This is a genomic window from Sediminibacterium roseum, assembly GCF_009939005.1.
Taxonomy (GTDB): domain Bacteria; phylum Bacteroidota; class Bacteroidia; order Chitinophagales; family Chitinophagaceae; genus Sediminibacterium; species Sediminibacterium roseum.
Map to the genome: position 1 here is coordinate 1 of NZ_JAACJS010000012.1, position 666112 is coordinate 666112.

585 protein-coding genes, 6 tRNA genes, 1 other RNA gene and 1 riboswitch are annotated in these 666112 nt (G+C 48.8%); of the genes, 298 read left to right on the plus strand and 294 right to left on the minus strand.

All coding sequences use genetic code 11. The features are described from left to right. Positions 1 to 339 precede the first annotated feature (339 nt). The 4 genes from GWC95_RS08225 to pafA form a co-directional block, all read right to left on the minus strand. Positions 340 to 423 (minus strand) — tRNA-Leu (locus GWC95_RS08225). A gap of 34 nt (positions 424 to 457) precedes the next feature. After that, positions 458 to 1003 (minus strand): Fe-S protein assembly co-chaperone HscB, encoded by a 546-nt coding sequence (gene hscB, locus GWC95_RS08230; protein WP_161818230.1) that lies wholly within the window; start codon positions 1001 to 1003, stop codon positions 458 to 460. 83 nt (positions 1004 to 1086) lie between these two features. Then, entirely contained in the window at positions 1087 to 3939 is a 2853-nt protein-coding gene (locus tag GWC95_RS08235) for a DEAD/DEAH box helicase (protein WP_161818231.1), read from the minus strand. Positions 3940 to 4077: 138 nt separating this feature from the next. Continuing rightward, positions 4078 to 5742, minus strand: a complete 1665-nt coding sequence (gene pafA, locus GWC95_RS08240; RefSeq protein WP_161818232.1) for an alkaline phosphatase PafA — start codon at positions 5740 to 5742, stop codon at positions 4078 to 4080. 151 nt (positions 5743 to 5893) lie between these two features. Between pafA and GWC95_RS08245 the strand changes: the two genes are divergently transcribed. Beyond that, positions 5894 to 7147, plus strand: coding sequence for an aminotransferase class I/II-fold pyridoxal phosphate-dependent enzyme (locus GWC95_RS08245; protein WP_161818233.1), 1254 nt, complete (start codon positions 5894 to 5896; stop codon positions 7145 to 7147). Between the two features lie 143 nt (positions 7148 to 7290). On the opposite strand, the gene GWC95_RS08250 is transcribed toward GWC95_RS08245, so the two are convergent. Genes GWC95_RS08250 through GWC95_RS08260 form a run of 3 tightly spaced genes read right to left on the minus strand, consistent with a single transcriptional unit; the run spans position 7291 to position 10099 of the window. Next, positions 7291 to 8133 carry a DUF2911 domain-containing protein gene (locus GWC95_RS08250; RefSeq protein ID WP_161818234.1) on the minus strand — a complete coding sequence of 281 codons (843 nt, stop codon included), beginning with the start codon at positions 8131 to 8133 and terminating at the stop codon, positions 7291 to 7293. A gap of 57 nt (positions 8134 to 8190) precedes the next feature. Then, positions 8191 to 9537 (minus strand): anti-sigma factor, encoded by a 1347-nt coding sequence (locus GWC95_RS08255; protein WP_161818235.1) that lies wholly within the window; start codon positions 9535 to 9537, stop codon positions 8191 to 8193. Next, positions 9530 to 10099: an RNA polymerase sigma factor gene (locus tag GWC95_RS08260; protein WP_161818236.1), complete on the minus strand. Its 570-nt coding sequence runs from the start codon at positions 10097 to 10099 to the stop codon at positions 9530 to 9532. The genes GWC95_RS08255 and GWC95_RS08260 overlap by 8 nt, the downstream gene beginning before the upstream one ends. Before the next feature lie 78 nt (positions 10100 to 10177). Here GWC95_RS08260 and GWC95_RS08265 point away from each other — a divergent pair, with 78 nt between their 5' ends. Further along, positions 10178 to 12133: a vWA domain-containing protein gene (locus GWC95_RS08265; protein ID WP_161818237.1), complete on the plus strand. Its 1956-nt coding sequence runs from the start codon at positions 10178 to 10180 to the stop codon at positions 12131 to 12133. Between the two features lie 68 nt (positions 12134 to 12201). Here the strand turns inward: GWC95_RS08265 and GWC95_RS08270 are convergent, their stop codons facing one another. Then, a complete protein-coding gene (locus tag GWC95_RS08270) occupies positions 12202 to 13116 on the minus strand; it encodes a site-specific tyrosine recombinase (RefSeq protein ID WP_237722109.1) in 915 nt (304 codons plus the stop codon). Between the two features lie 117 nt (positions 13117 to 13233). Here GWC95_RS08270 and GWC95_RS08275 point away from each other — a divergent pair, with 117 nt between their 5' ends. Beyond that, a complete protein-coding gene (locus GWC95_RS08275) occupies positions 13234 to 13737 on the plus strand; it encodes a YkgJ family cysteine cluster protein (RefSeq protein ID WP_161818238.1) in 504 nt (167 codons plus the stop codon). Between the two features lie 15 nt (positions 13738 to 13752). Here the strand turns inward: GWC95_RS08275 and GWC95_RS08280 are convergent, their stop codons facing one another. Further along, entirely contained in the window at positions 13753 to 14109 is a 357-nt protein-coding gene (locus GWC95_RS08280; RefSeq protein WP_161818239.1) for a YraN family protein, read from the minus strand. A 57-nt stretch (positions 14110 to 14166) separates the two neighbouring features. On the opposite strand from GWC95_RS08280, the gene manA reads away from it, so the two are divergent. Beyond that, positions 14167 to 15411 (plus strand): mannose-6-phosphate isomerase, class I, encoded by a 1245-nt coding sequence (gene manA, locus GWC95_RS08285; RefSeq protein ID WP_317164109.1) that lies wholly within the window; start codon positions 14167 to 14169, stop codon positions 15409 to 15411. A 77-nt stretch (positions 15412 to 15488) separates the two neighbouring features. After that, complete coding sequence (locus GWC95_RS08290; RefSeq protein ID WP_161818240.1) at positions 15489 to 16061, plus strand: DUF6580 family putative transport protein; 573 nt, start codon at positions 15489 to 15491, stop codon at positions 16059 to 16061. 52 nt (positions 16062 to 16113) lie between these two features. Here GWC95_RS08290 and GWC95_RS08295 read toward each other — a convergent pair whose 3' ends face one another. The 3 genes from GWC95_RS08295 to GWC95_RS08305 all read right to left on the minus strand — a co-directional run bounded on the left by GWC95_RS08295 (position 16114) and on the right by GWC95_RS08305 (position 18211). After that, positions 16114 to 16773, minus strand: coding sequence for a Dph6-related ATP pyrophosphatase (locus tag GWC95_RS08295; protein ID WP_161818241.1), 660 nt, complete (start codon positions 16771 to 16773; stop codon positions 16114 to 16116). A 119-nt stretch (positions 16774 to 16892) separates the two neighbouring features. After that, positions 16893 to 17369: a ribonuclease HI gene (rnhA, locus tag GWC95_RS08300; protein WP_161818242.1), complete on the minus strand. Its 477-nt coding sequence runs from the start codon at positions 17367 to 17369 to the stop codon at positions 16893 to 16895. A gap of 50 nt (positions 17370 to 17419) precedes the next feature. Further along, positions 17420 to 18211, minus strand: a complete 792-nt coding sequence (locus GWC95_RS08305; RefSeq protein ID WP_237722110.1) for a PhzF family phenazine biosynthesis protein — start codon at positions 18209 to 18211, stop codon at positions 17420 to 17422. Positions 18212 to 18296: 85 nt separating this feature from the next. Between GWC95_RS08305 and GWC95_RS08310 the strand changes: the two genes are divergently transcribed. Next, complete coding sequence (locus GWC95_RS08310; RefSeq protein ID WP_161818243.1) at positions 18297 to 20744, plus strand: alpha-2-macroglobulin family protein; 2448 nt, start codon at positions 18297 to 18299, stop codon at positions 20742 to 20744. A gap of 138 nt (positions 20745 to 20882) precedes the next feature. After that, complete coding sequence (locus tag GWC95_RS08315; protein ID WP_161818244.1) at positions 20883 to 23333, plus strand: hypothetical protein; 2451 nt, start codon at positions 20883 to 20885, stop codon at positions 23331 to 23333. A 67-nt stretch (positions 23334 to 23400) separates the two neighbouring features. Here GWC95_RS08315 and GWC95_RS08320 read toward each other — a convergent pair whose 3' ends face one another. After that, entirely contained in the window at positions 23401 to 25029 is a 1629-nt protein-coding gene (locus GWC95_RS08320) for an acyl-CoA carboxylase subunit beta (RefSeq protein ID WP_161818245.1), read from the minus strand. A 117-nt stretch (positions 25030 to 25146) separates the two neighbouring features. On the opposite strand from GWC95_RS08320, the gene GWC95_RS08325 reads away from it, so the two are divergent. The 5 genes from GWC95_RS08325 (at position 25147) to GWC95_RS08345 (ending at position 31347) form a co-directional block, all read left to right on the plus strand. Next, positions 25147 to 28125, plus strand: coding sequence for a 4-alpha-glucanotransferase (locus GWC95_RS08325; protein ID WP_237722111.1), 2979 nt, complete (start codon positions 25147 to 25149; stop codon positions 28123 to 28125). 59 nt (positions 28126 to 28184) lie between these two features. Further along, positions 28185 to 29201, plus strand: coding sequence for a dipeptide epimerase (locus GWC95_RS08330; RefSeq protein ID WP_161818246.1), 1017 nt, complete (start codon positions 28185 to 28187; stop codon positions 29199 to 29201). Positions 29202 to 29485: 284 nt separating this feature from the next. Beyond that, positions 29486 to 30004, plus strand: a complete 519-nt coding sequence (locus tag GWC95_RS08335) for a hypothetical protein (protein WP_161818247.1) — start codon at positions 29486 to 29488, stop codon at positions 30002 to 30004. A gap of 141 nt (positions 30005 to 30145) precedes the next feature. After that, positions 30146 to 30787: a TrmH family RNA methyltransferase gene (locus GWC95_RS08340; protein ID WP_237722112.1), complete on the plus strand. Its 642-nt coding sequence runs from the start codon at positions 30146 to 30148 to the stop codon at positions 30785 to 30787. 83 nt (positions 30788 to 30870) lie between these two features. Beyond that, positions 30871 to 31347 (plus strand): redoxin domain-containing protein, encoded by a 477-nt coding sequence (locus tag GWC95_RS08345; protein ID WP_161818248.1) that lies wholly within the window; start codon positions 30871 to 30873, stop codon positions 31345 to 31347. Between the two features lie 16 nt (positions 31348 to 31363). Here the strand turns inward: GWC95_RS08345 and GWC95_RS08350 are convergent, their stop codons facing one another. The 8 genes from GWC95_RS08350 to miaB form a co-directional block, all read right to left on the minus strand. Next, positions 31364 to 31558, minus strand: a complete 195-nt coding sequence (locus GWC95_RS08350; RefSeq protein ID WP_161818249.1) for a hypothetical protein — start codon at positions 31556 to 31558, stop codon at positions 31364 to 31366. 78 nt (positions 31559 to 31636) lie between these two features. Beyond that, positions 31637 to 32599, minus strand: coding sequence for a YihY/virulence factor BrkB family protein (locus GWC95_RS08355; RefSeq protein ID WP_161818250.1), 963 nt, complete (start codon positions 32597 to 32599; stop codon positions 31637 to 31639). Then, positions 32599 to 33636, minus strand: coding sequence for an endolytic transglycosylase MltG (gene mltG, locus GWC95_RS08360; protein ID WP_161818251.1), 1038 nt, complete (start codon positions 33634 to 33636; stop codon positions 32599 to 32601). Before mltG ends, GWC95_RS08355 begins: the two co-directional genes overlap by 1 nt. Before the next feature lie 65 nt (positions 33637 to 33701). Then, positions 33702 to 34058 carry a preprotein translocase subunit SecG gene (gene secG / locus GWC95_RS08365; RefSeq protein ID WP_161818252.1) on the minus strand — a complete coding sequence of 119 codons (357 nt, stop codon included), beginning with the start codon at positions 34056 to 34058 and terminating at the stop codon, positions 33702 to 33704. A 1-nt stretch (position 34059) separates the two neighbouring features. Next, complete coding sequence (locus GWC95_RS08370) at positions 34060 to 34956, minus strand: hypothetical protein (protein ID WP_161818253.1); 897 nt, start codon at positions 34954 to 34956, stop codon at positions 34060 to 34062. 21 nt (positions 34957 to 34977) lie between these two features. Next, complete coding sequence (locus GWC95_RS08375) at positions 34978 to 35517, minus strand: LptE family protein (RefSeq protein WP_161818254.1); 540 nt, start codon at positions 35515 to 35517, stop codon at positions 34978 to 34980. Between the two features lie 50 nt (positions 35518 to 35567). Then, positions 35568 to 36842 (minus strand): sigma-54 interaction domain-containing protein, encoded by a 1275-nt coding sequence (locus tag GWC95_RS08380; RefSeq protein ID WP_161818255.1) that lies wholly within the window; start codon positions 36840 to 36842, stop codon positions 35568 to 35570. A gap of 104 nt (positions 36843 to 36946) precedes the next feature. Beyond that, positions 36947 to 38374, minus strand: a complete 1428-nt coding sequence (miaB, locus tag GWC95_RS08385; RefSeq protein ID WP_161818256.1) for a tRNA (N6-isopentenyl adenosine(37)-C2)-methylthiotransferase MiaB — start codon at positions 38372 to 38374, stop codon at positions 36947 to 36949. A gap of 228 nt (positions 38375 to 38602) precedes the next feature. Between miaB and GWC95_RS08390 the strand changes: the two genes are divergently transcribed. Further along, a complete protein-coding gene (locus tag GWC95_RS08390; RefSeq protein WP_161818257.1) occupies positions 38603 to 39559 on the plus strand; it encodes a DUF3078 domain-containing protein in 957 nt (318 codons plus the stop codon). 71 nt (positions 39560 to 39630) lie between these two features. On the opposite strand, the gene GWC95_RS08395 is transcribed toward GWC95_RS08390, so the two are convergent. Next, a complete protein-coding gene (locus GWC95_RS08395; RefSeq protein WP_161818258.1) occupies positions 39631 to 40755 on the minus strand; it encodes a 5-(carboxyamino)imidazole ribonucleotide synthase in 1125 nt (374 codons plus the stop codon). A gap of 244 nt (positions 40756 to 40999) precedes the next feature. Between GWC95_RS08395 and hppD the strand changes: the two genes are divergently transcribed. Then, positions 41000 to 42130, plus strand: coding sequence for a 4-hydroxyphenylpyruvate dioxygenase (hppD, locus tag GWC95_RS08400; RefSeq protein WP_161818259.1), 1131 nt, complete (start codon positions 41000 to 41002; stop codon positions 42128 to 42130). A gap of 162 nt (positions 42131 to 42292) precedes the next feature. Next, positions 42293 to 43042, plus strand: a complete 750-nt coding sequence (locus GWC95_RS08405; RefSeq protein ID WP_161818260.1) for a L,D-transpeptidase family protein — start codon at positions 42293 to 42295, stop codon at positions 43040 to 43042. Between the two features lie 20 nt (positions 43043 to 43062). Here GWC95_RS08405 and GWC95_RS08410 read toward each other — a convergent pair whose 3' ends face one another. Continuing rightward, entirely contained in the window at positions 43063 to 44319 is a 1257-nt protein-coding gene (locus tag GWC95_RS08410) for an aspartate kinase (protein WP_161818261.1), read from the minus strand. A 61-nt stretch (positions 44320 to 44380) separates the two neighbouring features. Between GWC95_RS08410 and GWC95_RS08415 the strand changes: the two genes are divergently transcribed. From GWC95_RS08415 to GWC95_RS08440, 6 genes are all read left to right on the plus strand, one after another. Beyond that, a complete protein-coding gene (locus tag GWC95_RS08415) occupies positions 44381 to 44881 on the plus strand; it encodes a CAP domain-containing protein (protein WP_161818262.1) in 501 nt (166 codons plus the stop codon). Positions 44882 to 45042: 161 nt separating this feature from the next. Next, positions 45043 to 46059, plus strand: a complete 1017-nt coding sequence (gene fbp, locus GWC95_RS08420; protein WP_161818263.1) for a class 1 fructose-bisphosphatase — start codon at positions 45043 to 45045, stop codon at positions 46057 to 46059. Positions 46060 to 46062: 3 nt separating this feature from the next. Next, positions 46063 to 46548 carry a hypothetical protein gene (locus GWC95_RS08425; RefSeq protein WP_161818264.1) on the plus strand — a complete coding sequence of 162 codons (486 nt, stop codon included), beginning with the start codon at positions 46063 to 46065 and terminating at the stop codon, positions 46546 to 46548. A 3-nt stretch (positions 46549 to 46551) separates the two neighbouring features. After that, positions 46552 to 47313, plus strand: a complete 762-nt coding sequence (locus GWC95_RS08430; protein WP_161818265.1) for an ABC transporter ATP-binding protein — start codon at positions 46552 to 46554, stop codon at positions 47311 to 47313. A 21-nt stretch (positions 47314 to 47334) separates the two neighbouring features. Continuing rightward, positions 47335 to 47853: a YfiT family bacillithiol transferase gene (locus GWC95_RS08435; protein ID WP_161818266.1), complete on the plus strand. Its 519-nt coding sequence runs from the start codon at positions 47335 to 47337 to the stop codon at positions 47851 to 47853. Positions 47854 to 47863: 10 nt separating this feature from the next. Continuing rightward, positions 47864 to 48436: an NUDIX hydrolase gene (locus GWC95_RS08440; protein ID WP_161818267.1), complete on the plus strand. Its 573-nt coding sequence runs from the start codon at positions 47864 to 47866 to the stop codon at positions 48434 to 48436. A gap of 21 nt (positions 48437 to 48457) precedes the next feature. Here GWC95_RS08440 and GWC95_RS08445 read toward each other — a convergent pair whose 3' ends face one another. The 8 genes from GWC95_RS08445 to GWC95_RS08480 form a co-directional block, all read right to left on the minus strand. Continuing rightward, positions 48458 to 49744 carry a bifunctional folylpolyglutamate synthase/dihydrofolate synthase gene (locus tag GWC95_RS08445; RefSeq protein ID WP_161818268.1) on the minus strand — a complete coding sequence of 429 codons (1287 nt, stop codon included), beginning with the start codon at positions 49742 to 49744 and terminating at the stop codon, positions 48458 to 48460. Positions 49745 to 49784: 40 nt separating this feature from the next. After that, entirely contained in the window at positions 49785 to 50213 is a 429-nt protein-coding gene (locus GWC95_RS08450; protein ID WP_161818269.1) for a GldM family protein, read from the minus strand. Further along, the gene (locus GWC95_RS08455) at positions 50210 to 51112 is read right to left on the minus strand and encodes a hypothetical protein (protein ID WP_161818270.1); all 903 of its coding nucleotides are present in this window, start codon (positions 51110 to 51112) and stop codon (positions 50210 to 50212) included. The genes GWC95_RS08450 and GWC95_RS08455 overlap by 4 nt, the downstream gene beginning before the upstream one ends. Positions 51113 to 51340: 228 nt before the next feature. Next, positions 51341 to 53494, minus strand: coding sequence for a S9 family peptidase (locus GWC95_RS08460; RefSeq protein ID WP_161818271.1), 2154 nt, complete (start codon positions 53492 to 53494; stop codon positions 51341 to 51343). Positions 53495 to 53535: 41 nt separating this feature from the next. Further along, positions 53536 to 54018, minus strand: coding sequence for a VOC family protein (locus tag GWC95_RS08465; RefSeq protein ID WP_161818272.1), 483 nt, complete (start codon positions 54016 to 54018; stop codon positions 53536 to 53538). A 122-nt stretch (positions 54019 to 54140) separates the two neighbouring features. Next, positions 54141 to 54893, minus strand: a complete 753-nt coding sequence (locus tag GWC95_RS08470) for a succinate dehydrogenase/fumarate reductase iron-sulfur subunit (protein WP_202630251.1) — start codon at positions 54891 to 54893, stop codon at positions 54141 to 54143. 82 nt (positions 54894 to 54975) lie between these two features. Next, positions 54976 to 56949 (minus strand): fumarate reductase/succinate dehydrogenase flavoprotein subunit, encoded by a 1974-nt coding sequence (locus tag GWC95_RS08475; RefSeq protein ID WP_161818274.1) that lies wholly within the window; start codon positions 56947 to 56949, stop codon positions 54976 to 54978. Between the two features lie 80 nt (positions 56950 to 57029). After that, the gene (locus GWC95_RS08480) at positions 57030 to 57701 is read right to left on the minus strand and encodes a succinate dehydrogenase cytochrome b subunit (RefSeq protein WP_161818275.1); all 672 of its coding nucleotides are present in this window, start codon (positions 57699 to 57701) and stop codon (positions 57030 to 57032) included. Positions 57702 to 57836: 135 nt separating this feature from the next. Here GWC95_RS08480 and GWC95_RS08485 point away from each other — a divergent pair, with 135 nt between their 5' ends. The 6 genes from GWC95_RS08485 to GWC95_RS08505 all read left to right on the plus strand — a co-directional run bounded on the left by GWC95_RS08485 (position 57837) and on the right by GWC95_RS08505 (position 62589). Further along, on the plus strand, positions 57837 to 59087 hold the full coding sequence (locus tag GWC95_RS08485) for an ABC transporter permease (protein ID WP_161818276.1): 1251 nt from the start codon (positions 57837 to 57839) through the stop codon (positions 59085 to 59087). 111 nt (positions 59088 to 59198) lie between these two features. Further along, the gene (gene tsaD / locus GWC95_RS08490) at positions 59199 to 60209 is read left to right on the plus strand and encodes a tRNA (adenosine(37)-N6)-threonylcarbamoyltransferase complex transferase subunit TsaD (RefSeq protein ID WP_161818277.1); all 1011 of its coding nucleotides are present in this window, start codon (positions 59199 to 59201) and stop codon (positions 60207 to 60209) included. A 136-nt stretch (positions 60210 to 60345) separates the two neighbouring features. Then, a complete protein-coding gene (locus GWC95_RS19595) occupies positions 60346 to 60810 on the plus strand; it encodes a hypothetical protein (protein WP_202630252.1) in 465 nt (154 codons plus the stop codon). Between the two features lie 47 nt (positions 60811 to 60857). Beyond that, a complete protein-coding gene (locus GWC95_RS08495; protein WP_161818278.1) occupies positions 60858 to 61310 on the plus strand; it encodes a hypothetical protein in 453 nt (150 codons plus the stop codon). 87 nt (positions 61311 to 61397) lie between these two features. Further along, positions 61398 to 61748: a cupin domain-containing protein gene (locus tag GWC95_RS08500; RefSeq protein WP_161818279.1), complete on the plus strand. Its 351-nt coding sequence runs from the start codon at positions 61398 to 61400 to the stop codon at positions 61746 to 61748. Positions 61749 to 61836: 88 nt separating this feature from the next. Further along, complete coding sequence (locus tag GWC95_RS08505; protein ID WP_161818280.1) at positions 61837 to 62589, plus strand: hypothetical protein; 753 nt, start codon at positions 61837 to 61839, stop codon at positions 62587 to 62589. 10 nt (positions 62590 to 62599) lie between these two features. Here GWC95_RS08505 and GWC95_RS08510 read toward each other — a convergent pair whose 3' ends face one another. Further along, positions 62600 to 63769 carry a serine hydrolase domain-containing protein gene (locus tag GWC95_RS08510; RefSeq protein WP_161818281.1) on the minus strand — a complete coding sequence of 390 codons (1170 nt, stop codon included), beginning with the start codon at positions 63767 to 63769 and terminating at the stop codon, positions 62600 to 62602. A gap of 88 nt (positions 63770 to 63857) precedes the next feature. On the opposite strand from GWC95_RS08510, the gene GWC95_RS08515 reads away from it, so the two are divergent. Beyond that, on the plus strand, positions 63858 to 64100 hold the full coding sequence (locus GWC95_RS08515) for a hypothetical protein (protein WP_161818282.1): 243 nt from the start codon (positions 63858 to 63860) through the stop codon (positions 64098 to 64100). A gap of 74 nt (positions 64101 to 64174) precedes the next feature. Here GWC95_RS08515 and GWC95_RS08520 read toward each other — a convergent pair whose 3' ends face one another. Then, positions 64175 to 64426, minus strand: coding sequence for a helix-turn-helix domain-containing protein (locus GWC95_RS08520; protein ID WP_161818283.1), 252 nt, complete (start codon positions 64424 to 64426; stop codon positions 64175 to 64177). A 250-nt stretch (positions 64427 to 64676) separates the two neighbouring features. Between GWC95_RS08520 and GWC95_RS08525 the strand changes: the two genes are divergently transcribed. The 9 genes from GWC95_RS08525 to GWC95_RS08565 all read left to right on the plus strand — a co-directional run bounded on the left by GWC95_RS08525 (position 64677) and on the right by GWC95_RS08565 (position 71023). After that, complete coding sequence (locus GWC95_RS08525) at positions 64677 to 65234, plus strand: DUF4142 domain-containing protein (RefSeq protein ID WP_161818284.1); 558 nt, start codon at positions 64677 to 64679, stop codon at positions 65232 to 65234. 45 nt (positions 65235 to 65279) lie between these two features. After that, positions 65280 to 66101 carry a YciE/YciF ferroxidase family protein gene (locus tag GWC95_RS08530; RefSeq protein ID WP_161818285.1) on the plus strand — a complete coding sequence of 274 codons (822 nt, stop codon included), beginning with the start codon at positions 65280 to 65282 and terminating at the stop codon, positions 66099 to 66101. Beyond that, positions 66102 to 66308 (plus strand): hypothetical protein, encoded by a 207-nt coding sequence (locus GWC95_RS08535; RefSeq protein WP_161818286.1) that lies wholly within the window; start codon positions 66102 to 66104, stop codon positions 66306 to 66308. A gap of 3 nt (positions 66309 to 66311) precedes the next feature. Beyond that, positions 66312 to 66929, plus strand: a complete 618-nt coding sequence (locus GWC95_RS08540) for a hypothetical protein (RefSeq protein ID WP_161818287.1) — start codon at positions 66312 to 66314, stop codon at positions 66927 to 66929. Between the two features lie 257 nt (positions 66930 to 67186). Continuing rightward, on the plus strand, positions 67187 to 67531 hold the full coding sequence (locus GWC95_RS08545) for a response regulator (RefSeq protein ID WP_161818288.1): 345 nt from the start codon (positions 67187 to 67189) through the stop codon (positions 67529 to 67531). Between the two features lie 19 nt (positions 67532 to 67550). Further along, entirely contained in the window at positions 67551 to 67739 is a 189-nt protein-coding gene (locus GWC95_RS08550) for a hypothetical protein (protein WP_161818289.1), read from the plus strand. 73 nt (positions 67740 to 67812) lie between these two features. Continuing rightward, the gene (locus tag GWC95_RS08555) at positions 67813 to 68082 is read left to right on the plus strand and encodes a hypothetical protein (protein WP_161818290.1); all 270 of its coding nucleotides are present in this window, start codon (positions 67813 to 67815) and stop codon (positions 68080 to 68082) included. Between the two features lie 226 nt (positions 68083 to 68308). Next, positions 68309 to 70621: a PAS domain S-box protein gene (locus tag GWC95_RS08560; RefSeq protein ID WP_161818291.1), complete on the plus strand. Its 2313-nt coding sequence runs from the start codon at positions 68309 to 68311 to the stop codon at positions 70619 to 70621. An 18-nt stretch (positions 70622 to 70639) separates the two neighbouring features. Further along, positions 70640 to 71023 carry a response regulator transcription factor gene (locus tag GWC95_RS08565; protein ID WP_161818292.1) on the plus strand — a complete coding sequence of 128 codons (384 nt, stop codon included), beginning with the start codon at positions 70640 to 70642 and terminating at the stop codon, positions 71021 to 71023. 263 nt (positions 71024 to 71286) lie between these two features. Here GWC95_RS08565 and GWC95_RS08570 read toward each other — a convergent pair whose 3' ends face one another. From GWC95_RS08570 to GWC95_RS08590, 5 genes are all read right to left on the minus strand, one after another. Beyond that, complete coding sequence (locus GWC95_RS08570) at positions 71287 to 71748, minus strand: Hsp20/alpha crystallin family protein (RefSeq protein ID WP_161818293.1); 462 nt, start codon at positions 71746 to 71748, stop codon at positions 71287 to 71289. A gap of 140 nt (positions 71749 to 71888) precedes the next feature. After that, a complete protein-coding gene (locus tag GWC95_RS08575; protein WP_161818294.1) occupies positions 71889 to 72380 on the minus strand; it encodes a hypothetical protein in 492 nt (163 codons plus the stop codon). 149 nt (positions 72381 to 72529) lie between these two features. Continuing rightward, positions 72530 to 72603 (minus strand) — tRNA-Arg (locus GWC95_RS08580). A 72-nt stretch (positions 72604 to 72675) separates the two neighbouring features. After that, entirely contained in the window at positions 72676 to 73455 is a 780-nt protein-coding gene (locus GWC95_RS08585; RefSeq protein ID WP_161818295.1) for an SDR family NAD(P)-dependent oxidoreductase, read from the minus strand. Between the two features lie 70 nt (positions 73456 to 73525). Next, entirely contained in the window at positions 73526 to 74338 is an 813-nt protein-coding gene (locus tag GWC95_RS08590; protein WP_161818296.1) for a phytanoyl-CoA dioxygenase family protein, read from the minus strand. Positions 74339 to 74501: 163 nt separating this feature from the next. Here GWC95_RS08590 and GWC95_RS08595 point away from each other — a divergent pair, with 163 nt between their 5' ends. After that, positions 74502 to 75602 carry a BamA/TamA family outer membrane protein gene (locus GWC95_RS08595; protein ID WP_161818297.1) on the plus strand — a complete coding sequence of 367 codons (1101 nt, stop codon included), beginning with the start codon at positions 74502 to 74504 and terminating at the stop codon, positions 75600 to 75602. A 76-nt stretch (positions 75603 to 75678) separates the two neighbouring features. Here GWC95_RS08595 and GWC95_RS08600 read toward each other — a convergent pair whose 3' ends face one another. From GWC95_RS08600 to GWC95_RS08635, 8 genes are all read right to left on the minus strand, one after another. After that, positions 75679 to 76329, minus strand: coding sequence for a phosphatase PAP2-related protein (locus GWC95_RS08600; protein WP_161818298.1), 651 nt, complete (start codon positions 76327 to 76329; stop codon positions 75679 to 75681). A gap of 211 nt (positions 76330 to 76540) precedes the next feature. Then, positions 76541 to 78442, minus strand: a complete 1902-nt coding sequence (gene nagB / locus GWC95_RS08605) for a glucosamine-6-phosphate deaminase (RefSeq protein ID WP_161818299.1) — start codon at positions 78440 to 78442, stop codon at positions 76541 to 76543. Between the two features lie 113 nt (positions 78443 to 78555). Continuing rightward, positions 78556 to 80217, minus strand: a complete 1662-nt coding sequence (locus GWC95_RS08610) for a beta-N-acetylhexosaminidase (RefSeq protein WP_161818300.1) — start codon at positions 80215 to 80217, stop codon at positions 78556 to 78558. A gap of 120 nt (positions 80218 to 80337) precedes the next feature. Further along, positions 80338 to 81828 carry a pyruvate kinase gene (gene pyk, locus GWC95_RS08615; protein ID WP_161818301.1) on the minus strand — a complete coding sequence of 497 codons (1491 nt, stop codon included), beginning with the start codon at positions 81826 to 81828 and terminating at the stop codon, positions 80338 to 80340. Positions 81829 to 81866: 38 nt separating this feature from the next. After that, positions 81867 to 82853, minus strand: a complete 987-nt coding sequence (pfkA, locus tag GWC95_RS08620; RefSeq protein WP_161818302.1) for a 6-phosphofructokinase — start codon at positions 82851 to 82853, stop codon at positions 81867 to 81869. 174 nt (positions 82854 to 83027) lie between these two features. After that, complete coding sequence (gene ctlX / locus GWC95_RS08625) at positions 83028 to 83942, minus strand: citrulline utilization hydrolase CtlX (protein ID WP_161818303.1); 915 nt, start codon at positions 83940 to 83942, stop codon at positions 83028 to 83030. A gap of 14 nt (positions 83943 to 83956) precedes the next feature. After that, on the minus strand, positions 83957 to 85393 hold the full coding sequence (locus GWC95_RS08630) for an arginine deiminase family protein (RefSeq protein ID WP_161818304.1): 1437 nt from the start codon (positions 85391 to 85393) through the stop codon (positions 83957 to 83959). A gap of 294 nt (positions 85394 to 85687) precedes the next feature. Continuing rightward, positions 85688 to 86383 (minus strand): DUF3291 domain-containing protein, encoded by a 696-nt coding sequence (locus GWC95_RS08635; protein ID WP_161818305.1) that lies wholly within the window; start codon positions 86381 to 86383, stop codon positions 85688 to 85690. A 136-nt stretch (positions 86384 to 86519) separates the two neighbouring features. Between GWC95_RS08635 and hutI the strand changes: the two genes are divergently transcribed. Both hutI and GWC95_RS08645 read left to right on the plus strand, forming a co-directional pair. Continuing rightward, the gene (gene hutI / locus GWC95_RS08640) at positions 86520 to 87761 is read left to right on the plus strand and encodes an imidazolonepropionase (RefSeq protein WP_161818306.1); all 1242 of its coding nucleotides are present in this window, start codon (positions 86520 to 86522) and stop codon (positions 87759 to 87761) included. 131 nt (positions 87762 to 87892) lie between these two features. Continuing rightward, on the plus strand, positions 87893 to 88942 hold the full coding sequence (locus GWC95_RS08645; protein ID WP_161818307.1) for a formimidoylglutamase: 1050 nt from the start codon (positions 87893 to 87895) through the stop codon (positions 88940 to 88942). 397 nt (positions 88943 to 89339) lie between these two features. Here the strand turns inward: GWC95_RS08645 and GWC95_RS08650 are convergent, their stop codons facing one another. Next, a complete protein-coding gene (locus tag GWC95_RS08650) occupies positions 89340 to 91304 on the minus strand; it encodes an ABC-F family ATP-binding cassette domain-containing protein (RefSeq protein ID WP_202630253.1) in 1965 nt (654 codons plus the stop codon). 85 nt (positions 91305 to 91389) lie between these two features. Here GWC95_RS08650 and GWC95_RS08655 point away from each other — a divergent pair, with 85 nt between their 5' ends. Both GWC95_RS08655 and GWC95_RS08660 read left to right on the plus strand, forming a co-directional pair. Continuing rightward, the gene (locus GWC95_RS08655; protein WP_161818308.1) at positions 91390 to 91962 is read left to right on the plus strand and encodes a DUF3347 domain-containing protein; all 573 of its coding nucleotides are present in this window, start codon (positions 91390 to 91392) and stop codon (positions 91960 to 91962) included. A 112-nt stretch (positions 91963 to 92074) separates the two neighbouring features. Continuing rightward, on the plus strand, positions 92075 to 94429 hold the full coding sequence (locus tag GWC95_RS08660) for a TonB-dependent receptor (RefSeq protein ID WP_161818309.1): 2355 nt from the start codon (positions 92075 to 92077) through the stop codon (positions 94427 to 94429). 115 nt (positions 94430 to 94544) lie between these two features. Here the strand turns inward: GWC95_RS08660 and GWC95_RS08665 are convergent, their stop codons facing one another. Further along, positions 94545 to 95810, minus strand: a complete 1266-nt coding sequence (locus GWC95_RS08665; RefSeq protein WP_161818310.1) for a hypothetical protein — start codon at positions 95808 to 95810, stop codon at positions 94545 to 94547. Positions 95811 to 95969: 159 nt separating this feature from the next. Here GWC95_RS08665 and thrS point away from each other — a divergent pair, with 159 nt between their 5' ends. The 6 genes from thrS (at position 95970) to GWC95_RS08695 (ending at position 101783) form a co-directional block, all read left to right on the plus strand. After that, a complete protein-coding gene (thrS, locus tag GWC95_RS08670) occupies positions 95970 to 97901 on the plus strand; it encodes a threonine--tRNA ligase (RefSeq protein ID WP_161818311.1) in 1932 nt (643 codons plus the stop codon). A gap of 113 nt (positions 97902 to 98014) precedes the next feature. Next, positions 98015 to 98602 carry a translation initiation factor IF-3 gene (infC, locus tag GWC95_RS08675; RefSeq protein WP_161818312.1) on the plus strand — a complete coding sequence of 196 codons (588 nt, stop codon included), beginning with the start codon at positions 98015 to 98017 and terminating at the stop codon, positions 98600 to 98602. A gap of 279 nt (positions 98603 to 98881) precedes the next feature. After that, entirely contained in the window at positions 98882 to 99082 is a 201-nt protein-coding gene (gene rpmI / locus GWC95_RS08680; RefSeq protein WP_161818313.1) for a 50S ribosomal protein L35, read from the plus strand. A 72-nt stretch (positions 99083 to 99154) separates the two neighbouring features. Beyond that, complete coding sequence (rplT, locus tag GWC95_RS08685) at positions 99155 to 99499, plus strand: 50S ribosomal protein L20 (RefSeq protein ID WP_161818314.1); 345 nt, start codon at positions 99155 to 99157, stop codon at positions 99497 to 99499. 194 nt (positions 99500 to 99693) lie between these two features. Then, entirely contained in the window at positions 99694 to 101124 is a 1431-nt protein-coding gene (locus GWC95_RS08690) for a type III PLP-dependent enzyme domain-containing protein (protein ID WP_161818315.1), read from the plus strand. A 173-nt stretch (positions 101125 to 101297) separates the two neighbouring features. Next, the gene (locus tag GWC95_RS08695; RefSeq protein WP_161818316.1) at positions 101298 to 101783 is read left to right on the plus strand and encodes a hypothetical protein; all 486 of its coding nucleotides are present in this window, start codon (positions 101298 to 101300) and stop codon (positions 101781 to 101783) included. A 21-nt stretch (positions 101784 to 101804) separates the two neighbouring features. Here the strand turns inward: GWC95_RS08695 and GWC95_RS08700 are convergent, their stop codons facing one another. From GWC95_RS08700 to GWC95_RS08715, 4 genes are all read right to left on the minus strand, one after another. Further along, the gene (locus tag GWC95_RS08700; RefSeq protein ID WP_161818317.1) at positions 101805 to 102437 is read right to left on the minus strand and encodes a hypothetical protein; all 633 of its coding nucleotides are present in this window, start codon (positions 102435 to 102437) and stop codon (positions 101805 to 101807) included. Positions 102438 to 102447: 10 nt separating this feature from the next. Next, positions 102448 to 102945, minus strand: a complete 498-nt coding sequence (locus GWC95_RS08705; protein ID WP_161818318.1) for an RNA polymerase sigma factor — start codon at positions 102943 to 102945, stop codon at positions 102448 to 102450. 8 nt (positions 102946 to 102953) lie between these two features. Beyond that, positions 102954 to 103817 carry a TraB/GumN family protein gene (locus tag GWC95_RS08710; RefSeq protein ID WP_161818319.1) on the minus strand — a complete coding sequence of 288 codons (864 nt, stop codon included), beginning with the start codon at positions 103815 to 103817 and terminating at the stop codon, positions 102954 to 102956. A 293-nt stretch (positions 103818 to 104110) separates the two neighbouring features. Then, positions 104111 to 104539, minus strand: a complete 429-nt coding sequence (locus GWC95_RS08715) for an Hsp20/alpha crystallin family protein (protein WP_161818320.1) — start codon at positions 104537 to 104539, stop codon at positions 104111 to 104113. Between GWC95_RS08715 and GWC95_RS19975 the strand changes: the two genes are divergently transcribed. The 9 genes from GWC95_RS19975 (at position 104533) to GWC95_RS08760 (ending at position 114558) form a co-directional block, all read left to right on the plus strand. After that, positions 104533 to 105228: a BrxA/BrxB family bacilliredoxin gene (locus GWC95_RS19975; protein WP_317164111.1), complete on the plus strand. Its 696-nt coding sequence runs from the start codon at positions 104533 to 104535 to the stop codon at positions 105226 to 105228. The two genes, GWC95_RS08715 and GWC95_RS19975, sit on opposite strands and share 7 nt — an antisense overlap. A gap of 198 nt (positions 105229 to 105426) precedes the next feature. Beyond that, positions 105427 to 106599 carry a prolipoprotein diacylglyceryl transferase gene (locus GWC95_RS08725; protein ID WP_161818321.1) on the plus strand — a complete coding sequence of 391 codons (1173 nt, stop codon included), beginning with the start codon at positions 105427 to 105429 and terminating at the stop codon, positions 106597 to 106599. A 253-nt stretch (positions 106600 to 106852) separates the two neighbouring features. Next, on the plus strand, positions 106853 to 109306 hold the full coding sequence (locus tag GWC95_RS08730; protein ID WP_161818322.1) for a TonB-dependent receptor domain-containing protein: 2454 nt from the start codon (positions 106853 to 106855) through the stop codon (positions 109304 to 109306). Between the two features lie 309 nt (positions 109307 to 109615). Next, positions 109616 to 110107 (plus strand): YajQ family cyclic di-GMP-binding protein, encoded by a 492-nt coding sequence (locus GWC95_RS08735; protein WP_161818323.1) that lies wholly within the window; start codon positions 109616 to 109618, stop codon positions 110105 to 110107. Positions 110108 to 110236: 129 nt separating this feature from the next. Next, a complete protein-coding gene (locus tag GWC95_RS08740; protein WP_161818324.1) occupies positions 110237 to 110488 on the plus strand; it encodes a type B 50S ribosomal protein L31 in 252 nt (83 codons plus the stop codon). Positions 110489 to 110631: 143 nt separating this feature from the next. Beyond that, positions 110632 to 111426, plus strand: a complete 795-nt coding sequence (locus tag GWC95_RS08745) for a hypothetical protein (RefSeq protein WP_161818325.1) — start codon at positions 110632 to 110634, stop codon at positions 111424 to 111426. Positions 111427 to 111680: 254 nt separating this feature from the next. Next, a complete protein-coding gene (gene bshB1 / locus GWC95_RS08750) occupies positions 111681 to 112415 on the plus strand; it encodes a bacillithiol biosynthesis deacetylase BshB1 (protein ID WP_161818326.1) in 735 nt (244 codons plus the stop codon). A gap of 154 nt (positions 112416 to 112569) precedes the next feature. Further along, positions 112570 to 113445 carry a carbon-nitrogen hydrolase gene (locus GWC95_RS08755; RefSeq protein ID WP_161818327.1) on the plus strand — a complete coding sequence of 292 codons (876 nt, stop codon included), beginning with the start codon at positions 112570 to 112572 and terminating at the stop codon, positions 113443 to 113445. Positions 113446 to 113514: 69 nt separating this feature from the next. Further along, on the plus strand, positions 113515 to 114558 hold the full coding sequence (locus GWC95_RS08760; protein ID WP_237722114.1) for an agmatine deiminase family protein: 1044 nt from the start codon (positions 113515 to 113517) through the stop codon (positions 114556 to 114558). 105 nt (positions 114559 to 114663) lie between these two features. Here GWC95_RS08760 and GWC95_RS08765 read toward each other — a convergent pair whose 3' ends face one another. From GWC95_RS08765 to GWC95_RS08775, 3 genes are read right to left on the minus strand one after another with little or no spacing between them, the layout of a single operon-like run. Then, on the minus strand, positions 114664 to 115077 hold the full coding sequence (locus GWC95_RS08765; protein WP_161818328.1) for a Rieske 2Fe-2S domain-containing protein: 414 nt from the start codon (positions 115075 to 115077) through the stop codon (positions 114664 to 114666). Between the two features lie 37 nt (positions 115078 to 115114). Beyond that, complete coding sequence (locus tag GWC95_RS08770; RefSeq protein WP_161818329.1) at positions 115115 to 115720, minus strand: methyltransferase domain-containing protein; 606 nt, start codon at positions 115718 to 115720, stop codon at positions 115115 to 115117. Continuing rightward, positions 115717 to 116328, minus strand: coding sequence for a hydrolase (locus GWC95_RS08775; RefSeq protein WP_161818330.1), 612 nt, complete (start codon positions 116326 to 116328; stop codon positions 115717 to 115719). Before GWC95_RS08775 ends, GWC95_RS08770 begins: the two co-directional genes overlap by 4 nt. Before the next feature lie 117 nt (positions 116329 to 116445). Between GWC95_RS08775 and GWC95_RS08780 the strand changes: the two genes are divergently transcribed. From GWC95_RS08780 to GWC95_RS08795, 4 genes are all read left to right on the plus strand, one after another. Continuing rightward, positions 116446 to 117690 (plus strand): MFS transporter, encoded by a 1245-nt coding sequence (locus GWC95_RS08780; RefSeq protein ID WP_161818331.1) that lies wholly within the window; start codon positions 116446 to 116448, stop codon positions 117688 to 117690. A 30-nt stretch (positions 117691 to 117720) separates the two neighbouring features. Further along, on the plus strand, positions 117721 to 118530 hold the full coding sequence (locus GWC95_RS08785) for an N-acetylmuramoyl-L-alanine amidase (protein WP_161818332.1): 810 nt from the start codon (positions 117721 to 117723) through the stop codon (positions 118528 to 118530). A gap of 79 nt (positions 118531 to 118609) precedes the next feature. Continuing rightward, positions 118610 to 120958, plus strand: a complete 2349-nt coding sequence (locus tag GWC95_RS08790) for a M1 family metallopeptidase (protein ID WP_161818333.1) — start codon at positions 118610 to 118612, stop codon at positions 120956 to 120958. A 109-nt stretch (positions 120959 to 121067) separates the two neighbouring features. Continuing rightward, positions 121068 to 122627 (plus strand): serine hydrolase, encoded by a 1560-nt coding sequence (locus GWC95_RS08795; protein ID WP_161818334.1) that lies wholly within the window; start codon positions 121068 to 121070, stop codon positions 122625 to 122627. Positions 122628 to 122685: 58 nt separating this feature from the next. On the opposite strand, the gene GWC95_RS08800 is transcribed toward GWC95_RS08795, so the two are convergent. After that, a complete protein-coding gene (locus tag GWC95_RS08800) occupies positions 122686 to 123144 on the minus strand; it encodes a VOC family protein (protein WP_161818335.1) in 459 nt (152 codons plus the stop codon). 37 nt (positions 123145 to 123181) lie between these two features. Continuing rightward, complete coding sequence (locus GWC95_RS08805) at positions 123182 to 123571, minus strand: iron chaperone (protein ID WP_161818336.1); 390 nt, start codon at positions 123569 to 123571, stop codon at positions 123182 to 123184. A 157-nt stretch (positions 123572 to 123728) separates the two neighbouring features. On the opposite strand from GWC95_RS08805, the gene GWC95_RS08810 reads away from it, so the two are divergent. Beyond that, positions 123729 to 124691 carry a GlxA family transcriptional regulator gene (locus GWC95_RS08810; RefSeq protein WP_161818337.1) on the plus strand — a complete coding sequence of 321 codons (963 nt, stop codon included), beginning with the start codon at positions 123729 to 123731 and terminating at the stop codon, positions 124689 to 124691. 12 nt (positions 124692 to 124703) lie between these two features. Here the strand turns inward: GWC95_RS08810 and GWC95_RS08815 are convergent, their stop codons facing one another. Together GWC95_RS08815 and GWC95_RS08820 are read right to left on the minus strand one after the other, a co-directional pair. Next, positions 124704 to 125786, minus strand: coding sequence for an acyltransferase family protein (locus GWC95_RS08815; protein ID WP_237722115.1), 1083 nt, complete (start codon positions 125784 to 125786; stop codon positions 124704 to 124706). Between the two features lie 76 nt (positions 125787 to 125862). Then, positions 125863 to 126879: a sugar phosphate isomerase/epimerase family protein gene (locus GWC95_RS08820; protein WP_161818338.1), complete on the minus strand. Its 1017-nt coding sequence runs from the start codon at positions 126877 to 126879 to the stop codon at positions 125863 to 125865. A gap of 129 nt (positions 126880 to 127008) precedes the next feature. Here GWC95_RS08820 and GWC95_RS08825 point away from each other — a divergent pair, with 129 nt between their 5' ends. From GWC95_RS08825 to GWC95_RS08835, 3 genes are all read left to right on the plus strand, one after another. Next, entirely contained in the window at positions 127009 to 127404 is a 396-nt protein-coding gene (locus GWC95_RS08825; RefSeq protein ID WP_161818339.1) for a hypothetical protein, read from the plus strand. 59 nt (positions 127405 to 127463) lie between these two features. Then, entirely contained in the window at positions 127464 to 127835 is a 372-nt protein-coding gene (locus GWC95_RS08830) for a hypothetical protein (protein WP_161818340.1), read from the plus strand. A gap of 129 nt (positions 127836 to 127964) precedes the next feature. After that, positions 127965 to 128975, plus strand: coding sequence for an LLM class flavin-dependent oxidoreductase (locus GWC95_RS08835; RefSeq protein WP_161818341.1), 1011 nt, complete (start codon positions 127965 to 127967; stop codon positions 128973 to 128975). A 77-nt stretch (positions 128976 to 129052) separates the two neighbouring features. Here the strand turns inward: GWC95_RS08835 and GWC95_RS08840 are convergent, their stop codons facing one another. Continuing rightward, positions 129053 to 129778 (minus strand): DUF4397 domain-containing protein, encoded by a 726-nt coding sequence (locus GWC95_RS08840; protein ID WP_161818342.1) that lies wholly within the window; start codon positions 129776 to 129778, stop codon positions 129053 to 129055. A gap of 201 nt (positions 129779 to 129979) precedes the next feature. Here GWC95_RS08840 and GWC95_RS08845 point away from each other — a divergent pair, with 201 nt between their 5' ends. The 3 genes from GWC95_RS08845 to GWC95_RS08855 are packed head-to-tail and all read left to right on the plus strand — an operon-like array spanning position 129980 to position 133257. Further along, on the plus strand, positions 129980 to 130819 hold the full coding sequence (locus GWC95_RS08845) for a UDP-2,3-diacylglucosamine diphosphatase (RefSeq protein ID WP_161818343.1): 840 nt from the start codon (positions 129980 to 129982) through the stop codon (positions 130817 to 130819). Between the two features lie 12 nt (positions 130820 to 130831). Next, positions 130832 to 131872: a glycosyltransferase family protein gene (locus GWC95_RS08850; protein ID WP_161818344.1), complete on the plus strand. Its 1041-nt coding sequence runs from the start codon at positions 130832 to 130834 to the stop codon at positions 131870 to 131872. Continuing rightward, positions 131872 to 133257 carry a GH1 family beta-glucosidase gene (locus GWC95_RS08855; protein WP_161818345.1) on the plus strand — a complete coding sequence of 462 codons (1386 nt, stop codon included), beginning with the start codon at positions 131872 to 131874 and terminating at the stop codon, positions 133255 to 133257. The genes GWC95_RS08850 and GWC95_RS08855 overlap by 1 nt, the downstream gene beginning before the upstream one ends. A gap of 37 nt (positions 133258 to 133294) precedes the next feature. On the opposite strand, the gene GWC95_RS08860 is transcribed toward GWC95_RS08855, so the two are convergent. After that, complete coding sequence (locus GWC95_RS08860; protein ID WP_161818346.1) at positions 133295 to 134650, minus strand: Gfo/Idh/MocA family protein; 1356 nt, start codon at positions 134648 to 134650, stop codon at positions 133295 to 133297. Positions 134651 to 134745: 95 nt separating this feature from the next. Next, positions 134746 to 135855: a formylglycine-generating enzyme family protein gene (locus GWC95_RS08865; protein ID WP_317164112.1), complete on the minus strand. Its 1110-nt coding sequence runs from the start codon at positions 135853 to 135855 to the stop codon at positions 134746 to 134748. A gap of 256 nt (positions 135856 to 136111) precedes the next feature. On the opposite strand from GWC95_RS08865, the gene GWC95_RS08870 reads away from it, so the two are divergent. After that, positions 136112 to 136723: a C40 family peptidase gene (locus GWC95_RS08870; protein ID WP_161818347.1), complete on the plus strand. Its 612-nt coding sequence runs from the start codon at positions 136112 to 136114 to the stop codon at positions 136721 to 136723. Positions 136724 to 136814: 91 nt separating this feature from the next. Here the strand turns inward: GWC95_RS08870 and GWC95_RS08875 are convergent, their stop codons facing one another. After that, entirely contained in the window at positions 136815 to 138080 is a 1266-nt protein-coding gene (locus tag GWC95_RS08875) for a T9SS type A sorting domain-containing protein (RefSeq protein WP_161818348.1), read from the minus strand. Positions 138081 to 138295: 215 nt separating this feature from the next. On the opposite strand from GWC95_RS08875, the gene GWC95_RS08880 reads away from it, so the two are divergent. Next, a complete protein-coding gene (locus GWC95_RS08880; RefSeq protein ID WP_161818349.1) occupies positions 138296 to 138724 on the plus strand; it encodes a DUF1573 domain-containing protein in 429 nt (142 codons plus the stop codon). Between the two features lie 90 nt (positions 138725 to 138814). On the opposite strand, the gene GWC95_RS08885 is transcribed toward GWC95_RS08880, so the two are convergent. Further along, positions 138815 to 139231: a nucleoside-diphosphate kinase gene (locus GWC95_RS08885; RefSeq protein WP_161818350.1), complete on the minus strand. Its 417-nt coding sequence runs from the start codon at positions 139229 to 139231 to the stop codon at positions 138815 to 138817. Between the two features lie 134 nt (positions 139232 to 139365). On the opposite strand from GWC95_RS08885, the gene GWC95_RS08890 reads away from it, so the two are divergent. Both GWC95_RS08890 and GWC95_RS08895 read left to right on the plus strand, forming a co-directional pair. After that, the gene (locus GWC95_RS08890) at positions 139366 to 140373 is read left to right on the plus strand and encodes a DHH family phosphoesterase (RefSeq protein WP_161818351.1); all 1008 of its coding nucleotides are present in this window, start codon (positions 139366 to 139368) and stop codon (positions 140371 to 140373) included. Positions 140374 to 140382: 9 nt separating this feature from the next. Then, positions 140383 to 141312 carry an FKBP-type peptidyl-prolyl cis-trans isomerase gene (locus tag GWC95_RS08895; RefSeq protein WP_161818352.1) on the plus strand — a complete coding sequence of 310 codons (930 nt, stop codon included), beginning with the start codon at positions 140383 to 140385 and terminating at the stop codon, positions 141310 to 141312. Between the two features lie 111 nt (positions 141313 to 141423). Here GWC95_RS08895 and folP read toward each other — a convergent pair whose 3' ends face one another. Next, entirely contained in the window at positions 141424 to 142248 is an 825-nt protein-coding gene (gene folP, locus GWC95_RS08900) for a dihydropteroate synthase (RefSeq protein ID WP_161818353.1), read from the minus strand. A 69-nt stretch (positions 142249 to 142317) separates the two neighbouring features. On the opposite strand from folP, the gene GWC95_RS08905 reads away from it, so the two are divergent. Genes GWC95_RS08905 through GWC95_RS19980 form a run of 3 tightly spaced genes read left to right on the plus strand, consistent with a single transcriptional unit; the run spans position 142318 to position 145076 of the window. Then, on the plus strand, positions 142318 to 142863 hold the full coding sequence (locus tag GWC95_RS08905; protein ID WP_161818354.1) for a DUF1599 domain-containing protein: 546 nt from the start codon (positions 142318 to 142320) through the stop codon (positions 142861 to 142863). 7 nt (positions 142864 to 142870) lie between these two features. After that, complete coding sequence (locus GWC95_RS08910; RefSeq protein ID WP_161818355.1) at positions 142871 to 143977, plus strand: BT_3928 family protein; 1107 nt, start codon at positions 142871 to 142873, stop codon at positions 143975 to 143977. Positions 143978 to 144029: 52 nt separating this feature from the next. Beyond that, positions 144030 to 145076: an ABC transporter permease gene (locus GWC95_RS19980; protein ID WP_161818356.1), complete on the plus strand. Its 1047-nt coding sequence runs from the start codon at positions 144030 to 144032 to the stop codon at positions 145074 to 145076. Between the two features lie 33 nt (positions 145077 to 145109). Here the strand turns inward: GWC95_RS19980 and GWC95_RS08920 are convergent, their stop codons facing one another. Further along, complete coding sequence (locus tag GWC95_RS08920; RefSeq protein WP_161818357.1) at positions 145110 to 145391, minus strand: DUF721 domain-containing protein; 282 nt, start codon at positions 145389 to 145391, stop codon at positions 145110 to 145112. 256 nt (positions 145392 to 145647) lie between these two features. Here GWC95_RS08920 and GWC95_RS08925 point away from each other — a divergent pair, with 256 nt between their 5' ends. After that, on the plus strand, positions 145648 to 146226 hold the full coding sequence (locus tag GWC95_RS08925; protein WP_161818358.1) for a hypothetical protein: 579 nt from the start codon (positions 145648 to 145650) through the stop codon (positions 146224 to 146226). Positions 146227 to 146422: 196 nt separating this feature from the next. Here GWC95_RS08925 and recF read toward each other — a convergent pair whose 3' ends face one another. After that, positions 146423 to 147523 carry a DNA replication/repair protein RecF gene (gene recF / locus GWC95_RS08930; protein ID WP_161818359.1) on the minus strand — a complete coding sequence of 367 codons (1101 nt, stop codon included), beginning with the start codon at positions 147521 to 147523 and terminating at the stop codon, positions 146423 to 146425. A gap of 81 nt (positions 147524 to 147604) precedes the next feature. On the opposite strand from recF, the gene pyrR reads away from it, so the two are divergent. From pyrR to coaD, 3 genes are all read left to right on the plus strand, one after another. Beyond that, the gene (gene pyrR / locus GWC95_RS08935; protein WP_161818360.1) at positions 147605 to 148126 is read left to right on the plus strand and encodes a bifunctional pyr operon transcriptional regulator/uracil phosphoribosyltransferase PyrR; all 522 of its coding nucleotides are present in this window, start codon (positions 147605 to 147607) and stop codon (positions 148124 to 148126) included. Between the two features lie 104 nt (positions 148127 to 148230). Next, positions 148231 to 149157 carry an aspartate carbamoyltransferase catalytic subunit gene (locus GWC95_RS08940; protein ID WP_161818361.1) on the plus strand — a complete coding sequence of 309 codons (927 nt, stop codon included), beginning with the start codon at positions 148231 to 148233 and terminating at the stop codon, positions 149155 to 149157. Positions 149158 to 149212: 55 nt separating this feature from the next. Then, the gene (gene coaD, locus GWC95_RS08945) at positions 149213 to 149692 is read left to right on the plus strand and encodes a pantetheine-phosphate adenylyltransferase (RefSeq protein ID WP_161818362.1); all 480 of its coding nucleotides are present in this window, start codon (positions 149213 to 149215) and stop codon (positions 149690 to 149692) included. 50 nt (positions 149693 to 149742) lie between these two features. Here coaD and GWC95_RS08950 read toward each other — a convergent pair whose 3' ends face one another. Then, a complete protein-coding gene (locus tag GWC95_RS08950) occupies positions 149743 to 150336 on the minus strand; it encodes a 3-keto-disaccharide hydrolase (protein ID WP_161818363.1) in 594 nt (197 codons plus the stop codon). A 64-nt stretch (positions 150337 to 150400) separates the two neighbouring features. Next, on the minus strand, positions 150401 to 150814 hold the full coding sequence (locus GWC95_RS08955) for an NUDIX hydrolase (RefSeq protein ID WP_161818364.1): 414 nt from the start codon (positions 150812 to 150814) through the stop codon (positions 150401 to 150403). 79 nt (positions 150815 to 150893) lie between these two features. On the opposite strand from GWC95_RS08955, the gene pyrE reads away from it, so the two are divergent. Together pyrE and GWC95_RS08965 are read left to right on the plus strand one after the other, a co-directional pair. Then, positions 150894 to 151526, plus strand: a complete 633-nt coding sequence (gene pyrE, locus GWC95_RS08960) for an orotate phosphoribosyltransferase (protein ID WP_161818365.1) — start codon at positions 150894 to 150896, stop codon at positions 151524 to 151526. Positions 151527 to 151548: 22 nt separating this feature from the next. Further along, positions 151549 to 151950, plus strand: a complete 402-nt coding sequence (locus tag GWC95_RS08965; protein WP_161818366.1) for a hypothetical protein — start codon at positions 151549 to 151551, stop codon at positions 151948 to 151950. 104 nt (positions 151951 to 152054) lie between these two features. Here the strand turns inward: GWC95_RS08965 and GWC95_RS08970 are convergent, their stop codons facing one another. Beyond that, entirely contained in the window at positions 152055 to 152501 is a 447-nt protein-coding gene (locus GWC95_RS08970) for an LEA type 2 family protein (RefSeq protein WP_161818367.1), read from the minus strand. Positions 152502 to 152749: 248 nt separating this feature from the next. Here GWC95_RS08970 and GWC95_RS08975 point away from each other — a divergent pair, with 248 nt between their 5' ends. The 3 genes from GWC95_RS08975 (at position 152750) to GWC95_RS08985 (ending at position 158240) form a co-directional block, all read left to right on the plus strand. After that, a complete protein-coding gene (locus GWC95_RS08975; RefSeq protein ID WP_317164113.1) occupies positions 152750 to 153379 on the plus strand; it encodes a WbqC family protein in 630 nt (209 codons plus the stop codon). Between the two features lie 168 nt (positions 153380 to 153547). Continuing rightward, positions 153548 to 157210 (plus strand): gliding motility-associated C-terminal domain-containing protein, encoded by a 3663-nt coding sequence (locus GWC95_RS08980; RefSeq protein ID WP_161818369.1) that lies wholly within the window; start codon positions 153548 to 153550, stop codon positions 157208 to 157210. A 4-nt stretch (positions 157211 to 157214) separates the two neighbouring features. Next, positions 157215 to 158240: a PorP/SprF family type IX secretion system membrane protein gene (locus GWC95_RS08985; protein ID WP_161818370.1), complete on the plus strand. Its 1026-nt coding sequence runs from the start codon at positions 157215 to 157217 to the stop codon at positions 158238 to 158240. 34 nt (positions 158241 to 158274) lie between these two features. On the opposite strand, the gene GWC95_RS08990 is transcribed toward GWC95_RS08985, so the two are convergent. The 4 genes from GWC95_RS08990 to GWC95_RS09005 all read right to left on the minus strand — a co-directional run bounded on the left by GWC95_RS08990 (position 158275) and on the right by GWC95_RS09005 (position 162724). Continuing rightward, a complete protein-coding gene (locus GWC95_RS08990; protein ID WP_161818371.1) occupies positions 158275 to 160206 on the minus strand; it encodes a M56 family metallopeptidase in 1932 nt (643 codons plus the stop codon). A 3-nt stretch (positions 160207 to 160209) separates the two neighbouring features. Next, entirely contained in the window at positions 160210 to 160593 is a 384-nt protein-coding gene (locus GWC95_RS08995) for a BlaI/MecI/CopY family transcriptional regulator (RefSeq protein WP_161818372.1), read from the minus strand. Positions 160594 to 160758: 165 nt separating this feature from the next. Further along, positions 160759 to 162393, minus strand: coding sequence for a chaperonin GroEL (groL, locus tag GWC95_RS09000; RefSeq protein ID WP_161818373.1), 1635 nt, complete (start codon positions 162391 to 162393; stop codon positions 160759 to 160761). 49 nt (positions 162394 to 162442) lie between these two features. Then, positions 162443 to 162724 (minus strand): co-chaperone GroES, encoded by a 282-nt coding sequence (locus GWC95_RS09005; RefSeq protein ID WP_161818374.1) that lies wholly within the window; start codon positions 162722 to 162724, stop codon positions 162443 to 162445. Positions 162725 to 163230: 506 nt separating this feature from the next. Between GWC95_RS09005 and nusB the strand changes: the two genes are divergently transcribed. From nusB to GWC95_RS09040, 7 genes are all read left to right on the plus strand, one after another. Further along, positions 163231 to 164160: a transcription antitermination factor NusB gene (gene nusB, locus GWC95_RS09010; RefSeq protein ID WP_161818375.1), complete on the plus strand. Its 930-nt coding sequence runs from the start codon at positions 163231 to 163233 to the stop codon at positions 164158 to 164160. A 3-nt stretch (positions 164161 to 164163) separates the two neighbouring features. Further along, positions 164164 to 164607: a DUF1573 domain-containing protein gene (locus GWC95_RS09015; protein ID WP_161818376.1), complete on the plus strand. Its 444-nt coding sequence runs from the start codon at positions 164164 to 164166 to the stop codon at positions 164605 to 164607. 88 nt (positions 164608 to 164695) lie between these two features. After that, positions 164696 to 165031, plus strand: a complete 336-nt coding sequence (gene yajC, locus GWC95_RS09020; RefSeq protein WP_161818377.1) for a preprotein translocase subunit YajC — start codon at positions 164696 to 164698, stop codon at positions 165029 to 165031. 125 nt (positions 165032 to 165156) lie between these two features. Beyond that, complete coding sequence (coaE, locus tag GWC95_RS09025) at positions 165157 to 165750, plus strand: dephospho-CoA kinase (RefSeq protein WP_161818378.1); 594 nt, start codon at positions 165157 to 165159, stop codon at positions 165748 to 165750. Position 165751: 1 nt separating this feature from the next. Then, positions 165752 to 166111, plus strand: a complete 360-nt coding sequence (locus GWC95_RS09030; protein ID WP_161818379.1) for a cupin domain-containing protein — start codon at positions 165752 to 165754, stop codon at positions 166109 to 166111. Next, positions 166108 to 166425 (plus strand): antibiotic biosynthesis monooxygenase family protein, encoded by a 318-nt coding sequence (locus GWC95_RS09035; RefSeq protein ID WP_161818380.1) that lies wholly within the window; start codon positions 166108 to 166110, stop codon positions 166423 to 166425. Before GWC95_RS09030 ends, GWC95_RS09035 begins: the two co-directional genes overlap by 4 nt. Positions 166426 to 166508: 83 nt before the next feature. Beyond that, positions 166509 to 166910 (plus strand): hypothetical protein, encoded by a 402-nt coding sequence (locus GWC95_RS09040; RefSeq protein ID WP_161818381.1) that lies wholly within the window; start codon positions 166509 to 166511, stop codon positions 166908 to 166910. A 36-nt stretch (positions 166911 to 166946) separates the two neighbouring features. Here the strand turns inward: GWC95_RS09040 and GWC95_RS09045 are convergent, their stop codons facing one another. Further along, positions 166947 to 167897, minus strand: a complete 951-nt coding sequence (locus tag GWC95_RS09045) for a class I SAM-dependent methyltransferase (protein ID WP_161818382.1) — start codon at positions 167895 to 167897, stop codon at positions 166947 to 166949. Between the two features lie 184 nt (positions 167898 to 168081). Between GWC95_RS09045 and GWC95_RS09050 the strand changes: the two genes are divergently transcribed. Together GWC95_RS09050 and GWC95_RS09055 are read left to right on the plus strand one after the other, a co-directional pair. Next, the gene (locus GWC95_RS09050; RefSeq protein WP_161818383.1) at positions 168082 to 169710 is read left to right on the plus strand and encodes a M14 family metallopeptidase; all 1629 of its coding nucleotides are present in this window, start codon (positions 168082 to 168084) and stop codon (positions 169708 to 169710) included. 20 nt (positions 169711 to 169730) lie between these two features. Next, positions 169731 to 171470 carry a M14 family metallopeptidase gene (locus tag GWC95_RS09055; protein ID WP_161818384.1) on the plus strand — a complete coding sequence of 580 codons (1740 nt, stop codon included), beginning with the start codon at positions 169731 to 169733 and terminating at the stop codon, positions 171468 to 171470. A gap of 91 nt (positions 171471 to 171561) precedes the next feature. Here the strand turns inward: GWC95_RS09055 and GWC95_RS09060 are convergent, their stop codons facing one another. Further along, on the minus strand, positions 171562 to 172752 hold the full coding sequence (locus tag GWC95_RS09060; RefSeq protein WP_161818385.1) for a pyridoxal phosphate-dependent aminotransferase: 1191 nt from the start codon (positions 172750 to 172752) through the stop codon (positions 171562 to 171564). Between the two features lie 226 nt (positions 172753 to 172978). Between GWC95_RS09060 and GWC95_RS09065 the strand changes: the two genes are divergently transcribed. Both GWC95_RS09065 and GWC95_RS09070 read left to right on the plus strand, forming a co-directional pair. Beyond that, positions 172979 to 174403 (plus strand): L-serine ammonia-lyase, encoded by a 1425-nt coding sequence (locus GWC95_RS09065; RefSeq protein WP_161818386.1) that lies wholly within the window; start codon positions 172979 to 172981, stop codon positions 174401 to 174403. Between the two features lie 111 nt (positions 174404 to 174514). Then, a complete protein-coding gene (locus GWC95_RS09070; RefSeq protein ID WP_161818387.1) occupies positions 174515 to 175813 on the plus strand; it encodes an NAD(P)/FAD-dependent oxidoreductase in 1299 nt (432 codons plus the stop codon). 157 nt (positions 175814 to 175970) lie between these two features. Here GWC95_RS09070 and GWC95_RS09075 read toward each other — a convergent pair whose 3' ends face one another. The 4 genes from GWC95_RS09075 to trxA all read right to left on the minus strand — a co-directional run bounded on the left by GWC95_RS09075 (position 175971) and on the right by trxA (position 179595). After that, a complete protein-coding gene (locus GWC95_RS09075) occupies positions 175971 to 176489 on the minus strand; it encodes a hypothetical protein (RefSeq protein WP_161818388.1) in 519 nt (172 codons plus the stop codon). 48 nt (positions 176490 to 176537) lie between these two features. Continuing rightward, positions 176538 to 177707: an aminofutalosine synthase MqnE gene (gene mqnE / locus GWC95_RS09080; protein WP_161818389.1), complete on the minus strand. Its 1170-nt coding sequence runs from the start codon at positions 177705 to 177707 to the stop codon at positions 176538 to 176540. Positions 177708 to 177876: 169 nt separating this feature from the next. Then, on the minus strand, positions 177877 to 179118 hold the full coding sequence (locus tag GWC95_RS09085; protein ID WP_161818390.1) for a nucleoside permease: 1242 nt from the start codon (positions 179116 to 179118) through the stop codon (positions 177877 to 177879). Positions 179119 to 179277: 159 nt separating this feature from the next. Continuing rightward, positions 179278 to 179595: a thioredoxin gene (trxA, locus tag GWC95_RS09090; RefSeq protein ID WP_161818391.1), complete on the minus strand. Its 318-nt coding sequence runs from the start codon at positions 179593 to 179595 to the stop codon at positions 179278 to 179280. Between the two features lie 307 nt (positions 179596 to 179902). Here trxA and GWC95_RS09095 point away from each other — a divergent pair, with 307 nt between their 5' ends. After that, positions 179903 to 180439, plus strand: coding sequence for a hypothetical protein (locus tag GWC95_RS09095; RefSeq protein WP_161818392.1), 537 nt, complete (start codon positions 179903 to 179905; stop codon positions 180437 to 180439). Positions 180440 to 180447: 8 nt separating this feature from the next. Here GWC95_RS09095 and dnaE read toward each other — a convergent pair whose 3' ends face one another. After that, entirely contained in the window at positions 180448 to 184116 is a 3669-nt protein-coding gene (gene dnaE, locus GWC95_RS09100; protein ID WP_202630254.1) for a DNA polymerase III subunit alpha, read from the minus strand. Between the two features lie 260 nt (positions 184117 to 184376). Between dnaE and GWC95_RS09105 the strand changes: the two genes are divergently transcribed. After that, positions 184377 to 185126, plus strand: a complete 750-nt coding sequence (locus tag GWC95_RS09105; protein WP_161818393.1) for a C40 family peptidase — start codon at positions 184377 to 184379, stop codon at positions 185124 to 185126. Between the two features lie 63 nt (positions 185127 to 185189). On the opposite strand, the gene GWC95_RS09110 is transcribed toward GWC95_RS09105, so the two are convergent. Together GWC95_RS09110 and GWC95_RS09115 are read right to left on the minus strand one after the other, a co-directional pair. Next, positions 185190 to 186725 (minus strand): lipopolysaccharide biosynthesis protein, encoded by a 1536-nt coding sequence (locus GWC95_RS09110; RefSeq protein WP_161818394.1) that lies wholly within the window; start codon positions 186723 to 186725, stop codon positions 185190 to 185192. Positions 186726 to 186746: 21 nt separating this feature from the next. Continuing rightward, positions 186747 to 188423, minus strand: coding sequence for a M1 family metallopeptidase (locus GWC95_RS09115; RefSeq protein ID WP_161818395.1), 1677 nt, complete (start codon positions 188421 to 188423; stop codon positions 186747 to 186749). 28 nt (positions 188424 to 188451) lie between these two features. Between GWC95_RS09115 and GWC95_RS09120 the strand changes: the two genes are divergently transcribed. Further along, positions 188452 to 190125 (plus strand): ABC transporter substrate-binding protein, encoded by a 1674-nt coding sequence (locus tag GWC95_RS09120; protein ID WP_237722116.1) that lies wholly within the window; start codon positions 188452 to 188454, stop codon positions 190123 to 190125. A gap of 66 nt (positions 190126 to 190191) precedes the next feature. Here the strand turns inward: GWC95_RS09120 and msrA are convergent, their stop codons facing one another. Next, the gene (gene msrA / locus GWC95_RS09125) at positions 190192 to 190842 is read right to left on the minus strand and encodes a peptide-methionine (S)-S-oxide reductase MsrA (protein ID WP_161818396.1); all 651 of its coding nucleotides are present in this window, start codon (positions 190840 to 190842) and stop codon (positions 190192 to 190194) included. A 184-nt stretch (positions 190843 to 191026) separates the two neighbouring features. On the opposite strand from msrA, the gene GWC95_RS09130 reads away from it, so the two are divergent. Both GWC95_RS09130 and GWC95_RS09135 read left to right on the plus strand, forming a co-directional pair. Then, the gene (locus tag GWC95_RS09130; protein WP_161818397.1) at positions 191027 to 193141 is read left to right on the plus strand and encodes an endonuclease MutS2; all 2115 of its coding nucleotides are present in this window, start codon (positions 191027 to 191029) and stop codon (positions 193139 to 193141) included. Between the two features lie 34 nt (positions 193142 to 193175). Further along, positions 193176 to 195077, plus strand: a complete 1902-nt coding sequence (locus GWC95_RS09135; protein WP_161818398.1) for a gliding motility-associated C-terminal domain-containing protein — start codon at positions 193176 to 193178, stop codon at positions 195075 to 195077. Positions 195078 to 195089: 12 nt separating this feature from the next. Here GWC95_RS09135 and GWC95_RS09140 read toward each other — a convergent pair whose 3' ends face one another. Beyond that, positions 195090 to 195548 (minus strand): SRPBCC family protein, encoded by a 459-nt coding sequence (locus GWC95_RS09140; protein ID WP_161818399.1) that lies wholly within the window; start codon positions 195546 to 195548, stop codon positions 195090 to 195092. Between the two features lie 187 nt (positions 195549 to 195735). Here GWC95_RS09140 and GWC95_RS09145 point away from each other — a divergent pair, with 187 nt between their 5' ends. Continuing rightward, on the plus strand, positions 195736 to 196608 hold the full coding sequence (locus GWC95_RS09145) for an alpha/beta fold hydrolase (protein WP_161818400.1): 873 nt from the start codon (positions 195736 to 195738) through the stop codon (positions 196606 to 196608). A 16-nt stretch (positions 196609 to 196624) separates the two neighbouring features. Here the strand turns inward: GWC95_RS09145 and GWC95_RS09150 are convergent, their stop codons facing one another. The 7 genes from GWC95_RS09150 to GWC95_RS09175 all read right to left on the minus strand — a co-directional run bounded on the left by GWC95_RS09150 (position 196625) and on the right by GWC95_RS09175 (position 201904). After that, on the minus strand, positions 196625 to 196963 hold the full coding sequence (locus GWC95_RS09150) for a zinc ribbon domain-containing protein YjdM (protein WP_161818401.1): 339 nt from the start codon (positions 196961 to 196963) through the stop codon (positions 196625 to 196627). Between the two features lie 218 nt (positions 196964 to 197181). Continuing rightward, positions 197182 to 197418, minus strand: coding sequence for a GIY-YIG nuclease family protein (locus GWC95_RS20065; RefSeq protein ID WP_161818793.1), 237 nt, complete (start codon positions 197416 to 197418; stop codon positions 197182 to 197184). An 830-nt stretch (positions 197419 to 198248) separates the two neighbouring features. After that, positions 198249 to 198333 (minus strand) — tRNA-Ser (locus GWC95_RS09160). 329 nt (positions 198334 to 198662) lie between these two features. After that, entirely contained in the window at positions 198663 to 199403 is a 741-nt protein-coding gene (locus tag GWC95_RS09165) for a hypothetical protein (protein WP_161818402.1), read from the minus strand. A 333-nt stretch (positions 199404 to 199736) separates the two neighbouring features. Then, on the minus strand, positions 199737 to 199925 hold the full coding sequence (locus tag GWC95_RS19600; protein WP_202630256.1) for a hypothetical protein: 189 nt from the start codon (positions 199923 to 199925) through the stop codon (positions 199737 to 199739). Positions 199926 to 200265: 340 nt separating this feature from the next. Continuing rightward, complete coding sequence (locus GWC95_RS09170; RefSeq protein WP_237722117.1) at positions 200266 to 200940, minus strand: YciE/YciF ferroxidase family protein; 675 nt, start codon at positions 200938 to 200940, stop codon at positions 200266 to 200268. A gap of 103 nt (positions 200941 to 201043) precedes the next feature. Next, complete coding sequence (locus GWC95_RS09175; protein WP_161818403.1) at positions 201044 to 201904, minus strand: hypothetical protein; 861 nt, start codon at positions 201902 to 201904, stop codon at positions 201044 to 201046. Between the two features lie 303 nt (positions 201905 to 202207). Here GWC95_RS09175 and GWC95_RS09180 point away from each other — a divergent pair, with 303 nt between their 5' ends. Further along, complete coding sequence (locus tag GWC95_RS09180; protein WP_161818404.1) at positions 202208 to 202741, plus strand: hypothetical protein; 534 nt, start codon at positions 202208 to 202210, stop codon at positions 202739 to 202741. A 24-nt stretch (positions 202742 to 202765) separates the two neighbouring features. Then, on the plus strand, positions 202766 to 203605 hold the full coding sequence (locus GWC95_RS09185; RefSeq protein WP_161818405.1) for a universal stress protein: 840 nt from the start codon (positions 202766 to 202768) through the stop codon (positions 203603 to 203605). Between the two features lie 19 nt (positions 203606 to 203624). On the opposite strand, the gene GWC95_RS09190 is transcribed toward GWC95_RS09185, so the two are convergent. Further along, the gene (locus tag GWC95_RS09190) at positions 203625 to 204737 is read right to left on the minus strand and encodes a class I SAM-dependent methyltransferase (protein ID WP_161818406.1); all 1113 of its coding nucleotides are present in this window, start codon (positions 204735 to 204737) and stop codon (positions 203625 to 203627) included. A gap of 168 nt (positions 204738 to 204905) precedes the next feature. Here GWC95_RS09190 and GWC95_RS09195 point away from each other — a divergent pair, with 168 nt between their 5' ends. The 3 genes from GWC95_RS09195 (at position 204906) to GWC95_RS09205 (ending at position 207621) form a co-directional block, all read left to right on the plus strand. After that, entirely contained in the window at positions 204906 to 206315 is a 1410-nt protein-coding gene (locus GWC95_RS09195; RefSeq protein ID WP_161818407.1) for a DUF3943 domain-containing protein, read from the plus strand. Positions 206316 to 206363: 48 nt separating this feature from the next. Continuing rightward, positions 206364 to 206858 (plus strand): YbhB/YbcL family Raf kinase inhibitor-like protein, encoded by a 495-nt coding sequence (locus tag GWC95_RS09200; protein WP_161818408.1) that lies wholly within the window; start codon positions 206364 to 206366, stop codon positions 206856 to 206858. Positions 206859 to 206967: 109 nt separating this feature from the next. Continuing rightward, a complete protein-coding gene (locus GWC95_RS09205) occupies positions 206968 to 207621 on the plus strand; it encodes an energy transducer TonB (RefSeq protein ID WP_161818409.1) in 654 nt (217 codons plus the stop codon). Between the two features lie 62 nt (positions 207622 to 207683). Here the strand turns inward: GWC95_RS09205 and GWC95_RS09210 are convergent, their stop codons facing one another. After that, positions 207684 to 208508 (minus strand): DUF3667 domain-containing protein, encoded by an 825-nt coding sequence (locus GWC95_RS09210; RefSeq protein ID WP_161818410.1) that lies wholly within the window; start codon positions 208506 to 208508, stop codon positions 207684 to 207686. A 125-nt stretch (positions 208509 to 208633) separates the two neighbouring features. Here GWC95_RS09210 and GWC95_RS09215 point away from each other — a divergent pair, with 125 nt between their 5' ends. The 5 genes from GWC95_RS09215 (at position 208634) to GWC95_RS09235 (ending at position 216019) form a co-directional block, all read left to right on the plus strand. Further along, on the plus strand, positions 208634 to 208798 hold the full coding sequence (locus GWC95_RS09215) for a hypothetical protein (protein WP_161818411.1): 165 nt from the start codon (positions 208634 to 208636) through the stop codon (positions 208796 to 208798). Between the two features lie 153 nt (positions 208799 to 208951). Further along, the gene (locus GWC95_RS09220) at positions 208952 to 210778 is read left to right on the plus strand and encodes an ABC transporter ATP-binding protein (protein WP_161818412.1); all 1827 of its coding nucleotides are present in this window, start codon (positions 208952 to 208954) and stop codon (positions 210776 to 210778) included. Positions 210779 to 210921: 143 nt separating this feature from the next. Beyond that, positions 210922 to 212763, plus strand: coding sequence for a tetratricopeptide repeat-containing sensor histidine kinase (locus GWC95_RS09225; RefSeq protein WP_161818413.1), 1842 nt, complete (start codon positions 210922 to 210924; stop codon positions 212761 to 212763). Next, on the plus strand, positions 212756 to 213505 hold the full coding sequence (locus GWC95_RS09230) for a LytR/AlgR family response regulator transcription factor (RefSeq protein WP_161818414.1): 750 nt from the start codon (positions 212756 to 212758) through the stop codon (positions 213503 to 213505). Before GWC95_RS09225 ends, GWC95_RS09230 begins: the two co-directional genes overlap by 8 nt. Before the next feature lie 153 nt (positions 213506 to 213658). After that, positions 213659 to 216019, plus strand: a complete 2361-nt coding sequence (locus tag GWC95_RS09235; protein ID WP_161818415.1) for a TonB-dependent receptor — start codon at positions 213659 to 213661, stop codon at positions 216017 to 216019. 192 nt (positions 216020 to 216211) lie between these two features. Here the strand turns inward: GWC95_RS09235 and GWC95_RS09240 are convergent, their stop codons facing one another. Further along, positions 216212 to 216637 carry an EamA family transporter gene (locus GWC95_RS09240; protein ID WP_161818416.1) on the minus strand — a complete coding sequence of 142 codons (426 nt, stop codon included), beginning with the start codon at positions 216635 to 216637 and terminating at the stop codon, positions 216212 to 216214. 127 nt (positions 216638 to 216764) lie between these two features. Between GWC95_RS09240 and GWC95_RS09245 the strand changes: the two genes are divergently transcribed. Then, positions 216765 to 217415 carry a DUF1579 domain-containing protein gene (locus GWC95_RS09245; RefSeq protein WP_161818417.1) on the plus strand — a complete coding sequence of 217 codons (651 nt, stop codon included), beginning with the start codon at positions 216765 to 216767 and terminating at the stop codon, positions 217413 to 217415. A 72-nt stretch (positions 217416 to 217487) separates the two neighbouring features. On the opposite strand, the gene GWC95_RS09250 is transcribed toward GWC95_RS09245, so the two are convergent. From GWC95_RS09250 to GWC95_RS09260, 3 genes are all read right to left on the minus strand, one after another. Next, positions 217488 to 218432: a hypothetical protein gene (locus tag GWC95_RS09250; protein ID WP_161818418.1), complete on the minus strand. Its 945-nt coding sequence runs from the start codon at positions 218430 to 218432 to the stop codon at positions 217488 to 217490. A 108-nt stretch (positions 218433 to 218540) separates the two neighbouring features. Further along, a complete protein-coding gene (locus GWC95_RS09255) occupies positions 218541 to 219416 on the minus strand; it encodes an alpha/beta fold hydrolase (protein WP_161818419.1) in 876 nt (291 codons plus the stop codon). Between the two features lie 153 nt (positions 219417 to 219569). Next, complete coding sequence (locus GWC95_RS09260; protein ID WP_161818420.1) at positions 219570 to 220952, minus strand: aminopeptidase P family protein; 1383 nt, start codon at positions 220950 to 220952, stop codon at positions 219570 to 219572. Between the two features lie 344 nt (positions 220953 to 221296). On the opposite strand from GWC95_RS09260, the gene GWC95_RS09265 reads away from it, so the two are divergent. Beyond that, positions 221297 to 223567 carry a S9 family peptidase gene (locus GWC95_RS09265; RefSeq protein ID WP_161818421.1) on the plus strand — a complete coding sequence of 757 codons (2271 nt, stop codon included), beginning with the start codon at positions 221297 to 221299 and terminating at the stop codon, positions 223565 to 223567. A gap of 260 nt (positions 223568 to 223827) precedes the next feature. Here the strand turns inward: GWC95_RS09265 and GWC95_RS09270 are convergent, their stop codons facing one another. Continuing rightward, the gene (locus tag GWC95_RS09270; RefSeq protein ID WP_161818422.1) at positions 223828 to 224727 is read right to left on the minus strand and encodes a helix-turn-helix domain-containing protein; all 900 of its coding nucleotides are present in this window, start codon (positions 224725 to 224727) and stop codon (positions 223828 to 223830) included. A 219-nt stretch (positions 224728 to 224946) separates the two neighbouring features. Here GWC95_RS09270 and GWC95_RS09275 point away from each other — a divergent pair, with 219 nt between their 5' ends. The 3 genes from GWC95_RS09275 (at position 224947) to GWC95_RS09285 (ending at position 230018) form a co-directional block, all read left to right on the plus strand. After that, entirely contained in the window at positions 224947 to 225879 is a 933-nt protein-coding gene (locus tag GWC95_RS09275; protein ID WP_161818423.1) for a dihydrodipicolinate synthase family protein, read from the plus strand. A gap of 12 nt (positions 225880 to 225891) precedes the next feature. Then, complete coding sequence (locus tag GWC95_RS09280; RefSeq protein WP_161818424.1) at positions 225892 to 227136, plus strand: NAD(P)/FAD-dependent oxidoreductase; 1245 nt, start codon at positions 225892 to 225894, stop codon at positions 227134 to 227136. Between the two features lie 140 nt (positions 227137 to 227276). Further along, the gene (locus GWC95_RS09285; protein ID WP_237722118.1) at positions 227277 to 230018 is read left to right on the plus strand and encodes a glycoside hydrolase family 127 protein; all 2742 of its coding nucleotides are present in this window, start codon (positions 227277 to 227279) and stop codon (positions 230016 to 230018) included. 30 nt (positions 230019 to 230048) lie between these two features. Here GWC95_RS09285 and GWC95_RS09290 read toward each other — a convergent pair whose 3' ends face one another. Further along, the gene (locus GWC95_RS09290; protein WP_161818425.1) at positions 230049 to 230558 is read right to left on the minus strand and encodes a GNAT family N-acetyltransferase; all 510 of its coding nucleotides are present in this window, start codon (positions 230556 to 230558) and stop codon (positions 230049 to 230051) included. An 80-nt stretch (positions 230559 to 230638) separates the two neighbouring features. After that, positions 230639 to 232207, minus strand: coding sequence for a glucuronyl esterase domain-containing protein (locus GWC95_RS09295; RefSeq protein ID WP_161818426.1), 1569 nt, complete (start codon positions 232205 to 232207; stop codon positions 230639 to 230641). A gap of 165 nt (positions 232208 to 232372) precedes the next feature. Here GWC95_RS09295 and GWC95_RS09300 point away from each other — a divergent pair, with 165 nt between their 5' ends. From GWC95_RS09300 to GWC95_RS09315, 4 genes are all read left to right on the plus strand, one after another. Continuing rightward, positions 232373 to 234319 (plus strand): sialate O-acetylesterase, encoded by a 1947-nt coding sequence (locus GWC95_RS09300; RefSeq protein WP_161818427.1) that lies wholly within the window; start codon positions 232373 to 232375, stop codon positions 234317 to 234319. Positions 234320 to 234475: 156 nt separating this feature from the next. After that, the gene (locus GWC95_RS09305; protein WP_161818428.1) at positions 234476 to 234652 is read left to right on the plus strand and encodes a YtxH domain-containing protein; all 177 of its coding nucleotides are present in this window, start codon (positions 234476 to 234478) and stop codon (positions 234650 to 234652) included. Positions 234653 to 234742: 90 nt separating this feature from the next. Further along, the gene (locus tag GWC95_RS09310) at positions 234743 to 235087 is read left to right on the plus strand and encodes a response regulator (RefSeq protein ID WP_161818429.1); all 345 of its coding nucleotides are present in this window, start codon (positions 234743 to 234745) and stop codon (positions 235085 to 235087) included. 109 nt (positions 235088 to 235196) lie between these two features. Next, the gene (locus GWC95_RS09315) at positions 235197 to 235538 is read left to right on the plus strand and encodes a response regulator (RefSeq protein ID WP_161818430.1); all 342 of its coding nucleotides are present in this window, start codon (positions 235197 to 235199) and stop codon (positions 235536 to 235538) included. 38 nt (positions 235539 to 235576) lie between these two features. Here the strand turns inward: GWC95_RS09315 and GWC95_RS09320 are convergent, their stop codons facing one another. From GWC95_RS09320 to GWC95_RS09330, 3 genes are all read right to left on the minus strand, one after another. Next, positions 235577 to 236878, minus strand: a complete 1302-nt coding sequence (locus tag GWC95_RS09320; RefSeq protein ID WP_161818431.1) for an alkaline phosphatase family protein — start codon at positions 236876 to 236878, stop codon at positions 235577 to 235579. Positions 236879 to 236989: 111 nt separating this feature from the next. Beyond that, a complete protein-coding gene (locus tag GWC95_RS09325) occupies positions 236990 to 238765 on the minus strand; it encodes a RagB/SusD family nutrient uptake outer membrane protein (protein WP_161818432.1) in 1776 nt (591 codons plus the stop codon). A 25-nt stretch (positions 238766 to 238790) separates the two neighbouring features. Next, positions 238791 to 242066: a SusC/RagA family TonB-linked outer membrane protein gene (locus GWC95_RS09330; protein ID WP_161818433.1), complete on the minus strand. Its 3276-nt coding sequence runs from the start codon at positions 242064 to 242066 to the stop codon at positions 238791 to 238793. 634 nt (positions 242067 to 242700) lie between these two features. Here GWC95_RS09330 and GWC95_RS09335 point away from each other — a divergent pair. From GWC95_RS09335 to GWC95_RS09400, 14 genes are all read left to right on the plus strand, one after another. After that, the gene (locus GWC95_RS09335; RefSeq protein ID WP_161818434.1) at positions 242701 to 243141 is read left to right on the plus strand and encodes a helix-turn-helix domain-containing protein; all 441 of its coding nucleotides are present in this window, start codon (positions 242701 to 242703) and stop codon (positions 243139 to 243141) included. Next, positions 243050 to 243886 carry a GLPGLI family protein gene (locus GWC95_RS09340; protein ID WP_161818435.1) on the plus strand — a complete coding sequence of 279 codons (837 nt, stop codon included), beginning with the start codon at positions 243050 to 243052 and terminating at the stop codon, positions 243884 to 243886. Before GWC95_RS09335 ends, GWC95_RS09340 begins: the two co-directional genes overlap by 92 nt. Positions 243887 to 244215: 329 nt before the next feature. After that, on the plus strand, positions 244216 to 244518 hold the full coding sequence (locus GWC95_RS09345; protein WP_161818436.1) for a hypothetical protein: 303 nt from the start codon (positions 244216 to 244218) through the stop codon (positions 244516 to 244518). Positions 244519 to 244718: 200 nt separating this feature from the next. Continuing rightward, complete coding sequence (locus GWC95_RS09350) at positions 244719 to 245240, plus strand: RNA polymerase sigma factor (protein WP_237722132.1); 522 nt, start codon at positions 244719 to 244721, stop codon at positions 245238 to 245240. Further along, complete coding sequence (locus GWC95_RS09355; RefSeq protein WP_161818438.1) at positions 245237 to 246034, plus strand: HEAT repeat domain-containing protein; 798 nt, start codon at positions 245237 to 245239, stop codon at positions 246032 to 246034. Before GWC95_RS09350 ends, GWC95_RS09355 begins: the two co-directional genes overlap by 4 nt. A gap of 105 nt (positions 246035 to 246139) precedes the next feature. After that, positions 246140 to 246907, plus strand: coding sequence for a DUF4097 family beta strand repeat-containing protein (locus GWC95_RS09360; protein WP_161818439.1), 768 nt, complete (start codon positions 246140 to 246142; stop codon positions 246905 to 246907). Between the two features lie 26 nt (positions 246908 to 246933). After that, entirely contained in the window at positions 246934 to 247659 is a 726-nt protein-coding gene (locus GWC95_RS09365) for a hypothetical protein (RefSeq protein WP_161818440.1), read from the plus strand. A gap of 169 nt (positions 247660 to 247828) precedes the next feature. Next, a complete protein-coding gene (locus tag GWC95_RS09370; RefSeq protein ID WP_161818441.1) occupies positions 247829 to 249226 on the plus strand; it encodes a TlpA family protein disulfide reductase in 1398 nt (465 codons plus the stop codon). A gap of 248 nt (positions 249227 to 249474) precedes the next feature. Next, a complete protein-coding gene (locus GWC95_RS09375) occupies positions 249475 to 249813 on the plus strand; it encodes a response regulator (protein ID WP_161818442.1) in 339 nt (112 codons plus the stop codon). A gap of 108 nt (positions 249814 to 249921) precedes the next feature. Further along, complete coding sequence (locus GWC95_RS09380; protein WP_161818443.1) at positions 249922 to 251370, plus strand: MFS transporter; 1449 nt, start codon at positions 249922 to 249924, stop codon at positions 251368 to 251370. Between the two features lie 107 nt (positions 251371 to 251477). Then, complete coding sequence (locus GWC95_RS09385; protein ID WP_161818444.1) at positions 251478 to 251900, plus strand: hypothetical protein; 423 nt, start codon at positions 251478 to 251480, stop codon at positions 251898 to 251900. 96 nt (positions 251901 to 251996) lie between these two features. Continuing rightward, positions 251997 to 252152 (plus strand): hypothetical protein, encoded by a 156-nt coding sequence (locus GWC95_RS09390; RefSeq protein ID WP_161818445.1) that lies wholly within the window; start codon positions 251997 to 251999, stop codon positions 252150 to 252152. A gap of 224 nt (positions 252153 to 252376) precedes the next feature. Beyond that, a complete protein-coding gene (locus GWC95_RS09395; RefSeq protein WP_161818446.1) occupies positions 252377 to 253531 on the plus strand; it encodes an acyl-CoA dehydrogenase in 1155 nt (384 codons plus the stop codon). 107 nt (positions 253532 to 253638) lie between these two features. Then, a complete protein-coding gene (locus tag GWC95_RS09400) occupies positions 253639 to 254292 on the plus strand; it encodes a YggS family pyridoxal phosphate-dependent enzyme (protein WP_161818447.1) in 654 nt (217 codons plus the stop codon). Positions 254293 to 254295: 3 nt separating this feature from the next. Here the strand turns inward: GWC95_RS09400 and GWC95_RS09405 are convergent, their stop codons facing one another. From GWC95_RS09405 to GWC95_RS09430, 6 genes are all read right to left on the minus strand, one after another. Then, positions 254296 to 255237: an NHL repeat-containing protein gene (locus GWC95_RS09405; protein ID WP_161818448.1), complete on the minus strand. Its 942-nt coding sequence runs from the start codon at positions 255235 to 255237 to the stop codon at positions 254296 to 254298. Positions 255238 to 255288: 51 nt separating this feature from the next. Beyond that, a complete protein-coding gene (locus GWC95_RS09410) occupies positions 255289 to 256047 on the minus strand; it encodes a class I SAM-dependent methyltransferase (RefSeq protein WP_161818449.1) in 759 nt (252 codons plus the stop codon). After that, on the minus strand, positions 256044 to 257960 hold the full coding sequence (locus tag GWC95_RS09415; protein WP_161818450.1) for a S9 family peptidase: 1917 nt from the start codon (positions 257958 to 257960) through the stop codon (positions 256044 to 256046). The genes GWC95_RS09410 and GWC95_RS09415 overlap by 4 nt, the downstream gene beginning before the upstream one ends. Before the next feature lie 370 nt (positions 257961 to 258330). Next, on the minus strand, positions 258331 to 259611 hold the full coding sequence (locus GWC95_RS09420) for an amidohydrolase (RefSeq protein ID WP_161818451.1): 1281 nt from the start codon (positions 259609 to 259611) through the stop codon (positions 258331 to 258333). Positions 259612 to 259670: 59 nt separating this feature from the next. After that, on the minus strand, positions 259671 to 261233 hold the full coding sequence (locus GWC95_RS09425) for an acyl-CoA mutase large subunit family protein (protein ID WP_161818452.1): 1563 nt from the start codon (positions 261231 to 261233) through the stop codon (positions 259671 to 259673). 72 nt (positions 261234 to 261305) lie between these two features. Next, a complete protein-coding gene (locus GWC95_RS09430) occupies positions 261306 to 261812 on the minus strand; it encodes a DUF7935 family protein (RefSeq protein ID WP_161818453.1) in 507 nt (168 codons plus the stop codon). Positions 261813 to 262042: 230 nt separating this feature from the next. Between GWC95_RS09430 and GWC95_RS09435 the strand changes: the two genes are divergently transcribed. Further along, positions 262043 to 262390 (plus strand): HesB/IscA family protein, encoded by a 348-nt coding sequence (locus GWC95_RS09435; protein ID WP_161818454.1) that lies wholly within the window; start codon positions 262043 to 262045, stop codon positions 262388 to 262390. Between the two features lie 138 nt (positions 262391 to 262528). Here GWC95_RS09435 and secDF read toward each other — a convergent pair whose 3' ends face one another. The 3 genes from secDF to GWC95_RS09450 form a co-directional block, all read right to left on the minus strand. Continuing rightward, the gene (gene secDF, locus GWC95_RS09440; RefSeq protein ID WP_161818455.1) at positions 262529 to 265633 is read right to left on the minus strand and encodes a protein translocase subunit SecDF; all 3105 of its coding nucleotides are present in this window, start codon (positions 265631 to 265633) and stop codon (positions 262529 to 262531) included. A 163-nt stretch (positions 265634 to 265796) separates the two neighbouring features. Then, positions 265797 to 266264: an FKBP-type peptidyl-prolyl cis-trans isomerase gene (locus GWC95_RS09445; protein WP_161818456.1), complete on the minus strand. Its 468-nt coding sequence runs from the start codon at positions 266262 to 266264 to the stop codon at positions 265797 to 265799. Between the two features lie 33 nt (positions 266265 to 266297). Continuing rightward, positions 266298 to 266672, minus strand: coding sequence for a hypothetical protein (locus tag GWC95_RS09450; protein ID WP_161818457.1), 375 nt, complete (start codon positions 266670 to 266672; stop codon positions 266298 to 266300). 98 nt (positions 266673 to 266770) lie between these two features. On the opposite strand from GWC95_RS09450, the gene GWC95_RS09455 reads away from it, so the two are divergent. Then, positions 266771 to 267490, plus strand: coding sequence for a lysoplasmalogenase (locus tag GWC95_RS09455; RefSeq protein ID WP_161818458.1), 720 nt, complete (start codon positions 266771 to 266773; stop codon positions 267488 to 267490). Between the two features lie 47 nt (positions 267491 to 267537). Further along, positions 267538 to 268254 (plus strand): lysoplasmalogenase, encoded by a 717-nt coding sequence (locus GWC95_RS09460; RefSeq protein ID WP_161818459.1) that lies wholly within the window; start codon positions 267538 to 267540, stop codon positions 268252 to 268254. Between the two features lie 7 nt (positions 268255 to 268261). Here GWC95_RS09460 and GWC95_RS09465 read toward each other — a convergent pair whose 3' ends face one another. From GWC95_RS09465 to GWC95_RS09475, 3 genes are all read right to left on the minus strand, one after another. Further along, positions 268262 to 268747 (minus strand): hypothetical protein, encoded by a 486-nt coding sequence (locus GWC95_RS09465; RefSeq protein ID WP_161818460.1) that lies wholly within the window; start codon positions 268745 to 268747, stop codon positions 268262 to 268264. Between the two features lie 109 nt (positions 268748 to 268856). Continuing rightward, positions 268857 to 271283, minus strand: coding sequence for a sodium-translocating pyrophosphatase (locus GWC95_RS09470; RefSeq protein WP_161818461.1), 2427 nt, complete (start codon positions 271281 to 271283; stop codon positions 268857 to 268859). A gap of 118 nt (positions 271284 to 271401) precedes the next feature. Continuing rightward, positions 271402 to 272634 (minus strand): serine hydrolase domain-containing protein, encoded by a 1233-nt coding sequence (locus tag GWC95_RS09475; protein WP_161818462.1) that lies wholly within the window; start codon positions 272632 to 272634, stop codon positions 271402 to 271404. A gap of 115 nt (positions 272635 to 272749) precedes the next feature. On the opposite strand from GWC95_RS09475, the gene serA reads away from it, so the two are divergent. After that, positions 272750 to 273988: a phosphoglycerate dehydrogenase gene (gene serA / locus GWC95_RS09480; protein ID WP_161818463.1), complete on the plus strand. Its 1239-nt coding sequence runs from the start codon at positions 272750 to 272752 to the stop codon at positions 273986 to 273988. Between the two features lie 288 nt (positions 273989 to 274276). Here the strand turns inward: serA and GWC95_RS09485 are convergent, their stop codons facing one another. The 6 genes from GWC95_RS09485 to GWC95_RS09510 form a co-directional block, all read right to left on the minus strand. Beyond that, positions 274277 to 274972 (minus strand): CPBP family intramembrane glutamic endopeptidase, encoded by a 696-nt coding sequence (locus tag GWC95_RS09485; protein WP_161818464.1) that lies wholly within the window; start codon positions 274970 to 274972, stop codon positions 274277 to 274279. A 228-nt stretch (positions 274973 to 275200) separates the two neighbouring features. Next, positions 275201 to 275713, minus strand: coding sequence for a hypothetical protein (locus GWC95_RS09490; RefSeq protein ID WP_161818465.1), 513 nt, complete (start codon positions 275711 to 275713; stop codon positions 275201 to 275203). Continuing rightward, on the minus strand, positions 275710 to 276432 hold the full coding sequence (locus GWC95_RS09495; RefSeq protein ID WP_161818466.1) for a copper homeostasis protein CutC: 723 nt from the start codon (positions 276430 to 276432) through the stop codon (positions 275710 to 275712). Before GWC95_RS09495 ends, GWC95_RS09490 begins: the two co-directional genes overlap by 4 nt. Positions 276433 to 276472: 40 nt before the next feature. Further along, on the minus strand, positions 276473 to 277486 hold the full coding sequence (locus GWC95_RS09500) for an isoaspartyl peptidase/L-asparaginase family protein (RefSeq protein ID WP_161818467.1): 1014 nt from the start codon (positions 277484 to 277486) through the stop codon (positions 276473 to 276475). A gap of 49 nt (positions 277487 to 277535) precedes the next feature. After that, positions 277536 to 277844, minus strand: a complete 309-nt coding sequence (locus GWC95_RS09505; RefSeq protein ID WP_161818468.1) for a phosphoribosylpyrophosphate synthetase — start codon at positions 277842 to 277844, stop codon at positions 277536 to 277538. Positions 277845 to 278002: 158 nt separating this feature from the next. Further along, positions 278003 to 280807 carry a M14 family metallopeptidase gene (locus GWC95_RS09510; protein WP_161818469.1) on the minus strand — a complete coding sequence of 935 codons (2805 nt, stop codon included), beginning with the start codon at positions 280805 to 280807 and terminating at the stop codon, positions 278003 to 278005. 247 nt (positions 280808 to 281054) lie between these two features. On the opposite strand from GWC95_RS09510, the gene GWC95_RS09515 reads away from it, so the two are divergent. From GWC95_RS09515 to GWC95_RS09525, 3 genes are read left to right on the plus strand one after another with little or no spacing between them, the layout of a single operon-like run. Next, the gene (locus GWC95_RS09515; protein WP_161818470.1) at positions 281055 to 281282 is read left to right on the plus strand and encodes a hypothetical protein; all 228 of its coding nucleotides are present in this window, start codon (positions 281055 to 281057) and stop codon (positions 281280 to 281282) included. 45 nt (positions 281283 to 281327) lie between these two features. Further along, entirely contained in the window at positions 281328 to 281936 is a 609-nt protein-coding gene (locus GWC95_RS09520) for a Crp/Fnr family transcriptional regulator (RefSeq protein ID WP_161818471.1), read from the plus strand. A 58-nt stretch (positions 281937 to 281994) separates the two neighbouring features. Further along, complete coding sequence (locus GWC95_RS09525; RefSeq protein WP_161818472.1) at positions 281995 to 282471, plus strand: hypothetical protein; 477 nt, start codon at positions 281995 to 281997, stop codon at positions 282469 to 282471. 303 nt (positions 282472 to 282774) lie between these two features. Here the strand turns inward: GWC95_RS09525 and GWC95_RS09530 are convergent, their stop codons facing one another. From GWC95_RS09530 to GWC95_RS09550, 5 genes are all read right to left on the minus strand, one after another. After that, a complete protein-coding gene (locus GWC95_RS09530; RefSeq protein ID WP_161818473.1) occupies positions 282775 to 283272 on the minus strand; it encodes a hypothetical protein in 498 nt (165 codons plus the stop codon). Between the two features lie 119 nt (positions 283273 to 283391). After that, positions 283392 to 284561 (minus strand): PQQ-dependent sugar dehydrogenase, encoded by a 1170-nt coding sequence (locus GWC95_RS09535; RefSeq protein WP_161818474.1) that lies wholly within the window; start codon positions 284559 to 284561, stop codon positions 283392 to 283394. Between the two features lie 95 nt (positions 284562 to 284656). Continuing rightward, entirely contained in the window at positions 284657 to 286039 is a 1383-nt protein-coding gene (locus GWC95_RS09540; RefSeq protein ID WP_161818475.1) for a hypothetical protein, read from the minus strand. 13 nt (positions 286040 to 286052) lie between these two features. Next, positions 286053 to 288749 (minus strand): DNA gyrase subunit A, encoded by a 2697-nt coding sequence (gene gyrA, locus GWC95_RS09545; RefSeq protein WP_161818796.1) that lies wholly within the window; start codon positions 288747 to 288749, stop codon positions 286053 to 286055. A gap of 249 nt (positions 288750 to 288998) precedes the next feature. Next, positions 288999 to 289712: a head GIN domain-containing protein gene (locus tag GWC95_RS09550; protein ID WP_161818476.1), complete on the minus strand. Its 714-nt coding sequence runs from the start codon at positions 289710 to 289712 to the stop codon at positions 288999 to 289001. A gap of 219 nt (positions 289713 to 289931) precedes the next feature. Here GWC95_RS09550 and GWC95_RS09555 point away from each other — a divergent pair, with 219 nt between their 5' ends. Then, positions 289932 to 291221 (plus strand): saccharopine dehydrogenase family protein, encoded by a 1290-nt coding sequence (locus GWC95_RS09555; protein ID WP_161818477.1) that lies wholly within the window; start codon positions 289932 to 289934, stop codon positions 291219 to 291221. Between the two features lie 65 nt (positions 291222 to 291286). On the opposite strand, the gene rnr is transcribed toward GWC95_RS09555, so the two are convergent. The 6 genes from rnr to GWC95_RS09585 are packed head-to-tail and all read right to left on the minus strand — an operon-like array spanning position 291287 to position 297045. Continuing rightward, positions 291287 to 293317 (minus strand): ribonuclease R, encoded by a 2031-nt coding sequence (gene rnr / locus GWC95_RS09560; RefSeq protein ID WP_161818478.1) that lies wholly within the window; start codon positions 293315 to 293317, stop codon positions 291287 to 291289. Continuing rightward, positions 293314 to 294357 carry a tetraacyldisaccharide 4'-kinase gene (gene lpxK / locus GWC95_RS09565; protein ID WP_237722119.1) on the minus strand — a complete coding sequence of 348 codons (1044 nt, stop codon included), beginning with the start codon at positions 294355 to 294357 and terminating at the stop codon, positions 293314 to 293316. The genes rnr and lpxK overlap by 4 nt, the downstream gene beginning before the upstream one ends. A gap of 31 nt (positions 294358 to 294388) precedes the next feature. After that, positions 294389 to 294958 carry a 5-formyltetrahydrofolate cyclo-ligase gene (locus tag GWC95_RS09570; protein ID WP_161818480.1) on the minus strand — a complete coding sequence of 190 codons (570 nt, stop codon included), beginning with the start codon at positions 294956 to 294958 and terminating at the stop codon, positions 294389 to 294391. A gap of 31 nt (positions 294959 to 294989) precedes the next feature. Beyond that, positions 294990 to 295640: a dethiobiotin synthase gene (bioD, locus tag GWC95_RS09575; protein ID WP_161818481.1), complete on the minus strand. Its 651-nt coding sequence runs from the start codon at positions 295638 to 295640 to the stop codon at positions 294990 to 294992. A 14-nt stretch (positions 295641 to 295654) separates the two neighbouring features. Beyond that, on the minus strand, positions 295655 to 296209 hold the full coding sequence (locus GWC95_RS09580) for an RsmD family RNA methyltransferase (RefSeq protein WP_161818482.1): 555 nt from the start codon (positions 296207 to 296209) through the stop codon (positions 295655 to 295657). Beyond that, positions 296206 to 297045 carry a DUF3822 family protein gene (locus GWC95_RS09585; protein ID WP_161818483.1) on the minus strand — a complete coding sequence of 280 codons (840 nt, stop codon included), beginning with the start codon at positions 297043 to 297045 and terminating at the stop codon, positions 296206 to 296208. Before GWC95_RS09585 ends, GWC95_RS09580 begins: the two co-directional genes overlap by 4 nt. 155 nt (positions 297046 to 297200) lie before the next feature. Between GWC95_RS09585 and GWC95_RS09590 the strand changes: the two genes are divergently transcribed. Beyond that, the gene (locus GWC95_RS09590) at positions 297201 to 298541 is read left to right on the plus strand and encodes an MATE family efflux transporter (protein ID WP_161818484.1); all 1341 of its coding nucleotides are present in this window, start codon (positions 297201 to 297203) and stop codon (positions 298539 to 298541) included. Positions 298542 to 298705: 164 nt separating this feature from the next. Here the strand turns inward: GWC95_RS09590 and GWC95_RS09595 are convergent, their stop codons facing one another. The 6 genes from GWC95_RS09595 to GWC95_RS09620 form a co-directional block, all read right to left on the minus strand. Beyond that, positions 298706 to 298960 carry an acyl-CoA-binding protein gene (locus GWC95_RS09595; protein ID WP_161818485.1) on the minus strand — a complete coding sequence of 85 codons (255 nt, stop codon included), beginning with the start codon at positions 298958 to 298960 and terminating at the stop codon, positions 298706 to 298708. Positions 298961 to 298992: 32 nt separating this feature from the next. Continuing rightward, a complete protein-coding gene (locus tag GWC95_RS09600; protein ID WP_161818486.1) occupies positions 298993 to 299754 on the minus strand; it encodes a hypothetical protein in 762 nt (253 codons plus the stop codon). A 2-nt stretch (positions 299755 to 299756) separates the two neighbouring features. Continuing rightward, complete coding sequence (locus tag GWC95_RS09605; protein WP_161818487.1) at positions 299757 to 300128, minus strand: dihydroneopterin aldolase; 372 nt, start codon at positions 300126 to 300128, stop codon at positions 299757 to 299759. 100 nt (positions 300129 to 300228) lie between these two features. Beyond that, positions 300229 to 301170 (minus strand): thioredoxin-disulfide reductase, encoded by a 942-nt coding sequence (gene trxB, locus GWC95_RS09610; protein WP_161818488.1) that lies wholly within the window; start codon positions 301168 to 301170, stop codon positions 300229 to 300231. 79 nt (positions 301171 to 301249) lie between these two features. Then, a complete protein-coding gene (locus tag GWC95_RS09615; RefSeq protein WP_161818489.1) occupies positions 301250 to 302131 on the minus strand; it encodes a DUF4249 family protein in 882 nt (293 codons plus the stop codon). 75 nt (positions 302132 to 302206) lie between these two features. Beyond that, positions 302207 to 303064 carry a sigma-70 family RNA polymerase sigma factor gene (locus GWC95_RS09620; RefSeq protein WP_161818490.1) on the minus strand — a complete coding sequence of 286 codons (858 nt, stop codon included), beginning with the start codon at positions 303062 to 303064 and terminating at the stop codon, positions 302207 to 302209. A 254-nt stretch (positions 303065 to 303318) separates the two neighbouring features. On the opposite strand from GWC95_RS09620, the gene GWC95_RS09625 reads away from it, so the two are divergent. Genes GWC95_RS09625 through GWC95_RS09635 form a run of 3 tightly spaced genes read left to right on the plus strand, consistent with a single transcriptional unit; the run spans position 303319 to position 306565 of the window. After that, on the plus strand, positions 303319 to 304332 hold the full coding sequence (locus GWC95_RS09625) for a threonine aldolase family protein (RefSeq protein ID WP_161818491.1): 1014 nt from the start codon (positions 303319 to 303321) through the stop codon (positions 304330 to 304332). A 33-nt stretch (positions 304333 to 304365) separates the two neighbouring features. After that, positions 304366 to 306027 carry a glucose-6-phosphate isomerase gene (gene pgi / locus GWC95_RS09630; protein WP_161818492.1) on the plus strand — a complete coding sequence of 554 codons (1662 nt, stop codon included), beginning with the start codon at positions 304366 to 304368 and terminating at the stop codon, positions 306025 to 306027. Between the two features lie 46 nt (positions 306028 to 306073). Beyond that, the gene (locus tag GWC95_RS09635) at positions 306074 to 306565 is read left to right on the plus strand and encodes a GNAT family N-acetyltransferase (RefSeq protein WP_161818493.1); all 492 of its coding nucleotides are present in this window, start codon (positions 306074 to 306076) and stop codon (positions 306563 to 306565) included. Positions 306566 to 306634: 69 nt separating this feature from the next. On the opposite strand, the gene GWC95_RS09640 is transcribed toward GWC95_RS09635, so the two are convergent. Next, positions 306635 to 307120: a DUF3276 family protein gene (locus tag GWC95_RS09640; protein ID WP_161818494.1), complete on the minus strand. Its 486-nt coding sequence runs from the start codon at positions 307118 to 307120 to the stop codon at positions 306635 to 306637. Positions 307121 to 307339: 219 nt separating this feature from the next. On the opposite strand from GWC95_RS09640, the gene GWC95_RS09645 reads away from it, so the two are divergent. Then, complete coding sequence (locus tag GWC95_RS09645) at positions 307340 to 307816, plus strand: DinB family protein (RefSeq protein WP_161818495.1); 477 nt, start codon at positions 307340 to 307342, stop codon at positions 307814 to 307816. A gap of 115 nt (positions 307817 to 307931) precedes the next feature. After that, complete coding sequence (locus tag GWC95_RS09650) at positions 307932 to 308117, plus strand: hypothetical protein (RefSeq protein WP_161818496.1); 186 nt, start codon at positions 307932 to 307934, stop codon at positions 308115 to 308117. Here GWC95_RS09650 and GWC95_RS09655 read toward each other — a convergent pair whose 3' ends face one another. From GWC95_RS09655 to glf (GWC95_RS09675), 5 genes are all read right to left on the minus strand, one after another. After that, positions 308118 to 309326, minus strand: a complete 1209-nt coding sequence (locus GWC95_RS09655) for a family 1 glycosylhydrolase (RefSeq protein ID WP_161818497.1) — start codon at positions 309324 to 309326, stop codon at positions 308118 to 308120. A gap of 15 nt (positions 309327 to 309341) precedes the next feature. After that, positions 309342 to 311477 carry a family 1 glycosylhydrolase gene (locus GWC95_RS09660; RefSeq protein ID WP_161818498.1) on the minus strand — a complete coding sequence of 712 codons (2136 nt, stop codon included), beginning with the start codon at positions 311475 to 311477 and terminating at the stop codon, positions 309342 to 309344. Next, positions 311452 to 312588 (minus strand): UDP-galactopyranose mutase, encoded by a 1137-nt coding sequence (glf, locus tag GWC95_RS09665; protein WP_161818499.1) that lies wholly within the window; start codon positions 312586 to 312588, stop codon positions 311452 to 311454. The genes GWC95_RS09660 and glf (GWC95_RS09665) overlap by 26 nt, the downstream gene beginning before the upstream one ends. A 14-nt stretch (positions 312589 to 312602) precedes the next feature. After that, a complete protein-coding gene (locus tag GWC95_RS09670; RefSeq protein WP_161818500.1) occupies positions 312603 to 313706 on the minus strand; it encodes a glycosyltransferase family 1 protein in 1104 nt (367 codons plus the stop codon). Positions 313707 to 313973: 267 nt separating this feature from the next. Beyond that, complete coding sequence (glf, locus tag GWC95_RS09675; RefSeq protein WP_161818501.1) at positions 313974 to 315062, minus strand: UDP-galactopyranose mutase; 1089 nt, start codon at positions 315060 to 315062, stop codon at positions 313974 to 313976. A 261-nt stretch (positions 315063 to 315323) separates the two neighbouring features. On the opposite strand from glf (GWC95_RS09675), the gene GWC95_RS09680 reads away from it, so the two are divergent. From GWC95_RS09680 to GWC95_RS09745, 14 genes are all read left to right on the plus strand, one after another. Beyond that, on the plus strand, positions 315324 to 316577 hold the full coding sequence (locus GWC95_RS09680; RefSeq protein ID WP_161818502.1) for a PAS domain-containing sensor histidine kinase: 1254 nt from the start codon (positions 315324 to 315326) through the stop codon (positions 316575 to 316577). Then, entirely contained in the window at positions 316555 to 317604 is a 1050-nt protein-coding gene (locus GWC95_RS09685; RefSeq protein ID WP_161818503.1) for a response regulator, read from the plus strand. Before GWC95_RS09680 ends, GWC95_RS09685 begins: the two co-directional genes overlap by 23 nt. Before the next feature lie 141 nt (positions 317605 to 317745). Beyond that, positions 317746 to 318144 carry a hypothetical protein gene (locus tag GWC95_RS09690; protein ID WP_161818504.1) on the plus strand — a complete coding sequence of 133 codons (399 nt, stop codon included), beginning with the start codon at positions 317746 to 317748 and terminating at the stop codon, positions 318142 to 318144. Then, a complete protein-coding gene (locus GWC95_RS09695) occupies positions 318141 to 320564 on the plus strand; it encodes a heavy metal translocating P-type ATPase (RefSeq protein WP_161818505.1) in 2424 nt (807 codons plus the stop codon). Before GWC95_RS09690 ends, GWC95_RS09695 begins: the two co-directional genes overlap by 4 nt. A gap of 57 nt (positions 320565 to 320621) precedes the next feature. Further along, entirely contained in the window at positions 320622 to 320798 is a 177-nt protein-coding gene (gene ccoS / locus GWC95_RS09700) for a cbb3-type cytochrome oxidase assembly protein CcoS (protein WP_161818506.1), read from the plus strand. Positions 320799 to 320803: 5 nt separating this feature from the next. Next, a complete protein-coding gene (gene ccoN, locus GWC95_RS09705) occupies positions 320804 to 322942 on the plus strand; it encodes a cytochrome-c oxidase, cbb3-type subunit I (protein ID WP_161818507.1) in 2139 nt (712 codons plus the stop codon). A gap of 13 nt (positions 322943 to 322955) precedes the next feature. Continuing rightward, positions 322956 to 323117, plus strand: a complete 162-nt coding sequence (locus tag GWC95_RS09710; RefSeq protein ID WP_161818508.1) for a CcoQ/FixQ family Cbb3-type cytochrome c oxidase assembly chaperone — start codon at positions 322956 to 322958, stop codon at positions 323115 to 323117. An 18-nt stretch (positions 323118 to 323135) separates the two neighbouring features. Beyond that, positions 323136 to 324293, plus strand: coding sequence for a cbb3-type cytochrome c oxidase N-terminal domain-containing protein (locus GWC95_RS09715; RefSeq protein ID WP_161818509.1), 1158 nt, complete (start codon positions 323136 to 323138; stop codon positions 324291 to 324293). A 1-nt stretch (position 324294) separates the two neighbouring features. Further along, a complete protein-coding gene (gene ccoG, locus GWC95_RS09720; protein ID WP_161818510.1) occupies positions 324295 to 325695 on the plus strand; it encodes a cytochrome c oxidase accessory protein CcoG in 1401 nt (466 codons plus the stop codon). Between the two features lie 15 nt (positions 325696 to 325710). Then, entirely contained in the window at positions 325711 to 326142 is a 432-nt protein-coding gene (locus tag GWC95_RS09725) for a FixH family protein (protein ID WP_161818511.1), read from the plus strand. Further along, positions 326139 to 326843 carry a sulfite exporter TauE/SafE family protein gene (locus GWC95_RS09730; RefSeq protein WP_161818512.1) on the plus strand — a complete coding sequence of 235 codons (705 nt, stop codon included), beginning with the start codon at positions 326139 to 326141 and terminating at the stop codon, positions 326841 to 326843. Before GWC95_RS09725 ends, GWC95_RS09730 begins: the two co-directional genes overlap by 4 nt. 574 nt (positions 326844 to 327417) lie before the next feature. Continuing rightward, a complete protein-coding gene (locus tag GWC95_RS09735; protein WP_161818513.1) occupies positions 327418 to 327822 on the plus strand; it encodes a hypothetical protein in 405 nt (134 codons plus the stop codon). A 117-nt stretch (positions 327823 to 327939) separates the two neighbouring features. After that, positions 327940 to 328350 carry a response regulator gene (locus GWC95_RS09740; protein WP_161818514.1) on the plus strand — a complete coding sequence of 137 codons (411 nt, stop codon included), beginning with the start codon at positions 327940 to 327942 and terminating at the stop codon, positions 328348 to 328350. Between the two features lie 2 nt (positions 328351 to 328352). Continuing rightward, positions 328353 to 329882, plus strand: coding sequence for a sensor histidine kinase (locus tag GWC95_RS09745; RefSeq protein ID WP_161818515.1), 1530 nt, complete (start codon positions 328353 to 328355; stop codon positions 329880 to 329882). Positions 329883 to 329915: 33 nt separating this feature from the next. Here GWC95_RS09745 and GWC95_RS09750 read toward each other — a convergent pair whose 3' ends face one another. Beyond that, positions 329916 to 330716 carry an inorganic diphosphatase gene (locus tag GWC95_RS09750; protein WP_161818516.1) on the minus strand — a complete coding sequence of 267 codons (801 nt, stop codon included), beginning with the start codon at positions 330714 to 330716 and terminating at the stop codon, positions 329916 to 329918. Between the two features lie 62 nt (positions 330717 to 330778). Then, on the minus strand, positions 330779 to 332155 hold the full coding sequence (locus GWC95_RS09755) for a S41 family peptidase (protein WP_161818517.1): 1377 nt from the start codon (positions 332153 to 332155) through the stop codon (positions 330779 to 330781). 306 nt (positions 332156 to 332461) lie between these two features. Here GWC95_RS09755 and GWC95_RS09760 point away from each other — a divergent pair, with 306 nt between their 5' ends. From GWC95_RS09760 to GWC95_RS09770, 3 genes are all read left to right on the plus strand, one after another. Further along, the gene (locus GWC95_RS09760) at positions 332462 to 335221 is read left to right on the plus strand and encodes a PAS domain-containing sensor histidine kinase (RefSeq protein ID WP_161818518.1); all 2760 of its coding nucleotides are present in this window, start codon (positions 332462 to 332464) and stop codon (positions 335219 to 335221) included. A gap of 106 nt (positions 335222 to 335327) precedes the next feature. Then, a complete protein-coding gene (locus tag GWC95_RS09765) occupies positions 335328 to 335756 on the plus strand; it encodes a hypothetical protein (protein ID WP_161818519.1) in 429 nt (142 codons plus the stop codon). Positions 335757 to 335929: 173 nt separating this feature from the next. Then, positions 335930 to 336274, plus strand: coding sequence for a ribose-5-phosphate isomerase (locus GWC95_RS09770; RefSeq protein WP_161818520.1), 345 nt, complete (start codon positions 335930 to 335932; stop codon positions 336272 to 336274). A 714-nt stretch (positions 336275 to 336988) separates the two neighbouring features. Here the strand turns inward: GWC95_RS09770 and GWC95_RS09775 are convergent. From GWC95_RS09775 to GWC95_RS09795, 5 genes are read right to left on the minus strand one after another with little or no spacing between them, the layout of a single operon-like run. After that, entirely contained in the window at positions 336989 to 337732 is a 744-nt protein-coding gene (locus GWC95_RS09775; protein WP_161818521.1) for a GLPGLI family protein, read from the minus strand. After that, positions 337725 to 340481, minus strand: a complete 2757-nt coding sequence (locus GWC95_RS09780) for an outer membrane beta-barrel protein (RefSeq protein ID WP_161818522.1) — start codon at positions 340479 to 340481, stop codon at positions 337725 to 337727. Before GWC95_RS09780 ends, GWC95_RS09775 begins: the two co-directional genes overlap by 8 nt. 49 nt (positions 340482 to 340530) lie before the next feature. Continuing rightward, a complete protein-coding gene (locus tag GWC95_RS09785; protein WP_161818523.1) occupies positions 340531 to 341109 on the minus strand; it encodes a hypothetical protein in 579 nt (192 codons plus the stop codon). Between the two features lie 11 nt (positions 341110 to 341120). Beyond that, positions 341121 to 342233 carry a TolB-like 6-bladed beta-propeller domain-containing protein gene (locus GWC95_RS09790; RefSeq protein WP_161818524.1) on the minus strand — a complete coding sequence of 371 codons (1113 nt, stop codon included), beginning with the start codon at positions 342231 to 342233 and terminating at the stop codon, positions 341121 to 341123. Further along, positions 342217 to 342750, minus strand: coding sequence for a hypothetical protein (locus GWC95_RS09795; protein WP_161818525.1), 534 nt, complete (start codon positions 342748 to 342750; stop codon positions 342217 to 342219). The genes GWC95_RS09790 and GWC95_RS09795 overlap by 17 nt, the downstream gene beginning before the upstream one ends. Before the next feature lie 583 nt (positions 342751 to 343333). On the opposite strand from GWC95_RS09795, the gene GWC95_RS09800 reads away from it, so the two are divergent. After that, positions 343334 to 344020: a response regulator transcription factor gene (locus GWC95_RS09800; protein WP_161818526.1), complete on the plus strand. Its 687-nt coding sequence runs from the start codon at positions 343334 to 343336 to the stop codon at positions 344018 to 344020. 643 nt (positions 344021 to 344663) lie between these two features. On the opposite strand, the gene GWC95_RS09805 is transcribed toward GWC95_RS09800, so the two are convergent. Beyond that, positions 344664 to 344737 (minus strand) — tRNA-Pro (locus tag GWC95_RS09805). 79 nt (positions 344738 to 344816) lie between these two features. Here GWC95_RS09805 and GWC95_RS09810 point away from each other — a divergent pair. The 9 genes from GWC95_RS09810 to GWC95_RS09850 all read left to right on the plus strand — a co-directional run bounded on the left by GWC95_RS09810 (position 344817) and on the right by GWC95_RS09850 (position 352820). Continuing rightward, positions 344817 to 346085, plus strand: a complete 1269-nt coding sequence (locus GWC95_RS09810) for a dihydroorotase (RefSeq protein WP_161818527.1) — start codon at positions 344817 to 344819, stop codon at positions 346083 to 346085. 4 nt (positions 346086 to 346089) lie between these two features. Next, positions 346090 to 346626 carry a DUF4199 domain-containing protein gene (locus GWC95_RS09815; protein ID WP_161818528.1) on the plus strand — a complete coding sequence of 179 codons (537 nt, stop codon included), beginning with the start codon at positions 346090 to 346092 and terminating at the stop codon, positions 346624 to 346626. An 8-nt stretch (positions 346627 to 346634) separates the two neighbouring features. After that, the gene (locus GWC95_RS09820; protein ID WP_161818529.1) at positions 346635 to 347582 is read left to right on the plus strand and encodes a glycosyltransferase family 2 protein; all 948 of its coding nucleotides are present in this window, start codon (positions 346635 to 346637) and stop codon (positions 347580 to 347582) included. A gap of 127 nt (positions 347583 to 347709) precedes the next feature. Further along, entirely contained in the window at positions 347710 to 348828 is a 1119-nt protein-coding gene (locus GWC95_RS09825) for a glycosyltransferase (protein WP_317164119.1), read from the plus strand. A 96-nt stretch (positions 348829 to 348924) separates the two neighbouring features. Next, positions 348925 to 349953, plus strand: coding sequence for a GHMP family kinase ATP-binding protein (locus GWC95_RS09830; RefSeq protein ID WP_161818530.1), 1029 nt, complete (start codon positions 348925 to 348927; stop codon positions 349951 to 349953). Positions 349954 to 349987: 34 nt separating this feature from the next. Then, the gene (locus GWC95_RS09835; protein ID WP_161818531.1) at positions 349988 to 350563 is read left to right on the plus strand and encodes a D-sedoheptulose-7-phosphate isomerase; all 576 of its coding nucleotides are present in this window, start codon (positions 349988 to 349990) and stop codon (positions 350561 to 350563) included. Beyond that, on the plus strand, positions 350563 to 351261 hold the full coding sequence (locus GWC95_RS09840) for a sugar phosphate nucleotidyltransferase (protein WP_161818532.1): 699 nt from the start codon (positions 350563 to 350565) through the stop codon (positions 351259 to 351261). The genes GWC95_RS09835 and GWC95_RS09840 overlap by 1 nt, the downstream gene beginning before the upstream one ends. 1 nt (position 351262) lies before the next feature. Then, the gene (locus tag GWC95_RS09845) at positions 351263 to 351829 is read left to right on the plus strand and encodes a D-glycero-alpha-D-manno-heptose-1,7-bisphosphate 7-phosphatase (protein ID WP_161818533.1); all 567 of its coding nucleotides are present in this window, start codon (positions 351263 to 351265) and stop codon (positions 351827 to 351829) included. A 67-nt stretch (positions 351830 to 351896) separates the two neighbouring features. Further along, a complete protein-coding gene (locus GWC95_RS09850; protein ID WP_161818534.1) occupies positions 351897 to 352820 on the plus strand; it encodes a hypothetical protein in 924 nt (307 codons plus the stop codon). A 317-nt stretch (positions 352821 to 353137) separates the two neighbouring features. On the opposite strand, the gene lepA is transcribed toward GWC95_RS09850, so the two are convergent. Beyond that, entirely contained in the window at positions 353138 to 354922 is a 1785-nt protein-coding gene (gene lepA / locus GWC95_RS09855) for a translation elongation factor 4 (protein ID WP_161818535.1), read from the minus strand. A 210-nt stretch (positions 354923 to 355132) separates the two neighbouring features. On the opposite strand from lepA, the gene GWC95_RS09860 reads away from it, so the two are divergent. Continuing rightward, positions 355133 to 356101, plus strand: a complete 969-nt coding sequence (locus tag GWC95_RS09860) for an ion channel (RefSeq protein WP_161818536.1) — start codon at positions 355133 to 355135, stop codon at positions 356099 to 356101. 76 nt (positions 356102 to 356177) lie between these two features. Here the strand turns inward: GWC95_RS09860 and tpiA are convergent, their stop codons facing one another. From tpiA to GWC95_RS09875, 3 genes are read right to left on the minus strand one after another with little or no spacing between them, the layout of a single operon-like run. After that, complete coding sequence (gene tpiA / locus GWC95_RS09865; protein WP_161818537.1) at positions 356178 to 356939, minus strand: triose-phosphate isomerase; 762 nt, start codon at positions 356937 to 356939, stop codon at positions 356178 to 356180. 1 nt (position 356940) lies between these two features. Beyond that, the gene (locus GWC95_RS09870; RefSeq protein WP_161818538.1) at positions 356941 to 357135 is read right to left on the minus strand and encodes a DUF4177 domain-containing protein; all 195 of its coding nucleotides are present in this window, start codon (positions 357133 to 357135) and stop codon (positions 356941 to 356943) included. A gap of 2 nt (positions 357136 to 357137) precedes the next feature. Further along, complete coding sequence (locus GWC95_RS09875) at positions 357138 to 358295, minus strand: putative sugar nucleotidyl transferase (RefSeq protein ID WP_161818539.1); 1158 nt, start codon at positions 358293 to 358295, stop codon at positions 357138 to 357140. A gap of 233 nt (positions 358296 to 358528) precedes the next feature. Here GWC95_RS09875 and pruA point away from each other — a divergent pair, with 233 nt between their 5' ends. Beyond that, a complete protein-coding gene (gene pruA / locus GWC95_RS09880; protein WP_161818540.1) occupies positions 358529 to 360160 on the plus strand; it encodes an L-glutamate gamma-semialdehyde dehydrogenase in 1632 nt (543 codons plus the stop codon). 115 nt (positions 360161 to 360275) lie between these two features. On the opposite strand, the gene GWC95_RS09885 is transcribed toward pruA, so the two are convergent. Beyond that, entirely contained in the window at positions 360276 to 361706 is a 1431-nt protein-coding gene (locus GWC95_RS09885) for a thioredoxin family protein (protein ID WP_161818541.1), read from the minus strand. A 270-nt stretch (positions 361707 to 361976) separates the two neighbouring features. On the opposite strand from GWC95_RS09885, the gene pdhA reads away from it, so the two are divergent. From pdhA to GWC95_RS09930, 9 genes are all read left to right on the plus strand, one after another. Then, positions 361977 to 362972 (plus strand): pyruvate dehydrogenase (acetyl-transferring) E1 component subunit alpha, encoded by a 996-nt coding sequence (pdhA, locus tag GWC95_RS09890; protein WP_161818542.1) that lies wholly within the window; start codon positions 361977 to 361979, stop codon positions 362970 to 362972. A 62-nt stretch (positions 362973 to 363034) separates the two neighbouring features. Next, on the plus strand, positions 363035 to 363697 hold the full coding sequence (locus GWC95_RS09895) for a tetratricopeptide repeat protein (RefSeq protein ID WP_161818543.1): 663 nt from the start codon (positions 363035 to 363037) through the stop codon (positions 363695 to 363697). A 6-nt stretch (positions 363698 to 363703) separates the two neighbouring features. Further along, positions 363704 to 364183, plus strand: coding sequence for a 6,7-dimethyl-8-ribityllumazine synthase (gene ribH / locus GWC95_RS09900; protein WP_161818544.1), 480 nt, complete (start codon positions 363704 to 363706; stop codon positions 364181 to 364183). Between the two features lie 138 nt (positions 364184 to 364321). Continuing rightward, a complete protein-coding gene (locus GWC95_RS09905; protein ID WP_161818545.1) occupies positions 364322 to 365041 on the plus strand; it encodes a (Fe-S)-binding protein in 720 nt (239 codons plus the stop codon). A gap of 172 nt (positions 365042 to 365213) precedes the next feature. Continuing rightward, positions 365214 to 365630, plus strand: a complete 417-nt coding sequence (locus GWC95_RS09910) for a four helix bundle protein (RefSeq protein WP_202630275.1) — start codon at positions 365214 to 365216, stop codon at positions 365628 to 365630. A 98-nt stretch (positions 365631 to 365728) separates the two neighbouring features. Further along, positions 365729 to 366139, plus strand: coding sequence for an EVE domain-containing protein (locus tag GWC95_RS09915; RefSeq protein ID WP_161818547.1), 411 nt, complete (start codon positions 365729 to 365731; stop codon positions 366137 to 366139). 279 nt (positions 366140 to 366418) lie between these two features. Then, positions 366419 to 366829, plus strand: a complete 411-nt coding sequence (locus GWC95_RS09920) for a hypothetical protein (RefSeq protein ID WP_161818548.1) — start codon at positions 366419 to 366421, stop codon at positions 366827 to 366829. 169 nt (positions 366830 to 366998) lie between these two features. Continuing rightward, entirely contained in the window at positions 366999 to 367721 is a 723-nt protein-coding gene (locus GWC95_RS09925; protein WP_161818549.1) for an SIR2 family NAD-dependent protein deacylase, read from the plus strand. 44 nt (positions 367722 to 367765) lie between these two features. Beyond that, positions 367766 to 369070, plus strand: coding sequence for a hypothetical protein (locus tag GWC95_RS09930; protein WP_161818550.1), 1305 nt, complete (start codon positions 367766 to 367768; stop codon positions 369068 to 369070). 55 nt (positions 369071 to 369125) lie between these two features. Here GWC95_RS09930 and GWC95_RS09935 read toward each other — a convergent pair whose 3' ends face one another. Beyond that, the gene (locus tag GWC95_RS09935) at positions 369126 to 370385 is read right to left on the minus strand and encodes a nucleoside recognition domain-containing protein (RefSeq protein ID WP_161818551.1); all 1260 of its coding nucleotides are present in this window, start codon (positions 370383 to 370385) and stop codon (positions 369126 to 369128) included. 189 nt (positions 370386 to 370574) lie between these two features. On the opposite strand from GWC95_RS09935, the gene ychF reads away from it, so the two are divergent. From ychF to GWC95_RS09950, 3 genes are all read left to right on the plus strand, one after another. Then, positions 370575 to 371678 carry a redox-regulated ATPase YchF gene (gene ychF, locus GWC95_RS09940; protein ID WP_161818552.1) on the plus strand — a complete coding sequence of 368 codons (1104 nt, stop codon included), beginning with the start codon at positions 370575 to 370577 and terminating at the stop codon, positions 371676 to 371678. A 79-nt stretch (positions 371679 to 371757) separates the two neighbouring features. After that, complete coding sequence (locus GWC95_RS09945) at positions 371758 to 372891, plus strand: NAD(P)/FAD-dependent oxidoreductase (protein ID WP_161818553.1); 1134 nt, start codon at positions 371758 to 371760, stop codon at positions 372889 to 372891. Positions 372892 to 373012: 121 nt separating this feature from the next. Continuing rightward, positions 373013 to 373813 carry a glutaminyl-peptide cyclotransferase gene (locus GWC95_RS09950; protein ID WP_161818554.1) on the plus strand — a complete coding sequence of 267 codons (801 nt, stop codon included), beginning with the start codon at positions 373013 to 373015 and terminating at the stop codon, positions 373811 to 373813. 29 nt (positions 373814 to 373842) lie between these two features. Here the strand turns inward: GWC95_RS09950 and GWC95_RS09955 are convergent, their stop codons facing one another. The 4 genes from GWC95_RS09955 to GWC95_RS09970 all read right to left on the minus strand — a co-directional run bounded on the left by GWC95_RS09955 (position 373843) and on the right by GWC95_RS09970 (position 380085). Then, positions 373843 to 374676, minus strand: a complete 834-nt coding sequence (locus tag GWC95_RS09955; RefSeq protein ID WP_237722121.1) for a class I SAM-dependent methyltransferase — start codon at positions 374674 to 374676, stop codon at positions 373843 to 373845. Positions 374677 to 374769: 93 nt separating this feature from the next. Continuing rightward, the gene (locus GWC95_RS09960; RefSeq protein ID WP_161818556.1) at positions 374770 to 375297 is read right to left on the minus strand and encodes an HU domain-containing protein; all 528 of its coding nucleotides are present in this window, start codon (positions 375295 to 375297) and stop codon (positions 374770 to 374772) included. An 11-nt stretch (positions 375298 to 375308) separates the two neighbouring features. Then, positions 375309 to 377030: a TonB-dependent receptor gene (locus GWC95_RS09965; protein ID WP_161818557.1), complete on the minus strand. Its 1722-nt coding sequence runs from the start codon at positions 377028 to 377030 to the stop codon at positions 375309 to 375311. 13 nt (positions 377031 to 377043) lie between these two features. Then, on the minus strand, positions 377044 to 380085 hold the full coding sequence (locus GWC95_RS09970) for a tetratricopeptide repeat protein (RefSeq protein ID WP_161818558.1): 3042 nt from the start codon (positions 380083 to 380085) through the stop codon (positions 377044 to 377046). A 185-nt stretch (positions 380086 to 380270) separates the two neighbouring features. On the opposite strand from GWC95_RS09970, the gene GWC95_RS09975 reads away from it, so the two are divergent. Continuing rightward, positions 380271 to 380681: an acyl-CoA thioesterase gene (locus tag GWC95_RS09975; RefSeq protein ID WP_161818559.1), complete on the plus strand. Its 411-nt coding sequence runs from the start codon at positions 380271 to 380273 to the stop codon at positions 380679 to 380681. Positions 380682 to 380743: 62 nt separating this feature from the next. Here the strand turns inward: GWC95_RS09975 and dacB are convergent, their stop codons facing one another. Both dacB and GWC95_RS09985 read right to left on the minus strand, forming a co-directional pair. Continuing rightward, a complete protein-coding gene (dacB, locus tag GWC95_RS09980) occupies positions 380744 to 382126 on the minus strand; it encodes a D-alanyl-D-alanine carboxypeptidase/D-alanyl-D-alanine endopeptidase (protein ID WP_161818560.1) in 1383 nt (460 codons plus the stop codon). A gap of 118 nt (positions 382127 to 382244) precedes the next feature. After that, positions 382245 to 383432, minus strand: coding sequence for a PQQ-dependent sugar dehydrogenase (locus tag GWC95_RS09985; protein ID WP_161818561.1), 1188 nt, complete (start codon positions 383430 to 383432; stop codon positions 382245 to 382247). Between the two features lie 106 nt (positions 383433 to 383538). Here GWC95_RS09985 and GWC95_RS09990 point away from each other — a divergent pair, with 106 nt between their 5' ends. From GWC95_RS09990 to GWC95_RS10005, 4 genes are all read left to right on the plus strand, one after another. Then, on the plus strand, positions 383539 to 384792 hold the full coding sequence (locus GWC95_RS09990; protein ID WP_161818562.1) for a competence/damage-inducible protein A: 1254 nt from the start codon (positions 383539 to 383541) through the stop codon (positions 384790 to 384792). A gap of 94 nt (positions 384793 to 384886) precedes the next feature. Further along, positions 384887 to 386371: a dihydrolipoamide acetyltransferase family protein gene (locus GWC95_RS09995; protein WP_161818563.1), complete on the plus strand. Its 1485-nt coding sequence runs from the start codon at positions 384887 to 384889 to the stop codon at positions 386369 to 386371. Positions 386372 to 386461: 90 nt separating this feature from the next. After that, positions 386462 to 387157 (plus strand): DUF2490 domain-containing protein, encoded by a 696-nt coding sequence (locus GWC95_RS10000; RefSeq protein ID WP_161818564.1) that lies wholly within the window; start codon positions 386462 to 386464, stop codon positions 387155 to 387157. 113 nt (positions 387158 to 387270) lie between these two features. Beyond that, positions 387271 to 387987, plus strand: a complete 717-nt coding sequence (locus tag GWC95_RS10005) for a hypothetical protein (RefSeq protein WP_161818565.1) — start codon at positions 387271 to 387273, stop codon at positions 387985 to 387987. Between the two features lie 89 nt (positions 387988 to 388076). On the opposite strand, the gene prfB is transcribed toward GWC95_RS10005, so the two are convergent. The 6 genes from prfB to GWC95_RS10035 form a co-directional block, all read right to left on the minus strand. Then, positions 388077 to 389169 (minus strand): peptide chain release factor 2 gene (gene prfB, locus GWC95_RS10010; protein ID WP_202630257.1). Its coding sequence is split into 2 segments (ribosomal slippage): positions 388077 to 389108 and positions 389110 to 389169, totalling 1092 coding nucleotides; the frame shifts between segments, so codons are not numbered across the junction. A gap of 55 nt (positions 389170 to 389224) precedes the next feature. After that, positions 389225 to 389602, minus strand: an RNA gene (gene rnpB, locus GWC95_RS10015) — RNase P RNA component class A. 63 nt (positions 389603 to 389665) lie between these two features. Next, entirely contained in the window at positions 389666 to 390109 is a 444-nt protein-coding gene (locus GWC95_RS10020; protein ID WP_161818567.1) for a PepSY-like domain-containing protein, read from the minus strand. A gap of 69 nt (positions 390110 to 390178) precedes the next feature. Continuing rightward, positions 390179 to 391207 carry a Smr/MutS family protein gene (locus tag GWC95_RS10025; protein ID WP_161818568.1) on the minus strand — a complete coding sequence of 343 codons (1029 nt, stop codon included), beginning with the start codon at positions 391205 to 391207 and terminating at the stop codon, positions 390179 to 390181. Positions 391208 to 391245: 38 nt separating this feature from the next. After that, on the minus strand, positions 391246 to 393051 hold the full coding sequence (locus GWC95_RS10030) for an amino acid permease (protein ID WP_161818569.1): 1806 nt from the start codon (positions 393049 to 393051) through the stop codon (positions 391246 to 391248). A gap of 100 nt (positions 393052 to 393151) precedes the next feature. After that, positions 393152 to 394117 (minus strand): polyprenyl synthetase family protein, encoded by a 966-nt coding sequence (locus GWC95_RS10035; RefSeq protein WP_161818570.1) that lies wholly within the window; start codon positions 394115 to 394117, stop codon positions 393152 to 393154. Between the two features lie 113 nt (positions 394118 to 394230). Here GWC95_RS10035 and GWC95_RS10040 point away from each other — a divergent pair, with 113 nt between their 5' ends. Next, the gene (locus tag GWC95_RS10040) at positions 394231 to 394716 is read left to right on the plus strand and encodes a hypothetical protein (RefSeq protein ID WP_161818571.1); all 486 of its coding nucleotides are present in this window, start codon (positions 394231 to 394233) and stop codon (positions 394714 to 394716) included. Positions 394717 to 394783: 67 nt separating this feature from the next. Here GWC95_RS10040 and ftsY read toward each other — a convergent pair whose 3' ends face one another. The 7 genes from ftsY to GWC95_RS10070 all read right to left on the minus strand — a co-directional run bounded on the left by ftsY (position 394784) and on the right by GWC95_RS10070 (position 398814). Further along, positions 394784 to 395743 (minus strand): signal recognition particle-docking protein FtsY, encoded by a 960-nt coding sequence (ftsY, locus tag GWC95_RS10045; protein WP_161818572.1) that lies wholly within the window; start codon positions 395741 to 395743, stop codon positions 394784 to 394786. A 194-nt stretch (positions 395744 to 395937) separates the two neighbouring features. Beyond that, positions 395938 to 396111: a DUF4295 domain-containing protein gene (locus GWC95_RS10050; protein WP_161818573.1), complete on the minus strand. Its 174-nt coding sequence runs from the start codon at positions 396109 to 396111 to the stop codon at positions 395938 to 395940. 2 nt (positions 396112 to 396113) lie between these two features. Next, complete coding sequence (gene rpmG / locus GWC95_RS10055; protein ID WP_161818574.1) at positions 396114 to 396296, minus strand: 50S ribosomal protein L33; 183 nt, start codon at positions 396294 to 396296, stop codon at positions 396114 to 396116. Between the two features lie 26 nt (positions 396297 to 396322). Further along, positions 396323 to 396688 carry a 50S ribosomal protein L28 gene (rpmB, locus tag GWC95_RS20100; RefSeq protein ID WP_449421092.1) on the minus strand — a complete coding sequence of 122 codons (366 nt, stop codon included), beginning with the start codon at positions 396686 to 396688 and terminating at the stop codon, positions 396323 to 396325. 49 nt (positions 396689 to 396737) lie between these two features. Beyond that, positions 396738 to 397112, minus strand: a complete 375-nt coding sequence (locus GWC95_RS10065) for a retropepsin-like aspartic protease (protein WP_161818575.1) — start codon at positions 397110 to 397112, stop codon at positions 396738 to 396740. 77 nt (positions 397113 to 397189) lie between these two features. Continuing rightward, the gene (locus tag GWC95_RS20105; protein ID WP_237722122.1) at positions 397190 to 397711 is read right to left on the minus strand and encodes an ATP-binding cassette domain-containing protein; all 522 of its coding nucleotides are present in this window, start codon (positions 397709 to 397711) and stop codon (positions 397190 to 397192) included. Next, positions 397612 to 398814, minus strand: a complete 1203-nt coding sequence (locus GWC95_RS10070) for an ABC-F family ATP-binding cassette domain-containing protein (protein WP_237722123.1) — start codon at positions 398812 to 398814, stop codon at positions 397612 to 397614. Before GWC95_RS10070 ends, GWC95_RS20105 begins: the two co-directional genes overlap by 100 nt. A gap of 196 nt (positions 398815 to 399010) precedes the next feature. Between GWC95_RS10070 and GWC95_RS10075 the strand changes: the two genes are divergently transcribed. Next, positions 399011 to 400141, plus strand: a complete 1131-nt coding sequence (locus GWC95_RS10075; RefSeq protein ID WP_161818576.1) for an AI-2E family transporter — start codon at positions 399011 to 399013, stop codon at positions 400139 to 400141. Positions 400142 to 400256: 115 nt separating this feature from the next. On the opposite strand, the gene GWC95_RS10080 is transcribed toward GWC95_RS10075, so the two are convergent. The 3 genes from GWC95_RS10080 to GWC95_RS10090 all read right to left on the minus strand — a co-directional run bounded on the left by GWC95_RS10080 (position 400257) and on the right by GWC95_RS10090 (position 402337). Next, entirely contained in the window at positions 400257 to 400451 is a 195-nt protein-coding gene (locus tag GWC95_RS10080) for a KTSC domain-containing protein (protein WP_161818577.1), read from the minus strand. Between the two features lie 99 nt (positions 400452 to 400550). Further along, complete coding sequence (locus GWC95_RS10085; RefSeq protein WP_161818578.1) at positions 400551 to 401561, minus strand: lipid A deacylase LpxR family protein; 1011 nt, start codon at positions 401559 to 401561, stop codon at positions 400551 to 400553. 44 nt (positions 401562 to 401605) lie between these two features. After that, positions 401606 to 402337, minus strand: a complete 732-nt coding sequence (locus GWC95_RS10090; protein ID WP_161818579.1) for an endonuclease — start codon at positions 402335 to 402337, stop codon at positions 401606 to 401608. 81 nt (positions 402338 to 402418) lie between these two features. Here GWC95_RS10090 and GWC95_RS19605 point away from each other — a divergent pair, with 81 nt between their 5' ends. Next, a complete protein-coding gene (locus GWC95_RS19605) occupies positions 402419 to 402568 on the plus strand; it encodes a hypothetical protein (protein WP_202630258.1) in 150 nt (49 codons plus the stop codon). An 86-nt stretch (positions 402569 to 402654) separates the two neighbouring features. Here GWC95_RS19605 and GWC95_RS10095 read toward each other — a convergent pair whose 3' ends face one another. After that, the gene (locus GWC95_RS10095) at positions 402655 to 403479 is read right to left on the minus strand and encodes an SGNH/GDSL hydrolase family protein (RefSeq protein ID WP_161818580.1); all 825 of its coding nucleotides are present in this window, start codon (positions 403477 to 403479) and stop codon (positions 402655 to 402657) included. 89 nt (positions 403480 to 403568) lie between these two features. Then, entirely contained in the window at positions 403569 to 403781 is a 213-nt protein-coding gene (locus GWC95_RS10100; protein ID WP_161818581.1) for a hypothetical protein, read from the minus strand. Positions 403782 to 403791: 10 nt separating this feature from the next. Here GWC95_RS10100 and GWC95_RS10105 point away from each other — a divergent pair, with 10 nt between their 5' ends. Beyond that, complete coding sequence (locus tag GWC95_RS10105; protein ID WP_161818582.1) at positions 403792 to 406476, plus strand: outer membrane beta-barrel protein; 2685 nt, start codon at positions 403792 to 403794, stop codon at positions 406474 to 406476. Between the two features lie 78 nt (positions 406477 to 406554). Continuing rightward, positions 406555 to 408306, plus strand: coding sequence for an SMP-30/gluconolactonase/LRE family protein (locus GWC95_RS10110; protein WP_161818583.1), 1752 nt, complete (start codon positions 406555 to 406557; stop codon positions 408304 to 408306). 132 nt (positions 408307 to 408438) lie between these two features. Here GWC95_RS10110 and GWC95_RS10115 read toward each other — a convergent pair whose 3' ends face one another. From GWC95_RS10115 to GWC95_RS10145, 7 genes are all read right to left on the minus strand, one after another. Next, entirely contained in the window at positions 408439 to 408873 is a 435-nt protein-coding gene (locus tag GWC95_RS10115) for a carboxymuconolactone decarboxylase family protein (protein ID WP_161818584.1), read from the minus strand. 107 nt (positions 408874 to 408980) lie between these two features. After that, a complete protein-coding gene (locus GWC95_RS10120) occupies positions 408981 to 409556 on the minus strand; it encodes a Crp/Fnr family transcriptional regulator (RefSeq protein ID WP_161818585.1) in 576 nt (191 codons plus the stop codon). Continuing rightward, on the minus strand, positions 409553 to 411607 hold the full coding sequence (locus GWC95_RS10125; RefSeq protein ID WP_161818586.1) for a sensor histidine kinase: 2055 nt from the start codon (positions 411605 to 411607) through the stop codon (positions 409553 to 409555). Before GWC95_RS10125 ends, GWC95_RS10120 begins: the two co-directional genes overlap by 4 nt. A 113-nt stretch (positions 411608 to 411720) precedes the next feature. Beyond that, complete coding sequence (locus GWC95_RS10130) at positions 411721 to 412962, minus strand: sensor histidine kinase (protein ID WP_161818587.1); 1242 nt, start codon at positions 412960 to 412962, stop codon at positions 411721 to 411723. A gap of 63 nt (positions 412963 to 413025) precedes the next feature. Then, complete coding sequence (locus GWC95_RS10135) at positions 413026 to 419430, minus strand: HAMP domain-containing protein (protein ID WP_202630259.1); 6405 nt, start codon at positions 419428 to 419430, stop codon at positions 413026 to 413028. A gap of 250 nt (positions 419431 to 419680) precedes the next feature. Beyond that, a complete protein-coding gene (locus tag GWC95_RS10140) occupies positions 419681 to 420115 on the minus strand; it encodes an META domain-containing protein (RefSeq protein WP_161818588.1) in 435 nt (144 codons plus the stop codon). Positions 420116 to 420196: 81 nt separating this feature from the next. Continuing rightward, entirely contained in the window at positions 420197 to 420520 is a 324-nt protein-coding gene (locus GWC95_RS10145; RefSeq protein WP_161818589.1) for a carboxypeptidase regulatory-like domain-containing protein, read from the minus strand. Positions 420521 to 420769: 249 nt separating this feature from the next. Between GWC95_RS10145 and GWC95_RS10150 the strand changes: the two genes are divergently transcribed. Continuing rightward, positions 420770 to 421117 (plus strand): YraN family protein, encoded by a 348-nt coding sequence (locus tag GWC95_RS10150; RefSeq protein WP_161818590.1) that lies wholly within the window; start codon positions 420770 to 420772, stop codon positions 421115 to 421117. Between the two features lie 52 nt (positions 421118 to 421169). Here the strand turns inward: GWC95_RS10150 and GWC95_RS10155 are convergent, their stop codons facing one another. Then, positions 421170 to 421589, minus strand: coding sequence for an SRPBCC family protein (locus GWC95_RS10155; protein WP_161818591.1), 420 nt, complete (start codon positions 421587 to 421589; stop codon positions 421170 to 421172). Positions 421590 to 421705: 116 nt separating this feature from the next. Here GWC95_RS10155 and pelA point away from each other — a divergent pair, with 116 nt between their 5' ends. Further along, positions 421706 to 422839, plus strand: coding sequence for a pectate lyase (pelA, locus tag GWC95_RS10160; RefSeq protein ID WP_161818592.1), 1134 nt, complete (start codon positions 421706 to 421708; stop codon positions 422837 to 422839). A 54-nt stretch (positions 422840 to 422893) separates the two neighbouring features. Here the strand turns inward: pelA and GWC95_RS10165 are convergent, their stop codons facing one another. From GWC95_RS10165 to GWC95_RS10195, 7 genes are all read right to left on the minus strand, one after another. Further along, positions 422894 to 423061 carry a hypothetical protein gene (locus GWC95_RS10165; RefSeq protein WP_161818593.1) on the minus strand — a complete coding sequence of 56 codons (168 nt, stop codon included), beginning with the start codon at positions 423059 to 423061 and terminating at the stop codon, positions 422894 to 422896. A 111-nt stretch (positions 423062 to 423172) separates the two neighbouring features. Continuing rightward, positions 423173 to 423619 (minus strand): hypothetical protein, encoded by a 447-nt coding sequence (locus tag GWC95_RS10170; protein ID WP_161818594.1) that lies wholly within the window; start codon positions 423617 to 423619, stop codon positions 423173 to 423175. 168 nt (positions 423620 to 423787) lie between these two features. Continuing rightward, positions 423788 to 425995: a xanthine dehydrogenase family protein molybdopterin-binding subunit gene (locus GWC95_RS10175; RefSeq protein ID WP_161818595.1), complete on the minus strand. Its 2208-nt coding sequence runs from the start codon at positions 425993 to 425995 to the stop codon at positions 423788 to 423790. A gap of 54 nt (positions 425996 to 426049) precedes the next feature. Next, positions 426050 to 427027 carry an FAD binding domain-containing protein gene (locus GWC95_RS10180; RefSeq protein WP_161818596.1) on the minus strand — a complete coding sequence of 326 codons (978 nt, stop codon included), beginning with the start codon at positions 427025 to 427027 and terminating at the stop codon, positions 426050 to 426052. Beyond that, positions 427024 to 427638 carry a (2Fe-2S)-binding protein gene (locus tag GWC95_RS10185; protein ID WP_161818597.1) on the minus strand — a complete coding sequence of 205 codons (615 nt, stop codon included), beginning with the start codon at positions 427636 to 427638 and terminating at the stop codon, positions 427024 to 427026. Before GWC95_RS10185 ends, GWC95_RS10180 begins: the two co-directional genes overlap by 4 nt. Positions 427639 to 427735: 97 nt before the next feature. After that, positions 427736 to 428788 (minus strand): phosphotransferase enzyme family protein, encoded by a 1053-nt coding sequence (locus GWC95_RS10190; protein WP_161818598.1) that lies wholly within the window; start codon positions 428786 to 428788, stop codon positions 427736 to 427738. A gap of 23 nt (positions 428789 to 428811) precedes the next feature. Then, a complete protein-coding gene (locus tag GWC95_RS10195; RefSeq protein ID WP_161818599.1) occupies positions 428812 to 429645 on the minus strand; it encodes an endonuclease/exonuclease/phosphatase family protein in 834 nt (277 codons plus the stop codon). Between the two features lie 84 nt (positions 429646 to 429729). Between GWC95_RS10195 and GWC95_RS10200 the strand changes: the two genes are divergently transcribed. Beyond that, on the plus strand, positions 429730 to 430203 hold the full coding sequence (locus GWC95_RS10200) for a 23S rRNA (pseudouridine(1915)-N(3))-methyltransferase RlmH (protein WP_161818600.1): 474 nt from the start codon (positions 429730 to 429732) through the stop codon (positions 430201 to 430203). 43 nt (positions 430204 to 430246) lie between these two features. Next, positions 430247 to 430900 carry a rhomboid family intramembrane serine protease gene (locus GWC95_RS10205; RefSeq protein ID WP_161818601.1) on the plus strand — a complete coding sequence of 218 codons (654 nt, stop codon included), beginning with the start codon at positions 430247 to 430249 and terminating at the stop codon, positions 430898 to 430900. A gap of 21 nt (positions 430901 to 430921) precedes the next feature. Here GWC95_RS10205 and tilS read toward each other — a convergent pair whose 3' ends face one another. The 3 genes from tilS to hutH form a co-directional block, all read right to left on the minus strand. Then, entirely contained in the window at positions 430922 to 432262 is a 1341-nt protein-coding gene (tilS, locus tag GWC95_RS10210; protein ID WP_237722124.1) for a tRNA lysidine(34) synthetase TilS, read from the minus strand. Between the two features lie 136 nt (positions 432263 to 432398). After that, positions 432399 to 434048 (minus strand): glutamine--tRNA ligase/YqeY domain fusion protein, encoded by a 1650-nt coding sequence (locus GWC95_RS10215; protein WP_161818602.1) that lies wholly within the window; start codon positions 434046 to 434048, stop codon positions 432399 to 432401. Positions 434049 to 434111: 63 nt separating this feature from the next. Further along, the gene (gene hutH, locus GWC95_RS10220) at positions 434112 to 435620 is read right to left on the minus strand and encodes a histidine ammonia-lyase (protein ID WP_161818603.1); all 1509 of its coding nucleotides are present in this window, start codon (positions 435618 to 435620) and stop codon (positions 434112 to 434114) included. Positions 435621 to 435782: 162 nt separating this feature from the next. Between hutH and GWC95_RS10225 the strand changes: the two genes are divergently transcribed. After that, a tRNA-Arg gene (locus GWC95_RS10225) sits at positions 435783 to 435856 on the plus strand. 150 nt (positions 435857 to 436006) lie between these two features. Next, entirely contained in the window at positions 436007 to 438649 is a 2643-nt protein-coding gene (locus GWC95_RS10230; protein ID WP_161818604.1) for a DUF3857 domain-containing protein, read from the plus strand. 429 nt (positions 438650 to 439078) lie between these two features. On the opposite strand, the gene GWC95_RS10235 is transcribed toward GWC95_RS10230, so the two are convergent. Genes GWC95_RS10235 through GWC95_RS10245 form a run of 3 tightly spaced genes read right to left on the minus strand, consistent with a single transcriptional unit; the run spans position 439079 to position 441617 of the window. Beyond that, a complete protein-coding gene (locus GWC95_RS10235) occupies positions 439079 to 439795 on the minus strand; it encodes an FISUMP domain-containing protein (RefSeq protein WP_161818605.1) in 717 nt (238 codons plus the stop codon). 39 nt (positions 439796 to 439834) lie between these two features. Next, positions 439835 to 440527, minus strand: coding sequence for a LytR/AlgR family response regulator transcription factor (locus tag GWC95_RS10240; RefSeq protein ID WP_161818606.1), 693 nt, complete (start codon positions 440525 to 440527; stop codon positions 439835 to 439837). A gap of 1 nt (position 440528) precedes the next feature. Continuing rightward, positions 440529 to 441617, minus strand: a complete 1089-nt coding sequence (locus tag GWC95_RS10245; protein WP_161818607.1) for a sensor histidine kinase — start codon at positions 441615 to 441617, stop codon at positions 440529 to 440531. Between the two features lie 184 nt (positions 441618 to 441801). Here GWC95_RS10245 and GWC95_RS10250 point away from each other — a divergent pair, with 184 nt between their 5' ends. Continuing rightward, on the plus strand, positions 441802 to 442989 hold the full coding sequence (locus GWC95_RS10250; protein WP_161818608.1) for a TlpA family protein disulfide reductase: 1188 nt from the start codon (positions 441802 to 441804) through the stop codon (positions 442987 to 442989). Positions 442990 to 443238: 249 nt separating this feature from the next. Here the strand turns inward: GWC95_RS10250 and GWC95_RS10255 are convergent, their stop codons facing one another. Further along, complete coding sequence (locus tag GWC95_RS10255; protein WP_161818609.1) at positions 443239 to 444837, minus strand: ABC-F family ATP-binding cassette domain-containing protein; 1599 nt, start codon at positions 444835 to 444837, stop codon at positions 443239 to 443241. A 351-nt stretch (positions 444838 to 445188) separates the two neighbouring features. On the opposite strand from GWC95_RS10255, the gene GWC95_RS10260 reads away from it, so the two are divergent. Beyond that, complete coding sequence (locus tag GWC95_RS10260) at positions 445189 to 445608, plus strand: VOC family protein (protein ID WP_161818610.1); 420 nt, start codon at positions 445189 to 445191, stop codon at positions 445606 to 445608. 161 nt (positions 445609 to 445769) lie between these two features. On the opposite strand, the gene GWC95_RS10265 is transcribed toward GWC95_RS10260, so the two are convergent. Both GWC95_RS10265 and GWC95_RS10270 read right to left on the minus strand, forming a co-directional pair. Then, a complete protein-coding gene (locus tag GWC95_RS10265) occupies positions 445770 to 446093 on the minus strand; it encodes a nuclear transport factor 2 family protein (RefSeq protein ID WP_161818611.1) in 324 nt (107 codons plus the stop codon). A 19-nt stretch (positions 446094 to 446112) separates the two neighbouring features. Then, positions 446113 to 446901: an SDR family oxidoreductase gene (locus tag GWC95_RS10270; RefSeq protein WP_161818612.1), complete on the minus strand. Its 789-nt coding sequence runs from the start codon at positions 446899 to 446901 to the stop codon at positions 446113 to 446115. Between the two features lie 139 nt (positions 446902 to 447040). Between GWC95_RS10270 and GWC95_RS10275 the strand changes: the two genes are divergently transcribed. Continuing rightward, positions 447041 to 447406 (plus strand): winged helix-turn-helix transcriptional regulator, encoded by a 366-nt coding sequence (locus tag GWC95_RS10275; RefSeq protein WP_161818613.1) that lies wholly within the window; start codon positions 447041 to 447043, stop codon positions 447404 to 447406. Between the two features lie 139 nt (positions 447407 to 447545). Here the strand turns inward: GWC95_RS10275 and GWC95_RS10280 are convergent, their stop codons facing one another. The 8 genes from GWC95_RS10280 to GWC95_RS10315 all read right to left on the minus strand — a co-directional run bounded on the left by GWC95_RS10280 (position 447546) and on the right by GWC95_RS10315 (position 458614). Then, positions 447546 to 449723, minus strand: coding sequence for a beta strand repeat-containing protein (locus tag GWC95_RS10280; protein WP_161818614.1), 2178 nt, complete (start codon positions 449721 to 449723; stop codon positions 447546 to 447548). 108 nt (positions 449724 to 449831) lie between these two features. Further along, positions 449832 to 450638 (minus strand): universal stress protein, encoded by an 807-nt coding sequence (locus GWC95_RS10285; protein WP_161818615.1) that lies wholly within the window; start codon positions 450636 to 450638, stop codon positions 449832 to 449834. Positions 450639 to 450706: 68 nt separating this feature from the next. After that, on the minus strand, positions 450707 to 452092 hold the full coding sequence (locus tag GWC95_RS10290) for a HAMP domain-containing sensor histidine kinase (RefSeq protein ID WP_161818616.1): 1386 nt from the start codon (positions 452090 to 452092) through the stop codon (positions 450707 to 450709). A gap of 2 nt (positions 452093 to 452094) precedes the next feature. Further along, a complete protein-coding gene (locus GWC95_RS10295; protein ID WP_161818617.1) occupies positions 452095 to 452778 on the minus strand; it encodes a response regulator transcription factor in 684 nt (227 codons plus the stop codon). Between the two features lie 5 nt (positions 452779 to 452783). After that, the gene (locus tag GWC95_RS10300) at positions 452784 to 454160 is read right to left on the minus strand and encodes an HAD-IB family phosphatase (RefSeq protein WP_202630260.1); all 1377 of its coding nucleotides are present in this window, start codon (positions 454158 to 454160) and stop codon (positions 452784 to 452786) included. 83 nt (positions 454161 to 454243) lie between these two features. Then, positions 454244 to 455875, minus strand: a complete 1632-nt coding sequence (locus GWC95_RS10305; protein WP_161818618.1) for a tetratricopeptide repeat protein — start codon at positions 455873 to 455875, stop codon at positions 454244 to 454246. Positions 455876 to 455964: 89 nt separating this feature from the next. Next, positions 455965 to 457239: a sodium:proton antiporter NhaD gene (nhaD, locus tag GWC95_RS10310; RefSeq protein WP_161818619.1), complete on the minus strand. Its 1275-nt coding sequence runs from the start codon at positions 457237 to 457239 to the stop codon at positions 455965 to 455967. Positions 457240 to 457288: 49 nt separating this feature from the next. Then, the gene (locus GWC95_RS10315; RefSeq protein WP_161818620.1) at positions 457289 to 458614 is read right to left on the minus strand and encodes a TIGR00341 family protein; all 1326 of its coding nucleotides are present in this window, start codon (positions 458612 to 458614) and stop codon (positions 457289 to 457291) included. Between the two features lie 241 nt (positions 458615 to 458855). On the opposite strand from GWC95_RS10315, the gene GWC95_RS10320 reads away from it, so the two are divergent. From GWC95_RS10320 to GWC95_RS10360, 9 genes are all read left to right on the plus strand, one after another. Further along, positions 458856 to 460229: a chloride channel protein gene (locus tag GWC95_RS10320; protein WP_161818621.1), complete on the plus strand. Its 1374-nt coding sequence runs from the start codon at positions 458856 to 458858 to the stop codon at positions 460227 to 460229. A gap of 60 nt (positions 460230 to 460289) precedes the next feature. After that, a complete protein-coding gene (locus tag GWC95_RS10325) occupies positions 460290 to 460739 on the plus strand; it encodes a DUF305 domain-containing protein (RefSeq protein WP_161818622.1) in 450 nt (149 codons plus the stop codon). A gap of 76 nt (positions 460740 to 460815) precedes the next feature. Then, a complete protein-coding gene (locus GWC95_RS10330) occupies positions 460816 to 461517 on the plus strand; it encodes a hypothetical protein (RefSeq protein ID WP_161818623.1) in 702 nt (233 codons plus the stop codon). A 129-nt stretch (positions 461518 to 461646) separates the two neighbouring features. After that, a complete protein-coding gene (locus tag GWC95_RS10335) occupies positions 461647 to 462015 on the plus strand; it encodes a VOC family protein (RefSeq protein WP_161818624.1) in 369 nt (122 codons plus the stop codon). A gap of 353 nt (positions 462016 to 462368) precedes the next feature. Beyond that, complete coding sequence (locus GWC95_RS10340) at positions 462369 to 464585, plus strand: LamG-like jellyroll fold domain-containing protein (protein WP_161818625.1); 2217 nt, start codon at positions 462369 to 462371, stop codon at positions 464583 to 464585. Between the two features lie 472 nt (positions 464586 to 465057). Next, entirely contained in the window at positions 465058 to 465465 is a 408-nt protein-coding gene (locus GWC95_RS10345; protein WP_161818626.1) for a hypothetical protein, read from the plus strand. A gap of 202 nt (positions 465466 to 465667) precedes the next feature. Further along, a complete protein-coding gene (locus GWC95_RS10350) occupies positions 465668 to 465955 on the plus strand; it encodes a hypothetical protein (RefSeq protein ID WP_161818627.1) in 288 nt (95 codons plus the stop codon). Positions 465956 to 465980: 25 nt separating this feature from the next. Then, complete coding sequence (locus GWC95_RS10355) at positions 465981 to 466289, plus strand: hypothetical protein (RefSeq protein WP_161818628.1); 309 nt, start codon at positions 465981 to 465983, stop codon at positions 466287 to 466289. 1 nt (position 466290) lies between these two features. Continuing rightward, complete coding sequence (locus GWC95_RS10360; protein ID WP_161818629.1) at positions 466291 to 466530, plus strand: hypothetical protein; 240 nt, start codon at positions 466291 to 466293, stop codon at positions 466528 to 466530. Positions 466531 to 466949: 419 nt separating this feature from the next. Here the strand turns inward: GWC95_RS10360 and GWC95_RS10365 are convergent, their stop codons facing one another. The 5 genes from GWC95_RS10365 to GWC95_RS10385 all read right to left on the minus strand — a co-directional run bounded on the left by GWC95_RS10365 (position 466950) and on the right by GWC95_RS10385 (position 470726). Beyond that, positions 466950 to 467423, minus strand: coding sequence for a hypothetical protein (locus GWC95_RS10365; protein WP_161818630.1), 474 nt, complete (start codon positions 467421 to 467423; stop codon positions 466950 to 466952). A gap of 314 nt (positions 467424 to 467737) precedes the next feature. Beyond that, a complete protein-coding gene (locus tag GWC95_RS10370) occupies positions 467738 to 468265 on the minus strand; it encodes a hypothetical protein (protein WP_161818631.1) in 528 nt (175 codons plus the stop codon). Between the two features lie 306 nt (positions 468266 to 468571). Next, positions 468572 to 469075 carry a hypothetical protein gene (locus GWC95_RS10375; protein WP_161818632.1) on the minus strand — a complete coding sequence of 168 codons (504 nt, stop codon included), beginning with the start codon at positions 469073 to 469075 and terminating at the stop codon, positions 468572 to 468574. Between the two features lie 369 nt (positions 469076 to 469444). After that, positions 469445 to 469630 (minus strand): hypothetical protein, encoded by a 186-nt coding sequence (locus GWC95_RS10380; RefSeq protein WP_161818633.1) that lies wholly within the window; start codon positions 469628 to 469630, stop codon positions 469445 to 469447. Between the two features lie 379 nt (positions 469631 to 470009). After that, entirely contained in the window at positions 470010 to 470726 is a 717-nt protein-coding gene (locus GWC95_RS10385) for a YoaK family protein (protein ID WP_161818634.1), read from the minus strand. 360 nt (positions 470727 to 471086) lie between these two features. Here GWC95_RS10385 and GWC95_RS10390 point away from each other — a divergent pair, with 360 nt between their 5' ends. Next, positions 471087 to 472112, plus strand: a complete 1026-nt coding sequence (locus GWC95_RS10390) for a lytic transglycosylase domain-containing protein (protein ID WP_161818635.1) — start codon at positions 471087 to 471089, stop codon at positions 472110 to 472112. A gap of 115 nt (positions 472113 to 472227) precedes the next feature. Here GWC95_RS10390 and GWC95_RS10395 read toward each other — a convergent pair whose 3' ends face one another. After that, positions 472228 to 473232, minus strand: a complete 1005-nt coding sequence (locus GWC95_RS10395) for a PorP/SprF family type IX secretion system membrane protein (RefSeq protein WP_161818636.1) — start codon at positions 473230 to 473232, stop codon at positions 472228 to 472230. A 15-nt stretch (positions 473233 to 473247) separates the two neighbouring features. Continuing rightward, a complete protein-coding gene (locus tag GWC95_RS10400; protein WP_161818637.1) occupies positions 473248 to 479922 on the minus strand; it encodes an FG-GAP-like repeat-containing protein in 6675 nt (2224 codons plus the stop codon). Positions 479923 to 480144: 222 nt separating this feature from the next. Between GWC95_RS10400 and GWC95_RS10405 the strand changes: the two genes are divergently transcribed. Beyond that, entirely contained in the window at positions 480145 to 483174 is a 3030-nt protein-coding gene (locus tag GWC95_RS10405) for a sensor histidine kinase (protein WP_161818638.1), read from the plus strand. Positions 483175 to 483221: 47 nt separating this feature from the next. Then, the gene (locus GWC95_RS10410) at positions 483222 to 483887 is read left to right on the plus strand and encodes a response regulator transcription factor (RefSeq protein ID WP_161818639.1); all 666 of its coding nucleotides are present in this window, start codon (positions 483222 to 483224) and stop codon (positions 483885 to 483887) included. 36 nt (positions 483888 to 483923) lie between these two features. Here the strand turns inward: GWC95_RS10410 and GWC95_RS10415 are convergent, their stop codons facing one another. The 5 genes from GWC95_RS10415 to GWC95_RS10435 form a co-directional block, all read right to left on the minus strand. Continuing rightward, positions 483924 to 485378 (minus strand): family 43 glycosylhydrolase, encoded by a 1455-nt coding sequence (locus GWC95_RS10415; protein WP_161818640.1) that lies wholly within the window; start codon positions 485376 to 485378, stop codon positions 483924 to 483926. Positions 485379 to 485389: 11 nt separating this feature from the next. After that, positions 485390 to 486199, minus strand: coding sequence for an acetylxylan esterase (locus GWC95_RS10420; protein ID WP_161818641.1), 810 nt, complete (start codon positions 486197 to 486199; stop codon positions 485390 to 485392). A 30-nt stretch (positions 486200 to 486229) separates the two neighbouring features. Then, positions 486230 to 487576 carry a family 43 glycosylhydrolase gene (locus GWC95_RS10425; protein ID WP_161818642.1) on the minus strand — a complete coding sequence of 449 codons (1347 nt, stop codon included), beginning with the start codon at positions 487574 to 487576 and terminating at the stop codon, positions 486230 to 486232. Positions 487577 to 487645: 69 nt separating this feature from the next. After that, positions 487646 to 488515, minus strand: a complete 870-nt coding sequence (locus GWC95_RS10430; protein WP_161818643.1) for a sialate O-acetylesterase — start codon at positions 488513 to 488515, stop codon at positions 487646 to 487648. A gap of 20 nt (positions 488516 to 488535) precedes the next feature. Continuing rightward, positions 488536 to 490461 carry an alpha/beta hydrolase-fold protein gene (locus GWC95_RS10435; RefSeq protein WP_161818644.1) on the minus strand — a complete coding sequence of 642 codons (1926 nt, stop codon included), beginning with the start codon at positions 490459 to 490461 and terminating at the stop codon, positions 488536 to 488538. Positions 490462 to 490829: 368 nt separating this feature from the next. Here GWC95_RS10435 and GWC95_RS10440 point away from each other — a divergent pair, with 368 nt between their 5' ends. Then, a complete protein-coding gene (locus tag GWC95_RS10440; RefSeq protein WP_161818645.1) occupies positions 490830 to 491285 on the plus strand; it encodes a VOC family protein in 456 nt (151 codons plus the stop codon). Positions 491286 to 491397: 112 nt separating this feature from the next. On the opposite strand, the gene GWC95_RS10445 is transcribed toward GWC95_RS10440, so the two are convergent. The 5 genes from GWC95_RS10445 to GWC95_RS10465 form a co-directional block, all read right to left on the minus strand. Further along, on the minus strand, positions 491398 to 492381 hold the full coding sequence (locus GWC95_RS10445; protein ID WP_161818646.1) for an aldo/keto reductase: 984 nt from the start codon (positions 492379 to 492381) through the stop codon (positions 491398 to 491400). 146 nt (positions 492382 to 492527) lie between these two features. Then, positions 492528 to 493652, minus strand: a complete 1125-nt coding sequence (locus GWC95_RS10450; RefSeq protein WP_161818647.1) for an alpha/beta hydrolase — start codon at positions 493650 to 493652, stop codon at positions 492528 to 492530. A gap of 50 nt (positions 493653 to 493702) precedes the next feature. Beyond that, positions 493703 to 495421, minus strand: a complete 1719-nt coding sequence (locus GWC95_RS10455) for an IlvD/Edd family dehydratase (RefSeq protein ID WP_161818648.1) — start codon at positions 495419 to 495421, stop codon at positions 493703 to 493705. 222 nt (positions 495422 to 495643) lie between these two features. Then, positions 495644 to 497182, minus strand: a complete 1539-nt coding sequence (locus tag GWC95_RS10460) for a SusD/RagB family nutrient-binding outer membrane lipoprotein (protein ID WP_161818649.1) — start codon at positions 497180 to 497182, stop codon at positions 495644 to 495646. Between the two features lie 11 nt (positions 497183 to 497193). Continuing rightward, positions 497194 to 500361 carry a SusC/RagA family TonB-linked outer membrane protein gene (locus GWC95_RS10465; protein WP_161818650.1) on the minus strand — a complete coding sequence of 1056 codons (3168 nt, stop codon included), beginning with the start codon at positions 500359 to 500361 and terminating at the stop codon, positions 497194 to 497196. A gap of 216 nt (positions 500362 to 500577) precedes the next feature. Between GWC95_RS10465 and GWC95_RS10470 the strand changes: the two genes are divergently transcribed. Then, entirely contained in the window at positions 500578 to 501462 is an 885-nt protein-coding gene (locus tag GWC95_RS10470) for a helix-turn-helix domain-containing protein (RefSeq protein WP_161818651.1), read from the plus strand. After that, complete coding sequence (locus tag GWC95_RS10475; protein WP_161818652.1) at positions 501455 to 502999, plus strand: gluconokinase; 1545 nt, start codon at positions 501455 to 501457, stop codon at positions 502997 to 502999. The genes GWC95_RS10470 and GWC95_RS10475 overlap by 8 nt, the downstream gene beginning before the upstream one ends. Before the next feature lie 128 nt (positions 503000 to 503127). On the opposite strand, the gene GWC95_RS10480 is transcribed toward GWC95_RS10475, so the two are convergent. From GWC95_RS10480 to GWC95_RS10490, 3 genes are all read right to left on the minus strand, one after another. Next, positions 503128 to 503517 (minus strand): HPF/RaiA family ribosome-associated protein, encoded by a 390-nt coding sequence (locus GWC95_RS10480; protein WP_161818653.1) that lies wholly within the window; start codon positions 503515 to 503517, stop codon positions 503128 to 503130. 126 nt (positions 503518 to 503643) lie between these two features. Further along, a complete protein-coding gene (locus GWC95_RS10485; protein ID WP_161818654.1) occupies positions 503644 to 505086 on the minus strand; it encodes an alpha/beta hydrolase-fold protein in 1443 nt (480 codons plus the stop codon). Positions 505087 to 505148: 62 nt separating this feature from the next. Further along, positions 505149 to 505313 (minus strand): hypothetical protein, encoded by a 165-nt coding sequence (locus GWC95_RS10490; protein WP_161818655.1) that lies wholly within the window; start codon positions 505311 to 505313, stop codon positions 505149 to 505151. A 152-nt stretch (positions 505314 to 505465) separates the two neighbouring features. Between GWC95_RS10490 and GWC95_RS10495 the strand changes: the two genes are divergently transcribed. Together GWC95_RS10495 and GWC95_RS10500 are read left to right on the plus strand one after the other, a co-directional pair. Then, the gene (locus GWC95_RS10495) at positions 505466 to 506803 is read left to right on the plus strand and encodes a serine hydrolase domain-containing protein (RefSeq protein ID WP_161818656.1); all 1338 of its coding nucleotides are present in this window, start codon (positions 505466 to 505468) and stop codon (positions 506801 to 506803) included. A 341-nt stretch (positions 506804 to 507144) separates the two neighbouring features. Next, positions 507145 to 507561, plus strand: a complete 417-nt coding sequence (locus GWC95_RS10500) for a hypothetical protein (RefSeq protein WP_161818657.1) — start codon at positions 507145 to 507147, stop codon at positions 507559 to 507561. A gap of 60 nt (positions 507562 to 507621) precedes the next feature. On the opposite strand, the gene GWC95_RS10505 is transcribed toward GWC95_RS10500, so the two are convergent. Beyond that, entirely contained in the window at positions 507622 to 508218 is a 597-nt protein-coding gene (locus tag GWC95_RS10505) for a dihydrofolate reductase family protein (protein ID WP_161818658.1), read from the minus strand. Between the two features lie 189 nt (positions 508219 to 508407). On the opposite strand from GWC95_RS10505, the gene GWC95_RS19750 reads away from it, so the two are divergent. The 6 genes from GWC95_RS19750 (at position 508408) to GWC95_RS10535 (ending at position 513982) form a co-directional block, all read left to right on the plus strand. Then, positions 508408 to 508782: a VOC family protein gene (locus tag GWC95_RS19750; RefSeq protein WP_161818659.1), complete on the plus strand. Its 375-nt coding sequence runs from the start codon at positions 508408 to 508410 to the stop codon at positions 508780 to 508782. 118 nt (positions 508783 to 508900) lie between these two features. Next, complete coding sequence (locus GWC95_RS10515) at positions 508901 to 509881, plus strand: ABC transporter ATP-binding protein (RefSeq protein WP_161818660.1); 981 nt, start codon at positions 508901 to 508903, stop codon at positions 509879 to 509881. A 174-nt stretch (positions 509882 to 510055) separates the two neighbouring features. Further along, complete coding sequence (locus tag GWC95_RS10520; protein WP_161818661.1) at positions 510056 to 510484, plus strand: hypothetical protein; 429 nt, start codon at positions 510056 to 510058, stop codon at positions 510482 to 510484. A 149-nt stretch (positions 510485 to 510633) separates the two neighbouring features. After that, on the plus strand, positions 510634 to 512343 hold the full coding sequence (locus GWC95_RS10525; protein WP_161818662.1) for a gliding motility-associated C-terminal domain-containing protein: 1710 nt from the start codon (positions 510634 to 510636) through the stop codon (positions 512341 to 512343). Between the two features lie 113 nt (positions 512344 to 512456). Next, positions 512457 to 513134: a uracil-DNA glycosylase gene (gene ung, locus GWC95_RS10530; protein ID WP_161818663.1), complete on the plus strand. Its 678-nt coding sequence runs from the start codon at positions 512457 to 512459 to the stop codon at positions 513132 to 513134. 92 nt (positions 513135 to 513226) lie between these two features. Then, positions 513227 to 513982 carry a lysophospholipid acyltransferase family protein gene (locus GWC95_RS10535; protein ID WP_161818664.1) on the plus strand — a complete coding sequence of 252 codons (756 nt, stop codon included), beginning with the start codon at positions 513227 to 513229 and terminating at the stop codon, positions 513980 to 513982. Between the two features lie 65 nt (positions 513983 to 514047). Here GWC95_RS10535 and GWC95_RS10540 read toward each other — a convergent pair whose 3' ends face one another. Beyond that, positions 514048 to 516786: a putative LPS assembly protein LptD gene (locus tag GWC95_RS10540; RefSeq protein WP_161818665.1), complete on the minus strand. Its 2739-nt coding sequence runs from the start codon at positions 516784 to 516786 to the stop codon at positions 514048 to 514050. Positions 516787 to 516857: 71 nt separating this feature from the next. Here GWC95_RS10540 and GWC95_RS10545 point away from each other — a divergent pair, with 71 nt between their 5' ends. The 3 genes from GWC95_RS10545 to GWC95_RS10555 all read left to right on the plus strand — a co-directional run bounded on the left by GWC95_RS10545 (position 516858) and on the right by GWC95_RS10555 (position 520599). Beyond that, positions 516858 to 517814, plus strand: a complete 957-nt coding sequence (locus tag GWC95_RS10545) for an N-acetylmuramoyl-L-alanine amidase family protein (protein WP_161818666.1) — start codon at positions 516858 to 516860, stop codon at positions 517812 to 517814. Positions 517815 to 517928: 114 nt separating this feature from the next. Next, positions 517929 to 518933, plus strand: a complete 1005-nt coding sequence (locus GWC95_RS10550) for an MlaD family protein (protein WP_161818667.1) — start codon at positions 517929 to 517931, stop codon at positions 518931 to 518933. A 4-nt stretch (positions 518934 to 518937) separates the two neighbouring features. After that, complete coding sequence (locus GWC95_RS10555) at positions 518938 to 520599, plus strand: OstA-like protein (RefSeq protein ID WP_161818668.1); 1662 nt, start codon at positions 518938 to 518940, stop codon at positions 520597 to 520599. 229 nt (positions 520600 to 520828) lie between these two features. Here the strand turns inward: GWC95_RS10555 and GWC95_RS10560 are convergent, their stop codons facing one another. Together GWC95_RS10560 and GWC95_RS19615 are read right to left on the minus strand one after the other, a co-directional pair. Beyond that, a complete protein-coding gene (locus GWC95_RS10560) occupies positions 520829 to 528931 on the minus strand; it encodes an HYR domain-containing protein (protein ID WP_161818669.1) in 8103 nt (2700 codons plus the stop codon). A gap of 446 nt (positions 528932 to 529377) precedes the next feature. Then, a complete protein-coding gene (locus GWC95_RS19615; RefSeq protein ID WP_202630261.1) occupies positions 529378 to 532443 on the minus strand; it encodes a S9 family peptidase in 3066 nt (1021 codons plus the stop codon). A gap of 186 nt (positions 532444 to 532629) precedes the next feature. On the opposite strand from GWC95_RS19615, the gene GWC95_RS10565 reads away from it, so the two are divergent. Then, complete coding sequence (locus GWC95_RS10565; protein WP_161818670.1) at positions 532630 to 533460, plus strand: strictosidine synthase family protein; 831 nt, start codon at positions 532630 to 532632, stop codon at positions 533458 to 533460. Between the two features lie 159 nt (positions 533461 to 533619). Here the strand turns inward: GWC95_RS10565 and GWC95_RS10570 are convergent, their stop codons facing one another. From GWC95_RS10570 to GWC95_RS10585, 4 genes are all read right to left on the minus strand, one after another. Then, positions 533620 to 534492 carry a DMT family transporter gene (locus GWC95_RS10570; protein WP_161818671.1) on the minus strand — a complete coding sequence of 291 codons (873 nt, stop codon included), beginning with the start codon at positions 534490 to 534492 and terminating at the stop codon, positions 533620 to 533622. A gap of 143 nt (positions 534493 to 534635) precedes the next feature. Next, on the minus strand, positions 534636 to 535409 hold the full coding sequence (locus GWC95_RS10575; RefSeq protein ID WP_161818672.1) for a polyprenol monophosphomannose synthase: 774 nt from the start codon (positions 535407 to 535409) through the stop codon (positions 534636 to 534638). Positions 535410 to 535497: 88 nt separating this feature from the next. Continuing rightward, positions 535498 to 536268, minus strand: a complete 771-nt coding sequence (locus GWC95_RS10580; RefSeq protein ID WP_202630262.1) for a 3'-5' exonuclease — start codon at positions 536266 to 536268, stop codon at positions 535498 to 535500. A gap of 96 nt (positions 536269 to 536364) precedes the next feature. Next, positions 536365 to 537723, minus strand: a complete 1359-nt coding sequence (locus tag GWC95_RS10585) for a UDP-N-acetylmuramate--L-alanine ligase (RefSeq protein WP_161818673.1) — start codon at positions 537721 to 537723, stop codon at positions 536365 to 536367. Positions 537724 to 538023: 300 nt separating this feature from the next. Here GWC95_RS10585 and ytxJ point away from each other — a divergent pair, with 300 nt between their 5' ends. From ytxJ to GWC95_RS10600, 3 genes are all read left to right on the plus strand, one after another. Continuing rightward, positions 538024 to 538356 (plus strand): bacillithiol system redox-active protein YtxJ, encoded by a 333-nt coding sequence (ytxJ, locus tag GWC95_RS10590; protein ID WP_161818674.1) that lies wholly within the window; start codon positions 538024 to 538026, stop codon positions 538354 to 538356. Between the two features lie 186 nt (positions 538357 to 538542). Beyond that, positions 538543 to 539343 (plus strand): sulfite exporter TauE/SafE family protein, encoded by an 801-nt coding sequence (locus tag GWC95_RS10595; RefSeq protein WP_161818675.1) that lies wholly within the window; start codon positions 538543 to 538545, stop codon positions 539341 to 539343. 86 nt (positions 539344 to 539429) lie between these two features. After that, on the plus strand, positions 539430 to 540374 hold the full coding sequence (locus GWC95_RS10600) for a c-type cytochrome (RefSeq protein ID WP_237722125.1): 945 nt from the start codon (positions 539430 to 539432) through the stop codon (positions 540372 to 540374). 25 nt (positions 540375 to 540399) lie between these two features. On the opposite strand, the gene GWC95_RS10605 is transcribed toward GWC95_RS10600, so the two are convergent. From GWC95_RS10605 to GWC95_RS10615, 3 genes are all read right to left on the minus strand, one after another. Then, positions 540400 to 540915 (minus strand): GNAT family N-acetyltransferase, encoded by a 516-nt coding sequence (locus GWC95_RS10605; protein WP_161818676.1) that lies wholly within the window; start codon positions 540913 to 540915, stop codon positions 540400 to 540402. 105 nt (positions 540916 to 541020) lie between these two features. Next, a complete protein-coding gene (locus GWC95_RS10610; RefSeq protein WP_161818677.1) occupies positions 541021 to 542208 on the minus strand; it encodes an acetyl-CoA C-acyltransferase in 1188 nt (395 codons plus the stop codon). A gap of 488 nt (positions 542209 to 542696) precedes the next feature. After that, a complete protein-coding gene (locus GWC95_RS10615; RefSeq protein ID WP_161818678.1) occupies positions 542697 to 543533 on the minus strand; it encodes a CvfB family protein in 837 nt (278 codons plus the stop codon). Between the two features lie 131 nt (positions 543534 to 543664). Between GWC95_RS10615 and GWC95_RS10620 the strand changes: the two genes are divergently transcribed. Continuing rightward, positions 543665 to 544558, plus strand: a complete 894-nt coding sequence (locus GWC95_RS10620; RefSeq protein ID WP_161818679.1) for a hypothetical protein — start codon at positions 543665 to 543667, stop codon at positions 544556 to 544558. 48 nt (positions 544559 to 544606) lie between these two features. Here the strand turns inward: GWC95_RS10620 and GWC95_RS10625 are convergent, their stop codons facing one another. From GWC95_RS10625 to GWC95_RS10650, 6 genes are all read right to left on the minus strand, one after another. Beyond that, positions 544607 to 545080 carry an SRPBCC family protein gene (locus tag GWC95_RS10625; RefSeq protein WP_161818680.1) on the minus strand — a complete coding sequence of 158 codons (474 nt, stop codon included), beginning with the start codon at positions 545078 to 545080 and terminating at the stop codon, positions 544607 to 544609. Between the two features lie 75 nt (positions 545081 to 545155). Next, on the minus strand, positions 545156 to 547672 hold the full coding sequence (locus GWC95_RS10630) for a DNA gyrase/topoisomerase IV subunit A (protein ID WP_161818681.1): 2517 nt from the start codon (positions 547670 to 547672) through the stop codon (positions 545156 to 545158). A gap of 105 nt (positions 547673 to 547777) precedes the next feature. Next, positions 547778 to 548143, minus strand: a complete 366-nt coding sequence (locus tag GWC95_RS10635) for a polysaccharide biosynthesis C-terminal domain-containing protein (RefSeq protein ID WP_161818682.1) — start codon at positions 548141 to 548143, stop codon at positions 547778 to 547780. 5 nt (positions 548144 to 548148) lie between these two features. Continuing rightward, complete coding sequence (gene gloA2, locus GWC95_RS10640; protein ID WP_161818683.1) at positions 548149 to 548544, minus strand: SMU1112c/YaeR family gloxylase I-like metalloprotein; 396 nt, start codon at positions 548542 to 548544, stop codon at positions 548149 to 548151. Continuing rightward, positions 548544 to 549392 carry a DUF1835 domain-containing protein gene (locus tag GWC95_RS10645; RefSeq protein ID WP_161818684.1) on the minus strand — a complete coding sequence of 283 codons (849 nt, stop codon included), beginning with the start codon at positions 549390 to 549392 and terminating at the stop codon, positions 548544 to 548546. The genes gloA2 and GWC95_RS10645 overlap by 1 nt, the downstream gene beginning before the upstream one ends. Before the next feature lie 34 nt (positions 549393 to 549426). Next, on the minus strand, positions 549427 to 551313 hold the full coding sequence (locus tag GWC95_RS10650; protein WP_161818685.1) for a DNA topoisomerase IV subunit B: 1887 nt from the start codon (positions 551311 to 551313) through the stop codon (positions 549427 to 549429). Between the two features lie 288 nt (positions 551314 to 551601). Between GWC95_RS10650 and GWC95_RS10655 the strand changes: the two genes are divergently transcribed. From GWC95_RS10655 to GWC95_RS10680, 6 genes are all read left to right on the plus strand, one after another. Continuing rightward, on the plus strand, positions 551602 to 552027 hold the full coding sequence (locus GWC95_RS10655) for a YkgJ family cysteine cluster protein (RefSeq protein ID WP_161818686.1): 426 nt from the start codon (positions 551602 to 551604) through the stop codon (positions 552025 to 552027). A gap of 21 nt (positions 552028 to 552048) precedes the next feature. After that, complete coding sequence (locus GWC95_RS10660; RefSeq protein WP_161818687.1) at positions 552049 to 553224, plus strand: exo-beta-N-acetylmuramidase NamZ family protein; 1176 nt, start codon at positions 552049 to 552051, stop codon at positions 553222 to 553224. 73 nt (positions 553225 to 553297) lie between these two features. Beyond that, positions 553298 to 554308 carry a YCF48-related protein gene (locus GWC95_RS10665; protein WP_161818688.1) on the plus strand — a complete coding sequence of 337 codons (1011 nt, stop codon included), beginning with the start codon at positions 553298 to 553300 and terminating at the stop codon, positions 554306 to 554308. A 370-nt stretch (positions 554309 to 554678) separates the two neighbouring features. Continuing rightward, positions 554679 to 555008: an ArsR/SmtB family transcription factor gene (locus GWC95_RS10670; protein ID WP_161818689.1), complete on the plus strand. Its 330-nt coding sequence runs from the start codon at positions 554679 to 554681 to the stop codon at positions 555006 to 555008. Between the two features lie 51 nt (positions 555009 to 555059). Next, positions 555060 to 555899, plus strand: a complete 840-nt coding sequence (locus tag GWC95_RS10675) for an arsenite methyltransferase (protein ID WP_161818690.1) — start codon at positions 555060 to 555062, stop codon at positions 555897 to 555899. 15 nt (positions 555900 to 555914) lie between these two features. Next, entirely contained in the window at positions 555915 to 556331 is a 417-nt protein-coding gene (locus GWC95_RS10680; RefSeq protein ID WP_161818691.1) for an arsenate reductase ArsC, read from the plus strand. 6 nt (positions 556332 to 556337) lie between these two features. On the opposite strand, the gene GWC95_RS10685 is transcribed toward GWC95_RS10680, so the two are convergent. Next, positions 556338 to 556670: a DMT family protein gene (locus GWC95_RS10685; RefSeq protein ID WP_161818692.1), complete on the minus strand. Its 333-nt coding sequence runs from the start codon at positions 556668 to 556670 to the stop codon at positions 556338 to 556340. Between the two features lie 130 nt (positions 556671 to 556800). On the opposite strand from GWC95_RS10685, the gene GWC95_RS10690 reads away from it, so the two are divergent. Further along, the gene (locus GWC95_RS10690; RefSeq protein ID WP_161818693.1) at positions 556801 to 557091 is read left to right on the plus strand and encodes a hypothetical protein; all 291 of its coding nucleotides are present in this window, start codon (positions 556801 to 556803) and stop codon (positions 557089 to 557091) included. A gap of 70 nt (positions 557092 to 557161) precedes the next feature. Beyond that, positions 557162 to 557236: transfer RNA gene (locus GWC95_RS10695), tRNA-Val, on the plus strand. A 73-nt stretch (positions 557237 to 557309) separates the two neighbouring features. Here GWC95_RS10695 and GWC95_RS10700 read toward each other — a convergent pair. Continuing rightward, entirely contained in the window at positions 557310 to 557747 is a 438-nt protein-coding gene (locus GWC95_RS10700) for a hypothetical protein (RefSeq protein WP_161818694.1), read from the minus strand. A gap of 243 nt (positions 557748 to 557990) precedes the next feature. Here GWC95_RS10700 and GWC95_RS10705 point away from each other — a divergent pair, with 243 nt between their 5' ends. Next, entirely contained in the window at positions 557991 to 559049 is a 1059-nt protein-coding gene (locus GWC95_RS10705; protein WP_161818695.1) for a ligand-binding sensor domain-containing protein, read from the plus strand. 112 nt (positions 559050 to 559161) lie between these two features. Here the strand turns inward: GWC95_RS10705 and GWC95_RS10710 are convergent, their stop codons facing one another. After that, positions 559162 to 559830, minus strand: a complete 669-nt coding sequence (locus GWC95_RS10710) for a Type 1 glutamine amidotransferase-like domain-containing protein (RefSeq protein ID WP_161818696.1) — start codon at positions 559828 to 559830, stop codon at positions 559162 to 559164. A gap of 130 nt (positions 559831 to 559960) precedes the next feature. Here GWC95_RS10710 and GWC95_RS10715 point away from each other — a divergent pair, with 130 nt between their 5' ends. After that, on the plus strand, positions 559961 to 560251 hold the full coding sequence (locus GWC95_RS10715) for an ATP-dependent Clp protease adaptor ClpS (RefSeq protein ID WP_237722126.1): 291 nt from the start codon (positions 559961 to 559963) through the stop codon (positions 560249 to 560251). A 191-nt stretch (positions 560252 to 560442) separates the two neighbouring features. Then, positions 560443 to 561093, plus strand: a complete 651-nt coding sequence (gene aat / locus GWC95_RS10720) for a leucyl/phenylalanyl-tRNA--protein transferase (protein WP_161818697.1) — start codon at positions 560443 to 560445, stop codon at positions 561091 to 561093. A 15-nt stretch (positions 561094 to 561108) separates the two neighbouring features. Here the strand turns inward: aat and GWC95_RS10725 are convergent, their stop codons facing one another. The 3 genes from GWC95_RS10725 to GWC95_RS10735 are packed head-to-tail and all read right to left on the minus strand — an operon-like array spanning position 561109 to position 564728. Beyond that, entirely contained in the window at positions 561109 to 561750 is a 642-nt protein-coding gene (locus GWC95_RS10725) for a DUF4294 domain-containing protein (RefSeq protein ID WP_317164123.1), read from the minus strand. A gap of 50 nt (positions 561751 to 561800) precedes the next feature. Then, positions 561801 to 564290: a cytochrome c biogenesis protein CcsA gene (gene ccsA / locus GWC95_RS10730; RefSeq protein ID WP_161818699.1), complete on the minus strand. Its 2490-nt coding sequence runs from the start codon at positions 564288 to 564290 to the stop codon at positions 561801 to 561803. A gap of 36 nt (positions 564291 to 564326) precedes the next feature. Continuing rightward, positions 564327 to 564728: a cytochrome c maturation protein CcmE domain-containing protein gene (locus GWC95_RS10735; protein ID WP_161818700.1), complete on the minus strand. Its 402-nt coding sequence runs from the start codon at positions 564726 to 564728 to the stop codon at positions 564327 to 564329. A 224-nt stretch (positions 564729 to 564952) separates the two neighbouring features. Here GWC95_RS10735 and GWC95_RS10740 point away from each other — a divergent pair, with 224 nt between their 5' ends. The 5 genes from GWC95_RS10740 to GWC95_RS10760 all read left to right on the plus strand — a co-directional run bounded on the left by GWC95_RS10740 (position 564953) and on the right by GWC95_RS10760 (position 569869). After that, positions 564953 to 565999 (plus strand): arginase family protein, encoded by a 1047-nt coding sequence (locus GWC95_RS10740; protein ID WP_161818701.1) that lies wholly within the window; start codon positions 564953 to 564955, stop codon positions 565997 to 565999. Between the two features lie 3 nt (positions 566000 to 566002). After that, positions 566003 to 566593, plus strand: a complete 591-nt coding sequence (locus GWC95_RS10745; protein WP_161818702.1) for a hypothetical protein — start codon at positions 566003 to 566005, stop codon at positions 566591 to 566593. Positions 566594 to 566650: 57 nt separating this feature from the next. Next, the gene (locus GWC95_RS10750) at positions 566651 to 567961 is read left to right on the plus strand and encodes a radical SAM protein (protein ID WP_161818703.1); all 1311 of its coding nucleotides are present in this window, start codon (positions 566651 to 566653) and stop codon (positions 567959 to 567961) included. Positions 567962 to 568078: 117 nt separating this feature from the next. Beyond that, positions 568079 to 569020: a DMT family transporter gene (locus GWC95_RS10755; protein WP_161818704.1), complete on the plus strand. Its 942-nt coding sequence runs from the start codon at positions 568079 to 568081 to the stop codon at positions 569018 to 569020. A gap of 66 nt (positions 569021 to 569086) precedes the next feature. Then, positions 569087 to 569869 carry a sulfite exporter TauE/SafE family protein gene (locus tag GWC95_RS10760; RefSeq protein WP_161818705.1) on the plus strand — a complete coding sequence of 261 codons (783 nt, stop codon included), beginning with the start codon at positions 569087 to 569089 and terminating at the stop codon, positions 569867 to 569869. An 87-nt stretch (positions 569870 to 569956) separates the two neighbouring features. On the opposite strand, the gene GWC95_RS10765 is transcribed toward GWC95_RS10760, so the two are convergent. Both GWC95_RS10765 and GWC95_RS10770 read right to left on the minus strand, forming a co-directional pair. Next, positions 569957 to 570481, minus strand: coding sequence for a DUF4199 domain-containing protein (locus tag GWC95_RS10765; protein WP_161818706.1), 525 nt, complete (start codon positions 570479 to 570481; stop codon positions 569957 to 569959). Between the two features lie 157 nt (positions 570482 to 570638). Further along, on the minus strand, positions 570639 to 571097 hold the full coding sequence (locus GWC95_RS10770; RefSeq protein WP_161818707.1) for a response regulator transcription factor: 459 nt from the start codon (positions 571095 to 571097) through the stop codon (positions 570639 to 570641). A gap of 26 nt (positions 571098 to 571123) precedes the next feature. Here GWC95_RS10770 and GWC95_RS10775 point away from each other — a divergent pair, with 26 nt between their 5' ends. From GWC95_RS10775 to GWC95_RS10800, 6 genes are all read left to right on the plus strand, one after another. Then, the gene (locus GWC95_RS10775; protein ID WP_161818708.1) at positions 571124 to 571876 is read left to right on the plus strand and encodes a tRNA1(Val) (adenine(37)-N6)-methyltransferase; all 753 of its coding nucleotides are present in this window, start codon (positions 571124 to 571126) and stop codon (positions 571874 to 571876) included. Between the two features lie 66 nt (positions 571877 to 571942). After that, positions 571943 to 572434 (plus strand): DinB family protein, encoded by a 492-nt coding sequence (locus GWC95_RS10780; protein WP_161818709.1) that lies wholly within the window; start codon positions 571943 to 571945, stop codon positions 572432 to 572434. A 641-nt stretch (positions 572435 to 573075) separates the two neighbouring features. Continuing rightward, entirely contained in the window at positions 573076 to 573612 is a 537-nt protein-coding gene (locus GWC95_RS10785) for a hypothetical protein (RefSeq protein WP_161818710.1), read from the plus strand. 69 nt (positions 573613 to 573681) lie between these two features. Next, on the plus strand, positions 573682 to 574494 hold the full coding sequence (locus GWC95_RS10790; protein WP_161818711.1) for a fimbrial biogenesis chaperone: 813 nt from the start codon (positions 573682 to 573684) through the stop codon (positions 574492 to 574494). A gap of 4 nt (positions 574495 to 574498) precedes the next feature. Then, the gene (locus GWC95_RS10795) at positions 574499 to 576037 is read left to right on the plus strand and encodes a hypothetical protein (RefSeq protein ID WP_161818712.1); all 1539 of its coding nucleotides are present in this window, start codon (positions 574499 to 574501) and stop codon (positions 576035 to 576037) included. A gap of 48 nt (positions 576038 to 576085) precedes the next feature. Beyond that, complete coding sequence (locus GWC95_RS10800) at positions 576086 to 578881, plus strand: carboxypeptidase-like regulatory domain-containing protein (protein ID WP_161818713.1); 2796 nt, start codon at positions 576086 to 576088, stop codon at positions 578879 to 578881. Positions 578882 to 578909: 28 nt separating this feature from the next. Here the strand turns inward: GWC95_RS10800 and GWC95_RS10805 are convergent, their stop codons facing one another. Next, positions 578910 to 581792, minus strand: a complete 2883-nt coding sequence (locus GWC95_RS10805; protein WP_161818714.1) for a triple tyrosine motif-containing protein — start codon at positions 581790 to 581792, stop codon at positions 578910 to 578912. 181 nt (positions 581793 to 581973) lie between these two features. Here GWC95_RS10805 and GWC95_RS10810 point away from each other — a divergent pair, with 181 nt between their 5' ends. From GWC95_RS10810 to GWC95_RS10840, 7 genes are all read left to right on the plus strand, one after another. Then, positions 581974 to 585096 (plus strand): SusC/RagA family TonB-linked outer membrane protein, encoded by a 3123-nt coding sequence (locus tag GWC95_RS10810; protein ID WP_161818715.1) that lies wholly within the window; start codon positions 581974 to 581976, stop codon positions 585094 to 585096. Between the two features lie 19 nt (positions 585097 to 585115). Next, positions 585116 to 586636: a RagB/SusD family nutrient uptake outer membrane protein gene (locus GWC95_RS10815; RefSeq protein WP_161818716.1), complete on the plus strand. Its 1521-nt coding sequence runs from the start codon at positions 585116 to 585118 to the stop codon at positions 586634 to 586636. 12 nt (positions 586637 to 586648) lie between these two features. Continuing rightward, complete coding sequence (locus GWC95_RS10820; protein ID WP_161818717.1) at positions 586649 to 587746, plus strand: PKD domain-containing protein; 1098 nt, start codon at positions 586649 to 586651, stop codon at positions 587744 to 587746. An 11-nt stretch (positions 587747 to 587757) separates the two neighbouring features. Then, positions 587758 to 588696 carry a hypothetical protein gene (locus GWC95_RS10825; protein ID WP_161818718.1) on the plus strand — a complete coding sequence of 313 codons (939 nt, stop codon included), beginning with the start codon at positions 587758 to 587760 and terminating at the stop codon, positions 588694 to 588696. 206 nt (positions 588697 to 588902) lie between these two features. Continuing rightward, a complete protein-coding gene (locus tag GWC95_RS10830) occupies positions 588903 to 590111 on the plus strand; it encodes a family 16 glycosylhydrolase (protein ID WP_161818719.1) in 1209 nt (402 codons plus the stop codon). A 130-nt stretch (positions 590112 to 590241) separates the two neighbouring features. Beyond that, the gene (locus GWC95_RS10835) at positions 590242 to 591063 is read left to right on the plus strand and encodes a glycoside hydrolase family 16 protein (protein ID WP_202630264.1); all 822 of its coding nucleotides are present in this window, start codon (positions 590242 to 590244) and stop codon (positions 591061 to 591063) included. Positions 591064 to 591092: 29 nt separating this feature from the next. Continuing rightward, entirely contained in the window at positions 591093 to 592565 is a 1473-nt protein-coding gene (locus GWC95_RS10840; RefSeq protein ID WP_237722127.1) for a glycoside hydrolase family 30 protein, read from the plus strand. Between the two features lie 178 nt (positions 592566 to 592743). Here GWC95_RS10840 and GWC95_RS10845 read toward each other — a convergent pair whose 3' ends face one another. From GWC95_RS10845 to GWC95_RS10855, 3 genes are all read right to left on the minus strand, one after another. After that, complete coding sequence (locus GWC95_RS10845; protein WP_161818720.1) at positions 592744 to 592920, minus strand: hypothetical protein; 177 nt, start codon at positions 592918 to 592920, stop codon at positions 592744 to 592746. 353 nt (positions 592921 to 593273) lie between these two features. Next, positions 593274 to 593759, minus strand: a complete 486-nt coding sequence (locus GWC95_RS10850) for a DedA family protein (RefSeq protein ID WP_161818721.1) — start codon at positions 593757 to 593759, stop codon at positions 593274 to 593276. A 5-nt stretch (positions 593760 to 593764) separates the two neighbouring features. Then, entirely contained in the window at positions 593765 to 594841 is a 1077-nt protein-coding gene (locus GWC95_RS10855; protein ID WP_161818722.1) for an alkaline phosphatase family protein, read from the minus strand. A 172-nt stretch (positions 594842 to 595013) separates the two neighbouring features. Here GWC95_RS10855 and GWC95_RS10860 point away from each other — a divergent pair, with 172 nt between their 5' ends. Together GWC95_RS10860 and GWC95_RS10865 are read left to right on the plus strand one after the other, a co-directional pair. After that, positions 595014 to 595784 carry a glycosyltransferase gene (locus GWC95_RS10860; protein ID WP_161818723.1) on the plus strand — a complete coding sequence of 257 codons (771 nt, stop codon included), beginning with the start codon at positions 595014 to 595016 and terminating at the stop codon, positions 595782 to 595784. 153 nt (positions 595785 to 595937) lie between these two features. Beyond that, complete coding sequence (locus GWC95_RS10865; RefSeq protein ID WP_202630265.1) at positions 595938 to 597743, plus strand: DUF885 family protein; 1806 nt, start codon at positions 595938 to 595940, stop codon at positions 597741 to 597743. Positions 597744 to 597800: 57 nt separating this feature from the next. On the opposite strand, the gene GWC95_RS10870 is transcribed toward GWC95_RS10865, so the two are convergent. Then, entirely contained in the window at positions 597801 to 598697 is an 897-nt protein-coding gene (locus GWC95_RS10870) for a DUF1684 domain-containing protein (RefSeq protein WP_161818724.1), read from the minus strand. 189 nt (positions 598698 to 598886) lie between these two features. Further along, a riboswitch (SAM riboswitch) is annotated at positions 598887 to 598990 on the plus strand. Between the two features lie 341 nt (positions 598991 to 599331). On the opposite strand from GWC95_RS10870, the gene GWC95_RS10875 reads away from it, so the two are divergent. Together GWC95_RS10875 and GWC95_RS10880 are read left to right on the plus strand one after the other, a co-directional pair. Continuing rightward, a complete protein-coding gene (locus tag GWC95_RS10875) occupies positions 599332 to 602508 on the plus strand; it encodes a SusC/RagA family TonB-linked outer membrane protein (RefSeq protein WP_161818725.1) in 3177 nt (1058 codons plus the stop codon). Positions 602509 to 602518: 10 nt separating this feature from the next. Continuing rightward, on the plus strand, positions 602519 to 603952 hold the full coding sequence (locus GWC95_RS10880) for a SusD/RagB family nutrient-binding outer membrane lipoprotein (RefSeq protein WP_161818726.1): 1434 nt from the start codon (positions 602519 to 602521) through the stop codon (positions 603950 to 603952). 142 nt (positions 603953 to 604094) lie between these two features. Here GWC95_RS10880 and GWC95_RS10885 read toward each other — a convergent pair whose 3' ends face one another. The 3 genes from GWC95_RS10885 to GWC95_RS10895 form a co-directional block, all read right to left on the minus strand. After that, complete coding sequence (locus tag GWC95_RS10885) at positions 604095 to 605327, minus strand: NADP-dependent isocitrate dehydrogenase (RefSeq protein WP_161818727.1); 1233 nt, start codon at positions 605325 to 605327, stop codon at positions 604095 to 604097. A gap of 146 nt (positions 605328 to 605473) precedes the next feature. Continuing rightward, positions 605474 to 607354, minus strand: coding sequence for an Nramp family divalent metal transporter (locus GWC95_RS10890; protein ID WP_161818728.1), 1881 nt, complete (start codon positions 607352 to 607354; stop codon positions 605474 to 605476). Between the two features lie 3 nt (positions 607355 to 607357). Further along, entirely contained in the window at positions 607358 to 608017 is a 660-nt protein-coding gene (locus tag GWC95_RS10895) for a metal-dependent transcriptional regulator (RefSeq protein ID WP_161818729.1), read from the minus strand. Positions 608018 to 608168: 151 nt separating this feature from the next. On the opposite strand from GWC95_RS10895, the gene GWC95_RS10900 reads away from it, so the two are divergent. From GWC95_RS10900 to GWC95_RS10910, 3 genes are all read left to right on the plus strand, one after another. Beyond that, complete coding sequence (locus GWC95_RS10900; RefSeq protein ID WP_161818730.1) at positions 608169 to 609119, plus strand: hypothetical protein; 951 nt, start codon at positions 608169 to 608171, stop codon at positions 609117 to 609119. A 123-nt stretch (positions 609120 to 609242) separates the two neighbouring features. Next, on the plus strand, positions 609243 to 610898 hold the full coding sequence (glgP, locus tag GWC95_RS10905; protein WP_161818731.1) for an alpha-glucan family phosphorylase: 1656 nt from the start codon (positions 609243 to 609245) through the stop codon (positions 610896 to 610898). Between the two features lie 219 nt (positions 610899 to 611117). Further along, positions 611118 to 611675 (plus strand): UbiX family flavin prenyltransferase, encoded by a 558-nt coding sequence (locus GWC95_RS10910; RefSeq protein WP_161818732.1) that lies wholly within the window; start codon positions 611118 to 611120, stop codon positions 611673 to 611675. Positions 611676 to 611832: 157 nt separating this feature from the next. On the opposite strand, the gene GWC95_RS10915 is transcribed toward GWC95_RS10910, so the two are convergent. Next, positions 611833 to 614388, minus strand: a complete 2556-nt coding sequence (locus GWC95_RS10915) for an ATP-dependent Clp protease ATP-binding subunit (protein ID WP_161818733.1) — start codon at positions 614386 to 614388, stop codon at positions 611833 to 611835. A 180-nt stretch (positions 614389 to 614568) separates the two neighbouring features. On the opposite strand from GWC95_RS10915, the gene GWC95_RS10920 reads away from it, so the two are divergent. Both GWC95_RS10920 and GWC95_RS10925 read left to right on the plus strand, forming a co-directional pair. Beyond that, a complete protein-coding gene (locus GWC95_RS10920; protein ID WP_161818734.1) occupies positions 614569 to 614967 on the plus strand; it encodes an STAS domain-containing protein in 399 nt (132 codons plus the stop codon). Beyond that, positions 614967 to 615629 (plus strand): J domain-containing protein, encoded by a 663-nt coding sequence (locus GWC95_RS10925; protein ID WP_161818735.1) that lies wholly within the window; start codon positions 614967 to 614969, stop codon positions 615627 to 615629. Before GWC95_RS10920 ends, GWC95_RS10925 begins: the two co-directional genes overlap by 1 nt. Positions 615630 to 615778: 149 nt before the next feature. Here GWC95_RS10925 and GWC95_RS10930 read toward each other — a convergent pair whose 3' ends face one another. From GWC95_RS10930 to GWC95_RS10955, 6 genes are all read right to left on the minus strand, one after another. Then, entirely contained in the window at positions 615779 to 616555 is a 777-nt protein-coding gene (locus GWC95_RS10930; protein WP_161818736.1) for a DUF4397 domain-containing protein, read from the minus strand. Positions 616556 to 616567: 12 nt separating this feature from the next. Beyond that, positions 616568 to 618178 carry a SusD/RagB family nutrient-binding outer membrane lipoprotein gene (locus GWC95_RS10935; protein ID WP_161818737.1) on the minus strand — a complete coding sequence of 537 codons (1611 nt, stop codon included), beginning with the start codon at positions 618176 to 618178 and terminating at the stop codon, positions 616568 to 616570. 27 nt (positions 618179 to 618205) lie between these two features. After that, entirely contained in the window at positions 618206 to 621322 is a 3117-nt protein-coding gene (locus tag GWC95_RS10940) for a SusC/RagA family TonB-linked outer membrane protein (protein ID WP_161818738.1), read from the minus strand. A gap of 229 nt (positions 621323 to 621551) precedes the next feature. Further along, positions 621552 to 623384: a RagB/SusD family nutrient uptake outer membrane protein gene (locus GWC95_RS10945; RefSeq protein WP_161818739.1), complete on the minus strand. Its 1833-nt coding sequence runs from the start codon at positions 623382 to 623384 to the stop codon at positions 621552 to 621554. A gap of 11 nt (positions 623385 to 623395) precedes the next feature. After that, the gene (locus tag GWC95_RS10950) at positions 623396 to 626866 is read right to left on the minus strand and encodes a SusC/RagA family TonB-linked outer membrane protein (protein WP_237722128.1); all 3471 of its coding nucleotides are present in this window, start codon (positions 626864 to 626866) and stop codon (positions 623396 to 623398) included. Positions 626867 to 627272: 406 nt separating this feature from the next. After that, on the minus strand, positions 627273 to 628019 hold the full coding sequence (locus tag GWC95_RS10955) for a DeoR/GlpR family DNA-binding transcription regulator (RefSeq protein ID WP_161818740.1): 747 nt from the start codon (positions 628017 to 628019) through the stop codon (positions 627273 to 627275). Positions 628020 to 628143: 124 nt separating this feature from the next. Between GWC95_RS10955 and dnaG the strand changes: the two genes are divergently transcribed. After that, the gene (gene dnaG, locus GWC95_RS10960; protein WP_161818741.1) at positions 628144 to 630078 is read left to right on the plus strand and encodes a DNA primase; all 1935 of its coding nucleotides are present in this window, start codon (positions 628144 to 628146) and stop codon (positions 630076 to 630078) included. A gap of 32 nt (positions 630079 to 630110) precedes the next feature. Here the strand turns inward: dnaG and GWC95_RS10965 are convergent, their stop codons facing one another. From GWC95_RS10965 to rpsO, 7 genes are all read right to left on the minus strand, one after another. Beyond that, positions 630111 to 630644 carry a class IV adenylate cyclase gene (locus GWC95_RS10965; RefSeq protein ID WP_161818742.1) on the minus strand — a complete coding sequence of 178 codons (534 nt, stop codon included), beginning with the start codon at positions 630642 to 630644 and terminating at the stop codon, positions 630111 to 630113. Beyond that, positions 630644 to 631297, minus strand: coding sequence for a YdeI/OmpD-associated family protein (locus tag GWC95_RS10970; protein ID WP_161818743.1), 654 nt, complete (start codon positions 631295 to 631297; stop codon positions 630644 to 630646). Before GWC95_RS10970 ends, GWC95_RS10965 begins: the two co-directional genes overlap by 1 nt. Before the next feature lie 238 nt (positions 631298 to 631535). Continuing rightward, positions 631536 to 632333 carry a M48 family metallopeptidase gene (locus tag GWC95_RS10975; protein WP_161818744.1) on the minus strand — a complete coding sequence of 266 codons (798 nt, stop codon included), beginning with the start codon at positions 632331 to 632333 and terminating at the stop codon, positions 631536 to 631538. 126 nt (positions 632334 to 632459) lie between these two features. Then, entirely contained in the window at positions 632460 to 633113 is a 654-nt protein-coding gene (plsY, locus tag GWC95_RS10980; protein ID WP_161818745.1) for a glycerol-3-phosphate 1-O-acyltransferase PlsY, read from the minus strand. 82 nt (positions 633114 to 633195) lie between these two features. Further along, positions 633196 to 634005 carry a 50S ribosomal protein L11 methyltransferase gene (prmA, locus tag GWC95_RS10985; RefSeq protein WP_161818746.1) on the minus strand — a complete coding sequence of 270 codons (810 nt, stop codon included), beginning with the start codon at positions 634003 to 634005 and terminating at the stop codon, positions 633196 to 633198. Positions 634006 to 634090: 85 nt separating this feature from the next. Further along, positions 634091 to 636250, minus strand: coding sequence for a polyribonucleotide nucleotidyltransferase (gene pnp / locus GWC95_RS10990; protein WP_161818747.1), 2160 nt, complete (start codon positions 636248 to 636250; stop codon positions 634091 to 634093). Between the two features lie 162 nt (positions 636251 to 636412). Further along, positions 636413 to 636685 (minus strand): 30S ribosomal protein S15, encoded by a 273-nt coding sequence (gene rpsO / locus GWC95_RS10995; protein ID WP_161818748.1) that lies wholly within the window; start codon positions 636683 to 636685, stop codon positions 636413 to 636415. 294 nt (positions 636686 to 636979) lie between these two features. On the opposite strand from rpsO, the gene GWC95_RS11000 reads away from it, so the two are divergent. Beyond that, on the plus strand, positions 636980 to 637882 hold the full coding sequence (locus tag GWC95_RS11000; protein WP_161818749.1) for a ribonuclease Z: 903 nt from the start codon (positions 636980 to 636982) through the stop codon (positions 637880 to 637882). On the opposite strand, the gene GWC95_RS11005 is transcribed toward GWC95_RS11000, so the two are convergent. From GWC95_RS11005 to GWC95_RS11035, 7 genes are all read right to left on the minus strand, one after another. Then, positions 637879 to 638382, minus strand: a complete 504-nt coding sequence (locus GWC95_RS11005; protein ID WP_161818750.1) for a DUF6265 family protein — start codon at positions 638380 to 638382, stop codon at positions 637879 to 637881. The two genes, GWC95_RS11000 and GWC95_RS11005, sit on opposite strands and share 4 nt — an antisense overlap. 3 nt (positions 638383 to 638385) lie before the next feature. Next, the gene (locus GWC95_RS11010; RefSeq protein ID WP_161818751.1) at positions 638386 to 639522 is read right to left on the minus strand and encodes an alpha/beta hydrolase; all 1137 of its coding nucleotides are present in this window, start codon (positions 639520 to 639522) and stop codon (positions 638386 to 638388) included. 111 nt (positions 639523 to 639633) lie between these two features. After that, positions 639634 to 640263, minus strand: a complete 630-nt coding sequence (locus tag GWC95_RS11015; RefSeq protein WP_161818752.1) for a LolA family protein — start codon at positions 640261 to 640263, stop codon at positions 639634 to 639636. Positions 640264 to 640423: 160 nt separating this feature from the next. Continuing rightward, positions 640424 to 643012 carry an FtsK/SpoIIIE family DNA translocase gene (locus tag GWC95_RS11020; protein ID WP_161818753.1) on the minus strand — a complete coding sequence of 863 codons (2589 nt, stop codon included), beginning with the start codon at positions 643010 to 643012 and terminating at the stop codon, positions 640424 to 640426. An 89-nt stretch (positions 643013 to 643101) separates the two neighbouring features. Further along, entirely contained in the window at positions 643102 to 643494 is a 393-nt protein-coding gene (locus tag GWC95_RS11025) for a DUF423 domain-containing protein (protein WP_161818754.1), read from the minus strand. After that, on the minus strand, positions 643487 to 643993 hold the full coding sequence (locus GWC95_RS11030; RefSeq protein ID WP_161818755.1) for a shikimate kinase: 507 nt from the start codon (positions 643991 to 643993) through the stop codon (positions 643487 to 643489). Before GWC95_RS11030 ends, GWC95_RS11025 begins: the two co-directional genes overlap by 8 nt. Positions 643994 to 644045: 52 nt before the next feature. Then, positions 644046 to 645230 carry an acyl-CoA dehydrogenase family protein gene (locus tag GWC95_RS11035; RefSeq protein ID WP_161818756.1) on the minus strand — a complete coding sequence of 395 codons (1185 nt, stop codon included), beginning with the start codon at positions 645228 to 645230 and terminating at the stop codon, positions 644046 to 644048. 161 nt (positions 645231 to 645391) lie between these two features. Here GWC95_RS11035 and GWC95_RS11040 point away from each other — a divergent pair, with 161 nt between their 5' ends. The 4 genes from GWC95_RS11040 (at position 645392) to GWC95_RS11055 (ending at position 648632) form a co-directional block, all read left to right on the plus strand. Beyond that, complete coding sequence (locus GWC95_RS11040; RefSeq protein WP_161818757.1) at positions 645392 to 646336, plus strand: hypothetical protein; 945 nt, start codon at positions 645392 to 645394, stop codon at positions 646334 to 646336. A 148-nt stretch (positions 646337 to 646484) separates the two neighbouring features. Beyond that, positions 646485 to 647090 carry an RNA polymerase sigma factor gene (locus tag GWC95_RS11045; RefSeq protein WP_161818758.1) on the plus strand — a complete coding sequence of 202 codons (606 nt, stop codon included), beginning with the start codon at positions 646485 to 646487 and terminating at the stop codon, positions 647088 to 647090. Further along, the gene (locus GWC95_RS11050) at positions 647087 to 647653 is read left to right on the plus strand and encodes a hypothetical protein (RefSeq protein ID WP_161818759.1); all 567 of its coding nucleotides are present in this window, start codon (positions 647087 to 647089) and stop codon (positions 647651 to 647653) included. Before GWC95_RS11045 ends, GWC95_RS11050 begins: the two co-directional genes overlap by 4 nt. Next, positions 647628 to 648632 carry a DUF4097 family beta strand repeat-containing protein gene (locus tag GWC95_RS11055; RefSeq protein WP_161818760.1) on the plus strand — a complete coding sequence of 335 codons (1005 nt, stop codon included), beginning with the start codon at positions 647628 to 647630 and terminating at the stop codon, positions 648630 to 648632. Before GWC95_RS11050 ends, GWC95_RS11055 begins: the two co-directional genes overlap by 26 nt. Before the next feature lie 77 nt (positions 648633 to 648709). On the opposite strand, the gene GWC95_RS11060 is transcribed toward GWC95_RS11055, so the two are convergent. Beyond that, positions 648710 to 651235 carry a S9 family peptidase gene (locus GWC95_RS11060; protein ID WP_161818761.1) on the minus strand — a complete coding sequence of 842 codons (2526 nt, stop codon included), beginning with the start codon at positions 651233 to 651235 and terminating at the stop codon, positions 648710 to 648712. Between the two features lie 184 nt (positions 651236 to 651419). On the opposite strand from GWC95_RS11060, the gene kynU reads away from it, so the two are divergent. Further along, positions 651420 to 652679 (plus strand): kynureninase, encoded by a 1260-nt coding sequence (kynU, locus tag GWC95_RS11065; RefSeq protein ID WP_161818762.1) that lies wholly within the window; start codon positions 651420 to 651422, stop codon positions 652677 to 652679. A 96-nt stretch (positions 652680 to 652775) separates the two neighbouring features. Beyond that, positions 652776 to 653390 carry an SGNH/GDSL hydrolase family protein gene (locus GWC95_RS11070; protein ID WP_161818763.1) on the plus strand — a complete coding sequence of 205 codons (615 nt, stop codon included), beginning with the start codon at positions 652776 to 652778 and terminating at the stop codon, positions 653388 to 653390. Here GWC95_RS11070 and GWC95_RS11075 read toward each other — a convergent pair. Beyond that, entirely contained in the window at positions 653368 to 654303 is a 936-nt protein-coding gene (locus GWC95_RS11075; RefSeq protein ID WP_161818764.1) for a metallophosphoesterase family protein, read from the minus strand. The two genes, GWC95_RS11070 and GWC95_RS11075, sit on opposite strands and share 23 nt — an antisense overlap. An 80-nt stretch (positions 654304 to 654383) precedes the next feature. Beyond that, complete coding sequence (gene pyrF / locus GWC95_RS11080; RefSeq protein ID WP_161818765.1) at positions 654384 to 655202, minus strand: orotidine-5'-phosphate decarboxylase; 819 nt, start codon at positions 655200 to 655202, stop codon at positions 654384 to 654386. 155 nt (positions 655203 to 655357) lie between these two features. Here pyrF and GWC95_RS11085 point away from each other — a divergent pair, with 155 nt between their 5' ends. The 11 genes from GWC95_RS11085 to GWC95_RS11135 all read left to right on the plus strand — a co-directional run bounded on the left by GWC95_RS11085 (position 655358) and on the right by GWC95_RS11135 (position 663506). Then, complete coding sequence (locus tag GWC95_RS11085; protein WP_161818766.1) at positions 655358 to 656443, plus strand: tryptophan 2,3-dioxygenase family protein; 1086 nt, start codon at positions 655358 to 655360, stop codon at positions 656441 to 656443. Between the two features lie 64 nt (positions 656444 to 656507). After that, the gene (locus tag GWC95_RS11090) at positions 656508 to 659312 is read left to right on the plus strand and encodes a M16 family metallopeptidase (protein WP_161818767.1); all 2805 of its coding nucleotides are present in this window, start codon (positions 656508 to 656510) and stop codon (positions 659310 to 659312) included. 4 nt (positions 659313 to 659316) lie between these two features. Then, positions 659317 to 659934 (plus strand): Pr6Pr family membrane protein, encoded by a 618-nt coding sequence (locus GWC95_RS11095; RefSeq protein WP_161818768.1) that lies wholly within the window; start codon positions 659317 to 659319, stop codon positions 659932 to 659934. A 39-nt stretch (positions 659935 to 659973) separates the two neighbouring features. Then, positions 659974 to 660552: a VanZ family protein gene (locus tag GWC95_RS11100; protein ID WP_161818769.1), complete on the plus strand. Its 579-nt coding sequence runs from the start codon at positions 659974 to 659976 to the stop codon at positions 660550 to 660552. Between the two features lie 6 nt (positions 660553 to 660558). Continuing rightward, the gene (locus GWC95_RS11105; RefSeq protein WP_161818770.1) at positions 660559 to 661092 is read left to right on the plus strand and encodes an NADPH-dependent FMN reductase; all 534 of its coding nucleotides are present in this window, start codon (positions 660559 to 660561) and stop codon (positions 661090 to 661092) included. Between the two features lie 4 nt (positions 661093 to 661096). Beyond that, positions 661097 to 661426, plus strand: a complete 330-nt coding sequence (locus GWC95_RS11110; protein ID WP_161818771.1) for a DMT family transporter — start codon at positions 661097 to 661099, stop codon at positions 661424 to 661426. 56 nt (positions 661427 to 661482) lie between these two features. Further along, positions 661483 to 661869 carry a DUF4878 domain-containing protein gene (locus GWC95_RS11115; RefSeq protein ID WP_161818772.1) on the plus strand — a complete coding sequence of 129 codons (387 nt, stop codon included), beginning with the start codon at positions 661483 to 661485 and terminating at the stop codon, positions 661867 to 661869. Next, positions 661870 to 662232, plus strand: coding sequence for a fluoride efflux transporter CrcB (crcB, locus tag GWC95_RS11120; protein WP_161818773.1), 363 nt, complete (start codon positions 661870 to 661872; stop codon positions 662230 to 662232). Between the two features lie 61 nt (positions 662233 to 662293). Continuing rightward, on the plus strand, positions 662294 to 662842 hold the full coding sequence (locus tag GWC95_RS11125) for an inorganic diphosphatase (protein ID WP_161818774.1): 549 nt from the start codon (positions 662294 to 662296) through the stop codon (positions 662840 to 662842). A 30-nt stretch (positions 662843 to 662872) separates the two neighbouring features. Then, positions 662873 to 663307 (plus strand): sulfite exporter TauE/SafE family protein, encoded by a 435-nt coding sequence (locus GWC95_RS11130; protein ID WP_161818775.1) that lies wholly within the window; start codon positions 662873 to 662875, stop codon positions 663305 to 663307. A 49-nt stretch (positions 663308 to 663356) separates the two neighbouring features. Next, entirely contained in the window at positions 663357 to 663506 is a 150-nt protein-coding gene (locus GWC95_RS11135; RefSeq protein WP_161818776.1) for a hypothetical protein, read from the plus strand. A 79-nt stretch (positions 663507 to 663585) separates the two neighbouring features. Here GWC95_RS11135 and GWC95_RS11140 read toward each other — a convergent pair whose 3' ends face one another. Further along, a complete protein-coding gene (locus tag GWC95_RS11140) occupies positions 663586 to 664353 on the minus strand; it encodes a C40 family peptidase (protein WP_161818777.1) in 768 nt (255 codons plus the stop codon). 73 nt (positions 664354 to 664426) lie between these two features. Here GWC95_RS11140 and GWC95_RS11145 point away from each other — a divergent pair, with 73 nt between their 5' ends. Both GWC95_RS11145 and GWC95_RS11150 read left to right on the plus strand, forming a co-directional pair. Beyond that, complete coding sequence (locus GWC95_RS11145; protein WP_161818778.1) at positions 664427 to 664993, plus strand: RNA polymerase sigma factor; 567 nt, start codon at positions 664427 to 664429, stop codon at positions 664991 to 664993. Continuing rightward, complete coding sequence (locus GWC95_RS11150; protein ID WP_161818779.1) at positions 664990 to 665358, plus strand: hypothetical protein; 369 nt, start codon at positions 664990 to 664992, stop codon at positions 665356 to 665358. The genes GWC95_RS11145 and GWC95_RS11150 overlap by 4 nt, the downstream gene beginning before the upstream one ends. A gap of 197 nt (positions 665359 to 665555) precedes the next feature. On the opposite strand, the gene GWC95_RS11155 is transcribed toward GWC95_RS11150, so the two are convergent. Next, positions 665556 to 666112: T9SS type A sorting domain-containing protein (locus tag GWC95_RS11155; protein WP_161818780.1), on the minus strand; the 557-nt coding region annotated here is incomplete at its 5' end.

Below are 666112 nucleotides of genomic sequence, written 5' to 3' on the forward strand. Positions count from 1 at the left end.
TTAACTCCATTTCATCTTTACTGCGCCGCTTCCATGGCACTTTGCTGAGCGGGCTTGGTTGGCTTTTCTGCTTTTTCTTTTCAGTCATCCTAGAGGCATTGCTGTAAAGCTATTTTAGGACTAGACAAATAATTCTTTGTAATTCTTACCGACATAACGATGATTCACGGGTGAAAAATCCGTGGTAAAATTACCTGTCTTACCACGCGTCAGCTGCGTGCCGTTTGCGTGCCAAAACCATCGTGAAAAAGCGGGAAAAAGGACATAAAAAAAGGGTGTTAAAAATGTGAAACCCGTTGATTATCAATGAAAGTCATCAATATTCAACGGGTTAGTCGGTGCCCAGAACAGGAATCGAACCTGCACTACCTTGCGATAACCAGATTTTGAGTCTAGCGCGTCTACCAGTTCCGCCATCTGGGCCTTTTGATTTGGAGCGGGTTGCAATATTACTGCATCACTTTAATCCCGCCAAAATCCTGTCAAGGTATTTTTTGCGGTAGTAGTATTCTTTTACCTGCAACAGTTCTTTTTCGGTAGTAGTACCTTCCTGATAATTTTCCACAATCTTTGCCACGGGCTCATAGATCTCTTTTTGGGTTTGTTGTATGGTTTGCTGCAGCCGGTCTGCATCCGCCTGCTCCGACACATCCAGCGCCTGCTCGTTCAGGTCCATCATTTCCATCAGGAAATCGGGCGTTAACTGGTATTTTTCCTCTTCCTCCAGCAATCCCTTCAGCTTCAGTACGTATTTGATCGTTTCGTCGGCGTGCGTGAACACCTTGTACGCCGTATTTACCTGCGATGCCTTTTCCAGGGCCTCGGCCTGCTCTTCGTCAGAGGCCTGCCCGTGAAAATCGGGGTGGTATTTGCGGCTCAACTCGTAAAACCGCTGTTTTACCAGTGCCTGGTCCGGTTTCAGGGTAACGGGTATGTCGAAAAGCTCAAAAAAGTTCATGTGCGTTGTGTCGTTTGCAACCGCAAAGTTAGCTGTAAATGCCATGAGCGGCTAAACTTTAACAGCTGCGGATGATGGCGCGGATTTTCACCCGGTGAGACGGGGATAGGGATTTATGGGGATGCTGCTTACCCAAACAAAAACGCCACATCCTCTTCGGTCAGCGATTTCACGAAACCCTCGTCTTCGCTGATCAGTTCGTCCGCCAGTTTTTTCTTGCGCTGCTGCAACTGGATGATCTTTTCTTCAATGGTGTCTTTGCAGATCATTTTGTACGCAAATACATTCTTTGTCTGGCCAATGCGGTGTGTCCTGTCTATCGCCTGCTGCTGCACTGCTGTGTTCCACCAGGGGTCGAAAAGGAAAACATAATCGGCGGCGGTGAGGTTGAGTCCGGCATTGCCCGCCTTCAGGCTGATCAGAAAGACCCTTTCATGCGAATCGCTTTGCTGGAAACGGTTTACGAGCAATTGCCTGTCGGCTATTTTTGTATTGCCATCGAGCCGGCAGAACGGGATGTTGTTTTTAACCAGCGCCTTTTCCAGGAGATCGAGCATTTGTGTAAACTGAGAGAACACAAGCGCCTTGTGGTTGGCGGTAATGTTCTCCAATTCCTGCACCAGCACCTCTGTTTTAATAGAATCGTAAGAAAAAAGATCCTCGTCTTTTACCAGTTCGCAGGAGTTGCATACCTGGCGCAGTTTCATCATGCCATGTAACACGGACAACTTTCCTGCCTGCAAACCTTTGTTCTGGATCTCCAGCGTGATGCTGCTGCGGATGTTCTCGCGTATGGATTCGTATGCCATCCGCTGGTCGTTTCCCATATGGCACCAGAGGATCGTTTCTGTTTTTTCGGGGAGGTCCGGTGCCACCTGTTCTTTCGTGCGGCGAAGCACAAACGGAGCGGTGAGTTTTTGCAGCGCCCTTGTTTTGTCTGCGTCCGCATCCCTGTCTATCGGGTCGGCGTATTCTGTTTTGAAAAATTCCCTGCTGCCAAACATGCCCGGTAAGAGAAAATCGAGTTGCGCATACAGGTCAAATGTATTGTTCATGATCGGTGTGCCGCTCAACGCGATGCGCATCATCGCATTCAGCTGGTTCACCGTTCGCGTGATCTGCGATGCGGGGTTTTTGATGTTCTGGCTCTCATCGATCACTACCGTACTGAAAGAAAGGGATGCCATCAGCTCCACATCGCTACGCAAGGTTCCGTAACTGGTAATGATCACATCGATGCCTTTTTCTTTCAGTTGTTCAAAGTTCCGCGATGGGCCATGGTACACCATTTTGCTGAGGGAGGGTGTAAATTTTTCAAGCTCCTGCACCCAGTTGTAGATGAGTGTTGCCGGGCAAACGACCAGGTGCGGCAGCCCGGGAAACTGCTGGCTCCTGCCTGCCAGCACGCAAATGGTTTGCAGCGATTTGCCAAGACCCATATCGTCTGCCAAACAAGCGCCCGCGCCTGCCTCACTCAACAGCAACATCCACTCATAGCCTTTCTTTTGATAGGGGCGGAGCGTGGCATGAACGGTGGAAGGAACAGGATAAATGTTTTCTCCGGGCTGCTGCCAGCGGTGCCATTTCTGCCACCAGTCTTTGGGCAGCACAGGTTTAAGCACTTCCGTGCCCTCAACTGCTTTTTCTTCGTTGAGCGCCATCCACCTGGCTACTTCAACCTGTTTTGTTTTTTTGCCGGATTGGATCTTTCCATGTTTGAGAATGGCGGAATAGCGCGAGAGCCATTCTTCGCCCAGTACGCCCAAGCTGCCGTCTTTCAGCAACACGGCGCGCTGGCCCGCGAGCAATATTTTTCTAAGTTCTGCAAGCGATACTTCTTCCTCGCCAAAGAACAACTGGAAATCAACCAGCAAAGCGCCTGTGTCTTCTTTTTCTTTGATGCTGATCTTTGTTTCCGGTTTATGGGGAGAATAACGGAAATGCTGCAGCATATCCATCCCCACCACCGGTACATCCATTTCGAGAAGCTTGTGGTATACCTTCAGGAACCATTGTTTTTTCTGTGCCTCCGCAAAAGAAATATGAAAGTAGCCGTTGCGTTGTTTTGCAAAACCGGGGTGAAGCGCCTGCAGCATTTCGCTGAACGCTTTCTCTGTGTCTTTGTGGCGGAGCAGCATGTAGAGGTCGCCGTTGCGTACCACTTCTGTTTTTTCCTGCCAGGGGCCTTCGGCTAAAAATCCATCGTACAGCCACTGCGGTGTGATCACGAGGAAGGAATTACTGATCTCGCTCAGCATGATGCGGCTAACGGGCGGTTGGTCTATAACGGTTGCCGTGAAACAGTTGTTGCGGTTAACCGGGTAGTCCATTTCGAGCCGCGACAGTACCTCACGCGTAAGCGCCTGCGGATCTGACTGGAACTGTGCCGGGTTTATCTTCTCCAGCCAATCAAGGGTCTGGTTGTCTTTGTACGATAATAAAAAATATTCGTTGTTGCTTTCGAGCAAAAATGCATAGCGCGAGAAAAGGGCAAGCGGGTACACGCTCCCGTTTAGTGTAACGGTTGCCTGTAGTAAAAAACGGTCGCCGTCTTTCACCACTTCAAAAGCAAGTTGCGGTTTGTAATTGCTGAATGTGCAGGGAGCGGTCTTTACGTTTCCTTTTTCGGTGGGCACGCTGTGGTACCATTTTACTTCCGCGGCAAAGGGTTTGAATTTGAGCAGCCGTTCATACAGTTTCCTGGTAAGGGCGGTTTTGCTGTAGGCTTCGTAAGGGAGATCGCTTTGCTGAAGTTCAAACGTGCGCCTGATCTCCGCGCGCAGATCGCCGATGGCTTCTTTGCTGAGTTGAAACAAAACATCTTTCGCCTCTTTCGAAACAGCGGAAAAGGAGCGGCGGATCTCGACGTTGTCGAGCGCTTTTGTAGCAAAGTCAACCCCTTTGGGCGAACGCGTTACCTGTATAAAAGACAGGACGGCGCCATCGGAAAAAATGCGGTGCGGTGATAATAGTAGAGCCATAGCAAACGGGGGCGAATATAGGGGATTCCCGAGTTGCCGCTACACGATGTTGAAAAATGAAAAAGCCTTTTGTTGTGTGAAAACAAAAAGCGCAACCCATTGTGTGGGTTGCGCTTTTACAATCGATCGCCGGTCTTTTTATTTCATCACTTCTTCAATCACTTTACCTACCGCACCACTTGGCATCTGTATATGCAGCAATGCCGCTACGGTTGAGGCAATATCCGTCATATAGGTCTCGCGGTTGGTCTTTCCTTTTTTGATGCCCCATCCATAGAACAGCAGCGGGATGTGTGCATCGTACGGGTACCACAACCCGTGCGATGTACCGGTTGCTGTATAGCTTCCCTCGAGGTAGCCCGATTTCAATACGATCTGCACATCGCCACTGCGCGCGGGGTTGTAGCCGTTGGCCATCATGTTGCGCATGGTGCTGTTTACGGGTACGGTCATGATGTCTGCTGTGGCAAATGCATTGGCAACAGCAGGGCTTTTCTTAAGGTATTGAACGATCCATTTCTTTACCGCGTTTTCATCCGCATTTGCGGAATCCAATCCCGGGTGGTTGAGCGATACCTGGTAATTGTACATACTTACCACTGCTTTGCGGATCCCGAATTTTTCTTTCAGCGCTGCGTTCATCTCTTTCATCGCGCCACTCTCGTCGAAGCGGCCACCGGGCAATTTGTTTTCTGTCATGAACGCGGGCACATGCGCAACGGCATGATCGGCGGTAAGGAATACTGTGTATTGGTCCTTGCCAACGTTTGCATCAAGGTAATCGAACAAACGACCTAGGTCGGCATCCAGTCGAACATAATCGTCTACCTGCTCCCATGAATTTGGCCCAAATGCGTGTCCCACGTAATCAGGCGATGAAAAACTCACCGCGAGGAAATCCGTTACCGCATCTTTACCGAGTTCCTCTGCTTTAACCGCCGCTTTCGCCATTTCTACCGTAAGCGTATTGCCCCATGGGGTTGATGAGATCTTGCTGTAATCCTTTCCTATGTAAGAAGAGAGATCGTACGGAAAGGCCAGCTGGTCTTTCCCGAAGGGTTTCGATTCATACGCTTTCGCGTCGAGCGGTGTGGCGTACTCAGGGTAGGTTTCTTTCGGTAAAGCAAGGTTCCAGTTGAGTTTATACAGTGAGTCTACCAGTTTGCGGCTGTTAAAGTTGTTTACCCATGCCGGCAGCTCATTCATGTAATACGTGCTGGTGATGAAATTGCCTGTTTTTCCTTCGTACCAATAAGCGGCATTGGCAGCGTGCCCGGCCGGTAAAATAGAGCCGCGGTCTTTTAAGGCCACACCGATCACTTTGCTTTTGAAATTGGTGGCGAGGCGCAGCTCATCACAAATAGAGGTTACGAGCATGTTGCGCGGGCTCATCTGCCCGTCTTCTTCGCTTTTACTGCCCACACCTTTTACCGTTTTGTCTTCGCTGCAATAAATGCTCTTCATCTGGGCATTGTCCCACCACGCGTTCCCCGTAATACCATGCACTGCCGGAACGCTTCCCGTGTAGGCGCAGGTATGGCCGCAGGCGGTGATGGTTGGGGTATAGGGGATCAAAGTGTTCTCACAGGAAAACCCCTGGCCCAATAATCTTTTAAAACCGCCATTGGCCTTGAAAATGGGGTTGAAGCGGTAGAGATAATCCCATCGCATCTGGTCTATCACGATGCCAACCACGAGTTTTGGCCTTTTTACGCCTTCATTGGGGGCTGTGGCGGTAGATTTTTGTGCGCTGGCGGAGATGGCCATCAAACCGGCGAAAACCGGCAAAATCAGTCTTTTCATTTGGGTATATTTAGAGTTTCACGCGGTTTTTTATCAACAAAACCGTTAAACAAGCTGTGAAGGTAAGGGTTAGGCGATAATTACGCTTGCCTCTTAGGGTGTAAAACTTTACTTTTGCAGCGATTTGATAATTAAGTAATAATCTAATAATATGGCAGACATCTTTGAAAGATTACTCAAGAGTTATGGACCAATCGGTCAGCACCGCGAAAGGGCGCACGGCTATTTTGCCTTCCCTAAACTGGAAGGTGAGATCGACAGCCGGATGACGTTCCGCGGCAAACAGATGGTGGTTTGGAGCCTCAACAATTACCTGGGCCTTGCTAATCACCCCGAGATCCGCAAAACAGACGCCGATGCGGCCGCCAAATATGGCCTCGCTTTGCCGATGGGCGCACGTATGATGAGTGGCAACAGCAATTTCCACGAACAGCTCGAAGCCGAACTCGCAGCGTTTGAAAGCAAAGAAGATGCGATACTGATGAACTTCGGTTACCAGGGCATCATGAGCGCCATCGATGCGGTCTGTGGCCGTCATGATGTGATCGTATACGACGCAGAGAGCCACGCCTGCATTATCGACGGGCTGCGTCTTCACCCCGGGCACAGGTATGTGTTCAAGCACAACGACATCGAAGACTTTGATAAACAGATGGAACGTGCCACCGCACTCATCGAAAAACAAAAGGCGGGCGGTATTCTCGTGATCACGGAAGGTGTTTTCGGGATGGCGGGCGACCAGGGTAAACTGAAAGAGATCATCGACCTGAAAAGCAAATACGAGTTCCGTTTGCTGGTAGACGATGCGCATGGATTTGGCACACTCGGAAAAACGGGTGCAGGTGCAGGAGAGGAGCAGGGTTGCCAGGACGGGATAGACCTTTATTTTTCCACTTTTGCAAAATCGATGGCATCGATCGGCGCATTTCTTGCCGGCGACAAAGCGATCATTGATTATATCCGCTACAACATCCGCTCGCAGATCTTCGCCAAGAGCCTGCCGATGCCGATCGTGATCGGGAACCTGAAAAGGCTGGAACTTCTCCAGACACAACCCGAACTCAAAGAAAGGCTATGGAGCAATGCAATGAAACTGCAGAAAGGACTGAAAGAAAGAGGGTTTGATATAGGCAACACCAACACCATGGTAACGCCTGTATACATGAAAGGTGGTGTGGAAGAAGCCACAGCCATGGTAATGGACCTGAGAGAGAACTACCATATTTTCTGTTCGATCGTGGTGTACCCGGTGATCCCGAAAGGGCATATCATCTACCGCCTCATTCCAACAGCGGCACATACCGACCAGGACATTGAAGAAACACTGACGGCGTTCAGCGAAACAAAAGCGAAACTGGATGCGGGTGCATACAAAGTAGAGATGATCCCCGACATGGCGGGATAAGCATATTCAAACCTGTTGACAAGCCTTCCGGATGATCCGGGAGGCTTTTTTCTTTTCTGTGCAGGAGGGTTATAGAAATACTCCACCCAACCAAACAAAAATGCCTCCCATCAGGAGGCATTTTTGTTTGCTGACCAAAGGGCCTATAATTTTTTCATCAACTCATTTGCCGCTCTCACGTAATCATCATTTTTTGCTTCTGTGGCAAGGGCCACGGTTTTTTCTGCGCTGGCTTTTGCGGCAACTTTGTCGCCAAGGTCTTTCTGAATTTTCGCCTGTAGCAGGAACATATAATACGCTTTCGGGTTGGCAGCCGTTGCTTTGGTGATCAGCGGCAATGCCTTGCCCGGGTTCTTATCCCAATCGTAATAATACTGTGCGGTTGCGAAATACACATTCGGGTCAACGGTTTCTGCCGCAAGGGCTTTTTCTACCTGGATGCGGATGCGGTCCTTCACCGTTACGCTCATCGGGATGCGTACCAGTGTTGTTCCCCACATGAGTTGAAGCTCGCAGCTTTCGGGCTGGAGGTTGGCAAACTGCATGGTAAAGTTCTCAACTTCCATCGGGAACTTCTCCGCTTTTACGCGGAAACGGTTTACGTCTTCGCTTTCTTTATAGCCGTCTGTACCGCCATTGTTGAGTCCTTTGTTGATCACCACATCCCAATATTCTTTTCCCGGGATGGTGTAAAGAACATAAGACCCGGTGTCGAGCATTTTTCCGCCCATCATTACTTTTTCAGAGAAGAAAAGCCGGGTGGCTGCATTGGCGCCTGTGCGCCATAATTTCCCGATAGGGGCGAGTTCACTGTTTTCTTTGAACACGGTTCTGCCTTTTAAGGCAGGGCGTGAATAAGTAACTTCAGCAACGCCAAGACCGATGGGCTGCACAATTTTCTGCGTAGGGCTCGGCGCCGGCATCCTGATCTGCGAGTAAGCGGATATACCACACAACATGGCAACCAGTAAAAGTGATCTTTTCATATTTGTACTTGTTTTGAAGTACAAACATAGGGGTATTGGTGCAATTAAAGGACGCGGTCAAAGCCTGATGGTAAACTCGATCTGCTGCCCGTCTTTACCATCAGCCAGTGTTCTCCAACGCGGGTAATCCTTCACTGCTTTGATAACAAGATCGTTTACAGAAGCATCGTAAGATTTCAGGATGTACACTTCCACCGCTTTGCCGTTTTTGTCGAGTACCAGTTTCAGTTCAATATCACCAAGTACGCCGGAGGGGTCTTTCTTAAAAATGCGGATCTTATTGCGGAGCTCTATTTTGAATTTTTCCCATTCGCCCAGGGGGAAAAACAAAAGGTTCGCGCCTTTCGGGTCCAGTTCTTTTTTCTGTTTGAGATCGATCGTTGCATCGTTGTTTTGTGTTTTTGTCATCGCGGCGCCCAGCAGGTCTTTTTTCTTTTCGGAGCGCGGCGCCACTATCACTACTTCATTAAGCGGGCTCGATTCGGGGGACATTACAACGGTTGGTACAACATTGCCAGCCGAAGTTATGTTTGAGCTTATCCCAACACCCGTTACAACGGCCGCATTGGCAACGCTGAATGCCGACACCTGCGCTTTGGACAGGGGTGCAACGCTTTTCTGGAAGCCGGCAAGCGTTGCAAGAGAGTCCGGTTTTTCATTGCCGTTCACATAAGACAAACGTGCATTTTCTGTTCGAACAGGATTTGTAATGCGTTCGTTTTTACGGTTAAGCACAGACAATTCCGCTAATTTTCCCCGGAGCACATTGTTGGCCATTTCAGATCCCGCAATGTTGATGCTGGTTGTTGTAGCGGTATCGGTTGAACGTTTAATCACCCTGCTCTGCAATGCGTCCGCCGCAACCATATCCCTGGAAAGGGTTTGCTCATTTTGCAGCACCATAGGACCGGGTGCCTTCTTGACCGCGTGCGCTGCGCCTGCCGGTTTTTTTGTGATCGACGCTATGTCTGGTGATGCATCGGAACGCTTTGCAACAGGGGCGCCCGCTTCCTGTTGCTTTTGGGGTGGCGATAACGTCATTCCTGTTGATTCCTTTGCGGCCTCCCGCCGGGTTGAATGGTCGGGCATGAGTTGCCAGCCAACCGCGGCTGCACCGGCAACAAGGATGATCATTGCCGCAACCTTCCACCACTGTTTGCGTGCCCGCATGGGGATGACCCTGGTGTCTTCGTTCCCGCTGGCAAGGCTTTGGCGTATTTCAGAAAGATCGCTTTCAACGGTTGACAGTTCCACGCGCTCATACCCTTCAATGACATCTGCGAGGAAGGGATCCTGCAATGCGGCTTTCTCCAATGCGTGCATTTCTGCCGGTGGCATTTTGCCCTGCAGGTATCTTTCGATATCCTCGAATGAATAATTGATATGGTGAAGAGGTTTACTCATTTTTATCCATGCATATTTTTAAATTTCTTCTCCCGTTCTGAACCAGGCTTCGAACACGATTCCATTCGAGGCCGGTGGTCTCTACAATTTCGTTGTAACATTTGCCATCGAGGTAAAACAACTGTATGATCTTTTTCTGCTCTTCCTGCAACGACCCGATGCACCTGCCCAGTTTTTGAAATTCTTTTTCTTTTTCCAGTATATCATCCAGATGAGAGAAATCTTCCGATTGCATAAAATCGGGCTGAAATTCAACCACCATTGTTTTCTGCGTTTTGCGCAGCTGCATCAGGCAATGATTTTTCGATACTACATACAGCCAGCTTTTGAAATGATCTACCGCATGGGTTTTTAACTTGGCGATCAGCTCCTGGTAAATATTCATCACCGCATCTTTCGCATCTTCGCGGTCCTTCAGGTATTTCAGGCAAACACCAAATACAAGATCTGTGTACCGCATATAGAGTGTGGCCAGCTCAGACTGGTCGCCCGAAGCCTGGTAGGCTTTGAGCAATTGTTCATCCGTGTGCCCGTTGTTCTCTATGTGCTTTACAGGTACCATTCTTTTCGTAAGATAATTTTTTTCAGGTCGTTGTTATGTAATTCTCCGCTCGTCACCATCCTGTATGAAACCAATCACATGAAACGATTTTTTTTATTCTGCCTGCTGCTGTTGGTAATGGCCACAGGTTTTACCCGTTTTGCGCGCACCATCAGCGGCACCATAACAGATGATGCAGGAAACCCGGTAATTGCACAAATTCTTATCAAAGGAACACAAAAAACAGTGGTCTGTTCGCCGGCAGGCAGTTTTAACATCGAAATAACCGGTGATCAAACGGTATTGGTGATCAGCGCCGCCGGTTACCAAACCAGGGAGCTGAAGGTTGGCAAACAAAAGAAACTTACCATCAAACTCCAACCTGTTGATGTTTCATTGAACGAAGTTGTGATAACCGCTTCGGCCGCGCCGCTTCGTAAGTCGATTGCAGGGAATGCCGCTGCGGTTAACAACAACCGGTCGTATTTTGCGAAAGGTAATGTAGTGCCCGGAGCTGTAAGTGATTTGTACACCGCCCGTGGTGTTGCGCCGTTCAAACAAAAAGAATACCGTTTTGCGGAGCGGGATCGGTTTGATAGGGAAGGTTACGACCACATCATCGAAAATCCTTTTATGGCGGTAACGGATAATCCTTTGTCAACTTTTTCAATCGATGTTGATGCCGCCTCTTACAGCAATGTGCGCCGCATCTTAAAAAGCGGCCGCCTGCCAGAAGAAGGCGCGGTGCGTATTGAAGAGATGATCAATTATTTCAGTTACGACTATGCACAGCCAACGGGCAAAGATCCTTTTGCGGTGCATACGGAAATCGCCGTTTGCCCATGGAACAAGGAGCACCAACTTGCGCTCGTGGGCCTGCAGGGCAAAAAGATCGATGCGTCTGCCCTTCCGCCCTCCAATCTTACTTTCCTGATCGATGTGAGTGGAAGCATGGCGGTAGACAACAAACTTCCCCTTGTAAAATCATCCTTGAAACTGCTGGTGGATCAATTACGGCCCCAGGATAATGTCTCGATCGTTGTATACGCCGGCAATGCGGGCCTTGTACTTCCGCCAACGGAGGGCGACCGTAAGATGGCCATCAAAGAAGCGATCGACCGCCTTGAATCAGGCGGCTCCACTGCCGGCGGTGCGGGTATTAAACTGGCTTACGAGGTGGCCAAGAAAAATTACAACAAAGCGGGCAACAACCGGGTGATCCTTTGTACGGACGGTGATTTCAATGTGGGTTTATCGAGTGATGATGCGCTGGAAACACTCATTGAAGAGGAAAGAAAAAGCGGTGTCTACTTAACGGTGCTCGGCTATGGAATGGGCAACTACCAGGATGCGAAAATGCAGAAGCTTGCCGATAAAGGCAATGGCAACCACGCCTACATCGACGACATCAGCGAAGCGAAAAAAGTTTTGATCAATGAGTTCGGTGGTACGCTGTTCACGATCGCAAAAGACGTAAAACTGCAGATCGAATTTAACCCGGCCAAGGTAAAGGGCTACCGCCTCATCGGTTATGAGAACCGGATGCTTGCCAAAGAAGATTTCAACAACGATAAAAAAGACGCGGGCGAAATGGGCAGCGGCCATACGGTTACCGCTATTTACGAACTGATTCCTCCCGGGGCGGCCATTCCCAACGCGGTTGGCGTGGATTCACTCCGTTACCAGGTACCGCTCATGGCAGTGAGCACCACGCAACGCGATCTTTTTTCGGGTGAGCTGATGCACATCAAACTCCGCTACAAGCAACCGGACAGCGAGGTGAGCACATTGTTGTCGCATCCGGTAAGCGGCAAGCCCCTTGCCATCGAAAAGGCATCTGCCAATTTCCGTTTTGCAACAGCCGTTGCTTCGTTCGGTATGCTGCTCCGCAACTCGCAATACAAAGGCACTGCAACCTATCGCCTTATCCGCTCACTCGCCGCTGACGCAAAAGGGAACGATGCGGAAGGATACAGGAAGGAATTCATCGACCTGGTGGAAACGGCATCGAGGCTGCAGAAAGGCAGGGAAACGGCCTCGGTTGAGGATTATTAAGCGGGAATGATTCGTAGCATAAAAAAAAACGGTAACAAATGAGAGGATGACCTTTGTTCATCCCTCTCTTATTTGAACGCCGGATGAAACCGCTGCAATGTATCCCGCAGGAAATCCCTGTCGAGATGCGTGTATATCTCGGTGGTGGTGATGCTCTCGTGTCCCAGCATCTCCTGCACCGCGCGGAGATCCGCCCCGCCCTCTACCAGGTGGGTGGCGAACGAATGACGAAAGGTGTGGGGCGACATGTGCTTGGTGATACCCGCTTTTGAGGCCAGGTCGCGGATGATGTAAAAGATCATTACCCTGCTCAGGCTTTTGCCGCGGTTGTTGAGGAACAGGAAATCTTCAAAACCGGTTTGCATCGGTTGGTGTACGCGGATGTTTTCCTTGTAGAGTTTGATGTATTTGGTGGCATCGCTTCCTATCGGAACAAGCCGTTCTTTGTCGCCTTTGCCGATCACGCGGATGAAGCCCACGTCGAGATAGAGGCAGGAGATCTTCAGGTTCACTACTTCGCTTACACGCAGCCCGCAACTGTACATGGTTTCAAGGATCGCTTTGTTGCGGCCGCCCTCGGGTGTGCTTTGGTCTATCTGCGCGATCACGCTTTCGATCTCTCCAAAAGTCAGCACATCGGGTAACTTCCTGCGTGTCTTGGGTGTTTCGAGCAAGGTAGAGGGATCGAGCTGGCTGATCTGTTCCACTAGGCAATACTTGTAAAAAGCACGGATACCCGAAACGATCCTGGCCTGCGATGTGGCCGTCATGCCAAGCTCGCCGATCCATTTTACAAAATGCTGAAGATCCTTTAACCCGAGCTCCGCAGGTGTTACCAGGTGATTGACGCTCTGTAAATAATCGGTGAGTTTCTCCACGTCGTGCAGGTATGCTTCAACCGAGTTATCGCTCAGCGATTTTTCGAGACGGAGCCATGCCTTGTATCCTTTTTTATACGCGTCCCACATAGGAGAATTTGACATGAAGGTAGGAGGGATTTGGGGATTTGCGCAGCGGCCTGCCGTTAATTGGATTTTGTGGATATGGAAACACACTGTAATTTCAAAACCTCCCGATAACCAAAATTACCGACTGCTGCAATGCTTGTAAATTTCCGCTCGTTCAAACAAAAAGTACGCTACCATGGGAAGAAGATGAAACGTTTTCTTGCCAGGCTCGAAAAGAACCCACCCCGCAACCTCGATGCCATCGCGCAGACGATCGACACGGAGGTATGGGCCGAAGTGGGTTGCCTTACCTGCGCAAACTGCTGCAAAAGCATGACGCCAACGTTTACCAATACCGATATCAAACGCATCTCGGCACACCTCGGTATGCGCCCGAATGCCTTCAAATCAAAATGGCTCAAATACGATGAAGACAACGATTGGGTAAATGTTTCGCGGCCCTGCCAGTTTCTCAACCTGCAAGACAACAAATGCAGCATTTACGAGGTTCGCCCGGCAGACTGCTCCGGGTTTCCGCACCTGAAAAAGCGCCGGATGACGGAGTACCTGCATGTGCACCAGCAGAATGTTTCGTACTGCCCGGCAACCTATAAAATGGTGGAGAAGTTGATGGAGCGGGCAGGGGGAAAGGCATAACTCCCGGGGCAACGCTTAAAAATAGACGTCCTCGATCATGAAAACTTCCTTCACCTCGTCGTTAACAACGGTTATTGCCAGCACATCGAACTGAACATATTCCCAATGCTGGTTTTGGTATTGGTATTCTTCCGCGATGTTTTTGAGATTGCTCATTTTGGCGCTGGTGATGCTTTCTTCGGGGCGGCCATACCGCCGCGAGTGGCGGGTTTTCACTTCTATAAAATGAAGGAACTTCCCTTTAGAACAAATGATGTCAACCTCCCAATGCCTGAAGCGCCAGTTTCTTTCCAGGATGGTATAGCCCAGTTTTTCGAGGTGCGCGGCAGCCAGGTCCTCGCCCGCATTGCCTTTGGTTTGATTCGATTCCATAGTGCCGTGTAAAGTTTGGTGTTAAAACTAAGGCTCCGGATACGATAAACTACATTTGTGCGTTATAGGAAAATACGCGTAAATATTACCAGGATGCAGATCAAAAACGGAGTTTATAAACTGAAGGGGAAAGTGATGAATTATGCATGGGGCGGTACTTCGTTCCTGCCTGGGTTGTTGCATATTTCCAATCCGGAGCAAAAACCTTTTGCCGAATACTGGATGGGCGCCTATCGGCTCGCGGCGGCTGAACTGGTTACGCCTGAAGGCGATCTTTCCCTGGATTCGCTGATCAGGGAGCATCCTGAACAGTTCCTGTCTGCCCAGGCCTTATCGCGCTTTGGGGAGCTTCCCTATCTTTTTAAGGTACAGGATGTGAAAGATATCCTGTCTATCCAGGTTCATCCCAACAAAAAAGAAGCGGAAGAAGGGTTCGACAGGGAAGAGGCCGCGGGCGTTCCCATCAATGCCCCCCACCGTAATTACAAAGACAGGAACCACAAACCGGAAGTAATGGCGGCATTGAGCGAGTTCTGGCTGCTGCATGGTTTCAAAGCGCAGGCGGCGATAGAACAAACGCTGGAAGATGTGCCCGAATTCAATATTCTCCTTTCGTTGTTCAGGAAAGAGGGTCTCAAGGCGCTCTACCGTTTTGTTATGGAAATGGACCAGGTGGATGTGAACGCCATGCTGAACAGCCTCATCAAGCGCGAACTGCGTAAGAAAAACGATGGCGAGCTTACCAGGGAAATGCCCGGTTGGTGGGTTGCAAAACTGTTCCATGGCAAAAACGAGATCGGCAACATCGACCGCGCTATTTTTTCGATCTACTTTTTCAACATCGTAAAAATAAATCCAGGCCAGGGTATCTTCCAGGGCCCGGGCATCCCGCACGCCTATATGGAGGGCCAATGTATTGAACTGATGGCCAACAGCGACAATGTGCTCCGTGCCGGCCTTACACCCAAGCACATCGATGTTCCCGAATTGATGAAACATACGGTCTTTGAAAGTACCATACCCAATGTAATGAATGGAGAACCCGTGTTGCCCGGCGAAACGATCTATCCTTGTCCCGTAGCCGATTTCGGTCTCGCCCGCATAGAGCTTGCGGCAGGCGGCGGTTACGAAAACAGGGCAACCTCATTGGAAATACTGGTGGTGACCGAGGGCGGCATCCTCATCAACAATTCGCTCGTATTGAAAACAGGAGAAGCGGCGGCAGTATTGGCAGGAGAAGATTATCACATAAGGGCATCGGGCCATTGTGTTTTGTTCAAAGCCTTTGTTCCGGCCGGATAAGGTTTTACACAGCCTGAGGAAAAATGCGATGGCTCCAATAGAATTAACGCCTATTTTTGCAACGAAACACGATTCAAATGAAAATCACCAGATCTCTTGTTATTTCCCTTTGCCTGATGGTATTGATCAGTGCACTGTACCGCATCATGCCTAACCGCCCATGGGGTTTTGCTCCACAGATCGCGATGGCCCTGTTTAGCGGTGCGCTCTTTGTGAACGATAAAAAATGGGCCTTCGCTTTGCCGCTCATTTCGCTGTTTATATCAGATTGCCTTTACCAGGTGTTGTATACCTATGGCCTCACGCCGATCCAGGGTTTTTACGATGGCCAATGGATCATGTACGTTCTTTTCGGCAGCATGACCGTATTTGGATTTCTCATCAATAAAAACAAGGTTGGTAATGTGCTGCTGGCTTCGCTTGCCGCACCCACCACTTATTTCCTGCTTTCCAATTTTGTTGTGTGGGCTTCTCCAAAACAAGGTTTCGGCCTCAACCGCCCGCAAACCTTTGAAGGTTTGGTATTGACCTACGGCGATGCTTTGCCATTTTTCAAATTCAGCGTGATCGCAACTGTTGTTTTTTCTGCGGTTCTGTTTGGAACCTATTACCTGGTTCAGCAAGTGAATGCAAGAAAAGAACTGGCTTAATAGATCTCCCTCATATTTTTAAAGGGCTTCCATAACGGGAGCCCTTTTTTTGCTACGGTCTTAATGCAAGGGCGGTGAACCAGTAATTTTCATGCTGCAGTTTTTGCTGCACATCCACTTCTATTCGTTTTGAAAACAAAGGGCAGTTCAGTACCAGCGTATGAAACTCTCCATTCTCGCCGCACACATCCACGCCAACAGATTCAAGCTCCTGTATGGTGGACGGTGTGATCATCTTCCCAAGAAAACGTTCACCCATCACCATATTACAGCTTACGATCATGGTTTCGATGCCACTGTTGAGCATCTGCATCACCAGCTCTTTGCGGTCCTGCTGCCAGAGCGGAAGCACGGCGGTAATACCGGCATTGGCGCATACTTTTTCTTCCCAGTCGCGGTGCGGCTGAAGATCGATGTCGCCGAACACGGCATGCGACACATTGAATTCCTGTTTGAGCGATGCGAGCGCACCGGTAAAGTTTTTTTCATAATCCTGCCAGCTGCTGCTCACCATGTGGATCGGCAACCCAGCTGCCCCTGCCTGGGCCTTTAATATGCCGGAGGGAATGCCGTGGCTCCGGGAGATCTTTCCTTCTTCATTGAGCACGTTGAGCAATACTGCTGGCGCATATTCCATTTCAATGGCGCGCATGAGTGCAAAGCAACTGTCTTTGCCGCCGCTCCAGGAGCACAGGGTGTTTGGGTTGTTCATGTGTGTAAAGATAAACCGTTTGAGGAGGAGCGCTCAAAATGAATGGATGAGTAAAAGAACAAACATACATCGATCAAGAAACGCGGTGGTGGAAGGAATGAAAAAAATGCCCGCAATCTTCAATTGCCCTCTTCATATCCCTCATCTACCAGCAGGTTTCCGCCATCGGCAGCCTGTGTGGCCAGTTCGTCGCAGCGGTTGTTGTGAACGTTGGATGCATGCCCTTTCACCCAATAAAAACGGATCTTGAAATGTTTGGCAAGCGCGTGGTATTGCATCCACAGGTCCCTGTTCTTTTTGCCTCCCTTAAAATCGGTACGGATCCAATTGTCGAGCCATTTTTTCTCCACGGTATTTACCACGTACTGGCTATCTGTATAGATTGTAACGGGAATGTTTTTTTTGGTGAGCGACGATAATGCTGCGATCACCGCCATCAGCTCCATCCGGTTGTTGGTGGTATGCCTGTAACCTGCAGAAAGTTCTTTCCGTTTATCGCCCCACATCAACACCACGCCATACCCACCCGGCCCGGGATTGCCCCGCGCCGCGCCGTCTGTATAAATGATAAGCTGGTGCGCATTTTTTTGTTCCATGTAACTTAATAATTAGGAATAAGTAAGTTGTAATTATTAATTCCTAATTCCTAATTATTAATTAAAAAGTAGTTGCCTTTCATATACAATACCGCTTTCCCCGCAATGGTAACCCGTTCGTTTTTCGATGCGCACCAAAGGTGCCCTTTCCTGGCGGAGAGTTGTACGGCGGTGAGGGTTGTTTTATCCAGTTCTTTTGCCCAGTAGGGGATCAGGGTGGCATGCGCCGAGCCTGTTACGGGATCTTCGCCGATAACAGAATTGGGCACGAAGAAACGCGATACAAAATCTGCTTCGTCTCCTTTTGCCGTAACGATGATGCCCATTGTTTCCACTTTGTTGAGCTGCATGAAATCTGCCTCCAGTTTTTCTATCTGCTCCTGCGTTTCATACACCAGGAAATAATCGCGCGAGCGTAACACCGTTTTGGGTGCGATGCTGAAGCCGTTGAGCAACTCCTGTGGTGGTGTGCAGGGCAAAGGCATGCGTGCGGGGAAATTCATTTCCAGGAGATCGTCTTTTTTTACAACGGTCAACACGCCGCTTTTGCTATGGAACGTAACGGTATCAGATGGATGGCCCAGTTCATTGAATACAACAAAGGCCGTGGCCAGGGTGGGATGCCCGGCGAGATCGATCTCCAGTTCGGGTGTGAACCAGCGGATATCGTAACTGCCGTCTTCTCTCTTCACAAAAAATGCGGTTTCTGACAGGTTGTTCTCATTGGCGAGCTGCTGCATGGTTTTGGTGGGCAGCCATTTATCGAGCGGGCAAACCGCTGCGGGGTTTCCGCCAAAAACATGATCGGTAAAGGCGTCAACCGTATAGATCGGGTATTGCATATTCAGTATTTGAGCAAAGCAAAGTAAAACTAATTACACATCGCGCACACGGAAAAATAAATTATATAATTATTTAGTATTTTGTATGATGATCCGTACGCTGCTTTGTTTTTACCTGTTGCTTTTTGGTTGCGGCATACTGCATGCCCAGCAAAAGGCCGACCAGGTAATTGAACCCATCGTTGCGAAAATGGAATGGTACCAGGCAAAGAAGAAACCCGCCACCCTTTTTGTTCATTTTGATAAAAACATTTACGCGCCGGGCGAATATGTCTGGTTCACCGCTTACCTGCTTGCCTCGCAGGCCCGTGCAGGCACGCACCATACCCTCGCGGTGGCATTACTGAGAAACGACGACAGCGCCGCACTTACCGATCACAAATTTGTGATGTCAGACGGACTCGGGTTTGGCCATCTTCAATTACCCGATACGTTACGGGCGGGCAATTATAGCCTCGTTGCCTTTACCAATGCACTTTGGAACGGTAAGCCGGAAACCTATTTTATCCAGCCCGTTACCATAAAAACACAGTCACAATCCATCTTTACCGCAACCTTGAAACTGGCGGAAAAAACAGCCGCCGGCGATTCTGCCACCCTCGCGTTCAAAGCGTCGGCAAAGGATATACGAACACTTGCTTCCTTTACCGAAGTGTCCTATTCGCTGGGCGGCGTGCAGAAAAAAGTAAAGACCGATATGTATGGTACGGCGCTGTTCAAAGTGCCGTTGGCCCAAACCGATACCAGTATCAACCGGCTCCGCCTGAAAGCTGTTTTCAGGAACGAAACAAAACAAATGCAGATCAGGTTACCCGTTGCGAACGAGGAGCCGCGGTTGAATTTTTTTCCGGAGGGGGGATCGGTCGTTGCCAACACCGCCGGCACCATCGGCTGGGAAGCGCGGGATGCATACGGGCAGCCGATTGCCATCAGCGGCGTACTGTTCAGGAACAACAACGTGGTTGATACCATCCAAACAAATGGCTACGGCATGGGGCGCTTTTCCATACGCCCGAAAGAAGGGGAACAATACCATGTGAAACTGTTCAGGTCGGGCGTGTTGTCTGGCCATTATGCATTGCCCGCCGTTGCGCCACAACCCTTATCGTTGAGCGTTCCGAAAGCGGTTTGTAACGATACGCTTCTCTTTTACACAGAGGCGCCGCTGCGTGGTGTTTATTATGCGTTGGTGCATGATTACACGGGTTTGTTTTTTTCTTTCGTGGTAGATATGAGCGCATCATCCACCCGCAGGTTCCGCGTGCCGCTGGATAAAATGCCGAGAGGTGTACAAGCGCTTACCATCGTGGATGAGAAAGGAAGGCCACTGGCAGAGCGTTTGTTTTTTGCGCATTACAACCGGAGGGCGCAGGTAGAAATCGCAACGGATAAAACGCAATACAAAACAAGGGAAGAAGTAAAACTCGATATTTCATTGAACGATCCGTCGGCCGATTCTGTGAACGGTTTTGTTTCGGTGGCCTGCGTACAGGAAAGCCGCATCGATCTTGAAAAAATGACCGACATAGAAAGTTATGTTTACCTGGATGGCGAACTTAACCATACTGCTTTCAAACGCAGCCTGATGCATGCAACCGACGAAAGCCTGCAACATTGGGAAGACCTGCTGCTGATCAAAGGGTGGAGGCGTTACACCTGGCAGGACCTCGCGGAAACCACTGCTTCAGATACGGTGCAAACCTTTTCTGAGCTTACATTTGCGGGGAACATCACGTCGAAAAAGAAGATCACCAAACCGATCGACATATCCCTGGTATCCAACGAGAGCGCCGATGTGTTTACCACGGATGGATCAGGCAGGTTTGTACTGGCGCCCGAACGCCTGGTAAGTGAACCAGGGCGGAAATTGTTTCTCACCGTGGGCGGTAAAAACCAGTTGGACTATACAGTTAAATTAGAAGACCCTTATCAAACGGTGGTGAGAAAGCTTTGCAAAATCGTGGAGTATAACGACGCAGAAGCTTTTGTTACCGAAAAAAACTCCGAAACACTTGTCTTGAAAAGAAGCGAAGGCGCAGAAGTGCTTGCCGAGGTAACGGTTCAAACTTCAAAAAGAAAGGATGCGTTTCTCGACATGATAAGGCCGGGAAGAAACCTGTGCGGCGATTATGTTTGTCTTACCGGTGTACTCAACTGCGTAAACCACCATACCGGCACGATGCCCGTCAAAGGGCGTGTATACAGGATGCCGCCAGATGGAAGCACGCATAAAAAGTATTTAGGTTGTTTATTGGACATGCCTGCTGAAAAGGATAAAAATCCCCTTACGGCCATTCCCGGTATTTACACAGCCAAAGAATTTTACAAGATCGACTATTCACAACTCGCGCCCACAGAAACGGCCCTTCAAACCACCATTTTCTGGGACTATGCCGTTCCGGTACAAAAAGGAAAACCTGCATCGCTGAAGTTTCTTACAAGTGATATTGAAGGGAGGTTCCGCATCGTTATCCAGGGCGTTACCTCCAAAGGAGTGATACACGAGGAGCAGGTTTTTTCAGTTGTGAAGTAAAGAATGAAAATGGTCATGGTGAATGTTCGTTGCTGATTTTGCGTTGGTAGTTTGAATCGTCGTCCATTTTCAACACCATTCATCAATTACCATTCATGGCTTCTCCCAGGGATATACCGTTTTTTACTACATTGTACCATGATCCGTTATGCGCTTTGTTTCTGCTTTGTGTTTTTTTGCACCGTGGTATTGAGGGCCCAATCGAAACTGGAGCAGGTGGTAGATCCCATCGCTGCAAAAATGGAATGGTATGGGGTGAAGAAAAAATCTGCGGGCCTTTTTGTTCACTTCGATAAAAACATTTACACACCCAGTGAAAACGTATGGTTCACTGCCTACCTGCTTTCTTCCAAAACCGGCGCCGATGCAAATCACACATTCGCGGTTGCCCTCGTGAGGAACGAAGACAGCGCCGTAATGAAAGACGAAAAATTTGTAATGGCCAACGGGCTCGGTTTTGGCCATTTCAGAATGCCGGATACCTTGTCGCCGGGCAATTACAGCCTGCTCGCATTTACAAACGCGTTGTGGAACGGAAGACCCGAAGCGTGTTTTATCCAGCCCATCACCATCAAAACATCCGTTCAATCGGGATTTACCGCAACACTGAAACTGGCGGATAAGATCAGGGCAGGCAGCGATTCTGCAGCGGTCTTTTTCAAAGCATCTGCGAAAGACATACGCACCCTGGCTTCCGGTACACAGGTTACCTATACATTGGGTGACCGGGAAACGAGCTTCAAAACAGATCTGTTCGGCGCAGCCCATTTCCGGGTTCCGCTGAAAGGCATTGACCGCAGCAACAACCGCCTGCGGCTGAAAGCAGTGTTCAACAAAGAAACGAAGAACATGCAGTTGCTGTTGCCGGTAAGCAATGATGAACCCGTGGTCCGTTTTTTCCCCGAAGGGGGATCGATTGGTTCCGGTGCAACCAACAACATCGGTTGGGAAGCGCATGATGCCTACGGACAACCCATGGCCATCAGCGGCGTGTTGTTCAGGAACGGTGAAACAGTTGATACCATACAGACCAATGGGTATGGCATGGGGCGTTTTACAATTGCTGCAGGTGAGGGCGAGCAATACCATGTTAAACTGTTCCGCTCAGGTGTGCTGTCGGGCAATTATGTACTGCCGGCGGTTGCGCACCGGCAGATCCTGGTAACAGCGCCCAATGCGATCTGTAACGATACGCTTCTGTTTTATGCAAACGCTCCATCGCGCGGAACCTATTATGCGCTTTTGCACGACTACACGCGAATGTATTTTTCTTTTGCCATAGATATGAATGCTTCGCCCGCACGAAGACTGCGTGTGCCGCTGGATAAGATCCCCCGCGGTATCCACGCACTTACCATTGTTGATGAGAACGGGAGGCCGCTTGCAGAACGCATCTTTTTTGCCCATTACAACAGGCGCGCAAAGGTGGAGATCGCCACAGACAAGGTTGAATATGCAAAACGGGAAAATGTAAAACTCCATATTTCACTAAAAGATGCACTTGCAGATTCGGTGAATGGGTTTGTATCGGTGGCGTGTGTGCAGGACAGCCGCATTGACCGGCGGAAAATGACCGGCATAGAAAATTTCAATTACCTCAACCGTGAACTGGACGAAGCCCTGTTTAAACAGAACCTGATGGAGCCGACAGCAGAGAACCGGCAACACCTCGAAGACATATTGCTCATCAAAGGCTGGCGGCGTTATACCTGGCAGGAACTGGAAACAACAAAAGCTTCTGATACGTTGCAGTCTTTTGGAGAGATCGAATTTTCGGGCAATGTTACTTCGAAGAAAAAGATCGATAAACCGCTGGCGCTTTCGGTGGCGTCGGATGGGAACGCGGATATCATCAACACCAACAACAAAGGAGAGTTTACCGTGGCCCGCGAAAATCTTGTAACCGGCCCCGGGAAAAAAGTATATTTCTCGGTGGGTGGAGAATTCCAGGCAAACTATACCGTGAACCTCGACGACCCATATCATGCTATGGCAGTGAAACTGGGTAAGACGCTGGCATACGACGATCCGGATGCTTTTCTCACAGAGAAAAATTCAGAAGCATTGGTACTCAAAACCGGCGAGAACGCAGAAACACTGCAGGGCGTTACCGTAACGGCTTCTAAAAAGGAAGAACCTTTTACCATCGAATTTAAAAGCGCAACATTGGTGGGGAGGAACGACTGCGGCGATTATGTTTGCGGGTTTGGGATCCTTAACTGCAACAACCACCAGGAAGGGTTCATGCCCGTAAAAGGAAATAGCTACCGACTGCCGTTTGGCGGTTTCACGATATACGCAGGCTGCACAACAATGCCGATGGATGCCGATAAAACCTACGTAAAAGCACTTTCGGGAATATACACCGCAAAAGAATTTTATAAACCGGACTACGCACAGCTTGCTCCGTCCGAAGCCGTGCTGCAATCCACGATCTACTGGAACTACGCCGTTCCGGTGCTCAACGGCAAACTGCCGGAACTGTCGTTCGCAACCACAGATGTTACCGGTAATTTCCGCGTAATTGTACAGGGCATAACAACAAAAGGAGCGATCCACGCAGAGCATTTGTTCGCTGTTTCCAAATAACAGTTAAAAGAAAGGGGAGAACAGCGCATGCGAAAAAAGAAGATGGCATGTATCCCTGCGTCATTCCTTACACCTGGAACACGCCCGTACTGAAATGCTGGATATCCGGGTTGAGGTTGGCCGCGGAGATGCCTTCGGAGATCATGAGCCGGGTGTCTATGGGATCAATGATATTGTCTACCCACAAACGCGCAGCCGCGTAGAAAGGCGAGGTTTGTTTTTCGTAACTGGCCTTGATCCTGTCGAGCAACTCTTTCTCTTCCTCCGCGCTTACTTCTTTTCCTTTTGCCTTCATCGTTGCAACCTGTATCTGTGCCAGGGTTTTTGCTGCCTGGTCGCCGCCCATCACCGCGATCTTTGCTGATGGCCATGCATAGATAAAACGCGGATCGTAGGCCTTGCCGCACATGGCATAATTACCCGCTCCATAACTGTTGCCGATGATGATGGTTATTTTCGGAACAACTGAATTCGCCACTGCGTTCACCAGCTTGGCGCCGTCTTTGATGATGCCGCTGTGCTCGCTGCGGCTACCCACCATAAACCCGGTAACATCCTGTAGAAACACCAGGGGGATCTTTTTCTGGTTGCAGTTCATGATAAAACGCGCGGCCTTGTCGGCGCTGTCGTTGTAGATCACGCCGCCTATCTGCAGTTCGCCTTTTTTGTTCTTGCTTACGAGGCGTTGATTGGCCACGATGCCCACTGCCCATCCATCTATCCGCGCATACCCGCAGAGAATGGTCTTGCCATAATCCTGTTTGAACTGGTCGAACTCGCTTTTGTCTACAATGCGTTCGATGATCTCCAGCATGTCATACGGTTTCAGGTTGCCTTCGTGAAGAACGCCGTATAATTCCCTGGGATCTTTTTTGGGCGCTTTGGGTTCGGCCCGGTCGAATCCTGCACGGGCGGGTTCTCCTAATTTGTCCACTATTTTTTTGATGTGATCGAGACAGTCCTCTTCGGTCTTGAATTTATAATCCGCGATGCCGCTGATCTCCGTATGCGTAACGGCGCCGCCCAATGTTTCGTTGTCTATGTCTTCGCCGATGGCCGCTTTTACAAGATAGGCGCCTGCGAGAAATATGCTTCCGTTCCCTTCTACCATCAGCGTTTCATCGCTCATGATGGGGAGATAGGCGCCTCCTGCAACACAGGCGCCCATCACTGCAGCGATCTGTGTAATGCTCATCGCACTCATCCGCGCATTGTTGCGGAAGATGCGCCCGAAATGCTCTTTATCCGGGAAGATCTCATCCTGCATCGGCAAAAAAACACCGGCGCTGTCTACCAGGTAGATCACAGGCAACCTGTTCTCCATGGCGATCTCCTGCATGCGGAGGTTTTTCTTGCCCGTTATCGGGAACCATGCGCCCGCTTTTACGGTTTGGTCGTTGGCCACGATCATACATTGCCGCCCGCTCACATAACCCAGTCCGGCAACCGTTCCGCCCGAAGGGCAGCCACCTTGTTCTTCATACATCTCAAAACCTGCAAACCCGCCGATCTCTACAAAGGGCCGGTCTTTGTCGCACAGGTAGGCAATGCGTTCGCGTGCCGTAAGCTTATTGCGATCGCGTTGTTTGTCTATCGCCTTCTTGCCGCCACCCAGTTTGATCTTCTCAAAATGCTGCCGTGTTTGGCTCACGGCCAGCTTCATCCAGTCTTCGTTACGGTTTTGCTCCAGATTCATGCGAACGGTTGTTAGTATGCAAAGATAGGGGGATTGAACATTGCGGATACCCGTTTTCAATTTGATATTGGGCATTCGGTGTTCGATATTCGTTTACTTTGCTCCAAAATCAGACCATTGGCTACAGATAAACAGAAAGAAGATGCAGCGAAAGGAACTCCTGTAAAAAAAACAGCGAAAAAGGCTGTGAAGAAATTGGATGCGCCCGTAGAAAATACTGCCGCTAAGAAAACCGCGGCGAAAAGGCCTGCATTGGAAAAAGAAGCAATAAAGACCCAGCCGGCTAAAAAAACAGCTGCAAAAAAGACCTCCGGTAAAACAGGGGTGAAAACGGCAAAAAAAACGGCTGCAAACAAAACAGAAAAAAAGCCGGTCGTTGCAAAAACAGCGGAAAACAATTTGCAGAAAATAATTTTCCAGCTCCGTTTCCATACACATTTCGGGCAGGAAATTTTTATTACGGGCGATCACCCTTTGCTGGGCAACAACGATCCCTCGCAGGCCGTTCCCTTGCAATATTTCAGCGATGAGCTTTGGTACCTGTCGCTTGATGTTGCAGGGGCGATCGAAAAAAAGATCACCTATCATTACATTCTCCGCAATGCCGATGGCATTGATGACCATGATTTCGGCAACGACAAAACAATTGAAGTTGACGGATCAACCGCCAGGGAATTACTCGTGATAGACACGTGGAACTACACGGGCTATATCGAAAACACTTTTTATACAAAACCATTTGCGGAAGTGTTGCTGGCCGCGAACCACACAAAAGTTGAAACAAGCCGTCCTGCAAATACCACGCATGTGTTAAAAGTAAAGGCGCCGTTGCTCTCACCCGGCCAAACGCTTTGCCTGCTGGGCAGCTGCGGTGCATTGGCAAACTGGAACACCGGTTCTCCTTTGCTGATGAGCCGTGCGGAGAACGAAACATTTTTCCACGTAGGGGTTGATCTTTCAGCCGAATCATTTCCCATCGCATACAAATACGGTGTGTATGATGTAACGCGCAACCGTTTTGTTTGCTACGAAAGCGGAGACAACCGCGTGCTGTTTGATACAGTGAGCAGCACACGCAAAACAATACTGCACGATGGGTTTGCCGCCTTGCCCAACACCATGTGGAAAGGCGCCGGTATTGCAGTGCCGGTTTTTAGTTTGCGTAGCAAAAAAAGTTTTGGAACAGGGGAGTTCAGTGACCTGAAAATATTGGTCGACTGGATCAGGACAACGGGAATAAAACTGGTACAGGTGCTCCCGGTAAACGATACAACGGCCACGCATACCTGGACGGACTCATACCCGTATTCTGCCATCTCGGCGTTTGCACTGCATCCCTTGTACATGAACCTTGAAATGCTTGCAGGTAGCGGATTTGCAAAAGAACTCGCATCGCTCGAAAAAGAAAGGATCCGCCTGAACGCTTTGCCTGCGCTGGATTACGAGGTGGTTTCCAAAATCAAAAACGATTTCATCGCAAAGGTGTATAAACAGGATGGCGCAGACGCGTTCGCATCGGGCGGGTTTAAAAATTTTTTTGAAAACAACAAACACTGGCTGGTTCCTTACGCTGCATTCTGTTACCTGCGCGATAAGAACGGCACCGTTGATTTTGAAAGCTGGCCATCCTGTAATTCCTATAATGAAAACAGCATACAGCAACTTGTTGCCGGGCACAAAGAGGAGATCGGGCTGTATTACTTCACGCAGTTTCAGCTTCATGTACAGCTGAAAGAAGCAACGGCCTATGCGCGCAGCAATGGCATTGTGGTAAAGGGCGATATACCGATCGGCGTATCGCGCAACAGCGCCGATGCATGGCAGGAACCCGGTTTGTACAACATGCACTACCAGGCCGGCGCACCACCAGACGATTTTGCGGTGAAAGGGCAGAACTGGGGTTTCCCAACCTACAACTGGCAGCGCATGCGCGAAGACGGTTTTGCCTGGTGGAAAAAACGTTTTGCGCAGATGAACGATTATTTCGATGCATTCAGGATCGATCACATACTCGGGTTCTTCAGGATCTGGAGCATACCCATGCACGCAGTTGAAGGAATCATGGGGCATTTCGTTCCTGCCATCCCTGTACACATCAGCGAGTTTAACAGCCAGGCCATTTGGTTCGATCATGCACGGTATGTACGGCCGTTCATCAATGAAACCGTTTTACGCGACACCTTCGGCGATGATGATATTGAACTGGTGAAGTCCATGTTTCTTCAGCAGGAAAAAGATGGTTCATACGCGTTACAGCCCGCTTTCAACACGCAGCGCAAGGTGGAACAACATTTTGCAGCGCTTGAAAAAGACACACAGCACAACCGCATCAAGCAGGGGTTGTTCGACCTCATCAGTAATGTTATTTTGCTGGAGGCGGAAAATGCAGACGGGCAGTTGTACCATTTCCGGTTTCACATGGAGCACACTTCTTCGTACAAACACCTTGATGTGCAAACGCAGCAGCAACTTAAAGCGCTGTATGTAAATTACTTTTTCAGGAGACAGGATGATCTCTGGCGCAAAGAAGCCTTGCAGAAATTGCCGGAGCTCAAACGCGTTACCAATATGCTTGCCTGCGGAGAGGACCTGGGCCTGATCCCCGCATGCGTTCCGGATGTAATGAAACAGGCTGGCCTGTTGAGCCTCGAGATACAACGCATGCCGAAAGACGATGCGCACGAGTTCTTTCATCCCAACAATGCGCCTTACCTCAGCGTGGTAACGCCATCCACGCACGATATGAGCACCATCCGCGGGTGGTGGGAGGAAGACCGGGCGCGTACCCAGCGTTTTTTCAACAACCAGCTTGGCCAACAGGGAGAAGCACCGGAGCATTGCGATACGGCAACGGTTAAAGCCATCATCCTGCAACACCTTTATTCACCCGCCATGTGGTGTATATTCCAGCTGCAGGACCTGTTGGGCATGGACGAAAATCTACGCAGGAACGATGTTGGCGCCGAACGCATCAACGTGCCTGCCGACCCGAAGCATTACTGGCAATACCGGATGCATGTTACGCTCGAAGAACTGGCAGCGGCCGTAAGCTTCAACACAGAACTCAATAAATTTGTGTTTGCAAGCGGGAGATAAAAAGCGAACGCCGGATTTCAATATTTTTGGCAATTCATTTAACGGATAAAACTATTTACTTGAAACTATCCTTTCACCAATCAAACCTGCCGTTCGAATATCCTTTCACGATTTCAAATGGCAGAACAAAAACACACCAGCCCGCATTGATCGTATCGCTGGAGCTGGGGCCGTTCAGGGGCTTTGGAGAAGCGCCCGCTATCGTTTACTATGGCGTAACGGTGGAGAAAATGATGGAAACCCTTGAGTCGAAAAAAGCGATGGTTGAAAAATTCGCATTGACTGAACCTGAGCGTTACTGGCACTACCTGCACCACCTTTTTCCAAACGATCCGTTCCTTGTTTGCGCACTCGATATGGCAGCATGGGACCTCTTCGGGCAGATGAAGAACAAACCACTGTACGAGTTGTGGAACACGAAATGGGAGAACACGCCAGTAACGGATTATACGATCGGTATAGACACGATAGAAAAGATGGTGGAAAAGATGAAAGCGAAACCATGGCCGGTATACAAGATCAAACTCGGTACCGACGAAGACATTGCCATCGTTGAAGCATTGCGCAAACACACAGGTGCCACGCTGCGTATAGATGCAAACGCAGGCTGGACAACCGAAGAGGCCCTGCAAAAAATACCGCAGCTTGCAGCGCTTGGTGTAGAGTTCATTGAACAGCCATTGGCGAAAGACAATTGGGATGGAATGAAGGTATTGTTTGAAAGATCGCCGTTGCCCTTGTTTGCAGATGAAAGCTGCGTATTTGAACAGGATGTGAAAAAATGTTTTCAGCATTTTCATGGCATCAACATCAAGCTCACCAAATGCAGCGGCATCACGCCGGCGGCGCGCATGATCAGGGAAGCGCGTGCACTCGGTATGCAGGTGATGATGGGCAGCATGAACGAATCAACCATCGGCTCCGCAGCCATCGCCCATTTTTTACCGCAACTGGATCACATAGATGTAGACGGCCCGCTCCTGCTCAAAGAAGATCTCGCAACCGGTCTCCGCTTCGCAGACGATGGAAATGTTTTTGTATCCGGAAAGCCCGGGCTGGGCATCACCCTCCTATAGTTGTTGCCACAGATTTCACGGATTGGCACAGAGAAAAACGTTTTACATAAGAAGAACACTCTTCTGTGCCAATCCGTGAAATCTGTGGCAACAACCCACCCACATAAACATGTGATTCCTGAAATCAACCCCTAAATGTTTGTGAACAACCATCGGTGAAAAGAAGCGCTTTGCCGGTAAAAATGCGCTTTTCTCCTTCGTACACCGGGATTCACTTTTCGATAACAGTTGCATTTGTTTCTGGCATTGCATTCGCTTAGATGAGGGTATAAAACTTTATAATTATGAAAAAGTTATTACTCACAGCAATGGTTCTGGGCGCTTTCCTTTTCACAGTTGAAACAAAAGCGCAGGTCAGGGTAGGTGTAAACATTAATATCGGAAGGCCAAGCTGGGGTGTACCTGGTAATTACGCAGGTGATTACTATTACATACCTGAGATAGATACTTACTACGATATTCCGCACCGCCAGTTCGTTTACCTGCAGGGCAACAATTGGGTGTTCGCTTCATCGCTTCCTTATGCTTATCGCAACTACGATCTGAACAGGGGATACAAAGTAGTGATCAACGAACCAAGGCCATACCTGCGCGGAAACATGTACAGGTCCAGATACAGCAACTATTACGATAATTACCACAGGCAGAATGTGGTGGTGCGTAGCGACAGGTTCGACAACAGGCGTTTCGACAACGACCGGAACAACAACGGCCGCGACGACCGCTTCGAGCGCAGGAGAGACGACCGCCACGACAGGAACGATCACGATCGTGGACGTGGAAACGGCCGTGGAAGAGGATAGTGTTCAGTTTAGTTTTTTTAAGTGTGTTTGATGTTCGGCATGGAGCGGGAGCTCCATGCTTTTTTGTTTGGAGGATCTGAAGGCCCGGTAGCGGCAGCCAAAACCGCGCCGCCACTTCACAAATTGCCTTAATTTAGCCCGATGGAATTGACACCCGAAAGGAAGGCAAAGCTCCTTAACGTACTTTCAAAACGGCAGGCTGGCTTAACGGTAGTAATGGAGAACGTAGATGATCCGCACAATATCTCTGCAGTAATGCGTACCTGCGAGGCGGTGGGGATCCAGGATATTTTTGTGCTCACCACAAAGATCCACCCGCACCGCCAGTTTGGGCCGCGAAGCAGCAGCAGTGCGGCCAAATGGCTAACGGTTCATTCGTTCACAGATACAAAGGAATGTGTGGCGGAACTCAGAAAACGCTACAGCAAAATATTGACCACGCATCTCGGTGAAGATTCCATCACCCTGCACAACATAGATTTCACAGAAAGCATCGCACTTGTATTTGGGAACGAACACGATGGTGTGAGCGAAGAGATAAGGGCGATGGCAGACGGCAATTTTATCATTCCCCAAATGGGCATCATTCAAAGCCTTAATATTTCCGTGGCATGCGCGGTTACCATTTATGAAGCAATGCGGCAGAAACAGATCGCGGGTCATTACGACCAGCCATCGTTATCGGAAGAAAGGAGAGAGGCGTTGATGAAAGACTGGTCCATTCCCCGCAAACAAAAACACGACCGGCAGGCGATGAGCAAGCGGAAGAAGGCGCGGGAATAAACAGGCGCAGGTTACGATCGCTGAATAAATAACAATAAAACCCGCAGCCAGTAAATACAGCCGCGGCCAGGAAACAAAAAGACATGAAAAAATCAATACTACTCGCGTTGTTCGTCGGTTGCGTAATAGGCGCACAGGCGCAGCCCATCAAAAAAATGAAGATGGACCAGTTGCTGAAGATGATCGATACATCGAAAACGCCGCTGGTGGTAAATTTCTGGGCAACCTGGTGCGGCCCATGCATCAGGGAAATTCCCTGGTTTGAAAAAGCGGTAAAGGAGTATGCGGGCCAGAAGGTAAAACTGATCCTCGTAAGCATAGATTACCCTGACGATTATGCAGGCATCGCAGCATTTGCAAAAAAACAGGGCTACACTTCGCAGATCATCTGGTTGAACGAAACCGATCCGGATGTGTTCTGCCCCAAGGTAGACAAATCATGGAAAAACACCATCCCCGTTACGCTGATGGTAAACAACAAACGCAAGTACCGCCAGTTCTACAACCAGCAATTACCCGAACCAAAGCTCGCGGAGGAACTCAGGAAACTGGTTGAATAACCTGTTTCCTAATCCCTTAATTGGATTCTTCGGTCTCGTCACTCAAACTTGCGAGTTTGCGGGAAAGGCGGATGGAAATGTAAAGGGCCACCATACTGCAGAGCGCCATGGCAACGCCCCAGCCGCTTTCGCTTCGGATGCCATCAACCAGTGCGTAACAAAGCAGTCCGAACGCAAGGGCAATGAGCAGGGATTTTGGGTTTGTTCTCATATAGCATTATTTAGGATTACCGTTGGATGCAGGAATTTTATTATTCCATAAAATTATACGGGCAATTTGCAATTAAATTTATCCGTTGCCCGTTGCCGCTTTCTCTCTCGCCCTTGTAAGATACGTAATGCTTACGTTCAATTCAAACCCGATGATCAGGATCAGGGAATTGATGTAAATAAGGATCATCAGGATCAATACCGTTCCGATGGAGCCATAGATCTTGTTGTAGCTGGCAAAATTATTGACCCAATACGAAAAGATGATCGTTGTAATAAGCGTGAGCCCGGTTGCCAGCACCGCGCCCGCTGAAAGCAGTTTCCATTTTTTGTTGATGGATGGCGCGAACTTGTATACCAGCGCGATGCCGTAATACAGCACTGCCACCACAATGGCCCAGCGCACATATCCCCACCAGCCATAAAAGCCCTCGCGGCTTTTGTTTTTCATGTGCAGCAGGTTCTTCAGGAGAAAGTCCATCTGGTTCTTGCTTCCGAAAAACAGCGCAAGCGATGCAACCAATACCAGTATCATCAGTATAAACGTGAGCCGCAACGCACGCATCCTTCGGTGAAAGAAGATTGCTTTTTTTTCCTGGATGGATTTGTCGAATGTGCGTATCACACCCATCATCGCATTGGATGAATAAAAGATCAGCAAAATAAAACCGAACGAAACGAGGCTCACATTCTGCTGGTCGAGGATCTGGAGAATGTCTGAGATAAAGCCATAGGTTGTTTTATTCGGCGTTACGTTCCTGAACAGCCCGAGTAAGATATCGTCGCGTATCTTGTCCGATTTTACAAAAAAAGACACCAGCGAAACAAGGAACATCAACGCCGCCGGCAGCGCCATAATGAGGTTGAAAGAAATAGCCGAAGCCCTTTCGTAAAGGCCGATCTTTTTGAGCTGCTTCAAAAAATGGTCGCCCACATCGTACAACGGCAGTCCGCGGAAGCCGGGAAGCACGATGTGCTGGCTTTTCTTCAGCAGAAAATGAACGGGCGCCGAGCGTAATATCAAACGTTCAAGTCTTGTCACTATTTCGCGTTCTCCTTTTCTTTTTTGCGGGCCATGTATTCATCCAGTTTTTTCTGGTATTGTTTTGCATACAACATGTGTTCTTCGTACGTGCTGCTGAAATGGTGGTACCCGCTGAAGTCTGCCTTGGCCACAAAATAGAGATAGTCTGTTTTTGGCGCATCCAGGATCAGGTCGATCGTTTTGGGCGATGGTGTGCAGATGGGGCCCGGCGGCAATCCCGGTTTGCGGTAGGTATTGTAGGGAGACGGATTGAAAAGGTATTTCTCATAGATCCGCGTAAGCGTAAAATCTTTCATCGCGTATTTGATGGTGGGGCAGGCCTGTAGCGGCATGTTCTTCCGGAGGCGGTTCAGGTACACGCTGCCTATTTTTGAGCGGTCGCCCTCATCGTTTGTCTCTTCTTCCACGATGGAGGCCAATGTGTACACCTCTTCTTTTCGCATGCTCAGCGCCTTTGCTTTGGCCGCGCGGTCTTTGGCCGACCAGAATCGGTTTTTCTCATCGAGCAGAGTACGAAAGATCCTGGGAAGGGTGGCGGTCCAGTAGAATTTATAAGTGTTGGGGATGATCATCGTAAAGAGCGAACTTGTATCAACGCCGTATTGCTTCAACGAATCGTTGGATGAGATATACTTCATCACTTCCGCTGAGTCGCTCTCAAAGTTCTTGCCGATGAGCCGGGCCAGGTCCTCCTTCAGGCGAAGCTTGTTGATCACGAGCTTGATCTCTGCCTGTTTGCCATTTTTCAGCATACGGGCGATGTCGAGGTTGTTCGATCCTTTTTTCACTTCATACTTACCCGTCCTGATCTTGTCCCATGTTCCCGTTACCGAGGCCACGAGATTGAATGCCATTTTGTTTTTGATGATGCTTTCGTTCTTCATCTGTTCCAGGATCGCATTTTTGTTGTTGCTGCGGATCATGATGTATTTCGACTTTGCATCGAACGAAGTGGCCTGCGAAAACAGGAGCCAGCAACAGATCAAGCCAATGAGCACAACGAATACGACCAACAGACGGAGAAACCTTTTCATGTGTTCAAATTAAATAAAAAACCCTGTCCGCGTGGCGGACAGGGCAGTAAAATATGGTTAAGAGACTATTTCTTAGATGTATCTCCCGCCGCAGGAAGGGTTGTTGTATTTGCGGGTGCCGCAGCAGGTGCGGGCGCCGGCGCTGTCTGGCTGGTGTTTACTTTTTTGAGGAGGTTGTCTTCTGCAGTAGAATTGCCACCTTTCAGGAACATGGTAGAGAACAAGGCGAGAACACCGATCGCTGCTGCAAAGATCCAGGTGCCTTTCTCGAGTACGTCTGTTGTTTGTTTAACACCCATCAGCTGGTTGCTGAAACCGCCAACATTGCCTGATAAACCGCCACCCTTCGGGTTTTGTACCAGTACGATGAAACCTAATGCTACTGAAACGATCACAAGCAAGATCAAAAACACGATGACCATATTATATTCCTTTTAGTTGTTCAATTTTGGCTGCAAAGTAACTGGATTTTTCAGGATTTAAGAAACTTAATTTGATGTATAGCTGGATGGCCTTTTCTGCCTGTCCTTGTTTTACCAACACATCTGCCATGCTCTCCGTTACAATTTCCCGGGTTTCGTTGGAGTTTTTGGCGGTTTCTGCCACGGCTTTCTCCATTTCCAGGTTGGTTCCGAGGTCCTGCGGGTTGGCATTGGCGGTTTTAATCTGTTTGAGCCAGTCGGTGAATTTGCGCAGGTGCGTGGTCAGTTTGTCCTGCGGCATGGCCGAGAGGTCTACCTTGATGCCCTGCGAAACAAAATAATCCACCGTATGCAGTGGCTTTTTCTCTGCTTCGATATCCAGCACGTCGCCGGCCGCTACCGGTTTTTTAAAATCGGCGAGCTGGCTCGATAGCAATCCTGAGATCTTGCTGTCGGCCTCTTCCGTTAAAAGGTCTGTTTCTGCGTATGCGTCGGGCATAAGTTCTTCTGTTTCGTCGGGATCTTCCTGCGTGGGGTCTATCCTGCGCATGGCTTCTTTTACCGATTCAACGGTTGGAATGGCCATGGCCGAGGCCTTATCGGTGATGGCGGCAGGTGTGGGGCCATCGGTTACCTTCTCCTTAAGGGGTTCGGTGGTGATGTCTTCCAGCAGGTATTGCAGCCAGTTGGGATTGGTAAAATACAGGTTCGTTTTCTGTGCGTGCGCCATCCATTCGTGGTAGGGCTGGGCGAGTTTAAGGTCTGCAGTGAGCAGGAAGCGCGCGGGCGCGAAATACGGCGATTCATCGGCCACCGCCTGTAACGTTTCCTTCGCTGCCTGCGAAAGCGCGAGTTTGCCGGTGAGGTGGAACAATGATTTTTCCTGCGTTACATTCATGGAATTAAATGTAGGGATAGATTACCAGTTTGAGAACATCTTGTTGAAAATATCGTCTGTTAATGAACGGACGGCCTCATCTATCAGTTGCCCCTCTGCCTGTTGCAGAGAAAGTTTTGCCGAGTAATCGAAGCTGCGTGTTACATCAAACTCTTCCACCTCGCGGTTTTGCGAAGCATCTTTTTTCCATACTACGTGAACGGTGATGGTGAGGCGGTTTGTGCTGGCCTGCTGCGCGCTCACGCCAACGGTTTGCGAAGGGTCGTACGTGGTAATAACGCCATTGATCACGTAATCGGCATCGTCGCTGTTGGTGCGGGTGAGCTTGGTATTGCTGATGATCTTCTGCTGCACTTTATCCGTAAACTTCTGCGCAAGCTGCGGGTTGATGTACCTGGCCTTGTTCTCAAACGGCGCGATCTTGATGGTTTTTACCGATGGCGGCAAACTTCCTGCATCGTTGAATCCATAACTCACCTTGCACGCCTGCAGCACAACGAATGCACACAATGCCACCCACAGGCAACTTAAAAATGATCTATGTGTTCGCAATGAGGTCATAAAAAATGAATTCGTGGTTCAATCCCCGGTTCGCTGTTCAATACGGGCTGCTATTCTTCAATATCATATTCTTTCAATTTCCTGTACAGCGTTCTTTCGCTGATACCCAGGTCGAGTGAAGCATCCCTGCGTTTGCCCTTGTGTTTCTTCAATGCTTTTTCGATCAGCTCTTTTTCTTTGTCCATGATGTTGAGCGATTCTTCCACTTCTTCGTGGTGGTGGATATCGTCGTCGTGCAGCAGCACCGGCTGCGAGCCTGTGGGCAGGAACGCGTGCTGGTTGTTTCCGGCGGGCTGCGCCAGTCCCGGTTGCGTTAATATCGGCTGGTTGTCTGCGGCGGGATGAAAATCGCTCATCAGCGAGTCTCTCGTAAAATTAGCTGCAGAGCCCGCCAGTGAAGGGTTCTGCAGGATTTCGAGGAACATCTTTTTCAGTTCCGTCACATCCTTCTTCATATCAAAAAAGAGCTTGTACAGGATCTCGCGCTCGTTGGCAAATTCACCTGCAGGACCAAGGTTGGATACGGCCGGTAAACGGCTGCCCGGGTTTTGCGGCAGAAAGCGCCGCATGTCGTTTCCTGTAATATGGGTGCTGGTGCTGAGTACGGATATCTGTTCTGCAATATTCTTCAACTCCCTTACATTACCCTGCCAGTTGTGGTTTATTAACAGCGTTTTGGCTTCCTCATCCAGTTGAACGGGTGTTGTTTTGTAGCGTTCGGAAAAGTCTACTACGAATTTCCTGAAGAGCAGCAGCACATCCTCTTTCCTGTCGCGCAGCGCCGGAACCCTGATGGGTACGGTGCTCAGCCTGTAATAGAGGTCTTCCCTGAACCGTCCCTTTTGCGTGAATTCGAGCAGTTCCCTGTTGGTGGCGGCGATCACGCGCACATCTGTTTTCTGTACCTTGGATGATCCTACGCGGATGAATTCGCCGGTTTCCAGCACGCGCAGCAAACGCGCCTGCGTGCCCAGCGGCATCTCGCCGATCTCGTCCATGAAAATGGTTCCGCCACTTACGGTTTCGAAATAACCTTTGCGGCTGTCTACCGCTCCTGTGAATGCCCCTTTCTCATGGCCGAACAATTCAGAGTCGATCGTTCCTTCCGGTATTGCGCCACAGTTAACGGCAATAAACGGGTTGTGCTTGCGCGAGGAGAGTGCATGTATGATCTGCGAAAAAACTTCTTTACCCACACCGCTTTCCCCCACGATCAATACGGTAAGATCTGTTCCCGCCACCTGCACCGCTGTGTTCAACGCATGGTTCAACGCCGGCGAGTTGCCGATGATGCCGAAACGGTTTTTTATCGTTTGTAAATCCATTGACCCTGATTGATAATTAATAATTAGAAATTAGTAATTAATAATTGTTTTGTTTTGGCGGTAGGCGTTACAATTACTAATTCTTAATTTCTAATTATTAATTTTTAATTATTAATTGTAACAATTCTTCCCAATAATGTGCCCGCTGTGCACGAATCGATAAATACATCTACATAATCGCCTTTGTTCAGTTGGTAATGTTCCTTTGGAAAGATCACCACTTTGTTGTGATCGGTACGGCCATGCCAGTCGTTATCGCTTTTCTTTGAGTTGGCTTCGATCAACACCCTGAATGTCTTCTTCACATCGCGCTGCATGCTTTCCAGCGAGTGTATGCGGTGGAGGGCGATGATCTCCTGCAGCCTTCTTTTCTTGGTTTCTTCCGGAACATCATCTTCATACCTTCTCTCTGCCAGCGTACCCGGGCGCTCGCTGTAGTAGTACATGTAGGCGAGGTCGTATTTGCAGTATTCCATCAAAGCATACGATTCGCGATGGTCTTCTTCCGTTTCTGTGCAGAACCCGGTGATCATATCCGTACTAAGGCCGCAGCCGGGCAACAGTTCCCTGATGCGGTTCACCTTGGCGATGTACCATTCCCTTGTATAGGTCCTGTTCATCAACTGCAGCACGCGGTTGCTTCCGCTCTGTACCGGGAGGTGGATGTATTTGCAGATGTTATCGTACCTGGCCATCGTACACAGTACCTCATCCGTAATGTCTTTCGGATGCGAGGTGCTGAAACGCACCCGGAGCAGTGGCGATACAAGCGCCACTTTCTCGAGCAGGCGGGCAAACGTAACGGTCTCGTCGTTTTGCTCGTCTATCCAATAGTAACTGTCTACATTCTGGCCGAGCAGTGTTACTTCGCGGTAACCGCTGTTGAACAGCTGCTGCACTTCCTGGATGATCGACAGTGCATCGCGGCTGCGCTCGCGCCCGCGTGTGAAAGGCACTACGCAGAAGCTGCACATGTTATTGCATCCGCGCATGATGGAAACAAATGCACAGACGCCATTGCTGTCGAGACGGATCGGCGCGATATCGCCATACGTTTCATCGCGGCTCAGCAAAACATTCACGGCCTTCTGGCCCGTTTCCGCTTCGCCGATCAACGAGGGAAGGCTCCGGTAGGCATCCGGGCCCACAACAATATCAACGAGTTTTTCTTCTTCCAGTAATTTGGATTTGAGGCGTTCGGCCATACAGCCCAGCATACCGATGAGCATGCCCGGTTTTTTTCTTTTGAGCGACCTGAATTCGGTAAGCCGTTTGCGCACCGTTTGCTCCGCTTTTTCGCGGATGGAACAGGTGTTGAGAAAGATCAGGTCGGCCTCTTCCGCATTGCGTGTAGAGCCAAAACCCTCTGCATTAAGAATGGAAGCCACCACCTCGCTGTCTGCAAAATTCATCGCACAGCCATAGCTTTCGATGTAAAAATGCTTTTTAAACTGCCCGGGTAACTGCACAAGCGGATCGTAGGCCTCGCCCTGGCGACTCTCGTCATGCGTTTTGCCTGCTAACTCCAACATTTCCATTCTTAACAAAATTTAGGAGGCGAAAATACGGAAAAATGCTTGTTTTGTGCCAGATTGGCATGATTCAATGCGATCACGGTTCGCCCGCTCCCTTGCTGTTTCTTACAGGCGATGGAAGAAATGAGCCCGGCCTGGCAGTAGAGCATTCCTCTTTGCGGGGCGGAGAGAGGGCTGGGGGTGAGTAAAAGCATTAGTTTTGCGGCAAAAAAACAAAAGCACCACATGAGGATCATCGTTGCAACAGTTCTGTTTCTTTTCGGTTTGAATTCGTTGACGGCACAGGAATACCAGCTTACCCGCCTTCGCGGGGAGGTGTCGCGCAACATTAAAAAAGATGCGGACACAAGCAAATGGAACTGGAAGACGGGTGGCCTGCTCAGCGCCAGCATTGCCCAGGGGTCGTTGAGCAACTGGGCCGCGGGGGGCGATAATTTCTCGCTTACGGTGAACGGTTATTTCAACCGGTTCTTTTTTTACAGGAAAGACAGGCATACCTGGGACAATAACCTCGATGTGAACCTCGGTTACATACAGTCTACCAGCCTCGGCGGAAGAAAAAACGACGACCGTTTCGATTTCCTGAGCAAGTACGGTTACAAGGTAGATACTACGGGCCGCTGGTATTTGTCTACGCTGTTCAATTTCCGTTCTCAGTTTTTTGACGGGTATACGTTCAACGGAACAACACCCGATTTTGCATCCTCGTTTTTATCGCCCGCCTACCTGATCGTTTCTGTGGGGTTTGATTACAAACCGGCGCTCAATCTTTCGGTCTTTCTTTCGCCGCTTACCTCGCGTTCAACGTTTGTTATGAACAAGCGGCTTGCAGACAAGGGCATTTACGGGTTGCAGCCCGGTAAACATTCACTGAGTGAAGTGGGTGCGTTTGCGACGTTCAATTACAACAACGCCATCGCAAAAAATGTGAATTTCAAAGGCAGGCTCGACCTGTTCTCCAATTACCAGAGCCACCCGGAGAACATCGATGTCTTTATGACCAATCTTTTTTCTTTCAAGATCAACAAATATTTCTCCGCTACCTACAGCCTGGACATGATCTACGACGATGACATCCGGCTGTTTGGCGACAACAAAACATCGCCGGGTTTACAGGTTAAGAGCCTGATCGGGGTTGGTTTTTTAAAGCCTTTGAATACGAGGAAGATCAAGTACAGTTAGGAGCCTCGGCGGTATTGAGAGTGATGGGCTTTTTTTAGTCGCGTAACTCCTGCCTCGGTCCGCTTGTTGCGTTAGCTACTTACAACCTTCAAAAGATGCTTGATCTTATTCGCCTTATACGTCAAATCCTGGTAATCTTTGCTGATAATGGTTACGTGTCCCATCTTACGGCCCGGCTTGGTTTGCGTTTTTCCGTAGAGATGAACGAATACGTTGTCTATTGAGAGCACTTCTTTCAATCCATCGTAAACAGCATTGCCTGAATATCCCTCTGCTCCGAGGATATTGACGATGGCCGAGGGAAGAATGGGATCGGTATTGCCCAGCGGGTAATCGAGCATTATGCGCCAGAGCATATCGTACTGGCTCGAGTAATTGGCTTCTATGGTGTGGTGCCCGCTGTTGTGAACGCGGGGAGCCGTTTCGTTTACGAGCACTTCGTCGTTTGCATCTACAAACAGTTCTACGGCAAACAGTCCCGGGCTCTTCAGTTCCTTTACCACGCGTGCGGCAATGGCTTCTGCGCGCCACAGTGTTTTTTCGGGGAGGTTGGCGGGGCTCAGCTGGTAATCGAGCAGGTTCCATACGGGGTCGAACACCATTTCGGCGGGAGGGTAGATGGCCGTTTCGCCGGTATTGCTCATCGCCACGATCATGGCGATCTCTTTTTTGATCTTTACTTTCTTCTCCAGTACCGCAGGTGCATCAAAACCCTTTGCAACATCATGGTGCGAATCGAGTACGGTTACGCCTTTTCCATCGTAGCCGCCTTCGCCGATCTTGTGAACGGCCGGGAGGAAACCGGTGTGTTTGTCAAGGTCGGCAAGGGTATGCGTGATCACAAAATCAGACGTAGGGATCTGGTGCGCAGCGTAGAATTCTTTTTGTACCACCTTGTTTTTGATGGTCCGGATGGCCGATGGCCTGGGATATACCTTCACACCCTCCGATTCCAGTTTCTCAAGCGCATCCACGTTCACTGCTTCGATTTCGATGGTGATGGCGTCGAGCTGCCTGCCAAACCGGTACACGGTTTCAAAATCAGTGATATCGCCCTTGGTAAAATGGTGGCAGAGGTGTGCGGCCGGGCAACCCGGGTCGTTTTCCAGCACATAGGTTTCTACTACGTAATTGCCCGCAGCCTGCAGCAACATCCTGCCCAATTGGCCGCCGCCGAGTATCCCGATCTTTTTCATGGTGTGAAGATAGGGGCAGTTTAGAGTTCGGCGTTTGGTGTTGGCGGTTATTTTTTAAGAAAACACATTAACTTCTTTGTGTAGCTTTGTACCAATGATCCCCGATTATCCGCATAAAATATTTGGCGACAAACGTTTCTGCTACTGTCTGCTGATGGAAGCCCTCGCGATGGATCCGCACGCCTGAAAAGTGCATACATCCGCCACTTGCGGCTTCATTCTTTCATTTTTCAAAAACTATTTTATGGATACTGCCACCATACAGCGTGCTGCTATTAATGCAACACAGGATTTTCTTCCGCTACAGGGAACAGACTATGTAGAATTTTACGTTGGCAACGCCAAACAGGCCGCGCATTTTTACAAAACCGCTTTTGGCTTCCAGAGCCTGGCCTATGCCGGCCCGGAAACGGGCGTGAAAGACAGGGCCAGCTATGCGGTTCGTCAGAACAAGCTCACTTTCGTGTTCACCACGCCGCTGCGCAGCCAGAATACGATCGCCGATCACATTTACAAACACGGAGATGGCGTAAAGGTGCTCGCCCTAAAAGTGGACGACGCATCCGACGCCTGGCACCAGACCACCACGCGCGGTGCAAAAAGCTACCTGGAGCCTGTTACGCTTACAGACAGCGAGGGGGAACTGGTGATGAGCGGCATCCATACCTATGGCGACACCGTTCACCTGTTCATCGAGCGAAAAAATTACAATGGCGCGTTTATGCCTGGCTACCGTAAATGGGAATCTCTTTACAACCCGCCCGAAACAGGTTTGCTGTACGTGGATCATTGCGTGGGCAACGTGGGTTGGAACCAGATGAACCCCTGGGTTTCGTTCTACGAAAACGTGATGGGCTTCCGCAATATCCTTTCGTTCGACGACAACGATATTTCAACCGAATATTCTGCATTGATGAGTAAGGTGATGAGCAACGGGAACGGCTTTGTCAAGTTCCCCATCAACGAGCCGGCAGAGGGTAAAAAGAAATCGCAGGTGGAAGAATACCTCGACTACTACGATGGAGAAGGCTGCCAGCACGTGGCGCTTGCCACAAACGATATCGTTAAAACGGTAACAGACCTGCAGCGCAGGGGCGTGGAGTTTCTCAAGGTTCCCACCTCGTATTACGACGAGCTTACAGACCGGGTAGGGCATATTGACGAGGACCTGAACCCGCTCAAAGAACTCGGCATATTGGTAGACCGTGATGAAGAGGGTTACCTGCTGCAGATCTTCACCAAACCGGTGGAGGACCGCCCAACGCTTTTCTTCGAGATCATCCAGCGCAAGGGGGCGAAGAGCTTTGGCAAGGGAAATTTCAAAGCGCTTTTTGAGGCGATAGAGCGGGAGCAGGACCTGAGGGGCAACTTATAAGGGGGCGAAAATCCCCCGTTTTTTTAAAATAATGTGAATATCGACGGAATAAGATCGTAATTGACGCTTCGGGGCGCCCGGGCAGGCAATTTAATCCCTGAAAGAACGTTAATTTATGCACCAACTGTTTGTGGTGTTTTTTCAAGTCTTATTTTTGATGATATGAAGCGTTTTACCGGTGTGGTCCTATTGATTTTTGTGGTGATGAACGTATCGGCGCAATCGTCTTTTATGGCGAACCAGCGCCAGTTCCCTAAAGTGGCAAATGCGGTTCGCCTGCGCGAGGATTCGTTGAAAAGGCAACTCGCCGCAATCAACATTTCCTGGCCCGTGAAACAGATCTACGTTCGCAGTTTTAAATACGACAGCCAGCTCGAGGTCTGGGTACGTAACGCAAAATCAGAACCGTTCAAACTCTTCAAAACCTATAAGGTCTGCGCCTTGTCAGGCGCACTGGGCCCCAAAAGGATCGAAGGCGATTACCAGGTTCCGGAAGGGTTTTACAACATCACCGAATTCAATCCCAGGAGCACTTACAACATGTCGCTCGGACTCAATTATCCCAACGCGTCAGACATGCTGCTGAGCGATTCGGTAAAACCCGGTAACGATATTTATATCCATGGAAGCTGTGTTACGGTGGGTTGTATCCCGATCAACAACCAGATAGACGAACTGTACCTGCTTGCGTCTTATGCGCACGACCAGGGACAGGATTTTATTCCTGTTCATATTTTTCCCGTTCGCTACAATGTGGAAAAGAGCCGCGAGATCCTCTCCAGGTCTGCGAAAGACGATCCCGCATACCAGAAATTTTCGGCGCGTTTGAAAGAAGTGTTTGATTATTTCGAGCAGAACAAAAAGCTGCCGCTTATCTCGATCAATAAAAAAGGCGAGTACGTGCCGTTGTAATTTGTTGCCGGTAACGAACGCTATTTAAAAAGCACCTGTACCGTTTCCTTGGTGCGCTGTGTCAGCACGATGTTTTTTCCTGACGTTAATTTTTCAAGGATTTCTGTATTGTAATGCCTGATGGTGAGCAGGCTCAATTCTTTTTCTACCTGCACATCAAACATGCCCGCTGCTTCGGAAGCGAGCTGGTCTATTTTTTCCGCGCGGAAATCGAGGCATACCTGCACGCTGATGGCGCCGGTCTGGATGAGGTTCGGGCGCAGTTTTATTTTACCGAACAATTGATACAAACGGCTCATCGGCTCTTCGCCCACAAAAGAAAAATCCTGGCTGTTGAGGTGCAGGAGCGATTGGTTTTCCTTGATCACAACAATGGGAGGAAGGTGTTTGATGTTCTTCCTGTGAATGACCGTTCCCGGCAGCGATGGATCGAGAAAACATTTCACGTGCAGTGGAATGCCCTTGTTCTGCAGGGGCTTGATCGTTTTCGGATGAATCACCTGCGCGCCGTAATAGGCCATCTCTATCACTTCTGTAAAATTCAGTTCCGGTATCAACTGCGCTTCGGGAAAAAGTTTGGGATCGGCATTCATCACACCCTCCACATCCTTCCAGATGCTCAGGCTCTCTGCGTTGAGAATGTTGGCAAAAATGGCCGCAGTATAATCGCTTCCTTCGCGGCCCAGCGTGGTGCTTTCATTGTCGTCTGTTGAACCGATGAACCCCTGTGTAACATGGATGGCAGGCGACCCGGCGCCGACCGCGTTTTTAACTCTTTCTTCTGTAACGGCCCAGTCGATACCCGCATCCCGGAAATTGTTATCGGTTCTCACCAGGTCGCGTACATCGAGCCATTCATTTTCGATCTTTGTTTCATTCAGGTAATGGCTTACGATGCTGGTGCTCAGCAGTTCGCCCACACAAACCACTTGGTCGTAATAGTAATCAAACTCGCGCACCGGTTTATCGTGCAGCAACCATTCCACTTCGGTAAAGAAATCGGTAAGCTGCGAAAGGCATTTGTTGAAATGCGTTACCAGCAGGTATTTTGCAATGTTGAGGTGGTGTTGTTTTACGGCCTCGAACAACTGCAATGCTTCATCGCGGTTGCCCGCGTAAAAAGACTCCACTACTTTTTCAAGCCCGTTGGTGGTTTTGCCCATTGCGGAAATGATGACAACGAGTGGCTCATTGTTGTAAAGTTTTACGATACCCGCCAGGTTCCTGATGCGCTCTACACTGTTTACGGAAGCGCCGCCGAATTTGAATACTTTCATTGCCTGCGAAAATACAGATTTTGAACTGGTATGGTTGTTGCATTATTGCTGAAAAACGACCATGAAATATTTTTTAGGATCAATATGCTTTGTAATGCTGCTTTCGTGCAGCCCGGCCGCAACACCTTCTTCCTCGCGCTCAACCCCCGCCCCCGCGTCGGCCACCGAGCCCGCGGGCAACATGGAAGAGGATATTTTGAAATACATTAACGATTACAGGCGCTCCAAAGGATTGGGCGGCCTGCAAATGATCGACGCAGCCTCGCAACAGGCCGCACAACACAGCCGCAACATGGCTTCGGGCAGAACGGCCTTCAGCCACGATGGGTTTGAACAGCGCATCGCCAACATCAAGAAAGCGATGGGGGCAGACTATATGGCCGCAGCGGCGGAGAACGTGGCGCTGGGGCAGTTGTCTGCCCGAGAAGTAGTGAATGGATGGCTCAAGAGTGCGGGGCATAAAAAGAACATCGAAGGAAACTACAACCTCACCGGTGTGGGTGTTGCACGGAACAGCAAAGGCGTGATGTATTATACGCAGATCTTTTTGAGAAGGAATTAGCGGTGATCCGTTGATATATGTGAATCATACACAAATCATTTTATACAGGAGCGTGGTGTTATTTTCACCACGCTCTTTTTTGTAAGCGGATGTAAGTAAACTCCCCGGGTGAAACGCAAACTCTAGCCCCAAACTCCTACCTTTATCCAAACGATTCACCTATGATTGTTAACAGGAATATTCTTACGCTCGACGAATTTACTTTAACACAGCTCCGGCAGTTTCCTTCTGCCACGGGCGAACTGAGCAGGTTGCTGCGCGATCTTGCGCTTGCGGCCAAGCGGGTGAACGTAGAAGTGAACAAGGCAGGGCTCGTGGATATCCTTGGCGATTACGGCACCATCAATGTTCAGGGCGAAGACGTAAAGAAGCTCGACATATTTGCCAACAACCAGTTCATGGGTGTTCTCAAACACGGCATCAGCTGCGCCGGCATCGGAAGTGAAGAGATGGACGATTTTGTGGTGTTCAACGATGAGGTGAGCAACAACAGCAAATACGTAGTACTTTTCGATCCTTTGGATGGCAGCGGCAACATAGACGTGAACGTTTCCATCGGAACCATTTTCAGTGTGTACAGGCGCGTGAGTGAGCTGGGAAAACCCTGCCGCAAAGAAGATTTTTTACAACCGGGCAACAAACAGGTTGCCGCAGGGTACGTGGTATATGGCTCAAGCACGATGCTCGTATATGCAACGCGCCGCGGGGTGAACGGGTTTACCCTCGACCCGTCTATCGGCGAGTTCTCGTTGAGTCACCCGGATATCAGGTGCCCCGAAACGGGCAAATTCTATTCGGTTAACCATGGAAATTTTTTCCAGTACGATGAGCCCGTGCGCAAATACATAGATGGCTGCCAGCGCAAGACAAAAGAAACAGGCGGCCCGTATACCCAGCGCTACATCGGAAGTATGGTAGCCGATGTTCACCGCAACCTGATCAAAGGCGGTATCTTTATGTACCCGGGAACGATAGAGAAACCGAAGGGCAAACTGCGTTTGCTTTACGAGGCCAATCCCTTCGCATTCATCGTAGAAGTGGCCGGTGGTATGGCAACAGATGGAAAGCAAAGGATACTCGACATACAACCCACGGAACTGCACCAGCGCACGCCGCTGTTCATCGGCAGTAAAAAAATGATGGAGGAACTGGAAACATTTACAGGCGTTGAAAAATAAAATATGCAGAAAAGAATTTTTATCTCCGGCTTCCTGTTTGTATTCCTGGCGATGTCTGCCGGCGCGCAGCGCAAGCTCGAGCCTGGCGGGATGACGTACCTTGTTGCGGCAAAACCCAATGTGATCATTTACCACGATTCCGTTTTCAACGGCGTGAAAGAGTTCCGTTCGCTGTTTTACCGGCACAGGGATGTTGAGTTGATCACTTATCTTGAACGGCATCAATCCAACAAAATAACAGGACAGGTACTGGGTTTCATCGGCACGCTTTCAACCATCATAGGTGTGGGTACGTTATCGAACAACAAAACGGCGGGATGGATCATGATCGGCGGCGGTTTTGCGTCAACCATCACATCCGGGTATCTTTTGATGATGGGGCAAAGGAACCTGGCAACAGCCGTAACTTTATTTAACCGGCGGTACCGCACGGCTTCACTCGGCATAGGGGTGGGCGGGAATACAGCGGGGCTCGTGTATAAATTTTAGAACATGAACAAAGTAATCATCAGCGTAAAGGACCTGCACAAACAATACGGCGATTTCAAAGCAGTAAAGGGGATCAGTTTTGATGTAATGGAAGGAGAGATCTTCGGGCTGCTTGGCCCCAATGGCGCGGGTAAATCAACCACGCTCGAGATCATTGAAACGCTCCGGTCAAAAACAAGCGGCGAAGTGATCGTAAACGGGCTGAACCTCGATGATGCGCCGAATGAGATCAAAAAGATCATTGGCGTACAGCTCCAGACCTCGGGCTATTACCCGGGTTTGAACCTCACAGAACTCATCACACTGTTCGCAGGGCTGTATAACCAGGATACCGACCCGCTGGCACTGCTTGATACGGTAAACCTGCGCGACAAGGCAAAAGCGAAGTACAAAGAACTCAGTGGCGGACAGAAACAACGTTTCTCCATTGCCACTACACTGATCAACAAACCAAAGATCATTTTTCTCGACGAACCAACAACGGGTCTTGACCCGCAGGCAAGAAGAAATCTCTGGGACCTGATACAGGAGATCCGCTCAAGGGGCACAACTGTGATCATCACAACGCATTACATGGATGAGGCCGAAGTGCTTTGCGACCGCGTGGCCATCATCGACAGCGGGAAGATCATATCCCTCAATACGCCGGATAAATTGATCGACGAACTCGTAGCCAGTGGTTTTGAAAAACCAAAGGAAGTAAAACAGGCGACGCTCGAAGACGTATTCATCCACCTCACGGGAAAAGCTTTGCGCGAAGACTAAGTCAACAAATCAATAAACCAAATGGATCCACGTTACCCCATCGGCAAATACGAAGCGCAACCTTTTTCACAGGAGCAAAAGGAAAAATGGCTGCTTGATATAAAATTCCTTCCAGAAGAGATAGAGCGCTCGGTAGCAGACCTCGACACGGCGCAACTGCACACGCCTTACCGAGATGGCGGATGGACGGTGCAGCAATTGGTGCATCATGTGGCCGACAGCCATCTGAATGCCTATACGAGGTTCAAACTGGGGCTGACGGAAGAAAACCCCACCATCAAACCCTACGAAGAACAGGAGTGGGCAAAGCTGGCAGACAATGATCTCCCGATCAACCTGTCGTTTACTTTGCTGCATGCGCTGCACCAACGCTGGTATTACGCCGTGAAAGACCTTACAGATGCGCAGTGGCAGAGAACCGTTGTTCACCCAGAGGCGGGAAAGCAGATGACGCTATGGTATTTGCTGGGTATGTATGCATGGCACGGGAAACACCATACGGCGCACATTACAACACTCAGGGAAAACAAAGGCTGGTAAAAAAAACGCGATGGAGCAACAAAGAGATTTACGCTGGAAAAAACTTTCTTCGAAATATATTTACGATGACCGTTGGTTCAGGGCGCGCGCCGACAGCTGTGCGTTCCCGGATGGGCGCATCATCGAGCCCTATTATGTTGTTGAGCTTCCCGACTGGTGCAATACTGTTGTGGTAACAGCAGATGAGCGTATCATCCTGGTAAGACAATACCGTTATCCGGTTGACCAGACTACTTACGAACTACCCGGTGGCATCATCGAAAAAGGAGAGGACCCGCTCAATGCCGCCATCCGTGAAATGGAAGAGGAAACAGGGTATACATCAGAAGATGTTTCGTTCCTGATGAAACTCGCACCCAATCCCGCGATCAACAACAACACGGCCTATTTCTACCTGGCAAAAAATGCGGTGCCTTCCGGCCGGCAGCATTTTGATGCATTGGAAGACATGGACACCGTTTCTTTTTCCAAAGAAGAAATCTGGCAATTGCTGCGCGAAAACCAATTGCAGCACGGCGTGCAGATAGGCCCTTTGTATGCAGCGCTTGTAAAATTGGGATGGCTGGAAGTAAAAATTCAGTAAGGAAGATCACAAAATTTGCTTTTATAAGATCGTTACTTCCCCTACCAAAAAAACACTTCCGCAAACCAATATCATGTCTTCTTTATGCGCATGGCTCAAGGCATCCTGCAGCGCCGCGTTCACGTTCTTAAATGTATTTCCTTTCAGCCCGTGTTTGTTTGCGGCGGCAAGCAGATCTTCCGCACCGAGGGCCCTTGGTATTTGTGCCTGTGTAAAATAATAGGTTGCGTGTTTGGGAAGCAGGCCAAGCACAGGATCGATCTCCTTGTCTTTTACCATGCCAATTACAATATGCAGGCGGTGGTAGGTAGACAATTCGATCTGTTTGTTGATCTGCGTCATGCCATCGATGTTGTGTCCCACATCAAGCACCACCACCGGGTGCTCGTGTATCACCTCCCATCTTCCATGTAAACCCGTTAAACGTTTCACATGCGGCAATGCTTTCCTGACCGTTTCTGTCCCGGTGCGCCATCCCATCATGTGAAGCTGGTGTGCGGCCTGCAAAACGGTAAGCAGGTTTTTTGTTTGATAGATGCCGGGGAGATCGAGTTGGTAACTGTGGTGCGTACCGGTTTTTTTTTCGGCAACTTCTACGGTCAGCAAATGGTTTTGAAGGGTCCAGTCGGTAACATACAGATGATCTTCCGCGTAAACGATCGGTGAATCTATAGCGGCCGAATCAAACACCGGCCTTGTTTCGGCAATTGCTTCGCCGATCACTACGGGGATGTTCTTTTTAATGATGCCCGCTTTTTCAAAAGCTATTTTCGCAAGCGTATCGCCGAGGAGGTTCATGTGGTCCCAGCCGATGTTGGTGATCACGCTCAGCTCGGGGGTGATGATGTTGGTACTGTCGAAACGCCCGCCCAATCCAACTTCTATCACGGCCACATCAACCTCATGCTTCGCAAAATAATCAAACGCCATTGCCACGGTGATCTCAAAGAACGAGGGTTCAATTTCATTGATGAGTGGCTGGATGCGTTCCGTAAAATCAACTACAAAATCTTCATCGCACATCACGCCGTTTATTTTGATGCGTTCACGGAAATCTTTCAGGTGTGGTGATGTGTACAATCCTGTTTTATAACCTGCTTCCTGCAGCACCGCTGCGAGCATGTGGCTGGTAGAGCCCTTGCCGTTTGTACCTGCAATATGGATCGATTTGAATTTGTTTTGTGGGTCGCCGAGCGCGTTACAGAGACGGATCGTGTTGGTAAGGTCTTTCTTGAAAGCGGCGGCGCCGATGCGGCTGAACATCGGGAGTTTGGTGAAAAGGTAGTGGAGTGTTTCCTGGTAATTCATAATTCGGTTGCAAATTATGAATTAACTGCGTGGGATGATTTTATTGAATGATAAATTCCATCGGCTCGATCCAGCGTGAGGTTGGACCGGGACAATTCATCCTGGCAAAAATGGCATCGAACACAACTTTATCTCCTTGCACGAGCGTTGAAAAAAACGTTTTCAGCTGTTCTGTAAAATAACAGCTTTCGGATTTCATTTTCAACACGGTTACATCGTTGCGTGTTATGGTAACGTGGAAACTATCAACAACAATGTGTTCCGTGCGCTTGTTTACCTGCTGGTAGCCCGTGATCCCCTTCTGCGCGCTTAAAATATAGGCGGAGATGGGCCCGCCGCTCTTGCCGGAGAGCGCCGCATAGCCGCCGTCGCAACCTGCTCGTTGCGCCAGGCCTTGTTTACATAAAAAAGAAGTTGTGAAGGATAAAAGGAATGCAAGCAGCGTATGGGATCTGCAAACACGCATCATCCACGCAATTTGAAGTTAAACACCAGTGTTCCTGTTTGCTCGTCTGATGAACCGCTGCTCAATTTGATGCTTCTTGCCTTGCGTAAGGCGATGGCCCTTATCGATTGATTGGTTGTGGTGGTGCCGCGCGGATTGATGGTGGCCACCGTAACATTACCTGCCCTGTCTACAGTGATGTCTACCGCAACTTTTGCGTTCTCATTAAAATCGTCTTCAAACGAAGGAAGTCTCGCGATCCTTCTTCCATCCAGCCCGCTGCGTATGCTCACGCCGCCCGTTCCCCCGTTGCCACCGTTGCCGCTTGCTGCATTGCCCTTGTAGCTGTCTGAATTGGGGTTCCCGTTCGGGTTGCCCTGGTCGCCTTTGCCACCGGCGATGCCCTGGTTCCTTACACCATTGTAGCTGTCTGCCCGGTTACCGCTGGTGGTGGTGCTTGTGCCGCCTTTGAATACGGCTTTTGGTTTAGGCGGCGCGGGTGTGGGTTTCTCGGCCACCACGGGGTTGTCTTTTTTTACTTTCGCGGGTGTTGTGGTGATGGGTTTTACCGCAGGTTTGGTGGCTTTTGAAACAGAGGGCGCGTCGCCATCGTCGTATTCGTCGGGGGTTACTTTGGGTTGATCGCCTTGCTGCTGCGCGGTTTTGGGCGGCGCTGATTTCACGTCTTCTGTGGCAGAGGGTTCACCCGGTATCTGCGGGGCCACATCGCCGAGGCCGGTCTCGCTGTTGCCCAGGTTCACTTCGATGCCTTCGCCGAAATCGGGTGGGGGTATCTGCGGCAGTTGCCATTGCATGAAAAAGAAAAGCACGAACAACAACAGGCAGATGCCTGCCGTGTAGGCCGATGCCTTCATGTTCTTTTCCCTTTCAAAACTCGCCGCCATGGACTGGGTGTTGGTCATATCAAATATACCCCCGTAATACTGTTTACTGATTGATGTTGAAAATTACACCCGCCGGGCGGAGGTAATCCACTTTCGGGGTATAAATAAAGGTTAAATGAACCGCAAGGCGTAAGCCGGGGTGTGATTTAATGAAATTGCCCCGCAGCGTTCAACCGGCAACGGATCAAACGCGTTACCGGTTGAACACTGCAGGGCAATACACAGCCCGTGCTGCGAACTTTTTCTCTATTTGGTTATTCCTTCGAGGGCGAACAGAAAGGCGTAGTTCAGCGCCACATCCTTCAGGTAATCAAACCTGCCTGATGCGCCGCCGTGGCCAAATTCCATGTTCGTATGAAGGAGAAGCACATTTTTATCTGTTTTGTACTCGCGCAACTTGGCCACCCATTTCGCCGGTTCAAAATACTGAACCTGGCTATCGTGCAGCCCGGTGGTTACAAGGATGTTCGGATAGGCTTTCTTTTCTACATTTTCATAGGGAGAATAGCTTTTCATGTATTCGTAGGCATCCTTGTTCTTCGGGTTGCCCCATTCGTCGAATTCGTTGGTGGTAAGCGGGATGCTTTCGTCGAGCATCGTGTTCACCACATCAACAAAAGGAACCTGGGCTATTACGCCGTGCCACAGGTCGGGTGCCATGTTGAGCACAGCGCCCATCAGCAATCCGCCCGCGCTGCCGCCCTGTGCATAGAGATGTTCTTTGCTGGTGTATTTCTGGTTCACCAAAAACTCCCCGCAATCGATGAAATCGGTGAAGGTGTTTTTCTTTTTCATCAGCTTGCCATCAAGATACCATTGCCTGCCGAGGTCCTCGCCACCGCGTATGTGCGCGATCGCGAAAACGAACCCGCGGTTGAGCAGGGTGAGCCGCGCACTGCTGAAGGTTGCGTCGGTGCTGGATCCGTACGATCCATAGGCATATAAAAGCAATGGGGCGGTGCCGTTCTTTTCAAAACCTTTTTTGTAAACCAGTGAAATGGGAACCTTTGTTCCGTCTTTCGCAGTTGCCGTTAATCTCTCCGTTACATATTCTTTCGCATCGTATCCACCCAATACTTCCGCCTGCTTCATCAGTTTTTTGTCTTTCGAAACCATGTTGTAATCATAGATCGACGACGGCGTGGTAAGCGATGTATAGCTGTAACGCAGCGTGGTTGTGTTGTATTCAACATTGTTGCTGAAGTTGGCAGCATAGGCGGCTTCGCCGAAATCGATGTAGTATTCGGCATTGTCTTTCAGGTTGCGTACCCGCATTTTTACCAGGCCGTCTTTCCGCTCGTTCATCACCACAAAATCCCTGAACTCGGTAATGCTTTGCAACAATACATCTTCGCGGTGCGGGATCACCTCTTTCCAGTTCTCGCTGCCGGTTTTGTCGAGCGGGCATTCCATCAACCTGAAGTTCTTGGCGTTCCAGTTGGTGAGGATGAGGTACCTGTCGGCCAGCGGCGTTACATCGTACAACACATCTTTCATCCTTGGTGTAAACACTTTGAATTCCGCCATCGGTGTATTGGCATCGATGATCCTGGTTTCTGCCGATAGGGTCGCCTCCGAATAAATGAGAATGTGTTTGCCATCTTTCGATTTTTCTACACCTATGTAATTGCTTTTGTCTTTCTCTTCGTAAACCGTTACATCCTGCGATTCCGGTGTGCCGAGCGTGTGCCTTTTGATCTTTTCCGATAAGAGTGTAACGATGTTTTTTGATGTATAGAAGATCGTCTTGTTGTCGTTGGCAAAAGTGGGATCGCCGCTGGTATTGGTTACCACGTCTTTCAGCGTTTCACCTGTTTCCAGGTTCTTCACATGAATATTGTATTGCCTGCGGGATACCTCGTCTACCCCATACGCCATCAGCTTGTTGTCGTCCGAAATCTCGAACCCGGAAACAGCGTAATACGCTTTGCCTTTTGCCAGTTCATCCACATCCAGCAGGATCTCTTCGGGTGCGGAGAGGCTTCCTTTTTTGCGGCAGTACTTGTAATACTGTTTACCGTCTTCCGTTCTCGAATAATAGTAATACCCGTTTTTGAACGATGGAACGCTCTCGTCTTTTTCCTTGATGCGTCCCTTCATTTCCTTGAACAGGTCGGCCTGCAGTTGCCTGGTTCCCGACATCATCGTGTCGAGGTAAGCATTCTCGGCTTTGAGGTATTCAACCACTTTGGCGCTGTCTGGGCCCTTCTTGAAGTAGTCGATCATCCAGTAATAATTATCTGTAACGCTGTCGCCATGAATGGTGCGTACAAATGGCTTTTTATCGGCCACGGGCGCTGCAACGCCGGGCCATTGGTAAGGCTCTTTCTTCATTTCTTTTTTTGAGTTACAGGCGATCAAGGCGATGGCCAGTGCGGAAAACAGCAGTTTGTTTTGCATTGTATTGGTTTGAAGCCTTAAGATACAATGCAAAAACGGAATCATTTCAATTCTGACAGCAAGTTATCCAGATCGAGGGGCTCGGTTACCATCTGCAGGTTGCCCGATGCATCCATGGGCCATTGGTCGCGCGGTTTGTCCCAATACAGCTCCACGCCATTGCCGTCCGGATCATCGAGGTACAAGGCCTCCGATACGCCATGGTCTGATGCCCCTGTAAGCGGGTATTTTGCATCCGCCAGTCGCTGGAGGATGGCCGCAAGGTCTTTGCGTGTGGGGTAGAGGATCGCGGTATGAAACAACCCCGGCGCGTGCACAGGCGCAGGGGGCGTGCCCTTGCTGTACCAGGTATTCAGCCCGATGTGGTGGTGGTAGCCGCCGGCTGAAATAAAAGCGGCCTGCGTGCCGTATTGCTGCATCAGTTCAAAACCAAGCAGGTCGTGGTAGAACTTGAGTGCGCGACCGAGATCCGAAACTTTCAGGTGAACATGGCCGATACGGGTTTGGGCTGGAACTTTATACATTTTTTGCAGGGTTGATGAATGGATAACAAAATTACGGAACGGTTGTTCGGTTTGCGTTTCGGGAGGGATGAACAAAAAAAAGACCGCAACGGGTGCGGTCTTTGGTAATATGAATCGATCGTTTACAATTTATCATCCGTGATGCTTGCCATCATGTACTCTTTATTCAACCGCGCAATGTTGGTGATGGAGATCTCTTTCGGGCAGGTAGCTTCGCATGCGCCGGTATTGGTGCACGATCCGAAACCTTCTTTTTCCATCTGCGCCACCATGTTCATCACGCGCGATTTTCGTTCCGGCTCTCCCTGTGGCAACAAGGCCAGGTGCGCCACTTTTGCGCTCACGAACAACAGGGCGCTGCTGTTCTTACAAGCTGCAACACAGGCCCCGCAACCAATACACATGGCTGCTGCAAATGCTGCATCTGCATTGTCTTTCGGAATGGGAAGCGCATTGCCATCCACCGCATTACCGGTGTTGACGCTGATGTATCCACCAGCCTGTATGATGCGGTCGAACGCACTGCGGTCTACCATCAGGTCCTTGATCACCGGGAACGCATTTGCCCTCCATGGCTCCACCACGATCGTGTCGCCATCCTGGAACGCGCGCATGTGAAGCTGGCAGGTGGTATTGGCCTCCCACGGGCCATGCGGTTTACCGTTGATGTACATGGAGCAGGCGCCACAGATGCCCTCGCGGCAATCGTGGTCGAAGGTGATGGGATCCTCACCGTCTTTGATCAGTTGCTCGTTGAGCACATCAAACATCTCCAGGAAACTCATCTCAGAAGAAATGTTCTCAACCCTGTACAATTTGAAACCACCTTTGGCAGCAGCGTTTTTCTGCCTCCAGACTTTCAGGTTTAAATTCATGTGGTAATGTTCCATAGTTAACCTTTGTGTTCTCCCGTAGGAGAGATGATCTAATCAGCAATCACCAATTGCTAATGATTAATTACTTATAGTTTCGTTGTGTTGGTTTGATCACTTCGTATTTCAGTTCTTCTTTGTGCAGCACCCAGTTGCTTTCGCCCGCATATTCCCAGGCGGCAACGTACATATACCCGTTGTCGTCGCGCAGCGCCTCGCCATCCGGTGTCTGGAACTCTTCCCGGAAATGGCCGCCGCAGCTTTCGTTCCGGTCGAGTGCATCTTTACACATCAATTCGCCAAGCTCGATGAAATCGGCTACACGGTTGGCCTTGTCGAGCTCGGGATTCATTTCATTGATTTCTCCCGGGATCCTTACATCGCTCCAGAACTCTTTTTTCAGCTGCTGTATTTCCACGATCGCTTCCTGCAGGCCCTGTGCATTGCGGGCCATACCGCATTTGTCCCACATGATCTTTCCCAGGCGTTTGTGAAAGCTTTCAACACTTTGTTTGCCTTTGATGTTCATCAATCGTTCGATCCTGTCTGATACTGCTTTCTCTGCCGCCGCAAAAGCTTCGTGCGAGGTTTCCACTGCTTTTTCGTAGATCTCGTCGGCGAGGAAATTACCCACCGTATAAGGTGCAACAAAGTAACCATCGGCCAGTCCCTGCATCAATGCCGAAGCCCCCAGACGGTTTGCGCCGTGATCGGAAAAATTGGCTTCGCCGAGCGCATACAGGCCGGGAACGTTTGTCTGCAATTCGTAATCAACCCACAACCCGCCCATGGTATAGTGAACGGCGGGGTAGATGCGCATCGGCACTTCGTATGGGTTTTCGCCTGTGATCTTTTCGTACATATCAAACAGGTTACCATATTTTTCTTTCACTACTTCTTTACCCATGCGTATGATCTCTTCCTGGCCCGCGTTGTCTTTGCCCTCCTTGCCCGCTTCAATCTTGCCATAGCGGATGATGGCCGCGCTGAAATCGAGGTATACCGCCTGTTTGCTGCTTCCTACACCATATCCTTCGTCACATCTTTCTTTTGCCGCCCTTGATGCCACGTCGCGTGGTACAAGGTTACCAAAGGCCGGGTATCTTCTTTCGAGGTAATAATCCCTTTCGTCTTCCGGTATCTCGCTCGCTTTGCGGGTGTCGCCTTTCTGTTTGGGCACCCAGATGCGCCCGTCGTTGCGCAGTGATTCTGACATCAGGGTCAATTTCGACTGGTGATCGCCGCTTACCGGTATACAGGTAGGGTGGATCTGCGTGAAGCAGGGGTTTGCGAATGCCGCGCCTTGTTTGTGTGCTTTCCATGCCGCGGTAACATTGCTGCCCATGGCGTTGGTAGAGAGGTAGAATACGTTTCCGTAGCCGCCGCTGCACAACAGCGTGGCGTGGCCGAAATGTCTTTCGAGTTTCCCGGTAACCAGGTCGCGTGCAATGATGCCGCGTGCCTTGCCGTTGATCTTTACGATCTCGAGCATCTCGTGCCGGCTGTACATCTTTACGTTACCGAGTGCCACCTGGCGCTCGAGCGCCTGGTAAGCGCCTATCAGCAATTGCTGGCCGGTTTGCCCGGCCGCATAAAATGTTCTTTGTACCTGCGTTCCGCCAAACGAACGGTTGCTCAGCAATCCGCCATACTCACGTGCAAAAGGAACGCCCTGTGCAACGCACTGGTCTATGATGTTGGCGCTCACTTCCGCCAAACGGTGAACGTTTGCTTCGCGCGCGCGGTAGTCGCCGCCCTTGATGGTATCGTAAAACAAACGGAACACGCTGTCGCCATCGTTCTGGTAGTTCTTCGCTGCGTTGATGCCACCCTGTGCGGCGATGGAATGCGCGCGGCGGGGTGAGTCCTGGAAGCAGAAGGCTTTTACTTTATACCCCATTTCACCCAGCGATGCGGCGGCGGATGCGCCTGCAAGACCTGTTCCTACAATAATGATCTCCAACTTGCGCTTGTTGGCGGGGTTCACCAGTTTGCAGTGCCCTTTGTAATCGGTCCACTTTTCGTCTAAAACACCGGCTGGAATTTTTGCATCTAACATATGAGGCGGTTTGTCGTTTGTAGTTTTTGGTTTGTTGCGGTGAACGGCCGGTCATCTATTCGCAACCGGCTTGTGACCCACTAATCTATCCAATGAAAATAAAAGCTCAACGGCATCATCGCAAAGATCAGCGTGATGAGCACGGAAAAACCGTAGCCCAATCCCTTGAGCATGGCAACATAACGTTTGTTGTGAACACCCATGGTCCTGAATGCGCTCTGGAACCCGTGTGCGAGGTGATAACCCAGCGATATACAGCCCACCACGTACAGGATCACGATCCACAATACGCTGAATTCTTCTTTCATTTTTTCATAAAGGTTGATCTCTTCGCCCAGTAAAAAACCCTGGTGCGACCTGTTGGGCAACCAGAAATTGGAGATATGGACAACGAGGAACAAAAGGATGATGGTACCCAGCAGGCCCATGCTGCGGCTGTACCATTTGCTGCCGCGATTGCCGTAATTAACCGCATAGCCCACGGAGCGTTTGGCCTGGTTCTGCGCGGTAAGCATATAGCCCTGGATGATGTGAAGCAGTAAGCCCGCAAACAACCCGATCTCCAGGATACGCGGTACCCAGTTGCCCCCCATGAAATGGGCGCCTTCGAGGAACATCTCGCCATTGTCGTTCGCCCAGATACAAGCATTCAATCCCGCATGGATGATCAGGAATAGGATGAGGAAAATACCGGTAAGTCCCATAACCAATTTCTTTCCTACCGGTGAAGTGAAGACTTGTTTCCAGGTCATATAGTCAGTTTAAGTGTATAAATCGACGCAAAAGTAATTAGTAATTGGTAATTAATAATGAATAATTAAAGGAAGCGGCGGGGTGGGGGATCAATTACTAATTATTAATTATTAATTACTAATTACATTTGGTTTATGATAAAACTCCTCTCCATTTTATGGAACAGTTTCCGGATGGCGTTGCAGGAATTGCGGGTGAACAAGCTGCGGACTTTCCTCTCGTTGTTCGGGATCACCATCGGGATCTTTTGTATCATCGGCGTGCTGGCCACGGTGGACAGCCTGGAGCGTAAAGTACAGAACGATATCAAAGCTTTTGGAAACAACACTATATATATAGACAAATGGAACTACGGCGGGGGCGATGGCGGTTATCCCTGGTGGAAATACATCAAGCGCCCGCAGATGCGTTATGAAGAAATGAAATTCATCAAAAGCAAAACCCAACTGGGCGCAAATGCGGCGATGTTCGTTTCTTCGAATGTGACGCTCAGTTACCTTGATAATACATTAAGCGGGATCAATCTGTATGGTGTTTCTGAAGAATTCAACAACATCCAGACCATCGAAATAGAAGCCGGCCGTTACATCAATGAAACCGAATTCAGCCGGGGCACCACAACAGGCGTGATCGGCTACCGGGTGGCGGAAGAATTGTACATAGACCCGCAGCGCGCCGTGGGAAAGGAAGTTACCTACAACGGGCGGCACGTGATGATCATCGGCGTGATCAAAAAACAGGGACAAAGTTTTGTAGGCGGCTTTGATTACGACCAGAGCGTGATCGTTCCTTACAAATATTTTGCGGGTATTTACGATCCCGATAACAGCAACCCCTTCATCATGGTGCAGGGAAAACCCAATATCCCTTCTTCGGCTTTACAGGATGAACTGGTGGGCATCATGCGGCAGGCGCGGCGTTTGAGTCCTACGGAAGAAGATAATTTTTCCTGTAACGACGTAGCGATGTTCAGCGCACAGGTAACCGGTTTTTTCGGACAGGTAACTTTCGGTGGATGGTTCATCGCGGCGTTCAGCCTCATCGTGGGAATGTTTGGGGTGGCAAACATCATGTTTGTAACCGTGCGTGAACGGACGAGCCAGATTGGCCTGAAAAAAGCGATCGGCGCGAAGAAAAGGACGATCCTCACCGAATTTCTCATCGAAAGTGCGTTCCTCTGCGTGGTCGGGGGCATCATAGGCCTGTTCCTGGTATGGGTACTCACCACCATCCTGAGTTCAGTACTTCCGTTCCAGATTTTTATTGAACCCAAAATGGTGGTGCTTGCCATGAGCGTTTGTATCATCATCGGCGTTCTGGCAGGTATCATACCGGCAGCCATAGCCGCAAGAATGGATCCGGTGGTGGCCATCAGGACAAAATAGCCAGGCGGTTATCGCATGTCTTGTTTTATGCGCCTGATCTCTGTTCAACTCTGCTATCTTTGTGGTTTGAATGGTTCCGTACAAATACATGATCATTAAACGAGAAATAAGTTGGCCACAATACTTGCCATAGAATCATCCTGCGACGAAACTTCCGCATCTGTATGTGTGGATGGAAAGATATTATCCAATTTCATAGCCAACCAGACCGTGCACCAGAAATACGGGGGCGTTGTTCCTGAACTGGCCAGCCGCGCCCATATGCAGAACATTGTGCCGGTGATTGACGCCGCCCTGAAGGAAGCATTCCCGGAAGCGTTGCCGCAAAACAGCCTGCAAAACGTAGACGCCATCGCATTCACGCAGGCGCCGGGTTTGATCGGAAGTTTATTGGTGGGGGCACAGTTTGCCAAATCCCTCGCACTTTCGCTCAACAAACCACTGGTTTCCGTGCACCACATGCAGGCGCATGTATTGGCAAACCTGATAGAAGAGAACCGCCCCGCATTTCCATTCCTTTGTTTAACGGTGAGTGGCGGCCATACACAGATCGTACTGGCCAGTGGCCCGCTTGATCTGAAAGTGATCGGGGAAACGATAGACGATGCCGCCGGCGAGGCCTTTGATAAAAGCGCAAAACTGCTGGGGCTCCCTTATCCCGGGGGGCCGCTGATAGACAAGCACGCCAAAAACGGCAACCCGCTCCGCTTCAAATTCGCCGAACCGCAGATACCGGAACTGAATTTTTCTTTCAGCGGGTTGAAAACATCTGTGTTGTATTTTCTACAAAAACAGGAACCCGGTTTCATCGAAGCAAACCTGGATGATCTGTGTGCATCCATCCAGCATACCATTATCAACATCCTTCTCAAAAAAATAAAAAAGGCGGCGCAGCAAACGGGCGTAAAAAACGTGTGCATAGCCGGTGGGGTGAGCGCCAACAGCGGGCTGCGCAACTCGCTCAAAGAAATGGGAGAGAAACAGGGTTGGAAAACATACATTCCCAAATTCGAATACTGCACAGACAATGCAGCCATGATCGCAATAACGGCGTATTATAAATTCATGGAAAAAGAATTCAGTTCGCTTGAGGTTGGCCCTACCGCGAGGTCTGAATGGTAAAGCAGGATCGGCAACGAAGGGTGCTGATCGTTAAAAACGACAACGGTTAAAACGGTTTACTGCTTTGGCTTTTCAAATCCTCCGCCTCCCCGGCGCGTCTGGCATCGTTTTTTCATTCCTTTTTTAAACATTTCCCATGGAAAAGCAAAAAGACATACACGATCAACCGCGCGACGAAAAATACCTGCAAAACGAGGAAACAACGATCGACATGCCGGATGTATCTGATATACCCGGCCAGGAACACATCAAGGTTCCTAAAATGAAGGAGTTCCACGACACGACGATTTCTTCCGACGATGAAGAAGGAAAAGGAATTTTCGAAGACGATTCGATCGATCCCGATACGGATGTAACCGATGAGGAACGTGAACTGCTCAGTCGCACAGACGAAAGCATGAGTTCCATCGACGACGAGGATCGCCGCAAGCTGCTGCTCGACAACAAGGATCTCGACGGTGATTCGCTGAATGAGAAAACAAATTATTCGGGCAGCGACCTCGATGTTCCGGGTGCAGACGATGATGATGACAACGAAGCGATCGGTGAAGAAGACGAAGAGAACAACAGTTACAGCCTGGGTGGCGACAGGAAGGATTGAGTTTGAAAGACGCCAAACAACTTCCTGCACAGCAGAAAAAACATCAAATGAAATTAATCCTCATTTTAGGCATTGCCATGGTACTCGGTTCCTGCGGGCAGAAGATCTACTCGGAGAAAACAGAGCCATGCACCACTTCGGTAACGGGTGATACGGTAACGCTTGCTTACCAGAAACCGGTGGCCATTTTTGAAAAATGCGCAGACAATATGACCGCCTCGATCATCAGCGTCGAAGACTCGCGCTGCCCGAAAGGCGTGCAATGTGTATGGGCCGGGAAGGCGGCCGTGGTGCTGCAACTGGCCGGCACTTTCAACGTGAGCCTGGAACTGGGAAAGCAGATCGATACCAGTTTCCGGGAAAAGAAATTCTCCTTCCTGTTGGTAGATGTGTTCCCGTATCCTGCCGCGGGTACAGCACATCAGCCACAGCAATCCACTGCCCTGCTTCGGATCATCAAAAGCGAGCGCCTCACGGAAGCCGACCTGATGAAAAAGTAACCGGCGGCTCCTCTTTAAAATCAAACCCCTCAGAATCTACAATTCGTTATTTTTGAAACGCAACAACAGCGTTTTAATACCAACAGTATGATTCAAAGCGATATTTTCCAGTTTGAAGCCGAAATCCCATGGGAGGATCTTGGCAATGGCATTCACCGCCAGGTTTTTGGATACGATGAAACACTCATGCTTGTTAAAGCCAGGTTTGTAAAAGGAGCTGTGGGCGCCATGCACCAGCACCCGCACAGCCAGGTAACATTTGTTGAAAGCGGCGCTTTTGAAATGACCATCGGCGAAGAAACAAAGACGATCCGCAAAGGCGATGGGTACTATGTACCGCCCCATGTTGTGCATGGCGTGGTGTGCCTCGAAGCGGGAACGTTGATCGATGCTTTCAGTCCGCACCGGGAAGATTTTCTGCCTGCTAAAACGATTTGATGATTACCATCAGCGATGGGTGGTGAATGATGTAGCGAAAAAGTACGTTCAGTGGCTTCCTGTTGACATAAAAATCAAAACATACCATATGAAAACCAAACATCGTTCAATTGCCATCGTTGCTTCCTTTGTGCTGTTCGTGTTGCTCACCGCATTCACAAGCCTGCGCGAACGCAAAGCGGCCGATGCGCTCACCGGGGCTTGGGGCTTTGGAAACGAGGATCATAAAAGTGTGATGATCTTTTCAAACAATGTTTTTTCAGTTGCTGAATACAGCGTAAAGGAAAAGAAGTTCATCAATTCGTATGGCGGTACCTGGCACACCGAGGGCAATAAACTCATCCGCACGATAGAATGGCACTCAAAAGATTCTACCCATGTGGGTGCAAACTTTTACAACGATTTCAGGATCAAAAACAACCAGCTCGATCTTTCCATTCCAAACGAAAAATGGGAACGGCTAGATAATGGCGGGCCGGGCGCTTTGTCTGGCGTTTGGGTGATCACCGGCAATTATACAAACGACAAAGTTTCCAAACGCGGCAACCCTTTTTACCCGCGCAGAACAATGAAAGTGCTTTCAGGAAAATATTTCCATTGGATCGCTTACAATGTTGCAACCAGGCAGTTCCTCAACGCAGGCGGGGGAACCTATACCACTGCAGATAACAAATACACCGAGAACATCGAATTCTTTACCAAAACACCTGAAAGCATTGGCAAGAGCCTCGTGTTTGATTATTCTTTTGTTGATGGCGACTGGCGCCACAAAGGACAAAAATCTACCGGCGGCGCAATGGATGAGTGCTGGACAAAGCGCGAAGTGCTGGAGAAAAAATAAATCGGACACGTCATTCCACACCCAGGAAAAGATCCAGGATCGCAGCTGCCGTTCCCGGTAAACTGCGGAATATTTTTTCGCCGGTTTTGTTGGAGAGCAGGATGACGCCCAGGTCTGCCTCGGGATACATTACAATATAGCTTGCAAAGCCGGAGGTGCCGCCGTCTGTCCAGATGCGCGTTTTGTTTTTGGCCGGAGTATAATGATACCAGTTGATGGAAGCACTGTACTTCGTTGGATCGATCCTGTTTTCGGGATAAACGCCCACTACTTTATTGCTAACGGCATCCATCAGGATCGTCTTGCGCATTACCAGCCTGGTATTGGCGTCGTCCTGCTTCATCAGGAAAGAAAGGTATTTGAGCAGGTCTTCTGTGCAGGAGATCATCCCGCCCGCGCCCCGGTAATACAGGTTTGCGATGGTACGCACGGGTTTTCCTTTGCCGTCGTGGCCCTGCACCGTAACGGGCTTGTTCCCGGGCACAGGGAACCGCGTATTGTTCATGGCAAGTGGCTGTGTGATCATGTCGCGGATCAGCTCATCTATCGGCCTGCCATAGATCTTCTCAACGATATGGGCCAGCAACTGCGCACCAACATTGGAGTGGCGCGGAACCGCCCCGGGGATTGTGTCGGGTTTTACGGTGGCCAACGCTTTGAACAGCGTGTCGATCGTATACTTCGCTATTGTTCTTCCCCTGACCACATCAACTGAATCCTCCGGCGCGTTGCGCATCTCCTGCGTGGGTGCGGGGAGATTGTCGGGTAGTCCCGATGTCATGTTGGCAAGATGCAGCAATTGCACGGGATGATGGTTGTATTCCAGCCCGGGGAAGGGCTGGTCAAAATATTTACGGATGTCGTCGTCCATGCGTGCCCTGCCTTCATTGACCGCCCTTGCGAGCAACAATCCCACAAACGTTTTTGTGATCGAACCGATCTCGTACAGCGAACGCTGCGAAAGCGGCTCGCCGCCATCTTTTTCTGCCTGCCCAAAATTGTAATAATAAGTCTCGCCCCTGTACAAAATACCAAGGGATAAACCGACACCTTCTTTTTCGCGCAGCAGCTTTTCGCCGAGGCGCCTGATAACGGTATCCCTGGATTGGGGCAGGGTTTGCGAGCACAATTGCGTTGCCGCCAGCAGAACGCAAATGAGGGTTGCTGAGAGTCTGGTCATGAAGTGGTAACTCAGTATAGGCAAAAAGGTTACGCCGGGGAATAGTTTTTGTATCAGTATCACTGATCTATCATTTAAAACAAATTATATGAGTCTTAAATTCATCGCAGGACTGGCGCTGGGCGCAATCGTTGTTCATTTTCTTAATACAGAAGAAGGAAAGGCATTCATCTGCCGTTTAAAAACAGACATTAACAAAGCTGAGGACGGGCTTACCGATCTGGCGGAAGGGCTTGTTCAGAAAGGCAAAGAGTTCATCAATGGCAAACCCGAAACGGAAGAACTGGAAGCGCCTTTGATCGTGGTGGTGGAGTCGAACCCGGTGGTGTGATGGTAGAACTGCGTGCTTTGGTGTTGCTACGGCGATAATTGTTCTTCGCTTCCCGGTATCTGGCGCGCAGTTGCTTACTTAACCTGGTTTGCCGCTTTCCTATGCGCGAAACTGATCGATTGCTGGAAAGTGAGCTGCATATCGAGCTCGTTGGCCACTGTGATCAGTTGGTCAACCGTGGGGGAATGATCTCCATTGAGCATCGATTGTAGTTCCGCCACGGAAATTCCCGTGCGCTCAGCGAGCTCCGACACGGAAATCTGTTTCTCTTCAGCAAGTGTACGCAGAAACCGGCACAAGCTTACGCGTTGTCTCTCAATGGGCATATCTGGATGTTTTCCTTTCTAAATTAAACCATTCTTCAGAATTGTGCGCTGATCTGTCCATCGTTTTTTAACGGAATTAAGGGCGGTGTTTTCAACGTATGCGTCTTAAGAATACAACATCCGGGTGCCGCGTTTTTTCTACATATTCCCGGTTCTACCCCGGGAAAGCAAGTGGCAGATTTTTTTTGCGTTTGGTAATTGTGTGCGTGTTAATCGGCCACAAAAATTTTCTTACCTAAAAGTAAAAACGATGAAAAATATTTTTTTAGCGCTGTTTATCACAGTTGCCGCGACATCGTGTGGAAACAACAACCCTGACCCCAAGAAAGAAGCGGCAGAAGAAAACAAGGCAAAGTTCGACAGTACAAACCTTGAAGACGATACAAAATTCGCCGTAGCTGCCGCCGATGGCGGGAGGATGGAGGTGGAGCTGGGCAAAGTGGCCCTTGTGAACGGCTCCTCTAAAACCATCAAACAGTTTGCGCAGATGATGATTGATGATCACAGCAAGGCAGGAGAAGAACTGAAGGCACTGGCAACCTCGAAAAACATTACGCTGCCCGCAGCCCTCAGCAATAAGAACCAGGATGCGTTGAACGACCTTTCCAAAAAGAAGGGCAATGATTTTGACAAAGCCTATGCTTCGTTCATGGTAGACGATCACAAGGAAGACATCGATGAATTCAGAAAGCAGGCGGAGAACGGCAAAGATGCTGACCTGAAGAACTGGGCCGCAGGCAAAGTGCCTGTGCTTGAGCACCACCTCATGATGGCACGCGCAGCCGATTCAACCTTACGGAAGAAATAACAGCACAACAGCAGGATAAATTATTATTCAAAACAAAATCAAAATATGGAAAAGATCAACGATCTGCACGAACTTCTGAAACACGAGTTGAAAGATTTGTATTCTGCGGAAACACAACTGGTAGACGCCCTGCCTAAAATGGTGGAAGCTGCGAACGATGCGAAACTCAAAAAAGCTTTCCGCGACCATCTTGCCGTTACGAAGGAGCATAAAAAACGTCTCGATAAAATACAGGAATTGCTGGGTGAAGAACGCATCAACCCTGAAAACAAAGGGTTCTTCGCAAAACTATTCAGCAGCGAAGAAGGCGATACACATTGCAAGGCAATGGAAGGGCTTATCAAAGAAGCAGACAGCTTGATGAAGGAAGACATGTCGCCACAGGTAATGGACGCTGCACTGATCGCTGCCGCACAAAAAGTGGAACATTACGAGATCAGCAGTTACGGAACCGCGCGTGCGTATGCATTGCAGCTGAATATGCCCGATGTGGCGCAGCTGCTGAAAAGCACACTCGATGAAGAATATTTTGCCGACGACTCGCTCACCAAACTTGCGTTGAACGGTATCAACGAAGAAGCAGAAGACGATGTGGCGCGAATGATCTCAAAGAAGGCCCAGGATGATGTTCCGGGTGGAGGATCAAAAACACCGGCGACGAAAAGCACGGCCGCAAAACAATCACCGCAGAAAAGCAACGCCGTAAAATCCGCACCGAAAAAAACAGCTCCCGCTTCGGCCGGGAAAAAAACGGGCGGAGGGCAGCCTGCAAAAAAAGCGTCCAACAATCAACCGGCAAAAAAAGCAACCGGCAGCCAGCCCGCGAAAAAAACAGCGAAGAAAAAATCAGCCGGTAAAAGAAAATAGATGCACGCAGGTTCCAAACAGGAAGAATTGCTGCTGGATGAATTGGCGGCGCTTGACAATCAATTGATCGATATCAACGGCACAAGGTTCAAACCAAGCGACTGTTACGTAGTAAGTACGGACCCGGTTCGTGTTTCTTTTCACGATCATTGCCCGCAATTGTTGCGCGAAAGGATTGAATCTGTGATCAACCGTTTCAAAAAATAAAGAATGGATGCCCGAATCGTACCCGTAAATACAGCAGGTAAAGAGAACGACCTGTATTTTTCAAGAGACTGCAACAGCCGCGAAGAAGCGACCGCTTGTTTCAAACGCGCGTGTAAACGTTTGGTAAACCCGCCGCTGTGGCATGAGCTCGCGGGAAAGTTTGCGGCGGAGTTTAAACTGTTCAATGCAGCCGGTAATACGGCGGAGCGACTTGCCGCCGTTGGCGATTTCTTCCAGGTAGATCTACCTGGCCCGGGCCCAAAGGCAGGTGGTGGGTACGATTGGGTGACTGTTGTTTCCATCGTGGATGAAACAAATGAAAATGCGGAGGAAGAAATGTTCGCTATGAAACTGCAGCCCGCAGCGGATCCTACGGGTTCCGGGAACGGGGTCGCCCATTTTTTCAGAGAGGGGGCTTCCTCAACTTTTGTGATACAGCGAACAGGGAATCGTGTGTCTGCGTCTTACCATGGGAGAAACGAGTTGCCCAATGTAAACACCGACAACGGTTTTGATAAGATCCGCAACACGGTTGTTGCCACTGGTGCCGCACTGGGTTTATCAGAGGCACAATGGTCTGCTTTATGCAAAGCGCTTTTAGAAGATGAGATAGGAGGGTAAGTGATGCTCCACTATCTGTAGATGCTGAATACGCCTTCTTCCGGACCAAAAACGGTGATCAGGACGTAAACGATGGATTCACTTCTCAACGATGCTTGATCCCACGTAGTGAACGACGAATTTTCTCTACACGGAACCGACGCAATAAAACTGCGATGTCGGTTTCTTTCTACGAATTGACCGCTTTAATGATGTGAATAGAAAGGTATATGTTTTGTGCTCCAGGTAATAGATACTAACCCATACAAATATAAGTTATGAAAAAGACGGTCCTGATGATAGACGATGAACTCGATTTCTGCGAAATGGTAAAACTGAGCCTGGCAAGAAACAATGTAACGGTAGACTGTGCAAACTCCCTTAACGAAGGAATGCAGCGTTTAAAGATATGGGAGCCTGAGGCGCTGCTGCTCGACAACAACCTGCCCGATGGTCTCGGCTGGACACAGGCCGCATCGTTACAGAAGTTATATCCCAATATGAAGATCATACTGCTCAGTGCTTTTGAAGTGCCGCCTTATGAAACAACCGGGATAGGAATGGAATTTGCGCGCGTATCCAAACCCATTAAGATGGAAGAGCTGGTGGGATACCTCGCGTAAAACTTTAAAACGAAGTATTATGTTACGGAAAACAATAGCCTGCGCAATGCTGGCCGCATTGATGGCCTGCAATGGCGGAAAACATGAACCGGTAGTAAACGAGAAAGACACGCTATCCAATCCTGTTAACTATGGCAAGGATGGCGCGCCCGATTCTGTGGCCAATACGGATACGATGCGGGTTCGGCCGGATTCAGGGCAAAGGTAACAGTGGACCGATCGTCGATTGTACCGGGCCGGTAAGTGCTGAGCCCCGTTATGCATTTTTTAGTTTAACTGGTGTGAATATAATCTTTTACATAGACGACAGGTTTTACCAAGGCAAAGCCACGCCCAGGGAAAACGGTGCCGAGGCCCAGTTCCGTGTCGAACTTTTGGGGGAGGAACCCTTTGTGGTGTGCCTCTCGGGCAACGGCCACTGGGCCAGCGATGATGACGTAGATGATATCCTGGTACACGCCATAGGCCGCGAAATTCAGCTTTACAATGCGGGCGATGCAGGCCAACCCGTGCCGAATGGCTATGCTTCCCAGTCGGTTATGAATGATTAGCCTGGTTTCTATCTTCTATTTACCACGCAGCTTCAACACTTACAATTTCCATCCCCTACAAACCTCGTAATACGATCTGCTACACTGCAGTTCCCATTCCCTTATTTCCCGGTTGTTGATCATACGATCGCAAATTGATCATTGTGGTGAGTTGATTTTACCCCGCACCACTATTGCCTGGGCACCCGTGTATCGTTCTTTTTGTATCAAGGAAAACCGAACCATTATGAGAACGATCACCCACCTGTTTTCAAGACGTAAAAAACGATACAGCGACGATCACTATATGAAGATGGTAGAGAATGCAGGTGTGGTAATGTATACTGCAGATACCACCGGAACCATCAATTTTGTGAACAGCCTTGTGTGTGAACTCACCGGGTTTTCTGCGGAAGAACTGGTTGGCAACCATTTTTCCATGCTGCTCGACAGCGAATGCGAAAAGGAAGTGTCCCAGTTCTATTCCGGGCAGTTTCTTCGAGAGATCGTTTCTACCAACCAGGTTTTCATGATCCGTACAAAGACCGGCGAGCGGAAATGGGTTGAGCAATTTGCAAAACTCATCATCACCGATGGAACCATCAAGGGGTTCCAGTGTATGGTAAAGGATGTAACGGCCGAAAAGGAAATACAGGAAGCGCTGGCCGCTTCGGAGCAGCGCCGCAAGGAAAACGAATACAGGCTCACTGCGATTCTTGAAAATACCAGGACACTTATTTTTATCAAAGACCTCCAGGGCCGTTACATTACGGTAAACAGGCGATTCAGGGAGGTGTTCAACCTCACGGATGAAATGGTGATCGGGAAAACGGACCGCGATTTTAATTCAGAAGAACGGGCAGCTCATTACGCACGCATGGACAGCCAGGTCATAGCCGGCGCCGGTCACATCGAGAGCGAGGAACTGGTTGAAACACCCGGCGGAACCATGCACCTGTTGCTGGCAAAATTTCCTTTACTCGATGAAGATGGCAAACTGTTTGGCATCAGCGGGATCGCAACAGACATCACCGAAAGCGTGAACAACCGCAGGCAACTGGAGAATGCGCTCAGGGAAACAAAGGAAGCAAAAGAGATCCGCGAACAGTTCCTTGCGGGTATCAGCCACGAGACCCGTACACCCCTCAATGGCATCGAGGGCGCGACGCGGCTGCTCGCTGAAACACAGCTCGACCAACAGCAAAAAGAATTGGTATCGATGATCGGTCGCTCTGCAGAAAGACTCAACACCATGATGCGCGACGTACTCGATTTTGCCGACATTCACAAGGGCACCTGCCCGGTAAGCGATGGAGAAATTGATGTTCAGAAAATTGTGAGCGAAGTAACGGGCCGTTTTGCAACAACCATCGCGAAGAAGAAGCTCAGCACAAAAATCTACATAGACAAACATGTTCCGCGGCAGCTGAGGGGCGACAGGCAGCGGCTCCTGCAGATCCTGGGCAACCTGGTCAGCAACGCGGTGAAATTTACGGAGCGCGGCACCATCACGATCGAGGTGCAGGTGGCAAAAGCGGGCGGGTTGGAATTCGTCGTTACAGATACAGGCATCGGGATAGAACCCGGGAAGGGCGCCGCAATTTTTGAAAGTTTTTCACATGCATGCAAAAACGTAGTCGTTTCGTATGGAGGTGTAGGATTGGGATTGAGCATTGCCCGCGCATTGGCGCGTTTACAGGGTGGCGACATAACTTTTGAAAGCAAGGTAGGCATCGGTTCTGCGTTCCGGCTGTACATGCCGTACAAGCTGCCGGCTACCGCGCGCACCGTTGCGGATGGCGATGAGCTTGCCCAAAGGTATTTCCTCGTGGCAGAAGACGATGCCATCAACCGCAGGATCATCAGCCTGGTATTACAGCGCGCAGGAGTGAGGGCCGACCTGGTATCGAATGGCAGGGAAGCGCTGGAGATGCTTTGTAAAAATAAATACGACCTGCTGATCACCGACCTGCATATGCCCGTAATGGACGGCTACGAATTGACCCGCGAAGTACGGTCGCGTTTGCAAAGCACGATCCCCATTGTTGCTATGACGGCATCGGCACTGGGCGACGACCATGAAAAATGCATACAGGCAGGGATGAACGATTTTCTCCTGAAGCCTTTTGATTTTGATCAACTCTATAAAAAACTTTCTTTTTTGTTACCGGCCAGGGAAACTACTGAAAAACTTTTCAGCCTGGATCTGTTGTCGGAGCTGGGCGATGAAGAAAGTGTGATGGATGTGATCGCCCTGGTTCTGAACGATGTTCCTGCTGAGCTGGACCGGCTACGGGAACGATCATCGCAAAACGATCTCCAGGGAGTGTGCGCCCAGGCACATAAACTCAAAGGATCACTGTCGTTGCTCAATACCAGCGCGATCACGTCCTTGCTTATGCAGATAGAAACGGATGCAAGAACCGGGGGGAATGATGTACAGGTACAGGCAAACATCCGCGAAGTGAATCGACTTGGCAGGTTGCTGCTGGAACAGCTGTCCGCCGAATACGGCCAATTGAAAAAAAAACGCGTAACCGACACAGAAATAGCAGCGTAAACCACTAAACCCATTGATATGAAAGTACTGATTGCAGAGGATGATTCCATACTGCTTAAAACCATCGAATTGAAATTAAAGAAAGAAGGGTACGAGGTGATTACAACACGCGATGGGAGGGAAGCCATCGAAAAAATAGACATTTCCGGCGCCGACCTGGTGATAACCGACATTATGATGCCGTTCGCATCCGGTCTCGAGATCGTTGCCCGCCTGCGCACTTCCAACCAATCAAAGCGGATCCCCATCATCATGCTCACTTCGCTCGAACAGGAAAAAACAGTGATGGAAGCTTTTGCACTCGGTGCAGACGATTACATGACCAAACCTTTTAGCCTGAATGAGCTTGCGGCGCGGGTAAAAAAACTGTTTAGGCCGCCATCACCTGCTGCTGCATTTTAAATGGATTTACCAAAAACAGGATGACAGGAAATGGAAGCGCCAGGCGACTAAAAATTATGTGAAAAATAGTGGGCGCGAACCGGCCAGGACCGTTCGTCCCGGCCGGCCAACACCACTTTTTGTCTTGTCAGAAAATGATCTCTGGCGGTAACTGATCCAGGTATGCGGCAGGATCGGTTGCATTTTTGCTGAACCTGCCTGACAATAATCGGATGACTGTTTTCATATCCGGTAATTTTAGGGGTTAAGCAATGCAACAGGTCTTACTGCACCTCGATCTGCCTGTTGGTTAATTTTGCGCGGTCATTTTTAGGGATGGTAAGTCTTAAAATGCCGTCTGCATATGCCGCGCTGATGCGTTCATAATCCACGGTGTCGTCCATGGTAAAACGGCGCTCGAAAGACTGAAGCATGTATTCATTGCGCTCCCAGCCTTTTTGTTCTGAATGGACCTCCTCTTTGCGCTCGAAGGCGATGGTAAGTTCATTGTGTTTGATCTTAACCGAAAGATCCTCTTTGCGCAAACCGGGTGCGATCACGTCCAGCTCATAATGGTCGGCCGTTTCCCGCATGTTCACCGGAACGGTGCCGCGGTTCAGCTGGCTGTCGACATCCCATAAATTGCCATCGAGAAAACGGCGGAGGGAATCGGGCCAGAACGAGTGGAACATGCTTTCAAATCCTGCGGCAGTATTGCCGTTTCTTTTTGCAAGTGTGTTGTTCATAATGACCTCCTTTTTTTTTAAGCCATTATCCAACCTTATGCCAATGCCCGTACGCTGAAAATTTTTCAGCGCCTGTGAGAAAAAATTTCAGGAACGGGTGGAAAAGTTGACAGTGAAAGGCCAGGGGAACATAACAACTTTTATCTCCCAAACAGGTATTCGTTTCGCAGCGTCCATTTTTCTTCGCCATCAAACTTCACGTCTTTACGGGTCGAGAATTTATTTTTCCCGAAAAGATAGGTGTGCCTGAGTATGGCCTTGCGGTGATCGTTCCCGTCAACACCGTTTTTTTCAGTTACAATCTCAACGGTACCGTCGTCCATTGTTCTTTTCGATACCACATCTGCACCGTCGAACACAGAACCGTTGGCCGTGATGTGCAAGGTGTCGTTGCCGTTTGCTTTTGGCTCCTTGGGGTATGTCATCACGAATACCACTGCGTTGCCGGTATTCACCAGGGTAACATTCGCCGGCATGGAAAATGGTTTCCCGGTTGAATAATCTACATAAGTGAGGGTACCCGTCCAGGCGCCGAGCGATTGTTTGAAATCGTTTCCGTTAACCGTTTTGAAGGGTTGGGAATACAAATGCTCAACAAAAAAGAATGCAAGCAACAATAAAAAGGCTCTCATGGTAAAATGGTTTGAAAGGTAACGAAAACATCGCGCGATAGTTACAGAAGATGTAAAGTTCGCGACTTGGATTGGCTGCGGCCGGTTTTTTCGGGGGAATAAAAGGTTCCGGCAAATAAAAAAGTCCCACATTTCTGTGAGACTTTTTGTGACCGCGTCAGGATTCAAACCTGAAACCTTCTGATCCGTAGTCAGATGCTCTATTCAGTTGAGCTACGCAGCCATTCCCCGTTTGGGGTTGCAAATATAATGGCTTCCTGTTAATACACAAAACCTTCGCGCCTGAATCTGCGAATTAATCCTTTTTATATAAGCCCGCCGCCGTGGATTCCGTTAATTTTTTTGGCAGGAGCCAGGCAAACGCGGCGCCCAGTTTGTTCACAAAACCCGTAATGATCTCGGTTTTCCCGTTGTACATCGCATTTACGGCAATGCGGGCCACCGCTTCCGGTGTCATGTTCAGTTTCTGCCCGGCTTTTACCGCTTTTGCGCTTACCTGCGCGCGGTTGGCAAAATCGGTATCGGTTCCGCCCGGACTAACCGCCGTTACCGAAATAGTTGTCTTACGCAGCTCGAAATGCAAAGCACGACTGAAACTGAGCAGGAACGATTTACTGGCCGCATATACAGCGAGCCCAGGTACCGACTGGTAAGCCGCTGAACTTGCGATATTCAGGATATAGCTCCTGGGATGTTTTTTCAGCTCCGGTATCAGTGCGGAGGTGAGTTCTACCGGAACCGTCATATTTACCTGCATCATCGCCTTGTGTTCTTCCGCGGTGTAAGTATCAAAATCTCCGCTCAAACCATAGCCGGCGTTGTTAACAAGCATATTTACTTCGTAATTTTTCTCTTTCAGCCAGTTCATGGTTTTGGAAACGGCATCGGGCGCTGAGAGGTCCACGGCAAGATAGTCTGCCTTTATACCAAACCTGGTGGAAAGGGAGGCCGCGGTTTCTTTTAACAACGACTCACTCCTTGCAACCAGCAGCAGGTCGTTTTTGCGTGCTGCCAGTTCTGCGGCGATGGCTTTGCCGATCCCTTTGCTGGCGCCTGTGATCAATGCGTAGGGCATGTGATGGGTTTTATTGAAAAAGGTCAACAGAAGTTGACCTTTTATAATGACTTGATCGAGGGTAATAATTCTAATGGTGCACTTTGCCTGTAAACCTGTGGTAGAACGGCGTTCTGCTGTTTTCGTCTTTCGGTTTGTATTTACCGGTAACCAGCGGAACATACATTACACGCCTGCGGCTTTCTTCTCCGAATTTCGGGGATTGTTTAACACGGTGCCACAAACGGCCATCGTGTACGGAAAGGTCTCCTGCATGCATATCGAAACCAACTTCACGGTCGTCGTCGTTGTTATCGATGAAATACTTTTTGCCAAACAGGAGCTTCAGGATGTTCTGTTTGTGGGTGCCTGGCAATACGCGGAGGCCGCCGTTTTCAAACGGGCATTCATCCAGGTGTATACCCACATTGAGCATCGGCATGATCTTTTGCCCGAGAAACAGGTCGCGCGGTGAATCTGTATGCCAGCCCATCTGTGTGAAGGTGCTGTTTGGGGTATTGATGTAATTGTTGATCACAAGGCCATCTTTCTCATTCTCCGCAATACGGCCTTCGTACGGATTCAGGAAAGCCATAAGGGCTTTGAGTCTTGGCTCCTCCAGCAGCTGGTGCAACGGGTCGCTGTAGAGAGAGGTAAAACATAAACGTTGGATCGTTTTATTGCCGTGTTCGTCCTTGCCATATTTCAATGGAATCCCGTTAACCTTGTCGCGTTGTTCTGATAACCAAAGCGATTCAAGACGCTTGAGCTCACTGATATAGGTGGCCACTTTTTCCTTACTGATGAAATTTCTGAATACGATTACGCCGTGCTTGTCGAAAAACTCCAATTGCTCCGCGGTTACAGTATCTCCCAGTTGAAAATGACTATCCCATTTTTTCATTCGTACTATATTGCGTTATTTATTAATCGTTAGTATTAACCAAAGGTTATTTTTCAGTTACATTATGGTAAATAAGTATGCCTGAAAAACGGAGCAAATCTAAGCAATTTCTTCAGAGTTTTTGCCCCGTTAAAGTATAAGAGGTTAAATTACACCTTTTATTATGAAAAAAATCAGTCTGCCCCTTCCTTGTTTTTGCCTCATCCTGGCTGTTTTTGCGTTGAAAACCCCTAGTTATGCACAAAAAGACAGTACGAGCCGCAAAAGGCTATTAGTTTTCCCCGTTGTGGCAAAATCCATCGAAACGGGCTGGTCGTTCGGTACCGTGGGCACTCTTACCTTCCGGTTGTCTAAAGAAGACACCATTTCGCGTACTTCCAACCTCGAACTGCTGGCATTATATTCCACAAAAAAGCAGTTGGTAACGGCGCTGGCGGGAACGCAGTATTTCCATAAAGAAAAATTCATCCTCACCGAGCAGGTATCGTTCAGTTCATTTCCCGATAAATTCTGGGGGCTGGGCAAGAACACGCCTGATGCTGCCGAAGAATCCTACAAATTCAAACAGTATTATGTTTACCTGCACCTGCTCCGCAAACTTTCCCCCGGCTTTTTCGCCGGCCTGCTGTTTGAAACGCAAAAGGTATGGGACGTGGAATACACCAAGGGCGGGCTTTTTGATGCACAGAACGTAACAGGCCGAAACGGCTACAAGGTAGCGGGTCTTGGGGGAAGCCTCACCTACGACAAACGCAACAGCGCATTCTCGCCGGACAATGGCGCATTCTGCCAGTTCTCCTTCAATCATTTTGATAAATTCTGGGGCAACGATTACAACTACACCAATTATGTGCTCGACCTGCGCAAATACATCCCGGTCGGTCATACCAGCCAGGTGCTGGCCTTCCAGTTTTTCAGTTTTAACAATGTGGGAGAAGTGCCCATAAGAAGCCTTGCCTCTTTCGGCGGCGCCAACCGGATGCGTGGGTATTACGATGGCCGTTACAAAGACCTGAACCAGCTCATCGTGCAGGGCGAATACCGTTTCCCGGTTTACAAACGCTTTGGCGCCGTGGTGTTTGGCGGCGGTGGCAATGTGAGCCATTCGATCACGGAGTACGCCATCAACGATCTTAAATTTTCTTACGGAGCGGGGATCCGGTTTGCGCTCGATAAAAAAGAGAAACTCAATTTACGCGTGGATTATGGGGTGGGGGAAGGAAAGAACAGCGGGTTTTACCTGCAATTGGGGGAGGCGTTTTAATGGGATGTTGGTCAGGCGAACGATGTTGGCCAGGCGACCAACAGCGGCAAACTGCCTCCGTTGCTGTGTCCTTTCCCTAATACCTGGCGATCCTGCGCCCGAGGCGAACGATAAACCCGGTTAACACAAGCGCCGCAACAACATCGATCGTGTAATGTACGTGCTGTATCAATACCAATGCGGCAACCGTGAGGGTGGCGAGCAGCGCAACGATCTTGTCTTTTTTATTTTCCAGGCAAAAAAAGATCATCAGTTGTGTAGACGTATGGCCCGAAAAGAAAAGGTCCTTGGTAATAAATACCTGCGGCCCGCCGTAAAACAAACTGCTGATCGGATCGCGCAGGGGAATAAGTCCCGCCGGCGGGTTGAGCGGAACCAGTACGATGGTGATCATCCGCACCACAAACAAAAGGATCAATGAATAAAGGGCAACGAGAAAGATCGCGGGTTTTTGCATACAACGGATCCAGAGGAAAACCGTCATAGACCAGATGATGATAAAAGTAAGAATGGAAACATCGTACGGTGTGATGCGGTGCAGCAAAATATCGTGAAACTGGATGCCCTCCCGTTTTTCTATCGTGGCAAAAAACAATGGGAGGAAAGCGAGCATGATCACCAGGCAAATACTTCCAACGATCGTTTTCTTCCTGAATAGCGGATTCGCCCACGCGTTGCGCCATGCCAATGCGATCATCTTGTTTCTCCGCACCTGTTCATTTTCCATCGCGCAAAAATAATCGCTGATCTGATATGTCGACCATTGTTTAAGCAAATGATGGCGATTAAAAGTATGAATGGTCGTGTTTGCGTGTACTTCGATCTGTTATTCACCGTGTTCGGAGATCCATTGCCAAAAAATAAGGTATGCACGATCGCGTTAACAAAAGGATCGTCTCATACCTTATTTAATCATTGCTTGCCGTTTAAAACGCGCATCAATAATGCCATCTTACAAAAGCCTCCATCGCGGCGTATTTCGTCATGCCGAGCGCTGCGTAGAGGTCAGCGGTATGCGCGTTCCTGTCTTCTGCGCGCTGCCAGAACTCGCGGCTGTCTGCGCCCTGGAACGGCACCATGTCTTTCTGCGACTGGTGAATAAAGATGCCGAAGCGTTTTTTCATCACCTGGTCGGGGCTCATGGGAATGGCCATTTCAATATCGGAGATATCCCATTCCTGCCATGCGCCTTTGTACAACCACACCCAGCAATCGTTGATCCAGGGTTCGCCGGCGGCTTTGAGCCTGCGCAAACTTTCGAATACGATCTCCAGGCATACCTTGTGCGTTCCATGCGGATCTGCAAGATCGCCCGCGCAATAGACCTGGTGCGGTTTTAATTTTTTCAGGAGCTCCATCGTGACCAGTACATCTTCTTCACCCATCGGTTTTTTATCTACCGTTCCCGTTTCGTAAAACGGAAGGTTCATAAAATGCGCGCGGTCCTCGGTAAGGCCCACGTAACGGCAGGTTGCTTTTGCTTCGCAACGCCTGATCAATCCTTTGATCGAACGTATATCCGCAGTATCTACCTGGTTCTTCTGTTTGTTGGCGATGTATGTTCTCGCGGCCGATAGGATATCCTTGCTTTTATGATTGTCTATTCCGAACATGTCTTCAAACCCTACCGCGAAATCGATGAAACGTGTCACGAACTCGTCGGTAACCGCAATGTTTCCACTGGTTTGGTATGCTACATGCACCTCATGGCCCTGGTCGTGCAAACGCATGAATGTTCCACCCATGCTGATGATGTCGTCGTCGGGATGCGGAGAGAAGATGACGCATCTTTTCGGGTGCGGTTCGCTTCTTTCGGGGTGCATCGGTATCACGGCATTCGGTTTGCCGCCCGGCCAGCCGGTAATGCTGTCGCGGAGCAGGTAATATACCTGGAGGTTGATCTCGTAAGCGTCTCTTTCTACGAGCAGGTCTCCGAGACTGTTTTCTATGTAATCGTTTGCTGTAAGGCTCAATACCGATTTGTTCGTTTTCAGCGCCATGTAGATCACCGCGCGTTTGATCATCTGCGGTGTCCAGTCGCATTCGCCGGTGAGCCAGGGCGATTTTATGCGTGTAAGCTCGGCCGCAGCCGGTTCATCGATCACGAACGTACAATCGCTGTGCTGCTGAAGAATGCTGGCGGGGATCTGCTCCGTCATGTTGCCCTCAACAGATTTTGCAATGATGTGCGCTTTTTGTCCCCATCCCATCAATACGATGCGTTTTGCTTTCAGGATATTGCTGATGCCCATCGTGATGGCAAGACGCGGCACTTTCGAGATGTTTTCGAATTCGTAGGTATTGGCGATGCGCGTGGTGTTCTCAAGCGTAACCAGTCTTGTTTTTGAGAATATACTAGATCCCGGTTCATTGAAACCGATGTGGCCGTTCAAGCCGATGCCGAGGATCTGCAGGTCTACGCCGCCCAATTTATCCAGCTCAGCCTCGTAAGCCGCGCAATATTTTTTGATGTCTTCCTTGGGCCAACTCCCATTGGGTATGTGGATATTGGCAGGATCGATGTCGATGTGATTGAACAGGTGACGGTGCATAAAGCTCCAGTAACTCTGGAATGCATCTTTTTCGATCGGGTAATATTCATCGAGGTTGAAGGTGATGACGTTTTTAAAACTCAACCCTTCCTCGCGGTGCATACGAACCAGTTCGGCATAGAGATAAATAGGAGTACCGCCTGTGGCCATCCCCAAAACACAAGGCTGGTTCTGCGCTTGTTTTGCACGGATCAGGGCCGCGATTTCCTTTGCTACCGCTTTTGAACCGGCCAACGCTGAAGGAAAAATCTCCACTGGGATCTTCTCAAATGAATCTACCATGGTCATAGCACTTAAGTTTTTACAAAAATACATTCAATTTGCAGGATTGTGCAAGAAAAGAATGAATAAACGCATAAATCCGCAGCTTTAATTGGTGGCGCTAGGGCTACCGGAACGGATTATTTTTTTTCAGGCGCAACGCTGTTGTTGTTGGCGGCGTCGAAGAAAGCTTTGCTGTAGCTAACGCCCCACCAGTCGTACCGTTTGAACTCGTTCCGTAGCCTCGGCTCGAAATGGTTCCAGTCGCGTTGTTCTTTTCCACTCCACAACACCTCGCTCAAAGCGCTCATACGCGGGAAGATCATGTACTCGGCCTTGGATGCGTTGGGAATGTATTCGGTCCACAGGTTGGCCTGCGCGCCGATGATGTGTTTTGCCTCTTCGGCGCTCAATTCTGCCGGCTGTGGTTCGTAGCTGTAAACCCTTTGCACCGTTGTGTAGCAACAGATTACAAGGGAATCTTCATTTTTTGTTTGAGAATGGTCGAAATACATCCATCCGCCCGGCGTCATGATCACATCGTGTTTTTGTTTGGCCGCTTCTATACCGCCTTTTTCGCCGCGCCAGCTCATTACGGTTGCATTGGGCGCGAGGCCGCCTTCCAGTATTTCATCCCACCCGATGATCTGTTTGCCCTTGCCGTTCAGGTATTTTTCTATCCGCTGGATGAAATAACTCTGCAAACCATGCTCGTCTTTCAGTCCTTTTTCCCTGATGAGCTGCTGGCAGAAGGCAGAGCGTTTCCAATTGTCTTTCGGGCACTCATCCCCACCAATGTGAATGTATTTGCCGGGGAACAACGGGATCACTTCGTCAAGCACATCCTGCAGAAAACCGAATGTATATTCCGTGGGCGCAAATACATCGGGGTACACGCCCCAGGCTTGCTGCACCTGTTTGCCGGTGGTGTCGCCCGACCAGGTTACGTTCTTTGCGGGCCGGGTGGGTTCGTCTGGGAAACAACTCAGTTGCGGGTAGGCGGCAATGGCCGCGGATGCGTGGCCGGGCATTTCTATTTCTGGAATAACGGTGATGTAACGGTCGGCCGCATATTTCACGATCTCCTTTACCTGTTCCTGCGTATAAAAACCGCCGTATCTTTTGTTGTCGTTGCCCTTACCCGGGTGATGCCCGATGATGGTGCCGTTGCGGTATGCGCCAACCTGCGTGAGTTTCGGGTATTTTTTGATCTCTATTCTCCAGCCCTGGTCCTCGGTAAGGTGCCAGTGAAAGGTGTTCATCTTGTACATCGCAATAAAATCGATGTACTTCTTTACAAAATCAACCGGCATAAAATACCGGCCCGCATCGAGGTGCATGCCGCGGTAGGCAAAACGGGGCTTATCGTCTATCTGTACAAACGGAACGGAAAGCGTTTTCGTCTTTTCCATCGGCAACAACTGGATGAGCGTTTGCACCGCATAAAAAGTTCCGAGCGAACCCGCGCCGCCGATCTCTACACCATTGGCCGAAACAACCATTGCGTATGCGCCGGGAACGGGGTGGTCGATCTGTTCAATGTCCAGCACGATGTTGTTCTTATGGGCGCTTGAATTTTTAACGACAGGCAACCTGAAGCCATAAAATTGCTGCAGGTAATCATTCAAAAACTGCGCTGATCTCTCAAGTCCTGATTCTGCCAGCACGATCGCCGTGTTGGGTGTGATGGTAAAGCTGCCTTGCTGTGTCTCTACTTTTGTTGGCCGTGGAATAAGGTTCACTTCCTGCGCAAAACTGCTGAGCGAGAAAAACAGAGCGAGAACAAAAAAATTTTTTTTCATAAACGGAATTTGTTTTTTGATCCATAACCGGCAGCGGATGAGAGGTTGTGGATGTGTGTGTAAAATAAAAAAGATTCCTGTGCATACAGGAATCTTTTTCTATCCGTTGAAATTAATTTGTTAATCCACTTTTGTAAGCTTGATGATATTGGTAGGAAGGTGAAGGTCTACCGGCGTACTTCCCGTGTTAACCACCACATCGCCTGTGTTTACGAACCCTCTTTCTTTGAGGATCTGGATCTGGTCGTAAATAATATCATCCAGGCTGTCTTCTTCTGCGTAATAAAACGCGCGTACGCCCCAGCTCAGGCTCAGTTGGTTCACAAGTGTACGTTCTTTTGTAAAAACATACAATGGTGAAGACGGGCGGTAACTGCTCAGCATAAAACCGGTATACCCGCTCTGCGTCATACCGATGAGTGCCTTTGCGCCCACATCGTCCGAAATTTTACAGGCGTTGTAGCAGATCGCATCGCTGTGGAAAGAGGGCGAGTGCGGCTGGGGTTTCAGGTCCTCTTCGCGGTTGTATCTGTATTCTTTTTTCTCTACTTCCGCAATGATCTTGCGCATGGTTGATACCACCAAAGCAGGGTGTTGCCCTGTTGCGGTCTCTCCGCTCAGCATCACGGCATCGGCTCCTTCCAGAACGGCATTGGCCACATCCGTGATCTCGCTGCGGTTTGGTTTTACCCGGTCGATCATGCTTTCCATCATCTGCGTTGCCACGATCACCGGTTTTGCACGGTGTATGCATTTGCGGATGAGTTCTTTCTGGATCAGCGGGATCTGTTCAACCGGCAACTCAACACCCAGGTCGCCACGCGCCACCATAATACCATCGCTCTCCACGATGATGTCGCGGATGTTGAGCAAGGCTTCCGGTTTTTCTATTTTTGCAATGATCTTTGTTTTGCTGCCATTGTCCTGCAGGATCTTTTTCAATCCAACAATATCCTGTACACTCCTCACAAAACTCAATGCCACCCAATCGCACTGCTGCGCGATGATGAAATCGAGATCGGCCAGGTCCTTTTCCGTTAAGGCTGGCAACGAGATCTTTGTATCGGGAAGGTTGATCCCTTTTTTGGAGGAGAGTATCCCGCCCAGTGTTACCATCACTTTCACATCGCCGTTCGCTTCAATGCTGGAAACTTTTACCTCTATCTTTCCATCATCGATCATGATGGTGTTGCCTAGAATCACGTCGCCCGCCAGGTTGGGGTAGGAGACATAGATCTTTTCCAGGTTGCCGATGCATTTTTCATTTGTGAAAGTGAGAATGTCGCCCGGTTTTACTTCCAGCGCGTTGTTCTCGATTTCACCCACACGCAGTTTCGGCCCCTGGAGGTCGCCCAATATCGCAATGTTGTATGGTTCTGTTTTGTTGATGTTGCGGATGTGCTCGATGATGCTGAGCTTATCCTCATGACTTCCATGTGAAAAGTTCAAACGGAAAACGTTCACTCCTGCTTTTACCAGTTCAAGAAGCTTATCGTAGCTGTCGCAGGCCGGCCCCACTGTTGCCACTATCTTGGTTCGGTGGTTCACGTGGGCAAGACCTGCTTCTTTATCCATGTTCTTGTACAGGTACTTATCAAGGTTTTTTGACATCGTATTTTTTTTAGTATTCGTTGCTTGTTCTGAAATGTTTAACTGGCAAGGATCTTCACGATCTTGAACCAGTCTTCGGAGATCTTTTGTTTGGCCTTAACGGCTTTGTCGAGTGGTGTGTAATGCATTTTGTTGTTTACTACACCCACCATCACATTCGTCTTGCCTGTCATCAAACATTCCACTGCGTGGTAGCCCATGCGGCTTGCAATGAGCCTGTCTAAACAGGTGGGCGATCCGCCCCTTTGAATGTGTCCCAGGATACAAACCCTTGTGTCTGCCTGTGGCAATCTTTCTTTGATGATGCGTGCGATCTCGTTGGCCCCGCCAAATTCGTCGCCTTCTGCCACCACCACGAGGTTCACGAGTTTTTTTCTTCTTTCTTTTTCGGTGAGGTTGGCAACGAGTTCTTCGATATCGGTCTTTGTTTCCGGTATCAGGATGTTCTCTGCGCCTGTGGCGATCCCGCTGTGCAGGGCAATGTATCCCGCATCGCGGCCCATCACTTCAACGATAAAGAGGCGGTCGTGCGCATCTGCGGTGTCGCGGATCTTGTCGATCGCTTCTACGGCGGTATTCACCGCCGTGTCGAAACCAATGGTGAAATCGCTTCCGGCGATGTCTTTGTCTATGGTGCCCGGTAAACCGATACACGGGATATCGAATTCGTTGCTGAATTTCTGCGCGCCTTTGAAGCTGCCATCGCCGCCGATGATCACGAGCGAATCGATGCCTCTTTTTTTGAGGTTAGCGTATGCTTTTTTGCGGCCCTCCGGTTCAAAGAATTCTTTGCTGCGCGCGGTTTTCAGGATCGTTCCGCCGCGCTGTATGATGTTGGCAACCGTACGGGAATCCATTTTAAAAATATCATCGTCTATCATACCGCTGTAACCGCGCATAACACCCCATACTTCCATTCCATGATAGATCCCCGTTCTTGCAACAGCCCTGATCGCAGCGTTCATTCCCGGGGAATCGCCGCCGGAAGTGAGCACGGCTATTTTCTTGATTTTACTTGCAGACATTGTGATTTAGCAGTCTTCTACAGAAGAATTTTAACGACAGTCAATTGGGTTTCAAATGTGTATCATCTACACAAGCATCAAAAGTACGCAATTGAAGGCAATATGGCAAGGGAAAGCGGGCTAACGGGTGTTAGTTGATTTGCAGCTGCTGCGTTTGTGTTTTCGATCCGAAGTTCAAAGCCGCTCCGGCAAAAACACTTCCGCCATCATGCACCTTGCGCTGCCGCCGCCATTGGTTTCAATGGTGGTGATGTCGGAATGAATGACCGGGTTGTAATGTTCGATCGCCAGCAGCTGTTGTGCATCCAGGCTGTTGAATGCCTGCGTAGACATCACCAGGAATTTTTTTCCTTCCGCGTTGTTTACCTGGAGCATATTGCCCGCGAAATGGTTCATTTGTGCGAAACTGATCTCTATGATCTCTTTTCCGTTGCGGGTAAGCGATTCCATTACTTTTTTTCTTTCGGCTGCGTCTTTGATGCTGCCGGAGCAGATCACCGCGTATTCATCTGCAATACACATCATCACGTTGGTATGGTAAATGGGTTGGTTATCCTGGTCTACGGCGGTGAATGTGATGGGCACATATCCCATCTTACCACAGAAAACATCCAGCACCGAGGCGTTGGTGCGCGGCGATAAGCAGGCATAGGCGATCTTGTTTTCCCTGTCGAGTACCATACTGCCTGTGCCTTCCAGGAAAACATTTTTTTGTTCGTATGCACTGAGGTCGATGGTCTGCTTTATGTTGAATTTCCGGTGAACCGCATCGATCACATGTTGTTTTCTTTCCAGCCGCCTGTTCATCGCAAACATGGGGTAGAGCAGGAGCGTGCCGTCTTCGTGAAAAGAGATCCAGTTGTTGGGAAAAACAGAATCGGGGGTATGCGGCTCGGGTGTGTCGTCGATCACGGTAACATCAATTCCGTTTGCACGAAGAACGGCAATGAATTTTTCGAATTCGTGCAGCGCCTTTTCCTGTACGGTATGATCAGATGCGTTCACCTGGAACGAATTGTTTACCGCTGTTTCTTCGTTAAAATCAAACCGTACGGGTTTGATCATCAGTAAATGGGATGTGTGTTGCATACAGCGTTTGTTTGTCAATGGTCTGCGCGCCACAACGGCATGCTCATGCAATGAAAACCTCCGCGCGCGCGCGATAGTTCGGCGGATGGCATCAGTATCATGGTGTCTTTCAGTTCGTTCACGTTCACGTTACCGGCTTCCAGGTCCTGCAACAGTTCTTTCACATGCACGATGCTGAACCCCGCGTTCCTGAATGCTTCTGTTGTTTTATCGTTCCTGTCGTAGCCCAATACCACGCCTTCTTTCAGCGCCAGCAGGTTGCAGGAGTCTGTCCATTGTTCCCTCGCATTGTACGGGAACTCATTGTTGCCCGAATAAATAAAACGTACATCGGTTCCGCAATGCAGGTCCGTTACGCTGATGTCTACCAGGAGGTCTTCCAGGCTGTCGAAATGCACGGGGTTCTCCGGGCTTTTTTTGTGGAACTGGAGTATTTTGATCTTCTCTTCCTTCTTTATTTCCAATATGCGTTCGATGGCATCTTCGTCTTCGTGTTTTACCGCTTTGCGCGAGAAGTTGCCGAGCATCACCCACACATCTTTTTTTACCTGTGTAAATACGGTATCGATGTGCATATAGTCCCTTTTTTTAGGGATGCGGATGATGGTCACTTTTTCAACCAACCCTTTTTCAAACATCATATTGGTGATGCTTACCGCTGCTTCGGGTGTTGTTCTTTCGCTTACGCCAACAAGCAGGTGGTTCTCACTCACCACCATGATGTCGCCGCCTTCCAGTGTAACTTTTCTTTCGTCGTCGTCTTCCGGCATCAGGAAACTGTGGTTCGAATCCGGCAGTTCGATGATGTTGTTTCGGTAACCCGCAAACAAAGGATGATGGAAGAAAATGTATTTGGCCAGCAATGCCTCCCGCGTACGCGCTTTTTTGGCGGGCTTGTTCAGCAGCACATGGTCCTTGATGGTGATGCCGATGTCTCTCGTAAAAATAAAATTAGGGATGGGCGCAAACAACAATTCATTCCCGCTTGCCGTACCTGAAATAAATGTCTTGGCCAGTTCGGCCGCATTGTATTGAAGCAGGGCATTCTGCACCTCGTAGGTACAGCCCTCGATCGCACTTACCGAAGCAACGAGTTTTGTGTGTATGTCCTTGTCTTCAAGCACCTGCGCCAGCAACCATTGCAGTTCCACCACTTTGTCAGAGGCAAAGAAAACGTCAGACTCGGGTTTGTAAAAACGACGGTCCGCCGCAGGCGAATCTATCTCCGCAAGCCTTCCTTTGATCTTTGACGGGTCAAGAAAATACAGGAGGATCTTTGTATAATAATCGTACTCATCCTTCCTGATCGTATCCAGGTGCACGATGTCTTCGAAGAGCCAGTCCTGCGCTTTAGAAGGCACCACTTTTCCCAAACCACTGTCCGGGCTATGCACAAGCACCCGGCGAAGCGTAGCAATTTCAGAGGTAACGTTGAGTTTATCTGCAAGCATAAAATAATATTTTGCATTCCTGTTTCACTGCTGGAGTCTCCCCAGGAACAATGAATAACAGCAGGAATTGTTTTTTTTTGAATGTTGATCAATTTCGAACCAAACTCGTAGAACGGCACAAGGGAAATACCGGTTGCATAGGAGCACATAAAATGCAACGTGACAAGTGTGAACCAACCGGCATGTTTACGCTCTTTAATGATCCGGCATTGAATTCAAACCGCGGTACATCCACGAGAAGTGGGGCGGGTGGATGGGTGGTATGTATGCGCGGCGATTCATTCGGGTACTAAATTACGACTTTCCCTGCAAAGGGTCTTTGTGGTGCAATGTGCCGGCAGACCCGATGATCCGGAACCGGACGAACATTTCTTCGCTGTACCATTTCTCGTCGCGGGTTTTGCGTACCACATCTGCGTGTTCGCGGCCCTGGTAGGCAAACTGCTTCATGTGTGCCTTGCTCTCCCATACACTGAAGGTGGCCTGTTTGATCCACGGTACCTCGCCGATGCCGAGAGAAGTGATAAAGCCGCCGGCATCGTGCATACGTTCCGCAACACCGTTCACATGGGCCCAGAAACGGTTGAGCTTACCCGGTCGGATGGTGGCGCGTGTAAGCACGGCGATGCGGCCCTCATACCCGGTTTGTTTTGGCAGGGGGCCGAAACAGTTTTTACCATCCCATGTTCCATGGCCCTCTATCGGCACAAGCCTGATCTCCCAGGTTTCGCAGGAAAAGAATTTCCACCAGTTGTATAGCGTTTGCGGCAAACGGGTAAGCGCTTCCGGCTCCCCGTTCCAGACGGCCAAAACGGCCCATTGGCGCCAGTCGGGTGTTTTGTCGAATGTTCCGTTCTTTCCGCTGCCCATCAGTTTCCAGAAGCCGATCTTTTTGCTGAACAGCAGGGGCAGCCTGAACACGGCCATCGATAAAAAACCGGCCCAGCCAAGCCAACGCGGGTATCGTACTACGGTGAGCGTGCAGATCATAACCGAAAATAAGAAAACAGGGTTACAAGAAATGCGTTATAAAAACAGGTGTACACAAGGCAGGATGTAAAACAGGAAGCGCCCGGTTTTTTTTAACTATCTTGATTCCGTTTTTGAGGGCACTTATCCGTTTACTATGAACCTTGTTGTTACCAACATCAAACACCTGATCAATGTTCGTGAAAAGACAGAATTGCTGCGCGGCGCGGCGCTTGCAGCGTTGCCGGTGATTGATGATGCCTACCTCGAGATAAAAAACGGCCTCATCAGCGGATACGGCGCCATGAAGGACATTGGGAAAAGGGAAGCGACAGAAGGCGAAGAGATCCTCAATGCAAACCAGGCTTCGGTATTGCCATGCTGGTGCGACAGCCATACGCATATTGTTTTTGCCGCCAGCAGGGAAGAAGAGTTCGTAGACAAGATCAAAGGCGCCACCTACGCCGAAATTGCCGCAAAAGGTGGCGGTATCCTGAACTCTGCGCGCAGGCTGAACGAGATCGATGAGCAGGAACTGTTTGAACAATCCTGGCAACGCCTCTCCGGATTGATGCAACTCGGCACGGGCGCCATTGAGATAAAAAGCGGCTACGGGCTAACGGTTGAGGGAGAACTGAAGATGCTGCGTGTGATCAAGCGGTTAAAAGAAATAGCGCCGATCCCCGTCAGGGCCACTTTTTTGGGTGCGCATACCTACCCGATTGCTTTCAAGGAAGATCACAAAGGGTACATCGACCAGATCATCAACCAGATGCTGCCGCGCATAGCAGAAGAGAAACTGGCAGACTATATCGATGTGTTTTGCGAAGAAGGATTTTTTGATCCTGTTGAAACAGAAACCATTTGCCGCGCGGGAATGAAGATCGGCCTCAGGCCCAAGATCCATGCCAACCAGCTCAACTTATCTGGCGGAACGCAGCTAGGCGTTAAACTCGGGGCGCTCTCGGTTGATCACCTCGAAACGATGGATGACGATGCCATCCAGGCGCTTGCATCCTCGCAAACCATCGGCACCTTGTTGCCCAATGCCGCGTTCTTTCTCCGCATGCCGTTTCAGCCGGCACGCGCCTTGATCGATGCAGGATGTGCCGTAGCGCTTGCTTCCGACTACAACCCGGGCTCCAGTCCGAGCGGCAACATGAATTTCGTTGTTTCCCTGGCCTGTATCCAGATGAAAATGCTGCCGTCTGAAGCCATCAATGCTGCCACGCTCAATGGTGCCTTTGCCATGGAGCTGCAGGATGAGCTCGGCAGCATCACCACAGGCAAACGCGCCAACCTGGTATTCACCAAAGAGATCCCCTCCATCGCATACCTGCCTTATTCATTCGGCACCAACCTTGTTGAGAGGGCAATGATTAACGGGAAGTTTATTTAAGTAACTTGTACAATTAGTAATTAGGAATTAGGAATTAATAATTAATAGTTCCTAAAACGTTGTTCTGGTAACGACCAATCATCCAATTCCTAATTCCTAATTCCTAATTCTTAATTATTAACTGTTCTGCCATGAACCATTTCAAATTCTACAACAAGAAAGATGTTTTGGCGGTTACACGGATCCGCCGTTTTGAGACCAAGTTGGGCGAGCGTATACAGGTTATCCATGATCCCGGAAAACTCGAGGCCTCCCTGCAGGCTTCAAATGCTTCTTTTGTTTTGATAGGCGTTCCCGAAGACATTGGCGTGAAGGCGAACATGGGTATCGGTGGTACAGACTCGGCATGGCTTTCTTTCCTGCATGCGTTTCTCAATATCCAAAGCAACGATTTCTGTGAAGGGAGCAACATCATCCTGCTCGGCCATTTTGATTTTTCCGGGATCGAGTCGCTGATCGAAAAAAATGCGCAGGGTTTCGATGAGAAACTCGCGGCGTACCGTCATGCGGTAAATACGATCGATGATGAAGTGGAGCAACTCATTCACCTCATCACACAGAATAAAAAAATACCGATCGTGATCGGTGGCGGCCACAACAATTCTTATCCCTGCATCAAAGGCGCGGCAAAAGGTTTTTATAAGGCGGGCGTAATTCCCATTGCGCAGATCAACGCCATCAACCTCGATGCCCATGCCGATTTCAGGCCGATGGAAGGCAGGCACAGCGGAAACGGCTTTTCTTATGCCGAGAACGATGGTTACCTCGAGAAATACTGCGTGGTAGGGCTGCACGAAAACTACCTGCCGCAAAATGTATGGATGGATATGGTGAACAACCCGTTTGTGGACTGTATTACCTACGAAGACATTTTTGTTCACGAAAAACGGAACTTCCGGCAGGCGGTAGATCATGCGATCGAATTTACAAGCGATACCTTATGCGGCATCGAGATAGACATCGACTCGATCGAAGGCGCATTGAGCAGCGCATCAAGCCCGGTGGGCGTCCAGGTGAACCATGCGCGACAATTCATCAGTTATACGGCCATGGACAGCAAAGTGGCTTACCTGCACATTTGCGAAGGCGCCGCGAAATTATCTGACGGGCGGGAAGACAGGGGTACAGGCAAAATGATCAGTTACCTGGTCAGCGATTTTGTGAAGGGGATGATGGCTTGATGTCTTTCACACAATAGTCGCTCGGCTCCGCCGAGTGGCAACACACCGCAAGTCAGTCAAGTCAGTCGCTCGGCTCCGGCGGGTAACAACACACCGCAAGTCGGTCGCTCGGCTCCGCCGAGTGGCAACACACCACAAGTCAGTCGCTCGGCTCCGCCGGGTGTCAACACACCGCAAGTCAGTCAAGTCAGTCGCTCGGCTCCGGCGGGTAACAACACACCGCAAGTCGGTCGCTCGGCTCCGCCGAGTGGCAACACACCGCAAGTCGGTCGCTCGGCTCCGCCGAGTGGCAACACACCACAAGTCAGTCGCTCGGCACCCTCGAGTGGCAATACACCGCAAGTCAGTCGCTCGGCTCCGCCGAGTGACTACTATCACCGGCGTCCACGCCCCATGATCACGATTGTGATTCCAGTTCCATCACTTTTTCAAACACGGCCTCATACTCTTTCTCCAGCGCCTCCCGATTGCTCCTTGCTTTCTTATAATCCGTTTCAATACCCTGGAATTTCACCTTGTCAGAATAATTTGCAGGATCTCCAAGCGCCGTTTCAAGCCGGGCCTCTTCCTCTTTGGCCTTTCCGAGTTGAGTTTCCAGGTTGGTAAGGCGGCGTTGTTCTTTCTGCAGTTCTTTCTGTAGTTCGCGGTTAACGGGCGTGTTTTCTTTTACAACGGGTTTGGCGGGTTCCGGCTTTGGCGCGGGTTTGTTTTCGGGTTTGATATCAGGTACGCCGAGTTTCTGTTTTTCAGCCGCAATGCGCGACATCCGTTCGTTCCAATCAACCCATTCCTGGTAGGTTCCTTTGAATTCTTTGATCTGGTGGTCTACGATCTCCCAGATCTTGTTTGCGGTTCTTGAGATAAAATAACGGTCGTGGCTAACCGCAATATAACTGCCTTCGTATTTGTTCAATGCTTCGGCAAGCAGTTCTACCGAGTGCATGTCGAGGTGGTTGGTAGGCTCATCAAGTATGAGGAAGTTGGCTTTGCTCACGATGGTCTTTGCAAGGGCAACCCGTGCTTTTTCACCACCGCTCAGTACTTTGATCTTTTTGTCAACATCATCTCCGCTGAACAGGAAAGCGCCAAGCAATGCGCGCAGTTCTACGTCCGATTTTTTGCTGCCGGCGCTTTGCATTTCTTCGAGTATGTTGTTGCCCAGGGTAAGCGCCTCGAGCTGGTGCTGGGCATAAAAACTTTGCTCAACGTTATGTCCCCATACACGTTCGCCCGTGAACGACTCCGTGCCGGCCACCATGCGGAGAACGGTCGATTTACCCTTGCCGTTCGCGCCGATGAGGGCGATCTTGTCGCCGCGTTCGATCTCCGCAACAGCATGTTCGAGGATCTTGATCTTTCCGAAGCTTTTGCTCACATCTTTCAGTTCAACCAAAACTTTTCCCGGCACCTTATCAAGCTGGAAATTGATGCGCAGGTCGGGCCTTTCCAGTTTAACGTCTTCTATTTTTTCAATCTTGTCCAGTCTTTTCTGAACGCTCTGTGCCTGCGCGGCCTTACTGGCCTTCGCTTTAAAGCGCTCGATGAATCTTTCCTGCTGCCTGATGTAATCCTGCTGGTTCTCGAATGCTTTCTGCTGCATATCGATGCGGATCATTTTCTCCTGCTCGTAAAATTCGTAATCGCCCGTATAGATGTGGAGTTGTTGCTGGTAAAGCTCAACGATCTTGTTCACCATCCGGTTCAAAAAGAATTTATCGTGGCTCACGATCACTACGCTGCCCTTGTAATGCAGCAGGTATTTCTCCAGCCATTCGATGGAAGGAAGATCCAGGTGGTTGGTCGGTTCATCCATGAGCAATACATCGGGCTGCTGCAGGATCATTTTGGCGAGCAGCACACGCATTCTCCATCCACCGCTGAACTCTGCATACGGGCGAACAAGATCTTCGTTGCTGAAACCGAGACCGTGTAAAACCTCTTCTGCTTTGTGGTGAATATTGTATCCATCCAGCACATCCAGCTCGTGCAGTGCATCGGTGTATTTGATGAGGAGTTCTTCGTTCTCCGAATCTTTTTCAAGCGCGTGCCCGAGGTGCTCTATCTCTTTTTCCAGTTCACGCACCCGCTCAAAGGCGCTCAGGGCCACTTCTGTGATGTTGTCGTTGGTATCAAAGCTCAAGAGGTCCTGGTGGAGGTAGCCAATGGTGGTTTCCTTGCTTTTCTCTACCGTGCCTTTGGATGGCGTGTACTCGCCAACCAATACCTTGAGCAAGGTAGACTTCCCGGTACCGTTATAGCCGATCAGCCCTATGCGGTCGCCGGGTTGAATATGCCAGGTGGCATCTGCAACAATAACTCGTGCACCAAACTCGAACGTAACATTTTGAAATCCTATCAACATCTCTTAACAAGTATTTAAGGGCGCAAAGGTAAACCCAAACTGCTCCCAATTCAATTTGCTTTACTTTTGTGGATTAAATTTTTCTATGAAAAAATATCTCCTCTATAGCCTGGTATGTGTTTTGGCCGCCTGTAAAAGCGGCGATGAGAAGGCAAAAGAAGCAGAACTGCCGCAGGGGCCGCTTACAAAAAGCGCCAATTCGGAGGTTTTTAACCGGTCGTTCGGGTTGTTGTTGACCCATTATTACGATCTCAAAGACAATTTCATCACCGAGCAGGATTCGGCCATCGCCAAAGCCGCGCGCGGGCTGGTGGCGGCGGCAGACAGCCTGAAGATAGGTGAGCTGAAGGGAGATACGATGATCATCGCCACCGCGAAAACGTATGCCCTGGGCATTTCGGCAGAAGCGAAAGGGCTGCTGGGCGAAAAAACACTCGACGGCAAACGAAAATCTTTCCAGATGATCAGTGAGCAGTTGTACGACCTGGTGCGCACCGTTCGTTACGATCGCGCCGTGATCTACCACGATTATTGCCCGATGGCCTTTAACGACCAGGGCGCCCACTGGCTCAGCAACACACGCGATATCCGGAACCCGTACATCCCCAAACAAATGATCAACTGCGGGGAGGTGAAGGATTCAATCGATTTCAAATAAGAAAACAAGGGTTTGGAGCGGGTTGGGCAAAAAGGTTGGAACCGAAAGTATGGTATCGAAGCAAAGACTGGAACCCGTTGCTATTTTTCCATTTTTATATGCAGACTAACTGATGAGACTGTTGATCTTAGTGGGTTGTGTTTTGATCGCCGGGGCGCTTTCTGCCCAGGAGAAAGTTACTTTCAATGGATACATTAAAGATTCCCTTACCGGGGAAACACTGATCGGCGCCAACCTCAACGTGCGGGCAGAATCCAAGGGGATCGTGAGCAACCAGTACGGCTTTTTTTCGATCACCTTACAGAAGGGCCGTTATACTTTTCTTTGCTCCTTTGTGGGTTATCAGCCCAAAGAGATTACCGTTGGCCTCGAAGCAGGTGATGTAACGCAGAACATTTTATTGCTTCCCAACAGCGCCTACATCGAAAATGTTACCGTTACCACACGCAAACGGGAAAACAACGTAAAGGCCGCACAGATGGGCAAGATCGAGCTCAGCATTGCCACGGCCAAAGCACTGCCGGCGTTTTTGGGGGAAGTGGATATACTGAAGACCCTCCAGCTCATGCCCGGTGTAAGAAACGCCGGCGAGGGAAATGCGGGGTTTTACGTACGCGGCGGAGGACCCGACCAGAATCTTATTTTACTCGACGATGCAGTGGTGTACAATACCGGGCATCTCTTCGGTTTCTTCTCCATTTTCAATTCAGATGCCATCAAGAACGTATCGCTCATCAAAGGAGGAATGCCCGCACAATACGGCGGGCGCATCTCATCAGTAGTGGATGTGGCGATGAAGGAGGGCAACCAGAACAAAACACAGGTAGATGCCGGTATCGGGCTCATCGCTTCAAGGTTCTCGATCCAGGGGCCATTGAAGAAAAACAAAGCATCGTACATGATCTCTGCCAGAAGAACCTATATCGATGCCCTGATGAAACCTGCCATCAAAAAAACAAGCGAATACTATGGTTCCGGGTATTATTTCTACGACCTGAATGCAAAAATGAATTACCAGTTCTCCGAAAAAGACAAATTGTTCCTCAGCGGGTACTTCGGGCGCGACAAATTCAATTTCAACAACGCCAAACGTTCCTTCAAAACAGAGATCCCATGGGGCAACTCAACCGCTACATTGCGCTGGAACCATGTATTCAACAAAAAACTGTTTGCCAATACATCGCTTGTTTACAACGATTATAATTTTTCGCTGGATGGACTGCAGAATAATTTCCACCTGAATCTTTCTTCGGGCATCAAAGACCTGACCGGCAAAACCGATTTCGATTTCTATCCTTCCCCCGAACACAAACTGAAATTCGGATTTCAATACACGTTCCATACCTTTTTACCAAACGTGCTGAACGGTAACCAGGACTCGGTTGTGTTCGCACCCAACAATGCCACAAAGAAATTTGCAAACGAGTATGCATTGTACCTGCAGGACGACTGGGAATTATCTTCCAAGCTGAAACTCAACCTGGGCCTGCGTTACAGCCTGTTTCAGCAGGTAGGGAAATATACTTTGTACACACGCGATGCAAGCGGCAACAAACTCGACAGCGTGCAATATGCAAAAGGCCAGACCGTACAATCGTATGGCGGCATCGAGCCGCGTGCAACCTTGCGTTATACGTTGAATGAAACGGAGTCGATAAAAGCAGCGGTTACAAGAAACCTGCAATACATCCATCTTGTAACAAATGCGGGCTCCACATTGCCAACCGATCTTTGGGTGCCCAGTACCATCCGCGTAAAACCGCAGCTCAGCTGGCAGTATGCCCTTGGTTATTTCAAGAATTTCGAGGATGGCATGTACGAAACATCTGTTGAGTTGTACTACAAAACAATGGAGAACCAGATCGAATACAGGGAAGGATACACCCCCTCGTTAAAGGACCCCGAAGAAGAATTTGTTTTTGGAAAAGGATGGAGCTATGGCGCAGAGTTTTTTGTGAACAAGGTAAAAGGAAGACTGACAGGATGGGTAGGGTATACCCTCAGCTGGACCTGGCGCAAATTTCCGCAGCTCAACGATGGCTTGCGCTACCCGAGCCGCTACGACCGCCGCCACGACCTCTCTGTGGTTGGCGCCTATGAGCTGAATAAAAAATGGAAGCTCTCATCTGTCTTTACCTATGGAACGGGAAATGCGACATCGTTGCCGGAACGTTTTTATTTTGTGGGAGGCGTGCTTACGCAGGAGTACAGCCGCATCAACGCCTACCGGATGAAATCGTACCACCGCATGGATGTGTCGGCAACCTATACACCCACGCCCAAAAAACAGCGTAAGTATACCGCCAATTGGGTGTTCAGCATCTATAACGTGTACAGCCGCGCCAATCCGTACTTCATCTACTACGACCAGGAGGGAAGCGCCTCCGCGGGCACACTAAAGGTGAGCGCGAAACAGGTTTCACTCTTCCCGATCATCCCGGCGGTCACGTGGAATGTACATTTTTAAGCGGGCGGCCGGTATGTTGAGCAGTGGCCGTTAGCGCTAATGAAACAGGCTGATGAAGTTCATCAGCCTGTTTCATTAGCGCTAACTTATAAAGGTCGTGGCCCAGGAGTATACACTATTCCTTCGGCACATAATCGATCACCACCTTCGCATTGCGCTGTTCATTGGATGCAAGGAATATCTCGGTGCGGTCCCTTTTATTGGGGTTGATCACAAGCATCGCGGTGTTGGGCGGGATCTCGCCCAGGTTCTCAGCTACGATCACCAGTTCATGGTGGCTGTTGGTTTTGCTGGATTTTACTTTAAAACTGATCGCCGATTTGGTCAGCCTTCCGCGGCTGATCACGAGCTGGTTATCGAGATAAACGGAGATGGTATCGTTGTCTATTTCGCCATTGTCGAAGATCGAAATATCAATCTCTTCATCGTGGGTGATAAAGGTGCGGGCAAGCTTGTTTTCCCTTTCCACCAGTACTTTGGGAATGTTCATCTTCTGCATTTCATGCTGCGGAACAGAAATCGACTGCTCCGATTTTTTCAACTCTATCGGGCTCTCCTGTGTTTTTTCAGGAACGCGGTTCACCGTAACAGGCGTTGTTGTATTGTCTTTTTTAACCGGCGCTTTTGTTTTTCCCGCAGCCGTATTCGATTTTGCTGCCGCAGGTGGTGTTTTCTTCGCATCAGCCGTTTTGGGCCGCTGGGCCTGCGCAGTGTTTGGTTTTACCGGTGTTGTTTTAACAACCGCATTGTCTTTGTTGTTCCTGTTGGGAACGTTGGCCGGCGGCGCAGGCGCCGGCTTTGGTTTGCCGGCAGGGGTCTTGTTAACCGCTGTATTGTTTTTAGGAAGGATGGCAGTCTTTGTCGTTTTATCCGAATCGCCTGTTTTCTTCTTCACCAGGAAATCTTCCAGCTCAAACTCTGAAGTAGGCACTTTCTCGAGGTAAACCTTTCCACTGCCGCAATCGCTTTTGTCTTTCACGTTGATGGAAATAAAAGTTCCCTGCAATACCTCCAGTTTGCCGATCCTTGAATAATCGAGGTAGCAGGTCATCAGGCAGGGCTCGCTTTTATCGCCCACTTTCAACTCCACAAGGTGCGTTTCTTTGAACACAACACTTTTGGTGGAACCCGTAAAAATACCCTGGAGGTCTGCCTTGCCGTAGAACACGGTGCTTTTGTAAGAATAGGTAACGCCCTTCACACCATCGTTCGATTGCTGGTCTATCTGTATCTCGTATTTGTAGGTCTCTTCCCTCGTACTTCCCTTATAGATCCCGCTGTTTGTTGAACTGAAATACCCGCGCCAGATGCCGGTAAGCTTCTGGGCGTTTGCGGTACAACTGAACAATAAAAGAACGAAAAGGGTCGAAATCAATCTCATGGTACAAATCTACACTTGCAATATAGTAAGGGCTGATAAAGAAGCGTTAAGGTTTTTTTGTATCCCGCTTCGGGCCTGGTCAAAAAAAGCCCGCGGTGCACGGCTCATGGCTCACAGCTTTTTTCACTACCTTCGCCTCCCTAAAAGAACAAAGCAAGAATGATAAAAATCAGTTTCCCGGATGGAGCGGTACGCGAGTATGAAAGTGGCGTTTCCGCATTGGATGTAGCAAAATCGATCAGCGAAGGGCTCGCACGCAAAGTGCTGGCCGCAAATGTGAACGGACAGGTTTGGGACGCCACGCGCCCCATCACGGCAGATGCCGAGTTGAAATTGCTGACATGGAACGACGCAGAAGGGCAAAACACGTTCTGGCACTCCTCGGCCCACCTGATGGCCGAAGCGGTGGAATCTTTGTTCCCGGGGGTTAAATTCTGGGTAGGGCCGGCGCTCGACAAGGGGTTTTATTATGATATGGATCTTGGCGACCGGAAGATGACCGAAGAGGACCTGCTCCTGCTCGAAAAGAAAATGAATGAACTGGCCAGGCAGTCGAATGCCTATACCCGCCGCGAGATCTCAAAAGCAGATGCGATAAAATATTTCTCGGAAAAAGGAGATGAATACAAGCTCGACCTGCTTCAGAACCTTGAAGACGGCGGCATCACTTTCTATACACAGGGCGGGTTTACCGATCTGTGCCGTGGGCCGCATATACCCAATACCAGCTTTATCAAAGCGATCAAACTCACCAATATTTCAGGAGCATACTGGAAGGGCGATGAGAAGAACAAAATGCTTACACGCGTGTACGGTGTAACCTTTCCGAGCCAGAAAGAACTGGACGAATATGTGCAGATGCTCGAAGAAGCCAAGAAGCGCGACCACAGGAAGCTGGGCAAAGAGCTGGGTATCTACACCATGAACGACGACATCGGCCAGGGCCTTATTCTCTGGATGCCGAACGGTACCGTGATCATAGAAGAGCTCGAAAAACTGGCGAAGGAAACAGAAACAGCGGGCGGCTACAAACGCGTGGTTACACCACACATCGCGAAAGAAAACCTGTACCTCACCAGCGGGCACCTTCCGTATTATGCAGACAGCATGTTCCCGCCAATGGAGATGGATGGAGAGAAATATTATCTCAAGGCGATGAACTGCCCGCACCACCACAAAATATTCGACGCAGAGCCCAAGAGCTACCGCGATCTCCCATACCGCCTCGCAGAATACGGAACCTGTTACCGCTACGAACAAAGCGGTGAATTGTTCGGACTGATGCGTGTAAGGTGTTTGCACATGAACGATGCGCATATCTATTGCTCAAAGGAACAATTCAAGAAAGAGTTCCAGGCAGTGAACGATATGTACCTGAAATATTTCAAAATATTCGGAATCGATAAATACGTGATGCGCCTGTCGCTCCACGATCCAGAGAAACTTGGCCAGAAATACATCAACGAACCGGAGCTCTGGCAGGAAACGGAAGAGCTGGTGAGAAATGTATTGATCGAAACCGGCGTTCCTTTTGTAGAAGTGAAGGGAGAGGGCGCATTCTATGGCCCTAAGATCGATGTACAGATCTGGAGCGCGATCGGCCGCGAATTTACGCTGGCCACCAACCAGGTGGATTTTGCGCAGCCGCGCAGCTTCAATCTCTCGTTCACCAACAAAGACAATGAACCCGAGATCCCGCTGATTATTCACCGCGCACCATTGGGAACACACGAACGTTTCATCGGCTTTTTGCTGGAGCATTATGCCGGAAAGTTCCCGGTATGGCTGGCGCCGCTGCAGGTAAAGATCCTGCCGATCAGCGATAAGTTCATGGAATATGCTGAATCTATTCAACAACAGCTGCTCGCCGTTGGGGTAAGGGTGGAGATAGACGACAGGCAGGAAAAGATCGGCAGAAAGATCCGCGATACCGAAATGATGAAGGTGCCGTACATGCTGGTAGTAGGGGAGAAAGAGGCCACCGAGAACAAGCTCTCTATCCGCCGCCAGGGCAAAGGAGATATGGGCTCTGAAGATCCCGGCACTTTTATTGCAATGATCCTTGATGAGATTAACAACAGGAAAGCTTAACAGCCAACGCTCCGGGACACGGGTCTTTAAAAAAAGCCCGCGGCCCGGAGCGCAAAGCTCGAAGCTTTAGTCTTATATTTACAACCAAACAATTATTAACCAAACAAGTTTTAATGGCATTACCACCAAGAGGGGGCGGAAGATTTAATCCCCGGTTTAACAGGCAGCCGGAGCCTGAACATCGTATCAACGAAAGAATCCGGGTTCCACAGGTGAGACTGGTAGGCGACAATGTTACGGTTGGCGTATATTCAACCATGGAAGCGCTGAAAATTGCGCAGGAGCAGGAACTCGACCTGGTAGAAATATCTCCCACAGCAGATCCACCGGTTTGTAAGGTGATCGACTACAAGAAATTCCTCTACGAAAAGAAGAAGAAAGAGAAAGAAATGAAGGCCAATTCCAAGCAGAGCGAGGTCAAGGAGATCCGCTTTACGCCTGGAACAGACGACCATGACTTCGATTTCAAGGCAAAACATGCAGAAAAGTTCCTCAAAGACGGCAACAAAGTAAAGGCCTACGTGCAGTTCAAGGGGCGTGCCATCATGTTCCAGGACCGCGGCCAGCTCCTGCTCCTCAAGTTCGCCGAAAGGCTCGCAGAAGCCGGCGTGCTCGAAAGCATGCCGAAACTGGAAGGAAAAAGAATGTTCGCCATCTTTACACCGAAAACGGGGAGCAATAAAAAGAAAGCAGCAGTATAATTAATTAGCAATTAGGAATTAGTAATTAAGAATTTTTATCTGGGAAAAGCGAACTGCCGGCTTGGGGGTTCGCTTTTTTTATTTGATATGTTTTTGGGTTTAATGTGTTTTGGGGTGGGTTTGGGGGTTTTTGGGCTAAAAAAATGGGGATTTGAGCTGTGGCATTTTGAAAATTCAACGCTCTCCCGTACCTTCGCGCTCCATTTCCCACATGGCTCAACAAGTGTCCTGTCTGTTCAGGGCCGCCAGCAGGGTGTAATCTTTTAGTAGATTATTTATATGCCAAAGGTAAAAACAAACTCAAGCGCAAAGAAGCGCTTCAAAGTTACCGGAACAGGTGAGATCACGTTCCAGAAAGCTTTCAAACGTCACATCCTGACGAAAAAATCCAAAAAACGCAAAAGGGCAATGAGGCAGAAAGGACTTGTTGGTTCAACCAACAAAGACTTTGTTCTGCGTTTGTTGCGTTTAAAAGGATAATCCTTCCCGTTAAAAAAAAATTACAAAATCAGCAGGAAGCAGTGATGTGACCAGCTTCAAAAAAATTATAGTATGCCACGTTCAAAAAATGCAGTAGCATCAAGAGCAAGGAGAAAAAGAATTCTCAAACAAGCCAAAGGCTTTTACGGTAAACGTAAAAACGTATATACCGTTGCGAAAAACATTGTAGAAAAAGGGATGACTTACAGCTATGTTGGCCGTAAGTTGAAAAAACGCGAATACCGCCAGCTCTGGATCGCACGTATCAACGCTGCGGTTCGTGCCGAAGGAATGACCTACAGCCAGTTCATCAACAAACTCGCTGTTAAAGGAATCGACCTCAACCGCAAAGTATTGGCCGACCTCGCTATGAACGAACCAGCCAGCTTTACAGCTTTGGTAAATTCAGTTAAGTAAGCGCAAGGTTTTACCTGATATATCTGGATAACGGGATGAATTTTTTCATCCCGTTTTCTTTTTACAACAAAGCATCTTGCGCCGCACCCGGGTGCAGGGCCTGGCGCCGCTCCAAAAAAAAGCTCGCGGGTCCTAGCGCACAGCTCAAGGCTTTACTCTATTTTTGTTTCCGGAAAAAAAAGACCGTCCCGTAAATGAACAACTCCTATACCTCGCTGGTAAACCAGACTTTCCATTTTCCGCAAGAAGGGTTCGACCAGAATGATGATGGTTATCTAGAATTCAATGGTCTCGACCTCAAAGCGCTGATCGATAAATACGGGACGCCGATGAAGCTTACCTATCTTCCCAAGATCGGTATGCAGATCAACAAGGCGAAGAAAATGTTTGAGAACGCTTTCAAGAAACACAAATACGAAGGCGAATACTTTTATTGCTACTGCACCAAGAGCTCGCACTTCTCTTTTATTGTTGAAGAAGCGCTGAAACACAATATTCACCTCGAAACTTCTTTTGCATACGATATCGAGATCATCAACCGCCTTTACCAGCGCAGGAAGATCAACAAAGAAACCTACATCATCTGCAACGGGTACAAGCAGAAAAATTATACATCACGCATTTCCAAACTCATCAACACCGGGTTTAAAAATGTGATCCCCATACTCGATAACAAGGAGGAACTGCAGGCCTACAAACGCAGCGCCAAAAACCCTTTCCGCCTCGGTATCCGTGTTGCAGCAGAAGAAGAACCCAATTTTCCTTTTTATACATCAAGGCTCGGCATCCGCGCAAAAGACATTCTTGAGTTTTATGTGGATGAGATCGAAGGATACGAAGACAAGTTCCAGCTCAAAATGCTTCACATCTTCCTGAACAAAGGCATCAAGGACGATATCTATTACTGGTCGGAACTCAACAAAATCATCAACCTCTATTGCCAGCTGAAAAAGATCTGTCCCGAACTGGATTCGATCAATATAGGCGGCGGTTTCCCGATCAAACATTCGCTGGGCTTTGAATACGATTACCAGTTCATGATCAACGAGATCGTGCGCAACATCAAAAAAGCCTGCAACAAGGCAAAAGTGCCGATGCCGAATATCTACACCGAATTCGGAAGCTTCACGGTAGGAGAAAGCATGGCACATATCTACAGCGTGATCGGTCAGAAAATACAGAACGACCGCGAGTGCTGGTACATGATCGATTCATCTTTCATTACCACCCTTCCAGACACATGGGGCATTGGTGAGAAATTCCTGATGCTGCCGGTGAACAAGTGGAACAATGAATACCACCGCGTGGTACTCGGCGGTATTACCTGCGACAGCCACGATTATTACGATTCAGAAGAGCACATCAACGAAGTGTTCCTCCCGAAACTCAATACCGGGAAAGAAAAAGACGCAGCTGAAAACAAGGAGCCATTGTATGTGGGCTTTTTTCACACGGGCGCTTACCAGGACCAGATCAGCGGTTACGGCGGTATCAAACACTGCCTCATTCCATCACCCAAACACGTAATCGTTGAAGAAGACAAGAATGGTAAACTGGTAGACTGGGTCTATGCAAAAGAACAATCCGCACAGAGTATGCTGAAGATACTCGGTTACCTGAGATAAAGTTAAAAGTCCTGCAAAAGCGGGACTTTTTTTATAAAAGGCGCCTTGCACAAAACGAAATCTGTTATTTTGTATCCATAGAAATGGAACGTGGCAAAGAAGTGTGCGTACTGGCCTCATCATTCGATCATCACACACCGGCCCGGAAGCCTGGTGTACAAAAGAGTACCTGCATGAAAAAAATAATTGCGCTGGCTGTTGTTCTGTCGCTGGTGGCAACTGTTGTTCATGCGCAAAACCCCAATGCGCCACGCGTGGCCTCTGAAGATTCCATCCGGTTTGTGGTGGCGCGGTTTGCCAACAGCCTCCGTACGAGCGATGCACGCAGCTACCTGCGGTGTTTCGCCGACAGCACCGTTGCCGTTGAAACGCTTGTATACGATAAAAGAGGAATTGCCCAGCTCCGCCGTGAATCGCTTAAAGCAAATGCAGATGTGATTGCACAGCAACCCCCGGGTGCATTGCTTGAACAGGTTGAATTCGGCTCGGTAAAGGTAGATGGCCCGCTCGCATTTGCATGGGTGCCGTACAAATTGTTTTACGAAGGGAAACTGCAGTATTGCGGCGTGCAATCGTTCCAGTTCATCAGGATTATGGGTGTGTGGAAGATCTTTTATATGGTGGAGACCCGTTATACAAATAAATGCGGGCCCGTTTAGGCCGTCATGATAACTTGTTGATCAACTCTCGTCAAGCTCCGAAATACATTGTTTCAGCTCCGCCACGTACTTTCCATACAGTTTCTGCAAATACCATTTCGCAAAGAAATACATGAACACGGTAAACACGGCCCCATAAACAATCAGGAAAGAAAAGATCTGCCAGGTAACAAATTTTCCACTGCCGAAACTGGAGTTTAGTCCAGGCGATTCCCTGAAGCTCCACTCAAGCAAACCCATGAAGAAGACACAAAGGGGAACCATTACGATGGCAAGTTGAAAACAACGCTTCACGAATTCATCGATGATGTTTACGATCGTTTGCAGGTTCTCTTTTACGGGAAGCGCACCTGTGCTCAGCAACCTGGTCCGTTTCAGCAGGTAGCGCAGGAGGAACAGCACGCCGAGCGAAAAGATCCCGAATACGGAAAAATAAATGCTGAATGCGCGGTCCTTACTGAAGATGCCCACAACCACGCACAATACGATGAACACGAGGCAAAACCTGATCTCGAACAAAAGGCTGCGCTGGATCTTCTCCACAGCAGAATGGGTGCGTTTCTGGAGGAGCAACGCAATATCTGTGTCGGACCTGCCGGCATGGTCGGTGGCCAGTTTTAAATTGAGTTGCGATTTCAATTCGTCTAATTCCATGATCAATCTTTTAAAGAGCAGCTGCCTGCTTCTGTGTTTCTTCTTTCAATTTGATTTTGATGCGGTTCATTTTAACCGCAACATTGTTTGCCGTGATGCCCATCATGTCACCGATCTCTATGTAACTGTAATCTTCGAGATACAGCATCACGATCGCCTTATCGATCTTTGACAGGTTACCGATCGCCGCATACATCGCTTTTACTTTTTCTTCAATGGGATCGTAGGCCTCTTCATTTTGCTCGGGCACTACATCGGTAGAATAGATCGACGGCGCTCTTTTCTCTTTCCTGAAAAATGTGATCGCGGTATTGAGCGCAATGCGGTACAACCACGTTGAGAATTTTGCATCGCCCCTGAAGTTTGCATACGCTTTCCATGCCTGCAGTGTGATCTCCTGGAACAGGTCCTCACGATCGGCGTGTTTGTCCATATAAAGGTTACATACCTTGTATATGATCTTCTGGTGTGCATTAAGTAGCGATATGAATTCTTTTTCCGATGCCATTGTTTGCTTTAGAACGTAACCGGCGTAAGTTTATAACCCTGCTTTCGCAACAAGTTCAGTACGCCGTTCTCTCCACCCAGGTGACCCGCACCAACGGCGAAAAAACTTGGTTTGGCCTGCATTGCCTTTACGATAACGGGCAGCCAGTTGCGGTTGCGCGTTATGATCAGGTTTTTCTCAATGCTGCCGCCGTTCATGCTGCTGCTGATGTAAGCGTATATGTGATCGATGTTTCGTTTTTTATAGAGGTCGATGAGCTTTTTCATTTCCAGTTTTGAACTGTCGAAGTTGAGCAATATATTCTTCAGGTCGTTCACCTGCGAATCAAGCGGTGTTTTGTCTATGGCGTTCATCTCGTCTTCAACCGTTTCAAGCCCCAGTACCGGGATCTTATGATCTCCCGCGATCTTTGCAAATTCTGTTTCCGGCTGGATGTTGTCGTTGCAGGTGATCATCTTCAAACTCACCATACTCATACTCATGAAGGGTTTGAAATTGTTGAACAAGCCGAACGGCATGCCCACGATGTTCTGGAAGGCCTCGCTCATTTTTTTATAATCCTCGGCGCCCACCATCGATTCGATCGTCCGGTCTTTCATAATCATTTTCTTTGCCATCTCCATTTGCATAGAGGCGAGATCATCCATTTTTAATTCACCGTAAAACTGCTTGGTATTTTTGATCCTGTTTTTGAGCGACTCTGAGATCGTAAAATCGGCTTTACAGGCCATGTGGATCGTACCAAAAACATAGGAGGGGGCTTTGAGCCCTTTGCCGCTTACTTCCCACAAAACGGATGACCTGGGCGCCTGGGCGAACAGGGTGGAAATGCCCGCAGCCAGGACAAAAAGAAAAGCGACGTTTTTTTTCATGAAGGGAGCTTTACGCATGAGTAGTTATTTGTTCGAATATATTACAATCCGGCTGCCCTGATTTATATGATTTCGGGCTTGTATACCGGTAAAGTAAAGAACCAGGCGAAGCATACCCGGCAAAAAAGAGGCCCCGTGTGAAAACACGGGGCCGTAAACCAAAACCAACTGCTATGAAACAGTATTTTTTTTGAGTGGTAAGCATAAGTGGTAAGCTCCGGGTTTCAGCACTGCGTCAAAGGCAGAATCGGCAGTGCTCATCCACCCAAAACTTACGACTTACCACTTATAATTTAATTGATCGCGATCTGCTGTGGCGCAACGGCTGCCTCTTCTTTTTTAGGCAGGTACAATTTCAACACACCGTTCTCGTATTTAGCCTGGATACCGGCAGTGTTGATCTTGTCATCGAGATTGAAACTGCGTTTGAAGCTTTTAAAACTGAATTCCTTGCGGATCGTTTTGTATTCTTCGGTTGTTGTTTCTTCTTTTTTCTCGAAGCTTACGGTCAGCAAACCGTTCTCAACATTGATCTTAAAATCTTCTTTGTTACGTCCCGGAGCGTTCAGCTCAAGATGGTAACCGTCTTTTGTCTCATGGATGTTTGCAGGAATGCTGCTGAATCCACCTTTTGCATCTTTACCCCAGTTGGCAGGATACTGGTTGAACAATTCTTCGAACAGGTTGCCGAAATAAACGGGGTTGTTTTTTACAAGTGTCATGGTTATTCGTTTTTTTCTTTTTAGTAAATGAATATGCAGTAGAATGTTCAAACGATATACCATTCCTGATTTACGCCTTTTTGGACGGCAAAAACGGAAAAATTGCCCTAAGAAACGGACAATATGTCAATTTTGATCAAACAGGCCAGACAAAAAGTCTGGATTTTCGATTTAAGGTAAAAGCTGGAGAGGAGTTAGCGGTGGCGAGCGGCTCAAGAACTTTTACCTTACTTTTGTGTTATATAACAAACAAAAAAAGAGGAAACCAATATATGTATCCAGCAGAGATCGTATTACCGATGAAAGGGGAGCTTACTGAAAATGGCTTTGACGACATGGTAACCGCCAAACAGGTTGATGAAACCCTGGCGCAAAAAGGAACCACTTTGGTGGTAATCAATTCCGTATGTGGTTGTGCAGCAGGTGCTTGCAGACCGGGAGTATTGATGGCAGTGAACAACGCCGGCAAGCGTCCGGACAGGCTCACCACTGCGTTTGCGGGGTTTGATGTAGAGGCCGTGAACCAGGTAAGGGCGCATTTGCTGCCTTATCCTCCATCGTCGCCGGCGATTGCCCTGTTCAAAGACGGGCAGTTGGTGAGTATGGTGGAGCGCCACCAAATCGAAGGGCGCCCGGCGCAGGTGATCGCGCAGCATTTAATTTCTGTTTTTGATGAATTCTGTAACTAAATTTCACTTAGTTTTGTTCATAGATGGGTTAGTAAGTACAGGCTCCACATTTTGTGGGGCCTTACTTTTTTAACAATGTGCGGAATTTGCGAAGGCGCGTGAAACTGCTGATCAAATCATACATTTATTCCCGGTTCAACCAAAAAACGGCAAACGCCAAACTGAAAACTCCTGACTCCAAACTCCTAACTTCGTACCATGTACCCTAATTTATACTACCTCTTCAAGGATCTTTTTGGTGTTGAATGGACCGGATTAAAACTTGTTAATTCATTTGGTTTTTTTGTCGCGATCGCGTTCATCATATGTGCATGGGTACTTACACTCGAGTTGCGGCGAAAACAACAACAGGGTTTGTTTGTTCCCACGGAAGAAACGATCACCATCGGCGCGCCGGCAAGTGTGGGTGAGCTGTTGCTGAATTTCATCATTGGCTTTGTGTTTGGCTACAAGATCATCGGCGCGTTCACGATCAACGATGCGTTGAACGATCCGCAATCATTCATCCTGTCGTCGAAAGGGAACCTGCCGGTAGGACTGTTGGTAGGCCTGCTTTTCGCAGGATTGAAGTGGTGGGAGAAGAACAAGCAGAAACTCGACAAACCCGAAAAAAGAACGATCAGGATCTGGCCGCAGGACAGGGTGGGGGACATTGTGATTTATGCGGCGCTTTTTGGTTTTATCGGTGCAAAGATCTTTCACAACCTCGAGAACTGGAACGATTTTGCTGCGGATCCGATCGGATCGCTGGTATCGTTCAGCGGCCTCACTTATTACGGTGGATTGATCTGCGCCGGTGTTGCGATCCTCCTGTATGCAAAACGGAAAAAGATCAGGATCGTGCACCTGCTGGATGCGATGGCAACGACGATGATGCTTGCCTATGCATTGGGCCGTGTGGGTTGCCAGGTGGCCGGCGATGGCGACTGGGGAATACCTAACCTGAAACCCAAACCCTTTGGCTGGCTGCCCGATTGGATGTGGGCGTATAAATACCCGCACAATGTGGTAAACGAAGACCGTGATAACCTCATCGCAAACTGTACCGGGCAATATTGCAACGAGCTCAAACTCCCTGTTTATCCAACCCCGTTCTATGAGATCGTGATCTGCCTTGCCCTTTTCTTTATTCTCTGGTCGATCAGGAAACGCATCAAGGTGCCGGGACAATTGTTCGGGCTGTACCTTGTTTTCAACGGCGTGGAGCGGTTTTTCATCGAAAAGATCCGGGTGAATACCAAGTACGATTTCCTGCCTTTTCACCCAACCCAGGCCGAGTTGATCTCGTTTTTACTGGTTTTGGCCGGGGTGCTTTTCCTTGTAAAGTCTGAAAAATGGTTTGGAAAAGGAGAAAAGACAGAATTTTCCTGATAAGCTTACGATCGCATTACTGCGCGATTTGAAAGGGATTTGAACCAAAAACGGGTTCAAATCCCTTTTTTTATGCCCTTTTTTACCCAAATGGCGTGCGATCGGTCGTTTCACAACAGTCATTCTCCGCCACTCATCCCGCCTATTTACCGTTCAGTATAAAATCATGTACTATGCAATACATAGTTCATAGTTTTATCCTGTAATTAGCAACAACGGGAACTAAATTATCTACAACATAAATTGTTAAAACATGAAAAAGATCGTAGCAATGCTGGCCGTTTTGGGAGCCTTTTCCTCCGCCACATATGCACAAAATGCCGGCGGTAAAGTGAGCGGAACCGTGTCTGGCACGCAGAAACCAGTTGAGTCGGCCTCTGTAGGATTGCTGAGGGCAAAAGATTCTTCCGTAGTAAAAATGGCCGTTTCGGATAAATCGGGCCGTTTTGAAGTAGAGAAACTGGCGGAAGGCAAATACCTGGTGCTTATACAGAGTGTTGGCTACGCAAAATATTACAGCGAAGTTTTTTCGATCTCCGGCGCCCAGCCGCAGTATACCTTGAAACCGGTATCGCTGGTTGCGGCTTCAAAAAAACTCGAAGAAGTTACCGTCGTTTCCAAAAGGCCTTTTGTAGAACAGAAAGTGGACAGGACCATCATCAATGTTGACGCCACGCCTTCCAACACAGGTACCTCTGTAATGGAAGTGCTTGAGAAATCGCCCGGTATTTCCGTAGACAAAGACGGCAACATCAGTCTCAAAGGAAAACAAGGCGTAATGATCATGCTGGATGGTAAACCCACGTACCTCGGTGGCGAGGACCTGGCCAACTTCCTTAAGAACATGCCGAGTGCCAACCTCGACCAGATCGAGATCATGACCAATCCGCCGGCAAAATTTGATGCCTCGGGCAATTCTGGTGTGATCAACATCAAAACAAAGAAAACGCGCACGGTTGGCTACAACGGAAGTGTGACCACCAGTTACGGGCAGGGTGTTCTTCCCAAATCGAACCTGAGCACCAACCTCAATTTCAGGGAAAACAAACTCAACTTTTTTGGCAACGGAAGCGTGTATTACAACGAGAACTTCAACAACATCATACTCAACCGCAAATTCCGCGATCAATCCAACAACGCATTGTTGTCTGTATTCGACCAGACTGCCCGCAACAACCGGGATGGCCGCGGCGGCAACTACAAGATTGGTGTGGATTATTTCATGAACAAGAAAACAACACTGGGTATCGTGGTTAACGGTTACGAAAACCGCAACAACGAAATTACCAACAACACAACACTGATCAGCGATAAGAACGGTGCGCTGACCACACGTACACAGGCGATCAACGATGTGAGTTCAAACTACGGCAACACTGGCATCAACTTTAACCTGCGCCATGTATTCGACAGCACCAACAAGGAACTTACCGCTGATGTTGATTACGTGAACTACAATTCAGGATCAAACCAGTTGCTGTCGAACCATTTTTTCGATAACCTCGGCAACAAGCAGTCGAACGATGAAGCGATCAAAGGGAGCATCCCGGCTACCATCAATATTTACAGCGCCAAGGCAGACTATACGCACCCGTTAAAAGAAGGCAGTCGTTTTGAAGCGGGACTGAAGACCAGCTTCGTAGAAACCGATAACAATGCGCAGTACGCGAACCTCAATGCGGCCACAGGCGTGTTTGTTCCGGATGCGGGCCGCAGCAATCATTTTCTTTACAAGGAAAACATCAATGCAGCTTACCTGAACCTGAGCAAACAACTTTCAAAAATATGGAGCGCGCAACTGGGGCTTCGCCTGGAGAATACCAACCTGAGCGGCAACCAGCTTACAACGGGCCAGACTTTCAAAAGGGATTACACGCAGGTATTTCCAACGGCTTTTATCGGGTATACGCCGAACGATAAGAACCAGTTCTCTTTGAGCTACGGCCGCCGCATCGACCGCCCGAATTACCAGGACCTGAACCCTTTTTACAATTTCCTTGATAAATACACCTACCAGATCGGTAACCCTTACCTGAACCCGCAATTCAGCCATAATCTTCAATTGAACCACACTTATAAAAATGCGCTGACCACAACATTGGGTTATGGTGTTACAAAAGACATCATACAGGAAATACTGGAACAGGTAGACAGCACGCATACGAGCTATATCAAACGCGGCAACATTGCGAGAAGGGAGAACATCGATCTCTCTGTGAGCTACAATGCAGCGCTGACCAAATGGTGGAGAACAAGTTTTTATGCGATCGTGTTCTACAATAAATTCAGCGGCGTGATCAACAAAGCATATGAAGAGATCAGCGGCGTATCGTTTTCAGGTAACATCAACAACCAGTTCACCTTTAAAAACGGATGGAGCGCTGAATTGAGCGGCTTTTACAGGTCGGCACAGGCGCAGGGTGTGCTCGCATCGAACCCGATGTATGCAATCAACGTCGGCGTGAGCAAAAACATCCTGAAGAACAAAGGCTCATTAAGACTCGCGGTTCGCGATGTGCTTTACAGCCAGGTGTTCAGTGGATACAGCAAATACCAGAACGTGGATGTAACACTCCGCCAGGAAAGAGACAGTCGCCAGGTAAACCTCAGTTTCACTTACCGTTTCGCAAAAGGAAAAGCGGTGGCGCAACGCAAAAGAGGTGGGGCGGGAGAAGAGCAGAATCGTGTGAACACGGGCGGGAACTAAAATGTAAAAAATGCGAAGCATACAGTGTGCGGTTAACCTGATTAATTTCCAATTAAAATGAAATTATTCCGCTCATCCAACTTTGGCATTTTTTTCCACGAAACTGTACGGAACATTGACCCATGAACAACGGATAGCAACGCGAACGGAAGCACAAAGTTGCTCAACTTACACAACACCACGTTTTTTTCTCATGTGCATTATATAGACCGGCCCCGATTTCTATCGGGGCCTCTTTTTTGGCGGATGTGTTACGCCCAAAATCGGCAGCTGGTAACGAAAATCCTATCTTTGACCAAACTCCACACCATGCCATCATTTGACATAGCCAGCGAAGTAGACATCCAGGTTTTGGATAACGCTGTTAATACGGTTAAGAAAGAGATCAGTACAAGGTTCGATTTTCGCGGTTCGCCGGTTACGGTTGAGCTCAATAAAAAAGATTATACGATCCTGTTAGAGGTAGAAAGCGATATGAAAATGAAGCAGCTGATCGATGTACTCATCAGCCGCTCCATGAAACAGGGCATCGATGCCGGCGCCTTCGATTTCAGCAAGGATGCTTACCCGAGCGGTAAGGTGGTAAAGAAAGACATCGCCGTGCGCAACGGGCTGAAGCAGGAAGATGCCAAAAAGATCGTAAAGCTCATCAAAGACGAGGGCTTTAAGGTACAGGCCGCGATCATGGACGATATCGTCCGCGTTACCGGCAAAAAGATCGACGACCTGCAGGAGGTAATTGCCAAACTTAGGGGCGCCGACCTGGGTATTCCGCTGCAGTTTGTGAACATGAAGAGCTGAAAAAGGGCCATTTTACCCCTTTTTGGTGCAAAAACAGTCCAATTCATTTGGTTTATCGAGAGATCGGGTGTAATTTTGCAGTCCTAAAATAATCGCACGGCCAAATCCGTGCAACCTAAAAAACTAAATATGAAACAAGGTATCCATCCGGAAAGTTATCGTTTTGTAGTGTTCAAGGACATGAGTAATGGTGAAACCTTCCTGAGCAAATCTACAACAAACAGCAAAGAAACCATTCAGTGGGAAGATGGTAACGAGTACCCGTTGGTTAAACTCGAGATCTCCAATACCTCTCACCCTTTCTACACTGGTAAGAACATGTTGGTTGATACAGCGGGCCGTATCGACAAGTTCAAAAAACGTTACGCGAAAAAAGATTAATTTCTTTTCAGACGATAGTTATGATCCTCCCCACGGCAACGCGGGGAGGATTTTTTTTCGCCCATCACAATCACCCAAACATGTGATACAGGGGTTGCAACGGTTGAAGAAGGTTTTGCGTCATAGAAGAAAAATGAAACACTATGAAAACAAGACCCTTAATGATCTTTACAGTATCTCTCCTGGCCATATTGGTAACCGCCTGCAGTAAATCCCCTGTTATAAAACCCGCGCCGGTTCCCGTTCCGGTGATCAACGCGCTTGCGAAAGTGGAATACAGCGGCGGCGATTACGACTCGCTCTATTACAACAGCGACCTGCAGGTGATCAAGATTGTGGTCCACACCAATGCCGTAATGCCTTTCGACCAGGTATATACCATCGAATACGACGCAAATAAAAAAGTAACGCGTGTTGTTGACAATACCGGTGAACGGTACGATTATATTTACGTCAACGGCGTATTGGGTGGAGTGACCCATTACATTGGCAACGACAAATTTGACTTTAAGCTCTACGACTACACCAATGGCAAACTGACCCATGTTGAAGAATACTACCGGCCCAGCTTCAACACACCGGGTTATGAAATGACCGCCGAGATCGATTTTGAATATTTCCCCGACGGCAACCTGAAAAAACAAACGATGTATGGGTTTACGCAGCAGAACAGGACAAAATACAAGCTGTTCTCAACCACCTATTCGGATTACGATAGAAAACCAAACCCTACCGCGTTTCTCGACCGGTTCACGTATTACGCACAACTGGATATACAGAAAAACAACCCCGGCAAGATGGTGGGCAGGGACGAAATGAACGGCACCGACAACAATTTCGAATACGCGTACACATACAATGATTTTTTAAATCCGCTGACGCGAAAAACAACGGCCAGCGGCGGCTCGGTTACCACGGCCAAACTATATTACTATTGATTTTTTTACAGGAAACTGTAACCAAACAAGATCCGGGTTGTTTATAAGGAAGGAAAGGCCCCGGCAGCGCTGCATTATTCACCGGGCGACGCATGCAGCAGCACCAGCCCAAACCGGTTTTATGACAAACTCCTCCCTGGCTTTTCGGCCGGGGATTTTTTTTAAAACGGGAGCCGTGAGCCATGCACCGGCGGCTGGTAACCTTGTTGGTTCGGCGCTTGTATCTTCTGCCTTCTTCCCTGTATCTTTGCCGGATGAAATTACACATCCTTGCATTTGGTGTTCACCCGGATGATGTTGAACTGGGTTGCTCCGGCACATTACTGGCAGCGATAGAGGAAGGAAAGAAGGTGGGTATTGTTGACCTTACCCGCGGCGAGCTTGGTACCAGGGGCACCGCGGAAACGCGGAAACAGGAAGCCGCAAGAGCGGCCGAGATCCTTGGCGTACAAGTGCGCGAGAACCTCGGCATGGCAGACGGTTTTTTTCAGAACGATGAAACCAATCTCCGTAAAGTGATCACCGCGATCCGGAAATACAAACCCGATATCATACTCGCCAATGCCGTTGAAGACCGCCACCCCGACCATGGAAGAAGCGCGAAACTCGTTGCAGACGCCGCTTTCCTATGCGGGCTGCGCAAAATTGAGACCTCGGTAGACGGCGTAGCGCAGGAGCCATGGAAGCCTTCGTATGTATTTCATTATATACAGGACAGGTTCATTGCCCCTTCGTTTGTGGTGGATATCACCAAACATTTCGATAAAAAAATGGAATCGGTTCTCGCCTACACCACGCAGTTCTACAACCCGGATGCAACAAACGACGAACCGCAGACCTATATTTCATCCAATCAATTCCTCGAAACCGTAAAGGCAAGGGCATTGATGCTCGGCAAAAGAATTGGTGTATCCTACGCCGAAGGATATTTATCGGAAAAAACGATTGGCGTGAATAGTTTTGATGCATTTATTCAGCAAATAACATAACCTTATAATTAGGAATTAGAAATTAGGAATTAATAATTGTATGGGCATTCAAAAAGCATCGTTAGTCGATAATCAATAGTTCTCAATTCCTAATCTTAATTCTTAATCTTAATCTTAATTCTTAATTCCTAATTCCTAATTCTTAATTAAAATAATGGGTAACGTAAAAGTAGGTTTGGTCCAAATGAGTTGTTCGGCCGATAAACAGGCGAACTTGTCTAAAGCGATTGGCAAGGTGCGTGAGGCTGCGGCGAAAGGCGCGCAGATCGTGTGTTTGCAGGAACTCTTCACATCGCTGTATTTCTGTGATGTGGAAGACTATGATAATTTCAAGCTTGCCGAAGCGATCCCCGGCCCTTCAACCGATGCATTGAGCGCGGTGGCAGCAGAATTGAATGTGGTGATCATCGCTTCGCTGTTTGAAAAAAGAACGCAGGGCATTTACCATAACACAACAGCCGTACTGGATGCCGACGGAAGTTACCTGGGCAAATACCGCAAAATGCACATACCGGATGATCCTGCATTTTACGAGAAATTTTATTTTACCCCGGGTGACCTCGGCTACAAAGTATTCAAAACAAAATTTGCAACATTTGGTGTGTTGATCTGCTGGGACCAGTGGTACCCCGAAGCAGCACGCATCACCTCGTTGATGGGAGCAGAGATCCTATTTTATCCAACGGCAATCGGTTGGGCAACATCGCAGGACGAAGAAACCAACAACGAGCAATACAACGCATGGCAAACGATACAGCGGAGTCATGCCGTAGCCAACGGCGTTCACGTTGTAAGCGTTAACCGGGTAGGGTATGAGCAGGATGGCGCAATGAAGTTCTGGGGCGGATCGTTTGTAAGCAATCCTTTTGGTAGCCTGATCTACAAGGCATCGCACGAAGAAGAAGAAGTGACGGTTGTGGAGATCGATACCGCCAAAACCGATCGCTACCGCACGCACTGGCCCTTTCTCCGCGACAGGCGCATCGACTCTTACCAGCAGATCACGAAGCGTTATATTGATGAAGATTGATTGAAGAAACACGAATACCGGAAACGGGAAAGCTGTCTCCTGGATGCCTGTACCTTGAACCTTACTGATATGATGAAGACACCCAAAGAATCGGGCTATTTTTTTCCCGCAGAATTCGCACCGCACCTGGCAACCTGGTTAAGCTGGCCGCACAAGGAAGCAAGCTGGCCGGGTAAGATCGATTCGATCTACCCCAATTACAGCCTGTTTGTAAAATACCTTACAGAAAGCGAACTGGTGCGCATCAATGTTGCCGACGAGCAGCTTAAGCAGGCCGCGGTTCGGCATTTACAGAACGCAGGTGTGAACATGGATAAGGTTGAGTTCTTTTTTCACCCGACAAACGATGCCTGGTGCCGCGACCATGGCCCGGCATTCCTGGTGAATCCTGCTGCAGGGGAGAAGAAAGTGATCGTTGACTGGGGCTACAATGCCTGGGGCAACAAATATCCGCCGTATGATCTTGATGATGTGATACCAACATTGATCGGTAAACATTTCGGCCTGCCTGTGTATCATCCGGGCATTGTAATGGAGGGCGGATCCGTGGAATTCAATGGCGCAGGTACCTTGCTTACTTCCACCGCGTGCCTGCTCAATGAAAACCGCAACCCGCAACTCAACCGCCAACAGATCGAAGAATACCTCTGTAATTATTACGGCGTTGAACAGGTGTTGTGGGTGGATGAAGGAATAATCGGGGATGATACAGACGGCCATATCGATGATACGGTCCGTTTTGTAAACGAAGACACCGTTGTTACAGTGATCGAAGAAAACAGGAACGATGAAAATTACGGCCTGTTGCAAACCAATCTCAGGCAGCTGAAAGAAATGCGTTTGTTGAACGGCAAGCAAATGAACATTGTTGAGTTGCCCATGCCCGATGCGGTGGTGTATGAGGACCAGCGTTTGCCGGCCTCGTACGCAAATTTCTACATCAGCAACAAACACGTTATCGTGCCTACGTTCCGCTGCGCGAAAGATGAGAAGGCGCTGGGCATCATTGCCGGATGTTTCCCTTCGCGCGAAGTGGTAGGGATCGATTCTACAGATATCATCTGGGGGCTTGGAAGCTTTCACTGCCTGAGCCAACAGGAGCCCGCAGTGTAGCGCCAGTTGTTTTTAAATTCCGTTGAGGGGTTAAAGTATCAAAGACGTGGATAACATCGTTGATTCTTTAACCCTTTGGCTTTTGTAACCGGTAATTCAAAACAGTTACCCGGTTACCGTCATCGTGCTCCCGCTGATCGCAACATTGTATTGTTTCAGCGAAGAAGCGGCGGGGCCGAGGGTAACGCTGCCTGTTGTGGTGAACGTGGAGCCGTGGTTGGGACAAACAAAATTATTTGCCGAAGCATTGTAATTGATGAAGGAGCCTTCGTGCGTACAGGCCACCTGCACGGCAGTGAAAGAGGCCGGAACATTGGTAGCGGCGAGCCGGACGATGATCACGCCGTTTTGCACCAGCGATGAACCGACTGCTAATAAGTTGCTGGTAAGGTCTACCGTGAAATTCGCGTTCACGGCGCCATTGGAGCCGCCAGCGCTTTTACTGCATGCGCCCATGCAAACTGCGCATGCGGCAACTACCGGTCCCGTTAAGGTTCCCAGGAATTCTCTTCTTTGCATAAAATGGATTTAATGAGCAATGGATGCTGTTACCGCTCTAGCGCCCGTCGTTCACCGCGATCAAAAAAACTTCCGACCCTTTGCGTTGCGGGATAGAGTTGTAACAATCTTCTAAAACTTTGATACGAAACAACGGAGAAAAAAGTTGCCTGTATTCTTCCGTATGGCCGCCGAAGGGCGGGCCCTCCTTATCAAATTCCCTGTTGAAGAGCACGCCTGCAAGCTTTCCGTTGCCTGTGAGGATTTCTTTTACCTTGCTCACATATCTGCCGCGCAGGGCGGGTGGTAACGTGCAGAAAAAAGTTTGCTCCAACACAAGTTCAAACGACCCCTCGAGCTTGAAAAAATCGCCCGTAACAATCCTGATGGCAGGGTACCTGTTGCCCAGTATTTCCCGTAATGCAGTTGTTGCCACCGCTGAAATATCTGCCACGGTAATATCTGTAAATCCTTTTTCTGCGAGATAGACCGCTTCATAGCCTTTTCCCGCACCGGGAATGAGTATGCTGGTGTTTTTGTTGGTAAGCTGGTCGATGTATTCTTTGAGGGGCGTTGAAACATACCCGATATCCCATGCCGTTTCGTGGTTGGTATACAATGCATCCCAAAACGATGCGGGTAAAAGATCAGTGTTGCCGCTCATGCGATCGTTGCTGTTATTTGTGCCTGCCTGGGAATGATGAATGCGACCAGGTCATCCAGCGCGATGCCCGCGCGTTCGCATGCATCGGCAATGTCTTCCCTGGATACATTGGCGGCAAATGATTTTTCCTTCAGCCGTTTTTTTACACCCTTCACATCCATGCCTTCATAGCCGCCTGGGCGCATGAGTGAGTAAGCGTGGATCAACCCGGATAATTCATCAAACGCATACAGCATCTGGTCCATCTTCGTTACCGGTACCACGCCAAAATGCAGGTGCCCATGCGAAGCGATCGCGCGGATGATCGCGGGATCTATGTTGCGGCGCTCGAGTTCTTCGATGATCTTTTTACAATGCTGGTCGGGCCATTGGTCCCAATCAGCATCGTGCAGCAACCCTGCCATTTCCCATTGCCATTGGCCCGCCTCATCAAGGTTCTCTTTTTCTGCGGCCCAGGCTTTCATAAGGTGTCCGACCTGCTGCATATGCACTTTCAGTTTAGGGTTCAGCACCCAATCGTTGAAAAGCTGGTTGGCTTCTTCTCTTGACAATACGTTTCCCAGGTTTGCCTGGTCGCCGAATTCGGTTCTGCCGAGGTTGAGTGACATGTGTTCGTGTTTGTTTCAAAGATAGGGTGGGAATTCTATCGGCGGAAAAAATGCCTAAATAGCGTTAGGTTGAACGGTTTCTTTAAACGAAATTGCCAGACATTTCAATCCACACGAATGAACAAGTCTCCGAAAGAGAAACTATTTACATCCTACCAGGTGTTTGTGATCGCTATTTTATCGTTGCTTCAATTCACGATCATATTGGATTTCATGGTGCTCTCGCCCTTGAGTGCGATCCTGCTTCCAGCCCTGCACATCAAGACCTCGCAATTCGGCCTTGTTGTTTCGGCGTATGCCTTCAGTGCGGGCGCATCGGGTTTGCTTACGGCGGGGTTTGCAGACAAATACGACCGCAAAAAATTATTGATGTTTTTCTATACCGGGTTTATTGCAGGAACGGCGCTCTGCGCGATGGCGACCACCTACGAGTTCCTGCTGGTAGCGAGGATCATCACCGGGATCTTCGGTGGTGTGATCGGCTCGGTAAGCTTCGCGATCATCACCGATCTCTTTCCCATGAAAACACGCGGCCGCGTGATGGGTTTTGTACAGATGTCGTTTGCCGCAAGCCAGGTACTGGGATTGCCGATAGGCCTTATGCTTGCCAATAAATTCGACTGGCATGCGCCGTTCTGGATGATCGTTGGCGCGGGGATCGTATTGGGCATCGTGATGGCGGTGCGTTTGAAACCGGTTGATGAGCACCTCAAGCTCCATGTAGACCGCAACGCGTTTCACCATCTCTGGGCCACCACCACGCGCTCGGATTATGCAAAGGCATACCTGGCAACCACCTTGCTCGCCACCGGAGGGTTTATGATGATGCCTTTTGGCGCAGCGTTCAGTACCAACAACCTTGGTATCGGGCTCGACAAATTACCTTATATCTACCTCATTACCGGTATCTGTTCCATCCTGTTCGGGCCGTTCATCGGTAAGCTCAGCGATAAGATCGGGAAATTCAAAGTGTTTGCGATCGGCTCTTTGCTGAGTATGGCGGTGATCATTTTTTACAGCCACCTCGGCATCACGCCATTGTGGGAAGTGATTGTGCTTACCGTGTTGATGTTTGTAGGAATCTCATCCCGCATGATCTCTTCATCGGCACTATTAACCGCTGTTCCTGATGCAAAGGACCGTGGCGCATTCATGAGCGTGAATGCCTCTACCCAACAGATCTCCGGCGGAGTTGCTTCCATCATTGCCGGCCTGATTGTTGTTCAGTCAACTTCAGGACGCCTTGAGCATTACGACACGCTTGCGTTTGTTGTAACCGGTACGATGGTCGTAGCCATGTTGATGATGTATTACCTCAACAGGCGGGTGCAGCAGAAACTGCATACGCAAGAGCCGGTTTAATCCCATTCAAACACCAATCAACCTGAACAAATGAAACACCTGCTATCCATTTCCGCCATCGTTCTCCTTGCTGCCTGCGCTGCGCCCAAGCCGTACAGCGATACGAACAAGGTGTACCGCCAGCAATCAAAAGAGTATGTAAAACAGCTCCTCGCAGAGCCGTCCAACCCCGTGAATGATACGATCAAAATGCCGCCTTATTTTGTGGGTACCACCAACTACGGCATACGCAAGCCCAACTTTGTGATCATACACCATACCGCGCAGAATTCCTGCCCGGAAACGCTGAAAACATTTACACTCACCAGGACAGCGGTAAGCGCGCATTACGTGATCTGCAAGAACGGAACCGTTTACCACATGCTCAACGATTATTTCCGCGCGCAGCACGCGGGGGTGAGCAGGTGGGGCAACCTCATCGATGTCAATTCTTCGTCCATCGGGATAGAGCTGGACAATACAGGGTTTGAACCCTTCGACAGCCTGCAGCTGAACAGCCTGCTGAGTGTGCTGGCAAAACTTAAAAAAGATTACAACATCCCTACCGCCAATTTCATCGGGCATGGAGACATTGCGCCAACACGCAAGAACGATCCCAATTACCGCTTCCCCTGGAAAAAATTGGCGGAGCAGGGATTCGGCCTCTGGTACGATGAACAAAGAGACAGTGTTCCCGCAGGCTTTAACCACATCCAGGCCCTGCGCATCGTTGGATACGATGTGAAGGACACAACAGCGGCCATCAGGGCCTTCAAACGTCATTTCCTGCAGGATACAACAAGGAGGATCAATGATGTGGACAGGAGCGTGCTGTACAACCTTCAGAAAAAATATATGTAATTGCCGGGGGTGAGCCAAAAGGATCAGCGGTGCCGTATCAAATAGAAAGAATCGTATTTTTAAAATACAAACCTTTTCTATGAGATTAATAACGCTTGTACTCCTGTCTCTTTCCATTTCCGTTCTCCATGCGCAATCGCACAACCCGGGCTCCAATCATGCCAATCGTTTTGAGGAACTGGATTACCTGTTGCAGTCGCCCAGCGAATACAGAACAGCCAGCGGCGCACCCGGGCCGAAATACTGGCAGCAGCGGGCCGACTACAACATTGCCGTAGAACTGGATGAGCCGAATAACAGGATCACGGGTACGGAAACGATCACCTATTTCAACAATTCTCCCGATGTATTGAGTTATGTATGGCTGCAGCTCGATGAGAACTTTCACAATCCCCAGGCAGATGTGAACAGGGATAACACGGGTAAAATGCAGGACCGCATGACCAACCAGCAGCTCGATGCGCTGGAGCCCTGGAGAAGGCTGGATGGGTATGGCATCAACCTCACACGTGTTGTAAATGCTGCGGGCAAAGCCCTGAAGTATACGATCGTAAAAACCATGATGCGCATTGATCTGCCGGAGGCATTGAAACCGGGGCAGCAGTTCGTGTTTACGATCGACTGGAACTACAAAGTGCCGGACAAATTAACGCGTTACGGCCGCGGCGGCTATGAATATTTTGCGGAGGATGACAACAACCTGTATTCCATCGCGCAGTTTTACCCGAGAATGGCGGTGTACAGCGATTTCAAGGGATGGCAACACCTCCAGTTCCGCAGCGGCGCAGAGTTTGCATTGAACTTCGGCAACTTCAACCTGAAGATAACAGTACCGGCAGACCACGTGGTGGCGGCAACCGGCGAGTGCCTGAATTACAAAGAGATGATGACGGCCAAAGAATACGAACGATGGCAGTCTGCACAAACGGCGAAAGATATCGTTGAGATTGTAACGCTGGACGAAGCGCTTAAAAAATCAAAGACAAAGAGCAGCGAAAAGAAGACATGGATCTTTAAAGCCGACAATGTACGCGACGTCGCTTTCAACACGAGCCGGCGCCTGGTTTGGGATGCGATGCCCGTATTTGTTGAGGGAAAGAAGGTAATGTGTATGAGTTATTATGGAAAAGAAGCCTACCCGATCTACCGCAAATACTCCACCAAAGCAACCGCGCACACGATCAAAACCTATTCCAAATACACCATCCCGTATCCATACCCGGTTGCGCAGTCTGTAGAGGCGGCCATCGGCATGGAATACCCGATGCTGGCGATGAACCCAGGGAGAGCAGCGCCAGACGGCAGCTACACGGAAGCTGCAAAATATTCCTGCATCGGCGTAACCATCCACGAAGTGGGACATAATTTCTTCCCCATGATCGTGAACAGCGATGAGCGCCAATGGTGGTGGATGGATGAAGGGCTGAACACATTCTGCCAGTTCTTAACCGAGCGCGAGTTTGATGCCGATTACCCATCCACACGCGGGCCGGCACACCTGATCACGGATTACATGCGGTTGCCAAAGAATGAACTGGAACCGATCATGACAAAAGGAGATGCCGTTAGCAAAGTGGGATCAAATGCCTACGCAAAAGCGGCAACGGGTTTGAACATCCTGCGCGAAACCATTTTAGGCAGAGAGCTTTTCGATTTCGGTTTCCAGGAATATGCAAAGCGGTGGGCCTTCAAACACCCTACACCCGCCGATCTCTTCCGCACGCTGGAAGATGCAACGGGTGTGGATCTCGACTGGTTCTGGCGCGGATGGTACTTTGGAACGGACCCGGTGGATATTGCAATAGACAGTGTAAAAGTGTTTAAGGTAGACGATGCGTTGACGCCAACACCGGGTGGTGTTGCCGTATACAACGACATCAACCGCCTGCGCAACAAAGACGATAAGTCCATCCAATTTTATGTGGATGCAGATACCACGCTCCGCGATTTTTATTATTACAACCGCGGCGCAGATGCGGCCTATACAATAGAACAGGCAAACAAACAGAAAGACGATGCATACAAAGCCGATATAGACAAAGACAACCTGGCGAAGTGGAAAGACAAATATTTTTATGAGCTGCAGTTCTCAAACAAAGGCGGGTTGGTAATGCCGATCATACTTGAATGGACATTCAAAGATGGAACAAAACAGGTAGACAAGATCCCCGTTACGGTTTGGTTGCTGAATGAAGAAAAGGTTTCAAAAGTATTTATCAAAGACAAGGAAGTTGCTTCGGTAAAGCTGGATCCCAACAGGGAAACAGCGGATGTTAACGAAGCCAATGGCCAATGGCCGGTAAAAGAAATGCCAACAAAATTCTCGTTGTTCAGGCAAACAACCACCGGCTTTACGGGGCCGGGCGCGGGACAAACCGTTGCCCCGCCAACCAATGCCATGCAACGAGCCAAACAAAAAAATCCATAAGTGGAAGAAGGCAAAACGCATGGCGATAAGTCAGCGCACAGCATTGAGGATGAAGGATCCTTTGAAGCTGGGTTGCACGGTTATTTTATTTTCAAAACAATACTGCTTTATGAGAAAGTACATCATTCCTTTTTTGTCAGCCTTTCTTTTATTGGCAAACGGAATTGCGCACGCGCAACTTTCCGCAACACAGATCGATTCGCTGGTAGAGCGTACATTAAAGGCTTTCAATGTGCCGGGCATTGCGGTTGCGGTGGTGAAGGATGGAAAGATCGTTCATGCAAAGGGTTACGGCGTGCGCTCGTTGCGTACGATGCAGAAAGTGGATGAACACACGCTGTTTGGTGTTGCCTCTAACAGCAAGGCATTTACCACGGCAGCATTGGGTATGCTGATCGATGAGGGCAAACTGAAATGGGATGATAAAGTGACGGATTACATTCCCGCGTTTAAATTGTACAATCCGTATGTAACGGACGAGTTCACCATCCGCGACCTGCTCACGCACAGAAGCGGTCTTGGCCTCGGGGCCGGCGACCTGATGATGTTCCCGGCCGGTAGTGATTTTACACGCGAAGACATCATACACAACCTGCGTTACTTGAAGCCTGTTTCGTCGTTCCGCACAAAATACGATTACGACAACAATCTTTACATCGTGGCAGGAGAGATCATCGCAAAAGTTTCGGGAATGAGTTGGGAAGATTTTATTGAGAAGCGCATGATGCAGCCTTTGGAAATGAAAGAAAGCGCGGCATCGTTCTCCCGAATCAAAAACAAAACCAATGCCATTGATGCACATGCGCCCGCTGATGGAAAGCTGGAAGTGATCGATGGCGTATTCAGCGAAACCGCGAATGCCGCAGGCGGAATCTGGAGCAGTGTAACTGATATGAGCAAATGGATCATCATGCAGATGAACGATGGCAGGTACGGCGATGCCCCGTACAAACAGTTGTTCAGCAAAAAGGTACACGATGAAATGTGGTCGCCGCAAACCATCCAGCCCGTTCGCACTTCACCGCCTTACAATACGCATTTTGCAACCTATGGGCTGGGCTGGGGCCTGGCGGATGTGAAAGGATACAAACAGGTGAGCCATACCGGCGGACTGGCGGGTATTGTTACACAGGTTTTACTTCTTCCCGAATTACAGCTCGGCATCATTGTATTTACCAACCAGCAGCAGGGGGCTGCTTTTACAGCGGTTTCAAACACGATCAAAGACAGTTACATCGGCGTTACCGGAATGGATTGGGTGAAGGTGTTATCGGAGCGGGTTGCGGCCAATGAGGCCAATGCAAAAAAGATCACCGACGATGTGTGGAAGAACATCGCGGAGCAGCAAAAAAAGAACGACGGCAAGGCAGACATTCAGGCTTTCCTCGGCACTTATAACGACCAGTGGTTTGGCGATGTTTCCATTACGATGAAAGATGGAAAGCCATGGTTCCAATCCAAACGCTCGCCCAAACTGTCAGGAGAATTGCTCCCTTACAAAGGCAACACGTTCATTGCAAAATGGACAGACAGGAGTATGGACGCCGACGCTTTTGTGATGTTCAGCGTAGACAACGATGGCAAACCATCCGGTATGAAAATGAAAGCGATCTCGCCGCTCACGGATTTTAGTTTTGATTTCCAGGACCTGGATTTCAGGAAAAAATAGTTATGGAAAACAACGGCCATCATCAAAGGGTTGACGGCCGTTGTTCTCGCAAAAAATATTATTTGCCGTCGTAAGCATCCTGCAACTGCTGTACATTGATCTTGTTCATCGTAAGCATGGCATCCATTACCCGTTTTGCTTTCTGCCGGTCCGGATCGCCCATCAGCCGCCCAAGCGCCGAGGGAATGATCTGCCAGGAGAGGCCGAACCTGTCTTTGAGCCACCCGCATCTTTCCTCGGTGCCGCCGCCTTCGAGCAATTTGCTCCAGAGATCGTCTACTTCTTCCTGTGTTTCGCAGTTTACAAAAAAGGAGATCGCAGGAGTGAATTTGAACATCGGCCCGCCGTTCAGCACCATGAATTCCTGTCCGTACAGTTGAAACGTGCCGGTAAGCACCTGGCCATCCGGCAGTCGATGCATGTTGCCGGCGCTGGCATCTTTAAAAACAGAGGTATAAAAACCGATCGCCTCTTCTGCGTTGCCATCGAACCAAAGGAAAGGGGTTATTTTTTGCATGGTGTAAGGTTTATAAGTTGAGTTTTGTGGTTAGTGATCACTTTTTCTTTTTTTCCTTCTTCAACTTCTCTTTCGCGATGTTATCCGCGATCCTGGCCCTGACAATCTTACGGATGAGTGATACAGGAAGCTTTTTGTTTTTCGGAAACTGTATCGCGCCCTTCGATGTCTGGTAATCTTGCAGTTGTTCGGCAAACGCTTTTACGGTTGAGCTGTTCCATGGATAAAAACCGATGTGGTTCTTCCAGTTTGCAAATCCTACCAGCATGCCATGCAGTTGAAATGCGGGCATTCCGTAACTGATCATTTCCTTTGCAGCGGGCGCAGTACTTTGTATGATGCTGCGGAGCTGCTGTAACCCTTCCGCTGCATCACCGGGTTGGGAAGCGATGTAGTCATCAATGGTAGCCGGTTTGTTTTTCTGCATAACATCGGGTTTTGATGAATGATTTTTCTTCAAGACAGCCGTCCGTTTTCAACAATTTAAAATTACAACGCGTGCGTTGAAAAAAAGGTGCCGATCATGTCAACATTAGGGGGTATTTGCGACAAAATGAGTAGACTTGCAGGGTAAATGTCCCGTTATGCTGCATTTAGGAATCATTCTCCCCAAGGATTACCGCCTGCTCAGTGTTGCTGCGATACTCGATGTGTTCGAAGCCGTAAACCGCATCCATATCGAAAAAAATGCAGGCGCCTTTTACCGCATCACGATTTTTGGAACGGAAGTGGGCGCGGAGACCTCTTTTCATGGCTACCCGATGGAATCGATCTACGCAGATGTTAAACCCGACCTGATCCTCATTCCATCTTTTGCAACGCCGGATATGCAGCTTACCCTGCAGCGCAACGGGCCTTTTATTCCATGGCTCATCAGGCAATACCAGGGCGGGGCAGAAGTGGCCAGTTTCTGCACCGGGGCCTTCCTGCTTGGCGCTTCGAAATTGCTGGATGGAAAAGTGGCCACCACACACGTTGACGCGGTGCGTGCATTTGCCAATGCTTTTCCAAACATTACTTTACGCGTTGATAAGACGGTTACCGAGGACCAGAAAATATATACCAGCGGCGGCTCAACATCATCGTTTCATTTACTCCTGCACCTGGTGCAGAAACACTGCGGGAAAGAGGTGGCCGTGCGTATTTCAAAAATATTTGCGATCGATATGGACAGGCACAGCCAGTCGTATTTCAGCACATTCACCCCATCGCGCAGCCACAACGATGAGCTTGTTGCGCTGGTGCAGGAAAAGATCGAGACCAATTTTCATTTGATCGAGAACCTCGAAGAGATCATCAAAGACATCCCTTCCAGCCGCCGAAACCTGCTGCGCCGTTTCAAATCGGTAACAGGTATTGCACCGATCGAATACCTGCAGCAGGTAAGGATCGAGGCCTCTAAAAAAATGCTGGAACAAAGCAACCGGCAAATGTCTGATGTGATCAATCACACCGGCTACAACGATCCCAAAGCATTCCGCAAAGTGTTCAGGAAGATCGTGGGCATGACGCCGAGCGATTACAGGGAGAAATTCCAGATAAGGTGATTGTCAACTGCATTACACCGTAAAAAAGATCTTTTTCCGGTACAGGAAATAACAGATGCCCCATTCCAGTCCGAAGATACATAGCGATGAAATGATGTTGCTGATCATTACCGGGGTGCCCGCAAAACCGAGCAACCCATTGCATATCGCGCTGATGTAGCCGTTGAACCAGCGGTGCCCCACTATCTCGAAGAACAGGTAGATGAACAGCGAGTTCATGCCTATCACCGTAAAAAACATGAGGTGCTTTTTGTGCGACCTGGTATCGATCCACCAATAACAAAGACAAAGCGCAAGCAGGCACCATCCCAGTGAAACGATCGTAAAGGAGCTGGTGGCGATCCGTTTGATGACAGGGGTGATGCCGGCGAGATCGAGTCCATACCCGAGCACGATGCAGAGGGCTCCCCATACAAGCAGTATTTTCAGTTTACCCGGTTTGCGCTGCATCAATATTTTTCCCGTAAGTGCGCCTGCAATGGTATGTACGGCGGTTGGTATGCAATTGATGGCAACCCATCCACCTTTGTTGATCTTGTTCATCAAAAGAAGATCAACATAGTTCCCGAAATTATGCTGGTCTGTAAAAGGCTGGTCAAACCCCGGCACATTTGTACAGCGGTACAACAGCTCGGTGAGCAAAAGAATACCCGCGCATGCTAAAACCTGCGCAGTGACGCTCCACCGGAATATCAGGAAAGCAACCAGTGTAGTGAACGAAAGCTGCGTCAACACATCCCACAGCTCGAACGATAACCCCGTTCGTCTTACTGCATAATCGAGAACGCCCCAGAAAAAAAGCCAGGCGCAGCGCTTGAGCGTTTTTTTGAACGACGCGTTCCACGATAGTCCTTGTGCCTGCTGCTTGTGCTGCGAATAGGCCATGGCAACGCCGGCCATGAACATGAATGCGGGTTGCACCATGTCCCAGAAACGCAGGCCGTTCCATGGATGGTGTTCGAACTGGATGAAAAATGCATATAGCGCAGTGCCCTCCGACGCCTTCACCAGGTGATCGAACAAGCCTGCGCCCGCCAGGGCCAGTAACACCATTACGAGGCCGCGCATGAAATCGAGAGACAGCAGTCGTTGCAAGGTAAAAAACGGATTTGTTTTTAATGGTTGATCATTGCATTGCACCTGCGCAATGCAACGCTGACGGAACGAAAACTCAGGATTCCAACGCCTGTTTTGCAAACGCAACACATTTCTTTGTTTCTTCCACCGCATTTGAGCCGGCGGGAATCTCATATTCCAGCTCGATGGTTGCGGGTATCCGGTATTTTTTTTCCCTGAGCAACGTGAGTATTTCTTTGAGGGGTGTATCGCCTTGTCCCCATACAACATTATTCCCCCCGTTGTCTTTTGTTTTCCTGTCTTTGATGTGCATGCTTGTAATGCGATCGTGTTTGGCCTGTATAAGTGCCAGCAGGCTCTCTTTGGTATTGTTGCCACCTGCAGCGATGTAATGACCGCAATCGAGGTTCATTGAATTGTATGGCGATTGTGCAAGGGCCGTATCCCAAGCCGTATCGGTGGCCTGTGTATGGGCATGGTAGCCGATGTAAACTTTGTGTTTTTCTCCCAGTGTGCCGAGACGTTTTGAGTGCGCAGGATCGGTTGGAAGCTCCAGGGTAACAGAAGCGGCGCCGAGCGCTTTGGCAGCTTTGAGTGCGTATTCGATTTCGCCATCGGTGTTGCCGGGATTGAGTGCATTGGGTTTGAAAGCATAGATGGTAATGCCCGCCTTGTTAAACATCTTTCGCACTTCTTCAAATTTTTCCATACCCGTATTTGTGCGCCAATCGGCAACGGATCTCTGGTAGGCGGCTATTTGGGCTTTCTGTTCGTCGGTGAGTTTCGGGGCCTGCCCGTTTACCCTTGGCGGCATTTTGAAAGTGTTTACGGGTTTGCCCGCGTAGTCTTCGATTGAATCGCCCATCAGTTCTACTGCGCTGATGTTTGAATCGATGCAGTATTGAAGCAACTGCTCCGGCTTGCCCGGCATGCTGCGGAACGAATAAGTGATCACGCCCACCTGTACCCCTTTGAATTTTGAATCGGGGCCGGCAACAGGAAAAGGATCTTTGGCCCAGCCGGTCTTACCGGCACAAAACAGGGCAAGCGATGCCAGTGAACCCTGTTGTAAAAATTTTCTTCGCGAATGTGAGTGGATGGTGTTGGACATACTCTGTTTTTTTTGTGCGTATCGGAGCTTCTAAACTAAACATTTCTGCGGCTTTTCGGGTGGCGCTTTTTATTTTTCAGGAAAAGAAATGTGTTGGTTCCCTAAGTTTTAGATAAATTTAGCCAGCCAATGCAACGATTACGGACAATCTCGATCTGCTTATTATCCATAACCAGCCTGCTGGGATTGTTGCGTGGATACAGGATGAGCAATTACGGAGGCGACGATTCGTTGTTGTACCCTTATCCCCGTGATACCATCAAAGCCACCGTTTTTTCCAATTATGCCATACTGGGATGGATCGTTTTTTCCCTCATCGGCCTGTTCAGCGTGCTGGTTATTGTGTCCATCGTCAAGAACTTCCGCAATTACGGGTACCTGGTTATCGTAGAAGGGATCTTCCTTACCTTTCTTACGGCCATACATATTTTGTTAACGGGGTTTGTGTTCGCTCATTTCTTTATCATTCCCGTGTGTTTCGCGGTGCTCATCCTGGGCGTTTTGCAGGTTCCGCGAGAGTTCTGATTCCCCGGTCGCCTGTACGGTTACGGTATGATTTTTTAGGGTATTTTGTAAAAACAATTATGAAAACCGCGATCATACTGGTACTGGCCGCATGCATGGCCTGTTCGCCCAAACTCCAGCAAACCTCGGCAACCTGTTTCAAGGGAAAACTCGTAAAACGCGGCATTTGCGGGCAGCGGGTGGTTCAGCTGCTCAGCGGGCCGGTGGATGCGGTGGTAATGGCCCGGCAATGGACAGACTCCTTATCCGGTAAACAATATGAAAACGTATTTACAGTTGGCAACCTGTGCGATTTTCCTGCAACGATACAGGAAGGACAGGAATTCAGCTTTTCCATCACTACAACACCCGGCAGCAACTGCGCAACCTGCTTCGCCTACACGCCAACACCCGTTGAGAAAAACAACATCGTAACGGGATGCAGTGAGTAGTGGAATAAGGGTAAACGTTTCTATCCGTTTCTCAAACGTTCCGGCACGGTTGTCATAATACAAGGGCGCAAATCCCCCGGTGACTGCCTGATCTTTAAACATTTTACCTGCCGTGGCGTTATACAATGCATGGGTAAGAAATTAAACGCCATCCCCGTTTCGGTACTGGACCTGGCTACGATCATACAGGGCGATGACTCTGCCGCGCCTGCTTTTCAGCGCAGCCTTTTGTTTGCGCAACATGCCGAACAGTTGGGATACAAGCGCTATTGGTTTGCAGAGCACCACAACATGGAAAGCGTTGCGTCTGCCGCCACGTCGGTATTGATCGGCTATGTTGCGGGAGGCACCCAAACGATCAGGGTAGGGTCGGGGGGCGTGATGCTGCCCAATCATTCGCCGCTGGTGATTGCTGAACAGTTTGGAACGCTGGCTTCTTTATACCCCAACCGCATCGACCTCGGTCTTGGCCGTGCGCCCGGAACGGATCCCGTTACATCGTATGCCCTGCGCAGGAACATGACCGGCGACGTTGACCAGTTTCCCAACGATGTAGTTGAACTGCTCGGTTACCTCGGCCCGCGGAAAGCCGACGCTAAAGTAAAAGCGGTTCCCGGACAAGACACCAATGTGCCCGTATGGCTGTTGGGCTCAAGCACGTTCAGCGCGCAACTGGCGGGCATGCTTGGGTTGCCCTTTGCATTTGCCTCGCACTTTGCGCCGGCACAGTTACACGATGCATTAAAGACCTATCGATCCCATTTCAAACCGTCTGAATTTTTACCGGCACCGTATGCAATGGCATGCGTAAACGTGATCGCCGCCGATACCGACGATGAAGCCAGGCACCTTGCCACATCATTCTACCAGCTTGCGCTCGGCCTGTTCCGCAACGACCGGAAACCGCTGCCGCCACCGGTACACAATATGGACGAGATCTGGACCGAACGCGAAAAATTTGGTGTGGAACAAATGACCGCCTACTCATTTTTAGGAAGCAGGGAAACCATCAGCGCATCGCTGCAAAAGTTTGTGGATGATACGCAGGTAGACGAGATCATGGTTGCATCGCACTTGTATGATGCCGGGTTAAAGAAAAAATCGCTGGGTGTGATCGCTTCGTTGTTTGATACGAAATAAGAACGCTTCCCAACAAAAAAAAGAAGAAACCAAAAAGGCTTCTTCTCTTCTGATCCTGACTTTTTATTTCTGGTTTTTCACGGGGTTAATTTTCCATTCTCTACATATTTTATCTGCACCGCCTTAGCCGCATCGGTGCTTCCCGGTATGCCGATCAGCAATACGGTATAAGCTTTTTGTGCCTCGAGCGTGATCGTCCTGTTTGACTGGATATTGCTGTCGTTGTTAACCGCAATGGTTACCTGACCGGGCGCCACCTGTGTAAATTGAGAAACCGCCTGGTAGCTGGCCGTGCTGTTCGCAACGATTGTGCCATTGGCGGCGGTGATGGTTACGCGGGGATCTGATGAATCGGGGATGGCATTGATGTACCGGATATAGGCCTGTCCGTTTGTGGAAGAGAGGCTGTCGTAATTATCCTCACTGAACACATTGCCGTAAACGCCGTTCGCGCCCGTTACATACAGCGAATAATATTTGTTGGGCATAAACCCGTTGCTGGTGCTGGTGATGGGCGACGGGTTACCGTTTGCATCATAAGCCTGCACCGTATACGATCCCGGGTACACACTAAGGTATGCGCCCGAATACCCCGCATAGGAATAAGGAACATTGCTGATGCTGTTGCTGTTCAGCGTAACACCGATACCGGCGGCCTTATCGGCCACAAGGTTAAAGACCATCAAGCCGGATACCTGCTGCGTGGCATTATCATTATCGTTCTTACGGCACGAAGAAAACAACAAGAGCGCCAGTCCTGCTGCAGCAAGACCCATGCGCATGGAAGAAAACATGTTTTTCATACTCATCCTCACTTTCTTTTTTGCTTGATCAATGGTTAAGCAGGACAAAAAATGATGCCAGAAAGAAGAGGTAGTGTCAACTTAGGAACATATTAACAGATACGTCAACAAACTGTTAAGACCACGCCTTCTTAACACTAGCATAATCTTCTCCTAACATTGAAGTAACATACCCGTGGCAACTTTGGAAAACCTTTCAACATGGAAAGAAGACCCATTGAAGTTGTTGTGATCAGCGATCTTCATCTTGGAACTTACGGTTGCCACGCAAAAGAGATCGTTCAATACCTGAAAAGCATCCAGCCCCGCCTGCTTGTACTGAATGGCGATGTGATCGATGGCTGGCAGTTCTCCAAACGATACTTTCCCACTTCTCACATGCAGGTGATCAAGGAGATCATGAGCCTGATGGGCAAAGGAACGCGTGTGATCTACATCACCGGCAACCACGATGAAATGCTGCGCCGGTACAGCGATATACAGCTTGGCAATTTTCAACTGGCAGATAAAGTGGTACTCGAGATCAATGGTAAAAAAACATGGATCTTTCACGGGGATGTTTTCGATGCTACAACAAAAGGCAGCGCAAAAATTCTTGCGAAGCTGGGCGGGCATGGGTACGATCTGCTCATCGTACTCAACAGGATGATCAACCACCTCCTGAAATTCTTTGGCCGCGAAAAAATGAGCCTCAGTAAAAAGATCAAGAACGGTGTGAAGCAGGCCGTTTCGTGGATCGGCAATTTTGAACAGACCGCCGCCGAACTCGCCATCGCGAAAGGTTATGATTACGTGATCTGCGGACATATTCACCAGCCACAAAAAAGAACAGTTGAAACAAAAGAGGGTTCGGTTACTTACCTGAACAGCGGCGACTGGATAGAAAACCTCACATCACTCGAATACAACGAAGGTGAATGGAACATTTATCAATACGAAGCGCGCAATTTTGAAACCCAGGAAAAGTTTGATAAAAAACTGCCGCCGCTCGAAGTAGTAACGGATGAGATCGATATGTACATCAATTCATTAATCGCCTGATCATTCCTCGTTATGAAAATACTATATTCAATACAGGCAACAGGAAACGGCCACATTGCAAGAGCTGCGGAGTTGATGCCCTTTCTTTCACGGTACGGCAAAGTAGATGTTTTCCTGAGCGGCAGCAACAGCAGCCTTGATACTTCACTCCCCGTACGATACAAAAGTAAGGGGCTCAGTCTTTTTTACGGGAACAGTGGCGGGCTCGATTACTGGAAAATGATCAAGGCATTTTCACCTGTCCGCATCCTGCGGGAAGCAAGGGATCTGCCTGTTGAGAGATACGATGTTGTATTGAATGATTTTGAATCGATCACTTCACTCGCCTGTAAGTTGAAGAATGTGCCGTTCATCCATTTCGGCCACCAGGCAAGCTTTCAATCACAGCACACCCCACGGCCAAAGAAAAAGGACCCGGCGGGTGAGTTTATTTTGAAACACTACGCTTCATCGAGGCACAATATCGGGCTGCATTTTAAAAAGTACGACGATTTTATTTTTTCGCCTGTGATCAAGGAAAAGATATTGCAGGCGGATGTTACGGATGAAGGGCACATCACCGTTTATCTCTCTCACTATGCTGATGCGGTGGTTGAAAAATATTTATCACAGGTGAAAGACGTGTTGTTTCATGTTTTCAGCAAAACGAAAAAAGAAGTGGAAAGAAAAAACAATATTCTTTTCATGCCTGTTAACAATGAGCGTTTTACACAAAGCATGATCAGCAGTTACGGTGTGATCACCGGCGCCGGTTTTGAAACCCCTGCTGAAACACTGTACCTCGGCAAGAAGCTGATCTGTGTTCCGATACAGGGCCAGTACGAACAGCTTTGCAATGCAGCCGCGATCAGCGATTTTAATGTGCCCGTTGTTGGCCATATTGATGAAGGGTTTCCAGCGAAGATCTCTCAATGGTTAAGCGGCGCATGGCCGGAAACCCTGCAGTTACAGCATTCCACTGCCTGCATCGTGGAAGCGGTAATGGAAAAGGCCGCGATGATGCGTGCCCAAAAACAACTCATTCACTCACCCGGGTATAATTTTTCCATGTAATGGATTTTGCGAGAAGTGATTTTGGGGATGATTTTTACTGGGGCGTATCCATTGCTTCCGCTCAAAACGAAGGTGCAGTGGATGTTGACGGGAAGGGCCCGTCGATATGGGATGTGTTTGCAAACAAAAAAGGCGCCATCAGGTCGGGCCACACGCTTGCCGCTGCCTGCGATTTTTACAACCGTTACCGCGAAGACATCAATACCGCAAAAGCGCTGGGCTTTACCGCTTTCCGTTTTTCCCTTTCCTGGCCGCGCATCATGCCCGATGGAAAAGATACCGTCAACCCGCGCGGTATCCAGTTTTACCACGATGTGATCGATACCTGTCTTGCAGCAGGATTAACCCCTTTTGTTACACTCTACCACTGGGACCTTCCGCATGTGCTTGAAGAAAAAGGCGGCTGGACAACCTCGCTGGTGATCGAGTGGTTCTCGGCATTTGTAAAAGTATGCGCAAAGGCGTATGGCGACAAGGTGAAGAACTGGATCATCCTGAACGAGCCCATGAGCTTTACCGCATTGGGTTATATGCTGGGAAAACATGCGCCGGGAAAAACGGGTCTGTACCATTTTCTGCCCGCGGTGCACCATGCGGCACTGGCGCAGGCCGAGGGTGGGAGGATCATACGTGCCTATGTGACCGATGCAAACATTGGCACCAGTTTTTCCTGTTCGGAAGTATTGCCCTACACTGCAAGCGAAGAAGACATGCTCGCCGCATCAAAGATCGATCTGTTGATGAACAGGCTTTTTATAGAACCGCTGTTCACCGGCACTTATCCATCACACGATAAGTTCCCGATGATGGAAAAATTGTACTTCAGCAACAAAACATGGCGTGTTCAGGACAGGCTACAGTTTGATTTTGATTTCATCGGCCTGCAAAGTTATTTCCCCGTGGTGGTTCGCCACAGCTCCATCATACCGCATATCCAGGCTGCGCAGGTAAAAGCAAAAACGAGAAAGGTGCCGGCAACAGCGATGGGGTGGGAGATTAACCCGGATAGTTTTTACCGCGTGCTGAAACGTTTTGCAAAATACAAGAACATCAAACAGATCATTGTAACAGAGAACGGCGCGGCTTTTAACGATGTGGTTGAGGGCGACACAATCGACGATGTTCACCGGCAGGCTTACTTCGAAAAACATGTTGCCGCCATGCTCAGGGCAAAGAACGAAGGCGTTCCCGTGCAAGGCTATTTTGCATGGACGCTCACCGATAATTTTGAGTGGTCAGAAGGTTATCACCCGCGTTTCGGGCTGGTGCATGTAGACCATGCCACGCAGGAGAGAAGGTTGAAAAGATCAGGGTATTGGTGGCAGCAGTTCCTGGCCGCAGGCTGTGAGCTGCGGCGCCCGGGCTTTTCAGAATACATCTCTTAAAACACCGCGCAGCACACAGCTCATTGCCGCAACTGAATCAATACGCATCCGTTAACGCGAACTTCGGTTTCTTGTACATCCACTGCCCGCTGGTAAAATCAGGGACTTCAACCGTTTTGTTTCCCAGTTCAATGGAACGCTCGCTCAGCGGTGTGATGGAGCTCCATGCAGCTGCGTCGTACACATCCATGGGTGTGGTTGTTTTGTGTTTGATGGATTCGATGAAACCATGGATCACAAAGAAATCCATCCCGCCATGTCCGGCGCCTTCGGTTTCTTTGCTCCAGCGAACCCATAAGGGATGATCGTATTTGTCGAGCCATTGTTTCGCATCTTCCCACTGGTGCGCTTTGGCGGATTTATCCTGTATATAGATGCTTTTGTTTACATCCATCCACAAACCTTCTGTTCCCTGTACACGGAAGCCGAGTGAATAGGGGCGAGGCAGATTGGTGTCGTGCTGCAATAAGATCGTTTCACCATTTGCGCAGTTGATCGATGTGGTAACCACATCTCCCAATTTGAAATTCACTTTTGCATTGGGATGACTCTCGCCGCCTTGTTTTACAACGTGGTTGTGCAGTCCCCTTGCTTTTGATGAGAAGGAGCACAACGAAAGAAAACGGTTCCCGTGGTTGATGTTGATGTACTGTGCTACGGGGCCGATGCCATGTGTAGGATAGAGATCCCCGTTGCGGTGCACAGAATGTTCGGTTCTCCAGTGCGCCTCAGAAAAACCTTTCTCGCCAAACTCTACACCATGCCCATAAGCATTTACGCCATCGTTGAATTTAACCTCGCGAAGGTCGTGCTGGTACCCGCCCTGCAGGTGTATCATTTCGCCAAACAATCCCTGCCGAACCATATTCAATACAGCCATTACGTCGCGGCGGTAGCAAACGTTTTCGAGCATCATTACATGCGCCTTGTGTTTTTCTGCAGCTTTCACCACATCCCAATGGTCTTCGAGGGTGATGCCGATCATTACTTCGCTGCCAACATATTTTACACCGGCATCGAGCGAGCCGATGATCATTTCCTTGTGCCATTCCCATGGTGTTGCGATCACGATGCCGTCGAGCTGGTGTTTATCGAGCATTTTTTTCCATGCATAATCATCGCCGGTAAAAATTTCCGGCATTTTTTTACCGCTTTTTGTGATGATGTTTTTTGCTGATGTAAGCATGCGTTCACTGGTATCGCATACGGCAACCAGGTCAACATCGCTTCTGCGCAACAGCAGATCGAGGTGGTTCTGCCCGCGCAGGCCAACGCCAATGATGCCTATTTTTACTTTGGCATCTGCTTTTTTTGCAAACAGGTTGGTGATGGGTAAAGCAGCAATACCTGCTGCAGTAAGGCTGGTATTCTTAACAAAGTTTCTTCTGTTCATATGCAGTTTTTGGTCTTGAAAGATAATATTAATCGAACGTTGTTGTAGCGGATGGCGCAGGTTTTACGAACCGGAGTTTGTACCGCGCCCGGCTGTTACACTTTTTTCACACACCTGAACCCGGTATGCTCCAGCCCTGTATCGGGCGAGCTTCTCATCCTGCGCGATACGCGGTAGCCGCTGCAATAGCTGTCGTTACACAGGAAACTACCTCCACGCAGGATCCGCTTCGGCATCATCGGCTCTGAGGGGTCATTGCTTTTGTCTGCCCCTTTGGGATCGATGCTGTGTCGGTTTGCCCGCTTGTAATAAGCTGCATCGTACCAATCGCTGCACCATTCCCATACATTGCCCGCCATATCATACAACCCATAGCCGTTTGCGGCGAATTTTTTTACCGGTGCGAGCGCCAGGTAACCGTCTTTCTTATCGTTGCTGTACGGAAACTTCCCTTCCCATGTATTGGCTTTTGGTTTACCGGCGTTTACATGTTCGTTTCCCCATGGATAAATGGTATTGATGAGCCCGCCGCGCGCAGCAAATTCCCACTGCGCTTCGGTGGGCAATTGTTTGCCTGCCCACTTGCAGTAAGCCATGGCATCAAACCAGCTTACCTGTACAACGGGATAGTCTTCCTTTCCTTTGATCGTGCTGCCCGGTCCTTCGGGATGGCGCCAGTCGGCTCCGGGCACCCATGCCCACCACTGCCCGTAATCATCCAGGTCTACTGCACCCTGGGTTTGTTTAAAAACCAGCGAGGCTGCCACGAGCTGGTTGTCCGGCGGCCTTGGCGTTCCTGGTGGGAGCGTTTTTTTCATCTCTTCCCAGTCGGGCTTTCTTTCCGCGGTGGTGATGTATCCTGTGGCCCTTACAAATTTCTCAAACTCGGCATTCGTTACTTCTGTCCGGTCGATGTAAAATGCGCTTACCGTTACTTCGTGTTTCGGGTATTCGTCTGCATTGGCCTGGTTGGTGTCTGCGCCCATGGCAAATGTACCGCCAGGTATCAATACCATGTTTGCGGTTGAAGTATCGCCCGAGGAAAGTACGGGTGTACTGCTGTCTTTCTGCGGAAAACGCGCAGGCACCTGCATACAGGCATGAACAGAGTCCGGATGCCTCGCAGCTTCTGCTCCTGCGTTTTCTTTGCAGGAAAACAGCAGGCTGCAAACCGGTAGCAACGAAAGATAAATAGACAGCCTCACTTCTCAAAGGTATTGGGAATGGTACAAAAAATCCGTGCATGCCAATGTCCTTTTCACAAACGTTTGTAAACGGTTAATAAACTTTTCACAAACAGGTATCCGGCACAAACGAGGGCGGGGCCAACCTCCCCACCATCCGGATCCCAGCCGGTATCCGGCGAACGGGAATTGCTGGTAGCAGGTTTTTTCGACTGATACAGTTGTTTCATCATCCAAATACGCAAGGTGGCATAACTTTTTATCCTTCTTTGAAAGAATGAAAAAAAACACGCGATATCTCCTTTTGTTTTGTGCATACGGGTGTTGCTTCTCCTGCGAGATATCGCCGGCAACACAGGCGCCGGTAACCGATACACTTTTCAAAAATGCGGTTGCGATAGAAAACGATCCTGCTGCCGATACTGCATTGCATACAAACGTGGCGCAATTTAAAAAGCTGTCGTCCGATTCTGTCATACCCATCCATACCGGCAGCACAAGACCGGATGAGCTGGTGCGCTTTGCAGAAACGCTTATCGGGATACCGTATGTATGGGCGTCGAGCGACCCGGCGGTTGGTTTTGATTGCTCGGGATTTATTACGTATGTATTCACCCATTTCAACATCAGCGTGCCGCGCTCTTCGATCGATTTTTTTAATGTAGGAAGAACGGTGCCGCTGGCAGATGCAAAACGTGGTGATCTTATCCTGTTCACCGGTACCAATCCCATGGAAACGGATATCGGCCACATGGGATTGGTGGTTTCCAACAATACATCCGGGTTATCGTTCATTCATTCTACCTCCGGGAAGGCAATGGGGGTAACCATCACCCCGTTGAACGAGCAGTACCGGAAAAGGTTTGTGAGGATCAGCAGGATCTTTTGATCAACTGTTGCCTGACGTTCACCCAAGAAAAAAGCGATCGTAAAAATTACGACCGCTTTTAATATCATATCTGAACAACTTGCAATGAACGTTATTCAACGATCAACTGCTGCGAATAAACGGTTCTGTTAAATACATCCGCCACCTGCACAAAATAAACGCCTTTCGCATGCTGCGCGGGGAATGTGAATGAGGTGGTGTTTGTTTTCAATCCAACACTTAGTTTTCCTTCAAGAATGGTTTTGCCGTTTGCATCGAGCAACAGCATTTTGTATTCTCCTTTTTCTTTCATGTTGGTTGTTTTTACCTGGAACCTTCCCCGGCGGTCGATCGGGTTAGGGAAGATGCTGATCTCCGGCACATTGTTCCCCTCTGCTTCCACGGTTTGTGTAAACGCTACCTGGTTTTTCGTCACCGTTGGTGTTTTCTGGAACAGCAGGTTGCTGCTGGCCATGTCTGATACATTGCCGAGGTTCTGTATATTGAAGTTCACCGGCACGGCTTCGAGCGTTGCCATTTTTACTTTATAGATCGGCGAAAACTTCTTTCCGTAAGATTGCCCGCAGCTCACCAGCAGGTCTCCATTCTCATCAACCGATGCGCCGTTTGAAGTGAATTCTTCGGGCAGGTTTTTGATCGCCCCGATGTAATCCACTTTCTTGCTGGGCAGGCTGATCCTGAATACATGGTTGTGCAAGGCAATAAGGTACAGGCTGCCATCTGCCGCCGCTACCATATCGCCTCCCCATGAGGTACAGCTGGAGCGTACCAATACCTGGTTTTTCGGGTTGTCTACCAATACGCCCAGGTCCTGTATCACCGGCGTACCCTGCGTTGTGAACTTGATGAGGTGTTCGCCATCGTTCGTCAATGCATATCCAAATCCGTCCGCGCCGATCGCCATACGCGTTACCTGGTTGGCAACATCGTCTTTGCCGTGCAACAGGTTGATGGATTGGTTCTGCAGGCAGGTGAAGGATGGGCCCTGTTCATTCAGATCCATGTACCTCAGTTCCGATTGTTGCAGCGGGATGTAAAAAAGACGGTTGCTTCTGGCATCGTATGCTGCCGCGGCAACGGATCCGCCGAGGGGCGACTGGCTCTGGTTGTCGCCGTCTTTCAGCTCGCTTTTGTCGTACGATTTGAAACCGTTGTTGCGGATGGAATATTTTTTAGGAGATGCGGCGTCGAACAGGTCATCAATGGTTTTACCGGTGCCCAGGTCTACCGAGGTAACGCGGTTGTACATCAATGGCGCGGCCGTGTTGGCGGTGATGATAAATGTCTTTTTGGAAACAGGCTGTGCAAAAGCGGCACAGGCGGCAAAACACAAGGCAGCAGTAGTAAAAACTTTCATAATTCGTATGGGTTTGAATACAGTTTTGGTTTTTTTGGAATTCCGGAATAGGGGTTTCGGAATAAAGCGGAGATTGGTGGTATAAAATTATGGTTTCTGTGGTATTTTCAACAGAAAATAAATCCACAGATCTTTTACTAGTTTTACATTGGCTGCCGGTAGATAACACTGCTGTTTTGGTAGATGAAAGCCGGATCCGTTTCAAAATAAAATCTATGCGTAAGCTTTTTGTTGTGCTCACCGCCTGTTTTTTTGCACTCTCTGCCCGGTCGCAGACCACGGTTGCACCGGTGAATGATATTGATAAGATCGCCGGTTTTACCAACATCAATTACGATTTCGGCCGCATCCCGTCGCACAAACCGGTAGAGTACAACGTGACCATCAAAAACACCGGTAAAGACACCCTTGTTCTCAAAGAAGTAAAAGCAGGCTGCGGTTGCACCACTCCCAAATACCGCGCAAACGAAAAGATATTGCCTGGCAGGTCCACTTTTATCACCCTCGGATTTAACGGCGATGCGGTGGGCCAGTTTGAACGAACGGTAGATATCCTGTTTAACGACGGCAGCCTGGTGAAACAGGCGAAATTTCATGGCGTTGCGGTGGCAGATTCCACAACAACGAATATACAGCGGAGATAAGGAGCCCATCGTTTGCAGTCGCCTGACAAAAGAAAAGCGATCACAACACCGGTTGTGATCGCTTTTTATGTTGTGGGGCTGTGGCCCGGATTAAAACCTTTCCAGTTTAGAGAAGAAGAAATCTCCTTCAATTGCTGCGTTCTCGTCGCTGTCGCTTCCGTGAACCGCGTTTTCGCCTACTGATGCTGCATATAATTTGCGGATGGTGCCTTCTTCTGCCTGGGCAGGATTGGTGGCGCCGATCAGTTTGCGGAAATCAGCTACTGCGTTTTCTTTTTCGAGGATCGCTGCCACGATAGGGCCGCTGCTCATGAATTCAACCAGTTCGCCGTAAAAAGGCCTTTCCTTGTGGATTTCGTAAAACAAACCAGCCTGCTCGGCGGTCAGTTTTGTCCATTTCATCGCTTTCACGGTAAATCCTGCCTTCACGATATGGTTCAGGATAGCGCCGGTATCGCCTTTCCTGGTAGCGTCCGGTTTGATCATGGTAAATGTTCTGTTGCTCATAAAGTTTTATAAAATTTCGCGGCAAAAGTAAGCATTCGGGGGCCGTTTCGGAGATTATCAACAGCGTTTTTTGTTAAACGGTTACAAATTGATTTGATAGAATAGCGTGGAAACCGCAATTTTGCCGCCACCGTATGCAGCCAGTAGAACTTTTTTACCCCCAGCTCAACACCCCCGCCAAAGCGGTCGTTACCATGCACCAGAAACCCGATGGCGATGCAATGGGGTCGGCGCTGGGCCTCTATCATTTCCTGGTGGCGCTGGGGCATGAGGCAACCGTTATCTCACCCACCAACTGGGCCAATTTTCTCGACTGGATGCCCGGTGTGGACAAAGTGATCGATTTTGAACAGCAGAAAGAAAAATCGATCGGCATCATCAATGCGGCGGATATGATCTTCTGCCTCGATTTCAATGTGCTCCACCGCACCAAACACATGGAGCAGCCCCTGCTGCAGGCGCAGTGTACCAAGATCCTCATCGATCACCACGAACAGCCGCAGGAAGAAGCGTTTACCTATGGCGTAAGCAATACCGCCAAAAGTTCCACCTGCGAAATGGTGTACGATTTTATTGTTGGATCGGGGCATGCCGACAAACTCAATCCAGACATTGCGGAGTGTTTGTATACCGGCGTTATGACGGATACCGGCTCTTTCCGTTTTCCTGCAACCACCGCATCGGTACACAGGATGATCGCCCACCTGAAAGACATTGGCCTTACACATACGCGGGTGCACGACCAGGTTTACGATAATTTTCTTGAGAACCGCCTGCGTTTCATAGGCCATGCTTTGGTGAACAGGATGGAGGTGCTGTACGAATACAATACCGCATTGATGTATATTACACGGGCCGATCTCCAGCGCTTCAACATCAAAACGGGCGATACGGAGGGTTTGGTGAATTACCTGCTCACGATACAGGGCATCAAATTCGGGGCACTGGTGATCGACAGGGATGGCGAACGCAAATGGAGCTTCCGCAGCAAGGGCTCGTTTGATGTGAATACGTTTGCACGCAAACATTTCAATGGCGGCGGGCATGTGAACGCAGCCGGCGGCGGCAGTTACGACAGCCTGGAAGAAAATGTGAAACAATTCAAAGAAATAATCAAAGGGTACCAGAGTCAATTACAATAAAATCAAACGATGAGAACAATTGTCACGCTTTTTTTAGCGATCGTACTGTTTACAAGCTGTAACCAGTATAAAAAAACACCGTCCGGTCTTGCGTATAAGATCACGAAGGGCGATGGTAAAGTGAAGATGAAGAATGGTATGTTTATCAAATACCATATCGAGTACAAGGTGCCGCCAAAAGATTCTGTGTTCAGTTCTTCTTTCGCGCACGTGCCTGCGTTCATGCTGATCGATACCTCGCGCCCGTCGAAACACAACTTTACGGAACTGATCCTGCAATGCGCCATCGGCGACAAGATCGATTTTACCATGAGCGTGGATACACTGCAGAAACTGGGCATGCTCCAGTACAATGAAATATTCCACCCGAGAGATATGATCAAGGGCCGTGTTGAGTTCCTCAAAGCTTACAATACACAGGAAGAAGCCATTGCCGACCGCAACAAGGAGATCGAAACCGAACTCGCAAGGGAAAAGAAAGATGTGGCCGCTTACACAGCTTCCAAAAACATCAAAACACAGTCTACCGAATCAGGCGCCCTGGTAGAAGTACAAAATGCGGGTGATGTTACCAGCAAGGCCGATACCGGCAAATGGGTAAGCGTCCGTTACAAGGGAACTTTGATGAAAGGAAACGGTTTGCCATTCGACACGAACATGGATCCTGCCACCCCGGGCAAGCCATTGCTGGTGGTGCATGTTGGTTCTGTGAACACGCCCAACAGCGTAATTCCTGGCCTCGACCAGGCGCTCCGCTTTTTTGGCAAAGGCGGTAAGGGTCGCGTATTCATTCCTGCGATGGCAGGTTATGGCGATATGGGCAGCCCGCCTGTGATCCCGCAATACGCAAACCTCATCTTCGATTTTGAAGTGGTAGACGTAGCCAGCGCAAACCCACAGGCCGCCCCGGTAATGCCGCAGGGTGCTCCCAATAGATAATCAGACAGGCAAATAAAAAGAGCAAGGACTAATTTCAAAAAAGGCACCGGTTTTCCCGGTGCCTTTTTGTATGTCAATCATTTCCTGCAAAGGAATTGAGCGCTTTCTGCTTTACTTTAAAAAGTTCGTAAGCCGCACCGCTTCCATTGCTTCCTTTACATCATGCACGCGAAGGATGTTTGCGCCTTTGAGCAGGCCGGCGGTATTGAGAACGGTGGTTCCGTTGAGCGCCTCCTCCGGGGTGATGCCCAGTGTTCTGTAAATGGTCGATTTTCTTGAAATGCCCAGCAGCAAAGGCTTCCGGAGAATGGCGAATGCATCGAGCTCTTTGAGGAGCTGAAAATTATGTGTGCTGTTCTTGCTGAAACCGAAGCCCGGGTCGATGATCACGTCGTGTATACCGGCTTTGGTACAGGCATCGATCCTTTCGATGAAATAATCAAGGACCTCGGCGGTCACATCCCGGTACGATGGATCGCTGTGCATCGTTTGCGGCGTTCCCTTCAGGTGCATGCAAACATAAGGCACGCGCAACTGCGCCACCGTGGCGAGCATCTGGTCATCGAAACGGCCTCCGCTGACGTCGTTCACAAGATCGGCGCCTGCTTCTACTGCCTGCATCGCTACAGCTGCATGGTAGGTATCTATCGAAACAAAACTTTCCGGGAACTCTTTTTTGATGGCGCTGATGGCGCCCGTTACGCGCGTGGCTTCCTCCTGGGGCGGTAACTGCACGGCGCCGGGGCGGGTACTCTGTCCGCCGATATCAAGAATAGCAGCGCCCTGGCGCAGCATCCGTTCTGCCGTTTGCAGCACATTGCCCGTCGTTTCTGCACGGCTGTTGCCGTAGAACGAATCCGGTGTCGTATTGATGATGCCCATCACCACGGGCGCATCTATTGTCAATAATCTTCCTTTACAATTAAGTGTGAACATACACGGATTCAGTTATCTTGCATTCGCTTCAAAGATATTACCAAACGGATTAAAGCACGGTGTTTTAAAATGGCTGAAACAAACGTACAATACGACCAGGCAGTGGCACAGGGCCGCGATATCTTCCTCAAAAAAACAAAAGATTACGGAACGGCCTGGCGCGTATTGCGCACCATATCGGTGGTAGACCAGATCTTCATCAAAGCGTTGCGCATCCGTACCATCCAGGACCTGCAGGCGCAGAAAGTGGGCGACGATATTCCTTCCGAATTCAAAGGCATCCTGAACTACGCTGTGATCGGGCTGATGCAACTGGAACTCGGGCAGGCCATGGTGGAAGAGATCCCCGTAGAAAAAGTAAATGAGCTCTACGGCAGGGCGGTTAACCTGGCGAAAAACACCATGCTCGACAAAAACCACGACTACGGCGAGGCCTGGCGCGAGATGAGCCAGGAAAGCTTTGCAGACCTGATACTGATGAAGCTGATGCGCATCAAACAGATCCTCAGCAACGACGGGAAAACACTCATCAGCGAAGGCATCGATGCGAATTATGTAGACATCATCAACTACGCGGTTTTTGCACTCATATTAATTGAAGAAGGAAAACACTGACACGCTTATGAAAACAGTATTGCTTATTATCAGATGGGTGGTAGGACTGCTTTTTATTTTCTCGGGGCTGATCAAAGCCAACGATCCGCTCGGGTTGAGTTACAAGATGCAGGAATTCTTTGAAGTGTGGGGCCTGCATGGTTTCGACGATTACACATTGGCATTGTCTATGATCATGAATGTGTTTGAAGTAGTGGCGGGTGTGGCAGTGATCATCGGCTGGAGAATGCGTTTGTTCAGCTGGCTGCTGTTGCTGCTCATCATTTTCTTTACTTTCTTAACCGGCTATGCGCTGTTCTCAGGTAAAATAAAAACATGTGGCTGCTTTGGCGATTGCCTCCCGCTGACACCCGCACAATCCTTTGCAAAAGATATTTTCCTGCTGGTTTTGATATTGGTGCTTTTCGCGTACAGCAAAAAAATAAAATCTGCATTACGGCCCGCTGTAGCATCGGTTATCCTGGTGGTTGTTACGGCCGCAACCGTATTCGGGCAGGCGCATGTATTGAAGCACCTGCCATTTGTGGATTGCCTCCCTTATAAAAAAGGCAACAACCTCATCGAACAGATGAAAACGCCTGCGGATGCGGTTCCCGATAGCCTATCCATCGTTTTCATTTACAAAAAGAACGGGAGACAAATGGAGTTTGACCAGGCCAATTTCCCCGCAGATTTTGATTCCACTTACGAATACGTAGACCGCAAAGACAAAGTGGTTAAGAAAGGGAACGGACGCGTGGCAAAGATCCTTGATTTCTCTTTACAGACTTTTTCCGGGAACGATACTACGCAGGCCGTGTTTGCGCAACCTGGCAAATACATTATGGTGCTTGCAAAAGACATGAACAATACGGGCGATTGGTCTGCCGGTTTTGCAAGGATAAGCAAGGCCGCGCAACAGAAGAACATCCCGGTGATGCTGGTAACCGCCGCGGGAGAAAAGGCGCAGGCCATTTTTCCAACGGCAACGATCGTGAAATGTGATGCAACAGTTATCAAAACAGCGGCGCGTGTAGTGCCCACCTATTTTATCATGCAGGGCGCAACGGTGCTGGAGAAAACCAGTTATGTGGATGAAGAGAAGATCACCAGCCAGATCAATGCGTTGAAATAATAAGTCCAGATTCAAAACCAGTATCGTTCACCATCACCAATAACCAGGCCCCGTGCTAAAATTCATCACCCGAAAGATCTTCTACGGCATCCTTGTTCTGGCCGGGGTAGTGGTGGTGGTGTTTTTTCTTTTCCAGGGCTTTGGCGATCCGGCGCGGTTGGTGCTGGGGCAGGCGGGCGACAGCACCACCATCAAAAACATACGGAAAGAACTGGCGCTGGACCAGCCGAAATGGAAACAGTTTGCCTTGTACCTGAATGATGTTTCTCCCGTTGCCATACATTCAAAAGAAGACATTCAGAAAAAACAACTGAAAGGCATCTTTATCGGTGGCGACCAGAAGTTTGCCATCAAGGTGCCGTACCTGCGCCGTTCCTATCAAACCAAAAAAGATGTGGGTGATGTGTTGATGGAGGCCTTGCCCGGCACCATCATACTTGCATTGGCGGCCATGTTGATCGCAACGGTACTGGGTGTGCTGCTTGGTATTCTTGCCGCGGTGAAACAAAATACCTGGATGGACACTTCATCCATATTCGCCAGTGTGCTTGGGATCTCTGCGCCCTCTTTTTTTATGGGCATCGTGCTCGCGTATCTTTTCGGTTTTGTGTTAACGGATTATACGGGGCTTCACATGACCGGCAGTTTATTCGACATCGATCCATTCAACGGCAAAGACCTTCAACTGAAAAACCTGGTGCTGCCGGCGATCACACTCGGCATCCGCCCGCTGGCCATCATTACGCAACTGACGCGTAGTTCTATGCTGGATGTGCTCGACCAGGATTACATAAGAACGGCCTACGCAAAGGGGCTGCGCAAAAGAACGGTGGTGTTCAGGCATGCGTTGCGCAACGCGCTTAACCCGGTAATCACTGCGATCACGGGCTGGTTTGCAGAACTGCTTGCCGGCGCTTTTTTTGTTGAATATATTTTTGGATGGAAAGGCATCGGGAAAGTTACCGTAGACGCCCTGGAAAAACTGGATTTCCCCGTAGTAATGGGCAGCGTACTGGTAACCGCCACATTTTTTATCGTAGTAAACATCCTGGCCGATGTGCTGTATGGTGTAGTTGACCCACGCGTGAGTTTGAAATGATCGTCTTCCTATCACTGAATGACTATTGAATGATCACTGGATGATCACTTCACTGATCACCTTCTCCCCAAATGCCTCGTTCACCCTGTCGATGATCTGTTGTTTTTGAAACATCAACTCGTTCTTCAACGGCCCAACGGCAGTGGTGATGAATAATTTCTGGTTGATGATCTGTATTTTATCCGTGTACTTCGCAATTGTTTTGCCCATCAGTTCTTCCCAGATCTGTTCTATCTGCACGGCACGTATCCCGTTGCGCAGGTGGCTTTTGTTGAGAAAGCCTTTGATCGCATCGCCAAGGTGTTTTTCTGACATAGAACGAAATTAATTAGTAATTAGGAATTAGTAATTAGGAATTTGTATGGAATAGAAATACTAGGTTTTTTCAGAAGGTAAGCCTTTTTTTTAATTAGGAATGTTAATACAGTTTAGAGTTACTAATTTCTTATTACTGATTATTAATTAATTGGGTGTTGGTAATTTAAGAATGTAAGCCATTTAGCAATTCCTAATTCCTAATTCCTAATTCCTAATTTTTCCTGCTTGGCACGTTTTTTTAAAAGTTCTTACCATGAGGATATTCATTCTAATAATGGCCATTTGCTGTGTTGGCTGCGGGCAACAATATGCCGGAACCGCTTCAACGGGGAATGTTGAGGATTCTGCACGGTATGTTGCCAATGCAGTGGACTTTATCAAAACCATAAAAGCAAAACAACTCTCAGATACTTCGTTCATTTTGTCGGACCAGGTTTTTGCTTTCGACCGGTTCGATTGCCTAGCCAGTGTTGCGCGTGATACAGTTAATTTTTCAAAAGAGGAAATCGCATGGATTACGCAGCAAAAATATCCACACCTTTCGAGATGGAACAATGAACATTTTCCGGGCACACGTTTCGTAAACGGAGACACGATCACCGCCATCTTCAAACGCGGCGGCCCCCTTCGCGGATGGAACGAATTTTACCAACGCTTCGGAAGAGGCTTCCAGCGGTTTTCCCTGCCGATCTTTTTAAAAAGCAATACCGAAGTATTGTTCTACGAAGAATCAAGCTGCGGCGGCCTCTGCGGCATGGGCCGGCTGTCTCTCTACAGGAAGGAAAACGATAAATGGGTGGAGGTGAGGAAGTATTGTAACTGGATAAGCTGAGGAAATAATTAGGAATTAGTAATTAGGAATTAAGAATTATTAACTGCTTTCTGCTTTGTATTTTGTTATGATGATTTGACGAGAAAAATAATACTAATTACTAATTCCTAATTATTAACCGCTTTCTGCTTTGTATTGTGTTATGATGATTTGAAGAGAAATATAATACCAATTCCTAATTCCTAATTACTAATTCCTAATTATTAACTGCTCTTCCCAGCCGTATCAACTGAAACGCTCCCGTAATATTTTCCAGCTGTGTCTTCAGTCGCTCTTCGTGTGTATCGGTAATAAACACCTGGCCGTCGCTTTCCGTGCAAACCCATTGCAATAGCTGGAACATGCGCTGTTCATCCAGTTTTTCGAAAACATCGTCGAGGAGTAGAATAGGGGTGAAGCCTTTTTTTTCTTTGAGTACCTGCCATTCGGCAAGTTTGAGGGCAAAGAGCAGGCTTTTTCTCTGTCCCTGCGAGGCCTCGGTTTTAAAAGCAGCGTCGCCCATGTAAAGACCAAGATCATCGCGGTGGATACCGGTGGTGGTTCGTTGAAGTACCAGGTCCTTTTGCCGGGAGGAACGCAGCAACTCCTCGAAACCGGCCGTAAGCAACTGGCTTTCGTAGTGCAATGCGAGGTTGTCGTTTTTCCCTGCAATGCGCTGGTAGATGGATGAGGCCAGCGGTAAAAAATCAACCAGGAATTGCTTACGGCATTCAAAAAGAAAGGTTCCTTTTTTGCTGAGCTGCATGTTCAGAACTTCAAACAAACCTTCATCTACCGTGCCCGTTTCGGAGGATTGTTTCAGCAGGCTGTTGCGTTGCTGCAGCAATTTTGTATAATCGATCAGCTGAACCAGGTATTCTTTGTTGATCTGTGACAACAATGTATCTAGGAAGGTCCTGCGTTCTGCGCTGCTGCCCGTGATCAGTACCACATCATCCGGTGCGATCATCACGCAGGGGATCTTCCCGATGTGATCCGAAAATTTCTTGTAAGGCTCATCGTTCATCACGAGTTCCTTGCGGTTGGTTTCGCGGAGGATACAGATGAGTTTCTGCGGTTCATCGTTCAACTCATAGTTCCCTTCAATGCGCATACCGGCGAGGCCATGGTGCACATTCTGCGCATCCGGGCGCGCAAAATAACTTTTGGAAAAACTAAGGTAGTACACCGCATCCAGGAGGTTGGTCTTGCCGGTGCCGTTGATGCCATGAATGCCAACGATCCGCTCCGTAAAAGCGAATTGCTGCTGAACATAGTTGCGGAACTGGGTGAGCGATATGGAGCCGAGCCTGAGCATAGAGCGGGCAAATTACTCAGAACCGCTTTAATTTCATGTGGCGTATCGCCGAAAGCGTTTATTTTTATTAAAAATTAGGTTTTGAAGACGATCTTATCCGAACAGCAGCTCGCGCTCACCGTAAAAAGACTGGCCCACCAGATACTCGAAAACAACCTCGACCTCACCAATACGGTGATCATCGGTCTGCAGCCGCGCGGCGTTTTTCTCAGCGACCGTATCGTGAACGAGTTGAAAAAGATCACGGCGGCGGGAGAGATCCAGTACGGCAGGCTCGACATCACCTTTTACAGGGATGATGTGCGCAAAAGCCTTCACATCGCAAACCAGACAGACATCCCGTTCAGTATCACCGATAAAAAAGTGGTGCTGATAGACGATGTTCTCTACACCGGCCGAACCATCCGCGCCGCCCTGGATGCGCTGCTGGATTTTGGGCGGCCTTCAAAAGTATCTCTTTGTGTGTTGATCGACCGCAGGTTCAGTCGCGAGTTGCCCATACAACCCGACTATGCCGGGAAAGTGATCGATACCATCATTTCACAAAAGGTGAAGGTTCAGTGGACAGAGAACGACGGGCTTGACCAGGTTGTGCTGATCTGACGGGTTAGAATGGATGCTGTGTAATCTTCAAAACATCCTCAAATACGCACTTGTTGCCTGAAATCTTGTGGCTTGAATTCTTTTTTCCCTAATTTTGTTTTTTAATGAAACTATCTACCAAACACCTCCTTGGTATCAAAGATCTCAACAGGGAAGATATTCAGTTAATTCTCTCTACTGCGGAACAATTCAAAGAAGTTTTACAAAGGCCGGTCAAGAAAGTTCCATCGTTGCGCGACGTAACGATCGTAAATCTTTTCTATGAGAACTCGACCCGTACGCGGATGTCGTTTGAGCTGGCGGAAAGAAGGCTCTCTGCGGATGTGTTGAATTTTGCGGCAAGCAGTTCTTCTTCGGCAAAAGGCGAGACCCTGCTGGATACCGTAAACAATATCCTCAGCATGAAAGTGGATATGGTGGTGATGCGGCACAGCGCGTCCGGCGCACCGCATTTCCTGGCCAAACACATTCCTGCCGCGATCGTAAATGCGGGTGATGGTATCAACGAGCACCCTACACAGGCTTTGCTCGATGCGTATTCGATGCAGGAGAAAATGGGGAAGCTGGAGGGGTTGAAAGTTGCCATCATCGGCGATATCATGCACAGCAGGGTAGCGCTGAGCAATATGTATCTTTTGAAAAAGATGGGAGCGGAGATCATGGTGGCCGGGCCGCCAACGCTTATTCCCAAATATATCAGCGAAGCGCTGGGCGTTCGCGTAGAATACAACCTCAAGAAAGCGCTGCAATGGTGTGATGTGGCCAATGTGCTCCGCATACAGCTGGAGCGCCAGAACCAGCCGCTGTTCTCATCGCTGCGCGAATACAACCTCGCATACGGCATCAAGAGAAAAATGCTCGAGGACCTGGGCAAAGAGATCGTGATCATGCACCCGGGGCCGATCAACCGCGGCGTGGAGCTCGACAGCGATGTGGCCGATGGGCCTTATTCCATTATCCTGAACCAGGTAGAGAACGGCGTGGCGGTGCGGATGGCCGTATTGTATTTATTGGTTGACCGGGAGAATTGATTTGAAATCCAAGAAAATAACTCGTACTTCGTAATCCTAACCCGTATCTAACGCGATGCCACGAATCTGCCTTTTCCCCGGAACATTTGATCCTGTTACATTGGGACACATCGACATCATCAACCGCGCACTTCCCTTGTTCGACAAGATCTATGTAGGCATCGGCATCAATGCCGCCAAGAGCCCGATGTTCAGCCCGGAGCAGAGAATGGAGTGGTTCAGGGAGATTTACAAGGAAGAACCGAAAGTAGAGAGTGTGGTATACGAGGGGCTAACCGTCAATTATTGCAAAACGATCGAAGCCAACTTTATCCTGCGCGGGATCCGCTATGTGAGCGATTTCGAATACGAGAAAACGATCGCAGATGCCAACAGGACGCTTGACCCGAATATTGAAACGATATTTTTAACGGGTGAGCCGAAATATACTTCCGTAGCCTCTACCATTGTACGCGATATCATCCGCAACGGCGGAAACGCTTCGCAGTTTTTGCCGGATGCGGTAAATCTTTCGTTGCTGAATCACAAAGAATAAACAGCAACCCAATCAGCTGGTGTAACTGCAGCGCCCGATTCCTAAAACCATTAGAGTTCCTGGATCGATATATTCTTCCACTTCACCCTGATCCCTCCGCCATCGTGGATCTGTAAAGCGATGAACCCGTTTCCCTGCCCGATCTTTTCATCTTTGAATTGAACCATTTCATGACCATTGAGCCATGTTTTTACTTCATCACCGTTCACGTATAATCTGAGCGTGTTCCATTCGTTCATTCTGAGCCATTGCTCGTCTTCGGGTTTGGGTTTGATGAGCCAGCCGCGGCCATAAGACTCGTATAAACCACCCGTAAATTTACCCGGGGGCGCCACCTCGCATTGCCAGCCGCTGATCTTTACGCCCTCGATGGAAGACCGAAAAAATACGCCGGAATTGCCGTCTGCCTGCTGTTTGAATTCGAGGGTCAGGATGAAATTTTTATAGGATCTGTTGGTAGACAGGTAACCATATTTTTTATCCGGGCCGCTTTCGCAAACCAACTCGCCGTTTTCAACAAACCATTTTTCGGTGCCGTGGATGGTCCAGCCGCTGAGGTCCTTGCCATTGAAAATGGAAGCTGCCTGTTGTGCTTTCGCAGAAAGGAGTGAGCAGGCGAGCAGGAACGTAAAAATGTATTTCATAAGTTTTGATTGATCGTCCGGCGGATGTTCTACTGTTTCATAGAAGAACAGCAAATTGAATATTTTACAGGTCAGCTTTTTTTATGATCTCGACAACGTTGGGATAACTGTTTTCTAAACAAGCCTCCAGCTCCTCGCCGCTTACCCATTTGATCTCAGTGATATCTTCTTCGGTCTGGGGCAGCAATTGTTGTTCACCACGCGCCCGCATGGCGTACCAATGCGATTCTTTGATCACCTCTTCCTTGAGGTAAGGATCGAAGTATTCATGGTAAGTGATGCCGATCAGTTCGCCGTGTTCAACATCTTTCAGCCCCGTTTCTTCTTTCACCTCCCTAACCGCGCATGCCAGTATGGTTTCACCGGCATCGAGCTTTCCTTTGGGAAGATCCCATTTGCCGCGGCGGAAGATCATCAGCAGCGCGCCGGCATCGTTCAGAACCAACCCACCGCCGGCTATTATTTTTGTTTTCTCCATGGTTCATCAAATGTGAATACTATTTTCCGCCCCTGCAAAAAATGTAGGCAAAAATTCAAAATCGGTTTACATTCGCCCCATGACAAACGAGAAAGCCGTTGCTGAAAAACTGCTGCAGGTTGGTGCAGTAAAATTGAGTCCAAAACAACCTTTTACCTGGGCCAGTGGCTGGAAAAGCCCGATCTATTGCGATAACCGGAAAGTGTTGTCGTTCCCCTTTGTTCGTGATTTTATAAAAAGCGAAATGTGCAACGTGGCCTTCGAACAATTTCCACAGGCAGAAATACTGGCGGGCGTGGCCACGGCAGGTATTCCGTGGGGGGCGATGGCGGCGGACCAGCTGAAATTGCCTTACATCTATGTCAGGCCCAAACCGAAGGAACATGGCCTTGGCAACCAGATTGAGGGCGCATACCAGCCCGGACAACGCGTACTGGTAATAGAGGATCTTATATCAACCGGCAAAAGCAGTCTCCAGGTAGTTGACGTGCTGCGCAATGCAGGCGTAGAAGTGATCGGGATGGTTTCGATTTTTACGTATGGCTTTTCAGTGGCTGAAAAGGCGTTTGAGGCCGCGGGCGTACCTTACCGTTCGCTCACCAATTATGCGCAGTTGATCAGCCTTGCGGTAGAAAAAGGCCAGGTGTCAGCAGATACAGAGCAGTTGCTGCTACAATGGAGGAACGACCCGGCCAATTGGCAGGGAATTTGAGTATAACGATCAAACAAAACATATGAAACGAATCATTTCAGCGTTACTGCTCACTGCCGCGATGTATTGTACCGCGGGTGCGCAGCAGCAAAAACCGGAGTGGGTTACCATCAAATCAGCGAACCTGAAATGCTGGGAGTGTAAAGACCGTTTGGAAAAATTTCTCCTGAAGGAGAAGGGCCTGACCAACAGTGGTATCGCGGGCTGGAAGATCAACTTATTGCAGGGAGAGATCAGGGTGCAGTACCTGCCCAACCTCATTACACCGGAAGCGGTGCGCATTACCCTGAACAATGCCGGCTTTGATGCAGACGAAGAGAAAGCCGAGCCGGATGCCTATAAAAAGCTCCCGCCGGCCTGCAAACGTGCGGAGGACGGGGGTGGTCCGCAAAAAGGAAAATCCTGTCACGTGCCGCCGCTTTAATGGCCGTATTATTGATAACTGAAAGGGCGCATAATTACTATGCGCCCTTTTTTATTGCCGGATTATATCAATAAACACGATTACAGCCAACCGTTCGTTTCTGATCAAAACAAACTCAGTTTGTGCCTTGCTTCATAATTGAACGGAACCGTTGCGAAGATCCCCGCTTTGCCAACCCTCGTGGTGCCTTTTACATTGATCAGTACTTCTTTGCTGAAAAGGAGGTTGAGCCCGTTTTTCAGCACAGACTGCATATCCACCATGATCCTCGACGGCAGGCTGAATTCCGCCCGGCGGGGGATGTGCATGAGGGTGTCGAGCTGGAATTTGCCGAGGTAGCTGTTGTCTACATACACATCACAATCCACTTTCTTCAGATCCACCCCGAAACTGTTTGGGTTGTAGTACACCAGGTCCATTGCCAGGACGGTCTGGTTAAAACCCATGGTCTCAACCCTTACGTTTTTCACATCGCGGTAATCGAATCCCTGGGGTTTGGAACAGGCGAAAAGGAATAGGGTCAGGGAGCCAAATAAGAGGACTTTTTTCAAAATGGACTATTTGCCTGCAAAATAGGAGAGACTGGCGGAATTCCAATTTCTTATATTTGTAACAGCCGGTTTTGACTTGCTAAAAATGTTGGAAAAAAGATTATGCAACGAGATATTTCTGAAGTCTAAGTTAATTAGTTGAATAAAATAATAATAAATAGTTTATAAACAATTAGTTGTAATTATTATTTAAACTTAAAAAAGATAAATAAAGACCTATTCAAAGTCAAATAATAAACAATTTATCAGTGCCGGAAATAAATTTAAATATAATCGATCTATTAATTGATATTCAATATTTTGGAACAATCAATTACAATAAAATTTTGTTTCAAAATTCAAATATAAAAATTGAACAATACGAAAGCTATCAGAAAATGAGTTTTCGCAACAGATGCATGCTTGCGGGGAGCAACGGGGTGGTTAATTTGTCGGTTCCGCTGGAGAAAGGGCGCGGGCAAAAAGAGCTGATGAAGGATGTCAGGATCAGCGATTCGGAGAACTGGCGGGTGCAGCATTGGCGCACCATCGAATCCTGTTACAGCCGCGCGCCTTTTTTCGAATTTTACCGGGATGGGGTTTTCAGCCTGCTCCAAAACAAACAGACCTTCGTGCTCGACCTGAACCTGTCCATCCTCGAATGGCTGGCAAAAGTTTTCAAATACAGAGGATCGGTTTCGCTGACCGAAGCATATCACAAAGAATACCCAACCGACGTTAACGACCTCCGCGGAGCTTTCCTTCCCAAAAATTACGCGGCGGAGGATTTTGATCTGAAGTATGTGCAGGTGTTCGAGGACAGGATCGGGTTCAAACCCAACCTGTGCATCCTCGACCTGTTGTTCTGCAACGGTCCGTCGCTTTCCATTGGTCGGTAAAAATTACGTCTCTGCCGGGTTGATCGCAAGCGAGGCAACATTTTAACTTTTCTATTGCTCTATCCCCATCTATTTAATAACCATTTAAAGCGCTCAATGGAGGAAGAAACCGTATTTTGCGGCAATCCTGTGGCGAAGCCAATTAACCCCGAATGGTATTGAGATGCTATGAATAGAGCCGTGCTTTCGCTTTTGATTGTTTTGGGACATCTGGTTGTGTCCGCGCAGGATTTTTCCAACAAGGGAAAGGAATTCTGGATCGCGTACCCCGCCCACGTAGATGGTGCTTCTTCGGTGATGGGTCTGTACATCACTTCTTCTGTCAATACATCCGGCACGGTCACTTTAGGAAACGGCGCCCCGATCAATTTTACCGTAAACGCGAATGTGGTAACCCGCGTGTTTCTTACCAACGGCACAAACAACAATGCCACTGCAGGATCGAGCCCTCTTTTTTACGGTTCCAATTCTGCGGTTTATCTCGATATGAGCGATGGTATTAAAACAGGGGCGGCGATCAAGATCACTTCGCAGGACCCTGTGGTGGTATATGCTCACATTATCAAGTCCGCAAGAAGCGCGGCCACCCTTGTACTGCCAACGGCGGTATTAGGCAGCGAATACATCGCGCCGAGCATCGGGTCGGTCAGCCTGCAGCAGGCGGGTGGCGGTATCGGTGAGATCGCTGTAGTGGCAACACAGGCCAATACGGTTCTTGAGATCACCCCTTCGGTTGCCGGCCGGGCCGGAAAACCTGCGGGTGTAAAGTTCCAGGTAACACTGGCGAATGCGGGCGACTGTTACCAGTTCCAGACGCAGGATCTTGGCGATATTTCAGGTACGAAGATCAGCGCACAGGGATGTAAACCGATCGCTGTGTTTTCGGCAACCACCTGGAGTGCGTTCGACTGCCCGGGTTCAAGCGGGGGAGATAATCTTTACCAGCAAATGTTCCCCACACGCGCCTGGGGCAAAACGTTTGTAACAGCGCCTTTTTACAACCGCACCGACGATATTTTCCGAATTTATGTTCAGAACGCTTCTACCACGGTCAGTATCATGGAAGGTGGTGTTACCACAACCCTCGGAACGGCCAATTACAACAGCAACGGTAAATTCTATTTTTACAGGTCGAACAAACCATTGATGATCACCGGGAGCCAGGCGATTTCTGTTGCGCAGTTCATCACATCGGCTACCTGCAAAACAGGATGTTCAACCAACAGTGGTTCCGTTGGCTGTTATGGAGATCCGGAAATGGTTTTGCTAAACCCGGTGGAGCAGACCTTGCAAAACGTCACTTTCTTTTCGGCATTGCAGTCTTACCTGCCATCCGGGCAATCGAACGTGGTGCAGCACTACGTAAACCTGATCATCAGTAAGAAGTTCATCAGCACGGTTAAGATAGACAATGCCCCGCCGAAAGGAATGTTCATAGATATCCCGGGAAGCATTTATTCTTATCTCCAGGAAGATCTTACCGCATCTACACAATCCAACCCGATACACAACATTTCTGCTGATTCCAATTTTGTTGCCATCGTATACGGTTATGGTAATGTTGAGTCGTATGGATACAACGGAGGAACCAATGTGAAAGATTTTTCAGCGGGCACCACGTTTCAGAATCCCTACAACCGCATCGATTCTGCGGTTACGTGTGTAAATACGCCACTGCAGTTTTCCGTTCCATTGGGCTTTATGCCCGCCACACTTCGCTGGGATTTTTCCGCTGCGCCCAATATTGCCCCAAGTGCCGGCATTGGCCCTATATCCAATCCCACAGCCGATAGCTCAAAAACGGTGAACGGGCAAACGGTCAATTATTTCAGTACCGGCAAAACATTCAGTTTTGCGAACGCAAATACGGCTTCGCTCCGCGATACGATCAAACTTTTCACCACCACGGCTGCGGCAGACGGTTGCGGAACAACCAACCAGACCTTTTCCATTCCCGTAACCGTGAAGGGGGATCTTCCGGTGGCGAAATTTGCGGTAACACCGGGCCTTTGCCTTCCGGATGGCGTAAAGTTCACCGATCAAAGTAGCTATGGTTCCGGCAACATCATCCGGTGGTTCTGGGATTTTGGCGACGGAACCACGGCCGACCTTCGTACCGCCACCGTTCCCGATAAAGTATATGCTGCCTCGGCGAATTACACCATCAAATTGAAGGTCGTTTCCGATATCGGTTGTTTGTCGGGCGAAGCCACACAATCTGTTTTGCAGAATGAAAAACCAACAGCCAACTTCTCTGCCGGCACGATCAGGTGTGCGGAACAGGATATCGTACTTACGGATGCATCGGTTTCTACATCGGGGCCCATCACGCAGTGGAAATGGGATCTTGGTACCGGTACGGTTGTAAACACATCCAATGCCCCGGTAACTGCAAAATATGCAACTGATGGCCCACAAACACTCACGTTGCAGGTAACGACCGCAAGTGGCTGCAAAAGCGATGTGTTTACACAGACAATAGACGTAAAACCATTGCCGGCTCCTGGTTTTGTTTTGCCCGAAGTTTGCCTGAGCGATGCGTATGCGCAGTTCAGGGATACGACCAAGATCAAGGACGGCTCCGAGGCGCAATTCAAATGGTCGTGGAACTTCAACGTAACCGGGGTAACACCCGGCCCATCGGTGCTCACCAGCACGGCGCAAAACCCGCAGGTGAAATACAATCGATCGGACAATTACAAAGTATCGCTGACGGTTACTTCGAAAGACGGTTGTGTGGCCACTGGCACAAAAGATTTTACCGTAAACGGATCTATACCCAAAGCCGCATTCGATTTTGCCAATACTGCGCCTTACTGCGGAACAAAACCGGTCAGGATACAGAACAACTCAACCGTGGATTTTGGAAACGTAACCAGGCTGGAGATCCACTGGGACTACGCGAACAATCCCACGGTAAAAGAGACCGACGAGGATCCGGCGCCGGGCAAATTGTATACACATTCCTATACAGACCCCGCTTCGCCAAAAACATATATTGTACGTATGGTTGCTTATTCGGGTGGTACGGCCTGTGCGGATTTTACTTCGAAAACATTCACGCTTTATCCGCAGCCCAAAGCGGCGTTTACAAGCTCCGCCAGCCAGTTGTGTACAGGGGAAGCGGTAACTTTTACCGATAAGAGCAGCACCGGTTCAAGCGCGGCGAAAACATGGTACTGGAACCTTGGAAAGAACAGTTTGTCTAACCTGCAGAATCCTTCGAAACAATACAATGATTCCGGGCGGGCAGATGTGAGCATGTATTTTTACAATGCAGATGGCTGTATAAGCGATACGGCTTCAACCAGCTTAACCATTTATCCGAACCCGGTGGTATCGTTGAAGCATACAGACCGGGTACTGGCGGGCGGAACGATCACCATTACGCCGTTGTTTATATATGGCAACCAGCTCAGTTACAAATGGACGCCTCCAACGTACCTGAGCAGCGATACGGCCATCGCGCCAAAATCGATCCCTTCAGATGACATCACTTACAAACTTACCCTTACCGCGGAGGGCGGTTGTACGGCAAGTGATACTATCTTTATAAGTGTATTGAAGGGTCCGGAAGTACCCAATGCCTTCTCGCCCAACGGCGACGGCATCAACGATACCTGGAAGATCAGATACCTGGAAAGCTACCCGGATGCATCGATAGATGTTTACAACCGCGCCGGGCAGATCGTGTTCAGGTCGATAGGGTATGGAACGGAGTGGGATGGAAGTTACAAAGGACAGCCATTGCCGGTTGGAACTTATTATTATGTGATCAATCCAAGAAATTCCCGTCCTTTGATAACAGGTTCGGTAACGATCATAAAGTAGACGTATGCGTGTAAAAACATTGTTGCTGGTGATGGGTGTGTTTGCGGTTGGTGCGTTGTGGGCGCAACAACGTCCGTACTATACGCAGTACATCATGAACAACTACATCATCAACCCCGCCGTTGCCGGCATTGAAAATTACTGGGATGTAAAGGCCAGCCACCGCATGCAGTGGGTAGGACTCCAGGATGCACCCGTAACCACTTACATCACCGTTCATGGCCCGCTCAAACGCGATGATTATGGCCGCGAGACCGCAACCAGCTTTCATGCGGGCGGCTCCAACCCGCGGGGGGAGGCCTATTGGCAAGACTACAGTTCTGCCGAGCCGCACCACGGTGTTGGTTTTACCATGCTGAACGATAAGACGGGCCCGCTCAGCCGTTTCGCGGCGTATGGAACCTATGCGTACCATGTTGGGTTAACCAGCCGCACGAGCCTTTCGCTCGGGGTATCAGCAGGCATTACCAATATGAGCCTCGACGCGAGTAAACTCAATTTCGGTTCCATCACGGTAGACCCGGCGGTGGCGAACAGCAATATCATCAGCAGGATCAAGCCTGATATCAGTGCGGGTCTCTGGTTGTATTCGAAAGATTATTTTCTTGGCGTAGCCGCGCAACAGATCATTCCGCAGAACATCACATTTTCCGACAATACCGTTTCTGTGCAGAACGGTAAACTGCTGCCACACCTGTTCGTGAGCGCCGGTTACCGCATGCAGTTAACGGATGACATCAGTTTCCTTCCATCCACCTTGCTGCGCTACATCAGTCCGCTGCCACTCGGTATCGACCTGAATGCAAAGTTCCAGTACCAGGACCTGCTTTGGGCGGGCGCCTCTTACCGTTACCAGGATGGCTTTGCCGCAATGGTAGGCGTAAACCTCAACCGAAGCATCAACATCGGTTATTCTTACGATGTACAAACCTCAACGCTCAATACCGTGAGCAAAGGAACGCACGAGATCCTGATCGGCTTCTTATTGGGTAATCGTTTTGGGGATTGGTGCCCGAGGAACCTTTGGTAAGGGCGCGGTTTTTAAAAAGATAACGGCAGTTCGCCTACTGTTCCCATACCACGATCTTCTTTCCGGCTTCCACCTTCTCCCTGTTCAACAAGGGAACGATCTTTGCCTCGTTTTGATGGGCAAGCTTGAGGAGAACGGTCCTGATCTTAGCGATGGTGGCCTCATCCATTTTCACCTGCGCCATCTGTTCGAGAACGGCAAGGTCCGGGAACGCGGGGAACATAAGGGAGGTATGGTCGTTTAACTCTATCCCGGTTTTGTGGTCTTCTTCTTTTTCAGGTTGCGCCTCTTCCTCTTCAGCCTGGTCTTCTGCCGCCTGCTGTTGTTTGCGGAGCCTGGCTTTGGTGTTCTCTTTTTGTTGCGGTTTAACACGTGTATTTCCCTTCGGGGCTGCAAGGGCTTTGAGCACTTCACTTGATAAGTTCAATGAATTGATCACCATTTTATCTACACCTGTTTTACCAAGCACAGACAATTCGTTCACCACATTCATCAGGTCGGTTCCGAGCCTGGTGCTTTCGAGGTTGAGGTCGGCGCTCATTTTAAAATTGCGTGCGATCTCTGCTTTGGCCTGTTTCAGTCCATCTTCCATTTCCTTCACCGATCTGCCCATATCTGCATGCCATTGTTTTTTGAAACCCGGTACAAAGAAAACAGAATCGCTGGCCTCTTTGTCCATCGTTGCATGATCGATCGCAAAAGATGCTTCCTGCATCGCATTGGCCACAAGCGGTGAAACGGACGCGATGGTGCTCATCGGCTCGCGCAGGTCGTACAATGATTCGCCCAGTTCTTTCTGCGCTGAAGCGATGTTCTTTTCCATCTCTTCTTTCAATGGTTTTGATAAAAAGAACACCGGGTTGAAAAGGGGATTGTCTACCGTTACCGCCATCGGCTCAACGGCATAAGCGGCGTTCTTTGTTTTTGCATTGCCCGCAACGGGTTTGTTGTTCTGCTGAGAATGTGGGTTGAGCCATGCGATCGAACTCAATATTCCCGTAACGATGAGGAAAGCAAGCAATTGTTTTTTGTAGTTGAAACGGTTTTCTTTTTCACCGATCATCCTTTTTACGCGGGTGAGCAGTTCTCCTTTTTTCCCGGTGGCCGCCATCGCAAATGCGGGCGCCGACTGTAAACAGGCGATGCGCAGCAATGCTTGCGCATATACAGAGGCATCGTATTGAAACTGCAGCACCCAGTCGTCGCAACTGTTCTCTCTTTCTTTCCGTATGCTTTTGCTGAGCAGTTGGGTGAAAGGGTTGAAGAAGAGACTGATCTCCACTACCGATAAAACGATGTTCACGAGGTAATCGTACCGTTTGATGTGTGCCAGCTCATGGAGCAATACGGCCTCGAGCTGGTCGGTGGTAAGATGGTTGATACTGGCAACCGGGATCAGGATCACCGGTTTGAGAAAACCGATGGTGAGGGGCGACTGAACCGTTGCTGATAAAAATATTTCGACTTTCTTTTTGATGTTCAGCTGCTGCGCGATCCTGGTAACAAACAACCGCCATTCTGCCGGCATTTTCTGTAAACCGTTGCTGCGCAGAAGTTGCGTTTGTCGGTAACCCAGCATCCATCGTACGCAAAGAAAGGCCATCAGGAGCAGGTATGCCATCGATACATAAGGCAAAAGCTGTTCGCCTTTTACCATCCAGTTGATCACGCGCGAGGAAATGTCTGTGTTGCTCGATAAGATCGCCTGTACGTTTTGCTGCGGCACGGTAGGCACCACTTTCAGCGCATGGCTGTATTGTGTATAATAAAACTGGAATGTTACCAGGAACCACCCGAAACCAATTACCTGCGCGGCAACGGCCAGCCGGTATTTCAAAGCGGCGCTGAGCAAACGGATGTTCGAAATACTCATATATACCAACCACAAAAGGGCGGCCTGCCACAAACTGTTGGCAATGGCGTAGCCCAGCGACTGTAGAAAAGCGGATTGGAAGAACGATTGCATGGCTTACTGTTTTTTCAGGTTGTCCAATAAACGCTGGATCTCTTCGAGCTCGTCTTTGTTTGGCGTCTGGTTGCCAAGCGCCTGCATCACCAATTGGGTGGATGACCCGCCGAACAACGAATTGATCATCTTTCCAACGATCTGCTGCTGCGTATTTTCACGCGTAATATTCGCACGGTAAATATGGGTTTTGCTGCTGTCGTCTCGCTTTACGATCCCTTTCTCAAACATGATCTGCATGAGCTTGAGGGTGGTGGTATAACCTGCTTCTTTGTGCTCGGCCAATATTTCATGCACCTCCCTTACGGTTGCCGTTTGTTTGTCCCACAACACCCGTAAGATCTCCAGTTCACTCTCGGTGGGTTTTACATTTTTCGCTGATGCCATTCTGCTACGATTTTGTTCGTAAGCAATTTACGATCCTGTTCGTATAGATCAAAATAAAATTTTGTTAAGCTGGAGAGAAGAGGGATGGGAGGCCAGCGCAATAAAAAAGCGATCACCGAGGTGACCGCTTTTCCTATTTTGATTCCTTGATGAAGGGGGAGTCGATTAATAACCACCCATTCCACCCATATCAGGCGCACCGTGTGTGTGTGGCGCTTCCGGTTTGGGTTTGTCGGCGATCACGCATTCTGTTGTTAACAACATAGCTGCGATAGAAGCTGCGTTTTCCAATGCTACGCGGCTTACTTTGGTTGGATCGATCACACCTGCTTTGAAGAGGTTCTCATAAATTTCAGTGCGGGCATTGAAACCGAAATCGGCCTTGCCTTCCTTGATCTTCTGAACCACGATAGAACCTTCGATACCGCTGTTGGAAACGATCTGGCGAAGCGGTTCTTCGATCGCTCTTTTTACGATCTGGATACCGGTGAGTTCGTCTTCGTTGGCTCCTTTCAGTTTTTCGAGGCTCTCTACCGCGCGGATGTAAGCTACACCACCGCCTGGTACGATTCCTTCTTCAACTGCTGCCCTTGTTGCGTGCAATGCATCGTCAACACGGTCTTTTTTCTCTTTCATTTCTACTTCTGTAGCCGCACCCACGTACAATACCGCAACACCGCCGCTCAGTTTAGCGAGGCGCTCCTGCAGTTTTTCGCGGTCGTAATCAGAAGTTGTATTTTCTACCTGCGCTTTGATCTGGTTCACACGCGCAACGATGTCGTTTTTCTTTCCTTTTCCGCCAACAACAATGGTATTGTCTTTGTCGATGGTGATGGAAGCCGCCTGCCCGAGGTAGGTCAGGTCTGCATTCTCCAGTTTGAACCCTTGCTCTTCGCTGATAACCGTTCCTGCAGTGAGGATGGCGATGTCTGTGAGCATTTCCTTCCTGCGGTCGCCAAAGCCCGGTGCCTTTACAGCAGCCACTTTCAGCGTGCCACGCAGTTTGTTTACCACCAATGTTGCGAGTGCTTCTCCTTCGAGGTCTTCGGCGATGATCACCAGCGGACGGCCGGTTTGCGCCACTTTCTCAAGAATATGGAGGATGTCTTTCATCGCGCTGATCTTCTTATCGTAGATCAGGATGTATGGATTCTGGAGCTCAGCTTCCATTTTCTCGCTGTTGGTAACGAAGTAAGGAGAAATGTAACCGCGGTCGAACTGCATACCTTCTACTACATCAACTGTGGTATCGGTTCCTTTTGCTTCTTCTACAGTGATCACACCTTCTTTGCCTACTTTAGACATAGCAGTAGCGATGAGTTTACCGATCTCGCTGTCGCTGTTTGCAGAGATCGTTGCTACCTGCTCAATTTTTTTAGAATCGTTGCCAACGGCCTGTGATTGTGCCTTCAGGCTCTCAACCACTTTGTCAACCGCTTTATCGATACCACGTTTCAGGTCCATCGGGTTGGCGCCTGCCGCTACGTTTTTCAAACCTTCGCTGATGATCGCCTGTGCGAGAACGGTTGCGGTTGTGGTACCATCACCTGCAAGGTCTGCGGTTTTGGAAGCTACTTCTTTCACCATCTGTGCGCCCATGTTCTCGATCGGGTCTTCGAGTTCGATCTCTTTTGCAACGGTTACACCATCTTTTGTTACCTGTGGTGCACCAAATTTCTTTTCAATAACCACGTTGCGGCCTTTTGGTCCGAGGGTCACTTTCACTGCGTTGGCCAGGGTGTCAACGCCTTTTTTCATTTTATTTCTTGCTTCGATATCGAAGTAAATCTGTTTTGCCATTTTATTTCAATTTTGAAATTTTGGAATAGGGAGATTGGGTTGTGATGGATCAGATGATCGCGAGGATATCGCTTTCGCGCATGATCAGCAATTCCTGCCCGTCGATCGTGATCTCTGTACCGGAATATTTTCCATACAATACGGTATCGCCTGCTTTCACAGTTACGGGCTCGTCTTTCTTACCGGCGCCCACGGCTACAACAGTGCCACGTTGCGGTTTCTCTTTTGCGGTGTCGGGGATAATGATTCCGCCTGCGGTTTTTTCCTCAGCAGCGTCAGCCTTAACAATTACTCTGTCGTGCAGAGGAGTAACGTTGAGTTTTTTTGCCATCGTTATAGGTTTTTAAATTGGTTGTTGAAATATTGTTAGACAGTTCTCGATTATTGTGCCATTCCGGGTTTCAGGTCAAATTTTCAGAAAATCTGCCCTTTCTATCCCGTAAGCCAGGCCCCCGACTGTCGAACGGTCGCAAAGATGCAGGAAGTTTTCCATACCGGAACGTCAAAATTTCATTCAATGGCGGGGGAGTGGCCGGGCGTTTCGGAACGGGTGCCCGGCTGTTTTAACCGCGCATGGGGTGCCGTGGCAAAAAATCGCCTGCCGGCCAAACCTTTTCCCAAATCAACTCGTAGTTGGTTATAAATAAAGTATATACGCTTCGGTTCAGCAGCGTATTTCCTATAAAAACGCTTTTTAAGCAAGGTTGTATCAAGGTTGAGACCCGCCTGTTCACAGGCGGGTATTTTTTGGGTGCACGGGGGCGGCGGGCGCCAGCTTTATTTTGAATCCCGCCCCCAAACCAATACCTTTGCCGCTCCCAAATAAGTTCTTACCAGATGATCAGTAGAAGAAATATCCGTGTGAAAGTGATGCAGTTGCTTTACATGATTGAAGCGGCCGACAGCCCGGTGGCATTTAAAAAACCGGTGGAGGAATTACAGAAACAACTCGACAAAAGCCGCGAACTGTTTGTTTACCTGCTTTATTTTATCACGGAAGTGGCGCGTTATGCAGAAACCAGCGCGCAGAAAAGGGCCTCGCGCAACCTGCCTACAGAAGATGACCTCAATGTAAACATCAAGATCGCCGGTAACGAGTTTCTCTGGCAGATCCTTGAAAACCCTTCTTTCAAAAAAGCACTGGAGACCGACCTGCCAGGCAAGCTTCTCGATAAAGACCTGGTCAAGAAATTATACGTAGAACTTACCGAAACCGATAAATACAAAGAATACATCGCCCACCAGGGCCGCGAAAAAGCCAAGGAAAAAGAGATCATCAAGCTGATCTTTACGCAGTTGATGCTTCCGAACGAATCTTTTATCACACATATAGAAGAGCATTTCAGCAATTGGGACGATGATGCGGATATGATGGACCAGTTGATGATGAACTACATCCAGAAACCGGGCAGCTACAACCTGCAGGAGATGGTAGGTCCGGAAAAATGGCAGTTTGCCAGGTCGCTGCTGAGTACCACCATCGAGAAAAAGGAATATTGCATGGAGCTCATCAAGCCGAAATTAAAGAACTGGGACTCCGATCGTATCGCCGTGCTGGATATGGTGCTGATGCGTATGGGCGTATGTGAGCTGCTGTATTTCGAAACCATTCCCACGAAAGTTACCATCAACGAATACATTGATCTTGCCAAAGACTACAGTACACCGCAGAGCGGCCAGTTTGTGAACGGGATCCTCGATAATATCCACAAGGAGATGATGGATGCTGGCAAGATCCAGAAGGTCAATTTCAAGAACAAAGCATAAAATATGAAGCGAACAATCATTGCAGCCGCACTGGGCAGCATCTTTTGGATGAGCTGCGACATGGGCGGTACCTATGAAAAAGAAGAGAAAGCCGCACAGGTTGTGCTGGCAGACACCTCGCATTACACAACAATGGAATGGAAAGACACCGTGGTAAACTTCAAACCGATCCAGATGGGTGAGAAGGCGACCGTGGTATTCAAGTTCAAGAACACCGGTAAATACCCGTTGTTCTTAACCAATGTAAAGGCCGGTTGTGGCTGTACCGTTCCGGGTTACACCAAGGGAGCGATACCACCGGGTGGCGAAGGAGAAGTAACGGGTGAGTTCGACAGTAACAAATCACATCCCGGCGAAGTCCGTAAAAATATATACGTAACCACAAATACGCTCGGCAAGAGCAGCCATACGCTTATCTTCGCGGGATATGTGGGAAACGGGAAATAGATAGAAATTAGTGATTAGCAATTAGTAATTAGTAATTTTTCCGTTGGGTTAACAAAAACATTTATACAATCAAATAAAATCAATCGCAATGACTAATCTGAATTTCGTTTTATTACAGGCATCCGGAAGCGGTGGTGGAATGGTACAGTTGGTGCTGATGGGTGGTATCATCCTCGTGTTCTGGCTGTTTATGATCCGCCCGCAGGCGAAAAAAGCAAAAGAGCAGAAAAAATTTGTTGAGAATATGCAGAAAGGCGACAAAGTAGTAACCATCGCCGGTATTCACGGAACCGTGAACAAGATCAACGAAGACAATACCCTCCAGCTCGAAGTGAGCCCGGGTTCTTATATCAAGATCGAAAGATCTTCCATCAGCATGGAATGGACGGCCCAACTGAACAAGGCTGCTGCCCCTGCCAAATAATTCCCTTTACCATTTTTGAACGCCGGGTGATCTTTCATCCGGCGTTTTTTTTGCCATTACCATTCAACGCGCTTTCCCCCGCAAATTCCTCCATAATCAATACCTTTCCCTTTTAATCCAGACAAATGTCACTCAGAATCGGCATCACAGGCGGTATTGGCAGCGGCAAGAGCATGGTAGCGGGTATTTTCAAAACACTCGGTATTCCTGTGTTTGATGCGGATACTGCAGCCAAGGAAGTGATGGAATCAAACAACGGCCTGCGCGCTGCGATCACGGAAAAATTCGGCGAAGCCGCTTATATAAACGGGAAGCTTGACCGAAAATTCCTGGCTTCGATCGTGTTTACCGATCCTTTTCAACTTGAAACATTGAATGCACTTGTTCATCCCTATGCAATTGCTGCGGCAGAGGAGTGGGCCGACAGGCAGGATGCGCCGTATACGATCAAGGAAGCGGCGATCTTTTTTGAAGTAGGGTCGGCCGTTGGTTTCGATTACATGATCGGCGTATACGCACCACAGCACCTCCGCATCCAACGCGCCATGCAGCGCGACAATCTTTCACGCGAAGAAGTGCTGAACCGGATGAACAAACAGATCAACGAAGAAATAAAAATGCGCCTCTGCGATTTTGTGGTGGTGAACGATGAACAGCAGCTGGTTATTCCACAGGTTTTAAAACTGCACGAACGATTTATAGAAGAATCAAAACAGTAACATGGAAAAAATAAATGTGCTCGATAAATTCAATGCGGTCGACGGCTACTGGAACCCGGCCATTGCGGGGGAACTGAACAACCAGCACGTAAAGCTTGTCAAGTTCAGGGGCCCGTTTACCTGGCACCACCACGATCACGAAGATGAATTGTTCTACGTGGTAAAAGGGTCTTTTGTGATGGAGCTGCGCGATAAGAACATCGAGCTGAACGAAGGTGATTTCCTGATCGTTCCCAAAGGCGTGGAGCACAGGCCCAATGCGGAGAACGAGGTATGGGTAATGTTGTTTGAACCCGCCACAACCCTGAATACCGGCAATACCGAAAACGAATTCACGAAAAAAGAACTGAAAACAATATGATCGCGCCAACACCGCAGCCGCCTTATTATGCCGTGATTTTTACCTCCGAACGTACGGAAATGGAAGACGGCTACGGCGATATGGCCCACCGGATGGTTGAACTCGCGTCGCAGCAGGCGGGTTATCTTGGGCACGAGTCTGCCAGGGACGGCATCGGCATCACCGTTTCGTACTGGGAAAGCCTGGAAGCGATCCGCAGCTGGAAACAAAATTCCGAGCACCTGTTTGCACAGAAAAAGGGCAGGGAAGAATGGTACAGCCGTTACAAAACAAGGATCTGCAAAGTGGAAAGAGATTACGGTTTTGAAAAATGATCTTCGTTGAAATGGGAAAACGACAGCAACATTTCATCAATAGAAAAGTTCAACGCTGTTGGCAATAAGATAAATTCTATTTAATGGCCGTTCCTTTTAACATACTGAAGACCCACCTCGCAAATGCAGGCAAGCGAAAGATCACCTGGATCCTGCTTATTGTTTTCGCCACAATGGTGGGCCTTCATTTTTTCATCTTCGATTTTATGGTTCCGAAAACGGCGCCGTTGGCCATGCCCTTCAAATGGCGCCGTGTGCCGCTGCGCGAAAACAGGGAAACCGTTCGCGGTTATTACGGCGTACCCGAACCTTCGCACGCTTCTGTAGCAGCCGACGAATGGCTGCGCGGCGAAAAGGGTAAATTGTACATCCTGAAAGTCTATTATATAAATGATACCGTGGCCGCTTCGTACAGCGTACGCTATCGCTACGACCGGTGGTTCGGCGCCCGGGAATACGTGATCGACTCAGGAGCGATCAGGTAATTAATAATTAATAATTAGTAATTAGTAATTGCCTTTTCACCTTGTGATCTTATAACACCATCTTTTTAGTTTTCCTTCAAAATCAAAGGGCGTTGTTGCTTTGGTGATGTCTTTGATCTGTGATGCGTGGATCAATTTGCCTTCCATTATAAATTTTGAAAAATTGGTGCTGAAATAGATCACGCCTTCATCGCTCAATGCCGCGAGCGCATCGTTGATCAGCTCAACATGATCGCGCTGGATGTCGAGGAAATCTTTCATGCGTTTGCTGTTGCTGAACGTGGGCGGGTCTAGCACGATGAGGTCGAAACTTTTTGGCGGAATGGTTTTCATGTATTGCAGCACATCTGCATGCACAAACTGGTATTTCTGTTTGTCTTTGAGATGGTTGATCACAAAATTATCCTCCGCCCAGTTGAGATAGGTTTTCGAAAGGTCGACCGATGTGACCGATGCCGCGCCACCCATTGCCGCGTAAACCGAGAAGGAGCCTGTGTAACAGAAAAGATTCAGCACGCGTTTGCCCGCCGCCGCTTCTTTCACCATTCCACGCGTGATGCGGTGGTCGAGAAAAAGGCCGGTATCGAGGTAATCGGAGAGGTTGACCTGGAATTTTATCCCGCTTTCAAGCACGGTGAAGAACTCCTGCCGGGTATCCATCTTTTCGTACTGGTCCTCCCGGTGCGACATCCGCTTGCGTTGCCTAACATACATCAGTTCCGGTGCAACGCCGGTTACGTCGCCAATCACCTCGAGGCATTGGTTGAGCCAGTCGTTGTGTTCCTCATCTTCCATCCCGTGCCTGCGCAGGTATTCGGCGATGTAGATCTTGTCTTCGTATAATTCGATGCACAAAGGAAATTCCGTCAGGTCATGATCGTACACCCTGTAACACGAAACCTGCTGGCGCTTTGCCAGTTTGCTCCGGTGTTTGTACACTTTTACAAGCCGGTTGCGGAACATTTCGAGCTTCTGGGGATCGTTCATTACGCAAAGATGTTGTTTTTGTTCGTGGTTTTGTCGTTTATGGGTTGATTCGTAAGACAAAATACAACAAGCAAATGCAAACCGATGCCCGGCCGGTGATTAACAGGTACCGGTCGTCAAAAAACAACAACGCATTCAACAACTGATCCAATAAACCAATATATTTAAGACCTAAAAACTGCTCATGAGAAGAACTCTATTCACCACTGTGTTGCTATGTCTTGCTGCCGCGGTTTCGGCGCAGGAGTATAGCAATTTTGCCGGGCAAACAAGCCGGCTCGAAGCGCTCAGCAAATCTTATCCCGACCTGGCCAGGCTCAGTTCGCTTGGTAAAACCAATGGCGGCAAAGAGATCTGGCTCCTCACCATCGGTACTGGTAAAACGGAAACCAAACCCGCGATCGCCGTGGTTGGCGGTACCGAAGGAAGCCATCTGCTTGGTACAGAAATGGCGATCGGTTTTGCGGAAAACCTATTGAAAGGAAGCGCAACCGACAGCATCAAGAACCGCCTTTCCAAAACAACCTACTATGTTTTCCCGAACATGAGCCCTGATGCGATGGAACAGTATTTCGCAAAGCTGAAATACGAACGCAATGGCAATGCAACGGAAACCGACGACGACCGCGATGGCAAACTGAACGAGGATGGCTTCGATGATCTTGATGGAAACGGGAAGATCACCATGATGCGCATCGAATCGCCCATCGGCGAGTATAAGATCAATCCCGATGACGCGAGAACGCTGGTAAAAGCCGATGCATCAAAAGGAGAGAAAGGCAAATACATGTTGCTTACCGAAGGGTTCGACAACGATAAAGACGGCAACCTCAACGAAGATGGCGAGGGTGGCATAGCGTTGAACAGGAACTTTACCTACCGCCACAACACCTTCGGCGCGGGGGCGGGCGATTTTCCGGCCAGCGAAAAAGAAACAAGGGCGTTGCTCGATTTCTTATACGATGCATTCAATGTATACGCCGTTGTAAGTTTCGGCAGCAACAACAATTTGTCTGTACCCGTGAGCTACAACCCCGTTGCCGCAAGGGAAAGGATCCTCGCAGGATACCTGGAGCCGGATGCAAAAGTAAATGGCATGGTGAGCGAGCTGTACAACAAAGTAACAGGCGCCAAAGACGCGCCACGCAGCAGTTCTCCAGGTGGCGATATCCTTTCATGGGGTTATTTCCACTATGCGCGTTACAGCTTCAGCACACCGGGATGGTGGGTGCCAAAGGCCAAACCGGATACAGCAAAAAAAGAAAAAGCATTTACCTCCGAAGATGCGGCCGCCAATTACCTGCGCTGGGCACAGCAGCAGGGTATTTCTAATACGTTTACAGAATGGAAAGAAGTAAAACATCCCGATTATCCAAATACAAAAGTGGAAGTAGGTGGACTGGATCCATTCGTGCTCATCAATCCCCCTTATAAAATGGTGGGTGATATCGTGAAGAAACATACCGACTTCCTGCTCAAACTTGCGAACCAACAGGCTGATCTCGAGATCGTAAATCTCAAAACAGAAAAACTGGGCAATGGCTTAACAAGGGTGAGCCTGGATGTGATCAACAAAGGCGGATTGTCTACCCACAGCAAACTCGGCGAACGCAGTTATTTCCTGAAGAAACTGAAAGTAGCGGTGAATACCGATAAGCAGCAGATCGTTGGCGGTAAGAAGATCAACCTGCTGAATTCGCTGGAGGCATCGTCAACACAGTCTTTCAGCTGGCTGATCAAAGGCACCGGAAAAGTATCGATAGAGGTGGGTTGCCCAACAGCAGGGGTAAAAAACATCGACGTAACGCTCTAACCATTCTAAAAAAAGAAATTATGAAACGAAATATATTGATCGCCTTCGCTGCCTTAGCGTTTACTACAGCAGCCGTTGCGCAATCGCCCAGTCAATTGTTCAAGGCCGCGGGTTCGCCGGTAAACCCGAAAGTAGCTGTGGTATGGAACCGGTATTACGACCATGCCGGGCTGGGAGAGATCTGCAAAAAAATTGCAGCGGCCTATCCTGATCTTGCCAAATTTGAAACGATCGGGAAATCGTACGAAGGGCGTGACCTCTGGTTGCTGACCATCACCGATTTCAAGAAAGGCGGCGATCCGAACCGGAAGCCGGGCATGTACATCGATGGCAACATCCACTCAAATGAAATACAGGGGGCGGAGTTTGCGCTGTATACGGCCTGGTATTTAACGGAATCGTTTGCCGACACGAAGTTCATACAGGAGCTGCTGGAGGACAAGGTTTTTTACGTGGTGCCAACGATCAACCCCGATGGCCGCGACAGTTACATCCACAAACCAAACAACGCAAGTTCGCCGCGCTCGGGGTTAAAGCCGGTAGACAATGATGGAGATGGGTTGGTGAACGAGGATACGTATGATGATCTTGATGGCGATGGCAACATTACGCTGATGCGCAGAAAGAATCCGAATGGCCGGTACAAGATCGATCCGAAGGATCCGCGCAATATGATACAGGTGGGACCCGATGAAAAAGGCGATTACGAACTGCTTGGCATTGAAGGAATAGACAACGACGGCGACGGCCGTGTAAACGAGGACGGGTACACATTTGAATACGATCCCAACCGCGACTGGGGATGGGGATGGCAGCCGAATTACATCCAGAACGGCGCGTACAAATACCCGTTCTCTTTCCCGGAAAACAGGGCGGTGATGGAATTCGTTTTCAAACACCCGAACATCGCGGCCGCACAATCATTTCACAATGCAGGGGGAATGATCCTTCGCGGGCCGGGCGGAATTGAAGACGTGGGAACCTACAATGCACAGGACGTAGCCGTGTACGACGCGATCGGTAAAAAAGGAGAAGAGTTCTTACCGGGTTACAAATACCTGGTGGTTTACAAGGACCTGTATTCCGCGTATGGCGGAGAGCTCGACTGGTTCTATGCAGGAAGGGGGATCTATACTTATTCGAATGAATTGTGGACGCCCTACCTGATGTTTATGAAAGACGGCTCGCGCGACCAGTTTGACAACCCCACTTACAGCTTCGACCGTTACCTGTTGTTCCAGGATGCGTTTGTGCCCTGGAAAGAATACAACCACCCGCAATATGGTAAAATAGAGATCGGCGGTTTCAAGAAAAACTTCACGCGTGCGCACCCAGGGTTTTTACTTGAGTCGGATGCACACCGCAACATGGCTTTCAGCGTGTACCACTGTTATTCAACACCAAAACTGGAAGTGCAGGAGATCAGCGAAAAAGACCTCGGCGATGGCCTGAAGGAAGTAACGGCCGTGATCGCCAACCAGCGCCTGATGCCCACACACAGCAGCCAGGACACAAAGAACAAAATAGAGCGCCCCGATTACATTACCCTTTCAACGGGCGGAAAAGTATTGGCGGGAATGCGTGTAGAGAACCGCGACCTGAACCTTACTACCGAACAGCAAACCAATCCGCAAACCATCGAAGTTCCGAACATACCGGGTCTTGGAGCGGTTACAGTGAAATGGATCGTGCAGGGTGGAGGAAAGTATACGGTGAGTGTGGATAGTAAGAAAGGTGGAGTGGCAACGCTTACAAAATAGTTGCTCAATAGTAACAAGGCACAAGCATACAGGGAAACAGGATCTTTTGAACTACGATTCCGGAACACCTGCAGGCTTGTGCCTTTTTTTATCATTTCAGTTTGGCCAACGCTTCTTTGATCCTTTTCCACGCAAGTTCAATATTATCCATGCTTGCGGCAAAAGAAAAACGAACACAGTTTGGTTCGCCGAATGCATCGCCCATTACGCAGGAAACGTGTGCATTGTTGAGGATGTACATACTGAGGTCGCCTGAATTTTGAATGGTTTCTTTTCCGTCGGATTTACCATAGTACGCACTCACGTCGGGGAACGCATAGAATGCGCCTTCGGGTGCGAAACATTTGAATCCGGGTATGTCGTTGATCAGTTCGAGCGTCCTGATCTTTCTTCTTGTAAACTCATCGGCCATCTCTTTTGAAGGGCGCAGGTCGCCGGTTAACGCAACCACTGCCGCTTTCTGTGTGATGGAGCAGGTGCCGCTGGTGAATTGTCCCTGCAGTTTTTCCATCGCTTTTGCGAGTGTTGTGTTTGATGCGGTATAACCCAGGCGCCAGCCTGTCATCGCAAAGCCTTTACTCAACCCGTTGATCACAACCACGCGGTCTTTCAGGTCTGCGAACTGCGCAATGCTTTCGTGTTTGCCTACGAAGTTGATGTATTCGTAAATTTCATCAGCGAGTATGGTGATGTTGGGATGTTTCCTGAATACTTCCGCCAGACCTTCCAGCTCCGCTTTGCTGTATACCGCGCCGGATGGATTACAGGGTGAAGAGAACATGAACACTTTTGTTTTACCGGTGATCGCCGCTTCAACCTGTGCGGGTGTGGCTTTGAAACCGCTTTCGGCACTGGTCCTGATCTCAACCACTTTTCCACGCGCGATCTTTACCAGTTCGGAGTAGGTTACCCAGTACGGGGTGGGGATCACCACTTCATCGCCTTCATCCACCAATGCAAGTATAGCGTTTGCAAGGCTTTGTTTGGCGCCGGTTGACGTAACAATATGTTCAGGTTTGTATTCGAGGTTGTTATCGCGCAGCAACTTTGTGCAAACGGCCTCGCGCAGGTCCATATAACCCGCAACCGGCGAATAATGGCTCCAGTTGTCGTTGATGGCTTTAATGGCCGCATCCTTGATGTGTTGCGGGGTATCAAAGTCTGGCTCGCCCAAACTTAAATTGATCACATTGTGGCCCTGTGCCGCCAATTCACGGCCAAGTTTGGCCATTTTGAGGGTTTCGGGTTCATTAAACCTGTCGAGAAGCGAAGAAAGTTGCATGTTCAATTACATTAAAAAAATGGGTTATTTAACTGTTTTACGGGTGAAAGTTCGTTAAAACTATCCAAACGGTTGTAAGTTTTGATTGGGCTCCATTGCAAATTGGATGAATCGGTAATAGTTCGAGATAAAGAAAGGAGCTGGTAACACTTCATTGGAAGTATGCACCTGCACAATAACTACAGCCAATCATCCAAACAACTTCAAACCATCGTAAATTTGTTGCATGCCACATGAAGCGATCTCGGTTTTCGATATGTTCAAAATAGGAGTCGGCCCATCCAGTTCCCATACACTGGGCCCCTGGCGCGCGGCTTTGCGTTGTGTGGATACGATCCGGAGAAAAACCGCGCTCCACCAGGTGGATTCCATTACTGTTCTGTTGTATGGATCGCTGGCGAAAACAGGCCGGGGGCACGGCACCGACATCGCCGTGTTATTGGGTTTGTGCGGTGAGGATCCCGTTACCATCGACGTCGGCTCCATCACACCAAAAATAAACGCGATCGCAGGCGATCAAAAGTTTCGTTTGGGCGGTGAAGAATGGATACCATTCGACATCAACAAACAACTCCTGTTTTTATACAATGAAACGCTGCCCTTTCATCCCAACGGGCTTTCCTTCCTCGTGGCACTGAAAAACGGGGAAAGCTGGAGCGAAACTTTCTTTTCCATTGGCGGTGGTTTTGTGGTGAAGGAAGGTGAAAATGACGGCGGCAAATCGCCGGTAGATCTTCCTTTCCCCATCAATACGGCAAATGACCTGCTGCATTGGTGCATGAATGGCATGTCCATCCACGAAGTGGTAATGGAAAACGAGAACGCGTGGCGGCCCGAAGCGGAGACCAGGCAGGGTGTGCTGAAGATCTGGAACGCGATGAAAGAATGCACTTATCGTGGCTGTCATGCGCAGGGCGAATTACCCGGCGGCTTACAGGTTCGCCGCCGTGCTTTCGATCTCAACAGGCGGCTGGTCAAAGACAATGTGTACCACGATTATGAGAGCTGGATAGAAGCGATCAGGGCAGGCGGACAGGATTTCAAATACATCCTCGATTGGGTAAGTTGTTTTGCCCTTGCAGTGAACGAAGAGAATGCGTCGTTTGGCCGCGTGGTTACCGCACCTACCAACGGGGCGGCAGGTGTGATACCGGCGGTGCTTCAATATTTTATTGCGTTTTGTGATGGCAACGATGAGGATAGGATCATCAACTTTTTACTAACGGCCTCAGAGATCGGCAGCATCTTTAAAAAAGGTGCCACTATTTCTGCGGCGATGGGTGGGTGCCAGGCAGAGATCGGCGTATCGTCTGCGATGGCGGCCGCTGCGCTCACAGAATCGTTGGGAGGTACGCAGAGACAGGCATTGATGGCGGCCGAGATCGCCATGGAGCATCACCTGGGCCTGACCTGCGATCCCATTGGTGGCCTGGTGCAGATCCCCTGCATCGAAAGAAATACGATGGGAGCGATCAAGGCCATTACCGCATCGCAGCTGGCGCTGCAGAGTTCGCCCGATTATGCGATCGTGAGCCTCGATAAAGTGATCAGGACAATGTGGGATACGGCGCTCGATATGAACAGCAAATACAAGGAAACGGCAGATGGCGGCCTTGCCATCCATATCCCCATCAGCCTGCCCGAATGTTGATAAGCCCGGAGGTGGAACAGTTTTTTAAAGTTATACAGGGATCAAAGATCCACACGAATGCTCCGCCAATTCAGCTACAGCAGATTCATTTCTATTTTTAAAAGAAGAGCCATGAACAGACAACAGGTTGTGATCATAGGCGCAGGCTTCGCAGGACTGCAGCTCGCGCGGCGACTGAAGAACAGCGAGCTCGATATTACGGTTATCGATCAATACAATTTCCACCAGTTTCAACCCCTGATGTACCAGGTGGCCACGGGCAGGCTCGAGCCGAGTTCCATTTCATTTCCGCTGCGCAAGGTGTTCCAGAAAAAAACGAATGTGCATGTGCGCCTCGCCAAAGTAACGGGCATCGATCCTGTTTTGCGAAAGGTAGAGACCGACCAGGCAGGCACTTTTTCTTACGATTACCTGGTGATCGCAACGGGGTGCACCACCAATTATTTCGGTAACAAAAACATAGAGCGTTATTCGTTCCCCATGAAATCTACCGGGGAGGCGGTTACGCTGCGCAACCGTATTCTCTTGAATTTTGAGGATGCGCTCTCTGCAACAGAGGATCAACTGCCCGGCATCATGAACATTGTTGTGGTAGGCGGCGGGCCAACGGGCGTAGAGCTTTCGGGCTCGCTGGCGGAGCTGAAGAAAAACATTCTGCCGAAAGATTATCCCGATATGGATTTTTCGAGACTGAATGTTTACCTCATCGAAGCAGGCTCCGCCACACTCGGCCCGATGAGCAAGGCATCGCAGCAGAAATCTCAACAATATTTAGAATCGATGGGTGTGCATGTGATGTTGAACGCACATGTTGAAGATTACGACGGAAAAACGGTGGTGTTGAAAGACGGTACCACTATCCCCACGCACACTTTGATATGGGCCGCGGGTGTTACCGGTAATGTTCCGCCGGGAATTCCGCAGAATAAGCTCGTGCGAGGCAACCGCATCAGGGTAGACGAGTTCAACAGGGTAGAGGGCCTTACGAATGTTTTCGCCATGGGCGATATCGCATACATGGAAACCAAAGAATTTCCAAAGGGCCATCCGCAACTGGCCAATGTTGCCATTGCGCAGGCCAAGAACCTGGTAAAGAATATTGAAAACCTGGTGGAGCGCCAACCGCTTCTTCCATTCAGATACAAAAACCCCGGCACCATGGCCACTGTGGGAAAACGCAAGGCGGTTGTTGACCTTCCCTTTGTGAGTTTCCAGGGAAGATTTGCCTGGTTTGTATGGATGTTCCTTCACCTGATGCTCATCGTTAGCGTGAAGAACCGGTTGATCATTTTTATTAACTGGGCCATCAGTTATTTTACAAACGATACAACCTTGCGGTTGATCCTCTTGCCCAATAAAAAAGCAAAACTGGAAAAAGTAAGAGAACCAGGCTTTGAAATGACGCACTAGGAAACCAGCTTTTTAAAGTCGATGTCGTTCCAGTAATGCTTGAAATCGTAGTATTAAAATGTCTCTACCTTAATAGCGATGCAGTATTGTATTCTATAAATGGCAATCGCCTATTGAAACAGCATAAAAAAAGGGGGGAGAACCTTTTTTGTCGTAATTATTTCTTTGAATCTCCAGGGATGGTACTCAATGTTGCTATTTCTTTGGCTAAATACATTAGGTCTCTTTTTTTCACAACACTGTCAGCGATATAGATTCTGGGCACTGTGCCTTTTCTTCTGTTTGGGTCGGGTATTTTGGTCACTTCAAAATAACAGCTGTCGGGAAGCCCGTTTTTATCTGTCACAACGGTTACCGTCAATCGCTTTGCAACAGTAGCGATGGAGGTCATTACTTTTTCGACATACGCATTCATATCCGTGTTCTTGGTGATCTGGCTGCCATACCGCAGTGCAGCCCGCTGTGATTCGTTCGAAAAGAGTTGCTGCATCTGGCCCACCGTTATCACGTTAATACCCTTCGGCGCCAGGTTTTCCCGTAACATTAATTCAAATTCTGTTGCCTCGGGAAAATCATTGAGCCTGATAACAACAGGTAATTGCCTGGACAACAAGTCAGGAGTTTGCGTGAAACAAGCAATAAATATCGTCGCGAAAAGCGTAAATACCTTCAACATAATTATCAATTATTCCCACTGCAAGCGTACATGAATACTGCTGCGCCGTCAGTTCATCCGGGGATCAACTTCAAGCTCTTCCAGCGGGATCTCCGAATAATCACGGATCTCATTGTACAATGTGCCGCGTTCTACCGGTTGTCTTTTTACCTGCCTGATCAGCATAACCAGGTCGGCCGTACTCATGGTCGGAACCTGTTCCTCGCTGCCGGCCATTGCATAGATCTTAGTCGAGTCATCGATCGTACCGTCGATATCGTTCACGCCAAACGACAAGGTAAGCTGCGCGTTCTGCCTGCCCAGCATTGGCCAATAGGCTTTGATGTGGGGAAAGTTGTCCATATACAATCTTGAAACGGCATACATGCGCATGTCTTCGATCACCGAAGATTCTTTGATATGACTCATGTCGTTGTCCTTGTTACGGAACTTGAGCGGTATGAACGTATTGAATCCCCCGGTCTCATCCTGCAGCGTACGTAGCCTGTCCATGTGGTCGATGCGGTGTTTGTACGCTTCTATGTGTCCGTACAGCAAGGTTGCGTTGCTGTGCATGCCCAGCTGGTGGGCAGCTTTGTGAATGTGCAGCCAGCCTTCCGCATCTACTTTGTCTTCGCAGATCTGTTTCCTGATATCCGGGTGGAAGATCTCGGCGCCGCCACCGGGGAGGGAGTCAAGCCCCGCCTCGTGTGCCATCCGCATGCCTTCTTCAACACTCACTTTTGCTTTTTTGAACATGTAGTCGAGTTCAACGGGTGTAAAGGCTTTGATGTGCAGATCGGGCCTGTGGGCCTTGATCGTTTGCAACAATTCGATGAAAAACGCGAGGTTCATTTTGGGGTGAACGCCACCTACAATATGCACTTCCGTAACGGGTTTGCCATCGTAGCTTTTAACGATGTGCATCATTTGTTCAATGCTCAGTTCCCAGCCCTCTTCGCGGTTGGCATAGAGGCGCGAGTAGGAGCAGAACTTGCAGGAGAATACACAAACATTGGTGGGCTCTATGTGAAAATTGCGGTTGAAATAGGTTTTGTCGCCATGCTTTTCCTCCCTTACCCAGTTGGCCAGAGCGCCAAGAAAGGAAAGTGATCCTTTTTCGAAAAGAGCAACGCCATCGTCGAAACTGATGCGTTCTTTACGGAGTATTTTTTCGCCTATCTGTTTGAGTTGGGTATCTGCGGTATTGGCTACGATTGCGGAAACTGATTCGGTCATCTTCACGTGTTTGAAAAGCGAAATTAATTAGTAATTAGGAATTAGGAATTAATAATTAAATAGAACACGGATTTGACCTTATGGCAAGGAATAAACGGATTTATCCGTCCATACCTGTATCATAAGTCAAATCCGTATTCTCTATTTCAAGCCAGGAAATAAATGCAGATCAATGTTTTACCGCCATCGCTTCTTCGGGGTTGTGTTTGTACCTGAAAAACAGCGGGAACAAAATGCCCAGTATCAATGCGTAGCCTGCAAAAGCGATCCAGATGCTTTGCCAGTTTTTGATGCCGTCTACCGTATAATGATCGATCACCATCCCGCTGATGTAATTGCCGAGGAAGGCGCCGATGCCATTGGTCATTAACATGAACAAGCCCTGCGCACTGGCCCTGATCTTGATATCGGCCTCTTTTTCCACGAACAACGACCCGGAGATATTAAAGAAATCGAATGCCATTCCATAAATGATCATCGAGAGGATCAGCATCCACAAACCCGGCCCGGGATCGCCGAAGGCAAACAACCCGAAGCGGAACACCCATGCGAAAATGCTCATGATCATCACCTGTTTGATGCCGAATTTTCTAAGGAAAAACGGAATGGTGAGGATGAACAGGGTTTCCGAGATCTGCGAAATAGAGATCAGTACATTGGAATGTTTTACACCAAATGCATCGGGGAATGTTTTACCGAAATCATCAAGGAAGGTAGAACCGTAGGTATTGGTGATCTGCAAAGCTGCGCCGAGCAATAAGGCAAACAAAAAGAAAATGATCATTTTTTTCCTGCGGAACAACACAAACGCATCAAGTCCCAGCGAAGACGCAAAACTCCTTTTCTCCTTTGTTGGAACGGGCGAACAGGCGGGCATGGTAAAAGAATAAATACCCAGTATTATTCCCGCCGTGGCGCTGACATACAGTTGAAAAGGGCTTTTGTTCCAGCCTAGGAGGTCTACCATCCACATGGCACAGATAAAGCCGATGGTTCCCCAGACACGGATGGGCGGGAAGTCCTTTACGATGTTGAACCCTTTTTTCTCGAGCACGATATATGACACCGTATTGTTCAACCCGATGGTTGGCATAAAGAAAAAAGAGTTGAAGAGCATGATCAGGTAGAGCCCCTGGTAATCGGTGATCCTGGACGCGACCAGCAACAGCACTGCACCTACGATGTGGCAGATGCCCAATACGCGTTCTGCGTTGATCCACCTGTCTGCAACAATGCCGAACAATGCCGGCGTAACGATCGCGGCGATACCCATCGTGCCATAAATACTGCCCACCTGCGCGCCATCAAAACCCAGTACATTGAACATATAGGCGCCCATGGAAATGAGCCAGGCACCCCATACAAAAAACTCCAGAAAATTCATCACGATAAGGCGCGACTTGATATTCATATGCAGAACGTTTAGCTTAACAATGATTCGACCTTGGAAGATAATGAGAAGCGTTGAGCTACGCGCTATAGTGGGTTGGTTTTTTTTGCGCCCGGCAGGTTGGGCCAAATAAAACGGCCATTCCAGGGAATGGCCGTTTTATTTAAACAAGGTGTAAAATCAGATATGAGACTGGATCTTTTTATCCAGAACAGACTTAGGCACGGCGCCGATCTGTTTGTCTACGATCTGCCCGCCTTTGATGAACAGGATCGCAGGAATGGAAGTGATGCCGTAGTTCACACTCAGGTTCGGGTTGTGGTCAACGTTTACTTTGCCCACGTTCACTTTGCCATCGTATTCTTTTGCAAGTTCTTCGATAACCGGCCCGATCGCGCGGCAAGGTCCGCACCATTCTGCCCAGAAATCAACTAATGTTAATTTATCGCTGTCCAGTACGGTAGCCTGGAAGTTTGCGTCTGTAAGTTCTAAAGCCATTTTTTTAGTATTTAATTGTTAAGTTTTAATCGTTACTAAGGAAGGATGTCAAATATAAACCCAAACCCATATTCCTGCTCTTTTGACTTTTCCACCGATGTGATTAATGACGGTGGGGCAGCAAGCCTGACATCCTAGCATAACGCCTGCGTTTAAAAATTGTTCGGCTGGCCTGGCTGTGTGCGGCAGGTTATTCTGGACGTCGATGGGCTTAAGCAAAGGCCCTGGTCCGGGCCAGTACTGAAAAACCGAGGCGAAACGCTGGCACGCTTATTTAATTTTTCACCCTGAAGCAAAGCACCTGACGATGAAAACGATTCTACTTTTCAGCCTGTTATCGATAGCAGCCATTTCCTGCACCAAGAGCGTACAATTGAGAGAAAATGTTACCGGAGATATGGCCATATCGCCTGGTAAGGAAACCACAACACGATGGGCGTCGCTGCCGGAACTATCGGCCTTTTTTAGCCCGGCCAATGTACAGGTAACTGTGAAACCGGAGCCGTATGTGATCTGCGAAAGCTACCAGGACGGAGCGTCAGCTAAACCTTGTAATATATTCATCAACTTCAACCTGGTTCTGTCACAACCGGTAAATGATTATTTACGGGTGGAAATAGAACGGAGCAATGTTGTAACAGCAGACAAACCCGATCCTGCTGAAGGCGACACCTCAGTGGTAAATCCGCCGGTGGCGTACCCGGGGGCAAAGATCTGGATCGTGGTTCCTCCTAATAAAACCACTTTAACGTTCAGGACTGCTTTGTCAAACCAAAGCAATACCAGCATCAGGGAAAATGAATTCAGGATCGCCCGGGTTGGGTTTTATACACCGGTGAACTGATCATCCTGCTATTCCCTGTAGCCCACCTGCACTTCCACATCCGGGTTGTTCATTAGAAAATCCGCCATTTCTTCGTTCATCTGGAACCCTTTTTCGAAAGAGTAGAGACTCACTTTCAGGTTGTCTTTCGGCTCGTAAATGTTGAACCTGATGGACGATTTGCCCGGGAAGCTGCGTACATTTTTGTCTACAAAATTGACGAAGTCCGGCGTTACCGATGCCGGGTGCAAATTGATCTCGATGCTTCTCGTGAGGTTCTGTTTTACCGTTTCCAGCAGCGATATGGTGTTGATCTTGAAGTCGTATTCGTTGGGCCTGTTGTAACGGGGCCGGAAAAAACCGTTGAGCAACACATTCTGCCCTTTTTCGAGGTAGTTCTGGAACTTGATGTAGTCTTCGCTCCACAAGAGGAATTCCGTTTTTCCCGTAAAATCCTCGATCACAAAAGATCCGAAGTTCTTCCCGGTTTTTGTTACGCGGTGCTGCACATCAATGATCAAACCCGCCACACGCAGGCTCTTACCCGGGTTTGCAACCAGGTGCAACGATTCTTTGATCTCGTTGAAATCATTGATCTTGGTGATGCCATAATACTTCAATTCGAACTTAAAGTGATCCAGCGGGTGGCCGCTCATGAACATGCCCGTAACATCTTTTTCATGATCGAGCAGTTCGGTCAGTGTCCATGGCTCACAGTTTGGAATTTTCGGGATCTGCACCTGCATGGCATCGGAGAGGTCGCCAAACAATGTATTCGTGTTCCCGGTTGCCGTTTGGTTTGCCTGCCCGTAACCGATGATTTTCTCGAGCCCCGTTGTCCTGTCGCCATCCGCAATGTGAAAGTATTGTGCACGGTGGTAGGTGGTAAAACAATCGAATGCGCCGGAATAGGCAAGGCTCTCCAGCGATTTTTTATTTACGTTTTTCTGCAGCACGCGTTTGATAAAATCGAACATGTCTGCATACGGCCCGTTCTTTTCCCTTTCAGCAATGATGTTGTCTACGGCCGCGTCGCCCACACCCTTCAACCCGCCCAGCCCAAAACGGATCTCGCCTTTCTGGTTCACCGCAAATCCTTTCAACGATTCATTGATGTCTGGCCCGAGTACCTTGATGCCCATCCGTTTGCATTCTTCCATAAAGAAGGTGATCTTTTCTATGGCTCCGGCGTGGTTGAGTACGGCCGACATATATTCTCCCGGGTAATGCGCCTTGAGGTAGGCCGTTTGGTAGGCCACAAATGCATAACAGGTAGAGTGTGATTTGTTGAACGCATATTGTGCGAAGGCCTCCCAGTCTGTCCAGATCTTTTCGAGTGTTTCTTTCGCATGCCCTTTGGCCATTGCGCCGTCGATGAACTGCGATTTCATTTTATCCAGAACGGCTTTCTGTTTCTTACCCATCGCCTTGCGCAACACATCCGCATCTCCCTTGGAGAAACCGCCGATGCTCTGGCTCAGCAACATCACCTGTTCCTGGTAAACGGTAATGCCGTAAGTGTCTTCGAGATATTCTTTCATATCATCGAGATCGTAAGTGATCGGCTCACGCCCATGCTTACGGTCGATGAATTTAGGGATGTAGGCAATCGGGCCCGGGCGGTACAGGGCGTTCATGGCAATGAGGTCGTCAAACTTGTCGGGCTTCAGTTCACGCAGGTATTTCTGCATGCCCACGCTCTCGAACTGGAACGTTGCGTTTGTTTCTCCTTTCTGGTACAACTGGAACGTGAGCTCATCGTCGAGCGGAATATTGTCGAGGTCGATCGTTACATTGTGGTTTTGTTTGATCAGCATCAACGCCGTTTTCAGGATGGAAAGGGTTTTCAATCCCAGGAAGTCCATCTTGATAACGCCCGCATCCTCGATCACACTTCCTTCGATCTGCGTAACCCAGAGATCCGAGTCTTTTGCTGTGGCAACCGGCAGCAGCTCTGTAAGATCGCGCGGCGCGATGATGATGCCCGCGGCGTGGATGCCGGTATTGCGCACCGATCCCTCCAGTCTTTCCGCTTCTTTCAATACCTGCGCGCGGATGTCGTTGCCGTTGTAGATCTCGCGGATCTTTTTTACGTTCTCGATGTCGTCCTGCTGGTAAGCTTCTTTCTCTTCGAGCGATTTCTCGCCGTCTTTGGCGGTAAGCGGTGCATGCAGCACACGGCGCAGTTCGGTACCCGGTTTATCCGGTACCAGCTTCGCCAGCATGTTGCTTTCGGCCAGCGGCAGATCCAGCACGCGCGCCACATCTTTGATGCTCATCTTAGCGGCCATCGTGCCGTATGTGATGATCTGCGCCACCTGCGCCTTGCCGTATTTATCAACCACGTAATCGATCACGCGCTGTCTTCCCTCATCATCAAAATCCGTATCGATATCGGGCATGCTCTTACGGTCCGGGTTGAGAAAACGCTCGAACAGCAAATTGTATTTGATCGGGTCTATGTTGGTGATGCCGATGCAATATGCCACCACGCTTCCCGCCGCTGAACCACGGCCCGGCCCTACGAATACGCCCATGTCGCGGCCGGCCTTGATGAAATCACTAACGATCAGGAAGTAGCCTGCAAAACCCATCGTTCGGATGGTGAACAGCTCAAAGTCGATGCGCTCCTGTGTTTCAGGTGTAATATCAACATACCGTTCCTTCGCACCCAGGTAGGTTATGTGTTTCAGGTATTCCCACTGGTTCAGGTTAGCGTCGTTGTGCACCTGGAACTCTTTCGCGATGGGGAAGGCGGGGAGGAGAATGTCTTTTTTAAGGTTGAGGATCTCTATCTTGTCAACCACCGCCTGCGTATTGTCCAGCGATTCAGGGATATCGCTGAACAGCCTGGCCATCTCGTCTTTTGTTTTGAAATAGAACTGGTCGTTCGGAAATTTGAACCGCCTGTTCTTGATCTGCGTATCATCGTTCACAAAATCATCGAAGCCCGGCGTACTTTGCTTTTCGCCCGTGTTGATGCAAAGGAGGATGTCGTGTGCATTGGAATCTTCCTGGTCTACGTAATGGCTGTCGTTCGTAGCGATCACCGGCACATTGTATTTCTTCGAAAACTTCAGCAATGCCTGGTTGATGATTTCCTGTTCCTTTATGTTGTGCCGCTGTATCTCGATGTAATAATCCTCTCCAAAAAGATCCAGCCACCATTTGAATTCTGCCTCGGCCTTTTCTTCTCCATCGTGTAATATGGTTTGCGGAACATAAGCGCCGATGCAGCAGGTTGTGGCGATGAGCCCCTCATGGTATTTTTCGATCAGTTCTTTGTCGATGCGCGGGTATTTGCTATACATACCCTCGATAAAGCCCAGCGAGGTCAGTTTAACAAGGTTCTGGTAACCCGTTGCGTTTTTGGCAAGCAGTACCTGGTGGTAGCGTTCGTCTTTCGCTTCCTTGGTAAAGGATTTCAGGTGCCTGTCTTTCACCACGTAGAATTCGCAGCCCACAATGGGCTTTACCACCGGTTCCAGGATGTCTTTTCCTTTCTCGTCTTTGCCTACCACCTTGGTATTCTTCCATGCCTGGCTCACAAAATTGAAGGCCCCGAACATGTTTCCGTGGTCGGTGATGGCAAGCGCGGGCATGCCGTCTTTCGCCGCTTTCTTGTACAGGCTGTCGATCGGCGCGGCGCCGTCGAGCAGGGAATACTGGGTATGAACGTGTAGATGAGAAAATTGCATGATACTATTGGATATTAAGGTTTGGCGCAAGGCGGTTGGGTCAATCCCATACGACTTAACAAACCACCTGCAAATATCGTTTAATGCGCCATTCTTTTCCTTGGGCAATTTTCCACATCCCGGTTGGCACGATCCGAAATGCGGAAGGCGGGTGCAGTTCCGCCTCATGGTTATCCACATTTTGGATTTTAACATTCCCGATCTGTAAAAGTTATTCAACCTGCTTCGGTATATTATTACAGGAACTTATCTTGCGAAAGATGAAACTTCAGAACCTGGCCATAGCGATCTGTGCAGTTTGGGTATTTTCCAGCTGTAGTTCACTCCGTAATATTTCATCGAAAGACAATTCCGGCACCACGGCCGCGAAAAAACCGAAGCCTGCGGTAAAACGCGAGTTTTTGAACGGGATAGAGGTAACACCCGGCGGTGTAACGGCCGCCACGAAATACGTGACGCCGGTTAAGAAAAACGATGTCGGTTCCAAAAGATCCGCCGCGGAAAAGACCGATCCGGCCGCGCTGGCAACGATCGGGCTGGGATTGGGTATCGAGAACGCCAATATGCTCCAGATCAAATACGCGATCGCAACAGATGCTTCGGTAGAAAAAATGACGAACATCCCGTTGTTACAAACCATCGATAAATGGTGGGGCACCAAATATTGCATGGGCGGGGCAACGGGCGACTGTATCGACTGTTCCGCATTTACCCAGGTGGTGTTGCGGGATGTGTACCAGCTTTCGCTGCCGAGAACCTCCCAGGAACAATATGCGGTTGCAGAAAAAGTGGAGCTCGAAGACCTCCGCGAGGGTGATCTTGTTTTTTTCAATACTTCGGGAAGGGATATTTCGCATGTGGGCATTTATTTACTGAACAATAAGTTCGTGCATGCGGCCACAAGCGGCGGGGTAATGATCAGCGACCTGAATGAGAAATACTGGCAACCCAAATTCAGGGGTGCGGGAAGGGTAAGAAGAGAGGATGAAGTGAAAGGTGGCGTTAAATAGTGCCCCACCCATGAAGCACAAAAACGCTTAAGTTTTCTTTTATACACGCATAGTTACCTCTAATTATATTTTTTTCTTACGCAGCTGACTGATCCTTCCCATCAAAACCCCATACAACTGTGCCGCATCGGGTGTTAATTTGAAATAGAAAATGCCGGCGATCATCAAAGAAGAAAAACCGATGCTCCTGACCAGGATCCCAAAGAACCCGGGTACATCTCTCAATAAAAAATAACAAACGCAATACGCCGCCCCTGCAAACAGCAACGAATACAAGGTTTTCATGGAGAACGGCTGCATATTGAATTTCCTGCGCAAAAACTCGCAGCGTACGATGTTGTAAACGGTGTATGCGCAGAGTTCTGCCAGCGCTGAACCGGTAATGCCGTATTTTTTGATCAGGAAATAAGTGAGCGGCAAACGGAACGCAAGCAATACCACGCCACTGTACAACTCGAAGCGCCAGAAATTGGATGTGTTGATGATCATCTGGTTCAATCCCGTGCCAGCATCGATGATGCGGACAAGCCCCAGGATCAACACTACGTTCAGTCCCGAAGCAAATACCTCCTGTGTTTTAAACACTTTCATAGCGGGAACCAGGTTCAGCCACAGGTTGCCGAAGATGATCAGCGCCATCAGCAAAAGATTGATACACGAACGCGAGTAAATCCGTTCTATTTCCTTGTAGTTTTTGTCTTTCCACGCGCGCGACAACACACCCGCCGAAACAGACTGGATGCTTCTTTGCGGTACCTGTAAAAGATTGGCAGCATATTGTGCAAAAGAGAATACGCCGGCCATCGCCAGACCTTTTACGCTTGCAATGATCAGGGTATCGATTGATGCGGCAACGGATGCGATCACGTTCACTCCAAAGATGAGCATTTGCATCGTAACCATTTTCTTCCAGAACTTACGGGTAACGCGGCTGATCTTTAACGTGAGGTGAAGGTGCCCCTCGCGTTTGAGGTAAAAAAGCAGGATGCCGAATACAGCGAGGTACTGCATGGCAAACAACTGAACAAATACATGAAAGGAGATCAGTTTGAAGATGTACAGCAAGATCAACACGGTTGTGATGATGCGGAGCCCGGTCTCTTTCCAGAAATTGGAATGCACCGATTTGTGCAGCGCCCAGCAAAACCCTTCTATCACCGAGAAAAAAAGCATTCCCATGGTAAAAGGGAAAAGCCAGAAATAGTAGTGGGTGATGAGTTTTGAATTCTGTGAAAATTTGCGGATGAACACCGGTTCAAAATACCATCCGCAAACACACAACAGCAAAAAACCTGCGAAGGAGATCACAAGCGCCCAGGAAACAAGGTCGATCCTGTTTTCGGGCAGGTTATCCTTATAATAGGGATAAAATTTATAGATCACCGGTATCACACCAATAGACGCAAAAGTGAACATGATCGCGCCGGAATCAAAAAAAACACGCGTCAGCGCAAACTGCTCCGGTGTAAAAATATTGCCGGCCTTGTAAAAAAAGAACGGCGTGGATGTTGAATAAAAATAAACATTCAACGCCCCCACGAGAAACCCGATGTAGACCAGTAAACTTGAAATGATGGTTTGTTTGCGGAGGCTACCCATATTATAATTAGCAATTAGAAATTAGTTATTAGTAATTGGTTTTAGGGTGAGGTAAAAGTTCTTTTCGATGGATGCGATATCGTAGCCGGAGGGGTCGCCTTTGAGTTCTTTTTCGTTCCATTTGTTTGATTCCGGTGCGAGCAATACGGTGCCGGTTGCGCTTGGGAGCCATACGGGGAGATTAAACCCTTCTACGCAATTGGTGTAACGGTAGAACAATTTCTTTTTGTCGGCCGAAAAATAATATTCCAGCACCGGTACTTTGGTAGTCCGGAGGTATTGGTCGAATATTTTTTCAACACTGCTTCCGAAATAATCGCTGACCACTTTTTGTATGTCTTCCGTTGTTACGGTTGCGTGGTAGAATTTTTTATTGAGATAACGAAGCATCTCCCTGAACTTCTGGTCGTTGTTCATTGCATGGCGGATGCTGTGGATCATGTTGCCCGATTTCGGGTACATATCCCCGCTGCCTTCCTTGTTTACACCATAGGGGCCAATGATGGGCCTGTCGTTGGAGATGCCCTTGCGTGAGCTGTAATTGTACTCGTTCCCCGCCTGAATGCCATATACGTATTCGGTGAAAAGTGTTTCCGAATAATTGGTGAATCCCTCGTGGATCCACATATCGCCGAGGTCCTTGCTGGTGATGTTGTTGGCAAACCACTCGTGGCCGCTTTCGTGCACGATGATAAAATCCCATTTCAATCCCCAGTCTGAGTTGCTTCTGCCCAGGTATCCGTTGAGGTATTTGTTACCATAGGCAACCGCGCTCTGGTGCTCCATGCCGAGGTGTGGGGCGTCTACGAGTTTGTAACTGTCTTCGTAAAAAGGATAGGGGCCCATCCAGTATTCAAACGCATGGATCATCGTTTTTGCCTGTTTGAATTGTTCCTTTGCTTTTTCAAGGTTGTAATCGAGCACCCAGAAACTCATATCCAGTTTCCCTTTCTCGCCCATCGCCGTGTCTGCGAAGTTTACGTATTTGCCTATGTACGGAACGATGTTGTAATTGTTGATCGGGTTCTTCACTTCCCAACGGTAGGTCATGGTGCCCGGCGAGAAACTTTGCTTTTGTATCAGCCGGCCATTGCCCACGCCTATCAATGTATCCGGAACCGTGATCAGCAGGGCCGCGCCATTGTCGGGCTCATCGCTCTGGTGGTCTTTGCAGGGGTACCATACACTCGCTCCCAATCCCTGGCAGGCAACCGTCATCCAGGGCCTTCCTTTTTCGTCTTTCTTAAAGATCCAGCCGCCGTCCCACGGCGCATTTTTTGCCACGCGCACATTTCCTTTGAAACGGAGGGCGAGCTTCTTCACCTGGCCCTTTTTTAAATTGAGACTGGCCGGCATTGTTATATAATATACGTTACCGTCACGGGTATATTCCAGTTTTGTATCGCCGATAAAGGCTTTGTCGAGCTCCATCGGCTGCTGGAGGTCTACCTGCATGCGTTTGTAGGGCTGCAATACTTTAAAATCGATGTCTACCTTTCCGGCGATGCTTTTCTTATCGAAATCGGGCTCTACAAGAATCGTATAATGCAATACATCCCACCAGTTCCTGTCTGCGTTCAATGATCCGCGCAGCGTATCTTGCCGGGTAAATACGGTTTTGTTCTGACCCAATTGCCCAAAAGCAACCACGGAACTCAGGAAACCAAATAATGTAAGTAATTTGAATTTTGTATTCATGATTTTAAATTGGAGCACTAAAGATAGTATGATTGGAGATACAGCGTTACAAGGCAGACCGGCAGCGGGAAAAGGCATTGGCAGGTCGTTTTTTTTTATGGGAGCGCTTGCGTTGATCCTGTTTGGATGCGCCCAAAAAAAAGCTTCTACCAAACAGGTATTTTATTACAATGAGTTTTCAGGAACGGCCACGCTCGACCCGGCTTTTGCAAAGAACCAATCCATCATGTGGCCCGTGCACCAGATCTACAATACGCTGGTGGAGATCGACAGCGGGTTGAACATTGTTCCCTCGCTGGCAAAAAGCTGGGAGGTGAGCGAAGACAGGCTCTCTTACACATTTCACCTGCGCACCGGTATCCGTTTTCACGACAACGATGCCTTCCCCGGCGGCAAGGGACGCGTATTAACCGCAGCGGATGTTGCCTATAGCCTGCAACGCATCGTTGACAAAAGCACCGCGAGCAGCGGCGCATGGATCTTTAACAACCGGGTAGATGAAAACGAAGGGTTTACGGCGCTGAACGATTCCACTTTTCGTTTGAAACTGATCCGCCCGTTCCACCCGATCATGGGTATATTGAGCATGCAGTACTGCAGCATCGTTCCGAAAGAGGTGGTGGAGAAATACGGAAAGGATTTTCGCCGCCATCCCTGCGGTACAGGGCCGTTCCAGTTTGAATCGTGGGACGAAGGCGAGGCGCTTATCCTGCATAAGAATCCAAACTACTGGGAGCGCGACAGCAGCGGCAATGCCTTACCTTATCTGGATGCGGTCAAGATCACTTTCTTCGATAACAAGGCAACGGAGTTTTTACAATTCCGGCAGGGAGGATTGAGTTTTGTGAATGATGTGGATCCTTCTTTCAAAGACGAGATCCTGTCGAAAACAGGGGAGCTGCGCGAACAGTGGAAAGGAAAGATCGTTCTGAAAAAACATGCTTACCTGAACACGGAATATTTCGGGATACTGGTAGACGAAAACAACCCGCTCACCAAAAATTCGCCCAATGGCATCAAGGCCGTTCGCCAGGCAATGAATTACGCGATCAACCGGCCGCTGCTGATGATGTACATGCGCAATTCGATCGGCATTCCCGCGGAAGCGGGTTTTGTTCCGGGCGGGTTGCCTTCCCGCAATACGGAGCTGGTAAAAGGTTATCGCTTCGATCCCGCGAAAGCAAAACAGTTGTTGAAACAAGCCGGTTACCCTGATGGCAAAGGATTGCCTACGGTGAAACTGCTTACCATCAATATCTACTCCGATATTGCCAGCTTTGTGGCGCGCCAGCTTGAAGAAATAGGGATACCGGTGCAGGTGGAAGTGATACAGAAAAGCCTGTTGCTCGAGCAAACCGCCAAATCGCAGGCCGCTTTTTTCCGCGGCTCATGGATTGCAGATTATCCCGACGCGGAGAACTACATGGCAATGTTCTACAGCAAGAACCCTGCGCCACCAAATTATACGCGTTATAAAAACCCTGCGTTCGATGTATTGTATGAAAAGGCGCTGCAGGAAAACAATGATTCGGTACGTTATCAACTGTACAGGGAAATGGATCAGCTGGTGATCAACGATGCGCCGGTGATACCGATCTGGTACGATATGGCCTTTCACCTGGTACAGCCGAATATCGAGGGATTCTACCCGAATGCATTGAATTTACTGGAACTCAGGCAAACAAAGATCAGGAACCCGTAGTAAATAAAAACGATGTCTCCCAGGAGAGAGACATCGTTTTTGCAAATTACTTTACCGCGAAAAAGGTTATTGTTTTTTGAGTTTGCTCATGAACACTTTTTCAAATTTCTCCAGTTTCGGGGCGATCACAAACCGGCAGTAGCTTTGTCCCTGGTTATCGTTGTAATAATTCTGGTGATATTGTTCTGCCGGGTAGAAATTTTTGAAGGGTTGTATCTCTGTAACGATGGGTTTGCTCCACGCACCGCTCTTGCCGAGTTCGGCTTTGTAATGTTCGGCCTTTTGTTTCTGTTCGTCGTTCATGTAAAACACCACGCTCTTGTATTGCGGGCCTATGTCGGCGCCCTGTTGCTCGTACGTCGTGGGATCGTGTGTTTTCCAGAAAACCTCGAGCAGTTCATCGTAGGTGATCTTTGCAGGATCGTAAACGATGCGCGCCAGTTCTACATGACCGGTGTTTTTGTCGCAAACCTGTTCGTAGGTCGGGTTCTCCACATGCCCGCCGCCGTAGCCGCTTTCTACTTTGTAAACACCTTCGAGCCGCTGAAAGAAAGCTTCGGTACACCAAAAACAGCCTTCGCCAAAAACAGCGGTCTCGGTTTTAACGCCTGCCGGGATTTTTTCGTTGTTCATAGTTGCTAATTTCTTATCCGTTTTCGACTGCGCGCAGGCCGTGAGGCCCAGAGCGATCAGCAATACAGAAATGTAAGTACGCATTGAAATGGTTTGATTAAAAATACGATTTACAATAATAAACAGATTTGGCGTGTAAACGGTTTTCGCGGAGTTGTTAAAGTTTCCCGGTGGGGCAGGGTTGGGTTGAAAAGCCGGGGCGATCGATAAAGCTGAACGATAAACCAGCAAACCAAACCTTACCTTTGCCAAAAAAGCAAGGAAACGCATGCGTTTGTACCCGGAATCGGCATTGTCGCAATTGGAGTTTGATAAGGTTAAGGCCCTGCTGAGAGAGCATGCCAAAACTGAATATGCCAAATCGAAGGCGGAGCAGCTCCGCATCCATACAAAGAAAGAATACATTGAGCTGGAACTGCAGCAGAGCAACGAATATAAACTGATCCTGCAACTGGGGCAATATTTCCCGAACGATTTCAACCTGAACATCAGCCGCGACATAAAATTATTATCCATCCCGGGCGCTATGCTCACCGGAGAGCAGTGGATGCCCGTTCGCAAACTCACCGAGAACATGGGCAGTATTTTCCGTTGGTTTGATGCAGAACGGAGAACCTCTTTCCCTGCCTTAACGCAGGTGATCGCCGGCACGTATTACGAGAAAGCGATCATAGAAATGATCGATGAGATACTGGATGAAAATGGTAACGTGAAAGACAATGCCTCCGAGGACCTTCAGCGGATACGCATGAATCTTTTCCGGAAAAGAAATGAGTTGCGCAGGATGTTTGAAAAAGTGATCGCCAAACTGGCCAAGGCCGGTTACAGCGCCGACATCGACGAGAGCTTCAGCAACGGAAGAAGGGTAGTGGCTGTGTTTTCGGAACACAAGCGCCAGGTGAAGGGTATCCTGCACGGCGAGAGCGACAGCCGTAAAACCGCCTTCATCGAACCAGAAGAAACCATTGAACTCAACAACGCAGTGTTCGCGCTTGAACACGATGAAATACGCGAGGTACAGAAGATCTTACGGGGACTGACCGCAAAACTTTCCGTATACGGCCCATTGTTGCAGCAGTACCTTGAGACCACCGGCGAATACGATTTCATCAACGCAAAGGCAAAACTGGCGCTGGATATGAACGGCCAGTTGCCCGAACTCGCGGATAAGGCGCACGTGCACCTGATCGATGCATACCACCCGCTGTTGTTTCTTTACAACAAGGCCTCCGGGAAAAAAACGATCCCCGTAACGCTTACGCTCGACGATAAGAACAGGATACTCGTGATCAGCGGTCCCAATGCCGGTGGTAAAACGGTTACCATGAAAACCATCGGCCTCAACCAGATGATGCTGCAGGCAGGCTTGCTCGTGCCCGTTCATCCCGATTCGCAGATGGGTATTTTCAAGCAGTTGTTCATTCACATCGGGGATACACAAAACCTGGAGTTTGAGCTGAGTACCTACTCGAGCCACCTGCTGCACATGAAATATTTCATCGAATCGGCCAACGGGAAAACATTGTTCTTTATCGATGAGCTCGGCAGCGGGAGCGATCCAAACCTGGGTGGCGCCTTTGCAGAAGTGATCATGGAGGAACTATCGCGCAGGCATTCTTTCGGCATCGTTACCACGCACTACCTGAACCTGAAAGTAATGGCCAACCATACGCAGGGCATCATCAACGGCGCGATGCAGTTTGACGAGGTGAACCTGCTGCCGATGTACAAACTCGTGGTGGGAAAACCCGGAAGCTCTTACACATTCGCGATCGCAGAACGCATAGGGTTGCCGCAGCACCTGATCAAAAAAGCACGGAAGCTGGTGGATGATGATCATTTCAAACTCGATCGCCTCCTCAACAGTACGGAGCAGGACCTGCAGCAGCTTGATAAAGAGAAAAAAGAACTGGCAAGACTGGTAAAAGAAAATGAAAAATTAAAAAAAGAAATGCAGACAGTACTCGACCGCGAACGCCACAGGCAGCAGGTTGAACTGTTAAAGCATCAGAATAAAGTGGCGGAGGATCGATTGGTGTACCTGAAAGACATGGAGCGCAAACTAAAACAGATCGTTCTCGACTGGAAGAAGGCGGAGAACAAAAATGAAGTGGTGAAGAACCTCCAGAACCTTTTGTTCAAACAGAAAGAAACGATCGTGGTGAACAAGCTCGCCAAAAAAGTGGACCAGAAATACAAGGAGCTGAACAAACACATCGAAGTTGGATCGCTTGTTAAACTCAAGAAGAATTACCAGGTGGGCGAAGTAAAAGAGATCCGCGGCAAACGCGCCATTGTGCAGGTAGGTGTGCTGCCGATGAATGTGGATCTCGCAGATCTGATCCCGGTGGAGAAAGTAGAAGAGAAAGTAACTGAAAAATAACGGCACGCAGCGCAAAGCCCGTAGCAAAAAAGAAATGAGAAAATCCGGCCTAGTCATCGTTTTCTTGCTGTGCAGTCACCTGTTGTCTGCGCAGCTTTGTTCCGGCAGTCTCGGAGACCCGATCGTCAACATCACTTTCGGCAGCGCGTCAGGGCCATTGAAGCCGGGTGTTACCAATCTCGCTTACACTTCAACGGCGTGTCCGAACGATGGGGAATATACCATCACCAAATTCACATCTCAATGTTTCAGTAGCAGCTGGTTCACCCTGCAAAACGATCACACGGGTAACCAGAACGGGCAGTTCATGCTCATCAACGCCTCGGTAACGCCAAACGATTTTTACGTGGATACCATACAAGGTTTGTGCAGCAATACCACGTTCGAATTTGCGGCATGGATAGTGAATATGCTTTCATCAAGCTCCTGCAGCAACAATGGAATCAAACCCAATCTCACCTTCAGCATTGAAACCACAACAGGAACGGTGCTTGCAAAATACCAGACCGGCGATATTCCCAGCCAGGTAGGGCAGTGGAAACAATACGGAACCTATTTCAAAACACCGGCAGGCGTAACCGCGGTGGTGTTGCGCCTCACCAACAATGCGCCCGGCGGCTGTGGGAATGATCTCGCGATCGATGACATCACGTTCCGCCCCTGCGGCCCAACCGTTCAGTTAACGGTTCGTAACGATCCGAAGACAACCATCGCATTCTGCGACGACAACAATTCTTTTTCGATGGATGCTTCAACCGGCAATGGTTTCAGCGGATCTACGATTCAATGGCAATTGAGCACCGACAGCGGCAGAACATGGAAAGACATTGCAGGTGCGCAAACTACTTCCTACACGCGCCTGGCAACGCCACCGGGTTATTACCAGTACAGGCTCGTTACGGCGGAAACGGCCAACTTCCCCAATATACCCTGCAGGGTGGCATCAAATGTGATCTCGGTATTGGTTCGCGAAAAACCGGTGTATGCATTGCGGAAAGCAATCGGGTGCACAACCAAGAACCTAACGATTGAAACGGCGAATGGTGTAGGGTACACTTTCCGCTGGCGGGGCCCGAATGGTTTTACGTCCACCGTTTACAATCCTGTTGTACCCAATGTGCGTTACATCGATTCAGGGTTGTATCTTGTTGATGTACGTTTCGCGGAATGCACGGGTACAGATTCTGTATACGTCAATGTTTTTCCCGGCGTAACGGCATCGGTCAACAGGGATACGATGATCTGCGAAGGACAACCCCTCGCGCTTTCAGCCACCGGCGGAAGCATTTACAGCTGGACGCCTGCAACGGGTCTCACCAATCCCGGCATCAATAATCCATTTGCCTCACCGGCTACGGAAACGGTTTATAAAGTATATGTTTCCGAACCCACCGGTTGCCGCGATTCTGCCAGCGTAACCGTATCGGTCTGGAACAACCCTGTTATTACCGCGGGCCCCGATAAAACGCTGTACAGCGGTGGAAGGGTGGTGCTCGACGGAAGACTTTCGGGCAACTGGAACAGTTTTACCTGGTCTCCCGCCACGGCAATGACAGGCGCAAATACTTTGTCGCCAACCGTTTCTCCCACCGACACGGTAACCTACAGGCTGTCTGCATTACCGGGTATGGGCTGCCCACCTGTATGGGATGATGTATTCGTTTTTGTTTATAAAAACCTGGAGGTACCCAATGCATTTTCTCCGAATGGAGATGGAATCAACGATGTATGGTTTGTAAAAGGACTGGACACCTATCCCGAATCGACCGTCAGGATCTTCAACCGTTCCGGCGCCACCGTGTACGAGGCCAAAGGTGGCGCGGCATGGGATGGTACTTACAAAGGGCAACCTGTTCCCATCGCCACTTATTACTATGTTATTGATCTGCATGTCGGGCAACCGCCTGTATCGGGTTCGATCGTGGTCATCAGGTAAAAACAATAGCCTTTACATTTTCTTCAACTCTTCCTCCAGCTTATCCATGTTCTCTTCGTTCTTTTCGGGAGCAAAGGGCCTGATCTTGCTGCATTCTTTTTCTGAATTGAATTTCATTTTAAAGACCACCTTTGTTTGGTTCGCTGCCGTTTCCTCAAACCGGACCTCTACCTGGAAAATGGGTTGCGACTGCCGATCCCACACCAGCAATTCCGGTTCTTTGACAGCGATGAAGGTGCATGCATTTTCATAATTGCCTTTTTCGGGGCCATGCATCGTAAAGATCCATCGACCGCCCACACGGAGGTCGAACGTATGAAAAGTATTGGTGAATCCCCTGGGCCCCCACCAGTTGCTGAGGTGCACGGGATCGGTCCACGCCTTGAAAACAAGCCCACGCGGCGCATCAAATGTTCGCGTGGTAACGATTTCGCATTCGGGTGTGGTTTGAAGAATGTTTGGTGTTTCCATAGGCTGGATTGTTGGTCAAATTTATGGGCAATAGCAAGGATTTGACAATTGTAATTATTAATTATGTAAAGTTAGCCGGTGTTTGTCGGAATTCACCCCTCAACTTGTCGCCTTTACACAGTGTGAAATCCTGGACTCTATCCGAGCTTTGTATTGTAAACAACAACTCAAACCAACCGGTCATCTTATGAAAAACATTTTCAAACTTCGCAATCGGATCAATTTACTACTGGTAGCCGCGGCCATGGTAACACTGTTCCCATCGCACGCGCAGCAGCTCAAACCCAATACCAGTGGTTATGCCCCCGTAAACGGCATCAAAGTCTATTATGAAATATATGGAGAGGGAAAGCCCATTGTTTTGCTGCATGGTGCTTATTATACCATCGGGCTGAATTGGTCGCAGTTGATCCCTGAATTGGCGAAAACAAGGAAGGTGATCGCAATAGAAATGCAGGGACACGGGCACACACCTTTTTCAGAAAGGAAATTATCACGCGAAACCCTGGCCAACGATGTGGTGAAGCTGATGGATCATTTGAAAATAGACAGCGCCGATGTAGCCGGATTCAGTTTCGGCGGGCAGGTAGCTTACCAGTTTGCCATACAAAGTCCGAAACGGTTGAAAAAACTGGTCATCATTTCTTCCGCCTATAAAACAGAAGGATGGGTAAGCGAAGTAACCAATGTGTTCAAGCAATTGAAACCGGAGTTCTTTGCAAATTCACCGTTGCAGGCGGCTTACGATGCGGTGGCGCCGGATAAAACCAAATGGACAAAATTTCTTGAACAGATGATGGCCCTGGGAAGAGAGTCATTTAACCTCGGTGATGAGAACATCGCAAAGATCACTGCCCCGGTATTGATCATATCGGGAGACAATGATGGCATGGATAAAGTTGAACTGGCAAAAACGTATAAGCTGTTGAGAGGAGGCGTTTCCGCAGACATGCAGCCGATGCCGGGATCGCGCCTGGCGATTGTGCCCGGTCAAAGCCACGTAAGCCTGATGATGCAGACGAAGATCCTCTCGGCTTACCTGGAAGAGTTTTTACAATGAACGGCGGGCCGGTTGATCAGGCCTTTTTTACAAACTCAGATTTAAGCGCCATTGCGCCAAAGCCATCGATCTTGCAGTCGATGTTGTGATCGCCGTCTGTCAAACGAATGTTTTTAACCTTGGTGCCGGCCTTGATACTTTGGGAAGAGCCTTTTACCGGGAGATTTTTTATGGTGATCACCGTATCGCCGTTTTGAAGAATATTCCCATTGCTGTCTTTTACAACAAGGGCCTGCTCGGTTTCTGCAGTTTTGTTAGGATCCCATTCATGCCCACATTCAGGACAAGCCAACAGGTTGTCTAATTCGTAAGTGTATGTTGATTTACAAACGGGGCATGGGGTAGGTGCTTGCATAACTTTACCTGTTTTTTTGAGTGGATCGATGCGCGCATAAAAAAACGGAAGGTAAGAGGTGCCAATAGCCTATGCGCAGCATGTCTGTGTGTTAAAGGCCTGCACTGAATGCTTCACCGTTTTCTTTATAAGCTTTTACGGCCGCAAAGATAAATAAACAGCAACGGTTCTTTTTATTTTTATGCCAATCTGGTAATTAACATCAGAATACAGAAACTTCAAAGCAATCGTTTATTCATAAACGCCCTCCCTGACCCCGATTTGAGATATTTTTCAAATGCAAATGCAGCCGGTTTATCTGTGAATGCGCAATAGAATAACAATGTAACCGGCAGCAACCTTTTTGTAGCAGGAACATGGCCATTGGAATGTCTATCAAAACGCTCCCTTAGATCTTGGGTACATCCCACATATGTATGCCCATTGCTGCAGCGCAGTATATATACATATTGCATCTGCCAAAGTTCAGCAGCTAAAGAAAGCAAATTGTAAGTATTAATACCTAGGAAATTGCGGTGACCATTAGCAGGAACCTACCCACGCTGAAGCTTCGGTGAGTGAAAATGCTGCCTTGTTCGCCGAAACCACCGGGAAATTGGGGAGACCAATAGCAAGGAACCCACCTACGCTGAGGCTTTGGTGGGTGAAAACGCGGACTTGTCGCCGAGACCACCGGGAAAATGGGGGTGTCTATAAACAAAGAACCCACCTTCGCTGAAGCTTCGGTGGGTAAATGAAAATGCGGACTTGTCCGCCGAAACCACCGGGAAATTGGGGAGTGTCTATTAGCAAGAAACCCACCTGCGCTGAAGCTTCGGTGGGTAAATGAAAATGCTGCCTTGTTCGCCGAACCCATCGGGAAATTGGGGAGTGTCTATTAGCAAGAAACCCACCTGCGCTGAAGCTTCGGTGGGTAAATGAAAATGCGGACTTGTCCGCCGAAACCCACCGGGAAATTGGGGGTGTCTATAAACAAAGAACCCACCTACGCTGAAGCTTTGGTGGGTGAAAACGCGGACTTGTCGCCGAAACCACCGGGAAAATGGGGGTGTCTATAAACAAAGAACCCACCTTCGCTGAAGCTTCGGTGGGTAAATGAAAATGCGGACTTGTCCGCCGAAACCCACCGGGAAATTGGGGGTGTCTACAAACAAAGAACCCACCTTCGCTGAAGCTTCGGTGGGTAAATGAAAATGCGGACTTGTCCGCCGAAACCCACCGGGAAATTGGGAGTGTCTACAAACAAAGAACCCACCTTCGCCTTTCAGGCTTCGGTGGGTGAAGGCGGAGAGAGAGGGATTCGAACCCCCGGACCTGTTACAGTCAACAGTTTTCAAGACTGCCGCAATCGACCGCTCTGCCATCTCTCCGGGTGCAAAATAATAGTGTGGCAGGCGTTTTACCAAAAAAAGAATAGGATTATACAGAAAATGAGCGCTTAAATCGGCTGAAATCCTTTGTCTGCAAGCATTCCGGCGTTGTAATTTTTTGATTTCATGGGAGGGTTCTTTGGTATTCAGAGTCGATTTATCGAATCAATGGGCGATCTCAGGTACGCTCACGCCGGGGCGCGATCCCATAAAGCATTTAGATCAGGGGGATTTTGAGCCTACTGATTGTAAACGCCACGCCGTCGGAACAAGCAACAAAAAGCCCCGTTCTTTGCAGAACAGGGCCGTTTCTAAACTATGATGCGTGCTTATAATGTGGTAGGAGAAAGGGTTACACCCGATGTATAACTCCAGGTGATCGCGTAGCTGTTACCCGTTTTCACAATAGAGCCCGTATAAGTGGTGCCATTGAAAACAACGGTAAGCGTTGTTGTGCCTGCAGGCAGCGGAATACGCGTGGTTGCGGTGCCGACAGCCTTCGACGATCCTGCCGTACAGCCTGCCATTGGAACACTTACGCCGGTTACATTGATTGTATAGGTGGCCGCTCCGCCGGCGCCGTTGGCCGCAGTAAATGCCAATACGCTGTTGAGACAACTATAGCTGTTGGCCGTTTTCATGGTAAATATGAGCCCGGATGCCGAAGCAGATGAATCTGCCCTTGAAACCGAAATGTTCAACTGCTCGCCAGTGGAGAAAGAGGCGGTTGTGGAGCCGTTCATCGGTAAGTAATTCACTGAGTCCACCGTTACATTTGAACTGGCGCTCGTCGATCCGGAACTGCCCATCACCTTATAACTGCCTGCCGCTGCAAAGGAAACGGAAGCAGTGTTCCCATTGGGCGTAACAGTGGCTGTATTAGGTGTAACAGACCAGTTAACGGTTGAATTGGCGGCAACAGAAGGTATGGTATAAGTAACCGGCTGACTGATGTGCACAACACCCGAAACGGAAGCAATAAGGGGCTCAGGCGAGGAAGAATCTTTTGCTTTATCGCAAGAAACGAATAACAAGGTTGAAAGGGAGAGAAGTACCAGGAAATTTTTCATGGTCGTTGTTTTGGTGGTTAAAGGCAGGTTATCGCCTGTTGATCCAATTTACAACGAAAACCCAGCTTTTATATTAAATAAAATTCTATAATAAATTCGGTTTAAGCTATTTTTAATGTCGTTAAAAGCCGTATAACAAAAAACATTGTTAATTTCGATCTCGTAACGAACAAGTTACAACCTATATAGAGGAAACCAATTGCTTATAGGCCCGCCCACCAAAGGCGGGTTTTTTATTTGTCCACAACCCATTTATCTCCTTTCGATCGGATAAAGCAACAGCGACCCTGTCGTGTTCAGAGACAAGGCTCGCTGTTGGTGGTGGTCTTGTTTTTATGCTTTTTTGCCCTTGCTGTGTACCTCACGTTTGTTGTGGGTGGTATCCGTTCCCTTCCAATCCTGTTCCTCGTTCGCACGGCTATCGATGTTATCCCTTATTTCGGGTCGGCTCTTTTGTGTGGAAGTCTGGATAGGTTTTGATCTCTTGCTTTGTTGGCTGTTTGAATTCATTGCGTTTTTCATAACCTGTAATTTTAAAGTGATCAATGTTGTTTCCTATGCAATATCACTGCTGCCATGCCACGATCACCGGCCGTATCTTTTGTCGTTTTTTCGAAACGTTTTGTAAACGTTTGTGGAGTCATTTACATGAAAACAACTTCCATCCTCCAAAAAATACATCTTGCTCAGGTGGTTGCAAACTGGCACGATATTGGAACTATAATCATTACAACGAACGGTGATTTCCTTCAGTAACATAAAGGAATAAGCGTTCAAAAAAAGGTGTGTTTCGAAAGAGGCACACCTTTCATTTTATACCAGGCCGGCTGCTACTGCCGCTTCCCCGTCAATGGGCCCGGTATTAAGACATGGCCGCAGCCGAGCTGCTCATAGTCGTTTCCTGGCCGTTCTCTTCTTCTTCGGTTCCTTCCAGGTCTGCTTTTGGGTTGACAGACGATTCGGCTATCTGTGTGAGGTGTTGGTCGGTGTCTTCTTCTTCCCAAAGCGTTTGCTCAAGTATCGTAGCAATGTCCTCTTTGTCCATCGTCCTGGCCAGTTGCACCATACTGCCGTATGTCGCTATCTCGTAGTGTTCTATTTTTTGTGCGGCGATGATCAGTGCCACGTCGCGCGTCATCGTACCGTCCTTGGTTTCTTTGATGATCGATTTTGCCTCCTCAACAAGTCCCGCCATGGCCTCGCATTTTTTTGCCTGCGCCTCTTTGCCCAGTTTCCTGAATATTTTTTCAAGTCTCGATACATGCTTTTGCGTTGCCAGCAAATGATCTTCAAACGCTTCCTGCAGCTCGTCCGTTGTTGCCGCCCGCTGCATGCCTGGAAGTGTTTCTACCAGGTGTTTTTCAGCCCAGTAAATGTCTTTCAGCATATCCATAAAGAATTTATCGAGCATCGGGAGTTCGTTGTTTTTTGTTCCGTCTTTTTTATCCGCAGTTCCATTTTTTAAGGCGCCATTTGTTCCGTTGTGGCCATTGGTGCCATTGGTGCCGTTTCTTTTTGAGATTGATTCGTTTTTCATTTTGGTGTTTTTTATTGTGATGGATGCGTTTTTGCCAGAAATCTTAATTGGGAAATTCTGAACCGTACGTTTCAAAATTTCCCAATTAAAAACCTTGATCTCTTTACCTTCTTTCTTTACTCAACGAACCGAAACCCTGCCGCGACCTGCGGTTGGATGTATCGTTCTGCCCGCGGTTGCCGCTGCTTCCAAAGCTTCCGCTGTTGCGGTTCCAGCTGTTACCGCCCTGGTTGTTTCCATAGTTGAACTGCCCGCCAGTGTAGTTGCCCGATGATCCCGAATGCCTGTTATCGTTGTTCGGGTTGTCGTTGTAACCGTTGCGGTTGTGCATCCTGCTTCGTCCGTAATCGTCTGTTTCATCTTCGAGAAAATCGTTCTGCGAATTGTAATACCCGCTGTTGCGGCTCTCGCTGTTCCAGTTGCCGTTGTAGCTGTCGCCCTGGTATGAGCGGCCATTGCCGTTTGAGCCATTGGAGCCATACCCATTGCTTTCGTTGTAACGGTTTCCGCTGTTGCCATATTGGCCATTGCCGTACTGGTTGCGGTTTTGATCGCGTTCACTGTTCCAGTTGTCGTGGCTGTTGCGTGTTACGTGGCTTCCTTCGTTGCCGCGGTTGTTGTCCCAACGGTCGTTGTTCTGCTGACCCCTGTTGCCCCAATTGCTGCCGTTGTCGTTCCAGCCGGATTGGTGATTGCTCCACTCGCGGCTGCGGTTTTGATCACCGCTACCGCTGTTGCCGCTGCGGCGGTAATCGCTGCTGCCGTAATAGTCGTTGCGACCGGCATTGCGCATATCGTCTGCGTAAGAGCCATTGTCGCCCTGCCCGCGGTAGTCTGTTTCATCGCGTTCGAAACGGTACTGATCTGTAAAACTTTGCCGTGGTTCGTAACCACGTCCTTCGTTAGCATAATCCTCAGCGCTGCGGTAGCCGTTATCGCCACCCATTCTTCTTGTCGTACGCATAAAATTGATTTTAAATTGAGTTATTAAATATGGTAAGCGATATAAAAAGGCGAAAAAAACATGCCTGAAATTTCCTGCTGCTTACCCCGCAACGCAGCGCACAGGTGAAGAGGTTCTTCTTCCTCAAAAACCAACACCCGCGCAGTATTTGTAGAAAAAATTCTTTGATCTTTTGGCTATAATTGAACGTGCCAATCGTTGCATTACGACCATCATTTAACGAATGCTTAGAACACCAGGCAAAACACGGGTAGACAGGAAAAAAGCGGCACAGTTTTTTCAGCCTTATATCAAACACTACCTATGAAAAACCCAGTATTCAACCGCCAGCACATACGGGAATATTTTTCTTACGGCTTTCTTGCCGCACTGTTGTACAGCATTCCCGTGATCTTTTTCTTGTCGCAGAAGAAATACGAAGATTTTTACTACATCTATATCGGCATCGGGTTGTTTATGTTCACCATTTTCTTTTACGCGTTGCGATTGGTAAACCGGCCCTACGACCGTAAGAGCGCTGTGTCGATGCTTATTGCCGGCAACCTGGCAACACTAGCCGGCGTTGCCATTGCATCCCTGATGGTGATCGGGTCGTTCTTTTTCTTTTTCCCGGATATTTTTACCGTTACGCCAACAGACAGCCTGATACACGATGCGCCATCCACGATACAGCCCGAGCGCCCGTCGGGGTTGTTGTTCATGATGATGGTGCTTACCATTTTTGCCAATACATCAGTAGGCTCGTTCGTATCAGTGGTAACAGCTTATGTTGGAAAACGGAACCAGACAAGAGACAAGGCGGTGTCGCTGGACAAGCACCTGCCTGCTAATGTCTAATGATCATTTTTTAAATCGTTCGTTATGCACACCATCCTTGTATTAACCGATTTTTCTGAAGCCGCGGCCTATGCCGCCTCTTATGCGTGTTTATTGGCGCGGCAGCTCAAGGCTCCTAATATTGTGTTGTATCACAGTTACAAAGCTGTGGTTACACCCGGTGATTCGGTGATGTATACGGGAGATGAAGATGCGCTTTGCCAGGTGGCGAAAGATGTATTGATCGAATTGTCTGCATCACTGGCCGACCAGGTTCCGGAAGGTTGCGACCTTCGCTACCAGGCATCCACAAAAACACTGGAGGAGATCAATGCGATCACCGAAGAAGAGGGCGCAGACCTGGTGGTGATGGGTACAACAGGCAAGGGAAGGGTAGAGGCCCTGGTTGCGGGTAGCAACGCGATCTCTGTTTGCGAAGCGAGCGAAGTGCCGGTGGTACTGGTTCCTGCACACGTTTCAATGAACCCGGTAAGTTCGATCGTGTTTGCGTGTGATATGAAGGAGACAGACACGCTTCCCAAATCATGCATCGACAAAATGATACGGGCGTTTCATGTGCCACTCGAAGTATTGCACGTGAACAACGGGAAGATCGCGGAAGACAATGCCATGGAAGAGTGGCTGCACCTGCACAACCCGCAGTTCCATGAACTGGAAAGCAACGATACTGCGCAGGGCATTCTTGATTTTGCTGCTGAAAGGCCAAACGCCCTTATCATGGTAGTAGCAAAAAGGCACGGTTTCCCTTCGGCGCTGTTTCACAGGAGCGTTACAAAGCAGCTCGCGTTTCAGTCCACCACACCGCTGCTGGTACTGAGAGAAAACGAAGAGCCGGTGCCGGTGATGCCGTTGCTTGAGATATAGGGGAACTTTTACGCAGCTATCAAACATAATTCTTTGCACAACTCAATCCCGACAATTTCGGCTCCATCAGCCCTTTTTGCTGTACAAGAATATTAAAGCGGCTGCTGATGCGCATGATCTTACGGTAGAGCTGGATGATCTTTTCTTTGCAGGACGATCCATCGCCGGTATCCAGTTCATCGAGTGCAGGCACCAAGCCCAATCCGTGCAGGAAATGCGCCTGGCTCGTAAAACCGCAACACTCGAGCCCATGTTTGCGGCCCCAGTGATGCAGGGCGGTGAAGTTTACATGCGCCTTGATGTCTTTCTCACCAACGGCCCTGTAAATAACACCCGTTTGATCATCATCACAGATCAGGTTACCGCGGTGTCGCGAAAGGCTGAAGAATTCGTTGGCGGGGAAACCATGATCGATCGTAAGCATAAACCCTTTCTGCAGCGCGGACGCGTTTTTGCGCAGCCATTGCAGCGCATCCATGTTTATTTCTGTTCGGTAACCTGGGGGCAGTACAACGTGCATCTCCTTCAGGTATTCTTTCAGCGCGTCGGAAGCGGGGCGCAGTATTTCAATAAATCCGTCTTTGTAATCAACAAAAACTTCCATCAGTTCTTTCTGCATCACCACTTCATGAACCGCAAAATTGTTTACCACCTCATTCGACAAAATGCAATCGGGCACATAAGGCACCTGTTCTATTGATGAGAACCATTCTGCTTCTTCGCACAAATGTTTACGCTCTCGTTCCATCACTGCATCGCATTTTTCAATGATGCAGTAATGGAGGTTTTTATACAGCTCCGGTTTATTTTTAAAATACCCAAAGATGGCCCTGCAGAAATTGCCTGTGCCCGCGCCATATTCTACAATAGTGAAAGAATTTTTGTCCAGTAGTTTCCACATTTCTTCCAGCTGCCGGGCAAGAAGGGCACCTATCACAGATGCCAGTTCCGGGCTTTCCTCGCGCTCGTTTAGCCGCCTGGTGCGTTGATCGATGGATGAGTAGTACCCCTGTTCAGGATAATACAGGGCCATTTCCATAAAATCGTGGAAAGAAAGCGGTCCTTCATGCTGTATCGTCTGGATGATGATCTCGCTCAGGGGCATATGGATGGTGAGAGAAAATGATGCCAAAGAGAACGCGGCCTTGTGAGCCGAAACAACGGCGTATCCGAACGTTTTATACTATTTTCAAGAGCCGGTTCCTTACGAAGCTCCCATGGCATCGTTTTTAAATAGGTTCTGTTGATGTTAATACACAATCCCGCCCCCCGACGATTCATAGTACGAATTGCTTTGCTGATGCTTGTTTTGTCAGCCGATGTACAGGACGCTTTAACGCAACAGGTATTTTATCCAACGCCGCCCAGCGACAGCATTGCGAAGATCCCGCTGGTAGAGCGGCCGCGCCGCAAACGTTTCGGCCGTGGTGCGCTTGAGCTGGCATTGGCCGAGGCGGTACCTTTTTCGTTTAACAGGTATGTGCAGCATACAGACTTTGCGCAGGTAGACTGGCAATCGACGGGGCACAATCTCAACCCTGCCAACTGGCGTTACGACAGCGATGATTTTGGTACGAATAATTTTTCACATCCTTACCACGGCAGCCTTTATTACAATTCTTTCCGTTCCAATGGGTATAGTTTCTGGCAGTCGGTGCCCGCAACTGCCATTGGCAGTTATATATGGGAAACTTTTGGGGAGAACGAAGCACCTTCTCCCAATGATTTCATCAACACAACATTTGGGGGTATTGTATTGGGAGAAATGACACACCGCCTCGCCAACAAAATTGTAAACAACAGGCGCAGGGGGTTCAGGAGACAGGTGAATGAAGTGGTTGCTTTCCTGATCAACCCGATGAATGGCCTCAACCGCATCATCGACGGGCGTTGGGGCAGGCGCATGAACAATTCAGTGGAAACAGATTCTTCGAAAATCTATGCGGAGTTTGATATCGGCCAGCGCAAATTCAATACGGGCAACCAGGTGCCACCGCGTTTCGGCTGGTATGGGCATATCAAGTTCTTATATGGAACGCCGTTTCAGAATTACCGCAAACCATTCAGCAATATCTCGATCAATGTAGAAGCGGGGCACGACGACAGTTCGCTCATCAACGTAGTAAGTGTGTATGGATCGCTGGCAGGGTGGGAGATCATCGATAATGAAAGAATGCAATCGTATGCCATCTTATCCGCCAACTACGATTACATACACAACGAGGCATTTTTTTACGGCGCGCAAAGTGTGAAGATCAACATCATCTCAAATTATGGGCTGATGCGTAAGGCCAAGATCAGCACGGCCGGCAGTGCGGGTATTACTTTGCTTGCCGCCATACCGGATGCCTATAAGTACGGCATACGGCCCTACGATTACGGTTCCGGCATCAACATCAGCGGCAGTGCCGGTTTGAGCCTGCTTGATAAATTTTATTTCGGGATCAATTACGGCGGCGGATGGGTGGTAACACTGAACGGCAACCCTTCTCACTATTACCTCCATACCGTAACCAGCGAGGCGCGTTACACTTTTATGAAAAATCTTTCTGCCTGCGTTGAGCCCGGTTATTTCACGCTCCGCGGCCATTACAAGGATCTTCCTGATGTGAACAAAAGCTATCCGTATCTGCGCGTATCCTTACGGTATCACCTCAATGCCAGGCAACTCAAGTTCGACGAGGAAAAGACCACCAAAATGAAGCAGTGACCCGTGCGCATGGCACAGTTTTTTTCCCGGTCAGAACAAACTGAATGTATGGATAGCAAAGAAAGAGGGCATCTCGTGGTCACGAGCCCTGTGTTTGACCATGAGGGTGAAATTCCTTCACGGTACACATGCGATGGAGACAACATCAACCCGCCACTGGTAATTGACCAGATCCCGAAAGACGCAGTATCCCTCGCCATCATCATGGAAGATCCCGATGCGCCGGACGGAACATTTGTGCACTGGCTCTGCTGGAACATTCCACCAAAACCAGGCATATCGGAAAACGCAAATCCAGGCATCAACGGCGTAAACGGCAAAGGGAAAACAGGATACCATGGGCCCTGTCCGCCATCCGGCACACACCGTTACTTTTTTTACGTGTATGCACTGGATACGGCCTTCGATCTTTCACCGCAAACAGACAAGGAAGTATTTTTCAGCCTGATCGAACCGCATATCCTCGCTGAAGGAACGCTGTTGGGTTTATACGGGCAGTTCAGCAATGCCGAAAAACGCGAGCATCAACTGGAAGCGCATTGAGATTGGTGGCGCAGGAATTGTATAAGTAAAAGTAGAGCATAGTTCCCTGTTTGGGGAATTGTACAACAGCCAGACAGGCGATCCATATTTAGAACCTAACTCACACAACATGAAAAAGATCAAGATGAGCGCTTTATCCATTTGGATGATGGGCGCGTTAACAAGCGTTGTTTTTATGACATCCTGCAAAAGCAAGGACTACAAAGACGCCGATGCAACAACAGATTCACTCCAGGCACAAATGAGGGCCGATTCAATTACGCGCCAGGAAGCGGTGAAAGTTGATTCACTCTCAAACGCGAACACACCGGTGGTGAGCAACCTCCCGGGAACAGCAAAACCGAACCCGGCCAAAAGGCGTGGTAAGGGGTCGATCATTTACCAGGTAGACAAAGACTATGAAACACGTTACAACCGCATCCCTATCCAGGTGAACAACGAAGGGATCTACAGTCGCGCAGAAGTAAGGCCAAGTTTTCCCGGCGGAGAAAAAGCGCTTGCTAAATTTATCCAGGACAACATAGTTTACCCTGAAAACGCAATTGAAGAAGGCGTTGAAGGACGCGTAGAGGTAATGTTTGCCGTAGACGAAAACGGCCGTGTTTATACACCGGTGGTTACCGGCGACAGGGCAGGCTACGGTCTTGACGAAGAAGCCACCCGCGTGGTAAGCAAAATGCCAACCTGGAACCCGGGACAGATCAAGGGCAGGAATGTAAAATCATATTATACGCTTCCGATCACTTTCCAGATCAATCCATAAAAAAGAGTTGACGGGCTTCAGATGCAAAGGCCAAAAACGTAAATCGTTTTTGGCCTTTTTTATTATTGTTGTTTGATGAATCCCATGGCTATAAATACAGCCATGAAAACGAAGATCAACGCGAACCATGCCAAAACCGCGATCGCAGATTTGACAATCGTCTTTGTAAGGCCCTGCTTTATTGGATCATTGATGAAACGGTAATAAAATACGGTTCGGTAAAAGATCTCAAAAAGCGCAAACAGCACGGTGAAGATCATCATGTTAACATACGGCCGGGTGAAGTACATCAACGGAGTAACCACAAGGCAATGAACAAGGTTTGTAAAGCCCACCAGGTAAAGATTAGCGGTGAGGTGCTCCGTATAATTGTATCCCGATCTCCTGTACATCACCCAAACGATCAGGCTTATATAAGGCACCGCCAGCATTGCAACATAATTGGTGTACCTGGCGAGGTAGCGGTACGCTTCATTGCTTCGCTGCCTCACAATCTGTTGAGCCTGGAGTTTCTTTTCCGACAGCGTCATGTTACCCGTTACCCCGGCAGTAACTGAATCGCGCGTTTCGATCATTTGTCTGTCGCGATGCGTTACGGTAGCCGCAAAAAGAAACAAAGCGGCCACGAGCAGGAAGAAATTGAGCGGGGGGAAATATTTCTTTCGTTTACCGGCAATGTATTCGCGTGCAACCACTCCCGGTTTTGTTGCAAGCGCTTTTACCAGCTGTACAATTCCTTTGTCTGCATGTGTAAAGTAATGGAACCCGTCGTGCAGCACATCTTTTAAAGTGAGCCTGTGAAGGTTCGTCTTTTGCCCGCAGGCCGGGCAGAATCTGGGGGTGGCGGCAATGGGTTCGTCGCAGTTTGCACAATGGTTTGGTTGCATATTGCTAATGTAGGAAAAAAGAGGGAGGCGCGGAAAGCATTGGTAAATGTGGCCCGGGGTGGCAATAAACACGGCAACCGCTTGCCATGGTATCATATTTTAATACAGCCTTGTAAACGCGCATCATGAAAAAATCAATATTCATTTTAGCCATCCTGGCCACGTTGATCACGGCTTGCGGAAACAATTCATCATCCAACAGCGATTCAAACGGTAAAAGCATGACGCCTTTGAGCGACAGTGCCAAAATAGATACGGTGCGGCCCACAGATTCCATTATCAAAGGGTAGGCGTTCCTATTTCATGCTGGGGCCGTAAAAACTGCCCTGCAACGCGGCACAAGTGCTATTGTGCAGGGTGGTATATGCACAGGCATGTCCATTCATCACAATGATCCCCCCGTAAAATCCCCCGCACCCGTTACCTTTGCCAAAACCATTTTTTTGAAGCACCTCGCAGCCCTCAACAAATATTTCTGGAAATACCGCAAACGTTTTTTCATCGGGATCTTTTTCGTAACGGCATCCAATTACCTCGCCGTGCTTGCGCCGCAGATCACGGGGTTTGTGGTGAACGAGGTCGGGCGGCGTTTACCCGGCGCCAGGCCCATGGGCACCAGGCCGGTGCACGATATATTGGTGGATCAGTTCATCAGCAAAATACAATCCTTCCAGTTCAGCTTCGGATGGCTGGTGGCTTTGTGCAGCATCACCATTTTGCTGCTGGCGGCGTTGAGAGGGCTGTTCATCTTTTTTATGCGGCAGACCCTGATCGTGATGAGCCGCCACATCGAATACGACCAGAAAAACGAGATCTATAACCACTACCAGCGACTCGACACCAATTTCTATAAGACCCACAGTACCGGCGACCTGATGAACCGCATGGCCGAAGACGTGAGCCGTGTACGGATGTACATCGGCCCCGCCGTGATGTACCTGATCAACCTCGTAACGCTGATCGGTTTCTGCGTGTTCAACATGCTTCGCAAAGACGTGCACCTCACGCTGCTCGTGCTCGCGCCGCTGCCTTTACTGGCCGTTACGATCTATTTTGTGAACAGCATCATCAACAAAAAAAGCGAAAAGATACAGGCGCTGCTATCGGATCTGACCACCAATGCACAGGAATCTTTTTCCGGGATACGCGTGATCAAATCGTTCGTGCAGGAAAAAGCAATGCTTGGGTTCTTCAAGAAAAACAGCGAGGCCTACAAAAAGAACGCAGTGAGCCTTGCCAAAATAGAGGCCGTTTATTTTCCAAGCATGGCTTTGATGATCGGCCTCAGTACGCTTCTGACCATCCTGATCGGAGGGATACAGGCTTTGAACGACAGCAGCAAGGTAGGACTGATCGTAGAGTTCGTGATCTACATCAACATGCTCACCTTCCCCGTGAGCGCCATCGGCTGGACGGCCAGCATGATCCAGCGCGCGGCCGCATCGCAGAAAAGGATCAACGAGTTCCTGGAAACAAAACCGATCATCACCAATGCCCCAAATGCAACAACAGAGCCGGTTTCGGGCGATATTGTTTTTAACGATGTAAGTTTTGTTTACCCGCACACGGGCATCAAAGCCATACAGCATTTCAATCTCCATATCAAAAAAGGAAACAAGGTACTGTTGCTCGGCAGAACGGGTAGCGGTAAATCAACGCTTGCACAATTGCTGCTGCGATTTTACGACCCCACAAGCGGCAACATCACCATCGGCGGCGCCGCATTAAACAATATAGACCTCAGGACACTCCGCGAACAGATCAGCTATGTGCAGCAGGATGTGTTCCTGTTCAGCGATACGGTTACGGACAACATCAGCTTCGGCCTTGCCCAGGCGGCCACACGGGAAAAAGTGGAACAGGCCGCAGGTTTCTCAAGCGTGCACAAAGAAATACTCGGTTTCAGCGAGGGATATGATACGATGATCGGGGAGCGGGGTGTGACCTTGAGCGGCGGGCAAAAGCAGCGCATTTCCATTGCCCGCGCACTCATCAAAGACCCGGAGATCGTGGTGTTTGACGATTGTCTCAGCGCCGTTGACGCAAAAACAGAGCACGAGATCATCAGCAACCTCTACCGCTATCTACACGATAAGACCGCGATCATCATAACCCACCGGATTTTCTCATCGTTCCGTTTCGATAACATCATTGTGCTCGAAGATGGCGGCCTGGCCGAACAGGGTACGCACGACGAACTGATGAAGCGGAACGGCTATTACGCAGAATTGTACCGGTTGCAATTAACGGAAGAGACCGCAGAAAAATAAAGGAGGCTTGTTGTTGTTGAAACGAGGCGGGAAAAACGGAAAGTGGCTCAACTTCCGCCATCCACTCATTCAAACCCACCAATCACTAACCGCCGCTACCCGTGACCAGATATGTATTAGTTTTATCACAAACTACCCTGATCATGCTGCGCAGACGGCTCGCTGTTCTTTTATGGATCTTACCTTCATTCGCCTTCGCGCAGTTCAATGATGCGGAACAGTTTTCGCGCACATTTGAACTGGGCCAGACCCTGATTTACAGCTTCAGGCCGGAGGAGGCGTTAAAAGAATTCAACGATGCCTTTACCATAGCGGCACGGATGAAGAAGCGCATCAGGATGGGCCGGAGCCTTCTCGGCGCCGCGCAGGCACAATGGTACCTCGGCCGCAACACCAACGCGATCGATACAATTAAACAGGGTTTGCAATACCTCGGCGATCCCGGCAACGACAAGAACCTGCTCAACGAAAAGCTCTTCGGTCTCCGCGTGCTCAGTAATATTTACGATGCGAACGGCGACTACGAAAACGCATTCATCACCACCACCGAGGCGCTTTCGTATTATAAAAAGGGCGGCGACCAGCAGAATCACCTGCTCACCCTTGTGCAAATGGGCAATCTTTACCGTAATGTGGGCGAGTACCCAGCCGCGGGCCGGTATTACGAGGAGGCAGAGAAGCTTAGCCCGCAACCGCGCGAATACAGTTACCGTGAATTGTATCACCAGAAAGGGAGGTTGTATACGGAACGTGGTTTGTTTGATTCAGCATTGATCTGTTACACCAGGGCCTTGCCGGGCCACCCCAATCCCAAAGCCATTTACGTTCGCATCGCAGAAAATTACTGGCGCCAGAACAAACCGGAAAAGGCACGGAAATACTTCATGCTCATCTTCCGGAAAACAAAGTTTCTCGAAGACTCGCAGATCTTCACCCCGGCGTTGATCGGGTTGGGAAAGATCTACCTCAAATGGGGGCAGACAGATTCTGCCCTTAAGGTTTCATTGCGAGCATTTGAACTCGCTTCGCTGAAAAGAGCGAGGCAGAACAAACGCGATGCAAGTTTATTGCTTTCAGAGATCTATTCAAACCTGGGCGACAGCGGCCGGGCGTTTTACTATTACAGAGAATATGTTGTGTTGAAAGATTCTGTTTTGTCTTCCCAGTTCAAAGGCCATGTATATGCATTCATACGCAAGGCAGAAGAAGCGGAACATGCATCGCAGGTGAAATTATTACGGTGGACGGTGATCGGGTTGATCGTACTTGGCGGGCTGAGCCTGTTCATACTCCTGCTTCGCACCAACAATGAAAAATTAAAAATGCGTCAGCGCGCAGGGGAGCTTGAAATGCAGGCGCTGCGGGCCCAGATGAACCCTCATTTTATTTTCAATTGCCTGAGCGCGATCAATCATTTTATCCTGAAGAACGAAACGGAAAAAGCCTCCAGTTACCTTACGCGTTTTTCAAGGTTGATCAGGCTCGTACTTGTCAATTCAGGCAAAAGCACGATCAGCCTTGAAGAGGAACTCGATATGCTGAAACTGTACCTCGACATGGAGCAGCTTCGCTTCACCAATGCGTTCGATTACTACATCGCTTATGATGACAATGTAAAACCGGCGATGATCGAAGTGCCGTCGTTCATACTGCAGCCTTTTTGCGAAAATGCCATCTGGCACGGATTGCTGCACAAAGACGGTAAAGGGAAACTGGACATCCGTTTTCAGCTTGATAAAAATTCGTTGGTTTGTACCATCACCGACAATGGCATCGGCCGGGAAAAGGCCGCAGTGCTGAAATCGGGCTCAAAGGAGAAAACAGATTCGTTCGGGCATAAATTAACAACGGAAAGGATCGTTCTCTTTAACAAGGGGGTGCGTAACATTGAATCTTTCTCTATCGATGACCTGGTTGATAAAAACGGGGAGGCGGCGGGCACGCGGGTTACCATTCGTATCCACAATAAAATAAAAAATGATTAAAGCGCTGATCATAGACGATGAAACGTATTCCTGCCAGGCATTGCAAACGCTGCTGCAACGCAATTGCCCGGATGTTGAAATAACTGCCTTGTGCACAGACCCACGGCACGCGGCTGCGCTTATTGCCGAACACAAACCACAACTCGTTTTCCTGGATATAGAAATGCCGCACATGAACGGTTTCGAATTGCTCGCAAGCCTTACCCCCGTTGGGTTTGAGGTGATCTTCACCACCAGTTACGATCAATACGCCATCAAGGCCATCCGCTTCAGTGCGCTGGATTACCTGATGAAACCGGTAGATGCAGCCGAACTGAAAACAGCGGTGGAAACCTTCAAACAAAAAACGGCACCCTCGTTGCCATCGCAGCTCGATATACTTCTTTCAAAGATCACGCAGCCCGCAAAGGTGCAGGCGCGCATTGCCTTGCCAACCTCCGAGGGCCTGCAGATCATACCGGTGATGGACATCCTTTATTGCAGCTCCAGCAGTAACTATACCATACTCACTTTAAAGGAAAAACAAAAACTCACCATCTCCAGAACACTTAAAGAAATTGAAGAGATGCTCGATGAGCACCCGTTCCTGCGTATCCACAATTCTTACATGGTTAACCTCAATGAAATCAAAAGATACATCCGCGGCGAAGGCGGGAGCGTAGTCATGAGCGATGGGGCCTCGGTGGATGTGTCAAGATCGCGGAAAGAACTGCTGCTGCAAAAACTCAATCCCGGCCGCTGACGCAAACCACGCACCAGATCCACCCAACCACTCATTTCCACTTGCCGCTGCTGCACGCTACCGTTAGTTTTACAGCATCAGTTTTCTCATAACTGATATTTTTTGTTTTCGGGGATGGGTTTCCACTCGTTCCCCTTTTTTTAAATCCTGTATATGCGTGTCGCTGTTTTATCCGTCCTTTTGTTTGTTGCCAATGCCCTGCATGCACAGGACAGCTTGTCGGCAAAAGTGATCGACGCAAAATCAGAACCACTTTCTTTTGTCTCTGTCGTATTGCTGCAACAGGGAAAGACCATCGCATCAACCGCAACCAACGACCGCGGCTATTTTGTTTTGCCCGGTCTTCTTGAACGCGGAATTTCATACGCGATCCGGTTTTCGCTGGTGGGTTACGTACCTGTTACAAAAACATTTACATGGCCCGACTCAAGCGCGCTTTCTCCCGTAACCATGCCTGCCGGGCAAACAACACTCGGTAACGTAACCGTTACTACAAAAAAACCATTGGTAACGCACCGCACGGACCGTTTCATCATCAACGTAGAGAACAGTTTCCTGGCCAATGGCAATTCGGGTTTGGATGTGTTGCAGCGTTCACCGGGGTTGTGGGTGGATAACACAGGCAACATCCGCATCCGCGGCAACCAGTCGGTGATGGTAATGATCAACGATGTGGTGCAGCGCATGTCGCAGGACGAGCTGGCAGAATACCTGCGCACGCTGCGCTCAGAAGACATCAGCCGTATCGAGGTCATACCCAATCCGCCCGCAGAATACGAAGCAGCTGGCTCAGGCGGCATCGTTCACATCATCCTGAAAAAAGCAAGAAAAGATGGGCTGAATGGCTATGCATTCGGGCAATACCGGCAACAGGGGAGAGAACCCTCGGGAAACATCGCCTCATCGCTTGATTATAAATCGGGAAAATTATACCTGCTGGGTGGGTTTTCCATTTCAAAGGATGTAAGCAATTCATTCGGGCATACGGAAAACAGTTTTACAGATCAAAGCAGTTTCAATACCATCGGAACAAGGCACATTGATAACGCGCGGCAGCAGTACAGGCTCGGGTTTTCATACGAACTTTCAAAGAACAGCTCGCTCACCGTTCAATCGATGTCAAATGCCACGCAGATGCATCATTTCTTTTACAACGATGTAACCAGGCAGAATGCAGGCAAAACAGAAACGGGAACCAATACCACGGACTGGACCAGGAAACCACAACAGAACAGCACCAGCGCCGTTTATACCGCTAAAACCGATACGCTGGGTTCGTCGTTCAAGATCGTAGCAGATTATACCTCCGGTAAAAGGGATGAAGTGAATGCGTTGGAAGAAAAATACACGGATCCCGCGCAGAACAGCAGGCAGGTGAATACAACACCGAGTAAAACAAGTTTGTTTTCCATCCAGTCTGATCTCACGCAGGTGTTCGGGAAAGACTGGATCTTTCGCACCGGTGCAAAATACGCGCTTGTACACCGCGACAACAATGTGATCATCGAAGATGTGATCAATGGCGCCCCTGTATTGAATGCAGGCAAAAGCAATCATTTCAAATACAGCGAAGACATCGCTATGTTCTATACTGCTGTGGAAAAATCCGCGGGCAGGATGGGTTATAAACTGGGATTGCGGGGCGAACAGACCTATTCAAATGGGAATTCAATCACAAGCGGGCAGCGGTTCAGCAGGAAATATTTCGGTTTGTTCCCTTCACTGTTCATCACGCGTGCGATGAACGATGACCGCACAAGCGATGTTTATTTCAGCTATGCAAGACGTTTGCAAAGACCTGGTTTCGATGAGTTGAATCCGTACCGCCTCCAACTGAACAACGTGATCACCATGCTCGGCAATCCCGACCTGCAGCCGCAATACACCAATAACTTTGAGCTCGGCTATCATTTTGCAAAAGGGTGGACGGGCAGCCTGTATTATTCACGCACCACCGGCGTGATCTCCCAGGTATCGGTTCCCGTGGGAAATTTGTTCGAGATCAAATATTACAACCTCGACCAAACCATTTCATACGGTTTGAATTTTGACGCACCCGTGAAAATAAAAGAGGGTTGGATGCTCAACAACAGTTTTTCTCTTTTTCGCGCCTATTACACACTTCAAAGTGTTGATTACACGAACACCACGTTTGCCATACGGCATGGAGAAACGATACAGCTGAAAAAACTATTTGAGATAGACTGGAGTTCCGAATACAACTCGCCTTACGTAAGGGCAAACTCGCATGTAAAAGATTTTTTTTACCTCGATATTGGTTTCAGCAGAAAGATCATGAAAGGAAAAGGGAGGGTGCGGCTCTATTTCTCCGACATCCTCAACAAAACGCGTGAGGCTGCCAGCACCGCTTACCTGGGAACCTACACCGCGTTTTACCAGAAAAGACAAACGCAGAATATTTCCCTTTCGTTCTCCTATAACTTCAGCCTGGGCAGGAAATTCAATAACAAAAAAATAGAAGCGGGAAGCACGGAAGAAAAAAGCCGGATCTGATGTTAAGGCTTAGAAAAATTGAGGGCTACTGTTCGTGCCTTGTGTTATTTGTATTATATTCGGATCAATACGACCCGTTATGGATAATACAAATCAACCCAATAGAAAAGCCCGCGTTTCTAAAAGAGGGCTTTGGTTCGGCTTTATCGAATTTGTTGTACTCAGTATTGCCGATTTTCTTGGCTCGATGGGCTAGGCGCGTTTTGCAAAAGCGATCACCAGTGCGCCTGCTGTCATCAGCGCGCCACCTGTTACTACCTGCCATGTGATTTTTTCCTTGAGGAATATCGCCGCAAGCACGATGGCAAATACCAATGAAACACGTTCCAGCGGGTTTACCTGGGAGGCATCACCATCTTTCAATGCACGAAAAGTGAGCATAGATGAAACCGCGGTAACAACTCCGGCTATGAGCAGGTAGATCCATGTTTTTTTGTCGATCGATGCGATCTCAGGAAGACTGCCATTCACCGCCACCGCGATCCAGGTAACCACCAGGATCATCACCGCCTGTATGGCAAATGCAAGGTTAGAATCAACTTTCCTGATCCCCGCTTTCGACAACACAGTAACCACCGCAGCCGAAAACGCCGCGAGCAACGCATAAAGTACCCACATAGAAGTCGATTTTGATTTTCGCATAGTAATGCGGACAAAAAAAGCTTGCCAGTGCAGGCCACAGCTTGGAGTCTGCACTTGCAGCTTGCATCCGAAAAGCGTATCTTACCTGTCTAAACCTTATAACATGAAAAACATTGCCATTGCCATCTGCGCCGTTGCATTGTTGTTTGCTGCCTGTAAGAGCGGAACAACGGAGCCGGCAAAAACAGATTCAACCGCTGCTGCAACCGCTTCAGCCGATAACAAATCGGAATGGGTGCCGGTAGACTCGGCCACCGCCATGAAAGCCATGATGGATGCCGCCACACCGGGCAAAGAGCACGAAATGCTCGCCAAAATGAACGGAAACTGGAAAGCCGAAACCACCATGTGGATGGCGCCCGACGGGCCGCCCATGGTTTCAACCGGGAACGTGGTATACAAAATGATTCTCGGCGGTCGCTACCAGCAAATGCTCTTCTCCGGTAACATGATGGGTGCGCCGTTTGAGGGCATCGGAACAACGGGTTACGACAATGCAAGAAAAGTATTCATCAGCAGCTGGATGGATAACCAAAGCACATCTGTAATGAACCTCGACGGTACATGGGACGAAGCAAGCAAAACCATCACCTTCACGGGCAAGATGTTCTGCGCTCCCAACGGAAAATGGTGCGATATGAAAGAGACCTTCAGGATCATCGACGATAAGAACCAGTTGATGGAAATGTGGGGCCCCGATATGAAAACAGGAAAGCCATACAAGAATATGGAGATCAAACTGACAAAAAAATAATCACCGCCAATAACAGCAAACAAAAAGGTTGCCGCGTGTAAACGGCAACCTTTTTGTTTTCGGATCTTCTGTCTATTTCTTTGGAACAGGCGCTGGTATCGCTTTACTGTCGATCACCGTCAACCTGTTGCTCACATACCAGTTCTCAGCATTCAGCACAACCGAACTGTATTCAAGTGTAGCCGATTTGCCATCTTTTTCCCACCTGTAATGGCGTATTGAACCGGCCGCAGTAACGGTTGGTTCAAAACCAAACAGGTTTGTATAATAAGCCGGCCAGGTGGCAAGCGCCTGTTTTTCGGCATCGCTGCGGCTCAGGCCACCCACGGATACCGAGTAATAATCAAGCGTTCCCGTATAACCGTAAATGATGTTGTCCTGTAAATAAACGCCACGCAAACCTTTTCCCCTGCAGCCGGCGGTGTTTTCGGCAAAATAGCAGTAGTTGTCGTAGACCAGTTTGGATCCTTCCTTTTGCGTTTTGATCTTGTTTGTTTTTCGCTCAAAAAAAGGTTTGTTTTCCTTTTCCAATTTCTCTTTCAGTTCATCAAACGATACGCCGAATGGAAAACCTTCCCAGGAGATCGTTTTCATGGCTATCGAACCTTTCTCTGCATTTTCTATTTTCAACCGCGCATCTGAAACGATCTTATCGCGCGCCTCCCGTATCGTGTATTTCGCCTTCATCACTTCCAAAACTTTCTCTTCGGTAAAGTCTTTCAGATCAGGCGCTTTTTCAAAATCGCTGATCGACCTGAGCGCGCTATCGTAGTAACTGGGAACCGTTTTCGCGATCTCTGCCTCCGCCATCACCTGCAGGTAAAGGATCTTGCAGTTGGTAGACTCGAGTTTCTTTTTACACTCATCCAGGTAAGACAATGCTTTTTTCCAGTCGCCTTTTCCATACGCATCTTCTGCCAGCAGGTAAGCCGCTTTTGCTTCAACATTGCTCAGCTGCGCATGTGAACTTAAAAAGGAAAATAAAACAACAGGTAATACAAGAAGGAACTTTCTCATTGTTCAGTGCTCTTTTTGAGCAGCCAATTTATTTGTTTTTTGAGAATTCCGGGTGAAAAGTCTTTTTCGGCCGCACGCATATTATTTTGTTCAATAATACGAGTGCTGTTATTGAAGCCATTCCTTTAAATGATTTCTTATCACTTCAGGCTTTTCCAACACGAAGAGATGTGCGGCGCTGTCAACAACTCGAACCTGCGTATTTTTTATTTTGTTCCGCAAAAATTCCGAAACCTGCCTGGTAAAAGGTATATCAAGCCTCCCGTACAATACCAGCAAGGGTTTACGTACCTGTGAAATACGTTTGGCGGCCACCCGTTTGTCGAACAAGGGCCCCGTTACATTCTTTCTTTTTACTTTGCCGGAAGCGGTGTTGGTCACATACGCACGCACAGCCGCATCCACGGGCGCCGTTTCGCGGTAGGGGCCATCGAGCCAATAATGAATGAAGTTCTCAACCACCAGATCTGGTTCATTGGTGTTGAAATAACTGTCGGGCCTTACGTATACGCGTTTTCCCATCGTATCGCTTTTCATTACGTCTTCCCATCCATTGACGGCCGGTGAGCACAGCACCAGCTTCGAAACTTTTTCAGGATGCGCCAATGCAAAATCGATCACGCACGAGGCGCCAAGCGAGATCCCCGCAAACGAAGCTTTCGGAACATTGAGCACACGCATTACGCGGTAGATCACTTCTGCAATGCGGATACTGGTATCAACACCGGCCGATTGCCCATGACCCGGAAGATCAAGCTGTATTACGCGATGGTCTTTCGCAAGTGAATCGGCCTGCCTGTCCCATATATGCATGTCCAGGAAACCCGGGTGCAGAAGAACAACCGCCGGCCCCTTGCCCTGGTCGCAGTAATATATTTTTAATTTACCCGCAGAAAGATAGCCAAAGGTTTTTGGCGCGGCCGCCTGCGCAAAACTTTGCAGGACAGCGATCGTGCACAAACCAATCAACAATATGCGGTTCATAGGCAGGCGGTTATTGCTGTTAAACATAAGCATATTAACGATACGGGCATGAACATCACCGCGGGGAGAAGTGAAACCTATGCATCCGTTTGTAAACGTTTGTAAAACAGATGTCAACCGTTTACAAGCAATGGTTGACAAGTTGTCTGTCTGTCATCTCATCGCCTCAATTCCCAAACGATCCCTTACCAGTTCTTTACCCAGCAAACGGCTGCCTTTCCCGGTGATCACGTAATCATCTTCGATCCGGATGCCGCCCAGGGTTCTGAAGGGTTCCAGCTTATCGTAATTGATAAAACCCGCATGCTTCTTTGTCGCGGCCCATTCATCCATAAGATATGGGTTGAAATACAAACCCGGCTCGATCGTAAGCACAAATCCTTCTTCCAGTTCTTTGCCAAGACGCAGGGATTTCAAACCGAACTGCGTGCTTTTTTTAACCGTGTCTGAATAACCAACGTATGCTTCGCCGAGGTTTTCCATATCATGCACATCAAGCCCCATCATATGTCCCAACCCGCATTGAAAAAACAACGCATGGGCCCCTTGCTGCACCGCTTCTTTGCTGTCGCCTTTCATCAACCCTAGCTCTTTCAGTCCTTCGGCAAGCACCTCACAGGCTTTGAAATGAACATCGCGGAAAAGGATGCCGGGTCTGAGCATCTCAACAGCTGCTGTATGTGCATTCAAAACGATATCGTATGCTTCCGACTGCATGGCGGTAAATTTTTTACCTGCAGGAAAGGTGCGTGTCATATCACCCGCGTAATGCATAGCCGTTTCTGCGCCGCCATCGCACAAAACCATCTGGCCGTTCTGCAATACATTTCCCGCGGCATGGTTGTGCAGGTATTGGCCATTCACGGTAAGAATCGTGGGAAATGCGAGCTGCCCGCCGCTGCTTACCGCAATGCCCTGCAGACGGCCGGCGATCTCCGATTCGTTCATGCCTTCCCTCGAAATACTTATGGCCGCCGCATGCATATCAACCGTAATGTCCACGGCTTTTTCTATCGCCGCTATTTCTTCCACTGATTTGAGGGAACGCTGCGCGATGATCGCTTTGACCAGCGGCAATGAAACATTTTCCATCAATTCCTTAACGGTAACGTTCATCCACGACGCCAGTTTTAAGATCAGTTCCGGCCGGTAAGGTTTTACGTAATGGATCTTTCTCCCTTTGGCAGCGGCCTTCTGCAGTAAAGCCGGCAGCGATCCCATCGGCCGCACATTGGCAATACCGGCACGCGCCGATTGCTCGGTGAGTTTGGTGAGCGGGCCCGTCCATACAATGTCTTCAATGCCCTGGTCATCGCCAAACAACATCTCTTCCCCGCTCTCCGCATCGATCGCCAGCACGAGGTAGGGGCGGTCTATCCCCGTAAAATACAGGAAGCTGCTGTCTTGCCTGAAATGATAAAGGTTGTCGGCATAATTCATACTGCTTTCCTCATTGCCCGGTAAAAGCACAATGCCGTCCGTCAGATCTTCCGCCAGCCGTTTGCGGCGCACGCTGTAAGTATGGGTTGTAAACATATCGTTGAAATTAAATTAATTTGGTATATAGCATGCAACGGTTAACATCTGCAAAGCCTGGGTTAATTATGGCAAACAAATTTAAAAATAAGAAAAGCATATTTGGAATGCACATACTTCAGGATTATCTGCACGACAAATATATTTGAACGCTGTTTTTAATTCACATGGGACAGGAAGTCCAGGAAATTTATTTCCTGGCTTCTTTATTTCAGGGCAGGCCTATATTCGGTTCCGCTGCTAAAATCAAACCACAACTAGTTAATATCTGCCAACACGCCGCTTTTGGCTTGGTTTACTTTCATGCTTTAGCCACGATCTGGTACCCAAAAACTTTCTGCCTGATGAAACGTTTATTTTTCCTGTGTCTTCTTTTGCTTGTGTCCATTTCCTCTTTAACCGCGCAAAAGCCCGTTGTTACCGCATATGCGCCTACGCGCGAAGAAATCGCGAAACGTTACAAACGCGCAAACGAACTGGATACGCTTGCAAGACGTTCGGTGTTCAAAAGCAATGTAGTGCCCAACTGGTCGGGCGCCTCTTCGTTCTGGTACCGGAACACTTTGGCTGACAGTGTTGCGGAGTATGTGTTTGTTGATCCATCACAGAACACCAAAAAGGTGTTGTTCGACCCCGTTAAACTTGCTGCTTCTTTAACACAGGCAACCGGCAAAACGGTTGATTCGCGGAGGCTGGCGCTGAAAGATATTTATGTGTACCCGGGTACAAACAGGATAGCGATCGCCACAGGCACGCTGTTTTTTGATGTTGACCTCGCTTCGTACCAGCTTTCAAAAATACATTCATTGCCCGTTGATACAACTTCCTATCCAAACCTTACCCGCGCCACAAGCCGCTGGCAGCGCGGGAGACAGAACCTGGTTTCGCCGGATAAAAAATATACGGTCGCCATCAAAGACTACAACATCACCATCACACCAACAGAAGGCGGCGCCCCGGTGATGGCCACAACAGATGGAACGCAGGACATCCCTTATTCCGACGTTACATGGTCGCCCGACAGCAGATACCTTGTTACCTACCGGGTAAAACGCGTGGTAGACAAGCCCGTTTATTATATTTTAACCTCACAACCCGGCACAACGCGGGGCGAGCTGAAACAACAACCCTACAAACAGCCGGGCGATGACTTTACTACCTACGAGATGCACGTGGTAAACATCGCCAACAAATCGAACAATAAAGTGGCAACCGATATCATCGATTTTTTTGACGCGCCAAGGCTGCGCTGGAACGATGGCGATCCCGGTCATTTTATGTACGAGCGCGTTGACCGGGGGCACCAGCGTTTCCGGATCATCGAAGTAAATGCGGATGATCTCTCCACAAGGAACATCGTTGACGAAAAAACGCAAACGTTCATTTACGAGCAACGCATCTTTACCTATTACCTTCCTGCAACCTCCGAGATCCTCTGGGTAACGGAGAAAGATGGATGGCGCCATATTTACCTGGTAGATGCAAAAAATGCAACCGTAAAAAACCCGGTTACAACAGGGGAGTGGGTGGTGCGCAACATCGACAGCGTTGATGTAAAAAAACGCGAGATCTGGTTCCAGGCAAGTGGCATGAACGCGGGCGAGGATCCATACAACGTACATTACTACCGCATCGGGTTTGATGGAAAAAATAGGATCACCCTTACGAAACCCGGCTTCAACCACAGGCTTTCGTATTCGCCGGATAAAAAATATTTCGTTGATGTTTATTCAACGCCGAACCAACCCACCGTTGCCGTGCTTTGCAACACAAGCGATGGTGAAAAAATAATGGACATTGAGAAAGCCGATGTATCCAGGTACACAAAGGCGGGATTCAGGTTGCCCGAAGTATTTCATGCAAAAGGCCGCGATGGCAAAACCGATATATGGGGTGTGATCTGCAGGCCCACAGATTTTGACCCGAAGAAAAAATACCCCATCATCGAAAACATTTACGCCGGCCCGCAGGATGCGTTTGTTCCCAAAACATTTTCGCCATTCGGTGAAATGCAAAGCATGGCGGAACTTGGTTTTATCGTGGTGCAGATCGATGGCATGGGCACAGCCAACCGCTCCAAAGCGTTTCACGATGTATGCTGGAAGAACCTTGCCGATGCAGGCTTCCCCGACCGCATCGCCTGGATGCGTGCCATGGCAACCAAATACCCGCAGGCAGATACGGGTAAAGTTGGATTGTATGGAACATCCGCAGGCGGACAAAACTCCCTCGGTGGCCTGCTGTTCCATCCCGAGTGGTACAAGGCCGCTGTATCTGCGGCGGGCTGCCACGACAACCGCGTAGACAAGCAATGGTGGAACGAACAGTGGATGGGTTATCCCGTAGGCAAACACTACGATGAACAATCGAACATCACCAACGCAGCCAAACTCAAAGGAAATCTATTGCTGATCGTTGGAGAGGCCGACACAAACGTTCCGCCCGAATCCACTTACCGCGTTGTAGATGCACTCATCAAAGCCAACAAATCCTTCGACTTCCTCGCCGTTCCCGGCATGGGCCACAGTGATGGAGGACCTTATGGGCGTGCGAAAAAAAGAGATTTTTTTGTGAAAAACCTGCTGGGCGTTGAACCACCGAATAGAAACAATTAAAAATTAGGAATTAGGAATTAGGAATTAGGGTATGAATAAAAATTCCTAATTCCTAATTACTAATTATTCATACGAGACCGCTGTTGTAGGCAATGGCTGAAATGCTTACGATCTCAGCATCTCCGGCCGTTAATGTTTTGCAGGCTTCGTGGATGCGTACTTCGTTTAGAAAAGAAACAAAGGTATGCAGCGTCCATTAAGAATTAGGAATTAGTACATGAATAAAAATTCCTAATTCCTAATTCCTAATTCCTAATTATTCATACTGTTGTTTCTTCATACGCACTCCTAAAATAATCCTCCTGGTATTCGCTTGGCGATTTGCCGACGATGGTTTTGAATACGCGGTTGAAGTTGGTTACGGTATTGAAACCGCTGTTGTAGGCGATGGCTGAAATGCTTACGCTCTCTGCATCGCCGGCCGTTAATTTTTTGCAGGCTTCGTTGATGCGTACTTCGTTGAGAAAAGATACAAAGGTATGCAGCGTCCTTTTTTTAAAGTAACGGCAGAAGGCCTGTGGTGTCATGAAAGCCTGTTGTGCCACATCCTCCAGCGTGATGGAACGCGCATAGTTGGCCATGATGTAGTGGTAAATATTGCTGAGCCGGATGCCATCGTGTTCACTTACTTCCGAATGATTGTAGATGCTCGACAGTTCTTTGAGCTTGGGTATCGAAGCGAATTTTTTGAACAGGTCTATCAATGAAACGAGCTGGTCCATGTTCTTGTGTTTAAGCACAAGTTCCATTTTGTGCGCCACATCGGGCACATGTTCTTCCGGGATGCTGAAACCGTTGTTGTGTTTTTTGAGGAACGCAAGCATGGGTTTCATTTCCGCAAGTTCGAGGAAGGGGCGCAGTTTTCCCTGGGGATTGAAGTGGATAGACAATGCCTTCACATTGCGTTTGCTTTTGGCATCGAAATAAACGGGGTCGCTTTTAAATACATGCGGTTGGTTGGCGCCGATAAAATAAATTTCATTGGGGCCGAAAACATGCATGTTGTTGTTCACCACCAGAGTGCCTTCGCCTTTCTGTATCCACGTAATCTGTATCTCATCGTGCCTGTGCAGGTGCTGGTAAAAATAAGGCAGCACATCTCGTTTGATGATGATGTTGTTGTCGCCGGGCACAGGCAATGTAAATTGCAATACTTTCATCTCGGGGTTAATTTTCGGTAAGCAGGAACGGAATTCAACAGATTTTATCCCTAAATTTCCAATTGATGCTAAAATTAGTTAAAATATTACCGAACTTGTGTTTTTTTAAACGGGTATTTGCCCGATCTCAACCGGTTAAAATACTATTACAAACAGGTAATTCAAAAGAAACCGCGCGCATGCGCCGTTTTTACATTTGCGTAAATTAAAATTTGTACTATGCCAAAAGTAACCTGGAAGGGTGTGTACCCTGCATTATTGACGCCTTTCACGAATGACGATGCAGTGGATTTTGATATGTTCAAAAAGAACCTCGATGCCCAGGTTGAGGCCGGTGTTGATGGTATCATTCTTGGTGGTTCATTGGGTGAAGCAAGCGCTTTGCTGAACTCGGAGAAGAAAGAACTGCTGTTGTTTGCAAAAAAGGTTTTGAACGATGCTATTCCTGTGATCATCAATATAGCGGAACAAACCACGAAGGCCGCCATTGCGCTTGCGCAGGAAGCAGAAGCCGACGGCGCAGATGGGTTGATGTTGCTGCCGCCGATGCGTTACAAAGCAGACGACCGCGAAACGCTTGAATATTTTAAAGCGGTTGCAGCGTCTACATCGCTGCCGATCATGATCTACAACAACCCGGTTGATTATAAGATCCTCGTAACACTCGATATGTTTGAAGAACTGGCTGCTGTTAAAAACATCGAAGCCGTTAAAGAATCAACACGCGATGTATCGAATGTGAACCGCATGAAAAACCGTTTTGGCGACCGTTACAAGATCCTCGGAGGTGTTGATACCCTCTCGCTCGAGAGTCTTTGCATGGGCGCAGACGGTCTCGTGGCAGGACTGGTAGATGCATTCCCGCGCGAAACCGTAGCCATGTACAGGTTGATCAAGGCAAACCGTTTGCCGGAAGCGCTCGCGATCTACAGGTGGTTCATGCCGGTGCTCGAACTCGATATTCATCCCAAACTCGTTCAATACATCAAACTCGCTGCTGCCGCAACGGGCATCGGTTCTACCAATGTGCGTGCGCCGCGTTTGCAGGTAACGGGTGATGAACTGAGAGAAGTACAGGCTACGATCGACAAAGCGATTGCCACACGCCCTGAATTACCTGAATATTTGAAACTCGAAGAGGCAGTAGCCTAACAAGACCAGATTATGAAAGCTGTTGTTATCGGCGGCGGGATCATTGGATTGAGCTCCGCCTATTATCTCCTGCGCGAAGGTTTCGAAGTTACGGTTGTTGACCGGACCGATCTTTCTGATAATTGCTCGCTCGGCAATCTGGGAATGATCGTGCCCAGCCATTTTGTTCCGCTCGCGGCGCCAGGTATCGTTTCGCAGGGGATCAGGTGGATGTTCGATGCGAAGAGCCCTTTTTATGTAAAGCCTTCGCTCAACCTTTCCTTGATCAAATGGGGATTGAAATTCATCCGCAGCGCGAATGAAAAAAATGTGAACCATGCGGCGCCGTACCTGCGCGATCTGAACCTGCTCAGCAAGAAATTATATGAGGACCTTGCCACGCAACCCGGTTTTGATTTTGCGCTGGAAAAGAAAGGCATCATCATGTATTACAAAACCGAAAAGGTGGCAGAAGAAGAGATCCATCTCGCCGAAACCGCGCGCAGCATGGGTCTTGATGTGGTTGTGCGTTCAAAAGAAGAACTGCAGCAGATCGAACCCGGCGCTGCCATCAATGCGATCGGTGGGGTGCATTACCAGTGCGATGCGCATTTATCGCCCGACAAATTAAACGCCCAGCTGATCAGTTACCTCAAAAACAACGGCGTTATTTTTCATACAGGAGCAAAGGTTAACAGGATCGTTGTTGAAAACAATACCATTAAAAATGTGATCGCAGGCAGTTCCGAGATCAGGGGCGATGTTTTTGTAATGGCCGCCGGATCGTGGATGCCCGAACTCATGAAACTGGCAGGCATCGATCTTTCACTTGTTCCCGGGAAAGGATATTCTTTCACGATCGATAACCCGGTAAAAAAACTGAATGTTCCCGCGATCCTCTGCGAGGCGCGTGTTGCCATCACACCAATGGGCGGACGCATGCGTTACGGCGGAACGATGGAGATCAACGCCATCAACCAACAGGTGAACATGAAACGCGTGCAGGGTATTGTTGAATCCGTGGCGGATTATTTACCCGGCCTTGACCTTGAAATGCCCGCGAAAGAAGACGTATGGTACGGTTTCCGCCCATGCTCCCCGGATGGCCTGCCCTATATCGGCTACGGTAATAAAATAAAAAACATGTTATATGCCGGTGGGCATGCGATGATGGGATTGAGCCTTGGGCCGGCAACGGGCAAACTCATCGCCGAGCTTGCAACGAACCGCGCGCCCTCTGTTAAAACCGATGCTTTTTACCCGGAGCGGTTTATGTAACACGATGCGTTGCTTCTTACTTCTTATGCTCTCGCAAACTGGTTAAAATACGTCCATGCTCAGTTAAAAAGAGAACGTGATCAGCGAAGGATAACGAATAGTTTTAGAACTGAATTTTTCCATCACCACAATTCATCCAGATGAAACTGTTCCGTTCTATAATGCTGTTGCTTGTATTGGCCTCCGTATCTGTTGCCGCACAGGAAAACAAACCCATTACTACCAGGCCCAATCTCGCAATGGTTGCAACCGTTACCACATCCGCAAGGAGCGGGCAGCCTGTGAGCACACTGAACGATGGCGCCGCACCGGTGGTTGTAAACAATACAAGGCCACGCACACCACCGAGAAACCCGCGCAGCAATGTTTGGGTGCAATACGAATGGCCAAGGGCCGTAAGCACAAAAGAAGTTGGCGTTTTTTTCTGGGACTACAACGGTAATATCCGTTTACCCGAAGGCTACCGTTTACAGTACTGGAACGGGACTAGTTTTGTTGCCCTGCCCAATACGCAAGGGCTCGCAATGGTGAACAACCGGCTCAACAGCACATCTTTCGACGAGATAAAAACAACCCGCATGCGGCTGGAACTGGATTCAGCGGAATGGGGCATTACCAGTGTACTGGAATGGGTTGTTTACAAAACAGACAATTCTCCCAATCCCCCGCCATTGGTAAATGCAGGAGCAGACAGGGATGTGATGATCGGCGGTAAAACATACCTGGCAGCAGCGGTGCAGTCGGTAGGCAAACTTTCAAAAGTTGAATGGAAGAAGATCTCCGGCCCCGGAACAGTTGCATTCACCAATCCTTCAGAACTCAATGGCAGCGCCACTTTCAGCGCCCTGGGCGATTATGTGCTGGAACTTAAGGCGGCGGAAACAGAAAACAACGCATCATCCGGCCGGATCAAAGTGAAGGTGCATCAACCACCAACGGGCAAACGGCTGGATGTTGTGTACACAAAAAGATATTCCATCGACAACAAATTATGGAACGACCGCGCGAAAGCGATGATCGTGAACTGGATCCCGTACTGCATCGACCAGAACGAAAGAACCGACCTTACCATTGGCCAGGGCGGTATCGACAATTTCATCGAGGCCGCAAAGGCCATACGTGGTGAACTGCATGCCAGGCACAAGGGATATGTTTTCTCCAATGCGTGGGTGCACCAGACGGTTGAATCGATCTGTATCGCTTTGATGGTGGATCCGAAAGGCGATAAGGACATGATCGCTGCGCAGGATAAAATGCGGGCAACACTCAACAGGTGGATCCCGATCATACTTGCGGCGCAGGAACCCGATGGTTACCTTCATACTGCATTCACGTTGCGCGATACTGCGCGGTGGAAGGAAAGATGGTCGCCCAGGAACAGGGGAGACCACGAAGGTTATGTAGCAGGTTATTTTATTGAATCTGCCATCAACCATTACACATTGACAGAAGGCAAAGACAGGCGCCTGTACGATGCGGCAAAAAAACTCGCCGATTGCTGGGTGCGCAACATCGGCCCGGGAAAAAAAGAATGGTACGACGGCCACCAGGAAATGGAGCAGGCGCTTGTACGTTTCGGAAGATTTGTAAATGATATGGAAGGAAACGGGAAAGGAGACAGCTATGTTAAACTTGCAAAATTCTTACTCGACAGCCGCAAGGATGGCAGTGAATACGACCAGAGCCATGTTCCGGTGCAACAACAATACGAAGCGGTAGGGCATGCGGTTCGCGCCACGTACAACTATTCTGCAATGGCCGATGTTGCTGCAGAAACCGGCGATGTGGATTACCAGAGCGCGGTGATGTCGTTGTGGAACAATCTTACCAACAAGAAATATTATGTCACAGGCGGCATCGGAAGCGGCGAAACATCCGAAGGTTTTGGCGGTAATTATTCATTGCGCAACAATGCCTATTGCGAATCGTGTTCGAGTGCGGGATTGATCTTTTTTCAGTATAAAATGAACCTTGCCTACCACGATGCAAAGTATGTTGACAATTACGAAGAGACTATGTACAACGCTTTGCTTGGTTCGCTCGACCTGGAAGGAAAGAATTTTTATTATACCAACCCTTTGTCGTCATCGCAGCCGCGGGATCCCTGGCATGTTTGCCCATGCTGCGTTGGAAACATCCCGCGCACATTGCTGATGATCCCTACATGGACATACGTTACGGGCGACAAAGCGCTGTATGTAAACCTCTTCATTGGAAGTACGATCAATGTAGAGCGGGTGGCGGGAACCGATGTGCAGATGATCCAGAAAACAAATTATCCATGGAACGGTAATGTTGCGATCACTGTGAACCCAAAAGCATCAAAGGAGTTTACTTTGTATGTTCGCGTGCCAAACCGCACCACCAGTGCGTTGTACAGGCCCGATAAAGAAGTGAAAGGTTTGAAGTGGATCAAGGTGAACGGGAAAACGGTTACGCCAACGATCGACAAAGGATACGCAATGATCAAACGTACCTGGAAGGCAGGCGATAAAGTTGAATTTGAAATGCCGATGGAAGTGCAGAAGTTCACCGCAGACGAGCGGATTGAAGCCAACAAAGACAGGGTGGCGCTGCGTTACGGCCCGCTGGTGTATAACGTTGAGAAAGCAGACAAACAGGACATTGAAAAAGAAATAGGGAAGGCGCCGCTGACAACCGAATGGAAAGACGACCTGCTGCGGGGTATAATGGTGATCAAAGGGCAATGGGCCGATGGCACGCCGTTGGTGGCCATTCCTAATTACGCCCGCAACAACCGCATTGAACAGGCGCCCGTAACAGAACCTGCAAAAACAACAACGCCAACACAGGCCGCCGAGCCGCCCCAACGCATCACGCGAACAGTAAGTTCGGTAGTATGGATCAAGGAAGGGAATTGACCGGGCCGTAATTGTGTGGGGCAGAAGGCTTCACACAATTACCGTCCAGGGTATCAGTATTGACATCAGGTAATCATCGTAATAAACCGCATGCGGCGCTATGCGGTAGCTTTGCCTGATCGTACCTTCGATCACAAACCCGTGTTTTTCGTAAAAGCGAACGGCATTCGTATTGCTTACAGAAACTTCAAGTTCGATCCTGTTCTTTTTGCGTGCGCCAGCAGTGTTGATGATGTGACGCAGCACCATCGATCCATAACCTCTGCCGCAATGCGACGGATCGATCACAAACGTGGCGAGATAAAGCGTATCTGCCTGCCGGTATTCTTTGTTGAAAAGATGGTAACTGCCAATGATGCTCCCGTTCCCGGTTGCCACAATAAGTTCTCCTTCCGTTAACAGTTTCCGGTAAGTAATAAGAAATTCTTCCTTCGGTACAACGTCAAATGCAAGATGCGGGTTGGTGGATGGATGCATGTAGAGTGCATAGATCGCATCAAAATCATTTTCGTTGGAAGGGCGGTATTGGAGGGCGTTCATTGAACTCATTTTTTTGTTGGCCGGAAGATTTTGAAATTAAGAATTTCGTTTCAGAATCTTCCGTTCAGCAAATAAATCGATCAGCGTGTTGCATTCGTTTGTGTTCTTCCCATGTTCCTGTTGGCCCATCGGATAAACCATTTCATGTTTGCCTGGTCCTGGTGCCCCTGGTCGTGCTGGCGCCACGCGAGTTGCCCGTCGAGCAAGGGTGTATTTACCGGCGGCATTTTTTCCGTGTTGTAATCGTTCGATACCCCGAGGTCTTTTGCGCCGAGCAGTTTGAACACTACGCCCGCCGCAACGGCCGCCATGTAACTGCCTTGCTGGTCGAGCCATTTTGCATCGCCTTTTTCAGGAATGCCGTAACTGATGAAAATTGGTTTGGGCGCGCACATCGCGATCAGTTCATGCGAATCAACCGGGAGATCGTTTGCGGTTTTCTCTCCGAACTTTGATTCGGCCGCACCGTACTTCATGTAGTTGCCGGCCATCCAGTGGTATTCGCCGCTTCCTGTTAAACTCTCTACGGCCTCTCCAAAATTTCTGCGGTTCAGTTTTGCACCGCCTTGTCCTGACGAGCCCACCAGCGCCATTGAAAACTTAGGTTCATAGGCAAGCGTTACCAAAGCTGCTTTCCCGTAGCGCGATACGCCTTCGATACCAACGTTTTTGATGTCTACCATTGGTTCCGACGTTTCAAGATAATCCAATGCCCGCGCCGCGCCCCATGCCCATGCGCGGAGTGCGCCCCAGTCGTCTGGCTTGCGGGGTTGCCCTTTGTTAACCAGGCCAATGATGCCGCGGGTTAAACCAGCTCCATTGTCGGCCTGTATGCTCGAAGGGTTTACGATTGCATAACCCCATCCATCGGCAATCAGTTGCTCCACCGAAGGAAGATCGTTGTTCACGCCCGCAACGCCCGGCACATCCGGTGTTGGGGGCGGAGGTGGTGGTGGCGGTGCAAACGGGTTGGGTGGTGCGGGAACGCTTACCAGGTTGTAGGCGGGGTGTTCATCAAAGATCGCTTTCAGCGCAGTGTCTTGCGACAACAATGTTTTCAAAGCGTTGTTGAGTTTGGTCATTTGTGCAGGGGAGGGTTGGCTTGGTGCGGGCAATCTTCCAAAGCCAAACATCATCAACAGCGGCACGGGGCCCTTCGCATTTGCGGGAAGCACCAAAGTCATTTCAATGTTTACATCGATCAAAGGGTATGCTGAATTGTCGACATGCCCGATGAGTTGCTTCGCGATCACCGGCACACGGTTCACCACTTCCCTGTCGAGCAACTTCACTTCCCATGTAACCGAAGGTGTATTTTTGGGAACGCGGCCATACACTTCCCTGTCCATGTCTTCTGCAATCTCAGGGCGGCGCTGTTTCCACCACGTGTCTGCGCTGGTTACTTTTTTGCCGTTTTTCAGCGTGAGCACATCGGGCAGAACAGGATAGGGGTTGGCTTTCGATTCATCGTAATTGGCGTGGTTCGGATCCTTCTCATTTCCGCTGGGCCCCGGCCGAAGCCTGGTTATACCCAGTTGATCCATCATGTTTTTGTGATCCTGTGCCGTGGTAAAATTGGTAAGCGGCGGTAGATCCTGCGCATGGAGCCTGGCGCAGATCAATAACAAGGCAATGATTTTCTTTGTCATGCTGCAATCGTTTGGTGGCTTGATCCTGTAAAATACAAAATACAATCGGTTGTAATTCATTTTTTCCTAACTTCAGAATCATAGTTTTATCATTTCCGGGCATGTGTCTTTTTTTTGACCGTTATTTATGCAATCCGTTGCATAGCCTGGTTTAAATATGATTTTATGCGATTGTTATTGCCGTTACTCTTTGTTGCTGCGTTTGCAGGCAACACGAATGCACAGGTACGTCTTCCGAAACTGATCGGCGACAGCATGGTTCTGCAGCGCGATGTACCGTTGAAGATCTGGGGTTGGGCGGAACCGGGAGAAAATGTTACGGTTTCCATCAACAACAAAAAAAACACTGCAACCACGGCGCCCGACGGCAAATGGATGCTGACGCTTCCGCAGATGCAGGCCGGCGGACCTCATACGATGAAGGTGTCGGGGAAGAACGAGATCGTTTTGAAAGATGTATGGATAGGCGATGTATGGTTGTGCTCCGGCCAATCGAATATGGTGTTACCGATGGAGCGGGTCAAGGAAAAATATCCGGAAGAGATCAGCGGTGCAACCAATAACAGGATCCGCAATTTTTTCATCCCTACGGTTTCGGATGCATCTAAGCTCCACGACGACATCCCACAAGGAAAATGGAAAGCCTCATCACCGCGCAATGTGCTTGAAATGGGTGCGGCCGCTTATTTTTTTGCAAAGCAGATTTACGCGCAGCACCAGGTTCCCATCGGTATCATCAACTCGAGTGTGGGAGGAACGCCGGTAGAGGCATGGATCAGTGAAGAAGGTTTCGCCAATTTCCCGCAGGAGCTGCAAACGATCGCGAAGCTGAAAGACACATCGTATGTGAACGGCGTTGCAAGAGCCGTGGCAGAGGCGCGCCGCAATGCACCGCCGGTGAAACAACAGCCCGACAAAGGCACGAGCGGGCCAACGCCTTGGTACGCCACGTCCTTTGTTCCCGAAGGGTGGAAAACGATGTTCCTGCCGGGTTACTGGGCAGACCAGGGGATACGTGGATTGAACGGTGTTGTCTGGTTCAGGAAAGAAATAGAGGTGCCGGAAGAAATGGCCAAAGGGCCCGCCAAACTTTTTCTCGGCCGTATTGTAGACGCCGACCAGGCATATGTAAATGGCGTGTTGGTGGGAAACATCACTTATCAATATCCACCGAGAAGATACGAGGTGCCGCAGGGCGTTCTGAAGCCGGGAAAGAACATCATCGTTGTACGTGTAACCAATACCGCAGGCAAAGGGGGATTTGTTCCCGATAAAAATTATTCGCTTACAGCCGGTGCGTTGCGAATCGATCTTCGCGGCGACTGGCAATACAAAGTGGGGCAGGTGTTTGCGCCGGTTCGCCCGGACAACAACGGCGTGGCGCCGATCGTGATGCAGAACCAGCCAACGGGGTTGTACAATACGATGATCGCTCCGCTGGTCAATTACTGTTTGAAGGGCATGGTGTGGTACCAGGGGGAAGCAAATACGAACAGGGCGGCCCAATATCAATATCTCTTGCCTGCATTGATCAGGGACTGGCGCGCCAAATGGGGCCAGGGAGATCTTCCGTTCCTTTTTGTGCAATTGCCGGGTTTTATGGAAGAGCAATACCTACCTTCGGAAAGCGAATGGGCCGTGCTGCGGAACGGGCAGTTGAAAACGCTGTCGGTTCCCAATACGGCGATGGCGGTAGCGATCGACCTGGGTGAATGGAACGACATCCATCCCCTGAATAAAAAACTGGTAGGTGAGCGGCTTGCATTGGCGGCGGAGAAACTGGCTTATGGCAACAATACCGTTGTTTACTCGGGGCCAACCGTTAAAAGCGTGGAGCGCAACGGCAACAGGATCGTGATCACATTTGAACATACAGGCACAGGGCTGATCGCAAAAGGAGACAAGCAGCTCAATTATTTTTCCATTGCGGGCAAAGACAAAAGATACAGCTGGGCAAACGCAACCATCGAGGGAGATAAAGTGATTGTATGGAGCGACGATCTTGCCGTTCCGGTGAGCGTGCGTTACGCCTGGGCAGATAATCCCGACGGGGCCAATCTTTACAACAGGGAAGGATTGCCGGCTTCGCCGTTTGAAGTAACCGTGGATTGACGTCACCGCCGGCCAATGTTTCCAAACGTTTCCAAACGTTTTGGAAACATTTCTTCAACAACGCGGGCGCGCCCAAACAAAATGGGTAAAAACTTACCAGCCCGCCCGGGAACAGTATTTGTATACCGATTTATTATTCAATTAAAACATCAGTATATGAAACTCTTATTGACCATTGCAGCCGGGGTAGGCATTTATTATTTTCTCGGCACAGACAAAGGGAAAGACATGTTGAAGCAGGCAAAAAAAGCGGCGTGCGACCTTAAAGACGACCTGTTAAAAAAAGGAAAGGATGTAGTAACCTCCGTGAAAGAACACGCGGAAATGGCTTGATCCAACAAAAGCATTGCCCATAAGGCATAAACAACCGGTGACTATGATTGCCGGTTTTTTAATGATATTGCATAAAATATAAAACTGACTATGAAAAAGAACCTGCTGGTGATCGACGACGATATAGACGGAAGCATGCTCATCAAGGCGCATTACACAAAAAAGAACTGCGATGTAACCACCGCAGGAACATTGAAGGAAGGAATTGATAAAATGAACGAAAACCCACCGGATGTTCTTTTTCTCGACCACAATTTACCCGATGGCCTGGGATGGGCGCTTGCCGCGAAAATGCAGAAAACCTTTCCTGGCATGAAGATCATACTGCTCACCGCATTCGACGCTCCTCCGTACCCCGTAAGCGGTACAGACATGCAGTTCATCCGGCTCGAAAAACCGTTTACGCTCGACCGGTTGGATGAAGTGATCGCATAAGTACGAACTACGAAATAAGGACCGATTGTGCGGTCCTTATTTCGTAGTTGAAACATTGTCTACGATTTTCAACAAATTCTACTGGCACGGATTTTCGTCTTGGTTCGCCATGCAGCGCTATATCCTGATCATCGACGACGAAGTGGATCTGTGCATCCTGGTCCGGTCCCATTTGCGGAAGCTGGGGTATTCGGTATCTGTTGCCCACACTTTGCAGGACGGTATTCTCCAGATGCGTCTTGCAAAGCCCGATATATTGTTGCTCGATAACAACCTTCCAGATGGAACAGGCTGGGCAAAAGCAGAAGAGATCAATGAGCAGTTCCCGGGCATGAACATCATCCTGATCAGCGCACTCAGTTCGGGGCATACTTTTTACCAGACCATGCGGTTTCCTTTCCGCATCCTGGAGAAGCCCATCCAGCTCGCCGACCTGGAGAGTTACCTGTAACCCGTTCCTGTGAACCGGGTTATTTCTACTTGTATCAATTATTTCGCCAGCAGGTCCTTTGGTATTTTCCCTTCCATAGGTGGCATGGACAGGCCCAGCAATCTTGCGATGATGGGAGACATGTCTTTCAGATCCATTTCTTCAACCACTGATCCTTTCTTTACGCCGGGGCCATGCACTACAAGACCGGTGCGTATGTTGCGGGTGTCTGGAAAATGACCGTGTGCGCCGCCCTTGCCGGGTTTCACGGCTTCGCCGGTTGCTGCGTTTCCGAACGATGCCTCGTTCTCTGCAGTGAGTGCAAGTGCTGCAAGCGGGTTTGCGCCGATCCTGTTGAGCTGCGCGCGGTTGATGATGCGGTATAATCTTTTTACGCTGTCGGGTTGACTGGCCAGCAGGTCTTCCACCTGTTTCAGTGTTGTTTGGTCTGAGGGGTCTTTCAGGTACAGATAAGAAGAACCACCCACAGAATTGAACATCGCTTTCCAGTCGTTGTTCTTTGCATTGTTGATGAGACCTGCATTTTTCAACCACACATTCGGATTCACGTTGCGCGATACATTGTAGAAGCCATGGTCGCCACCGATCATCAGTACGGTGTTTTCCCAGATGCCTGCGTTTTTAAGGGCGTCAACGATGATGCCGACGGCCTCGTCTGCGTCAGAGATGGCCTCTTCAACCATCGGGCCGGTTCTGCCCTGCAGATGTTCGGCGTGGTCAACAGAGAAAACATGGATCACCATCAGGTTCGGTTTGCTTTTCCCGATCACATAAGCCGCGATCTTTGCAACGTTCTGGTTCTTGCCGTAATCGATCTTTTCTGTTGTGTTGAAGACTTCCTGTTTCAATGTTGGAATGAACCCTTCCGGTTTTGAATATTTTTCACGCACCGTTTCGCCCATACTTCCTACATCGGGGATATTGTAATCAACATTCATGTCTGCAGAAACGGGCCAGAACAGCGCCGCTGTTGTCATTCCTTTTTCTTTCGCTGCCGCGAATATTGTTTTTGCGTGGATCGATGAATCGTTCCAGTAAATTTTCCCGGTAGAACCCATGGGCTCGAACATGCTGTTGAAGTACACGCCATGCCTGGCCGGTTGCACACCGGTGATGATGGTTGTGTGCGAAGGGTAGGTCATCGAAGGAAAAACACTGTTCACGCCTTTCGCATACGCACCTTCCTTCATCAGTGCGCGCAGGTTGGGTGTGTTCCATGCCGGCTCTAGGTAGAAATCAGGGCGGAAACCGTCGATGGTTACAAAGATCACGTGCCTGGCCTGTTGAGAAAAAGCCTGACAGGTTAAAAGAAGCGCTAATAGGATCAGTCGGATTTTCATGATCGATAAGTTTGTTGTGGGTAGTGAGTTTGAATGTTGGCAGCAACGGGAAAGAAGTTGGGAGCAGCGATTGAATTTCGTGCTCCCAACTTCTTTCAGCGCCCGCAGCAATTATTGCCAACCCGGGTTCTGAACCAGTTTTTTATTGATCTGTATATCCGCAAAAGGAATCGGGTAGAGGTATTTGTAATCCTTCCATTCCCGCGCAATGTTGTCCAGCCAGTGGATCTCTCCATAGGTTCCATTGGTAAGTTTTTGCGGGTCGGCATTTACATTCACATAAGTTACCCCTGCAACCTGTGGCGAGGGAAGCGTTTTGTAGAACGCCACGTCGAGTATACCATCGTTGTTGAGATCGAGTGGTGTATTGAGGCTTGGTACGTAGAAACCGTTCCAGGCATTGTTCTGCAACAATTCGCCGTGTTTCCATCTTACCAGGTCATTGAAACGAAAACCTTCCAGTGTTAATTCAATTCCCCTTTCCCTCCTGATCTCGAGCAATACAGGGTTGGTGATGTCCGGGAAATAATTTGCCATAAGATAGGGATCGGCAACCGTTGGCAATGTATTGATCCCTGCTGTGATTCCTGCGCGCGAACGCAATGCACCAATGGTTGATGTCCAGTCTGCGGTTGTTAAAGCGCCAAGCTCAGCCTGCGCCTCTGCATAATTCAGCAATATTTCTGCGTAACGCATCTGCGAAACGGAATTGGTGTTGAGTGTTCCCGCATCATAGTACATATCATCCAGGCACCATTTGATGGGTTGGTAACCGGTGTAGGTGTTTGAGAAAACCGGCGGGCCAGGCAACAGCGTTCCGCTGTTGATGCGTTTGTAACTGCCCATGCGTATGGTCTGCTGCAAACGGAGGTCGCGGTTCTGTGTTTCTGTGGCAAACACCATGGTGTCGTAACCGGGTTTGTTTGTAAACGGTGTTCCGTCTATGTTAAGGTATGTGTTGATGAACGTGCGTGTAAAACTGAAACGCGGTCCGTAGGTGGCGCTGGTAAAATACCAGTTGGCATCATTCAGTTTTGAAAGGGAAGTGCTGGTAACATTGGCCAGCATGATCTCGTTGGTTACGGGCGATGCGCTGATGAATAGGTTCCGGTACGCCATGTTTCCGCCTGCCGTGTTCAATGAGAACTTACCGCTTGTCATCACTGCTTTTGCTGCATCTGCAGCGGCCTGCAGGAATTTGTTGGCCGATGCGGTAAGCCCGAACGAAGGCTGGTATTTCCGGAAAGTGCCTTCAAACAAGCACACACGTGATTTGAATCCGTATACGATCCATTTGGTGATGAGGCTGCGTGTGGCATCATCTGTTACCGTGATCTTTGATGCCGCGTAGTCGAGATCGGCGAGTACCGAGTCCATGATCAATGTTCTCGGATCACGCGCTTTGTACAATGCCGAATCGGCAACATCCAGCGGCGCACTGTACCAGGGCACATCGCCAAAACGTTTTACTTTCTCGAAATAAAAATACGCACGGAAGAATTTCGCGATGCCAATGTAGTTCTCACGAACCGCCAATGGCACAGCAGGGTTGTTACAGTTCACAATGAAATAATTCACGTTGCGCAGGTCGCTCCACGACCAACCCGACCCCTGTCTTGAGGTGTAAGCACCTACACGCAGGTAATCGGGCACCGATGTGGTTGCACCAAAATCCGACATGTTCGCATCTGTGCGGAAAGGCGTATTCAGATCGGGGAGCATGTTGTAAAAAGAGCTCACGTACAGTTTCAGCCCGTCTTCGCTTCCAAAAACCGCGTCTTTGCTGGCGGTACTTTGGGGCACCTGGTCAAGGTTTTTCCCGCAGGATGCAAGCAATGTTACGATCGCGGCAACCAGGAAAAAGGATGTATTTATTTTATGTCGCATACAATTTTCTTTAAGTGTTGATCATTTAAAAGGTTACAGACAAACCAACCGTAATGCTTTTCAGGATAGGGTAGTTGTTACCGTTTCCATTGTTGGATGATCCGGTAAGGATTGCATCCGATTTGCCGATGTTCTCCACATCGATGTTCCTGGTGAGTTTGTACAACGGCGAGGCCGACCACAGGTTTTCACCCGAGATATAGACCCTTGCTGCATTGATGTGTGCTTTCGCCAACAACCCGGCCGGCAAATTGTATCCAACCTGGATGTTTTTTAAACGGATGTACCGTACGTTCTGCAGGTACTTGGTTTGTGCATTGAACAATTCTCCCGAACCATTCTGTGCAACATAACCGCGCAGACGCGGGAAGTATGCATCCGGGTTTGATTCAGACCACATATTGCCCTGCATGTAAGTCATGGCATAGTTGTATGGCCTGTTGTAAATGCCCCAGAATGCATCTGCTTCCGAACCGGGCCACCAATCCTGTTTGCCTACACCTTGTAAAAATGCGCTGAAGAAGAATCCGCTGTAATCTGCAGATAAATTGATGCCATATGTGTAGCGTGGAAGCGAGTTGCCGATCACGGTAAGATCGCCGGGATTCGCCAGCGTGTTGTCGCCGTTGTTGATCACGCCATCTCCGTTGAGGTCTTTGAACTTGATGTCGCCCGGAAGCCATATTCCGGTATTCGATGCTTTGAACAGCGCCTGCATGGCTTTTGCCTGCGAAACGTTTGCGGCTGTCCAGTAGCCATCATTGGTATAGCCCCAGATCTCACCCACTCTTTTGCCGGTGTAATAATCGTTAAATCCGCTACCCAGGTTGCTGGTTGCGTTGTTGTATTTATCGATCACCGCAGTATAATCCGCCATGTTAAAACCGATGCTGTAATGCAGTTCTTTCGAACCGATCACGATCCTGTCTTTCCAGCTCACCGCAAGTTCCCAACCTTTGGTGGTGAGATCGGCATAGTTACCTTTTGGTACGCTTGCGCCAAACACAGCGGGCAGCGTTTGGCCCACGGTGAACATGTCTTTGGTTCTGCGTTTGTAAATGTCTCCTGTAAAATTCAACCGGTTGTTCAGGAATGATGCATCGATACCGAGATCGCTTGTGATAGCGGTTTCCCATGTGAGCCCGTTGGGAACCACACCCGGCGCCGAGGTATACTGCGGCAATATGCCACCGAGTACACGTCCTGATTGTGTAATGCCAAACTGCTCCTGGTACGCATACGATGCAATGTTACCATTACCCAGTGAGCCGTACGATGCACGGATCTTGAGGTCTGTAACCGCTGACGGCGACACTTTCCAGAAGCCTTCTTTTGAGATCCTCCATCCCGCGGAAGCGGAAGGAAAAAATGCATAGCGCTGGTTGGATGGGAACTTTGATGACCCGTCGTAACGTCCGTTGATCTCGATCAGGTAACGGTCCTTGAACGAATAGTTGATCCTTGAGAAACCACCCAGTATTGCCCATTTCTCATAACCGCCCGTGGTAACGATGCTTTGTCCGAGTGCAAGACTGATATCCGTTGCATTGGAATAGATCAAACCATTGCGTGTTGCGGTTAAAGAATTGTTGGTTGACTGCTCATAGTTGTACCCTGCAAGGAATTTGATGTAATGGGATTTGCCGAGTGTCTTTTCATACTCTGCGTAAATGTTTCCAGCGAGGTAATTGTATTGCCTGGTTACCTGCGATATATCGTTGGTTGTTGTACCCACATAAGCGATCACGCCGGGCGCATTGCTGTAAGGCACCTGAACACGAATGGTTTTCTGCAGTTCGGTCGTATTCTGGAAGGTGAAATCGCCTTTGAGTTTTAATTCTTTTCCGATGATGTTTGCAACAAAGCCTGTTGTGTTCCTCAGTACCTGGTTGGTAAAGTCGATGCCGTTCCTGCCATACACAAAATCGCCGACCGTGTAGGCCGCAGAGAACGTGAGCGTTCCGTCTGGATTGAACAACATGGAAGAGGGGTGCCCTTCGTCTGCGAGGTTGCGCCAGATACCGCCGCCTTCACCAACGTTCAGCGGGTTGTGGTAAAACCTGCTTGAGTATTGGGTCGTATTGGTAACCTGCAACCAGGGCAACACCTGCGAGGTTCCTTTTGCTGTTACGTTGTATATCTTGTAATCATCGGAGTTGTAACGGAACAATCCGTCCTGTCCGAAATACCTTCCCGTGATGTAAAAACTTGTTTTGCTGCTGCTTCCTGAAATGGAAATGTTCTGGTCGATAGAGCCGATGTTCTTTTTGTACAAGGCGCCGTACCAGTCCATATTGCCATAATACACATAGCTCCCGTTTACAACATCCACTTTGGGAAGCGAAGGATCTGCATCTCTTTTTTTGTATTCTGCGAGATAGGCCTTTGAGAATGGCTGTGTTTTGTTGATGTTCTGAGCGGTCTGTGCATAATCGTTCCATGCAGACCATGCTGAATCAAACATCACCGCATACTGGTACCCGTTGGTGATCACATCGGGAACAGAGGTGGGTGATTTCAAAGAGTAGTTGGAAGAGTAGGTGATCGAAAATTTATCGCGTGCCGGGTTTTTCGTGGTGATCAGCACCACGCCATACGCCGCCCTTGCACCATAGATGGATGCGGATGCCGCATCTTTCAAAACAGAAACGCTTGCCACATCGTTCGGGTTGAGCAGGGCAGGATCTCCCTGTATACCATCGATCAGCACCAAGGCGCTTCCGCCCTGGCCGATAGAAGTGGTACCGCGGATGTTAAAGCTGGGCGACTGCACCGGCTTACCATCGCCCATAACGATGTTAAGGTTGGGGATCATACCCTGTAATCCCTGGCTGATGTTTGGCAGGGGCCGGTTCTCCAATACTTCACCACCCACCTGCGCCACAGCACCGGTGAGGTTGAGTTTCTTCTGTGTGCCATAACCTACCACCACCACATCGCTCAGGGTTTCGGTAAGGCTTTTGAGTTTGATGGATAACGAAACGGTTTTGCTGCCCGTAACCTGGTAACCGCTTACGACCTGTTGCTCATATCCAACAAAAGAGATGGTGAACGTGTAAGGGCCGCCTTCGGGAAGACGTTGAAAAGTGAATACACCGGAACTGTCTGTCTGCGCGCCCGCAGAAAAATCCGTTTTGGTGTTTTTGGCGATCACGGTAACGCCGCCAAGCGCCGTGCCTTTTTCATCGCGCACGGTGCCGGTTACACTGCTCCTGCTGTTCTGCGCATGAAGGAATGTAAAAGCAGCAATCGAGAACAGCAGTGCAAGGAGCTGTTTCCCGGGCTTTGGTTTGTTTTCCATATCTGTGGTTTTTTGGTCTCATAAGGGCAATAGACTGCACCTGCCGAAATCGGCATTTTTCTTTTTTTCACTAAATCGGTCGTTGTCTTGGCAAGCTCCGTAGCCAGGTGTAATTCAGTTGCGCAAAACTATAGGGGAACGAAAGATGCACTGTATTAACAAATTGTAAAACGATGCCGTTTACAATTTGATAACAACGATGCACCGGGGTTTTGCACCATAGATATTGGATTACATTCAGACCCAGTAGCCGGCAGAAAGATAATGACTTTTATTTAATTGCGTATGGTTTCGTTCTGTTTCAAAAAATATTTCTTTCGGTTTCGGGCGCACCATCCAGGTGAATGGTAATCCGTTGATGTGCAGCGTTACGCATTGGTTATAAATCCACGGACAACAACCCGCATCGTTGCTTGTTGCGAAGCATTGAAACAAAAGGTTTGAACGCATATAACCATGGTGTAAAAGCATCCGTTGTTCAAAAAGTACTGCTGCAAAAAAGGGGTAAACACCCTTTTTTTATATTAAATCATAGTAATATATTTACAACATCCCCCTTGTACCGGATCCTTCAGTAGCTGTGATTCTTTTTGTGTTTTGATTTGTGATTAACTGGTTTTTTAAACTGGATTGTATGGTAAAAAGAGTGGCGCTTGTTGGCCCTGACAAAGGTTTCTTTGCGGCCGTAAAGAAAAACTTACTTGCATTCTATCCCGACGTCTGCTGGTTGGAATTTGACAATGGATTCGACATCATCCTCCATTGCCTTACCCAAAAAGAATTACCTGAGATCGTTTTCACAGAAATGATGTTTATTTCCAAAAAAACGGTCGACAATCTTTTCAATAGTGTGGCGAGAAAAGTGGGTGTTCAAAACAGGCACAACCTCACTTTGTTTTGTATAAGGACGCGGCTCGCCAAATTTTCGACGGTAAAAACATCTTCCGTTCAAACCATTCACATATCATTAAAATCCAATCACCATGTGCAAGAAAATCCTGTGCGTCCTGATCTTATTGTCTGCCATACAACCGGTGTTCTGTCAGGACAACATCAAGATCATGCTCGAATTTAAAATGGTTCATGTAGTTGATACCACGCAACCGGCCAATCCCCGTATTACACCTTGTATGCTCCTTGCAGGGTCCAGGCGATCGTTGTACGACGATTACTACCGGACGCTGCGTTACCTCGGTTATACGGGCATCGCGGTTGACAGGATCTACAACGACGCCTACGAGATACAGGATGCGAAGGCAGGAATAACCTGCGACCAGGTCTATACCGATTTTGAAAAACAGAAACAGGTAACAGGCAGCTATTTTTCGAATGCATTGTATGGAAAAGAAGAACCCCTGCCAAAATTGGACTGGTCCATCTTACCGCAAAAAAAACAAATACTGGAGCAGGAATGCCAGATGGCAACCACCACTTTCAAGGGTCGGCGTTATACAGCATGGTTTGCTCCCGCTATTCCGATCAACGCGGGCCCCTGGAAGTTACAAGGGTTGCCGGGGATCATCCTTGCAGCGAACGACGACAGGAATGAAATTTCATTTACCTGCACAAAAATATCCATGCCTGAAAAGAAAGCGCCGCCCATTGTGCCCGCAAAAAAAATGGTGCTTGTGAGTGTAGAAAAATTCAACAAAACAAAAAAGGCGTTCGACAGGGATCCCAAGGCAGCGATGGGTATGTCGGCCGACCAGTCGGCGGCTCCTAAGTTCATGTCAATTTCCCCGGCAGGCATGGCGTCGGAACGTACCAAAACAAAACCGCGGGCAATGAACAACACGATTGAAAAAGAACAATTGAATTGAATACCTGCACTGACATAACAGTTTCTGAACAACAGGATCAATTTCAATACAATGGTGGATCATGTGTACATTGCAAACCATCACAGGAAAGAAAATAGGGTGATACCCGCTATTTTTCAATGTTCCTTTTGCCGGCATTGTACAATATGCTGCTGTTCCTACTTTTTATACAGACAACTTTGCAAGCTTTGGAAAGGCAGGTACAAAGTTTCAGCAACGCTGCCGGGTTGGGATGAATTACCAGGGGCAGGAGGTTGGTTCCGTGCTGGAATCGCAACAATCAGACGGCAGCAAAGCCCCTGTGGCAGACAGTTTTACCAACGCCCAGAGTGGAAAAATGGCAGCATGAAGCGGTGGTTAATTTTACGGTCAGCCCCGTATTTTATATAAGGGTAAGCGGCGACAATTACCATTACCGCTTGCCGGGCGAGCAGAACAACGACTATACCTTCGTAGATGCCGCGGTCACTTATAAACTTGACAAATTAAAAACCGACCTGGAATTCTCGGTAACCAATCTTGCCAATATCGGGAATTATGGATTTGCAGCCCTGTCTGCCAACAGCATCACCGAAAGCAGCAGCCGCATACGGCCCAGGATGGCAACGGTGAAGTTCTATTTCAGGTTCTAGGCGGGTTTGGTTGCCTGCCCGCCATCGATCCGGCCATGGGCCGCCATTACCGCTCCAACGGCCCGTAAAGCCTCCGTCAGGAAATTTTAAATTATTTTAGACGTTCCTGTAACATTCACTCATTTTCCGCGATTAGATAACAAATACAACACAGAGAGCTGCTTTTGGAACTGGACACGACCATAACGATACATGAGGAATTGATCGAAAGGTGTAAAAGGGGGGATTCCTCCGGCTATACCGGGCTGTATAACCTGCACGCCAAAGAGGTGTATAATACCATCTTCAGGCTGGTGCAGCATACGGCGGAGGCGGAAGACATTCTGCAGGACAGCTTCCTTGCCGCTTACCAGGCCATAGACGGGTTCCAGAATACGGGTGGTTTCAGGGCATGGATCAAGCGCATCGCGATCAACAAATCGATCAACTGGATCAGGCGGAACAAAATGAAGATCGTGGAGATGGATACGGGCAATATGAAGATCGAAGACGAAGAGGCGATAGACGAACGCGCCTTCACCTTCAAAATGGAAGAGGTACAAAAAGCGATCGCCGCTTTACCGGAGCCGTACCGCACCATTTTCCAGTTGTACGCCATTGAAAACATCCCGCAGGTAGAAATAGCGCAGATGTTGGGTATTGCAAACAATACGGTACGCATCCAATACCACCGCGCAAAATTAAAAATACTGAGAACCCTTAAAGAAGGAGGTATATCATGAAAAGTGAACTGGAAGATTTCATCAGCAGCAACCGGGAAGCATTCGATACAAGGGTGCCCGATCCCGCTGTGCTGGAGCGGTTACAGCAGAAATTACAACAGCAACAAACGCAGATTTCAGCAACAAAAAAGGAGAAAGCCATCGTGATCCCTTTGAAGATGGCAAGATGGGCGGCAGCGGCCTGCGTGGTTTTGATTGGCGGGGCCATTTTCTGGATAACCCAAAAAGAAACACCGGCGGTTCAAACGGAACTGGCAACAACCAATAATCCGCAAGCCATCGCTCCGGCAAAAATAAGTGCGCCGGAAACAACGGCAACCGTTCCTGCAGAGAAACCGGCGCCTGTACGGATGGCGGCTAAAAAAGACAACAGCCAGGCGATAGACGAAGAGAACAGCATCCGCAAGAACATGCTCTTTGCCAAACTGAACAATATGGAGTCGCCGAGCCAGCGTTTAACGGCGGCCTCACAACTATACCATTTGAAAGACGGCGATACAGACATCGTGGATGCATTGGTTAAAACCATGAACAACGATCCGAGCACCAACGTACGCCTCGCCGCACTCGATGCACTCAGCAGGTTTTACCGCGAAGGATATGTGAAGAAAAAACTGGTGGCATCGCTTGGTAAACAAACGGACCCGATGGTTCAGATCGGCCTGATAGAACTGCTTACCAAAATGAAAGAAAGATCAATATTGAAACAACTCGATAAAATGGTGAACGATGGAAACACAATGCAGGCCGTAAAAGACCAGGCCTACACAAGCATCTTCACCCTGCGCTCTTAACAAAACAGAATACTGCAGCAGGATGGCGAACCGGTCATGCATGACGGCAAGAGATCATGTTGCGCTTACTTAACCCAATTGACAAACATCAAATACCAAACAAAAATGAAAAAGTACTTAATAGCACTCGCAGGCCTGCTGATGATCACCTCGGCGCAGGCACAGGAATTCAAACTCGCAAAAAGCACAGGAAAGCTCGTTATCAGTCTGCCGTCTGTAAGGGTAGAAGGATACGCCGGCAATGAGATCGTATTCTCCTCCTCGAAATCAGACTGGGAAAACGACGAACGCGCAAAAGGCTTACGGCCGATCAATGGCTCGGGGCTTGAAGACAATACGGGTCTTGGCATCAACGTAAGCGACAAAGGCACAACCTACGAGGTGAGCCCGGTAACGGCAAAAGGAGGAGAGATCACCATCAAGGTTCCGAAAGGCGTATCGATCTCATATACGTACAACAAAGTGATGAATGCGGGCAAGGCTTATTTTAAAAACGTGGAAGGCGAACTGGAGATCTCGGTTCAGCACAACAAAGTTGACCTGGAGAACATTTCAGGGCCGCTCACGGCCAAAGCGGTGTACGGTGGCATCGACGCGAAATTCGCTGACAACATCAAAGGGCCGATCTCTATCGTATCGATCTATGGTTATGTTGATGTATCGATTCCCGTTGCTACCAAAGCAAACCTGAAAATGAACACCTCGCACGGGGAAATATTTGCAGCGGCCGACCTGAAGATCGACCTGGAAAAAAATGCGAGCAGCGATATGGTGAGTTACAACAACAACAACGTAAGGGGAAAGATCAACGGCGGTGGAGCAGAATTCACGCTGCGTTCAGACTACGGGAAGATCTACCTGCGTAAAAATTAATTCATCACCCATACCAATCTCATTTTATGAAAACAATATTGATGTGCCTCTGCAGCCTTGTTGCGGTTGCAGCTACAGCACAAACAGTGGTTTCGCGCAGCTACGCAGTAAAATCGGGTGATAAGGTGGAACTGAATTTTGACTACCCGCAGGTGGTTAAAGTAAGCACCTGGGATAAGAACGAAGTTTCTGTGATCGCACGGGTAAGCATCAACGATGGTGAGAACGATACGGCTTTTGTTCTCGAAGACAAAACAGCCGATGGTGTAGTAACCATCAGCAACAAGATCAGGAACCTGAAAAACCTGCCGCACCGCTACACCGTTGTACACGACGGCAAAAAAACAACGTTCCGTTCCAAAGAAGAGTTCCGGGAGTTCAACAGGAACGTTACAGGAGCCCATTATATGTCGTCTGACGGCGTTGATATGGAAATCACCGTTGAAGTAAAAGTTCCTGCCAATACCAGCACCAACATCAAAGCCACTTATGGAATTGTTGAACTGGTGAACTTCAATGCACCGGCTACCGTTAATGCGACCTACGGCGGAATTGATGCAACGGTGGTACAGGCCAACACCGGTAAACTGCAGGCAACCACGAGTTACGGACAGATCTATACAAACCTTGACCTTAAGCTGACGGATAAAACAGAAAAAGACTTTTTCACGTCATTCACCGCCGAGCCGGGTAAAGGGCCAGCGTATATTCTTAAATCAACCTACGGGAAGATCTATCTCCGCAAGCCATAAGAAGATTTTATCTCCCAATTGTTTTTCTCATGTTCGCGGGGCATTTTTTATGCCCCGCTTTTTGTTGCCCGCGCCCGTTTGAAAACGCTTGTAAACATTTAGCGCACGTTTCCTACCCGGATAATTGGCTGTTTTTTATGTAAATTGTAAGATGCTGCATCTGATTTATATGAGAAAACCCCGCTGCAGGCAATTCATCCACGTATTGCTTTTCCTGCTGATCAGCTACCAGGGCCGTACCCAAACGGCGCCACACAATTATTTCAACGATTTCCAGGATTTCATTTACAAAAAACCAAATGCGGATTCTGCCCTGTCGTGTTTACAGGAAATGGCCCGCAGCAAACTTTATGCTGCGAACCTGGGCATGTATGTACACGATGTTTTCGCCCAGAATTTTAACATCGATACATCCAACCACGATGCCGGTTATGTAAAGGCGGCCACCAGCCAGAAGAACATCTCGCTCGAAATACTGCGCCGCGCAATGCTCGATACAAACGCATTCCTGCGCAAAACACTCAGGCCCTTGCACCTGCTGGTGCAGGTTCAGGAAGGAAAGGACCGAATGCGCATGGAGCAGTCGGCCACCGTGTTCCTCAACGAACTGATGAACCCCGATGATTTTTACCGCAATAAATCGGCCCGCTATGCGCTGATGCTGTATGGCCTGATGAAAGAACAACAAGCCTCGCAACCATTGTCTCAAAAACTTTTCGATGCCGTGTACACCCGTTTGCGCAGCGGGCAAATTGTTCCCAATGAAAATTCGACAAGAAGCGAGCTCGACAAACGGGCGTGGTATAGGTATATGTTTGCCGCTGCCAATTTCATCAAGGCAAATGAAACGGCAGGCGGGAAGGAAAAAGAAGAATACCTGAAAACGGCATTCGCATTCAGCCCGGATATTGCTGATCAGAACCGCAGATCCGCTTTTTTCTACGACCAGTTCTTCCTGTTCCGCGAAGGCAAAGAGTCTTTTAAAGAAGACTACGTGGCCTTTATCGAACATTCGAAAGTAAACAGGTCTGCGCTTCTCTCCGCCCTCCTTGAGATGGCGCTCACCGAACCCGGGTATAAACCAAAGCTTCAGCAGGTATACAATGCGGGCAACCCGGGCGGCGACTTCAAAAAATACTGGTACAATGCGGTACATGCAAGTGGCACAGATGCACCATCTGTATTGCTTACACAGATGGATAAAAAGCCGTTCTCCAGCAAAGCGCAGGGTAAATGGGTCTTTATGGATTTCTGGGGAACCTGGTGCGGCCCCTGCAGGCAGGAGCACCCGCAACTGCAGAAGTTTTACGACTCTGTGATCAGCGCATATACAGACCAGATCTCCCTGCTCACCATTGCATGCAGGGATACGGAAACTTTGGTGAAGGACTATATGAAGGAAAAGAAATTCTCGTTCCCCGTTGCCATGTCGGATAACAGGATCGAAGAAACGTATCGCATCCAGGGTTATCCAACCAAAATACTCATCACGCCCGGCAACCATTACATTGTTGTGCCTTTCGGAGTGGATTGGGTTTCGTTTGTAAAGGCCTATGCAGGGCTTTGACGAGGACCCGGATCTGCTCACACCTCCACGAGCGGCCTTAAACGCATCACGGCCGGAACGCTTTTTGAAAGTAAAAAAAAGCGGAATTGTGCAGCTGCAGGGGATGGATTTCCAACATAATAGTTCCCGTTGCGATGATCGGTAGCGGCAGCCTATGCCTTTTCAGTGCCCCAATTGTTTTCTTGGCTCGATTTTTTTAGTAGCACCACGGAATTATCTTTGTATGGACAGTAAATCCCCATCCCGATATGCGCACCGTTTTAGTAGTTGATGACGAGATCGATTTTTTTCTGCTGATCAAAGATTACCTGGGGCAGCGCGACTACCAGGTATTTTCCGCAAATACACTGGCGGAAGGGTGGAAGATGCTGGAGGAGAAAAAATTCGATGTACTGCTGCTCGACAACAACCTGCCCGACGGCTTTGGCTGGAAACAGGCGCCCGAGATCCAGAAACGTTTCCCCGATCTCCGTATCACGCTCATCAGCGCCTATGAATCGATATTCCTGGTAACCACACTGGAAGGCGTCCCTTTCCGCATCATGGAAAAACCCGTCAGCCTCGAAACACTGATCAGCTATTTCTAACCATCCCAGGCTTTTCTGTGCTAATCTGTGAAATCAGTGGCAACTCATTCCAACCACCAACACCCAAAAAATCCTTACATTCATACCTTCTAACCCAATAACGATTGTATGAATCAAAAAACCAACTGGTCACAATTCGGCACACTCATCAGCGTGTTCTTTTTCTGGGGGTTTGTCGCAGCCTCTAACGACATCCTCATCCCCGTTTTCAAAAAAGCATTCAACCTTACCCAGGCACAGAGCCAGTACGTTTCGTTTGCGTTCTACGTGGCGTACACGGTAGGCTCGATCATTTATTTTGTGGTTTCTAAACTGATGGGTGGCGACCTGTTGAACAGGATCGGTTACAAGAACGGTATTGCCATCGGGCTGATCATTTCCGCCATCGGAACGCTCCTGTTTTACCCTGCTGCAAACGACGGTTCATTCACCCTGATGATCACCGGCCTGTTCATTGTAGGATTGGGTTTCTCCCTGCAGCAGATCGCTGCCAACCCATTGGCGATCGTGATCGGCGATCCTAAAACCGGGTCGCAGCGCCTGAACATGGCAGGAGGCGTAAACAATTTCGGAACCACCATCGGTCCATTGCTGGTGAGCCTTGCGATATTTGGAAGTGTAAGCGCGGGCTCAACGGAAGCGAGCATCGAAAACGTAAAGACGCCCTACCTTGTATTGGGCGCGGCGTTCCTGTTAGTGGCGGCGTTTTTTAAATTCTCAAGCATCCCCAATAAAATTGACCTCGAAGGCGTAGCCGCTTCCGAAGCATCGAGCGAATCGAAAGTGCTGCACAGGAAGTCGGTGCTCAGCTACCCGCAGCTCGTGATGGGTATGATCGGGATCTTTGTGTATGTGGGCGTGGAAGTGGCCACCGCAAGTAATTTGCCGGAGTACATGAGCCAGCACCTCAATATGCCCACCAACCAGGTGGCGCCTTATATCTCGTTGTATTGGGCGAGTTTGATGATGGGCCGCTGGACAGGCGCCGTAGGTGCTTTTGATGTAAGCGCCGGGGCGAAAAAGATCCTCAATTTCCTGATGCCTTATCTCGCATTCGCCACGTTCCTGGCCGTGAACGCCATCGCGCAGCACGATATCAGTTCATTTTATATTTATGGATTGGTGATCGTGGTAATGATCATCGGCGACATCCTGAGCAAAGGCAACCCTGCCCGTATGCTGCTGATCTTCTCGGCCATGGGAATTGCCGCACTGCTCATCGGCATGTTCACCAGCGGAATGACGAGCGTATTTGCGTTCACCAGTGTGGGCCTGTTCTGCAGCACATTGTGGCCATGTATCTTCACACTTGCCATCGCCGGGCTCGGTAAATACACCAACCAGGGCTCGAGCCTGCTGATCATGATGATCATGGGTGGCGGGTTCATCAGCGTTGCACAGGGCTTACTGGCATCAAACGACCTGTTGGGCATTCAATACAGCTACGTTGTTGGCGTTTTGTGTTTTGCCTACCTCGCCTTTTACGCCATCAAAGCAAAATCGATCCTGCAGAAACAGGGGATTGATTATGATGTGAAGACAGCAACAACACACTAAATAATTACTAATTACTAATTAAGAATTGGAAGTCAGGGATGGGCGGCATTTTTCGCTTGTTTTTGACTTCCTGTTTTTACGCGGTGCCATAGCGCTATCTTTGCACCATGACCTTCAGGATCCTCACCGTTGCAGCCCTCGCTACTTTTGAAATTTATGCCGCCATCCCCGCAGGTTTTGCGTTTGGGCTTTCGCCGTGGATCATATTTGCAGCAAGCCTGGTAGGCGGACTGGTGGGGGTTTATGTTGCAGTGTTTCTCGGCGAGTATATCAAACTGGTGATCGCCCGGTTCCGTAAACCCAAACCACCGAAACCGAAAACAGGATTGGTGTACAAGATCTGGGACAAATACGGCATCATCGGCCTCGGCTTCCTCGGCACCATGACGGTTGGAGCACCCGTAAGCATCGGCGTAGGAGTGGGCTTCAACGTGCCATTGAAGAAGATGGTGATGTGGTGCTGCTTAGGGGTGTTGGTTCGTTGTGCGCTCTTTACAACCTTAGGGCATTTTGGGATGAAACTCCTCTGATATCCCGCGTTCTTTATACGGTGATGCCCAGACCGGTGGCATATTTTATGTATTACCCTGTTACAAGCCAGGCTGACCGCTTCTAAACACACAGTTATGAAAAAGACAGCACTCGCAATGATCGTAGCGATGGTAACAGCGTTTTCATGCGCCACACCGGACGGTACACCCAAGAAACCAGATGCAGACACCGTACACATCGCGCCGGCGGATACGCTGAAGTATAGGGCGGATAGTACGACGAAATATTAGGCGCGGGCCGGTTGTAAGTACGATTTATACGGAGCGATACAGCCACTCAACTCATGTATTAAGCTTCCGCTATTCAGACGGTTTCTCGTGTGCACGAACTGGAACGACAGGGCAGGTGATGGCCGGGAAAGTTATGGCTGCGCGTGAACGGATTTTTCAAAAAATCAAATTAAATAATTCTTCCTAACGCCCGTTAGCTTAAATTCGCACTTCAAATCAGCTATATGGACTTTCAACTCACCGAAGAACAACTTATGATCCAGCAAGCCGCCCGTGATTTCGCCAAAAACGAATGCCTGCCGGGGGTGATCGAACGTGATGAACAGCAGAAATTCCCCAAAGAACAGGTAATGAAACTGGCCGAACTCGGTTTCATGGGTATGATGGTTTCGCCCGATTACGGCGGTGCCGGGATGGATTCGATGAGCTATGTACTGGCCATGGAAGAGATCAGTAAGATCGACGCCAGCGTCAGTGTTTGTATGAGCGTGAACAACAGCCTTGTTTGCTGGGGGCTCGAGGCCTTCGGTACCGAGGCACAAAAACAAAAATACCTGACACCACTCGCGCAGGGGCGCAAAGATGGCGAACTATACATCGGCGCCTTCCTGTTAAGCGAACCAGAGGCGGGCAGCGATGCCACCAGCCAGCAGACCAAGGCCGAAGACATGGGCGATCATTACGTGATCAACGGCACCAAGAACTGGATCACCAATGGTTCATCGGCTTCCGTTTACCTTGTTATCGCCCAAACGGATGTGAGCAAGGGCAGCCGTGGCATCAATGCCTTCATCGTTGAAAAAAGCTGGCCGGGCGTGGTGGTTGCCGCCAAAGAAAACAAACTCGGCATCCGCGGAAGCGATACGCATTCCATCATGTTCAACGATGTAAAGGTTCCCAAAGAAAACCGCATCGGCGAAGATGGTTTTGGTTTCAAATTCGCAATGAAAACCCTGGCGGGCGGGCGCATCGGCATCGCATCGCAGGCATTGGGTATTGCCAGCGGCGCTTATGAGCTGGCGCTCGCGTACAGCAAACAGCGCAAGGCCTTTGGTAAAGAGATCATGCACCACCAGGCCATCCAGTTCAAACTCGCCGACATGGCCACCAAAATTGAAGCGGCCCGTTTGCTTTGCCTCAAAGCGGCCTGGGAAAAAGACAACAACCTCGATTATACACTCAGCTCCTCCATGGCAAAAGTATTCGCATCGGAGGCCGCCATGTGGGTGGCCACTGAAGCAGTGCAGATACATGGAGGTTACGGCTTCGTAAAAGAATACCATGTTGAACGGCTGATGCGCGACGCGAAAATCACCCAGATCTATGAAGGAACTTCAGAGGTACAGCGCATCGTGATCTCGAGAAGCATCCTGAAATAAGGCCCGCGGGCTGCGATAAGGTACAGGCATGCAGGAAAAAAGGTTTATCACTTTGATCCGCATACTTATACCTTGTTCTATTTTTTTACCTTCACACAAACGCCGGCATGCCAGTTAACGTAGAAAAATACAATGAGATCATTGCTGAATTGGGTACGGTAACGCTGGTTGCCGTAAGCAAAACAAAACCCAACGAAGACATCGAAGAACTCTACCAACTCGGGCAAAGAGACTTTGGCGAGAACTACGTTCAGGAGCTCGTTGACAAACAGGCCATGCTCCCCGGCGACATCCGCTGGCATTTTATTGGCCACCTGCAAAGCAATAAGGTAAAATACATCGCACCATTTGTGCACCTGATCCACGGGGTCGACAGTTTGAAATTACTGACCGAGATCAACAAACAAGCCATCAAAAACAACCGCACCATCGATTGCCTCCTGCAGGTTCATATTGCGCAGGAAGAAACGAAGTTTGGAATGGATGAAGAAGAGCTGAGAGAAGTTTTTTCGCATCTCGATCAATTCAAAAACACAAGGCTCCGCGGTTTGATGGGCATGGCTTCCTTCAGTAATGATCTTTCAAAGATCCGCGGTGAATTCAGTGCGTTGAAAAAAACATTCGATGCCTTCCGTTCTTCTTCCGACTGTCAGATCCTGAGCATGGGCATGAGCGGCGATTATAAAATTGCGATAGAGGAGGGGAGCACGATGGTAAGGATCGGCAGTTTGTTGTTTGGCGCGCGGGACAAAAAGCTTTGATCCCTAATCCTGCCTGCGCCTCCGTATCATGCGCACGCGGATCAAAAAGATCGCAATACCGATAAAGACGACGCCAACGAGCCAGTACCGGTAATCGGAAACGATATTCTGTGCCGATGCGGTCCTGATCTCCCCATCCACATTGATCACGCGCACTTCGTTCTTCCGGTTCCATTCAAGCACCCATAATTTTCCATCGTTGTCGAATACCCCGCCTGTGATGACCTGGTCCGCATCTTTTTCTTTGAAGACCACATCGAGAGATCCATTGCTGTTTATTCTTTTGATCGCCCTGTCGCCTGCAACGGCTACATACAAAGGCCCCACATCGTTCTTTTGAAAAATACGGTAGATGCCGGGATCTTTTTCATCCGACGAAACAGGGCCGGCCACTTTTACCACAACATCTTTCGCATTGATCTTGTAGATCGCATTCCCGTTTGCAAAATACAGTGCGCCATCGTGCAAGGGCTGCAGCCACGAGATGCCCTTGAACGCGCCTGTGGCAAGGGTTTCAACGGTTCCGTCTTTTTTTCTTTTGAGAATGTGATCCGTTGTCAGTGCCTGCACGCGGTACTGGTTACCATCCAGGTCCCTCACCACTGAGAAATCAAAACCAGCGTATGCATTGGAGGTTCCGCTGATGGTATCGAGTTTTCCATTTGCATTCAGCCGCCAGAGATAATGATCAAAACGGTTGGTTGCCTCGTCTGCAAACCAGAAATGTTCACCGTAGAGGTTGTTCTTTTCATCGATGAACAATTCGTGCGAATGCACATTGCGTACCGCGATCGTTGTTTGGTGTGTGGATGGTTCCAGCCTGTAAACATTGCTGAGATCAGAATAGTAGATAAACCCTTTGCTGTTTTTCACGATCCCAATGGCCGGGTGCGCACTGGACACAACCGACAATACAAGCGAAAAAGAAAACAGGATCGATCTCATCTTGCGTAATTTATCCTAATATAAGATTTTTAACGCGGACCAGGGTCGCGGTCACAGCTTAACAAACCTCGCCAGCATCAACGGGTTCACCGTTTTCTTAAGCTCTCCCGGGTTCATCAATGTCTCCTGCAGGCGAAATCCATTCGATTCGAACAATGCCTGGATCTCCTTTTCATCCAGCAACGCCTGGCGGCAACCGCCGTGTATGCGATGGCCGGGTCTCGACAATGCTTCGCCCACGATCAATTCACCGCCTGTGTACATGATGTCCGAGATCTGCCTCGCCATTTTTGCCTGGTCCGGTATCTCATGCAGCGTGTTAAAGATCAAAACCTTTCCATAGCTGTGCAAAGGGAGGAAGAGACTGTCGGGCGTATTGTGTACCATACTGAATGTTGCATTCAATGGCGCACCTTTCACCTGCGAATAATAAGTCTGTACGTTGCGGAGCTTGGTTTCATTGAGACAGTTGCTGTCGATGTCAACCAGAACAAAATGCACATTTTTTTCTGTCATGAAACTGGCCAGCGCCCCTTCCAGACCGCCGCTTGCCGCGCCAATATCTACCAGTGTATCGTTGTTGTGCAGCCGGTAAAACGGGTAGGCTTTTTTGAAACCGTTTCTTGCCGCCACGGTATCGGGATATTTCCAGTAGCAAAAATCGAGGTTCTTATCGGGCTTCTGCGCATCGGCGTTGCCTGCGCAGAAGATCGATGCGAGCAAGAGCATAACCCGTATCGTAAAAAAAATGCTTCTGCGGACGTTGCGGTACACAGAAGCATTTTCTTGTTCATTGTATTGCGTACTCATTTCAGGGTTTCATCCAGCCATTTGTAAAATTCCCTTTGCCAAACCATTGCGTTTTGTGCAGTAAGCACCCAATGGTTTTCTTCAGGCAAATAGAGAAAGCGGCTCTTGATGCCTTTGAGCTGTGCGGCCTGGAAAGCCTGCTGGCCCTGCTCTACGGGTACGCGGTAGTCGCGGCCGCCCTGCACGATCAATATGGGTGTGTTCCATTTGTCGACAAAATTGCTGGGCGACTGGCTCATGGATCGCTGTGCCGCTGCATTGTTCTTATCCCAGTATGCGCCGCCTTTTTCCCAGTTTTCAAAAAACATTTCGTCTGTTGTTCCGTACATGCTCCTGAAATCGAATATGCCGTCGTGCGATATAAATGTTTTGAAACGTCCCTCGTGCAAACCTTCCAGGGCAAACACCGAGTAACCGCCAAAGCTTGCGCCTACACAGCCGAGGCGTTTTTTATCTACATAATTTTCTTTTGAAACATCGTCGATTGCGCTGAGGTAATCTTTGATCACCTGTCCACCCCAGTCTTTGCTTACTTCTTCGTTCCATTTTGTTCCGAAGCCCGGCATTCCCCTGCGCGCCGGTGCCACCACGATGTAGCCCTGCGCCGCCATCAGTTGAAAGTTCCAGCGGAATGAATAGGACTGGGTTAAAGGCGATTGAGGCCCGCCCTGGCAATACAACAGCGTCGGGTATTTTTTCGATGCATCAAAACCCGGCGGATAGATCACCCATACCAGCATTTTTTTGTTATCGGTTGTGGTTACCCATCTTCTTTCTGTTTTGCTCTTTGCGATCTTTGCGTACGCTTCTGTGTTCACATTGGTCATCTGCTCAAACCGGCCATTCGATGGATCCACTTTGTAGATCTCGGTGGCCTGGTTCATATCGTTGCGCGCAACATATACAAGGTTGTCTGCTTCGCCGATCACCGCACTCACATCAAAATCACCTTTGGTGATCTGCCTGATAACAGGCGCTGATTTTGTAGCGCCCGCATCGTTCACAACAAACAGTTGAAGCGTTCCATCTATCGGTGCAATAAAGTAAATGCTGTCGCCACGCCTGCTCCATCGGAAGCTCTCCACGTGTATATCGTCGCGGTGCTGGGTGAGGTTTGTTTTTGTTTTGCCATCAAATACAATGAGATCCTGTTTGTCTGCTTCGTATCCATCCCGTTTCATCTGCAGCCAGGCGAGTTGCCCTTTGTTGCTGAAGGCCGGGTTCACATCGTAGCCCTTGTTTTCTTCGGTAAGGTTTTTTGTTGTTCCGCTTTCGGCATCGTATTCAAACAGGTCTGTATTGGTGCTGAGTGCGTATTCGGTTCCTGTTTTTTTCTTTGCCACGTAAACAAGGTGCCTGCCATCGGGGTTCCATACATAATCTTCTTCGCCACCGAAAGGTTTTGTAGGAGAATCGTACGCTTCGTTGAAGAGAAGATCGCGTGACTGCCTGCGTACGGGTTTGCCGTTTACCACCGGTGCCACGAATACATGATCGTACTTGCCGTCTTCCCATGTATCCCAATGGCGGTAGTTGAGCGAGTTGTATACATATGCGTTGGATTTCGGCAGGTCTTTGTAAAGCTCGGCACCTGTAACGGGTTGAATGCTTACCGCGCTGTCGTAGGCAAAGAATTTTTTATTGGATGAGATCTTGCTGTTCACAAAAACGCTGTCCAGGTTCGGGATCTCCACCGAGCCACCGCCGCTGGTTGCCATCAGGTAGAGCTTGCGTGTGCTTTTGTTGGTGACGATATTGGGCGTGGTAACGGAATAGATCAGGTATTGATCATCCTTCGAAATACCGAGGCCTGTTACACGGCCTAATTTCCAGAGCTGTTCGGGTGTCAGTTTGTTTTGCGCGGTTGAGGTGAGGGTGGTGGTGACAAGGATAAATAGGAGGAAACGTTTCATGCTGTTGTTCTTTTATTTTTTTAATACCCAACGGGTGTTCTCTTCACTGTTTTATGATTTGATCATTTAATTAACTCTTTCCTGGGTGCTTCGTTCATTACACCCGTCATGCCTTTTTTCGCGGTTGTTTCGCTCGGGCCGCTAGGCCTCGTTCCGGTTCTGCGGCTCCTTTGCCCTCTGCTTGACTGCCATCGCTTCGCCCGGCACCGAACCCAAAGAGGCCGCGCCACCGGAACTGGTATCGTTTCGTTCACCGGTTTTTAACTGAACTCTAATGCATTCTTTATTATTCTTTCTTGATTCTTGATTTTTGATTCTTCATCAATTCCTAATTCCTAATTTCTAATTCCTAATTATAAAAGCTGTTTTGTTATTTTTTAAAATCAAACACCAACTGGCAAAACGCTTTTATCCCAACATCCAGTTTGCTGTCGTCGATGTAAAAATCGGGGGTATGGTGCGCGGGGGCGTCTTCCATTTTAAGGGTGGGGTTGCGGGCGCCGAGGTAGAAGAAGAAGGAGGGTGCCCGGGTTCCGTAAAAAGAAAAATCCTCTGCGCCGGTTACCCAATGGTAAGGAACAACATGGGCACTGCCCGCGGCTTTTTGTAAGGATGGCAGGGAGCGTTCCACGAGTTTCGGATCGTTGTAAGTTACCAGTGTTTTTGTATCGATCGTTACTTCGGCCGTGGCGCCATATACTTCTGCAATGTTCTTTACCGTGTTACGGATGCGTTCGTGCACTTCTTTCTGCATCTTGCTGTCGAGCGTCCGGATGGTTCCTTCCATCACGGCTTCTTCGGGGATGATGTTGGGGCGAACGCCCGCACTGATCTTTCCTACCGTGATGATCACGGGCGCCTGCGTAAGGTCCATCTGCCTGCTTACAATCGTCTGTAAATTCTGTATGATGTTTGAGCTCACCACGATCGGATCGATGCCTTTCCAGGGGTCTGCACCATGACTCTGTTTCCCCTTCACTTTTATCGTGAACCAATCCGATGAAGCCATGAACGCTTCGGGTTTGTAATAGATGCTCCCGTTGTCGCCAAACGATTCAATGTGAATACCGAATACCGCATCGATCTTCGGGTTGTCCATCGCGCCTTCCTTGATCATCAATGGTGCGCCGCCCTCTTCGTTTGCAGGAGGGCCCTCCTCTGCGGGTTGAAACAGGAACACCACCGTGCCCGGTAGATCGGCCTTCATCTTTGATAAAACTTCCGCAGTGCCCATCAGCATGGCAATGTGCGAGTCGTGGCCGCAGGCATGCATTACACCCACTTTCTGACCGTTGTATTCGGCAGTGGCGGTCGACTTGAAAGGCAGCGCATTGCGCTCCGTAACCGGCAACCCATCGATGTCTGCCCGCAAACCCACAACAGCGCCGGGCCGTCCGCCTTTTAATACGCCAACAACACCGGTGCCGGCCACGATCCTTGTTTCAATACCGAGTTGTTTTAAATGCTCAGCAATCTTTTTAGAAGTATTGAATTCGCGGTTCGACAGTTCGGGGTTCTGGTGAAAATACCGCCGCCACTCGATCACTTTGGGAAGCTCGGCTTTAACGAGCGATTCGTACGATGCGGGCATGTTCTGTGCGCCGGCAGTTACCGCGGTGAAAAGAAGAATGGGCAGAAGTTGTTTTTTCATGTTGTTGTTTGCTGTAAGATAACAATTATTTGAGGTTGCGGCAGATCACACCTGGTGTATTACCTGTATTCGCCAAATACTTTTCTCAACTCATCTGCAATTTCACCGAGTGTACAGTAATTTTCCACCGCATCGATCACAAACGGCATCAGGTTCTTGTGTTCCCCGGCCGCCAGGGAAATATTACGCAGGCATTCTTCCGTTTTTGCGTTGTTGCGTTTTGCCCTTAAAGCAGCGAGTTTTTCGGATTGCATTACGCGGATGTGATCGTCGATCTTAAACCCGGGAACGGGGGTCTCTTTATCGATGGTAAATTTGTTCACGCCCACGATGATCTTCTCACCGCTTTCTATATTGCGCTGGTATTCGTAAGCGCTCCGCGCGATCTCATCCTGCATAAACCCCGCTTCAATGGCGCTAACGCTGCCGCCCATGGCATCGATCCTGTGAACGAGTTCCCATGCTTTTTCTTCCACTTCGCTGGTGAGCGATTCCACAAAATAACTTCCTGCCAGGGGGTCAACCGTATCGGGCGCGCCGCTTTCAAACGCAACGATCTGCTGCGTGCGCAAAGCAATGCGGGCCGCTTCTTCTGTAGGCAGGCTCAACGCTTCATCATACCCGTTCGTGTGCAGGCTCTGTGTGCCGCCAAGCACGGCCGCCAGCGTCTGGATGGTTACGCGGCTGATGTTGTTCAACGGCTGCTGCGCGGTTAAAGTTGCGCCGCCCGTTTGCGTGTGAAAACGGAGCATCATCGCTTTTTCATCCGTGGCGCCGAGGTCTTTCATCATCTTTGCCCACATCCTGCGCGCCGCGCGGAACTTGGCAACTTCCTCGAAGAGATTGTTGTGTGCGTTGAAAAAGAACGAGAGCCGTTTGCCGAACACATTTATGTCCAACCCCTTTTCCAGCGCCGCCTGTACATAGGCCTTCCCGTTGCTCAACGTAAATGCGATCTCCTGCACGGCGGTGCTGCCCGCTTCGCGGATGTGGTAGCCGGAGATGGAGATGGTGTTCCATTTCGGTAATTCCTTGCTGCACCATTCAAAAATATCGGTGATGATGCGCATCGATGATTTGGGTGGATAGATGTAGGTGCCGCGCGCCGCATATTCTTTCAATATATCGTTCTGTATCGTTCCCGTGATCTTCTTCAGATCGGCGCCCTGCTTTTTTGCAAGCGCCACATACAAGGCCAGGAGTATGAACCCCGTGGCGTTGATGGTCATGGATGTACTCACTTGTTCGAGCCGGATGTCTTTGAAAAGCAGTTCCATGTCTTCAAGGCTGTCAATGGCCACGCCCACTTTTCCTACTTCTCCTTCTGCCAGTGCATGGTCGCTGTCGTAACCGATCTGCGTGGGCAGATCGAAGGCAACGCTCAACCCCATCACTCCCTGCGAAAGAAGGTAGTGATAACGTTTGTTGCTTTCTTCCGCCGTAGAGAAACCGGCATACTGACGCATCGTCCACAATTTTCCGCGGTACATATCAGGCTGGATCCCTCTTGTGTAAGGAAATTGCCCGGGGCGTTCTGTTTGTGGTTGCGCGCCGGGTGATTCTGCGGTGTAAAGCGTTTGTATTTCTATTCCGCTGTCGGTATGTATTTTTTTATCTGGCATAGTAACAAGGATCAGGGTAGAGGGGCCGGTGACAGGATTTGGTTGCTTCATTCCATCCATCCAACGGCTCTGTTACAACAAACGTTTCGCTTCATAACCCAAAGCTTCGCTCACCAGTTCGTGCTGGTTGTTTTTGGGATCGTTCATGATGAATTCCAGCAATGCCTTGCTGAGGTCAAGTCCTGTAGCTTCCTGCGGCATCACCGATGTTACCTGATTGATGATGAGCAGGTTTTTCTCTTTCAGGTTTTTCACTGCGTTCCATGTTTCCGGGGTGATGTAGATCTGCTGGGTGATGTTGTAATCAAACTCATCACGTATGCTCCTCGTAAGCACATGCGCCATATCGCGGGCGGATAAACCCGTGTGTGGGGTGCGATTGATCAGGTTGGGAAGGGTAATGCGGTCAACCAGCAGGGCCATTCTTTCGTACGCCTGTAACTGCAGTCCCGTAGAACCGGGATGCGCGGGTTTTGCATCGGTTGTCTTTTTTTCGTCGGGCGTTCTTTTGATCACAAAGAAATAAACAAGCACACCTACTACGATAACAAGCAAAATGAGGTAAAGGCTATTGTCCACCGGTAATTTTTCTCAAAAATAAGGTAAAGCAAAGAGTGGTGAGCGTTGTTCTTCGAGGCCGAAGCCCGTTCACCGCCATATTGCGCCGACAATGGCCTCCCGGGCACGGTATTTTAGTTGATTTTTCCGGTATCGTAAGGAGAGAGCCCTGCAAAACCACGCATTGTTCGTAATTTTACAACCAATAGGAGCCGGGCCAAGGTAAACGAAGGCCGGCTAAAAAAAAGAAAATGGAAACACTAACAAATACATCACCCGTAACCCTTACAGAAGGCGCAGTTGCCGAGATCCGGCGGTTGATGAACGAAGAGGGGTTTGATACAACGCAGTTCCTCCGTATTGGCGTAAAAGGCGGCGGTTGCAGTGGTATGACGTATGTGCTCGGCTTCGATCACATCCAGCCCGAAGATGAAAAATTCGAGATCGCAGGTGTGGCGTGCATCATGAACAAGAGCCACAAACTCTACCTGTTCGGAATGGAAGTGGATTGGCAGGGCGGATTGAACAGCCGCGGATTTACTTTCAGCAACCCGAACGCCAGTAAAACATGCGGTTGCGGAACATCGTTCTCCGTCTAGTCTTAAAAATAGTATCGATAACAGGAGCCACGTTTTTTACCGTGGCTTTTTTGTTGACAGGATGGCCATGTACAAAAAACAAAAGGGTTAAAGCGGTTTGACCCACTTTAACCCTTTTGGTTATTTCAATCGCCCTGGTTACTTTTTAGCAGCTTCCGGCGCTTTTTTACCCAATGGCCTGTTCTTCGCAAAATCTACGAGAACCGGTGCGGCCACGAAGATAGAAGAGTAGGTTCCGGTAACAACCCCGATCAGCATTGCGAACGCAAAACCGCGTGTTACTTCCCCACCGAAAATGAAGAGGATGAGGATGGTCAGGAACACGGTCAATGATGTCATGATCGTACGGCTCAGTGTTTCATTGATCGCACGGTTGATCACCACTGCATTGTCTGAACCCTTCATCAGTGAACTGTCTTCACGGATACGGTCGTAAACGATCACCGTATCGTTCATCGAGAACCCGATCACCGTCAATATCGCTGCAATGAAGTGCTGGTCTATTTCGAGCGGGAACGGCACGATCTTACGTGCAAAACTGAACACGATTAATGTTACAAATACGTCGTGCAGCAATGCGAAGATCGTTCCCAGTGAATACCTCCAGTCGCGGAAACGGATGAAGATGTACAAACAGATCACGATGATACCAAAGACAACCGCTTTTGTTGCACCTTTTTTCAGATCGTCTGAAATGGTTGGCAATACCGTTTGCGAGCTTTGTTTGTAGTTCCTGTCAAAGTCAACATACGATGTTCCGGGCGCCAGGTGGTTTTTCAACCCGTTGTACAATTTCGCTTCAACGAGTGAATCGATATTGCTTCCGGTTTCCTTGATCTTATAAGAAGTAGTGATGTTGATCTGGTTCTTGGTATCCACGGTTTTGATCAATACCGCCTCGCCAAATTCTGCTTTCAGCTCATCGCGGATCTGGTCTTCGTTCACCGCTTTTTCAAAACGCACGGTGTAACTGCGTCCACCGGAGAACTCAACCCCTTCATCAAATGCATCTGCACGGAAGAAGGTGCTGATACCGGCAATAAAGATCACGACAGAAAGCGCGTAAGCGTATTTCCTGTATTCGATGAATTTGAAAGAAGCGTGTTTGAATATCCTTCTTGAGATACCTGTGAAATATTCAAAGTGGCGGTTCTTGTTCATGTAGATGTCGGTGATCAGGCGGGACACCATGATTCCGCAGAACAACGACAATAAGATACCGATGATCTGCGTGGTTGCGAAACCGAGTACCGGGCCCAAACCGAAGTAGGCAAGGATGATCGCGGTAAGCAAAGTGGTAACGTGCGCATCCAGTACGGGAGAGAGGGAACGTTTGTAACCATCGTTAACCGCATTCTGGTAACTCTTTCCCTTGGTAAGTTCTTCTTTGATACGCTCGAAGATGATTACGTTGGTATCCACCGCGAGGCCAACCGTTAACACGAGACCTGCGATGCCCGGCGCCGTAAGCGTAAAGCCCAATGCACTCAGGATACCGATGGTGAACAGGAGGTTGAGAATGAGGGCGATGTTGGCAACCCATCCGCCTGTGTTAAAGTAAAGCAGCATCAACGCGAAGATCACGATGAAGGAGATCAGGAACGACAATCCGCCGCCCTGGATAGAGGCCTTTCCGAGGGTAGGGCCCACCTGTTGTTCCTGGATGATCTTCGCAGGGGCAGGAAGTTTACCGCTCTCGAGGATCTGTGCAAGATCCTGCGCTTCTTTTACGCTATAGTTACCTGCGATCTGTGAGTTTCCGTTAGGGATCTCACCGTTCACCGTAGGTGCAGAGTAAACAAAATTATCGAGTACAACAGCGATCGGTTTGCCAACGTTGCGGGCTGTCATTTTTGCCCAGATCGCGGTACCGGCTTTGTCCATGTTCATTTTAATGGCAGGGCGGCCTTTCTCGTCAAAATCCTGTCCTGCACTGATGCCTTCTCCACCCAACTCGGCCTGGCCGTTGTCGAGCGTTTTGATGGCATACAACATCAGGATGTCTTTCACATTCGGGTCATCCAGTTCCGCTTTACCATACATAAATACCAGGTTGGATGGGAACTTGCTTTTCACCACATCCATTCTCAGGTAATCGTTAAGGGTACCGGTATCTTTTGATGATACATAACCCAGCGCCGCCGGGTAATATACCTTACCTGTTTTATCCTGCGATGGCTGTGTGAACCTGATCAACCTTGCGACCGGGTTTTTGTTGGCCTGTTTTGCAAGACTGTCTGCAGATGCATTCGATTTTGAAGAGGCTGCAGGCGTGAGGTTCGACAGGGTCGCTGTTTTGCTGGTATCTGTTTTAGCAGGTGCAACAGCAGCAGTTGCGGTTGTATCTTTTACGGCAGCCTTTGTGGTGTCTGCGGTTTTGGTTCCGTTGAGGAAATCTTCAACTGCTTTATCCGCAGCGATCACGCCGTTCTGGATATCGCGGCTTTCGAAAGTATACACTTCGAAGAACTGGAGGTTGGCGGTTGACTGCAGGAAGGCACGTACCCTTTCTTTGTCGGTAACGCCGGCCAGTTCGATGCTGATGTAGCCTTTAACAGGGTCGGGGTTGATGTTTGGCGATGCCACACCAAACCGGTCGATCCTCGTGCGGAGGATCCTGTAAGTGGTGTTGAAAGCAGTAGTGGCCTGATCTTTCAGGTAAGCAGCCACTGCATCATCGCTGGCATCTATCTTCACTTTCCCGTTGCTGCGGGCGGCGAAATAAGTGGCCAGCCTGGTATCGGGGCTCACTTTCTTCAATTCCTGCCGGAAGAGGGAAATAAGGTCTGCACTTGTATTTGCCTTGATGGCTACCGCCTGGCTAAGGGCCTTGTTGAAGTTTACGTCTTTGGTATAGTTGGCGAGGGATTTCAGCAATCCGTCGAGGCCAACTTCCATCGTAACGCTCATACCACCCTGGAGGTCGAGACCGAGCATCAGCTCTTTGTCTTTCGCACTGCGGTACGTGGTCAGGCCAAACGCGAGTTTGGTATCCTTCGTACTGTCGAGCAGGCGTTTCAGCCTTTCTTTTTTGAGGTCGGCGAGTGTGTCGGCATAAGCGGCCTGTAACTCTTTGTTTCCGGGGTACTTAACTTCCGGGGCGGGGAATCGTTTCAGCCATTCTGTGGCTTTCTTGTCCATCGCACTTTCGTGATTTTTTACGAACCAGGTGAAGGACAATTGATACAGGCAGATGAGTATCAAAGCAATCGCAAAAAATCGCACTAAACCTTTCAGTTGCATATTAGTAACGGTTTACAAATTTTTTTAGAGCGGCAAAGATAGGGGAATGGGAATGAAATAGGTGGAACAAGTTTTGACGGGGTAAGGCGCAGGTTACAGGCCCAGGCCGCACCCGGGATTTTCACCCATGCAGCCTGTGGCCAGGATCCTGTGGGCCAACGGATTATTTCACATCGTTCACGGTAATATCAAAGAAGATCGGCGCATTGCCCGGTATGGCCGGCAGGTTACCCCCGCAGCTGTAAGCGAGCGCCGAAGGAATAATGAGTTTGATGCGGCCGCCTTTCCTGATCAGGGGGATGCCTAATTTCCAGCCATCGATCACACTGCTCAGTTGCCAGTCCTGCGACACGGCAACAGAAGTGAAAACCGTCCCATCCATCAGTTTACCTGTATATACCACCGATACGGTGTTGTTAACGGTAATGGCCGGGCCCGAACCAGGGGCGATGATCTCGTATAAAAAGCCGTTGGGATTTTCAGAAGCGGTGATGCCATTGGCAGTAGCATAGGCCTGCAACTGCACTTTTTCGTTCGCCACGGGAATCGGCTGGCAGCCGGTATCCGCCTTACCACACGAATTCAATAAAAGAAGGGAGAGAATAAGCAGGGAGCCAAGGATTTTTTTCATGAACATTTTTTTAGATAGACTGTTTTTCAGCTGTTAAGGCTGCTTTGGTGATTGATTTTCGGACCTGTTTTTTGCCGAAAGCAGTTCGCGGTACCGCTGTTCCTGCATTTCCCATTTGAATTTGCGGTAAAAAAAAGCCATGAAAAAGGAGAGAAGCAGGATGGCGATAAGCAATACGACCGAGCTCATCCTCGAATTGGCCACCATGTTCGCCCTGGTGAACCAGCCCGTTTCCAGGCAGATGATCACACCTGCACCGATGGCAAAACCGGAAGACAATCCCACCACGAACGGTTTTGCACTCGTTCTTTCTTTCTCCCGGTTCTTTTCCCAGAAATGCAGGAACGCTTCATTTTCATGACTCAACATGCCGCGAAAATAAGCTGTTAGCCTATAGCCAGCGGCCATGCTCCCTTATTTTTTTGGGCCCTTGTGCCGAAACACTGTTTTTCCCGGTTATTTTTTCCAGCACCCGTAAGCACGCGGCGCATAAATGAAGTATTTTGGTGACCTCAACCAAGCTGCTGATGCATTTTGTAAAGAAGTACGGGGCTCTTATTTTCCTGGCACTGCTGCTGGCCCACCTGTGTTGTATCTACTGGGGGCCGGCTCCCTGGCGAATGGTGTCGAAGCTGGTATTGATCCCGTTCCTTCTATTGTATTTATCCGCTTCGCGGGAAGGTATTGTGCATCCGCTCGTGGTAGCAGGATTGGTTTGTTCGTTTGCCGGCGATGTGTTCCTCGCTTTTTCGGGCGAGATCTTCTTCCTGGCGGGAATGTTTGCTTTTATATGTACGCATGTATGCAACCTTGCCTATTTTGTAAAGCTGCGCAGAGCGGTTACGCCGTCGGGTGGCAGGGAGTTTATGCCCGCTATGGCAGGCTATATGATCGTATTGGGCTGTTATGTGATGTTCCACCTGTTCAACCATTTGGGCAACCTACGGGTGCCCATTATTGTGTACATGCTCATTATTAGTGCAATGGCCATCGCAGCGGCAGGCACAGCGGTGAATGCGTTGATACGAAAGGCCGCGGTAATGTATTTTATGCCGGGCGCGGCATTGTTTGCTTTGTCGGACGGCATTTTGGCGATGAACAAATTCGCGTGGCACGAACCCATGGCCGACCTTGCGGTAATGGCAACATACGGTGCCGCGCAGTTCTGCCTGGTAAAAGGATTTATCAAAATAACTCAAATAAAAGTTCACTCACCCGGGTCATAAACTTGAATGGCAGCGTGTTAGAACAATAATGCGCGATAAAGAAAATTATGCAGGCGTTTTTCAACAAAAGAATATTGACGATATATTGGCTGGTACTGCTGGTTCATCTCGTGTTCCAGTACTTCGTGCTCCCGTACCGTGCGGTTACCAAACCGATGCTGGTGCCCCTTTTGCTTACTTATCTTCTGTTGAAAGACGACAATATTGGAAAACCCGCGGGAAAATTCCTGTTCTACATCGGGCTCTTTCTTGCCTTTTTCGGGGATGTATTTCTTATCCTTATCAACGACACCTTTTTCCTCGCGGGCATGGTTGCCTTTATGCTGATGAACCTGTTTTACAGCATTTCATTTCTGTGCCTCAGCCCGTTCAGGCTCAGTAAGAGTTTGCCCTTTTTTGTTTCACTGGTGTTGCTGTCTTCGCTTGCCATCTGGATCTACAATGGCCTCGCCGAAGGCATGGGCGATTACCGCATGCCGGTAACGATCTATCTTTTCTCGCTCATCTTCCTCGTTGGCTTCGCCATCAACGTAACCAACAACGAAAGGCACAGGAAAACAGCGTTGCGCTTCCTGGTACCGGGCACCGTGATCTTCATGATGGAAAACATACTGGTGGCAGTAAACCTGTTTATGCTCGATAAGGACAAAGATGTCTACATCGCCATTATGTTTACGTATGGACTTGCACAGTACCTCATTGTAAAAGGCATGCGGCAGGCCTATCTTCCAACGAATGTTGGGGGGAATGGCACGCCCGCTTAGGCCTCAGTTATTCTCCAGCTTTTGTTCTGTAAGCGTTCACGGAATAGGTGTGCAGGGTGCGGACACGGAGCCTGTCGTTTTTAAAACTAACTTCCCTGTATTCCATAAAGTTGTTCTTCTTATCGAGAAAACCGATCAACGCGGTAAGCGGTTCCCTGCCTTTGCGAACCGCAACGATGGGCTCTCTTCCGAAATTGGGGATGTTTACAGAATCCGTAAGGCGCAGTTCCTTGCATTGAATATGAACCGTGTAATGAAAGGTCCGTTTTGTTTCATACAAACCAACATAGAATTTCCAATCGTTCAATTCGTCTTTAAGCGGCTCGCTGTATTCTGCCGCCGGCGTGGTTTTTACAACGGACCTGGTTTCGGAAACGGGAACGGGTTCATCCACTTTCACAACTTCTGCCCCTGTAACAACAGCTGTTTTTTTTGTAACCGTTCCGTCGCATGAAACCAACAGGAAAGCGCAAATGGCGAAAATATATTTCATGAAATAAATATAATAAAAAATGAATTTGATTTTCGTGGCGTGAAAAAATCAACGCAAAAAAAAATCCCGGCCTAAGCCAGGATCTTTTCTATGATTGTTCTGATCGTAATTATTTCTTCGTCTGGATGTCAACGATGAAATTCTGCTGACCTCCAAAGAACGACGCATATTTCATTTTGATATTGTCTGGCTGTTGTTTGTCGTTGATGTAAAGAACACCATCTTTCATTTTCAAAGTGGCATTGTCGCCGGCGATCACGCCATCTGCTTTCAATGCTGCGGTGAGCGATTTAAATGCACGCGCATCGCCGTACATAACGGTTTTAACAATGGCCGTATCGCTGCTGTTTACTTTTGCATCCACGCGTTGTTCGATCGCCTGGTTCACTTTCGGCCCTGCCTTGTGCAATGTTGCAAGGGTAGGGGCAATGACCAGCGATACGATCGACATCAGTTTAATAAGGATGTTCATGGATGGCCCTGAAGTATCTTTAAACGGATCACCAACGGTATCGCCCGTTACCGATGCTTTGTGGGGCTCTGAACCTTTGTAATAGATGGTTCCGTTGATATCGGCGCCTGTTTCAAAAGATTTTTTGGCATTGTCCCATGCACCGCCTGCATTGTTCTGGAACATACCCATCAGTACACCACTTACGGTGGCTCCTGCCAGGAAGCCGCCCAGTACTTCGGCTCCGAATACAAACCCGATGATGATCGGCGAGATGATCGCGATGGCGCCCGGCACCATCATTTTTTTGAGGGATGCTTCGGTAGAAATGGCAACGCATTTGTCGTACTCCGGCTTGCCCGTACCATCCATGATTCCTGGAATGCTGTGGAACTGTCGGCGTACTTCCTGTACCATGGCCATTGCAGCTTCACCCACCGCGCGGATGGCGAGAGAGGAGAAGATGAATGGGATCATACCACCTACAAAAAGGCCGGCGAGTACGTCTGCATGGTAAATATCGATTCCGTCAATACCCGCGATACCAACGAATGCCGCAAAGAGCGCGAGCGCCGTTAATGCCGCAGAGGCAATCGCAAAACCTTTACCGGTTGCTGCAGTGGTGTTACCAACTGCATCGAGGATGTCCGTTTTTTCGCGAACGTCTTTTGGCAATTCGCTCATTTCGGCGATACCGCCTGCATTGTCAGCGATCGGGCCAAATGCATCGATCGCGAGTTGCATGGCCGTAGTGGCCATCATACCTGCTGCGGCTATGGCCACACCATACAAACCTGCACAGGCATACGATCCATAGATACCACCGGCAAGAACAATGATCGGCAACAGCGTACTTTCCATACCGATCGCCAGGCCACCGATGATGTTGGTGGCATGCCCCGTAGACGACTGGCGGATGATGCTGTTTACCGGGCGTTTGCCCATTGCAGTATAATATTCGGTAATGATACTCATTAATGTACCCACGGCAAGACCCACCATGATCGCACCAAAAATGCGGTTCGGTGTAAAGTCGAAACCTCTCAGCACCATGTGCTCCGGCATGAGCCAGTTAACGAGAAAATAGGAGGCTACTGCGGTCAATACGATCGATCCCCAGTTGCCCATGTTCAATGCGGCCTGCACTTTTTGGGTGCCAACACCGGCTGCATCTGATATTTTTACAAACCATGTTCCGATGATCGAGAAAAGGATACCCATGGCCGCGATGAGCATAGGGAGGAGGATGGGTGACAACCCGCTGAACCTGTCGTTCAGCAATGCGCCGCCCGCACCTGTCACTTCTCTTCCGAGAACCATTGTTGCAAGAACTGTTGCCACATAGCTGCCGAACAGATCGGCGCCCATACCGGCAACGTCTCCCACGTTATCTCCCACGTTGTCTGCAATGGTTGCAGGGTTGCGCGGATCGTCTTCAGGAATGCCTGCTTCTACTTTACCTACGAGGTCGGCGCCCACATCTGCTGCCTTGGTATAGATACCACCACCCACACGCGCAAACAACGCGATGCTTTCTGCGCCCAGCGAGAATCCGGTGAGCACTTCGATGGTTCTTTTCATTTCTTCGCTGTCAACAGCGGCGTTCGGTGCAAAGATCATTTTGAGGATGATGAAGAGTGCTCCCAGGCCCAATACCGCCAGACCCGCAACACCCATTCCCATTACCGATCCACCGGTGAAGGAAACCTTCAGGGCCTTGCTGAGGCTTGTTCTTGCGGCCTGCGCCGTACGAACGTTTGCCTTAGTGGCCACTTTCATACCGATAAAACCGGCCAGGGCACTGAAAAACGCACCCAGTACAAATGCCAGTGCAATGCTCCAGTGGCTGTTGGCGTCAGAATAACCCATCACACCCAACAACAGCCCAACCACTACTACAAAATAGCCGAGGATCTTGTATTCCGCTTTCAGGAAAGCCATGGCACCTTCTGCGATGTAGGTGCTGATCTCTTTCATACGGTCACTGCCCGCATCCTGCTTCGATACCCAATTAAATTTTATCAATGTGTAAAGGAGACCTACGATCCCCATTGCCGGGACGGCATAAAACATGATTCTTTCCATAAAGCGATTTAATCTGCTGTTTTTTAAAAGTCTGCAAAAATAGGAGGATTTGGCTAAAAACGCTCCCTATCGCCCCTTTTCTGTGCGAGTGTGTATAAAATGAGCGGCCTGCGGTAAGTTATTGGTCTATCAGGTCGAGCGAAGTAGTGTCTGCCCGGCCCGTAAACACCGAGCTCATCTTTCCCGCGCTCCAGATGGCCCGGTTGAAGTTGTTGCCGATGATGATCACCGTTGCCGTATCGGCCACCAGCCGTTTGAATGATGCGGTATTGCCATGCCACCATCCGTTGTGGTAAACAATGGTAGGATCCGGCGGATGAACCAGCAGGTGCCAGCCCAACCCGTAATTTTTCTCGCCCCGCTTTTCAAAACTATACGGTGTATAGGCCAATTCCTGGCTTTTGGCCGAGATAAACGTACCTAGGTACAGGGCGCGGTCCCACAAAAGCAGGTCGCGCACGGTAGTGTACACGTTCTTGTCTCCATAAATACAATCCAGCTTCTCCAGTTTAAAAGGTGAAAACCGGTAATTGTACGAAGGAACGTAATTGGCAGAATCCTTTATGCTGAACACATAACTGTGCTTCATGCCCAGCGGTTGGAACACGTACGTTGTAAGGTAAGTGGGAAAGTCCATCCCCGAGATCTCTTCCACGATCAGGGCAAGTATGGCGAAATTGGTATTGCAGTAATTGTAAAAACGGTTTGGCGTGCCGATCAGTGCCGGACGGCGCATGGCGAGGTAATTGAGCACATCGCGGTTGGTGGCAAGCCCGTTGAAGGTGAGCGGCGTTTTGATGGTGCGGTACCGCGTAATGGTGCGCCCCTTCCTGTTCTTTGTTTTGTAAGCTTCTGAACGCGTGCCCTGCATGAACACCTCGTATTTCTGCAACCCGCTCCTGTGCGAAAGCAGGTTTTTGATGGTGATGTTTTCATAAGGGAACGAAGGCAGGTATTTCTGAACACGGTCTTCGAGCGAAAGCTTTCCTTCCTCCATCAATTTCAAAATCGCCGCCGAAGTGAAGGTTTTTGAAATAGAGGCCACGTGCAGCGGTGTGGTAGAATCGATGGCTTTGCGCGTCCTCGTATCATAAATACCACGGTAGTCTTCAAAAACGATCTCGCCGTTCTTTGCCAGAAGGATGCCCCCGCTGAAATTGCCCCTTCCCAAACCATTCCTGAAAAGCGGTTCGATGGCCGCTGCGTAATAGGCTTTTTCTTTCCCGCTGAGCGGGGTGAAGCCATCTATGTGATTGGTGGTTACGGCACTTTTCAACTCAGGCGAAGATGATTGAGAACCACAGGCTATCACAAGAAAGGTAAACAATGGGATCATCTTCGAAATCTGCATGCGGAGTCAATTTTGTTCGTAAGCTGCAAAGGTAATGCCCGCCGTTGGCCGCTGTTGTAACGTGGAAAACTATCTACATTGGGCTAAAACAAATAACATTGTTATTTTCGTGGGCATGAGCAAGCAAGCGACCACCAGTTATCCGAAAGACCGGATCAATATTCTTTTTCTTGAAAACATCAGCGACAAAGCCGTTCAGCAGTTCAACCGGAATGGCTATGTAAAGGCGCGCAAACTTACGGGTGCCCTGAGCGAGGAGGAGCTGATCAGGGAGATCAAAGACGTTCATCTACTCGGCATCCGTTCCAAAACACATATCTCCGCAAAAGTGCTCGCTGCAGCTACCAAGTTACAGGCGATCGGCTGTTTTTGCATAGGGGTGAACCAGGTTGACCTGAAAGCCGCCACCCAGGCCGGTGTTGTTGTGTTCAACGCGCCCTACAGCAATACAAGAAGCGTGGCCGAACTGGTGATCGGTTCGTCGATCATGCTCATCCGCCGCATCATCGATAAGAACAATGCGGCGCACAAAGGCATCTGGATGAAGGATGCCAAAGGCAGTTACGAGCTGCGCGGAAAAACACTCGGCATCATCGGCTATGGGAACATCGGATCGCAGGTAAGCGTGCTGGCCGAGAGCCTGGGCATGAAGGTGCTGTTTTACGATACCGAAACCAAACTGCCCCTGGGCAATGCATCGGCCGCGAAAAACCTGAAGGAGCTCGTATCTCAATCGGATATCATCTCCCTGCATGTGCCCGAAACAAACCAGACAAAAAACCTGATCAATAAATCATTGCTCAAATCATTCAAACCCGGATCCATATTGATCAACTATGCAAGGGGAGAAGTGGTAGACCTCAAAGCCCTGGCCAATTCGCTCGAAGACGGCAGCCTCAGCGGCGCGGCCATCGATGTGTATCCATGGGAACCCGAAAAGAACGGCGATACCTTTGAAACGCCTTTGCAGGGTTTACCCAATGTGCTACTTACGCCGCACATCGGCGGGTCTACGGAAGAAGCACAGCAGAACATTGGTGAAGACGTGAGCGTTAAACTGTTCCAATACCTCGAACGCGGCATCACCAACGGATCGCACACGGTTCCGGCCATCGGCCTGCCGCCGGTTGAGAATGCGCACCGCATCCTTCACATACACCACAATGTTCCGGGCGTATTGAGCGAGATCAATACGGCATTGTCTAAAAACAACATCAATATCCTCGGCCAATACCTCAAAACAAACGATGCGGTGGGTTATGTGGTGCTGGATGTTGACAAAAAACTTTCCAAAGAAGCCATTGCGTTGATGAAGAATGTAAAAGGCACGATCAAGGTGCGGATGTTGTATTAATTTAGTGGCGCCCGGTAATTGAAGCCGGCTATATACTATTTGTAAAGGACCCATAATCGGAGCCTCGCGTCAAATGTGTGTGTTCCAAATGCCAATTGCTAAAGAAGAATCAATTTCTAAATACAACAAAACACTATATTGCTGAAAAAAAATCGGCTGCCTTCGGACTTCATTTGTCCCCTCGAACAGTATTGAATGTATCGGGCCGCCGCCCATTATTGTTCTACTTTGCACAGTTTATCTTCATCCATTCATTGAACAAGGGCTGGCTCGTTGCCTGATCTTTTTTTAAGAAACAATTTTCCCGCTCCGTATGCGCTTGTAAGCAATTATTATTTCAGTGGTATTCATAAGAAAATGCAATGCAATCACCAATGAGAGGTTCCTTGTGTATAGGTAGAAAATCCCGAATGCCAAACCGAGTACGAAGTAGGGAACCAATTCTCCCTTCAGTTTTCTCACATGTGCAAGCGAAAACAAAGCCGCTCCGAAGCTTATGATTACAAGAGGGTCCACAGCCCAGATGTTCATCAATATGTAAAATAAAACCTGCCGGTACAGTACTTCTTCCAGCACAACACCTTCTAAAGTAAACAACGAAAAAAACAGCAGTTCTGTATTGTTTTTCGGGAGAAGGCTTCCTGGCAGAATTTTGCCTTTAAAGACTTGCGTGTACTTCTCTTCCCCGCGGCTTTTTTTGAAAAATGGCACGCATTCCAGAACCAAAGGAATCAGGCAAAATGTTACGATGCTATCGACCACAATACCTGGAATGTTTGGTTTCTTATAAGCTCCCCATGCAGAAATACTAGTAAACAGGGTCTTGTCAAGCAGGTAAAAAACAGCTATTACCGTGAGCGTAAGTCCGAAATGATACAGATAAAACAATATGAGATTTCCGCCGGCCAGCTTAAACAAGCTCCGCCATGCATACCCTATGGTAAAACTGAAAACGCAAAGCAGGAGTAAGAGGAGATAAAACATGGTAAGCAGCCGAATTTAGCGATTATTTTCACAAATGAAATTAATCAAACCGGGTAACATAAACAGTAGCGGTAGCACTGCTTTCGGTCAGCCGTATGTCACGGTATTATTACTGGTATTTATTCAAATTTAAAACCAATCTCTGAAAAGAAATTTAGACAGATTGGTTACAGGTTGGTTCAGATAATACGAATAATCCAAAGAAAACGGTTACAAACCTATACAAGATTACTCTATCGCTTTCAGTATTTTTCTCCCCCTGCTCCTGAATGCGGCTGTTTCCATGTCCCATCTCTCTTCAATGACCAGTTTCAATTCAGCGCGGATGTCGGGGTATTTTTTGGAGAGATTGAAGAGGGTTGTCAGCGCGAAAGCCTTAACGGCAACCGGTGTGGCGGGCGATTCGATAAATGCGAAACATACGTTCATCACTTCGCCATGAAATTCCTCCGGTATCTCTATCGCTTCAAGGATGCGTACCGAATTTCTCACTACCGCATTGTGTACGTCTTTGCGCTGCATCTGCGCAACAAGTTCTTTGATGTACGGAACGATCATACCCGGCTGCTGCCTCGCGGCCCAGCTCACGCTCCATGCGGCGCGCTGCGCAATGCGGTAGTCATCCGACAGAAAACACTTCATCAGTTCCCTGAAGTTCTTTTTCGATGCACAGGCATACGCAGCAATTTTCAATGCCTGCGCTTTCGAATGTTCTGCCCCTAGTTCTTGCAGTATGTTCACTGTTGTGCGTTGAAGGCGGCTTTCATTTTCCTGATCTCATCCACATCTACCGAAACATTTTTCAGTTCTTCGTTCATACTTTCCTTTTTGTAGGCCATCAAAGAGGCCTCATTGGTTCTTGCGGAAGAATGCATCTCCACTGCACCCGTATAATCAGCGATCTCTTTGATGTTGCTGCTGCGAACACCACTCCCCGGAAGGATGATGATGCGGTCGCCTGCTTTTTCAACCAGGTCCCTGAGCACTGTCTTCGCGTCGCCGGCATTGGGTACCTGCCCGCTGGTGAGGATCCGCTGGCAACCACAACGGATGATGGTTTCAAGCGATTCGACCGGATCGGTCGAACGGTCGAAAGCCCGGTGAAACGTGACTTCCATGGGGTATGCGAGGGAAACCAGCTCTTTTGTGCGTGTGGCATCTATGGTTCCGTCTGCAAGCAGCAAACCGGTTACCACACCTTCAAAACCCAGTTCTTTACAAAGGGCGATGTCTTTCTTTATCACTTCAAACTCGCCGGCGGTGTACAGAAAATCCCCGCCCCTTGGACGAATGATCGGGAACACCGGTATTTTGATCTTTTCCCTCGCTGTTTTCAATGTTCCGTATGATGGCGTGGTGCCGCCTTCGCCGGGATTTTCGCAGAGTTCGAGCCTGTCGGCGCCAGCTTCAACGGCCCGCAAGGCGGATCCTATGTTGAATACGGCTATTTCTAACAACAATGTTTTCTGTTTTTGATTTTAAATGAACGGTTGCGAAAATTTACAGCAGGTATTTTCCATCCACCAGGAAATTTTTATCGTCGGCATAGCATACGGCAAAGTCAAAACCTTTCTGGATGCAGTATCCGCCGTATTGCCCCTGTTTGTTGATGGCGATGAAACCTACCTGTATTTCCTTTGCCTTGCTGCCTTTGATCCGGATGATGCGTTCCACTGCCTTTTTACAGGCCGCTTCGGGCGAAAGGCCCTGCCGCATAAGTTCAACCACAAGATGGGAGCCACAGATGCGGATCACGTCTTCGCCCTGGCCGGTTGCAGTAGCGGCGCCCACTTCGTTGTCTACAAACAGGCCCGCACCAATGATGGGCGAGTCGCCCAGCCGGCCGCGCATTTTAAAACCCTGTCCGCTTGTGGTGCAGCTGCCGCTCAGGTTGCCCGCCGCATCCATTGCCACCATGCCGATGGTATCATGGTTCCATTCTCCGTTGTCGAAACGTTTGGGGGCAGAGGAAGTTTGGCTCTTTGTGTTTTCGATGTTGATCACAGGTTTGTACTCGCCTTTCCTGAGCCACTCTTTGTAGTTGCGTTCCGCTTCGGCCGACAGTTGCTGTGGTTCAAGGGGGAAGCCCTGTTCAACGGCAAACTGCTGTGCACCGGAGCCCACCAGCATTACATGTGGTGTTTTTTCCATCACGCGGCGCGCCACCGATACGGGATGTTTGATGCGCTCGAGGAAAGCAACGCTTCCGCAGTTGGCATGTTCATCCATAATGCAGGAATCGAGTGTAACAAAACCATCGCGGTCGGGATTGGCGCCGAGTCCTACGCAGCAATTCTGCGAAGCCTCCGTAACCATCACGCCCTGCTCCACGGCATCCAGTGCGCGGCCGCCATTGCGCAAAACGTTCCAGGCGGCGGCATTGGCGGCAATGCCCGTTTGCCAGGTAGAAATAACGATCGGTTTGCGCGCGGCCATCTTTCCCCCGGCAAAGCCTTTGAACGAGAAAGCGCCGAGGCCAAGTGAGCTGAGGTGAAGGAATTTTCTTCTTTGCATAACAACAATTGGAGTCGGGAGTAAAAGTTTCTGGACCGATCCGGAACTTCTAACTCTCGTGTACGTATAATTTCTGGATCATCTGTTCACTCACGGCATCGCTGTAAACACCGTAGGCGCTGATGAGCGTTCCTTTCATGGAGCCGTCGAGCGACTGAACCGCGTAGATCACGCTGGAATCGGAAGGGTTGGTCTCGCCTTCGAAACGGTAATGTTCAACAATTTCGAATTGGGAAGGGGAGAGACAAACACCCGAGGCCTGGCATTGAATGTTGTCAAACGCAATGTTGAAATCGGTGGTAAATCCACGATTCTTCAGATCCTTTAATGCATCAACCAGGTTTTCGTACACGTGCATGGGTGGTGATTTTATCGGATAAAGTTAGCGATTAGCCGGGTATAATCAGTGTTGAGCTATTTATTGATGAGATAAAAAGTATTTATTCTTCACCGGGCAAAAAAATACTGCGCATTTCGTGGTGCGCAGTATTTTTTTAAGACGGTCAGCCGTGTTGGTTATTTCTTTCCAACCACTGGCGCCGTTGTATACAATTCATTAAACAACAACTTGAAGGTTCCATGCGTTTGTGCGCGGAAAGTGATCTCGGGGCCGAATGCATAGAGTTTTCCCTGGCCCACATTGGCAACAAAAGCTGCCACGCCGTTTTGCAGGTAGGCTTGTCCCCAGGCCCATCCGCTGCGCAGTGGTTTTGCGTTCGGGAACCATGCGATCGGCTTCACGGCGCCTTTTGCGTTTGCATCGGGTGCGATGTTGAACACGGGGCTCGCATCGAAATACACATCAGCCTGCGCATTCATTCCCCATGCGGCCTGTTCTGTTGAGTCGATGCTAACGCGCAGTATGCTTCCCGGTATGTAATATTTTTCACCAGGCAGCCTTTGTTCCTGTCCGTTCACCATTTCAACAAGCGCGTTGCTTACCGGCAGATTCAGGTGATAGGCGAGGTTGGTGCTTGATCCGATGGTAACGATATCGCCACCTTCTTCCATGAATTTTTTCAGTTGCGGGATGGATTTATCGGCGCTGATCCTTCCCTGCATTCTTTTGAATTCATCGGGAATGTTGTCGCTGGCACCGCCACCAAATCCGCCGCCGCCAAAACCACCACGTCCGCCGGCAAGAACGCTCGGTGGTGCGGGGATGGCGCCATCAACAAAAATGATCACATCGTATTTGGCACGAAGGCCGCCGGTGTCGATGTCTTTCGGATAGATCACCTCTACCGGGTAATGGTATTGCTCCATGATAAAGCGAACCCACCCCGAAGGCATCGATCCGCCATAGGTATCCCACAATGCGATGCGCGATGGCGCGATCTTCTTCAGTGATACCGGGCGTTTTGCGATGGTGCCAACCTGGAGGCCGTTTTCCGCAGCCGATTTTTCAACGATGGATTTTGCTTTTGCAGACGCCGGAACAAAGAAAGAACCGATGGCCGCATTGGTTCCTGCAACGGCTTCCTGCACGCGAAACACTTCAACGCCTTCTTTCAGCAAGTCGTTCGCCGCGGTGTAAGATGCATTTGATTGTGAATTGAGGATATAACCGGCAGAAGCGGTGGGCAAGGCCGGAGCCTTGGCAGACTGCAGTTCCCCGTAAGGGATGCGTTCAAACGGCCCGGTGAAATCATCCAGGAAGCGATCGTACCTGATGCCCATTGAATACGCGAGCGTCCATCCAGCAGCATCATAAGGCGCTACCGGCGGGCCGCCCGGGTAAAGGAAATCGTTCGGGTGATCCTGTGGTTCCATGAGATCCATCACGTGCGGGCGGAATGCCTGGTTTGTTTTGATCACATAGGATCCTTCGGGGTATTCTTTACCGCCAACGGTGAATTTAGCAGACGCTTTGTGCACCAGCACGCCCGTCCTGATCAGCGCATTTACAAAACGCACCGCCGTAGGGAAATCGGGTTGATCGGAAGGAAGGATATAGCCACGCGGATCGCGGAGAGACGCATTTTTCAGAACGCTGTCGTAGAATTTCATCGGCACGCCGCCGCCGCCAAATCCACCACCGCCACCGGGGCGTTGTGGCGCTGCCGTGGTGCCGTTTCGCTGCTGTTCATTCTTGTTGAGTTGTTCGATCTCGGCAATCTTCTTGGGAGATAAGGTCCAGTAATCCTTGCTTCCGCGTTCGATGGAATTTCTTCCCATCTTGTACATGTTGTACAGCAACAGGTCGCTGTTGCGCGCCGCATAATCGAGTACGGCATAATTCATCGATACGGAATAGTCGATCGAATTCCTGAAATACCATTTCTGCGGTAACACGGGATAATTTGTTGCGCCGCTCGGTATCAAACGCTGCGGAACCAGCGGAATGTCCTGTGGTGTTGGGCCGCCGATGATCTCGGTCAGCAAACCGATCATGTTGTGGAAATACGTGGTTGTTCTCAATCCACCATTGTACCAGGTTGAATAGTTCGAGCCTGCGCGTTGCGTGTACCCTGGTTTTCCTTCGAGGTTAAGGCGGTTGCTCATGGTGGCGCCTACCGCATCGAGGCCCGAAATAATACCCGGGTCAAAAGCATAGTTGAACGGGTCGCGGAAAGGAGGGCCCGCTACCACCGCGCCCGGAGGGCCGGTCTGGTGGTGGTTGTACATGATCTGCGGCAGCCATTCGATATACAGTTGCCTGTTTATGTTCTGTGTTTCGCGCAGGTTCATCATAAAGAAATCGCGGTTGTTGTCGTGGCCCGCGTATTTTTCATAGAGCCTTGGCAGCTGGCTGGTTGATCTTTTTTCAGGCGCCGGGTTGCGCATGTACCAGTTGGAAACGAGTTCCTGTCCGTCTGGGTTGGCATGTGTGCAAAGCACGATCACATTGTCGAGGATCCGCATGGTCTCTGCGTCTTTGCGGCTGGTGAGTTGGTAGATGATCTCGATCAGCTGGTGAGCGCCTACTACTTCGGTAGCGTGCAGGCCGCCGTCGATCCATACCACGGTTTTACCTTCTGCAGCGAGCGCACGTGCCTGCTCATCGGTAAGGTCTTCGGCGTGTGCGAGGCGACGGGAGATCTCTTTGTAACGATCCAGTTTCTTCTGGTTGGCAGGAGAGGTGATGATCATCATGAACTGGGAACGGCCTTCTTCGGTCTTGCCGATGTCTACCAGCTTGGCGCGGTCGGAAGCGGCTGCAACTTTCTTCACATAGGCTTCGGTCTGTGTGTAAGTAGCGAGCTGGTAATTGTCGCCGATGTTGAACCCGAAATGTTCCTTCGGCGTCGGGATGTTTTGTGCATTTGAGAACAGGGCCAGCAAGAGCATGGCCAGGAGACAGGTTTTTTTCCGTAGCATTCAGTTGGTTTTGGGTGTTAGGCACCGCTGGGGGCGGAACATGAATTTTTTTCTCACCCTATAAAAATATCCGGTTAAATCCTTTTTAAAAAATTAAAATCAGGGAATCGGTGAGGAGTTGGTTTTGGGGGCTGAAAACAGGAATTGATCTTTTTTGGGTATGGGTGGCATTTGAGAAATGGAATTTGATCTACATCAAACCCGGAAAAAACAATCGGTTTTAATTTCATGGCCTGATATCCATGTTATGAAAAACCCAATAGAATTCCTGTGCAGGCTGTTGTTCCATCTCGATCTTTCCGGGCCGGTAGACGATGCCTTCCGGGATTATGCGCGGATGTGTGGCGAACAGCCGAATCCCGATGATCCGTATGAAACTGACGCAGAACCCGCAAAAAGCCGGTTTGAAGAATCCCGCGGTATTATCTATATATATGATATACACGCAACCATTTCTAAGATCGAAGTGTCATAGGCAGGATCCGGCTGCCGGTGCGGATGACCTTTTCAAAATTATCATGTGGAACCCATTCAATCTTTATATAAGATACGCCCCGTAATTGATTACTGGAACAGCATTTATGAAATGCCGGAGGAACTGCTGCGGGACATCTATAAGGCCGTTCGGGTGCAGACGTTCCAGAAAGGCGAACTGTTGCTGGTGCCGGGCAAAACATCCAATTACGCGAGTTTTGTGTTGGAAGGACTCGTGAAAAGTTATTATCTGAAGGATGATGATATGACCGAGGTGGTAACCAAGTTCCTTTATGAGCAAACGATCATTACGTCCATCTTCAGTTTTTACAGCCGCCGGCCGGGCAATGAATATATTGTTGCCCTGGAAGACACCACGGTTGCCAGCCTGCACTATGATGCCATGCAGGAATTGCTGAAGAACCACCCGGTGTTCAACACCATTATACGCGTGACAACCGAGCGGTACCTGTTTTTCCTGGAGGTTGAACTGTACAACATGCGCAAGCCGCTGGCCGAAGACCGTTATCGTTTTTTCATCAAGCATTTCCCGCATCTGCAGCAAAGGCTCGCTTTGAAGGATATTGCTTCATACCTTGGAATGACGATTGAAACGCTGAGTCGTATTAGAGGGAGATATCGTAAGGCGGTTTAGGGGGCGGTCACCAGGCATTGATGTAGTTGTCCATTGTAACCTTCATGTAATTTTAGGTATGAAAAATACTATAACACTGGCTGCATTTTGTCTGATAGGCTTGCTTGGTCAGGCACAAATCCCGTTCTATAAGGGTAAAAGTGTGCTAGAAAGCAGAACGTTTGATTCGCTTAAACGGGATATTGTCCGGGACATCACCACACGAATTAAGGGCATATCAAGGGATGATCTCCTGTTTTTCAAAATCGATCTTGACAACAAGGGCGTTGCCTCAGTCAAGGAACTGTATAAGACAGAAAGTGACATATCAGCTAAAGTCCGCGCGGCACTGAATGCAACAGCGACATGCTGGAGCAATAAAGCCGGAAAGAAAATCACGCTTGTAATTCCTGTCTTTTTAATTGTCGATAAAGAAGAAGGAAAGCTTCCAAAGGAATTTTACTCAACGTTAACTTCAAGGACTATAGATGACACTGGCGCGTTGAATTGCGTGCTGATCCCACCGGTTATTGTGAACTTTTTTCAATATCAATAACTATAAAACGTTGGATATCTGAGTCAGAAAAACTTAAGGAACCCAGAAAATCCTTTGACTCGAGTTAATGCTCACCCTCTGATCGAGTTTTATATTATTATTGTCCTATAATTAACATTATGTTAAATGAGTTAGCTTAACTGATCTTGTTTTATCTGTCTGCGTCCAAAGTCATTGCACGAAATATTCCAGCGGCTAAAGTTATCGCTAACCCACACGGCTATGGTTTACATAAACTACAAAGAATTGAATGGAATTGAAGGATTATTATTCACGGATTATTACTGCATTAATTTGCGGTATTCATGCCCAAGTTCCGGTAAGGCCAAAACGTTCAAACTGGGCCGCAACTGGCACTAAGTTGTTATATATATTCATCAATATTGTATTTGTATCTGCAATATCTCCTAATTCAAACTTAAACAGTTCGTGAAACTGCGTTTTATCTTCATCGTCAGCAGTCACAATATCCCAAACATATAGGTGTGTCAAATCTGATGGGTTCCATTCGTATTTTCCATGAATCATTAAATTTCGATAGTCTACCTTTGACCTTAGTACCTCAAAGATCTGCTTCGATTGAGAAAGCAATTTTTCATCTTTTTGCCTAATGGCCTTCTGCGCCATATCCACTTTTACAGCAAATGTTGTCCTTTTTAAATCCACAGGCTTTTCTTCTTTGTAAGCTTTAGAATAAATAATTATTCTTAAAAGTTGATGTTCGATCAGGCCACAGATATAGTTTATTTCACCGCGAATCCTAATGTCTAATGTGGTTGTCAGCAATTCTAATTGTTCCATACTACAATTTACGCCAAACAATTATGTTGTAATTTTCGGCCCCTCCCAATTGAAATAATCTAATGTTGAGATCTGATATTGGCCAGCGGCAAAGAAGTACTTTATAATTGTTTACAAATCTACTGCGGCATCAACCTAATAATCCTCCCCGGCCCCTCCACACTCACATAAATCAACCCATCCGGCCCTTGTTTCACATTTCGTACACGGCCCACACCTTCGAGCATTTTGGTTTCTTTGGTGATGGTATTGTTGCCGACCTGGAGCCGCGTCAGGTGTGTAAAGGCCAGCGAGCCAACAAGCACGTTTCCTTTCCAGGGGCCGTATTTGTTACTGGTAATAAACGCCATCCCGCATGGGGCGATCGAGGGGGTCCAGGTATGGATGGGATTGGTAATGCCGGCTGCTTCCGGGTTGGCACTGATCATACTGCCATCGTAATTGACGCCGTATGAATAGAACGGCCAGCCGTAATTGTTTCCTTTGCGGATGATGTTGATCTCGTCCCCTCCTTTCGGGCCGTGCTCGTCTTCCCATATTTCATTGGTGAAGGGATTTAAGGCGAGCCCCTGCGGATTGCGGTGGCCATAGGTGAAAACGGTCGATGGTACTGTATTCCCGGGCAGAATGGGATTATCGGCAGGAGCCTTCCCGTCTGGTGTCATACGGTGCACTTTACCCCATTCCGCTTTTACATTCTGTGCGTTTTTGTTGAGCGAATTCGCGCCGCCCTGTGTTCCCGGGCCACCCTCACCCACGCTCACGTACAGGAAACCCGCATTGTCAAATGCGATCCTGCTCCCGTAGTGACCGCCCCAGGTATTGGGTGTTGATGCCACCAGCAGGGTTTCCAGGTTGGCAATCGCGGTGCCATTGATCCTGAACCGGACCAGGGTAAGAACACCATTCTTATTGGCATCAAAACCCGAATAGGTACAATACACCCAGCCATTGGCCGCGTAATCAGGGTGAACTTTAATGTCAAGTAGGCCTCCCTGCCCATTGGTGTTTACTGCTGGCAGGCCGGTAATTTCTATAACCGCTCCCGTGTGATAGCGGTGGAGTTTGCCTTTCTTTTCTGTGAAGAGCAGATCGCCATCGGGCAGGAAATCCATTCCCCAGATGATCTCATAACCCGTGATGAGGGTCTCTGTTTTAATGGTGGGTTCAACGGTCGATGGCGGATCGTCTCCAGGAACACCGGAAGTATCTTTTTTTGTGCACGACGAAACAGTTATGGTAAATGCTGCTGCAAACAGCCAGGCGGCAAAGGATCTGGAGCGTAACATAGGATTTGGTTTTATGGTACAGGGGCCATCTGCCATGCTGCAAAAAAAGAGCCAGCTATTCAGCCGGCTCCTTTGGTAATTTTCGTCTACAGGGATTACTGTTTTCCGTGCAGGTCGTCGTACATTTTGTATTTCGCATCGTAGAGATCGAAGGCTTTCTGGTCCTTTCCTTTCAGCCTGTCGCGTTTGTAAGCGTACAGGTTTGCGAGGAAATCGACAGATTTACCCGTGATGTTCTTTTCCACGTTTGATTTTTGCGGTTTGTCTTTCAGGATCGTATAAGATTTTTCCAGCCATTCCACCGCTACGTCGAGGTTTTCCATCATTGGTTTTTCGAGTTCGGCGTTTTCTTTCTTGTAAGGTTCAAGTTTTGCATCCAGGGCCGCCTGCGCCGCTGCTTTCTTTTTAGGATCTTTCTCGGCAGGTTTTTCTGCATTGGCCGCATTGATCGCCTGCATGGCGCGCCTGTTGAAAGAAGCCTTATCGTCGTATGCACTGTAGATATTGTAGTAGATGATACCTACGTTGAATGCTGCGATCGCGTTCTGCGGGTTCTTTGCGTAAGCTTTTTTGAAGGCCTCGCCGGCTTTCATCGTGTATTTGATGCCGGTTGTGCTGTCGAGTTTTTCTTTCTCTTTAGCGTGTACGAAGATATCGCCAAAGGTCAGGTATTTTGCTTCGCTCAATGTTCCTGCTGCGTCTTCTTTATCGAACAGGTCTGCCTTTTGCTGGAGCGAATAGTTGTTGTCGAAATAATCGATCTCAAACTCATCTGCAGGGAATTTCGGGAAAGATTCCCTTGCCGCTGCAACGTATTTCTTGAAGTTGGGCTCGTCTTTCTGGTTCAGGTAATAGTTCACGATGAACTTGTATGAATCTTCGATCGATTCGCCATTGATGCTTGTAACTTTTGAATCTGCCAGCCTGGTGTAATACTTGATCGCCTCTGCCTGTTTGCCACCGTTCTGGTAGGCATAGGCTGCATAGAGCAACGAGGTTGAGTCGAAGGCCATGGTCGTATTCGCCCATTTGTTCTTGAACATGATGTCGCTGAAATCTACGGATGATTTGAAATCACTCGCTGCCAGCTCCCAGTTCTTTTTGTTGAAGGCCTTGATCCCGTCCATGAACAACCCGTTCTGAAGATCAAAGAAGGGCTCGGCTCCGTTCTCTTTCACCTGGGCAAAGGCCGGGTCCGCGGCGATGTAATTCTTCAGCGCTTCTTCCGCGTCTTTTGTTACCGAAGGGTATTTGGCACGGAGCGTTGTGTCTTTGTACAGGGTGGAATATATCTTCGCTTTCCAGTACAATGCTTCCGGTTTGGTGTTCAGTTTCGGATCGGCCATTACCTTATCGATCTCGGTTTTCGCTTCGTCAAATTTCTTCAGGATAAAAACGGTCTGCACTTTTTTCAGGTCCTGTGCATTCACCAGTTGCATCGTTACCGCGAAGAGGGCAAGGAATAAAACTTTCTTCATAATGGAGGGTTTGTTATTGATTTTCAGTTGTATTATCGGTGTTGTCTTCATTTTTTGTTTCATCTTCCGCAGGTGTTTCGCCTTCTTCTGAAGCCGGGTTTTCCGCGGTTGCCGGAAGATCGAGGCCCTCGATTTCCACTACTGCAGCCACTTCTTCCTCCTGCTCCTCGATCTGTGAAATCGCGGCGATCTCATCGCCCTCATCCAGCCTGATCAGTGTTACGCCCTGTGTTGCACGGCCCGCCGCCCTGATGTCCTGGATACCGGTGCGGATGGTTACGCCCGATTTACAGGTGATGATCAGGTCTTCTTTCTCCGTCACATACAAAATACCGACCAAACTGCCGGTTTTCTCCGTTACGTTGATAGTTTTAACACCTTTACCACCTCTGTTGGTAATGCGGTATTCGTCTACGGCCGTTCTTTTACCAAATCCTTTCTCGCTCACCACGAGGATGGTGCGGCTCGGATCCTCTTTGTTGATGCAGATCAGCCCGATCACCTCATCTTTCGTATCGTCTACCTCGATACCGGCCACCCCGATGGCTCCCCTCCCGGTTACACGTACTTTTTCTTCCGGGAAACGGATCGCGCGGCCGCTTTTTACTGCCATCATGATCTCCTGTTTGCCATCTGTGAGGCGTGCCGACAACAGCTCATCCCCTTCGTTAACGGTGATGGCGATGATGCCATTGGCCCTCGGGCGACTGAAATCTTCGAGCGATGTTTTTTTGATGATGCCCTGCTTGGTACAAAGTACGATATAATGTTGCTGAACGTACTCTTTATCGTCGAGTTTATTCACGTCGATGATGGCTTTCACCTTGTCATCTCCCGGCAACTGGATGAGGTTCTGTATCGCCCTTCCCTTGCTCTGTTTCTCACCTTCAGGGATTTCGTACACGCGCAGCCAGAAGCAGCGGCCCTTTTCGGTGAAGAACATCATGGTTCCGTGTGTTGATGCCACGAACAGGTGTTCTACATAATCTTCTTCCCTTGTTTTCGTGCCCACGGCTCCCCTTCCGCCCCTGCGCTGCTGGCGGTATTCGGTGGCGGAGGTGCGCTTGATATAGCCAAGGTGCGAGATCGTGATCACCACGTCTTCGTCTTCGATGAGGTCTTCGATACGCATTTCATCGGCCAGGTACTGGATCTCCGATTTACGCGCATCGCCGAATTTCTCTTTGATCTCGAGCAGCTCGGTTTTGATGAGTTCATACCGCAATGGTTCACTTGCCAGCAACTGTTTCAGGTGGCGGATGGAAGCGATGAGGCTGTTGAATTCATCAACGATCTTGTCGCGCTCCATTCCCGTCAAACGCTGCAAACGCAGCTCCAGTATGGCTTTCGCCTGTATTTCAGACAAACCTGTTTCCTGGTTGTAGATCTCGTCTGTGAGGTCTGCAAACATGTTCTTGTTGAGGTACCAGGTTTCGGTTTTGCTTTTTGCGATGAGGTTCTCTTTTGCTTCGTCGGGTGTTCTGCTGGCGCGGATGAGCTTGATCACTTCGTCGAGATGATCGAGCGCCTTGAGGTAACCTTCGAGTATATGCGCCCTTTCTTCTGCTTTCCTGAGGTCGAACCTGGCGCGGCGGATCACCACTTCCATCCTGAATTCGATGAACTCGGCGATGAGGTCCTTCAGGTTCATCACTTTCGGGCGGCCTTTCGAAATAGCGACGTTGTTGATGCCGTAGCTGGTCTGTAATTCTGTGTATTTGTAAAGCTGGTTAACAATTACCTGTGCCACCACATCGCGTTTCAGATCGAGTACGATACGCGTTCCTTCGCGCATGTTGCTCTCGTTGTTCACGTGTGCGATGCCTTCGATCGTTTTATCGGTCACGAGCTGCCCGATGCGGTCGGTAAGCTGGTCCCTGTTCACCTGGTAAGGCACTTCGGTGATCACGATCTGTTCACGTCCGCTTGGTTTTGTATCTACATGGCATCTTCCGCGCAGCACTACCCTTCCGCGGCCGGTTAACAATCCCTGGCGAACGCCGTCCATTCCATAGATGATGCCACCTGTTGGAAAATCGGGCGCCTTTACATAGTTGATCAGTTCTTCGATCGCAATATCCCGGTTTTCCACGTAGGCCACGCAGCCGTCTACTACTTCGCTGAGGTTGTGCGGCATCATGTTGGTGGCCATACCCACGGCGATACCGGAAGAGCCGTTCACCAACAGTTGCGGTATCCGTGTTGGCAGAACCGTCGGTTCTTTTTCAGAATCATCGAAATTCAGCTGGAAGTCTACCGTTTCTTTTTCAATATCGTCCAGCATGGCTTCTGCCACGCGCTGGAGACGCACCTCCGTGTAACGCATAGCTGCCGGCGGATCGCCATCCTGGTTCCCGAAGTTACCCTGGCCATCTACCAGCATGTAACGCATGGTCCAGTCCTGCGCCATCCGCACCACCGTATCATAGATCGAAGCATCGCCGTGCGGGTGGTACTTACCGATCACCTCGCCCACGATACGCGCTGATTTTTTATAGGGTTTGTTGTGACTGTTGCCCAGTTCATTCATCGCGTATAGAACGCGGCGGTGAACGGGTTTGAATCCATCGCGTACATCGGGCAGGGCACGGCCCACGATAACCGACATCGAATAATCGATATAGGCTGTCTTCATTTGCTCCTCGATATTTACCTGTATGATGCGGTCGTTATCGTTCGTTTTCTCCGGCGGTAACAGATTGTCTTCCATGTGTGTGTTCTCGTACGATTTTAGTTCATTTACACGGTGCAAAACACCCGTGTTTTCAAGGTTGGCGAAGATAACTTTTTAGAGGCGTAAAACAGAGGGAAAACGGTTGTTTTTTAAGGGGTTTTATCCACAGTTGTGAACAGGAACCAAGCCGAAAATCCGGCCGCGGTGTTCCGGGCGTTTTTTGGCACCAAAAAGGGCTCCCGTTTTCGTCGGGAACCCTTTGCAGTATTGTGTTTTACAAGAATATCAGTTCACTTTTTTCACGCTGCCGCCACCGCTTTTTGCGCTGCTTACAGAAGCGGTTCCTTTGTAGTAAATATCGCTGCCGCCGCTGGCATTTGCATCGATCTTTTGGTTGGCGGTGATTTTAACGTCCGACCCGCCGCTTGAGTTCACCGAGCAGTTGTTGCTGATGAGCTCGTAGGCATGCACGTCTGATCCCCCGCTGCAAAGGATCTTCAGGTCGTCTGCCCGGCCCGAAACATAGGCGTCTGAGCCGCCGCTGGTGTTAAGGTCGAGCCGTTTGGTGATGATCCTTCCCTTGAAATCCGATCCTCCAGAAAGGATCATGTTCAGGGCGGGAACATCCAGTTCGTTTTCGATCGCCACATCGGCGCCGCCGGATGCGGTAAGGCGGTCGATGCTTTTTACCGATACATAGGCCTTCAGTTTCCGGTTGCCCCAGTTGAAATTCCAGCCGTTGCTTCCCCGGTCGAAATAGATCTTCAGCACACCATTCACCACTTCCACCACGATCTTGTCGCGGTATTCACTGCTTGAAGCGCTGACCGCAACGGCTTCTTCGCTGCCTTGTGTGAGGTAGAGATCGATGCCATCCGACATTTCAACGGCATGAAACCCTTTGGCCGGCCGCGCAACCGCATTGGCATCGTGTACCGGTTTTTGTGCCGCAGCACCAAGGGTTAGCAGGATGGCGGCAAGGAAGATTATTCTTTTCATGGGTGTGTTTTTTTGTCGAAACGTTCGATCGTGAATAAAGTTACAGTGCGCCGGCCCGATCCCGGCTTAATTGTGTTTTGTTTTTTGCAGAGATCCTTCGATTCGTCCTGATTTTCCGATCATCCGATTTTCCTGGCGGAACATTTTTTAGTTTTGGCCGTACATCGCATCACAAGCTACAGCCCGCGGCTGAACCTTGCAGCTAAAATCTCAGCCTACATGAAACACATCCTTCTATTCGGTGCCGGTAAATCTGCAACCGTTCTCATTGATTACCTGAAAAACATCGCCACAGCTAAACAGTGGCAGGTAACCATCGCCGATGCCAATCTCGCTGCCGTGCAGGCCAAGGTTGGCAACCACCCGGGCGTTAACGCGGTTGGCATCGACATCGAACATGAAACAGACAGAAAAGCGCTTGTAGAAAAGGCAGATGTGGTGATCTCGCTTCTTCCACCCTCCCTTCACTATTTTGTGGCGCTGGATTGCCTTGCCTTTGGAAAACACCTGCTCACGGCCTCTTATGTGGATGAAAAGATAAAAGCGCTGGCCACGGATATCAAGTCGAAAAACATCCTGTTCCTCTGCGAAATGGGTCTCGACCCTGGTATCGACCATATGAGCGCCATGCAACTTGTTCACCGCATCAAAAACGAGGGCGGTCAGATCCATTCCTTTCTTTCGCATTGCGGCGGACTGGTAGCGCCCGAGAGCGATACCAACCCCTGGCACTACAAGATCAGCTGGAACCCACGCAACATTGTGCTTGCAGGAAAAGCAGGCGCCCTGTTCAGGGAAGGCGCAAAAGAGATCACAAAGCCCTACAAAGAACTTTTTAACAACTGCAGCGAAGTAGCCGTTGAAGGCGTGGGACAGCTCGCCTATTATCCGAACCGTGATTCGCTGGGTTATATCCCGGTGTATGCGCTCGAAGAAGCGGGCACCTTCATACGCACCACGTTGCGCCATCCCGATTTCTGCAAAGGATGGGATCTGGTTGTACAGGCGGGCCTAACGGACGAAGAAAAACACATCGACACAGACAGCCTAACCATTTCCTCTTTCCTGCAAAATGCATTCGCCGATCAGAAAATTTCTTTGTCTACAGCATTGCTCCAGGAACAGTTTGATTTTTTAGGATGGAACGATCTTACTTTCATCAACAAAGGCTACTGCAGTGTTGCCGATGCATTGCAGTTTGTGCTTGAAAAAAAATGGGCGCTTGGAGATGGCGACAAAGACATGATCGTTATGCTACACGAGATCGGTTACCTGTTGAACGGGAAAAACCATGTTGTAAAAAGCGAACTCGTTGTAAAAGGCGAAGACCAGCTGCACACCGCGATGGCCAAAACAGTAGGGCTTCCGCTAGGCATCGCCGCTTATTTGTTACTGGAAGGCAAAATTACCGAGACGGGTTTGCATATTCCCATTGAGGAAGGGATCTATGAACCTGTGTTGACGGCGTTGCGGGGGTTTGGGATAAGGTTTAACGAAACGAACATCTAAATGCTGTTGCTGGTCAGGCGACCAACAACAGCATCGAAACAGTCAACAATTTCAAAAGCTTCCTGCTATTTTTTCTTCTTCGAAGGTTTCTTTGTTTTGGGCCGCGATGTGCCCGCCTCATCACCGTTCGCGTTCATCACCCATTCGTAATCAAGCTGGCGTTTTTCCAGGTTGGCGGCTGCCACGCGGATGAATACCTTATCGCCCATCCTGAATGTGCGGCCGCTGCGAAGTCCCACAAGACTGTAATCGCTTTCCACATGACGGAAATCGTCGTAGTCCGAGAGGCCGATCACGCTTACCAATCCCTCACATTTGTGTTCAACGGTTTCTACAAAGAAACCGAAGCTTGCCACGCCACTCACCACGCCTTCAAACACTTCGCCGATGTGTTTCTGTAAGAACTCCACCTGTTTGTATTTGTTGCCCGCTCGTTCGCATTCCATTGCGGCACGTTCGCGTTCGCTGCTGTGTTTGCATTTTTCCTCCATCTTCTTGTCTACCATCGGTTTTTCTTCAAGAATGGATTGCAGCACACGATGCACCATCACATCGGGATATCGCCTGATGGGCGATGTAAAATGACAATAATGTTCAAACGCCAGCCCGTAGTGTCCTATGTTCTCCGTGGTATAGATCGCCTTGGCCATGGTGCGTATGCCCAACTGCTCGAGCACATGCTGTTCGGGTTTTCCTTCCGCTTCTTTCAGCATTGCGTTGAAACTTGCGGCAATGGCCTGCGGCGTAGATACATCGAACTTATACCCGTGTTTGGTTGCAAATGCGATGAAAGGCGTGAGCTTGTCAACATCGGGCCTGTCGTGCACACGGTATGGAAACGGCAATGGTTTTTTGTTGATCTTCAGTTTGGCAACATTTTCCGCTACCGTTCGGTTGGCAAGCAGCATGAACTCTTCGATAAGCTGGTGCGACTCTTTGCTTTCTTTTACAACGATGCCGATCGGTTTTCCTTTTTCATCCAGTTTGAAACGCACTTCCTGCGATGAAAAGTTGATGGCGCCTTTGGCAAACCTTGCTTTGCGCATGCGCTGCGCGATATCGTTCAAAAGAAGGATCTCGTCTTTGTTGATCCCTTTTTTTGTTTCGATGATCGACTGTACATCTTCGTACGCATACCGGTGATTGGAATGGATCACCGTTTTACCCAGCCAGTATTGCTTGATGGCTCCTTTTGCATCCATTTGAAAAATGGCGGAGAAAGTGAATTTGTCTTCGTGCGGGCGCAGCGAACAAAGTTCATTCGAGATCTTTTCAGGCAGCATCGGGTTCACGCGATCGGGAAGGTAAACGGATGTTGCGCGTTTGTATCCTTCTTCATCCAGTTCGGTGCCGGGTAACACATAATGGCTAACATCCGCAATGTGCACACCGATCTCGTAATTGCCATTGGCGAGTTGACGGATCGAAATCGCATCGTCAAAATCTTTCGCATCCACCGGGTCGATGGTAAACGTGAGGATCTCGCGGCAGTCTCTCCGTTTTTTGATTTCGGCGGGATCCAGCACTTCGGGTAAACGCGCCGCTTCTTCCAGCACATCATCCGGGAAAAACAGCGGGAATCCGGCCTGCGCCAGCAGTTCCTTCATCGCGGCATCGTTCTCATCTTCGGGTTGCATGATGCTGATGATGGTGCCCACGGGTTTCTTATCGTCTTTGTCCCATTTCACGAGGCGCGCCACTACCCTGTCCTTGTTCTTTGCGCCATTCAGGTCTGTGAGCGGGATAAAGAGATCGGGCATGGGTTTATCGGTGTCGGGAATAAAAAAGGCATAGTTGGTAGACAACTGCACGTAACCGATGAACTCGGTCTGTTTTCTTGCGATCACTTCTGTGATCTTTCCTTCTTTTTTACCGGTGCGCAGGTTCTCCTTCACCACTTTTACGCGCACGGTATCGCCGTTGAGCGCGGTGTTGAAGTCGCCGGGGCGAACGAGTACATCGCCTTCGGTGTTCTCAACGATCACGTAGCCCATGCCGGAGCGTGTAACTTCGAGTTTGCCTTTTAATATGAGTTGTGCCGCAACTTTTGCACGACTTTTCTGTTTTGATTTCTGCTTCTGTTTCGCTTTGCTCATGTTGCCGGATTGAATTGAAAATTGGTAATATAACCTGTTACGAGTTCGTTGAACTGTTGTCCTTCATCAAAAAGAAAAAAATGGCGTATCGGCAAAACATACATGGGCAATGAAGCCAGCTGTTCGGTGAATTTGATCAGGCGCACAGCATCTTTTTCTGTGGTGAGGATCATTTTATCTTTTGCTTCTATCTCTTCGAACTTTTCTTTGATCTCGTTGAGGTCGTCTATTGAAAAAATATGGTGGTCTGAATAATCCATCTGGTAATACGTGTGCGTTTTAGCGAGCAGGTATTCCTTTAATGGTTTTGGGTTGGCGATGCCGCAAACGAGTAATACTTCGTCGCGCGGTGTGATCATCCATTCATCGCCGTGGTTAAAAATATGGTAAGGCAGCCCGTATTCGATCGTTGTAAAAAAAACTTTCTGGTCGGCCTCGGGTTTCAGGGAACGGATGATCTTTTGTTTGCTGGCGGCATCGAGGTCGAACGGGCATTTCGTTACAATGATCACCTGTGCCCTTTTTGCAGAGCTCCATTGATCGCGCAGGTCGCCGGTGGGCAGGAAGAAATCGTGTGAGTAAAGGTTGCTGTATTCTGTGAGCACGATGTTCAGCCCTGCCTGCACGGAGCGGTGCTGGAAGGCATCGTCGAGAATGATCGCCTGGAGATCGGGCGCATCCTGCAGCAGGTGCGGTATGCCCACCAGCCTTTCCTCGCAGGATGCTACTGCGATATCGGGGAACTTGCTGTGAAACTGCATCGGCTCGTCGCCGATCTCCAGTGCCGTGGTAAACTGGTTGGCGAGTGCATAGCCCTTTGTTTTTCTTTTGTAGCCGCGGCTCAACGTTCCTATTTTGAATTTGGGTTTGAGCAGTTCAACAAGGTATTCAACCATCGGCGATTTGCCGGTTCCGCCCACGGAAAGATTGCCCACGCAGATGAGCGGGAAATTGAACCGTGCCGATTTCAGGTATTTTTTATCGAACATCCAGTTGCGTATATAAATAACCAGGCCATAGATAAGCGCTAACGGTAACAATAAAACACGGAAGGATTTGAGGAATATCGTGTTAAAATTCATAAGTCTGCTGCGGCGTGATACAATAGGTTAAAGGTACATCAAAATGATCGGTGTCGGCGATCTTATCAACCGGCGAAAAATAGGAGAAGCCGATCTTTACCACGTCTTCCCTGCAGTTGGCGAGATACCTGTCGTAAAACCCTTTCCCATACCCCACGCGGAACCCCTGTTTGTCGTATGCAAGCAAGGGCACAAATACCATGTCCAGCTGCTGCGGATCAATCACCGTACCTTCTTTTGGTTCGGTAATGCCCCATTGGTTGGTATGGTAAACGGTGTCTTCGTGAATGGCAATGGCCGTCATCTCGCAGGTTTCCTTGTTCACCAGCGGGTAGGCGATCACCAATCCCGGAACCATGTGTCGCATGTAACTGCTGAAGAGGTGCGTGTTTGGTTCAGACTGGTTCGACATGGGCCAATACGTTAATACCGACTGCACCGCCGAATAATCAAATTGCTGGAACCGGAGCAACAGCAGGTCGTCGAGCTGCAAACGCTTGCGCGGGTCAATGACCGTACGTTTGTTCCTGTATAACGTGCGCAGTTCTTTTTTGTTCATCCGGGCGTTTTTGTGTACACAGTGAAAGCTATCAAACACCGGCAAATGCCTGCAGCTTACCGCTGATATCCTTCAGCTTTGCTGCCTCCAGCCTGATGTTTTGTTGATCTACCGTTTTCATCGCCGGCACCGATCCGAGGGATGGATAGCCCGACCATGATACGATCTCGTTTTCATAATCCAGGTAATCATCGTTAAAGATCCATCCTGCAACATCTATGCCGTTGCTTTTGCAGTATGCCGCGGTGAGTAATGAATGATTGATGCTGCCGAGGTAATTGCGGCTCACGATGATCACGCGTGCATCGAGCGCTTTGATCAGATCGGCAACAAAAAGTTTGCCTGTAAGCGGCACCAGCAACCCGCCCGCGCCTTCGATTAGCAATGGCCTTGCTGTTTTTATTTTTGTATAAGCCGATACGATCGCTTCCAGGCTGATCTCCACCTGCTCGTTTCTTGCAGCGATGTGTGGCGAGGCGGGTGTTTGCAGGCGGTATACTTCGGGATGAATGATGGATTCATTATTGCTGATCAGCCCGGCAACGGTGGTTGCATCGGTACCGTCTTCATACCCGGCCTGTATGGGTTTCCAGTAATCGGCATGCAATGCCTCGGTGAGAAGGGCCGAAACAAGCGTCTTTCCTATGTTGGTGCCGATGCCTGTGATAAAAATTGGTTTCATTGCTGGTGTTTTACTCATTCAGAAACCGCCGGGGTTTCTGTAAAAAAGGAAAACAGGGTTGTTCCGTAATTCCTCACAAAAGCAAACCCTTCAAATTTTTCGTACTGGTTTCTCGGTGTATGTTCCAGCACAAAGAAGCCTTTGGGTGCGATCAGTTTTTTTGAAACGATGACCTTTGGCAATTCATCGATACTGCCCAATGCATAGGGCGGGCCGGCAAAAATAAAATCAAATTGTTCCGTGCAGCTGTTGAGAAAAGAGAACACATCCATCTTCAGCACCTTCGCGTTGGCTGCGCCAAGCATGTCGAGGTTTTTTTTGATGAAGGCGTGCATGGTGTTGTCCTTTTCAACAATGGTCATCTCCGCCGCGCCGCGTGAGCCCAGCTCATAACTGATGCAGCCCGTGCCGCCAAAAAGATCGAGGGTTTTGATGCCTTCGAAGTTCATGCGGTTCTGGAGGATGTTGAACAATCCTTCTTTGGCAATGTCTGTGGTTGGGCGGGTATGGGGCATATTGCCGGGCGGACTGATCCTTCTCCCACCCCATTTTCCTGAAATGATCCTCATACAACCAGTTTATAAAAAGGGGTAAAATAATGCAGCGGCTGGTTGGTGGCGGCTTTGAATACGCCATCCATGTTCATGGTATCAAACGTGATCAGGCCAAAACGCGACTGCAGTTGTTTGTGCAGCGTGGACCCGTTGTCGAACATTCCGCTGATCTCCAGATGCGAATGCGCACCATCGAGTTCAAATTGCTCTTTGATATTGGTGAGATGGTACAGGACGTCTTCTTTTGTTTCAAAAGAAAAAGATTGAATGAGCTGCAGTTGCCTGTCTTTTACAACGGCCGCGATGATGTGTTTGTTGTAAAACACAACTTTTACAAAATGCGCATCCAGTTCCCCGCGGGTTAAAATATCGTGTACGATTCCGGAATACGAATGATGTGGTTTGTAGAGCAGGAAATGGCGACCCATCAGTTCGTGTATCGATCTCTTTACACGGTAGGCGTTCACGATGTGTGTGTCTGCATTGATGGGGTCGTATTTGACATCGTGGCGCGTGCTCTCGCCAAACATCAGGTTGAGATAATCTTCTGCCGCTACTGCCGTAAAACGTTTGCCGGGAATAAGAACCGCCTCTTCAAAATTGTAATAACAATGCGCGTTCCGGTATGATTTATCGAGTAATTCGGATGCGGTGCGCATTGCATAGAACACATCGTTCCAGTCGTTGCCTTCCTGGTCGAAGCGGAACACTTCAAAACCTTCAATTTCCTGTGATGCATTTCCTTTTACCAGGCAGATCACTTCGTTGCGGCTGATCTCAACCACGAGCTGGTCGGCCTCTGTGATGGAATGCCCGTTATCCGAATAATATCCGATGATCTTACGCACCATGTGAGTCAATTGCAATGCAATGATATAAAAAAACCGCTGAACCTTCTCTTCCCGCCTACTGCGCCGCCGGCATGGCATAAAATATTTTTGCGAACAAAGGCACAAAGGCTCGGTTTGAAGGCTGTAACTTCGCGGTCCTTATGGCAAATGCGGGCATGAATAGTTTACAGGTACAGATCAGCAACAGGCAGGTGTTGAAGATCGCTTTGCCCATTGCCGCCGCGATCATCGTTCCGCAGATCAATTTCATTACGAACAATATTTTCCTCGGCGGGCTCGGACAAGGCGCGCTTGCCCTTGCGGGAATTACAGGGGTCTATTACCTGATCTTCGCGGTTGTGGGACATGGCCTGAACAATGGCCTCCAGGCATTGATCTCGCGCCGTGCCGGGGAGAACAGGATCGATGCGATCGGTAATCTTTTTGCACAGGGTATACGCATCTCCATCGTATTCGCTTTGCTGGGCATGGTGATCACGTGGTTTGTGGCGCCAACGGTGCTGCGGTGGTCGCTGCACGACCCGGAAAGCGTAAATACATGCGTACGTTTTCTCAACATCCGGATCCTCGGGCTACCCTTCCTGTATGTGTACCAGATGCGCAATGCATTGCTGGTTGGAACAAACCAAAGCAAATACCTCATTCTCGGAACGGCTACGGAAGCGGTTACCAATGTGTTCTTCGATTATTCATTGATCTATGGAAAATTCGGCATGCCGCAACTGGGTTTCGATGGTGCCGCCTACGCTTCTATCATTTCGGAATTCGCAGGGCTGGTGGTGATTTTCGTGGTCATCCGGATGAATGGCATCACCCGGCAACTGGAGCTTTTCAAGAACTGGGCTTACGACGCGGCCAACGTAAAACTCATCCTTCGCCAGTCCTATCCCCTGATATTACAGCATTGCATCAGCATCATCAGTTGGGAGTTTTTTTACATCCTTATCGAACACCATGGCCAACGGGATCTTGCGATCTCCAATACCATGCGGAATATCTTCGGCTTCTTCGGCTGCTTCACCTGGGCCTTTGCGGCAACGGCCAATACGATGGTCAGTAATGTGATTGGCCAGAACCGCCAGCAGGAAGTGCTCGGGCTGATCAACCGCATCATGTACTGGAGCCTGGGTTTTGCATTATCGGTTTGCCTGTTCCTGAACCTGTTCCCGCATTTGTTCTTATCGATGTATGGTCAGGGAGATGCGTTTATCGATGCCGCCATTCCGGTAATGCGCGTGGTATCGAGCGCACTGGTGTTCATGTCGATCTCCGTTGTATGGATGAATGCCGTTACAGGCACCGGTAACTCAAAAATGAACCTGCTTTCAGAAACGGCAGCGATCACTTTTTACTGTCTCTACGTCTATGTCGTGCTTGAAAAACTAAATCTTCCCATCACATGGGGATGGGCGAGTGAATGGATCTACTGGACCACCATTTTTGTGCCTTCCTTCTGGTACATGAAAAGCAAACGTTGGGTGAAATACAAAATGTAAATGTTGCTTAAAGGGGCTATTTTGTACATTGGTAGCCAAACATGGTTGTGCCAGACAACAACAGATAGAGCCATGTTTTGTATAAAGTGTCAGATCGTCAAGCGTAGACACCAGCATGCCAATATAGAACCGAACTACCCGATACAAAAAAACACACTGGATTATTATCCCTTCAGCCGGGCCACCAACTCCACGTATTGCTGCATGGCCGATTCCTTTGAAGTACCTGCCAGTTTTGCCCAGGCCTCGTGCTTGAATTTGGCTACAAAATCGAAAGCATTCGAGGGCCCCTCGCCTGCATTGCCTTCTGTGGCTTGTTTGTACAAAGAATAAAGCTGTAAAAGGGTATCGTTGTCAGGCTTTTCGCTGAGGGTTTTGCTGTTGACAACAGCTTGTTCGAATTGTTGTTGAAGATCCATAAGACAGTCGTTTTTTTGGAATCAAAAATGGTTTATTGCATGGAAGCCAGCAACCTCGCTCCTTCCGCTTTCAGCGCCACATCATCTGCCGTGCGGGTCGGGAGTTTTACGAGCCTGTTCAGGGTTTCGATGGCCTGTGCGGGTTTGTGATCATCTTTGTAGGCTTTGGCGAGGTCGAGATAGTTGGCAACAAAATAAGGTTCCAGTGTTTTGCATTTTTCCATGAACTGGATGGCCAGCTCAAGGGTTCCCTCGGGAAGTCCGCCATAGAGTATTTTCACAGCTGCTTTTTTCAACCCGGATAGATTGGCCATTTCATAGTTCCATTTTCCCATGGTATAATTGGCTTTGGCGTGGTTGGAGTTGATGGCAAGGGCCTTGTCTGTATACTTCTTTACATCGCGCACATAGGCCACGAGTTTTTTGTTTTCTGTTTCCACATCCGTCATCTTCCCCGATGCCATGGCCATTGCGTATGATGCGTCGGCCTGGTTGCTGTCTGCCATATATGCCCTGTTGGCAAATGCGAGTGCGGTTTCGAAATAAAGGCGTTTTGTATTCTTATCGTTCTGCCTGCCGCCGATGGATGCATTGAGTTCACTGCTTTTCACCAGTGCCTTCAGGTTGGTTGGTTCCTGCAGCAGCACGGCTTTGTATTTTTCCAAAGCCTCGTTTTCTTTTTGTGTCTTTTCGAGGTTGTCTGCCTCTTTCAGCAATACATTGACATCCTGCGCGTGCAAACCAGTGGCTGCGAGAAAAAGGAAAACGGGTAAAATAAATTTCATCATCTTCATGGTTACAGGTCTTTTCTTTTCAGTTCAAAACCAACGCCTACACTCCCACGCGCATGCATGTAAGAAATAGGCGGGTACATTTTGCGTATCGAAATAAACACTTCTTCCGCCAACGTAAACCGAATTAAGATTTCTTTCGCAATTTCCGTCACCACGGTCTCCAGCAATGGCGTCGGTATTTCCATCCGCCGGCGCACCAGTTCATACACGGCCACATAATCAATTGTATCATCCAACCGTTTAACCGGCAATTCCGGGGGCGCATGTTTCACAACAACGTTCAGCTCAAAATGATTGCCCAATATCTTTTCTTCCTCGTATAAACCGTGGTAGGCGAAAAAGTGAAGATTATGGAGGCTTATTGTTAATAACAAACTCACTTAGGAATTAGAAATTAGGAATTAGTAATTAGGAATTAGTAATTAGGCATTCATCATAACCAGTAATTATAAATTCCTAATTACTAATTACTAATTAATATTTCGCACTTAGGTATCTTTCCGCATCCAACGCAGCCATACAGCCGCTGCCGGCGGCGGTTACGGCCTGGCGGTAGTTTTTGTCCTGCACATCGCCCGCTGCAAAAACGCCTTCGAGGTTGGTTTTCGACGTGCCGGGTTCTGTGAGGATGTAGCCGGTTTCATCCATGTTGATGTAACCTTTGAAGATATCGCTGTTCGGTTGGTGACCGATCGCAACAAAGAAACCGCTGATCGGGATCTCCGTGGCCTCCTGTGTCTGGTTGTTGCGTATGCGAACGGCTTCTACTTTTTTCTCACCCAATATCTCCTCCGTATCCGAGTTCCAGTATACTTTGATGTTAGGCGTGGCAAGCACGCGGTCCTGCATCACTTTGCTTGCACGCATTTTGTCTTTGCGGATGAACATATGCACCGTGGTACAAAGCTTCGAAAGATAGATCGCTTCCTCTGCCGCCGTATCGCCCGCACCAACGATCGCCACTTCTTTACCACGGAAAAAGAAACCATCGCAAACCGCGCAGGCGCTCACGCCAAACCCGTTGAGCCTTTCTTCGCTGGGCAGACCCAGCCATTTTGCCGAGGCGCCGGTGCTGATGATCACCGCATCGGCTTCGATCAGTTTCTCCTCATCTATCCAAACCTTATAGGGCTGCACACTGAAATCAACTTTCGTGGCCAGTCCGTAACGGATGTCGGCGCCCATGCGCGCTGCCTGTTTTTCAAAATTGACCATCATCTCCGGGCCCTGTATACCTTCGGGATAACCCGGGTAGTTTTCTACTTCGGTGGTGATGGTTAACTGACCGCCCGGCTGGATGCCCTGGTACAATACCGGTTTCATGTTTGCCCTGGCTGCATAAATAGCAGCAGTGTAGCCTGCCGGACCCGAGCCTATGATCAATACATGTACTTTTTCTGTTGCCTCATTTGCCATACTGTGGTGTTGTTATTTTATACGGACAAAAATATTGATCCGTTTCAGTTATCTGGTTTTGGTTTTACACAACTGTTTTCTATTTGGGGATAATCAGCGTTTTGTACTGCGATGCATATCCGCAAAAAGAACCTAGCCCTCCATTGCTGATGTTACCCAGTACTTTCCCCGGTGTTGAGAACGGGTTGCCAACGGATTGGTAACTGAATTCCCAGGTACGCCAGAAATCGTATGTGGCCTTGTCTATGTTGCTGTGCCGCACCGTTATCGTATCTCCGCGTTTGAAATACCCCGCTTCTTCACGGGTGGGTTTTTCGTTTTTATTATAGCCCTTGTCAACCTGGATATCATACGTTACCCCGTCGATGATCTGGTCGTCGTACACGCTGTTCCTGCCCGGGAAAAAATCCTGCTGCCCCACTTTGGTATAATAACGGATGTAATTCCCATATCCCGGCGGATCGGTTACCCGCGCCATTAATACAACCTTGGAAGTGTCGCTATTGTTCGGTGCGGGCTTCCACCAAAGCGAATCTATTTTTTTGGCGAGCAGCGGTATGGTGGTGGATGCATTGTATACCTTCCCCCCCGTTTCTATCTGCAGGTCGTATTTCTTCCCGTATTCCCCAAACAATGGTGTTGAAGTGGTAACGCTGATGCCGTAGTAATAAAAGTAAAAACCGCCGGGCAGCTGTACCGCGAACTCGGTGAGGGGATACACTTTTGTTCCCGCGGTGATGGTCACTTTTGCGTTGTGCACATACGTGTTGTTGAGCGTGGCCGCATCGACCGTAGAGAAATAGTCGAGCGAATTGGACAATACAACAACCGGGGATTGTGTGCTTTCGATCTGGGCCTCAACCACCAGTTTTGGCTCCTGCTTATCGGTATGCAGTTCAACATCCTTTTCGCAGGAAGCGAACAAGGCCGCAAGGCATAAAAAAGGAATCCATGTTTTCATGTACAGATTTTTCACCGCTTACTAAAAACCCCTCTGTTTGGGCAGAGGGGTTTTATATCAATATCAATAATTTCATTATCCCAGGTATGCCTTCAGTGCATTGCTGTAACGTGCTTTCTGCAGGCGTTTGATCGCTCTTTCCTTGATCTGGCGGATGCGTTCTTTTGTAAGATCGTATTTCATACCGATCTGTTCGATGGTAACGCCGTTCTCGCCGTCGAGGCCAAAATAAGCGTTTACGATCTCGGCTTCACGCGGACTCAATGATTTCAGCACGCGGCGGATCTCTTCGCGGAGCGAATCTTTCATTACGTCTTCGTCTGTATCGTCAGAACCTTCCAGCAAGTCGCCCATTGCCACGTCTTCTGCTTCGTGCACGGGTGCGTCGAGGGAAGTATGGCGGGTATTGCTCTGGAAAATATTGTTGATCTCTGTCTCGCTCATTTCGAGGATCTCGGCCAGTTCTTCGGTAGATGGTTCGCGTTCGTGTTCCTGTTCAAAAGCCATGTATGCCTTGTTGGCCTTGTTATAGGTGCCGATCTTGTTCTGCGGCAAACGAACCAGCCTTCCCTGTTCGGCCAAAGCCTGGAGAATCGACTGGCGGATCCACCATACGGCGTACGAAATGAATTTGAAACCCTTGGTTTCGTCGAAACGCTGTGCGGCTTTGATCAGACCCAGGTTTCCTTCATTGATAAGGTCACTCAGGGAAAGGCCCTGGTGCTGGTATTGCTTGGCAACCGATACCACGAAACGTAAGTTAGCCTGAACCAGCTTATCCAATGCGCGCTGATCGCCCATCTTGATCCTCTGTGCCAGCGTGGTTTCCTCTTCAGGAGTGATCATAGGGATCTTCGAAATCTCCTGTAAGTATTTTTCAACGGCTTGAGAATCACGGTTGGTGATCTGGGTTGCGATTTTGAGCTGCCTCATGTTTTCTAATTACGTATTTATATATAAACGACTAAAAGACCCTGATTGTTTTACAAACGCTGGAAAGAAATTCGTTAAAGTTAAAACGCTCCGTTCAGAGGAACGCAAAGGTACGAACGAACACCCGATTTTTCACCCTTTTGTGGAAAAACTTGGCATAATGAGTAAAAAAACGAGGTAATTACCGCATTATCTGCATAATTATCCGCAAACGGTTGCTATAAGAACTTCAGTTCGAATTATCTTCGCTGGCTATGATCGATTTCCGTTCCGACACCGTTACACGCCCCACCCCACCCATGATCGATGCCATGATGCGCGCCGCCGTTGGCGACGATGTGTTTGGCGAAGACCCATCGGTTAACCACCTCGAACGTATGTGCCATACCCTTTTTGGCATGGAAGCGGCGATATTCTGCCCGAGCGGAACGATGACCAACCAGATAGCTATCAAATGTCATACCCAACCCGGCGATGAAGTGATCTGCGACCGCCTCTCCCATGTTTACCAATACGAAGGGGGCGGTATCGCCTTCAATTCCGGGGCATCGGTACGGTTGATCGAAGGCGACCGGGGAAGAATTACCGCGGAACAGGTAAAGGAAGCCATCAACCCGAACGATGTGCACAAACCGGTCTCGTCGCTGGTTTCACTAGAGAACACAGCCAACCGTGGCGGCGGAGCTTGTTATGATTTTGCTGATATTCAATCTATTAAAGAAGTTTGTTTACAAAATAATTTAAAGCTGCACCTGGATGGCGCCCGTTTATTCAACGCCCTGGTAGCAAAGAATGAGACGTTCAGGCAATACGGCGAGGTATTTGATTCTATATCCATCTGCCTGAGTAAGGGATTGGGCACGCCTGTTGGGAGCGTATTGATCGGCACCAGGCAACTGATCGCCAAGGCGAGGCGCATCCGTAAGATCTTCGGCGGCGGCATGCGTCAGGCGGGTTTCATGGCCGCCGCGGGCATCTATGCGCTCGAACACCATGTGGCGCGTTTGGCCGATGATCACAGGCACGCACAGGAAATAGCAACGGCACTGCGCGGGAAAGATTTTGTGGGCGAGATCCTGCCGGTAGAGACCAATATCATTATATTCGGAATCAAAGGACGGTATACCGCGCCGGAACTGGCTGCCAGGATGAAAGAAGAAGGTATCTTCGTGATCGCCATCTCACCCACCCAGATAAGGATCGTTGTTCACCTCGATATCCATCCGCAGGATGTGAAAAAGACCATCGATGTGATCAACTCATTGTAGAATTTTTGCGGACAGAATATAATCAGCACAGCTATGTTACCCAGAATCAATCCAACGAATACCCAGGCCTGGTTTTTATTGAAGAAACACCACGAAGAAGAAATGAGCCGGCGGCACATGCGCGACCTGTTTGCACAGGACGCGGATCGTTTCCAGAAATTTTCTTTGCAGTTGGGTGATGTCCTTTTTGATTATTCAAAAAACATCATCAACCAGAAAACATTACAGCTTCTCCTGCAACTCGCAGAAGACTGCAAACTGAAAGAGGCCATACACGATATGTTTGCCGGCATCAGGATCAATGAAACCGAAAACCGGTCTGTATTACATACGGCCCTTCGTAATTTTTCCGATACGGCCATTCTTGTTGAGGGAAAGGACATCATGCCCCGCATCCGGAAAGTACAGGAGCACATGAAAGATTTCTGTGAGAAGATCCACAGCGGCGCCTGGAAAGGTTATACGGGTAAAAAAATAAGGTACATCGTAAACATAGGCATCGGCGGAAGCGACCTCGGCCCTTATATGGTTACCGAAGCGCTGCGCCCTTACTGGAAAGACGATATCCAGTCCTATTTCGTGAGCAATGTAGACGGCACGCATATTTCCGAAACACTGAAGAAAGTGAACCCGGAAGAAACCCTTTTCCTGGTTGCTTCCAAAACGTTTACCACGCAGGAAACCATGACCAATGCGCATACCGCGCGCGAATGGTTCCTTGCTTCGGCGAAAGATGAGAAACAGGTGGCCAAACATTTTGCCGCACTCAGCACAAATGAAAAAGAAGTTACCGCTTTCGGCATCGACAAGGCAAACATGTTCGAGTTCTGGGATTGGGTTGGCGGCCGGTATTCGCTCTGGAGCGCCATCGGCCTTTCGATAGCCCTCACGATCGGTTACTCCAATTTTGAATCGTTGCTGAAAGGTGCCTTCGAGGTTGACGAGCATTTCCGCAAGGAAAAGTTCGACAGGAACATCCCGGTGCTCATGGCATTGATCGGTATCTGGTACACCAACTTTTTCGGGGCGCAAAGCGAGGCGATACTTCCGTACGACCAGTACATGCACCGTTTCCCCGCGTATTTTCAGCAGGGCAATATGGAGAGCAACGGCAAGAGCATAGACCGCAGTGGTAACCCTGTGAATTACACAACAGGTCCCGTGATCTGGGGCGAACCGGGCACAAACGGCCAGCACGCATTTTACCAGCTGATTCACCAGGGAACAACCATGATCCCCTGCGATTTTATAGCACCGGCGATCAGCCATAACCCGGTTGGTGATCACCACGTAAAACTCCTCTCCAACTTCTTTGCGCAAACCGAGGCATTGATGAATGGAAAATCAGAGAACGGCGTGAAAGTGGAACTGATGAAAGCCGACAAGAAAGAAGACGAGATCAAAAAACTCGCCCCGTTTAAAATATTTGAAGGGAACAAACCAACGAATTCGTTTCTTATCAAACAGATCACCCCGCAAACGCTGGGCAGCCTGATCGCTTTGTACGAACACAAAATATTTGTGCAGGGCGTGATCTGGAACATCTTCAGTTTTGATCAATGGGGTGTTGAACTGGGCAAACAACTTGCCAACGCCATCTTACCCGAACTGGAGAACGAAGATGCAGTGACATCGCACGACGGTTCTACAAACGGGCTGATCAATGCGTATAAAAATTTCAGGGTAGCCGAATGATTTACGGGAGACGAAAGTCTCCCTTTTTAATTTGATACTTATCCAAATGCAAGATATCAACATTCGCCCCATACAGCCGGGAGACAATCCTTTCATTGCCTCCATTATCCGTAAGGCGCTTGAAGAATTCAACGCCAACAAATGCGGAACGGTATATTTCGACGACTCTACCGATCATCTGTTTGAGCTGTTTGATTCCACTCCCCGAAGCGCCTACTTTGTTGCAGAGAGAGACGGCAGCCTTCTGGGCGGCGCCGGCATTTTTCCTACAGAGGGCTTGCCTGGTGGTACTTGTGAACTTGTTAAAATGTACCTGTCGGCAGATGCACGGAACATGGGACTGGGAAGGAAGATGATCGACCAGTGTCTTGCCACCGCAAAAGAAAAAGGCTACACCTCCGTTTACCTTGAAACCATGCCGGAGTTGAAAAAAGCGGTAAGCGTGTACGAAAAATTCGGTTTCCATTACCTCGACAAACCAATGGGTAACTCGGGCCACAACGGTTGCGATATATGGATGATCAGGGACTTGGTGTGAAGCAAAAAAAAGCCCGGTGAAACATCACCAGGCTGGTATTTTGTTACAAAGCTTTGGTTAAAAGCTGGATTACCATTTATCTACTTCCTCAGAAGCCAGGCTTCCACCACCCGCGTCTGCTGCAGGCGCAACGGTTGGTTCGTTGATGGATACAACCGGGGTAGCTTCCACCGTTTCCACCACTTCGTCAACTGCCGTTTCTGATACAACCGCAACCATTTCGCGAACATCGCCGTTTTCGTTGCTTTCGCCTTCACCATCGTTGTATTCGTGGTTGAATGCATCGAAATCAAAATCGGGCATGAGGTCTGTTTTTACATAATCTACTGCCTCACCCAATGCCTTGATAAACTTATTGAAATCTTCTTTGTAGAGGAAAATCTTGTGCCTGTCGTAACCATTGTCGTCAAAGCGCTTACGGCTTTCTGTAATGGTCAGGAAATAATCGTTACCACGGGTAGCCCTTACATCAAAAAAATAGGTTCTTCTTTTACCGGCCCTGATCCGTTTACTGTAAACACTTTCCATTTTCTTGTCGTTGTTCTCGTACGCCACAGCTATTAGTTTTGGTTTTAAAGTGTTACAAATATAGGGATGTTTATGAATTACCAAAATTTAAGAAATACTGAAAAAAGCAGCCTTGCAAGGGTTTAAATGAAACAAACGATTGTATGCATACGACGGGTTGTTTGCCTGAAAACCATACAAAAGACAGGTTTCGAGATGGTGGTATTCATTTTGTTGCCGGGATGATTAATACCTATCTTACCTTTTATGAAGATCACAGCCCACATTGCCCAGCATTTACTTGATGTATATACGGGCGGAAACTGGACAGAAGTAAGCGTTGCCGATGCACTTGCCGGACTTTCTTATACGCAGGCTTCAACCGTTACGGCCGCTTCTCCCAATTCCATCGCAGCCATTGTTCACCATCTTGCATACTGGAACAAGGTTATGATCAGCCGCATCGGAGGAGAAAACCCAATAGTGCCCGAGGCAAACGGGTTCGATGTTGGATCGCTGGGTAACGATGTTGAATGGAAAAAACTGATCAGGGAGATGCTCGTTTCTGCCAGTGAACTTGCGGTTGCCACCAGGGATGTGCCGGAGGAAACACTGGAACTGCCGATCGTTGCGGGCGGTTCCTCCACCTACAAGAACCTGCAGGGCTCGGTGGAGCATGTTCATTACCACCTCGGGCAAATCGTGATCATCAAGAAATTGTTGACCGGTTCATCCACATTCTGAAAAATTTGTGGAACGGGCAGGGTTCCCGGTTATTAATTTCCACTATTTCAGTTCTATTCATACGGAGAAAAAACGGTACAATATTGGCGGGTTATAAAATACAACCTTGCGAAATATGAAAAACAGGAAACGTTTGAAGAAGATATTGGTGCAACACATCAGTTCGGGCCAAAGCGCCTGGGAACGTGTTTTAACCAACACAGTGCTCCCTCCCAAACAGAACGATGATGCCCGCGCCTACACACTGTTCTCATCTTTTACTGCTGATATCATTAAACAGAATACTGTTTTTACACGCTGATCATAAATTATGAAAGACAAGCCCGTAGCTTTCTTCCATGATGATGTCTTTCCAGTTTACGATCAGATCCTTGAATGCCTGTCCAACAGGCATTATTTTCCTGTCCAGGTCGTAGAGCCCTAATTCGTTCACATTGCCATTGTCTTCGCGCAGCGCCGTATCCCAATCCACCTGGTGCAACAGGCTGTACCAGGTAAACCCGATGATGGGCACGCCATCGTGTTTCAACCGGTGAACATTGGCCCACTGTTTCAATAGCCACTCAGTACAGGCCGGCATCTTAATATTGGTTTCGGTGTGCATGATGGGTAAGCGGTAGCGTTTGTAATATTGGTTGGTGATCACATAATATCCAAAGATCTCACCCGAAGCCTGTGTGCATCCGTCCGGGTGAACGAGGTGTTCATTGGTTACATAATAATCGTTGCCCATGATGCAACGTGCTTTCACCTGGTTAAGGGTGAACCATTCGTATTCTTCTTTGGTCATGCCGTTTGAGAGCAGGTATTCGTACATGGAAACGTTCAACGGGTATCCATACGTAAGATCGAGCGAAAGAAATCTTTTCTGGTTCAGGAACCTTGCGATGGGCCTGGCGCGTGGATCGATGGCGTGAAAATATTCCGACGATTCGCTTTGAATAAACGCGGCCTCCGGTTGCACGGCCAGAATTGCCTGCATGGCCATTACGTTTGCTTTGCAGATGTGTTTGAGCGCCGTAACAAAGGCAAAATCAGAACACAGCCTTTCGTTCCACCAGCCGTATTGTGCCGAGAACATGGCAGTGATAAAGATCTCGTTCACCGGTGTGTACAGGGTAAGATATGGGAACCGCGCCGCAAAAGCGCCGGCGTATTCGGCAAAAAGTTCCGGGAACGCGGGGTTTTGAAAATTGCCGATCCAGTCGGGTACACCAAAATGACAAAGGTCAACGATGGGTGTGATATCGAGCTCCTTCAGCCGGTTGAATGTTTCATCCGCAAAGGCCCAATCGTATTTCCCGGGAGCGAGATGTGTTTTGTAATACGGAACCCCATAACGCAGGAACTCGATGCCGGTCTCTTTTACGAGGTCAAAATCTTCGCGCCACCTGCGGTAGTGGTCGGTTTTCTCCATTTCGTCTACGCGCTTCGTGCTTCCATCGGGTAACTGAATGGTTGGATAGCTGTTCTCAATCCCTGTTGTGAACATGAATTTATTGCCTGCCATGCTGGATGATTTGAATTAAGCGATCTTTTCTTTAAAGTATCGTTCTATTGCATCTTCGAGTTTGGGTAAAACAATTCCTTTGTCGCTCTTCAACGCGCTGTACAAAGGGCGGGCGGCTTTCAGGTTCATGTCTTCTGCGGTGCAAAAGGTCAGCCCATCGGATTTATGACCGCCCCGGAAGGCGATTTCCCTTGCAAAATCGGACCATGAAATACCCCCTTCGTTGGAAACATGCCACACTCCTTTTTCACCGTCGATCAACAGGTCGAGTGAGGTATGAACCAGGTCGGGAACATAGGTTGGCGACACTGTGCCCTCGGCAATAACAGGGCAACAATCGTTCCGTTGTAGTTTCTGAAGCACCTGTGTTGCAAAATTATATTGGTCCCAGGGCCCAAAGAATGCACTGGTGCGGATCACGAGCGAATCTGCGTTTTCCCTCGACACGAGCGTTTCACCCGCCGCCTTGCTGTTGCCGTAAACATTCAGCGGATGCACCGCATCAGTTTCTGTATAGGGATCTTTTTTCTGCCCTGAAAAAACAAGGTCGCTGGAGAACGAAACATACCGTGCATCGTGCTCACCCGCAACGCGCGCCAGTGTTGCTGCGCCGTAAGTGTTGATGCGGTAACAGTTTTCTGCATCGGTTTCCGCTGCATCCACATTTACGTAACCACTTGTATTGACCACCGCCCACGGACGATACCTGCGCAATACAGCGGCCACATCCTGTTCGTTGTTAATGTCTATGTCTTCCCTTGATAAAGAAACAAAATGCAAACCCCTTGCCGCGCATAACCGCGCAAATGCCTGCGCCAGTGTTCCTGATTTCCCGATTATGAGCAATGGTGTATGCGCATCGTTACGCACGCCTTGAGTACCCACATGTTCACGATGCCACCACCCTTTTTCTTCAAGTACAGGATGGTGAAACGGTTGGTTGGCCGCAATGGCATGCACCATTTTACCGATTGCCGTTTTTCTTGTCTTCCCGTTGCGTATGTCGTAGCAACCACTTTCGTAGTTCAGGCGCCTGCGGGTTAAGAGGCTGTCCCAGTCGAACGACCCCAGCATCGACCATACCGTTACGGCCCGGATATCTGTTCCTTCCGCCCTGAGCTCGCAACAAGAGTCGTAGGTTTCTTTGAGCCATCGCAGCTGTTCTTCCCGCGTGCAGCCAAGGTGAACCTCGGTAACTGCCAGCGGCGCCTGTACCTGTTGCGCCGCCTCGCTCAACAATTGTTTGATGCCCTGCAAAGGCTGCACACGAACGGCTTCCACATCTACATACCTGTGCCGGCCGTTGCCGCCATGCATGCAGGATGGATAGCGATCTATGTCTGCATCAAGAAACCGCTCCGAAGTAACATAATAATTGAAACCACATACATCGGGTACACAGGGATGCTGTATAAAAAAACGGAGGTCTTCTTTGGATATCCCGTGCTTAATAAAATAGTTGTAAAGTTTATGAGACCAGTCTACACGGCCACACAGCAGATCATACGTAAGCCAGCGCCGCTGGTTTTCAAAATCAACCTGGTATTGCAGTTCGCTGCTGCCAAAACATTTGGCAAGGTCTTCTGTCTGCACAAGCTTGGCATCCGGGTTGATCTTCCTGATCGCTTCCATACAAAGTACAACTGCTTTCAGCTGGTTGATGAGCATCTGTAAAAAAGAGCGGTCGTCGCTTTTGTGCGGGTACCACAAGCCATACAATCCACTGAACCGCGCTGTGGTAAGCGGTTCGTTCACAGGTGTGTAATATTCGATCCATGGAAACCGCTGCGCCACTTTCTCGGCATAGGCAGCCAGTTTCCGGGGGAAACCGGCATCGCTGAGGTTAGTGAATGCGGGGCCGCTTCCATGATGCAGCAGTCCCACGATGGGCTTTATCTTTTTTTCTTCGAGGATATTCAATTGTTTCCCGCTCCACGACCAGTCGATACAACATCCTTCCACCGGCTCATGCTTTTCCCAAAGCACAGGAAACCGCAAGGCGCTGATACCCGAACGCGCCAGTTCGGGTATCAGCGTCTCTCTCGTGTACACATCGCCCGATCGCAACTGGTCGTTGAACGTGTCTCCAACCCGGTTGATCGTAGCTTCGATCCCACCCCAGATCTCAGGCGCGGATATTCTGTTTTTCATTCACCTGCGTTTCTGCGTTTAAAACTTGCTGCTGTATTTTTTTAAACAGCGTTAGCGATTGTGCAACCACCTGGTCCATATTGTAATACTTATACGTTGCCAGTCTTCCCGTGAAATATACATTGGGCGTGGTGGCTGCGAGCAACTGGTATTTCCGGTAGATCTCCGCGTTCTCTGCAGTAGGGATCGGGTAGTACGGATCGCCTTCAGCGCGTGGGAACTCATACACTACCGATGTTTTATCGTGTTGCTGGCCCGTCAGGTATTTGAATTCTGTGATCCGTGTAAACGCCTGCTCGTTTGGATAATTTACCGTTCCCGTTGGCTGGAACACGGGTTTGTTTACCGTTTCATGTTTGAACTCGATGGAACGGTATGGCAGTTTGCCATAACAGTAATCAAAATAACTGTCTACCGGCCCTGTATAAATGATGTTCCTGAACGGGATCATATCCAGGATCTCTTTGTAATCCGTATTGAGCATGATCTTGATGTTCTCATGCGCAAGCATTTTATTGAACATTGCTGTATAGCCATGCAACGGCATCACCTGGTAAGTATCTGTGAAATAACGGTCGTCTTTATTCGTCCTGATCGGCACCCGCGCAGTTACCGATGCATCGAGTTCTGAGGGATCCATGTCCCACTGTTTCTTTGTATAATTCTTAAAGAATTTTTCATACAACTCTTTGCCTACCCTGCTCAATACCACGTCTGCCGATGTTCTTACAGGCACTATGGTTTCTGCGCGTTCTTTGAGGAACTGCTCCACCTGGTCGGAGCTAAGGTTCAGTCCGTACAAGGTATTGATGGTATTCAGGTTGATCGGTATCGGAACGAACTGCCCATCCACCGAACCCAGTACTTTGTGCTCATACACACGCCATTCTGTAAACTGGCTAAGGTATTCGAACACCTCGCGTGAGTTGGTGTGAAAAATATGCGGGCCGTATTTGTGCACAAGAATGCCCGCCTCATCATAATAATCGTATGTATTGCCGCCAACATGGTTTCTTTGGTCTACCAGTAATATCTTTTTACCGGTCTTTGCCAGTCTTTCTGCCATCACACTTCCGGCGAGGCCCGCTCCTACAACAAGATAGTCGAACATAGATGCTTCTTTTTTTAGTTAAACGATCCCATTAATTTTTGCTCGATGAGCTTCCGCATGGCGCCGCAGGTATTGTCCCACGAGTTGCCCTCCAGGAAACCATCCACTTTTTCAAGCCATGCCGCACGATCGGCCCTGTTGAGTTCTTCTTCTGCCTTTTCAATGAACTCTTTCGCTGAAGAAACAATATGCACCAGGCCATTCTCGCCATACGGCGTCACTACATCCCTGATGGCTGTAGAGATCACCGGTTTGCCGGCCGCCAGGTATTCGGGTGTTTTTGTTGGGCTGATGTACCTCGTGGATTCGTTGAGTGCGAAAGGAATGGTAGCGATGTCCCAGCCACTGATGTACGATGGGAGATCGGCATAATTTTTCTGCCCGAGGTAATGGATGTTCTTCAACCGCGGTAATGTTTCCGGATCGATCTTTACCACGGGCCCGATCAGAACAAAATGCCAGTCTGGTTTTTTCTCGGCCACTTTTTTTACAAGATCGATATCGAACCTTTCATCAAGCACTCCAAAAAATCCAAAACGCGGGTGCGGGATGTCTTGTTGATCAAGAGGTTCATCCTTACAGATGCGCGCCTTTGCAAAATGTTCTTTCTCTATGCTGCTGGGAAAGGCATGTACGTTCCTGTGTTTTTGTTTTTTGGCCTGGTACAGGCTGTGGCCACCGGTAAACACAATGTCTGCGCGGGAGAAGAGCTCCGATTCAAAATCGATCAGCTCTTTTGGCGCAAACCTGAACGCCGACAACTCATCCATGCAATCAAAAATGGTTACGCGGGGTTGAAGGTGTCTTGTAAAGGGAAGTGCCATGGGTGTATAATACCAGAGGCCGAAATTCCTGATCGTATAATCGCTCCATACCTTGTGAACCACGTTGCGCTGGAAGCTGTGCGCTTCTTCTGTTCCATGTCCCGCTTTTGTATGTGGTGTAACCACGAGCACGTTTTCGTTGCTCATGTGCACTTCAATACGGTCTTCGGGTTCGTTGAAATAAGGTTCCTCAACATAAAATACGCGCTGGTATTTTGCCATTCTGCCGAGCAGGTGTTGTGGGCGCTGGAAAACAAAGTTCCAGCGAAGGTGTGAAAAACAAACAAGGTCCATGGTAGTAGTTTAATCGTTAGTGGATCATCATCACTAACATATAGACAAAACTGTGCCTTGTATTTTTCTACAATTTAGGTTTGGTGTGGAGAACGCAGGTTACGGAAGATGATTCGATGTGTGCGCAGTGAAAAACAAAACAATTCCAGTTGGTTATTTCATAAAAAGGGCATTTGCCCTCCCGGGCCAACAAACGGTGCTGACTCAAAAGCCCGCAGAAATATTTCTACAAATCCTGATGGCCGAGGCTCTTGTTGTTCGGGATGATCAAAGGTGCTGAATCTTTTTGAACAGCGTTAATGCCTGTGCAACCACCTGGTCCATGTTGTAATATTTATAGGTGGCGAGCCTCCCTGTAAAAAACACGTTCGGCGTATTGTCTGCCAGTGCCTGGTACTTACGGTAGATCTCCGCATTGGCCGTAGTGGGGATCGGGTAATAGGGATCTCCCTCTGCCCGCGAAAACTCGTATACGATCGAGGTCTTTTCGTGTGCCTGCCCTGTTAAATATTTGAACTCAGTGATCCGCGTAAAGGCCTGTTCATTCGGGTAATTAACCGTTCCCGTTGGCTGGAACACTTGCTGGTCCAGGGTTTCGTGTTTGAATTCTAGCGAGCGGTACGGAAGTTTGCCGTAACGGTAATCGAAATAACTATCAACCGGCCCGGTGTAAACGATGTTTTTGTATGGAACCTGGCCAATGATGTCTTTGTAATCTGTATTCAACCGCGTCTCGATGTTTTCATGCGACAGCATTTTCTCAAACATCGCAGTATAGCCGTGCAGGGGCATTACCTGGAAGGCGTCGGTAAAATAGCGGTCGTCCTGGTTGGTGCGTACCGGCACGCGTGCCGTTACGGAGGCATCGAGTTCCGACGGATCGAGGTCCCATTGTTTCTTTGTATAGTTCTTAAAGAATTTTTCGTAGAGCTCCCTTCCCACCCTGCTCAGCACCACATCGGCAGATGTTCTGACGGGAATGATGGGTTCTGCGCGCGACCTGAGAAATTCTTCCATTTCCTCAGAATCGAGGTGCCAACCATACAGCAGGTTGACGGTGTTTAAGTTGATGGGTATCGGAACCAGTTTACCATCTACCGAACCCAACACCTTGTGTTCGTATGGGCGCCATTCGGTAAACCGGCTGAGGTAATCGTAAACTTCAGGTGAGTTGGTGTGAAAGATATGGGGCCCGTATTTATGAACGAGTATCCCCGCTTCATCGTAATGATCATAGGCATTGCCCCCCACGTGGCCCCTTTTGTCAACAACCAGGATCTTCTTCCCGGTACCGGCGAGCCTTTCTGCCATCACACTGCCGGCAAACCCCGCGCCTACCACGATATAGTCAAACATAAATACCCTGCTTTTAATTTCCTTCGCCAAGGTAATAAATGTTTCCCATCAGCGGTTTTTATCATGTATTAAGCGGAACAACTTCATTTGAAATGCTTAATTGGACAAACAAAAATCATCGGGCTAAAAAAGATTGAATGGCCGGGATGACCTGAGTCATCAGAAAACATGATCTTCGTCATGTTTCGCCAAACACCGTTGAACAACCTTTAATTTATTTATTTAATTTCAACATCGATAAACCTGGTGAAAACGATCTCAATGAAACACCTCCAGCAATTTGAGGCCCTTTTTAATCATGCCACCATTGGCATTATACTATGCAACAAAGATGCTGAGATCATCAACTTCAATGCACAGGCAGAAACGCAGTTCGGTTATAAGAAGGAGGAACTGGTCGGGAAAAAGATAGAGGTGCTGCTGCCGCAGAAATACCGTGGTTCGCATGTCCAGGACAGGAACCGTTTCTATGCCCATCCCGAAAACAAGGTGATGGGGCACGGCCGCGACCTGCATGGGCAAAAAAAGGACGGCGCTGAATTCCCTGTTGAAGTGAGCCTTAGCCATTACAGGGATGAAGACAATATTTATGCGATCGCATTTGTGATAGACATCACCGTCCGTAAAAACAATGAAATAGCCGTAAACCGCCACCGCGAAGAACTGCAGGAGATCACCCGCCAGGTAACGCTGCTCAACAGCGATCTGGAACAGAAAGTGGAGAACCGCACCAAGATGCTCCGCGAAACACTGGCCGAACTGGAGAAATCGAAAAAAGAAGTGACGGAGGCGCTGGAAAAAGAAAAAGAGCTGGGCGACCTCAAAAGCGGTTTTGTGACCATGGCGAGCCACGAGTTCAGGACACCACTGAGCACTATTTTATCATCGGCCTTCCTGCTGAGTAAATACAATGGCCCGGACGATGAGGACAAACGGGAAAAACACATCAACCGCATCAAAGACGCGGTGAATGATATGAAATCGATCCTTGAAGATTTTCTTTCGCTGGGAAAACTGGAAGATGGCCTGGTAAAAGCAAAAACGGCAGATTTTTCCGCGGCCGAATACAGGGAAGAGCTGCAGCATACCATCGAAGGCATGATGCAGATCGCAAAACAGGGGCAGCGGATCGCTTTCAGTCATGAAGGTGAAAGCGATATCCGCGTAGACATCTCCCTGTTGAAGAACATCATCATCAACCTTTGTTCCAATGCGATTAAGTTTTCGCCCGCGAACGGGAACATAGAAGTGCGTTCGCTGAACAACGGGCCGATGCTTACCGTAAGCGTAAAAGACAATGGCATCGGCATATCGGAAGAGGACCAGCAGCATCTGTTTGAACGTTTTTTCCGGGCAAAGAATGCAGTGAACATACAGGGAACAGGATTGGGATTGCACATCATATCAAAATACGCAGAGCTGCTGAATGCATCAATCTCGCTGAGGAGCGAACTGGGCAACGGCACCGAATTCACCATTTCAATACCGCAAAATGAAAAAGATCTTACTGGTTGAAGACAACGATGAAGTAAGGGAAAACACGGCAGAGATCCTCGAGCTCTCCAACTATACCGTAAACACTGCGCCGGATGGAAGGGCCGGTGTTGAACTTGCGCTCCAGGATCCCCCCGACCTGATCATATGCGATATCATGATGCCTGTGCTCGATGGGTACGGCGTATTGCACGCACTTGGAAAACATTCGGAGACGGCGGGCATCCCCTTCATATTCCTCACCGCGAAATCGGAAGCATCGGATTTCCGCAAAGGAATGGGGCTGGGTGCAGACGATTACATTACCAAGCCATTTGACGGAACCGAGCTGTTGAATGCAGTAGAGGCAAGGTTAAAAAAATCAGCCGCACTCAGGCAAAAGTTCAGCCAGGATGCAAACGGTGTGAGCGCTTTCCTACAGAACGCGGGGCACACATCCGGTGTAAGGCTTACGTCGGAAGAAAGGGAAGTGAACGATTACAGGAAGAAGCACATCCTTTACTCGGAAGGACAGCGCCCTGTTGCGGTCTATTTCGTGGTCAGCGGTAAGGTAATGGTGCGCAGAAGCAATGAAGACTCGAAAGAATTTGTAACGGATATTTTTGTTGCCGGCGATTTTATCGGTTACACCGCGATACTGGAAGACATCAACTACAAGGAAACCGCCGAGTTTCTCGAGGATTCCGAACTGATGATCATACCCCGGAAAGATTTTCTGGAACTGATCAACAGCAACCACGAAGTGGCCAGCCAGTTCATCAAATTACTGGCAAGAAACGTGGGCGACAAGGAAGAGCGGTTGCTCAACCTTGCCTACAATTCACTGCGAAAAAAAGTGGCCAATGGATTGCTGCAGGTGGCGGAAAAATTCAAGGGCAACGACAAAGTGATCGAGATCTCACGCGAAAACCTCGCGAACGTGGTTGGCTCGGCCACCGAATCGCTGATCAGGACCTTAAGCGATTTTAAATCCGAAAAACTGATCGACCTGAAAGGAAGCAAGATCATTATCCTGAACGAACAGAAGCTGGCCAACCTGGTTAGCTAAACGCCCCGTTAACGGGTAAAAAAGCACCGGCCTGCCGGTGCTTTTTTAGTTTGCCACTGCCCCACCCTGACCATCTTCACCGCCAAACATGACAACAATCATTTTTCAGTCCTTTTCTTCCCGGCAATTTTGTTGTTGATTATGCAAAGCAATAACACGACATTGAACATAGACCGGGCGACAAAGATATCCGACATACAGGAATGGTTCACCGGCAGATTTGCCTTTCTCAAACTCGAGTTTTTCAGGAACCGGCACCTCGCGAAAAAAGAGGTTCGCGGGCCTGGGGAACTGGCGTTGCGGAGTGACGTATTGACCCATGCAAATATCGCGATCGATGGCAAATGGACCGTGATCGATGTGGAAAACCTCTTCCTGACCGAAGCGGGACTGTACGTACAGATCTTGCGACGATCGGGTAACCTGTGGATAGAAACCACGTTTACAGAAGACTGGACACTTGACCAGCAAAACCACGAAGGCGAACTGTTGAGCGCCGTTTACACCTCTCCTGCCGACCTCAATAAAGCAAAACCATGAGCGCCGCCCAAATAAAAACTGCCACCTGTTACCACTGCGGCGATGAATGTGCGGGGCACCCGATACATGCGCACAACAAAGACTTTTGCTGCCAGGGCTGCTTATCGGTTTACGAGATATTGAGTAAAAGCGGGATGTGCGATTACTACGACATCACCAAAAACCCCGGCGTATCGCGCAAGACATTGGTAAGAAAAGACAAGTTCGCGTTCCTTGACCAGAAAGACATTGTTGCTTCGCTGATCAGTTTTCGCGATGAGAAAGAGACGCATGTAACCTTCCATCTTCCGCAGATCCACTGCAGCAGCTGTTTGTGGCTGCTCGAAAACCTGCACAGGTTAAACAAGGATGTGCAGAGCTGCCGGGTGAACTTTGTAAAGAAAGAAGCTACGGTTGTGTTCAACCACCGCACCACATCGCTGCGCGGGGTTGCCGAATTGCTTACGGGCATTGGATACGAACCCTACATCAGCCTGCAGCAACTTTCCAAACGCAGCACATTCTTTAACCGGGGTAAAATATTAAAACTGGGGGTTGCGGGGTTTTGTTTTGGCAACATCATGCTCTTCAGTTTCCCTGAATACCTGGGGATAGACATACACGAAGGATCGCTGGTGATCATGTTCCGCTACCTGAATCTTTTGCTGAGCCTGCCTGTATTGTTCTACAGCTCTTCTGAGTTTTACCTCAGCGCATGGAAAAGCCTCCGGCATGGCTTCCTCAATATAGACGCACCTATTGTGCTCGCCACTCTTGTAACCTTTGGGAGAAGTTTGTACGAGGTGCTGAGCGGAACCGGAAGCGGTTATTTTGATTCGATGTCGGGCATCGTTTTTTTCATGCTGATCGGGCGGGTGTTACAGGATAAAACCTATGAGCAGCTTGACTTTGAGCGCGATTACACTTCCTTCTTTCCGATAGCCGCCACACGCGTCGTCAACGGCGAAGAGGAGATCGTTACCCTGCCGGGCATCAGGCTCAATGATACCTTGTTGCTGCACCACCACGAACTCGTGCCTGCCGACGGCATCCTTACCAGGGGCTGGGCGGTGATCGATTACAGTTTTGTTACGGGCGAAAGTGTTCCGGTGGTAAAAGAAATGGGCGAGATCGTTTACGCGGGCGGCAAACAGCTCGAGGGCAACATCGAGATCCTTGTGATCCACGAAGTAAACCAGGGATACCTCACCCGTATCTGGAACAGGAGCGACAATACCGCTCCAAAAAACAGGAATGGCTCTTTTGTGAACCTGCTCAGCCGCTACTTCACCATTCTTTTGTTTTCGATAGCCGCCCTGTCTGCGTGCTACTGGTATTTCCACGCTCCTTCGGCGATAGCCAACGTGGTCACTTCTATTTTGATCGTTGCCTGTCCGTGTGCATTGCTGCTCAGCAATACTTTCACCAACGGAAATATTTTGCGCATACTGGGCAGAAAAGGTTTTTACCTGCGCAATGCGCAAACGATCGAAGAGATCGGCGATGTGGATCACATCGTATTTGACAAAACCGGTACACTCACCAGCAACCGTGAACCGCATATACAGTACGATGGCAAACCACTCAGCGCATTGCTGAAAAAACAGGTAACATCGCTCGCCAAGCAATCCTCGCACCCCGTGAGCCGCATCATTGCCGGCTGGCTGGGCAACAACGGGAAGATGAGCGTGCTGGCGTTCAAAGAAGTTCCGGGAATGGGTATTGAAGGTATTGTGGAGGAGGACCTGATCAGCCTGGGTTCTTCTTTCTTTATCACCGGCAAACACGAATACGACGCAACCGGTTCCTGTGTTTTTCTTTCGGTTGAAGGCGAACACTGGGGCACCTTCAGGATCAGCAACCGTTACCGCGAAGACGTGCCCCTGTTGCTGAAAAACCTGCAGAAAAAATACAGCATCTCCATTTTGAGCGGCGACAATGCGGCGGAGCTTCCTTACCTGCAGGGATTGCTGGGTATGGATACGCATATTCTCTTTAACCAAAGTCCGGCAGGCAAATTAGACTACATCAAAGACCTTCAATCAAAAGGCCACAAGGTAATGATGGTTGGCGATGGCCTCAACGATGCCGGCGCATTGAAACAGGCCGATGCGGGCATTGCCGTTTCAGACAACCAGAACAACTTCACTCCTGCCAGCGATGGCATACTCAAAGCGGAGGCGCTTACGCAGCTCGACCGTTTTATCAGGATGTGCAAGGCAAACCGCGTGATCGTGCTTTCCGCGTTTATTGTATCGATACTTTATAACATCATCGGTTTATCATTTGCCGTGCAGGCACAGTTATCGCCCATGATCGCTGCGGTATTGATGCCTGCCAGCAGCCTCAGTATACTGCTCATCGCTTACGGTTGCAGCAACATGGTTGCGCGCCGGTTAAAGCTCGCCGCAAAAACTGACGACAATCAGGTATTTGCTTGAGAGATGTCATTTCCCGGCAAACTGCCTGCGGATAGTTTTGCGAAGTAAATAATTCATGTGAGCGTTATCATTCTGCTGGTACTTGCCAGCCTATCCATCGCACTTGTTTTCCTGGCGGGTTTTCTCTGGAGCCTGCGTACCGGGCAATACGATGATGAAGCAGGCGATTCGGTTCGTATACTTCTCGATGAATCTGTTCCCGATCAACATTCCCAATCATTGACCAATCTATAAAGCTTATGCAACTGGAAAAATTCTATTACGACAACCGCATCGTTAAATGGTTTGCCTACGCCACGGTTCTCTGGGCCGTTGTGGGAATGCTCGCGGGTTTATTGGCTGCTGTACAGATCTACCTCCCTGCTGCCAACTTCAATCTCCCGATCACAACATTCGGCCGCGTAAGGCCGGTTCATACCAACGCCGTCATTTTTGCTTTCGTGGGCAACGGGATCTTTATGGGTGTGTATTATTCGCTGCAGCGCCTGTGCAAAACAAGGATGTTCAGCGACAAACTCAGCAAGATCCATTTCTGGGGATGGCAACTGATCATCGTGGTTGCGGCCGTTACCCTGCTTGCAGGTTATACAACCGGTAAAGAATATGCCGAGCTCGAATGGCCGGTGGATATTGCCATCGCGATCGTATGGGTATTGTTCGGCATCAACATGTTCGGCACCATCCTTAAGAGAAGACAAAGCCACTTGTATGTGGCCATCTGGTTTTACATCGCTACCTGGGTTACCGTTGCAATGCTTCACATTGTAAACTCTTTCGAGATACCGGTGAGCCTTTTTAAAAGCTACAGCTGGTATGCAGGTGTTCAGGATGCATTGGTGCAATGGTGGTACGGACATAATGCCGTTGCCTTCTTCCTCACTACCCCATACCTCGGCGTGATGTATTACTTTCTGCCGAAAGCGGCAAACCGCCCGGTTTACAGTTATCGTCTTTCCATCATCCACTTCTGGGCATTGATCTTTATTTATATCTGGGCAGGGCCGCACCACCTTCTTTACACTGCATTGCCCGACTGGGCGCAGAGCCTTGGTGTTGTTTTCAGTATTATGTTGATCGCACCCAGTTGGGGCGGTATGCTCAACGGTCTGTTCACCCTTCGCGGTGCATGGGATAAAGTAAGGGAAGAACCTGTTCTGAAATTTATGGTGGTGGCAATTACCGCATACGGTATGGCCACTTTTGAAGGGCCGTTGCTGAGTTTGAAAAATGTAAACGCGATCTCGCATTTTACCGACTGGACGATCGCTCACGTACACGTGGGCGCCCTCGGCTGGAACGGCTTTCTCACCTTCGCGGTGTTGTACTGGATCATCCCCCGCATTTTTCAAACACCATTGTATTCCAAAAAACTGGCCGGCACGCATTTCTGGATCGGCACGATAGGAATTGTTCTGTACGCTGTGCCGATGTACTGGGCTGGCTTCAGCCAGGCGATGATGTGGAAGACCTTTACACCCGACGGCACATTGAAATTCCAGTTCCTCGAAACGGTAACACACATCATTCCATTGTACATCACAAGGAGCATTGGCGGAACGCTGTACCTCGTTGGTACGCTGATCATGGTGTTCAATTTGTACAAAACCGTGAAGGCCGGCAAACTGCTTGCCAACGAAGAGGCAGAAGCAGCGCCGCTGCCCAAAAAACCCGAAACACATGGAAAGGAATACTGGCACCGCTGGATCGAACGCAGGCCCATGCAAATGCTGGTGTTCAGCCTGGTAGCGGTTGCCATCGGTGGTATACTTGAATTGATCCCTACGTTCCTCATCAAAAGCAACGTACCAACCATTGCGGCAGTTAAACCTTATACGCCGCTTGAGTTGCAGGGACGCGATATCTACATCAGGGAAGGGTGTTATACCTGTCACTCACAAATGATCCGTCCGTTCCGCGATGAGGTTGCCCGTTACGGAGAATACAGCAAAGCAGGTGAATTTATTTACGATCACCCGTTCCAGTGGGGCAGCAAACGCACAGGGCCCGACCTGGCCAGGATCGGTGGAAAGTATCCCGACAGCTGGCACTACAACCACATGATGGATCCGAGGTTGATGAGCCCGGGCTCGATCATGCCGCCTTATCCATGGTTGCTCGACGACCAGATAGACACCGCAAGCACACCGGCAAAGATCAGGGCGATGCAAACACTGGGCGTTCCATATCCCGCAGGGTATGATCAACAGGCAAATGCAGATCTCAGGCAACAGGCAGAGAGCATTAAAGCAAGCCTGAAAAAAGACAAGATCAGTACGCCATCCAACGCAGAGATCATTGCGCTGATCGCTTACCTGCAGCGCGTGGGCATCGATATCAAAGGCGATAAAAAAACAGGAACCGAAACGCAACAGAAATAATAAAAACAGCTTTATGAAATTCATCAACTACCTCGAGAAGATAACGGGCGTCGATATATTCGGGCTCACTTCCTTCATGATCTTTTTCACCTTTTTTGTAGTGATGGCACTGTGGGCGTGGAAAGCCGATAAGAATTTAATCGACAAGATCAACCGCATACCGCTGGATCAATAACCCATCAAACGAACGAACATGAAAAGGCTTTTAATAAGATTGATTACCGGAATTGTAACAATGTTCTTTGCACTGCTTGCATCACCAACGCTGTTACTTGCCGCAGATGCGCCAAAAAAATCTTCGATGAACAACCCCATCGCGATCGTGATCGTTGTGGTGATCGTTGCCCTGCTCATCGTGATAGCGCTGCTCTCCTACGTATTACTCGGCATTGCGCAATTCTATGTGAAACGCGCGAAAGAACAGGCGCAACAAAACGGTACCGCGGCAAAAACCACGGTATTGCTGCTCTGCTGCCTGGCCGGCTTCTCCGCATTCGCTCAAACAGACAACGCAGCAGTGGTAACCGACAGATCCATTGGCGGTCTTTCGGAAGCCACCTTTTTTACATTGATGACGGTGATCGCCATTGAACTGGCCGTTATCGCCGCACTCGCCTGGTTCCTGAAAAGACTGATGGCGAAGGAAGAGACCAGGCAGGCGGCAGAGATTGCAAACGCAGTTCCGAAAGACAGCCTCCTGAAAAGGATCTGGGACCGCGCGAACCGTTTCCGTGCCATCCACCAAGAAGCAGACATCGATCTCGGTCACGATTACGACAGCATCCGCGAGCTCGACAACCGTCTTCCACCCTGGTGGCTGTATGGGTTTTACTGTACCGTGATTTTCGCGGCCATCTATCTCTGGCGCGCAGAGGTTTCAAAAAGCGCCCCATCCGCTATCCAGGAATATACGGCATCGGTGGCTGAGGCTGAAAAACAAAAAGAGATCTACCTCGCAAACGCGGCCAATAATGTTGATGAGAACTCCGTGAAATTATTGGGGGCCGATGGCATTGCCGCAGGTAAAATGATCTTTACCGGCACCTGCGCAGCCTGTCATGGCACAGACGGTGGTGGCGGTGTGGGCCCGAACCTTACCGATGACTACTGGTTACACGGCGGAACGCTGAAAGATGTTTTTAAAACGATCAAATACGGCGTACAGGAGAAAGGAATGAAATCGTGGAAAGACGATCTCTCTCCGGTACAGATCGCGCAACTCGCCAGTTTCGTGAAATCGATCAAAGGCACAAAACCGGCAACACCAAAAGAACCGCAGGGAGAACCGTTCAAAGAGAATACCGCTGATTCAGCAAACGCAACAAAAACGACCGCATCCATAACACAATAGTATGCCAGCCATAACCACACAGGAAAATTTCCGCGACCGCATCGCAACCGTTGATGGCAAGGGAAAACGGAAATGGGTGTTTGCCACACAACCCAAAGGGAAGCTGTATACCATACGGAGCATAGTCAGTTATGTTTACCTCCTGATTTTTTTCGGCCTCCCGTTTGTTACCGTAAATGGAAGGCCGCTGTTCCTGTTCAATATCCCGGAAGCAAAATTCATCCTGTTTGGAAAAGTATTCTGGCCCCAGGATTTCTTCATCTTCGGGTTAACGATGGTAACCTTCGTGTTCCTGATCATACTCTTTACCGCTGCGTTTGGAAGATTGTTCTGCGGCTGGGTTTGCCCGCAAACCATATTTATGGAAATGCTCTTCCGGAAGGTTGAATACCTGGTGATGGGAAGTGCGGCCAGACAAAAACAATTGTCGCAACAACCGTGGACAACCCGCAGGATCTTGTTAACAACCACCAAACACGTTCTGTTTTTCCTGCTGGCCTTCATCATCGCAAACTTCTTCCTTGCATATATCATCGGGATAAAACAACTGGAGAAGATCATTACCGAACCGGTGAGCGATCACCTGCTCGGGTTGCTTTCGATCTTTGTTTTCAGTTGCATCTTCTACGCGGTATACGCATTTTTCAGGGAGCAGGCATGCACGGTGATTTGTCCGTACGGCCGTTTGCAAAGTGTTCTGCTCGACAAGAACTCGCTCATCGTGGCCTACGATTACAGGCGTGGAGAACCAAGAGGCATTGCGAAACCAGACAGCGGTGCCGTTTTGGGAGATTGTGTGGATTGTTTCCAGTGCGTACGCGTTTGTCCTACAGCCATCGACATCCGCAATGGCGTGCAGATGGAATGCGTTGGCTGTACCGCATGTATAGATGCCTGTGATTCGGTGATGACCAAAATGAACAAGGCAACCGGGCTCATCCGCTACGCTTCAGAGAACGGCATTGCTAAGGGAGAAAAGCTGCATTACACAACGCGGATGAAATTATACACGGCGCTTTGTGTTTTGATGCTTGTTGTGTTGTCGTTCCTGCTCGCATCGCGCAAAGACATTGATGCAACGGTAATGCGTACACCGGGTATTTTGTTCCAGGAGAAAGGGAAAGACAGCATATCAAACCTGTACAACATCAAAGTGGTGAACAAAACGATCAAAGATGTTCCGCTGTCTGTTCAGGTTGAGAACCACCACGGAAATGTTAAGATCATAGGTAAGCCCTACATAGCAGTTGCAAAAGAAGGACAAGGCAGCGGGTCTTTTTTTGTAACGCTTCCCAGAACAGAGATCACAACCAGGAAAACAGAACTAAGCCTTGGGCTTTTTGAAGGCGATAGACGCATTGCAACCATACGAACCAATTTTCTCGGCCCCGTGGGCGATTAACCAAAAATATATTTTATGAGTTGGGGATACAGGATCATGTTACTTTTTACCGGTTTTGCCGCGCTGATGATTACGCTCGTTTACAAAGCCACGCATACGAAGTATGAATTGGTGAGCAAAGATTATTATGCCGACGAGCTGCGCTACCAGGAAAAAATAGACGGCATGAACAATGCATCCGTTGCAGGCAACCTCACGGTAACCAACGACACAAAATACATCCAGGTGCAGCTGCCGGCAAGCATCACACAGCAGCCCGATTCAGCAAATGCATGGTTCTACTGCAAAACAAATGCTTCGCACGATGTGCGGATGAATGTTGTTTTTGTTAATGGATTGCTGGCTGTTGACCGTACAAAAATATTCAACGAGCAATACGAGTTCCGCCTGCAGTTTGTAGCTGGTAAAAAGCGGTACCATTACACACAATACATCGATCTGCGATGACAGCCGCTGCATTCATCTTAACCGGTTTTGGCATGGGTCTCGCGGGGAGCCTTCACTGCGTGGGCATGTGCGGGCCGTTGATGATGGCTTTGCCGCTGCACAGTTTCTCCACTGCTAAAAAGATCATTGCGATCGTACTGTATCATTCGGGCAGGTTGATGAGTTATGCTATGCTTGGCGCAGCAACGGGAATGGTGGGCAGGCAGTTTTTTATCGGTGGCTACCAACAGGCGTTCTCCATTGCCATCGGGATGGTATTGCTTGCAACCGTACTGGTTACGCGGCGTAAAGGCACATTGTTGCAACGCTCCTGGTTGTACAAAAAAGTTCAATCGCTGATGGTCCGCTTTCTTCAGCAACCTTCATTAAAAACCGTGTGGATGATGGGCGCCGCCAATGGTCTGCTGCCCTGTGGAATGGTGTATGTTGCCATGGTTGCCGCCGCATCTACCGGCAGCGTTGTTTACGGTTCGCTCTTTATGCTGCTGTTTGGATCAGGAACCATTCCGTTGCTGATGCTTGCTTCATTCGCAGGAATATTTTTCCGCCCGCGTGTACGCCTCGCGCTGAAAAAAGTTTCACCGTATGTTACGGCGTTTATTGCGGTTTTACTGGTATTGCGCGGGCTCAACCTGAACATTCCCTATCTGAGCCCATTGCTTTCTTTGCCCGGAAATGAGGAGGTCATTTCCTGCCATTGATCCGATTCTTCTCTCCATTGTTGGTTGATCAAAACGCTTCGTCTGCTGATTCTTTTAATGAAGAATTCGGGATTTAAGAAAATTTTAGTGCTGGCCGGTGTTTATAACGAACACAACCCTACCCTGTTCCGTTCACACCATTGTTTCGCTGGTTGCAAAACACGCCGGTACCATGACTTTCCACCATTTTGCACTTTTTTTAGGAAGTTAACCATTCCATCGTAACGCAACTGTATTGGATTGTTATATCTTTGTTCCGGCTTCAACGATCCGTAACACTATTCCCTACTCCGCGGCAAGATTCAGGAAAGTCTTTTGGCAACCCAAAAGGCCAACCTGGAAGCGTTATCGCCCGGCTGTCGGAACAGAATTCAAACAGGATTACGGTAAACCTGGAAAGGAACCAAAGGCCATCTGCTCTATTCCGCAGTACTGTGAAAGCAGTCTGTGATCTGCTATCTGTGTAAGCGTTTACATACGCTTCATCATCATTCCATTTTTATCTGCCGTACAACGGCTATCGCTTCACCATGCCTGTTATGAACGCGTTTCTGCAGGTGATCATCCTCTATTCATGAAATTCAGATTACACCGGTTGCTCGATACACATAAATTCTCTTACGTTGCCCTGAGCGAAGAAACCGGGCACAGCATTTATTTCAACGAAACCTGGCTTCACCTGCTGCCGCCGCAAAGCCTGCGGCTGCCCGACCGGCACCACCTGCCCGCTGAACGTTCCATCGAGCTCGACCTCCAGTTGTTTGAAAAAATGCTGGGCGACTTTATGGGCCAAAGCGCCTACAGCCTTGCCGTGCATTTCGGTTTCAAAACCATCGTGATCCGGTATTACGATGCCCGCGGCAAACTGCAGCGCGTAGTAGACCTGGTGCCGGGCGAAGACAGGGTCATGACCCGGGTTTTTGAGTTCATTTATCCTATGATGGAAGCCATCCATTATACCGTGTTCCACTCTGCCTAAAGCAGACCGGCCCGGTTGATGGGGCGGATTTGTCACATACGGGATGAATTATGCCCCGAAAACGCCCTGTTTAACCGTGGCATCAATTTTACAGTGAATACTTAAACATTCTCACAGATGTCAGATTTGTCCCAAAACTGCCTGATGATCGATGATGATCCGGATGACCATGAGATTTTCGAATTGTGTCTCCGGGAAGTAGCGCCTGGAATCGGGTTCCGCGCCTTAAGCAGCGGCCCGGAAGCCATTGGGGTTTTGACGTCAGAAAGTGCCTGCCTGCCGGGATGGATCTTCCTCGACATGAACATGCCGAGGATGAACGGGCTCGCCTGCCTCAAAGAACTACGCAGCATTGAGCGGCTGCAAAACACGCAGATCTACATGTTTTCAACCACCAAACAACACGATGCAGAAATGCAGGCAGCGTCATTGGGCGCCGCGGCATTTATTGTTAAACCGGAACGCCCGTCGGAACTCAGGCAATTGTTATCATCACTTTTTTCAGGAACAGGCAAATTTTTCTCTTGATTATGACCACAGGCAAAACGTTACAGGCTTCGGATAACTCAGTGTACCGGCGGATGATCGAAGAGATCGAGGATTATGCGATCATTATGCTGGACCGCAAGGGGGTTATCCAGAACTGGAACCGTGGCGCCCAAAAGATCAAGCAGTATACCGAACAGGAAGTGATCGGAAAGCACTTCAGTATATTTTATTTACCCGAAGATGCTGCCGCCGGTTTGCCGGAGACCCTGCTGGGAGCGGCGCTGCGCAATGGCCGTGCCTATCACGAGGGCTGGCGCAAGCGAAAGGACGGGTCGCGCTTCTGGGGAAGCATTACAATTACCGCCATCCACGACGACGAGGGCGAAACAACCGGCTTCTGCAAAGTAACACGCGACCTGACCGACCAGAAACACGCTGCGGATAACCTCCGCGAAAGCGAAGAACGATATGCGCGTATGGTGGCCGAAGTACAGGATTATGCCATCATCCTGTTAGATTCAAACGGTATCATCAAAAACTGGAACGCGGGCGCAGAGAAGATCAAAGGATACAAGGCAGAGGAGATCATCGGGCAGCGCTTCGACCGCTTCTACAGTGATGCGGACAGGGAATCAGGATTGCCTTATCAACTGCTCGGTATCGCCACACGCGAGGGCCGCGCAACACACGAAGGATGGCGCATACGGAAAGACGGCACGCGTTTCTGGGGAGGCATCATCATTACCGCGTTGCACGATCCGCAGGGAAATGTGATCGGTTTTACCAAGGTTACCCGCGACCTCACGCAAAAGAAGATAGCGGAAGATAAACTGGCCGCGTATACCGCAGAACTGGAACAGCAAAACCACGAACTGGAACAGTTCGCCTTTGTTGCCTCGCACGACCTGCAGGAACCGCTGCGCAAGATCCTCGCCTTTTCCGAATTGATACGCGGGCACATAGACGACAGGAATTTTGTAGACCGCTACTTTGCCAAACTGGAGGCCTCCGCCATGCGCATGTCTGAACTGATCCGCGCCTTGCTTGCCTACAGCCGCATCGGCAGAGACGATGCCATAATGGACGAAGTTGACCTTTCAGCCGTACTGGCCGAAGTAACCAATGACCTGGAACTGCTGATCGAGGAAAAACAGGCCGTGATCAACATTGGCGAACTGCCGGTGCTGCGCGGCAACCATGTGCAGCTGCGGCAACTGTTCTTCAACCTTATGAGCAACGCGCTGAAGTTTTGTGAAGACAAACCCGTAATAACGGTAACTGCAGAAAAAATGCCAGCGAACGAGATGCCGCCATGCAGTGCTGCCAGGGCCGGCCGCGACCATTATAGGATCGATGTAAAAGACAACGGCATCGGATTCGAACCCAAATATGCCGACCTTATTTTCTCGCTTTTCCGGCGCTTGCACGGACAACAGGAATATGCGGGAACAGGCATCGGCCTTGCACTCTGCAAAAAGATCTGTGATAACCACCACGGCTGCATCAGTGCGCAGGGCACGCCGGGCGAAGGGTCAATTTTTTCGGTATGGCTTCCGTCTCAACACAGGTAATGCGAAGCAGAAGCATGAGGGTTGTTGAACAGTTTACAACAATCCCATTTCGCATTGCCTGATCACGAGATCATCCTGCTTGAATTTTAATTTTAATTCTTCCTTGTATTTTTTCCAGAACGACGCATCTATGCTCGCTGCCATCACCTCGAAAACAATGATGGTGTCCCCTACTACTTTTTTGCCGTTTTTTTGCCAAAGTCCTTCGGCAGGCGACTGCGTGTAGATGGTTACCCCGCCAAACGTTCCCAGTAATTTTTCTTTCACCAGGTTGAAATAGGATTCAGGAAACAGGGCGCCCCTGTTGCTGTAAAGCGGCAGCAATAACTGGATCTGTTTGGTAGGTTCAGCATCCTGCCTGGCTGCCTGTATCAACCGTTTTGCGGCGTTGCTTCCGCGCCGCTGGAGCGGTGTGAATTTCTTACCGGCCTGTGCGTTGTAATTGATGAAAAAGTTTTCAAGCTCCCTCACGATTTTCCCCGGCATTTGTTTGAGTTCCGATGTTGCCCCGTATTGCACGGAAATCTCGGGTATGGCCACCAGACGGTCGTTCCTGATCGTTTCCCCGTTCTTTTCTTTCTGCTTTGCATTGATCACGCCGATGATCCTGCATTTGACAGCGCAACCGGGAAAGGAAGGAAATTCCGAAACAACGACCACATCAAGCGGGTCGCCATCCTCTCCCTTTGTGCCGGGAACAAAACCAAAATCAAATGGGAAAACCAGTCCCGAAGGAAGTGCCTTCCTGAGTTCCAGTGTTCCTAGCTTGTGGTTGAAATCAAATTTCACACCATAGCCTTTCGGTGTTTCGATTATACAGTTGATGGCTTCCATAAACCGGCACAACTAAAAATCCGCGCCAGCACCGGAACGATGACCAAAACTAAAATCTGCGCTTATTTGATCTCGCCTTTCAGGTACACCAAAGCTTTCTCCAGCACGGGATCTTTTTGGCTGATGAAGTCGCGTACCGTAGGGATCACTTCTATGTGCGGAACAACGCCAACGCCTACAAAGGGAGAACCATCCGGGTAAGTGTCTTTTTTGGTGCATACACGCGCGGTGATCCCGCCCACCAGGTCGAACTGGAATGGCTGGCCGGTGCTTCCGAAACTGCGGTCGCCGATCCTTTTCATATGCGGCTGGTTTGCTGCGCTGATGAGAAAATCTTCGGCTGCTGAAGCGGTATTGTTGCCAACAAGGATGGCCGTGGGTACAACAAGCCGTTTGGCCGCGAGGCGGAAAGTATCCGGCGCATAATCAAACGCGTAATAATAATTGTCGTTGAACGTGCGGTAGCTTCTTTTGTTCCACTCGCTGTTAAGGGTGTCTTTCGGCGTTACGTATTTACCCCATGCCTTGAAAGCGGCCCTGTGCTCGCGGGTGAAATACCGCGAGTGCTGCATCACCGAATCCTGCATAAAATAACGGAGGATGTAGGTACCCACCCCGGTGCTGCCCCCGCCATTGTTACGCAGATCGATGATCAGCGCTTTTGCATCGTAGAGTTCCGGAAGTTTGGTATCAAATATAGAATCGATCGCAGGATTGCCAAATGAATTGAGCGAGAGGTATGCCACCTGCCCGGGGTACCATTTCAATTCAAGCAATGGTGTGTTCACAAACGCCGGGAAAAATGCAGTATCTGCCGTACGCTCGTGTGTGAGGTGAAGGGAGAATTCATTTCCATCCGGCTTGCGGAAGGTAACATCGTAGCTTGTTCCTATCAACCCATAGAGCAGGTTTTGTGCTGCAAGCCGTTTGCGTACGTAATCCGTGGAACTGCTGATATACGGCTCAACACTGTCGCGCATGTACCGTTCCGTAGGCAGCCCGTTTACCGCGATCACCTCTGTGCCGATGGGAAACAATTCTGCCTGGCTCTTCAAACGGCGGTTGATGATGGCCTTGCCATCGATGTATTCCAGTCCAAACCAATATTTGCCGAACATCTTTCCATACATCAAAGACCCGATGGAACCCGGTGCAAAAACATTCGTGTGCCCGTCGTTCAGCAACGCGCAAAAACGCTGTAACAACCGGTAATACTCATAATCGTTCGGCGTTGCCTGAACCTGCGTGATGTACGCGCGGTAAGTACTGTCCCACATACGGCGGTCGACCTTGTCCAGGTACACAAAATTGTAATTCACTTCCTGCCAGAATTTCGAAAGGCCATATACCTTGTCGGCAGCACTGATGGTATTGGGAAGCGGCTGTGCATGTGCCGCCAATGAAGCAAAAAGCAAAACAGCGAGTAGTTGGTTTCTCATAACGTGATGGAGTACTCCTTTGGTACGTATTTACCTAACGCAGTTGCATGGTTAAAGTTACAGGCCGGGCGTCAGAAATTACATGAACGCGACCTTCTCTTATCAATTTAAGGGGCGGTACTGCAATTTATATAATGTTATTGCAGAGATCTACACCAAATGCACCAAAACCACCACTTCTACTGTAATGTAGTTTGCCTGCCAGGCTTTCTACCCCATGCATATTGATTTGAGTCACAGGTAATACCCGCAATTTCATGAGCGCGAAAAAAGTAATAACTTCCCGTTTTAAAACGAGGTCACAAGTTGGAAACCGGCCAGAAGCACCCACATAGCAAACCCAATGCGACAGACACCGCGGCGTATCTGCAACTGATCGAGGAATCTGTTCCTGCCATGATGTTTTTCATCGATGATGAACAACGCTATCGTTTTTACAATGCTGTTTTTAAAAAATGGTTCAAAGTAAACGATGGGGAAGCCATCGGAAAAACCGTTAGGGAATTCATAGGCGAAAAATCCTATGCTACGGTACGCCCTTACCTCGAAAGAGCCTATAACGGAGAAACGGTTCGCTACCAGGTGCATGCGCCGGCGAAGATCGGCGAAGACAGGTGGCTGGATATTGTTTACACGCCCCGCATAGACGCGAACCGGCGTGTACTGGGTATCATCGTTCACGCGACAGACATCACGCAGTTGAAAAATACAGAAACATCCCTCAAACGCAGTGAGGCCCGTTTCCGCACATTGGTGCAGGAAGCACCTGTTGCAACCTGTCTTTTTACCGGCAAGGATTTTACCATCACGCTGGCCAATGAACGCATGCTGGGCGTTTGGGGAAAAGATGCTTCGGTGATCGGACTGCCGCTGCGCGATGCATTACCGGAGCTGAAGGGACAGCCGTTTCTCGACTTACTTGACCATGTATACGAAACAGGCGAGGCCTACCACGACGAAGCCGCGGAAGCAAAACTCATGGTGAACGGGGTGCTCGGCACTTATTATTTCAACTACACCTACAAACCCCTGCTGGATGAAAATGGAAAGGTCTACGCGATAATGGACATGGCGGTGGACGTAACGGAACAGGTGTTGCTGCAAAAAGAGCTGAAAGAAAGAGACGCGAGGTTCCGCGCCATGCTCGAGCAGGCTCCTGTTGCAATGCTGTTGCTGCGTGGTGAGGACCTGGTCCTGGATATGGCCAATGACGCGATGCTGGAAATGATGGGAAGAGACGCAAGCGTGATCGGCAAACCGATGCTCGAATTCATGCCCGAACTTGAAGGACAGAAAGTGCTGGAGATTATGAAGAACGTGTACTACACGGGAGAGCCGCATCACATCCACAATGCACCTGTTACCATTGTAAAAGACGGCCTACCTAAACAGGGCTATTACACCGTGTCTTATGTGCCGGTTAAAGAAAACGGCAAAACGACCGGTGTCCTGGAAGTTGCGCTTGATGTAACGATCCGTTATGAAACGCAACAGCAACTGGAAAAGAGCCGCAACGAATTACTCGCATCTTTCAACGATGCACCTGTAGCGATCGCCCTGATCGGTGCAGACCCGGCACTCACTTTCCGGATGGCCAACCGCAAATACCTTGAACTGGTGGGACGGCCGAACGCAGAAGTGGTAAACAAACCGTTGCTGGTGGCCCTACCCGATATCGAGGGCCAGGGCTTTGTTGAGATATTACGTGATGTGATCGCCACAGGCGATCCATTTATTTCAAATGAACACCCTGCGGAAATCTATTTCGAGGGCAAGCCAAAAAAATTGATCCTGAATTTCACCTACCAGCCGATGCGCGACGAGCACGGCGTGGTTACGGGCATCCTCGCTGTATTGATCGATGTTACCGAGCAGGTTGTTTCCAGGCAAAGGATCGAATCCAAAGAAAAAGAACTGCGTGACCTGATCACCGCCTCACCCATCGGTATCTGCGTAGTAAGCGGTTCTCCTGTGATGGTGGAAGAAGTGAACGATCGCTTCGAGATCATTTCCGGAAAAACACGGGCACAGTTTTTAGCTGCCCCCTACTGGACGGTACTCAAAGAAGCAGCGCCGATTTTCGAACCGATCCTTGACAATGTTTTCAAGACCGGCGTAAAGTACACAACCGCAGAAAGCGAAGTGGTGCTGTTACGGGCCGGTAAGGAGGAAAAGGTTTACCTCACTTTTGAATACATACCGGTAAAGGACAACAATGACCTCGTTACCAAAGTAATTGTGATGGCGGTAGAAGTAACACACCAGGTTGAGATACGCAGGGAGATCGAAGCAGCGGTTGCCGCGCGGACAAAAGAGCTCGCGGAACTAAACATAAGCCTTACAAGATCAAACGAAGAACTTGAACAGTTCGCCTATATCGCTTCGCACGACTTGCAGGAACCCGTTCGCAAGATCAGCACTTTCTCCCGGTTGCTCGAGCAGAATCTCGGGCAGCTCGATGAAAAAGCAAAACTCTATTTTCAAAAGATCTACAGTTCTACCGACAGGATGGTAAAACTTATCCGCGATGTGCTGGCCTATTCGCAGGTGTACAAGGACATAGACGGCTTTAACTCCGTGGATCTGAATGAGCTGTTCAAATCGCTGGAAAATGATTTTGAATTACAGATAGCGCAGACAAAAGCAACGCTTCGCATTGGTGCATTGCCGGTGGTTCGAGGTATTCATTCTCAACTTGCGCAGGTATTCGGTAACCTGATGTCCAATTCGTTAAAATACATCCGGCCCGGCATAGACCCGGTAATAACAGTTGAGGTGAAAAAGGCAACGCAGCAGGAAGTGGCGCTGCATCCTTCCATTGCACAACACACCAGGTATCACCACATCACTTTTTCCGACAACGGCATCGGCTTCGGGCAGGAACATGCGGATACGATTTTTAAAATCTTCCAGCGTTTACACGGCAAGGAACAATTTGAAGGAACGGGCATCGGGTTGTCGATCGTACGAAAGATCGTTCAGCAGCACCAGGGGCACATCTCAGCTGAGCCGGGGAAAAACGGTGGCGCCGTGTTCAATGTACTGTTGCCTTTTGCCGAGGATTAACAGGCAGCGATGCCGGATGCTCCTATTTCGGGAAGAATGGAATGATTTCCTGCAGAAAATCATTAGCACAAATACGGGAATGTCAGTAATTTTCTAAAAAAACAAGATGACAGCCTACAAGAGAGCATTCTTCTTTGTCGTCACAAGCTTCTTATTGTCTTTCTCTCCAGGAAACAAATCAGTTGTCTTTTGTAAAAAAGAATACTTACAGTCTGCGGTAAAGGTTTACCTGAAAGACGAAAACCTGGAAGCCACAATGATGCGAGTGACCGATAAAAAATCCAGGAAAACCGTCTTTGGTTATTTTGTAAGCGCTGTTCGTAACGACACCAATTTTATTTACAGCAAGATAACCCAGTCAGGAGATACGATCTTTAATAAAACGTATCGATCTTATAAAATATCTCCCGGCGAGGATTCCACAATCTCCACATACATCTGTAAGAAGAAGGGCATCCTGTTCTACAGTTACCAAAGATATTGGAATGGCCAAATGATCGAGCATAGGTATTTCAATAAAGTGATGGGACTATAATCAGGAAGAGGGAATGATGAAATTTACCGGGTCTCTATAGCTTATTTTTTCTCCTGATAATAAAAATCCTAAGTTCTTTCAGCATCTAGTTACCACCGTAATTTTGGCTTGGCTTTGTCAGAAGAACTACAACAGGACATATAAGAAATGAACCCTTCTCAATTTTTTTTCTGATGCGCTACCAGGTCTATGTGATAGAACTTTCTAAAAAGGTGTTTACCGAAAACGCCCGCTTCCGCGCAGCCAATCCGCAATTCAATGGTGTGCTGGAATGCCTTTACGTGGGTATGACATCCAAAACGCCCCAGGAACGATTTCATCAACACAAAACAGCTTACCGCAACAAAAAAGGAATCAACCTTTCTGCCTATCTCCCACACAAATACGGCAGCTATCTGCGCCCCAGCCTCTATGACCACATCAATGCAAAACCAATGACAAGGCAGGAAGCGCTTCGGATGGAAGAAAAATTAAGCATGGAACTCAGGCGAAAAGGGTACGCTGTATGGTTTAATTAGACACGGCAAACATCAAATAGCCTGAAAAACATGCTTTTTACAGCAGTATTCAGGCTTTTGCGTTCAATTGAATCTTCGATTAGTCGGGACGATAACCCTCAATCTATAGTTTCAATAGGCTAAAAAACAACGAGTTGCGTCTTTTGCTTTTTATCAAGGCGACCTCCAAGGCCGAGCTATTTATGTTAAATTGATACAATTTGGTATCATTTCTACACCATTGCGGAGTAAAAGAGCTTTTGTCAAGTACAATTTTAAGAATTCCAGCGTTGAAATATCAGATATCTACAAATTGTTTTGTCATGAAATTCGTTTACAGAATCGATGAAAGCAAAGAACCTTGAATAATTTCAGTTCACAACTAAGTTCAAGGAAACTTTATTCTGCGGTCTGTTACCAAGATCAATCTTCAAATGACTTGGCAAGACAATGTGGCCTGCCGAACGTTCATCCAAACCAATTATACCCTGTATCGCACCGGGTTTTAGAAAAATCTAGTATGCGCATTCACTTGCAGTAATAAACCACCAAGATAAAACGGCGTACAGATTACTGAAAAGATTCCAACGAATAATAAATAAGTAGACCACGAAAAAGACGAGCAAATGCTCTTCTTTACCACACAAAGATTAATTGAAATATGGATTGTTTTTTTATGGACGGGTGCATTAGCAAAAATAGAATCCACGAAATTTTACAAGCTTACAATTAAATCTAAAGCAATTGCCGAAGATAACCGATTCTCAAATTGCCTTTTGTTTGCCGATAAAGAATCTGTACCTTTTTTTCATATCCAGCGAGTGAGATTTTTTTACCACTGACTTGTTTTTGTTTCATAACCTGCTCGTCAGGGCTGATAAGTTCAAAGCTGGTGGCAAAAAGCGACAGGTTAAGGCGCGGCACTACCAATCCTAAAATCATACCGGGGAGGCCGTGTAACTGTAAAGGACCTCCGGACACCTGCAGCTGCGGGGAGAAAAAAGCGATAACGTAAATTGAGTCATACACGATGGCTTCAGCCCTTACACAATCGAACCCTGCGATATCTCTTGTTTCTGACCTGATCTTCCACAATATTTTTGGCAATGAATCTTTAACCAGCGAAACATCAGTTTGAAGATTTGCCTGCCGTTCAAACAAACCAGAAGAAAGATCCATCCGAAACACATCGGCTTCAGATTTTTCATCAGGCAGGATAGAATTGGGCGGAGCGGCCTTTTCTAACTCGTAAAGGCTCATTTTTTCTGTGAAAGAAAGCGAAAAGTAACTGTTGTGGAATTGCGGGATACTGTTGCGGAAATTTTCCATTTCCGTTCCTGCAATTTCCCTATGAAGAGAAATCTTTTTTTCGAAATGAATCTTGCCGGCTTTGATGATCTGAGTTTGTGAAAACACGTTGATGTGTGCTATCTGTAACAGCAAACACCACAACAAAAAAGGAAAGCATTGTCTAATCATTCTTTTCTATTTTCCTGTTTTTACTGAACCGCCACCTGAGAGAGAATAAAAAACATCGCTGTACCGTCTGATAGGTCTTCTCAAAAACAAAATTGGTTCCCCCATTGCGATCTATACCCTGCCTGCTGTTTAAGAGGTCATTGACCGAAACCATCGCACGTATGTCCTCTGATTTGGATAATTTTTTTTCAACGGATATATCCCACACGGTGAAGTTCGCACTGCTGAATGTATTTCCTAAGGCGGGACGGATATAAGTAGTGATCCGGGTTGAAAGGAGCCAGTCATTGCGTATATCCAAGTTAAATTTTTCTTCGAGCATATTGGTAAAATAGGTAAACCGCTCTTCTTTGTTGATGGTTGATTCTGAGGTAGTGACAGAAGGCACATACCAGATATACCCATCGAAATGACGGTAAAATGTCCTGTCGATTTTTAGGCCGAGGCTGTATGACCTGGAAAAGGTGGTATTCCTTGTGGCATTGGTGATATTGTTCACCCTGTCGAAACGCATCGTCGGGCTGAAATCAAATTGCAGGTGCAGCTTTTCAATCGGGCGGGTAATGCTTAATACGGTGCTATAGGTCAGGTTCCCGTTAACATTAATCGGTTTAACGAACCTAGCCCCGTATGCATCGATTGTATTTTGGTAACCAATCGCATCCTGGTAAGTGGAAAGATTAACCCTGAAAAAAATGCTTTGGTTTGTGCTGTTGTTATATGTCGAGATGCTGGTGGTAAATGCATTGGTGTATGTTGCGGCCAGATTGGGATTTCCCTCGAATACATTGAGCGGATCAATGTTATTTTGCACGGGCTGTAAAAAATTAAATGATGGCGGCTGCATGTATCCCTGGTACACAAATGTGAAGGTTGTTGTTTTGTCAAGTTTTGTACGGTAGTTGACATTCGGGAAGTATCCTGTGAATCTCCTGCGTAAGGTTGAATCTTTTAATTTGTTCAGACTTTCGATGTTTACGACGTTCGCACCAAAGCCGATTCGAAAGTAACCCTTGGAAAATGTGTAGGAATAGAGGCCCGCGAGCCGGTGTGAATAATTATTGAACCGAAAATCACTCGTTGTACTTTGATCCAGCGAATCGTAAACGCCACCTTTCTTGTTCAGGGAAGAAAAACTTTGGTTGGTTGACGATGCATTGGCGGTATAGTTAAAATTAAGGGACGCCTTTTTAGACAGTGGTTCTGTATAACTAAGGATCGCCTGCAGCCCGGAAGAGTGCTGTTCATTGCTTTTTTTCTGATCAGTAATCTTTGAATTCACGAGGCCCGTTATATCATATTGATCTGTTCTGTTAAAAACGACCCCATCGCTGCCAACCATACTGCGCTCAAACCCAAACCCTGCTGAAAACAAACGGCCCGCACGCCTGGATCTTTTGCGCCAGAAAATTTCTGCTTTGCCTTTGCTGTAGGTAGTTGCGCTCGTTAGTCTGCGCTGGTAGTTGCTGATCAGCTTTTCTTCGGTTGTTGTAAACAAGCCGTCAATGGTCATATTATCGGCATACTTCGATGCTTCTGCATTTACATCAACGTTTAAAACATTAAATGAATCGATAGTCAGTTCGTTCTTTGTACCGAAGGAGTGCCGGTACTTTGAGTTAACGAAAGACTGCTGCTGTGTATTGATAAAGGTCGTGTCGCGCAGCAGATATTTTGAATAAAGATTGGTAAGGCCCGAACGATCCTGTTGACGGTAGGAATAGTTGTTGGCGGTTGAATGCTGCCCGGAGCCACCACTGTATTTCTTATTGTACATGCCGGACGCCCCAATGTTTTGCGGTACGCCCTCCCCTTCAGAGCTGGAAAACTCGTCTACCGTTCCGCCTATACGGATGCTGCCACCATCGAAAGTCACAATTGTACTTCCATAATCCTGGCTTTCTGAAAATGACATCTCATTGTTGCCAGTATTGTCCGCAGCACTGTAAAATCCCATTTTTGAATTCGCGGTGAATTTATTACCGGTAACTTTTCCCTGGTAATATTTATTGAAATCAGTTCCACCTTCAACCTTCCCGAAATAGCCCCGCTTCGCATCATTCTTGAGTACAAGGTTTATGGCCTTTTGTTTTGATCCGTCTGAGATACCAGTGAGCATACTTCGTTTAGATGCCTGGTCGTAAAACTGTACTTTGGCAACATCGCTTGCGCTCAGGTTCCTTGTAGCCATTGTTGGATCGTTGCCAAAAAATTCCTCGCCATCGACAAGCACCGTACGGACGGTTTCACCGTGTGCGGTGACCACGCCTTTCCGGTCGACAGAAAACCCTGGCAGTACCCTGATCATTTCTTCAACAGTAGCACCTGCCCTTACTTTAAAGCTGTCTGCAATAAATTCAGTCGTATCATTTTTGAAACGGATCTTCGACTGGTTTACAATCACTTCCTGCAGGATGTGCGCCTTGGTAAAAAGCAGCAACGTTCCGAGTTCAAGCTTTTGCTCGTCACCCGACACAGTGATTGTATCGGAGAAAGTTGCGTAACCGGGATAATACACACTTATGATGTAAGGCCCCTTCGCAATATTCGACAGCTCAAATCGTCCGTTCTTTTTTGCGTAGCCGAACCGGTAAAGCGTGGAATCAGTTGGCCTGAGTAAGACAACGACTGCGGCATTTACCGCGTTTACATTGGAGGAATCAATCGCACGGCCAGTAATGGTGGCTCCTTGGCTCTTTGCCTGAGATTGGACCAGTAAGAACAATATAAAACAAAGGAGCTGCTTCATGGACAACCTTCAAAATTAAAATGTCCCAATAAAGATATAATAAAATATATTAATCAATCAAATAAGTGCGCCGGACCATCTGAATGTATCCGTCGATCAATTCCGGCATATCCCATTCGGGAAAAAATACATGTTCGGTTTCCCCCGATCGTCTGGTGATGAACAGATATGGTTTGGTGGATGAGATCGAGTCCTGAGGTATTGACTTCGCCAGTATCACAGGCAGCTTTGTAGGGTAGCTCGCAAGCAGCGATTGTATGGTTTCGAAATTAGCAAGAACAATCACTTTCAACTGTTTGTTATCTGCAATCTGTTCCAGCCTTTCAATCGCTTTTTTCACGCAATCGTTACAGTTGTTGACGTGCATACGTAGCACGAGTGCAGGTAAACTATCGCGGTACAGCCCGAGCGATTCTTTGGGTAAGGAAGTCGCCTCGATCCGATGTTGCGCAATTGCATTGTCTTTTAACTTATGGCTGCGCTCCTTTTCTACCTGCACAAGTTCATTTTTTGAGCCGAGGAGATACACCAGTTCTTTCTGGCGTTTGTTGGCGGTGAACACTCTGTAGCCCATTAGAAGGTCTAACACAAGAAGCGTCGCAATAAAAATGGGTTGTAGTTTTTTCATTTGTTCCGGCGTTAAAATATTTTCAAAGAAGAAAGGTTGTAAGAGATAACCGTCGTAGAGCCTGGCAATTTATTGAAGTTGACTGCATACATTCTTTTGTTTACTTCATCGACTACAAAATTTCCAAGACGGGGTTGATCTAGTTTGACAATGGCCTTGAGTGATCCGTCCCAATCAAAAACATACAGGCTGGCAGTAGATGTGTTGTCAAAAAGGGACTTATTTTTTCCATTTAGGCAAAGTGTATAAAAATTCTTTTTCCCCCCGAAGGACTGATAGAAGAAAATATTGGTTTCTCCATTAGGTCTGTAGTCATCTGCATATGGTGTTGGACCTGTTTCGTTCAGGAACCTAACCGAAGTATTTTTTTTCGAAGTGATATTAATGAAATCAACTTCTTTAAACAGATACATCGCAGAGGCCATCACCTGTTTCTCATCGTTGAACGCGCAGTGCGAATAATAGTAGTAAGGTTTTTGAACAGAAGAGACCGCCTGTTTTACGGCCGGGAAGTATTTCACCCAGTTCATTTTCCTCGTTCGTAGGTCGTAGGCAAAGAAACGCCCTGCTCTACCTTTGTCTTCATTTTCAGTACCGCGGTAATTGCCGGTAAGCATCGAATCTTTGGTGAGGTAAAGGGATACGTGACGGAGTATTAGCGAAGGAGGTACCGGTACCCTGAACTTTGGGACATAGTTCAAATCAGTGAGCGCTGACTTCAGGTCAACTTTAGACAATACGAAATTGCCTGCATCATGCAGAAAAAAAAACGTGCGCCCGTTTTCAACTGAATATTGATTATCGTATTTAGGCGTTTTCAATTTGCCCGTGCCTGTACCTGCTTTTCCGTAATTCCCCAGGTATCGAAGATTTGAGAGGCCGTAAAAATTCAAAAATGGGTCTTCGAACTCGTCGATCACAAGCAAGGCAGTGTCAACCAACCCGATGGATTTTATCGTACGCTGTTTGATTTCCGGGACATTGCTATAATGCAAGGTTCCAGCAAAAACAGGTTCTGAAACGCTCACTGACTTAAATGGAATTTCCCAAAACCCGTCCGGTCTGCAACCCTCAATAACGGCAATTAACAAAATGAAAACCTGTATTTTAATAATAGCCTTCATCAATTACAGTTTTAAAATAGCCAAACAATACGGGGTTCGTCACAGGATTACCTACCAACAATATTTTTTTTGATTGATCGATCAGGAAACTTTCCTTTTCATACTGATGAAGTCCTCTCGAATTCAAAATATAGTTAGACGAATCCCGGTAGATATAAAACGGAAGATCTTTTTTTGATGCAACAAAGCCGGTAAAATAATCATTCAAAGAACCTGAGGCAACAAATACAATACTAGCTTCAATTTCATTGTCACGAAGAAATGCTGCCCATTCCTCCATGCGGGCAAAACAGTTACCACAATCCGTATTGATAAAGTTGACAACGCGGAATTTTTCGGGAACAGCCACACCAGAGTTGGGTGTGTAATAGGGAGCACCCAGTGAGTCGAGCGGAATGGTTAGGTTGTTCGCTTCCGCGAAGGGAACCATATACTTTCTTACATCGTTCAATCTGTTTCGGCCGGAGCAGGATAGCAAAATAAAAATCACAGCAGTCACGCAGGATAATTTCAGCATAAGCAGGTTTTTCTGGAGAAATGACTCTTTAAAAAAAAGGTGTAATGCAATTGATACATCGCATTACACCCAAATTGTCAGGTGGTACCACTTACGCTCTGCATCGGCCAGAGTCAGTGTACGTGTTTACGCTCGATTGTTCTACACAACCATTGCATTTTGTGATTGTTGTGCTTCCATTGCTGGTATACGTTGAATAGCAGGTAACTTGTCCTGCTTCACCCAGATCAACCGGCTGGGAGAAAACTGCAACATTTAAACCAACAATCAGTGTGAGGCACATACCGAAAATGACTTTTTTCATGGTAATCGTTTTGGTTAAATAATGAGTTTAAATTAAAGAAGGACATATAAACCAGCATAACATATCTTCTTTTTTTTTGTTATATTTTTAATTTTGAGGGGTTATCACCCTAGAAAAGATTAAAGAAAATTTCAATTATCTAACGTGATCGAAATTTTATTTTGAGGTGATATCACCTCAAATAAATAGTATTGGCCACCATTTACATATACAAATAAATAAATTACATAACTTGAATACCCCCCGTAACATTTTAACCTTAGCCCTGCACATTCATTCATGACCAAAATTGCCGTTGTCGATGACAGCCTGAAAGCTTTGAATGCCATTATCGATACGCTTTCCAGCGAGGATTGGATTGAAGTTGTACTGAAATGTTCCGATGCTTTTGAAATTATCCGCTATTGCAACAACCAATCAAATTTACCCGATATCATTTTAGTTGACGTACACATGGACAAAATGGACGGTGTAATACTCACAGATTACCTGCATGATCACTTTCCGAAAATCAAGGTCATAGGATTATCCACTTATATAGCGAAAGACATTGTCGAGGACATGCTCAGTAGCGGTGCCTGGGGTTACGTAAACAAAATAAACCTCAGATATTTGACAAAAGCTATCAGGTCAGTATCAACCTATAAAGTGTACATTGATCCAATGATCGCGGTTGACGCTTCGCAGAGATTGGTGTTGATCAAAGAGCGTGCTCGTCAGAAAGAGATCAGAAGGGAACTGCAGCTCACAAAGCGCGAAGCCACTTTTGTAACATTAAACTCATCCAGTTTGGAATATACAGAGATAGCGCAACTGATGGACATCACTCCAAAAGCTGTCATCAATATCTTTGCGAGATTGGCGAAGAAATTGCATCTAAAAAGCAGACATTCTCTTCTGTTATTTTCCGTACAGAAAAAACTCACTAAAATCACGCACATACCCGACAAAAAAGAGGATGACTGACTAATCGTTCTCCCCTGAACACGGTCTTATACAACTATAGCTTTGCAGGTTTTGGCAAAAAAGTAAAGCATGAATGAAAAGGCTTTGGATCGGTTCAAATTCCCTCAAAAATTTAAAGAGGAACTAGCCCGGCTGGTACTGTTTAATGGCATGGAAGCTTAAAAAGTAGCAAAGAGATATGGGCTTCCCAATGTCCAGGTACGAAGGGAGTTGCCTGGTTTAGGTGGACAGAAGATGTATAAATGTATTTTTCAGCCTCTTCAAACTAATAACATCACGATTGGAAGGGATAAGATGCATCATAGGATCCGGCGGTATCCGAATTTGGTCAAAGATTTTTCAGTGAGCGCTTCAGAAGAGGTATGGGTGGCAGACATCACCTCTATCTGCATCGGTTATGACTTTAACTACCTGTCGCTGATAACGTGTCTAGTCCTAAAAGCCTTTACCAGCAGGGGTTTTGAAGGTACGAAGTGACCTCCGAGGTGACCTCTAAGCTACGTTTGCTTTCGAGGTCACCTTATTTGTCACACGATGATTGGGAAAGAATGCGATGAATTGATATGAAAAACATCAAAAAAGCCTGAAAAACATGCTTTTTACAGCAGTATTCAGGCTTTTGCGTTCCATTGAACCTCCATAGTCGGGACGACAAGATTTGAACTTGCGACCCCACGCCCCCCAGACGTGTGCGCTACCGGGCTGCGCTACGTCCCGACTTTGGAATTGTGGGTGCAAATATAGGAGACGAAAGAAAAAAATCGGGTTATATTGCACAAAATTTATCGCCCGCTTCATGAAGATACTTGTAAGGCAAGCCACCATTGCCGATCCAAATTCCTCTCTCAATGGCCAGGTTGCCGACCTGCTGATCACCGATCATCGTATTTCCAAAATAGCTGCCAACATCACCGAAGCTGCCGACGAGGTGATCGAGGCCGAAGGTTTACTGGTGTCTCCAGGCTGGATCGATCTCTTTTCGCATTTTGCCGACCCGGGTTATGAATTCAAGGAAACCCTCGAAACAGGCGCCGCCGCCGCGGCTTCCGGCGGGTTTACACAGGTATTTGTGCTGCCGAACACGCAACCGGTGGTCGACAACAAAACACAGGCAGAATACATCAGCCGGCATTCAGCAACCTTACCCGTAACACTTCACCCGCTGGGTGCGATCACGAAAGGTATTGAAGGCAAGGACCTCGCAGAAATGTACGACATGAAAAACAGCGGCGCAGTCGCTTTTTCCGATGGTACATCCCCTGTTCAGTCGCCCGGCCTTTTTCTCAAAGCGCTCCAATACGTAAAAGCATTTGATGGTGTACTCATACAGGTTCCCATGGACAAAAGCATCGGTGCAGGCGGATTGATCAACGAAGGCGTGATCTCTACCCGGCTCGGCCTGCCGGGCATCCCTTCGCTGGCGGAAGAAGTGATCATTAAAAGGGACATAGACCTGCTGCGGTATACACAATCCAAACTCCACATCACCGGCGTATCAACAAAGAACAGCCTCGCGCTGATCGATGCGGCAAAGAAAGAAGGGTTGAACATCAGCTGCAGCGTAACACCCTATCATTTGTTTTTCTGCGAAGAAGACATGCAGACCTACGATACCAACCTCAAAGTAAACCCGCCCCTGCGCAGCAAAGACGACATGCTCGCCCTGCGCGAAGCTGTGGTAAACGGAACGGTAGACTGTATTGCATCGCACCACATGCCGCAGGACTGGGACAATAAGGTGTGTGAATTCGAATATGCAAAGAACGGCATGGTTGGACTTGAAACCAGCTATGCAGTGGTAAACCACCTGCTGCCGGAATTGACAAAAGAAAGGCTGGTGCAATTGTTTTCAGGCAACGCACGTAAGATTTTCGGCCTTTCCGCAACAAACATTGAAGAGGGCGCCGTGGCAGAAATAACCATGTTTTCAAGAACAGGCACCACGCTGATCAGCAAAGCGCAATTGAAAAGCAAATCGGCAAACACCCCGTTCCTCGACCGGGAACTGGGTGGAAAAATTATAGGCACCATTCACAAAGGAAAACTAACTTTAAACCAAAACTGATGTTATGAAACCTAATGTTGTTAAAGAAGGCGTCAAATTCGGGGTGATATGCGGGCTCATCGCAATATTGATCATGTATGGAACATGGGCCGCAGGAATGGAAACATTTACGAGTGTAGGTTTCTGGTCTACATTCGTCCCGTATATGATCGTGATCATACTGATTGGCGGGTTGGCCCTGCGCAAACAGAACGGCGGTATCCTGGCTTTTTCCGATGGATTGAAATTCTCGTTCCTCTCCTACGTGATCGCCGCAGTAATTGGCGCTCTGGGAACCTATATCCTGTACAACCTCATCGATCCTGAACTCACACAGAAATCAATGCAGATCGCCATTCCAAAAACACGCGCGATGATGGAAAAATTCGGTGCAAAAGACGAAGACATCGCCAAAGCCATCCGTGACATGGAAGCGGAAGGCGCAAAAGGCACCGGCATCAAGAAAATATTGCTGGGAACGGGTCTCGGCCTTGTATGGGATTTTGTAAAAGCGCTGCTCATCACACTTATCATCCGGAAAGAAGAGAAATTCTCTGAATAAAATAAAATATGGATCTATCAATTGTTGTTCCATTGATCAATGAAGATGAATCATTGCCCGAATTGTGTAGCTGGATAGAATCCGTGGTTACACAAAACGGGTTTTCATATGAAGTGATCCTTGTTGACGATGGAAGCACCGATAACAGCTGGGATTTCATCGAAAAGAAAGGCCGCGAAAATGCAAATTTCAAAGGTATCAAGTTCCAGCGCAACTATGGCAAATCGGCCGCGCTCAACGAAGGCTTCAAAGCGTCGAAAGGCGATGTGATCATAACCATGGATGCCGATATGCAGGATTCTCCCGATGAGATCCCGGAACTCTACCGTATGATCAGGCACGAAGGTTTCGATATGGTAAGCGGGTGGAAAAAGAAACGTTACGACAACGCACTTACCAAGAACCTTCCTTCCAAATTATTCAATGCAGCCGCAAGATGGAGCTCGGGCATTCAACTGCACGATTTCAACTGCGGCCTCAAATCGTACCGCAGGAAGGTAGTAAAGAGCATTGAGGTATATGGAGAGATGCACCGCTACATCCCCATCCTCGCCAAATGGAGCGGGTTCAGGAAGATCGGTGAAAAAGTGGTGGAGCACAGGCCCAGGAAGTACGGCGTAACCAAATTTGGCTGGCAGCGCTTTGTGAATGGCTTCCTCGATCTCGCAACGATCATGTTCCTCGGCAAATTCGGCAAACGGCCAATGCAGTTCTTCGGGTTGCTGGGAACGCTTTTCTTCATCATCGGTTTTGTGTCGAGCGCCTACCTCATCGCCGCAAAATTTGTTACCGAAGATTTCAGCTTAACCAACAGGCCGAGCTTCTACATCGCACTTACCACCATGATCATCGGTATGCAATTGTTTTTAACCGGTTTCATTGCCGAACTCGTTACCCGCAATGCACCGGAAAGAAACAGCTATTTGATTGAGGCGAGATCGGGAATGCAGCTATAATTGTTAATTAGGAATTAGTAATTAGGAATTAGGAATTGTCGGTTATAAATTGCGATGGGCAATGCTAATTCTCAAACTTTATTTCCTAATTCTTAATTTCTAATTCCTAATTTAATTTATTCAGTTTGTGTATAAGAACGCCATCATCATAGGTCCGGCATGGCCACTGCGCGGAGGGCTGGCATCGTTTGATGAGCGGCTCGCAAGACAATTTACCGTGGAAGGGTACGATACCACGATCTATACCTTTTCTCTTCAATACCCCGGTTTCCTGTTTCCCGGCACAACGCAGTATTCGAGCGAACCTGCTCCAACAGATCTTAAAATAAAGAAGTGCATCAACTCGATCAACCCGCTCAACTGGATCGTTGTTGGCAATGAATTGAGACGGATGAAACCGGATCTTGTTGTGGTACGTTACTGGTTGCCTCTGATGGGGCCCTGCCTGGGAAGCATTCTTCGTTTGATAAAGAAAAACAGGTTCACAAAGGTCGTTTGCATCGCAGACAATGTGATACCGCACGAGAAACGGTTCGGCGATAAACCCTTCACCCGCTATTTTGTAAAACCGGTAGACGCGTTTGTAACCATGAGCGCGAAAGTAAAAAAAGACCTGCTTCAATTCACAAATAAGCCCGCGCAACAGGTGGTGCACCCGCTTTACGATAATTTCGGGGAAGCATTGTCCAAAGAAGAAGCGAGGAAAAAACTTGAACTGCCCGTAAACGAAAAGATCATCCTGTTCTTTGGTTTCATACGCAAATACAAAGGACTTGATCTTTTACTGGAAGCGATGAACGATGAACGCATCCGCGCGGCAAACATCAAACTGCTGATCGCCGGTGAGTTTTATGAGAAACGCGAGGAATACGACGCCATCATCGAAAAATTAAAACTGCACCCACAACTTTTACTGCGCACCGATTTCATCGCAGACAGCGAGGTGCGCTACTACCTCAGCGCCGCAGATTTTGTGATACAACCCTACCGCAACGCAACACAGAGCGGCGTAACACCGCTCGCCTATCATTTTGAGAAACCCATGCTGGTTACAAACGTGGGCGGGTTGCCTGATCTTGTACCGGATAAAAAAGTAGGCGTTATCACAGAACCCAACCCAAAGGCGATCGCAGACGGGCTGCTTGAACTGTATGCATTGGGAGAAGACCATTTCCTGCCTTATTTAAAAGAGGAGAAAAAGAAATACAGCTGGCACAAACTCGCAGAAGCCCTCACGCAATCCTGATCCGGGATGGCCGTCTTTTGCTGCGCAGGTAGAAAATGAAAAGCTATATCCCCGTTACATACAGTGCACAAACGGGTTTTCCGTACATTTGGCACCATGATTTACCGCAGCAAGGCACCTTTACGGATTGGACTGGCAGGAGGAGGAACGGATGTGAGTCCTTACTGCGACCAGTTTGGCGGCGCCATCCTTAACGCAACGCTTTCGCTGCACGCGCATGCAACCATTGAATCAACGGGCGATAACAGGATCACACTGGTTTCCGAGGACCAGGGCAAGGAGCAGTCGTTCGACTGGGCCACAGCGCTCCCGGCCGATGGAGAGCTCGATCTTTTGAAAGGGGTTTACAACCGCATCCAGAAAGACCATCCCTTTACCATGAACGGTTTGAAGTTGACTACGTTTGTAGATGCACCGGCAGGCAGCGGGCTGGGCACTTCATCCACGCTGGTGGTTGCCATCATCGGCGCATTTGCAGAAATGCTGAAACTTCCGTTTGGCGATTATGATATGGCGCATTATGCCTACGAAATCGAAAGGAACGATCTCCGGCTTGCGGGCGGGCGGCAGGATCAATACGCGGCAACTTTCGGCGGGTTCAATTTTATGGAGTTTTACGGTAACGACAAAGTGATCGTAAATCCGTTGCGCATCAGGCAGGACTACCTGAGTGAGCTCGAGAACAACCTCGTGCTGTATTTTACGGCAACCACGCGGGAGTCTGCACGCATCATCACCGAACAGCAGCGCAATGTAAAAGAGAACAACAGCAAAAGCATCGAGGCCATGCACCAGTTGAAGGAACAGGCGAGGATGATGAAGGAGGCATTGCTGATCGGCAAACTCGGCGAGATCGGCGAGATCCTGGATTATGGGTTCCGGCAGAAGAAAAACATGGCCGCAAATATTTCGAACAGTCACATCGAAAACATTTACGAAGCGGCCATGAAAGCAGGCGCCACGGGCGGAAAGATCAGCGGCGCAGGCGGCGGTGGTTTTATGATATTTTATTGCCCGCGCAACACACGTTACAAGGTTATTGAAACACTTAATACATTTGGCGGAAAGATCAATCCATACCAGTTTACACAACATGGGTTGACCACCTGGACCATTCAATCATAAAGCCCACCCGGTGGGTGATCCAAAAAAAAGGAACATGAATCAGAAAATAAAAGACATCGTAGCAGCATCCATCGATGTAAAAACGCAGATCCTGAATGATGAAACATTCATCGGGAACATAGACACCATTGTGAACGTGGTAACAGCGGCCTTTCAAAACGGGAAAAAAGTTTTGTTCTGCGGAAATGGCGGAAGTGCGGCAGATGCACAGCACCTCGCAGCGGAATTCTCCGGGAGGTTTTACAAGAACAGGAAAGCGCTCCCCTCGGAGGCGCTGCATTGCAACACATCCTATCTTACTGCCGTGGCAAACGATTACAGCTACGATGTGATCTATTCAAGGCTCGTGGAAGGCATCTGCGAAGAAGGAGATGTATTGATCGGCCTCAGCACATCGGGCAACTCGAAAAATATATTGAATGCATTTGCGGCGGCCAAAGAACTCAAAGTGATCACCATCGGGTTTACCGGCGCTACAGGCGGGCTGATGAAAGAAGCGGCGGACCACCTGGTTAACGTACCATCGGGCGATACGCCCAGGATACAGGAGAGCCACATCATGATCGGACATATTATTTGCGAACTGGTAGAAGAAAAAATATTTGGTTAATGGAGATAAAAGAAGCCATCGTTCTCGCGGGAGGACTGGGCACAAGATTGCGCGATGCGGTTCCCGACCTGCCAAAATGTATGGCGCCTGTTAACGGGGAACCCTTTGTTTCCTATGTGATCGATTACCTGCAGCAACAAGGCATCACCCGATTTATCTTTGCATTGGGCTACCGCTCCGAAGCATTCATCGGGTTTTTGAAAGAGAAACTGCCGCTGGAGAATTACGAGATCGTGATCGAACAATTTCCTTTGGGAACAGGCGGTGCGATACAGTTCGCATGCACCTATGCGCGGCAAAAAGATGTGGTGATCGTAAACGGCGACAGCATCTTCAAAACAGATCTTTTTTACCAGGCAGATTTTCATTTCGCGCACGAAGCGCATTGTACACTCGCTTTAAAACCGATGAAGAATTTCGACAGGTACGGCGCAGTGGAACTCAACCCGGATCATACCATCTCCTCGTTCAAAGAAAAACAATTCCTGGAGAAAGGACTGATCAACGGCGGCGTTTATATCTTGAATGTACCTGCGTTTTTTGACAGGTTCCTGCCGGAGAAATTTTCATTCGAAACAGATTACCTGCAGAAGTATTACGACGAAAAAAACATCTATGGAGTGATCAGCGATGGGTATTTTATCGACATCGGTATCCCCGAAGATTACAGCAAGGCACAAACGGAATTAATGCACTGATATGCTCGACCTGAAAAAGATAGACAAAAGCTGGACCCTGTTTCTCGACCGCGATGGAGTGATCAACCACGACAAGGACAACGATTACATCCGCAATTGGGAAGAGTTCCGTTTTTACGATACCACGGTAGAGGCCCTCGCCATCCTTGCGAAACATTTCAACAGGATCGTTGTAACCACCAACCAGAAAGGCGTAGGCAAAGGGTTGATGACTGTGGCCGACCTCGACAACATCCACAACAATATGCTGCTCCACATAGCGCCTGCAGGGGGAAGGATCGACAAGATCTATTACTGTTCAGATCTTTCAGACGATTCGCCCGACCGCAAACCCAACCCCGGTATGGCTTTCAGGGCAAAGAAAGATTTTGAGGAGATCGATCTTTCCAAAAGCATCATGGTGGGAAACCGCATCAGCGATATGGGGTTCGGGAGAAACGCGGGCATGTATACCGTATTCCTGGCCACAACCCACCCCGAAACAGCTTTTCCGCATGAGTTGATCGACCTCAGGTTCGACACCCTGTTGGCGTTCGCGGATGCAGTGGCTATGGGATCAGCTACCTGACTCTCAACAAAACCCTAAATTTTCGCAAACCCGTCTGCGCTTCTCCGATACATTGTAATTTAGAACCATGAAACATCTCAGTGTTTTTGCACTTGGTCTATTGTTTGCCTTATCCTTACCAGCCCAAAACAAAGTTCCCGCTACCGTGCTGCAGTTGCAGCAACAGGAAGAGGGCATGCGCCAGTTTGCCGAAGCGATTGTGAACGCAAATGAAACCGCGGATCGCGCCATCGCCGATAGTATTTTTACAAGGGCCCTGGTACAGGCGCTGAAAACACCGTATTCATTCTCCTACCCTTTTGATTCGCTCACGACCATTTCCAGGTTGTATGCGCCAGACAGCAGCTTCCGCATTTTTACCTGGCAGGTAATGAAGGATTTTACCTATTACCGCCAGAAAGGCGCGATACAGTTTCATACAAAAGATGGTTCGCTGAAATTGATACCGTTGTACGACAATTCTCCTTTTACCGATAACCCGGTGGATTCTGTGCGCAGCAACCAGCAATGGATCGGCGCGGTGTATTACAACATCATTCAGAAAACGTACAACAACAAAAATTATTACACGCTCATCGGCTACGACGAAAACGATGCACGCAGTACGAAGAAATGGATGGAGGTGTTGACATTCGATGAGCAGGGCCGGCCGGTTTTCGGGGGCCGTTATTTCAATTACCCCGCCGACGAAACAAAACCGCCGCAACCGGCTTTCCGTTTCTGCATGGAATTTAAAAAAGAGGCCAGCGCCAAGCTCAACTACGATGCGGAGTTGGACATGGTTACTTTTGCCAAGCTCACCAGCGAAAGCGGCGAGCCCGCGCTTCACCATACCCTCGTGCCAACCGGCAGTTACGAGGGCTTCAAATGGGTAAGCGGCAAATGGGTATATGTTCCGGTGGTGAGGGAAGTTGATCCAAGAGGGAACATCAACCCGCCAAAAGAAGGCGCACCGAGAAGAGGCGATAAGCCTTTACCAAGGGGAAGTTAATCGCGCCTTTACCGTCAGCATCCACTTTACTCATTGCTTCAAAATGACAAACGGATCAGAATTATAAATGCATCAGAGCGATAAATGCATCAGAACAATAAATGCATCAGAACGATAACCGCGTCAGGATCCTAAGCTCATCATATTGATACGCGCTTTAGAATTAAAGCTGCCAGATTTTTGTACACTGGATTTCAGCGTTCGCGCATCTGCTCCTAAAAACAAAAACGTCAAAAACCACTCTGTCTTTGACGTTTTGCGTGCAGTCGCTCGGCTCCGCCGAGTGACGACTATGCATTGGCCTCGGGCCGAAAAGATCAATCCAATTTCAATACGGCCAGAAAAGCTTCCTGCGGAATCTCCACATTACCGATCTGCCTCATGCGTTTCTTACCTTCTTTTTGTTTCTCGAGCAGTTTGCGTTTACGTGATATATCGCCGCCATAACATTTCGCAGTAACATCTTTGCGCATGGCGCTTATGTTTTCGCGGGCGATCACTTTGGCGCCGATGGCGGCCTGGATCGCGATCTGGAACTGCTGGCGTGGCAGGAGTTCTTTCAGTTTTTCGCAGAGTTTTCTACCAAAATCTTCAGAGCGTGCACGGTGAATCAGGGCGCTCAGTGCATCTACTTTTTCAGCGTTGAGAAGGATATCCATTTTAACGATATCTGCCTGGCGGTAATCGATCGGCGTGTAATCGAACGATGCATAACCGCGTGTCTGGCTCTTGAGTTTATCGTAAAAATCAAATACGATTTCGGTAAGCGGCATTTCGAAGATCAGTTCAACGCGGGTAGGCGTTAAATAGCTCTGGGCCACGAGGATGCCACGTTTGCCAAGACAGAGCGTCATGATGTTGCCAATGTAATCGGGCTGGGTGATAATCTGGGCCTTGATGAACGGCTCTTCGATCTTGGCGATCTTCACCGGGTCGGGCATTTCAGCGGGGTTATTCACGATGATCTTCTCACCGCGCGTGGTGTAGGCGATAAAACTTACGTTCGGAACGGTCGTGATTACCGTCTGGTTGAACTCCCGCTCGAGTCGTTCCTGGATGATCTCCATGTGCAGCAATCCAAGGAACCCGCATCGGAAACCAAAACCCAGTGCCTGCGAGGTCTCCAGTTCAAATACGAGCGATGCATCGTTCAGCTGGAGCTTGCCCATGCATTCGCGGAGCACTTCGAAATCATCGGTATTTACGGGGTATATACCCGCAAATACCATCGGCTTTACTTCTTCGAAGCCGTGGATCATCTCACCGGGATTGCTCGCCAGCGTGATGGTATCCCCTACTTTAACTTCTTTCGCATTTTTGATACCGGTGATGATATAACCCACATCTCCGGCGCGCACTTCGTCTTTCGGCGTCATGTTCAGTTTGAGTACCCCCACTTCATCCGCGAAATAATCGGCTCCGGAGGCAACAAAACGGATCTTGTCGCCTTTGCGCAGCACGCCGTTCAGGATCCGGTAATAAACGATGATGCCCCTGAAGCTGTTGAATACGCTGTCGAAGATCAACGCCTGCAAAGGCGCGTCGTAGTTTCCAACCGGTGCGGGAATGCGTTCTATGATCGCCTGTAAAATATCTTCAATACCAATCCCCGATTTACCGCTCGCCAGGACGATCTCTTCCGGTTTACAGCCGATGAGGTCAACGATCTGGTCGGTCACCTCGGGAATTTTCGCTCCATCCATATCGATCTTGTTGATCACCGGGATGATTTCAAGATCATTGTCAATTGCAAGGTATAAGTTACTGATTGTCTGCGCCTGGATGCCTTGTGAGGCATCTACCAGCAACAGCGCCCCTTCACATGCCGCAAGGGCGCGGCTTACTTCGTAGCTGAAATCGACGTGACCGGGGGTATCGATCAGGTTCAACACGTATTCCTCCCCTTTAAAAACATAGTTGATCTGGATGGCGTGGCTCTTGATGGTGATCCCTTTCTCCCGTTCCAGGTCCATATCATCCAGCACCTGGTTCATCATATCGCGGTCGCCAATGGTCTTGGTATGTTCCAGGAGCCTGTCGGCCAACGTACTCTTACCATGGTCGATGTGCGCAATGATGCAAAAATTCCTGATATTTTTCATAATGTGGCGGCAAAGATAAGCGTCAGGTACGAGGTTATAAGATACGGCATGCTAAATTTTGCATTCATCTCACCGAACCGTTGTTCTTTCCTGTTCATTTCGGTCTTTCGGCCGATCCACCGCTGTTTTGGCTAAAATCCGGGCCGCAACGAGCCGTTTGCGTGCGTAATCTGTTACATTTACCATCCACACAAACTACCAGTTGCTATTATGGCTATCAAAGATCCCAACGCGAGGGCGCAGGTCAATAACGAGACCGGCCTGGGTACCAATACGGCTTTAAACGGCGGGCGTTTCTTTAACAAAGACGGTGTTCCCAATATCGAGATCCGCGGCCTTTCATTGCTGCGCCGGCTCAACATTTACCATTCGTTGCTGTCTATGTCGCGCTGGCGTTTCCTGGCCGCGATCCTTGTGTTTTTTGTTACCGTGAATTTGATTTTCGCCGGGCTTTATCTCTGGATTGGCATCGACCACCTGGGCGGTATGGTGGCCAGCAGCGCCTCCGAACAGTTTGGCGAGGCCTTCTTCTTCAGTGCGCAGACCTTTACAACGGTTGGTTATGGAAGGATCAACCCGATCGGTTTTGCAGCCAGCCTCGCCGCATCGATGGAGGCGCTGATCGGGCTGATGAGTTTTGCGCTGGTAACAGGACTGCTGTACGGCCGATTCGCAAGACCCCGCGCATTTATCCGGTACAGTAAAAATGCATTGTTCGTGCCTTTCAGGGATGGCGTTGCGTTGATGTTCCGCATCGTTCCCTATACAAAAAACTATCTCATCAATGTAGAGGCCAAAGTAACGGTTGCACTGCGGGTGGCCGATGAGGGCGGGCAACGCAAGAACAGGTTTTTCAATGCGCCGCTGGATATTTCAAAAGCAAATACCCTCACCTCGAACTGGACACTGGTGCACATGATCAACGAAGAAAGCCCGCTGTACGGTTTGACCAAAAAAGACATCGACGACGCACAGACTGAATTGTTCGTTTTTGTACAGGGCTTTGACGAAAGTTTTTCCAATACGGTGGTGTCGCGTTCATCGTACACCTATGAAGATTTTGTGTATGGTGCCAGGTTCAAGGGCATGTACCACCCCAATGAACGCGGAACGGGAACGATCCTGCACCTGGATCAGCTGGATGAATACGTGGAGGCAGAGCTGCCCGTATCCTATTAAAGAATAAAGAAACTTGTGACCGAAAATTTCGACTAAAGATCCCTTCCAGCATTTTCGGCCACAAGCTTCTGCAACGTTATTTCAACGCACCGATGATCGCAACGAACTCATCAACAACCAATGAGGCGCCGCCTACCAGTCCACCGTCAACATCCGGCTGAGAAAAGATCTCAGCGGCATTGGCGGCTTTAACGCTTCCGCCATAGAGGATAGAAATATTTGCCGCTACGCCGCTGCCGTATTTCACGGCCAGCTGTTCGCGTATGAAGGCGTGCATTTCCTGTGCCTGCTCACTCGTGGCCGTTTTACCAGTGCCGATGGCCCAGATGGGTTCATAGGCGATCACAACCTGCTGCACCTGCTCCGCAGACAAATGAAACAGCGATTCTTCCAGTTGTTTGGCCACGTATTCGTTCTGCGTGTTTGCCTCGCGTATGTTCAGCGGTTCGCCGCAGCAAAAGATCGGGTGGATATTGTATTCAAGGCAGATGTTCAACTTTTCCGCGAGCAACTGATTGCTTTCCTGGAAATATTCCCTGCGTTCTGAATGCCCCAGTACTACGTATTTTACGCCGAGCGATTGCAACATCTCTACCGATGTTTCCCCTGTGTAGGCACCGTTCTTTTTGCTGTAACAGTTTTGCGCGGCAACGAACATACTTTCCTTACCTGCAATTTTGTGTTGCGCCATTTGGATATAAGGTGCAGGAACGGCAAAGATGGCCTGCTGGTCCTCCTTCAGGTTTTGTTGCTTTGCGATGATCCCCTCCAACAAAGCCGCGCCTTGTTCGATCGTCAAATTCATTTTCCAGTTTGCTGCTGCGATCTGTTTTCTCATATTAGTTGATTTCTTTTTTCAGAATAATAAAGCGGTCCTTGCTCGACATATCCGTAGCCGGCGGCGAAACCGTGACCACTTCCCACCCCTCTTTCCCAAGGTCGTTCAAAGTATTCAGCAACAGGTCCTCATCGATCTTCCCGGTCCAAACACTTTTTACCGGTACTGTAACGATCTTATACTCGAACTTTTTCATGTTTATGTATTTGCGGCAAATATAGATTTCAGAACCGAGGTTTCGGCCGCTGAAAGCGAATGGCCCTTTAATTTTTTCCAGTTGTTGATATCGTTCAGCGCTTTGTCGAACTCGTACTCCGTTCCCGTTACACCCCACCTGAAATTGGCCACGATGGTTGGCAGCAACCCTGCCCCGAACACATTGCTCGCAACACCGATCACCGTTCCGGTATTGATCGAGGAATTGATCGCCGCGCGCGAATAATCGCCCATCACCACACCGCATTTTTGCCCGGCAGAGAGGTATTGTTTCTGGTGATGGCTCCAGACCTTAACATCCCCGGCTGTGTTTTTCAGGTTGCTGTTTGAGCTTCCTGCACCAAAATTGCACCACTCGCCTACCACCGAATCGCCGAGGTAACCATCGTGGGCCTTGTTGCTGTATCCCATCATCACACTGTTCTTGATCTCCCCGCCACCCATGCACGATGGCCCCAGTGTAGTGGCGCCGTATACACGGCTGTTGAGTTTGAGCACAGAGTTTTCGCCCATCGAAAACGGCCCGCGTATGGCGCTGCCTTCCATTACCTCCGCGTTTTTGCCAATGTATATCGGCCCGGCGGATGCATTGAGCGTGCAGAACTGCAGCCTGGCGCCTTCTTCAATAAAAATATTTTCGGCATGCAACACATTCACCGTTGGCGGGATGGGTTGCGATGTTCTGCCCTTTGTAACCAACGCAAAATCGTTGCGGATCATTTCGTCGTTCCACTGCATCAACTGCCAGGGGTAACGGATCCTTTTTTGGTCTGCTGCCTGTATTGTCTTTTGATAGGATCCAGGACTGGGATCGAATGCCCCATGTGCCACTTTTGTTCTCGCCGCTATGAGACCGTTGCCATCGGCAATGCAGCTTTCTCCTGTGAGTTCAAGCACCTGTTTTACCAGTGGCCCGTCTGCAACAACCGCCGCATCTATCCATAGATGTTCTTCTTCCGGGAAATGGCTGTAGAGCGCCTGGAGATCGTCCGTTGTATGAACGAAAACTGCTTGTCCTGAAACCCGCTCCCATCTTTCTTTTATCGTTAGAATTCCAAAGCGCAACCCCGCTACGGCCCTTGTATAAGTGAGGGGAAAAAGGTTGTCGCGTTCCTTGTTGTCGAATAATACGATCGCCATGGGGCGAAGATACGAACCACCCGGGCTTTACGGTGTAAATTCGGTTGGGTCGCCTGCTAACATCATTGCGGTTGTGGCCCGAAGCCGATCAACTGAATTTCGCTATTCATTACCAGATCTTGACCATTCATTATCGCCTTCCGTTAAATTCCTGCTATCGACAATCACTGCCTCCCGCAGGCCATTACCGATCCCCCAAAACTTCTTAACTTGCGCACTCAAAAACATTCCCTATGAGTCTTGGATATTTCTCCTACCCTTTACCGGCCAATGAACCCGTTCTGCAATATGCACCGGGCAGTACTGAAAGAGCAGCGCTCAAAAAGACCCTGGCCGAACTGAAAAAGAAACCGATCGAAATACCGATGTATATCGGCGGCAAAGCAGTTAAGACCGGTAAGAAGGTAGAGATCCGTCCCCCGCACGAATTGTCACATACCCTCGGCTATTTTCACGCAGGCGAGGAGAAACACGTTCACCAGGCGATCGATGCCGCATTGAAAGCGAAAGACGCATGGGCGGCCATGAGTTGGGAAAACAGGGCGCACATCTTCCTGAAAGCGGCCGACCTGATGGCCACCAAGTACCGTTTCCACATGAACGGAACCACGATGCTCGGCCAAAGTAAAAACGCCTTCCAGGCGGAAATCGACAGCGCCTGCGAACTGATCGATTTTTTACGGTTCAATGTTCACTTCCTGAGTGAGATCTATAAACAGCAACCCATCTCTTCACCCGGCATGCACAACCGCATGGAATGGCGCCCGCTCGAGGGTTTTGTGCTCGCGGTTACACCATTCAACTTTACGGCCATCGGCGGCAACCTTCCTACATCGGCTGCGATGTGCGGTAACGTAGTGGTTTGGAAACCTGCCAACACACAGATCTATTCTGCACAGATGACGATGCGCATTCTCAAGGAAGCCGGCCTTCCCGACGGCGTAATCAACCTGATCTATGTAGATGGCCCAACCATCGGCAAAGTATGTTTCTCGCACCGCGATTTTGCAGGTGTGCATTTTACCGGATCAACAGGCGTATTCAACAACATGTGGAAAGTGATTGGCGAGAACGTGGCCAAATACCGCTCCTATCCAAGGATCGTGGGAGAAACCGGCGGAAAGGATTTTGTTGTGGCACACAAAAGCGCAAATGTGGATGCGGTGGTTACTGCATTGGCAAGGGGTGCGTTTGAGTTCCAGGGACAAAAATGTTCTGCCGCATCACGCGCCTACATCCCAAGCAATATCGCGGATGAAGTGAAAACAAAACTGGTGGCCGCCATCAAATCCATGAAAATGGGAACGGTAGAAGACTTCACCAATTTTGTGAATGCGGTCATAGACGAGAAAGCATTCAACAGCATCACCCGCTACATAGACAACGCGAAAAAAGACAAGAAAGCAAGCATACTGGTTGGCGGAAACTACAGCAAGAAAGAAGGTTACTTTATCGAACCAACCGTTATCGAAACCAGGGATCCGAAATACGTAACCATGTGCGAAGAGATCTTCGGGCCGGTGCTTACGCTGCATGTGTACGATGCGGAGAAATTTGAAGAGACACTTGCGCTGGTAGACAGCACATCGCCGTATGCATTAACAGGCGCCATCCTCTCGCAAGACCGGGAAGCGGTGGAACTTGCAACCAATAAGCTGCGTAATGCCGCAGGTAATTTCTACATCAACGACAAACCAACCGGCGCCGTAGTGGGCCAGCAGCCTTTTGGCGGCGCCCGCGGTTCGGGAACGAACGATAAGGCCGGCAGCATGATCAACCTCTACCGCTGGCTCAGCGCGAGAACCATCAAAGAAACCTACAATCCGCCGGTGGATTACAGGTATGCGTTTTTGGGAGAAGCTTAAGTAGCTGACAGATACAGGATCCTATACAAAAAAAGAGAGGAGCAAGATGATCTTGCTCCTCTCTTTTTTATCTGCATGAAATCTAATCGTTGTTAAAACGAAGGCTCGAAGAAAGCTATTCTTCCGTCCATGTCTTCTCTCCTCTCTTCATTTTGTCCAGTGTTTCCTGGAGAGACTTTTTAGAAGCGGCGTCGGTAGTAAGCTCGATGGCTTTTCCCTGTACTTCGATCGCTTCTTTGGTTTTGCCGAGTTTGTGCAGGATGTTGGCATAGGTATCCATGAACATCGGGTTCTTGTTTTCTGCAAAAGAACGTTTGCTCCAGTCGAGCGCCTGTGTTACACAGGTCATGTCTTTACAGTTTTCAAAAACAGTCCATGCATACGTGTTCAATTCTGCCGGTGTGGCTTTAGCGCCGTATTTATTCATGAACGCCACTACTTCTGTCTGGAAGTTGGGCCAGTCTTTCGTGTTCTGGTAGTAGGTCACTTTCCCTTTCGACACCATCTCATCCGCATTCTTAGGATCCCTGTTGCGCGCGCCTGCTGCAATGGCATCCCAGTCTACTTTTGTTTTTGCTTCCGCCGCTTTTGCCATTGGTGTATATACTTCCTGGCTGTACACCATATTGTAAACGGTCTTATTCGTCATTTCGGCGATATCGGCCGCAAACTGCGGGTATTTCTGGCTGGCGCTTGCGATCAGCGGTGCGGCATCGGGAGCCTTTGTTCTGTCGGCCGCCAGTTTGCGGATGCCCGGGTTGATCTCTTCCGCGGCAATAATGCTCAGTACTTTTGCTTTCGATTTTCCCTCACCGATCAACGCATCGATCTTGGCCGGGTTGTTCAGCATCAGCGCAAAACCTTTGTCTTTTGAAGTAGTGGTAAACTGCGCAACAAACTGCGCGTTCTCCTTGGAATCGAAATCTGTGAGTCCTGCAATGTAATCGCTGGCAATGGTATTGGCCATTTTTGTATCGTATGCCGCCGCTGCCATGGTTGCCATTTTGCGCAGGAACGCAGGGTCTTTCTCCCCGTTCTTATAGCGTTTCAGCTGTGTATAATATTGGGTTTCGGGCGATAAGGCTTCTTTTCCTTTGGCGATAAAGAGCGCCGCATCGGGTGTTGCACCAACGCTGCGGTGAACCACTTCCCCGTTCGGATCAAACATCAGGTAGGTAGGATAAGCATTGATGGCATAGGTCTTCTCAATTTCCTTCATGTCTTTGCGCCAGCTTTGCACACGCGCATCGTCGTTGCCCGTACTGTCGAACTGAACCTTTACGGCCAGGAATTTATCATTGAAGAAATCGCCTGTTTCTTTCAGCGGGAACACATTCTTATCCATGTGCTTGCAGGGGCCGCACCAGGTGGTCATGCAATCCATGATGATGAACTTGTTTTCGGCTTTCGCTTTGGCAAGAATCTCCTTCCAGCTACCCTGTTCAAGCTTCAGTCCAACAGCAGATTCGCCCGCATTGGCTTTCGTGGTAGCCTGGGCCATCCCCAGCAGGGGCAGGAACATCAGCGCCAGCAATATTTTTTTCATAAGATTGAGGTTTAGAGAGGTAATTTAAAAATAAATCAACAGAATACAAAAGGAATTAATAATTAGGAATTAGGAATTCCGTACCTGTAACAGGTCACCTGCATTTCCTAATTATTAATTCCTAATTCCTAATTTCCCACAGTTTTCCACAATAGGCGTTTTTTTGGGCATTTCGGGCATTTTGGGACCAATGTTAGGGTTTTCCGTTCACGCCGGTATGTTCCATGTTCCATCGCTTTCCCCTATATTTGCCCCTCTAAAATTTGAGAAGTGGCTACTAAATTTTCAAAAGAAACTTATCTCTACTGGTACGAATTGATGCAATTGATCCGCCAGTTTGAGCTGAAAGCTGAAGAAATGTATAAAATGGCCGGTAAGATCCGTGGGTTTTTCCACGCTTATGTGGGCCAGGAAGCAATTGCCGCGGGTTGCATGACCGCCACCGGCGCCAACGACCCTTTCATCACCGCCTACCGCGACCATGGTCTCGGGTTGGCAAAGGGCATGTCGGCCAACTCCTGTATGGCCGAGCTTTACGGAAAAGCGACCGGGTGCTCCAAGGGAAAAGGTGGAAGCATGCACTTCTTCAGTGTTGAACATAAGTTCTTTGGCGGCCACGGTATTGTTGGTGCGCAGATCGGAACGGGTGCGGGACTGGCATTTGCCGAGAAATACAACGGCACCGATAACGTGGTGCTTTGTTTCTTTGGCGACGGTGCCGCGCGTCAGGGTATGCTTCATGAAACCTTTAACCTGGCCATGTTGTGGAAACTGCCGGTGATCTTCATCTGCGAGAACAACAACTACGCCATGGGTACATCCATCGAACGCACCAGCAACGTGGTGGATATTTACAAACTTGCCGATGCATACGATATGCCAGCCGATAAGGTAGACGGCATGGTTCCCGAACTCGTTCACGAACATGTGGCGCGCGCGGTGAAGCGGGCACGCGAGGGAGACGGCCCTACACTGCTGGAAATGAAAACCTACCGTTACAAGGGGCACTCAATCTCAGACCCGCAGAAATACAGGTCTAAAGAAGAAGTGGATGAATACAAGGACCAGGATCCGATCACCAAAGTGAGAAATACCATCCTTGAGAATAATTTTGGCAGCGAAGCAGACCTCAAAGCCATTGATGACCGCATCAACCAGGTGGTGGAAGAAAGCGTGAAGTTTGCCGAAGAAAGCCCGTGGCCGGCGGAAGATGAATTGCTGAAAGATGTTTACATGGACCAGAACTACGTATTCGAAAAAGACTAACCCATCATTTTACCATCATTTTACCATCATTTTATAAAACAGATTTCTAAAAAATAAAAGTAATGACTGAAGAAAAGAACGAGGCCCTTGTAAAAGTGCAGGGTTTCTGGGAAAAATTCCAAAAGCCGGTGATCATTGTTATCGCTGTGATCGTGATCGGTGTAGGCGGATGGTATGGCTACAAAAAACTCATCGCGGAACCTAAAGAAGAACAGGCGGCAGATGCACTGTTCAAATCCCAGCAATATTTCAGCGCAGACTCATCCAAACTGGTATTGAACGGCGATGGCGGTTCGAGCAAAGGCGTGTTATACGTGATCAACAATTACGGCGGAACCAAAGCGGGCAACCTCGCTAAATTCTACGCGGGTGTCAGCTACATGAAACTCGGTGATTTCAATAACGCGGTTAAATACCTGAAAGATTTCTCAACAGACGCCAAACAGGTTGAGGCGAAAGCATTGGCCTGCCTCGGCGATTCTTATTCGGAACTGAATAAAAAAGAAGATGCCGTAGCTGCCTATAAAAAAGCAGCGGGCACGATCGAATCGGACCAGGCGAACGCCGCAGAATACCTCTTCCGCGCAGCAGCATTGGAGGAAGTGAATGGCAAAACCAAAGAAGCGCTTGACCTCTACAAAGAGCTGAAAGAAAAATACCCGGCAACAGACAAAGGCGTACAGGCTGATAAATACATCTATCGACTGAGCATAGAAAAGAACTAATTACCGATGGCTACAAAAGGCAACACATCAGTAAACAAAGGCATCCCTGCGATAAAGGATGCCTTTGTTGTAATTGTAAAAACCGAATGGAACGCGCACATCATCAACAAGCTGGAAGCGGGTGTGAAAAAGGTTTTCAAAGAACACAATGTAAGCAGCAAAACACTTACGGTTCCCGGCGCATTTGAGATCCCGTTCACCGTAAAAAACCATTATGCCTATTCGGATGTATTGCCCGATGCCTACATTACCCTGGGCACCGTGATCAGGGGCGATACGCCGCATTTCGATTACGTATGCAATGCCGTTACCGATGGCGTTGTACAACTCAACCTCTCGCTCGATGTACCTGTGATCTTTGGCGTGCTAACGGTAGACAACGAACAGCAGGCCATCGAACGCATCGGGGGCAAGCATGGCCACAAGGGTGAAGAAGCGGCGATAACCGCGATCAAGATGATCGCGCTCAACAGGAAACTAAAATAAGATCCCGGCTCAGAAAGATCAGGATGGCTGTGGAATTAAAATGGCTAAATTGGGGTGAATAAGAAACCCAGGACCCGACACCAACGCCCAAAACCAGTTGTAAACTCCCGACCCCCTAACCCTAACCTTAACTGAAACATGAACGTTCAATTATTCATCCCCTGTTTCGTAGACCAGCTCTATCCGCAGGTAGCTTTTAATATGGTGAAAGTGCTGGAGAAAGCGGGATGCACGGTTTCTTATAATACAGCGCAGACCTGTTGTGGCCAGCCGGCCTTCAACGCTGGTTTTTGGGGTGAAGCGAAAGAAGTGTGCGGTAAGTTCCTGAAAGATTTTTCGGGAACGGATTACATCGTCGCGCCAAGCGCAAGCTGCGTTGGCTTTGTAAGAAACTATTACAATACCTTGTTTGAAAACGCACCCGAAAGCGCGCTCGCAAAAAAAACAGCCGAACGCGTATTCGAATTCTCCGAGTTCCTTATCCATATCCTGAAGATCGACGACCTGGGCGCCACATTCAACGGTCGCGCCACCTACCACGACAGTTGCGCCGCCTTACGCGAATGCAAAATAAAAACAGAACCGCGCCAGTTGCTCAGCAAAGTAAAAGGACTGGAACTCGTAGAAATGAACGACGTAGAAACCTGCTGCGGTTTCGGCGGAACATTTGCCGTAAAGTTCGAACCGATCAGCATAGCCATGGGCGACCAGAAAGTAAACAACGCCACAGAAACAAACGCTGAATACCTCGTCAGCACAGACATGAGCTGCCTGATGCACATCGACGGCTGTAACAAACACAAACACGCCGGGCTGAAAGTAATGCACTTGGCGGATGTTCTAGCAAGCGGATACTGAATAATTAGGAATTAGTAATTAGGAATTAGGAATTAAGATTGGTCCCGGTTTGCGGCCACATTAAAATCATTAATTATTAATTCCTAATTCCTAATTCCTAATTAAAAAGGGTGTTTTTTGCGGAAAATACCTATTCATAACTTTATGCAGTTTCCTATTTTGCACTATGGTTATGGTTAGGGTTGGGCGGTACAATGCGGTAAAGGAAAAAAGCTATCTTTTCTCTTTGAGGATCATAAAACTTTACAGGCATTTGCGTGATAAAAAGGAGTTCCAATTGGCCAACCAGGTTTTGCGGTCGGGCACTTCAATCGGGGCAAACGTTGAGGAGGGACTGGGTGGATCGTCGAGGAAAGACTTTAAGGCCAAACTTGACATAGCTTACCGCGAAGCAAGAGAAACGAACTATTGGATCAGGCTGCTGAAAGACGCGGGAATAATAGAACAACGCCTGGCCAATTCATTCCAGGAGCAATGCGAAGAACTCCTCAAACTTCTTTCCTCCATTTTAAATACCTTAAAATTAAACACCCAAACCATCCGTCATTCAGAAACAACCCAAAACAATGATGAGAAACCCCGAACTTAACAAACCGAAATAATTACCCATTACCAACAACCAATTTCTAACTCCCTAATAATTACCAACAACCAATTCCTAATTCCTAATTACTAATTCCTAATTAAATGCGCTATTGGCTGATCAAATCCGAACCCTCCGTTTACAGCTGGGATCAATTTGTAGAAGAAAAAGAAACATTCTGGAACGGTGTGAGAAACTATGCCGCACGAAATAACCTGCGCGCCATGAAAAAAGGCGATCTCGCTTTCTGGTACCACAGCAACGAAGGAATGGAGATCGTTGGCATTGCAAAGGTTACCAAAGAATCTTACCAGGACCCTACCACCAACGACCCCGCATGGCTGGTGGTTGACTTCAAACCCCACAAAAAACTAAAGAAGCCCGTGAGTCTGGCAGCCATTAAAGCAGACAAGCGCTTGGCCGATATGGACCTGGTTCGCCTGGGCCGTTTGTCTGTTGGCACCGTTAAACCGGAAGAATGGAAGATCATCATGGAGATGGCCGGGGAAAAATAACGGATCTTCAATGCAGGGCTTTTCTACAGGGGCTTCTTTGCGCAAACTGATTTTTGTTGCGCCAATTCTGAACTTATCAATCGCTTTGCTGCCGCTATGCAAAGCGATTTTTTTTTTGCTCCTCTCCTCTTTTAGATTTTCATCAGCGGTTGTTTGTTGAATGCCGTTAACCATGTTTGCCAGATTTAACATCTGCAATTGGGTTACATTTTCGCCTCACAACGTATTCATGTCTGCAGGCCTGCGCTTTAATTTTTCACAATTAAAAAACCTGTAATCATGAAAAGCAAAACCATCGCTGCAATAACCATTGCGGCCGCCGTACTCATTTTCGCTTTCGTTCTTTTCTCAAAAAAACAAGCGCAGAAACCATTTTCACTTGTTGGTGAATGGAGGGTCGACAGCACCTACCTCTCAGACACTTCCAAACCCGCTTCTTCTTTTTTTGTAGCGGTAAAAAACAAGCCCGAAGACAAAGGATCGGTGTTTTTTAATGCAGACAGTACCGTTTCGGATAGTCCGCACTCAACGGACAGCATCCAGACAAAGTATTACCTCAAAGATTCAACACTGTTCATCAATGCGGGCACGGGCAAAGGGTTCGTTCCAAACAAGGTCGTGCAGATGAACGACAGCAGCTTCGCGTTTTTGGTTGAAGATGCAGTAACTGTAGTGCTCAGGAGAAAATAGTTACGCCTAACGATTGCTGCCTTATGTAACTTTTTTTCTTTTTCATTCCCTGGTAAATCCCGTTTGTAAAAAGGTAGTCGTTACCGGGCCAATGGTATGCGCTACGCATTGTTTATTTTCTTTGTATCGATATGGTGCGTAATTTTAAGGGGACCATTTGCATTGATGTATGGAAGAGACAAGAACAGGTTTGTATACCGGCGAAAAAAAGAAGCTCGTTGTATTAACCGGTGCAGGCATCAGCGCGGAAAGTGGTTTGCGCACCTTCCGCGACAGTGATGGTTTGTGGGAGGGTTACGATATTTACGAAGTTGCATCGCCCCGCGGTTGGGCAAAAGATCCCAAACTTGTTCTTGATTTTTATAACATGCGCCGGAAAGACATTGCCCATGCAAAACCGAATGCGGCACATATAGGACTGGCCGAACTGGAATCGCTGTTCAACGTGCACATCATTACCCAGAACATCGACGATCTCCACGAACGCGCCGGTAGTTCGCAGGTGCTGCATCTGCACGGCGAGATCTTTAAAATGCGGAGCGTAAAAAACACGACGAAGATCTACGATATCAAAGGAGACATCCGGCCTGGAGACACGGCACCCGATGGCGGACAGCTTCGCCCGCACATTGTATGGTTTGAGGAACCGGTTCCCATGATTGAGCGCGCAGCGGAGATAGCTGCTACCGCAGACCTGTTTGTTGTGATCGGAACATCGCTGGTGGTGTACCCGGCGGCGGGGCTGCTGCACTATGCACCACGCGGCATCCCGAAATTTATCCTGGACAAAACGATCCCATCAACCGGCAATGTTGCCAACCTTACCGCCATTGAAGCGCCGGCATCGGAAGGCATCGAATTGTTAAAAGAAAAACTGCGGCAATACCTTTAGAATTTCGCTAACACCAATTGGAGTATCCTTGTACAAATTTCTGCATGGGAAGACTACTGCTTTTTTTATTGTTGCTGGTTACCGCCGGAAGCCGCGCACAGGTAAGTTCATCGTTCAACGAATTGCGCAACATGCAGAAGGCGGATCTGCGAAGGAACATTGGTTCAGATTCATCCCTCTTCATAAACGCATACGGAAAGAATGGCATCAATTATCTACTCCCGCTTTACAAAGCGGTTTACTACGAACAAATACTAAGGAAAGATACGCTGGGCTATTACATGGACCTGTCAGCCGCGCTTGCGTTGGTGGGCGACATGAGATCGATCAATGAAACCAGGAAACTATCGCAGGAAAAATTATCGTCCGGGGAATTGCAGGAAACGAGGAAGCTGGTAGATTCTCTGAAAGCGATCGTGTATGACGACGCCCGCAGGTACATTCTTTCCAAAACAAGGAACAACCGCGTGGTGATGATCAACGAAACGGCCGACAACCCTTTGCACCGCGTATTTACTACCTCGCTGCTGGAGGAAATGTACAACCAGGGTTTCCGCTATTTTGCAACCGACCTGCTGAACAGCAATACGCGCCGTTCCATTACAAAAGTGGATGCAAATGCGGGTTATGGAATCATCGAACCCAATGCAGGCGAGCTGGTGCGCAAGGCGTTGGAACTGGGTTTCACCTTGGTTGCCTATGAAGATACGGTACGCAGTCATAATGTGAAACAAAGGGAATATGCGCAGGCGGAAACACTTGCGGCGCTCGTTAAAAAAGATCCAGCCGCGAAAATACTGGTGCATGCAGGTTACAGCCATGTACAGGAAGCCGCCCTTTCGGATGCATTTATTCCCATGGCCGCATACTTCAGGATCATCGCCGGGATAGATCCGCTTACCATCAACCAGGCGAACATGTCTGAAGGCGGAACCAATTCTTTTGAAGCGGAAGTATACAGGCAATTCATACGCAAACACCCTGTTAATGTGCCAACGGTGGCGTTGCTGGACAATGCGCCGGTTGACATCACCGGGATGATCCTGAATGATATTTACGTGATACATCCACCTGTAAAATTTGTAAACGAGCGGCCCGGTTGGATGGCATTGACCGGCAAGAAAGAGATCCAGGTTGCTGCCGCGTACAAATCCAGTTTCCTGGTGCAGGCCTATTTCCTGAAAGAATACAGCGATAAAACGTTGTCGGCCGCCGTTCCTGCCGACCAGACCTACACCAGCGCGTCAAATGGTTTGTATTACCTGTACCTGCGCAAAGGAACCTACAGGATCGTGTTCAGGGATAAGAATTATGCGTTATTGGGATCGAAGGATATTGAAGTGAATTAGAACTTCTTTTTCCAAACGCAACGGACATTCGTGTTCATGCAGCCCCCAGGCGGTTTTATTTAAAGAAGATGTACGCGATGAATATCGCAGCGATCACACCCAACAGATCTGCCAGCATACCCGCCCATATGGCGTACCTTACTTTTTTAATACCCACACTTCCGAAATACAAAGCGATGATGTAAAAAGTAGTGTCTGCACTGCCCTGGAACGTTGAGGCGAGTTGCCCGATGAAACTGTCTGCACCATGCACCTTGAAAATATCAAGCATCAACCCTCTCGATCCCCCGCCGCTGAACGGGCGCATGATGGCCACCGGCAATGCCGGCACAAACTCGCTTGTGATGCCGAGCTGAACAAAACACCAGCTGATCGCGTTGATGATCGCATCCAGCGCGCCGCTGTCGCGGAACACACGGATCGCCACCAGCAATCCCACCAGGTATGGTAGCACTTTGATCACCACTTCCCAACCCTGCTTCGATCCTTCGATGAATGCATCGAACACGTTTATCTTTTTCACAAAACCGCCCACGATAAAAGCGCAGATGATGAAAAACAGGATGCTGTTCCCCATCACGTTGCTGAATGTTTCTTTTGTGAAGATGCTGGGAACGGGAACATTTTTTTGAGAGGGCAGTCCGTTGATGAACCACGCGAACATCCCGATCAATGCAATGATGCCCGCCAGCCAGCCCACCAGTACAAGATCAAAACGCAGCCGTTGATAGATGCCCGTGATGATAATGCTTGCAACCGTTGCAACCGTTGTTGCCAGCATCAGGGGAACAAATACACTTGTAGGATTGGTGCTGCCCCCGCTGGCACGGTACGCGATGATCGACAGGGGAATAAGCGTTAAACCGCTCGTATGCAGCACGAGGAACATGATCTGCGAATTGCTCGCAGTGTCTTTTTTAGGATTGAGCGTCTGCAGGCTGTCCATCGCCTTCAAACCAAACGGCGTGGCGGCGTTGTCGAGGCCCAGCATATTGGCGCTGAAGTTCATCACCATTTGTCCCATGGCAGGATGTTTCGCCGGCACTTCCGGGAAAAGCCTTTTCATGAACGGGTTAAGGATGCGTGCGATGAAATTGATGGCGCCTGCTTTTTCGCCGATGCTCATCAGGCCGGAAAAAAAGATCATGGCGCCGGCGAGTGGAAGGCCGATGTCCATGACAGATGATTTTGACGCATCAAAAATCCCTTCCACCAGTTTTTTGAAGATCTCGTAATCGTGGAAAACGATGAGTTTGATGAGAGCGATGATCAAACCGATCACGAAAAAAACGATCCATACATAGTTCAGCGCCATAGACAGGGATTAACAGGAGTGAAAATAGGGAAAAAAGGCATGCGCCGGTTGCGGGCTGTTCACTCCGGCCTGCCACTGCAAAACCTGTTGATGTGCCTGTTTCCGGCAACAGCGGTCATAGCATTCCTGCCGTTGCCCCGCAGCCCGAACCTCACGGCTTTTACCTATATTTGCCGCTCAAATTTTTATATGGCTTTACAAGCAGGCATCGTAGGGTTACCGAATGTGGGTAAATCAACATTATTCAACGCAGTGAGCAACAGCGCCAAGGCACAGGCGAGCAACTACCGCTTCTGCACCATCGAACCGAATGTGGGTCTGGTAGATGTGCCGGATGCACGACTGAAGAAACTGGCGGAACTGGTGAACCCGGACCGCATCGTTCCTACTCAACTGGAGATCGTAGACATTGCCGGGCTCGTTCGCGGAGCGAGCAAGGGCGAGGGTTTGGGTAATAAATTCCTGGGAAACATACGCGAAGTGGATGCGATCATTCACGTGGTGCGTTGTTTCGAAGACGAAAATGTATTGCGTGAAGAAGGAGCGATCAACCCGATCGGCGACAAAGAGATCATTGAAACCGAACTGCAGTTGAAAGACCTCGAGAGCGTAGAAAAAAAATGGCAGAAAGTAGAGAAAATGGCGCGTGTGGGCAGCGATACAAAAGCCAAGGCAGAATTTGAGATACTCGGCAGGTGCAAAGACCATCTTGAACAGGGAAAGAACATTCATACACTGGGTTTGAGTAAAGAAGAAAAACTGGCGGTTGCCGACCTTTTCCTCCTTACCGATAAACCGGTGCTGTATGTAGCCAACGTAGACGAGAACAGCATGCATACCGGCAACAAATATTCAGATGCACTGAAAGAAGCTGCAAAGAAAGAAGGTGCAGAAGTGATCGTGATGTGCAACAACATCGAGGCGCAGATCGCAGAAATGGAGGCGGAGGATGACAAGCAGATGTTCATGGAGGAATATAAGATGACCGAGCCGGCGCTGAACCGTCTTATTACATCGGCTTACCAGTTACTCAACCTCGATACTTATTTTACTGCAGGCGTACAGGAAGTGCGTGCATGGACGATCCACAAAGGCTGGAAGGCGCCGCAGGCAGCAAGCGTGATCCACACCGATTTCGAAAAAGGCTTTATCAAAGCCGAGGTGATCGCCTATGATGATTTCGTAAAATACGGCAGCGAAGCCGCGTGCCGCGAAAACGGCCGCTTACGCATAGAAGGAAAAGAATACCTGGTGCAGGATGGAGATGTGATGCATTTCCGTTTTAATGTTTAGTTTTTCTTCAGCGCAGGGCTTGCCGTATTGAATGCAGGAAGCCCGAAGCCGTTAACAAGCTCAACCTAAACCCACCCGAATGCTTTCTATCTGGGAAAAAGAGTCATTCTATGCCCCGCAGGATGTAATCATCATCGGCGCAGGCTTGATGGGCCTGTGGAGCGCATTGGAACTGAAGAAAAAAAACGATGCGCTGCGTATCACCATTCTGGAAAGAAATACCATACCACTCGGGGCCTCTACACGCAACGCGGGATTTGCCTGCTTCGGCAGCCCGACGGAACTGATCTGCGATGCAGAAACGTCCGGGGCCGACAATATGCTCGCGGTGGCGGAGATGCGTTACAAAGGCATCGAAAAGATCCGTACGTATTTTGCTGATGCTGTGATTGCCTTCGACCTGTGTGGCGGGTACGAATGCATCAACAAAGACTATAAATATTGGGATGCATTGAACGACAGGATCGCGTGGCTCAATGCAACTCTACAACCGATCACCCATCGCAAAAACACTTTCCGGAGAACCGATGAAAAGCTGGCCACGCTTGGGTTACAGGGTTTCGACTGCCTGCTCGAAAACAAAACGGAAGCCGCCCTGCACAGCGGCAAACTCGTTCAGGCACTAACCAGCAAAGTGCAGTCGCTCGGTGTTACTATCCTGTACGGCATGGAACTGGAACGATGGGAAAACAATAAGGATGTTGTATCCATCTATACAAAGCAAAACATACAACTGCAGTCGCACAGACTTTTGTTCTGTACCAATGGCTTTACCCCGGCGCTCGGGGAAGGGTTGCCCGTAAAACCGGCACGCGGACAAGTGATCGTAACCTCTCCCATCGAAGGCCTCGCACTCAAAGGCACGTTCCATTACGACGAAGGTTTTTATTACTGGCGCAACCTCGGCAACCGGGTATTGCTCGGTGGCGCGCGCAATACGGCGTTTGAGGAAGAAGAAACAACCGATCTCGCAGGATCCATGCCTGTGAAACGGGCGCTCGAAGATTTTTTGAAAACGCACCTGCATCCAAAATACCAATACACGATCGAACATCACTGGAGCGGCATCATGGGGTTTACGGCAGACAAAAAGCCCTTTGTAGGCCAGGCGGGCCCCAACGCAATGGCAGCCATCGCCTGCAACGGAATGGGGGTTGCACTTACACCAATGATCGCGGAAAAAGTTGCGGCAAAACTGCTTGCCGATTTTTAACAGGTTGTGTGCCTGTACTTGGTTATTTTTGACTGGTTGATGAACGTTCCGCAGGTATTTTGCTTCGCGATAAACAGCCAACAAAAGAAGGAAACATAAACGGTAAACAAATTATTCCCGAATGAAAAGATTCATTACGCTCTGCGCCTTATCTGCTGCTTTATTTGTAGGTTGTAAGGATGAAAAACCAAAAGACGACGAACCGGTGAATGTAACGCCTGCACCGGCAACAATGAATTACACCGTAGTAAAAGCATATCCACACGAAACAAGTTCCTTTACCGAAGGATTGTTCTGGCACAACAACGAAATGTATGAAAGCGTTGGATTAAACGGAACCAGTTTTCTTCTGAAATCAAAACTGGAAACGGGTAAGCCCATCAAAAGCATAAAGCTCGAGGATGCCTATTTTGGTGAAGGAACAGCCCTGCTCAACAACAGGATCTACCAGCTCACTTACCAGGAGCACAAGGTCTTTGTTTACGACATGAACTTTAAAAAGACCCAGGAGTTTGAGTGGCCCTACGAAGGTTGGGGCATGACCACCAACGGCAAACAACTCATTGTAAACACGGGCGGCAGCAACCTTTATTTTGTAAACCCCGAAACCTTTAAAGTAGAGCGTACGCTGGGTGTATACAACAACCGCGGTTATGTAGACAGCATCAACGAAATGGAATATGTGAACGGTTATATTTATGCGAACCGCTGGCTTACCAACTCCATCATCAAGATCAACCCGTCAACGGGACAGATAGAAGCCATTGCCGACCTGGGCGATATTTTTCAACGCAGCAATCTTGTAAATCCCAATAAAGAGGGATCCTGCCTCAATGGCATTGCTTACGATTCAACAAAGCAATCGTTTTATGTTACCGGGAAGTATTGGCCGAATTTGTTTGAAGTGAAGTTCGACAGGTAGTGGGCTCCTGTAGCATTTTCCAACATAAATTACTTATTGAAAATGTAGATCACTGAACTGCATCTTTTTTTATCGCGTAAAGTTCCCAGGTTGGAGAGCATCCCGTTCCAGAAAGCGCCGATCAGGTTACCGCCTTCGTTCCTGTATTGTTCACTGAGCATGGAAACATAAAAACTATCGAACCACATAGGTTTGGTATCATCCAGCGTAAAACCCTTTGCCCTGCCCAGTTGCTCCATGCTCCTGGGTGAGAAATGATAAAGGTGGCGCGGCACATCGTAAGCGGCCCAGAATTCGCCGTAGGCCTTTGCATCGCGACTGGTATAGTTGGGAACGGCGATGATGAGTTTTCCGCCGGGTTTGATGAGTTTGTAAAACTGAGCAAGGTAGCCATGCAGGTCGTGCACATGTTCAAGCACGTGCCACATCGTGATCACATCAAACTGTGCATCGGCCAGGCCAAACAGTTTTTCGGGTGGTTCCAGTGTAAGGCCGTATTTGTCGAACGCATTGGTGCGGGCGGTCGGGTCGGGTTCAAGCGCGGTTACAGACCAGCCGGCGGTTTTCATCGTATTGGCAAATGCCCCTGTGCCTGCGCCCACATCCAGCAATGTACCGGTGTTTGTGCCGGCAGCATTACAGACCAGGTTGCGCTTGCCCTTCAATGTATAGTTGCGCACAAAATGATACAACCGGTTCACGAGCCCTTTCTGCGTATCAGAATGGGAAACGTAATTCACGGATTGGTAATAGGGAGCGATCGATGTCGCGTCGGGAACATGCTGTGTAAAGCGTGCGGTGCAGTCTTCGCAATGAAAGATCTCGAATCTTTTTTTCGAAACGGTGTAGTCTACTGCGGACAAGGCCGGGTAAATGGCAGTAGAATAACAACAGGGACAAGCACTATAAACAATCGTTTGCGGCATAATTGATCAGGTCACGAATTGAACCGGTTCTTAACTGTAATAAAATAACAAAGCGCCAGCGCCAAGTATCGCCAGCACAAGGGCGTATACCCACCAGTTGTCTTTTGTTTCTTCTTCGATCACCTCTTCTTCTACCAAGACATTCTCCTGCACACCAGGCACGGCGCCTTCCAGGCCATACGATGGAAAAAGATCGGTATAACGTGGTGTTGGGGTGAAAGCGATCCTGCCATTTTCATCCCTGTGCAACTGCCCCACTCCTTTCAGTTCCACCGATCCGTTCTCTAAAAACCGGCTGCGGAACCCGTAAGAAAAATCGTGGAACTGTTTGATGGCGGTTACATCATCCACCGCCATCTCGTGCGCAAGAAAATCGAAAAAAAGTTTTTCAGACATCGGGATCACACCATCCGAAAACACGATGGATTCAACGGGCGCATACAGCAACCCGGACTGCTCATCGTACCGCGCATGCGCTTTCTGAACCGTAAAGCTTCCCAGCTGCGGAATACAGAGGTGTTTGTGTAAAACAAGGTATTTATAGAGATGTTGATCCATTCGGGTATCGATTACCGGAACGAATATACAACTCCTCCCAAAACATTAAAGCCCAATACCCGGTATTGGTTCCAGCGCTGGTAGGTTGCATTCAGCAGGTTGTTCATCTGGATCCAGAGATTGAGGCGTGGCATTACCGTAAATTCGGCGCCAAGGTTCAGGTCGGCAACCGCTTTTGTCTTAAGCGGCACAAGCGTAGAATCCATGTATGGATTGCCATCCCACAAAAATGCATCGGCTTTTACCTGCAGGTCTTTCAGCACCTTCCATTTCAAAGACCCCGTTACTTCTACCGGCGGAAGTCCCCATGCTTTTGCGTTCACATCAAGCGTATGGTATTGCGTAAAAGTTCCGCCCGCCACAAACGACAGTTTTTCCTGTACGTTATACCCTACTTCCCCATGCAAACGCAGGGCCTTGATCTCGGGTTCGAAAACAACATTGAATGCTTTGCCATCCGGGTATTTGTTCAGGAACAGCGGCTGGTTGTTCAGCACCAGCAGGGAAATACGCGCCTGGTAGTTGAAATGATTGCCCTGCGTGCCTTTTACGCCGGCAAAGGTCTCGTTGATCTTTGTGTTCCGTAAACTGCTCAGCTGGCCAATGTATGGATTGTAATTGGCGAGCGAGCGAAAGGTATTCTTCTGGAAATAGCCCATCCATCCTGCTTCCAGGGATAGATTGATCTCCGAAAATTTTGCTTCCGCAGAAAGATCGGGCAACAGCGAAAATGCCTTGTTATCCCAGCTTGGCTGGATACCCGCATTGATTTTTACATTGGGTGTGGTAAACAAAATGGCAGGATTGATCCAGTACAAATTGTTTTTCAACTGCAGCGGGTTTGGCACGAGCGACATGGACGCTGTCGAAATATCTGCATTCAAACCAAGGTCGAAAGAATAGATCTTGCCAAACGACTTGTTGATCGGCGCTTTGATCACGATATTGTTCTCGTGGTTCTGCCTGCTGTCGAAAAAACGATCCACACTGATCTGCGGGTGGTAAGTGATACCGAACGAATTGGCGGTCTTGTTCTGCATACCCACATCCAGCCCTACGGTAGTAAAACGTTGCAGCAACGACTCTTTGGTATAATTGTATGCCGGCGCATAACCGTACAAATACTGCGTGGTACTTTGGTAATAAGGATGCGCCGTCCATTCGTGCGTGTTTTGCGTATTGAACACGGTGAGCAGGTCTATCCCCCATTTAGCCGCCTGCTGCGCAGGAAGATTGCCTGTTGAGGTAAGAAAATTACCGCGCACATTGGTTACCGAACTTTTCCCATCGCCAAAAGAGAACGCGGCTTCTCCATAGAAAGTGCTGAAATTGCCCGCGCCCAGTTTTACGTATTGGTCGTTCTGCCAGGTATACCCGGAATCAACCGCAAGCGCCAGTGGCTTTATCGCTACGGGCTGGTACAGGAAAAACAGGTTTTGCGATGGGATATTATACGTGACAGGAATTTTGGAGGAATCGATAACCGGCGTTGCCGCGGTAAAATTCACCTTTGCCGCATCTTTCAGGAAGGGTTTGAAAGCGGAGGTGATGGTTACCACTTTAGGCGCAGAAGTATCGCCCGAAGGTTTCAGCTCGGCAGTCTGCACTTCCTTCTTTGCAGCAGGTTTTGCAGCGGAAGTTTTTGTTGTTTTCTTTTTCCGTTGCGCCTGCACAGAACCAACGGCCATAACGGCCACAACTGCGATGAATACGGTTTTTTGTAAGTAGTTCATGTATGGATCTGCTTTACTGTTGTTCAACTTTATTGGTTTTGTTCTTTTCTTCCACCACTTTGTCTAGTTTGCGCTGCGCCTCTTCTTTCAGTTCGGCAATCGTGGCGTTCTCTACAATGCTCTTATAGGTTGCTTCCGCATTGAAGTAATCTTTCTGCTGCATGTAAATATCTCCCAGCAATACATAGCTTTTTGTTACCCACAGATCGTAGGAGCCAAACTTTTTGATCACCTCGAAAGCGGCTTTTTCGGCATCGGTGTATTTCGTTTGCTGCAGCAATATTTCCGCGATATGGTACTGCGATTCTGCAGCGTATTCCGATTTGCCTGCGGCGATCACCTGTTTGTAAGCAGCTACGGCCTGTTCGCCTTCGTTGTTCAACTGGTGATTTTTTGCCACCACGAGGCTCGCCATCATACGGTCGTCTGTTGCAATCCCTTTTTCCTGCAAAAGATCCTGCGCATTTGCGGCTGCCTCCTTCCATTGTTGTGCCTTAAACTGGCAGCGGAGCAGCCCGCGCATGGCTTCGAGCCTGTTTTCCTGGAGCGTGGCGATCGATTTCAGTTGTTCAAAATACTTCTGTGCGTTCGGGTAATCTTTCAGATCGAAATAATAGATCCGCGCAACCTGTAGCGTACTTCTCTCTGCATATTTATTTGGCGCCCGGTCGGCCACCGCCTTGTAATAAGGAAGCGCATCGTTGTTCGACTTATTGCCGATCAGCATTTCTGCCGTCAGGTAATTGGCTTCTATCGCATAGCGTCCTTCGGGAAATTTGGAAAGATAGGCGGCGAAGCCCGTCTTCGCACCGGCGATGTCTTTGGCCTCATAACGCAGCATCGACGAACGGAACGTAAGCGAATCCTCTTCGGAAACAGAGATCGGTTTTCCATTCTGTTTCATAAAGGAAATGAACTCTCCCGGGCGCTGGTTCTCTATAAAAATGTTGCGTATGTATTCGATCGCATCATCGCTTTCGGGCGAATTGGGATACGTGGCCACCAGTTTCTTAAAATTGTTGAGCGACTCCTCATTTTTATCGAGGTTGAAATAAGCCACGCCCAGTTTCAGGTACGTCTGTGGCGCCATGGCTGCCGCGTTCTTGTTACCGATCACTTTCTGTAAGGGAACAATGGCCGCCTGGAAATTTTCATCGGCGAGGTACGTATTTGCGATCTCGAGATTGGCATCCGGCACCAGTGATGAGGAAGGAAATTGTTTTTCCAGCGATTGCAGCAGGCTGATCTTCTCCTGGTTCTTATTCATCGCACCGGCGATCACGCCTCGTTGGTACAGCGCATAATCCGCGGAAGGCAACCGTAGGCTGCTTACGTTCTCATACATTTTCAACGCCTGCCTGAAATCCTTCTGCATAAAATAACAATCCGCCGAGCGCAGGTACGCATCCTGCTCTATGGGCGGGGATGATGCGGTTATGTTTTTAGCGATCTGTTCAAAATATTCTTTGGCCAACGGGTAGTTCTCATTTTTGAAATAACCGTAGGCAAGACTGTACCGCGCGTTGTTAATGTTCACTTCGCCATTGGTGAGCGGGAGTTTCAGGTAAGAGAGAAAATAATTGATCGATTCATCTGTCTGCCCATTGCGATAGGCGATCTCCCCTTTCCAGAAATTGGCGAGCGGCAACTGCGCGGTGTTGTACGGCGCCTGCATCAGCCGCGTCAACAGCGAATCTGCACGGGCCATGTCCTGGTCGTTGATCAGTTCCACGGAAGCACCATAGAGGAGACGGGGATACAATTTCACTACGTTGTCGCTTTTTGTACCCAGCGTTTCATACAACCGCAAGGCATCTTTGTAATTGCTTGTATTGGCAAGCGTATTCACCAGCAGCTCTTTCGATTCCTGGAGGTATGTTGATTTGGGGTAAGCGGCGATAAAAGACTGAAACCCTTTCGACGCGGCATCCATGTAACCAAGTTCGTAAGAGAGCTTTGCGTAATTAAAGGCAGAAACCTCTTTCTGCACCGCATTGCTGTTATTGGCCGCGCAAAACTGGAAAGCCGTGCGGGCATTGGCTTTGTCGCGGGTTTTGAGATAGGCATCGGCCAGGAGGTACATGCTGTTCTGCGCAAGCGAATCCTGTGCTCCGCCGAGTTGCTTGAATCCGTCTATCGCTTTTGGCCAGTTCTTTGCTTCGTAATAGCAGAACGACAATTCGTACAGGTCCTCCCTTCTTACTTTCTCTTTTCCCTCCACAAATCTTTCAAGATAAGGAAGGGCTTTAGCGAACTCTCTTTTTTCAAAATAGATATGCCCCACGAGCTGGCGCAACTGCAGATCGTAAAACTGTCCCGAACGGTTCACCGCAGCCTCCCCTGTTTCGAGCGCTTTCTCGCGGTCGCCCTTGAAATAATAGATCTCCGCTTTGTAAAAAGGGATCACACCCTGGTATTCCGTATTTTTTTCGGCCACTTCAAAACTTTCAAGCGCCTGCGGGTAATTTTTTTCGGTGAAGGAAATGAACCCGTAATAATAATTCGCGTCCAGGTAATTGGGGTCTTTGGGGATCTGGCGGATGGAATTGAAAAGCGGTTTCGCCTTGTCAAATTGCTGCATCACAAAATAACCGTAGGCCTGGTGAAACTTCATGTCTGCGATCTCGCGGTTGCTCAGGTTGGCAATGTTGGCGAGTGCATAATATTTCTGCGCGTTCCCGAAATCTTTTTTCCGGAAATAATATTCGCCCAGGTGATAACTCATCATCTGCACACGCGCCGTATTGTTCTCAAGCTCAATAAAGTCCTGCGCGCGCTCTACCGTCGCCTCATCGTTCACTTCCAGCCCGCACACGATGTAGTAATATTTTGATTCCAGCTTAACCAGGTCGGGCATATTGCTCTGGTTGATGCCGTTGCTGTACAATTTTTTGAATACCGGGTAGGCAAGGCTGTATTGCTCTTTCTGGTAAAGGTCTTTTGCATTTTTGAACTCGGCATCCGGGTCGAGGTGGTTCTGCGTCAGTTGCGCCTGGAGCTGCAGGGTGGTCATGCAACCGGCCACGAGAAAAAAGCTATAAATGAGTTTCTTCATAGAGCAAGGGCTGTTTAGCGGATGGCTTTAAAACGGAATATTCAGAAAAAGATTTCAGTTGTTTTCTTAACGAAAAGCGAAAACACATTTTAAAGTTACCATTCGCGCTGTGTAAGCAAACTTCATTCCGTGTTTTGTGGAAAAACAGATAAGCGGCGTAAGTTTGTTAACAAATCAGGATAACTATGTACGAACACATCACCAAAATAAGGGTCAGGTACGCCGATACCGACCAGATGAATATTGTCTACTACGGCAACTACGCAGAATATTTCGAAGTGGGCCGTACGGAGTGTATCCGCGATCTTGGTTTCACTTACAAAGAGATGGAACAGATGGGCGTACACATGCCGGTTGTAGCCATGGAAGCGCGGTTTTTACGGCCGGCACGGTACGACGACCTCATCAGTGTAAAAACGATCCTGAAAGAACTGCCCGACGACCACGAGGTCAGCTTTTTCCAGGAGGTATATAATGAGAACAACAAGTTGTTGACGACAGGCAAAGTGACGCTTTATTTTATGGACAGCGCCACAGGAAAAAAGAGCAGGATGCCGGAGGCATTGCGGGAAAAATTAACAAGCTATTTTGTATAACGGGCGTTTTTACCCCCGGTTTACATTGCGCATCGGAGGTGTGAACCGGGGTTTAAGAAAATTTACTTCAACTCATCCAGCACCAAAAACATTTTCTTTACTACCTCCCCTGCGCTCCCATCAAAATTATTTACGATGATCGCCACCGTATACCCGGTTCCGTCCTTTGCGGTATGGTATCCCGCAAAGCTCTTTGCGCCGCCGATGGTTCCGCTTTTCAGTTTCATCTGGTTGTATAGCGGAAGTGCGTCGTAATAATAATTGAACCATGGGCGTGTTTTCGCATATTGAAGCACTTTTACCAACGCATCAACCGTAACGCGGTTTTGTGGAGAGAGCCCGCTCCCATCGAGCATGTGGAGGGCCGCGGGGTCAATGCCTTTGTCTTTCCAGAATTCCTTGATGAGGGCAAGGCCTTTGTCTGTTGAGCCGACCCCCGCTTTTTCAAACGCGATCGTTTTTACAAATGTTTCCCCGTAAAAATTCACGCTTTTTTTCATGAAGAAATAATTGATGCTGTCGAGCGCTGGTGAATACAAGGTGCCGAGTGTTTCAAAAGCGGGTATTTCTTTGTTGGAAGCAGCGAAATCGAGCGGCTTCATCCCCGCTGAATCGAGTTTGCTCTCGAGCGTTGCCACACATTGCAGTGCGGGGTCGGGAAAGGAACCGGAGATAACGAATGCTTTCTCATCAACCGGGATCGTTCCGCGTACAACGCCGGTAAAAGAATAAGGAGAAAGATAGATGTTTGCATTGTCGCCGGTGCCTTTTGCCGCGGCTTTTACCTCGCTCTGCAAGTTCACTTCATACAAACGGGGACGTGTTTCTGCGATCGACACTTTATCGCCGATGTTGGCTCCCGAACGAAGCACCAGGTCATACTGGTTCTCGTGCCAGTTGAGCGATGTTGTTCCGGATCCGTAATAATTCCCCATGTCGTCCCAGATCCAGCCACCCGGGATGGTCTCTGTTTCCCATTTGTTGTAACCGATGAGCGAGCCCTCGATCTTTGTAATGCCCCTGGCTTTTACAAAACCGATGAGCCGCGCCAGTTGCTGGTCGTTGCGTGTTGAATCGTAGCGCCAGCTACCCAGTGTTGGGTCGCCGCTGCCGGAGAGTACGAGGTTTCCTTTCAGCGATCCGTTGGTGATCGCTCCATTGTAACCGATGGTTGTGGTGTACCGGTATGCCGGTCCGAGCAACTCCAATGCTGCCGCACTGGTAATTGTTTTCTGGCAGCTCGCGGGCGCAAGCCCTGTTTGCGCATTCAGTTCAAATACTTTTTCACCGGTCTCTGTTTTAACAACAGCAATGCCGAGTATGGCATGCCTGAGCTGGGGATCCTGCTGCAGTTTGTCTACAGCACGGGCCAAACGTTCCTGCACGGTCTGTGCATGCAACAGGGATGAAAACAGCAATGGAACAAACAGGAATTTTATCTTCATAGAATGTATTTAACCCGGTTATTGATGCGGATCCGTAACAGTCGGGCACTGCTTTGCGCAAAATCCGGTTCACGAAAAACAAACAACAGGTGGCACCCGTTTTTTTTTTGAAAGATAATCACTTCCAGATATAATACAGGATGCCGTTTTTATCGTCTGTTACAAAGAACGAATTGCGGTCGTTCATCATCACATCACAGGGCCTTCCATGCCTGTCGTTTTCATTGTTTCCAGTTAAAAAACCGGATACTATTTCTACGTATTTATTTTTACCCGTGACCACGACCACGCTGTTGCCACGGTGCCTCGATACGGTTGTGGAACCATGCAGGGCCACAACGAACTTATCTTTCAGCAACGGGTCGTTGAACCCGTCGAACCTGTCGAAACCCAGGGGTGCCGTATGCGCGCTGAAACCCACCCAGGCAACGGGCGGCGGTGGCGGAACAGCGATGTGGTTTGTCTTCGCAGAATCCATCATTGCCTTGTCCGGGTATATTTTCTCTTTGTACTGGAAGTAATAGGGCCACCCGTAAAACCTGCCCGTATATACCGTACCAAAAAGATCTTCCGGCTTATCCGGCCCCAGGAGATCCCTGCCCATGAAAGTGGCCCAGAACTGGTTGCCCAACCATTTGATGCCAACCGCATTGCGTACGCCGGTTGCAAACGTTCTCCGGCCGGTTCCATCGGGATTCATCTCAACAATGGTCGCACGCACTTCTTCTTTTTCAATGCACGCATTGCAACTGCTTCCTACACTCACGTATATTTTCCCGTTGTGCTGCGCGAGGCTCCTGGTAAGGTGCCAGCCTCCGTATTTATAATCCAGTCCGTAATCGGGAAACCGGGCAAGTACCTGTGCTGCGCCCCTCAGCTTTTTATCACCGGCGCGGTACTCAAACCTGCTGAGTTTTCCGGTTTCTGCGATGTAGATATAATGTACGCCCCCGTCGGTGTAAAACATTACCTGGTTCGGGTTGTGCAGGTTTTCTGCAAACACGGTCTGTGTTGTGAATTGTTTGGTCTTGTCGTCCCAGTTCTCGAAGAGATAGACCTTCCCTTTTTTATTATCGCCCCGGTTGTACATATCCGTGGCGAACAGTTGTCCATCCGGGCTCTTCGCCAGGAACCGCAGCCTGTTTGCAACATTGGCCGCAACGGAAACATGGTATCCTTTCGGTATGTAGAGACGGAAAGTTTTGCCATTGGCCAGTGAGACCTGCTGCGGTTCCAGTGCAGGCTGCGCTGATCCGCCGGAAAAAGAGAACAGAAAAACAACAGCCGCGATCCATCTGCGTAACATAAAAAAAATTTAAAGAAAGATAACAAAAACAAGGCCGTTCTGAAGCGGCGTTCTTTCGATGGCAGATATCGGCAAACGTATTTACCTTGCATGCAAATTCGGTTCGATGGAAAAAGTTTTTGCATCCATTATTACGATAGGCGATGAACTGTTGATTGGCCAGGTAGTAGATACGAACAGTGCATGGATCGCACAGGAGCTGAACAAAAACGGCATCAGCCTCAAACACCGTGTGGCCGTGGGCGATGTACGTGACGATATATGGCAGGCGCTGGATGAAGAAAGCAGGGCCGCATCATTGGTCATCATCACCGGCGGACTCGGCCCCACGGCAGACGACATCACCAAACCATTGCTCTGCGACTATTTTGGCGGAAGAATGGTTGTGGACCAACCCACACTTGACCATGTACAGAAAATATTTGCACGCCTCAACCGCCCCTTTACGGAGCGTAACATGAAACAGGCAGAAGTACCGGATGTGTGCACCGTTCTGAAAAACGAACGCGGTACCGCGCCGGGAATGATGTTCAGGAAAGACGGCGTTGTTTATGTTTCGTTGCCCGGTGTGCCGCACGAGATGAAATGGATCATGGAGAACCAATTCATTCCGCTGATACCACAGTTGTTCGATACGGGTTTTATCGAACACAGAACGCTTCTCACCTACGGCATCGGCGAATCGTTCCTTGCCGATCGTGTGCAGGAGCTTGAAGAAGCCCTTCCCCCGCACATCAAACTGGCCTACCTGCCCAATTACGGTATTGTACGGTTGCGGTTGACGGGCTTTGGTTTTGACAAAAACGGGCTGAAAAAAGAAATAGAGGAGCGGTTTCAATTGTTCAAGGAGAAGGTGAAGGAATTTCTTGTTGCAGACGAAGACATCACCATGGAGCTCCTGGTCGCAAAACTGCTGCAGGAGAAAAACGAAACGTTGTGCACCGCGGAAAGCTGCACCGGCGGCAACATTGCCCGGATGATCACGGCCAATGCGGGTTCATCGGCTTATTACAAAGGCACCGTGGTAAGTTATGATAACGAGGTAAAGCAAAACGTGCTGGGCGTAAAGGAAGAAACCCTGGCATCGGTTGGCGCGGTGAGCGAAGAAACCGTGATACAGATGGCCGAATCTGTGCGTAAGATCATGAACACCGATTATGCTGTTGCGGTAAGCGGGATCATGGGGCCTGGAGGCGGTTCGGCGGAAAAGCCGGTCGGACTTGTCTGGATGGCCGTGGCCGGGAAAGGCCGGGTGGTAACGAGGGAATTCAGGCTCAGTTACAACAGGGCGAGAAACATTGAGATGACAAGCTACCACGCGCTGAACCTTTTACGTATCTTTATTAATGAAAATCGCTAACAGGTGTTCGTATTTCGCAGGCAACCGATACATTTGCAGCACTGTTATCCTTTGAAAGAAACAAACCGAATACCAATTAAAACAGCACGATAGTATGGCAATTGCTGAACTGGTGATGCCCAAACTGGGCGAGAGTATCATGGAGGCCACGATCCTTAAATGGCATAAGAATGTGGGCGATCCTGTAAAACAGGACGAGACCGTATTGGATATCGCAACGGATAAGGTTGACAGCGAGGTTCCTTCAACCGCCGAGGGAGTGATCACCGAGATTCTTTTTAATGTGAACGATGTGGTGCCCATTGGTACGGTCATCGCGCGCATCAGCTCGGGCAATGGCGCAGAAGCAAAAACGGCCCCGCCTGCTGCTGAACCCGTACCGGAAGAAACCATACAGGAAACCAGCAATACTTCGGCGCCGTCTTTTGACAGTCCAACCGTTGTTGCAGAGGCCTATTATGCAGAACCGGAAGTTCCTTTCACACCGGCGGCAGAAAAACCTGCGGCGGAACTTCCAGGTAAGCCGATCGTTAACCGTTTTTATTCGCCGCTTGTACTCAACATCGCCAACAGCGAAAGCATTCCTTTGAGTGAACTCGAAAGGATCCCGGGTACGGGCAATGAAGGGCGCGTTACGAAAAAAGACATCCTCCAATACGTATCAGATAAAAAAGCAGGCAATGTTCCTGTTCATGCGCCACAACCGGTTACCGAAAAACCGGCTGCTGCACCTGCAACAGTGATCAGCGTGCCACAGGAAAATAAACCTGCCGCATCATCGCCCATTGTTACCAGCAGTTATACGCCGGTTTCGTATTCGGGCAAGTTCTCCGATCCTTCGGAAGTGATGGTATCGGGTGCAACGGAGATTGTTGAGATGGACAGGATGCGCAAACTCATCGCGAAGCATATGGTAAACAGCGTGCAGACGAGCCCGCATGTAACCAGTTTTGCCGAGGCCGATGTGACCCATATGGTTCAATGGCGCAAGAAAGTGAAAGATGAATTTGAGCGCAGGGAAGGCACCAAACTCACGTTCACGCCCATGTTTGTGGAGTGTATCGTGAATGTGATCAAACGTTTCCCATTGATCAATTGCTCGCTGGATGGTGACAACATCATCCTGAAAAAAGACATCAACATCGGGATGGCAACGGCCCTGCCAACAGGCAACCTGATCGTTCCGGTGATCAAAGGCGCAGACCAGCTCAACATAGTAGGATTGAGCAAGGCAGTGAACAACCTCGCAGATGCCGCGCGCAACAATCGCCTGAAAGCGGATGATACGCAGGGCGGAACATTTACGTTAACCAACGTTGGTACATTCGGCAGCCTCATGGGTACGCCGATCATCAACCAGCCCCAGGTGGCAATACTCGCCGTTGGCGCGATCAAAAAACGCGCAGTGGTGATTGAATCGCCTGATGGCGACACGATCGGTATCAGGCACATGATGTACCTTTCGCTGAGCTACGACCACCGTATTGTAGACGGCAGCATCGGCGCCGGGTTCCTCTCAGAAGTGGCAAGGGAATTTGAAAAATGGGATGCGAACAAACAATGGTTCCATTATCTCTGATTGCGGTGAACAGTAAATGGTAAATGGGGCATGGCCTTTTATGAGCTGATTATGAAGCAAAATATATTTTTCCGTAAAGCCATCTTTTTGATGGCTTTATTTATAACCAATGCTGCTGCCGCCCAAACAGACGGGCTCGGAACATGGAACGTGGTGAGCGGCAAATACACGTTCAACAAAAAATGGAACGTAATGGCCGAGGCGCAGTTGCGCTCGCAGCAGGTGGTTCACGATTTTCATTATTACGAATATAAAGCGGGCATCGGGTATAATTTTCCGAAGGTATTGTCGCTGTTGTTTGCCATGGGGCATTACAAAACCTTTCAGCCCGATGGCGATTTCAAGCAACCCGTTGCGAGCGATGAGTTCCGTATCTGGGAGCAGCTGGTGCTGAACAACAACATCGGCCGCGTTAAACTGGAGCACCGCTACCGCGTAGAACAGCGCTTCACTTCCAACCTCGGGTACCGCAACCGCTTCAGGTACCGGTTGAATGCGGTTGTACCGATCAACAACAAAGAAGTAAAAAGCAAAACCTGGTACGCCAGTTTGTACAACGAAGTATTCCTCGCCGGAGAGGGGCCTTATTTTGAACAGAACAGGATCTTCGCGGGCATCGGTTACCAGTGCAACGAAAAGGTTACGCTGCTCACAGGATTTGTGCATCGTTTTGATCAATCCATAGCGCATGCCTACACCTACAAGAACTTTTTCCAGGCCAATGTCTTTTTTTCCTTCAACGAATTCAAAAGCGGAAGGGAACGGCACCCGAGTGCATTGGACTAAAGACCACCGTGCTTCTCTTCTGCAAACGATCTATCTTTTTCACACTCTGTTAGTAAACAGCTCATTTATTTTTCCGGTCTAATGGTTAAATTCAGTTAACCAAACAGATCGATATGAAAAGCTTATCACAAACCTGGTTCGCCGATGGGTATATTGATTTTGAGTTGAAAAAATATACGCTTCTCGCCTACCTGCAGGAGATCAGCAGGCATTTTTCGAGGAATGAATTGTACCCGCAGTTTGCCGACATCATTTTTCATTACAACAACCTGGTCGCGTTCCGCGAAAACAAAAAATATTTGCAGGAGCAGTTTCCCAAAAAACTCACCGGCATACAGATCGAGAAATTACAGTTGCTTTACGAATCGCTGGTTGAGGATGATGCATTGATGCAGGAGCTGGAAGACATCATCAACTACGCCTCTTCTTCCATGCGCGATACCATTAAGAACGGTACAGAGATCTACGAGTTTGTTGAGAACCGCATCAACATAGAACCGATCGGTATCATGCCGCTTGACCACAACGAAGGTTATTTTTTCCTGTGCGAGGGCAAGTGCAGGAACACCTGGGTTTACCAATACCGCCTGAGTATCTTTGAGAAGCACGACGAAAAATACCGCGCCATCAAAACAGAATTCGTAGATGTGTGGCAGCGCAGCATTGTAAATTCTTACCACAACATCAAGGCGCAACTCATCAAAAACCGTTCTGACTTACCCAACCCGGCCGTATACGCAGTTGAAACAGATCTTAATTTCCCGATGGAAGAAACATTGTTGCCCGTTGCAAAAAGAAGCCTAGTGAGATATATAACAGTCAACAGCTGAGAGAATGGATAAATAGCGGGAATACGGGTTTTTAATTAGGAATTAGTAATTAGAAATTAGGAATTTGTGTTCTATGCTTCTATACCTTATTACTGATTTTGTTCTTTTTCCATCATTAAATAGGCTTTGATAAATCCTTCCAGTTCTCCGTCCATCACGGGGCCGACGTTGCCTACTTCGTAGTCTGTGCGGTGGTCCTTGATCATTTTATAGGGATGGAAAACATAGCTTCGGATCTGGCTTCCCCACTCTATCTTTTTCTTGTTGGCATTGCTTGCATTGAGCGCCTCCTGTTTCTTGCGCATTTCTTCTTCGTACAACCGGCTCTTCAGCATTTTTAATGCGAGCTCGCGGTTTTCTCCCTGTGTTCTTGCCTGCTGGCACTCCACGATAAAACCGCTGGGAATGTGTTTGAGTCGTACAGCGGTTTCCACCTTGTTCACGTTTTGACCGCCGCTGCCACCACTCCTGTAAAACGCCCATTCAAGATCGCCGGGGTTCACATTGATCTCTATGCTGTCATCGATAAGCGGGTACACATAGACCGACGCAAACGATGTGTGCCGTCTTGCATTGCTGTCGAATGGCGAAATACGCACCAGCCTGTGCACACCGCTTTCGGCTTTCAGAAATCCGTAAGCGAAATCGCCGTCGAACTGCAGTGTTGCACTCTTGATACCGGCGCCATCGCCTTCCTGGTAATCGATCTCGGTAACTTTCCAGCCCTGTTTTTCGCCGTACATCCTGTACATGCGCAACAGCATTTCGGCCCAGTCCTGGCTCTCTGTGCCACCCGCGCCGGGATTGATCTGCAATACTGCGGGCAGTTCGTCTTCCGGCTTATTGAGCGTGCTTTTGAACTCTGCGTCTTCGATCTGCTGCAAGGCATTGTCGTAAGCCGCTTTCACTTCTTCCTCGGTTGCATCGCCCGATTTCCAGAAATCAAACAACACGGCAAAGTCTTCCACAGCCGTATCCAGCTGCTTATAGAGTTTCAGCCAGTATTCATTAACCTTGATGTCTTTCATGATGGCCGTAGCCCGGGAATTGTCGTCCCAGAAGCCCGGCGAAAGAGAAAGTTGCCGATCCGTCTCTACTTTGTATGTGCGGTTCTCGACGTCAAAGAAACCTCCTCAGGACAAGTACGCGGTCCCTTATAATTTTGATCTGTTCTTGTGTCATAATGCAACATTAAATAATAATTAGTAATTAGTAATTTCTAATTACTAATTACTAATTAAACTACAGCCTCGTAAGCCGGATTCTGTTTCTAAACTATCATTTATCTGGCCGCGCCATTACTGGCGCGATCTTGCTGCCTACCCTGAACCGTGTCCCGGCCGAAGCCAGGCGCTTGAGCGGGCCGCTCTCGAACGATCCTATACGTGGCATTACAGCACCCAAGGTTTACCCGTGTTCCGCATTACTGCGGAAGACCGTGAGCTTTTACCTCACATTTTCACCTTTTCCCTTCACATTACTGTGGAGGGTAGTTATTTTCTGTGGCACTTTCTCTTCCCTGCATTGCTGCCGGGAGCCGGCGCTTAACCGGTGGGCCGCCCTGCGCTGTCCGGACTTTCCTCCCCGTAAACGGAGCGATAGCTCGGGTTGTAGTGGAACAAAGGTAGTTAATTACCGGGAAGGCTAAATGGTTTGTGCCGTTATCCAAACCCTTCAACTACAAAGTGATCGCATCCCTGATCAGAACGCCCTGTGTGTTGAAGAACAGGTAGCGTTTGTTAAGGTCTGCCTTGCGCACGTAAATCCGGTAGTTGGTGCCTTTGCCTTTTGAAGAAATTTCTTTTATCTCTTCCTTTGGCCAATCGTTGTATTTGCTTTTGTTGAACCCGTCCCTCACCGCGGCGCTGAGCCCATCGAAAGTAAGGTCCTTCTGCGTTTCGATCCACTCACCGGTGCTTTTGAATTTGGCAACGGTGTGGTTGCCCGAAAGATCGAACTGCGCCTCAAAATTGGTAAGGTTGTCTTTCCACGTAAGGTTGGTGGCAGTTGGGTATTGTGCCGAAAATGCATTGGTTACAACAGAAGGCACTTTCCTGAGTTGTGCATCTGTGGCGCCTATTATCATAAATAGGCTGAGGAAAAGAATGATCGCTTTTTTCATAACGGTATTTTGGGCTATGAATGCAATCCTTATGCCACGGGTGGCTTGTTTTGTTTGCTGTGGGTTGGGCTACACGTTAAACAGGATCTCCGTTGCACCGTACCCAAATCTTGGGTCGTACTGGTTGATAAAAGTTTTCACTTCCCTTTTTGTTTTGAGGATGTCGTGGATCTCGTCTTTCAGTTTTCCCGTGCCCACGCCGTGTATAACGATGAGCGAAGGTTGTTTGTGCGCAACGGCAAGATCGTACCATTTGTTGAATTCGCTGAGCTGTTGTGCAAGTATCTCCAGGTTGCTCATACGCTCCCAGTTGTTGGATAATTTCTCGATGTGAAGATCCACCACCGTACGTGCGGGCTCAAGATGCTGGCGTGCTTTGGAAGCATCGTAAATTTTATATCCTTTTGCCGCCAGTGAACCGAGTTCAAAATAAGGTTCGTGTGTTTTATCCGGATATTCGGTGAACAACTGGTACGAGATCGTTGGCTCATTGTTATCCTTCATCTCTTCAATGCGCCTGAAAACCTGCCGGGGCTTGAGTTTCAGCGATGCTTCAAAATGCGGCGCTTTCTTTTTGTCGGGATCCGACAGTGAAAAATCGAATGAAAATGAAGGCGCATCGTTTACCGATTCAAACGGGATATCGTGCAGGTAAAAATCGTGGAAAGCGGCCACTTCATTCACCAGTTCAAAATCGGTTCTGCCGGCAAACTGCTGGAGATAGGTAAATTTCAGTGCCTGCGGTGTTTTGTTTACGAGGTGGATCTTTAAAAGATCAACTACCTCATCGTTAAAATCGTCGAGTGAGAATTTAGGCACGAACGACAACCACACGCCATCCGCTACTTTGATCTCGTTGGGTTTGGGTTTTTCTTTGGGGAGTTGATCGATGTAAACCCTGTGCTCCGGCTTCTTCTCCTCCACCACTTTTTTCTTTGAGAAACGCAGGAAATAAGGGAAATCGATCTGGTCCATGTAAGCGGGAAATTTCACACCACGCACTTCTATCATCACCATTTTGTCGTTCATGATCTCCACTACCCTGCCTTCTTCGTTGCTGTGAAGGACAATTATTTCATCGCCTACCTGGTACTTCATCACACAAAATTACGAAGAAAACCGAACGTTGCCGTTGATTATCCCGCAGCCGGCGCCGAGGCGAGTTTGCTTTTGCGGATGCCGTAGCACAGGTAAAGCACCAGCCCAATGGCAAGCCAGGCGAGAAACCAGGCCCAGTTGCTTTTTGTCATACCGGTAAGCAGGTACAGGCAGGTAGAAAGCCCCATCAGCGGGATGAGCGAATAGTTTTTAATAAATGCCGCCACCGCTATAGCGATGCACGAGATCCAGAAAATGATGAGGGATATTTTAGGCGTTGCCGCATCCATGAAACTGATCTTGCCAGACACATAGTCTTTGTCTCCTGAAAAATCAAAATTGAACAGGTCGGTAAAATAATTTCTGGAAAGCAATGCGAGCAGCGCCACCACCGCCACCAGCAGCAATGGAAAAATGTATTTGCCGTTGATGTACGGCATGTGAAACTTGCCCGGTTCTTTTTCTCTTTTCGGGATGAGCAATACGCCGCCGCAAACGAGTACGAACGCAAACAGCGTTGCGATGCTGGTAAAATCGAGCACGAAATCCTTATCGGTAAAAAGGATCGGCACACCCACCACGATACCCGTTACTACCGTGGAGAACGAAGGCGTTTTGAACTTTTTGTGTATGGTTTGAAATACGGGCGGCAGCAACCCGTCCCTGCTCATGCTCATCCAGATCCTGGGTTGGCCCATCTGGAAAACAAGCATTACGCTTGTCATGGCAACCACCGCGCAGATGGCCACCAGGAACTGCATCCAACCGATGTTGAGGTTTTGCTCTTCGAAGATAAAAGCGAGCGGATCGCCCACGTTTTCAAATTTGCCGTAGTAAACGGCGCCTGTTAAAACCAGTGCAAGCAGGATGTAAATAACGGTACAGATGATGAGCGAGTAGGTCATACCCCGTGGCAGATCCCGCTGTGGGTTCTTGCTTTCTTCCGCCAGCACACTTACGGCATCAAAACCGATGTAGGCAAAGAACACACCGCTCACTGCGGCCATTACCCCGCTAAAACCGTTCGGCATGAACGATTTTGTACCATCGGTTGCCGCGGGCAGCCAGTTGGCCGTGAGCCCGTTTGAAAAGATCATGTACCCTCCCACCAATATCACCAATACCACTACAGCAAGTTTGAGTATCACCATCAGGTTGCTGAAATTGCGGCTTTCCTTGATGCCGCGGAACACGAGTATGGTGATGAGGATGTTGATCAGCAATGCGGGCAGGTCTGCTATGATGCGCAATCCGCCCACCACGCTTGCGCTGTTCCATGCGTTCAGCAGTTCTACGTTGGCTTTTTTGGCGAGGAAGTCGGCACGCTCTGCTTCGGCGGTTAACGAGCCCAGTTTTTCAACCGCTGCTTTGGCCTCAGCGTAACTGCAGCTGAAATAATCGGGGATGTGTATATTGATCTTTCCGAGGAACGAGGTAAAATAGTCGCTCCATGAAAAAGAAACATAGATATTGCCGATCGAATATTCCATGATGAGTGCCCATCCGATGATCCATGCGAACAATTCGCCAAAGGATGCATAAGCGTAGGTGTAAGCGCTTCCTGCAACGGGTATCCGGCTCGCAAATTCTGAATAGCAAAACGCGGTGAATGCGCAGGCAATACCGCAGATCACAAAAAGCAGCACCACACCGGGGCCACCGGAAAATACGGCGCCACCCAGGCTGCTGAAACTTCCCGCACCAATGATGGCTGCGATGCCGAAGAAGGTAAGGTCGCGCACAGTAAGCACCCTTTTCAAACCAGACGAATGGCCCTCATCAGCCAAGGCAGAATCGGCTAAAATCTTTTCAATCTTTTTGGTACGGAACAGGGCGTTGGGCATAGCAGTGCGTTTCGTTCAGGGTTAAAGCTAAGAGAAAAAAAAGTAAAAACTTAAAATTCAAAATGACCGTATTCCCCTTTTCCGGGCGGGTTCGAACGGATCAATAGTCGCGCTGGATGAGGAACGCCGCCAGTTCTTCCAATGGCTTTTTCCTCACAGCCATTACCGCGATATCATCAAGGTGTTTCAAAGCGGTATTGAGGTATTTCTCTTTCAGTTCGTTTGCCCATGCATCTGTGCCGCAGGCCCTGAAGATGGCAAGTACACGCGGAACCTTATCGGCAGGGTTTTCGCGCATCAGTTGCTGCAGTTCCTGTTTTTGCGCGGCATCTGCCTGCTGGAGCGCCTGCAGCAGGAGAAATGTTTTTTTGTTCTGGCGGATATCGCCCCCGGTTTCTTTTCCAAATTTTTCAGGATCGCCAAAGGCATCGAGGTAATCGTCCTGTACCTGGAAGGCGATGCCCAGGTTCTTGCCAAATTCATAGATGTGGCGGCAATTGCCTTCGCTGGCGCCGCCAAGAACGGCACCGGTTTCGAGGCTGGCGGCGAGCAAAACGGAGGTTTTGAGGGTGATCATTTCAATGTACGCATCGAGCGAAACATCTTCCATCTTTTCAAAATCGATATCGAGTTGCTGCCCTTCGCACACTTCCTTTGCCGTTTTGTTGAACAGGGTGAGGATGCGCGGAAGGTATTGGGCACTGATCTTTGCAAGGCTCTCATAGGCCTGTATCATCATCACATCACCGGTAAGCAAAGCGGTGTTGGGGCCGTATTTCGTGTGAACGGTCTCCATTCCCCTGCGCAGCGGGGCCTCATCCATGATATCATCGTGTATCAACGTGAAATTGTGAAACAGCTCGATGGCTGTGGCCATGTGGTAAGCATCGGCCACAATGGGAGCGAACATTTCATTGCCCATCAGGCACATTACCGGGCGTATGCGTTTACCGCCCCACGATAAAAAATACTCACCGGGTTCATATAAAGTGGCGGGCGAGGCAGGGAAATGTTTCTTCCCGAAGTAAGCGCCGAAATCTTCAACCAGTTCTTTAAACGTATGCATGCTACAAACCTAATTTAAAAAGCAAAAGCATCCGCAAATCAATCTTAACTATTCTTTGAAGATTGCTTGTTTAGTTTTGGCATGGTTTTAACTACCTAATGAAAAACACTCTTATGAAAAGATTCTTATTGGCAACCATCGTACTGTTTTCCCTCGCTTCTGCTGTACAGGCACAGCAAATGAACACCGGCTCCGATTACAAAACGGCCCTTGGTGTAAAAGTTTATCCCGCAGCCATTACCGTAAAACATTTTATCAAACCGTCTGTGGCGCTTGAAGGACTTGGCTACATTTCTTCAGACGGCTTCCGCCTTACCGGCCTCTATGAGCTGCACAACAACCTTGGCAATGTAGAGGGACTCAAATGGTATATAGGTGGTGGCGCACACGTAGGCGTTTGGAGCGATTCATGGAAAACGCGTTATCCAACCCGTAACGATGGCGTTGCGGTGGGTGTTGACGGCGTGATTGGTATTGATTACAAGATCCCGGGCGCACCGCTCAACCTTAGCTTCGACTGGCAGCCCTCGTTCAACCTGGTGGGTTACAATTATTTTGAAGGTGGCTGGGGAGGTGTTGGTATAAGGTATACCTTCTAGAACAATTACAGGCTATGCGCTTCCGGCCATCAAAAAAAGCCGGAGCGCATAGTCTTCACTGCAATTTTTATTTGAGTGAGAACAGGCTGTCCACAAATTCGTGCTTATCAAAGATGATGAGGTCGTCGATCTTCTCGCCTACTCCGATGTATTTCACAGGGATTTTGAATTGGTGGGCGATGGCCAGTACCACGCCGCCCTTTGCCGTGCCATCGAGCTTGGTGATGGAGATGGCAGATACTTCGGTGGTGGCCGTAAACTGTTTGGCCTGTTCGAGTGCGTTTTGCCCGGTGGAGCCGTCGAGAACGAGCATTACTTCGTGCGGGGCATGCGGAACCACTTTCTGGATGGCGCGTTTTATTTTCCCGAGTTCATCCATAAGGTGGAGTTTGTTGTGAAGACGGCCGGCGGTATCGATGATCACCACATCGGCATTCTTTGCTACGGCGCTTGAAACCGTATCGTAAGCAACGGCACTCGGGTCTGAACCCATCGCCTGTTTTACGATGGGCACGCCCACCCTTTCGCTCCAGATGGTAAGCTGGTCAACCGCTGCTGCCCGGAACGTATCTGCGGCGCCAAGCACAACGCTTTTTCCCGCTTTTTTATAGTTATTGGCGAGTTTGCCAATGGTTGTGGTTTTACCAACGCCATTTACACCTACCACCAGGATCACGTAAGGCTTTTTCCCTTCGGGGATGCCAAAGTTCTTGTAGGATTCTTCTGCAGAGTCAACCAGTATCGCTTCGATCTCCTGTTGAAGGATCTTGTTGAGTTCTTCCGTATTAACGTATTTATCCTGCTTAACCCTTTTCTCGATCTGTTCGATGATCCGGATGGTGGTTTCGATACCCACATCGGCGCTTACAAGGGCCTCCTCGAGGTTATCGAGCACTTCTTCATCAACCGTGCTCTTGCCGGCGATGGCCTTGGTTATTTTTGAGAAAAACCCTTCCTTGGTTTTTTGCAATCCCTGGTCCAGGCTTTCCTTTTCCTGTTTACCGAATAATTTGCCGAGAAAACTCATGTTTGGTGTTTTAGCTTTGCTTTGGCTGCAAGGTAAGGCTGTGGGCCAAAGCATTTTAATATTAACAGACAGGGGTCGATATTGTTGGCGCTTTGCCTGAACGATCCTTTTACCGTTTTATCCGGGCTGCTCTAAATACAAAAAGCCTTCCATGAAAAGAGGAAAGCTTTTTGAATGATGTTGCGATGGCGAAATTATTTCTCTGACAAGAAATCTTTAACCTTATCCTTGTGAACGATCTGTTCCTTGAAGGTATAGGCACCGGTTTTAGGGCTGCGGACAGCCTTAATTACTTTGGTCCAGTTCTTGGCTTCTAATGCAGCCTTCTGGTCTTTTACTTTCGCATTCTTTGAAGCTACTTTTGCCATGATTATTTAATTTCTTTATGAACAGTTACTTTTTTCAAAATCGGGTTGTACTTCTTTAACTCCACACGCTCAGGTGTGTTTTTCTTGTTTTTGGTAGTGATATAACGGCTTGTACCGGGCTGACCTGAGGTCTTATGCTCTGTACATTCCAAAATCACCTGCACCCTGTTACCTTTCCTTGCCATTTTATACGTGTTTGCTTAGTGAATACTTAGATTTTTACGCCTTCTGCTCTCAGTCCCTTGATCACCGATGCCAAACCATTCTTGTTGATGGTCCTGATCGCATCTGTAGAAACTTTAATAGAAACCCAACGGTCTTCCTCAGCAAAGAAGAAACGCTTTTTCTGCAAATTTGGTAAGAAACGACGTTTGGTCTTAATGTTAGAGTGTGAAACGCTGTTTCCAACAATTGGCTTTTTACCTGTAACCTGACATACTTTTGCCATGACGCTTGATTTTTTCCGATTTTTTCGGGAGGCAAAGGTAGGGAAATGCAGCAAAATACCAATACCAAAACCGCTTTTTTTATTTAATTTCTTAACATTCCGGTATAAAAAAGGCTTGGCAATTGCCAAAATCGAAGGTTATCCACATTTCGGCCGGTGAAATTACCCAATTTCCTTTTTAAACCTGCATTTTCATGACCCGCGGGTCAACCGAAACCGTATCGCGCTCAAAATCCAGTTTGATGCGCCATTTCTGAAGGGTTGTAGCGCCTATCACCGCCTCCTCACTCAACCCTGGTACCACCAGGAACTCGTCGCTTATCAATATGTCATCGATGTAAAAATCAAGGATCACCCGCTCCGTAACGGTAATGAAATGCCCTTCACTGGCCGTGGCCACTTTTTTAGGAATACCGATGCTGGTGGGATTTTCCAGTTTCGGAACAAATTCAGGACTGATACACGAAAGATTGGCACCGCTGTCGAACAAGGTATACAACCGCGATTCGCCTTTCGAACCCACATACAACAAAGGCAATTTAATAACCGACATTTCTTTGATTTTGCATCCAATTTACAACACAAAAGCCGGTCAAAAACCGGCTGTGTTATATACTGCGTATTAATACCTTATTTATACATTTCTTCACGTAGCTCTTTTACGCGGCTGTCTTCCATGTATTCATCAAAGGTCATCAGGCGGTCGATGATGCCTTTGGGTGTTAACTCGATGACGCGGTTGGCCACCGTTTGCATAAACGTATGGTCATGCGAAGTGATCAGCACCACGCCCGGAAACGTCTGGCAGCCTTCGTTGAAACTCTGGATACTCTCCAGGTCGAGGTGGTTGGTGGGCTGGTCGAGGATGATCAGGTTGGGGTTCTGCAGCATCATACGGCTCACCATGCAGCGTACTTTCTCTCCCCCGCTCAATACATTGGTCTTTTTCTGGATATCGTCGCCGCTGAACAGCATTTTTCCCAGGAACCCACGGATGAACGGTTCATCTGCATCCGTTACATGCGGCGGCACAAACTGGCGCAGCCAATCCATCAGGCTAAGCCCCTCTGTAAAAAATTCCTGGTTCTCCTGTGGCAGATAGGCTTTTGTAATGGTTGTTCCCCACTCAAACTTACCCGTATCAGGCTGCATTTTTCGTTGATCACCTCGAAGAAATTCGTTACCGCCAATGGATCGCGGCTCAGAAACGCAATTTTTTCTCCTTTATTGATGCTGAACGTCACCTTGTCGAAGAGTTTCCGCCCATCCACACTCTTGCTCAGGTTCTCCACATTCAGGATCTGGTTCCCTACTTCGCGCAGCGGCTGGAAGATGATGCCTGGGTATTTACGGTTTGATGGTTCAATTTCTTCGATCACCAGTTTTTCCAGGGCCTTCTTCCGGGAAGTGGCCTGTTTACTTTTGGAAGCGTTCGCAGAGAAACGGGCGATAAAGTCGAGGAGGTCCTTGCGCTTTTCCTCGTTCTTTTTATTACGGTCGTTGATCTGCCGGCTGATCAATTGCGAAGATTCGTACCAGAACGTATAGTTACCTGTAAACACTTTGATCTTTGCACGGTCCACATCGGCTACGTGTGTACAGATGGTATCGAGGAAGTGACGGTCGTGGCTCACCACCAACACGATGTTCTCATAATCTGCGAGGAAGTTCTCGAGCCAGCCGATCGTTTCGATATCGAGGCCGTTGGTGGGCTCATCCAGCAACAGGATGTCGGGATTGCCAAACAATGCCTGTGCCAGCAATACGCGTACCTTGAAAGTGCTTGGAATGTCTTTCATGAGGCTCTGGTGCATATCGGCATTTACACCCAGGCTGCTCAACAGGCTGCCTGCATTGCTTTCGGCTTCGTAACCGCCCATCTCACCAAATTCACCTTCGAGTTCGCCGGCTTTCATACCGTCTTCTTCGGTAAAATCGGCTTTTGCGTAAATGGCGTCGCGTTCGTGCATCACTTCCCAGAGGCGTTTGTGGCCCATGAGAACGGTATTGAGAACGGTACTGTTGTCGAATTCGAACTGGTTCTGTTTCAGAACGGCCATGCGTTCGCCGGGTGTGATCTCTACGGTTCCCTTGTTGGGTTCTATCTCGCCGCTCAGGATCTTTAAAAAAGTGGACTTACCGGCGCCATTCGCACCGATCACCCCATAACAGTTCCCTTTTATGAAGTTGATGTTTACCTCATCAAACAAAACCCTTTTGCCATACGCCAGGGTAACATTTCTTGCACTGATCATTATTTGCGCTGTTTTCGGGCGCAAAAGTAATACAAAACCGCCGATAAGTATAAAGTGGGAAGCAGGATGTACGAATCTGCATTTTCAAAACCATTGATCCGGGCCTTTCCCTTCTTTTCCCCATTGATGTTCAACCGGGAACCTGGAAAAAACGAACTGGTACACTTTTTTAATAACCAAGGCATAATCTACTACTATGCCAACAACCGGCTCGCCGCGCGTTATCAATTTGCCGGTGTACTCTAAACTGTCGCAGATCATCCTGGGGATAATCGGGTTCTTTTTTATTTTGTACGTGGGACAGGACATCCTGATGCCGCTCGTGTTCTCGGTCATTTTTGCGATCCTGCTCAACCCGGCGGTAAACTATTTCTGTGGAAAAGGATTGAACAGGGTATTGTCTATCCTCATCGTGCTCGCCGTTGCCTTTCTCAGCATACTCGGCATCCTGTATTTCCTGGGCATGCAACTGAGCATGTTCACCGAATCGCTGCCGCAGTTCAAAGAACATTTTACGGTGCTGATCAACGATGCGATCAACTGGGTGTCTGCAAAATTCAACATTCCGCAGGCAAACATCGATGCATGGGTGCTGAAGATCAAAAAAGACGGCATGGAACGCGGCCCCTCAATGATCGGCGATGCATTGGGAACGGTAAGCGGCGTGCTTGCCATTGTGTTCCTCCTTCCCGTGTATATGTTCACGATGCTTTATTACAAACCGCTGCTGCTCGAATTTGTTGCGGAGCTTTTCAAGAAGAAGGAGCATGCGCTGGTTGCTGAGGTGTTGTCTGAAACCAAGATATTGATACAGAGTTACCTGATGGGACTGCTGATCGAAATGATCCTTGTGGCCGCAATGAATTCGATCGGGTTGATGATCATCGGCGTGAAGTACGGGTTGCTCATAGGCATCATCGGCGCCATACTGAACCTCATCCCCTACATCGGTGGTATCATCGCTATATTACTTCCGGTATTGATGGCGCTTGCCACCGGCAACAACTCGCAGGCCATCTGGTCGGTGGCCCTGTACCTGGTGGTACAGTTCATCGACAACAACCTCATCGTAACAAAGATCGTTGCCTCCAAAGTGAAGATCAACGCGCTGATCTCTATCGTTGTGGTGTTGATCGGCGGTGCATTGTGGGGCGTTTCAGGTATGTTCCTGTCGATACCCATCACGGCAATTGTAAAAGTTGTGTTCGACAGGATCGAACCACTGAAACCGTTTGGCTTTTTACTGGGAGATAACCAGCCTGATGTTTCAAAAGTGATCTTCCAGTTTAAAAAGAAGAGAGCACCGAAGACGGAGGAAGCAAAATAAGGATGATGCACGAGGTACACATTTCATCAACACAACTGCAAGTGAATTTCTGGTTGAATGAAGTTTCCCGGTAAGTACCGAAAGAAGTTACGGTGGTGATGATCAACTGTCTGCATTACACTTTCCTGAACTCATAAAAACCTTTGATCCGTTCATTCAGGTAAGTTCCTTTGGAGAAAGCGGCTCTCATCTCATCGTAGATCTCCTGCGGAACGTTTAAGTACTCATACACCATTCCCGACACGAACACCACGCGCAGCCGATGTTTGAGCGCATCGTAGGAAAACGATCTGATCACCGTAGAAGGCATATACAGTGTTTGAAGAATAAAAACAATGGGGCTTTACAGCACGCGGTACACAATCATTTCATTTTAATTATTTATCATCTCTGTTTTACACTGACCATTCTACCAGCCAACGGTCAATGTAAAATTCCCGACGGGATGCGCAGGATAACCTTTCAGCAATGGCGCCATCACTTTCTGTGTAACGGAAAAACCCATCTTTCCCGATACGATCTGTAATCCTGCGTCAATCACGGGGTGAATGCCGTGATCCGTTGCATACGGCTGCTGCTCTCCTTTCGTCTGCCGGTAATATTCATTCCTGCCTGCAAAAACGCCTCCGTCTACAAACGCATTGTATGCCGTTACATACAGGCCCGGTTTCGCAACGGCATAGATCTGGAACCGGTGCGGTTTGTTCTCACGCGGCGAGCCCGACTGCGACAGCAACCCATCGTAATAGGGTTCCATCTTGCCGATGCGTAACAAACCATATACGGTGGCCGCATTTTCCATCGTTCCTGCTTTAAGCCCTGCGCCCCCGCTTACCTCTAACCACCTGCCCTGCTGCCACAATAATTTTTCACCACTAATGCTGAGGTTGAGCAGTACATCCGTTGGCATCTGGTGATCCCAACCCATTGGCAACTGGTATTTGATCCACCTGTGAAAACCTTCCTGTACCTCGTTTGCATACGAGTAAGGCCCGATGATGCCCGCGCTCAATTCTGTGCGCAGGTTGAATTTCGCAATGGGATTGGAGGAGTGCAGCGAATGGATCGCAAACAGGCCGCTCGCATATGGATAATCGTTTACATCCGGTTCGGTTGTAATAATGTCGTCTGGCGTATACGCAACCTGCACCAGGCTCCATCCAAAAGTATTCACCGCAACGCCGCCGGCTTTGGGAAACCACCGGTCGAGAAAAAACCGCGAGGCATGATCCCTGGTGTAAAAATAATCCAGGCGCGTACCAAACGTGTAAGCATGATCCGTGCCTTTACCCGCAAAATTGATAAAATCATTATCGTAATACAGGCGGAACATGTGTCGGTATGAACTTCTCTCCTGCGCATCCAGCATCGAAACAGAACCCGCCATAACCAAGATCAACATAAGTACTATTCTCTTCATCACTACTTCTTTAACCCTCTGCACGAAAAAAAATTATGCCAGATTTAACTGTATAATTTTTGGCAGGTTTTGCAGCAGAATGTTTTCCGGTTAGACCTGCCCATGTTCTTTTTGAGAAACGGAGTGCCATCTCGCGGGCAAACTTTCTGGTTGTATGCAAGCCAGTGTTTTTTCAGCACAAACGCTTTTTTCCATTCAAGAAAATCAAAACTGTAGGCCACGGCTTCTTTCAGCAGTTGCTTCATCTTTGCAGCAGGTAGTTCCTCCACTTTGCTTTCGGGATGCACTTCGATCCTGAACAACACTTCATTTTTGATGATGTTTCCAACACCTGAAAAAATTGACTGGTCCATCAACGCATCACAAACCAACATACCCGGTTGCGCCAGCATTTTCTTTTTTGCTTTTGCGGGATCGAACGCCGGGTTCATCACATCTGCCGACCAATCGTACACTTCGTCCAGATCGCCCTCTATCAACTTGATGGAACAGGTGTAGAAATTCAGTTGCCCATTGTTGAAGCGAAACCCCAGCCTCGCCTTCACCGTTTTCTGATCATTGATCACATAGGAACCGAACAGCATGAAATGAATACGGATCGAGAATTTCTTGAAACACACCAGGAAATGCTTGCCCCAGCTTTTGAAGTCCTGGATCACCAGTCCTTCCAGCGGTGGCAGATCTTCCTTCGTGTTGCCATACGATTCAAGGATCTTCTTTCCTTTGAATTGCTGCACCAGTTCTTTGAGGATGACGATGGACGGGCCTTCGGGCATGATTCGTTTTTTTTATAAGATGAAAAAAAACGAGCCACGGTTTCCGGCATTCTTTTCGCAACAGAAACTAAAAAGCACCAGATGATCAGGAAATTAAAATCAGGACAATACCGTATCTATTCACGGAAAAAAGATCCTAAAACAAACAAGCGCAGGAACCTCGGCACGTTCGATTCAATGGATGCTGCAAAGAAGCATGAAAAAGAGATCCAGTATTTCAAGCACCATTAATTGAAGGCGATCTGCGAACGTAAAACTGATGAGTAATTTCATCCACAATATCCCGCTGTGCGATGTTGAACGGAGGCGTGATGTTGTTATTTCTTCAATAGCTTCACCAACTGATCCGCGATGATCTTGTATCCTTTGTCCGATGGATGCAGCCCGTCGTAAGTGATATCGATCGATCCGACGGGGTAAGGATACTCATCTGTTTCCGGGTTGAAGGGCACGCCTATAAAATCGGGATACGAATAGTTCCGGTATGCGCCGGCTGTCTGAGGGTCCTTTAAACGTTTATAAACGACCAGGTTTTTCAATTGCATTTGTTTGTTGTGATACAGATCCACCACTGCAACATGCTCATGTTTCCCGATCTTTTTAATGGCGTCTGCAAACTGTTCGAGCCATTGGCCGTTCTTGTCTTTGTAGGAGCCGTACGCGTTGTTCTTAAAATTGTTGATGTAAACAAAATCCACGCGCTGCATCGGTGTGATGAGAATGATCTTCGCATCGGGATTTAATTGCTTCAGTTTATCGAGGATGATCCTGAACGCGCCGTTTACCGTTTCCAGGCCGGTGTTGTTCTCATAATCGCTGAAAGTTCCGAGTGGTTTTCCTGCCCACCAGTCGTTCGTTCCCAAAAACACAGAATAGACATCGGCTTCCTGAATGCCCAGTTTCCCGATCTCCGTTGCAATGCGGATGGCCGTCCACCCGTTGTGGCCCTGGTTGGTATAGGAAAAACCGGGCAGTTCTTCAACCACCCGTGTCATATAACCTTTGGTGATGCGGTGGCCTGTTTCGTCCGGGTGTTCGTTGAGGTAAGTAATGGAATCGCCGATCGCTACCCATGTCTTCTTTTTCTCCTGGAAAGAGCAAAACAGGCAGATGGCCGCGAGCAGTAAACAGAGCTTTTTCATCGTGTTGATTTGTTAATAAATATAAAACAAATCCGCCGCGGTGGCATGTGTTTTTAACGTGTATGGGCGATGGTTGATTTCATCACTTTTTATTCCAATGTTATGTTGCCACGCAAATCTTTTTTACTCTGTATCGCACTGATAATCACAGTATTTTGCCACGCGCAAAACCGCCGGCTCACCGGCTGGGTAAAGAGCAACGATTCGGTTACCGCACTGCCCGGTGTTACTGTTCTATTACGCGGCATAAAAGATTCCACCGATAGAAAAGCAACTGTCACCGATTCATTGGGACGCTTCATTTTCACCGGTATGAAACGCGATTCTTTCCGCATCACTTTGAGCTCCATCGGCTTCGCAACCACCAATGTTTATGCAAAAGTAGATACCGCGGATGTTGACATGGGTTTTGTATTTCTTACCGCAACAACAGATGTAAGCTCTTCCGTTACAGTGGTGTCTTCCGCCGCTCCTGTGGTTCAGAAAGGCGATACGGTTCAGTTCAGCGCCAGTCAATACAAAGTAAACCCGGACGCAAGCGCCGAAGACCTTGCCAGGAAGATCCCCGGCATCACCGTTGAGAACGGGCAGGTTAAAGCGAATGGCGAGAACGTGCAGAAAGTAACCATCGACGGACGGGAACTGTTCGGCGATGATGCAACGGCAGCTTTGAAAAACCTTCCTGCAGAGATCATCGATAAGATACAGGTGTTCGACCGGCTGAGCGACCAGGCGCAGTTCACTGGTTTCGACGATGGAAGCAGTACCAAAGGCATCAACATCGTAACCAAGGCCAATATGCGCAACGGGCAGTTTGGAAGGATCTTCGCCGGGTATGGATCAGACGATCATTACTGGGCAGGTGGTAATACAACCTTTCTCAACGGCACGCGCAAAATCTCACTCGTTGGAAATTTCAACAACGTTAACCAGCAGAATTTTGCATCGCAGGATCTGCTCGGCGTAACCAATACCAATACACAACGCGGTGGCGGTGGCGGCGGCGGGCAGCGTGGCGGAGGACAACGCGGTGGTGGTGGCGGCCAGGCAGCAGGCGGAAACAATGGCGGCGGTGGTGGCGGTGGGTTTGGGAACAACAGTAATTTCCTGGTGGGACAGCAGACCGGCATCAACAAGACCAATGCGATCGGCATCAACTATGCAGACAACTGGGGTAAAAAAATAATTGTATCAGGAAGTTATTTCTTCAACAACAGCGACAACACAACGGATGAAGCGGTAAGCAGGAAATATTTCCTCGATGGCATCCCGAACTACGATCAAAGAACGTTTTCAAACAGCAAGAACAACAACCATCGCTTCAGCCTGAGGTTTGAATATACGCTCGATTCGAACAACCAGTTGATCGTTACGCCAAGCGTGAGTTTCCAGGATAACAAATCGTTCAGGAACACTACAACCTCTTTCTTCGATCCGCTATCGGGTGCGCTTACCGCAAGAACGAACAACACAACCAACAGCATCCGTTCCGGCAACAACATCAACAACAACATCCTGTGGCGGCATAGTTTTGCGAAGAAAGGAAGAACGTTTTCAGTGAACCTTACCAACTCATTCAACAGACGAATGGGCGATGTATACACAACATTATACGATACGACTTTTACAGGATCGGGTTTTACCGATTCAACCACGCAGCGTTTTACCGACCAGCTGACCAACGGGTATTCGGTTTCTGCCAACATCGTTTATACAGAACCGATCTCGCAGAATTCGCAGCTGCAATTGAATTACAATCCTTCGTATACAAAAAGCAAAGCAGACCAGGAAGCCTACCAGTTTCAGAAATCAACCAACGATTATTCGGTGTTTGACCCAACGCTCTCGAGTAAATTTGAAAATACCAACTCGGGCCAGAACGCGGGCATTGCCTACAGGTACGGCACACGAGACAACCAGTTGTCGTTTGGCGTGAACTACCAGCGCACAGACCTCTTCAGCATACAGGAGTTCCCTCGTGCGTTGCGCGTTACCAAAACGTTTGTGAATTACCTGCCGAATGCGATGATGCGTTTCAAACTTTCACAACGAAGCAATATCCGGTTGTTTTACCGTGCAAGCACCAACCAGCCATCGGTAACACAGTTGCAGGATGTATATGATGTAACCAATATACCTGCAGTAACGGCTGGCAACCCGGATCTTTCGCAACAATACGCGCACATGATCAACGGCCGTTACACTTTTTCAAACACGGGCAAAGGGATCTTGTTTGTCGGGAACATTTTTGTGCAGACCGCAAGCAACTACATCACCAACGCAACTTTTATACCGCTGGTTGATTCTGTACTCACACCAGACGTATCATTGAAAGCCGGGCAAACCCTTACCAAACCCATTAACCTTGATGGTTATTTCAGCCTGCGTTCGTTCGTTACGTTTGCGATGCCGTTGAAATTTATCAAGTCGAGTATCAATTTCAATGGTGGTGTTTCTTATTCAAAACTGCCGGGTATGATCAATTACCGTTCGAACCTGTCAAAAACAACAACGTACACCGCGGGCGCCGTGATCGCCAGCAATGTGAGCCAGTATGTAGATTTTACCGTTTCCTATTCAGGGAGCTTCAACGACATCAAAAACAACCTTCAACCCACGCTGAACACAAAATATTATTCGCATGTGGCGAGTGTGCAGTTTAACCTGTTGTCGAAAAGAGGTTGGTTTTTCCAGAACGACCTGAACAACCAGTTGTACAGCGGCCTGTCTGCGGGATTCAACCAAAGTTATTTTTTATGGAACATGAGCGCCGGCAAAAAATTCCTGGCCAACCAGAAAGGCGAGTTGAAATTAAGTGTGTTTGACCTGTTGAAACAAAACCAGGCGATCAGCAGGAACGTGACCGAAAACTATTACGAAGACATACAGAACCGTGTGTTGCAGCAGTACTTCATGCTTACCTTCACTTACAATCTCCGGAACTTTGGAACAGGCGCAGCCGCCAGCTCCAACAGGAGGGCAAACCGCGGAGGTTAGTGTTTGGCGTTGGGATGGAATAAGTTTATATTAGCGAAGGCTTTCTTCACATCCAACTCCAACCCTAACCGGCCCACCATGAGATCTTTTTTACTGTTCGGTCTATTGATTGTGCACACATGCCTGTTTGCGCAAACGCCTGCTGCCGTTAATTATCCCGTTGATTCTGCTTCGGTGGAGCACCCGGGCGTTCCGAAAGGTGAGATCATCAAACTCAGTTTCAGCAACTCGAAGATATTTCCCGGAACATGGCGCGAATATTGGATATATGTGCCGGCACAATACGATCCCGCAAAACCGGCCTGTTTGTATGTAAACCAGGATGGCATTCAATGGAAAGCGCCTGTTGTTTTCGACAACCTTATCCACCAGAAGGAAATGCCCGTTACCATCGGCGTTTTTATAAATCCCGGGCGCGTGGTTGCAAAAGATGCGCAGACAGGGCTAGACCGGTTTAACCGCAGCTATGAGTACGATGGATTGGGTGATGCCTATGTGCGCTTTCTGCTCAATGAAATTCTGCCTGAAGTGGAGAAACAAAAAACAAGCGATGGCCGCGCCATCCGCCTGTCGAAAAACGGTAACGACCGCGCTATCGGCGGATCGAGCAGTGGTGCAATCTGCGCCTTTACCGCTGCATGGGAACGGCCGGATGCCTTCTCGCGCGTATTCAGCGCCATCGGCACCTACGTGGGATTGCGTGGCGGAGAGCGCTACTCTACGTTGGTCAGAAAAACAGAACCCAAACCCATACGCATTTTTTTACAAGATGGATCAGACGATCTAAACATCTACGCAGGCGACTGGTGGAAAGCAAACGAAAGCATGGAACGCGCGCTGAGTTTTGCGGGTTACGAAGTAAAACACGAATGGGGACAGGAAGGGCACAACGGCCGCCAGGGCACCGCCGTTTTCCCTGATGCGATGCGGTGGCTCTGGAAAGACTGGCCAAAAGCGGTTCAGAAAGGATCATCAAAAAACCAGATGGCAGGAGAAATATTCCTGCCCGGCAGTGAATGGGAACTGGTTGGGCAAGGTTATGATTTTACAGAAGGCACTTCCGCGAATGCAAAAGGGGAAGTTTTTTTCCAGGACATCAAAAAATCGATCACGTTCAAAGTTGCAACAGATGGGAAACTTACCACTGTAAAATCAGACGACAACAAAGAAAGCGGAACCTGTTTTGGCATCGATGGCAAACGATACGTTGTAACCGGCAACAAGCAAATCCTTGCCTACGATGAAACGGGCAAAGCAACCACCATAGCCACAGATCTTGCAGGGAACGACCTGGTAATGTCAAACAACGGGAACCTTTATGTTACGGCGCCCGATGGCAGGGAAAATCCAAGTAAGATCTACCTGGTTCGTGCCAACGGGGAAAAAATTGTGGTTGACGAAGGATTGAAATACGCAAACGGCATTGCGCTCACACCCGACCAGACCCAATTATACGTAACGGAATCGACCTCGCATTGGGTTTGGATCTATTCCATCAATGCAGACGGCACTTTATCGAACAAACAAAAATACGGATGGCTCCATGTGCGCGACAATGATGAAAGCGCATGGTCAGACGGACTGAAATGCGACCGCGATGGCCGCGTATATGTTGCCACGAAAATGGGTATCCAGGTGCTCGATCAGACCGGCCGCGTTAACGTGATCATTCCTGTACCCAGCGGCGAACCGGCAAATCTTTGCTTCGGTGGCGTTGATTTTGACACGATGTATGTTGCCTGCAGAGACAAAGTATACCGCAGAAAAATGAAAGTACATGGTGCGAATGCGTTTTCTGCGCCGATAAAACCCGCAAACCCGAAATTATAATTAGGAATTAGTAATTAGGAATTAGGAATTCAGTAAATCAGTGTTCAATATCCTAATTACTAATCCTTAATTCCTAATATTTAACTCCTACTTCTAATTCCTAATTCCTAATTACTAATTCCTAATTATAATCTATTCTGGTTGTAGTTCACTAAACACCCCTATCCTGTTCCACATATTGATTGTAACGATCATCATTACCACATCGGCGAGGTAGGCTTCGCCGAGGAGTTCTGCGGCTGTTGCGTAGGTGGCATCAGACACAGCATTGCTGATCATCGTTATTTCTTCTGTGAGCTGGAGAATGATTCTTTCTTCCGCTGTATAAAGCGTGGTTTCCTTCCAGGCGTTGAGCAGGTATATGCGCTGTTCGGTTTCGCCCAGTTTGCGGGCATCTTTGGTATGCATGTTGATACAATAGGCACAACCATTGATCTGTGAGGCCCTGATCTTGATCAGCTCTTTGTGCAACGGTTGCAGTTTTGTTGTTGCGATGAATTTTTCCATACCGAGCATCGCTTTGTACCCCTCGGGTTGGGTCTTTAAAATGTTGATCCTGTTTTGCATGACTGTTGTTTTTTGTAATGCAAAGCTCCACTATGTAAAACGGAATAATCTTGAAGTAGTTCAAGAAACAGGATCTCGCCTTCCCGAACAAGTGTCTGGGTTATGTTTTAAACTTTGCCAGCGCGGATCTTGCTTAAAAATTCAGGCGTAAACCCAAGGTACGAAGCAAGCATATACTGCGGCACACGCTGCACAAACTCAGGAAACAGGTTATTGAAATGATGGTAGCGCTCCTCTCCCGACTGGCTGTACAAATATTTGATCCGCAATTGATAGGCGCCATAAGCGCGCTGAAGGATCAAACGGAAATACCGCTCAAGCTTCGGCAACTTCACAAGAAGTTCGTCCTGCTTTATTTTGGTAATGCTGTAAACGGATGAATTCTCTACCGCCTGCACAAAAAAATTAGACGGCGCCTCTTGTTCAAATGCAAGAAAATCTGTGAGCCACCAGTTTTCAAGGGCAAACTGCGTAGTGTGTTCAACACCTTTGTCGGTCAGGAAAAAATTACGGAGACAGCCTTTGTCTACAAAATACAACGCATGGCAAACCTGTTCCTCCTTCAGCAAAAATGATTTCTTTTTATACATCTGCTGTGTGAATTGTGAAGCAACAAGCAGTTGTTCTTCTTCGTTCAGGGGAACATATTTTTGAATATGGGTTAGCAGGGAATTGTTGATCATTGCGAAACCGGCTGTTCGGCCAAAGGTAAGGATACAAAAAAACTTGCGCCTTGTCCCTTCTCGCTTTCAAACCATATTTTTCCTTTGTGAAGGGAAATGATCTGTTTAGATATGGACAACCCAAGCCCAAAAGACGCTTCTCCCGAAGTTCCGGGGCTTCCTGCACCTGTTGATTCAAATATGCGGTGCTTGAAATTGTCGGGGATGCCGATTCCCTGGTCGTGAATGGCAATGATGACCTGGCCGTTGTTGAGCTCCGTTGTAATCCTTATCTCACCATTCTGCCGGCTGAATTTGATGGCATTGCTCACCAGGTTACTGAACACGCGCCACAATTTCTCCTGGTCGCCCGAAACATAGGCCGGCACTGTATCCAGTATAACCACCTGGTTCTTCTCCTGTACCTGGTGCTCGTACAGCGCCACACAATACCGGAGTATATCTGCGATATTGATGATTTCGATATTCTTTAGTTTGCTGAATGCCTGCATATCATTCAACAGGTCGTTGATGAGGTTCATCGATTTGGTGCCCGATGTGTGAATGGCGCGCAACATTTCGTCTTTCTTGTCGTCAGGCAACCCGCCCTGTTGCAGGATCTCTGCCAGCGAATTGATCGCGCCCACCGGCCCCCGTAGATCGTGCGCAACGATTCGCATAAAGCGGTTGTTGTTCTGGTGGCTTTGCTCCAGTGCCGTAAGGGTTTGCTGCAGCGCCGCGTTCTTGTGTGTTACTTCGTCGTGAAGCTGTGTAAGCTCCATTACATTCCTGCGCGAACGGCGGTAATTGAGCAAAACCAGGATCACCACCAATACTGCAAGCACCGCTATAACGACCATCAAAATAAGGTACTCGGTTTTTACTTTGTTCTCTTTCTTCAGCACGGTAAGCTGGAACTGGCGGGCAACATCATCCAGCTCCTGCTGTATGTCTACAGACGTGACGGGCCCGGATACATTCGCAACAGAATCGCGGATGCGGTTGTATTCCGACAAATATGCATAGGCAGCCTTGTGATCGCCGGTGTTTTCAGACTGCCGGGAACGCAGCAGGAAATAACCCTCGGAAAGGTCGGGATTCTTGTAGGGCCTGCGCGTGGAATCGATCTGTTGAACGATCTTCTCAGCTTCGTCAAATCTTTTCTGAAGCTGGTACAGTTTGGCGAGTTTGATCCTGCTGTACACGGCATCTTCGGGTGCATGCAAAGGGTGTTCATTGATGGCAATGCTCTGCCCGAGCAACTGCTCCGCTTCTGTATATCTTTTATCGTCGATCGCAACGTTTGCCTTGTTACCGTAGATCACGGCGCGCGCCACCTGTATAAATTCTGCTTTCTCCGGGAAACGGTGCTCGTTCGCATCAATGTAAGCAAGCGCCTTGTCAAAGTAAACGCCCGCACTGTCTTTCATGTTCGCTCTCACATAACAGATCCCGATGTTGTCGTAATTGCCCTGCCGCTGCGCAAATTCGTCGAACGTTCCTTCCGGGCAGCGCTCCGTTTCTTTTATGGATTGTTTATAATAACCTGCGGCCTCCACATATTTTTTCTGCACATAGCAAACGGTGGCCAACCGCGCGCTGTATTCAGACAATGCGCAGGAATCCCTTTTCTCAAGTATGGCGAGCCTTCCCTTGTAATACCATGTAAAAGATTCCGAGTAACGGCGCTGCGAAAGAAAGGCGTCGCCCTTTAAAAAAAGTGTTTTGGCATACAACGGCAGAAAATCAGGTTTGCGGTCGAGCAACTGAAGCATGCTGTCGGCATACACAATAGCGGTTTTAAACGCATGCGCGCGGTAATAGTAGTACGCATATTTATAGGAAAGAACATTCCACTGGTCCTTGATACCGGGATTTTTTATCGACCTTGAGATGGAATCTATCTTACCGAGGAAATCTCCATCCCCGGTTAATTTCAGCGAATAGAAAAAACTGTCGAGCACATCCGTATGATCAATGCGGTTGCGTGGTTCATTTTTACAGGCGGGAAAAACGGAGCCTGCAAGAACGGCGAGAACAATAACAATGCGATATTGGGGATGGATACGCATATTGGCCACAGCAATATAGCGCCGATCCGGAGTATTTACATACGAATTTGGTAGATTTTACGGCACGTTCGCAAAATCTTAATAAAATCCCTTAAAAACATTGGTAAAAAGCACTAATTATCGGCCGGGTTCAGTACCGGAAACGATACGATGAACGTTGATCCTTCGTTCACTTTACTGATCACGGAGATAAAGCCATTGTGTTCTTCCACAATTTTTTTGCAGATAGCGAGGCCAATCCCGGTTCCTTCATATTTGTTTTTATCGTGCAGGCGTTTGAACATCCCGAAGATCTGCTCTGAATACTGTTGCTCAAACCCGATGCCGTTGTCTTCAACAAAGATCCTGCAGTAACTGTTACCGGCCGGGCTTCCTTCTTCCATGATGTTCTGTTGCGCGCGTATGCTGATAACGGGTTTCACATCGGGTTTCGAATATTTGAGCGCGTTACTCACGAGGTTGAAAAACAAGGGCCTGATCAAACCGGGGTTTACATACAGGTGCGGCAATTCATCGATGATCAGTTTTGCATTTTTTTCGAGGATAAGGTCTTCCATTCCGTTCAACACATCCTGCAGCAGTGCGTTCATATCGCTGTGCACGAGCGAGTTTGTTTCGACAGACATTTTAGAGAAAGTAAGTATGTCCTCAATCAGCTTGCGCATACGCACGGCTTCCATCTGGATCTTGGAAATATCGTTCCTGCCCTCTTCATCCAGCAGCGAGCCATACCTGGAGAACAAACGGTCGCTGAAGATCATCATCTTTCGCAATGGCTCCTGCAGGTCGTGCGAGGCCATGAACACCACCCTGTCCAGCTCCTTGTTGGTTGATTCCAGGCGCGCGATGTTATCGAGCAACTGGTAATTCAGTTCTTTCACTTTCTCTTCAGATGCTTTGCGGTCGCGTACCTCGTCGGCCAGGTTTTTGTTGATGGCGATGAGCTTTTTCTCCTGCAGCATCAGGCGATGGTTCTTTTTATACAGATCAACAAACACGCCCACTTTGGCTTTCAGCAGGTTTGGGTTGATGGGTTTGTATATATAATCCACCGCACCGGTCTGGTATCCCTTGAAAACATTTTCGTCGCCATAGCTGTTCGCGGTAATAAAGATGATGGGAATGTGCTGCAGTTTTTCCCGTTCATAGATCAATGATGCGGTTTCAAAACCATCCAGGTTCGGCATTTTCACATCCATCAATATCAGCGCAAAATCAAATTCGTTCAGCAATACCTTCAGAGCCTCGCGTCCGGAATTCGCGCGGACAAAGTAATAGGCCTCATCTCCCAATATCGTTTCAATTGAGAGGAGATTGTCTTCGCGGTCGTCTACGATCAATATCTTGGTACGCATTTCTTTAAGCTATTGCTTTAACTGACGTGTATAATCCTTTTATTTCAATCAATACCACCTGGCTTATTTATAAAACCATATCCGCATCAACGACAACAGCTGGTCGATCTTCAGTGGCTTCGTGATGTAATCCGATGCGCCTGCCTCGATGCATTTCTGTCGGTCGCCCTTCATGGCCTTGGCGGTTACGGCGATGATCGGGAGCATGCTGTTCTTGTGTTCGCGCCTGATCTTCTGTGTTGTTTCGTAGCCATCCATTTCAGGCATCATGATGTCCATCAGCACCATATCGATCTTCGGGTTTTCTGTAAGTATATTGATCGCATCTTTCCCGCTCTCTGCCGTGATCACGTTGATGTGATACCGTTCAAATACGGTTGTGAGCGCGAAAAGATTTCTTACATCATCATCTACCACAAGAATGTTCTTGCCGGTGAGGATATCGTCTTTCAGCCTGATGTTCTCGATCAGTCTTTGTTTATCCGGCGCCAGGTCTTTGTGGTTGATGTGAAGATGCAGCACCGTTTCTTCCAGCAGGTGCTCGAGCGAGTTAACCCCTTTTGTAAGGATCGAATTTGAACTGCGGCTCAGCATACCCAATTCCTGTTTGTCGAAATCTTTTGCCGAATAAACGATCACCGGTGTGAGCCTTCCTTTTATTTCCTTTACCTGGCTCACCAGCTCGTTTCCTGAAATATCCGGCAATGTGTAATCGAGGATGATGCAATCGTATTTTTCTTCACCGATCATTTCCATTGTTTCTTTGCCGGTGCCCGCGAGGGATACATCGATGGAATCATCCGATAACATCTTCACGATCTGTGATGCATCAAGCTCATTGTCTTCTACCACCAGCACCTTCTTTTTTTCGCTTCGCTGAAAATCGGCGATATCGCTGAACAACGCGTTGAGCGATTCGTTCTCCAATGGTTTCAGGTGGAAACTTCTCGCACCGCGTTTGAGCGCAAGGGCCATGTTCTCTTCGCCCGATATGAGGTGGATCGGTATATGGCGGTAGTTAAGATCGTTGCGCAGCAGATCTAGTATCTTCCACCCGCTTGTTTCCGGCAGTTTTACATCGAGTGTGATGGCAATGGGATTAAAGCGGTTGATGAACTCGAACACTTCAATATAACTCACAGCGATGATGGCCTTAAACCCTTCGTTGTGTGCTTTCTCGATGAGGATCTTACCAAAGCGCAGGTCGTCTTCAACGATCAATACCACTTTGTCGCCCGATTGGATGTTGCTCCGGTCGTCGCCGCTTTCATTGATCATCTCATTCACCATGTTCTTCGCATCCGCTCCTTCGTTTGTGATGCGGATCGAGTTGAGCAATGTATCGATGTTGCCGTTGCCTGAACCCGGCTCCGCAACTTTGTACCCGCTGAACTTGTCATCGCCCGCAGCAATTGCAGGCAATCCTTCTGCATTCTCGATCGGGAGGAAGAGTGTGAATGTGCTTCCTGCGCCCGGTGTGCTTTCGAGTTCGATGGTTCCGCCCAGCAGTTCGGCAAGGCCACGGCTGATCGACAATCCCAACCCCGTTCCACCGTACTTCCGGCTCGTTGAACCCTCTGCCTGCTGGAACGCTTCGAAGATGATGTTTTGTTTTTCCTGCGGAATACCGATACCTGTATCGCTGATGGCGAAGGCGGCTACCTGTCCTGCGGCATCCAACACCGCATTTCCAGTTTTCCAGTTTTTGTTGGCCATGTAGATCTTCAGTTTTACTTCGCCTTTCTCTGTAAACTTGAATGAGTTCGACAAAAGATTTTTGAGGATCTGGTTCAGGCGCTGCTGATCGGTTTGAATCACCGGTGGCAACGCTGGGTCTGTTTCTATGTTGAAGCGCAGGTGTCTTGCCTCGGAGATCGGTTTGAAAGTTGTTTCCACAAACCCCGCGATCTCGCCAAAACGAACGGTGCCGAAATTCGCAGAGATGAATCCTGATTCGATCTTGGAGAGATCGAGGATGTCGTTGATCAGCTGTATCAGGTCATCACCGCAGGAGTGAATGGTTTTGGCGTAGCGGATCTGTTTATCGTTCAGGTTGCCTTCCGCATTCTCATACAACTGTTGTGCAAGGATGAGCAAGCTGTTCAGCGGTGTACGCAACTCGTGCGACATGTTCGCAAGGAACTCCGATTTGTATTTTGACGTGAGCGTTAACTGTTCCGCTTTTTCTTCGAGCGATCTTCTTGCTTCTTCCACCTCCCGGTTCTTGTCTTCCACTTCGTTCTTCTGTTTAACAAGGAGAAGGGCTTTGTCCTGCAGCTCATCGTTTGTTCTCGACAACTCTTCCTGCTGCATCTTCAACTCACCTGCAAGGGATTGGGATTGTGTGAGCAGTTCTTCCGTACGTGTATTGGTTTCAATTGTGTTCAATACGATACCGATACTTTCTGTGAGCTGCCCGAGGAAGTCAAGGTGTGTTTTGCTGAACGAATCAAATGAAGCAAGTTCGATAACGGCTTTTACTTCCTTCTCGAACAATACCGGCAATACAATGAGGTTTAACGGCCTTGCATGCCCGAGGCCCGAATTTATTTTTACATAATCGGAAGGCACGTTTGTTAAAAGAATTCTTTCTTTTTCCCTTGCGCACTGTCCCACCAAACCTTCGCCAATGGCGAATTCTTTCGGGATGCCCATTTCATCGCGGTAGGCGTATGCGGAGAAGAGTTTGAGTTTTTTGAGGCTGTCGTCCTGTTTCAGGATATAGAATACGCCATGCTGCGCATTTACTACCTGCGCGAGCTCTGAGAGGATCCGGTTGGTTACGGTATTGAGGTCTTTTTGACCCTGCAGCATCTGCGTAAACTTCGCGAGGTTTGATTTGAGCCAGTCCTGTTCGTGGTTGCGCAGGGTGGTCTCTTTCAGGTTGGCGATCATCTGGTTGATGGTATCTTTCAATGCTTCCACCTCTCCCTTGGCAGCCACGTTGATGCTTCGTGTAAGGTCACCTTTTGTTACGGCCGATGCCACTTCGGAGATCGATCGCACCTGTGTGGTAAGGTTTTCCGCGAGCTGGTTTACGTTCTCTGTAAGGTCTTTCCAGGTACCGGAGGCACCGGGTACGCTTGCCTGTCCGCCCAGTTTTCCATCCACACCTACCTCGCGCGCAACGGTCGTTACCTGGTCCGCAAAAATGGCTAGCGTATCGATCATTTCATTGATCGTATCTGTTAACTGCGATACTTCGCCGAATGCGTTGATCGTTAATTTCTGTTTGAGGTTTCCTTTTGCAACAGAGGTTACCACTTTTGCAATACCCCGCACCTGGCCCGTTAAGTTTGAGGCCATGAAGTTCACTGAATCCGTAAGGTCTTTCCAGGTACCCGCAACACCCGGTACGCTGGCCTGTCCGCCGAGTTTTCCTTCCGTACCCACTTCGCGCGCCACACGCGTTACTTCCGACGCGAAGGCGCGCAGCTGATCCACCATGGTATTGATGGTATTTTTGAGATCGAGGATCTCGCCTTTTACATCCACCATGATCGGTTTCGAAAGGTCACCACTTGCCACCGCTTTGGTTACTTCGGCGATGTTACGTACCTGCGAGGTAAGGTTACCAGACATCTGGTTCACCGAATCCGTAAGGTCTTTCCAGGTACCCGCAACACCGGGTACGAAGGCCTGTCCGCCCAACTTTCCTTCCGTACCTACTTCCGTTGCCACACGTGTTACTTCCGATGCGAAGGCGCGCAATTGGTCCACCATCGTGTTGATGGTTTCTTTGAGCTGGAGGATCTCCCCGCGCACATCCACCGTAATTTTTTTAGACATATCGCCATTCGCCACGGCGATGGCCACTTCGGCGATGTTACGTACCTGGTCGGTGAGGTTACCTGCCATCTGGTTTACCGAATCGGTAAGGTCTTTCCAGGTACCGCCTACGCCAGGCACATTCGCCTGTCCGCCCAGTTTTCCTTCCGATCCTACCTCACGCGCCACACGCGTTACTTCGGATGCGAAGGCGCGTAACTGGTCCACCATGGTGTTGATCGTATTTTTCAATTCGAGGATCTCGCCTTTTACGTTTACCTCGATCTTTCGCGACAGATCCCCTTTGGCCACCGCTGTTGTTACCTCGGCGATGTTACGCACCTGAGAGGTAAGGTTACCCGCCATTTTGTTTACCGAGTCGGTGAGGTCTTTCCATGTACCCGCAACGCCCGGTACATCGGCCTGACCGCCCAGCTGCCCTTCAGAACCTACCTCACGCGCCACGCGCGTAACCTCGGAACCGAATGAGTTGAGCTGGTCCACCATGGTGTTGATCGTATTCTTCAATTCAAGGATCTCTCCTTTTACATCCACCGTAATTTTTCTTGAGAGGTCGCCTTTTGCCACCGCCGTTGTTACGTCGGCGATGTTACGTACCTGTGCGGTAAGGTTACTACCCATCTGGTTCACGGAATCGGTAAGGTCTTTCCACACACCACCCACGCCTTCTACCGTTGCCTGTCCACCCAGTTTTCCTTCCGATCCCACCTCGCGCGCCACACGTGTTACCTCGGAGCCGAACGAGTTGAGCTGATCCACCATGGTGTTGATCGTGTTCTTCAACTCGAGGATCTCTCCTTTTACATCCACCGTAATTTTTCTCGACAGGTCACCTCTCGCCACCGCCGTTGTTACCTCGGCGATGTTACGTACCTGCGATGTAAGGTTACTACCCATCTGGTTCACAGAATCGGTAAGGTCCTTCCATGTACCGCCCACACCTTTTACTTTTGCCTGCCCGCCCAGTTTTCCTTCCGTACCCACCTCCAGCGCCACACGTGTTACCTCGGAAGCGAAGGAGTTGAGCTGGTCCACCATCGTGTTGATCGTATTCTTCAACTCGAGGATCTCTCCTTCTACATTCACCGTAATTTTTTTCGACAGGTCACCGTTCGCCACCGCTGTTGTTACATCGGCGATGTTACGCACCTGTGCGGTAAGGTTACTACCCATCTGGTTTACCGAATCCGTAAGGTCTTTCCATACACCGGCAACACCTCTTACTTTGGCCTGACCGCCCAGTTTTCCTTCCGTACCCACCTCGAGCGCCACACGCGTTACCTCTGATGCGAAGGAGTTGAGCTGGTCCACCATGGTGTTGATCGTATTTTTCAATTCAAGGATCTCTCCTTCTACGTTCACCGTAATTTTTTTCGACAGGTCACCATTCGCCACCGCCGTTGTTACCTCGGCGATGTTACGTACCTGTGCGGTAAGGTTACTACCCATCTGGTTCACAGAATCGGTGAGGTCTTTCCATACGCCACCCACACCTTTTACTTTTGCCTGCCCGCCCAGTTTTCCTTCCGATCCCACCTCGCGCGCCACACGCGTTACCTCGGAAGAGAAAGAGTTGAGCTGATCCACCATCGTGTTGATCGTATTTTTCAATTCAAGGATCTCTCCTTTTACATCCACCGTAATCTGTCTCGACAGATCCCCCTTGGCCACCGCCGTTGTTACCTCGGCAATGTTACGCACCTGGCCGGTAAGGTTACTGGCCATCTGGTTCACGGAATCCGTAAGGTCTTTCCATGTACCGGCAACGCCTTTTACCTGGGCCTGCCCGCCGAGCTTTCCTTCCGTACCCACCTCGAGCGCCACACGCGTTACCTCCGAGGAGAAAGAGTTGAGCTGATCCACCATCGTGTTGATCGTATTCTTCAGCTCAAGGATCTCTCCTTTTACATCTACCGTAATTTTTTTGGATAAGTCGCCCTTCGCAACAGCGGTTGTTACATCAGCAATGTTCCTTACCTGGTCGGTAAGGTTGCTGCCCATCAGGTTCACAGAATCGGTAAGGTCTTTCCACACACCGGACACACCTTTTACTTTTGCCTGTCCACCCAACTTTCCTTCCGATCCCACTTCACGCGCAACACGTGTTACCTCCCGGGAGAAAAGGTTGAGCTGCTTCACCATGTAATTCACTTCTTTGGCAATGTCGAGGAACTCTCCTTTGAGCAAGTGTCCGCCAATGTTCAGCGGCATTTCTTCAGAAAGGTTTCCGTTTGCCACCGAACCAATTACGTGGGCGATCTCGATGGTTGGGTGAACGAGGTCAGAGATCAGCGTATTCAACGAATCAACGCCTTTGTGCCAGGAACCCTTTCCATTGGGCAACGGGATACGCTCCGTAAGTTTACCCTGCTTACCGATGATCTTTCCTGCCTTGGTAAACTCCTCCATCATCTTTTCATTCAGGTCGATGATCTCGTTGAGTGTGTCGGCGATCTTTCCACTGATGCCGGTTTGCGCAGGCATGCGTACGGTAAAGTTCCCATTCTTTACTTCTGTAAGAATGCTGAGCAAGATATCGGCATCGATCAAAACACCGCCTTCTTTGGCGGGTCTTTGGTTTGAAGCCACCTTGACCTTTGTAATGGCCGGCTTTCGCTTCATCACGCGTTTGGGTGCGGCTGGTTCAGCAACGCCGTTTGATCTTGATTTCTTTTCCATAAGTGTTGGTTGCGTTAAAGTGTGGTGTGAAGAAAGCAAAAGGGATTCCCCAAAGTGTAGAATTATTTACGCACAAAAAAGTCCCGCTGTGGAGATTTTTACCTACTGGATGGTTCGCTATACAGTGTCTCAGCATTTAGGTCGCAGCAAATGGATTATTCTTTTCCCTGACCATTTACTTGTATCCATAACAAAACAACTACCGTACCGGATGCCATTAAAAAACATGCATTTTTTGTCTGCGCTTCAACTATTCCGTTGTAATGATCTTATCGGTTCTGCGCATCCATTTGGAGACCGGTGTTTTATCGATCAGCAGCACCAGGAACCCATCCATGAATTTGTAATGATCTACGCGAAGCAGGTTTGTAACAAACTCCTTTTCATTAAATCCTTCGCAGGCAATTTTTGTTACGGCGATGTCTTTATCAAACACGATCGCATCGCCATTTACCCTGAATCCGCCGGTCATCCGGTTGCACCCGGTAAAACCTGTAAAGGTTTTCCTTGCAAGATCAAAGTTCAGCGAAGGAACATGGCCCGTTGCAGTGTCAGAAGGCAACACGGGTTGCAGGAACCATTCTCCCGAGAGCCTTGCAGAATCATTGGCGGTTTTCCTGTCGGTCTGCGCGTTTGAAATTTGCATGATGAAAAGGCAGACGATGCATGTGAACAGTTGTTTCATACATTTCTATTTTCGGCTTTATCATTGAATCGCCAATCGCTTACCTAGACGCAGGCGCCCGGTAAACGATTGACGGGTTAACTATTTATTCTCCATCGTTATCTCCCCCAGGTTCGTGATCTCGCCATCGGCTACTTTCACACCGGTGCGGGTTAGTGTTTTATAATTGCCGCTGGGCTCGATCACCAGTGTATAGATGCCGGCTTTTGCACCTGCTATTTGAAATACGTCTTCCTGGATATTGCTCCGGAGGGTATCTGTGGCGGAATAGATCCAGGCCTGCGTTGCACTGTTGTGTGGTTTGATGGTTCCGATCACCGAACCGGTACGGATGGGCCGTGCAAAAATCAAAAACACCAGCGCCAGAAGCGCCACTGCCCAAAGGATCATTTTATTCTTTTGCATAACACATTTTTTAGGTGGAGTAATACGGAAAGCCATGCAATTCCTATACCCCCGCTGGTCGTATTTCGTTAGGATAATGTTAGGATTTTTTGTGGATGGATGCAGAGCATATCCCCTCTCCATCGGGGCCTTTTATGATAAAAGCGTCCGGTCTTCTGCAATGGCTACCGGGGGATAAATGCGGGAGAATTCTCCACGGTTCTGCGCCGCTCTGGCACGACGCTTGCGGCAGATCACAAAACCTTTTGTATGCCCTGGAACCAACTGATCGGAACAAACGGAGAAATGCGCGTGAAGGAGTGGTTGTCCAGCAAAGGCTTCAGGCTTCACAACCTGTGTTGGAACTGTGCCTATGGAGAGATCGACATCATTGCTTCTTTTCTCGACCAGCTTCATTTCATTGCCGTAACCACAAAAACGTTTGCGCAAAACGGATTGCCCGCAGAGGGCATTACGCGCAAAAAAATGTTGTCCTGCAAACAGGCCGCGCAAAAATACCTGGAACGGCACCCTAGATGGAAGAAAGTGATTTTTGATGTAATGGCCGTATCTCCGACAGAGAATGAACAGGAGATCATTTTGCTGAAGGATGTGTAGGGATGTCAAGGATTATTGGGAAACTCACTGAATTTCCCAATCCATATTAAAATCAATTCGTCTCTACATACTTTTTAAAATTATCCAGTATCGCCTGCCATCCGGCCTGTTGCATGTCGATCGGGTTTTGCGTTTCGGCCTCAAAGGTTTCGATCACATCGGTGGCATCTCCATTGGATTTGAAATGTATGATCACTTTTCGCCCATCTCCCATGGTGTAAACGATCAGCTCATGGGTTGTTACTTCATCGTATACACCGCCAAAATCAAAACCAAAGCTCCCGTCTTTCGCTTCCATACGGGTAGTAAATGAGCCGCCTGTCCGCAGGTCGTTCTCTGCTTTTGGAGCGTGCCAGTCGGGCGATGCCGCACACCATTTTGTTATGTCGCCGGGATTGTTCCATGCATTCCATACTTTTTCTACCGGTGCATTGATCGATGCTTTAACAGTAAGCGCTGTTTTGTTTTCCATATAGCTGTTTTAGGGTTTTAAATATAAGAAATACTCACCGTTTATTGATACAAAATCACCTAATTAACAGCGCGATCGTATAAACAAACTGTATCTTCCCTACAACAAACATTTCCATGAAACCGTACATTTTTACATACTGCTTTTTACTTGGTGTGCCGGGCTATGCGCAGGAGAAACCCATTGACACATCGGCTTTTCTTGATGCGGCGCATCACTGGTACGATATCAAGGACAAAACGAACACCATCAATCCACGGCCCGGCCGCCCTGCTTACCGGGCAACAGAAACAGCGGCCATCGCGGATAACATACTGCTTTATCAAAAAACAAATGGCGGCTGGCCAAAGAACTATGATATGCAGGCAATACTTTCAACTGAACAGAAAGACAGTCTTCTGCGATCAAAAAACGAATTGCATACCACTTACGACAACGGCAGCACCTACGCCCAGGTAGCTTACCTCGCAAAAGCATACACCCGCACAAAAAACGAAGCGTATAAAACAGCGGTGTTGAAGGGACTGGATTTCATCACCACCTCTCAATACGCCAATGGCGGGTGGCCGCAGTATTATCCGCTGGAGAAAAATTACAGCAGGTACATCACTTACAACGACGATGCCTATATCGGCATCATGAACCTGTTGAAAGACATCGTGGACAACACAAACGATTACCGTTTTATCGATGAAGCCACGAGGCAGAAGATCCAGGCATCGTACAACAGGGGGATCGACTGCATCCTGCAAACACAGATGAACGACAATGGCAAGCCCACCGCGTGGTGCCAGCAACACGATGAAGTGACGCTTCAGCCTGCGTGGGCGAGGAAATTTGAGCCGCCTGCTATTTGCAATGGAGAGAGCGCGGGCATTGTTTTGTTCCTGATGCGCATTAAGCAACCATCCCCTGCGGTAAAAAATGCGATACGCGATGCGGTGGCGTGGTTCAATGAATCAAAAATACTGAACACCAAAGTGCAGGTGATCGATGCGCCTGAAATGACAACGGCGTTTACCGTTTCAAAGCATGATCGTATAGTAGTGAATAGTCCGGGCGCACCACCCATCTGGACGCGTTATTACGAACTGAAAACACACCGCCCTATGTTTTGCAACCGCGACAGTAAAGTTGTATATACACTTGCAGAAGTGGATCGCGAAAGAAGAGATGGTTACGGCTGGTATACCTATGCCCCGCAGCTTGTTTTGGATAAATATGAGAAATGGAAAACCATCAACCCATAAAATTCACCAGACCGCAAACAAGTAAGAAACGTTTCCCAAACAGGTAATAAACGTTTATTTTTTCCTGAACCACGCAGCAATGCCAAGGCCAACAATAAAGATCCCAGCAAGAAGAATGGTATAATCGGGCGTTTGTGACCTTACGACCTGCCTGGCGAATGCGCCAAAACAAAGCAACCCTGCAACAATAGCGAGGGAAAGGGTGAGGTATTTTGTTTTCATATTTCCTGTTAACAGAATAAATATAAAACAAAAGAGAAAAAGAAGAAAATCAGTAACAGGCAATCGAAATTGCCCGTTACCAATTCTTAATTGCTAATTTCTAATTACTAATTATTTCGGGCAGTCAACTTTCTTCAACGCCAGCTTAGGCTCAAACTCGAGCGAGTCGGTGTTAACGAATACAACTTTGCCGTTCATTTCTTTGGTATCTCCATAACCTTCTACCCAATCGCCGCTGATCTTTTTAAAGGCCACCTGGCGAACGGAACTGGTTCCCTCAGACATAAACGTATAATCTGCGAGCAGCAGATCGTTTTTGATCCAGCCATTGATGGTGCCGGTGTTTTTGTCTTTTTGGAAGAGATTGTATTCGAGCGTACCCGCAACTGAATCTTTACCGGTACTGAAGCTGAGCAACACCGTATCGCGGTCTGCAGCGAAGCGGTAGCAATCGGGGTCGCTCATTTTTACAGGTTTTGCTTCTTCGCTGTTGCCGTCGCTTTTACAGGCGGTGAACAGGCCCAGCACGATAAGCATGCCTAAAAATTTTGATTTCATAGGAAAGGGGTTTTGTTTTTTTAAATGGTGAGACAAGGTCAAAATGATCCGTGCCGTCATTTACGACAGTATTTGAATTTGACATGCAAAACTCCTGCCACCGCCTTTAAGCTGGCGAAGAAGGGCAACAACGACGCCTGGCTGTTGCATGAGGAAGAATTTCCCTGCTTATATGATTTTATCAGGCGTGATGGGCAGGTCGCGCACACGTTTACCGGTAGCGTGGTAAACGGCATTGGCCACCGCCGCCGCAAAACCGATCAGTGCGATCTCCCCCATACCTTTTGCGCCCATGGGGTTGATGATGGGATCGGGTTTGTCTACAAAAATGGTTTCGATATGTGGCACATCCGCGCTTACGGGCACATGGTAATCGGCTAAATTGTTGTTCACAAAACGGCCATAGCGGTGATCGATGACAGCCTCTTCCGTCAGCGCCATCCCGATACCGCCGGTAACGCCACCGATCATCTGGCTGGCCGCTGTTTTTGGGCTCACGATCTTACCCGAATCCGCTACGGTAACCACCCTGCTCACTCGCACCACACCCGTTTTCGGGTGCACTTTTACCTGCGCAAAATGTATCGACCATGAATACATGGAATATTTGGAGGCCTCCGCGTTGCCGCGCGATTCTCTTGTCATGTCGATAGAGGGAATGTTGTTTTGTTTCAGCAAGTCAACGATCAGCACTTTTGTGTCCCGGTCGTCTTTTTTATAGATGTACCCATCTTCAAAAACAAGCGCATCGGCTTTTACGTTTTCAAAAGAAGATCGTTTGGCAAGCGCTTCAACCAGGGCCGTTTTTACTGCGGTACACGCTTCAAAAACAGCGGAGCCAACTGTTGAGGTGGTAGTGGAGCCTCCCTGGCTACCGGCTGTGGGAAATGATGAATCGCCGAGTTCAAATTTTATTTTTGATACAGGCACACCCAGTACTTCGTGCGCAATATTCGTCATTGCCGTACCGGTGCCCGGCCCTATATCACTTGTTGCGCTTTGCAGCAGCAGGTTTCCGTCGGGTGTGATCACCGCCCTGCAGTTTGCCACACCGCGCGATGCGCTGAATACGCCTGTACTCATTCCGTAGCCCACCAGCCATTCGCCCTCTTTCATAGAGCCAACCGCGGCATTGCGCTTGTACCAGCCGATCTTTTCTGCGCCAAGCTGGTAGGCCTCCTTCACAAACTTGCTGGAGTAAGGGCGTTTGCGTTCAGGGTCGGTTTCTGTATAATTTTTGATCCTGAAATCAAGCGGGTCCATTTTCAATTTGTAAGCCAGTTCATCCATCGCCGATTCAAGTGCAAAGGCGCCTGTGGCCTCGCCGGGGCCGCGCATCCAGATGGGTGAGCTGATGTCGAGCGGCAGTAACCTGTAACGCGTGTTTACATTGGGCGATTCGTACATGAACTTGGTCATGCTCACCACGCCTTCGGTGAAGTCTTCGTAAGAAGAAGTTTGTGAGATCACTTCGTGTGTGATGCCGGTTAATTTTCCATCGGGTGTTGCGCCCAGTCCTATTTTCTGGATGGTCTGCGGGCGATATCCCACGGTTGTAAACATCTGGTCGCGGCTTTGCACCAGTTTTACGGGCCTGTTCAACGCCTTTGCTGCGGCCACCACCGCTATCTCCTGCGGCCATGTGCGCAGCCCCATGCCAAAACCGCCGCCAACAAATTCAGAGAATACCTGCACATTTTTTTCGGGCAGTTTGAATGCACCCATGATGGCGCGCTGCGTTGATTTTACGCCTTGTGTTTTTGCGTACACGGTAACTTTATCGTCTCCATCCCATATCGCGAGAATTCCATGCAGCTCCATCGGGTTGTGCATTTCAAGGGGCATGGTGTAGGTTGATTCGATGTTTACGGGTGCGGTCTTGTACGTATCCGCATCCCCTCTTTTATAGTCCGGCGAACGCGGTGTTACCGCTGCTTTGTCTTTTTCTTTTTCGAGATCGGTATGCGATGTTTCTGCATTGTAAGAAGCCTTCACCAGCGAAGCAGCATGTTGCGCGCGTTCGAGCGTGTCGGCAATGGCCATCGCGATGGGTTGGCCGCCGAACAGGACCTGGTCGCTGCCCAGGATCCGATAGCGTTGGCCGCCCATAGGAAGAGTTGCATTGTTGTTGGCAGGAGGCGCATCCCAACCCGGAACTGCGGGCATGTTCTGGTGTGTATACACGGCAAGCACACCCGGCGCATTCGCAGCGGCCCTGGTATCGATCGATGTTATTTTTCCACGCGCGATGGTACTGGGAACAAGCACGCAATACGACATCTTCGGCGCATCAAACTCCGCAAAATATTTTGCGCCCCCGGTTACTTTTAATTTACCATCTACCCTGCTGGTCGGGTCTGCGAATTTCTTTTCCATGGTTGGATGTTTGTTGTTGTTCTAAATCCTTGTCGCGGTTGGTGCACTCATTGTTTACGCTCCCGCTTTCTTCAATGCCTCTACAATGGCATTGGGTGCAAGCTTTAGTTTGAAATCGTTGTGGCCATACCCTTTTGCATTTGTCATGGCGATGGTTGCTGCTTTTTGAAAATTATCTTCCGATGCGATTTTTCCTTTGAGGAACTTCTCCGCTTCGGTTAAGCGCCATGGCTTGTGCGCAACACCACCCATGGCGAGTCTTATATCCTGGATCGTTCCGTTTTTTACATCCAGTGCCGCAGCAACAGAAACCAACGCAAAAGCATACGATGCCCTGTCGCGGATCTTCAGGTAATGCGAATGGGCTGCGAGGTTATTGTTCGGGATGGTTACACCGGTGATCATTTCTCCTTTCTGTAAAGTATTGTCTTTCTCAGGGTGGTCGCCCGGCAAACGGTGAAAATCACCGAACGGGATCTTCCGTTCGCCCTTCGCCCCTGTTACCGTAACGGTGGCATCCAGTGCAACCAATGCTACACACATGTCGCTCGGGTGAACGGCGATGCATTGATCGCTCGTGCCAAAGATCGCGTGCATGCGGTTGTAGCCGCCTATGGCGCCACAGCCGCTGCCGGGTTCACGTTTGTTGCAGGGCATGCTGGTATCGTAAAAATAACCGCAGCGTGTGCGTTGCATCATGTTCCCGCCCACACTTGCCATGTTGCGCAGTTGTGGCGATGCGCCTGCTTTGAACGCCATCGACAACAACGGAAAATGTTTTACCACCAGCTCATGTTCCGACACATCCGAATTTTTTGCCAGTGCGCCGATGCGTATGCCCGTGGCCGTTTTCTCTACTGCCGCCAGCGGAACGGAATTGACATCGATCAGGCGCGAAGGTGCAGTAACACCGCGTTTCATCAAATCTATAAGATTGGTGCCGCCTGCAAGAAATGCGGCGCCTTCGTTTTTTGCCAACGCACTTACTGCAGATGCAGCTGTGGCAGCTCTCATGTATTCAAATGCATTCATATTTTCTGCCCTCCATTTTTTGCACTCATTACCGCGTCAACAATATTTGAGTAAGCGCCGCAGCGGCAGATGTTGCCACTCATGTATTCTCGCACCTGGTCGGGACTGTTTGCGTGGCCTTCGCGTACACAACAAACGGCCGACATGATCTGCCCTGGTGTGCAGTACCCGCATTGAAACCCATCGAACTCGATGAATGCTTCCTGCATCGGGTGCAGGTTGTCTCCCTGCGCAAGCCCCTCGATGGTGGTTACTTCTTTGCCTTCCGTGGTAACGGCCAGCGTTAAACAGGAGTTCACCCGCCGCCCGTTCACATGAACGGTGCAGGCGCCGCACTGGCCGTGGTCGCAGCCCTTCTTTGTTCCGGTAAGATGCAGTTGTTCGCGCAGGAGATCGAGCAGGGTAACGCGGGGTTCAACAGACAATTGCCGTGCGCTGCCATTGATCTTTACGTTGAGGGGCATTTTTTCAAATGCTTCGGCAACTCTTTCGTCGAGCCCGTTCTCCGCGGCCCTGATCACCGTTTTGGGTGTAAGCGTGATCGCCGCCAGTACGGATGATTGTTTGAGAAAGGCTCTCCGTGGATTTTCTTCGGGTAATTGATCGGCCATAAAACAATTATTATGCCCTGAATTTACGCTAAAAAGAACGGCTTCCTTCAGTGGTGGTAAATTATTTTTAACGGGATTGCCACCTGGATTAAAAGCGCTATTGCATGTTCAGGCTGCCTGCTTTTTCCATCAGCCTTTGCAGCAATACGGCCTGGTTACCGGCGCGCACGAAATTATGTCCCTCGTATTTCGCGCCGTAGTACACATCGTTGTTCAGGTGATCGGTTAAAAAACGCAGCGCCTGCATGTAGATCATGAATTTGCCGGCGTAGAAAAAATATTTGACCTCTTCCGCAGAAAGTTCATCTTCCATTTCTGCGTAATAGCCCACTACGATCGATTTGTAAACATCATCGCGCACCTGTATCTTACTGAAATCTTTTTCTTCTTCGCTAACCGTAGGCAGGTAGGTCCGCATCATATCACCCACATCGCTGATGAAATAGCCGGGCATCACCGTATCAAGGTCTATCACACAGACCGCCTCGTTGTTTTCATTGAACAGCACGTTGCTGATCTTGGTATCGTGGTGCGTTACCCTTTTCTTAAACGCGGGGTTAACGGATATGGACCGGAAATCCGAAACTATTCCGGCATGCAATCTCATAAACGCGATCAGTTCGGCAGATGCTTCGATCCTTTCAACATTACCCTTTTCAAGCGCGTCGAGAAACTGCCCGTACCGGAGGGAAAGGTCGTGAAAGGATGGCAATGTTGTTTCCAGTGAACCTGCATCAAACCCCGAAAGTAACCTTGTGAAGCGGCCAAACTGCGACGCGGCCTCAAAAGCCTGTGAAGCGTCCTGCACCACATCTTTTGAATGTGATCCGTTTATAAACGGGTACAAACGGTAAAACCCGCCGTCCAGGCTGGCCTCATTCACCAGCGTTCGGCCGTCTGTGGTTGGCACGGGCGCTGCGAAAAGATATTCTGGTGCGTGCTGCCGAAGATAACCGGCGATCGAACAGATGTTGCGGTCTATCGCGCCGGGGTCCGTAAAAACACGGTCGTTGATCTTTTGAAGAATATAACTTTTGCCACCGGCACTGATCTTCCAGGTATGGTTGATCAAACCCGTACCGAACGGGGTTACCTGTGCATCTGCTGCGTTGATCCCATACGATTGCAAAACCCTGGCTACAATATCCATCGCCTAAAATTAAAGGAATGGATCTATTTTAAAAGCGTTAACCGCACCATTACCGGGAAATGGTCAGACGGATACTTGCCGTGGTAAGTGTCTGTCAATATCCCCCACTTTGCAACGTCGAATTTGCCGGTCGTGAAAATATGATCGATCACTTCATTGGAATTGTTTTGTTTTCCGAACGAATTGAACGATCCGTTGCTGGCATATTTCACGGGTGCCGACACGTACGTATCCTTCAACCAGTCAGTGGCAGCAAGGTTTTTGTACCATTCACTTTCGCGCCCGCCGTTCAGATCGCCAACAAAAATCGCAGGTTCATTGCCCGCTATTTCTTTGATTTTCTGAAGGATGAGCTTGCTGCTTTCGATCCTCGCCTTCACGCCCTGGTGATCGTAATGCACGCTGAAAAAGTAGAACTTTCTTTTGCTTTGTTTGTGTTGCAACTGCACCCAACTGCAGATACGGTTCAGGCGGGCATCCCAGCCGGGGCCGGGTTTCTCAGGGGTTTCAGAGAGCCAGAAATCGCCCTGGTTAAGGAGTTTGAATACATCCGTTTTGTAGAAAACGGATGAGTGTTCGCCTTTGTCTTTGCCATCGTCCCTGCCCTTTCCGTAAAATGAATAACCCTTGAGTTGGGCCGCAAGATCGTCGAGTTGGTTTTTCAATCCTTCCTGTATGCCAAACACATCAAAATCGTGAAACTGTATAAGGGAGGCCACAACCGGCGCACGGTTTACCCATAAATTGCCCGAATCGTTTTTATTGTCGTAACGCAGGTTGTAGGTGGCAACGTTGAAGGTTTGTGCACTTACCGAAAAGATGGCACAGACACAAAACAAGGTGAATAGAGCACGCATGGTTTTTTTTTGTGAAAATAGTATTCTGCTGTTAACTCAACAATAAGTTTAAGCGATGGCCAAACATTTTGATATTTTTGAAACATGAAACTACAATTCTGGTCGCTCGGAAAACCGCACGAGGCCTACGCCAGGCCCGGCATCGAGGAATTTACAAAACGGCTCACCAATTATTTCTCCGCCGACTGGAACATCATTCCCCCACCCAAAAACGCGGGCAATCTCTCTGAAACCGATCTTAAAAAAGCGGAGGCCACGAGTGTGCTGCAACAACTGCAGAAAGACGATTACCTTGTTCTGCTCGATGAGCGCGGTAAATCGTTCAGTTCACCCGAGCTGGCGCAGTTCATCCAGCAACGTGCAAATGAAAGCACCAAGCGCGTTGTGTTCCTGATCGGCGGTGCTTTTGGGGTTGACGAGTCTGTGGCGAAACGGGCAGATCTTACCTGGAGCCTCTCGAAACTGGTTTTCCCGCATATGCTTGTCAGATTGATCCTTGCCGAACAGCTTTACCGAGCCTGCACCATCCTTCGAAATGAAAAATACCACCACGCATGAATTAATAATTACTACTTATTAATTATAAATTATAAATTAGGCTATGGTTACTCTTACAGCAACGATCATCATCCTGCTACTTACCTGCGTGGTATCATTCACGGCGTTTTCGAACGACAAGATCATCAATGACCTGATCTTCCATCCACCGGCCATTACCAACCGCAAGCAATGGTACCGTTTCCTAACAAGCGGTTTCATACATGCAGACTTTGTGCACCTCGCGTTCAACATGTACACGTTCTTTCTTTTTGGAAATAAAGTAGTGGAGCCAACCTTCATTGAAATATTTCATACGTCGGGAAAAATGCTGTACGTGGTACTGTATCTCACGGCGCTGGTGGTTTGTTTGCTTCCAACCTACCTGAAGCACAAAAACGATTACCATTACAGGAGCCTTGGGGCATCCGGGGCCGTGTCTGCCATCATTTTTGTCGGCATCGTTCAATACCCGATGATGAAGCTGCAGATCTTTCCATTACCGATTCCCATCCCCGCTTTTATCTTCGGGCCATTGTACCTGGGCATTTCCGCGTACCTCGCAAAGAAAGGAAGGGGCAACATCAACCATTCAGCGCATATATGGGGAGCGGTTTACGGGATCGTGTTTTATGCCGTTACCTGCCAGTTTCTTACGGATGAGCGTCCATTGCAGGATTTTGTTACGCAGGTGAAGCTTTACCTGGAGAACCTTTAAAAACGAACACAGTGCGGAAGGCTACCGGCCTGTTTTTTCAAAACGGATGCAGATGGCATCTTTTGATGGGTCGGATATTTTAAACCTGTCATCGATCCTTTGCCCGATCACCCAGGCAATCCTCCCGGCGCTTTCGATCACCCATGTATTTTCTTTTTCCGTCCTGGATAATTTCTGATCGATGAAAAAGCGGCTGAGTTTTTTTTTCTTTTGCATGCCCAGCGGGTAGAAATAATCACCCGTTTTGCATTTGCGCAGCAACAACGGGTAGCTGATCACCGAAGGATCCAACCATGCTTCGTTTGTATCGCTTTGGTTGTTGAATTTGGCACAATGAAAGGTTAGAACACCGTTTTCGAATGCGACCTTCTTATCCTCTTCCCCTACCAGGATGTGTTGTGCGGCGCCAATTGCAAGCGGTGCGATGATCAGCCAGTTCCTGTTGCGGATGATGCGGTGCGTGGGTGACGATTGATAGCTTCCACTGTCTGCTTCCAGCAATTTCACTACTTCCTCTGTTTGCGCGGCGCTGAAACCAAAAGGTTTGATCAGCTCCCAGGCGATCGTGTGCAGCGGCTTTGCTTTTTTCAGTTTCAGAACAGGAACATGGATCTCGTTGTTCTTTTGTTCGACCAGTTTTGAAAGATGGAGATCGATGGATTGTTTGTACAGTACAGAGACCTCATTAAACCGTTCGATGTTCTTAACAAGGTTGTCGTCCACCTGCGGAAACACTTCCCTGATCTGCGGGAGCAATTGGTTGCGGAAAAAATTTCTTGTGTATTTATCAGATGCATTGGAAGAGTCTTCCACAAAGTCAAGCGCTTCCTGTTTCGCGTATTCCACCAGGTCTTTCTTCTTGAACGACAGCAAGGGCCGGATGATCCTTCTTTCGGCAACAATCGGTTGGATACCCATCAATCCCTGGATCCCCGTGCCGCGGAAAAAATGCATCAGCAGGGTTTCAATGTTGTCATCTGCGTGATGTGCGGTAACGATGAAAGAAGGTTTGTCCCAGCCCGCTATCACTTCCGAAAACCATTGGTAGCGCAGGTTTCGTGCGGCTTCCTGGATCGCTGTTTTGTTTGTGGCGGCATAAGCAGCCGTATCAAATTTTTTAACCAGTACTTCCCTGCCATATTCCTCCGCCAATGCACGTACAAAATTTTCATCGCGCTGGCTCTCCTCTCCCCTCAATTGAAAATTACAATGAGCGATGGTGTAATCGAAACCCGATTCATGTACCAGGTTAACCAGCACCACGCTATCCATACCGCCGCTCACCGCCAGCAACAACCTGCAGTTGGAGAAGGAAAGCTGCGGAAATTGTTTTTTCCAGTGTTGTTGAAATTGATTGAGCAAGGTTGAGGGTTTTCGGTAAGGCGTTTGTATTTGTAGAAATGGTAGAGAAAAAAAGCAGGCGTCAGATGATTGGAGAATTTCTTTCTCCAATCATCCAATCCTTTTCACACACGCATGCAAAACACATGTCCACTAATTAACTCTTCTTCCAACCATCCTTCAGAGTAACCGTACGGTTAAAGACGAGTTTTTCTTTTGTACTTTCTTTATCCATGCTGAAATAGCCTTTGCGGATAAATTGGTATCGGTCGTTGATCGTATCGTTGAGTAATGCGGGTTCTGCGTATGCGTTCGGTATTATTTCCAGTGAATTTTCGTTGATGTGGTCCTTGAAATCGCCTTCTGCGTTGGCAACATCTTCTACTTTGAACAGGCGGTCGTACAAACGAACTTCCGCGGTCACGGCATGCGCAATGCTTACCCAATGCAAGGTTCCTTTCACGTTGATGCCCGAAGTGTCCGATCCGCTTTTGCTTTCTGGAATGTAGCTGCAGTGCAGTTCCGTGATGTTTCCATCGGCGTCTTTGATCACCTCATCACATTTGATAATGTAGGCGCTTTTGAGGCGAACCATCTGCCCCGGTGCGAGGCGGAAATATTTTTTCGGCGCCACTTCCATAAAATCTTCGCGCTCTATGTAGAGTTCCCTGCTGAACGGTACATCCCTGTGACCACCATCGGGATCCTCGGGGTTGTTTTCGCTGCTCAGCATTTCAGCATCGTTGTTGTAATTGGTGATCACGATCTTCAAAGGATCGAACACCACCATCCTTCTCAATGCGATCTTGTTGAGGTGTTCGCGCACACAGAACTCGAGCAGGCTCACATCGATGAGGTTTTCTCTTTTGGCTACGCCGATGCGTTCGCAGAAATCGCGGATCGCTTCGGCAGTGTAACCACGGCGACGCATACCGCTGATGGTAGACATACGCGGGTCGTCCCAACCGCTCACATGGTTCTCATTCACGAGTTGCAGCAGTTTGCGTTTGCTCATAACGGTGTAGGTCATGTTCAAACGCGCAAACTCATACTGGCGCGAAGGAAATATACCGAGTTGTTCGATGCACCAATCGTACAGGTCGCGGTGCGGAACAAATTCGAGGGTACAGATGGAATGTGTGATGTGCTCGATCGAATCGCTTTGCCCGTGCGCAAAATCGTACATCGGGTAAATGCACCATTTGTCGCCTGTGCGGTGGTGGTGCGCGTGTTTGATGCGGTAGATGATGGGATCGCGCAGCAACATGTTTGGCGAAGCCATGTCTATTTTTGCACGCAGCACTTTGCTGCCGTCTTCGTATTTGCCCTCGCGCATTTCGGTAAAGATCTGCAGGTTCTCTTCTACGGTGCGCTCCGCAAATTGGTTTCTTACACCGGGCGATGTGGGTGTGCCTTTCTGGTGGGCAATTTCATCGCTGGTGCTGTCGTCAACATAGGCCAGGCCTTTTTGGATGAGTTGCACCGCAAAACCGTACAGCTTTTCGAAATAATCCGAAGCATAGAATTCATTCGCCCACTCAAAACCCAGCCAGCGAACATCGTCTTTGATGCTTTCTACGTATTCGGTTTCCTCTGTGGTGGGGTTGGTATCGTCGAAACGCAGGTTGGTGGTACCGCCGTATTTTTTGGCCAGGCCAAAATTGAGGCAGATGCTCTTGGCATGGCCAATGTGCAGGTAACCGTTCGGCTCCGGTGGGAAACGGGTGGTAATAGACTGGTACTTTCCACTCTTCAGATCCTCTTCTACGATCTCTTCGATAAAATTCAGGCTTCTTTCTTCGCTCATTTTGCTTTCTTTCTAAGGCAGCAAATGTACGCATTTGGAGGTTGAGGTGGATGGGTTGGCCCTTTAATCCTCTATTCCCTTAACCACATAATTCTCCACGAACGAAATAGCGGCCACCATATCGGTGTGCAGGAGCCTGTCCTGCTCGTTGAAACTGATCTTTTCACGGAACCTGCCCATCAGGTCTTCGAGAATGGGCGATGTTTTCCTTGGCCGCCTGAATTCCAGGGCCTGCGCGGCGCTGAGCAATTCGATAGCGAGCACTTTTTCTACGTTGTTGATCACACGCAGGCACTTGGTGGCTGCATTGGCGCCCATGCTGACATGGTCCTCCTGGTTGTTTGACGAAGAAATGCTGTCTACCGAGGCCGGCGTACAAAGCTGTTTGTTCTCGCTTACAATGCCCGCCGCGGTGTATTGCGGAATCATAAAGCCGGAATTGAGGCCGGCGGCCTTAACCAGGAACAAGGGCAGCCCGCGTTGGCCGCTGATCAGCTGGTAGGTGCGCCGTTCGGAAATATTCGCGATCTCGCTCATTGCGATCGACAGGTAATCGAGCGACAGCGCCAGCGGCTGCCCGTGAAAATTACCACCGCTAACGATGAGGTCGTGTTCGGGGAAGATATTCGGGTTATCGGTAACAGAATTGATCTCCCGTACAAATACGCTCAAAATATGGTCAAACGCGTCTTTGCTTGCGCCGTGTACCTGCGGAATGCAACGGAAGGAATAAGGATCCTGCACCTGCTCTTTCTTTTGCGCGCCAATCTCGCTGCCATTTAAATAACTGCGTAAAATACGCGCGGTATTTACCTGCCCCCTGTGTGCGCGCACCTCGTGGATGTGTGGATCAAGCGGCTCGCTTATGCAGTCGAAGGCATCGAACGAGAGGGCGCTGATGAGGTCGGCCATTTGTAAGAGGTGTTCGGCTTTTTTGAGGCAATACAACCCGTAGGCGCTCATAAACTGGGTACCGTTTATAAGCGCGAGCCCTTCTTTGCTTTGCAGGTGAATGGGCTCCCAGCCAAACTTTTGCATGGCCTCTGCTGCGCTCATTTTTTTGCCCCCGTGGTATACTTCACCGAGACCGAGCAGGGGCAGGCTCAGGTGGCTCAGGGGCGCAAGATCGCCCGAAGCGCCGAGGGAGCCCTGGGTATAAATTACGGGTAGCACATCGTTGTTGTACATATACATCAGCCTGATCACCGTATCGATCTGCACACCGCTGTTGCCATAGCTGAGCGATTTGATCTTCAGCATCAGCATGAGTTTTACAATGTCTTTGGGCACTTCTTCGCCCAGTCCGCAGGCATGCGACACGAGCAGGTTGTATTGCAGTTGTTCGATCTGGCTCGCATCTATCTTAACGTTCTGGAGAAAGCCGAAGCCGGTATTGATGCCGTAGAAAAGGCCATCTTCCTGTTCCATTTTGGCATCGAGGTAGGCGCGGCAGGCGAGGATGCGCTCGTGGGCATCGAAGGTTATGGAAACGTGCTGGCCATAATCGAGGAGGTCTTTAACCTGGTTAAAATGCAGCCATTTTCTATCGAGCGGAAGGTAATTGTAACTCATCAGGGCAATCGTTTGCCGCAAAGTAAGAGCGAAACGCTTACCATCGCTCCTATCCCATGTATTTTATTGTGATTTTCCGGCAAATTGGCCGGGCCGCCACAAAACAGGCGCCGCCCACTTGTTTTGCACCCATTTTTTCCGTTATTTTGCGCTCCCTCAAAAGGACCGGTAGCTCAGCTGGATAGAGCACAAACCTTCTAAGTTTGGGGTCATTGGTTCGAATCCAATCCGGTTCACAAAGCTTCTCTATCGAGAAGCTTTTTTTAATTTGTAATAGTACCAGGCAGCTCATTACGTTGAGGCTAAATGAGCATGAGCTTACTATTTTTCAGTTGCATTACGTATCCGATATTTCCTTATGTTTATAGCAAACTAACTGCCGCAATATGTGGAAGCAACTAACTCTTTCCGTGTGCCTGATGATCTCCTCATGTACATTATTTGCACAAGGTGTTGCAACAGGTGATATGCCGACCTGGTTGTTCCGTCTGAAACCAGATCTTGGTAAGGTCCCGGCAGCGAGGGAAATCAGCAATGGATATTATTTGGAGCTGCTCGACTTACAGACGAATGTTCCGGCCCAGGCTGAGTATACACATTTTATCCGTCATATAGTGAATGAAACAGGGGTGCAGAATGCCTCTGAGGTTTCGGTAGAATTTGTACCGGATTACCAGCGCGTGATCTTTCACCGGATTTCCGTGATCAGGGAAGGGAAAATTGTCAGCACACTGAATGCATCGCACATAAAAGTTGTTCAGGAAGAAACATCGGCCGGTGATTTTCAATATAATGGAATCAAGCGGGCATTTGTTGTCCTGAAAGATGTTCGCAGCAATGACAGGATCGATGTAGCTTATACGGTTACCGGTTTCAATCCTGTTTACAAAGGGCGCTTTACCAACGAGTTTTATTTTTATTCAGGCGTCGCTGTATCAAACTATTTTCGGACGATTATTACAACGAAGACCCACCCGCTGAATTTCAGTTATTTCAATGAAGCACCTTCTCCAAGGAGATTTCATCATGATGACACCCTGATGTATTTCTGGCAGGATCCTCCGCTTAAAGCTCCGGAAACAAGCAATGCTGCGCCCAGCTGGTATAGCCGCTACAATTCAGTATCCGTAACGGAATACAAAAGCTGGAAAGAGGTGGCAGACTGGGGAATGGATCTTTTTCGACATTACCAGGTTCCACTTTCACCCGTTGTAAAAAACAAGGTAGCTGATCTGATGAAGAAGGCAGGGGGAGATAAAATGCAGTTCGCAGCGCTGGCTACCCGGTTTGTACAGGACGAGATCCGTTACCTCGGCATGGAGATCGGCATCTACACCCATAAGCCGCATGATCCAGGGCAGGTTTATTCGCAACGATATGGTGATTGTAAGGACAAAGCCTTTCTGCTGACTATGATGTTGCGGGAAGCTGGTATCAATGCCTATGTTGCGCTTCTAAGCACAACCCTTACAACCGGCCTGATAAAAGAAGACCCGGCTCCTCATAAATTCAATCATGTTATTGTAGCCGTTTACAATGGTAAAGCATACCAGTTCATCGATGCAACCATCTCTTCCCAGCGCGGATCCTTCAATGATATCTTTGTGCCGGCTTATGGTTATGCATTGGTGCTTCGCAGTGAAACAACAACGCTGGACGAGGTTACTCCCGGAAAGATCAAGAAGTCGGATGTCCGGGAGAGGTTGTTTGTGAAGTATAAAGAAGCGGGGCCCTCCCTGTTGGAAGCGGATACTTATTACGATGGAGGATCAGCCGACTTTAACCGGAGTAATTTTGCAGGAATCGGCCTGACCAATCTGCAGGATAATTTTCTACGTTATTATAACAGGTATTATGACAGCGTTGAAGTAGAGAAGGAACTCGTTATTACGGACGACCCTGTTAAAAACCAGTTGCAGGTTTCAGAAAATTATCGGTTGCCCGCGTTGTGGAAGACCAAAGAAAACGGGAAAGAATATTTCAGCTCGATTTCTCACGGACTTCTGGAATTTTTCCCCAATCCCGGAAACTCTTACAAGAAAGGCCCTCTGAGCCTTCCCTTTCCGTTAGACGCGCATTATTCACTTGAGCTGCATTTGCCCGAAACCTGGGGCTTTCCAAATGACGAATATCATATTAGTAATGATTACTACCATTTTGACTTTACTATCAAGCAGAGAGACAGTGTGGTTACGCTGGACTATCGGCTGGTGACGCTGAAGGATAACATCCCGGAGGAGCGTGTGAATGGTTACCTGCAGGACTACAAACATATAATCGAGCGTTTTGAATATACGTTGACAAGGGGGGAAACAACGAAAGGTTATACAGCACCAACAAACGCACCGGTTGCCCAGGGTATCAATGCAATCGCGCTCATTGTCTGCCTCATCACGCTTGCGGCATTATTTTTACTCTTCCGTTATTGTAACAAATTATCAGTTGAGACAATCTATATACGTGGCAGCGGTCTTCCATTAGGCGGCTGGCTGATCGTACTGGGATTAGGTTTACTTGCGACGATCATCATCCAGGCAATACCGCTCTTCAATTTCAACTTTTTTAGTCTTTCGGTGTGGCAGAATATGAAGCAAATGGGTGGAACAAACCTTGGCGTTTTGGTGATGATCGAAGAGATCATAAATATTATCCTGATCGGTGCCTATGCCGCCAACCTGTATTGGTTTATCAAGCGGAGGGATATCTTTCCCCGTGCTTTTATAACCACCACAATCCTGAAACTATGTCTCATACTCTTGTTGGGCTTTTTTTATACCGTCATCCCCTATCCTGCAACGTTAGGAGATTTTACCAAAGATATTCCCGGCCAATTCGGAAGAACAGCGGTTTATGCCGCTATCTGGATAACATACCTATTCCGTTCCGAAAGAGTAAAAAACACCTTCATTGAACCTTACAATGTAGAAAGAGAAAACCACAACAGTCGGGAGACTTCAGAAGAGGAGAACATTCAAACGCAGGGCGAGACAGGTTTTTTATCAACCGGTGAAACGGGTGTTGTGGAGTAGTTCAAAAAAAAATCAGTTGGCTCACATCGTAACGGGAAGAATACATATTCTTTCCGTTTTTTTATTCTATGGCAAAAGTGCTTTTTTGAATTTCTATTTTAAATCCAGATACCAATTACTATTGTGCCTTTATTCTCCGCAGCGTATCCTCAAAAAAACTCATTTCAGAACGTCTCCGCATACGTCTCCCAAGGGGACTCTACGGTTATAGGGCCACACATGTCCTCATGAAAAACAAGATTCATGTTTGGGATGAGCGGCTCTAAATTTATCTATTTGACGTGGCCGCCTGTTATGCTACAAAAATGTGCAGCACCCAAACCGCAGAATTTCCTTTGGTACTGCTGTAAGCTTACATCGGCGCGGTATAAATTCGGATTTCCTATATGATCGCAGGTCGCATCCCTGCCGCATGATGCCGACTTTTGGCTACCGCACCTGCACATTCCTCACCAAACGCACGGACTGCCCCGAAGCGGGATCGGCTTGTTTGATCAGTGGGTTAGCCCCCTTGGCTGTGATCACAAAGATGAGGTTGCCTTTAGAATCAGGTGCCGGATCCGCGATCCACCAATGTCCTTCAAAATACTGTTGAGAAAAAACAGCAGCGCCATACTCAACTGAACCGCCCGGAAATGCGTTGAATCCACTGGAATTATCTCCATCATAACTATCACCGCTCCAGTCAAAGGGGTCGCCCCAACCGGATTTACTTTTTAGTTTCTTATTGAGCGCACCCTGGCTTTGTGCCATCCTCGTGAAGTCAGCTTCAGAGGGAACCCTCCACCCTTTCGGTGCAAATCCGCGGGCATCTGATACGGCATACCAGTTGTACAATTTACCGTACAGGCTATCGTTTGCTTTATCAAATTTATAATGGCACCATACAGGTTTTTTGGCGGTGTAGGCGGCTTTCCATTCCGCGCCGTTTCTTGCTTCCGGTATATCATCCCCGTTTGCAAACCGTGTCCAGGTCCAATTGCTGGCAGCCCACCTGGCATTGCCGATCGTCACTTCTTCAAATTTGATTTCAAAACCAGGCGCTGGTTTATTGTCGATCTCGGATCTGTGGTAGCCGGCAAAGGCAAGGGTGACGAGCGAAAGCGGTAAGATGAATTTGAGATTCATAGTAATACTAAAATACAAAAATGTTTCGTATACCCGGCGCCTGTGTAATGGAGCCTTTTACTGACCAGACGGATCGTTGCCGTTATACGTTATGATCTCCGATCTGAACTTATGCCCCACAGGTATTTTAAATGATCCAATCTGTACGTACTCCCGGCTTATCAGGTCCAGTTTATCCTTGTTTACCGTATACGAGCGATGGATCCTTTTGAAATTGCCGGGGAGCAGCTCCATCAGTTTCTGCATGGTAAGATGGGTAAGGTAGCTTCGTGTTCCGGTGATGATCTTTAAGTAGTCCTTCATCGATTGCACATAGAGTATATCGCCGAAATACAGCTTAACCAACTCGCCATTCACTTTAATATAAAAATATTCTTTTACCGGTGCAGGCGGCTCGGCAACCTGTTGCAGATAACGCTGGATGCTCCTGGTAAAACGCTCAAAGGTGATCGGTTTTAATAGATAGTCTACAGCCTCCAGTTCAAACCCGGTGACGGCAAACTCTGAATACGCGGTGGTAAAAATGAATTTCGGCGGATTTTTCAACGACCTGATAAAATCTATACCACTCACAACCGGCATACGGATATCCAGGAAGATCAGGTCAATCTGCTGCTGGTGCAATATGCTGAATGCTTCCACCGCGGTAAAACAGGTTGCAGTGAGTTCGAGCCCGGGTGTCTGCGACAGATATTTTGCGATTACCTGCTGGGCCAGCGGTTCATCATCAACGATCATACACTTTACCATCTTAGTCAAGCATTAGGGTCAAGAGAATTTTATAAACCGAACTTGTGCTGTCTATCGTGAGAGAATGTTTACCAGGATACAAGATCGCCAATCTTTTTTTCGTGGTTGCCAGGCCTATTCCCGCCGGCGTTGAAACAGCCTGCGGTACGCGGGAGTTGGCAACTGATAACGTAAACTCTTGCCCCGTGAGACAAACGACAATATCGATAAACCCCTCGGCTGTTTCATTCTCCGTTCCGTGTTTGAATGCATTTTCAATAAAGGGCAACAGCAGCAAGGGTTCAATTGCCGCAGTATCATCGATTCCCTGTGTATCAAAACGGATGCTGATACGTTCGCTGTAACGTACAGACTGCACATCGATATAGTTATTGATAAAACGAACTTCGTTTTTTAACCGCACTTTCTGGTGATCCGATTCATAGATCACGTAGCGCATCATATCCGATAATTTTGACACCAGCGGGGCGGTCAATTCAGACCGCTGGAGTGCCAGCGAATATATATTATTCAGCGTATTGAAAAAGAAATGCGGTTGCAGCTGCGCTTTGAGATGGCGCAGATCGGCTTCCGCCTGTAGCCGCTGCAATTCGCGCAGTTGCTTATCCTGCCTGTCCTGGTGAACAAAATAGCCAAGTGCTGTCATCTGCACGACCTGCAACATAAGATAACTGATGGTAAAGCTCAATCTTCCGTTGCTGCGGCTGAATTTTTGTGCTTCCGTTCTCAACTGCGCCGGAAGAAAATTCATTTTACTGATGGTCCCATACATGCCGTATTTTATAAAGAATTCCATGAAAACAACAAAGCCCGCAAAAGCCAGGAGAAAATAGAAGTATTTTTTTTTCAGCAGCAGGCGCTTGATCGCGAGCAGGTAAAAAAGATAGTAAGCAAAAAAGTGGTACGATCCCCATACAAGCCGCCGGATCACGTTAACCGAATAATAGCTTGTACTGAACTGCTCCGGCTGTTCGTTAAACGAATATTCAAGATCGGATAACAGGGGTACACAAAAAGATACAAAAGCAAAAAATGCGATCTCTATTTTTGCATATTTATCAAACTTGAATGGTTGACTGACTGCAGACATAGTATAAAGCTAACGCAATTAGCCGCTGGTTTTTGTTGCGCTTACCCCTGCAATGGCTGTATTTCGACGGAGCCTTTGTTTTTTTCGACAAAGATGCCCATACAACCATTACACGAATTATTAATCAGTCTCATCGAATAAACCATCACCAGGCGCTGGCAGCGATTATGTTTACAAAAAAAACATGAAACGTTTACTGCTATTATTAATGACAGCGACAGCCTTCAACGCACAATCTCAGCAAACCGACAGCGCGGATAAATTGCTCCGGGCCACACTCTCCAGGTTGCAATCGCTCACAACACTCAGCTATAACCAGGTTCGCGAAACGATGTATTATGGCGAAAATTACCACAATGTTTTTGAGTCTTCGCTTTACTTCGATTTTACAAAAAAAGAAGCGATGACAGGTTTCCGGTTCCAGGCCTCCACCGCTGATCGGAATTTTATTTTCGACGGATCGCGGGCCTTCAACATCAACAAAGAAAAACTGACCATAGATTCCATTTCCATCCGCACGATAAAAGGAATAGAGAACAACAGCTTTCTCTATCATTCGGTAGCGATGATACGCAATGCTATCCCGCTGGTTCTTGCCAACGACTCCATAATGCGTTTTGCAGGAGATACATTGATTAATGGACGCTACTACGATCACATCACCTTAAATTGTCCTGAACGATTGTATTTCCAGATTTTCAATGGCGTTCTTTACATGGATAAAGCAGGCAGCAGGATGCAGTACCACCTCATTACAGATAAGAAAACTCACCTGCCGTATATGTTTGTTCAAAAATACATCCGCAGTGCAGTGGATGACCGTGATTTTGTAAAGACGATTTATAGCAACATGAATGAACAACCAGACGCTCCCGCCAGTTCAAGCTGGGCCTATGCCAGCTATTCCGAAAGGTACAAACCTTACGTTGCGCCAACGAGAAAGGCAGTTGTAAAACCAGGTGATACCTTGGCTGATTTCAACCTGCCATCTCTTACAGCAAAAGGAAAGTCGATGATTAACTACAGCAGTTTCAAAGGAAAAGTAGTACTGCTCGATTTTTGGTTCAGAACCTGCGGCCCATGTATACAAGCGATGCCAAAGTACAACTTACTCCAGGCGTCATTTATAAATGAAGGATTCCGGCTGGTCACTGTTAACATACAGGATACAGAGGAAGAAGTTCGTTTTTTCTATAATAAATTTCAACCCAACTATACCATGCTGATACAGGGAGAAAAGCTTTTCGACAAACTTGGCTTTACCGGTTGCCCCAGCGCAGTGCTCGTAGACACACATGGTAAAGTAGTGAAAACGTATATAGGGTTTAACGAGGCCGAGATGTCCAAAGACATCAGGGCATTGCTCAACTAAATTATCTATAAATTAAATAAGGCAAAACGTTGCTTCAAAATGAATAAAGAAACTGTGCCGGCCGATCGTCTCGAACAGCGCTTACTATTTTTATTCTCCGCAGAGTATTCTTAAAGAAAACTAGTATAAGAAGGTCTCCGCAGATGTTTGTGATTTTGACGCGTTATAATGAAACGCTGCCGGGAAGAAAAATGGAAAACGTTATTTTACTTACCACGGCATCCACTGAATCTCGAGCTACTCCTATTGTCATGCACCATCCAACTCAATTATTTTCTTCACCCCTGCTTTCTCTACAAACTTCACATCATGAGATATAATAATAATAGTACCCTCATACGCCTGAACAGCATGTGAAAGCACTTCGATGTTCTGAATATCAAGATTGTTGGTAGGTTCATCGAGGATAACGATGTCAGGCGGACGGTTTCTGACCGTAAGACAGCAAAGCGTCAACCGCATCTTCTCCCCTCCACTCAAATGGCTGCAATACTGGTCCCAGTGTGCTTGTCCGAATAAAAACCGGTTGAGCCGCGCTTTTACTTCGTGTTCGCTCAGGTCTCCATTGTTAAATTGCTGGGCCTGTTGGTATACCGTGCGTTGGTTATCGATCAAAGAATAATCCTGGTCAATACAGATTGCATCGCTTTTGGCACGATAAAAATTTCCTTGCTGCGGATTCAATTCGCCGACAATGATCTTTACCAGTGTAGTTTTACCTGAACCATTTTGCCCGGAAATCGCAACACGCTCACCGGTGGTGATGTGAATATCAAGAGGGTTTTTCCAAATCCAGTTTTGCCCGTCGTAACGGTAATTGATGCCTGTTGCATCGAATAATACTTTACCCCCGTGAAGGCCTGTTTGCATAAATTCCAGTTTGATGGAACCGGTTTTCACCATGTTCGATCGCAGCGCCTGCAGCTGTTGTGAGAGTTGGGCGATCTTTTCCGAATGTACGTCTTTGGTTTTCGAGGTACTGTTCTCTGCCTTGTTACGCAATGTGTTCATCATAATCCTCGCTACACCGGCTTTATCCTGCTTCCCTTTGCCCCGGCTGTCTGACCTTTGTTGCTGCTCCATCACCTTCCTTTCGGTTTCTCTTGCTTTCCGCAACGCCTTTTCAGAAGCCCGCAATGTTAAGGCAAGCGCATGCTTCTCTATCTCTTTCTGGGCCGCGTAAAAATCATAGTTCCCGCCATAAACAACAATACCTTCCTTGCCTAGCTCACAGGTAGTGTTTAGCAGGTTTAACAATTCCCGGTCGTGACTGACTACGATCAGCGAGCTTTTTGTTGACCGTATAAATGCATACAACAATTCCCTCCCGTTGCCATCAAGGTGATTGCTCGGTTCATCCAGCAACACGATGCGTGGTTGATGAATGGTGATCGCACTCAAAAAAACCCTTGTCTTCTCTCCGCCACTGAGTGATCCCATTTTCCGGCCAAGATCCATACCGGTCAATCCCCAATGCTGCAGTGCCTGGTTACATCGTTCCTGAATCGTCCAGTCATCATCCACAAGTAAATAATTGTTCGCCGAAACATTACCGTCCAATATTTCCCTGAGCGCCTGCAATTTTTCACCTACCTGCATTGCATCGGCAACAGGCAGCTCCTCGAATTGTCCAAAATGCTGTGGTACATAAAAAGGTGGTGTATCGGAAAAGATGGTTCCGTCGAGCGGCTTTGTAAGCCCCATTACAATTCGCAGGAATGTTGATTTCCCGGATCCATTGTTCCCGATGAGTGATATTTTGTTGCGGTCCTGAAGCGTAAGATTGACATCCCGAAACAGCAGTTCTTCATTGGGATAGGCATAAGACAGCCCTTGTATGCTAAGCATGTTTATTTCTTTAAAGAATACAAAATCGCTGTGCCGCAATTGCGGTCAGCAGTTTGGGTTCATTGGAAAGAAATAAAATATCACATGCTGATCTGGAGAATTAAAAGTCAAAATTACAGAATTATAGTTAAGCGTGCAAAATCCTGCTGAATGGTCTGATAAATCGCTTCAAAGGGATTTACCGCCCTCGGCATCGATCTTCCCCCTGCTATAGGAATCAGCCTTCGCCGGGCCGGGCATAGCTGGATGTTGTACATTGTATAACTTTAACTCAGGCAAAATGATGGAAGTACAAACTGGGAAGCCATCGAAATTCAAGCCCCCAATCGTTACAATCTAAAACGACCAACCATGAATGTCCAGGTTTTTAAATCGTTCCGCGCGCCCGAAAGCGGGTTTGCTCCGATGCTGTATATTCCAAATGGAACGACTGACGTGAGTTTCTACGAAAAAGCATTTGGCGCAACAGAAACAAGAAGGTTTGGCAACAGCGATGGCAGTATTCATGTTTCGGAGTTTGTGATAGAGGAATCGATGTTCCACCTGCATGAAGTGACGAAAAACGCAAAGGCGCTTGATCCCGGTGCAACCGGCGGACATACCACTGTGGAGATCGGTTTATTTGTTGCAGATGTACACGCCGTAGTTGAAAAAGCAGTGGCTGCAGGAGCCACGATAACCTCAGCCGTTCAGGATTACGACTATGGTTACAGGCAGGCGACAATAAAAGATCCATTCGGGCATCTCTGGACAATACAGCAGGCGATCTAAGCGTCGGAATAGTCCGGAAATAATGTTCAGTAAAATGCGACTGGGTTCACGAAATGCTGAAAGCCACTGCTGTAGCGACTTTCAGCATTGCACCTTGATTGAACATTGAACCAACGTTTCACGAAACGAATTTTCGTTCTTGAAAAATTGACCAACTTCCTTTAGTCAGTCACTTTTAACGATTGAATAAATCCGTCAACTATATTGAAATGGAATTTTAGCGTAAGCGGACTGCCGGGAAAGGTTCCCGACACTTCGGCGGATAAAATGCCCGATGTACCATTTTCCTGGAAACCGAGCGGCTTCATAGTGGATCGATATTTTTCGTTGCTTTCAGCTATCCAATGTTCAATTTCTGTTCTGCCGGTATGTACTTTGCCTTCATCATGCACGATTGCTGTTTCGGCAAAACAATTTGCGTAGGCCGTACTGTCAAACTCGTTTTGCGCTTTTACTAATGCTGAGATAACTTTTGGTAAATTCATTTTTCCTGATTTTGTTTTATTAAATAGTAGGCACCGTTCCGCCGTCAATGATGAATTCTGTTCCTGTGAGATAGCCTGCCCTCGGTGATACCAAAAAGCCTACCAATTCAGCCACTTCTTCGGGTTCAGCCGGTCTTCCGAAGGGGATTCCACCCAATGCATCCATTACAGTTTGCTGCGCTTCTGCTACTGTGCTTTTTGCATTTCTTGCGATCTCTCCCAGCCAGGCTACCGATGCTGTTGTCTTGATCCATCCCGGCGAAACCGTGAGCACGCGTATGCCTTTCGGCGCAACCTCGTTCGACAAACTTTTGCTGTAATTTCTCAATCCCGCCTTTGCGGCAGCATACGGCAAGGTTGAATCATATAAAGGCAGTTTGCCTTGAATAGAAGCGATGTGAATGATAACCCCGCTTTTTCGATCGATCATCTGAGGCAAAAATCCCCTGTCCAGCCGCACGGGAGCCAGCAGGTTGGCTTGTAAGGTTGATTGCCAGTCTTCATCGGTCAATGCGGCAAAGCCACCAGCCGGCGTAACCGACGAGCCAAGGTTGTTCACAAGAATGTCCAATCTTCCATAAGTAGACAGTACTTCGCTGATCACTTTTTGAGATCCTGCTGCCGTGCTTAGGTCTGAAGCGATAAGATGCAAGCTGTTGTTTTCTATTTCCGGCGCGTTCCTTGCGGTAATAATTACCGTTGCACCAGCCTGTAAAAGCCTTTCTGCAATGGCCTTCCCGGTTCCTTTTGTGCCGCCGGTTACCAGTGCAATTTTGCCATTTAACTCGCTACTCAATTCTTTTTCCATTTTTTCCTTTTTTGTTTTTTGAATTCTGATGAGCAAAATTGAGCAGTACGATCAGTTTATACAAGTACGGAAAATGGAATTGCATACTGATAATTTTATCCCTATTGTACATCTTCGCCTATTGGGCTAATTTTGTACGATGAAAGAAAGGAAGATACCGTTGAACCTGAATTGCGGGCTTGACCTGGTTGGCGAGGTATTGTATGGTAAATGGAAGATCCGTTTACTTTGGTTTATAGATCAAGGGCATAAACGCCCCAGCGAACTGCAACGGAAGATACCTGATGCTTCGAGAAGGGTGCTGAATATGCAATTGAAAGAACTCGAGCATCATGAGTTGATCTCCAAAACCATCTACCCGGTGGTACCGCCTAAAGTAGAGTATCAGCTAACTGAGTTTGGAAAAAGCCTTATTCCTGTGATATTGGCCATTGGGCAATGGGGCGATGCAAATGAAAAACGCTTGAGGGCCTTAATTGAGGTCCAGGAATCACAGGAAGTTTAGAACCAATAAGGCTCAAACGATCGCGTCCTTTATTGCAGTTAGTGTTTGCCTTTCACGGGGCCACCCGCTGGTTTTAACTGAGATTTAAACCCGGGAAGATGGAAGGTAAAATGGCACCTCTCTTATTCTGTCACCCTGCCTACTGAACCACATCTAATTTACCCCCTCCATCTGCATTGATCTCAACACTGGCATCGTCATTGATATCTATTGCCTGGCAAACAACTTTGGTACTGGCAAGGATGTGTTTGATGCCCGCATTGCTCACTTTGAGATTGTAAAAAGTAAAAGCGGGTATGGTTTGTATCCCACTGCTGTTGAAATCAACAGTGCTGTTGGTTACCGTGTAGTTGCCACTGCCCGGTGTAAACGATCCCCCGATGCCGATATCGCCGGTGGTGGCAAAGGTTCTGTCTCCCCCACTTCCATCAAGATTATAATAGTCTACTGCTGCAATGGTGGCAGATGTGGCATTGGTATAGTTTACGGTAGATGTGCCTGCCGTAAAAACACCATTGTTAACCAGCGGGGTTCCGGCACCGCCAAGGTTTAAGGTGTAGGTACCGAGATCTAACTCACTCGCAGGCTGGATGGTGAGCACTTCGTCAACCGTGGTTGTTCCCGTCAGTGTTTTGATACCTGCACCCGAGAAGCCAATATTGTTGTAGTTGAATGCGGGGATCGCCTGGGCCATTGCGCCGGTAAAATTTACTGTTCCGTTGTTGGGTGTGAAAGTGATGGCTGATCCTGAAATGGCTCCTGCTATATTCAGTGTGCTGGTGTTGCATCGCAGCGTTCCGTCGGTGTTTGTCCAGGTGCCGGTGAAGGTATGTGTATGGCCGCTGCCGAGGCGTAATATGCCCCCGCTGCTGTTCATCGTAAATGCACCGCCGTTTACATCTCCCTGGAGAATGGCCGTTCCGTTTGTTTTAGCGATCAACACCTGGCCCGAGGTTGTAAAACCGCCTATATCCTGTCCTACCGCGCCACTAATTGTTACATCGCCGGCTGATGCTGTCCATGTTCCGTTGTTGATAAAATCGCCATTGAAGGTAAGATCGTTTGATCCTGCGTTGAAGGTTGCGCCGGTATTTATGGTTAGCGGAACGCCTTCGTTAAAAACTTTGTTACCATTAGCCGATATCGTACCGGTATTGTCAATGATCACGCCCCCGGTTGCAGCAAAGGGAGTGATCCATTCCACGCCCGCTGTTCTTGGCGTTGCCGTATTGTAGCGAAGTGAAGCGGACGCACCATAGGCCGGGGCCGCTGATGCAGTCGCGCTTCCTTCTATAGAAAAAACATTAGTCACATTGGTTGTTACGACAACGGTTTTAAGCCCCGAATTTGAAAAAGTGAGGTTGTAAAACGTTTTCGTTCCGCTGGCAGACAATCGCTGGGCGCCTGCTGCGCCGAGGTTAACCGTTCCTGTTCCCGGAACAAAAACAGCAGCGTTGCTCCCACCCCATGCAGATGTGCTTACCACATTTACATTGAGCGTGCTCGAACCGCCATTGAGTGTTCCGCTTGTAAGAATGACCGTGCCTATGGTTGTATGATTCAACCCAACACCAAGATCCAATGTACCCGCCCCGTTCATGGTCAGGCCGTTTGATGTAACATCTCCGGTAAAAGTTGCGATGCCCGAGGTTTTTGTGCAGGATACCCGCCCGTCTGTTACAAAACCCCCGATACTTTGTGTCGCCGCTGTTCCCGAGATCGTGATCGCCGCAGAACCAAAATCCACACTCGCACTCGAATTGGCATTGACCAGGTTTCCCGTTCCCAGGGTTATTACAGCCGTAGCTGTAAAGAGAATGGTGCCGGTTGATGTGTTGTTCAGGTCACCGGATGTATGCGTTATTCTCCCTGAAGTTCCGGTGATCGAACCGCTGTTGATAAGGTCCCCGGTGGTTTGGTTGATTCGTCCTGATGTATAGGTAAACGTTCCATTATTTGTGAACGTCGATGTATTAACGGTGATCTGTCCGGTACTGCCCGACATCGTTCCATTGTTCAGACAGTTTCCTGAAATGGTCAGCGTATACGTTTGAAAGGCAAGTGTGCCGCCGCTGTTGATGGTGAGCTGACCGATCGTTCGCGTCGCATTCATCGTAACAGTGTGGTTGTTCTGTATGATAAAAATATCACCATTGGCAAGTGTTGCACCATTGGTTGGAAAACCACCCGGGTTTACCGACCATGTTCCCGGCGTATTGAATGTTCCGCTGGTACGGGAATAATAAGTGGCGCTATAAGCAGGTAGAGAAAACAGGATACAGCAAACCATGAGCGCGTTGCAGAAAGCCTTGTACATAATCCTTTTTTTAATTAAATAATACGCAACAGGATCAGGATCACACCTGCAATTTGGCAGCAAGGCATTAACAGGGAATTAGAACGCGGTTAGATTGCAGTTAGGTTTTCAGGCAACATGGAAATTCAGGTCCTTGACCCAAAGCGCTTCTTTGTCTGCTGCAGACATACGCGTCATCAGAAGGTCGGCACCAACCGATCTTGCATAAGACAGGAAGCTATCCAGCGGCGAATAGTTATGATCGAGACATTTGCATTCTACCTGTAAATGCGATGCAATTTTTAACCGTTTCAACGTTTCGGTAAGAAAATAAAAGTCTGTGGAACGTTTGCTTGTTTCACCGGATCCAACTGTGACCAGGTGAATTTTCATCTTCTGCGAAATGGCCGTATCCATGATCGTACGAAGGCGTAGTTCAGGAACAAAATCTGTAATGGGGATCACCACCTGCTTCCATGCGTCCCTGGGCGCCTTTGCCGCGAATAAAGTGATCACCTGGCAGTGGCTTTTTTCAAGTATGTATTCCAGGTTTGATTTCAGTGCCGGGAACCTTGTTTTAGGAACGGCTGTCTCATTCAACACAAGCAGATCCGCCCCGATCGACACAGCATGATTGAGAACGGTTGTTCTCCATTTCCCCCATTCTACTGCCGTAACTACGGAGATATCGTGCTCCCTGCAAATGATCTCTTTCAACATCTGCAGCAGGGCCATTTTTTCACTGGTTAACCCAAGCGGTATCACTTTCGGATGAAACCACCAAAGCTGCGGTTTGTAAACCGCAGGATCACCCACATACAAAAGATGAAGCTCCGCATTATGGCTTTCTGCCAACGCTGCTACCTGTTTAATAACCGGGAGGAATTCTGCATCCAGTATTACCGGCATCAAAATACGCCTGACGAGCTTTTCCATAGTGTATGAATTTTATTAAAACTACACTGTGCAGGTAAAGCGTTTCTAAGAAAAGTATTAGAAATGAATTAGTATTTGCCTGCCGAGGCCGAAGGAAGTATTACCGAAACAACCAGGCGTTTGTCGTTGCTTATTTCAGCCTTGATTTCCCCTTTGTGCAGGAGTATGATGCGTCTTGTAAGCGACAGGCCAAGGCCATAACCAGGCGCCGCCGATGCATTGCTGCCCCGCTGAAAAGGTTGAAAGATCATGCCGATCTCGTCGGGATTGAAGGTGTCGGTGATGTTGCTGAAAAGAATGACGATGCGCCCTTCAACAAACGACAATGAAATATGAACCGTATGATCCGGGGAATATTTGCAACCGTTCTCCGCTATGTTCCTGCATGCAGATAACAGGAGTTCATAATTACCGGCAACTATACCGAGATCTTCGTTATCGGGTATTTCATCGAAATAAACTTTGGCAGCATACTCCGGATGGTTTTTCTTAAGCAGGGAGGGCACTTCCATCAACACCTCATCCATGCGTACACCGGTGGTCTGCAATGCTCCACCCCTCGCTGTTCTTGCCAGCACCAGGAGCTGCTGCGTAAGGTCTGTCATGTGCTGTGCATCGGCCTGCACAGATCGCAATACCTTAAGGTACTCACCGTTGGTTCTTTCTTTACGAAGGGTAACATCGATCTGGTTGATTACCGAGGTCAGCGGCGTAGACAATTCATGAGATGCGTTTGAAATAAACCTGCCCTGTATCTCAAAAGACTCCTGCAGGCGATGCAACAGGTTGTTGAATGTAACAGACAACATATTCCATTCGTCTTTGGCGGGCAGCTCCGGTAACCTGTTTTCGATATTGGTGGCTGAGATCTTATCTACCGTTTCAGCTATCTTTTTTACGGGCCTGAGCAGCTCGCGGCTAAAAATCCACCCGGCCAATATAGATACCAATGTAGCCGCCAGGAAAGAGATCAGCAGATTGTACCTTAGTTCACGCAGGTTGTTGATGCCGGCCTGGTCGATGGCTGAAGTAACCACAATCACTGGTTTGGGAGAAGCATCATAATAGATGCCCACCAGCTTTTTCTTACCCTCCGAAGTATTTACAATTTTCTTCTCAAGGATCTCGTCGAGCAGCTCCGGTTCAATCGAAACAAAAGGTGTTTTTGCCCTTGAAAAATAATAAAGGCTGTTTTTTTCCTTGTCAAAAATACTGATGGTTTCTGCCACCAGCATGTTTGTTGTTGAGCTGTCCAGTTTCGAAAGGAACGTATAATCATTTGAAGGAAGGCGGGATAAAAGTTTGGCCACGGTTAACGACCGGTTTTGCAATCGCCTATTAAAATCACGCTGGTATTGGCTCGCAGTGGTATAGTAAGTGGCAATGCCAAAAGCGGCAAGCACAGTAAAGGCGAGCAGCAAAGAGGCTAACGTGATTTTCAATCTTACTTTCATGCTCAATTGGGTTCTTTCATAACATAGCCAAAACCTACCTGCGTATGGATCAGCTTCACAGGAAAATCCTTATCAATTTTTTTCCTGAGGTAGTTGATGTACACGTCAATTGTATTCGTATTGGTATCGAAGTCTATGTCCCATACATTTTCACCAATCGCTGCGCGGCTCAACACCCTTTTGCTGTTGCGCATGAGGTATTCCAACAATTGAAATTCTTTAGCGGTCAGGGCGATTTTTTTGCCCGATCGGGAAACTTCTTTTGTATCCAGGTTCATTTCGAGATCTGAGAAATGCAGAACATTGCCAACAGGTATATTGTCGCTCGTACTTCTTTTCAAAAGCGCACGGATCCGAACGATCAACTCATCAAACGAAAAAGGTTTGACCATGTAGTCGTCTGCCCCTGCGTTAAAACCTTCTATCTTATCCGGTACCGACCCAAAAGTGGTCAGCATTAAAACAGGTACGTGTTTATTGCGGCTGCGTATTCTTGCACAGAGCTCGAGGCCATTGATCCCCGGCAGGTTGATGTCCAGTATCACGAGGTCAAAAGGCTGCTGGTTAAACAGCTTTTCGCCGATTTTGCCATCGTAACCTACCGACACCTCATGCCCCAGCTCCTGCAATCCTTTCTGCAGCGAATCTGCAATCTTTCTTTCATCCTCAACTAATAATATGTTCATTTTATTCAGGTTATAATCGGGATCAGCAAATCAAAATCAGGCTCTTTCACAATAAAATCTGCCACCGAATCAAGAAATTCATAGGTGGAACAGAATGAAACGCCGATCCCTGCTTTTTTGATACTGCAAATATCGTTCTCGCCGTCTCCTATTACAATCGTGTTCTTCAGGTCAACGTTGTACCGTTCGCAGATGGCAATCAACGCATTGAGTTTGCAATAATCGTGTCTGCACATGCTTTTCTCCCCGGCCACGAAAAACGAAGGGATTTTCACCTCGCCTGTAACGATGCTTTTAGAAAACTCGAGTTCATTTGAAATGGTGAAGTCAAATCCGTACCTGTTTTTCAAATGGTTGGTAATACAATCATAACTGTCGCTGATTATCCCTGTAATATAACCCTGTTCTTTCAGTTTTGCAATAGTTTGAGCGAGGCTGGGTGTCACCTCCATGCTGTCTGCAATCTCCAGCAATTCGCCGATCGTACGCCCCCTTAACAGCCGCGCGATCTGTTTGGTTCGTATGATCGGATTCCCTGCATTGTTTTTAACGATCGCGGCAAGCTCCTGCGAGAACCCAAACGCGTTTGCCGCCGTTCTTATGAAACTGGCGCGAAACACTGTATTGTCCATGTCGAAAACGGCGATCTTTTTCAGCGACATCAACCCTTCATGAATTGCGTAATCCATCTGTTCCCTTATCACTTGTATGTATTCGTAGGTTTCTAAATTCTGCACTGCTTTTCCTTTTGATTTTTTCATGATCGTACGCGCTACTTCTCTGGACATTTTCCCGAGCTCTTCCAAAGACTGCATATCATTCATTATCCTCCCGATGTGAACCTCCCTGATGTTTGCACCAAGGATGTACATATCGATCAGCAGCCCGATGTCGACACCGTATCCGTCTTCAAACTCAATGGCGTCAAACAAGGCTTTTCGTCCACCGATCATCCCGCTGAGCGGTTGTTGAAAAGTGGGAAACCCGGGATATAAAATATTAAGCAAGGGTTTGGCAACCAGCTCCGTTACCCGCCCGGCCTGTCGCGAGAAGTAGGATTTTGTAAAATCGGCTTCGCCTGAAAGTATGGGCGAAGCAAGTAATTCAATTACGTTTTCCGGGTAGGTAACAATATCGGCGTCAAGAAAAACGATCACCTCATTTTGTGCGATGGTAGTGCCGTCTTTCATCGAAGTGCCTTTGCCGAGTTTCGTGCTGGTAATAACTTTGGCGCCGGCCGTGCGCGCGATGGCCACAGTTGCGTCTTTTGATTTGTCGTCCACAACAATCACCTCCGACACAAGTGGATCTTTCTTTGCGAGCGCAATAACCTGTTCAATCGTATTTTCTTCGTTCAAAGCCGGTATGATCACAGTAACCATTTCTATTGGGTTTATCCGTTTTAAAAAAGTAAAATGCCGGGAGAAAAATCTCCCGGCGGCCATATAACCAGCAATGAGAGATCTTATTCCTTTGGCTTGTCTGCAGCTGTTCTGGAATCGATCATTTTTTCAAGGATGTCTTTGTATTTATCAGCATCATCGTTACCCGGATCCAGCTGTAAAATTTTATCGTAGTAAGCCAGTGCATCGTCGTATTTTTTCTCTGTATTTACTTTAAACGCAGCGATATATCCGTATGCCTGTATGAGCCATTTCTTATTGTTTGCATTTACGGTATCCTTCGAAGCAACGCGGATCAGGTCTTCATAATGTGGAACAGCAAGGCCTGTTTCCATAGCAGTATCCATTGCCGCATTCGATCTTGCACGCCAGTAGTACCCAAAAGTCTGTTCGGGATATTTGGTTGCATAGATGCCGAACACACTGTCTGCCGCAACATAATTCTGTGCGTTGTAATTGGCTACACCCCAGTTGAAAATGTCTACATTGCTCATTTCACCTGGAAGTGAACGCAGTTGCGCAAACCAGTACGCCTGTTTGTCGTACAGTTTTAATTTCTTATCGAAAGCTATGATCTTCCTTACGATATCGGCTTTTTTCTTAGGATCGTTCTGCAACGCAAGTGCTTTTTCATACCATACCGTAACCAAAGAATCTTCTTTGTTGTTTTCGGCAACTTTTGCCATGAGTTCAAAATCGTCAGCCGTGTATAAACTGTCGTTTGTTTTTTCAAAATACAATTTGAGATTTTCGCCTGCATTACGGTTGTCTTTCAATGCATCATAGCTCAGTGCAAGCAATTTATAAATCCGCGGTTTGGTTTGGTCTGCTTCCGATGCGATGATCTTGTTTGCTTCCGAAACTGCCTCTGCATATTTTTTAGAAACAAAATACTGGTCGGTAAGCATGTAACTGTTCTTTATACCGGGATCTGACAATGCAATGTACTTCTGCAGGTTTTCCATGGAACGGTTAACGTCTCTCGAGAAGTAGTAGTAATAGAGCTGGTAATAAACCGGCCCGAAAGAAGCATCGGCTGCAATGGCCTTGTTATAATATTCCATAAACACATCCGGATTGTTCTGTGTCTGGTAGATCTTCCCAATTTTATAATATGGAATGGGGTTGGCCGGGGCAAGTGCAGCGGCTGCCTGGTAATTTCTGAATGCATCTGAACCGTTGTACAGTTTACGGTAGGCATCTCCCCTTGCAATAAAGATTGATGCGTTTTTCTTGTCTTTTTTTTGAGCCTCGTCGAGCAGTGCCATAGCGTAAGGCAGGTTTCCGTTTGGTGCATCGATCAATGCGTCTGCAATCGCGAGCTGGATCGCGGGATCCTTTTTCCTTGCCGTACCTATTGCGTCGTTAAAAAGAGTTGTTGATTGTATCGTATCACCTTGTTTCAGCAGCAGGATACCCTGGATCACTTTGCCGAGCGGTTGTGACCTGAGCGCTTCCGTCATAACGGGAAAAGGATTCGTTTTTGTGCCGGGCGCGGCAACCAGTTGTATTCTTGCCAGCCAATACAAAGCCTCCAGGTCTGCAGGATTCTTTGCCAGCACCTGCGAAAAGGTTTGTTCGGCTGCCAATGGTTTTTCGTATTGAAACTGCTTTACACCTTCAGCAGTGGTTTGCGTATAACCGCTTCCTGCGAGGAACAGCGCAATCAGTGCGGTGGTTATTTTGTTTTTCATGTGCCTGGTTTTTAGGATTAAACTTCTATTGAAAAAGTAAACCTATAACCGGGGCATTAACGGGTAGTAAACCTTAGATTAATATACGATTAGAAATGCAGGGAACGACCTAACATGTACACCAGCACGCCAGCCGCGAATCCAACCAGTGCCAGCCAGCTGATGCGTTTCAGGTACCATCCGAATCCGATGGGCTCGATACCCATTACCGCAACCCCTGCCGCCGAGCCTATGATGATGGCGCTTCCGCCCGTGCCGGTGGTAAGGGCCAGGAACTCCCAGAACATGTGATCAGTGGGGTATGTGTTCAGGTCGTACATGCCCTGCGCAGCCGCAACCAGCGGCACATTATCCACAATGGCTGAAAGCAAACCAAGCGTTATCCCGATCGCATAATCGTTGTGCAGTTGCCTGCTTAATATGCCCGAAAGTTGCGTTAACACACCGGCAGCCTGCAGTGCAGACACGGCAAGAAGTATTCCCAGGAAAAACAATATGCTGGACGTATCGATTTTTTCCAATGCCCTGGTAACGGTGAATCTTTCTGCCTGTTCAGATTCTTTTTGTTTGTGCAGCCTCGTGGTTACGATCCACATCAATCCCAACGCAAGCAACATGCCCATGAAAGGAGGCAGCCCGGTAAGCGATTTAAAAGCAGGAACGAACAGCAACAAGCCGATACCTGTAAACAGCATGATGCGGCCATCCTGTTTTTCTTCCTTCGTAATACCCGGTAAATTGTTATCCCCGATCGTTTTTCCCCTGAACCGGAAGGCCAATATCAATACCGGAACAATACATACCGCGACGCTTGGCAACAACAATTGTTTGATAATGTTCAATGCAGTGATCTGTCCACCGATCCACAACATGGTTGTTGTTACATCACCCAGTGGAGACCATGCGCCGCCGGCATTGGCGGCAATCACGATCATGCCTGCAAACCAGAGCCTGTCTTCTTTATCGCTCAACAACTTCGAACACAGCGACGTCATCACAATTGCCGTGGTAAGATTGTCGAGCAATGCCGAAAGAAAAAAAGTAATGCCCGTGATCAGGAACAGAAGGGTTGCTTTCTTTTTCGTGCGGATGCGTTGTGTGATGAAATCGAATCCGTTGTGCATATCGATCAATTCAACAACGGTCATGGCTCCGAGCAGGAAAAACAGGATCGAAGAAATTTCACCCAGGTGAGCCAGCAAGGCTTCATGCGCCCCATGCCCTGAACCGGCCTGTAAAACATATACGGCCCAGCATAGTACGCCGGTGATCAACGCGGAAGCCGCTTTGTTCAGCTTCAGGGAATGCTCGAACGCGATGGCGGCGTAACCGAGTATAAAAATAATGATGATCAGGGTTGCCATATTTGTGCGTATTGAAATGAATGTAAGATATACCGGGTTGTTCTCTTAACTACAATTGAACCTGCTGTTTTACAACAAGCGAAACGGGGCGCCCATCAAGACGTACCCTGAGCCAGCTTTCTATTTTTTTTTGCGCAGGCTTTGAGAGACCGGTGCTGGTGGTAAGCAAGACGAGAAAAGTGCGTTGGTCTGTTGAGTCGCTTGTGTGAATGACAGAGGGCTCTATGATCGCAGATTTTATCGAATTGTATTGCGTTTTTAGTTCTGCAAATAATTTTTCAGAAAGAGCCCTGTTGTTTTTTACACTATCCAGCTGGATCTGTAATGCCTGTTGATTTTTTTCTTTTTCTTCCAGCGCCTGCGTTAAAAGGGTCAGCTGCGCATCCTGCTTTACCCCCTGTGTTTCGGCCAGGTACGCAAATCCCTGTTTGATTTCAAGTTTGGCATTTTTGAGGTCATACTTCTGCAATTGCATTTCTATCATCCCTATTTCCAACGGCGAAATTTCCTTGCCGCCAAATACCAAAACGATGGATTTGTTTTTTGCATCAATTTTTTTACTCAACAGGTAGTCATTGGTAAAATGGGCTTCGGCCGTGATGAAACGTGCCGCCTCCTTTTCAAACCGGTTGCGCTGTACCATATCGTACCCGAAATAAACGCTGGGTAAGAGCGTAATGACAACAACGATCCATGTTATGCGCCGCGCCATTTTGCCGGTACTGCCTTCTTTGATCGGTGAATGTGGAAACTGGAGCAACCGTACGGTCAGCAAAGTTGCCAGTGCAATGAATACGGTATTGATCACAAACAGGTAAAACGATCCAAAGAAAAAACTAAACCGGAAGGTTGCCAGCCCATACCCCGCCGTACACAATGGTGGCATCAGCGCTGTTGCAATGGCAACCCCCGGAATGACATTGCCTTTCTGTTTGGTCGACGTTGCAATGATACCTGCCAGGCCACCAAACAACGCGATCAGTACATCATAAATGGTAGGCGATGTTCGCGCCAGTATCTCCGAGTGTGCGTCGTTTAAAGGGGAGATCAGGAAGAAAACAGTAGAAGTGACCAACGCCACGAGGGTGGCGACCAGGAAATTATAGATCGATTTACGAAGCAGGGGGATGTCGTTGATGCCAAGGCTTAACCCGATTCCCATGATGGGGCCCATCAGCGGAGAGATCAGCATCGCGCCGATGATCACAGCCGTTGAATTTACGTTCAATCCCAGTGAGGCCACAAAAATGGCGAAGATCAGGATCCATAAATTCGTTCCGCGAAACACAACCCCGCGTGAAATGGTTGCAACCACCGTTTCATACTCCTCTTTCTCATAATGAAGTGAAAATGTATCCAGCAACCTGTTTTTCATAAGTGATCCTCCCCTTTTAAAGTTATCCCTTATCTTCTACATAAAGCAAAAACCGGGAACTGCTTCCCGGTTTAAGTGTATGTCAAATCCTTGTATGAATAACAAACTTATAACCGGCGACTTAGCCCAAACTAAAATCCACATTAGTAATTGGTTAGAATAGGGTGTTGATGCACGATACGGACACATCCTTCGCTGTATCGGCCTAACTTTGCAGGATTGGCAGGTAAATTCAATCCAGATGGCCGCACCGCAGAACATTATCAGAGTTACCCTCAAACGATATTTCGATAAGATCAGGAATGAAAAGATCAAAAAGGTCATTTTACAGGCGCTCCCTTTCTGGCTCGCTTCGTTGCTTACCGGCGTAATAGCGGTACTCTATACCTGGCTTTTCCAGTTTGCGGAGAATGGCGCAGTATATCTTTACCGGCAGGCGCACTGGCACCTGTTTATACTCACACCCGCCTGCTTTCTTCTCTCGGTTTGGATGGTCAGGCAATTTTCTCCCTATGCAAAGGGAAGCGGTATTCCACAGGTTACTGCGGCCATTGAATTGTCTTCACCAAAGGGTAATCTGTTGGTAGATCAGTTGCTCAACCTGAGGATCATCGTTGTAAAAATCATCTCCAGCTGTATCATGGCGCTTGGCGGCGGGATCATCGGGCGCGAGGGCCCGACGATACAAATTGCCGGTTCCGTTTTCAGGAAAGTAAATCGCTGGCTGCCCGGGTGGTGGCCCAAAATATCCAAACGAAACATGATCATGACCGGGGCGGCGGCCGGTCTGGCAGCAGCGTTCAATACGCCGCTGGGCGGGATCGTTTTTGCGATGGAGGAACTGACCAAAACACACATCAGCTTTTACAAAACGGCCATTTTTTCTGCCGTAATCATTGCGGGGCTTACCGCGCAATCCATACTGGGCCCCTATTTATATCTGGGGTATCCCGATGTGAACCACCTCTCCTTCTCGGTATTTCTCGTGGTTATACTAGTGGCCATCGTGTGCGGCCTGTTTTCTTCCGTAATGTGCAAACTGATCCTACGGATCATCAAATGGAAAACCTCGCTGCAAAGCAACTGGAAGGTGATTCTTTATGTTACATGTTGCGGACTGTTTGTTGCCGGGATGGGCTATTTTACCGATCACCGCAGCCTCAATTCGGGAAAGGAACTAATGACAGAACTGCTTTTTACTTCCGATAAATACACACATTGGTATACGCCGCTGCTCAGGATGGCAGGTTCTGTATTCTCATTTACCACCGGCGCTGCCGGTGGTGTATTTGCACCGGCATTGAGCTCAGGTGCAACAATTGGTTCGGTATTTTCCGGCTGGCTTGAGTTATCAGGGCCCAATTCAAATATTGTGATGCTGGCGGGGATGGTTGCTTTCCTTACCGGTATTACACGCTCACCGTTCACTTCTGCCATATTGGTTCTTGAAATGACAGACGGGCATCACGTGATATTTCACCTGATGCTTGCGGCAATGGTCTCAAATCTCGTGGCCTATTTTATTGACCGCCATTCCTTTTATGATCACATTAAAGTACAGTACATAAAAGAGTTAGCACACCAGGAAGACCAGGCAATCAACTCCTCAAAATGATTTCACGGTGCTGGAACGGGTTTTGTGTTTAAAACCATAACCAGGTAAAACACAACAATCATGGAAAAAGGAAATTATAAAAAATTAGGATTGATGCTCGCCATCTCCTTTTGCATCATGTATGCCGTTATGTTTCTGAATGTGGACAGTATTGACCATATTTATTTTAGTTTGACGCGAACGTATATGTCTTTGCTGATGGTAACACCAATGGCCGTTCTGATGCTGATTATGATGCCAAAAATGTATATGGACAAAAAAGCAAACCGCGTGATCCTTTTTTCATCAGCAGCCGTTTTTATCGCATCGCTGTTTTGCCTGCGAACACAAACCTTTGTTTCCGACTCGCAATACATCAAAGCAATGATCCCGCACCATTCTTCAGCTATATTGACGAGCAAACATGCGGGCATTAAAGATCCCGGTGTAAAAGTTCTTTCAGAAAACATCATCGCATCGCAGGAAAAAGAGATTGCCGAAATGAAGAAAATGCTCCGGCAACCAAAATAAGATTGTTGGTCTCACAGGAAAAATACCTGCTGACTGTTTATGAGAGATCTCTGTTCATCCAATAAAAGATGTTCTTATGAAATCCTTGCCGATCATCTTCGCCTGTATGTTTGTGTTTTTGTATGCACAGGCACAGAACGCAGTACAAGATTCAACACCTTCTTTTGTTAATGGTGTTTCTGATCATGCTGCTTACAAACAACTGACGGAACACTTTTATGCGAATGAATACGGATCAGTGATCCAACTTGCCGATACTGTTTTGCAAAACAGCGACACCAGCTTACCGCCGGAGATATACCGTTACCTCGCATACAGCTACTACCAGGTGCGTAATACCACGCAGGCGTACCAGTGTATGGCCAGGTATTTAGATCTCCAGGATTCCGCACGGATCACCGGCTATGATATTTACCTGACCGCCCAATTTTCAGCCAGGCTTAAAAAAAAGGACAGCAGGGCGCTTGGTATTTTGCGTAAAGCATACGAGATGGACACCTGCCTGCAAAACAGGAAACTGTATGCAGCGGCTCTTGTCAATTATTACCTGCAAACCCGCAGCCAATACGCGCCTACCGTGTGGCGTGAGAAGCTATTGCCATTAAAGGAACTGGACAGAACGGAGATGTACCGCATCTCCCAGGCATGGTACAAATACAACCAGATGGGTAATGTGCGGGATATATTCGGGCAATTCACATCTGTATATCCTTATGCATTCAGAAGCTTGTATATGCATGGGGAGATTCTTCCTGAACCGGAACAACAGGTCGATTAATTTGGCGGGTACGATCTGGTTAAGCATTGGCATAACTTTAGGTTCAGGACCGAATGCCGGGTTTCAGCGATATGCAAATTTTGCTTATTTTGAATGGTATCTATCTTTGACAACCCTAAATTCCTTGTTATGGCACATGCAATCAATTGGTTTGAAATTCCGGCGTCAGATTTTGAACGTGCAAAAAAATTTTACGAAGCAGTTCTGGATATCCAGATGGTACTCCCCTTTCCGGGTATGAAGTATGCAATGTTCCCTGCCGATATGCAGAATGGCGAAATTGGCGGAGGACTTGTGGAGGAACAGGGATATGTGCCTTCCGGGAACGGTTCCCTGGTTTATTTGAACGGAGGTGACGATCTTTCTGTTCCACTGGCACGCGTAGAAGCGGCGGGCGGCAAAATATTCATGTCTAAAAAATCGCTCGGCCCCAACGGTTTCATGGCCATGTTTTATGATACAGAAGGAAACCGTGTTGCGTTTCACTCTATGAAATAGGGCGGCGAAGAAAAAGTGAAAGCGCCCAAGTTGAAAGACGTCGCTGGGTTCGCTGGAGAGGTTGCCCCCTCATCTAAAATCAATAGATCATTACGCTTCCCTCCGGCTTAGTATTGTTAAAAAAATGAAACTATTATAACTCCTTCCCAAAGCCGTTTTTTAATTATGCTCAAAACAACATTTGCATTTCTGACAGTCAACAACTAAATTAGTATCATTCTTTTTTTAAAGCTCTCCAGTGTAACCCCCGCCCCCCACCATTGGATAGTTTGGCTATGCTGTTTTGGTTTTACATGAACGTATTACGCTACCGTATATAGCAATCGTTTTTTTTAAAACCAAAATCCAATGTTATGAAAAAACCATTTTTACTTCGCAAGGCGTGGGTACTGCTTTTTGCCTTACTCGCGTTGTCGCACGCTGGCCTGCGGGCGCAGGTTTGTCTTACGTATGCGACCGACACGTCTACCATCGTACGGATCTCTCAAAACGGTGGAGTGATCGATGGCAAACGGATCATGTCTAGCAGCAGTTATGGCATTCAGCTGATATCGTGTTCAAACATGATCATCCGCAATTGTATCATCGGGCCCACTGCCTACATCGGGTTAAGCATGTGGAGCTGTACCAACATCACGATTGAGAACTGCATTTTTTTTGACAATCCTTCTTCCATCAAAGCGGAAGCTTCTTCAGGCATTAAAGTAAACGGCAACCAGTTTATGAACGCCCAAAACCCGCCGGCCGGGTACGGTTCGTTTGTTCAGTTCTCCGATAATTCAGGTTCGGGGGCGGAAATCAAAAACAATGTTGGAGAGAACATTGCCGGCAACAGTGTTGCCGAAGACATGATCAACATCATGAACTCGTATTTCTCCGCACTTAGTCCGTTGGTCATTTCCGGTAATAAATTAAGAGGCGGCACCAGTGTATCGGGCGGCGGGATCAATGTAGGCGACGATTACAATTCCGGTCTTCAGAACACGGGCAACGTGATTGTGACCAACAACAAGCTCGTTGATCCAGGGCAATATGGTATTGCGATCTCAGGAGGATCCAACATTACTTTCGATGGCAACCAGATCTACGCAAGGCACCAGATCTTCACAAATGTGGGAATTGGTATCTGGGATTTTTACGGCCGAAGCGGGTGCGCCAACAATACGGTGATCAACAACGACGTGAATTATACGGGCAACACGAGTTTCCTTTCCAACATTCCGTATTACAACCCTTTCTGGACCGATAATTCATGCGGAACAAATTACCCCAACCGCGCAACAGACAACAACCTTACCGCTTCGATCGATGAAACCATTTTACCGGAACGGTTGTTGTGTCCTTTCCCCGTCGCTTACCTGAAGTTCGAGAGCAACCTGAACGATTACTGCGGATCGGGATTGAATGCAACGGCCTATGGAACGGCCGCCGTTGTTTGCGACGATTACCGAAAAGCGGCCTGGTTCAACGGCACCTCGTCGGATGTGATGACGTTGCCAAAATCGCCCTGGTTAAAACCATCCACCCAGATGATCACCGTGTCTGCATGGATCAAACCCGATGCCGTAAGCAATATACAGGGATTCGTACGCTCACAGGATGCGGATGGATGGAGCGATGGCTGGCGATGTATTCTCAACAACAGTGATTTCAGGCCGTCGGTAATGACCGACAATGGCCGCGCGGAAGTGGTATGCGGCGGCATCACTGCAAACGCATGGAACCATGTTGTTTTTACCTACGACGGAAAAAAAATGAAAGGATATGTAAATGGCGTATTGATCGCAACCGACAATACACCGGGCAATATCATTTACACCGGTTCGGCCAACCTCGCCATCGGGGGATCTGAAGGCACAACCAATTTTGGTGGCAAGATCGCCGAAGTAAAAATCCTGTATGGCGCGATGAGCGATTCGGAAGTAGCGGCGGATTACAACAGTTCAAAAGACATGTTCGATGGCGCGGCGCTTGCTGCAGCATTGAACATACAGGCCGAGTACAACAACAATGGCCAATCCAAATTCCTCGCCGCTACCGATTTCATTCTCGCCAACCAAAGCGGGTACATATCCGGCACTTCAACAACAGGAAGTACTTACTTATGGCAGGTGCTGAGTGGAAGTCCCACCTATTTTTCCAGCATCGGGCCCACTGCATTTCTTTCTATCCCGGATGGCAATTCTGTTAACCTGCGTCTGACTGCCTATACCGGGGCATGTTCATGGGCATCATACCGCGATTATACGATCTATGCAAATATGTTCGAGCCATTCAGTATCAAATTACTGCCAGGCAAAAACGAGGTGCTTGTTTCCAAAGTTGCACAGGAAGGCAATATGTTCAACAACGGCAGCGGTTTACTGCCCGGCGGATTGAACAGATCGTTGTTCGATAAAGGCCCGTACACGGTACAGGTGATCAACCTGCTCGGACAGGTGATCAAAACCGGCACGCTTACAAACGGGCAGTTGACACTGAACATCAACCACGCCATAACGGGTGTATACATTGTACGCGTGATGCGTAAATCGCAGACGGTTTATACAACCAAGGTCTTTAAACCGTAACTTTTTTTATCTGCAGGAAGGTGATCATTTTTTTCTTTGTGGTGCCGTACCTGGTCAATAAAGCCCGGTCGCAGCAGCGCATCGCGGGAATAAATGATCACCTTTTCTTTTTGTTTGCATGGAGCCCCCGCGCACATATACGCCATTCACGAAAGCGGAGCATGCTCACATTTCACCAAACACTACGATAAACTAGCAGAACATGTATTTTTCGGACAGCCCGTTTTCCTATGTACCGCTCATTTTACACCGTAGATCATAAGAAGGGAGCATATGGAGAAAACAGCGATGTAATTTATGGACAACCTACAACCAATGTATTCAACTGTTTTCGTGAAAAAACAGACGACGGGTTATTGTCAAATGTAAGATTTCGACACAAGGGTCATCTTTATTCACCCAATCATACGTTTTGCTCCAAAAAGCTTTTGGTTGATCAAATAACTTTAAGATTCAACAAAAGATCATAACCATGAAAAAGTATTTATTCCTTAGCCTGGCATTCACTGCCGTTATCGCAACTGCGTCAAATGCGCAAACAGCGTCTGTTCCTTCACCAAACGGTGCAACCGCTACACCAGCGGCGCCGGCTCCTGCGCTCCCGAGCCTGCGGCAGATGCAGGAAAAGATCACACCACAGATGGTGGAGAAAACGGGTTTGACCGAAGCACAAGCGAACAAAGTGATCGAACTCAACTATGAAATGCGCATGGCCGCCGGTGCATTGAAAGATTTGCCGGAAGCCGACCGCTCCAAAAAGATTGCCGAATTGAAAGCGGCCAAAGAAAAAAAGATGAACGAGTTGCTGACAGGTGAGCAACAAAAAGCAGTGGCTGCATTTTATGCAGACATGGGCAAGAACGCGGCACCGAAAAACTAATTGTAAGACACTTTGAACTTTCTCCTCAAAAGCTGCCTCCGGGCAGCTTTTGTTGTTTATCAGATCTTTTGGCCTTCCACCCATCCGGAATACCATACTGCATACGGGAATATCTCCCCAAACGTTTGCATTTGTTAAAGCCATTAAATTTATTTTGAAAAGCTAATAATTTTAGTATTTTAGTGCTACAATTAATAGCAAGATGGAAGAAAACCAGCCCCTGGAAACGGTACACGAGCAATTCCTATTCGAGATGCACGTGGTATGCGCGGCTGATATCATTGGCTGTAGCGTGTTTGCAGCCGTGCAGAGGGATGGAACAAAATTCACCCGCGTCTTATACGGGCCGGCAGATGATGTGCGGGCCATTGATGTGGATTACTGGGAAGAGATCGGCTGGATCGACATGTGGTACGGTGAGCCGTCGCCATGGTCGGCAATGGTGGGCCCGGCACTGGATTACCATTTCGCGCTTAGAAAAAAGGCTTGAACAAACCAATTAAAAAACGACTGCTATGAATAACAATTCCTTGTCCCGATCATTATCCCTGAACTATATGCTGAACCAATACGCGACCTTAAAGACCTTAGCGATCATTGCAGAAGAATCGCCCAACCCGACAGGATACAAATGCACGCCCCGTGAACTGATCCTCCGCACAAATAACGATTGGGACCTGATCAATCGTGATATGCGCACGCTGGCCGGGGAAGAGCTGGTTGAAATTGTGCCAAGTGCGGCCACTCCCCTTTTTTCCATCACAGCCAAAGGCATGGAAAAGATTTTATCATTGGAGGGCAAGACAAACTTTAAAAACAGGTAACATGGACTTCTATCTCAACGGCCGCGAATACCACGGTAACATCGCGATGATCGACAATGGATCAGAAACACAGTATCATTTAAACCTGGGAAAAAACCTGGCGTTCACTGCGGTGATCAACGAAGATGGCCATTGGGAAACCGACAACAAAGAAGTGGATCCGGACCTGGTAGCAGCTGCCGGGGATTATATTGAGAATATGGAAGATTTACAGGACGTTCTGGCCATGCTTGCACTTTAGCTTTGAGCCACATAATTCCTAAGCGATCAGGTTTTGCCATAAATGAGCTACAATGATTCATCAAGTTACACGACAACTACCCGTGCTTTGTCAATAACACGGCGCAATACAAATCTCGATGAATTTCCTTCTCCGCAGGGTGTCCTTTAAAAATAAAACATTTTGATCGTTCCCCGCGGACGTCTCCCAACGGGGACTCCGCGGGCTGCGGCCGCCACAATTCATTTCAACAATCGGAAAGGTAAAAATAAAACTCACGCTCTCTCAAACGCAAAGCCAACGGCGCAGAACCCCGACCGCGGAGTCCCCGTTGGGAGACATCCGCGAAGAACGCTCTGTTTTATTCTGATTGTGAAGTACACCCTGCGGTGAAAGAAAAACCACCCCGTTTTGTCGGAGTGGTTGGTTGACTAATATTCTTATTCCAGCCTATTAGCATCAAACTGTTTCAAAACAGCTCTTCCGATCTTGGAATCGGGCCAGATATCGATTCTATAGTAATCATCGCCGTCATCTCCCACCACACTTCTCAAATTTGAAGAGTATATCCTAACTCTGTAACTACCGTTGGGCAGTTTAATTTCTAATTCAGAGTTTACGTTGGGACAATCTAATACTTGCATAACTCCTGAACTAATTTTAATACTGCCTTCGACAATATGGTCATATTTCGTATAATCATTTTTAGCCTCCTCGTTTTTTAATATGTTTACCTCTCCTTTAACATGACCATAGCAAGCAGTACCTATTCCTAGAATACCATCTTCAATTGCAAGCCTGTGATTGTGAGCTTCAGATGTCCAAAAGCTATCAGAATCAGTTTTTTTAGGTGATTCCTTATCGCTAAGATAAAATTGCTGATATGCGGTTTGAAAATCGAGTTTGTAATTCATGACATTATTAGAATTAAATGTCAACATTTTAAATAATTCTAGAAATATGATGTCCTTCTCCGCAGGGTGCCCTTTAAAAATAAAACATTTTGATCGTTCTCCGCGGACGTCTCCCAACGGGGACTCCGCGGGCGGCGGCCTCCATAATTCATTTCAACAATCGGAAAGGTAAAAATAAAACTCACGCTCTCTCAAACGCAAAGCCAACAGTGCAGAACCCCGACCGCGGAGTCCCCGTTGGGAGACATCTGCAAAGAACACTCTGTTTTATTCTGATTGTGAAGTACACCCTGCGGAAAAAGAAAGGATGGTTTCTAATTCTTTCGAAATACAGTTATGGTACTTATTTCTAAATTATTTGGAATGTTGGATATTCTTTTTACGCCGTTATAAAGTTTGGCATTATTACTAACGTCAAATACATAAACCATATTAGGAAATTGTATATCGTGAAAAACGAGTTCGCCATCTACTGAATTATTAAGTTTCAATGTGTCAATAAATGGCTTAACATCTTTAAAGAAACTTGTTACTGATATACCTTTTTTTGTCTTATATGAATTATCGTAAAAAGTTATCCGCGAAACTTGCATCTTATTTTCCCAGTTATTTTCGATTTTCACTACACGCTTTCCTCCGTTTAATAAATTATAAGATTGCCATTCAACACCCTCCGACTCCTCAGTTTCTTCTTTTACCGAAAATCTTTTAGAGATTGTCGAATCAAATAGGCAATCTCTAAAATTCATTCGAAAAATATTGTTAGAAAAATCTTCTATTACATTTATATCAGGAGTAGATTTTTCTACTTTAGCACTTCCCTGCTCGTAATTCTTCGACATATTAGAATGACAAGAAATTACAATAATGGACATAAAGAATAATAATAAGTAACGATTCATTTTCTATTAATTTTGCTGTTCTGTTTTTTCCTTCTCCGCAGGGTGTCATTTAAAAATAAAACATTTTGATCGTTCTCCGCGGTCGTCTCCCAACGGGGACTCCGCGGGCGGCGGCCTCCACAATTGATTTCAACAATCGGAAAGGTAAAAATAAAACTCACGCTCTCTCAAACGCAAAGCCAACGGTGCAGAGCGTTCTCCGCGGAGCCCCCGTTGGGAGACGTCCGCGGAGAACGCTTTGTTTTATTATGATTGTGAAGTATACCCTGCGGAGAAAGAATATATATCGATACTTTCAACTGGAAACAGCTGCTTAATTAATTTCACAATATCAATAATCCGCCTATCGTCTTTCTCTGGCTGTAAGCTAACTTCAAAAGGCATAGAAATTCCTATAAATTCCGTCGCATGGCTTTTGGATGAAGTAACGCCGATTCGGAAGCTTACTTTTGTATTTTTAACCTCGCTATCTTTTCCAGACCACAACATAAACGTACTGCCCAACTCAGGAAACTTATCATCCCACTCTTTCGTTATGAGTTCGGCGATATATCGTTCTTCAAAACGAACTTCCTTTGAAAGGGCTTGCTTTTTGGACTGCCCTTGTTCAAACCACGTTGAGAAAAGTTGAGCATCAATATCACGTAACGACTTCAAAAATTCTAAAACCTTAACAGGTAAACTCTCAGGCTTGGTATGACCCTTTTTCAAAAATACCCTTATACTTTTAACTTTGTTCTCGTTGCTCATGTATCTAAGATTTTATTTCAAAGTAAGTTCTATTCCGTCTCCGTACAGTGTCCTCTTCATCAAAAAAATCAACAAGACTGTTCCCGCAATTGTCTCCCAACGGGGACATTCATTCTCCGCAGGGTGTCCTTTAAAAATAAAACATTTTGATCGTTCTCCGCGGACGTCTCCCAACGGGGACTCCGCGGGCGGCGGCCTCCACAATTGATTTCAACAATCGGAAAGGTAAAAATAAAACTCACGCTCTCTCAAACGCAAAGCCAACGGTGCAGAACCCCGACCGTGGAGTCCCCGTTGGGACACGTCCGCGGAGAACGCTTTGTTTTATTCTGATTGTGAAGTATACCCTGCGGAGAAAGAATTTAGTTGCTATTCGTAGTTCAATCCCAACTGCTGGAGAATTGGATCAATATTTTCTTCTGTTAATTCAACATCTTTAAGAATTTGCATTATACTCTTTACATCTTTTCTTTCAACTGCAGCTTGATACTTATCCCAATTGGCGCTTACATACAATCTCTCGTTGACAGTCATTCCAGCATATTTCTTGTCCATAGATTAATTTTTCCTTGTCCGCAGGGTGTCCTTTAAAAATAAAACATTTTGATCGTTCTCCGCGGACGTCTCCCAACGGGGACTCCGCGGGCGGCGGCCGCCACAATTCATTTGAACAATCGGAAAGGTAAAAATAAAACTCACGCTCTCTCAAACGCAAAGCCAACGGCGCAGAACCCCGACCGCGGAGTCCCCGTTGGGAGACATCCGCGAAGAACGCTTTGTTTTATTTCTGATTGTGAAGTATACCCGCGGATAAAGAAAAACCATTGGTTGGGCCGTTTACAAAATGCACTTCAGCGCAAACAACCAGTAGGGCCTTTAATGCTCCGGATTTTGATCTCGGGGTTCTACATTGCGAGGCATTTACGGCGAACATTCAATTTTTTATTTGGGCACTCGTACGCTGCTTCCACCTGTCATAAACCAACCCTGCCACAAGCAGCATTGCAGCAACCAGCAGTGTATGCATCCGAAGTGATTTGAATAAAAACGCCGCGAAGATCCCTCCTCCAAAAAACAGTACCAGGATCTGCAGCCGCAGCCGGATGGAGGATCGCAGCCGTTGCTGTTCATCTTTGTGGCGGTAGAAAAACAATTGCGACAGTTCGATCCCGAGATCGGTAAAGAGGCCGGTGAGATGGGTGGTACGCACCATCGAGTTGGAAATACGAGTAACAAGTGCATTCTGCCAACCCATTGCGAGCAACAATACACATGCAACCAGGTCTGGCGCTTCGGATGTGGCAGCACCGCCAAAAAATCCGGCGAGCAGCAGCAGGGCCGTTTCTACCAGTACCGGCAGGTAATAAACAGTTTCGCCTTTTTTTCTCCGGATGCCCCGCTCGATGAAGAAGGAAGAACCAAGCGATCCCACAAAAAAAGAAAGGATATAGGCGAGAAACACCAGCGCCTCGCGCAACTCGCCGCGGAACAGATCGCTCATGAAATATGCAAAATGCCCGGTTATATTGGTGGTTAAACGCAGCAGGGCAAAGAAGCCTGTAATGTTTACCATACCGGCCACCACCGCAAGCAGTGATGCCACCTGCAGGTTGTGCGTCTGCGTGCGTTGGTCTCCGTGGTGCGTAAACATATGGTTATAAAGATAGCAAAGGTTGTAAATGGTGCAAGGCTTTACATTCGGGCCGGGGATTGCCGTTTATGACCACGTTACGCTGTAACAGGCCTGAGATTGGGAACAAACGTCCTCAATTCCATGCTGTACACCATAACCGGCCGCTTTAATCGAGGGTATTTTACCATTTTGTTTGGATTTTACTAAAGCCTTTATGGGCCGTTTGCAGCTATATACGTTATTTTTGCAGCCCTCGTAAAGGTTGGCAACTCAATGATCCCGGAACACCGGGCCGAATGCCTGACCACTGCAACCAATACATTCTGCTCTACCAGCAACTAACTGCAACCAGTGAATCAACTTAAAAATGGAGAGCCTATGAAATGGTTTAAACTCACTTTCTTTCTTGGCAACGTGATCGCGGCCAGCAGGTTTAGTTTGATCTATGTTGCCGTGATGGTTATCGGCATCACTACCATGTCTTTTACCGATACGGATCATGCCGCTTCCAGGTCGCCGTTTTCCAGTCTTTATACCGCACCGGCCCCGGGCAACACAGCAAAGTTCGGGGAGCTGAACCCGGAGGCAATGTCGTTCGTGCAGGAATACATGCGCAAACAGGGCCAGGAACTGGAGCGGATGAAGAAATGGGGCAAGCCGTATTTTGATCTCTACGATAAGATCCTCACCAGTTACGGCGTTCCCAAAGAAATGAAATACCTGAGCGTTATCGAAAGCCATCTTTCGCCACAACTGGTATCATGGGCGGGAGCCGTTGGTCCCTGGCAGATCATGCCCGATGAGGCAGCGCGTTTCGGTCTCAGTACAGGAGATTACGATGAGCGCACGGATGTTAAGAAAAGCACGAAAGTTGCTGCGCGATTGATGAAAGAACTTTATGGCATATTTGGCGACTGGTTATTGGTTGTAGCAGCATACAACGGCGGTGTTAACCGCGTGAAAGATGCGATCCGCGAATCGGGAAGCAAAAATTTCTGGAAACTCCAGTCTTATTTGCCCGAAGAATCGCGTAACCACGTTAAAAAATTCATTGGAACGCATTACATATTTGAAGGCAGCGGCGGATGGACGACGTTAACAGCCGAAGAGGCACAGGTGCACAAAGCATTTTTCAATGACGCCGGATCCGCACCGCTTTCCGGTGAAGAGATCGATCATTCAATATTGGTAGAAGTAGCAGGCCGCTACAGTGCAAAAGTGATCACAGATGCTTTGGGTATCGACATCGACAAATTCTATAAATGGAACCCGGGTTTTGAAAAAACACTCGACCAGGGCAAGACCTATTCCATGCGCCTGATGAAAGACAAGGCCGGGTTGTTTGTTTCGCAAAGAGCGGTATTGCTCAGCGCATCCATCAACAGCAAGGGCATCGCAAGCTGATGTTGTAAACAAGGATGAATCCAGATGGATGATGATGCATCAATCAAAAAATAAACGCCCGCTCTCCTTGGCCAGCGGGCGTTTATTTTGCCTGTTTGCATAAAGCTATTGCATATCAATAACGAACCACTCCCGTATTCTCCGTCTTCTTTTTGCCAAACAGGTATACGAACGAAAGTTCCATGCTTTGAACCGAGTTATAAGAATCGTTAAGCGACGAGGTCACAAAATCATACGACGCACCAACGAGCCAGTTCCTGCTTTCCAGCGCCACGTAGGGGTAATAGGCATCTCCAAAACGTTTCCACATGCCTACGTTCACACTCTCAACCGTATCATCGTGCGTTTTGATTTTATACACGGCACCCAGCGTTACTACTTTGTTTTTTCCCTGGATGTCGAGCAGCCCGCTGAGGTGTAGTTCGTTACCGTTTTTGGAATACAACTGTGTTCCCGCCTGCAAACTGTAACGTGTTTCCAGGCTGTAGTTGCTGTTTTTAAAAACGCCCTGCACGGGGCGTGATGCATGGAACAGGGCCGCACCAAAATGATAGCCCATCGCATCGCCGCGTTTGCTGTAGGTGATGCCTGTATTGAAATCTATGTAGTTTACCTTGTCAATCACCGGCATATCGTTGGATGGCGCGGAACGCTGGAACCCCATGCTTCCGAACTGCGATTGGTAATCGAACATATTCAGGTTAAGCAACCGGTTTGCGTAGGTGCCGGTGATGCCGATGCCAAGTTGCTCCCTGCCCTCTCCATCCAACGCGAGGTTGTAGGCAAGGTGCAGGCCTGCATAATTGTTTTTCAACAGGCCGCCATTGGATGCATCGCTCATAAATGAAAAACCGATACCGAGCGTGCTCTTCTGCATTTCTCCCGTACTGATTCCTTTTTCTATGGAAACGGTGGTTGTGTTGTAAGGCTCTGAATAAGCGCCCCACCACTGCGAGCGGAACATGCCCGCGGCGCGCCAATCGCTCACCCCCTTGCCCGTTAACGCTGGGTTGATGGTAAACGGCGATGCAAAGTATTGCGAAAAATGCGGATCCTGCGCCTGGGATGCGAAGCAAAGAAAACTGGCAGCGATCGTGATATAAACATGGATTCTTTTCATGGTTGTGTTGTTGTTTTATCTTAAAAGGGTAACATTTCCCTGCATGTTCACAGGAACACCGTATATGTCGGTTGCCCTTATGAGCCATGTATACGTTTCAAGTGGTTGAAGGGCGCCATTGAATCTGCCATCCCATCCCTCGGACATATTGCTGGATTGCCATACGAGTTTGCCCTGGCGGTTGTAGATGCGCACGTAATCGAGTTTGCGTACGTTGATGTAATTGAAATACAACACATCGTTGTTTCCATCGCCATTTGGCGTGAACACACGCGGAACATAAATGGTGTTCGCAAAAACTTTTACCAGCACCGTATCCACCGTTGTACATCCTGCCGCCGACCTGATGCTTACGTTGTATTGCTGTTCCGCACGCGCCCTCAATACAGGATTGGCAATGGTTGCAGAAGAGAGATCGTTTGCCGGCGTCCATTGGTAAGTGGCTCCGAATGTTCTTGCCTGCAGTTGTACAGCCTGTTCCACCTGCGCATTGATGGTACTCATGCGCACACCCGCAACGGGCCCCTCCACGTTGATGACCTTGCTAAGGCTATCCGGCAACAACGGGCAGGCAGACGAGCTTACTTTGAGTTTGATCGTATAACTGCCGGGTTGCGTATAAGTGAATGAAGGTTGTGCCGCGGTTGATGTATTGCCGTTGCCATCGCTCCATTGATAACTCAATGTGGATGCACCGGCGGATTGGTTTGTGGTTAACACCGGAACATTCACACAATAACCTGCGTATGCAAATGCAGCTTTCGGCTGCTGCGCAGTGGTTATGGTGATGCTGTTATTGGTTGCGGCCACACAACCATTCGCATCCGTTACAATGGCTGCATAGGTGCCGGCTGTATTCACCGAAAGCTGGTTGCTGTTGCCTGCGACGGACGATCCGTTCCGCGTCCACGAGAAACTGCTTCCGTTCGCGATCGTCAATGCAAGGCTGGCATTGCTGCCGCAAAGAACCGTTCCCTGCGCAGCAATTATGTTTTCGGATGGCAAGGGTTGCACGGTAACGTTTACGGTGATCGCAGCAGAGTCTATACCATCGGAAACCTGTATCACAAACTGATCCATTCCTTTAAAACCCGCTGCCGGCTTATAACCAACCGAAGAAGGCCCTACGATCGATCCATCACTCGCTGCTGTAGCAGGGAAATTCTCCAGCACACCATTGGCCGGATGCATGCTTACGCGCCAGGTAAGTGTTTGGCCGTTGTCGGTATCGGTTGTTCTCAACAACGCGCTGAGATCGGCTGATGTTGCATCCTGGCAAACCGATCGTGTTGCTGTGGATCCCGCAACAAAAACCGGTTTGTTGTTGGATGGAACCACAACATTGTATGATTGGCCCGTATTGAATTTTGAAACGAGCGCATTACCTGCGCTGTCTGCAATGTTGCCCGTTGTATCCAGGTCGAAGCGAAGCGTTCCGCTGCCTGAGAGGTTGCTGAGCCTTACATCATACGTGCTGTCGTTGGCAACCAGTATCGAATCGATCGCTGCAGCTGCGCTGCCCGTTTTTGTGATCCTGAAATTCCTTTTCTCAACACCGTTCACCGGTTCGCTGAATTGGACGCGGTATACCAGCGGGCCGGAAACCACATTTGCTGCTGCCGGCAGATGGCGGTTGATGGCGGTCACGACCGGAAGCGTTTTATCGAACCATACCTTACTGTTATCGGTGCTGCCTGTTGCAGACAAACCAAGATTTACCGCTGCAATGGTGAACGGCACTTTGCCTTCATCGTCTGCCGCGGTTAAGGTATACACTGCGGACCATGCATTACCGGTTGTGTTCACCGGTGTAACCGTATGTGCGGCGATGGTTGCGGTAACGCCAACAAGGCTTGCATCCGAAACAAAATGCAGTGTTACGCCGTCCCCTGTTTTTGCTTTGTATGGAACCGCATTTGTTGATGTGATCTTTACCTGCGTAAGTTGTGCGGGCAAGATTTGATTCTTTACGAACGTAACCTTGCTGTTATTGGTAGTTAAGGATGTGGCTGTTCCTGCATTGCCTGCCAGGTCGGTGAATGCGATCGAGAACGGCACAATGCCATCAGCGTCGGCCGCCGTCATGGTATACGCCGCGGCCCATGCATTGCCTGTGGTGTTCACGGCAACAACTGCATGCGTAGCGATGGTTACCGTTGGTGTTTTGATGGATTCGCTGGCAGTGAATCTAACGGTAACCACATCGCCCACCGTTGCGTTTGCCGGCACCGTGTTCCCGGAAGCGATCGTTACACTGTTTAAAGCCGGTATTGTTTTGTCGAAAACAACTTTGCTGTTATTGGTAGTTAACGATGTTGCTGTTCCCGCATTGCCCGCCAAATCTGTGAATGCGATGGTGAACGGAACAGTGCCTTCCGCATCTGCTGCCGTCATGGTATATACGGCGGCCCATGCATTGCCTGTGGTGTTCAACGCAACAACCGCATGCGTTGCGATGGTTACCGCTGGTGTTTTGATGGCTTCGCTGGCAATGAACCTTACAGTAACCACATCGCCCACCTTTGCGTTGGCCGGCGCACTATTTCCCGAAGCGATCGTTATACTATTTAAAACAGGTATTGTTTTGTCGAAAACAACAGTAGTGTTATCGGTGGTAGCCGTTGCTGCCTGGGATGAATTTCCTGCCAGGTCGTTCACACGGATGGAGAATGCAACAACACCTTCTGCTTCTGCGTTGAATATGCGGCTCCCCTCCCAGTTGTTACCGCCTGTATTGGTAACCGAAAGTACTTGCCCGGCCAGTGTTACGTTGGCGGGTGATGTTGCTTCGCTTGTGGTAAACCGCAGTGTAACCCTGTTGCCCGGTTTTGCTTTGCCCGCATCGCTGTTGTCTGATGTAATGCTGATGCCCGTGAATTGCGGAGCCGTATTATCGATCGTAACGCTGCTGCCGTTCGTGGTTTGCGTTGCTGTGGTTGTATTGCCAAGGTAATCGTTTGCCGAAACGGTAAAAGTGAGTTGCCCTTCGGGAATGCCGGCGGTTATGTTCAATGTACCGATCACATCAAAACCCGAATTCGTCATTACAACCGGCGTGCCCGCGATGGATCCACTGATCGAACTGATGGTTTCGCCTGGCCTTGTAAACCGAACGGTTACTGCGCTTCCCGTTCTTGCATACCTTGTATTCAGGCCGTTGTTCGATGCGATGGTTAGCGGTGTCAATGCCGGGCCCGTTTTGTCGATGGTGTAGTATGAGCCTTCGTAAGGGAGTGGTGTGGTAATGCCTGCAGACAAGCCCGAAGCGTTTACAAAGTTGAGGCCGATCGTTCCATCGCCTGAGCCCGTGGCAACGGATACGCCATAAGTGGTGCCGCTTCCTATAACGGTTAATACAGCGGCGCCGGCGATACTGCCCGTAGTACTGAGTGCAAAATTTGCTGCAGTAAGGCCCGTTATGCTTCCGGAAAAGCCTACCATAAAATCTACGATCCCGAGGTTGTTGGTAGCAGGGTTTACCGTACCGATGAATGTGATCTCTGCCGGTGAAGATGCATTGATGGGGTTCCCCGTTGCTGCGGTAGTAAGGTACTTACCCATAGTGTACCCGTTGTTGTTCATTTCCACTACCATCATACGATAGGTGCCTCCCGGTACCAGGCCATTGATCACTGTGCTGCTTCCTGCGCCCATGTATACCGCACGCCAACCACTGGACCCGATCTGTCCACCAAAGGTGACATTGCTGTTGACAAAATAAGAAGTGAGGTCAACAGGTGCGGCCAGGCCGGTAGTCGAGCCGGTGTTTACAAACACCATGCGGCTCGCACCATTGCCGTTTGTCCAGCCCAGTGTTCCACTGTTGGCATTGGTAAGTGTAAATACCAGATTAGTAGCCTGTGAGGTAGGTGTAACGAGCGGCGAATTATACAACACGCCAAAGCCGGTACCCGCCGCGCCCAGTATTTCGGTACGGCCATCGCCGTCCATGTCTGCGAGCGCAAGTGTTTGGGCAGTTCCCAGGCCGTTGACGCCGTTTACAGAAACTGTTTTTGAAAATGAACCTGCGTTGATTGTTCCCGGGGTACTTAAATTCTTAAGTATCGATATCGCGTTGGCCGCTACACCGGCAACGGCAATATCCGGCTTCGCATCTCCATCAACATCACCAACGGTTAGTTCATAGGGGAACGCGTCAGAAGTGTACGCGATAAGCGGTTCGAATGAAGTGCCATCCAGTGTGCCCGGTGTGGCGATGTTGCGGCATACAGCCACAACAGATGAGGAAGCATACGTTGTGCCGATGATCTCCGGCTTGCCATCCATATCCACGTCTGCAATCTTTACCCCTGCAATGCCATCTGCCGTAGCAGACAAGGTATAAGCCTGCGCTGCACCGAACGATGCACTTGTGATCGCGCCTGTTGTATGTGTGTTCTGCAATACGTACATTTTGATTTGCCCCACACCACCATCCCCCACAAGCAGATCGTCTTTCCCATCGCCGTCCAGGTCGCCCGATGCAATGTGGTTAACCGTGCTTGCGCCGGCAACCTGTTTGGAAACCGGCGCGCTGAACGTGGCGGCTGTTAAATTGCCCGGCGTGGATGAATTCTGGAAGATCGTAAGCGTATTGCCTCCAAGAGTGGAAGCCACAATATCTGCTTTTCCATCTCCGTCGATATCGGTGATGGTTGTCGAATACGGAAATTGAGCGCTCAGCGTAACCAATGAAGCAAAGGAAAAGTTGCCCGGCGTAGAAGTATTGCGGGCCACATACACTTTGTGGTTCTGCCAGTCAGAAATCACCAGGTCTGGCTTACCATCGTTGTCAATATCACCAACGGAAACATGTTCCGGTTTCCCGTTTGTGTTCAAACCCAACTGACTGCCCAGGGAGCCGGATCCAAAAGCGCCCGCTGTAGCGATGTTCCTGTATATGGAAATAAAGGCCGAAAAAGAATTGAATGCGATCACATCGGGTTTGCCGTCGCCGTCCATGTCTGCCGTCAGCACCTTGGTGGCCGAGCCGCCGCTTACCGGCCATGTTTGTGCCTGTGCAAAATCAAACTTCGACAGATCCGTTGTTGCAGGTGTATGGCTGCCTGAATAAAACCCGCGCGACCTGCCCTGCAGGTTTAAAACTGTATTGAGCACTGTTACCTGCGCATAGGTTACGTGCGAAGGAACGGTAACAGTAAGTGTTGTAGAAGTTGCAGCTGTTACCGTTGCTTTCACTCCTCCGAAATAAACGATGTTGTTGGAAGTGGTTGGATTGAAACCATAACCTGTAATGGTAACAGAAGTTCCGGCAGGCCCGCTTGCCGGTGTGAAAGACTGAACAGTAGGCGGCAAATGCGGCGGGAAGCCGGTTGGCAAAAGTAACTGCATATAAATATCTTCATTCCCGTTACGGTCGTCAGTCCATGTAGCGATCATCCCCGCTTGCCCGGTACGCGTTACAATTGCGAGGGATTGCTGGTTGCCGGTGGCATTGCTTAACATGATTCCGCCCGCAGCGTAAACGGCTGTTCCGCTGCTGTTCAGGTGCTGCGCCAGGAGGTCAGCGGTGGCCTGTGAGTTGTCGGTCCACATTACGTAAACTCCGCCCGAGCCATCAGGTGAAATAAAGGGGTCCGAGGTGCCGGTCGTGTTACGTACCGTTACGCCGCCCGGCGTCCACTGCGCCGTTCCGAGCCCGTCGAAGTTTTGCGATCGTATATGATCGCCGCTTCTCCATGCCACGATCATGCCATTGCTTCCGTTGGTGGCTATGGAATAATTGTCAACAGAACCTGCGATACTGATACCGGCTCCGCTGGCCCAAAGCCTGGTACCACTTCCATTGATGCGCTCGGCATAGACCGCGCCTGGCCCGCTACCGATTTGCCAGGTGATGATGGCGCCATGGTTCCCATCGCTGATAATTTTCGGCCACATATCAGCCTGCACATTGCTTGAAATCCGCAAACCGGTTGCCGCGTAAACAGGTTGTCCTGCTGCGTTGATCTTCTGCGCATAAATATCGATTCCGTGCGTTAAGTTGTTAACATTGTCGTTCCATACATAAATTGCATTTCCATTGCCATCGGCAACCAGTTTTGTTCCGGATTGGTTGGATAGGCTCGTAGACAATCTTGTTCCCGTTCCCCACTGCACGGCGCCTGATGAATTTACCCATTGTCCATATACATGCGTATCGCCGTTCCAATCATTGAACGCGAGAAATACGCCACCGTTCCCATCGCTTACGATCTGGTCAAGATTCTGGTAGTCGGCACCGGTTGTTAAAACACCGTCTGCTGTCCACATCTCCTGCCCCGCGCTGTTGAATCTTTGAACGTATATATCATCGCCCGTGGCACCACCCTGGTTCTCTATCCAGGCAACGATGGCTCCGCCCGCTTCATCGGAAGTGATCATCACAGTGCTTCGCGTCCGGTCAACCGAGCAGATTTTTTTCCCGTTCGCACCCCACAGCGCAATACCCGTTGCATTGAAGTGCTGTATGTAGATATTGTTTGTGAGCGACCGGTTATCCACCCAAACCGTATACGCGCCGCCAGCGCCATCGGAAACCACACTCGATCCATACTGCTGGCCCGGATCGGTTACAACCGGCGTATTTTCAGAAGAAGAACCCGACCACTGCGCGTGTAAGGCAGAAGCGGAACAGACACACATAACGATAAAAAGGAAGAAATACCTGGATACAGCTCTATGACACATGTAATGATTTTTAGACTTGTTCAAGCGACAAACACCAAATTTTCGCAGCAGCAAATCTATCTTCGGTAAAACGGCCGGGCAATAGTGCATCTGTACCTTTTTGTGCTGATGGGAGTGTAAAAAAAGTACGTTGTTCATACCGACAAACGACGTAGCCTTGCACGATCGTTTTGCAGGTTCGCCCGTCACCGTTTACATTTGTCATCTTATTATTCCATGTCAATGCATAGGATCTGTATACTCATTTTCGCCGTATTTCTTTTCTTCGCTGCAAGGGCGCAGAACAATTACAGGTTCACTCCTTATGGCGAAGACAACGGGCTTCCGCAGAGTTCTATTTATGATATTGCGCAGGACCAGAATGGTTTTATCTGGATAGGCACCGCAGGCGGCCTTTGCCGTTTTGATGGTTTCCAGATGAAAGTGTACAAACAATCAACAACCGATCCAAGGGCCATCTCTTCTTACAAAGAATTCAGGTTTTATACAGACAACGACAAAAGACTGTGGATCGTTTCTTTCAATGGCATCAGTTTGTACAATCCCGTTACCGATGATTTTACCAATGTACTGGTGTATTCACCAAAGAATGTGGTGATCGCAGAAAACCATTTTTTTGGTGAAGACAATGATTTTATCTGGGTTGGGCTTTGCAGCTATGGTGTGGTGAAAGTGCATAAAAAAACGTTGAAGGTTCACCCAACAACACTCACCCGCACCTCGCTGCGTGCCAGCAACAACGTTGGCTACCATGGTTTCCTGGATGGCGGAAAAATATGGATCGTAGACAACAACGAATCGGAATTTCCTGTTTTTTCCATTTACGATGTAGCGGCAAACAAAACAGATACCATCAACTTCCCGCTCAACAACATCATCAACCTGAACGATTCGCAGGCGTTGGGTTTAACGGCGAACAAGGCATTGCTCATCCATAAAAAAACACTGCACTACCAAACCATTGATATTACCGGGAACGGCAAGGAACATTACATAACAGGCATGTCCAGGAGCTCCGCATCGGGTGTGATATTGTCGTCCATCACACATGGATTGTATTTCCTGGATACAAAACACGGAAGGCTAACAAGGCACCTCGCGTATGTTAACCCTGAAAATAAAAAGACACTCTATCCACGTTGCACATTTACAGACAGGTCGGGAAACACATGGGTGGGCACACGTGGCGAAGGCGTGTTCAAGTTGAGTTATCCTTATAAAAAATTTGAATGGTACCGTTCAGACCATGCTGCCAATAACAATGTGTTCGGGCTGTATGCAGACAATACCGACCTGTATGCCAGCCTGCTTTCTTCCGGAATGATCAGGTTTGCTCGTGGCGGCGGGGATACGCCGGTGAACATCACGCTTACAAAATACATCGGGAATGTTTTAAACAATGCGACCATCATCAACGGGCTTGGAAAAGACAAACTCGTGATCATGCTCAATGGCACACTGAACAACGGCGCAAGCGTACCCGTTGTTTACAACAAAAATACCGGCGCTGTTAACCCCATGAACATCGAGGTACAGCAATTCTTTGCCACGCACTGGGGCCGCGGCAACCTGCGGCATTTTCTTTTCAAAGATGCCAATGAAAATCTTTACACCAATGTTGGCGAATACCTCGCCGTAATTTCTTTGTGCGGCGATAACCGGTTCTGTGTACGTTCGATCGGCCAGTTCAACAATGAAACACTTTGCTCAGGTTTCATAGACAGGGAAGGAAATATTTGGGTGGGCAGCTTTACAGGTGCCTTCAAACAAAAAGGCGGTAAATGGGAAAGGGTTCGTTTGCCTGAAAACAAAGAAGTGAAAAGCATGTGCCAGGACGACGACGGGAACATGTGGTTCAGTTCTAACGACGATATTGTTGTGCTCAACAGCGAACAGAAAGTGATCCATCATTTTACAGAAGAAAACGGATTGCTGAACGGGCACGTATACAACATACAAAAAGACAACAACGGCAACATGTGGTTCAGCCACAACAAGGGGCTGACCGTATACCGCCGGAAAGAAAAAAGATTCGATCACTTCAGCAAAGACGATGGGTTGCAGTCTGCCGAATTCAATGTTGGCGCAGGTTTCAAAGCCGCTGATGGTGAATTGTTCTTTGGCGGCATCAGTGGCATTACCGGTTTTTACCCGGAACAGATCGGCAAGAATCCCTATGCCCCCGCGGTACTCATCACCGGTATTAAAATCTACGACGAACCTTATAAAACAGGCACGGCCTATTGGAACATCCGCAGGCTCGAACTGCCTTATACCGAGAACAGCATCAGTTTCGAATTCGCATTGCCCGAATACACCAACGAAGGGCGCAACCGCTACCTGTTCATGATGGAAGGCGTTGACGATAAGTGGATCGATGGCGGCGACAGGCGTTTTACGCGTTATGCCGGCCTTCAGCCGGGCCATTACACGTTCCTTGTGAAGGGCATCAACAACGACGGTGTTGTAAGTCCAACTGCCACTGCTGTGGAAATAGTGATCGTCCCACCATTCTGGCAACGGCCATGGTTTGTGGCCCTGGCGGGGCTCTCGCTTCTCGCGTTGTCTGTGGGCGCCGGCATCCTCTTCCAGAAAACGCGCCAGCGCAAGGCAATGAGGGTACTCGAACTGCAACAGAAAGTGCAGCTGGAAAGGGAACGCATTTCGCGCGACCTGCACGACAATGTTGGCACACAACTCAGCCTGATCAATAAAAACATCGAGAATGCGATCAGCCCGCTGCACGACATCCCGGAATCTGAGCGCCTCAAACGATTCAGCAAGATCAGCCAGACATCCAGGGAAGTGATCTTTACCCTGCGCGAAACGATCTGGGCGCTGAACAAGGAACAGATATCTCTGGAAGAGCTCTCTGATAAATTGAAATCTTTCACACAGAAACTATTTGAATACAATCCCTCATGCCGGCTCGCCTATTCAGGCGAAATGGACGCCGATGTAATATTGAGCCCATCAGAGGCCATTCACCTGTTCAGGATCTGCCAGGAGGCCATTGCCAACTCGTTGAAATACGCGCAGGCATCCTTGATGCAGATCAATATCAGCGCCGTAAATGGCAAATACGAGATACTTATTTCGGATGATGGCATTGGATTTGAAGAAAAAATTGCGCAGGACAGGCCGCATTATGGCCTGGAGAACATGCAATACCGCGCCGGCGAGATCGGTTGTGAATTTTCCATTACCAGCAAACCGGGCGAAGGAACCACGGTGGCCATCCGCAAAAAATAGTACAGCTGCACTACCCGCTACCTGTGGTATAATGGATAGATTTGCGCATGCCTTACAAGATAGCGTTGGTAGACGACAAACCCTATGTGCTGAAAACCCTGCAGGCCGAGCTTACTGAATCAGGTCTTGCCATCATCAGCTTCACGGCCAACAATGGCGAGCACTTTTTACAGCAACTGGAAGCATTAAAACCGGAAGAATATCCACAAGTGGTTTTGATGGATATCGATATGCCCGTTATGAATGGCATACAGGCCGTAAGGACCGCAAGCATACGCTATCCATCGATCCTTTACATCATGCTCACTGTTTTTGACGACGATGATAAATTGTTCGACGCACTAAGGGCCGGTGCACACGGGTATTTATTAAAGGAAGAAAGATCGGATGTGATCCTAAGGTCTGTTGAAGAAGTGATCGAGAAAAAAGGAGCGCCGATGTCGCCGAGGATCGCGCGTAAAACATTGCAACTGCTTTTAAACGAACCTTCCGGCCCCGCCGGCAGCAACATAGAAAACTCCGGACTGTCTGCCCGCGAGATCGAGATATTACAAAGCATGGTGGCCGGGCTCGATTACAAACAAATCGGTGAAAAATTATTCATCAGTCCCAATACCGTGCGCAACCATATTTCTAAAATATACGACAAGCTGCACATCTCCTCAAAAGCAGAAGCGATCAAGCTGGCGATCAAAAACAAGTGGACCGGGTAGCCGCAAGTTAAAATGAAAGACTGTCGGGCGATGTGATCAATCCTTCACCAATCCTTTCAAATTCCATTTACAGTTGTCGCTGTTGAAATCAAATTCAGCAAGCAAGGGAGTACTGTCGCCTGAAGATACCAACACCAGTTTCTTACCAGATCCGGGCACTGTTTTGGGCATGATCCTGTAACTGCCGTCTGTCAACTGGTCAATCCTCCACAACTGTTCCGGCGCACCGGTGAACGTTGGCACGCTTACCACTTCGCCGCTTCCGGTTGCTGCCAATGCACGTTCTGTTCCTTCAATCACTATTTTATAATACGGGCCACCAAGGTAACCTGTTGTATCAGGCGCATCGGTGATCGTCCATTTTTGATGGGGTCGCGACATATAATCCCCGATACGCAACCTGGTATTGCCCGCGGGCCAGCTTTGTATCACATCCTGCAATTGCTGTGGGGCAACGGGTTTCAGGGGTTCGTTACCAGGTGGACTGAAGAAACCCCGTTGCGCGGCGGCCATCCGTGTAAAATCAACTGCAAGCTCCAGCGCATATCCCCTTCTTACCGATTCGATTTCGTAGTTTCCTTCTTTGAATTTTTCTCCTGCCACCGGCCAGCCATCTTTCCACAACACGGGTAATATACCCAACACACTCGCACCGCCCTGCGCCAGGTCCGCTTCGTAATGGATCGACATTTTCTCAACGCCTTTTTCAAGTATGATGTGGCCGAAGTGTCCCGGGCCGATCAACCCGCCACGTGTGGCCACTACCATTTTACCGCCGCCCTGCAGCATGCTACGGCCCACGTTATCAAGGTAAGGGCCCGTAATTTTTTTCGACCGCCCCACCACAACATTGTAAGTAGAATTGGCGCCATCGCAACAACTGCCGTGCGTGGCGAGAAGATAATACCAGCCGTCGCGGTAAACCAGTGTGCTTGCCTCGCATACGATGGCTACATCAACCGGTTTACTTCCCGCTTTGCATTTCCCTGTTTTGGGATCGAGTTCCAGCAGGCGCGTAAAACCAAAGTAAGTACCGTAGGTGAGCCAGAGCCGTCCCGTTACGGGATCGAGCATCAGGCCGGGATCAATTGCATCGTTCTCTTCGTAACCATCGGAAGTGGCCACCACCACCGGTTCTGAATATTTAAAATCGGGTGACGAAGGATCGAGCGTTTTGTTCCACATGGTAAGGATGGCGCCTTTGTGATTGGCCGAACCGCCGGTGGCGCCAAAGGCCACAAGAAAACGATCGCCGATCCTGATCACATCGGGTGCAGCGCCTCCGCCTGGCCTTACACCTCCGCCGTACCAGGTCCAGCCATCTTTCGAAATCAATCCGCCACTGCCTGTGCCAAATGTATAGTACCTGCCTTCGCACTCGATCACAGTTGAAGGATCGTGGATAAATGGTTTGCCCACCTGCGCAATCGTAGTGTGTGCGATCAACAACAGCAATGAAATGAACAGGTAGTTTGGTTTCCTTGTTTGCATAGTACAAAGGCTTAAGGCAGGTAAATGTTTTTATTCGTACCAATTCTGAAATTTTTTACGGGCATTCCCTTCTCATCTATAAAACGCACACAAAAATTTGCCATACCCGGCCCATTGATCACTGCGCCACGGATGATGTTCTTTCCCTTCTTGAGCGTTACACGCGGGGATGTGCCATTGTCTGCGATGAGATCCCTGTCGCCCGAAAGCATCAATGCCTCGCTTCCGTTCAGCCACCACATACTTCCTGAATTACACCCGGCCGTAAGCCTTACATCCCGGATCTCTTCGTCGCAGTTCACCACAGTAACGAGCCAGACGAGTAAGCCATACCTGGGTTTGTTGAGGGCGTATGTAAAATGGTATAAATTAAAGTTGAATGTTTTGCTGTCAAGCGCATGCCATTTCAACTCCTGCCCGCCCACCCTTACCGTTTCACCGTTTTTGGGAACGCTGTTGTAATCGGCCGAGAAGTTATCGTTTGAGAAATTTGTCCTGAGGTAATTGTCGGTAAATATATTGTTCCGCGCGATGTCCTTTCTTACGGGCTCGAGCACCAGCCATCGCTGGATAAAACCGTCTGCATCCGGCGCTTTTCTTACAGCAGTGGCTTGTGTAAAGTACCTCGTCAATATATGCGTGGTATCACCTTTGGCAGGTATCACCGGGAGCGATGGTGCCATCCTTTGCCCGGGTGGTGGCACTTGTGTTTGCGCAGCGGCCCGTTGGCCGGGCAACTGCGATCCCCACAAAACCAATAACAATACGATGGGTAGCCACGAACGATGTTGACGATGCCCGGTAAAAATTATTTTTCTCATGCCGGTTGTTTATGGTTTAATTCATGTTGTTTATTCAAACCGAACCCAGTCTACCGATATTTTTTTATCATCCTTCGAGGTAACAAACAGGTTCTGCCTGTTTCTCACAGCTTTAACAACCGCAGCTTTCGACACCGCAAACCCTCCACTTCCGGGAACGGTTACCTCCGCGATCACCGGGCCATCGTAATTACCTGTCCTGATCTGCAGCGTTCCACCATTCTCACTCATCGCGTTTACCGCAATTCTTTTAGGGGATGTGGATCCAAAGTCTACATTGTTGTATTGGATCCATCCATTGTGTTTGGTGAAGTTTGTCTTCCATCCTGCAAAACGGTTTGCGGTATCGATGAAATCAACCGATACCCCGTCATTACTGATGGCACTGTACCTGTCTACCTGGATCTCGGAGCCCGCGTTTGTAACACCGATCCCCCGTAAAGTAGGGATCACTTTTTTGATCGTTCCATCCGCATTAAAAAACAAACTGTCTGCGCGTATGGAACGCGCCTTGTCAAAACGCGGCGAATAATCCTTGTCGTGGTAAAAAAGATACCATTGGTTCCTGAACTGAATAAAAGAATGATGGTTGGTCCAGCAACCCGATGCCGATTCATCCATGATCACGCCGGCAAATTTGAATGGCCCCAATGGATGATCGCTGGTTGCATATTCCAGTCTTTCTGTTTTGTTTTCTACATGCGGATAGGTTAAATAGTAAATCCCGTTCCGTTCAAAAAGATAAGGCCCTTCTTTCAATCCTTTGGTGGGCAACTCTCCCAAAGTTTTTACTTCTGAATCGAGCTCGAGCATATTGGATTTTAGTTTCGCGCCGTAGATGTTTCCTGCAGACCAATAGAGATAAGCCTGCCCGTCGTTGTCGATGAACACATTCGGATCGATCCCACGCACCTCTTTGATCGGTTCGGGCTGCGGCACAAACGGGCCGGTGGGTTTATCCGCAACCGCCACACCGATGCGAAATCCTCTTCCGTATGCAACCGTATCGTTTGGCGTAGTAGGAAAATAGAAATAATATTTACCGTTGCGTTCAATGCAATCGGGCGCCCACATACTGTAACTATCGGGTCTTACCCAGGGCACCTTGTTTTGCGTAACGATCACACCATGGTCTGTCCAGTCGGTAAGATTGGCTGAAGAGAACACATGATAATCCTCCATGCAAAACCAGCCCACGCGTCCCTTGCCTTCTGTAGCGAGGATATCGTGCGAGGGATAGATATAAACCCTATCCCCAAAAACGCGCGCGGTGGGGTCTGCAGAGTATTGGTTCCTGATCAATGGATTTTGCGCGCCTGCATGCAGGAAAAGAACGGCAAAACAAAACGTGAGCATTGCGAGCCTGGCAGGTTTCATTTTAAATTTTTTGAAGTGAACGATTTTTTTTAGGATGTTGCTGTTGATGAATAAGCATTCCTGCTTTGATCATTTGCCGGGCGAACTGTTGCGCAGCAGCTCCAGCATTTTTTCTCCATACCTTTTTCCCAGCATCCGGTATCCTTCTGCGTTGAAATGGAGATTGTCCTGTGCATCCGGGCAACCGGCAGATGATATTACGTATGCGTTGGGGATCGTTTGCGGAAGCGTTGCAATGATCCTGTTCATACCTGCACAGATCCCACCCTGGTCTGCGTTTACCGTTTCTCCTGCAAGCAGGGGCACCTGTGTGGCTTGCAGGTTCAGGTCGCTGAGCAGGTTGTCGTATACTGTTTTTACTTTAACCGGCCACAAAGAATCGTTTGTGTTCGATTCTCCCTGGTGCAGCAGTATGCCTTTGATCACACCATCTTTCTGTGCAACTCTTGCGAGGTCCACGAGCCGCTGGTAAGGATTGCCGTCGTATTGATTGATCATTCCTGTCATCCATTGCGGTACGGTGGTTACATACGACTGGTATCTGTTCTTATCGAACAACTCTATCTTACAACCACCCACCGCAACATTGATCACACCGATGCGGATGTCGGCCGGTAACTTTTCAACCAGTGTCCTGCCAAAATAATCCGCCGGCGTGAGCCCGGTGCGGCACCTGCTCAATGGCGGCACAGCCGTGTACCAGTTGGCTTTGGTGCGACCGAGATCGGCGCAGTCAACGGCTTGCAGCACCTGGAAACGGGAGTTCACATTCACTGTATCCTGTGGCTCTATTTTTGCATTGCCTTCCATGTTCGATTGCCCGAAGCAAAGGAAGATGTAAAATTTCTGGTCCTGCGAAAACGCGCTCGTATGCAACAAAAGAAGAACGCCGCAAGTGAAGGTGGTGACAAGAGGTTTGAACCCTATTTTTTTTCTCATAACAATAATGTTGTTTGCTCTCACTTGAATAATACCTGCGCAAAATTGTAAAGGTTGTTTCTCCATACCGGCCAGGTGTGGCCGCCCGGGTATTCGCTGTATACATATTTGACGCCCATTTCATCAAACCTGCTCATCATGATCTTGTTGTTGTTAAAGGCGATGTCTTCTTTACCGCCCTGCGATATCCAGAAGCTTTTCAGGTTTGCATTGATGGTTGACGCGTTGTTTTTCATGAAAAGGTATTGCGGATCGGAAAGCGCGGGCTGGTTGCTCCACCAGCCGGAGCTGAACACACCGAGGTAAGCAAAAAAATCTGTGTTCCTGATGCCTGCGTACAGTGTTTGCAGGCCGCCCATCGACAGGCCCGCCAATGCCCTGTTGCTAGCCGTGGTGCCGGTTCTGAAATTTTTCTCGATGAACGGGATCAGCACCTGTTTCAATTCATTCTCGAATAATTTTAATGATGCCTCGCCAAAACCTGCGATACCGCCGCCACCGAAGTTTCCGTCCATCATCACGATGATCATGGGGTTGGCTTTTTTGGCAGCGATGAGGTTGTCGAGGATCAGGTCTGTTTTCCCTTGCTGCGACCATCCCCTTTCGTCTTCGCCACCGCCATGGAGCAGGTAGAGAACCGGATACTTTTCGTTCAGCGCAGAATCATAAGCCGGTGGTGTATAAACATAACACTGCCGCCATGAATTGGTGATCCTTGAAAAATATCTTTTGATCCTTACATCGCCATGCGCAACATTTCTTGCAGCATAATAAGCGCCGCCGGCAAAGGGGATCTCGATACCGCTTGCCATTCTTCCCATGCCATAAAAAGATTCGCTGGCAGGGTCGGCAAGCGAAACACCGTCTATCAAAAGTGTATAATAGTGAAATCCTTCGCTAATGGAATCGGTTGTGGTGGTCCATGTTCCGTTCTCATCTTTCACCAGGTCGTATTTTTTTCCAAGATCGATCTGCACTTTTTTTGCATCCGGCGCTTTGATGCTGAATTTCACACGGCTATCCGGCAGTACCTGCGGATAGGCCGCATTGCGAACGTTGGTGGCAGCCGGCATGCCCGCCACCGGGTATTTTGAAAAACTGGATGGATCAATGGGTTTAAACAGCAATTGCGAAAACATAAAGAGCCCGTTCTTCCATACTTTAAAATCGTGCACACCCGGCTCCACAAAATAAATATGGGGAACGTTGTTCTGCTCAAAATAATCGTGCGTCCGTTTGCTGAAACCGATCAACCCATCGCTCGCGCCGCATGAGATGAAAAGGAGTTTCAGGTTTTTGCGCGCGGCCTCGGGATCGGGCAACAATGCTGCGGGCGGTTTTGTATTGGGCGCTGAAGAGAATGCCCCTACCCAGGCAAATTGGTCCGGGTTGCCTAGCCCAAAATTCAACGACTGACCGCCGCCCATCGAGAGACCCGCGATGGCCCGGTGTCCGCGGTCTTTCAGCACAGGGAATTTTTTTTCGATGAATGGGATCAGGTCGTTCAGCAGGTCTTTTTCAAAATCAGCAAAGGCCTGCACTTTATCAGGCGCCATGATATTACCTGTGGCGCGGTCGTCTTTCATGGCGCGTCCGTTGGGCATCACCACGATCATCGGCACAAGTTTTCCTTCACTGTACAGGTTGTCGAGTATCACTTCGGGATGGCCCCCGTTCAGCCACTCTTTTTCGTCACCGCCAATACCATGCAGCAGGTACAGTACCGGGTAATTTGTTTTTGCCGTATAACCCGGCGGCGTATATACCAGTGCACGCCTGCTGGCGCCTACGGTTTTGGATTCGTAGGTAACCGTATCGATGCTGCCGTGCGCAATGTTCTCTCGTTTCTGATCAAACCCGGGCGCTGCAGGTTTTACAGGCTCCTGCGAAAAAACCCACGCATGGAAAAGCAGGGCCGCGAAAACAGCAAATGATCTTTTTTTCATACTTCAATTTTGATAAACGTTTTTTTGTTGTTCAAAAAACAAAGGACCCGCGCACAGGAACGCGGGAACAACGGTGGTGGTAATATTGAAATGGCGTTCTTCATTACAGCAATCGTGTGCGGCTCAAACAACGCCGTCGTAAACACAGCGCTTGTTATGTTATCTCTAAACTAATTCTTTTTTCAATAAATGTTACCGATTGCATAAAATTTTACACAGATCGTTTTGTTTAGGTCGTCAACTTGTATTATCCACCAGTGATGGAATTTATAAATATAAATGCAACCGATTGCTTTGCTATTGCATTATTCATCCATTTGATGAGTATTGAGCATTTGAATTGATCTATCTTTAAACAAAACCCTTTTATGCCAAAAAACAAGCTCCTGCGTATGGACAATATGGGGATCGTGGTTGCATCCCTGGATACCACGGTTTTGTTTTTCGAAGCGATCGGGCTGAAACTCGAATGGCGGGGTATGATCGAGGGCAAATGGGCCGGACGTGTTACCGGGCTCAGCAACCAGCGCGTTGAAGTTGCCATGATGGTAACGCCCGATGGCCACAGCAAACTGGAACTGTCGCAGTTCCTGGAGCCCGCAGTTGTTGAAGACCACCGCCTCGCACCTGTAAATGCACTTGGTTACCTGCGTGCGATGTTCACTGTAGATGATATTGACGAACTCGTAAACAGGCTGACCGGGCAACACGGCGCCACACTTGTGGGCGAAATAGTGAACTATGAAAATATTTACAAGCTTTGCTACCTGCGCAGTGCCGACGGACTGCTCATCGGGCTGGCAGAAGAACTGAATAAAAAATAACGATGGAGGTACCAATAGAAACTGCCGCCCTTCACAGGCGGCAGTTTCTATTTTGATACAATTGCCCGTTTTCGCGGGCATCGCAACAGTATGGTATGCTCACGGCATCATGCTATTTCTGTACGGCACGCTGCAAAGCTTCGGGATACCTTGCGCCGTGCACCGTTAAAGCTGATAATCCTTCTGCAATGGCAGCCATCGTGTTATCGTCCATGCTCACCGATGCCGCCTTGATGTTTTCTTCGAGCCTGTGAATCTTGGTAGTACCGGGTATTGGTGCGATCCATGGTTTTTGCGCGAGCAGCCAGGCAAGCGAAACCTGTGCAGGCGTTGCATTCTTTTCATTCGCTATCTTTTGCAAAAGATCTACCAGCGATTGGTTTGCCTTGCGGTTCTCTTCACTGAAACGCGGCAGCCTGTTCCTGAAATCGTCTGCTTCAAATTCCGTATCCGCATTGATGGCGCCGGTGAGGAAACCACGTCCAAGCGGACTGAACGGAACGAACCCGATCCCGAGTTCTTCCAGTGTTGGCAATATCTCCGTTTCAACATCCCTGAACCACAAAGAATATTCGCTCTGCAAAGCTGCCACCGGGTGAACCGCATGCGCCTTGCGGATGGTGTCGGTACCTGCTTCAGACAATCCCCAATGCCTGATCTTTCCTGCCTTTACAAGCTCCTGTATTTTACCGGCCACTTCTTCAATGGGCACAGCCGGATCCACGCGGTGCTGGTAAAAAAGGTCGATGTAATGGGTGTCGAGGTTGCGCAGGGAATTGTCTACAACCCGCTGGATGTTATCAGGATGGCTGTCGAGCCCCTGCAATGGATCACCACCTTTGAATCCGAATTTAGTGGCGATGATTATTTTATCACGGAATGGTTTTACTGCTTTACCCAACAGTGTTTCGTTTGCACCCTGGCTGTATGCTTCTGCCGTATCGAAAAAACTGATACCGCCGTCGTATGCTTTGCGGATCAAATCGATCGCGTCTTTTTCCGCAGGTGCCTTTCCATACGCCCAGGTAAGGCCCATACAACCCAAACCCAAAGCCGATACGGTTAAACCGCTTTTGCCCAACGCCCTTTGTTCCATAAGTCTCTGTTTACATTTTTGAGAAAGAAACACAAAGGTAGGCCAATAAGCCTTACAGTTAAAAAGCATTCAGCGTTGAACAGATCTTACAAAACACTGCATTTGTGCCGTTGACGTTTTACGATCATCAAAGACAATCCGCAGGATCAGTTTACAAAAAGCAGCGGCGCCAGTTCGTGCAGGCTGCGGCGCCATGTTAAGAATTCGTGCGCGGTGTTTTCGGAGATATAAGATACGGCATTGTAACCTGCTTCTTTTAATGCGGCGGCTGCGGTTCTTACGCCATCCGGTCTTTCCTTACTGCCGCAACTGAGGAAGATCAATTTTACATTCGCCTTGTCGTTGATCTCTGCGGGTGTATAGGTTCCACCGCTAAGCAGTCCATAGTACGAGAACACACCCGGCCTGTTCAGTGTGATCGAATGTGTTTCCATCCCTCCCATCGATAATCCTGCCATTGCGCGGTGGGCTTGATCGGCAAGGGTCCTGAAGTTTGCATCAACATAAGGGATTAGTTCGTCAACCAGCACGGTCTGAAAAGTATCCACCTTGAAATTCCTCAGGCCGCTTCCAAATTTCAATTCGTTGGTCATTCCATAAGTCATCACGATGATAAAGGGTTTGATCTTTCCACCGGCGATCAGGTTGTCCATGATCAGGTTCGCGCGTCCCTGGTTGCTCCACGCGGTTTCATCTTCTCCCCATCCATGCTGCAGGTAAAGTACCGGGTATTTTTTCGACCGGTCTTTTTCGTATCCCGGTGGTGTATACACAAATGCCCTGCGTATTGCATTGGTGCTTTGCGAAGGAAACAATACCTGCTGCACATTGCCGTGCGGTACATTTTTGAGTGCATAAAAATCCTGGTCGTGGGCAGGAATTTCAATTCCGCTCTCCCATCGCACGGAACCGTAATAGTTCTGTGCACCGGGGTCATTGAATACGCCGCCATCTACCGTTACATGGTAGTAATGAAATCCTTCATCCAACGGCCCTTCGGTGGTGCCCATCAAAGATCCGTCTGCAGCTTTGGCGAGCCTGGTGCCGCCTCTTCCGCCGAGGCCGAGGCTTACCTTTACACTGTCTGCCGCCGGCGCAACGATCCTGAACCGCGCATAGCCTTGCGAATTTACTTTTGGATATTCCTGGCCGGGCTGGTTCAAAACAGAAGGACGAAAATCTTCAAGAACAGTGGCGGTGCCCGCCTGTGCCAGGCAGGTGATGGCCATTAACAGGTTCGCAACACAAATGATCGCAAATTTCGTTTTCATGGATTCACTTTTTTTTGTTTTCAAAAAAATCCGTGTCCTTCTTTTATTTTTTAATGAGAATCTCTTGTTACGGTTGATCCGCTGCTGCCTAATAAAAAATCCATATCGGCGCCTTTGTCGGCGCCCATTACGTGTTTGATGTACAGGCTCACATAACCGCGTGTTGCCGCGGGTGCGGGTTGTTGCCAGTTGTTTCTGCGTTTGGCGAGTTCTTCGTCGCTTACATCGAGATGCAGCTTACGGCCGGGCACATCGAGTTCTATCATGTCGCCGTTTTCAACCAGTGCAAGGTTTCCGCCGATGGCGCTTTCGGGCGACACGTGCAACACCACTGTGCCGTAGGCCGTGCCGCTCATACGGCCATCGCTGATGCGTACCATATCGGTCACACCTTTCTCGAGTAATTTTTTGGGCAGCGCCATGTTACCTACCTCGGGCATGCCGGGGTATCCAACGGGGCCAACGTATTTGAGCACCATCACACAGGTTTCGTCGATGTCCAGGTCGGGAGAATCGATCCTTTCGTGGTAATCTTCAATGCTGTTGAATACAACCGCGCGGCCCCTGTGTTTCATCAGCGCCGGTGATGCCGCCGATGGTTTGATCACTGCGCCGTTGAGGGCGAGGTTTCCCTTTACCACAACACAGCCGGCTTCTTCGATGATCGGGTTGTCATAGGTTGTGATCACATCTGCATTGTAGCAGGTTGTATTGCCGCTGATGTTTTCGTGATGGTTTTTGCCGGTAACCGTAACCACATTTTTATGAAGATGGTCTTTCAGCTCGTTCAGGATAACGGGCAATCCACCCGCGTAATAAAAATCTTCCATCAGGTATTTTCCCGAAGGCATTAGATTCAGAAGCAATGGGATCTTGCTTCCGATGGCATCAAAGTCTTCGAGGTTCAGCTCCACGCCTATCCTGCCGGCTATCGCACACAGGTGAATGATAAAATTGCTTGATCCACCTACGGCCGCATTTACCTTGATCGCATTTTCGAATGCTTCCCTGGTGAGGATCTTATCGATGGTGAGGTTTTCTTTTACCATCTCTACGATCCGTCGCCCGCTCAGTTGCGCCATTTGTTTTTTGCGGCTGTCGGCCGCAGGTATCGCGGCTGCGCCACTCAACGTTAAGCCGAGCGACTCTACCATGCAGGCCATTGTGCTGGCCGTGCCCATCGTCATGCAATGGCCTATGCTCCGGCTCATGCAACTTTCGGCGAACTCACAATCTTCCTGCGACATCTTTCCCAGTTTCATGTCTTCATCGAACTTCCATACATGTGTGCCGGAACCAATATCCTGTCCCCTGTATTTCCCGTTGAGCATAGGGCCTCCCGGAACAACTATGGTGGGTAAGCCCACGCTTGCTGCGCCCATCACGGTTGAGGGTGTTGTTTTATCACATCCTGTGAGGAGCACTACGCCGTCTATCGGGTTGCCGCGTATGCTTTCTTCGGCGTCCATGCTTGCCAGGTTGCGGAACAGCATGGCCGTGGGTTTCAATAATGTTTCGCCCAAACTCATGATGGGAAATTCTACCGGGAAACCGCCGGCCTCTATCACGCCGCGTTTTACCATTTCGGCGTGGTCGCGGAAATGGGCGTTGCAGGGAGTGAGTTCACTAAAAGTATTGCAGATGCCGATCACAGGCCTTCCATCGAACCAATCGTTTGGCATGCCCTGGTTTTTCATCCAGCTCCTGTAAATAATGCCGTCTTTATCCTTGCGGCCAAACCATCCGTGGCTTCTGAGTTCGGTATTCATTTTCGATTTTTTTAAAGTACTTCTATCGCCGTCCTGGTAAAGGCCGTCAAATTGTTCGTGCGTTTACAGCAAATCTACTTTGCCTGCGCGTTATCTCTGCAATTTATCTTCGGTGCGCGTGAACCGGCAGATCCGTTCCAAACGTATGGCTAATAATAAAAGACCTTAAGTAGAAACAAAAGGTCTTGCTTGCTTGCGACAAGGCTTGCTATAAAATGCGTTCTATTTATCCCACCATACTTTTGTGCTTAATTTATCAGGACCCTGGCGCGTGATCGCTTCCTGCAGCTTTGCCGTGTTAACGGAAAGTTCAGACGTTGGGTAGGTGAGCCTCCTGATGAATGTACCATTCGGAACATCGGGATTGGTAGGCTGCCCATAAGGGTTCGGTGTCAATGCAGGGAACCCGCTTCTCCTGAAGTTGGCGAATGCTTCGGGACCGTTTAAGAATGAACTGATCCAGTATTGTGTGTTGATCTGGTTCAGCTCGTTGCCCGCGGTCAACGGATTGGCACCAACGTAAATATCCCTCGCTGTGGCCGATACCGCGCTTCCCGGATCGTATGTTACCATCTGGTCCATGTTGGCTGCGATGCCCGCTGAAAAATATTGCGCAGCGGTTCCCGATGTGATAAAACCCCTGAAACGCGCCTCGGCCATCAGCAAAAGCGTTTGCGATGCTGTAACAAAAAACACAGGCGAATTTGTTTTTACAACCCTTCTGCGATCAGCCTGGCTGTATTCGTAGAAACTTACCAGGCCGTCTGCCGTTGCCTGCGTTACCGCGGTTCCATTGTCTTTTCCCATGGGCATTCCGATCTGTACAGCAGGCGTGGTATTGCCGGCCGAAGCCACCTGCCCGTTGCCCGATGTTGCGCCCACATAACGTACTGCGATTGAAGACAACCTCGGGTCGTTTGTGCTTTTGAGCTGGTCAACAAATGGTTTTGTAAGGTAAAAATTGGCCGCTTCTCCGCCATTGAGTGTTGCGCCGATGGGTTGTGTGAAGTTTGCATCGTGACGGATATAGGCATTGTCTGCATTGTCTGTGATCACGCCCCCTGCCATTGCAGCGGTGATGGTTGTCAGCGATTTTGCAGGATCCGCTTTCGCGATCCGCATGCCTGCCCTCAACAAAAGCGAATTGGCAAATTTCTTCCATTTCGTTACATCGCCTCCGTACAGAACGTCTGCTGTTTCTATCGGTGCGCTTGCGCTCAATGCTGCAGCGGCTTCGGTAAGCTCCTGTATGATGCCGTTGTACACGGTTTGCTGCGCATCGTATTTTGGAAAAAATACCTGGTCTGTAAAACCGGCGCCGCCTTCGGTGTATGGGATGTCTCCGTATTCGTCGGTAAGTACCATAAATGCATACGCCTGGAATATGCGGGCCATGTGGTACATGTTCGATCTTGTGGTCACACCTTTTGTACGCGCAATCGCATCGTGTGTGTTCCTGATCACGTTCTGGTAGTACAGCGCCCAGATCGGTTGCGTGGTAACGTCCCTGCTGTCCTGGTTAAAATTGGCCCCTGCCAGTACACCACCGTTTGGTGAGATCATGTGTTGCACGATGCCCACATCAAATACAAGCGATTTTACAGGATAAGAAGCATTGATCACCGCGTTGTTCAACAACAATGCGGCATCAAGCGAAGTGGGATTGACACGGTTTATATTCAGGTCGGCCAGGTTCTTGTCGCACGAGGAAAGACCCGACAACGTGAGAATGAACAACGTATAAAAAAATAGCTTTTTCATGATCGTAGAAGTTAAAATTTAATGTTTAGGTTCAAACCAAATCCTCTTGTTGTAGGGATACCTGGCGATTCGAGGCCGGCCTGCGTATCTGATCCAAATCCAAATGTTTCGGGATCGATGTTGTCAACCCATTTTTTGATGATCCACAAATTGGTGCCCACCAGGTCGAGTTTCAAACCTTTGATCGGCCATTTGGCAGGGATGAACCTTGTAAAGTCATAACCCAATGCTACCTGGCGCAGTTTCCAATACCCGCCATCATAGATAACCGGCTCGATGATCTGTTGTGTACGCAGGTGCTCCCAATAGGTTTGTACTGCGGTAACCGCCGTATTAGGTCCGCCGCTCTGGTTAACGCCCTGGCCGGTTACACCGCCTGTCCTGCCCTCGAGGGTCATCTGGTGAAGTCCTTCGCGGATCGCGTTGAAATTGGTTCCCGATAACATTTTGTTACCCAATTTGTAATCGATGAACACAGAAAGCGAAACGCCTTTGTAATTGAAGCTGTTTAAAAATCCTCCTGTCCATTTAGGCAATGCGCTGCCAAACAGCAGGAAGTCTGCGGTACGAAGCGGCACTCCATTGGATTGGAAAATACGTTGGTTGCCCTTGGTTGCATCCCTCGCATAACCAAAGCCTGCGATCTGCCCGATCTCTTCCCCTACCACGTAACGCAGCTCACCGTTGAATACGTGTGTTCCAACCGTGATCCTTTCACCGGGTGTATTTGTAATGATGCTGATGACCTTTGTTTTGTTGTACGCCGTATTTGCAGTGAACTCCCATGTGAAGTTTGCAGTTTTGATTGGCGACAGGTTCAGCATGGCTTCAAAACCTTCGTTGCTGCTTTGGCCGCTGTTGATCCTTGTATTCACAAATCCCGATGCGTCTGAAATCTGAACGGGAACGATCTGGTCGCGTGTGATTTTTCTATACACCGAGAAATCGAAGTTCACGCGGTTGTTGAACATCTTCAGTTCCAACCCGAGTTCTGTTTCAGATACACGGCTTGGTTTCAGGTTTGCATTGGGCAATGTGTTGCCGTTGCTGGTACCTACCGAAACAGAGCTGCCCGATGGGTTGTTGATGGTATTGGCATTTACGATGTAAAACAATTGATCGGATGAAGGCGCCACATCTCCATCGCTTCCCACTTCTGCATAACCTATCCGCAGTTTTCCGAAATTGAGCCATTTGGTTCTCAGGTTTTCAGAGAACACATAGGCACCGGAAACCGATGGATACAATATGCTCCTGTTGGCTGGCGATAATGTAGAGAACCAATCGTTCCTTACGGTACCGGTCAGGTACAACGTGCGGTTCCACGAGATATCGGCAGAACCGTAGAGTGAATTAACGCCCAACTCTGTAAGCGTATATACCGGGTCTTTGGCACGACCGTTCTGTACGGTGTACAATCCTCTCACCACAAAATCAGTAACCTGTACGTTGTTGATGTCCCTTCTTCTCCTCATCTGGTTTCCGCCAGCGGTAAGCGTGAAGTCGAAATTTTTGTATTTCTGGTTGGCCGTAAGCAGGAAGTCCATATTGGTTTCGCGGAAGCGGTAAGATTCCTGGGTATAGATCCCGTTTACAAAGCCCGGGTTGGCCGCGGCGCGCGATGCCTGGCCGGTAGGGAAATTATTTACGTCTTCATCGCGGCTCCAGTAATCCTGTCCGAACCTTCCCATCAAAGAGAGCCATGGAAGGAAATTATATTTTGCCGAAACGTTTCCGAATATCCTGTCCCTTCTCACATTGTGAAACTGTTCTGCCAGCACCCAATATGGATTGGTACGGTTCGTAAACCGTGAATAGACATATTCATTGCCGGTAGCAGGGTTGTAGATATTTGCTTTCAACACACTCATCGGCATGGTATTGGCCATGGCCATGATGGAGGTTGGGATCGAGTTGTCCTGGTTGGCAATATTAGGCGGGTTCCTGTTGATCTCATTGGTATAATTGATGTTTCCCGCGATGCTCAGTTTATCAGACAACTCGTTGGTGAACCCGAGGTTCAATCCTTTCCTGCTGAATGAATTGTTTGGAACGATACCCTTGTTCTCCGAATTGCTCAACGAGAGATGCAGCCCGCCTTTTGCACCACTGGTTCCGATGGTAACCGTGTTTGAAAGGTTTTGTGCATGCCTGTAAAATTCTTTGATGATGCTTCCCTGCGCCACATAAGGAATGTTGGGTGTATTGAACAGGGTTTGCGTCATTCCGGGCTGTATCAATTCTCCGAACGACCATTGCCCCGAAGTAGGGTTTGGCGTAGTTGGACGAACACCGCCTTCTCCCTGGCCATACAGCTTCTGGTAATTGGTATAATCGAGCGGCGCCTCGTCGGTATAATTTACATTGTATGAAATACCAAGTCCCTTGCCCTTGCCTTTTGATTTTGTGGTGATCATGATCACACCATCTTTCGCACGCGAGCCATACAGTGCGGATGCGGCTGCACCTTTTAATATGGTCATGCTTTCTACGTCATCAGGATTGATGCTGGAAAATCCGTCGCCACCATCTGCAAATACGCCGGCGCCTTTTACGCTTACTGTATTGGCATCGTTGAAATTGGTATTGTCAACCGGAACGCCATTGATCACGATCAACGGCGTATTGGTACCATTGATGGAAGACTGGCCACGGATCCGGATCTTGGATGAACCACCCGGGCCGGTACCCAAAGAAGAAATGTTTACACCTGCCACTTTACCCTGTAATGCATTCATCGGGTTGGCAGTGCGGTTAACAGACAACTCATCGGGATTTACGGATGTGGCGGCATAGCCGAGTTTCCTTGATTCCTTTTTTATTCCCAATGCAACAACAACCACCGCGTTCAGGTTTTCTGTCATGGGCGCGAGGGTGATGTCTATTTTTGTTCTCCCGTTCACATCCACTTCCTGGTTCAGGAAGCCGACAGACGAAACAACCAGGCGGGCTTTTGCAGAAGCGGGGATGCTGAAAGATCCGGAGGCATCGCTGGTGGTGCCGGCGGATGTTCCCTTGATCGTAACAGAAGCGCCCTCAACCGGTTTACCGGCCTGGTCGGTTATTTTCCCCGACACGGTCTGTGCCTGGGCTAAAACAGAAAAACAAAAGAAAACGGGTAGAAAAAAGAGCAGTTTGCTCCAATGCTGCCTGTGCGGCAGAAATGATGGTACGTTCATAATGGCAAGTTGTTTTGATGAATGATCATTTCCGGGAAAGCAATCATCCCGGCATTTACAAAATAAAGTGTTCGCTTCAGCAAAAACTTCCAATAAAAAACGGCGATGAATATTGTACGAATGACAATTCATTTTTTTAAGTAACTATACAAAAGCAAAGGCCGCGTGTTGCTAAACCAGCGGAACGGCCTTATCTTACAAACAATAATGAACAGTATGAACCAGTTTGTCTTGCAAAAAGGCCGTTCAGCCGAGCTCAAGCTGTTTCCGTTTATTGTTGAATTTGCCAGCAGGCGCAACGCAACCATCCACGGCAACCCTGCCACCGACGATACCGGCAGGTGCGTTCGTATCTTTTATATACTGGAAGGAAAATTCGAATGGATCGTCAATGCAGAACACCATATGCTGTACCCGGGCGACCTGGTGATCATTCATCCCGGCCAGGTTGTTGAAGGATCACAAGACAGCCTGAACACGGGAAAACTTTTTTGGCTTCACATAGAAACAAACAAAAGAACAGACGAGTTCATCTTCCAGAAATGGAGCCATTTATCGAGCGGCGAGGCCAATGCCGTTGGTAAAGTATTTAAATACAACAGGACACCGGTCATATCAAGGTGCAAGGAGGCCGGCCTTATCTTCGCGGAGCTGCAGGCGGAATTGTTTAACCAGCAGATCGGATTTTATACAAGGGTGATCCATTTGCTGGATGAACTGTTTATCATGATCGCGCGGAGACTGGCCATACGCGACAATACAAACCGGGACTTTCCACAGGCCTTTATGAATTTTGAGCAGACACTCCGGAAAAACCTTACGCACCAGTGGACGGTGGAAGAGATGGCCGCACTGGTGGGCCTCGGCACTACCACTTTTACAGAAAAAGTGAAAAGCTATTCCGGCTTTTCGCCGCTCAATTACCTGATCACCATCCGCATTTCGGAAGCCATCAAACTTTTGAAGAGAAACAGTTTGAGTGTAACGGAAATTGCATTGGAGACAGGGTTTTATTCTTCCCAACATTTTTCAACCACGTTTAAAAAATTAACCGGGCTCACCCCGCGCGATTTCAGGAATAAAAACAAAACAAATGACTAAGATCTCCTCTCATAAAAAAGAATGCGTGATCACCATTGAAATGGGAACCAACGCAGTAAGGATCTTTGCCTTCGACCTTGCAGGCAATGTGATCGGCGACAGGAAGGGCACCTACCCCACCTTTCACCCGCAGCCCGAGTACAGCGAGCAGGATCCTGAACAGGTATTCATTACGATGCTGTACGTGTTAAAGAATTTCCTGAGCGAAGAGATCCATCCGCAGAAATACACCGTGTCTACCATCTGTTTCAGTGCGGCCATGCACAGTGTACTGGCGATCGATAAAAACGATGTTCCGCTGGGCAACGCGATCATCTGGGCAGACAACCGCGGAAAAGAAGAAGCGGATGCGTTGAAGAAAACCGCTTTGGGACGAAGCATTTACAAAAATACCGGCACTCCGATACATCCTATGTCGCCCCTGATCAAAATTGCGTGGATGAAAAAAAAGGACAGGCAACGTTTCAACAAAACGGCAAAGTTCTTATCGATCAAGAGTTACATTGTTCAGCAGTTGACAGGCGAGTGCCTGATCGATTTCAGCCTTGCTTCGGCTACAGGGCTGTTCAATAACCAGACGGTAGACTGGGATGCGCAGGCACTTGATTTTGCTGGTATCGATGCAGACAGGTTGCCCGAACTGGTATCTGTTTTTTATGCGCCAAAGAAATTAAAACGGGAGTTCCAGACATCGCTGGGGTTGCCGGCCAACACAAAGATCCTGATCGGATCGAGCGATGGATGTTTTGCAACATTGGGCGCGGGGGTATGGACGGGCGACAAAGCAACGATCACCGTAGAAGACAGTGGTGCGATGCGGGTAGTTGGAAAAAAGATCATTCACGATGAACAGCAGCGCTTTTTCAATTATGTGCTCACAGAAGATTATTTCATATCAGGCGGGCCAACCAACAACGGCGGGGTTATATTCGAATGGTTTGCAAAACAGTTTGGCGATTTTAAATATGCTTACGACATTGAGAACTGCATGGAAGACCTGATCGCAGATGCAGAGAAGATCGCGACAGGATCGGATGGATTGCTTTTTCTTCCGTATCTCCTCGGCGAGCGTGCGCCGATATGGAACGCGAATGCAAGGGGCGTATATTTTGGATTGAACATCAACCACGGAAAAAATCATTTCATAAGATCTACCATTGAGGGCATTCTTTATGAAATATTCAGCATCGGTAAAACACTGGAGGAGCACCGGAACATAACGAGCCTTTCTGTAAACGGAAGTTTTGCGACCATTCCTTTCTGCTCGCAGATGATCGCAGACATCTTCAACAAACCCGTGAGCATCTGCAAAAACCTCAACAGCGTGAGCCTTGGCGCGTTCCTGCTGAGTGCAACAGATATGGGCCTGTTCAAAAGCCTTGATGCGGCGGCACGAAGCGTGGTCTTTGAAAAAACATACAAACCATCAAAACAGAACCACGAGGTATACAAAAAGTATGTGGATATATTTCAAAGGCTCAGTACAAAATTTGCGGACGAATTTGAATCCATTACAACGTTGCAGCAACAACTTTAAAACAGGACGGGAACACTGGGTGGAACAACCACGGATAAAATGTAAAATTTCTTCCCCGCCCGCAGCGAGGAACTGACATAAAAAGCCCGCTAACTGAGTAGCGGGCCCTGGAATGGAAGTGCAAAAAATCAGGGATTCTTTACCACATCCTCAAGATCTGTATCAACGTCAACATCGGCTTCTGCCTCCAGCAATGCATCCTGTATGGCGTTGGCCTCTGCCTGGCGCTCTTTGATCACGCGGGATTTGAGGCGGTTGAGGTTTTCAGACAACACGTCTACACACTCGGTAACCGCGGTTTCAAAATACGCGCTGTGCCTTTTTACGAAAGGATCGTTTCCGGGCATTTCAAGGCGTATTTCACAATAATCGTTTTGCGGTTCCGAACCCGGGCCTTTGAAAAGCGTTACGTTGGCACGGATGATGCGGTCGCTTTTAAGGGTATTCACTTTTTCTCTCACAAAACCTTCCAATGATTCCCCGGCTTTGAACCCTAAAGATTGAATAATGATTTCCATGGCTTTTCTTTTTTTTAAAACATACTATAATTATGCCAGCGGGGTGCAGGCCTGCAATGTTCAGCAATCGTTAAAAAATGTCCAACATATGGTGCAACGCCACCTATTTTATCGATCCAATTGACATCAACGGATCCTCGCATCAATTTCTGCCTGGACGCGTTTTGTGAATGCGGGCGACCAGATCGTCCAGTGATTGGCGCCAGGAATGATCTCTGCAACAAGATCGGCCTTTGCGGTCTTAGCTTTTGCGGCCAATGCGCTCACCGATTTATCGAGGTGAAAATTATCTTCGGCGCCTGCATATATGTGTACCTTACCCGGGAGATCATTGTTCCAATGCTGCTGTATGTATCGCCCGAGATCATAACGGCTCCACGCTTTCACCACCTCGCGGTCGATTGCACCTGTTCTGCGGTCGTAGAGCTGTTGCGGCCTTCCGTTTCGATCGGGTTTACCAAACTCCGCTTCGAATGATTGGTATTGGCCGCCATCGCCGGTAAAATCGTCGGCGGTCACCATGTTGCTGAGCGTAGTGGCCGCCACTCCTTTTTCGAGAAACATGCCACGCTCCTTGCCCGCTTCATCTGTATAAACGTTTCTTTCTTTGTACAGATCGATGCCCGTGAAATTGCTGAAATCCACAGGGTCGGGCGATACTGCCCAACATCCATTGAATGCATTGGGATAATTCAGCTGCAGCCAGGCTGCGCCATAACCGCCCGAGCTTTGGCCGACAAGAAAATAATTTTCCGCTGTTTGCGCCGCGGGATAGTGTTCCTGCAAATAAGGTATCACTTCTTTCACGAGTGCCCTTCCCCATGGGCCGTTTACATCAGAATCCACGAAAGCATGCAGCCCCCAACGCGTTTGTGTTTCGGGGTTGAGGTACACATAGATCTTTTTCTTGCCCTGCCCCATGCCATACCTTTGTCTTGGCTGCGCACCCTGCGCATCGTAATGCGTGCCACCCCAGCCGGGAATAATGAAAACAACGGGATATTTTTCTCCCGTAGACACACTATCCGGAAGAACTACCGCCGCTTTTACAAAAACATCTTTGTGATGGAACGCCGACAGCAAACCACTTTTCAGGTTGAGCAATTTGAGGGTGGCCGTTTCGCGGAAAGCACGTTCCCTGAACACCGTATTGATGTAAAGATGCTTTTCGGCGCTGTGGTTGTCGGGGATATAAAAAATGAAATTACCACGTGTATAAGCGTTACCGGGATTCGACGTGTTTGTCCTGTTCTCTCCCTTTATGTGAATGGTGGAAGCGAGTTTGTAATAACCGGGTTTTAACTGGCTGAGCCGGGCGCCGCTGGCTTCGGCATTGTCGTCAAAAACCTTTACCTCTCCTGGTTTCCAGTCAACCACATTCATCGCGAAACTGGCCTGTGGCGAAAGGTCCTGGCCGATCTCTTTGGTGGTATCATTCTGTGTAAGCAGGATGAGGCGGCCCGTAAAAGAGGTATGGATGGATGTATCCAGGTGTACATATACTTTAACCTGCGCATGGACCGCTGTTGCAAGCAGCAGCGAAAACACGGTCACCAGTTTTATTCTCATAGTTATTTATTTTGATGAACTAACAACATTTTCATCGCAGTGTTACAGTTTTGTTACGCGTTTTAGAAACAATATTTATGATTCGAGCATTCGTTCTTTCCATCCAGAAACCAGCGCCTGCTTCCCGGCATGAGGCCCAGGATGAGTTGATGCAGTGCCTGCATATCGCCGCGCTTTGAGCCGGGCTGGCTGTTGATGTATTCCTCCACCTGTTTTTCTGTTTTCATAAAAATGCGGTTTTCAAATTTCGTTCATTTTGTGTTTTCCTGTATGCGGGCGATGATTTAGTTTTTGAAACGGGATGGATTCTGTGTATTTTCAGTCATTGATGCACTGGAGCTGCCCCCGCCTATCCAGGTTAATGTTAAATCTGCGTGATATGAAGAGAAGTATTTTTTGGGCCGTGCTTTCAGCAGGCATTTTGTTTTTGCTCACGGGCGCTTCTGCCGGGGCGCAGGACTTCAACAAGGCCAAACTCGACAGCGTTCTTGTGTCCCTCGAAAAGAACAATAAATTCATGGGTGGTATTGCGCTTATGCGCGATGGGCAGCTCATCTATGCTAAAAACACAGGCTTCAGCGATGTAGCGAAACAAACAAAAGCCAACGAAAATACGAGGTACCGCATCGGCTCCATTACCAAAACGTTTACCGCGGTTCTTGTGATGAAGGCGAACGAGGAAGGCAGGTTAAACCTCGACGAAACGCTCGACAAATATTTTCCAGGCATTGCAAATGCAGCAAAGATCACGATCCGGCACTTACTGACGCACAGGAGTGGTATCCATAATTTTACCAACGATGCCTCTTACCAAACATGGTACACGGCTCCGAAAACCAGGAGCGAACTGGTAAAAACAATCACCGATGCCGGCAGTGATTTTGAGCCCGGCAGTAAATTTTCATACAGCAACTCGGGGTTTGTGCTGTTGAGCTTTATTCTTGAAGACATTTACAAAACCTCCTATGCCCATCTTGTTCAAGAGAAGATCGTAAAACCGCTGGGATTGCTATACACTAGTGTTGGCGGAAAGATCAATGCAGAAACAAACGAGGCAAGATCGTACACGTTTACCCAGGGATGGACACTGGAAAAAGAAACGGATATGTCTGTGCCCATGGGCGCCGGAGCGATCGTATCAACGCCCACAGACCTGGTAAGGTTTTCCGAAGCTTTGTTTTCCGGGAAACTCGTTGGCCTGACCGCGGTTGAAGAAATGAAGAAGCTGAAAGATAACGTTGGATCCGGCTTGATCACCTTTCCTTTCTACGACAGAACGGAGTTCGGCCACTCAGGAGGCATTGATGGTTTTTCTTCCCTCTTCTCTTACGATCCTGAAAAAAGGATCGCTTTTGCGATGATATCCAACGGCATGAATTACAATGGCAACGATCTCACCATCGCAGCGCTGAGCGCAGCTTACAACAAACCATACCAGGTGCCCCTGTTCAGCAGCTACAAGGCTACCGAAGAAGAACTTGACAAACTCCTCGGCAATTACACATCCAAAGAAATTGGCCTTAAAATAACGATAGCCAGGGAAGGAACCACGTTGTTTGCAAAAATTGAGGGACAGGGAAGCAGGCCATTAGCGGCCATTGACAAAAACAAATTCGCAGACGACGCCGCGGGCGTAAACGTTGTTTTTCAACCCGAACAACAAACGTTTACATTGTCGCAACACGGCAGGTCGTTTAATTTTTCGAAAGCTTTGTAACAGCAAGTGCGGCAATGTTATCCGTATCATTTGCTGATGCCGAATTTTTATTGTGGAGTAGCAGCAAATCAATTGCCACTGATTTCACGGATTAACACAGATGAATGCGCAAGGCAAAACCTGTACATAAACAACATCTGTGTTAATCCGTGAAATCAGTGGCAAATTACAACCTCGCAAATGCGTACTTCTACTCTATTTTATCCCCACCAAAAATTTTTTAATTGATAACCAGTCTTTTTAACGATGCAGGGGATTTACCCCTATGAGCACCGCCTAACAAAACCTATATTAGTAAATAATCCCCGCCATCCGTATTCTTAAATCCTAAATATCCAATTATGAAAAACACAATGCTTGCATCGTTGGCGCTGATCACCATCGTTTCGCTGTCGTTTACCGGCGCCGTTAAGACAGACCAGAACAGCCCCGTTAAAAAGAATCTTGTAAAACTTCACGCCAAAAAGAACGGCAAAACAACCGATGTATACGCTTATGTCGGTTATGTTGGTGAAGCACCTGGCGGTGGACAGTTCATCGGTTGGGTCCAGTTGTCTGAAGAGATCTGCGATGATATCGACATCGAGATCCATTACATGGTCGGCAGCATGCAGTACCACACGATCACCATCCCCGCATCGCAAACCTATGCAGAAGACAGGTGGGGCAGTTGTCCGCCGGCTTATTCGAGTGAAGGCGTTGGCGTGAACAGCGTTTCGATCAGCAGTTCCTGCGGTACAAAAAATATTCTTTATTGAAACGCGGTAAGTGAATCGCCATTGCTTCGTTCGACGCAATGGCGATTTACAATTACCTGTTTACGATTCACCAACCGTGCCCGTCTTTACCGCTCCGGCCCTTATGTAATGGGCCATGATCACGCCGGCTGGGGTAACTGTACTTTCCGCAAGTGTGAAGGCAGCGGGTATAGGACCCTCGTTGAATAATTTTTTGCCTTGTCCGAGCGTGAGTGGATGGATCATCAGCCACAGCTCATCAACCAGGTCGTTTTTAAGAAGCAGTTGGATCAATTCGCTACTGCCCCATACCTGTAAATTTGACCCCTCTGTTTTTTTGAGTTCCTGTATGCCTGCAAGACCGTCGAGGAAAACAGTGTTTTGCCAATCCGATCCTTTCCGTGTTGTTGATACCACATGTTTGGTAACCTCGTTGATGCCGGGCCAGCCCTCCGCGTGTTTGGGCCAGTAGCCTTCGAATATGTCGAATGTCTTTCTTCCGAGCAGAAGATCTGATGGTTTCATCAGTCTCTGCATCAATTCCGCATCCACATCGTTGCTGTACGGTGCCACCCATCCACCGTATGCAAAACCGTTCGAAGCGTCTTCTTCGGGTCCACCCGGCGCCTGCATCACGCCATCCAATGTGATCATTGATAAAACGATAATCTTTCTCATGATGATTTCCTCCTGTATGTTTTTTTGTGATTGATTTTGTTCGATACAAAGTTGTTCAATAAAGATTGTTTCGTTGTGGTGTGAACGCGACAATGTATGTGGGGGATTGCGACAGCAGTTCCCTGCATCCTCACTCCTTTGATTTCTTCATAAAAAACGCGTATCCTTGAATACTAAAACACGACTAGCATGAAAAAAGTAACGGGCATCGGCGGGGTTTTCCTCAAGTGTGAGGATACAAAAAAAATGAAAGACTGGTACGCGAAAAACCTCGGCATCGAATCAGGCGAACACGGTGGTGGGTTTGAATGGCGCGAGAAAGACAACGCGGAACAAATGGGTTACACCGCATGGAACACTTTCCCGGCAGATACCAAATACTTCGATCCTTCCAAAAAAGAATTCATGATCAACTACCGCGTTGCAGACCTGGTGGGGTTGGTGGAACAGCTCAAAAAAGACGGCGTAACCATCATCGACGAAATTGCCACGTACGATTACGGCAAGTTCGTTCACATACTGGATATTGAAGGGAACGCCATAGAACTCTGGGAGCCGCTGTAATATCGGTTTTAAGCAACAACAGCGGAGGGAAACACTGGCGCAGTCTGCCGGAATGTATCCCTTCCCGCCCGTGAAAGATAGACGGGCCAGCCTTGGTTCTATTTATTAATTTCGCGGGATGTTTTTAAACGTTTCAGGTATCGGCAAAAAGTTTGGCGGGAAATGGGTATTGAAGGATATCAATTTTTCGCAGGAACGTTTCCGCAAGATTGCCATTGCGGGTGAAACAGGTTCGGGTAAAAGCACGCTACTGAAGATCATTGCCGGGCTAGAACAACCCGATGCCGGCATCGCTTACCTGGAAGGAAAGAAAGTGCCGGGCCCGCACGATACGTTGATTCCCGGCCACCCGGGCATCGCGTACCTGTCGCAGCATTTCGAGCTGCGCAACAACTACCGGGTAGAAGAACTCCTCAGCTACGCAAACCAGCTTTCAGAAGAAGATGCCAATACGCTGTTCGCGGTTTGCCGAATTGACCACCTGGTTAAACGGAAGGTAGACCAGCTTTCGGGCGGCGAGAAACAACGCATTGCGTTGGCGCGGCTATTGATCGGCTCCCCGAAACTGTTGCTGCTGGATGAGCCGTTCTCCAATATGGACCCGATCCACAAAAACCTTTTAAAATCGGTGTTGGATGATATCGGTGAAAGATTGCAGATCACCTGCATACTCACTTCGCACGATCCGATGGATACCTTGTCGTGGGCCGATGAGATCATCGTGATGAGAGCGGGCAATGTTGTCCAGGAAGGCGGTCCCCCTGAAATTTACCATCACCCCGTCAACGAATACGTTGCCGGTTTGTTCGGGAACTACAACCTTCTTACACACGACGTAATACAACACATTTCAAAAGAGAAACGTTTTACAGGTACGGCAAAAAGAACGTTCATCCGCCCGGAGCAACTGGAACTTACGCGTGATGCGACCTCCCCCATCACCATCCGCAGGCAAAGCTTCCAGGGCATGTACACGATGCTGGAGCTGCGGGCCGGTTCCGCAACCATCATTGCGAAAGCAAGCGGCCCTGCATTCAAAAACGGTGAAAATGTGGGTGTGAGCCTGTCAGCTGCCTACCAATTTCACCAGATCGGCTAGCTGCACCACCGGAAGCAGGGCGTTTTCAGGGAGTTTTAACGGATGATTCTGGTTGTATTTAACTAATTTTGTCGCGAATCGTTACGGGGCCTGCCATTCCGATGGGCCATTTTAAATTCCGGTATCCCAGCATTTTGAACATTGGTTCACCCGATTCACGCATATATTCCTGTTATGAAAACATTCACGCTCCTTTTTTCTTTACTCCTGGCGGGCCTCGCAGCCAATGCCCAGCCAAAGCCGAACCTGGTAAGACAGGCTGAAGTAAAATCGGTAAAGATTGCCAAAGACGCCGTGGTAACGGGCTACGAAGCTACCATAGCGGCCGGCCGTTTGTCGCTCGCCAAAGTGATTACCGCTGAAGAAGGTGAACCGGTGGTGCAGGGTTATACACTTACCCTTTACTCAGACAATTCCTTCAACAACCGCAAACCGGTGAAGATCGGCCTGTCGAGAAAATCTTTTGATTCCGTGTTTACCCGCGGATCGGCAGAAATGGTTGCGAAATACCCGAAACTGAACAAGTACGTTACCGATAACAAGCTTTCCCTCTCCGAAGAAAAAGGATGGATCTCTATTATCGAATATTTCAACACACTTTGACAACGATAATCTTTTAAATAGGATCCCCCGTAACCGGGGGATTTTTTATGCCTGCCTTTTCCGCCGGGTCATCCGCCGTTTATACCGACCGCCGCTTTTTTAATCATTTTTAAAGTAACTTGTAAGCCACGCATTACCACGCTTATTGTATGAATCAACTTTTAAGGCGATATCGCAAGCTCCTGGTGATTCATACCCTCCTGCTTTTATCGTTCCACGGGTTTTCGCAATGCCCTGTGAACATTGGCTTTGAGACCGGCACCTTTGATGGCTGGGTATGCAGCAAAGGCAATATCGTTGCCAATCCCGGGCAGGGCATCGGTGAGATCTCCATGATACCGGGGCCGCCGGATGATACGCTTCATATGATCAAAAAGGCCACAACCCCGCAATTACTCGACCGCTACGGCCAGTTTCCCGTTACCTGCCCCAACGGAAGCGAATATTCCATCAAGCTCGGCAATGAAATTTCGGGAAGAAAGGCGCAGCAGGTGAGTTATACATTTACCATTCCTGCGAACGATGATAACTACAGCATCATTTACAATTACGCAGTGGTATTTCAAAACCCGCCCGACCACAGGGAATACGAACAGCCGCGTTTTACGGCAAATGTGTTTGATGTGTCGGATAACAAGTACATCGACTGCAGTTCGTTTTCGTATGCAGCGTTCGGTGACCTGAATGCGCTGGGTTTTAATCTGTCGGCCTTGGGCAAGGATGTTTTTTACAAAGGATGGACGCCCGTAACCATCAAGCTGTCCGGCTATGCGGGCAAAACCATCAGGATCGAGTTTACCTCCAACGATTGCACGAAGGCCGGCCATTTTGGTTATGCCTATATTGATGTGAACCAGAACTGCTCCTCGCCCATTTCGGGAAATACGCATTGTTTTAACGATACGATCCAGACCCTGATCGCGCCGTTTGGTTTTGCGGGCTACCGTTGGTTCAATGGTGATTTCTCTGCGGAGATCGGCGACCAGCCATCGCTCACCCTGAAACCGCTTCCGGCATCGGGTACAAAATACGCCGTAGAAATAACGCCATTCCCTAACCAGGGATGCGTGGATACGGTTTATACCAACATCGTTTATTCGAGCGAGGTGATCGATCTCAAAACACCAAAAAATGAATGGATATCCTGCATCTCAAAACCGGTGGATCTTACTTCCGGTGTGTTTGTTGCAGGGAGCAGTCCCGGACTCGAGTTCAGTTATTTTTCGGATGCTGCGCTGAAAGAATACCTGCTTACACCAAAATCGATCCTTACAACGGGAACCTATTACATCAAGGCAACAAATGCGGTCGGGTGCATTGCATCGCAACCGGTAAAGGTAAAAGTTGGCGATTTCCCCGGCTTCTCGATCAAGGATCCGCCACCGGTGCGGCGGCCGAAAGACCTTGACCTTACCACGCTTGCAACCGGGGATGTTACCGGTGTTTCTTTTTCGTATTGGAAAGATTCGCTTGCCACCATCCCCATTCTCAATCCCGAACGCGTATTTATCGCAGGGCGGTATTTCATCAAGGCAACCATCGAGGGCGGCTGCTCGCAGGTATATGGAGTGAATGTGGATATTGGGGAAGCATTGATCACACCACCCAATGCATTTTCACCCAACGGCGATGCCATTAACGATACCTGGGAAATCCCGCTGCTGGCCAGCCTGTACCCGGATTGTGTGGTGGAGATCTTCAACCGGCTCGGGCAACCGGTCTTCCGCTCCGTTGGGTACGGCAAAACATGGGACGGCAGGTTCAAGGGCATCGACCAACCCGTTGGAACGTATTACTACGTGATCAAACCCAGGTCCGATCTGCCGCCGATTGGAGGAAGCGTGACCATTGTAAGGTAAGGATGCTTTCCGCACGTTTTTTTACAGCCATCCCGGGTATACGACGCAGCAGGTACTGAAAAAATATTCCGTTATTTTGCCATTACACTCAAATGCAAAACGCCTGATTCTCCATGGATGTAAAGATCGAAGAAAGCTGGAAAGAGGTACTCACACACGAATTTACAAAACCGTATTTTTTACAGTTGGCCGCACATCTGAAAACGGAAAGGGCCACGGGGGCGGTGGTATACCCGCCGGGGAACCTCATTTTTAATGCGTTCAATACAACCCCATTCAACGAGGTGAAAGTGGTGATCCTGGGGCAGGATCCCTACCACAATCCCGGGCAGGCACACGGCCTCAGTTTTTCGGTACCCGACGGCGTTCCGCCGCCTCCATCGCTTGTAAACATTTACAAGGAACTGCACAAAGACATCGGCATGGTGATTCCGAAAACGGGCAATCTCACAAAATGGGCTAAGCAGGGCGTGTTCCTGTTGAATGCGATACTTACCGTACGCGCCAATGAACCTGCGAGTCATGCGAAGATCGGGTGGATGGATTTTACAGATGCGGTGATCAGGAAGATCTCTTCTGACAAAGAAGGCGTCGTGTTTTTGTTGTGGGGCAAATTTGCGCAGGAAAAACAGGCGCTGATCGATGAAACCAGGCACACCGTGCTCAAAGCCGCACACCCCTCGCCTTTCAGTGCAGACAAAGGTTTTTTTGGCTGCAAACATTTCAGCAAAACAAACGAGATACTGCGGAAGCAGGGACTTGAAGCAATCGACTGGAACCCGTTGGATTAACCGGCGCGAAAGAATTAAGCACTGTGCTTCGTTACCCAATCAGAATTCGATATTCAGATCCGATACCCGATATTCGCGTTCGATAATTCTGCATGAGCGATCCAAAAAACAAATCAAATCTTTTTTTAGACATCTTCGCGCGCATCTGGGCGTTGTGGGCGCTTTTGTTGTTTGTGGCAACACTGATGATCGCGATCCTTTTTTACCTGCCCTGCTTTTTATTGAACGATCCCGCGAAGGCCTACTGGCACCGGCATGTATCGCGTGTGTGGATGTTTGTATACCTGCACCTGATCGGCTGCCCGCTGCGCGTAAAAGGCGAGGCGCATTTTGAAAAAGGACAAAACTATGTTGTTGTCTGCAATCACAACAGCCTGATGGACGTTCCCGTTTGCACCCCTTTCATGCCGCGCGCCAACAAAACGATCGCTAAAAAAAGCTTCAGCAAAGTGCCGGTATTCGGATGGGTATATACTTTTGGGAGCGTGCTGGTAGACCGCAAAAGCGATGCAAGCCGGCGCAAGAGCATCGAAGACATGAAAAAAGTATTGCAGATGGGGCTCGATATGGTGATCTATCCCGAGGGCACCCGTAACCGCACCGGCGATCCGCTCAAAAAATTCTACGACGGCGCGTTCCGCCTGGCAAAAGATTCCGGCAAACCCGTTCTCCCTACCGTGCTTCTTCACACAAAAAAAATATTGCCTGCCAACCGCGTGTTCTACATGCTCCCGCACCGGATTGAAATGCATTTCCTGCCCCCGGTAGCATCAACCAATTGTTCAAGTGATGAACTGAAAGAAAAAGTTTTTAAAATAATGTGGGATCATTACAGGGATAACATTTGATCGATACCAAGCGGCCTTGCCCTGCCGAAAGGATTTCTTTTCATACATGAACAGCGCAATACAACTTAGTTCTCGCTCAGGAAGCTTCTTGTCCTGTTGATCTTAAGATCCCTCAATATTCCCGATTTAGGACTGAAAGAAATATTGAACGAACGGTACAACCCGATCGGGTTGATGTTGATGGAAAGCTGCCAGCAGTGCATCTCACGCGAGATGAAGGTGCTGAGCTGCTGAAGCGACCTGTTGGTTACATCGTAAGAACCGGTGGCGCCTACTTTCCATTTGGGCGTAAGACTGAAATCGCCGTTGAATGTAAGTCCGGAACTGGTTTCCGTTGTATAACCGCTGTAATCGGGCTTGAGCACCCGGGAGAAGCTGAGGGAGTACGAGAGGCTGACGGTCCATGGAATATTAAAATCTGTGAACTCCGCAGGATTGGCGCGCACAAACTGCATCTGCCGTTGCTGTTCATCGGGCGTCATGAAAGGGTCGATGGGAAGCTGTTTGTTCTTGTCGTCTTTCCCGTCTTTTGATTTACTGCTGAACGATGTGGAGAGTGCAATGTTTCCGCTTGTGATCCTTCCGATCTTAAAATGCCTGGGATCCCACAAGATCCGGTTCACGCGGTTGCCGAGCGAGTCCACATCGTATGGGTCAAGGTTCGCGGCTGCACTGATGTTGAGCTTTTCAAACAGCGTTGTACGCGCGTAAAGGTTGAAGGGCTGCAATTGAAAACTGTCTGCAAGAAAATTGTAGGCGGAACTGAACCCGAATCCTTCGATCAATTTTACTTTTTTATCTGCGGGTTTTCCTTTCAACGTGGTATCGGCGTTCTTATCCTTTACTTTCATCTCGAGCAGGTTGTCGAGGCCAAAACTGATGCCCCCGAATATCCCTTCCGAAAAAGATCCGATCACGTTGCCATCGTATTGCGAAACGCGGTAAGTGCGGCCCGAAGTATCTACCCGGAGGTTGTAAAAACTCTTCGCCACAAAATCAGGGTGGTAATTGATCGAAAAGTTGGGCCGCATCTCGTGCCTGATCGCGATCACATTGCTTTTGGGCCCGAATGTATAGGTTCCGAAAATACGCGTGGCCACTCCCATTCCAAAACTCATCTGGCGCTGCGTATAGAACCCTTTCGTGGTAAACGTATCTACGCGTTTGGTTGAATCGTTCCATCTGCGCAGGTTCTTTTGTCCGAACCAACGCTCCTCATAAGAAACATTGGGCGTTAAGGTAATCGGCCCAAGGGATGGCAGCGACAAGGTGATGGGCACATTGTGTTGTGCGCCGTATTGCAGCGTATCCAGCAGTCTCCTGAAGTTGAAGGCCGTATCATAAAACGATACCTGGTTGATGAAGTTCCCGCTGTAACCGATCCCGATCTTCTCATACCATTTTCCCGTTCCTACCTGGTCGGCTTTCTGGAACGGGTACATCGTTACCATATTCAGGTTGAACGTGGGCAGGCTGAGGTTTACCAGGCGGTTTACGCTGTTCTGGCTGTGGTTGATGTTCATCGACAGGTTGAACTTGCCGTTGAAATCTTTTGTATAGTTGATGGATGAACTCAACTGGTTCTGAAAATTCTGGAAAGGATTGTTCAGCAGTGTTTCGTTGTATTTGGTACTTCCGAAGTTCACATTCGCCGAAAAACTCGTGCCCGGCCGCGCACGCGAATCGCGGCTGTGGCTCCAGTTGATCATGTACGATCTGGTAGAGGTAAACTCATCTTTTGCCGTAATGTTCCTGCTCAGCGATTTTGTATTCTGGAAACTTACGTTGAGGTTGCCGGTATACTTATAACGAACAATGTACTTTGAATTCACATTCAGGTTCCATCCACCATAGGAATATATATTGGCCCGGGTGGTGGCATCCACATGTTCGCCGAACACTTTGTAATAACCCAGTCCCTCCAGTCCCAACCCAAAGTCCTCACTCGATGTAAACGAAGGCAGCAATACGCCCGAGTGCCGCGCCGGGTTAAGCGGGAAGATGCCGAAGGGAAGGAACACCATCGGTATGGGAACGGATTCCACTTCCGGGTATACCCTGCCGGTAACACCGAGTTTGTTGTTGATGATCTTCATCTTCTTTGTACGGAACGCGAAGTGCGGCGTATCGAGGTTACAGGTGGTAAAGCGGGCATCCTGCGCAAAAGCCTCTTCGCGGTTGATGTTCTTGATGTACCTGGCATTGACAAAGATCTCGCCCTGCTGTAAAAAAGTATTCTGCGAGCGCCCCTTCCCTGTTTTTAAATTGATGGCGATGGTATCGCTGCGGGTCTGGAGATCGCCCTGGTTGGCCTGTGGCTTGCTCTCGATACTGCCGGTGGTATCGGTTTTTCCATAGGCCATTACAATGTTCGTTTCGTTGTTGTAATGAATGGTTGCCGCTTCCAGCGAAAGGTCTTTCTGCTCTGTCTTGGCCTTTCCATAAAGATAGAACTGGTTCTTGTCTACCACCAGCACACCCGAATCCTCGGCATGCGAGCGGATGATGGCATCGAGCGAATCGGATGAGATCAGGACCGAATCCACTTTAGATACAAGCGAATCGCGGCGCGATGTGGAGTCTTTCCGGGAGGAGGTATCGTTTCTGCCGACATCGCTTTTCAGCAAAATGCGCCGTGGTGTATCTGTTTTTTGAAGGGGGATGGTATCAGACCCGGAGAAGAAACGGTAGAACCCGCGGCCGGTACCGGAGGTGGCCTGTGCATAAAACGTTAATATAAGTAAACTGGCCCCAACGGCTATTCCCAAGGCTGATTTTACGTTAATTTTGAGAAGTTTACTCATGTTCACGGAGGCAAAAATAGGGTTCTCGGTGGGTAAAAGCTATTCCGGGTAAAATCCTTTAACGAAATGATATGATGATCAGGAAATTCGCTGCTTTGTTTTTGTTAAGTTTCTCGCTCTCGATACCGCTCACCCGGGTGACGGCGCAGGGCAAACCTACACCCAAACAACCGCTGCGGAAGATCATCATCGATCCGGGCCATGGGGGCAGCGACCATGGTGCCAGCGGCGTATATTCTTTTGAAAAAGACATTGCGCTGGCCATTTCCCTCAAACTGGATTCTATGCTTCGCGTTGAAATACCGGATGTGGAAACCTATCTCACCCGCAAAACAGATGTATTCGACCCCGTTACCGTTAAGGCCCAGATAGCCAACCGTGAAAAAGGCGACCTTTTTGTGTGCATACACGTAAACGAAGGCGGCGGGCCGCAAAGACACAGGGAATTTGTAGGGTACAAAGAAGAAACGCGTTACAAAGGAAAAGGCAAGAACAGGAAGGCCTACAAGGTAAAAGTAAAGGAGTACCGTACCTGGACCACCCCCAATACCGCCAAGGGCACCGAAACCTTCATCTATGGTTCGGATGTGAGCAATGCGGCCAAGGAAGCGCTGAGTGAGAATGAGGATATGTACCTCGACAGCGTATCGGCCAAGGAGCTTAAAGACTTCAATCCCAACGACCCGGCGAAGATGATGATCATTAATATGAAACTGCAGAGCTATTTTGCGCGGAGCACGAACCTCGCCCTCACCATAGAGGAAGAGTTCCAGAAAGTGGGCCGGGTGAGCCGCGAGGCAAAGCAGCGGAAGAAAAGAATCTGGGTGCTGCAGGCCGTGGCCATGCCTGCGGTGCTGGTAGAAACCGGGTTCATCTCCAACCCCGAAGAAGAAGATTACCTCAACAGCCAGGAGGGACAGATCCAGATCTGCGAATCGATCGTGCGGGCGTTGAAAAGGTACAAATACTCGTTAGAAAAACAGATCAGCGGAACGGAGGCGCCCGGGAGCGCAAGACCGGGGTCGTGAGTGGCCGATCGCTGGTAAGCATCCCAAAAAACGGGCATCTTAAAATTGCCGGCTGATGGCACAGCATTTTTACGCAACACAGTCATAAACACAAGAAAGCTTAGATTTGCGCTCATGAAGATATCGAACGAAACAAAGGTTGGGGCATTGACCGTTATCGCCATTACGCTGTTGATCCTGGGTTTTAACTTTCTGAAGGGGAAGACCTTGTTCAAAACCGGCAACTATATTTATGCGAAATACCCGGATGCGAAAGGACTGAAAGTGTCTAACCCGGTTCTCATCAATGGTTTTGAAGTTGGATCGGTGGCTGATATTGAGAATGCCGATCAGAACCTTTCATCGATCATCGTTACCATCAAGCTCAAAGACAATTACAATATACCGAGCAATTCCGTTGCCGCCATCGAATCGAGCCTGCTTGGTTCGCCGCAGGTGATCATTACGATGGGAAACGCAACCACCTATCTCAAGACCGGCGAATCGATCAACACTTCTACCGCGCCCGGTATGCTCGATAATGTAATGAACCAGCTAACCCCGGTTACCAACCAGTTGAAAGCAACGCTTCATTCACTCGATACCGTGTTGAACAATGTGAACACGATCTTCGATCCCAATACAAAAAACAATTTGCAACAGACCATCGCCAATATCAACCGCACCACGGCCAGCCTTGCGGTGTCTGCCACTTCTATCCAGGCGATGATGAACCAGCAGACCGGTGCCATCACGCAATCGATGAACAATGTGGCAAGCTTTACCAGGAACCTGTCAGACAACAACGATAAAGTAACCCGTTTATTGACCAACGTAGAAACCGCAACCGGTAATTTTTCGAAAGCGGATATCGCGGGAAGCGTTGACCAGTTGAAGGCCACGATCGGGAGGATGAACGGGATCCTCGAGAAGATCAGCTCGAACGATGGTTCGCTGGGCAAGCTGATGAACGATAAAACACTTTACAATAACCTTAGCAATACCATACGCAGCGCAAACATATTATTGGATGATCTTAGAGTACATCCGAAACGCTATGTGAACATTTCGGTGTTCGGCAGAAAAGACAAAGACGGCCCGTTACTGGCGCCGCTGGTTGTTGATTCAACCCAGAAATAAACTGATGGCTGCAAAATATATACCTTACTTACTCATCCTGTTGTTAACGGCCCGGTCCGCAGCGGCACAACGTACCGCCGTAGATACCGCAAAGCAGGTAGGAACCACCTTACTGATCAAACACGGCGACCTCCTGCGCATGGATGCGATCGACTCTGTCCATACCCTCACTTCGCTGAGCAAGATAAAAGGCGGCAGGCAATCGTATGTGTCGCAGGACAAAACCGATTTTTTTGCAGACAGTATGGTGGTGAACCATTACGACAATTCGCTGGAAGCGTTTGGCAATGTACACATCAATGATGCAGACAGCGTTCATACCTATGCGCAATACGTGAAATACCTTGGGAAAGAAAAGAAAGCCTTCCTGAAAAGAAAAGTGAGGCTTACAGACGGCAAGGGCGAACTTACAACAGAAGAACTTGAATACGATGTTACGGTAAAAATAGGCACCTACCTGAAAGGTGGAAAGCTGGTCAACAAGAAATCGGTTTTAACAAGTACCGAAGGGTATTATTATGGCGAAACAAAAGATGTGATCTTCAAGAAAAAAGTGGTACTCATCGATCCGGAATACAAGGTGATCACAGACACGCTGCAATACAACACCAATACGGAGATCGCCAACTTTACCTCGCCTACTACCATTTACAGCGACAGCGGGCGACGCACCATCAAAACGCGTTTGGGGTATTTTGACATGAAGAACAAACGCGGCATTCTCAACAAACGCTCAGTGGCCGAAGACAGTACGGCAACCTTTACCGCAGACGATATGGCCGTTGACGATTCAACCAAGATGGACGAGTTCCGGGGCAATGTGGTGTACCGGGGAAAAGACACTGCCAAAGGATATGACCTTATTGCGAACAATGTAAAAACAAACCGGAAGAAAGACATTTTTCTTGCAACGCAGAAGCCGATACTCATCATCAAACAGGGCAAGGATTCGGTGTTTGTAACAGCGGATACTTTCTACTCCGCCCGCCTCAGCGATCTCAAAAAATTCAGGCAGTTACCGGATGTACGCGATTCTGCCGGGCGCGATACATTGTCGCCACCCGTTGATTATTCCATCAAGGCAGACAGCAGCAACAACAAATACTTTGAAGCCTATTACAATGTAAAGATCTACATGGATTCTGTGCAGTCTGTTTGCGACAGCCTTTTCTATTCTTTGCAGGATTCTGTTTTCCGCTTGTTTAAAAATCCCGTGTTGTGGTCGCGCAACAGCCAGGTTACAGGCGATACGATCTACCTGTACATCAAAAATAAGAATCCCGAGCGGCTCTATGTTTTTGAGAATGCGATGGCGATCGGGAGGGTTGACAGCACACAATACTTCAACCAGGCAAAATCAAACACCATCAATGCTCGTTTTTTTGATGGCAAGATCAGCTCGCTGCACCTCAAGGGCAGCGCGGAAAACGTGTATTATTCGCAGGATGAAAAGAACCGGTTCCGGAGTGTTGACAAAGCCAAATCAAGCGCCATCAACATACTCTTCGACAGCAACAACAAGGTGCGCCGCATCTCCTACATACAGGGCTACGACGACATTCAATACCCCATGCGGCAGATAAACCACGAGGAATTGAAACTCCGCGGATTCAAATGGCTGGAAGACAGGAGACCGAAAAGCAAGTTCGATATACTGGGCAACTAACAGTTGCTGCAGGTCAACAACTGCTTCCTTTTGTTCGACACCGTAATTAGATCTGGACTGCTGTTAAAACTGGAAAATAGCACGGCATCATTCGGCCATTGCCTCGCTAACATGGGTGACAGCGCAACGCTTACACTTCACCAACCTCTTTACTAAAAAACAAAAGCGATCGCAATGATCGCTTTTGTTTTATATACTTAGAAATGATTCGTTTCAGATAGGCCCAGCGCTAACCGCGAACTTTAACCAGTTGAACCACCTTCCTCAATCCACCCTGCGTGAGTTCCGCGAAGTAGGTTCCGCCTGCGTAATCGTGTCCGAGCTGGATGGTGCTGTTTGCGCCAACTTTCGAGCGGGAATCTACTACCCTGCCGCGGCTGTCCATCACGCGGATATTGACTGGCGTTTCGTACCTGCTTTCAATCTTCAGTGTGAAGTAAGAAGTACTTGGGTTTGGAAGAACGGTTACTTTCAATGTTTCCTCGCTTGTAACCGTTGCCTTCTCGCTGCCGGTTGATTGTGTGTTCACCTGTTGAACGGTATTCAATACGGTTACAGGCGGTGCACTGCAATCGAAGCTGTTCCAGATCACATTTTTACCGTTGCCGGTGATGTTCTCTGCAATAAAGGTTCCGGTCATGTATACATATGCATTGCCAAGACCGAAATACCTGGCTTCATCATCATCGCGGTCACAATCGCCCAATCCGAACAAACCATAGGAACCGTAGCTGTATCCGCCGTTGACCTGCATTTTTCCTTTAGGGATGTAAATGTTGGCGTTTACTTTTGTATCACCACCGTTCACAACAAATTTTTCATCGTCGGATTTTTTATCACCCATGTAGAAGGTCACATTGTTGTTGTCGGGGTTTACAAAAACCTGGCTTCCGATAGAAACGCCAGCGCTTACCAACACTTTAGCATCACCGGAGAAACGAACGTAGCTGTAGCCATTGCGCGGGCCCTTCACTACATTCAACTGGTCGATGCTGATCACGGGAGCGGTAAACGTTACCTGCGCGCCCTGCTCAACACGGATGGTACCAAACGTAGTGCCGGTGAGCGTGGTGCGTGAACCTTTTTTCAACGTCAGGTTCTTGTAGTTTCCGTTAACGGTGCTCACGCTGTTCTGCGCAACATCTTTATTCGGGAGATTGTTTGTATTGGCCGTATTCAATTGCATCGCAGGTAATACAATGCCGGTCGCCGCTGCGTATACAGGGTTTCCGATTGTGATGAATAAACCATTTTTATCGATGTTCTTCGCTTTTACAAAAGAACCAGGTGAATTGATCGTACTGAAACTGCCCAGCTCAACTTCGCCTTTCAAACCGGTAACACCCACACTTCCACTTGCCACCGTGTTGTTTGTTCCGAGGTCAATTTTATCTGTTGCAAGAAGTGTATAGCTGCTCACCAGGTTTTGTTTCTGGTAATTGTAAGCAGCCGGCGCACTGGTGCAGCCATTCAATGTTACGGTAACCTGGTAAACACCATCTGCATTGGTTTGACCGAGGTTCAGTTGCTGCGTGGTTGCAACGGTTGCAGCGCCCGATGTCCATTTATACGTGGCCCCCGCTCCTGTTGTATTCGCAGTAAGCGTGAGTTTGTTACAGAATGCATCCGGGCTGCTTACAGTAATTGCCGTTGCCGGCAATGCACTGATGGTTACCGTGGTACTGCTTGTTGAAACGTTTCCACTTGCATCTTTTACCGTCCAGGTGATGGTTGACACACCTGTATTGAATGTTCCGCTTGCGTTATTGGTTGTACCGCTTCTTGTTGTTGCGCCCGTGATCGTGTATGAAGTGGTTACCGCACCACAATTCGCCACCGCTGCCAGTGCAGGAATGGTATAGTTTGATGTACCATTCACACAGAATGCCTGTGCAGGAACGGCGGTAACAACCGGCAGGATATTGCTCTTCACTGTTACGGTTGCATTGGCAGCAATGCTGTTGCCGCTTGCATCCACAACGGTAACCGTTACCGTATTGGCTCCAAGGTTCGAGCAGTTGAAACTTGTTTTGCTTACGCTGTACGAGCTCACGCCGCAATTGTCTGCACTTGCTGCGATAAGCTGCAACGCTGTAATGGTTGCGGTTCCTGATGCATCAAGGTAAACGGTTATGGGTTGTGTGGTAAGTGTAGGCAGCGTATTGTCTTTCACGGTAACAACCGCCGTTGCAGAAGATACATTGCCCGATGCATCCGTAACGGTTAGTGTAACGGTATTGGCACCGAGATCTGCGCAATTGAAACCGGTTTTGTTCAGGCTCATCAATGCAATGCTGCAATTGTCTGTGCTGCCGTTGTTGACATCGTTGATACCGATGCCTGCAACGCCCGCTGCATTGAGATACACCGTTACCGGTTTGGTTACAACGGTTGGCGCCTGTTGGTCCGTAACCGTGATCACCTGCGTTGCGGTTGCCGTCCATCCGTTGTTATCGGTCACCGTCCATGTTACTGTTGTGTTGCCAACAGGGAAATAAGCCGATGGATGATCGTTCGTTACACTTGCCACGCCACAGTTGTCTGAAGTTTGGGGTGCCTGCAAAACTACATTGGCGCCGCAACCCGCATCTGCCGCTACTGTTTTGTTGTTCACTGTGATCGTTGGCAATTCATTATCGATCACTGTTATTTTCTGTGTTGCCGTATCTGTTACGTTGCCGTGCACATCCGTTACGCTCCATCTTACAATGGTTGTTCCTACAGGATAGTAATTTGACGGATGATCATTCGAAACACCTGCAACACCGCAGTTGTCTGCAGTAACAGGTGTGCCGATACTAAGGATCGTTGCACCGCATGCACCCGGATCATTCACCACGCTTACTTCTGATGGTGCAGTAATGGTTGGTTTCTCTACATCTTTCACGGTAACCAGTTGCGTTGCGGTATTTGTCCAGCCATTGTTGTCTGTAACGGTCCAGGTAACCGTGGTGGTTCCCACAGGGAAGATGTTCGACGGGTGATCGTTTGTTACGCTTGCCACGCCGCAGTTGTCTGCCGTTGCCGGGGCCGCCAATACTACGGTTGCCTCACAAGCGCCTGCGTTGTTGTTTACCGTGATGTTGTTTACGGTGATCGTTGGCAGTTCATTATCGATAACGGTTACGCGCTGCGTTGCCGTATCTGTTGTGTTGCCATTCACATCCGTCACTTTCCATGTTACGATCGTTGTTCCTACCGGATAATAATTGGATGGATGGTCATTTGTAACACTTGCCACACCGCAGTTGTCTGCAGTTACCGGTGTGCCGATGTTGTTGATCGTTGCACCGCATTGCCCCGCATCATTCACCACGCTTACTTCTGAAGGTGCTGTAATGGTTGGCTTTTCTGTGTCTGATACGATCACGGTCTGGTTCTGCGTACTTGTGTTCCCGTTGCCATCGCTGAATGTCCAGTGAATGGTATGGGTTCCCTGTGTTGTATAGCTAAGCGGATCGGATGTTGTTCCTGTTATTGTTCCTGCGCAATTGTCTGTTGCCGTTGGAGCCGTGAATACGGTTGCCGCACATGCCCCGGTGATCACCGGTAATGTGGAAGCGTTTGCCACAGGCGCAACATCATCGCTCACGGTTACCGTGATCGCGTTGGAGGTTACCGCACAATTACCGGTGTTGACCGCGGTTACCGTATAGGTTCCGCTTGCCGTTGCCGTGTAGTTTGCGGTAGTTGTGGTTGCTACCAGGTTTCCGTACTGCATCCATTTGTACGAAGCCACCGCGCCGTTGCCCCCATCGTTGGCCGATGCGGCAAGCGCAACGCCTGTGCCCGGGCAGCCACTGTCTGAACCAACCGCAGCGAGCGTTACAGCCGATGGCGGGTTGTTGATGGTGAGGTGCAGTGTAACGGTTGAATCACATCCACCCGCAGTGGTAAATGTTTTTGTTACGGTTGTTGACGATGTATAAACGGTGCCGTACCAGTCGAAACTTCCACACACTGTTGCGGTTGTATCGCCCGCCGATGCACAGGTACGTGTGTACCAGATCGGCGAGGTCAGGATGCGTTTGCCGTTGTGTGTGATGTCGATGTAGTAATAACCCGTTGCATGGTTGGCAAGCGCGTTGTCTACATAACTCAGTGAACTTCCGAATACAGAATCGATGACCACCGGGTTGATGTTGCTTCCCGGCTCGCCATACATCACGCGTATCAATGCATTGCCCACATTGTCTGTTGCATCTGTTAAGTTAACTGCGATGGATGGCGCGTTCCTGTCTTCAAAAACAGAACCCATGATCCGTGTGTTGATCGTAAAATCAACCTTTGAGTCCATGTCTTCGGTTGCATAGAAATGCATATCGTGCACCGCTTTGATGATCGCCGACTGTGTCAGCTCCGGCGCGATCACCGCTGTTCTTGCAGGTGTATGTCTTCCGAATGTGGTGTAGTGGTTATCGTGATCGATGGTTGGCCCGAGGTGGTAGCCCTTAGACAACAATTTGTTGTAATACCATACATACGACATCGACGACGGATCAGAATAATTGGTAACCTTCGAAGTGGCGGGCCCGCTTTCAACGGCTACGCCGGAGATTGCGCTGTCTGCTGCTGCGTCGTACGCAATGTTCGAGAGGTTGTTGTAATCGGCGTTGTTCGGGTGAGCGAGTGAGGTGAATGCATTTTTCGCTTTGTAATCGTTCACGCGTGCAAACAATCCTTCCACACCGAGATAAGTGCTTTTGGGAACATACACATCATAGTTCGGCCCAACATTTCCGTTTACATTCGACTCCCATCCGAACAGCTCTGTGAGTCCGTCGCCGTACACCAGAACGTGTCCGCCGTTTGAGATCACACCATACTCCATTCCATACAATGCAAGGAAGTTCGGATGCGCAGCGTTGAATGCCGCTGCCTGCGCACTGCCTGCATGGTAGTTGGCGATCTCGTTTCCTGGGTTGTTTACGGTTGAGAAGTGGTTGTGTTCTGAAATGCCGAGGAAATCCATTCCCAAAGAATGTGATGCAAACTCATAAGCATCAGCCGGCGTGCCTGCGGCGTTGTCTTTTTGTCCGTCTGAGTAAGCCGTATGCGAGTGAAGCGTTCCAAAATAAATATTGTTGAGTGGCGCATTGGTGGTGGTGGCCGATCCGCTGAGCGGCGATGCGGTTAAGTATTTTGTTCCGCCCGTACAGTTTTTGTTCGCGGCAAAAACAAAGAAATAATAAGTGGTCGCATTGGTGAGATTGGTTGCGATAAAGCTGGTGGATGTTCCGTTCGAAACAACCGTTCCGCCACCGAGGCCTGCCCCTGCGCTGTAATCTGTATTGTCAACAGGTGTTGCAGACAAGGTTGGCGACGTGCTCATCACCACGAGATAATTCAGGTTCGATCCTCCGCCTGCATTGAATGTTGCCGTAATGTTATTGTAGGATGCATTGAATGCAATGTCTGATGGCTGCGCCGACGGTGTGCTGCACACGGGCAGTGGCAATGTGGTTGCTGTTCCGGCGAGCGGATCAACGGTGTTGTAAACCGGCCCGTTCACACAGCCTTGTGCGTTTACACTGAAAACAGTATAGTAGTACTGTGTTGCGGGCGCAAGCCCTGTTGCATTGAACGTGGTTGCCGAACTGCGCTGAACCACTATAGCGTTACCTATTGCTGATCCTGCATTGTATACAACACCATTGGCCAATGTTCCGGAGAAGGTGCCTCCTGTGCTTTGCAGCACCACGTATTCATCAGCAGCAGTAGCGGTGAATGAACCCTGTATTGAGTTGATCGATGCAACTGTAACCAGGCCCGATGGCTGCGACACTGGCGCCGTGCACGATGGGAGCCCTGCAACAGTGGTAACATCTTCTTCCAATACATCTGTTGTTAAATATTTAGGACCGCCTGTACACACACTGTTTACTGAGAATACAAAGAAATAATAAGTGGTTGCGCCAGTGAGGCCATCGGCAGTAAAGTTGAGTTCTGCGCCTTTGGCGATCACGGTTCCGTCGCCTACATTATCACCGATCGTATAGGTTTGTCCGTCTATCGGGTTGTTGGTGAGTGTGCTGTTGGTGCTCATGATCACCAGGTATTCGTTTGCAGACGGGCTGGCCGCTGTAAAGCTTCCATTCACGCTTGTTTCACCAACCGAGCTGAACACCAGCGATGTTGGCGCAGCAGACGGCGTTGCACATGGTGTGGATGCGACCGCGGTAACCACAAGGTTGTCGATGCTGATCTTGGGTCTTGAACCACTGCCGCTGCCCGTTCCGTTGTGGTAGTAGAAACGCAGTCTTGCGCCCGGGCTATGACTGAAATACGCAGGCAATGCAATGTTGTTCACCGTTCCTGTTGCAGGAACATTGTTGGCAAAATTGAGTACGCTTGCAGAAGTGAGCTCTGTGTAATTCACACCATCCACGCTTCCGTAAACGCGGAGCGAACCGGGTCTGTCGCCGGTACCGTTCGCAACCGCCGCCCAGTCGAAACTGAGTGTGCCTGCATTTACGCCGGTGAAGTCCATATAGAAATCAACAGCAACAGAACTTGAGTTATCGGTTGACCCGGTAGACAGCAAAACCAGTGAGCCGGCTCCCTTCTGTACACCGCCGCTTGAGCCCGAAGCAAATGTTGCGCTCGAAGTGGTGATGCGTGTTGGAGAAGGAATGGCCGTAGCGGTTACGTTCACACCAACGGAAGAAAAGCGGTTGGCGCCCGTGCCCGATGCAAAATTTGCTGCCCATCCGCTGATGGCATTGAAGTTCTCGGTGTAACGCAGCAACGGTTGCGAAGCCATGATCACCGGAACAACGGACGAGGTGGTAAATGTTCCTTCTGCGCCGTAGGTTGTGCCACCGGCATTGGTTGCAAACGCTTTGTAATAATAGGTTGTTGCAGCAGCAAGGCCGGTAACCGTTTTGCTGAATGCACCGCCGTTCAGGCTGGCCGCAGTTACAGAAATGCCTGTTCCGTTCGCGATACCTGAAATGGTACTGTATTCAAAACCAAACGAGGTAACATTGGTGCAACCGGTAACGGAAATGGTTCCGTTCAATGTTGCAGAAGTGCCCGCCACCTGGTTGCCGCCTGTTGCCACGGTTGGCGCGGTATTGATGCCCGCCGCCGATGCAGAAACAAGGATGCCTGTTCCGCCACCATTGATGGCCAGGTCGCCATTGTAAGATTGTGCAGCCGTTGGCGTAAACTTCACAAAGAATTGTTTTCCTGTGAAAGCATTACCGGTGTAGCTGAGCGATAAAGTATTGGTGTAGGTTCCGTTCGATGTTTCAGCATAACTAAAGCCGTTTAGTGCGGCGATGTTGATGTTGCTTCCATCCAGACTGCTTCCATCGAGTGAGAAACCCTGTACGGAAGCGTTGTTAAGACAGATGCTTCCGAAGTTTGCATTGCCCGAGATCAGCAGCAGCGGCGTGGCGGCCGCGGCCCTGTTGATGCTGATGATGTAATCTTTTTGGGTAACGCCATCCTGCGCAACCACTTTTACATCGATGGTGTTGTTGCCGACAGACAAGGGAAAGCTGGCAGACGGGTTGCCAAATGCGCCTCCGTTCAGGCTTGCGGTAACGGTAGCGTTGGTATTGGCTTTGGTAAAGCTGATGGTAGCGGAGCTGTTGGCATTCGCCGTGGTAACAGAGTACGCATAAGAGGATGCGCTGAATGCAGGGGAAAGCGGGCCCGCGCTGGTAGACAATGCAGCAAGATCCGCATTATTGGAGATCACCGGCGGTGCGGCGCTTACGGATAAATTGAGGTCGTCGATCCTTGTATTGATGGTACCGTTGGAAGCGTTGCCGCTGCCGTTGTAAAAATAAATGCGGAAAGTAACCGGGGTTCCGGTGCCGGATGCTACAGACAGATTCGTGTGATTTTTCAGCGACCAGCTGCTGTTGTTGGCAACGGTGCCGGTGGCTATATCTGTTGCGTAGTTGTCAAGGTTGCTGCGTAGTGTATATGCCTGGCTGCCTGTGCTGGTGCTGCGCACGCCGAAGCTGATCGCGGTGAGGGTGGCAATGTTACCGGATGGCGGGGTGAGCGTGAACTCATAATAAGTGCTCCCACCTGCGGCCGTATTCAGAGCGCCTGTTTTTGCAGCGATGCCGGCATTGAACGTGCCGGATGCACCTGTATAGCCAGACGACACAGAAGCGGATACAACAAAGCCGCCCGAGATGGTTCCCAGGTTATTGGCAGTGGTGATGGCGCTGCTCGCAACAACGGATGTGGTTGATGGATTGGCGGTGCCATCCGAGAAATTCCAGGCGATGGTCTGCGCACCGGCAACAGCGGTAACCATCATGGCAACAATAAATAAACCGGCTTTGGTCAGGGTAAAAAATCTACGCATACAACGTGTTTAATTGTAAAAACGGTTAAGCATCAATAAAGAAAAGGGAACAGGAGACAAACAGGCATCCTTCGATCGCGGAACCTGGCCCGTAGGGCACACACAGTAATCTTTTTTCTCATTTTGTACTTGGTTCACAAAGGGAATATTGGCGCTGCGATCGTGGTTATTATTAGAATAAGTTCGAAGGTAAAGGTATAGGATAAAACCTCCCTCCCAACTTATGCACACCGTTTGGAGCGGTTGATAACGGTAATTTAATGCGGATTTAAGCGGCTGCAGGTTGCGGACCTCCGGCTGTTACAACAGGGCGGCGGACAAGGCAAAAGTATGAAACGCATGGTCCGTTGTTGTCTTCCCCCGCTACGCTGCATTCAACAAAAAAAGCCGGAAATGAGTAAATCATTTCCGGCTTTGAACCTAAACAAGGTATTCAAATTCAAGGATCAATATCCCAATCCCAGGTCCCTTCCTTTCATCACCGCAGGAACACCTTCGCTGATCCATTTTGCGGGTTTGTCGCCCTTGAGCAGGTAGTCGAAAAATTGCTGCTCGCGGATCTGGATGTCTTTGCGATTCTTTCTTTCCACAAGGTTGTGCGCCTCGCCGTTGTAAGTGAGCATCCACACTTTTTTACCAAGACGGCGCATGCCCGAATACATTTCAATTCCCTGGTACCAGGGCACCGCATCGTCTGCATCATTGGCCATGATCACGAGCGGCGTGGTTACTTTGGGCAGTGAAAACAATGCCGAGTTCTTGATGTACAGGTCCGGTTTTTCCCAAAGCGTTGCACCGATGCGGCTCTGTGTTTTTTCGTACTGGAACTGGCGAAGGATACCGGTTCCCCAACGGATGCCGCCGTATGCGCTCGTCATATTTGCAACAGGTGCGCCTGCCCATGCCGCTGCATACAGGTTTGTTTTGGTGATGAGGTAAACGATCTGGTAACCACCCCAGCTTTGTCCCTGCAAACCGATCTTTGTACTGTCAACAAACCCTTGCTTCACCACGGCCCTTGTTCCGCTCAGGATGTAATCGTAGGCGCTTTGCCCGGGATAACCTGTTTTGTACCAGATATCCGGCACAAATACTACATATCCCCTGCTCACAAAGAAAGGAATGTTGAGTCGCGACGGTGTTGGCGCCGGTGCCAGGTAGTTGTGAAGGGTGTTGTTGTTGCGCTCGTAGAAATAAACGATCATAGGGTATTTCTTTTTCGGATCGAAATCTTCCGGTTTGTACAAAACACCTTCTGTTTCTTTTCCTGTATATGCTTTCCATTTGAACAGTTCCGATGTACCCCAGTTGTATTCCTGTTGCTGGAGGTTGGTATAGGATAATCTTACCGAAGCGTCCATCAGTTTCTGCGCATACACATCGGGCGATTTGATGTAGGATTCTTTGGTGTATGAATACACATCCGCATCCTTCGCTTTTACCGGCGCGCCGATGGTTACCGGTTCTTTTGCAACAAGCGTTACCAGTTTGCTTGCCGAAAGATCATTTCCTTTCGAAAGTTCAAGTACCGAAAGCCCGCTGCTCTTGTCTTTTTCATCGAACACGCGCAGCAGTATTTTCTGCCCGAACGAAAGATATCTCTCTTCCCTGTCCGTATTAAGATAACGGTATTGGATCTTATCTTTTCTACCATGCGTTACCAATACGGATTTCTCTTTTCCTTCCGGATCCACCTGCCAGATATCGTAGTGGTCATAGATCAGCACGTATTTATCGTTCTCCATCCATCTTACCGCGCCGTATGCATTCGGATCATCCGGCACATCGTTCTCTTCGTCGTATAATTTATAGGCGATGTCTTTGGCTACCTGGTACACCTGCCTGGTTTCGCTGTTGTATACATTGTACACCTGCTTGATCTCATCGAAGAACAAAAGGTATTTTCCTGTGTACGAAGGTGAAACGGCGCTTCCTTTGAAGTTCTTTCTCACCAGTTCCGCCTTGCCTGTTTCCGGATTCACTGCATAAATATCGCTTACAGTGAAACCCTGCCACTGGCTCGCGATGCGGCGCCCGGTATCGGTGGTTGCATAAAACGTTTTGCCATCACCCTCCTGTGTTTGCAACATGGTGCGCAAGGCTGTATTGCCCAGTTGCACTACTTCTTTGTTTGCCATATCGAACCTTGCGAGGTAAGAACGGCGCGCTTCTGCATCGGCATTCTTTAATTGTGCGGGTTGCACCTGGTCGTCGTTGTAGTGCCAGATGTCTACACTCACCCTGTCAAAATCGGGCAACGATGTATCTTTCGGGGGCAATACCGGCGCTGTTCCAAAAAACAGGCGCTGGCCGTTTTTGCTGAAGCTCAATCCGCCGCCCGCACCGCCGCCGAAACCAAAGCCGCCGCCCGGTCCACCGGCGCCACCTCTGCCTCCTCCGCCACCGCCAACTTCTGCAACGGTCCATTTGGGAACCATGCCGCGTGTATCCCGCGAAGCGAGCAATGTTGCGCTGTCGGTTCCATCTTTGTAATAATAGAGTTTGTAAAATTTCTGAAGCGCCTTGCTGGCGCTGTCGCGCTCTGCAACAAAGGCAACCTGTTTTCCTTCTTCATCCATCGCATACCCTTTTGCATCGTTGAACTTCTGGAAGATGGTGGTGAATTGTTTGGATGCGACATCGAGTTTTACAACGGCCGGCAATACTTTGTTATCGCCCGTTTTCTTCGTGGTCTCATACAGCAACACATTTCCTTTCTTACTGAAATAATATTCGCTCACGAGGTAGTAAGAACGCGTTTCACCTGTATTGAGATTGAGTAAAACCATCTCTGTTCCTTCTTCTACGGCATCATCGCCCCCGGCCACAGGCGCGCCTGCCCCCGCGCCCCTTCCACCACGGCCTCCCGCCTGTCCACCGAAATTACCGCCGCCCCTTGGCGCCTGTAACACGGCCAGGCCTTTTGTTTTGGCATCGTTTGCTTTGTTGCGGATGCTGTCGGCCACCCGTTGCAGGCTGTCTGCTACAGAGTACATGGTATTGATACGTGTAAGCGAATCCACTGCACTGGGGCGTGTGGTAAGGTCGGGCAAGCCTTTGTCGAGCAGGTAGGCCATCCAGCCATTGTTGCTTTCATCGGGCGTTTTGTAGCTGCGTACGCGTGGCACCTTGGTTAATTTATCCTGGGAGAGATCGAGGATCGCGAGACTGTCTTTCGGCATCTCATCGGGTCTTCTCTTCTTGATGCGAGCATCGCGTGTGTCCTTGAAAAAAGGTTTGATGCGGCAGATCACAAAACGGTTATCGTCTGTGATCATGGCATTGTATCCACGCGGGATCTCTTTTTTGTAGCGGCCGTCGGAAGACTGTACATACAGGCTGCCATCGCCTTCCTGCGGGTTCACGGTGTAGATCACGTATTTTCCATCGTTGCTGATGGCCCTGTCGGCAACACTCTGCCAGCCATCGTACACGGAATGGTCGAGCGGCTTTTTCTGTGCCAGGGCACCCAGCGAAAGCAAACAACCGAAAACAAAAAGGATTTTCTTCATTGCGCATTGATTTTATAGAGTTCCGAAGATAATGAAGTTAGGGGTATATTTGAACGGAGATGCAGGGGTGTGAACAGTGTGTGCCTGTCGCGGATAGACACTACATTTGAAGCCGGTATTTAATCCGCCAGGCGGGTCATATTCCATATTTTTAAGATCGATCATTCACGATTAAAAAACCAATCCATGAAATACATCATCACCCTCCTCGCCATTGCACTGGTAACAACAGCGCCGTCAATGGCCCAATCGCACAGCCTCGCCAGGATCTGGCAAACAGAACCTTTATTGAAAACGCCGGAGTCGGTTTTGTTTGACGAGAAGGCGCAGTTGTTATATGTTTCCAACATCGATGGCGCGCCGGATGGTAAAGACGGGCAGGGCTCTATCGGTAAAGTGGGACTCGACGGGAAGATCATAGAAGTGGAATGGGTTAAAGGGCTGAACGCACCCAAAGGCATGGGCATCTACAAAGGCAAAATGTATGTGGCCGATCTGACCGAAGTGGTGGTGATCGATATCGCGAAGGCACAGATCGAAAAAAAGATCCCGGTAGCGGGCTCTGTTTTTCTGAACGATATCACGATCGACAAAAAAGGAATTGTTTACGTGAGCGACACACGCATCAACAAAGTATATGGAATCGAAAACGGGAACGTGTTCACGTTGTTGCAAGGGCTCCAGGGGCCGAATGGTTTGCTCGCGGTTGGAAAGGAACTGTATGTGCTCGACAAAGGCAGCCTGCTCAGGATGACCGAATCGCGCAACCTCGACAAACTTGCCGAGGGCATGGACCCCAGCACCGACGGAATTGAAATGGTAAAGACCAACGAATACATCGTAAGCTGCTGGAGCGGGATCATTTATTATGTTGAGGCGAATGGAAACAAAACGACTTTGCTAGACACCCGCAAAGAAAGTGTGAACACAGCCGATATAGGATACGACGCGAAGAAAAAGATCTTGTATGTGCCCACATTTTTTAAGAACCATATCGCAGCTTATCAATTGAAGTGACGAGTTCTGGTAGCCGGTGTTACGAACAACCTGGCACCAACTTTACAATGCTTCATTTACTGAATGCCTGTCCGGATATGGGCAGGCATTTTTTTTGGCGCGTACATCTTTGGATTACGGTAGCGGCGTATTTCGCGATGAGGTCCGTGAGCAACAATATCAGACATTCTTTTTCCGCACCACTCTCAACATCTGCAGTACCACCGATAAGGCGATCAGGAAAAACCCGGCGTAAAAACTTGTGTTGAGGTCTTTGTTCTCGTTGTATAGGGCGAACGCGAGCAGCACGCCGTATACCGGCTCAAGGTTAAGGGTAAGGTTTTGCGTAAAGGCCGAAACTTTTTTGAGTGCCTGCAGCATAAGATCCATGGCGTACACGGTACAGAGCCAGCTGAGGATGAGGAGCCAGCCCCAATCGCTCCAGGTAGGAAGTATGGAAACGGCCGGGAAATAATACAGGTACAAAGGCATACCGATCGTAAGGATCAGCAAACCGCCGCTGAGTTCGTACAACATCAGCGTTTGCGGTTCGGCAACGTCTACATTTTTTTTGTTGAGCACGGAGAACAGGGCACCAAGAACCGCCGAAGCTATTCCCAATAAGATCCCGGTGCGGAAACGGGCATCGAAGTGGAAAATAAGGTATATGCCCAGTAAACTGAGCAACCCCAATCCTATTTCGGCCCAGCTGAGTTTCCGGGTAGTAAGCATGGGTTCAAGGATGGCGGTAAACAATCCTACCGATGCGAAACAGATCAACCCGATGGATACATTGGCGATCTTGATGCTGCCATAAAAACAAACCCAGTGCATAGCGATCAGGCAGCCGATGCCCAATAACTTCCAGACATTGGATGCAGAAATACGTGTGATTTTTTTCTTCCAGCTCAGCCATGCAAACAAGGTTACCACTGTAAGCATGATGCGGTACCATACCAGCAGCCCCTCATTCATATCGATCAGTTTTCCCAATACACCGGTAAAACCGGCAAGGAAAACGGAGATATGAAGTTTGATGAGGGCCTGTTTCATGAGCGTAAGTGTGGCGGAAGTTAACGAGTTTCAATAAAACGGTAACGAAGAAAAAAGAGGCATCAAAGAACCGGCAATACCCTGAATGCGGTTAAGGCCAGTGCAACACTGTTACTTGTTTTTATCAAATGAGTGCTGAAAAACTATCCCGCTTTCGATGTAACCATATCGTTCACATCGTTCTTTACTTTTTTGCGATAGTTGCTGAAGAGGCTTTTCCATTGGATGCGCAGCACGCCGAGCACGCCTTCCCTGATGATCCCCTTGCTCATTTTGCTCACGCCTATTTTGCGGTCTATGAAAGTGATGGGCACTTCCTTGATCTTAAAACCGAGCTTCCACGCGGCAAATTTCATTTCAATCTGGAAGGCATAACCCACGAACTGGATCATATCGAAATTGATCGACTCCAGTACTTTTCTTTTGTAACAAAGAAACCCTGCGGTAGGGTCGTTCACCGGCATCCAGGTAATGAGTTTTGTGTAAAAAGCGCCGCCGCGTGAGTAAAGCTGCCTGTCTAACGGCCAGTTCTCCGTTTTGCCACCCGGAACATAACGGCTGCCGATGGCCACATCGGCGCCTTCGTTTTTGCAGGCGTTGTATAAGCGCAAAAGATCGTTGGGGTTGTGGGAGAAATCTGCATCCATCTCAAAAATATACGCATACCCCTTGGCGATGCTCCATTTAAAACCATGGATGTATGCAGTGCCAAGGCCAAGCTTGCCGGATCTTTCCTCCAGAAAAAGCTGGCCGGGATATACATTGATCAGGTCGCGCACAATATTGCCCGTACCATCGGGCGAGCCATCGTCGATCACCAGCACATGAAAGTTGCTGCCGAGTGCGAACACGGCGGTTATAATTGAGACGATGTTCTCCTTCTCATTATAAGTAGGTATGATAACTATTTTTTCCAAGCGTATGGGGGTCTGCTTTAAAACCTAAGGTACAACATTGAACGTTTCAATTATAAAAATAGCTCATAAGAAAGCGCTAAATCACAGTTCATGTTTTCTTAACAAGCGTCCTGTTTAATATTTCGGTGAGTTTTTGTTTGGTGTTCATGGCAAAATCGCCTTTCATCATCCAGTCGTAATACTGCGGCTCTTCCTTAAGCACCTGTGTTACCGGTTTGCCTTTGTGTTTGCCGAAATTGAATACCTCTACACCTTTGTCTTTTACAAAACGGCGGGCGAAGTCTACGATATCGTCTTCTCCCGTAAATTTTACAATACTCTCCACCGTGGCGCCGATCTGCGGGTAACGTTCTACCTGCGCCTCAAGGATCTCCCAGGTAGCCGAAGCATCCACTGCTGCGCTGTGCGCGCCTTCGAGTGTTTTCTGGCAGTAAAATTTGTAGGCGGCGCTGAGTGTGCGTTGTTCCATCATGTGAAAAACTTTCTGCACGTCTACCAGCTTCCTTCCTTCGATAGAAAATTCCATCCCGATGCGCAGAAATTCCTCTATCAGCATGGGCACATCGAACCGGTTGCTGTTGTAGCCGCCCATGTCGCAGTTGTCCATGAATTGCTTGAGCTCATTGGCCGCTTCTTTGAAAGTTGGCGCATCCTTTACCATCTCATCTGTAATGCCATGGATATCGCTCGATGCTTTGGGGATCGGGATCATGGGATTGATCAGCTTTCTTTTTACCTGCTGCGTTCCGTCTGTCAGTATTTTTACGATGGCGATCTCTACAATGCGGTCTGTACTGATGTTCACACCGGTTGTCTCCAGATCGATAAAAGCGATGGGGCGCGTTAATTGCAATTTCATGATGCGCTGTTGGTCTGTTTGATTTATTGGGTTGTTGGGCTCCCGTTCTTTTTCCGGCTCCCGGGAAATGCCTGCGCTGCTCACGGTACCAATATACTACGAAGTAATTCCCGCCGCGAAAGTAAGCATATCTAAGCCATCATAATTGCCACTGCTCATTAAAACGAGATTAGTGTTGGCATAAGATTGCGCTTTGAGCCATTTCCACAGGTCTTCTTTGTCGTTCATCACCAGCAACCCCTCTTTGCCAAACCCTTCGTACACTTTTTCTGCGGGCAGGAACGGCATGCGTTTCAGCTCGAGTGCATGCCTCGAATAGAATACGATGGCAACATCGGCCTTATCCATGGCGCCTTTGTACTCGCTCATGAATTGTTCATTGAGACTGCTGAACGTGTGAAGCTCGAGTATGCCGATGAGTTTCCTGTTGGGGTATTGTTGTTTCACCGCTTCGATGGTGGCTTTTACTTTGCTGGGCGCGTGCGCAAAATCGCGGTACACATTTGTTGTTTCATTGGCGCCGAGCAGCTCCAGCCTTTTGGCGGCCCCGGTAAAATTTGCGATGCCGGCAACAAAGTCCTGCGCAGAAATACCCAGTTCTTTACACGAGTAATAAGCCGCATTCAGGTTCATCAGGTTGTGGTTGCCAAATACCCGCAGTTCGCCGGAAACGCCCCCGATCGTAACGGTTGTTTTGCCGTTGACGATGGAATGCTGCGGAACGCCATAGGGTTGGTACCGTATATCTTCGCGTAAATTATCTTCAACCAGTTTTTTCAATACCGCGTCTGATTCATTGTAAATCAACACCCCTCCTTTTTCTATTCTATTGATGAATACGACGAACTGTTCCAGGTAAAAATCAAACGTCGGGAACACATTGATGTGATCCCATGCAATACCCGTAAGCACTGCCACATGCGGGTACAGGAAATGGAACTTGGGTTTGCGCTCGATGGCGCTGGCGGGATATTCATCGCCCTCGCAGACGATGACCGGCGCATCGGTGATGTTCACAGACTGGTCGAAGCCATCGAGCCTCGCACCTACCAGGTAATCAAAATCTTTACCGGCACTCCTGAGCACATGCATGATCATGCTGGTAGTTGTTGTTTTTCCATGGCTGCCGCCCACCACTACCCTTTTTTTCGCGCGGCTCTCGTGGTATATATACTCGGGGAAGGAATAAATGGGCAGGCCAAGCGCCTGCGCCGCTTTGATCTCGGGGTTGTCGCTTTTGGCGTGCATGCCCAGGATCACGGCATCTATATCGCTGGTGATCAGTTCGGGGCGCCAGCCGGTTTCGGCGGGGAGCAGCCCTTCAGCCGCGAGGTTCGATCTGGCAGGTTCAAAGATCTCGTCGTCCGTTCCGGTCACTTTGTATCCTTTTTTGTGTAATGCAATGGCCAACTGGTGCATTACGCTACCCCCGATTGAAATAAAATGTACCCGCATACGTTGTTATTTGGTAACCAGCCGGAACAAATTAACAAAATGTGTAAAGCCGGCAGGCAACAATTAGAGCTGAAAGATTATCTTTGCAGTATCGCAAAATACAGCGTAATCCGTTATTTAAACAACAAGCATGAAAAAGATTGTCCTTTTATTACTTACCGTTTCGGTTGCTGTTGCGGTATTTACATCCTGTGCCCCTTCTAGGAAAGGATGCCCCACCACCAATCCTAAGTACTTCAGGCAGTAATTGCTGAACAAACCGGCGGCAGGATTGTTGTATTGGTAATTGTAAAGTTTGCTATGAACTGGATCTCCCTTACCAAAGAAGAACAACTCGATCAGATCAAAGAGAAATCAGCCGCCGTTCCGCAGGTTATTTTCAAACACAGCACGCGCTGCAGCATCAGCAGCATGGTTCTCGACAGGCTCGAGCGGTCTGCGCCCCCGGCTTCCACGGATTTCTATTTTCTCGATCTCATTGCGCACCGCAATGTTTCCAACAAAATTGCCGAGTTGTTCGATGTTTACCACGAATCGCCCCAGGTACTCATTATCAAAAATGGGGAATGTGTATACGATGAAAGCCATATGGGTATCAGAATGGATGAAATCGCCGAAGCGCTGAATAATTAAACAAAAACCTATTCGTATTTAACAACAAATGGTTGACATTAACTTGTTGATCATTATTTGTTGCGCCCCTGCCGGTTCACAATTACGAATGGTTACCGGCTATTTTTCAATTTCTTCTAAATCCTGTTTCCCAATTCCTTCTTCGCAATTATTCAGCATCTTTGCAGCCTTAACAAGTACAATTACATGGAAATTGCAGGCTATGTAGCCGCTTTGCTTATTGGTATATCCCTGGGTCTGATCGGTGGCGGCGGTTCTATCTTAACCATTCCGGTACTTGTATACCTTTTTCACATCAAGCCAACACTTGCCACTGGCTATTCTTTGTTTATCGTGGGATGCAGCAGCCTGGCCGGCGCTTACAAATACTGGCGCAGGGGATTCATCAATTTCAAAGCCGCTTTTTATTTCGGCATCGCTTCTATCCTGACCGTATTGCTGATCCGTAAACTGCTGATGCCCGTCATTCCCGAAGACCTCTTTACGATCCGGAATTTCGTGGTCACCAAATCGCTGCTTACCATGTTACTGTTTGGTGTGGTGATGATCTTTGCTTCGCTGAACATGATCCAGAAACCGGTAACACCGGCGGCAGACAACCACGACCAACCCATCCGCCTCACAAAAGCGCTGCTTCGCGGCGTTGCAGTGGGAACGCTGACCGGGTTACTGGGTGCAGGTGGCGGGTTTCTCATCATCCCCGTTCTCGTTTTTTCTTTTCATCTCCCCATGAAAGATGCCATCGGAACCTCCCTGCTGATCATTGCCATGAACTCGCTGTCTGGTTTTGCGGGCGATCTTTTTCACCAGCAGTTCGACTGGCAACGCCTGCTTCCCCTTACGGCCATTGCCGTTACGGGAACGTTTATCGGGCGCAGGCTCGGACAGGACATGGCCGGCGAAAGGCTCAAAAAATGGTTTGGCTGGTTTGTGCTGGTGATGGGCATCTACATCATTATGCACGAGGTATTTTTCAAGCAATTGTAAGACCGTACAGAACCTGCACACTTCAGCGTTAGCAGTTAGATTGTATATTTAGGGTCGTTTACAAACCCCGCTAACACGCCATCAAATTGAAACCCAGATCAACCCGCAATAGTTTGCTCATCCTTGGGTGCCTGGTTTTGGTTTTGACGGCAATATGGGTTGTACGAAACGATAAGCCCGAGCTGCAGCCTGACTTTGATACCGCCAACTGCTGGACGGGCGCCGGCGTTAACCAGATACCGGTTGACGAACAAGGGCTGCAGATCCGTTATGGCAGGAACCTCATTGAAAACACGGCGTACTATCTCGGGCCACGTGGAACCGTTGCGAAGATCAGCAACGGAATGAATTGCCAGAACTGCCATCTCGAAGCGGGCACCAAACCGTGGGGAAATAATTATGGCGCCGTTGCATCCACTTATCCAAAGTTCCGCGAGCGCTCGGGTACGATAGAGACCATCGAAAAAAGGGTGAACGACTGCCTCGAAAGAAGCCTCAACGGGAAACCTCTCGAAAACAACAGCAGGGAAATGCAGGCCATTGTTGCATACATCAGGTGGCTGGGCGAGGGCATCCCGAAGGGCACAAAACCCAAGGGCTCGGGCATTATGCAGCTTCCTTTTTTACCACGCGCGGCGGATCCCGGAAAAGGCAAAGTGGTTTATACAACGCAGTGCGAAAAATGTCATGGCAGGAACGGGGAAGGACAGGCAAATGCAGACGCAAAGGGCTACACCTACCCACCCTTGTGGGGCAACAACAGTTACAACAACGGCGCGGGTCTTTACCGCATCTCGCGTTTTGCGGGGTATGTGAAGAACAACATGCCCAACCCGGTGAACTACCACACCCCCCAACTAACCGATGCAGAAGCCTGGGATGTGGCAGCTTTTGTAAACTCGCAACCAAGGCCATCGAAAGACCTGGGCAAAGACTGGCCCGATATTTCTAAAAAACCTTTCGACCATCCATTTGGCCCTTATACCGACGGGAAAGATGAGCTGCAACACAAGTATGGTCCGTGGAAATGATGGACTCGTAACGCAACACCGATCGTTAGGAAACAACTTTCAACCTCATCAGCCAATCCCGCTGTACATCATTGCCCAGGATGAAATCGTGTTCCGAAAATTTTTCAAACCCGAACGACTCGTAAAACCCGATCGCGCGTTTGTTGTGTTCCCAAACGCCGAGCCAGATAAAGGTCTTGTTTTCTGCGAGCGCATGCGATACGGCAGCCTGCATCAGCATTTTACCAACGCCTTTACCGATGAACGCGCTGCGCACATACAGGCGCGAGATCTCAACCGCGTTTTCATTGGGGATGTGCGGGTGCATCTCATCTTTCAGGAACATGTATCCTGCGGGTTGCAGATCGTTGTAGGCAATGAGGAAAAGGTTTGCGGGATCGTGTACTTCCGCAATGAGTTTTTCTTTACTGAATTGTTCAGCAAGAAATTTATCCATGTCTTCTTTGGTGTTGAATGCAGCGAACGTATCCACAAATGTTTCGCGGCTGATAGCGGCGATCAAGGTTGCATCGGCTGGTGTGGCTGTTTTAAGATGGATCATACATCAAAAATTAACCGCATCATTCACTGCAGGTACACAATGATAAATGCGGAATAAGAACCCGGACGGCAAGCACCAGGATGGCCGCCCGGTATTTGTTATTTTTTAATCAGCGCGCTCAATCACCATCGCGCTTGCACCGCCGCCGCCGTTGCAGATACCTGCTGCGCCGATCTTGCCATTGTGTTGTTTCAGCACATGAACAAGCGTTACGATGATGCGTGCACCGCTGCAGCCAAGCGGGTGACCGAGTGATACTGCACCGCCGTGTACATTCACTTTTGCAGGGTCGAGATTCATTTTCCGGATATTGGCGATGCCTACAACAGAAAATGCTTCGTTGAGTTCGGTAAAATCAACATCGCCCATCTGCAATCCTGCTTTCTCTACTGCTTTTGGAACGGCAAGCGACGGCGTGGTGGTGAACCATTCGGGCGCCTGCTCCGCGTCTGCATAACTGCGGATGACGGCCAGTGGTTTGATGCCCATTTGTTCTGCTTTTTCTTTGCTCATGAGCACAACCGCCGCTGCGCCATCGTTCATGGTAGAGGCATTGGCCGCGGTTACGGTTCCGTCTTTTGTGAACGCCGGTTTGAGCGTGGGGATCTTGTCAAATTTTACGTTGTAGGCTTCTTCGTCTTTTGCAAAGAATACAGCTTCGCCTTTGCGTTGTGGTATTTCAACGGGAACTACCTCCGCATCAAAATTCCCGTTGGCCCATGCGGCCTGGCTTCGATTGTAACTTTCGATCGCAAACGCATCCTGTTCGTCGCGCGTGATGTTGCATTCTTTGGCACACAGTTCGGCGGCGTTGCCCATGGCGTAGTTGTTGTACACATCTGTGAGCCCGTCTTTTGCAAGGCCATCGATCAAACTAACGTCGCCGTATTTATTGCCCCAACGCAGGTTCGGGCTGTAAAAGGGAACATTGCTCATGCTTTCCATACCGCCGGCAACAACAATGTCGGCATCGCCAAGCAGGATGCTTTGCGCGCCCTGCGCGATGGCTTTCATTCCGCTTGCGCAAACCTTGTTCACGGTAGTGCAGATCACCTGGTCGGGAAGACCCGCAAACTTCGCGGCCTGGCGCGCCGGCGCCTGCCCGGTGTTGGCCTGTATCACACAACCCATCAACACTTCCTGTACATCCGAGGGCTTGATTCCTGCCTTGTCAACCGCCGCCCTGATGGCAAAAGCGCCAAGCTGTGGTGCGGTAATGTCTTTCAGGCTTCCACCAAAACTGCCGATGGGCGTACGAACGGCAGAAACAATATAAACGGTCCTTTTATCCATGATCCTGTTTTGAAAGCGAAGATAAGCAATTAAAGCTAACAGGCGTTAGCTACGAGAGGGCGTTTGTTCATAAAAAAAGACCCAACAGCTTAAGTATGAACGATTCCCGGGGAAACTCCCTTTAAAAACGGGGTATTTCCCGTAGGTTGGCAAGGCAACGGAATCTAATTTTAGCGTGTCATTACCATACAAGTTTAACTAACCCCGATTCCACGAACCATTACAAATATCTACCTACATGTTTAGCGCTCAACTAGCTCTCATCCACCTAACGGTTCCGGCTGTAAACATTCCCATGGCGTTCCGCTGTGGTTTTGTTTTGCTGCTGGCCCTGGTAATGGTGCTGATGAAGGACGATGACAAGACGAAAAACAAGATGAAAAAATATCCATAAGGCTTAACAGCCGGCCGCGCATGGTTTTGCTACGGCAATTACACTGTGTTTTCGTACCCTTTCTAAACAGTTGTATACCTGTTGGTCCAGGGTGTTAGTCGGCCTTTACCAATTGTATCCCCGTTTTCGCGAAAGCGATCTTCTGTTGTTTGTAGAGGTTGCCCGTGGTCATTTTAAAGGTCTTCTTACTCATCCCGAAGAAATCGTAGATCTCCTGCGGGTCGGTTTTATCGTTGTAGGGAAGGTATCCATCGTTTTCTGCGAGCAGGCGTAAGATCTTTGCGGCCTCGTCTTCCACGCGCTGGTAGCCCGGTTTTCCGAGCACCACGTCGATCTTGTTATCCGGGCGTATCGTTTTGATGAAGCCTTCGTATTTATCGCCTGTTTCCAGTTTCGTATATACTTCGTTGCTGTGCAGCAGCCCTGTGTGAAGATTGTTGATGATCATCACAAAACCCAACTCCGATTCGCGGTACACAAGAAGTTCCACGATGTCTTTCTCCTTTACGGTAAGTTCGTCGTTGCTCAGCAGCGCATCTATTTTTTCTGTTGCCGCGATACGGCCGGTCTGTTCATCTACATACAGTTTCACCAGGTATTCCGCCCCTTCACGCATTCCGCTGATCTGTTTGGATTTGGGAACGAAGAGATCCTTCATCAATCCCCAATCCAGGAAAGCGCCCTGTTTGGTAACAGAAACACATTCCAGTTTGGCGATCTCGCCGGCCATTGCCTTTGGTTTTTGCGTGGTAGCGATCAGGCGGTTGTCCGAATCGTGGTACACAAACACTTTCAGTTCATCACCCACACGCAATGTGCGTGGCGCAAAACGTTTGGGAAGAAGGATGCCTTCTCCGCCATCATCAAGATAAAAACCGAAATCTACCTTGCGGGAAACTTTCAGCGTATTGTATTGGGCAATAAAGATCATGGAACGCAAAGATACGGAACTTCCCCCTCCTGCCCTCTTCCTGCGCCGCGCCAACCGGCCGCAGGGCAGATGTTCATATGTTAGGAACTTTTCGGGAGGATCAAAACAAGACTTTGATATTTTGCACCGATATGAACCGTAAGCGCAGCATTGTTATCGTACTATTCTTTCTTTTGTTGAGTTCGGCCTCTTTTTCGCAGCAGGTAGACGGGCATTGGTATGGCGTTGGCATCATAGATGCGGCGAAGGACTATACCAATTACATGTCGGAGCTGGTGTTGAAACAGAAAGGCAAGACCGTTTCGGGTACATTGAATTATTATTTCAAAGATACACTGATGAAAGTTCCGGTGAGCGGCCTGTACGATGTGCAGACACGCAAGCTCCGTATCAAACCCTTCCCGATGATCTATTTTCTTTCTCCAAGCGCAAAGAACAGCATCGATGTGAACATGAGCGGTGAGTTCAACCTCGTGGTGTCCAAAACGGAATCTGTGTTATCGGGCAGTTTGCTCAGCGATCCCGACCACCGCCGTACAACGCCCCCGATCAATTTCCGTTTCCAGCGTTCGAACGATACGGCCAGCCTGGTGATGCAGGATGATGAACCCGAGGAAATAAAACCCACTCAACAAAAAAAAGATACCATTGTAGAAAGAGACGAGACCACCAATAATTTTGTTCAGCGCGCAAAAGTGTTCACCAAAATAATCGAGGTTGAAAATACTTCATTGCGCCTCGAGATCTACGACAATGGCGAGATCGACGGCGATGTGGTGGCCCTGTATCTCAACAACAAAAAAATATTGCCCAGCTCGGGTCTTACGCATCGTGCAATACGGTTGTCGATCAAGCTTGATGAATCACTGGAATACAACGAACTGAGCATGTTTGCTGAAAACCTCGGGCGCGTTCCACCCAATACCGCGGCACTGGTGATTTACGATGGCGCAACAAAATACGAGACCCTGCTTTCGAGCGACCTGAGTAAAAGCGCTACCATCAAACTCGTGAAGAAAAAATGACCGTGGACGCTGGCAGTGAATGTGATCAACATCGGTTGAGAACATTTTTTACCAACTGATCAGCTCCGCATCCAGTTTCTTTGCCAATCCTTTTGCGCCCCATCGCATTACAACATCGTGGTTGTAACTGAATGCGGGCCTTAGGATGAACGATAACCAGTTCATCCATTTTTTATTGGTAAACACCGTCCAGTTGTATTGTACATACGTTATCCCGTTCTTCTCTTCAAAGAACCACTCGCCTTCTCCTTCCAGTTCACCGTATGCTTCGCCCTTGAGGTGTTTGTATTTTTCGTTTTGCGTGAGCCGCATGCTGAAACGGAGTTGGTAGGGCAACACACTCCGCCAGGTGTATTCGCGCACGCCGCCGATCCCGTCTTCGTCGCCCTCTTCTATGGATCTTACGGCTACAACACCTTTCCACCAACCCGGCCATTCGAGTGAATGATAGATTGCATCCCACACCTGTGGCAAGGGAGCCCTGATCTGCCAACGGGTAACGAATGCATAATGCGCAGACATGAATAAAACAATTTGTTATCCAGTTACGGGAAATGCGGTTGAATGGTTTCTTACGACCGTATTCGCCTGGTCACGCTACCCGAACAATTCAGGCTGTGCGTTTTCGTCCTTTGGCTTTGCTTCCCATTCCATCTCTATTGTTTTGCTGTAGTCGGTAAGTTTTGCCCCTACTGCTTTCCACCCCATCACCTCCACCATTTTCGCAACCTTGAATTTCGCTTTGCGGATCTGCTGGCCGCGGCCCGTTTGCACCATCAGTATCGGTTCCTCGTCTGTGGTAACGGCCTCCAGGCGGTTGCCATCGCCTTCCTTGATGAAGGTGAACTGCGTTTTCAAAGTAGTGGTTTCTATTTTGAAACGTTTGATGTTGTATTGCCCTTTGTCGTTGTCGAGGTAAACGGCGCTGATGATCTTTTCGGGAACAAACTTCTCGATCAGCATGATCTTCTCCGGCTCAAAACGTTGGGTAATCTCGGTATCCGTTAATTCGTAGGATCCATCTTTGTAAAACACCACCAGTTTTTCATCTTCAAAGCTTCCGAGGTATTTGCCTTTTTCTTCTGTGTTCAGCCTGCCGAATTTATCATCGAACCAGAGTTTTCTTCCTGCCAGTGTGCTCTTGCCGGCTTCTTTGAGCTTTACTGTTTTCACCGGGTATTTTGTAACCTGGTTACCCATACTTCCGCGGCCCTTGATCTCCAGTTCTTCAAAATAAAAATCGAATTCCTTGATGCGCGCGGTGGAGTTAGGGCTCAGCACCACCTTTACGGTTTCGGCCTCTCCATTCGGGTTGGCGGTAAAATAATGAACCTTGCTTTTTTCCGAACCCTTGGTGAGATCGTATTCTTTGTCGCGCGTGATACCGGTCACATTGAAACGCTTTGCATAACTCACTCCCGATTTACCATCGAGATAGATCATGTTATACGTGGTGCGTTCGTCGTTCTTTTCAAAAACAGCGGCATGGATGATGTCTTTGCCGATGAATGTTTTGTCCTGCACCTTTACAACCTTCATCGTTCCGCCTTTTGTGAAAGCGATGATATCGTCGTAGTCGGAGCATTCGCAGAGAAACTCATCCTTCTTCAGTGATGTTCCGATAAAACCTTCTGCACGGTTCAGGTATAATTTTGTGTTGGCGATCGCAACATGTTTAACCTGGATCGTATCAAATTCCTTGATCTCTGTTTTGCGTTCCCTTCCTTTCCCGTATTTCTTCAGCAGCATTTCGAAATAGGCAACCGCAAAATCGGTCAGGTTTTCGAGATCGAACTTTACCTGTTTGATGTCTGCCTCGATGCCCTTGATCTGTTCGTTGAGTTCATTGATATCCAGACGGTAAATCCTTCTTACCGGTTTTTCGGTCAGCTTCAGTATGTCTTCGCGCTCAATGGCTCTTTTCAGTTTTTTCTTAAAGGGAACAAAGGCCTTGTCTATCGCTTCGATCACATGATCCCATGTTGCGTGTTTCTGCTCCAGTTCTTTGTAGATCTTTTCTTCAAAGAATATTTTTTCGAGCGAGGTGTAATGCCATTTGTCTTCGAGCTCCGCCAACCTGATCTCGAGCTCTTTCTTTAATAAGGCTTTGGTATTTTCCGTAGATACATTCAGCAATTCATGTGCCGTTAAGAATTGCGGTTTGTTGTTTACGATCACGCATGCGTTTGGCGAAATGCTTACCTCGCAATCTGTAAATGCGTACAATGCATCTATGGTAATATCGGGTGAGATGCCCGGCGCGAGGTCGATCTGTATTTCAACATCCGCTGCCGTTACATCCGTTACTTTTTTGATCTTGATCTTTCCCTGGTCGTTCGCCTTGGTGATGGATTCCATCAGCTGCGTGGTGGTAACGCCGTAAGGAACGTCGCGTATCACCAGCGTTTTTTTGTCGAGCTCTTCCACGTGCGCCCGTACGCGCACTTTGCCGCCGCGTTTGCCATCGTTGTAATTGGTCACATCGATCATTCCCCCGGTCTGAAAATCGGGATACAGCTCAAATTTCCTTCCGCGCAGGCTTTTGATGGATGCTTCGATCAGTTCACAAAAATTATGGGGAAGGATCTTTGTTGAAAGCCCCACCGCGATCCCATCCGCCCCCTGTGCGAGCAGCAGCGGAAATTTCATCGGTAATGTTACGGGCTCGTTTTTCCTTCCGTCGTAGCTGAGTTGCCATTCGGTTGTTTTGCTGTTGAAGGCAACTTCGAGCGCGAACTTAGACAGGCGCGCCTCGATGTAACGGGAGGCGGCGGCCTCATCGCCGGTTCTTACATCGCCCCAGTTTCCCTGTGTTTCTATGAGAAGGTCTTTCTGTCCCAGGTTCACCAATGCATCCCCGATGCTTGCATCGCCGTGCGGGTGGTACTGCATGCTCTGCCCGATGATGTTGGCCACTTTGTTGAAGCGCCCGTCGTCCATCTCCTTCATCGAATGAAGAATACGGCGCTGCACGGGTTTCAGCCCATCCTCGATAGCCGGCACCGCGCGCTCCAATATTACATAAGAAGCATAATCAAGGAACCAGTTCTTGTATTGTCCCTGCACACCCGTTTCATTCTCAAATACCCGGTTCTCTTTTTTTTCTTTAGCCATCTGTTTTACCCCCTGATTTTATTATCCCGATAAGCAATCAAAAACCAAGATCAACAATGCATTGCCCAGGTCCCCAATTCCTAATTTCTAATTCCTAATTCCCAATTACCTATAGGTGTCTTCCTTCCCATCCTCCAACGCATTCATCTCAAACACCACAATATCCGTATCTGCCATTACTTCGTGCCAGGCCCAGGCCTGAATTTCCACAAGGGCCGGTGCTGTGGCTTTGGCTGTTCCGCTCACCGATGTGTCGCGTACATCGTACCAGTTGATGGTCGCTTCCCCGCTCATGATGATGATCTGCTCGGGGTTCTTTTTTGCCGCGGTGCCCTTGTGGTAGTGCCTCCCGCTTGCGCTCCCTGCCTTGCGGTAGGCAATGATGAACTGTCCCGTACGCTCCGTATCAAAATAATGCGTGCTGCCCCGCTCGTCTTCACCTGCTTTTTTAACAGGAATCACTTTTACCATGTTGGTTATTGTTGATATAGTTCAAGCGGCTGACCATTGGGATCATAAAAGAACAAAAATTCTTTACCGGTATGTTCATCGATCCGTATTTGTTCCACACGAACCTGGTTTTTTTGCAGCCATTCGAAACCTTCTTTCACATCATTCACTGCAAAGGCCAGGTGCCGCAATCCTTTCGCTTCCGGGAACGATGCGCGTTCGCAGTAACCGGGGAAAGAGAACAGTTCCAACTGGTACCGCCCGTTCAATGCAAGGTCCAGTTTGTAAGAGTTCCGTTCTTCCCTGAACACCTCTGCGATCACTGTAAATCCCAGTACGTTTGTGTAAAACGATTTTGAAGTTTCATACAGTTCGCTGCTGGTAAGCACTGCCACATGGTGTATCGCTTCAATTTTCAGCATTACGCTTCGGTTTCTGTTTCTGCCGGTGCTGCCCCCGCGGTTCCGCCCGGGAGTGCAACGGTGATCTCTTTCCAGCCCTTCTCCCAATCGCCTGCGGTCTCCAGTTTCCCCTCAGCCGCCATTTCACGGATCCGCCAGGCAAGAAAGGCGTCGCCGGTTTTTATTTTCATCTTGCCCAATGTTGTTGTAAGCAGCCTGGTAAGTTTTTGCGGCGCACCGGTTACGTGTGCCAGTATGTCTTTGTCGTAAAAATCTGCATCCTTGCCTACGATCTTTTTTCCGCCTTCCAGGAAACGCACCATCGCGTTCTCGTTCATGGTTTTCTTCCATTCGTCAGGATCCACTTCAAATTCGCTCAGCGTGATCGGGCGGGCCAGTTTTTTTGCTTTCAGGAACTCCCTGGGTTGTATTTCGGAGAGCCACGACGGATAAAAGATATTTCCTTTTTCGTTGATGAAAGGGAGATTGTTGAGGTAAAGCACATGGATCCTCGACTGGTATTCTTTCAACTGGCTCATCACCCAATAATAACCCGATACATCATGCGCGTTCTGCGCCATCCAGATCCATACCTGTTCTTCGGGTTCTTCGTCGAGTTTTTTGATGAGGTTGTGCATGGTGAGTTTATCATCCACAATATCGAGCTGGTCTGTATAAGGCGAATATTCCAGCGTTGTTTTGATCCACTCGCGGCGTTGCTGGTAACCCTCCGCGCTGAATAGATCGCGCACGGGGCCTACTGCAAAATCGTCTTTTACCTGGATCACTTCGCCGGTAAGGCTTTCATCCAGCTCAAACACTTTCTGCATCAATTCAACTTCATTTGCATTAAATACGATGTGTATCATTGCGTGTTGTTAACTGTAAAAAATTGGTTCGTCTTTATTCTGCTGCAATCAGGTCAAGATCCGTTCTGAGGTTCTCAATGATCTTGTCCTGTCTTTCGGGCGTATTTTTCCCCATATAAAAATCCAGCACATCGTGTATCGCCACTTCGTTGTTGATGCTGATGAGTTGTTTGCGCATGTCCTGGCCGATGAATTTGCCGAACTCTTCCGGGCTGATCTCTCCCAACCCTTTGAAACGCGTGATCTCGGGCTTGCCGCCTAATTTTTTCACCGCTTCTTTTTTCTCCGTTTCATCGTAACAATAGATCGTCTCCTGTTTGTTGCGCACCCGGAACAACGGCGTTTCGAGAATGTAAACATGCTCGTGCTTAACAAGATCGGGGAAAAACTGCAGGAAGAAGGTCATCAGCAGCAAACGGATGTGCATTCCATCCACATCGGCATCCGTTGCAATGATCACCTGGTTGTAACGCAGTCCCTCCAGCCCGTCCTCTATATTCAACGCATGCTGCAGCAAATTGAATTCTTCGTTTTCGTACACCACTTTTTTGGTGAGACCAAAAGAGTTGAGCGGTTTTCCCCTGAGACTGAAAACCGCCTGTGAGTCTACGTTCCGCGATTTGGTGATGCTTCCGCTGGCGCTGTCGCCCTCGGTAATGAATATGGTGGAGTTCTTCTTCAGTGCCTCGAACTCTTCCTTGTTTTTTGCCGGCGGTTCATCGTTGAGGTGCACGCGGCAATCGCGGAGTTTTTTGTTGTGAAGGTTTGCTTTTTTCGCGCGTTCGTTCGCTAATTTCTTGATGCCGGCCAGCTCTTTCCGCTCGCGTTCATTCTGTTCGATGCGTTTCTTAAGCGCATCTGCCACTGCCGGATTGCGGTGCAGGAAATTATCCAGTTCCTTCGCCAGGAAATCCAGCACAAAATTCTTCATGCTCGGCCCGCCTTCGTAAACCGTTTGCGAACCAAGTTTGGTTTTTGTCTGGCTCTCGAATACCGGCTCCTGAACACGCACCGAAACGGCGGCCACGATGCTGGTACGGATATCCGACGCCTCGTAATCTTTCTTAAAGAAATCACGCACCACTTTTACGTACGCCTCGCGAAAAGCCTGCTGGTGTGTTCCACCCTGGGTAGTGTACTGGCCGTTGACGAATGAAAAAATATCCTCACCATAATCGTTGTTGTGCGAAAGGGCCACCTCGATGTCTTCGCCTTTCAGGTGAATGATCGGGTAACGCAGTTCGTCGGCATTGGTCTTACGGATGAGCAGGTCGAGCAATCCGTTCCTGCTCACATATTTTTTGCCGTTGAAATTCATCACCAGCCCCGCGTTGAGGTAACAGTAGTTCCACAACTGGTTATCGAGGTACTCGTGTATGTAATGGAAATTGCGGAAAACGGTATCGTCGGGTATGAATTCTACCAGCGTTCCATTGGCTTCGGACGTTTTTACCTCTTTGTGCTCGTTTACCAGCTCGCCTTTCTCAAACTCCGCTGTTTTCTGTTTGCCATCGCGGAAAGCCGTAACCTTAAAATACTGGCTGAGCGCATTCACGGCCTTGGTACCCACACCGTTCAGCCCCACACTTTTCTGGAACGCTTTGCTGTCGTATTTGGCGCCTGTGTTGATCTTGCTCACCACATCCACCACTTTACCCAACGGGATCCCGCGGCCGTAATCGCGCACCGAAACCGTTTTTCCCTCGATCGTGAGCTCCACCTGTTTGCCGTGGCCCATGGTGTATTCATCGATACAGTTGTCGATCACCTCTTTTATAAGAACATAGATCCCATCGTCCGGCGCCGATCCATCCCCCAGTTTACCGATATACATACCGGGGCGCAAACGGATGTGCTCCTTCCAGTCGAGCGACCGGATCGATTCTTCGTTGTATTCAAACATATTCTTCACTTCTGCCATATCTCGTCTTTGTTTTCGTCAATTACCAGGAACGGTATTCCAGCTTCCATCGTGTTTGCTTAAGCCGCAAATCTAATTACCTCCCGCGCCACCCCAATTTTACTTTTCGACAATTGGCGTAAGAATGTGGATAAACCTGTTAAAAACCTGGATTTCATTCATTATAAACCGACTAAAAGTTAGTTTTGCCCGATCGAACCCGCAACCCCATATATAGAAACCGACCTGGACCGCATTGCCGCGTTTTCAGCCGGTCATGCCGAAGAAAACGACCGCTTCCGCGATTTTGTGAAGGCGCACGACAGTGAGCAGATCGACAGGATGGTTAATGTATTGAACGACCGGGTTTCGCCACGGGTCAGCTGTACAGACTGCGGCAACTGCTGCAAGAGCCTGATGGTGCTGATCTCCGATGCGGAGGCCGACCATCTCTCAAACCACCTGCAACAGTCGCGCGAATCTTTCGACGCGCAATACCTCGAAAAAGGCAGTAATGGCCTGATGATCATGAACCGCATGCCCTGCCCGTTTTTGAGTGACCACAAATGCACCGTTTACGAGCACCGGTTCGAGGGTTGCAAGGAATTCCCGGCGCTGCATCTTCCCGAATTCAAAAGGCGTCTTTTTACAACGTTCATGCATTACGAGCGGTGCCCGATCATTTTTAATGTGGTGGAACAGCTGAAAGATGAAATGGCATTTGAGCGCGGCTGACGCCGTTCAACATCACCGATCATGGTACATTTTGGAATAGATAGTATAACATCCGGTCAACCGCCCGCCTGGAAAAGCAGCCGCCTCGGCATGGTCACAAACCATGCGGCAACTACGCGTGATTTACAACCATCGCGTGAGGCACTCCTGAAAAGGGGTTTTAACCTTGTGAAATTGTTCTCGCCCGAACACGGGCTCGATGTGCGGGGTGCAGACGGGCATAAAATGAAAGACGGCAGCGATGTGCTGACCGGCCTCCCCGTAGTAAGCCTGTACAGCGATAAACTGGCGCCATCGGAAGAGGATCTTGCAGACATTGATATCGTGCTGTTCGACATCCCCGACATCGGCAGCCGATTCTATACTTATTTATGGACGATGACGCATGTATTGGAAGCATGCGCATTGAACGGGAAAAAGCTGGTGATCCTCGATCGCCCCAACCCGGTTTCAGGAAAAATGGAACTGGCCGAAGGGCCGCTGCTTGAAGAAGCGCAGGCATCATTTATCGGCAGGTGGCCAATGCCGGTCAGGCACAGTTGTACCATCGGCGAGCTGGCCAGCTATTTCAATGCCACACGAAACATCAATGCCAACCTGGAAGTGATCAGGTGCGGGGGTTGGGACAGGGGCATGTTCCAGCCCGATTGGAAAACGCGTTTTGTGCCTACATCACCGGCGATACAGCATTTTCAAAGCATGCTGTTGTACCCGGGGCTTTGCCTGCTCGAGGCTACCAACATCAGCGAGGGGCGGGGAACGGAACATTCTTTTTGTGCGGCGGGCGCGCCATGGATGGATGGGAATGCGATCGCGGGAATTTTAAATGAAATGGGATTGGATGACGTGATCGTTTCACCGGTACGTTTTACCCCGGCAGCGCCATCTGTTAAATACCAGAACCAGGAATGCGGCGGTGTGAGAATGGAAGTAAGACAGCCCGCTTATTTTCAGTCTGTTTCGTATGGATTGATCCTGTTGCGGTTGATCAAACAGATCTACCCCAAACATTTCGAATGGAAACCCTACCCTACACTGGTAAACCCCACAGGTGAAAACCATCTCGACAAATTGCTGGGTATAGCAGGCAGCGAACAACTGTTCGAATTGCCTTTGCCCAGGTTCATCGCAGAGATTACGAAACGCACGCAGTGCAGGAACTGGGGCAAAGAAATGGAGGACTACCTGCTGTATTAAGGGCCATACCCGCTCCCCGCAATAACATACGTTGTATCTGTTGATGATGTACATTTAACAACAAAACCATCCCATGCTCCGTACCGTTTTTTTATCAGCCTCGATTCTTTTTGCCATTGGCACGTATGCACAGAAACCAACCCTCCAGATCATTGAATCGGGGAAGAAAACGAGTATGCGCGGGTTAAGCGTGGTAACAGATAAGGTGATCTGGGTAAGCGGATCGGGCGGAAACATCGCACGCTCAACAGATGGCGGCAACACATTCACCTGGATGAAAGTACCGGGTTACGAGAAAATGGATTTCAGGGATATAGAAGCCTTTGACAAACAAACCGCCGTGATCATGGGCATTACAAACCCTGCGGTGATCCTGAAAACAAAAGATGGCGGACAGCATTGGAGCAAAGTATTCGAAGACACGGCCAAAGGCGCGTTCCTCGATGCCATGGATTTCGATGGCAAAAGCGGTTTTGCGATCGGCGATCCCATAGACCAGCAAAAACTGTACATGCTTTTTACGTCCGACCAGGGTGATACATGGACCAAGGTAAAAGACCTGCCCGAAACCAGTCAGAAAGCAAGGTTAAAAGAAGGCGAAGCATTCTTCGCATCCAGTGGAACCAACATTAAAAAAATGGGCCACGAACCCGTTTATGTTTCAGGTGGAACAAGTTCGAATTTTTATTTTGGACCGGGCCGCTTCAACATACCGATCATGCAGGGAAAAGAAACGACCGGCGCCAACTCGCTGGCGGTACTGGGCACAAAGGCAATGGTGGTGGGTGGTGATTTTGCAAAGGACACGATCGGTTCAAACAACAGCGCGCTGATCGATCTTGCCGAGGGCAGGGTCACTTTTTCCATTCCCCAAACGCCGCCGCACGGCTACCGCTCCTGCGTGATCTACCTCAACAAGAAAACATTGGTTGCCTGCGGAACCTCCGGCATCGACATCTCCACCGACGGCGGAAACAACTGGGAACTGGTGGCGAAAGATGGTTTTCATGTTTGCCAGAAAGCCAAAAAAGGCAAAGCCGTTTTCCTCGCCGGGAACGGGAAGATCGCAAAGCTGGTTTTTTAGTTTTAGCGATACGGTTTCAGCTACGGTATTGACTTCCTGTTCGAACACCGTACAAGACAGCGCGCTGTTTTCATTGCGCCGGGAGATCCTGAAAAAAGATTTCACCATTCCCCAAAAAAAATGGCAGGGTTTTTTAAACCTTCGTGTTTTCACGTGGTCTATTATACAAAGCAAACAACAGATCCGCGTAACACGCGGTGTTTATAAACGCAGTTCTTATGCAGCAGGGTAAAACGGGCGGACCGGAAACGGCGAGCCCTTTTTTATTTCGCTTCCTTCCAAAATGATGTAACAGTTTTAACGGACCGAATAAAAAAATTTTAAAAAAAATATTGCCGTTTTCAAAATTGATCGTATTATTGCGATAGATATGGGCACAACAAAAACAGAACTCTTTACCCGGCAGCAGAACGAGCTTGCAGCAATGGCCAAGGCAATTGCGCACCCCGCGCGTATTGCCATCCTGCAATACCTGGTAAAGAAGAATGCCTGTGTATGTGGAGACATTGTAGACGAACTTGGGTTGGCGCAGGCAACTACGTCGCAGCATTTAAAGGAACTGAAGAATGCAGGAATCATCCAGGGTAATATAGAGGGCGTGAGCGTTTGCTATTGTATCGATCCGAAAGTATGGAAACAGTACAGGGAACTGTTCCATTCCTTTTTCAAGATCGTAGACCTGAAAGGAAACTGTTGCTGATTTTTTTTGCAGTCATTTATCGTAATATTACAATCAATTAAACACTACATCATGAAAACCGACCAGGAACTCAAAGAAATGGTTCAACGCAAGTATGCTGAAATTGCCATGAACGACAAAGAAACAAACCAATCATCCTGCTGTGGCTCGGGCGGCTGTTCTACCGAGGTTTACAACATTATGACGGACGATTACACAGACATGAAAGGCTATAATCCCGATGCCGATCTCGGTCTGGGTTGCGGGCTGCCCACGCAGTTTGCGAAGATCAGGCAGGGCGACACGGTGGTGGATCTTGGCAGCGGCGCAGGGAACGATTGTTTTATCGCACGCGCAGAAACAGGTGAAACGGGAAAGGTAATCGGCGTAGACTTTACACCTGCCATGATAGAACTCGCCCGGAGGAACAACGATGTGCGCGGTTTCAACAACGTGGAGTTCAGGCAGGGCGATATCGAGAACCTTCCGCTGGCAGCCAATACGGCCGACGTGATCGTCAGCAACTGTGTGCTCAACCTGGTGCCCAACAAGGATGCCGTAGTAAAAGAGATCTTCCGCGTTCTGAAAAAAGGCGGGCATTTCAGCATTTCTGATATTGTGCTGGAAGGAACGCTTCCACCTAAGATCCAGGAGGCGGCGGAGATGTATGCGGGTTGTGTTGCGGGGGCCATTCAAAAAGAAACCTATCTTGAACTGATCAGGGTAAATGGGTTCAGCAACATCACGATACAAAAAGACAAGCCGATCATTGTTCCCGATGATATTCTTTCGAAGTACCTTTCAAACGAAGAAATAGCGCGGTTCAAACAATCCGGCACCGGCATCAGGAGTATTACGGTATACGCTGAAAAACAAAACGAGGCATGTTGCGCGCCTGGCTGCTGCAATTAAGTAAAACACACTGATATGAAAAAGATACTGGTTCTCTGCACCGGCAACAGCTGCCGCAGCCAGATCGCCGAAGGCTACCTCCGCTTTTTTTCTCAAGGAAAAGCAGAAGTATACAGCGCGGGCGTGGAAACCCACGGCGTAAACCCGCGCGCGGTGGCAACGATGAAAGAAGACGGGATCGACATCTCGCAGCACACATCGAACAACATCAACGAATACGCAGGCAAAGCGTTTGATTATGTGATCACCGTGTGCGACCATGCGAAAGAGCGCTGCCCGTTTTTTCCTTCAACGGCAGAACGGCTTCATCAGAATTTCCCCGATCCGGCCAAAGCTGCCGGATCGGAAACGGAGATCATGCACGAATTTGCGAGGGTCAGGGACCAGATAAAGGCGTTCAGCAAAGCATTTGTTGAGGAACACATTTCCTGATCTTACTCATTTCTTGAACGCGAAGTAAACGGCGCCCAGTATAAACAGGAAACTGAGAAGGTACTTTGTCTGGAAAGGCTCTTTGAGATAAAACACCGCGAACACCGCAAAAACCACCAGGGTAATGATCTCCTGTGTGATCTTGAGCTGGAACCCGTTGAACCCGTTGAGAAAACCCGCCCGGTTGGCAGGCACCATGAGGCAATACTCGAAAAAAGCAATGCCCCAGCTGATGAGGACCACTTTCCACAAGGCAACATTGGTCTGTTTAAGGTGGCCGTACCAGGCAAAAGTCATGAACACATTGGAAAGCACCAGCAATGCAACAGTTTTCAGCATATGTCGTAAATTAACGGAACGGCTAAAATACTGCAATAAATGCAGAGATTTTGCCCCGCAGCTTGCCAGTTTGCCACAAGAACAAGTGCCGCATGAATCTTGCAGTTGATAACCTGTAAAACAGAAGAGAATGAGAAAGTACCAGGCGATTATCAAGTTTACGATGGATGACCAGTTTATGTCTTTTGTGCCACCACACCGTACCTACGTCAATTATTTACTGAATAAAGGGATCATCGACAGCTATGCAGTTAGCATGGAGAGCCAGACCTGCTGGATAGCGATCAATGCCGAAGACAAAGCGGAGGCCGATGGCTATCTTGCCAAATCGCCTTTGTATAAATACTGGACGTACCAGATAGAAGAATTATTTGTGTACGACAGCCAGCATTATCGTTTACCGGCAGTGCAGCTGAATTAATTTTTAAAAAAGACAAAGTTTTTTTTGGAGGATAGTGTTCAGCCCCTATTTTTGCACTCCCAATAACGAAGGGAGCATAGCTCAGTTGGTTTAGAGCATCTGCCTTACAAGCAGAGGGTCCGCGGTTCGAACCCGTGTGCTCCCACTCAACAATCAAACGGTCAGACGATCATCGCCTGACCGTTTTTTATTTGCAACCTGTTACACCCCCATAGAATTTATTGATTCAGGCCTGAAGCAGCATCCACGTAATAGCGGGATCGCCTGGTCGCCGCATCGTTCAGCCATTTGCTCTCGTACCTGGCCAATGCACAATCAAAAACCCTTTTACCCCCGGCGCCCTCGGCAACACGGCCGATACCCGCCAAAGAATCTGCGGACAGCTTGGCCCGGTCTGCCGCTACCACGCTGTCGATGAACCTGAAATCATCCATCGACAAAACGATCTCGCTGTAACCGCTTTGATCCGACGCTACAACTGTTTTGATGGCGGCACTGTTGTCGAAACCGGAAAGCAGCATTTTTTTAAAGTAGGTCATTTTAAAAGAATACACATATACTTCCCGGCTGCCACGTTCAGCCAACCGATTGGTTTGCGATGGTTTGCAGGACACATACAAAAGGATCACCCCTGTGGTTAACAAAATATATTTCATAACGTCGTTTTTTTTTAGTGAGCCGAGTTAAAAATATCCGGCAAAGCCGGTTATCGCATCGCCGCAATAATTTAGCGCTTTTTTTATTTGCCCAAATTGCTCATCCGTTCCCGACGCCCGTTTTAGCCTGACATGCACCATCCTTTACCATTTATTTACAATGATTACACTTTAATTTACAATATCGGCACCCGGGGAAACAGGATGTGGGCGTAGTTTACGGCCTCAAATCGATCCACGGTTATGAAGCATTTATATACTTGTTCTTTGCTCCTCTTGTCTCTTTTGTTCACCCGCTGCGCACAAAACCAAACGGGTGCACAACAGGATGATACCCATAAACAACAAGACGCAAAGCCCCAACTAAAAGAGAACAGCGCAGGCGCCCTGGCTGTAAGATTAGCAGCTACCGCCAAAGTTCCGGTGAGTATGGTCCGGCACATAAAGCAGGCAAGGAACGGCGACATCCTGGTTGCCTCTTTCCTGGGCGTATTACGGTACGATGGGAAATCTTTCACCAACCTCACAAGTACAGTAATCCCGCCCCGCTTTTCCAGCTTCTGGGATGTGCTCGAAGACCGGAAAGGACATCTCTGGTTCGGCACCCGGGATTCAGGAATTTATCGTTACGATGGAAAATCCTTTCAGCATTTTACAATAAAGAATGGGCTGGGAAGCAATACAGTGATACACATTTACGAAGACAGGGCCGGCAAGATCTGGTTCGGGGGAAACCTTTACGACGGCATTTCCTTTCGACATTTAACTACGAAAGATGGATTTCCGAGCAACCAGATCCGTTTACTCCTTGAAGACAAAACCGGCAAACGCTGGTTTGGCGCACAGTTGGAAAACATGTTCGTTTACGATGGGAAAAACTATACCGTTTTAAAAAACAAAGACGGTAAACCTTTCAACAATGTCTGGTCGATCATCGAAGACAAGAAAGGAAGCATCTGGTTCGGCGACTTTGACGGCCTTTGGCGCTACGACGGCAAAACCTTTACAAACGTATCGAAGAGGGGCGCTTATGCCATCATCCAGGATAAAAAAGGAAACATCTGGACCACGGGCCCGGTTAATCCGCGCGGTGGTGAAGCCTGGGCGCTTTCACGTTATGATGCAAAAACGTTGTACAATAAAACGCCCACCGTAACAGAAATGAGGCGTGGCCGAACAATGGCTTTCCTGGGTATGCTGGAAGCCAACGATGGAAGCATCTGGTATGGATCCGGTACCGGTGTGCACCGCTACGATGGAAAGACCTTTACAGATTTCAGAAGTAAAGAAGGCCTTGAATAATGACATGATAAAATACTTACCAGTTTATACTTTGCTCCGTCGCTTGTTTTGCATTTCATCCGGAGCAGTGCAAACCAGAAACCAGGCCCCGCAAAAATACATGGAACAACAATTACTCAGGCGTATACAATACCCACTCTCCTTCCGAAACCACTTCAACAACACCATCGGTAACCTTAATGGCGGTCTGGTCGTCTACCAGGTAAGAAGGCATGGGCAGCGATGCCGCGAGTTTTTCGAGGTTGGTCCTTGTATTGTCCGGAAAGCTTTCGTAATTCATGTGCGGATGGATGGCAAAATCTACGATGCCCAGCGATTTATCCGATCCCGGTGGCAGTGTGTGGTTGCCATACGTTGTTCCGTAACTCGTCATGATCATGCTGCCCGCGCTGAGCCCGACATAAACCATCCGCTCCAGCAACGATGGCAGGAGCCCGGCCAGCCCGGAGTGGTGCATCCAGTAAGTAAGGTATTGACAATCGCCGCCGCCTACCAGTAAAGCATCCGCCTGTTCGAGCGCAGGGAGCCACACTTCTTTTTTTATACTGGGTAAAGCCGTGAGCTCGAGCAGGCCCAACGTCTTCCACCCTAGATCACAGAACGGATCTCCCAGTTGTCCGCAGATCACCCTGCGTACGATATCGCCGCCGTTGGGTATTCCATATATCGCGGTTGGCACGAACAAGGCATTTGCCTCAGACACAGGTTTGCCAAGCATTTCTTCAAGGGCAGCAAAAATGCTGGGATTACTGATGCCGGCAGATGTTAATAGAAGTCGCACTTTTTGCAACGGAAGTTAGGTGAAATGATCCGAAAAAAAATTGCCGTTTCCGGTTCGGTCAACGTTGCCATTTTTTATAAGTATGGCCGATGTTTCATCACACATTCATTCCAAATCTTACCTTTGTTATATGATGTGGGACAATGCTACCAAACCCTGGCAGGAAGAAGCAACGGAGCTGTTAACGGATGTTACCGACTCGTGCAGCCTGATCGTGTGGAACGACGAGGTAAATACATTCGAATGGGTGATCGAAACGCTCATCAAGATCTGCGGCCATACCAATGAACAGGCCGAGCAATGCGCCATGCTCATTCACACCCAGGGCAAGTACGCCGTTAAAAAAGGCGACTACGACACCCTCAAACCCATGCGCGACGCGATCACCGAAAGAGGAATAGGAGCAACGATAGATCAGTGAGAGAAATTAGGAATTAGAAATTAGTAATTGGGAATTGGCACCATTGCCTACAATCCCGACTATTCCGACGAACCCGACGATCCCGATCCCAAACCATCAGATTATTCCTCTCATTGCCCGTAATTCAATCCTATAATTTTTAACTCCTAATTCCTAATTTCTAATTCCTAATTTCTAATTCCTAACCATTCATGTCTCTTCAAATCCTCCCCCCCACCCTCTGGTTCCCGCCTGTTGAAGATGCGCTGGAAGATGGGTTGCTGGCCATGGGCGGTGATGTGAGTACAGAGCGACTGATCCTTGCTTACCGCAGCGGAATTTTTCCCTGGTACGATGGCGATACGCCGCTCTGGTGGAGCCCCGATCCGCGGTTCGTGCTGTTTCCCGCAAAATTGAAAGTGAGCAAGAGCATGGAAGTGATACTGCGTAAAAATACTTTCCGTTTTACCAGCAATACCGCGTTTGCGCAGGTGCTCCGCTCGTGTAAGGAACTGCAGCGCAGCGGACAGGATGGAACATGGATAACCGATGAACTTGAATCGTCCATCAACCAACTACACAAACTTGGCATCGCCCACAGCGCAGAAGCCTGGATCGGCGATGAGCTGGTGGGCGGGCTTTACGGCATGCGCATGGGCAGGCTTTTCTTCGGAGAAAGCATGTTCAGCAAAGTGAGCAATGCAAGCAAATTTGCTTTTATCAATTATACCCGCCAACTGCTTAATGAAAAAGTGGTGCTGATCGATTGCCAGGTGTATACCCAGCACTTAGAAAGCCTGGGAGCGGAAATGATCCCGCGGAAAGAATTCATGCAAACGCTAAAGGCGAACATCGGCGGTTGAAGCGGCGGCTTTTATTCAGCTTTTATAGCCATACATTTTTTCAACGTCCTTTACTATCTTTTCCATCTCCACATCCTTCCCGTTGGCATCGTAGGTCTGTTTGAGGTTGCTGCCGAAGAGAACGGCCACGCCCTGCCAGAATGCGGCGCTTACAAAGCCTTTGTATTCGTCGATGATCTCGTAACAGTTGTTGCCGGTTTCGCGGTAAATCAGTTTCATGAGCACCTTGCCCTGGTAAATAGAGAGATTGCTCAGCTTGTCTGTAAACTCCCGCTTCAGTTCCCGCTCGCGCGATTTGATGATCTCGCGTCGTTTCTTGCGGTCGTACACATTCACCAGCCGCGCATTGATCTCGTTCATGATCAGGCTTGCCCTTTTTGCGTAAGGATAGGTAACATACACCGCGTTGCGAAGCCGCGTCCAGTCGGCCCAGTAATTTTTCCAGTGCTTCGACATCTTCGTATACACTTCCACCGGGGGAAGAACGCTCCCGGGAATGGTATCGCCCTCAGGGGTAATAAAGGCGTACACCTTAACCGTGTCGTAAGGCCCGCGCTGTGCATGTGCACGGGTGTTGATCATCGTAAATAATACAACAGAGAAACAGGCGACGATGATATGTGGGAACGGGCGTTTCAACGGCTTAAAAATAGACACTTCCGTGCCAATTAATGCTGTATGAACGCTAAAAGTAACCCGCAGAACTGTTAAGAAACGCGTAAACCGCCGCGGTTGCTGCTTTTGACACGCTGTACGATGGACATTACAAAACCGACCACCATAACCACCACGCCCAGCCACAGCACGTTGATCATCGGGAACTCGTATACTTTTAAGGTGATGAGGTCCGTAATGGCGCCGCTTTCCTTGATGCCGATCTCCATCCTGCCGGTTTCTTTATCGATCACCTTATTGAAACGCAACACAAGGCTCTGCGAAACAACCGTGTCTACAATAAACCTGCTGTTCTCCCCGCTCAGCACGATTGCCGGGCGCGCAGGGTAACGGCGCCCGTCCTTGTTTACAACGGTGATGTCGAGCACCACGGCTGTTTCGGTATCGGCGTAACGGTTCCTCAGTTCTTCAGGATTCACGAGCACCTTGTTGAAGATCATAAAACCATTGCTGTAAAAAACACTGTCGCCCGTTTTGGCTTCCCTGTTCCGGAAGCTGGTCGTATCCTCGTGATCGTTTTCGCGGAAGGAAGTGATGTACACGAAAATGTCTTTGTACCAGTAATGCTGCGCCGCAGGATTTGCCGAGAAGCCTTCTCCCCCTTTGTTCTGTTTGATCACATCGGGGTATAATTTGAAATCATCCCGGTTCGCATTCTTCCCTTTGAAATCAATTTCAAAATAGCGTTTGCGGTCTTTGGGATTTATCGTGTCTTTCACATACGTTACCATGTATTTTCCCATATCCGTGGCCACCGATTTGAACAGGGTAATGTTCTCTGCAGGATCGCCCGCCGCATTGCCTTTGTCTTTCGGATCGGCCGCCTGCAACGGTGTTACGCCGGTCGTGTTCCAGCTAAGTACTGTTTTTTTGCTTGAAGAGATCAATATCCCAACCAGCACCAGTCCGAACCCAACGTGCGCAATGGATGCGCCGGCCGCTTTGACCTTCCCGTTCAATCCCTTCCAGATATACGCCGCATTGGCAACCACTGCATAAACAGCGGCTAAAATGGCAACATGGATGGAAGCCAGGAAACCGATACCCTCTTTCCTGAAGTTGATGTTCCCAAACACGCTGATCGCGATACTGATCAGCAAGGCGATGAGTGTGGGGATCCAGATTTTCTTCGCAAAAAACGATCGCGGCGTGTCTTTGTATTTGAAGTATTGTGTAACCGCGGTGAGTATCCCGATCACGATGGCTACATAGATCTGTATGCGGTTGTAAGCCAGTTCAGGATTTTCGGGCGGTGCTATATTGGTGCCGAACATTTTGTTGAACACCGGAACCGATGTTTTGGCAATGATCACGATTCCTGAAAGAAACAATACCAGTGACCCGATGAACATCCAGAATTCGCGGCTGTAGGTATTTTCTTCTTTGGGAATGGACGGGATCTTCTTGTAATTCACAACAAACAGCACGAGCGATGGCACAACAAATACCAGCAGGAACAGCAACAGCTGCGCATTCATGCCAAGATCTGTAAATGCATGCACGGAGGTTTCTCCCAGGATCCCGCTTCTCGTCAGGAACGTTGAATAAAGGATCAATGAGAAGGTAATGATGTAAAAGAAATAAGTAGGGCGCAACGAATACCCGCTGTTGCGGTAGATCAGGTTGGTGTGCAAGCCCGCTACCAATGTTAACCAGGGCACGAGCGATGCATTCTCTACCGGGTCCCATGCCCAGTATCCCCCAAAAGAAAGGCTCTCGTATGCCCAGGCCGCACCCATCATCACCCCCGTTCCCAATACCGCGGCGGAGAAGGAGGCCCATGGCAGGGCAGGTTTGATCCAGTCGTGCTTTTTGCTCAGCAACCCTGCGATGGCATAGGAAAATGGAACGATGGTGGATGCAAAACCGAGGAAAAGGATGGGTGGGTGAATAACCATCCAGTAATTCTGGAGCAAAGTGTTTAGCCCGGTACCGTCTTTCAGCAAACGCAGGTAATCGGCGCGGATCCCGCCATTGACCACATCCTGGAAAATAGGGGCCGAATCTAAAAAGCCTTCGTTGCGCAGCAGTACAAACGGGCTGCTTCCCACCTTAAAGCCGAAGAAGTAGATACCGATGATCATGGTTGCCAGGCAGAACTGCGCAAAGCTCACCACCATCATCACACCTGCTTCCCAGTTTTTTGAGCGGCGGATGAGCACCCATCCTAATACACAATGCCAGAACGACCAAAGCATGAAGCTTCCCTCCTGCCCTTCCCAGAAACAGGCGAACAGGTACTGAACCTGCAGGCCCTTGTCGCTGTGCTTGTAAGCGTACTGGTATTCAAAATAATGGTGCGAAATGATGTAATACAAAGTAGCGAACAGGCCTACCACGCAAACCGTTTCCACAAAAAACACGGCGCGCGCCAAACGCAGCCAGCCCTGTTTCTGGCCGGGGTCCGCCGTGCGGAACGCTTTGGCAAATGCAATGGTGGCAAGCAATGATGCCATCAAAGAAAGTACTGCAAAAAAATGGCCGATCTGTCCAGGAAGTAAATGTTCGCCGATATAATTCATGTAGCTGGGGGTTCGATTAAAGAAATGCCTGAGAACTTACAAAGAGGCCGATGCCTTGTTTGCTTTCGGGTCGTCTTTGTATTTGGATGGGCATTTCAGCAGGATATCCTTGCATTCAAAATGATCGCCCTGTACTTTGCCTTTCAACACGATGCGCTCGCTTTTCTCCATATCGGTGGGCTTGTTGTTGTGATACACCACTTTGATGTTGTTGCCCAATGTATCCACCGCGTGAAAAGTAAGGTAGTTCGGGTTCTTTACGGCGTCGTATTCTACCGGCTGGGTTTTATCCAGCTGCACGATCAGGTTCACAAACTTGCCTTCTTTCTGTTTGGCAGAAGCGATGGTCTCGTACGTGGTCAGGTTCCCGGTATAGCTGATCAACACCACAATGGCTGCGGCAATACAAACAAGGAGAGCGATATGGGTTTTCTTCATCGGGGTTGTTTTAGCGGTGCAAAAGTAACTCAAAAAGACAAGCTGCGAGCGCCGGGAAACGCGCCGGGCGCTTTATTTATATCAGTTAACGTTTTGTGAACATTTTGGTTCGGTTCTGGCCATTTTACTTCCGCACGCGGCCGTGGTTACAAGCTCATTGCTAAAAAACGCTGCTTTTCAAAAATTGACGCTAAATTTGCGCCCTGTTTGAACCCCTTACCATCATGGCCGATCTATCGCTGTTTGACCCGAATGCAGTTGGCAATCCCAACAACAACCTTTTTGGCCTTCCGTTTTCAGAAGACGATGCCCGTCTTGTGATCCTGCCTGTGCCCTGGGAAGTAACCGTTAGCTACGGCGCCGGCACATCCCGCGCAGCGGAGCATGTGTTCAAATGCAGCAAGCAGGTTGACCTGTTTGATACCGATGGGCATTTTGGGTGGAGACAGGGTTTTTACATGCGCGATATCGATCGCAAGATCCTGATGAAAAGCGATTACCTGCGCAAGGAAGCGGAACTGTACATAGATTATATATCCAGGGGCGAGTCTGTTGAGAAAAACAAATTCATGTGCAAAAGCCTCAAGGAAATCAATGAGGGCAGCGCGATGATGAACCAGTGGGTGTATGAGCACAGCAAGGCGTTGCTGGCAAAAGACAAACTTGTTGGACTGCTCGGCGGCGATCACAGCACCGTGCTTGGTTTTATGATGGCCCTTGGCGAAAAACACGGGCCGTTCGGCGTGCTCCAGATCGATTCGCATTGCGATCTGCGCAAAGGATATGAACATTTTACGTATTCCCATGCCTCGGTTATGTACAATGCATTGCAGGAGATCCCGGCGCTGCAGAAACTGGTACAGATCGGCATCCGCGATTTCTGTGAAGAAGAATGGGAACTCATCACCAACAGCAACGGCCGCGTGGTTACCTACCTGGATAAACAACTCAAGGAAAGACAATACGAAGGCGAAACCTGGAAGCAGATCACAGACGAGATCGTTTCGCAACTGCCGGAAAAAGTATACCTGAGTTTCGACATCGACGGGCTCGACAGGAAATCATCACCCAATACCGGCACACCAGTGATCGGCGGGTTTGAAACAGAGCAGGTTTTTTACATCCTCAAAAAGATCAACCAAAGCGGGCGCAAACTGATCGGGTTCGACCTGGTGGAGATTGGTGTGGGACAAACAGACTGGGACAGCAATGTGGGTGCACATATTTTGTGGAGGCTGTGCAACCTGTTCATACAAAACCAATCCAATTAAAACATGCCGGTAAAACTGCAGGACTATATCATAGAGCTCAGGAAGCCATCGTACCTGATTGCCGACCTGGTGAGCAGGCTGATGCTGATGATCGCCATCGCGTTTTTTGGGTACGCCGTAATTTACGTAGGCAACGTGAACTGGTATACGGTAACCATGTCGGTACTGGTGATCGGGATGATCGCGTGGTGGATCCGTTGCACGATTCGCATCAATCGGGGCGAAATCGTTTTTTACCGCTTCGGTCTTTTGCTTGCAACGATCGGTTGGGTGATCGCCTACCGCTACGGCGGCCCTTTATGGGTGCCTGTGCTGTATGGCATCGTAACCATCGCAGAAAAACAAGTGAAATTTCCGCAAGAGATCGCTTTCAATGAAGAGGGAATCGTGATCAATACTTTTCCTAAAAAAGAATACGCATGGTCGGCGCTGAGCAATGTTGTGTTGAAAGACAATATCCTCACCATCGATTTCAAAAACAACAAACTCATCCAGAAAGAAATCGAATCCGATGCTTCGCCGGATGAAGAGAAAGAATTCAACGCTTTTTGCACAACCATGTTAAACAAAGAACGCGCCACACAAAACGCATAACCTTAAAAGCTGAATGTTTACGGCCGATGGCTATAAATCCACAGCAATCACATACCAATGTTCACACAGTCACCATACATTCTCTATTCCGACGGCAAAGGCAACATCTTTGAAGACGATACGCTCTATGCCGTTGGCCGCGCGGGCTGGGATGCATTTCCTGTGCCTGCGGATGAGTGGATAGAACTTCCCGATGGCGGCAACCTCTACGAACTGCCCGGCCGCCGCGGCATTGGCATAGACGTGGCAACAGGCGAAATGCGCCTCTGCGAAAAAGGCTGGGCCGTTGCAGCATTCATTCCACCCGCACACACCGGTTTGTACATAGCCGCTTTTGAAACATTACCCGATGCGCCTACACTGCCGCTGTTCTGTTACACCGCAGTGGGCTGGCTCAACAACAAGAACTATGTTCCCGCGGTGAGGATCGAGAAAGACATCCGCCAGGAATGCGCGGGGTACGACGATCAAAAAATAGAGACCGGCGCTCACAACCTTCTCCAGGCTTATCCCGATAACCGGTTGGTAAAACACCTGATGGAAAATTGCTGCATGACGTACAATTGTCCCGCCGCACGCAATTTCTCACTCGGCCGATGGGAATGCCCGGTACCCACATCGCCCGCATGCAATGCCAACTGCATCGGTTGTATTTCTTTTCAGCCGGAAGAAGAAACGATCGTGTCTACGCAAGACAGGTTAACGTTCAAACCGATGGCGGAAGAGATCGTGGAGTTTACCGTTCCGCACCTGATGAATGCGCCGTACCCGATCGTAAGTTTCGGGCAGGGTTGTGAAGGCGAGCCTTTATTGATGTGGGAAACGATCCGCGAATCGATATTGCAGATCAGGAAACACACAGATAAGGGAAGCATCAACATCAATACCAACGGCTCAAAACCCGATGCCGTGAAAGCCTTGTGCGAAGCGGGTTTGAACAGCATACGCGTAAGTACCAACTCTGCAAGGAAACACATTTACGAACCTTATTACCGCCCGAACAATTACCGGTTCGAAGACATCATCGAAAGTTTAAAGGTGGTAACGGGGTTTGGCGGGTGGACAAGCATCAATTATTTTGTTTTCCCCGGTATGACCGACAGCGTGGAAGAATACGAGGCATTGCGGAAACTGATCATCGAAACGGATCTGAAGATGATACAGTGGCGTAATTTCAACATCGATCCCGATTGGTACATGGGCAAGATCGGCGTACACGAAACCGGCGAGATGCTGGGCATGAAGCAGATGATGGAACTCATCCGCGAAGAATTTCCGCAATTGCGTTTTGGCTATTTTAACCCGTCGATGGAAAGGATCAAGGGAGACTATGAGCATGATTTCGCGGGCGGTGATCTGTATGTGTAGCACTGACAGAGTGTTCGCCTGTTGACGGAACAAACTGAATGGTTGTAATTTTTTTAGGTTATTTTGCGCGGGCAAAAACACGATCACTACAATTCTTTTTCCTTCCATATCTATTCAATGCCCGCAACCAAAAACAACACTTATACCGGCATCCTGCTCGCCGTGCTTGCGGTGGTCATCTGGTCGGGAAATTTTATCGTATCGCGTGGCGTAACCAATTACATAGGGCCCGTGAGCCTGGCGTTTTACAGGTGGCTGATGGCAACGGTCATTATCGCGCCCTTTGCATGGAAGAAATTTGTTGCAGAACGAAAAACGGTTTCTTTCAACTGGAAATACCTGGCATGGGTATCGCTCACGGGCATTGCCTTGTTCAATACCTTCGTATATATTGCCGGACATTATACCACCGCCATCAATCTTGCGCTGATCGGCACCACATCCTCCCCCATTTTTGCAACCATACTTGCGGTGATTTTTTTGAGGGAAAAACCGGGTATGTTCCGCATCATAGGTATAGTTACCTGCGTGGGTGGAATATTGTTATTGATCTCTAAGGGCAGTTGGCAAACACTGGTCAATTTTCATTTTTCTACAGGAGACCTCTGGGTGCTGGCGGGCGCTTTTGCGTTTGCGATCTACAATGTGCTGGTCAGGAAAAAACCTGCACAGATCTCTTCCCTCAATTTCCTGTTTGTGATTTTTGCCATGGGCGCCGCCATGCTGTTCCCTTTTTTCCTGGCCGAGCAGGCCTGGGGAATGCCTACGCAATGGAGCTGGCAAGTGCTGGCAGTGCTCCTTTACCTCGGGGCCGGGACTTCCGTCGCCGCCTTTCTCTGCTGGAACATCGCCATTCAAAAACTCGGTGCAGGAAGAACGGTGCTCTTCGGCAACCTCATCCCCATCTTCAGCACGCTTGAAGCCGTATGGCTGCTGGGCGAAGAAATTACGCGTATTCACATCATAGGCGGTGTGGTAGTGATCGGCGGACTGGCGCTTGCAAATACAAGGCCCCGCCCGCTGCCGGTGGTTCCCGAAGTGATGGATATTGATCGTTAACGGATCACGACCCTAGATCAACGTTACACTATTCATGATTCACGATTCACTCCTATCTTGCAGCCCATGACCACCTTCACCCTTGTTCTTCTTTGTGTTTTCGCTTTCTCCGCCGGGTTCGTAGATGCCATTGTTGGTGGGGGCGGCTTGATCCAGACGCCTGCATCGCTTGTACTGTTACCGCAACTGCCGGTGGCTACCGTTATCGGCTCATTAAAGATCCCCGCATTCACGGGAACCGCTTTTGCTACCGTTCAATACCTTAAAAAAGTAAAGGTCCGCTGGAAAATGGCAATCGCCATGTGCCTCGTTGCCTGTTCCGCAGCGTTCCTGGGCGCCGAGGTGCTTACACTGGTGAACAACCGTTTTATGAAACCGGTAATTTTTATCGTACTCCTGTTTGTTGCCATCTACACTTACACCAAAAAGAATTTCGGGCAGCATACACACAAAACGCATTCGGCCAAAACAGAAATGTTCTATGCCATACTCATCGCTGTGTGCATAGGTTTCTACGACGGGTTCATAGGCCCTGGGGCGGGAAGTTTCCTGGTGCTTGCGTTCATCAGCCTGCTGGGTTTTGATTTCCTTCATGCAAGCGCAAATGCAAAACTGGTGAATCTTTCTACCAATTTCGGCTCGATCCTTCTTTTCCTGCTCAAAGGAACCATCATCTGGAAGATCGCCCTGCCCATGGCCGCCTGCAACGGCCTCGGCGGCGCACTCGGCGCAAGACTCGCCATTTCAAAAGGGAACCGGTTTATACGCGTGTTCTTCCTTTTGATCATAACAGCAACCCTGGTGAGGTTTGGGTACGATGCAATCTTCCAATTAATAATTAGTAATTAGGAATTAGGAATTGAGATGTACTGCTCAAACTGTTAACGAAATGACAGCAACAACAATTACTAATTACTAATTCCTAATTTCTAATTACTAATTATTTACCGGTTTTCTTTTCAACGCAAACGCACTGATCAAAGTAACCAGCAGGCCAACGGGCAGGATTTCCATGTAGGTCATGGCCGCGTTGAAGAAAGGGTTCTTGTACATTTCTGCAAAATGGGCAAGTTCATCCGACTGTTTGGTGATCTCGGCCTGGGTAGCGCCACTCGCTTTGAGGCCGTCGATCACATGCGCAGCATACTTGGTTCCAAAATCAGGAACAAAAAAAGTGTAGTTGATGAGCCAGGTAACCACGTAAAAAGTGGAAGCAAGCAACGTGATCAATATGCCCACCTTGAAAGCCTTGCCGAAACTGATCACACCACCATTGTATTTGTCGCGAAATACCTTCACCCCCACAAACACCATTGAAAACGCGATGATCATGGATGTGTATCCAACGATCATTCCATTACTGAAATCACCGCTGTTGCAATAAATAGCCGTGGTGATCACCCCCATCGCGGCCACTACCGAACCGGCGATCGATCCATAAACAAGAACAATTTTTTTCATACGTTTGATTTTTGATTGTTAGACCGTAAAAATGGGGCTTCCGGCATTTTTAGCGGTCATACTTTTGGGTGATTTTGATCGGGAGAATGATTTTCACGCTTAAGTAGTAGTGTTTTTTTCTTTACTGCTTGAATTTATTGGAGTTTGCGTTGACTCACTAACGGATCAGATTCAGTCTTCTTGCTTTTTCCACCGCCTGCGTCCTGCGCTGCACATCCATTTTTTCGAAGATATTGGAAGAATGTGTTTTAACGGTGTTGAGTGATACGAAAAGACGGCCGGCAATTTCCTGGTTGCTGAGTCCTTCGGCCATCAGTTCCAGTACTTCAAGCTCGCGCTTGCTCATGCCGGTTGCCGCGAGTTCTTTTTCGTTCAATACAAAATCTTCCACGCGTTTTTCAATGATCACGGTTTTGATCTTTGGCCTGGAAAGTTTGAGCGCGAGCCAGATGCCCAATGCCGTAAACACAAGCGCGATCGCCCCAACATACAGCTCCATCGCATGATCGTAGATCACAAAACGCAGTTCGAGCCACTTAAGCAGTACCAGCAATACGGCCATGGAACTGCCGTACAGCAATACGATCCTGTGCTTTTTCAAAAAATTGCCGATCATACAACTAAGATAATTTTTTAAACAACTTGACCGGCCGTATTCTTGTTTCCTGTAGATTGCCGCCCGTGGCCAATACCTATTTCCAGTTCAAACAGTTCACCGTTCACCAGGAACACTGTGCAATGAAAGTGTGCACCGATGCCTGTTTGTTTGGCGCCTGGCTGGCAAACCAGTTTCGCGGGCAAGCGCCGGAACAGATCCTGGACATCGGCGCCGGAACAGGATTGCTCAGCCTTATGCTGGCCCAATCGGTGGGTTCCACGATAGATGCCATAGAGATCGATGAAAGCGCGGCCGGGCAGGCAACTTCGAACTTCAACGCTTCGCCGTGGAAGGAAAGACTTCATCTTCTGCAAGGCGATGCAAGGGAAATAACGACCGGCAAAAAATACGATCTCATCGTTACAAACCCACCCTTCTTCGAAAACGACCTCAAAAGCGCTGACCAACAAAGAAACCTTGCGCTCCACAGCAGCGAACTGGATCTCAACGAACTCCTGCGTATTGCAGAAACCCATTTAACACCAACCGGCAATTTCGCTGTGCTTCTCCCCTTTCATCGTAAAAAAACAATGCTGGAGCTGGCGGAAATCATGCATTTTTTCCTTGTGAACAGTGTGGATGTAAAACAAACCACCACGCATTCATTTTTCAGAACCATGTTGCTGTTTGGGCGGGATGAAATTACACCGCTGCACAGCGAACTCGCCATCCGGGAAGACAATAATTATACAGCGGCTTTCACCAGGCTTTTGAAAGCGTATTATCTCCACCTGTAGGAGTTATGGCAGGAGTTGGAAACGACAATTTCTGTAACTTTATTTTTTCTTAAACACCTGGTTCCTATGTCTCAGATCCTGCAAAACCAATGGCTCGCCAATACAGACGCGTTGCTGCAAACACTTTCCCGTTTCGATGCGTCGTCTTTCAATACCAAAAGGGCCGACGGCGGATGGAGCGCAGGAGATATTGCGGAACACATCCTGCTGGCCGATAAAAGATTTTCCATCGTACTTGAGGGCGCAGCCAGTGAGGCAACACATGAGGGCGGGGAAAATGTATCAAAGTTCACGGCGCGTTTATCGGACAGAGCCAACAAACTCGATGCACCGCCGTTCCTTGTTCCATCGGAAAATGAAAAAGACAAGGAAGGAATGATCGCGGAGATCCGATCAGAAAGAAACAGGATCGCAGCGCTGATCGGTTCGGGAAACATGAACCTGGTCAATTACGATGCACCTCACCGCCTGTTCGGGCCAATGGTTTCGCAGGAATGGATAAAGTTTAATATTCTTCACACCGAACGACATCTTAAGCAACTGGAAGAACTGTTGTAATAAAAGCAGCCCGTTACAAAGCCGAACTGTAAAACGCAAAACCAACTTGCCGGAAGAATTTTGCAAACAGGGTAACGGGCCATTATTGCAAACGCGCCGGATGTAAAAAAGTTACAACTGCCCGGTCAATTAATTGGAACGTTGGGTAAGGGATTTAATAAACGGGCTGAATCATTCACTGGATTGCCGAAGGATTAGACGTGTATTTCCACGAACCAACAACGCTTTTGCTTTTCCCCGTACTGGTTTTTATTGCCGGGAACCGAGCATTTCGTGCATATTAGACACGATTATCTATACAACAGCACCCCAAAAAACGGATCTTCTGAATCAATGTTTAAACGATCATTTTTGGGAATATTCCAATCATTACGACACTCCCACTACAATTCAGGTTTCCAAAATCTATTGATTTTCAATCTATTTTAAATTTATTTGTAGTTTTAACACTTTATTTTGTAGTAATAACACTACTTTTGTTTTGTCATTCGGAGCAAGGATGACGGGCGACTAAGGAGTACAAATGCTAAGTATTTCCCGCCCACCAAAACTTACCGCGGAAATTTTGAGAAAAACAACAGGAGCCGGCAGGTACCGGCGCCAACCATTTTCGAACAAAACAAATTAAAAATAAAACAAACATGAAAAAGATCTTAGTAGTAGCAGTAGTTGGGGTTTTATCGGTTATCGGCAGCAAAACATTTGCGCAAACGGCCAACCTGAACATCACTTTATCGGATGTACTTTCTTTCACCGTTTCACAACCCGCTGGGTTGAGCGTGAACTTCGACAGTGAATCGAAATACAACAACGGCATCACCGCCCTCGCAACAGACCATATCAGCGTGGTAAGCTCACGTGGTTATGTGATCAAAGCAAAAGCGGGTACCGTAACGGGTTCTGCTTCGTTGCTGCCAGGCACGATCAAGATCACTTCGGCGATCGGTGCAACCAACAACGGTAATACCGCCGGCTTAACTTTCCAAAGCGATGTTGTATTGCCCGCATCCAGCGGCGCTGCTGCAACCATCGTAACCGCAAGCAACAGCTCATGGGATGGTGCCAATTCTACCAACAAATTCAACATCTCTTACCTCATCGGTGCCAACGGCGCTTATGCCGGTAAAGCAACAGGCGCGAACGTGATCCCCGTTGTTTACACCGTTACACAGCCTTAATTGTACCAGCACGTTTACCATAATCATTTTACAAAAAAGGCTGCAACGCCTTTTTTGTCGTTATACACTATGAAAAACCACAAACTTCTTCTTATCGCTTCGCTCCTGTTCACAACCCTTTGCAGCAAAGGCTTTGCGCAGGCGGGCATGACGGTTAGTCCCGGCAAAATGTATTTCAAACAAGGCGCCGGCAGTTCTGCCACGCAGCGGATCGTGGTGAGCAACCCGAACGACAAAGAGCTGGAGATCGGCGTTTCCATCAGCGACTGGAACTATGATTCGCTCGGCAACAACCTTACTTACGATGCGGGCACGCTCAACACTTCCTGTGCAGACTGGGTGCAGGTGATGCCCGGATCTTATTTCACCCTGCAACCGCGTGAGAAACGGGAACTGAACGTTGTGTTCAACGTTCCTGCAAATGCAGACCAGTCGGTTCCCGTGCACAATGCGATGATCTTTTTAACGCAGCTCAATCCCGGTGATGCCAAAGCAGGCGATGGTACTGCCATCAAGGTTACCGTTCGCATGGGCGTGAAACTCTACCACTCCTTCTCTCAAACAGAAGAGCGCGATATTGAAGTACTCAACCTGAAAGATGTTGCGGATACCGGGCAGAACCCCGGTTTTCTCGAACTCACTTTAAAGAACACCGGCAAGGCCTGGCTCGAGGGAAAGATCAAATGGGAACTGCTGAACACGCAGACCGGCGAAAAGCGAAAACTTGAAGACCAGGATGTTTTTTCATTGCCCGGCGATCTCCGCATCGTGAGGGCAGCATTACCGGCAGATCTTAAAAAAGGAAAATACACGGCCACCGCAGTGATCAATTACGGCAACAAAGACGAACTGAAAGTTGTTGAACTCGAATTCGCACGATGACAAAATGAATGTATTCAGAAACATACAACGCAACATGTGGAACAAACTCGTGGTGATCGTTTTGATCGCGGCAGGTATTTTCATGTCGTCTTCCAAAACCTTCGGTCAATCCCTTACCACTTACAATGGCACCGGTTGCACGTTCAACACGATCACTGATGTTAATGCAGGCTGTACCGCCAACGGTTATCTTACCGTTCAGTACGGCGGTTTTACAAATGGGGTAACCTATGCAGCGGGTTGGACATTGCGCGTACGTGCCAATGGAAATTTTACAAACGGAAGCGCATCCATTCCACCGCAATACATTTCGCTGGGATTTGCCGCTGCGTTAAGCGGCCCTTCGGGCGTGAGCGGAACGGGTTTCAAAACATTGAGTACATCCGCGGATGCAGCATTGATCAGCACAAGTACAGCAATCGTTACACCACCTACTTATTTTTTTGAACACCGTTTCGATATGAAGATCCAGGGCGGGGCCCATCTTACACTTGGTGCGGGCACGTACACAGGAACGGTTACCCTGAGCCTCGTTGATAAGAACGGGATCACGGTGGCCACAAAGAGTGACGTGCCATTGTCGTTTGTTGTGAATTACTCCAGCAGTTGTACCGGCGCTACCATCGGAACGTATACAAGCAACCAATATTCTTTCTCAACGTATGCACAGCAAATGAGCGGCGCAACGGTTACGGATGCATTCAGTATTCAATACAATCCCAACCAGGCCACCTGCAGCGGGTGGACTTTGAAAGTGAGGGCCACCGGCAATTTCACCAACGGTGCCAGCTCTGTTGCCCCGCAATATTTTTCGTTGCGCTTCAACAGGGTGAGTTCGGGATCGCCAACTGCTTCATCGATCGGTGTTACGAATACCGTCATTCCTTTGAGTACTTCGGATGTTACGCTGATCAATCAATCCAATGCAGGTTTCGTGGCAAACACAGGCACCGAGCACAAGTTTGATATGATCATCCAGGGCGGAAACCACCTGCTGCTTCCCAATGGCACCTATACTGGTACACTTGTATTCACCCTGTATAACCAGTCAAACCAGGTTGTTTCTACCAGTACGGTTCAACAGTCTTTTGCGGTGAATTCTTCTGTAAACAGTTTTACGGCAGTGTTCCAGAATGGCGCCGACAACATCTCGATGAATTTTAATACGCTTGCGAATTACACCAATGGCGTATCCGTTACGAAAACAAATGGTTTGAAGATAACGGGGTACAGTCCGTACCAGGTGATCGTAAAAACCAGTTCGCCCAACCTCACCTCCTCTACAGGGGGAAGCAGCACCATTCCTGTATCGGTGGTGAATCTCCAGACAACAAAAAATACATCTACCACTGGCGGCATCAATGTTTTTACAAGAAAGTTGTCGAACCTCGACCAGGTGATCATCACCAACCCCATGAATGATTATACGCAGCAGGCAGTACAATACAACCTTCGTTATTACACCCTGGCCGGCGATACAAAACTGAACGCCGCCGCAGGAACCTACACTACCAGCGTGGTGTTTGTAGTGATACCGCAATAAAATTTTAAATGCAATCAAGGGACTGGCAAAACACCCGGCAAAAACAAATTGACAAACACATATCCAATATCCAGGAAAAACACTGTACGCAATGTTTGTGTGCTGCTGCTGTGTTTTGTATTGTCGCAGTTGTCTGTTCACGCCCAAAATTCCTCGCTCCAATTTTCGGTTAACAAAACAAGCGTTACTGCGGCGAATGAAGAATTGATTGACCTGGTGCTGAAAGTGCAAAACACTTCCGCGATTCCGTTGGATGCCAGGGCCGTGATCAATGTTCCTGCCAATTTCGAGTTGGTTTCAAAACCCGAGATCCCGTTCACCATCCCTGCGCGCGACAGCATGTTCATTGCTGTAAAAGTGTTTGTGGGAAAGAAGGCGCAATCGGGCAAACTTCATTCCTTCCAATTTTTATTGCTCGGGAAGAATGAGGCCGTGCTTGCAGAAACAAGAACGCAGCTGCGTGTAAGCATCAACCGGCGTGTAAACCTGTTTTCAATGGTTTCAAACATCCTGCTCGATAATACGATCGATTCCCTTGTCATTCCCGTACGCATTGCCAATGCAGGAAACACGGTACAGAAGATCACACTCATTGCCTCACTGCCCGCAGCTGTTCAGGATCAGGCCTTTCATGCAACGCGCCAGATCGTATTGCAGCCCTCTGCCGATACGCTCATCAACATCAGCAAACCCGTTACACGCAAAATGGTGAATTCGGAGGGGTTCAATGTTACCATCACCGGTCTTTACGAAAACAGCGATGTGCTCGGGATGGCTTACATACGCGTACAGAGCGCGCGCAGCAACCGCAACTACAGGGATATCCAGGGGAGCGATGATTTCAACGACAATACCATAACGCTCAGTTCGCAAAGCATGTTTGCACCGACACAATCTTACATGCTCCGCGGACGCGGCAACGCCGATATTGCCGGGGGCCACCTGGGTTACAACCTCGATCTTACCGCGTGGAAAAACGGTTATGCGCCTGCATTGCTGCAAAACACATGGGTTGATTTTCAAAAGAACAACAGCGGCGTGCGTGCAGGCAACCTCAACAAGATGCTCGACCTGAATTTATATGGCCGCGGCGCATCGGCATTTGTTAGCGATACGGCGCATGGCAACCGTTTCGAAGCCGGCTATATCGATGGCAACAGCAACTTACTCGGTAATAATTTTTATCTCTTCCCTACCGGTAATGCGGGCTGGGCAACTTTTACACACAGCGCCAAACAATGGCAGTACAATAATTTTGCAGTGTACCAAAGCAATCCCGCGATGAACGCGCGCGATGCGATCTTTGGAAACAACATCAGCATCACCACACCCAAAAACATCCGTTATGGTTTCATCGCAAACGCATCGCGCAGTGCTGAATTCAGCAACAGCAGCCTTCAAAAATTTGGCGTTGCACTGGGCGCTTCGGCGAGTGGATCGGTTGGAAACATTTCCTTCAACAGCAACAATTACTACAGCAGCGGGTACTATCCCGGCATACAACGCGGTGCATTTAATTTTTCTGAACGCATTACATGGGTCCGCCCCAATTCCTCTTTATGGATGAACGTTGACTATTACAATTACCAACCCAAAACACTTTCTGCGTCGCAATATTTCCTCCCTTCATTTGGGATGCTGCGTGCAGAGATCGGTGTGTCGGGAAAGATTGGCAAGATAAATTTCTCGGTCGCCCCTGTGCACACACACGAAACAAGCGACGCCTATCAGTTTGGCGCCACCACCCTGGTTCATTCGCTGGATGCGTGGAACGTAAATGCAACCCTGAATTACCTGATCGGCACCAACCAGTACCTTTCGTTCAATGCAGAAGCAGGTACTTATTCATCAAGTTTCGATCCGTCGCAACGCATACACCTTCGCTCGAATGCCCTTTATAAAAAAGGGATCTTCAACCTGAATACCACTTTACAATTCGGCACATTTTATTTAGGCGAAGCCGCAAACAATTTTGTGAGCAAGACCCGCGCTACCTATATGCTCAACGTGATCCCTTCCATCCAGCAGCATTTCTTTCGCAACAAGCTGAGAACGGAGCTGAGCATTGCTTTTCAGAACAGCGGTTACGCAGGAAGCAGCTGGTTTATTGCAGGAAGAGCCGAATACGATGTGTCGAAAAAGATGTCGGTGTACACTTCGCTCAACCACAACCGCTATGCGGGGTATGGCTACAGCATTCTTGAAATGGGCGTAACCCGGCAACTTGCATTACCCAAAGCGGGAGATAAAACAAATTCGCTCGAGATCTTTGTGTACAAAGACCTCAACCGGAACGGCGTTTACGATGCCGGCGACTCAACCGCTTCCGGTTACCTGCTTTACATCAACAACGATATATTCATCAGCTCACCGGATGGAGATGTGGTTTATAAAAACCTGCCCGTTGAAAACTACCGGCTGACCATGCCGGTGAACAAAGGATGGTATGCACCCGAACGGAACATTCGCCTCGACAAAAAAACGCGTATCGAGATCCCTTTGCAAAGAACAGGAACGCTGCGCGGAACGATCGCTTATACCAAAACAGAATTCAGCTACGATATCGGTAACGACCGCTCCGGTATCCTGGTTACTGCAACAGACAGCAGCGATCGTGTTTACAAAACCAAAACAGGAATGGATGGCCGGTACGTATTCTATATCCCTGTTGGTACTTATACCATAACCATTGACCGCGCCAGTTTACCTGCGGAAACAGAGCCGCTCAACGACAACCGGCAGGTTACGATCGAAGCCGGCGGCGTGAGCAGCCTGGACTTCGAAATAAAAGTAAGGTCGAAGAAAGTGGAAGTGAAAAAGTTTGTTTCCCCGGGCAACAGGTAACCGGCAAGCTCTAACAGCGCCACATGCATCAACCCGCATCGAGGTTGATCTCGTTCAGGAAATCGTTCAGCGTCTCCCCTGTTTTCAGGTTCATCTTCTTCCGCAACCGGTAACGGCTGATCTCTACGCCCCGTACCGTGATGTTCATCAGCTGCGCGATCTCTTTGGTGGCGAGTTTGAGCTGCAGGTAGGTGCATACTTTCAGGTCTGTACTGGTAAGGTTCGGGAACCTGAGCTTTAGTTTCTTGATGAAGTCGTTGTTGATCTCATCGAAATGCGCGGCAAACTGTTCCCAGTTGGAATTGTTTTTTTCGATCTCGTTCACCAGCTCGATCGCGCGCTTCACATCGTGGTTGCCACCTGTTTTTTTGTGCAGGCGCTGGAGCTCGTCTTTTACTTTGATGAGTGCGTCGCTTCTTTCTACCAGGTGCATGCTTACATCGGCAAGCTCTTTGTTTTTATAGATCACCTCGTTCACCAGTTTTTCATTCTGTAGCTGGATGATCTCTTTTTCATTTTTCTCCACTTCAAGCTGGTGAATGTATTTCAAACGTTTCTGTTCTTCTTCAAAAAGCAATTTCTGTTTCTGGAACTTTTTCTTTTGCGATTTATAGATGTAATAAAACAGCATCAACACCAGGAAGAAATAAAACAGGTATGCCCATACGGTTCTGTACCAGGCGGGGTTGATCACAAAACGATAACTCACCGTTTCCGATTCGTTGCCCAGGTTATCGTATGCCTTTACCATGAACGTATAACTGCCTTCACCCAGGTTGGTGTATTCCTTTTCCGTTTTGGAAGTGGGCGCCGACCAGCCGCGGTCGTATCCCACCAACTGGTAACTGTAATCGATATTGCTGTTGAGTCCAAAAGCGGGCGAACTGAATTCGAAATGAAAAGCGTTGCTGCTGTTCGGTACATACAACGTTGCGTTGTTGTTGCTTTGAAAATACCCGCCAAACACAAGGCTGTCGGATTTACCCGAGGCCCTTACCTGCGCCAGCAGCATCTCCGGTTTTGCATTGCCCTTGATGTATTTTTTATAGTTGAGGTGAATGATGCCAATGGTAGACGCGATAAAAATATTTTCGTTGTTATAAGGATACACATATTCAAAGCCGGATAAGATCTTACCCGTTAACTCTGGAAAATAAGTAAGCGCTGGTTTTGCGGCATTTGTAAAATCCACCACGCCGATCCTTTTGCCCGAACAGAACCAGATGTTTCCGTCCGCATCTTCATTGAGGTACTGCACCGGGATGTTGCCGAAAATCGAATACAGCACCGGCGACTGGATAAAACGTTTTTTTTCGGCATCAAATTCGTACACGCCTTTCTCCGTTGCAAATACCACGCGGTTCTTTACACGGAACACGTTGTTGCGGAGCGTGGATGGGAGCCCGTCTTTTTCTGTGAACAATTCGTACCTGAACGATCGTCCGTCTGCAGCAAGCAATATCCTGTAAACACCGCGGTAGGGATGCGATGCCCATACATGGTTGTTGTTATCGATCGCCAGGAAACGCAACGATTCGTGCATGCCCTGTATCTCGCCCAGGCTCGTAAAGGTATTGGCCTCGTATTTCAGCATTGTGAGCCCCGCATAGGTTCCGGCCAGCACATGTTGCGATGGATAAACGTTTGAGGTGGGAAGGAAGAGCCATGCACCCGATTCCTTTGTAAGTTGCGCAGCTTCATTGTTGCGGATCTGGAAACTACCGTTGTGGTGCCCCATCAGCAACTGGTGGTTGATCTCATCCAACCGCCACGCCTGCCCCGCACTGTTCTTTATTTTTACAAAATCGCCTTTCGAAAAACTAAGGTCCTTTGCATTCTGCGATAACCGTGCGTAGTAGGCGCCATCCGATGTGGCCACATACAAACCGTTGTCGTAAACGCGCGCAGCATATCCCGACAATTCATCCGGCTTCCCGGGTTTGATGTATTTGATCGCGGAATTGTAAGCGATGAAACTGATGCCATTGTCGAGCCCTGCCCATAAGTTGTGGTCCTTATCCAGGAAAACAGAAAGTACGTTGTTGTTCTGCAACCCCTCCGGTCTTGCGATCTGCTGCACCACCTGCCCGCGTGCATTGATCACCACGCAACCTGCAGAAGTGGTGCCCACTACATATTCGTTGGCATTGATCCGTTCGAAACTGTAAATATGGTTCTTTACAAAGCTGGCGTCCGCCTCTGTTGTTTTCTTCCGCACAACGCCTTTGTGGTAAACATAAAGGCCACCCACAAGCGTGCTCACCAGCAGGCTGTCGTTTTCAAGCGCAACGATGCCCGTAACTTCTGAGAACGGGCTGGACGATTCGGGGCCCATTGGCACCCAGGATCCGTTCAGGAACTGGAACAGGCCTTTTTTCCTGTCGAGCGCCACGAGTTTGTCGCCCGTCTTTTTCATGATCTCCCACCCGGTGCCGGCCGGGTAGGTTTTGATCGCCCCGTCCTTGTACTCGAAGATCCGCTCCCAGGTCCGGAAAAAAACCGATTGCTTGTATACTTCTATGTCCCACAGGTCCGTAAAACTGCTGTACTGCTTCGGGATAAGTGGTTTGAGTGATGTATACTGCAGGATCCCGTGCCCATCGGGCGCATAAAAACCGATCTCGTCCTGCCCGCCGGCAAAGATCTTTTCATCTTTCAGCGCCAGCGACCGCAAAATGGTCTTGTTGGGCTGGGGATACAACTTCCAGTAATTGCCATCGTACACAAGCAGTCCCTCGTTGTTGGCAAAATACATACGGCCTTTCTCGTCCTGCCTTATGTCCCAGGTCTGTGCCCCGCCCTGGAAGATGGAATTGTTGAAATTGAGGATCTGGGGTAAACCGATGGTATTTTGAGAATACCCGGTCGATGCGAAAATCACGAAAACTATGGACGGTAACATCTTTTTCATACCATAAATATAATTACCAATATGATGTAGTGTTGATGTATTTTAAATATATTGATAATCAAACAGTTATATTTTTTTGATGTAGTTTTGATGTATATTTTTCAAACAGTTCTTTAACAAATTCTTATAAATTTGTTCCTGCTTGTATCATTTTTTGCTTTTAAAACCAAAAACTTGCCGTATGAAAAAACTCCTGAAGGGGGGGCTTATCCCTTTTTTACTCCTGTGGGCTGGCGTCGCGATGGCGCAGAACAGAACCATTACAGGAAAGGTCCTTGACGACTCGAACGCTCCGGTTGCCGGCGCTTCGGTTACAGTTAAAGGTGCAACCGCGGGTACTACTACCAACGACCGCGGCGAATTCAGAATCCAGGTGGCACCATCTGCCACAGCTTTGGTTATTTCTTCTGTTGGGTTTGTTTCAAGGGAGGTGAGCATTACCAATCTTGGCGCCGACAACAACGTATCCGTTTCCCTGGCCAAGTCTGTTTCGGCTCTGGACGAGGTAGTGGTGGTTGGTTATGGTACCACCAAGAAGTCTATCCTTACCGGCTCGGTTGCGAGTGTGCGTGCGAAGGACCTGGAAAATGTGCCAAACGGGCGCATAGAACAGGCGCTCCAGGGACGTGCATCCGGTGTTACCATCATGCAGAACTCAGGCCAGCCTGGTTCGGCTTCCACCATCAGGGTGCGCGGTATCACTACGTTCAACAACAACAACCCGCTTTGGGTGGTTGACAACGTTGTGGTGGATGCGGGTGGTATCGGTTACCTCAACCAATCAGACATCGAGTCTATCGAAGTATTGAAAGATGCATCGGCATCTATCTACGGTACACGTGCCGCAGGAGGTGTGATCCTTGTTACGACCAAAAAAGGCCGCAGCGGGAAACTTTCTGTTTCTTACAATGGTTTCTACGGAACATCTGCCCCTGCAAGAATGCTTGAGCTGCTCAATGCCACGCAGTATGCAACGCTGATCAATGAACGTTCGATTGCCGGCGGCGGTGGTATTGTGTACAACGATATCTCAACGCTCGGTGTGGGAACAGACTGGCAGAAAGCCATCTTCAACAACAACGCTTCCAGGTACCTGCATGAAGTGAGCCTGAGTGGCGGTACAGACAAATCAACTTTTTATGTGTCTGCCGGTATCCAGAAACAAAACGGTATCGTTTCTACCGAGATCTCTAAATATGAGAAGAAAAACATCCGTCTTGCGTCTACACACAAGATCGGCAATTACGTAACCTTCGGGCAAACCATCGGTTACACTTACCAGAAAAGCATCGGCCTCGGCAACACCAACAGTGAGTTCGGCGGGCCGTTGAGCTCAGCGATCAACCTTGATCCGATTACGCCAATCGTAGTTACCGATCCTTCTGTTGCCGCTACCCCACTCTATGCCAACAACCCGAGCGCCATCAGGGATGCCAACGGCAATCCTTATGGTATTTCTCTGGCTGTTGGACAAGAGATGACAAACCCGGTTGCCTACATACAAACAAGACTGGGTGGTTACAACTGGTCTGATGATTTCGTAGGAAATGCCTACCTCGAAGTAGCGCCTGTTAAAGGCCTGAAGATCCGCACAAGTGTGGGTGTAAAGAAAGCATACTGGGGTAACGTAGGTTTCACACCTGTATTCTTCCTGAGCCCAACCGTGCAGCAGGCACAGAACAGCTACAACAGGGGCGAGAACAGGACATTCAACTGGAACGTGGAAAACACGATCACTTACAACAGGAAATTTGGTGATCATGACGTTACGGTTCTTGCAGGGCAAGGCGCTTATGTTGAGAACATTGGCGCAAGCACTGGTATGACCTATCTCAACCTGCCTATCACAAGCTATAAAGATGCATCGTTCAACTTCGACCTGCCTTTGGCCAATAAGCAAGGGTATGCAAGTGATATGACACAACACAAGGTGAGCTCATTGTTCGGACGTTTGAACTATGCTTTCCAGGATAAATACCTCTTGACCGGTATCATTCGCCAGGATGGTTCTACGCGTTTCGGACCTAATAAGAAATACTCTGTATTCCCTTCCGTTTCTGCGGGATGGAACGTAGACAAGGAAAAATTCTTCCCGGTAAACAAAGTAGTAAGCCAGCTGAAACTGAGAGGCGGATACGGTACATCGGGTAACGATGCTTCCGACGATTTCAGGTACCTGTCTACCGTAGTAGGCGGTTACAACTACTCTATCGGTAACGGCGGAACGGTTACTACCGGTTACTCGCCGCTTACACTCGATAACAAAGACCTTCGCTGGGAAAAAACGGCAACTACAGACATCGGCCTCGATGCGCAGTTGTTTAACAACTTCAACCTTACCGTAAACTGGTTCAACAAAAAAACAACCGGTATCCTCCGCCCGATACTGATCCCCGGATATGTAGGTGTATCAGCAAGCCCATGGGCAAACGTGGCCGATATGGAAAACAAAGGGCTGGAGATTGAACTGGGTTACCGCAAACGCGCAGGCGACCTGAACATCAGCATAAATGGTAACGTAACGTTCATCAAGAACAAAGTGCTTTACGTGGCTGCAGATACCAACTTTATCGTTGGCGGCGCAGGCTTCCAGTCGATGGGAACGATCACAAGGATCAAAGTGGGCGAATCTTACAACAGCTTCTTTGGCTTCCAGAGACTGGGTGTGTTTCAGACACAGGCCGATATCGACAACTACAAGAACAAAGCAGGAACGCCTATTCAGCCCAATGCACGTCCGGGTGACTTTATGTGGGCCGATATCAATGGAGATGGCGTGATCACGAACGATGACAAGGACAAAACCTTCCTCGGATCAAACCTGCCCAAATACACATTTGGATTTACCGTAAACCTCGAGTACAAAGGATTTGATATGACTGCATTCTTCCAGGGTGCGGGCGGAAACAAGATCTTCCAGGGATTACGCAGGCTGGATATTGCCAATTCAAACTTTACAACCAAAGCGTTGAGCCGCTGGACAGGTCCGGGTACTTCGAACGATTACCCAAGACTGGTGAGCAATGACCCGAACAACAATTTCGCGTGGATGTCGGACTTCTATCTTGAAGATGGCGATTACCTGCGTTTGAAAGTGTTCCAGCTCGGGTATACGCTGCCGGCAAAATTGCTTAATAAGACGGGCATCTCGAAAGTACGTTTTTACGTAACTGCAGAGAACCTGTTCACATTAACCAAATACACGGGTTATGACCCTGAAGTAGGCGGTGGTGTATTTGGCGTAGACAGAGGCCAGTATCCACAGGCGCGCGCAATTCTTGGCGGACTCCAACTTCAATTCTAATCCTAAAAAACATTTCGATATGAAAAATATAAAAATGAAGTTTACGCTGCTTGTTTCAACGGTAACGTTGATGACGGCGTGTAAAAAAGATTTTATCACCATTACGCCGCAAGGCCAGTTCCTTTCAGAGAACTACTATTCCAACCGCGACCAGGCATATACGGGCCTGGTGGGTGTGTATGATGTATTGCGCAAGAATGCGGGTGGCTTTGAGAACATGATCACGTTCTTCAACGCGGCTTCAGACGATAACTATTCGGGAGGCGGTAACTCCTCTGATGGTGCGGGCATACAGAGCTTTGCAAACTTTACCATCAACCCCAACCTTGTTCCGGGCAGTTACTGGAACGACCATTACCAGGGTATTTTCAGGGCGAATGTATTGCTCTCGAAAATCGGCGCGGTAAACATGAACGCGGCTGAAAAAGCCCGTTTTACGGCAGAAGCAAAAGCGCTTCGCGCGATCTACTATTTCAACCTCGTGAGAATGTTCAAAAACATCCCTCTCCTGCTCGAACCGGTAAGCGCGAACGACATCTACAATGTTACACAGGCCGCTCCAACTGCGGTGTATACACAGATCGAAAAAGACCTTTCAGAAGCCATTCCTGATCTCCCGAACACGGTTGTACTTGCAACAGAAGCAGGCAGGTTAACAAAAGCCGCGGGGCAGGCAATGCTTGGCAAAGTGTACCTGTACGATGGCAAAGCGGCGCAGGCCGCAACGCAACTGGCGCTGGTAAATGGCCCTACACCGGGCCAGCCAAACCAATACGGCAACAAGCTGCTTGCAAACTTTGCAGACCTGTGGGTGTTTACCAACAAGTTTAACAGCGAATCGATCCTGGAGTGCGTTCATACCAACCAATCCAATGCAGACTGGGGTTTCTGGGGAAGCAGCGCGGATGAAGGCAACTCTGTGAACCAGATGGTAGGTCCGAGAAGCTTTGCGCCTACGGCCACTTACAACGGCCCGGATATCTACCGCGCGGGCTGGAGCTTCAATACATGGACACAGGATTTTTATGATGCGATCAAGGCCGATCCAAGGTTCCCTTCTACCGTATTCGATGCGAAAGCATATGTGGCGGCAGGTATGGCAACCTATATCGATGGATACATGAACACAGGCTACTTCATCAAGAAATTCCTGCCGCTGCGATCAGACCAGCGCACTGGCGGCGGAACGCTTGAGCTGAACTTCCAGCAGAACGACTACATCATCCGTTTGGCAGATACTTATCTTTTGGAAGCAGAGGCACTCGGTGCAACAGGCACTCGTGCACAGGCTTTGCTTGATGCGGTGCGTGCGCGTGTAGGACTTACACCCGTTCCCGTTTCACTTGCAGCCATCAAGGCAGAACGCAGGTTAGAACTGGCCGGTGAGGGACACCGTTTCTTCGACCTCGTACGTTGGGGCGATGCGGCAGCCAAACTGGGCGGCAGGGGCTTCGTGGCGGGCAAGAACGAGATCCTCCCGATCCCTGCAAGAGAACTGATCGGTACCAAACTGACCCAGAATCCTAATTATCAAAAATAACAAACGAGCATTATGAAGAAAATAACCATAGCATTCAGCCTCGTTGTTTTGCTGGCTGCACAAAGTTGTACCAAGAAGGACGGCATCAGCCAGGATACCTCTTTTCTAAACTCTGCCACCACAGCGAACAACAATAAAGTTTTCGATATCAGCAACGACAATTCGGGCAACGTAAAAATTACGCCAACCGGTGAGGGCGCTGTATCGTACACGGTTACTTTCGGGCATGGTACCGGAACAAGCGCATCTGCAACGGTAACACCGGGCAACTTCGCATCACATGCCTATCCCGAAGGAAACTATACCGTAACCATCGCGGCCAAAGCCATGAATGGTACAGTTACTACGAACACTTATCCATTGGTAGTTACCTACCGCGCACCTGAAAACCTGGTAGTAACACCAACTGTTGCAGGACGTGAACTGAAGATCAAAGCGTCTGCTTTGTACGCAGCAAACTACACCGTATTCTGGGGCGATGTGGCAAACGAAGTGGGAACACCACTCGCAAGCAATGCAGAAGTGGCGCACACTTACGCAGCAGCCGGCCCGCAGAACGTAAAAGTTGTGGCCAACAGTGGCGGTGCCGCTAAGACTGAAAAAACAACAGCGGTAACCATCATGGATAATTTTGGTTTGCCGATCACTTTCGAATCTGCGAGTGTCGACTATTTCTTTGGCACGTTTGGCGGCGGACAGCTTTTTGCAAAAGTTGCCAATCCCAACAAATCGGGTCTCAACACCAGCGATAACGTAGGTATGTTCACACGCGGGTTTGAAGGATGGAGCGGAACGTACAGTCCGCTGAACACCGCCATCGACATGGCAAATGGCAAAAAGATCAGGGTGCTCGCCTACAATCCAAACCCGGCGCTGATCGGTAAGGCATTGAACGTGGAACTCGAGTCAGGAACCATTGCAAACGGTATTGCGGTGCTGAAAACGGCTTTCACCACTTCGGGGGCATGGGAAGAACTGGTATTTGATTTCGGAACAGTGGCCGCAGTTCCGGCTACGGCAAAATTCAACCAGCTCGTACTCCGTTTCAACGACAGCGTTGATGGCGCAGGTGCTGTTATCTATGTTGACAATTTCAGACAAACCAATTAAACCACTACTTTATGACACGTTTTATAAAATCATCCGCAACCATACTCGCATTCGCGGCAGTGTTGGGTGGTTGTGAGAAAAAATCTGATTACAGCCTCGGCCCCATCGCCGCGCCTACCAACGTAACCATTACTGCAGCAGTTGCAGGGGTTGACGGTACGCATCCCAATGGCGATGGCTCGGGAGATGTAGCGTTTACACTCAGCGGCACGGGCGTGCTTGCCTACAAGATCGACTACGATGCAAGCGATGGCATCGTGCTCGACCTGCTTCCTACCGGCAAAGCCACCAAAAAATATACAACCACGGGAACCAACACCTACCGCGTTACCGTGGTAGCATATGGAACCGGCGGTGCGGCAACCACTGTTACAAAAGATGTTACCGTGCTTACGATTTACAATCCGCCTGCAGCATTGGTTACAAACCTCGTTGGTGCAACCAATTCAAAAACATGGGCGGTTGACAAAGATGCGAACGGCCACTTTGGCGTTGGGCCATGGACAGGTTCTTCAACACCTGAATGGTACGCTGCAACACCAAACGAAAAAGCAGGTTGCTGCAATTGCTTCTACACTGCAAGATTCACGTTTGCAAAAAATACGACCACAGGAGCCTATTCGTTAACGGTGGCAAGTCCTGATGGCGCATTTACCAAAACAGGTGGATTGGCTGGCGGCCTGCCAGGCATACCGGCATCGGGTGCAGAAGGATGTTATCCGTACGCGGGTGGAACTTCTTCTTTTGCGTTCGTGGCATCGGGCACGGCAGTTCCTTCATCGGCGTCAACAAAAGTAGCGATGGTACTGGGTGGCAACAACACCTACATCGGCTACGGTGCGCAGCTGAAAGAGTATGAGATCCTCTCCATCACCGCAACCACCATGTACCTCCGCGTTCAGGGAACTGAAACGGGAAATGCATGGTACTTAAAATTGAAAGCTATCTAACCGATAGAACACCTGGGTTCATTAGGCAAGTAGTGTAATTCCAACAGGCACGGGGCAATTTTGCCCTGTGCTTTGTTTCATTGGATCTGGATTTTACATACGGATCCGCAGGGGCATTTGTTTACAAAGGCCCTGTCTTCAAAACTTCCATTTCGTTTTCCAGGCCTGCTGCTTACGCGTGTTCAACAAAATCCAAATGTTCTGATATGCTGAAAACATCTTCCTTTTATACCATCCCGGTGTTGTTGTGTGTGTTGTTTTTTTCCTGCGGGAAGAAAGACAGCGGCGGAACATCCCCTACCCCTGTTGTTCCCGTGATCAAAGTGGACGACGCATCGCAGGCGCGCACCACTTCTGCGGGTGTGATGCACTTCAATGTATCGCTCGATAAAACAACAACCGTCCCGGTTTCCTTTGATTACACATTAATCGACGGCACAGCCGTTTCAGGAAAAGATTTTACGGCCGCAAGCGGAACCGTAACCATCCCGGCCAATTCGGCCATTGGTTCGATAGACGTACAGATCAAAGCGGATGCAAACGACACCCGCCAGGAAAACCTGACCTTCACGGTACAACTCATTAACGCCAAAGGCGGCCAGCTCGGCGGCTCTTCTGCCAAAGGAACCATCATTACGGAGAACGGAACGAGCCTTTCAACAGACAACACCGGTTACGCAACCCCTAATACCTATCCCGGCTACACGCTGGTATGGAACGATGAGTTCAGCGGCGCCAATGTGGATGGGAATGCATGGAACTTCGAAACAGGCAATGGCAGCGGCGGATGGGGCAACAATGAAAAAGAATTTTATACCGCCGATAAAAAGAACGTGTTTCAATCCAACGGCAACCTCATCATCGAAGCACGCAAGGAACCGATCAGCGGTTTCAACTATTCATCTGCGCGCATGACCACGCAGAACAAAAAATCATTTACGTTCGGAAGGATAGACATACGCGCCAAACTGCCCGTAGGCAAAGGCATCTGGCCCGCATTGTGGATGCTGGGCACAAACATCAATACCGTTTCGTGGCCGGCATGCGGGGAGATCGATATCATGGAACTGATCGGCACCTATCCAGGGCGCGTTTACAGCACCATGCACTGGAAACCCACCAGCGGTACCAATACTTCGAAAGGATCGGAATACAATTTGCCTTCCGGTAATTTCTCCGACAAATTTCACGTGTTCAGCCTGGTATGGGCGCAGGACCAGATCAAGACCTATGTAGACGACCAGCTGTTCTTCAGCATGACAAAAGCAGATGTGGGCGCGGCCAACTACCCTTTCAACCTACCGCAGTTCCTCATCTTCAACGTAGCCGTAGGCGGCAACTGGCCCGGCGACCCCGATGCCGGAACAATGTTTCCGCAGCGGATGTTTGTGGACTATGTAAGAGTATTTCAATAATTAGGAATTAGTAATTAGGAATTAGGAATTGATTGATTGATTGATTGGATGATTACCCTTCCTAATTCTTAATTCTTAATTCTTAACGCAAAATTCCTAATTCCTAATTTCTAATTCCTAATTAATACTTATGCGTTTTGTTTGCCTAATGCTGATCGTTGTTTGTTTTACAAGATGTAATGCATCCAATTCAGATCATGCCAACGACACCAGGAAAACCGACAGCGCATGGAAACTGAGCTGGAGCGAAGAATTCAATTATACCGGCCTTCCCGACTCAACCAAATGGAGTTATGAGACCGGTGGGAATGGATGGGGCAACAACGAGCTTCAATATTACACCAGCGCCTCTCCATTGAATGTGCAGGTGAGCAATGGCACGCTGAAACTGAGCGCCATCAAACAGAAAATGGAAAACCGGGAATACACTTCTGCCCGGCTGGTTACGAGGGGCAAAAAGGATTTTACGTATGGGCGAATTGAAATACGCGCAAAGCTCCCGCCGGGGCGCGGCCTCTGGCCCGCTATCTGGATGCTGGGCAGCAATATAGCGGCAGTGGGCTGGCCAATGAGCGGAGAGATCGACATCATGGAACATGTGGGTTATGAAAAAGATTCCGTGCTCGCAACCATCCACACCGATGCCTACAACCATGTAAAGGGCACGCAGAAAACAAAAAAAACTTTTATCGCGGATCCTTACACAGCATTCCATAATTACTGGATAGAATGGACACCGGAGTACATGGATTTTTACAAAGACAGTACCTTGTACAACCACATAGTGAACGAACACAAAACAAAAAAAGAATGGCCCTTCGACGATCCGTTCTTCCTCGTGCTCAACATCGCCGTAGGCGGTAACCTGGGGGGAAAATACGGTGTGGACACCTCGGTGTTTCCCGGCACCATGGAGGTGGATTATGTGCGCGTATACACCAAAGAAAAATAATGGTACGATCTTGGCTGTTAACAATTATTATGATGAAGAACATATTCAACCCGATACCCTACAGCAAACGCATACTGAACCTGCTTTCGCTTGCTGCCATACTTTTGATCTGCTGCAAAGGCCAAACCGTAACACCCACGCCCCCCCCTCCCGTTCAGCCACCGGTTAACCTGCCCAATGAAATGGATTTCTGGTTAACCAAAGGCGACGACACCGTTAAACTGCGAAAGCAAACCGGCAACATAGCCTTCAACTCACCGGTGAACACCGCGCCTTACATTGATGTGGATGAGAATGCAGCGTTCCAGTCGGTTGACGGGTTCGGCTACACACTTACCGGCGGAAGCGCCGAAGTGATCAATACATTGAGCGCTTCAAAAAAAACGGAACTGCTGCAGGAACTGTTTGGCAACAGCGCCACATCCATCGGCATCAGTTACCTGCGCGTGAGCATCGGCGCGTCTGACCTGAATGCATCGCCGTTTACATACGACGACCTTCCTGCGGGACAAACAGATCTGCCGCTCGCGAACTTCAGTCTTGCGAAAGACATGGCCGTGGTAAACCTGCTCAAAGAGATCCTTGCGATCAATCCAAACATCAAAATACTTGGAAGCCCATGGTCGGCGCCACTGTGGATGAAAGACAATAATTCATTTATGGGAGGAAGCCTTCAGCCGCAATACTATTCTGTGTATGCCCAATATTTTGTGAAGTACGTGCAGCAGATGAAAGCGCAGGGCATCACCATAGACGCGATCACCCCGCAAAACGAACCGCTTCATGGCGGCAACAACCCGAGCATGGTGATGACAGCCGCACAACAGGCAGACTTTATCAAGAACCACCTGGGGCCGGCATTCAAGAACAGCAACATCAGCACCAAGATCATCATTTACGATCACAATGCAGACAAACCCGATTATCCTATTTCTGTTTTGAACGATGCGGCTGCAAAAGCATTCATCAATGGCTCCGCCTTTCATTTGTATGGTGGTGATATCAGCGCATTGTCTACCGTACAGGCCGCGCATCCCGACAAGGCATTGTATTTTACGGAGCAGTGGACATCGGCCACCGGCAGTTTCAGCGGTGACCTGAAATGGCATTTGAAAAACGTGGTGATCGGATCGATGCGCAACTGGAGCCGCGTGGCCCTCGAGTGGAACCTCGCCAACAATTCAGCGTTCGGCCCGCACACAACAGGTGGCTGTGATGCGTGTAAAGGAGCGATCACCGTGGACAACAGCAGTAACTATACAAGGAACGTGGCCTACTATATCATCGCACACGCGTCCAAATTTGTGCCGGCAGGCTCGGTGCGTATTTCGAGCACGATCACCGGTAACCTGAACACCGTTGCCTTCAAAACTCCGTCAGGTGCCAAAGTACTGATCGTAGAGAACGACGGCGCCAGCGGAGAACTGTTCAACATCCGCCACAACGGCAAATGGACACTCAGCTCGCTGCCAGCCGGCAGCGTTGGGACGTTTATATGGTGAGGCATGACGCCGATCAACAGGAATAATTATCGTTGATCGTTCACCTGACAAAAAAAACCGCGCGATGTAGAAACAAAGCGCGGTAATTGCTTAGAAGTTGCTTGCCTATGACGGCGTGAAGGTATCGCAGCCTTCACATCAATACATACGCGTTGCGTTATCAAAATATGAAGCATTGTCACAGTTGCATGAAATCTCTCCGCCTTTCCTGGTCTGTGTGCACTTCTACGGTACTATCTTCTGAATCCGGGTTTAGCACCTTGATGTCTTTCCGGTTCCTGTTCACCAGGAAAACGATCAGCCCGATCGCGCCGAGCGATATGACCACCAATAACAAGATCTCGCGTACACCCATGGTTGAAGGGATTGGTTGATCTTAAAGTTATCAAAGTATGGCGCAATCCCGTGTTAAGTTTTTGTTGCCCGTACGTTCGTTAAAACATAAGCCTCACGGCTTTCAACATTGTACACTTTGCACGCTTCATTACCTCACTTCCGGGGCACCAGGCTCCGGTTGCGTAGGAGGTTCAGGATGTGTGGCAGGCGGCGGCGTTTCCGGAAGATTGGGCGCAGGTGAAGGAACTTCCGGCTTGTTCGGCCCCGGTGTTACTTCAGGATTTTGTGGATTCGGACTATGGTTCATGGCAACTTTTATCGAAGAACAGAAAAAAGAATGCCAGCAAAATTATTAATTCTAATTACTAATTACTAATTGAAGACTATCCATCCCACACTAACCCATCCACCGCTCCAAACTATTGCAGCCGGCAAAACGGCGCGTCCATAGCGCAGGGGATGAACCTGTAACATGCCTGCGGCAACAGGAACATAACCGCGTATGAACGGTGTGAGTTTCCCGATCAACAGGTTTCTTCCGTTGCCGCGAAGCAGCTTGTGTTTGAGCCGCTCTATTTTCTTCACCGGCAAACGAAGTTTCGTGGGCCTGAGGCGTGTCAGCCAGTTGGTGCCGTGAAAGAACAAAAGATACAGGGTAAAAGAACCGGTAATATCTGCAACGATCACCAACGCAGTTACCAGTAAAAACGAGAGCCCGTATTGGTGACTGATGTACCCGAAATAAAACAGCACCAGTTCGTTCGGCAAACCGGGCACACCGCATTCCTGCAGTAAGATCATACAGAAAATGGCAAGGTAGCCGTAGGTAAGAATGTATTGCGCTAGGATCGCTGTCATCTGTTTTATTTAGAAAGGGAGATCGGGTTGCCAACCGGATGGTTTGTCGTAAACTTCTCTCCCAGCAAACCCGATACCGTTGCCGCGATCTGTTTTTGATAGGTCTGGTCTTTGTACCGCAACTCTCCCACCGGCTTTATACCCGCACCGATCATCGCCATCCATGTTTGCCCGGAACCCTTTACCCAGAAACCATGCTTGTTCCAGGAACTTGTTTTCTGTCCGCGGCCATGGTCCGTTGTAATGATCAGCGTCGTATTGTCTTTGTAAAAGGGATCTGTTTGCACGAGATACCAGAGCTCGGCGATCATCTCGTCTGCCTGGTGTGCTTTCTGCAGGTAACGGTCGTACGCGCCTTTGTGTGCAAACTCGTCTGTTTCGCCAAATCCCAAAAACAAAACACGCGGATGATGTTGTTCAATGTAATTCTTTGCACTGGTAAAAGTGAGCTGGTCGTGTCTTGTATTTGATTTGCGTACGATGTTCTTCTGCACTTCATTGATCATTACATTCAAAGTATCGCCACCTTCCTCCAGCATTTCGTAACCGCTGTTTACCGGAACATCGCCGGCTTCTTCGTTTAATATGAAAGGAAGAACGTTCCAGGAACTGAATGCGGCCACTTTTCCATGGTATTCATTTTTTGCATTGAGGTATTCTAATATGTTGATGTTGGCATTGCGTACGGCAAGGTTAGGGATGAATCTTTTGTCTGCGTAGCCCGTAAATATTTCGTTGTAACCGGGATAGGATATTTTGTAGAGATTGGCAACATTCACATCGTTCTCAAAATCGCGGTTGCCCGATAGCTGTCCGTTTCCGGCGATCACGCTCCAGAAAAAAGGAAGCAGTTTGTTCCTGCGGATGATGGGGTCATCGTCCCAGTATTGCCGGCAGATCAACGCCGTATCCTTTACATAATTGGTGTTCCTGATCAGCTCCGGGTCAGCACCCCTGAACACTTCCTGCCAGCGGAAACCATCGAGCGTGATGATAAAAATATTTCGCGCGGGGGGCGTTGATGGTTGCGAAGCAGACATCAAAGAAAGCAATACAAAGAACAACACGAAGATAGGTTTCATGTAAATGGGTTTTACAAAGGAACCACCGCAATGTGAACGGTTGATGAATACACGATTAAATAAACGTTACCTCCCTTTACCTGTCGTCCCCCCAGAGATTAATAGTATGATAACGCATGCTTCATACTGGCGTTACCTGCATGGATTTATTTTATGATGAAAACGGTACCGTATGAAAATGCAAACACTGCCAAAAGTTTCGGTGATCATTCCTGCTTTCAACGAAGAAAAATACATTGAGCGCGTACTGGATGCTTTGCTCGTGCAGGATTATCCAGATTTTGAGATCATCGTATGCGACAACCATTCAACAGACCGTACTCCGCAGGTAGTTACCCGATTCATGGAGATGCTTACGGTTAAGATGCTTCGCGTGGTACTTGTGCGGGAAGAACGGCAGGGCACCAACTTTGCGCGCGAGTGCGCAAGGCGATCGGCCACCGGGTCGGTGATCGCGCAGCTGGATGCCGATTGCATTCCGCCGTGCGATTGGCTGCGCAAAGGCGTAACGCAGTTGTGCAGGGGCAAACGCGTTGCCGTTACCGGCCCATACGATTATTTCGACGGGCCGGGAGCGATGCGTACCTGGAGCTTGTTCTCGCAACGGTTGTTGTACCCGCTTGCCAGCGGGCTTGCACAATTAACGGGCCGCGCAGCCATACTCATCGGTGGCAATGCATTCATCCGCGCAGAGATACTGGAGCGGGCGGGCGGTTACAATACATCGCTCACTTTTTACGGAGACGATGTAGACCTGGGCGGGAAGCTCTGCCGTTTTGGGAAAGTGGCCTATTGCAACAGCCTGCTGCAACCATCCTCCTCGCGCCGCTACAGGGCCAATGGTTTTTGGGAGGTGAACAGGAAATACCAAGCGTCGTTCTGGAACCTGATCTGGAACAAAAATATCTTGCAGGGAACCGGGGAAATAAGTCACCCGAGGTAAGGTTAAGCTCATCCCATCAAATGTCGTGGCCGCAAACCCTGGCCCGCGGCGCAGCGGTATAAAGTCAAAATCCTGCTACATTCAGCTAAATTCTTAAACGCAACCCAGTTCATTAGCAGTTAGTTTTAGACAACCTAATACTAAATAATGCTTATGAAACAAAAGATCGCGGGCCTTTGCCTGCTGCTTGCCGTTTGTATGGGTTTGCGCCTTTCGGCCCAAGCCCCCAATGCAAGGCTTTATTCGCAAACAAGCGAGATGCACGATATGATGGTGCAGTACAATGCCGATCTGGGCAACATCACCCGTTTTTATGCAACCAATGCCAACACCGGCTTCGGAGGTTTTGGGGGGCGCGGCGGCGGACAGGGCAACACCTACAATTCTCCCGAACGCAGGGCGCGCATGCAGAAGCTCATCGCATCGTATGAGAAGAAAATGGATGCGGTGAATTTCGACAAGATCAGTGTGTACGCGAAAGTTGATTACATTCTTTTTAAAAGAATATTGGATGATTCGAAAGACAAACTGAAAACAGAAGACGAGAATTACGCAAAGATCGCCGGCTACATGCCGTTTGCAGAAAAGGTCTACGAACTCGAGCGGCCAAGGCGCCGCGGCCTGAATGTGAATGGAGAGCAGGTTGCCAAACAGATGAACGAGATCATCAAACAGGTAGTTGCGGCAAAAGACGCGTTGAAGAAAGAAGGAACGATCGATATCAAACTTACCAACCTTGGCGGAGAAGCGATCCGTTCGCTGCAGGGCTCATTGAAAAATGCTTTTGAGTTTTACAATGGCTATGACCCGATGTATACATGGTGGGTTCCCAGAACCTATTCGGATCTCGACAGCACACTCTCTTCTTTTGCTGCTGTTTTGAGAAGCAAGGGAAAAGATCTTTCACCCAAACCGAAAGACGACGGCAGCACCATCCCCGGTATCGCGGTGGGGAGGGATGAACTGGTTCGCCAGCTCGCGCTCGAATACATCCCGTATACACCCGAAGAACTCATCGCCATCGCAGAGAAAGAATTTGCTTACTGCGATGCGGAGCTGTTGAAGGCCTCGCGCGAAATGGGTTTTGGCGACAAATGGAAAGACGCACAGGAAAAAGTAAAGAACAGCTTCCTGCCCCCCGGGCAGCAACCGCAGGAGATGTACGAGCTCTATAAACAATCGGTAGAATTCCTGCGCAAGAACGATATGGTAACCATCCCCGAGTTATCAGAAGAAACATGGCGCATGGTAATGATGACACCCGAGCGCCAGCTTGTGAACCCGTTCTTCACCGGTGGCGAAACACTCAGTATTTCTTACCCTACCAATACGATGGGTTACGATGAAAAAATGATGAGCATGCGCGGAAACGTTCCCGCATTTTCACGCGCCACCGTTCACCACGAACTGATCGCGGGCCACTGGCTGCAGGCATACATGGCACAACGCAACAAAACCTACCGCCGCGACCTGCTCAACACCAACACGCCGTTCTGGGGCGAGGGAAGCGCTTTGTATTATGAGCTGCTGTTGTGGGACATGAAGTTCCCGAGAACACCCGAAGAAAGGATCGGTATGCTGTTCTGGAGAATGCACCGCTGCGCGAGGATCATGTTCTCGCTCAATTTCCACCTCGGCAAATGGACAACACAACAGTCGGTAGACTTTCTTGTTGACCGCGTTGGTTTCGAAAGGGCAAACGCAGAAGGTGAAGTACGCCGTTCTTTCAACGGCAGTTATCCCCCGCTCTACCAACTCGCTTACATGACAGGCGGTATGCAGTTGTATGCGTTGAAAAAAGAACTGGTGGATTCCAAAAAAATGACATTGAAACAATACAACGACGCCATCTACTCAGAAGGAAGCATGCCGATCGAATTGCTGCGTGTAATATTGACGGACCAGAAGATCACGAAAGATTTTAAAACCAATTGGAGGTTTTACGATATAAAGAAATAAGGAAAAAAAATTTGTATACCGGTAAAAAGGGCATTCGTTTGAAATGCCCTTTTTGCATTAATGATGCCCCCATTTCTTTTCACCCGCAGGCACCGCGATAGTTAACCTGTTCTGCGGTGGCGGCAACGGGCATGTTGCATAATCGGTGAATGCACAAGGTGGATTGTAAGACTTATTGAAATCGATTACCGTATTGCCGTTTGCATCCGGGCGGTTCACAGACAAAAATCTTCCCGAGGGATAGGTTTCCGAAACATTGGTCTGGTCCGCAAAAACCACGAACAGATCGGGACCGCCTTCGTCAAGCGCATCCAGCGAATAATGTTTGCCCCCGATGGAAAAAGAGAGCCTGCCCGCCGCTTTCTGCTGGCTGGTTTGCCCGAGTACATTTGTTATATCGATGCGGTCAGGCGTTCCTGTTTTCTCGAGAACGGCATTAACTTTCCATGCGGCGGAAACGGGATAGCGTTCGATACCGTTGAAAGCTGTGAGCGCAGCGCTCTGCAGATCGCGCAGGCGGATGCCGATCTTGTCGTTGCGCCTGATGACCGTCCACCGCAGGTTTTTGTATGAGGTGGTTGTAACGCGTGTGGAGTCGTTGTGAAAGATAATCGCCCTTGTTACCGGCGCCCCGTTCACTCTGATCGCAACATGTTCTGCAGGAACCACCGTAACGGTATTGTCGGCACCCAGTTCAAAATAACCGGCATATTCTTCGACTGATCCTTTCGGAAAAACAACGTTGTTGTTCTTTGCGGCGCCAAATGTATTTTTCCCGGGCGATAACCAGTACAACCCCACAAGGTTCAGCCAGCCGTTCTCGCGTTTCAAGCCCGCTTCTCTTTCCTTGTGCCATTGGTTAACGGACTGGGTATACGCATCAGGAGTTTGAGCAAGCGACGAGCCGCCAACAAGAAGACACAAAAGAAACACGCAGCGCTTTAGAATATCCATGCTAAAAAATTTAAGTAAAAAAATAATGGACAAAAATAGAACCTTTTTGCTTAGTCTATTGTTTTTATAGGAAATAAAAAACGCCACAGCATTCAAAAACCAAATGAAAAAAAAGACAAAAAAAATAAAGTCTACTTTTTTTATAGACTTATTGAAAATCCGCTTATCTTTGCCGGAGTTCTTACAAAATACTTATCAAGAAAGGCAGAGGGACTGGCCCGATGAAGCCTTAGCAACCATCCGAAAGGAAATGGTGCTAATTCCATCCTGGTGAAAACCGGGGTAGTTAAGTAGATCAGTTGAATGCGATAGGATTTCTCTATATAATGCACTCCTGGTTTACGGGGTGCTTTTTTTATGCCTGTACCCCGCTCCCGTTCTGGATAAGATCCATCATACCGTAAATAAAAAAAGATGAAAAACGAAAAACGAGCCGACCGAAGCACTGCAGTACAAATGAAACACCATCACTTCTCCCCGTGTTGTTGCTGTTGCAGCGCATACTAAAATACACCTGCAGGCATTGCGCCTGCATTTAATCCTGATTATTTAACCGGTTTCTCACAACGGTGCAAAACACCGAACGCTATTGGTATGCCATTGTGTGAAGCCGTTCATTTCAAACCAACTAACAATGTCTATCAAATTAAAAATACCTGCGGCGCTGTTGCTCCTGCTGTGGGTGCATGCAGCCAATGCGCAATTGGTTACAACTACCGGGGCCGTGTTTTCCAAAACAAATGATGAGCCGCTCGCGGGCGTTTCTGTGCTTGTAAAGAACGGGACACAATCGGCGGTTACAGATGCCAAAGGAAATTTCTCCATCCAGGCGCCGGAGAAAAGTACGCTGGTTTTCTCTTATGTGGGATACCAGTTGCAGGAGACTACCGTAACCAATAACAGCGGTGTACTTCGCATCGTTCTTCAACCGGCAGAAAATGCCTTGAACGAAGTGGTGGTAACGGCGCTGGGCATCAACCGGCAGAAAAAATCTTTGGGTTATGCCGTGCAGGAACTGAAGTCAGACAACCTGTCGAAAGCAAAAGACCCCAACCTGATAAATGCCCTTTCGGGAAAGATCGCCGGTGTGCGTGTTACCAACAGCCAGGGAGATATGGGTTCGTCGCGCATCGTGATCAGGGGTGAGACCTCCATTGCCGGCAACAACCAGCCTTTGTTTGTGATCGATGGCATCCCGGTTGACAATTCGCAACGCAATGCCGGAGGTGCGCGTGATTACGCAAATACGATATCCGACATCAATCCCGACGACATCGAAACGATCAGCGTGCTCAAAGGACCCAATGCAGCGGCCCTGTACGGATCGCGCGCAGCGGCTGGCGTGATTCTGATCAAAACGAAAACAGGTAAATCAAAAACCGGCGCAGGCATTACCCTGAATTCAAACCTCGTGTTTGAAAGCCTGCTTACCCTGCCGAAATACCAAAACGCATTCGGGCAAGGTTCCGAAGGCAAATTCAGTTATGTAGATGGAAAGGGCGGCGGCATCAACGACGGCGTTGATGAAAGCTGGGGGCCAAAGCTGGATGGCAGGCTGATCCCACAATTCTATTCCAAAGGGCAGGCCGTTCCTTTTGTTGCACATCCTGATAACGTGCGCGATTTTTTCAGAACGGGTTATGTGCTTACCAATGGGATCTCGATCGCCGACGCGACTGAAAAATTTGATTATCGCTTGTCGTACAACAACCTGAAACAGGAAGGCGTGATCCCCAACTCAGGGCAAGGCAAGAATTCATTTGCGCTCAATACCACCCTGCGTCTTACGCCAAGGCTCACGCTAACGGCAAATGCGAATTACAACAAGCTTGCATCAGACAACCTGCCGGGTACGGGTGGAACAAGGGCCACAAGTACGATGCTGCAGTTTACCTGGTTCGGGAGACAGGTAGACATCAATCAACTCAAAAATTACCTGGATGAGAACGGCGTTCCTTTCAACTGGAACAACAGCTATTACAGCAATCCCTATTTTGTTGCGTATGAAAATACAGTATCACAGGTACGCAACCGTTTGATCGGGAACGTGGCGCTGAATTACAAGATCGTTAAAGGGCTCGATTTTAATTTTCGTACCGGAACGGATTATTACAACGACAGGCGCAAGATCCGCATCGCCTTCGGCACCAATGGCACGCCGTATGGATCCTATACAGAAACAGGCTTCACTTTCAACGAAACCAATACGGAAGGAACGCTGAACTTCAACCGCAAACTCAACAGCGACCTTAGCTTTGAAATACTGGGCGGTGGAAACATCCGTTCAAGTTATACGGAAGAAAACGTACAGAGTGCGCCAAGGCTCGCTGTGGCGGGTTTGTATTCGCTGACGAATTCGAGGGATCCGCTGACATCATCGAACAACTTCAGCAAATTAAAATCGTACAGCCTTTTCTCCGCTGCGCAACTGGGATACCGCAATTTTGCGTTCCTGAATGTGACGGCGCGCAACGACTGGTCGTCTACCCTTCCGGCAAAGAACCGCTCCTATTTCTATCCTTCGTTCAGTGGAAGTTTAATTGTTACGGAAGCCTTCCATATAAAGAGTGATGTGTTGAATTATGCGAAACTGCGTGGCGGATGGTCTAAAGTGGGCAAGGATGCAGATCCCTATCGTTCTGTGAACACCTATTCATTCGGCACTCCGTTTGGCGCGTACCCGCAGCTTACGGCATCTGCCACAGACATGAATCCGGACCTAAGGCCGGAAACCACCAACTCTACTGAATTCGGTGCCGAAGCCGTGTTGTTCAACAAACGGCTGCGTGTTGACCTTAGTTTTTACAATACCAACAGTTTCGACCAGATATTGAGTGTGGATGTAAGCAATGCAACGGGCTTCCGTTCAAAACTTTTGAACGCGGGCCGTATCAACAACAAAGGGTTTGAACTGCAGGTGGGCGTTACCCCGGTAAAAGGAAAGATCACCTGGGATATTGACGCGAATTACGCAGTGAACAGAAGCAGGGTGATTGAACTGGACAAAGCGGGATTGTTACAGAACTATGTGATCGGCAGCAATTCGGCACAGGTGATCGCCTCTGTTGGACAACCGTACGGAACCTTGTTTGGCAATGCGTTCCTGAGGGATGCTTCCGGCAATATCCTGGTGAATGCAACAGGCACACCGCAGATCGACCCGACGAAGAGGGTACTGGGTAAATATACGCCCGACTGGATCGGCGGCGTTACCAATACCATCAGCTACAAAGGATTCAGCTTTTCGTTCCTGGTCGATGCGAGTTTTGGCGGATCAATATACAACGGCACCTATGCAACCGGAACCTATACCGGTGTACTGGCTTCAACATTACCGGGAAGGGCCGCTGAATATGGCGGACTGTATTATTATTACCCTGGCAACCTGAAAGCGAACGGTACCGTGCAACTGCAGGCCGGTGCCACGGCACCCGGTGGTGAAACCGTGTATGATGACGGTATGATCTTCAAAGGCGTGGCGAGCGATGGCAAGGCGAATACCAAGATCATCTCCGCCCAAACCTATTACAAATCGTTCCGCACGATCGATGAGGCAAATATTTTCGACGCATCGTTTGTAAAGCTGCGCGAAGTAAAACTGAATTACAACCTTCCCTCAAAATGGGTCCGTTCCATCGGGCTCGCGGATGCCTCTGTTTCGCTGGTGGGAAGAAACCTCCTGATCCTGCACAGGAACACAACAGACATCGATCCGGAAGTAGCTTTCAATACAGGCAATGCGCAGGGGCTGGAAAGCTTATCCAATCCAACCTCACGAAGCTATGGCATCAACCTCAACCTCAAATTCTAATTCCATCAACATGAAAAAATACAACGCATATATACTGCTCGTCTTTGCCCTGGTTGCCGCATCGTGCAACAAGGAACTGGACCGCATCAACGTAAACCCGAATGCCACCGAAAATGCACAACCCGATTACCTGTTAACAGGCGCCATCAAAAGCACGGTTGACGCCTACTGGGGTACTACCAACAACATGAACTCGAGCTTGCTGTTTGTACAGCATTGGGCAAAGATCCAGTACACGGAAGAGGACCGCTTCATTTTTTCGAACAGCAGTTTTACAAGTTTGTGGTCAACGGGCTATTCGCAAAGCATCAACGCGTTCAACAAACTGATCGATCTTGGTCCGAAGCAAAACATACCGAACTACAAAGGCGTTGCGCTTGTGCTGCGCTCGTGGACCTTTCTTTTGCTTACTGATGCCTATGGCGATATCCCTTACAAACAGGCAGGATCGATCTCCGAATACATCACGCCTGCATACGATGCACAAAAGGATGTTTATTTTGGATTGCTGGACGACCTGAAAACGGCCAAAGCATCGCTTGACCCCGCGGGTAAGGCGATTGGCGGTGATGTTATTTACAATGGCAACATCGCACGCTGGAGAAAACTCGCCAACTCGCTGCGTTTGCGTATTGCGCTGCGTATTTCCGACAGGGAACCCGATAAGGCAAAACAGGTAATAACAGAATTGTCGGCTGATGCTGATGGTTACCTGGCCGACAATGCAGACAATGCACAACTCGTTTACCTCACATCGCCGCAGCAGAACCCGGTAAATGCATCGTTTGAAACACGTGATGATTACCGCATCAGCAAAACGATCGTTGACAAGCTGTTTCAACTGAACGATCCGCGCCTGCCTGTCTATGCAAGCAAAACACAAACCACTACACCGCAGGAATACGTTGGTGTGCCCAATGGTTTAACGAATTCGGATGCGAGCAATTTAGGTTTTGCAAAAACATCGAAGCCCGGCGCATATTTTCTCGCAGCGCAGGCGCCGGCGGTGATCTTCAACTATTCCGAACTGCTCTTCGACCGGGCCGAAGCTGCTGCGCGTGGTTTTACCACAGAAAATGCGGCGGATCTTTACCAGCAGGCGATCAAAGCATCCTTCAAACAATACGGCATTGCAGATGCGTTGGCCACAACTTACCTGGCGCAAACAGCGGTGCAGTATGATGCCGTAAATTTCAAAAGATCGATCGGCGAACAGAAATGGATCGCCCTGTTTGGCGAGGGCCTCGAAGCATTCGCAGAACGGCGCCGCCTCGATTACCCGCAGCTTACTGCATCAAGTGCAACGGTACTCAACGGGCAAATACCCGTGCGCCTGATCTACCCGGGCACCGAACAATCGCTCAATGGCGCGAGCTATAAAGCGGCCGTGGCAAGACAGGGTGTGGATGGATTGACAACAAAACTCTGGTTTGACGTAAACTAAGTGATACAAGTGCTTAAAAAGAAGCAAGCGCACGCAATGCAGGTTTGCCTTTGATGCACAACTTAATAACCATACACGGCCCATTATAAAAAAGCTCCCGCAACATGCGGGAGCTTTTTTATGTTGAATCGCAATCAAAAAACTAGCGGCCCAATTTAGCCTTCAGGTTCTGATCCAATGCATCTAAGAATTCTTCTGTGTAGAGATAATCTTTACCGTGTTCCACTTTGTTTCCGTGGATACAAACGGCGAGGTCTTTTGTCATTTTACCGCTCTCTACGGTTTCAACGCATACGGCTTCGAGTGCGTGACAAAAATCGACCAGCTCCTGGTTGTTATCCAGTTTGCCGCGGAACTCGAGGCCTCTTGTCCATGCGAAGATGGAAGCGATCGGGTTGGTAGAAGTTGGTTTTCCTTTCTGGTGTTCGCGGTAGTGGCGGGTAACCGTTCCGTGTGCGGCTTCTGCTTCCATCACCTTTCCATCGGGGGTGATGAGGGTAGATGTCATCAATCCCAGCGAACCGAAACCTTGTGCAACGGTATCGCTTTGAACGTCGCCATCGTAGTTTTTACATGCCCATACAAAATTACCGTTCCATTTCAGCGCGCTGGCAACCATGTCGTCGATGAGGCGGTGCTCGTAAGTGATGCCTGCTTCTGTGTACGCCGCTTTGAATTCGTTCTGGTAGATCTCTTCAAAAATATCTTTGAAACGGCCATCGTATTTTTTCAGGATGGTGTTTTTGGTAGACAGGTACAAAGGCCATTTTTTCGCCAGCGCCGTGTTGAAACAGCTGCGTGCAAAACCTTTGATGCTCTCATCGGTGTTGTACATGGCCAGTGCAACGCCATCGCCTTTGAAATTGAAAACTTCAAACTCCTGCACGGTTCCGTCTTCGCCCTCAAATTTTACGGTAAGTTTTCCTTTGCCTTTTGTTACGAAATCTGTTGCGCGGTACTGGTCGCCAAACGCGTGGCGGCCGATACAGATCGGCGCGGTCCAGTTAGGTACAAGACGCGGAACGTTTGAGCAAACGATCGGCTCGCGGAACACGGTTCCGTCGAGGATATTGCGGATGGTGCCGTTGGGGCTCTTCCACATCTGTTTCAGTTTGAACTCTTTTACACGCTCCTCATCCGGTGTGATGGTTGCGCATTTGATGCCTACGCCGTATTGTTTGATCGCATTGGCCGCATCCACCGTAACCTGGTCGTTGGTCTCATCGCGGTACTCCATACCGAGATCGTAATATTTGATATCCACTTCTATGTAAGGAAGGATCAGTTTGTCTTTGATGAACTTCCAGATGATCCTGGTCATTTCGTCTCCATCCAGTTCTACCACCGGATTTGCCACTTTGATTTTTTGTGCCATTGCTGTTCTTTTAGGTTGGTTAAAAACGAGGACAAATGTAGGGGTTTTAGCTAGCTTTTGGCCTTTGTGTGCCTGCTTTTAGCCATGGCTCCGGGCAAAGCCGCCCCCCTGTAAACTAACGGCCAATAGTAAAAACCGCGGGCGCGCTAAACATTTACGATCAATACCGGTATCGGCAGTTTATGCCTTACGTATTCGATCGTTTCGCCAAATATATAATCCTTCAACCCCGAGTGCCTGTGTGCGCCCATCACGAGCATATCGGCGTCTGCTTCCTTTACAATACGGATGATCTCGCTTACCCGGTTGCGGTAGCCGATGACGGCCTCAACGGTATATCCTTTTGCCTGCAGCTGCTCGGTATAATTCTGCAGGCGGAGTTTATCGCGGCGTGTTTCATCGTCATCGCTTGCTTCGCCGAGATATCGTGCGGAAACGCTTTCCACAACATGCATCAGCACATAGGTAACCGGCTCCCTTCCCTGCGCAATGGCATGTGCGATGAGCTTTTCATCCGATCTCGAGAAATCGAGTGCGATGGCGATGCGCCTGAAATGTTTTACATCGAGGTTATTGAGCACCGCGGTTTCCCCGTGCAATACGGCGCGCTGTCTTTCCCTGCGTTGTTTGAGGAGGGGAAGGAACGTCATGATGAGGAACAATCCAACAAACAATATCACCCCAACCACCAGCGCTATTTTCCAGTACCACATGGCATTGGATGCAAACACTTTCACCATCTCGTCCATCACCAGCTTTACGTTAAGGTATACGAGTATGATGGCGATGAGCCATGCGCCCACCTTTGTATAATTTTTGATCGCGTAGATGCCCATCGTTTTTTTATCGCTCACAAAATGGATCAGCGGGATCACCGCAAAGCCCAGTTGCAGGCTCAGGATCACCTGGCTGAATACAAGGAGGTCGTCTACTTTTTCCTCACCATACACCAGTATCACAAGCACGGCCGGAACGATCGCGATCAAACGCGTTAACAACCTGCGCAGCCAGGGGTTGATGCGGAGTTGCAGGTATCCTTCCATTACGATCTGCCCGGCAAGTGTTCCGGTGAGTGTGGAGCTTTGCCCGGCGGCGATCAGCGCCACTGCAAATAAGATCGGCGCCAGCTGGCTCCCCATCAATGGTTCGAGCAGCCGGTGCGCGTCTTTGATCTTTGCCACTTCGGTATTGCCCGTGGTAAAGAACACGCTCGCTGCGAGTATCAATATCGCCGCATTTACAAAGAACGCCGCATTGAGCGCGATGGTACTGTCGATCAGGTTGTATTTGATCGCCTTTCGTATGCCTTTTTCATCGTTGCTGATCTTTCTTGTCTGCACCAGCGCCGAATGCAAATACAGGTTGTGCGGCATTACGGTGGCGCCAATGATGCCTACGGCGATGTACAACGCTGCGTTGTTCATTTTTGTGGGCACAAAACCCTGTATGATATCGCCCATATGCGGCTTGGCGATCAGTACCTCGATGAGGAACGAACCGCCGATGATGGCCACAAGACAAATGATGAACGCCTCCATTTTGCGGATGCCGAAGCGTTGTAAAAGGAGGAACAAAAATGTATCGAGCACCGTGATCACCGTGCCCCAGATGAGCGGCAACCCGGTAAGCAGGTGTATACCGATGGCCATTCCCAGTACTTCCGCAAGATCGCATGCGGCGATGGCCAGCTCGGCTAAAATATACAGGCAGAAATTAACGATGGGCGGATAGGTTTCGCGGTTGGCCTGTGCAAGATCCCGCCTGCGCACAATACCCAAACGCGCGCTCAGGCTTTGCAGCAACAGCGCCATCAGGTTGCTCATCAGCAACACCCAGATGAGCTTGTAACCGAACTGGGCGCCACCCTGCAGATCGGTGGCCCAGTTGCCGGGGTCCATGTATCCGACACTTACAAGATAGGCAGGGCCTATGTATGCAAGTATCCTTCGCCATCCCTTGCGGGGAGCGGTGGTATCTACCGACTCGTGTACTTCGCTGAGTGATTGTTCGCCTGCATGCCTGTTCATTCGTTACACAATTTTTACAAACAACGCCTGCGCTAATTGTTGGCTGATCGTAAATGCATTCTGGTTCCTGATCTTTATCTCTATCGAATTGTCAAAGCTGAATTTCTTCCTGATCTCCAGTTTTGTTCCGATACCAATGTGTTTGTGTTTGAGCAGCTCCAGCAGTTCAGACGACTGGCTCCCTACCCCGCTCACTTCCGCCATCCTGTTAACCGGCAGATCAATGAGGTTGATGTGTTGCTGTACCGCCATTTTTCCCTGGCTGTCGGGGATCGGATCGCCATGCGGATCAAATTTCGGGTGGCCCAGGAAAGCATCCAGTTTCTCTACCAGCTTCTTGCTGCTGATGTGTTCGAGCTCCTCGGCAACCTCGTGCACTTCGTCCCAGCCAAACTGCAGGGTATCCACCAAAAAAAACTCCCACAAACGGTGCTTGCGAACAATGGCCAAGGCAAGCTTTTTACCTTCTGCACTCAGCCGCACACCCTTGTACTTTTCGTAACTGAGTAACTTTTTAGCCTTGAGCTTTTTAAGCATATCGGTAACCGAAGCCGCTTTTGTATTCAGTTCTGCCGCCAGCTCGTTCGTAGACACGTTCCCATCCTCCTGCTGCAGGTGAAAAATGGCCTTGATGTAATTCTCTTCCGTGACCGAAAAACTCATGTATCTAAAATTAATTTTAGACAAATCTAAAAAAATAAATCAACACCGCAAGGAACAAAACAAAGGTTTATTGCCTGTACCCGTGCTTTGGGTAATGCCTTCTTGTGTCTTGTCTTCTTTAAAACCCTATTTTTATGAAAATATTCGGTTTATGAAGAACAGCCTCCCCATACTGTTTGTCCTTTTGTTTGCTGTTGGTTGTAAGGACAAACAGGTTGACCTCTCCGGGGAAACGCCCATCAAGGTTGCAGACTTTATGGGAGTATTTAAAAAGATCACAGGAAACTACCTGGTGGCGGATACCAATATCAACAAGGTGAGCGATACACTTACGATCGGTTACAAGGCGTTGCTCCAGTTTTTTCCAGACAGTGCGGTGGCGCCTGTTGTGGGCAACAACAAAAAAGTAGTGATCCACCCTGTGGGCATCATTGAAAAAGACAAGGAAAAATACCTGCTGCTCAATTTCAATACAGGAAAAAAGCAGACCAAACTGGCAGTGTTTGTTACGGATGAGAAGAACAGGTTTCTCGGGTCCAAAGAACTGCTCAACACCAATCACAATGATGGTTACCTGCATTCTGTTTCCATCAACCGCGAGCCTACGTTCCTGATCAGCAAAGAGAAGGTGGGTAAGGACAACGCTATACAGTACTCGAGAACGGGATGGGTTTACAACAGTGCAGGCATCTTCATGGTGGTGATCAACGATTCAAACGAGGACCCGAAAAAAATGGTGGTGATCAACCCGATCGATACACTGCCGCGGAAGAACAAATACAGCGGCGATTACGTGCAGGATAAAAAGAACTACATCTCCATCCGCGACACGCACAAACCCGATGTGTACCAGTTCTTCATTCATTTCGAGAAGAACGAAGGCGGCTGTACGGGAGAACTCAAAGGTGAAATGAAATTCAGGTCGCCCAACACCGCCGTATTCACAGAGAACGGCGACCCGTGCGTGATCGATTTTACCTTCAGCGGTAATGAGATCACCGTTAAGGAACAGGGCAGCTGCGGCAACCACAGGGGAATCAAGTGTTATTTCGACGATACATTTGTGAAGAAGAAAGAACCGAAGAAGAAAGCAGCGAAATAGCCTGGCCGGAAGCTGTCTGCTCCCCGGCACTGCTTTACGCCCGAGCCCTGCAACGAATACCCACACCGTGTAAAAAATACACAGAAACCCTTATCTTGCCTGCTACTAACCAAACAAAAACACATGAATTTTCGAAACTACGAAGTACCCTATGCGATCAACGAAGAATATGCGAAGAAGGCGGCGTACTTTTCTATGGAATTTGCCATTCACCAACCTTTAAAAATATACAGCGGCGGGCTCGGTTTTCTTGCAGGCTCCCACCTGCGCAGCGCTTTTGAACTGCGGCAGAACATGATCGGCATCGGCATCCTGTGGAAATACGGGTATTACGACCAGACCCGCAACCAGGACCAGACCCTGCAGGTTACTTTCATGGAAAAAAACTACAGTTTCCTGGAAGATACCGGTATAAAGTTCCAGATCATGATCCATGAGGCGCCGGTTTGGGTGAAGGTGCTGTACCTCAATCCTGATACGTTTTGCAGCGCCCCTTTGTTTCTGCTGAGCACCGATCTGCCTGAGAACGATTATGTTTCCCAAACCATCACGCACCGTTTGTACGATGCAAACGTGGCCACCAAAGTGGCGCAGTTCATCCTGCTCGGTGTGGGCGGCGCAAAACTGATCGATGAGCTGGGCTTTAACCCCGATGTATACCATTTGAACGAAGCGCACGGGATCTCTTCTGCTTTTTATCTATTGAACAAATACAAGAGCGTTGACAAAGTAAGGGAGCGCCTCGTCTTCACAACACATACCCCTGAAGAAGCGGGAAATGAGAAACACGATATGTACCTCTGCCATAAGATGAGTTATTTCTGCGGGCTCAGCATTGATGAAGTGCGCAAACTCACCGGCATCAAAGACGACCAGTTCAACCATTCACTTGCGGCGCTTCGGTTTGCGCGCAAGGCAAACGGCGTGTCTGCGCTGCATGGCGTGGTGAGCCGGGAAATGTGGAAGCATTACGAAGGCATCTGCCCCATCACATCCATCACCAACGCGCAGAACTGGCGTTACTGGGCGGATAAACAGATGTACCGCTTCATGGAAGAAGGGAACGATTTTGGATTCGACGACAGGAAAAAACACCTCAAGAAAAGGGCATTCGAGATCGTTGCGGATCAAACCGGGAAAATCTACGATCCGAATGTGCTTACGATCGTTTGGGCAAGACGTTTCGCCGGCTACAAACGCGCCGACATGCTCACTTACGATATGGAGCGTTTTGAAAAATTGTTGAGCAGCACAAAATACCCCGTACAGATCATCTGGGCAGGAAAGCCTTACCCGGTAGACCATCCCGCAATCTCGCAGTTCAACAACCTTGTTCACCTGAGCAAGAAATATAAAAATGTTGCCGTGTTGATCGGCCATGAACTGGCATTGAGCAAACGCATCAAACAGGCGGCGGATATCTGGCTGAACAATCCGCGCGTTCCGCGCGAAGCATCGGGCACAAGCGGTATGACTGCAGCGATGAACGGTGCGGTGAATTTCTCTACCGATGATGGATGGATCCCGGAATTCATCAACCATGGCAACAACGGTTTCGTTGTTCCCAAGGCCGACTATGCAAACATGAACGTGCACGAGCAGGACGAATACGACCTCAACAAAGTCTACGAAATACTCGAACAGCAAATACTTCCGCTTTACTACGACGATTTTGATACCTGGAGGCAGATCCAGAAAAACGGAATGCGCGATGTGCGGTTCCAGTTTGACAGCAACAGGATGGCACATGAGTATTACGAGATCATGTACAAAGGCTAGCGCTGGTTTCAACCGCCTGGTTATGAAAAAAAGAAAGCACCCGCGCGGTGCTTTCTTTTTTTATGTGATGATGAAATCCTGTTTAAATCATCAGGATGGAATACCGGTAAAGGCCTCAACAAACCCGCCGGGATCTTGTAATTAAAGAACGCTTACTTTTTATCGTGTATCTTTGTTTTGCAAAGGATCATTGGTTATCAAACAAAATCATCTCAATCTGTGCATAAGATAGCAGTTGCCATAACAGGTGCCAGCGGAGCAGTTTACGCAAAGGTTTTGCTCGACAAGCTCGTTGCGTTAAAGGGCCAATACGAAGAGGCAGGCATCGTGATGAGCAACAACGCGAAGGAGATCTGGAAAACAGAACTCGGCAATGAAGACTACAACAACTACCCTTTCCGGTACTTCGACAAATACGATTTTTCTGCACCCTTCGCTTCCGGCTCTGCCAAATACAATGTGATGATCGTTGCACCCTGTAGCATGGGCACACTGGGCAGGATCGCTCACGGCGTAAGCGATGACCTTGTTACGCGCGCCGCTGATGTGGTGCTCAAAGAACGTCGCAAATTAATTCTCATGGTTCGCGATACGCCGTATTCGCTTATCCACATCAGGAACATGGAACTGGTAACGCTTGCGGGCGGGATCATCTGTCCTGCCACCCCTTCCTTCTATTCTCTCCCTAAAACGATCGAAGAAGTTGCGGCAACGGTTGTTGACCGTGCGCTCGACCTGGCCGGCATCGATGTGCGAACATTTCGCTGGGGAGCGTAATTGTAACCGCGGGAAATAAAAACATCTTTGTTCCGGAATCAGTACAAACCGTTTCTGCGAAACCCGCAACGGGTTTGACTACTTTTAGATGGCCATACCCCTGCAACAACGAAAAGCCCCGCAACCTGCGGGGCTCTATGCTAACTGTACTTACTTTTTATGCCTGCGCTTCCGGCTCATTCTCTTCTACTTTCTTTCGGAAGCTGAAGGTGATCTTCGCGGATTCCTTATCAAGGTCGGCGATCAGCACATCTCCATCTTTTACGTTGAAGTTGAGGATCTCTTCTGCCAGCGGATCTTCCAGGTATTTCTGGATCGCCCTGTGCAGCGGCCTTGCCCCGAATTCTGCATCGTATCCCTTCTCTGCGATGAAGTCTTTCGCTTCTGCGGTCAGCTCCAGGGAGAAACCAAGATTGGCGAGGCGTTTCGACACGCCCTTCATCAGGATGTCTATGATATTGAAAATATTTTCTTTGCTCAGTGAATTGAACACGACCACATCATCGATCCTGTTCAAAAACTCTGGTGAGAAAGTGCGTTTCAATGCTTTTTCAATTACCGCTTTGCTGTTCTCCCCGGCATTCTGCATCCGGGTAGCCGTTGCAAAGCCCACACCATCGCCAAACTCTTTCAACTGGCGCACGCCAATATTTGAGGTCATGATGATCATGGTGTTTTTGAAATCCACTTTCCTGCCCAGGCCGTCTGTCAGTTGCCCGTCATCCAATACCTGCAGCAGGATATTGTAAATATCCGGGTGCGCTTTTTCGATCTCGTCGAGCAGGATCACGCAGTACGGTTTGCGGCGCACTTTTTCGGTAAGCTGTCCACCTTCTTCGTAACCTACATATCCCGGAGGTGCGCCAATCAAACGGCTCACGGTAAATTTCTCCATGTATTCACTCATGTCGATCCTGATCAAAGAATCTTCCGAATCAAACATGTACCGCGCCAATGCACGCGCCAGCTCGGTTTTACCAACACCCGTAGGGCCCAGGAATATAAATGTACCGATCGGTTTCTTTGGATCTTTCAGGCCCACGCGGTTCCGCTGTATGGCCTTCACCACTTTTTGAATGGCATCGTCCTGTCCTACCACCATACCCATCATATCCTCGCTCATCCTGCGCAGTTTTTCTGTCTCGGCCTGTACCATCCGTTTTACGGGAATGCCGGTCATCATGCTAACTACTTCAGCAATGTTTTCTTCGGTGATCGGGTAACGTTTGTGTTTGCTTTCTTCTTCCCACAGCGCTTTTGCTTTTTCAAGTTCTTCGCCGAGGCGTTTTTCCGTATCGCGCAGTGAAGCGGCTTCTTCAAAGCGCTGGCTCTTCACTACCTTGTTCTTTTCGTTCTTTACGTCTTCGATCTTCTTCTCCAGCTCCACGATATCCTGCGGCACATTGATGTTCTTCAGGTGAACACGCGCGCCTACTTCATCCAATACATCGATCGCTTTGTCTGGCAATAACCTGTCGGTCATGTAACGGTCGCTGAGCTTCACACATGCTTCGATCGCATCATCACCGTAGGTAACGTTGTGAAAATCTTCGTATTTCGATTTGATATTGGTGAGGATCTGGATCGTTTCGTCTACACTAGGCGGCTCGATCAGTACTTTTTGAAAACGGCGGTCCAATGCCCCATCTTTTTCAATGTACATACGGTACTCATCCAATGTTGAGGCGCCGATGCATTGCAGTTCGCCCCTTGCGAGGGCCGGTTTGAATATGTTGGATGCATCCAGCGATCCGCTTGCGCCACCGGCGCCAACGATCGTGTGGATCTCATCTATGAAGAGGATCACATCACGGTTCTTTTCGAGCTCGTTCATGATCGCTTTCATTCTTTCTTCGAACTGCCCCCGGTATTTGGTTCCTGCCACCAAAGCTGCAAGGTCAAGGGAGATCACGCGTTTGTCGAACAATACGCGGCTCACTTTTCTTTGCACGATGCGGAGCGCGAGCCCTTCTACGATGGCCGTTTTACCCACACCGGGTTCGCCGATGAGGATCGGGTTGTTCTTTTTACGACGGCTCAGGATCTGGCTCACGCGCTCGATCTCCTGCTCACGGCCCACGATGGGGTCGAGTGTTCCGGACTCTGCGAGTTTGGTAACGTCGCGGCCGAAATTATCGAGTACGGGTGTTTTGCTTTTGGCAGCACCGGTCTGTTTGCCGCCTGCGCGTTGCTGTGAGTACCCGGCGCCGCGTTTCTCTTCATCGAACTCATCGTTGTCGTCGTCTGTGAATTCGCTGCGTGGCGGCGGATTGGTGGTGCCCACCATACCGAGTTCATTGCGGAACAGATCGTAGTCAACATCAAACTGGTTCAGGATCTGTGTGGCAATGTTTTCTTTGTTCTTGAGGATGCTCAACATCAGGTGTTCCGTTTCTACCAATGGGCTCTTCAAAGCTTTTGCTTCAAGAACGGTAACGCGGATCACTTTCTCTGCCTGTTTGGTCAACGGCAGGCTGTTGATGTTCGCAATATTCTTTCCTGTTTTATCTTTTACGGCGAGTTCAACCTCTTTCCGTAATTCATATAGGTCAACATTGAGTTGCTTTAATACCTTAATGGCCGTATTGTCCCCATCGCGGATCAAACCCAACAGTAAATGCTCTGTTCCTATAAAATCATTTCCCAAACGCAACGCTTCTTCCCTGCTGAAAGAAATGATCTCTTTAACCTGTGCTGAAAAATTATTATCCATGGCCTAATTTGGATTTATACAATTATAACGAATAAATTTGATCGAAGTTGTGTAGCAGTTATGCACAACTGTTAATGTTGTTTTCAGAGCGATGAGCTGTGCGCTTCGGGTGGTAAACCTTCTTTTATAACCCGCGGCCCGTAGCTTGCAGTCCGCCGGTTACCAACTCAAACCCTCATTATGCATTTCAAAATTGATACCAAGGAGAAATTTACTGTTGTAACGCCGATTTCGGGGGTATTGTCTGCCAATATTGCAGCGGAACTTGCCCAAACGGGTTCCGGGATATTGGAAAAAGACGTCAAAAATGTGATCCTGCAGATGGAACAGGTTTCGGCGGTAGACGACGGTGCGGCGGCGGTGCTGTTAGAAATGTCGCAGCAATTCTACGAATCTAATGCATCTTTTGTGATCTGCTGCCTGCAGCCTGCCGTTGAAGAGCAGCTCGAACAGAAAGAGCTCCTCGAGATGCTCAATGTTACGCCAACCGAAAGCGAGGCATGGGATATTGTGCAGATGGAAGAGATCGAACGTGAGTTGCTGGACGGCGACGATATGGAATTTGAATCAAACGCATAATGGCTTTCAAGGACCATTACCAGGCATTGGGCGTATCCCCGTCTGCTTCAGCGGATGCGATCAAACGGTCGTTCAGGAAGCTGGCGATGGAGCTGCATCCCGACAAACACAACAACAGCGCGGCTGCCACGGAAAAGTTCTCGCGCATCAACGAAGCCTACGCGGTACTGTCGGATCCCAAAAAACGCGCGGAATACAATTACCAGCGTTACCTGAACCACTCGCATTACAAGGAAAAACCGCTGGCTCGATCGGCGGAAGAGATCCTGCTGCAGAGCAGCAAACTTGCCGTTGACATACAGCACCGCGATCCGTTGCGTATCGACCGCGATATTTTGCTCTTCCGGTTGATGGAAATCCTGTCTGACCACAACCTCGGGATCCTCGAAGAAGAGAAGAACAACGCCGTTACAACGAGCATCCTTCAAAACATCCTCGCATCCGCCTTTCATTTACCTTTTCCCTACGCAAAACCATTGTTCTCAAAGCTGAATGCCCTCGCAGAAAACGATGCGGGAAATACGCGTCTCATTACGCAGTTTGTCCGGCAGTCTTCTCAACAATACTTCTGGAACCGCTACAAGATCTATGTCGCCCTGGCGTTGGCGGCGCTGTTTTGCTTTTTAACCTACCTCGCGACTAAAGGGAACCAGGCAGTTTAGAAAACCGCCCGCTGGCCCGGCAATCAAAACAAGGCGCCGTTAACCAAACCAGTGATGGCTGTTTTCGCAATCGCAACAAGCACGCACAAAAAAAAGCCGCCCCGCATAGCGGGACGGCTCGCAGCCGGGGCGCAAGGCCCAGGGCTTTATTAATTCGTCAACAGGAAAGATATATAAGGTTTCCTGGTCGCATCCGTTGCACCGTTGAATCCGATGGCGAACGCAGTGGTTACCCTTCTGTTTGCGCTGATCGACGCTGTTCCTGCATAAGTGGCAAGCGCCGTTGTGGTGCTTGGATCGCCGGCCTTCCTGATGGCCCAGGTGAGCGTAGAAACTGCTGCTATGGGGAAATACGGACTGAAGCTTTTGTAAGCGATGTTCGCCGCTACAACCGTTGTTCCATAATACAGGTCAACCGCCGGAACGTTTGGCATCAGGTTCACAAACCTGAGTTTTGCAAAACCGGAATCCGGTCTTGAAACGTCTTCCGTTCCCAATACCGACTGTGTATTTGCCGCAGTATCGGTGATGTGGAGGGTGTGGTATTTGCCTGCTTCGATGGTGATTTTTGTTGTGTACAATTTGACTGAATCTTCCACCACTAATTTCTTAGGGAGGATCACGTCAACTGTTTTTTCACCGGGTGTGAGCACCAGGTAGTCGGCGCGCGCATCACCACCGGTATTGAATCCACCGCCGGGGAAAGGCGTACGCGCGGTAGTTGGTCCGCTCACTTTTGCACCGTTGATCCTGAAGTATACACTCGGGTTTGCGGCGTACGCGGAGTTGAAATTGATCTTAAGCTGTGCATCGTTCGCGGTGATCTCGGTTGAAGGAACATAGTCGTCGACCACATTCTTCTCACAACCCGTCAGCAAGGCGGTTCCCGTTACAAACGTTGCCAGTATTATTTTTGATAGTTTCATTAGTTAGGTTTTTTAAGGTTTACTGAACCACATTTTCTGTGTATGGTAATCGTTGTTCAAACCGCCCCATTTCGCCAATTCGTCCTTGTTCCATACGTACTCTGAATTGTAACGCGGGCGCACCCTATGTACATAGTTGCCGTTGTTCACAGAATAGATCTCACTGCCTGTTAACTGGTAATAGGTTTTGAAGATAGCGGCGCTGTAGTCATATTTACGCAGGTCGCACCATTGTTCAACACCGGCCCAACCCCATTGTGCAATGAATTTCTGACCCATGATGTCTGCGATCGTAAGCGACGCTGCATTCGGCGCCACTTCTGTTCCGGCTTTATACGCAGCGATCTGTGCCGGTGTGATCGTCATGCCCGATGAACCGCCGTTCAGTCCATACCTGTTTATAAAATCCATGTGCCCGTCGATACCATTGATGTATGCCTGGTAGGCTTCCGCCTCTCTTCCGCCTTTGATCAGCAATGCTTCGGCGCGGATGAACTGCATTTGAGAGTACGACATCAAAGGATACAACGCCTTGTCTGCGAAAATGTATTTACCAGGGTACGGCGCCGAAACGCTTCCGAGAATGTGCGGGATGCGTTTTGTGGTGGCCGGGTCGCCGTAAGTTGGTATTACGCCCCTGAATACGCCGTCGGGACAAGCCGTGAGCATGCGCGTAAGTCTTGGATCGTAGGTTGGGCTCGCAGCGGTCACATCAACCAGCGCCGTTCCTCTCAAACCACCGGTAAGGGCCTTGAGGATCGGGGTTGAGATACGGCCGGTTACCCTTGCCGTGGTTGCATTGTAGTTCAGGATGTTTCCAGAGTTGAGCACACCCATTGGGTTTGCATCAGCTGCGATGGTTCCGTTGAAGAAAACCATTGGATCCTCTGATTCATTTGCAAAAGACAGATCGGTGAATTTGATCACGCTGTCTGCATACTTCGTTTTGAAATCTGCTTTGTTAACCAGGTGGCTGTATTGCTGCGCGAGCAAACCGTAAACGAATTTTTTCCATTTGCTCACATCGCCTTTGTAGATCTGGTCGCCGGTTACACCTTTCAGCATATTCGGATCGTCTTTGCCATCGGTCCTGTTCAAAAAGGCGAGCGCTTCGTACGACCATTCGCGTACTTTCTCATACACCTTGTCCTGCTCCTGGTATGTGAAGTGGAGCTTGGTCTGGTCGTATGCTTCATCGAGGATGATCGGTCCGTGGTAATCTGTGAGGATCTGGAACGACCATGCTTTCATGGCCATACCAATACCTGCATAAATGTATTTCTGTTGCGTCACCGACTTTTTGATCATCTCTTCCAGGTTCGGGCCGAGGTTAACGTAAGTCATTCTCCACATTACACCAGAAAAATCCGTAGCGGCTTCGTATCCGTGTTTTTCCCAGATCGCGTCGGCGTTCTGGTTGCTGCAATACTGGATGTACTTGAACAGGTATCCACCGTAATCGCTCGCGGTTCCGTTGGCCATCTGGTACTGCATTGGCGGGAGAAGGATCTCCGGGTTCACTTCCTGCGGGTTGGCAGGGCTTGTGTTGATATCCATCCATTTCTTACAGCTCGCACTGCTTAGTATAATGGCGGATATGAACAGGTATTTGATAAATTTCATACTGTTTTTTTTAATCATCATTTTAAATTAGAATTTCACTCTCATTCCCACGTTAAAGCCCAGCGGCCTTCCCATGTTGCCGATGTCAATTCCATATCCACCCAACCCGCCAGTTGCCGGTGTTGTACCATTGCTGTCCGGATCGATACCTGAGTAGTTCGACAGCAGGAACGCATCTGTTACCGTTACAAACACACCCAGGTCCTGGATCCATTTGATGCGTTTCAGCGCGTCTCTTGAAAGGTTGTAAGACAATGTAACATCCCTCAAACGCAATGCATTGATGTTGTGCTCAACGAACTGCTCAGGAGCTACGCCGTTGGTGGTTGATGTATAATAAGAAGACGAGTTGTACGGAATGATCGAAATGTAATTGATGGTTGGATTGGCTGTATTTTCCAGTCCATCTTTCAATACACCTTTCACTACGCGCGGCACTTCCCTGTCGAGTGTTTTCATGCTCAGTCCCGTGGTATACAATGTGTAATCCGTTGCATTGTACACATCACCGCCTTTTCTCAGGTCGATCAGGAAAGAGAGGCTGAAATTCCTGTAAGTGAATTTGTTCACAAAACCCATCAGGAAGTCTGGCGTTCTGTCGCCGATATCGTAGAAATCCGTTGAGTTCTTCAGGATCGGCTGGCCTGTTGTTAAAGAGATCAACAGGTCGCCCTTGTTGTTTCTTTCATTCACCCATCCGCCCATGGCGCCGGTGCTTGAGCCCGGGTAAACCGATGCGCGCACGCCATTCTGTAACCATGTATCTGAATCGTAGAATTCAGGAAGGTCTTCAGAGATCTTATCTACTGTTCCCCTGTTCTGTGTGTAGTTCACGATCACATCCCAGTTGAAATCTTTTGTTTTGATCGGTGTTCCTGTCAGCTGAATCTCAAGACCCTTGTTGATCACCTCTCCGCCATTCATTGTTTTGATCACAAAACCGCTACCATAGCTGAGGCGTGGGTTGATGATCTGGTCGAAGCTGTGCAGGTTATACGCGGTGAAATCAAATCCCAAACGGTTGTTGAGGAACTTCATTTCGAGACCTGCTTCGATGTTGCGTGTGCGTTCCGGTTTCAGTTTGTCGTTTCCACCGTTTGCAAGATCGTAGGTAAATCCACCACCGGTTGATCCCGTAGGAACCAGTTGTGTTCTTGTGATGTAATACGACCTTGGTTCTTTACCCGTGTAACCCAATGACGCCCTCAGTTTACCCAATGTGATCCATGAGTATTTTTTCATGAAGCCCAGGTCGGCAAAGTTGAATGCCAGACTGGTTGCCGGGTAGAAGAAGTAAGGATTGTTGGGCATCAGTCGCGATGCGCCATCCATACGTGCCGTCATGGTAAGATAGAGGATCGATTTGTAACCCATTACGGCCTGGCCAAATACGCCCATGTTCCTGAACCTGTTTACCGTGAGTTTGTTTCTCTGCGTGGTAGGGAGCGTGTTGTTGATGCTGTAGAAATTGGGGTCGTACATGTTCTGACCGCGTTGCGATGTAATGTTGTAATTGTTGTCGCTGAAGTTTCCGCCGATCAGGTAAGTACCGCTGTAATCGCCTGCTTTGTGTGTGGCAGTGGCAACGAGCGATCCGTTCAATACTTTTGTTACAGACTGGTACAGGTCGATGGTTCCGCCTGTTGGCGTACCTGCGCTTCCTGATCCCCTGTACGATTGTGCGTGGTAAACACTGATACCGTTTGTAGTAGAGATATCAGCTCCGAAAATACCGTTGATGCTTAACCATTTTACCGGTTTCAGCGTAAGGCTCGTGTTGGCGAGCAGGCGGTTTGTTTTGTCTTCGTTGAGGTTCTTGTAAACATCCCAGAACGGGTTGTCTGTTTCACCATAAATATCGGAAGTGTTCAACACCCTGTTGCCGGATGCATCCTGCCAGTATTTAACATCGTAACGGGAAGGGAACGTAAGGAGGGCCATCAGGTATCCGCGGTCGCCTTTGTTCGCTTTCAGGTTCGAAGTGTTCATGTAAGTGAAGGTAGAAGTTGCCGAAAGTATCGGCGAGATCTGCGCAACGGCTGTGATCCTTGAAGAGATCCTCGTTAAACGCGTACCGGGGATGGTACCCATGTTATCGCTGAACTCGTTGGACCACCTGTATGAAAATCCTTGGGTGCCGCCTTCCATCACAAGGTTGTGCTTCTGGGCGGTACCTGTTCTGAAGAAGCTGTGTACGTTGTCAAAGATCGGTGATCCGGCTGCATACCTCGGGCCAAAAAAGTTACGTGTATTGCCAGCATAGATGCCGTTTGATACACCCTGGCTGTACACCTGCTGTACTTCCGGGAACTTGGTTTGTGTTTCCCAGCGGAACGAGTTGTTGTAGCTGACCGCGCCGCGCCCCGACTTTGCTTTCCTGGTGGTGATCACGATCGCACCGCTTGCACCGAGGTTTCCGTACAAGGCAGTTGCTTCCGGCCCTTTGAGAATGGTGTAGCTTTCGATGTCTGCAGGGTTTATGTCGATGGAACGGTTTGAATAATCCTGGTTCCTGTTGGTTCCCACGTTCACCATTGCATTCTGGTTGAACATCGAGTTATCGATGGGCAAACCATCGATCACGATGAGCGCCTGGTTGTCTCCACCCAACGATACCACACCCCTCAGGATGATCTGCGAAGATGCTCCCGGTGCGCCTGATGTTGAGTTGATGGAAAGACCGGGTACACGTCCGGCAAGACCCGCCACAAAGCTTTCGCGCTGGGTATTGGATACGTCCTCACCGGCTACGGTTGGCGTAGAATACCCAAGGCTTTTCTTGGCGCGGTTGATGCCATACGCGGTAATCACCACATCCTGCAGCCCACTGGTAGAAGGCGTCATCTTGATGGTAATCGCTGCGGTGTTCTCAACGGTGAATTGTTTTTTGTCGTAACCAACAAACGTAAATTCCAGCACATCACCTTTCACGGCCTGGATGCTGAAGAAACCGACCTTTGAAGTGATGGCTGTTTTTTTGGTACGCTGGTTCACAACGGTACCGCCTTCGAGCGGCTCGTTGTTTGTTTCAGACGTTACCGTTCCTGAAACATTACCAGCCTGGTTTTGGGCAAACAGGCCGGTTGGGGGTGAAAACAGTAGCAATAGAACTACTGCGGGGAAAATCAATGCTAATTTTCTCATAACAGTTTTGGGTTTTTATACTTGGTTTTATACAGGGGCTTTGGTTCTACTAGACAAACCGGCTCTGCAAAACATTGCAGCTGTTTGCTATTTTTATTTAAATTATTTTTCTCCTTAAAATAAAAAAATCAGACATACGCTGCTGGTGCATCATAAGCCTGTTATCCATCACTAAACAAACAATTAACCGGGAGCATGATACTCCCGGTTAATTACGTGTCTTATCCTATTACCAACCCTTTGTCTGGGTAAGTTTAAATCCTTTGTCGGCATACTGCGTTATCTGCGCCTGCCCTACCGGCGCCAGGTACGAGCGGTCGGTGAATGCGTTCCTGTTGGCCACATTCTCGATCATCCAGTAACCCACCATATCCGATCCGTTGGTGCCGTTGTAGGTAACAACGGTGCCGTCTGCTTTCTTCACGCGTACTTTACCAACGTTGGCTGCGGTAAGGTAGCTTGGGATCTCTGCCTGAACATTTACCCATGGCCCGAGGAAATAATCCGGGTTGGTACTGAGATCCATGTTGGTGAGTTTTTTCCATCTCTTCAGGTCAAGCAGCCTTGTGTGTTCAAAGAAGAACTCCATCCTTCTTTCGCGGCGGATCTCCCAGAGCAATGCGGATACATCTGCATCTTTTGCAGGATCAACAGGCATTGCAGCGAGCAGCAACGGGCTTGTTTGTTTAACGCCTTTGGCGATCGCTTCCGCATCCAGCGGGCGTTTGCGGATGGCGTTGATGGATTTGTCGATGTCTGACTGGCCAACAGCGGTCCCACCAAAATGTTCTGCCAGTTCTGCTTTTGCTTCGATCCAGTTCAACACCACTTCTGCCATACGCATTACAGGCGCATCGCTGGTATTGGTATTGCTTCCCCATTGCGCCGGGTATGGGCTGCCGATGAATTTGATCGCATCCCTTGAAGCAAATTTGTAAGAGTACAACAGACTTCCCGCTGTATTAAGCGGCCTGTCTATAAATGAGGCTTCAAAACGCGAATCCCTTGTTTTTACCAGGTCTGCTATAGAAAAGCTCGTTGCATTTGCCACCGTCGAATTCTGCCATGGCTTGCCATCGTTTGCAATAAACGATTTGATCAGGACAAGATTCGCCGATGCACTTTGCGATTCTGTTCCGTTGCTGTATGAACCTACGGAGTGTGTAATGGTCAGCGCCGCATCATAGATCCTGTACATCAGAACTTCAGGATTTCCCACAAGGCTCTCTGATGAGAACAGTGATTTGAAATTGCTGGTAAACGTAAACTTGTTGCTGTTGATCACGATCTGTGCCGCTTCAACTGCGAACTCAAGGTATTTTTTTGCCCTGGTCTGGTCAAGGCCATGGTAGTATTCAAATGTTCCCTCAAACAACATGAAACGTGAAATGAATGCCGCTGCGATGTACCGGTTCAGCACATTTACACCGTCGTTCTCCCTGATGTTGGCGAGTACATATTTGAAGTCATCGTATACTTTGTCCATCACCACTCCCCTGTTGTCGCGGTCCTTGTACAGCGTAGCCATATCGGTGTTCTCAACAGTTTTGTCGAAGTAGGGCACATCGCCAAACACACTCACCAGGCGGCTGTATTCAAATCCCTTGAAGAATTTGGCAACGGCTGTCCAGTGTTTGTATGCTGCGTCCGTGATGTTGGGTTTGGCTTCGTTGTCGAGGCGGTCGAGCAATACATTCGCTTTGCGCACCCATGAAAAGTTCCAGTCCGGACCCGCATAAGTGCTCAGCCATGCAGCGCCCTCGGCAGTGGTTCCCCTGGAAGTGGGTACACTGCTTTCGAAATTACCCTGTGCATTTCTGCCGGTCAGGTCGTCACTGAATGTATATCCCGTTACAGGTGCATAGTCTGTACCGTAACCGGTATTGAACCCGTTAAAATACTGAGTGTAAAACGCATTCGCATACATGCGGATATCGTCTTCGTTTCTCCAGTAGTTGTTATCAGCATAGCTGGTCAACGGTGGCCTGTCGAGCACATCCTTTTTACAGGAGAAAAGAAATACACAGGCTAAAAAGCTACAGATATATTTAAGATGTTTCATATTGATCGTTTTTAAAAGTTAACTTGAAGGCCTACTGAGAAACTTTTGAATCCAGGAACCCCCATGCCTGTGCGGCCGGCATTGTAGTTTGTGCTCCACATTGAATACCCGCTGATGGTTTCAGGATCAATCGGAAGTCCGCCGAGATGATCCCATGTAACGAAGTTTTCCAATGATACATACAACCTTGCCGAGCTAACCACTTTTAATGTGCGCAGTGCTGATGGCGACAATGAATAACCTACGGTGAGGTTTTTCAGTCGCAGGTAAGCCATGTTCAGGAGGTAACGATCCTGTACCTGCATATTGTTGATCACGCTGCTGGTTCCGTTGTTGTATGCCGCCGGGTAGAAGGCCGTGGTGTTGGTTGGCGTCCAATAGTTACCGGCAATTGCCTGTGGCATTGCGCCATCGCCCACGTTGTATCCCGGTACGGCGAGCATGCCTTCGCCCCAGATCTTGCGGCTGCCTACTCCCTGGAGAAACACGCTTACATCGAATCCTTTGTAATCGGCTCCCAGACGAACACCATATTCATAACGTGGGTTCGAGTTACCGATCACTTCAAGGTCTCCATGGTTGGCCAGTGTTCCTGCGCCGTTGCTGATCTCACCGTCGCCGTTTACATCTATGAACTTAACGTCGCCCGGGCCAAACCTGAAGGTTGAGCTGTTTTGCAGGAAGGGTTGATACACCGGTTTTTTACCACCCGTGCTTTTTAATTTATAGGCCTGCTTTCCGGCAGCGAGTGCGCTTTCAGCGGCTGTGAGCGTGATCAGGATTGGTTTGCCTGCAGCATCCAGTTCAAAATCATCCATCTGGTAGAGCCTGTCTGTACGGTATCCCCAGATCTCTCCAACCAGTTTGCCGTTGTAGTTGCCGGTAACAGATGTTCCCGAACCAACTGCATTGAGGTAGCTCTTTGAATCTGATATGTTACCGCGTGCAAAAATATGGAGGCCGTTCTTGAACGTGTGGTTGAAATCAATGGTGAGTTCCCAACCGTTTGTTTCCAGCTGACCGTAGTTGCCGAGCGGCGCGCCTGCCCCGAGGGTAACAGGTATGCCTTCCTGGCCAACGATCATGTTATTGGTATTTCTCTGGTACAGGTCGAATGAGAAATTCAGTTTGTTTTTCAATACCGCCAGGTCAACACCAATGTTCTTGGTAACGATGTCCTGCCACCTGATGTCAGACGATAAGATAGAAGGCGTTCCCACCTGGTTGTACCTTGCTCCGTTGCCGATCCAGGTCGACTGGCTTCCCACGAGGCTGGAGATGTACAAACCGCTTGGGATGGTCTGGTCACCGATAGAACCCCATGATCCCCTCAGTTTAAGAGAGCTCACAACAGGTTTTGCGAATTGCATGAAGTTTTCTTCGGTTACCACCCATCCTGCAGAAACAGAAGGGAACCATCTCCACCACAGTCTTTCAGGGAACTTGGAAGAACCATCGTAACGGATGTTTGCCTCAACCAGGTATTTGTTCCTGAATGCGTAGTTGATGCGTCCGAAATAGCCCAGCTGCGCTTCCCAGAATTTAGATCCTGAAAGCGTTGGGGTGCCTGTTCCGAATGCGAACTGCGGGTTGGTTATGTTAGACAATGCCGTGATCTGTGAAGTTTGTGCTTCGGTGGTTGCCGCAACACGGTTCAGACCCGCTATGAATTTGAATGCATGGTCCTCGTTCAGGTTCAGCGTATACGTTGTAAATGCATTGATCGTATGGCTGAAGAAGTTGGTTACCGTACGTGCGAAGTGATCCGGTGAAGAACCGATGCCGGTGTAGGTTGATTTTGCCAGGTCGTAAGCAGGCATCGCGCCAACGGCCGTACTGCTTACCACTGCGCCGGTAGAATCTACGTAGATCGGGTTGCCGGCAGCATCTGTTCTTGCCACTGCAGCAGACCATGAATCCCTTGCCGTAAACCTTGTACCGGGCCTTGTCCAGAATTCATCCTGTAAAGAATAAGTATAATCGAAATCCACTTTCCAGTTTTTGGCGAGGGTTGCGGTTGCACCTAAATTATAGTTGGAATAGTTCTGCAAAATGCTTCCGGTGTTGGCGGATTGCATTTCGCTCCATGGGCTGCGTATCGGGTCGCCGTTCTCATCGTTGCCAAACGGATACAATGAGCTCCACCTGTACATGTAATACCATGGATCAGCATTTCCCGCTGCGGTAACATAAGGATACTGTTTGTTTCTCCTCGAATACATTCCGCCTGCGCGGATGGTGAGGTATTTGTTGATCTCGCTCGAAATACGAAGCGATACATTGTAGCGCGAAAAATCGTCTTTTTTCGCCGGCTTGGTCATACCCGCCTGCTGCAGCAAGCCAAGGCCAATGTTGTACGATGTTTTGCCCTGGGTAAAGCCTACTGAAAGATTGTGTTGTTGCGTGGGCGCCCATTCTTTGATCATCAGGTCGTATGGATCATAGGTTCTCACACCCATTTTCACGCCGTTCTGCACGTACCAGTCCCTTCCGTAAACAGTAGGGTCATTCGGCCCAACCGTGCTTCCGTATTTGGCTTTCCATTCGTAGGCCTTCAACATACTTTTGCGGTCTGTTAAGTAAAATGCGCCACCTGGTGTGGTAACGCCGATCCTTTCCTGCGCGTCGATATAATATTTGAGTGCATCTACATCCCCCATCTGGAGGTCCTTCCAAACGTTCTGCCATGAAAAGTTGTTGGTGTAGCCAACCTGTGGCTTATCGCCCGTTGCACCTTTTTTCGTTGTGATCAATATCACACCAAATGCACCTTTCGAACCATAAATGGAAGCCGAAGCGGCGTCTTTTAATATGGTGATGGAAGCGATGTCGTTCGGATTCACTACCTGTATGCTTGGTATTTCAACGTTGTCCAATAATATCAAAGGAGAACTGCCCCCGTTGAGAGAACCCAGTTGACCCCTGATCTTGATGATAGGGTCAGATCCCACCTCTCCGCTCGGAACGGTGATGCTGAGGCCGGTTGCTGCACCCTGCAATCCCCTTCCCACATCGGCAACGGGCCTGTTCTGTAATGTTTTGGCATCGATGGTAGATACGGCGCCGGTAAGGTTACCCCTCCGTTGCGTTCCATACCCTACCACTACCACGTCCTGTAAGGCAGTTTGTGAAGAAACCATTTTAACGGACAATACATTGCTGCTTCCAACAACGATCTCCTGGTCTGCAAAACCCACATAGGTAAACTGGAGTGTCTGCCCCTGGCTGGCCGCAATGCTGAATTTACCATCTGCATCGGTTTGGGTGGCCCTGTTGGTTCCTTTAACCTTGACAGTGGCGCCAGCAACCGACGCACCACCATCCGCAGTAACAACCCCGGTAATGGTTTTGTCTTGCGCGTGTAAGGCCGGGGGAAGAAGCAGGGCGAAAAGCAGGCAACTGAGCAGGAGCTTCAGCGCGTTTCTCATTGTGGTTGTTTTTGTAAACACAACCGCTGTGTTCTGGAAAACATGTTTTCTCATAACAGTTTTTTTTGTTTTCAATAGGCGTTTAGTGTGCAATCCAGGTAAACCGCAAAACATTGCAGCAACAGGCATTTTATTTTACGCAAAAAGCTGCAAAAACAAATGACCCTAAAATGACACAAGTTTCTAAAGCAATGTTAAAATTTCCCTTCCATATTAGCGAATTTATTTTTCACCATTTTTTTCCACGCCTGTTTTGACCGATTTAATAATAATTTAAAACCCGCAGAAAGACGCAGTTTTTTTGGGTATGGGACATGGGACTACACCTCGGCCAACGGCCCAGTATTATACAATGAGAAACAAAAGGAAGCAAAACGAAAGCAGGCTGATCCGGGCATTTTGAACCGGAAGGAGCCTGTTTGGATAGCCGCTTGACGAACGGACAGAGAAAAGCCTGTGATTACAACACCACGATCCCTTTCTCCTTATACGGCGTTAGGATCGGTTCATCAGGCTCCAGTTCCGTTATGAGCATATCTATATCTTCCGGGCGGCAAACCTGTAAACGCTGGATGGTATTGAGTTTTTCGGAAATGGCAAGGGATACGTTCTTGGTGGCACATTTGATCATCGCCTTTTTTACCTCGATGATCTCCCATTCAAGATCGGTAATGCCAAAATTGGCATCGATGCTGTTGGTTCCAAGAAAACAGAGATCGGCCTTGATGGTGCTGAGCCGCTGGATCACTTCGGCGCCTACCGACATCTGCGCATTCTTAGAGAGTTTATTGCCCACAAAGATCACTTCGCAGGTGGGGTGCTCCAGCAGCTCCAGCGCTATGGGAACGCTCACGGTTATAAAGGTCGCATTCAGATCGGGCGGTAAAGATTTTACCAGCTGGCGGATCGTGGTTCCCCCGGAAAGCAGTACCATCATTCCATCCTGTATCAGCTGGATGGCCTTGTAGGCAATGCTTTTTTTCTCCGGGAGTGAATAGATCGAATGGCTCTCGAGCGTAAAATGGAACGAGCGCGACAATGCGCCGCCATGCACCTTGATCAGCTTGCCTTCTTCAGCCAGCTCCTGCAGGTCGCGCCGAACCGTATCTTCCGACACATCGAGCTGCACGCTGAGGTCTGACGACAACACTTTGTTATGCACATTGATCTGCTGGATGATGTAGGCCTGGCGTTCTTTCTTAAGCATAGAATAAATGTAGGGAATTTTTAGATGTTAGCTGCCGGCTTTGGGCTATTAGCTTTTTTGTTCCAGATAGAACCCGATACGCTAACTTCGTACGCCTGAAAAAAACAGGAGCCGGCCATCTCTCATGATCACCCAAAACACCATCCAGCAGATCACCAACCGCATCGACATCATCGATGTTGTGGGCGAGTTTGTGAAGCTGAAGAAGCGGGGAACGAATTACCTGGGTGTGTGCCCCTTTCACAACGAGAAGACGCCCTCGTTTACCGTTTCACCGGTAAAGGAGATCTATAAATGTTTTGGTTGTGGCAAAAGCGGCAATACCATCACGTTCCTGATGGAGCACGAGAAGTTCAATTATGTTGAGGCCCTTCGCTGGCTCGCTGCGCGTTACAACATCGAGGTAGAAGAAACGGAAACCAGCCCGGAGCAGAAAGCGATCATTCAAACGGCAGACAGTTTATACATCATCAATAATTTTGCAAAGAATTTCTTTACCAATGCATTGATGAATACAGACGACGGGCGCGCCATCGCGCTCTCCTACCTGAAAGAACGCGGCTTCCGGGACGACTTCATTGAAAAGTTCCAGATCGGGTACAATCCGGATGCGCGCGACCAGTTAACGAAGGCGCTGATCGCAAACCAGTTCAACAAAGAGCTGCTTCCCAAAACCGGCCTGGTATCGGTGCGCAACGGGGATGAGCTGGTTGACAATTACCGCGGCCGCATCATCTTCCCTATTCACAACAACACGGGAAAGATCATCGGTTTTGGCGCGCGCGTGATCGGCAAAAGTGATCGCGGCCCGAAATACATCAATACGCCGGAAAACGAGATCTATGTAAAAAGCAAGATTCTCTACGGCGCTTACCAGGCACGCACGGCCATCGACAAAGCAGATGAATGTTTATTGGTAGAGGGTTATACCGATGTGGTGAGCCTTCACCAGGCAGGGATCGAAAATGTGGTGGCAAGCGGCGGTACCTCCTTAACAACGGATCAACTGCGGCTGATCAAAAAATACACGAACAACCTGACCATCATTTACGATGGCGACAATGCAGGCGTAAAAGCTGCTTTGCGCGGCCTCGATATGGCGCTGGAAGAAAGCCTGAACGTGCGGCTCGTATTGATCCCCGACAACGAGGATCCCGACAGCTATGTAAACAAAGTGGGTGCAAAAGCATTCAACGAATTTGTTGCCGCATCGAAAAAAGACTTCATCATCTTCCAGCTCGAAGTGATGCTGCAGGAAGCAGGGAACGATGTGAACAAAAAAAGCACGGTTGTAAACCAGGTTGCCGAAACATTAAGCAGGATCAACAAAGCGGAGGATTTTACCAAGCAACAGGATTACATACGCCAGTGCGCGGCATTGCTGAAGATAGATGAGACGGGGCTCACCAATCTTGTAAACAAGTACAAGCGCGACAAGATCATCAAGGAAGAAAAAAAGATCTCGCAGGATGAGGCCAACCAGCTCATGCAGGAGCAGGCACAGCAGCCGGAAGATGTGCTGGACGATACACAACTTCTTTTTCACCAGGACGAGGCCCACGAACGAAACATATTGCGTGTGCTGATGGAATACGGCCTCCGCCCCTGGGATGAAACTCGCAGCATGGCCGATTATATTTTTGAGGAACTGGAACAGTTTCACTTCGATAACCCCAGCAATGAAAAACTGTTTGAAGAATACAAGGCATGGTATGTACGCGGACTCGAGCCCACTACCAAAACAATGCTTTACCACGACGATGAAACGATCCGCAACCTCGTTGTCAACATCAGTGTAAACCCGTTTGAGCTCAGCCAGAAATGGGACGAGGTGATGGAAAGCATGAACATCGTAAACCGCGACACCAGTCACCAGGATGTTTTGCTCAGCGTAAACTATTACAAACTGCGCAAAGTGAAAAAGATGATCGAAGAGAACCAGCGCGATATCGAGAACGCCTCTTACGAAGAGTTCAAATTACTGCATGAAGTGCACCGCCACCTGAAAGAAGTGGAACGGGAACTGACAAAGCAATTGGGGACGGTGATCCTCAAGTAGCGGACAGATCTACCTCTTATTAACCGGGCCTTTTAACTTTTCTGCGATTGCTTCGCCAGGATCATATCGCTGTAACTGTGGTGAATGAGGTCTTCACCGGCAATCTCAAACGCATTCATGTAAAAATCGCACTGCGCTTTCAAATCATCGATCGTTTTCGATGGGTCTGCCAGGTTCCCTGCTTCTATTTCTACAAATGATCCAAGGCCGGGAACTTCATCCAGGTGGAACTTAACATTGTCGATGTAAAAGATCTTCCGGTACTTGTCTACCACAACTTTCACACCCAGTGCTTTTTCCAGTAGTTTTTCGGTTGCGGCGCCGTCGCTCATTTTGCTGAGGTAGAAATCGGATTGTTTGGGGCCTTCCTGGTCGGGGCGGTTGTAGTAAATGAGTGTTTGTTCGATGTTGCCCTGCCTGAGTTTGAGGCGGCCGGACGGCACATGGAAGTAGGTGTCTTTCTGGTGATCGAGCCCAACGAAACGGGCCTGTTTAGAAAGCAAAAATGCTTCCACTTTTTCTGGGTGAAAGCATTTTGCTTTTATTTCGATATTGATATGGCTCATTATTTTTCAGACGGGTTTTTCTTACCGGCCAGCAATTTTTCGAGCGCTGTTTCTAAGCGGCGCTGGCGCGTTTCTTCCTTTTTTGCGCCTTCGATCCAGGTCACGTACTCTTTCTGGTTGGTGAAGGAAAGCGAAGTGAAAAATTCCTGCGCGGCTTTGTGTTTGGTAAACAACTTGCCCAGTTCTACCGGCGGAACCACCAGTCTTTTTTCAAAATCGATGGAGTTCAGTTCATTGCTTTTCGGCTCTGGCGAACGGTTGATCTGATCGCGTTTTTTGAACCGCATCGCGCTCCAGACATGGTCGAGCGCTACCTGGCGCACACATTCGTATTCCTGGCAGGTGAGCATGTCCCAACTGCAGTCGCGGTTGAGATCACTCACGATCTTGCTGGTTGTTTTTGGATAGGCCACCCATAATTTGGTGTCTTCGTGTAAGGCAGGGAACACTTCTTTCAAAACATTGTTCAACTGGTTCTGGCTAAGTGCAAATACCAGGGCGAAGTCTACTTTCTTGCTTTTCAGGAGCGGTGTCACATTTTTAGCATAGGTGAGCTTGGCAAATTGCTTTTCGATCGCCGAAGGCAGGCCCTGGATCAACAGGTTCTTCTCATCCTTTAACTGTAACTTTTCGAGTACGGTTTGGTTTGACATGCCAAAAAGGAAATTTAAAGTTCGAAAATTAGGGAGTGCAAAGTTAAAAAATTGTAACCAGTTTTCGAAGAGAATCGAAAGGTATTTCTGCGGAAACGCGCAAAAACACTGGATTTTTAGCGTTGATAGGCGTTGATCACGGCAGCTAACCGCAAATACCGCGCGAAATAACAAAGCCCAACCGGTGAATGCAGTAAACCTGCACCAGCGGTTGGGCTTTTATCTTAACGTAAATCGTTTACCGTGGTTTGTAATATTGTTGTGCTTCCGGCAGAACCTTCCTGATCTGGTTGATCCTGTCCTCATCGCTTGGGTGATCGCTGAAGAAAGCCGGTGTTTTTTGTCCCTGGCTAAGGTTTGCCATACGTGTCCAGAAATCCACAGCTTCTGCCGGGTTGTACCCCGCTGAGGCGGCGAAGATCAAACCATAATGGTCGGCTTCAAGTTCTTGTTTACGTGAGTTTGGTAACAATGCTCCGTACTGTGCAGTTACGCCGTACACATTGTTGAAAATATTGGCCGCTTTTGCGTTGCCGCCAAGCGCCGCACCACCGAGTGCGCCCAATCCTTCGGCAGCCAGTTGCTGGCTCATTCTTTCTTTACCGTGACCGAAAATAGCGTGTGTAATCTCGTGGCCTAAAACAATTGCCAATCCTGTTTCGGTTTGTGTTACGGGAAGAATTCCTGAGTATACAACCACCTTACCACCCGGCATGCACCATGCGTTTACTTCTTTGTTTTCTACCAGGTTAAACTCCCAACTGTAATTGGCTGCAGGGTTGGTAAGCCCCTTGCTCGCATAATACTGCTGGAGGGCAGTTGCTACCCTGTTGCCCACTCTTTTTACCATATCGGCGTTGCTGCCGCCGGCGGGTTTGTTCGTGGTAAGGAATTCTTTATACTGAACAAGTGCCATCGACTGGAGGTCACTTTCAGAAACCAGGCTCAGCTGGTTACGTCCTGTAACGGCGTTCCTGATGCAGGACGAAAAAACGAGGGAAGCACAGATTGTAATCAAAAATAGTATTCGTTTCATAGGAAAAGGTTTGTAACCGGGTATGCAAATCTTGCGCCATGGGGTTTGGGATAGATCGCTGCAAAAAGGTCCACAACCCGGAACAACGGGTCCGATAGAAAAACGGGAGAAGAAACAGCAGATGGTTTACTGGTCCCTGCGGCGCTGCCTGCGGCGGTCGCGGTATTTGAGAATGGGAACTTTTGATTCGGTTCCTTTGAGAATGCGGCCGATGTTCTTTTGGTGGGTAAGCACAACCATCAAGGCAACCATTACCGCGAAGATCCTGTAAAGGGTTTCCCTTTCATTAAAGATAAAAAGGATAAAGACCATGAACGCCACACCCGCCAGTATGGAGCTGAGCGACACAAACCGCGTCAGGTAAAGAACCAGCAGGAAAACACCGATGCAGCACAGGGCCACCAACGGCTGGATGGCAACGGCCATACCCAGTAGCGTGGCCACGCCTTTACCACCTTTGAAATTTGCCCAGATGGGGAAAATATGTCCTATAACCGCAGCGAGACCAAGACCGATCATCAGGTTGGTCCTGTGCAATTCGTTCTGCAGGTAAGAATTCAGGAAGATGTAAAGAGAGGTTGCCAAAACGCCCTTGAGGATATCCACCACCATTACGATGGTTCCCCATTTCGAGCCAAGCACGCGGAACGTATTGGTGGCGCCGGCGTTACCGCTGCCATAGTCGCGGATGTCGATCCCGAACATCGTTTTACTGAGCCACACTGCTGTAGGAATAGATCCGATCAAATAGGCAAATACAATGAGCAATAATTCGTTCATTGGTCGATGGTTGAAGTTTGGGGGTCAAATATAACAGGTTCGAAGGTAACGATTTATTCATATTGAACACCGGTACCGATCCCTAAAAAAACCATAAAGCAATCCAGCCGTTCCGCTCCAGGGTTTTCTTGTGGCGAAGCTCTAACGCTGAACATGCTTCTAAAATTTCATGCTCGTCGGATTTTAATAAACCGCTAAGAATTAGTTGCCCATTTTCCTCAATTGATCCTTTCAGCGCCCCAAGGTTATCGAGAATGATGTGACGGTTGATGTTGGCAAGTATAATATCATACTTTCTATCACTATTCATCTTATCAACCTTCTCAATATCAATACGATTACAATGGTTTATTGAAATATTTTCAGAAGCATTTTCTATGCACCAGTCGTCGTTATCAACCGCAACTGCAGCTTTTGCACCCAGTTTTTCCGCCAGGATGGCCAGGATACCGGTGCCCGTACCGAAGTCGAATACGGTCGTGCCATGAAAATCGATCTCCTCCATCAGCTTCATTACCATATACGTAGTGGCGTGGTGGCCGGTGCCGAAGCTCATTTTAGGCGTTATGATGATTTCATGCGCCACATTATCAAACGGGGGATGGAAACCTGCCCTGATCCCCACAAAATCGTCCACCCGGACAGGTTCAAAATTCGACTCCCAGACCTCGTTCCAATTCTGCTTTTTAATAATTGATTTGGAATATTTTACATCATACTTATTCAATAAAATATCCAACTCTGACTGATTAAAATCAGAAGCGGGCAGGTAAGCTTTCAATATGCCATCCGATTCTTCGAAGCCGTCGTATCCTATAGCGGCCAGTTCGGCGATGAGGATCTCGCGGATGGCTTCGGTTGCTTCGATCGTTAATTCACTATAATCACCCATGACCTGTTTTTTTGTTCCCGGTTTATTTCAGGAAGCCGTGTAAAAAGAAAAACCCCCACCGTTGATGGTGAGGGTTTCCTGTATCTTAACCTTCTGCATTTTCACCTCCACCCTGCGGCTTTCCGCCTTCGGGTTTTGGCATCAATGCTTTGCGGCTCAATTTGAATTTACCTGTTTTCGGGTCAACACCTACGAGTTTCACTTTAACCATATCGCCTTCTTTGAAGAGGCCATCCATGGTCTCGAGGCGTTTCCAGCTGATCTCGCTGATGTGGAGCAAGCCTTGTTTGCCTGGCATAAATTCCACAAACGCACCAAACTCCTTGATTCCCTTAACCGGGCCCTCGTATACATCGCCCACTTCCGGGGTTGCGGTGATGCCTTTGACCCATGTAACGGCTTTATCGAGGCTTTCTTTGGACGCAGAGAAGATGCTCACCTCTCCGGTATTGCCCACCTCTTCGATGTTGATGGTTGCACCTGTTTCGCGCTGGATCTCCTGGATCACTTTACCACCCGGCCCGATCACCGCACCAATGAATTCCTTGTCGATGATCAGCTTGATCATACGTGGCGCATGTGGTTTTACTTCCGGACGGTGTTCAGGCATACACTCATACATTGCATCCAGGATGTGCAAACGTCCTTTTCTTGCCTGTTCGAGCGCTTCCATCATCACTTCCATCGACAGACCGTCTACTTTGATGTCCATTTGAACACCGCAGATCCCATCGCGGGTTCCGGTTACTTTGAAGTCCATATCACCCAGGTGATCTTCATCACCAAGGATATCGGTCAGGATCGCGTATTTACCGTCTGCCCTGGTGATCAATCCCATCGCAACACCACTTACGTGCTTTTTGAAAGGAACGCCGGCATCCATTAATGCCAGTGAGCCTGCACAAACGGTGGCCATAGAAGAGGATCCATTGCTTTCGAGGATATCGCTTACTACGCGAACCGTGTAAGCATACGTGCTCGTATCCGGCATCATCTGCCTGAGGCTGCGCAACGCGAGGTTTCCGTGGCCCACTTCCCTTCTGCCCACACCACGCATCATTTTCACTTCGCCTGTTGAGAACGGAGGGAAATTGTAGTGGAGGATAAACTTGCTGTATTCCGATTTTGCTGCACTTTCCGCCAGCAATTCATCTAATTTAGTACCGAAAGTAACCGTTGTAAGTGATTGAGTTTCACCACGGGTGAACAAAGCCGAACCGTGTGGGGTTGGCAAGGGTTCTGTTTCCATGGCCAGCGGGCGAACCTCGTCGAGTTTGCGGCCGTCGAGACGGATCTTATCGTCGATCATCATGTTCCGTACCACTTCCCATTTCAGGTCCTCGTAGTATTTCTTAGCGAGTTTTTTCTCCAGGTCTGTTGCCTCTTCGCCCAATGAAGCGATCAGCTCGTCTTTCAGCGCGCTGTACGCATCGCTTCTTTCGTGCTTCGAAGAACCCTTCTTTGAGATCTCATAAACCCTGTCTTTTGCGAAAGCGTTCACTTTTTCCATGATCGCGTCGTCGGAAGGCGGTTTTTTATAGTCCCTTACGGTTGTAATGCCTTTTTTGGCCCTCAGTTCCTGTTGTGCCTTGATGTGGATGCGGATGGCATCGTGTGCGAGCTGAAGCGCTTTAACGAGGTCGGCCTCGCCGCACTCTTTCGCTTCACCTTCCACCATCATCAGGTTCTTTTCGGTAGCCGCAATGATGAACTCGAGGTCCGATGCTTTCATTTGCGAGCGGGTCGGGTTGATGATGAATTCACCATTGATCCTTCCTACACGAACTTCGCTGATGATCTCTTTCACCGGGATATCCGAAACTGCCAGTGCAGCAGAGGCTGCAAGACAGGCAAGTGAATCCGGAAGAACTTCATCATCGCTTGAAATAAGGCTTACAAGTACCTGAACATCACAGAGATAATCTTCCGGGAACAATGGACGCAGTGCGCGGTCGATCAGGCGGCTGGTGAGGATCTCGTAATCGTTTAAACGGGCTTCTCTTTTGAAGAATGACCCTGGTATGCGGCCGGCGGAAGCAAATTTTTCCTGGTAGTCTACGCTCAAAGGAAAAAAGTCCTGCCCTTCTTTTGGTTCTTTATTGGCTACAACGGTAGCTAAAATAACACAGTTGCCCTGGCGAACGGTAACGGCACCATCTGCCTGGCGGGCTAATTTTCCGGTCTCGATGAAAACCTCGCGGCCTCCACCCAGATCGAAGCTCACACTGATTGGTTGTGATAACATAATCTGATTTTGTAATACGGGAACGGGAAAAGGTAGGATTTGTACTAACAGGTCCGTGATCCCTTGTTAAGAATAGCGAAGCAAAAACAGGTATGAACAGAAATGACTATTCCCAACCGCTTAAAACCGACAGTTGGGAATAGCACTTTTCATACGTCTTGATTATTTTCTCAGGCCTAATTTCTCGATCAAAGCACGGTAACCTGTAAGGTTGTGCTTTTGCATGTAGGCGAGTAAACGTTTGCGTTTACCAACCAGCATCATCAGGCCACGCTGGGTGGAATGGTCGTGCTTGTTAGCTTGTAAATGTTTGGAAATCTGTGAAATACGTTCAGTCAGCAAGGCAACCTGCGCTTCGATTGAACCAGTGTTGGTGGCGTTTCCACCAAATTCAGCAAAAATACTTGCTTTCTTTTCTGTTGTTAAATAAGGCATCTCAAAATGTTTAAAAAGACTCCGGAATGGTTTCTTATGTTTTTTTTATCGGGTGCAAAGGTAGGACAATGTTCGGAATTATCGAATTTTTTGTGCAGCTATTAATGCGGCTTTGGGCTTTGCCCGTGGGTGGTTCTCCGCGGGGCAATTTACCAAAATCAACCAAAGACCGCGGTTGGGCTCTGTGTGTGAACAAAACAATCAAAGACGGTAACCAATAGTTATGGCCAACTACCGAAGCCGGTAACCAAAACTAGCAGCTTTTGCTTAATCTTGCAATTCAATCCGCAGCGCATGTTTGGTGTTACAATTTTAGGGAACAATTCGGCCATCCCGGCTTACGACAGGCACCCGACGGCGCAGGTGGTTACGCTGAACGACCAGTTGTTCCTCATCGATTGTGGCGAGGGCACGCAGATGCAAATAGCCAGGTACCGCATACGCAGGAGCAAGATCAACCATATTTTTATTTCGCACCTGCATGGCGATCATTATTTCGGGTTGATCGGACTGATCACCAGCATGGGCCTTCTTGGCCGCGAGCAGGAACTTCACCTGCATGCCCCGGCCGGGTTAAAAGCCATCATCGACCTGCAGCTGGAAGTGGCGGCCATTACCCTGCCCTTCACGCTTACTTTTCATGCGCTGGAGGGCGAAGGGATGCTGGTGGATACGCCGAAATTCAGCGTAGAGAGTTTCCAGACCTGGCACAGGATCCCCTGCTGGGGCTTTATCATACGGGAGAAAAGGAAACCAAGAAAGATCGTTAAAGAAAAAACCGTAGCCAACGATATACCGGCCGCTTTTTACGAGCGTTTGAAAGACGGAGAAGATTATGAAACAAAAGACGGCCGCATCATTGCCAACGAATCTGTAACCATCGCTAACAAACCCGCCAGGAGCTATGCTTTCTGCGCCGATACAAAATTTGATGAATCGCTCTGCGAAAAAACAAAAGGCGTTACGGTAATGTACCACGAGGCCACTTACCTGAAAGACCTTACCGAAAGAGCCGATGCCCGTTTTCACTCAACCGCCGAACAGGCCGCTACCATCGCCCTGCGTGCAGGCGTTCAGAAATTACTGATCGGGCATTTCAGCAGCAAATACGACAGGCTGGATGCTTTTCTCGAGGAGGCGCGTGAAGTGTTCCCGGAAACGGAGTTGGGTATTGAGGGGGTTACTTATAAGATCTAGGTCCTGTTTTTTTTCGATCTCGCGTAATAAAAATCACGCCTGATCTCCTTCGGCACCGTTGTTCCCTCTGAAATATAGGTTCCCTCGATCCATGCATGCAACGAATCGCTGTTCACAAACTCATAGATCACGCGCTGCGGAAAATCGTGTTGCGGGTTTGAGAAAGTGAAGCGTGTGCCTTTTACTTCCACCAGTTTGAACGCAACAGGTTTTGAATCGTTTTGATTGGCCGTGGTTGCAATGTAATTGACCTCCTCTCCCTTCAGCGTAAGCTCAACGGTTTCGAGCTGCATCGTATCCTTTCCTTTAACGCGGTAAGAAATGCCGGTGAACCCGTTGCTGTTCTTTCGCTTCCATTCTTCACAGGTAACAGATACTTTTGACTGCATCACCCATGTTCCGCCCACCAATTGCTGCAATTGCTGAAAAGACGATGCCTGCTTCGCCGGCGCGAATGAAAAAAGGATCATCAACCCTGAAATGCCTATTCCTGTTTTCATCTTTTAATAATTCATCAGCCATGTATAAAAAGAAGGGAACTCCTGCCGCCAGGTAGCTTCGCGGTGTTTACCGAGCGGGTCGGTAATGAGCCTGATCGAATAACGCTGGTTCTTCTTTAAAAGCTCCGCCATCTTCTCGTTGTTGGGCACCATGTTGGCCGGTTCCATTTTGCCTGCGTACATATAGAAACGAGGCATCTGCGTGGCCGTGGTGGTAAATTTTTCTGCGTCGGTAAAAATTTCAGGCGTTACCCAGAACGATGCAGAGAAAATTCCTCCTGCACCAAATACTTCCGGGTATTTGATCATCGCGTAAAAGCTGATGAGGCCGCCAAGGCTGCTCCCCGCAATAAATGTATTTTCCGGCCCCTTCTTTGTCCGGTATTTTGAATCGATGAAGGGCTTCAGCGTTCTTACGATGAACTCAAGGTATTGTTTGCCCTCGCCCTTCCCGTTTTTTGCATCGTCGTAGGGATTGTATTCGGTTGTCCGTTTGTCTCCGCCATTGTCTATCCCTATCACAATACATTCCTTTCCCGTTTTCTGCTGCAGTGTATCCAGCGCCTCATCTACTCCCCATTCGCCGTAGGGCGCCGTTTGTTCGTTGAACAGGTTTTGCCCGTCTTGCATATACAATACCGGGTACAGTTTTGAGGAATTGGCATATCCTTTCGGAAGGTAGATCCAGACCCTGCGCTTCCTGCCCAGTTGCGGCATGTTGAAGGCGGTATCTACGATGCGCACCTGCGGACTTGCCGTGTATTTTTTGGGTACTTCGGGATAATCGTCTTTCCATCCCGCCACGGTAAATTCTTTTGATACGTCTTCGTTCACTTCCAGAACACGGTCGGGAATGTCTCTGCCATCTGCGGTGGTTTCGAGTTTGTCCTGTGCGCCGCGCGAGAATTTAAAGGCATACGTACCGGCTGCAAAATCTCTCAGCACGATGCTTTTGCGGCTTCCGCCGAAGGGTTTCAGTTTGTAGTTCTCATCCCTGGGGTTCCAGTTGTTGAAATTGCCGGTGATGTAGATATCATCGTTCTTCTTCGTTGCCACATCCGTAACAACCAGCCGGACGGTGAACTGCGCGCCCGCCTGCAGCGACAACACCATGCACCAAACGAAAACTATTTTTTCCATGTGAACAATTTACGAAAGGAAGGCAGACAAAACAAAAAGACAAGGGAACCGGACCATGCTTTTAACAATACCCGGTTGCCTTGTCTTCTATCCTTTTGTTTCCCTTACTTCTTAATCCAGTATCTCAACATCTTTCGGATACTTTGCCTTGTTGAACACAAATGCCGCATCAGGCAATGTTGCATTGAGATTGAGGTTCGAGATCTTTACTTCGGTAATATTGTTGCTTTTGTCCAGGATCTTTGCCCTTGAGAAAGCGCTTTTTGCCTTATCGATGAACAGGTTCACTTTCTGGAAGTTCTTCCTGCTGTCGATCGGCTTCATCTCTATTTCGGAAAATGCGCCGGGTGTTGGAAGAAGTTTGTAGGTAAAATCTTTGTCGTAGGCCCCCGCGAGTAATTTTTGCGGGCTCAGGGTCTGGCTGCTCTCTTCAACCGAGGTTTTGGTAATGGTTTTTTCGCCATCGTAACGGTACACGTTCACACCGTCGCAGATGATCTCTGTTTTGCCTTGTTTGATCACATATTTCTCGCCTTTCATCTGGATGGTCGCATTCTGTGTGCCGTTCGATTTCCCTTTGCTGGTAACGGAGCTGAGCGAACAATTGGCCGTAATGCCTTTCGCCGTTTTCACTTTGGCGCCTACAGCGTCCAGTACTTTTTTTGCAGCCGGATCGTTTTGTGCGGCGGCCATTCCCGCGAATAACAAAAGAGCTACAACACCTGCAGATAATTTTTTCATCAGTATTTCAATTGGGTGGGCAAATATAAGTGTTTGACGGAAGCCGATGGTCCAGGTTTAAAATTTAAAAGTCCAAAGGCCTGGAAAAAATGGAACAGGATTGTTAAAATATTGCAGGAAGGAAAAAGATTGTTAAATAACTTTCTTAGTTCATCCATTTCTAAACCATCGAATCCAGGAACTCCTGTAGTTCCATTTCCGATTTGAACAGTACCTCGCGGGCCTTGCTTCCCTGGTTGGGGCCCACTACGCCAGCTGCTTCCAGTTGGTCCATCAGCCGGCCGGCGCGGTTGTAGCCGAGTTTCATGCGGCGCTGTATAAGGGATGTAGAGCCCATCTGGCTTGAGACAATGAGTTTTGCCGCGTCTTCAAACAACGGGTCGCGATCGCTGGCGTCAAAATCTTTTCCTTCCATGTCTTTTTCATCCACGTATTCGGGCAAAAGAAATGCCTGCGGGTAACCGCGTTGGTCGCCGATGAATTCGCATACGCCTTCCACTTCGGGGGTATCCACGAATGCGCATTGCAGGCGGGTGATCTCTCCGTTGTAACTCACCAGCATATCCCCTTTCCCGATCAGCTGCTCTGCGCCGCCCGCATCGAGAATGGTGCGGCTGTCGATCTTACTCGATACCTTAAATGCGATACGCGCAGGGAAATTCGCTTTGATCGTACCGGTAATGATGTTTACCGAAGGGCGCTGCGTTGCGATGATCAGGTGGATACCGATGGCGCGCGCAAGCTGAGCAAGGCGTGCAATAGGCATTTCAACTTCTTTACCGGCGGTCATGATCAGGTCGGCAAACTCATCCACCACCAACACAATGAATGGCAGGTATTGGTGCCCTTTTTCGGGGTTCAGTTTGCGCGCCGTAAATTTCTCGTTGTATTCGCGGATGTTTCGGCAGCCTGCTTCTTTCAGGAGATCGTAGCGGTTGTCCATTTCTATACAAAGCGCATTGAGCGTGTGTACCACTTTTTTGGTATCGGTAATGATCGATTCTTCTTCACCCGGCAATTTGGCCAGGAAATGTTTTTCGATCACACGGTACAGGCTCAACTCCACTTTCTTCGGATCTACCAATACGAACTTTAATTGCGAAGGATGTTTTTTATACAGCAGCGAAACAAGGATCGCATTCAGGCCAACCGATTTACCCTGCCCGGTTGCACCCGCCATCAACAGGTGCGGCATGCTGGCGAGGTCAACGATAAAGTTTTCGTTGTCGATTTTTTTGCCGATGGCGATCGGTAAGGAGAAGGCGCTCGACTGGAACTTTTCGGAAGCGAGCAGTGTTTTCATGCTTACTACCGACTTGCGCACATTCGGCACTTCAATACCGATCGTTCCCTTACCCGGTATCGGCGCGATGATGCGTATGCCAAGTGCGGCAAGGCTCAATGCGATATCATCTTCCAGGTTCTTGATGCGGCTGATGCGCACACCCGGCGCCGGCACGATCTCGTACAGGGTTACCGTTGGCCCAACCGTGGCCGCGATGCGCTGGATGGCGATGTCGTAATTTTTCAGGGTGGCGATGATCTGGTTCTTGTTTGTTTCCAGCTCTGTGGGATCATGAACGATCTTTTCGCTGCCATGGGTTTCAAGCAGATCGATGGATGGATATTTGTAATCCTTCAGATCAAGCGTAACATCGTATTTAGACCCGATCTTGCCCGGGGCCGCTTTCACAGGGATCTCTTCCTCCTCTTCCTCTTCTTCGGGCGTTTCTTTGATCTCAAGCTCGAGATTCGGCGCCGCCGCCCTTGGTGCCGGCGGGATCGTTGTTACATGGTGCACCGGTTCAGGAATCTCTTCTCCTGTTTCTGCATCTTCCTCCTCCTCCGGTTCTTCTTCCTCAACCTCTTCTTCTTCTTCTTTTTCTATCATGTCGAACTCGGTCATAGGATTTGCGGCGCCTGCCTGTGGCATGATCACAACAACGCCTTTGCCATCGTTCTTCATTTTGTTATTGCTTACCGGCTCTTCGGGGTCTTCTTCAACCATTCCCGCAGGCGCGGCTTCTTCTTCCTCTTCTTCGCCGTTCCATTGTTTGAAAACAGGCTGTTCATCGTCTTCTGTAAGCGGCATTACCTTGTTTTCCGCTTTTTTACCGCTGCTGAATTTCCAGTCTGGCACTTTGAACACCGGGTTGAAACGCCAGATGAAATAGCTGAACACGGCCAGCAGCAGCACCGCTCCCGTTCCTACATTACCGATCCATTTGATGGACCATTCTGTAAGCAGTTCGCCAACCGCACCGCCCCAGGAGAATTCACTTCCACGGGCAACAAAGGCGCAGGCCATGCTGAGCACGAGTAGTCCTACGAGAACATATTTGAGGTTGCGTAAAAGGCTGAATATTTTTTTCCCGAAAAGAAGGTTCACCCCCAGCACAAAAAAAGTGGAGCAGAATAAAAACGAAGCGAGGCCAAAACCCTTGTAGATCATGCCATGCGCCACGTAAGCGCCCAGCACACCCAGCAGGTTGGTGACCTTGACATCATCCGTTGCAAAAATGCGGATACCGAACTGGTGCACTTTGTCCTGGTCTTCCTGCCAGGTAAACAGGTACGAGGTGAGTGAGATAAATAGAAAAATGGTAAGCAACAAACTTGCTGCTCCGGCTATTTTGGCGGTGCGTTCATCCTTCACAACTTCCGTTACCGTAACTTCAGCTTCCTTGTCTGCATTGAGTTTCTCGGGGCTTGGCGGTGGCGGCGTTTTCTTTTTTAAGCTGTTGGCCATGGTAACAAATATAAGCCATGCCACACAGCAGAAACCGTTACGGCGGGTGTATGTGCAAAACTGGGCACAGGTTTAACAGTTTTCCACGTTCACGCTTTTTTCTTTACGAGCCCGAATGCCAGGCAGATCCATCCCGCCACAAGAAGTAAACCTCCCAATGGCGTAACGGGGCCGGCCCATTTCATTGGAACTTCCAGCACTTCGCCGAAGGCAAGCAGGTAAAGCGAGCCGCTGAAGAAAAGGGTTCCGAGGATGAAAAGCTGGCCCGCCGCCTTCATCAATTTACCGGGATACTGGCCATACAAAACCCCGGTAAGTGCCAGTGCGAACACATGGTAAAACTGGTAGCGTACCGCTGTTTCGAATGCGTTGAGCATTTTCTCGTCGGTAAGCAGTTCTTTGAGTTTGTGTGCGGCGAAGGCGCCCAGTATTACAGCGAGTGCGCCCATGAATGCGGCAATAACAAGGAATCTTTTATGCATGTTGTTTGATGATGCGGGCAAAACCTTCATCGCTGATGGCTTCACCCTGTAAACGATAAGTTGACTGGCCGTAAACAGAAGAACGCTCTGCGAGTTTGTTGTCCAGGAATTGCAACAGCGCTTCGTCTGAAAGATCTTTGATCAAAGGGCGATGGTCCCTGCCCGGTTTGAGCCGTTCGGCCAGAACGGTAACCGGCTCATCGATCCAGATGGTAACACCGTTTTTGTTCATCCAATCCATGTTATCCAGGAAACACGGCGTTCCTCCGCCCGTTGCGAGTACAAATGTTTTCTTCTCGCCAAACCAGCGCAATACCCTGGACTCTGTTTTGCGGAAATAATCTTCCCCGTCTTCGGCAAAAATCTCTGCAATGCTTTTTTCTTCGTGCGACTCAACCAGGAAATCAAGATCATACCCACCTACCTTCCACTTCTTAGAAAGTTTTTTGGCCCAGTAGCTTTTCCCCGTGCCCATCATGCCGATGAGGAATAATTTCATGAAACGCAATATTATCAATTCCTAATTACTAATTCCTAATTCACAATGTAGATTATTTAAAAGCATTCAACCCCGTAACATCCATTCCCGTTATCAGCAAATGTATATCGTGTGTTCCTTCGTAGGTGATTACGCTTTCGAGGTTCATCATATGGCGCATGATGCTGTACTCGCCGGTGATGCCCATACCGCCTAGCATCTGTCTTGCATCGCGGGCAATATTGGTGGCTATCTCGCAGCTGTTCCTTTTTGCCATGCTGATCTGCTGTGGTGTTGCCTTGCCTTCGTTCATCAGAACACCGAGGCGCCACACAAGCAGTTGTGCCTTGGTGATCTCTGTGATCATTTCCGCCAGTTTTTTTTGCTGCAGCTGGAAACCGCCGATGGGCCGGTCGAACTGCACCCGCTCCTTCGCGTAGCGCAGCGCCGTATCGTAACAATCCATTGCCGCACCCAGTGCGCCCCAGGCGATGCCGTAGCGGGCCTTCGACAAACAGCCCAACGGCCCTTTCAATCCTTTCACATTGGGTAAGATGTTTTCCTTCGGCACCTTTACATTATCAAAAACGAGTTCTCCCGTTGCGCTTGCGCGCAGGCTCCATTTGCCATGCGTGGTTGGTGTTGAAAAACCTTCCATGCCGCGCTCCACGATCACTCCCCGGATCTCGTCCTGCTCATTTCTCGCCCATACAACCGCCACCTGTGCAAAGGGCGCATTGCTGATCCACATTTTTGCGCCGTTGAGGATCACATGGTCGCCCGCATCCTTGATATTGGTAAGCATGCCCGCGGGATTGCTTCCATGGTCAGGCTCAGTAAGCCCGAAACATCCCAGCCATTCGCCGCTCGCCAGTTTGGGCAGGTATTTGTTGCGTTGCTCCTCGTTTCCGTACGCATAGATCGGGAACATCACCAGGCTCCCCTGCACGCTGGCGGTGCTGCGCACACCGCTGTCGCCGCGCTCCAGCTCCTGCATCATCAATCCATAACTGATGTAATCCAGTCCGCCACCGCCGTATTGCTCCGGAACCGTGGGCCCGAAACAGCCCAGGTCGCCCATCTGCTTAACGATCTGTTGCGGGAACTCCGCTCGCTGGGCGTAGTCTTCGATGATGGGTGAGATCTCCTTCTTCACATAGGCACGTACCGACTCGCGGATCATTTTGTGCTCTTCGGTAAGAAGATCGTCCAACATAAAGTAGTCGGGTGACTGGAATAGATCTGTCCTGGCAGCCATGGGTGTTGTTTTATAATACGCCGCAAAAATAAAGGGAAGCGCCGAGCGGGCGGTGTTTTCGGGGGTGTTTATTTGGCGGGACGGAAAATTTCGGGGTGGTTTTCCAACCTTTTGGTGTTTGGGTTCTCCTGTTAGGGATCATTCACTACTAAATCCTTTGTATGACAATCAATACCACCTGGCTCTCAAGAATATTGCTTTGCCTGTTCACCCTTTTTATTGTGCTTGCGCTTTCCGCGCAGGAGAAGGATGCTTACCTGTGGCCCGTGAACCTGCAGAAAGATTACAGCAAATCTTATCCCGTGGGCAACGAAACCATTGTACTTGCCAACCGGTATGGGGCGATGAAAATCGAGACATGGGACAAGAACGAAGTAAAAGTGGATGTTCACGTTTCGGTTGGTTCCCATTCGAACGAATATGCCAAACAGGCGCTGGAAAAGATCTCGGTAACGGACAAGAAAGAAGGCGACCGCATCGAATACCAGACCCAGATAGAGAGCTGGACCTACGATAACAATGGCGGGCATGAGTTCAGGATCGATTACGTTGTGCACCTGCCCGCAAATGCAAAGCTGATCGCAGAAAACAATTTCGGCCCGCTTACCATAGGAGACTACAAAGGAGAATCAGAACTTTATTGCAGGTATGGAACGCTTACGGCCGGTAAGCTGCTCAACAATAAATCCATCGCGGTGCATAATGGGCGTGCGAAGATCCAGCAGGTGAACGAGGGGAAAGTATTGTTCCGCTATTCGAGGGTAGACATCGAAAAATTATCCGGGAAAATCAGCGGCGGTTTTGAATACTGTAACAGCATTGATATGCCGGTAGACAATGCATTAACCGAACTGGAGCTGAAGAACAATTACACCAACCTGTACCTGATGGCGGCAAAGGATTTCTCTGCCAATTACGACATCACCACCAACAATGCAAGGGTTACCGGGAAGAATGATATCGTGATAAAGGAAGAGCTTGCCAACCCCAACACCAGCAGAACGAACAATTTTAACCCGGTACACAAATACACGGGCAGTTTGGGAAAAGGCGGCGGAACCATGATCAATATCAAAAGCAATTACGGAAACATCCGCGTATTGTAATGCCTTTGTAGAAAGGCCTGCCCGGTTATACATTTTTAAAGCTTTGTGCAAAACACAAAGCTTTTTTTGTAACGATTCTGCAACCCGGACGTTTATACCCTGTAAACCAAAGCCTGTGCGGCAAAATGCACAGTAAAACTACAGCCCCATGCAACATTCTATTCTTTCCGGTGACTTTATTATAAACCCCGTACCGCAACTGAACCCTGATATGACTGTAGACACGCTGGTTGAACGTTGCGTAAAGGGCGACAGGGATGGTTTCCGTTTGCTGTACAACCACTACGCCAAGGCCATGTACAATACGGCGTTGCGGATCGTGAACAATGCGGCGGATGCGGAAGACATCCTGCAGGAGGCATTCAGCGATGCGTTCCGTTCTTTGGAATCCTTCAGGAACCGCTCAACGTTTGGGGCCTGGTTGAAAAGGATCGTGATCAATAAATCGATCAACAAAGTAAAACGCGAAAGAAAAAGATGGGTGGAAGTTGATATGGAATCGATCGATGGTTACCAGATCGATGAACCTGAAATTGATGAGGATGATTTTGTGTACAAGGTAGAAAGCATCAAACAGGCGATGAAACAGTTACCGGATGGATACCGGACGGTATTATCCCTCCATCTTGTTGAGAACTATAAACACGAAGAGATCGCGGGCATGCTGGGTATTGCACATGCAACGGTTCGTACGCAATACATAAGGGCAAAGAAAAAATTACTGGAGATCATCAGTCAAAATAACCTGTCATGAAAAACAAACTGGAAAGATTTGTGAACACGCACCGTGAGTCGTTTGATTCGGAACTACCGGGTGATCACGTGTGGGATGCAATAGACACAACACCGCACAGCAAAGGAAAGCTCATACAATTTTTCACGCGAACGCGTGTTGCGGCATCGCTGCTCGTGCTTGTGAATGCGGTTGTGATCCTTGTGCTGCTGCAACGCAAACCCGAAGCCAACATAGCGGCAACACCGGTTGCGCCGCCGACAGAGCAGGTTGACGATAAAAAAGAGAAGCCCGAACAAACGATCGACCAGATCTCCCGCGTAGTGGAAATAAAACAGGCGGCTTTGAAAGAGATCGAATCATCCAACCCATTTCTATATAAAAAATTCACAGCAGCCTTTTCTCAATTGAGCAGCAATTACAGGGAGCTTGAAAAAGAACTGGCCACACAGCCCAATAAAGAAGCGCTTTTAGAAGCAATGATCCAGAACCTCGGTCTGCAGCAGGAGTTACTGAATCAACAGTTGTCGATTTATCAAAAACTAAAACAACAAAAAAATGAAAAGGTCAATAAAAATATTTAGCCTGTTCCTACTTCTCGCCAATGCCGTATTTGCAAAAAACACAGGAGATACCGAGAGTGAAAAATCAAAAAACTACAGCAAAACGTATGCGGTAGGCAGCAATGATAAAATTGTACTGAGCAATACTTTTGGCGATCTCAGGATCAGTACCTGGGCAAAGAATGAGATCAAGGTTGATGTAACCATTACGGTTAAAGCACGCACCGACGAGCGCGCGCAGAAAATAATGGACCGGATCGCCATCGAGGATGGAAAAAACGGCGCCGAGATCTTTTTTAAAACACGTGTGGGCGATAAGAACGACGACGACGGCGGGGGTGAACAGCACAACAACGAGAACTCCAGTTTCAAGATCAATTACACCGTTTATCTCCCCGCCTATGCAACACTCGATGCGAGCAACAGCTTCGGCGAACTTTCCATTGGCGATTACGATGGTACCATTACCCTTACCAGCAGTTTTGGTATGCTCACCGCAGGGAAACTGGCCAAACCGAAAAAAGTAAACCTGCAGTTCGGAAAGAAAACATCGGTGATCGAAGGCATGGATGGCGGGACACTGCGCATCGGTTTTTCAAAAGCACAGGTGAACAAACTCAGTGGTGACGTGGTTGCAGATCTCAACCAGACAGGAGCGATCCTCCTCAAACTCGACAACGGATTGAAAAAACTTGATCTCAAAAATAATTTTGGAAACGTTTTTATCGATGCCCCTAAAAACCTGAACGCCAATTTCAGGATCAAAACCAGCTTCGGCAACTTTTCGAACCAATCTTCGTTTGCGGTGGGCAAAAGCGGGGACGACGATGACGATGATGAAAGAGGCGCCTTCAACAGCCGCAGTTACGCCGGCAAAGCCGGTAGCGGCACCGCCCCTGTAACGATCAAAAGCAATTTCGGGAAGATTACGTTGGGACACGATCTTTCGCCGGATGCGCTTACAGCGGGCAAAGCCACAGGCAAACCTTCACGGAGTTGATGGTAAGCGAAGTAATAATCTCCTCCCGCTACGAGACAAAAAAAGCCGTTCAAAACTGAACGGCTTTTTCAATGAATTTAATTCTCTTCTTCTTCTTCACCCGGTGCTCCTCTTCTAGCCCCGCCACCACCTTTAGGGCCGCTTTGTTCGATCTCGCGGTTCATCTCGTTGATGTCAACCGGGCGAGGCGTCCTGTCGCCCATCAGGTGCTCCGTGAAGTAATCGGCCATGCGCCAAAAGAAATACTCGGTCATATCGCCATAACCGTGTCTTTGCCCGGGCAGGATCACAAGGTCAAAACGTTTGTTGGCTTTGATCAACGCGTTCGCAACACGGGTGGTGTTACCGGGGTGTACGTTGTTATCGATATCGCCTGTTGACAACATCAGGTGGCCTTTCAGGTTCTTAACGAGGTCCTGGTTTTTCTCGATGTTGTACAGGAAAGAGGTATCGCCCTTATCGGTGATCGTTTCTTTCACGCCATGGTGTTGTTCGCTCCACCAACGGTTGTAGATAGAGTTATCGTGGTTACCCGATGAAGAAACCGCCACTTTAAAGAAATCAGGATACACGAGCATGGCTGCCGTACTCATAAATCCACCACCGGAATGCCCGTGGATACCCACACGCTCAACATCGATGTAAGGATAACGGTCGGCGAGCTGTTCCGCTGCGGCCTTCTTATCAGCCAACCCATAATCGCGCAGGTTGCCGTAACCAAAGTTGTGGTACCACTTGCTGCGCGCCGGGTGACCGCCTCGGTTGCCCATGGTGATCACAACGAAACCGAGTTGCGCAAGACGTTCGGTCCTGTCCATACCGCGGCTGAACGATTTGTTCACCGCTTCTGTTTGCGGGCCGGGGTAAACGTACTCGATAACAGGGTATTTTTTTGTGGAATCAAAATCGAATGGTTTGTACATCACACCATAGATATCGGTGATGCCATCGTCTGCTTTTACTTTGAAAGTGGTAGGGAACTTATAACCGGTAGACATCAGCGAGCTCAGGTCGGCGGTTTCGAGATCCAATATCTTCCTGCCATCGGCCGCATAAAGCGTTGATTTGGGAACGGTGTTCACCCTCGAGTAATTGTCTACAAAATAGGTTTTTGAATCGTTGATGCTCATGGCGTGTTCAAACTCGCCCGGGTTCAGCAATTTGAGGCCGGTGCCATCGAAATTTACTTTGTAGGCGTGCAGGTAGTAAGGGTCTTCGCCATTTTCTTTTCCATTTGCGGAGAAATAAACAATGCGTTTTGCATCATCTATGCCCATGATGTTTTCAACGTGATAGGTTCCCGAAGTGATCTGGTTTTTCAGTTTACCATTCTCATCGTACAGGTACAAATGCGCATACCCATCCCGTTCGCTCCATTGGATGAGCTCTTTGCCATCGTTCACGAGGCCGAGCCTTCTTGTTTCGATGTAGGTATTGAAACGCTCCTGAATCAAAGGTTTTACGGCACCGGTATTCACATCAACAACGCAAACGTCTACCCGTTTGAGGTCGCGTCCCGTGCGTGTGAAATAGAATTTATCATTTGTTCCCAACCATTTCAATGCGCGGAAATCATCGTCGCGTGTATTGATCTTTCCCGGATCGGCCCATAAAGAAATGGTCTGGTCCTTAAACGCAGACAATACCATCTCTTTGTTCGTCATATTGGTCATATCAAAGAGGTAGACATGGTCAACCGGCGCTTCTTTCTCACCGGGCATCCAGTATTTGTACGTTTCAAGCGTAGGGCGCGGATCGCTGAGGGCGTTGAGCACCCAGAGGTCTTTCACCTTGCGGTTGTCGGTGCGCTCGATCACAAAATGTTTCGAGTCGGGCGACCAGAACGCGAATACCGACTTACGTTTTTTCCTGTTCTTTTCTTTGTCAACATTGTTCTCATTGCCTTCAGAGCCGTATGCAAAATTCTCAACGCCGTCTGTTGTCAAAGCTTTTTCAACGATGGTTGAATCGTCTTCGTTCTTCAGCGCTTTTTCATAATTGGCCTTGTCCATCCAGAACAGGTTCTGGTTGCGTGCGAAGATCACGAGGTTGCCATCGGGCGAAACAGAGGCCCAGTTGGGTTTGCGTTTTGGTTTTTTGAAATCGCTCAGTTCAACCAGTTCGCCTGTGTTGAGGTTGTATTCAAAATAAAAGGTCTTTTTTTCTTTTACGGGAGGCGTACCTTTTTTAGCGGTGCTGTCTTTTTTCTCGATCTCTTCCGTGCTTTTCACTTCAAACTGGATCCAGTTCTCGTCTTTGATGAAACGCATACTGTCGAGCCCCAGGTGCTGCGCATCAAAAGGATCTTTCACAATGCGGGTGATCTTTGCAGCGAGATCGGCATTGTCGAACAACAATTTCTTTTCTCCTTTTGCCGGATCAACGATGTACCATTTTTTTCCGTCGGTGGTTTCATACTCGTACCAGAAACGGTCGGTTTTTTTCAGCCAATGCGGATCCACGCTGGTAGAAAAAACGAGTTTGCCGATCTTCTTCGGGGAAAAACGAGAGGCAAGCTGGTAATTTGATTTTATGACCGGCGCGTTCTGGGCGAATGCGGCCGTGGATAGTGCAACAAGCAGAATAAGCAGGAAGCTTCTCATGTATTTAAATTTTTAGTTTTGGAAGCAATGAAAATAAAGCAAACGGGATAAAATAAACAACCATTTGTCAAAAACCGCCTAAATCCGCTCAATTAACCGGTGAATCCATAAAAAATACAATGCCGTGAAGCGTGAAATTCAATTTTCACACTGCTTCCTTCGTACTTTGCGCCAAACGATTGTCATGTCTTTCACAACCGATCTGGATTTCGCGCTCCGCGCCGATGCGGAGGATGCGCTGGCCCCTTTCAAAAACGAATTTCATTTCCCGCAGAAAAACGGGAAGGATGTGATCTATTTCTGCGGAAACTCGCTTGGGCTCCAGCCCAGGAATGTGGAGGGGGCCATCCAGGCAGAACTCGATACATGGAAACAGGAAGCCATTGGCGGCTATTTCGGCGGAAAAAACCCATGGCTTTTTTACCAGGATTATTCCAAACCCACTCTTGCAAAGATCGTTGGCTGCCACGAAAAAGAAGTTACGGTGATGAACACACTCACGGTAAACCTTCACCTGCTCATGCTGAGTTTTTACAAACCGGCCGATGGCCGCTATAAAATAATGATGGAGGCAGGCGCCTTCCCTTCCGACCAGTATGCCGTGGAAACACTGGTAAAACATTTTGGCCTCGACCCGGCCGATGCCATCATAGAAATAGCGCCGCGCGATGGGGAGAAGATTTTGCATACGGCAGACATCCTTTCTTCCATTGAACAACACAGCAGCGAACTCGCCCTCACGCTTTTCAGCGGGATGAATTATTACACGGGACAGCTTTTCGATATGCAGGCCATCACCAATGCCGCTCACAAAGCAGGCGCCACAGCGGGTTTCGACCTGGCGCATGTGGCGGGTAATGTTCCGGTAAAGCTGCACGACTGGAACGTTGATTTTGCCGTATGGTGCAGCTACAAATACCTGAATGCGGGCCCGGGTGCCGCAGGTGGCGTGTATGTGCATGAAAGGTTCGCCTCAGACAGCAACACACCGCGTCTTGGCGGCTGGTGGGGCAACGATGAGAAAACGCGTTTTAAAATGGAAAAAGGTTTTGTACCCAAAACCGATGCCAGCGGCTGGAACATCAGCACGGCACAGGTTTTTAATATGGTTAGCCTGAACGCATCACTGGAGCTGTTTGACAAAGCAGGCATTGCAAACCTGCGGGCGAAGAGTGTACAACTCACTGCCTACCTGGAGTACCTGTTGCAACAGTTGCCCAACCTGCGGTTCGAGGTGATCACGCCGGCCGATGCCGGGAGCCGCGGCGCACAGTTATCGCTGTTCTTTAAGGAGCGCGGCAAAGAGATCCACGACAAGATGATCGAAAACGGCATCATCGTAGACTACCGCGAGCCCGGTGTGATACGCGTGGCGCCCGCACCTATGTACTGCAGCTTTGAAGATGTGTTCCGGTTTTATGAAATATTACGAGATCATTTTTAATAGGGGTTGCCACAGATACTTTGTATTTTGTAACGATTGCGCCTCTTAACAATCCATGGATGCGTTGAAAAACGGGAACCGCTAAAACAAACGATCATGACAAAGCATTATTTCACCTGCCTCACCCTTGGCGATTCATACACCATCGGAGAATCGGTTGCCCTGCACGAAAGTTTTCCCTACCAGATGATACAAACGCTACGCAATGATGGATTGCATTTTCATGCGCCAGAGGTCATTGCCAAAACGGGCTGGACGAGCTTTGAACTGGCCGAACATTTACTTCACACAAAACTCAATGAGCAATACGATTTTGTCACACTTCTCGTGGGCGTAAACAACCAATACCGCGGCACACCGGTTAAGGAGTTTGCAGAAGATTTTAATTTCCTGCTGCGCAAAGCGATCCACTTGAGTGGAGAGAAGCCTGATCATGTGATCGTTTTATCCATCCCCGACTGGGGCGTTACACCTTTTGCAAAAGAGAGGAACAGCCAAAAGATAGCCGATGAGATCGATGCGTTCAACAAAGTATGTGAATCTGCAGCGAAAGAACTGGATACGCATTACATCAACATCACAGAAGACAGCCGCAAGGCAAAAGACGACCCTGAACTGCTTGCACCCGATGGTTTGCATTACTCAGAAAAGGCCCACGCGATATGGGCGGAGAAAGCAACGGACATCATCAAACAACTGATCCGTAAGTAACCATTTCTCTTTTAACAGATCCATCTTTTCCAAATTCAAACACAGCGTAGGCAGGATCAAAATCGTGGAACTTTCCGCCCCACCAGTCGCCGCAGATGGAACCATTGCAGTAATATGAAATGCCGCGGTAATTCACATTGTCTTCCATATGGATGTGACCGCTCAAACAGCAACGGATGTTTTTGTACGACCTGAAAAGACCGGTGATCCTTCTCGAATCCACATGCAGCAGCGCGCGTGAAATTTTCCAGTCGCCATTGGCTTCGTTCTTATCATAAAAAACAGCGGAACAAAAAGACACGATGGGAATGTGCGACACAATGCATATGTGCTGCGAGGGGGCCGTTTTTTTCAACTCGTTTTCCAGCCACGCAAATTGTTCCTCGTCTATGCGCGCGATGTAACCGCCATTGTTTTCCTGGGCGCTGTCCAGCACAATGAATTTCCATTCTTTGTGCTCGAAAGTATAATAACGGCCCGGCATCTTGTGCTGGCTGATCACCCAGTTCTTATCATACAAAGGATCATTCTTCACTGCGGGATCGGTCATCTGCCAACCCCACGCATCGTGGTTGCCGATGCAATGGCGGATGGGCAGGCGGTTCTCTTCGTTCAAAACCGTGTTCCAGACATCCCACTGTTTCTGCACTTTTTCTTTGGAAGCATTGAGGGCATCCATAATGGAATCACCGCCGTTCATGATAAAATCAACCGAAGGTTTCAACGCATTCACGTGCCGGTATGCTTTGCGCATGCCGGTTTCGGCGATCTCTGTCGGTTTCACATGCACATCGGTGAGAAAAGCGATCCGAAACGCTGAAGGCTTTGGCGCCGCCGATAAAAAAGATGCGGGCGCAACAGACAGAACAGCTGCGGAAAGCGAGGTTTGCTGGAGAAATTTTCTGCGGTCCATGATTGTGAGGTGAATGTTCAATAGTGAAAATTAAATACCGGCTGCTCCCGGTTTATCACAGTTTAAAGATTTCGCTTTCATCACGCCCCCAAAAGCCCCTTCATCTCATCCTGGTACCCTGCCGCCACGATTTTCGCTTTCTCTGCAAAATCCTCTCCCCCGCCTGCAAAAATGATGGCGCGGCTTGCGTTCACCAGTAGGCCGTAATCGTTGTTCAACCCGTATTTTGTTACTTCTTCGAGGCTTCCCCCTTGTGCGCCAACACCCGGTACAAGCAAGAAATGTTCGGGAATGATCGAGCGTATCGACGCAAGATCACTGGCGCGTGTTGCACCTACCACAAACATCAGGTTACCCGGCGTTCCCCAGGAAGAAACGGTGTGAAGAACGGTTTCGTAAAGACGGCCCCCGTTGTTTTTGCCTGACAAGGCGAGTTGCTGAAAGTCGTTGCTGCCGGCATTGGAAGTGAGACCGAGAACAATGGCCCATTTGTCTTCGTATTCCAGAAAGGGACGTACACTGTCCTCACCCATATAAGGCGCCACGGTTACCGCGTCAAAAGGCAATACTTCAAAAAAAGTTTTTGCATATTGTGATGAGGTGTTGCCGATATCACCGCGCTTTGCATCCGCGATCGTAAAATGCGTTTTGGGAATATGGTGCAGCGTCTGTTCCATCGCCTCCCATCCCTTCAATCCCTGCGATTCATAAAACGCAGTATTGACCTTGTAACTTACGCAATGATCCTTTGTTGCATCGATGATCGCTTTGTTAAACTGGAAAACGCCATCGGGTTGCGACTGCAGGTGTTTCGGGATCTTTGTGACGTCGGTATCCAATCCCACACACAAATAACTTTTTTTCTCCCTGATCTGTTCGATGAGCTGGTTGCGGTTCATGGGACGAAGATAGTTGATTGGTTTATTAATTTTCGGCTGCCGCCCGTTCGATTGATTTAACGGGAGCGTTTGGTGCAATTGATTCAATAAGCAAATAAACTAACAAACCCATAAACCAAAAAACATCCATCTTTGCATTTCTAACGATTCTTTTTATGGAAAAACAAACCATGTATTACGGCGATTACCTGCAGCTCGATAAAATACTGGATGCACAGCACCCGGTGAGTTTTGAAAAAGGCAATGAGCCGGCGCATGACGAGATGCTTTTTATCGTGATCCACCAGGCTTATGAACTTTGGTTCAAACAGATCCGTTTTGAGCTGGATTATGCGATGAAGGTATTTGGACAGGAAAAGATCAACGACAACTCCGAAGACCTCAACCTGGTAAGGCACCGCCTGCGCCGGGTGATCGGTATCATGCAGCTACTGAACCAGCAGGTGAACATCCTGGACACGATGACGCCGCTCGATTTTCTTGAGTTCAGGAACCTGCTCACGCCCTCTTCGGGTTTTCAAAGCAAACAGTTCCGGCTGGTGGAAGCGGCGCTGGGGTTGCAGATAGACCAGCGCCACCAGAAAGATTATTACAAACGCACCAACGAGGGCGGTTTTACCAAAGGCGATTACAACCAGATCTCGGAAACAGAACAACAGAAAAACCTGCTGCAGCTCGTTAACGCCTGGCTGGAGCGGATGCCGTTTTTCAAAGCGGAATACTGGGAGCAATACCAACCCGTTACCGTACCATCTGTAACGCGGCATCCTTTTTGGGACGATTACCGCGATATCTACAAAGCAGGCCTTACGGAGCGTGAACAAAACAAGATCAACGATTTTGACTATGTCTTTTTTGAAAAATTACCGGAGGGATACGCGCCCGAACAACTCGAGCAACTGCGCAGCAACTTCTCTCCCGCGGCGCTTCGTGCCGCTTTGTTTATTATGCTGTACCGCGATTTCCCGGTGTTCCAGACCTCGTACCAGATCCTCGACTCTCTTATCGAAATAGACCATCTTATGAGCAACTGGCGGCACAAACACCTCATCATGGTGCGCCGTATGATCGGCATGCGCGTGGGCACGGGCAATACATCCGGCGCGGGTTACCTGGAGGGCGCGTTGAGCAAGCATTATGTGTATAGAGATTTGTCGGGACTTTCAACTTACCTGATCGAAAGGAAAAGATTGCCGCGGTTGCCGGCAGAACTTGTTAACAATCTCGGCTTCCGTTATTAACGAACGGCAGGGCTGCGGAAGCCAAGAAGGTTATTTGTTATATTTAGCCTGCTAAACCTCCGCTATGCCGCATTCAAAACAGATCATCACGGTCCTATTTTTATTCGCTGTTTCTTTTTCCCTTACGGCACAGAAAACAGACCGCGCGCTTCCTGTGGATCCCAACATAAAGACGGGCAAACTTCGCAACGGCCTCAGGTATTACATCCGTAAAAATGCGGAGCCGAAAAACCGCGCAGAGCTGCGGCTGGTGGTGAATGCAGGCTCTGTGCTCGAAACCGATAAACAGGTGGGCCTTGCACATTTTGTTGAGCACATGGCGTTCAACGGCACGCAACACTTCAGGAAAAATGAACTGGTGAACTTCCTGGAAAGAAGCGGCGTTAATTTCGGGGCCGACCTGAATGCTTCCACTTCGTTTGATGAAACGATCTATGAATTACAGGTTCCTACAGACAGTCCGATGGTGTACAAACAGGCAATGCAGATACTGGAAGACTGGTCGCACGGCATCAGTTTCGAACCCGTAGAAATAGACAAAGAGCGCGGCGTAATCATTGAGGAATGGCGGCTCGGCCGCGGTGCAGATGCAAGGCTGCGCGATAAATATTTTCCCGTGCTCTTCAAAGGTTCCCAATACGCAAAGCGCCTGCCCATCGGCACGAGAGCAAACATAGACACGGCGCATTACAATATGCTTACCTCCTTCTACAAAGACTGGTACCGGCCCGACCTGCAGGCGGTGATCGTTGTGGGCGATGTGGATGTGGAAGAAACGGAAAGGATGATCAGGGAACATTTTGAAAAGATCCCAGCGGCCGTCAATCCCAAAAAAAGAACCAGGTATACCATACCATCCCATGTAGAAACAAGAACCGCCATACTTACCGATGCGGAACAACCCTACAATGTGATACAGGTATATTACATGCAACCCGAAGCGCCGGTGGTAAAAACAGATCTGCAATACCGCTCGGGAATCGTTCGCGACCTGTTCAACCAGATGATGAGCAGCAGGCTGGATGAGATCTCGCAAAAGCCAGAAGCGCCCTTCCTGTTTGGCAACAGCAGTTACGGCAGTTTTATCGGCGACAAAGATGCATTCAGCCTCATTGCAGTGGCCAAGAAAGGAAAAGACATCATGGCATCCATTCAAACCCTGCTTACGGAAAATGAGAGGGTAAGACAGTACGGCTTTGTGCAAACGGAACTCGACCGGGCGGTTAAAAATACTTTGTCGCGGATGGAGAGCCTCTACAACGAAAGAGACAAAACAAAATCCGCAGAACTCGTTCAGGAACTCATCGGCAATTTTTTAAAAGAGGAGGCGATCCCAGGCATCGCTTACGAATATGAGCTTTACCAGAAATACCTGCCAACGGTCACGCTCGCAGAAGTGAACAGCCTCGTAGGCAAATGGCTCAAAACAACAGACCGCTCCGTGGTGATCACTGCACCGGAAAAAGAAAAACCGGCATTGCCTACGCAGTCCGCTGTTACTGCATTGCTGAATAAACCCGCGGGCAAACTGAAACCGTACACAGACAAGGTTTCCTCTGGCCCGTTCCTCCCGGCCGAACCGGTTGCGGGGAAAATAACCGGCGAGAAAAAATACGGGAACATCGGCACAACAGAATGGATATTATCGAACGGCGCCCGGGTAATTCTGAAACCCACCCAATTTAAGAACGATGACATACAATTTTCGGCGATCAGTTGGGGCGGTACTTCTTTGTACAGTGATGAAGATGCCATCAATGCCGCGAACGCCGCTGCAGTTGCCTCTATCGGGGGCATTGGCAACATGGACATACAGGCGCTGCAAAAAGCATTGACAGGAAAGAATTTTTATGTTGGCCCTTCCCTTTCGCCAACCATGCAGGGCCTCAACGGCACCAGCAATGTGAAAGATTTTGAAAGCGCACTGCAGCTGATGCATGGCTATTTTGTGGCGCCGCGCAAAGATCCGCAGATGTACAGCGTGATGCTGCAACAGTTGACCGTATCGCTAGAGAACAAGGACAAAGACCCGGGATCCGTGTTTTCAGATTCAGTGGGCTATATCATGAGCAGCTACCATCCCCGCCGGAAACCGTTTACCACCGCGGATCTGCACAGGATGAACCTCGACAGGTCGTTCGAGATCTACAAAGAGCGGTTCAGCAATGGCGGACAATTCCTGTTTACGTTTGTGGGTAATTTCAATACAGACAGCATCCGCCCATTGATCGAAAAATACATCGCCTCGCTTCCGGCCAGTGCGCAGAAAGACATGTGGAGGGATGTGGGGATACGTTATCCGAAAGGACAGATCGAAAAAACAATTTACAAGGGAAAAGAAAGCAAGGCCAGTGTACGACTGTATTTCACGGGAACGACAACATACGACGAAATGGATGAGCTTCAACTCGGGCAACTCTGCAAGGCCCTGGCCATCAGGCTCCGCGAGGTGTTGCGCGAAGATGCCGGTGGTGTGTATGGCGTAGGCGTGAACGGCGGCATCAGCCGGGAGCCCGCAACAGAATACAGCATCAGCGTAACATTCGGATGTGCGCCTGAAAACGTAGACAAGCTGGTGGCACTCGTAAAAGAAGAGATCCGGAAAACAAAACAGGAAGGCATTGAACAAAACACGATCGACAAAGTGATTGCCGAACAAACACGCGCACTTGAGAACAGCCTGAAAGAAAACAGTTACTGGCGTTACATGCTGGAGCAGCAGTTTTTCCGCAACAACGATCCAGGTAAAATACTCAGTGGGGCGCAGCGCATTCAACAGCTGACCGTTGACCGGACGAAAGCTTTGGCAAATAAATTTTTCGACGGACAGAACGTAGCGAAGATCGTTTTGCTACCCGGAAAAAATTAACCACATGAATAAAACAGCAGCAGCGATCATTGCACTCGCGGGTTGGTTCGCGGTGATCATGCAGTTTTTCCTGCTGATGCAGGTACAGGGCGTTCCGCGTATGGAACTGGTGATCCGCTTCTTTAGCTATTTCACGATCCTGACAAATATCCTGGTTGCGGTTATGGTTACCCTGACCGCTTTTTCGGACAATACTTTTTTTACGCGGCCCGGTGTGCAGACCGCCATAACGGTTTACATCATTGTAGTGGGATTGATCTATAATCTTGTATTGCGTTTTCTGTGGTCGCCCCAAGGCATGCAGCGTTTTACAGATGAATTGCTGCATACCATCATACCGGTGTCGGCAGTTGTGTATTGGGTAAAATACGTGCGTAAAGACGGTTTGGTATACAGGAATTGTTTTTTATGGTTGCTCTTTCCTTTTGCATACATCCTGTTTGTGGCGCTGAGGGGCGCAGCATCGGGTTTTTACCCATATCCTTTTATCGACGTAACAAGGCTCGGGTACCCGAGGGCTTTGTTAAATGGTTTGGGAATGGTGTTGATTTTTATGGGGCTAAGCTTATTTTTGACAGCGATCGGCCAATGGTTGAAGCACAGGCAACCCCTGAACAGATAAAACCTTACGTTAACCAGTATAAACAACCCACGAAGCCACGTGTTGCACAGCACTTTTTTTAAACCGGTAGTTGTATTGCTCGCCGTGGCCATCCCGGCCTGGTTCATTGCGCGTGGGGCGTTCAGGAAAAGAACAACGGGTATCGACATTTCGTTCTCGAGAGAATTCCTGTTGTTTGTTTTTTACCTGTACCTGATCGCCATCGCCGCGATCACGATCGTGCCGCTCTCTTATTCGGTACACAGGGCGCCCGAGGCCAATGACATCAACATGGTTCCGTTTAAACCCACCATAAGGGCCATCAAACAGGCGATGAGATACGAACGCTTCAGTGTACGCATGTTGTTTCAGAATACAGCGGGAAACGTTTTGATGTTCATCCCGTTCGGGTTCCTGTTGCCGCTGGTGATCAAAAGGATCAACTCGTTTGTAAAAATATTTTTAGCAGGGTTGTTTTTCTCTGCATCGATCGAATTCATCCAATACATTGAACGCAGCTTTGGCGTGTACCGCGCCGTAGACATCGATGATGTGATCCTTAATACGATCGGCGCCATCATCGGGTGGATGATCCTTTGTTCACTACGGTGGTTTGCCGGACTGTTCCAGCCTAAATAAAAACGGATGCCAGAGAAGAAAAGAATACTCGCGGTTCCGGGCAGCACACGCTCCCGTTCTGTTAACCTTCATATACTGCAGGCAATTGCCAGCCTGTACGAGGGGAAGCTTGCTGTTGAAATTTACGATGGCCTTGACCAGCTTCCACATTTCAACCCGGATCTCGACAAAGACCCGCTCCCGCCTGCCGTTGCATCGCTCCGGAAAAAGATGGAGCTGGCCGACGGGATCGTTATTTGTACACCCGAATATGTTTTCAGCCTGCCCGGCAGTTTGAAGAACGCAATCGAATGGATGGTATCCACAACCATTCTTACCGGCAAGCCCGCGGCATTGATCACGGCATCATCATCTGGACAAAAAGCACACGAGTCGCTCGACCTCGTTATGAGAACGGTTGGGGTAAAACTGGGCGAAAAAGGTTCGTTGCTGATCCAGGGGCCAAAAACAAAGATTACGGAAGAAGGCGTGATCACGGACGAAACCACATTAGCTTCGCTCAAAGAACTGGTGGATGATTTCCTGACCCTGTTAAATTAATCGTATGAACTGGATATTGTTGATCATCGCGGGACTGTTCGAAGTGGGTTTTACCACTTGCCTCGGCAAAGCAAAGACCACCACCGGGAATGCCTCGCTGTTTTGGCTCGTGGGCTTTTTTATCAGTCTTGCCCTGAGTATGTACCTTTTGTACAAAGCCACCCAGACCCTTCCGATGGGCACGGCCTATGCAGTATGGACGGGCATCGGCGCCGTAGGAACGGTAATCATCGGCATCCTGTTTTTCAAAGAACCGGCGGATTTCTGGCGGTTGTTTTTTATTGTTACATTGATCGGGTCGATCGCAGGGCTGAAGTTTGTTTCGTCGCATTAGCGCGTGAATTGCCCCGGTTGCTGCAACGGCCCGCTTTCGTTACCTTTGCCTTACCCATGAAAAAACTTGTGCCCATATTGCTGGTCCTGTTCTGCTCCTGCGCAGGAAAAGAAAAAAATTACCAGCCCGCCACTGATGCGCTCGATGCCGGTCGTGAATACATCAATGCCACGATGGAAGGCGATTTTGACAAGGCGGCCTTTTATATTATACAGGATGAAAAGAACAAGGCGGTGTTGGCAGGAATAGAAAAGTCGTACAGGGAAAAAGACAAAGAAGGCCGACAGCAATTGCGTACGGCATCCATCAACATCAACGAGGTGAAAAGCATGGGAGACAGCAGCACGGAGATCAATTACAATTATTCATTCGATAAACAACCACGCGCTTTAACGGTCGTAAAAAAACAAGGCAACTGGTTGGTGGACCTTGGCAGGAACTAAATGCTGTTAAAAAACATCATACTGGTAGGATTGGGCGGGATGATCGGTTCTGTGGGCCGTTACCTGGTATCGTATTTCATCAGGCACGAAAGTTTTCCCTATGCTACCTTTGCGATCAATGTAGTGGGTTCACTGGTTATAGGCATGGTGATGGGCGTAGCGGGGCGACAGGAAAATTTCCAGAACTGGCGCCTGTTTCTCGCCACCGGGATCTGCGGGGGATTTACAACCTTCTCCGCTTTCGCCTGGGAAAATTTCCAGCTGATGAACCAGGAAAGATACGGGGCTTTTGCCCTTTACACCGGCGGCACATTGGTGCTTGGTTTCGCAGCCGCGGCTTTGGGCCATACGATCACAAAATGAACCCTCAATTTTTACATCCAGTTGACCGGTTTAACCATTCAACACATCAACCAAATAAAAAATGATACACACAAACGTACTTCATCCCTGGCACGGGGTTCCCTGCGGAGACCATGCGCCGCGGATTGTAAATGCGATCATCGAGATACCGCAGGGTTCGAGGTGCAAGTATGAGATCGATAAACCGAGTGGGTTATTGAAACTCGACCGCGTTATTTTTTCTTCGTTTTACTATCCAATCAATTACGGATTTATTCCGCAGACCTATGGCGGCGACAAGGATCCCCTGGACATTCTTGTGATCACTTCATTGCCCGTGCAGCCACTTACGTTGATGGATGCAAAAGTGATCGGTGTTATGCAGATGGTTGATGGTGGTGACCCCGATGACAAGATCATCGCCGTGGCGGCAACCGATCCAGGCATGAACCATTACAACAACATCGAAGAGTTGCCCAAACATTTTTTTGATGAACTGCGGCATTTCTTCGAAGAATATAAAAAACTGGAAAACAAAACAGTAGTGGTAGAAGAGTTTGGCGATAAGGCCAAAGCGCTTTCGATCATCGAGGAAGCGATCCGTTTTTACAAAGACACCTTTGTTAAATAGCAAGCATTGCCCGATCAGAAAAACAACAAAATGACATTCACCATTATCGTCCTGCTGGTTATTGTAGGATTGGTTGCCGGATTTCTCAGCGGCCTCGTTGGCATTGGCGGTGGCGTGATCATCGTGCCCGCACTCGTGATCCTGCTCGGGTTCTCGCAGAAGCTTGCGCAGGGAACTTCGCTGGGCATCCTGCTGCTGCCTGTTGGGATATTGGGCGTGATCCAGTACTACAAGCAAGGCTACCTCAACGTGAATTATGTGCTCATTATTTCGGCGGCTTTTATACTGGGAAGCTTCCTGGGGGGTAAGCTGGCATTGTCGTTGAGCGAGGAGAAAATGAAAAAGATATTCGCAGTGGTGATGATGCTGATCGCGGTCAAAATGTTGTTTTTTGATCGGAGCAAACCCGCGCCACCAAAGGATCAGGCTGTTTCTTCCACAAAAATTCAACAAACCGGTCTGTGAACTCTTGAAAAATCAGTCCTCCCCCCTATCTTTGCAAAAAATAAACCTCATGGAAAGAACATCAAAAGCTAAATACTGGGTACTTTGTTTTATTTGGTTAGCCATTATGATCACTTTATTGGTGGTTTACCGTGAGTTCTTCTGGTTGGCGCTCCCAGGCACCGTAACGTATTTCGCAAAAGGGCTGGATCTGTTTTAAACCGGTCTTTGAATGATAAAAAAAAGGCAATGCTTTACGGCATTGCCTTTTTTGTTCCCTGCCGGGAAAGATCGCGGCGCTAGAAATTTCTTTTTATGATACGTAGGTTGTGCGTGCGTTCTCCCGTATCGCCGCTGATGATGCCCTGGGTGTCTATCTTATCGATCCGTACCCTTCCCGAGGAATGAATGATGGTATCGTTGTTAAGCAAAATACCAACATGCGTGATGCGCCCTTCGTCGTTGTCGAAGTAAGCAAGATCGCCGCAGATCGCTTCCTGCAAAAATCCAACTACCTCACCGGTGGTTGCCTGCTGGTACGCATCGCGCGGCAGGGGCTGCTGAAAAAAACGGAATACCTGTTGTACAAAGCCACTGCAGTCGATCCCGAAAACGGAACGCCCACCCCATAGATAAGGCGTATTGAGGTATTGGCGCGCCCTTTCCTTGAGGGCCGATTCAGAAACGATTGCGGCGGAAGGATCAAACGGCGTTCCATCGAAAGAATATGAGAAAGGGCCGATCTCTGCCCTGCCATCCGCAAGAAAGCCCAATGAGCTGCCAAGCGGAAGATGCATGGGCTCGCCGTTGAATGTTATCGTGGTTTGCCATGAACCGGTAAGCAGTTCGGTTTTTTGCTGCACCTGTTCTTCAGAAACCGGGGTTAACTGGGTACGCTGACACCATCCTTCATAGCCGTCGTAAGTGCAGCGCAGCCTTGCAAAGAGTTTTGTTTCTTCCAATACTTCGGCGGTTTCTCCAAATAAGAGCTGGCTCACCATTTCAGAGCGATGCGCATCTTCTTTGCGCATAGGCGCTGCGGGAACAATACAGGTTACAAAAGACATACGGTTAATTTGAAGTCAAGATATGGAATTTTAACACTACGGCATCTATACTAAAAATGCTTATTTTCAAGCTGTGGGCAAAGAGAAGTACGACCATATTACCGACAACGAACTACTGGAAAGATTCTACAGCGATCACGACAACCAATGGCTGGGAATCGTGTTGCAGCGGTACACGTTGTTGTTGCTGGGTGTATGCATGAAATATTTGAAGAACGAAGAAGAAGCAAAGGATGCCGTTCAGCATATATTCTTAAAAGCGATAACGGAACTGGCGAAATACAAGGTATCGTATATCAAAAGCTGGTTGTATATGGTAGCACGCAACCATTGTTTGATGAAACTGCGTGATAAAAATATTTTCATTCCTGTAGAAAACACCGCAGAGCTTGCTGCGGCAGAGAGTAGCGAAAAAGAACTGGCCGACAAGGAAACAACGCTTTCACTGCTTGAAACTTCGCTCGCGGAGTTGAACCCTGAACAAAAAACCTGTGTAACTTTATTCTATCTGCAGAAAAAAAGCTACCAGGAAATTGTTGAGGCAACCGGCTTTAGCCTTTTACAGGTGAAGAGTTACATACAGAACGGAAAGAGGAATTTAAAATTATTGGTAGAAAAGAAAATGAAACCTTCCGGATGACGGACTTGAAAGACATATTGAACCACGACGATGAACTCGATCTCAGCAGCGAGGAAATGATCCGTTACCTCCAGGGCGAGGCATCGGAAGAGGAAAGGTTTGCCGTTGAAAAGCAGATGGCCGATTCATCTTTTGTAAACGAAGCGATCGAAGGATTGCAGGATTTCAAAGACCCCGCACAGGTGCAGGAATATGTTGCCCAACTCAACCGCCAGCTGCAGAAACACACCGCGCGCAAGATCGCACGCAAGAAGAAACGCCGCCTCAGGAAAGATGAAACCTGGCTGATCGTGGCGATACTTGGAATTTTGTTGCTTTGCGCGTTTGGTTACCTGGTGATCCACCACTTCTACACCGTTAAATAATAAACGGATAGAAACGTTTACCAAACACTTGCCAAACGTTTCTATCCGTAAAAACACTTAAGCCCACCTGCTTGCTTTGCCATTACAGGCTTTCCCGCATTTCTCTCGTGCACACATGATCACAAAAAAGATCCCGCTCTTTCGAGCGGGATCATGAAAATGATACAGTGACGGGTAATCGATAATATCCCCAAACATTATCCCTTGCCTTTGATCATCTGTACCACTTTACGTTTGGTTCCTTGTATCAGTTCTGCGTAATACGTTCCGCTGCTGTAATTGTGCCCGATCTGCAGGGTGCTGTTGGCGCCGATCTTCGATTTGGCATCGATCACCCTGCCCCTTGCATCCATCACGCGCATGTTCACCGGCTGGTCGTACCTGCTCTCCAGTTTCAGCGTGAAGTAGGTGGTGGATGGGTTTGGCATTACCGTTACTTTCAGGTCCTCATCGCTGGTAACAACCGCTTCCCCTTCCTCCTTCGTGGTCTTTGATGTGTTGCCGCCAAAGACGATCGTGTTCACAACAGGCGTGTTGCATGGCGACAGGTCGCAGCTTCCCAGCCTGTCGTTGTTATCGCTTCCGCATGAGCCGGAGCCTATGTGCGAGGACACCTGGTTCAAGGCTACCTGCAGTGTCTGCGGTGTTTTGTTCTTGCCCGATGGGGTGTGGCACACATATACTTTGGCGCCGTTGGTGCCAGGCACCCTTACATCCGTTACACAGATGCTGATCACCGCCGTTGAGCTGCAGC

Coding starts and splice junctions, on each gene's coding strand:
- pruA (WP_161818540.1), top strand. CDS start 358,529: ATGAGTCTTGGATATTTCTCCTACCCTTTACCGGCCAATGAACCCGTT.
- GWC95_RS10140 (WP_161818588.1), bottom strand. CDS start 420,115: ATGAAACAACTGTTCACATGCATCGTCTGCCTTTTCATCATGCAAATT.
- GWC95_RS10940 (WP_161818738.1), bottom strand. CDS start 621,322: ATGAGAAAATTAGCATTGATTTTCCCCGCAGTAGTTCTATTGCTACTG.
- GWC95_RS09140 (WP_161818399.1), bottom strand. CDS start 195,548: ATGGAAACACCAAACATTCTTCAAACCACACCCGAATGCGAAATCGTT.
- GWC95_RS09515 (WP_161818470.1), top strand. CDS start 281,055: ATGAAAAACCCAATAGAATTCCTGTGCAGGCTGTTGTTCCATCTCGAT.
- GWC95_RS10120 (WP_161818585.1), bottom strand. CDS start 409,556: ATGATCAACAATTCCCTGCTAACCCATATTCAAAAATATGTTCCCCTG.
- GWC95_RS19600 (WP_202630256.1), bottom strand. CDS start 199,925: ATGAAAAACGCAATGAATTCAAACAGCCAACAAAGCAAGAGATCAAAA.
- GWC95_RS09590 (WP_161818484.1), top strand. CDS start 297,201: ATGAATAGTTTACAGGTACAGATCAGCAACAGGCAGGTGTTGAAGATC.
- GWC95_RS10165 (WP_161818593.1), bottom strand. CDS start 423,061: ATGAAAACAAAATACCTCACCCTTTCCCTCGCTATTGTTGCAGGGTTG.
- GWC95_RS09470 (WP_161818461.1), bottom strand. CDS start 271,283: ATGGAAAGAATCATGTTTTATGCCGTCCCGGCAATGGGGATCGTAGGT.
- folP (WP_161818353.1), bottom strand. CDS start 142,248: ATGTTCACACTTAATTGTAAAGGAAGATTATTGACAATAGATGCGCCC.
- GWC95_RS08450 (WP_161818269.1), bottom strand. CDS start 50,213: ATGATGCGTGTTTGCAGATCCCATACGCTGCTTGCATTCCTTTTATCC.
- GWC95_RS09265 (WP_161818421.1), top strand. CDS start 221,297: ATGAAACGTTTATTTTTCCTGTGTCTTCTTTTGCTTGTGTCCATTTCC.
- GWC95_RS08755 (WP_161818327.1), top strand. CDS start 112,570: ATGGGTAACGTAAAAGTAGGTTTGGTCCAAATGAGTTGTTCGGCCGAT.
- GWC95_RS09650 (WP_161818496.1), top strand. CDS start 307,932: ATGAAAAACAGGAAACGTTTGAAGAAGATATTGGTGCAACACATCAGT.
- GWC95_RS08520 (WP_161818283.1), bottom strand. CDS start 64,426: ATGCCCATTGAGAGACAACGCGTAAGCTTGTGCCGGTTTCTGCGTACA.
- GWC95_RS09505 (WP_161818468.1), bottom strand. CDS start 277,844: ATGCACGTGTACGAAAACCTGGTTGATGCATTAAAGGATCTGAAGAAT.
- GWC95_RS09030 (WP_161818379.1), top strand. CDS start 165,752: ATGGAAAAAATAAATGTGCTCGATAAATTCAATGCGGTCGACGGCTAC.
- GWC95_RS09045 (WP_161818382.1), bottom strand. CDS start 167,897: ATGAACGATCCCCAGAAGCTCGAAATGTTCCGCAACCGGCTTGTAAAA.
- GWC95_RS09270 (WP_161818422.1), bottom strand. CDS start 224,727: ATGAAAGTATTGCAATTTACATTGCCTGTGCCCGGCGACAACAACATC.
- GWC95_RS08585 (WP_161818295.1), bottom strand. CDS start 73,455: ATGCCCTACGCATTGATCACAGGCGCCAGCAAAGGGATCGGCAAAGCC.
- GWC95_RS10850 (WP_161818721.1), bottom strand. CDS start 593,759: ATGACAGCGATCCTAGCGCAATACATTCTTACCTACGGCTACCTTGCC.
- GWC95_RS09365 (WP_161818440.1), top strand. CDS start 246,934: ATGAAAACAATATTGATGTGCCTCTGCAGCCTTGTTGCGGTTGCAGCT.
- GWC95_RS08255 (WP_161818235.1), bottom strand. CDS start 9,537: ATGAGTAAACCTCTTCACCATATCAATTATTCATTCGAGGATATCGAA.
- GWC95_RS09530 (WP_161818473.1), bottom strand. CDS start 283,272: ATGGAACAATTAGAATTGCTGACAACCACATTAGACATTAGGATTCGC.
- GWC95_RS08595 (WP_161818297.1), top strand. CDS start 74,502: ATGAAAAAAATCAGTCTGCCCCTTCCTTGTTTTTGCCTCATCCTGGCT.
- GWC95_RS09695 (WP_161818505.1), top strand. CDS start 318,141: ATGAGCGCCGCCCAAATAAAAACTGCCACCTGTTACCACTGCGGCGAT.
- GWC95_RS08880 (WP_161818349.1), top strand. CDS start 138,296: ATGCGTAAGCTTTTTGTTGTGCTCACCGCCTGTTTTTTTGCACTCTCT.
- GWC95_RS08775 (WP_161818330.1), bottom strand. CDS start 116,328: ATGTCACTCAACCTCGGCAGAACCGAATTCGGCGACCAGGCAAACCTG.
- GWC95_RS10345 (WP_161818626.1), top strand. CDS start 465,058: ATGAAAAAGTATTTATTCCTTAGCCTGGCATTCACTGCCGTTATCGCA.
- GWC95_RS09870 (WP_161818538.1), bottom strand. CDS start 357,135: ATGAAAAAGTTCGAGTATAAGATCGTTACAGTACCGGTAAAAAGTGTT.
- GWC95_RS08260 (WP_161818236.1), bottom strand. CDS start 10,099: ATGGTACCTGTAAAGCACATAGAGAACAACGGGCACACGGATGAACAA.
- GWC95_RS10295 (WP_161818617.1), bottom strand. CDS start 452,778: ATGAACATATTATTAGTTGAGGATGAAAGAAAGATTGCAGATTCGCTG.
- GWC95_RS09405 (WP_161818448.1), bottom strand. CDS start 255,237: ATGAGATCGATCCTGTTTTCTTTTTCGCTTGTATTGTCGGTTGTGTCC.
- GWC95_RS10250 (WP_161818608.1), top strand. CDS start 441,802: ATGAAACGTTTACTGCTATTATTAATGACAGCGACAGCCTTCAACGCA.
- GWC95_RS09235 (WP_161818415.1), top strand. CDS start 213,659: ATGCGTGTCGCTGTTTTATCCGTCCTTTTGTTTGTTGCCAATGCCCTG.
- GWC95_RS09285 (WP_237722118.1), top strand. CDS start 227,277: ATGAAACTGTTCCGTTCTATAATGCTGTTGCTTGTATTGGCCTCCGTA.
- nhaD (WP_161818619.1), bottom strand. CDS start 457,239: ATGGCAACCCTGATCATCATTATTTTTATACTCGGTTACGCCGCCATC.
- GWC95_RS10675 (WP_161818690.1), top strand. CDS start 555,060: ATGAAAACCGACCAGGAACTCAAAGAAATGGTTCAACGCAAGTATGCT.
- GWC95_RS10755 (WP_161818704.1), top strand. CDS start 568,079: ATGCCCGCAACCAAAAACAACACTTATACCGGCATCCTGCTCGCCGTG.
- GWC95_RS08590 (WP_161818296.1), bottom strand. CDS start 74,338: ATGAAAAAATGGGATAGTCATTTTCAACTGGGAGATACTGTAACCGCG.
- GWC95_RS08465 (WP_161818272.1), bottom strand. CDS start 54,018: ATGTATAAAGTTCCAGCCCAAACCCGTATCGGCCATGTTCACCTGAAA.
- GWC95_RS10110 (WP_161818583.1), top strand. CDS start 406,555: ATGAGATCTTTTTTACTGTTCGGTCTATTGATTGTGCACACATGCCTG.
- GWC95_RS10325 (WP_161818622.1), top strand. CDS start 460,290: ATGGAAAAAGGAAATTATAAAAAATTAGGATTGATGCTCGCCATCTCC.
- GWC95_RS08515 (WP_161818282.1), top strand. CDS start 63,858: ATGAGTCTTAAATTCATCGCAGGACTGGCGCTGGGCGCAATCGTTGTT.
- GWC95_RS10500 (WP_161818657.1), top strand. CDS start 507,145: ATGAAAAACACAATGCTTGCATCGTTGGCGCTGATCACCATCGTTTCG.
- GWC95_RS08445 (WP_161818268.1), bottom strand. CDS start 49,744: ATGAATTACCAGGAAACACTCCACTACCTTTTCACCAAACTCCCGATG.
- GWC95_RS10570 (WP_161818671.1), bottom strand. CDS start 534,492: ATGAAACAGGCCCTCATCAAACTTCATATCTCCGTTTTCCTTGCCGGT.
- GWC95_RS08510 (WP_161818281.1), bottom strand. CDS start 63,769: ATGACCAGACTCTCAGCAACCCTCATTTGCGTTCTGCTGGCGGCAACG.
- GWC95_RS19750 (WP_161818659.1), top strand. CDS start 508,408: ATGAAAAAAGTAACGGGCATCGGCGGGGTTTTCCTCAAGTGTGAGGAT.
- GWC95_RS10245 (WP_161818607.1), bottom strand. CDS start 441,617: ATGTCTGCAGTCAGTCAACCATTCAAGTTTGATAAATATGCAAAAATA.
- GWC95_RS10750 (WP_161818703.1), top strand. CDS start 566,651: ATGTTCACACAGTCACCATACATTCTCTATTCCGACGGCAAAGGCAAC.
- GWC95_RS08655 (WP_161818308.1), top strand. CDS start 91,390: ATGAAAAAATATCTCCTCTATAGCCTGGTATGTGTTTTGGCCGCCTGT.
- yajC (WP_161818377.1), top strand. CDS start 164,696: ATGACTAATCTGAATTTCGTTTTATTACAGGCATCCGGAAGCGGTGGT.
- GWC95_RS10630 (WP_161818681.1), bottom strand. CDS start 547,672: ATGGCTAAAGAAAAAAAAGAGAACCGGGTATTTGAGAATGAAACGGGT.
- GWC95_RS09320 (WP_161818431.1), bottom strand. CDS start 236,878: ATGAAAATCCGACTGATCCTATTAGCGCTTCTTTTAACCTGTCAGGCT.
- GWC95_RS08245 (WP_161818233.1), top strand. CDS start 5,894: ATGGCAGACATCTTTGAAAGATTACTCAAGAGTTATGGACCAATCGGT.
- GWC95_RS08730 (WP_161818322.1), top strand. CDS start 106,853: ATGAAAAAGATCGTAGCAATGCTGGCCGTTTTGGGAGCCTTTTCCTCC.
- GWC95_RS08995 (WP_161818372.1), bottom strand. CDS start 160,593: ATGGCATCAGCGAAAAATGTAAAACCCACCGAGAGTGAACTGGAGATC.
- GWC95_RS08715 (WP_161818320.1), bottom strand. CDS start 104,539: ATGACACTTGTAAAAAACAACCCCGTTTATTTCGGCAACCTGTTCGAA.
- GWC95_RS11095 (WP_161818768.1), top strand. CDS start 659,317: ATGAATAAAACAGCAGCAGCGATCATTGCACTCGCGGGTTGGTTCGCG.
- GWC95_RS10365 (WP_161818630.1), bottom strand. CDS start 467,423: ATGAATTACAAACTCGATTTTCAAACCGCATATCAGCAATTTTATCTT.
- GWC95_RS10240 (WP_161818606.1), bottom strand. CDS start 440,527: ATGGTAAAGTGTATGATCGTTGATGATGAACCGCTGGCCCAGCAGGTA.
- GWC95_RS08440 (WP_161818267.1), top strand. CDS start 47,864: ATGGAGCAACAAAGAGATTTACGCTGGAAAAAACTTTCTTCGAAATAT.
- GWC95_RS10945 (WP_161818739.1), bottom strand. CDS start 623,384: ATGAAACATCTTAAATATATCTGTAGCTTTTTAGCCTGTGTATTTCTT.
- GWC95_RS10305 (WP_161818618.1), bottom strand. CDS start 455,875: ATGAAAAACAAAATAACCACCGCACTGATTGCGCTGTTCCTCGCAGGA.
- GWC95_RS10335 (WP_161818624.1), top strand. CDS start 461,647: ATGGCACATGCAATCAATTGGTTTGAAATTCCGGCGTCAGATTTTGAA.
- groL (WP_161818373.1), bottom strand. CDS start 162,393: ATGGCAAAACAGATTTACTTCGATATCGAAGCAAGAAATAAAATGAAA.
- GWC95_RS10255 (WP_161818609.1), bottom strand. CDS start 444,837: ATGCTTAGCATACAAGGGCTGTCTTATGCCTATCCCAATGAAGAACTG.
- GWC95_RS08405 (WP_161818260.1), top strand. CDS start 42,293: ATGAAGCGTTTTACCGGTGTGGTCCTATTGATTTTTGTGGTGATGAAC.
- GWC95_RS09960 (WP_161818556.1), bottom strand. CDS start 375,297: ATGGATCAACATCTCTATAAATACCTTGTTTTACACAAACACCTCTGT.
- GWC95_RS10175 (WP_161818595.1), bottom strand. CDS start 425,995: ATGGAAAAGAAATTCGCAGACCCGACCAGCAGGGTAGATGGTAAATTA.
- GWC95_RS09085 (WP_161818390.1), bottom strand. CDS start 179,118: ATGAATATCAAGTCGCGCCTTATCGTGATGAATTTTCTGGAGTTTTTT.
- GWC95_RS10860 (WP_161818723.1), top strand. CDS start 595,014: ATGAAAATGCAAACACTGCCAAAAGTTTCGGTGATCATTCCTGCTTTC.
- GWC95_RS10420 (WP_161818641.1), bottom strand. CDS start 486,199: ATGAGAAAAATAATTTTTACCGGGCATCGTCAACATCGTTCGTGGCTA.
- GWC95_RS10275 (WP_161818613.1), top strand. CDS start 447,041: ATGAAAGAAAGGAAGATACCGTTGAACCTGAATTGCGGGCTTGACCTG.
- GWC95_RS08870 (WP_161818347.1), top strand. CDS start 136,112: ATGAAAAAAAACACGCGATATCTCCTTTTGTTTTGTGCATACGGGTGT.
- GWC95_RS09740 (WP_161818514.1), top strand. CDS start 327,940: ATGTCAGATTTGTCCCAAAACTGCCTGATGATCGATGATGATCCGGAT.
- GWC95_RS10435 (WP_161818644.1), bottom strand. CDS start 490,461: ATGAAAAAAAGATCATTTGCTGTTTTCGCGGCCCTGCTTTTCCATGCG.
- GWC95_RS08805 (WP_161818336.1), bottom strand. CDS start 123,571: ATGCAGAAAAACAAACCGGCTACCATTGATGACTACATCGCTTCCCAA.
- GWC95_RS10900 (WP_161818730.1), top strand. CDS start 608,169: ATGAAGAACAGCCTCCCCATACTGTTTGTCCTTTTGTTTGCTGTTGGT.
- GWC95_RS09845 (WP_161818533.1), top strand. CDS start 351,263: ATGCTCGACCTGAAAAAGATAGACAAAAGCTGGACCCTGTTTCTCGAC.
- GWC95_RS08600 (WP_161818298.1), bottom strand. CDS start 76,329: ATGGAAAATGAACAGGTGCGGAGAAACAAGATGATCGCATTGGCATGG.
- GWC95_RS10320 (WP_161818621.1), top strand. CDS start 458,856: ATGGCCGCACCGCAGAACATTATCAGAGTTACCCTCAAACGATATTTC.
- GWC95_RS09195 (WP_161818407.1), top strand. CDS start 204,906: ATGCTTGTTTTGTCAGCCGATGTACAGGACGCTTTAACGCAACAGGTA.
- GWC95_RS11050 (WP_161818759.1), top strand. CDS start 647,087: ATGAAAAACAAACTGGAAAGATTTGTGAACACGCACCGTGAGTCGTTT.
- GWC95_RS09065 (WP_161818386.1), top strand. CDS start 172,979: ATGCCACATGAAGCGATCTCGGTTTTCGATATGTTCAAAATAGGAGTC.
- GWC95_RS10815 (WP_161818716.1), top strand. CDS start 585,116: ATGAAAAATATAAAAATGAAGTTTACGCTGCTTGTTTCAACGGTAACG.
- GWC95_RS09180 (WP_161818404.1), top strand. CDS start 202,208: ATGAAAAACCCAGTATTCAACCGCCAGCACATACGGGAATATTTTTCT.
- GWC95_RS10445 (WP_161818646.1), bottom strand. CDS start 492,381: ATGGAACAAAGGGCGTTGGGCAAAAGCGGTTTAACCGTATCGGCTTTG.
- GWC95_RS10190 (WP_161818598.1), bottom strand. CDS start 428,788: ATGGATATTGTAGCCAGGGTTTTGCAATCGTATGGGATCAACGCAGCA.
- GWC95_RS10970 (WP_161818743.1), bottom strand. CDS start 631,297: ATGTCAAACCAAACCGTACTCGAAAAGTTACAGTTAAAGGATGAGAAG.
- GWC95_RS10100 (WP_161818581.1), bottom strand. CDS start 403,781: ATGAAGCGTCCCAATGAATCGGTGACAGTTGCTTTTCTATCGGTGGAA.
- GWC95_RS11030 (WP_161818755.1), bottom strand. CDS start 643,993: ATGAAATTATTCCTCATCGGCATGATGGGCACGGGGAAAAGCTACTGG.
- pnp (WP_161818747.1), bottom strand. CDS start 636,250: ATGTTATCACAACCAATCAGTGTGAGCTTCGATCTGGGTGGAGGCCGC.
- GWC95_RS09950 (WP_161818554.1), top strand. CDS start 373,013: ATGAAAAGATTCATTACGCTCTGCGCCTTATCTGCTGCTTTATTTGTA.
- GWC95_RS11075 (WP_161818764.1), bottom strand. CDS start 654,303: ATGGACCGCAGAAAATTTCTCCAGCAAACCTCGCTTTCCGCAGCTGTT.
- GWC95_RS08820 (WP_161818338.1), bottom strand. CDS start 126,879: ATGTCCAACACCATCCACTCACATTCGCGAAGAAAATTTTTACAACAG.
- GWC95_RS08965 (WP_161818366.1), top strand. CDS start 151,549: ATGAAACGAATCATTTCAGCGTTACTGCTCACTGCCGCGATGTATTGT.
- GWC95_RS08745 (WP_161818325.1), top strand. CDS start 110,632: ATGAAAACAAGACCCTTAATGATCTTTACAGTATCTCTCCTGGCCATA.
- gloA2 (WP_161818683.1), bottom strand. CDS start 548,544: ATGCTGAAAATTGAAGCGATACACCATGTGGCAGTGCTTACCAGCAGC.
- infC (WP_161818312.1), top strand. CDS start 98,015: ATGGCATTACCACCAAGAGGGGGCGGAAGATTTAATCCCCGGTTTAAC.
- GWC95_RS10390 (WP_161818635.1), top strand. CDS start 471,087: ATGAAATGGTTTAAACTCACTTTCTTTCTTGGCAACGTGATCGCGGCC.
- GWC95_RS08565 (WP_161818292.1), top strand. CDS start 70,640: ATGAAAGTACTGATTGCAGAGGATGATTCCATACTGCTTAAAACCATC.
- GWC95_RS09335 (WP_161818434.1), top strand. CDS start 242,701: ATGGTAAAAAGAGTGGCGCTTGTTGGCCCTGACAAAGGTTTCTTTGCG.
- GWC95_RS09420 (WP_161818451.1), bottom strand. CDS start 259,611: ATGAAAAAACAACTTCTGCCCATTCTTCTTTTCACCGCGGTAACTGCC.
- GWC95_RS11130 (WP_161818775.1), top strand. CDS start 662,873: ATGACATTCACCATTATCGTCCTGCTGGTTATTGTAGGATTGGTTGCC.
- GWC95_RS09930 (WP_161818550.1), top strand. CDS start 367,766: ATGGGAAGACTACTGCTTTTTTTATTGTTGCTGGTTACCGCCGGAAGC.
- pelA (WP_161818592.1), top strand. CDS start 421,706: ATGAAACCGTACATTTTTACATACTGCTTTTTACTTGGTGTGCCGGGC.
- GWC95_RS10835 (WP_202630264.1), top strand. CDS start 590,242: ATGCGTTTTGTTTGCCTAATGCTGATCGTTGTTTGTTTTACAAGATGT.
- GWC95_RS08780 (WP_161818331.1), top strand. CDS start 116,446: ATGAACAAGTCTCCGAAAGAGAAACTATTTACATCCTACCAGGTGTTT.
- GWC95_RS09105 (WP_161818393.1), top strand. CDS start 184,377: ATGAAACTTCAGAACCTGGCCATAGCGATCTGTGCAGTTTGGGTATTT.
- GWC95_RS11055 (WP_161818760.1), top strand. CDS start 647,628: ATGAAAAGGTCAATAAAAATATTTAGCCTGTTCCTACTTCTCGCCAAT.
- GWC95_RS09060 (WP_161818385.1), bottom strand. CDS start 172,752: ATGCAACTTTCTTCGCTTCTCGACAGGTTTAATGAACCCGAAACCCTC.
- GWC95_RS09485 (WP_161818464.1), bottom strand. CDS start 274,972: ATGTTTTATCTCCTCTTACTCCTGCTTTGCGTTTTCAGTTTTACCATA.
- coaD (WP_161818362.1), top strand. CDS start 149,213: ATGCCACGAATCTGCCTTTTCCCCGGAACATTTGATCCTGTTACATTG.
- trxA (WP_161818391.1), bottom strand. CDS start 179,595: ATGGCTTTAGAACTTACAGACGCAAACTTCCAGGCTACCGTACTGGAC.
- GWC95_RS10090 (WP_161818579.1), bottom strand. CDS start 402,337: ATGCCCGAAGGCCCGTCCATCGTCATCCTCAAAGAACTGGTGCAGCAA.
- GWC95_RS10870 (WP_161818724.1), bottom strand. CDS start 598,697: ATGGATATTCTAAAGCGCTGCGTGTTTCTTTTGTGTCTTCTTGTTGGC.
- GWC95_RS08950 (WP_161818363.1), bottom strand. CDS start 150,336: ATGAAATACATTTTTACGTTCCTGCTCGCCTGCTCACTCCTTTCTGCG.
- GWC95_RS10195 (WP_161818599.1), bottom strand. CDS start 429,645: ATGCGTGCTCTATTCACCTTGTTTTGTGTCTGTGCCATCTTTTCGGTA.
- GWC95_RS09915 (WP_161818547.1), top strand. CDS start 365,729: ATGCGCTATTGGCTGATCAAATCCGAACCCTCCGTTTACAGCTGGGAT.
- GWC95_RS09800 (WP_161818526.1), top strand. CDS start 343,334: ATGACCAAAATTGCCGTTGTCGATGACAGCCTGAAAGCTTTGAATGCC.
- plsY (WP_161818745.1), bottom strand. CDS start 633,113: ATGAACGAATTATTGCTCATTGTATTTGCCTATTTGATCGGATCTATT.
- GWC95_RS09730 (WP_161818512.1), top strand. CDS start 326,139: ATGACAGCCGCTGCATTCATCTTAACCGGTTTTGGCATGGGTCTCGCG.
- GWC95_RS09945 (WP_161818553.1), top strand. CDS start 371,758: ATGCTTTCTATCTGGGAAAAAGAGTCATTCTATGCCCCGCAGGATGTA.
- GWC95_RS10050 (WP_161818573.1), bottom strand. CDS start 396,111: ATGGCAAAAGTAGCTTCAAAGAATGCGAAAGTAAAAGACCAGAAGGCT.
- GWC95_RS08890 (WP_161818351.1), top strand. CDS start 139,366: ATGCAGCCAGTAGAACTTTTTTACCCCCAGCTCAACACCCCCGCCAAA.
- GWC95_RS09535 (WP_161818474.1), bottom strand. CDS start 284,561: ATGTTACGCTCCAGATCCTTTGCCGCCTGGCTGTTTGCAGCAGCATTT.
- GWC95_RS10550 (WP_161818667.1), top strand. CDS start 517,929: ATGAAGATATCGAACGAAACAAAGGTTGGGGCATTGACCGTTATCGCC.
- GWC95_RS10540 (WP_161818665.1), bottom strand. CDS start 516,786: ATGAGTAAACTTCTCAAAATTAACGTAAAATCAGCCTTGGGAATAGCC.
- GWC95_RS09230 (WP_161818414.1), top strand. CDS start 212,756: ATGATTAAAGCGCTGATCATAGACGATGAAACGTATTCCTGCCAGGCA.
- GWC95_RS10375 (WP_161818632.1), bottom strand. CDS start 469,075: ATGAGCAACGAGAACAAAGTTAAAAGTATAAGGGTATTTTTGAAAAAG.
- GWC95_RS09525 (WP_161818472.1), top strand. CDS start 281,995: ATGAAAAATACTATAACACTGGCTGCATTTTGTCTGATAGGCTTGCTT.
- GWC95_RS10300 (WP_202630260.1), bottom strand. CDS start 454,160: ATGGTTACTGTGATCATACCGGCTTTGAACGAAGAAAATACGATTGAA.
- GWC95_RS11045 (WP_161818758.1), top strand. CDS start 646,485: ATGCAACATTCTATTCTTTCCGGTGACTTTATTATAAACCCCGTACCG.
- GWC95_RS08770 (WP_161818329.1), bottom strand. CDS start 115,720: ATGAGCGGCAACACTGATCTTTTACCCGCATCGTTTTGGGATGCATTG.
- recF (WP_161818359.1), bottom strand. CDS start 147,523: ATGCTCAGGCTCGGCTCCATATCGCTCACCCAGTTCCGCAACTATGTT.
- GWC95_RS10560 (WP_161818669.1), bottom strand. CDS start 528,931: ATGCGTAGATTTTTTACCCTGACCAAAGCCGGTTTATTTATTGTTGCC.
- GWC95_RS08785 (WP_161818332.1), top strand. CDS start 117,721: ATGAAACACCTGCTATCCATTTCCGCCATCGTTCTCCTTGCTGCCTGC.
- GWC95_RS11020 (WP_161818753.1), bottom strand. CDS start 643,012: ATGGCCAACAGCTTAAAAAAGAAAACGCCGCCACCGCCAAGCCCCGAG.
- GWC95_RS09910 (WP_202630275.1), top strand. CDS start 365,214: ATGGTTAGGGTTGGGCGGTACAATGCGGTAAAGGAAAAAAGCTATCTT.
- GWC95_RS10205 (WP_161818601.1), top strand. CDS start 430,247: ATGGTTACTCTTACAGCAACGATCATCATCCTGCTACTTACCTGCGTG.
- GWC95_RS09460 (WP_161818459.1), top strand. CDS start 267,538: ATGCAGGCGTTTTTCAACAAAAGAATATTGACGATATATTGGCTGGTA.
- GWC95_RS08910 (WP_161818355.1), top strand. CDS start 142,871: ATGAAAACAGTATTGCTTATTATCAGATGGGTGGTAGGACTGCTTTTT.
- GWC95_RS19615 (WP_202630261.1), bottom strand. CDS start 532,443: ATGAAGAAAATCCTTTTTGTTTTCGGTTGTTTGCTTTCGCTGGGTGCC.
- GWC95_RS09215 (WP_161818411.1), top strand. CDS start 208,634: ATGAAAAAATCAATATTCATTTTAGCCATCCTGGCCACGTTGATCACG.
- GWC95_RS08395 (WP_161818258.1), bottom strand. CDS start 40,755: ATGAAAAAGATCGGGATACTCGGCGGCGGCCAATTGGGCAGGATGTTG.
- GWC95_RS08530 (WP_161818285.1), top strand. CDS start 65,280: ATGGAAAAGATCAACGATCTGCACGAACTTCTGAAACACGAGTTGAAA.
- GWC95_RS09635 (WP_161818493.1), top strand. CDS start 306,074: ATGCAAGATATCAACATTCGCCCCATACAGCCGGGAGACAATCCTTTC.
- GWC95_RS08705 (WP_161818318.1), bottom strand. CDS start 102,945: ATGGCATCGGAAAAAGAATTCATATCGCTACTTAATGCACACCAGAAG.
- GWC95_RS08840 (WP_161818342.1), bottom strand. CDS start 129,778: ATGAAAAACATGTTTTCTTCCATGCGCATGGGTCTTGCTGCAGCAGGA.
- GWC95_RS10790 (WP_161818711.1), top strand. CDS start 573,682: ATGAAAAACCACAAACTTCTTCTTATCGCTTCGCTCCTGTTCACAACC.
- GWC95_RS10830 (WP_161818719.1), top strand. CDS start 588,903: ATGCTGAAAACATCTTCCTTTTATACCATCCCGGTGTTGTTGTGTGTG.
- GWC95_RS10260 (WP_161818610.1), top strand. CDS start 445,189: ATGAATGTCCAGGTTTTTAAATCGTTCCGCGCGCCCGAAAGCGGGTTT.
- GWC95_RS08695 (WP_161818316.1), top strand. CDS start 101,298: ATGAAAAAAATAATTGCGCTGGCTGTTGTTCTGTCGCTGGTGGCAACT.
- ychF (WP_161818552.1), top strand. CDS start 370,575: ATGGCTTTACAAGCAGGCATCGTAGGGTTACCGAATGTGGGTAAATCA.
- nusB (WP_161818375.1), top strand. CDS start 163,231: ATGATCAGTAGAAGAAATATCCGTGTGAAAGTGATGCAGTTGCTTTAC.
- GWC95_RS09645 (WP_161818495.1), top strand. CDS start 307,340: ATGAAGATCACAGCCCACATTGCCCAGCATTTACTTGATGTATATACG.
- GWC95_RS10490 (WP_161818655.1), bottom strand. CDS start 505,313: ATGAAAACAGAAAAACAGGTGGAGGAATACATCAACAGCCAGCCCGGC.
- GWC95_RS08345 (WP_161818248.1), top strand. CDS start 30,871: ATGAAAAAATCAATACTACTCGCGTTGTTCGTCGGTTGCGTAATAGGC.
- GWC95_RS09260 (WP_161818420.1), bottom strand. CDS start 220,952: ATGTTTACAACCCATACTTACAGCGTGCGCCGCAAACGGCTGGCGGAA.
- GWC95_RS09120 (WP_237722116.1), top strand. CDS start 188,452: ATGATTGGAGATACAGCGTTACAAGGCAGACCGGCAGCGGGAAAAGGC.
- GWC95_RS09315 (WP_161818430.1), top strand. CDS start 235,197: ATGCAGCGCTATATCCTGATCATCGACGACGAAGTGGATCTGTGCATC.
- GWC95_RS08690 (WP_161818315.1), top strand. CDS start 99,694: ATGAACAACTCCTATACCTCGCTGGTAAACCAGACTTTCCATTTTCCG.
- glf (WP_161818499.1), bottom strand. CDS start 312,588: ATGTTCGACTATCTTGTTGTAGGAGCGGGCCTCGCCGGAAGTGTGATG.
- GWC95_RS08545 (WP_161818288.1), top strand. CDS start 67,187: ATGAAAAAGACGGTCCTGATGATAGACGATGAACTCGATTTCTGCGAA.
- GWC95_RS10150 (WP_161818590.1), top strand. CDS start 420,770: ATGCCCTGGAACCAACTGATCGGAACAAACGGAGAAATGCGCGTGAAG.
- GWC95_RS19605 (WP_202630258.1), top strand. CDS start 402,419: ATGATCAGGAAATTAAAATCAGGACAATACCGTATCTATTCACGGAAA.
- GWC95_RS09400 (WP_161818447.1), top strand. CDS start 253,639: ATGCCAGTTAACGTAGAAAAATACAATGAGATCATTGCTGAATTGGGT.
- GWC95_RS10450 (WP_161818647.1), bottom strand. CDS start 493,652: ATGAAAACGAAATTTGCGATCATTTGTGTTGCGAACCTGTTAATGGCC.
- GWC95_RS20105 (WP_237722122.1), bottom strand. CDS start 397,711: ATGCAGCCTGATACGGGTAAGTTTGAGTGGGGAACAACCATTACAAAA.
- GWC95_RS08650 (WP_202630253.1), bottom strand. CDS start 91,304: ATGTTGATAGGATTTCAAAATGTTACGTTCGAGTTTGGTGCACGAGTT.
- hutH (WP_161818603.1), bottom strand. CDS start 435,620: ATGAGTTACAATTACCTTCCGCTCGATAGAAAATGGCTGCATTTTAAC.
- GWC95_RS11105 (WP_161818770.1), top strand. CDS start 660,559: ATGCCAGAGAAGAAAAGAATACTCGCGGTTCCGGGCAGCACACGCTCC.
- GWC95_RS09375 (WP_161818442.1), top strand. CDS start 249,475: ATGCGCACCGTTTTAGTAGTTGATGACGAGATCGATTTTTTTCTGCTG.
- GWC95_RS08500 (WP_161818279.1), top strand. CDS start 61,398: ATGATTCAAAGCGATATTTTCCAGTTTGAAGCCGAAATCCCATGGGAG.
- GWC95_RS09110 (WP_161818394.1), bottom strand. CDS start 186,725: ATGGGTAGCCTCCGCAAACAAACCATCATTTCAAGTTTACTGGTCTAC.
- GWC95_RS08825 (WP_161818339.1), top strand. CDS start 127,009: ATGCAACGATTACGGACAATCTCGATCTGCTTATTATCCATAACCAGC.
- GWC95_RS10315 (WP_161818620.1), bottom strand. CDS start 458,614: ATGAAAAACAGGTTGCTGGATACATTTTCACTTCATTATGAGAAAGAG.
- GWC95_RS10975 (WP_161818744.1), bottom strand. CDS start 632,333: ATGAAACGAATACTATTTTTGATTACAATCTGTGCTTCCCTCGTTTTT.
- pfkA (WP_161818302.1), bottom strand. CDS start 82,853: ATGTCTGCAAGTAAAATCAAGAAAATAGCCGTGCTCACTTCCGGCGGC.
- GWC95_RS09135 (WP_161818398.1), top strand. CDS start 193,176: ATGAGAAAATCCGGCCTAGTCATCGTTTTCTTGCTGTGCAGTCACCTG.
- GWC95_RS10085 (WP_161818578.1), bottom strand. CDS start 401,561: ATGAAGAGAATAGTACTTATGTTGATCTTGGTTATGGCGGGTTCTGTT.
- GWC95_RS10825 (WP_161818718.1), top strand. CDS start 587,758: ATGACACGTTTTATAAAATCATCCGCAACCATACTCGCATTCGCGGCA.
- GWC95_RS09305 (WP_161818428.1), top strand. CDS start 234,476: ATGAAACTCTTATTGACCATTGCAGCCGGGGTAGGCATTTATTATTTT.
- GWC95_RS10400 (WP_161818637.1), bottom strand. CDS start 479,922: ATGTGTCATAGAGCTGTATCCAGGTATTTCTTCCTTTTTATCGTTATG.
- GWC95_RS09295 (WP_161818426.1), bottom strand. CDS start 232,207: ATGACAAAGAAAATCATTGCCTTGTTATTGATCTGCGCCAGGCTCCAT.
- GWC95_RS08920 (WP_161818357.1), bottom strand. CDS start 145,391: ATGTCAGAAAAACACCTTGGCGATGCGATCAAAGGCTTTCTCAACAAA.
- GWC95_RS08310 (WP_161818243.1), top strand. CDS start 18,297: ATGATGATCCGTACGCTGCTTTGTTTTTACCTGTTGCTTTTTGGTTGC.
- trxB (WP_161818488.1), bottom strand. CDS start 301,170: ATGGCAAATGAGGCAACAGAAAAAGTACATGTATTGATCATAGGCTCG.
- GWC95_RS10915 (WP_161818733.1), bottom strand. CDS start 614,388: ATGGATAATAATTTTTCAGCACAGGTTAAAGAGATCATTTCTTTCAGC.
- secDF (WP_161818455.1), bottom strand. CDS start 265,633: ATGCAACTGAAAGGTTTAGTGCGATTTTTTGCGATTGCTTTGATACTC.
- GWC95_RS10005 (WP_161818565.1), top strand. CDS start 387,271: ATGAAAAGCTTATCACAAACCTGGTTCGCCGATGGGTATATTGATTTT.
- GWC95_RS08320 (WP_161818245.1), bottom strand. CDS start 25,029: ATGAATCTGGAGCAAAACCGTAACGAAGACTGGATGAAGCTGGCCGTG.
- aat (WP_161818697.1), top strand. CDS start 560,443: ATGTCTCTTCAAATCCTCCCCCCCACCCTCTGGTTCCCGCCTGTTGAA.
- GWC95_RS09005 (WP_161818374.1), bottom strand. CDS start 162,724: ATGGCAAAAAAACTCAACGTTACTCCTCTGCACGACAGAGTAATTGTT.
- GWC95_RS10925 (WP_161818735.1), top strand. CDS start 614,967: ATGGCTTTCAAGGACCATTACCAGGCATTGGGCGTATCCCCGTCTGCT.
- GWC95_RS09820 (WP_161818529.1), top strand. CDS start 346,635: ATGGATCTATCAATTGTTGTTCCATTGATCAATGAAGATGAATCATTG.
- GWC95_RS08435 (WP_161818266.1), top strand. CDS start 47,335: ATGGATCCACGTTACCCCATCGGCAAATACGAAGCGCAACCTTTTTCA.
- ftsY (WP_161818572.1), bottom strand. CDS start 395,743: ATGAGTTTTCTCGGCAAATTATTCGGTAAACAGGAAAAGGAAAGCCTG.
- GWC95_RS09835 (WP_161818531.1), top strand. CDS start 349,988: ATGAATCAGAAAATAAAAGACATCGTAGCAGCATCCATCGATGTAAAA.
- GWC95_RS10660 (WP_161818687.1), top strand. CDS start 552,049: ATGGTACATTTTGGAATAGATAGTATAACATCCGGTCAACCGCCCGCC.
- bioD (WP_161818481.1), bottom strand. CDS start 295,640: ATGAAACCAATTTTTATCACAGGCATCGGCACCAACATAGGAAAGACG.
- GWC95_RS10650 (WP_161818685.1), bottom strand. CDS start 551,313: ATGGCAGAAGTGAAGAATATGTTTGAATACAACGAAGAATCGATCCGG.
- GWC95_RS09655 (WP_161818497.1), bottom strand. CDS start 309,326: ATGGCAGGCAATAAATTCATGTTCACAACAGGGATTGAGAACAGCTAT.
- GWC95_RS10680 (WP_161818691.1), top strand. CDS start 555,915: ATGAAAAAGATACTGGTTCTCTGCACCGGCAACAGCTGCCGCAGCCAG.
- GWC95_RS08710 (WP_161818319.1), bottom strand. CDS start 103,817: ATGAAAAAAAACGTCGCTTTTCTTTTTGTCCTGGCTGCGGGCATTTCC.
- GWC95_RS10465 (WP_161818650.1), bottom strand. CDS start 500,361: ATGAACGTACCATCATTTCTGCCGCACAGGCAGCATTGGAGCAAACTG.
- GWC95_RS08765 (WP_161818328.1), bottom strand. CDS start 115,077: ATGCAAAGAAGAGAATTCCTGGGAACCTTAACGGGACCGGTAGTTGCC.
- GWC95_RS09595 (WP_161818485.1), bottom strand. CDS start 298,960: ATGGATCTTCAACAACAATTCGAACAAGCTGTTGTCAACAGCAAAACC.
- ung (WP_161818663.1), top strand. CDS start 512,457: ATGGATGTAAAGATCGAAGAAAGCTGGAAAGAGGTACTCACACACGAA.
- GWC95_RS10115 (WP_161818584.1), bottom strand. CDS start 408,873: ATGCAAAACAGGATCAACATTTTAAAGACCCAACCCGAGGGGTACAAA.
- GWC95_RS08375 (WP_161818254.1), bottom strand. CDS start 35,517: ATGACCTCATTGCGAACACATAGATCATTTTTAAGTTGCCTGTGGGTG.
- GWC95_RS10415 (WP_161818640.1), bottom strand. CDS start 485,378: ATGCAAACAAGGAAACCAAACTACCTGTTCATTTCATTGCTGTTGTTG.
- GWC95_RS09130 (WP_161818397.1), top strand. CDS start 191,027: ATGCGTTTGTACCCGGAATCGGCATTGTCGCAATTGGAGTTTGATAAG.
- GWC95_RS10030 (WP_161818569.1), bottom strand. CDS start 393,051: ATGCCCAACGCCCTGTTCCGTACCAAAAAGATTGAAAAGATTTTAGCC.
- GWC95_RS08560 (WP_161818291.1), top strand. CDS start 68,309: ATGAGAACGATCACCCACCTGTTTTCAAGACGTAAAAAACGATACAGC.
- GWC95_RS10780 (WP_161818709.1), top strand. CDS start 571,943: ATGTCTCAGATCCTGCAAAACCAATGGCTCGCCAATACAGACGCGTTG.
- GWC95_RS10880 (WP_161818726.1), top strand. CDS start 602,519: ATGAAAAAATACAACGCATATATACTGCTCGTCTTTGCCCTGGTTGCC.
- GWC95_RS09810 (WP_161818527.1), top strand. CDS start 344,817: ATGAAGATACTTGTAAGGCAAGCCACCATTGCCGATCCAAATTCCTCT.
- GWC95_RS10230 (WP_161818604.1), top strand. CDS start 436,007: ATGTGGAAGCAACTAACTCTTTCCGTGTGCCTGATGATCTCCTCATGT.
- GWC95_RS10475 (WP_161818652.1), top strand. CDS start 501,455: ATGACTAAGATCTCCTCTCATAAAAAAGAATGCGTGATCACCATTGAA.
- GWC95_RS09240 (WP_161818416.1), bottom strand. CDS start 216,637: ATGTGGGTACTTTATGCGTTGCTCGCGGCGTTTTCGGCTGCGGTGGTT.
- ytxJ (WP_161818674.1), top strand. CDS start 538,024: ATGAACTGGATCTCCCTTACCAAAGAAGAACAACTCGATCAGATCAAA.
- GWC95_RS09795 (WP_161818525.1), bottom strand. CDS start 342,750: ATGCTGAAATTATCCTGCGTGACTGCTGTGATTTTTATTTTGCTATCC.
- GWC95_RS09210 (WP_161818410.1), bottom strand. CDS start 208,508: ATGCAACCAAACCATTGTGCAAACTGCGACGAACCCATTGCCGCCACC.
- GWC95_RS10075 (WP_161818576.1), top strand. CDS start 399,011: ATGCCAACAACCGGCTCGCCGCGCGTTATCAATTTGCCGGTGTACTCT.
- GWC95_RS10370 (WP_161818631.1), bottom strand. CDS start 468,265: ATGTCGAAGAATTACGAGCAGGGAAGTGCTAAAGTAGAAAAATCTACT.
- GWC95_RS08480 (WP_161818275.1), bottom strand. CDS start 57,701: ATGACCTGGAAACAAGTCTTCACTTCACCGGTAGGAAAGAAATTGGTT.
- GWC95_RS09310 (WP_161818429.1), top strand. CDS start 234,743: ATGAAAAAGAACCTGCTGGTGATCGACGACGATATAGACGGAAGCATG.
- GWC95_RS08425 (WP_161818264.1), top strand. CDS start 46,063: ATGCAGAAAAGAATTTTTATCTCCGGCTTCCTGTTTGTATTCCTGGCG.
- GWC95_RS09340 (WP_161818435.1), top strand. CDS start 243,050: ATGTGCAAGAAAATCCTGTGCGTCCTGATCTTATTGTCTGCCATACAA.
- GWC95_RS10385 (WP_161818634.1), bottom strand. CDS start 470,726: ATGTTTACGCACCACGGAGACCAACGCACGCAGACGCACAACCTGCAG.
- GWC95_RS11070 (WP_161818763.1), top strand. CDS start 652,776: ATGACAAAGCATTATTTCACCTGCCTCACCCTTGGCGATTCATACACC.
- GWC95_RS11010 (WP_161818751.1), bottom strand. CDS start 639,522: ATGGAAAAAATAGTTTTCGTTTGGTGCATGGTGTTGTCGCTGCAGGCG.
- GWC95_RS08795 (WP_161818334.1), top strand. CDS start 121,068: ATGAGAAAGTACATCATTCCTTTTTTGTCAGCCTTTCTTTTATTGGCA.
- GWC95_RS11135 (WP_161818776.1), top strand. CDS start 663,357: ATGGAAAGAACATCAAAAGCTAAATACTGGGTACTTTGTTTTATTTGG.
- GWC95_RS11115 (WP_161818772.1), top strand. CDS start 661,483: ATGAAAAAACTTGTGCCCATATTGCTGGTCCTGTTCTGCTCCTGCGCA.
- pgi (WP_161818492.1), top strand. CDS start 304,366: ATGTTACCCAGAATCAATCCAACGAATACCCAGGCCTGGTTTTTATTG.
- glf (WP_161818501.1), bottom strand. CDS start 315,062: ATGTTTGACTATATCGTGGTAGGCGCGGGGTTTGCCGGCAGTGTGATG.
- GWC95_RS09245 (WP_161818417.1), top strand. CDS start 216,765: ATGAAAAACATTGCCATTGCCATCTGCGCCGTTGCATTGTTGTTTGCT.
- GWC95_RS10545 (WP_161818666.1), top strand. CDS start 516,858: ATGATGATCAGGAAATTCGCTGCTTTGTTTTTGTTAAGTTTCTCGCTC.
- GWC95_RS08610 (WP_161818300.1), bottom strand. CDS start 80,217: ATGAAAAAAAATTTTTTTGTTCTCGCTCTGTTTTTCTCGCTCAGCAGT.
- GWC95_RS09715 (WP_161818509.1), top strand. CDS start 323,136: ATGAAAAGGCTTTTAATAAGATTGATTACCGGAATTGTAACAATGTTC.
- GWC95_RS08295 (WP_161818241.1), bottom strand. CDS start 16,773: ATGAACAACCCAAACACCCTGTGCTCCTGGAGCGGCGGCAAAGACAGT.
- GWC95_RS10765 (WP_161818706.1), bottom strand. CDS start 570,481: ATGAAAAAAATTGTTCTTGTTTATGGATCGATCGCCGGTTCGGTAGTG.
- GWC95_RS09255 (WP_161818419.1), bottom strand. CDS start 219,416: ATGAACCGCATATTGTTGATTGGTTTGTGCACGATCGCTGTCCTGCAA.
- GWC95_RS10705 (WP_161818695.1), top strand. CDS start 557,991: ATGAAGCATTTATATACTTGTTCTTTGCTCCTCTTGTCTCTTTTGTTC.
- GWC95_RS09410 (WP_161818449.1), bottom strand. CDS start 256,047: ATGAGTACGCAATACAATGAACAAGAAAATGCTTCTGTGTACCGCAAC.
- lepA (WP_161818535.1), bottom strand. CDS start 354,922: ATGAAAAATATCAGGAATTTTTGCATCATTGCGCACATCGACCATGGT.
- GWC95_RS11000 (WP_161818749.1), top strand. CDS start 636,980: ATGTTTGGTGTTACAATTTTAGGGAACAATTCGGCCATCCCGGCTTAC.
- GWC95_RS08800 (WP_161818335.1), bottom strand. CDS start 123,144: ATGCAAAAAATAACCCCTTTCCTTTGGTTCGATGGCAACGCAGAAGAG.
- GWC95_RS08940 (WP_161818361.1), top strand. CDS start 148,231: ATGAAACTATCTACCAAACACCTCCTTGGTATCAAAGATCTCAACAGG.
- GWC95_RS10440 (WP_161818645.1), top strand. CDS start 490,830: ATGCCAAAAAACAAGCTCCTGCGTATGGACAATATGGGGATCGTGGTT.
- GWC95_RS09615 (WP_161818489.1), bottom strand. CDS start 302,131: ATGAAAACATGGATTCCTTTTTTATGCCTTGCGGCCTTGTTCGCTTCC.
- GWC95_RS08470 (WP_202630251.1), bottom strand. CDS start 54,893: ATGAATTTAAACCTGAAAGTCTGGAGGCAGAAAAACGCTGCTGCCAAA.
- GWC95_RS10685 (WP_161818692.1), bottom strand. CDS start 556,670: ATGCTGAAAACTGTTGCATTGCTGGTGCTTTCCAATGTGTTCATGACT.
- dnaG (WP_161818741.1), top strand. CDS start 628,144: ATGATCACCCAAAACACCATCCAGCAGATCACCAACCGCATCGACATC.
- rpmG (WP_161818574.1), bottom strand. CDS start 396,296: ATGGCAAGGAAAGGTAACAGGGTGCAGGTGATTTTGGAATGTACAGAG.
- GWC95_RS09670 (WP_161818500.1), bottom strand. CDS start 313,706: ATGGACCTTGTTTGTTTTTCACACCTTCGCTGGAACTTTGTTTTCCAG.
- GWC95_RS10585 (WP_161818673.1), bottom strand. CDS start 537,723: ATGCGGGTACATTTTATTTCAATCGGGGGTAGCGTAATGCACCAGTTG.
- ccoN (WP_161818507.1), top strand. CDS start 320,804: ATGCAACTGGAAAAATTCTATTACGACAACCGCATCGTTAAATGGTTT.
- GWC95_RS09055 (WP_161818384.1), top strand. CDS start 169,731: ATGAAACGAAATATATTGATCGCCTTCGCTGCCTTAGCGTTTACTACA.
- GWC95_RS09205 (WP_161818409.1), top strand. CDS start 206,968: ATGAAAAAGATCAAGATGAGCGCTTTATCCATTTGGATGATGGGCGCG.
- GWC95_RS10580 (WP_202630262.1), bottom strand. CDS start 536,268: ATGAAATTGCAATTAACGCGCCCCATCGCTTTTATCGATCTGGAGACA.
- hutI (WP_161818306.1), top strand. CDS start 86,520: ATGAACCTTGTTGTTACCAACATCAAACACCTGATCAATGTTCGTGAA.
- GWC95_RS10840 (WP_237722127.1), top strand. CDS start 591,093: ATGATGAAGAACATATTCAACCCGATACCCTACAGCAAACGCATACTG.
- GWC95_RS08645 (WP_161818307.1), top strand. CDS start 87,893: ATGAACCATTTCAAATTCTACAACAAGAAAGATGTTTTGGCGGTTACA.
- GWC95_RS20065 (WP_161818793.1), bottom strand. CDS start 197,418: ATGCAATATGTATATATACTGCGCTGCAGCAATGGGCATACATATGTG.
- rplT (WP_161818314.1), top strand. CDS start 99,155: ATGCCACGTTCAAAAAATGCAGTAGCATCAAGAGCAAGGAGAAAAAGA.
- GWC95_RS10485 (WP_161818654.1), bottom strand. CDS start 505,086: ATGAGAATAAAACTGGTGACCGTGTTTTCGCTGCTGCTTGCAACAGCG.
- rnr (WP_161818478.1), bottom strand. CDS start 293,317: ATGAGCAAAGCGAAACAGAAGCAGAAATCAAAACAGAAAAGTCGTGCA.
- GWC95_RS08315 (WP_161818244.1), top strand. CDS start 20,883: ATGATCCGTTATGCGCTTTGTTTCTGCTTTGTGTTTTTTTGCACCGTG.
- GWC95_RS10760 (WP_161818705.1), top strand. CDS start 569,087: ATGACCACCTTCACCCTTGTTCTTCTTTGTGTTTTCGCTTTCTCCGCC.
- GWC95_RS10955 (WP_161818740.1), bottom strand. CDS start 628,019: ATGCTTAAGAAAGAACGCCAGGCCTACATCATCCAGCAGATCAATGTG.
- GWC95_RS08860 (WP_161818346.1), bottom strand. CDS start 134,650: ATGAACAGAAGAAACTTTGTTAAGAATACCAGCCTTACTGCAGCAGGT.
- GWC95_RS08550 (WP_161818289.1), top strand. CDS start 67,551: ATGTTACGGAAAACAATAGCCTGCGCAATGCTGGCCGCATTGATGGCC.
- GWC95_RS11125 (WP_161818774.1), top strand. CDS start 662,294: ATGATACACACAAACGTACTTCATCCCTGGCACGGGGTTCCCTGCGGA.
- GWC95_RS08235 (WP_161818231.1), bottom strand. CDS start 3,939: ATGGCTCTACTATTATCACCGCACCGCATTTTTTCCGATGGCGCCGTC.
- GWC95_RS09390 (WP_161818445.1), top strand. CDS start 251,997: ATGAAAAAGACAGCACTCGCAATGATCGTAGCGATGGTAACAGCGTTT.
- GWC95_RS08570 (WP_161818293.1), bottom strand. CDS start 71,748: ATGAACAACACACTTGCAAAAAGAAACGGCAATACTGCCGCAGGATTT.
- GWC95_RS11060 (WP_161818761.1), bottom strand. CDS start 651,235: ATGAGAAGCTTCCTGCTTATTCTGCTTGTTGCACTATCCACGGCCGCA.
- GWC95_RS09395 (WP_161818446.1), top strand. CDS start 252,377: ATGGACTTTCAACTCACCGAAGAACAACTTATGATCCAGCAAGCCGCC.
- GWC95_RS09660 (WP_161818498.1), bottom strand. CDS start 311,477: ATGAAAAACAGAATATCCGCGCCTGAGATCTGGGGTGGGATCGAAGCT.
- GWC95_RS09965 (WP_161818557.1), bottom strand. CDS start 377,030: ATGAACTACTTACAAAAAACCGTATTCATCGCAGTTGTGGCCGTTATG.
- GWC95_RS10455 (WP_161818648.1), bottom strand. CDS start 495,421: ATGAATACCGAACTCAGAAGCCACGGATGGTTTGGCCGCAAGGATAAA.
- GWC95_RS08275 (WP_161818238.1), top strand. CDS start 13,234: ATGCTTGTAAATTTCCGCTCGTTCAAACAAAAAGTACGCTACCATGGG.
- ccsA (WP_161818699.1), bottom strand. CDS start 564,290: ATGAATTATATCGGCGAACATTTACTTCCTGGACAGATCGGCCATTTT.
- GWC95_RS10135 (WP_202630259.1), bottom strand. CDS start 419,430: ATGGAAAAGAAATCAAGATCAAACGGCGTTGCTGAACCAGCCGCACCC.
- GWC95_RS10405 (WP_161818638.1), top strand. CDS start 480,145: ATGCATAGGATCTGTATACTCATTTTCGCCGTATTTCTTTTCTTCGCT.
- GWC95_RS08830 (WP_161818340.1), top strand. CDS start 127,464: ATGAAAACCGCGATCATACTGGTACTGGCCGCATGCATGGCCTGTTCG.
- GWC95_RS08845 (WP_161818343.1), top strand. CDS start 129,980: ATGGAAAGAAGACCCATTGAAGTTGTTGTGATCAGCGATCTTCATCTT.
- GWC95_RS10520 (WP_161818661.1), top strand. CDS start 510,056: ATGAAAACATTCACGCTCCTTTTTTCTTTACTCCTGGCGGGCCTCGCA.
- GWC95_RS09775 (WP_161818521.1), bottom strand. CDS start 337,732: ATGATTAGACAATGCTTTCCTTTTTTGTTGTGGTGTTTGCTGTTACAG.
- GWC95_RS09475 (WP_161818462.1), bottom strand. CDS start 272,634: ATGCAGATTTCGAAGATGATCCCATTGTTTACCTTTCTTGTGATAGCC.
- GWC95_RS09415 (WP_161818450.1), bottom strand. CDS start 257,960: ATGAAACGTTTCCTCCTATTTATCCTTGTCACCACCACCCTCACCTCA.
- GWC95_RS09920 (WP_161818548.1), top strand. CDS start 366,419: ATGAAAAGCAAAACCATCGCTGCAATAACCATTGCGGCCGCCGTACTC.
- GWC95_RS09690 (WP_161818504.1), top strand. CDS start 317,746: ATGCAAAGCAATAACACGACATTGAACATAGACCGGGCGACAAAGATA.
- GWC95_RS09780 (WP_161818522.1), bottom strand. CDS start 340,481: ATGAAGCAGCTCCTTTGTTTTATATTGTTCTTACTGGTCCAATCTCAG.
- pyrE (WP_161818365.1), top strand. CDS start 150,894: ATGACAAACGAGAAAGCCGTTGCTGAAAAACTGCTGCAGGTTGGTGCA.
- GWC95_RS08370 (WP_161818253.1), bottom strand. CDS start 34,956: ATGAATGTAACGCAGGAAAAATCATTGTTCCACCTCACCGGCAAACTC.
- GWC95_RS08665 (WP_161818310.1), bottom strand. CDS start 95,810: ATGAGATTGATTTCGACCCTTTTCGTTCTTTTATTGTTCAGTTGTACC.
- GWC95_RS08700 (WP_161818317.1), bottom strand. CDS start 102,437: ATGGAATTAGACGAATTGAAATCGCAACTCAATTTAAAACTGGCCACC.
- GWC95_RS10785 (WP_161818710.1), top strand. CDS start 573,076: ATGAAAAAGATCTTAGTAGTAGCAGTAGTTGGGGTTTTATCGGTTATC.
- GWC95_RS09985 (WP_161818561.1), bottom strand. CDS start 383,432: ATGTTACGCAGATGGATCGCGGCTGTTGTTTTTCTGTTCTCTTTTTCC.
- GWC95_RS09755 (WP_161818517.1), bottom strand. CDS start 332,155: ATGAGAAACCAACTACTCGCTGTTTTGCTTTTTGCTTCATTGGCGGCA.
- GWC95_RS09815 (WP_161818528.1), top strand. CDS start 346,090: ATGAAACCTAATGTTGTTAAAGAAGGCGTCAAATTCGGGGTGATATGC.
- prmA (WP_161818746.1), bottom strand. CDS start 634,005: ATGGGTGATTATAGTGAATTAACGATCGAAGCAACCGAAGCCATCCGC.
- fbp (WP_161818263.1), top strand. CDS start 45,043: ATGATTGTTAACAGGAATATTCTTACGCTCGACGAATTTACTTTAACA.
- GWC95_RS09445 (WP_161818456.1), bottom strand. CDS start 266,264: ATGAAAAAAATCCTTGGCTCCCTGCTTATTCTCTCCCTTCTTTTATTG.
- GWC95_RS08735 (WP_161818323.1), top strand. CDS start 109,616: ATGCCATCATTTGACATAGCCAGCGAAGTAGACATCCAGGTTTTGGAT.
- GWC95_RS09370 (WP_161818441.1), top strand. CDS start 247,829: ATGAGAAAACCCCGCTGCAGGCAATTCATCCACGTATTGCTTTTCCTG.
- GWC95_RS10170 (WP_161818594.1), bottom strand. CDS start 423,619: ATGAAATCAAAATTTTTAGGCATGCTTATCGTGCTGGGCCTGTTCACC.
- GWC95_RS10200 (WP_161818600.1), top strand. CDS start 429,730: ATGAAACTACAATTCTGGTCGCTCGGAAAACCGCACGAGGCCTACGCC.
- miaB (WP_161818256.1), bottom strand. CDS start 38,374: ATGTTGGAGTTAGCAGGCAAAACGCATGACGAGAGTCGCCAGGGCGAG.
- GWC95_RS10525 (WP_161818662.1), top strand. CDS start 510,634: ATGAATCAACTTTTAAGGCGATATCGCAAGCTCCTGGTGATTCATACC.
- GWC95_RS09770 (WP_161818520.1), top strand. CDS start 335,930: ATGCGCTACCAGGTCTATGTGATAGAACTTTCTAAAAAGGTGTTTACC.
- GWC95_RS09075 (WP_161818388.1), bottom strand. CDS start 176,489: ATGTTGAAGGTATTTACGCTTTTCGCGACGATATTTATTGCTTGTTTC.
- GWC95_RS11015 (WP_161818752.1), bottom strand. CDS start 640,263: ATGAAAAAATTATCTGCAGGTGTTGTAGCTCTTTTGTTATTCGCGGGA.
- GWC95_RS10340 (WP_161818625.1), top strand. CDS start 462,369: ATGAAAAAACCATTTTTACTTCGCAAGGCGTGGGTACTGCTTTTTGCC.
- GWC95_RS09785 (WP_161818523.1), bottom strand. CDS start 341,109: ATGAAAAAACTACAACCCATTTTTATTGCGACGCTTCTTGTGTTAGAC.
- crcB (WP_161818773.1), top strand. CDS start 661,870: ATGCTGTTAAAAAACATCATACTGGTAGGATTGGGCGGGATGATCGGT.
- GWC95_RS09555 (WP_161818477.1), top strand. CDS start 289,932: ATGAAACACATCCTTCTATTCGGTGCCGGTAAATCTGCAACCGTTCTC.
- GWC95_RS09905 (WP_161818545.1), top strand. CDS start 364,322: ATGAACGTTCAATTATTCATCCCCTGTTTCGTAGACCAGCTCTATCCG.
- GWC95_RS10280 (WP_161818614.1), bottom strand. CDS start 449,723: ATGTACAAGGCTTTCTGCAACGCGCTCATGGTTTGCTGTATCCTGTTT.
- GWC95_RS10745 (WP_161818702.1), top strand. CDS start 566,003: ATGCCGGTAAAACTGCAGGACTATATCATAGAGCTCAGGAAGCCATCG.
- GWC95_RS10700 (WP_161818694.1), bottom strand. CDS start 557,747: ATGAAATATATTTTGTTAACCACAGGGGTGATCCTTTTGTATGTGTCC.
- GWC95_RS09510 (WP_161818469.1), bottom strand. CDS start 280,807: ATGCTACGGAAAAAAACCTGTCTCCTGGCCATGCTCTTGCTGGCCCTG.
- GWC95_RS08630 (WP_161818304.1), bottom strand. CDS start 85,393: ATGCTTGCAGATAAACTCAACGTTACCTCTGAAATTGCTACGCTTCGC.
- rpsO (WP_161818748.1), bottom strand. CDS start 636,685: ATGCCTTATTTAACAACAGAAAAGAAAGCAAGTATTTTTGCTGAATTT.
- GWC95_RS10025 (WP_161818568.1), bottom strand. CDS start 391,207: ATGAAGTACCAGGTAGGCGATGAAATAATTGTCCTTCACAGCAACGAA.
- GWC95_RS09970 (WP_161818558.1), bottom strand. CDS start 380,085: ATGAAGAAACTCATTTATAGCTTTTTTCTCGTGGCCGGTTGCATGACC.
- GWC95_RS08990 (WP_161818371.1), bottom strand. CDS start 160,206: ATGCAATCGTTCTTCCAATCCGCTTTTCTACAGTCGCTGGGCTACGCC.
- glgP (WP_161818731.1), top strand. CDS start 609,243: ATGAATTTTCGAAACTACGAAGTACCCTATGCGATCAACGAAGAATAT.
- GWC95_RS10410 (WP_161818639.1), top strand. CDS start 483,222: ATGCCTTACAAGATAGCGTTGGTAGACGACAAACCCTATGTGCTGAAA.
- GWC95_RS08415 (WP_161818262.1), top strand. CDS start 44,381: ATGAAATATTTTTTAGGATCAATATGCTTTGTAATGCTGCTTTCGTGC.
- bshB1 (WP_161818326.1), top strand. CDS start 111,681: ATGAAATTACACATCCTTGCATTTGGTGTTCACCCGGATGATGTTGAA.
- GWC95_RS10645 (WP_161818684.1), bottom strand. CDS start 549,392: ATGATACACATCGTATTTAATGCAAATGAAGTTGAATTGATGCAGAAA.
- GWC95_RS10920 (WP_161818734.1), top strand. CDS start 614,569: ATGCATTTCAAAATTGATACCAAGGAGAAATTTACTGTTGTAACGCCG.
- GWC95_RS08905 (WP_161818354.1), top strand. CDS start 142,318: ATGGCTGAAACAAACGTACAATACGACCAGGCAGTGGCACAGGGCCGC.
- GWC95_RS10495 (WP_161818656.1), top strand. CDS start 505,466: ATGAAGAGAAGTATTTTTTGGGCCGTGCTTTCAGCAGGCATTTTGTTT.
- serA (WP_161818463.1), top strand. CDS start 272,750: ATGAGCAAGCAAGCGACCACCAGTTATCCGAAAGACCGGATCAATATT.
- GWC95_RS10670 (WP_161818689.1), top strand. CDS start 554,679: ATGGGCACAACAAAAACAGAACTCTTTACCCGGCAGCAGAACGAGCTT.
- GWC95_RS08430 (WP_161818265.1), top strand. CDS start 46,552: ATGAACAAAGTAATCATCAGCGTAAAGGACCTGCACAAACAATACGGC.
- GWC95_RS10690 (WP_161818693.1), top strand. CDS start 556,801: ATGAGAAAGTACCAGGCGATTATCAAGTTTACGATGGATGACCAGTTT.
- ribH (WP_161818544.1), top strand. CDS start 363,704: ATGGCTACAAAAGGCAACACATCAGTAAACAAAGGCATCCCTGCGATA.
- GWC95_RS08390 (WP_161818257.1), top strand. CDS start 38,603: ATGAGGATCATCGTTGCAACAGTTCTGTTTCTTTTCGGTTTGAATTCG.
- GWC95_RS11090 (WP_161818767.1), top strand. CDS start 656,508: ATGCCGCATTCAAAACAGATCATCACGGTCCTATTTTTATTCGCTGTT.
- GWC95_RS10185 (WP_161818597.1), bottom strand. CDS start 427,638: ATGGCCGATCAATTACCCGAAGAAAATCCACGGAGAGCCTTTCTCAAA.
- GWC95_RS10130 (WP_161818587.1), bottom strand. CDS start 412,962: ATGCGTACCAAGATATTGATCGTAGACGACCGCGAAGACAATCTCCTC.
- ccoG (WP_161818510.1), top strand. CDS start 324,295: ATGCCAGCCATAACCACACAGGAAAATTTCCGCGACCGCATCGCAACC.
- GWC95_RS08955 (WP_161818364.1), bottom strand. CDS start 150,814: ATGGAGAAAACAAAAATAATAGCCGGCGGTGGGTTGGTTCTGAACGAT.
- GWC95_RS11035 (WP_161818756.1), bottom strand. CDS start 645,230: ATGGCTGCCAGGACAGATCTATTCCAGTCACCCGACTACTTTATGTTG.
- pyk (WP_161818301.1), bottom strand. CDS start 81,828: ATGTCAAAAAACCTTGATAAGTACCTGTACAAGAACATGGATAAAGAA.
- GWC95_RS09290 (WP_161818425.1), bottom strand. CDS start 230,558: ATGAACGCCCTCCAATACCGCCCTTCCAACGAAAATGATTTTGATGCG.
- nagB (WP_161818299.1), bottom strand. CDS start 78,442: ATGACCATGGTAGATTCATTTGAGAAGATCCCAGTGGAGATTTTTCCT.
- GWC95_RS10625 (WP_161818680.1), bottom strand. CDS start 545,080: ATGTCTGCGCATTATGCATTCGTTACCCGTTGGCAGATCAGGGCTCCC.
- GWC95_RS09750 (WP_161818516.1), bottom strand. CDS start 330,716: ATGGAAGCCATCAACTGTATAATCGAAACACCGAAAGGCTATGGTGTG.
- GWC95_RS10020 (WP_161818567.1), bottom strand. CDS start 390,109: ATGAAAAAAGCGATCATTCTTTTCCTCAGCCTATTTATGATAATAGGC.
- GWC95_RS10395 (WP_161818636.1), bottom strand. CDS start 473,232: ATGAAAAGAATCCATGTTTATATCACGATCGCTGCCAGTTTTCTTTGC.
- GWC95_RS10665 (WP_161818688.1), top strand. CDS start 553,298: ATGCTCCGTACCGTTTTTTTATCAGCCTCGATTCTTTTTGCCATTGGC.
- GWC95_RS09625 (WP_161818491.1), top strand. CDS start 303,319: ATGATCGATTTCCGTTCCGACACCGTTACACGCCCCACCCCACCCATG.
- GWC95_RS09385 (WP_161818444.1), top strand. CDS start 251,478: ATGACCTTCAGGATCCTCACCGTTGCAGCCCTCGCTACTTTTGAAATT.
- GWC95_RS08290 (WP_161818240.1), top strand. CDS start 15,489: ATGAAAATCACCAGATCTCTTGTTATTTCCCTTTGCCTGATGGTATTG.
- GWC95_RS09680 (WP_161818502.1), top strand. CDS start 315,324: ATGAAACACCTCCAGCAATTTGAGGCCCTTTTTAATCATGCCACCATT.
- GWC95_RS09580 (WP_161818482.1), bottom strand. CDS start 296,209: ATGAGGATCATTTCAGGAAAATGGGGTGGGAGAAGGATCAGTCCGCCC.
- GWC95_RS10380 (WP_161818633.1), bottom strand. CDS start 469,630: ATGGACAAGAAATATGCTGGAATGACTGTCAACGAGAGATTGTATGTA.
- GWC95_RS09355 (WP_161818438.1), top strand. CDS start 245,237: ATGAAAAGTGAACTGGAAGATTTCATCAGCAGCAACCGGGAAGCATTC.
- GWC95_RS09990 (WP_161818562.1), top strand. CDS start 383,539: ATGGAAAAAGTTTTTGCATCCATTATTACGATAGGCGATGAACTGTTG.
- GWC95_RS09015 (WP_161818376.1), top strand. CDS start 164,164: ATGAAGCGAACAATCATTGCAGCCGCACTGGGCAGCATCTTTTGGATG.
- GWC95_RS10935 (WP_161818737.1), bottom strand. CDS start 618,178: ATGAAATTTATCAAATACCTGTTCATATCCGCCATTATACTAAGCAGT.
- GWC95_RS08265 (WP_161818237.1), top strand. CDS start 10,178: ATGAAACGATTTTTTTTATTCTGCCTGCTGCTGTTGGTAATGGCCACA.
- GWC95_RS10180 (WP_161818596.1), bottom strand. CDS start 427,027: ATGAATGCATTTGAATACATGAGAGCTGCCACAGCTGCATCTGCAGTA.
- GWC95_RS08410 (WP_161818261.1), bottom strand. CDS start 44,319: ATGAAAGTATTCAAATTCGGCGGCGCTTCCGTAAACAGTGTAGAGCGC.
- GWC95_RS09925 (WP_161818549.1), top strand. CDS start 366,999: ATGGAAGAGACAAGAACAGGTTTGTATACCGGCGAAAAAAAGAAGCTC.
- GWC95_RS10070 (WP_237722123.1), bottom strand. CDS start 398,814: ATGATCAGTGCAAGAAATGTTACCCTGGCGTATGGCAAAAGGGTTTTG.
- GWC95_RS10795 (WP_161818712.1), top strand. CDS start 574,499: ATGAATGTATTCAGAAACATACAACGCAACATGTGGAACAAACTCGTG.
- GWC95_RS09540 (WP_161818475.1), bottom strand. CDS start 286,039: ATGAAGAAAGTTTTATTCCTTGCCCTCTTCGCGGTAACGATGCAACTG.
- ctlX (WP_161818303.1), bottom strand. CDS start 83,942: ATGCAACACACATCCCATTTACTGATGATCAAACCCGTACGGTTTGAT.
- GWC95_RS08810 (WP_161818337.1), top strand. CDS start 123,729: ATGCTGCATTTAGGAATCATTCTCCCCAAGGATTACCGCCTGCTCAGT.
- GWC95_RS10470 (WP_161818651.1), top strand. CDS start 500,578: ATGAACCAGTTTGTCTTGCAAAAAGGCCGTTCAGCCGAGCTCAAGCTG.
- GWC95_RS08540 (WP_161818287.1), top strand. CDS start 66,312: ATGGATGCCCGAATCGTACCCGTAAATACAGCAGGTAAAGAGAACGAC.
- GWC95_RS10820 (WP_161818717.1), top strand. CDS start 586,649: ATGAAGAAAATAACCATAGCATTCAGCCTCGTTGTTTTGCTGGCTGCA.
- GWC95_RS09840 (WP_161818532.1), top strand. CDS start 350,563: ATGGAGATAAAAGAAGCCATCGTTCTCGCGGGAGGACTGGGCACAAGA.
- GWC95_RS10270 (WP_161818612.1), bottom strand. CDS start 446,901: ATGGAAAAAGAATTGAGTAGCGAGTTAAATGGCAAAATTGCACTGGTA.
- hscB (WP_161818230.1), bottom strand. CDS start 1,003: ATGGCATTTACAGCTAACTTTGCGGTTGCAAACGACACAACGCACATG.
- GWC95_RS08885 (WP_161818350.1), bottom strand. CDS start 139,231: ATGAGCAACAGAACATTTACCATGATCAAACCGGACGCTACCAGGAAA.
- GWC95_RS08635 (WP_161818305.1), bottom strand. CDS start 86,383: ATGATCTGCACGCTCACCGTAGTACGATACCCGCGTTGGCTTGGCTGG.
- GWC95_RS10565 (WP_161818670.1), top strand. CDS start 532,630: ATGAAATACATCATCACCCTCCTCGCCATTGCACTGGTAACAACAGCG.
- pyrF (WP_161818765.1), bottom strand. CDS start 655,202: ATGAACCGCAACCAGCTCATCGAACAGATCAGGGAGAAAAAAAGTTAT.
- GWC95_RS10040 (WP_161818571.1), top strand. CDS start 394,231: ATGAAAAGATTCTTATTGGCAACCATCGTACTGTTTTCCCTCGCTTCT.
- GWC95_RS09145 (WP_161818400.1), top strand. CDS start 195,736: ATGAAAAACATTTTCAAACTTCGCAATCGGATCAATTTACTACTGGTA.
- GWC95_RS11110 (WP_161818771.1), top strand. CDS start 661,097: ATGAACTGGATATTGTTGATCATCGCGGGACTGTTCGAAGTGGGTTTT.
- GWC95_RS09035 (WP_161818380.1), top strand. CDS start 166,108: ATGATCGCGCCAACACCGCAGCCGCCTTATTATGCCGTGATTTTTACC.
- GWC95_RS10890 (WP_161818728.1), bottom strand. CDS start 607,354: ATGAACAGGCATGCAGGCGAACAATCACTCAGCGAAGTACACGAGTCG.
- GWC95_RS10855 (WP_161818722.1), bottom strand. CDS start 594,841: ATGAAACCTATCTTCGTGTTGTTCTTTGTATTGCTTTCTTTGATGTCT.
- GWC95_RS09735 (WP_161818513.1), top strand. CDS start 327,418: ATGAAATTCAGATTACACCGGTTGCTCGATACACATAAATTCTCTTAC.
- GWC95_RS08985 (WP_161818370.1), top strand. CDS start 157,215: ATGCGTGTAAAAACATTGTTGCTGGTGATGGGTGTGTTTGCGGTTGGT.
- GWC95_RS09360 (WP_161818439.1), top strand. CDS start 246,140: ATGAAAAAGTACTTAATAGCACTCGCAGGCCTGCTGATGATCACCTCG.
- GWC95_RS08850 (WP_161818344.1), top strand. CDS start 130,832: ATGAAAATACTATATTCAATACAGGCAACAGGAAACGGCCACATTGCA.
- GWC95_RS10615 (WP_161818678.1), bottom strand. CDS start 543,533: ATGATCTTTATTGCCCAATACAATACGCTGAAAGTTTCCCGCAAGGTA.
- GWC95_RS10105 (WP_161818582.1), top strand. CDS start 403,792: ATGAAACGCGATTCTTTCCGCATCACTTTGAGCTCCATCGGCTTCGCA.
- GWC95_RS10740 (WP_161818701.1), top strand. CDS start 564,953: ATGGCCGATCTATCGCTGTTTGACCCGAATGCAGTTGGCAATCCCAAC.
- GWC95_RS11005 (WP_161818750.1), bottom strand. CDS start 638,382: ATGAAAACAGGAATAGGCATTTCAGGGTTGATGATCCTTTTTTCATTC.
- thrS (WP_161818311.1), top strand. CDS start 95,970: ATGATAAAAATCAGTTTCCCGGATGGAGCGGTACGCGAGTATGAAAGT.
- GWC95_RS09550 (WP_161818476.1), bottom strand. CDS start 289,712: ATGAAAAGAATAATCTTCCTTGCCGCCATCCTGCTAACCCTTGGTGCT.
- GWC95_RS09185 (WP_161818405.1), top strand. CDS start 202,766: ATGCACACCATCCTTGTATTAACCGATTTTTCTGAAGCCGCGGCCTAT.
- GWC95_RS09935 (WP_161818551.1), bottom strand. CDS start 370,385: ATGGCGCTGAACTATGTATGGATCGTTTTTTTCGTGATCGGTTTGATC.
- GWC95_RS09435 (WP_161818454.1), top strand. CDS start 262,043: ATGGAAACACTAACAAATACATCACCCGTAACCCTTACAGAAGGCGCA.
- GWC95_RS10965 (WP_161818742.1), bottom strand. CDS start 630,644: ATGAGCCATATCAATATCGAAATAAAAGCAAAATGCTTTCACCCAGAA.
- GWC95_RS10535 (WP_161818664.1), top strand. CDS start 513,227: ATGAGCGATCCAAAAAACAAATCAAATCTTTTTTTAGACATCTTCGCG.
- GWC95_RS08790 (WP_161818333.1), top strand. CDS start 118,610: ATGAGATTAATAACGCTTGTACTCCTGTCTCTTTCCATTTCCGTTCTC.
- GWC95_RS08740 (WP_161818324.1), top strand. CDS start 110,237: ATGAAACAAGGTATCCATCCGGAAAGTTATCGTTTTGTAGTGTTCAAG.
- GWC95_RS09790 (WP_161818524.1), bottom strand. CDS start 342,233: ATGAAGGCTATTATTAAAATACAGGTTTTCATTTTGTTAATTGCCGTT.
- GWC95_RS09300 (WP_161818427.1), top strand. CDS start 232,373: ATGCGATTGTTATTGCCGTTACTCTTTGTTGCTGCGTTTGCAGGCAAC.
- GWC95_RS08980 (WP_161818369.1), top strand. CDS start 153,548: ATGAATAGAGCCGTGCTTTCGCTTTTGATTGTTTTGGGACATCTGGTT.
- GWC95_RS11025 (WP_161818754.1), bottom strand. CDS start 643,494: ATGCATAAAAGATTCCTTGTTATTGCCGCATTCATGGGCGCACTCGCT.
- GWC95_RS10425 (WP_161818642.1), bottom strand. CDS start 487,576: ATGAAACCTGCCAGGCTCGCAATGCTCACGTTTTGTTTTGCCGTTCTT.
- GWC95_RS10715 (WP_237722126.1), top strand. CDS start 559,961: ATGATGTGGGACAATGCTACCAAACCCTGGCAGGAAGAAGCAACGGAG.
- GWC95_RS10865 (WP_202630265.1), top strand. CDS start 595,938: ATGAAACAAAAGATCGCGGGCCTTTGCCTGCTGCTTGCCGTTTGTATG.
- GWC95_RS08280 (WP_161818239.1), bottom strand. CDS start 14,109: ATGGAATCGAATCAAACCAAAGGCAATGCGGGCGAGGACCTGGCTGCC.
- GWC95_RS09570 (WP_161818480.1), bottom strand. CDS start 294,958: ATGAACAAAAAAGAACTGCGCACGTTATACAGGAACAAACGTACGGTC.
- GWC95_RS08485 (WP_161818276.1), top strand. CDS start 57,837: ATGATAAAACTCCTCTCCATTTTATGGAACAGTTTCCGGATGGCGTTG.
- GWC95_RS09330 (WP_161818433.1), bottom strand. CDS start 242,066: ATGGAAAACAAACCAAAGCCCGGGAAACAGCTCCTTGCACTGCTGTTC.
- dnaE (WP_202630254.1), bottom strand. CDS start 184,116: ATGCAATTTTCTCATCTACACGTTCATACCCAGTATTCCCTGCTCGAC.
- GWC95_RS10735 (WP_161818700.1), bottom strand. CDS start 564,728: ATGAAGAAAACCCATATCGCTCTCCTTGTTTGTATTGCCGCAGCCATT.
- GWC95_RS19595 (WP_202630252.1), top strand. CDS start 60,346: ATGGAAAAGCAAAAAGACATACACGATCAACCGCGCGACGAAAAATAC.
- GWC95_RS10620 (WP_161818679.1), top strand. CDS start 543,665: ATGAACCGTAAGCGCAGCATTGTTATCGTACTATTCTTTCTTTTGTTG.
- GWC95_RS08925 (WP_161818358.1), top strand. CDS start 145,648: ATGAGGATATTCATTCTAATAATGGCCATTTGCTGTGTTGGCTGCGGG.
- GWC95_RS09500 (WP_161818467.1), bottom strand. CDS start 277,486: ATGCAAAGAAGAAAATTCCTTCACCTCAGCTCACTTGGCCTCGGCGCT.
- GWC95_RS09280 (WP_161818424.1), top strand. CDS start 225,892: ATGAAAGCTGTTGTTATCGGCGGCGGGATCATTGGATTGAGCTCCGCC.
- GWC95_RS09875 (WP_161818539.1), bottom strand. CDS start 358,295: ATGGCGATCGTATTATTCGACAACAAGGAACGCGACAACCTTTTTCCC.
- GWC95_RS09070 (WP_161818387.1), top strand. CDS start 174,515: ATGAACAGACAACAGGTTGTGATCATAGGCGCAGGCTTCGCAGGACTG.
- GWC95_RS08340 (WP_237722112.1), top strand. CDS start 30,146: ATGGAATTGACACCCGAAAGGAAGGCAAAGCTCCTTAACGTACTTTCA.
- GWC95_RS08660 (WP_161818309.1), top strand. CDS start 92,075: ATGAGACTGTTGATCTTAGTGGGTTGTGTTTTGATCGCCGGGGCGCTT.
- GWC95_RS10805 (WP_161818714.1), bottom strand. CDS start 581,792: ATGAAAAAGATGTTACCGTCCATAGTTTTCGTGATTTTCGCATCGACC.
- GWC95_RS10515 (WP_161818660.1), top strand. CDS start 508,901: ATGTTTTTAAACGTTTCAGGTATCGGCAAAAAGTTTGGCGGGAAATGG.
- GWC95_RS09200 (WP_161818408.1), top strand. CDS start 206,364: ATGGATAGCAAAGAAAGAGGGCATCTCGTGGTCACGAGCCCTGTGTTT.
- GWC95_RS10355 (WP_161818628.1), top strand. CDS start 465,981: ATGAATAACAATTCCTTGTCCCGATCATTATCCCTGAACTATATGCTG.
- GWC95_RS08270 (WP_237722109.1), bottom strand. CDS start 13,116: ATGTCAAATTCTCCTATGTGGGACGCGTATAAAAAAGGATACAAGGCA.
- GWC95_RS08305 (WP_237722110.1), bottom strand. CDS start 18,211: ATGCAATACCCGATCTATACGGTTGACGCCTTTACCGATCATGTTTTT.
- GWC95_RS09465 (WP_161818460.1), bottom strand. CDS start 268,747: ATGAAATATATTTTCGCCATTTGCGCTTTCCTGTTGGTTTCATGCGAC.
- secG (WP_161818252.1), bottom strand. CDS start 34,058: ATGGTCATCGTGTTTTTGATCTTGCTTGTGATCGTTTCAGTAGCATTA.
- GWC95_RS11140 (WP_161818777.1), bottom strand. CDS start 664,353: ATGTCTTTTGTAACCTGTATTGTTCCCGCAGCGCCTATGCGCAAAGAA.
- GWC95_RS08760 (WP_237722114.1), top strand. CDS start 113,515: ATGATGAAGACACCCAAAGAATCGGGCTATTTTTTTCCCGCAGAATTC.
- kynU (WP_161818762.1), top strand. CDS start 651,420: ATGTCTTTCACAACCGATCTGGATTTCGCGCTCCGCGCCGATGCGGAG.
- GWC95_RS08380 (WP_161818255.1), bottom strand. CDS start 36,842: ATGGATTTACAAACGATAAAAAACCGTTTCGGCATCATCGGCAACTCG.
- rnhA (WP_161818242.1), bottom strand. CDS start 17,369: ATGGAACAAAAAAATGCGCACCAGCTTATCATTTATACAGACGGCGCG.
- GWC95_RS10875 (WP_161818725.1), top strand. CDS start 599,332: ATGTCTATCAAATTAAAAATACCTGCGGCGCTGTTGCTCCTGCTGTGG.
- GWC95_RS09225 (WP_161818413.1), top strand. CDS start 210,922: ATGCTGCGCAGACGGCTCGCTGTTCTTTTATGGATCTTACCTTCATTC.
- GWC95_RS09115 (WP_161818395.1), bottom strand. CDS start 188,423: ATGAATACAAAATTCAAATTACTTACATTATTTGGTTTCCTGAGTTCC.
- GWC95_RS09380 (WP_161818443.1), top strand. CDS start 249,922: ATGAATCAAAAAACCAACTGGTCACAATTCGGCACACTCATCAGCGTG.
- GWC95_RS10330 (WP_161818623.1), top strand. CDS start 460,816: ATGAAATCCTTGCCGATCATCTTCGCCTGTATGTTTGTGTTTTTGTAT.
- GWC95_RS10610 (WP_161818677.1), bottom strand. CDS start 542,208: ATGGATAAAAGGACCGTTTATATTGTTTCTGCCGTTCGTACGCCCATC.
- GWC95_RS09860 (WP_161818536.1), top strand. CDS start 355,133: ATGGCTATCAAAGATCCCAACGCGAGGGCGCAGGTCAATAACGAGACC.
- GWC95_RS08505 (WP_161818280.1), top strand. CDS start 61,837: ATGAAAACCAAACATCGTTCAATTGCCATCGTTGCTTCCTTTGTGCTG.
- GWC95_RS10360 (WP_161818629.1), top strand. CDS start 466,291: ATGGACTTCTATCTCAACGGCCGCGAATACCACGGTAACATCGCGATG.
- GWC95_RS09745 (WP_161818515.1), top strand. CDS start 328,353: ATGACCACAGGCAAAACGTTACAGGCTTCGGATAACTCAGTGTACCGG.
- GWC95_RS10950 (WP_237722128.1), bottom strand. CDS start 626,866: ATGAGAAAACATGTTTTCCAGAACACAGCGGTTGTGTTTACAAAAACA.
- GWC95_RS08495 (WP_161818278.1), top strand. CDS start 60,858: ATGAAATTAATCCTCATTTTAGGCATTGCCATGGTACTCGGTTCCTGC.
- coaE (WP_161818378.1), top strand. CDS start 165,157: ATGTCACTCAGAATCGGCATCACAGGCGGTATTGGCAGCGGCAAGAGC.
- GWC95_RS09450 (WP_161818457.1), bottom strand. CDS start 266,672: ATGGCCGCTGGCTATAGGCTAACAGCTTATTTTCGCGGCATGTTGAGT.
- GWC95_RS10035 (WP_161818570.1), bottom strand. CDS start 394,117: ATGCATACGTTTAAAGAACTGGTTGAAGATTTCGGCGCTTACTTCGGG.
- GWC95_RS08875 (WP_161818348.1), bottom strand. CDS start 138,080: ATGAAAGTTTTTACTACTGCTGCCTTGTGTTTTGCCGCCTGTGCCGCT.
- GWC95_RS09600 (WP_161818486.1), bottom strand. CDS start 299,754: ATGAAGATGATGAAATTTATTTTACCCGTTTTCCTTTTTCTCGCAGCC.
- GWC95_RS08525 (WP_161818284.1), top strand. CDS start 64,677: ATGAAAAATATTTTTTTAGCGCTGTTTATCACAGTTGCCGCGACATCG.
- mltG (WP_161818251.1), bottom strand. CDS start 33,636: ATGAAAAGGTTTCTCCGTCTGTTGGTCGTATTCGTTGTGCTCATTGGC.
- GWC95_RS08855 (WP_161818345.1), top strand. CDS start 131,872: ATGGATTTTGCGAGAAGTGATTTTGGGGATGATTTTTACTGGGGCGTA.
- GWC95_RS10770 (WP_161818707.1), bottom strand. CDS start 571,097: ATGATCGGCAATTTTTTGAAAAAGCACAGGATCGTATTGCTGTACGGC.
- GWC95_RS11150 (WP_161818779.1), top strand. CDS start 664,990: ATGACGGACTTGAAAGACATATTGAACCACGACGATGAACTCGATCTC.
- GWC95_RS10000 (WP_161818564.1), top strand. CDS start 386,462: ATGGCTTTATTTATAACCAATGCTGCTGCCGCCCAAACAGACGGGCTC.
- GWC95_RS10430 (WP_161818643.1), bottom strand. CDS start 488,515: ATGAGAAAAAAAATAGGGTTCAAACCTCTTGTCACCACCTTCACTTGC.
- GWC95_RS08250 (WP_161818234.1), bottom strand. CDS start 8,133: ATGAAAAGATCACTTTTACTGGTTGCCATGTTGTGTGGTATATCCGCT.
- GWC95_RS10460 (WP_161818649.1), bottom strand. CDS start 497,182: ATGAAAAAGCTATTTTTTTATACGTTGTTCATTCTCACGTTGTCGGGT.
- GWC95_RS09325 (WP_161818432.1), bottom strand. CDS start 238,765: ATGCGACATAAAATAAATACATCCTTTTTCCTGGTTGCCGCGATCGTA.
- GWC95_RS09175 (WP_161818403.1), bottom strand. CDS start 201,904: ATGCGTACGACAAGAAGAATGGGTGGCGATAACGGCTACCGCAGCGCT.
- GWC95_RS10125 (WP_161818586.1), bottom strand. CDS start 411,607: ATGCGTATCCATCCCCAATATCGCATTGTTATTGTTCTCGCCGTTCTT.
- GWC95_RS08475 (WP_161818274.1), bottom strand. CDS start 56,949: ATGTTAGATGCAAAAATTCCAGCCGGTGTTTTAGACGAAAAGTGGACC.
- GWC95_RS09040 (WP_161818381.1), top strand. CDS start 166,509: ATGGCCGTTCCTTTTAACATACTGAAGACCCACCTCGCAAATGCAGGC.
- gyrA (WP_161818796.1), bottom strand. CDS start 288,749: ATGGAAGACAATCTGTTACCGCCGGAGAAAACGAACGATAACGACCGC.
- GWC95_RS10065 (WP_161818575.1), bottom strand. CDS start 397,112: ATGTCGGTTATTAAATTGCCTTTGTTGTATGTGGGTTCGAAAGGCGAA.
- dacB (WP_161818560.1), bottom strand. CDS start 382,126: ATGAAGATAAAATTCCTGTTTGTTCCATTGCTGTTTTCATCCCTGTTG.
- GWC95_RS10350 (WP_161818627.1), top strand. CDS start 465,668: ATGGAAGAAAACCAGCCCCTGGAAACGGTACACGAGCAATTCCTATTC.
- GWC95_RS09895 (WP_161818543.1), top strand. CDS start 363,035: ATGACTGAAGAAAAGAACGAGGCCCTTGTAAAAGTGCAGGGTTTCTGG.
- GWC95_RS08725 (WP_161818321.1), top strand. CDS start 105,427: ATGTACCCTAATTTATACTACCTCTTCAAGGATCTTTTTGGTGTTGAA.
- GWC95_RS09975 (WP_161818559.1), top strand. CDS start 380,271: ATGTACGAACACATCACCAAAATAAGGGTCAGGTACGCCGATACCGAC.
- GWC95_RS10505 (WP_161818658.1), bottom strand. CDS start 508,218: ATGAGAAAGATTATCGTTTTATCAATGATCACATTGGATGGCGTGATG.
- mqnE (WP_161818389.1), bottom strand. CDS start 177,707: ATGACCGAATCAGTTTCCGCAATCGTAGCCAATACCGCAGATACCCAA.
- GWC95_RS09050 (WP_161818383.1), top strand. CDS start 168,082: ATGAGAAGAACTCTATTCACCACTGTGTTGCTATGTCTTGCTGCCGCG.
- GWC95_RS08455 (WP_161818270.1), bottom strand. CDS start 51,112: ATGACCAACACCCAGTCCATGGCGGCGAGTTTTGAAAGGGAAAAGAAC.
- GWC95_RS09850 (WP_161818534.1), top strand. CDS start 351,897: ATGAAACATCTCAGTGTTTTTGCACTTGGTCTATTGTTTGCCTTATCC.
- GWC95_RS10635 (WP_161818682.1), bottom strand. CDS start 548,143: ATGGTAAAAGTGATTCCTGTTAAAAAAGCAGGTGAAGACGAGCGGGGC.
- GWC95_RS09995 (WP_161818563.1), top strand. CDS start 384,887: ATGGCAATTGCTGAACTGGTGATGCCCAAACTGGGCGAGAGTATCATG.
- GWC95_RS09710 (WP_161818508.1), top strand. CDS start 322,956: ATGAAATTCATCAACTACCTCGAGAAGATAACGGGCGTCGATATATTC.
- GWC95_RS10810 (WP_161818715.1), top strand. CDS start 581,974: ATGAAAAAACTCCTGAAGGGGGGGCTTATCCCTTTTTTACTCCTGTGG.
- GWC95_RS09095 (WP_161818392.1), top strand. CDS start 179,903: ATGAAAACGATTCTACTTTTCAGCCTGTTATCGATAGCAGCCATTTCC.
- tpiA (WP_161818537.1), bottom strand. CDS start 356,939: ATGAGAAAACAGATCGCAGCAGCAAACTGGAAAATGAATTTGACGATC.
- GWC95_RS10845 (WP_161818720.1), bottom strand. CDS start 592,920: ATGGGTGTACGCGAGATCTTGTTATTGGTGGTCATATCGCTCGGCGCG.
- GWC95_RS10215 (WP_161818602.1), bottom strand. CDS start 434,048: ATGAGCGAAGAAAGAAGCCTGAATTTTATCGAAGAGATCGTAGAAGAG.
- GWC95_RS10080 (WP_161818577.1), bottom strand. CDS start 400,451: ATGCCTTCTACGGTGATCAGATCGTTTTCCTACGATGCGCTCAAACAT.
- GWC95_RS10155 (WP_161818591.1), bottom strand. CDS start 421,589: ATGGAAAACAAAACAGCGCTTACTGTTAAAGCATCGATCAATGCACCG.
- GWC95_RS08460 (WP_161818271.1), bottom strand. CDS start 53,494: ATGCAAAACAAACTGCTGTTTTCCGCACTGGCCATCGCCTTGATCGCC.
- rpmI (WP_161818313.1), top strand. CDS start 98,882: ATGCCAAAGGTAAAAACAAACTCAAGCGCAAAGAAGCGCTTCAAAGTT.
- pafA (WP_161818232.1), bottom strand. CDS start 5,742: ATGAAAAGACTGATTTTGCCGGTTTTCGCCGGTTTGATGGCCATCTCC.
- GWC95_RS09725 (WP_161818511.1), top strand. CDS start 325,711: ATGAGTTGGGGATACAGGATCATGTTACTTTTTACCGGTTTTGCCGCG.
- GWC95_RS09585 (WP_161818483.1), bottom strand. CDS start 297,045: ATGGTGCGTAAGATCATCGGATATTATTCGGATAACGGGCATTCCATC.
- GWC95_RS08335 (WP_161818247.1), top strand. CDS start 29,486: ATGAAAAAGTTATTACTCACAGCAATGGTTCTGGGCGCTTTCCTTTTC.
- GWC95_RS09170 (WP_237722117.1), bottom strand. CDS start 200,940: ATGAAAAACGAATCAATCTCAAAAAGAAACGGCACCAATGGCACCAAT.
- GWC95_RS10595 (WP_161818675.1), top strand. CDS start 538,543: ATGGAAATTGCAGGCTATGTAGCCGCTTTGCTTATTGGTATATCCCTG.
- hppD (WP_161818259.1), top strand. CDS start 41,000: ATGGATACTGCCACCATACAGCGTGCTGCTATTAATGCAACACAGGAT.
- GWC95_RS11040 (WP_161818757.1), top strand. CDS start 645,392: ATGACAATCAATACCACCTGGCTCTCAAGAATATTGCTTTGCCTGTTC.
- GWC95_RS10555 (WP_161818668.1), top strand. CDS start 518,938: ATGGCTGCAAAATATATACCTTACTTACTCATCCTGTTGTTAACGGCC.
- GWC95_RS09685 (WP_161818503.1), top strand. CDS start 316,555: ATGAAAAAGATCTTACTGGTTGAAGACAACGATGAAGTAAGGGAAAAC.
- GWC95_RS11085 (WP_161818766.1), top strand. CDS start 655,358: ATGGAAAAACAAACCATGTATTACGGCGATTACCTGCAGCTCGATAAA.
- GWC95_RS10895 (WP_161818729.1), bottom strand. CDS start 608,017: ATGAGTTTTTCGGTCACGGAAGAGAATTACATCAAGGCCATTTTTCAC.
- GWC95_RS08895 (WP_161818352.1), top strand. CDS start 140,383: ATGAGAACAATTGTCACGCTTTTTTTAGCGATCGTACTGTTTACAAGC.
- GWC95_RS08835 (WP_161818341.1), top strand. CDS start 127,965: ATGGGTAAGAAATTAAACGCCATCCCCGTTTCGGTACTGGACCTGGCT.
- GWC95_RS09885 (WP_161818541.1), bottom strand. CDS start 361,706: ATGAAAAAAATATTGCTGGCGCTGATGTTCCTGCCCCTGCTGGGGATG.
- GWC95_RS09165 (WP_161818402.1), bottom strand. CDS start 199,403: ATGAAAAATTTCCTGGTACTTCTCTCCCTTTCAACCTTGTTATTCGTT.
- GWC95_RS10285 (WP_161818615.1), bottom strand. CDS start 450,638: ATGGAAAAGCTCGTCAGGCGTATTTTGATGCCGGTAATACTGGATGCA.
- GWC95_RS10605 (WP_161818676.1), bottom strand. CDS start 540,915: ATGATCCATCTTAAAACAGCCACACCAGCCGATGCAACCTTGATCGCC.
- GWC95_RS10930 (WP_161818736.1), bottom strand. CDS start 616,555: ATGAAACTATCAAAAATAATACTGGCAACGTTTGTAACGGGAACCGCC.
- GWC95_RS09250 (WP_161818418.1), bottom strand. CDS start 218,432: ATGAGAAAGTTCCTTCTTGTATTACCTGTTGTTTTATTTTCCTTTTTA.
- GWC95_RS09620 (WP_161818490.1), bottom strand. CDS start 303,064: ATGAGGCAGCTCAAAATCGCAACCCAGATCACCAACCGTGATTCTCAA.
- GWC95_RS08575 (WP_161818294.1), bottom strand. CDS start 72,380: ATGAGAGCCTTTTTATTGTTGCTTGCATTCTTTTTTGTTGAGCATTTG.
- GWC95_RS08535 (WP_161818286.1), top strand. CDS start 66,102: ATGCACGCAGGTTCCAAACAGGAAGAATTGCTGCTGGATGAATTGGCG.
- GWC95_RS10480 (WP_161818653.1), bottom strand. CDS start 503,517: ATGGAAATCATTATTCAATCTTTAGGGTTCAAAGCCGGGGAATCATTG.
- GWC95_RS08350 (WP_161818249.1), bottom strand. CDS start 31,558: ATGAGAACAAACCCAAAATCCCTGCTCATTGCCCTTGCGTTCGGACTG.
- GWC95_RS10145 (WP_161818589.1), bottom strand. CDS start 420,520: ATGCAAAAGAATAAAATGATCCTTTGGGCAGTGGCGCTTCTGGCGCTG.
- GWC95_RS09765 (WP_161818519.1), top strand. CDS start 335,328: ATGACAGCCTACAAGAGAGCATTCTTCTTTGTCGTCACAAGCTTCTTA.
- GWC95_RS10265 (WP_161818611.1), bottom strand. CDS start 446,093: ATGAATTTACCAAAAGTTATCTCAGCATTAGTAAAAGCGCAAAACGAG.
- GWC95_RS09830 (WP_161818530.1), top strand. CDS start 348,925: ATGATTTACCGCAGCAAGGCACCTTTACGGATTGGACTGGCAGGAGGA.
- GWC95_RS09150 (WP_161818401.1), bottom strand. CDS start 196,963: ATGCAAGCACCTACCCCATGCCCCGTTTGTAAATCAACATACACTTAC.
- GWC95_RS09425 (WP_161818452.1), bottom strand. CDS start 261,233: ATGCCAGATAAAAAAATACATACCGACAGCGGAATAGAAATACAAACG.
- GWC95_RS09275 (WP_161818423.1), top strand. CDS start 224,947: ATGCCAAAAGTAACCTGGAAGGGTGTGTACCCTGCATTATTGACGCCT.
- GWC95_RS10095 (WP_161818580.1), bottom strand. CDS start 403,479: ATGAAAAAGCTCTGTTTACTGCTCGCGGCCATCTGCCTGTTTTGCTCT.
- msrA (WP_161818396.1), bottom strand. CDS start 190,842: ATGCGTACTTACATTTCTGTATTGCTGATCGCTCTGGGCCTCACGGCC.
- GWC95_RS10885 (WP_161818727.1), bottom strand. CDS start 605,327: ATGGCACAAAAAATCAAAGTGGCAAATCCGGTGGTAGAACTGGATGGA.
- GWC95_RS10290 (WP_161818616.1), bottom strand. CDS start 452,092: ATGAAAGTAAGATTGAAAATCACGTTAGCCTCTTTGCTGCTCGCCTTT.